Below are 922,746 nucleotides of genomic sequence, written 5' to 3' on the forward strand. Positions count from 1 at the left end.
AACAGGGCGCGCATCTCTTCCTCGCTCTTGACATACAGTTCGCTGGTCTCCATCCGCATCCGCTGGTCGTCTGCCAGCGTCTTGCCGGTCTGGATGCACATCAGCACTTCCTGTGCGTGGGCGTCCTTTTTCTCCAGGTAGTGGCAGTCGTTCGTCGCCACCAGCGGCACGTCCATCTCCCGCGCGATGGCGATCAGCCGGGGAAGGACCGTCTTTTCGTCCCGCAGGTTATGGTCCATGATCTCGATATAGAAGTTGTCCTTCCCGAAGATCTCCTGCATTTCCCGCACATAGGCATGGGCGCTCTCATCCTGCCCGTTCAGCAGCATCTTCGGCAGGTCGCCGCTCAGGCAGGCGCTCAGGCAGATCAGGCCCTCGTGGTGTTCCCGGATCAGGTTGTAATCGATGCGCGGTTTATAGTAGTACCCGGTCAGGAATCCTTCGCTGATCAGGTACATCAAATTCTGGTATCCTGTGTTGTTTTCGCACAGCAGGATCAGGTGGCTGTTCTCCCGTCCGGTGGGAGACCGGTCCGTCCGGTCCCGGCACACATAGGCCTCACAGCCGATAATCGGTTTGATTCCCGCGTCTGTCATCGCCGTGTAGAATTCGATCGCGCCGTAAAGCACACCGTGATCCGTCACGGCACATGAATCCATGCCCAGGTCTTTCAGCCGCTTCACCAGCGGCTGGATCCGGCAGGCGCCGTCCAGCAGGCTGTATTCCGTATGCAGATGCAGATGCGTAAAGCTCATACCGTTCCCGTATCCTTACTGAATGCTTTCCATGATGGTTTTGGTCATGTCCGCGGCGGTCTGGCTGGTATACCAGAACTCAATCTGCCATACCTTGTCCCCGTCCCGCAGGATGTATCCGATGGCTTTCCCGTCCGGATTGCTGGCAGTTACCCGGTATACGATCATCTCGACTCCGTTTACCGTCGTCATCCGGGGATCGTCCACGTCATCCGCCAGGTTGGGAATCATGTCCGCCAGTTGCTGCAAGCCGCTCCCGTTTGCGGAGGTAAACAGGATTTCCAGTCCCAGGGATTCGGAAACATAGGCAAAGTCTGCCTTGCCCGGATTCCCGGGCCCGTCATATTCCATACTGTCCGGCAGTGTCAGCGTATACCGGGTTCCCTTCAGCTGGACGTCCTGGTCCGCGAAGGCCGTCCCGGCCATCACAAGCAGCAGTACGAAAACCAGTGCGGCAATCCGTCTCATCATGAATCCCGTCTCCCTTCCAAAATACAACGCGGGGCGGAAACTCCGCCCCGACGTTGTTCAGGTCTTTTTTCAGTCGCAGCCGGAGTTTTCAGGTCCTCTTTCTCCGGTTACTATTTTACTGCTTCGTGTAATACTTGTCCACCGTTTTGTACATATGGGCCCGCAGTGCGAGGCACAGTACAAGCAGTGTGCCTGCCAGCACCGCGAACACAGGCCAGATGCCCCATCCGGCGTTGATCATGAAGTAGGTGCCGACAGCCAGGAGGATCAGGATTGCCCAGCTGATCAGCATGGAGATCAGCACACCGAAGTTCTGCTTCACCGCTTCCTGCTCCGTCGTCCAGTTCAGCTTCGGATGCTTGATGTCATGGGCCAGTGCGATGCAGGCCGCGGCATACACATACAGCGCGCAGAGGACGAAAGCCAGGAGGGCTTCCAGCCTTGCGGCGGGGAATACAATCACCAGGGCAATGGTCGCGGCAAGCATACCAAGCAGGGACAGACCGCAGCCGACGGTGAACTTCGCCTTGATCAGCGTATGGCCGGATACCGGCAGGCCGATCAGGAAGTCATGGCCTTTGCCTTCACGGGTGACCGCAGTGCTCAGTGCCGGGTTCATTCCGCCGACGTATGCCATCATCGCCGCCAGGATACCCATCACCAGGGCGGGATTCAGCGTGCTGAAAATGGCCTGGAGGGATTCTCCCTCATCACCGATCTTGCTGCCGACAATCACTGTCATCATAATCACGAAGAGCAGCGGCATGAAGCAGATCGGGATGATGTTCATCATGTAGGAAGGCACCCGGAGGATTTGCTTGAACTCACGTTTCACATTGGCGAGGTAAGCGTTCCCTTCCCGGATGGCGCCCTTCCGGATGCCGCCCTTGGCGGAGGATGCCGGCGTCTCGGTCACCAGCAGGCTTAGCTTCCGGTACGGATAGCCCAGGATCCAGATCACCAGGGCAATCGCCGCAATGCTCACCAGTACAAACAGTCCCAGCTTCGCCCAGTTGCCCAGGATGCCTTCCGCAGCCCACGCGGCCGGCGGGAACAGGCCGGTCATCGACTGGATTCGGGCGGTGTTGCTCAGGATCAGCTGGGAAATCATTTCCCCTCCGTCCGCCGCGTCACCGGTAATCTGCCCCACGTTCATCATCAGGAACATATACGCGATAAAAAAGGCGATTCCGCCCACCGTCGCGATGATCTCCCGGTGCTTCCACAGCGCCGAGATCCGGATCACCAGCGCGGATACCAGGCTGATAATCGCAACCGGCAGGATTGCGGCGGTCAGCCACACAATCACCATCCGCAGGTAGAAATCCGCGGGCATGCCGGCCCGGATCCCGTACTGGATGCATGCCGGCAGGATAATCACCGCGTCAATCGCGGTTTCGGAAACCCATACCTGGGCGAGCTTTGCGCTCAGTACTGTCCGGCTTTTCACCGGCAGTGCAGCGATATACGCTGCGTCCCGGCCCATGTACAGGCTGCTCATCACGAAGAAGAATGCCATGATCAGCGTGGCGCCGGTTGCCAGGATCACCGACAGGCTCACGATCACGTCGCCCATTCCCATCGGCATCAGCAGGTCCAGAGCTTTCTTTTCAATGAAGTACAGGAAGCCCGCCATGTATACAATCAGGATCAGGACCGCGATAAACATGCCGACCGTGCGGCCGCGTTTTTCTTTGAATGCCGTCTTCAGGTTCTTCGGTTTCATGTCCGCGAAGCGGCTCAGCAGCTGCAGTCTCAGCAGCGGAAAAAAGCCTGTCATGCCTCTTCGCCTCCGTCTTCCGTCAGCTCCAGGAACAGCTCTTCAAGGCTTGCGCCGACTTCGCCGGATCGCAGCTCGTCCAGCGTGCCCAGTGCCTTCAGGGAACCGTGGTTGATCACACCAATCCGGGTGCACAGCTTTTCCGCTACTTCCAGTACGTGCGTGGAGAAGAACACGGTGTTTCCTTCCTTGCAGTGCCGGATCATTTCTTCCTTCAGCAGGTGTGCCGCGCGGGGATCCAGGCCGCCCAGGGGCTCGTCCAGGATCCAGACCGGCGGGTTGTGGATCAGCGCGCCGATCACCAGCAGCTTCTGCTTCATACCCTTGGAGTAGGAGCGCACCTGGTTGTTGATCGCGTCCTCCAGGGAGAAAATATCCAGGTACTTCTCAATATGTGCTTTGCGCTGGGCTGCGCTCACCTGATATACGTCCGCCATAAAGTTCAGATACTCCATGCCGGTCAGCCGGTCATACAGGTCGTTTCCGTCGGGCACAAAACCGATCAGGCGCTGGGCTTCCAGCCGTTCCAGGTCCATCCGGTGCCCGGCCATCGTCACGGTTCCCCCGTCCGGCGTCAGGATACCGGTCATCAGCTTGATGGTGGTGGTCTTGCCGGCGCCGTTCGGTCCGATAAATCCGAACAGTTCGCCGCCGTTCACCGTCAGCGTCAGGTCATCCACCGCCTTGGTGTTGTTTTTTGCGTAGGTTTTCGTGACATGTTCCAGTGTAATCATGGTCTTTCGTCCTTCCTCACGTATTGCCGTTGGCAATTCTCTTTGTTGACATTGCGGATTGTATCACAATATTGCCGGGAAAAAAACTCTTTCATTGCGCAAAATAACCGTTCTTATTTTGCAAACCGCACGCATGCAGGATCCTCATTCCTTCGCGGGCCGTGAAAAAACCGGGTTTCGCGGAATCCGCGGAACCCGGCTGTATTTCAGGTGTTTTTTCTTCAGTTTCAGTCTGCCCGGTAAATCTGTACGCACAGGGCGCCGTCGTCATTGGAGCAGGCTTCGATCCGGATCGGGAAAGGGTATTCATTGATCCAGCGCTGGTTCAGTTCGCTGTTGCCGACGGCCGCGTCGCAGTGGATCGGCAGGTAGCTTGCGCCGTTTCCGCCGTGCGCCCGCCGCTGGATAATCCGGATCTTCGGCAGCTGCACCACCACATTGTACAGCGTGCTCGACACCTGGCAGGTGCCGCCGCCGTAGCCCGCGGTCGTTCGGCCGTCCACCAGCACGCCAGCCTTTTTGTAGCCCTTGCTGGCGTTGTACCGGCCCATCAGCCTGTTGGCGTTGAATTCCTCACCGGGATTGATGACCACCGAGATGAACTGGCAGCCCAGCTTGATGTTGTGGATCCGGTTAATGTTCTGCTCAATCTGGATCATCTTGTAATAGCTGGTATAGGCGCCGATGGGGCAGTCCGGATACAGCATTTCGTCCGTGGGGCTCACCGGCTTCAGGTCCGTCAGCTCACTCGGATCAATGTACCCGTAGCTGCGCATGTAGTTCACCATGGCCCAGCCGTCGTAGAACTGCCAGATGGAGATTGTCGTGCCCGGCTTCAGGATCACCCAGTTGTTCCCGTCATCGCCGCTTCCCTGGAAGGGATCCATGGTTTTGCGCACGTGGCAGGTGCTTGCGGTCGTCGCGATATAGGCATGCTTCTGAGCATTGAACGGCGGTGTATTCACGGGATCCAGCGGCTTGATGGTGTCCAGGCTGAACCATTCCCGCTTCACATAGCCGATCTTGTTTTCCCTCGTCCGTACGATCAGCCACTGCAGCCCGACGTACAGGATATCCACCTGCCTCGAGCTGCCGCTGTTGCTGACAACCCGCTTGGATTTGACGTCCATCTGGGAAAAGATGCTGTACTTTCCGATCAGGGTGCCGGTGTAGATTGCCGGGGAGTTTTTGTTGAAATCCTTCAGCGTCGGTTCCGGGTAAACCTTGCCCGTCACCACATACATGCTTTCATCCACTTCGTCCAGGCTGCGGATTTCGTCCTCTTCCTCGCTCGAAAGCTCAATGTCCTCATCATCGGGCTCCTCTGCCGCGGCAAAGCATATGCCGGTCAGCATAACCGCCATGCAGAGCAGTGCGCATATCAAACGCTTCATGCGTTCAACTCCCTTCATCGTATACGAAGTCATTATCCCCGTTTTCCCCTCCCGTGTCAAGTTTTCAGTGCCGTCTTCCCGGGAAAACTAAATATCAAAATGTTGTGTTCCCCTTTCCTTTCTGCCCCATTTTATGGTATACTATGATGTCTGTTTATGGACATATCTGATCAAGGAGTGGACTCATGGCATCGCAAACCTATAACGCCGGGAATATTCAGGTACTGGAAGGCCTGGAGGCCGTCCGCATGCGTCCCGGCATGTACATCGGAACCACGTCCTCCCGCGGCCTGCACCACCTTTTGTGGGAGATCGTGGACAACGCCATCGACGAGGCCGCCAACGGCTTCGCCGATGAGGTCACCGTCACCCTGCATAAGGACGGCTCCGCCTCCGTGTGGGACAACGGCCGCGGCATGCCGGTCGATGAGCATCCGACCATGCATATCCCCGGCGTTGAGGTCATTTTCACCGTCCTGCACGCCGGCGGCAAGTTCAACAGCGAAAACTACGATTATTCCGGCGGTCTCCACGGCGTGGGCGCCAGCGTCGTCAACGCGCTGAGCAAATGGCTCACCGTGGATGTGTTCCTCAACTGGACGCACTACCGCATGGCCTTCACCTCGGAATACAATCCGTCCTCCAAGAAGGTTGAGGCTGGCAAGCCCGTCGGCCCGCTGGAAATCGTCGGAAACACCCGGAAGAAAGGCACCCTGGTCCGTTTCCTCCCCGATGATGAGATCTTTGAGGATATCCGTTTCCAGACGGAGACCGTCGCGCGTCGCCTGCAGGAACTGGCCTACCTCAACAAGGGCGTCCGCATCACCTTCACGGATGAACGCCTCGCAGATCCCGAAAGCCGCACCCGCGTCTTCTGCTACGACGGCGGCATCACCGATTACGTCCGCTACCTCAACGCAGGCAAGAATGCCCTGCAGGAGGATATCATCTACCTGGAAGGCCGGCGGGATTCCATCATCTGCCGCGCCGCCATCCAGTATACCGACGGCTACACGGAAAGCCTGTTCTCCTATGTCAACAACATCAACACGCCGGAAGGCGGCACGCACGAGACCGGTTTCAAAGCCGCCTTTACCAAGTGCTTCAACGATTACGCCCGCCGGTCCGGCCTCCTGAAGGAAAAGGACAACAACCTCGCCGGCGAGGACTTCCGCGAGGGGCTCACCTGCGTGCTCACCACCATGGTCAAGAATCCCCAGTTCGAGGGGCAGACCAAGGGCCGCCTCGGCAACAGCGAGGTTCGTCCGGCGGTGGAAGCCATCGTCTCCCAGCAGCTGGCGGACTGGCTGGACAACCTGAAAAACCAGGAAGCCGCCACGGCGATTGTGACCAAGGCCGTCCGTGCCGCGCAGGCGCGGGAGGCCGCCCGCAAAACACGGGACAACATCCGCAAGGCCAGCGCGCTGGAAGCGGCGCCCCTGGTCGGCAAGCTGGCCAGCTGCACCGGCCGCAAATGGGAAGACAACGAGCTGTTCATCGTGGAGGGCGACTCCGCAGGCGGCAGCGCGAAGCAGGGGCGGGACCGCCGTTTCCAGGCCATCCTGCCGCTCCGCGGCAAACCCCTCAACGTCGAGAAAAAGCACCTGGACCAGGTGCTCGCCAATGAGGAGTTCCGTTCCCTGATCACGGCGTTGGGTACCGGCATCGATGAAGGCTTCTCCCTGGAAAACCTGAAATACGGCAAGGTCATCATCCTCTCCGATGCGGACCAGGACGGCGCGCACATCCGCGCGATCCTGCTCACCTTCTTCCTCCGCTATATGAAGGACCTGATCACCGGCGGCCATGTGTACATCGGCATGCCCCCGCTATACAAGGTACAGAAGGGCAGCAGCGTCATCTACGCGTACGACGACAAGGAGCTTTCCAAAGCCACCCGCGCCGCCGGCAAGGGCTATACCCTCCAGCGGTACAAAGGCCTGGGCGAAATGAACCCCGAGCAGCTCTGGGAGACCACCATGGATCCCTCCCGCCGCAAGCTCATGCGCGTCTCCATCGAGGACGCCGCCCTCGTCGACCGTCTCACCACCGTCCTCATGGGCGACAAGGTCGAGCCCCGGCGCGACTATATCAGCGAACACGCGGACTTCAACCGGCCAGACAACTTTGAACTGCCGGATAACCAGCGTGCCGCGCAGGAAGGAGGGAACTGACCGTGCCGAAGAAGAAGGAAGATCAGCCGATCGTGAAGGACGATCCCTCCCGGATCCTGGATATCAACATGGAAGACGTCATGCACAACAGCATGATGCCCTACGCCGAGCACGTCATCCTGGAGCGTGCCCTCCCCCGCGTGGAGGACGGCCTCAAGCCGGTCCAGCGCCGCATCCTGTACACCATGATGGAGCTGGGCACCACCCCGGACAAGCCGCACCGCAAGTGCGCCCGTATCGTGGGTGACTGCCTCGGTAAATACCATCCCCACGGAGACTCCTCCGTCTACGGCGCCCTGGTCCATATGGCGCAGGATTTCTCCATGCGCTGCACCATGGTCGACGGCCACGGCAACTTCGGCTCCATCGACGGGGACGGGGCGGCCGCCATGCGGTACACCGAAGCCCGCATGACACCCCTGGCCATGGAGATGCTCCGGGATATTGAAAAGGACACCGTTCCCTTCCGGCTCAACTTTGACGATACCCTCAAAGAGCCGGACATGATCCCCGCCCGCTTCCCCAACCTGCTGGTCAACGGTGCCAACGGCATTGCAGTCGGTCTGGCTACCAACATCCCCACCCATAACCTGGGGGAAGCGGTCCGCGCCGTCCTCGCGCAGATGGACGACCCGGATATCTCCCTGGATGATCTCATGAAAATCCTTCCCGGCCCGGACTTCCCGACCGGCGGGGTCCTGGTGGATAACGAGGAGATCCGCCGCGGCTATGAAACCGGCCGCAGCAAGCTGACCCTCCGCGCCCGCGTGCATGTGGAGGATGGAGCCGCCGGCCGCAAGCTGCTGGTCATCACCGAAATCCCCTACCAGATCAACAAGTCCGCCATGCTGGAGAAGATCCTCAAGCTCAGCGAGGAGAAAAAGGCCGCGCTGGGCGGAATCTATGACATCCGCGATGAGAGCGACCGTACCGGCATGCGCGCCGTGGTCGAGCTCAAGCGCGACGTCGATCCCCAGCGGGTACTCGCTTACCTCTACAAGTACTCCGACCTGCAGGTCACCTTCGGCGTCAACATGGTCGCCATCGCCGGCGGCAAGCCGGTGCTCCTCAACCTCAAGCAGCTGATCGCCCACTATGTGGATTACCAGAAGCAGGTCGTTACCCGCCGCACGGAATATGAGCTCCGCCAGGCCAAAGCCCGGGCCCATATCCTGGAAGGCCTGATGATCGCGCTGGATAACCTGGACGAAGTCATCGCCCTGATCCGGGCCAGCAAAAGCCCGAAGGAAGCCCGCATCGGCCTGATGGAGCGTTTCAGCCTCACCGAGGTCCAGGCGCAGGCCATCCTGGATATGCGCCTCCAGCGCCTCACCAACCTGGAAGTGGAAGCCCTGCGCAAGGAATACGCGGACGTGCTGAAGCTGATCAGCCGGCTGGAAGGCATCCTGAAGAGCGAGAAAAAGCTTCGTGAAGTCATCCGCAAAGAGATGGAGACCATTGCGGAGCAGTATTCCGACGAACGCCGCACCACCCTCGAAAAGCCGGTTGACGCGCCCGTGGAGTTGCCGGACAATACCCCCGTTGCCGAGGATGCCGTGGTCATCTTCACCCGCGGCGGATACCTCAAGCGGGTCTCCCCGGTGCAGCTGAAGCGTACTCCGCTGCCCACCGTGGAGGAAAGCGAGCCGGACAGCGCCCGCTTCCAGCTTGCCACGACCACCGCGGAAACCCTCTACATCTTCACGAACCTGGGCAACTGCTACCCGGTTTCCGTCGGCAAACTGGCGGAGATCAAGCCCCGCGACCGCGGCCAGCTCCTTTCCGGTGTCCTGGCCGGCCTGGAGGAAGGCGAGCAGGCGCTGCTCATGCTCACCGCGGATTCCGCTGGCCTGAAAGCCATGCCGGACTTCCTGTTTGTCACAAAGAAAGGCATGATCAAGCGGACCGCCGCGGCGGAATACGATGTCCGTTCCCGCAAGTATCCGGCGCTCTCACTGAAGAAGGGCGATGCCCTCCTGGATATCCGGCCCGCTTCCGGGCAGGATGACATCCTCCTGGTCTCCCGGGACGGCATGAGCATCCGTTTCCCGCTTGCCGGCGTGCCGGCCCAGGGCCGGATTGCTTCCGGTGTCAAAGCCATGTCCGTGGAAGCATCGGATGAAGTTATCTGGTTCAGCCAGCTGTCTGAAAAGGATGAGGTCATCCTCTTCTCCGAGCGCGGCTGGGCCAAACGCATTCCCCAGCTGGATTTCGAGTCCCAGAACCGCGGCGGCAAAGGCGTCCGCTGCTTCTACTTCAACAAAAACGGGTCCAACGGCCGCGTAATCGCCGGTATCCTGCGCGCAGACCGGGATACGCCGGTGACCCTCCTGGTCACCCAAGCCCGTTCCCCCATGACCCGCCTCGACAAGGCGGAAATCCTGCTTCAGAACCGCCAGGGCAAAGGAATGCCCTATCTGATGGCCATCCTCGATGATATCGTCACCGCGCTCTACGGTGTCGAAACCGTCCCGGATCCGGCCCCGGTTACCAATCCGTAAATATAAGGAGGAGAATCACAATGGGTAGACCCAACAATTTCGGCGGCTTCGGCGGCGGAGCCAACATGCAGCAGCTGATGCGCCAGGCACAGAAGATGCAGCAGCAGATGCAGGAAGCGCAGGAGCAGCTGGACGCTGCCGAGTATGAAGCTTCCGCGGGCGGCGGCATGGTCTCCGTCAAAGTGACCGGCAAGCGCGAGCTGACCGCCATCACCATCGATCCCCAGGTAGTGGATCCCGATGATATCGAAATGCTGCAGGACCTGATCCTGGCTGCGGTCAACGAAGCGCTCCGCAAGGGCGAGGAAGCCCGCGAGTCCGCCATGAACCGCATGGCTCCCGGGATGGGCGGGTTGTTCTGAGATGAGCAGCCAGATTGAACCCATCGAAACAATGGCAGCGGAGCTTCACCGCCTGCCCGGCATCGGCGTCAAAACCGCCCAGCGGCTGGCATACTTTGTTGCCTCCATGCCGCTGGAGGAAGTGCGCAGCCTGTCCGTCGCCCTCTGGGAAGGGCGGAAGGCAATCCACTTCTGCAGTGTCTGCGGCAACTATTCCGCCGGGGACACCTGTTCCGTCTGCGCCGATCCGGCCCGCCACAACGGGCAGGTCTGCGTTGTCCGGGATCCGCGGGATGTGGCGGCGATTGAGCGCACCCATGAATACCACGGGCTGTACCATGTGCTGCACGGCACCCTGTCGCCCATGGAGGGCATCGGCCCGGATGATATCCACATCCGAGAGCTGATGGCGCGCGCCGGTTCCGAAACGATTTCCGAAGTCATCCTGGCCACCAACCCGGATGTGGAGGGGGAAGCAACCGCCTCCTATATCGCGCGGCTGCTCAAGCCCATGAACATCCGTTGCACCCGGATTGCCCACGGCGTCCCGGTCGGCGGTGACCTGGAGTATACCGACGAGGTAACGCTGCTCAAGGCGTTGGAAGGCCGGCGGGAAATATGAGCTACGAATTCTACCTGTTGCTGGCCTGCCTCGTGCTGCTGGTCATCCTGCTGGTCCGCCAGGCTTCCCTGTCCCATCAGCAGGAAAAGGAAGGAATGCGCCAGGAACACAGCCTGACCGTCCTCGGTAACCAGCTCCTGGACAGTCTGGACGCCCAGCATGACGGAATGGTGGAATCCCTGCAGAACACCAACCAGCATCTGCTTTCCACCATGTCCCAGATGGGCCAGAACCAGACCTCCCTGCTCGAGAGCATGCAGCGCCAGGTTCTCCTGTCCACCCGGAACCAGGAGGAAAAGATCAACACCCTGCGCCTGGAAAACGAGCGCCAGCTCGGTGAAATGCGCCGTACGGTGGACCAGCGCCTGTCCGAAAGCCTGGATAAAAAGCTGGATTCCAGCTTCGCCCAGGTCAGCCAGCGGCTGGAGTCCGTCTACAAGGGCCTCGGCGAAATGCATACCTTGGCTTCCGGCGTCGGTGACCTGAAAAAGGTCCTCACCAACGTCAAAACCCGGGGCATCTGGGGGGAAATGCAGCTTGGCAGCCTGATCCGCCAGGTGCTGGCTCCCGGCCAGTATGAGGAGAATGTTGCAGTCGTACCGGGCTCCGCGGACCGGGTGGAGTTTGCCGTCTGCCTGCCGGACCAGTCCGGCGGCATGGTTTACCTGCCGGTCGACAGCAAATTTCCGCAGGAAGACTATGTCCGCCTGGTGGATGCTTCCCAGGCCGGTGACGCGGCCGCGGCGGACGCAGCCCGGAAGGCGCTCGAAAAGCGCCTGAAGGACGAGGCGAAGAAGATTTCTTCCAAGTATGTCTCCCCGCCTTCCACCACGGATTTTGCCATCATGTTCCTGCCCATCGAGGGCCTCTATGCCGAGGCGCTGCAGACCCCGGACCTGGTGGATTCCCTCCAGCGGGATTTCCGGATCATCATTGCCGGCCCCGGCACCTTTGCCGCCATGCTGAACGCCCTGCAGATGGGCTTCCGCACGCTGGCGATTGAAAAGCGCAGCGGCGAGGTCTGGCGCCTGCTCGGGGAGATCAAAACCGATTTCGCCCGCTTCACGGAAATGCTGGAGGCAACGCGCCGCCGGCTGGACCAGGCGGGGGAAACCATCGATTCCGCCGTTTCCCGCACGCGTACAATCCGGAAAAAACTTTCCAATATCGAAACCGATGTTCCGGAGCTTCCGGAATCCCCGGCGGAAGCGGATCCGTTCCGTCTCCCGGACGCCTGACACAGGAATTCTTTGGATGTTTCCAATCAACAATAAACGCAAAGGAGAATGACTGCCATGTCCATCAAAACTGAAGTCTGGGGCAAATCCCCCAAAGGAAAAGACGTACACAAGTTTACCATGACCAATGCCATGGGCGCCTCCGTTACCGTGATCGAGTGGGGCGCGATCTGCACCTCCATCATTGTGCCGGATGCCGGCGGCAATATGGATGACGTGGCCCTGGGCTTTGATACACTGGAAAAGTACATCGGGCCCCACGGCTGCATGGGGGACACCGTCGGCCGTTACGGCAACCGCATCGGCGCCGGCAAATTCTCCATCGACGGAAAGCAGTACCAGGTCGCCCTGAACGACAACGGCATCAACCACCTGCACGGCGGCAATGTCGGCTTCTCCGCCCATTTCTGGACCGGCACCGCGAAGGAAGGCGAGCATGAGGATTCCGTATCCTTCCACCGCATTTCCCCGGACGGCGAGGAAAACTATCCCGGCAACCTGGATGTCACCGTCACCTATACCTGGAATGACATGTGCGACCTGATCATCCGCTACCAGGCCACCACCGACAAGCCCACCCTCTGCAACCTCACCAACCACACCTACTTCAACCTCGGCGGCCATGCCCACGGCACCGTCAAGGATCATGTCGTCGCCATCGAGGCCGATGTGATCACCAAGGTGGACAGCCACCTGATCCCCACCGGCGACTATATGCCCGTTGCCGATACTCCCCTGGACCTGCGGGACGGCCTGTTGCTCGAGGAAGGCCTCGAAGTCATGGATACCTGCCCCCAGATGATTCCGGCCGGCGGCTATGACCACAACTTCGTCCTCCGCAAGGGCGAAACCATAGGCATCGCAGCCAGCGTTTACCATGAGGATTCCGGCCGCTACATGGAAGTCATCACCGACCAGCCCGCCATCCAGCTCTACACCGCCTGCACCACCCACGCCGAAGGCGGCAAAGACGGCGCGGTTTACGGACATTACTCCGGCTTCTGCCTGGAAACCCAGCACTGCCCGGATGATCCGAACCACAGCAACTTCCCGGGCACGACCGTTCTCCGTCCCGGCGAAAAGTACGACACCACCACCATCTACGCTTTCCGTGCGGATGACTGATTCCAGAACGAATGAAGCGCCCGGAGCTTTCGCTCCGGGCGCTTTCATGTTTCACAGGGAATTCCGGTTGTTCCGGATCCTTCTCAGATTTTCTCTGCCACCAGTTTCTTCAGTTCATCCATGAACGCTCCGACGTCGGTGAACTTGCGGTACACTGCGGCAAAGCGCACATAGGCGACGTCGTTCAGTTCCTTCAGCTCCGACATCACCATATCGCCGATCTTCTCGGAGGGAATTTCCCCTTCCATGGTGGCGTAAGCTTTCTGCTCCACACGGGTCACAATCTCGTCGATCTGCTGCATGCTCACCGGCAGTTTGTCGCAGGCATGCAGGATACCGGCTTTGATCTTCTGGCTGTCAAAGCCTTCCCGGCGTCCATCCCGTTTGACGACGAACAGGGGGCTCATCTCCACCTTTTCATAGGTGGTGAACCGCCGTCCGCAGTTCATGCATTCCCGGCGGCGGCGGATGCTGTTGCCGTCGTCCGTGGGGCGGGAGTCAATCACTTTGCTGTCCAGGCAGCTGCAAAACTGGCATTTCATCGCCTATTCCTCCGATCAGCCGAGTTCGGCCAGGTCTTTGTACAGTTCCTTGTTGGCGGTGTAGAGCTTCTTGAACACTTCGTAAACCTTGGCATATTTCGGAACGTTTTCCGCAATGGGTTCCTGGGCCGGATTCACATGGATCATCGCCCGGCAGGCTTCCTGCACGCTGCCGTACAGTCCCGCGCCAACGCCCGCCAGGATGGCAACGCCCAGCGCCGGGCCTTCGGTATTCACGGTCGTGGCCACAGGACAGTTCATCACGTCAGCCAGCATCTGCCGCCACAGGGGGCTCTTTCCGCCGCCGCCGCAGGCCAGCATGGTTTCAGGGGCAACGCCCATTCCCGCCAGCACGCCCAGGCAGTCGTTCAGGCTGTAGGTCACGCCTTCCATCACGGCACGCAGCAGGTCACGCCGCTGGTGCATCGCGCTCAGGCCGAAGAAAATGCCGCGGCAGTCGCTGTCCAGGTGCGGGGTCCGTTCGCCCATCAGGTAGGGCGCGTAGATCAGCTTGTTCGCGCCGATGGGGCTCTGGGCCGCTTCCTGGTTGGTCAGTTCGTAGGTGTCCACGCCCATGGCTTCCGCGGTGGTCTTTTCCGCCGCGCAGAAGTTGTCGCGGAACCACTTCAGGCTCAGGCCAGCCGCCTGGGTCACGCCCATCACATGCCATGCACCGGGAACGGCGCAGCAGAAGGTATGTACCCGGCCCTTGGGGTCGATCGCCAGCTTGTCGGTATGTGCGAATACCACACCGCTCGTTCCGATGGTGGTAAAGGCTTTTCCGTCCTCCACCACGCCGGTGCCCACAGCTGCCGCCGCGTTGTCACCGGCGCCGCCGACGACCAGCGTATCTTCGCTCAGTCCGGTCAGCTCCGCGGCCTTCGCGGAGATATGGCCCGTCACTTCGCAGCTTTCATAAACCTTGGCCAGCATACTCTTGTCGATATCCAGGATGCCGAGCAGTTCATCGCTCCAGCAGCGGTTCGGAACGTCCAGCATCTGCATGCCGCTGGCGTCGGAAACCTCGGTGGCGAAATCGCCGGTCAGCATAAAGCGGACATAGTCCTTCGGCAGCAGCACATGCTTGCACTTCGCGTAGTTTTCCGGTTCATGGTTGCGCACCCAGATCAGCTTGCTCAGGGTAAATCCCGGCAGCGCGGGGTTCGCGGTAATGCGGATCAGGTTGTCATAGCCCACCTTCGCGGTGATCTCTTCGCATTCCTTCGCGGTCCGCTGGTCGCACCAGATAATGGAGGGGCGGATCACCTCATCCTTTTCATCCAGCATGACCAGGCCGTGCATCTGGCCGCTGATGCCCAGGGAAACAACATCCTTCCTGTCCACGCCGCTCTTTTCAAGCACGGTGCGGATGGTGCTGACCGCCGCGTTGTACCAGTCCTTGGGATCCTGTTCCGCCCAGCCGTTCTGCGGCTGGTACATCGGGTATTCCACCGTCGCGGAGCAGATGCCTTTGCCGTTCTGGTCAAACAGAACCGTCTTTGTACCGGATGTTCCCAGGTCAATACCAAGCAGATATTTCATGTCCTTTTACCCCTCTGTCCACAAAATATAGTAGTTCGCTGTAAACTTAATTATAAGATTGTGGTTATACCCTGTCAAGCAGAAGACACACTGTGTACAGGTTATGTTCAGAGCACTTTCCTCCCGGGTTCACGGCCTCAGTCGTCATCATCCAGGAGCCAGTCAAGCTCTTCCGCTTCCTCCACCCAGTCCGGCTCTTCCCTTTCCTGCCCCGGACTGATTCCGCACCTCGGGCATGCCGGGTACTGCTGCGCGAATACCGCCCCGCAGCGGGAGCATTCGTATTCATCCGGGCTAAACAGATGGGTGTGCCGGATCCAGTGCGGTTCCCGGTTCTTCCTCATGGCTCATTTCCCCGCTTTCCGGCCGTACAGGTCGTTCATCTCCTCCGGGGCTGGCATCTCCATACCGCCGAAAACATACCCGTACAGGATTTTCATATCATTATGTCCCATATTGTACTGGAGATAGGTCACGTTCTCATCATCACGGAGTGCTTCGCCCAGTTCTCGTGTCTGAATGGCAATCCGGAATGCATCCCCGGCGGATGCGCAGATGGTCACGTCCCACGATGTCAGGTATTCCCGGTAAAAATCCGCATTATAATATACGCTTTTATATGCCCGGTTAGCCCCGTCCAGGATAAACAGCTTTCCGGTATATCCTTCCTCCGCCAGTTCCCGGGCCAGCTCAACGGCCGGATACCCGCCGGAGGAATAACCCACCAGGTTCATCTCATATCCTGCCTCTGCCCACGCCAGCAGCTGCGGGCGGATATCCCGGATTACCACATCGCTGGCCCGGGAGTTCAGCACATACTGGCTGTCTCCCTGCGGAATCAGGAGCATCCCGTCTTTTGCCGCAATATCGGCGCATTTCCGGATTGCGAAAAAGTAATCCCCGGAGCCGGCAAACAGGACATACCGTTTCCCGGTATCCTCCTCCGCTGCCGGCTGAAGCAGGCAGTCCGTCTTTCCAAGGCGGATCACTTCCGCGAACGCGGAATGAACCAGCAGGATCAGCAGTGCAAGAATGACAGCTCCTGCCTTTCGCATCCCTGCTCCCTCCTTTCCCTCCGGTGATCTGTTTCCGGTTATTTCTTCAAATGGAATCCGGATTCCTGCACCGGTCATTCTGCTTCCGCCAGCAGCGGAGTCACCTCTCCGCGGTGCCAGATATGCAGGCGGTGCAGCGGACGGGTCATCATCACATACAGGATCCGGCTGATCCATTCATCCTCGGGAAAGTTGACAGCGGACGCATCGCAGATGCCCACGCAGTCAAACTCCATTCCCTTTACCATTCCGGCGCTCAGGATCATCACCCCGCCGTGGTATTCCCGGTCATTTTCCGTCAGCAGCTTTGCACCCATTTCCGTGCCGATGGCTTTGTAAAGCTTCTTCGCCTGCTCCGCCGTCTTTTCAATCAGCGCGATACTGTGGAACCCTTCCTTTTTCCAGGCTTCCACCTGTTCCCGGATCATCGCGGAGCGTTCCTTTTCATTCCCGGTTCCTGTAATCACCGGCTTTTCTCCGTGCCGGAGCACCGGATGGGTCTCCCGGATACCTGGAATCGGATACCGCCCGGCAACGCGCTGTGCCAGGCTCATGATTTCCACCGTGTTGCGGTAGCTGACCGTCAGCTGCGTCAGCTCCGCCCGGCCGTGGAACACGGGCCCGGTCCACTCATCCCAGTCCCGAATGCCTTCATCAGCGCGGATTCCCTGGTACAGATCCCCCACCAGCGTGAATGTCGCCGCGGGGTTTGCCTGCCGCAGCAGTTCGATCTGCAGCGGGGAAAAGTCCTGGCACTCGTCGATCACGATATGCCGCATGGGTCTGGTTTTCAGGCCGAACACGGTCCGGCAGATGACCGCCAGCAGCGGCAGGTCCTCCTGCCGTACGCCGCCCTCTTCCGGAATCAGTTCATCCGCCCCGCAGGCATGCAGGAAGTCCACATAAACGCTCATGACGTCCAGCTTCGGGAATTTATCCCGGTAGCCGGCCATGTAGGTTTCCGCCCGTTCATCGATCTCCCGGTGCCGCAGGTCCCTAGCCGTATAAACCTCCCGGATCCGTTTCTGCCGTTCCGGGCTGTCCCGCATGGCGGATCGGAGCCGGCCCACCTGCTGTTCCGCCATATCGGTATAGCGTTCCTTCAGCATGGATACTGCGGACTGGACCCGTTTCCGGATGATTTTCTTCAGCTCGCTGAGCCGGATTTCCAGGGGATAATGCCGGAATTGCTTCAGGAAGATATCCTCCAGCTCCGCCCGTTCCATCAGCGTCACACCTGCCATCCGGAATCCGCCTTCCGGGATAATGCTGTACTGCAGCCTGTCCAGGTATTCCGTCAGCTGCTCCAGCATCCGCAGGGAGCCTTTCCGGCGGATCTGCCGCCCGGTGCGTTCCCGCTCCTCCGCGGTGGACCGCAGGTTCTTCTCCAGGCGGCCTTCCCGGTTCACGGCAGGCATCCGTTTGCCCATGCTCTCCCGGCACCAGCCTTCGAAGGTCGTCTGGACCACTCGTTCCACGCCGAGGTCCGGCAGCACCTGGGAAATATAGGAAAGGAACAGCGGGTTGGGCGCCAGGATCATCATGTTTTCCGGCTTCAGGGTCTCCCGGAATGCGTACAGCAGGTAGGCGATCCGGTGCAGTGCGATCGTAGTCTTCCCGCTTCCGGCAGCTCCCTGCACCAGCAGGTTATCGGAAAGCGGATACCGGATCACCACATTCTGTTCCGCCTGGATGGTGGTTACGATATCCCGGAGCCGGTCGGAAGAAATGCTGCCAAGTACGCCCTGCAGGTACGCCTCCTGCGAAACAATTCCGCTGTCAAACAGTCCTTCCAGTTCCCGGTCCCGTACGGTCAGCATCCGTTTCAGCGTCAGTTCGCCGCAAATCCGGCCGTCCGGGGCTTCGTAATCCATCGGCCCCACCTGTCCGGAATAGTACAGGTTGGCTGCCGGCGACCGCCAGTCCACCACCACCGGATCCAGCATCATCGGATTCAGCACACCCCACCGGCCCAGGTACCAGGTTTCGCTGCCGCTTCCTTCGGGAATGAAATCCAGCCGGGCAAAGAATGCCTGTCCGCGTGCCATGTTCAGCTGCCGCAGCCGGTCCAGCTGGCCCTGGAACAGCTGCATGGTAACCTCTTCCTGCTGGTCCGGATCCTCTTTCATCCGGACGTCCATCTCAACGCCGGCCTTGGCCCCGGTCAGGGCCTCCACTTCGCCGATTTCCCGTTCAATCGCGTCGCGTACCTGCTGAAGATGCAGATACTCCTCCTGCGCTGCCGGATGCTCCGGCAGTCTTGTCTGCTGCATATGCTTTCCTTCCTGCGGGGAACAGAAATAAGCCCCTGCCATTTATTCAATTCTCGCAGAGGCTTACAGATTCATTCTTGCAAGCGTGTGGATGTGCATCATACAGGATTCCTCCCGGTTTTGTCAATAACGATTTTTCCGCTTGCGCAGTCATCCTCATAGAAAGCCCGGCGTCCGGATATAATCCCCGTCTTGTGCATTCGGGAAAAACCCGTTATAATGCGGTCAGGAAAACGTTTGCACAACTTCACAGCCGGGAGGTTTTTTCAATGGGCAATTACCGGAATTTTAAGCTCGTTTACTATTTTGTGGCCCAGGGCACAGCCTGTGCCGCCGCCGAAAAACTGGAAAACGATATCTGCTTCTTCGAAAAATACATGCGCCCGGACAAGGTATACCTGGAACCCTTCCGCGGCGGAACCATGGCTTCGGAGGAACAGGTTTCCCTCTGCCGCAGCCTGTTTGAAAAGCACGGGATCGAGGTGGCCGGCGGCCTGACCACCACCGTCCCCACCCCGGAAGGCGATGAGCCGAAGCAGCGCCTGTTCGATACCTTCTGCTATAACGATCCGAAAATGCTGGCCGTCCTGCGGAAGGCCAGCGAGTATACCGGAAGGCTGTTCAATGAGTTCATCATCGATGACTTCTTCTTTACCAACTGCACCTGTGATGCCTGCCTGGCCGGGCGGGACGCATACAACGCCGCCCACGGGATTACAGACGGGAGCTGGCAGGCCTATCGTCTCAGCCTGATGGAAAAGGTCAGCCGGGAGGACGTGATCGCCCCGGCGAAAAAAGCCAACCCCGCCTGCCGGATCACCATCAAGTATCCGAACTGGGCGGAGAGCTACCAGGAAACCGGATACAATCCCGCCGCCCAGCGGAAGCTGTTCGATCAGGTCTATACCGGTACGGAAGCCCGGGATACCGTCACCACGGACCAGCACCTTCCCCGGTACCTGAGCTTCTCGCTCATGACCTATTTCGAGAACATGTGGCCGGGTCACAACGGCGGCGGCTGGTTTGATCCCTTCGACTTCCATATTATGGACCAGTACCTGGAGCAGGCATACCTGACTGCCTTCTCCAAGCCGCGGGAAATGATGCTCTTCTGCTTCCAGGCGCTCACCGACAGCCCGCTCGTTCCCGCCCTGGGCTGGCACCTGGATAAGCTGGACGCTGTGCTCGATTACTGCGGAAGTCCGGTCGGTACGGTCTGCTACCTTCCGGACAACAGCCAGGGCGAGGATAATATCCAGGATTTTCTCGGCATGTGCGGCCTGCCCGTTGTCTGCTCGCCTTACTGGCCGGAAGGTGCGGAAAGCATCCTGCTCACCCGTTCCTCCGCCTGTGATCCCGGTGTTGTGGATAAACTGGAAAAGTATGTGGCCGGAGGCGGAAAAGCGCTGGTCACCAGCGGCTTCCTGGAGGATACCATGGACCGCGGAATCCGGCGGATGACCTCCATCCGCCTCCCCGGCCGCCGTGTTCGCGGCCGGAATTACCGCATTGAAACCGCCAACCCCTTCTCACGGACGGAATACCCCCGCGGCCGGGAGGAAATCGGCATTCCGGTATGCGAATTCCGGAACAACGCCACCTGGGCGCTGGCCAAGGTGGCGGATACGGAGGAAAGCTTCGGTCTCCTCCTGCGGGATACATACGGCAAAGGGCAGATGCTGACCCTGGCGGTCCCGGACAGCTTCCCGGACCTGTACAAAATCCCGAAGTCCGTCCTCACGCGGATCCGCAGGGAGTTCCCGTCCCGCCGGGTATACCTGGAATGCGGCAGCGGCGTCAGCCTCTTCACCTATGACAATAATGCCTTCATCCTGTATCCGTACGTCACCTCGCAGGCCCAGCCCGGCGCCGTCCGCATCCACGTAAAGGGAGAAGCGGAAGCGCTGGAGCTCCCGCTCCGCAAGGATTTCCGCACCGGGAACCCCATGCGGATTCCGCCGCTCATGAAAAACAGTGCGGAAACCGTATTCGAAGTCCGCGCCAATCCCGGTGTATATGATCTTTTCCGGATTGTGTTACGATAATCTGGGAAAAGTCTTCCGGTTTTTGATTTGGAATTTCTTTTTCAGCCACACATTCTGCTGGGCAGTTTATCTGCTTTTCATTACTCTGTTCCCGGGAGAGCGGACTGACAGAGCCGAAAATGCCGTTCATCCGGTTTCATCGGAAGAATCCGGATTGTTACCTTTGCAATATGGAAGTGTCCCTGGCTTTTCAGCCGGATCAGCAGCTTCCGCAGCCAGGCCGTATCCCACTGGGTTTCCGGCAGCACGCTGCCGCTGACCCAGCCGGTAAATGCCGGTTCCCGGGCCGGCAGCCTTGCTGTATAGCGAAGCCCGCAAACTTGTACCTTACCGTAAAACCGCATATGCCCTTTGGAACGATGGTTGCTCATTTTCGTCCTCCGCATAACGGAAGCGCCCGGGAAAGCATGTATTCCCGGGCAGCGGTTTTATAAGATCAGATTGGGAAAACATTCCCGTATACTGTTTTTGCAGATTACATCAATTCCAGTTGTTCAAAGGCCTTGTAAAGCCCGTCTTCTTCCACAGCCGGACACACCAGGTCACTTTTCGCCTGCAGGGCCGGGCTTCCGTTGACCATACACACGGAACATCCGACGGTTTCAATCATCTCCAGGTCATTCATGCTGTCACCGAAACCGATTGTATCTGCAATATCCATACCGTAGTGTTCCGCAACAATCCGGACACCCTTTCCCTTGTCATACTTCCGGTTGATCAGCTCACCGTTCAGGCAGTGATGTGCCGCCACGTCCTGTACCACAAAATGATACTGCCTTTCCAGTGCGTCTCGTGCCGGCTGCAGCTGCTTTGCCTCACGGCACATGAATACGATCTTGTAGATCGGACTGCCGTCATATTCACTCATCGGGCGGATGTTCAGCTGGTTCGCAAGTGCTTTGCGCCATCGGACCAGTTCGCTGTTTTCTTCTCCTGCCTGAGCCAGGAAGTCCCCGAGTTCCTCATCGCCCCATGTGGCATCCCGGGCTTCAATTGTCCTGAAAACGCCGTTTTCCCCCAGCAGCCGCATACCGGTTTCAAATTCTTCCGGTTTCATCGGACAGTCAAACAGCACCTCATCATTGGTAAAAATATATCCGCCGGCTCCGGCTACAGCGCCGTCAAATCCAAGTGCCAGTACAGGAGCCAGCATCGCAGGATTCCGCCCTGTGCACAGAAATACCTTATGCCCTTTGGCCTGCGCGGCTTTCACGGCAATCATAGCGCTTTCCGGAGGATTGTTGTTTCCGGCAGGCGTCAGGGTTCCGTCAATGTCCAGAAAAATCAGCTTCCGCTTCATGGGCGTTTTCTCCTGTCTCAAAATCGGTGCAGGAGCCAGCAGAAGTCCCCGGCGTCCAGCCGGATCTCCCCGGCGTCGCTTTCCTCTCCGGTCATCAGGTTTGTATAGCTCTTCTCATCCCGAAGCCATATCTTCTGGGGTTCATCTGCAAAATTGAACAGGGCCAGCAGCTGTTCGCCGCGGTAATACCGTCCGATTCCGAACACGTGGTTGTTGTACGTCTCCAGGATCCATGTGTCCGCTCCCGGATCGAATACGGCCTGCTCCGCCCGGATCTGTTCCATCCGGCGGATTGCGGCAAAGATTTTTCCCTCCGGCGTGGTTTTCTTTGTCCGTTTTTTTGCCTTTTCCCAGTCCATGCTGCCCCGATGCAGGTATCGGCTGTCATCGGCCTTCAGGGGATCATCATGGTAGCTGTAATCATTTTCCATGGCAATCTCGTCGCCGCTGTACAGCACCGGTACCCCGCTGAGGGTGAACATGAAGGCATGTAGCATCCGGTCCAGGCGCAGTGCCTTGTCCAGCGCGTCTTTGTCATCATTCTGCCGGGCGGTCTCGATGCCGCACAGGGAAGCCGTTGTCCCGCACAGCCGGGCATCCCCCAGCCGTGGATCGTCGTTGTACAGCTCGCCCCTTGCCGGGCTCCCTTTCCATTTTCCGGTCAGGTAATCGTTCAGGAAACGCTTGTGCGGAATCTCTTCCTGGCAAAGCCCGTGGAGGAAATTATAGTCCAGTCCCCATCCGATATCGTCATGGCACCGCAGGTAATTCAGGAACACATACTCGCGGGGCAGGCAGAACACCTGGCGCACCTGGTGGGCCAGCAGCCGCACGTCCTTCGTCGCCACTGTATGCCACAGCGTCGCCATGGTCGTCACGTTGTACAGCAGGTGGCACTCCGGTTTCTCCACTGTACCGAAATACGGGGCCACTTTGCTGGGCTCCATCACCACTTCGCCGAGCAGCAGGGTTCCGGGGCACACAATCTCGCATACCATGCGCATCATCCGCACCAGGGTATGTACCTGGGGCAGGTTCCGGCAGGTCGTGCCCAGGGCCTTCCAGATATAGGGCACCGCGTCCAGGCGGATGATGTCCACCCCGTGGTTGCACAGGTTCAGCATGTTGTCCGTCATATCGTTGAATACCGTGGGATTGGCATAATTCAGGTCCCACTGGTATGGATAGAATGTCGTCATCACGATCTTCTCTGCTTCCGGGCACCAGCTGAAATTTCCCGGTGCCGTGGTGGGAAACACCTGTGGAACCGTCTGCTCAAAAGCATTCGGAATCGTCCAGTCGTCAAAGAAGAAGTACCGGTCCTGGTATTCCTTCTCACCTGCACGGGCGCGCCGTGCCCATTCATGGTCCTCGCTGGTATGGTTCATCACAAAATCCAGGCACACCGCGATGCCTTCCGCATGGCATGCATCCGTAAGGTCCGAAAGGTCCTCCATCGTGCCCAGCTCCGGCTGGACCTTCCGGAAATCGCTCACGGCGTATCCGCCGTCACTCCGCCCCTCCGGACTTTCCAGCAGCGGCATCAGATGAAGGTAGTTTACCCCGCAGTCGTTGATATATTTCAGTTTCTTCTTGATGCCCTTCAGGCTCCCGGCAAACGCATCCGTATACATCAGCATGCCCGTCAGATCATGTCCCTTGTACCAGTCCGGTTGCAGTTCCCGGGTGCGGTCCATTTCCTTCAGTTTCTCGGGCCGTTCCTCCCATAGCCGGTACATCATGTCGGTAAAGGCATCAAACGCCTGCCCGTTGCTGTGGTACAGCTCATAATAAAGCCATTTCAGCTCATCCTCATGACGGCTGAAACGCACTGCAAATTCACTTTTCCACTGGTTCTTCACGCAGGTCCCTCCTCCGGTTTCCGGCGGTACGGCATACCCGTCCTGTTTATGTCCCCTCTTCCGGTTGTTTTCAGCGATGTTTTGCCCTGTACGCTTTCCTTCTGTTCTGATTATACAGGATTGCCGGTGGATAAACAAGGCAAAAAAGCTCCCTTCGCCCGGCAGTTTTGCTGCCGTTGCGATGGGAGCTTTTTGTTTTATCTGTCGATCTTAATCTTTGAACAGCCTCGGCAGGAAGGAGCGGATGCACCGGCGCCATACGGTCCAGTCATGGCCGCCCGGGAAGGTTTCCCGCGTGATGTCCAGTCCTTTGCCCTCAAGGAACGCATCATCCTTGGCAAAGGCTTCCCAGTAGGTATCCTCTGTACCCATCGCCCGGTAGAACACCCGGAAGGTTTCATTGAACTTTGCCGGATCCTCCAGCAGCTTCAGGTGGGGTTGTTCCGCGTCGGTCGGCCACGGTGCCCGCAGGAATCCGCTAAACAGTCCGGCATAGCCGAACAGGTCCGGATTCGTCAGCGTCGTAATGCTGGTCTGGAAACTGCCCATACTCAGGCCGGCCATCGCGCGGTGCCACTTGTCAGTCAGCACGTTGTAGCGGCTTTCGATGAAGGGAATCAGGTCCTTCACCACAATCTGCGGGAACAGCATCCGGTCATTCGCGTCCTTGCCCCGGACCATGCCGTTGCCCATCACGATGATCATCTCTTCCATTTTGCCTTCCGCCAGCAGGCGGTCGGCAATGCGTCCCGCATGGCCCTGGTAGATCCATCCGGTTTCGTTCTCTCCGTATCCGTGCTGCAGGTACAGCACCGGGTATTTCTTCTGCGGATCATACTTCGGGGGTGTATACACCAGGCAGATTTCATGCTTTCCGGTTACGGAGGACTTCACGTAATACCGGGTCACCCCGCCGTGCTCCACGTCCTCCAGGTCGTCCCAACCCGCCATATCGGCCACCGGGACGTCCACAAAGTTCATCGGGCGGCAGCAGCCATATCCGATCGGAAGATAGGGGCACAGCACATCCGCGCCGTCCACCTTCAGGAAGAAATACAGGAATCCCGTACCGAGGTCAAACGTGCCTTCCCATGCGCCGTCGCCGGCCGGCTCCAGCGGGAAAACCGTCCCGAACCGGTCGATCACGACCTCCTTCGCGTCCTTCGCGATAATCCGGAAATGCACCTTTCCGTCCGGCAGGACTTCCGCGCCCTGTTCGCCGTCCCGGCTGGGCTCGCCGAAATAGGGATCAAAGGAAACGGTTACGTCCAAAGGCCACTGCTGTTTCATATGCTGTTCCTCCGCTGTTGTTTAATTAGTACGAACAACTTGTCTGAAAACAATATAGCGAAACCGGCCGTCCGTTGTCAATCGGCATTTATTGCGCCGTTTGGATCATATATTGCGCCCGGTCACAGGCCCTGCCTTTCCGGCTGCTATAGCGGAAATCCTTGTCAGGAAGATCAAAGATATGCTATGATTTGGAACAAAATCCGGCAGGGGTTTCACCGGTTGTGATCCGGGAGATAACCGCATTCTGCGACGGGAGGAAAACCATGGGAAGTGAATTCTGCAGGGCACTGGCGGAAAACGATACGGCCGCCCTCCTCGCCGCCCCGAAAAGCGATCTTCATAACCATTCAACCAAAGGCTGCCGGCCGGAGTGGCTTGCAAAACGGCTGAACCGGGAGATTCCCCGGCTTCACGGGGTGCTGGACGGCCTGGACGGAATGCAGCAGTGGTTCCGTTCCTCCGTAAAACCGTTCTGCGACGGATACGAATGCATGCTGATCCGCTGGGAAGGCGCGTTTGCGGAAGCCCGGCGCAACAATATCCAGCGGCTGGTTCTGAACTTCGGCGTCAATGAAGTGGACCAGGTCGGCGGGATCGAAACCTTCCGGGAAATCATCGAAGGGCTTCATCAGTCGTGCTGCCCCGATACGGTTTTTGAACCGGAACTCACCTATCCGTCTTCCTGCAATGTGGCGGATGAAACCGCGAAGCTGGGGCAGTATGCCTGCCTCAACTATTTCAAAGCTATCGATATCTGCGCGGGCGAGAACGTTCAGCCGCTGGAAGCCTTTGTCCCCCTTTACCGGAAGGCGGAGGAATTCGGGCTTGTCCGGAAAATGCATGTGGGAGAAACCGGCTCCGCAGGGGATGTCCGGAAGGCCGTTGAAATCCTGGGCCTCTCCGAGGTCCATCACGGAATCAACGCGGCGTCTTCCGGGGAGGTCATGCGTTTCCTGGCGGACAATCACATCCAGCTCAATGTCTGCCCGAGCAGCAACGTAAAGCTGGGATTTGTCCGGGATTACCGGACGCACCCGATCCGGATCCTGGTCGAAAACGGGGTTCCCGTAACGATCAACACGGATGATCTGCTGATATTTGACAGCACCGTCGAAAATGAATACCTGCTGCTGTACCGGGCCGGAACGCTGACTGCTGAACAGCTGGATGATATCCGGCTTCGCGGGCTGAACAGCTGCACCGCTCTGTAAGGACTTTCTGCGGAGGAATGGTTATGGATTATATTGTAGATGACAAAAGCCTGGATGTTTCCGCCTTTATTGTCTTTGTGAACCAGGTCTGGCCAGGCAGCTATGACCTGGGAAAAACCCGGGAGGCACTGTCCCGGACGCTGAATATCACCGCCCGGGACGGGGAAAAGCTGGTCGGATGCCTGCGGATCCTGACAGACGGCTATTTCTTCGGAACCATCACGGAGCTGCTCGTTCTTCCGGAATACCGCCGTCAGGGCGTGGGAAGCAGTCTTCTCCGCCTGGCAAAGGAACATACGCCGACCATGCTGTACTTTGGCTCCCAGCCGGGAGTGGAGACTTTTTATGAAAGGAACGGCTGCCAGAAAGGACTGCCGTCCTACGTCATCGCGAAGAAAAGGCAGTAACCGCCGTCTGTCTCCATAGGATCAGGATTGAGGGAGGATTGGAAATGGCATCACATCGGGAATACCTGGACTTCATCCTGGAACAGCTTTCCGGGCTGGATCATGTCACTTACCGCGCGATGATGGGCGAATTCATCATCTATTATCGCGGCAAAATCATCGGCGGCATCTATGATGACCGTTTCCTGGTCAAGCCGACAAAAGCCGCCATCGCCCGTATGCCGGACGCAGACAGGGAGATTCCATATGAAGGCGCGAAGGAAATGCTCCTGGTGGATAATGTGGATAACCGGGAATTCCTCATGAACCTGCTGGAAGCCATGGAGGCGGAACTCCCCACCCCGAAGGGCCGGAAGTAACTCCTGCCGTTGGCGGGAGCCGTCTGCCTCTGCTGTTTTCCCGTCCGGAATGCAGCAAAATGAAAAAAGAATATTTTTAAAAAAAGTGTATTGACTCTAACACTGTGTGAGGGATTATCCTGGTTGCGAGCTCAGGAAAACCATCCATGGAGGGAAAAACAAATGCTCAGGATCGGTGAATTTTCAAAATTATCCAGGGTAAGCATCAGGATGCTCCGGCACTACGACGATATCGGCCTGCTGAAGCCGGCGGAGATTGATCACCTCACCGGATATCGCTATTACCGGGAAGAACAGCTTTTTGTCATCAGCCGGATCACCGCGCTGAAGGACATGGGTTTTTCCCTGGCGGATATCGTGCGTCTCTTGGAAATCTACGACGACAGGGACAGGCTCGAGCCCTTCCTGGCTGCGCAGCAGAAGGAGCTGGCAGCCCAGGCCAGGGAAACGGAGTATAAACTGATGCTCCTGGAGTCAGCCCGGAAGAGGCTGAGGAAGGAGAACAGTATGGGTTTTGATGTAACAGTAAAGACAATTCCGGAAAGATACGCGGCGACCGTGCGCATGGTCATCCCCCGGTATGAGGATGAAGGCATGGCCTGGGGCATGATGGCTGAATGTAAACAGCCGCTGGTCCCCGCGGAACCCTGCTACGCCGTGGCGGAATTCCTGGATCCGGAATTTAAGGAAGAAAATGTGGAAATCATGGTATCGATGGCGGTGAAAGGCAAATACCAGGATACCGAGCATGTGAAGTTTCAGACGCTTCCGGCGGTCAAAGTCGCAAGCTGCGTCGTAAAGGGCAGCTACCAGCAGATGGGTGAAGCCTATGCGACAGCGGTTGCCTGGATCCGGGATAACGGTTATACCATCAGCGGACCGATGTTCAATATCTATCATGTCGGTCCGGCAGATACCCAAAACCCGGATGAATATGTCACGGAAGCATGTTTTCCGGTGGAATAACAAAACCGTACCGGCCGGGGAGCGGGAACGCTCCCCGGCCGGTTTTTCAATACCGCACGGTTAAATCCGGTTTCTGTGTGAAGCCTCCTCCGCATATATACTGCCGGGTATTTGCAATTCAATAAAAAGTATGATACAAAATCAGTAATACTGCCGTACGCATCGGGCAGGCGGCCGGGCTGTACGCACCTAAGCAGGAAGGAATATACCGTGAAGAACAATATCATCATTTCCGGCGTTCCGAGGGCCGGAAAGAGCACCGTTTCCCACCTGCTGGCAGCCAGGTACGGCTTCCAGCATGTCAGCATGGATTCCATCATTGCGGGCTTCGAAAAGTGCTTCCCCGAAACCGGTGTCAGCACTTACCAGGGATTGTCTTCCATGGATACCCTGCGCGTAATCAGCGGCAAAATGGCGCCCTTTGTCCGGGCCATGCTCGACAGCGGGGAATACGATGAGTTTGAGCCGGGGATGGTCCTGGATATGTACCAGCTTCTACCGGAGGATTATGACCGGTACCTTCGCGGTGCGAATTGCAATATCGCGTATTTCATCACTTCCGATGTCACGCCGGAAGAGCGCTTCGCGATCCAGAAGAAATATGACACGGAGAAGGATTATACCTTCTGGAAATCAGACGAAGAGCTCCGGGAAGGCGCGGAATATATCGTGGAGCAAAGCATCCTGATCCGGGAGCAATGTGAAAAGTACGGCCTGCCGTACTATGAAACCGCCCGGGACAGGGAAAAGGCATTTCAGCGTTTCCTGGAGGATTTCGGTTTCATCCCGGAGACCTGATCCGGACATGGAATGGAGTGGAGGACGAAAGAATGTCAAAGCAGAATGTGTACGATAACGATACCTTCTTTGAAAATTTCCTGAGCAGCCGGGGAAATAAGGTCAATTTCAATGACTGCATCGAAACGCCGATCCTGTTTTCAATGCTTCCACCCCTGGAGGGAAAAACAATCCTGGATATCGGCTGCGGAATGGGCCAGCATGCGAAGCAGTATGCCGGCATGGGTGCGAAATCTGTCCTGGGAATCGACATTTCCGCAAAGATGCTGGAATACGCCCGGGAGCATAACAGCGCGGAAAATATCGCTTACCGGCAGCTGGCCATGGAGGATATCGGGGAAATCGGCGAACAGTTTGACCTGATTACCAGTTCCCTGGTCTTTGACTATATTGAGGATTTTCCCGGGCTCATGCGGAAAATCCACACGCTGGTAAAGGCCGGGGCGGAATTCGTCTTCAGCATGTCCCATCCGATTGTAACGGCCTGGGATGGGGCTTATGACCGGTATACCCGCACGGAAACAGGGGAACGCCTGTACGCGAACCTCCGGAATTACTGCCTGGAAGGTCCCCGGAAGGTGGACTGGGTCGTCAATGGATATGAGTGCTACCACCGGACGGTCTCCAGCCTGATCAACGCGCTGATCGGTGCGGGATTCATCATTGAGGAGTGCCAGGAAGCCCATATTTCTGATGACATGCGGAAGCAGTATCCGGCATTGTTCGGCGGGACAATTCACCGGCCGGAGTTTATCTTCTTCCGTTGCCGGAAGCCGGCACAAACCGATAACGGCTGAAAAAGCAATTCAGTAAACAAAAGAGGTTGGAGAAATGAAACTGGAAAAAATGGATGATTTCTTTGCTGCCCGGGTGGACGGCTATGATGAACATATGAGAACCAATATTGAAGGCGCATCCGGCTTCTACGCCTATACGGCTTCCCTGCTGCCCCGGGCGGCTGGCAGCCGGGTCCTGGACCTGGGCTGCGGCACCGGCCTGGAACTGGAAGAATACTTCCGTCTCTGCCCGGATGCTGCCGTAACCGGGATCGATCTGTCGGATGCGATGCTGCAGGCCCTGAAAGCCAAGCTGGGAAACAGGAACATCCGCCTCATCAACGCTTCCTACTTTGACGAGCCCCTGGGCGAAAAAGCGTTTGATGCCGCCGTTTCCGTGGAATCCCTGCATCATTTCCCGGCGGAGAAGAAGGAGCAGTTATACACGAAACTGCATGCCGCCCTGGAGGAAAACGGATGTTTTGTCCTGACCGATTACTTTGCCGAATCCGAAGACCTGGAAAAGGAATACTTCCGGAACCTGGCACAGCTGAAGCAGGAACAGGGCCTGCCGGACGATGTGTTTTTCCATTATGACACGCCGCTGACCGTTGAACATGAAATGGATGTGCTGCGAAGGGCCGGTTTCCGGGATGTCCGCATTATGCAGCAATGGGGCGAAAGCACCTATACGGTTCTTGCATCTGTATAAAGGCCGGATGAATACACGAAACAAAGAAAGGAATAATCACTGCATGGACACTTTCTCTGATGCGCTGCTCAGCCCGGAAACCAGCCGGATTCCGGCTGAATACGACTGGTTCGCTCCCCTGCTCGGAGACTGGGACTGCGATTACTATGATGAACTGTTTGATAATAAAAAGCGCCACGTCAAGGGTGAATGGATCTTCCGCCGCGTCCTGGACGGAACCGGCGTACAGGATATCTTTATCTTCCCTTCCCGGAGCACCCGGGAAGCCAGTCCGCAGCCGGACGGGGAATATGGATCCTCCCTGCGCATGTTCAACCGGGATCAGCAATGCTATGATGTGGTATACACCTGTGCGGGAACCATGAAAAGGCTTTGCTTCCGTAAGGAAGAAAACCGCCTGGTCGGTAAAGTCCTGGATGAGGAAGCCACCTTCTGGATCTTTTCCGATATGACCGGAAGCAGCTTCCATTGGGAATATGTGATGCTGAATCCGGACGGATCCCGCACCCTGGTCTGTGAAATCTTCGGAAAGCGGATCTGAGTTGCACCGATGCGAAAGAAACTGACAGGCGGATACAGAGCCGCAGCGATGTGGATTGGCCCGGAATGATCAGGTGACCATGTTTAGCATTGACTAACCGCGAACAGTCTTCGTACAATGGGTCCTGTTCCATGGGGGAGTAGCAAGCGTGAAACGCAGCAAGTCAACACACTGGCATTCAGCCTGGCTTGCTTTAATATGCGAGACTCATGTATAACTGCGAAGCTATACATGAAGTGTCCGGAAAAAGATCGTGTGTGGTTTCGTCATACCCGATCTTTTTTGTTAAGGGGGAAATGCCATGTCCTTCAATCTTCTCTTTTTCCTGAACAGCGTTCTGTTCGGAGTCGGCCTGGCAATGGATGCCTTTTCCGTTTCACTCGCCAATGGACTGCACAATCCGCACATGCACACCTCCCGCAGGCTGATTATTGCGGGAACCTTCGGTTGCTTTCAGACGCTGATGCCATTGCTGGGCTGGATATGCATCCATACCATTGCCGAAGAATTCCAGTCTTTCCAGCGTTTCATTCCATGGATTGCGCTCATTCTGCTGGTATTCATCGGGGTCAAGATGATCCGCGAGGGGCTTCAGGAGAAGAGCGAAAATGAATCCCTGCAGGGCGGCGCGCTGTTCATCCAGGGAATTGCCACCTCCATTGACGCGCTCTCGGTAGGCTTTACCATTGCTGAATATGACCTGGTTTTTGCTGTGGTTGAATCCGTGATCATCGGGGTTGTCACCTTCGGGCTTTGCGTGGCAGGCATCGCTTTGGGCGGACGCATCGGAACCAGGATTTCTGGAAAAGCCGATATCCTGGGTGGAATCATCCTGATCCTGATCGGAATCGAGATCTTCGTAACCGGAATAATCTGATTTTCCCTGATGCTTCCTGGGTATCACCGGAAACAGCTTCCATTGAAAACACCGGACTGATCCGGCGGACTGATAATTCCGGCCCGGTCATTCGCGGCAAAACACTGAAATACCCATCCCACTGCAGGAACGAATGATCCGATAATGAAAATCGTAATGTTAGCGGACCTCCACGGCAATATGGTTGCCACAGAGGCTATGGAAAAGGAACTGGACCGGATTCAGCCGGATGACGTCTGGTTCCTGGGGGATGCCGTCGGAAAAGGCCCGGACAGCGATCTGACCTGCGACTGGGCCAGGGAGCATTGTTCCCACTGGATTGCCGGAAACTGGGATCGTGTCCTGCGGCAGCAGCCGGATTACAATGCGTTCTTTATCCGGCAGATCGGCGAGGAACGGCTTGCATGGCTGGATTCCCTTCCCCTGGAGGATGAACTGGAAATCAGCGGGGTCCGCTTCCGCCTGGTTCACGGACGCTTCCTCGATCCCATGTACACAAGCGAGGATCCGGATGACAAGCTCCGGGAAGGGTTCCGTTTCCATGACGGAAGGCCGGAAGCCAGCGGCCTGATCTGTGCGGACAGCTATGCGCCCTTTATCCGTCCGCTGATCGGCGGATACGCGCTGAACACCGGAAGTGTCGGAAACAACCTCGGTATCGCCCGCGCCCACGCGCTGCTCCTGGAGGGAGAGCCGGGGCCTGCCCCGCTGAAAATGACCATCCTGGCTGTTCCGTATGATAATCACAGGGCCGCCGAACGGGCCAGGCTTTTCCCTGACCTTCCCCGGCAGGAAGCCTACCTGAAAGAGATTACAGCTCCGGTATTCCTCAGATAAAAACGCATATTGATCCGCTTGCCGGTATAACCACAGCACCCGCAGGGCATTGCCCTGCGGGTGCTGTTTTTCCGGCTTGGTCCCGTCTCCGGTTTCCTGTTTATTTCTCCAGGGTCAGGTTGTGGGTTCCGTCGCCGTCGGTCATGGACAGGATAATCTTTTCCGGAATGCTGTCCACGGAGATCAGGCCCATCATGGAAACCTTCGGCCATTCATCTACATTGACATCATAGCTCAGGTTCAGGCCCCAGGCATATCGGTTACCGTCTGCATCCAGCCAATCCGGGACATCAAAATCATCCGGATCCGCACCTTCAGCGGCCGTAAAATCAGTGAAGAGGTACAGTCCTGCAGGGGTCAGCTCACCCCATGCGGCGTCCAGGGTCATCCCATAGGCGGTATATGGCTCAGATAACTTCCAGTTCACCGTGTCCGTTGCCTGCGCGACCCGGACCGGAATGACCGGACGCTCAATGATCACTTCATCCTTCTCCTCCCCGGTTTCCAGGTCAATCTCTGCCACCCGCAGGAAAAACTGCATCGGAAGTTCCTCTCCCGCTGCATTGCTGTCGAGCATCTGCATGCTGTAATCCACAAAGCAGCCGTTCTCGTCATAGAGTACGTCTTCCATTCCCTCGCCGCCGCAGTACTGCTCGTCCAGGTTCAGGATTCCCCGCATGATGTACAGCGGGCAGTGAAGCTCCTTCGCGGCTTCAATCCAGCTCAGGGACGGATCCACGCCCAGGCGTTTCGCGTAATCCTTCCCGTTCTGCCCGTTTGCCTGGATGGATTCTTCCTGCTCGCCGCTCATGGTCATCAGGGCAAGGCTTCCGTCCGTCATCGTGACCTGGACGGACGCCATGGCGGTATGCCGGTCGGCAAAGCGCTGCTGCACCTTGAATGTCGCGGGGCCGACAGTAAATGTTTCCTCACTGGCCGACTCCAGGATTTCCTGGGCAGCCTGGGGCACCCGGGTGCTTCCGTAGAAAGCAGTAAAGAAATCGTTCCATCCCAGGATCTGTCCCGCAGCCATGGCGATGGCTGCGGTGGCGATGATGATACATGCGGCGATGAGTATGGTTCTGACCGTTATACGTTTCACGGGTTCTTCCTCCTTCACGGAGCGGGCGGCTGTCATCAGCGCATTGCGGCATTCGTCCGGCATAGCCGGAAAAGCATCCCGCAGGTTCAGGCTGTCAAAATCGCGCTTCATTCCGCTTTCAGCTCCTTTCTCAATTCAGCTTTTCCCCGGCTGATCCGTCCCCGGAGGGTGGCCGTCGGGATCTGCAGCACGTCTGCTGCTTCCTCATAGCTCATCCCTTCTGAATAGCAAAGCACAAGCGGCAGCCGCAGCTTTTCCGGAAGGGCTTCCAGTGCCATAGCCAGGTCGGGATCGGGGACAGAGGTTTGCGTCCGGGCAGGAATGTTTTCAGCCGGAACAATACGGTGGCGTTTCTTTTGCGCGTCATAGCACGCGTTAATCAGGATACGGGTTATCCAGGTGCGGAAAAATTTTTCTTCCCGAAGCCTGTCCCGTTTCTCCCATGCTTTGAGGACCGCATCCTGCAATGCGTCCTGCACGTCAGCGTGGTTCCGCAGGATCGACCAGGCTACCCGGTACATCATGTCCGAGCAGGCTTCGATCTCTGCCGTGAAAAAGTTCCTGTCCAAGGCTTTAACCTCCTGTTTGGTAGCGCTACACCTATTAGACGGTTCAGAACATGTAATCATCATGCGCATGGAAATAATTTTTCTGCATGGTGTCCGGTATTCCCTGTTTGAATGCCCGGTCCCCGGCCGCGATGCTTTCCCTTTTCAGTTCTGTCCGCCCCGCAGCAGTAAAGATCCACCGGCATAGCCGGTGGCTTTTCTTATGCGGCCATAGGCCTAGAATACTAGCCCGCGCCCTCGCAGGCGCAATTACGGTCTGCCAACCGCGTAGACTGTTACTGGCCACCCGTAAACGGGTTATCGTTGGCCTTTCCCAGCATTGTTAACTGTTCTCCCATCTTGTCCTCTTCCAACTGATGCCGGATATACTCTGCGATTGCCTTAGTATTCTTTCCTACCGTATCTACGTAATACCCCCGGCACCAAAATTCACGGTTCCTGTACTTGTACTTTAGTTCCCCAAACTTTTCGTAGATTAGCACACTGCTTTTTCCTTTCAGGTAACCCATGAAACTTGATACCGCTACCTTGGGTGGTATGCTCACCAACATGTGGATATGATCCGGGCATACCTCTGCTTCATGGATTTCTACACCTTTCCATTCACATAACTGTCGGATGATCTTTCCGATCTCCGTTTTCTTTTCCCCGTAAAACACCATCCTTCGATACTTCGGCGCAAACACTATGTGATATTTGCAGTTCCATCTCGTGTGTGCTAAACTCTGTAAGTCGTTAGCCATCTAATGACCTCCTTTTGCTCCTTTGCAGTTGGCAGACCGCATTGGCATTATAGCAAAAGGAGTTTCTCTTTCATTCGCATAGCTATAAGCTCTCCCGAACCCCACGCCTAGCGTGGGGTTTTATGAATACAAAAAAGACTGCCTCTTCAGAGGCAGCCTTTTGCTTGATTCAGTGATTCTTATTCCTTCTCCAGCCGGATCACGTTCCAGGAAAGCGCCGGCAGCTTCACGTTCAGCTTTCCGCCGTCGATCTTTCCGCCCCGCACCTTCTTCGGTGCCACATTGTCCGGGTTTTCTTCCGTGTTCACCGCCTTGACGTCGTCATGGTGCAGCACAATGTGCTCGCCGATCTTCAGTCCCGGGAACGCGCGCAGGTCGCAGTTCAGCATAATGTCTTCCTGCATGTCGCGGTTCAGGGCGAAGATGGTCACGCTGCCGTCGTCCCCGGTCACTGCCGCGGCGTCCACCAGCGGTACCTTCTCAAAGTCCTTACAGTCATATACCGGCGAAGAGATGACCGGCCGCAGGGAGGTTCCCCGGCCGTATTTGGAAGCGTGCATCATCGGCCAGAAAATCGTCTGGGCCCATACGCCTCCGCCGTTCCGCGTCATGATCGGCGCGATCACGTTCACCAGCTGGGCCAGGCAGGCCACCTTCACCCGGTCCGCGTTCTTCAGGAAGGTAATCAGGATGGCGCCGGCCAGCAGGGCATCCTCAAAGTTGTACACGTCCTCCAGCAGCGGCAGGGCCCGGCCCCACTTGTCTGCCTTCCACACTTCCTTGTCCTGCTCATTGGAATGGTACCATACGTTCCATTCGTCAAAGGACAGGTTCAGCCGCTTCTTCGCGTGCTTCCGGCCGCGTACCGCATCGCAGATTGCCACAACTTCCTTGATGAAGTCGTCCAGGTCCATGCTGCGGGCCAGGAAGCCGGGGGTATCGTTGGTGGGATTGCCGTAGTAGCGGTGCAGGGAAACGTAGTCCACGTTCTCGTAGCACTCGTTCAGCATGGTGGTTTCCCACTCGCCGTAGGTCGGCATGTCGTGTGCCGCGCTGCCGCAGGCAACCACTTCAATGGAGGGATCCACCCACTTCATGACCTTGGCAGCCTCGTTCGCGATCCGGCCGTATTCATATGCCGTCTTGTGGCCGATCTGCCACGGGCCGTCCATTTCGTTGCCCAGGCACCACAGCTTGATGCCGAAGGGATTTTTCGCGCCGTTCTTGATCCGCAGGTCGGACCAGTAGCTGCCGCCCTTATGGTTGGCGTATTCCACCACATTCCGCGCCTCGTCCGGTCCCCGGGTGCCAAGGTTCACGGCGTACATCACCTGCGTGTTGGCCTTCTTTGCCCAGTCCACGAACTCATGCAGGCCAACCTCGTTGGTCTCCGTGGTCATCCACGCCAGGTCCAGCCGTTTCGGCCGCAGCTCCCGCGGACCAATGGAGTCTTCCCAGTTGAAGCCGGATACAAAATTGCCGCCCGGATACCGCACCACGGGGATACCCAGTTCCCGAACCTTTTGGATCACATCCTCCCGGAATCCGTTTTTGTCGGCCGTAGGATGGCCCGGTTCATAAATACCGCCGTATACCGCCCGGCCCAGGTGCTCGATAAACGAGCCGTACATCCGGGGATCCACCTGGCCGATGGAAAAGTCCCGGTCCAGGATCATTGTCGCTTTCTTCATCTGAGGGAAACTCCTTCCGTGTTATCTATCCTGAAATATCGGTTCACCGGCGTCATTATACCGGATATACCGTAAAAAGCAATGCCTGTTCGGATCACTCAGGGCGCTGCCCCGGAATCCCGGATAAGGCCTGGCATGGAAAACCAGGATATCCTTCTCGTCCTTGTTTTTTGTAAATGAATTGTGTCCCGGGCCGTACAGCCCGTTATTTTCTTCGGTCACCATCACCGGCGTCGGGGATTTCTCCCAGTCCGATGCATTCAGCGGATCCCCGCCGGTCTTCAGCTTCAGCAGGCCCATCGCATACCGTTCATCAGTCGCGCTGCCGGAATAGGTAATATACAGCCGGCCGTCATGAATCAGGCAGCCCGGCCCTTCGTTCACCAGGAATCCCTGGCATTCCCAGTCATATTCGGGAACGCTCAGCAGCACCGCGGGCAGCTTCAGCTCCAGGGCGTTCTTCATCTCCGCGATGTACAGGTTGCTGTTCCCGGGGATGCTGAAATCCCGCTGGGCCCAGATAAAATAGCGTTTTCCGCCGTATTCCACCGTGGTGGAATCAATCGTAAATGTTTCCCATCCGGTATCGATCCGTCCGGCTTCCCTGAATTCCCCTTCCGTCGGATCAGGATTCGGATTCACCAGCGCGTACGTCCGGTGGTCAAAGCGGCCTGCTTCATCCGCCCCGCCCCGGGCTGCCGCAAAATAGATCACCCATTGTCCGTCCACATAGTGGAGCTCCGGCGCCCAGATGTTGCAGCTCATTTCCCCGGACGGATGCCGGGTCCACACCGTTTTTTCCTCTGCTTCCCGCAACCCGTCCAGCGTGTTCGAGCCGCGCAGGATCACCCGGTCAAACGCCGGCACGGACGCCGTAAAGTAATACCGGCCGTCTTTGCATGTGATAAACGGATCCGCGCGCTGTTCAATAAATGGTTGCATATGATCACCCGTTCGTCAGAATTTTCCGGGAATCCCGGGCTGCCGCCGCGGCGGCAGCCCGGGGAAATGGAACCTGTCAGGATCAGATTATTCCGCAGCGATCATCGCCATCACTGCGTCGTTATCCAGCACCTGCTGGATGTCCAGGCAGCAGTTGTCAACCACCAGGCAGAAGTACACATCGCCGTCCGCCTTGATGTTCTCATAGGTCTGGGAATAGGAGCCGCCGTCCACCTTGTCGCCGAACATGCCGACGCTGACCTTGTCGCCGTCCTTCTGGACGATCACTGCGATCGTCGCGCCGTTCAGCTGCGGTCCCAGGTTGCCTTCCCATTCAGGGGTGGTCACCAGTTCTTCGTTTCCGTCATAGCCGGCGCCCCAGCCGTAGTTGTCGCTGCGCACCACGGCGTATTCAGCATAGCCTTCCGCCTGGTCCGCAGCGTGGCCGGTCGGGGTGTTCTGCAGCACGACGTTGAAGTTGTTCCAGTTGGCCGCTTCTTCACCGGCGTTGTAGTTGGTGAAGATCACGCCCGCAAACTCTCCGTCCGGAACAGCCCAGATGTCGGAATGCGCGCCCCAGAAACCGGTGGTGCAGTCTTCCGCGCCTACCGCGGTTCCGGTGATCTTGACTTCAACCGCGGGAGCGGCGGGTTCTTCCGCAGCAGCCGCTTCTTCCACCACCGGACCGCCCTTCGGGCTTTCCAGCGCGGCATTGCCCATCGCGTACAGGGCCTTTACCTGCTCGGCGTTCAGCGCGGTGTCGAACACATACAGGTCATCCACATATCCCTTGTAGATCGTGTCCCAGTAGTTGATGCCGAAGTACGCTTCGAAGGCGTCATCGCCGGGCTTCATGATGTTCGGAGCCAGCGTGGCATCCCAGGTATAGGTGAAGTAGGTGCCGTTCTCATAGTTATCCGCAGAGTCATACCGCAGTTCGCCGTTCACGTACAGCTGGGCGCCGACCGTCTTCTGGCCGTTGCCGCCGGTCTGTTCCTCGCCGGAGCAGACGATGGTGAACATTGCCCATTCACGCTTGCCGATCATGGCGCCTTCATCGGAGAAGGGAGCCATCCAGGGCCAGCAGGCAGTTCCGTCTTCCGCGTTGGAAGCCACGTTGCGGCTCCAGACAGTCGGGAAATACTTGGGCGTCCAGTTGGTCTGGGTAATGTTCATCCAGGTTACGTTCGCGGCGGTATCCGCGCGTCCCATGTTGTAGCCGATCTGCAGCGTGGGGCCGTAGTCGCTCAGCCGGTCCGCGTTCATCCAGTAGGAAACGGTCCAGACGTCGGTGTTGGTGGGCTTCAGGCCCAGGTCCAGGCCGTAGGTGCCGTCGATGTACAGCGCTTTGCCGACCGGGCCTTCGCCGTACAGCAGCTTGGCATCGGGTGCTTCCACAATGGATTTGTTCGCGCCGTCCAGCAGGGGATCATTCTCTGCCTTTTCGCCGTTGGTAATGGTTTTGTAGCCTTCGTCTTCACCGTCAAAGGTGATGTGGGCAAATGCTTCCGGCAGTTCGGTTCCTTCCGCCGCCGCAAAGCTGCACACGCTCAGTGCGAGCGCGGCACACAGGATCAGGGCAAGCCATTTCTTCATGTTGGGGTTCCTCCTTTATCATTTGGTTTTTTATTGTTTAAGCCTTCGCTTAAATCACCGTTACGAATTGTCCGCAACCATCTGCGTGTATTCCGCTACTTCATCCTCGCTCAGTACGTTGTATCCGTCCGGCCCGAAGTAGCGCAGCATCGCGTTGGCGTGGTACAGGTTGGCCATCCGGGTGGCCTCCTCGGCATAGTCCGCCGCTTTGGCCTTACCGGCGTCCACCAGGTCATGGATGCCGATGCTGTTGAAGTACTCGTCGCAGTAGTTCCAGTATCCGGCAATGGAGGTCCAGCCGTACGGGATGGGCTGCATGCAGCTTTCGAAGTATTCGCGCCAGCATTCCACATGCTCATCGTCCATGCCCTTGCAGTACATATCGATGTAGGCGTTCCAGACTTCCTCGTCCGTGGTGATCGGGCACGGCATCACGTCGTGCTTCAGGGCCAGGCCGGACTTGTTGGTCTTTGTCTCGTCGTTGTAGATCTGGATTCGGGTCTTCCAGCCGTCGATACCGAAGCTCATAAACTTCAGCAGCTCGTACGCTTCACGCGGATGCTGGCAGGCCGGGGTGATTCCGCCGAAGTCGATCGTCGCGATGGTGTGGTGGTCCTTGGAGGCGTCCTCCTCGCTCACCGCCGGCACCACGTACGGCACGATGTCCAGGTTGTACTGCTGGAAGGCTTCGGTGTTCCAGGTGCCCTGGAAGGTCCAGAAGGCTTCGGTAAACAGCGCCACATGTCCGGAAGCGCCGGCCCAGGCTTCCCAGTCATCCAGCCAGTCTTCCATCGCCTGCGTCTCGGTGGAGGGAGCAATGTATCCGCCCAGCTTCAGGTCGGAGAATTCCTGCTCGCCGACCGCCCATACGCCCAGGTCAAAATCCTTGCCGTCAAAGCCGAACTCGCCGATGATGTCCTGGGACGCCGCGATTCCGTAGTAGGAATCCAGGCGGTTGTAGTATCCGCAGCCGTAGTAGGCAATGCCGTCCGGGGAGTTCGGCACGGTCGCTTCCTTGATCAGGTCGATCATGTCCTCCCAGGTCCAGTTGCGGTCGGGTTCATCCATGTTCAGCGCTTCCAGCACGTTCCGGTCAATGTACATGCCCGTCGGGAAGAACTTCACCGGCACGGCGTAGCGGGCTTTCGTCATGAAGGTGCCGACACCCGCACTGTTGATCGTGGAGGCGATCTTCTGGGTTTCCGGATCGGAATCCCAGTAGGCGGAGATGTCGCTCAGCAGCATGTTGCTCAGTGCGAAGTCGCAGTCTGAGTACATGATGACGTCGGGCTTGATTCCGCCGCTGGAGTTGCCCATCAGGGTCAGCAGCGTATCGTCATAGGTGGAGACGTTTTCATACTGCACCGTCACCTTGATGTTCGGGTAGATCTGCATGAAACGCTCCGCCAGGGCCTGGACCGTTTCATCCTGGTCAAAGTGGAAATAGGTCAGCTCGATTTCATCCTGGGTCAGGTCGGTCGCCTTGTGGTACGTAATACCGTCAATCACGACCTCTTCCGTCTCTCCGGTCACACCTTCCGCCGCCGCAAAGCTCATGCAGCCCAGCAGCAGGGTGATGGCCATCAGACATGCCAGCAGTTTTCTGAACATGGGGAATCCTTCCTTTCATTCGAAAAATTGTTCTCTATGATACGCGCCGGGTTCCCGCCGCGGTCCATATTCGTTACTCACCGGTGATACCGGTCCGGTCGATGCTTTCCACAAAGTGGCGTTGCAGCACAAAGTACAGGATCATCAGCGGCAGTACGGCGATCAGCGTGCCGGCCATCTTGATGGACTCATTCAGGTTCGTGGCGCCGCTCGCCGCGGTCTGCGCATAGCTGGAGTAGTTCGTGTTGAAGTTCTGCAGCTGAATGATCAACGTGGTCAGGCTGCTTTCCACCAGCACGCCGTGCACAAACAGCTGCGTCAGGTAAAACTCGTTCCAGTACCACACGAAGGAAAACAGGGCCACCGTGATGAACGCCGGAGCCGCCGTCGGCAATGAGATGGAGAAAAAGCTCTTGAAGTGCCCGGCACCGTCAATCTTCGCCGCCTCCACCAGGGCCTGCGGCACGTTCCGGAAGAACTGCCAGAAGATCATGATGAAGATCGGCGCGTTCAGCCCCTGGGCCACAATTGCCGGTACGATGAACGCCCACACGCTGTTCAGGATGCCCAGGTTCGCGTACATGCTGTAGGTGGGAATCATCGTAATCTGCCGCGGCAGCACGAATGTCAGGATAATCAGCCCGATGATGATGCCCTTGCCCCGGAATTTGTACCGGGCCAGGCCGTAGCCGGTCAGGCTGCAGGCCACAAGGTTGCACAGCGTGGGCAGCCCGGCAATCAGGAAACTCTGCAGCAGGGAGTTTCCGTAGTTCATGCTGGCGCCCGCCTGCCGGTAGTTGTCCAGGTTGAAGCTGGACGGAATCCACTGGATCGAGGAATCCAGCAGGTCATCCAGCGTCATGAAGGACGCGGAGATCATGTACAGGATCGGATACAGGTAGATGAACCCGATGCAGATCAGCAGGCCGTAAATGGCAATCAGCTTGATCATGCCGTTCCGGTCGCGGGTGCCCAGCAGCAGCTTCCGGATCCGGTCTCGGTTTATCCGGCGGGTAACGGCCGCCGTTTCCGCGCGCGTCTCAGCGGACGGTGGGACGGTTGTACTTCTTTGCATGCCGTGCCTGCCTCCTTTGGATTTTCAGCACCTTCCGGCGCTCAGCCTTCGCTTTCCGGTCCGCCTTTCTCGCGTCCTTCTCATACCGGTCTTTCCGGGTCATGAATATCAGGGCAAATATGCCGACCAGCAGGAGCACCACCAGGGAATACAGCCACGCCATGGCGGAGGCGTATCCGTATCCTTTCTCCGATGTTCCGGAGAACATGGCGCTCTTGATCAGGCCGATCAGCTTGTTCTGGTCGTTCGAGGAAACAAATACGATCGTGTATACGCAGTTCAGCAGGATCATCGGCTTCAGCGACGGAAGCGTGATCTTCCAGAACATTTCCCATCCGGAAGCGCCGTCCACATACGCCGCTTCATACTGGCTCTTGTCAATCTTCTGCAGGGCGGACAGGAAAATCAGGATCGGAACGCCGGAGTACCACAGGATCGTCACCATGTTCGAGAACAGCCCGGCAATCGGGGTGGCGATCACCTCCGGCAGGAAGCTTGAAATCGCGCCGGTCACCGCCTGCGTATCGATCACGGAAATCGTGCCCGCGTTCTGTTCGGTCAGGGAGTTCAGGATCGGTCCGGATACGATAATCACCGGCAGGAAGAAGATCAGCCGGAAGAACCCCTTGCCTTTGATCTTCTCGTTCAGCATCAGCGCGATCATCATCGCGAACACCACGATCACCGGTACGGAAATCACTGTGCTCAGCAGGTAATCCACCAGCTCCGGCAGAAAATCCGGGTCACTCAGCAGGATCTGGGTGAAGTTGCCCTGCGCGAGGAACGTAAACCGCATGCCCTCCGAGGTCAGGCGGATGTTGTTCAGTGCATACCAGAAGCTCATAAACAGCGGATATACCAGGAATACTGCTGCGCCGATGATCCACGGCAGCACGAACATCACGCCCGCCCGGGCTTCCTGCTTCTCCAGCGGTCCGCGCTTTACCCGGATCCGGTTTTCCTTCTTCGGCCGGGGCTTTGCGTAGGTTGTCACTGTGCTTCACCTCCCGCCGTCCGTTCCGATACCCGGAAGGATTTGGCCCCGATGGTCTCCCCGTCCGCCGTCCGGTCTTCATCCGCATAATTCACATAGACCGTCACGCCGTTCGAGTAAGTCACCCGGCGGATCCCGCCTTCCAGTTTTTCATGGTTTTCAATCACCGCGCCGGCTGTCTTTGCGTTCAGCTCCCGCAGTTCCCGGTCAAACCGGATCACCGTCTCCCGGTATGCATCCCACTCGGTGGAATACAGGTCGTTGGAGTTCGTATAGATCAGATAGGACGAGTTCTTCTTCGTGATGTAGAAGGACGGGAATACGCCGGTTTCCGCCAGGGTCAGGAAGAGGTCCGTCTTGTTCGCCTCAAAGTTGACGTAGTCCGAATACATGGGAACCAGTCCCTTCAGTGCCATCGTGAGGAAAGGAACCTCCTCATCCGTGTACATGTATTCCGATCCGTCCAGCGGCATGTTCAGGAACGCGCTCATCGCCGGCCACTGGTACTGGAAGGGTTCCTCCAACGCCAGCTTCAGCCCGCCGGAAGCGTTCCGCAGCGCCTGTTCGTAGGCGTCCGCCCCGTCGTTCCGGGTATAGTAGGTGTCCCGCAGGCTGTAGGAGAACAGGTTCTCCGTAATTCCGCCCACCGCCAGGGCTCCGACGCCGTTCCTTTTCAGGTCCTCTGCCAGGCCGGTCAGCTTTTCCTTCGCCTTCTCCGGCAGCAGGTAGTAGAACAGGTTGTAAACCTGCTTGCTGCTTTTTTCCTTCAGGGTGGTCTTGTTCACCATCTTGGCTGCGTCATAGGTGAAGGTGTTGGTGGAGGCATTCATCCGCAGAGCGTCCACATAGGGCATCAGGACGTAATCCTGCGCGGCCGCTTCCGCAATCAGCTCCTTCAGGGCGCCGGTTCCGCCGATTGCCCCGTCCGCCGCAAAGCTTGTTACCGGCAGCGCGTAGATTCCGCCGTTCTGCCAGCCGCGGTATTCGCTCAGTACGGAGCTCACTCCGGCTTCCCGCAGCTCCGCGTAGATATCCTTCACATCCTGCACGGAGGTCATCACCACCGCGCGGGTGCCGACCAGGAATTTCTCCTGGTCCTCCGCCAGGAAGTCGATCCGCGTGCGGTAGCTGTCTTCCTGCGGTGTCACAATCCCGTATTCCTGCAGGTATTCCCGGTACCGCCGCGCCATTCCGGCATATCCGGCGTCTTCCCCGGTCAGCAGGCAGTAGCGGACGGACAGGTCATGATGGGTCCGGTCCTTTTCCACCATATCCATCTTGGTGGACCCGGACTGGTTCAGGGGCTGCTTATACACATCCCGCAGCAGGAATTTGGCAAAGCAGCGGTTGTAGCTCACGCGCATCACCCCGTTCGGGTGCGCCTCGATGGAGCAGCGTTTTTCGCCCTGTTCCACCACCGCGAGATAACCGGTCTGCTCATCCGTATGCGCGATGCCGAATACCGGCGCCGTGATCTGGTGGGGCTTCAGCACGGTTTCGTACCGGTCCCACAGGTAATTGGCCGGGGAGCTTTCCGTAAACCCGTTGTCCGATCCGTAGATCAGCTGGGAATATCCCGTCGGAAACCGGCCTTCCTTGTCGGTCAGGTGGATCAGCGCGCCGTTTCCGTCCGGAACCAGCATGTAGCCGGTCCGCTGGTCCATATAGGTTGCGCCGAACATGGGATACAGGCTCACCATGGCCATGCTGGTGCCTTCCGTTTCTTCCCGGATGGAGCTGTCCGGAACGGTCACCAGCAGCTCGTCGCCGTCCAGCCGCACCTGCAGCGTCAGCCCGAGTCCGAACTCGGGGTAGAACACCGCCACATCAAACCCGTTCTCCAGGTAGCTGTATTCCAGCGTATGCTCGTTGTTGATCAGGTCCGCCTGTTTGTAGTTCTTGCTGCTGCCCGTCAGCACGTCCAGCACGAATGCGGAATAGGTGTAACCCTTCCAGGTCTTGTTCAGCTTGCCCTGGGCGGTATGCTCGTTCAGCGTGGAGGCGATCAGCGCCCCGTTCTCCCGGTTGCGCAGCAGCAGGGAAATCGTCGGTTCATACAGGTACAGCTCATACCGGTCGCTTTCCGCGATCAGCCGGTATTCCGCGTATTCCGCGGGCAGCGCTGTCTCCGCACTCTCCGCAGCCCCGGCTGTCCCGGTGGTCTCCGGGCTTTCCGCCAGGGCGGCCGTTCCGGTCAGGAACAGCACCGCGGCCAGGCACAGCAGTAAAATCCGTCTCTTACCCAACGCGATACACCGCCTCTCCGAACAGCGCGCTCACGAACTCGAACACCTGGGCCCACAGCACGTAGATGATGAAGATAATCAGGGCCAGGATCAGCACCGTGAAGATGGTCAGGAAAATCACCTTGGCCGTCTCCTTCGCGGTGTAGTTGTTAACCTCCTTGATTCCCAGCACGATCAGTACTGCCGACCAGCCGTAGATCAGCAGCCGGATCAGCGTGATCAGGAACTGCTCGTTTGTGGTCAGCACATGGCTGAGCAGGAAGCACACCGGCGTCAGCAGGATGTACGGCGTCAGGCTGTAGCAGAAATAGGTGAAAATCTGCTTCACCCGGCCTTCGCCGTCATTGATCGTACACACCAGGTAGTTGCACAGCGTCAGCCCGGCCACGGTCACCAGGATCATCCCGATGTCGGAGAATATCTCATACCGGCCGTCCTGGATCGTCTTCTGCAGGAAGCCGCACAGGTACTTGTCCGCCAGGAACTCCAGGATGAAGATCACCAGCAGTACGGCGGAAGCGCCCCAGCTGGCGCGGCCTTCCCGGGCGATGCCGTAGCTTCCGTCAATCGGATGCCGCATGTAGAAGAAACTGTAGGCCAGGTTGTCCCGCAGGCCGCCTTCCTTCCGTTTCATCCCCTTCCGGAGCTTTTCGGAAAGCCGGATCTTCCGGTCCACGGCCTTCCATACCTTCCACAGGATGAAGGCCGCGATGGCCGCTGCGAAAATCCAGGTCACATATTTTTTCAGCCAGATGTTCCGGATTTCCCAGAAAGCGTCCGAGTATCCGGTCCGGTCCTTCGCCAGCCGCGCGTACTTCAGGGCGGTCTCGTAGTTTTCTTCCTGGAAGTAAGCCCGGCCCATGGCCCGGTTCGCCACGTCAAACAGGCTGTTCATATCCAGCACCTGCTGCAGCGGCTCCTTGCTTTCGGTATACCGGCCGATCGAGTACAGGTACAGGGCTTCATGGATCAGGTCCGTGAATTCCGTCGGCTCAAACACCTGGATCATGCCGGAAGCGGAGTCCAGCACATACAGCCGGTCCTGTGCGTCCACGTCGATCGCCGAAACGGTCGTGAACAGGCCGATCCGGTTGTTGCCGTCATCCTTGCCGCCGTAAACGAAGATCAGTTCCCCGTCGTTGTTGTACTCGTAAACGAATCCCTTCTGGTCGGCCACATAGATGTTGTTGTGGTTGCCGGCCGCGATGGAGGCGGGAATATCCACGCTTTCGGCGCTGTCAATCAGGTTGATGCCGGCGATGTTCAGCCGTTTCACGGTCTTCAGGCCGTCGCCACGGGTTACCGTATAGATCAGGCCGCGCGCGTCAATCGCGAGGTTGTCCGGCGTGGCGGGGATATTGCTGACCATCTTGGCCCGCTGGGCTTCCGTCAGGATCGCCCGGTAAATGATCGTCCGGAAATCCGCCGAGGCATAGTTGGTGCCGAAATAGCCCAGGAACGTTCCCCCGTCGATCGGTGAAATCTCCACGATACCGTTCGTGTTGCTCTCGCAAATCACAAACAGGATTCCCGCGTCATTCACAACCACCTTGATCGGCATGAAGGAAAGCCCTTCGCCGTACAGCGGGTTGTCCGGCTTGCCGTAGGTATTCAGCAGCGTCCCGTCCGGGCCGAATTCAAACACCGCTTCCGCGTCCCGGTCCGCCGCGTATACATGCCCGTCCTTCGTCACAAACACGCCTTTGGGGGTCTGCAGCGTGCCCTTCCCGATCTCGGCCTTCAGGGTTCCGTCCGCCGTTCCGGCCAGGATGCGGTGGTTTTTCGTATCCGCCACATAGATCGTGCCGTCATCCGTTACAAACAGGTCGTCCGGACTGGAGAAGGACTGGTCGCCGAACTTGACGATCGCCTGCTTTGCCAGGTATGCGGTCTGGGTTTCCTGGATGTCTCCGTAGCCGTTCACCGTGTAGGTGACGTAGGGCGTATCCGCCCCGGCCGCGGAAAACAGCATCAGGAAAAGCACCAGCGCTGCCAGCAGCCCCGCGGCAAATCTCTTCCCGGTTTCAGCATTCCTTTTCACGGTTTCTTGTCCCTTCCCGTCATGCATGTCACTTGATGCCGGAGGTCGCCATGGTGTTCATCACGGCGTTCTGGCAGATGATAAACAGAATCAGGTTCGGAATGAACATGATCAGCGACGCTGCTGCCGCGACGCCCTGGCCGGCCACGCCGTTCGAGGCGTTCACCAGCGTGTTCATGTAGAACGTCAGCGTCTTCATGCTCTCGTCATTGGTGAAGTAATTGGAGGTTTCCAGGTTCGTCCATACCTGCTGGAACACCAGCACCATCGCCGTGGCCACCGCCGGCTTGATCACCGGCAGGATGATATGCCAGTACACCTGGATATCCGTTGCCCCGTCCAGGTGGGCCGCTTCAATCAGGCTGTCCGGTACCTGGTCCACAAACTGTTTCACCAGGAACAGGGCCACCGGCATGGCCACCAGCGGCAGCACATGCGCCAGCACCGTGTCGATCATCCCCAGCCGGCTGATCACCATGTACCGGGGGATCAGGACGGCCGTTGCCACGAACATGATGGCGATCTGGTTGATCTGCAGCATCAGGTTCCGCCCGCGGAATTTGATCTTCGAAAACGCGAATGCCGCGCCGGTGGTCAGCAGCAGGCTCAGCCCCACCGTCAGCACCGTCACGATCAGCGAGTTGAACAGGTACCGCGTCAGCGGGATCCCGGCGCTCCGGGAGAACTTGATCAGCTTGGTAAAGTTGTCCAGCGTGGGATTGCGGACAAAGAATGTCGGCGGAAAAGCGAACAGCTCCTCCATCGGCTTGAACGCGTGGTTGACGATAAATACAATGGGCAGCGCCATGAACAGGGCAAGCGGAAGAAGAATCAGCAGGATCTTGATCTGTCCGCGCTCAAACCGCTGCGGGTTGATATGCCGTCCCCGGTATGCCATGGATTCCCTCTCCTTTCCGCTCAGTCTTTGTCGGTCAGCAGCCGGTTGGCCGCCTTGGAGAATATCTGCACAATCAGCAGCAGGACAACGGACACTGTTGCGGCATATCCCATCTCATACCGCAGGAAGCCGTAATCCTCAATGTGGTTCACAATCAGCTGCGCCGCGTATCCGGGGGACGGGTTGCCCGTCAGCAGGGCGGAAACCGTTCCGTTCTGGAAAGCGTTCACTACGGCCATGACCGCTGCGAACAGCATCTGCGGCTTCATCTGGGGAATCGTGATGTAGATCATTTCCTGGAACCGGTTGCTGATGCCGTCAATCGCCCCTGCCTCATACAGGGACTCGTCGGAGTTCGCGATACCGGCAATCATGGCCAGGAAGCCGATGCCCATCGAGGACCAGAGCCCGATGATGATAACGATCGGCAGCAGGTAATTCGTGTTCACCAGCCAGATGATGGGCTCGTCAATAATCCCCAGGCTCATCAGCCAGCTGTTCAGCAGTCCGGTCTGGTCGCCGGAGAAAATCACCTTCCACAGCACGGTCATTGCAACGCCGGCCGTCAGCGACGGGGAGTAGATAATCAGTGCCAGCACCGTCCGCACCCCGCGGGTCAGGTTGCACAGCATCCACGCCAGCAGGAAGCTCAGGATGTATCCGCCGATACCGACCACCACCGCGTACAGCACGGTGTTCGGCAGCACGAACTGCATGAACACCTCGTCGCTGGTCAGCAGGGTAATGTAGTTCAGGAATCCGACCCACCGCGGCCATTCGATCGCGTTGAAGTTCGTAAAGGAAAGCACCACGGCCAGGATGACCGGGATCAGAATGAAAACCAGGAAAATCAGCGCGTAGGGCGCGGCAAACAGGAGCCCGCTCAGGTTGTTGCGCTCCCTCCGTCCTACGGCTTTCCGCCTGCTGGTCAGCTCTGCCATACTGCCTTATCCTCTCTTATCGTCCCAGGATTTCACGTACCGATTCCATCGTCGGAATCCGGTACTCCTTCATCACGTTTCCTTCCGCGTCCACATATCCGAATTCTTCCAGCTTCCGCTTGATTTCCCGGTTGATCGTCTTCACGGCCCGGTCAATCCGCGTCTGCTCGTTCTCGCCGTTCACCACAATATCGTTGAAGGCGTTGCTCATTTCCCGCTCCAGCATGTAGGTTCCGGGAACCCGGGCCACGTCCACCACATTTTCGGCAAACTGCCGCACCACCATCTTGTCCTCGGTGTCCCAGGGCAGCAGGTCAAACGCCTCCAGGTTGGCCGTCGGCCAGATGTATTCATCGCCGTAGATGCTCTGCACCATCCGGCCGAACAGTGCCTGGATTTCCGTGGTGGACCACCAGCGGATGAATTCCCATGCCTTCTGTTCCCGCTCCTCCGTGCTTTTGAATATCACGGTGCTCTCAGCGCATCCGCAGGTCGTCCGCGCGATGCTCCCGTCTTCCTGCACCGTACCCGGAATCAGGGAGATCGCCCAGCTGGAATCCAGCTCCGGCGCCGCGTTCCGGATCAGGTTGTAGGTGAAAAAGTCCGCAATGCCGATCGGCATGTCCCCGTTCCGGAAATGCTGGTAGAAGTTGTCCACGCTTACCGGCATGTTGTAGATCGTAAACAGGTCGGTCAGCGTCGTGAAGCCCTTCACGGATTCCCGGCTGCCCAGCGCGGTTCCCTGGTCGGCCGTGCCGTAGTACAGGGCGCCGCTGTTCTGCACCAGCAGGGGCGTTGTCCCTTGGAAGTTCCGCATGGAGATCATGCCCGCCGTCGCGTAGTAGAAGTTCAGTCCGCGCATCTGCAGTTCCGGCAGCAGATCGATTACGTCGTCCATCGTGTCCGGCACCGGCAGGTTCAGCTTTTCCATCACGTCCGTCCGGTAGAACAGCACCCAGAAGTTCATCGTCTCCGGCATGGAGAACACTTCGTCCCCGATGGTTCCGGTCAGGAAGAACCCGGGCTCGTATACGGAGGCCGTTTCCCGGAAGCCCTCAAAGGACGTCATGTCCTTCAGCGCTCCCCGGATGGCCAGTTCATACGGGATCGTGTAGTTGATGCCCGTCGCCACATCCGGCGCGCTGCCGGAAGACCGCGCCAGCACCAGCTTGTACTGGTCCGGCATCACCGACAGGTCCACCTGGATGCCGGTTTCCGGCGTAAACCGCTCGTCAATCAGCTTCTGCATAATCTGCACATACTGGTTGGACCGGTTCACCCACACCTGCAGGTGTTCCGGATCGGTATTGGCGATGGAATACCGGCTGCTGGTAAAGGAGGAGGAGAACCGCTCAAAGTTCTTGGAGAAGGAAGCGCCGAATCCCGCTGCCTCCGGCAGGGAGGCGCCCTCCTGGTACAGCCAGATCCGGTCAATCGCCAGGTTGTTCCGCAGCAGGCTGTCCACCGTGTTCGCCAGGTACTGGTTGGCGGAGTTGCTCGAGGAGCTCAGCTCCCCGATCCGGTATGGAATCTCATCCGGGCTTTCCGCCAGGCTTTCCAGCTGGCGGGCGGCAATCAGCATGGAAGCCATCGCCGCCACATTCTTCCCGCCCGGGCTGTAAATCCGGTATCCGTTCTCCAGCTCCCGCAGCCTCGCGGCGTAGCCGCGCAGGGTTTCCGTCAGGTTCGGGATATACCGGCTCAGCTTCAGGTCGCGGTACTTGTCTGCGTTGGTCCCGGCCACCTTCGTGATCTCCAGCGCCAGGTCGTTCACGCCGTACATGATTTCATCCAGCGCTTCCATCGCTTCCCGCAGCGGTGCGATGGAAATCCGCAGGCTCAGTTCGTGGGTTCCTTTTGTCAGGTAAACGCTCAGCTTCTCCCCGTCCGCGTTCTGCAGGGTATGCCGCTGCCAGGACGCGCCGTATACCAGCGGATAATCGCCGAAGGCCCGGGAAGGAATCTCCCCGTCCACGAAGATATCCGCGAACACCGGGAAGTCCGTCTTGTCGCTCTGCCGGTAGTTCAGCGCAATGTAATACCATCCGTCTTCCGGGATTTCCGCCTGCCAGGTCACCCGGTCCCCCGCGTTTTTGAAGGAATCCGAGTCAATCGTGTTCAGGCGGGTATGCTCGACCTCATAGGGTTCGATCGCCGCATCATATTCCATCACGCCGTGGATGGAGGAGCTGTTCGCGCTGAGGAATTCCTCCCCCTGCAGCGTCACCAGGGCATTTCCTTCCGCCGTGTGCGGCGCTTCGGCTTCCGGGATTTCCGGTGCGGCACAGAATGTGATGTTTCCCAGCAGGAAAGCTCCCTCCGTCACCGTCAGCGCCAGCTCATGGGAACCGGCGGCCAGCTCCAGCAGCAGCGGGGCTGACCGCCTTCCGGTTCCGTCTGTGAGGTATTTGGTGTTCCACTCCGCCTGCTTTGTCGGAAGGGCCACCATTTCGTCGCCGTAACGGTCGTAGGAGGAGGTCGCCGTACGGTTCCAGGTTGATTCAAACTTCAGGCTCCTGCATTCATAAAAAGGAAAGCTTCCGTCCACGCCCAGGGCAATCCGGTCAGGCAGCACGGTCTGCTGGTTTTCCTCGGCGCCGGGATTGTAGGAATAATAGTCCAGGCGTACGGCATACTGTCCGTCGGCGGGAATATCGGCGTTCAGGACAACCGTATTGCCGTACCGGACGCGCAGCACCTTCGCGGCGCCCGCATATCCCATCATCTCATCGGTCCATTCGGCTCCGCCCGCGTCGGTCACGGATTCATCCACTGCCAGCGGAATATCGTCCCCGGTGTAAACGGGCAGCGTATAACCGGCGGATACCTTCGTGTAATTATGGGAAATCCGCTCGCTGACAAAGATCTCCCCGCCGGTCGTTTCCCCGGCAGCTGCCGCGCATCCGGAAAATGCGATGCAGATCGCCGCAATCCATCCTGCCGCCCTTCGTCCCGTGTTCTTCACGCCTGCCATGTGTTTCTCCCCCGTGCCTGAACGGTCTTCCGTCTGTCAGTCGCTTTGTTAACATTATCGTTAACATGATCGTTAATGTTTTTGGGTAAATTACTATTGTACTTTTGTTGTCCACATGATATAATGCCGTCAGAAAAAAGTCAACCGTTTTCAGAAATTTTTTGTCCGGTTCCGATGAAGCCCTTGATATTCAACGGTTTCATGCATTTTGTCGGTTTCCCGCCTGCCGGTCATCATTCCTGGAGGATGATTGAAATGAGATTGCTTTCCCTCTTTTTGGTTTTCTTCATGCTGCTCCCCGTTTTTTCCGCAGGTGCGGAAGAGGATTACTCCCCTTCTGTGGAAGGGATTGCCCTCGGCGCGGTCAACGCCCGCACCGCCGTGCATGATCCGTCCATTATTGCAGCGGACGGGGCATACTACATTTTCGGTTCCCACATGGCGGCCGCCCGCTCCGAAAATCTCCGTTCCTGGACAGTGGTGGCCACCGGCTATTATTCCGGCAACCGTGTCTGGGGGGATATTTTCGCTGAGGACAGCCATGTGTTCGATTATGCCGGCGGTCCGTCCAGCCTGATTCCCACCGATGACAGGAGGCATCACGTCTGGGCGCCGGATGTCATATACAACAAAACCATGGGCAAGTACGTCATGTACTACTGCACCTCTTCCACCTGGAACGCTTCCAATATATGCTTCGGCATCTCTGATTCCGTTGAGGGGCCCTACACCTGGCAGGGCCGCATCGTCTGCTCCGGGTTTGACAAGCGGATTGCCGCGCAGACGGACGCGGCGCAGGTCGTCGGGGAGGACTGGATCAAATCCCGCTACCTCACCCTGGCCGGCGGCTACAATTTCCGGGAATGGCCCAACGCCATCGATCCGTCCGTCTTTTACGACGCGGACGGCCGCATGTGGATGGTCTATGGTTCATGGTCCGGCGGCATTTTCATTCTGGAAATCGATCCGGCCACAGGGTATGCCATCCATCCGGAAGCAGATGACGCAGCCGGCATCGACCCTTATTTCGGCAAACGCCTGCTCGGCGGCGGGCACCACTCCATCGAGGGGCCGTACATCCTTTACGACGAGGCCGCCGGGTGGTATTATCTCTTTGTCTCCTATGGCGAGCTCCAGGCGCACGGCGGTTACCAGATCCGGGTCTTCCGTTCCCGTACGCCGGACGGGGAATATGAGGATATGAACGGCACCCGTCCCGGCAAATCCGCCCACGCTCCCTTCGGGCTCAAGCTTTCCGGTAACTACATCCTGCCCTCCGTACGTACCGCCTACATGGCTACCGGTCATAACAGCGCCCTGATCGATGCAGACGGCAAGCGGTACATCTGCTATCACACCCGTTTTGCCAACGGTTCGGAAGGCCACCTTCCCATGGTCAAGCAGTACGGGCTCAACGCGGAAGGCTGGCCGTGCCCCCTTCCCTATGCCACCCGGAAGGAAGACCTGCCCGATACCGTGGACCCCGCTTCCGTCCCCGGCCGCTATTATGTTATCAACCAGGGGACGTATATCAGCGATAAAATTGCTGAACCCTTCATCCTGTACCTCCGCGGGGACGGAACCGTCGGCGGGGAAACCCTGTCCGGTACCTGGCATGTGGAGGATGGCTCTGCGTTCCTCCGCCTGTCCCTCGGCGGTACCGAGTACAGCGGCATCCTGGCCCGCATGCAGGATGACGCCGGAACCGAAGTTTCCGTTTTCTCTGCTGTCGGGAACAACGAGAGCATCTGGGGTGTAAAGTATGACGAATAAGGTGCGCTCCGTTCTCGGGCGCGTACTGCAGTTCCTGGTAGTCACCGCCGGAATCTTCGCCTGGTGGATGGCGGTTCTGCTGCTGGTTTCCGTCTTCACCGTCAACATCTGGCATATTGCCTTTACTTCCATCGTATTCATTTCGCTCGGGCTCACCGGAATCTGCGCCGCCGTTTACCTGGCGGTCATGCTTCGCCGGGCCCGGCCGTCAGGAGGTGCCTGAACTTGGGCAAGGATCCGAACAGACCGGTCACCCTGCAGGATATCGCGAAGGCCACCGGGTATACGATCAACACCGTTTCCCGCGCTCTCAAGGACAAGGATGACATTTCCCGTGAAACCTGCGCCTATATCCAACGGGTCGCCCGGGAGATGGGCTATGTCCGCAATTACCTGGCCAGTTCCCTTCGTTCCGGGCGGACAAAAACGCTGGCGATGATCGCCGGGTCCATGATGAACCCGTTCTATGCCATCCTGATGGACCTGATCCAGCGGGAAGCGGTTCAGTACGGCTACACGCTCTTTATTCTCTGCTCGCAGGATGATCCGGAAGCTGAGCTGAAAGCGGTGCAGATGGCCCTTTCCCGCCAGGTGGACGGCATTCTCATCACCCCATGTTCCTTTGAATCCCCCGCTCTGTCCCTCCTGCGGGAATCCCATATCCCCTTTGTCCTCCTCAGCCGTTTCCAGGAAGGATCCCGGGACGACTGTGTCTACTGTAACGATGAGGAAGGCGGCTACCTGGCTGCCCGCCACCTGATCGAAACCGGTCACCGCAAAGTGGCCATGCTGTCCCACCGCCAGGTGGTCTTCTCCTCCCGCAAGCGCTTCACGGGCTTCCGGCAGGCCTGCCTGGATGCCGGCATTCCGGAGGAGGATATCGGCTATGCCTGCCTGCAGGATCCGGATGAAATTCTCGCTCAGCTGAAAGCCTGGATCGCCGCCGGATTCAACGGGCTGTTCTCCTTCTGTGATGTGGAAGCCTGGGGCACCATTACCTTGCTGGAAAACAATGGCTTCCGCGTGCCGGACGACCTGCACGTCATCGGCTTTGACAATATCCTCGGATACATCAACTTCACAAAGCCGATCTGCTCCGTGGACTGCCACCTGCAAGATGAAGCGCGCATCGCGATCGAGCTTATCCGCAACCGGATCCATGACCCGTCGCTTCCACCGCAGCAGGTCATCATCCCGGTCGACTTTGTCTCCCGGTGCCGCTGAGCCCGGCATCCGGAAAAATACGGAAAACATACAGCCCGGAGGAATCTCCGGGCTGTTCACCATTTGCAATATCCGTCAAAAACATGTAAAATACGCGGCATACGGAGGTGATTGTTCATGTGGCACCTGGTCAGTGATACCAGCAGTGATCTCTACACGGTTGAGGGCGGCGAAGGCGTCTTCGATTTTGCCACCATTCCCTTCTCCATCCGCATCGGCGGCAAGGAATACATGGATGACGAAAACATCAATATCGATGAAATGCTGACGGCGAATGAAAACCATGCCGAACAGGCGCAGACCTCCTGCCCCTCCCCGGAGGAATTCGGCGAAAAGTTCCGCGCTCCCGGTCCCGTCATCGCGTTCACGATTTCCAGTGCCCTCTCGGGCACCTACAACAGCGCCTGCATCGCCCGGGATATGATTCTGGAGGAAGAACCGGACAAGCAGATCGCCGTCATTGACAGCAAGGCCACCGGTCCCGAAGAGGCAATGCTGATCCTGAAAGCCCGGGATCTGATCCTCGCCGGCACTCCCTTCGCGGAGATCGAATCCGCCCTGAACCAGGCAGCCGCGAAGATCCATACGATTTTTGCCCTGTCCTCCTATCATAACCTGATCAAATCCGGCCGTGTCAGCCGTCTCATCGGCTTTATCGCCGGCCACCTCGGCTTCTGGGGCATCGGCATCGGCTCCGATGAAGGTGAAATCGTCATCCGCGGCAAAGCCCGGGGCGAAAAGTCCATGGTCCGCTTCCTGGTGGATGAGATTGCCCGCATTGGTCTGGCCGGCAAGGAAATCCTCATCAGCCACTGCATGAACAGCGAAAGCGCCCAGCTCCTCAAGAAGGCGCTGGAGGAACGCTTTGAAGGCATCCGCGTCGCCATCATGGCCACCCGCGGGCTCGACAGCTTCTACGCCGAGCGCCACGGCCTGATCATCGGTTTCTGATTCCCGGAAATGAAAACTGCCCGGAGGCATCTGCCTCCGGGCATCCTCTTTTTTTATGACAGCTGCAGCTGGTACAGCTTCTTGTAGATTCCATCCAGGGCCAGCAGCTCCTGATGGGTGCCGGTCTCGCGGATCCGTCCGTGGTGCATCACGATAATCCGGTCGCAGTGCTGGATGGTGGAAAGCCGGTGCGCCACCATGATGCTGGTGCGCCCCTTCATCAGGCGGGTCACCGCCTCCTGGATCCACTGCTCCGTTTCCGTGTCGATGTTCGCGGTGGCCTCATCCAGAATCAGGATTGCCGGGTCATAGGCCAGCGTCCGGGCAAAGGAAAGCAGCTGTCGCTGCCCGGCAGAATAGGTCGCGCCGCGCTCGGTCACCCGGGTGGCATATCCGTCCGGCAGGCGGTCGATAAACCGGGCGGCATTGACTTCCTTCGCTGCTTCCCGGATTGCCTCATCCGATATGGTTTCATCCCGCAGGCGGATATTCGAAGCGATATCCCCGGTAAACAGGAATACATCCTGCTGTACCTGGCCGACCGCCCGGCGGATCTGTTCCCGGCTCATCTTCCGGATGTCCGTGTCGTCGATCCGGATGGTGCCTTTCTGGATATCATAATACCGGCCGATCAGGTTCAGGATGGAGCTTTTTCCCGCGCCGGTTGCGCCGACAAACGCGACGGACTGGCCGGGTTCAATCGTGAAGCTGACGTCCTTCAGTACCCAGTCGTCTTCCTTTCCGCTGTAGGAGAACCACACATGGTCGAAGGTGATCTTTCCCCGAATCTCCGGAAGGATCACCGGATGATCTTCTTCCGCAATAGCCGGTTTGGTATCCAGCAAGGTAAAGATTTTCTCGGAAGCGGAGATTGCGCTCTGCAGGCTTGTAAACTGCTCCGCCAGTTCCTGGATTGGCTGGTAGAAAGAGTTGATATACTGCAGGAAGATGTATAGCGTACCAATGGTAATGGTCCCGCCGAGCACCTCCGCCCCGCCGGTCACCATGATGATCATCAGGGCGATCACACTCAGCAGGATAATGCCCGGGCGGAATACTGCAAACACCATCATCTCGCGGAAGCTGGCCTTGTAAAGGCTGTCATTCTTCTCTTCAAACTCACGGTATTTGCGTTCCTCCCGGCCGAAGACACGGATAATCTTCATTCCGCTCAGGTGCTCGGACAGGAAGGTGTTCAGTGCCGCCAGCCGGGTGCGCATCAGGCGGTAGGTCCGCCGGCTGATCAGCCGGAATACCAGCGTCATCACCGCCACCACCGGTACCAGCACAAAGCTGTACAGTGCCATGCGCGGGTTCATCGCAATCATGATCACGGCCAGGCCGATCATCTTCACCACGTTCCGGAAAAGTTTCACCAGGATGTTCGAGAACACCTCGTTGATCGCTTCCACGTCATTGGTCAGCCGGGTCACGATCTTTCCGACCGGTGTGGTGTCGAAAAACCGCATGGTCAGCTTCTCCACATGGGTGAACAGTTCATTCCGGATGTCGTAGATGATATCCTGCCCCATTTTCTGCAGCATCAGTGTCTGGATCCGGGTGAACGCAAACAGGAGCAGCACAACGCCCAGGTACAGCGCACCCGCTTTCAGCACACCGCTGTAGCGTTCCTCCGCCTGTTCCCCGGCTTCCCACTGTTCCCGGCCTTCCACCAGGAGAACTTCGCTCTTTTCCCCGGTGATATAGCGGTCAATGGCGTCGCCGATAATGATCGGCTTGACCAGCTCAAGGCCCGTCAGTGCCAGCACCAGCACCAGGCAGATGACAAAGGTCCGTCGGTACGGCTTCAGATACTTCAGCAGCCGTTTCATGGGGTTGCCTTCATAGTGGATATCCTGCTGTTCCTCGTCATTCACCCGCAGCAGTGAGGCAAACCGTTCCTTCAGGGAACGCTTTTCCGTACTCATACCGTCTCACCTCCCGCCGTTTCCACTTCCGGGAGGTCCGGATGGTCTTCCTGCAGCTGTTTCTCCAGCTGCTGCTTGTCATAGATGGACCGGTACAGCCCGCCGCGCGCCATCAGTTCGTCGTGCGTGCCATATTCCGCCGGTTTCCCGTCCTCCAGCACCAGGATATGGTCCGCGTGCTGGATCGTGGAAATCCGGTGGGCGATAATCAGGGTTGTCTTTCCCCGGCGTGCTTCCTTCAGCCGGGTCAGGATCCGTTCTTCCGTATCCGTATCCACGGCGCTCAGCGAATCATCCAGGATCAGGACAGGTGCGTTCTTCATCAGCGCCCGCGCAATCGAAATCCGCTGCTTCTGGCCGCCGGACACCGTCACGCCGCGCTCGCCGAGCAGGGTCTGGTACTTGTCCGGAAACTCCATGATATTCTCATGGACGTCCGCAGCCTTCGCGGCTTCCATTGTCTCCGCTTCGGTGGCGGCTTCCACGCCGAAAGCGATATTGTTATGGATTGTATCGCTGAACAGGAAGGAATCCTGCGGTACATAGGCAATGTCCCGGTGCAGCACCTGCAGCGGAATTTTCCGCAGCGGATGTCCGTCCACCCGGATCATGTCCGGATCTTCGGTATCCCACAGCCGCTCCAGCAGGTTCATCATTGTGGTTTTTCCGCATCCGGTCCGGCCGATCACGGCCAGTGTTTCCCCGGCGGGAACATGCACCGATACATGCTCCAGCGCCGGATGATCCTCCGGCGCGCCGGGATACCGGAAGGTCAGATCCCGGAATTCAATGTCGCCCTTCAGGGATGTGACCGCGGGGTCTCCCTCATCCACGATCTCCGGCTTTTCATCCAGGATGGAGCTGATCCGCCGCAGGGATGCCAGTCCCTGGCTCAGGCCGGAAATGCTTTCTCCCACGGCGATCATCGGCCAGATCAGCATGGTGACATAGCTGTTGAACGCCACAAACTGCCCGATGGTAATCTCGCCGAATATGGCCAGCCGCCCGCCATACACCAGCGTCAGCAGCAGGGAAATCCCGACAATCAGGTCCAGCAGCGGCAGGACCAGCGCCATCAGCCTGACCACATTCAGGTTTTTCTCCCGGCTGTTGTCGTTGGCTTTGGCAAAAGCGGCAAGTTCCTTCCGTTCCTGTACAAATCCCTTGATCACCCGAATACCGGAGATCGCTTCCTGCACCTGGTCCGTCAGGCCGGAAAATGCTTCCTGCCGGGCCAGGAACCGCCGGTGCATCTGTTTTCCGAACCATATATTCCCGAAGATGATCACAATCAGCGGAATCACTGCCACCAGTGTCAGCTTGATACTCACAAACCGGATCATGTTCATCAGCACCAGTATGAGCATCACGGTCGCGTCAAAGGTTGTAACCATCGTCCCGCCCAGCAGCCCGCGGATCGCGCCCAGGTCGTTCGTAAACCGGGCCATCAGGTCGCCGGTCTTATGCTCGTTGTACCAGGACATGGACATGTTTTCCAGGTGGCTGAACAGCCGGCCCCGCAGGTCCCGCTCAGTCATCCGGGCACTTCCGAACAGGAAAAAGCGCCACAAAAAACGCCCGATGTTAATCGCTGCGCCCATGCCAAGCAGGCGTATGGCAATGCCCCATACGCCGCCCATGTCAAGGGTTCCGGCGGTCAGCCCGTCCGTCAGTTCCCCGCTCAGGAGAGGAACATTGGCGTTTACCTGGTCCACCAGGAAAAGCGCCGCCAGACCGAGGATATACCGCCACCAGTATTTCCCGACATAATGGAATGCCAGTTTCAGTTCACGAGCCATATTGTCTCCTTCCGTGTTGGAACGATAGTCTATCCTTTTGCTTCCATATTGTCAAGATACTTCCGCCGGTGGCCTTATGCGTGTCCCTTTCATTGCCATTCTTCCCCATATATGATAAAATAATTAGGATATGTATCAATTAAAGGAGGCTGCTATGCGCAGACCATTTGCCCTGTTACTGCTGATCATCCTGCTCTGCCCCGTCACCGGCCTGGCCGGCAGTGATGACTTCCTGCTGGGGGTAAAACCCGCCCCGTCGGATATCACCCCGGCTTACCGCAGCGAATACCGCCCGAGCCACGAAAACTGCTACTGGTGCACCCCCATGAACCTCGATGATGAAGAGGCTGTCTGGGGTATGCTCACCGCGCCGGTCACCGTTTTGGACATCAACATGAACAAACAGACTGTCCTGTATGCCGAGCCGGATGAATCCGGAGAAGCCATCGGCATGGTCACCGGGCAGAGCCAGGCGCTTCACGTCCTGGAACAGTATGACAACGGCTGGTCCCTGGTGGAAACCTACTCCACCAGTTTCCACGACAGCAAGGTGAAAAACTTCAACGCCTTTGTCACCGGATATATCCAGACCAAAAAGCTCAAGCAGGTCAAAGTCAACCAGAACTACGGCATCATCATTGACAAGCTGACCCAGCGCCTGTACCTGTTCAAAGACGGACATCTGGAGACTTCCTTGGCCGTTTCCACCGGCCTGTACAACAGCAAACAGCCCTACAACGAAACCCGTTCCGGCGAATACCTGATCATCTACACCAAAACCGGCGCCCTCATTGACGGGAACATGCACTGCGACTATGCGCTGAAGTTCAACGCCGCCGATTACCTGCATGAGGTTCCGTACATCACAAATGCCGACGGCACCAAAAACTACAAGCCCTATGAGCCGAAGCTGGGCTCCCGTGCCAGCCACGGATGCATCCGTACCCAGAAGAACAAAAACGCCGACGGATACAGCATGAAGATCCTCGCGGACCTCATCAAAAAGCGGAAGGATACCAACTGTGTCAAAATGGTCATCTGGGAGGATTATGAAGGCCGTGAGGTCATGATTCCGGATGATGATACCCCGCTGTACTACAACCCCAACGGCGGAAGTATGTATCATTCGGTGGCCGACTGTGCCAGCGTAAAAAAGAAATTCCTGCCGCTCACGCAGTTCACCTACGGCGAACTGGATGAATCCCCTTATTCAAAGCTGACCATCTGCCCCTACTGCATGCCCACACCCCGGAAGGCGGACCTGGAAGCCATCAACCAGGAGCATCAGGATTCCTCTCCCGGCGATGTCATGTCCTATCACAATAAGTAAGTACCACCGGACCATAAGGGAGGAAATGCCATGAAGAACCTGAGCAACCGTGGAAAACTGCTGATCGCCTTTGCGCTGATCGTGGTCATCGCCGTTGCGGCGATTATTGCCGGAAATCTCAACCGCCGCGATAACGGGCCTGCCGCGCTGACACCTCCGGTAAACGTGACAGTCTCCATGAGGCTGAACGAGCAGGGAATCAATGACCTGCTTCCGCAGAACGCGGATCTTGCAGACGAATCCTTCCGCAAAACCTTCAATGCCGTCACCGCCCTGGTCAACAACGCAACCATCGGGATCACCGTGGACGATAACGCCGGCCGGATGGATCTGCGGCTGAAGGACCAGGATATCCTCTATGTTGCCATGAAACTGACGGACGATGCCATGCGCATGAAAACCGATTTCTTCCCGGAGGATTCCGTGATCCTCATGACAAAGGAAGACATGAATTATACCGGTGAAATGCCTTCTTTCCCGTCCGCCGCCGCCGAGGATATACAGCTCTTCCGGGAAGCACAGGACCAGTTCAGCAGGGACTTGCGGGCCCACCTGAAGGAAAAGTGCGGTGATGAGGAAAAAGGCTCCTGGGAGTTCGAAGGCAAAACCTTCACTTCCCGCCGTCCGGTCAGCCTCACGCTGAAGGAACTGCTGACCCTGGTCCTCAGCGACTACCGGGATATGCTCCAGGCTGAAAAGCTGGCTTCCTATTACAAAAAAGCAGGTCTTGAAAACCCCGGCGAAACAATCGGCAAATACATCGAACAGGTTTCCGCCACTCCCGATGAGAAATTCCCTGAAATGACCCTGTATATCAGTGAAGCCGGCAATGACATATACTGTGCAGCCGACCTAGCTGACAGGGATGCTTCCGGGCATATTGACTGCGGAATGGTCGGCACCGTCATTGCAGGACACGGCACCATTTCCGGCGAAGCGAACACGCAGTTCGACCTGACGGCGAACAACCGCGGTTATAATTACGACCTGGCCGCGTCCATCGATGCGCCTGCCGGCAGAAGCGGTTCCGGCGAACGGATGGTCATCGGCCTGAAAGCTGCCGGCACCACGGAAAAAACCGGCGAAGGAAAAGGTACCATTTCAGTGAGCGCTTCCGGCAGTGAGCTGTTTGCCGCGGATTACACCATCGGAAAAGGCGAAAAGATCACCCTCGACTTTGACGGGGAAAACCAGCGGGTGATCACCATCAGCGACCTGAACAACTCCGGCCGCACCGAGGAGGGCAAGAAACTGTCCATGGAAATCGCTTCCGGCGTCCTGCGCATCTTCCAGCGGATTTCCGCCGCGATGCCCGATGAAGTGAACCAGCTGATGACCCTGATGACCCTGGTACAGTGATTTTCCCTTGCCCTTCCCTTCCGGATTTGTTATAATACCGGAAGTTACGGATCTGAATACTGTATGATTGGAGATGTCCCCCATGCGTAAAAAAACCCTGCTGGCTGTGCTGCTTGCAATGGTCCTGGTTCTTTCCGGATGTTCGACCATCATTGTAAAGGATCAGGCGGTTGAAGACGCCACCCCGATCCTGACCCTGGGCGACGAAGTAATCACCCGGAAGGATGTAATCAACACCCGGGATAACGTGCTGCTCAATCAGTATTATATGTATGCGTCCTACGGTATCGATCCCGCCCAGCTCGGGTTTGATATCAGCAATCCGGACACGATTGCCGCGGCGCAGGAATACGCGGTGACCGCCCTGAAGAACGACATGGTTCTCCGTGCCAAGGCAAAGGAACTCGGCCTGGATACGCTGACCGACGAAGAAAATGCCAAACTGCAGGAAGAACTCGACAAGCGGGTCAGTAGTGACCGTGCGCAAGTGAAGGCCGAGCTTTTTGCCGATACCGAGCTCGAGGGCGATGCGCTGGAAGAAGCCATCACCGCAAAGATGGATGAACTCGGCCGGACAACGGAATATTACACCGAGCTGATCTCCGCTGAAATCAAGGATACCAAGATCAAGGATTACATCTGCAAGGATGTCACCGTCACAGATGACGAAGTCAAGGCGGATTTCGACAGCAAAGTTGCGGCGGACCAGGAAAAGTACGCGGAAAATGCCGGTTCCTACGCCACCGCCGCAAACGGCTCCACCACCCTGTACTGGACGCCTGCCGGTGTACGCCGTGTGAAGCAGATCCTCATCAAGTTCAAGGACGAGGACAGCAAAGCCATTTCCGATGCCCAGGCCAAAGTAACCTCCGCCAACGGCAGTATCGAAGCGGCCCAGCTGGTCGTGGATGATGAAGCGGCCGATACGGAAGCCAAAGAAGCTGCAAAGACCAGCCTTGAAACCGCAAAAGCGGAGCTCGAAGCCGCCCAGGCGGAACTGGATGCCGCGAAGAAGGCCGCCTACACCAATATCGACGCGGATGCGGACGCCGTGGTGGAAGCCCTGGCCAACGGAGAAGACTGGGCCAAGCTGGCTGAGGAGAAAAACGAAGATCCCGGCATGAAGTCCGGTGCCCCCAATGCCGAGCGCGGCTACGCAGTGGCTGCCGGAATGACCAACTTTGACGCCGCCTTTGTGGATGCCGCCCTGGCCCTGGAAAAGGTCGGCGATGTCTCCGGCAAAGTCGCGAGCGATGCCTATGGCTACTATATCATCAAGTATGAATCCGATGTACCGGAAGGCGCCATTGCGCTGGATTCCGTCAAGGATTCCATCCATGACGCGCTTCTGTCCTCCGCGCAGGACCAGGTTTACGACACCACCGTTGCCGAATGGGTCGAAGCCGCCGGCGTAAAGGAAAACCTCGGAGGCCTGAACTGAGCAATTCAGACTCTCAGACCGGAGGGACATCGGATGATGTCCCTCCGGTTTTTTCGTTATTGCGCATGTTTTGATTAATTTGGGTCTTTTAATGTATTTGCCTTGTTTTACCCCGGAATTCCCATTATAATACCCTCGTGCTTTTTCAGGCACGCTTTGTATAGGAATGGAGGTACTTCCCCATGGCGCTGACGATTTCCCATCGCTGTCTCAACATCGCTCCCTCCCTGACGCTGCAGATCGATTCCCGGGCCAAGGAAATGAAAGCTTCCGGCCTCAACGTGATCGGCTTCGGCGCCGGCGAGCCGGACTTCCCTACACCCCCGCACATCTGCGAGGCTGCGAAGGAAGCGCTGGACCTGGGCATGACCCGTTATACGCCGGTTCCCGGTACCATGGAACTGCGCATGGCCATCACCCGGAAAATGGAGCGGGACCACGGGCTCACCTACTCTCCGCAGGAGATCCTGGTCTCCAATGGCGCCAAACATTCCCTTTTCACGATTTTCCAGACGATTCTCGACCCCGGTGATGAAGTCCTGATCCCGACGCCCTGCTGGGTTTCCTATCCGGAGCTTGTCCGCATGGCCGGTGGTGTTCCGGTCTTCATCCCCACCAATGAAGAGAACCGTTTTATCCCCAGCAACAGGGATATCGCGTCCAAGGTTTCCCGCCGGACAAAGGCGATCATCATCACCTCTCCCTCCAACCCGAACGGTTCTGTCTGGACCCGGGAGCAGCTGGAGTATGTGGGCAACCTCGCTGTCACGCATCCGTTCTACATCGTCTCCGACGAGATATATGAGAAACTGCTCTATGACGGACGCCAGCACCTGTCCATCGCCCAGCTCGGCGAACAGATCAAGGCGCAGACGTTCATCGTCAACGGCGTTTCCAAGGCCTACGCAATGACCGGCTGGCGAATCGGTTACTGCGCCGCTCCCCGGCAGGAAATCGCCGCCATGAGCGCCTTCCAGTCCCAGGCAACCAGCAACGCCAACTCCATCGCCCAGCACGCAGCCGCTGTTGCCCTCGATGGAGACCAGACCTGCGTGGAGGAAATGCGCCAGCAGTTCGAAATCCGGCGCAACGTCATGGTGGACCGCATCAACGGCATTGAGGGCATCAGCTGCCTGAAGCCGGAGGGCGCCTTCTACGTGATGATGAACATCCGCAATCTGATCGGCCGCACCTATCACGGCCGTGTCCTGGAAGATTCCATGGATTTTGCGGAAATGCTTCTCGCGGAAAAACATGTCGCCGTTGTCCCCGGTATCGCCTTTGAGGCGGAAGGCTTCTGCCGCCTGTCCTATGCGATTTCCACCGAAAAGATCAACGAAGGCCTTGACCGGGTCGCCGCCTTCATCGATGAACTGAAGTAACCACGCGCAGTCAGGAGAAAACAAATGCTGAAGTTTGACCAGACCACCAACCTGCTTATGCAGGCCAAATACCATTACGACCTGCAGGATGTCGCGGAGCCGAACCTTTACCGGGAGATCTATGACTACGAGCATGTCCCGAAGGTTGCTTTCAACATGCGCCATGTGCCCATGCAGATGCCCGATGAGATCTGGATGACGGATACCACTTTCCGGGATGGCCAGCAGTCCGTCTCCCCCTTCACACCGGAACAGATCCTTCACCTTTTCAAGCTCATGAGCCGCCTGGGCGGCCCCAACGGCATGGTCCGCCAGAGCGAGTTCTTCCTTTATACGGAAAACGACCAGAAGGCCCTGCGCCTCTGCCAGGATGCCGGCCTCCCCTTCCCGGAGATCACCACCTGGATTCGCGCCAATGAAAAGGACTTCGAGCTCGTCAAGAACGCGAATGTGGAGGAAACCGGCGTGCTGGTTTCCTGCAGCGATTATCACATTTTCAACAAGATGCACCTCACCCGTTCCCAGGCGATGGACAAATACCTGGGCATCGTGAAGTCTGCCCTCAGCTACGGCATTCGCCCGCGCTGCCACTTTGAGGACATCACCCGCGCGGATTTCTACGGTTTTGTGGTGCCCTTCGCCACCGAGCTCATGAAGCTCTCGCGGGAAAGTGGTATTCCGATCAAGATCCGCGCCTGCGATACCATGGGCTATGGCGTCAGTTATCCCGGCGCCGCCCTGCCCCGCAGCGTGCCCGGCATCATCTACGGCCTGCGCCACTATGCGGAAGTGCCTTCCGAGCAGCTCGAGTGGCACGGCCATAACGACTTCTACAAGGTCGTTTCCAATGCGGCAACCGCATGGCTTTACGGGTGCTCCAGCATCAACTGCAGCCTCCTGGGCATCGGGGAACGCACCGGCAACTGCCCGCTCGAAGCCATGGCAGTCGAATATGAATCCCTCCGCGGCGAGACGGCCGGTATGGACCTTACCGCCATCACCGAGATTGCGGATTACATGGAGCGCGAAATCGGCATCGAGATCAGCCCCCGCCAGCCCTTTGTCGGCCGTCACTTCAATGTCACGCGCGCCGGCATCCATGCCGACGGCATGCTGAAGGATGAGGAAATCTACAACATCTTCGATACCGCGAAGATCCTGAACCGGCCGGCATCTGTCGCCGTGGACAACCGGGGCGGCACCGCTTCCATCGCCCACTGGATCAACAACTACTTCCGCCTCAACGGCGACAATACCATCGAAAAAACCGATCCTCTCGTAGTCAACATGCGCCATATGGTCGATGACCTCTATGCCAACGGCCGCAACACCGTCATGGGTGATGAGGAACTGGAAATCATGGTTCGCCGCTGTGATGTGGACCGCTACGAACGCCTCCTGTTCCACAGGAGCAAATAACCGATTGTTCGGCCGGAATCCCCTGCCCGAAGGCAGGCGGTTCCGGCCGATACTTTTTTATATTCCGTTTTCAGCCGGTTAAAAAAAGATCCGGGGCATTAGCCCTGGATCTCTTCGATTAATTCAAGCACCCGTTCAGTCCCGTCCGCCGGAGGCGCGTTCTTCAGCGCTGCCTCCAGCTTCTCCCGGTCCGCCCATGTGTCCAGGATTGCTTTCACCAGCGTGTCCTTCGACATGTTTTCCTGCATCAGCACGTGGCAAAGACCGCGTTTTTCCAGGCTTTGCGCATTCAGGATCTGGTCGCCGCGGCTGGCGCCCTTCGGATACGGAATCAGCAGCATCGGCCGCCCCAGCGCCTGGAATTCGCACAGCGCGTTGGATCCGGCGCGGCTCAGCACCATATCGGTGCATGCCAGCGCGTCCGGCAGCTCTGCGTCCAGGAATTCCACCTGGCTGTATCCGGCTTTTCCTTCCAGTGCCGGATCCAGGTTTCCCCGGCCGCACACATGGAGGATATCAAACGTTCCGGTCAGGTCATCCAGTGCTTCCCGCAGGCATTTGTTCACGCTCTGCGCGCCGGAGGATCCGCCCATCATCATCATCACCGGCTTGCTTCCGTCAAACCCGGCTCGCTCCAGTCCCTTCGCCCGATCGCCGCGGAACAGCTCCGGCCGGAGCGGCGTCCCGGTCATTTCCGCTTTGGAACCCAGGGCTTCCGCGCATTCCGGAAAAGTGGTCGCGATCCGTTTTGCGAACGGCTTGCACAGTTTATTCGCCAGTCCGGGGGTCAGGTCGCTTTCATGGCACAGCACGGGGATCCGGTGGAGCCACGCCCCGAACACCACGGGCACCGCAACAAACCCGCCCTTGGAGAATACCACATCCGGCTTCAGCTTTCCCATCAGGTGGGCGCTCTGGAACGCCCCGGCGGCCACCCGGAACGGATCCGTGAAATTCTGCCAGGAAAAATACCGCCGCAGTTTTCCGCTCTTTACCGCGTGGTAGGTCACACCTTCCATGGAAGCCATTTTCCCGGCTTCCATGCCGTTCTCACTGCCCACGTAGTGGATTTCATATCCCTTTTCCAGCAGCCGGGGAATCAGCGTCAGGTGGGGCGTCACATGCCCCATGGTTCCTCCGCCGGTCAGTACAATCTTCTTCATCGGCAAACTGCCTCCTCGGAATACAGCCGACTCCGCGGCCGGTTATTCTCTGTCCGTATTATATGCCACATTCCGTTTCCGCGCAACGACCAGCCCTTTTCCTTGCCATTTCAGGCCGGTTATGCTATAATCCTCTCCGTTGCCGGAGTGGCGAAATGGCAGACGCGGCGGATTCAAAATCCGCTACCCTCAAAAGTGTGCGGGTTCGAGTCCCGCCTCCGGCACAGAAACGGCCTGCAGGTTTTCCTGCAGGCCGTTATTGTTGCCATCTTCTCGTTTTGATACCAGGCTTTTCTGTTCCGCATATAATACCGGCAGCAAACAAATGTGAAGTCTTATAACATAATCAAAACGGTTCAGGAAAGGCAGATTTATCCTTTTGTATTTTTTTCTGCTGATTTGTCTATCTGTATTGGAACAGATTCAGTTTTCGGTTATAATGGGTTGGTTTGCAATCCGGAGGGAGGACGTAATATGAAAAAGGGACTTATCTGTTTGCTTCTGATGCTGGCAATGGTGCTGGCTGCCGGCTGCGCGCTGGCCGGGGAAACCACAACGCTGCTGGTGTATATGTGCGGTACGGATCTGCAGGATGCCGGCTGCATGGACCTGGTGGAGATGGCGGAAGTGGAAGCCGGGGATGCGATCAATGTCGTGGTGCTGGCCGGCGGCGCGTCGGAATGGGATCTTGAAGACCTGAAAGGCAACACCCGGAACCTGGCAGTAATCCGGGACGGGTATTTTGAGGAACTGGAGCAATGGAAGCAGGCTTCCATGGGCAGCCCGGAAAGCCTGAAGGAATTTCTGGAATTCGGACTGACCGAATATCCGGCTGACCGCACGATTGTGATCCTGTGGGACCACGGTGCCGGTTCCGAGGGCGGCGTCTGCTTTGACGAAACTGCCAACGATGACGGGCTGACCATCGTGGAAATCAACGATGTCTTGAACAGCCTGAAGAAATCTGTTCCGGATTATCATATCAACATCTTCGGATGTGACGCATGCATGATGGCCACCTATGAAATGGCCGCGATGCTGTCCCACCACAGCATTGACTATTATGTCGCCAGCGAGGAGCTGGAGCCCGGTGAAGGCTGGTATTATACCGGCTGGCTGGAAATGCTGAAGGACGATCCGTCCGTATCGGATACGGATCTCTGCGCGGGCATTATCGACAGCTTTATGGACGCGGGCCTGAATAATGATCCGGATGACTACCTGACGCTCAGCGCGGTCGAGCTGTCCAAAGTGGGCGAGCTGGAAAGCTGCATGGAAAAGTTTGCCTCCGTCATGGCCGGGAAGGTTGCGGACGGCCACCTGTCCGATATCCGCCGCGGCCGGAGCCGGATGTATACCTTTGGTTCCTTTGCGGACGGAAGCTGGGATATGGTCGATCTCGGCGCTATGCTGGACGCCTACGCGCAGTTTGACGCGGATACCGCAGCTGAAGCGAAACGCTGCCTGTCAAAGGCGGTCGTGTACAGCGGCCAGACCGATAACCTGAGCACTTGTTCCGGCCTGTCTGTCCTGATTCCCCAGGACACTGCCGATGACTTTGGCGAATACAGCGACGGATTCAATCTCACCTCGGTCATCCCGAACTGGGTGGGTTTTGTCAACAGCTATGTGGATCAGCTGCAGGGTGGAAGTTGGCACTTCAACGCTTCCTCCGCCGGGCAGATCTCTTCCGGCATGGAATTCGATGACACCTTCTATTCCTGCGATTACTGGCCCTTCAGCTTCCTGATGTGGGATGATGAGGAAGAATGCTATCTGGAAGATTATGAAGCGCCGGAATACGCCATTTCGGATGAGGACGAGGGCTTCACCGCGGTTCTCCCGCAGGAGGACCTGGCCTATCTGGATTATGTGGAAGGCATGCTGCTCATGGACATGAGCGACGAGGAAATGGAATGCTATGTGGATTTCGGCCTCATGCAGAACAACCTGGTCGATTGGCAGTCTGGTACGGTAGTCAGCCTGTATGACGGTACCTGGCCGGTCTTCGGCGGTCAGCCGGTCCCGCTCTACGACCAGACAAGCAATGATCACAGCCGCCGGAGCCTGATCCCGGTCAAGCTCAACGGGGTTTATACCTACCTGGTGGTCGTCTTCCCCGCCGGCGGAACCGAAGGACGCATCATCGGTGCGAATGCCGGTTATGATGAAAACGGCCTTCCGATCCGTGAAACCACCCGCCTGAAGCCCGGTGATGAGATCATCCCCGTATACACCATGTATTACGAGGAAGACGGAAAAGAAGACCTGCAGGAGACTGAATTTGAAGGGGACAAGATCATCTGGCAGGAAGGCATAACCGTCACCTATGAAGACCTCAGCGATGAGACAGATGAGGCAACTCCGATGCTGTTCTGCTTCATCTACAATGATATTTTCGGTGAAAGCACCATGGGCGATATGATCGAATTTGAACTGTGATTTGCGGTATCATATAAAATCATTTAAATTGTTGGATTTTGCCCTTTTCCCCCTTGTCAAAACAACGAATTTCTGTATAATGGACAAGGTTTGTGTCGTCTGAACACGCCAGCCAAATAATGTCAGGGATCATACCCTGAGAGAAGAGGTAAAGACATGAAGAAACTGTTTGCTCTGATCCTGGCCCTGGGCCTGCTGTTCTCTTTCGCGATGGCGGAAGACGCCACTCTTGAACTGAGCTGGGACAACGTCTCCGAAGAAACCAAGGCTCTTGGTTCCTTCTACCCGATCGATATGCAGGAGTCCGGAAAGCTCATCTACTGGGTTCCGCAGAACATGGCTGCGCAGGATACTTCCGCGATTGAAGCGGTAGGTCTTGTGGCTGCTTTCGCTACAGCTGATGGTGAATACACCATTTCCGTGTATGGTCTGACGGTCGCTGATGGCTGGCAGGCGTATGTTGCCGGACAGGGCATCACCGAAGAAAATGCGAAGCAGTTCACCACCAACGGCATCTACGCGATCGGTTTCGAGCAGGAAGAGCAGGGAATCGACATGGTGATTATTCCCGTTACCGATACTTCCGTGCTCGTATATGCCTTCACTCCCCTGAACGGTGATGAGGAATGGGATGAAGTCAAGGGTGCGATCGTTTCTTCCATTCAGCTGGCTGAATAATTGAAGCAAGGGAGTTTTCCCGATGGAAAACCGGGGCAGCAGTTGCTGCCCCGGTTTTTCTGCGTTTTGGATGGGATTCATCCATGCCGGATGGAACCCGTAACGGCTTCAATCAGCGTGCACAGGCGTTCCCCGCTCTGCCGGGCTTTTGCCAGGACTGCCTCATGGGAATGAGCTTTCTTTGCGATCCCGGTCGCCATATTCGTAATGCAGGAAAGGCCCAGCACTTTCATTCCCAGATATCGGGCCGCGGTCGCTTCCGGTACCGTGGACATGCCGATCGCATCCGCCCCCAGCGTCCTGAACGCCCGGATTTCCGCCGCGGTCTCATACATCGGTCCGGGAAACAGGGCATATACCCCCTCCTTCAGGGGGATTTCCAGTGCTTCCGCCTGTTCCTTTGCCGCCCGGCGCAGGTCCGGGCTGTATACCTCTGTCATATCAGGGAACCGCGGCCCGAAGCGTTCATCGTTCGGTCCGATCAGCGGGTTGTTCCCCGTCAGGTTGATATGGTCCGTAATCAGCATCAGGTCCCCGGGTGTAAAGCTTTCGTTGATCCCGCCGCATGCATTGGTTACTATCAGGACCTGGGCGCCCATCTCATGCAGCACAAACAGGGGAAAGGTCACCTGCTTCATGGAATGTCCTTCATAGAAGTGGAACCGCCCGCACATGAGCACCACTTCCCGTCCGCCCAGCGTTCCGAAAATCATCCGGGCCGCATGGCCGGCCACGCTGGACACCGGAAATCCGGGAATCTCCGCATAGGGGATGGTATCCGCATCCTGGACCCTGTCCATCAGGGCATCCAGCCCGCTGCCGAGGATAATGCAGGTTTCCGGCCGGTGTGCAGTCCTTCCGCGCAGGAATTCCGCCGCATTGGTCACGTCTTCATAAAAAGCCATATTCAGCCTCCAAAAAGAAGACTGCTTTACTCAGCAGTCTTCGGTGCTTCTTCATCCGGTCCCATTCCATTGGTTGACAATGGTCCAACCCGGTAATTGAATACAATATTGCTGTTCGGATAGCTTCTGTAAAATACGCGCTTTACGCGTTCCAGGACCATTCCGCCGGTGTTGTAGTTTACCGTCGGAAGCAGCAGTGCAAAGATGGTCGGGGCAAACCGTGTAATTGTATCACCCTTGCGCAGGTTCTTCCGAAGGATTTCCATCAGGCCGGTCATGATATTGTCCAGCCGCATGCTGTCAATTTCCTTGTCATTATAGGGGGATATCATGATGATCGCAAGGAACATGCTGGCGCCGAGGCGTTCCAGGTTTCGCATCTGCAGGTTGAATATTTCTTTGAACACAGTATATTCACACACAAACGCGCCGCGCCGTTCCCCGCTTTCACGAAGCTCGTTTCGGATAGATTCCAGGTTGAAGTCCAGCGTCTTTCCGGCAGAAACGATCTGTTTGTAGAATTCCTGGAGGTCTTCGCTCGGCTGGACACCCAGGTACCGGTAATTCAGCTGCACCACGTGCTTGTACTGCACCAGTGCTTCACCGGTCCGGTTGATCTTGATCAGGGCGGACATCAGCTCCATATGCAGCCGGTCATCAAATGAGTCAACATCCAGCGCCCGCCGGCATACACTGACAATATCCGCATACTGGGCTTTGCTTTTCAGCAGTTCGATATAGGCATAGATCGCGGCGATGAATTTGTTGTGCAGCGTGGTTGCCTTGGCCAGTGCCCATTCATTCTGTTCGCTGTGCTGCATCAGGTCGCCCTGGTATTTTTCCAGCAGGAGGTTGTACAGTGTCCGCTGTTCGGTAACCGGAACGTTGTTCTCACTCAGCCGGTTGAAGATCGCTTCAATCTCATACAGGTCAATGGTCATGCCTTCGATGCATTCCCAGTGATATGCGCCGCGGTCGGAAACAATGCACGCGCCCAAGGCCGGATCAATCTGGTTCAACAGCACGCGCAGCCGGGAAACAAGTGTCTTGAGTGCGTTTTCCGGATTGGTGCTTTTGTCCTCATCCCACAGGGCATTCAGCAGCCGCTGGTTCGGCACCGGTTCTCCCTCATTCAGGATCAGGTATTGAATCAGCGCGGCGCCTTTCTTGGATTTAGCAGCCAGGTGATCCGTTTTTTTCTCATCGATATAGATGAGAAAATGATCCATCATCTGGATCCGAATGGTCTCGGCCACAAAACAACCTCCTTGCTGCACTGATTTCAATTCATATATTAGTTACATTTTATCAGCGTTTTTCAGCTTTGACAAGTATTTTTTTGTTCAGATGTATCGATCCATGTAATTACGTCGAAAAAGCATAAAGACCCATACGCTTTGAATCGCATGCAAGGAAAAAGTTACTGCAGCACAAATGGTACTGTTTGGTTTGTCATTAACAATACAACCCGGTATTCCAGTTGCTTTTCCATTTCCGTAAACGTGTAACTTTATTCAGTTTCATTCCCGGCCCCGGATCATTCAATTATGCAAATCCATCCGTTTTTGCTCACAATTCACAATCCACATCCGGATTCCATACTGTCAGGTACTTGGCATCTGCACTTTCTGGTGGATCTGTTTCCCGGCATCATTGACATATATTCCTTCCAAAAATATAATAACGTCTGTCCGGATCATACCGGACAGACGCAGTTGTCAGGAAACGGGCGAGCGTGACCATAAGCCGGGTTCTGTATTGGACGATCATCTATCCAGGCCGTACGTTACCGCACGGCTCAAGCGATTGCGGAGGACGCGGCGGGCCGCCGGCTTGCCTCCATTGCATCTTGCACCGGGTGGGGTTTACAGCAGGAAACAGTTACCTGATTCCTGGGTGAGCTCTTACCTCGCCTTTCCATCCTTACTGCCCGAAGGCAGCGGTTTATTTCTGTTGCACTCTCCTTGGAGTCGCCTCCACCGGCCGTTAGCCGGCACCCTTGCCCTCTGGTGCCCGGACTTTCCTCATGCCGCATGGGCACGCGATCGTCTGTTCACCTCGCTCCGGATCCGATTCTACCCCGAAAGGCTGTGATTGTCAATGACCGTCCGGGCCAATGACCTGCATAACGATTCTCCCCGCGGTTCCATCATTCCCGCGGGAAATACGGCGACCGGCCTGCTGAAGCTGATCGCCCTGGCCTTCATGCTGATCGACCACAGCGGGAAAGTCCTGTTCAGCAACTGTCAGGAGATGCGTATCCTCGGGCGGATTGCGTTTCCGATCTATGTATGGTGCATGATCGTCGGATTCTGGCGTACGCGCAGTGTTCTGAAATACCTGCTGCGGATTCTGGTCGTCGGTGCGGTTTCCCAGCCGCTGTATGCCCTGGCGCTGGACGATAACGGCCATATCGGCGAGCTGATCCTGCAATTCACAACCCCTCTTGCTTCCGGCTTTACCTGGGCCGGACTCTGGCAGGTGATTTCCAAAATATATGAAGATCCCAATATTTTCCTCACGCTTTTCCTGGGACTGGCTGCCCTGTGGGGTATCCGTGAAAAGAAATGCCTGAGCTTCATCTGGGCACCGGCTGCCGCCATCCTGCTCGCCACCGTGCTGAAAACGGACTACGGCTGGCGCGGAATCGTATTCATGATCCTGCTTTATTCCGTGCGCGGAAGCCGTGCCGGCATCGCAGCGGTCATGGTCGCCTTCTTCCTTTACTGGGGCACGGGATACAGCATCACCTCAAGGCTCTTCGGCTGGTCGTTCCGCATAGCTGACCTGCCCCCCGCGGTCGCCCAGCCGCTCAGTGCCCTGATGCGGATGGAAACGTATGCCCTGATGTCCCTGCCGTTCATCCTGTGCCGTTTCCGTCGGGATGTACGCCTGCCGAAATGGCTTGGCTACGGGCTTTATCCTGCCCACCTGGTGCTGCTGATCATACTTAAACTCCTCGTTTTCCATTGAAAAATCAGTTGACACCCCATGCCATTAATGATATAATCTGTTGCTGTCAGCGGAAAGACCACACTGCCCGCTGTGCGCCATAGAGTTCGGATTGCCGTCCATTGGTTTTGCGCCTGTAGCTCAGCCGGATAGAGCAACGGCCTTCTAAGCCGTGGGCCGGGGGTTCGAATCCCTCCAGGCGCGCCAGATATGGTGGGTATAGCGTAGTTGGTTAACGCGCCAGATTGTGGCTCTGGAGACCGTGGGTTCGAGTCCCACTACTCACCCCATTTTTCCCTGATAAAGCGTCATGCTGGCAGATTACCTACGTTGGGGTGTAGCCAAGTGGTAAGGCACGGGACTTTGACTCCCGCATTCGTAGGTTCGAGCCCTGCCACCCCAGCTTTTTGACCCATTAGCTCAGTTGGCAGAGCACTTGACTTTTAATCAAGGTGTCTGGAGTTCGAATCTCCAATGGGTCACTTTTCTGCTCGCCGGGTCTGCTGCGCGGGCGTGGCGGAATGGCAGACGCGCCAGACTTAGGATCTGGTGTCGCAAGGCGTAAGAGTTCGAGTCTCTTCGTCCGCACAAGGTTTCCTTTATCCCGGTGAGGAGCATGCGGTAGTAGCTCAGTTGGTAGAGTGCCACCTTGCCAAGGTGGATGTCGCGGGTCCGAGTCCCGTCTACCGCTCCATTTGCGGGTGTAGCTCAATGGTAGAGCTCCAGCCTTCCAAGCTGGTCACGTGGGTTCGATTCCCATCACCCGCTCTTTTTTGTACCTAAATATGAAGAGGGACTGTGAGAAATCACAGTCCCTCTTCCTGTTTGTCTTCCGGCAGGGCAAACCAGAACACGGTTCCTCCCTCCGGTGGGGTTTCCGCGCCGTACGGCGCATGGTGGTTCTCCAGGATCCCCCGGCAGATGTTCAGCCCCAGTCCGCTGCCGATCACAGCGCGCTTGTGGTTTTCGCGGCTGCGGTAATACCGGTCCCAGATAAAGGGGAGCTCTTCAGGCGGAATTCCTTCCCCGCTGTCCGCAATGGTGATGCGGATCATCCCGTCCTTCCGCTCCTGGCGGATCCGCACCGTCTTGTCCGCGCCTGTATATGTCAGCGCGTTTCCGGCCAGGTTGTAGATCACCTGGCTGATCCGTCCGCTGTCTGCATTCACAAAGGCGTCCCCGGCTGCCTCAAAGGTCACGGTATACCCTTCCACCGCGGTCATGCGGCTGATCCGTTCCACAATCTTCCGGATCAGTTCTGTCAGGTTGAACCGGGTCATGGTCAGCTCCAGGCTTCCGGTCCGCAGCCGGCTGAAGTCCAGCACTTCATTGACCATGGTGGAAAGCCGTTCCGTCTCGTCGATGATGATCTGCATATTCTCCGGGGTAATCTCATCCGGAATATCCCGCATGGCCTCTGCGTATCCCTCAATCATGGTCAGCGGCGTCCGGAGGTCATGGGAAATATTCGCGATCAGTTCCCGCTGCAGGTCCTCCACCTTCCGCAGGTCCTCCGCGGTCTGAACCAGCGTATCATTCAGCTCGGCAATTTCGCGGTATCCGCCGCTGTGGGGAGGCCGCTGGTATCTGGCCCGGCTCAGCTCCCGGGCCGCCTCATTGGTCTCGATAATCGGCTCAGAGATGCTCCTGGACATCGTATAGCCCACCATTCCGGTTGCCAGCAGGATCGCGGCTACAATCAGCACAAACTGCCACCGCATCACCTCGTCCAGGCGCACCATGCTGACGCCGGCCGTTCCCTCTGGCAGCGGATTTCCGTCCTGTTCCGTGCCCTGCACTACCATGATCGATGCCGGCGGCCGGGCAATGCCGTCCGGTGCGCGGAAGACGTAGAAGAACATGGCATTCTGCAGCAGCCATACCATGGAGATGAAAAACCCGGCCAGCACCAGCAGGTAGACCAGGATTTTCCGGCGGATTCCGATCCGCCCGGCCAGGAAGGTCTCCCGGAAAGCCAGGGATCCCCGCTTATTCCTTTTCAAAGCGATACCCCACCCCTCTGAGCGTGGTGATCCGGTCCGCATACCTGCCCAGCTGCCGGCGCAGCAGCTTGATGTGCGTGTCCAGCGTGCGGTCATCGCCGAAGAAGTCGTATCCCCAGACGTCGCTGATCAGCTTTTCCCGGCTCAGGGCGATTCCCCGGTTCCGGACCATGTAGAACAGCAGGTCATATTCCTTCGGGCTCAGGTCCAGCTCCTGCCCGTCCACCGTCACGCGGCGTGCCGTGAAGTTCACCGTCAGCCCGTCGATTGTTACGGTTTCTTCGGTTGTCTTGTCACTTCCGCTGCGTTTCAGCACCGCCCCGACCCGCATCATCAGTTCCTTCGGGGAGAAGGGCTTGACCACATAATCGTCAATTCCAAGCTCAAAGCCGTGGATCCGGTCATATTCCTCTCCGCGGGCGGACAGCATGATCACGGGCGTATCGCTGTGTTTCCGGATCTCCCGTACGGCAGAAAAACCGTCCAGTTCCGGCATCATCACGTCCATGATGATCAGGTCATACCGGCGTTCCCGGCACATGGTCACCGCCTGCATGCCGTCCTCAGCCTCATCGGTTTCATACCCTTCAAAGGAAGCATACTTGGCAATCAGTGCCCGGATCCGTTTCTCATCATCCACGATCAGCAGTTTCATGGGTACCCCCTGTTATTGTTCCGTCGGTTTCTGGATATAGGCACTCACCAGCTGCAGGTCTCCGCCGTCATCCAGGAATTTGTCAATAGCTGCCTGCAGCTGTTCATTGAACTCTTCCAGGCAGAGTCCGTTTTCCATAATATAGGTTGCCGCCGGAATTCCCACATACCGCAGGTGCCACGGCTCATAGTTGATCTCTGTTACGTCTTCCTTGTCCGCCGGATAGCGGATCACAAAGCCATACTCCTGGCAGTGCTCCGCCATCCAGATACACTCTGGCTCCTTCCCCATCTTGCCGTTCATGGATTTATCCCGCCAGGAGCGCGGTACCACGTCACAGCCGAGCCCGGTCTGGTGGTCGCTGGCTCCCGGCTTGGATACCCATCCGTCATCCTTGCCCTTGTTCTTCTTCAGCCGGTTGTAATACATCGTGTTCTGCGTCTGGTAGGAGCGGTAGGCACTCTTCAGGTACAGGTTGTAACCGTCCTCCCGTGCCCCGTCTGCCATGGCAATCAGGGCCTGCGCACACGTTTCGTTCAGTTCCATGCCCTTGGAAACCACATACATATCCCCGCTCTTTTTGCTTCCGTCCTTGTTCAGGGACATACTTTTGATTTTCACCAGCGGTTTGCATACGAATTTGGAATCCAGCAGGTAGTGCTTGTTCGCCAGCACCACAAAATCCGGCTCCATATCCTCCAGCGCAACCGGGAAATCCCATACTGCGTCCCCGTACACAGTCGCGTCCAGGTCGATGATCTCAATGATTTCCTCAATTTCCAGGTCGCTGTCCGCAATCGCGGCCGGTATCAGCAGCATCAGCGCAAGCACCGCGCAAAGCAGTCTTTTCATTCTTCCTCCTTCAGCAGGTCCGCGATCAGGTTCATCCGGTGCTGGATCAGCCATGTTTCCAGCGGAACATCCGCTTCATGGATCTCCTGTGCCAGCTTCTTCCCGACGTAGCGGAAATGCCATGGCTCATACTTGTATCCCGTTATATCCTCCCAGGTTTCCCCGTAGCGCAGGATGAAGCCGAAGCGCCAGCAGTTTTCCGCCACCCATTTTCCGCCGACCGTATTGCGGAATTTCTCATTCAGCGCGGCGGCATTCTTCTGCCCAACGTCCATGGCCAGTCCGGTTTGGTGCTCGCTGGCTCCGGGCGGTGCCACATATTCCTGGGCTTTTGCCTCGTTGTGCTTTACGCTGACCAGTTTCCGGTGGTAGATGTTGTACTGGGACCGGTAGGCCCGATATCCGCTTACGGAGATTAGGGTCATCCCCGTCTCTTCCTTGCAGGCGGCGTACATTTCCTCCAGGGCTTCCGCAGCGTCATCCCGCATCCGGCGTACGGATCCCGGCACCTGCGCTTCCCGCAGGTTGTCCGGTTCGAAGCCTTCGGAAACCATCCACTGGCGGTTTACCAGGAACAGGTTCCCGCGGGGATTGTTCTGCGGTGCTGCCGTGTCCAGCGGCACGGAAAGCAGCATCAGGCCGGCTACCGCCATGGATACCAGTTGACTCAAAAGGCTCATCTTCCGTCTCCTTCTTTGTTCACGTCACGGTCCAGGCGTTTCAGCGCCTCTGCCCGGATCCCCGGTGTCAGCCGGTACCGGGTGGGATCAAATTCCGGCGCTTCTTCCTTCATCCGGAAAATACCGAATTTGATCGGCACCCCCAGGTCCGTAAACTTCCGTTCATGCTCCGATATATAGTTCGGAGCAAAGCCGGCTGCGTGCAGGTCATGTGTCAGGTACCGGATTTCAAATCCGCAGAGGTCCAGGTAAACCAGTGAATCCTGGAACAGGGTGTCATCGTCCGTCTTGAACCAGATCTCCCCGCCCGGCTTCAGGATCTCGCGGTACTGCATCAGCTGGCGCGGATGCGTCAGCCGCCGCTTTGCATGTTTGGGATGTTCCGTCCACGGGTTGCAGAAGTGAATATAGATTCTTTCCGCTCCGTCTTCCGGCCCGAATACCCGTCCGATAAAGCAGATATCCGTGCGGATGATCTGGATGTTCCCGGGGTTTTCCCCGCAGGCGGCGATGATGTTCCGCCGGGCGGTACCCAGCACGTCCGGGCTCATATCGCAGACAGCGTAATTGATATCCGGGTTGTCCGCGACCATTGCCGCGGTGCTGACGCCCTTGCCGCATCCCATTTCCAGGTGCAGCGGCCTTTCCGGTGCCGCAAAGCGCTGCCGCCAGGCATTCCGGTATTCTTCTCCGCCGTTTGTGTAGAACGGGCAGGCATCGAGCTCGGGCCTGGCCCATTTCTTGGTCCGCATGTGCATCCGGGTTCACTTCTCCAGTTCTTTTTCTTTCCGCGGCTGTCCCGGTTCCGGCATCGGAACCCGATAAACAACCATATTCCTTATTCTCCGTGCATATCCTTCAATCCTGCCTGCGGCTTTTCCGGCTTGAACCCGCCTTCTTCTTCCGATATAATAGACAACGGTTTTTGAACCGGATCCATTCCATTTCAGGAAAGGCATTTTCATGAAGAACAGATCAATTCAGGGCAGTCTGCTCCTCCTGCTGGGCGCCGTTGTCTGGGGAGCCGCTTTTGTGGCCCAGCGTGCCGGCATGGATCATATGCCTCCGTTTGCTTTCTCCGGTATCCGGATGCTGCTCGGCTTTACCGTCCTGTACCCGTTTTCCCGGATCACCCGCCGGAAGACGATGACCGTCGGAAACCCCACTGCCTTCCGTGCCCTGCAATGGAAAAGCGGCCTCCTGTGCGGTTTCTTCCTGTTCCTGGCCACCTCGCTGCAGCAGGTCGGCCTGGTGTCCACCGGTGCCGGCAAAGCCGGGTTTATTACCGCGCTGTATGTGGTGCTTGTTCCCGTCGCGGGACTGCTGCTTTTCCGGGCCAACCCCGGCCGGCTGGTCTGGATCGGGGTGGCGCTGGCGGTCGCAGCGCTCTGGCTGCTGTGCGTGCCGCCGGAAGGGTTTGTCGTTGAAACCGGCGACCTCCTGCTGGTCGGCTGTGCGGTCTGCTTTACTGCCCAGATCCTCTGTGTGGACCGTTTTGCCCCGCGGGTGGACGGAGTCACGCTGGCCCGGGATGAATTCCTGGTTACCGGCATCCTGTCCATGATCGTCTCCCTCTGTACGGAAACGGTCACCCTGGAAGGGATTGCGGAAGCGCTGATTCCGATCCTGTATACCGGCATATTCTCCTGCGGTGTCGGCTACACCCTGCAGGTGCTCGGCCAGCAGCGGGTCAACCCGACGGTTGCCTCATTGATCATGTGCCTGGAGTCCGTCTTTGCGGTGCTCACCGGCGCGCTGATTCTCGGGGAAGTGATGTCCGGCCGCGAGCTGGCCGGCTGCGCGCTGATGTTCACCGCCGTCATCCTGGCCCAGCTTTCCCCCTTCCTTTTCCGGAAGCGGAACGCCGGGTGAGATATTCACTTACATAAACAGGCCGCGCCGGAAATCCGGCGCGGCCTTCATTGTCTCCTGGAATTACTTCTTTTTCTTGGTGTCGGTAACCCAGTCGTAGTCCTTCATGTTCACGTTCAGGTGACGCGGCAGGCCTTCGACCATCATGGGAGTGTAGTGGCCCTGGATCAGGGGACGTACATAGTCCAGGAACTCTTCGGTCACATAGTTGCCTTCCTTGTTGATCCACTTCCGCGGAACAACCTTTTCGTCGTTGGCGATGCGGTGTACGTCGAACACGTGCGTGGTGCTCTGGTACGGATCATCGGAAACACGGTCGATAACGACCATCACGCCGGAAGAACCTTCGTCCGCCGCCTTGATGGTGGCGCCGCCGACGCTGAACGCTTCGTCAACGTCCACACGGCTGGCCATATGTGCGGCCGCCCGCTGCAGGGTGCTCAGTTCGATCGCGCGGGTCTTGCAGCCCAGTTCGCTCTGCACCAGCTGCGCCAGGTAGGAAGCGGTACCGGTCATCTGGATGTGGCCGAACGCATCGGTGGTGCTGGAGCCGGCAGTGTATTCGCAGACGTACTTGCCTTCAGGCGTCTTGATGCCTTCGGAAACGACGGCCACGATCACGTCCTTCTTCTCGAGCAGGTCCTTGATTGTCTGGACAAAGCCGGCGATGTCGAAAGCGACCTCAGGCAGGTAAATCAGGTCGGGGCCTTCGCAGTCTTCGCTGCGGCTCAGCCCGGCGGCGCCGGTCAGCCATCCGGCATTGCGGCCCATAACCTCGATGATGTTGACGTTCTTCTTCTTGTAGGAGAAGCCCATCGCGTCACGGATGATTTCCTTGGTGGAAGTGGCAATGTACTTGGCAGCGCTGCCGAAACCAGGGGTGTGGTCGGTGATCGCCAGGTCGTTGTCGATGGTCTTGGGGCAGCCGACGAACTTCTGCTTCGCTCCCACCAGCAGGGAGTAGTCATACAGCTTGCGGATGGTGTCCATGGAGTCGTTGCCGCCGATGTAGATGAACACTTCGATATCCAGCTTGTCCAGCAGCTCGAAGATCCGCTCGTAAACGGCCTTGTCTTCATGAATTTCCGGCAGCTTGTAGCGGCAGGTGCCCAGGAAGGCGGAAGGAGTCCGCTTCAGCAGTTCCAGGTCCAGCTCATTCTTGATGTGCTCGGACATATCAACGTACTGCTCATCCATGAAACCCTGGATGCCGTACCGCATGCCGTACACCTTGGTGAAGCCGCGCTCCATCGCAGTTTTGTACACGCCCGCCAGGCTGGAATTGATCACAGCGGTGGGACCTCCGGACTGACCAACAAGAACATTACCCTTCATTGTTTGTTTCTCCTCTTTCTCTCTTCATATATGTCAATTTCATTGACCCCTGTGTTGGATGCCGCTTATCCGCGGCGGATGATGCTGTCGCGTTCCGGGCCGACGGAGATCCAGCGGACAATCCGTCCCACAGAGCGCTCAATGCGGTTGACGTAGGCCTTGGCTTCCTCGGGCAGGTCCCACCAGTTCCGCACCCCGGAGATGTCGCATTTCCATCCCGGCATGGTTTCGATCACGGGTTCGCACTGGTCCAGCGCCGCCGGGAAGGGGAACTCATCGATCTCCTGCCCGTTCAGGCGGTATTTCACGCACAGCGGGATTTCATCCAGCGCGCTCAGGATATCCAGCTTCGTCAGAGCGATCTCCGTTGCGGTCTGTACCTGCACACCGTACCGGGTAGCCACCAGGTCGATCGGGCCGACCCGGTAGGGATGACCGTCCTTCTCGCTGAATTCGCCGCCCAGCTTCCGCAGCCGGTCCGCTTCCTCGCCGAAGAGCTCGCATACAAACGGTCCCTCTCCGAGGCAGGAGGAGTAGGCTTTCACCACGCCGATGGTCCGGTCGATCTGCGCGTCCGGAAGTCCGGCGCCGATCGGAGCATAGGCCACCACCGTGCTGGAGGAAGTGGTGTAAGGGTAGGTACCGAAATCCAGGTCCCGCAGGGCGCCCAGCTGCGCCTCGAACAGGATGCGCTTGTCATCCTTCTGCGCTTCGGACAGGTAGGCTCGCGTATCCCGGATGAACGGCTTGATCTTTTCGCAGCTGTTCTTCAGCCACTTTTCGATGTCTTCTTCGGATACCGGATCCGCGCCGTAAACGCCGGTCAGGATCAGGTTCTTCCACTCCCGCAGAGCATTCAGGTGCGCCTTCAGCCGTTCCGGATAGAATAGCTCGCCTGCCATCACCGTCTTCTTCTGGAACTTGTCTGAATAGAACGGCGCGATTCCCTGCTTGGTGGAGCCGAATTTCTTATCCTTCAGGCGGGCTTCCTCCAGCACGTCCAGTGTCCGGTGCCAGGGAAGCAGCAGCGACGCCCGGTCACTGATCATCAGGTTGTCCGGCGTCACATTGATGCCCTTGCTCTTTACATCCTTGATTTCCCGGAGCAGGCTCTCAGGATCCAGCGCCACGCCGTTGCCAAGCACGTTCATCACGCCCTTGCGGCATACGCCCGACGGGAGCAGGTGCAGCGCAAAGGTGCCCAGCTCGTTCTTGACGGTATGCCCGGCGTTTCCGCCGCCCTGGAACCGTACAACCACGTCAAAGTCTTCCGTCAGCAGGTCAACCATCCTGCCTTTTCCTTCGTCACCCCAGTTGATTCCGACAATTGCGGTACAAGCCATGGAAGTTCCTCCTTCCGGGTCGTTTCCAGAGCGCGTGCAATCATCTGCACGCTACCGTTCATTTTACCCCCTGCACCCGTTATTTGTCAATGCGCCGGGGACTTTCCGGACATGAAAAAAACGGGCTCTTTCATGATGCCATAAAAGAGCCCGCCGGGTGATCTGGAATTACTTCTTTTTCTTGGCAACGGCATCCTTCATGCCTTTGCCGGCCTTGAAAGCGGGAGCCTTCGTCGCGGCGATCTTGATCTTCTCGCCCGTGCGGGGATTCCGTCCGGTGCGGGCGCTGCGGGCGCGGGTCTCGAAGGTGCCGAATCCGGGCAGGATCACTTTGCCGTCCTTGACGATGCCGCCCACGATGGCGTCCAGGGTAGCAGTAACAACCTTCTGGGCTTCAACCTTGGTGATTTCCGCTTTGGAAGCAACGACTTCGACCAGTTCAGTTTTGTTCATGGAATAATCCTTCCTTTCCGGGCATTTCGCCCCTGATCATTGTTGCTTTTATTATACACCCTTTTGCCGAGCCCCGCAACCCCCTGTTTTCAAGCGTTTCAGCCGGTTTTATTCCCCGTAGGGGAAGATCTTCTCGATCGTGCCGTCCTCGTGGATGGTCAGTTCGGTGAATTTGACATTCCGGCGGTGGTTGATGCCGTTGGAAAGCTCGCAGTCATGGTAGAACAGGTACCACTTTCCGTTGTATTCCACGATGGAGTGATGCGTGGTCCAGCCCAGCACCGGCTCCATGATCCGTCCCTTGTAGGTGAAGGGGCCGTCCGGCCGGTCGCCTTCCGCGTACACCAGGTAATGCGTGGTACCCGTGGAATAGGACAGGTAGTACTTGCCGTTGAACTTGTGTATCCAGGGGCCTTCAAAATAGCGCCGTTCCTCGTCTTCGGCCTTCAGCGGCTCGCCGTTCTCGTCGAGGATCTGCAGATGCTTCGGCTCGGTTTTGAAATGCTTCATGTCCGCGTCCAGTTCGGCGAACATCGGTCCGATTGCGGGTTCCTTCCCTTCCGGCCGGTGCTCATCAGGATTGAAGGAACCGCTCTGCCACATCTCCAGCTGGCCGCCCCACAGGCCGCCGTAGTAGATATAGCTGCGCCCGTCGTCATCCACCAGCACGGCCGGGTCGATGCTGTAGCTGCCCGGGATATAGTTTTCTTCCGGGGTGAACGGGCCGGCGGGATCATCGGAAACTGCCACGCCGAGGCGGAAGATGCCGTCCTTGTCGCGTGCCGGGAAATACAGGTAGTACTTTCCGTTTTTGAACGCGGCGTCCGGGGCCCACATCTGCTTGCTCACCCACGGAACGTCCTTCATGTGCAGCGCACAGCCGTGGTCCACGCATTCCGCGTCCGGTCCGTCCATGGACAGGATATGGTAATCCTCCATCCGGTACTCATCCCCGTCATCGTTATCCTCGCCCTCATGCGGGATATCGTGGGAGGGATAGATGTAGATTTTTCCGTTGAATACATGGGCGGAGGGATCGGCTGTAAAGATGTGGCTCACCAGCGGTTTTCTTTCCTGACTCATCGCTTTCCGGTTCCTTTCGTTCCTGTTATTTGGCTTCCTTGGCTTCCCGGGATTCGTATTCCTCGAGTTTCCGGGAGAAATAGCTGACCTTCCAGGTCACCTTCTCCAGGTGCTTTTGCATTTCGGCAATCCGGGCAATCACATTCTCCCGGTGTTCCGTCAGCATGTTCACGCGTTCGCGCAGGGTATACTCCCCGGCCTGGGTCAGCTGCACAAACCGGGCAATCTCCTGCAGGGACATCCCCGTGTTCTTCAGGCAGCAGATCAGGCCGAGCGCCTCCAGGTCCTCGTCCGTGTACTGGCGGATGCCGCCCTGGCTCCGCTCGATGCTGTGAATCAGGCCTTCCTTCTCATAGTACCGCAGGGTGTGGGCGGTCAGGCCGGTTTTTCTGCTGACATCCTGGATTGAGTACATATGCGGCGCCTCCGATCCTCTTGACTTAGAGTAAACTTTAAGAACAGATAGATTATACGGTCTGTACCGCTGTATGTCAACCGCTTCCGGTCAATCGAAAAACCGGAAGAGGAACCTCTTCCGGTCATCAGGCTTACTTGTACAGGGGATACCCGGCCATCAGGTCTTCGACCTGCTTTTTCACTTCCGGCACGGCAGCTTCGCCTTCCCGCAGGATGCGGGCAATCCAGCCGGCAACCTTCTTCATTTCGGGCTCTTTCAGGCCGCGCGTGGTGGCCGCAGGGGTACCGACGCGGATACCGCTGGTCACGAAGGGGCTCCGGGTTTCATTCGGAACGGTGTTCTTGTTCACGGTGATGTTGGACGCCTCCAGCAGGGCTTCCATCTGCTTTCCGGTCATCTCGGTGCCGGTGAAGTCCAGCAGCAGCAGGTGGTTGTCCGTTCCGCCGGACACCATACGCACGCCTTCCTCGCGGAAAGCGTTTTCCAGTGCCTTGGCGTTCAGCACGATCTGGTGCTGGTAGGCTTTGAATTCATCAGACAGCGCTTCCTGGAAGGAAACGGCCTTCGCGGCAATCACATGTTCCAGCGGACCGCCCTGGGTTCCGGGGAAGATCGCCTTGTCAATCGCCTTCGCGTACTCTTCCCGGCAGAGGATCATACCGCCGCGGGGGCCGCGCAGGGTCTTGTGGGTTGTGGTGGTCACGAAATCCGCGTAAGGCACGGGGCTGGGATGCTCACCCGCGGCCACCAGGCCCGCGATGTGGGCCATATCCACCATCAGCATGGCGCCGACTTCATCGGCGATCTCACGCAGGGTTTTGAAGTCAATGATCCGGGGATAGGCGGACGCACCGGCCACAATCAGCTTCGGATTGTTTTCCTTCGCCAGGCGGCGTACTTCATCATAATCGATCATTTCCGTCTCAGCGGAAACACCGTATGGAACAAAGTTGAAATAGGAACCGCTCAGGTTCACCGGGCTTCCGTGGGTCAGGTGCCCGCCGTTGGACAGGCTCATGCCCATCACGGTGTCACCGGGCTTCAGCATTGCGAAGTACACGGCGGTGTTCGCCTGTGCGCCGCTGTGCGGCTGTACGTTCGCATGGTCGGCGCCGAACAGTTCGCAGGCCCGTTTCCGTGCCAGCTCTTCCACGATATCCACATATTCGCAGCCGCCGTAGTAGCGCTTTCCCGGATATCCTTCGGCGTATTTATTCGTCAGGCAGGTACCCATCGCCGCCATCACAGCCGGGGAAACGAAGTTCTCGCTGGCGATCAGTTCGATGTGGGTCCTCTGCCGGTTCAGTTCCAGTTCAATTGCCTCAGCCACCTGTGGATCCGCCTGGCGGATCAGTTCCAGTTCCATGTGCCCATACCCCCGTCAAAAGAATCAGCTTAGTATATCATATATCCCCGATCGCACAATGGCTGAAACATAAAAAAAGCAGCCCAAAAAACCCCTCCGCGCCGCGGAGGGGTTCGGGTTGGTTTATTTGCCCAGGTATGCTTTCCGGACGTCGTCATTCTGCAGCAGGTCCTGTGCATCGCCGGACATGGAAATGGTCCCGGTTTCCAGCACATACGCGCGGTTTGCGACGGACAGCGCCATCTGCGCGTTCTGTTCCACCAGCAGGATCGTCACGCCGGAAGAGTGCAGTTCCCGGATGATGTCGAAGATCTGGTCCACCAGGATCGGTGCAAGGCCCATCGACGGTTCATCCAGCATCATCAGTTTCGGCTTGCTCATCAGCGCGCGGCCCATGGCCAGCATCTGCTGCTCGCCGCCGGACAGCGTGCCGGCAATCTGCTTTTCGCGTTCCTTCAGCCGCGGGAAGAAGGAGTATACATGCTCCATGGATTCCTGCAGTTCTTCGTTCGGGCGGGAGAATCCGCCCATCACCAGGTTGTCCTTTACGGTCATCTGCTGGAAAATCCGCCGTCCTTCCGGGCACAGGCTCAGTCCCCGGTAAACCATTTTCGACGCGGGGATCCCGTCCACCGGCATTCCGGCAAAGGCGATGGACCCCTGCCGGGGCTTCAGCAGTCCCACAATGGTGTTCAGTGTGGTGGATTTTCCGGCGCCGTTGGCGCCGATCAGGGTCACAATTTCCCCCTCATTCACTTCCAGCGTGATCCCCTTGATCGCGTGGATCGCGCCGTAGTAGACGTGCAGGTTGTTGACCTTCAGCAGCGGAAGCTGGTTCTCGCTCATGCCTGCGCCTCCTTCTGTTTGCCCAGGTAGGCTTCAATCACCGCGGGGTTCCGCTGGATCTCGTCCGGCGTACCCTTGGCAATAATCCGGCCGAAGTTCAGCACACAGATGTCCTCGCAGATTCCCATCACCAGGTTCATGTCATGCTCAATCAGGAGGATCGCAATCTGGAACTGGTCGCGGATCCGGATGATGTTGTCCATCAGTTCTTCGGTCTCGTGCGGGTTCATGCCGGCGGCCGGCTCGTCCAGCAGCAGCAGCTTCGGATGCGTTGCCAGGGCGCGCACGATTTCCAGCCGGCGCTGTGCGCCGTAGGGCAGGCTGCCCGCCCGCATATCCGCCATCGAAGCCATATCGAAGATATTCAGCAGCTCCAGGGCTTCTTCATGCTGTTTCTTTTCCGCCTTCCAGTACTTCGGCATCCGCAGGATCCCGCTGAACATGCCGTACCGGATCTGGTTGTGCAGACCGATGCGCACGTTCTCTTCCACGGTCATGTTGTCAAACAGCCGGATATTCTGGAACGTCCGGGCAATGCCCGCCTTGTTGGCGTCAACGGTGGTCATGGAGCCCATGTCGCGCCCTTCCAGCATCATCGTGCCGCGCGTCGGCTGGTATACCCGCGTCAGCAGGTTGAACACCGTCGTCTTCCCGGCACCGTTCGGGCCGATCAGGCCGCCGATCTCCGTTTTGCCCATGATGACATTGAAATCATCCACAGCCTTCAGGCCGCCGAAATCAATCCCCAGGTGGCTGCACTCCAGCACCGGCATGGTGCCCAGGTCCCGTTCCGGGACGAATGCGCCGGAGGGATACGGCACCATCGGCGTCTGCTGTCTTCTCGTTTCGCTCATGCCTTCAGCGCCTCCTCTCCGTCCTGTTTCCGGCCGGGAATCAGCCTGCGCCACAGGCTCTTCACCGTCGGGTTGTTGCTCAGCAGCATCACCAGGATCAGCAGGACCGCATAGGCCAGCATCCGGTAATTCTGCAGGAAGCGCAGCCGCTCCGGCAGGATGGTCAGCGCCGTGGCCGCCACGATCGATCCGGGAATATTCCCGATGCCACCCAGCACCACGAATACCAGCACGTTGATGGATTCGTTGAAGCTGAACTTGGTCGGCACCAGCGTGGCCATGCTCAGTCCGTACAGCGCACCAGCCATGCCTGCCAGCACCGCGGCGGTTACAAAGGCCATCATCTTGTATTTGGTAATGCTGATTCCCATGGCTTCCGCCGCGATCCGGTTGTCCCGCGCGGCCATAATCGCGCGGCCGGACCGGGAGTTCACCAGGTTCAGCACCACAACCAGTGTCAGCATCACCAGGATAAACCCGGCGGTAAAAGTCGAGATCGCCTTCACCTTCACGGCGCCCATCGGGCCGTTCAGCAGCAGGGTTCCCGGCAGCGCACTGTTCAGGAAACCGAAATGCAGCGCCTTTCCGTCCACAGAGGCATAGACGCAGTTCATGACATTCTTGATGATTTCACCGAAGGCCAGCGTCACAATCGCCAGGTAGTCGCCCCGGAGCCGCAGCACGGGAATGCCGATCAACACGCCGAAAATGCCGGCAATCAGCCCGCCCGCAGCAATCGCGATCAGCAGCCGCAGCGTCGGATCCTGCATTTCAAATCCGTTCAGCAGCCAGCCCGATGTCACGATGCCGGTAAATGCGCCGATGCTCATGAATCCGGCATGGCCGAGGCTCAGCTCGCCGCTGATGCCGACCACCAGGTTCAGGGAGACCGCCATCACGATCCAGCTGCAGATCGGGATCAACTGGCCCTTCAGGGTGCGGGTAATCGTGTTGTTGTTGATCATGACCGTCAGGACGATAAACAGGGCGGTCAGCACACCGTAGGTGACGGCATTGGTAATCATCCGGGCTTTCTTCGTCTTCATGCCGCCCACCTCACACTTTCTCCCGTACGGGCTTTCCGAGCAGGCCGGTCGGCCGTACGAGCAGTACAATAATCAGCACCGCGAAAACGATCGCGTCGCCCAGTTCCGTGGAGATATATGCCTTGCCCAGGATCTCGATCACACCCAGCAGCACACCTCCCAGCATGGCGCCGGGGATCGATCCGATCCCGCCGAACACCGCGGCGGTAAATGCCTTGATGCCCGGCATGGAGCCGGTTGTCGGCTGGAGCATCGGATAGGAGGAGCACAGCAGCAGGCCTGCAATGGCCGCCAGTGCCGAGCCGATGGCAAACGTCACGGAGATCGTGGTGTTCACATTGATGCCCATCAGTTCCGCGGCGCCCTTGTCCTCCGATACGCAGCGCATGGCCTTGCCCGTGCGGCTGCGGGAAATAAACAGCGTCAGTGCCGACATGATCACAATATTGACCAGGATGGTGATCAGGGTCTCGCCCTTGATGATCAGTCTCCCGCCGAACAGGGAAATGGAGCCGATGTTCAGCATGTCCGGGAACACCTTCGGATTGGCGCCCCAGATCAGCAGCGCCGTATTCTGCAGCAGGTAGCTCATGCCGATGGCGGTAATGAGCACTGCCAGGCTGGTTGCCTGCCGGAGCGGTTTATACGCCAGCTTTTCAATCGTGATGCCCAGTGCCGTGCAGACGAGCATCGCGATCAGCAGCGATACCGGCAGCGGCATATTCCAGTACTGGGCGGCGCAGAAGGTAATGTACGCGCCGACCATGATGACGTCGCCATGGGCAAAGTTCAGCATCTTCGCGATTCCGTACACCATGGTATATCCCAGTGCGATAATCGCGTAGATGCTGCCCAGGCTGATTCCGTTCACCAGGTTGGACAGGAATATCATGCTTGTTCTCCTCCCCTGTCATGCCAATGGAAAAAACCTTTTTCCGCCTGTTTCCCTGCCGGAAAACAAGCAATCCGGTCCGGGAGAATCCCGGACCGGAAATGCAGCTGCAATAAATCAGTTGTCCAGTCCGACGTAAGCGCCGTCCTTGATCACCATGGCGGTAGGCACCTTGTCCACTTCGCCGTTGGCGCTCCAGCTCATGGTGCCGGTCAGGCCGGAAATCTTCAGTTCCTGCATGGCCTTGATCATGTTGTCGCAGATCGCTTCGGCCTTGTCACCGCTCTGGACACCGGCCTTCTGGGCCGCTTCCACCAGCGCGTACACGCAGTCATAGGCGTCCGCAGCAAACTGGTTGGGGATCTCGTTGTACAGTTCCTGGTACTTGGTCACGAACTTCACGGTCAGGTCATCCTTCGCGTCCGCGACGAAGGGGGTCAGCAGCATCACGCCTTCCGCCAGCTTCGTGTCGAAGCCTTCGAGGGTCAGGATGCCGTCCATGCCGTCCACGCCGAAGAAGGTGGGCGCATAGCCGATGCTGTTCGCAGCAATCAGGATCTGGGAAGCCGGCGTGTAGTAGATGGGCAGGAACACGAGGTCAGCGCCCTTGTTCTGCGCATCCGCCACCTGCACGGAGTAGTCGGTGGTTTCATCAGTGAATGTGGTGGTGGAAACGATCTCCAGGCCCAGTTCAGCGGCCTTTTCCACGAAGGTCTGGTAGATACCCGTGGAATAGGCGTCCGCATTGTTGTAGATCACGGCGATCTTGGTGCCCAGGTTCTTTTCCTTGATAACAGCGGCGGAAGCGGAGCCCTGGTTCGGGTCCGTGAAGCACAGCTGGTATACGTTATCCTTGTCCGCGGTCACGTCCGTGGAGGATGCGGAGGGAGTCAGCATGAAAACGCGCTCTTCGAACGCCTTGGCGCCGACAGCAATGCAGGGAGCGGTTGTCGTGGTGCCCACGATCATCTGTGCGCCCTTTTCCATAACGCTGTTGTACGCGTTCACGGCCTTCTCGGCATCGTGTGTGTCATCTTCGTTCAGCAGGACGATCTTGACGCCGTTATCCGCGGCAGTAATCTCGTCAGCAGCAATCTGCGCGCCCCGGTAGGTCGCCAGGCCGTATACGGCAGCGCCGCCGGTCTGCGGGCCGATGTGCGCAATGGTCAGTGTCAGTTCGGTCTTGGCTTCTTCAGCAGGCGCCGCCTCTTCAGCGGGAGCTTCCGTGGCAGCGGGGGCCTCGGTCGCAGCGGGTTTTGCTTCTTCCTTCTGGCAGCCGGTCATCACCAGACAAAGGATGGCAACAAGCACCAGGCACAGAATTTTCAGGGTGTTCTTCATCTTCTCTTCCTCCTTACTGGCTTATCATATTCGGCAGTCTTGCCTTACCGGATGCCTCATTATACTCGTTTTGATGCGTTTGGGATACCGCAGGGATGTACATTCCTTGTATTTCCGCCAAAAAACAAAAAACCGCGGCACTCAGATCGGGCAGCCCCGCAGCACATCTCTCTAACGCTTACTGCTGCTTCCGTCAGGACCTGACAGGGTTCACGCCGGGAGATCGCACAGGACCCGGTCTTCATCGCGCACGCGGCAACATTCAGTATATCCGGTTTTCCCTTGAATTGCAATGTTTCGGTAAATGTTTTTTCACTTTCTTTTTGGAAAAGTTGCCTTTTTGACCATTGACCTTCCGTTGTCCGCAAGAGTAAAATAAGCATGTTTTGGGAAACCATCGCGATACGGGAGGCAGGCAGTATGAAAATCGGTTTTGATCATGAACAGTATACCCGCATGCAGTCGGAGCGCATTATCCAGCGCATTGACGAGTTCGGCGGAAAGCTCTACCTGGAGCTGGGCGGCAAACTGTTTGATGACTACCATGCCAGCCGTGTCCTTCCCGGCTTCCAGCCGGACAGCAAAGTCCAGATGCTCCTGAAGCTCAAGGATAAGGAAGAAATCCTCATCGCAATCAATGCGGACGACATCGAAAAGAGCAAGGTCCGCGGCGATCTGGGCATCACCTACGACCTGGACACCCTCCGCCTGATCGACGCGTTCCGCGGCATCGGCCTGTATGTCGGGTCCGTCGTGCTCACCCGCTGGACCGGCCAGCAGGCGGCCGTCGCCTTCGAGCAGCGGCTGAATTCCCTGGGGATCAAAACCTACCGTCATTATCCCATCGAAGGGTATCCCACCGATGTGGAGCATATCGTCAGCGACGAGGGCTTCGGCCGCAATGATTACGTCGAGACCACCCGCCCGCTGGTGCTGGTCACGGCGCCCGGCCCCGGAAGCGGAAAAATGGCCACCTGCCTGTCCCAGCTGTATCAGGAAAACCGCCGCGGCATCAAGGCCGGCTATGCCAAGTTCGAAACCTTCCCTATCTGGAATCTCCCGCTCAAGCATCCGGTCAACGTAGCCTATGAGGCCGCCACTGCGGACCTGAGCGATGTGAATATGATCGACCCCTACCATCTCGAAGCGTACGGGATCACCACTGTCAACTACAACCGGGATATCGAGATTTTCCCGGTGCTCAACGCCCTCTTCGAGCACGTCTGGGGCAAGTCCCCCTACAAGAGCCCGACGGATATGGGCGTCAATATGGCCGGCATGTGCATCACGGATGACCAGGCCTGCCGCGAAGCGGCCGAGAAGGAAATCCTCCGCCGCTGGTATACCGCCCGCTGCCAGTTCCTACAGGGACATGCCGCACGTGAGGAAGCCGAGAAAATCCGCCTCCTGATGAACCACCTCAACCTGAGCGACAGCATCCGTCCCGTGATTGCGGCCGCCCGCACCCGTGCGGAGGACACCGGCAGTCCCGCCCTGGCGATTGAACTGCCGGACGGCGAAATCGTCACCGGCAAGACCACCAACCTGCTCGGCCCGTCCGCCGCCGTTATCCTGAACGCGGTCAAGCGCCTGGGCAATATTCCGAAGAATGTGCACCTGATCTCCCCGGAGGTCATCGGTCCTGTGCAGGATCTGAAGTGCAAGTACCTGGGCAATCATAACCCCCGCCTGCATTCCGATGAGGTCCTGGTCGCGCTCTCCGTTTCCGCCGCGTCCGACCCGAACGCCGCAAAAGCCCTGAGCATGCTGCCGCTGCTGAAAAACTGTGAAGCCCATTCCACGGTGATCCTCCCCGCGGTGGATGACAATACCTTCCGCCGCCTGGGCGTCAACCTCACCTGCGACCCGAGCTACCAGTCCCACAAGCTGTACCACAAATAATCCAGTCCGTGCTGATATGAAACGCGGCCGGGGGAAATCCCCCGGCCGCGTTCTGTTATACCTGCTCGGCGATTTCGAGCACCAGCTTTTCCGTCTTTTCCCATCCGAGGCATGGATCAGTAATCGACTGTCCGTAAACCCCGCCGCCGACCTTCTGGTTCCCGTCCACCAGGTAGCTTTCGATCATCAGGCCTTTTACCAGCTTTCGCAGCGACTCGTTGTACCGCCGGCTGTGCAGCACTTCCTTGGAGATCCGGATCTGCTCGATGTACTGCTTGCCGGAGTTCGCATGGTTCACATCCACCACCACCGCCGGATTCTGCAGCTCCCGTTCTTGGTAGAAATCCTTGATTCGGATCAGGTCTTCGTAGTGGTAGTTCGGCTGGGGTTGGCCATGCTTGTTGGTCGATCCGCGCAGGATGGCATGGGCGTAGGGATTGCCCTCGGAGCGCGCCTCCCATCCGCGGTAGATGAACGTATGTCCGTGCTGGGCCGCCTGGATGGCATTCAGCATCACCTGGAAATCGCCGCTGGTCGGGTTTTTCATGCCCACCGGCACCTCGATTCCGCTGGCCGTCAGCCGGTGCTGCTGGTCCTCCACGGACCGTGCGCCGACCGCCACATATCCCAGCATATCATCCAGGTACTTGTGGTTTTCCGGATACAGCATTTCATCGGCCGCCGCCATCCCGGTCTCTTGCAGCACCCGCATATGCAGCTTCCGGATCGCGATGATTCCCTTGAACATATCCGGTTTTTCGTCCGGATCCGGCTGGTGCAGCATGCCCTTGTAGCCTTCCCCCGTGGTACGCGGCTTGTTGGTGTAGATCCGCGGAACAATGAACAGCTTGTCCTTCACCTTTTCCGCCAGCTCACCCAGCCGCAGCACATATTCCATCACGCTGTCCTCATGATCCGCGCTGCACGGTCCGATCACCAGGATAAACCGGTCGTCCCGGCCGGCAAAAATGCTTTTCAGCTCGGCAATCCGCTTCTCCACTGTCCGGCTCATTTCCCCGGTCAGCGGGTACATTTCCTTAACCTCCATGGGGATGGCCAGTTTCCGTTCAAATATCATGTTCATGGGTTCCGCTCTCCTTACTTTTTATCAAACAGTGCCCGCCGCTGCGTCGACAGCCGCATCTTCTCCCGCATGCCTTCCCGGTCTCCCGCCGCCAGCATGTCCCGGAACCGGCTGACCTCTGCCAGGAACACGTCCATCTGCTTCAGCAGCGGTTCCCGATTCATCAGGAAAAGCTCGCTCCACATCGCGTCGTTGATCCGCGCGATCCGGGTCAGGTCCCGGAAGGAGTCGCCGGTGTAATCCACCAGGTGTGTGTTGTCCGAGCAGGTCATCAGGCTCACCGCGATCACATGCGTCAACTGCGATACGAAGCCGATCATCTCGTCATGCTGTTCCGGTGTCAGCTCCGCAATGTGGCGGAAGCCCAGGATCCGTCCGAGGCTCCGGCACCATTCAATTGCTTCCGGCGTATTCTTCTCCGTGGGGACCACAATATAGTTCGCGTCCCGGAAAATCCGCTCGTCGCTGTTCTGCACGCCGTACACCTCGCGGCCGGCCATCGGGTGGGCGGCGATAAACTCTACGTCATCCCGCAGCGCCGCCTGGATATCATACACCACGCAGCTCTTCACGCCGGTCACGTCCGTCATCATCAGGCCAGGCTTGAACAGGTGCTGCCAGTCGCGGACCCATTCCAGGAATACGCCGGGGTACAGTGCGAAGATCGCTGCGTCTGCCTCCCGCACGGTCGTTTCGTCCACATGGTCATATCCGCGGTCAATCACGTCATGCTCCAGCGCCCAGCGAATGGCTTCCGGATCCCGGTCAATCGCGCTGACGTGGAATCCCAGCCGCTTCAGTCCCCGGGCATAGCTTCCGCCCATCAGTCCGAGACCGACAATCAGGATATTTTTCCTGCTGATCCATTCCATGGTTCCACCTCCGCCTGTATTCCCAGCGCGGCCAGCCGGTCCCAGTAGTCCGGCAGGCTTTTGCGGACCGCCTCCGCGCCGTCCAGCGTCCCGCCGGTCCTCGCACACACTGCCGCCAGCGCCATCACGATCCGGTGGTCGTTGTGGCCGTCCAGCGGCTCCGCCGGTGCCTCCGGCATCTTGCCGGGAATCAGGATTTCATTTTCCTTATTTTCCAGGATGATACCGAACTTGGCCATTTCTTCCCGCATGGCTTCACCCCGGTCGCTTTCCTTCATCCGCAGTCTCCGGGTTCCGGTCAGCTTAGCGCCGTGGTTCAGCGCCGCGGCGGCAATCAGGGCCGGCGCCAGGTCCGGGCAGTCCGTCAGATCCAGCTCCGGCGTTCCTTTCCGGATCTCCGCCAGGTAGCGGCTGTATACCCGGTCTCCCTGCAGGCTGTCCGTCCGCAGCCCGGTCAGCTCCACTTTCCCGCCTGCGTCATTCAGGATATCCAGGTACGCGGCGTTGGAATAGTCGCCTTCCACCATCGTCTCCCGTGCCCGGTATGCGCCGGCGGGAATGTTCAGGGCATATTCCCCGTCCCATTCCGCTTCAATCCCGGAATCCCGCAGTGCCTGCACCGTCAGGTCCAGGTACGGGCGGCTTTCCAGCGGTGGCAGGATCCCGATCCGGCTGTCCGCACCGGTCAGCGGCAGGGCCAGCATCAGGCCGGAAATAAACTGGCTGCTGATGTCCCCGCGCACGGTATACGCCCCGGACGTCAGCGTCCCGCGCACCCGCAGTCCGCCGTCTTCCCGGACAAATACCATTCCGCGCTCCGCGCAGAGCGCTTCATACACCGTCAGTGGCCGGCTCATCAGTCGCTCGCTGCCGGTAAACCGGATATCTTTTCCGCACAGCAGCGCAGCGGGAATCATAAACCGCAGGGTGCTTCCGCTCTCCCGGCAGGCCAGGAGCGCTTCCCCCGCCTTCCGCGGATCGCATCCGCGGATATATGCTGTTTCTTCTTCGATCCGGACCTCCGCTCCAAGCGCGCGCAGGCAGTCTGCCGTAGCCAGGATATCCTCACTTGCGTCCACATGGCGGATCACGCTTTCACCTTCCGCGAATCCCGCGCAGATCAGCAGGCGGTGGGCCATGGACTTGGAGGGCGGCGCTTCCATCCGGCCCCGGGGATTTCCGGGCTGAATTACCGCCCTCATTTCCCGTCCTCCGTACCGGCAAGGTAGTCCATCGCTTCCAGGTATCCGTCCGTTCCATGGCCGGAGATCGTTTTCTCGCAGGCCGCGCGGATATAGCTCACCTTCCGGAATTCCTCCCGGGCATTCACGTCGGAGATATGTACCTCCACCGCCCGGATGCCGACCGCCTTCATTGCGTCCAGGATGGCAATGCTCGTATGCGTATACGCGCCGGGATTGATCACAATGCCGTCCTCCCGGCCGTAGGCCGACTGGATGGCATCCACCAGCGCGCCTTCATGGTTGGACTGGAAAAGGGTGACCTCAATCCCCCGCTTCTCAGCATGCTCCCGGATCTTCCGGCACAGGCTCTCATAGGTCTCCCGGCCGTAGATATCCGGTTCCCGGATTCCCAGCATATTCAGGTTCGGTCCGTTGATCACCAGGATCCTCATGCGTTCCACCTGCTTTCCGTTTCATCGGCCGTATCCTCTGCGCTGCCCGTCACCGCGATCCGCTCATCCGCGGTCGCACGGTAGATCGGCTCCCGCGCGGCATATAGTGCCGCCATCTTTTCCCGGGAATCCGCCAGCGGCCGGTCATCCGTCGGAACCAGGTCCTCCGGTTTCCGGTCCAGCCATACCAGCCGGCCGTTCCGCCGCAGCGCTTCCACGTTTTCCTCCCGCAGGACGGCTCCGCCGCCCGTGGAGATAATCACCCCGGCGCAGGCCGCCGCCTCACGGATCACTTCGCTCTCCAGGTCCCGGAAATGCTTTTCGCCGTACCGGCGGAAGATCTCCGTGATTTCCATCCCGGCCTTCTCCACAATCATCCGGTCCGTGTCAATCACTTCCCGGCCGGTCCGCGCTCCCAGGATGGACGATACCGCGCTTTTTCCGCTGCCCGGCATCCCGGTCAGTACGATGTTTTCCTTGTCCCGGGCCATCCGGCGGTAAATCTTCTCCGTCAGTCCTTCTTCATACCGGATCCCGCGGAATACCTCCGCTGCCCGGACCGCCTGGGCCACCAGCATGTACAGTCCGCCCTCCGCCGGGATGCCCCGCCGCATGGCGGCCAGCACCAGCTTCGTTCGCAGGGGATTGTAAATCACGTCCACCACGCCCCGCAGTTCCGGGAATCCGGTGATATCCACGGGCATATCCTCCGCTGCCGGGAACATGCCGCACGGCGTAGTATTGATCAGGATTTCCGCATCCCGGTGGTCCCGCAGCGCTTCCTCGTAGGTCACCGCGTCTTCCCGGGCGCTCCGGCTCACCCGGATCACCGGCTCCGCGCCCATGACCTTTGCGGTATACACGGCTGTTTTGCTCGTTCCGCCGGTACCGAGCACCAGCGTCTTCCGGCCCCGGATATCCGGACAGACCCGCGCAATCAGCGCCTGCAGCCCGGCCGCGTCCGTGTTGGTTCCGTACAGGCACCCATCCCGGTTGACGATGGTATTCACCGCGCCGATCTCCCGTGCCGTATCGCTGATTTCATCCAGGTATGGAATCACGTCCTGTTTGTAGGGAATCGTCACATTGATCGCCCGGAACTCCTTCCGGATCATAAATGTTCCCAGGTCCGCCGGCGCGATTTCCCGCAGCTCGTAGTCCTCGCCGCTGATCAGCCGGTGAATCGGCACGGAATAGCTGTGGCCGAGGTGTTCCCCGATCAGTCCGTACTGCATCAGTCTGCTCCTCCCGGCCATTCCGGCCCGAAGCGCGTAACCAGCATGTCGTACAGTACGATTGCCGTCATGCAGTCCGCCACCACGCGGGCCCGGTGCACAATCGCCGGATCATGCCGCCCGCCCGCGGCCAGCGTCGTTTCGCAGTTTTTCGTGATATCCACCGTCTGCTGCTCCTTCCGGATGGTGGGGGTCGGTTTCACCGCGCAGCGGAACAGCACCGGCATTCCGTTGGTGATGCCGCCGTTGATCCCGCCGTTGCGGTTGGTGGCGGTCTCCACCTTTCCGTCCCGCATCACAAACGGATCGTTGGCCTCGCTCCCCCGCATATCCGCGAGTGCGAATCCGTCGCCGAATTCAACGCCCTTCACCGCAGGAATGGAAAACAGCGCATGGGAAAGCACGCCTTCCATCGTGTCGAACCAGGGTTCCCCTACACCTGCGGGCACACCTGTCACCAGCGTTTCCAGCACGCCGCCGACACTGTCGCCTTCCTCTGCCGCGCGTTCCGCCGCGGCGCGCATCTCCTCGCCCCGGGCCTCATCCAGCACGGCAAACTCCATCCGGTTCAGCTTTTCTATGTCCTTCTCCGGCCGGTCCGAAAAACCGGCGTCCGCAATGCCCGCGCACCGGGCGATATGGGTTCCGATCCGGATTCCCTTCCGCTCCAGCGCGTAAGAGAGAACCGCCCCTGCCGCCACCAGCGCCGCGGTAATCCGTCCGCTGAAATGGCCGCCGCCCCGGTAATCCTCAAACCCGCCGTACCGGATATGCCCGGTATAGTCTGCGTGTCCCGGCCGTACCGGTCCGAATGTATAGTCCTGACTCCGGGTGTCCCCGTTCGGAATCAGGATGGTCAGCGGCGTCCCGGTGGTCCGCCCGTTGAAAACCCCGCTCACAATCCGGAAGGGATCCGTTTCCCGCCGCGCGGTGGAAATCTTCCCCGCCGGCCGGCGCAGGCGCAGCTTTTCCGCGATATACGATTCGTCCACCGGAATTCCTGCAACCAGTCCGTCCAGCACGGCGCCGATCTCCGGTCCGTGGCTCTCGCCGAACAGCGTCACCGTCACGTTTCCGCCGAAAGTATTTTTCATGGTGTTCCCCTCCATGCTTCTGTCTTATCCGAACTGGGCTGTATAGCGTTCCCGCAGTTCCTCCGGCGTCATCGGTATGATCCGGCAGCTGCCGGCTTTCTCGCATACAACCGCCATAATCTTTCCGTGATCCGCCTTCTTGTCATGGATTACCGCCGCCATCACGCGGCCGGGATCCGCGCCGCACACGGTCGGCAGCCCGAGCCGTTCCAGCACGGTCTTCAGCCGCGGCCGCACCGCGTCCGAGCACATCGGCAGCATGCCCAGTGCCACGCATTCCCCGTGGTACAGGCCGTTTTCCGCGTGCAGGCTTTCAATTCCGTGCCCCAGTGTATGTCCGAAATTCAGTGCCCGGCGCAGGCCCTGCTCCTTCACGTCTTCTTCCACCACGCGTTTCTTGATCCGCAGGGCGTTCTCGATCAGCCGGTCCGGACGGTCGCCGATCCGGTATCCTTCCGCCAGGGCAAATCCCTCCGCGTCAAAGCACACCGCCATCTTCACTGCTTCCGCCATGCCGTTCGCGACCTGCCGGTCCGGCAGTGTTTCCAGCACCTCCGGATCGATCAGCACCCGCTTCGGCTGGTAAAACGCGCCCACAATATTCTTGATGCCGTCCAGGTCAATCGCGGTCTTTCCGCCGATGGAGGAGTCCACCTGGCTCAGGACCGTCGTGGGAATATTGTAGAAGTCGATTCCCCGCATATAGCACGCCGCGGCAAACCCGGCCATATCGCCGATGACGCCGCCTCCCACGGCTGCCACGCAGTCCTTCCGGGTCATGCCGAAATCCAGCATGGCCCGCAGCAGCCGTTCAAAGCCCGCAAAGTTCTTGTTCTCCTCACCCTGCGGCAGGGTTTCGATCCGTGCTTCCCCGCACTGGTCTGCCACGGTTTTCGCGTATGCTTCCGGCACGCCGTCATCCGTCACCACCAGCACCTTCCGGTCCAGCCGGAGCAGTTCCCCCGCGCGGCGGATGCATCCGCGTTCCAGCACGATATCATAGCTGTCTGTTCCCAGGTTCACGGGAATGATCATGCTTCATCCTCCTGCAGGCTGATTTCCGGCGAGAACCTTCCGGCCACTTTCACTACATTGCAGTGTTCCGCCAGTTCCCGCATCATCTGCTGCCCTTCTTCGCTCCGGTCGTCGCCTTCCATTTCCGCAAAGAAGTAGTACTGCCAGGGCAGCTCCTTCATCGGCCGGGAACGAAGCGCCTTCATATTGAAGCCGTGCCGGCCGATCACGGTAATCGCATTGGCCAGCGCGCCGGCCACGTGGTTCACCGTAAACAGCAGCAGGAAGCTTGTCCCGCCGGAAAGCGGCGTCCGGTTCTCCGCCCGGGAGAACACCGCAAACCGAGTTGCGTTCAGCCCGCTTTCATTAATATTTTTTTCCAGTACCTCCAGCCCGTACAGCCGGGCGGTTTCCATGCTCGCGATCGCCGCTGTGGCGGGATCCCCCTGTTCCATCACCGCCTGGGCTGCCCGCGCTGTGTTGGATGCCTGCACCGTTTCCAGCCCGTGCCGCCGGATATATCCGCCGCACTGGCTCAGCGCCTGGGGATGGCTCACCACCCGCCGGATATTTTCTGCCTTCGCGCCGGGTACGCCCAGCAGGTGGTGGTTCACCGGCAGGGTATAAACGCCTGTCACATGCAGGCTTCCGGTGAACATCAGGTCCGTCACCTGGCCGACCTCGCCGGCATAGCTGTTTTCCAGCGGGAGCACACATACGTCGCATCCGCCGTTTTCCACCTCGCGGTAGGCTTCCGCAAAATCCTGGCAGGATACCGCTTCGCCTTCCGGGAAGATGCGTTTTGCCGCGATATACGCAAACGCGCCTTCCACACCGCTGTAAGCCGCCCGGATTCCCTTCATCAGCCGCCGCTGGTACCCGCGGGAGCAGCTCATCACATTCCGGATAAACAGGTCGTAGTCCGCCTGCAGTTCATCGTTCCGGATATACGCCATGTTCCGTGCGATGACTTCCTGCTCCCGTCCCGCGTCCAGGATCGGCAGTCCGTGTTCCTTCTTCCACAGCGCGATCTGCTTCACGGCCTCCATGCGCTGCTCAAACAGGCGGGCCATCTCCCGGTCCGTTTCGTTGATAATTGCCCGCTGGGCAGTCAGTACTTCCGTGTCCATCGTTCATCCTCCGGTTCAGGTATTAAAAAACCACCGCTCTTCCTACGACAAGAAGCGGTGGATGCTGTCTTTTATTCCGGCTTTCCGGTCTGTCAGCTATCCATCGCGATGCTATAAAAGTAAAAGTAGGAGTATGCGAACATGCTTCATGGTTTCCTTTCCTAAGGGTCTGCATCAGCATACAGCCGGATGCCGCCCCTGTCAATCACTCTCCGGCCGGGCATCCGTTTTTTCTCTGTTTTTCCCGGCCCTTGTCTTTTTTCTTTTGCTTGTGCTATCATACCACATAATGGATTATATTTCCATGAGCCCATCAGAAAGGTGGTATTTTCAGTATGAAAAAAATCCTGTCCCTGGTTCTCGCCCTGGCCATGCTGCTGGGGATTGTCCCTGCGTTCGGCGAAGCTCCCGCCGCCTCCGCGCTTCCCGCTGTCGGTGATACAGTGGAAGGCTTCGAGGTAAAGGAAATCCGCGAATTCGGCCTGATCGGCGCGCAGCTGGTATACTTCGAGCATGCGCAGACCGGCGCGAAACTGCTCTATATCGCCAACAGCGATACAAACCGTGCCTTCCAGCTCACATTTGTCACCCGGATGGAAAATGATATGGGTCTCCCCCATGTCTTTGAGCACGGAACCCTCAGCGGATCGGAAAAATATCCCTCCACGGACCTGTGGTTCAATGTCGCTTACCAGACATACAACACCTACATCAATGCCTATACAACAGATGCCATGACCAGTTTTCCTGTTGCCTCCCTTTCCGAGGAGCAGTTGTTGAAACTGGCGGATCTTTACACGGATTCGTGCCTGAATCCGATGATCATGTCTGATGAAAGCATCTACCGTACCGAAGCCTGGCGCTACGAGATGACGGATCCCGATGCCGATCTGACACTGAATGGCACCGTATATACCGAAATGACAGGCGCCATGGATCTTGGCGAAGCGGCGCTGTATGCCGCCAATAAGGCAACCTTCCCGGGTGCCTCCATCTCTTACAACTATGGCGGCGATCCGGACCATATCCCGGAAATGGTCTGGCAGGACCTCAAGGATTACCACAACAAGTATTATCATCCTTCCAACTGTCTGGCCCTGCTGTACGGTTCCTTCAGCGACTACACCGCGTTCCTGAAACTCCTGAACGAGGCGTTCGCCTCCTTTGACCGCAAGGAAATCAGCCTGGAGGAGAACTATACCCGGATTACTGAACCGGTAACCACCCATGCTGCCTGGCGGATGGCGGAAGGATCCGATCCGGCCAACCAGACAGCAATCTACTACTATATTGTATGCCCCGGCATGCGGGATGACCGTGCACAGGAGCTGCTGATTGACCATGCCTGTGAGCTGCTGGGCGATTCCGCTTCCCCGTTGATGCAGGCCCTGAAGAAAGCCTTCCCGACCGGCTCCTTCAGTATCGGCCGCGAGGTCGCCGCGCCTGATGACGCGATCGTCATCGTCGCCAATGGAGTTAACGACGGCGATGAGAAACAGTTTAAGGCGATTGTTGATGAAAACCTCGCAGCTGCCGCTCAGAACGGCTTCGGTGCGGAACTGGTGGACAATATCGTCACCCTTCTGAAGTTCAACGCCAAGCTCGCCAATGAAAACAGCAGTCCCGTGCAAGGCCTCATGTACCATCTGGCTTATGACTACGCTGTCAGCGGCAATGTGTTCGCCTATGTGGAAAGCTACGAAGCCCTGAACAGTATCGAAGACGAAAACAGCCAGGGGCTCCTGGCCGGTGCTGTACAGAAATGGCTCGTCAATCCTGAACTGTACACGGTCACTGTTACCGTTCCTGCTCCCGGCGAACAGGAAGTCCATGACGCAGCCCTGGCCGCTTCTCTTGCGGAGATCAAGGCTGCCATGACTCCCGAAGAAATTCAGGCAATCATCGATGCCACCAATGCCGAGGATCCCGATGATGACACCACCGCCATGGTGGAGAGCCTGACTGCCGTCAGCCTGGCCACCCTGCCGGAAGAGGTCAAAAAATATGAAATCAAGGACAGCACCGATGAGAGCGGTGTCCGCCGCATTGAAGCAGTATCCGGCGTGGACGGGCTCTCCTACATCATGCTGAATCTGGACGCGATGACACTGCCGCAGGAAGACATCCATTACATGCGGCTCTTCACCCGCCTGCTGGGCAAGATGGATACCGATGCCCATACCTGGGAGGAACTGGATTCCCTGATCTCCCGCTACCTCTATAATGGCACCTTCGGCGTCTTTGTCAGCGGCTATAAAGATACCTTCCATCCCTATATGGTGGCTGAATGGTATTCGCTCGATGAGGACCTGGAAGCAGGCTATAACCTGGCTGAGGAAATCCTGTACCGCACACAGTTCACAGATACCGAAACGCTGCTGAAGCGGATCCAGGACCAGAAGAACTATGTGCGCAACCAGATCAACGGTTCTCCCTACCAGGTACTCCTGTACCGCCAGTGGGGCATCAGTTCCGAACACTATCGCTATTACAGCTACCTGAACTTCCTGGAGTACTATGACTTCCTCACAAAGATCGAAGCTCTCATGGAAGAGAATCCGGACGAGGTCGTTGCCCGCCTGCAGCGGGTCCAGCAGTTCTTCGCCAGCCGTTCCGGTGCCGTTGCGGCCATCGCCGCCAGCGAGGACTCCCTGGCGCTGAACCGTCCGCTGACCGACGCTTTCTTCGCGAAGCTGGACGGAACCGCCCGCGATGCTGTGGAATACAGCCTGCCTGTTCCTGCAAATAAAGAAGCCATCATCGCCGATACCAACGTGCAGTTCAACGGTATCTGCATCAACTGGAAGGATATTGATCCTGAAATCGACGGTGAAGCTTATGATGTTGCCGCCCAGCTTGTGACCGACAGGCTGCTGATTTCAGACCTGCGTGACAAAATGGGTGTCTACACGCCCTGGTGCAGTTCCGGCAATGAAACTTTCTACATCCTGACCTACCGTGATCCCAACCTGGCGGAAACCTTCACCTACTATGACGGGCTGCCGGACCTGATCAACGCCCTGGATGTGGATCAGTCCACAATTGACAAGTATATCCTCAGCACCTATTCCGGCCTTGCACAGCCCGAAGGTGAGATGACCGGGGCAATCTCCGCGCTGAACAATTACATCAACGGCGTGCCGGAAGATCTCAAGCTGCAGAACATGAGGGCCCTCAAGAGCGTCACACCGGAAACCGTAAAGGCATTTGCACTTTCCCTGGCGGATGTTCTGAATTCCGGTATCCGCGGAACGGCCGGCAGCGCTGCGGCGATTAACGCCAACGCCGAAATGTTCGATGTCGTCTACAACCCCTTCAACGCGGTCGACCTGAGCGCCGTCGAATTCGAGGATGTACCGGAAGGGCATGAACAGTATGAGAGCATCCACTTCGCGGTGGATAACAAGTTCATGGCGCCGCTGTCCGATACCGTCTTCGGTGTGGATGAACCCGCGACCGTCGGCGACTTCCTCGCCTCCGTCTACGCGCTCATGGGTGGTCCTGCCGGTGATCCGGAAGGTGCCCGCGCATGGCTGGCCAGCTACGAACTTGTCGATGCAGATGCAGATCTGTCTGCCCCACTGACGGAAGATCTCTTCTGCCTCATCATGCAGGCAATCGGCGTCGGCTACACCACGGACACACCGGACACAGTCGTCCCGCGCGGCGACCTGGCGGATGTGCTCATGCAGGTCAATGAAATGCTGAGCCAGCAGGGTGCGGCGTAAGCACACGAAAAAACCTTGTATATCAACCGTCTGATGTGATATACTGAATTGGTTACTGATACTATTCTGAGACAGGAGGAACCGCTCAAATGCAATACACCAAAGAAGTGGAAGAAATGGTCTGTGTTGCGAAGGGCCCGAATCACGGCCCCGCCCCTATTCCTGAAGAGGGAAAATGGATTCAGGCCAAGGAAATCAAAGACATCTCCGGTTACACCCATGGTATTGGCTGGTGCGCTCCGCAGCAGGGTACCTGCAAGCTGAGCCTCAACGTCAAGAATGGTGTGATTGAGGAAGCCCTCGTCGAAACGATCGGCTGCTCCGGCATGACCCACTCCGCCGCCATGGCCAGTGAAATCCTGCCCGGCAAGACCATCCTCGAAGCCCTCAACACTGACCTGGTTTGCGATGCCATCAACACCGCCATGCGGGAACTGTTCCTGCAGATCGTGTACGGCCGCACCCAGTCCGCTTTCTCCGATGACGGTCTCCGCATCGGCGCCGGCCTGGAAGACCTGGGCAAGGGTCTCCGTTCCATGGTAGGTACCATGTACGGCACCCGCGAAAAGGGAACCCGCTACCTGGAAATGACCGAAGGCTACGTAGTCAAGATGGCCCTCGACAAGGACGATCAGGTCTGCGGCTATCAGTTCCTGAGCCTCGGCAAGATGATGGACGCCATCAAAAAGGGCATGTCTCCGAATGAAGCGTACGAGAAGAACCTCGGCACGTACGGCCGCTTCAAGGCGGAAGACGGCGCGGTCAAGTGGATTGACCCGCGCAAAGAATAAGGGAGGTGTGACGGATGGCTCTGTTTGAAAACTATGAAGGCCGCATGCCTCAGCTGCAGCCTGTCCTGGACAAGTACGGTTTCAAAAACTTCGAAGAAGTCAAAGCTTTCACCAACGGCAAGGGCGTTGACGCCTACACCATCGTGGAGAGCACCCAGCCCATCTGCTTTGAAAACGTAAAGTGGGCATACGAACTGGGCGCTGCCATCGCCATCAAGGAAGGCGCGAAGAACGCTGCGGAAGCCGCCAAGTGGATCGGCACCGCCCTGCAGGCCTTCTGTATCCCCGGTTCTGTTGCGGACCAGCGCCAGGTCGGTATCGGCCACGGCAACCTGGGCGCCATGCTGCTGGATGAGGAAACCGAATGCTTCGCGTTCCTCGCCGGCCACGAATCCTTCGCTGCTGCCGAAGGCGCCATCAAAATCGCGCTGAACGCCAACAAGGTTCGGAAAAAGCCCCTCCGCGTCATCCTGAACGGCCTGGGCAAGGACGCCGCCATGATCATCAGCCGGATCAACGGCTTCACCTACGTGCAGACCAAGTATGACTACCTGTCTGCGGACGTGAAGGAAGACCATGCACTGACCGTCGTCAGCAAGACCGCCTACTCCAACGGAGACCGGGCGAAGGTCAACTGCTATGGCGCGGATGATGTCCGTGAAGGTGTTGCCATCATGTGGCATGAAGGTGCCGATATCTCCATCACCGGCAACTCCACCAACCCCACCCGTTTCCAGCATCCCGTTGCGGGCACCTACAAGAAGGAACGCTGGGAAGCCGGCAAGAAGTACTTCTCCGTGGCTTCCGGCGGCGGCACCGGCCGTACCCTGCATCCCGACAACATGGCCGCCGGCCCTGCCTCCTACGGCATGACCGATACCATGGGCCGTATGCACTCTGACGCGCAGTTCGCCGGTTCCTCTTCCGTGCCTGCCCACGTGGAAATGATGGGTTTCCTCGGCGCCGGCAACAACCCCATGGTGGGTATGACCGTTGCGGTCGCCGTTGCGGTTCAGGAAGCGCTGAACAAGTAATCCCCGTATCCATTCACTCCCGGGTCTCACCCGGGAGTTTTTCTTTTCTCATAATTCACGGTCATACTGCTGTTCGGGTTTGATTGTTCTGCCGGATACACACACAAGGGCTGCGGGGCGCAGCCCCGCCACCAACTAATCCCCATCTCCGAGGGCTGCGGATCGTTACAAGCTTGCTCGGAACTGCGGGACTGTCCTGCTCGTCACGCTCCGCTTCGAAACAGCTTGTAAGAGTCGATAATTGTACACTGATACAACTGGAGTGTGACCACAGGACTGTCCCTGCTGTTTCGAACATTGAACCAGCGTTTCCTGCAGGGTGCGGTGCGAAGCCCCGCCACTATATTCTCCCCGTCCCCGCACCAGCCAGGCAGCACAACTGTATTGCAGCGGTGCGGGGAAGGGGTGCAGGGGAAGAGGTACAGGAGAATGGACTGTTTTTGTTTCATTACGTACTTGCGTATGGCCCTGGAAACGCTTAAAATATTCAGGTAAACTTTATGCGAAAGGGCTGAAACAGCATGGTTCAGCAGAAAACAGTCTGGATCACCGGCGCTTCCAGCGGCCTCGGTCTCCATACTGCCATGGCCTTCCGCGATGACGGCTGGCAGGTCATCGCCGGCGCGCGGAGCTTCGGCAAAGACGGCGTCGGAATTGATGGTATCACCTGCCTTCCGCTGGACGTCACCAGCGAAGATTCCATCCGGGCCTTCTGCGAATCTGCTGCAGCCATCGCTGCTCCGGATGCGCTCGTCCAGTGTGCCGGTATGCTGGTGCTCGGCTCCTGTGAGGAGACGGATCCGGAGGAATTCCGCCGGGTCATCGATACCAATTACCTTGGCATGGTCCGTGTCAACCGGGAAGTGCTCCCCCTGATGCGGGCGCATGGCGGCGGGAAAATCGTCCTCTTCTCCTCAATCAACGGGCTGATGGGTATTCCCTTCCAGAGCGCTTACACCGCAAGCAAGCACGCAATCGAGGGCTATGCGGAATGCCTTTCCATGGAAGTAAAACCCTTTGGCATCCAGGTCATGCTCGTGGAACCGGGCGATCATCGCAGCGGCAGCGACAAGTACCGTCCGCATGCAGCCGCCATGAGCGAAAATTCGCCTTATGCCGCGGCTTATGAAAGCGCTGTCCGGCAGATCCACCATGACGAATCCAATGGTTCCGACCCGGATATTCTCGGGCGGAAGATTGCGAAAACGCTGGACCGGAAACGGATTCCCTTCCGCAGGCGGATTGCCAGTGCCGATCAGCATCTGGCCGTGTATGTGCACCGTTTTCTCGGCGCGCGGATCAATTCCGCCATCCTGCGGAAATACTATATCAGACAGGGGTAACTGATGATGAAACGGCTCTTTTCCCTTATCCTGTGCACAGTGCTGCTCTTCTCCTTTGCCGGTTGCGCCGCAGCTTCTTCCGGCGATACCGAAGTGTCCGTCAGTGAGGATGCTTCCGGCTCCGCGGCACCCGCGGAAGATGAAGCGGTGACCGAAAAGGATGGCTGGCATTTTAATGCCAGAGGCTTCCTGGTCGGAGAAAACCCCGGGGATGAATATCTCCTGGAGGATGAAAAGAACGGCTCCTGGCAGTATGCATCCCCGGACCTGGCCGTCACCATCACCCGGACCCAGGAAACCGTCAAGGTCAAAGCCGGCAAGCGGACGCGGGAGCTCTATATCGTCGATATCCAGGCATCTGAAACCTCTCCCCTGTTCTCCATCATGACTCCGCCGACCAAAAAACGGCCTGCCGGATATAAGAAGAGCAAGCCGATCGACCTGGTCAAGGCAAATCCCGTTGTGCTGGCCGTATCGGATGACTATTACGGTCACCGCATGCAGGGGCGTGACAATGGTTCCGCTAAATGGCCGGATGGCATCATTATCCGGAACGGAGAACTCATCAGCAGCAAAACCCGTACCAACGGAAAGGTCGAATTCCCGCCCCTGGATACCCTTGCGGTTTATCCGGACGGCAGCATGAGGGCAGATCCGATCGGTGAGAAAAATGCCGATGATTTCGCTTCGGAAGGGGCACTCCAGGTATATTCCTTCGGCCCCTGGCTGATCCGGAACGGGGAAATCAACGTCAAAGGGGTGGACAGTTCCAAATCCTATATGTACAATACCGCCCAGTACAGCGATTCCCGCATTGCCATCGGGATGATTGAGCCTTTCCATTACCTGGTTGTCATGGCAAAAGGCCGTCCGGACAATAAGTACATCGGGGTCAACTTCGACATCCTGGCAAATAGAATGCTGGAGTTGGGCTGCACCGAAGCCCTGAACCTGGACGGCGGCGGAACCGCGTGTATCATTTTTAACGGGAAAGTCATTGCCCAGGGCGACAAAACCGTTCGTCCCCTCGGCAGCATGATCGCCTTCGGTAAGAAATAAGCCTGAAATGCAAAGGACCAGCCCGGCCGTTGGCCGGGCTGGTCCTTTATACTTCTGCAGGGAATCACAGCATCTTCAGCACTTCCCGGATGACCCGGAATGCTTTTTCCGCGCTGCGCCTTACATTGGTATTGAAGTCCTCTCCGTTTCCATCAAACGTATCGCTGATGCATTTGATGCTCAGGCACTTCACCCCGCTGCGCTCGCAGGTACGGGCAATCGCGGCAAGCTCCATTTCGCAGATACCGCATCCCGTATTCCGCAGGCGGAGCTTCTCCGCCTTGTCCTCGACGAACTTGTCGGCGCTGGCCACCGCGATCTTCCGGATGCCCGGAATCCGTTCAGTTACCAGCTGCACAAGTTCTGCGTCCAGGGGGATGAATTCATCCGGGTATTCCTCATACTGTCCCGGTTTGACGTTTTCAAACGCGGAGATGTCGAAATCATAGTGGCAGACTTTTTCGGCTACAAAGAGATCCTCCACCTTCAGGTCCGCTTCCAGCGCGCCGGTCACGCCGAAATTCATCACCAGCTCACATCCGCAGTGGACAATCAGCAGCATCGTCGCAGCCGCCGCATCGATTTCCCCGCATCCGGACCGGACCGCGTAGATGTCATGTCCTTCCATCCGGGTTTTGTATATGGTTCTGCCCGCCGCAATTTCTTCCGTCCGCTCTTCCCCGCTCTGCAGGAAAGCTTCCAGTTCCCGGTCCACCGCAATCAGCAGTCCGATTTTCATACGCTTCTCCTTCTCACCGGGATACCGCCCGGATTTGTTTCTGAAAAAGGGGCTGTCGTCTGACAGCCCCTTGAATGGATGGGTTCTTACTTCTGCATCGCGGCGATTTCAGCGGCCAGGTCATCCTTGCGCTTCTCGATGCCTTCGCCCCGTTCAAAGCGGGTGAAGCGGACGATGTCCAGCGCGGCGCCGGCTTCCTTGGCGATCTCCGCCATCAGGCCCTTGATGTTCTTGTCGCCGTCCTTGACGAAGGGCTGCTCAAGCAGGCAGACTTCCTTGTAGTACTTCTCGATCCGGCCTTCGACCATCCGGTCGACGATCTTCTCGGGCTTGCCTTCGTTCAGCGCCTGCGCCCGCAGGATCTCCTTTTCCTTCTCAAGCTTCTCAGTGTCCACTTCTTCACGGCGGACCGCTTCGGGCTTGGCAGCCGCGATCTGCAGCGCCAGGTCATGCGCGAAGGTCTTCACAGCGTCATTCTTGCGGCCGGCTTCATCAGCGGAAACCTCAACCATAACGCCAACCTTGCCGCCCAGGTGGATGTAGGTGGAAACCACACCGGTGGTCTCATACCGGCTGAAACGGCGGACGCTGATCTTCTCGCCGATCGCGACGGTCGCGTCGCTGATCAGGTCGGAGATGGTCTTGCTGTTGTCATCCACGAAGGCCTGCGCCAGCAGGGCGTCCACGTCGGCGGGGTTCGCCAGCGCGACATGCTTCGCGACGTTGTTGGCGAAGCCGATGAAGTTATCGGTCTTGGCCACGAAGTCCGTTTCACAGTTCACCTCGACGATCGCGCCGATGGTGCCTTCTTCGTTCACATACTGGGCAACCACGCCTTCAGCGGCAATGCGGCTGGCCTTCTTGGCGGCCTGGCTCAGTCCCTTTTCACGCAGCCACTCGATGGCCTTTTCCATATCGCCGTCGCTCTCGACCAGCGCTTTCTTGCAGTCCATCATGCCGGCGCTGGTGCGCTCGCGCAGTTCCTTAACCATGGCGGAAGTAATTGCTGCCATTGTAAATCATCCTTTCGTTGTTAGCGTTTGCGCGGAAATCTGTTTCCGGATCAGCGGTCCGTACAGAATCCATTAAGCCTCGGTGGCTTCTTCGGCCTTGGCTTCCTCAGCGGGAGCTTCGGCTTCTTCGGCTTCGTTCTGTTCACCCTGCTTGCCTTCGAGGACGGCGTCCGCCATCTTGCCGGCAATCAGTTTCACGGCGCGGATGGCATCATCGTTGCCGGGGATCACGTAGTCGATTTCATCGGGATCGCAGTTGGTATCAACGATACCCACGATCGGGATACCCAGGATGCGGGCTTCGGTCACGGCGATGTGCTCCTTGCGGGGGTCCACAACGAACAGGGCGCCGGGCAGCTTCTTCATCTCACGGATACCGCCCAGGTTGGTTTCCAGCTTTTCCCGCTCGTGGATCAGCTTGATAACTTCCTTCTTGGGCAGGACGTCGAACTGGCCGTTCTGTTCCATCTTGTCGATCTGGTTCAGCCGTTCGATCCGGGTGCGGATGGTCTTGAAGTTGGTCAGCATGCCGCCCAGCCAGCGGTTGTTGACATAGAACATGTTGCAGCGCTTCGCTTCGCTCTCGATGGATTCCTGCGCCTGCTTCTTGGTGCCGACAAACAGGATGGTCTTGCCTTCCATCGCGATGTCGCGGACGAACGCGTAAGCTTCGTCAACCTTGCGGACGGTCTTCTGCAGGTCGATGATGTAGATGCCGTTGCGTTCGGTGAAGATGTACTGCGCCATCTTCGGGTTCCACCGGCGGGTCTGGTGACCAAAGTGCACGCCGGCTTCCAGGAGCTGTTTCATGGAAATGACTGCCATTAGGGGTTCCCTCCTTGTTATTTTCCACCCTTTTCCCCGTTGCGGCTGGCCACCGCGTCATCGCGGCACAAGCAACCGCAGGGAAAAGGTGCGTAATCGGATGGATTTTAGCATAGAACCCGACCAAAATCAAGGGTTTTCAGCTTTTTGAACGAAATTCCTGTCCGTTTTTTTCCGTACGGCAGAAAATCCCCTCTTCCCGCAGCGGGGAAAAGGGGATTTCTGTGGAATCGTGCAGGAATCAGATCGTGGCCACTGTTTCGCCTTCGATCATCGTTCCTTCCACGGTAACCTGGTGGAACTGGTGTTCATCCGGGTTCTCAATCGCGTCCATCAGCATATTGATTGCCTCTTCCGCGATCTTCTGCACGTTCTGCCGGTAGGTTGCCAGCTTCGGCTGGATCAGCTGGCCGATATTGATACCGTCATAGCCGATCAGGCTGATATCGTCCGGAACGTGGATTCCTTCGCTCTCCAGCGCCAGCACGGCGCCCAGGCAGCTGTAATCGTCCGGGCAGAGAATGCAGGTCGGACGGTCTTCCATCTGCATCATCTTGTGAATGAGCTCCACGCAGTTTTCCGGATTGGCGAACAGGCCTTCCCGGACAAATCCTTCCTTCACCCGGATACCGAGTTCCGCGCATACCTTGTAGAAACCGGCCAGCCGTTCCCGGCTTACGGATCCGATTTCACCGTGGATCATGGCGATCCGGCGGTGTCCCTGTCCCCACGCGTAGCGGACAATCCGTTCCATGCTCGCCCGGTTGTCGCTGGATACGCAGTCGCAGCCTTCATAGAAATGGTCGATGATTACCGACGGAATCGCGCTGGTGACCAGGCGGATGACGTTGGAGGAATCAAAATCCGCGGAGATCACCGCGACGCCGTCCAGGTTCCGGCGGCGGACGTGTTCAAAGTAATTGCCGCTCTTGTCGCCACGCCAGTCGCCGATCATCATCAGGTCATAACCCCGCATATCGGCCTGCCGGCGCAGCGCCTCCAGCACGGAACTGAAGTATTCATGCGTCATTACGTTTTCATACAGGACGCCGATCGTGTTGCTGCGGCTGGTTTTCAGCGTCCGGGCTGCAACGTTGGGATAGTATCCCATTTCCTTGGCAGTCCGGAGAATATAGGCGGTCCGTTCCCGGTTTTCATTGGTCAGGCCGTTCAGTGCGCGGGAAACTGTTGCAACGGAGACCCCGCATACCTCCGCGATGTCCTTTAATCGAACCATCAGTCAAAACCCCTTTCCGGTCGTTATGAAATTGAAAACAGAACGTAACGAACGCAATCGATTTCATTTGCAGTTTATCTCATTTTTTGCAATATGTCAACAATGAATTTGAAAATCATGAAATTATTTTCGTTTTTGCATTTTATGTAACTGCCAAAAAATCAGGAAGGCCGGCGCGGCAATGCTGCTCCCGGCCTTGTCCTGCATACATTTCAGGCGATTCTCACTTTCCGGCGAAGATAATATCATCCCGCAGGCGGTAAATCGTTGCGCCGCGTTTTTTCTTGCAAAAAGCGTCCGCCCACCATTCAATGGACTCCGATTCGTCAAACTGCACCTTTCCGTACCGTTCGCCGTTGATCTTCTTGCCCACCATATTGCTGTCCATCCAGCGGACGGTATCGGTGTCCGGATCGTAATCGGCGATCATGATGGCGCTGTGCGCGCCGTTTCCGTGGGAATATTCCGCCGTCATCTGGAAGAAATCCCCCCGTCGGACCTGGCGCATGAATTCCATGGCTTTTTCCATATTCTCATCCTTCGTCAGGCTCGTATCGTACAGGAATTGTGCGGCGATCTCAAAGGGGTTTCCCTCGGAGGCCGGCACTTCCTTCCAGGCATATCCGTACGCGTACGGCCGGCACTCAGCCGACGGCAGGTTGTCCGGTATTTTCAGCTTTACGTCGGGGTATTCCGCCATGCGGTATCCGTCCCGGGTGGAGCGGAACAGGTATACCGTAAAGTTTTTGCAGATGTAGATGTCTTCCTTATATTGGGCGCGCTGCAGCTTCCCCCGGGTCTTATCAAACTCTTTTTTCCCCCGCTCGATAATATCATCGATAAACGCGGTCCGGGCAGGGTTTTCCGCTTCCGGTTCCGCTTGCGCTTCCGGTTCCGCGGGTTCTTCTTCGTCGCTGAAAAGCTCCGAAAACCAGTCTTCATCCGTTGTGTCTTCCAGGATGATTTCCTCGATTTCAAGCTCCGTTTCATCCGCTCCGGCTGCGGCTGCTTTGGGTGCGGGCAGCAGGAACAGAACCGCCAGGATCAGTGCGGTAATGGAAACCCATCCGGGCTGCCGGTTCATTCTGCTTCGCCTCCGTTTCAGTCGTTCATTGCTATTGTACTGCGGTTCTCCGGAAAATGGAACTGTTTTCATTGGGTTGATGTCTTTTTTCCGCCCTTTCCATTGAAATTGTATGCACAACGTCAAAAACATGATATAATAAACTGATGCGGATTTGCATCGGGGCGCATAATTGATTATATATACGCTATTATTTATGCTCCGGCCTTTCCGCAAAAACGCTCAATCCGAAATCCGAAAGGAGAGACCCATGAGCAATAAGGATACCCTGACTGTCACTGCGCGGATCGCGGCTGACAAAACGTTTGCTGCACTCTTTGACACAATCCGGGAGCACGGCGATGCACCGGCCGCATACTGGCTGAAGGGCGAGGAGGAGCTCTCCATGACCTATGCGGAAATGTGCCGCCGGGCAGACGATTTCGCATCCTTCCTGGGTTCCCTGGCGCCGGACTCCGGCTGGATCGCCATCGCGGTGGATACCTGCCGTGACTGGCCCACCCTCTTCTGGGGTGTGCTCCGTTCCGGGCACAACGTGCTGCTGCTCGACTCTGCTGCGCCGGATGCGCAGATCCAGGGCCTGCTCGATGAAGCCGGGTGCAAGGTCATCATCTCCAAGAAACCCCGCGGCCTGGCCGGCAACGTCCGCCAGCTGGATTTCAAGGCGATCATGGACGCGCCCCGCACCATCGGGTTTACCCCCGTCTGGGGCGAATACGTCGCCATGTGCACCAGCGGCACCACCGGCCGCAGCCGGATCTTCGCCTATTCCGGTGAAGCCGTCTGCGAACAGGCCCTCGCTTCCGTGGATATTTTCCGGCGGAACAGCCGTGTGATTCATGAGGAGAACCACGGCCGGAAAGCGCTGGCCTTCCTGCCGCTGCACCATGTGCTCGGCTTCATGGCCAACATCGTCCTGGTTCAGTCCCTGGGCGCAGCCAATGTGTTCCTGCCGGACCGCACGCCGAACTCCATCCTCAATGTATGCCGTCACTTCCCGCCGAATCTGCTCATCGTTGTGCCGCTGGTGGGCAACAGCCTTGTCAAATCCATCGACAAGACCCTGAAAAAGGAAAAGCCTGCCCGCCGTGCGATGTTCAAGGTGCTGAACACGGTCTCCATGGGTCTCCAGCGCATCGCGCCGACTGCCGGCCTCAATCTTGCGCAGAAGAAGCTCTTCGCCCCGGTCAACAGCCGCCTGCTGGGTACCGAGGTGGACGCTGTCATTCTCGGCGGCAGCCACACCCCCATCGAAACCCTGCGTGCCCTGAACGCGCTGGGCTACTATACCATCAACGGCTTCGGCATGACTGAAACCGCCATTGACGGTTTTGAAACCTCCATGAGCCTGAAAAAGCGTCTCTGCGGTTCTGTCGGCCAGTCCCTCGGCGCTGCCGAGTACCGGATTGTCCCGCAGGAAGGTGCCTCGGACAACAGCGGTGAGCTGCAGATCCGCGGCGGGGTCATCCATTCCGGCCGGGTCGTAAAGGGTGAAATCCTCCCACCGGATACGCTGGAGGACGGCTGGTTCCCCACCGGGGACGTGGCCTCCATCGATGCTTCCGGCCGGGTCTATATCCGTGGCCGCCTCAAGGACGTCATCATCAACGAGTCCGGCGAAAATGTCTATCCGGACGACCTGGAAGACGCCTTCTCCTCCCTTTCCGGTGTGGAACAGTTCTGCGTCGTCGGATTCCGGCGCAACAAGCGGGATAACAACGAGGATGTTGTGCTTGTGCTGAACGTCGGCGAAAACTACACCGACAGTGCCTACCTGAACACATTGGCCGGCAAAGTGGCCGCCGCCAATTCCCGCCTGCCGCTCTTTGCCCAGCTGGACCGCGTGCTTGTCACGCCCACGCCCCTGCCGATGGTGAACGGCATCAAGGTCCGCCGTCTTGAACTTAAGCGGATGTATGACGAGAAGGAACTCATCTACCGTGAGCTGGACCTCAGCTCCGCAAGCGTCGGTTCCGAAGTCGGCGCCGTCCGGAAGGATTCCACGGGAACCACGGCCGTCCGGGAGGATATCCGCCATAAGGTCCGCGCCATGTATGCCGAAGCGCTGGATATGCCGGAAAGTGAAATCAGCGATACCGCCAATTTCATTGAGGACCTCCAGGGCGACAGCCTGCAGGTGCTCAGCATTGCCCTGAAAGCCGAAGAGGAATGGGGCATCACGATCCCTGCTGAGGAATACGGCCAGTGCGCCACCGTGGACAGCATGTCCCGCGTGGTGGAGTCCCTGCTGAACGGTTCTGCCGCCAGCGACAAGCCGGCGGAACGCGTTCCGCTCCGGCCGATCACCCGCTTTGAGGATACGCCCGAATACCTGCATTTCCTGGAACGCCAGAAGGCGCTCGTCGGCAACGGCGACAATCCCTATTTCGTGGCGCATGAATCCCCGCTGCTGGATACCGGCATCGTGGATGGCAAGGAAATCCTCGAGTTCGGCAGCTACAACTACGTTGGAATGTCCGGCCGGAAGGAAGTCAAGGATGCCGCGAAGGCCGCCATCGACAAATACGGCACCTCCGCCAGCGGCAGCCGCCTGCTGGCCGGTGAAAAGCAGGTCCACAAGGACCTTGAACGGGAAATCGCCGACTGGAAGCATACCGAGGACGCGATTGTCTGCGTCGGCGGCCACTCCACCAACGTCACCTTCGTTGGCAACTTCTGCGGCAAGAATGACCTGATCCTGTATGATGCGCTGGCACACAACTCCATCGAGCAGGGCTGCAAGCTCAGCGATGCCACCGCGCGTCCCTTCCCGCACAGCGATATTGCCGCCCTGGAAGCGATTCTGCGGAGCCAGCGTGCGTATTATGAGAAGGTCCTCATCGTCATTGAAGGCGCCTACAGCATGGACGGCGACATTGCCCCCGTGCCGGACTTCGTCCGTGTGAAGAAGGAATACGGCTGCTTCCTCATGGTCGACGAAGCGCACAGCGCCTGCGTCATCGGCAAAACCGGCGGCGGTGTGGACGAATACTTCGGCCTCGACGGAAACGACATCGATATCAAATACGGCACCCTGTCCAAGGGCCTGGGCACCTGTGGCGGCTACCTGGCCGGCAAAAAGTGCCTGATTGATTACCTGCGGTACAACATGCCCGGCTTCGTCTTCAGCGTCGGTATCTCCCCGGCCCTGGCCGCCGGTTCCCTGGCTGCCATCCGTACCCTCCGGACCCATCCGGAGATCATGGAGCACCTGCGCACCGCCATCAAGGCGTTCGCGGACAGTGCGCGCCGCCGCCACCTGGATATCTGCCTGGCCGGTGAAACCGCGGTCCTGCCCGTCCTGGTCGGCAAGGACGAGGATGCCTGGCTCCTGTCCAACGAACTGAAAAAGCGGGGCGTCAGTGTGCCCCCCGCCATGTATCCCGCCGTTCCCAAGGGCAAGGCCCGCCTGCGCTTCTGCGTCATCAGCGAGCATAAGCCCGAGCAGATCGAGCGCGCGCTGGATATCCTCGAATCCACGGCCCGGGAGTTCGGCATCGAACTGCCCCGCCGCAACTACGACTGATATCCCGGTTATACGAATGCCGGCAGGATTTCTTCCTGCCGGCATTCTTCTTTATTCTTCTTTCTGTTTTTCTTCCTGCTTCCGCCGTTCCAGCCATACCGTCAGCACGGCGACATCCGCGGGGTTGACCCCGGGGATCCGCCCGGCTGCTCCCAGGGAAACCGGCTTCTGCTTTGCCAGCTTCTGGCGGGCCTCCAGCCGCAGGTGCTCAATCTGTTCGTACGGGATATCGTCCGGAAGCAGTGTCTCTTCCATCCGGCGGGCCTGTTCAATCAGGTGATCCTGCTTTTCCAGGTATCCGGCATACTTGATGGCGATCTCCGCCTGTTCCGCCGCGGCGGGCAGCGTATCTCCCAGTTCCGGGGCCAGCTCCTGCAGGTCCTTCATCCCGATTCCGGGCCGCCGCAGGAGTTCCTCCGCGCTCAGCGAGCCGGTGGCTTCCGGCTCCCCGCACTTCAGCAGGAAACTGTTCAGCGCTTCACCGGGTGCAAACCGTGTGGTCCGCAGCTGCCGTTCCAGCTCCCCGGTCTTCGCGCGCTTTTCATTCATCCGTTCCAGGCGTTCCTTCCCCGCCAGCCCGGCATGATAGCCGATCTCCGTCAGGCGCAGGTCCGCGTTATCCTGCCGCAGGTACAGCCGGTGTTCCGCGCGGGAGGTCATCATCCGGTACGGTTCATCCGTTCCCTTCGTGGTCAGGTCATCGGTCAGTACGCCGATATAGGCCATATCCCGGGTCAGGATCACCTGGGGCTTTCCCTGGATTTCCAGCGCCGCGTTCATGCCGGCCAGCAGGCCCTGGCACGCGGCTTCCTCGTATCCGCTCGTTCCGTTGATCTGCCCGGCAAAGAACAGTCCGCCGATCCGCAGGCTTTCCAGCGTCGGCCGAAGCTCGCGGCTGTCGATGCAGTCATACTCAATCGCGTATCCCAGCCGGGTAAACTCGCAGCGCCGCAGTCCGGGAATCGTCCGGTACATAGCCCACTGCACGTCCTCCGGCATAGAGGTGGACATCCCCTGCACATACCATTCCCGGCTTTCCTTCCCTTCCGGTTCCAGGAAGATCTGGTGCCGCTCCTTGTCGGCAAATCGGACAATCTTGTCCTCGATGCTGGGGCAGTACCGCGGTCCGATGCCGTGGATCTGCCCGCTGTACAGCGGAGCCCTGTGCAGGTTGTCCAGGATAATCCGGTGGGTCTCCGCGTTGGTCCAGGTCAGGTAGCAGCTGTAGGTGTTTTCCAGCTTTCGGTCCGTCATAAAGGAAAACGGAATCACCGGGTTGTCGCCTTTCTGCTCCTCCATCTCGTCAAAGTCGATGCTGCGGACGTCCACGCGGGCCGGTGTACCGGTCTTGAACCGGCGCAGCTCAAATCCCAGTTCCTGCAGCGAGGCGGACAGCAGCGGGGCGTTCATCAGTCCCTGGGGGCCGCTTTCCTTCCGGTATTCCCCGATGATAATGCTGCTCTTCAGGTACACGCCGGTGGATGCCACCACCGCCCGGCACGGAATGCGTGCGCCGGTCGCCGTGGTCACCGCGGTAACATGCCCGTTTTCCGTCTCAATGGACGCGGCTTCTCCCTGACGCACGGTCAGGCGCTCCTGGGTCAGGAGCGCCCGCCGCATCCGGTTCTGATATGCCTGTTTGTCCGCCTGTGCCCGCAGGGAATGGACCGCCGGTCCCTTCCCGGTGTTCAGCATGCGGCTCTGCAGAAATGTATCGTCGATTGCCAGTCCCATTTCTCCGCCCAGGGCATCCAGTTCCCGTACCAGGTGTCCCTTTGCGGATCCGCCGATCACCGGATTGCAGGCCATCAGGGCCACGCCGTCCATGTTCAGTGTCAGCAGCAGGGTATCAATTCCCATGCGCGCGGCAGCGAGTGCGGCCTCGCACCCTGCATGCCCCGCGCCGATAACCACCAGATCAGCCATTCGCGCCTCCGTCGCTGCCCGGTACCGGCACCGGGGTGGGAGTAGGTGTCCACATGTTCCGGCTGTAAGCCGGCTGAGTGGCTACCCAGTATTCCTCCGGGATCTTCCACTCCTGTCCGTTGTCAAAGGTGAACCCGGTAATAATCAGCGTTACCGAGCCCAGCGTGCCGCTCTCCCGGTAGTTGCCGAAATTGAAGCGCCCGTGCTGGGTCCGTTCGCCGGGGTTCAGGGTCAGCGGATAGCTTCCGTCAAATCCGTTCGTCACACCGTCCGTGTTGCAGATCAGCGGATAGTTCATCGTGTCGTAGCACAGCACGCGGAATTTCACCCGCGTAATCGTGTAGTTGCTGGTGTTCCACAGTACGATCCGGATCTTGTTGTCCGCCGTAATTTCGAGGTTCTCCAGGCGGACCGCGTTGTCATAGTCGCCCACTTCCACATTGGCGGATGCGGTGAACCCGCCTTCCTCCGTGGTCGTGGTCACCACCGTGGTTCCCGGCCAGTTGCCGGTCACCTTGCCGGTCGATGTACCGTTGGAGCGGACAGAAGCGATCGTCGGATCCGCGATATCCCAGTTCACCTTCTGGTTGTTCGCGTCGCTCGGCTGTACCGCCGCCTTGATGTTCACACCCCGGCCGATCGGTACATAGTAGGTATACTGCGGCAGGTTCACGCCTTCCACCGGCTGGGTCACATTCACCTTGATGTTCGCGCTCTTGTTGGATCCGTCCGCCGTGGTCACGGTAATCGTTGCGCTGCCGCGGCTGATGCCGGTCACCACGCCGTATTCGTCCACGGTCGCGATCTTCGGCGCGTTCGATTTGAACGTCACCGCTTTGTTGGTCGTGTTCGACGGTTCAATCACCCAGTCCAGCTGCTGGCTGGTTCCCTTGTGGAACGAAATGCCGTTCTGCGTCGTAAAGGAAATCTTTGTCGCCGGCTGATACACCGTAACCATCAGCGATGCTGAAACGGAGGGATTCGAAACGCTTCGGGCGGTCACATAGCATGTTCCGGGGCTGATGCCCGTGATCGTTCCGGCCTTGACCGTCGCGATGGATTCATCGGAGGATTCCCAGGACACCTGGCGGTTGTTCGCCTCCGCCGGCTGTGCGCTGGCATTTACCTGCACCTGGCGCTTGGTTGCCACGGTTACATTGTCCTGCTTCAGTGTGATCGATGTCACTTCCTGCTGCACATTCACGGTAAAGGATCCGGTTACCTTCGATCCGTCCAGGGCGGTGGCTTCAATTGTCGCCTGGCCCTTCGCAACACCGGTCACCACGCCGTTTTCATCCACCGTGGCAACACTCGGGCGCTTGGACGTCCAGGTGACCTTCCGGATGCTGGCCTTGTCCGGGGAGCAGACTGCGTCCAGTTCCATGGTTTCCCCGGCGAACATCGTCTTGGACGGCGCTTCGATTGAAATCTTCTTCACCGGTTCAACCACCAGCACGCGGTACAGCTCCACGATTTCCGGGTTCTGCACGCTGGAAACCGTCAGCACGCACTCACCCGCTTCCATGCCGCGCAGGTTGCCTTCCTTCGACACTTTGGCAATGCCGACGTCCGAGGATGCGTACTCAACCCTCCGGTTGTTCGCGTCTTCCGGTGTGCAGGAAGCGCTCAGGTTCACGCCCCGCGATACCGGAAGCACAATCACCGGCAGGTCCATGTCGTCCGCGGCAATCAGCACGCCGTCCAGCAGGGGATCTCCCGCCTCCATCACCGTCAGGTTCTTCCGGCTCAGGGTGACCTTGGTTACCCGCCGGATCACCTGGATTTCGATGGTCGCCCGGCGCACGGTTTTGCCGTCCTGCTTCAGGGCGGCGGTCACCGTTGCACGGCCTTTGGCAACCGGGGTTACGGTTCCGTCATCCGACACCGTCAGCGCCCGGGCATTGTCGCTTGAAAAGGTAATTTCCCCTTCTGCGTATTTTCCTTCCTGGCGAAGCGCCAGGGTCACTTCCTCGTCCTCAAAGACGCGGATACTCCGCTCGGCAAAAGCAAATGTATCCGCAGCCATGGCCGGTACAGCCGCCAACAGGCACAGCACAGCAGCAAGCACCACGATCAGAAGCTTTCTCTTCATTCCTTCAACCTCCGTCCTTCTGTGACTCCGATCCTTCGCCGGGAACCTGGAAAACACGGCCCCGTTCATATCAATCAACGAACGGAAAGCCCGGCTCATTCCCGCTTTTTGTAAACATAAACAGACGGCGCCACCCGGGCGCCGTCTGAAACCGTCAATGCGTATCCAGATAGTATCGGACAAGCTCTTCCAGAATCTCGTCCCGTTCCAGCCGGCGGATCAGGCTCCGCGCTGAATTGAAGCTGGTGATATATGTCGGGTCTCCGGAGAAAAGGTACCCCACCAGCTGGCTGATCGGGTCGTATCCTTTGGCCTGCAGTGCGCGGTAAACGTTAATCAGAATATCGTGTGCTTCATTTCCCGTCTCAACGATGGCCGGAAGCTTCTGGGTTTCCTGATTGTCCACGCTGATCACCTCCTGGTTCTGCCGTTATAGTATTATACCCTATTTCTCCCCGGAATGACAAGCATTTCCACACGCAAATTGCCATTTTTTGCGCTTTTTTATCGGATGCTTCCCGTATCCGGTACTTCGGATGTCCGGAACCGCCTGTCTGAACAGAAAACCGGCGTGGATTCAATCCACGCCGGTATCATTCCGGTAAGCTCCGCGGCATGGCTCCATGCCGCTGTTTCCGGTTACTGCCAGGGGGTGTAGAAGCGCTCTGCGCGCACCATGTTTCCGTCATCGTCAAAGGTAACTTTCACATTGTCCGAAGCAAAGTCCGGATATCCGCCGGCTGCCAGCATCGCGGCAAACTCTGCGGCGGTATGCTCAGTCGGTTCATCCAGGATGTCACCGGTTTCCGGATCAATCCCGTCCGCAAAAACCATATTCTCCGGGATTTCCAGCGTCATCGTGGCAATCGTATCCATATACTCATGTTCAAAAGACGAAACGCGCACGTAATCCTCCTGGATGGTCAGGTCAATCTCGTCGTTGACGGTCGCACCGAACTCATCCCGTTCCAGGGTCTCCACCGGAATAACTTCCTGGCCGATGGTCAGCAGATCGCCCACTTCCAGGTTGTCCAGGACTTCCTCGTCCAGGTGGATCGGCCGTTTCACTTCAGCCTTCACGGTATTGGCTTCCGCGTTGTATTCCGTCAGGTTGGTCGTGAAGGTCTGGCCGGCGATTGTCTTCCGGTTGACAACCGGGGTATTGGCAGGAATGAAATCCAGGTCCGTCAGGAAGTCCACGCTCAGCCGCAGCTGCTCTTCCGTCAGGTTCTTGTCCTCCGCAGTCAGGGACGGCGCCAGCACAAACTCAACGCAGTATCCCTTGTAGATGGAGAAGAACGCAATATAATCCATCTCTTCGGTTTCATGCCGGGCAATCAGCAGCAGGGTGCCGTACCCGGTTTCGCCGTAGGTAATCTCAACGAACGGATCGTCCTCAACATATGTTTCTTCCAGCTGGGCCAGTTCCTCCGCTGTCAGGTCGTTCATCCGTTCCACGTCATAGTATTTTTCATCAAAAGCCACGGACAGCTGCATAATCGGCGCTTCCGGATCCTGGGAACGGATGATCGCTGTCACAGAACTGGGGGTCACCAGGCCGGGAATCGGTTCATATCCTTCCGGAATGCCACACTGCAGGGTGAATTCCCCGTTGATACTGACACTGCCGATGGTCACCTTGCCTGCGGATTCCGCCACGGCGGAAACGGCGCAGAGCATCATCATGAGGCTCAGAATAACCGCAATCAGCTTTTTCATTTTTCTTATCCTCCTGCCATTTCCTTATCTTACTTCACAACGTATTTCTTGCTGATAAAGCCTACGTCTCCGGTACTCTGGTCTTCCACCTGGTACCAGTTTTTCAGTTCCTTGATCACCAGCAGCTTATCATTCTGTTTGTAGGTTGCCATGATTTCTGCGGACAGGCTGGGAGCCCACCGGAGGTTGACCCATCCGCTGGCGCGGGAAGGCCTCACAGTCACGGTGAAAGGTTCCACATCCTTCGCACTCCTGAATTCCTTGTTCACGTCCGCCAGGGTGTCCGTGGAGGTGGAAGAAGAGGAAGAGGAGGAAGAGGAGTCCGGCTTGGCCGCCGGCTTGCTCTTCTGCAGGTAGCGGTTGGAAACATAGCATGCGTATGTTCCATAACCGTATGTGGGATGATTGAAGGTGTAATCAATCAGCGCCCATCCGTTACCTGTGTCCAGGTAGTAGCAGTAAACCCGGGCGCCGTATTTCAGGGAGCCGATTTTCTCACCGCCGGGGGTAAAACGGACGTTCAGGCTCTTGCCGTTCTCGGTATATACATAGTAGTGACCGGCAGTAGTATCGATCGCCTGGTCTTCAGCCGTCACAGCGGGAATCAGCAGCATCAGGGACATCATTGCAGCAAGGATCAGGGAGAAAATACGCTTGGTCATGATGGGTAAACCTCCTTCTTATTCCTGTCTGTCCGGATTACAGATGCACCGGGCATTTCTGGGTCGGCTGGTTGTTCTTCCGGATCACCTTGATCCAGTCATGGTCAATCTCAAACTCAGTGACCTTCACCACATATTCATGTACTGTCGGAGAATCCGGAAGCTTGAAGTTAACCGTCTTCCAGTCCTTCTCTTTCGTGACGTCACCGGGTTCAAGCGTCTTTTTGTAAGTCATCACATAGGTGTTGCTGTCATCCTTGCTGTTGCAGGGAACCGGTTTCCCTTCATTGTCGAAAACGGAAACCTCCACCTTGATGGATGTAATCGTCAGGTCGCTGACGTTCTTAACCTTCAATAGCGCGTCCGCGCCTTTCACCTTGGCTTCCTGGATCTTCAGCGATTTTTCCCAGTGTCCGACCAGGACCGGAATGGATGTCTGGAATCCGCCGTCTTCCGTCGTGCCGGTAATTACGGTAACACCTTCGCTCACGCCGTAAATCGAAATCCGCTGCGGCTGATTCCGGATCGGTTCCACTGTCGCGATGGAAGGATCAGCGCTCACCCAGGTCATATTGTGGTTCGTGGCGGTATCCGGCTCCAGGATCGCGGTGGTGGTGGACTTGGTCCGCAGGTCAATATACGCTGTGTTCCGCTTCATATGCACGCCGGTCACATGCTGGTATACCCGGACCTTGATCTTGGCCTGGCGGTTGGATCCGTCGGTGCTCATCACGGTCACCCAGGTTTCACCGGCTTTGATCCCGGTGATTGTCCCGTCCTCACTGACCGTCAGCACTTTTTCGTTTCCGGCTTTGAATGTGACCGACGGATTGCTGGCGTTGGCCGGTTCCGTGGTCCAGGACAGCTGTGCGGTTTCACCGGCATATACCGCCGGTGCCTCACCGAGCGTCACCTTGGTTACCGGCTGCTGTACATGGACAACCGCCGATGCCTGGACCGTTCCGGTCTGCTTGTCCGTGCAGATGATCGTGCATTCACCCAGCGCCACACCGGTCACGCGCCCGTCCGCGTTCACCTTGGCAATGCTTTCATCGGAAGACGCCCACACCACATTTTTGTTGTTCGCATCCTTCGGAAGGACGGTGGCCCGTATTGCGGTGCTCCGCCCGGTATCGATGGTCAGCTCCGGCTTATCCAGCGTGATCTCCTCCGGGTTCTGGTTCACCTGGATGCTGATGCTGGCTTTGATATTGCTTCCATCCTTCGCCGTAGCGGTGATTCTCGCAGTCCCGCGCTTCACACCCGTCACATTTCCTTCTCCGTCCACGGTGGCGATCTTCTCATCCTGGGAAGCCCATTCCACTTCCTTCATCGCCGAGTTCTCCGGCAGGATATCCGCTGTCAGGCGGATCGTCTGCCCGACCGCCACTGCTTTCTCAGATGCGGTCACGGCAATCCGGGTCACCGGCTGGTAAACAATCACCCGGTACTGCACCGCCGCGGCCGGATCCATCGCGCTGGCGATCGTCAGGATGGTCTCTCCGGCATTCCGCGTATACAATGTGGTTTCGCGGATCCGGGCGACTTCCTCATCGTCCACGGTCAGGACGCTCTTCCTGTTCTTCAGATCCTTCGGCATTACGGTTACGCGCAGCTCCAGGTTCTTCTTCAGCGGAACCAGCAGCACCGGCAGCGTGTTTTCCTCCGCTCCTTCTGCCCGGAACAGGTCCACGCCGGGATCGTTCGCTTCGTATAGCGGGAGCCTTGTGGTATTCAGCTCAACCGTGATTGCTTCGTTCCCTTCCGCCAGTGCAGCCAGGCTGACACAGAGCAAAACCAGCACCAGCAGGGGAACCAGAATCTTCTTCATTCCGAAGACCTCCTCTTGTCTTTCCATCGTGTCCCGGAAAAGTACCGGATGGCCGGTACATCTTCCACGAACATTATTTCATCAGTTGTCCAACAGATGTCCATCTGTAAAAAAAGTTTTTTCAATTTATTTTTCTTGCCTCCACGGTTGTTTTCCATGTATAATGAAAGTTGTTATATTCCCGGATTTCGGGTGACCTTTTTTGGGCAAAGGAGCTGTGCGTGATGGAAGAAAACGCGGTACGCAGTAATTTTATCTGGGACGCTATTGACCAGGATCTGGCGGAAGGCCGGTATACGGAAATACATACCCGGTTTCCCCCGGAACCGAATGGATATATGCATATTGGGCACTGCAAAGCCCTGATTATGGACTTTCTCACCGCGGAGAAATACGGCGGAAAGTGCAACCTGCGCTTTGACGATACCAACCCCGCCAAGGAAGACACGGAATACGTAAACGCCATCAAAAAGGATATCCACTGGCTCGGTTTCCACTGGACCGGCGGTGAGTTTTACGCTTCCGATTATTATGACAAGTGTTACGAGATCGCGGAGGAGTGGATCCGTCGCGGCCTGGCCTATGTGGATGAGCTCAGCAAGGATGAGATGCGCGAATACCGCGGCACCCTCACCGAGCCCGGCAAAAACAGCCCCTGGCGCGACCGTCCCGCGGAAGAAAGCCTGGACCTGTTCCGCCGTATGAAGGCTGGTGAATTCCCGGAAGGCAGCAAAACCCTCCGTATGAAGATCGACATGGCCTCCCCGAATATCGTCATGCGCGATCCGGCCATGTACCGTATCCTGTATAAGGAACACTGGCGCACCGGAAACAAGTGGTGCATCTATCCCATGTACGATTTCTCCCACCCCATCGGCGACGCGCTGGAAGGCATCAGCCACTCCATGTGCTCCCTGGAGTATGAGATTCACCGTCCCCTGTACGACTGGGTCGTGGAAAAGAGCGCGGACATGCTGCCTGCCCGTCCCCGCCAGATCGAGTTCTCCCGCCTCAACATGACCGGCACGGTCATGTCCAAGCGCTACCTCCGCCAGCTGGTGGAGGGCGGCTATGTGGCCGGCTGGGACGATCCCCGGATGCCCACCCTCTCCGCCATGCGCCGCCGCGGCTATCCCGCGATGGCCATCCGGAATTTTGTGGACACCATCGGTATGAGCAAGGCGGATTCCACTGTGGACTACGCCGTACTGGAGCACTGCGTCCGCGATGTGCTGGGAAACACTGCCCCGCGCGCCATGGCGGTGCTGAATCCCCTCAAGGTGGTTCTCACCAACTGGCCGGAAGGCGAAACGAAGACCATTACCCTCGAAAATCACCCGGATCATCCGGAAATGGGTGAACGCACGCTGGCCTTCGGCCGGGAACTCTGGATTGAGCAGGAAGACTTCATGGAAGTCCCCGCCAAAAAATACCAGCGCATGTTCCCCGGCAATGAAGTCCGGCTCAAGGGCGCCTACATCGTCCGTTGCGACGAGTGTGTAAAGGATGCCGACGGCAACGTCACCGAAGTACACTGCACCGTGGACCTGGATTCCTTCTCCGGCAGCGCCGGCGCCGACCGGAAGATCAAGGGCAAAACCCTGCACTGGGTGCCCGCCGGGGACTGCATCCCCTTCGAAGCCCGGCTGTACGATCCCCTGCTGAACGATGAACTGCCCGAAGACGAGGAAGAAGCCGATAAAAAGGACTTCATCTCCCGCTTGAACCCGGAAAGCCTGAAGGTCTGCCGCGGCTACGCCGAAAAGGTCATCGCGGATGCCGAAACCGGCGCTTCCTTCCAGTTCCTGCGCACCGGCTACTTCTGCAAGGATCCGGATTCCACCGCTGAACTGCCTGTTTATAATCGTTCTGTCGGTCTCAAAGACACTTTCGCGAAGCAAAAGTAACTTTGAGAACTCTTCACCCTCAACTTTTCACTCTTCACTCAACCAAAAGGAGTTGTTTTCCATGACAGTTCGTACCCGTTTCGCCCCCAGCCCCACCGGTTTCATGCACCTGGGCGGCGTGCGCACCGCGCTTTACGCATACCTCTTTGCCAAACAGAACGATGGTCAGTTTATCCTGCGCATTGAGGATACTGACCAGGAACGCTTTGTGGAAGGCGCCACCGAAGTGATCTACGATACCCTCCGCGCCTGCGGCCTCAACTGGGATGAAGGTCCCGATGTCGGCGGCCCCTGCGGTCCCTACATCCAGTCCCAGCGCAAGGATACCTATCTCCCCTATGCAAAGCAGCTGGTCAAATCCGGCCATGCATACTACTGCTTCTGCTCCAAGGAGGAAATTGAGGAGCGGAAGGCAAAGGTGGAAGCGGCGGGCGGCACCTGGAAATACGACAAGCACTGCCTGCACCTGAGCGAGGAAGAAGTACAGCAGAAGCTGGATGCCGGTATCCCGTGGACCATCCGGATGAATGCGCCCACCGAGGGCGAAACCAGCTATACCGACGCGGTTTTCGGCGAGATGACCTTCCAGAATTCGGAAGCCATGGACGACATGGTCCTCATCAAGCAGGACGGCATGCCCACCTATAACTTCGCCAACGTGATTGACGACCACCTCATGGGCATCACCCATGTCATGCGCGGTATGGAGTACCTTTCCTCCACACCCCGCTACAATTACCTGTACACGGCGCTGGGCTGGGAAATCCCGACCTATATTCACCTGCCCACCGTCATGCGGGATGCCACTCACAAGCTTTCCAAACGGGACGGCGATGCCTATTATTCCGATTATATTGAGAAGGGCTTCCTCACCGAGGCGCTGATCAACTACCTGGCGCTGGTCGGCTGGAACCCCGGCACGGATCAGGAATTCTTCACCCTGCCGGAGCTGGTGAAGGCGTTTGATATCCACCGCATCAACAAATCTCCCGGCATCTTCGATGTCAACAAGCTGGAGTGGATGAACACCCAGTATGTCGCCCAGATGGACTTCGAAAAATACCTGGCCATGGCCACCCCGTGGTTCGACAAGGTGCTGGCCGGGAAAAACATCGACTACCGCCGCCTGGCGGAGCTCATGCAGAGCCGCACGGACATCTTCTCCCGTATTCCGGAAAAGATTGCCTTCCTGGCGGAAATACCGGAATATGACACTGCCATCTTTTTTAATAAGAAGCAGAAGAGCGATGAAACCGTGGCGAAGGAAGTCCTGCCCCTGCTGATCCCGGTGCTCGAAGGCATCAGCGACTGGACGGAGCAGAACATCCACGATGTGGTCATGGAGAACATCCAGGCCTGGGAGCGTAAAACCGGTTCCGTGCTCTGGCCCATGCGCATCGCGATTTCCGGCCAGGAATCCACTCCCGGCGGCGCGTTTGAAATTGCGTACCTGCTCGGCAAGGATGAAACCCTCGCCCGCATGAAAAAGTCCCTGGCGCGGCTGTAAGCATCCGCCTTCCGGCCTTCTGCCGCAAGGCTTTTCCCCCATAAAAAGTCAAAAGGGGTGTCAGCAAAAAAACTGCTTGACACCCCTTTTCCTGTCTGCTATAATATCGCCTGCGGCTAAAGCCGATGGGGAATGGTGTAACGGCAGCACCTACGACTCTGACTCGTATTGTCTAGGTTCGAATCCTAGTTCCCCAGCTTTTCTTTTTCTGGCTCCGTTGTCTAGAGGCCTAGGACGCGGCCCTCTCAAGGCTGAAACACGGGTTCGAATCCCGTCGGAGCTGCTTTGAGAAAGCCCTGCAATCTCAACGGTTGCAGGGATTTTTTGTGTCTCAAAAACAGCGTTTGACCCTTAATTTGACCCTTTACAGAATCAAAAAGGCTTCAATAAGAATGCCTGCCTTCGAATTCTCCGACCGGGCTGTGGAAATGGCCCTCATCAACAAGATTACCCAGAAAACCCGGCAGGAAAAGCCGATTCCCCGTGGCCGCTCCATCAACGAACTGATGGGACGGCTTTCTCTTTTGAAAAAATGACAGGAGGATGATCAGTATGACTATCACTGAACTGCGCAACAAGCGCGCCAAGACCTGGGAAGCGGCAAAGGCTTCTTCTCGGGAACATGGACGAGTATATCCACGGCTGCCAATACCGCCTGGACCTCCTTCACATCGTGGATCAGCGGGGTGTGGAACGGGATCTCCTCTACAGCCAGCACTGTTTTCAACGGCATCAAGACTACGATCTCCGGGGTGTGGACTTCCATCAAGACCGGAGCGGAAACCGCATGGAATTCTTTCACCACCTGGATCAGCGGCGTATGGACGGGCATCAGCAGCAAAGCCACAGAGGTGTGGAACGGCGTCACTTCGTTCTTCTCCACTACCTGGAATAACATCAAGAGCGGGGCCACGACCGGATGGAACAACATCAAATCCGGTATCGAAGGCACCTGGAACACGCTAAAGAGCAATGCCTCCACTGCCTGGACCAACATCACGAACGCGGTGTCCACCGCCATCACCAACGCGAAGGCTGGCATCGTGAACGGCTGGACCAACATCAAGAACGGCGTGAAAGGCGCGTGGGACAGTGTCCTGGGCGTGATCAAAAGCCCCATCGAATCAGCAAAGACATGGTTGCAGGAGAAAGTCAACTACTTCAAGGGCCTGTTCAACTTCCAGTGGAAGCTGCCGGAGTTCAAGCTGCCGCGCATCAGCGTCACCTGGAACGACATTGGCTGGGGTATCAAGCTGCCGAAGCTGTCAGTCTCCTGGAACGCGCTGGGCGGGATTTTCGATAAGCCCACCATCCTGGGCAGCGCTGCCGGGCTGCAGGGCGTTGGCGAGGCTGGAGCTGAAGCCATCCTGCCGCTGGACACCCTGTGGTCAGAGATGTCCGCAAGGCTGAAGGCGGGCATGATTGATGTGATGTCCGGCTTCATGGGCGAACGCTCTACTGAGAATATGGAATCCCTGCTGCGCGATCTGATCGACGCGGTACGCGCCAACAATGGCGAGACTGAAACCGTACCTGCCGTGAACGTGGAAAACATGGTCATGGCCAATGATATGGACGCGCAGTCCCTCGCCGCCGAGATCAGCGCCATGACGCGCAGGCGGCAGCACGGGTACGGCTATTGACGGAGGTGATCAATACGCATCCTTATTTTCTGTGGAACGGGGTAAGCTCTGAGAACTACGGTATTATGGTCTCTGAGTATCCCGCGATCTCCCGCCCGAAAGAGCGCGTGAGCCAGATCACTATTCCGGGCCGGTCCGGTGTGCTGATGCTGCCGGAGAACGGCCTGCCAGTCTATGAACCAGTGCTGAGAGCGGCGCAGTGCTGGGTCAGGCCGGATGCCGACATCGACGCTATCTGTGCGTGGCTCCAGGGCTCGGGCAGCGTGGTGTTCGGAAACGAGCCGGACCGCTCCTATGACGCCCGGATCATCAACCAGATCGATTTCAGCAAAATCCTCCGTGGGCGGGGTTTCAGGAGCTTCGCTGTGCCTTTCCAGTGCCAGCCCTATAAGCGCCTGAACCCGCCTGCGGAAGATATCACCCTGACAGCCAGCGGTATGACGATACACAATCCGGGTACAGTCCCGGCATGGCCGAAGTTCACCCTGTACGGGAGCGGAACGATTACGCTGATTACTTACAGTGGCGCGGTCGTTTTGAGCGGTATCGGCAACGGCATCGTGCTGGACTGGGAGGCGCAGGAGTGTACCAGCCTGGATGGCGGCCAGCTGCTGAACGACAAGGTGGACGGCGATCCGCAGTACCTTCCGCCCGGGGATAGCGTTATTAGTTGGACTGGTACAGTGGCAAGGCTGGTAGTGACGCCGAATTGGCGGTATCTGTAAAGAATCTATACGATCACTATTTCATATTGACAAAAAAGCTCCTATATGGTAGAATTTCAAAGTACTACTATGTAGGAGTTGTTGTTATGGTAACGAACGGTGGATTCCTGGTCACAAAGATCAAACAGCTTGGCGACCGCATTTTTGAAAAGGTGCTGGCCGAAAAAGGCATTGACGCCTTTAACGGCCCGCAGGGACGGATTCTGTATGTCCTCTGGCAACAGGACGGTGTGCCGATCAAAACAGTTTCCGACACATGCGGCCTTGCCATTACTTCTCTTACCACGATGCTTGAGCGTATGGAGCGGCAGGGGCTGATCCGCAGAGAGTCGGACAGCCGGGACAAGCGCAAAACGCTGCTCTTCCTGACGGATAAGGCGAGGACGCTGCAGGTGGATTATGATGCCGTTTCCAATCAGATGGGCGCGCTGTACTACAAGGACTTCACGGAGGATGAAATCCGGCAGTTCGAGGCTTGCCTGCAGCGGATACAACGGAATCTGGAGGAGAAGCTGAAATCATGAGCGTATGCATCAAGGATCTGATCCAGAACATGAACCTGGTGATCGGCTGCGCGGTTGGCTGTCCGTACTGTTATGCCCGGAACAACGTGAAGCGGTATCACATGATCGACGACTTTTCACAGCCGGAATTCTTTCCCGGAAAGCTGCGGATGATGGACAAGCCGCGCCCACAGAACTTCCTGCTGACAGGTATGAGTGACCTGGCGGGCTGGAAACTGGAGTGGCGCGAGGAGGTATTCGCAAAGATTCGGGATAATCCCCGGCATCAGTTCCTGTTTCTCAGCAAACGCCCCGATCTGCTGGATATCAGTACGGATCTGGACAATGCCTGGTTCGGCGTTACGGTCACCCGAAAAGCGGAGCTTTGGCGCATCGAAGCGCTTCGGGAAAAAATAAAGGCAAAACATTATCACGTGACCTTCGAACCGTTGTTCGATGACCCCGGCACGGTCAACCTGTCTGGTATCGGCTGGATTGTCGTCGGCACCATGACCGGAGCTCAGAGTCGGAAGGTTCACACTGAGCCCGCGTGGGCATATTCCCTGACGGAACAGGCGCACAGCCATCACATACCTGTCTTCTGGAAAGAGGATCTCGTTCCGATCATGGGCGAAGAACAGATGATCCAGGAGCTGCCGGAGGCATTCAATCACGTACTGGAGGAACAGAGAGCATGGAACAGCCGGAAATCAAAGTAGGATTTGTCCAGACGAAGAGCATCATGACCAAGTCGAATGGGCCGCTGGGCGGGTATTCGGTCAACCCGTATGTGGGCTGTCCCCATGCCTGCAAATACTGCTATGCCAGCTTTATGAAGCGGTTTACCGGGCATACCGAGGATTGGGGCACCTTCATGGATGTGAAGGAATGGCCCGCCATCACCAATCCGCAGAAATATGCCGGGCAGAAGGTGATCGTCGGCACGGTGACCGACGGATATAACCCGTTGGAGGAGAAGTTCGGAAAGACCCGCCTTCTTCTGGAACAGCTGAAGGACAGCGGCGCGGATATCCTGATCTGCACCAAATCCGATCTCGTCCTGCGGGATATGGATCTGCTGACGGAGATCAACAAGCGGAACCGGCTGACGGTTTCATGGTCGGTGAACACGCTGGATGAAAATTTCAAAAACGATATGGACGCGGCGGTCAGCATCGAAAGACGTCTCGCGGCTATGAAGCAGGTCTACGACGCGGGCATCCGGACGGTATGCTTCATTTCGCCGGTATTTCCCGGGATCACGGACATTGAGGCGATCTTCGAACGGGCGAAGGATCAGTGCGACCTGGTCTGGCTGGAGAACCTGAACCTGCGCGGCGGATTCAAGAAGACGATCATGGACTATATCGCGGCGAAGTATCCGCATCTGATGCCGCTGTATGAGGAGATCTACGGAAAGCGGAATCGCGGCTATTTTGAAGCCCTCGAAAAGAAAGCCGAAGAGATGGCTCACAGATACGGCTGCCGCTTCGTGGATAATGAAACGCCCTACGAGCGCGTACCGCAGGGGCATCCGACCATCGTGGACTACTTCTATCATGAAGAGGTTCGAGGCTCCCAGAATACGGGAGTTCGAAATAAGAAGGAGGAAAACTGACATGGCAAACTTCAGCAAGTGGAACGCAAAGCAGGACCCGAGAACCGAACTGCACGACGTACTGGGACTGACCGGCGCGGAGATCAGCATCAACAACCTTCCCGCAGGCGCGGGTGTGCCTTTCGTACACACCCATAAGAAGAATGAGGAAATCTACATCATCCTGTCCGGCAAGGGCAGCGCTGTACTCGACGGCGAAAAAGTTGATTTTGCCGCCGGAGATGTGATCAGGGTAGCGCCCGCAGTGAAGCGGCAGTTCAGCGCCGCCGCCGATTCACCTGTCAGCTGGGCCTGTATTCAGGTTCGGGAGAATTCCCTCGAAGAGTATACTGCCGGGGATGCTGTCATCGGATAAGACAGGATCACAGTCAACGAGAGTTTCATGGTAGAAACGTTACGATGTGGATTGTGGTATTTTGCATGCTGTTCAATGGCGGAACCATTCCCTGGTACATGTGCATGAAGAATTATGGCATGATGGACAACATGGCTGGCCTGATCCTAAGTGGCAGTCTCCCCGTATATAATGTGATACTGATGATGAATTTTTTCAGAAACTTTCCGAAGGATGTCGAGGAGGCTGCCATAATGGATGGCGCAGGAAAATGGCGGACTCTTTTCCAAATTGTTGTTCCCTGCTCCAAATCCGTTATCGCTACAATTACCCTGTTCGTCAGTATTTACTATTGGAATGAATACTTTCAGGGGCTTGTGCTTTCCAATTCAGAATCACATTATCCACTGCAAACCTACATCCGCCAGATTGTTGTCAGTATCCCGATGGGAGTAAATCTGACAACGGAACAAATGATTAAGATGAACCAGCTGTCCAACAAGTCCCTGAATGCGGCGAAAGTATTTATTACGATTATTCCCATGCTCGCGGTTGATCCGTTTATTCAGAAATACTTCGTAACGGGGATTATGATCGGTTCTGTTAAGGAATAAAAGGGAGGCATGTCATGAGTCACTGGGTTTTAGAAGAAAAAAACGGCTCTCTGGCAAAGATCACTTTTGCAGATGACCCATTCCGCATGAACTGGGTAAATGAGCCTCATCTCTGGGGAGAGATGGCTGCACCCAATGGCATCTCCTGCACCTCTGCTCGAACTATCCTTCAGGATGATACGCTTGAGGAAACCTATATCTTTACGAACGAATCGCAGGAAACCATTTTCTGTGATGCGGGTAGCGTGTCCATTTCGCTTCCGCTGAATGATAATTATTTGGCTGCGGATATCTGCCTGCCCCAGCGCTGCCATGCTCATGTCTGGTGCGGCGGAGAAGTCTCCTGGGTGCTTGCGATTCGAATGGGCGGCCAAGCTCCACATTTGGGAATGATTCTCACACAGGGATCTTTGGAAAGCTACAGCATCCAGCGCAGTTTAACGGAAAGTCACTGTGTCAGCAATACGCGAGGGGTCATTTTGCTTCATCCAAAAGAGTTTTCTCTGGCTCCTGAAGAAAAAAAGATCCTTCGGTGGAGGCTGTTTCGCCATGAGGGAATAGAAGACTGGAAGCGCATTCTGAAAGCATACTTTGGTTCGCTTTACATCACTTCCGAGCAATGGGTCGCTTTTCATTACGATAAAGTAAAATGGAACGGAGGATTCGTGGACACTAGCCGAACGGGAGAGATTTGTCAAACGTTCCAGTCAAACGGAAAATCAACCACTGCTTGCTGGCGAATCATGCCGCCTGCAACTGAGTTGCTGCGCCGCCGGGCCCAGTTTATTGTAGAAAAGCAACAGTGTATGGATACTTCCTCCCATTTATGCGGGGCATATCTGATTTACGATAATGAAACAAACAAGCTGTGCTACAGTCATGACATTCCTGATCATAACAGCGCAAGAGAACGTTTGGGGATGGGTGCTTTAGTCGCTTTGGCCTGTCGGTATTTCCACGATGCTGCATTGGAGAAGAGTCTCTGGAATTACGCAGATTTTATTCTCAGGGAAATCTATGAAGAAAAAATCCATACTGTCTATGACGATGCTGGCTATATGGAAGAAAGACACCGCCTGTATAACGAAGCATGGGTCGCTGTGTTCTTTATGGAACTATTCCGAGTTACTCATGAACCTGTATGGATAAAACGGGCCGCTGATGTAATGGAAAACTATTATGATCGTGGTGGTGACAGATTCTATGCCATTGGCATTCCCATGACTAGTATTGTTGCGCTGCTAAAAGAAGCCGGCATGACTGACCGTGCAGAAGACATGCGGCACCTGTTTATCCATCATGCAGAGAAAATCGCAGACATTGGAATTCATTATCCTACAAGCGAAGTGGATTATGAGCAGAGTATCGTCGCACCTGCAGTGAACATGCTGCTAATGGGTTATCAGCTCAGTGGAAAGCAGGCATTACTTTCTGCAGCAAGGGAACAGATGAAACTTTTGATACTATTCCAGGGAATGCAGCCTGATTATCATTTCAACGAGGTGGCGATCAGACACTGGGATGGATACTGGTTTGGAAAACGGCATATGCTGGGAGATACTTTTCCGCATTATTGGAGCAGCCTCAGCGGCTTGGCATTCGAACGTTATGGGCATATTACCGGTGAAAAGGAATGGCTGGTCAGGGCAGAAAAAAATCTTAGAGGAAGCCTTCCTCTCTTCTTTGAGGATGGAAGTGCAAGCTGTGCCATGGTTTATCCCAGAAGTGTAAACGGGGTCACCGCTCATTTCTACGACCCGTGGGCCAATGATCAAGATTGGGGCCTATACTATTATTTTCAAAGAGAATAAGCAGTGAATTACCCCAACTTGCGGGGGTATTTTTTGCGGAAATCGCTTTTCTCTTCCGAGTTTTCTTGCCAACAGGTGTCCCGATAAGCTGGAAGTTGTCAGTTCAAATGGGTCTTGTAACAGAGATAATTTCCGATGCATTCAAGTCCACATTCCTTCGCAACTTTTTCATATTCCTCATCGCAAAAAAACGTCATCACGTTGCCCTTTCGATGCTTGGCATCAGACAACGCCGCCTGCAGTAATTCCTTAAACACTTCCGCATCATAATGTAAGGCACAGATAGTGTATAATTATCACATTTATTCTCAATCCATGTAAGTTTATCTGTCCTGACTATTCTACACGTGCTATTAATATAGTCGCTTTCTTCGCCTCTTTGATTAAACATGGCGGAACAATAAGGGAATAAATCTCCATTTTTAACACTTTTCAAATCTGGCATGTCTGAATTATTTAGCCGTATTTCCAGAATGTTACTTTTATCTGGTGACACCGAAATTGCAATCAAATTTGGTGAGTCATCAGATAATACCCACTTCAAATAATCATCTTTTGCGATTGCAACAGAATCCTTCACATCCAGGGGGATGCCCACACATTTGTTAATGTATGAAACTGGTAAAAACAGTTCAATACAATGCTTGAGATTTGGTACAGCATTTACCGCATTTCGTTACCCTGGCGGCCCAAGGGCGCATCGCCGCCCAACACCGGGACGGTGTTTCCGCGTTTGGCCATATGCCAACCGGAACCGGGCCCGGTTTGTGGCGAGCACATGCGCCCACAGGCCGGGGGGAGGGGCGGGCGAAAAGCACGGGCAGTGCGGGCGGAGCAGCCGAGCTACCGAAGTGAGCGGGACCCGGCCGGCGGGCCGTTTGCGGCGCAGGCGCCGAAGGGGCTCCGGGGCCCCACGGCGACTATTGCGCCGCACCGGAAAGCCGGAGAGGGGCTCCGAGGAAGCGAGGCCCGCCCGTGCGCCCGTGCCTGAGCCGGCGGAGAGAGACTCCGACGAGGGAGCGAATGCCTTCTAGGGCGAAGCGACAGGACTCGCAGAGGAGGCGCACGCGATAGCTGGCGGGAGGCGAAGCGGCGGTGCGCAGACCGGCGGCGAAAAAAGCCCGGAGGAGAAGCGGGCGAACCGCCGACGACCGCCATTGGCGGGAGTTTCGTCGGCGGTGAGGTCAACCGAGACAGAGCGGCGGCAGCCGTAATGCCGCCGCGACAATCGAGGTTGCGGAAAGCCGAACTACCGACGCGAGCGGGACCCGGCCGCGCCGAACATGCGGAACACAAGCCGAAGGGGCTCCGGGGCCCCACGGCGCAGATGGGCCGCACAGACGGCGCGGAGAGGGGCTCCGAGGAAGTGAGGCCCGCGCCGACTACCGGGCCGCGCCGCCGGGCAAGAGAGCCTGCGCCACGACGGGCACCGCCAGCGGCTAGCGTGCAGACGACCTGCGGTCCTGGAGCGAGCCCTGACAGGAGCGACCGAGGAGGCGGCGGCGCGACAGCCGGCGAAGCTGTGTATGGATCCAAGCTCCTGCGGGTCATGCGAATCGCAGCGCTGGCGACATAGCAGCATGACAATACAAGATTGGAAAAGGACACAAGCAGGGCCTACGGGCGCACAGCCGCCCAATGCCGGGGCGGTTTCCGCGTTTGGCAGAATGCCAATGCGGAACCGGAGCCGGATTGTGGCCAGGCTATGCGACCGCAGGCCCGGGGGATGCGGACAGAGCTGCACCCGGAGATCAGATTGGAAAAGGCGTCAGGTTTGTGCGGGAGCCGGCGAGCGGAGCGGAGCGCAGCGCAGCGAGCCCTGAAGTCTTCCTGTTATGCTCCTGATCATGCTCATCAGGGAAATACCCGGAATCGTTATGAATCAATCATCGTGGCAGAGTCATTCGAAAAAAGGCCCTGTTAATCATCTGTTAGCAGGTATTATCCGGGCATATCGGTACCTATCCTGGCTGACAGTATGCTGACAGTAAAATGACAATGGTTTGGAACTACTGTCAGCTCCGGAGCCTTTGAAATATAAGGGCCTTTCCGGATTCACTGACAGTACTGACACTTTTTCCAATTCCTTTACCCACAGTTTTATAATCATCACCATATATTTGATTTTCGGATTCTTGCTGAGAAGTTCAAAAAACTGTCAGAAGTGTCAGCCGATTCGCGTCCAACCCTTGTGTTTATTGCATTCTGTCGGCTGACAGTCTCCTGACAGAACTGACAGTTTATCAGAAGAAACCGTATTCCGCATTCGTTTCCGCATTGAGCATCAGATTCCGGTAGTATGTTCCGGATTCCTTGTGGACTGTCATCCCCGCATAAGAGGTGCCCAGGTGAGAGGCCAGAATGTCCCGGAATTCCTTGGCTGTTTTCGCATATCCGTTGTTGTTATCAGCACACCATTGCCGATATGCCCGGTAGATCTGGCTGACAGTCATATTACTGCGCTTATTTCCTGTACACTCGCACATGCATTCTTCATAGAACCCAACGACCGTACTGTTGTCCTTTATGTATTCCTGCCGAGCGGCTTTCACGCTTTCCGGCTCAGAAAAGCGATAGCCATTCCGCAGAACTTCCTGGAGGGCGCGGACCGCTTTATACAGGATCCCCTCCCGCTCTTCATACAGTTTGTCCACCAGGTTTTTGTCCTGTTTCTCTTTCGGAATGGTGTTAGGACAGCGGACGATCATAATCCGGTCATAGACCCATTTGCCATCATCCCCGCCGAACTTCGGAGGACGGTTCATACAGAACCACAGAAGACCGTTATAGGTATACTCAAAACCATGCTGGCCTTTGAATTCCGCAAAGAGGCTGTCTCCGCCGGTGATCATCTTGAACGTCTTCAGCTCCGCCATGGTCATGAAGCTCATGTCTGAACTGCCGGCGAGGCGCTTGTCGTATATCATCCCGGTACCGAAACGCGCCTCAATCTGCTGCAGGTCGATTCCGATGAAGTTCCCACGGCCGAGGATCTTCTCCACCAGGCTCTTCAGAACCGATTTGCCGCAGTCCCCGTCGCCGACCAGGAACAGAGCTTTCTTCATCCGCCAGCCTTTTACATTGGACACACAGGCCCCAATGAATTCCAGCAGAAGCTGTTTAACTTCCGGATCCCCGTTTGTGAGCGTATCCATATACCGATCAAAAATGGGTGTGGGGATATCTTCCCCGGACCAGTCACAGGGAATCTGGATGGTCGAATTTAAATCCGGGGAATGCGGAAAAAGCATCAGCTTATCCGGAGTGACCTGCAGAATACCATTCCGGAAATTGATCAGGCTTTCATCCGCGTTCAAATCATCCTGGGCGACGTAGTTCAGGTCGGTGGTGAGCAGGCTGTACACTTCGTTGATCTTATTCATGGTGATCAGTTTCTCGTTATATTCCGCCACCGGCGCTTTGATGATCCCAAGCATCATTTCCCTGGAATACAGGCTGTAGCATCCGTTCTCATACACAAAGACCAGTGTTCCCTGCCGGCTGCTGTCCCGGACCAGGATATACGGAACGGTCTCCCGGATATACTTTGCAAGCAGCGGCGCGTCCAGGACCGCTTCCCCTTTCTTTGTGAACACAATGAAAGATGGATGATCCATCACGGACGGATGGAAAGAGCCGGTGCAGGATTCGATTGCTTTCCGGATCGTATCCCTGCGGTAATCCGGCCGGGACAGCCATTTTTCCCGGCAGAGGGCTGAAGCATTGAATATCGCTTCGATCAGGGCCGGATTGTTGCCGGCCCGGTATGCGATAATGCTGCACAGAGCCAGGTCCGCCTCGGAGGCGGAATTGTAACCAGATATATCCCCTTTATCATAAAGCTTTGAGAACTTGGCGCCGTTCTTCTGCCGCTGCAGGGACGCAACCACATCAAAGGCCGCAGCCTCAATTTCCTCCGCCGTCATCTCCGGAGTATTCTCCTCCGCCTGAACAGGGGCAGCCGGCAGATCCGTCTTCATTTCCTTTTCCAGCGTCAGGAGAACAGCATTCGTGCAGTCCCCGACCGGAATATCCCGGATCGGCATATCAGAAAAGGTCGCATACCGGTTTGTGAGCCCGCCGATGTACAGCTCCATCCCGTTATGGGGATTCTTCGTGTAGTACCCGGGAGCCAAGATGCGCTTCCCATCCTCATCTACAGCCGTCGGAATGCGGGACAGGTCACACTTCCCGATAATGTGAACCCCTCCGCCGCTGACGGATACTTCCGCATAGGACGAAAACCGCGCCAGCAGTTCCTGCACGAGCGGATCATCCTGCGTCCGGTGGTCCACGTCCAGGAGAAAGTACCCTTTCGGAATCACAAAACCGATGCCGCTGTACCTCTTATCCTTCGCGGCTTTCTTTGCCGCGTCATACAGGACCCATTGCCGGCGGAATTTCCGGGTGGTTCCGGTCCGATAGCCGGTAACGGAGTACGGAACCTTCGCGTTCTCCCTGCCATTACTGTTTTCATATCGCCAGATGAGCCAGATCGGCTGATTCCTGAGTTCCTTCATAGGTATGCATTCCTCCATTGGTTCATGATTCGGGTAGCGGCAAAACCGGCAACTGTCATATAAGCGGCTGCAGCGGGCGCCGGAGCGCTGTCAGCCCATCTGGTCGATGACGGTCCCCATGCCGGTCACATTGCGGTCCATCCAGGCTTCCAGCTGCTTCCTGGGCACCAGCACGCGCCTGCCGATATGCAGAGTCGGGAAATCCGCCCGGCGGCTCAACTGGTACGCGATCTGGCGGGAAACTCCCAGCAGCTTTCCGGCTTCCTCCACAGAGAGGGTCAGTTTCTCGGTCATGTTTTTTACCTTCCTTCTGCCGGTTTTCCCGGCTTAATATTTATTTGTGCCAAACACTTGCATTTGGCACAATGTTATGATAATATGTTTGTGTGCCATTGTCAAGATTATGGCACGGCATTGTCAAAATGAACCATTATTGAAGGAGGGAAAGCAGTATGGCACGGACAGCAGAAAAGCCCAAGGAAGGAATGGGAGCCCGGGTTGAAAGGGAGAGAATCAAAAGAGGATGGTCTCAGGAGGATCTGGCGGCAAGGCTGAACACCACAAGGAGTTCGATTAAAAACAAGGAACTGGGTGAACGACCGTTCTCACTGGATGAAGCAAAGATCCTGTGTGAAGCGTTCCATGTGACGCTGGACTATCTGGTAAACGGAAATGAGACGGAGAACGTCCCGGTCAGCGAAATCCTCGGACTGAGCGATGAAGCAATCTACAGCCTGCGGTATATCAATGAAAGGGCGCACAGCAGGCTGAAGGGCCTGGATATGGCGCTTTCCTCCCCTGCGCTGCTGATCGCGCTCTCCAGGTATATGACCTATACCCCGGCGGATAAAGGCTATTACCTGTCAGAAAGCGGTTCCTATGAGCGCGGTAAATTGATCGAATGCCGGATGAGCCAGGAATTGTTTGGAGATGTGCTGAAGCAGAACATTCTGCATATGGCCGAAAATGCAAAGGCCGGCAATTATAACGCCACACGATACTTCGAAGCATATGAGGATTTTGCCTTTGATGATGAGCTCAATGCCAAGCTAGCTGAGCCTTCAGAACCGGATTATGACAGGGGGAAAGGAAATGCCGAGAAAGAGTAATACCCGGGGCGCTCAAGGCGACGGAACGATCCGGAAGCGGAAAGACGGCCGCTGGGAGGCCCGATTTACGCTGGGCGTCGATCCGGGATCCGGAAAGCAGCTTCAGAAATCCGTGTACGGGAAATCTCAGGATGAAGTCAGGAAAAAGCTGAAGGAAATCACGACCGACGTTGACCGGGGAATCTATATGGAACCGACAAAAATGACTGTCGGCCAGTGGCTGGATATCTGGATCGCCGAATACAATTCTGATATAAAAGACACGACGAAGCACCAGTATCAGTACCAGATCAACACGCATCTGAAGCCGGGGATCGGGATGGTGAAACTGCAGGAGCTGACGGCAGTCGTGCTCCAGAAGTTCATCAACAGCCGCAGCAAGCCCTTTGTCATCACCCAGCTCTCGAAGAGTGGAAAACCGATTAAAGTTAAGAAGAACGGCCTCTCCGCCAAATCCATCCACAACATGCACAGCGTACTCCATGAGGCGCTGGTAAAGGCAATGAAGCTGGGATATATCCGGGTCAATGTCTGTGACGCCATCACTCTTCCGCGGGCGCAGAAGGTGGATATGCATCCCATTACCGGAGCGAACGTCAAAAAGTTCCTGGCAGCCATCAAAGGCGACCCGTATGAGGATCTGTACTACGTAACGATGTTCACCGGCCTCCGGGAGGGAGAAGTGCTGGGGCTCACCTGGGACTGTATTGACTTCGGAAAGTCCACGATGAAGATATACCGGCAGCTGCAGCGGGATCGGCACCGCAACGGCCCGTATAAGTTTACCCCGCTGAAGAACAGCAAGACCAGATCCTTCATGATCCCGGACAATGTGAAGGCTGTATTGCTGAAAGTGAAACGGGAGCAGGCGGAAAAGCGGCTCCAGTGCGGCAGCCGCTGGGAGAACGATGAAGGCTATGTCTTTACCAATGACTCCGGCCATTTCCTGATGTACAGCACGGTATATGCGCGCTTCAAGCAGTATGTGAAGAGAATCGGCATACCGGAGACCCGGTTCCATGATCTGCGGCACACCTACGCCACGCTTGCGCTCCAGCAGGGTGTAGACGTAAAGACGGTTTCAGAGAACCTGGGCCATGCGACAGTGGCTTTCACACTGGATGTATATGGTCATGTTACAGAGGAAATGCAGAAGAAAAGTGCCAGCCTCATGCAGGCATATCTGGAGGCGCTGTAAGGCGATTTTGATGACCCTTTTTGACCCTTATTTTGACCCTTTACAGATTGTTATCGACGTATATCTCCAAGTAATCCGTTGTCATGAACGATGGATAGCAATTTCCTGAAGTCCTTGTAAATCAACGCTCAAAGCCACTCAACGATATTCGATGACACACCCTGGAATATGGGTTTTAGATATTTTTCGAGATTCGAATCCCGTCGGAGCTGCTTTTTTTATGCCATGCAAATCATCGTTTGCAGGTTTTTTTTATTTCATCAAATATCATTTTCCATGCATCCCCTGTGCGATGGATTTCCCTTCATATACCGGGATCTGTGCATCATAAAAATATTCAAAAAAACCTTGACCTTTCACTGAACTGCAATGATACCCTTCATCTGCAGGAACGAAAGAACACCCGTTATTCAGTGAGGAGGTATGGAGAATGTTCAGATGGAAGTGCAGAAAAAGGGAGCGGAGTCTGGAGGAAATCATCCGCATTCGGGAGATCCTGGAGGAAGCACGCATGAAGTATCGAATTTATTGCAGTGGCCGGTCTCTGGCAGGTCACTTCATGTTTCCTGCCTATGAGAACCATGCTGAAATCCGGTTCCGGTGAAACCGGTCATTTGGCAGCAGTCCGGATACGGGAGTCTTTTTCGCGCCCGGCCGGTCTTTCGGAGGAAGAGACCGTTCCCGGGCTGCCTGCCGGTGATGAAAGGAGAGAATTGCTTTATGGATGCCCCGTTTCTCAGAAGTCCTGCTGTTACGCAGGTTAACGACCACATCTGGCTGATGGATGACAATCAGGAAGCCACCTGGTTTGTCGTCGCCGGAAAAGAAAAAGCAATGGTGATCGACACCTCCATCGGTATGTCGGCGATCCGCGCGGAGGCGGCAAAGGTCACAAACCTTCCCGCCATCTGTGTCAATACCCACGGCCACGGCGATCACATGGGCGGCAACTGGAGCTTTGACAAGGCATACATGCATCCGGCCGACCTGCCGCTGGCCGAGGAAACCATCAACTATCCGGAGCTGAAAAACGCGCTGGAGCAGTTCGGTCTGGGCTTCCCGCCCTTTGAGACGGTGGAGGACGGCCAGGTTTTCGACCTGGGCGGTCTGGTAATCGAGGCAATCCACTTCCCGGGGCATACCCCCGGCGAAATCGTCCTGCTGGACCGGCAGGACAGGATCCTGTTCTCAGGTGACGGCATCCTGGAGCACCTGTGGCTGCAGCTGGAGGAATCCCTGCCGGTGGAAACGCAGATCGCCAGTATGGAAAAGCTCCTGCCCCTGCGGGACCAGTTCGACACCATCCTGCACGGCCACTGCCACAATCCCCGCAGCGCAAAGCTGTTTGACGCCCTGCTCGCCGCCCTCCGGGACCTGGCTGCCGGAAATACGGCCGGGGATGTGGATTATCCGTGGCATGGCTATATCAGCCGGGCGTATCCCTATGCGTATGAGGATGAACCCCGGTGCTTCATCGTCCATAAATGATTCCGTTATGCTAAAAAGCCGTCTCCTGCCGGAGGCGGCTTTTTGATATGCTGTTTTCGTCAGTCCGCGGTGTTCCCCGCCGCGGCGGAGATTTTCTGCTCAAAGCGGTTTTTCGCGTTATGCTCCGGTATGGCCGTCGGATACTTTCCGACAAAGCACGCGCTGCAGCACGGGCGTCCGCCGTTCAGCTCCGGCAGCCGTTCTGCCGGGAAGAACCCCAGCGAGTCCGCCCCGATAATCTCCGCGATCTCCGGCACAGTATGTTTGCAGGCGATCAGGTTCTCCTGGGAATCGATATCCGTCCCGTAATAGCACGGATACAGGAACGGCGGTGCGGAAATCCGCATATGGATTTCCTTTGCGCCGGCTTCCCGCAGCAGCCGTACAATCCGCCCGCTGGTCGTGCCGCGCACAATGGAGTCGTCCACCAGCACCACCCGTTTGCCGCGCACGGTATTCTCCACCGCGGACAGCTTGATCTTCACCTGGTCCAGCCGGTGGTCCGGCGCGATGAATGTCCGGCCGATATACTTGTTCTTGATCAGGCCGATCTCATATGGAATACCGGATTCCATGCTGAAACCCAGCGCCGCGTCCAGTCCGGAATCCGGCACACCGATCACGACGTCCGCCTCTGCCGGATGGGTTTTCGCCAGGATCCGTCCGGCCAGCACCCGCGCGTCATGGACGGATATTCCCTCAATCACCGAGTCCGGCCGGGCAAAGTAGATATACTCAAAGACGCACATGCGCCTTTCCTTCCTGCCGCAGTGTTCCCGCCGGGACTGGATTCCATCCTCGCTGAATACCAGGATTTCACCCGGTTCCACATCCCGGATCACTTCCCCGCCCACCGCGCGGATCGCGCAGCTTTCGGAGGCGATCACATACATGCCGTCCGGTGTCTTTCCGTAGCACAGAGGCCGGAATCCGTTCGGATCCCGGGCGCAGATCAGCTTCCGGGGCGACATCAGGATCAGGGAATATGCGCCGTCCAGCGTGTTCATCGCCCGGCTGAGGGCTTCCTCGATGGAAGGTGCCGTCAGCCGTTCCCGTGTCACAATATACGCGATGGTCTCCGTATCGCTGGTCGTATGGAAAATCGCACCGGTCAGCTCCAGGCCGCTCCGCAGCTCCGCCGCGTTGGACAGGTTCCCGTTGTGTGCGATGGCCATCCGGCCCTTCTGATGGTTCACTTCTATCGGCTGGCAGTTGTTCCGGTTGGTGGAGCCGGTGGTCCCGTACCGGGTATGCGCCACCGCCATCTTCCCTTTCGGGAAAGCTGAAAGCTCCTCGCCCGTAAACACCTCGTGCACCAGGCCGAGGTCCTTGTGGGAGTGGAACAGCCCGTCTTCGTTCACCACAATTCCGCAGCTTTCCTGTCCCCGGTGCTGCAGTGCGTACAGGCCGTAGTAGCAGATGCCCGCCACGTCCGTTTCCTGCTCGCTGTATACGCCGAAAACCCCGCATTCCTCATGAACTGCCATGTTTCCGCCTTCTGCTTCCCGGTTTCCCGGTTTTTTATTCTGCCCTGCCTGCAGATGCCAGATACAGGTTTACTTCCCCGGCTGCCGCCCGGCCGTCCGCCAGGGCCCGCACCACCAGGGACTGCCCGGTCCGCATATCGCCTGCGGAGAACAGGTTCCCCGCCAGGTGATGGCTTCCGTCCCCGGGCATCATGCGGCCGCGGGTGTCCGGGTTTGCGTGGAATGCGCCGGCAGTCTTTGCCTCGCATCCGGTAAAGCCGGCTGCGATCAGCAGCAGCTCGCACGGGATTTCCTGCTCCGTGCCGGGTACATTCTCGAATCCCTTTTCACCCCGGCGCACTTTTACGATCACCACCGCGCGGATATGTCCGGCGTCATCGGTTTTGATCTCTTTGATGGTCGTTTCAAAAATCCTGGGATCCGTCCCCTGCTTCCAGGCGGCTTCCAGCTGGCCGTAATCGGTCCGCAGGGTTCGCGGCCATTCCGGCCACGGATTGTTGGCCGGCCGGGTTCCCGGTGCCGGGGGCATCAGCTCCAGCTCTGTCACCTGGGCGCATCCCTGCCGCAGCACGGAACCGACGCAGTCATTGCCCGTATCGCCGCCGCCGACCACCACCACGTGTTTCCCTTTGGCGCTCATGGAGGATTCCCGTTTTTCCAGCAGGGAGCGGGTGGTTTCCGTCAGGTAATCCACCGCGAAATGCACGCCCTCCGCGTCACTGTCTGTCACCCCAAGTCCGCGGGGTGTCCGCGCGCCGCAGGAGAGAAGCACCGCGTCATATTCCGCAAGAATCGCGCCATCCGGTTCCGTGTTCAGCAGGAAACGTATGCCCTCCTGCTCCATCAGGCGGATCCGGCGCTCCACGATCTCCTTCGGCAGTTTCATGTTCGGGATCCCGTACATCAGCAGTCCGCCCGGCCGGTCCGACCGCTCGATGACCGTCACGGTATGCCCGCTGCGGTTCAGCAGGTCCGCCGCTGCCAGGCCGGAAGGCCCGCTGCCGACCACAGCAATGGTTTTCCCGGTACGCACAGCGGGAATCCTCGGCCGGATCCAGCCGTTGGCAAACGCGGCTTCGATCAGGTACAGCTCATTGTCCCGGTTCGTCACCCCGTTATCCGCCAGGTTGCAGGCCTTCTCGCACAGGGCGGGGCACACCCGACCGGTGAATTCGGGGAACGGGGCAGTCATCAGCAGACGGCCGAAGGCTTCCCGCTCAAATCCGTCCTCCAGCAGGATGTTCCACTCGGGAATCAGGTTGTGCAGCGGGCATCCGAAATCCGACTGGCAGAACGGCACACCGCAGTTCATGCAGCGGGATGCCTGCCGGCAGCGGATCTCCTGCCCCTGTGCCGTATGCAGGTCTTCAAAGTCCAGCACCCGTTCTGCCTCAGGGCGCAGCGGATTCTCGCACCGCGTATATTCCAGAAAACCGGCTGTGTTTCCCATATCCATGCTCCTTTCGCGGATGAACTCCGGCGAAATAAAAAACAAGGCATGGGATTGTGTTCCAAAACACCCTTGCCTTGTTGGAGGCATCATACCACCGCGGAAAACCGCCGTCAATGACCGCATTGTTTTTTGCGTGTTTTCCGGGTTGACAAATCCGGCAGGTCCGGGTAGAATGCCCGCAACCGGTGAGGCGCAAGGGTGTGCAAAAACACCCTGGCGCCTTTTTCTTTTGCCGGGGTGCCGGAATTCTACACACGGAAAGGATCGTGATCTGAATGACATTCTCTCCCGCAAACACTATCTGGGTGCTGCTCGGTGCGGCATTGGTCTTCTTCATGCAGGCAGGCTTTGCCATGTGCGAAGCCGGCTTTACCCGAGCCAAGAATACCGGCAATATCCTGATGAAAAACCTGATGGACTTCTGTATCGGTACTCCCCTCTACTGGCTCTTCGGCTACGGCATCATGTTCGGCGCGGGCACAGCGCTGTTCGGCTGGATTGATCCCTTCATCATGGGAGATTACAGCCATATTCTCCCGGCGGGCGTTCCGCTGTGGGCATTCGCGATTTTCCAGACGGTCTTCTGTGCCACCTCGGCAACCATCGTTTCCGGTGCCATGGCCGAGCGCACGAAGTTCTCCGCCTACTGCATCTACTCCGCCGCGATTTCCCTGTTCATCTATCCGGTCTCCGGCCACTGGATCTGGGGCGGCGGCTGGCTGGCGGAAATGGGCTTCCATGACTTTGCCGGTTCCACGGCTGTTCACATGGTCGGCGGTGTCTGCGCACTCATCGGTGCGAAGATCCTGGGGCCGCGGCTTGGAAAGTACGGGCCGGACGGGAAGCCGAAGGCGTTCCTTGGACATAACCTGTCCATCGCGGCCCTGGGCGTCTTTATCCTGTGGTTCTGCTGGTTCGGCTTCAACGGTGCCTCCACCGTCGGCATGGACAGCGATGAACTGATCGCATCGGCCAGCCTCGTCTTCTTCAACACCAACCTGGCCGCTGCGCTGGCTACCTTCGCCGCAATGGCCTTCACCTGGATCCGTTACGGCAAGCCGGATGTCTCCATGACCTTCAACGCCGCCCTGGCCGGCCTGGTCGGCATCACTGCCGGCTGCGACGCCGTCAATCCCTTCGGTGCGGCGGTTATCGGCCTGGTCTGCGGCATTGTCGTGGTCCTCTCCGTGGAACTGTTCGACAAGGTGATCAAAATCGATGACCCGGTCGGCGCTATCTCCGTGCACGGCGTATGCGGTGCTCTCGGCACCATCCTCACCGGTTTCTTCGCCACCGGTGTTTCCACCATGAAGGGTGTCTTCTACGGCGGCGGTTTCCGGTTCCTGGGTGTCCAGGCGCTGGGTGTCCTGGCCACCATTGCCTGGACCGGTACGGTGATCGCCATCGTGTTTGTCCTGATCAAAAAGACAATCGGCCTGCGGGCGGATGCTGCAGACGAGATCATCGGTATGGACCGTTCTGAGCACGGCCTGCCGACGGCCTATGCCGGCTTTGCCCTCATGCCGGATGACAGTGTTCCCGCCGGCATGCTGCCGGTGGCTGCTCCGGCTGCCGCAGCCGCTGCCGATATGGCTGTGACGGCGCCCGCCGCAGCTGCGGAACGTCCCGCTGTTCCGGCTTACACCCGCGTGCAGATCATCTGCCGCCCCTCTGCCCTCGAAGGCCTGAAGACCGCTATGAACCGGATCGGCATCACCGGCATGACCGTCACCAATGTCATGGGCTACGGCATGCAGAAGGGCAAGCCCGAGTACTACCGCGGCATTCCAGTCGAAGCCACCCTGCTGCCAAAGGTACAGGTGGATATCGTGGTCAGCAGCATCCCGGTCCGCACCGTGGTGGATACTGCCCGCAGTGCGCTGCACACCGGCCATATCGGGGACGGCAAGATCTTCGTCCAGGTGGTCGACAATGTCATCCGCGTCCGGACCGGCGAGGAGGGCTTCGATGCCCTGCAGCAGGCCGATGAATAACCGGACCGATCCCCCCATATACGTTCCTGTGCCCGCCGGGTTTTCCCCCGGCGGGTTTCTCTTTTTTGTCCGTTTTGGCTGTGTTCTTGGTTTGTTTGCTTAATTTGGTATTGAAGTGCTCCGGTTTTTCCATTATAATATAAGAAATAAAATCACTATAAGGAGGGAGCCCCCTTGAATTATGCCGAGGAGTCCCTGCGCCTGCATGGCGAATGGAAGGGCAAAATTGAGGTTATTTCCCGTGTGCCTGTTCAGAACAAAGATGACCTGTCCCTGGCTTATACGCCCGGCGTCGCCCAGCCCTGCCTGGAGATTCAGAAGGACTATAACAAGTCCTTCACGCTGACCCGCCGCAGCAATCTGGTTGCCGTCATTACAGACGGTACCGCCGTGCTCGGCCTGGGGGATATCGGTCCGGAAGCGGGCATGCCCGTTATGGAAGGCAAATGCGCACTGTTCAAATCCTTCGGCGATGTGGATGCCTTCCCGATCTGCATCCGCAGCAAGGATGTGGATGAGATCGTCCGCACCATCTACCTGATCTCCGGTTCCTTCGGCGGTATCAACCTGGAAGACATCGCCGCGCCGCGCTGCTTCGAAATCGAGCGCCGGCTGAAGGAAATCTGCGATATCCCGATCTTCCATGACGACCAGCACGGCACCGCCATCGTAGTCGGCGCTGCAATGATCAACGCCCTGCGCGTGGTCGGCAAGGATATCGGCGAAGTCAAAGTCGTCATCAACGGTGCCGGCAGCGCCGGTATCGCGATCGGCCGTCATATCATGGACCTGGGCGTCAAGCACCTGAAGATGGTTGACCGCTGCGGCATCCTGTGTGAAGGCGCCGATATGAATCCCGCGCAGGCGGAGATGGCGAAGATCACCAATCCGGAGCACTTCTCCGGCAAGCTGGCAGACGCGATGAAGGGCGCGGATGTGTTCATCGGCGTCAGCGCGCCGCATATCGTCAGCAAGGAAATGGTGCAGTCGATGGCCAATCGTCCTATCGTGTTCCCGATGGCCAACCCGACACCTGAAATTGAACCGGATGAAGCGCTGGAAGCCGGCGCCGCCGTGGTCGGAACCGGCCGCAGCGACCATCCGAACCAGATCAACAACGTACTGGTCTTCCCCGGCCTGTTCCGCGGCGCGCTGGATGTGCGTGCACGGGATATCAACCAGCCCATGAAGCTTGCCGCCTCCCATGCCCTGGCTGAACTGGTCACGGAGGACGAGCTGAACGACAAGTACATCCTGCCCGCTGCCTTTGATCCCAGGGTCGGTCCCGCGGTTGCCAAAGCCGTTGCACAGGCCGCGCGGGACAGCGGCGTGGCCCGGATATAACCACCCCACAACCATGAAAAGGAGAGATGCGTTATGACCACGGCAGCCCAGCCCAAGGAAAAGAAACCGTTATCCTTCTTCAACCTTCCCTGGTATATCTTCCTGATCATTGCCGTTATTGTCTTCGGCGCGACCTACCTCGGTGTACTGCCCCTGGGCATGACCGGGTGCTTCGCATTCATGATTGTGCTGGGAGCGATCTTTAACTGGATCGGTGACCATACGCCGATCATCAAGAGCTACCTGGGCGGCGGCGCCATCGTCTGTATTTTCGGTGCGGCCCTGCTGGTTTATTTCCACATCCTGCCCGACGGCACATACGACCTGCCCCTGAAAGCCGGCTTCAACCTGGTCGGTGCAATCAACAGCTTCTTCAAGGGCGACGGCGGATTCCTGGATTGGTATATCGCCGCGCTGATCACCGGCTCGATCCTGGGCATGAACCGCAAACTGCTCGTGAAAGCGGCGGCCCGTTACTTCCCGGCCATCTTCGGCGGCCTGATCCTGGCTTTCGGCCTGTGCTGCGGCATTGCGGCCCTGATGGGCTACCCGGTCATGAACGCGCTGCTGCTGATCGCCCTGCCGATCATGGGCGGCGGCATGGGTGCCGGTGCGACTCCCCTGTCCAAGATCTTTGAAACCAGCAGCTCCATGAGCGCTGCGGAAGCGCTGTCCATCATGACGCCCGCAGTCGCCATCGGCAATGCGGTCTCCATCGTGCTGGCCGGTGTCCTGGTGAAGGTAATCAGGGGCAAGATGAACGGCAACGGTTCCCTGATGCGGGCCGGCTCCGTGGATCCCAAGGAACTGGAAATCAGCCCTGAGATGAAAGAAAAGCGCGAAAAGATCTCTGTTACGAACCTGGGCATCGGCCTGCTGACCTCCGGCGCGTTCTTCGCCTGGGGCTTCATCCTGGCCGGTATCTGGAAGGCCCTGGTTCCGAGCATCACGATTCACGCCTATGCCTGGATGATCATCACCGTGGCAATCTGCAAGGTCACGAACATTGTTCCCGAGCGGATCGAGATCGCCTGCTATCAGTGGTTCCAGTTCATCATGAAGAACCTGACCCCGATGCTGCTGATCGGTATTGGTATCTGCTACCTGGATATCGGAACCGTAATCTCCAGCTTCAGCGTAACCTACCTGATCCTGTGCGCGGCCACCTGTATCGGCGCTTTCGTTGGTGCGGCGCTCATCGGCCGGCTGGTTGGCTTCTATCCCTTCGAAGCCGGCGTCACTGCGGGCCTGTGCATGTCCAACATGGGCGGTACCGGCGACGTGGCAGTGCTCTCCGCCTCCAACCGGATGGAGCTCATGCCCTTTGCACAGATCTCCTCCCGTCTGGGCGGCGCAATCATCCTGCTGCTTGCCAGCCTGATGCTGTCCGTTCTGGCACAGTATATTGTAACCGCAGCGCCTGCGGCGGAAGAAGTGGTGGAAGGCGCCGTCAACCTTATCAAGACCGGCGCGCTTCACCTGCCATTCTGCTGATCCTGAGTTAACCCGGGGGAACGGGAAGGATATCCGTCCCGTTCCCTTTCCTTTTGCCTGTCTGGAAGGCTCATTCATCTCCGGGAAGGAGTGTCCGATCCATGTCCGAACCGTGTATCCGCTGCGGGGAGCCCGCATCCCGCGAACTCCGCGCCCTGCAGGTGCGCACCCTGCCGATCCGCAGCCTGGCCGGGGAAAAGCGCGTCCAGGCCCTTGGAGAAGAAGTCACCGCGCATGTCTGCGAAGCATGCGCCGCAAAGCAGCTGTCCTTCCTGAAGGATGTGCGCGGCGCCGTCCGGAAAAAGGTGCTAATCTTCGACGGTGTCCTGGTCGGCGGTATCATCATCACCGCGCTGACCCTCCTGCTGAACCGGGAGCGGATTCTCCTTATGCCGGGCATCGGCGCCGTCGTCTGCGGTGTGCTGGGCATTGCGGAAGCCATACAGAAGGCGCGGGAAAAGGCCGCCGCGCTCCGCTCCATGCCGGAAGCGGAAGCCATGGAAGAGGCCGCCTTTGATGTCATGGTCTCCTCCCTGCCGTCTAAAAATGGCAGCGACGATCTGACGTATATCCCGATCAATGAAAAAACTCTTGCCCGGAAAAACGGGGATCTGATGATCCTCTACCGGCTCCTCCCGGAAATCGCAAAGCAGGCATGGAACCGGATACACGGAATCAGCGATGAAGAGAAACCGCCGGAACAGAACGGCCCGGTGATTGACTGATATTTCGGTTATGGAAGCAGTGATGTGATTCACTGTTTTTTTATTTGCCCGTTTCTGTCAGGACCGGATCTGCAGCAGTCTCCGTCACCACGGTCAGCGGGCTCGCTTCATCCATATGGATCCATACGCCGCTGTACAGCGGTACCGGCGGCAGGCCTTCCAGGTTATCCCGGGCTCTTGCACGGAATCCCGATCTGTGCGAAAATGGAAAAAAACCGCGCGACAGGCGAATGAGAACAGGATGGATCCGGATGAAGTTTGAACGCAAAGCCAGGGAAAGCCGGCCGGTACTGGCCATATGTTATGATTTTGACCATACCCTCACGCCGGATGATATGCAGGCGCAGGGCTATATCCAGAGCGTCGGTTATAACGTTGCGGAATTCTGGGCGGAAACCGACGCCCTGGCCCGCACGCACGGTATGGATTCCAATCTGGCGTACATGTTCAAGATGGTGCAGGAGGCCGAAGGCAACCTGGTCCTGAACCTGAAGGCGCTGATGGATTACGGTGCGAAGGTTCGGCTCTTTCCCGGGGTGGAAGGTTGGTTTGAGCGCCTGCGGGAATACGGCCGGGATCACGGCGTCATTGTGGAGCACTATATCATCTCATCCGGTCTCCGGGAGATGATCGAAGGCACCGAAATGGCCAGGCAGGGCGCCTTTGAGCGGATCTACGCCAGCTCTTTCTATTACAATGAGCGCGGCCTGGCCAAGTGGCCGGCCCAGGCGGTCAACTACACCAACAAAACCCAGTTCCTCTTCCGCATCGAGAAAGGCACGCTGGATGTCAATGATCCGGCAGTCAACGATTATTTTCCCCCGGATCAGCTCCGTGTTCCCTTCCGGAATATGGTGTACATCGGCGACAGTGATACGGATATCCCCTGCATGAAGCTGGTCAACGCCAACGGCGGTCATTCCATCGGGGTATACGATCCCGATACCCGCGACAAAACCAAAGTGCTGAAAATGATGGCGGACAACCGCATCCGCTATTACGCCCCTGCGGATTATTCCGACGGAAGTGAGCTGGATTCCCTGCTGAAAAGCATCATCCGGCGCACCGCGGCGAATGAGGAGCTGGAAGACCGGCATAACGCCTGCCTTCCCGGCGCGGATTAATCCGCCAGCTGAAAAGAATCGACTGAATACTTCAGCCGGACAGTTTTGCGAAACTGTCCGGCTTTTATCTATGCATATAGTTTTAAGTTCATTTTAGGTTAGGCAGGTAATATAGCATTGCAGCTTAATTGGGATTTCGGCTGGCTGCCGGTTCCCGAAAAGGAGTGGAAGTATGGAAGAAAAGAACACTGAACAGGTACAGCTGTCCCCGGTACCCGGAAAGAAAAAGCGCGGGAAAAAGCGGAAAACAATCCGCCGGATCATTCTTGCGCTCATACTGGTCGTAATCCTTGGCGGAGCTGCCTGGCTGGGTATTATGTCCCTCCGGCAGGAGTATACCGTCACCTATGATGAATACAACGCGACAACCGGCACCATCTCCAATGCCCTGTCCTTCAGCGGATCCCTGCAGGCGCGCAGCAATGTAACGTACACAGCGTCTTCTCCCGCCACAGTCCGGGCGGTATATGTCACCCGGGAGCAGGACGTAAAGGCCGGGGATGCCCTGATGCGCCTCAGCAGCGGGCAGACCGTGGAGGCGGAGTTCGACGGCCGGATCAACCAGCTGTATGTTGCGGAAGGCGATAAGGTCTCCTCCGGCGCCAATCTGGTCCAGGTGGTGGATTTTGAGCACCTGCAGGTTTCCGTCCGGGTGGATGAGTATGACATTTCCTCCGTTCGCGCCGGCGATCAGTGCCGGGTGTCCACGGTTGCGACAGAGAATACATTCACCACCACCATTGATTCAATCAACTACGTTTCCTCTTCGACCGGCTCTGTCGCCTACTACACAGCCACCGCCTATGTGGATGTGGCGGAAGGCATATACCCGGGCATGCAGGTAACGGTAACAATCCCGAAAGAGGAAGCCGCCGATGTGGTCATCCTGCGGGAAGCTGCCCTCAGCTTTGACCTGAACAACCAGGCCTTTGTCTACACGGTGAATGAGAGCGGCGAGCTGGAAACCACCTATGTAAAGACCGGCGTCAGCAACGGCAATTACGTGGAAATCAGGGACGGCCTGAAGAGCGGCGACACTGTTTACGTCGCTGTAGAAACCACTACGGACAGCTTCAGCAGCCTGCTGTCCGGTCTGTTCGGCAGCCAGCAGTTCAACCGCCAGCAGAACCGGACCCGGAATACCAATAACAGCGAGCGCTGGAATAACAGCAATCCGGGCAGCGGAAATCCCGGAAGCGGCGGCGGTTTCACCCCGCCGTCCGGAGGAAGCAACGGATCGGGCGGTGGCGGACGATGAGCGGAAACCGCCTGCTTGAAATGCAGGATATCAACAAATACTACCCGATGGGCGAGGAGCTTTCCCATGTCCTGAAGGATGTCTGCCTGTCCATCGATGAAGGGGAATACCTGTCCGTGCTCGGCCCTTCCGGCAGCGGCAAGAGTACCCTGATGAACATCATCGGGTGCCTGGATACCGCTTCCTCCGGCCGATATATCTTGCACGGCCGGGAGATTGAAGACCTGTCCGAGGCGGAGCTGGCCGCGATCCGCTCCCGGGAAATCGGATTCGTATTCCAGAATTCCCAGCTGTTGCCCCGGCTGACCGCGCTGAAGAACGTGGAAATGCCCCTGATCTATGCGGGAGTCTCCCCCGGGGAACGGCGGAAGCGTGCCCGCGCCATGCTGGAACGCGTAGGGCTCAGCGACCGTATGGGACATTATCCCAATCAGCTTTCCGGCGGCCAGCAGCAGCGTGTGGCCATCGCCCGGGCGCTGGTCGGCAATCCCTCCCTGCTTCTGGCGGATGAACCCACCGGCGCGCTGGACCAGAAAACCGGCAGGCAGGTCATGGCGCTCTTCCGGGAACTGAATGAGGAAGGCCGCACCATCATTATGATCACGCATGATATCAATATTGCCGCCAACGCACGCCGCACCGTGCATATCATCGATGGGATGCTGACGGAAGGAGGCGGTGCGGATGCTTAAGCGCCTCAGAAAAACGCTGGTCATGCTGGGCGAATGTTTCCGGATGTCCCTCAGCAATATCCTGGGCAACCGGGTCCGCTCCTTCCTGACCGTCCTCGGCATCCTGATCGGCGTTACCGCCGTCATCGCCCTGATCACCACTGTTACTGGTTTCTCCGGAACCCTGTCTTCTTCATTCCAGAGCATGGGTGCCGGCACGCTGAGCGTCAGCGTCACCGGCAGTGACCTGAAGTCCGGTATGTCTGCCGAAGACCTGCAGGAGATCGCTTCCCTGGAGATGGTGGAAGGGGTCACGCCGAATGTTTCCCTGCGTACCCGGATTGCCCGGGGAGGAAGCTACAAAACCAGCGTATCGGTTTCCGGCAAGAACTTCTACTATTTCTACCGGAATGCAGATGCCCTGAAGCGCGGCCGCCCCATCCACCCCACGGATGAGGAAAGCATGACCTTTGTCTGCCTCATCAGCCAGGATATCGTGGATGAGCTGTTCTTTGGTGTGGACCCTGTCGGGGAAAATATGTTCATTGACGGCGTTCCGTTCACTGTTGTCGGCCTGCTTTCCGACAGCACCAGCGGCAGTATCGCCTCCCTGATGAGCGGCAGCGCGGACATCATCATTCCCTACACCACCGCCCTGAAGCTGAACAACGCCAACGTGGTCACGTCCTTCACCGTCAACCTCACGGAAGGTTCAGACTCGGAAAAGGCTTCCTCCGCCATTACGGAGGTTATGGATGCGATGTTCAGCTATGAGGAGGATACCTTCACCGTCACCACCATGAGCAGTATCGAGGATACGATGAACACCATGCTCTCCATGGTCAGCACGCTGTTGGCCGGTATTGCGTCCATTGCCCTGATCGTCGGCGGTATCGGCATCATGAACATGATGCTGACCACCGTCACGGAACGCACTATGGAAATCGGCCTGAAGAAAGCGCTTGGCGCGCTCCCCTGGCAGATTCAGATCCAGTTCCTGATCGAATCATTCCTGCTGTCCATGATCGGCGGCATCCTGGGGGTATTTCTCGGTCTTTCGCTGTCGTACGCGCTCTGCAGGGTCATCGGAATGACCTTCTTTATCTCCACCGATGCCATCGTCCTGGGCGTCACCTTCTCAGCGGCAGTGGGCATCATCTTTGGCTGGGCGCCTGCCCGTAAGGCCAGCAGACTGAACCCGATTGATGCACTCAGGGCGATATGAGGAAGCACACGCACTTTAGTGCGTATCGTGCTTCCCATGCTACAGCCGTCTGTCGTTTCGAGCCGAAGGCGATGAAAGGACAGGTAACGGCGATCGCATAAGGAAGCACACGCACTTTAGTGCGTATCGTGCTTCCCATGCTACAGCCGTCTGTCGTTTCGAGCCGAAGGCAATGAAAGGACAGGTAACGGCGATCGCAGTGCGATACTGTTTAATTTGGACCAGACCAATCAATATTGATTATATAGGAGGTTCCACCATGAAGAAATTGTTTTCCGTCCTTCTGCTTGTAGTTCTTTCCCTGTCCGTTGCCTCCACTGCCATGGCCCGTACCGTCACTGCGGATGGCACCGTTGTCAGCACGGGGACGGTTATTGTCAGCTCTGATGTCGGCGGTACCGTCGCAGAAGTATTTGTTTCCGCAGGCGATGCGGTCACTGCTGGCGATGTACTCGTCACGCTGGCCCCGTCCAGGGTATATGCCCTGCAGGACGGGACCGTCCGCCTCTTCGGCAGCGTCGGGGATGACGCGGCTGATGTTGCTTCGCAGTACGGCGCGGTTGCTTATGTGGAGCCCGCCCTGCGGTACACCATTTCCGCATCAACCCGCAATGCCTACTCCTCGGAGGAAAACAAGATCATCCATCCCGGTGAAACGGTTTATCTCCGGGCCACGGAGAATACCCAGCTCACCGGCACCGGCCGGGTTACCACGGTATCCGGCACTAGCTACACTGTGGAAGTGCTCACCGGCAATCTGGAGAGCGGCTACAGTGTCAACATTTTCCGCTCAGAAGACTATGCTGCCACATCCCGGATCGGCCGCGCATCTGTTTCCCTGAAGGATCCTGTGGCTTACACTGCCGAAGGCCTGATCACTGCTTTCTGTGTAAAGGACGGTGCCCAGGTAAAGAAAGGCGATGCACTTTTTGAAACCGTCAGCGCTTCCTGGCCGGTAGATACTTCCACCCTCACGCAGGTCATTGCACCTGTGAATGGCGTGGTTTCTTCCATCTCCCTGAACAAAGGCAGCACATTGTCCGCCGGTTCAGCCGTTGCTGAAATCTGGCCGGATGAAAATCTCCGCATTGAGGCATCCGTACCGGAATCCGACCTGGCGCTTTTCACCGTCGGCAAGGAGGTTTCCGTTGAGCTGAATTACCTCAGTAACGGAGAGTACACATTCTCCGGCACAGTCGAAAAAGTATCATGTATTGGCACTGCTTCAGCGTCTGCCGAATCGGAAGAAGCGGTGTTCAGCGTATGGATCAGGCCGAACAGCACCGAGCACCTTTCCTACGGCCTGCATGCAATCGTCACTGTGTCGGATGCGCAGGCAAAAACCGAAACTCCGGCGCCTGAAGAATAATCCAGTAAAAAACGAGGTCCGGCATTTCTTTGCCGGACCTCGTTTCCGTTTTCCTTATTCTTCCCGGTTTTTATAGATGAAGTCAATGAACACCTTGATCTGTTCATCCCAGAAGCCCCATTCATGAACGGCATCCGGCTTCTCATAGGCAGTAACATCCCATCCGTTCTTCTCCAGTTCCGGAACCACCGTCAGGTGGGTTTGATACAGGAAGTCCTTCGTGCCGCAACTGATATACAGCTTCGGCTTTTTCGGTGCCTTCGCGTTTTTCTTCATCATGTACATGTTGTCCACTTCGGTGCCCGCCACCTTCTCCGGATCGCCGAACACGTTCTCCCACATCAGCCGGCGTTCCTTCGGCAGGTTCTTCAGGTGGCCCATGATGTCCACCGCACCGCTGAAGCTGGCAGCCGCGGCAAAGCGTTCCGGGTAGGTCAGCGCCAGGCGCATCGCACCGTATCCACCCATGCTCAGACCGGCCACATACGTATCCTCCGGCTTGTCGCTCAGCCGCAGGAACCGGTGCATCGTCTTCGGCAGTTCCTCGCTCACATAATCCCAGTAGCGTTCCCCATGCAGCTCGTTGCAGTAGAAGCTGTGGTTCACCGCCGGCATGATCACCGCCAGGTTATGGTCCGCGGCATACCGCTCCACGGAAGTGCGCCGCATCCAGATGGAATGGTCATCGCTGTATCCGTGCAGCAGGTACAGCACCTGGGGCAGCTCCTTCGCGGCGGACGCGCCCATGCCGATGCCCTGGTTGGCCTCCGGCAGGATCACGTTCACCATGGAGGCCACATTCAGCACGGCCGAGAAAAACTGGATCTGTAAAAATGCCACTGGTCATCTCTCCTTTTCAATATCCGTACGGGCTTAGCCTGCCCGCTCAAAAACCATATCCGTCCGGGCCAGTTCCGCCAGCCGGTCTGCCGGGCTGTCCGGCCGGATCCATTCATCGATCCGGTCCTCCGGAAGGATCAGCGGCATCCGGTCATGGATAAAGTGGATCGGTTCTGCCGCCTCCCGGGTCAGGATTACAAACACCGGCAGCCCTTCCTCAATCCGGTACAGGCCGCCCATCCAGACCACCGGCGTATCCTTCGGCTGGATCAGGAATTTGTCGCCGGTTTCCTTCTTTCCGTCATTCCTTGTCCGGTGCTCCCATTCATAGTACCAGCTGGCCGGCACAATGCAGCGGTGCGCGTTCCATGCCTCCCGGAACATTGGCTTCTCGCCGGCCGTTTCCGTACGGGCGTTGATCTGCAGCGGCCTTCCCGGCACTGTAAATCCCCATTTCATCGGGAATACCGCCCGCTTTCCGGCCTTGCTGCTGGCAATCACCGGCACCACATTGGTCGGCCGCATCTCCCCGGAGGACAGCACTGCGGTGGTTTCCTGGAAACGGCGCACCAGCGGCGACCGGTTCATCTCTTCCACGATCGGCCGCAGCTCCGGCGACAGCTCCACAAAATACCGGCAGCACATCCTGTTTTCCCTCCGTGTCATCTGATTGTCTTTCTTGTCCAAATCATACAAAAAAAACGGGAAAAGGGCAAGGAGGTTTTTTCGTGATAACCCTTGACGGCTTCCCCCGCTTCATGATAAGATAATCGGGCTGGTTAGCTCTGGAGCGATGGCCGAGCGGTTGAAGGCGCTGGTCTTGAAAACCAGTGATACCGAAAGGTACCGGGGGTTCGAATCCCTCTCGCTCCGCCAGCCTTGACATGGAGAAGTACCCAAGTGGCCGAAGGGGCTCCCCTGCTAAGGGAGTAGTGTCAGTGATGGCAGCCCGGGTTCAAATCCCGGCTTCTCCGCCAATAAGACCTCAGGAAAATCAACGCTCCTGGGGTTTTTTGATGCCAAAAAACAGGCTTGTACCTTTTACTGTACCCTTTAAAGAGAATGACCAAATTGTACAAATTATTACGCTTGAATAACAAAATCGCGCGGCGTTAGTGTTGTCAAACCGCTCGCACCGCGCTATATCATCCTATTGTTCCAAGCGAAATTTATAACCGGGAATAGATTTGTTGACTCGCAGATCCTATTTCAATCTATTATTTCAAATCTGTCCGAATAATATATACCGTCTCTTCATCCATACCCTCCGGTTTGAGGTCATATCCGGTATCGATCAGTTGATCCTTTGTGGTCTTCCAGGCATTCGAAGCGCCAGCCAGATCCTTTTCCATGAGCGGAAGCAGCTTCTCTGCCGCACTCTTTTCGGCGGTAAGAATGCTGTCTTTCAGCGTTTTTGTTCCGGTTTCCTGCAGTGTGGACGCGCCGGTTGATACCAGCGTTGCGCCGGCGGAAAGCGTTACTGCAGCGTCAGAAGCCTGGGCCACACCGTCCGTATAATCTTTCAGACCGGTTACAAAAGTGTTCACCTGATCAAGCTTCTCTTTCAGAGCCAGGAGCTGCTCCCGGGCCGCTGCCGCCTGTGCCAGTTTCGCAGTAATCGTTTCGTCCTTCGACAGATAAGCTTCCGTGTTCTCCGTCACCAGTTTTTCAATCTGTTCCTGCACGGCTGCTTCGGTCTGAGCCAGTATTTCTTCGCTGTTCATCTGAGCTTCCACAGCGGTATCTACCTGCGCGGCTTGTTCCTTTGTCACCAGCCCGCCTTTCAGGGCGGCGGCATACTGTTCGGCAGTCATCTCAAAGCCGGCAGCTTTCAGGACGGCTTCCAGTACCTTGCCCTTTACGGCTTCCTGAACGCCTGCCCTGATCTGGTCTTCTTTGGCCGTAACCTGTTTACGGACTTCCTCCGCGACTTTGGCGGAAGCGGCGGCTTTCAGTGTATCGGGTTCAAGCTGTGCAGTCACGCCATCCAGGATTTCAGCATAGCTCTCCGCGGTCAGTGCCGGTACTGTAACACCGGCGTCCGCCAGACCGGAAGCAGCAATCTGGTCATTGGCTGTATTCAGGATCGCGGCAAAAATCTGTTCCGCGCCGCTGTTCAGGGCCTCGTTATTCTTCTCCAGCGTACCCAGCCCGGTATTCAGGGCTGCCGCGCCGTCCGATACCTGCTGCGCCCCTTCCGCCAGCTGTAAAGCGCCGGCATCCAGGTCATTCAATCCTTTGTTCAGTTCATTGATCTTATCAGTGATTTCTTTCGTCTTTCCCTCAGTTGCCGGCAGCTCCGTGCCGTCCTTCAGGGCAGTCAGCAATGCTGTGGCTTCCTTCAGCAGCGTTTCGGGATCACTGTCGCCAACCCGTGCGTCTATCTCACGGCAGACGGCTTCCAGCGGATCGGAGGAGCAGAAAGTCATCATCCAGCCAAGATCCGCGTGATCCGCGTGGAACGTTGCGGAGAAGGATGCCGGCAGCTGCAGGGTAGCGTCCATGTTCGGCACAGCCCAGCCCACCAGAACGGACCGTTCTGCTTCCGTAAGCACAGCCGCGTTTTCCGCTTTCAGGTCCGAAATGCCTTCTTCCGGCAGTGGCAGTACGGAAAGCACCAGTGCGGGTGCCTGTCCCTCCGTCCGGTAGGTTACGGTCAGGACCGCTTCGCCGGTCTTTTCTTTCAGGTCTGACGCGGAGATCTCTTCCCCGTCCAGCGTCAGGGTCACGACCGGCAGCACAGCCGGGGCTTTAGCCGATGCTCCCTGATAGATCACGTTCTTTCCGTTTGCTTTCCAGACGAGTGTTTCGCCTTCCAGGGTAAAGGTTTCATTCCCGCCAACGTTCAGAATGTCTGTCAGCATAGTACGGTCAGTCAGTTCATCCAGCCCGTCCGTGTTCTCCAGGCGGATACTGTCGGTAATGCTTTTCACAGAGCCGTCAGCGCCTGCGACCACATAAACCCTCTCATGCTTCGTATTCTCGGCCAGCGCGCCGGTACATCCGAGTATCATGACCAGCGCTGTCAGCATCGCAATAATCTTCTTACTCATAATGATCCTTCCTTTCCAAATCAGCAGGTAGCTTTTTTCATTCCGGCTGTCGTGTGTACAATGACTTTATCCATGATCAGCAGTACCGCCGGCAGGAGCAGCAATACAACTGCCACGCTCAGCAGCGCGCCGCGGGCAATCAGCCTGCACATGGAGGAGATAATAGCCACGTTGGAATAGAGGCCCACGCCGTAGGTGGCCGCAAAGAAGCCCAGGCCGCTGACCAGCACGCTCTGCGCGGCGGAAGCGACAGCGTCCTGAACCGCTTCTTTTTTATCCTTGCCCGCAAGCCGGTTCTGCTTGTAGCGGGTCGTCATCAGGATGGCGTAGTCCACCGTGGCGCCCAGCTGGATGGTGGAGATCAGGATTGGCCCCACGAAGGGCAGTTCCTGCTTCAGGTAATACGGGATGCACAGATTGGCCGCAATGGCCAGTTCGATCACTGCCACCAGCAGTACAGGCAGCGAGACGGACCGCTGCACCAGCATGATGATCACAAAGATCGCGATAATCGAGATCAGGCTGACAACCGTGAAGTCCCGGTCCGTACAGGCAATCAGGTCCTTCGTGCAGGGTGCTTCGCCGATCAGAATGCCGCCCTTGTCATATTTCTTCAGGATTGCGTTCAGGCTGTCGATCTGCGCATTCACTTCATCCGAAGAGATAACGTAAGCGCTGTTCACCAGCATCAGCTGGTACCGGTCTCCTTTTACCACGGACAGCACATCCTCCGGCAGGATCGATTCCGGAATCCCGGCGCCCAACAGGCTGTCGATCCCGACGACGCTTTTCACGCCGTCCACCTGCTGCATTTCTTTCGTCATGTCCCGGACATCCTTCTGGGATACATCCGCGTCGACAAGCAGCAGATGCGTGGTGGACATATCAAAGGTTTCTTCCAGCTTTTTATTGGCCTGGACAGACTCCAGTTCCGGCGGCATGACCTTGCTCATATCGTAGTAGACATTCACATTCCGGTATCCGTAGAACGCCGGGATGATCATAACCAGCAGGATCACAGCTAGCACTTTATAGTGTTTCGTAACGAACCGGCCGATGCCGCTCACATCAGGCAGCAGCGGTTTGTGGCTCGTTTTTTCGATCGCGCCGTCCAGCGCCCGGATCACACAGGGCAGCAGCGTCACCGTGCCAAGCACGCCCAGGATTACGCCCTTGCTCATCACAATGCCCAGGTCTTTGCCCAGGGTGAAACTCATGAAGCAGATGCTCACAAAGCCGGCGATCGTGGTCAGGGAGGAGCCCAGGATGGAAGTGAAGGTCAGCCGGATGGCATTCGCCATGGCTTCATCCTTGTCGTCCGTCAGGGCTTTCTGCTCCTTGTAGCTGTGCCACAGGAAAATGGAATAGTCCAGCGTCACAGCCAGCTGCAGCACGGCAGCCACCGCCTTGGTGATATAGCTGATCTCGCCCAGGAAATAATTGCTGCCCATGTTCCACAGTACAGAAACAGCAATGCAGAGCAGGAAGATCAGCGGCAGCAGGAACGAGTCCATGGTCAGCATCAGCACAACGGCGCACAGCGCCACGGCAATGGCGACATAGATCGCTTCCTGGTCTTCCACCAGCTGCCTGGTATCGGTCACGACCGCGGAAAGGCCGCTTACAAAGGTCTTTTCACCGGCAACCTTCCGTACCTGACTGATAGCTTCCATGGTTTCCTCAGAGGAGGAACCTTCATCAAAGAAGACGGCGGAAAGCATACAGTCGCCCCGCTGGAACTTCTCCCGAATATCATCCGGGATGATTTCCACGGGCAGCGTTCCCTTTGTCAGGGAAGCGTACCCGATGACGGAATCCACATGCGGTATTTCCTTCAGGGCGTTTTCCATGTCCGCCTGCTCCTTCAGGTTCATGCCCTCCGTAACCAGCAGGGAAAAAGCGCCCTTGCCGAAATCCTTCAGCAGAATCTCCTGGCCCTGGACAGTTTCCAGGTCCTGCGGCAGATAATACAGCAGGTCATATTTGGTCTTTGTCCGGACCATGCCCAGCACAGACGGCACCACCAGCGCAATGCACAGGACGATGACCAGTATCCGGTGCTGAACCAGTCCCTTGGTAAATCCTTTCATGTTTGTCTTCCTCCTGTTCGGTGCTCGTTTTGAACACCGTGTTGACTTTCTCAACGCCGTGAATTATAATGACCCCCGTGATCGAAATCAATAATCAGATTGATTATCGATCGTTTGTTAATCAACACCGGTTCAACCGCCATCCGGATAATCAACAAAAAAGCCAATATTGTTCAGGAAAGAAGGAGACCCATGGAAGAGCAAAAAAAAGAAGACCGGCGTGTGAGGCGCACCAAAAAGATGCTGACCCAGGCCCTGACTCAGCTCATGCAGGAAAAACAGATCAAGGAGATCACAGTCAAGGAGCTGACAGACCTTGCGGATATGAACCGGGGTACTTTCTACCTGTATTACAGGGATGTGTACGACATGCTGGAAAAGCTGGAGGACAGCATGTTTGAGGCCCTGGACAGCATTGCCGCCCTGCATGAAACTGACGCGGCCCGACAGGAAACCAAACCGATCCTGCTGGATGTATTCCGTTTTATCGAAGAAAACCAGGAGATTGTCCGGGTATTGCTCAGCCCCTACGGCGACATGAAATTCCTGCACCGCCTGTACGATGTGATCCGGGAAAAATGTCTCACCGGATTTCCATACGCCGCCGCGGTGGACAAAAAAAATGAAGCGGATTTTGATTACCGCTTCAGTTTTGTGATCTATGGTGCTGCCGGGCTGATCCGCGCCTGGGTGAACCGAAACTGCGCCGAACCCGCCGTTCAGATGGCCGAACTGGCCGACGCTCTGATCCGCCGCGGGAGCCTGTGATCCCGCGCCATCGCGTCGTTTCCTTCCCGCCTGCGCAGCCCCGGCTTCCCTGCCATGCAAAAACGCCGTATCCGATACGGCGTTTCAGACTGTCTCTTTGACAGCCTCTTTTGTAAGCAGAGAATTGTACCCTTATCTGTACCCTTATAAAACTATAACATTTGGCGTGAAAATGAAACTATTGTCCCGTGAATGGATTGATTTTACTACGTTCCCCAATAAATTAGCATTGAGTAATATAGTTCAAATCCCGGCTTCTCCGCCAGATAAAAACGCCCTGTGAGTTTTGCTCACAGGGTTTTTGTTTTATCTTGTGTCCTTACAGTTTACTCCTGGCCCTGACGTTTGTTGTCTGGCTGATCTTTTCTACCGTCTGCTTTTGCCTGGCAGGTTTTCTCCGTTTCCGGAGGCTGAGTGTTATAATCCCCTCCGGGATTTATTTCCCGAGATTCGTGCGGATCTGCGCAATCTCATCCGCAGAGAGACCGATCTCCAGCAGGTAAGCTTCCGCCTCCGCCTGCAGGTCAGCTTCCCGAATGTCCGCGATATCGAATGCGGCGGCCAGGGATTTGCAGATATTGCTGTTGGCAATGATGTCGTACTGTTCGGTTTCCGGCTGTACGCCGTAGTAGTTGAAGAAAGTGACCATGTAATCAGCAATCACTTCGTCAGCGGAGGCGCCCATCAGGCATTCCAGCACAGCGCTTACAAACCCTGCCCGGTCCTTGCCTTCGGTGCAGTGAACCAGATACGGCGCTTCGTTGGCGGCGATGAAACGGAGCCCTTCCGCCAGGCCGGCCCGGAATTCTTCCGCCATGAAGTCCACGCCCAGGTTCAGCGGGATAATTGCCTGTTTGCTGTAATAGGATGCGTCAAAGCCTTCATAACCGCGCATAACTTCCTCGTTGTCCGCCAGGTTAATGAAGGTCTTCACCCCGGCAGCGGACGCTGCCTGATCAGCAATCAGGTTCCGGCTGATCTCGGGATTCACCGGTGAGGAAGACCGATAGAGTTTTCCGGTGCCGACACCGGTGGTGGTAACGGCCCGGAAATTCGCAAACTCCTCATCGCTCAGTTCCGGATAGTCCTCCCGGTTTTCACTGCGCACCAGCTGGTGAATGATGTACTGGTCGTAATATCCGCCTGGTTCCTTCATGGCGATGGAAATGCGGATCGGTTCCGTAACGCCCTCATTCAGATGCCAGATGTATCCGGGATCCGCTTCCGTCTTTTCCTTTGTGGCAATTCCGGAAGTGGTAGCCAGATCGCCCATGTTGATTGCCAGGATAATCATGTCCTCATTGGTATCCGGCTTGATGACCACGCGGCAGATCATACTGCCCTGGTCCACATCGGAATAGTTGGAACCGACCGGCATTTCATATTCGTTTCCGTTGATCGTGACTGTCGTAATATCGCCGTAAGTATAACCGGCCTCCAGCAGCTCGGAACCCTTCAGGGAAAGAACAAGGTTGCCGTATTTCTGGATTTCGGTAACGTCCGCTTCCGTTTCTTCCGCAAATACGGAAACAGCAGACAGTGCCAGTATCAGCACAAGTACCAGAGAAAGAAGTTTTTTCATCGTCAACCCCTCCGATCATATGATATTTTTTGGTAAACCCCTGTGGATATTTTACCGGAAAAGCAGGCAAATCACAACCCGTTTTCACGGAATCTGGCTTTGATTTTCGCATACCCATACAAAGCAGCGAATCACAGAATCACATCTGTGAAATAAGATAGGGCTTTCCTTCGTTATATAGGCAGATGAACGCCAATGGCAGGACAGGAGGCTGGAACATGATGCGGATCCGGAAAATGCTGTGCGCGGCACTGGCTGTGTGCGTGCTTGGTTCTGTTCTGCCGTCCCTGGCTGAAGGAACAGCCATGAAGGCCCTGCAGGAGCGGCTGATCTCCCTGGGATACGAGATCGGAACCGCGGACGGGATTGTCGGGAAGAAGACTTCTGCGGCGATAATGCTGGCCCAGGAGGCCTTGCGGGAAAACGGGCATGATGTCCGGCCTTCAGGCACCCCGGATCCGGAAACCGTTTCCCTGATCATGCAGGAGGAAAATGCAGACCTGCTGCGGACCCTGCGGCCGGGAAGCTGGGGCAGCCAAGTGAAACAGGTCCAGAAACAGCTGGCAGGCCTGAATCTCCTGCAGGATAGTGCGGACGGTAAATACGGTGCGAACACGGAGGCTGCAGTGAAAGCCTTTGAGGACGCAATGGCAAAGCAGGTTCCGGAGAAGATAACAGCCGACGGAAGATTGACGCCGGATGAATATGACCTGCTGATGGGAGACCTGCGTGCATATGGATTTGAGGCCCCGATCTGTTTTGATGACAGCCATCCGGAAAAGCTGAACGGTAATTATCTTTACGCGAAGCATGCCTGCCTCATCAATGCGGTGACCGGGGAATCCCTGCTGGAAAAGGATGCGGATACCCCGGCTGAACCGGCCAGCACAACAAAGATCATGACGCTGATCACGGCGCTTCCCCTGTGCGATCCGGACAAGGTAATCGTGATACCGGAAGAAGCGCTGGATATTCCGGCCGACAGCACCCGGGTGCCGGTATATCCCGGGGAAAAGATGACCATGAAGGATCTTCTTTACGGAATGATGATCCGTTCCGGGAATGACGCAGCAAATTCCGTCGCGGTGCTGTGTTCCGGAAGCGTGGATGCTTTTGCGGAAGAAATGAATAAAAAGGCAAAAGAACTGGGAATGGCAAACTCCCGTTTCGTGAATCCGCATGGCTATACGGCGGAAGGGCACTCCACCAGCGCCCGGGACCTGGTGACGGCAGCACGGTACGGCCTGACGCAGCCGCTGTTCAGGGAAATCGTGACCTGTATGTACTACACGCTGCCGGTAACGGAGCAGCGGAAAGACCCGCTGATCTCCCTGAAATGGGAAATCTTTGATCCCGGCTCCGAATACTATATTCCCCACGCAGCCGGTGGAAAGAGCGGTTATACTTCCACGGCGGGATTCTGCTACGTGGGGGCATACCAGGAAGACGGGATTACACTGATCGCAGCGGTAATGGGCGGAAGAGGAAGGAATATGGCCTGGACGGACCTGCGCCGGTTGTTTGCATATGGCATGGCCATGGAAAAAGCTGCTGAATAAAAAACCAAAGCATGTGCTGCTTTGGTATCCAGTTGATTCCCCGTCATATATGGGGCTTTTGCCCGTTTGCATATCTGTGCTTTATATCAGAATACCGTCACAGTGATCCACTTCGTGCTGGACAATCTGTGCCTCAAAGCCATCCATCACCCCGGTATGCTGTTTCATATTCACATCCTGCCATGAGAGGCGGATGCTCTGATAACGTTTTGTTTTTCTCGTTCCTGCCAGGGAAAGGCAGCCTTCTTCTGCTTCATATTCTCCGGATTTGCTCAGGATCTTCGGATTCATCATGGTGATGATCATCGGTCCTTTTACAATGGCAATAATTCTCTTCCTCTGCCCGATCATATTGGCAGCCATACCGACGCACCGGTCCAGGTTGGCCCGCAAAGTATCAGCGAGGTCCCGGGCAATATGCACATCCTCTGCGGTTGCTTCCTCAGATTTCTGGCCCAGGAAAATCGGATCATGATTGATTTCGCAGATCATCTGTTATTCTCTCCTGCTTGTTTTTGCACTGCCGTCCACGGCTCTTTCCGTTTTATATGTCCGCCGGACATATTCCCCGTCATTGTCAATCTCCAGCTGCAGGTCTGCCGGCATGGAGCAGTTCAGGCACAGTCTCACATTCGGCATGTCGCTGAAATCCACAAACCGGATCGACTCATCCCTGGAGACACCGGTTTTCATTTTTCTGTCGATCAGGCGTTCCCGCAGCATTTCCTCATCTGCTCGGATGGATATCGTATAATCGGCGCAGGATCTCAGGTCCCGCCATCCGTCCATGTCCAGCAGCAGGTAGTTTCCTTCCAGGATCACGATATCCCCGTCCACCCGCACAGCGTCTTCCACCGGGTTATGGAGCAGCCGGTCATAGACCGGCCATCCGGTGACCTCCCCGGCTGCCAGGGATTTCACCCGCCGCGTCAGGGATTCCAGGTCAAAAGTCTCCGGCGCCCCTTTGACCTCCACCATCCGGATCTTCTTTCCGTCCCGCTCGGTATCATGGCTCAGCAGGTATTCCTGCCTCCGGTGGAAGCCGTCCATCCCGATGGTCTGGATTTTTCCAATACCTTCTGTTTCTCCTGCCAGCCGGCTCAGGAAGCTGAGCAGCGTGCTCTTGCCGGCTCCGGGCGGAGCGGCCAGCATCACCAGGATCCGCCTGCCGGCTTCCTGCTGCATCGCGGTAAGTTTTCGCAGGAGCGGCAGGAAAATCCCGTTCACCGCGCTTTCGCTGTACCGTGCGGCAACCTCGATGCCATTGATCTTCACTGTGTGGGTAATCATCTTCCCTGCTGCCCCTTCAGTATTTCCATTCCCGGCACCTTACGAAAAGTCAGTTCATCGGTCTCCACATGGCACGGCAGGAACAGGATCTTCACGCCGGCCTTCCGGGCATTCTCCAGCGCTTCGCAGAAGGCCGGGTCTGTTTCCCGGTTCCCACGCACTTCCGTAATCCCGTCCATCTGGATCACAAACGTCAGGATAGGTTGGTATCCCTTTGCGTCGGCCAGTTCCCGCAGGTGCTTTGCGCCCCGTTCCGTCGGTGAGTCCGGGAAATATCCGATTCCGTCCCGTTCCAGGGTGCAGCCCTTAACCTCCATCAGGAACCGTTCATTGCCCCGTTCCATCATATAATCCAGCCGGGACTGCCCATATACATATTCCGGACGGATCACGTCAAAGTGCTGCGTTTCCAGCCATTCCCGGGCGACGGCATTCGGTGCCTGGCTGTCAATATTGACCAGCAGGCCGTTGGATTTCCTCACCGCAATCAGGTCAAATGCGGTCTTCCGGGCCGGGTTTTCCGATCCGCTCAGCCACACTTCCGCACCGGGAAGCAGCAGTTCCCGGCATCGGCCGGTATTCTTCACATGGACCGTTTCCCTGCGGCCTTCAATGTTCACATGGGCAGTAAACCGGTTCGGTCGGTCCACAAACACCGCCGGAATCACATTCCTGTACTTCATATCATTCTTCCGTAAAACTCGTTTGTATAATCGCCTGCAGCCGGAATCACGCTGTCATCCGATCCATTTTTCCAGTCCGCGGTCCGTCCATACCTGGACCTCCACATAGCATTCCGGTCCGTACCGGAAATCGGGATTCCAGTCCTGCGGAAGTCCGTACCGGTCAATCACCGGCAGGATCTCTTCATACGTATAGAGCCGGTTGCGGTATTCCTTCCCGTCCCGGATCTTTCCGCTGAACGTTGGATGGGAATCCCCATAGGTGAAGGACAGCGTTCTCAGGTCCAGGTCATCCGTATCAACGGTGATCCAGGCCGTATGCTCATACCATTTCTCAAAAAATGGACACGCTTCCACCACCATATAGTGCGGTGTTTCGCGCTCGATCAGGCCGCCCTTTTTGATGAATTCTTCCCGCAGGATTCCTTCAAACCGTCTCCTCTTCTGCAGGTAATCCTCCGGCCGTTTTGCCAGGAAGATATCCGGATGATCCGTCCGGATCCGCTGAAGCACTGCCTCTGCATCCCGGTCCGGAAGGTCCGATATGTTCCGGAAAGGGCCGTTGCTCTTTTCGTAATAATGATACAGTTTCAATGCCGGCTCCCTGCTGTCAGATGTTTTTTCAGTCTACCTTGATACCGTCGATTTCCTCGGTCAGCTGGCAGATTTCGTCGATCAGGGAACCGATATAATCGATGGTCGCGTTCAGCGGCGCGTCCGTCGTGATATCGAATCCGGCAATCTTCGCCAGTCCGATCGGATCCTGGGTGGCACCGGCCGTAAGGAAGTTCTTCCAGTCCTTTACAGCGGCTTCGCCTTCCTTTTCGATCCGCAGCAGTTCCTGGGTGGCTACGGTCAGGCCGGCGCTGTAGGTATAGGGGTAGAGTCCCATATAGTAGTGCGGCTGGCGCATCCAGGTCAGTTCCGCACCTTCCGGAAGTTCCACGTCGTTCCCCCAGAACAGTTCCAGGTTCTTCCGGAACAGGTCGCTGAGGATATCCGCGTTCACGCTGCCGCCCTCATCGATGATCCGATACACCTCGCGCTGGTACCAGGCTTCCCGCAGATGCGTCACAAAGTTGTGATAGTAGGTATTGCTCACGACATTGGAGAGTACCCACCGGCGGAACCGTTTGTCCGTGCTGGTTTTGGTCAGGTGGTGGGCCAGCAGCAGCTCGTTCATCGTGGAAGGCGCTTCGACCAGGTAGGTGGAAACCCAGGTGTCATAATAGGACTGTGCCGCATCGGTGTACATCTCCTGTCCGGCATGTCCCAGCTCGTGCGCCAGGGTAAATACGTCCGCCATCCGCTCGTTCCAGTTCAGCAGGATGAAGGAATTCTTCCGGTACTGGCCGGAGCAGAAACCGCCCGTGCTCTTGCCGGTGTTCCGGGCGAAGTCCACCCAGCGTTCCCGGTATGCCCGGTCCACCATCTCCACATAGTCTTCGCCGAGGATTGCCAGGGCATCCCGGATATACTTATGCGATTCCGCAATCGTCACCTTCGGGTCATACTCAGGGTCCACTGCGATCTTGAGGTCGGCAAAGGTCATCCTGTCCAGGTTGTGCTTTTTCTTCAGGAGCCGGGCGTAGCGGCGCATATGCGGTGCCAGGCGCTCGGTAATCACGTCGATCTGGCGGTCATACATTTCCCGCGTAACCTTCTGTTCAAACAGCAGGCTGTCAAACACGTTGTCAAATCCGCGCAGTTCCGCCATGGTTTGCTCCTGGGCCACGCAGGCGTTATACGCGGCGGCCGTGGTGTTTTTGTACTGTGCGATTTTGTCGGAGAAGGCGCGGAAAGCAGCGCGCCGTACCGCGGTATCCGCTTCCAGCTCATAGTTATCCTCAAACAGGGAATAGCCCAGCGGATATTCCTTCCCGTCCACGGTAAAGGGATCAAATTCAATATCCGCAAGCTTCATCGTGTTATAGATGGTATAGGGCACGTCCAGCGTTTTTCCGAGTGCCGCCAGCACTTTTTCGGTTTCCTTGGAGAGCATATGCGCTTTTTTCGCAATCAGGTCCTGCAGGTAAACCCGGCATCCCTTTGCCTTTTCCACCGCGGCCTTCAGCACGTCCTCCGGTGCCAGCAGGATCTCACTGTCCACAAAGGACGTGTCCGTATCCAGGTCGGTCAGCTCATCGCTCACCTTCTCGTCCAGTTCGCGAAGCTTGTTGTCCGTGTAATCGGTTTCCACCGCCAGTCCGGTATAGCTCCAGAGCTTCTGCATGGAAATCCGGATCTGCTCCATCGCGTCCAGGCAGCTGACGATATTCTCCGCGGTATTCAGTTTCCCCGCGTAGGTGTCAACGACGTTCTTCACCGCCGCCTTGGTTTGTTCCAGTGTGTCCCACATCTGCTGTTCGTTTTCAAAAATCAGGGACAGGTCCCATGTCTCCTCCACGGGAACGTCTTTACGTGCTTTCAGTTCCATTCCTTTATCCTCTTTCCCGCCCTTCCGGGCGTTTCATTTGCTGCTGCTTTTCTATATTAACGCCTGCACGGGCTTTCTTCAATCTTTTTTCATATGGTTCAAAAGGAGCTTCTGTCACGGAAAAATACTGCACCCGGTTCGTACTGCCTTTATATTACCCGGAATTCTGCCTGTTTCAACCTGTTCTGTTCCGTGCGCCGCTGTACAGATTCCCGGGTGCCGGGCAACAAAATAAGGTAAGCCAATCCACGAACAGGAGCCTGTATTTCTCTGGTAAAAAGTCATTTTCTATGATATACTGCCTGCAAAGCGAGAATGCCATATGATCAGAGCCGAATAATTGTTCAACGTTCCCTTCCCGGAGAATTTTGATTCGTCTCAAAGGAGGATCTGGATATGCCGAAAATTACATTTATGGGCGCAGGTTCCACCGTGTTCGCAAGGAACGTGCTGGGGGACAGCATGCTCACCCCGGCGCTGGAGGACAGCGTAATCTCCCTGTATGATATCGATCCCCAGCGCCTGAAGGAATCTGAAATGATGCTGACGGCCATCAACAACAACCTGGGCGGCAAAGCTGAAATTGAAGCCTGGTGCGGAGTGGAGAACCGCAGGGCCGCCCTGCGCGGAGCCAATTATGTGGTCAACGCCATTCAGGTGGGATTCTACAAGCCCTGTACCGTCACTGATTTCGAAATCCCCAAAAAATACGGCCTGCGCCAGACCATCGGCGATACCCTGGGGATCGGAGGCATCTTCCGGGCCCTGCGCACGATCCCGGTAATGTTTGATTTTGCCAGGGACATGGAAGAAGTGTGCTCTGACGCCTGGTTCCTCAACTACACCAACCCCATGGCCATGCTGACCGGCGCGATGCAGCGGTTTACCGGCGTCAAAACGGTCGGCCTTTGCCACAGCGTGCAGCACTGCGTCCCGAAGCTGATGGAACGGGTTGGAATGGAATATGACAGCCGGGTGCAGTGGAAGATCGCGGGCATCAACCACCAAGCCTGGCTGCTGGAGGTTACCAAGAACGGAGAGGACCTGTATCCCGAGATCAAGCGTCGCTGCGCGGCCATCACGGAAAAGCACGATGACATGGTCCGGCTCGAAATCATGAAGCGCTTCGGCTATTATGTGACCGAATCCAGCGAACACAGTTCGGAATATATGCCCTATTTCATCAAGGATAAGTATCCGGAGCTGATTGACCGGTTCAACATTCCCCTGGATGAATATCCCCGCCGCTGTGAAAACCAGATCGCCCGCTGGGAAAAGCAGCGAGACGAACTCACCCGCAATCCGAACCTGACCCATACCCGGAGCAATGAGTACGCCAGCCGGATCATGGAAGCGATGGAGATCAATGAACCGTACAAATTCGGCGGCAACGTGCTCAATACCGGTCTGATCACCAACCTGCCCCAGGATGCCTGCGTGGAGGTCGCCTGCTTTGCTGACGCTTCCGGTGTGACTCCCGCCTTTGTGGGTGCCCTGCCCGAGCAGTGCGCTGCCATGAACCGCACCAACATCAACGTCCAGCTGCTTACCATCCTGGCCGCCGTTACGCTGAAAAAGGATTACATCTACCAGGCTGCCATGATGGATCCCCATTGCCAGAGCGAACTGTCCATCGACGATATCGTCGCCATGTGCGATGACCTGATTGAAGCCCACCGGGGTTGGCTGCCGGAATATCACTGATGTTCAGCATAGCGCCATATCCGGGATAAAAAGAAAGCGCAAACGGGAGGCCGTTTCATGAAAAGGCGAATCAGTGTGCAGACAGACGGAATTTTCCAGCCCTGCGGCGTCGATGAAGGCATGCGGCTGATCAGCCGGGCAGGCTTTGACTGCGTGGACCTGGACCTGATTTATATTTCGTCCGGCAGCATCCGCAAGGGAATCATCGAGGGAGAATTTACCCTGCCGGAGGAACAGTTTATGGACGAGGTGATCCGGCCCATCCGCGATGCGGGCCGGAAATACGGCGTTGGTTTCGGGCAGGCGCATGCTCCCTTCCCCTCGTGGGTTCCCCTGGATGAGGAGATGAATGCCCATCTGATGCGGGCCTTCAGGATGTGCCTGGATGCATGCAGTTTCCTGGACTGTCCTTACCTGGTGATCCATCCCGCGTTCACGGATTATAAAAACAGGCTGGATGCTGCCACGGAACACGAGATCAATATCCGGCTCTTTTCTTCCCTGATTCCCGATGCGAAGCGCACAGGCGTAAAGATCCTGCTGGAGAATATGTTTGTCTCCTGGAAAGCAAAGCGCATCGAAGCCATCTGCGCCGACATGGGCGAAGCCTGCGCGTACATCGACGAGCTGAATGCCATCGCCGGGGAGGAAATTTTCGGCTTCTGCTATGACAGCGGTCATGCCGCCCTGCTGGGAAAGAACCAGGAAAAAGCCATTCGTACCCTGGGACACCGGCTCCTTGCCCTGCACCTGCACGACAACGACGGCGTCAGCGACAGCCACCGTTTTCCCTACTACGGAATCACTGACTGGGAAACGGTGCTCCGCGCCCTTCATGAGATCGGCTACAGCGGTACCCTCAATTTTGAAACCTTCAACGAAATGGACTCCCACGACCCTGCTCTCATTCCGAAGCTGCTGGAACTGCTGGGAGAAACCGGGCGCCTGTTCGCGTCCAGGATGGACGGTGAAGATTCTTCTGCCGGATAACACAAAGCGGCGGGAAATGAACACATTTCCCGCCGCTTCGTATATGGGGCAGATCCGGATCAGAAGTTTTACGCGAACCCGCGGAACACCCGGATATGGCGCAGCGCGTTTTCCCTTCATTCCGTTCGTCATCGCGGTGTTCAGCTCAAAATTGCTGTGTTTTCCCTCAGCAACCAGGTATTCCTGGGCGAACCGGGTCACATTGTTGAAGCTGGCCGTGAGGAAGTTCTTCCAATCCTTTACAGCGGTTTCGCCTTCCTTTTCGATCCGCAGCAGTTCCTTGGTGGCTACGGTCAGGCCGGCACTGTAGGTATTTAACGCCTGCACGGGCTTTCTTCAATCTTTTTTCATATGGTTCGAAGGGAGCTTCTTTCACAAAAAAATACTGCATCCGGTTCGGATGCAGTATTTTCAATTGTGCCTTGTTTTACGGCTGGACCGCTTCCAGTACGCCGTAGAAGGCGGGCTTCGGATTCCGGTTGTTGTCAAACAGCAGCGCGTACTGGCCGGTCCGCCAACTCATGTCGTCCGTCAGGCCCCACACCTGCACCGCTTCCGTCTGGTCCGCATACTGCAGCATCAGCTGCATGATCTCCTTGAATCTCGCCTTCTGCTGCATGAGGCCGCTTTCCGACATGCTTGCGCCAATGTCCAGCTCGCTCACGCGCAGCTTCAGCCCGAGGTCGGCGATCTGGCTCACCGCGTTGGAAATCTGCTCGATGGACGGATCATTGTTGCTGTAGTGCATCTGGAATCCGTAACCGTCAATGTTGCCTTCCTCCATCAGTTGCTTCAGCAGCTTCGTGATTCCGGCCAGCTTCGCGGGAACAGGCGTGTTGTAATCGTTGTAGTACAGCAGTACGCCCTCCGGGGCATACTTCCGGGCAAATTCAAACGCGCGCAGCACATGGTCTTCGCCGATGGTCCGGGTCCAGGGGGATGTTTTCCGCAGCCAGTTGGTCCCGTCGTCAATTGCCTCGTTCACCACGTCCCAGCTCACAATCACACCCGGATACATCTCTTCGGTCTTTGTCAGAACTTCCCGGATGTAGTTTTCCAGCCGGCCGAGCATCACCTCGCGGCTGACCTGCGGCTTGCTCCGGTCGTATCCTTCATGGAAGAATTCCTCCGGCGTCTGGCTGTGCCATACCAGCACATGGCCGTGTACCTTCATCCCGTTCGCTTTGGCAAAGCTCAGCACGCCCTTCGCCGAGTCAAAATGGACGGCAACAGATGTCTCATCACCCGTATTCCGCACCAGGCTCTTGCTGGCCTGCACGTCCAGCACGAAATCCGGCTTCAGCTCGTTTTCCGGCGTCAGGATGCTGAACTGCGTCTGCATCAGCGCCTTCAGCTTCGCATCCATAAACGCGCGCTGCGGCACCGCCACACCAAAGTCGAACTTTCCTTCATACGCTTCCCGGATGCTGGGCATGTCCTCGATAGCTACCGCCGGGATTTCCATCGGAGGTTCTGCGGGCTTCGGCTTCGGAATGCCGTTCGGAGCGTCCACAATGAAGTTTTTGATTTCAAAGCTCAGCTGCGGCGCGCCTGTCGTTTCGACGTACAGCACGCTGCGGTCGTAGTCTCCGGCTGTATAGGTACCCTCGATCTTTGTCCACTCGCCTTTCTTTACGGTGCCGCGGGCCGGGTTCTCATATGTCTCATTCCCATCCTTTGAGTGTGCGACAGAAATCATGAACGCGGCGCTGTCCACCTCGTTCTGGTACACTTCCACGCTCAGCTTGTACAGGCAGCCATCTACCAGCACGAAATCCCGGCCGGGAGAATGCCAGTCGCTGGTTCTTCCCTCCGTCCGCAGGGTTCCCTCTGTGGTCCGGTATATGGCCTGGGCTCCGCGGGCATACCATCCGTCCGTTCCCGCGGTGAATTTGGAAGAATAATACTGAACTGCCATTGCCGGACCGATACATGCGGTCAGCATCACCAGTACCAGCAGCGCAATCACAAGTTTCTTCATTTTGTTTTGTCCTTTCCCCGGGCTTTCCCGGTTCATACTGACATCATTTTACCCGGAACAGCATCCGATTTCAACCCGCTCTTCCCCGGCCGCCGCCTGTTTTCCTCACAGCACCTTTGCCTTCTTCGGCTTGTCCGAACGGTACCTCACGTGCACGGTGTCCCCCACTTTGGGCACCGGATGCCCCGCATTGATCCAGACCAGCTTGCTGTATTCAGTCCCGTCCACGGAATACTTCACCTTCGCGATATGCGGAAATGTCGCACCGTCCAGCGGTCCCATCCGCAGCATCTTCGTATTGACCTTCAGCCACCATTGTTTTTTGACGGAAACGACCGTTCCTTCTGTCTGCTTATCCATATAAACCTCCTTAAAAGTAAAACAGTTCTTCAAATTTACGGTCCAGGGCGATGCATAGAATCAGGGCCAGTTTCGCGGTGGGATTGAACTGCCCCGTCTCAATGGAGCTGATTGTATTGCGGGATACTCCCACCAGGTCCGCCAGCTGCTGCTGGGACAGCCCTTTCTCAGCGCGCCGTTCTTTGATGTTGTTTTTCAGTATCAGCTTCTCGTTCACTTTACCGCATCCCACTCTTTGTCACGATCAACGCAATGCAGAAGCCGATGGAAGCAGCCGCTGTCACAATCCCCCAGAACAGATTGCGCCGGTTCCCCAGCTTCCTGAACATCACGAAATTGCCGGCGGCGTACATGGCGAAATACACCATCCATCCGGCAAAGCTGATTTCAGGAAGCTTCAGGATGAACTTCCCGATGAACGCCAGCGCCACACATACAAGCCCTCCGGCCAGCATGCCGGCTTTCGCCGCTGTGCTCGTTGCCGCCATTTCGTATTCATCCCGCCGGCCTTCGTTCTCCTCGCGGCTCATCTTCAGGATTTCCTCTTTATTCATGCCATCCTCCTTTGCCAAGTTTTCTTGGCATGTCTGATTATATATTTGCCAAGTATACTTGTCAACATCTTTTTTGCCGGATTGGCCGTTTTTAAACCAGGTTTCCCGGGGGAAAAAGAAGCGGCAAAAATATACCTGAAAAAACCCCGGGGATATGCTATCATTGAAACCGAAAAGCCTGATTGGCTTTCTGAAAAATACTCAATGATCTGAACGAATGACAAATCGAAATCCGGGGAAGTGTTTATGATAGCAAGATTAGGGATGCATGTACAAATTCAACAAGGGAGGTGTTCTTATTTCGGCTTATCAAAGAATGATTTGGTTTCACAATAGAGTTGTGGAGAACGCATATCCGAATGCCGGAACTCTGGCGGAACAATTTGAGATTTCTAACAGGCAGGCACAGCGGGATATTGAATATATGAGGGATTCCATGAACGCGCCGCTTCTGTATTGTGCGCGGAAACGAGGATATCGGTATGAGAAAGAGTATGTGTTGCCGAGTTTCTTTCTGTCGGAAAGTGAGAAGGAGACAGTACGGCTGCTGGCAAAGCAGAGTAAGGAATTAAGTTCCTTTGGGTACGGAAAGTATGAGGGACAGGCTGAGATTTTGTCTAAGATATCTGCAGAGCCGGGAAATGTCGAGGATGAAAGCGCCATGACAAGAGAACCGTACTTTGCGGAAATTGAGATGCTGGGCGGAAGAGCATCGGCAGCACCGCTGGAATATTTTCTTTGTGGGAAGGCGGAAGGTCACACCTATACCTATGCGTTTTTCGATCCGGATGTTTTTTATCAGCGTATTGATTGCCGGCGGTTTGGATTTTCGTATTATAAAACCAAATTGGTTAAGAGAGTATATGAAAGAAAGGCTTTCCGGAATTTTAAAATTGCTATGACATTATATGTCATACCTCCTGTGGGATAATAGGGTCAGAAAGAAAAAGGAGGGGTTTGCTATGGCAAAAAAGAAGCTGGACATTGAGGTGTTTTCTGCGTGGAACACTTATGCGGTCAGTATGATGAGTGTACTGGAGCACTGTGGAATGTGGAATAAGGAGTACACTTTTCAGAGGTTCTTAAATGTAACGGGCATTGCATCGCAGTTTTGTGTGGATGAAAATTGCAGTGCGCTGCCGATTACGGATTATGACTGGATGGAGGAACATGCTCGTTTTACGGAGCGAATCGGTGTACGGACGAAGAAGTACTATGCCGCACCGGGTGCAGAGGAGTATTCCGTAAAGCAGAAGGAAGCGATTACGGCAATCAAAAAAAGTATCGAGGATGGCAAAGCCTGCGTAGTATGGGGCATCGATACAGGTGAGTTTGGCGTGATTTACGGTTACGACGATGAGGACAAGGTGTTCTTTTCGAAAGGAATCGGGAGTCGGAATGTGAATGCCAGCATGCCGGTTTTATACAATAATCTGGGGAAAACCTTTGAATGGGCCCCGGTGTTATATTGCGAAATTCCGGAAGCCGCACAAGAGGCAGATTGGAATCAGGCTTATGCGGAGGCGCTTCGTCTGTATGTACAGGGGATGAAAGCAATCTGTGATAATGGACGATCATACGGTTTGGCAGTGTATGAAACAATTGTGAAAGCAATACGGGAGGATCGATTGGATTCCTTTGGTTTTAAGTATTGCATCGGGATTTTTTATGAAAGAAAGGAAGCATTATTACTGTATCTGGAGGAGCAGCAAAAGGGTCAGACGAATGAATTACTGGAGAAGCTGACAGAGTCGTTCCGGACGACAGTTGAGTTATACCGCAGGTTAATGTTTGAGATACTCGGCGGAGGAACCGAAGGATGGAATTCCCTGTTTGAACCGGTGGATAAGACGTGTTATCCGGAGATTGTTCATGTGCTGGAAGAGTTAAAAGCAAGTGAGGAACGGAACGTGGAGCTTGCGGAGCATGTGGCAGACAGGATATAAAACAAAACAGTAAGTACTTGAAATTATGCGGAAATGCTTGGATGCCTGATGGTAACATGCGAGATCCCCGTAGGAGACCAATCGTATTACGGCTGGCTTATATCCGTGGATGATTTGTCTTTTGATCCACGGCTTATGCTTCCATCAATATGGACGGAAGGATAATGGTCCCTTAATGAAAAGCAAAATCGGAAGATATATTTTGATGTTCCGTTTCATTGGAGGCAGAGATGAAAGACTTCAATTCGTATTTTGAATCGATTCCTGAGTTGGAAACAGAGCGGTTGCGATTAACTGCATTTACAAGAGAAGATATGGACGCTTATTTTGACATATTGCGAGATCCTAAAGTACAAGAATATCTTGGAGGAGGAGTTCCGGTTTTTGACAAAGAGCCGCATATCAGCAATTGGCTGAGGAATATAAACGATCGGCTGTTGAAAAGGAAGATTGTTTTTACCTGGTGTATAAGGGACAAAGAAAGCAATCGGGTGGTTGGTCGTATTGATTTGGGAGGCTTTGTAAAGAAAACAGCAGCTGAGATTTCGTATCACCTATCAAGTGATTTTTGGGGCCGTGAGATTGCCACAGAGGCCGTAGAAAGGGTGACCAGGTTCGGCTTGGATGAGCTGGGACTTGCGAGAATACAAGGCCTTGTCAGGATAGAGAATCAAGCATCAATTCGCGTATTGGAAAAGAATGGATATCTCAGGGAAGGCTTGCTGCATCATTATCCTTTCGGGCGTGAATTTCATGATGTGGTGATGCTTGCAATCGTCAGATGAATTCCAGTTTTTCGGAGTTTGAGAAAAAATCCGATGAAATTACCGCCACTGGCGGTCATCGGATTCTTTCCCCCGTCGATGTGAACGATGTGCTCTGCCCAGGCGTACGAGTTGTCAAACGAATCCAGATGAGTGGACACTCTTCCGTAGCCCTTGAAATATGGGCTTTTTTCATTTTTGGGGGTGTTCACCGGAGGGGTGTTCAAAGGGGTGTTCACGAAGATGAACACGGGGGTGTTCAAGGGTGTTCAGGGGGGGGTCATGCACTGGATCCATTCAGATGATCTGCAGACCGTCCGCATGATTCTTCGCTCGCATCGGACGTTGACCGTCCGTAATACGGCGAATCACCATAATACCGGTCTTTCAGAGTACAGCCAGACCAATATCTGCGAAAATAGTAATAATCATCGCAGTACCGGTTATAGTGATAATCATAGACAGTTCTCTTTTCAAAAAGCCGGAATCCGCTCTTCTCCGCTGTTCTGCGGGATGCCGGATTGTCTGTGTCCATGACCACAGTCAGATAATCAACTCCGTGTGCCCGGCAGAAATCCTCAGCAAATGCCTCTGCAGCTTCGGATGCATAACCCTTTCCGGTATAGGTGCCGATCATCATCCAACCAAGGTCATACTCATGGAGCATATTCTGCTTGCAGAAAGAAAGAGCCCCCATGACTTCGCCGGTTCCCTTGTTTTCAATGGCATAGCATCGCCATGCATCAGTGTCGCCGTCTTCCTCAATCTTTCGGAAGGCGCGGATATACCCCTGCATATCAGCTGGTCCTGCATCAACATCCAGAAAATCCGGGCAGAATTCCATCACCTGTGGATCAGTTTTGATCCTGTACAGCGCCTCAGTCTCTTCCTCACGGAACGTACGGACGATCAACCTTGCCGTCTCAATCATCATTATTTTCACTCCGCGCCTTTTTCGCGGTCGTATTTCCCGGAAAAGGCTTCAATATATTTCATAGCAAAGGACTTCAGATCACAGTTAGAATCCACCAGAGACGCTTCCTCTCCATGGAGCCATGAAACAATGTCGTTCAGCCCCCATGTTGTAAAAACCTCAATACCGTTTTGTTTTGCGACCTCCGGGAAACTGGTGAAAATAGATTCCTGAATCATTTTCGTACTGTGGTTGCTTACGTCAAATTCCGTAATCTGCAGTTCCACGCCCAGGCGTTTGCAATGGTCGAACATTTCCTCTATATATTGCCGGGTTTCATTTTCAGATCCCCAGAAATGGCACTGCATTCCGAATCCGTCGATCAGCCTGACTCCGTGTTCCTGCTCATACGCTTTGATCCGGCTAATCACTTTTTTGAAAATGATATGTTTTTCCCTGTTTCCCTCATTGTTATCATTATAGAACAGCTTGATCTGATCCCCAAACACTTCCCGAGCCAGGCGGAAGATCTCAACATAATAGTCCTTTCCTAACAATTTATACCAGTCGTCAATTCGGACGCCCTCGTCATCCACATCATATACGGGCTTTCCTTCTTCCCGGAGGATTCTGATTTCATCAGGATCTGCCGCAATCTCATTGATCAGTTCCACACTGTACGCGTCCGGGTACCGCTCCTTCAGACACTGCATATAGGTTTTGATAAACAAAAACGTCAGCCTTTTCCTGTCTTCTGCGTTTCTGCTTTCCAGATATTCCGTTAACTGCCTGGGAACATGCCAGTACCAGATAATCGTATGAATCCTGATATTCAGACCTTTTTCCTGCGCAAACGCATAGACCTTGTCAGCATATGAAAAGTTGAAAAGATGCGTATTGACTTTATCATCGATAAACGCCGGCTGATCCTGATTGAAGTAGATCTCCATCTTCATTTCGTTCTCAGGCGTCACGCTGTCCAGGTACCGGTCAATAAACCGGATGATCTTCTCCATCCTGATATAGTCCAGCTGACGGTAATAGGATGCATCCGGCGGATTTTCAGCAGCCAGATATCTGTCCCTCTTTTCTGCGAAATCATCCTCGTCGCTGGATTTCCAGATCCCGATCAGATCAACGGTCAGATAACTGATGCCGCTTCCGAACATTTTCATATCATGGTACCTCTTTTCCCATGGCTGACAGTGTAATCTTTTTATAACTGTTGGTTTTGTCATCCGGATGTGGCTCCAGGCCGATGATCGTGATGCTGCCTTTATCCGGGCCATAGCACCAGAAGATCCTGCCGGCTTTCGGCGTATCGTTCTCCAGATAGGATTCCCAGACCCTTTGGCCATACCGGGCCGTCAGTGAGGTAATCTCATGCGAGTGGAGCCCGGGATGCCTGGGATTTCCGGATAACAGCGCCATCGTTTTTCCCATTTGCCTGCGCAGTTTTTCTTCTGCTTTCGTGGCGGAACCATTCTGATGCCTGTTTTCCAGCCTGTTCCACAGTTCTTCCATTTCAGGAATACCAAGATGAATCTCAAACATCTTTTACTCCTCAAATTCGGACAGATCAAGGGCGGGTGAAACTTTCCCCTTTTTCATGTTGTCAACAGAGCTGTCCATCATCTTCAGCGTATTGGCGGATACTTCAAAAGGAGTTGTCAGTACCCGCGGCTCCAACACGATCCTCTGATCCGGAAGCACGGAAACATGATAGTACTCATATCCGGCTTCCCTCAGGGTCAGCCTCTTTTTTGAATCCAGCTTGGCGTCATATTCCCGGATTGCTGATTCCATACTTATTCCTCCACAAATAATGTTGTGGGATATCCCACCCAATAATACAGAAAAAAGTGCCGTTTGTCAATTGACAGGCAATGAAGCCATAGCTTAAAACTGATTCTGATGATGGAACAGAATGCCGGCTTCTTTGGGAAATCATTACAGTATCATAAAGAGAAGACTTTCGGTTATGCCGGTAACGCAACCATCAGAAATCAGCTTTGTTGCAGACTCGACCAATACGTCCTGCCGACTGAACCATGCCACCGTGTATATAAATTATGATGGCTATGCCGCTGGCGTTCTTCTGTTGATGAATGCCAGCGGCGAAAATTTTCTGCCAAAAATACAGAGGATATGTTAAAATTGGGATCGGTAGCCAATATGGGCTTGCCAAAATATCTTTTGAGATAAACGACTATCGACAAACCGGGATTTGCGAAGGTGAACATGATGCTGGCAATACTTAAAACGAGATTTTCAGAGCATAAGGAACTGCATCCGGATTTGGAATGGTCCGAGGTGGAGCGTCGGCTACGCGAGGTTCCCGCTGCCATCGCGGTTTTGCAAAGGATGGAAGAAAGCGGCGGTGAGCCGGACACCATCGGCTATGACGCAGAGACAGGAAAACTCATTTTCTGTGACTGCGCAAAGGAATCGCCCGCCGGGCGCAGAAGCCTGTGTTATGACGAAAAGGCTTTGCAAGGGCGCGCCAAAAATCCGCCGTCCGGTAGCGCCGAACGAAAAGCGAAAGAGATCGGCGTTTCGATGATGACGGAGGAACTCTATCGCAGACTGCAGAGTCTTGGTTCATTTGATCTAAAAACGTCAAGCTGGATCGCTACGCCGGATGATATCCGCGGCCAAGGCGGTGCGCTGTTCTGCGAACGGCGCTACAATACTGTGTTCACTTTTCACAACGGGGCAGATTCCTACTATTCAGTGCGTGGATTCAGAGGGTATCTTCTTATCTGAATACCGGACAGGAAGGGGAAATCAGAATCATGGACCCTGTCTTGGCTTACGGGCGGCTATCCGGAGAGAGTATCCGATCTGGCTGATGTTTGTTTTACAGGCTTGCAAATCGGGATTTGGCTTTTGCAATCATCGATTTGCTGTTACGGAACGCAATATCAAGTTATGGGTGGAAAGGCAAATATGGAAGACTGTGTGTTTTGCAAAATAGGTTCCGGCGAGATACAGGGACTCAGGATCTGTGAAGATGACGAGGCTCTCGCATTCATGGACATCTCGAATGATTATGACGGACATATTCTTGTTATACCCAAGAAGCACTATCGATATGTGACCGATTGTCCCGAGAATGTGGCTTGTAAGGTTTGGTTCATGGCACAGAAGGTCAGTAAACACCTGATTGAAGACTGCGGTTACGACGGAGCCGACATCATGTCAGCCAACAGTCCCGTGAGCCAATCACTCCCTCATTTTCATGTACACATAATCCCGAGAAAAATCGGGGATCGACTGGGCAATCCAGGAGAATGGCCTACGCCAACAGGGGCTAAGGAAGATGTGCGCGTTATGCATGAAAGGCTGAAAATGATCTGATATATTCAAGGATGACTGGAAAGAAAAGCATTTTCTTCCCTGTTCATTTCCCTTTGAATGACAAATTCCCGTTTATCAGGATACCTTGGCACGCAAAATCGGAAGTTATACGGGCTAACGGTCATTGGTTGATGTGAACGAGTCGCCTACAAGGGTACGCAGTTTTCAGGTGATCTGCGTACCCTTTTGCGTACCCCTCTGACAAAAAAAGTGCGTACTCCTGGCTTCGAAAAGTGCGTACCCTTGAGGGGTACGCAAAAAATCCGGTAGGCGTTGATCTTGAACGCCTACCGGATGTGTGGTGGTGACAGTTGGACTCGAACCAACGACCCCATCGATGTGAACGATGTGCTCCGCCCAGGCGTACGAGTTGTCAAACGAATCCAGATGAGTGGACACTCTTCTGTAGCCCTTGAAATATGGGCTTTTTTCATTTTTTTGGGGTGTTCACCGGAGGGGTGTTCAGGGGTGTTCAAAGGGGTGTTCACGAAGATGAACACGGGGGTGTTCAAGGGTGTTCAGGGGGTGTTTACGATCAGAGGTGTTCATTCTTCTTTGTCTTGTCAAGGGCATTCTCAACAGACTTGAATTTGGCGACGTATCAAAACGCCTTTCATATACTGCGTTTCATTATGGGTTTTATATACTTCCATTTTTTCCTCTTCTGTACAGCCAATCAGTATCTTGATCTCAGAGTCTCGCTTCATCAAATCGACAATGCACATGATGGCATCAACTGTTTTCTTACCGCTGCCGACCCATACGTCAATTCCTGCTCCATCCATAGAGGAAGTATCTCTCAGGTAACCGTAGTCAACGCGATATATGAAATCCGGAAATCTTGGATGGGCAGATCCTTTTGGTCTGTCGATTACAATTTCGGATGTGTTCACCAACTCATCTAACGCATTCCAAAAATCCTCATTATAATCATTCACCTTGTTTTCCTCCGCGAAAATCCGAATTATCGATAATCATATAACTCAAAAGATAATGTCTGAATGAGATTCCCATTATCGTCTTCCTAAAAACAGAAATTGTTTTCTTTACTTCCGGATAAACTTCCCGTCCGTTCCGAGATCTTCCGATATGTATCTTTCCGCATGCATGTGGAGATCGTATTTCTCCCTCAGCGCGGCGATCGCGGCCATCATGGGCGTCGCGTGGTGGATATCAATTGCGGCTTGGTCGGTCCAGGAATCCACCAGCAGGATTGTGTCCGGGTCATTCACAGGCTGGAAATACTCGTACCGTAGATTGCCCGGCTCCTGCCGGATCTGCGCCGCGGTGCCGGACGCTTCCATTTCTTCCGCAAAGGCTTTGGCTGCCCCGGGTTTTCCCGTATAGTAAAGGTTCAGTGTAATCATATTTCCCTCCGGATTCAGGTCGGCGCGGAGCCTGCTGTTCAGTTTCCTCTGTATTCACATTCTTGTTTCTTTTATTGTAACTGATTCCGGGCAGATGATCAATGACCCGCGGGATTTCCCCGCGGGTCATTGTTTTTGCTGTTTGCTGCGGATGCAGGAATGATGCGGTTGATTTCAGTACAGTACCGGCAGCCGGTCTTTGGTTACCGCGTAGGGATGGCTGTAGACAGCCTTCAGGGTCGGAAAATCCGTAAAATCTTCCCGCAGGCAGAATATTCCGGACCAGGCCATAAAGCTGACCCAGCCGGTTTTGTCCTGTTCCACGGCGGAGATGTCCGGCAGCGACCCGATCTCCCCGATCAGGGTAATCTTTTCCGCAGGAGTGATTTTCCGCAGTTCCTCCCATTTATCATGGTGGTTTGTGTGGCTGTGTGCCGGCGGATACGTGTCCCTTGAGATAATGTCCACCACGTCGTCCCCGGGATAGCCTTCCGGCAGCGGGGAATTCCACACCCAGATCAGGTTGTTCAGCCCGTGGACCCCGGTAAACCGTTCATACATCATCCGGTACAGCCGGGCGGCGGTTTCCGGGCCTTTGCTTCCCCACCAGAACCATTTGCCTTCGCTCTCATGGAACGGCCGCCACAGGATCGGCACCTGCCGGTCGCAGAACGGCCGCAGGATTCCGGCCATGGTATCCATGTCGGAAATAAGGGCCCGGTTTTCCGGCGTTCCTTCCGCCAGCGCCCAGTCCGCGTCAAAACCCGTGTTCTCCGTAAAGAAGGATTTCCCATGTCCGCCCAGCGGGGAAAACCAATGCCAGGTAAAGGTGATCAGGCCCTTCTGCTCCGCCCACTCCCACGCGCGTTTCAGGGTGCCGTAATTGTTCTGCACCTCCGTCATGCACGCCTCATCCGTCTCCAGGTAATTGATGTTGGGCGAGTATGCGAGCAGCTCAAATCCCAGCAGGGCGGGCTGCCTGCCGGTGATCTTTTCGATATGGTGCAGTTCTTCCTGCTCCATCGTCTGGGTATGCTGCCCGGTCAGGATGCCCTTTCCGGCAAGGCCGGCCAGGTATTCCATCACCCGGTGCACGCAGGGCAGCGCGTTCAGGTTGGCGGGGGTTTTACAGTATTCCATCGGGATTTACGCTTTCCGGAATCCAGGTTCCGTTTTTTATTTACCGGTCATGCGTTACTTTGCCGCGACCACTTCAATCTCAACCAGTCCGCCCTTCGGCAGTCCTGCGACTTCCACGCAGGACCGGGCGGGCTTGTGATCGCCGAAGAAATCGGCGTAGATCGCGTTCACTGCCGCAAAATCGGACATGTTCTTCAGGTATACCACCGTTTTGATCACGTCGGTTTTCTGCAATCCCGCTTCCTCCAGGATGGCCCGGATATTCTGCAGGGACTGTTTTGCCTGGGCCTCAATTCCTTCCGGCAGGATACCGGTCTCCGGTTCCAGGCCCAGCTGGCCGGAGGTAAAAAGCATATTGCCGGCCATGATGGCCTGGGAATACGGCCCGATCGCCGCGGGTGCTTTCTGGGTGCTGATGATTCTGTTCGCCATGATTGGTTTCCCTCCCTGTTCGTCTGTCTGCTTTTCCGGGCCGTCAGGCTCCCTGCACAAAATCAATGAAAGCCTGGGCCTCCTCAAATGTCTCCAGCCGGGCCGTATACATATACCGGCCCATCTGCGGCCAGTTCATCGGCGGCATTTCCTCCTGCATCATCATCCGGCTGCCGTAGGCCGCCATAATTTCCTCATGCGTATGGGCGTAGGAATGGCCGTCCTTCCGGCTGGCATATACGCAGTAATAGTGCTTCTCCGCTTCCGGCAGGCCGCGCGTGTCCCCGGTCACCATGTTCGCGTAAATCTGGTACACGTCCGTGGAATGCGCAAAGTCCATCATGTCGGGGGTATATCCGCCGGCCGGGCGCATGTTCACTTCCAGGGCCGCAAAGTCGCCTTTCTTCCCGAGTCCTTTCCGGCCTTTCGTCAGGCGGAAGAACTCCAGGTGGACAAACCGCCGGTCCACGCCGAACGCTTTCACGGTTTTCCGTCCCAGCGTCCGTAGCTGCTCCGGCACTTCCGGGCAGGTGTAATATTTCAGGTCCAGGTCCTTGTTTACAATATCCATCACCGGCGGCCACCAGGTCATGCTTTCAAACAGCGGCTCGCACCGGGAATCCAGGATGGCGTCATAGGAGCAGATATCCCCTTCGATAAACTCCTCCATCACATAGGGAACCTTCGGGAGATGCCCGTAGAATTCCCGGAGTTCCGCGTCGTTGTGCAGTTTCCAGGTGTCCGTTGCGCCGACACCGATATTCGGCTTCACGATCAGGGGATACCCCACCGTCTCCGCAAACGCGAGCCCCGCTTCCACCGTGGAAACCACATGCTGGCGTGCTGTGGGAATCCCGGCGTCCAGGAACAGCTGTTTCATCAGGGATTTTTCCTTGATGAACCGGATCCGGTCGGACCGGATCCCGGTGGTGACGTTGAAATCGGTCCGCAGCCGTGCATCCTGTTCCAGCCAGTATTCGTTCATGGATTCAATCCAGTCGATCTTTCCGTACCGGAAGGCGAAGAACGCGACGGCACGGTATACCTGGTCGTAATCCTCCAGGCTGTCCACCCGGTAGTATTCGGTCAGTGCCGCCTTCAGCGGGGCTTCCAGCCCGTCGTACGGCGCGTCCCCGATGCCCAGCACATTCACGCCGTTCCGGTGCAGCCGGTCGCAGAACTGCCAGTAGGTATGCGGAAAATGCGGCGAGATAAAAACAAAATTCATGGAATCACTCCCTGTCTGTCCGGTCCTGTTCGTTCAGTCATTCCACGGGAAATCCAGGAGAAACGGCAGGAAATACCGCATCTGCCGGAACCACCAGGGCCAGTCATGGTTCACGTCATTCCCCCAGAAATCGCACCACGCGTGGATGTCTTTCTCCCGGAAGATATGTTCGAGGTTTTTCAGCGTGCGTACGCCGTCCTCTTCCCACGCACCCTGCCCGCAGCACAGGATCATCTTCCGCTCGTTGTACATCTGGATCCATGGATGGTCCGCAGGCATATTGGGCAGAAACTGCTCCGGTGAATTGTCATACAGGGTCGGATTCATCCATCCGTCAAAGAAATACCCGGCATCATAAACACCGGACAGCGCAATCATACCCCGGAACAGGTCCGGGCGGCGCAGGAAGGTAATCACGGCGTGGTCTGCGCCCATCGAAAATCCGGTCACTGCCGGTGTCCGCGGATTCCGCTCATGGATCAGCGGGATCACTTCGTCCGTAATATAGTGGAAATACTGTTCCTGCCGCGCGGCGCGGAAGTCGTTGTCCCACCCCTTCGGCGACCAGCTTTCCCTGTCCACGGTATCCACCACAAACAGCTGGATCCGGTTGTTCTCGATAAAATCCGCCAGCTGGTGGATCATCCCGAAATCCTCATAGTTATGGCACATGGAATCCTGTGTCGGAAATGAGAGAAACGGAATTCCGCCCTGGCCGTAAATCATAATATGCATTTCACGGTTCAGGCACCGGCTGTAATGCGTGATTTCCTCCCGGTTCATACCCATCTTCCTTTCTGCCGCCAAAGACACGGGTATTATGCCACGCGGAGAGGCTCCGGTCAATGTCTCAGATCATATACATATCCCAGCTGCCGGCCGGGTAGTTCCGGCACTCCTCCGCCAGGGAAGCAAGCGTCCGGAGGTGGCTCAAAAACCCTGCCCTGTACCGACACGGCGGTTTTATGGTATGATGGAAAAAAGCCGGCAGGCTGCCCTGCCATGAATATCTGAAAAGGAAGCCGATCATGAATCCGATGCGCATTTTTCCAATCAGGCAAATCCGGTCAGTCCTCCTGCTGGTGCTGGCCCTGCTCCTGTGTGGGTTTCCGGCGGCAGAGGCCTCCGCCCAGCTTCCCACAGATATCCGTGCGCAGTTCGGCGGTATCGAAATCATCGGCACCGCATACTGGGATACACCCGGCAGCACCTGGTTTGTCCTCATCCGCACCCCGGACAGGGTTAACCGCCTGCTGTGCCACACCCTGCAAAACGGAACCTGGACCCAGGAATTTCAGACCGCCGATTCCGTTCCGCAGGGGGAAGGCACCGTCCGGATCCTGTTTTCAGATCGCGAAAAGGAAATAATCGACGACCAGCCGGTCATCCGGCCGGTCCTGATGATCACGCAGAACGGAACCGGGGAGGATAAATCCCGGGTGATCCGGCAGTATGAATTCCTGCGTTCCGCCTCCGGCGAATGGAACCTTGTCCGCGCGTTTTTCCCGGACGGGCCGCTGCGCCTGGAATTCGGTGACGGAATTCTGTCCATTCAGTTTCCGGATGGCCTGCAGTCCGTTCCCTGGGCATCCGCGCGGGATCTGCGCGGCATATCCCTGGCGGGAATCCCGGAAACCCCGGACCAGGCATTGCAGCTGATCAGCGAACAGACCAAAAACGGGCTGTCCCGTCAGGATCCGTAAGGATCTTCAGGGACAGCCCGTTCCGTTTTTCCCGGCTTTATTCTTCTTTTACATCAAGATATGGAATCACATAGCGGTACATTTCCCCGGAACCGGTACGGAAAAAGTACCGTTCCACATTGCCGTCCCATGCGGTGCATTCGGCACAGTATACGCTGTTGATGCCGAACAGCTTCCGGTCGCAGGCCGGCAGCAGCGGATTCAGTGTCCCGGCTTCAGGAACCCCTTCAAAATCCGCCCAGGAATCCCTGAGCCGCCAGTATGAAACAAACCGGTATGGAATTGCCCACATGCTGTAATCATGTTCCCCGACAAAGAATGTTTCATATGTTTTTCCGTTGACGGTCAGCGAGCCCACAGGATCTGCGGTGCGGGAGGAGTTTCCGGCAAGTGAAAGGCACGTACATACCATCCGGCTGCCGTAACGTTCCGCCAGCCGGGCCGCCATGTTGGCGTCACCGGTCAGGGATTTCTGGTGTTCCGTGACACTGCCTTCCACATGGGTAAATCCATAGATTCCCATCACAGTCTGCGGTTCAAGCCGTTCCAGCTCATAGATGAAGTTTTCAGTCAGGCAGGTCTCCCGGTAACGGTATCCTTCATCGGTTTCCCCGTTCATGTGGGCCTGCCTCCCCTGTTCGCATGTCAGGGATGTCCGGGCGTATTCCTCTGAATCCTGCTTTCCGGCCGCTTCCAGTTCAGCCAGGTATTCCGCGCCGGAAGTTTCATAATCATGTTCGATATCCGTTCCGTGGAAAACCGTTTCCGGGCAGTGCTGTTTGACGGCCTTGAAAAAATCAAACAGCAGCAGGGCTTCCACCGGGGAGAACTCCAGGTCGTCTTCCCCGTCGGACCACAGCCACCGGAGCATCTCATCATCATCCGCCTGCATCCAGGCGTTGAGCATCTGGCCGAATGCATAACTGTATTCAATAAAAAGGTGCCGCGCTCCGCTTTCGTACAGTTTTTCCCATGCGGAAAGCTCTTTTTCCATGCAGCCGGGATGGTAGTGGTTTTCGCCGTACAGGTAAATCAGGTCCCCGGAATCCGCGTTCCCCTGTACCGTCTCAGAACCCCCGGAAACGAAAACGCCGCACAGGAAGATCATGCAAAAGAGCAAAACTGCCAGTTTCCTGATGATACTCATATTACCTCTCCGTGATATCCGCCAGCCGGAGCGGCCGGTAAATCTTTTATAAAATTATATATAGAACATATTGCGGCAGTCAAGCTGCTGATCAGCCGGCTCAGTCAGGAGCCGGCTCTTTCTGATACAGGTAATAGGTCCAGTTCCGGCCTTCAAAGAACATCTCCGCTTCATCCGCCAGCTGATACGGACCGGGATCCTTCAGCTTCTGCTGCCGGGTGATCACAAATCCGGTTTTTCCCCCGGAAATCGCGGTCCGGAATTCCTCCTGCATTTCCGGCAGGTCATTGTTGATCGTGCAGAAGAACCGTGTCACCGGCAGGGATTCCGCCGCATAGTAAAACCCGCCGTCCAGGAATCCGTAATTCAACAGCGTCGGATCATCCGACTGCCGGATTATCTCCGCAAACCGGTAAGGCGGCATTTCATTCTTCTCTGTGCCCAGCAGGTACACATTCCGGCTCCATGCCCGGGCTGCCAGGGGACACAGTGCGATCAGCACCGCGGTCAGCACCGCCGCGGTCCTGCGGAACAGGCGCGTCCCGCTCACGCTCTCCGGGATCAGCGCGAACAATGCGGCAAATCCCGGCATGCCGAAGGCGGCCATGACAATTGCGTAATACGGATACCTCCGCCCGCTCGCGTAGGTGAATATGAACAGGAGCACGGCACCGGCCGCGCAGGCCATGGCTTCCCGCCACCGCTTCCGGGCTGATGCGAACAGCCAGATCAGGCCCAGCGCGCTGGGGATGGACCAGGTCAGGTTGTTCAGCAGGTTCGGCAGCGGCATCGGATAGATTCCGCCGCGGATGTTCTGCGAATATTGGGTAAGGTTATCCACGAAGTACACCTGCCACAGTGCGGGCAGCGCGCCGGCCAGTGCATATCTCGCCAAAACCGCCACCGTAAGCAGCGCGGCCCCCGCCAGGGCGCAGCCCGCCATCCGGATCAGGTTCCTTCCGCGGCAATCCGCGCAGTCCCATACCAGAACAGCAATCCCCAGCCCGGCATACAGGCCGCAGAACGTATATTTGGTCCAGAGCGCCGCGGCCGCACAGGCGCCCAGCAGAACGGTCTGCCATGCTGTCAGCGGCCTCCGCTCATGCATGGCCTTCAGCACAATATACAGGGAGACGGCAAACACCGGCAGGAACAGTTCCTCCGCGCTGCCGCCATGGGAAAACGCCGGGGAAAGGGGGATTCCGATTCCCAGTCCGGCAGCTGTCAGGCCGTAGGCGAACGAATTCCCGGACAGGACTTCCGCGGTTCTCCCGCTGAAGTAGAGGAACGCGGCAAAGCATGCCGCTTCAATCAGGAAAACGCCCAGGAAACTGGTTTCGGAGATCCATGCTGCCAGTGCGAAAACCGCGTACAGAAGCGGCCCTTTCTGTTCATACAGGTCCAGGTACGGCGTCAGCCCGTGCCGCATCCCCCGTCCGACCGTGAAGAAGCAGTTTACGTCCACCCAGTCATTCATCGGGTACAGCGGAGAATTTTTCGAGCAGATCAGGAGGACGCCGGCAGAAATCAGGCAGGCCAGGGCAATTCTGCCCATCATGCAGGCGCGTGCCTTTTTCATACCGTTCATCTGCATCCTCCTTTTCTGTCACCGTTCGTTATTCCGCCAGCACAGGATGCTCCGGCTGATTCCGCAGATACAGAACGCTGCAAGCAGGCATCTGGAAATACCGTTGTCCACAAAGTTCATCATCGGATTGAACTGATCCAGCACCAGGAATACCAGGAACATAATCCCGAATATCACCGTCAGGTGGTTCAGCAGTCCCCTTGCTTTACCCATCATTCCGCACCTCCGCGATCAGCAGCGCGTCGCTGCTTTCCCTTCCGCCGCCGGACGGATTGTTGATCACTTCATTCCCCCATACCATGATGGAGGAGTTTCCTCCATCCAGGTTATAGGCTGCGATGCAGCCCAGGGTATCGAACAGCCGGCTCAGCCTGGGCAGGCTGATTCCGGAGGATTCCCCGCGCCCGTCCACCACCACCAGGCAGTAATGGCCCGGCTCATAGTATCCGATCGCGGTTCGCGGATTGGCATTGGTAATCCGGCTCGTGCTGGCAAACGCAGTGATGGGGTTCCCGTTGGCATCCAGCAGTGCCGGCCCGAATGTCCAGGCCTGCCAAGCGCCGTCCTCCACCGCTTCCTCCACGGAGAAGGAGGATCCGGGCATTACCTTCATGCTTCCGTCATAGTATAGCACACATACGTCGCAGTCGGTGGGGTTCGCCCGGTAAATTACGCCGTTCCGGATCACCACGCCCTCGGTTGTGTTGCCGTAATAGTCGCCGTTTACCGCCAGAAGCGCGTTATTCAGCACGGCCATATCCTCAATGCTGTCCCGGAATCCGGAACCGTAGGTATTCTCCGCCAGGGCCGTCTGAAAGCAGGTAATATCCCGCACATAGATATCCGCCACGTAGTAGGTCAGGTTTTCTTCATTCACCTCATTCACCGTAATCGAGATATCCGGGCTGGTATAGCTGTTTTCTGTCACAGTCACGGAGTTCGTAAACCGGTCCGCGAATTTCTCCGCCAGCGGGGTTTCATCCGCTGGTTCCGCACTGGCTTCTGCGGCCTCATCGTTCTCCGTCAGGGCGCTTCCGCCTTTGGAATTCATTCCGCTGCTCTTTCCGCTTTTCCGGCTGTTCTGCCGGGAGCTGGACTTCCGCCCGCCGGAATCGCTTCTCCCTGAGGAGGCGGTTGTCAGGATGGTCGGCCGGTATCCTTCCGTCTTCTCGGCTGCTGTAGCGGAGGCGGTTTCATCGGTCTCCGGTTCAGCTGCCGCCGTCCGGTCTTCGGCTTTGGCTTCGGCTGTTCTCACCTCTTCCGTCTCCGGAACCGCCGTTTCCTCCGCCTGCACCGGCCGGATCGTCTGCACATTCAGACTCTGCTGTGCGCGCGGCAGCACATGGTGGAACAGGGCAAAAACCATCAGGGCGAGTCCGGCCGCCGCCGCGTCCAGCAGCAGCTTCCGGATCATCGGATGTTTCCTTCTCATAAACTTTTCTCCTTTCCGGAGGGATTCATTACAGCTGCAGCTGCGGTTCCGCATAAGGCAGGACTGCAATCTCCAGGTTGCTGTTCCGGGTCCGCAGCTCATCAATCAGCTTCTTCTCCTCCGCCGGATTCCTCATCCGGATTTTGAATGACAGCCGGTACATGCTGCCCATTCCGGTGGTTTTCACGCCCACGTTCTCCGCCTGTTCCAGGTAGCGGGCGAAAGGCTCTTCAAACGCCCGCGTATAGTCCAGGGATTCCGGGATCGTGATGTTCAGCAGTTTCTCGCTGTGCATGCTGCTGTGGTCAAACAGCTTTACGCCGGAAAGAGCCAGGAGAATCAGGCCCATGCATACCAGGATCAGCACACCGTAGGCCGCATAACCCATTCCGAAGGCGCATCCGGCTGCCATGGCAATCAGGACTGCCGTAATCTCGTCCGATGTCCCCTGGGCGGAACGGAACCGGGTCAGCGCGAACGCACCGCCGAAAGCGATTCCGGCGCCGATGTTGCCGTTGATAAAAGTCAGCACCAGTCCGACCACCAGCGGCAGTACCGATGTCACAATAAAGAACCGGCGGTTTGCCCGGATCCGGAAACTGATCAGCCAGGAATACAGAATCCCGGAGCACAGTGCGGCAGCAGCCGTCAGCAGCAGCTGAACCGGTGTGACCGACGCGGAATAAATCGAATTGAACATAGCCTTTTCTCCTCACTTGCATTTCTTGTTTGCGGGTTGCTCACCCGGCGATCCGGAATCCCGGAAGCACAGCCGGTCCTACAGACTGCCGGCAGTATGCCTCTCCGTATTTGGAGAAGCTGGTCTTGTAAATCTGCCCGGCATCCAGGATCGCGGTCAGCCACAGGGGCATTGCGCCCTGCACCTTGATTTCCAGGATGGTGTCTCCGTCCGGCAGGAGCGGAAACCCGTCCATGGAGCTGGTCAGGTTCATGACATCCGTCCGGTACCGGGGATTGAAATCAATCGTCAGCCGCAGGTCCCCGCCGGGTTCAAAATACGCCACCCGGTCATAGATGATCAGGCAGGCCGGCCGGAGCAGTCCGTAGCTGTCGCGGAACCATTCCAGTTCCCCGCTGATCTGCCGGTCATCAAACAGTCCGTTTTTCCCGTCAAAGAACCGCCGCACATCCGGCAGGGTCGTCTGGACCCGCCGCTTGTAGACAATCCCGGAAGCCTTCCGTTTCAGTTCCAGGAATACAGGTGATTCTTCCGTTGCGATTCCATAGGAGCGGAGCCGGAGCTTTTCCTTGAATGCGGGTTTGTCCAGCGATGCCCGGACCAGCCGGAAATCCGGTGTGTCATAGTACAGCGATGCAATCGATGTCAGCCCGTACCGGTCCGGTTCCATATGTCCCCGGAGGCTGCTGACCAGGAAAGCCGTCTGTCCCCGATCCAGCAGGTATTTCAGTTCATAGCGTTTCATCACCTGGATGGCGCTTCCCGTCTCCATTCCCATCGTTATTTCTCCCTTTCGCTTTTTTACCAGCCTCTCCGGCCGCCCCCGCGGCCTCCGCGGCCGCCGTTATCGCCTGGATTGCCGTTCCAGCCGTCCGCAGGCGAAGTGCTGCCTCCGTTGTCCTGGGGCATATTCCATCCGCCGTTCCGGCCGCCGCCCCATCCGCCGCGGCCTCCGCCGCCCATCATCTGGTTCGGGATGGAGGACGCCTGCTGGCCGTTGATATAAACCGTTCCGCCGTTGAACGAAACCATTCCGTCATAGTCAAAGGTGCTGTTTCCGTTCACACTGATTACGCCGCCGTTGATGTACAGGCTGCCGTTGGAATCCACTCCGTCAGTGTCCCCGGCGCCCATGGTGACGTTCACGGTTCCCCCGTTGAATTCAACTGCCACCTCAACCGCGGTGGACTTCCGGGCCGCGTTGATGCCGTCATCCGAAGCCGTGATATTGATCGTGCCTCCGTTCACCTGGATAAAGGATCCCTCAAGGCCTTCCCTCGCTGTGATTGTCAGCGTTCCGTCATCAATCTGCACCACGGATGTCGCGTGTATGCCGTCATCCCCGCAGGTAATGGTCATGGTGCCTCCGCCGATGTAGATATATCCCTTGCTGTCATCGTCGCTGTTCTCGGCGTGGAACCCGTCCGTTCCGGCCCGGAGGCTGAACGTTCCGTCCTGGATCCGGATGGAATCGTTGGCTTCAAATGCCTTGGAGCCCGCGGTGATGGTATAGCTTCCGCCGGTGATCTTCAGGTCATCCTTGCACACCACACCGTTGTCCGTGGACTGGATCGTCAGCTCAGCCGTCCCGTTCATCACCAGGTCGGTCCGGCTGAATACCGCGCCGTCTGTGTTGATGCTTCCGTCCGTCCGGAATGTCCCGTTCACCATCAGGGAGCTGTCGGCCGCAGTTGTGATGAACACCTTGTCCGCGTTGTACACGTAGATACAGGGGAAATCGCTGTTGGTGATGCGCAGGTCCTGCAGCACCAGCTGCACCTTGTCATCGTCCCCCGCTTCCACATAGACGGTGGCGTTGGAAGCCATGCCGGTCAGCACGTAGGTCCCGGCTTCCGTAATCCGGATTTCTTTCCCGTCTTCCGCGGTCAGGGTAACCGCCTTGTCCAGGTCCGCCGTCTGTTTCAGGTCCCGGTCGGTAAACAGGTCGCTGCTGCTGTATACCGGCGTTCCGTTCTCCGCCGAGGCAGAGGTCATTGTTCCGGAACCTCCGGTAAGGATCATTGCTGCAAACAGGAATACGGCTGTAACAGCTGCCGCCATCCTGGTAAATGTGCGCTTCATTTTCATATTGGAGTACCGCCTTTCCTTTCGTTGATGGTGCCATTGTAAAAGAGGTTCCTAAAATGAACCTAAACCCCCAAAAAAGAAAATTTCCGGCCGGATCAGACCGGCCGGAATCACTTTATTCTCCGATTGCCGCGCGTACGCAGCTTTCAATATCGCAGGCTCTCCGCAGCAGCCTTTTCCGCCGGATGTCCTCCCCAACCGGCCACTCCATCAGCTTCTTGATTCTTCCCAGGGCAATAGTCTCGCCGAACCGGTCTTTCCAGCCCCGGTACAGCGTATTGTACCAGGCCTCCAGTTCATCCGGCCCGGCTTCCGCACCGCCGCGCAGGCGGCGTGCCAGAGCCGGATCCGCCAGCAGCCCCCGGCCGATCATCACCGCCTCTGTTTCCGGGCAGCGTCCGGTCAGCTGCTTCACGTCGTCCGTTGAGCGCAGGTCCCCGTTGTAAACCGGGTGCGGGATTCCCTTCCGCACCGCCAGCTCAAATGCCTCCGGATGCGTCTTCCCGGTATACTGTTCCCGGGTGGTCCGCGTGTGGATGGTCACATGCGCGAACGGGTATGAAGCCAGGATGTCCAGGATTCCCGGCCATTCCTCCGGGCTGTCATAGCCGATCCGGGTCTTGACGGAAAGCGATACGGGCAGTGTGTTCGCAAACACCTGGTCGAAAAAAGACCTCAGGTAATCCGGGTCCTGAAGCATCCCGCTGCCCCGTCCCCGCTTTGTCACCGTCGCGGACGGGCATCCGATATTCAGGTCCGCCGCGGAATAACCGCATTCGCTCACATAGTACAGCCAGGCGGACAGCTGTTCCGGGTCCCGCGTCAGCGCCTGGGGCAGCACATTCAGCCCTTCGTTTTCATCCGGTGAAATATCTCTGATCTCCCTCGTCAGCAGGGACAGGGACTGCGTCAGCTTGTGAAACGGCAGGCAGTATACGTCCACGCCCCCGAATATCCGGTGGTGGGTCTGCCGCAGGATTCCGTCCGTAACGCCTTCCATCGGCGCGAAATAGATCTTCAAGCCGTTTCCTCCCGTCCATATGAAAAAGCCGTCTCCCGGCGGCTCATTCTATCATGGTCTCTCCGCCGCATGCAACATGAGGCAGCCGTGTCCGCCTGCTTTCTGCATTCCTTGTGTTTTTTCAACTGTACAGAGTCCCGGAACGATTGACAGCCAACGGTTTCGCAAAGTAAACTTTTCCGGAAGGCAAGGGCGTCTTCGGGAACGGGTATTCCCCGAAGGCGTTTTTATTTCAACAATCTGAAAAGTGAGGCTGGAGAACATGAAAAAGCTCCCTGTATTCCTCATTCCCGCATTGCTCACATGTACCGCTTCCGCGGAAGCTGTCGTGGACGGCGCTGCCGAAGCTGCTGAAACGACCGGCAATTTCTTCACCGGTATTCTTGATGCCATCACCGTTGGCAACGACGCGGTCAACGGTGTTGTCTGGGGCGTCCCGGCCCTGGTTCTGCTCGCCTTTGTCGGTATCCTGATGACAGTCCTGACCAAGGTTTTCCAGGTGTCCCATTTCGGCCACTGGATGAAGAAGACCATCGGTGCCGTCTTCAAGGACAAGCATGTCACCTCCCATACGAAGGACAAGAGCATTTCCCAGTTCCAGTCCCTGTGCACGGCGCTGGCGGCTACCGTCGGTACCGGCAATATCGTGGGTGTGGCCGGCGCCATCATGGTCGGCGGTCCCGGTGCGGTGTTCTGGATGTGGGTGATCGCCTTCTTCGGCATGATGACCAACTATTCCGAAAACGTGCTGGGTATTTTCTACCGGCGCAAAAACACCAAAGGGGAATGGTCCGGCGGTGCCATGTACTACCTGCGCGACGGTCTCGGCTCCCGCAGGGGCTGCAAAACCATCGGCAAAGTACTGGCCTGGCTCTTCTCCCTGTTCTGCCTGATCGCCGCCTTCGGCATCGGCAACATGACGCAGGTAAACTCGATTTCCGGTAACATGGAAGCTGTTTTCAGCATCCCCACCTGGGTGACCGGTCTGATCGTCATGATCCTGGTCGGCCTGGTGGTGGTCGGCGGGCTTAAGCGTATCGCTTCCGTCACCGAAAAGATCGTTCCGTTTATGGTCATCCTCTATATGATCGGTACCCTGGTCATCTTCTTTATGCACATCAGCCAGATCGGCGCGGTGTTCTCCGCCATCTTCCGCAGTGCCTTTGCCGTGGAATCCGCTGCGGGCGGTATCGTCGGCTATGGTATGAAGCTGGCCATCGAGCAGGGCATGAAGCGCGGCGTCTTCTCCAACGAAGCAGGCCTTGGTTCCTCCGTCATGGTCCACTCCAACTCCAACGTCAAGGAGCCCGTCAAGCAGGGCATGTGGGGCATCTTTGAAGTGTTTGCGGATACCATCATCGTCTGCACCCTGACCGCCTTCGCTGTGCTGTCCTCCGGCCTGGTTAACCTGGAAACCGGTGTGACTGCCGCAACCTTCACCAACCATGCCGGTCAGGTGGTCAACCTTGCAAAGGCCAACCTGGTCTCCGCGGTTTTCAACCAGCAGTTCGGCTTTATCGGTTCCGCGTTCATCGCGGTTTCCATCGCCCTCTTCGCTTTCTCCACCATCCTGGGCTGGAGCCACTACGGCACCAAGGCCTGCGAATACCTGCTCGGTGAAAAGCGGACGATCCCCTACCGCATTCTCTTCGTGCTGCTGGTGTTCGGCGGTGCAGTCATGGGCGACAACCTTGCCTGGGACCTGGCCGATACCTTCAACGGCCTGATGATGATTCCCAACCTTATCGGCGTCATCGCCCTGTCCGGCCTCGTGGCGAAAATCACGAAGAACTACGTCGACCGGAACCTCCGCGGCATCAAGGAGCCGCCGATGTACTCCGCCTTCCCGGATATCCAGACGGAAGAGGAACAGGCTCCCGATTCTCCCGAAGATCTGGCTTAATGTGTTCCATTCCCGGCTGCTGATTCGTCAGCAGCCGGTTTTTCATTGGAACTGATAACAGAAAAGCTCTCCAACGAGGAGAGTTTTTCTTTGGTGAACTCACTTGTTTCGGTTGAGACCACTTTATTTCTGATACTGATACATTCCATCGGCAGCAACAATCATTCCTTTATACAATTCAACGGACAGCAGGTGTTTTCCGCCAGGCGTTTCAAAGGAGTAAACCCAGGTGCCGCCGGTTACCGATTCGTCACTGGCTTTGCCGATGACCATTCCGTTCATCGCCAGGCTGCGAATCCCCTCAATTTCTTCCGGTGTCATGTCAATCTTCGAGCTTCCTTCTTCGCAGTCCATGGAATATCCGGTAATCACCGCCGTGTCCAGCCCGTCCCGCAGGCCGTGGCAGAATTTCCACACCGGCACAGGCTTCAGTTCATCGTTCGCATATTCTTCCGGTCCCTGCGGGTAGGAGGAACTGATAACCCGGATCAGCTTCCCGTCCCGGAATTCACAAGTGGTATTATAGGCACTGAATGAATCCCCACTGAACGTTCCCAGGTCGTCGATAAACTCCTTCGTTCCAACCGGATCCCCTTCCTCTCCGGCGGAAATACGGATATATTCAAAGTTTTCCGCCAGCGGAAGCCGGACTTAAACAGACCCCAGCAGCGCAACGGGACTCCAGTCGTTAATTACAGCCTCATACTTGCCGTCCTCACGGGGCTGGAAAACCAGGTATCCATCCATTTCTTCTTCGGTATAGATTTCATAGGATATCGGTTCATCCGGATTCTCTCCGTCTGAATGGAGTACAATCTCCTTTACGGTCCATCTCCGGTCATCTGCATAAACCGTATCACCCGGAACCAGCGCCCTGATCTGTTCCCCATCGTAGCAGTCCGTTTGATACAGCACCGCAATAAAATACCCGCCGTTGCTGATCCGGTCCCTGTCCCGGATTGTGATGGAAAACATACCGTTTCCCAGGTCAGTCAGGTCATGATCGACCGGAACGGGACGAACCTCCGCAGCAGAGGCGCAGGTAATCATCGCCAGTGCAAGAAACAACGCAATCATAATTGCGGTCATAATACGAGTGCTTTTCATCGGCAAACCCTCCTTTGTTCTTTCATCCTGTTGGACGACAGTTCGTGCGGAAAAGTTCCCTGAACATTATTTTTTAATTTGGAGACGTCGTCACCGCTTTGCTGATCATCGCAGCCGTGATGGCCCTGGCAAGAGAGTCAATTTCATATACTCACTGATCACATCACACTTTATAAGAAATAGGAGAAGAACAAAAGAAAATACACAATGATTCACTGACTGTCCGGCAGGGAGCGAATGGAGCGTTGCCTGAGCGGGATTCGAAACGCAGCCTCAATCGTCGCGACTCCCCACCGGGGAGATCGCTTGTTTCGGCTGAGAAAGACACTGACGAAATTTCCGCCACTGGCGGTCGTCAGCGCCTTTCCCCACTCCCTTTTTCAAAGGTCGTTTGGTTTCAAATCCCTCTGTACATAAAACAAATCAGCCCCCCAGTGAATGGGGGGCTGATTTGTTTGGTGAGCCCGGCGGGGAACGAAAGAAGCGGTGATCCTGTGGATCATTCTGCGAAGCAGAAAGCGACTTGAGTGAGTCAATCGAAACGAGCAATGCGAGCGCTCCAAGCGAGCAGTGCGACGATTGAGATTGCGGATATTCGACCCACAGTGGGTTCAGAATCCTGGCGGGCAAAACAAAATCACCACCAGCAAAAAGGTGGTGATTTTGTTTGGTGAGCCCGGCGGGATTCGAACCCACGACCTTTTGATTCGTAGTCAAACACTCTATCCAGCTGAGCTACGAGCCCACATGCTGTTCGACAGCTCAGATATATTAGCACAGGCGGGCGGGCATGTCAAATGTTTTTTTGACATGATGCCAGCACATATCGTATATTATTTGAAACACCTCACTATAATGGATCAGGAATTTCAGGAATGGCTGCTTTGAAAACAGCTGTTCTGCGAAAGGAAGTACAGAAATGGGAAAAGTTTTCAGTGTGCAGGACAGGCAGGCTGCATTTGAATTTATCCGGTCCATTGCCGCAGAGTGTGACAGGATTGTCGCATTGGTCCAGGTGGGATCCGGGGCAAACGGGTTTCATGACGAGCATTCGGACCTGGATTTTGTGGTCGCTCTGGATTCGGGAAAATCCATGCCTGAAGTCATGGAATATATGCATCGGGAGATCTCTGCGAAATATGAACTGGCGTTCTTTACCCAGGATGAGTCCCGGCATCTCCAGAATTACATCTTGTCTGATCTCCTGGAAATTGACATCGGTTACGGCGGATATGAACACGCAGCGGCATGGAAACCGGCATTCAAAGTCCTGTTTGATCATTCCGGCACTGTAGAGGAAAAGATGGTACAGTCCCGGGAATGGATGGATGACAGCATTTACAGCGATAAGCAGAAGAAGGATATAGAGAAGGCGCGTAATGTCGTCTGGTTTTTCCTGATGCATGCCGCGGTTGCGATTCACCGCGGGAACTGTTTCCGGGCTGTCGGGGAAATGGAGGCTGCCAGGGCCCTGTATATTGATCTGATTGGTGACCGGTACAGACTGGAGAGCAGTCGGAACCGTGAAATCGATCGTCTGCCCGAAACTGAGAGGGCAGCGGTTCGCAGTACGTATGCGGTCGGAGAAAGTCCGTCGGAGTTATGGACGGCTCTTTTAAACCTGACAAAATTGGTTTATAAAGAACTTGATGGAGTCGATGTGCCTGTTACTCAGGAGATGCTTCGCAATTATTATGCGGGTCTCAGATAACGGCCGGCGCCAGCCGAATGAGGCTATGATCTGCAATTTGGGGAGATGATTGATTAGTGGATGTGGTTTTTGAGTCAGAGAATATTCTTTATGTCCGTCCTTCTTTTGATCTGATCCCCGACTATCTTGAAATGGTCAATGATATTGACCATGTTGCCCGCTTTATCGGGGAGCGCCGTGAACCTTATACAGAGGAAGAAGAGCGGAGCTATATGCAGGGCAAGCTGGATCAGCATGCCGCCATGTTTTCAATGCTGGAGAGAGATACCCGTCAGTTCATCGGAAACCTCGAATTTATGAACTTTAAAGACGATGAAGCTGAATGGGGAATCGTCATGACGCATAAAATGCAGGATAAAGGGTACGGCGCGGAGGCTTTGCAGAGGTCCGTAGAATATGGCTTCAGTGAGCTCGGTCTTCGAAGGATTTACCTGGTTGTTTATGCTGATAATCTGCGCGCGATCCATGTGTATGAAAAATGTGGATTTATAGAATATGATCGTAATGACGTGGATGTATTTATGGAAATTGTGAACAAGTCGGGGGAACCTGCCTCAGGTTCTGTCTGATACTTATCTTTTGATATCAATCACGATGAAAGCAGGGAAATAATGGATCTTGGCAATGTATATTTTGTAATCGGCACATCCTATGCCGGAAAATCCACGATTGTGAAAAACCTGGCAAAAAAGCACAATGGGATTGCATTGGAGGAAAACTATCACGATGCAAAACTGCCTGAGCTTGACAGCCGGGAATTCCCGGGACTGACGTATACCCGCGATCTCCAGGACTGGCATGAATTTATCCGGCGCACACCGGATGAATATGTCACCTTGCTGGAAAGCACGAAGAAAGAATGTGAAATTGTTGAACTGCAGATCATTGAAGAACTTCTGGAAAAGCCTGAAGCACAAGGAAAGAAAATCTTTGTGGATACCAATATCTGCATTGAAACTCTTCACCGGATTTCGGATCCGAAGCATGTGCTGGTCATGCTGTCTGACCCGGCAATCAGTATACATCGCTTCTTCGACCGGCCGGATCCCGAAAAACAGTTTCTCTATCAGTTGATGCTGGAAGAACCGGACCCCCAGGCCGCACTGGATAATTACCGTGAGATCCTCACACGGGTATGCTCAAAAGAATGCTATGACGAACTCCTGCATTCCGGGTTTGAAGTCATTTTCAGGGATGAAAAACGGAGCCAGGAAGAAACAGTCCTGCTGGCCGAGAAAATACTCGGCATATGATTTCCTGAAAGAAAAACCAGTACCCTGAGATACTGATGGTAAAGAATATCGGAAGTTAATGGAGTGGAATAAGTCATGGATTTTGTATATAGGAAAGCGGAATCGTCTGATTCCCCAAGGATCGCGGAATTGTTCAAAGAGATGCTCAGAACCATCTATCACACAAATGATGTGAAAGGATATGAAGACGGATATCTCAACAGGTTTTTTTCCGATGGCGGCGATCTGATCTATGTTGCTGAACTGGGGAAAGAAGTGGTGGCATTTCTCTCGATTGAAGTGTACAAAGAAGATGGCTATATCTATCTGGATGATTTCTCCGTCACGGCAGAGTGCCGTAATAAAGGCATAGGTACGAAACTGATCAGCCTGGCAGAGGATTATTCTGAATCCATCGGCATTCCGGCAATCGTGCTTCATGTGGAAAAGACAAATGAGGGAGCGTATCAGCTGTATCGAAAACTGGGATATCGGGATCATGAGGATCAGGGAAACCGTATCCTGATGGTCAAGGAGCTCAGGAAACAAGGAAATATGAAGCCTGGGGAACTGACGCCTGCGCGGTGGACCGATTAAACCCAGGCAAATGGAGGTAATTATGGATCACACAAATTATGAACTGAAGAATAAGGGGCTTCATCTGGTGAAGGCAGACAAAGAGAACTTCTGGCCGCTGATGGACCTCAGAGTTACAAAAGACCAGGAGAACTTCGTGGCCTCGAACGCTGTCAGCCTGGCCCAGGCCTATGATACCTTGGCCGGCAGTAAATTTGTACAGGCCTTTGGTATCTGGGATGGTGAGACTCCCGTAGGTTTCGCCATGATCGGTCACAAATCCGAAGAATACGAAGAAATGGCTGACGTCTATAGGCGCAGCTACTGTCTGTGGCGCTTCATGATCGATCAGCGATATCAAAAGCGCGGCTATGGCAGGGATGCTCTTAAGCTCCTGCTGGACTACGTTCGCAGCTTTCCTGATGGCGAGGAAGCGCTTTGGAGCACTTCCTGGGAACCTGAAAATGAGGTTGCTGCAAAGCTGTATCACGATTTCGGCTTTGTCGAAAACGGCGAGAAAGACGGAGACGAGATCGTTGCTGTTTTGAAGCTTTAATTCAGTCCGCCGGATTCTGGTTTGTCAGGAATGTGATCCTTGCAAAGCCATCGCTATGAGCATCTCTTCGGAGGTGCTTTTTCATATCAAAAAAAGAACTCCCGTGCGGGAGTTCCGGTATCAGGCATCCGATCCAATAAGTTTATTGATATTTATAATGTGTCGTTTCAATGGTCTCTTCTTCCCGGGCATCGCCGGAAGACTCTTCCGGCTTTTCTTCCGGTTCATCTGTTTCCCGGTTTGTCCTCTTCCGGTTGAGGGCCCAGGCAAGGCCGATTGCGATCCCGAGTGCGATCCCTGCTGAAGGGGTAACCCAGTCGGCACCCAAAAACGGGAGACTGAAATAGAAACGGAGTGCCTCTCCGAATGAAGCACCGATATCCATGGCTACCTTAATGAATAAGATCACATTATAAATATAATAAGCAGCATATACTCCGAGAAAAATACGGAAGCTGCGCTGGAAACCTTTGCCGTTGAAGAGCCGTCTGAAGAAACCGGCGATACGACGAAACATTCTGATGGCTTTCTCCTTCCGTGAATTCCTCCCGGATACCAGGAAATTATATATGTTCCCGGATAAAAAAGCAAAAACTCCATCAATCAGACGGGAGCGGCATCTTTTATCCTCATTCCCTCCCCGGGTCAAATTATTATCAATATTCAGTTGGGTCAGTAGTTGTGAAAGAAAAGTGATTTTGCTATAATCCGTGGAAGAGAAAAGTGACAGGAGTGATGCACATGCTGTTTGAAAAAGGCGATACCATTCTGTTCATCGGCGATTCAATTTCGGATTATGAACGGGCCAAGCCGGTAGGTGAAGGTCTGTTCAATGCCTGGGGAAAAAGCTATGTGGCAAATGTGGGTTCACTGCTCAACTGCATGTATCCGGAACTGGCGCTGCGCATTACCAATATGGGAGTGGGCGGCAATCAGGTGCGGGACCTGGATAAGCGCTGGGAATCTGATGTAATGGACCGGCATCCGGACTGGGTGAGCGTGCTGATCGGCATCAATGACGTCTGGCGTCAGTTTGACAGCCCGTACATGCCGGAGACCCATGTCTCCCCTGAAGAATACGAAAGCACCTATGAAAAGCTGATTCAGCGGACACTCCCCGAAGTAAAGGGCATGATCCTGATGACTCCCTATTTTATGGAGCCGAATCTCAAGGATCCCATGCGGGCCAGGATGGATATTTACGGGAACATTGTGAAAAAGCTGGCGGAGAAATACGGCTGTACCTTTGTGGACCTGCAGAGCGCCTGGGATGATCTTTTCCGGTATATGCATCCCGCCAACATTGCCTGGGACCGTATCCACCCCAATCAGGTGGGCTGCATGTATATCGCCAAGCAGTTCCTGAAAGCAGTCGGTGCAGACCGGGCTTAAGGCGATACCGGCCAAATAAGCCGGATTATTTCATAACAAACCACTTTTACAAACCAGGAAACGATATATTTGGGACGGATCCCCATGTTTTCAGCCAGCAGCTTTTAATGTTGCTGGTATTTTTATCTTTATCAGTTTGGAAAGGTTTCATTACTTGCTACAAGTCTGATTGGGACAGGCAACGAATCAAATCAATTGACACACGAAGACCCGCATGATAGAATCATTTAAAAAGTTCGTATAACAAAATACAAAAAACGAGAGGGGATTTTTATGGGCATTTTGAACAATCCGGAACTATTGCGTACTTATGCAACAATTGCCGCCAAGTTTGGATCCGGAAACGTCTACGTGGATGATGCGATAGCCGAAAAGTTTGAGTCTAAGCCAGCAGATTGTTTCCTTTGCCTGGTGCTCAATCTCCGGTATACTGTTGCTGATGAGCTGCTCAAGAAGTTCCCGGATTTTGCAGAAACCAGAAAACTGATGGATCAGAATCGGGGAGAGAATTTGACCCGGGCAGGTCTTGAATCCGAATTCGGTGCCTTGTGCAATCATAACCGGGATCCTAAATACACAGATGACTACATTTATGTCTCCTTGTTGGCTTCTCTGGCCTACGCCCTGTATTATACCAGTGATGACCCGGGAACGCTGGACACCCTTCAGGTCATTCTTGGCAAACTCGATAAACAGGAAAATATCATGGGTTATTCCAATGTTCTTGCTGCCGCTGCTTTATGGTTTGCTGACAGAAACGGATTCCGTGACTTGGTCAATGATGCCTACTCCAAAGTGCTCATTGAGCGGGAAGAGGAACGCCGGTATGCTGAACAGGCAGCCAGAGAGGAGCAGGAAAGAGAAGCCTCTCAGCGGGCCTACTGGCGGACGCATAATCTTTGTCAAAACTGCGGTGGCTCATTCTCCGGCCTGTTTACTAAAAAGTGCAGCAAATGCGGCAAACTGAAGGATTACTGATCCACAGTCGAAATGCGTGAGGTTTCTCCTTCCTGCCCGGTACTTTCTCTGCTTTGCTCTTAATTTTTCTATGGACAATCCCATAACAAATCTTTTGATCATATTGGTATCAATCGGAAAAGAGGAATTTGAATGGTAATCTCCATAAAAGCCAAACAGGTTAGTTACGGCTTAGTCGAAATCAAGGATCACGGTGCACAAAGTCCAAGATATGCAATTTACGTTAATGGCCAAATTAAAGAGTATTCGGACGATCTGACCACGCTCCTCCGAATATTCGAAACCAAATATTATTAAACATTTTCATTCCATTCAAAAGTTCTAATAATTTAACGGCGTAGCTCTTGTTACGCCGTTCATTATATTAACTGCTGACAATCTATTGCTTATGAGCATTATTATTTGTCTTAAAAAAGCAGTACTTGTGTTGTTTAAGTACTGTTCAAGTTTGAGAATTAATGATAAAATAAATTTTAGATATGAAAAGAATAGGGCGATATTGACCAGGTCACTGCGATTCCCTTCGTATTTGTTTTTTATTGTTCTTATAACAGAAGCATTCCATTCTTAATGCTTCCATTCTGATTATTAAAAAACAGCCCTGGAGGAAGAATGATGGATAATATATTAGATGTATGCAGTGAGCTAAACATCGGGCATATTAGAGCTGATTTTCTTGGAAAAGGAAATATTTGGATCAATAACACATATTCTTCACTTGTCGTCAAATTAGCCCAGCATATTATCTGTGAAGCGATTTTCAAAACTGCTCCCGGTCAGCTTACAGTTTATGGGTTTGACAGAGAACTATCTGGATTGTTCGCTCCATTTGCCTCCCTTTCTGCCGGAGAATCCCGGATTCTTCACTTTATAACGGATGAGAAGAATCTTTTGGATCAATTGAAAACACTGCAGCAGCAGATACAGGAAGTACAGAATGTCGTACAAGGTCGTGAAGAATCACTGATTGAATTTAGAAGCAAGATGCAGCGCGCTATTGAGGGTTACCAATTGGTTGTGCTGTTTATGGATTTAGGACTTGCGAGTCAGGAAATCCTTTCACAGCTTTCGCTTCTTATGAGAAGTGGACCATCTGCCGGTATCTCTTTCTTGATTATTTCAACAACATATCTGTCTTTTCATACTTCCAGTGGAAAAGAGATTGAACGATCCATCGCCTCAATTGCGCCAAACATAACGGTTCTGGAAGTTGGGAAAGGCGGGGTGTCAGATGAAAGCGGCCAAACTTCCCCATTTGTTCCAGACAATGCAGAAACGATCATTCGAGACTGTGATGCATTCGTAGGTCGGATTCGCAATACAAAACTGTCCACTGTATTGTTTTCAGAGCTTCATGATACAACGGATTTCTGGAAGCAAAACAGTATTGATGGACTTACCTTTTGTGTGGGTAAATATGGCGTCAATAATATGGAAATTACCATTGGCGATGAGATAAATCAACGTCATAATGCAGTTATTACGGGCGCTGTTGGACAAGGCAAATCGAATCTGATCTCTGTAATTATCCATAGTCTTTGTATGCGGTATTCCCCTAAGGAACTGCAATTACATTTGCTTGATTTCAAAGAAGGCGTATCTTTAAAATCTTATTCCAACATTGGTCAGGAAGAATACCTGCCACACGCAAGGACTTTAGGGCTGGAGAGCGATGTGGCTTTTGGCCTTGCAGTTTTGAATTCACTTTTTACTGAGTATATTAATCGGATGAAGCTTCTGAAAGAGAAAAACGCCAAAAGTATCCGTGAATTACGAATGAACAATCCCGATATCCAGATGCCCCGAATTGTGGTTGTAATTGATGAATTCCAGATGATGTTTGGTGAGGATAGTTATACCAGCCAGAAAATCGCAGATATGTTGGAGAAATCCGTACGTCTGTTCCGCGCAGCTGGAATTCATTTTATCTTAGCCTCGCAGACTCTTACAGGAAACAGAGCATTAAATCAGAACAGAGATAGCATTTTTAGCCAGATCCCCATCCGCATTGCCCTGAAGAATTCCGTTACAGAAGCGCAAGCAATCCTTTCCATGAATAATGCCGCTGCTGCCTATTTAAGGCCCCGTGAGGCTGTAGTAAACCTGGACTATGGCGAGGTTTCTCAGAACCGTAAAACAGTCATTGCATTTGCTGATGAGAAGTTACTGCGTCCCATACGCAGAAAGATGTGGGAAATGGCTCGTTCCTATACAGTCCCACCGTTTACCTTCGAGAGCGAGCGGCGGATTTCGTTAGTCAGCGCAATGGGTATCATCAAAAAGGTAAACGAGGCTGCAAAAGCACCGGTGGCATTTATTGGAGATCAGATTTCAATCGATGGAGAGCGCGTTACCATTCCGATGCGGAATGAGCCTGGCAGAAATATCGCTATTCTGGGCACACCGGATGGTGATTGCAATAATGCTATCGGTATTATTCAGAGCGTTGCCCTGTCTCTGGCATATCAGCATCCAACTGGGGATGCAAGATTCCTTTTCTGTGATTTTAACAGTGATTCTCAATCTTTTGAGAATAAGTATCCACAGTTTGTCACGCTGATGGAAAAGCTGGGATACTTTATTGAGACGGTTTCAACAGAGCATTTTTCTGATCTGCTTCAGGAATTGACTGAAAAACCCGTCGGAAGCGATTCAATCTATTTGTTCGGAGTGATGCTTGACCGTTGGATGATTGCTAATGACCCATTTGGAAATGGCAGTCCACTGAAAGCTCTTGTAGAAAGTGGTCCTGCAAAGAAGATTCATTTTATCGGTTGGTGGGTAAAAGCCTCCAAGTTTACAGCTCAGGTTGCTGGCTTTGGCAATTCTGATGCATTCAACACAAAAATATTCCTTAGAACAGATGAACGTACCGTCCAATCGTTGACCAACCCATTTGTTCGATGGACTCCGCAAGCAAACCGTGGGATGATTGTTGATGATGTTGAATATCAGGAGGAGATGACATTTATCCCCTATGCTCCCATATCCGCAGGAGATTTGCCTGCTTTCCATATATCTTAGTGAGCATCTATAGCTTCTGAGATGTTCTTGCTAAATGTCACAGTCACAGAAAGACCCAATAGAAAGCTGAGAGGAGAAAAGTAAAATGTCCTTGGTTATGCAGATTATTCAGGCTGTCACCGCAACAGAACGAGAAATTGATGATCAGATGGCCAAACTGACCTCCTATAACACTAAAGTTGATGAGGTAATGCGACGTGTTCAGGCAGAACTTGGAGACAGTACAACAAATTATGCGCAGGAAATGATCAGTCAGTTGCAGCAAACAAAAGAGCAAGTTGATGATACTCTGCAAAAACTTCAAGCTGCAAAAGACAAGCTGATTCAGGTCAGAGCAATCTGACAAAAAAGGAGGGTATGAATATGGCAACTATTCAGGAATTAATTGCATCTGTTCAGGAAATTAAAGGCAGTTCTGAAAACCTGTCTGTTATGGTTAGTGCCGCAGGTAACACACTGGGTGTACAAGCGAATCAGATTGCTTCATTGACCCGTCCAAGCCAATCAGGGCAGCAAGCGTCCATTGCTGTCAGCGCAGCAGCTCAGTCTGTTTTAAAGGCAGCGGCAATCATGAAGACACTCTGTCGCACATGTGATAACTATTTAAATAATGCTGTGAAGTGATAAATAATGAGAGTAGTTAATCCTGAAAAAGCACGGATGAGAACTATCATAATCAATGACATAAAAAGCAATATTACGAATCTAAATGCTGTCAAAAATGACGCAATCGATACGAGCGCAATTATTGCTAACATCCTGAGTGGATCGGTCGTTGGTGTTGATCAGGAACTGACCAATCATTGTCAAAGGATCAGAGAATTGCTTGACCAGGTGATTCAAGGCCTGAATTATTCCAGAGACCTTGCAGAGCAGCTTGATATTACGGAGGAAGTTGCAGAATGACAAATATCGTTCAGCTTTGCGAGCATCTGGTAGTGATCGCCGACAGAGGCCATAAAAGCGGTGAACAGTTAAAACGTGAACAAGGGTATATATCCGAAACAATTCAAAAAACACAAAGCCTCTTCGCAGATCAAAAGCCAGGCCAAACTCTGATAAATGAATTGTATCGTCTGATCAATACCCTGAGTTCTGCTGAAAGCGCTGCTAATGCTTTACATGATAGGATTGCACCATATATGTCGCAAATTAATAAATAACAGCAGGAGGTTCATTGTTTATGGACAAAAAAATCTATGGTATCGATCTTGGCACGACATATTCTGCTATTGCAGTCTATGAAGATGAGGAAGCTAAAATCATCCCCAACATTGATGGGATGAACACAACTCCTTCTGTTATTTATTTCAATGGTACAACCTCCGATGGCGATGATGAAATGATCGTCGGTCAGGAGGCGAAGAACGCAGCTGGCCAGCATCCAAACAATGTTGTTCAGTTCGTGAAGCGTGATATGGGCGTTAAGGACGAAAAGGTCAATCGTAAAGGTCCCAGTGGAAAAACATATACGCCTGAAATGCTTTCTTCGTTTATTCTGAGAAAGCTCTGTCAGGATGCTTCACAGCGCGTTGATGGAGAGGTAAAAGATGTTGTCATTACAGTTCCGGCGTATTTTGATGATGCACGCCGTACCGCGACAAAACAGGCCGGTGCCATTGCCGGACTGAATGTTCTTGCTGTGCTTAATGAACCTACCGCTGCTGCTATCGCTTTCGGTCTGGGCAAAGGGAAAGACTGCCGTGCATTGGTATATGATCTGGGCGGAGGAACTTTTGATGTTACAATCATGGACATTCACGGCAATTCCTTTGATGTCATTGCTACAGGCGGAGATTCAAAGCTGGGCGGCTTCAACTTCGATGCAAAGATGGCAGAAATCATTCGGAACAAACTAACTGACCAGGGGTTTGAACTGGATATCAACGATGATGCGATGTTTGCAGATATCCGTGAAAAAGCAGAACGTGCAAAACGGATGCTTTCTGATCGCGAAATGACTCGCCTGCACTTTACACACCCTGATACCAAAAAAGACTATTCCATAGAAATTTCCCGTACAGAATTTGAGGCTGCTACAGAGAATCTGATCACAATGACCAGAGTTATTCTTGAAAATACAATGCAAGGAATGCCTTGGTCAGATATTGATGAGGTTCTGCTTGTCGGCGGATCAACCAAAATGCCCATGGTGAAAAGATTTATTGAAGATATATCCAAACGTCAGGTATCTTATAAAGTAGATCCAGACACTGCGGTAGCAAAAGGTGCTGCCATCTTTGCAAGCACATTCGATCTGAATGCTGAAAATGGTGTTCCTCAATCGGATGCACGCGTTGCTGCAGTATCCGAAAATGAGGGTGAAGTATCAAATAGAATCATCATTTCTGATGTTACGAGTCAATCGCTTGGCGTAGTTACCTACGATAAGCAGATGAAAAAACCTGTTAATACGATCATCATACCGCATAATACAAAAATTCCGACAAAAATGTCTGAGACTGTATATACTATGGATGACAATCAAACAAAAATCAATGTAAGAGTAACCGAAGGCGATGACGAAGATATTAACTATGTGAAAATTATTGGTGAAAGCATGCTGTCTATCCCGCCTTATCCAAAGGATTCGCCAGTTGAAATCATCTATGCTTATGATCCGGATCAGACTGTATCGATTGAGGTTATCGATAAAGTGACAAATCAAAGTCTTGGGACTTTCGAAATTGATCGTTCTTCCAACATGAGTGCGGAAGAAGTGGTCAAGGCTACGGAAATTTCAAAACGGACATATATTGAATAACATTATTGGAGGATCTATGTGCGAAGAAAAAAAGACAGATACTTTGCCGCCGGAACCACTGAGTGAACAAACGCCCGATGCTGGGACTTCTCCTGAAACTAAGGCTAAAATCTTGTATGTTCATGATGACTTGAGTCTGAATGAAATCAGGGATGAAATAAATGCCTTGAAGGATTTGTTCACCAGGCGGTTGATGAACGACAAACAAAAGAATGAACTTATTCAAACCCTGACAGATGAAGCAAAACATGCTTACATTGAACCTTTCCTTTATGACATTATCCTGCTACTGGACCGCATCGAATATTCCGACAATGAAACTGTGCGCTCAATTCATGAGGAGTTGACAGAGATATTGGAAAGAAGAGGAGTATCTCTGATTAGTGAATCTTCAGATTTGAACCCAAAGTACTGCAAAGTCATCAGATCCGAAGAACGTGATGATATTATCGCTCCTCAAATTCTGCGAATTGTCCGGAAAGGATATCTCATACAGGGAAAAGTCGTTCGTCCATTGGAAGTAATCGCAGCCATACCGAAACAGAAGCAAGTTGGTGATATGGCTGAATAACATTACAACAAATAAAAAAACTATTAGTCAAAAGAAAGGAAGAATGCACTTTGATTAACTACTACGAAGAACTAAAACTGGATCCCGCCGCATCGGCAAAAGACCTGATTGAAGAACTGATTCGTCAGGAAGTTGTCTGGCACCAGCGTGAGATAAACGCTCCGGAAGAAGCTGCTAAAAAGCAGGTCCTGATCAATGAAGCGAAAAAAGTGTTCGCGAGTGAAGCCTCTAAAGCACAATATGACCAGGAACTGAATGCAAAACCAATAGAGGAAAAGCAGGCCGATCCGGATGCCGAACGCAGAGCGCAGTATAAATATTGGTATGATCAGGCAAGATCGTACTATCAATCTGGTACCTTTGACCTGGCCAAAACAGCTGTGGAGAAAGCCATGAATTATGCTCCCAGCGATCAGGAGGATCCATATTTTTATCAGCTCGCTGCAAACATTTACCGGACGAATCAGGATTATTCCACTGCTATGTCCTATATTAATAAGGCCATCGTATTAAAGGGAGACGATGCCACATTCCACCTTGAAAAAGGAATGATCTGCGACAGGCAGTACAGAACAATAGTTAAAAATGGCTATGGCGAAACTGATCCCATTGTCCGGATGATGCGGGAAGAGTATAAGCAGGCCGATATTATCGCAACAGGTAAGGATAATTCACTCCGTGGTATAATTCTTGGCGAATTAGCCAGATCACTGTATTTTTATAGTCCAAGAAATGAAGAACTGGCTGAAGAAATAGCCGAGACCGCCGTAAGCTTCGGAGATGGTATGGGGCATGGCAAGGAAGTTCTGAATGATCTGGCAGAAAAACGCAGGAAGGCCAAAGAAAACGAAGAGAAAAGGCGTAAAGACGAGGAGGAAAGGAAGCGGAAAGCAGAACAGGATCGTTTGGCTAGAGAGCAGGCCGAACGTGAAAGAATGGCCAAAGAAGCAACCGAAAAGCATCGGAACAAACTTAGCATCATCTTGTTTATTCTTTCCATTTTCGGGATGGTAGGAGCAACCGCCTTAGCCTTGTTATCTGGAAACAGGATTGGACCGTTTTCAGGCATCCCATCATGGCTGCTTATTATTCTGTTTGTAGCATGCGTAGGTGTATACAACTATTGTGCATTTTATCGTTATATCGATGAAGAAAACTGGTGCCGTTTTATTTGGCTCGTTCTAAGCGCGGTTTTCATCTTCTTCATTGCTGCATTCCGCGGCACCTGGGCAACAGCTGGAATTACAGCAGGTCTTATTGCTCTTGCTATATTTGTCAGCTGGCTCATCAGCAAAAAAATGAGAGTAGTAAAATAAGATGTGGAGGGGCGGAAAGCCCTCCATTCCGGCTCTTTCCATCAAAGGCAGCTTCGGCTGCCTTTTTCAGTTTCCGCCGGTTGCGGCCTGCCTTTTGCGTTTTCCCCTGCCTGTTCGCCATGGCCATGTAAAGGCACATGATCAGATCAACGGTTTTGACCGAATTACTATTTCTCTCAAAAAACAGTTGACAAAACTTGGTAGACAACTGTATACTTCAAAACGTAGACGATCGTCCACCATTTTCCGGAGGTGTAAATTATGACTGTACAGGTAACAGAAGCGGAATGGAAAATCATGGAAGTGCTGTGGGATCACTCTCCCCGCACCATGACGGAAATTACCGCGATTCTCGAACCTACAACCGGATGGACCCGGCATACGGTCATCACCCTGCTGAAGCGGATGCTCGAAAAGGGCAGCATCAGCATGGATGATTCCGAACGGGCCAAGAAGTATACTCCCCTGATCACCCGGGAAGAGGCTTCCACCGAGGAGACCCACAAACTGCTTTCCCATATCTTCAAGGGAAAAGCATCCCTTCTGGTCAACCACCTGGTGGATTCCGGAGAGCTTTCCGAAGATGATCTCCAGCAGATCCTGGCGGTTATGCAGGAAAAGAAAAAGTAACCCGGAGAGCTTGAAAGTAAAAGAAAGAAACTGCTGTCTTGTCTGTATAGCAGGGAGGTTATGCTATGCGATCAGCGTTTATCTACAATTTTCTGATTGAAGCCAATATCATGGCCGGTATTGCCATACTGCTCATGATCCCGCTCCGGAAATTCCTCCGGAAGCAGCTGGGGAATAACATGCTCTGTTTCGGCTGGCTGCTGACAGCCATCCGGCTGCTGTGTCCCCTTTCGCTCGCCAATCCCGTCATTCATATCATCCGTTCCGATTTTGTCTGGGACGCTGCGATCCGTCCGATTGCCGGGCAGGTCAAAGTCCGCGTCTCAGATGCCGTTGGTGATTTATCCGCTGTTTTCTGGAGAGCGGATAACCAGCCGGCCGCTGAAGCGGCCAGCCGGCTGCGGGACAGCCTGGATAACGCCACAGCCAGCATCACCCTGGCAAAAATCTGGCTGCTCGGTGTCCTGCTGGTTGCCGCATGGTTCCTTTTCAGCAATATTCGTTTCCGCCTGCGCCTTCGTGCGGACCGGATCGAGCCGATCTCCGGAAAGCTGCTGGAGCAGTTTGAAACGCTGTGCAGGATTCGCGGAATCAGGCCCATCCCGGTTTATTTTACGGATCCCCTGCCGAGCGCCTGCCTGGTCGGCGTCTTCCGTCCCTATATCGCGCTGCCGCTGAGTGCTTCCCCGCAGGATGCGATTCACGTGCTGACGCATGAAATCTGCCACCTGAAAAACAGGGATCATATCTGGGGTGTCCTGCGCCTTCTGTGCTGTGCCGTTCACTGGTTCAATCCGCTGGTATGGCTTGCCGCCGGCATGAGCCGGACCGACAGCGAACTCCGCTGCGATGACCGGGTCACCCAGCCGATGACCCACGAGGAAAGGCAGTCCTATGCCAGCGTGCTGGTGCTTGCAGCCGCCCGCCGCAACGCTCCGGGAGTCGGTGTCCTGGCCACCGGCATGACCATGACCGGAAAGCGGCTCAAAACCCGGGTTGCCACGGTGATGCAGAAGCGCCCGCCTGTCCGCTGGCTGGCAGCGTCCTTCGCCGTCCTGGCTTCCCTCTGCCTGGTCTGCGCCTTTGCCACTTCGGAATCAGATAACCCGCTGGAGATTGTCGAAGGCTGGGAGGACAACGGGAATTACCTGAACTCTGCCCTTACAGGCACAATGGACATCCGGGATCAGGACAAAGCAATCGAATACGCGCAGTCTATCCGGAAAATCATCCGTGCCGGGGAAACGGACGGGGAATATTCAGCTTTCCGTGAGGAAGATGGATCATGGTCCGTAATGCTGTCTGTCGGTGACACAGATCTCTTTTCCGCCTGTTTCACGGAAACCGGTATAATCGATGATGTTGCCCGGAATCCGGAGGATGAACGCTGGTTAACCGATGGTGAATACGTCGAAAGCACCTTTATGGATGCCGGGGACCTGGCCGATACCGAAGCCTGGATCACGGAGATGATGAATGCCCTGGTGCCCGGCCTGGCCGAGCTGATACAGGATCCGGAACTGGTTTATGTCCGCGATGTGGGCGACGCCAAATATATATTTTTAAACGCCTGGCCGAAGGACAGTGCCTATGATGCCGGAGTCAGTATATTCGTCCGCATGAACGCGGATCACAGCTTTGATCTTCTGAACCTGCAGGTATCCGGTAACGGCTGAACGGGAGGATATAAAGATGGAACTGACACTTGGGAGCAGCGCGGTCCGCTCAGACGAAACTGTCACCTGTTCCACTTCCGCTGTCGTCTCCGCCTGGTATGACCGGTACGGCACCGATGTTCTCCGCCTCTGCTATATGTATATGCGGAATCGTTCGGATGCGGAAGACGCGCTGCAGGAAACCTTCCTCAAAATCTGGCGCAAGCTGGACTGTTATGAAGGCCGGAATCACTGCACGGCCAGGTCCTGGATCATGAAGGTTGCCCGCAATACCTGCATGGATCTGCTCCGGAAAAGCTGGCGCGTGCACGGGGAACTGTCTGTGGCGGATGAAGACCTGGCAGCCTTGGGAAAATCCACCCGGGAAGACAGGGAACTGATCCTGGATGTGATGAACCTCCCGGAAAAGTATCGGAGTGTGATCCTGATGGTCTGCTGGTATGGAATGACGATCCGGGAAGCGGCGGAAACGCTTCAGACCAGTCAGTCCTCCGTCCACAGGCGGCTGGAAAAAGCCCGTGCCATGATTCAGGACTGATTACGGAGGAATCATATGAAACGCCGGTATAAATATATACTTTCTTTCCTGCTGACCGTTATGCTGGCCGTGCCGGGATTCGCGCACGCAGTCCGGATCGACCTGGTCCCATACGCCGGGGCCTACCTGACGCAGGTGATCGGATTCACCGAAGAAGAAGCGTCCCGGTTTATCCCGGAGGTGCAGGAAGACGGTTCCGTCATCTGCCGGGATCCGGATCATCCGGAATGGGTTTATTCCGTATATATAGACAGGGAAACCAGCCAGGTCACCGGAGTCTCCCCCTTTGATACCGGATACCTTCAGTCTCCCGGTGAAAAAGCCATTCGGGTCCTCCTTCGTTCTGTCCGGGAAAAAGGCCTTTTTACCCATTGGAATAAGAAAGCGCATCAGGACCTGCTGCAGATGATGTATGATGCGGAGATCATGAGCAGCACGAGCCTGGTTTTTGCCGAAGACGCCGGAAGTGCTGTTTACGGCCTTTTCGAAAGCTGCTATGGTCCGGAATTCGGATGGACAGATGCACTGCGCGGACTGGTACAAGCCGTGATGGACGAGAATCACCTTTCCCGGGAACCCGTTCCCTTCCACCGGAAAGGAATCCGCCGGGAAACCGTATCGCATTATAGCCGCCCGATGGACCTGACATTGTTCGATGGGGAAATTCCGGAAGAACTGGCTGCAGCATTCTCCGATCCGCATCTGTCCGGATGGGAATGCACAGGCGGTGCCATGCTCACAGGCGAAAGCCCCCTTGATGGCAGCGATTCATTTTACTATGATTCCGGCCTGGCCGCCTTTGAGAAAAGCGGGCGCCGCCAGCTGGTTATGCTGATCCGGAACAGCAATGGTTGGCAGCTGACACCCCTGGGTGAAAACGCGTTGTACCGGAACGGGGATTATCGTATCACCTATGATGGTCTCCACGAATCACTGGCCGTCGAATACCAGCTGGGAGAAAACGAACGGGCATCCTTCTACCTGGATCCCGTCATGTGGCTCGACCAGTCTGCGGAATGTATTATTTCCGCATATGAGCACCTGGATTCTGCAACAGGGAAAGCCGTATGGATCCGGGTTTTCTCCGGGATGGAACCAACCTGGAAGCAGGAACTCGGCGCCCGGGAATCCGCCGCGAAAGCCTGGTTCCCGTATCATCTGGGCCTGGTACCGGTCGAGCAGTTCCCGGTTACGGAGGAGGAAGCCGATCAGGGTCATTATCCGGGTGTTCCGGATCAGTACGCGTTGGTTTTCGGTCCGCAGTTCCGTACCGCCGCCACCAGTCACTCCCGCAGTTACGGGGAGCTGAATCATGGTGCGATCATTCCTGTCCTCGATATCCTTCCGGGCGATCCGGATGAATGGATCCATACGCGTCTGGGAACGCTGGAAGGATATGTTGTGAAAGGCTATACCAGCATCGGCGGCCGGATGTCCGATATGAGTTCCCTGCCGACTTTCGCCGAGGCGAAAAAGGAAATCACGCTGAAGCGCGGAACCGGATGGCTGGACGGTTCTGTCGGAACCTTCCCGGCCGGAACCCGGATGCATGTGGTTTTTGAAAGCGGAGACTGGCTGTATGTGGATATCCCGTCCGGGGAAATGGACTGGGTTATGGATCCGGAAGGGACATTTGGCTACGTTCTCAAAAACGATGTGGAGGAAATGAGTGTATCCCGCCTGATTGAATGGCCGGAGTAAACCACAGGTGTCTCTCCATGATAAAAGCAGCTCCCCTGCCGGGGGGCTGCCTGTTTTGTATCCTGGATGATGTTTACACGATTCCTTTTTCAATCGCCCGGATGATATCCTCGCCCTTCACAATCGTCAGGACTTTGGCACCGTAGGTTTCTTCCAGTTCCCTGGCGCCGCTCTTCTCCATTCCCTCTTCAAAGCGGTCCGCGATGGCGGCCAGGCCGGCCACCCGGATATCCGCAATGGTCCGGATGCGCTCAATCGCGTTTGAAACGGTTTTTCCGCTGTTGATCAGGTCGTCCACGATCACCACGCGCTCCCCGTCCTCCGGCGTGTGCCCGCAGACGATGCGGCCGCGGTTGTCCGGGACCCGCCTGTCCGAGAAGAAGTTGACCGTCCTCCCGTACTTGGAAGCCAGTACAACCGCTGTAGCCGCCGCGAAGCTGATCCCGTGGTAGGCAATCCCCATAATGCTGTCGAAGTCGATCTGCGCGTCCATAATCAGGTCCGCGAAGGATTCGCCCAGCTTCGCGAGGTGGAGGTTGGTGCTGAGGCGCTCCGTATCCAGGTAGAAACCGGATTCCTTCCCTTTGATATTGAATTTGCCGAGCTTCAGCACGCCCGCGTCTGCCATCAGGCGGATAAACTTCTCCTTGTTGGTATAGGCGGCTAGCTTGAATCCCATCAGTTCGTCGATTGTCACGCCGAATGTGTTGGCCAGTACCGGCAGCATTTCCAGGTCAGGGGATCCTCCATTCTCCCATTTGCTGACCGCCTGGTACGAAACATGGATCACTTCCGCCAGTTCTTCCTGGGTCATGCCTTTGGCTTTCCGCAGCTTCTTAATCGTTTCGCCGATCGTGTTCATGCGCTTTCTCCTTTTCTTTTCTGGCTTTGTCACAACCCTTGCAAGGAGATTTCTGACATGCACATCATATTCCCTTACAGATTTCCTGGCAATCGACGCTGTTTGGATTTTTTCTCAACCCGCGTTTGAGTGATCTCGCTGAACCATCCGGAATCATATTCCGCCGTTTCCTTTCGTGAGCCATTATGTGCTTTCTATGTCTATTTTATTCTGCCGTGATAAAGCATGTCAATCCTTCGCCGGATCAGGGAAAAATCTTTTTGTTCGCCTTTTCTTCTTCCCTCTCCCATAGTAAAATAATGGCAGGTGAAAAACACATTTGTTTCAGGAAAGGATATACAGCCATGGGAGAAATTATCCGCAAAGACATCAGTGAAGAATGGGCGCATTCCGGCATTGTGAAAGCCGGGGACTACTGCTTTCTGTCCTACTGTGTCGGCAATATCGGCGGCACGATGGAGGAGCAGGTCAACGGCGCGTTCGACGATATGGAGCAGAAACTGGCCCTGTTCGGGCTCACGCTGGAAAACGTGGTCCATTTGGACTGCCTGTTCCGCGATGTGTGGAATATCCCGGTGATGGAGAAGGTCATCAAGGAGCGGTTCCACGGGAAATACCCGGCCCGCAAATCCATCCAGACGGAGTTCGCCCACGTCGGCGGAAAAGACGGCCTCCAGTTCCAGGCCGATGCCGTCGCTTACTGCGGCTGACCGGGGTCAGGTAAAATCAGATGATTTCGATTACGATCAATCAGGCCCGGCAGTTCATCCTGCACTGGCAGGGGCTCCTGGGTAAGCACCGCTTTGTCGGCAAAAACGGTGCGTATCAGTATGTCCGCCAGGCCGGCTGCATTCAGTTTGACCCGGTGGATGTCTGCGGCCGGAATGCCCAGCTCACGCTGCAGTCCCGCGTCAAAGGCTGCCGCATGCAGATGCTGGACGACCTGCTGTACAGGGATCGTCTCCTCGTGGATTATTCGGACAAGGAGCTGTCCATCTGGCCGGCGGAAGACTGGCCGTACTTCTCTGGCTACCGGGAGCGCAGTATGGAGCATAGCCGCCGTTTCCCCGGAATTCCGGAGCTGGAAGAACAGGCCATCCGCTATATCCGGGAAAACGGCCCGGTCAGCAGCGATACCCTGCCCATCGGGGGCACCATCTTCTGGCATTCCTCCATGCACTGGAGCGGTCACTGGCATAAGGAATCCCAGGCCTCCCGTTCTGTGCTGGAGCAGCTGTATACCGATGGGGTGCTCCTCATTCACCACAAAAGCGGATCCCGCAAGTTCTATGACCTGGCGGAAAAATACCTTCCGCCCGAACTGCTGAACGCTCCAAATCCCTGCGTGGATGAATCCGCCTTCCTGGACTGGCGCGTCTGCCGCCGGATCGGAGCCGTCGGTATGCTGTGGAACCGCCGGTCAGATGCCTGGCTGGGTATCCATATGGATACAGCAGAGCGGGAGGCGGCTTTCGCCCGCCTGGAAAAGGCCGGCCGGATTATTCCCGTGCAGGTGGAAGGCATCCGTTTCCCGCTGTACGTGCTGAGCGAGAGCCTGCCCATGCTGGAATCCGTTCTTGCCGATGAGGAAGATACAAAACCCCGTCTGGAATTCCTCGCGCCCCTGGATCCCATGATGTGGGACCGGAAACTGATCGAGGCGGTCTGGGGTTACCAGTATTCATGGGAAATCTATACGCCCCAGGACAAACGGAAATACGGCTACTATGTGCTGCCCATGATCTGCGGCGACCGGTTCATCGGCCGGATTGAGCCGAGGGCGGACCGGAAGGCCGGCATCCTCACCGTCAGCAATATCTGGCTGGAGCCCGGCGTCCGGCAGACCAAAAAGCTCTCCGGCATGATCGACAGCGCGGTGCAGCGCCTGGCAAAGTTCAACGGATGCACCCAGGCAGAAGAATAATCCATTTCCGGAATGCATAAAGACACCCCGCAGGGCTTCCTGCGGGGTATTGATATATCCGGGGTTTTCAGGATTATTTTGCCGCCTTCTCCCGGGCATAAGCAACCAGGCTGTCCTCATCCTCAAACATCCGGAAGATCTGCGCGCTTCCGTCCGTATACCACATTACCGCGTCGCCGGTTTCCAGGTCAAAACCCCAGTCCCGGATTTCTTTCATCGCGTTCATGTTGTACACCGTCTGGCCGTTCGTGGTGGAGTATACCCGGAAACGGGTCTGGTTGAAGTCCGCCACCATCATATAATTCCCGTTCGCGTTGAACCGGATTTCAGACAGGGACCGCGCCAGGTACGTATCTGTGAAGGAGAATACCATGCGTCCGGTCGCCAGCTCATATACGGCCACATGTCCGGCGGCGCCGGCAATCGCCATCAGGCGGCTGTCCGCGGAGAAGCTGATATCCTTCGCTTCCACATGGTCGCCGATGCTGAAGTCATAAATCCGTGCGATCGGCTCGTTGCCCGCCTGCAGGTCATACAGCGGAATATACATACCCTGGTTCATGATCAGGATATACCGGCAGTCCGGGCTGATAAAGTTTCTTACCGCCAGGTAACTGGTTGTGCTGGTCCCATACGGGTCATTCAGCTGGATGACGGTACCCGCCGGAACATCCGGCTCCGTATAGTCTGAAATCTCCAGCAGGGTTCCTTCATACCGGTCCACGGTATACTGGCTTCCTTCCCCCGGGAACAGTTCCACATAGGCCGCCTGCCTCCTGGCCGCAATCGCGTCTTCATTTCCCGGCAGTCCCCTGTCATATGCCGTGGGCTGGTATACGATCAGCCGGCTGCCGTCCGGACTCATTGCCCGGATGTTTCCGTTGTTCGGAACGTCCGCAATTCCTTTGCCGTCTGATACCCGGTAAATTGTGGACGCGTCGGCAAAGAACTGTCCGTCCGGGGATACGCAGACACAGTTGTTCTCTGTGGTATACAGCACTTCGCCGGTCAATGCGTCATATGCGTTGCCGCAGTCCAGGATCACATTTCCGACCCATACCGGTGAACACTCCTGTACCTCGACACCGGGTCCGTCCCTTTCAACCCGCCACCGGATTTCATCAGTGTACAGGTTGATCACCATTGCCTCATTGAATTGATGGACATAGATCCACTCCACGTCCGGGGAAATCGTATACCCGGTAATCACTTTATTATTGTCCATCACGATACCGAAGTATTCATCCGTATTCAGCCCCCGGATAAAGATCCGGGAAGGCGTTCCGAGTGCCAGCTCGCAAAGGGAAATATACCGGTCATTCAGGAAAGAACGGGAGGTAATATGCTGATTGTCCTGGATCTGGACCGGCCATGGGAATACCCCGTCTTCGGAATCCGGCTGGAACACAACAATTCCCTTTGAAAAAGCAACCAGGAGATTTTCCCCTTCGAAAATCGCGTTGCACGGCCAGTAGAAAACATTATGCAGTTCCTGCAGGTGTTCCCCGGTTGCGGCATCGATAATGCATATCGTGTGCCCCCACATCACTGTCACTGCCAGCTTGGTGCTTTCCTCATTCCAGTGAACGGAACTGATAGCATGGCTGAAAGGGGTGGAAACCCACAGCCGGTCGCCGGTCTCCGCGTCGCACAGGGAAAGTCCGGACCGGGAATCAACCACAGCGATCTTTTTCCCGTCCGGGGAAAAGATACAGGAAGGATCGTAATTGACAAATCCGGGAAATTCCAGTTCCGCGTCCACAGCGAAGTCACCCATGAAGCATGAAACCGCCAGGGCTTCCATCCCTTCGCTCTTCCCGTATCCGTCGACCGTTTCGGAAACATCCAGTGCGTTGAGCGCCAGCTTTGTCGCCTCATTTTTCCGGTTGATGGATGAATAATAGACTGATTTTTCTGTCAGCAGGTCGCACTCATTCCGGGCTGCGGTGGCTCGTTCTTCCTCTATCCGGATATTCTTTTCGCTGATTTCCCTGTTCTGCGCGGTAATCTGTTCATTCGCTTCCGTCAGGTCCTGGTTGGCTTTCTCAATCTGCTCGTTTTTCTCGGTCAGCTCATCGTTCTTGTCGCTGATTTCCTTGTTCTTCGCGGTGATCTCATCGTTAGCCTTGGTCAGGTCCTGGTTGGCTTTCTCGATCTGCTCATTCTTTTCGGTTAGCTCATCGTTCTTCTCGCTGATCTCCTTGTTTTTGGCTGTGATCTCATCGTTGGCTTTGGTCAGGTCCTGGTTGGCTTTCTCGATCTGCTCATTCTTTTCGGTTAGCTCACCGTTCTTCTCGCTGATCTCCTTGTTCTTCGCGGTGATCTCGTCGTTGGCTTTGGTCAGGTCCTGGTTGGCTTTCTCGATCTGTTCATTCTTCTCGGTCAGCTCATCGTTTTTGTCACTGATTTCCTTGTTCTTGGCGGTAATCTCATCGTTGGCTTTGGACAGGTCCTCATTGGCCTTTTCAATCTGCTCGTTTTTTTCCGTCAGTTCCTGGTTGGCTTTCTCGATTTGCTCATTCTTCTCGGTCAGCTCATCGTTCTGGGCACTGATCCGTTCATTCTGCGCGGTAATCTGTTCATTCTGTGCCGTGATCTTTCCGTTCTGCACCAGGGCGTACGCCAGGAACCCTCCCAGCACCGCTACGGTCGCCAGCGCGGCCGCCATGATATTCCGCATGGTCCGTCGGCGGGCCCGCTGGTACAGCCCGTCAAAGGAGGTCCCGACAATCGGCGCCAGGATCCGGTATTTTTCTTTCTTCAGCTTCTTCAGGTTGTCCGCAAGGCTTTCTCCCCGGACGTTCGCTGCCAGCGGTTCCCGTTCTTTCCGGTTTCCGTTCTCATCCGTCTCAAAGCGCAGCAGCTCCGGGAAACTGTCCTCCGGCTCCCCTTCCACCAGTACGGCCAGCACCCGGTCCCGGCCTTTATGCTCAATGAAGTATTCCACTTCCCGCAGGCACCATTTGCTCTGCAGGTAGCGCGGAGAACAGATACAGATCAGCCATTCGCTGTTGTCCAGCGCGGCTTCAATGTCCCGCCCCAGGTCTGCCGACAGCGGCAGCTCCTCCTGGTCCCGGAACACTTTGCCGGGATGACGTTCTCCGTCCTGCCGCAGGGCGGCGGGAACCGTGTACGTCTCGATCATCTGATGCAGTTTTTTCGCAATTTCCTGGTCCGGCGTCTGGTGGCGGTAACTGATGAATGCTGTGTACTGACTGGAGCTCACAGGCGGCACCTCTTCCTTTGTCGGATATGTGGAATTTTCTGCTTCTGGAATCAGTATACCAGAAGCGGTGCCGGAAAGATATATCTTTTTTCAGGGATGAAAACATCCGGCTTCCATCACGAAAGCCGGATATGATCTGTATTTTATAATCTGTTTTTATGGTTCTTCCGGTTCTTCTCTCCGTTTGTTCCCCATCTTCTTCCACCGGCCGGAGAGCAGGTAAACCGTACCGATCAGGAAAGGCACCAGGCCGGACAGCGCGTTGCCGTACCAGAAGCCCCGGATCCCCCAGGAGAATACGACACCCAGCAGCAGGCTCAGGCCGATCCGGCAGAAAATGCCGTCCAGCAGCGCCACCGCCAGGTTCAGCTTCGAGTTGCCGGAGCCGTTGATCAGGGCAAAGTTCGGCGGGCGCAGCACGCAGCCCAGGTACTGGATCATGGCAATCGGGATATAGGTGATGGCCATCGCCAGCACCTCGGGATCCTGGGAGAACAGGCCGAACAGCCATTCCGGCCGGAACAGCGTGATCACCGCGAAGATGCCTGCCGGGATCGCCACAATCCACATCGCGTGGCCGACCACCTTCGGCACCCGCTCGGTCTTCCCGGCGCCCAGCGCCTGGGAAACCATCGCGCCGCCGGAGGAGGAGATCGCCTGGCTCACCACGCCGATCATGTTCTCCAGCTTCCGCGCCACACCGGTCACCGCGATCGCCACCGCGCCGTATGTATTCACATAGCTGTTCACAAACAGCATGGAGAATGTGATCGCAGCGCTCTGCACCACCATGGGAATGCCCAGGCTCATCAGCTGGCCGCGTACGCTTTTGTAAATCCGGAAATGCTTCGGATGGAAATCAAAATGGATCTGTTCCCGGTTTTTGTACAGCAGCCGCAGCGCAAACAGGAAGCTCACCGCCTGCCCGATCACCGTTGCCAGCGCAGCGCCCTGCGGGCCCATCTGCATCGGGCCGACAAACAGGATATCCAGGATAACGTTCAGTACGGAAGCGATGGCGATAAACATGAACGGATGCTTGGAATCCCCCATGCCGCGCAGGATCGCGCTCACCAGGTTATAGCCGTAGATGAACACCACGCCCCAGATGCAGGTGATGCAGTACTGCCGGGTGTATTCCCAAATGTCCTCCGGGGTGTTCAGCCACCGCAGGACCTCCTGGTAGGAAAACAGGAAGATCACCATGATGATGACCGCCAGGCTTTCCAGCAAGGTGAACAGCGTACCGACCATTTCGCCTACCTGGTCATACCGCCGGGCGCCCACATACCGGGAAATCAGGATCTGTCCCGCGTTGGAAAAGCCCATGGCGACAAAGGTGATCAGCATCAGTACCTCGCCGCCCACGGAAACGGCGGACAGGCCGTTCGTGCCGACAAAGTTGCCGACCACAATCATATCTACCATGTTGTAGACCATCTGCAGGAGTCCGGACAGGAACAGCGGCAGCGAGAAGGAGAACAGCGTGCGCGGCACGCTCCCCCTGGTCAGGTCCCGGATAATCGCTTTCTTCTCCATGCGCTTCCCCCGTGCGTTCGAAAAATCATAACAGTTTATTTTATCATATTTCCATCCGGATTACAGCCGGTTTTCCTGTTAACCGCAAAAAATGCATAATCCGGGTTCCGGATGAAAAAACTGCTTGACGCCGGTATGGAAATCATATATACTCACCCCAATATTTTACAGGAAGGAGCTCTTCCCATGAAGGCGTACCGGATGACTGCGAAGACTGTGCTGACCGTCACTGATACTGTGACCGGTTATGTTCACGCGTCCGGCCGTCCGGGTGGAGGGAAAGAGTAGATTCCGCATTATCTTCAGTTATGGAATCACTTATCCGCACCGGATAAGTGGTTTTTTCATGTACATACATGCATTCATACTTTACAGATTGAAAGGGAGGGATTACCATGGATCTGCACGATTATCAGGATGTTGCCGAAAACTATGACCGTTACCTCGAAGTGATGTACGCCCATGACGATCATCACGAAAACTTTCAGGAGTTCTACCTGGACCTGTCCCGGAAGTACGGCTCCGGCGGTGTGGTGGACGTAGCCTGCGGTACGGGAGCCGTGCTCCTGTACCTGGCAGAGCGCGGGATTGACATCGACGGTACGGACCTGTCGGAGGAGATGTGCAAAGTAGCTGCGGCCAAGGCGGATGCCATGGGCCTGCGCCTGAACATCATCCCGGCGGACATGACAGTCTTCTCATCCGGCCGGAAGTATTCCCTCGCGATCATCGCCCGCAGCGGCTTCATGCACCTGCCGACCCAGGCGCTGCAGGAGGCCGCCCTCCGGAACCTGCGGGAGCAGCTGCTGCCCGGCGGAATCCTGACGCTCAACACATTTGACCCCTGGCCGCCGATGCAGGCGCAGCAGATGAAAACCGCCCCGGAGGATTATTCCTTCCGCCTGGAAAACGTCAACAGCCGCGGAAACCGGGAGAAGATCTGGAACGCCATCACGTACAACCCGTATACACAGCAGATGTACGGCAACTGGAAATTCGAGGAGTTCAACGAAAAGGGCGAAATGATCGGGGAGCGGATCCGTCCCCTGCGGATGCGGCAGACAAACCGCTGGGAGATGTTCCTCCTGGCAAAGCTGTGCGGCTTTGAGGTGGCGGATATTTACCGCGGATACAACGGGGATAAGGAAGACCTGAATGACCCGTCCTCCGCCTCCCGGTATCAAAGCAACCTGATCTGGATCCTGAAACGAAAAGAAATGTGAGGAAAAAACCGTGATTTACTACCAGGACGATGAGATTACCATCCGGACCCGGGAAGAGCGCGATGCGCAGATCATTGCGGATGAGCAGATCCGCCAGGGCTGGCATTCCAGTCCGGAATGGTTCCTGAAGGAGCTCCGGGATCATGAGGAGGGAAAGTGCGTCTCGCTGACCGCGGAATACCGGGGAGAGGTCGCCGGGTATGTCAACGTCTACCGTTCCCCGAAGGAAGGTCCCTTCGTCTCCTCCGGATATCCGGAAATCAACAATTTCGGTGTGCTCCAGAAATACCAGCGGCATGGCATCGGCTCCAGGCTGATGGATGTGGCGGAGCAGGTGGCCGCGGAATTCTCGGATAAAGTATGCCTCGGTGTCGGCCTGCACAACGGCTATGGCAGTGCCCAGCGGATGTATGTCAAACGGGGCTATGTGCCGGACGGATCCGGCGTATGGTACGGCGATAAGCCCTGCACCCCGTATGACACGCAGTACACCTGTGATGACGACCTGCTCCTGTATATGTCCAAACCCGTGGAAAAACCGGTATCCGGCCCCGCGCCGGCCTGTCGGGTAAAGGTGTTCATTCAGAAAGCATCCCCGGAGGATGCCCGGACCGTTGCGGAGCTGGCAGCCCGGCTCTGGCCGGATCATGATGCGGATGAACTGACCGGGGAAATGCAGGACCTGCTGGCCAACGATGAATGCGCCGTCTTCCTGGCCCTTGCGGACGGGGAGCCCGTTGCCTTTGCCCAGTGCCAGCTCCGGCACGACTATGTGGAAGGTGCGGAATCCAGCCCTGTCGGATATATGGAAGGCGTCTATGTGGCGGAAGAATACCGCCGCCAGGGAGTGGCCGCCCGGCTGCTGCACAGCTGCGAGCTGTGGACCGCATCCATGGGCTGCACGGAGTTTGCCAGCGACTGTGAGCTGACGAACAGCGAAAGCCGCCTGTTCCATCTCGGCACCGGCTTTACCGAAGCCAATCGGATCGCCTGCTTTGTCAAACACCTGGCCAGGAATTAACCGGCCTGTATGATCGGCTGTCCCTTTCCGTCACCGGCGGCATTTTATCCCCGCCGGTGATTTTTTTCTGCCAAAGTGAAAAAAAGCGCGCACGCACTCGTCTTAATAGGTGAAAACGTGCTGGCGGCTGCCCGGTCCGGGCGGCCTGCCGCATTGAAGCGGAGGTGATCGCTATGGAGCATGCCGTGGTACCCGGCATGACCCGTGAACAGAAGCTCAGCGAATGGATTGAGCAATATTCAGATTCCATTCTGAGAACCTGTTACCTGTACCTGTCCGATATGCAGATGGCGGAAGACGCCCTGCAGGAGACATGGATCAAGGCCTGGAAGTACATGGACGATCCGTCCCGGAAACCCGTTGCCCATGAGAAGGCTTGGCTGCTCCGGATCGCAGTGAACACCTGCAGGGATTACCGGCGGACCGCCTGGTTCCGGCATGTGGACCGGCAGAACGCCCTGGAGGATCTGCCTCCACACTTTGTGGCCGCCGAACCGGCTGACAATTCCGTCTCCATGATCGTCATGGATCTTCCGGACAAATATAAGCAGATCATCCTGCTTTACTATTACCAGGGGCTCACGATCCAGGAAACCGCGTCTGTGCTGGGACTTTCAGCAGCCGCCATCCACCGCCGGCTCCGGAAAGCGGAAGCCCTCCTGAAAAGCGCGCTGGAAAGGGGTGAATCGCATGAGTAATGAGATCATGAAGCAGCGGGTCCAGCAGGCACTGAACGAAGAGCTGGCCCATATCCATACCACCTCCCGGGAGCGCGATCAGCTGTATGAGAACGCGATTGGAGGAAAAGTCATGAAACATAAACTGAAAACCGGCCTGGTGCTCGCGCTGGTGCTGGTGCTGGTTTCGGCCGTTGCCGTTGCCGCGGTGCTGCTGAGCCAGCAGGAAATTGTGGAACAGGTAGCCGTCCCCATGGCCCTGGAAAACGACACGGGCATTGTGGCAAATCAGGATTATTCACCGGAACAGCTGGCCCGTCTGATTCAGACGCTCGATGAAAACGGCTTTACCCTGGAGGAGAACAACGCCCTGATGCAGGTCCTGAAGAGCGGTCAGGGATACAACGAGGAAGAGACCATCATGGAAATCTGCCGCCAGGCTTTCGGCGGCAACTACGGCACCTGGACGCTGGAGCAGCAGGACTGGTTCGAAAAGCTGCTGGCGGATATCGGCTTCAATGAGGAATACACGCCCAACCTGCCCGGGGAAGGCAACATGACCTATGAGCAGGCGGAAGCGTACGCGTTCGCCGCACTGAAGGCTGAATTCGGGGATGCCCTGGATCCGGCGGACCGGGAAAGCTATATCCTGGACCGCGGCTTCTGGCGCGGCAGCGAAGACAGCCCGGCTTACTGGTATTTCAACCTGTTCCCGAAAGATATCATGCTCGGCACCTATTCCGTTTCCTTCGAGGACGCGGATCCGGACGAAACCCTGGAAGTGGAAGGCTCGGTTCCCGACTGGACGGAACCGTATACCGCGGATGACCTGGTCAAAGCCTTCCTCAGCATCAACAGCCCGTATTATCATGAAGTGCCGGCCTCCGCCCTGCGGCAGCTGCATGACATGATGGCGGACGCAAAGATGGATCCGGACAGCGTCTGGTATCCGGATGCCTTGGGATTTGCCCTGACCGGATATCCGAAACCCGCGGAAAGCGATATTTCCCGGGCGGATGCCGTCGCGGCAGCCAAAGCTGCGCTGGACAACCCGCAGGCCGTGTGCAGCTCCGCCGTTCTCACCGAGTACAAAGGAAAACGCACCTGGCTGGTCACCCTCACGGTATATATCCGGATGGGTACGCCGGATGAAATCCAGGTCGTATCGGTAGACAGCATCTCCGGGCAAGTGGAAAGCATCCGGAAAATGACCCGGGACGACAGCGAAACCATGGTGCTGGTTGCGGAAGCCGCTTATACCAAATCGCGTGAAGGCCTGCTGACCGAGGCGGATTATATCCGCCTGGCCGCGGAAGCCGTCCGGGCGGAGCATCCCGGACTGGATCTGCTGAATGAAAACGAATATGAGGTGAAGGTCTTCGGCAGGGATCAGCGCATAGTCTGGTTCATTACCCGCAGCCTGCAGCACGGCAATGTCTCCGCATCCGTATCCCGGGACGGAACGGTCTCTGATATCAGCGTTGACTCGGAAGGCGTCAATCCGGACAACCTGTACAGCCGTTACTGGAGCATCTACGGCTGGTACAGCGTGGATAACGGCGAATGGGACGCCTGGAACCAGGATGTCTGGGCCCAGCTGAAGCTGACAATGGACCCCCTCGAACCCACGACCGTCGAGGCAAAGCTGCTGAAGATGGGGCAGTATCCCACGGAGGACTCCGTACGCATTGACCACCACAGGGCCCAGGAACTGGCCCTGCAGCAGGTTAACCACCGGTGGGCGGAGGTCAACACCTGCATCCTGATCGACGCGCAGCCCCATCCGGTCTGGAAGATCCGGGTCATCGCTGATTCCGCGGCGGATGCCGTGTTTGAACTGGACGCCGAAACCGGTGAAATCCTGAACGTCGATCTGTACAGGACTGAGTACACCCCCGATTATGTCCTGTATTCCCTCGAGAAGAACTGGCGGAAGGTTCTCCTGGAGGAGGAAGGCGTCATCCCGCTGGCCAAATATGCCATCACTTACAAGTACGGAGACCTGGAACTGGATCTCCCTGAAATCGAAGTGGACAATCCGGAGCTCTACGAAGCCCATGTGGACGGCCTCACTGCCCGCTTCACCGCCCTCAAAGCCGGGGAACCGGGCTATGAGGTGGAGCTGGATGAAGGCGGATTCGTACTACGCTGTGAGGAAATCCGGTAATCTTTCTATGCGGATAGACTCCTGCCGCCCATGCGGCGGGAGTCTTTTTTCTGTCTCTGCGGCTGAAAACAATGGACTTCCGGACCTTCATGTCGTACAATAGTCACAGGCAGGAGGAGATGAATAATGCTCTATGTGGGAATCGCGCTGCTGATTCTGCTGGTTTTCATGATCGGAATCAGCGTTTATTTGGTGATCTACGCGATGAAAAATATGCACCACCACTCCCTGGAGGATTCCCGGGCCTGGCAGGAGCATCATTACGACCTGTCCTGGTATGACAGCATGGAAAAGACCGACTACACCGTCACCTGCGGCGACGGCTATATCCTGCATGCCCAGTTCCTGCCGAATCCTGTCCCCACAGACCGGTATATCCTCATCACCCACGGCTTCACGGACAATCATTACGGTTCGCTGAAATATGCCCGGATCTACCTGGACAACGGATACAACGTCATCATCTATGACCTCCGCGGCCACGGAATGAACAGTAAAACCATCACCACCTTCACCATCCTGGAGCGGGAGGATCTGTACGCCATGATCCTGGACAGCCGCCGGCGCTATCCGGATATGAAGGTCCTCGGCCTGCACGGGGAATCCCTCGGCGCAGGTACCACGGTCGCCGTACTGAAGAAAAAGCCGCCGGTTGACTTCGCGGTGGTGGATTGCGGGTTCTATGATATGGTTCCTGTGTTCGAAGTGGCAATTCGCAGCTATCATCTGCCTGTTTTTATGGTTAAAGTGGCATCTATGTGTGCAAAAGTGATTTACGGATACTCTTTCCGGCAGATGCGTCCCATTGAGGCACTGGCGGACAACCAGATCCCTCTGCTGTTCATGCACGGCTCCTGTGACGAACTGGTTGCCCCGGAGCACAGCCGGAAGATGAGCAAAGCCACCGCGGGCTACAGCGAAGTCCATATGATTCCCAATGCCGGCCATGCCGATGCCGTATTTACAGACCCGGAGATGTACCGGATCATCGTCACCGACTTCCTCCGGAAAATCGTCCCGGATTCCGGGAAATAACAAAAGCCCCGGCAGCGGTTCCGCTGCCGGGTATCTGCATAGCCTGGCGCCGTTTCTGTTATTGCGGCTGCTATGTTTCGCATCCTGCGGTGATCCCCTCACCGTGGTTAAAGGATATCATGGTTTTCCGGAAATATACAGGATTACCGGGGCAAATTAACCCCGGTTATTTTTCTTTTTCATGCCTTCCGCAGACAGCATAAAAACTTGATTATTGTCACTCCGGCGTATATACTGACACATAGAAAAAACGGAGGACCGGGCGATGAAAAAGGAAGAAAAAACCAACGTCATGCGGGTGCTGGAACAGAAGAAGATTGCGTATCAGAGCCACTCCTACGAGCCGGACGCCACGATGACCGGCCTGCAGATCGCCGTTCTCCTTGGCCAGGAGCCGTCCCACGTGTTCAAAACGTTGGTTACCGTCGGAAAGCCCGCGCGTTACTATGTGTTTGTCATTCCGGTGGAATCGGAGCTGGACCTGAAAAAGGCCGCAGCGGCTGCCGGGGAAAAGTCCGTCAGCATGATTCCCCAGAAGGAGCTTCTGCCCCTCACCGGATATATCCACGGCGGCTGCTCCCCCATCGGGATGAAAAAGCATTTCCCGACATTTATCCATCAGTCTGCCGGGGAGCTTCCGGCCATGTGCGTCAGCGCAGGCAAGGTCGGTTTCCAGATTGAGCTTTGCCCGTCCGACCTGCTCCGCGCTGCGGACGCAAAGCTTGCCGACCTGGTCTGATTTCCCGGTCTGAGCCGAAAAAAACATTCATGTTTTTTGCGGGAATCCGGGCTGTATATTTCGCCGGCAGGAAAATTAAATGCAAATAATCCGCCGCGGTCATTCTTTATTCCCTGTTGTTTCAATGCTATCCTTGATTCAAGGTCAGGGATGACCGGAACATATTTTCCCCGGTTCCGTATGAACCGATCAACTAAATCTGAAAGGAGTACCCCAATGAACGATTTCCTCAATTTCCTCGAGACCGGGTGGTACTGGATCCTGATTGCCATCGTCGGCATCATCATCCTCATCAAGTTCATTCCCCGTTACAAGATCGCCCCGCCGGATACCGCGCTGATCATCTCCGGCCTGATCCGCCGGAACTACAAGGTCCGCAATCCTGACGGAACCGTATCTTCCAAGAAATTCGGCTACCGGATCGTCCGTGGCGGTGCGACCTTCTACATCCCGGCCATTGAGCGGATTGACCAGCTGGATATGTGCCTGAACCAGGTGGACATCAAAACGGCGCAGCCGGTCCCCACCAAGGAATACATCTCCGTGCTGGTGGACGCGGTGGCCAACATCAAGATCGGTTCGGATGACCTGTCTATCGCGACAGCCGCCGAACAGCTGCTCCACTACAATCCCGAGCAGATCAAATCCCTGGCCAAGGACGTGCTGGAAGGCAACATGCGTGAGATCATCGGCCAGATGACCATCGCCGAACTGGTACAGAACCGTGACAAGTTCGCCCAGGAATCCATCAAGGCCGCCATGAGCGACATGAGCAACATGGGCCTGGAGATCATCAACCTGACCATCCAGAACTTCTCCGACAAGGACGGCAACGTCATCGACACGATGGCGGCCCGCAACGTTGCGGAGAAGGAACAGGACAAGCGTGTGGCTGAAGCCGCCGCCGAAAAGGAATCCAAGTTCGCCGAGATGCAGGCGGAAGCGGAAATCGCCCGCCAGAACCGCGACCTGGAAGTCCAGAAAGCCGCTTTCAAGCAGGAAACCGAAGAAGCCCGCGCCAAGGCGGAAATGGCCTACCGGATTGAACAGCAGCGTATCCAGAAGACCTTCGAAACGGAGCACGCCGCTGCCGAGCTGACCCGTCTGGAAAAGGAAACCGAACTCCGGCGCCAGGAAGTCGAAATCCAGCGTGAAAAGCTGAATGTCGAGATCCGTGAAAAGGCGCAGGCGGATAAGGACAGCGCGATTGCCGCGGCCGAAGCGGAGAGATTCCGCCGGCAGGCCGAAGCGGACGCCGCCCTGTACGCTGCCCAGAAGGAAGCCGAAGCCATCCGCATGAAGGGTGAAGCCGAAGCGGAAGCCATGCGGCTGAAGGCCGAGGCCATGGCCCTCTACGGACAAGCTGCCATGATGGAAATGGTAACCGACAAGCTGCCTGACATCGCCCGCGCGGTGGCCGAGCCCCTGAGCAAGACCGAGAAGATCATCCTCTTCGGTGAAGGCGGCGCGACCTCCATGGCCCGCGATACAGCCGGCACCATGCTGCAGACCTTCGAAGCCGTGAAGGAGGCGGTGGGCCTGGATATCCCCAAGGCCATCCGGGATGTCACCACCGGCGGACTGATCGGCAAAGCGGCGAAGGAAGCCGCGGATGAAGACAATTCTGCCCCGGCCGCGGATGCGGATGAAACTCCCGAAGCGTAACAGACAAACAGCCCGCTGCAGGTTCCACCGGGAACCCGCAGCGGGCTTCTTTTTGTTTCTCTGCAGTTGTCCATTGCCTTCCTGGCGGTTGTTTTACTTCATCCGGATCAGCTCATACTCCCGGGTGCCCAGGCCGATCTTTTCGGCATGCGCCAGCGTCTCCCGCCAGCTGGTATTCGGGTGGTTATCCAGGAAGGGGTCATGGTGGTGATGCCAGTGTTCCCGGGCCAGGTGGTCGCCCAGCTGGCTGTTCCGGATCGGCTCCGCCGCCATACACAGGTCCACGCAGGCCTGGTCCAGCGCCACGGGATCAAACGAGGCCAGCATTCCGATATCCGGCAGGATCGGCGCGTCGTTTTCGCTGTGGCAGTCGCAGTTCGGGGACACGTCCATAATCAGCGTGATATGGAAGCACGGCTTTCCGGCGCAGATCGCGGCGGTGTATTCCGCCATCTTCCGTCCCAGCATCTCCGATGCGGAATCGAATGCGGTTTGGATCGCGTCAAACGCGCACGCGCCGATGCAGCGGCCGCAGCCCTTGCATTCATCCGGATTGATCACGGCCTTGCCCGTCTCATAGTGGATTGCGTCGGATCCGCATTCCCTCGCGCATTTCCGGCAGTTCCGGCACAGGTCGGGGTCCACCGTCGGTTTCCCGTCGTTGTGCTGCTGCATCTTGCCGGCCCGGCTGCCGCCGCCCATGCCGATGTTCTTGATCGTGCCGCCGAATCCGGCCACCTCATGTCCCTTGAAATGGGACAGCGAAATCAGCACGTCCGCGTCATAAAGGGCCCGGCCGATATATGCCTCTTTGCAGAATTCCCCGTTCGGAACCGGCACCGCGATATCATCTGTTCCCTTCAGCCCGTCCGCAATGATCACATAGCAGCCGGTCGTCATGCTGTTGAATCCGTTTACCTCAGCGTTGTACAGGTGGTCCAGCGCGTTCTTCCGGCTTCCGGGGTACAGCGTGTTGCAGTCCGTCAGGAAGGGCTTCCCGCCCATCTCCTTCACCAGGTCCGCCACGGCCTTCGCATAGTTTGGCCGCAGGTACGCCAGATTGCCCAGCTCACCGAAATGCATTTTGATCGCGGTAAACTTCCCTTCAAACGGGATTTCCCCGATCCCGGCCCGCCGGCACAGCTTCTGCAGCTTCACCGTCAGGCTCACGTCCTGTGTGGTCCGGAAATCCGTAAAGTAAACCTTTGCCTTGTCCATCCGGAAGCCTCCCCGTATATTCTGTCTTTTCGGTAGGATTACTATATCACGCCGGTCCCGGTTTCCGCAACGGGAACAGTCCGGACACAAGGCGTCAGAAACCAAAGATGATTTTTGCCAGCAGCAGGGCCAGCACCAGCAGGATCACCGGCCGGACAATCTTCACGCCTTTGGACATTGCCAGTCCCGAGCCCACCCAGGCGCCGGCCATATTCCATGCCGCGCCGGCCAGCCCCAGCGGAATCAGCACCTGCCCGTTCAGCAGGAAAACCGCCAGGGAGGTAATATTGGATGTCAGGTTGATCACCTTGGCCTGGGCGTTGGCGGAGCCGACCGCCATCCGGGTGAATACTGTAAACGCGATAATCAGGAACGTCCCGGTGCCCGGTCCGTAAAAGCCGTCATACATGCCGATCACAAACGCGGAAACACAGCAGACAGCCAGCGTTTTCCGGTCCGCCGCAGCCGGCTTTCCGCTGTCCCGGAACAGGTGCCGGTTCAGCACGAAGAACGCGGCAATTGGAAGGACGCCCAGCAGGATATACTTCAGCGCCGCTTCATCCACCAGCAGGGACAGTCGCGCGCCCAGCGAGGATCCGACCGCCGCCATCATCACCGACGGCACCGCCAGGCGGAAATTCACCAGTCCCTTCCGGATAAAGCGCACCGTTGCCAGGGTGGTCCCGCAGGCGGAGGACAGCTTGTTGGTTGCGATCGCCATATGGGCCGGCAGTCCTGCAAACAGATAAGCCGGCAGGGAAATCAGTCCCCCGCCTCCGCCGATGGAATCCACCAGTCCCGCGAGGAACAGCAGCGGGCAGACGATCAGGAACATTTCCGGGGTCAGCCGCATGGGAAACCGCCTGCCTTTCTTCATTCTGCGTTCCGGCATTTCTGCCGTTGTGTCAACCGATTATACGGGACTTTCCCTTGTTTTTCAATCCGCCGGCAGGAAAAAAGCCCGGCTTCCGCCGGGCTTGAAAATGCTCCTGATCACAGCAGGTTGCGCTGGATCTTGCCGGAGATGGTCTTGGGCAGCTCATCCCGGAACACGATCTTCCGCGGATACTTGTAGGGAGCGGTGTGCTCCTTCACATAGTTCTGGATTTCCTTCTTGAGTTCCTCGGTCCCCTCGGTCCCCTTCACCAGGACGATGGAGGCCTTCACGATCTGGCCGCGGATATCATCCGGCTCGGCGGAAACACCGCACTCCAGCACATAGGGCAGCTCCATGATAACCGATTCGATTTCGAACGGTCCGATCCGGTAACCGGAGGACTTGATGACATCGTCGATCCGGCTGACGTACCAGAAGTAGCCGTCCTCATCCCGCCAGGCCGTATCGCCGGTGTGGTAGAGGCCGTCGTGCCAGGCTTCCTTCGTCTTTTCCTCGTCGAGGTAGTACTCGCGGTACAGGCCGCAGGGCACGTTCTTGTCCGTATGGATCACAATCTCGCCGACTTCGCCGTTGGCCACCGGGTTGCCGTCCGGATCCACGATGTCCACGTCGTACTGCGGATTGGCCTTGCCCATGGAACCGATCTTCGGGGTGGTCCCGTAGAGGTTGCCGATGGTCAGCGTCGTCTCGGTCTGGCCGAAGCCTTCCATGATCTTCAGGCCGGTCGCCTTTTCGAACTGGCGGTATACTTCAGGGTTCAGTGCCTCGCCGGCGGTGGTCATGTGGTGGATGGAGGATAGGTCGTAGTTGGCCAGGTCCACCTTGATGAACATCCGCAGCATGGTGGGCGGCGCACAGAACGTCGTGATATTGTATTTCTTGAACATCGGCAGGATGTCCGCCGCGTCAAACTTGTCAAAGTCATATACGAAGACCGCGCCCTCGCACAGCCACTGTCCGTACAGCTTGCCCCACAGGGACTTGCCCCAGCCCGTGTCGGAAATCGTCAGGTGCAGGCCGTCCCGCTCGCAGCAGTGCCAGTACTTGGCGGTCACATAGTGTCCCAGCGCGTAGGTATGCTTATGCTGCGCCATCTTCGGGTTGCCGGTCGTTCCGGAGGTGAAGAACATCAGCGCGGGATCGTTGCCGCAGGACGCGTCCTCCGGGCGGTGGTAGCGGCGGGTAAACAGCGGGTATTCCGCGTTCAGGTCATGCCATCCCTCGCGGCTGCCGTTCACCATGATCAGGGTCCTTACGGAGGGGCACTTCGCCGCGGCGCGCTCCGCGATCTCGGCGGTATCGCCGTCCGCCGTGCACACCAGCGCCTTCACGCCGGCCGCGTTGAAGCGGTATTCAAAGTCGTGTTCCTTCAGCTGGTTGGTCGCCGGGATGGCGATCGCGCCCAGCTTGTGCAGGGCCACCATGCAGAACCAGAACTGGTAGTGCCGCTTGAGCACCAGCATGACCCGGTCGCCACGTTTGATGCCCAGGGAGGTGAAGTAGTTGGCGCACTGGTTGGAAGCGTCCTTGATATCCTTGAAGGTGAAACGGCGCTCCTCGTGGTGCTTGTCCACATACAGCATCGCCAGCTTGTCCGGATACTTCCGGGCGATGCCGTCCACGATGTCGAAGCCGAAGTTGAAGGTCTCCGCGTTCGGGAAGGAGATCTTCTGCAGGCGGCCCCGCTCGTCCTCCACCGCATCGATGAATTTGGAGGCAACCAGCTTGGTCTCATCTTCGCGGACCGCGGCGGGAGCGGCGGTTTCTTCCTCCACGGGCGCTGGTTCTTCGCCCGGCAGGATCATGGCCAGGAACACGCAGTCCTTCCCGTCCACCGCGATCATGCCGTGCGGCAGGGAGGAGTTGTAGTAGATGCTGTCGCCCTCATGCAGCACTTCCGTATGGTCGCCGACCTGCACCTTCAGGCTGCCCTGCAGCACCAGGTCAAATTCCTGGCCGCGGTGGCTCACCAGGTGGATCGGTTCATTCTGCTGCTTCTCGGAATATTCATACCGCACCCAGTAGGGCTCGGCAATCTTGTCCCGGAATTTCGGCGCCAGGTTGGAAATCGCGATGCCTTCTTCTCTTGCGGTGGTCTCGCCCTTGCCGCGGCGGGTCACCGTGTAGGTGGACAGGAAGGCATTCTGGCCTTCCAGCAGCTCGGTCAGTTCCATGTTGAACGCCTGGGCGGACTTGTAGATGAATGTGAAGGGCATGTCCGTCTTGCCGGCTTCGTAAAGCAGGTATTCTTCCGGCGTCACTTCGGTCTTTTCGGCCATATCCTCCGGGGTCCAGCCGAGGATCTCCCGCATCTCACGGAGTCGGGAAGCGATGGCGCTGAGTTGATTGAGGTCGGTCTGGGTCGGCATGATCAGTTTCCTCCTTTGGAAAACTTTGTCCTCTCTGCGTTCAAGATGGCATGGCCGGTAGAAAAAATGACCCGTCTCGCTTTGAGACGGGTCATGATGACTCGCGGTACCACTCAAATTGTGTGTTTCCACACCACTTCAGGCACACTCTGATGCCCTATGCATTGACGCAGCAGTTACGGGAGACGCCTACTGAGATAATCCGTTCGGATCTCCGGCTCGGAAGGGATGGGATGAAGCTTCAGTCCGCCGGTTCACACCATACCCGGCTCTCTGTGGGACCTCCCGCTGTTCCGTCTTCGTCACAGCCTGTATGAAATTGCTTGAATTTTAGCACAAATCCGGGGATTGTCAATGGTTATTTTCCGGAAGGATCGGCAGATACAGAGAAAAGACATTGTTTCCGCCCGGAATGCCTCCCCTGCCGCTCATTTCTCGCGTTCCTGTTGCGTATTCCTTCAGTTCGTGGCAAAATCCTTATATCAGGAAAAGAGTGCGCCCGGAAGCATGCATTGTCCCGGTTCGGCCAGACGGTTCCCCATGGAGGATGGCGGGCCGGTTCCGCGGGAAAAGCGCTTCGGGCAGGAAGCAGGAAAAGATATGAAATATACCGTTGGAATAACGAGCTGGTGCTGGCCGGATTTCAGCTCCGCCGCCTTCTCCCGGATCAAAAATGCGGGGTTTGATACCCTGCAGCTCGAGGTGGGCAGCTGGGAGGACGGGCTTCCCCTGTCCAAAAGGGAAATCCGGAAAGAATATGCGGAAGCTGCCGCCGGATCCGGCCTTCTCCTTCTTCCGGTAGCAGTCAACACCGTCTGCCGTCATCCCTTCACGGAAGGGCTGGATACCCCGGACGGGGCCATCGCCCTCAAAGCCCTGGATGCCGGGGTTGAAGCCGCCGCTGAAATGGGCGCCGAAGGAATCACCGTCCCCAATTTCGGCCGCAATAAGATCCTGGATCCGGCCGGACGGGAGAATACGGTCCTGGCTCTCCGCCATGCCTGCCAATACGCCATGGAGCTCGGTATAAACGTTTACACGGAAAACCTCCTCCCGGCCGGTGAACTGGGAGACCTCTTCCGCGATTGTTCCTTTACCAACCTGTACCTGCTGTTCGACAGCCACAACTACATCCTCCACAGCCGGGACTGCACCATGGATGTCCTGCGGTCCTGGTACGGCCGGATCGGTTCCCATCTGCACGTCAAGGCCGGAAGCGGTCTGCAGAGCGCTCCGCTCTCCGGCGGGAATTGCCTGGCAGGTGAAGTGCTCGCGTTCCTGAAGGAAAAGGATTACGCCGGTTCCATCGTGCTGGAAAACGATTATTCCAGGCCTCCGCTCTTCAGCGATGATCTCCGCTTTATGCTCGATGATATCGGGTTTATCCGCCGGCATACCGGTTCCGGCAGCATCTGACCCTCCTTCCCCTTCTTGTCATTTTTCATATCTGCCGCTATACTGTTTCTGAAAAACCTTCCCTTCTTTCATTTGGATATCCATAGTGCCATATTCGGAGGAAACCGTTATGACATATTCGATTATCGGGATACTGGCCCTGATGATCCTGCTCATCATCAACCGGGATATCCTGTGGCACGATCAGGATTCCAGCCGGCATATGCGGAATTACCGGTTTTTCCTGATCGGTGTATTGGTTTACTACATCACGGATCTGCTGTGGGGCATTCTGGAAGAGCATCGCCTGATGACCGCCCTGTATGCGGATACGGCCGTTCATTTTGCCGCAATGGCCGCGGCCGTCATGCTGTGGACGCAGTATGTCACTTCCTACCTGGCCGGGGAAAGCCGGTTCGAGAAGTTCCTCCGCTGGGCAGGAAAAATCTTCCTTTGTTTCCTGCTCGTTGTCATCATCGTCAATTTCTTCACGCCCCTCCTGTTCTGGTTCGATGAAAGCGGTACCTACCAGGCCGGAGTCCTGCGCTTTGTCACCCTGGGGATTCAGATCCTGCTGTTCCTGCTCACCTCGGTTTACACCCTCCGCGTCACTGCAAGATCAGAAGGCACCGTAAGGCTCCGCCATTTTACAATCGGGATGTTCGGCATCGCCATGACGCTGCTCATCGCGATTCAGGTTTTTTATCCCCTGATGCCCTTCTACGCCATGGGATATATGCTGGGAACCTGCGTGCTGCATTCTTTTGTCGTCGAGGATGAGAAGGAGGAGTACCGCCGGGAGCTTGAAAAGGCGGTGGAGCGGGAGCACCGGCAAGCTGAGGAGCTGGCCGGAAATCGGGAGGCCCTGCGCACAGCGCTCGCTTCCGCGGAACAGGCGAGCCGTGCGAAAACCGCTTTCCTGTCCAACATGAGCCATGAGATCCGGACCCCCATGAACGCCATCATTGGCTTGAACAACATCGCCATGAATGATCCGACCGCCAGCGATAAGGTAAAGGAATACCTGGAGCGGATCGGTGATTCTGCCCAGCACCTGCTGGGAATCATCAATGATATCCTGGATATGAGCCGCATTGAATCCGGGCGGATGATCATCAAGCATGAGGAGTTTTCCTTCGCCCGTGCCCTGGAACAGGTAAACAGCATCATCAGCACCCAGTGCCGGGATAAGGGGCTTGTATACGACTGCCGGATTGACGGGCACATGGATGACTATTATATCGGCGACGTCATGAAGCTCCGGCAGGTAATGATCAACATCCTGGGAAACGCCGTTAAATTTACGCCGGAAGGCGGAAAAGTGAGTTTCACCATCGGGGAAGGCGCGCGGTATGACGGAAAAGTGACTCTCCGGTTCACCGTCAGCGATACCGGTATCGGAATCAGCAGCGAATTCCTGCCGCACATTTTTGACCCGTTCAGCCAGGAGGATTCCTCTTCCACCAGCCGGTACGGCAGCACCGGACTGGGCCTGCCGATCACGAAGAGCATTGTGGAACTGATGAACGGCCAGATCGACGTAAAGAGTGAGAAAGGAAAAGGCACCACCTTTACCGTGATGGTCACACTTGGAGAGTCCGGCCGAAAAGCCGGCGAGTCCGGCGGGGACGGCATGGATCCGCATCAGATGAGCGTCCTGGTCATTGATGATGACCGGGTTGCCCTGGAGCACGCGGAAATCGTCCTCGGGAAAGTCGGCATCCGCTGCGAAACGGCGGAGTCCGGCTGGGAGGGACTGGACAAGGTCCGGATCCGGCATGCCCGGGGCGATGACTATGACCTGATCCTGATTGACTGGCGGATGCCGGAAATGGACGGAATTGAGACCACCCGGCGGATCCGTGCGATTGCCGGAGAGAAAACCCCGATTATCATCCTCACATCCTTCAACTGGGATGAAATCGCGGACGAAGCCAAAGAAGCGGGTGTCGATACATTCGTCCCGAAGCCCCTGTTTGCCGGGAGCGTCCTGGATGAGTTCCGGGAGGCATACCGGCGCAAGCATGAAGCATTGAAGGAAAACACGGTGAATCTCAGCGGGCGGCGTGTGCTGCTGGCGGAGGATGTGCCGGTCAATGCTGAGATCATGACCATGGTGCTGTCCATGCGGGGCATCGATGCGGAGCTTGCCGGAAACGGGAAAATCGCGACAGAAATGTTCGCCGGCCATGATCCCGGATACTATGACGCAATCCTCATGGATATGCGGATGCCGGAGATGGACGGGCTGGAAGCGACCAGGATCATCCGGGCCATGGACCGGGCGGACGCGAAATCCATTCCCATTATCGCGCTGACGGCCAATGCCTTCGATGAGGATGTGCAGCGCAGTATGCAGGCAGGACTGAACGCGCACCTGTCCAAGCCGGTGGAACCCGATACCCTGTTCGAAATTCTGGAAAGCCTGATCCGGGACTGAAATTCATTCCTTAAGCATCTCTTTCATTTGACAAATAGAGCTCAGAAGCTTATACTTTTCAAGCGTCTTGCCCACGTAGCTCAGCCTACAAATGTTATTTTGGTCCCGTAGCTCAGCCGGATAGAGCGGTCGCCTCCTAAGAAGTAGGCCGACTACCGCTTATCCGGAAACTGAAAACGGGAACAGCGTTCGGAAATGACCCGGTTTCCTGGTTGCTCCGACACCCTTACGCAGCAAGGTCGAAATCAGCATGTGGGAAAATGTCCTACCGCCAAATTTAGAAAAGCTGATTAGAAATCGACCTTTCCTGATTAGAAAAAGGCACCCCAACCTTCACGGTGAACAGTCACTGAATCCTCGGAAGCCTTGAAAAATAAGGACTTTCGAGAGCATGGTCCCGTACCTCAGCAGGATAGAGGGTCCGCCTCCTAAGCGGAACGTCGCGCGTTCGAATCGCGCCGGGATCGCCATTTTACCTACCAGATTCGACAGATTAGCCCTTAAAAAGGCAACTGTGAAGCTGGTAGGATTTTTCTTTTTCGTGACACTACGGAACGCAAAAAATCTGCTAACAGAAGATGACCCCTGTTAGCAGATTTCTAATTTTAGAGCCCGATTTCTAATCAACCCTCATTGAAGCCCATGCTTCAGCGTCTAATTTTTTCGGACGATCGTGCTAATTTTGGCGGACGACACGATATACGTTTTCCTCAAGATTGATAATGCCATTGTAATTTCTTACGCTCGGATCATTTTTTGAATGAGGACCAGAGGTGCTGCCAAAGGGATTTGATCGCCATAAAGACATTCATCTGCTAAGCGCGGGTGCAGGTTGGTTAGCAAAAGCGAGGCGTTTTTTTGCTTTGCTAATATCTACCGAAAAACTTAGCAAAGAATCATACTGTTGACTCAAGTAGACTTTTTTGTTTTAATCCGATTCATCTTTTGCGATTACAAGGGGTGCCCCATTACAAAGCTCGATATATCTCTCTTTTAATGATTTATGGCTTAGTGCATTCGCTTCGCTGGAGATACCTTAATGTACCCTTCAGTCTCCAGATAGGTGAAAAAGGTTTTGAAAACCTTGAGTAGATCATTAATGTATTGTGGCTTTCTGCCAGCATCATCCATCTTTGCCATAAAGCTCTTAATATGTGCCGGTTTCACATCTTCGATGTTCAGGACTGAAAACTCACTGGAGAGGTAGTTTTCAAGATACCGCAGTTGTTTGGTATAGTTGCCAATTGTTTTGGGTGACAAGTGCCGTACCTTACAGTCAAGTTCAAATTCTTTGGAAGCATCGCGAAATGTCATGAATGTCGCCTCCGGATCTGGTAGTGAGATAAGCATTTTTCTATTCTACCAGCGGGAATAGAAGCCGCAACTCTGTCGTTTGGCGAAATGGTATTGTAAACAGTCGAGTTATTCTACCGTGCATACTCTCATGATGACTCTGGCGGTGTATGCTGATTGGCCCATAAAATTGAGAACAGAATACTGTGTGATAAAATATAAATATCATAGGCATGCACTGATGAACCTGCTATCAGGTATCACAGGCAAGTCTGTGATATTTGTTTTTTGGGGGTGTATCCGATCGTAGACAGCTTTGCAAGGACTTCAACGTTAAGAAGGAAAGAAAGTACACCGAAGCGTCAATATACCTATTATTGGATCGCAGAAGGAAATAGTGCTACTCGAAGCGAATAACAGCGGTATAAAAAATGAGCTTCGAATGCAAGAATTTGCATAGTAGAATCGTCATTTTATAGGAACAAAAAGGAGGTGCTGCCGATGAAACGACTTGTCAGTATTATTACCGCACTTTGTCTATTGATTCTTGCCTCGTCTTCTACTGTAGTTGCAGAATCCACAACTGTATTACCCGCTGAAATCAGGGAGTTCTTTAACAAATCATCCTTTGATGGGATGACAGTTATGAGCACAGCAAACGGTATTGAAATCGGTGGCAAAGATGCCTGCTATGCAGTGCTTATCCGCAAAGCGAATAAGGAAAACGTGCTCTACATGTTTAATCGCAGCCAGGATGGGTCTGTATGGGAATATGGCTTTTCCACAAGCTCCGCCGTACCGCAAACCAGCCATACGATAGAAATAACCATTGAAATGACAGGAAACGAATGGCCAACAGATGAATACTTTCAAACTCCGCACCTTTCCATTCTGCAACATGATTCTGGGAATGAATATCCGGAATTGTGTGTCACTTTTGAGCTGTCCAACGGCAAATGGCTGTTGCACAGGATCTGGAGCTATACGGTCTATCAGAGTATGTTAATACGGGATGGAAGCATCAGCTATTATCCTGATATTGAGAGCGTCCGAATAGCTGGAACTGCAAAAGGTGATTTTCAACGTGATCTTCGTTATGTCAGCTTATCTGCCATCCCGAAAACATTAGCAGAGGCGAGAGCGAAATTGACAGTAGCTCCAGATCTTCCAGATTCCACTGAATTACAGGCATATCCCGTAACTTTCTCGGGCAATAAGAAGTATGACGTATACTCCGCTCCGGATAAGACTTCACTGCGGGGAGCAAACGGAAAAGCCAAGGTCTCAACGAATAGCTGGATTCAGGTTTTTGGCACTGAAAATGATTGGGCATTGATTCAGTATTCTATCGATGCTTCCCACTACCGTTTCGGTTACATTAGCAGTAAAGCCCTGCCCAAGAAGGCAAATGTTCCCGCCCTGTCTTTTCATGCTGTTGATGCATGGACAACCACTGCAGTTTCCCTGACAGATGATCCTCTCTACAGCGGGTCAGAATTACTTTTCCTACAGGAAGGATTACATGTTACGTGGTTAGCAACCCTTGGTGAGTGGGCTTATGTTGAAGTAAGCAGTGGTGATTGGGCTCGTGGCTTTGTTCCGCTCTCATCCGTCACAACATCACAAGAAATCGATATGGAGAACAACCCTAGTGAAGGCGGAGAAATAGTTTACGATGGGGTTGTAACTGTGTTTCATGATGACCGAATCGAATTTGAATTACACATTGCGCAGAGTGGCCCGTTAGCCAGCAGCGAAGTAAGTCAGATCCGTGTAACAGACACTTTTGGCGATTCCGTATTGGCGATCCTTTCGCCTGATTCATACGGAACTTACTATGGTAACTGCAGTCTTGGCGGCGATGTAACATCAATTACGCTTACCGCAGTTGATGACGCAGGTACCGCATATTCCCAAATTGTCAGAATAGAATGGTAATCATCCTGGCTTCACCCCCGGCCAGACTTTATCAATAAATAGCCAGCGTGTCTGCGGATTCATGCCATTGAGCAGTCTGTAGTGACCAACTGTAGTGGAACGGAGAGCAGTCGCATCTGACTGCCACCGCCGAAGACCTGGCCTTCTATGTCTGGCACGAGCCCAGCGGGGAATGGGTCGGCGGCATGGGTGGGTATGAGTAAGCATAGAAGAAAAAATTAGCCGGAGGTTGTACGCATGAAAAGGTTTTCCTTGATCCTTCTTTCACTTCTGCTGATCGCAGCCTGTGCTGGCTCTTTTGCGGAGGAAGCGCCATGGGTCACCATGGAAAATGTGCGGGAACACAGCGGCTATGTGTGGCGCGAAGAAATCCCACATTATAACGGAGCGGAGGAGCAGGGCTTTCAGCCGCTTGCCATGGATCCGGCGGAGGCTTGGCAGCGCCTGCGGGACACCTATGACCGGGGGCAGGATGAAGCGACCCGCGAGCTGCTTCAATCCTGGGGAATCGAAATGGAGCCCTGCGGAGCGCCTGTGCTTCGGGAGCTGATCAGCCAGGCAGACCTTCAGCATCATGGGAATTCAGATATTTCAACCGAGAATGTGCCGTTGGTGCAGGTCATCAGTTTTTCTGGATGGGGCTGGGGTGAAGAAGGGACCCTGATCTTTGTGGAGCAGTGGCCCAACTGGTATCTGTGGGACTACATCCCCTTTGCGTGCGAGGACTTCCGTCTGTGCGGAACCGATGATGGAACTGGCGTTTATCTGGAGTTCAGCGTGATCGGGCAAGGGACGGGATGCTATGTCCAGTACAAGGATGTGTATCATCTGCAGACGCGAAAAATCGAGGCAAGCTATACAACCTACGGATACGAAGTCTTTCAGAATGCAGGCATTCAGGTGTACGGCTCGGCCTGCTATGCCAGAGATGGTGTGCACATTTTCCGGCAGCTTTCGCCGTTGGCATTCGATGAAGCACAGAACGAATTTGTGCCGACAGGCGCCGTTCTGGACGTATTTGATTACAGCATCGGCGAACAGGGACATCTGGAGCGGAGAGTGAACGATGATGAGTAATGCAAAGGGGACTTATTCCATGAAATCCAGAGAGATATCATTGCTTCTGACGTTGATCGTGGCCTTGCTGCCTATTCTGTCTTGCAATGCGGATGAAATCCCTGCCATGTCGACGGTTACGTCAGCCGCGGCTCAACACGTGTCAGCTTTCAGTACCCGGCTGCCTGCGAGCTCGTGGACGAGGGCAGCATCGGCACCTTGGTGTACTTAACCGAAAGCGATTATATATCTCTGATGATTCCGAAAGGGAAGATGTCCGGCACAGCGGCAGTTCATGACTATATCCTTTCTTGCCGAGTGTAGCATATCATAAAGGGCCAACTGGAATCTACTGGAATTCACTGGAATCTACTACCCAATTTCGGAACAATAATTCTCCAGTCCTGTTTCATCCGGCGGATGTGCTTCTGCAAATCATGACGGTGGAGAGGATCATCTGTTTCCAAATTCCGCTTAGATTGCCGTATTTTCTTAGCAATGACTTCACGCTCCTCCATCGTTTATCTCTTAAATGTTACATTCCTCGTCTGGCTAAACCGAGAGCCATATGGTATATTTGTTACGATGTAGATAGCGAAGGAGGTATCGAATATGAAAGCGAAATTGCTGTTAATGGTTATACTACTATCAATCCTTTCCCCTATGAATACATGTCCAGCAGAAGCAGCATCCGATATAGATGCCAATGACATCTTTGTCCTGGAAATGAATAACGCCATATCTACGAAAGGACCGTTTTATACATGGTCATTGGAAGAAAAAGCTGATTTTTACAATAAATATGTTTACCACAATACAGGAACACGGAGAGGTGTACCAGATGAAAGGCATATTGGAACTGAAACGGTTAAAAATCTCGCATATGATTATCTATGCTCATATCTGGATTGTATTAAGGACGATTTATCTGATTATATTCCAGATGTGGATTTCTGGGTTGAAGTTAACATGCAAGACTTTGATGAGCACGAATATTATTCTGTATGCTTTTTAACAGAAAATACTGATTCAGGCAAGTACGAGAATACATATCAGTTAATGATATCTGCTTATACGGGTTCTCTCATCCAGCTGTTGGATATAAAGCAGATGACTGCAGATTAAACCTGCAGTCATCTGTTTTTATTTAGAGTGAGTGCACATATTGCGCCAACGCATTTCTTGTGTTAGGGCCAACAATACCGTCCACATCAAGTTTTATCGACTTTTTTGAATTCCAATATGTCTGAAAGGATTCGACCTTTGCTTTAGTTATATTGCCAAAACTTCCGTCAACAGTCCTCTTAGCATAACCGCGACTGGAAAGATAATGGTTCAGATAATGCTGGAGGTTGATATACGTACCGTCCGCTCGAGTCATTCTGAAGCGTCCCACTACCCATCGTTGTGGAGGCAGGCTTCTTGCAATAGGTAATGTCTACTTGTTTTCTTAAAACTTTTCCATCATTGCTATGGTTAAACCACTCAGCAGCTCCAGCATCATTAACTGTAGTCGTATGCCTTTTTGTTATAAGTCAGCAACCCTATGACGGTCTTCTCTGATCGGCGTTCGATCATCGTTCTACACCAGAGTTTACCGCACTCGATGATCTCCTCCAGCGTCACGTTATAGTCATTGTGATAATAACGGATAAACTGCATGGCGATGCCGTCCGAAAATGCAGAAACTTCCAGTTCAAGCAGGTGTTTATCACGAATAGAGTCGTCTTTGTTTACTGCCTCGTAAATTCGTCCTTTACAGATGTTGCCCAGATGACGCACAAAATTCGTCACTTCATCTGAGATGAAGATCAACCGGAAGAAGGAATCGTTCTTCTTGATATAGGCATAAATCTCATCAAAGAAAAGTTCAATGTCATGTACATTGGATATGGTTTTGTTCTCAAAGAAGGCTTTCAGTGTTTCGGCTTTAATATCCTCCGCAACGTGCCGCACATCATCATAGTGAGAATAGAAAGTGCTCCGGTTAATGTCCGCTCGCTGCACCAGCTCTGTCACTGTGATCTTGTTAATATTTTTCTTTTCGTAAAGCAGCTCTGCAAAAGTATCTCTTATGAGGTTTCTTGTTTTTACAGATGAAGCGTTCAGGTTCTTTGCCTTCATAAATTTCCTCCTGAATATATCGACAAATATGCGTTGAGTGTGGATATATCAACACTTCGCATAACATCAATGGTTGCTCCATAGTACATTCCTTATTATAATATAGACAGTGTTGTGATTTCAACACTGTTTTGAAAACTTTTCAGAAAGGAATGTATGCCATGAACATTTACAATCTGTTTTACAAGGCTCCCGCACCTGAAGGCATAGAAGAAAGGAACGCCCACATCATTGGCGGAGGAATGGCCGGCCTTGCGGCAGCGGTCTTTCTGATTGATGATGCCGGAATGCCGGGAAAGAATATCACGCTGTATGAAAAACGAAATTCCCTTGGCGGCTGCTGTGACGCTTATTCCGGGGAAGCGGGCTATATCTGCCCCGGTGAGCGTGAACTGGAGCCATTTATGGAGTGCCTTTGGTATCTGTGCAGCAAGATCCCGTCCTTGGAAGATCCATCGATCTCGGTGCTTGATGAATCAGTAAGAGCCAATAAGGATATGCCGATCCATTCCGAAAGCAGACTCCTGTGCAAACAGGGACATATTTACGAAAAGGTACATGACTACCGCATGAGTCCGGAGCTGCTCCTGAAAATGGAGCACTTCACCAGCATCCCGGAAAAGGATCTGGAGGATATGACGATTGAGGACTATTTCGGAAAGGACAGCGAGTTCTTCCATAGCTCTCTGTGGTGGTGCTATCACTCTATGCTGGCTTTTAAGCCCTATCACAGTGCATTGGAGGCGCAGCGGTATTTCAACCGATTCGGCCTTCTGAACAGGCTCGACTATCTGGAGGGCATTCTGCATACAAAACGCAATGACAAGGATTCTGTGATCAAGCCGATTCATAAATGGTTGGAGGATCAGGGTGTCACCTTCCGTATGGACACTGCAGTCTATGATCTGGAAATGGATGAGGCCTGCAATACGGTTTACGGTATTAAGATCAAGAATCAGGAAACCATTCCTGTAAGAGCTCAGGATTACGTCCTTCTTACCAGCGGCTCCATGATGACAAACGCCTCCTACGGTGATAATACACATATCGCTGAAATTAACCGGGACACGGAAGATATGGGCTTGTTCACGGTATGGAAAAACCTTGCCGCACGGAATAAAAAGTTCGGCAATCCAGATAAGTTCTTAAGCCATATCGACAAGACCAAATGGATGAGTTTTTTCCTCACCGTAGAAGACTATCCCGAATTTTTTGAACGATTGGAGAAGATGACCGGAAGCAAGAGCGGTACGGGCGGCGGAATCACCTTCATGGATTCCGGTTGGGAAATGTCGCTGGTCATTTATGATAGGGACTATTTCCCGGATCAGCGTGAGAAGAACCGTGACGTTCTGTGGGGAGATGGCCTGTTTGGAGAGCGTATTGGCAGCTATATCAAAAAGCCTATGGCGGAGTGCACAGGAAATGAGATCATTGAAGAGATGCTGTACCATTTTGGAATGTTGGATATGAAGGATGAGGTGCTGGCACATTCCCATATCTCTACCTGTATGATGCCCTATATCACCTCGCAGTTCATGCCTCGCAAGGAAAGCGACCGCCCGACGATCATTCCGAAGGACTGCACAAATCTCGCTCTCATTGGACAATATGTCGAGGTTCCCCGTGATGTGGTGTTCACCATTGAAACCTCTGTCCGCACACCGCTGGAGGCAGTTTACATGCTTACGGGTCTGGATAAGGAAATCATCGAGGTGAATCCTGCCAGATATGACCTTCGCTATATCAAAGAAAGAGTCATGAAATTCGGCGGTATGAAGGGTAAGATTACGGAGGAAGACCTTCCGAAGATCAATCCTCTCAAGCTGTGGCTTGGGAAGGCAAAGCTGATAAAAGAGCTCTTGAAAAAGGCAAACGAGATTCCGCCTTATTACATCATGTATCCGGGCAGAGATAAGAGCATAGCACTAAAGGATTCTGTTCTGAAACCACAGTTTCCGAAAGACAGTAGATAATCATTCATTACAAACAGGCCGCGCGACGGAAATCAACCATCAAAGCGGCCTGTTATATCCGGCGCGGCAAGGAAGTGTCCTGTTGGCAGTGTGGCCTGCATCTGCGGGAAAACAGCGAGTGCTGCTCACACTATATTCAGACAGAAGTGCTCGAGGAGATCATCAAAGCCGCCCTCAAGTCAGTTGCCGGGAGCGTGTTGGAGGACAGCGGCGCGTTCTTCCAGGAGCTGCAGGAGCAGCAGGCCGCGCAGCAGACCCGGATCAGCGAAGAAGAGCAGGAAGAGATCCGGAAGCTGGATGCGAGGATCGCGGAGATTGATGTCAGCATCAAAGCCCTGTATTGGCATTCTTTGTTTCTTTCGGATTTATGATTGGCAAAAGAAAGAAATACCGCTACGGCTGAAGGCAGCCATTCATTAACCGGTCGGGAAGGTGATGAATCAGAATGACATCCGCAGACAAAACGGCGAAACGGCTTATCCTGCGTTGGGTCTTTATCCTGTCATTTTACTTCAGTTAGTACAGCATTCGCAGCGGAAGAAACATGGCTTTTAATCCGTTGTATGTTATGAATCACAATTATTCAGAAAGAAGGTCAGAACAATGAAAAGACGACTGGTTGTGTTGATGGCAGCGCTCATGATGATGGTCACATCCGCAATCGCGGAAAGCGCGTCCATGGATCTGCTTGCACAGATGGACGGACAGGTATTTGAGTTCTCCAGCGGTGTGGGCGCCTGGAGCACCGAACTGACCGTCGGAGAAAACGGATCATTTACCGGCAGCTTCCATGACAGCGAAATGGGAGAAACAGGCGAAAACTATCCGGACGGTACGCTGTACGGATGCTCGTTTCACGGGCAATTCTCTGATCCGGAGCCCGTTGACGAACACGCCTGGACCGTTAATCTTTCTGTGGAACAGGATGAAGGTCAGGTTCCGGAAGCCATTGAGGATGGTATCCGTTATGTAACGGCTGCGCCATATGGATTGGAAAAGGCACAGGCCGTTACCGTTTTCCTCCCCGGCACACCGGTGGACCGTCTGCCGGAAGGCTTTATGATCTGGTCCCATCTTCAGGAGATTGACCCGGAGGCGAAGTCGATCCCCTATTATGCCATCTGGAACGAGGCCGACGAGGCCGGTTTCATCACGGCGGCTGTATCTGAAATGCAGGATAAACCGGAGACCGGCGCTGTGACGAACGAACCCGGCCTGCCTGCTTACGCTTATTCCGGGGACGACCCCATAGAGGGAGCCATCGCAGATTATCTGGCAGGCAATGAGCGCGCCAAGGAGTATCTGACGGAACCGGGATATGTGACGATCCCATGCCCGATCATCCATAAGACCGAAATGATCGACGATACGCATGCAAAGGTGTACGGCTCTTTCTGGATCCTGAACTATGTCCGGCGCGGAGAGACCCTGTTCAACATCTCCGGCGGAGAATATCCCGCGGTCATCATGCTGGAAAATGCAGACAGCCGGTGGCAGGTGACTGCCATGGAAGAAGCCGGGGACGGCGAGGATTACGTGGAAGATATCGAGCGGTTTGCGGATGGTGATCAGGAACTGGCAGATCAGTATTTCGCCGGCGCTGACCTGGGGGCAGAAGCAAATCAGGCGATCCGGACACGGTTCATCAAAGCTTATGTCGAAGCAAACGGTTTGAACATCACCGCTTACCAGGACTACGGCTGGGAACCTGTAGAACTGAACTGAGAGAGGACGGTGTGCCCAATGAAGAGGCTGATTCCTGCTCTACAGTGCCAGCCGACCCTCCTCTTTCGTATCAATCATTGACCGGGTTGATCTGGTCAAAACAGGCTTATTGAATTCTAGTCCAAATCAGTTATGAAGGAGGAAACCAAAATGAAAAAACTGATTGCGATCTCCTTGTCCCTTATTCTGGCGCTTGTACTGGTCTGCGCCGCCTCCGCGGAAACCGTTCAGGCCAAACCCGTCGAAATCGACCCCTCCAACCTGGAAGGGCGGATGGTAAGAACGGATATCGAATACAAGGAAGGCGACAAAATGCAGCTGACCCTGTATGTCCCGGAACGTTTTGACGCCGCAGCGATCCAGGCCGTACAGCCCGGCGATGTCATCGTCACCGACGGCGAAGAAATCAAAATCGAAACCGTCGACACAGACGGCCCCGATTTTGTCTTCAACAAGTGCACCGAGAACGAGATGCTTTTCTGCGACGCCGGCCATGATGAGTTTGAGCACTGCATGGATAACGACTACGTACCGTGGATACTTGCGTTGCCGGAAACGGCGAGGAGGTAGTAGGCATGAAGGATAAACATGTATTGGCTTTCATGAGGGTTTTCTCGATTCTTGTTCTATTTGCTGTTTTTTTCAGCAGTTCATTAGCCGAAAGCAACGGTACTCAGATCGTCCATGTTCCCTTTGTTGATGTACCTATTCTTGAAACGCACAGAACGAGCTTCCCTAAAGATAAAAGATATGCAGTTTACTCTGGCCCTAGTGAAGACTATGTGCGTGCCGCAAATGGAAAAGCTGCCGTTTCAACGAATGATGCTATCCAGGCTTTTGCCAGTGAAAATGGATGGATCATGATTCAATATGCGATTGATCATGATCATCATCGTATTGGTTGGATTAAAGAAAATGCCAATCGATTCGCACCTTCAATCAGCGAACTTCCTCCTTGTTCCCAATCTGCAACGCTGAAAGCAGGCTCAGTCATTACTGATGATCCGCTTTTTTCCCAAAGTCCACTCATGTCCTTTGATATGGAATTGAACGTGTATGTGCTTGGCCAAATAAACGATTGGATTTATATCGAAAGCGATTCTGGGGATTTGGTTCGTGGCTTTGTTCACAAAGATCAGTTGACTCCCGGTAACGTGTTCTACTTCTCTGATTGGTTACACGACTCATCCGCTTGGAATGGATATTTAGTCCTTGATCAGGACAACATCGCTTTTGAATCTGAACAGCTAATCGAATTGAATGGAATATCAGTGCCTCTTGCATCAATAGACATTTATGACAATTTATCAAATCAATTGTTATTAACTGTTTCCGAGAAAAATGAATTACTGCATTTTGAAGGTTCCGGTTATTTGCCGCCAGAAACCTCATCACTACGTATCGTACTATTTGATACAAATATGAATGAGGTTAAACTTGATGAGGATTTCGTAATCGAGTGGTAAATTTTGATGGAGAGGAGGGTGGTTTGTTCCACCCTCCTCTTTTCTCATTAGTGATTAATGTACTTCGACCAGCCCCAGTACTTCCACTTGTTATTCATTCCCGTGAGATTGGGGCCAGAATCCTCGGAATCACCATTGTTATATCCTTTCCTGTCGAGTGTATCATATCATAAAGGGCCTACTGGAATCTACTGGAATTCACTGGAATCAACTGGAATCAACTACCCAATTTCGGAACAACAATTCTCCAGTTCACGCTCCATCCTGTGGATATGCTTCTGCAGGTCACAGCGGAGTATAACTCCCGCAGTCTTCAGGTCGGCCTTGACCTGCCGGATTTTCTGTACAAGCACGTCCCGATTGGCCATATTAACACTTCCTAAATGTTTCATTCTTCATATAGATTAACTAATACTTCCCCAATTCCCTGTACTATAGGATCGGCCTAAAACTCCCCGTTTTCGAACATTTCTGGCCACAATCCAATAAAATCGCTCCGGATCTTTCTGGATTTGCTTTCAAACGGGTCCTCTCCAGCCAGGAAGGGAGCCGTTTTCATTGCAAAAAAGTTCTAAAAATCCCTTGCATATAGTACTGTTATGTGATATACTGTACTATATATTGAGGGGGGGGTGTTTTAGGTGGCAGTACCAGAATCCATCCGGAAGGTTCCTCGTCCTGTCAACACCATCGTCCAGGATAATGGAAAGGACGGTCCCAACCGCTATCCTGTCCGTGAGCGCATCAGCGTCACGTATGTTTCCGGTGGCAATTCACAGCCCAAGAACGGAAAAGTCATCGGCCATATTGTGGATGGCATGTACGTTCCGCTCGGCGTTGCCGCCGTCAAAGCAGAGCCAGATATGTTGTCCTACGGGGCCAGTGCATTTGTCAGATCCGTTTCCAGAGATCTGTTTACGGAACTGCTTGGCGTTTATACACCCAAGGATGCCTATACCATCATGGCCATTGCCTCCCTTCGGGTCATCAAGCCGGAAGTATCTGCAAAGCGTCTTGCGACACAATACCAGCAAACGTTCGTCAGCAAGTTCTATCCGGGAATCGGCCTCTCCGAGAACACAGTCAGCGCTTTCCTTCAGGGAATCGGCCGTGACGGAAACCGCCGGTTGGCGTTTTACCATAAGCGAGCGGCGTCTGTCGCTGCGGACCACCATGTGGCAATTGACGGAATGCTCAAGCAGGATAACAGCATTGTCAACGATCTGTCAGCTTTCTCCTACAAGGCAAGAACCAAGGGATGCCGGGAGGTATCAATTCTCTATGCATATGACATTGAGGAGATGGAACCGATCTGTGCGGAGGTATTCCCTGGGAACAGCATTGATGCGACATCCTACAAATCCTTTATTCGGGATAATGATATCCGGAAAGGAATCATTGTTGCAGACAAGGGTTTTCCGCCATCTCAGATCAGCGACGAACTTGCGGAACGTCCCGAGTTGCATTTCCTTACCCCTATCAAGAGAAACGACTCCCGAATCACGAATAACAACATGCTGGCCTTCGAAGGCGTTCTGTCCGGTATTGGAGACCATGTCCTGTGCAAGAAGAAAGAGATCAAGGGCGGTCGATTCCTCTATGCATACCGATCTGCGCATAAGTCAGCAATGGAAGAAGCATCTTTTCTTGCCCGGCGCGAGGACAAGAACGACTACAATCCGGCAATCTACGAGAAGAAACGAGAAGTATTCGGCGTCATCGTCTTCGAGTCGGATCAGGACCTCGATCCCAGGACCGCTTACCTCTGTTATGACGATCGGTGGCTGCTGGAACTGGTCTTCAATCGGTACAAGAACGATGAATGCCTGGACAGAACCAATGTGCAGGGTGACTTTTCCGTCATTGGAAGTGAGTTCATTAACTTCATTTCCACGGTCATTACCTGCCGCCTAATCCGGAAGGCCCGGGAAGCCGAGCTGCTCAAACTCATGTCTTACGGGGATCTCATGGATGATCTGAATTCTGCATGGCGGAAGGTGGATGCGCCGGAAGAACCGGCGACCAATGACAACGGCTGGGTCCACACTAACGTTGGTGTTTTCGAAGAACTGGAAGCACTGGGACTCTCCAAACCGATTCCGAAACCCGAACCGAAAAAGCGTGGTCGGAAAAAGAAGGAATCTGTAGTCAACAAACCGAAAAGACCCAGAGGAAGGCCAAGAAAGAACCCTGTAAACGCTATCGACAAGCTGCTATAGTACAGCGATTTGGGATTTCGTTAATTAACTGAGAACCTTATGGTATACTTGCTTTGGCAGGCTAAACATTATGATAGAATGCCTGTGTAGGAGGAACATTTAGATGGCAATCAAACCTATCCCGTTAATCATTTTATTGGTCGTGTGTTGTCTTGCTGTTTCAGCTTTGGCAACAACGAATAAAAATCTGGATTCTTCTGGATACCATGGTGATCAAATTGGGAATAATATTATTCAAGCTTCATCTGAAGATAGCGTTTATATAATTTGCGATAAGCTGTATTTACACCAAGAACCTGTTGAGAAATCCGCTTGTTTAAGGCTGTTGACTTACGGTGAGGAGGCTCAACTGATTTCTGCCTCTGATGGTTGGCTTCAAGTAAACTATGTGTTCATGAACGATAATGAAGTTCAATCCGTTTCCGGGTGGCTTGATTCAGATTACTGTGTATGTGCAGCTGCCTATTATATTGCAATGCATCCCACACAGATCCGGATAGCGCCTAAAGCAGATGCATCTCTCATTTGCTATATTGATACATATGATAGCTTAAGAGTTTTATACGAAATAAACGATTATTATTGTGTAAGCATCAATGGTGCTGTCGGTTTCGTTGAAAAAGAGAGCGGGCAGGAAGATTAACTTCCTGCCCACATCATCTTACTTTAGCACAGACTTTGCCTTGTTGTAATATCCAAGCCGCACAGTATAGCCGGAAGAACTGCCCTTGACTGTAGCTGTTACTTTTTTTACTGTAGCATCAGCTGACTTGTTATTATAACTATCGATAATTTGGTTCAGGCCCTTACTCTTGCACCAAAACCACGCCGCACTAATGAATGGGTAGTTATCGGCAACGTATTTTGTTGCGTATGCTGCGGGAGAGTAGATTTGAGAATCATTGATGAAATTCTTGAAAGAAAGGCGGACGATCACGTAGACCGCAAGCAATCCTTCATACCCATTCGTTTGAGCAATAAGGTGCTGCCTCGTTCGTAAGGCAGCACCTTTCTGATTTTTCAGTCCAATCCAGAATCGTCATCATACTTGTGCAGATTATGATCAACCGCTTCGGAACGGACTAACTTAACGTATTCCGGGGGATCGTTGCAGATGCGGCAGTCCGGCTCGGAGCATTCGTACATGTTGCGGGGGATCCGCTTCTCGACCGCGATGCAGTCGATGGAAACCGTGACGCCATTGTCGTACCCGATTTTCACACACAGTGTCGATATTGTATTGACAGCTGATTCTTTTCATCGTACATTCCTTTATAGGTTGACGGGAAGCCCACCGGGCGGCAGCATTTGAAAATGCTCCAACGCTGCCCGGATGGCGGCTTCCTTCTCCGGCGGACCATGCGGGAAAACGGAGCTCGGGTATCTCGGGCGGTAGCAGCATTCTCCTACGGGCAGGCCGCATTTGCGCTTGACCCGGGAGACGTATCGAGACCGGGGATTTCTGTGTATTAGAAATATATGAACCTGTTTCTGAGAGCAATCAAAGAAAGGCAGAATGGATCTGGGGGACAAGCATGAAAGCATCTGATCCGTACAGAACCGCTTACGTCCGGATCCTCAAGGAGGAGCTTCTCGCAGATCAGACCGTCTGCGTCCTCGCCGGCAATGGCCTTCCGGCGCAGCGCGGGGAAAGGCCGGCAAAAAGCCGAAGCGTATGATCCCCAAAAAGCACAAGTAAAAAACAGGAGAGAGTGCCATGAACGAACAGTGGATTTCGGATGTCATCAACAAAGCCATAGAAATTGGCCGTCAACAGATCTCCCGGGGCAATGTGGCTACCTATATCCCGGAGCTGGGCAAGGCACGCAAAGAAGCGCTGGGGCTTTGCGTTTCTCTGCCGGACGGGACGGCCTATAAGGTCGGGGATACCAATATTCGTTTTACGATCCAATCAATCTCCAAGGTGATTTCCCTGTGCAAGGCCTTGGAGGTTCGCGGTGCGGAAACGGTATTCAGCCATGTGGGCATGGAGCCCTCGGGGGAAGCCTTCAACTCCATTGTGGAACTGGACCTGCAGTCAAACCGCCCCTTCAATCCCATGATCAATTCCGGCGCGATTGCTGTGGAGAGCACGATCATCGACTACGTCTCTTTTGAGGAAATGCTGGAATATACCCAGCGCTTGTGCAGCGATCCCGGCATCACGCTGAACCGTCAGGTGTATCATTCCGAGATGAACTCCTGTGACCGCAACCGGGCCATCGCCTATCTGCTGAAAAGCAAGGACATCATTACGACAAACGTGGACAACAGCATCGAGCTCTACACCAAAATGTGTTCCCTGAACGTAACCGCGGAATCCCTGGCGAACTTCGCGCTGCTTCTGGCAAACGGCGGCATCTGTCCCGGCAGCGGAGAACGGCTGTTGAAGGAGGAAACCGTGCGGATCGTTCTGTCCATCATGCTGACCTGCGGCATGTACGACGGGTCAGGCCGTTTTGCGGTGGAGGTAGGCGTCCCCACGAAATCCGGCGTCGGCGGAGGGCTGATGGCCCCGGTTTACGGCCGCTGTGGAATCGGGATTTACGGTCCTGCGTTGGATCAAAAGGGAAACTGCATCGCCGGCTGCGAGATGATGAAGCATCTCTCACGGGAAATGGGCCTGCATATGTTTCAGGATAGACATAGCGGTTGCTGATTCATGACCGCAAGCCCCCTCGTTTGCTGAAAAATGGATCAAGCGTTACAGCGATATTCCAGAAATGTGCATGGTTTAATAATACTAAATTTTTTCCTTCGATTTGACGGTTTTCAGAAACGTGATTATCGATCATCTTGCTAATTTTGGCGGACGCTGTGGGAAAATGTCCTACCGTCTCCGATTAGCTTGTCTAATCGCTGTCTAATCGCACTAGGGTAAAAGAGGTGTTTTTTGGAGGAAACGGGGACAATCGAATTTGTTAGAAATGCAGTAATAGCAAGCGTTTGCGGGCATTCGAGGGGTATAGGAGGAAAGCCCTGTTTTCGTCTCCTAAGCGGCAGGCCGTGGGTTCGAATCCCGCCGGGTGTGCGGAAGATCCGTCAGGAGCAACAAAACGTTGAAAACCTGGCGGATTTTTCTTTTTCCCATTCTAATTTCATTTTTCGACGATTAGCCAATTTCTAATATTTTGCAAAAAATTCTAACCGAAAATTAGAACAGAATTCTAAGCTGTTCTAATCAAGGCGGGATGATAGAAGATCCCCCAACACCCCGACGTTCCAACACCGAAGTTCAAGAAAGGCGATCGTTGACTACCCGATGAAAATTGAATGGCTATGTTTGTTGAATATGCGGTCAAAATGCCATGGATAACATGTCAAATATACCTGGATTCCAAAATATCCATAACCCGAAAAATGAAGTCCAGATCAAATTGATCATATGACAACTCAGACTTTACATATTTACGCCATTCAGAAAACAAATAATTCCCAACAATCTGTCTATCTGCATGTTCCAGTAAATATAATAGATTCCGCCTTTCCTCTCTTTTTGAATGAGGCGGTTTTAGCTTTAGGTTGCTCTGCTTACGATACACTTCAAAACTATGATAGTAGTCGAGCTCAAAGCCTAGTCCCCACATTATCCCAGGGAATTTGTCCCACCGGTCAAGAATCTTCTGGACTTTAAACTCATCAAACAAACCTGGATAGTATTCTATTGTTCCTCTGTCATCTATTATTTCCAGTTTGCCTAACCACCGAATAATACAGCCTTGTTTAAGCAATCCAAGGAATGTTCCATCACAAAACTTTTCTGCTTGTACTGCGCCAATGAGTAAAGCTACCAGGATTGGATCAGTCCATGGTTGATCATAGTACTGAAGAATGGCTGGACAAAATTGAGGATCAACTGAATTACAAAGACTGGTTCTGTGGACACTGGCACATCGATAAACGGATCGACAAAATGCACTTTATGATGCGAAGTGTCGAGGCGTTATGAAGTAAGTCATCCTATCGCCATGTAGGCGGTAGGATGAACTCTTGTTATACACTGTCTAACTCCTTGAAAAATAAGCAGTTGTGACTTGTGCACCTTGTCAAGAAATTCTAATGATTTGCATGCATTTCTAATCAATAATTCTACAAGGAGAGAAGTAAGGGGAATAGAGAAAGATGAGTTATTATTTTATATTCCACAGTGTTTCTACGTTGTTTATGACATTGAGCATAGACTGCCTTCAAAAATCCTTTATAAACTCCCTTATAGTACCTACCCGGCGCTGCCTTCAATATCGTTTCCGACATCATTTGCAGCGTAGATACTATATTCATGTGCTGCATATCGGGAATCCCTGCAGTAACGGAAACACCGGCTCCTGTAACTGCAACGGTATAACTGCTCTCATTGATCCATGATTGCAGAGTTTTAAGCTGATCATCCATATGGATCACACCCATTCAAAGTTGTCTTTTCCCGCTCCCAGCTCAAAGTGATACTTCACAAGACCTGTATCCACACCGGTAAAGATGCCATTATCGCAGGAGATTGATACCTTGTTTTCTATTCCACTGATGGTGAATGCCTGTTTTGCCAGAGCAGTAGGCGCTAATAGAGCCGCTTCAATGCCGTCCTTGAACCACTTTGGTGCTTCTCCATCGTATGAACTGACCTGCTCTGCCGTCTTTGTCTTATGCGGAACACCCTGCGTCTGCCCGTAGCCTACAGCAATAATACCGACCGGCTTTGCACCTTCAGATTTCTCCTGTGCCCCTTTACGGTTATAAGTACCGCCGACCCACCATGTATTCAGGCCGAGCGTCTGGGCGTAGAGCATCAGATCAGCGCCACAGTAACCGCACAGTTCATCCGCGCCATCAGGCCCAGCCATAATAAAGAAGTTGTTAACTCCTTTTGCAAGGATCAGCTTTATCACGCCGGGAACAGCACTGCCATCATTGGTCATCAGTCTGATGGACAGACCATAACGCTTATTGTTTTCTCTTACCCGCTCATTCAGTTTTTCTACGATATTCTCCGGAATCGGTTTATCCGTGTACTTGCGTACCATGTGCCGTTCCTTCATCGCCTGCTTCATATCCATCACAATGCCTCCTATGCATTGATTTCTCTGGCTCTGTTTGCCATCAGTCTTAATTGTCCGGCGAAAACCTCCACCTCGGACTCTGTCATATCCTGAGTGAGAAACCTGACCCACCTCTGCTGAAGTTCACGGATATGTGGTTCGAGTTTCTTTGATTTGTCAGTGAGATACACACGCTTGGAGCGGCGATCTTCCTCATGCGCCTCTCTTCGGATCAGCCCCTTCTTCTCCATGCCCTGTATCGTTCGTGTGGTAGCAGCCTTATCTACTGAGATCTCCATCGACATCTCTTCCTGCGTAAGTCCATCCGCTCTATATAGCTGTGAAAGATACATCAACTCTGATGCTGTAATTTCCACCTCGGACAATTCATGGCTGAAGAATAAATTCAGTTGCCTCATCAATACGGATATGTATCTCCCCGCCTGATCCATAAACATCCTCCTATTTAAAACTCGTTGACTTGTCAAGTATACGTCTAAAATGTTGACTTGTCAACTATTCTGGTAAAAAATATAGCCGGGTCCATACCCGACTTCACAGGAGGGCTCGAACGAGCCCTTTTTGCCCGAAAAACGAGCCCTCGGTCTTACGCCGCCGCAATCCGTATCAAAGACGTAGTGCAGTTTTCCAAAAAAGTCAGGCCGGCAAGCTTCTGTTGGTATTGTTTCAGTTTCTTCGTTCTTTCTGCTGGAACAGGAATGATCTTGATTTGTGCCAGTTCAGACTTCAGATCATCCAAAAACAAAGGATCTATACAGTGAAAAATACCTGGGATACACACAGCAGTTTAAACAGGAACATTGTATGACGGAAATGGAAAAAATGATTCTTGAAACGATTACAACACATAAAAAGTTAAGCCGGTGAAAACCTGCCGGTAAGCAGTCTCTGATACTTTGCGGCGCATCATCCTTTATGAGGAAAGTGCTCCATCGCTTTCCGGGCAATGATTTCATGGCCTGCTTCATTGGGATGAATCCCATCTTCACAGATCAGAGACGGATAATCCAGTTCTTCCAGCATCCAGGCTCTGACGTCTGCCAGATGGCAGCCACATTCTGCCGCAGTATATCGTACTGCAATCGCGTATCGTTCCTGCCATCTGGAAATGCTCTCCGGATCATTCCGAAGATACTTCAGGATACGGTCAGCATCCCGTCTCTTTGAAACCCAGCGGTAATACCGGCCTGACATGAGCGGTAACGGTGTGACAAGAACAGGATCAAGATCCCGAGCCCTGGATTCCAGGACAAACTGCTTCAGAAGGCTCCTGAACTCAGCCAGCGGGGTTTTACCGTCATGAAAATGATCCGGATCCTGTGAAACCGCATCCCAGTCCAGATCACAGTCATTGCCACCGAATTCGATGACGCAGATGTTTCCCGGCTCAGTTCTCAGGTTTCGGAATGATTCCAGTCCTTGGTTGACCGTATATCCGTGAACTGCGTAATTGTGAATGGGATACTCGCTGCGTCTCATGAGCCGGATGCATCCTACCCTGGAAACCCTGTAATTTTCTGATTCATCCAGGACAATCCCCTGCGCAGCAGAATCACCGAAAAGATAGATTTCGTTCATTGGTTCTTTTCTCCAATATCGTTTAATCTGGTTACCAATACCAGATTATAACGTTTATAATATTTTGTCAAGCGGCGTTGTTGATTTGTTTGTTCGTTTGTGATATCTTGGAGAAAATGGACGGAGGATGTGTTCCATGACGCATGATGAAATCCTGAAACGGCTGGAAGGTTGCCGCCTTCCGGAGTGGGATGAACTTCCGGATTTCGGCCTGTATATGGATCAGCTGGTAACCTATGTGGCGAGGACTTTCCCCGGCATCAGCGGAAGGCTCGACCTGACGTCCAGCATGATCAACAACTATGTCAAAGCCGGCCTGATCGACAAGCCGACCGGGAAAAAATACAGCCGGGAAGCGCTGGCCCAGTTGTTGATGATCAGCCTGATGAAAGTTTCCACGCCGCTTGATGTGATGAATAAGATCCTGCATCCGGAAAGTGGAATAGAAACGAAAGAGATGTACAGTTCCTTTGTAGCTACGCAAAGACGAGTCAAAAATGAGATCATCGCAAAAGGAAACATTCCTGCTCTGGATTACGCGCTTGAATCTGCTTCACTGCAGCTTGCGCTACGTTTGCTGATGGACTGATCAAAGGATCGAATAACTGGATGAGATGAAATTGCATGCTATACTGCTGTGTATATCAGGGATGAAAAACACAATTTGCTGTGGTTGTTCAAGAAAAGAACATACATTTTCGTCCTATCGCCAAGATTGGCGGTAGGATGAATTAGAACAGGTTGTAATCCTGTTTTGTAGCCAAAAATTCTAATAAAGGCGGTCGGTGACGCGGCGCGCCACCCGCCAAAATTAGAAAGTTCTAATCGCGTTCTAATTTTGGGGTGGAATTTGACGGATTTCGAGGGATTTTGAGAGAGCTTCGCGGAATTTTCAATCGGCTGCATTCCTTAGAAATCAAGCCTTCCGGGATGTTGACAGACTTCGGCGGAACTTCGCGGCATACCGCCTTTTTGGTCTCCTAAGCGACAGGCCGTGGGTTCGAATCCCGCCGGGATCACCAAAAATACGGAAGCCCTTCATGGGTTTCCGTATTTTTGTTATTCTCATGGGGATTCGGACACACGGCCGCAGGCCGGGGGCGAACGAGAGAAGCGTCAGCCCGGTGGGCTGTCCGCGAAGCGGAAGCGACTCGAGTTCGTTAGCGCGAAAGGGAGTATGAAGCCCGCTCCAAGGGCTTCATACGACCATTGAGCGAACGGGAAAGGCACTGACGACCGCCGGTGGCGGAAATTTCGTCAGCGCCTTTCTCAACCGAAACAAGCGAGCTGCCCAGTGGGCAGTCGCGCCGATTGAGGTTGCGGGGCTTCGAATCCCGCCGGGTGTGCGGAAGATCCGTCAGGAGCAACAAATCATTGAAAACCTGACGGATTTTTCTTTTCCCCATTCTAATTACATTTTTCGACGATTAGCCAATTTCTAATAGTCTGATTCATAAGCAGACTGCAGACTTTTCTATTTTCCGAACGCAGCCATCATCTTCTCCAGCAGCATCTCAGCAGGCTTGGAAAACACGTGATACTTCTTCCAGATGACGACGATGCCCGCCTCCAGCGGTGGATCGAAGGGACGGAAGCAGAGGTCGGAAGTTTCCGTAGTGTTGACGACCTGATCTAGGCCTACTGCGCAGCCGATGCCGGACTTGACCATCAGCGCGCCGTTGTACATCAGGCTGTAACCTGCCACGATGTCCAGTGATTCGTAGCTATTCCCAAACCAGTCAAGGTAATCATTGCCAATTTTTTGCGATGCCATATCCTGACGGGACATGATCAGCGGAATACCAATGAGGTCTTCTCTCCGGATGCGGTCCTTCTGCGCCAACGGATGATCCCGCCGCAGGATCAGACCCCAGGTGTCTTTGGAGGGAAGGCGAAAGCTGCTGTAGCGAGACACATCCACCGGTTCCACCAGAACGCCGAAGTCCAGCAGGCCTTTTTCCAGCCGTTCCATTACGTCCTCAGCGTTGCCACTGTAAATTTGATAATGGATGCCGGGATAATCCTCCCTGATCTGCGCCATCAGGTCAGTCACCTTTTTCAGAGCAAAGGTTTCTCCACTGCCAATGAAAACGTCCCCGGCCACGGCGCTGCCCATGGAGAAAAACTCTGCTTTCGTCCGTTCGGCCATCTCAAGGATCTCCTCAGTCCGTTTGCGCAGCAACATCCCTTCCGGCGTCAGCACCATGGAACGGGTCGTGCGGATAAACAGCTTTTGACCCAGTTCCTCTTCCAGCTCCTGGATTTGCCGGGACATGGTGGGCTGGGTCACATGGAGCACTTCACTGGCTCCGGTCAGTCCGCCCTCCCGTGCTACCGTCAGAAAATAATTGAGTACCCGAAGTTCCATATACATCCCTCCCATACCATGATGCCAGCCGTCCCCGCTGTTTGTGGCCCGGCTGGACGAATCATTGGCTTTTAGCTAATTTGCCACCATTATACAGCATTTATTATTGCCTGAAAAGCAAAAGTTGCTTTGTCTTTTAAGTATTTGCTATTTTAAATGGTGAACTTTACAATATGATCGGGAGGTGAAAATATGATTGCTATGACTGCAGAGCAGGTTCATGAATGCCTGGCGGATGCGGGCTGTGACGAAGAACTGATCAAACAGTTCGAAACATGTCAGGGCTCCGGGCGTCAGAAGGAACAGCTGCGGCTGCTTGGGGATTGTCGCCGCCTCCTGCTGGAAAGAATACACGCGGAACAGAAGAAATTGGATCTGCTGGATTATCTGATCTGGAACGTGAAAACAAAAGCTTCTTTGTAGAGGAGGGAAAGCAGTGAAAAGATGGATTCTCGTTCTGCTGGCAGCGATGATGACCTTGCTCCAGACAGGCGCATTCGCGGAAAGCGATGATGAGATCAGGAACTACACCCGATACACGGATTATACCCCGCAGGCTGCGGAACCTGTCGGCCTGATTCCCGGAGAGGATCACAGGATATTGGTCGTCTGGTTTTCCCGTGTGGGCAATACGATGTTTGATCCGGACGTGGACGTGGTATCAAGCGCCACCCTGAACCGGGGTGAAGGCGGCGAATTGGTCGGCAATGCCCAGATGATCGCCGGCTGGATCGCCGAGGAGACCAAAGCGGATGTATTCCAAATCCAGACCGCCTACACTTACCCCTCTGATTATTATCAAACCGTGCAGGTAGGCGAAGGCCAGGATATCGACTTTGTGGATTTGACGCTTGCGACTCACTTGGAGGATGTCAGAAGCTATGACACTGTGTGGCTGGTAGCCCCGATCTGGCACTACACCGTATGTACCCCTCTGCGGACTTTCCTGGAGGAGACCGATCTCTCCGGCAAAACGGTTTATGTCATGACCACCCACTGCGGCAGCCGCTTTGCAGACTCCGTGGAAAAAATACAGCTGATGCAGCCAAACGCCACCGTGATCCGTGGCGTGGCGGTTTCCGGATATTGTCCGAGTGATTCTGAAAATGAAGTGAGAGAATTTGTGCAAAGCACGATGAAATAAGAAGGAGGATCTGATAATGAAACGTACTATGATGATGATTCTGGCGATCCTGATGATGCTGTCTGTGTGCATGACCACTTCTGCTGAAAGTGGAAAGCGTGTGGCAAAGGATGGCGCGCAGATGCAGACCGACGATCCCATCATGCCGACCCGCCTGCCGCCGGAAAACGGCACGAAGATCCTGCTGCACTTCGGCGAAACCGTGATCCCCGGGATGCTGAACGACAGCGAAACAGCTCAGGCTCTGATTGCCAAGCTGCCCTATACCCAGCACATGAGCCGCTATTCCCATGACTTCTGCGGCGTGACCGAGGATCTGCCCTACAATGAAGAAGAGCATTACGGCTGGCTGAACGGCGATATCGACTACGCCACCGACGCGCCTTACTTTACGATCCTGTTTGAGGATCAGGACGAATCTGAAATCTACGGCAGCCAGGTGAACATCGGCGTGATCACCTGCCCGCTGGCGGACATCGCGGCTCTGAATGGCAGCTATGACGTGCTGATTGAGTTGGACGAAAGCGAAGAGGAGGAAGCATCCGTGATGCAGATGAAGATCAACGATACTCCGGTCACCGTGGCCTGGGAAGACAACGAATCCGTTTCCGCGCTGAAGGAACTGGCAGCGAACGACCTGACCATTCAGATGTCCATGTACGGCGGTTTTGAGCAGGTCGGCTCCATCGGTCAGCGCCTGCCCAGCAGTGATGTACAGACCAGCACTTCTTCCGGAGACATCGTGCTGTATTCCAGCAATCAGCTGGTGGTGTTCTACGGGAGCAATTCCTGGGCCTATACCCGGCTGGGACACATCACTGACAAGACCTCCGATGAAATGCGGATGCTCCTGAGCAACGGCGATGTGACGATCACACTTTCCATGAAATGATGATTGAAGGAGGAACACAGCATGAATCCCTTTATGTTCCACAATCCTGTTCGGGTTTACTTTGGTGAAGGTGCAGCAAAGCATGGACTGGAAGCTGAACTGTCTCAGGTCGGAAACCGCATTCTGCTGGCTTACGGCGGTGGATCCATCAAACGCAACGGTGTATATGACGAGATCGTCAGCCTGTTGAAAACAGCAGGAAAAGAAATCATCGAGTTTTCCGGTATTACGCCGAATCCGCGATATTCTGAGGTGCAGGCATGTGCAAAGCTGGCCCTGGAACAGAAGGTGGATTTTATGCTGGCGGTGGGCGGTGGCTCCGTGATCGACTGCGTGCGCACGGCAGCAGTGCAGGCGATGCTTGACGAGGATATCTGGGAATACGAAACAGTGCAGCATAAGCTGCCCCGGGACGCCATCCCCATGGGCATCGTTCTGACCCTGGGCGGCACCGGCAGCGACATGAACTGGCTGGCCGGCGTCAACTATGAAGAGAAGCATGAGAAGGTGACCTTCGCGGGGAAACATGCTGTATTCAACATCATCGATCCTGCGTACACAGTGAGCGTTCCGACGAAGCAACTGCTGACCGGCGCCTTCGACACGCTGAGTCACTATATGGAAACATACTTCGGCAAGGGCAGCTTCGTCAGCGACGAAATCATGGAAGCGATCATGCGCAATGTGATCCGCAATGCCAGGACGATCAAGAATGATCCGAAGAACATGGACGCCCGCAGTGAGCTGCTGTGGGATTCATCCCTGGCTCTCAGCGGCCTGCCCGGTGCCGGGAAGATGAGCGACTTCCAGTGCCACAGCATTGAGCACTGGATCAGCGGATACACCGACGCTAACCATGGAAGGACGCTGGCTGTTCTTCATCCGGTAGTGTACCGGTATATTTTTTCCGCTGCGCCGGAGAAGTTTGCCCGCTTTGCCACCGAGGTCATGAGCGTGGACACCGCCGGAAGGAGTCCGCTGGAAACGGCGCTGGCCGGCATCGACGCGCTGGAATTATTCATCCGCGAACTGGGTTTGCCAACGAATTTCACTGAACTGGGGATTGACGTGGACGATGCCATGCTGGAGACCATCGCGGATCAGTGCAGGCCTAATCCCGGCTGCTGCAGGCAGCTCACCAGGGAAGATTTCCTCACGATCCTGAAAACCTGTGCCGGAAAGTAAAGGAACCACGCATGCGAATACTGGTTTTAAACGGCAGCCCCCATCCTGACGGAGCGACTGCTGATATGGTTGCAGCCTTTGAAAAAGGCGCAAAGGAAGCCGGACACGACGTTGTCACTTTCTCTGTGGCCCGCATGAATGTGAAGGGCTGCCTGGGCTGCGAATACTGCCATAACAAGGGCGAAGGCAAGTGTGTGCAGCAGGACGATATGCAGAGGCTTTATCCTGAGTTTTTCTCTGCCGACATGGTGGTGTTTGCTTCACCCATCTACTACTTTACGTTCTCCGCCCAGCTGCAGGCCGTGATCCATCGCACCTATGCCTTCGGTATTCCGAAAAACGTGAAGCAGACCGCGCTGATCCTTTCCTCCGGCGACGCCTTTGTCTATGGTCCGGCCATTACCCAGTACTACCAGTCCATCGTGGAGTATTGGGGCGTGAAAAATGCAGGAATCTTCACAGCTAGCGGTGAAAAAAATAAGTCCGAGGAGAAACGGCAGGAGCTGTACGCATTCGGAAAGGCTCTGAAAAAAGAAAATGCACAATGAAGCAAATGATCAACCATTTCTACCAGGCTGAATAATCCGTTCCGAGGAAGATGCATTGAGGAGACAAGGATGCCGCATATCAAGAGATGCCATGATGGAAAGCTTTGGCGTAGGTTTATCGTACTTTTTGTCTGTTCACTTGTGACAGGGTGCATTTCAATTCACAGCGCAAAAGGAGAAAGCACCATGTTATTGAAGCCTGTAATTGAACAGAACGGAAACGCCATCGAAGGTGTGCTGTATACTCCGAATGGTGAAGGCCCGTTTCCGACGGTCATCCTGACACACGGGTTCACGGGCAACTATACGTATATTACCGGAAATATCGCCAAAGAACTGGCGAAGGCAGGGTTTGCTGCCTATGCCTTCAATCTCCGCAATCCGGATACGAGGAGCATGCTGAACACATCCGTATTGACAGAGGCGGCCACCCTGGACACGGTCATCGACCAGATCAAAGCGCTTGATTGCGTTGATCCGGAACAGGTATTTCTTCTGGGCGAGAGCCAGGGCGGATTTGTATCCGCTTATGTCGCCGCCCGGCGCGAGGATATTCAGGCGCTGGTTCTGTACTATCCGGCGTTCGTGCTGCAGGATGATGCGAAGGAGAGAAATCCCGGCTGGGATGAACCGGGGCACGTTTTTCAGGATGATCCTTCCTTTGGCGTGAGCGCCATCTATGCCCGGGACGCCTTGTCTTTCGATATCTATGAGGTCATCGTAGGCTATCATCGGGATGTGCTGATCGTTCACGGGGACAGGGATACAGTTGTTCCGCTTGCTTATTCGGAACGCGCCGTTGCAGTGTACGATCACGCGGAACTGAAAATCATCAATGGAGCGGGGCATGGATTCTATTCCGGCGAGCCCTTCCGGATTTCCACGCAGTACGCAAAAGATTTCTTGACCTCACACATCCAGTGATTGCATACCGAGAATCCCGAATTTCAGATAGCTTTCCGACTGGCAAAGGGAGATACTCAGCAGTGTTCTGCTTTTCAAGAATTGTGTCAGAAAAACGTGCCGCTGAACGGCAAATCGGAGAAATACTGCCGCATACGGTGCGACGGAGCCGCATCTGCAGTTTCGCAGGGCAAAAGAACCCGGGCCTCCGCCGTGTAAAGTCGTCGGCTGTTATGCTTTCCTGTATTCCTTCTTCGCCAGCCACCCGCGGAAGAGTCCGCCTTCAAACAGGGAAATGATGACGAAGAAGATGTCCGCGAAGATGATGAAGACAAAGGACGGAATCAGGATGCGGGTATATTTTTTCCCGCTTCCGGTTCCTTTGCGGATATGATGCCCCATGCGGGCCAGGAAGAACAGGACGCCCAGGTTGAAGAACAGCAGCAATGCCGTGCTTTCCCCGAAGCTGATCCATGCGTCCTTCGGGAAGAAGTTCCCCGTGTTGAGCGCGCTGAGCAGCGTGTTCAGCGCCAGCAGCCCGATCTGCACCACAAACAGGATGCGGGTCACGTTCAGCATGACGCCTCCGCCGATTCCGACGCCGCCGCTCCAGGTCAGGCCGGCCCGGCTGCAGAAATGTTCGAAATTCTGCATCAACGGCTCATTCTGTTTGCCCTCAATGAACCCGTTGTTGGCAATGCAGTAGACGTTCAGTTTCAGGTTGTTCTCCTTGCAGAAAGCCTCCATCTTTTCCAGGAAGCGAAGCAGGTGGGATGGAATGCTGTCCACATAGAGGGGAACGCCGAATACAACGTTCTGCGCGTCCCGGAGCTGTTCCAGGATACGGTCATAATCCGCCGGGGTGCGCAGCTTTTCGGTCACCTTCTCCCCGCTCACAAACAGCCGCTGCAGGGCCAGGAAATAGGAGGAAGCGCAGAAGCGCTTTTTCGGGCTGCAGTTGATCAGTACGGTTTTCATAGCAATCCCTCCAGTTCTGAGAGGTCCTCAATGAACCTGACTTCGGTTCGTTCGAATCCATCATTCACCGCATTGCGTTCCGCCAGGTACCGGAAGGTGGCCTTCTCATCTTCGGTAGCCTCACCGTAGACAATCACCTTCCACAGCCCGTGCCGGCCGTATCGCAGCGTATGGTGCATCTGCCGTCCCCGGTAGGTGCTGAGGGGCGTGGATGTGCCGATTGAGCGGTCCAGGACGTTTTTGATATCCGCGCTGTATCCGCCGTACAGGTTCTTCGTGACGATCACCAGCTCGTCCGCCGATCCGATGATCCGGCAAACCTGCTGCAGGGTATCTTTCATAAAGCATTCCGCCGGATGCTTCGTCCAGCAGCCGAAGCACCCCTGGCACGGGGCGTATTTTCCGTCTGCCGCAACCGCCCGGTCGCATTTTGCCTCAACCAGGCCGGAATACTGTTGGTCCAGGTCGTGAATAATGACTGTCATGAATTTCCCTCCTGTACGGCTGCGAGCACTGCGCCGTTCCAGGCGCGCTCCAGGTGTTTTGCGATCAGCTTTTCATCAAATTCCAGGTGGTTGTTGGCAATAATGCTGGCATATCCATGGGCAAACATCGCGACCGTCAGGAATACGCCCCGGGTCTGTTCCAGGCTCAGCCCGGCTTCTTCCTGCATCGCCGCGAGGAGCGGTGCCAGGCCTTCGGAATTCACCATTTCCAGGAGGCTTCTTTCTTCCGCGTAACCGGACTGGAACAGGAATCGGAACCACTGCGGCTCCTCCACGGCAAAGCGGATGTAGTTCAGCCCAATGCTCAGCACGGGATCCATGCCCGCCGGGCAGTTCATCATATATTCGAAATGCAGCCGATCCACTTTTTCAAAAGCGGCTCTCTTCAGCTTTTCAATCGTTTCAAAATGATACATCACCGGCTGGGTGGAGCAGTTCAGCTGTCCGGCCACCGTCCGGACATTGACGCTTTCAAATCCGCTTTTCCGGACAATTTCAACTGCGGCATCGATGATCATGTCCTTTGTGATTCTCGTCTTTGGCGGCATGTGCGAGGCGCCTCCTTTTCACAACATTCGTTATGTAACATTTGTTATATTACTCATTCCGGTTCAGTTTGTCAACCGGGTTTTTTTCTCTGTCGCTTATTTCCTGGCCTGTACAATCCTGTGCACAGCATTCCCGTGCGGAATTCCTGTGCTTTTGATTCGGCCCCTGCGTTGCTTTTTTCCCGGCAAGCGGGTAAAATGACACCGTTTCTACCCGATGAAAGGACGGACCGGATCATGAACCTCAGAGACCTATCTGAACTCAGGCGGCGGCTGAACCCTGCCAAGCGCAACCCTTCCGTAATCTGCGGCTGCTATGTGGACCATATCGGCAATCTCATCACCAGCTTCCAGCTGGCCGTTGCCACCCTCAATGAACAGGAGAACGAGCGGTATATGACCATCTTCAGGAAAGTTCTTTCCGGACAGATCGGCCAGTCGCTCACGCCCATCGCGTTCCCGGCGGAAGCGGATGATATCCTGCTCCGGGCAAGGGATACCGCGCTGGCGGATGAAGCCGTGCTGCAGGATATCTTTACCCGGCTGATCTCCGGCATCCGTGCGGAGCATCCGGACATGCAGTCCGTGGAGGATGCGCAGAACGCGGAAAACTGGCTGATCCTAATGCTGCATGATGATGTTGATGTCCGGAAGCGCGATGTGAACGAAGAAATCGATTATGAAAACTCCGACCGCGCATTCAGCTATGTTCTCTGCGCCGTCTGCCCGGTCAAACAGGAAAAGCCGGCGCTGCGGTATGTTCCCGCGGACAGCGTTTTCCACGAGCGCATCCCGGAGTGGCTGGCCGGCAATCCGGAGCTGGGCTTCCTCTTCCCGCTTTATGAAGGCGGCGCCGCCGACGTAAACACCATGCTTTTCTTCAGCCGGAACAGCAGCAATGCCCATGAGGCATTCCTGAAAGCGGCTTTCAATGTGGAAGCGGAGATGCCCGCCTCGGAGCAGACCGATAACTTCCAGGCCCTGCTGGCCCAGGCGCTGGGAACCGAATGTTCCCTGGATGTGGTCCAGGAAATGCATGAAACAGTGTCTGAGCTCATCGAAGAGCAGCAGAAGGATAAGGACGCCGAGCCCCTCATGCTCTCCAAGCAGGATGTGGCCCGGGTCCTGACGGATGCCGGAGTGTCCGAGGAGAAAACGGAAGCCTTCCAGAAGGGCTTTGATGCCACCTTCGGGGCCGGGGCGGTCCTGCCCGCGGTCAACATCGTGACGCCCAAGCAGTTCAAGGTGGACCTGCCCAGCGTATCCATCAAGGTGGATCCCAAGCAGGCGGATCTGCTGGAAACCCGGATCATCGACGGCCGCAGCTACCTGCTGATCCCGATTGAAGGCGATATCGCCGTCAACGGCCAGCCGGTGTTCGCGACAAAGTAATTTTCTGCGGAGCGTGAAACAGATGAATTACCGGATCATTGAAGGCACAGATCAGATCAACCTGGATGATGTTGTCCGGCTGCTGAAAACCACCTATTGGGCCGACAAACGGTCCCGGGAACAAATCCTGAAATCCATGGAGAATTCATCCTGCTACGGCATCGTCCTGGAAGGCCGGGAGCACCTGGCCGGTTTTGCCCGGGTCATCAGCGATTACGCGACCTCCTGGTACCTGTGCGACGTGGTGATTGATCCGGAGTGCCGGCACCGGGGGTTGGGGAAAGCCCTGGTGTCCCATATTGCCTCGCTGCCGGAATTTGCAGGCATCCGCGGTTTCCTGTTCACCCTGGACGCCCACGGCCTGTATGAAAAATACGGCTTTGAAAAAGTGGAAGGCCGGGTCATGGTCCGGGCGCCCGGCAGGGTCTGAGGGAGGTTCTGTATGGCGGATAAATCCTTATATGTGCTTGCGGGATACGATGACCGGACAGAGAGCATCCTGGCCGGAATGCAGGAAAAACTCTATGGAATGGGTTTCACCGGTATCCAGACAAAGAACATTCCCATGCATTTCACCCTGGGATCCTACAGCACCGACCGGGAAGCGGAACTGAAAGCCCGCCTCACGGAGATCGCGGAAACGCAGGAAGCCTTCCCCGTTTCCTTCAGTCATATCGGCCTGTTCAGGCTGCCGCAGAATGACGTCCTGTTTGCTGCTCCGTCAGTCACCCGGGAGATGCTGGCGCTGAAGGACCGTTTTATGGACAGCAGTGATCCCTTCAGCTGGTCACCGCATACTACCCTGCTGATTGACAAACCGGATGTGGTTCAGCAGGCAATTCCTGCTGTCCTGGATGGTTTCTCCGCCATGGACGGAAAAGTGACTGTCCTGCATTTGTATGAATTCTGGCCAACCCAGCATATCCTGTCCGTATCACTGAAATAGAGGCCAACCTGTGATAAAGGAACAGGCTCTTTTTTCCCGCAGACCATCCGCACCCATGAAAGGAAATCAGTATGAAGCACAAACGGCTGAACCGGGACCAGTGGGGATTCCAGTACTATCCGTATTACCAGATGCGGATTGATGATGACCTGTTCCATGGCATGGCGTGCCTGATCCGCAATACGGACGGAGAGGACGGGGAAAGGAATTACTGGGAAACGCCTGCCGGGGAACGGATGCAGGTCACCGGCGGCGGAATGACCTGGCTTGCACTGGTTCCGGACAATACCCATCGGGTGATCACCGTCATGTATTACCCGGACGGGGCCCATGATCCGGAGCGAAAGCAGTATCCGGTACCCGCCAGTGAAAAATACCAGCCTTCTGTCTGGTATATCGATATCACGGACGGGTTTGGATATGATGAGGACGGAATCATGTTCTTCCTCGACAAATACCTGGATGTCATCCTGTTCCCGGAGGGCGGTTTCAAAATCGACGACCGGGATGAACTGGACCGGGCATATGAATCCGGGGAGCTAAGCCGGGAGCAGTATGAATCTGCCCTGGCGGAGGGAGATGAAATCATCCGGGAGTACTGCGGGGATGTCCGCAGGATGGACGCCTGGTGTGCAGCGGTCCGGCAGCTGGCGGAAGACCGGATTGCCGCCGGGGAACCGATTACCATGTGTCGGGAAATCCGGGAATGGAAGGAAAAGCAGGGAAAATAAATCTGCATGATCATACAGCAAACGGCCCGGATGCGGTTCCGGGCCGGATCCTGAAAAACGGAGGACGAACGGGATGGCCCCGCTGATCATCACCCATTATTTTGTGCACGGAACGGACCCGTGGCAGAATATCATGCTCCTGCCGGAGACGGAAGCATTCAGCAAAGCTGCGGAGCTCGCGGCTGCCCATGAGGGAATGGAATCTTTTGGCCGCTTTGCGGACTTTATCCACTATTACCCGCTGCGGAAAACCGCGGATGAATGGGTGCGGAAGGAGTTCATCCGGCTTGGCGGCCGTCCCCGGCTGGAGCATCCCTACAGCTTTGTCTTGGGGGAAAGCAATTACCTGAAGAAATGGTTTGACCAGGGTGACAGCCTGCAGATCCCGCTGGACCGGGTCCCAGAAGACCAGGTCAGCTTTACCCTGGGAGACAGCTGCGCCAAGCTTTCAAGAGGAGATACCCTGGAAGTGCTCACAAAGCAGATGCTTCTCGGGAAACTCAGTGCCTTCGGCGATTCCGTGGAAAAGCTGATTCAAAGCATCGCCCCGTACGGGTACGTGGAAGTACAGCTGTGGTTCCGGCCGGAGCAGGAGAGTCAGCCTGCGTCTTCTCACGAATGAACAGCTCGTCGGTGTCCTTTTGAAGAACAGATATCCGCCGGGAACAGCAAAACGCCGGAATCCCGGCGTTTTTTCTTTTCCTGTGCGGATGACCGCGCACAAAAGGGCTTGCATTCTGGAAACAATGGAATATAATGTCGTAGTAAGATACACCTAACTTATGTGAATTGTTCATTCCTCTCCCCTGTTTCTGCATTCACATAATTGCGTTAGTTTATTTTATATTCAGGAGTCGCAGATGAAGAGCTATACACCGGAAAAGCTGGTTGCGGTCAGCCGGTATCGGAAGTTTTTCCCCACACTGCCGGAAGAGATCAGGCAGGATGTCTTCCGGAGGATGAATGCCCTGCTGGAAGAAGAGCGCCGGTACTGTGATAAGGGAAACTATAAGCACATTGCGCAGATCCTGACTTCCATTGCCCTGTATCAGTCCCTGCAGGCCCACGGCCGGTCCGAAGAGGAAGCGTATCGTATTGTCTCCACGGAAATGTGGAAAGCGCTGACGCCCGGGACGTATCAGAAACTGGCCCGGCGCTCCTGGTTCCTGCCGGCCATGAAGAAAATCCTGCCGTTCGGCTTCCGCCATGGTTCCGGGACAGGCTGGAAGTATGAATAGCACCTGGATGAGGATCCCAAAGACCGGTTTCATTTTGAATGCCGGGAATGTGTCTACCGGCATATCTTTGAAGAGCAGAACCTGATGAAGCTGGGTGCCATGTTCTGCCATTCCGATATCATCAATTTCGGCAGCCTCCCCTACACGGATTTCAGGCGGAGCAAAACCCTCTGCCAGGGCGGCGACTGCTGCGATTTCGATTTTGTCCGTCATTCAACAGACGCCGGAAACGGCTGGGAACGGACCCAAAGCATTTAAGCGGGAAATCATCGTGATATCCTTTTCGGCCTGAAGGAGGTCAGCCCCTGTTATGATTCCGGCCATAGCAGTCCTGGCCTCGATCTGCACGCTGTTCTGAAAGAAGGAGGAGCCATGAAATACACAGGAATGCCGTTCGGGATGTGGCTGCTGTTTGGCCGGTCGTTCAGGAAGAGCCTGACGTCCGTCCTGGAATATGACGGGAAGGCCGCCGGGATCATCACAGCGAAAGCCAAAGGAAAGTACAGGGAAATCATCCGGAAACTGCCCGAATTTGAAAAGGGGGACCGGTTCAGAATGAATGTTGTCAGCTGCGCCATGCTGTGCGCGTTCTTTCTCAGCATGCCGGAGCGTCCGTCCGTGGATGACGCGGCGGAATACTACCGGGATTCCATGATGACCGGCGCGATGAGGACGTTCTGCCGGCTGAAAGGAAAACAGAAATTCTCGGAAAAGGATGTGGCCGGCATGAAGGCCACCGCGGCAATGCGGGCAGCCGACCGAAATCCCTATTCCTGGAACATGGCTTTCCTCCCGTATCCCAATGACGGCGGCTATGAAGCCCGGTTCACAAAATGCGGCATCTGCACGCTGATGAAGGAGCTGGGCCTGTATGACCTGACGCCGGCAATGTGCCGGTTGGATTATACGATGAGTGAAGCCGGCGGCACCGATCATTTTGTCCGAACCTATACCCTGGCGTCCGGCGGTCCGTACTGTGACTGCGGATATCGGAAGAAAAACACAGCCTGACCGCAGTCAGGCACGAGGAGGAAACATTCATGCAGTTTGATGAAATGGGCAGGAAAAACGGAAAAACCCTGATGCTCCTGCCGGGAACCGCCTGTGATTACCAGACGAATTTCGATGCGGTGCTGGACAGGCTGGCTGCGAAGTACCACCTGATCTGCGTCAACTATGACGGGTTTGACGGCAGCGGCACGGTATTTCCGGATATCATCACCGTCACCGGGAAGATCGAGGAATACATTCTCCGGAACCATGGCGGGCGGCTGGACGGAGCCATCGGTTCCTCCCTGGGGAGCACTTTCGTCGGCCAGCTCATCCAGCGGCAGAACGTCCATCTGGATCACGGCATATTCGGCAGCCCGGACCTGGACCAGAGCGGTAAATTCAGCGCCTGGCTGCAGTCCAAACTGGTCGTGCCGCTGCTCACCGGCTTCACCGGAAGCGAAAAGAAGCGGAAAAAGTCAAAGGAAAAGCTGAAGCGCTTCTTTGAGATGAGCGATGAGATGGCCGATAAGTTCATCGACTGCTTCGCCCGTTTCAGCCCGGAATCCATCCGGAATGAATACTATACAGACCTGCTCACCTGGCTGGAAGACGATATCCATGTGGAGCATACCCGGGTGCATTTTATCTATGCCCGGAAAATGGGTGAAAAATACCTGAACCGGTACCGGAAATATTTCCGGAACCCGGATATCCGGGAGTTTGATATGCAGCATGAGCAGTGGCTGTTCGGCGGGGAACAGTACACCGGGCCGGTGCTGAAAGCCATTGATGAATTCATGGAAATGCCGGTGTAAGGGAGGCTGCCCCGGCATTCCTGGATCCATTCTCAGCAGAATTCCATTCAGCATCTTATGATCGTCCTGTGCATAGACAAATTGACGATCATTTTTTTCCATTGTAAAATATGGCGGTATATGATTGAAAAAGAGGTGGCCGCGCCGTGAAACACGGGGGAAATGTCTGGGGTTCGGGGGATCCGTCCGGATGGGTGGATTTTTCCGCGAACCTTCGTCCGGACGGTCCTCCCCGTTGGGTGCGGGAAGCGGTCTGTGACGCCCAGCGGGATATCCGGTTCTATCCGGATCCGGATATGAAGCGTGCCCGGGAAGGTCTTTCAACGTTCCTGGGTATCCCGGCGGACTGTGTGCTGCCGGTTCCCGGCGGAATCGCGGCAATCGATCTGGCGCTCGGTTTATCCCCCGGCTGTGTTTATATCCAGCCGCCGACCTTCAGCGGGTATGCGGAGCGGGCCAGGGTCCATGGCCGTCCGTTTGAAACCTGGGCCGGAAAATGCCGCCCGGGTGATACCCTGGTAATCTGCAATCCCAACAATCCGACCGGCAGCGTCCGGAAACCGGCGGAACTGCTCACCCTCCTGGATGCCTTGTCGGCCGGGGGCGCAGGCCTGCTGGTCGATGAAGCCTTTATTGAATACTGTCCGGAATACAGCCTGCGCGGTTTCCTCCGTCCGGGGCTGATAATTGCCGGCTCCCTGTCCAAGATCCTGGGAACACCCGGGATCCGGCTGGGCTATATCTGCGCGGTGCCGGAAACGGTCCGGACCCTGCGGGAGCAGATGTTCCCCTGGCCGCTGGACGCGTTCGCTTCGGAAATCGCCGCGCGGCTCCCGGAACATGCGGAGGAGATCCGTGCGGACTGCCGGCTGAATGCGGAACGCCGGAACGCTTTTGCCGGGCAGCTGCAGGCCCTCGGCGCGGAAGTTTATCCGTCGGAAAGCAATTTCCTGCTGGCTGATTTCCGCCGGAATATGTCCGAAGCGGCGGAGCAGCTGAAAGCCCGCGGGATCCTGGTCCGGACCTGTGCGTCCTTCGGCCTGCCGGGCAGTTTCTGGCGCCTGGCCGTAAAAAAAGAAGCGGAAAACACCCATCTTGTCAGTGAACTGGAGGAGATCCTGCATGCGCGGTAAATGCCTGATGGTCCAGGGGACCGCCTCATCCGTCGGAAAGAGTGTCCTGTGCAGCGCCTTCCTCCGCATTATGAAGCAGGACGGCTGGAAGGTCGCCCCGTTCAAGGCGCAGAACATGTCCCTCAATTCCTTTGTCACGCGCAGCGGGCTGGAAATGGGCCGTGCCCAGGTGACGCAGGCCCAGGCCGCCGGCATCGAGCCGGAAGCCTGCATGAATCCGGTGCTGCTCAAGCCGACCGGAGACCGCCGCAGCCAGGTGATCGTCGAGGGGAAAGCCATCGGGAACATGACCGCCATGGAATACCATCAGTACAAACCGGCCCTGCGCAGGCGGATCAAAGAGATTTACGACTTCCTGGAAGCCAAAGTGGACTGTGTGGTCATTGAGGGCGCCGGAAGCCCCGCGGAGATCAATCTCCGGGAGGGCGACATCGTCAATATGAGCATGGCACAGTCCGCGGACGCTCCGGTCATCCTCGTGGGGGATATCGACCTCGGCGGCGTGTTCGCCTCCCTCCTGGGAACGGTGATGCTGCTGACGGAAGAGGAGCGGAACCGGGTTAAGGGGATCATCATCAACAAGTTCCGGGGAGATGTCAAAATCCTGGAACCCGGTTTAAGGATGCTGGAGGACCGGATCCATATACCCGTCCTCGGCGTCGTTCCGTGGATGGATGTGGAGCTGGAGGATGAGGACAGCGTCACGGAACGTTTCCGCCGCCAGGGCGGTGCAGGAGATATTGATGTTGCCGTGGTGAAGCTCCGCCATATTTCCAACTTTACCGATTTCCAGTCCCTGGCCCTTCAGCCGGGCTGCCGCCTGCGTTATGCGGAGAATGCCGGCGATCTGGAAAGCGCCGACCTCATTGTCCTTCCCGGCACCAAGAATACGATTGAGGACCTGATCGACCTGCGGAACCGCGGGCTGGACCAGGCCGTTATCCGCCATGCGCGCCGCGGCAGAATGGTCGTCGGTATCTGCGGAGGATACCAGATGCTCGGTAACCGGCTCCGGGATCCGGATCATACGGAATCCGCCGTTCCGGAAGCTGCCGGGCTTGGTCTGCTGGATATGGATGTGGTTTTTGAAAAGGAAAAGCAGACCGCGCAGGCGGTCGGTGTAATCACCGGTGCTTCCGGATGGACTGCACCCTATGCCGGAACGGAGATAGACGGCTATGAAATCCATGCGGGAAAAGTAACGGTCGGACCGGAAGCGGTTCCGTGGCTGCAGATCCGCGGACAGGCGGACGGCATCATGAACCGGGAAGGCAATGTGCTCGGCACCCACCTGCACGGCCTGTTTGACGACGGGCAGCTGTTTGCCGCAGTCGCGTCCCAGGTCCGTACACTGCGCGGAGATTCGGATCCGGCTGCCGCCCCGGTCAGCTTTGAGGAATTCCGGGAAAAGGAATTTGACCGGATTGCGGCCATCGTCCGCAGCAGTGTGGATATGGATGCCGTATACCGGATTATTCGCGGGGAGGCAGTTTCATGCGTTTCGGAATCCTTGCGCTGATTGCCGGTTTCCTGCTGGATCTGCTGCTGGGAGATCCGGAATGGCTGTATCATCCGGTCCGGCTGATCGGCAAATATATCTCCTTCGCGGAAAAGCGCCTCCGCGCCCGGGGTGGCAATCTGCGGAAAAGCGCAGTGCTTCTCACCGCGTCCACCGTCCTGCTGACCATGGCCGCTGCCGCGCTGATCCTGTTCCTGCTCCATCTTGCGGGACAGATTCCCCTTTTCATCGGTATGGCGCTGATGAACTGGATGGGAATCGCCGTCACCTGCATGGCAAAGGAAGCCGGGGATGTGGAAAAATCGTTTGACCGCGGAATCTATGCTGCCCGGAACCAGGTTGCGCGCATTGTCGGCCGGGATACCAGCCGACTGGATGAGGAAGAAATCGTGAAGGCCGCGGTGGAAACCGTGGCGGAGAACACCACGGACGGAGTCATCTCCCCGCTGTTCTGGGCGCTCCTCGGCGGCCCGGTCCTGCTCTGGGGCTTCAAGGCTGCCAATACACTGGATTCCATGGTGGGCTATATGGACGAGAAATACCGGGATATCGGCTGGAGCAGCGCAAAGCTGGATGATGTGCTGAATTATCTTCCTGCCCGGCTGACCGCCGTGCTGATGACCTGCGCCGCCTTTCTGGGCGGCCTGGACGGAAAAAACGCCTGGCGTATCGTCCGCCGGGACCACGCTAATCACAAAAGTCCCAACTGCGCGTGGAGTGAAGCGGCCGCCGCCGGCGCGCTGCATATCCAGCTGGGCGGAACGCATGAATACTTCGGAAAGCCTGTACTGAAGCCGACCATCGGCGACGCGGACCGTCCGGCCGAAAGGAAGGATATCCGCCTGGCCGTCCGACTGCTCTATATTACTGCTTTCCTGATGATGGCCGTCATTGCGGTCATCGGATTACTGTGGGGGATTTGGATATGAACAGCACAGATCACAGCAGCCATTTTTTCCGGAACACGGAATGCGAGCACTTCCCGTGCCATGCAGGCATCTGCGAAGAGGAGTTCAACTGCCTGTTCTGCTACTGCCCGCTCTATACGCTCGGAAAGCAGTGTGGCGGCAATTTCCATTATACCGAAAAAGGGGTCAAAAGCTGCCGTGACTGCACCTTCCCGCACCGGAAGGAAAACTACCGGCAGATCATTGCCCGGTTTGATGAAATCAAGGCCGTTGTCCGGCGGATGGATGGAGAGGAAGAATGAACGTACAGCAGCAAGCCCGGAAACGGTGGGACAGCATTGCCAAACCGCTGCATTCCCTCGGGCTCCTGGAAGACCTGGTCGTCCGGATTGCCGGGACACAGGGCACGCCGGACGTTCGCATTGACCGGCGCTGCGCGCTGGTCTTCTGTGGGGACCACGGGGTAGTCCGGAAGGGCGTCAGCCAGGCTGGCAGCGAAGTCACCGCCCTCGTCGCGAAGTCCATCGCGGAGGGAACCGGGAACATTAACCTCATGGCATCCTCTGCAAACGCGGACGTGCTGGCTGTCGATATGGGAATGCTGACCCGGGTGCCTGGAACGACGGACCGGCATGTGGGAAGCGGTACCGCGGACATCACCGAAGGTCCTGCCATGAGCCGTGAACAGGCGGAAAAAGCGGTCGCGGCCGGAATCGATATGATGAAGACCCTCTCGGAACGGGGGTACCGGATCGCCGTCATCGGTGAGATGGGCATCGGCAACACAACGGCCGCCAGCGCCGTCACATCGGTATTGCTCGGCCTGCCTCCCGAAGAGGTTACAGGCCGCGGCGCGGGGCTTTCCGATGCGGGGCTCCGGCGGAAGATCGCCGCGATCCGCCGGGCCGTTGAGGTCAACCGGCCGGATGCGGATGACCCCATGGATGTCCTCGCTAAGCTCGGCGGATTTGAACTGGCCGGGATGGCCGGAGCGTATCTCGGCGGCCTGAAATACCATATTCCGACCATTCCGGACGGAATGATTCCCGCGGCATCCGCCCTTCTGGCTTCCCGGATGAATTCCGAAGTCACCGATACCCTGCTGCCCGGTCCGGTCAGCAAAGAGCCGGCGGACCGCCTGATCCTGGATTCCCTGGGACTGGAACCGGTGATCTGCGCGCAGACGGCGCTGGGGGAAGGAACCGGCGGAATCCTGCTGCTGCCCCTGCTGGATATGGCGCTGAAGGTTTACAACGGGCCGCATACTTTTGAAGCATTGAAAATGGAGGCGTATTCGCCCCAGGAGGAACTGCCGTGATTATTCTGGTCACCGGGGGCAGCGGCTGCGGAAAGTCGACCTGGGCGGAGAAGCTGGTGCAGTCCCTGCTTTCCGGAAAACGGGTATATATCGCCACGATGCAGGTTTATGACCGGGAGTCGGAAATCCGGGTGCAGCGGCATCGGGCCCAGCGGGCCGGCCTGGGATTCCGGACCGTTGAATGCGAAAAAGACCTGGCGTCTGCACCGGTGGAAGACGGAAGCGTCGTGCTGCTGGAGGACCTGGTCAATCTGACCGCCAACGAAATGTTTGACGGCGGCAATCCGGCCCGGATTGTTCCCGCCCTGCAAGACCTGGCCGCACGGTGCAGCCACCTGGTCATGGTCACCAACGACCTGTTTTCCGACGGCGGGAATTATTCCCCTTCCGTGCAGGAATACCTGCGCTGCCTGGCGGATATTCACCGGGAGGCAGCCGGGATGGCGGACTGTGTGGTTGAAATGGTTTATTCCATTCCGGTTGTGCTGAAAGGAGAGGTCCCATGCCTGTGTTCCGTTCCCTGCTGATCGCGTTTTCCACCTATTCCCGCATTCCCGTTCCGCAGGTGGAATGGAATGAGGAAAACCGCCGCTGGAGCATGTGCTTCTTCCCGCTGGTCGGCCTGGTCATCGGCCTGCTGCTGTGGGGCTGGCTGGCCCTGTGCGGCAGCCTGAAGATCGGCCCGTTCCTCCGGGGCGCGGTTTCCGCGATAATTCCCCTGCTGCTCACCGGCGGAATCCATATGGACGGCTATATGGATACCATTGATGCCCTGGCCTCCTGGCAGCCGAAGGAAAAGCGCCTGGAGATCCTGAAGGACAGCCATGTCGGCGCCTTTGCGGTCATGGGCTGTGCGGGATACCTGCTTCTTTCTGCAGCGCTTTATGCCGAGGCCGCTCCCGCTGACGGGATCCGCTTCATCGGCGTGTTCGTGCTGTCCCGGGCGCTCAGCGCCTTTGCGCTGCTGCGGCTGAAGAATGCCCGGAACCAGGGCATGCTGGATGACACGGCCAAAGCCTCCGGGCAGCATGCGGTCATGCTCAGCTGCGCCGTCTACGCGGCTTTGTGCCTGCTCCTGTGGCTCATCTCCGGCGGCTGGATTGCCCCGCTCTGCGCGCTGGCGGCAGTGCTTTGCTTCCTGTATTATCAGCATATGGCCTATAAACAGTTCGGCGGAGTCACCGGCGACCTGGCAGGCTGGTTCCTGCAGGTCACGGAGCTGGTGCTTTCCGCGGTAATCGTGATCGGAGGGAAACTGCTGTGAAACTGTATATCGGCGGGGCATACCAGGGCCAGGAAGAGCTGGCGCGGCGGGAGAATCCCGGCGCCCCGGTCTTTCCGGATTTCCATGAAACCATCCGCCGGGAGGTCGTGAAAGGCGGTCTGGATCCCCGTGCTTTTGCGGAACAGTTCTGCCGGGAGCATCCGGATGCAGTGGTTGCCGCGGACGAGGTCGGTGCGGGCGTTGTGCCGTTGGCAGCGGAAGACCGTGCCTTCCGGGAAGCGGTCGGCCGTGTGCTGTGCGTCATCGCCCGGAATGCCGTTGAAGTCACCCGGTGCGTATGCGGAATCGGGGTGCGGATCAAATGAGCTGGATCCTCATCCGCCACGGAATGACGCAGGGGAACCTGGAAAAGCGGTATGTCGGCAGCCGGACCGATGAGCCGCTCTGCCCGGAGGGGATCCTCCGGCTGAAACAGCTTTCATATCCGGATGTGCAGTGTGTATATGCCAGTCCCATGAAGCGCTGCCTGGAAACGGCCGGAATCATTTATCCCGGCCTTCCCGTCCGGATTGTTCCGGATTTCCGGGAATGCGACTTCGGCGCGTTTGAGTATAAAAACTATACTGAGCTGAACGGAAACGCAGATTACCAGGCGTGGATTGACTCCGGCGGCACGCTGCCCTTCCCCGGCGGTGAAAGCCGTGAAGCGTTCTCCGCCCGCAGCGTTGCGGCTTTCCGTTCCCTTCCGCCCTGCGGGGAAAAGGAAAACCGTGCACTCATCGTGCACGGCGGTACCATCATGGCGATTATGGAAGCCATGGCTTCCCCGAAGGGGTCCTATTATGATTTCCAGGTCCGGAACGGACTCGGGTATATTCTGGAAAATGACGGTTCATACAAAGCCCTCGGGTTCTGATTCGTCTGTCTCCCGGTCCGGTCATTCCTGCCACTGGGAGAGCATTTCCCGCATCCATTCATATACGTTCATTCCGTATACCTGCTGCAGGGTATCGGGTGCCATCACCTCGCGGATTTCCCCATGGGCGATGCTTTTTCCGTGATCCATCAGGATCGCATGGGTTCCGTAACGCCTGGCCAGGCTCAGGTCATGTACCACAGACAGCACAGCCCTGCCCGGTTCTTTGAGCCATTCCCGGATCAGGGAGAAAATATGCTGCTGGTATTTCAGGTCCAGGTGATTGGCCGGTTCATCCAGGATCAGTACCTGGGGATTCTGGGCAAACACCTGGGCCAGGAAAACCCGCTGGGTTTCCCCGCCGGACAGTGTCAGCATGCTGGCATGCCGCAGCTCCGTCAGTCCGGTCATTTCCAGCGCTTTTTCCACCTGCGCCTCTCCGGCGTCATCCCGGCCGGAAAACAGGCCGCCCTTATAGGCATACCGCCCCAGTCCGACCACTTCTTCCACCGTATAGGCATAGCTTACATTGTTCTTCTGGGACAGTACGCCGATCCGCTGCGCCAGCCGGGCAGCCTTCATGCTGCGGATATCTTCGTTTTCCCACCGGATGCTTCCGGTATACGGAGTCCCCTGCGCGATCGTTTCAATCAGCGTGGACTTTCCCGCGCCATTCGGGCCGGCCAGCATCAGCCATTGCCCTTCGTCCAGGCGGAAGGAAAGGTCATCCACCACAGCGCTGTCCCCGTAGCGGACGGTGATATGTTCTCCTGTCAGCATCCGCATCACCCCGCCTTCCTGGTCCGGTAGAAAATAATGACAAAGGAAACCGCCCCGACGATGGATGTCACCACACCGATCGGGAGCTCGATGGGGCTGAGGAGCGTACGGGCCGTCAGGTCCGCGAGCAGCAGGAAGATTGCCCCGGAAAACAGGGCGCCGGGCAACAGGCGTTTATGGTTCGGGCCGACCAGCATCCGGGCAATATGCGGCATGATCAGGCCCACAAAGCTCACCGTACCCGCAATGGAAACGCATACGCCGATCAGCACGGAAACAGTGATCAGGATAATCAGCTTCACCCGCTTCACATTCACGCCGATATGGCGGGCATTGTCCTCCCCGATCGCGAATGCGTTCAGTTCCGGGCTGTACCGGATCAGGATCCCCCCGCAGAGGAGAAGGGCCGCGCCCATCACCTTCACGTGGTCATAATTCGTCCCGGAGAAGGATCCCATCGTCCAGAAGCTCAAAGACCGGGTATGGTCGCTGGCAAAGGTGATCACCAGCGAGATGATGGCAGACATCAGCATCGTAAAGATTACGCCGATCAGGATGATACTGCCGGTGCTCAGCGAGCGGTCCAGCGTATAAGCCAGCGAAAGGATCAGGATCAGGGAGCCGAAGGCAAATGCCATGGCCATCACCATGCTGCCGCCGAAGGAAATCCCCGGCAGGGTAAATCCGGTCGCGATCGCGATGATCGCGCCCAGTGCCGCGCCGGAGGATACGCCCATCGTGGATCCGTCGGCAAGCGGATTGCGCAGCAGCCCCTGCATGGCCGCGCCGCATATGGATAAAGCCGCCCCGGCCAGCGTCACACAGAGGACGCGGGGCAGCCGGACATTCAGGATGATATTTCGGGCGATGTTCTCGGGAATGGGCAGTCCCCATACCGCGTTCCATACCGCGGTCACTGTATCGGAAAAGGAAATCCGGACACTGCCGACACAGATGCACAGCGCCATTGTAAAGAACAATGCAACCGTCAGTAAAAGATAGGTCAGGGGAGTAAATTTCTCCCGTCTGAGCTGTCGTGTATCCTGCATGGTAACCTCGTGGTAAACCGGGGAGCCGGAAACAATCCGGCTCCCCGGAGAATGGAGAATCAGGCAGCCGGTGCTTCTTCGGCCTCGATATCATTCACAAAGTTGTACAGTTCGATGGCGGCATCCTTCAGGCGGGGGCTGGGCCGGGCCATGCAGCTGTCGTCGTCATTGAAGACCTTTACGTTTTTGATGGCGCTGATATCTTCCCAGCCGTTCCGGGAAAGAACTTCCTCAACGCCCTCGCTGCCCATGCCGGTAATCAGCACGATATAATCCGGATTGCGTTCAATGACCTGCTCCTCGCTGACCATTGCCCAGGCGTCTTCCAGGTCGTCAAAGATGTTCTTCAGGCCGCAGATTTCCGCCAGCTCGTTCATATAGCTGCTGCGTCCGGCGGAATACAGGCCCCACTGCAGCGGGGAAATCTCAAAGTATACTTTTTTGTCCATGCCGGCGCTCTTGGCTTTGATCTCGTCAAAAGTGCTCTGCATATCGGCAATCAGTGCCTCCGCTTCCGCGTCCTTGCCCATCAGCTTGCCGATCAGGGTGATCGCGGTGTACACGCTCTCGATGTTGGAGGTGGTGCTCACAACGACCTTCACGCCGTTGTCTTCCAGCTGCTGTACCTGTTCTTCGCTCTGGCTCATGCTGTTCAGCAGCACAACCTGGGGCTCGAGCTTCAGGATTTCTTCCACATTGGTCTCTGCGCCGGACTGGACCACCGGCACGTCCAGGATGGAAGCCGGGTAATCCACATACTTTCCGCGTCCGACAATCGTATCCTCGCAGCCCAAGGCGCACAGGATCTCACAGTCGGAAGGCTGCATCACAACGATGCGGGTGGCCGGCTCAGCCAGGGTGATTTCACGGTCAAACATATCCTTCACCGTGATCCCGGTGTCCTCAGCCAGCACAGAGGCGGTGCCGAAGACCATCAGGAGAGCCAGGAAAAGGGAAACCAGTTTCTTGGACATATCATGTCCCTCCTCAAAAAATGATCAAATGAATCAGCGGGAGGGTGTTTTCACAAAAGAAAAGCGTCCCTCCCCGAGGCACGCCAACAAAACCCGCATGTTTTTGCCTTGCAGGTTTCCTAGCATATCCCACCCCCAGGGGAATGATCAATTCACGGTGTAAACAAGTCTCCCGGCTTGGCCTCATCCTACTTGCACACCTTCCCGTCTGTCCGACAGTGGCTTCTGAACGTGCTTTCGTCCGCTTCACGGTTACTGGGATAGCCCGGAACTTTCATCCGTATTCCTATGACGCTTCATTCTCCATAAAGCGCCGCGCATCGCTGCGCAGATACACCGGCTATTCATTTGTCGTGAACATTATATAGTCCGCGGAACCGCCCGTCAATTGATCATTGTGTTCCGGGCCGCAAAAGGATACAATCAGTATACATGATAGCCGGAACAGGCAGTGGAGGAATCTGGCATGCTTACCCGCGATGAGTTTATCCGGCGCTTTTCTTCAGGCGTTCATCTGCTGGACGGAGCCACCGGGACGGAACTGTGGAAAGCCGGAATGCCCCGGAACGTCTGCCCGGAGCAATGGATCCTGGAGCATCCGCAGCCGCTGCTGGCCCTCCAGCAGGCATATGCATCCGCCGGCAGTGAAATCATCTATGCTCCGACGTTCCGGGCCCAGCCCCTGGCACTGTCAAAATGGAACCTTGCGGAGAAAGCAGAATCAATCAACCGGGAACTCGTTGCGCTTTCCCGAAAGGCCGCCCCGGGCTGCCTGGTGGCGGGAGACATAACCACCATGCACGGGTGTATTGATCCCGGACAGGAAGACAGTCCCCGGCAGATGAAAGCGGCTTACCTCCGCCAGATGGAAGCGCTGATCGCTGCCGGTGCGGATCTCCTGGCGGCGGAGACGCTGATGGATTCCGCGGAAGCGCTCGCAGTCCTGGAACTTGCAAAGGGTCCGGATGTCCCGGCGGTAATGGTTTCGTTCACCTGCAGAAATGCGGATTATCTCTGGTCCGGGGAAACAATTGCGGAGGCGTTTGAAGCCGTGGAAAAAGCCGGAGCGGCAGCCATCGGTGTCAATTGCGTCGCAGCTTCGGATGAACTGCCGGACTTCATCGCGAAAGTTCGCGCTCGAACCGCCCTGCCGGTGATCTGCAAGCCGAACGCCGGAATTCCGTCCAATGGGAAATATCCGGTCGGGAAAACCTGTTTTGCTTCCATTTTGCTGGACTGTGTGAAAAGCGGCGCGGTCCTGGTCGGCGGCTGCTGCGGAACCACTCCGGAATACATCCGCCTGATCCGGGAGTATCTGGATTCCCGGCACCCGGATAATCCCGCTGGCATTGACACCCGCCGCCATCCTTGATTATATATTTAAGTCCTGATATGTAAAAACCATATCCCACAGAAAAGAGGGCTGTCCGATGAGCCACTGCCAGGTTTGCGGAACCCTGCTGGAAAACCGGGAACTGGAGCATGAGGGGATTGTCCCCTTCTGTCCCCGGTGCAGGGAATTCCGCTTTCCCATGTACAATGTTGCCGTCAGCATGATCGTCATCAACAAGGAAAACCGCAAAACCCTGCTGGTCAGGCAGTACGGAAAGGATTTCTACCGGCTGGTCGCCGGCTATGTCAACCGCACCGAGCCGCTGGAGCACGCCGTCGCCCGGGAACTGAAGGAGGAAACCGGCATGACCGCCGTCCGGATCCGGTTCAACCGGACGCAGTTTTTCGAGCCGTCCAATACGCTGATGTGCAATTTCACCGCCTTCGTGAAGGATGACAGCGAGTTCAGCCCCAACTATGAGATCGATTCATGGGCCTGGTTTTCTTTCAATGAAGCCCGGAAAAACGTCAATCCGGAAATCCTGGCCGGGCGTTTCCTGAACGCCTGCCTGGATGACCTGGAATCATCCGGCGAATATCCCGCCAGAAAAACCTGATCAGATGACGCTCCCGAACCTATAGCGAAACCGGCTGCCTGAAGGCAGCCGGTTTGTTTTTTAGTTTATATTCCTGTGCAGCCGGCCTTCGGATTACTTCAGGTCAATATCCATGTAGACGGGAATATGGTCCGAAGCATTCTGTACATCGTGGCCGATGACCGCGTTGTACAGCCGGACGTCCACGTTTCCGCCCACAAACAGGTGGTCAACACAGAGTTCGGTATCCCCGGGATCGGGCGGCACCTGATATCCGAAGAAGGTGGAACAGCCGCGGACCTGCACCCCGGCTTCATACTTGGCGTCCCGGACGCCGGCCGCCTGCATGAATTCCCGGTACAGTTCCGACTGCTCCGGGGTGTTGAAATCACCCGCCATGATGATCGGCAGGCCCGCGTATTTCTGTGCGGTCTCGGCGGCAAAGGCCGTCAGGTCCGACATATTGCGCGCATAGTTTTCGGGCTCATCCCGCGGGGCGGGATGCGTGTTGGTCATCACAAACCGGGTGCCGTCGGACCGTCTTTCAAAAACAGCCACCGAAAATACCCGGGAGGGACTCTTGTAGTCCAGGTCCAGGATGTACTCCTCCACCAGGTTTACGGTCTGCGGATTGTACAGGAAACAGGTCGTATTGTAGAGGAATCCGTCGGCGTTGCTCTTCCGGCAGGCCGTGGCATAAATGCCCGGTTCCGTCAGCAGGGGCTTCAGCGCCTTATGCCATTTGGCCCCCGCCTCCTGGAGAGCCGCCACGTCCGGCATGTAGTACTGCAGGATCCCGGCCACAATCTCATCCCGGCCCTTCACCGGGACCCGGCTCCAGTCCGGATGCAGGATATTGTAGGACATGATGCGGAGGCTCGCGCCCTCCGCCAGTCCGGGGTCATCGTCGGGCTCTTCCGCAATGCCCGGCGGAACCAGGCACAGCGTCAGGACCAGGATTAGCAGAACAGCCAGCCGGGTTCTCTGTTTCATGGCGATATCTCCCTTCTGAATACAGGCGGATCGTTTTTCCGTTACATACCCGGATCCGTTCAGCCGGATACTTCCTCCACGGAGATCATCACGTCGAACAGGCCGTCCCTGCCGGGATGAATCCGCAGGTTCTCCGCTTCAAATCCTGGAGCCGGGTTGAACACCGTGCCCTCGTATTCAATGGCTGTGGCGGATGTGACGCGGATCTGGCCGCCGATCAAAGCGCTGCAGCCGGAAACAGCCGTCTCCCCGCCGCTCCGGATCACCGGCAGGATCAGCGCAGCGCCGGTTTCCGCGCCGGATGTAAGCCCGCCTTTCACAGCCAGGCCCTGTTCGGTCAGCGTATATTCCAGGCTGAATTTCTCCCCTTCCGCGGACGGCCGGTGGGATGTGTCGCACAGGGTCCCCTCTGTGCGGACAATAACCCGGTCCGGTTCAGATTGAACGGTTACAGCAGTCCCGAAGTCATACACCTGGGACCAGATCGTTCCGTTCTCCTGTTTCTCCAGCCGCGGGCACAGGGACCCCAGCAGTTTCTTCTTTCGCGTCAGCTGCTGGTTCATCGGCTCGCGCATGGAAAAGTCCGTATTGGCCGCCGCAAACACCGGCCCGTATTCCCGGTGCCACAGCAGGGTGATTGTCCCGCCGGACGCGTGCCCGCCCTTCATATACGGGAAATCCCCGGCACACACGGTCATCCGCCAGCCGCCGCAGCGAAGCCGGTATGTTTCGGTCTCCGGATAATGCTTCAGCATCTCCGGTTCATCCGCCGGGATGGCGGTACGCTCGAATTCTGCGATACCTTCGTCCAGGGCCTGGGCCAGTACCTTGGCGTGGCAGAACGCGTGATGCACACAAGCCGGCTCGCCGTGGCGCCGGTAATGCGGTCCGCCGTACAGCAGGCCGTCCGTGCAGCGTCGGTACAGCATCAGGTTCCGGTATGCCGCCTCCGCAAATACGGGATCAGCTTTCCCCAGCGCGTTCAGCATCGCCTGGCATCCGTCGGCAGTGCGGCTTCCCCAGTAGGTCCATTTGAAATTGCGCGATCCGAAGCTGTTGTCCCACGCGCCGTCCGGAAGCATCAGGTCCAGGTGGGCCCTGGCCGCCTTCCGCACGACGGCCATCGCGTCTTCGTCCTGCATTGCCCGGGCATACTCAAAAAGGGACGGGAGCGTTTCCTCCACATTGTAGCCGATGTCGACCGCGCTCCCGCCCCGTACTGTGGCGTTTTTCTCCAGGCTGCCCTCACCGTACACAAGTCCCTGCTCCGTCACACACCGGCAGGCAAAACCGGCCAGTTTTCGGGCCTGTGCGGTCATCTCGTCCCGGCTGTAATCACAGCCGATCAGCGCCATCGCCGCCGCGTTGGCGGCGATATAGTTGATGTTGAATTTCTTTTCCGGGGAAATGCCGTCCTGAAGCCACCCGGCCATTCTGAACAGGCGGTCTTCCCATTCTTTTCTTTCTCCTGCCTCCAGCAGCTGTCCGTGGTGCCGGAGCGCCTGGAACAGGCTGATGGCGCCGAATACGGTGGTGCCGTTCCATGCGCTCTGCGAATCATTGTACAGGCTTCCGTCATCGCAAAGCATGCAGGATGACCACCGGAAGAGTTTCCTGGCCGCATCCAGGTATTTTCGCTCCCCGGATAACTCTGCCATCGCCATCAGCGGGTAAACCGCCTCATGGCAGCGGCCGTGAATGGCCGTGCACGCCGGGCACAGGATCGCGCCGTCCACAGACGGATGAACCGGATCGTTCATCGTGCAGGCCAGCAGGGCGTCCAGCCACTCTTTCAGAAGCCGGTAATACTCGTCTCGGATACAGGCGCTCATTGTCTTTCTCCTTATCCTTCGGCCAGGCCGCAGGTCCGTCTTCTGACCGGCATCTTCCCTGCCGCTCCGGGTTGTTTTCCGGTTCCATTTGCCAGGATTGTCGTGTATAATGGATCCAGGTATAGAAAGCAGACACATATCGGAAGATCATCCGCGGAATGATTCCGGATTCATGAAAGGAAGGCGCGGCCTATGTCGGAAGAGCATCTCGTTTCCCATCCATGTATATCCAGGTATCCCGGAAATCCGGTACTGACCAGCAAGGATGTCCCGTTCTCCAGCGACCTGGTCTTCAATGCGGGCGTCATCCCCTGGCAGGGCGGTTATGCCATGGTTTTCCGCAACGATTACGGCTATATCGGACGTGCCAGCTTTTCGGGAACCAACCTGGGGCTGGCTCTCAGTCCGGACGGCCTTCACTGGCAGGTGGAGGAACAGCCGGTTTTCTCCGTAAAGGATGATGAAATCCGGCGGGTTTATGATCCGCGGCTTACGGTAATCGACGGCGAGGTTTATATGACCTTTGCGGTCGATACCCGGCACGGCCTGCGGGGCGGCATCGCGCATACCGCCGACCTGCATCATTTTGAGATCCTGTCCATGAGCGTTCCGGACAACCGGAATATGGTCCTCTTCCCGCAGAAATACCGGGGCATGTATATGCGCCTGGAGCGTCCCATGCCCGTCTACAGCCGGGGCCATAAGGACCGGTTCGATATCTGGTGGAGCGAAAGCCCGGATCTCATTCACTGGGGCAATTCCCGGCTTGTGGCCGGCGTGGAGGATTTCCCTTTCGCCAATGACAAAATCGGTCCCGGTGCGCCGCCTGTGTTCACGGAAAAAGGCTGGCTCGCAATCACGCATACGGTGGATATCGATCCGGAGCGCGGAAAAAACGGCTGGGAAGACCGCTGGACCAAGCGTTACTGCGCCGCAGCCGTCCTGCTGGATCGGGATGAACCGTGGAAAATGACCGGGTGCACCCGGGTCCCCCTGCTGGCGCCGGAAACGGAATATGAAGCGCGGGAGGGCTTCCGGCAGAATGTCGTTTTCCCCACCGCCGCAGTCCCGGTTTCAGGCGGAAAACTGCGGATCTATTACGGCGCCGCGGATACCGTAATTGCGCTGGCCGAAGCAAAGACCGACGACATCATCGCCCTTTGCCTGCAGGAATAACAGGCAGGACAGAATATCAGACAGAACCGGCGGTACGGCTTTCAGCCGTACCGCTTCTCCGGTTTATTCGGCATCCGGCGAAAACAGCCCGGCATGTTCATAGACCATGGCGGCATAAAGCGTTGCGGTCCAGCCGTAATCCCGGATTGTCTGCGTAATTCTTTTTGAACCGATATACGGGATGACCGGAGTGCCCTTCCGGAGCAGTCTGGGGGAAGCAACCCGGCCGTAGCCGTCATAGTACTCGTAGAAAACGCCGTCGTTCATGAAGGCGCGCGTCACACCTTCCACCGCGTCCCGGATAATCCGGTCCGCCAGCTCGTTTTCCCCGTAAGCGTACAGACCTTCCGCAATCAGGTACACATAGTTGGTCCATACGGGGCCGCACCACATATCCGTCCCGAATGAGGGATCGGATACGGAGATCGACGGAATGGGGAACGGTGTCCTGAATGCTTTGGGATCATTCAACGATGCAACCAGCGCATCCTTCTGCTGCTCGGAGCAGATCCCCGCAAACAGCGGCAGGAAGGAACACACGGACTGGAAGCGGTGCTGCTTCCCGGTTTTCAGCTCAAAATCGCAGTACATGCGGTCTTCTTCATCCCACAGGCGTTCATTGATCAGGCGCGTCAGCGTCTGCGCGTATTCCGCCCATTTTTCCGCCTCGCCGTCCCGATGCATGATATTCGCCAGATAGCGCATCGCATCCGCTTCCCTCTTCATGAAACAGGAAAAATCGATGCATTCCATCTCTTCCACATGGTCAAAGCGGGAGCAGTTGTCCATGCCGGATTCGTCGCACCGGTTGGTCGCCTGGTCCCGGTTGATATGCCAGAAGAACAGGCCGTTTTCGCTCCGGCGGTTGTCCATATCCCATTGCAGGTATCGGGTCAGCGCGTCGTAGCATTGGCCGGCGAAGTCCGCGTCGCCGGTCCTTCGGACGATTTTCTCCACGCTCCACGCAATCAGCGGCGGCTGGGTGATCCGGCTGTGGGAATCCGGTGCGGACATATGGGGAATCATGCCGTCCGGCAGCTGGGTATCCAGCAGGGCAAGAATCGATTCCTTCGCAAGGTCTTCGCTGATGATACAGTTGCCGAAGCTGTGGTAGCAGGAATCCCAGAGCCAGAGCTTTTTGTGCGGGTACCGTTCCGGTGTGGTCCATAAATGCCGGAAAATCCCTTCCGGCGTATAAACCTGGCTTTTCATTACGGAAACCGCGTGCAGGAACGTTTTCTCCACGTCTTCTTTCAGGTCGTTCCGCCGGAACCGGTCATAGAAAGCGGTATACTTTTCTATTGCCTCTTCGAGCGCCTGCCGGCTGGTTTCCGTTTTTCCCCCTGATGACAGGCAGAACAGGCAGCCGTCTTCCGTCTCCGCCGTGCTCAGGGATACGTCCGGGTCTTCCTTTCCCGAATCGAACACCAGCCGCAGGCGTCCTTCGGGACAGATCCCGCCTACGGCCGCATTGGACAGGAATACAAAGCATACCCGGTGCCACGCGTCCCGGATGCGCATCTTCCCCAGGATCAGGTCGGAAGCAACGGTTTCCCATTCAAGACCGGATACATCCGTCGTATCAATATACAGTTCAAACGGGCGGGCCGTCATAAAGCGGATTCCCGGGTGATCCCCGAGAAGCGTCCCGACCAGCTGGGAGGAAAAAACCGTTTTCCCTTCCAGCCCGGAAAAAGCAAACAGCGCACCCTGTCCCCACACGTCCATCCTGGTCATATTTTTGATCTCCTTTCATCCTGCCGTCCTCCCGGCAGGCAGGTGACAGTCCTGTCATCCTGATATATAATCATGCTGCTGAAGCTTCTGTTCTGTACCATCATCAGATTCCCGCAACACCGGATATGGAGATGACCTGCCAATGCAAGTTTCCTATCAGAATCCGCAGGCAGCCGCCTGGCACCGGGCCGTCCTGGACAATCCCGCAGCCTTCCCTTTCCGCTTTTCCTGCGGCGGCCGGGTCATTCACGGTTTTCCGGAAAGTGAGTTTGCCCGCGTGGATCAAAGCGAACACCGGGAAGGCGGCAGGCTGGTCACCGAAATCGTCTTCCAAAAGGATGACTGCCTTTTCGTAACCCTGCGCTGTGCCTTTTACGGGGAATATGGCATCTCCGAATGGACCGTCTGGTTTGAAAACCGCGGGCAGCGGGATACGGATGTGCTGTCCGATGCGGAAACCGTCCTCACTTTCCCGGGGAAATATCCGGTCCTCAGGGGAATCCTGGGGGATCACGGAAACGACTACAGGCCCTACGCGCTGGACGTGGCCTCCCAGCCCCGGCATTTCGAATCCAACAGCGGGCGGGCCACTCATGTCAACTTCCCGTACTTCAACCTGGAATACGGTGACGGCGGCGTCATCCTGGCCATCGGCTGGGCCGGGACCTGGCGGGCCGGCTTTCGCTATGATGCCGCATCCGGCGTCACGATGGTTACAGCACGGTCAGTCAACCGTCTGAATGCAAAGCTTCGTCCCGGGGAAAAAATACGCACTGCCCTGTTTGTCCGTGCCCCGTACCGGATGCGCAGCGAGGATTATGCTGTCAATTTCTGGCGCAGCTGGTTTATCGCGTACAACCTGCCCCGGGCAGACAGTACGGGTCGCCGGCTCGCCCCGTTTTCCACCTGCTGCATTGCGGGCGACACCGGACGTCCCAATTCCGACGGCAGCATCTCGGAAGACCGGACAACCTGGAAGCCTTCCCTGGAGAAGATGATCTCGGAAGACGCAAAAGTGGATTTCCGCTGGTTTGATGCCGGCTGGTATGTCGCTCCCGATGGTTCCAGTCCGAAGGAGGATTGGTGGGGTACGGTCGGCACCTGGTGCCTGGATCCCGTGAAGTGGCCGGGAAGCACCTTCCTCGAATCCACGGATTATGCCCGGGCCCATGGCATGAAAACCATCATGTGGTTCGAACCGGAAAGGGTCACCGATCCGGAATCCCTGGCAAAAAGCTGGAACTACGATCCCCGTTGGGCCATCCGGCTGCCGGGCGTCAAAGCAGTTTCCAACAACATCGGGGATCCCGCCTGTTTCCGGTGGACCCTGCAGCGCATCCTGCGCACCCTGCAGGAAAACCGGGTGGAAATGTACCGGGAGGACAACAACAGCGACCAGGCGCTCCTGTGGCAGCATCTGGACAGTCTCGAAGGCGAAGACCGCGCCGGCATCACCGAATGCCGGTTTATCGATGCCCATTACCGCCTGTGGGATGAAATCATTGCCTGCACATCATCTTACGGCGGCTGCGCCTTTGTGGATTCCTGCGCCAGCGGCGGCGGAAGAAACGACCTGGAATCCCTGCGGCGGGGCATACCGCTTCTTCGCAGCGATGCGGACCGGACCACCGCAGCGCTCCGCCTTTCCATGACCACTTCCTTCAACCGCTGGGTCCCCTTCTGCGGGGCAAACAACAAGGAAAAGCCGGATATGCTTTCTCCCTCCGGAACGCTGGACCATTACGTATGGCGGGCTTCCTACCTGCCGGTCCTGAACGTTGATTCCCAGTTTGTACAGGATCCGGACCAGGATTTCGAAATGCTCCGCTGGGGCCTCCGGGAATGGAAGCAGGTCAACGCTTATCTGCTCAAAGACTTTTATCTGCTGACCCCGTGGCATACGGAGAAGGATGTATACGGTTTCACCGCCTATGCCTTCTGGGATGCGGAATCCGCTTCCGGCGTACTGCTGGCGTTCCGCCAGGAAAAATGCATGGAAGGCTGCCTGTCCGTTACCCTGCCCTTCGCGTCAGGCGGACAGGTCTTTACGCTCAAAGACCAGGACACGGGGGAGATGCTATCCGGCAGTGCCGGTGATTTCATCCTGCGCTTCTCCCATCCCCGCCAGGATCGGCTCCTGTGGATCTCCGCATCCAGACCGTAACCCGGTTTTTCTCCCGGTTCCAATGTTTTCCGCAGGACGCGTAATCCGTCAGCAGCAGGGGCGTGTGATCCGGTTCCCGGTCGATCCGGATCCGGATCATTTCATCCGGTTCCGGTGTCAGCAGCCTCCAGGAAACCGGACCGTCCGGCAGCATGGCCGGGCTGTCAAAGTCCGGTTCCTTTGCTTCATCCCGGGCCAGCACGATGCAGCCGTACCGGAAAGCGTCGCTGCCGCCGATGGTCTCCCGGACCAGCGGGATTCGCCCGCGGATCTCCACCGTATCTCCGGAAAAAAAGCGCCTTTTCAGGCATACATACCCTCTCTCCCGGGGCAGCTTCTCCTGGCGGACACCGTTCACCAGGATTTCTGTTTCCGCTGTTTCCTCCGGAACGCGCAGCCGCATTGTGAACGCTTCCGGTCCTTCCTCCGTTTCCACCGTCATCCGCATGGTTCCCTCCCGCGGATAGCCGCTTTCGGCAGTCAGTGCCGTATGTTTTCCGTCCGCGGTGCGGAAGGCCGCCCGGCCGGAAAACATCGCGTTGATATATACGCCGTCTTTGCCCTGCAGGACCGCCGTCAGCGGCAGCAGCGCGATCCCCGCCGAGGCGATGCAGGCACAGCATCCATAGAATCCGCCGAATGAAAACCGTTTCAGCCCGCCAATGCCGTTGCCCCGCCGGCTGTCCGTCAGCGGGCTGTAACTGTCAAACGGCAGGCCGCACATCATTGTCTTCGACGGCCGGTCGTACTGGGGCAGGCCGTACAGGTTCACCGCTCCGTAAAGCGCATTATACCCTGTCCGTTCGATCCGGTCATAATACCGGCTGTCCCCGGTCATCAGCAGCAGCCGGGTACACAGCCGCATCCAGGTCACAGAGACGCAGGTCTCCTGCATGATTTTCCCGGAAGCCTCCGCCTGCCGGAGCGTGGAATGGTCAAACAGCTCATCGGTGCATCCGCAGCAGCCGATAATGGTCAGGTCCGTCTCCTCAACCGCATGGAAAAAGTTGATCACGGCACAGAGGTACCTTTCCTTCCCCGTCGCCTGGTAATAGGCCAGTACGCCTTCAAAAAAGGAGATTGTTTCATATGCCTTGGTTTCCGGGTATTGATAAGGCGGTATCCTGCCTTCCAGCGCGATTTCAATCAGGTTGCCGTCCCGGCATCCGCCGGTCGACAGGATATATTCGGAAAAGCGAAGGTACCGTTCTTCCCCGGTCAGGCCGTAAAGGGCCATGAACGGCTCCAGGATGGAGCAGGAATTGACCCCGCCCCAGTAATCGGATGTTTCCGTAATATTGGTTTTCCCCGGGCCGCACTGGTCGGTCACTGCGTCCGCGTGCCGGATCAGGGCATGCAGGATCTGCTTCCGCTCATTCTCCTCCCGGCATATTTCCAGGAAGTGAAGAAGACCGGTCATCACATATTTCCGGCCCCACAGGTCCCATCCTGTCAGCTGGGCGGAAGCGGAATAGGTGGAAATCCGGCCGTCCTCCCGCTGTGTGCACAGAAGGCTCCGGACTGTTTCCCGAAGGAGCCCGTACAGTTCCTCATTCCCCGTTGCCCGGTAGCAAAGGCATGCGCCTCGCATCATTTTGCCCCAGTATTCACACCGCCAGCCCTTGTCCGGATCATCGGAATCCGCCGTAAAAACGCGCACGAAATCTGCCCAGAGTTCCGGAACCAGAAGCTGCCGGCTCAGGGTAAATTCCAGATAATCCCGGTATATCCCGGTAAAGGCCATGTCATGCGGGGCCAGGAACCGAAGCAGGTCGGCCATAACGGCGCTCCTTTTTTATTTGGCTGCATTCCCCGCCGCAGGCTCGTCCTGCCCGGCGCTGTTTCTGCGGCGGTATTCATTCAGGGTTACCCCGTAGTATTCCTTGAATTTGGTGGAAAAATACTGCAGCCGGCTGTATCCGATGGCTGCGCAGATTTCTTCGTTGGTCAGCTCGTTTTCCCGGATCAGGCGCGCGGCATGTTCCATCCGCACCTCCTGCAGGTAATCCACCAGCTTTTTCCCCGTTTCCTGGTGGAATACACGGCTCAGGTGCCCGGTGCTGATGCTCAGCGCATCCGCAATGGACTGGGTGGAAAGCTCGGCCGGCGGAGTGTTGCGGATATGCAGGATGGCATACTCGACCACGCTCCGGTTGCCTTCACTGCTTTCCCTGGACAGATAGGCAATCAGGGTCATGCTGTCTTCCTTCAGGCGGGTGGAGAAAGCGCTGATGTCCTCAAGATGGTAGTAGGTGTTCATCAGGTCATCGCCGAACACGTCTTCGGGGCTGCTTTTCATGTCATACACGATCTTGCACAGGAACATGGCCGCGGTCAGCATCACGCTCCGCACAATGTTCAGGTAGGGTGTGTTTTCCTTCAGCTGCGCCACGATCGCGTCAATTTCCTCGTTCGCCTCATCAGCCGCCTGGCGGCGGATCATGGATGTCAGGGAATTGAACCGGGAAATCAGCTGGGTCAGCTCAGCCTCGCCCCGGGGTGTTTCCTTCGCTTCAAAAACGCTCACCCGGCCGGCCTCGCCGAAGTAGCGGTTCGACAGCGCGCGGCGCGCGCAGCGGAAGCTGACCTGCACACGGTTTTCCGTGTCCACCATCACGCCGACGCCGAATGCCAGGGGAATATGCTTCTCATCCAGGATTTTCGACGCCTTCATCAGGATTCCGGGAACCGCGTCCGCATCCATGCCGTGGTTGATCAGCAGCACCCGCTCCTTTTCCCGGCTGGTAAACGCGATGATCTTATACTTGTCCGGGAAGCATGCCAGCACGCTCTTCTCCGTTTCCGGGGAGGGCACATTGGACATGATCACCACCTGGAAATGGGGATAGGCAAAATCGATCCCCAGCTGGGGCATCGGCCCGGTATACTGGGCCTCGCCGTACATCAGGCAGTTGAGCCAGGCGTCCCGCAGCGTTCTCTGGTTTTTCTGCAGGAACTGTGCCTGCTGCGTCCTGATTTTACTCATGTCCTGCAGCGCTGTTTCAATGCGGGAAAAATGCTCAATGGGCGAAGTCACCAGGCTTCCGCCGCTTTTTTCGTCTTCCGGGATATCGATATGGCGGATCAGCTGCCGCATCGGCCGGGAATAGTGGGTAATCTGCACCCACAGAACCGCGATCATTCCGGCGCACAGCAGTACGAAGCAGATCACCGCCACCAGGGTGAGGGTGCTGTTGTAATTCCGCAGCCGGCCGGAATTCGGGCGAGCCAGTACATAAATGAAACCGCTGGCAGCGCTGGAGCTTTCCGCAAGCAGGGCCTCCCGGCCGTCCTGAAGCCTCCAGGAATGTTCCCCGTTCTGCGTGTTGGGCAAGGGAACGCCGACCAGTGAAGTGTCTGCCGCGCTCCAGATCACGCCCTGCACGTCGGCCAGGAACACCTGGTCCGATTCGCCCAGCGTGCGCAGCGAACGCTGCAGCAGCGTATGCAGCTTTTCCTCCTTCACCGCGGATACGATCATCGGCGTTTTTCCTTCAGGAAAAACACCGGGCAGCGGACCCGTGTACACGATGTAGGGAATCTCCTCCCCGCTTTCGGCAAGCGGCTGCCTCAGCCAGACCATGTCTTCCGGCTCAACGTTCAGCAAAAACGAATAGGCGCTTTTCTTTACCGTATATTTTTTATCCGCGATAAAATGGACGCCGTCTGAACCGACGGCCATTCTGGCCTCCGGGAAATACAGCAGCACCCGGTCGCAGGTCGGAATCGCCGCGCATGCCGATGCGCACCACTCGGACATCTTTTTGATTTCCGTGCTGTCGGCCTCCCCCTTCAGGGAGACGGACTGGACGGTTCCCGTCATTCCTTCCTTTGCGGACAGCCGCCGGACCGGTTCCGTGCGCATCGGCGTCATAATCTGGTAATCCGCGTTGTCCGAAAGGATTGAGGCTTCCTCCCGCAGGGTGCTGTTTGCTTCCTGGTTCTGGATGGATGAGTAAACCAGCATAAAGATGCCGGACAGCATCACGGCGATCACGGTAAAAATCACAATGATCCAGATACTGGCCACATTGATCATCCGTTTACCCTTCACGACAGTCTCCTCCGCATCCGTTGTTGAATTTCCTTTGGTTTGAATATACACGAAATTCTCCTGTTTCGCAAACACCGGAAATCCATTTTGGATGAGGGAACCATCCGTATGGCCGTCCGTACCGGAAACCGCCGGTGATCTTCATACCGGATCAGGCAAATACGCTCCGTGTCAGGAATATCCCGGTGATCAGGCAAAGCTGCGCCGGGACGTAAGTAAGCCAGATCACTGCCGTCACATATTTCCCCCGGACAGTCCCGTATTTCCGGGCCAGCAGGACCGCGTCCGACAGGAAAAACAGAATCGCTCCCGCCGCGCTCAGCAGGTATCCTTCGCCCGCCTGTCCGTATACAGTGACCGCGGCTGCCGCGTGGATGCCCACCGTCAGCAGGTAGAAGGATGCCGCTGTGAAAAGCCCCGTTGAAAACCCGGAATTTCCGCGGGAATAAAACAGCAGGCCATGGAGGACCGTCAGGGCAAGGAACAGGACAAATGGCAGTGCGAAACGGGGCAGGAGTGCCGGAATACTTTTCCCGTACGATACAAGAAGCGTACAGATATACAGGATATGCGCGGCAAAAAAAGCAAGCGCGCCTTTGACCAGCTTGTTTTCAACGCATTCCGGATACCCGGCCAGCAGCGCGTCTCCCAGGGTGCTGATCCCCATCGCAAGGGCTGCCAGGTAGCAGCAGGAACTGCGGGACAGCACGGCCAGAACCACGGCAAAGGCAGTCAGGCCGCCGGATATGGTCATTTTTCGCTTTTTTGTCAGCCGCACAGGATGATCATCCCCCATGCCATGTTTTTGTTATCCGCATGATGCTCATTCAAAATCACTCACGAACACCATATCCGTGCGGATATCCCAGGGATCCGACAGGCGGATATCGAAAAGCCGCCCGCCGCGCAGGCGCTCCCGGTCATGCCCCGGATCGTTTTCCCGGGTGCCGTAGGCGTCGTAGCCGATGCTCCCGTCAAATCCCATATGGATACCGGCATAAACACCGTCAAAGGTGTTGATGTGGTCATGGCCCGCAAACATCGCTTTCACGTCGCCCCGCTGGAACGCGGCGGCGAAGATTCCGGAATTGATATCCGATGCGCTCACACGCTCGTTGTATTCACCCCGCAGCTGGGTGCGGCCGGCGTTGCGCAGCATCGCGTGGAATTCAATCAGGGGAATATGGAACATCATCAGGGACGGGATTTTCCGCCCGCACAGCCGTTCCAGCTCCACCGATGTGTTCCAGTACCACATCACCTGCTCAAACCGGATAAAGTCATAATCCGAATAGGATACGATCGGGCTGGGCATCAGCACGTCCCAGTACAGGTCACCGGGATAATCCAGGGGAACAGTCTGGGTTTTGAAATCCTGCTGGGAATCGATTCCCCACACGCCGAAGACCGGTTCGTCCTTTTCGTTCAGGATCGGCAGGAAATAGTTTCCGGAGCCCGGCAGTTCCTCCGGCCCGGCCTTGGAAACGCACCAGGGATACGATTCGTAAACGGCCTCCTGTTCTTTTTTGGACACCTCCGGCGTCTGGTCATGGTTGCCGAACACATGGGCCCAGGGGATACGGCGCTTCTCCATGGGAGATACCAGTTCCGCCAGCTGCTGCTCGAACATTTCCTTACAGGTAAAGCCGGCAACATTGTCGCCGTTCAGCAGCACCAGGTCCGGTTTTGTGGCGTCGATCAGGGTTTCCATGGCACGGACGGTGCGTGCTCCCTGGGCGGGTTTGTGGTGGGCGTCGCTCATCATCAGGATGCGGTATCCCCCGTCCTTCCGGAAACGGAGGGGATGTTTGGTCTGAAAGGCATCCGGCAGGGGCATATGTGTGCTTCCTTTCTGCCGGTTTCCCGGCATGCATTGACAGCGGGGCCGCCGCAAAGACGGCCCCGCCGAAACAGGTTATTCAGTTGCCGGGGCAGCCGCCCGCAGGCAGGCTGCCCGGCCGGCCGGGCCGTGTTCAGCGGTCACGGCTTTCATCAGCGGGAATGATACCACTCGTTGGCTTCTTCAGTGATCTTCGCGCCGCCCATTTCGTTCCACTGCTTCACGAAGTCATCGAAAGCGTCCACGGGCTTTTCGCCGGTGATGATCTGCACATAGGTCATCTTGCGCAGGGTTTCCAGGCTCTCCCAGTACTGGGGCTGGGAAGCGGTGGTGATGGGCAGCTTGGTGTTGGAGTATCCGCCGGTGCGGAACTGCGGCAGCGTCTTGCCCCAGTTCCACTGCGCGGGCTTCACCTTCATGGCGAAGTAGGGATTCTGCAGGGTGTTGAACATATTGGTGTGGGTGCCTTCATCCGCGCGGGTATGGCCTTCCTTCGGGATATAGCCCAGCAGGTCGTCATAGTCATACTGGTCGGATTCCAGGTCCCAGTTCCAGATCTTCAGCCAGGTGTCGAAATCGGAACCGATGGTGTTGATGATCTCCAGGATGCGGGCCACCTTGGCGGGCTGATCGGCCAGCTTGTAGCTGAACACGATGGCTTCGGAAGTGGTCAGGCCCCAGCTCTCGCCGCCCTGCTTTCCGTCCGGGCCGGTGGGGTTGTAGCCGATGATCATCTTGTCATAGCCCAGGCCTTCGGTCGCCGCGAAGGTCCGCATGGTGCGGCCGTACTGGAAGTTGCCGCCCTCGCCGGTTTCCTCGTTCTTGGGTCCGTCGAAGTCAGGAGCCAGGTGATAGTAGGCGCCGGAGGAGGAGAAGCCGATCTGGCCGTTTTCAAACGGAACGGACAGGGCCCAGTAGCCGCCCTGGTTTTCGCCGGTGATGAATTCGGGGTCAATCAGCTTGTCGGCATACCACTTGGCCAGCAGCGTCAGGGCGTCCTTCATGCCGGGATACACAGCGCCGAACACCAGGTTGCCTTCCCCGTCATCCACCCAGCGGTCCGGCAGCGCGCCGAAAGCGCCGAAGATGGGGTTCATACCGGTGTTGCTCAGGGCGTAGGTGTCCTTCTCGCCGTTGCCGTCCGGGTCTTCATTGGCGAACTTGTAGAACACTTCTTCACATTCTTCCAGGGTCATGGGCACTTTGCCGTCGGTGTAACCGAACTTGGCCAGCCAGTCTGCACGCCAGAAGGGTGCGTAGTTGAAGTAACCGTCGCCGTTCACGCGGGGCAGGCCGTAGTTCTTTCCGTTGTAGGAAACGTTGCTGAAGCACTCCGGATCATATTCGATCAGCCATTTATAGCTTTCCGGCATGCACTGCTGGATCACTTCCAGGGGCAGCTCCATGGCAACGCCCTGCTTGACCCACTTGGAGAACTGCGAGGCGTCCTGCAGCATGAACACGTCCGGCACTTCGCCGCCCGCGATACGCGCGGTCAGCAGCTCGTCGTAGTTCTCACGCTCGATGAACCAGACGTCCAGGTCCACATTGAACTTTTCTTCCAGCCAGGCAACGACCGTATCGCCCTCCGGGATGGCGTCGGTATCATGACCGGCCAGCCACGCGATGGTGATCTTCTCGTCCGGGTTGGACACGTATTTGCTCAGGTCCACATCCGCCAGCGCGCTTACGCAGCTGATGCAAAGGACCAGAGCCAGGAGCAGGGCAAGACCTTTTTTCATGGGAATACCTCCTTCAATTTATCTAATCAGGGATAGCCCCCTGATCGGGTACGGTTTGGGAATCAGCCCTTGAGGGAGCCGATCAGTACGCCCTTCACGAAATACTTCTGCAGGAAGGGGTACACGCAGAGGATCGGGACGGTAGCCAGCATGATCGACGCGGCGCGAAGGGTCACGATATCCGTATCGGTCGTGTTGGCCACAGCCTCGCTCGCGGCGGTCATTTCCTTGGAGTCCGTCAGGATGATGCGGCGCAGCACCACCTGCAGCACAAATTTATTGGGATCGGTGATGTAAAGCAGGCAGTTGAAGTACGCGTTCCAGTTGCTCACGATAACCCACAGGCTGATCGTGGCCAGGATCGGGCCGCTCAGCGGCAGCATGATCCGCCACAGCACCTGCCAGCTGTTGGCCCCGTCAATGGTGGCCGCCTCCTCCAGGTCGTTCGGCAGGGACATAAAATAGTTGCGTGCGATGATCACGTGGGAGGTGCTGATGCAGTGCGGCAGGATGATGGCGAAGAAGCTGTTCCGCATCTTCAGGGTATTGTTCACCAGCAGGTACGTGGGAATCATGCCGCCGGATACAAACATGGTCACCAGGATGATGGATGTAAACAGCCCGCGCAGGGGCAGATCCCTCTTGGAGAGGGGATAGGCGGACAGCACCACGCCCGTAATGGAACATGCCCAGCCCAGGAAGCATACGATCAGGGTGTTTTTGTATCCGCTCCACAGGAAGTTCGCGCTGAGCATGTGCCTGTAGGCGTCAGTGGAGAATTTCTGGGGCCACAGCCGGAATCCCGCTGCGGAGGCAAAATCCGGCGTGGTGAAGGAATTCACCAGTACATGCCAATAGGGATAAAGGAAGGTAATGCTGAGCAGGGCGAAAAAGATCACCAGGAACGCCTGGAAATACGGCTCACCCTTGCTTTCATATATCCGGTGCTTCTTCCGCTTCGGAGCCGCCGTGGCAACAGTGCTCATTCTGCTTCCCTCCTTACCAAAGGCCGTATTCGTTGATACGCTTGGAGATGAAATTGGCGCTCAGCACCAGCACCAGGGAAATGATATTGCGGAACAGCTCCACAGCTGTGGCATATCCGTAATCCAGGTTTTTCACGCCCTGGCGGTAAATAAACGTTCCCAGGACGTCGCCGACACCCAGGACCGCGTCGTTCAGCAGGTTGAAGATCTGGTCAAAATCATCCTCCACCAGGCTGCCCATGTTCAGGATCAGCATGATGGTCACCACCGGGGCGATGCCGGGCAGCGTCACATGCCAGATCCGGCCCCACCGGCCGCATCCGTCCACCCGTGCCGCGTCATACAGTTCCTCGTTGACGCCGCCCAGGGCGGCCAGGTACACGATGGAACCCCAGCCGATACCCTTCCAGATGCCGGTCACCACCAGCGTTCCCCGGAAATACTTGGGATCGCCCAGGAAATAGATGCTTTCCATGCCCATGGATTTGAGCAGCGTGTTCACCGGACCGCGGGTTGGGGAAAGAATGACCATGAAGATACCGGTCAAGATAACCCAGGAGATGAAATGCGGCAGGTAGCTCAGGGACTGGACCACCCGCTTGTATTTCTGCCCCCGCAGCTCGTTGAGCATCAGGGCCAGGATGATGGGTGCGGGGAAGCCGAACAGGAATTTCAGTCCGGCAATAATAATGGTATTCTGGAATACATTCCAGAAGTTATTGCTGTTGAAAAGCCGGTTGAAGTTGTCCAGGCCGACCCACGGGCTTCCCGTGATGCCCTTGAGCAGCTGGAATTCCTTGAAAGCCAGCGTGACGCCGTACAGGGGGCCGTACTTGAACAGCAGGTACCAGAGGATCACCGGGATGATCATCATAAGATGAAGCTTATGCTTTTTTACCCGCCGCAGGAAGGAACGCCGTTTTTTGAACCGGTCTGTCTGAACTGAAACCGTCACGGCCGTTACCTCCTTTCATCATTTAGATTTGGGATCCGGATCACGTCTTCTGTTTTTTGCCTCGTTCTGATACTCAAAGCATAGCAATCATGTCTGAAATTGACAAGTTAAAACATCTGATGTTGACACCAATTTTATGATATTTGTCCATTTTTAAACCAGATTATACATTTTTAAGCGTCTTTTTTTATGATTTGCACACCATTTTCCTGATATCGGCTTTACACGCGCAGGGGAATACTATAAGATGAAGTCAATCAGAAAACGCTTATGGAAAGGCGGTCATACCCATGCCGGGATATCAGCATTTCGATCCATGGAATATGGCGAAACTGGCGCACCATTACCTCACCAGCATGGTCGATGAAAAAAACGGATATCTGCCCTACTGGCTGATTCTGCCGAACCAGAAACCGGCGGAAGCGGCCCATTGCCGCGTGGACGACGCGGAACTGGTCGGCTCCTGGTACGAGGGGCTGGACAGCGCGATGCAGGTCCTGGGCACCGAGGAGGGAAAGGAAGTGCTGGCGGGATTTGAGGCTTTCCTGCGCGACAGCTGGGGGCCGAAGGGCCTGCGCTATCACCGGCCTTATCCCTGGACGCACACCATGCACGCCTCTTTCCACGAGATGGGCTATATCCTCCCGGCCCTGAACCGCATTCTCCGCAAAAATCCCGGGGATCAGGAAATGGAAACCCGGATTTCGGGCCTGATCCACGGAATGCGTTCCCTGGTTATCGAGCGGAAGGTACGGACATTCTGGTCCGGGGATTCTCCGGAGGAGAAGCCGATCTATGAGTTCCCCAACGATGTTTACCTGCTGGACGGCGGGTTTGACCTCACCCGCCATACCGGGCGCGGCGAGCAGCCCATCCGCAATGGCGTGGTCATCCCCGCCCTCATGACCCGGGCGCTGGAATGGGGGGACGAAGCCGCGCTGGACCTTGCGCAGGGCCTGGCCAACCAGCTGCTGGGGCCGTCCCGGTATTTCAGCTGGCAGTACGCGTTCTTCGGCCACGTCCATTCCGCTGTCTGGGTCGCTTCCGGCCTCGCGGACCTGACGGAGGCCGCCGGCGATCCCGGATACCTGGCTGCCGCGAAAGGCATCTATGATTATGTGCGCTCCCTGTCCTCCTCCTTTGGCTGGGTGCCGGAATATGCCCAGTGGCATCCCATGGCGGAGGAGCACTGTGAAACATGCTGCATCAAGGATATGCTCGTGATGGCGGATAAGCTGGTCCGCCGCGGTTACCCGGAATACTGGCAGGATATCGTGCTGTTCTCCCGCAACCAGTTGGTGGAAAACCAGGTCACCAGTGCCTCCTATGTCGTGGAGGACAACAGCCGTCCCGACACGGAAAGCACCACCTGGCACGATATCGGCAGTCGGATGATCGGCGGGTTTACCGGCGGTTCCCTGCCCAACAGCATTTCCCTCTCCAAATTCCGCTCCATCGCAGGCTGCTGTGCGGGCACCGCGCCGGTCGCGATTCAGCTGGTATGGGACCGGGCGGTTACGGAAGAAGGCAGCGCTTTTGTGGTGAATATTCCGCTGGACCGGGAAACCTCCGCCTGGCGGCTTGAAAGCGATTATCCGGACCGCGGCGGAATGCGGCTGACGCTGAAAGACGGCGGCCGTGCCGCCTTCCGGCGGTATCCCTTTATGGGGAATCAGCCGGAATGCGCGGTGAACGGAAATCCCGTTCCCCTCCGGGAGGAAAACGGCCTGATCCTGTCCCCTGAGCTTGCCCCCGGCGATACCTTTACCCTGCGTCATCCCCTGCGCACCGTGCGGAAAAAGGAAACCGCCGCCGGCCGGGAGTACACCGTATTCTGGCGCGGCCCGGACGTCGTGGATATCACTCCCCACGGAGAGCACCTGCGCCTGTACCAGCGGGACCTGCGCAAAGAAAAGGTGCTGCCCGGCCCCGATGACGTGATCTACACCGGCGCGGCCAATTACGGCCCTACCCAGCAGAAGCGGTAAAAGATCTGTCTGTGACTGAAAAATATGGAAAGCCGGACCGTTTCCGGTCCGGCCTGAATCAAAATCTGAAGAACAGGAGACGGATACCATGCGCTGGATTTCTCCCTATTATGAAGACGGCACCTGGCTGCGGGGAAACTTCCATACCCATACCACCGTATCGGACGGCGGCCATACACTGGAGGATACGGCAGATCATTACTTCCGTTTCTGCCGCTACAAATCATCTCCCTGGATGCAGTACCGCTTCCTGGCGATCACCGATCACACCACTTCCGGAAAAAAGGAGATGTACCGGCCCATCGAAGGCACCGATCCGGATAACGGCCGGTGCATCCTGATCGAAGGCCGTGAGGATTCCTACGGCCACCACATCCTGGGCATCGGCTGCCGCATGACCTTCCAGGAAGATATTATTCAGAAGGATTCGGAGGATTACACCCTGGAGGACTACCAGCGCGTGATCGATGAAATCGTGAAGGACGGCGGTATCGCAATCCTCGCGCATCCCCACTGGCGGTTCAGCGACTACTTCTCCGGTGAAATGGCCCAAAAGCTGGAAAACTACACCGCCATCGAAATCATCAACGGCGATCTGTTTACCGGTCCCGGCCACCTGGCCACCGACGTATGGGACGCTGCCCTGACCGCGGGAAAGCGTGTATGGTGTACCGGCAACGATGATTTCCACAGCATCAGGGATATGCACAATGCCTGGAACATGGTGCAGGTAAAGGAAGAAACGAAGGAAGGCATCCTGGACGCGCTGCGCCATGGCAGCCTCTATGCTTCCAACGGTGCCGTTTTTGAGCGCCTGTATACCGACGGCGAATGGATCGTGGCCGAATGCCACCATGATTCCGTTTTCGACCTGCCGGAAAAAACCTTCCGCTTCATCGGCCAGGGCGGCCAGCTGCGCCAGCTGCAGACCGGCAAGGGAAAAACAGCCGCCTATAAATACCAGGGCGACGAGCAGTATATCCGCGTGGAGATGTGCCTGAGCTGGGGTATGGCCGCGTTCTCCCAGCCGTTCTTCCCGGAAAAATAACCGGCCGGAATTACAGGTCGCTCACCGCTTTTTCCACGAACTCGCTGAAGATGGAATTGGCCCATGCAAACCACGGGCGGGTGTACTGTGCGGGATCATCCTTGTAAACGCCCTCGTGCATCAGCAGGGTGCCTGCGTCCATGTTTTCGAGCAGTCGGGCAGTCTCCCGTATTTCTTCCGGGTCCGTCGATGTCAGTCCCTGGATGCACAGGGAAATGGGCCAGATGTAATCCGGCGGGGTATGGGGGCTTCCGATTCCCCGCCCGCAGGTCCCTGAGTAATAATATGGGTTTGCCGGGCTGAGCAGCATGCGGCGGGTCGCCTGGTATACCGGATCACCGGCATCCACGCATCCCAGGTACGGCAGGCTGAGCAGGCTGGGGACATTGGCGTCATCCATCAGGTTGAACTGTCCCATGCCGTCCGTTTCATAGGCATATACCGTGCCGAATTCAGGATGCTCTGTCACTGCGTATTTCCGCAGGCCTTCCTGGATCTGCTCCCGAAGTGCGCGGATACGCCCGGTCATGTTTTCTTCCGGCAGCAGCGCTTCAAAGATTTCTTCCATCTGCTCCAGCGATTTTGCAGCAAAGAAATTGGCCGGGATCAGGTAGCCGTACATGCAGGCGTCATCACTGGGGCGGAAGCCGCTCCAGGTCATGCCGGTCCAGGCTGCCAGAGCCCCGTGGCCGTCATGGGACAGCGTATCAGAAGCCCGGCGGCAGACCCGGCGGAAATAATACGGGGATTGTTCCGCATGGTGCTGCTCCGTTGCCCAGGTGGAAAGGATCTGCTTCGCAGCCTGCAGGAAAGACTCGCCGCACCAGGCGGCGGATCCTGTTGTTTTCCAGAAATGATATGCCAGGCGGACCGGATAGCACAGGGAGTCCACTTCATATTTGCGTTCCCAGATCCAGGGCCGCGCTTCCTCCGTCCAGCTGGTGTCATCCAGGTGGCTCCGGTGGTCGTTCGCTTCCCGGTTGAACGCGTTGGCATACGGATCCAGGATGATATAGCGGAACTGCCGCTCCAGCAGTCCCAGGATTGCCTCGGAAACCTCCCGGTATTTCCCGGCATGCGGCACATAATGGTATACCTGGGCGGAAGAATCCCGAAGCCACATGGCGGGAATGTCTCCCGTCACCAGGAACACCGTGCCGTCTGACCGCTGCAGGGTGGTATCCCAGGTGCTGCGAAAACAGGCGCGGTACATCTGCGCCAGTTTGTTCCTTCCGAGCGCTGTCAGCCTGTCAAAAACAGGCTGTGTCGCTTCCTCCAGCCAATCCATGCTGCCTGTCCTCCTGTTTTTTTCTTTTACCTTACCAGATTGCCCCGCGCTTTTCCAGATGATTTCCGAAAATTGGTTCTCCGATCACAAAAATGTACCCGAGAAGGAAGGAAATGGACATGAAATTCGTCACGTTCAATCTGCGCGTCGACCGCCCGCAGGATGGAGAAAACAGTTTTGTTTACCGCCAGCCCCTGATCAAGCGGACCATCAGCCGTGAAAAGCCGGACGTCATCTGTTTCCAGGAAGTGGAACCGCATATGTCCGCATGGCTGAAAAAGAGCTTTCCGGATTATTACGCGGTCGGCTGCGGCCGCAGTGAAAAGCTGGACGGCGAGCAGATGACGGTCATGTTCCGGAAGGATAATTACCAGCTGCTGGAAATGCACACCTTCTGGCTGTCCGAAACCCCGTCGGTACCCGGAAGCCGCTACCCCGGCCAGAGCTCCTGCCCCCGCTGCTGCACAGACGCGGTGTTGATGGAGGAAGCAAGCGGACAGGTGTTCCGCGTGCTCAACACCCACCTGGATCACCGGGGAAAAGAAGCCCGCGAACAGGGCCTTGCCCTGATCCTGCGTCATGCGGAGGAACCCGGAACATTTTCGGGCGTTCCGTTGATTCTGGCCGGGGATTTTAATGCTGAACCGGACAGTGAGGAAATGGGAATCCTGAAACAGGATCCCGGCCTCACGGATGTCACCCGTTCCATTGGAATCACTTTTCACAATTACGGAAGAAACATTCCGGCCGATCCGCCCTGCCAGATCGATTACATCGTGCTGAAGGGTGCTTTATGCTGCAGCAGCGTCTGCAAATGGACAGATCAGGAGAATGGTGTTTACCTGTCCGACCATTACCCGGTCTGTGCGGAAATCAGCTTCTGCCGGGCATGATCGAAAAACCGGAGAAGAATGTGAAACGCCATGAAACGCTATACGAAAAATGAGCTTTGTTTGCTGATCGCATGCTTTGCAGCGTATACATCGGCATATATCTCACGCTGCAATCTGTCACCGTCCCTGAATGCAATCGCTGAAACATTCGGCATCAGTGCCGCGCAGGCGGGACTGATCCCCACATGCTTTGCCATCCCCTATGCCGCCGGGCAGATCATTTCTGGCCTGCTGGCAGACCGGTATCCCGCGCCGCGCCTGATGCTGATCGGCCTGCTGGGTTCATCGCTGGTCAACGTGGTTTTTTCTGTCTCCGCGGCCTTCCCGCTGCTGGTGGCACTCTGGTTTGTCAACGGACTGCTTCAGTCCATGATCTGGACACCCATCATGCGGATTATTGTTTCCCAGTTTCGGGAGACCGTGCGGGATCACGCGGCATTTTTCATGTCCCTGACCCTGATTATCGGCTATCTCCTGGCCTGGGCGCTTTCCGGGCTGCTCACCAGTCTGCTCAGCTGGCGCGCGGCATTCCTGGTTTCCGGTCTGGTCACGGCAGGGATCGCCGTACCGTCCATTCTGGTCATCCGGAATACTTCCGCCGATATCCAGGCACAGAACAGGGAGCAGCCGCAGGAGCGCGCCCCGGTCTGGAAACTGCTGCTGGGTACCAACCTGATCCTGCTGCTGGTCTGCTGTGCTGCCGAAGGGTATGTGCGCGACAGCATTGCCTACTGGGCTGCCAAACTGCTCATGGATACGCAGGGTATTGACCTGAACAGCGCGGTCGGAATCATCCTGATCATCCCCTGCGTCAATTTCCTGGGTATTCAGATGGGCCGGGCCGCATATAAACGGACAGGTAACCTGTTCCTTTCCTCGGGCATCCTGTTCGCCGTATGCACAGTGCTGAGCCTGGCGCTTGGGCCTGTCTCGGGACAGAGCTTTCCGGGCTGCGTCGTTGTACTGGTGCTGGTTTCCGCCATGGCTTACGGGCTGAATCCGCTGCTGACAAACCTGATGCCCCTGATGTACTCCCGTCTGAACCGCGTGGCACTGGCTGCCGGCCTGCTGGATGCGATGGTCTATGTCGGCAGCGCGTTCTCCGGTTCCTTCGCCGGATATCTGAGCGACAGCTTTGGCTGGGACGGCGTGTTCATTTCCTGGGCCGTGGTCAGCCTGATCGGTACATTGCTGCTGGAAATTGCTCGCCGGATGGCAAAACGCGGCACGGAAAACACGTAAAACGGATGTCAGCTTCTGCCGGGCATGATGCGCAATGCGCGCCCGGAAAAACAGTGCGGCTGTCCGCGCCGGTTTTTTCACAGGCCGGTGCGGACAGCCGCATTCATTTTTTTACATCATCGGATGATATAGGCATCCACGATCTCGCCGACGTACATGGTGTGGAAGTCCCGGTTGGCCATCGGGTAATCGCCCTCCACGTCCTGCGGATACATCCTTTCCAGGATATCCTTCGGGATTTTTTCCAGGTCCTGGTCCTGGGAATACAGGATCCGGCACTCAATCGTCAGGGGATACTGCCGGATTCCCGGGGTATGGATCACCTCCGCCTTTTCCAGTTTCAGCCCGGCTTCCTTCACCTTGTCGATTTTGTATCCGGACTGCCAGCCGCAGATTTTGGTGATCGCGGGGTCCGGCTTGTCCAGCGGAACGCTGACCGTAAACTCACCGGTTTTGTCCAGCTGGCTCTTGGTATAGCGTCCCTGCCGGACATACACATGGAAGGTGGGTTTGCTCCACAGGGTCCCGATATGGCCCCATCCGATCACCATCGCGTTGAACTTGTCACCGTTGGTGTTCAGCAGGATTCCTTTCGGCAGTGCCCGGGTAATCAGGTTCGCGTAATCCGTAACATTGATTTTCTCTTTCATCGTTTTCTTCCTCCCCGTTCTTTCTTCCCGTCCTGATGATTGTAATGCCTTGAGCAGGCTCTAAGTCAATGGCCTGTCGGTTTCCCCGTCGTTTTCCGGAAGCGGTTTTTAAAAACAGTTGACAATCCCCACTCTCCTATGATATTAATATGTCGTTAGTTTTGTCTAACGCTCTTTGAATCCCGGTTCATTTTGTATTTGGAAATCTTCAAGGGCTTTTTATTTTTTGCATAATGGTTAGTTTTGGCTAACATTATGGAGGAACGATGTCGAACGAAATGCTGATCCGCTGCTGCGCGCCCACCATGGCCAGCCTGAAAACCGGAAATATGTTCAACTGCCCGTTTGACAGCCGGGAACATATGACGGAAGAACTGCGCCGGCTGAACCGGCTCCTGGGCCGCAAGGGGCTTCGTGCGCTTCCCCTGCGGTGGGAAAACGGACGCGCGCTGGTATATCTCTATCGTCCGAAAATGCTGGAAAAGGATCTCCGGAATGAACTGGCCGCTCAGCTTCTTGCGGAATGCGGATATGCCTGCGGAAATCCGAACGCCTGCATCGCCCGGCTGATTTCCCGGCTCCGCGGCAGCCGGGACTTCCCCCATGAAATCGGATTGTTCCTGGGGTATCCGCCTGCGGATGTGGACGGATTCATGCACAGGAAGCATGCGTGCAAGCTTTCCGGCATCTGGAAAGTGTATGACGATGTGGAAGGCGCAGCCCGGCAATTCGCGCGCTGCAGGCGCTGCACGGAAGTATACCTGCGCTGCTGGCAGCAGGGATACTCCCTGGAGAGGCTGGCAGTTCCAGCCTGATCAATTTGCTGTTCTGGTTCCCGCAAGGGAGTGGAATAGACTATAAAACGAAAGGCAGGTTTTTTACAATGAGCAAAGTTGCGGTTATTTACTGGAGCGGTACCGGAAACACGGAGGCAATGGCAAACGCTGTCGCCGAAGGCGCAAAGGCCGCCGGTGCGGATGTGGATCTCCTGACCTGTGCGGATGTGAACGGCGTGGACGGCTATGATGCGGTTGCGCTCGGATGCCCCGCGATGGGCGCGGAAGAGCTGGAGGACAGCGAATTCCAGCCGATGCTGGAAGGAATTGAGCCGGCCCTTCCCGGAAAAAAGGTCGTCCTGTTCGGCAGCTATGACTGGGGTGTCGGCGAATGGCTGAGCAACTGGGAAGCCCGCTGCGCGGAAAAGGGAATCACCCTCGCGGCCGAAAGCGTAAAGGCCAACAACACCCCTGATGACGAAGCGCTGTCCGCCTGCAAAGCCCTGGGCAAGGCAATTGTATAACAGCAGGAAACCCAAATGCTGAAAAAGATTTTTGCCCGGCTGATTCCGTTTCTGCTGGCTGTTGCGCTGATGATCACGCTCAGGATCGCTGCAGGCGCCTGAGCCGGCAGCTCCCCGGTGCACCGCTTCCGCGGTGCACTTCTTTGTTATTCCCGGAAACTGGTTTTTCGATTAATTGCCATGTATTCCGGATCATTCCTGTTTTCCGGATCCGGTAAACTGTTGATTTCACGGAGCAAAAAGATTAGTATAGTGCTCCGTCCCCCAAAAACGGGAACCGGCTGTTCCCGCTCAGAAACGGAGGAAACAGGATCATGACAGAAAAAGATCTTTATAAGGAACTGGGTACGCTGACCAAAAACCGGGATCAGTGGGAAGAAAAGATTCCGTATCTTGCCTCCCTCCTGGCGCATGAATCGGCCAGGATCCAGGCCAAAGCCCTCTGGCTGCTGGGCGAAGCCGGCCTCGTATATCCCCTGTCGGTAAAGGAGCATGTCCCCTCAATTGCTTCCTTCTGCGAGAGTCCGGCAGCGCTCCTGCGGGAGCGTGCGGTCAATGCCCTCGGCCGCATCGGGCGGGGCAGTTTCCCCGTCATCGAAGCATATTGGGAAAACCTGTTCCGCTTTGCCGGCGACGAGGACGCAAACGTCCGGCTCAGCTTCATCTGGGCGTCTGAAAATATTGCCGTAAACACCCCGGATCTCTATGCGGATCATATGCCGGTATTCGAAAAGCTCCTGCACGATCCGGTGGACAGGGTCCGCATGGAATCACCGGAAATCTTCCGTGTCCTCGGCAAACGCCGGCCGGAATTTGTCCGTCCGTATGCGGAACGGCTGCGGGAAATGTCTGAAACCGACAGCAACCGCGTGGTCCGCATCCATTCCCTGGGCGCACTGAAAGCAGCCGGGCTCGACCCGGCCGATTCGTGATCTGAATATCAGGTTTTGATGACAGCAGATTTGCTTCCTGCCCGTCCCGGCGGACGGGCCGTTTTTTATTTCTCCGTTTCCCGCAGTCCCCTGCGGCCCAGCTCCGCCAGGCGGCGGCAATAGTCGTCGCTGCGCTTCTGGATGTCATCCTGGTACACTTCCAGTTCCGGCATGGAAACGGCAAAGAAGTCATAGCCGACCTTGTCGTGCATATGCGCCTCCCCAAACTCCGCCAGGCTGCGGAAGGATTTCCGGGCTTCCTCTTCTTCTCCCAGCGCGCGGAAAGCCAGTCCCTGGTAGTAGATGTAGTCGGAAGGCTGGTCGTTGTAATACCGTACAGGTTCGGGAATCCGTGGTCCGGCGGCTGCCTTTTCGAAGAGTTCCCGGGCCGCAGCCTCATCACCCATGGCGCGCCGGGCACAGCCCATCACATAATATGCCCGGTTATCCGGAACATTGTCCAGTTTTCCCTCTCCCAGGTTTTCCGGATAGGTAATGGTCCGCTCCGCATATGCAAAGGCATCCTCCGGCTTTCCGTCCGCCATGGCCTTCTCCGCAAGGGCAAACAGCGCCGCCTTGTATTCATCCGCGACCTTGCCTTCCCCGCCTTCCCATACATGGAAGGTGTAGTGTTCCAGCAGGTCCAGTGCCTTTTCATACTGCCCGTCCTGGTTCAGCAGCGATATAAACGCCAGCATCAGCGGGCAGCGGTCCGAAACGATTTCCCGGTGCGCCTCCAGGATGGCCAGCCGGTCCGTTGCCGAACGGTCCAGCCGTTTCAGCAGCTGGTCCTGCTCCAGCAGGCAGCGGCTGTTTTCCGGCTCCAGCCGTACCGCCTCCGCGATTTCCCCTTCCGCCAGGCTCCGGTCGCCGTGGTTGTAATACGCAATGGACAGGTTCCGGTGGGCCGGCGCCAGGCCGGGCTGTTCCTTCACGGCCGCCTGCCAGTGGCATACCGCGGCGTCATACTGCTTTTTGTCATACAGCAGCTCGCCCAGGTAGTAATGGGCTTTCGGCGCGGTATCCAGGATGGATACGGCGTATTCCAGCATAGTCTTTTCCTCCGTCCGGTTCGGGAAGCAGAAATCCGTCGGCAGGGCTTCCGCTTTTTCCGCGTCCGCCTTCGCGGCGTCCTTCTGTCCCAGCTTCCCTTCCGCAAAGGCTTTGGCGTAGTATTTCATCGGCGTCTCCGCCGGGCACTTCGCCAGCAGGTCTGCCGCGTCCTGCGGGAATCCGAAAGCGGTCAGCTCATAGGCGGCGTTCAGGTACGCCTCCGCCCGTCCCCCGGTTGCCCGGTCAAAGGCTTCCTGGCCGTTCCGGAACAGCAGGCTGCTGTACAGCGGGTCAATTTCTATGCTTTCATCCACAAAGCGCCGGTATTCCGGGCTTTCCCCGCACAGGTGCGCCAGAATGGATGCCTTCAGGGACCGGGTTTTCATATCATGCCAGCCCCGGAACAGGCTCTCGTCGGCAAACCGCAGGGCTTTTTCCAGGTCCCCCTGCTTTACGCAGATGCAGGCCAGGTGATACCAGGCCGCGCCTGCCGTCTCCGCGCTCCAGGTTGCCTTGAAGAACGCGTCATATGCTTCCGGCAGTTTCTCCAGCGTTTCCAGCGCAAGGCCCAGGTTGAAGTACGCCTCCCCGGAATACGGGTTGGGATTGCGCCAGGTCTGTTTGCGGATGGCCGCCCGGAAGAACGGAACGCTCTCCTCCGCCCGGGCATTGCGCAGCAGGAACAGCCCGTAGGCATTGTTCAGCCGGATATCGGTCGGGTCCCGCCGCAGTCCTTCCCGGTAGTAATCATCCGGCAGGAAGGTGGCGTGCCGGTACTGCTCCAGGTGCTGTCCCGCCAGGTACAGCTCTTCTGTCGTTCCGATTTCCCCGGGCGCCTTCAGTGCTTCCGCGGGTTCCGGAATCGGCAGGTCCTCCCGGATGTATTCCCGGTATTCGCAGAGCAGCGCTCCGTTTTCGTCATATACGGCAATCCGGTAATCGCCTGGGCTGTCCAGCGTGTCCGTAAAGGCGGCCTTCGGCGAGAGATCCACCTTTTTCCGGTAGACTTCCTTTCCGCCAGCTTCCAGGACGATTTCGGCATTCCGGTACTCCCCGGTGGCATACACCTTCAGGCGGGCGGACGCGGCTTTCGCCTGTACCGCCCGGTTCGCTTCCACGCCGTACGCGAAGGGATCCGGTTCAATGGGTTTCCCGTTTCCGTCCAGGAAATCAAGGCCCAGTACGATGTCCCTGGTCGCGTTGCGGACGCGTCCCACGGTCTTGTAGGGCATGAAGTACTGCACGAATTCCTTCTCTTCCTGCGGCTTCAGCCAGGTGAAATCCGGCTGGTTGTCGCAGAATACACCGGTCATCAGCTCGATATAGGAGCCGTCCTCATCGGTCAGGTTCCGGTCCCAGGTTTTGCCGAAATCACCGCATCCCCAGGTCCACTGCTTTTTCCCGGGGCTGATATGGTGGTCCGCCACATGCAGCAGTCCGGCATCCTTTCCCTCGTCAAAATTCCCGACGAAGTCAAAGTCCGAATGCGCCGCCATATAGGAAGTCGGCACCCGGATATTCTTATACCGGGAAATGTCCACCCCGGCGGAGTAATCGGCCTTGTAATACTCGCCCGTGGCGATCGGGAAGGTGGAAACCGCCCGCTTCCCGTGGTCCATCACGGCGTTCACATCCGGCGGGAACACGGAGAAGGTGTTGTCATTCACGGATACGGCCGGATTCGCCCACCACAGGAAAGTCTGGGGATAATCAGTCGGGTTGAACAGCCGGCCCCGGATCTCGATATACGCCTTGTCCGGATACAGGGTCATGCTGGCGTTTCCCTTGGTCCCGTTGATGCGGTCGGTCTCCCCGATCGTCACCGTGGCGGATCCGTCCGGGTTTTCGCGGAAGGTGTAATCCACCGGCATAAAGGTGGAAGGCCGGTGGTGCTGCGGCCAGTTGAACTCAATTCCCCCGCTGATCCACGGCCCGGCCAGTCCTACCAGTGCGGGCTTGATCACCCGGTTGTAGTATACAAAGTCATAGCCGTTCGTCTTGTCCAGCGCCCGCTGGATTCGGCCGCCCAGCTCCGGCAGGATCATCACATACAGGTAATCATTCTCCAGGATCACCGCTTTGTATTCAGCATCCTCTTTGGTATCGCTGATTTTCTCGCAGATCGGGACCGGGTACACCTTTCCCGTGGAGCCCTGGTAGGCGCGTTTTTCAATAAACAGCGGATCCTTCTCCATGCTTCCGGTACGGTAGGTGGGAATGGTGACAATCTCCTCGTAAACCTTTGCCTTGTTCATATGGTTCTCTCCCCGGATTTTATCCTGATGAATCTGGCACCTATCATACCATGGACATCCCATTCCGTCCATTGTCCTGCAGGATGCAAAATGATAAAATATGGAAAAGACTGAAAACAGCATACCGTGTGTCCGCCAAACCGGCACCGGAAGAATCGGACCGTCCTACTGACCGGAGGAGGAATACCTGATGCGGAAAACCAAGATCATCTGTACCATCGGTCCCGCCTGTGACAACGAAGAAACGCTGACCGCCCTTTGCAAAGCCGGAATGAATGTCGCGCGGCTGAACTTTTCCCACGGCACGCAGGAAGAGCACCTGAGCCGGATCAACCTCATCAAATCCGTCCGGGAAAAGTTAGAACTCCCCATCGCCATCATGCTGGATACCAAAGGGCCCGAGTACCGGATCGGAACGTTCCGGAACGGCCCAGTCACCCTGCAGGACGGTGCGGAATTCACCTTGACCACGGAACCCATTACCGGGGACGAAACCCGCGTTTCCGTTTCCTACCGAAAACTCACGGAAGAGCTTTCCGAAGGGGATACAGTACTGATCAACAACGGCCTGGTCATCCTGATCGTGGAGCAGGTTGCCGGGAATGATATCCGCTGCCGTGTCGCCGCGGGCGGGACGCTGAGCGACCGGAAAAGCATGAACTTCCCGGGCAAGGTGCTGCGCCAGGATTTCCTGTCCGAACAGGATCGGAAGGATATCCTTTTCGGCCTGGAAAACGATATTGACTTCGTGGCCGCCTCCTTTGTCAGCACCCGGGAGGATGTCCAGTCCATCCGGGACCTGCTCGACCAAAACGGCGGGCAGGATGTGGACCTGATTGCCAAAATCGAAAACCGGAGCGGTGTGGACCATATCGAGGACATCTGCGAGGTGGCGGACGGAATCATGGTGGCCCGCGGTGACCTGGGCGTGGAAATCCCCTTCATGGAGGTGCCGGCCCTGCAGAAATACCTGATCAGCAAGTGCCGGATGCTCGGAAAGCGTGTCATCACCGCCACGGAAATGCTGGAGAGCATGATCCACAATCCGCGGCCGACCCGGGCTGAAATCTCCGACGTGGCAAACGCCGTTTATGACGGTTCCTCCGCGATCATGCTCAGCGGTGAAACCGCTGCCGGCAAGTATCCCGTACAGGCCGTTTCCACCATGGCGCAGACCGCGGAGTTTACGGAAGCCGGAATTGATTACGCGGAGCGGTTCCACACCATGGAATTCCGGATCCACAACAACCTCGACGCCATCTCCCACGCCACCTGTTCCATGGCAGTGGATGTCGGTGCGAAAGCCATCGTGGTCAATTCACTTTCCGGCCGCACCGCCCGGATGGTCAGCCGTTTCCGCTGCCCGGTGAATATCATCGGCACCACGACCAGTCCCAAAGCATGGCGGAAGCTGAACCTGTCCTGGGGCGTCACCCCGGTGCTCACTGAGGCGTTCTCCTCCATTGATGTCATGTTCTGGCAGGACCTGAAGCTTGCGAAGGATCTGTTCCGCCTGCAACCCGGCGACAACGTCGTGCTCACCGGCGGACAGATCAACGGCGCGCCCGGCAACACCAACACCATCAAGGTGGAAACCGTCCGGTAATCCTCCCTGTTTCCGGGAAATAACAAAAAGCGCCCCGTTTGCGGCACAGGCACGGATGCCTGCCGTAAACGGGGTGTTATTGTATTCATAAAACCCCACGCTAGGCGTGGGGTTCGGGAGAGCTTATAGCTATGCGAATGAAAGAGAAACTCCTTTTGCTATAATGCCAATGCGGTCTGCCAACTGCAAAGGAGCAAAAGGAGGTCATTAGATGGCTAACGACTTACAGAGTTTAGCACACACGAGATGGAACTGCAAATATCACATAGTGTTTGCGCCGAAGTATCGAAGGATGGTGTTTTACGGGGAAAAGAAAACGGAGATCGGAAAGATCATCCGACAGTTATGTGAATGGAAAGGTGTAGAAATCCATGAAGCAGAGGTATGCCCGGATCATATCCACATGTTGGTGAGCATACCACCCAAGGTAGCGGTATCAAGTTTCATGGGTTACCTGAAAGGAAAAAGCAGTGTGCTAATCTACGAAAAGTTTGGGGAACTAAAGTACAAGTACAGGAACCGTGAATTTTGGTGCCGGGGTATTACGTAGATACGGTAGGAAAGAATACTAAGGCAATCGCAGAGTATATCCGGCATCAGTTGGAAGAGGACAAGATGGGAGAACAGTTAACAATGCTGGGAAAGGCCAACGATAACCCGTTTACGGGTGGCCAGTAACAGTCTACGCGGTTGGCAGACCGTAATTGCGCCTGCGAGGGCGCGGGCTAGTATTCTAGGCCTATGGCCGCATAAGAAAAGCCACCGGCTATGCCGGTGGATCTTTACTTACTGTGGTTTGATTCGTTCCGGGTGTCAGCAGTCCTTCACGGTCACGATGTATTCCACACCTTCCGGAATAGCGATTCCGGGGTTTTCGGTCACGATTTCCGGCTTTTTCCCCTGGGCTTCCAGTCCGGACATAAAGTGGCACAGGGCAATTCCGATGTCGATCTTCTGCATGTCCCCGACTTTTTCATTCACATAGCCTTTGTCGTGCTTCTCGTAGAAATGGTAATCATTTCCGGAAACAATGATCCGCCAGGGCTGCTTGTTCACCGCGGAAGGCGCCAGGCGCACCATCTCGATCAGGTCGGCAATCGGCGCCTGTTTCTCCCCGGGCAGGCCCGCGTCCCACTCCCCGTCAAAGAAGATCTTTTCCGCGGGCATCCGGTTGTCCGCGCCGACTCCCCGGCGCATCAGCGCTTCCCTGATCGAAAGCCGGTTCGCGGGATAGCCGAGGGGGCTGATGCAGGGCATCATTTCCCCGTCTTCCAGGCCGGCTGCCTTTTCGAACACTTCCCGCTTCATCGTGCCGCCGATCCAGGTGGTGCCGATTCCCAGCGACCACGCGTACAGCACCAGCTTTTCAAAAGAGTAGCCGAACGCAACGTCCGCATAGGGAACCTTGTCCACCTTGCCGGCCACATACAGCTTTTCCCCGGAAATCACCGGGCTGGACAGGCCGTATTTTCCGGCGTCCAGCAGGACAAACCGCACCGGAATACCAAACGGATTCGTAATCTGGCGCATATACCGTTCCAGCCGGTCCCGGTCTTCTTCGCTGACAGGAATCCCGTCAAACGTGCGGACACTCCGCCGGCCCTGGATGGTCTTCATCAGGTCAGTCATCAGATCATTCCCCGCTTTCTTTTTTATGGTTTCAGGAGGGCTTCCACCTGCGCCCGTTTCTCATACAGCACGCATCCGCCCGCGTGATCGTCGTCCAGGAGCCCGCCGTCCTGCAAGGCCCGGAACAGGGGTGAATGCAGGGCTTCCTTCAGGGAGGTGTCCCGCACGTTGATATCCGAGAAAGGAGAGAACGGGCAGGGTTCCGCGCCCCCGTGGGAATTGATATGGAAGAACCCGCGTCCCGCCGCCACGCATCCGCCGCTGCTTTTCTCGTCTCCCGGGAATGAAATGTACACCATCTCGGGATGTTCTTCCCGCAGGCGGGCAATTTCCCGGCTCAGGTATTCCCGTTCAGTATCCCCCGGTGCAAGCTCTTTGCTGTCGTCGGTCACCGGGACAAACTCCACGAAGATCACGGCCTTGCATCCCCGGTCGGACAGGCTCCGCAGGAATGCTTCGGACGATACCTCCCGGCTGTTCTGCGTGGTCACCGTAACGGACGCGCCGAAGATCAGGCCTTTCTCATGGAGGATGTCCATATTGCGGATCAGCCGGTCATACACGCCCGCTCCCCGGCGGCGGTCGGTCATTTCCTTCCCGCCCTCAATGCTCATAATGGGCACCAGGTTCCGGCACTTGTCAAACAGCCGGAAATACGCCTCATCCATATAGGTCCCGTTGGTAAAAATGGGAAACAGGATATTCGGGTGCTTCCCGGCACTTTCGATAATATCCCGCCGGATCATGGGTTCCCCGCCGGCCAGCAGGATAAAGCTGATTCCGAGCTCATCCGCCTCCCCGAAAACGCGCAGCCATTCTTCGGCGGTCATCTGGCGCACCGGCGCCGCGTCCACCGTGGCATGGTTGTAGCGGGAGTAGCATCCCGCGCAGTGCAGGTTGCACTGGCTCGTAATGCTGGCAATCAGGAACGGCGGAATATGCTCTCCCGCGTCCTCCGCCTTCCGGCGCTTTGCGGATGCCTTCCGGCTGGTCAGCGCAAATTTCGCCATATAGGCGCTCTCCCGGGGATTCCGGAATGTCGCTTTGATAATATCGCCCACAACGCGCTCCACGCCGTGTGTCATATAAGCCTGGATGTCAAATTCCCGGTTCATTTCTTTCTTCCTGTCTTTTCCGAAACCGGAAAACCGCCCCGGCTCATCCGTCCGAATCGCAGGGGCAGCCTTCCTGTTATGCTTTTCCGATATCGCTGAAATCGATGTCCATGGCAATCTGCAGTGTATAGTCCGGGTACGCTTTCTGTACGCGTTCTGTCACATCCCGGTGAACTTCCCGGCGGTCCTTCGCGTCAAAGCTCACCACAATGTCAAACCGGAGTGTCTTCTCCTCCTTGTCCATGTAAAAACCATGCATCTGGAGGACGTATGGGTTCTCCTTCACGATCCGGCGCACCTTTTCCCGGATTTCCGCCGCTTCAGGATCCTTGGTGTTATAGGAATACACACCGATTGCCGTCAGGATCACGTTATGCTTCCGAACAACGTCGGTTGTCACCCTCCGCACCAGCTTGTCCAGCTCATCCGCGGACAGCGTGTCCGGAACCTCAATATGGACGGATCCGTTGTAGGAGTCCGGTCCGTAGTTATGCAGCACCAGGTCGTACGCGCCGCTGATCTCCGGATAGCTGTTGATGGTTGCCTTGATATCCCGCACCATCTGGGCATCCGCCCGCTCCCCGAGGATCCGGGAAATCGTCTCGCTCAGCATCCCCAGGCCGGATTTGATGATTACAAGGGCGATGATCGCGCCAAGCCAGGCCTCCAGGGAGATATGGAAGAGGAGGTAGATCCCGGCCGCCACCAGCGTGGAGGCGGAAATCACGGAATCCAGTACCGCGTCTTCCCCGGAGTTGACCAGGGAGTCAGAATTCACCTGTTCTCCGGTCCGTTTCACAAACCGGCCCAGGAAAACCTTCACCAGGACTGCGGCCGCCACGATAATCAGCGCGGCCGCGGAATAATCCGGTGTGTCCGGCGTGATGATCTTCTTCACGGACTCGACAAACGCCGTGATCCCGGCATACAGCACCAGGAAGGAAATGACCATGGCGCTCAGGTATTCCACCCGGCCGTATCCGAAGGGATGTTTCCGGTCGGGTTCCTTTCCGGCCAGCTTTGTTCCGGCAATGGTAATCACGGAGCTTGCCGCATCCGACAGGTTGTTCACCGCATCCATCACAATGGCGATGGAGTTGGCGGTCAGCCCGACGACCGCTTTGAAGCCCGCCAGGAACACATTGGCCAGGATTCCGATGATGCTGGTCCGGATAATGATCCGGTCACGGCTTGTCTGTCCGCTCATTTCTTATTTCTCCAGTTCTGCGGCCACCGCGTCGCGCACTTCGTTCATGTCGGTCGTGGGCTCAAACCGGCCGATCACTTTGCCTTCCCGGTCCACCAGGAACTTGGTGAAATTCCAGCCGACGTAGGTCTTGTCGCCGTAAGCCTTGTTGTTCATGGCCGCGAACTTGTTCAGCGCCGCGTTCTTCAGTCCCTTGCCGAAACCCTTGAACGGTTTTTCGGACGCGAGATAAGCAAACAGCGGATCCGCGCTGTCGCCGTTCACGTCAATCTTCGCGAACTGCGGGAAATCCGCGCCGAACTTCAGCGTGCAGAACTGGTGGATCTCATCCGCGCTTCCGGGCGCCTGGTTGGCAAACTGGTTGCAGGGGAAATCCAGGATTTCCAGGCCCTGGTCCTTCATTTCCTTATACATCGCTTCCAGGGGCTCATAATGCGGGGTAAAGCCGCATCCGGTCGCCGTGTTGACGATCAGCAGCACCTTGCCGCGGTATTCGGAGAGGCTTACATCGTTTCCCTTGCGGTCTTTCACAGTAAAATCATAAACGGTCTTCATCTTTCATGCTCCTTCCTTTTTCCGGTCGTTTTTGTCCTTCTGGTTTCCAAGCAGTTCATAGAGCAGTGTATACAGCATCCGCGCCTTTTCCGGCGGCAGTTCGATACAGCCGGCCACATTGCCGGGAATATCCTTTGCCTTTTCCTGCAGTGCCCGGCCTGCTTCGGTCAGTGTGATTTCGACCACCCGGTCGTCCCCGCGGCTCCGCCGCCGTTCCACATAACCGGCCTGCTCCATCTTCTTCAGCAGCGGCGACAGGGTTCCGTTGTCCAGCATCAGCTTTTCGCCGATTTCCGTTACGGAGACTCCGTCCTTTTCCCAGAGAACCAGGAAAACGATATACTGCGTGTAGGTCAGCCCCAGGGGCTTCAGCCATGGGGTGTACATGCCCGTCACATTCCGCGCGGCGGCATAGAGCGGAAAACACAGCTGGTTATCCAGCTTCATCGCCTCGTGATAATCGTACTCCATGGTTTCTCCTTCCATTGCGTTTGATGCAAATATATTGTATCATACATATCTGGGTTTGTCAATACCCCAAATGAAGGTTTTTTTCAAAAAAGTTAAACGCATTAAACTTTATTTCCGCCGCAGCCGGCGCCGATGCCGCAAAAAGCATGCAGCACAAGTACTGCATGCTTTCCCCGCAGGAATATTCCTTTGCCGTCTGACGGCTTTATTCCGTTATTGAGTTTGTATTCCTTAATTAAACAGGAAGGACCCATACCCCGCACCGCGCAGCCGTTCGTTCCCGGAATTCACTTCCCGGTTCCCTTTCTGTCCCGGTACCGCACAAACCGGTCCAGGGCAGCCAGCACGCCGGGCAGGACAAACACGATGATCAGGGTGGCGGAAATCGCCCCCCGGGAGATCGTCAGGCATATCTCCCCGATCGCCGGGTTTGCGAAAACATATCCCAGGATTCCCGCGGCGCCGATCATGATCAGCGCGGAGGTCAGGATGGTATGCAGCGCCCCGTCATAGGCACCGCTGATGGCCGCTGGTACGTCGCCGGTCCGCCGTTCCTCCCGGTAATAGGATGTATACAGGATCGCATAGTCGATCGTCGCGCCCATCAGGATGCACTGCACCATCAGGATGGCCAGGTAGAACATCGCGCCGCCGCTCAGGCCGATGAATGCCATCGTCAGGTAAATCCCGCTCTGGACGGTCAGCACCAGCACCAGCGGGATCACCAGGGACCGGAATGTCAGCGCCACCACAATAAAAATGGCCAGGGCGGAAATCAGGGTAATCCGGTTCATCTCCGCGTCAAAGGTCTGTGCCATTTCCCGGTTCATCTCGGAAGTCCCGATCAGCCAGGCCTTCCCTTCCAGCATGGTTTCGCACCGCTGGGAGAGGGCATCCAGGAATTCCCGGGTTTCTTCCGAGTCTTCCGGATACATGGTTTCCAGGATCACCCGGCCGTAGTGTTCGCCCTCCAGCTTCGCGGTATTTTCCCGGATCATCTCCTCCGCGTCCGCAATCTGCTGCCGCGCGTCGTCTTTGATAAACGCGGAGTAGAGCGGATTGCTCAGGAAATGCTCCCGGATATGGGTAATCAGCTCCGCCGGCGTCATCGCCCAGTCCTCGTCATAGGCATTCCGCGAGCCCATGAACATCGAGATGGCGGATTTCCCCGCGCCGGACCCTTCCGAGAACTTGTCGCTGTAAACCATCCGGATCATGGAAAGGTCCAGCGCGGCATCCTCCCCGAAGAGCTCCGCGATCTCCCCGGCCTTGTACGCTTTTCCGAGGGTGTTGTAATATCCCGTGACCGATGTGACCTTTCCGTCCTCCTCCGCGGGCGCCAGCACCTCCGCGATACGGCCGCTGTCTTTCGTTTCATACAGCAGCACCAGGGAATGGTGGTCCTCAAACACATCCTCCACCGGGTTGTTGGTCTGCAGCATATACAGGATTTCCGTGTTGTTCTTCAGCAGGTAGGATCCGGCAAGCAGCACCGGCAGCAGGATCAGGAGGGCGAATCTCCCCCTGTACTCAAAACGGGAGCATTTCCCCATCGGAATCCGAAGTGCCTTTTTCCGGGTTTTCACAATCAGCTTGTCGCTCATCAGGATCAGGGACGGCAGCACGGTAAAGATGCACACCAGGCTGATCAGCACGCCCTTGGCCAGGGCGTATCCCATGTCCGCACCGAGCCGGAATCCCATAAACGCCAGGCACAGCAGCCCCGCGAAAGTCGTCAGTGAGCTGCCGGTCACAGCCGGGAAGGCCGCGGCGATGGCTGCCTTCATGGCGGAAGGATTGTCCGCATGCTTTTCCTTTTCCTGGGTATACCGGTTCAGGAGGATAATGGAATAGTCCAGGGAAAGCACCAGCTGCATGATGCCCACAATGGAAAACGTAAACTCGGAAATATCCGGGAATACCACATTGGTCCCGATATTCACCGCCACCGCAATCCCGATGTTCACCAGGATAATCACCGGTTCAAACCAGGAGTTGCACATCATCAGCAGCACCAGCAGCACCAGTCCGATGGCAATTGCCACCACATACGGCGGCAGCATCGGTACATTGGCCTCGTGGATCTCCCCGCCGGTCCGCACGTCCAGGGCGCCGTACTTTTCATAAACGGCGCTGTACAGCCCGGCCGCCTCCCGGGAGTGGCTGTCATATTCCGTTGTCACCTCATACAGGCTGTACCCGTCCCGGTTATACTCCTCTCCCGGTTTCCAGGTGACCCCGGATACCTCGTCCCGGCTGCTGAGCCAGCTGAGTACCTCTTCCTTTTCCGTTTCCGAAAGTCCGGGAATCATCACCCGGAGCCGTGAGGATGCTTCCTTTCCGAATTCCTGCTCCATCAGGCGGGTTCCCTCTTTCATGCAGGATCCGTCCGGCAGGTATTTCGTCAGGTCATAATTCACCTTCACCTGTCCGGCCAGGAACAGGGAAGCAATCGTCAGCACCAGGAACAGTCCCAGGAGAATCTTCCGTTTCCCTACCAGGAATTCCGCCGCTTTATTCATAAGGTCGTCAACCTCCTGTTTTCCACGTTCATCGCAGGATGGCTCCTGCTTGACAATGCATATCATCTCCATTAAAATTTTAATCAACAGGTGTTGATAAAGCAACCGACAGTTCATTAGGAATTGGTTTGTTTGTCAACAGACCGGTCGTTTCGTGTCGATAATACGACAGAAAGGGGAAACCTGTATGGAAAAGAAGGAAGACCGCCGGGTCACAATGACAAAGCGTCTCCTGAAGGATGCCCTCACCGACATCCTGCGTACCGAGGATATTTACCATGTCTCCATCCGGGAGCTCTGCCAGCGGGCGGATGTCAACCGCACCACATTCTACAAATACTACGGCAACCAGTTTGACCTCCTGGCGGATATGGAAAACGACCTGCTGGAATTCCTGGTCAGCACCATCCGGGAGCATGCCGCCAACCCGGTCAAAATCATTGAAACGATCTGTGAATACCTGGAGAGCCACCTGGAATTCGGGCGGCTGATCGTCAACAACAATGTGGATCCCCTCTTCCCGCAGCGCCTGTTTGCCCAGGAAGTCCTGCGGGAAAGCGTCATGCAGAATTATGGGACCATGCCGGATGAAACCGCGCAGGAATACCTGTTCAATTACGTCATCTACGGCGCTTACCGCATTATCTGCCTGTGGATCAACAAGGAGCAGCGGGAACCCCCGGAGGAAATTGCGCAGCTGCTCATCCGCCTCATCCGGATCAATTGAAGGTTTCCCGAATCATACGAAAACCACCATGGCCGTATCGCCATGGTGGTTTTTTCGAATCCATTTTTGCCGGTATCATGTCTGTATTTTTCGCAGTTCGCGGTAACAGCCGATGATCAGCAGTACAGCTGCCCCGGCCCATGCCGCGATCTCCGCCGTGTAAATGCCCCATACTCCCAGCATAAGCGGAAGCAGCAGCGCGCAGCCAACCCGCATTCCCAGCTCCACGAAACCGGAAATCATCGGAATGAAAGTATTCCCGAGGCCCTGGAGCGTGGACCGGTAAACAAACAGGAGGTACAGCATCGGCAGGCCAGCCGCCATCACGCACAGGAACTGGTATCCGAAGGCGAGCACCTGTTCCGCGAGCGCCTGCTCGTCCCGGATAAACAGGCCCAGGATCTGCTTTCCGAACAGTATCATAATCCCGCCGATCACCAGCGCCATGCCCGTGCCGATCCGTGCGGAGGAATGCAGTCCCTTGCGCACCCGGTCCTTTTTCCCGGCGCCGATATTCTGTCCGGCAAATGTCCCGACTGCGTTTCCGAGGGAAGCGCCGGCCATCTCCACCAGGCCCTGGAGCCGGGATGCCGCGTTGTATCCGGCCATGAATACAAAGCCGAATCCGTTCACAACCCCCTGCAGGATCAGCCCGCCCACGGCGATGATTACGTTCTGGAATGCGATGGGAACTCCCAGGCGGATCAGCCTCGCTGTCATCCGGCGGTCCGGCCGGAGATCCTTCCGTTCCGGGTGAAGTATGTTCAGCCGGCGAACCGCACGGAAACTGATCAGCGCCGAGATCACCTGGGCGATGACGGTTGCGCACGCCCCTCCGTTGATCCCCATATGACAGGTTCCCACAAAGAACCAGTCCAGCACCATGTTGACGACCGACGCGACCGCCAGCGCAGCCAGCGGTGTGCGGCTGTTTCCCAACGCGTGCAGGAAACCGTTCAGCACATTCACCGCCATCACAACCGGCAGTCCGCCGTAGATAATGCGGAGGTATCCCTCCGTCAGGGAGAACGTTTCCGCCGGGGTGTTCATCCATTCCAGCACCGGGGAAAGAAGCAGCTGGCTGGCAATCTCCAGCAGTACCGTTGTGGTCGCTGCGATCAGGATGCTCTGCCCCACCGTCCTGCGCAGTTCTTCCGGCCGGTTCGCGCCGAAGTACTGCGCCGCCTGGATGGAAAAGCCCTGGGCCAGGCCCATGGGAATGGAGAGTACCGCCCAGTCCAGCCATCCGGACGCGGATACCGCCGCCAGGGCTGTAACGCCCAGGAGCTGGCCGACGATGAGTGAATCAACCAGGCTGTATAACTGCTGGATCAGGTTGCCTGCCAGGATCGGAATGGCAAAGGCAAGTATCAGGACGACCGGTTTCCCGGTCGTCATATCCTTGGTTCGGGACATGCTTGCACCTCTTGGTCTTCTGGAATTCTTTCTCAGTCCCGGGAATCCGTGCAGTATTCCGCCACCACGTTCCGGATGGTATCCAGCGGCACGCCGTGTTCCTTTGCCAGGGCTGCGACATCTTCATATTCGGGCTTGATCCGTTCCGCTCCCATACCGTGCGAATACTTCACCCGCACGTTTCCGTAGGGCGTATGGACCGTTTTCATTTCCCGCCGGAGCGTATACCGGCTCATCTCCTGCCTGCGGACTCCCAGGGTGGAGGTGTGCTTCATAATGACTTCCGCCAGCCGGTCCGCGTCCTCCGGCATGCAGATCACCGACAGCAGGATTCCCGGCCGGTTTTTCTTCATGCCGATTGCCTGTGTATACACGTCCCGCGCGCTGGCGGCAAACAGCTGCTCCATGGCAAAGCCAATATCCTCCCCGGTCATGTCATCCAGGTTGCATTCCAGCCGGATAATGGTCTCCCGCTCCACTTCGCTTTCCCCCAGGAACGCGCGGACGCAGTTTGCCTGTTCAAAATCCTTCTTTCCCATCCCGTAGCCGATGGCTCCGGTTGCCATCACCGGTCGGTCGCCGAACCGGGAAACAAAATGCTTCAGCAGCGCGGCGCCGGTCGGCGTGCACAGTTCCCCGGAAATCTTTCCGCCGTAGCTCGGAATTCCCTGCAGGATCAGTGCAGTGGCGGGTGCCGGAACCGGCAGGATCCCGTGTGCGCAGTGCACATGTCCGCTTCCGGTATGCACCGAGGAAGCCAGCACCTGGTCCGGGGCAATCATTTCCATCAGCAGGCAGACGCCCACCACGTCCGCCACCGCGTCCAGGGTTCCCACCTCGTGGAAATGGATCTCCGTCACCGGACGGCCATGCACCGCGCTTTCCGCCTCCGCAATCAGCGCGTAGACCGCCTTTGCGTCCGCCTTCACCTGTCCGGAAACATCCAGGCTGTCAATCATGCTTTCGATATCCGCCACAGAAGCATGGTGATGGTGCCCGTGATGATGGTCGTGATCATGTTCATGCTCGTGTTCATGATGGTGTTCATGGCCGTGGTCATGATCATGATGGTGATCATGTCCGTCCGCGTCCAGGGATTCCTCTTCCTCGCCGTCTACGGTCACCTTCATATGGGTGCCGGTAATCCCGCACTTCACGGCTTCCTCCGCCTCGACCCGTACTCCGGGCAGTCCGATGGAGTTCATCTTCCGCAGGAACGCGTCCCTGTCTTCAACCAGTTCCAGCAATGCCGCGGTCAGCATATCACCGGCCGCGCCCATCGCGCATTCCAGATATAATGTTTTCATCTGCCTGTTCCTCCCTGCTGATCTGTCCTTGCCCGCCGGGGTGCTGTGGTTGTCTTTGATCATGGTAAACCTTAAAGCATGCTCAAAGTCAAGTCCCCTCCCAGTGATCCTGCCATGAATCCCCGGATTATATTTCCAGTCGTAGTTATAGTTTTAATCTATATCTCCGCATTGATCCTTCGTATTGGACAATTACCAATTTATCTGGTAGGTTAGTTCCACCGAAACGAAAGGGGGTCCCGGCCATGCGATGTCAATGCAGAATGAACGCCGTGCTGCTGAGCCGGAACCGAATGTGCCGCTGAGCGCAAAACCCGGAAATACCATCCCGCGGTTCAGGTGAGCCGAAAAAATAAGATGAATGTAAAAGGAGAGAAATCCCATGTCTGATATTAAGAATTCCGCCAACTGGTCTTTCGAAACCAAGCAGCTCCACATCGGCCAGGAGCAGGCCGATCCGGCCACCGACTCCCGCGCCGTTCCGATTTATGCCACTGCCTCCTATGTATTCCATAATGCCCAGCATGCCGCCGACCGTTTCGGTCTGCGGGATGCCGGCAACATCTACGGCCGCCTGACCAACCCGACCCAGGGCGTTTTCGAGGAACGCATCGCCGCGCTGGAAAACGGCTCGGCCGCCCTTGCGGTTGCCTCCGGCGCCGCAGCCATCACTTACACCTTCCAGGCCCTGGCCAAGGCCGGTGAGCACATCGTGGCCTCCAAGACCATCTACGGCGGCACCTTCAACCTCCTCGAGCACACCCTGCCGCTGACCACCGGCATCACCACCACCTTCGTGGATCCGGCGCAGGAAGGCTCCTTCGAAGCCGCCATCAGGGAAAACACCAAAGCGATCTTCATCGAGACGCTGGGCAACCCCAACAGCAATATCGTGGATATTGAGGAAGTGGCTAAGGTCGCCCATGCCCACGGCATCCCGCTGGTGGTGGACTCCACCTTCGCGACACCCTACCTCGTCCGTCCCCTGGACTGGGGCGCGGATATCGTGGTCCACAGCGCCACTAAGTTCATCGGCGGCCATGGCACGGCCATCGGCGGCGTGATCGTGGAAGGCGGCAAGTTCAACTGGAAAGCCAGCGGCAAATATCCGTGGATCAGCGATCCGAACCCGAGCTATCACGGCATCAGCTTCTATGATGCAGTCGGTCCCGCGGCCTTTGCCACCTATATCCGCGCGATCCTCCTGCGGGATACCGGTTCCACCCTGTCTCCCTTCCATGCGTTCCTGTTCCTGCAGGGGCTGGAAACCCTGTCCCTGCGCGTGGAGCGCCATGTGGAGAACGCCCTGAAGATCGTGGATTACCTCAGCAAACATCCACAGGTCGAGGCGGTTCACCATCCGTCCCTGGAGAGCGAACCCAGCCATGCGCTGTACAAGAAGTACTTCCCGAACGGTGGCGGCAGCATCTTCACCTTCGAAGTGAAGGGCGACAGTGAAACCGCCAAGAAGTTCATCGACAACCTGGCCATCTTCTCCCTGCTGGCCAATGTGGCGGATGTGAAGAGCCTGGTCATCCATCCCTACACCACCACCCACAGCCAGCTGACCGATGAGGAGCTGCTGGACCAGGGCATCAAGCCGAACACGATCCGCCTGTCCATCGGCACGGAAAACGTGAAGGACCTGATCGCCGCCCTCGACGCTGCGTTCGAAGCGGTGAAATAAAAAACACAGGCAGCAGAAAATCCGGCATCCGCCTCCGGGGAACACCTCCACCCCGGATGCAGATGCCGGTTCTTTTTGCCTGTTTTCCCGGTCCGCCGTGATCATTTCATGCCCCCGGCCGGGTTTTATCCTTCCAGGATCATATCCCGGAATGCGTCGATCGCTTCCCGGCTGATTCCCAGCTTTTCCGTAATGAAGTTGTCTCCCATCGCTTTCCAGGCGGACCGCATGTAGCTCTCATCCGCGATGAATGCCCGGTAGACGTTGTCGGCAAATTCCTTCCCGTGGGTTTCCAGCAGCCGGTCATGGATTTCCGCCGCCTTCGGGATGTTCACCAGGTTGGTCTTCAGGTAGTCCTCCATGATCGTTTCCCGGTCCACTCCCAGCATCTCCAGCACCAGCGCGGCTGTAATCCCGCAGCGGTCCTTCCCCTCCGTGCAGTGCCAGAGGACTGCGCCTTTGGAGTAGTCATGCTGCATAATCCGCAGCAGGATCCTCCGGAACGCGTCCGGATACCGTTCAATCAGCATCCCGTACAGTACCGCCATATCCGGAATTGCCCGGTTCTTTGCCTTCTCCTCATGGCTGATCCCGGCGTTGATTTCCTCAAAAACGGGAATCGGGGTATATTCACACCGGTATGTCCGGTCCGGCGATTCCTGCCGTTCCGCCGGTGTCCGCAGGTCAATCACCTCGGAGATGTGTTCTGTGTCCTGTTCCTCCGCCTGCGCGAGATGCGCGGAGCGGATCAGCATCCGCGGTTTGATTTTCCTCCCGTCCGCGGCCTGCAGTCCGCCCAGGTCCCTCATGTTTCCGATCATGCTTCTTCTGTCCTCGTAAATCGTTGAATTGTTTTCCCTTCCCGGGTCACCGTTTCATTCCACATTTCCGCCGGCCGCACCCACAGTTCGTTGTTCCCGTACAGTGCGCGGTATACCACCATCGGTTCCCCGGTCTCTGAATGCCGGGCAATTCCAGCCACCTCATATTCGTTTCCCTTGAAATGGCGGTACTTTCCCGGGCGGATGGCCTCCACCGCTTCTTCGTATGTCATTCCCGGATTCCTTCCAGCCAGGCGTCGGCGTCTGCTTTTTCCACCATGCTGGTGTAAAAATAATCCGTAATCTCACTGTCCGGCAGCAGGGCCTTCAGAGCGGCCAGGGATTCATCCCGTCCGTTGTTGCCGGCTGTGGCAAACGGAATCACCCTTTTTCCCGCCAGGTCCGCCTGCCGGATATATTCCTGCAGGAAATCCGGAATCGTCGCCGCCCATACCGGGAATCCGATAAACACCGTATCATAGGCGCTGAAATCCGCCGGGGCTTCTTTCGGAGCAGGGATCTTCTTCCCCTTCTTTTCCCGGATCACCCGGATAATGGCCCCCGGAAAGCTCTTATACGCCTTTTCCGGTTCCACAAAAATCATATCGGCATTGAACTTTGCCTGTACCTTCTCTGCAATCTTTTTTGTCACACCCGACCGGGAATAGTACACAACCGCTGCTTTCATATTTACCTCCGTATCTCCCGGCAAGCCCGGGCTGGTCCCTGTCATTATATCGGAATCGGCCGAAAAATAAAAGCCGGTCCGGGGCGGTCTCATTGCGGCAGGATGCGGGATGTGATATCATTTCCGCAGGAGATCCTGTTTTTCAGAACCGGTTCATTTGAAAGGGGTATCGTATGAAAATTCCCGGGCGGATCAGGCCATGGCTGGCACCTGTCCTCATTACGGCCGCTGTCTGGCTGCTCTGGCTGCCTTTTCTTGCCGGCGGGAGTATTCGTTTTGACAATGACCTGATGATTTCCCGGCCGGATACCGCGCTTTCCCGGTATATCAGCGAAGGCCGCCCCGGGCTGGTCGTTCTTTTGCATGTGTTGGGCCTCACCGCTTTCAATCCGCTCAAAAGTGCGCTGCTGTTCCTGGTGTTTTTCACCGGTGCCGCTTGGCTCCCGGTTCTTTTCCTCCGCCGGACCGGCAGTCCCGGGTCCGGCCGGAGTGACTGGCTTTTCGTCCTGCTCTGTGCCGCTTCGCCGGTCTGGGCATATCAGTTCTACTTCACACTCCAGCTGGCCCCGGTCGGCCTGGGCATGCTGCTCACCGCCGGTACCGCCTGCCTGGATACCTTCTGGTGCATGGAGGAGCGGAAAACCCCGCTGGTCCGTGTACCGCAGATGCTGCTGTCTTCCCTGCTGCTGGGCCTGGCCGTATCCGTCTACCAGGCGCTGATCACCCATTACCTGGCCGTTGCAGCCATACTGGTCTTCTCCTGCCTGTGGAACGGGCAGCGGATCCGGCCGGGCAGGCTTCTCGTCTGGGTGCTTCGTGTCATCGCGTCGGTGGCCGCTTATCTGGCAATCGCCCGGCTGCTCCGGGGCGGGGAAAGCGCTTACCTCAACAACCAGGTCCTGTGGGGCCGCCAGCCTGTTTCCGAATCGCTCATCGGGCTGTTCCGCCAGGCCGGCAAACTGCTTGTCCCGCTCTCTTCCGTCAGCCTTTCCCTGTATCCGGTTGGAATCATCCTGCTGGTCCTGCTGCTGCGGCAGCGCCGGAAAGCCGGGAAACCGCTCTTCATCATCACGCTGGCGGGCATCGCGGTGCTGATTCTTCCTCTGCTGATGAATATCGTCCTGGGCGGCGCCACTGTGCCGCGGACCCAGTTTGCCCTGCAGGTCGTTGCCGCATTCCTTCCCGTCTTCTATGCGGCCGCCGTGCCGGGAAAGCACCGCTTCCTGAAAGGGTTATGCATCGCCGCGGCTGTCCTGCAGGCCGCCTGCGTCATCCGCCTCTGGCATACCGACACCCTCCGAAGCCGGCAGGACCAGGCCGCCGCCCGGGAAATCGCGGCCGTGCTGGAGGAGGCCAACCCTTCCGGAAAGCCCGTACTCTTCTATGGCACCCTTCCGTTTGAGGATTCCTCCGTTCTCACCGAAAAGAAGGATGTCATCGGCATGTCGTTCTTTGAATGGGGCGGATACAGCCCGGAGCGGCCCGGCTATTCCACTCCCGGCGGCGTCCGGCTGCTGGAAGCTGTTACAGATATTACGCCGGTCCCCTATCATTACTGGAGCATCCCCGCGGACCTGGATGCGCTCGTGCGTTCCATGCCGGAATGGCCTGCGGAGGGTAGCGTCCGGGAAACCGAAGAGGCCGTGGTCATCCGGCTCCGCCTGGATCCGGAAAACTGATTTTCAATCCTGCACAGCGCCGCCCGTTGCCAATCCTCCCGCAAAATGGTACAATCCACCTGTGCCATCGAAGGGAGATGATTGTATGGCCGGTTTTGTCCCGAAGAACAAACTGAGCAAAAAGGCTCAGAAGGAGCTCAACCGCCGGCGGCGCGTGATGTGGGAGTTCAGTCCCGTCACCAAAACCGTCGAAAGCAAAAAGGTGTACTCCAGGAAGAAAAACGCTCACGTCCGTGATGATTACGGCATGAGCGATTTTCATATCTCCCTCCCGGCCCTGCTCCCTGTATAAATCGCCGACCCGCCGGCAGTCATGGAATGGTGATTCGCTATGAAGAAACTCGCCTGCCTTTTCCCGGGAATCGGATACACGTGTGACAAGCCCCTCCTGTATTACAGCTGGAAAATGCTGGCCGCATCCGGCTGGGAAGTCATCCCGGTCGGTTACTCCGGCACGCTTTTCGGCCTGCCGGATGAGCAGGTGATTTCCACCGCGCTGCAGAAAGCGGAGGAAATCCTCTCCGGTGTGAAATGGGAGGAATACGGCAGCGTCCTGTTCGTTTCCAAAAGCCTGGGAACAATCGTATCCGGCATCTACGCCCGTCAGCACCGGATTGCGTGCCGGAACATCCTGTTCACGCCCGTGGAGTCCACCTTCCGGGAGCCCTTCACAGATGCGGTGGCCTTCAACGGCACCGCCGATCCGATCGCGGATACGCCGCTCATCCGCGGGCTGTGCGAAAAAGCAGGGATTCCCCTGTATATCACGGAAGGCGGCAATCACTCGCTGGAAACCGGCAATGTGGACGCGGATATCGCTGAAATGCGCCGCATCATGGGAATCGTCCGGAATTATATCGGATAATACATCGAATGTGTATTGCACCGACAGGCTGTTTTTCTATTTTTACTGTTTTCTTTTGTTCAATCATAGTATATGATGTATATCAGTCAGAGGAACTATATTGAACAAGGGAGGGATCCTTCAGATGGAAACCCGCAGGAAGAACTACGGCTGGACTGTCCGGGGAATTCTCGGCTTCATTTTCGGACCCATGGGACTGCTGTTCCTCACGCTCGGCCTGCTGCTTTGGTATTTCCGGGTCGGTAATGACCCGGAGGATCCGGAAATTCTCCTTTATATCTTCGGGGGAATGGGAGCCGCGTTCCTGCTGGTCGGCATCATCCTCCTGGGGATGGACCTGTACCGCCGTGCGCGGCTGCGCCGGGCCTATGAGGGCGGGTACTGTGTCATGGCCAAAATTGCCGGCAAGAGCGCCGTGGAAAATGTCAGCTTTCACAACGGCCGTCATCCCTGGGTCGTGGAATGCCACTATACAGATCCCGCCACCGGTACCGTCCACGTATTCTACAGCCGGTACCTGAATGTCCAGGTCATGGACCTGCTCAAGTCCGATGAGGTTCCGGTCTATCTCGACCGGATGGACCAGCGCGTCGGTTTTGTGGATATCGACGCGGTCCTGCCTAAAATCGAAGTACACGGGCCCGGATACTGATCCGCCCGGAAGGAGTCGCCATGGAAGAACCGTATGTCCGCAAAGTGCAGTATTATGAAACGGATATGATGGGCGTAGTCCATCATGCCAATTTCATCCACTGGATGGAGGAGGCGCGGATTCTCTTCATGGACCGGCTGGGTTTCCCGTATGCCGCCATGGAGGCAAAGGGCATCATTTCCCCGGTCCGGTCGCTTTCCTGCGATTATAAGCATCCCTGCACCTTCGGGGATGAAATCCGCGTCTTCCTGTCGGTCAAGGCTTTCAACGGCGTGGTGATGACCATCGGTTATGAAATGAAAAACCAGAAGAATGAAACCGTGATGACCGGCAGCTCCGACCATATGTTCCTTCACCGGGACGGCAGCTTTGCCCGCCTGAAACGGGAAATTCCGGAATTCTGCGAAGCGATTGATAAGGAAATGAACAACGGCTGATCGGGATCAGCTTCCGTATCGCCGTCGGATCATAACGGACTCCCGCGGAGTGATATGAACCCCGTGGGAGTTTTTCGTTTTTGCGGCCCTGTTTTTTCCGGAAACCCGTACCGGCAGTATGGGAATCTGCACATAATATGGGAATGCTGTTATCTTTACGGCATCCGGCTCCCTGAAGTATAATGCTGTTAATTCCCAAAAAGAAGCGGCAGGGTATGGGCATCGCCGCAGGAAAGGCTGGCGGCTGCCGTCCGGTCCCGGTATCATCATCGGATGAAACCCCCGGGCGCCGCCCGCATGGCCGGCGGTGGTGATCCGTTTTATGAAAAGCCCGGGCATGGATAGGGCATCCACTGGACATTCTGGAAACGAGGATGAATCACATGATAGAAACTGAACGCCTGCTCCTGCGGGAATACACGCCGGATGATTTTAACGCCCTTTATGAAATCGTGTCCGATCCGGAGACGATGGCTCACTATCCCGCGCCCTTTGACGAAGCCCGCACCCGGCGCTGGATCGACTGGAACCTGGAAAATTACGCGCAGTATGGATTTGGCCTGTGGGCCGTAGTGCTGAATGAAACGGGAGAATTCATCGGGGACTGCGGACTGACCCTGCAGAACATCGACGGGGAGATGCTCCCGGAAATCGGGTATCATATCCATAGGAAATACTGGCGCCGGGGCTTTGCGAAGGAAGCGGCCCGGGCTGTCCGGGACTGGGCATTTTCAAACACAGGGTATAACGTGCTGTATTCCTACATGAAGTATACCAACGAAGGTTCCTGGCGCACTGCCCTGGCCAACGGCATGAAAAAGGTGAAGGAATACCCGGATCCGAAAAACACGATTTCCTATGCTTTTGCCATAACCCGGGAAGAATGGGAAAAGCGGAAAACTGTGGAGCGGTTCCCGGGAATCGGCTGCGCATGGATGAACGCAGCGGGAAAAGAATCAGCGGAATACTTCGGCGAAGCGGATCGGGAAAACCATATCGCTGTAACTGATCAGACCATTTTCCCGGCGTGCTCCATATCCAAGTTTGTGACCGCCATTTGCATAATGAAGCTGCACGGGAAGCAGGTAATCGATATAGACAAACCGGTCAATGATTACCTCCGGCAGTGGAAGCTGCTCAAACTGGAGGAAAAGGAAAGCGATGCCGCTGTCCGGGCCCTCCTGTGCCATACAGCCGGGATCATGGATGGTGACGACGGCTTTTACGGTCTTCGCCGCGGAGATCCCGAAGTCAGCCTGATCGATATCCTGGACGGCAGGACGGCGTACAACAATCGTCCGGCACGGGCGGAAAAACAGCCTGGGACAGCATTTGAATACTCGGATGCCGGTTACTGTGTCCTGCAGCTGATGGTGCAGGAGGTGACGTGCAAAGCCTTTGAAGACGTTGCGCAGGAACTGGTGTTTGATCCGCTGCGCCTGGAGAATACATTTTTCGCATCCCCCGAAAGGATTGCCCGTTTTGAAAACAGGATGGCGACTGGATATGACGACAGCGGACTGCCCGTTCCGGGAAAATTCCCCCGGGTTCCGGACCTGGCGGCATCCGGACTGTGGAGCACACCGAAGGAACTCCTGATGATCGCAGAGGCGTTTATCGGGGCGCTGCATGGTGAAAGCACATTCCTGCAGGCAGAAACAGCACGGGAAATAGCAAAGCCGGTAAAGGATTTCCCCTGGACAGGCCTTGGCGTGTTCACAGGCGGAGAAGGCATTCTTGTCTCACAGGGCTGGGGGGAGAACGGACAGTGTATGCTGAAGATGAACACCCGGACAAAACGGATCGCCGCGGTGATGACGAACCGGAATCCCGGGGTTGATCAGAAGGAATCCGGCATCGAATGGCTGGCGGACAGCAGGCTGAACGAAGGAAAAGACGAAACTTTGTTCTGATCCGGATCAGAAAAAAATGATGGAGGATCTTATGGAAAAGTATATTGAAGGCAATAAAGCGGCGTGGGAGGAAGCATTTGACAACCGGGATGCTTCCTGGGGCGCCGACATCACAGAGCGCATACTGAAGGAAGATTATCCGTTCTTCAACGAAGAAACAAAAAGCGTGCTGAAAAAGCTCCCTGCGGAAGGCGCCGTGATCGGCCAGTTCTGCTGCAACAACGGGCGCGAACTGCTTTCCCTGGTCAAAAGTGGCAGGGCAAAGAAAGGTATCGGCTTTGACATTGCCGAAAACCAGGTGGCCTTTGCCAATGAAAAAGCAAAGGAACTGGGACTGCCCTGTGAGTTCGTGGCAGCGAATGTATACGATATTGACGACCGGTACAGGGAAACGTTTGACGTTGTGATAATCACCATCGGCGCGCTCTGCTGGTTTGATGACCTGAACCGCTTTTTCGCGGTTATTGCGAAATGCATGAAACCGGGCGCTGTCATCGTGATCAATGAAGAACACCCCCTCCGGAATATGCTTGCCGCGGAAGGCGACGAACCATATGATCCGGATCACAAAGCGGAATGCGTGTATTCGTATTTTGAGCATGAGTGGACCGGAAACGGCGGAATGTATTATATAACACAGAAACAATATCACTCAAAGACGTTTACCGATTATACCCATCCCATGTCAGAGATCATCACGGGGATGTGCGGCAACGGTATCGTTGTGACCGGACTGCAGGAATTCGACCATGATATCGGCGGGGCTTTCGGCGCGCTCGATCACAGCGGTTTCCCCCTTTCCATGATCATTCAGGGACGGAAAGAATAAAGATAAACAGCGATGGGCCGCAAAAAACGGAAGGGCGGTCAGCCGGGAGGAGCAGAAGAATGGATACGATAAGATTTATCATCGGGGGGCTCTGCCTTCTGTTCCTGCTGCTCCTGCTTTACCTTCTTTTCCGGATTTGGCTGGAAGGCCGCCGGGAACAGGTCTCTCCCAGGGAAATCCCCGGTGAAGTTCTGCCGGATGAACTGCGGGAGAATGCCCTGCGTCCCCTCAGGCGCATGAATGCCTGTTATGAAAAGCGGGATCCTGAACAGGCGGACGCCTGCATTGATGAAGTGATGCTGCCGGAACAGATTCTGATCCTCGGAACAAACCCGGGGGAAATCTTTCATGGACGGGATTGTGCCAGAGGCCTGCTGCAGGGAGACTGGAAATACTGGGGAAAGCTGGCGCTGGACGTGGATACGACATCCCTTTCCCGAACGGGCAGCGCCCTGTATTTCGCCACGCGGGGCCGGATCCGGCTGGACCGTATTGGCTGCCGCGTCCCGGTGAGAATCACCGGGGTACTGGAGGAACGGGACGGCTTGTGGTATATCAGCAAGATCCAGTTTATCCATAACCTGAACTTCGGATACGCAATTGCCGCCTGGGTTCCCGCGTTGGCGCTGACAGTAAACCTGATGCTGTTTGGCCTGTCATGGCTCCTGTTCTGAAATGAAAGCAGGCTGGAAAGGACAATGATATGAAGGATTATCAGACTGAAAACCTGATCCTCCATTTTGTAACAGAGGAGGATTTACCCGAGGTCGCCCGGATCTGGCCGGCTGATCATCATCCGCTTTCGGACTCGGAGGCACAGGAAGCAGTTGCCTGTATGCGCGGGAATTACGAAAGGAATGCGAAAGGCCGGATCTGCCATCTTTGCCTTGCGGTATGCGGGAAGGATCATCCCGAAATGATGATGGGGTGGTGCGGGCTGGACGGCTCGATGAATCATGCGGAGCCTGAAATCTTCATCCTCCTGGATGAACCATACCGCAACCGGGGATACGGCACCCAGTGCGTCAGGGAACTGATCAGGATTGCGGTGGAGGACTATTCGCTTTCCGGCGTACACGGGGGCTGCGCCAAAGAGAACATTGCATCCGCCCGGGCAATGGAAAAGGGCGGTATGGTGCAGTATAGGACGGAAGAGAACGGCGATCCGCTATTCCGGTTCTGTGCCAAAAACGTATCCTGCCGGGAGGGGAACACCTGTGGATGACAAGCATGTGAAATACATGAAACGGTGCTACGAGCTGGCAATCAGCGCCGGGAAAAAGGGCCATGATACCTTTGGCGCGGTTCTGGTGCATGACGGTAAAATCCTGGAGGAAGCGGAAAACACGGCCGATTATGCCCGCCGTATTTTCGGGCATGCGGAATTCAATCTGGTGCACAAATGCGCCAACAAGTATTCCGATGAAATCCTGGAGCATGCTGTCGTCTATACCAGCTGTGCTCCCTGCGAACGATGCCTGGCAGCCATCGCTTCCCTTGGGGTTCATCAGATCGTGTGCGGCGTCTCCTATAAAGAGTTCTGCAGGCTGCTGCCTTTTGATTATCAGGCGGTGGATCGTGAAGGACTGCTGAAACAGCTGGGCATTCAGATGACGCTCACGGAATCCGTCCTCGAAGAGGAAGGGATGCATGTATTTGAGTGGTGGGGCGGCGAATACCATCCGCTGGAAGAGCTCATTGCGGAAATGGAAGCAGTGAAAAAGAAACAGGAATAGAGGGAATGGTATGAACAAAAAGCTGATCCTCATCAGCGGCTCCCCCTGCGTGGGCAAAACGGCCGTGGGCACGCAGCTCTTTGAAAGCTGTAACAACAGCGCGTATCTGGACGGGGACTGGTGCTGGTGCGTGCATCCCTTTTCCGTCACGGACAGCCGGCTTCGCAACGGGGATAAAAGCATGTCCTTTGTTCTCTCCAACTATCTGGATTCAGGTTTTGAATACGTGTTCTTTACGTCGGTTGTGCTCACGGATCCGATGATCCGGGAAAGCATCCTGAAGGGGATCACGGCAAAAGATTATGAAACCATCGCCTTTACACTCACCTGCTCGGAGGAAACGCTGAAGAGGCGGCACGACAGGCGCGGCGACAAGGGTGAAACGAATTATTACTGGCTGCATCTGCCGCCCTGCCCGGGGGATATTGTCATTGACACAGAGAATAAGAGTATCCGGGATGTCGTCAGGGAAATGAAAAAACAGATTGATTCTGTGAGCGAATAAATCCGGCTATAAACAGGAGGAATGGTATTGAAGCGAATTCTTGAACAGGCGAAATCTCTTTATGCCCTGGAGGGCTGCACATTCAACCCGGTATCCGGCCATGAAGGCGGACGGAACCGGATCGTGATCGTCAGCCGGAACGGCGAAAAACAGTATGTCCTCCGGATCTCCGCCCTCGGGGACCGAAGCGAAAACGATTACCTTGCCGAAACAGAGTTTGTCCGCTTCCTGGCTGAAAACGGCGCGCCTGTTGCGAATGTGGTCCCGTCTGTACAGGGCCGGCTGGTGGAACGCCTGGATTCAAAGGGCAAAGCAATATATGTCAGCCTGTTTGCCTACGCCAGGGGCATGCTGCTTGCGGACAACGGTTACCGCTATCGGGAAGGTGCGCCGCTGGGCGAATACTTTTTCAACGCCGGCAAAGCCCTGGGGGCGATCCACAGGCTGTCCCGGGAATATACACCTGTCCATCCCCGCCCGGATTACTTTGACAAGTACAACATGGCATACCTGGACCGCCTGATCCCGGATGAATACGGCGAGCTGAAAAAGGCCGTTGCCAGACGCCTGGAGGAGTTCCGTGCGCTCCCGCAGGATAAAGGCTGCTACGGCCTGATCCATTTTGATTTCAGCGACGGCAACTGGCATATCGATATGGATACAGGTGCAGTCACGGTGTTCGATTTTGACAACTGCATGAACTGCTGGTATATGTTCGACCTGGCCAATCTCTGGCTCCACAATGAAGGCTGGACACGGCATGAATCCGATCCCGTCAAACGCTTTGCGCTGATGCAGCAGTGCTTCAGCCTGCAGCTGCAGGGCTACAAAACCGAAACAGACCTTCCCGAGGCGATGCTGGAAAAACTGCCGCTGTTCATCGATATGGTGCTGATCGAAAACATCGTGGATGAGCTGGAATGCTGTGCCCGGGAAGGTGAAGACCTGGTCTGGGAAGACATTGAGGATGCGGCGGAATGCCTGGTCAATGATATCCCTTATGCGGGATTCGGAGAAGTCTCATGAATACGCCGCTTTTATACCGGGCAGCCCTGCGGGGCGCTTTCGGCAGGCGGGAACAGTTCAGCCGGAGCAGTATTACAGATGCGCTGTTTGTTTACCTGGATGGAGAACCGGAAGAGGACTCCATCGGCGTAGTGGATTCCCGTTTCAGGAAGAGGCCGTTGGTGTGCCTGACAAAAGCATGGGAAGAGCAGATCAGGTCCCGTTATCCCGATGCGGCAGTATACCGGCGGACAGTGATGAATCCTGCATGCCGCTTTGCCGTACCGGAAAGCACGGAGCTTCCGGAAGGATACCGGCTGGCCGGGATGGATGAAGCCGCTTTTGCACAGCATCCTTTTTCCCATGGGGAAAATTATCCCTGCTGGGCGGCTTTTCAGGCGGAAGGCTCCGGAGCAGTTGTATATCACGGCGGAGAGATTGTATCCGCGGCTTCTTCCTTCCTGAGCCTGGACGGAGAGATTGAGCTGGACGTATTCACAAAGGAATCCCACCGGGGCAAAAAACTGGCAGCCGCCTGTATTTCCCGGATGCTGCAGGACTGTATGGAACGCGGAATCACGGTTCACTGGGATGCGCAGAACGATATTTCACGTCATTTGGCGGAGAAATTCGGCTTTGAGGCGGAAACAGAATATTCGGTCTGCTGGCTTTCATAAAGCCGGCAGTTTTTTCTTTATAGATCAGCCTTTATTCGCCTGTTCCCGGTTGCCGGTTCGTTCCCGGATGAAATCATTTCCTGCACCGGATGGGCCGGAGCTTCCCGCAAAGGATACCGGCAGGGTTCCCGGCCTGTTGCATTATGCGGACAATTCGGTTATGATGACCAAAAAGAAAACCGGCAGGCCGGAATGATCCCGGCAGCTGGACACAGCCAGGGTAAAGAAGAGAGCGGAAGAGGAGTATTTGATATGCGTAGGATGGAACGCCTGAACCGGGGGCTGATTGCTGCCCGGGCGGAAAATGGAATGTACCTGAGCTGGAGATACCTGGGAGACGAACCGGACGGAATCACCTGGCGGGTCTTCCGCAGGCGGGATGGCGGTTCCTGGGAACAGCTGGCGGAGATCCGGCCCCGGGACGTGGCGCCTGAAAGCCATTATGGCAGCAATCCGGGAATCGTGAAAAAGAACACGACCCCCTGCTGCTATGTGGATCCTGATGGGCAACCGGAGGATACTTATGCGGTTGCTCCGGTGATTAACGGTGTGGAAGGCGATCGGGAGCAGTCCTCCCTGCCCGTGCTGGAGCCCCTCCCCGGTGCCGACGGCCAGGCTTTCCGCGCCGCGGTTCATCGGATCCCCCTGTGCCCGCCGCCTGAAAGGGTCCCGCTGGTGCATTTTACCTACCGCGGGGTTTCAGTCGGACCCGGATGTACGCCCGACCGGAGCGTCTTCCGCCTGGAAAACGGCGAGGACTGGTACCGGGTGGATATGGATCTCCTGCGTTCCTTCCGGGTACCGTATGAGAACGGGGAAACTGTAAGCGAAGAGATGCTCCGTGATATTTGCGGAAGGCTTTCCAGGTATCTCGGCGCGCCGCTGGTGCTTCAGTCCGGCCTGGAAAACGGGAAGATCACGAACGGGCTGTACAAAGAACTGGAGGCGGCGTTCATCCGTTACGTGCGGGCACTGGACTGCGGGGAATCCCTGCCCTTCGCGCTCACGCCTTCCGGTGCGGTCGAAACCTCCCTGTCTTCGGAGTACCATACCCAGGATATGAGTGTCGGCGATTTCGACGGGGACGGCGAGTACGAAATCGTGGTGAAATGGCGCGCGGAAAGCCCGGACCCCATGTTCTCGGATCCCATTTACAGCCCCGGCTTCAATCTCAGCGCGCCGGAATATATCGACGTCTATAAGCTCAATGGAAAACTGCTCATGCGGATCGATATGGGCTATAACGTCAAATCCTCCAATGATCATGAAACCATGCTGCACGTCCAGGATTTCAACCGGGACGGCAAGGCGGAAATCATCCTGAAAACGGCCCCGGGAACCCGGGTCGGCTTCTGGGATCCGGAAAAAGGCGGCGTGGTTTATCCCGATGATCCGGAGCATGTGGTCGGCGGCGAAGAAGGGCTCCTGTGCACAACCGACCGGTTCATCCGGGATTTCAGCGATGGAAACACGGAGGAGCTGAAGCGCAAGTGGTCCCTGCTAAACAATTTTGATATCTGCTACCGGTATCCCGTCTTTACCGAGGGCAACGACGGTCCCAATGATCCCGCGAAGAAGGCGTGGATCAAATCCTATCACATCGGGCCTATGGGGCCGGGACACCGGGAATATGTAACGGCCATCGGGTACAATGGACAGCAGGGCGTCATCCTGGATACCGTGGATTACGCGTTCCCCTGGACGGCCGTTTCCTCGGACGGGGACGATTTCGCCCTGGATCCCATGACCCAGCGGGGAAACTTCTGCACGATCACTGTTCCGCTGCCCGGCGCCGATACGATGGACAGCTATAAGGTGCAGGTCATGCAGGAGAAGGACGGATATTTCCTTGCGCACCGCTGGAAATATCCCGTATGGGGCGACGGCCAGGGTAACCGGGCCAACCGTTACGCGGGCGGTGTCGCGTGCCTGGACGGAGAAAACTGGTATGCGGTCATCCAGCGCGGATACTACCAGCGGACCACCTTTGCCGCCTATACCATGCGGGGAGCAAAGCTGATGCCCCCGGCCGTGTTTGATTCGGAGGACCCCCATTGCTGGACGCTGGGAGACGGCCCGGATCTCTACCGGGCACGGGGAAACCACTTCACGGACATGGCGGATATCGATCGCGACGGCCGGGATGAAGTCGTGCTCAAAGGCTTGAACCTCAGCCTGTCCGAAGACGGGAAATACCTGCTTCCCCGGGTGCTGTGCGGGGATATCCTGCCCATGCTGGAGGGCACCGGAAAACAGCCGGCCTTCGGGGAAAACATCGCTACCGATGAAATCCGCAGAACCCCGGGCAATGCCTGGGCCGGCCTGCAGCACGGAGACCGCAGCGCCCTGCTGCCGGTCAACGCGGCCGGGGATATCCGCCTCTATTCGGGAACCGAGGAATATACGCTGGATAACCGGCACACAGGCCGCCAGTTCGGCTGGCTTCCGGGCCCGGAAGCCCATGATCCCAATAAAGGCCTCCGGCAGGAGAACGGCACCCTGGTTTATGAAAGCTCCCTGGTCTTCGGCGAGTTCTCCGGGGATGACGATGAGGGTTCCGTCGCCGGCAATTTCTCCAACCGCTGGCCGGGCGCCATGGCAGGCGGTTCCGAGTGCGGATGCCGGGTGCGCAGCCTTACCGATGGGCGCGTTCTGCTGGAAACCGACTGCCCGCGGGGAATCCCCCAGGGAGAAAACGCGGTCTGGTTCGGCTCGGGGCTGACCCACTACGCCTGCAACGGAAGCGAAGTGCATATTCCGGATCAGGATACGCTGAAGTTCCTTCCCTATCTCACCACCGGGCTGGTTTCCACCGGAAGCAAACGGACCCCCACCCTGAAAGCGGACCTGTTCGGCGACTGGCGGGAAGAGCTGATCCTCACGGATGAGCAGAACCATATTGTGATTGTGCGGACGCTTGCGCCGACAGAATACGGAATCCGCTGCCTCATGCACGATCCCTGGTACCGCAATTCCGCGGCCAACCAGAACATCTGCTACAACCAGGTCGGTTTTGCCTCTTTCTACCTGGGCGATGAAGCTCCCCTGCCCGCAAAGCGGACGGATATCTGCTTCGGCTGAAAAGAGCAGTCAGGACATCCGGGCTTTGGACGAAACCAAAGGGAAGGCATGAAAATGCCCTCCCTTTTTTCATGGGAGGGCGCAGCCCGGGTTTCCGGGGTTTATGTTCATTTCATATTCGTTTCAATCCACCGGACAGCCCGTTCCGTCCATCCGGCCATGCACATACCCGTTCCGTCCGCGAATCCGTGGCCGCCGGTCGGGCCGATCTCCAGCCGGCAGGGAATGCCGGCTTTTTCCAGTACCCGGGCGAGGATTTTCGAGTGTTCCGGATCCACCAGCTCATCGCCGGCCGCCAGGAATACGGCGCACGGCGGGAAGCCCTCGGCATGCTCGGGGATCTCATAATCCTTCTCGATAGCATCCCAGAGGGAGCTTCCGTACAGGCGGAGATCGTCTTTCAGGTCTTCTTCCGTATCGGTTCCCGGCTCTTCGCCGGCAGCTGCCAGCTTCGGGCTGACAAACGGATATACCGGGATCACCGCCTGCGGCTTTGGCAGCCCATGGGCCGGGTATCCCATTCCGGTGTTCCAGAGGCATACCAGGTATCCGCCCGCGGAGAAGCCGCAGGTGATGTACCGGTCTGCGTCCGCATGGAAGAAATCCCGCTTGTCCCGGATCAGCCGCAGTGCCCGGGCGAAATCCTCCATGTCCTTTTCCAGCAGGCGTTCCGTACCGTCCACCTGGTAGGTCAGCACTGCCGTGTGGTATCCCAGCTCATTGAACTGCGCTGCGATCGGCCAGCCCTCCGTCAGGTTCCACACATTCACGAATCCGCCGCCCGGTACCAGCAGGACAAACGGCTTCTTTGCCGCTTCCGGGTCCGCCGATGGAAGCCATACCACGTTCACGCCTTTGCGTGCGCTGTCCTGGGCGCATTCTTCCTCGCTGTACAGCGGGAAATACCAGCTGCCGGAATCTGCTGCGGCGTACAGCCGCTCCATTCCCCGGCCGATATCGGATGTGAAAAAATGCTCGCTGCTGATTTCCGCCAGCGTCTTATTCCATGTTTCTTCATTCCGCAGGTCCCGTCTCCGGATAGCGTCCGGGGCAATCGGCCGGATCCGGGGATCGTCCAGCAGTTCTCCCAGTGTTTTGTTTTCAAATGCCATATGGTTTCTCCGTTCCGCGCTTTCCGCTTTTTGGGTATTATACCATGTCTTTGCGCAGAAGGATATGTTTTTCAGCCCAGCGCCACGTCCAGGATCATCATCACGACAAATCCGAGGGAGAACGCAATCGTCCCCAGGTTGGAGTGCTTCCCTTCCGACATTTCCGGAATCAGCTCCTCCACCACCACGTACATCATCGCTCCGGCGGCAAACGCCAGGAAATAGGGCATCACCGGCACCACTGCCCCTGCGGCTGCCACGGTAATCACCGCCGCAATCGGTTCCACCACGCCGCTCAGCATGCCGAACAGGAAGGTTTTCCCTTTGTTCATTCCCTCTGCCCGCAGTGGCATGGAAACAATCGCGCCTTCCGGAAAGTTCTGGATGGCGATTCCCAGCGCCAGCGCCAGGGCGCCCGCGGCACTGATCCCGGTATTCCCGGCCAGGAAGCCTGCATATACCACGCCCACAGCCATGCCTTCCGGAATGTTGTGCAGCGTTACCGCCAGGATCAGCTTGGTCGTCCGCTTCAGTCCGGATTTCGGTCCCTCGTCCTGGTTGTTGAAATGCATGTGCGGCGTCACCTCATCCAGCAGCAGCAGGAATCCGACGCCGATGAGAAATCCGATTGCCGCCGGAAGGAATGAAAGCTTTCCCATTCCCGCACTGCTTTCCAGCGCTGGCTCCAGCAGGCTCCAGAAGGAAGCGGCCACCATCACCCCGGCCGCAAATCCGGTCAGGATCTTGTTCAGTCCGTCCGAAATCTGCCGGCGCAGGATAAATACCATCGCCGCGCCGAGACTGGTTCCCGCGAACGGAATCAGGATACCCAGTATGGTTTCCCCTGTCATAATCTGCCTGTCTTTCCCCGGTTACTTCTCCATATGGTCATTCCGGTATTCCGACGGAGTCATTCCCGTCATCTTCTTGAAAATATGCGTGAAGTGCGAAGAAGAAGCAAACCCGACTGCCTCTCCCGCTTCGGAAATGCTGAAGCGGCCATCCGCGAGGATCTCGCCGGCTTTTTCGCAGCGCACATGGTGATGGTACCACAGCAGCGTATGTCCCGTATTGGCCTTGAACAGCCGCAGCAGGTAGCTGCCGTTTACATACAGGGATCCGGCAATCCGTTTCAGCGAAAATTTCTCTTTATAATGCTTCTCAATATATTCCCGCGCTTCGGCTACATGCTCCGTGCTTCCGCTGCGCCTTCTCCCGTTTGCCTTCAGCTCGTTTTCCAGTCGGCCCGCCATGGTTTCTCCTCCTTTACCGGTCCCGGTGCTTCCGGGAAGTCCGGCGCATCTCCGCTATTATGTTAGCACAAGCTAACCATTTAATCCAGTATTTTTTGGATTCTTCCCTTTGTTTTATGGATTATCTTGAGATGCAAGGGGAAATTAACCAAAAAAGTATTAGTATTGGCTAATACTTTTTATCGAAGCAGGTCTCCGCCGGAAAGCGGATTACTGAACCGGTACCAGGGTATATCCGCCGGTTTCATCCGAAACCAGTTCATAATCCGCAAATTCGCCGAAAGCCGGCTCCAGGGTCATTTCGCAGCATTCCTCCTCCGTAACTGGATTGCCCATCATGGCCGAGAGAATCGCGTCCTCCGGCTCCTGCTCCGAATATCCGAAGCTGAGCACGATCCGGAGCGGTTCCGCCGGTTCCCCGTCGACGGTTTTCATCTGGTCGGCATATACCGGGCAGCGGCAGAAATCCTCGCCTTCGTTCGGGCAGGACAGCACATAGCCCAGCTGGGCATCCCCCTGCCAAAGCGCGAAACGGATATACGCGCATTCCACTCCGCTCCGGTCCCACAGCCGGATCATGCATTCATCCGCTGCCGGGCTTCCGTCCTCCGCTGGAGCCTCCTCTGCGGCCGCGGCACACAGCAGCATACACAGGGACAGAAAAACCAGGAACACCTTTTTCATATCTTCTCCATCCTTTCCGGCTTTTTTCAGCCGCGGTGATCATATCATCGGAAAAAGAACACAGCATGAAACGGATGTAAACCTTATATGAATATTTCCCGCAAACAGTCACCCTGGGTCAGGCACTGTGCTGTATATCCTTATTCCGGCATATCCGGCGGATTACCCTCCCATATTCCTGCGAATCCGGATGATATACCAATTTAACTTTCCATTGTATATTATTGACAACCGGATCCACGAATGCTAATATTCTCATCGTTAGTTAACCATAACTAATGCTGAACTGCTTTGGTTCTGATATCCCATTGCACTGAAAAGAGGTTAAGGAAATGGCAATTGTTGAGTTCAAGGATGTATCCCGGGTATACCGCAACGGCGAGCACGAGCAGCGGGCGCTGGACCACGTGAACCTGTCCCTGGATGAAGGGCAGTTTATTGTGATCCTGGGGCCCAGCGGTGCGGGCAAAAGCACGCTGCTGAATATGCTCGGCGGGCTGGACAGTCCGACCGAAGGCACCATTCTCGTCGGAGGAAAGGATATCTCAACCCTCACTCCCAACGAACTGGCGGAATACCGTGCCGCCAATGTCGGCTTCATCTTCCAGAGCTATAACCTGATCCCCACCCTGACTGTCATCGAGAATGTGGCGCTCGTCAAGGAAATCGCGCCCAATCCGCTTTCCAGCCATGACATGCTGAAGGCCGTCGGCCTGGAGGATCATATCCACAACTTCCCCTCCGAGCTTTCCGGCGGAGAACAGCAGCGGGTGTCCATTGCCCGGGCGCTGACGAAGAATCCCCGGATCCTCCTGTGCGATGAGCCCACCGGCGCGCTGGATTCCGAAACCGGCGTCCTCGTGCTGAAGCTCCTGCTGTCCATGGCCCGGGATATGGGCAAGACCATCATCATCGTCACCCATAACCAGAACATCGCGAAGATGGCGGATGTTGTGGTCCGCGTCAAAAACGGAAAAATCAAATCCTGTGAGAAACAGGAACATCCCCTGGCAGTGGAAGAGGTGGATTGGTAATGCTGTTCAGAAAACTGTTCCGTACCCTGTGGCACTACAAATCCCAGTTCATCTCCATGGTCCTCATGATCGCGCTGGGCGTAGGAGTTTTCCTGGGTTTCAATATCGAGTGGTATTCCCTGGATGTCAACACCGCGGAAATCTATGAATCCACCGGCTTTGCGGATTACCGCATCTTTTCGGACAAAGGTTTTTCCGAATCCGACCTGGAGAAAATCCTCGCCGTGGACGGCGTGGAGGATGCCACGCGCTTCCTCAGCATCAACACGTCTGTGAAGGATAATACCGACGTCATCGCCCTCACTGTCAGCACCAACATGGATGTTTCCGGCATTCTTCTTATAGATGGTGAGCCGTACAGCGATACTGACCTGGACGGCTTCTGGCTGTCCGATTCCTACGCAAGAGCCAACAACATCTCCCTGGGTGACAGCCTGGCGCTGACCTATAAGTCCATCACCGTGAAAGGCTCGGTCAAAGGCCTGGTCAAATCCTCCGAATACCTGATCTGCCTGCTGGACGAAACACAGATGATGCCGGACTATTCCAGCTACGGCTATGCCTATATCTCCCCGGCCATGATGAACGCAGCCGTTCCGGCCATGTACCGGGCGTTCATCGGTAATTCCCTCTATCACCAGATCAATGTGAAATCCTCCCTGAACAAGCCGGAATTCGTGAAGCGGGCGGATGAAGCGCTCGGCGCCACCCGCCTGGTCCTGGACAGGAGCGAAACCGTCTCCTGGTCTGAGGTGCGCGGCGAGGTCAATGAAGGCATCACCATGGGTTCCATCCTGCCGGTCCTGTTCCTGGCCATCGCGATCCTGACCATGGTCACCACCATGCACCGGATCACCGCCAGCGAGAAAACACAGATCGGCACCTTCAAAGCCCTCGGCTTTAAGGACCGCCGGATCCTCCGCCACTATTCCGCCTATGCCCTGATCATCGGCCTGCTCGGCTCCCTGCTCGGCATTGGAATCGGTTTCTGGCTGGGCCGGTTTATCCTCAGCCCGGACGGCGCCATGGCAACGTATATCGACCTGCCGGCCTGGCCGCTCCATGCGCCGGCGTTCACCTGGATCGTCATCGCCCTCATCAATGTGTTCCTGACGGTGATTGGCTTCCTGTCCGTCCGGAAAATGCTGCAGGGCACCGCGGCCGATGCGCTGCGCCCCTATGTGCCGAAGCACATCAAACACCTCCGGATTGAGGAAACCAAGCGCTTCAAGGCGCTCAGCTTCAGCACCAAGTGGAACCTGCGCGACTGCCTGCGCCATAAATCCCGCAGTTTCATGACGCTCTTCGGCGTCATCGGCTGCATGATCCTGCTCGTCGGCGGCATGGGCATGAAGGATACCATGGATTCCTTCCTGGATACCTTCTTCGAAAGTGCCATCAACTACCGTTACCGGGTCAACCTGGATGCGGAAAGTGTCACCAATGAGGAAGCGCTTGCCCTGGCGGAACAGCTGGAAGGCGACTGGTGCGCCCAGAGCGCCGTCCAGGTCGGTGACAAGGGGTACGGCCTGGAGATCTGGTCCGTCACCCGCGACAAGGTCCGCTTTGCCGATACGGATATGAAGCTGATTCCCCTTTCCGATGACGGCGCGTACGTCTGCGGCCGCATTGCCCGGGACTTCCGCCTGTCCGCCGGGGATGAGCTTACCTTCTCCCCCTATGGCGGCAGCGAAAAATACACCGTGCGGATTGCCGGCGTGCTGGATTCCATGACGGAAAGCATCGTCATGACGTCCGCGTATGCCGATGCTTCCGGCATCCCCTATACCGTCAGCGCCGTGGTTACGGACCATGAGGATCTTCCATCCGGCGGCCATATTCTGAATGTGCAGTCCAAGCAGTCCATCATGGACTCCTTTGACACCTTCATGGACCTGATGAACAAGATGATCTGGCTGCTGGTCGTCGCCGCGGTCCTGCTGGGCATCGTGGTGCTCTACAACCTCGGTGTCATGAGCTATACCGAGCGCTACCGGGAAATGGCCACGCTGAAAGTGGTCGGCTTTAAGGATTCGCGGATCGGCCGTCTCCTCATCGGCCAGAACCTGTGGCTCACCGTCATCGGAATCCTGATCGGCATCCCGGCCGGCGTAGGCGTCCTGCAGTACCTGCTCACGGCGCTGGCTTCGGAGTATGAGCTGAAGCTCACCCTCGGCCCGGCCACCTGGATTGTCAGCGTCCTGCTCACCTTCTGCGTCTCGCTGGCGGTCGGCCTGATGATCTCCCGCAAAAACCGGACCATCGATATGGTCGCGGCCCTGAAAACCGAGGAATAATCCCGCATCCGCGGGAATCCGGGGATCCGGCAGCATGCCGGATCCTTTTTTTCGGGAAAACAGTCAATAACCGGCTGTTGACAACCGGTCCGGAAAGAGGTACGATAAATATACCCCCTGGGGGTATATTGGAGGAGATTGTATGGCACATGAAACCTGCCCCGCCTGCGCCCGGCATACCGAGCGCAGCGATGAACAGAAGAAAAAGCTGGCCAACCGGCTCAGCCGGATGGAGGGCCAGCTCCGCGGCATCCGCAAAATGATCGATGAAGACGCCTACTGCTATGATGTCCTCATGCAGTCTGCTGCCGTCCTGTCCGCGCTCAAATCCTTCAACCGGGAGCTGCTGCGTTCCCACATGGACCACTGCGTGGTCCGGGATATCCGCGCGGAAAAGCCCGGCGTAACGGATGAGCTGATGACCATCCTGGAAAAGCTGATGTAACCGGAGGATTCAACAGATGAAACAGTATCAGGTCACCGGCATGAGCTGCGCCGCATGCAGCGCCCGGGTGGAAAAGGCCGTCAGCGCCGTGCCGGGCGTCACCGCATGCTCGGTCAGTCTGCTCACCAATTCCATGGGCGTGGAAGGCTCCGCCGCCCCGGCGGAAATCATCCGTGCCGTGGAGGAAGCCGGCTATGGTGCCAGCGAAAAAGGTTCTGCCGCGGCCGCGCCTTCCGCCGCCGCGGCGGAGGAAGCCCTCCGGGATACGGAAACGCCCCGCCTCCGGCGCCGGCTGTTCGCCTCCCTCGGCTTCCTGCTCGTGCTCATGTATTTCTCCATGGGCGTGCACATGGCCGGTTTCCCGGCGCCGGCTTTCCTGGCCGGCAACCATGTGGCCCTCGCCCTCCTGCAGATGATCCTCAGTGCTGTTGTGCTCGTCATCAACCAGAAGTTCTTTATCTCCGGCTGGAAAGGGCTCATCCACCGCGCGCCCAATATGGATACGCTGGTGGCCATGGGCTCCGGCGTGTCCTTTGCCTGGAGTGTCTTCATGCTCTTCCGCATGGTGGACGCGCATCACCACGGGGACATGCCCGCCGTCATGGACGGGATGAACCAGCTGTATTTTGAGTCTGCCGCCATGATCCTCACGCTGATCACCGTCGGCAAGATGCTGGAAGCCCGCAGCAAGGGCCGCACTACCGACGCGCTGAAGAGCCTCATGAAGCTCGCGCCGCAGACGGCCGTCCTCCTGCGGGACGGGACGGAGATTACCGTCCCCATCGCTGAGGTACATACCGGCGATGTGTTTGTGGTCCGGCCCGGGGAGAATATCCCGGTCGATGGAACTGTGCTTTCCGGCAGCGGCTCCGTGGATGAATCCGCCCTCACCGGGGAGAGCATCCCGGTGGACAAGACGGAAGGCGATACCGTTTCCGCGGCAACCGTCAACCGCTCCGGCTTCCTCACCTGCCGCGCCTCCCGCGTCGGTGAGGATACCACCCTCAGCCAGATCATCCGCATGGTATCCGATGCGGCCGCTACCAAGGCGCCCATCGCGAAGATCGCGGACCGCGTCAGCGGCGTGTTCGTCCCGGTGGTCCTGGCCATTGCGGCAGTGACGACCGTTGTCTGGCTGGTCGCCGGGCAGACCGTGGCCTATGCGCTGGCCCGCGGAATCTCCGTCCTGGTTATCTCCTGCCCCTGCGCCCTGGGCCTGGCCACGCCGGTGGCCATCATGGTCGGCAACGGACTGGGGGCGAAAAACGGCATCCTGTTCAAAACCGCCGTCTCCCTGGAGGAGGCCGGCAAGGCGCAGATCATCGCGCTGGATAAAACCGGTACGGTCACCGAAGGCCTGCCGAAGGTCACCGATGTCCTGCCCGCAGGCGGAATCACGGAAAACGAGCTGCTCACCGCAGCGCTCGCGCTGGAAAGCAAGTCCGAGCATCCGCTCGCCCGCGCGGTCGTCGCGTACGCGGAAGCCAGAGGGCTTTCCGCCCCGGAAACGGAAAACTTCACTGCCCTGCCCGGCAACGGCCTGCAGGCGGAGCTGTCCGGTGCCCGGCTCATCGGCGGCAGCCGCAGATACATCGGCGGCCTGGTCCGCCTGCCGGAGGATGCCGTGCAGGCTGCAGACCGGCTCTCCGGCGAGGGAAAGACGCCCCTCTTCTTTGTCCGGGATGACTGCCTGCTCGGGATGATTGCCGTGGCGGATACCCTCCGGGAGGACAGCCGGGAAGCCATCGCGGCGCTGAAGAATATGGGCATGAAGGTCGTCATGCTCACCGGCGACAACCTGCGCACCGCGCAGGCCATCGGAAAGGCGGCCGGGGTGGATGAGGTCATCGCCGGCGTCCTGCCGGATGAGAAGGAAGGCGTCATCCGCCGCCTGCAGGCGCTCGGCAAAACGATCATGGTCGGTGACGGAATCAACGATGCCCCGGCCCTCACCCGGGCGGATACCGGCATCGCTGTCGGCGCAGGTACGGATGTTGCGATCGACGCGGCGGACGTGGTGGTCATGAAGAGCCGCCTGTCCGATGTCGCGGCCGCCGTCCGGCTCAGCCGCGCCACCCTGCGGAACATCCGGGAGAACCTGTTCTGGGCGTTTTTCTACAATGTCATCGGCATTCCGCTTGCGGCCGGCGTATGGATTCCCGTTTTCGGCTGGGAGCTGAATCCCATGTTCGGTGCCGCGGCGATGAGCCTTTCCAGCTTCTGTGTCGTCACCAACGCACTGCGCCTGAATCTCTTCAGGCTGCATGATTCTGGCAAAGACCGGGCACTCACGCCGGTCGCGGAGGAAGACTTCCGCGCGGCGGTTGAAAATATCCAGTCCGAATTATTGAAGGAGGAACAGACTATGACGAAAACCATCGGAATCAAGGGAATGATGTGCATGCACTGTGAAGCACGCATGAAGAAGGCGCTCGAGGCGGTGGACGGCGTTGTCAGCGCCGCGCCGGACCATGAGAAGAACCAGGCCGTCCTGGAGCTCTCCAAAGACGTGCCGGAAGCCGTGCTCCGCAAGACCGTGGAAGACGCCGGCTACGAATTCGTCGGCTGATTTTTCCGGTATGTGAAAAAGGAGGCAGCATCTGATATGTACCCTCTTTACTGGACACCCAGTAAGGAGGGTATTTTTATGCGTTACAGTTATGAGTACAAGATGAAATGTATTGAGATGTACAGAGAAGGAAGGTGGCCTGAGACCCCTACAGGTATTAAAGAAGCGCGATACTTTCATAATATGATCCTGCGATGGTTTCATGTAGTAGAAGCAAATGGGCCAGATATTCTCAAACCCCGGGAAACTAATAAGGATTGGACCCCAGAAGAGAGATATGAGCTGGTTGCAAAAGTCCTAGGTGGTTCATCAATCCAGTTTGTAGCTAATGAGGCGGGTATAAATAGCGGATTACTTACTTGCTGGGTTCGCAAATATAAGAACGAGGGGTATAATGGCCTTATAAACAAGAGAAAAGGTCGACCACCAAAGGAGCCCCATATGAAGAAAATCAATTACAACAACCCTAGGAAACTTAATGAGTCCGAGTATGAAGAACTCGTAAGGCTAAGGGCTGAAAACGAGTATATCAAAGCGGAAATCGAAGTCATAAAAAAAGAGATCGCCTTGAGAGAAGAAAAGGAAGCTGCGCGTCTCAAGGCGAAAAAGCAAACGATCATCAAAGAACTCAGAGAAGAAGGATACCAACTGAAGTATCTTCTTAAAGCGATGTGCCTTTCCAGATCAACGTACTATTACGAAGTTTCAAAAGAAGATGTGGTAGCCAAAAGGAGCGAAGCAGTCGCAAGTGTGATCAGGGAAATCTTTGAACATAATAAAGGTCGATACGGTGTCCGGAGAGTACACCACGAACTGATCAACAGAGGCTATAAGGTAAACCACAAAAAGGTCCAGCGATTAATGCACTGCATGGACCTTAAAGGCAAACGCCCGAAAGAAAAATACCATTCTTATCAGGGAGAAGTTGGAAAGGTGGCAGATAACCTCATTAACCGAGACTTCAGTACAACAAAGCCTTTGCAAAAATGGACAACAGATGTTTCTCAATTCAATTTATCTTGGGGAAAATGCTATCTTTCTCCAATTCTGGATATGCACACAAATGAGGTCATCTCATACGATCTCTCGTTAAGTCCAAACATGGAACAGATCCGACGGATGCTGGATAAGGGGCTGAGCAGGTTTTCCTCACTTAATGGTCTGATCTTTCATTCTGACCAGGGTTGGCAGTACCAACATGCTTATTTCAGAAATACGATTGAGAAACGTGGCATTATTCAGTCCATGTCCCGAAAAGGAAACTGTTATGACAACAGTATTATGGAGACATTCTTCGGACGACTAAAGAACGAGATGTTTTATGGATACGAGAAAGACTACAAATCATATGAGGAATTCTCCAAAGCTATGGCCAAGTATATTGACTACTACAACAATGAGCGCATCCAGGCAAAAACAAAATGGATGCCACCCGTAAAATACAGGTTGGCATCCATGGGTTGAGCCTCGAGCATAAATCAATGTGTCCAGGAAACTGGGTACATATCAATCCGCTGCCTCCTTTTGTGTTATCCGCGTTTTTTCTTCCGGCCGGTTTTCGGTTTTTCCTCCGGTGCGTCTCCGGAGGAGGGTTCCGCCGGAAGCACAATCTCGAAGGTCGTTCCCGTGCCCACCTTGGAACGGACGCGCAGTTTGCCGCTGTGCGCCACCACGATGATCCGCGCGATGGACAGGCCCAGTCCGTGGCCGCCCGTTTCCGAGTTGCGCGCGGCGTCCGCGCGGTAGAAGCGCTCGAAAATCTTCGGCAGGTCTTCCTCGGAGATGCCGGCGCCGTGGTCCGTCACGGTCAGGATGCACCCGTTCCCGTTCGGCCGGGTGCCGAGCGTCACGGTGCTGTCCACCGGGGAATACTTCACGGCGTTGTCCACCAGGATCCGCATCACCTGCTTGATCATGCCCCGGTCCGCGTGGATCAGGCTGCTTTCGCAGGGATTCACCTCAAACCGGTGGTCGCCGGAGACCATGCCGGCTTCCTGGCACACTTCCTTCACGACGTCCGCCGGGTCAAACTCGCTGATCTCCAGCAGCAGCGTCTTCTTGTCATGCCGGGCCAGGAACAGCAGGTTTTCCACCAGCTCGCGCATGGCCACGGTTTCCTGGGAAATCGCACCGATGCCCTCGTCCAGCACCTCGGGATCCTCTTTGCCCCAGCGCCGCAGCATATCCGTATACCCCTGGATCACCGCGATCGGGGTCCGCAGCTCGTGGGACGCGTCGGAAACAAACTGTTTCTGGCTGTTGTAGCTCTGCTCAATCCGGTCCAGCATGGAGTTGATAACCATGGCCAGGTCCTGCAGTTCATATTTCATTCCCGCGACGTTGATCCGGTTGGACAGGTTCGCCGCCGACAGGGTTTTCGTAATCTCCGTCATTTCGCGGATCGGGGAAAGCACCTTCTTGTCCAGCACCTTACGCCTCCGCAGGAAGGACATCATCCGCAGCAGGTCCGCCAGGACAATCCCGGCGATCATCACCGCCCAGATGAACAGGCTTTCCCGCAGGTCCAGGGACAGCCGGATAATATGCCCTTCCGTTCCGTTGTCCAGCATGAATACCGGGCGCCACGGCGCCCCGCCGGATGTCAGCACGGTAAAGAATTCCTTCACCTGGTCGCCAAAGTTATCCGGCGCTGTCCGTTCCACCATCACGGCGTCCGCGCGGGCATCCTGCAGGATCAGCTGACTGTACCGCCCGTCCTCCAGGTCCGGCGCTTCCGTGGCCACCCGCCGCGCCAGCGAAATGGCGCCCGGAACATTGCCGGCCGCCAGGGCCAGCGTCATGATCACCGCCGCCAGCAGGAATGTGCGTGCCAGCCGCCCGCAGTAATGCCCGGCAATCCGCAGCGACAGGGAAAGCCGGATCCGGGAGCTGATGCGTCCCAGTCCGGCATGCACGGTCTCTGCCGCCTGGTTATAAGTACGGGCTTCCCGCACGCTTTGTACCTGTTTCTTTTCACTCATAGCTGAACAGATATCCCACCGACCGGATGGTCTGGATGGTCTTCACGCCGAAGCGTTCGTCAATCTTGTGCCGCAGGTAGCGGATGTAGACGTCCACCACGTTGGTGTCCCCGGTATATTCATATCCCCAGATGTTCTCCAGCAGCTCATCCCGGGTCACCGCCCTGTCGCGGTGGGTCATCAGGTAGTACAGGAGGTCGTATTCCTTCTTGGTCAGCTGCAGCAGCTCGTCTCCGAAGCGCACCTCATAGTTCGCGGGGTTGACGGAGAGCTGCCCGATCCGGCAGATCTCCGCCTCCGCCGGCGCTTCCTTCACAGCCCGCGGCTTGCGCAGGGCGACGCGGATCCGCGCCAGCAGTTCCTCAATCGCGAAGGGTTTGGTCATATAATCGTCCGCGCCCATATCCAGGCCCATCACCTTGTCCGACACGTCGTCCTTGGCGGTCAGCATGATGATCGGCACGTCACTTTCATGCCGCAGCCGGCGGCATACCTCGATGCCGCTCAGTTCCGGCAGCATCAGGTCCAGCACCAGCAGGTCGGGAGATCCCTCCAGGGCGCGCTCCAGCCCGGTCCGGCCGTCCCCGGCCGTCTCCACCTCGTATCCCTCATGGCGGAGCTCCAGCTCCAGGAAGCGTGCGATCTTCCGTTCGTCCTCAATCACCAGGATCTTGCTCACAGTGCTCTCCCTCCCTCAGCGCCCATTGTATCACACAACGGTCCTCAGGAAAACCGGATTCATTATCCGATCGTGGCGGTATGGTAGCCGTTGCCCTCTTCCGTCACTTCCACGCTGCCGTCGGTGCTCTCGGAGCGCAGCGGCACCTGGATCGTGGGCACGGCGGGGCCGTTCAGCTGGCGGTCCATTTCCTGCAGGATCTCAGCGTTCATGTCCTTCACGGGTTCCGCCTTCACAGTCTCAGCCTTTACGGTTTCGGTCTTCACGGTTTCAGCGGCAGGGGCTTCCGGGGCAGCGGCGGCCTTCGCGGCTTCCTCGGCCTTTTTCTTCTCCACGGCGGTGTTGATCTCGCGGGAGATGCCGTTCACAGTCTTCTTCACGTTGTCGGCCGCGTTGCGGACGATTTTCTCCACCTTCTCCTGGGTGAAAGCTTCGTCGTTGTTGTCGATGTTGATCTGGTAGCCCATCATCAGGCCCAGGATCAGTCCGAGCGCCGCGATGCCGAACGCGCGGTGCAGGCCCATCAGCAGGGCGGCCGCCACGACGAAGAGCACGGACAGGTTGATGATCAGTGTATCTCCCTTGCGGACCTTGATGCGGGTCCGGATCATTTTCTGGATGAAGTTCATGAATTTTCCTCCCTTTTTGCTGCTGTCTGCCTGGGGTGCCTGGGTCCGGGTGGTGTTCACTTCATGCAGCCGGCCGTTCTTTTCCAGGTCGATCAGCACGCGGGCCACATCTCCGTTGTGGTAATCCAGCATGGACACCGCTTCCTCATAGGTGATCCCGCTCTTCCGGCGGATCAGTTCAATGTCTTCCATCGAGTAAGTCGCCATTTTCGTTCTCCTTTCGCTGCCGGGTTCTCCCACCCGACACCGGCATGATATCACGCCTTCCGCCGTGTTGCTTGAGAAACAGCTTACTTTTAAATGAGAATCAGATTAAAAAACCCGGAAAAACCGGCCGGTTTTCTTAAGCTTCATCCGAAAAGACCTTCCCGGAGCATGCGAAAGCCCCCGGCCCGCAGGGCCGGGGCTTTCATCCGGGTCATTCCGGGGTTATTTCTGCAGCAGGTCCTTCACCACTTCACCTGCGAGGATCAGCCCTGCCACCGACGGCACAAACGCCGTGGATCCGGGAATATCCCGGCGCACGGTGCACTTCCGGGTGTCCGGCGGACAGATACAGTGGTTCCGGCAGCTGATGGCCGGGTCCTCCAGCGGGCGCGTCGGAATCTCCGTGGAATATACCACCTTCAGGTGTTTGATCCGGCGCTTGCGGCATTCCGCCCGCATCACCCGGGCCAGCGGGCACACCGACGTCTTGTAGATATCGGCCACGCGAAACGCGGTGGGATCCGTCTTGTTGCCTGCTCCCATGCAGGAGATAATGGGCGTTCCCGCCGCCTTCGCCGCTTCCACCAGCGTCAGTTTCCCCTTCACGGTGTCGATCGCGTCCACAATATAGTCGTATTCGGTAAAGTCAAACTGGTCCTGGGTATCCGGCATATAGAACGTCTTCCACGCGCGCACCCGGCAGTCCGGGTTGATGTCGCGGATGCGTTCCTCCGCCACCTCCACCTTGTACCGGCCCACCGTGGACCGCGTCGCGTACAGCTGCCGGTTCACATTGGTCAGGCACACCTTGTCGTCGTCAATCAGGTCCAGCGCGCCGATTCCGGACCGTGCCAGCGCTTCCACGGCATATCCGCCCACACCGCCGATCCCGAACACCGCCACGTGGCTGTTCTTCAGTTTTTCCATTCCCTCCGGGCCGAACAGCAGCCGCGTACGGGAGAACTGATCCTGCATTCTGTCTTCGTTCCTTTCGTTCTCTCCCGGCCTTATTCCGCCAGGTCACTCAGCCGCTTGCTGTAGAAAAAGTTGTGGATCAGCTGGTTGTATTCCTTCCACATCGGCAGCGTCTCGCACATATCCGCCCGCGGGCACGGTTCCGCACCGTTTTCCAGGCAGGCGACGGAGCCGAATCTTCCCTCCGTCAGTTCTATGATCTCGCCCACGGGGATGTCCTCCGGCTTGCGGGACAGCCTGTATCCGCCGCCCTTGCCGCTGATGCCGGTCACCAGCTTGCCGTTCACCAGGTCGCGCACGATAATCTCCAGGTACTTTTTGGAGATCCCCTGCCGCTCCGCGATATCCTTCAGCGGGATATAGTGGTCCTGCGGCTGCTTGGCCAGGTCAATCATCACGCGCAGCGCGTATCTTCCCCGGGTGGAAATCATGGTCTCTTCCTCCTCCGACTCAGTACGCCTATTTTACCGCAGGGTAAATAGGCGAGTCAAGCTTCAATCCTGTTTTCCGCAGGAAAAAACCCGCAGTGTTCATCATTGCGGGTTGTATTCCACCGTTTCCTGGTAAGCCTTGTAGGTGGTGGTGTACAGCAGCTCTTCCCTCACCACCCGGTTCCCCTGGTACCAGGTCTTCCAGGTTTCCACCACGTATCCCGGCCGCCCGGTCACGGTTTTTTTGGTCTCTCCCGGTGCCAGGCTGCTGTTGATCTCGTATTTGGTGCCCGACGGCTGGTCGATTGTCCGTACCGTCTTGCTTTGCAGGTCGATCTTCATGTCCGCGCCGAGGCTCATGCCGTAGATGTTCACGGTGATCTTCCGGTTGGAATACCCCGCCACGATAAAGATTGGCCAGTTCGTGTTGTTTTTGAATTTCATGTCCAGCCCCGGCCAGTTGACCGTGGCGTCAAATCCCTTTTCGATATAGGAGGACGGCCACGCGTGGGGATTCCGCTCCACAATCTCCATATCCGCCCGCACCGCCGCGTTGAACAGCGTGGAGCTGGTCTGGCATACGCCGCCGCCGATCTCATCGCGCGTGGTGCCGCCGGAAATCGCCGCGGCTTCCTTGTATCCCTTGGCTGCCGTTCGTTCCCCGGTCGCCTGGTTGAAGGAGAAGGTTTCTCCCGGCTGCACGGTAATCCCGTTGATCGCCTGGGCGCTCAGCTGGATGTTTGTGTTCCGGTTCTTGTTGTTCGTTGTCGTGGTGGTATAGGCGGAGATCAGGCCGAAGCGGTTCATCAGCTCCGTTTTGGTCATTTCCGCCAGCACCTTTTCCGGCGTTACCCGGATGGTGGTCGCGGTCACGCCGTTATCCAGCAGCGTGGTCAGCCGCTCGTACAGTTCGTCCGGATCAATCCGTGCCCCGGGCCGGTCTTCCGTAAAGGTAAACTTCTTGGTGGTGAAGTCAAATGTCGCCACCATGCTGTTCACCGGATCGCAGTTAACATAGTTCACAATGCCGTCCGTCATCACGCGCAGCGCCTTGTGGTCATAGTCCTGCTTCGTCGTAAAGGATACAGGATTGGCCTGCAGGGAGGACGCCCGGTTTACGCGCTCCTGGAACGGCGTCATGCTGCTGCCCTGCAGCTCCGTGGTGTTGCCCCGTCCGGCCGCCCAGGCTTTTTCCACCGTTTCCGCAATGTTCCGGGAAATCGGGACGCGTTCACTGTTCACGTGCCAGCTTTCGTTGCCCACCGATACAATGATATCGAACGTGGTGTCCGTCTTCACGTTCACGGCTTCCACGGCCTTGGCTGCCTGCTCGCGGGTCATGCCGCCCACGTCCACGTTGTCAATGAACACGCCGGGATAGATTTTGTCGGAGTACAGGAGGTCCCGCCATTCGTCAATCGCTTCATCCTGCTGCGGTTCCTGGGTCAGCACGCTTCCGTTCGCGAATCCGATCGTCGGCAGGAATTTATAGGGAATGCCGGTCACCTGCGGGAACATCAGCACGCCGATCCCCGTCAGGATCACCAGGCATACCGCGATCACCGCTGCCCATGCGCCGCGGTTTTTCGTCTCTTTCCGGGGCCGCCGCCATTCCGGCTCGTCCCGGTTGCTGCTGAACCGGTCAAAATCGTCAAACAGCGGGGACGGTGACCCCAGCCCGTCATTCTCATTTCCGGTGAAATAGCGCCGCCGATCCGCAGGCTGCTCCGGCCTCCGGGCATCCTCTGTCCGGCCGTAGGGCATTTTTCCGGGCAGGGTCGGATCACCGGTCCGTTTCGGCCCGGTGTACTCACCCGGAATGGTATCCCCGTCTCCGTAGAGCTCGTATCGTTTCAGCTTCGCCATTTTCCTTCTCCGTTATCTCCTGTGGTTCCTCACCGGTCCCCGCAGGATATCCCCGGCTTCGCAGCCCGGCAGTTCCATACGGATCGTTTCTCCGGCAATTCCCAGTGTCTCCAGTATCTCGCCCGTCTTTTCCCGCAGGAAGGGCTTTGCGGTAATCTTCCGTACGCCCGCAGGCGTCATCAGTTCCAGTTCCTCTCCCGCAAAAAAGCGGTTTTTCAGCAGCAGCTGCGCTTCCCCCCTGGCCGCGTCATAGGCGGTCACCCGGGCGCAGAATTCGCGCTCCTGGTGGAAGCCCTCCGCGCCGCCCGGCTCTTCCGGTTTTCCCAGCAGGAAGCCCGTGTCGCTGTCCCGGTGGCTGGCGCATTTCAGCTCCTCCGCCAGTTCCGGCAGTGCCTGCGCAAAAGCTTCCCGTCCCTGCGCCAGCAGGTCCAGCGCCCGGCGGTATGCGCCGGTAACCACCGCCACGTAGTATTCGGTCTTCATCCGGCCTTCAATCTTCAGGCTGGATATCCCGGCCTCCGCCAGTTCCGGCAGGATCGGCATCAGGCACAGGTCTTTGGCGGAGAACAGGTAGGTGCCCCGTTCATCCTCCTCCACCGGCAGGTACACGCCCGGCCGTTTTTCTTCCATCACGGCGTACTGCCACCGGCAGGGCTGGGCGCATTCGCCCCGGTTGCCGCTCCGCCCGGTCAGGTAAGCGCTCAGCATGCACCGCCCGGAATAGGCCATGCAGCTGGCTCCGTGCACAAAGGTTTCCAGCTGGATGCTGTCCCCCACGGCTTCCTTCATCCGGGCAATCCGCTCCAGGCTCATTTCCCGGGCCAGGATCACCCGCTCGCAGCCCATGTCCCGGTACATCTTCACGGCGTCCGTATTCACGGTGTTCGCCTGCGTGCTCACATGCACCGGCAGCTCCGGCAGTTCCCGCCGCAGCCGGCGGATCGCGCCGGGATCGCTCACGATCACCGCGTCCGCCCCGGCATCCCGCGCCTCGCGGGCGGCGTCCACGAACCCCTCCATCTCGTCGTCGAAGGGGAAAATATTCATCGTCACATAAAACCGGGCGCCGCATTCATGGGTCCGCCCGATGGCTGTGCGCAGCTCATCGCCGTCAAAGTTGCCGGCGTATGCCCGCAGGCCGTAATGCTTCATGCCGCCGTATACCGCGTCCGCCCCGAAGTGCAGCGCGGCCTCCAGCGATTCCCGGTTTCCCGCCGGGCACAGCAGCTCCGGCACCTTCATCACTGGATCCCCCTGCTCTGGTCATACTGCTCCCAGGAATTCCGGTAGGCGTTCACCGCGCGCTCATGCTCCGCCAGTGTCCGGGAGAAGTACAGCTCGCCGCTCTCCGGCTCCTTGGCGCAGAAGAACAGGTAGTTCTGGGCCACCATCGTCTCGTCGGGATACAGCGCCGCGCGGATTGCCGCCGGCGAGGGATTGCAGATTGGTCCGGGCGGAAGTCCCTTGTTGGCATAGGTGTTGTAGGGGTTGTTCACGCTGACGTCGCTCTGGGTCAGCGCCATTTTCCGCACACCGGTCACATAGTGCACGGTCACGTCACTCTCCAGCTTCATGCCCGCCTTCAGCCGGTTGTGGAACACCGCGCTCACGCGCGCGAAGTCCGTCTCCCGGCCTTCCTTTTCGATCAGGCTGGCCAGCGTCAGGGCTTCGTCCATCGTCATGCCCAGCTTTTCCGCCTGTTCCTGGTATTCCTCCGGGAACACCGCCTCGGTCTGGCTCAGCAGCTTCCGGATGATTTCCTCCTCCGTCGCGCTCACGTATACTTCATACGTGTTCGGCGCCAGGTATCCTTCCAGGATATACTTCCGCTGCGCCGCGTTCCGGTTGGCCAGCACGTCCGCGATATAGTAGTAATCCCGGAATTCCGTTCCCTCCCGGCACAGCCGCAGGAAGGTGTCCGCGTTCTCCAGCGTGCCGTTCTTCACCAGCTTGGCCGCGAAGTCCTCCACCGTTTCGCCGGGAATCAGCGTAATATTGCGCACCAGCGGGTTGCCGTCGCCGGCCGCCAGCTGCTCCGCGATTTCCGTCATATTCATGTTTTTGCGCAGCGCGTAGGTGCCGACCTGGATCTTCTGTCCCATACCGACAAAGTCGCAGTAATACTTGAACACCGTCTTGCTGCGGATCAGCCCGGCCGCCTCCAGGTTCGCCGAAACGCGGTTCAGGCTCTGCCCGGAGGTGATTTCAAACGGGTATTCGGCTGTATCTTCCACGTCCACAGGCGCGGCAAACGTACCGTACAGCTTGTTCCATACGGTCGTTCCGATTCCCACAATCAGTACCAGTACCGTCAGCGCGATCAGGATCGGGCGCAGGATCTGCCACAGCCCGCTGTACCAGTACAGGCCGTACTGCCGCTCATCCCGCATGCTGCGGTAGGTGTAATTCTTCCGTTCCTTCAATGTTTACCCCTCAAGCCCCGGAATGGACATATCGACGTCCGCCGCTTCCGTCACAATCCGGAAAATATCCGCCAGCGCCTGCTGCAGCCGCATCTCGGCCATCAGGAACTGGCTGACCTCCTCCTTGGAGAACAGCAGCGCAGAGATGCCGGAAAACCGCTGCATGTCCTCGCTGTCCGCCTGCTGTCCGCTCATCACGGCCATCTGGATCGTCACCTGCAGCTTCCGGTATTCCTTGATCAGCGCGGCGGTGGTTTCATCCGCCATCACGGATTCCTTCAGGTCATGGTAAGTCCGGTATTCCTCGCTGTCGCGGATATCCTGCGCAAGGCGGTAAGTGGATGAATAATCCATGTCGGATGCCTCCTTCGGTTATAAAAACGGCCAGCAGGGGTTTTTCCTTCCCCGCTGACCTGTATTATACCGTTTTCCGCTGCTTTTCGCAACGAATGTCAGATGTCCAGGATGATCGGCAGGATCATCGGGTTCCGCTTGATCTTCTCGAAAATGAAGCGGTGCACCTCGTCCTTGATCAGGTTCTTCAGGTCCGGCCAGTTGTCGCCCTGGAGGTTGTTCTCCGCCAGGATGTTCCGCACCAGCACCTGGGTGTTGTCGATGATATCCTCGTTCTCCTTCACGTAGATGAAGCCGCGGCTCACGATATCCGGGCCACTCACCAGCTTGCCCTCGTCGCGGTCGATGGCCATCGCCACGATCACCAGGCCGTCCTGGCTCAGGTGTTTCCGGTCGCGCAGCACGATGTTGCCGACGTCGCCCACGCCCAGGCCGTCCACCAGGACGCCGCCCACGGGAACCTGCTCGCCCAGGGCCAGCACGTCCTCGTTCATCTCGATCACCTGGCCCAGCTCGGGAATCACGATGTTCTGGCTCGGCACGCCCATGGACTCGGCCAGCAGCGCGTGCTGCCACATCATGCGGTATTCACCGTGCACGGGGATGAAGTACTTCGGGCGGATCAGCGCGTGCAGCAGTTTCAGCTCTTCCTTGCAGGCGTGGCCGGAAACGTGCACCTCCGCCATCGCGCTGTACACCACCTGCGCGCCCAGCCGGTACAACTGGTTGATCACGCGGGAGATAAACTTCTCGTTGCCGGGAATCGGCGTCGCGGAAATGATGACCATGTCGCTCTGGCGGATCTGCAGCTTCCGGTGTTCGGCGTACGCCATCCGGGTCAGGCCGGCCATCGGCTCGCCCTGGCTGCCTGTGGTCATCACCAGGATCTCGTTGTCGGGATACTGGTCCAGCATGTCCATATCAATCAGGCATTCTTCCGGAATCTGCAGCTCGCCGATGCTCATCGCCACGCGGCTGACGTTCACCATGCTCCGGCCGATAAAGCATACGCGCCGGCCGAACCGGATTGCGCTGTCGATAATCATCTGCATCCGGTGGATGTTGCTGGCAAACATGGCCACGATCACGCGGCCCTCCGCCGTCTCGAACATCTTCTCGAATGTTTCGCCGACCTTCAGCTCGCTCATCGTGTAGCCCGGGCGTTCCACGTTCGTGCTTTCACAAAGGAACGCGAGCACGCCCTGGTCGCCGTAGTGGGCAAAGGTCTGCAGGTCGGTTACCTGTCCGTCAATCGGGGTGTAGTCCACCTTGAAGTCACCGCTGCAGATCACCGTGCCCGCCGGGCAGGTGATCGCGATGGCGCACGCGCCGGCGATCGAGTGGCTCACATGGATAAACTGGCAGCTGAACTGTCCCAGCTGTACGGTGTCCCGCGGTTCCACCACGTGCATCGGAATACCCTCCACCCGGTATTCCTTCAGCTTCAGGTCCACCAGGGCCATCGTTAGCTTCGTTCCGTAGATATGGGACGGAGCCTGCTTGAGGATGTACGGCGTCGCGCCGATATGGTCCTCATGGCCGTGGGTGAACAGGTAGCCGCGGATGTGGTCCTTCTTGCTCAGTAAGTAGGTAATGTCCGGGATAACCAGGTCAACGCCCAGCATGTCCTCCTTGGGGAATACACTTCCGCAATCCACGATGATGATATCGTCTCCATACTCGAACACATACATGTTCTTGCCGATTTCATCAACGCCGCCGAGGGAAACAATCCTGAGACGTCCAACCTCCTTTTTTTCGGGTGTCTTCATGTTTGACATGATCCTCCTTTCATGCAAACAAAACATGCTTATGCATAGCACTAGCACGGGAAACGTGCATAAGTCGAGCGCGTCTCCAGTAAATCAAAACTTATGAAGCTCACACTTGTATGTACTATATCACACTTTTCCAAAAATTGCTACCCTTTATTTTTCAATAGCTTCAGAATTTGCCTGTCCTTTTTCTGTTTACCCGTTCCGCCATGCTGTGCTATAATTCGTACATCAAAAAAACGGAGGCAACCGGTATGGACAGTTCTGTTCTCCAGCAGCTGAACAGCGGTTCAATATTCCTGATCTGCGGTGTGATTATCGCGGTCATCGCTGTCGTCTGCGTCATTTTCATCGTCCGCGCGTGGCGCGCAGGCCTCGCCCTGGGCATGGACCCGGTGCGCATGCGCCGTGCCGTCACGTCCAGCGCCACCTTCTCCATTCTTCCCGGTATCGGCATCCTGCTGGGCGTACTCGCCCTGAGCGGCAGCCTCGGTACCCCGTGGCCCTGGCTGCGGCTGAGCGTAATCGGTGCGCTGCACTATGAAACCTCCGTGGCGGATGCCGCGGCGGAGCAGCTGGGTGTCAGCCTCGGATCGGATTCAATGACGGTCGGTGCCTTTGCCACCATCGCGCTGCTCATGAGCGTGTGCATCATGTGGGGCATGATCCTCGCCACCCTTTTCAACAAGCGCTATCTCAAACGCCTGGAGGGAAAAGACCCGGCGAAAAAGGCCGGCGGCGGCTTTGGGGACCGGGCGATGATCGCCATGTTCATCGGCATGGTCAGCACCTACCTGGGCAGCTATATCGGGGACTTTGTCTCCCGCGCGCCGGCCGCTTCCGGCGCGGAAGGTACATATGTCCCGTCCCTGTTCTCCTTCCGGGGTGACTGGACGCCCCTGGTGGCGGCCGCGGCCGCGGCAGTTGCCATGGGCATCTTCATCTGGCTGAAGGAGAAAAAGCATCTGGACTGGGTGGAGAACTTCGCCGTCGCGGGCAGCATGCTCATCGGAATGCTCGTGGTCGTGCTGGTTCACCTGTGAAAGGGGGCGGTTTGATGAAACGCGATTTTTCCTATGAATCCTACCTCAACGGAACCCACCGCCTGGGCCGGATCTTCTCCGTGCTCACGCTGATCATGCTCGTCGGCGCGCCCTTTGCCATCGGCGGAATCCTCGGCGCCATGCCGGATCTGGCCGCGGCTGCCCGGGGCTTCATTGCCGTCGGGCTCGTCTGGACCGTCTCCGCGGTGGTCGAATACCTGGTCTACACGCCCATGCTCGGTGCCGGCGGCAGCTACCTGGCCTTCATCACCGGCAACCTGATCAATATGAAAATCCCCTGCGCCATGAACGCCCGGGAAATGACCGGCGCCAAAACCGGCACGGCGGAAAATGAGGTCATTTCCACCCTGTCCATCGCCACGTCCTCCCTGGTCACCATCCTGGTGCTTGCGCTGGGCGTGCTGCTGATGATTCCCCTGCAGCCCGTGCTGCAGAGCGCCGTGCTGAAGCCGGCGTTCGCCAATGTGGTTCCCGCGCTTTTCGGTGCCATGGCCTGCCAGTATTTCCGCAAGGATCCCCGCCTCGCCGTGGTGCCCATGTGCGCGATGACGCTGCTGTTCGTCCTCGTGCCCTCCCTCACCTCCAGCACCAGCATGATGATCATGCCGGCCGGCGCGCTCACGATCACCCTGGCCTGGCTGCGCTGGCGGAAGGAACGGAAGGAGGCCGCGTAAGCCATGACAGCGGTCTGGATCCTGCTTGGCCTGGTCGGCCTGGTGCTCCTGCTCCTGCTCATTTCGCTGATCCGTACGCTCTTCATTCCTTCCCGCCGGTCGGAATATGTTCCCGCGCCGGATCCGGCCCGCACAGGAGAATACGCGGAAAAGCTCTCCCGCATGGTGCGGGTGGAAACCGTTTCCGTTCCCGGGGAAAACCAGCGGGAAAAGTTCCTGGCCTTCCACCGGGAGCTGGAATCCCTGTTTCCCCTCGTGCATCAGAAACTGGAAAAAACGGAAATTGACGGAAACCTCCTCTTTTTCTGGAGAGGGAAGAGCAGTGAAAAGCCCCTGGTTCTCATGAGCCACCAGGATGTGGTGCCGGCCGAGGGCGAATGGTCGCACGCGCCTTTCTCCGGGGATATTGCGGACGGAAAGGTCTGGGGCCGCGGTTCTTCGGATACCAAGTGTTCCGTCATGGCCTTCTTCCAGGCCGCGGAAGAACTGCTGGCCAGTGGATACGTCCCGGAAAACGATGTATACCTCTCCTCCTCCTGCACCGAGGAATGGGCGGGCGACGGCTGTCCGAAGCTCGTCGCGGAGCTGAAGCGCCGCGGTGTCCGTCCCTGGCTGGTGTGCGATGAGGGCGGCGGTATCATCTCTGAGCCGATGGGCGGCATCCATGGCAATTTCGCCATGATCGGCGTGTTCGAAAAAGGCAAGGCGGATGTCCGCTTCACCGCCCGGTCCAGCGGCGGCCACGCCTCCACGCCAAAGCCGCATTCCCCCATTGCGAACCTTGCCGCGTTTGTCAACGATGTGGAGACCCACCGGGTCTTCCGGCGCCGCCTTCCGAAGGAGGTCGCCGCCATGTTCCGGACGCTCGCGCCCTATGCTTCCTTCCCGATGAAGTGGATCTTCGGCAACCTCTGGCTCTTCCGGCCGGTCCTGCTGCAGGTCCTCCCGATGATCAGCGCCCAGGCCGGCGCCATGATCCGCACCACCATCGCCTTCACCATGCAGTCCGGTTCCGATGCCTGCAACGTCATGCCGCAGGAGGCCACCGTCAGCGCCAACATGCGCTTCATTCCCCACCAGGGAATGAAGGAAAGCCTGGCCATCATCGAAAAACGTGCGAAGAAGCACGGCCTCACCATGGAAGTACTCCAGGCAACGGATTATACCGCCTCCGCGGACCTCTCCGGCGAGGCTTTCCAAACGGTCTGCCGCGTCGTGGAGGAAACCTTCCCCGGCTGTCCCCACAGCCCCTATGTCATGACCGGCGCCACCGATGCCCGGTTCTACCAGGAAATCTGTGACCACGTTTTCCGCTTCGCCCCGGTCATCTACGGACCGGAGCAGATGAAGGGCATGCACGGCCTCAATGAGAATATCGAAATTTCCTGCCTGCCCGGCGCCGTGGACTTCTATAAAAACCTGATCCGGGCCTGTGTCTGACTTCCCGCTTGCAGTTTTTATCAGATTCCCGCCTTTCCCATAGGGATAGACGGGAATTTTTGTATTTCTGTATGCATACATTTCTCTCGCTTTTTCGGGAAATGTATGATATAATACCAGAAAAGATACCCGGCATTTCCCGGGCACAACAAAACAGGAGGCCTCCGATGAAGCTTTCTTTGAAACAGAAAGTTGCCTTTGGCCTGGGAGCGGTCGGCAAGGATATGGTCTATGCCCTCAGCGCCAGCTACGTGATGTTCTATTACCAGGATACGCTGCACCTCAGCGCCACATTTGTCGGCCTGATCCTGATGATCGCCCGGGTTTTTGACGCGCTCAACGATCCGTTCATGGGGATTCTCGTCGCGAAAACCAAAACCCGCTGGGGCCGTTTCCGTCCCTGGCTCTTCAGCGGCACCGTGCTGAACGCCGTCGTGCTTTATGCGCTGTTCTCCGCGCCGTACGATTCCCCCGCCGGCACGCTCATGGTCTACTTCTCCGTGGTCTATATCCTCTGGGGGGTCACCTACACCATGATGGATATCCCCTACTGGAGCATGATCCCCGCCGTTACCGACACGCCGAAGGACCGGGAAAACCTCTCCGTTGTCGGCCGTACCTGCGCCGGCGTCGGTTCCGCCCTCATCGCGATGTTCACCATGCTGGCTGTCGGCATCTTCGGCGGTGGCAACGACATCATCGGTTTCCGCTATGTGGCCCTGGCGGTCGCGGTCATCTTCGTGATCACGGAGATCATCTGCTGTATCTTCATGAAGGAGAACGACACCGGCAAAATGCAGGTTGCCTCCGTCCGGGAGATGTTCAAAGCCCTCTTTGGCAACGACCAGGCGCTCACCGTCGTCTGCACCATCGTGCTCATCAACATGTCACTGTACCTTACCAGCAACTTCATCATTTACTTCTTCAAGTATGACTTCGGCGGTGAGGGCTGGAAGGGCAGCTACACCCTGTTCTCCACCATCGGCGGCGCGTTCCAGATCCTCGGCATGATGGTTCTCTATCCGATCCTGCGGGGCCGGAAGATACCGAATGAAAAGATTTTCCTCGTCGCCATCTCGATGGCCGTCTTCGGTTATGCCGTCCTGCTGGCGCTCTGCTTCACCGGCTTCACGCACAACCTGATCCTGCTCGCCGTTCCCGGCGCGGCGGTATTCGCCGCCAACGGCGTGCTCAGCGTGCTCACCACCGTATTCCTCTCCGGTTCCGTCGATTACGGCGAACTGCGGACCGGCCGCCGGGAAGAAAGCGTCATCTTCTCCATGCAGACCTTCGTGGTTAAGGCCGCCAGCGGCGTCGCGGTGTTCCTCACCGGGATCGGCCTGGACCTGATCGGCCTCGTCGGCAATACGGATGAGGAAGCCACCATCGTCCAGCAGTCGGCTTCCACCCTCACTGGTCTCCGCCTGCTGATGACAATCCTCCCGATCATCGGCCTGTTCGTGGCTGTCATGGTATTCAAAAAGAAATTCAAGCTGACGGATGCCTATTCCGAGGAAATCCACCGTCAGCTCCGCGGATGATCTTCATAGGTTCTCCTCCTTTTCTCTTTGCCGCATCCGTTCCCGGATGCGGCATTTTGCTGTCCTTTTTCTTCCCGACCGCCCGCCTGCACTTGCAGAATCATATGAAAACAGCTACAATGCGTATCAGATGGTCCATCCGGACCTCGAATGTTCAACCGGAGGTACACCCATGAAGCAGGGTTTTCATGTTTGTTCCATTATAAGACATGCTGACCGAAGGTCCAGGGCGATCGGAAAGCCCTGGTCGCACCCGCAGGTGCGAAACTCCTTTCCTCTGCGAGCAGCATCGTTGATTCTGGTACTGCTGATTCTGCTGTGCCAGTTGCCTGCTGGCGCAGCCCACGCAGAACCCCTGCAGGACTGCCACAAGGTCACCAATACCTATACCGATACCACCCGCAGCAACAAGGCACAGATCCGCCTCTGGCAGGTGGAAACCGCCCTTCCGGCGGTCACGGAGGAGATCAACGGCATCGCTTCCGGCTGGGTGGAAGAGCTCGGCAACTTCCTTCCGGATGCCAAAAACAGCGGCAAGAAAAACAGCCGGCTGGATGTGGAAATCCGCTACAGCCGCACCGGCCTCCGCTGGATGAGCTTCCTGGTGCAGGCACGGACCACGTTCCACCAGGACCTCACCGCCCAGCGGATCGCTTCCCGCACCTATGATATGATTTCCGGCCAGCGGATCATGCTCAGCGACCTGTTCAATGACACTGCCGCCTGGTCTTTCCTGGCCAGCCGCGTCCGGGAATCCCTCACCGCCTACTGGCCGGATGTGCAGCCGGATCCGGAGAAGCTGAATGCCCTCTGCGAACAGTCCGCCCTGGAAGAAGCAGAATTCACCCTCCACGGCATGTCTCTCGTGCTGCATTACCCGGCGGACCTGCTGTATCCGGATAAGCATACCCTGATGGAGGTCACCGTCTTCTATCCGGAAATCCGGGATATGCTGGCTCCGGAAGCCGCGGAGCAGACCGACAACCTCGCGTATTACAAAACCTGCGCCCTCACCTTTGACGACGGTCCCAGCTCTGAGAATACTCCCAAGGTCCTCATCAGCCTGATGCAGACCGGTGCCCGGGGCACCTTCTTCGCCATCGGCAACCGCGTGGATGATTACCGCTACCTGGTCCGCCGCGAACATGACAACGGCCACGCTGTCGCGTCCCACAACTGGCACCACGGCAACGCCACCAAGTCCTCCGCCGCAGCCCTGCGCCGGATGCCGGAGAAGGTCAACACCGCCATGATCAAGGCCATCGGCATCCCCGTCCGCTACGACCGGGTACCCGGCGGCCGTTATCCGCCTATGGTCAAGGCCAAGGTCAAATGGGCGTATATCCAGTGGAGCCTGGATACCTATGACTGGCGCGGCCGCTCTGCGGATGAGGTCCTGAACACCGTCAAAAGCCAGATTGACGACGGCGATATCATCCTCTGCCACGACATCAAGAAAAATACCGGGGAAGCCACACGCAAGGTCGTGCAATACCTGGAAGAGAACGGCTATATGTGCCTCACCATCGATGAACTCTTCGCCAAGGACGGCGTCGCGTTCGAAAACGGCAAGGTCTACTACCGCTGCAAAAACGGCGACTATTCCATCAAGAAGACCAAGTAAAATAAACCTCCTCAAAACTCCCTTTGCCCGCCCGGGCAAAGGGAGTTTTTATGCGCAAAAACAGGACGGCATCACTGCCGCCCTGAAAAGGAGAAAGGGGCAAATTCCCGGATATGTCATCCTTTGGTCAGCTTCAGCCAGTGCGGAAGCTTCAGTCCGCCCCGGCCGCGCCGGCTCAGCACCACGCTCTGCAGCAGGATGAAGAGCCCAAGCATGGCGCCGCTCGCCATATCCTGCCACCAGGAGGCGTTCAGCGGGCTCAGCGCGATGATCTTCTGGATCGTCGCCAGGATCATCGTTCCGAACAGGGTGCCGATCACGTTGCCCACGCCGCCGGTCAGCAGCGTGCCGCCGATAATCGAGGACGCGATGGCGTCCATCTCGCTCCGCATGGCCACGCTCGCATTGCCGGCGGGTTTGTGCATCAGGAACACGAATCCGGCCAGGCCGCTCAGGAGGCCGCTGATCAGGTAGCTGTAGAAGCGGGTCCGCTTCACGTTGATGCCCAGCGTCAGGGCGCTGCCCTGGTTGCCGCCGATCGCGTAGATGTTCCGTCCCAGCTTCGTATACCGCAGCATCAGGTAAACCAGCAGTACCACGCAGAGGGCCACCACCGCGCCGATTTCCAGCTTGGCGGCGATCAGGTTGCCGTTCTTCGCCGTATAGCCAAGGAACGGGATCTGGATCTTTGTCTTCACCAGCGCGCTGAAATCCTTGTGGGAAACCGTCACCGGGTTCACCGACAGGATCGTCGTCAGGCCGCGGGCCAGGAACATGCCGGCCAGGGTTACGATAAACGGCTGGATTTCCAGGTAACTCACCAGGAAGCCCTGCAGCAGGCCGAAGGCCAGGCCGATGCCGATCGCCAGCAGGAACGTCAGTACAATGCTGAACGGTCCGCCGTCGCTGTGCGCGTTCAGGAACAGCGCGCCCGCCATACAGGTCAGGCCGATCACGCCGCCGACGGAGATGTTGATGCCGCCGCCGATCATCACGATGGTCAGTGCGCAGGAGATGATAATCAGTGCCGCGTTGTCATTCAGCAGGTCAAACAGCTGCTGGGTCTTCAGGAAGCCGCCGCCCATGAAGATCATGGCCGCGCCGTACATCACCAGGAAAATGCAGATACTGATGGTCATCAGCAGCTGGGCGTCTGTCAGCCGCTCACGCTTCACGCGTTTCACCGTACTTGCCGTACTCACTCAGCCCACCTCCTTGATGCCGGTCGTTCCGCCGGAACGAAGGCGGTTCCACAGTGCGGTCAGCTTGGCTTTCACCACGGGAGAGCCTGCAATCACGATCACGATGATGACGATTGCCTTGTAGGCTTTGATATTCACTGTTGCGACGTTCATCGCGTACAGCGTCGTCGTCAGCATCTGGATGATATAGGCGCCCAGGATGCTGCCGCTCAGGCGGAACCGGCCGCCGCCCAGGTTGTTGCCGCCGATGGCGACCGCCAGGATCGCGTCCATCTCGATGTCCGCCAGGATTGTCTTATGGCTCAGGTTGCCCAGCCGGGCGATGCCGATCACGGCCGCCACAGCCACGCACACACCCAGCAGCACAAAGCTCAGCAGCTTGATTCCCACCGGGTTGATGCCGTTCAGCCGGGCCGCGCCCTGGTTGATGCCCACCGCCTGGGTATACAGGCGGGTGTTGGTCAGTTTAAAGATCAGTGTCAGCAGCAGGCCCATCAGGATCACCAGGAAGATGGGCGTCGGGATCGGGATCCCGGGAATCGTCATGCCCACCGCGCTCAGGATCGGGCTGCTGATCTGCGGTGTCGCGTCGCCGTTGATCCAGTAGGCGATGGACCGTCCGCAGGAGTAGAGGATCAGCGTGGCGATCATCGGCTGGATCCGGAATACCGCCACCAGGGTGCCGTTGAACATCTTGAACAGGATCGCGCCCAGGATGCAGGCAATCAGGCCCACAATCAGCGAGCCCGGGGTAATGCCGGGGAACGCGAACACGACCTTCACGAACACCGCGCCTGCAATCGCGCCTACCGCGCCGACCGAGATGTCCTGGCCGCCGCAGGCCGCGGTCACCAGCGTCATGCCCATGGCGATGATCGCCAGCTCACTCGCGCTGTCAATAATGCTGATGATGTTGCCGCTCAGCACGGGGTTGCCGGCATTGTTGGTCGCAACGCTGATGTTGTAGAAGCCCGGGTCCCGGATCAGGTTGAACAGGAGCAGGAGGCCCAGTGCCACCAGCGGGATAATCAGCTGGCCCAGGCTGGAGGCTTTCTTCGTTTTCGCCGGGGAACTCATCTTACTGCTCACCTCCCGCGATTGTCTTCATCACTGTCGCCTGCGTCAGCTCATCACCGGTCAGCTCGCCCACGATCTTCCGGTCGCGCATCACGATCAGGCGGCTGCACACGCGGAGCATTTCCTCAATTTCGGAGGAGATAAAGGTCACGCTCACGTTGTCTTCCGCCAGCTTCAGCACCAGCTTCTGGATTTCCAGCTTGGTGCCCACGTCGATACCGCGGGTCGGCTCATCCAGGATCAGGTATTCCGGATGCGTCAGAAGCCACCGGGCCAGGATAACCTTCTGCTGGTTGCCTCCGGAAAGGCTGCCCACCGGGGTCTCCTGGCTGGCTGTTTTAATCTGCAGGGTTTTGATGTATTCGTCCGCGAACTGCTCCATTTCCTTCCGGCTCATCGGATGGAAGAAGCCCTTCATCACCTGCAGCGCGAGGATGATGTTCTCGCGCACGGACAGGTCCGCGATGATGCCGTCCCGTTTCCGGTCCTCCGGCAGGTAACCGATGCCGGCCTTCATCGCGTCATGCGGTTTCGAAACCTTCACGGCCTTTCCGTCCATCTTCACGGTGCCGCCGGTCACCCGGTCCGCGCCGAAGATCGCGCGCACGCTTTCGCTCCGTCCGGATCCCAGCAGGCCGGTGAATCCGTTCACCTCACCCTTGCGGATATGGAAATCGAACGGGCGGCTCTCCGTGCTGGAAAGCTTCTCCGCTTCGTAAACGATGTTCTCGCCTCCGGCGCTCTTCGTGCCGACCTGTTCCAGGTCTGCCAGGTCGTTCAGGTCCTTGCCCATCATCTTGGCGACGAGTTCCACCTGCGGCAGGTCCTCCACCACATACTCGCCCACCAGTTCGCCGTTGCGCAGCACCGTGATCCGGTCGCTGACCGCGTATACCTGCTCCAGGAAGTGGGTCACAAAGATGATGCCCACGCCCCGGCTCTTCAGGTCCCGCATCAGGCCGAACAGCATTTCCACTTCCTTCTCGTCCAGCGAGGAGGTCGGCTCGTCCAGGATCAGCACCTTGCACTGCATATCCACTGCCCGGGCGATGGCCACCATCTGCTGAACCGCCAGCGAGCAGCCGGACAGTTCCTGCTTCGGCCGTGCGGGAATTCCCAGGTTGGCCAGGATTTCGGCCGTGCGCTTTTCCCGTTCCTTCCAGTGGATCAGGTTGCCCTCCGACCGGCCGATAAACATATTCTCCGCCACAGTCAGGTTCGGGCACAGCGTAATTTCCTGGTACACTGTACTGATTCCGGCATTCTGTGCGTCCTGCGGGGAACGGATATGCGCGTCTTTTCCGTCCACCGTGATGCTGCCGCTGTCCTTTTCATAAACACCGGTCAGCACCTTGATCAGGGTGGATTTTCCCGCGCCGTTTTCCCCCATCAGGGCATGGATTTCGCCCTTCCGCAGGGTAAAATCCACATTGTGCAGCGCCCGGGTGCCCGGAAACGATTTGCAGATTCCGCGCATCGTCAACACTACGTCGTTTTGCATCTGGGATGGCTCCTTCCCGGCCTTTGCTTTCCCGTCAGACCGTTACTCTTCAAAGAAAGCGCGGTATGGACGCGCGTTTCCGTTCGTCCATACCGCGCCGTGGGGTTATGGGTTAATTACAGTCCGTAAGCGTCGATGTCTTCCTGGGTGATGGTCTTGGCATCGAAGCCCTTCTCAACAGAGATGATCTGGTTGAGTTCGTTCAGGCCTTCGATTTCGCCGCCGGCTTCCAAGGTCTTGATCATTTCGTCGATCACAACCGCCTGGAAGGGGCTGCACTGTCCGTCGTAGTTCCATTCGCCGGCCAGCAGCTTTTCGAGCGCCCACTTGTTGCAGTCAAATCCCATGATGATGACGTCGCCGTTCACGCCGTGGGTGATGCCCTTCGCGTCCAGGGCCGCCACAACGCCGTCAGCCATGCCGTCGTTCTCAGCGTACACGATGTTGAAGCTTTCACCGGCATCGATCGCGGCTTCGGCGATCTTCCGGGCTTCGTTGGGATCCCAGCTGTCTCCGCCGGTGCCTTCGCGGACGATGGTCCACTTCTCGTCAGCGGCGCACTTTTCGGTCAGCGGATCAGAGCGGCCGATCTGCGCGGCGCTGCCCAGCTGTCCCTGGATGTGCAGGATCTTGTACTCTTCCAGGCCCAGGCTCTCCAGCCAAGCCACAGCGGTTTCGCCTTCCTGCCGCATGTCGGAAACGACAGCCGCGGTGTAGTTGGAAGGATCGGTCTCGATCATACGGTCGAACAGGAACACTTTGATGCCGGCTTCCTTGGCTTCTTCCAGCACTTCGTCCCAGCCGGTGGTCTCCGCAGCAGAAACCAGGATGTAGGACACTTCAGCCGTGATGAAGGAGCGGGCCGCTTCCAGCTGCTTGTCAGCAGTGGGGGCGGTAACGAAGGTCGCGTCGTAGCCGTTCTCGGCGGTGAAGGTATCGGTCAGATTCTTCACGTTCGCCTGGCGGTATCCGGATTCAGCGGGGTCCAGGTTGATGATGCCGACCTTGATGCCATCCGCAAACGCGAGGGACACGGACAGGATCATCACAAGAGCGATAACCAGAGCCAACAGTTTCTTCATGATTCTTTCCTCCCAAAGATTATTCTTTTTTGGCATGCCTGCCATTTACCTGAATTATAAAAAAGAATCCCCTGCTTTTAAATGCAGAGGATTTCGATTTTGGTTGAAATTTTTCCGTATTTGGCATGTTTTTCGTCCAAAAAAGGGAAGTATCTTTGGATCAGGGGTTCATTTTTTTTGGTCACGCCAGCTCTTCCGGTACTCGCTCGGCGTCATTCCGGTGCTCCGCTTAAACATATAGCTGAAGTAGTGCGCGTCGTTGTACCCGACCTCCTCCGCAATCCGGAAGGACCGCAGCTCCGTGGTCTCCAGCAGCTCCTTCGCCCGGGAGATCCGCAGCCCGGTCAGGTACTGCGTAAACGTCATTCCCGTCTCCTGCGCGAAGATGGTGGACAGGTGGCTTTGGCTCAGGTGCACCGCTTCCGCCGCGTCGGAAAGCATCAGGTTCGGGTCGGAGAAATGCTCCTCCAGGAACAGCCGCGCCTTCAGCACGGAGCCTTCACCGTAACCGCTTCCACGCCCGCCGGGGCTTACGATACTGCGCTTGGCCGGGCCCTCCGCCGTCTGCAGGTGGCGCAGGTGCCGTGCGCTGCGCATGCTCCTGCGGATTTCGTGGAAATCATCCACCGTATCCCCAATGGTGATCAGTAGGTTCTGCTCGTTCTCCAGCTCCGGCAGGTGCATCGCGGAGTTGGCATAGGAATATGCCCGCTCCTCCACGTCCTCCGGGTGGTCGCCCAGCACCAGTGCCCGCGCGCCCTTCGCGCCGGAGCACACAAACACCGTGCCCCCGCTCATTTCCGCCAGGCTCGTCAGCGCGCTGCGGCAGGCCGCCCGCGCCTCGCCCTCCGAGGCAAAGGAGATATCCAGCACCGCGTAGCATCCGGCCATCAGGTTCACGCCCAGCCCGCGCATCTGGCTCACCACCGCGTCATCGTCCGCCGGATCGCCCTCGTCGGTGAACAGGCTTTCCAGCAGCTTGTCCCGCAGGAAGGCGTTCTCGTTCATCGCGCGGTTTTTCAGTGCCGTCAGGTTCTCCCGTTCCCGGCGCTTTTCCTCAATCTGGCTGCGGGCCCGGTCCAGCACGTCCCCGAGTTCCTTCGCCGTCACCGGCTTCAGCAGGTATTCCCGCACCCCCAGGCTGATCGCCTTCCGGGCATATTCAAAGTCGTCATATCCGGACAGGATGATCCGCTCCACCCACGGCATCGTCCGCTGCACCTCTTCGCACAGCTTCATTCCGTCCATAAACGGCATCCGGATATCCGTCAGCAGGATATCCACGTCCAGGTCGCGGATCATCGGCAGGGCCATTTCCCCGTCCGGCGCCTCGCCCACCAGCTGGAATCCCTTCTCCTCCCAGGGAAAGGAATTCCGCAGGTTCTCCCGGATGGCTATTTCATCGTCTACCAGAAAGACCTTCATCATGGTCAATTTCCTCCCTTGACCGGATCGGGATCACAAAGGATACCTCCGTCCCCTCCGGACCGGATTTAAGGGTCAGCCCCTTCTTCTTTCCATAGTACAGCCGGATGCGCATGTCCACGTTCCGCAGGCCGAATCCGGAATAACCCGGCTCCAGCGCTGCCTGCAGGCTCGGCTTTTCGGCATCCAGCGCCCTGCGGATTTCCTTCAGCTGTTCCGGTGCCATACCCTTGCCGGTATCCGTCACAGTAAAGCGCATCAGCGCGCCTTCCGCCTGCATGCGCACGGTGATCCGCCCGCCGCCGCGCTTTTCCTTGATGCCGTGGTACAGTGCATTTTCCACCAGCGGCTGCAGCAGCAGCTTCAGCATGTATACGTTCTCCATCCCCTCCGGGGAATCCACATCATAGTTCAGGATATCCCGGTACCGGGTCTGCTGGATGCTCAGGTAAGCGGATACATGCTTCAGCTCCTGGGTCACCGGGATCCAGTCCGCGCCGGAGGACAGGGAGATGCGGAAGAAGTCGCTCAGGTTCCGTGTCAGGCGCACCACCTCGTCGCCCTTCCCGCTTTCTGCCTGCCATACGATCGCGTCCAGCGTGTTGTACAGGAAGTGCGGGTTGATCTGCGCCTGCAGCGTCCGCAGTTCGGCCTTCGCCAGGTGTTCCTGGTTCCGCCGGGTTTCCGCGATCAGGGTTTCCAGCCGTTCCGCCATCTGGTTGATGTGCTCTGCCAGCTCCTGCAGTTCCTCCACGCCCAGGTCGCTCACCCGGTCGCGCAGGTCGCCCTCGGCGATCCGGCGCACCGTGGTTTCCAGGGAGGAAAGCGCCGTCCGGATGTTGTCTGTCAGCCGGTTCATGGCAAACCGGGTATAGAACAGTGCCAGGATCAGCAGCAGGAATTCCGCGCCGGCCGTAATCAGCACCGCCCGGTTCAGGTGGGTGCTGGTCGCCCGGGCGTTCAGGATTTCCTGCCCGATAAACGCGTCCACCATGTCCGCCACCTGTGCGCCGATTTTGCGGATTTCATCCACGATTTCGATGATTTCGTCAATCGGGATACCCTCCGCCATGCCGTCCCGGACCTTCAGGATATACTGCTCCAGCGTCTCCATTGTCCGCCGTGCCACCGTCAGCTGCAGGTGGCCGTTCCCGGAGGTTTCCGCCAGCAGCTCGTCCAGCGTCCCGTCCACCCGGGCAATCAGCTTCTCCGCGCCGCTGTCCGCGAATGAGGATCGCCCGGCCGCCACGGCAAACATATTTTCCGCCAGTGTGGTTTCCACCACCGGCTTCTGCTCCGCAGCCCGGTCCATCCGGCGGATCATCGCCTGGTACTGTTCCGAGTAGATAATCGTGGTAACCAGCCCGCCGATCACCGGCAGGATCAGCAGCAGCGCAATCGTGGTAACCGATATGCGCACCTGCCGGACAATGCTGGTCATTCTTTGCTGTGCCATGCTCAGAAGCCCTCCACCCGGGGATCTGTCAGGTCATCCAGGTCGGAGAATGCGCCTTCGTCCGGATGCGTGACCCGTGGGATATCCTTTCCCGCCTTCAGGTCCTGCACCAGCTTCATCACCTCGTCGCCCAGGTCCGGGGAGCACTGCACCACGCAGTTGATCTTCCCTGCCTTCAGCGCCTCCACTGCTTCCTTTTCGCCGTCCACCGTAATCAGGATGATATCCTGGGCCGGCCGGATTCCGTTCTTCTCCAGGATATCCAGCACGCCCAGCGTCATGGAATCGTTGTGGGAGTAGATCACGTCGATTCCGTCTTTCCCGTATTTTTCCAGCAGGTAAGTCATGCATTCCTCGCCCTTCGAGCGCAGGAAATCCCCGCAGATGCTGTCGATGATTTCAAACCGGCTGTCCTCCCGGATCGCGTCCTGGAACCCGCGCTGCCGGTCCCGCATCGGGGTGGAGTCAAGTGTTCCGCTGATCTCCGCGATCCGGACGTGGTCCATCTTCTCCGCGTCCGCCTTCCGGATCAGGTACTCCCCGGCCCGGCGGCCTTCCGCGTAGAAATCCGCGCCGACGATCGCCGTGTACAGCGAATCCGCGTTCTCCGATTCGATCATCCGGTCCACCAGGATCACCGGGATGTTCGCCTGCTTCGCCTCGTTCAGCACATTGTCCCACCCGGTTTCAACGATCGGTGAAAACACGATCACGTCCACCTGGTACGCGATAAAGGAGCGGATTGCTTCAATCTGCTTCTCCTGCTTCTGGTTGGCGTTTTCCATCATCAGGCCGAATCCGTACTGCTTTGCCGCGGCTTCCACGCTCTTCGTGTTGGCCATCCGCCAGGAGCTTTCCGCCCCCAGCTGGGAAAACCCGACCACAATCGCGCGGCTTTCCGGGTCCGTCGGTTTTCCCGCACATCCGCCCAGCATGCCCAGCAGGATCACTGCCAGTATCATGATTGCGATTTTCCGCATAAGCTCTCCCCCGGTTCGTTTTTTCTTCTGTCCTGCGCATTTGTGTATCATTATAGATACAAATTCCGGTTCGCGCAATCCCCTTCTCCCGGGACATATCCGCCGGTATACTCCGTGCGTCCCGGAACATGGGCGCAGAGTAAAGATCCACCGGCATAGCCGGTGGCTTTTCTTATGCGGCCATAGGCCTAGAATACTAGCCCGCGCCCTCGCAGGCGCAATTACGGTCTGCCAACCGCGTAGACTGTTACTGGCCACCCGTAAACGGGTTATCGTTGGCCTTTCCCAGCATTGTTAACTGTTCTCCCATCTTGTCCTCTTCCAACTGATGCCGGATATACTCTGCGATTGCCTTAGTATTCTTTCCTACCGTATCTACGTAATACCCCCGGCACCAAAATTCACGGTTCCTGTACTTGTACTTTAGTTCCCCAAACTTTTCGTAGATTAGCACACTGCTTTTTCCTTTCAGGTAACCCATGAAACTTGATACCGCTACCTTGGGTGGTATGCTCACCGACATGTGGATATGATCCGGGCATACCTCTGCTTCATGGATTTCTACACCTTTCCATTCACATAACTGTCGGATGATCTTTCCGATCTCCGTTTTCTTTTCCCCGTAAAACACCATCCTTCGATACTTCGGCGCAAACACTATGTGATATTTGCAGTTCCATCTCGTGTGTGCTAAACTCTGTAAGTCGTTAGCCATCTAATGACCTCCTTTTGCTCCTTTGCAGTTGGCAGACCGCATTGGCATTATAGCAAAAGGAGTTTCTCTTTCATTCGCATAGCTATAAGCTCTCCCGAACCCCACGCCTAGCGTGGGGTTTTATGAATACAAAAAGCCGGAGGCATCTGCCTCCGGTTGGTTGGATGATGATTGGGTTGGGTCCGGCTGATGATTTCCCCCGCTGTTACGGAATTTCAGTCAGTTCCTCCGCAGCTTCTTCTTCCGGTACTTCCTCCACATACTCGGCCAGGTATGCGGGCACAATCGCCTGTGCCCAGGTGCTCTTCGTGCCCACCGCGTAGTCATGCAGCGTATTGGTGTAGAAGTCAAAGTACACATTGGAGTAAACCGGCAGGATCGGAAGGGTCTCGTTGATCCGCTTCTGGAAATCCAGCCAGTTCTTCAGGTAGCTGAGGATATCGCCGGGTTCCGTCTCACGCATCTTCACCGCGCAGTCATACAGTTCTTTGTCCGAATGGTTCGTGTAGGACCAGTTGGGTGTGCCGTCCTCGTCGATGATGAACTGCACGGAAGGATCGAACACCAGCTCAAAGTTGCTGGCCAGGTAGATCATGTCCGCGCTCCGGTCTTCATCCTGCTTGTAGTATGTTTCCAGCAGCCGGCTCATTTCCATGGGCTCCAGCGTCAGCCTGATGCCGACCTGCTCCAGGTTGGGCACCAGGCGTTCCTGGAATACTTCCCCGATTTCGTTGCCTTCGGGATACAGCATCGTCAGCTCCAGGGTCACCTTTTCGCCTTCGATTTCCTTTTCCCGGATACCGTCTTCGTTGACCTTCCAGCCGTCTTCATCCAGCAGGGCAGCTGCTTTTTCCAGGTCTTCCGCGTATACGGTCAGGTCATCCATGTTCAGCTCTTCCAGGGCTTCCTTCAGCTTTTCAAACTCGGCCTGGGCCTGCGCATCGCCTTCCTCCGGAGCTTCCAGTGGGGACGAGGTTCCGATTACGGTTTCATACATCCACTGGCCGATTCCGTAATAGCCGTCCACCCGCAGGCCGTAGTCTCCGGCATAGTCTTTTGTCACCTGGTCCCGGTCCATGCACCAGGCAATCGCCTGCCGCACCTTTTCGCCGGATACAGCCGGTTTTTCGCACGCAAAGGCGATATAGCTCAGGCCGTTTCGGGTATAGTTTTCCACCAGGAAGGGATCTTCCTGCCGCAGGGCCAGGCCGGCGTCGATGGCATCCTTCCGCAGCACCTTGTTCAGCAGGCCGAACTCTCCGTTCTGCAGTTTTTCCACCATCGTCCCGTTCTCTGCCAGCGTATAGGTCAGGGAGGGAATTGTAGGCTTCACGCCGTTTTCATCTCCCTTAAAGAAGGGATTCAGGCTGAATTCGGCGGTGGTTCCGTCAAAGGAAGTCAGCGTGTACGGACCGGATACAACGGAGGGATGGCTGCAGTATCCCGTTTCCGGATCCAGCAGTGTTTCCCGAAGCAGCTCACCTGTAAATACAGGTTCTTCCAGCGTATCATCAATATTGGCCAGGTATACGCCCTCACCGTCATCCTTTACCTGGACGCCGGGGGCAATCACACGGATCGGATAGGGATTGCAGCGCAGCAATGCCAGTTCATAGAAGAACGGCAGGTATTCGCCCCGGAGGGTTACAACGAGAACGTTGTTTCCCTCAACCCGGACGCCTTTCAGTGCCTCTGTTTCACCGGAATGATATGCATCATATCCGAGCAGGTAGTCCGTCTGTGCCGGTACCGCGCCCAGTTCCGCTATTTCCGGGGAGATCTGCAGCAGGAAGGAGAACGCATAGTCCCATGCGGTAATCCGGCTGCCGTCAGAATAACGCAGGTCATTCGCGAGGATCAGCGCGAATGTCTCGTCTCCGGCCTGGTCCGTCATCGGCATTACTTCATTCACTACAGTCGGGTTGAAGGAGAACATGCTCTTTTCAGAGTTCCATACAACCAGGTTGTAGCCATGCAGCAGGTCCCGGACATCGGCGTCGCTTGTGGCGTTGCCCCACATGCCGGTAAAAAAGTCCCCGCGCATCTGCGTCGTATTGCCGACCACCAGGTGGTCATACAGGCCCTCTTCCGCTTCACCCATGGCGGCAGCCAGGGGAAGCACGGCCAGCATCAGCACGATCAGCCATGTTGCAAATTTCTTCATCTGCGCACACATCCTTCCGAAATGGGGTTCCCGCTCCTTCCGCCTGTGAAGGCGGAAGGAGCATGCTGCATACTGGTAATTATTCGTAGCAGTCACCGATGTTCAGGCTCACATTGCCAAGGCCCAGCGGGGTATCATACTCATCGAAGGGCACCAGGTTATCGCCGGGGATGTACAGCACCACAACGGTTACATCGTGGTTCGGCATCGTTCCCTGAACTGTCTTGATGGTGGGCGTATAGTTGGGAATACCAGGAGAATCAATACTGTAGTTTTCACCCGGTCTGCGGTTCACGACAGCGGTCGGAGCGGCAGGTCTGCCATCCAGGTACTCATACCGCACTGTCACGTTATAGGTCGCCGGTCCGCCACCGCCGCCAGTTACCCGGTTCGTCAGCGTAGTGACCTGTCCGACCGTCGTATTGCTTTCCAGTGTATAGCCCACAACGGCTTCTTCTGTCCAGCTGTATGTGATTTCCTTGCCATCCGCGAACTTCGGCAGCTCATTTACCGTGATGCTCCAGTTGTTCGCTGCGTTCAGCTCAGCCTCCTGTACAGTGGTGTTACCGTTCTTCAGCTGTACGGTCAGCTTCACCGGACGTCTGCCCGCCGCATTGTTGTTGTCATTCCAGACCTTATTGATGGTGGCGTTGACAGTCTGGTACGTATAGCTGTTCGTAATCGTCTCGGTTCCGCTTACTGCTGCGGTCAGCTGGCCTTCACCGTTGTCTGTTACGGTCACTTTCACCTTGGTGTCGTTGTCCGTGATGATCCAGCCGTATTCCGGCTTATAGTTGCCGACAACTTCAGAGATGCTGTATTCAAACTCTCCGACTTCAGTGAATGTGATCTTGCCGAACGGAATCGTCTTTGTGCCGGCTTCATTTGCCGCGTAATTGACTGTAGCGGTCGGGGTTCCGGGCATCGGTGCGCCTGCGGTTTCCGCCTTCAGTGTGAAGTTGAAGCTGTAGGCTTCCCCGTCACCCTTCACCAGGATCAGGTTCTTCCGGCCAAACAGGGTCGCCGTATCCGTCGGATCCACCACAACAGGTTCCGCATTGTATTCATTCGTGATCTCACCGCCGGTTACCTGCGCATCCAGCGTACCGTCACCGTTATCCGTCACTTCAACCGTCACGGTCACCGGGCTGTTCGTTACCGTCCAGCCGGTCTCTGCCGTGTAGCCTTCCGTGTCTTCGGTGATTGTGTACTTGTACGTTCCGGCTGCCGTGTAGGTGATCTTTCCGAACGGAATCACCTTCACGCCGGTCTCAGCCGCTTCATAGCTCACGCTGGCAGTTGCGCCTTCGGGCATCGGAGCGCCGTCTTCTGCAGCCAGGGTGAAGCTGAATTCGTGATCCTTGCCGTCCTGGGTAGTCTTGGCCAGGTTCTTCTTACCGAATACAGTCTCAGCCTCTTCATCCGTCGGATCAATCGTGATTTCCGCATCATACGTATTCTCGATTGTACCGCCGGTCACAGCCGCGCTCAGCGTGCCGTCGCCGTTGTCCGTCACTTCAACCTTTACGGTTACCGGACTGCCGCTGGTTGTCCAGCCGTCGCCCGCATCCGCTTCAGTAATTGTGTACTCGTATGTTCCAGCCGCCTTGTAAGTGATCTTTCCGAACGGAATCACCTTGCTGCCGGTTTCGTCCGCTGCGTAGCTGACGCTCACCGCTGCACTCGCGGGCATCGGGGCTCCGGTCGTTACCGCCGCCAGCGTGAAGTCGAACTTCTGGCCTTCACCGTCTTCGGTGGTCTTCACCAGGTTCTTCTCGCCGAATACGGTCTTGGCTTCTTCATCCGTCGGGTCAATTGTGATTTCCGCGTTGTACGCGTTCTCAATCGCGCCGCCGGTCACAGCCGCGCTCAGCGTACCGTCGCCGTTGTCCGTTACGACTACCTTCACGGTCGCCGGGCTGCCGGTTGTTGTCCAGCCCTTGCCCGCATCCGCTTCAGTGATCGTGTACTCATACGTTCCGGCTGCCTTATAGGTGATCTTCCCGAACGGAATCACCTGTTCGCCTGTCTTACCGGCTTCGTAGCTGACGCTCGCTGCCGCGCTCGCAGGCATCGGGGCGCCGGTCGTTACCGCCGCCAGCGTGAAGTCGAACTTCTGGGCCTCGCCGTCTTCCGTCGTCTTGGTCAGGTTCTTCCTGCCGAATACGGTCTTGGCCACTTCATCCGTCGGATCAATTGTGATTTCTGCGTTGTACGCGTTCTCAATCGCTCCGCCGGTCACAGCCGCGCTCAGCGTGCCATCGCCGTTGTCCGTTACGACGACCTTCACCGTCACCGGGCTGCCGGTTGTCGTCCAGCCCTTGCCCGCATCCGCTTCAGTGATCGTGTACTCGTACGTTCCGGCGGCCTTGTAGGTGATTTTTCCGAACGGAATCACCTGTTCGCCTGTCTTGCCGGCTTCGTAGCTGACGCTCGCAGCCGCGCTCGCAGGCATCGGCGTGGGAAGTTTGTCCGCCGTGGTGTTGGTTCCCGCCGTCAGCGTGAAGCTGAATGTCTGGGCCTTGCCGTCTTCCGTCGTCTTGGTCAGGTTCTTCTTGCCAAATACGGTCTTGGCTTCCTCATCCGTCGGATCAATCGTGATTTCCGCGTTGTACGCATTTTCAATTGCTCCGCCGGTCACGGCCGCGCTCAGCGTGCCGTCGCCGTTGTCCGTTACGACTACCTTCACGGATACCGGGCTGCCGCTGGTCGTCCAGCCCTTGCCCATCGCCGCTTCGGTAATGGTGTAATTGTACTCGCCAGCTGCCTTGTAGGTGATCTTTCCGAACGGAATCACCTGCTCTCCGGTCTTGCCGGCTTCGTAAGTTACGCTTGCCGCTGTGCTCGTGGGCATCGGCGTGGCAAGCTTGTCCGTCGTAGTGTTGGTTCCCGCCGTCAGCGTGAAGCTGAACGTCTGGTCCTTGCCGTCTTCAGTCGTCTTGGTCAGGTTCTTTCTGCCGAATACGGTCTTGGCTTCTTCATCCGTCGGATCAATCGTGATTTCCGCGTTGTACGCATTTTCAATTGCTCCGCCGGTCACGGCCGCGCTCAGCGTGCCGTCGCCGTTGTCCGTTACGACTACCTTCACGGATACCGGGCTGCCGCTGGTTGTCCAGCCCTTGCCCGCTTCCGCTTCAGTAATCGTGTAATTGTACTCACCAGCCGCCTTGTAGGTGATCTTTCCGAACGGAATGATCTGCTCGCCAATCTCACCTGCTTTATAGGTTACGCTTGCCGCTGCCGTTGTTGCGCTCGTAGGCATCGGCGTGGGAAGCTTGGCCGTCGAGGTGTTGGTTCCCGCCGTCAGCGTGAAGCTGAACGTCTGGGCCTTGCCATCTTCGGTGGTCTTGGTCAGGTTCTTCTTACCGAATACGGTCTCAGCCTTTTCATCCGTCGGATCAATCGTGATTTCCGCGTTGTACTCGTTCGTGATTGTTCCGCCGGTCACAGCTGCGCTCAGCGTACCGTCGCCGTTGTCTGTTACGACAACCTTTACGGCAACCGGGCTGCCGGTTGTCTTCCAGCCCTTGCCCGCGTCCGCTTCAGTGATCGTGTAATTGTACTCACCGACTGCCTTGTAGGTAATCTTTCCGAACGGAATGATCTGTTCCCCGGTCTTACCGGCTTCGTAGGTTACGCTCGCCGCTGTGCTCGCAGGCATCGGTGTCGGAAGCTTTGCTGCAGTTGTATTGGCTCCTGCAGTCAGGGTGAAGCTGAACGTCTGATCCTTGCCATCTTCCGTGGTCTTGGTCAGGTTCTTCTTGCCAAACAGTGTCTCCGTCTTTGTCGGATCAATTGTCACTTCCGCGTCATACCTGTTTGTGATCGTCCCAAAGACGACACTCGCGCTCAGCGTACCGTCGCCGTTGTCGCCCACAGTGACCGTTACATCCACCGGATTATCCGTTACCGTCCAGCCTTTTTCCTTTGTATAGGCCTTCGTGTCCTCGGTGATCGTGTAATAGTAAGTACCGGTCCGTGTATAAGTAATCTCGTCGAACGGAATAATCTTCTTGCCGGTTTCATCCTTCACATAGCTGACAGTGCCATTCGCGCCTTCAGCACTTGCAGGCATTGGCGTATCAATATTGCCCGCCGCTGTGTTCTTGCCGGCGCTCAGTGTGAAGGTGAAATCATGACCCAGATTGTCTTCCGTAGTCTTCGTCAGATTCTTTACGCCGAACTTGGTTTTGTCTTCCTTCGGCTTTACGATAACCTTCGCGTCATACGTATTTGTGAAGGTTACGCCTGTGACCTCAGTGATTGTCAGTTTCCCTTCACCATTGTCTGCAACAGTTATGGTTGCGGTTTTGCCAGCTGCATCATCATCATTTTTCACGCCGGCAATTGTACCGCTCTCACTTACCGTATAGCTGTATGTTCCCGGCATCGTGAACGTAATCGGTCCGATCGCGATAGCACCGTCTTTTGTAGACTTGCTGATCGTTCCGGTCATTGTTGCTGCTTCCGGCGCATCATCTATAGCCGTGGCAGTGATACCATAACTCCATTCCTTCGGTCCGGTTAGTCCTTCCGGAATCGTCAAAACCTTCTTAACAGGAATGGACTCTTCGACAGGTGTCGGTTCATATTTATTTGTTACCGTCAGCGTTGTTTGATCAATACTCTTTTTGTAGCCAGGCAGTTCGCCTGTTTCATCCACAGTGTAGCCGATCACTTTACCGCCATTGGCATACACCGGAACCATGAATTCATGGCTTTGGGTATCTCCTATCGCATCTGCAGCAATATCATATGTCTCTGTGACTACTGTCGTTCCTTCGGCCTTTCCGGTCAGAATAAGCTGAATGGCTTTACGAGTATTGAACTTATTGCTGCTGTCTTCCCAGACCTTTGTGATCGTTACAGCCTTCGTCTCAGGCGTATGGCTGTTCGTTACCGTGATCGTTCCCAGATCTGCAATCTCGGTTGCCTCGATGCCTGTGCTCTCGCCGTCACCGGTCGCGGTGTATTCGCTCGCAGTCGTGCCGGTCTTCGTCTCAACTACGTAGTACTTGATCGCTACGCCGCCTTCGTATACCGGCAGGCCTTCCCACACCTTGACTTCGCCGTCTGTCGCAGGCACATCCACTGCCTCGCCGACCGCCGTCGATGTTTCGCCAACCTTCTTGTACAGCTGGAATTTCGCGCCGACATTCGCACGCTTGCCGTCCTGGTTGTTGCTGTCACTCCAGGTCTTCGCTGCGTGAATCTTTGTCGTCTTCGCCGCATAACTGTTCGTTACCGTGATCGTTCCCAGATCTGCAATCTCGGTTGCCTCGATGCCTGTGCTCTCGCCGTCACCGGTCGCGGTGTATTCGCTCGCAGTCGTGCCGGTCTTCGTCTCAACTACGTAGTACTTGATCGCTACGCCGCCTTCGTATACCGGCAGGCCTTCCCACACCTTGACTTCGCCGTCTGTCGCAGGGACAGCGCCATTTCCTAGGTCCGCTGTCGATGTTTCGCTAACCTTCCTGTACAGCTGGAATTTCGCGCCGACGTTCGCACGCTTGCCGTCCTGGTTGTTGCTGTCACTCCAGGTCTTCATTTGCGTGAATCTTTGTCGTCTTCGCCGCATAACTGTTCGTTACCGTGATCGTTCCCAGATCTGCAATCTCGGTTGCCTCGATGCCTGTGCTCTCGCCGTCACCGGTCGCGGTGTATTCGCTCGCAGTCGTGCCGGTCTTCGTCTCAACTACGTAGTACTTGATCGCTACGCCGCCTTCGTATACCGGCAGGCCTTCCCACACCTTGACTTCGCCGTCTGTCGCAGGCACATCCACTGCCTCGCCGACCGCCGTCGATGTTTCGCCAACCTTCTTGTACAGCTGGAATTTCGCGCCGACGTTCGCACGCTTGCCGTCCTGGTTGTTGCTGTCACTCCAGGTCTTCGCTGCGTGAATCTTTGTCGTCTTCGCCGCATAACTGTTCGTTACCGTAATCGTTCCCAGATCTGCAATCTCGGTTGCCTCGATGCCTGTGCTCTCGCCGTCACCGGTCGCGGTGTATTCGCTCGCAGTCGTGCCGGTCTTCGTCTCAACTACGTAGTACTTGATCGCTACGCCGCCTTCGTATACCGGCAGGCCTTCCCACACCTTGACTTCGCCGTCTGTCGCAGGCACATCCACTGCCTCGCCGACCGCTGTCGATGTTTCGCCAACCTTCTTGTACAGCTGGAATTTCGCGCCGACGTTCGCACGCTTGCCGTCCTGGTTGTTGCTGTCACTCCAGGTCTTCGCTGCGTGAATCTTTGTCGTCTTCGCCGCATAACTGTTCGTTACCGTGATCGTTCCCAGATCTGCAATCTCGGTTGCCTCGATGCCTGTGCTCTCGCCGTCACCGGTCGCGGTGTATTCGCTCGCAGTCGTGCCGGTCTTCGTCTCAACTACGTAGTACTTGATCGCTACGCCGCCTTCGTATACCGGCAGGCCTTCCCACCTTGACTTCGCCGTCTGTCGCAGGCACATCCACTGCCTCGCCGACCGCCGTCGATGTTTCGCCAACCTTCTTGTACAGCTGGAATTTCGCGCCGACATTCGCACGCTTGCCGTCCTGGTTGTTGCTGTCACTCCAGGTCTTCGCTGCGTGAATCTTTGTCGTCTTCGCCGCATAACTGTTCGTTACCGTGATCGTTCCCAGATCTGCAATCTCGGTTGCCTCGATGCCTGTGCTCTCGCCGTCACCGGTCGCGGTGTATTCGCTCGCAGTCGTGCCGGTCTTCGTCTCAACTACGTAGTACTTGATCGCTACGCCGCCTTCGTATACCGGCAGGCCTTCCCACACCTTGACTTCGCCGTCTGTCGCAGGCACATCCACTGCCTCGCCGACCGCCGTCGATGTTTCGCCAACCTTCTTGTACAGCTGGAATTTCGCGCCGACATTCGCACGCTTGCCGTCCTGGTTGTTGCTGTCACTCCAGGTCTTCGCTGCGTGAATCTTTGTCGTCTTCGCCGCATAACTGTTCGTTACCGTGATCGTTCCCAGATCTGCAATCTCGGTTGCCTCGATGCCTGTGCTCTCGCCGTCACCGGTCGCGGTGTATTCGCTCGCAGTCGTGCCGGTCTTCGTCTCAACTACGTAGTACTTGATCGCTACGCCGCCTTCGTATACCGGCAGGCCTTCCCACACCTTGACTTCGCCGTCTGTCGCAGGCACATCCACTGCCTCGCCGACCGCTGTCGATGTTTCGCCAACCTTCTTGTACAGCTGGAATTTCGCGCCGACGTTCGCACGCTTGCCATCCTGGTCGTTATTATCGGTCCAGGTCTTCGCAGCGTGGATCTTCGTCGTCACAGGCGTATGGCTGTTCGTGACTGTGATCGTTCCCAGATCTGCAATCTCGGTTGCCGTGATGCCCTTGTTCTCGCCGTCACCGCTCGCGGTGTATTCGCTCGCGGTCGTGCCGGTCTTCGTCTCAACTACGTAGTACGTGATCGCTACGCCGCCTTCGTATACCGGCAGGCCTTCCCACACTTTGACTTCGCCGTCTGTCGCAGGCACATCCACTGCCTCGCCGACTGCTGTCGATGTTTCGCCAACCTTCTTGTACAGCTGGAATTTCGCGCCGACGTTCGCACGCTTGCCATCCTGGTCGTTATTATCGGTCCAGGTCTTCGCAGCGTGGATCTTCGTCGTCACAGGCGTATGGCTGTTCGTGACTGTGATCGTTCCCAGATCTGCAATCTCGGTTGCCGTGATGCCCTTGTTCTCGCCGTCACCGCTCGCGGTGTATTCGCTCGCGGTCGTGCCGGTCTTCGTCTCAACTACGTAGTACGTGATCGCTACGCCGCCTTCGTATACCGGCAGGCCTTCCCACACTTTGACTTCGCCGTCTGTCGCAGGCACATCCACTGCCTCGCCGACCGCTGTCGATGTTTCGCCAACCTTCTTGTACAGCTGGAATTTCGCGCCGACGTTCGCACGCTTGCCATCCTGGTCGTTATTATCGGTCCAGGTCTTCGCAGCGTGGATCTTCGTCGTCACAGGCGTATGGCTGTTCGTGACTGTGATCGTTCCCAGATCTGCAATCTCGGTTGCCGTGATGCCCTTGTTCTCGCCGTCACCGCTCGCGGTGTATTCGCTCGCGGTCGTGCCGGTCTTCGTCTCAACTACGTAGTACGTGATCGCTACGCCGCCTTCGTATACCGGCAGGCCTTCCCACACTTTGACTTCGCCGTCTGTCGCAGGCACATCCACTGCCTCGCCGACTGCTGTCGATGTTTCGCCAACCTTCTTGTACAGCTGGAATTTCGCGCCGACGTTCGCACGCTTGCCGTCCTGGTTGTTGCTGTCACTCCAGGTCTTCGCTGCGTGAATCTTTGTCGTCTTCGCCGCATAACTGTTCGTTACCGTGATCGTTCCCAGATCTGCAATCTCGGTTGCCTCGATGCCTGTGCTCTCGCCGTCACCGGTCGCGGTGTATTCGCTCGCAGTCGTGCCGGTCTTCGTCTCAACTACGTAGTACTTGATCGCTACGCCGCCTTCGTATACCGGCAGGCCTTCCCACACCTTGACTTCGCCGTCTGTCGCAGGCACATCCACTGCCTCGCCGACTGCTGTCGATGTTTCGCCAACCTTCTTGTACAGCTGGAATTTCGCGCCGACGTTCGCACGCTTGCCATCCTGGTCGTTATTATCGGTCCAGGTCTTCGCAGCGTGGATCTTCGTCGTCACAGGCGTATGGCTGTTCGTGACTGTGATCGTTCCCAGATCTGCAATCTCGGTTGCCGTGATGCCCTTGTTCTCGCCGTCACCGCTCGCGGTGTATTCGCTCGCGGTCGTGCCGGTCTTCGTCTCAACTACGTAGTACGTGATCGCTACGCCGCCTTCGTATACCGGCAGGCCTTCCCACACTTTGACTTCGCCGTCTGTCGCGGGCACATCCACTGCCTCGCCGACCGCTGTCGATGTTTCGCCAACCTTCTTGTACAGCTGGAATTTCGCGCCGACGTTCGCACGCTTGCCATCCTGGTCGTTATTATCGGTCCAGGTCTTCGCAGCGTGGATCTTCGTCGTCACAGGCGTATGGCTGTTCGTGACTGTGATCGTTCCCAGATCTGCAATCTCGGTTGCCGTGATGCCCTTGTTCTCGCCGTCACCGCTCGCGGTGTATTCGCTCGCGGTCGTGCCGGTCTTCGTCTCAACTACGTAGTACGTGATCGCTACGCCGCCTTCGTATACCGGCAGGCCTTCCCACACTTTGACTTCGCCGTCTGTCGCAGGCACATCCACTGCCTCGCCGACCGCTGTCGATGTTTCGCCAACCTTCTTGTACAGCTGGAATTTCGCGCCGACGTTCGCACGCTTGCCATCCTGGTCGTTATTTTCGGGCCAGGTGTTCGCGCGGCGTGGATCTTCGTCGTCACAGGCGTATGGCTGTTCGTGACTGTGATCGTTCCCAGATCTGCAATCTCGGTTGCCGTGATGCCCTTGTTCTCGCCGTCACCGCTCGCGGTGTATTCGCTCGCGGTCGTGCCGGTCTTCGTCTCAACTACGTAGTACGTGATCGCTACGCCGCCTTCGTATACCGGCAGGCCTTCCCACACTTTGACTTCGCCGTCTGTCGCGGGCACATCCACTGCCTCGCCGACCGCTGTCGATGTTTCGCCAACCTTCTTGTACAGCTGGAATTTCGCGCCGACGTTCGCACGCTTGCCATCCTGGTCGTTATTATCGGTCCAGGTCTTCGCAGCGTGGATCTTCGTCGTCACAGGCGTATGGCTGTTCGTGACTGTGATCGTTCCCAGATCTGCAATCTCGGTTGCCGTGATGCCCTTGTTCTCGCCGTCACCGCTCGCGGTGTATTCGCTCGCGGTCGTGCCGGTCTTCGTCTCAACTACGTAGTACGTGATCGCTACGCCGCCTTCGTATACCGGCAGGCCTTCCCACACTTTGACTTCGCCGTCTGTCGCGGGCACATCCACTGCCTCGCCGACCGCTGTCGATGTTTCGCCAACCTTCTTGTACAGCTGGAATTTCGCGCCGACGTTCGCACGCTTGCCATCCTGGTCGTTATTATCGGTCCAGGTCTTCGCAGCGTGGATCTTCGTCGTCACAGGCGTATGGCTGTTCGTGACTGTGATCGTTCCCAGATCTGCAATCTCGGTTGCCGTGATGCCCTTGTTCTCGCCGTCACCGCTCGCGGTGTATTCGCTCGCGGTCGTGCCGGTCTTCGTCTCAACTACGTAGTACGTGATCGCTACGCCGCCTTCGTATACCGGCAGGCCTTCCCACACTTTGACTTCGCCGTCTGTCGCAGGCACATCCACTGCCTCGCCGACCGCTGTCGATGTTTCGCCAACCTTCTTGTACAGCTGGAATTTCGCGCCGACGTTCGCACGCTTGCCATCCTGGTCGTTATTATCGGTCCAGGTCTTCGCAGCGTGGATCTTCGTCGTCACAGGCGTATGGCTGTTCGTGACTGTGATCGTTCCCAGATCTGCAATCTCGGTTGCCGTGATGCCCTTGTTCTCGCCGTCACCGCTCGCGGTGTATTCGCTCGCGGTCGTGCCGGTCTTCGTCTCAACTACGTAGTACGTGATCGCTACGCCGCCTTCGTATACCGGCAGGCCTTCCCACACTTTGACTTCGCCGTCTGTCGCAGGCACATCCACTGCCTCGCCGACCGCTGTCGATGTTTCGCCAACCTTCTTGTACAGCTGGAATTTCGCGCCGACGTTCGCACGCTTGCCATCCTGGTCGTTATTATCGGTCCAGGTCTTCGCAGCGTGGATCTTCGTCGTCACAGGCGTATGGCTGTTCGTGACTGTGATCGTTCCCAGATCTGCAATCTCGGTTGCCGTGATGCCCTTGTTCTCGCCGTCACCGCTCGCGGTGTATTCGCTCGCGGTCGTGCCGGTCTTCGTCTCAACTACGTAGTACGTGATCGCTACGCCGCCTTCGTATACCGGCAGGCCTTCCCACACTTTGACTTCGCCGTCTGTCGCAGGCACATCCACTGCCTCGCCGACTGCTGTCGATGTTTCGCCAACCTTCTTGTACAGCTGGAATTTCGCGCCGACGTTCGCACGCTTGCCATCCTGGTCGTTATTATCGGTCCAGGTCTTCGCAGCGTGGATCTTCGTCGTCTTCCTCTTATTTGTAACAGTAACGACTACATCGCCTTCAGGAGCAGTAAATCCATTATTAGTTAGAGTTATAGCTTCCGGATTTGTCAAAGCATTACCGTCTTTGTCTGTCACACGCTGTGCGGTAATTGACACCAATGTATAACCAATTGGCACATTGGTCTCATTAATGGTTACGGCAGTCCCCTTTGCGATATCCGCGAACTCTTTCTGACCATTATGCGCAAGTGTGAAATTCGCGGTTTCATCCAAACCAGTCTGAGAAATAGTGAAAGTCGTACCATCGTATAGTCCATCAACAACCTTTTTGACTGTCACCTTGTAAAGTTTTTCCCATACGGCAAACATGTCATGATATGGGTATTCCTCATCTGCAGCCACTTGTGTTACCGATGTACCTGATTTGGTTTTAAAGTTATTATTGCTTTCATCATACACAAGATAAAGGTCATCTTCTGTAAGGTTATAAATCGTAGGATGTCCTGAGATAGGATTTCCTTCATCATCAGTGCTCTCAATCCTCGCCCAGCCAAGGAATTTATAGCCTTCCCGGGTAAACGTATTGGCAGGTTTAATGGCTACAGCCTGGTTAATTCCCAGATTTAAAATTCCTGTTGTATCACCAATCGTATTCCCTTTTACTACTTCATTGCTGCCAAAGTTCGAATACCACCAAATATGTGTGGGAGTCGGGGAATCCTTCGGCCCGTATTCTGCGCGCAGCTGGACCGTATATATATATTTCGGATTTCCTTGGTTATCACAACCATTGGGTTGCGTGCGTGCATTCTCCAGCAGTACTGTAAATGTATCACCAGGAACAAATTGCTTTATGGGTTCGATATCAACAAACTTTCCAGCATCCTCATCCCACTTCTGAAGAACCCAATAACGGAAAGCTTCCTTGTCTGAAACAGGTGTGGCTGCAGATTGGACAACAGCCAGAGCACTATCAAGGTAAAGAGTGTGATCCTCTGGCGCATTGGTTCCGCGCCCTTCTACTGCATCATACTGAACATTGATACCCTCTGCACCGATAAGAATGCTGCGCCAGGTTGCATACAGGTCAATCTTTTTCTGGACCCATTGGCGATCAAGGTCCGCATTTGTTGGGTTCGGGCCAAGAATGCCATATTCGTTGATCGGATCTGTAAATTCATGCTCCTTGTCATAAGGATGGGTTGTGCTGTCATTTAGTTTAGTTTCTTCATCATTAAAGAGCTCTGTACAAGCTTCATTTTGATACCAGCCAATCAGTTCTGCTGTTTCCTGCCGACCATCCGGAAGACTGATTTTCCCGTTATAGGGAACTTTAAAGGACATTTTCTGGTTATCACTACCCCAGTCAACGTCTTTGTCCTCATCTGGAACATTCGGATGAAGGAATACACGGTATTCCTTCTGTTTCCATTTAGCATATACTTTTATACCATCCATGGGCATCTTGTACCATGGATAAGGTGTCGTGCAAGATTTATCAAAATACCAGCCATCAAAAACATACTGTTCTTGAAGTTCAGCAGTTAATTTTGATGTAGGATCAAAATTTCTTGCATTATCAGGTATTGTTTCATTATAGAGATAGTTTTTCCCAAATTCATTCATGCTGGATGTCAAAGGATTGTTGCCACCGACATCAAGCTGTACACCATCTCCATCTACATAAATACCATCATAATATGTAATGGGCCACGACTGCCGATTGTAATAATAATTCAGCCTGGGATAATGCCCAGAATTTCCAGTGCCCACCGGAATACTGTCGTCAACGCCATCATAATAAGCTCTGCTTTCAGACTGCATTACTACAGTGAAGCCCTCATACTGCGAGGGATTTTGACTATATGGCTGAGTATTACTAGACCTGGTATGCATACAGTCTCTGTGATTCGTATAATGATAATATGTTTTTCCAGTAAATTCGAGAACCTTACTTTCCGCGCCTTCAGGTATTTCTCCGTTAACAGCTTCAAACCAGAGATGATATGTCCATTCATTATAAGAGTTGAAACGAACAACGAGGAAATTGCCATTTACATTATTTGTCGCGCCCAGGATATCTTCATTCATGCGTGAAATGATACCCTTAACCGTCCCGTCGCCACTGGCAGATGGATTCGGCTTAAGACGAGTCCCGACCATCATGACAAAACTAACAGGCTGTCGATTGTTATTCGGACCAGTAATTTGATCGTAAGTTGGCCATTGCTGACTTATATTCTCTCCGTAATATGCAGATATTGTGAAGTAAGTAGCATTATAGTTTCTCTCTGTATTATCTTCGTTAATTACACTTCTTACAACACTGGTCGTTGTTGCACGGGATGTTGTAGGCAATTGATTTGTATTTGTTGCTGTATAATGAGATACAACTCCAAATGTATTATTACCGGCTGCCGAGTTGTTGCCATAATAATATGTTCCATTTCTTTCCCAATACAGATAGAATCTAAGATTATATTTTATTCTGTTAAAGTATAAAGGCAAAACTGCTTCGCCGTCGGCTGTAATTTCAACATCTTCTGTTGGTTGTTCGCAGTTGAATCCCTTATAATGGAATGTTTGGCCATTTACCGTTACAAAGTCTTCATCACCATTGTTTGTAATGGTATATGCTATATTTGAATGAACTCTCCCACTTGCAACAGGCACAGATGCCACCAGAACATAATCTTCCGGTGTCAGTTGGGCTGCGGTCTTTCCTATACTGCCTTCCGACTGCTGATAGATAAGATATCTGTATGGAGCAGTCGTGTTTTCTTCCCACTGCGCATATATTACAGTACGGTCAGTAATTCTCCCGCCGGTAAATGCCTGTCCGGATCCGTCTCTTTGTGTATTCCATCCCATGAAGTGATAGCCGGTTTTATGCATATCATCATTTTGGGGCATAACAGCCGACTCTTCCGGTTCCAGGAACTGAGGAGCAATATAGTTACCACCTTCGCTCTCAAATACAAGCCAGAAGCCTTCAGGGGCGTTAACTCTAAACGTGACATCTCCTTCCAGAATGATTTTTGTACCATTTAGATAAGGAGGCTCCACATTCGTCGTTGTACCGCCACTGGTATAGGTTGCGCTCTTAATGTTGCCAGCGCCTTCTTCTACATTCCAGCCCTCAAAATTATGCATTCCGTCATGGGGCGTATAAGGCATGGCAATGGTATATTCGCCTTGAGTCTCATTTCTTGTAAGATACACACTGTGAGCGCCCAAAGAAAGGCTTGTTTCACTGTCTGGCGAATAAATATCAAGATCCAGATAAGTAACTACGAAGTGTGTGAATATCATAGCATAGATATTCACTGACTCGCCTTCAGTTATCAACTTATCCTCTGCCCATTTGCGGATATCCTTAATGGTCATCATACCATTCGGATTCGTTTCCGCATTATAGCGAGAGTTTGCAGTGTCTGCAGTATAATTCGGATCGAATGTCCACCCTCTGAATGTTTCCCGCTCTCCCAGCGTGCCAGTACCCGGATCATAAAGAATTGTTTCCAGATCATCGAGTTCATCGCTGTTCTTGACATACATTGTGGCAAGCAGTGTAGAGCCATTATAGAAGTTTATCTCTATACGAGCTTCATCTTCTTGAGATGGCGGATTCACAACTGCATACACAGTGAAGCTGTTCGCCTGGAAGATGACGTTGTCGCCTTCCAGGGTGAAGGGAACGGTCTCTGTGGTATTGTCATCCTTGATGTGCAGGACGGTCAGGTTGGTGGTGTCCATGCCGGCAATGGACATGGTGACTTCAACCGGCTTCTCGGGTTCGACTGCTTCGTCGATGAATGTATCCGTCAGGGTGATGTCCACCGCGCGGATCTCGCCAGCTTCTCCGCCCATTGTTTCTTCAACAATGGCGGCAATCTCTTCCGCTTCGACAGGTACAGCGGTGATTTCCGTGTTTTCCGGAACAGCCCCGGCGGGTACCTCAACCTTGAGGTCAGGCTGTTCCAGCTTGATCTCCTCTTCGTTGATGCCCACAGGGGTCAGGGTCATGTCCTCTTCAACGGGGGTTTCCGCCGTGACATACTCTCCCTTATTGCGGTTGAACCAGCCGTATACATGCTTCTTTCCTTCCGCTTGTTTCGGGAGTTCGCCGATCGGCTCACCGCGGCGGCGGATACGGGACTCACGCCGGTCACTGTGTTCCGTCTTCGGCTCTCCAAGCAGCCAGGAGAGCCACTTGCGGAACGTAGAAACCGTCTCCTCCGCTTCTTTATCATCCATATCAAAGATGATACTAAACGCTTGTTCAACAGCAGCAGCTCCAACGATATCGTTGGACTCAACCTGCTTGAAGTGCTTGCCCGCAGATTCGCCCGGCTCAGCGATAACGCTTACAGGCATCACCTGAAGAAGCATCATGAACGTAAGGAGCAGCGCCACAGCTCTCTTCATCTTCATATCTGGAAACCTCCGATTTCTTTGGGTCCTATTCTTTGCCAACAGTTACGGGGGAATTTCGATCTATAGTCGGGAATACCGCAAGGAGAATCCGTCTCCTTGCGGTTGTGATTATCAGTAGTACAGGACGGTCAGGTGCCAGGACCAGGTGAGGGTTTCTTCCGTCGCAGCAAAGGTGTAGGTTGCCTCATTAGCACCCGGGATTTCCTCAAATCCGTTGCCCTTGTTCACCTTCCAGACGTAGAGGATTTCTTCAGCATCCTCAAAGCCTTCCAACTTGCTGGTCAGGTACACCGGTTCGCCTTCTGTCATCAGCATGGTCCGGGAAGAGAAGATCGTAACCTTTTTGGGCGTTTCTTCCTTTTCTTCGGGCTGTGCTGGCTGTTCGGGTTCCTCCTCAGACAGCGTGGTCAGGTCATCCACATATACATAGCCGATCTTGTCTTCAATCAGGACAACATACCAGTCATCCTTCTGCTCCAGCACGGTGACTTCGGTGCCTTCTTCCAGTGTCTCGAAGATTGTGCTCAGTCCGTCGGGATTCATACGAACACCGGCTGTTGTTACAGTCTCCAGTGTCACAATTTCAAGTTCGTCTATTGGGGATTCATATTCTTCAATTGTCTTAGGCTTCTCTGTCTCCTTGATTACCTTGGGTACTATATTCTCTTTTTCTTCGTCGGATTCCTCTTCCGCCAAAGCCTGCTGCTCAATTTCTTCTTTCTCAATTTCAGCAATTTCGATCTCGGCATTCTCTTCAGCAGGTTCTTCTTCTGCCGGTTCCTCAGCGGGTTCCTCTTCTGCAGGCACTTCGGTCACAGGTTCCTCAACCGGTTCTTCTGTGATATTTTCTTCCGCAACGGGTTCCGTTGCCGGTTCTTCTACCACGGGTACTTCCACAACGGGTTCTGCTGCCGGCTCTTCCGCCGCGGGTTCTTCGGTCACAGGTTCTTCAGCTACAGGTGTTTCAACCGGTTCTTCCGCGACAACTTCTTCCGCAACGGGCTCCGCTGCCGGTTCTTCAGCAACAGGTTCCTCCGCAGCAGGTTCTGCTGCCGGCTCTTCAGCGGCAGGTTCTTCCACCGCGGGTTCTTCAGCCACAGGTGTTTCAACCGGTTCTTCCGCGACAACTTCTTCCGCTACGGGCTCCGCTACCGGTTCTTCCATAATGGGTTCTTCCACAGCAGGTTCTTCTGCCGGCTCTTCAATGACAGGCTCTTCCACCGCGGGTTCTTCGATTACGGGCTTTTCTGCCGGTTCTCCTGCAGGCGCTTCAGGCTCTTCCTGAGCTGCCGGTTCAGCTTCATTAATCTCATCCAGGCCAAGGGGCGTCTGATATTCTTCGATTTCCTCGGCTTCCTGCTCTTCATTTGCAGAAGGTTCTTCGACTACAGGCTCTTCAGCCTTCGGTTCTTCGGCCTTCCTGAAAGGAATGATCGGCAGGTCTTTGCCATTCAGACTGTTCTTCAGGCTGACTACTTCGGCATCGGTCAGTGCAATCACAGATTCTGCTCTGACATAGCCGCTCAGTTCGCCATTCTCTGTCAGGAAACGAATCTTCAGCCAGTCTTTCTGGGGATTCTCTGCCTTAAACGCGGATGATGCATACGCAACAGACTTGGTGGTAAAGGATCCTACCACCGAGCTCTTGCGCATATCAGAATAGACTTCGGTACCGCCTTTAACGTAGACATAACCTTTTTCAAAATGCACAGGTTCCTCTTCAGCAGGTTCCTGAGCAGGTTCTGCTACGGGCTCTGCTGCGGGTTCCTGAGCAGGTTCTTCAACAGGTTCGGCAGCCGGCTCTGCTGCAGGTTCTGCAGCGGGCTCTGCCGCGGGTTCCTGAACAGGCTCTTCTGCAGGTTCGGCAACCGGCTCTGCCACAGGTTCCTGGACTGGTTCTGCTACGGGCTCTGCCACGGGTTCCTGGGCAGGCTCTTCAACAGGTTCGGCAGCCGGCTCTGCTGCAGGTTCAGCAACAGGTTCAGTAGCGGGCTCAACCACGGGCTCCTGGACAGGTTCTGCTACGGGCTCTGCCACGGGTTCCTGGGCAGGTTCAGCAACGGGCTCTGCCGCAGACTCCTGAACAGGTTCAGCAACGGGCTCTGCCGCGGGCTCCTGGGCAGGTTCAGCTACCAGCTCTGCCGCGGGTTCCTGGACAGGTTCAGCAACCGACTCTGCCGCAGGCTCCTGAACAGGTTCAGTAGCGGGCTCTGCCGCGGGTTCCTGGACAGGCTCTGCCACGGGCTCTGCCGCAGATTCCTGGACAGGTTCAGCTACGGGCTCTGCCGCGGGTTCCTGGACAGGCTCTGCCACGGGCTCTGCCGCAGGTTCCTGGACAGGTTCTGCTACGGGCTCTGCCGCGGGTTCCTGGACAGGTTCTGCTACGGGCTCTGCCGCGGGTTCCGCAACATGTTCTGCCACGGGTTCTGCCGCGGGTTCCGCAACAGGTTCGGCGGGTTCTTCTGCCGGTGCAGCTGTCGGTTCCTCATTAACGACCTGTACGGATTCGGTCACCGGAGCCTGTTCCGGAGCGGCTTCCTGTCCTTCTTCGGCCAGGATTCCAACGGGCAGCAGGCACGCGATCATCGCAAACACACAGGCGATTGCCATCCACTGTTTCATTGTCTTCTTCATTGGTCTTCCTCCCATGCTGGTAAACTCGGTATCGATCAGCCTTTTATCGTCCAAAATGATTAGTGCATACTCTTCTACACATCCAACTTATCACATAATGTCCATCAGTTGTCCAACAAAAAACGTGCAATTTTGATAAAATGAAAGAAAAATTTATAAATTTCTATATTTGATCATCGAAAAAAGCCTAAATTCTGTCCTTTCTCAGTCTGTTCTGGCTGTTCATGGTTTTTGTTGAGTCCCGGTTGTGAATCAGAATGATCCGGAGTCCTAAAATCCCCGGAGACTTCTGTCTCCGGGGATTGGATGGTTTATTGGGGTATTGGATTATTGAGCTGTTTCCGCCGATTCTTCCGCCACGTCGCTGAAGTAGCTGCCGACAATTGCGTCCGCCCAGGAGATGTACTGGGTGATCTTGTAGTTCTGCAGTACTTCCGGATGGAAGTCGTAATACACGTTGGAGTATACGGGGATCATCGGTTCAACTTCGGTGAAACGCTTCAGGAAGCTGAGCCATTTCGTGCAGTACGTCAGCAGGTCACCCTGCTCCGTCTGCCGCATTTCCCCTGCCAGCTTCACCAGTTCCTCATCCTTGACGCCGCATACGTTCACTGCGCCGCCTTCCATAAACATCGGGGAAGGATCGAACGCAACCTCAAAGTTGGTACCAAGGTAAAGCATATCATAGTCCGTATCTGTCTGACCGTAGTAAATCGGCAGTATGGCGTCACTCGTCTCTGTTGTCAGGGAAATCCCAGCTTCCTTCAGGGGGGCTGCAAACCAGATGTCCAGCGCTTCGCCGATATCCGTGGTTACCGGATAAAACAGTTTCAGCTCCAGCGGAACCAGTTCCCCGTTAATATTCTTGCAGCGGACATCGTCCTTGCTGCTGTCATAAGTTCCACCGGTCCGGTTCAGCGTCCATCCGGCCGCGTCGAGAATTTGGTTGGCCCGATCGGTGTTGAATTCATATGTTTCCAGATCGGCAAGGGTTACTTCTTCCCAGTCCTTCTGCAACTGTTCCTTTTCAGCCTCGGTCATACCCTCATCCGGTTCCTGGGCAAGCGTACCGCTTACCATCTGGTACATCCACTGTCCAAGGCCATAGAAACCGTCTGTTTTGACGCCGTATTCACCGACATAGTCATCCTTCAGGGCTTCCTTATCCAGGCACAAAGCAATCGCTTTGCGCACTTCAGGATCCGCCGTCGCGGGGTTCTCCCCGTTGAAGGTGATAAAGCTCAGCCCAGGCCGGGGATATGCGTCTGCAGCAAATGATCCTTCGCCGACTGCACGGGTCATTGCGTCCTGGACCACGTCTGCACGGGACACCTTGTTCAGCAGGCCGTATTTTCCCTGCAGCAGTTCGTCAATCATTGTTTCATTGTTTGCCATTTTGTAAACAATCCGCGGAATAACCGGTTTCATGCCTTCGGAGTTCCCCTTGTAATACGGATTCAGTTCAAACCGAGCTTCTCTTCCGTCAAATGATACCAGTCGATAGGCACCGCTCACCACTTCCGGATGGCTTACATAGCCGCTCGTGGTATTCAGCAGTGTATTCTTCAGCAGGTCTGCCGTAAAAAGTGCGTCACCGCCTGCATTTCCCTTATTCCGGATATACACTCCGTTTCCATCGTCCGCTACTTCGCATCCGGGTGCGATAACCTGAATCGGATAGGGGTAGCAGTCCAATAAACTGACTTCATAGAAGAAAGGCAGGTATGCCGCGTTGATGGTAATTTTCAGCGAATAATCTCCGGTCACCTGTACACCGGCCAGATAAGGGGTATTCCCCGCCGCATAGTCATTCCAGCCAAGCAGGTAATCTGCCTGTTTGGTCGCTCCGCCGATTTCACTGATCAGGGGAGATGTGCGCAGCAGCCAGCTGAATGCATAATCCCAGGCCGTAATCTTCGTTCCGTCGGAATAATACAGGTCATCGTACAGCGTCAGGCTGTAAACATGGTCTCCGGCTGTGTCCCGGGTAACAACACTTCCAATGGTCACCACGGACGGATCCAGCTGGAAGCCGCTGACTGAGGTATTCCACTCAACCAGGTTGTATCCGTGAATCAGCCTCCGCACGTCCACGTCACTGGTGGAGTTTCCCCAGTTGTCCAGGGAGAAAGCTCCGTACATCGGCATTACAGTGCCGACGACCAGTTCATCGTAGTCATACAGGACTGTTTCCGGCTTACTCTGCGTCTCTTCCGCGCCGGGGGTCCCCTCCGCAAATGCCGCGGAAAGGATCATCGTCAGCATTAACAGGACCGCTAATACTTTTTTCATAATACCCCTCTTGTCATACTGATTTCTGGTTTCTTCTATCGATATTATACTGTTTTTTCTGTTTCGCACAACTCAGTATAATCAAATGTGAAGGTGTAATTACCCGCCGCGCAGCACAGGCTGCGCGGCGGGGTTTTGCTTTTTGATTATTCGTAGGTTTCACCGATGCATACACCGAATCCGGACAGGCCCAGGGGCGTATCATAGTCATCGATGATGATGCCGTTGCCCGCTGCCTGGTAGCGGATCGTGTATGCCATGTTCCGTGCCGGCATCTCACCATTCACCACGCGGAAGTTCGCGGTATATCCATCAATCACCGGGCTCAGCACTGAGTACGCTTCACCGTAAGTCAGCGTCCTCTGGTAGGTCGGCGCAGCCTGGGTACCATCTTCGTATACATACAGGATTGTCAGCGTATACTCGTTGGCCGTATAAACCACATCCAGCGTAGTATCCGACATAATGGTACCGCTTACGCGTTCCTTGTCTGCCTTGTGGCCAGTCAGGATCGGCGAAGCCACGTTGTACACCGATCCGGCCATGTACTGGGCTGTGAAGGTATCTGCAGCCTTTTCGCCGTTCACCTGGCCAATCCAGTAGTTCACAGTCAGCCGATACCTCTGGATAACAGGAACCGTATCCGTGCCAGGTTCGCTGGGCACTTCTTCGTCTGTCGGATCGGCGCCCTTTGCGGTTGCAACGTTCACAACATTGCCCGCTTCGACATCCTTTTCCGTCACCACATAGCTGGTCGTGAATTCCTTTTCTTCACCGGGTGCCAGGCTTTCGATCGTCTCGTTCAGGCCAGTCAGTTCATCCTCAACCTTCACGTTGGTCATCGTCAGGTTACCGTCATTGGTAACCACAATCCGGTACTCGATCGTCTCACCCAGCATGTAGCCGTCTGCACTGGCAGGCTCGCTGGTAGAGATCTTCGTCACCGTCATATGGCCCTTCGGATCATCCGTCGGATCGTCCTTAGTGCCTGTGCCGGGATCAGTCGGATCTTCCGTCTTGTTGTCACCGTCAGCGGTTGCTACGTTCTTCACGCCGCCCGCCAGGATGTCGTCCTCGGTCACCGTATAGGTTGTCGTGAATACCTTTTCCTCGCCGACTGCCAGGCTCTCGATTGTCTCGTGCAGGCCCGTCAGTTCGTCGTCCACCTTCACGTTCGTGATCGCCAGGTTGCCGTCATTCGTGACGGTGATCTTGTAGCTGATGGTTTCACCCAGAGCATAGGTCTCACCGTTCGCCGGCGTGGAGGTCGTTTCCTTCACGACGTTCAGGCTCGGATCCGGCTTCTCGGTCGGGTCTTCCTTCGTTCCCTTGCCGGGTTCGGTCGGTTCTTCCGACTTGTTCTCACCGTCCGCCGTCGCTTCGTTCTTCACGCTGCCCGCCAGGATGTCGTCCTCGGTCACCGTGTAGCTCGTCGTGTATACCTTGTTCGCGCCGACTGCCAGGCTCTCGATTGTCTCGTGCAGGCCCGTCAGTTCGTCGTCCACCTTCACGTTCGTGATCGCCAGGTTGCCGTCATTCGTTACGGTGATCTTGTAGCTGATGGTTTCGCCCAGAGCGTAGGTCTCACCGTTCGCCGGTGTGGAGGTGGTTTCCTTCACGACGTTCAGGCTCGGATCCGGCTTCTCGGTCTTCACCGTCGCATCCGCAGTCTTGGTGAGATTGTCAAGCGCTGCCGTCACCGTATTGGTGAATTCGCCCTTGAGGATATCCTCTTCTGTGATCGTGTAGGTTGCGGTAGTATTGACCGTTTCGCCGCCCGCCACATTCTCGAAGGAGTTCTTTGCAAGGGTTACGCCTTCAATCTCGCTCAGCGCGATCGTCTTTGCTGCTTCATAGATATTGGTTGCAGTGATGGTGAAGGTTACTTCATCGCCCAGCCCGTACGGTCCTTCTTCCGCAGTCTTGGTGACTACCAGGGACGGATCCACAGGCTTTTCGCCTTCTCCTTCGCCGTCGGTCACTGTCAGGTCACCAAACACGGTCTTGATCTCATAGTTGGCAGCCTTGGTCCCTTCATTCAGCGTGTAAGTGAACTTGTTCTCGCTGCTGCCCACCAGGGTCTGGGTACCGGTCACGTTATAAGTCGCGCCTTCTTCACCGACAAATCCTTCTCCCGTGACCGTAACCTTGTTATTTGTCAGCGGAGTACCATCATAAACCTTCTGACCGCCTTCGCTGATCAGGTTGACCGTACGCTTGTTGATCTTCAGCGTTGATGTCAGTGTCGCTTCAGATGAGTAGTTCGGGTTCGTCGCCTTCACGTAGATCGTGTACTCGCCGGCGTCAACCTTCGTCAGGCTGCTCAGGTCGGATACATACTCACCGTCTTCGGTGAAGCTGTAACTGTACGTCGTGGTTCCGGTCTTGGCTGTGCTGCTCGGAGTCTTCGTACTCGCATGAGCGGTTCCGTCATACGTATACTCGTCATCTTCCAAGCTGATCGTGAACTTCTCGCTGGTCTTTTCAATTGTCAGCTTGCCCGGTGTGACGGTGATGTCATAGTTCTTCGTCACATCATTCTCGCCCGCCAGGATCTTCACATTGGTCTTTTCGGTGATGGTTCCGTTGTAGGTACCAACTTCGGTTCCCTTTGCGGAGTACTTCACATTGTCCGTATGTCCGCTTACCAGGCCGTCTCCGCTTACCGTTACCGTCGTCAGTTCGATCTCGCTGCCGGTATACGTCTTCGTGTCTGTCTCGCCCGTGAACGTCACCTTCCGGGCATTGATCGTCAGCTTCGCTGTCGTCTTTGCTCCGTCTGTGTAGTTCGGGTTTGTCGCCTTCACGTAGATTGTATACTCGCCGGCACTTACCTTCTTCAGACTGCTCAGGTCAGACACATACTCGCCATCTTCAGTGAAGCTGTAACTGTACGTCGTGGTTCCGGTCTTGGCCGTGCTGCTCGGAGTCTTCGTACTCGCATGAGCGGTTCCGTCATACGTATACTCGTCATCTTCCAGGCTGATCGTGAACTTCTCGCTGGTCTTTTCAATTGTCAGCTTGCCCGGTGTGACGGTGATGTCATAGTTCTTCGTCACATCGTTCTCGCCCGCCAGAATCTTCACGTTGGCCTTCGCCGTGATGGTGCCGTCATACGTGCCGACTTCGGTTCCCTTCGCAGAGTAAGTCACATTGTCCTTATGTCCGCTTACCAGGCCGTCACCGCCTACCGTCACCTTTGTCAGCTCAATCTCGCTGCCGGTATATGTCCTCTTGTCTGTTTCACCCGTGAAGGATACAGAACGCGGATTGATCGTCAGCGTGCCGGCCTCGGCCGTAATCACGTAGTTCTCGGTCACGTCCGTATCGCCGTGCATGATCTTGTAGCCCGCAGCAATCGGGTTGTTCCCTTCTGCTGTGTCTGCCACATTCGTTGCACTGCCCGTCGCGGTCGCTACCAGCTCATCGCCTTCCAGCAGTTCGCCGCTCGTTACCGTCACTTCCGTGTTCGTCAGGGCGTTGCCGTTATAGGTCTGTTCGCCATCCCCTGCCGTGATTGTGATCTCCACGGAAGCCTTGGTTACTTCCAGTTCTCCCTGCTTATAGGCAATGGTGTAGTTCTCCGCCTCGGTGTTCTCTTTCAGCGTATGGCCCGTAATCGTGTTCGCGCTCTTGCCGACCACCGTCTGGCTGCCTTCAACCGTTACGCTCGCCAGGCCTTCTTCGCCGACAAACGCGCCCTTTGTAATCTTGTATGTATTCTTGGTCAGTGCGGTTCCGTCATACTCCTTCGTCGCACTGTCCGCAGTCAGTTCAATCTCCACGGGATTGATCGTCAGCGTGCCGGCCTCGGCCGTAATCACGTAGTTCTCGGTCACGTCCGTATCGCCGTGCATGATCTTGTAGCCCGCAGCAATCGGGTTGTTCCCTTCTGCTGTGTCTGCCACGTTCGTTGCACTGCCCGTCGCGGTCGCTACCAGCTCATCGCCTTCCAGCAGTTCGCCGCTCGTTACCGTCACTCCGTGTTCGTCAGGGCGTTGCCGTTATAGGTCTGTTCGCCATCCCCTGCCGTGATTGTGATCTCCACGGAAGCCTTGGTTACTTCCAGTTCTCCCTGCTTATAGGCAATGGTGTAGTTCTCCGCCTCGGTGTTCTCTTTCAGCGTATGGCCCGTAATCGTGTTCGCGCTCTTGCCGACCACCGTCTGGTTGCCTTCAACCGTTACGCTCGCCAGGCCTTCTTCGCCGACAAACGCGCCCTTTGTAATCTTGTATGTATTCTTGGTCAGTGCGGTTCCGTCATACTCCTTCGTCGCACTGTCCGCAGTCAGTTCAATCTCCACGGGATTGATCGTCAGCGTGCCGGCCTCGGTCGTAATCACGTAGTTCTCGGTCACGTCCGTATCGCCGTGCATGATCTTGTAGCCCGCAGCAATCGGGTTGTTCCCTTCTGCTGTGTCTGCCACATTCGTTGCACTGCCCGTCGCGGTCGCTACCAGCTCATCGCCTTCCAGCAGTTCGCCGCTCGTTACCGTCACTTCCGTGTTCGTCAGGGCGTTGCCGTTATAGGTCTGTTCGCCATCCCCTGCCGTGATTGTGATCTCCACGGAAGCCTTGGTTACTTCCAGTTCTCCCTGCTTATAGGCAATGGTGTAGTTCTCCGCCTCGGTGTTCTCTTTCAGCGTATGGCCCGTAATCGTGTTCGCGCTCTTGCCGACCACCGTCTGGCTGCCTTCAACCGTTACGCTCGCCAGGCCTTCTTCGCCGACAAACGCACCCTTTGTAATCTTGTATGTATTCTTGGTCAGTGCGGTTCCGTCATACTCCTTCGTCGCACTGTCCGCAGTCAGTTCAATCTCCACGGGATTGATCGTCAGCGTGCCGGCCTCGGTCGTAATCACGTAGTTCTCGGTCACGTCCGTATCGCCGTGCATGATCTTGTAGCCCGCAGCAATCGGGTTGTTCCCTTCTGCTGTGTCTGCCACATTCGTTGCACTGCCCGTCGCGGTCGCTACCAGCTCATCGCCTTCCAGCAGTTCGCCGCTCGTTACCGTCACTTCCGTGTTCGTCAGGGCGTTGCCGTTATAGGTCTGTTCGCCATCCCCTGCCGTGATTGTGATCTCCACGGAAGCCTTGGTTACTTCCAGTTCTCCCTGCTTATAGGCAATGGTGTAGTTCTCCGCCTCGGTGTTCTCTTTCAGCGTATGGCCCGTAATCGTGTTCGCGCTCTTGCCGACCACCGTCTGGTCGCCTTCAACCGTTACGCTCGCCAGGCCTTCTTCGCCGACAAACGCGCCCTTTGTAATCTTGTATGTATTCTTGGTCAGTGCGGTTCCGTCATACTCCTTCGTCGCACTGTCCGCAGTCAGTTCAATCTCCACGGGATTGATCGTCAGCGTGCCGGCCTCGGTCGTAATCACGTAGTTCTCGGTCACGTCCGTATCGCCGTGCATGATCTTGTAGCCCGCAGCAATCGGGTTGTTCCCTTCTGCTGTGTCTGCCACATTCGTTGCACTGCCCGTCGCGGTCGCTACCAGCTCATCGCCTTCCAGCAGTTCGCCGCTCGTTACCGTCACTTCCGTGTTCGTCAGGGCGTTGCCGTTATAGGTCTGTTCGCCATCCCCTGCCGTGATTGTGATCTCCACGGAAGCCTTGGTTACTTCCAGTTCTCCCTGCTTATAGGCAATGGTGTAGTTCTCCGCCTCGGTGTTCTCTTTCAGCGTATGGCCCGTAATCGTGTTCGCGCTCTTGCCGACCACCGTCTGGCTGCCTTCAACCGTTACGCTCGCCAGGCCTTCTTCGCCGACAAACGCGCCCTTTGTAATCTTGTATGTATTCTTGGTCAGTGCGGTTCCGTCATACTCCTTCGTCGCACTGTCCGCAGTCAGTTCAATCTCCACGGGATTGATCGTCAGCGTGCCGGCCTCGGCCGTAATCACGTAGTTCTCGGTCACGTCCGTATCGCCGTGCATGATCTTGTAGCCCGCAGCAATCGGGTTGTTCCCTTCTGCTGTGTCTGCCACATTCGTTGCACTGCCCGTCGCGGTCGCTACCAGCTCATCGCCTTCCAGCAGTTCGCCGCTCGTTACCGTCACTTCCGTGTTCGTCAGGGCGTTGCCGTTATAGGTCTGTTCGCCATCCCCTGCCGTGATTGTGATCTCCACGGAAGCCTTGGTTACTTCCAGTTCTCCTGCTTATAGGCAATGGTGTAGTTCTCCGCCTCGGTGTTCTCTTTCAGCGTATGGCCCGTAATCGTGTTCGCGCTCTTGCCGACCACCGTCTGGCTGCCTTCAACCGTTACGCTCGCCAGGCCTTCTTCGCCGACAAACGCACCCTTTGTAATCTTGTATGTATTCTTGGTCAGTGCGGTTCCGTCATACTCCTTCGTCGCACTGTCCGCAGTCAGTTCAATCTCCACGGGATTGATCGTCAGCGTGCCGGCCTCGGCCGTAATCACGTAGTTCTCGGTCACGTCCGTATCGCCGTGCATGATCTTGTAGCCCGCAGGAATCGGGTTGTTCCCTTCTGCTGTGTCTGCCACATTCGTTGCACTGCCCGTCGCGGTCGCTACCAGCTCATCGCCTTCCAGCAGTTCGCCGCTCGTTACCGTCACTTCCGTGTTCGTCAGGGCGTTGCCGTTATAGGTCTGTTCGCCATCCCCTGCCGTGATTGTGATCTCCACGGAAGCCTTGGTTACTTCCAGTTCTCCCTGCTTATAGGCAATGGTGTAGTTCTCCGCCTCGGTGTTCTCTTTCAGCGTATGGCCCGTAATCGTGTTCGCGCTCTTGCCGACCACCGTCTGGCTGCCTTCAACCGTTACGCTCGCCAGGCCTTCTTCGCCGACAAACGCGCCCTTTGTAATCTTGTATGTATTCTTGGTCAGTGCGGTTCCGTCATACTCCTTCGTCGCACTGTCCGCAGTCAGTTCAATCTCCACGGGATTGATCGTCAGCGTGCCGGCCTCGGCCGTAATCACGTAGTTCTCGGTCACGTCCGTATCGCCGTGCATGATCTTGTAGCCCGCAGCAATCGGGTTGTTCCCTTCTGCTGTGTCTGCCACATTCGTTGCACTGCCCGTCGCGGTCGCTACCAGCTCATCGCCTTCCAGCAGTTCGCCGCTCGTTACCGTCACTTCCGTGTTCGTCAGGGCGTTGCCGTTATAGGTCTGTTCGCCATCCCCTGCCGTGATTGTGATCTCCACGGAAGCCTTGGTTACTTCCAGTTCTCCCTGCTTATAGGCAATGGTGTAGTTCTCCGCCTCGGTGTTCTCTTTCAGCGTATGGCCCGTAATCGTGTTCGCGCTCTTGCCGACCACCGTCTGGCTGCCTTCAACCGTTACGCTCGCCAGGCCTTCTTCGCCGACAAACGCACCCTTTGTAATCTTGTATGTATTCTTGGTCAGTGCGGTTCCGTCATACTCCTTCGTCGCACTGTCCGCAGTCAGTTCAATCTCCACGGGATTGATCGTCAGCGTGCCGGCCTCGGCCGTAATCACGTAGTTCTCGGTCACGTCCGTATCGCCGTGCATGATCTTGTAGCCCGCAGCAATCGGGTTGTTCCCTTCTGCTGTGTCTGCCACATTCGTTGCACTGCCCGTCGCGGTCGCTACCAGCTCATCGCCTTCCAGCAGTTCGCCGCTCGTTACCGTCACTTCCGTGTTCGTCAGGGCGTTGCCGTTATAGGTCTGTTCGCCATCCCCTGCCGTGATTGTGATCTCCACGGAAGCCTTGGTTACTTCCAGTTCTCCCTGCTTATAGGCAATGGTGTAGTTCTCCGCCTCGGTGTTCTCTTTCAGCGTATGGCCCGTAATCGTGTTCGCGCTCTTGCCGACCACCGTCTGGCTGCCTTCAACCGTTACGCTCGCCAGGCCTTCTTCGCCGACAAACGCGCCCTTTGTAATCTTGTATGTATTCTTGGTCAGTGCGGTTCCGTCATACTCCTTCGTCGCACTGTCCGCAGTCAGTTCAATCTCCACGGGATTGATCGTCAGCGTGCCGGCCTCGGTCGTAATCACGTAGTTCTCGGTCACGTCCGTATCGCCGTGCATGATCTTGTAGCCCGCAGCAATCGGGTTGTTCCCTTCTGCTGTGTCTGCCACATTCGTTGCACTGCCCGTCGCGGTCGCTACCAGCTCATCGCCTTCCAGCAGTTCGCCGCTCGTTACCGTCACTTCCGTGTTCGTCAGGGCGTTGCCGTTATAGGTCTGTTCGCCATCCCCTGCCGTGATTGTGATCTCCACGGAAGCCTTGGTTACTTCCAGTTCTCCCTGCTTATAGGCAATGGTGTAGTTCTCCGCCTCGGTGTTCTCTTTCAGCGTATGGCCCGTAATCGTGTTCGCGCTCTTGCCGGCCACCGTCTGGTCGCCTTCAACCGTTACGCTCGCCAGGCCTTCTTCGCCGACAAACGCGCCCTTTGTAATCTTGTATGTATTCTTGGTCAGTGCGGTTCCGTCATACTCCTTCGTCGCACTGTCCGCAGTCAGTTCAATCTCCACGGGATTGATCGTCAGCGTGCCGGCCTCGGTCGTAATCACGTAGTTCTCGGTCACGTCCGTATCGCCGTGCATGATCTTGTAGCCCGCAGCAATCGGGTTGTTCCCTTCTGCTGTGTCTGCCACATTCGTTGCACTGCCCGTCGCGGTCGCTACCAGCTCATCGCCTTCCAGCAGTTCGCCGCTCGTTACCGTCACTTCCGTGTTCGTCAGGGCGTTGCCGTTATAGGTCTGTTCGCCATCCCCTGCCGTGATTGTGATCTCCACGGAAGCCTTGGTTACTTCCAGTTCTCCCTGCTTATAGGCAATGGTGTAGTTCTCCGCCTCGGTGTTCTCTTTCAGCGTATGGCCCGTAATCGTGTTCGCGCTCTTGCCGACCACCGTCTGGCTGCCTTCAACCGTTACGCTCGCCAGGCCTTCTTCGCCGACAAACGCGCCCTTTGTAATCTTGTATGTATTCTTGGTCAGTGCGGTTCCGTCATACTCCTTCGTCGCACTGTCCGCAGTCAGTTCAATCTCCACGGGATTGATCGTCAGCGTGCCGGCCTCGGCCGTAATCACGTAGTTCTCGGTCACGTCCGTATCGCCGTGCATGATCTTGTAGCCCGCAGCAATCGGGTTGTTCCCTTCTGCTGTGTCTGCCACGTTCGTTGCACTGCCCGTCGCGGTCGCTACCAGCTCATCGCCTTCCAGCAGTTCGCCGCTCGTTACCGTCACTTCCGTGTTCGTCAGGGCGTTGCCGTTATAGGTCTGTTCGCCATCCCCTGCCGTGATTGTGATCTCCACGGAAGCCTTGGTTACTTCCAGTTCTCCCTGCTTATAGGCAATGGTGTAGTTCTCCGCCTCGGTGTTCTCTTTCAGCGTATGGCCCGTAATCGTGTTCGCGCTCTTGCCGACCACCGTCTGGTCGCCTTCAACCGTTACGCTCGCCAGGCCTTCTTCGCCGACAAACGCGCCCTTTGTAATCTTGTATGTATTATTGTTGAGTGCGACTGTATCACACTCCTTCGTCGCACTGTCCGCAGTCAGTTCAATCTCCACGGGATTGATCGTCAGCGTGCCGGCCTCGGTCGTAATCACGTAGTTCTCGGTCACGTCCGTATCGCCGTGCATGATCTTGTAGCCCGCAGCAATCGGGTTGTTCCCTTCTGCTGTGTCTGCCACATTCGTTGCACTGCCCGTCGCGGTCGCTACCAGCTCATCGCCTTCCAGCAGTTCGCCGCTCGTTACCGTCACTTCCGTGTTCGTCAGGGCGTTGCCGTTATAGGTCTGTTCGCCATCCCCTGCCGTGATTGTGATCTCCACGGAAGCCTTGGTTACTTCCAGTTCTCCCTGCTTATAGGCAATGGTGTAGTTCTCCGCCTCGGTGTTCTCTTTCAGCGTATGGCCCGTAATCGTGTTCGCGCTCTTGCCGACCACCGTCTGGTCGCCTTCAACCGTTACGCTCGCCAGGCCTTCTTCGCCGACAAACGCACCCTTTGTAATCTTGTATGTATCTTGGTCAGTGCGGTTCCGTCATACTCCTTCGTCGCACTGTCCGCAGTCAGTTCAATCTCCACGGGATTGATCGTCAGCGTGCCGGCCTGGGTCGTAATCACGGAGTTCTCGGTCACGACCGTATCCCCGTGCATGATCTTGTAGCCCCGCAGCAATCGGGTTGTTCCCTTCTGCTGTGTCTGCCACATTCGTTGCACTGCCCGTCGCGGTCGCTACCAGCTCATCGCCTTCCAGCAGTTCGCCGCTCGTTACCGTCACTTCCGTGTTCGTCAGGGCGTTGCCGTTATAGGTCTGTTCGCCATCCCCTGCCGTGATTGTGATCTCCACGGAAGCCTTGGTTACTTCCAGTTCTCCCTGCTTATAGGCAATGGTGTAGTTCTCCGCCTCGGTGTTCTCTTTCAGCGTATGGCCCGTAATCGTGTTCGCGCTCTTGCCGACCACCGTCTGGCTGCCTTCAACCGTTACGCTCGCCAGGCCTTCTTCGCCGACAAACGCACCCTTTGTAATCTTGTATGTATTCTTGGTCAGTGCGGTTCCGTCATACTCCTTCGTCGCACTGTCCGCAGTCAGTTCAATCTCCACGGGATTGATCGTCAGCGTGCCGGCCTCGGTCGTAATCACGTAGTTCTCGGTCACGTCCGTATCGCCGTGCATGATCTTGTAGCCCGCAGCAATCGGGTTGTTCCCTTCTGCTGTGTCTGCCACATTCGTTGCACTGCCCGTCGCGGTCGCTACCAGCTCATCGCCTTCCAGCAGTTCGCCGCTCGTTACCGTCACTTCCGTGTTCGTCAGGGCGTTGCCGTTATAGGTCTGTTCGCCATCCCCTGCCGTGATTGTGATCTCCACGGAAGCCTTGGTTACTTCCAGTTCTCCCTGCTTATAGGCAATGGTGTAGTTCTCCGCCTCGGTGTTCTCTTTCAGCGTATGGCCCGTAATCGTGTTTGCGGCCTTGCCGCCGACCGTCTGGTCGCCTTCAACCGTTACGCTCGCCAGGCCTTCTTCGCCGACAAACGCGCCCTTTGTAATCTTGTATGTATTCTTGGTCAGTGCGGTTCCGTCATACTCCTTCGTCGCACTGTCCGCAGTCAGTTCAATCTCCACGGGATTGATCGTCAGCGTGCCGGCCTCGGCCGTAATCACGTAGTTCTCGGTCACGTCCGTATCGCCGTGCATGATCTTGTAGCCCGCAGCAATCGGGTTGTTCCTTCTGCTGTGTCTGCCCCATTCGTTGCACTGCCCGTCGCGGTCGCTACCAGCTCATCGCCTTCCAGCAGTTCGCCGCTCGTTACCGTCACTTCCGTGTTCGTCAGGGCGTTGCCGTTATAGGTCTGTTCGCCATCCCCTGCCGTGATTGTGATCTCCACGGAAGCCTTGGTTACTTCCAGTTCTCCCTGCTTATAGGCAATGGTGTAGTTCTCCGCCTCGGTGTTCTCTTTCAGCGTATGGCCCGTAATCGTGTTCGCGCTCTTGCCGACCACCGTCTGGTCTGGCCTTCCACCGTTACGCTCGCCAGGCCTTCTTCGCCGACAAACGCACCCTTTGTAATCTTGTATGTATTCTTGGTCAGTGCGGTTCCGTCATACTCCTTCGTCGCACTGTCCGCAGTCAGTTCAATCTCCACGGGATTGATCGTCAGCGTGCCGGCCTCGGCCGTAATCACGTAGTTCTCGGTCACGTCCGTATCGCCGTGCATGATCTTGTAGCCCGCAGCAAGCGGGTTGTTCCTTCTGCTGTGTCTGCCACATTCGTTGCACTGCCCGTCGCGGTCGCTACCAGCTCATCGCCTTCCAGCAGTTCGCCGCTCGTTACCGTCACTTCCGTGTTCGTCAGGGCGTTGCCGTTATAGGTCTGTTCGCCATCCCCTGCCGTGATTGTGATCTCCACGGAAGCCTTGGTTACTTCCAGTTCTCCCTGCTTATAGGCAATGGTGTAGTTCTCCGCCTCGGTGTTCTCTTTCAGCGTATGGCCCGTAATCGTGTTCGCGCTCTTGCCGACCACCGTCTGGCTGCCTTCAACCGTTACGCTCGCCAGGCCTTCTTCGCCGACAAACGCGCCCTTTGTAATCTTGTATGTATTCTTGGTCAGTGCGGTTCCGTCATACTCCTTCGTCGCACTGTCCGCAGTCAGTTCAATCTCCACGGGATTGATCGTCAGCGTGCCGGCCTCGGCCGTAATCACGTAGTTCTCGGTCACGTCCGTATCGCCGTGCATGATCTTGTAGCCCGCAGCAATCGGGTTGTTCCCTTCTGCTGTGTCTGCCACATTCGTTGCACTGCCCGTCGCGGTCGCTACCAGCTCATCGCCTTCCAGCAGTTCGCCGCTCGTTACCGTCACTTCCGTGTTCGTCAGGGCGTTGCCGTTATAGGTCTGTTCGCCATCCCCTGCCGTGATTGTGATCTCCACGGAAGCCTTGGTTACTTCCAGTTCTCCTGCTTATAGGCAATGGTGTAGTTCTCCGCCTCGGTGTTCTCTTTCAGCGTATGGCCCGTAATCGTGTTCGCGCTCTTGCCGACCACCGTCTGGCTGCCTTCAACCGTTACGCTCGCCAGGCCTTCTTCGCCGACAAACGCACCCTTTGTAATCTTGTATGTATTCTTGGTCAGTGCGGTTCCGTCATACTCCTTCGTCGCACTGTCCGCAGTCAGTTCAATCTCCACGGGATTGATCGTCAGCGTGCCGGCCTCGGCCGTAATCACGTAGTTCTCGGTCACGTCCGTATCGCCGTGCATGATCTTGTAGCCCGCAGCAATCGGGTTGTTCCCTTCTGCTGTGTCTGCCACATTCGTTGCACTGCCCGTCGCGGTCGCTACCAGCTCATCGCCTTCCAGCAGTTCGCCGCTCGTTACCGTCACTTCCGTGTTCGTCAGGGCGTTGCCGTTATAGGTCTGTTCGCCATCCCCTGCCGTGATTGTGATCTCCACGGAAGCCTTGGTTACTTCCAGTTCTCCCTGCTTATAGGCAATGGTGTAGTTCTCCGCCTCGGTGTTCTCTTTCAGCGTATGGCCCGTAATCGTGTTCGCGCTCTTGCCGACCACCGTCTGGCTGCCTTCAACCGTTACGCTCGCCAGGCCTTCTTCGCCGACAAACGCGCCCTTTGTAATCTTGTATGTATTCTTGGTCAGTGCGGTTCCGTCATACTCCTTCGTCGCACTGTCCGCAGTCAGTTCAATCTCCACGGGATTGATCGTCAGCGTGCCGGCCTCGGCCGTAATCACGTAGTTCTCGGTCACGTCCGTATCGCCGTGCATGATCTTGTAGCCCGCAGCAATCGGGTTGTTCCCTTCTGCTGTGTCTGCCACATTCGTTGCACTGCCCGTCGCGGTCGCTACCAGCTCATCGCCTTCCAGCAGTTCGCCGCTCGTTACCGTCACTTCCGTGTTCGTCAGGGCGTTGCCGTTATAGGTCTGTTCGCCATCCCCTGCCGTGATTGTGATCTCCACGGAAGCCTTGGTTACTTCCAGTTCTCCCTGCTTATAGGCAATGGTGTAGTTCTCCGCCTCGGTGTTCTCTTTCAGCGTATGGCCCGTAATCGTGTTCGCGCTCTTGCCGACCACCGTCTGGCTGCCTTCAACCGTTACGCTCGCCAGGCCTTCTTCGCCGACAAACGCACCCTTTGTAATCTTGTATGTATTCTTGGTCAGTGCGGTTCCGTCATACTCCTTCGTCGCACTGTCCGCAGTCAGTTCAATCTCCACGGGATTGATCGTCAGCGTGCCGGCCTCGGCCGTAATCACGTAGTTCTCGGTCACGTCCGTATCGCCGTGCATGATCTTGTAGCCCGCAGCAATCGGGTTGTTCCCTTCTGCTGTGTCTGCCACATTCGTTGCACTGCCCGTCGCGGTCGCTACCAGCTCATCGCCTTCCAGCAGTTCGCCGCTCGTTACCGTCACTTCCGTGTTCGTCAGGGCGTTGCCGTTATAGGTCTGTTCGCCATCCCCTGCCGTGATTGTGATCTCCACGGAAGCCTTGGTTACTTCCAGTTCTCCCTGCTTATAGGCAATGGTGTAGTTCTCCGCCTCGGTGTTCTCTTTCAGCGTATGGCCCGTAATCGTGTTCGCGCTCTTGCCGACCACCGTCTGGCCGCCTTCAACCGTTACGCTCGCCAGGCCTTCTTCGCCGACAAACGCGCCCTTTGTAATCTTGTATGTATTCTTGGTCAGTGCGGTTCCGTCATACTCCTTCGTCGCACTGTCCGCAGTCAGTTCAATCTCCACGGGATTGATCGTCAGCGTGCCGGCCTCGGTCGTAATCACGTAGTTCTCGGTCACGTCCGTATCGCCGTGCATGATCTTGTAGCCCGCAGCAATCGGGTTGTTCCCTTCTGCTGTGTCTGCCACATTCGTTGCACTGCCCGTCGCGGTCGCTACCAGCTCATCGCCTTCCAGCAGTTCGCCGCTCGTTACCGTCACTTCCGTGTTCGTCAGGGCGTTGCCGTTATAGGTCTGTTCGCCATCCCCTGCCGTGATTGTGATCTCCACGGAAGCCTTGGTTACTTCCAGTTCTCCCTGCTTATAGGCAATGGTGTAGTTCTCCGCCTCGGTGTTCTCTTTCAGCGTATGGCCCGTAATCGTGTTCGCGCTCTTGCCGACCACCGTCTGGCTGCCTTCAACCGTTACGCTCGCCAGGCCTTCTTCGCCGACAAACGCACCCTTTGTAATCTTGTATGTATTCTTGGTCAGTGCGGTTCCGTCATACTCCTTCGTCGCACTGTCCGCAGTCAGTTCAATCTCCACGGGATTGATCGTCAGCGTGCCGGCCTCGGTCGTAATCACGTAGTTCTCGGTCACGTCCGTATCGCCGTGCATGATCTTGTAGCCCGCAAAGCAATCGGGTTGTTCCTTCTGCTGTGTCTGCCACATTCGTTGCACTGCCCGTCGCGGTCGCTACCAGCTCATCGCCTTCCAGCAGTTCGCCGCTCGTTACCGTCACTTCCGTGTTCGTCAGGGCGTTGCCGTTATAGGTCTGTTCGCCATCCCCTGCCGTGATTGTGATCTCCACGGAAGCCTTGGTTACTTCCAGTTCTCCCTGCTTATAGGCAATGGTGTAGTTCTCCGCCTCGGTGTTCTCTTTCAGCGTATGGCCCGTAATCGTGTTCGCGCTCTTGCCGACCACCGTCTGGTCGCCTTCAACCGTTACGCTCGCCAGGCCTTCTTCGCCGACAAACGCGCCCTTTGTAATCTTGTATGTATTCTTGGTCAGTGCGGTTCCGTCATACTCCTTCGTCGCACTGTCCGCAGTCAGTTCAATCTCCACGGGATTGATCGTCAGCGTGCCGGCCTCGGTCGTAATCACGTAGTTCTCGGTCACGTCCGTATCGCCGTGCATGATCTTGTAGCCCGCAGCAATCGGGTTGTTCCCTTCTGCTGTGTCTGCCACATTCGTTGCACTGCCCGTCGCGGTCGCTACCAGCTCATCGCCTTCCAGCAGTTCGCCGCTCGTTACCGTCACTTCCGTGTTCGTCAGGGCGTTGCCGTTATAGGTCTGTTCGCCATCCCCTGCCGTGATTGTGATCTCCACGGAAGCCTTGGTTACTTCCAGTTCTCCCTGCTTATAGGCAATGGTGTAGTTCTCCGCCTCGGTGTTCTCTTTCAGCGTATGGCCCGTAATCGTGTTCGCGCTCTTGCCGACCACCGTCTGGCTGCCTTCAACCGTTACGCTCGCCAGGCCTTCTTCGCCGACAAACGCACCCTTTGTAATCTTGTATGTATTCTTGGTCAGTGCGGTTCCGTCATACTCCTTCGTCGCACTGTCCGCAGTCAGTTCAATCTCCACGGGATTGATCGTCAGCGTGCCGGCCTCGGTCGTAATCACGTAGTTCTCGGTCACGTCCGTATCGCCGTGCATGATCTTGTAGCCCGCAGCAATCGGGTTGTTCCCTTCTGCTGTGTCTGCCACATTCGTTGCACTGCCCGTCGCGGTCGCTACCAGCTCATCGCCTTCCAGCAGTTCGCCGCTCGTTACCGTCACTTCCGTGTTCGTCAGGGCGTTGCCGTTATAGGTCTGTTCGCCATCCCCTGCCGTGATTGTGATCTCCACGGAAGCCTTGGTTACTTCCAGTTCTCCCTGCTTATAGGCAATGGTGTAGTTCTCCGCCTCGGTGTTCTCTTTCAGCGTATGGCCCGTAATCGTGTTCGCGCTCTTGCCGACCACCGTCTGGCTGGCTTCAACCGTTACGCTCGCCAGGCCTTCTTCGCCGACAAACGCGCCCTTTGTAATCTTGTATGTATTCTTGGTCAGTGCGGTTCCGTCATACTCCTTCGTCGCACTGTCCGCAGTCAGTTCAATCTCCACGGGATTGATCGTCAGCGTGCCGGCCTCGGTCGTAATCACGTAGTTCTCGGTCACGTCCGTATCGCCGTGCATGATCTTGTAGCCCGCAGCAATCGGGTTGTTCCCTTCTGCTGTGTCTGCCACATTCGTTGCACTGCCCGTCGCGGTCGCTACCAGCTCATCGCCTTCCAGCAGTTCGCCGCTCGTTACCGTCACTTCCGTGTTCGTCAGGGCGTTGCCGTTATAGGTCTGTTCGCCATCCCCTGCCGTGATTGTGATCTCCACGGAAGCCTTGGTTACTTCCAGTTCTCCCTGCTTATAGGCAATGGTGTAGTTCTCCGCCTCGGTGTTCTCTTTCAGCGTATGGCCCGTAATCGTGTTCGCGCTCTTGCCGACCACCGTCTGGTTGCCTTCAACCGTTACGCTCGCCAGGCCTTCTTCGCCGACAAACGCACCCTTTGTAATCTTGTATGTATTCTTGGTCAGTGCGGTTCCGTCATACTCCTTCGTCGCACTGTCCGCAGTCAGTTCAATCTCCACGGGATTGATCGTCAGCGTGCCGGCCTCGGTCGTAATCACGTAGTTCTCGGTCACGTCCGTATCGCCGTGCATGATCTTGTAGCCCGCAAAGCAATCGGGTTGTTCCCTTCTGCTGTGTCTGCCACATTCGTTGCACTGCCCGTCGCGGTCGCTACCAGCTCATCGCCTTCCAGCAGTTCGCCGCTCGTTACCGTCACTTCCGTGTTCGTCAGGGCGTTGCCGTTATAGGTCTGTTCGCCATCCCCTGCCGTGATTGTGATCTCCACGGAAGCCTTGGTTACTTCCAGTTCTCCCTGCTTATAGGCAATGGTGTAGTTCTCCGCCTCGGTGTTCTCTTTCAGCGTATGGCCCGTAATCGTGTTCGCGCTCTTGCCGACCACCGTCTGGCTGCCTTCAACCGTTACGCTCGCCAGGCCTTCTTCGCCGACAAACGCGCCCTTTGTAATCTTGTATGTATTCTTGGTCAGTGCGGTTCCGTCATACTCCTTCGTCGCACTGTCCGCAGTCAGTTCAATCTCCACGGGATTGATCGTCAGTCCGCCTGCATTAGTTGTGATTTCATAATTAGAAGTAACATTTGTTCCGTTCCGAGAGATAGATATGGTTGCCTCATCAAAAGAGCCATTGGTATAAATACTGGCATCTGTTCCGAAAGAAGGCTCATATCCTGTAACCTCCAACACGTCGCCTTCTGCTAGACCTGTAATTGTATACTCGTCCATATCGATTGGTGATCCAGTACCAGTTACTGTTTCTGGTGCTGCATAACCATTCTGTTCAGATCCATTATAGGTGGTTGTCTTATTTTTAATTGTGATACTCAGTGTTGCGTCGTTTATCGTCAGTATACCAAGGTTGTCTATAATACTATAATTTTTCGCCTTGGCAGTATACTCATTTTCACCTGCCCAAGTGATGATATAGCTGTTTAGACTGTTACCAACCTCGGTCTGAGATCCTGTAATCTCAAGCCCATAGGTTTCGCCTTCAACGATTCCATCAACAGTATATCCATCCTCTTTGGTCAGCGCAGTTCCATCATATACCTTCGTAGCACTTCCTGTTGTAATCGTCACAGGCTTCGGCTTGATTTCCAGGCGCCCTGGACGAACATACAGATTGACACTGTAATTGTCATTCTGCGGAAGATCAGCAAGCGTCAGTACATTTTCAAAATAGGTATAATCACCGGCATCAGCTTCTGCAATGCCATAATACTTATGACCGCCGGCTGTTGCATCGTATGTTGCTTTTCCTACGACTGTAGCCCAGATATCATTAAGGTATTGTGTTTTATACCCATCATGAGAGATGATTACATACTCATCAATGCTCTTGTTGTTTGTAAAACCGGCCTTCCTTACAGTTCCGTCATAAACGTTTCCTGTCCAGCGGTCAGGTTCCACGCGGACAGTGACATTGATCTTTGTCACTTCCAATGTGCCGCTGATATAACGGATCTGATAATAATTTTCACTTGCCCCGCTGATTGTCGCGTTCTCGGGAGTGACTGTAGCCACACCGGCATTCTCGCGTCCATCGCCCTCTGCATTGTCTGCACCGGAATAAGTATATCCGATGCTTGCCAACGTATGTCCTTTATCACTCAAAAGGCCTTCTATGGTCACCTGGTCACTAATGGTGGAAGCAATCTTCAAAGCTGTTCCATCATATGGTTTAATCCTGTTCACTGCTGTGATGGTCAGCTTCTTCTGATAAAACAGGGTGAAGATCAGTCCATTATTCGCGATCTCTGTCGTGATCTTATAAGTGGATCCGGCATCGTCGCCATTATAATTGGTTCCTACAACCGCTTTATTGAGCGCCCATCCGGTAATAGGCGTCCGGCTCAGGGTATAGGTCTTACCGATCTTCAGGATCTGAGTGTCTTCGTCAGCGATCGCGTTGCCGTCCATGTCGACAAAGCGGACCGTGACCGTAGCGCTCTTGAACTTGGAATAGTAGAAGTAGAAACTGTTCTGTTCGGCAGTTGCGGTCAGGGTCAGCGTCTTCTCGACCTCATCCGGGAAGAACTCATATCCTTCGAATTCCGGATGTGCCGCTATAAGCGAATCGTAATCCACAGCCGCTGCCAACTCAATTACGGAAGCCGTATCGCCGGGAACATTTTCAACTGTTTTCGCTGCTGCAACAGCAATATCTTCATCAGGGTAGTCATTCGGATCCAGGATATAATAGACCTTATAGCTGGTCGTCTCCGCTTTCTCACTGTAGACGAAAACCAACACGTTTTTGGAAATGTCATCGGAAAGTTTCAGGGTTTGGCTGGCATCCTGCGGCCGATAACCCGCGACTGCGATCGCCTGTTCTGTAATGTTCTGATCAACCGTCAAATTCGGATTGGAAACATTCTTGTCGTCCGCAACCGGATTGCCTTCTTCATCGACATAGCGGACTGTATAACTCAGCGTTGCTTTTGTCCAGTGAGCATACACTGTGGTGTCTTCAGTGATCTGGGTGTTCCAGTCGAAGAGGGTATCACCGTCCGCCGTGGAATACCAGCCATCGAAAGTATAACCCTCTTTGGTCGGGCTGGTCGTCGGCGCGCTTGCCCTCTTGTATTTCTCAACCGTCTGACTGTCCGACATCTCGGTTGACGGATTGTCTCCATCCACAAAGCTGACCGTATAGGACGGAGCGGTCCACTTCGCGTAAAGCACAACATTGGTAGCCGGCATAGTGGAGAATGTATATTGGGCAGTCAAACCGGAATTGGAATACCAGCCTCCGAAAGTATAGTCACTGTCAACTCCGCACTGGGCGGCAGTGGGCGTCCAGACGTACGGCGCCTTGTTGATGTTGGCGTCAAATTTGATGTTTTCTATTGTGTCCAGATTCGTACTGCCGTAGAAGTAGTCAATCTGGAAAGTGTCCCTGTTATAGTAGAAATCATATTGGGTAACATTCTGCGCTCCGGAGTTGCCATGATCATACGTGTAACCGGCAATTTCTTTTGCGCCCAGGTTGCCACCGGATGACGTATACGTCTGGCTGTATTCCTCAGACTTGGTATAGCCATCATCATCCGCATTCTGGAGCCAGTAATTGACTGTATATGTGTATGCATTACCAGTCCATTGGGCTGTATACGTAATGGATGTTCCGCTGTTGGGCAGCATCTCAGGCGTCACAATCGTGCGTTTTGTCACATAACGGCTCTGCTCCTGCGGATTATACCAACCGTTAAAGGAAACATTATTCCAAACCGGCCACCAGTTGGTACCAGAGTTATACCTGCCAGTCACGTTTCCAGGCCACGCTGAAGAAATGTCTTGTCCCAGCTTGACTGTAATAGTATAGTTCAATGTTCCCGTGCCGGTAACATTTTTGCCGGTCAGCGTAGCTTCAACGTTGTAAGTATACCATTGGGTATATGTACCTCCATTGAAGATAAAAGTGTACTCCCTCAGCTTATAATACACATACAGGACAGACGATCCGTCTGCAGCAATCTCCACGCTGGAAGAGGCATTCTGTGTATCGTCTTTGACCCATCCAGCTTTGGTCTTATCCGGGATGGTTCCATCTGTGGCATAGACAGTTTCACCTACTGTGCCACTTCCGGTTTCGGAATTTTCATATACAAAGCTAGATGCCGTACCGGCGTCATTGTACTTCTCGAACAAATAGACGATCGAGTAGTTGACTGTATCGCCGGTCCACTTCGCGTACAGGGTTGTGTTTTCTTCAATAGTAACCGTAGATCCTGCAGATTGTGTCAGATCGGCGTCTATATACCAACCGGCAAAGGTATAGCCGGTACGCGTCGGGACAGTGGAAGAAACTGCTGCTTCAGTGCCGTATGGTACTGTTGCGCCGCCCACATAACTGCCGCCGTTGGTTTCATAGGTCAGCTGGTATTGTTTACGAGTGTAATATACTTTCAGTTCCTGTCCTTCAGCCTGGTTAATGATCGTTCCTTCAGCCAGTTCAAGGGTCGCATAATCATAGGTGTTGACAGAAGGCGTAACATAACTGTTCAGGACGCCATAGATATGTTTCCGTTCAATCTCGCTGTATCCGTCCCCTTCCAGATCCTTAAGCATGTATACAAAGTCATATTCCGCTGTATACTTTACATACTTGATCCGAACCGTACACTCATTGTCATCATTAAAGTCGTCTTCTTCAACTGTTACAGTGGGTGTTTCAGGATAATAGATCGGAGCCCCTGGCACTTCATCCGGGTCTGTCTGCGTACTGGAGGGCGCTGTGATCGTGTAGGGTAATTGTCCTGCTTCCACCTGAAGGAGATCTGTATTGAAAATAACTTCGACTCCTCTGTTATTCAGGTAATAATATTCAGCAGTGATATCATAGATCGTTACCGTGCGGAACTTAGCTACAACCACCATATCGCCGTTGACAACGGTGTCGGCGGTCACTTCTGTGTCAGTGCCCTTAATAACCCACTTTTCGAAGGCTTTACCCGCCACGAAAGGATCCTGGGGCATCGTAGCGATGGCTTCGCCTCCCGTGCGGAAGAACTGAGACAACCGTTCCTGTTCTTCTCCACCATTCTCAACAATAAAGGTGACGGAGAACATATCAATAAATTGTGCGTCAAGAACGAGATCAGAGGTAACCTCTTCGCCTCCGACATATTCTGTTTCATCGACATACCAGCCTTCAAACTGCTTGCCTTCAATTACAGGGTCAGCAGGCAAAATCAGTTCGTCACCTATATAATATGTACCGGTCTGGTAAACATCGTCACCTGTCTTAAATGTAACGGTAAATACATTTTGGTCATATGCTGCCCAGACAGCTGTATCTTCGCTAACAGCCACCTGATTGTTATAATCTTCGTTAGTATTAGTCTTTTTATCGTAGTAGACCCATTTGCCAGTATACCCGGCCTTTTCGGGTACAGCAGGAAGGTCATTGACGCAGTAGTGGGTATCCGCATCAACGGTCCTTATTGTTACAGTCTCAGTTTTATCCGCATTTGTATAGAATGTGATGGTATAAGTAATCCTTTTATAACCAGCAACAATATCCAGATCATTCCCGACAACATAATCACTGGTCACTTGTTCGCCTGCGCTCCACTCAGCACTCTGGCCGGTTTGAGTTGCAATACCTATCCCCCAATAGCCATCTTTATAATCATCACGAGCCGGAACAGCAGGAAGATCTCCGATTGCTTCACCGTCAGGGACCTGTTTGGTTTCAATCACGTCTCCGTTATGGTTCCGGAAGCGGACTTCCCAACCGTACTTGGGCACGAATTCCATGTCAGAAGTAGGTCTATACTGTGTCGAGAACCATACCCCAACAGCTTCGCAGTACCAGCCTATGAATTGCTGGCCTTCCGGCGCCGGATCAGGATCAGGAGCTGGATTATTGATCATATTGCCCGCCGGGACAAAATTATCACCTGCGGGTATATCCTTAAATGAGATATGGTAGGTCCCAGCACCTGCGCGCAACGGTTGGCTGGTGATGCGGCCTTCGCCTGCCGCGAATGCGCCTGCCGGAATCATCTGGAAGATCATCATCAGGGACATGACAATCGCCAGAAGCCTTTTCTTCATGCTGTAGTACTCGTTATTCATTACCCGCATCCTCCTTGGATGTTTCGACGTCTCTATACGGTTTTACCCGGGGCGATTTTCCCGTCCCGGGATAGCATGTTGATTCCTGGTCAATAGTAGTAGACTGACAGGCGCCAATCCCAACTCATACTTTCCGCCGACGCGCTGAACGTATACGAATCCTCACACGCACCGCTGACATCCAGGAAGCCGGCTCCGTCATGCTTGTCGCATTCCCATTGATACCTGATCTCAAATCCGTCAAAGCCTTCAATCCGGCTGGTCAGGGTCACAGGCTCCCCAACACGGACTGTTTTCCTGCGGGAGGTAAAGATCGTCACCTTCATGTTGGCCGTGGGATCTTCCGCTTCTTCCTCAGCAGGAACTTCTTCCCCTGTTCCATCAGGTTCTTCTTCTATGGGCTTTTCCTCTGCAACGTCATCTGTTGGCAGCAGATAGGAACGAATATCCTCGATGAAGATATATCCTTCTGTTTCGCCGACAATGACCTTCACCCAATCATCTTCAACCTCAATCACTACGATTTCGGTATCCTTTTCCACATCCGCAATGATGGGAGACATACCGTCCGCTGCTTCACGAAGGCTTACGATCTCCTGGTCCGGATCGGTCAGGACAATCCTGGTATATTCATCCAGCCCGAGAGGCGTTTCATACTCTTCGAGTTCCTCAAGGCTTGGGGTTTTCACGTTTTCAGTTTTTTCAACTTTGGGTTCTTCTGCAGCATTCTTCTTCTCAATAGGCTCATTTATGATTATTTCTTCTCTGGCAGGCTCTTCTCCTGCAGGATCCTCGTCTTCAGTCTCTTCAGCCTCGGGTTCTTCTGCTTCGGATTCCTCAACTGCAGGTTCCTGGATTTCGGGTTCTTCTGCCACAGGCTCTTCGACTTCGGATTCCTCGATCGCAGGTTCCTCGACTACGGGCTCTTCAGCTTCAGGCTCTTCAGCTTCAGACTCCTCGGCTGCAGGCTCCTGGACTGCGTGTTCCTCAGCCACAGGCTCTTTGGCTTCGGCTTCCTCTGCTGCAGGTTCCTCAACTTCAGGCTCTTCAGCTTCAGACTCCTCGACTGCAGGCTCCTGGGCTTCGGATTCTTCTGCCACAGGCTCTTCGACTGCCGATTCCTCGATCACAGGTTCCTCGACTTCGGGTTCTTCTGCTTTGGGCTCCTCAACTGCAGGTTCATCGGCTTCGGTTTCCAGTTCGGGAACAATATAGTTCAGGAGCGAAGTGGTTCCGTCTTCCAGGCGGAAACGGATTTCCTTGCCGATCAGTTCGCTTCCGGGCACAATCAGGAGCGTCTGGGAATCGATTTCAATCCGGGTCCACTTTTCGTCGGCCTGGCCGGGATTTTTCATTTCCCAAATGACACTTCCGACAAGCTTCGGTTCTACCACAGCCGTCAGGAAAATCTTCCCGTCCCGTTGGGCCGCGGCAATACGGGCAGTATACGTTACTTTTTCTTCTTCCGGTTCAGCGGCAGGCCCTTCAGCGGGATTTTCCGTAACTTCTTCCGCTGGTTCGGTTTCCTGGACAAATTCTGCCACCGGAGCCAGGTCCGTGGGCGTGGCAACACTGTCCTCTGCCAGAATAGATACAGGCAGCAGGCCCGCGATCATCACAAGTACGCAGGTGATTGCTGTCCACTGTTTCAAAGTCTTTTTCATCGTTCTTCCTCCCATGCCGGTAAACTTGAATTTATCGTCAAATTCGTCCTTTATACGCTTTTGCATGTATAATATAGTACATTCAGTCCATCAGTTGTCCAACTAAATACAGTCAAATTCAACGTTTCAACCCTCTTTGGGGTAATTTTTTTGGCTTTTCCGAAAAAAAGTCAAAAACCTTACATTTCGTCTTTATTATATGCATAAATAGTTGCACAGATTGTTACATACATCTTGATGCACATTGTTTTTGCAGAAAAATTATGCATAAAATTGTTATTTTTTATTTTTGAGTAACTTAAATTCTGCTCTTAAGGGCTTTTCTCTGACTTGCAAACGAAATCCGTTTTGTGTTGTTTCTTCTTGTAAATACTAGCCGCCGGCTCCATTTATGGCGCCGGCGGCGGGTACATGTGGATTGGAATTTCGGTTACATGGCTCGTGTTTTTCATTCTTTCTGAATTGCTGCTCCGATGAACCCCAGGAAGAGGGGATGGGGGCGGTTCGGGCGGCTCTTGAATTCGGGGTGGAACTGAACGCCGATGAAGAAGTCTTCGCTTGGGATTTCAACAGTCTCCACCAGGCGGCCGTCCGGGGAAAGTCCGGAGAGACAGAGGCCGGCGGCCTGGAGGGTATCCCGGTATTCGTTGGCGAATTCGTAGCGGTGGCGGTGGCGCTCGCTGATTTCTTCCTTTTTGTAGAAGCCGGCGATTTTCGTATCAGGGCGGAGGATGCACGGGTATTTGCCCAGGCGCAGGGTACCGCCCTTGTCGATCTCGTCGTTCTGGCCCGGCATGAAGTTGATCACCTGGTAGGAAGAGGTTTCATCAAACTCATGGGAGTTTGCGCCAGAGAGGTGTGCGCAGTTCCGGGCGTACTCGATCACGGCAATCTGCATGCCCAGGCAGATGCCGAAGTATGGGAGATGGTGCTCCCGGGCATATTGGGCAGTGAGGATCATGCCCTCGATGCCGCGGCCGCCGAATCCGCCGGGGACGATCACGCCATGGAGGGGCGCCATTGTGCTTTTTATGTTTTCTTTTGTGAGTGTTTCGGAATCGATCCAGGTGATTTCCACCCGGGCGTCCAGCGCGTATCCGGCATGGCGGAGCGCCTCCGCCACGGACAGGTAGGCGTCATGCAGCTGGACGTATTTCCCCACCAGGCCGATCTTTACCGTCTTGTTCTGGTGGCGGACGCGCTCCACCATCTCCCGCCAGTCCTTCAGGTCCGGCTGCGGGGCGTCAATATGCAGCTCCCGGCAGACAATTCCGGAGAGGTGGGCTTCCTCGAGCATGAGGGGAGCCGCATAGAGGATCGGGAGCGTGACGTTCTCGATCACGCAGTCGGGTTTGACGTTGCAGAAGTGGGCGATCTTGGTGAAGATCGATCCGTCGGTAATCTTCTCGTCCACCCGCAGGACGATAATGTTCGGGTTGATGCCCATTCCCTGCAGTTCCTTGACGGAGTGCTGGGTGGGTTTGGATTTGTGCTCCCCGCTGGCCTTCAGGTACGGGACGAGGGTCACGTGGACGTACAGGGAGTTCTCCCTTCCGACCTCCAGGCCTACCTGGCGGATGGCTTCGATGAACGGCTGGCTTTCAATGTCGCCGATCGTGCCGCCGATTTCGGTGATCACCACATCCGCGTCCGTCTTTTCGCCGACGCGGTAGATGAAACGCTTGATTTCATCCGTGATATGCGGAATCGTCTGCACGGTGCTGCCCAGGTAGCCGCCTTCCCGCTCCTTCCGGATCACGTTGGAGTAGACCTTGCCGGTGGTCAGGTTGGAATACTTGTTCAGGTCCTCGTCAATAAACCGCTCATAATGGCCCAGGTCTAGGTCGGTTTCCGCGCCGTCCTCGGTCACGTACACCTCGCCGTGCTGGTAGGGGCTCATCGTCCCGGGGTCCACATTGATATACGGGTCCAGTTTCTGGGCCGCAACCTTCAGGCCCCGGGCCTTCAGCAGGCGCCCCAGGGATGCCGCCGTAATTCCCTTTCCCAGTCCGGATACCACACCGCCGGTTACAAAGATATACTTCGTCATACTGCTCTCCTCCGCATCATCGGTCCGCGCCATTGCTTTCCGCCCAAAAAATAAAAACAAAAAGAAAGGGCAAGAGCGCCGTTTGCACGGCGCCCTTGCCTTGTTGGGGATATCTTACACCCGGGCCGCGGGCATGTCAATATTCCGCATGCATTCCCGCTGTACTGGTTTGGATTGGGTTTGTTGGGGTTGTTGCCGTTGTTGTCGCTGCTGTTGTTGTTTTTGTCTTTGGCTGTTATTTCAGGGATTCCAGCAGGCGGTACATGCGTTCCGCGGCGGTCCTGGTCTCGTCGGCGTGGCCGAAGGCGGACAGGCGGAAGAAACCTTCCCCGCAGGGGCCGAAGCCTTCCCCGGGGGTGCCCACCACCTGGATGTCGTTCAGCATCCGGTCGAAGAATTCCCAGCTGCCCATGCCTTTGGGGCAGCGCATCCAGACGTAGGGCGCGTTCTTCCCGCCCCAGTATTCGATACCGGCTTTGTCCAGCGCGTCCATGAGGACCCGGGCATTGTTCTTGTAATAGTGGATATTCTTTTTGATCTGCTCCTGGCCTTCCGGGGTGAATACGGCAGTGCCGCCCTTCTGGATAATGTAGGAAACGCCGTTCGTTTTCGTGGTGCGGTTGCGCACCCACATCGCGTTCAGGTTCATGCCGCCGCGCTCCAGGTCCAGGGGGATCACGGTGTAGCCCAGGCGGGTGCCGGTGAATCCGGCGGTCTTGGACAGGGAGCAGATCTCAATCGCGCAGGTGCGTGCGCCCTCGATTTCAAAAATGCTGTGGGGCAGGCGGTCATCCTCGATGAACGCTTCGTATGCCGCATCAAAGAGGATTACCGCGCCGCAGGCATTGGCCCAGTCCACCCATTTCTTCAGTTGTTCCCGGGAGTAGACGGCGCCGGTGGGGTTGTTCGGGGAGCACAGGTAAATCAGGTCGGCGTCCGGATTTTCCTCCGGGGTCGGCAGGAAACCGTTCTCCGGTCCGGCGGACAGCGTGGTGATCCTCCGCCCGGCCATGATGTTCGCGTCCAGGTAGGCGGGATACGCCGGCTCCATGATGCAGGCGGCCGATTCACGGCTGAACAGGTCCAGGATATCGCCCAGCTCATCGCTCGCGCCGCTGGAGACAAACACCTCCGCCGTCTGCAGGGAGATGCCCCGACCGGCGTAGTAGTTTGCCACCGCTTCCCGGAAGAAGGGCATGCCGGGTTCCGGCGTATAGCCCTGGAAGCGCTCCGCACTTCCCTGGTCGTCCGCCGCTTCGTGCAGGGCTTTCACCGCCGCGTCGCACAGCGGCAGGGATACGTCCCCGATGCCGAGCCGGTACACCGGTTCGCCGGGATGGGCTTCCTTGTATGCCTTCACCTTCTGGCCGATCCGGTAGAAAAGGTAGGATTCCTTCAGCTTCGCGTAGTTGTCGTTGACCTTGATCATCCTGGTAGTCTCCTTGGTTTTTCCTTTTGGGGATTTTGGGGATGTTATTCCACCGTTACGCTCTTGGCCAGGTTCCGGGGCTTGTCCACGTCCAGGCCGCGGTTGACGCTGGTGTAGTAGCCAAGCAGCTGCAGCGGCACCACCGCGAGGGACGCGGTGAAGTGCTCGTCCGTCTTCGGGATGTAGACGGTGAAGTTCGCGGTATCCTCGACGGAGAAGTTGCCGTTGGTGGTCACGCCCATCAGGAAAGCGCCGCGGCTCTTGCACTCCACCATGTTGGACACGGTCTTCTCGTACAGGCCGGACTGGGTCAGCACACCGATGACCAGCGTGTTGTTTTCGATCAGGGAGATCGTGCCGTGCTTCAGCTCGCCGGCTGCATAGGCTTCGGAATGGATATAGCTGATTTCCTTCATCTTCAGGCTGCCTTCCAAGCTGATCGCGTAGTCCAGCCCGCGGCCGATGAAGAAGATATCATGGGCGTTGGCGATCTTGGAGGAGAACCACTGCAGGCGTTCCTTCTCGTCCAGCACCCGGCGGATCTTCTCCGGCAGGGTCAGCATTTCCCCGGTGTAGCGCGTGTATTCCTCATCCGTAATCTCCCCGCGGACGCCGGCCATGTGGATGGCCAGCGCATAGGCCGCCACCAGCTGGGCGCTGTAGGCCTTGGTGGTCGCGACGGCAATCTCCGGGCCGGCCATGGTGTAGAGTACATGGTCCGCCTCCCGGGCGATGGTGGAGCCGATTACGTTCACGATGGCCAGGGTCTTCGCGCCGCGCTCCTTCGCCACGCGCAGCGCGGCCAGGCTGTCCGCCGTCTCGCCGGACTGGGAGATGACGATTACCAGCGTGTTTGCCACCATCGGGGCGTTTCTGTATCTGAATTCGGATGCAAGTTCCACCCGAACCGGTATTTTGGCGATATCTTCGATGACATATTGGGCAGCCATCCCCACATGCCAGGCAGATCCGCATGCGACGATATCCACCTGCGGGATGGCTTTGATCTCCTCGTCCGTCAGTCCTGCCGCGCTCAGGTCGATCCGCCCGTCGTGAATCAGGGAGCTGAGGGTATCGCGGACGGCTTCCGGCTGCTCGTGGATCTCCTTGAGCATGAAGTGCTCGTATCCGCCCTTCTCCGCCGCGGCCGCGTCCCAGGTGATCTCCGTCAGCGGAAGCTCCACCTCGTCGCCGTTCAGGTCGTAGAAGCGGATCTGCCCGGGGGAGATCCGCGCGGCCTGCAGGTTGTCGATGTAGTACACGCTGCGGGTGAACTTCAGGATGGCCGGAACGTCCGAGGCCAGGTATGCCTCATCGTCCGAGGCGCCGATGATCAGGGGAGAATCCTTGCGGGCGGCGAAGATCTCATCCGGGTAGTCCTTGAACATCAGGGCCAGGGCATAGCTTCCGCGCACCCGGACCATGGTCCGGGTAATCGCGTCAATCGGCCCGATCTTATATTTTTTATAGTAGTAGTCCACCAGCTTCACCACCACCTCGGTGTCGGTGTCGCTGTAGAAGGAGTATCCGTGCCGGAGGAGTTTTTCCTTCAGCTCGATATAGTTTTCGATAATCCCGTTGTGGACGCCGGCCACGTCAGATTCCACCGCACCGCAGGCGGAGCCCGTGCAGTTGCCGCTCACATGCGGGTGCGCATTGGTCATGCTCGGATCCCCGTGGGTCGCCCAGCGGGTATGGCCGATTCCGCAGCAGCCCGGCAGGGCGCGTCCCTGGTCCGTCTTGTCCGCCAGGTGGTACAGCTTGCCCGTGGCCTTCACAATCTCCGCCAGTTCCGAGCCGTTCCGCACCGCCAGTCCCGCGGAATCATACCCGCGGTATTCCAGCTTTTCCAGTCCTTCCAGGAGAATCGGGGCGGCCTGCCGCCTTCCGGTATATCCTACGATTCCGCACATATTCCCAGCTCCTTTGCACGCCGCGCGGTTTTTCTTTTATACTATATACTATTATGCACGATTTAAATATTCAAGATATTCATCCGAAATAATCATCCGGAAATCCCTGATTCGCTCCGCAAAGTGTTCCAGGATCGCTTCGGCCTTTCGGGATCCGGTCGCCTGCACATGCATCTGCAGCAGGCGCCGCAGCTCGCCTTCCCGCTCCGCGGAGACAGGATACACGTGCGCATGGCCGTTGTTCATGCGCTTTTCCAGCATGCCGTCCTCATCCAGCACCCAGGCGATGCCGCCGCTCATGCCCGCGGCGAAGTTGTCGCCCACCGGGCCGAGCACGGCCACCCGGCCGCCGGTCATGTACTCGCATCCGTGGTCGCCCACGCCTTCAACGACCGCCCAGGCGCCGCTGTTGCGCACCGCGAAGCGCTCGCCGGCTCTTCCGGCGATGAAGGTATATCCGCTGGTCGCGCCATACAGCGCCACGTTGCCGATCAGGATATCCTCCGGCTTCCACACGCTGTCCGCCGACGGGCACACCGCCAGCGTTCCGCCGGACAGGCCCTTGCCCAGGTAGTCATTGGAGGTTCCGTACAGGGTAATCTTCTGTCCCTCCGGCAGGAAGGCGCCGAAGGACTGGCCGCCGCAGCCCTGTGCCTGGATCGTCCGTTCGCCCTTCAGCATCGTGCCGAAGGCCCGGTCGGTGGTGGACAGGTGGACGTGGTCCTGGTACAGCCGCGCGTCCGCGCGCTCGGCAAGATGGAAGTCGTGCTTCGCTTCCGGCCGCATATGCGTGTTCCGGGCAAAACCCACCAGGGCGGAAAGGTCCGCCGGCGTCCCGGGCTTCTGGGCCAGCAGGTCGCTCCGGCCCACCAGCTCGTCCACGGTCCGCGCGCCGAGCTTCGCCATGATCTTCCGCATATCCTCCGCGATATACAGCATGAACCGTTCCACATATTCCGGTTTCCCGATAAAGCGCTTGCGCAGCTCCGGGTTCTGCGTCGCAATGCCGAACGGGCAGGTGCCCAGCTGGCATACACGCATCATCCGGCATCCCATGGTCACCAGCGGCGCCGTCGCGAAGCCGAACTGCTCCGCGCCCAGCAGCAGCGCGACCATCACGTCATGGCCGGTCATCAGCTTTCCGTCGGTTTCCAGGGTCACCTTCTGACGCAGCCGGTTCCGGCACAGCACCTGGTGGGCTTCCGCCAGGCCGATCTCCCAGGGCAGGCCCGCGTGGTGCACGCTGCTCAGCGGCGCCGCGCCGGTGCCGCCCTCGCCGCCGGAAATCAGGATGCCGCCGGCGCCGGCCTTCGCCACGCCGCTGGCAATCGTGCCCACCCCGGTGGTGGAGACGAGCTTCACGGTCACCTTCGCCTGCTCGTTGGCGCACTGCAGGTCGTAAATCAGCTCCGCGAGGTCTTCAATGGAATAGATGTCATGGTGCGGAGGCGGGGAGATCAGGGAGATTCCCGGGGTCGAGCAGCGGGTCTTCGCCACGCTCTCTGTCACCTTCGCGCCGGGCAGGTGTCCGCCCTCACCGGGTTTCGCGCCCTGCGCCATCTTGATCTGGATTTCCTTCGCGCTCAGCAGGTATTCCCGCGTCACGCCGAACCGTCCGCTGGCCACCTGCTTGATGGCAGAGTTCAGCTCCGTGCCGAAGCGCTCGGGCAGTTCGCCGCCCTCGCCGCTGTTGGAGCGCCCGCCCAGGCGGTTCATCGCGCGGGCCAGGCACTCATGGGCTTCCTGCGAGATGGAGCCGTAGCTCATCGCGCCGGTGCGGAAGCGCTTCACAATCTCTCTTGCGCTTTCCACCTCGTCCAGCGGGATCTCCCGGCACATGTCATACCGGAAGGTCAGCATGGACCGGATCGTCCGCGGGCCCTCGTTTTCCACCCGCGCGGCATATATTTCAAATGTTTCCGGGCTGTCCGTCCACACCGCCTGCTGCAGCAGGTGGATCGTCTCCGGGCTGTACAGGTGCTCCTCGGTGCCTTCCCCGCCGCGCAGGCGGTGGCTGCCGACGGCCGGCAGGCCGTCGATGGATCCGCCGTACGCCGCCTGGTGGTGGTACCGGCTGTCCTCTTCGGTTTTGTTCAGGTCCGTGCCGCCCAGCACGCACGGGGTATTCGTAAAGTAGGTGTCCACATACGCCTCGTCCAGGCCCACCGCCTCAAACAGCTGCGCGCTCTGGTACGCCTGCAGGGTGGAAACGCCCATCTTCGAGGCAATCTTCAGCACGCCGGCAGTCAGCGCCTTGTTGTACCGGCGCACCGCCTCTTCCGGTTCAAAGTGCACCTGTCCGGCTTCGCACAGGGCACGCACGCACTCGTGCGCCAGGTACGGGTTCACCGCCCGTGCGCCGTAGGCCACCAGCAGCGCCAGCTGGTGCACGTCCCGCGGCTCGCCGCTTTCCAGCACCACTGATACCGCCGTCCGCTTCTTCACGCGGATCAGGTGCTGTTCCAGCCCGGATACCGCCAGCAGGGACGGGATCGCCAGGTGCTCCGCGTCCACGCCCCGGTCGGACAGGATCAGGATATTCATCCCGTCCGCGCAGGCCCGGTCGCATTCCGCGAAGAACCCGGCCAGCGCGTCCCGGAGTTTTTCTTTCTTATTATATAAAAGGGAAATGGTCCGCACCCGGAAGTCCGGGCTGTCAATCGTGCGGATCCGTTCCAGTTCCTCCTCTGTCAGCACCGGAGAAGGCAGTTCCAGCACCGTGCAGTTGTCCGCCCCGGCGTCCAGCAGGTTGCCGTCGTCGCCGATGTACACGGAGCAGTCGGTCTTGATCTCCTCCCGCAGCGCGTCAATCGGCGGGTTGGTCACCTGCGCGAAGCGCTGGCGGAAATAGTCATACAGCGGCGGGTGCGTCTTCGACAGCGCCGCCACCGGTACATCCGCGCCCATGGAGCCGATCGGTTCGGCGGCGTTTTCGGCCATCGGGAGAATGATATCCCGCAGGTCTTCCCACGTATACCGGAAGGCACGGCACAGCCGCGTGCGCTCTTCAGCGCTGCGCGCCTCCGCTTTTCCTGTCTGCTCCGGCAGGTCTTCCAGGCGGATCAGCTTCTTCATCCATTCGCCGTATGGGTGCTGCCCGGCATAGAAGGTCTTCAACTCTTTGCTTTCCCGCAGTTTGCCGCTGGCAAGATCCGCCTCCAGCACTTCGCCGCCGGTCAGCTTCCACCGGCGCACGATATGCGCGCTTTCCTCCGGCAGCACGCCCGCCTCGGAGGAAAGGATCAGCCGCCGGTCATCCGTCAGCGCGCAGCGCAGCGGGCGCAGGCCGTTCCGGTCCAGGGACGCGCATACGCGCTCACCGTCGGAGTACAGGATGGCCGCCGGGCCGTCCCAGGGTTCCATCATCGTGGCATAGTAGCGGTAGAGGTCCCTCCACGGGCTCTCCTCCCGCTGGTGCTGCCAGGGCTCCGGCAGCAGGATCATGCCCGCCAGCGGAAGCGGGAAGCCGTTCATCGCCAGGAACTCCAGAGTGTTGTCCAGCATCTGGCTGTCGCTTCCGTCGTCCGAAACCACCGGAAGCACCCGGCGCATTTCCCCGCCCATCACGGCGGAGCGCATGGTTTCTTCGCGGGCCTTCATGCGGTCATGGTTGCCGCGGATCGTATTGATTTCGCCGTTGTGCAGCAGCATCCGCTGGGGATGCGCCTTGCTCCAGCTCGGGAACGTATTGGTCGAGAACCGGGAATGCACCATGGCCATCCGGCTCGTATAGCGCACGTCCTGCAGGTCGTCATAAAAGGAACGAAGCTGGTTCACCAGCATCATTCCCTTGTAGACAATGGTCCGTGCGCTCAGGGAGCAGATATACGTGTCCGTATTCTGTTTTTCAAATGTCCTCCGCAGGACATAGAGATGCCGTTCAAAGTCCGCGCCGGCGTAAATGCCCGCCGGACGGCGCAAAAAGCACTGCCGGATCCGCGGCATGGTCCGCCGCGCGCCGGCGCCCAGCTGGGCCGGGTGGCAGGGCACGTCGCGCCAGCCGGCAGCCGGGATTCCTTCCGCCGCCGTCAGCTGTTCAAAGATCGCGCAGGCTTCCTGCATGCCGGTTTCATCCTCCGGCAGGAAGAACATGCCGACGCCGTAGTCGCCGGCCTTCCCCAGCGGGATGCCTTCCTCCTGCGCCCACGCCGCGAACAGCGTGTGCGGGAGTTCCGTCATGATGCCGACGCCGTCCCCGGTCGTTCCGGGCGCGTCGCTGCCGGCACGGTGGGCCAGGCGCTCCACGATGGCGAGCGCCTGCTCCACGGTGCGGTGGGTATATTTACCTTCCAGGTCCGCCACGGCGCCCACGCCGCAGCTGTCGTGTTCCAATTCTTCCCGGTACAGCGGAAATTGCCGGTCCCGCATGGCTGCTTTCGCCTCCCTGCTTCCGCCGAGAGCGAAAGCAACTGTGATCTTTTTCAAAGCCGAGCAGGAATCATCCCAGGCTCCGGATGATCTTTTCCGCGTATTCCGTCATTTTCATTCCGTGGTCCATCGCGAACCTTTGCAATGTCCGGTGCGCTTCGGCTTCACTGATTCCGTGCCGCCGCATCAGCAGCTCCTTTGCCTGCTCCACGATCTGTTTGTCCGCCCCGGTCCGTTTCGGCATCCGCATCCGGTGCATCTGGGTCAGCATTTCCACTGATCCAATCACCGTCTGCCCCGAAACCGGCAGGGCCAGCCTGAATATTTCCGGTGATTCGCATTCCTCCAGCACGGGTTCCCGGGCAATCAGCAGGATATGCACCCGGTCGCCGTAATCCCATACCAGGTCATCCGGCCTGCAGTCGGCCATCCGGCCCGCCAGGATCAGCAGGCCGTCCTCCGTCTCGTTCAGTGCGCGCCGGAGCTCGCCGGCGTTGCTGCAGATCCTGAATACCGGGTGTCCGGAGGAAGCGAGCAGCCGTGACAGCTGCTCCCGGCTCTGCTCTGTGCTGCCCGCAATGATGATGCGTGCCACTGGCTTCACCCCGCTTCATTTATATGTCTCCGAACTCTCGTATCCGGGCAGGTTCCTCCCGCCCGTCTGCTCAGTACATGACCAGGTACCGGTCAATCTCCCACTTGCTTACATGGGTGCGGTACGCGTCCCATTCCTTCTTCTTGCCTTCCACGTACTGGCTCAGCACATGCTCGCCCAGCGTCGCGCAGATAACTTCATCCTTCTGCAGGCATTCCACCGCTTCGATCAGCGTGCCGGGCAGGGACTGGATTCCCTTGGCCTCGCGGGTCGCCGCGTCCATGGCGAAGATGTTCTCGGTCGTTTCTTCCGGCGGGGTCATGCCCTTTTCGATGCCGTCCAGGCCGGCCGCCAGGCAGACCGCCATGTTCAGGTAGGGGTTGGTGCTCGGATCCGGGCAGCGCAGCTCCACGCGGGTTCCGTTTCCGCGGGCGGCGGGAATCCGGATCAGGGCGCTGCGGTTGCTGGCGCTCCATGCCATGTAGCAGGGGGCTTCATAGCCGGGAACCAGCCGCTTGTAACTGTTCACCAGCGGGTTGGTCACCGCCGCCATGCCGCGGATATGCGCCAGGATGCCGGCGATGAAAGCGTAGGCTTCCTTGCTCAGGCCGCGCTTGTCGGAAGGATCGGCAAAGACGTTCTTTCCGTCCTTGAACAGGCTCATGTTGGTGTGCATGCCGCTTCCGTTGATGCCGAACACGGGCTTGGGCATGAACGTCGCATGCATGCCGTTCTTCTGGGCCAGCGTCTTCACCGCCAGCTTGAATGTCATAATGTTGTCCGCCGCGGTCAGCGCGTCGGTATACCGGAAGTCAATCTCGTGCTGGCCGGCTGCCACTTCGTGGTGGCTGGCTTCAATTTCAAAGCCCATCCGTTCCAGCGCCATGCAGATCTCGCGCCGGGTGCCTTCGCCGTGGTCCAGCGGTCCGAGGTCGAAGTATCCGGCTTCGTCGGACGTCGTGGTCGTGGGCTTGCCCTGCTCGTCCGTCTGGAAGAGGAAGAACTCCATCTCCGGACCGACGTTGAAGGAATATCCCATCTTCGCGGCCTTTTCCAGCACGCCCTTCAGCACGTTCCGGGGATCGCCCGCGAAGGGGGATCCGTCGGGGTTGTGCACGTCGCAGATCATCCGGGCCACTTTGCCCTGCTGCGGCCGCCACGGCAGGATCGCGAAGGTGTCCAGGTCCGGATAGAGGTACTGGTCGCTTTCATTGATCCGCACGAAGCCTTCGATGGAACTGCCGTCAATCATGATCTGGTTGTTCACAGCCTTCTCAATCTGGCTGGCGGTGATCGCCACGTTCTTCAGCTGGCCGAAAATATCGGTGAACTGCATCCGGATGAACTCCACGTCATCCTCCCGCACCATGCGGATGATATCTTCCTTGCTGTACTTGCTCATATCCGGGGCCTCCTTTACGAAATAAAAAGCGGCAGGGGTGTGTTCACCGCAGCACCCTTGCCTTGATGGGCGAATATTATCACCGGATCCCGGCCGTGTCAATAGTCCCGATTGTATTCCCGCTGTTTTCTTCCGCCGGGCGATCCGAAAGTCCGGATTGTATTTCCCCTGTATCCCCGGTTGACAAGCCGGAAAACCGGTGCTAAAATCCGTCCCAATTTAATACATCAAAGCGTTGCGGAAGAAAAGTACCCGGAACCCGCGGCATCCCAGAGAGCGGCGCGCATGGTGAGAGCGCTGTATGGGCGGTCCGGCGAAGAACCCTTCCAAGCCCAAACTGAACGTAACCGGAAACGGTTATCAGTAGGAGCGGCGTGACTGGCGGCACGTTATCCCCGCCGGGGCTTGTCAGAGCCCTGCAAGAGAAGCAAATCAGGTGGCACCACGGAGAGGCGGCCTTCGTCCTGAAATATATCAGAACGATAGCCGACCCTGTCAGGAGGTGCTTTTTCTATGTGTTCCATCTTTGGCGTAACCGGTAAAAAATTCCCGGCGGACCTGCTTCAGACATGCTTCAACCGCACGATCTCCCGCGGCCCGGACATGAGCCGCTTCGAGCCCTACGGCCCGGAGGACGATCCCCGTGGTTACCTGGGCTTCCACCGCCTGGCCATCATGGGCCTGAACGAGCGCGGCATGCAACCCTTCCGCCTCGGCGATGACATGGTGGTCTGCAACGGAGAGCTCTACGGCTTCCGTCCCCTGCGCGAACGGCTCATGGAAACGTACCCGATCCGGGGCGAGTCCGACTGCGAGATCCTCCTTCCCCTTTATCATGAATACGGGGTGGAGATGTTCAAAACCCTGGATGCGGAATTCGCGCTCATCCTGTATGACAGCCAGAAGGACCAGCTGATCGCCGCCCGCGACCCCATCGGCATCCGGCCCCTGTACTACGGGCGCTTTGCCGGCGGCGAGTGGGCCTTTGCCAGCGAGCCGAAAAACCTCGTCGGCCTGTGCGATGAGATCCTGCCCTTCCCGCCCGGACACTACTGGATGGGTGGGGAATTCATCCGTTACGCGGATCCCGCGTATGTCGGATACTTCACCATGAAAACCGAAGAGGAGGTCTGTCCGAAGCTGCGCCGCCTGCTGATCGACGGGGTGGAAAAGCGGCTGGACGCGGATGCGCCCGTCGGTTTCCTGCTCTCCGGCGGCCTGGATTCCTCCCTGGTCTGCGCCATCGCCCGGAAAACGCTCGGCAAGCCGATCCGCACCTTCGCCATCGGCATGGATGTGGACGCCATCGACCTGAAGTACGCCCGCATGGTGGCCGATTACATCGGCAGCGACCATACGGAGGTCATTATTTCGGAAAAGGACGTGCTGGAAGCCCTGCCCACCGTGGTGGAGCTGCTCGGCACCTGGGATATCACCACCATCCGCGCGTCCATCGGCATGTACCTGGTCTGCAAATGGATCCATGAGAACACCGATGTCCGCGTGCTGCTCACCGGCGAGATTTCCGATGAGCTCTTCGGCTACAAATACACGGACTTCGCGCCCTCCGCCGCTGCCTTCCAGGAGGAGGCGGAAAAGCGCATCCGCGAGCTGCACGTCTATGACGTTCTCCGCGCCGACCGGTGCATTTCGTACAACAGCCTGGAGGCACGCGTTCCCTTCGGCGACCTGAAGTTCGTCCGCTACGCGATGAGCATCGATCCCGAGCTGAAGATGAACCGCCACGATATGGGCAAATACCTCATCCGCAAAGCCTTCGCGGATGACCATATCCTGCCGGACGCGATCCTCTGGCGGCAGAAGGCCGCCTTCTCCGATGCCGTCGGCCACAGCATGGTGGACGACCTCAAGGCACACGCGGAGCAGAAGTATACCGATGAGGAATTCCGCCGGAAAGCCGCGCAGTATGATTACTGCCCGCCCTTCACCAAGGAGAGCCTCCTCTACCGTGAATTGTTCGAGAAATTCTATCCCGGCCAGGCCCGCATGATCCCGGATTACTGGATGCCCAACAAAACCTGGCCCGGGTGCAATGTGGATGATCCATCCGCCCGCGTGCTGAGCAACTACGGTGCCAGCGCGGTGTAATCCCGCTGTTCCGCAGGACACGTATATCAGCTTTCGGCTGTTTCATCGCCGCGTTCCGCACGGAACGCGGCCTGTTTTTTCCGCCAGGAAATATACCGGGCGAAGCAGCTGATGCCCGCCAACATCCACGTGATCCCCGCGGTCAGCCAGATGGACATCACGCCGGCCGATGTGAAATTGATCAGCAGCAGCGGAAGCCCCACGCGTCCGGCAATCTCCACGATGCCGTTGATAAACGCGAAGAATGCGTCCCCGACGCCGTTCAGCACGCCGCGCGTGGCGTAGATCAGCCCCAGGAAAACATAGAACCAGCTGGTCGTCCGCAGGGCTGCGCGCCCGAGGTCGATCACCTCTGTCTCGCTCACAAACATGTTCACCAGGTTTCCGCCGAAGAACCGCATCATCAGCAGCATAACCCCGGCCAGTGCCGCGCTGGCCAGCGCGCTGTCGCGGAAGCCGCTGCGGATCCGCCCGGTTTTCCCGGCGCCCATGTTCTGCCCGCAGTAGGTGCTCAGCGCCATGCTCAGCGACCCGAAGGGCTGCTGCACCAGCTGTTCCAGCCGGTTGGTCGCGGTATATGCCGCCACGGCCACCGGCCCGAAGGTGTTCACCACGCGCTGCAGCGCCGTGGTGGAAATCGCGATCAGGCTCCACTGCAGCGCCAGCGGCAGGCCCAGTTTCACCGAACTGCTGATGATCTTCCGGTCCGGCTTCAGCATCTCGCGGCCCAGCCGGAAATAGGGATTCCGGCGGAACGCGTACAACAGCGAGCCGAACCCGGCCAGCAGCTGGGAAACCATCGTCGCAAGCGCCGCGCCGAATACGCCCAGGCCCAGGCTGCCCACAAACAGCAGGTCCAGGCATACGTTCAGCAGGCAGGAAACCACCAGGAAGATCAGCGGCGTCCGGCTGTCGCCCAGCGCCCGCTGCATGGAAGACGAGTAGTTGTAGATCGCGATCAGCGGGACCGACGCGGAGGTCATCCGCATATAGGTGATGGAATCCGGCAGGATCTCCTGCGGTGTTCCCATCCAGCCGAGCACCGTCGGCACCATGGAAAACGCGAGTCCCCCGGTCAGCAGCGAAGCGCCGATCATGATATACGCGGAGTTCGCGATCGCCCGCTGTACCATGTCGTGTTCCCGGGCTCCGAAGTACCGGGCAGTGATGATCCCGCAGCCCCCGCTGATTCCGTTGAAAATCGAGAAGAACAAAAAAGAAATCGAACCCGTTGCGCCCACCGCCGCCAGGGCATTCGCGCCCAGCAGCTGGCCGACGATCATCGAGTCCGCCATATTGTATGCCTGTTGGAATATATTGCCGATCAGGAGGGGCAGCGCAAATTTGGCCAGGAGCAGCAGCGGTGCTCCCTCGGTCATGTCCATGGTAACGGATCTGCGCGTCCTCATGAGAATCCTCCCCGCCGGTTTTTCTCCCGGCGGGGAGATCATAAACCCTTGAGTTGACTCTAAGTCAATATCTTTCCAGCGATTTGTCCATACAAATAACGGCCGGGAGGGTTTTCCCCTCCCGGCAGTATTCATGATGCAATATTACTTCTTCAGATTCAGCAGGCCCAGCGGGATATGGCAGTATCCGCCCGGGTTTTTCTCCAGGTACTTCTGGTGGTACTCCTCCGCCGGGAAGAAGTTCACCAGCTTTCCGGTCTCCACCGCCAGCGGCTGCCCGGCCTTTTCCTGTTCCTTTTTCATGTGCGCCTCAATCACCGGCACCTGGCTTTCCTCCGTCCAGTAAATCCCGGTGCGGTACTGGATACCCTCATCATGGCCCTGTTTGTTCACGGATGTCGGGTCAATCACCATAAAATAGTCATCCAGCAGTTCCTCCAGGGTGATCCGGCTTTCGTCATAGTCAATCCGCACGGTTTCCGCGTGGCCGCTGTCCGCGCATACGTCCTGGTAGGTCGGTGCCTGCTCCGGGCCGTTCGCGTACCCGGTCTCCGTCCGGACCACTCCGTCAAACTGGTCAAAAAAACGCTGGACGCCCCAGAAGCATCCCCCGGCCAGGTAAATCGTCTTCATCCTGTTTCCTCCCGTCCGTTTTCGGATACTCCCTGTATATCATCATGCCGGCCCGCGGTCAATGGTTTTTTCTGTATCCAGTTCAAAAATGCCGGTGGCAATTCCCGGCCGTCCGGATTATAATAATCTTATCAGATGAGTACTTTCCATATCCCTGCATCCCGCGTTTTTTCATCATTCCCGTTTTTCCTGCCGGCAGAACGGAATACGGAGGAACCTCACATGGAAGAATCACCCCGCAGGCAGTCCATCACCCGGATCGTCATCACCGGCGGTCCCTGTGCCGGAAAAACGACCGCCATGAGCTGGATCCAGAACGCGTTTACCCAGAAGGGCTACCTGGTCCTTTTTGTGGATGAAACCGCCACCCAGCTGAGCAACGGCGGTGCGCCGTGGCGGCTGACCCGCAACAACCGGGAATACCAGTACCGGGTCACCCAGCTGATGCTGGCCAAGGAAGAGGTTTTCACCGGAATTGCCCGGACCTTTGATGCGGAAAAAGTCCTGATCGTCTGTGACCGCGGTGCCCTGGACAACCGTGCCTATATGACCGCGGAGGAATTCCGCTATGTGCTGGATAAGCTGAACACCAGCGAAGTGGAGCTCCGGGACCACTACGACGCGGTCTTCCATCTCGTTACCGCCGCCAAAGGCGCGGAAGAATTCTATACCCACGCGAACAACGCCGCCCGCTATGAAACCCCGGAGGAAGCCGTCAAATCCGATGACGCCCTGATCGCCGCGTGGACCGGGCATCCCCATCTCCGGGTCATTGACAACCGGTATGATTTTGATGAAAAGATGCTGGCCCTGATCCGGGAGATTTCCGCTTTCCTGGGAGAACCGAAGCCGCTGGAAACCCGGCGGAAATATCTCATCGGATATCCGGATCTGCAGATGCTCGAAAGCCGTCCCAACTGCGAGCGGGTGGAGATCATGCAGGCCTACCTGCGGAGCGATATTCCGGGCGAAGTCATCCGAATCCGCCAGCGCGGCACGGACGGCAGCTATGTGTATTTCAAAACCCGCAAGCGGGAAATCGAGGGCGGGAAACGGATTGAGCTGGAAGAGCGCCTGACCCGTCGGGAATTCCAGGACCTGATGCAGCAGGCCGATCCGGATTACCGGATCATCCGCAAGGAGCGTTACTGCCTCAGCGAGAACGGCCTTTATTACAACATCGATATTTACCCCCAGTGGAAGGACCAGGCGCTGATGGAAATTGAACTGTACAGCATCGATGAGAAGGTCTGCTTCCCGGAGGGCATCCGCGTCATCCGTGAGGTTTCCGGGGAGAAGGAGTTTACCAACCCCGCGATTGCCCGGAAACCGCGCTGAGCCGGATCCGCAATCGCTTTTTTTCTGTATACAATCGAAGGATTATTGAACTCTGCGCTTCCCTATGGTATTGTATGCGCGTATTTTTTCATGATTTATTCCGGTGAAAGGCAGGGGAAGAAAATGTTCAGCGATCCCGCAGGAAACTCCGTCGCCATCGCAAGGCAGTACATGGATTCCCTCCTGGTGGAAAGCCGCGTTGCCGGCGCTGTCCGCCCGGATACCGTTTTCTCCTTCCTGGGAGAAACATTCCGCACACCGATCATGACCGCCGCGCTCAGCCACATCGACCTGGCCGGCATGGCAGAGGGTGCGCGGCAGGCCGGCGCCTGTGTCAGCATCGGCATGGGCGGCAATGAGGAATTTGCCGGCGTGCTGGCCACCGGCGCGAAGGTCATCAAGATCATCAAGCCCTACGCGGATGCGGAGGCCATCCGGAGCCGGATCGCCTTTGCGGAGGAAAACGGTGCGCTGGCGGTCGGCATGGATATCGAGCACGCCGTCAATACGGATGACGCGGAGGATTCCGTGGTGGTCGGCCTGCAGATGAAGCAGCCCACTCTGGAGGAGCTTGGCGCATACATCCGTTCCACCCGGCTGCCTTTCCTGGTCAAGGGTGTGCTCAGCGCGCACGATGCGGTCGTCTGCCGCGATCTCGGCGCCGCGGGCGCCATTCTCAGCCACCACAACGGGCTGCTGAAATACGCGGTTCCGCCCGTCATGCTGCTGCCGGAAATCCGCAAAGCTGTCGGCCCGGACTTCCTGCTCATCGCCGACGGCGGAATCGAATCCGGCTTTGACGCGTTCAAGGCGCTGGCCCGCGGGGCGGACGCCGTCACCATGGGCAAGGCGCTGATGGGTCCCCTGAAGGAGAAGGGGGCTGCCGGTGTCCGCGAGACACTGGAAAAAGCCACTGTCCAGCTTCAGGCCATGATGATCCGTACCGGTACGCCAGACCTTGCCCACATGGACCCGTCGGTCATCTGGGAGCCCGTCCCGTACCGCCATGGCTGATATCCGATTCTGATTCTGAATCCTGGAGGAATGATTTATGCAGAGGGAAACCGTTCTGATCCTGGACTTCGGCGGCCAGTATACCCAGCTGATTGCCCGCCGCGTCCGCGAATGCCACGTCTATTCGGAAGTCGTCCCGTGGAACCTTCCGCTGGCAGATATCCTGGCCCGCAGTCCGAAGGGCATCATCCTCTCCGGCGGTCCGTCCAGCGTCCGGGACGAAGACGCGCCCCGGATCGATCCCGCGCTGTATGACGCCGGCATCCCGGTCATGGGAATCTGCTACGGCATGCAGCTCACCGCCGACCTGCTCGGCGGCCGTGTGGAAAAGGCAAAGGAGCGGGAATACGGCCGGATCACCGTCCGGAAAAAGGAAAACACCGCCCTCTTCGGCGGAATGAAGCCGACCTCCGGCTGCTGGATGAGCCATACCTGGCAGGTCTGCGCCTGCCCGCCCGGCTTTGAAATCGTCGCGGAAACGGACAACTGCGCCATCGCCGCAATGGTCAATGAGGAAAAGAAAATCTGCTGCGTCCAGTTTCACCCGGAAGTCACCCATACCGAGGACGGCAGCATGCTGATCCGCAACTTCCTGTTCCGCTACTGCGGCTGCTCCGGTGACTGGACGATGAACGCCTTTGCCGAAACCGCCATTCAGCAGATCCGGGATGCGGTCGGTGAAAACGGCACTGTGCTGCTGGCGCTGTCCGGCGGCGTGGATTCCTCCGTTGTGGCCGCCCTGATCTACCGGGCCATCGGAAGCCGCCTTACCTGTGTGTTTGTCGACCACGGCCTGCTCCGCAAGGGCGAGAGCGACCAGGTCGTTCATGTATTCAGCCACCTGTTCCCGGTCCGCTTCGTCCGGGCGGACGCGTCCGAGCGGTTCTTCCGCGACCTGAAGGGCATCACCGAGCCGGAAGAAAAACGGCATATCATCGGCCGGGATTTCATTGAGGTCTTCAAGGAAGAAGCCCAGAAGCTCGGAAAGCTGGACTACTTCGCCCAGGGCACCATCTATCCGGATGTGATCGAGAGCGGCCAGGGCACCAACGCAGCCGTCATCAAGAGCCACCACAATGTGGGCGGCCTGCCGAAGGAGCTGGGCTTCACCGAGCTCATTGAGCCCCTCCGCATGCTCTTCAAGGATGAGGTCCGCGTCCTGGGCGAGGCCCTCGGCCTCCCGCGGGAACTGGTCTGGCGCCAGCCCTTCCCCGGTCCCGGCCTGGCCATCCGCATCATCGGGGAAGTCACCCCGGAAAAGGCGGAGATCGTCCGGGAGAGCGACGCAATCTTCCGGGAGGAGATTGCCGCCGCCGGCCTGGACCGCCATGTCAACCAGTACTTCACCGTGCTCACCGGCATCCAGAGCGTCGGCGTCATGGGCGATGAACGCACCTATGACTACACCATCGCCCTGCGCGCCGTCACCACGGACGACTTCATGACCGCCGACTGGGCCCGCCTCCCCTATGACCTCATCGCACGGATCTCTTCCCGCATCGTCAATGAGGTTCCGCATGCAAGCAGAGTGGTATTGGACGTTACGACTAAGCCTCCGGCAAGTATCGAGTGGGAGTGAGCGTCTGCGATTGACAAGCCGCAGGCGAAGTCAGAGCAGGTAACGCCACCCCTGTTACAGGAGCCCGCGATTGACGAGTGCGAAGCACGAAGTCAGAGCGGTTGCGACGATCACAGGGAATAGATTTTTCGACCGCCTGCGGGCGAAGAACCGATGACCGCCTGTGGCGGAAATCTCATCGGTTCTGAGGTCAGCCGAAAGGGAGTGGTCTCCACGGTTGTGGAGCCACGACCATTGAGGATGCGGAGGAAATCTCATCGATTTCATTCTCAACCGAAAAGGAGCACTGCCGCGCGCGGTGCGTGAGAGTCGTGACCACGACTCCGCGGTGCGCGTGCGATTCCTTGCTCCCCGGTGGGGAGTTGCGGCCATTGAGCTTGCGGGGAATGAGGGAAGCGTTGCCCCAGTGGGGCATCCTGCGAGGCAGGAAGCGACCCGAATGAGTCAACCGAAGCAAGCGATGCGACCGCTCCAAGGGAGCAGCGCGCCGACTGAGGTTGCGGAGCAAAGGCCAAGCCTCGCACACTACGTCAGAGTTATTAACCCCCCGGATCCCGTCTACGGGATCCGGGATTTTTTATGCCAAGCCCCATACCAGCGGTTGAATTATTTCCCATAAAATTGTACTAACTGTGTCTTCAAAAAGCCACGGGATCCCTTTATAATGTTTTCATCAGACGGAGGGAGGCCGGGAGATGGAAACCAGGATCGCGGAAAACATCCGGGCATACCGGAAACAGCGGGGGCTGACACAGGAACAGTTGGCGGAGGTACTGAGGGTATCCGTCGGCGCGGTGTATAAGTGGGAATCCAGATCCTCCCTGCCCGAACTGCGGCTGATTATGGAGATGGCGGATTTCTTTGACGTTTCCGTGGACACGCTGCTGGGATACCAGATGAAGGACAACCGGCTGGAAGCGATGGTGGACCGCCTGTGGAAGGCCACCGGTACCAAGGATTATGATACCCTTTCAGAAGCGGAAAAGGCAATTCAGAAGTATCCCCATTCCTTTGACGTTGTGTGGGCCGGAGCCTTTCTTTATTACACGTTCGGTGCAGAAACCAAAAAAGAAGCATGGATCCGCCGCGCAATCGAACTACTGGAAAGAACGCTCCTCCTGCTGCCCCAGTGTACCGATCCCCGGCTGAATGAATCCATCCTTTATGGCCGGATCGCAGATATGTATGTCATTCTGGGTGAAACGGACAAAGCGCTGGAGCTGCTGAAAAGCCACAACGCGGGGGGACAGTATGACGATACCATCGGCTTCATCCTGGTTTCAGAATGCAAAAAGCCGGAAGAAGCGGGCGTCTATCTGGAAAGGGCTTTCCTGCGGTCCGTTTCTTCGCTGATCCGAAGTGTCATGGGATACGTACTGCTGCTGGATGCGCGCGGAGATGACGTCTCCGGAAAAGAGATGATCCGCTGGGCGGTTCCCACGCTGGAAGGGCTGAAAAAGACGCAGGAACCCTGTTTCCTGGACCGATACAACGCTGTTCTGCTGGCCGCCCTGGCCGGATTCCAGATAAAGTCAGGGGAAAAGGAGGAAGCGGTCCGCTCCCTCCGGCAGGCCTGTGCCCTGGCCCGCTCCTTTGACGCCGCACCGAATTATGAAATGAACCGGATCAAATTTATCAGCAGGGTGGAAGCCGCCCACGATTCCCTCGGTGAAACAGCGATGGAAGCATTGGAAAACGCCCTTCAGTATCTGGATCCGGAACTGCGGGACTGCTGGAAAGAGGTGTCCGGACATGAAGAATAAGTCTCTGTTTCATCAGCTGAAAGAACAGTTTTTTCAGCATAACCGGTTTTCCTTCTCCATGGCGGCCAGTGTCTCCCTGCTGATGGGTTTCGGCGGGGTCGTCGTCTCGTGGATCCTGAAATCCCTGATTGATACCGCTTCCGGAACGGCCGGGGCGATATCCCTGCGGGAAAACCTGATGATCGTCGCCGCGTACCTGGTTTTCATGATTCTTTTCAGCATGCTGGATTACATATTTAAACCGGCTTTCATCCGGAAAGCCATGACGCAGTATAAGGATTTTGCCTTCCGGAAGCTGACGGAAAAAAGCATTTCCTCCTTCCGGGATGAAAGCACCGCGGCCTATCTGTCCGCCCTGACCAACGACGCCACCAGCGTGGAAGCAAATTACCTGTCCAGCCTGATGGGCATGTTCACAAAGCTGGTGATGTTTTGCGGATCGGTTGCCCTGATGCTGCTGTACTCGCCCATCCTGACCGCGGTAGCGGTCGGCGTGACGATCCTTCCCCTGGCCGCGTCCCTGCTGGCGGGCCGCAGGATGGAAGCGGCGGAAAAGCGGGTTTCCGGACAGAACATGGAATTCACAGCGGCTCTGACGGACTGCCTCAATGGATTCTCCGTCGTGAAGAGTTTCCGGGCGGAGAAAGAGATTTTCCGGCTTTTTGCCGGATATAACCGGGCGCTGGAAAACGAAAAGCTCAGCAAGCGGCGAATCCAGGCATTCATTGGAATGATCGGCGCACTGGCCGGGATGGGCGCGCAGTTTGGCGTTTTTGTTGCGGGCGCTTACCTTGCCCTGACCGGACAGGGAATGACAGCCGGTACCATCATCATGTTTGTGAACCTGATGAATTTCATGATTCAGCCTGCGTCCGACCTGCCGGGGCTGCTGGCCGGCCGGAAAGCAGCGCTGGGGCTGATCCGTAAGCTGGCGGATGAACTGGAAAAAAACTCGGAAGCCACGGGGACAGAGGAAATCCACAGGCTCTCCCGGGAAATCCGCCTGGAAGATGTCTCCTTCCGTTATGATGCGGAGAAAGAAGTGCTTCACAGCCTGGATGCAGCCTTCAGGGCGGGCGGCGCTTATGCGGTTGTCGGGGCCAGCGGCAGCGGGAAATCCACGCTGCTGAACCTGCTGATGTCCCCGGGTCTGGAATATACGGGAAGTATTCTGCTGGACGGAAAAGAACTTCGGAGTATCCGGGCTGAATCTCTCTATGAACTGATCTCGGTAATCCAGCAGAATGTATTTGTGTTCAACGCATCCATCCGGGATAATGTGACCATGTTCCGTGATTTCCCGGAGGAAGTCCTGGACGATGTCATCCGGCGCGCACACCTGGACAGCCTCATTGCGGAGCGTGGCGAAAACACGCTGTGCGGAGAAAACGGAAAGGGGTTCAGCGGCGGTGAAAAGCAGCGGATTTCCATTGCCCGGAGCCTGCTGAAAAAATCCTCCATCCTGCTGGCGGATGAAGCAACAGCAGCGCTGGACGCACAGACGGCCTGGCAGGTCTCCAATGACATCCTGGACCTGGTGGGGATCACCCGGATCGTGGTCACTCATTCGCTGGAGGAAGCCCTTCTGCGGCGGTATGACGGCATTCTGGTACTGAAAGACGGGCAGGTCACAGAATCCGGAACCTTCGAAGAGCTGATGGAAAGGAAAGGGTATTTCCACGCGCTCTTTACCGTGGCGCAATAATCACCTTGAATGGGTGATGCATACCACCGGCTTTGCCGGTGGTTTTTTTACACACTTGACAGCTAATTCAAATTAGCTTATGATAAGGCTAATCCGAATTAGCCATCACAGGAGGATGAGTATGGATACGAAGAGCAGGATCCTGGATGAGGCGCTGTCGCTTTTCTCTGAAAAGGGCTATGCCAATGTCTTTGTCAGTGAAATCGCTGAACGGGTCGGAATCAAAGCCCCGTCCCTGTATAAGCACTTTGAAAGCAAACAGGCCATATTTGACGCGCTCATCCGGGAAATGAACAATAAATTCCTGAAGCAGGCCGGTATGCTGCACATCCAGGGGAATGACGCCGCCCGGGACGCGGCGATCTATAAAAAACTTTCCGAAGAACAGCTGATCCGTCTCGGAACAGATCTGTTCATGTATTTTCTCCATGATGACTATACCCGGAAATTCCGGAAGATGCTTACGATGGCGGCGTATCACGACAGGGAGCTGTCGGAAGCATATATGAAGCATTATGTGGACGATCCCCTGTCCTACCAGGGCCTGCTCCTCGGCCTGATGGTCCAGGAAGGTGTGCTTCATACAGACAATGCGGAGATCATGACGCTGCACTTTTATGCGCCGATCTATATGCTGCTTACAGCCTGCGACCGGGATCCTTCCCGGGAAAAGGGAGCCGTTGAAATCCTGGAAAAACATATCCGCCAGTTCAACCGGCTGTACGGGCGGAAGGCGGATCAGCAGTAAATCGTTACAGGGGGAATATTCATCATGAAAATCGTCATGATTCATGGCCAGAACCATAAAGGAAGCACTTATCATATCGGCCGGATGGTTGCCGGAAAAATAGGCCCGGAGGAAACCCCTGTGGAGTTTTTCCTTCCCCGGGATCTGAATCATTTCTGCACCGGGTGTTACGCCTGCGTGGAAGATGTAACAAAATGCCCGTTTTATGAAGAAAAGAACCGGATTATGCGCGAGGTTGAATCCGCGGATATCCTGATCTTCACAACCCCCACCTACTGCCTGCGGGAATCGGCGCCCATGAAAAGTTTCCTGGACCTTACCTTCAATTACTGGATGTCCCACAGGCCGCGAAAATGCATGTTCAGCAAAAAGGCAATCGTCATATCAACCGCCGCGGGAAGCGGAGCGAAGAAGGCGGTCCGGTCTGTGGCGAACGCTTTGTTTTACTGGGGGATTCCGCGCGTATGGACCTGTGGAATCTGCGTCCAGGCGATGAACTGGGACGGCATCAGGGACCGGAAAAAGCAGAAGATCGAAAAAGCCGCCTCCCGGATCGCCGCGAAGGTATTACGGAATGATCATGTAAAAGCAGGCCTGCGGACAAAGGCGCTTTTCATGCTGATGCGGATGATGCAGAAAGCGAACCTCGGCTCCGGTGAGGCGGACAGGTCTTACTGGGAAAGCAATGGCTGGCTGGCCAAAGAGAGACCCTGGAGAAACTGATCAGATTATAATTTCACGGCAGTTCTGCCGGGCTTGCAGGAGGCATTGATGAACAGAACCGTATCCATGGCCGGCGCAGCGCTGGTCACAGTGACCGTCTTCCTTTTCGCGTTATTCCTTCTCCTGGATTTCCACTTCGGTTTCTATCTGGTCTGCATGTTCCTGCCCGTCGGCTATATCATGATGGCGGCGGGACTGCATCATGAAAGCGGCCGCGACCGGAAGGCGGCCGCCAATGCCGGCCTGGTGCTTGCCGGGGTCTATGCGGTGCTGGTCCTGCTGGTTTACTTTGCCCAGACCACCACCGTCCGGACAGATACGCTGAACGACCAGGCTTCCCGGATCCTCAATTTCCGGCGGGGCGGCCTGATCTTCAACTATGACCTGCTGGGATATGGCATGATGGCGCTTTCCACGTTCTTCATCGGCCTGTCCATGAAGCCGGAAAACAAAACGGATCAGTGGCTCAAGCGCCTGCTGATCATTCACGGAGTCTTCTTCCCCGGCTGCTTCTTTATGCCCATGACCGGTATGTTTACCGCCATGGCAGATGGAGAAAGCGGGAACGGCGGAACCGTTGCGCTGCTCCTCTGGTGTCTCTTCTTTATTCCGGTCGGGGTTCTGGCTTACCGGCATTTCCGCATGAGCCGGGAAAACACTTCGGACTGAGGCACGCCCGGCCGCATCCGTTTCCGCCATCGATCAGAGAATAAAAAAGCCCCGGAAACCCAGCTGTCACGCGGGTTTCCGGGGCTTCATATTTACATCCGGGACTGCACCATTGTCAGCGCAATCCGCTTTTTCTGCTCATCAACGCTGACCACCCATACCTTCACGATGTCCCCGACCTTCACGACCTCCGATGGATGCCGGATAAACTTCTCCGCCATCCGGCTGATGTGCACCAGGCCGTCCTGGTGAACGCCGATATCCACAAACGCGCCGAAGTCGATCACGTTGCGCACCGTGCCTGTCAGCTCCATCCCGGGTTTCAGGTCCTTCATCTCCAGCACGTCCGTGCGCAGCACCGGCCGGGGCAGCTCGTCCCGGGGGTCCCGGCCGGGCTTTGCCAGTTCCGAAAGCATATCGTTCAGCGTCGGCAGGCCGACCCCGATTTCCGCCGCCAGCTTCTCATGACCGTACCGGTTTGCCCGCAGGATCACGTCCGCTGCGCCGCCCCGGATTTCCTTCATGTCGTAGCCCAGCTTCTCCAGCAGCAGTTTCGCCGCGTCATAGCTTTCCGGGTGCACCGCGGTGGCGTCCAGCGGGTTTTTGCTGTCCATCACCCGCAGGAAGCCCGCGCACTGCTCAAAGGCTTTCGGTCCCAGCTTCGGCACCTTTTTCAGCGCCGCCCGGCTGGCGATTCCGTTTTCCTCCCGGTACGCCACGATATTCTTCGCCAGCGCCGGCCCGATGCCCGCCACATGGCTCAGCAGCTCCGCGGAAGCCGTGCTGACCTCCACGCCCACCTGGTTCACGCACTGTTCCACCACGCCGTCCAGCGCCGCGGTCAGTTCATTCTGTTTCAGGTCGTGCTGGTACTGCCCCACGCCGATCGCCTTGGGATCGATCTTCACCAGCTCGGCCAGCGGGTCCTGCATCCGGCGGGCAATGGAAACCGCGCTGCGCTGGGTCACGTCAAAGTCCGGGAATTCCTCCGCCGCCAGCTTGCTGGCGCTGTAGACCGAGGCGCCCGCCTCGCTGACAATCATGTAGGCCGTGCCCGGCATTTCCGGCAGCAGGGATACGATAAACTGCTCACTCTCCCGGCTGGCGGTTCCGTTGCCGATGGCGATGGCTGTGATCCCGTATTTCTTCACAAACCCCTTGATCAGCTTCGCGGAAGCCGCTTTTCCGGCTTCGTTCCCGGGCAGGGTGAAGTATCCGACGCCGGTGTCCAGCACCTTGCCGTTCTCGTCCACCACCGCCAGCTTGCAGCCCGTCCGGAAGCCCGGGTCCACGCCCAGGGTCACCTTGCCCTTGATCGGCGGCTGCATCAGCAGCTGGTGCAGGTTGTCGCTGAATACCTTGATAGCGCTCACGTTGGCCCGGTCGGTCAGGTCGTTCCGGATTTCCCGCTCCAGGGACGGGAACACCAGCCGTTCCCAGGCGTCCGCGCAGGCTTCCGCCACCTGTCCGGCGGCCTCGGTACTGTTCCGCACAAAGGCCTTCCGGATCAGCTCCAGCGCCTTCTCGTCCGGCACCTCCAGCGCCACCTTCAGGAACTCCTCCCGTTCGCCCCGGTTTACCGCCAGGATCCGGTGGGGCGCAATGGTCCGCACCGGCTCCCGGAAGTCATAGTACATGCTGTATACGCTGTCCTCTTCCTTCGCGGCCTTGCTGCGCAGCACGCCCTCCCGGTTCAGCAGCGTCCGCAGTTCCTTCCGGATCTCCGCGCTGTCGCTCACCGTTTCCGCCAGGATATCCCGTGCGCCGGCCAGCGCCGTCTCCGCGTCCGGCACGTCCTTTTCCGCGTCGATGTACTTCGCCGCTTCCGCTGCGGGATCCCCGGCCTGCTGCAGCATCAGCCACAGGGCCAGCGGTTCCAGACCCCGTTCCTTGGCCACGGTGGCCCGGGTCCGCCGTTTCGGCCGGTAAGGCCGGTAAATATCCTCCAGTTCGCTCAGCGTAACCGCCCGGGCCAGCTGCGCTTTCAGCTCATCCGTCATCACGCCCTGCTCTTCCAGGGAAGCTGCGATTTCCTCCCGGCGCTTCTCCAGGTTCCGCAGGTATTCCAGCCGTTCCGCCAGCTCCCGCAGCACCTGGTCATCCAGCGACCCGGTCGCTTCCTTCCGGTACCGGGCGATAAAGGGAATCGTGTTCCCCGCGTCCAGCAGATCCACGGCCGCCTGCACCTGCTGCGGCCGCAGCTTGAATTCTCCCGCCAGCCTGTTCACAAAATCCATGCGTTGTCTGCTCCTTGTCCTGAAAATGATCTCCGGTTTTCCGTCAGTCCGCCTGGTCATGGTTCATCGAATACCGGCATCCGCAGTAGTCCTGCCGGTACAGCCCGTATTCCTTCGACAGCTCCAGCGACCGCAGGTATCCGTTCTTTTTCTTGAAATCCGCAAAGAGGTATTTCACCCCGTGCTTCTTTCCCGCTTCCTCCCCGATCCGGTTCACGTTGTCCGCATTCTTGTGGGGGCTCACGGAAAGCGTCGTCGTAAAATACTCAAATCCGTGTTCCTTTGCCCGGGCCGCCGTATAGTCCAGCCGCAGTCCAAAGCAGGCCAGGCACCGTTCCCCGCCCTCCGGCGCGTCCGCCATGGCCGGGGCAAACGCCTCAAAGGCCGCGTTGTCATACCCGCAGGGCAGCAGCGGGATTTCTCCCGGCAGCAGTTCCAGCAGGCGCTTCTGCTCGTTCAGCCGGTGCAGGTATTCCGCCTCCGGCTCAATATTGGGATTGTAATACAGCAGCGTCACCCGGAAATGCTCCGTCAGCCGCTCCAGCACCGCGCTGGAGCACGGGCCGCAGCAGCTGTGCAGCAGCAGCGTCGGCCGACGGCCTTCCAGCCGCGCGATTTCCGCTTCCATCTCCCGCTGGTAGTTTCGTTTCTCCATGCCCTTTCTCCTTACACCTTCCTGAACCCCTTACGGCTGCGCGGCCTCCCGGCTTTTCCGCACCAGCACGCTGCGGGAATACCGGATCAGCAGCAGCGTGGAGCACAGGATCCATCCCACCGGATACGCCAGCGCGACCGCGATAAATCCCGCGCCCAGCGCTTTGGTCACGGCCAGGTAGATCTGCCGGAACACCACAAAGGAGGCCAGCATGATCACCGTCGGCATGGTGGCGTCCCCGACGCCGCGCAGGGCCCCCGCGTAAATCTGGTTAAAGCACACCGCAATATAGAACGGCGTCACAATCCGGATAAACCGGATGCCGTATTCCACCACTTCTTCCTCCGGAGAGAAAAAGCCCATCAGCGGCCGGGCCAGCACAAATACCAGCAGGCCCAGCACAACCGTGGAAATCAGGCTCATCAGCGTCGCCGTCCGGACCCCTTCCCTTGCCCGGGCCGGCTGCCTTGCGCCCCAGTTCTGGCCAACAAACGTCGTGGAGGACATGGAGATGCTCTGCACCGGGATCAGGGCAAAGGCGTCGATCTTGCCGTATACGCCGTAACCGGCCATGCATGCCGAGCCGAACGCGTTGATGTAGCTCTGCACAAACACGTTGGAAAAGGACGTCACCGCCGCCTGGATGCTGCTGGGCAGCCCCAGTTTCAGGATCATGGACAGGGATTTCCGGTCGATTCGCACCTTCCGCCAGCGGATTCCGTAGTCCCCCTTTTCCCTTGTCAGGGTCAGGAGGATCAGGGCGGCGGAGAGGATCTGCGCCAGCACCGTCGCGTAGGCCACCCCGTCCACGCCCATGCCGAAAGCCAGCACAAACAGCAGGTCCAGGCCGGTATTCAGCAGCGCGGATATGATCAGGAAGACCAGCGGTCTCCGGGAATCCCCGACTGCCCGCAGGATTCCGCTTCCCAGGTTATAGAACAGGATTCCGGAGATCCCCGAAAAATAGATGGACAGGTAGGCGCCGGATTCCGGCATCACGTCTTCCGGGGTCTGCATGAACCGCAGCATCGGATCAATGATCAGCCGGCCCAGGGCCGTCGCGATCAGGCTGATGATAAACGTCAGCGCCACCGTCGTATGCACCGCTTTGCCCAGGCCTTCCCGGTCATGGGCGCCGTAGCGCTGGGAAATGACAACAGACGCGCCTGTGGCTAGGCCCGCGCAGAAACCCACAATCGTGTTGATGATCGGCCCGGTGGAGCCCACCGCCGCCTGAGCCTGCTGCCCCACAAACTGCCCGACCACCAGCGTGTCCACGGTATTGTAAAGCTGCTGGAACAGGAGCCCGATCGCCATCGGAACGGAAAACCGCAGCATATGCGTCCAGATGTTTCCCTCGGTCATGTCCAGGTCCAGCCGCGCCAATCCGATCCCTCCCCGGCCAGCCCCTCCGGCCGTGCCAGGTCCATTATATCATCCGTTTTTTCCATGGCAAGCCGTCCGGGGCAGTTTTCGGCATCTCCGGATGAATCAAGGGTTTTCATTCGCATATGTTTCTGGTAAAATACGGGCATATGCGGAATATACAGTTTCAGATCCGGCGGGGCGTCCCCGCATCATCATCAAATCAATCCGGGAGAACGAGCTATGAGTGAAAACAAAGTATTCGGAACCTGTTTCCGGAATGATCCGGACCGTCCCCTGGTCTACGGGGAAATGAACCTCATCAATCCGCCCCGCCAGCGCCTCCGGGGGGAGCCGAAAAAGGAAGGCATCCCCGTGGAGCCGGTCATCGTCGGCTTCTGCGGCACGGACCACGAGCTGATGATGATGGGAAAGCGCGGGCAGCTCGGTCCCAAGTTTCCGGAAGGCCAGGACCGGCTCATCAACGGCCATGAGGGCGTCGTCTGGGTGCCTTCGCAGAACCGGTTTGCCATCGTGCTCATCCGGGGCGGTGACAGCATCGACCCCACCCGGTATACGGAGGATGAAAGCTATTTTGAATACGGCTGCGACCAGGCGGACGGCCTTTTCTGCGACCGGATGTACGTCAATCCGGACATGCTCCTGGAAATCCCGGACGGCCATGTCCATAACGGCCGGCTGGACCTGGGCTTCGCCAAGAAGATGGTGTTCCCGGATCCCTTTGCCTGCATGCTCTTCCAGCTGGAGCGCATGGAGGACCTGGGCTCCGCCCACTGGTTCCGCCAGACCGCCCGCCGCCTGGGCTGCGGGGAAGAGGAAGCCCGGGTCGCCGCGAAGGATGAAATCTTCGAGCGCACGGTGATCTTCGGCCTGGGAACCACCGGCATGTTCATCGGGGATATCATCCGCCAGGCCCACCCGGACGCGAAGATCGTGTTCGTCGCCCGCAGCCCGGAGGACAGCCCCAAGGTGCAGTTTGCCCTGAAGCAGGCCGGCGGCGTCTATGTCCGCAGCTGCCACGACCGGCCGGAAGACCTGGCCGCGGATATCTGCAGGGCCCTCGGCGGCCGGGCCACCACCTTCATCGGGGTCAGCGGCTCCTCCGCGGAGCATGAAATTGCCTTCACCCACCGGGTCCTCGGCTGCAACGGCCTGTACAACAGCTTTTCCCTCGGGCCGAAAATCACCTTTGACACCATGCCCTTCGGCTTTGAAAACCACCTGATTTTCGGTTCCATCAATTTCCGCCAGGACCATATGGAAAAAGCCATCCGGATGCTGGCCGAAAGCCCTTATGACCAGATTGTGGAGCTGATCGGCCGGGACGAGTTCGCCGCCGATCCCATCGGCGCCTATGAGAACAAAATCTACTGCAAAAACGCCCCGATGAAAACCGCCGTCATCTGGAACCCAGGCAAAATCATTATGGAAGGCTGAGGAGGCATTCTTTCATGAAAGCGATCTGCATTACCCAACCCTTTGAAACGGAAATCCGGGATATCCCGATGCCCGTTCCGGAAGCCGGGGAAGCCCTGCTCCGGATCCTGTACTGCGGAATCTGCGGGGCGGACGTCGCCAGCTTCACCGGCAACCAGCCTTTCACCACCTATCCCCGGATTCCGGGCCATGAATTTTCCGCCCAGGTTGTTTCCGTCCCGGATAACGACCGGGGCCTGAAGCCCGGGGACCTGGTCACCTGCAACCCGTATTTCAACTGCGGCGCCTGCTATGCCTGCCGGAAAGGCCGGGTCAATGCCTGCATGGACAACCAGACCATGGGTGTCCAGCGGGACGGCGCCTTCTGTGAATATATCCGCATGCCCCTGGAGCGGATCATCCCCGGCGGCGGGCTGAATGCCCGCCAGCTGGCGCTGATCGAGCCCTTCGCCATCAGCCGCCATGCCATCAGCCGCGGCGATATCCAGCCCGGCGACCGGGTGCTGGTGGTGGGCGCCGGCCCCATCGGCCTGTTCGCGCTGCTGGCCGCCAAGTCCAAGGGCGCGGAGGTCACTGTCTGCGACCTGCTGCAGGGCCGGCTGGATAAAGCCCTGCACTTCGGTGCGGACCATGTGGTCACCTCCGGTGCCGCGGATGAAGCGCAGCAGCTGGCCGCCATCACCGGCGGCAGCGGCTTCGATGTGTGCGTGGAAGCCTGCGGCCAGTCCGTCACCTTCCTGAAATGCATTGAGCAGGCCTGCCACGGCGCTTCCGTCATCCTCATCGGCAACGGCAAGAAGGAAACCACCTTCCTCCATTCCATCCTGCTGAAAAAGGAACTGAATGTCTACGGCAGCCGCAACGCCTATACCGCGGATTTCGAGGCGCTGATCCGCCTGGTTTCCTCCGGCGCCGTCCCCGTTACGGATATGGTCAGCGCGGAGTATGATTACAAGGACGCCGCGGCCGCCTTTGACGCCCTGTCCCATAACGACGGAAGCCTGGAAAAAGTGCTCCTTCGTTTCTCTGATCCTGCCTGACGTCCGGAAGGAGGTTCCGCCCCATGATCGATGCGCATGCCCATCTCTGGCTGGAACAGAACGGGGTTGTGGACGGCCTGCCCGTATATGCCCTGGGCGGCGGCCGCAGCCAATTCGGCCGGGAAGTCCGCCAGATGCTGCCCCCCGCGATGACGGACGGGGTCAACAGTGCGGAGCGTTTCCTTTCCCATATGGATTTTTCCCGGGTAGGCGGCGCCGTCATCACCCAGGAGTATATCGATGGAAACCAGGATGCCTACCTCCGGGAGGTCCGCCGGGAATACCCGGACCGTTTCCGGGTCTGCGCCCTGTATGAGGAAAACGGCGTTCCGGATACCGACGGAATGGACGGCATCAAGATCTGCGGAAGCCGCCTGGCGGATCCGGACCTGCTTCACCACGCCGCCGTCTTTGAGGAAGCAGACCGCCGCGGCCTGTTCATCGGCATCGATCTGGCGGACGGCAGCCTGCAGACCGGCGCGCTGCGGGAGCTGGCCCTGGAACATCCGTCGCTCCGGATTGCCATCGGCCACTTCGGCATGGTCACCCGCCCGGGATGGGAGGAACAGATCCGCCTGGCCTGCCTGCCGAACGTTTCCGTCGAATCCGGCGGAATCACCTGGCTTTTCAATGAGGAGTATTATCCCTATCCGTCCGCGGTCCGGGCCATCCTCACCGCCCGGGATATCTGCGGCATGGACAAGCTGATGTGGGGCTCGGATTACCCGCGCACCATGACCGCCATCACCTACCGCATGAGCTGGGACTTCATCGACAGATCCCCGCTCCTGACGGACGGGGAAAAGCGTCTCCTGTTCCATGAAAATGCCGCCAGATTCTATCGTTTCGGAACACTGCCGGACCTGCCGGTGATTCACCACATGGCAGAATAAACCAAGGATTCGGAATCTCGGAACCCCGAACTCAGAAAACGGAGGGAATCAGATGAACAGTATCTGCCTGGACCGCCAATGGACATTCCGGAAGGGACTGCTGGATTCAATCGGCCAGCTGAAGTCGGATCCGGGAACAATCGTCAGCCTGCCCCACGACGGCATGATCGGCACCCCGGTCACGCCGGACGCGCCGGCCCGGTCGGATATGGGATATTTCACCGGCGGGCTCACCAGCTACACGAAGATGGTGGAGATCCCCCGCGAATGGGAAAACGGCTGTGTCGGCCTGCAGATCGACGGGGCCATGATGAACGCCTCCGTGGAGATCAACGGCTGCAAGGCTGCCGTGCAGCATTACGGATACGCGCCGTTCTACGTGGACCTCACCGGCCTGGCGGAATTCGGCGCCGAAAACCGGATCACCGTCAATGTCAACACCAGCATGCAGCCCAACTCCCGCTGGTATACCGGCTCCGGGCTGTACCGGGGCGTGAAGCTCCTGCACGGCCCGAAGGTGCACCTCGCCCCGGACGGAATCTATGCCTTCACCCGGGAGATCGCGGACGGCCTGGCCTTCCTGGAGGTCCGGGCGGAGATCCGGAATGACGGAAGCACCAACCGCCTGGCGGAGGCTGAAGCGGTCCTGCTGGATGAACAGACAGGCGAAAAGGCCGCCGGGGCAAAACAGGTCATCCAGGTCAATGCCGGCACCACCGGAACCGCCCGCATCCGGTTTTCCGTGGAAAACCCGAAGCTCTGGGACGCCGCGGAACCCAATCTGTACCGGGTCCGGGTGCAGGTCCGTGACCTGGGGGAATTCCGCACGCATCTGGAGGCGGATCCCGCCCCCACGGTGGATGAGGATAGCACGCTTTTCGGCATCCGGACCATTACGGCGGATGCCCGGCGGGGACTGCAGGTCAATGGAAAGACCGTCAAGCTCAAGGGCGGCTGTGTGCATCATGACAACGGGCTCCTGGGTTCCGTCTCCCTTTATGAAACTGAAGCCCGGAAGGTCCGGAAGCTGAAAGAGCTGGGGTTCAATGCCGTCCGGACGGCCCATAACCCGCCCTCCGCGGCGCTGGTGGAAGCCTGCGACCGCTTGGGCATGTATATCTTTGACGAAGCGTTCGATGCCTGGGGCATCGCGAAGCGGGGTGGCGATTACAGCCAGTTCTTCGCGGACTGCTGGGAGAAGGACCTCACGGCCTTTGTCCGCCGGGACCGCTCCCATCCCAGCGTGATCCTCTGGTCCACGGGAAATGAAATCCCCGAGCGCGGCGGCCTGAACGAAGGATACCTGTGGTCCGGGCGCCTGGCGGATACCATCCGCCGCCTGGATGGAACCCGGCCGGTCAGCAACGGAATCTGCTCCTTCTGGAGCGGCCTGGATGACAAGCTGGCGGAAGGCCAGAACCAGGCCCAGAACGCGGAAGGCAGCGGGGATCTCCTGTGGGAGAATGGAACCGAGCCTTTTGTCAACGGCCTGGACGTGGTCGGATACAACTATATGGAAGGCCTGTATGAGAAGGATCACGCGCTCTATCCGGACCGGGTGATCCTCGGGTCCGAGAACTTCCCGAAGGAGATCGGCTGCCACTGGCCTCTGGTGGAGGCGCTGCCGTACGTCATCGGCGAGTTCACCTGGACCGCCTGGGATTACCTGGGCGAAGCCGGAATCGGCAAAGCGGTCCGCTTCGCCGAAGATGATCCGGGGCTGCAGAAGGGCGCGTGGGCGCTGATGCCGCCGGACGGTTCCCCCTTCCCCTGGCGGACGGCCAACGACGCGGATTTTGATATCACCGGCCGGATGACGCCCCAGGGCGCGTACCGGAGCACCGTATGGGGAAATCCCGCAACCTTCCTGTATACCCGGAATCCGGAGGACTTCGGCCGTCGGGAACTGATCACCCCCTGGGGATTCCCGGTCCTGCTTTCCTGCTGGAACTATGCCGGCCGGGAAGGAAAGCCCGTGGAGCTGGTCGTTTTCTCCGGGGCGGAGGAAGTCGAGCTCCTCGTCAACGGGGAAAGCGTCGGCCGCAAGCCGGTTTCCCGGGACGGGGAAATGCCGGGCAGCGCCTGCTTTGAGGCCGTGTACCGCCCGGGCCGGGTGGAAGCGGTCAGTTATACCGGCGGCGCGGAAGTCAGCCGCGCGGTGCTGGAAACCACCGGAGCCCCGGCGCGGATCCGCCTGCTGCCCGAAAAGAATCAGATGCAGGTGGACGGGCATGACCTGGTTTATGTGAATATCCGGGTGGAGGACGCGGAAGGCCGGGTCGTGCCCGATGCGGAAATCCGCCTCTCCGCCCAAACCGCGGGAGCGGGGTGGTTGGCCGCCTTCGGTACCGCCAACCCGGTCACCGCCGAAGACTATACGGATGGAAACACCGTCAGCTGGCGCGGCCGCGCCCAGGCGGTGCTCCGTGCCGGATATGACCCCGGCAGCCTTTCGCTCACGGTTTCGGCCGACGGCCTGGCGGCGGAAACCGTCCAGCTGGATGTAGTTTGCTGAGCCGGCATTTCATCCATCAATACAGCAAACGGCCCTGCCCCGGTTTTTGCCGGAACAGGGCCGTTTTTGAATATCTTGTTTTTTATCCCAGGTGCACCGCGATTGCTTCAAACTCCGCCTTCAGCTGGACCCGGAGCGTTCCGCCTTCCAAGGTCACCCGGTTGCCTTCTGAGCACATCACGCCCAGGATCTTTCCGGCGTCCGCCGGCAGCGTGATTTCCTCCGGAATCTCCCCGGCAAAGGTATGGATCACCGCCAGCGTCTCCCCGCCGGTCTTCCGGACCACCGCCTGCCATCCGGCCGGATGGCGCCAGCTTTCCGATACGTTCCCGAAGAAGGCGCTCACGCCGTCGCGGATGATATGCCGCACCCGGCGGTAGAAGTCCGTTCCCTCCTCCACCTTCCGCCACTGCTCCGCGGAAAGGTGGTGGATATCCCCGGAAAGGCACATCACACCGAGGAAGGTGTTGACCAGGGAATAGTTGATCCGCCGGAGATCGTCCTCCGCCCGCAGCACCGCCCAGATCTGGCTCTGGGCCGGCAGGATCACCCGGTGCAGCGCCGCCGCGATGATCGGGATCTCCCGGCATTCATGGGCATCCGAGAAGGAAGCCATATCTGAAACCGCCATCAGGGAGGGTTCCAGCCGGTGGCCGCCGGAAGCGCAGTTCTCAATCACCAGTCCTGGGACCGCCTCCCGCAGCCGCCGGAAGAACCGGAGTGTCCCCTGCATGTTCTTCCGCAGGCCTTCCCCCAGTCCGTCCGGATCGTCGCAGCCGATGCCGATGCAGTCGTTGTAGTCAATCTTGATATACCCGAACCCGCACCGCTTCAGGAGCCCGGCCACCCGCTCATCCAGGTACGCCTGCACCGCTTCCTTCCGCATGTCCAGGAACCGCCGGTTGTCCGTGTCGATCACATACCCGTTCCGGGTCAGGAGCATCTCCTCCCGCCGGAAGATTTCGGAATCCCTGGCGCAGGTCTCCGGTTCAAACCAGAGTCCCGGCACCATGCCGTGGGCCCGGATCATGTCCGCGGCAGCCTTCAGGCCCTCCGGGAACATCTCCGTCTCCTCCGGAATCCAGTCCCCGCCGCAGTCGGACCAGCCTTCCCCGGGCTTCCGGTACCAGCCGGCATCAATCACGAGGTATTCCAGCCCCCGGCCGTCCAGGCATTCCGCGATCTGCTTCAGGTTTTCATACGTCGGGTTGCCCCAGGTGGTGCAGTATTCGTTGAACATCACCGGCAGCTCCGCGTCCGGCCGGGGCATGTTCATCCGCTGGACAGTCAGCAGCCGCTGGGAAACCTCATCCAGCCCGCCGCATCCGGCCGTGATATACGCTTCCGGCGTGGCAAAGCATTCTCCCGGGGCAATGGTTTTGGTCCAGTGCCCGAAATCCCCGTCCGCCAGGGATGCCATCAGGTTCAGGCAGTCGTCGTGCCGGCGGATTTCCATCTGCCACGAAGACGGACAGGCCAGCTGGCACGCCCAGGTCACCCCGGCCTTCCGGTCTTCCAGGGCCGCAAAGGGGAAATAATCCCGCACCGGCATGGATCCCAGCTGGCCGAAGCGGCACAGCCGCAGGGCATGCCCGGTCCAGGACCGTTCCAGCATAGCCTCCTCAATGCTTTCGGTCTGGACCCGCCCCTCCGCGCTCCACATGCTGCGGATCCGGTGCAGGTACAGGGCGCCGGAAGCGTCGCCTGCGGTAAACGGCGTAATCCCGGCCAGGTTCATGCTGGACAGCAGGTCCAGCGTCACCGGCCGGTCGCCCGTGTTTTCAAACTCACAGGAAACAATCAGGGCCTGCAGCCCTTCCGCCCACCGGACCCGGTGGCGGACGGTCCGTCCCCGGTCATCCGCCACCGTGGTGATCACGGTGTTCCCTTCCTGTTTCTGCCCGGCCAGCTTCAGCGCGGACGATGCCGCGGTATCGGCCAGGGTATGCCCGTTTCCGTATCCGTTCGGCAGCGGATCTCCCAGCGCATGGATCTGGACCAGCGGCTCCGGCCGGTATTCCTTTTCCAGCACCCGGCCTTCCATGGCCTCCGGAACCAGCGTCATGCTCACCCGCTGCTCCGCATCCACGAAATAGCAAAGAATCATATCCCCGAACCGGTATTGACGATCGCACTTCATTTCGCAGTCCTCCCGCGGGGCTTCCGCCCCGGATTCCGGCCCGGCCCTGCCGTGCGGCATCGGCCGTTCCGGTGCTTTTCATTTTTGCCTGGCTTCAGCATACCACGGATCCGCGGCGGATAAAAGCCCCTTTCAAAGCGGAACAGCCGGTTCTTTTCCCTGTCTTTCCGGCAGGTGAAAGAACCGGCTGCCCGTCTGGATGAATCGGTCAGTCCAGGTATTTCCGGAGGGTCGTCCGCACCGCTCCGGTTCCGGCGGGTTCCTCCCGGAAATACTCCTCAATGCGCGCGGCCAGGGGCGTCCGGGTCAGGTCGCTTCCGAAAATCAGGGAGTTCGCCAGGATCGGCTTCAGTTTGTTTCCCGCGGTTTCCGGCTTTCCAAGTTCGATTCCCTGCAGCTGCTTCTGCAGGTCTTCCAGCAGCGGATCGCTGGACAGGGGCATCTCGTTCCCTTCGTCGTCCACGCCCAGCAGATAGCGCAGCCAGCCCGCGATCACCAGCGGCAGCGCCACCAGCTGGTTCATGGAACGCCCTTCCGCCGCGTAGCTCCGGATGGTTTCCCCGAAGCGGATACCCACCTTCTGCGAAGTATCCGTGGCAATCCGCTGCGGCGCGTCCGGCATAAACGGGTTCGGCAGCCGCTGTTCCACCACCTCGTCGATAAACGCCCGGGGGCTCAGGATTCCGGGATCGGTCACCACCGGCAGGCCTTCCGTATAGCCCAGGCGGCGCACCAGCTTCACCAGGTCCCCGTCCTTCATTTCCTCACAGATCAGCGTATAGCCCAGCAGGCATCCGTACACCGCCAGCGCGGTATGCAGGGGGTTCAGGCATGTAGTCACCTTCATCCGTTCCGTCCGGTTCACGGTATCCCGGTCGGTAAAGTACACCCCGGCCTTTTCCAGCGGCGGCCGCCCGTTGGGAAAACGGTCCTCCACCACCAGGTACTGCGGCTTTTCCGCGTTGACGAACGGGGCCACAAACGTCCCGCGGGGTGTCTGGATCGGCGCCATATCCTCGATTCCGGCGTCCGCGAGCATCTGCTGCACGGCCGGCGCGGGGCGCGGCGTAATCTTGTCAATCATGCTCCAGGGGAACGAAACCCGGGTTTCATCCGTCAGCCAGGCGATAAAGTCCCAGGATACGAATCCCCGTTTCCACCAGGTCTCCGCCACCTCCAGGATGCTGCTCCGGAGTTTCTCGCCGTTATGGCTGCAGTTGTCCATGCTCACCACCGCCAGCGGCGCTTTCCCGTTCATGTAGCGGTACAGCAGCAGGGCGGTCACGGTGGTCATGGCATGGCGGGGATGTCCGGGCCCTTTTTCCAGGTCCTCCGCCACCGCCGGCAAGTAGGATCCGTTGATCTGCCGCAGGGCGTATCCCTTTTCGGTAATCGTGAAGGAAACCATCTGCAGGGACGGGGCGGCAAAGATTTCGCGCAGCCGTTTCCAGTCCGCCTTTTCCCCCGGCTGGGCCACCAGCGCTTCCGATACGGAGGCGATGATCTCCTTGTCGATGGTCGCGTCGGCGTTCAGCGTAACGCTCATGGTCAGGTTGTCGTATCCGCCGTAGATCATGCGGATATTGTCCACATCAAAGGTATCCGCGGCGATGATGCCGCATTCCGCGTCACCGCTGTCCAGCAGGCGCTGCTGCAGCGCGGCAATGAACGCCCGGAAGATATTGCCGGCCCCGAAATGCACCCATACCGGGGTTTTTCGGGTTTTTTCCCGCATGGCCGCGATATCAAACGCCGGCAGCCTGACTCCGGCCTGTTCCCACGCGGCGGTATCCCGGAGGCTGCTCAGATTTACTTTCATTTTTCTTCTCTCCAAAGCACGGGTGCCCGGATCCCGGGCACCCGTGAATACAGTCAGGTTTACAGGGTCGCCCCGGTCAGGGCCGGCAGCCAGAGGCTGATCGCTGGAATGAAGGAGATCAGCAGCAGGGCAGCCAGCATGCACAGGTAGAACGGCAGCGTCGCGCGGACCACGTTTTCCATCGGGCGCTTGGCCACCGCCGATCCGATGAACAGCACCGCGCCCACCGGTGGCGTCAGCAGGCCGATACCGCAGTTCAGCACCATCATGATGCCGAACTGGACCGGGTGCAGGCCGGCGCTCATCGCTACCGGCAGCAGGATCGGCGTCGCGATCAGGATGATCGGCGCCATGTCCATAATCATGCCCAGCACCAGCAGGATCAGGTTCAGCAGCAGGATCACCACGATGGGGTTGCTGGAGATGCCCGTAATCAGCGCGGCGGCTTTCGCCGGCACATGCAGCAGCGTCAGGTTGTTGCCGAACGCGGCGCTCATGGCGATCAGGATCAGCACGATGGAAAGCGTGCCCACGCAGCTCTCCAGGCCCTTCCACACGCCCCGCCAGTTCAGGCCCTTGTAGATGAATACGGATACAAACAGGGAATAGACCACCGCGATCGCGGCGGACTCGGTGGCGGTAAAGATGCCGCCCACCACGCCGAACACGACGATCAGGACCGCCGCCAGCGCCCAGAAGGACTGGATCAGCTGTTTTCCGAACACCTTCAGGGAGAACTTGTCCCCCTTGGGGTACTTCCGCTTCACGGAAAGCACGTAGGAGCCGATCATCAGGGCCGCCGCCAGCAGCGCGCCGGGCAGGTAGCCGGCCATGAACAGGGCGCCCACGGAGATGCCGCCGGCGGTCATGGCATAAATCACCATGTTGTGGCTGGGCGGCACCAGCAGGCCTTCGCAGGAGGACGTGATCGTCACCGCGGTGGAAAAGTCCGCGTCATATCCCTCGTCCACCATCATCGGGATGAGGATGGAGCCCAGGGAGGCGGTATCCGCCGCCGCGGATCCGGAGATTCCCCCGAAGAAGTAGGAAGCCACAATATTCACCATGGCCAGTCCGCCGCGCATCCATCCGACCAGCGAATTGGCCAGTGCAATCAGCTTTTCCGATATACCCCCGGTTCCCATCAGCACCCCCATGGTAATGAAGAACGGAACCGCCATCAGGGAGAAGGACCACACACCCTTCACCATCTGCTGGGGCAGGGTCACCAGGTTCTGCCCCATGGAAATCATGCACAGCACGGTGGAGATTCCCACCGCGTATGCAATCGGGAAACGAATCAGCACCAGGAGCAGGAAACTGCCCAGCAGGATGATTGTCGACAGGGTTTCAGCATCCATGCCCTTTTCCCTCCTCTGCTGTTTTTTTCACAACCAGGGCTTCCACATGCCTGAAAATCTGTTCCAGTTCAAAAATCACCATGCCGACGCCCGCCACCGGGATCGGCAGGTACTGCCAGAACTTGCTCAGCGTGGGAATCGCCACATACTTTCCGCGGATGCTCAGCGGGGAATTGCAGAACTTGATTCCGTAGATCACCAGGACCACGCCCAGCGCCAGCACTCCGATATCGGCAATCAGGTCGGATACGGTTTTCACCTTTTCCGGCAGGTACTTGTCAAAAGCGGTCATGCGGATATGCAGCCCGCGGCGGATGGCCAGCGTGGCGGAGAGCACCGCCATGTAGACCATCAGCGTCAGCACAATCTCTTCGCTCCACTTGGGGTCGGTAATAAACGGGATATACCGTCCGGCGACCGCCCACGTCGTAATGATGATATCCGCAACCAGCAGGAGCTTGCAGATAAACAGGATAATCCTGTGGGTCCAGTCAAACAATGGCTTGATTTTCTCAAGCGTCGTAAAGAAAGCCGGCATCGGGAAACTCCTTTCATGCTAAAGCGGAAAAGGGGCGCAGGGGATTTCCCCTGCACCCCTTCAATCATTGGATTCTCCGGATCCGGATTACTGCATATCCAGGATCTGCTGGTACAGCTCCGCCTGGTCCGCGGTGTTGGCCTGGATGGTGGGCTGGCAGGCTTCCACCCAGGGAGCCTTGTCGGTGACCTCGATCACGGTCACGCCCATGTCCGCCAGCTTCTGGAAGGTTTCCGCTTCGATCTCGGCGACCTTTTCGCGGCAGACCTGGGAAGCGTACGCGGCCGCTTCCATGATCCAGCCCTGCTGTTCTTCATTCAGCTTGGCCCAGGCCGCATCCGTGATGATCAGCTGGATCGCGCCCAGGGTGTGGCCGTCCAGCAGCAGCGTGGGAGCGACTTCCGGGAAGGCCTTGGCGAAGTAGTTGGAAGTGGGCTGTTCAGCCGCGTCCACCATGCCGGTGTTCAGCGCGGAATACAGTTCGTTGAAGTTCACGGGGGTGGCCGTCGCGCCCAGGTTCTCCACCATGCCGGTCATGACGGGGTCGGCGGAAACGCGGATCTTCAGGCCCTTCAGGTCTTCGATGGTCTTCACTTCGATGCCCTTCCGGATGAAGAAATGACGGAAGCCTTCCTCACCGTAGCACAGGCCGCGCAGCGGCAGGCCCAGCGTCTGGGGCTCCATCAGGAAGTCCTTGGCCATTTCGCTGTCCGCGAACTTCCAGAAATGGTCTTCGTTCACAAAGGTGTAGGGGATGGACAGGAGCTTGGCCTTGTCGCAGCCGTACTGGGTCAGCGCGAACGCGGAGAAACGGCCGATGTCGGTGATGTTGCCGCCGCCCAGCAGGTTGTCCAGGATCTGGTCTTCAGAGCCCAGCACGCCGCCGGCCTGGATGTCGATCAGCACGCTGCCGCCGGAGATTTCTTCCACCTTGGCCTTGAAAGCCTTGGCAACTTCGCCCACGACGTTGCCTTCCAGGGGGTTGACTTCGGAATAGGTCAGGGTGACGGGTTCGTCAGCCAGTGCGCAGGCGCAGCTGAGCAGCATGGCCAGGGCGAGAACGAGTACGAGCATCTTTTTCATGTTTCCACTCCTCCAAATATGAATAATGTTGTGTGACAGCTGCATTTGGTCGCGCTGCCTTTGTTGTGCCCTATGCTATTGGAATGGAAAATGAAATTCAAGCGAATGTCAAAAATGTGCTAATAATCCAAAAAAAATGACAATTCCGGCTGGAAAACTTCAGCCGGAATTGAAAGTATCAGTCCTCCTGGATCCGCCGGATCATTTCCGCCCGGTCCCCGGTGAATTCCTCATAGATCGGGGCCACGGCGTCCTGGAATCGTTTCATTTCCTCCTCGCTCAGCTCGGTCACGATGCATCCGCTTTCCCGGACGACCGCTTCAGACCGCGCTTCCCGCTCCTTCCACAGCTCCCGCTCATACTGCGCGGATTCCGCCGCGCACTGCAGCACGATCTCCACGTATCCGTCCCCCAGCGCGGAGATTTCCTCCAGCGCGTTCTGGCTGATCAGCTGCGCTTCGGGCAGCCGGGAATGCGCATCCAGCAGGTAGTAGGGCGCCACCTCGTAATGCCCGGTGGCTTCATAGCTGGGCCAGTTGTTTTCCGCGCCGTCGATCTTCCCGGTCTGCAGCGCGGAGTAAACGGATTCGTAGGAGATTTTCACCGGCACCGCGCCCCAGAGGGACACCATCCGGCTGAGGAAGTCCGATTCCTGCACGCGGATCCGCAGGCGTTTGATATCGTCCAGGCTTGTAACCGGCGTTTTCGTGTAGATATTCCGGCTTCCGGCGTCAAACCAGCTCATGCCGGCCAGCCCGAAGGGCCGGATGCTCTCCAGCAGCTGCTTCCCGATTTCCCCGTCCAGCACCCGCCACATGTGCTCCGCGTCCTCAAACAGGTACGGCAGCTGGAGGATCGATATTTCGGGAACAAACTCCGACAGGGTGCTCACCGAAAGCCGGGCAAAGTCGATCCCGCCGAACTGCATCTGGCGGAAAACGCTGATCTCGTTTCCCAGCACGCTGTCCGGGAATACCCGGATCACAATTTTTCCGTCCGTCCGCTTCTCCACCAGCTCCGCAAAATAGTCTGCAGCCTGCGTGGTGGGATATCCCTTCGGCTGGTTGTCTGCGTACCGGAACATCAGCGCGGGCGGCTCTGGCTGGGTTTCCCGGGGAATCATCGCCCAGACCGCCAGGAAAACGGCCGCCGCCAGGAGCAGCACACCGAGCAGGATACCGATCCGTTTCACGATTCTTCCTCCTTGCTCCCCGGGGCGCTGTGGTTCCGGCGGTATTCCGTCGGCGTAACCCCCGTGGTTTTCTTGAATACCCGGGTATAGTAGTTCAGGCTCTCATATCCCACCGCGTTGGCGATTTCCGTCGCGGACAGGAAGGGGTCCTTCAGCAGTTCCTTGGACGCGCCGATGCGCAGTTCCGTCACATAGTCCACGAAATTGACCCCGAAGTTCTTCTTGAACAGCATGGAAAAGTAGGACGGGTTGATATGCAGGATATCGCTGATGGAATCAAGGCTGATATCCATCCGCATGTAATTGTGCTGCAGGTAGTTGCGCACGTTGGACATCAGCAGGCCGATCTTGTCCGCGGAGGAATGCTCCTCCAGCGAGGACGCGACGGAGGCCAGCGCTTCCAGCTGTTCCCGCGATTCCACCTGCCCCAGGCAGCGCCGGATGGACTTCACCGTGTCCGCTTCGTTCACCGGCTTCAGGATATAGTCGAACGCGCCCAGCTTCACCGCTTCGTAGGCGTAGTTGAACAGGCTGTACGCCGTCACAAAGATCACCTTCACGGAAGGATCCCGCTCGATGATCCGCTTCGCCGCGTTGATGCCGTTAATCCCCGGCATCTCGATGTCCATCAGGACCATGGAGGGTTTCCAGAATCCCGCCACGTCGATGGCCTGGCGCCCGCTTTCCGCCAGCCGGGTCTGGATCTGCGGGTCAAAATGGCGGTGCACGATTTCATCCAGCAGCTCGCGTTCGAACTGTTCATCGTCCGCAATCAGGATTTTGTTCATGCCTCTCCCTCCGCTTCGCTCATGTCCGCCGCGGAGATCAGCGGCATCCGGATGCTGACGGTGGTCCCGCCCTCCGGCCGGTCCTCAATGCTCAGCCGGTTGCCTTCCCCGGCCAGCCGCAGCCGGGCCGCCACGTTGTACAGGCCGATATGCTCATCCGGCGGCGACTGCTGCTGCAGGTGTTCTTCCAGCCGCCGGATCACCTCCGGCGAAATCCCGACCCCGTCGTCCGACACGGAAACCCGGAGCTCTTCCCCGGCTTTCCGGATATCCACCGAAACCGTACCGCCCTCTTCCTTCGGCGCCACGCCGTGGTAGAACGCGTTTTCCACCAGGGGCTGGATCAGGAAGGAGGGAATCATGGTTTCGGTCAGCTCGATTTCCGGGTCGATATGCCAGTCCATGCGGATCCGGTCCGCGAACCGGGCATGGTAAATCGCGTAGAAATCCCGGATGGTCTGCACCTCTTTGGACAGCGGAACGTAAGCGTCGTTGCTGCCCAGGGTATAGCGGAAAAAGCGGCTCAGGGAGCCAAGCAGTTCCACCGTTTCCGGGGCGTTTTCCCGCTTCGCGCGATAGCTGATCACGTTCAGCGTGTTGAACAGGAAATGCGGGTGGATCTGGCTGCGCAGCAGCTGCAGCTTTCCGGCGTCAACCCGATTCTGCAGCTCCAGCGCTTCTGTTTCCTTGATGCGGAGTTTCCGCTCCATCTCTCCCTTTTCCCGCAGCAGGTCCATCTGTCCCTTCATGGACTGCTTCATTTCGTTGAAGGTGGATGCCAGGCGGCCCATTTCATCCTGCCGGCGGTCGTCCACGTCGGGGATGTCGAAGTTCCCCTCGCTGATATTCCGGGAGGCTTTGGAAAGCTGGGAGATGGAAACCAGCAGCGAGCGGAGCCACAGGGCCAGCACAACGGTGGCAAGCAGCGCCGCCAGGGAGCTGGCCAGGTGCAGGGCGTTGTATTTCTTGCTCGTGGACGTCAGGGAAAAAACCTCGTCATGGCTGTCGAGGATGGTCTGCTCCAGCAGCTCCCGGCTGTACTGCGCTAGGTACTGGCCGCACGGCGAGGCGGTGTCATAGTAAATCCGGCTCGCCGCGGACTTGTCGTTGTTCTCCAGCGCCTGCCGGATCTCATCCAGCCGTTCCACGTAGAAGGGATAGGTCGTCCGCACCGCGTGGAACAGCAGGAGGGTGTTCTCGCTCACCGCCCCGTCCCGGAACTTCAGGGAGGAAAGATGGTCCGACGCGGCTTTCATGCTGCTCCGGACCTCTTCATTCAGCGCGTCCGGATCCCCGTACTCCCAGTGGTACTCTTCCAGGGTCCCGATGCACTTTTCGGTTTCATGAAGGAACTGGCTGATGGTCTGGATCTGCTCCGCGTTTTCTTCCATCGGCCGGAATACATGAAGGTTCTGGATCTGCGCGATGCTGATCTGGACCGCCGCGGAAACCAGCACCAGCGTCAGGAGCAGCAAAACTCTCCTGGAAAGGCTCATGCTGTGCCAGCCTAAGCGCTTCATGTGCTTCCTCCTTCCTGTTCATCATTTCTGCACTTCCGATTCCGGAACGGCTTTATCCCCGGGTTCCGGCCGGCCGGCATTTTTCTTCTCCCAGTCCCCGGACCACCGCCTGCCATACCGCTTCATCCGGCGCGTCCGCCTGTCCGTCGGGCAGCAGGAAAGCCCGCTGCGGGCTGGCATACAGGTAGATGCATCCCTTTTTCCGGTACGCGCTGTCCGCGTCCGACCACAGGACGGTGACGGTCTCGCCCGCCTTGCGGTTGCTGACCACCGTAAAACCGTCCCCGCGGAGCGTCACCGTATAGACGGCCTTTCCCTTTTCGAGCTTCTGCTGCGCCGCCTGCCGGTTCACCTGTCCCAGGAATACCCCGAAATAAACCAGCGGAAGCCCGCAGCCCACCGCCAGCAGCACGGCGGCAATCAGCCCGCTCTGCGGTTTCCCGCTCAGCAGCGCGATGATGGCAAATGCCGTCATGATCACGGCAAACACCGCCGGCCGGACCCCGCGTTTTTTCCGGATCAGGGTATCAAAACACGCAAAGCGTCGGAACGTTCCGGCATCCAGTTGAACGGGAATCGTAATTTCCCGGGCATCCGCCATATCCTGCACATCCTTTTTCAGTTCCTGCCGCGTTTTTCCTGCGGCCGGTCTCGTTCGTTTTTTCCCTGCAAAAATATCTTACTTGCCCCGGAATGTCAATAGCGGATTGCCGGGACGGGCGTTTCCGTTTCCCCGGGAATGTGGTATGATGTCAGCAGCGCAGGGTCCCGGGCACGGAAACTGGGGCCGGGAAAACAGGGAGGATTTTATGAGCAGTGTCAAGGAACGGTTCCTGAGATATGTACAGGTGGAAACCACCTCCTGTGAGGCAAACGAATGCTGCCCGTCCACCCCGGGCCAGAAGGTGCTGGGGGAACTGCTGGTCAGCGAAATGAACGCCATGGGGGTGCAGGGCGCCTGCATGGATGAGCACGGATATGTGTACGGCTTTATCCCCGCCCGGGGAAAGGCGGATGCCCCGGCCATCGGGCTGATCGCCCATATGGATACCTCCGACGCGGTTCCGGGCGCCACCCGGCCGCAGGTCATTCCCGCCTATGACGGCGGAACAATCCGCCTGGAAAACGGCGTCGAAATCAGCGGGTTCAGCTTCCTGGACAGCCTGAAAGGCCAGGAGCTGATCGTCACCTCCGGGGATTCCGTCCTCGGGGCGGACGACAAGGCCGGCGTGGCGGAAATCATGGCCCTGTGTGAGCGGATGCTCGCGCCGGACGCGCCGGACCACGGAAAAATCTGCATTGCCTTCACGCCGGATGAGGAGATCGGCCGCGGGGCGGACCTCTTCGACGTCCCGGGTTTCGGGGCGGATTTCGCCTACACCGTCGACGGCGGCGCCCTGGGCGAGCTGGAATACGAGTGCTTCAACGCCGCCTCCTGCATCGTGCGGGTGAAGGGCATCAGCATCCATCCCGGCAGCGCGAAAAACCAGATGGTCAACGCGGCGCTCATCGCCATGGAGTTTGCCGGAATGCTCCCGCCCTGGGAGCGGCCCGAGCATACCGAGGGCTATGAGGGGTTCTACCACCTCACCGGTATGACCGGGAATGAGGAGTTCGCGGAGCTCCGGTACATCCTCCGGGATCATGACATCACGAAGCTGGAGGCCCGGAAGACCATGATGACCGCTGCCGCGGAAGTGCTGAACCGGCGGTACGGCGCCGGCACCGTGGCCATGGAGCTGAAGGATTCCTACCGGAACATGAAGGAGATCGTGGAACAGCATCCGGAGATCCTGGACCGGGCAAAAATGGCTTTCGAAGCCAACGGGATCGACCCGCTCGTCCAGCCGATCCGCGGCGGAACCGACGGCGCCCGCCTGTCGTACATGGGGCTCCCCTGCCCCAACCTGTCCACCGGCGGATACAACTTCCACGGGCGGAAGGAGCTGATCCCCGTCCCCGCCATGGAGAAGATGGTGGATGTGCTGGTTTCCCTGGTAAAAAGCTGATGGGCATCGCCCATCCGTTTTTTTATTCTTCCGGATTCACGGGGTTGACAATTATATTACTATATAGTAATATCCTATGTAGAAGGAGGAGATCGTCATGATTTCACGCAGCGGGGATTACATTGCCCAGATCCGCCTCATCGGCGGACGCGTATTTGAGAAGCTGCTTTCCGCATCCGGAGCGGTTCAGTTCAACGGTCCGCAGGGCAAAATCCTCGATGCTCTCTGGCAGCAGGACGGCCTTTCGGCCATCGAAATCGGCCGCCGGACCGGGCTGGCCAGCAGTACGCTCACCGGCATGCTGGACCGGATGGAGGATGCCGCCCTGGTGGTCCGGAAACGCTCTGCGGAGGACAGGCGCGTCATCCGGATCTTCCTCGGCCCGAAGGCCGTCCAGTGCCGGGAACAGTACACCGCTGTCTCGGAAAAGATGACCGATATCTATTTCCGCGGTTTTGAGGAAAACGAGGTTGCCTCCTTTGAAAGCTTCCTCCTGCGCGTGCTGGAGAACGTGCGGGAGGCGGACCGGAATCCAGGAAAAACAGATGGATGAGCCGCCGGCTCAGAAAGGAAAAAACATGAATAAAATCAGTAAAGCCCCCACCAACGATTTCTGCCCCCAGACCCTGTTCCTCTACGGAACCTATGATAAGGAAGGCCGGCCGGACTTCGGCCTCTTCTGCTGGTTCAGCTATATCTGGGATACCGATCTGGGCGTCATGGCCTGCATCGGCGGGGATAAGCTCACCAAGGAGAACATCCATCAGCAGAAGGTCTTTTCCGCCTGCCTCGTCACCGAAGCGCTCCTACCCCTGGCGGATTACCTCGGAACCACCGACGGCCACAGCCCGGACAAAATGAAGCCCGTTGCGGGAATCGAAAAAGGCCGCGTGCTGCCCGTCCCGGTCCTCACCGCTTCCCCGGTGGCCTTTGAACTGGAAGTCAAACAGTTCCTGCCCATGGACGACGGCGAGGTGATGCTCTGCGCCATCCGCAATGTGCTCCAGGATGAAGCGCTGGACGATGATGCCGTCACCTCCGTGGAAAAGCTGGCCGCCGTCGCGCCGGTCTCCACCACCTGCGAACGCTATTTCGCCTGGAACGGCGGGGACCTGGGTGCCTGGGGCGAACCTGCGAAAAAGTTCATTTCTGCGGGCCGGTAATCCCGCCTCCGGAAACAGCAAAACCACCGGCAGTGCCGGTGGTTTTGGTTTTCCCTCGGTTGTTTTCAGTTCTCCAGTTTCCGGCGGGCTGAGCGTTCCCAGCCGGCAAGCTCCAGCAGTCCCCAGGCCATCAAAGCATAGATCACCACCGGCGGAAGGCCGATCTCGCCCAGCGTGATCTTCCCGTCCAGCATGAATTCCTCCAGGATCGTCACCGCGCAGACCAGCAGGCCGAACATGGCCGCGCCCCAGTTGCGCTTTCCCTGCTTACGGCCGGCAATTGCGTACCATACCAGGATTCCTTCGGCGATCAGGTAGCAGAGCAGCTGCTCATAGCGGACAAACAGCCAGCGGATACTCTGGGCCCGCGCGCTTTCACAGATAATCTGCGCCAGGCACAGGTAGAATATCGTGCGCAGGAAGCACAGGCGGTCATCGCGGTTCCGCAGGGCAAAGATGGCAATCCGCAGGTACAGGATGCCTTCCAGCATGAATACCGCCAGGTAATACTCCGGAAAATCCGGGTTCCAGGCTTCATAAACCGCAAAGGGGAAAGGCAGCGCTTCCTCCAGGTAATCCCCGGTTCCCAGCGCGCCCAGCCAGTATTCCCCGAACCGGGCCAGCGCGGCCAGGAGCGCGCCGGATGCCGCGAACGCGTTCAGCGTCTTTCCCGGCTTCTGTCCCAGGATCCGGGCGGCCAGGAATACGCCGAAGCAGACGCCGGCTGCCCCGCCGTAGTAGGACAGCTCATCCGCCTTCAGGGAGAACAGGTATTTCCCGAAACCGGTTTTGAAGATATAGGATGCGCGGAACAGGAAATACAGCAGCTTGGCGCCGACCAGCCCCAGGAGGATGCCCAGTCCCAGGGAAAGTCCCGCCAGCGCGGCGGCTTTTCCGCCTTCCAGCTTCATCCGCGTCCGGGCGGAAAGCCCGAACAGCGCAAAGCATACCGCAAAGCTTCCGGCAAGGAAAATCAGGTAGGCAGCCGGATTGGTGGTCATCATAATCCTTTATTCACCTTCCTCAAACCAGGCGCTGGCAAAATACACGATATCCGACAGCTTCCGGACGTTCTGCTTGGTTTTCTGGGTCACATTGTTGTACCACTCGCCCAGGAAAACCAGCTGGGTGGAGCCGCCGCCATCCAGCACATACGCGTTGGTGCAGTCCGGTGCAAGGCTCAGCACCAGCTGCTTGAACTGCGCCATATTCGCGCCGTTCCGGGTGGCAATCACCTTGTAATGCAGCGGGCCTTCCTGGAGGATGCACAGCCGGTCCTCCCGGCCGTCCGGGTCGGCGAACTGCGGGGAATGCTTGGCCGACATCAGGTAATCATCCTCGGTGGGCACGCCGTCAATCACCAGGGCCGGGCCGAACTGCAGGGCATTGATCACCTTTTTCCCGTCAATCTGCGTCTTGTCCATGGAAGCCAGGTCTTCACTGCCCCGGATGATGTGGAAATCCCCGGCTTCGTCAATCAGCAGCATATCCAGCCGCTGGTCCACCGTATCGCGGAAAATGGTTCCCTGGCGCAGGACGAATTTGGACGATTCGTTTCCGTGGAAGTCGCCGCAGTAATCGCCGTTCATGGCGAACACGGCGTTGACCCGCCGTGCGATCGTGGTGCCCACCACCCGGCGCTCCGAGATAAACGTGGTGGGTTCCGCGCTGGCGGTCCGGATCTGGGAGGGATCCCGGATCACGATATCGGCGATATAGTATTCCCGGTTGATCACGTCGCTCTGGGTCCGGAGGCTCCGCTCCACGCGGATCGTCGGATCCTCATAAACCAGCTTGTCCGAGGCGTACTGCTCATGGAGCGGGGCGCCGCCGCTCAGGTCAATCGGCAGGGGGCGGAATTCCCCTTCCGCCGCGGCACAAACGGAAACAGCCGCCAGTACGGCCGCCAGCAGGATGGCTGGGATGGTTTTCAGAACGCGCATGGTATCAGCCTCTCTTCGTTTCATGATCAGGGTTCCGGGTTTTCCTCCCCGTCCAGGGGAATCCAGCTGTTCGTTTTGAAGATTTCCCGCATCACCGTGTACCGGGGATGGTCCCTCCACCCGTTTCCCACCGATGACTTGGCAGTGGAATCGATCAGGGTGTCCGGAAGCGCGTCCCGCAGGCGCTGCACGGCTTCCGGGTCCGGCTTCTTGGTCGGGTTGTGGCTGTTGTACTGCGGAACCCACAGCCGTTCCAGCCATGTCATGGATTCAATCGGCGAGATGTCCGCAATCCGGTTGAAGCCGAGGTTCAGGTCTTTCAGGTTCACCAGGGCCGGCAGGGCGGATACGTCCCGGATATCGTTGTAGAACAGTTCCAGGTATTCCAGCCCTGTCAGCGAAGCAACCGGCGTAATATCCTGGAACTGGTTGTCCACCAGGATCAGGATCTTCAGGTTGGGAAGGTCGTTCAGGAAGGAAAGGTCGTTCACCGCGTTATGCCCGATGTCCAGGGCCACCAGGTTTTTGCAGTATTTCAGCACGGAAAAATCCTCGTTCTTGTGGCGTGCCGAGCTGTCGCTGTGGGATGTGGAAAACGAAACGGCGTCCGTCCGCACCGTATGGTTCCCGACCACCATCGTCCATCCGAATTCCACCTCCGGGAACCGTTCCGCCAGCTGTTCAATCCGCTTCCGCGGAATCTTGGTGGAATACATGTCCACATGCTTCAGGTTGGGCAGCTGGGCCAGGAAGTCATAGAATTCCGGATATCCGCTGCCGGAAACCGCAACCTTCCCCAGGTCGATGCTTTCCGCGTCCGCCGGAACCGTCAGCTTTCCGAAGGAGACCGTTTCGCCTCCCTCCGCCGTTCCCGCCGTCAGCGTCATGCAGAGAAGCAGTCCCGCCAGTATTGCGATCCATATCCTGCGCATACAATTCCTCCGGTCAGTCTTTCCCGCACCTGTCGGTTTTCATAATCAGGCGGCAGGCGCATACGGCCATGCAGACCGCCGCGGTCAGCATTACCATCCAGCAAAGGTCCATCCGCATCCAGGTCAGGAATTTGATCTTGCTTTCCAGGGCGAATTCCATCGCCATGATTACGCCGCAGCACAGCAGGATGCCGGCCGACGGCACCGCGAAACGCCGGAAGGAGCGTTCCTCCCGGGGCGTACGAAGAATGCAGATTGCGATGATCAGCGCCATCGCGGGCAGGGCCAGCAGCTGGTTGATCTTCACAAATCCCCAGCGCAGCTCCAGGTCGATCCGGATGCTCTCCAGGAAGGTCTGCAGGGCTGCGTACAGTCCAAGGAACAGGAGCGCTTTCGTCCCGTCCCGGCGGGTCCGGATCCGCAGCAGCAGGATCAGGAATACGACCGCCGCAATTGCTTCGAGGAGGAATACCGGAAACCGCCACAGCTCGTCCGCGTCCAGCACGCCGAACGGAAACCGCTGGAAGAAGGAAGAGTCCTCCAGTTCAATCAAGGACCGGCCGAACATGGGGTCAAACCACTCTTCGATGTATTCGCCCAGTCCGACCCCCGCCAGGCTTTCCGCGCACCGGGCTGCCGCCGTAAACAGCGCAAAGGGCGCCGCCGCGCCGTCCAGGATCCGGGCGGTCCCCTGGTGCGTAATCCGTCCGGTCAGCCACGCGGCAAGGACGATCCCGGCCATGGTGCCGTACAGCATATAACCTCCTTCCGTAAAATGGAAGAAGGTTTCAGCGCCCCGGTCGATAAACCAGGGCAGGGATACGAGGAAGTAAAGGATCCGCCCGCAGAGGACGGCCAGGGGAATCGCAAACAGGCCGAACCAGCTCGCCGTCTCCGCCTTCAGGCGGTGGCCGCGGCTCAGGAGCCTCATCAGCAGCAGGCTGGCCAGCGCACCGGCCGCCAATGCGAGCCCGTAGGGATAAAATGTGAATGCACCCGCATCAATCGTTGTCATGGATTATTCTCCCGCCGCCGAAGCAAAATAGATGATATCCGAGATTCCCCGGCTGTTGGCGGTTTTGTTCACCATCTTGCCGTTGAGCAGCAGGTGGGCGGAGCCGCCGCCGTCCAGGTTGTAGGCCACCTTGCAGTCCGGCAGGATTTCGGGAATGAAATTTGCCAGTTCCTGAAGGTTGATGCCCACGCCGTTCCCGCCGTTGACCACCACGATCGCGTAGCGCAGGTGGTCCAGCTGGCAGATGCAGATCCGGGCGGTCGCCAGCTTGGCTTCATGCTCCTTGGAGGTAATGGTCTGTACCTCGCCGTTGTTGATCAGGGCCGGGCCGAAAGTGAAGGAGTTGACGGCAATCCGTCCGGACGCCTCCAGTTCGGCCAGGAATGCCTGCATATCCCCGCTGGTCGCGTTGGGGATAATCGAAAAATCGCCTTCGCTGTCAATCACCAGCACGTCTCGGGGATATTTCTGCTGGTCCAGCGCGTCCCGGTAAAATACGCCCTGCCGGATAATATATCCGAAGTCGTAGGTATACTTGGCAAAATCCGCGTTCATCGCCACGACCGCGCGCGTGCGCTTGGTCATCACATTGGAGCGTTCCTGCTTCCGGCTGTCATAGCTGCCGTCGCTGAAATACGTCCGCAGCTGGCTGGCATCCGCAATCTCCACCGTCACCCAGGTAATCGTGGTCTTGTCCGCGCTGGACTTGGTTTTGCGGGTTCGGCTGTCCAGCTGGATATGGATGGATTCATCCTGGTATTCTTCCTTGGAAATCCAGCCGTCCGCCTTCATTTCATCGCCGAAAACATTCATGTCCATCGCCAGCGGATGCGTTTCCGCAAGGGACGCCGGAGACGACACGACCATCGCCATGGCCGCCAGCAGCAGCACCGTCACAATCCAGCGGATAATCTTCCCGGTCACAAGCATGTTCCTCCCTGTGAGCATTTGGTAAATTATACCATGACAAGCTTTGTCTCCGCAAGATAAAAGCGTCCGGAAGGCTTCTCCCCCGCCCGGCCGGATCGGCCCCTCCGCCGGCCGCCTTCCGCGGCCGGGCGGATTGACATTTGGACGCCGGATGGGGTATGCTCCCGTCAGAAAAGGAGTAATCGGATATGGCAGAAAATATGGATTTCCAGATCTCCCCCGGCTTCAATCCCCTCACGGGAATGGATTACCCGGATCCGGATGTCATCCGGGTCGGCGATACGTATTACATGATCAGTACGACCATGCATTTCTTCCCCGGCGGAGTGATCCTCAGATCCCATGACCTCATCCGCTGGGAAATCTGCACATACCTGTATGAAACCCTGGAGCATACGCCCGGGGAAATCCTGGAAGGGGAGCAGACCGCCTACGGCCACGGCATGTGGGCGGCTTCCCTGCGGTACCACAACGGCCGGTTCTATGCGGTCTTCATCGCCCATGAGTGGCCGAAAACCTTCCTCTTCACGGCGGACCGCATCGAAGGTCCCTGGAAAAAGCAGTATATCGGGGGAATCTACCACGATTCTTCCCTGCTGTTCGATGAGGACGGCCGGGTGTATATCGTGTACGGCAACCGGAATATCCGCCTGACGGAGCTGCACGAAGACCTCAGCGGCCCGAAGGAAGGCGGCCTGGACCGGATCATCGTCCGGGATGCCCCGGGGGATTTCCTCGGGTATGAAGGCTCCCACATCTACAAAATCAACGGGAAGTATGTCCTCCTGATGATCCATTCCCTGCAGGACCGGTGGTTCCGCGCGGAAGCCTGCTTTACCGCGGATTCACTGGACGGGGAATGGACCGGCGGCGATGTGCTGGTTTCCGGCCTGGACGGGCTCAACAGCGGCGTGGCGCAGGGCGGCATCGTGGATACACCGGACGGCCGGTGGTTTGCCGTCCTCTTCCAGGACCGCGGCCCGGTCGGGCGGATTCCGGTCCTGGTTCCCGTCACCTGGAATGAATCCGGCTGTCCGGTTTTCGGTCCCGTAACAAAGGAAATTGCCAACACCTGCACCCGGCCGGACTGGGTTCCGGAACCCCTGGTTGCCGATGATGATTTCACCTCCCCCGCGCTGAAGAACGTCTGGCAGTTCAACCATGAGTCCCGGGAAGGCTGCTGGGAAACCGGAAACGGCGCCTATATCATCCGGACGGACAAAATCAGCCGGACCTTGGAGCATGCCCGGAATACCATCACCCAGCGCACCGTCCTTCCCGGCTGTGCGGCGGAGGTCACCGTGGACGCGTCCGCAATCCGGCCGGGGGATACCGCCGGCCTCTGCCTGCTCATCGGCAGCTACGGCCTGGCCGGAATCACCCGCGATGCCGGCGGGGTTGCGCTGGTCATGAAAGCCCGGAAGCCCGGGGAGAAGGAAGAAAAGGAGTACGCCCGGATCCCGTGGGACCGGGCGGAAGTCCGCCTGCGGGCCAATGTCCGCTTTGCCGGGCTGAAGGGCGAAGTGCAGTTTGAATACCGGGACGCGGCCGGATGGAAGCCGCTGGGGCCCGTCCATCCCATGGCCTTTGCACTGGATCATTTCACCGGCTGCCGGTTCGGGCTGTTCCTGTACGCGGCGGAAGAAACCGGCGGAAGCGCCGCTTTCCGCGAATTTACCTACCGGGTTCACAATCCGTCCTGCTGAATAAGCATCTGCCCCGGGCGCAAAAAACCAGGCTGAACTGTCAGCCTGGTTTTTTCATAGCCCCGTTTCCGGTGGATCACGGGATATTCTCCATGAAATCGTTCTTCCCCTGGTCCGGCCCCACCGCGGTATAGTACAGGCCAAAGGCCGTATTGTCGTGGTCGCCCACCGGTTTGAACTCATAGTGGCCGATTTTGACCTGGGAAACATGGTAAAGGAACGCTTCCCCGGCAATATCAAACCCCGTTTTCCCGCCGAATGATTCCAGCGGCTGGGTCCAGTCCATGGACACCTTATTCTTTTCATACTCGTGCAGGTAAAGCTTCTTCACCTGCCAGGTCCCGTATTCTTTGGCCGACTCCGGATATTTCCGGCTGTTGGCCGCATACTTGATGCAGGTCTTGGCGGAATCCGCCGTCGCTTTATGCGCGCTGTGCCCGTACTCGCCGCCTTCCCCGTGGGTCACCACCACCTCCGGTTTGAATTTCCGGAAGCATTCCGTCACCAGGCGGTGCACCCGTGTTTTTCCCTTCCACAGGGTATACTGCCTGGCCAGGTTTTTATGGCCGTTCTTGTCATGAAGCCCGATGAAATACGGATAATACCGCATCCCGCAGTGCCAGGCGGACTGCAGCAGTTCCAGCTGGCGTTCCTCATATTCCGGCGTCATCATGGCCAGCTGCACCTTGTAGCCGCGGTCGGCATACACCGGCATCAGCCCGGCAAACCAGAGCACTTCATCATCCGGGTGGCAGGCCAGCAGCATCATGTCCGCCTTGTCCAGGTCCTGCCAGTCCTGGACCTCTTCCGGTTTCTTTCCCTCGCCGAACAGCTGCAGCTCCGCAATCCGCAGCCGCTCCCTGCTCGTCGTCAGGATCCGGATCCGGTTCACCGGCTCCTCCAGCGGATGCCAGTTGCTCAGGTATTTGCTCTGCCCGATGGTTTTCCATTCCCCGTCCGCGCCCGCGGTTTGCAGGTCATAGGAATAATCCTGGTTGAACCGGTCGTACAGCATCACCGAAACGCCGTAGATCGGCTCCGGGCTGTCAATGGTCAGGAAACCGTTCTTTTCCTTCAGCGCAAAGTAGGTGCTGACGTCGCCGTCCGTCATCAGCTGGAAGGTGTTCTTTTTGCTTTCCTTGGAGTTGCCGCCCCAGGTGCATCCGGCAGTGATTTCCTCCGCATACGGCTCGGCCTCCGGTGGTTCGGCCGTTCCCCCGGGAATCATCGTCACCAGCAGCAGGAAAAGCAGGAATCCCGAAACCAGCCGGCGGGCATATCCGTTCATGCTCATTTTCCGCCACCCCATTCCCCGTTCAGGAAGTGATACCGCTTCTCCAGGTAATTCTTCAGGAACCGGACGTTCTCGCTGAATGAGCCGCCCGTCTGGGCTACCGTACTCGATACGTCCGGGCGCAGCCAGCGCTGGCGGTCCATCGCCGCGGAATCCTCAATGGACTTGGCCAGGCGGTCGATGGACTGGATGCCCGTTTCCCCGGCTTCGCGTTTGCCCAGCAGTACCTCCACGGCAGGCCGGGCCTTTTCCTGCCAGAGCTCCGCCACTTTCTGCCGGAAGTCCTCATGCCGGTACAGGGCCGGATACCAGGCGGTCTTGTCGCCCTTGGCGATCCACAGGTATTCCGGGTTCAGCACATACTTGGCGTTATGCTTCGCGGCATAGGAGCCGAAGGTGCTGTCATAGTCCCACGCGGGCCCGGCATAAATCTTCCCGCTGATGCTGTCCTGCGGCTTGTAGAAATACTGGCTGGAGGAATTCCCGTCGTAGTTTTCACTGATTTCTTCAACCATGTACTTCAGGGCCAGGGATTCCTCGTCCGCAATTTCCGTATAGTGTTTCCCGCTTTCCGGATCCTTTCCGTCCGATGCCATAATGGCGTTTTCAAACGACTGCATCAGGGCGGAAATATACTTCATCTGTGCGGATGATATGTATTCTGGTGATTTGGACACCAAGACCCCGCCCTTTTTCGTAGTATAGGCGCTGGCTTCCATTCCGTAGCGCACCGGATAGCTTTCGTATTCGATCAGGTAGCCTCCGGTAATATCCTCCGGATCCACCGGAATACTGTACGCTTTGTAATGGCCTTTGGTTGATGCCTTTTTGCCGACCAGTTTGTTTTTCTCCAGGGGCTCGCTGTTCACCTTTTCGGTTGCCTTTTCCAGGTCGGCAAACGCAACCCGGTCATTGTCAATCTCCACCTTTTCGGAAAAGAGGTACAGTCCCCGGTACTCGTGGTTGATGTACAGCTCCGCAGCGGTATGCTCCGGGGTGTAATCCAGGCCGATGGCCGCGGCCAGGTCCAGCACCGCCTGGTTCCGCAGGTAGGACTTGTCCCGGTAATTGCCGGTCAGAATCCATTTCTTGGCCTTGCCCATTCCCAGGAGGTCGGTTCCTTTGGCCAGCTTGATCTGGTAATTCTTCTTTTTGAACTGCATGGAGGAATTCCCGCGGGTCTTTACATGCTCCAGCTCGCCGTCATACTGGACGCTTCCGTCCGGGCCGCGGAACACAAGGTACCCGGGTTCCTTATTGTCCTTTTTCGCTTCGATTTTCTTCAGGCTGCCGCTCGCCGTGGTCACATACACCGCCGGCAGGTTTGCCGATCCCCGCATCACCTGCAGGCTGGCCCTGGTCTTTCCGATTTTGATCTGGTATTTTCCGGGTTTGATGATCCCGGCCCCGTCTCCGCTCTGCACCGAACGGGAGCCGAATGTGAACGGTACCCCGTCCGCGAGGCCGAATTTAAGGTCTTCCGTCTTCAGGTTTCCCGGAAGATACAGCGTATAGCCTTTTCCTTCATTCCTGTTGAATGTAATCGCGTCTGCCGTCAGCTCCCCGTCCGGTGAAATCCAGACCTCCGGTCCGCCGGAAGCCGCATGCGCTGCCCCCAGGCAGGCCAGCAGCGCCGCCAGGATCCACAGGAAAACCCGGATCCTGAATCCCCGTACTGTCATTCTTTTCCCTCCCGGATGCCGATCATCCCGTTGACGGTCCGCAGGTCCTTCTCCTTGACCCCTGCCGGCCGGTTGATCACATCATCCATAAAGATCATACAGGTGGTATTGCCGCCGTCCAGGTTCACCGCCTCAACGGCGCCCAGTTCAATCAGTTTGTCCGCCAGCCAGGTGATGGTGACCCCCACCGCGTCCTTCCGGCGGCCCAGGACGTCCACGGCCAGGATGGTCCCGTCCGCGGTGATCCCCATGGCCATCCGCGGGGCCCGGTCCGTGGTCCGCCACTTTTTCAGGTCCGGGCACACCGTGCCGTTCTCCACCAGGATCGGGCCGAAGGCAAATGTGCTCACGACGCCCATGTCCAGGTATTCCTGCGCGGTGTGCGAATCCGATTCATATGTTTTCATGTGCCCGTCGTCAAAAAGGGCAATCAGGTCCAGGGGCGGCCATACCCGGCTGTCCCCTTTTTTCGTTTTTTCGGACCAGACCCGGCCGTTCCGGATCACAATGCCCGTTGTCTGCTTGTTCAGCATCCGGTATCCGAAGAAATCGTCGGAAAACGCGAATACGGCCTTGTGGTCCCGGACAATCGTCGTCGGTTTGGAAAGGAACGTGCCGGATTTGGTCATTTTCTCCGGCGGCGCTTCATTCACCATCGCGCCGAAAAACGCCGGTTCCCGGTAGCGGATGGCCGCTTCCAGCCACTGGTGCGGCACGGATTTGTCCACACGCTGCCGGACCTCCACATGGATATCCCGGCTCACATAGCTCCATACCCCGGCCTTCCGGTCCGCGTAGACGTAGGGCTTCTCCGCGTCATAGAACCCTTCCTCATCCAGCGGGATCTTCGTCTTCCCGGCCGGTTCAGGCATAAGGAACCGGGCCGGCGCCTTCCCGTTGCTGCTGTCGGCCGCCGCCCGCTTCTTTCCGTCCTTTCCGATGCAGTTATCCGAAAAAATCAGTTCCTGCAGTTCGGGGGTGGCGATTCCCGTCTGCCGGAGTCCGTTCTTTTTCTGGAGCTGCCGGATTCGTTCCACTGTGTTTTTGTTATAGTCATCCCCAAAGTTCCGGGAGGTAATGTAGCCGAGGTCAAACAATCTTTCCTTCAGCGCCGTCACGTCCGGGCCGCTGTCTCCTTTTTTCAGCTCCCGGTAGGAAGCCTCCGCGAAAACCCCGGTAACAATCACCGCCAGCAGCAATAACACGGCCACGGCCGCCGCTGCCGGGAGCGCTTTATATTTCTTCATTTTTCTGCCTGCTTATTCGTTCACAATAATCCGGACCTTGGCATTCTCGATGGTATAGTGGGTTTCGGCCTGGATCGGCTCATCGCCGCTCCGGATGGTGATCCTTCCGCCGATAATCTCCACATAACCCAGGGAGGATTTTTCCTTATTGGTGCTCTTGATGCCGTCCTTGCCCGCGTTGATCTCGATCTCGCCGCCGGCAATCTGCACGCTGTCCTTCCCCTTGATGCCGTGCCGGACAGCTTCCACCACAATCTTCCCGCCGCGGATGACCAGGGTGTCCTTGGACGCGATTCCGTCCACCCGTCCGCCGGTCACCTGCAGGCTTCCGCTTCCCTCAATCACAAGGTCTGCCGCGGAAAACAGCACCGCGCTCGGATCCTCATCCGGATCCGCGTTGCTCTGCGGTCCGTCGGAAATAATGTTCTCTGTTCCTTCCGCCAGGGAGATCACCGCCTGCCGGCCGCACCTTTCCACTTCGATGGCCGCGCTCGCCTTGTTGTGGATTTCCACCCCGCTCAGGACAAGGACAACGTCGCCCTTTTCCTTCACGTCCACATGAATCTGCCCGTCGGTCAGTGTGCCGGAGAGCACGTAGGTTCCGGGTTTTTCAATCCGGACCACCCCGTTGTCAAAGGACACGCCCTCTGTTTCCTGCTCCAGCCCCATGTCTGAAAAAGAAACAACAGCCGCGTCTTCTCCAAGGACAGGTACTGCTGCGAACAGCATGATCACCAGCAGGATAATCACGCTTTTCTTCATCATCCGGGTTCCTCCATTCCTCCATATTCTGCCGGTCCTGCCGTTCGTTCCGGGCAGGGGGCAGAACGATATTCTCCAGATTAAATATATATGATTCAGTTTTCTATGTCAATGGACACCCGTTTCGGCAGGCAGATCCTGGGTTTGCGGAAATCCCGGGGCGGCAGGTCTTTCCGGCGCCCTCCGGAATACAAAAAAAAGCCGGGACTGCAGGATCCCGGCAGTCCCGGCCTGGAAGCCGGTTTTCAGGTGTCCGTCCGGACGGCCTTCATGGCAATCTTGTCCCGGTACATGGCCTCATCGGCCCGGCGCAGCACTTCCTCGGTGGATGCGTCGCGGCCTTTTTCGTATTTTGCGATCCCCGCCGCGGCGGAAACCTTTTCCCATGGCTGCAGGGAATCATCCGCCTGCAGCTTTGCCGCTTCCTCCTTGAATGCGCGGATGCGTTCCTCCGCGCCTTCCTGGGCTTTTCCTTCCAGGATCACCGCAAACTCATCCCCGCCGATCCGGTATACATGTTCTTCCTCGAACACCTTCCGGATCAGGTTCGCGGCATGCTGCAGGTAAAGGTTGCCCTGCTCATGGCCGTAGGTATCATTCATCCGTTTCAGGAAGTTGATATCGATCATCACAATGGAGAAATCCGCGTCCCCGGTATCTTCCTTTTTGTTCAGCACGTCATTGTAATCATAGTATGCGGTCCGGTTCTGCAGTCCGGTCAGCGTGTCCTGGTAGGCCCGGTCCTCCAGTTTATCCATCTTCCGGATCACACCCCGGTCTGTGGCAAAAATGCTCACAGCCAGGATGATTCCCAGCACAATCAGGAAAATGAGCCCAACCTGGCTGATGACGTTCCAGGTATATTCCCGCAGCATATCCATGGAACTGTCCGCGCCGACGTAGCACCGGCAGTTTCCTTCCGCGTCGCGGACCGGGGTCAGCACCGTCAGCACATGGCCGTATTTTTCATTGGACTCAATCGACGGAACTTCTTTTCCCACCAGCAGGTCCGGAATATACGGCTGGTATGCCGGGAAGAACGGTTCCACCGTTCCCGGTTCCGACCCGGCAAACTGCTCCGTGTTCAGGTCAAACACCACATGGAAACCGTCCTCCCGGACCTGGTAGACGTACAGGTAAACGATATCCGGGTAGGCTTCCCGCAGCAGGTACAGCTTGTGTTCCGTCTCAGCATAGCCGGGATAATTCCGTCCCTGCTCCAGGTATCCGTCAATATCTTCCACGTCGATGATATCCCCGGCAATCAGGCCGGTCAGTCCCTTTGAGTAATCCTCAAGGTCCCGGATCTCATATTGCCGGAATGTATGGAAACTGATCAGGATATATGCCGCGGTCATCACCAGGAGCACGGCCACCACCGGAATCAGGATCTTCCGTCTGCCGATTCCCTTTTTCATTTTTTTACACCTTCTGTGTCTTGAAAATCCTTGTTTTTCTTTTCGCCCCGGAAGGCGTTTTTTCCTGCTTCCGCGCTTTCCCTTGTTGCGGGTCCTGTTCCATGGTATGATGAATCCGCAGTACCGGACAGCGGGGGAGTGGAAAAAATGCAGATGCTGATGGAAGCGGCAAAGGACTATATCCGGACTCTCTTTGCGGAGAATACGGACGGCCACGGATTCGGGCATTCCATGCGGGTGTACCGGAACGCCCTGCTGATCCTGGAAACAGAACCGGAGGCGGACCGGCTGGTTGTTTCCCTGGGTGCCCTGCTCCATGACGCGGACGACCATAAGCTGTTCCATACGGAGAACAACGCCAACGCCCGGCGTTTCCTGCGCGGGCAGGGAATCAGTCCGGAAACGGAAGACCGGATCTGTGAGGCGGTCAATTCCGTTTCCTTCAGCCAGAACGGCGATAAACGTCCCGCAACAACCGAAGGCCGGATTATCCAGGATGCGGACCGGCTGGACGCGATCGGGGCCATCGGAATTGCCCGGACGTTTGCCTACGGCGGAAAGCACGGACGGCCGCCGGAGGATTCCATCGCGCATTTCCATGAAAAGCTGCTCCTGCTGAAGGACAGGATGAATACGGAAAAAGCCCGGGTAATGGCGGCCTCCCGCCATGCGTTCATGGAACAGTTCCTGCGGGAATGGGACCGGGAGCAGGAAGAAACTTAATTGAAGATGCACATAGAAAGGACTATAACTGCATGGAACAGAACACTCCCGCGGCGACGCATGCCCGCAAAGGATATCCCGGCCGTGGCGAAGCGGAGCGGATCCTGGCGGAAGCCGAACCGCTCAACCCCGGTCCCTGGGGAGATCACAGCCGCACAGCGGCCCACTGCGCGGAGAAAATCGCGCTGTACGCGGGCCTGGATCCCGACAAGGCGTATGTCCTCGGCCTGCTCCACGATATCGGCCGCCGTTTCGGCAAGCGCCACCTGGGGCATGTATCCGACGGATATACGTATATGATGTCCCTCGGCTATGAGGATGCCGCCCGGATCTGCCTCACGCATTCCTTCAACGACAAACGCATGGAAAGCTATGTCGGGAGCTTTGATACCAGTGAGGAGGAAACCCGCCTCATCCGGGAAAAGCTGCAGGAGGCGGTATATGATGATTACGATCTCCTGATCCAGCTGTGCGATTCCATCTCCGGTGCGGAAGGCGTCATGGACATCATCGACCGGATGGGCGATGTGAAGCGCCGCTATGGGTTTTATGATCCGGATAAATGGAACAGGAACCTGGAGCTGAAAGCTTATTTTGAGGAAAAAATGGGAAAAGACCTGTACGAAGCCGTTGAGAAGGACACTTTTACCCCGGGTGCCGGCTGATTTTCGGAAAACGGATAATTGATACTTGACGCAGTGCCGGATTACAGGGTATACTCACTCCAATGTTTCCGGAAAGGAGCTCTTCCCATGACGATGAACGGTATGGTTTATATGATGGCCGAAGCGTATTGCTGGGGTTATTATTTCACATACCATCGTCCGAAGAGCCGATAAGCCCGTTTCCGGAAAATGCACCCGCATTGAAGATCACTTATCGTTCGTCGGATAAGTGATCTTTTTTATATTCAGGAGAAGAAAGGAAGCGTGAATGAAATGAACAAACCCGGAACACAGCAGCTGGAAACCCATCGGCTGATCCTTCGCCGTTTCCGCGCGGAGGACGCGGAAGACATGTTCAGGAACTGGGCGTCGGACCCGGAGGTCACCCGATACCTGACCTGGCCGGCCCACGGCAGTGTGGAGATCACCCGGATGGTCCTGGCGGACTGGATTTCCCGCTACGATGACGGCAGTTTCTTCAACTGGGCAATCGTCCTGAAGGAAACCGGAGAAGTCATCGGGAATATCGCGGCGGTCAGTGTCATTGAGCCCCTTGAATCTGCGGAGCTCGGATACTGCCTCGGCCGCGCCTTCTGGGGCCGCGGCATCATGCCCGAAGCCCTCCGGGCGGTCAACGCCTGGCTGTTTGAGACCGCGGGGCTCCGCCGCGTCATCGCGCATCACGATGTAAACAATCCCGGTTCCGGCCGGGTCATGGCCAAGGCTGGCATGAAGCTGGAAGGCATCCTGCACGGAGCCGGAAGGAATAACCAGGGCTTCTGCGATGTCGCCCAGTATGCTCTCCTCCGGGAAGACGCGGAAGTCCCCGTGCAGGAATCTGCCCTCTCCCCGGTCGCCGTCCGGCTGGCCCGGGAGGAGGACCTGGACCGCGTCAATGAACTGCGCCGGGAGGTCAATGACCTGCACGTCGCCGGAGTCCCGGATGTTTTCAAACCGGGTTTCTGCGACGAACTGCGGGATTTCCTGTACGTGATATGGAAAAACCCCCAGCAGGAAATCGTCATCGCGGAGCTGGAAGGAAAGGTCTGCGGCTTCGCGGTCCTGAACCATATCAATAAGCCGGAAAACCCCTTCATGTTTGAGCGGGATTTCCTGGATATTGACGAATTCGGCGTCGATGCCTCCTGCCGCCGGCAGGGCGTTGCCTCCGCGATGATCCGGTTCATCCGGGAATTCGCGCGGGAAAAAGGCTTCCGCCGGATTGAGCTGAACATGTGGGAGTTCAACCGCGGCGCCCTGGCCTTCTACGAGACGGCCGGTTTTTCCACCTTCCGCCGGTACATGGAAATCAAATTCCCGGAATAATCCCCCATGCCGCCATTCCGGCGGCTTTTTCTTTTTTGAGAACGGTTCTCATTTTTCTTGACATGTATCCCATCGATGCATATAATTGAGAACGGTTTTCAAATTCGGCATATGCCGAAGGACCCGGTTCAATGACTGGAGCAACCGGTTTTTGATCTCGTCCGGTCAGTCATTGAAACCCTGGAGGATGATCCTATGAAGCGCAGAAAACTGCTGGCCGTATTGCTGGCTTCCGTTCTTTTCCTGGTTTCCGCAGCCGTCCCGGCTGTGGAAGCGGAGGGGGAAAAGCTGGATATTGTCACCACCATTTTCCCGGTATACGACTGGATCCGGCAGGTATCCGGCGGCGCGGAGCACGCGCAGGTCACCATGCTGCTGGACAGCGGGGTGGATCTCCACAGCTACCAGCCCACCGCGGCGGATATGATGCGAATCGCCTCCTGCGATGTATTTGTCTATGTCGGCGGGGAATCGGACAAATGGGTGGAGGATGCCCTGAAAAGCTCTGTCAACCCGGACCAGGTGGTCATCAGCCTGCTGGATCTCCTGGGTGATGACGTGAAGGCCGAGGAGCTCATCGAGGGGATGGAGCCGGAATCCCATGAGGAAGATGAAGAGGAGGAAGCAGACGAGCATGTCTGGCTTTCCCTGCGCAATGCCCGGAAACTGGTCACCGGGATTGCCGCCCGGCTTGCGGAAGCCGACCCGGACTGCGCGGAAGCGTATACCGCCGGCGCCGCTGCCTACTGTGACCGCCTGGACGCGCTGGACGCGCAATATTCGGAAGTCATCGCCTCCGCCGCGCATCAGGTGGTTCTTTTCGGCGATCGTTTCCCGTTCCGTTATATGGCGGATGATTACGGCCTCACCTGCTATGCCGCCTTCTCCGGCTGCTCCGCGGAAACGGGCGCCAGCTTCAAAACCATCGTTTTCCTGGCGCAGAAACTCGACGAGCTGGACCTGCCGGTCGTACTGGCCATCGAAGGATCCGACTGCAGGATCGCGGAAACCGTCATCCAGTCTTCCGCGAAGAAAGACCGGAAAATCCTCACGCTGGATTCCATGCAGGGGGTCACCGCCGCGGAGATTCAGGCGGGAGCCAGCTATCTGTCCATCATGGAGCAAAACCTGGAAGTGCTGCGGGAAGCGCTGAACTGAACCCTCCCGCCTCCCTTGCCATCAGGGCGGATTCCTGGTATCCTTACCGGTAAATTCCGCTCACAGGAGGAACCGTATGAAACGCCTGCCCTGCCTGGCCGCCATCGTTGATTTCGACCGGACGCTGCTCCGTACGGATAAAACCATCTCCGGCTACACCGTCCGCGTCCTGCAGCTCTGGCAGGAAAACGGGGGCCGGCTCTTCGCCGCCACCGCGCGGCCGGAGCGGGCCATCGGGGAATACTGCCGGCAGGTCGCCTTCGATGCGGTCTGCACGCTGAACGGTGCCCGGACGATCACGAAGGATTCCGTGATTGAGAACCCCATCCCGGAAGGCAGTGCCCTTTCCGTGCTGGAACAGTTTTCCGCCATCCCCGGCATCGTCCTTTCCGTGGAAGCGGAAAACGGGATTTACGCCAATATGGATATCCCGCCCTGGGCGCCGAAGGTCACGGACCGCCTCCTGGATCTTCCCCTGGCGGAGAAAATCTATAAAATTCTCGCCAGCCATCCGGAGCTCCCGGCGGATCAGCTGGCGGTCCGCCTGCCGGATGATACCTACTTTTCCGTGGCCGAGGGGAAACTGCTCCAGGTCATGAGCCGCTCCGCCACCAAATGGAACGGCGTCCGGAATATGCTGGACGCATTCGGGATTGATCCGACCCGGGCGGTCTTCTTCGGCGATGACAATGATGATATTGAGCCCATCCGGCAGTGCGGCTGCGGGGTTGCGGTCCGCAATGCCCTGGAGGATGTCCGGGCGGCCGCGGATGAAATTGCGGAAAGCAACGATGAGGACGGGGTTGCCCGGTTCCTGGAGCGGCTGATGAATTCGTAATGAAGAAACAAAAGCGCCGGAAGTGCTGTGCACTTCCGGCGCCTTTCATTTTCCCGGTTACTCTTTCCGGCGCTTCCGGAGCAGGTATTCATCCAGTTTGGTTTTCACGCTGTCCGGGATTTCCCGGGAAACGGGGCACTTCACCGCGTCCGCCATGGCCAGCGTAAAGTCGGTGAGGAAATCGATATCCTCAGCCAGCTGCGTTTCGGAAAGCAGCGTCTTGGTATCATAGCGGTTATGAATGGTCGCCTGGGACTTGGGGGCGATCCGCGCAAAGGACAGTGCCGGCACTCCGTGATCCGCGAAGGGGGTGGAGTCGCTGGAATAAACATCCTGCCGCCCGTACAGGCCCCATCCGCGCAGGGCGCAGAAATACTCAATGAAATGGAGCAGCTTGTCTTCCGCGCTGACGCAGGTGATGAACCGTCCCATATAGGTGCCGATCATATCCAGGTTGATGTTCAGCGCAACCTTCCCCAGTTCTTTTTCATGGGCCGCGGTATACGCCTTGGAACCCAGCAGGCCGACTTCCTCGCTGCCGCAGAACACGAACCGCAGCCCGTAGCGGAGCGGGGCCTTTTCGCGCAGCGCTTCCATGATTCCCAGCAGTCCCACGCAGCCGGACATATTGTCATACGCGCCGTGGGAAAGCGGCGTGGAATCGTAATGGGCCGTCAGCACGATCCATTCGTCGGTTCTCCCGGGAATCTCCGCTACCACGTTCTGGGATTCCCCGGCGGTTTCCTCCTGCTCAATCCGGATCGATACCGACGCGGGAGCGGATTTCACCAGCTCAAAGGCGTCCTTCGCGTTGATATTGACGCACGGCACCTTCTTCCCCAGGGATACGTAGGGGCGCAGCATCTTCTGGTCGATATCCCGGTCTTCAAAGTGGATATCCCCGTCGTAGGTAATGAATCCGACCGCGCCGGCATTCAGCAGGTCATGGTAAACCCAGTAGGTAATCCCCGTATCCAGCAGGACGATCTTTCCCTTCGCCTGCGCGCAGGAAGCCGGGTCCGTATTGGGCAGGTAGCACAGCGGCGCTTCCACGCTTCCGCTGCCGCACAGCTTGTACCCCTTGCAGGGGATCTCCCGGCCGTCGGCGGTCAGCACCGCTTCCCGGATCTCCGCCGTCCATACGTCAAACGGCTCCAGGGCGGCCTGTACGCCGTATTTCCGGCATTCCTCCGCCAGGTAAACCGCCGCCGTCTTTTCCGCCTCCGAACCGCTGGTCCGGATGTAGTCCGTCCTGTCCAGAATCTCCCTGATCTTTTCCTGTGTCATGCTGTTTTTCTCCTTCAGCCGGGTCTTCTCTTCCATTGATCCGGTATATATTCGTATATATTCGCCGAAAACAGGCGCTGCCCCTGCTTTTCGCAGGGGCAGCGCGTAAACCGGATTCACAGGAGCGCCCGGAGCGCCTCCCGGACCGCCGCGGCAAACCGGGCGTGTCCTTCCGGGTCCATATGTTCTTCATCGGCCGGGCTGGCCGCCGCGTAATCGGACGCGGCCAGGAAGCTGTTCCCCCGCCGGGCCGCGATCCCGCGGTAAATTTCCCGCAGCGCTTCGCACACCCGCACGGACTGCCGGTCAAACGCCGGGTCCTTGTCCGGTCTCCATACGTCTTCTCCCAGCCGCAGCGGGGAGCAGACCAGGATCCGTTCCGGAGGCACCAGGTTTTCGAACCGGTCCAGGCATTGTTCCAGCCCGCGGCCGATTTCCTCCGGTGCGGCATGGAAAGCGGCCTTGCAGTCGTTGGTGCCGAGCATCAGGATCACGGCATCCAGGTTTTCCGTCCCGGCATACCGGGCAATATCGTCGATTCCCCGGAGGCCCGGCCGCACCGGATCCTCATACACGGTGGTGCGTCCGCATACGCCGTCCTCCAGGATCCGGATCCCCCGGCTTTCCAGTTCCTTCTGCAGCCGGCCCGTCCAGCGGACGTCCGCGGGATACCGTTCCCCCGCGGAGGCGGGAACCAGTCCCCATGTGTTGGAATCCCCGAAAGCCAGTACCTGTTTCATGCCGTTTCTTCCTTTATTCTGCGGCCCCTTTCTCCTGCCGTTTCCGGTAGTCCTCCAGGGCGGACTGGATGGCCTCCTCCGCGAGTACGGAGCAGTGGAGCTTGTGGGCCGGAAGGCCGTCCAGCGCTTCCGTCACCGCCTGGTTCGTCAGCTGCATCGCTTCGGAAAGCGGCTTGCCCTTGATCATCTCCGTGGCCATGGAGCTGGAGGCGATCGCGCTGCCGCAGCCGAATGTTTCAAACTTCACGTCCTGGATGATGTCATCCTCAATCTTCAGGTACATCTTCATGATGTCCCCGCACTTGGCGTTGCCGACTTCGCCCACGGCATTCGCGTCCTCAATGACGCCCACATTCCGCGGATGAAGGAAATGGTCCATGACTTTTTCACTGTACAGTGCCATCTTGCTGTCCCTCCCGGTTACAGAATATGCGGAATCTTTCCGCTCTGCAGGTCCCGCCACACCGGCGAGAAGCTGCGCAGGTATGCCACCATGTCCTTTACGGCGGCAATGATCTCGTCCACGTCCTCCGGGGTGTTTTCCCGCCCGAGGGTCAGGCGCAGGGAACCGTGCGCCACGTCATGCACCCGGCCGATCGCCAGCAGCACGTGGCTGGGATCCAGGGAGCCGGAGGTGCAGGCGCTGCCGGAGGAGGCGCTGATGCCCTTCTCATCCAGCAGGAGCAGCAGGGATTCCCCTTCAATGCCTTCAAAGCAGAAGCTCACGTTCCCGGGAAGGCGCTTTTCGGCGTCCCCGTTCAGCGAGGAGTGCGGGATTTCATTCAGCCCGGCAATCAGCCGGTCCCGGAGCACCGTCAGCCGGGCGGCTTCGGCATCCCGCTCGGAAACGCTTTCCTTCAGCGCCGCGGCCATGCCCACGATTCCGGGCAGGTTTTCCGTGCCGGCGCGCTTTCCCTTTTCCTGCGCGCCGCCGTTGATCAGCGGCAGCAGCGGCAGTCCCTTCCGGGCATACAGGAAACCGACGCCCTTGGGGCCGTGGAACTTGTGGGCGGAAGCCGACAGGTAATCAATGTCCTCCGCCTTCACGTCGATATCCAGCGGTCCCACCGCCTGCACCGCGTCCGTATGGAACGGCACCTTGCGGGCCCGGCAGATCTCCCCGATCTCCCGGATCGGCTGGATGGTGCCGATCTCGTTGTTGGCGGTCATCACGGTCACCAAGCAGGTTTCCGGCCGGATGGCGGCTTCCACCTCTTCCGGGCGCACCACGCCGTTCGTGTGCACGTCCAGCAGGGTCACCTCGAATCCTTCGGTCTTCAGCTGCTCCAGCGTATGAAGCACCGCGTGGTGCTCAAAGGCAGTGGAGATGATATGGTTCTTTCCTTTCCGTTTCCCGGCCAGGGCCGCGGAACGGATCGCCTGGTTGTCCGCCTCGCTTCCGCCGGAGGTGAAATAAATCTCCCGCGGCTCCGCATTGATCACCGCGGCGATTTCCTGCCGCGCGTTTTCCAGGGTCTCTTTGGCCTGCTGCCCGATCCGGTACAGGCTCGACGGGTTTCCGTATTCCTCCCGCATGCACTGGGTCATGACGGCGATGGCCGCCTCGCTCATGGCGGTGGTCGCGGCGTGGTCCGCGTATATGCTCATTCCGTAATCTCCTTTGCTTGGGTCTGGGTCGTTACCACGGGCATTATATTCCATTTTGCCTACTATGTCAATAGGTAATTAAACGGCCTCTTTCGCGCTTCAAAATTCATGTTTGACATAAAGTGAACTCGAAGGTTTACCATTCTTTTCAGGAAGGAAAAATACACATCGGATCATCATTCATCGGGAGGAAGGTCATATGTTCGGTTTCAATTACTACACCCCCACCAAGGTCGTTTTCGGAAAGGGCACGGAGTCCCGGGTGGCGGAGCTGGTCCGGGAATTTGGCGGCAAAAAGGTCCTGATTCATTACGGCGGCGGGAGCGTCATCCGCTCCGGCCTCCTGCAGCGGGTTACGGATACGCTGGATGCGGCCGGTATCCCCTACGTCACACTGGGCGGCGCGGGCCTTGCCGCCGTATGGGGAAGCTGGGCGCGCTATGTCTGCCCGGAATGCCTGCCCCGGTTCAAACGCTTTGCCCTCAATGTGATGGGCGTGGATCCGTCCGGTACGGATGCGGAAATCGCCCTGCGGGGAATCGAAGCGCTGGAGGCCTTCTTCCGCCGGATCGGAATGCCCACGAACCTGCGGGAGCTGGGAGTGGCCGCCACGGACGAGGACCTGGCCCTCATGGCCCACAAGTGCGCGGTCGGCGTCGGCGGCGCCATGGGCTCCGCCCGCCTGCTGAAAGAAGAGGATATGCTGGCCATCTACCAGGCCAGCCGGTAAATCCCGGTGTCCCGGACCGTACGATCCGGGGTTTTTTTGATTCCCCGGCAGATGGATGGTTCGGGGAACCGGAAAGCCCGTGCCCCGGGCGGTCGGAACAGAAAAGGTAAGATTTTTTCGATCGCAATCGATTACGTTTAAAAATGATTTGCATATTTGCATTTGTTGCTGAAATCGGCTTTGATTCTGTTGACAGTAGGTCCGTTTTGTGCTAAATTACGACCAGATGTGAAATGGTTTGAACCCATATATCTTTTGAATTTATAGGACAGTTGTCCTGTAAAAAATAAAAAGGAGTGTGTAACCCTATGAAGAAGATCTTGGCTCTGGTTATTGCCCTGGCTCTGTGTCTCGGCTGCGCTTCCGCGTTCGCGGATACCGTCGGTGTTTCCATGCCGACCAAGGATCTGCAGCGTTGGAATCAGGATGGTGCCAACATGGAAGCCCTGCTGAAGGATGCCGGCTATGATGTCGACCTTCAGTTCGCCTCCAACGACGTTCAGCAGCAGCTGAACCAGGTAACGAACATGATCAACAACGGCTGCAAGGTCGTCGTGATCGCCGCCATCCAGGGCGATGCTCTGGGTTCTGCGCTGGAACTGGCCAATGAAAAGGGCGTCAAAGTCATCGCTTATGACCGCCTGCTGATGGCCTCTGAGTTCGTTGACTACTATGCCACCTTCGACAACTACATGGTCGGCACCGTGCAGGGCACCTATGTGAAGGAACAGCTGGACCTGGACAATGCGGAAGGCCCCTTCAACCTCGAAATCACCGCTGGCGACCCCGGTGACAACAACGCCCTTTACTTCTATCAGGGTGCAATCGATGTCCTGAAGCCCTACATCGACGCTGGCAAGCTGGTCATCCCGTCCAGCCAGTTCGAATTCGCTGATGTTGCCACCCCCAGCTGGAAGACTGACGTTGCCCAGACCCGTGCGGACGGCATCCTGGCTTCCTTCTATGCCGGCGGCGAAAACATCGATGCCTGGCTGTGCTCCAACGACTCCACCGCCCTGGGCGTCACCCTCGCTCTGGAAGCGAACTACGATGGCGAATGGCCGATCATCACCGGTCAGGACTGCGACGTTTCCAACACCAACAACATGATCGATGGCAAACAGTCCATGTCCGTATTCAAGGACACCCGGACCCTGGCTGCTCAGGTCGTGAAGATGGTTGGCCAGATCCTGAAGGGTGAAGAGGTTGACGTCAACGACACCGAAACCTATAACAACGGCGTCAAGGTCGTTCCTTCCTTCCTGTGCGAGCCCGTATTCGCGGATGCCAACAACTACAAGACCCTGCTGATCGATTCCGGCTACTACATTGAGACGGCTGACGGTCACGTTGACAAGCTTCCCGAATAATTGAACCCGAATCCGATTTTGTCCTGGATGCAGGCGGGCAAGGCCCGCCTGCATCCTTTAGGAATTCTGAGATTTCTCACCGCTCAAACGTCCTGCAGACCGTGGGACGGTCTGAAAGGAAAGCTGGAGGAGAGCCATGGCAAAAATATTGCTGGAAATGCGGAACATTACCAAAACATTCCCGGGTGTCAAGGCCCTTGACAACGTGAATTTTCAGGTGGAAGAAGGGGAAATCCATGCGCTGGTCGGTGAAAACGGCGCCGGAAAATCCACCCTCATGAATGTATTGAGTGGCATTTACCCCTACGGCACCTATGAAGGGGACATCGTCTACGATGGAAAAGTCTGCCAGTTCCATACGATTAAAGACTCCGAAAAACTGGGCATCGTCATCATCCACCAGGAGCTGGCGCTGGTTCCGGAAATGACGATCGGCGAAAATATGTACCTGGGCAATGAATGCGGTCACAAATTCGCCATCAACTGGAATAAAACCTATTCTGAAGCTGATAAATACCTGAAGATGGTCGGGCTTTCCGAAAGTTCCAAGACATTGATCAAGGATATCGGTACCGGCAAACAGCAGCTGGTGGAAATTGCGAAGGCCCTGGCCAAGAACGCGAAGCTGCTGATCCTGGACGAGCCCACATCCTCCCTGAACGAAGAAGATTCCCGCGCGCTGCTCGACCTCATGCTCGAGTTCAAAAAGCAGGGGATGACCATGATCATCATCTCCCATAAGCTGAATGAGGTCGCCTACGTAGCGGATACGATAACGGTGGTCCGCGATGGAGCCACGATTGAAACAATCGATAATCGGGGAACGGAGCCGGTCTCCGAGGAACGGATTATCAAAGGAATGGTCGGCCGTGAAATGACGAACCGGTTCCCCAAACGGGAAGGGGTTCAGATCGGCGACATCAAAATGGAAATCAGCAACTGGACCGTTCATCATCCGCTCTATCCGGAGCGCAAGGTGGTGGACAATGTTTCCATGTATGTCCGCAAAGGCGAAGTCGTAGGAATCTACGGCCTGATGGGTGCCGGACGGACAGAGCTGGGCATGAGCATCTTCGGTCAGAGCTACGGTGTCAACTTTTCCGGCAAGCTGAAAATTGACGGAAAGGACGTTCACCTGAAAAAGAGCGAGGCCGATGCCATTAAACACAAGATCGCCTATGTCACCGAGGATCGGAAGGGAAACGGCCTGGTCCTGAGCCAGTCCATCAAGGTCAACACTTCCCTGGCCAACCTGGATGAGATTTCCAGCCATACGGTCATCGACGGAGATAAGGAATACGCCGTGGCTGAAGAATACCGCGACAAGCTGAAAATCAAAACTCCTTCCGTGGAACAGCTGGTGGGCAACCTCTCCGGCGGTAACCAGCAGAAGGTGCTGCTGGCCAAATGGATGTTCGCCCATCCCGATATTATGATCCTCGATGAGCCGACCCGCGGTATTGACGTCGGCGCCAAATACGAAATCTACTGCATCATCAACGACCTGGCAGCAGAAGGAAAATCCGTGATCATGATTTCCTCCGAGCTGCCGGAAGTACTGGGCATGAGCGACCGGATCTACATCATGAACGAAGGAAAATTCGTCGGTGAGATGAAGGCGGAAGAGGCAACACAGGAAAGCATTATGGCTGTGATCCTCCAGTCGGGAAGAGGTGATTGATCATGAGTGAACGGAATTTCAACGCCGGGGCATTCTTCCGTAAATATACGATGACCATTGCCCTGTTTGTTGTCACGATCGGCTTTGCCATCTTAACCCAGGGGAAAATCCTGCTTCCGGCCAACATCACCGGCCTGATTTCTGAAAACGCCTATGTGTTTGTACTGGCCACCGGTATGCTGTTGTGCATCCTCACCGGCGGAAACATCGACCTTTCCGTCGGTTCGGTTGTCTGCTTTACGGCAGCGGTCGGATGTACGATGATGGTATCCGGTGTCAATGTATGGATTGTCGTGCTGACCATGCTGGCCATAGGTCTGGTGATCGGCGCTTTCCAGGGCTTCTGGATCGCCAAGCTGCATGTTCCGGCATTCATCGCAACGCTGGCCGGCATGTATGCCTTCCGTGGCTTGACCAATGTAGTGCTGAACGGCCTGCGCGTGGACGTTACCAACCAGACCTTTCTGGACCTCTTCGGCAACGGCAAGACCAGCTATATCCCGGATTTGATCCGGCAGTCCAGTGAAAGCCTCAACGGGTTGTTCACCAAGGACAATGCCTTCCTGAGCGGGCTGATCGGAACCAACTTTGTCGAAAAGTTCAACCTGACCTGCCTGGTCATCGGCGTGATATTCGTCCTGGTGTTTATCATTCTGAGAATCCGGAAAATCCTGGTGCAGAAAAAGTTGGGAATCAGCCAGTCCATTCCGGGGCAGGTCATTTCAATGGTGATCATCTCCGCGCTGGTGATCTGGATTACGTTCAAAATGGCGTGTTACCGGGGCTTTCCGAATGTGCTCATCTGGATCGGCCTGGTATTGGGCGTCTATGCCTATGTGACCACCAAAACAGCGATGGGCCGCCATCTGTATGCGGTCGGCGGCAATGAAAAAGCCACTGCCCTTTCCGGTGTCAAAACGCGGAATGTCTATTGGTTTGCCTATGCCAACATCGGCCTGCTGGCCGGTCTGGCAGGCATCCTGACAGCCGCCCGCGCGAAGGGCATCGACCCGGTATACGGCGAAGGCTATGAGATGGATGCCATCGCATCCTGCTTCATCGGCGGCGCCTCCGCATACGGCGGAACCGGCAAGGTTTCCGGTATGATCATCGGTGCCCTGCTGATGGGTATTATCAACAAAGGTATGATCATCATCGGTGTTGACGCGAACTACCAGAAGGTGGTCAAGGGCCTGGTGCTGCTGATCGCCGTAATCTTCGACGTGCTGTCCAAACGGCAGAAACGGTAACGCAGGGAGGAGGACATAGTATGAAAGGGAAAAATCTGGCCGCATCGTTGAAAAAGAATGCGATGCTGATCGTCCTGGTCCTTGTGTACCTGTTTTTCCTGGTGCTCACCCAGGGCGGTATCTTCAAACCATCCAGCTTTTCAGAGCTCATCAACCAGAACGCGTACGTTTATATCCTGGGCACCGGCATGATGATGTGCATGCTGACCGGCGGCAACATCGACCTGAGCTGCGGCGCGGTGGTATGCCTGCTGGGCGCGCTGGGCGGCGTATTCATGATCGTTGCCAAACTGGGAACCGGCGTCTCAATCCTGCTCCTGCTGCTGATCGGTATCGCATACGGCTGCGGACTGGGCGCGCTGATTGCGTATGTGCATGTTCCGCCGTGGATTGCAACGCTCGCCGGATATCTTTCTTTCCGTGGGCTGGGAACTTCCATCCTTTCAAGCAATTCCAAAACCGGTTCGCTTGCGCCGTTCCCGGTTGATTTCCAGAATCTGTTCTACGGCAGGGTATTCCCTTCAGAAAAGGGCGTGCTCAATATCCCCTGCCTCCTGTTCGGTATCCTGGCCGCTGCGCTGGTTGTCTTCGTGGTTTTCCGGACCCGCGCTGTCCGCTTAAAGAAGGGATATGAAGCAGATACTGTCCGTCAGGCTGCCGCCAAGAGCGGGATCGGCGCTGCCGCCATCCTGCTGGTGATGACCCGCCTGTCCCTGGACGGCGGCATTCCGACCACACTCCTGTGGGTAGCCGGCGTCATCCTGATTTACAGTTTCATCACCAGCAAGACCACCATTGGCCGCCATTTCTATGTCGTGGGCGGCAACCAGGAAGCCGCCCGGCTCTCCGGCGTGAGCACCAAGCGGATTATGTTCCTGGCTTACCTGAATATGGCTTTCCTGACCACTGTTGCCACCATGACCGTCATTGCCCGTTCCCAGTCCGCATATGCGGATGTCGGAAAGAACTTTGAGATGGACGCGATCTCCGCCTGCGTGGTGGGTGGTGTTTCCGCCAGCGGCGGCGCAGGAAGCGTACTGGGCATGGTGATCGGTGCCACCCTGATCGGCGTAATCAACCTGGGTATGAGCCTGATCAGTCTGGACGCGAACTACCAGCGCGTGGTCAAGGGCTTTGTCCTGCTGGCTGCCGTGGTGTTCGATATCCTGTCCCAGAAAAAGAGCAAATAATCATCAGTCTCCGGCTTTTCGGAACCCCCGTGACAGCTGTCACGGGGGTTCCGGGTCCACAAGGAGGGTTTTGGATCCATGAATAATCGGAAAAACCGTGCTTATCTCCTGGGAATTGCAGGCGGTTATCTGGGATACCTTGCCTATGAGCTCTTCCGTGACCGGAATCTCCCGGATACAACCATGACTCCCCTCGCACGCTGGCTGTTCATCGGGCTGTTCGTCCTCTGCGGAGCCGGCCTGGTCATATATGCCGTTATCTCATGGATAAAAGCCGGTAAGGAAAAGCAAGAGGCGGAAAGCGACAATCCGGACAGCCTGAAATGATACCGGGAAGGAAAACAACCAATGAACGAATGGATCGCAAAGCTGGAACAGGCTTTCACTGATTATCGGCAGGAGCTGGAAGAATGCGAAAAAAAAGCAAAGCCGACAGATGGCCTGCTGGGCTTCGGAAAGTCGGTCAAGGACGATGCCTGCCATGACCGCTTTGACGCCAGGATCAGCGAAATCACAGAAGCGATCGCCGCAGGCAGGCCTTCCGCAGAAGACGCGGAGCAGGCGCTTCGCCTGCTGTTGATGCGCAGCTGTGAAGAGGGATGGCATCTTTCCGCGCAATGGATGCTTCGCGCGGCAGAGCGCCATTGTCTTTCCCTGATTCCGTTCCTGAAACCCGAATCGGCAAAAGCCATTTGCCGGGAATACGGTGAATGCTATAAGCGCTGGGATCGTCTGCCGGCGCAGAAGGAAGTATACAAAGCCCTGAAAGCACAGGGAAAGGAATCATGAAAAATCATACTGCATTTGGACCATACTGAAAGGAGCTCTCCCGTCCGGGAGAGCTCCTTGTGATATTCCGAGTTTTTACCGTTCCGCCTGCCAGGAATAAAACTCAATATTGCTGTCAAACACAAAGTACACATCCACCTGGCCGGAGAGGTTCAATTCTGCTGTAAATTCTGCGGGCTCCTCCGTACCGGCCGGAATCTCAATCTGACCGGCGACTTCCCCGTCCAGTGAACCGGAAGCGATATAGATCGTGCCGCCGGAAGCAGATGAAGCACAAACCTTCACCCGGGCCGCGCCTTCCCCGAAATCCACGCCGGACAGCGTCATCCATGCGCCGGGCTTGGTGGTAACCCACGTCTTCCAGTCCTTCACGGATACCTGGATTCCCGCCTGCCGCGCCATGGTCGCGGCATCGACCTCCCGGTACGGGTCAAAGGGCTTCAGCTGGCTGATTCCGCGCATCGTGCCGATCACACCCTTCATCGTCCCGTCCTCGTTCACGGTGATCCGGTCCGCCTGCGGGCTGCGGTAATTGCCGCTGATCTTCATGGCCTTTTCCACCGGCCGGTTGTGGTAGAACAGGTAGTATTCCCCGTTCAGGCAGGCGATGGAATGGTGGTTGTTGCCGTACATGCCGAAGAACTTGCCTTCGTTCGGGAACAGTTCCCCCACGTAGGTATACGGGCCCATCGGGTCGTCGGACATCATGTACTGGATCGCGCCGCTGCTCAGGCGCAGGGCGTTTCCGTCCGTCTGCCAGTTGGAGCAGTAGGAATAGATGTATTTCCCGTTGATCTTGTTGATGCCGGAATCCTCAAACAGGTACGGAACGTCCAGCGCCACCGGGTCGCAGTCCAGGCTCATCATGTCCTCCCCGAGGCGCACGATCCGCCCGGTACCGGGCCTTGCCTGCTTTCCGCTCGGCACGCCGCCGCCGAACGCCAGGTAGCCGGTGCCGTCGTCATCCACCATCACCGCCGGGTCAAACAGCCATGTCACATTGGCGCAGTTCGGCGTATTCCGGGTAATCAGCAGCTTGCCGAGTTCATCCCGCCAGGGGCCGGTCGGGCTGTCCGCAGTCAGGACGCCGATGCCGTTGCCGCCGTTGCAGAAGTACAGGAAGAACTTTTCCTGCCCGCCAATCGTCTTGTGGGCGGCGCACGGCGCCCAGGAATTGTTCGCGCCGCGGGCGATCCCGCCGGCGCCGGCCACGCGGATACGCCCATGATCCGTCCAGTTCACCATATCATCGGAGGAGATGCAGTTGATGCACCGGATCTGGCTGTAGGAATTCTCCTTCACATTTCCGGCGGTATCCCGCTCGATGATGTCGTCCGTCATAAAGACGTACAGCCGCCCGTCATATTCCATCACGCCGGGGTCCGCCCCGAACCGCTGGGTATAGAGGGGATTGTTCTCTCCTTTTTTCTTGTACGATACAATCAGCTTGATGTCCTTGCCTGCCATAATGTCCCGGACTCCTTCCATAAAGGCCGAACCCGGTGTCAGGATCACCAGCGCCGACACGACCGCCGCGATGCGGATGATCCAGGGTCTCCCGCGTCTGATCATGATGCATTCCTCCCGGTATCGGATATTTTTCCGGCGTCATTATAGCATAACCGGAAAAGCATTGCCACCGAGCCGGAATCTCCCGCCGCCAGATCAGGAAAAAACGGAGGGCATCTGCCCTCCGCTCCGCCGTTCAGGGGGATTTTTACCGGATCTTTTGGATATCGAACGCCGCGTTCCGGTACAGGTTCATCAGCGCTTCTTCCACCGTCGTCCGGTTGTCGGGATAGATCAGGTTCATCAGGGCTTTCTCCGCGCTGTAGAGCGTATCCAGCGCCTTGCGCCAGGTCACGATCCGCTTGCGGGCGTCCTTGTCCGCCGCCTTGTAGGCTTCGTTCACAGTGCCGTCCAGGGCAACCTGCCAGATCCGCTGTCCGCGGAGGAAAACTTCGTCGTAGTTGTACTGCTTTGCGCTGCGCAGCAGGTTCATCACGTCGCCCAGTGCAGGGGCTTCGCCGGCACCGTAGTGCTCGGTCACGTCGCTGTCGCTGCCGTTGAGTTCGCTGATAATGCGCTCACTCAGGCTGTATGCCGGACCGCTGACCATCTTCGCATAGCTGCCGGCCAGGCTGTCAGGCAGTTCCGCGGGCAGCGTATGGATGATGCAGCACATCTGCGTGCACTTCAGCCGCAGCAGCTCCGCGGCGGCTTCGTCGCCCAGCAGCGCCTGCTGCGCGTTCGCAAAGTCGAAGAACACCGCGCGCTCCTGGATCAATGCGGCCTTGCCTTCGTCGTCCGCTGCTTCATGGAAGATTTCATACAGCTTGTTGACTTCCTCGCGCCAGATATTCACAGCTTCCGTGGGATTTCCGGCCTTGCCGGCCGCTTCCGCGGCCTGCGCGGCAGCGGCATGTTCGCCGCAGGCGTGCAGGGTGTACCGGGCTTCGGTTCCGCCCAGGAGGTCCAGCCGGAGTTCACAGTTCACAGCCCCGCCGGATCCGCTTCCGTCCGCGGTGCTGCCGTCCGCAGCGCCGCCGTCCGTACTGCCGTCCTTGCCGGTCGGCGGGATGGGCGTGAAGTGGCTGCTGCCGCTGCCGGTGATACCGCCGGTAATGCTGCCGCCGGTGATCATGCCGGTCATCCCGCCGCCGGTGATGCTGCCGCCGGAGATACCGCCGCCGGTAATACTGCTGCCGGTCAGGCCGCCGCCGGTCATGATGCCGGTCACAATGTCGGGCCCTTTCTCTCCGGCCGGAACGATCACATAGTTGCTCTTCACCGGTGTGCCGGCAATGCCGCCGTTGAACTCATAACCGATGGTCGCGCTGTTCAGCACGTAGCCCTTGTCGATATCCCCCTGCGTAACGGTCCACGTAAAGGGGAAGGATTCCTCATTGCCGGGATCGATGGCTGTGATCGAGCCGATCGGCATGAAGCCGCCCAGGCTGTCCAGCACATATACGTTCTCCAGCGGGACCGCGCCTGTATTCTTCACCGTGATCACGAAGTCCACGGCTTCATTCAGTTCATAGTACAGGCCGTTTGCCGGAGCATGGGCTTCGGCCTTCACCGCCGCCGCGCCGACCTTCAGGCCGTAAATCGGTCCCTTCGGATCGCCGGCGTCGTCCTTCTTGGTTTCACCGCCGCCCTTCTTCAGTTCGCCGCCGTCCTTATCCTTCTCAGTAGTCAGGATGGTCTCCGACCACTCGCTGGTCGGCGCCTGTGCCATATTGCTGACCCAGGTATGGGCCGTACCCTTCAGGTCTTCGCCCGTCGCGCAGGCGTAATTGCTCACCGTGCCGGCAAGCACGTCATATTCCGAAACAAGGTGGCCCGGAAGCGCCACCGGCACGGAAGCGCCCGCTGCGATCTCGGGGAAGCTGCCCACAGTATTCCCCTGATCCGTCACGGTCACGTTCCGGATCGGTTCTTTGCTGTTGTTGGTCACGGTCAGCTTCCACTGGATTTCCTCCCCTTCGGTGAAGAAGGTGGAATTGGCCGGGGTGTTCGCCACGGATTTGGCCAGCACCAGGCCGGGATCGTTGATCACCGGCAGTGTCAGGGAATTGGAATATGCCGTCTTTACGTTTCCGCTTTCCGGATCAGTGAAGGTAATCTCAGCGGGTGGGTAGTAGAAAGAACCCTTTGCCACGTCTGCTTCGGTAACTTTTCCCCACATCCAGAACCACCACTCATTGGATTCGCCGGGCATAATCGTATATTCTATTTCAGAAGTAAAGCCGTCATATGGATCATGTGTGTTTGTCACTGTAATGGGTACTTTTCCGGTGTTGTATTCAGTAAGGATTATCCACCAAACTTCTCCCAGCCGGTAACCCGCCGGATCCGCAGATTCATAGCCCGGTTTAACCAACATCGTTATCGTCATATCGCTCTCGTCCGGAATCAGCCATTCCGCCGGTCCGGGCTTCCTGACTTTGTAGGTGCGCTCAACCGCATTGGATTCGCACAGCTTTTCGCCGGTATCCTTGTCATAACCGATATACCGGTATACCAGGGGCACGGTTCCCATCAGCTCTTCGGTTTCCGTGCCGGGGGCCACATGGCTTCCCAGGTCGGAAAGGGTGCACGGGCCGGAGAACCAGTCACCCGGAACCAGCGTGAATTTCAGTTCCTCATCCACGCCGTCGGCGGCCAGCTCCACGGTCAGCACAACATTGCCGGTATTCATGAGCGTGTGGTGGGACTGGACCTTACCGTCCGGTTCATAGATATCCTGATTCGGATCGTCATATTCATGGATCAGGGTCAGTTCCGGATGCGGTTCTTCCCCTTCCATGCCGTCCGGGTAGGTCAGCGGGATGCTGAATTCTGTTTCGCACCAAGGGAGTTCCACCCAATCATTACTGTTATCGTCCGGTGAGTTGTCATAGTATCCACGGCCAAATCCCCACGAATCTTTCAGAACTCCTGCGTCAGCTTCTTCCTGACTTACCCAGTACGGGATCTTCGAGAACGTGACGGACTGGCCGGGCTTCAAGTAGTCAGGGCCATCCTCCCCATAGTTAATGATCGGACCAGTAATCATTTCTCCGTTGACGAACGTACCAAAAACCTCATCCTCAGTAAGTGACAGCATTATGTCACAGTTGCCGGTATTGGTCAGAATATGATCCACATATACGATCGCACCGGCGTACCGTTTCCCCTCGCCGGCATCTTCCGCCCAGGAAGTGGAAGCGGTCAGCGACGGATGCAGTTCTTCCATGCCGTCCGGGTAGGTCAGCGGGATGCTGAAGTCTGCACTGTTGCAAACGACCATCTGCGTCTTCCAATAGTCATAATTTTCGTCGTGCTCCGTGCCGTCCCAATAGAATGCACGGTCACCGATTCCAAAATGATCTTTCAGGACTCCCGCATCCACTTCTTTCTCATATACCCCGTACGGGATATTCGAGAACGTAATGGACTGGCCGGGCATCAAATGGAAGGTACCGTCGCCTGCATCAGCGCCGCCCGAAACGCTGCTGATGCGTTCGACCTCATCCTGAGCAAGCCACAACCGGAGTTCACAATTGCCGGTATTGGTCAGTATACCGTCCACATATACGGTCGCCTCGTAGTATCGTTTCCCCTTACCGGCATCTTCCGCCCAGGAAACGGAAGCGGTTAGCGATGGATTCAGGTCGGGAACCGGATTGGTCGGCGGAATCTCCCGCTGCTCCATGTGGCTGGGATCAATCTCACAGACGCGTTCCTCCAGGCCGGTCTTTTCCGGAGTCGGCGCCTGCACCTGGTGCCATTCTCCCCAGACGTGGTCGCCGTAATCGCCGTAGCGGTATTCGGTCTCGCCGCAGCCGCTGCAGGTCCGGTACAGCATTTCCCGCTGGATGCAGCTGGCATGGACGGTTTTGTCGATCTTCCATTCACCCCAGTTATGCACATGCGCAGCCGGTGCCGGTTCCTGTCTCGGTGTCGGGGTTGGAGTCGGCGTTGGAGTGGGTGTTGGAGTTGGTGTTGGAGTTGGAGTGGGTGTTGGAGTTGGTGTTGGAGTCGGCGTCGGGGTGGGCGTCGGCGTCGGGGTGGGCGTCGGCGTCGGCGACGGCGACGGAGTCCACATCGGGATTGGTTCCCGCTTGATGTGGCTCTGGTCATTCTGGCAGGTATATGTCCGGATGCCCTCTTCCGTGTAGGAGGCGGGCTTCGTCACCACACCGTTGTCCCATTTGTGCCCGATAGGAGGGATATACTCTAATCCCTGCAGCGTCGCGCCGCAGCGGCTGCAGCGGGCGCCGGCATGCCACCCGCTTTCCTCGCAGGTCGGCTCCTTCGCATCCACGCTCAGGGGCGAATGCCCCAGGGCGCCGATCGGATCGTAGTCCGTAGTAGCCCCGCATAGGCTGCAGCGCATACAGGCGTAGCCGTCTTCCGTACAGGTGGGCTCGTGTTCTTCCCACACCCAGTTATGCCCGCCCGTTGCGCTGGCCGGGCAGTAGTCCGCGCCAACCGCCGTTGCCGTTGCGGCCGTTGGCGCCAGCGTCAGCAGCATGGCCAGGGCCATGATCAGTGCAAATAGCCTTTGTTTCTTCATTCGAACTCCTCCTTGTTCTGATGAATGATGGACAACGCACAATGTCTTCACTGTGATTGTAGCATGGAGGAATTCGGTTGACCCTGTCAGAAACAACAGTATTTATTGAATTCCCGGAACGGTAATTCCGCTGCGGACCGCCTGGACCGCCAGTTCGGTCCGGGATGACAGGCCGGTCTTGCTCATCAGGTTGCCCACGTGGTACCGGACCGTCGTGATGCTCAGGAAGAGCCGCTCGGCAATCTCCTTGTCGGTCAGCCCGTCAGCCAGCATGCGCAGCACGTCCAGCTCCCGCTCGGTAAACTCCGTACTCCGGGCGATGCCCAGCTGCATCACCGGCGGATGATCCGGCCAGATCCGCTCCCCGGCCATGGTCCGGTTCATGACTTCCAGCATGGGATGGGCCTGGACTTCCTTATACCAGAAGGAATCCACGCCGATCGCCCGGGCGCGGCGAAGGATGGCGGCGTCCGGCATGGACGTGACGACGATGATCTTGACCCTGGGATAGGATTTTCGGATCCGCTCCGCGGCGTCCAGCCCGTTGGAACCGTCGTTCATCACCACGTCCATCAGCACCAGGTCCACGTCTCCCCGGGCGCAGTAGGTATCCGCAACGGACGCTGTGTCGATCATGTCCACGATCTCATAGAGGTCCGTCGCGGCGATGATTGCCTGGAACAGCTGGCGGGGAACGACCTGGTCGTCAACGATCAATACTCTGTACGGCATGATGCACCTCCCCGGGCAGTTCAAGAGTCAGCCGGAATACGGGATCCACCGAGATGGACATCCTTCCGCCGGCCTGTTCAGCCAGGCCGCGCAGGGCGGCCAGCCCGCCCTTTTCCGATATCGGACCGGATGGCGGGATTCCGTTGTTCGTAAAGGAGATCCGCAGTCCGTTCTCCGTTTTTTCCGCATCCACGTCCAGGCGGTCGCCCCGGGCGTGGCGCAGGGTGTTGGTAAAGCATTCATGGAGCCCGGTGACCGCAATATGCTTCCAGGGTTCTGCCTGCGGCAGTTCCCCGGTCACCGAAATATGCACGCCCAGCTTTTCGGCCGTCTCCGCCAGCACTTCATATTCATCCCGGCGGACCGGATTGAACCCGGTCTTCAGGAAGGTGATGTTCCGGCGCAGCATGGCTTCGATTCCCTGCCGGTCCTCTTCCGTCCCGCTTTCCCGGAGATAGCGTTTCATGGTCAGCAGGTCTTCACCCATCTGGTCGTGCATCCGCACCCGGGCGTTCAGCAGTTCCTTCTCCGCGGTCAGTGCGACGATCTCCCGGTTGTAGGCGGTCAGCCGTTCGTTCAGCGCCGCGAGGGATTGCTGCATTTCCTGCAGGGACTGTGTTTTGCGGTAGGTTTCCGTAATCTCCGATACCAGCAGGCGGCGGACCGGCGTGCTGCGGAAGCTTTCGTCACTCACCGAGACGGACCAGACCGTCCCGTCCGCCAGCAGGATCACCGGCATATCCCCGGCCATGATCCGTTCGCATCCGTCCTGCAGGCTTCCGTCCCGCAGCTGCCGGCATACCCGTTCCCCGTTGATGGGCGCTTCCCCGGTCGCCGCCCGGCAGAACCGTTCCATGGTCCGGTTGGTCATGATCGTCTGGCCGCCGGGCAGCCAGATGCAGACCCCGGTGGGCAGGCTGTCCACCGCCTCCTTGACGGACATCGGGGTGATCCGGTTCCGGTCACGGCGGCGCACGGCCAGGATCAGTCCGGCCAGGCCCAGGACCGCCGCCGCGTACAGTCCGATGTGGACGGAAACGGGCCGGGAAAGGATCCAGCTGAGGGACGTCTCCGCCGCATTGAAGGACACCCCGTCCCAGGCGCTGAGAATGGCGATCTGGAACATCAGGTAGCATCCGGCGGTCAGCGCCAGCGCTGCGGCCAGGAGCAGGCCGCGCTTCTGGCGGTACAGCAGCGTGGAAACCACCACGGCGGTCATAAACAGCGGCAGCCAGGCGATGGCCGCCCAGGACCAGGAAAAAGAGGAGGCAATCATGGAAGCCCGACCCCCTTCCCATAGGCCAGCTGCAGGATCAGGTCCGTGCTCTCCCCGCTTACGGAAACCTCGCGGGAAAACCCGCCGTCGCTCCACGGGGCAAACTCCGGCATGGTATACCAGTCGTGCGTGCTCAGCATGACGCGGACGGACAGGCCCTCCGGGTCAGCGGTCGTATTCAGGACGATCATCAGGTCGGACAGGACGTTCACGAACGCTTCGATAATCCGCTGGATCTGCAGCAGGGCGTCCACCACCACGGGAGCCGGCAGGTCCCCGTGGGCGCCGGATACCGAGATCGCGTTGACGCCGCAGAGCTTCAGCGTCTCCGTCATCTCCAGCACGGCCATGGACAGCTCTTCCAGCGGGAGCGTTCCGTCCTTTTCCGCCAGCAGCTCCATATTGCTGCGGCGTTTGATATAGGTGCATCGCGGCACAATCTGCCGGAGGCGGGAATCAAAGGGAGGCTCCTTCTGCTCCAGCAGTTCGTGGATGCTGTCCAGCTGGGGCTGCACGGCATGCATGATATGCTCATAGATCCGGTTCCGGGTTTCCAGGGCGGATTTCTCTTCCTTCACCTTGGCCTCGTCCGCCAGGTACGCGTTGCGGGCCTCCAGCTGCTGGGCGGCGTCCCCGATGGCCTGGTTCAGTTCATGCAGCGGGGAAAGATCCACCGTCCACTCCACGGATCCCCCGGCGATCGGATGGTCCATTTGCTGCAGCCATGCGTTGCCGGAGGACGGCTCGGGATCCGGGCCGGAGGAAAAACGCACGGCGCCCTCCGTGTCCCGGATCACAGCGGAAAGGCCGGACAGCGGAAAAAGCTCCCCGTAAACGGTATTCGCGGGGATCAGCCCCACCTGGATACAGGCCTCCAGCGAACCGACCAGGCAGAACACCAGGACCTCGCCGATATTCCATATGCGCATGCCGAACAGGCGGGAATCGATTTTCAGGGAATACAGCAGGTAGTAGGCAATGCCCATGCCCAGCGGGACGAGCGGCAGCCAGCGGAGCCTGCGGTTTTCGATATGCCGGCCTTTCCGGAGCATGATGATGATGGCGGCGGCATAGGTCAGGAAAACGAGGGCATAGATCGGATCGGACAGGATTCCTTTCTTCTCTGAACCGTTGTCGATCATAACGCCGTCCGGAAAGGACCGGAACAGGAAATGAAGGTCGTTGGTCAGGATGATGAGCCCCGCCAGGAAACAGGCGGCGGGGATGAGGAAGACGCGGGCCGGAAGGCGTTCCTCCGGCGGCCGGTGCACGCTGACGGCCGTCAGGTAGCAGAAAGCCGGCGCCATGGTGAAGGGCAGGTAGAATGCGTACCAGAGGTACCTTCTCATGGGGATGCTTTCCGGAAAGAGGTTGTACTTGGCGGCCTGCAGTATCACGTACAGGACCAGGGAAAATACGATCGCCAGCAGGAAACGGCGCAGGCGGGTATCCGTGATCCGTTTCTGGATGGAAATGCCCCAGATCAGGGAAAACGCGGCGCAGTAGAGCTGGGTAAAACCATCGAAGAAGTCCACGTCATACAGCGCCATGTGCAGGACACCGCTCAAAAGGGCGCACAGGCAGATCAGGCAGAGATTCCTTTTCCCGATGCCCAGCATCTCCGGCGCCTCCTTTGCAGACTGCTCCCCGGTTCAGGATTTTTATGAAAGCATTTGTCTTCCGGGATTCTGCCTGTATTATACATCATCCGGCAGGTCTTGTCCCTATCAGAAATAACGGGGATTACAAAGGGGCTGCCTCAGATGAGACAGCCCCGGTTTTCGGTTCCGGAAACTCAGATGACGCCGCCTTCCACCACGAGGCTGTCCGCATCCGCGTTCTCGCCGTAGGTTTCCCGCAGGGTCGCTTCATAATCCGCGTGGAAGAAGTTCTCTTCGCCCAGCGCCTTGATTTCGTCGTTGACCCAGTTCAGCAGGGTTTCATTGCCCTTCGAAACGGCGGGGTTGATCGTGTCCAGGTCGCCCAGGGACTCAACGCCCACGGTGAATCCGGGATTCTCAATCGCCCAGGCCAGCACTTCGGTGTTGTCCGTGGACAGGGCGGCTCCGCGGCCGTCCAGCAGGGCCAGGTATGCTTCGGTGTAGCTGTCATACCGGTCGAGGATCACTTCGGGATAGTTGTTGGTGAAGTAGGTCTCCGCGGTGGTGCCCTTGGAAACGATCAGGTGCTGTCCGTTCAGCTGTTCCGCTTCGGTGATCAGCGCGCTGTCCGGGCTGACGATGCCCAGGGCGACCTTCATGTAGGGCAGGGCGAAATCGACCTGTTCGGCGCGTTCCGCGGTGTAGGTGAAGTTCGCCAGCACCAGGTCCACCTTGAAGGACTGCAGGTATTCAATGCGGTTCGGGGCATCCAGGGACACGATGTCGAGCTCCACGCCCAGGTCGGCGGCCAGCCGGCGGGCCAGGTAGACGTCATATCCCTGGTATTCGCCGTTCTCGTCCACATAACCGAAGGGCTTCTTGTCGGAGAAGAGGCCGACGGTGATCTTTCCGCTCTGCTTGATCTCATCCAGGGTGCGGAAGCCTTCCGCGGAAGCGGCCGTAGCGGCCAGCAGCAGGACCAGGGCCAGGGTCAGGGCAAATACTTTGTTCAGCAGTTTCATATCGGGTTACCTTCCTTTCGTTTATCCGTTTTTTTTTCTTTATTTCTCCGTCTGGATTGTTCCCTTTTCATGTGCATGCGCCGGAACATCGATCCCTCGCCGTTCGGGTGTGAATCATCCGCGTCATCCTTTCCGTTGGTTCTTTGCCTCCGGCACAGAAAAAGAGCCGGAACGATCATGTCCGGCTCCCGGAAAAGCGCCTGCTTCTGCGCGCGTCAGCCGCGCTCCGGATGAGACGGACTCATGGAACAGCACATCATACAGGGACACATGCACATCTTTTTCACGGTTCCGTCTCCTTCCTGATTCATTTCCTATCATTCCGATAGGTTAAGTGGATTATAATGCCGGCAGACTGCCTTGTCAATCCTCCGGATTGTTTTTTGGCTGTACTTCAGATTTTTTGAACGAATAGGTAAAGCTCTTCAGGAACTGCTGTGCACGCTCCGTCTCCGGCGCGTGGAAGAACTTTTCAGGAGGGCCCTGCTCCACAACGACGCCGTCCTCCAGGAACAGCACCTCGTCGGCCACGGCCTCGGCAAACCGCATCTCATGCGTCACAATCGCCATGGTCATGCCGCCCCGGGCCAGGTCAATCACCACATTCAGCACCTCGCTGACCATTTCCGGGTCCAGCGCGGCGGTAATCTCATCCAGCAGCAGGATTTCCGGATGCATCATCATGGCGCGCACCAGCGCCACGCGCTGCTTCTGCCCGCCGGACAGGGTGCGGGGATAGACGTCCGCCTTTTCCCGGAGCCCGACACGTGCGAGCATTTCCAGCGCTTCCTTCTCCGCCTCTTCCCGCGGCCTTCCCAACGCGCGGACCGGGCCCAGCAGCAGGTTGTCCATCACCTTCATATGGGGGAACAGGTCATAGCTCTGGAACACCATGCCGATCTTCTGGCGGACCAGGTGCAGGTCCTTCGTCCGGCCGGAGATTTTCTCCCCCCGCAGGAAGATTTCCCCGCTGTCAATGGTTTCCAGTCCGTTGATGCACCGCAGCAGCGTGCTCTTTCCGCATCCGCTCGGCCCGACGATCACCACGACCTCGCCTTCCCGGATGTCCAGGGAGACCCCGTGCAGCACACCGGTTTCGTCAAATGATTTATGAACGTCCTTCACCCGCAGAATCGGTTCATTCATCCGGTCTCACCTTCCCTTTCACGCCCATTTCTTTTCCAGCCGTTTAGCCAGCATGGAGATGGGCCAGCAAACCAGGAAATACATCACGAAAATCACAAAATAGATCCAGAACGCCGCGTCCGGCGACCGGTAAAACTGTCCGATAATCTGCTGCCCGACTTTCAGGACCTCGGTCACGTTGATCATCTTCACCAGCGCGGTCGTCTTGATGATGCGGGTGGACAGGTTGATCGCCTGCGGAAGCAGGCGCCGCAGCATCTGCGGAATCAGCACATGCCGATAGATCTGCCACTGGGTCAGGCCGATCGCGGCGGCGGATTCCGTCTGGTGCAGCGGGATGGAGGTCAGCGCGCCGCGGATCAGGTCGCCCATCTCCGCCGCTCCCCAGAAGGTGAACACCAGGATTCCGCTGGTTTCCCCGTCCAGGTCCCAGCCGAACAGCCGGGCAAACCCGAAATACACGATATACAGCAGCACCAGCTGAGGCATAAACCGGACGATCTCCAGCCATACGCGGCAGAAGACCTGCGCGACCTTCCGGCGGGAAAGCATCAGCAGGCCGAACAGCAGGCCCAGCGCGCAGGAAAGGCCGATGCTGACCAGCGCGATGCGCAGCGTGACCCACAGCCCGCCGAGGAGGCGCTGGAAGTTGATTCCCTTAAGCAGGATGGCGATTCCCGAATCCTGCATAGCGCAGCCTCCTTTCCACCAGCGTCGCGATCAGGGAAACCGGGAGCAGGAGCACCAGGTAGGCGGCCACCAGCATGAACAGCACCTCAATCGTGCGTCCGCCGCTGGTCCGCAGGGTATCCGCCACATTCATCAGGTCCATCATGGCGAGCACCGAGAACATGCTGGTTTCCTTGATCAGGAAAATGATATTGGCAAACAGCGCGGGCACGGCGGTGGCCAGCGCCTGCGGGAGAATCACAAAGCGGATATTCTGGGCCGCGGTCAGGCCGATACACTGCCCGGCTTCCGTCTGGGAGCGGTCCACCGCCTCCAGGCCGCTGCGGAACGCTTCCGCCATATAGGCGCCGCCCAGGAAGGTCAGGCCGATCACCGCGCAGGCCTGCGCGCTGAACCGGATACCGATCCGCGGCAGTCCCGCGTACAGGAAAAACAGCTGCACCAGCAGCGGAGTGTTCCGGGCGACTTCGATATACGCCCCCACAATCCGCCGCAGGACCGGAACGCGGAAATACTGCGCCAGGCAGCACAGCAGCCCCAGCACCATCGAGCAGGCCACCCCGTAAAGGCCGAACCGCAGGGTGACCCAGGCGCCGCCGATGTAATCCGGCACATGCGCGCCGATAAACAACCAGTCCACGCGATCCTTCCTTTCCGGCAAAATGCCCTTTATGGTTATCCATCATAATCATACCGATAGAAAAAGCAAATAGCCGGAATGCACTTTTTCTGTTTCCGGCCGCAAAAACAGGGGAGCGGAAACTCCGCTCCCCTGGATTTCATGGTTTTCCGTGAATCCGTGCGGCTTATGCCTGGGCCGGATCCTCGTAACGGACGCCGGCTTCGAACAGCTCTTCCACTTCTTTGGAGGGCTTCTTCGTCACCAGGGAAACCACCACCGCCACGACCAGGCCGGCCGCGAAACCGGGGATGATCTCGTACAGTCCGGTACCGGCGAGGAAAGCCAGCCAGGCGATATCCACCGCCGCACCGGCCACGATTCCGCTCAGCGCGCCGAAGAAGTTCAGCCGCTTCCAGAACAGGCTCAGCAGGATCACCGGGCCGAACGCGGCGCCGAACACGCCCCATGCGTTGGAAACCAGGCTCATGATCGTGCCGGATTCGGGGTTCGTTGCGATCACCAGCGCCACCACCGCGATGATCAGCACGACCATGCGGCCGGTCCAGAGCATCTCACGGTCGCTGGCCTTGTTGCCCCGCACGATGGGCTTGTACACGTCGCTGGAAAATGCGGATGCCGCGGCAAGCAGCTGGCTGTCCGCCGTGGACATGGAAGCCGCCAGGATCGCGGACAGCAGGATGCCGGAGATCACCGCCGGGAACATCTGCCGGACCATCGTGATGAACACGGTCTCATTCTTCACCATTTCCGCGTCATACGCCAGCATCTGGCGTCCGAAGATACCGACCAGCGCCGCGAAGATCAGGATCAGCGTGGTCCAGGAGATGCCGATGCCCGCGGACTTGCGGATATCCTTCTGGGACCGCACGGACAGGAAGCGGATGATGATATGGGGCATTCCGAAGTATCCGAGGCCCCAGCCCAGGCCGGAGGCAATATCCTGCCAGCTGGTGATGGGATTGTAGAAAGCCGGGGTTTCCGCAGCAATCGCCTCGGGGGTGATATTCATCAGGTTCAGGGCAAAGAGCGGAGCCAGCAGCAGGGCGCCCAGCATCAGCAGGCCCTGGAAGAAGTCCGTCCAGCACACGGCGGAGAAACCGCCCAGGAAGGTATAGCCGATGATGATCGCCGCCGCCAGGTACATGGCCACGGTGGTATCCAGCCCGATCACCTTGTTGAACAGCGTGCCCGCAGCCGAAATGGAAGACGCGGCATAGATGGTATAGGCGATCAGGAAGATCACCGCGCACACCACCTGCAGCGCGTAGGACTTGGACTTGAACCGGCGGGTCAGGTACTGGGGAATCGTGATCGCGTCATCCGATACGATGGAGAATGCCCGCAGGCGTTTCGCCTCAAACAGCCAGCTCAGCGCATAGCCGATTGCCAGACCCACGGCAATCCACACCTGGCCGAGGCCCTTGGCATAAATCGCGGTCGGCAGGCCCATCAGCACCCAGGCGCTCATGTCCGAGGCGCCCGCGGAAAGCGCGCTGACCCAGGGGCCCATCTTCCGGCCGCCCAGGAAGTATTCCTTCTCGCCGGCGCCCTTGCTGCGCAGGAAGAAGAACAGTCCGACACCGATCATAAATACCAGGTAAACGATAAATACGATCGCTTCTGTCCAGTTGGTCACGTTCATGGTATTTCTCCTCCACTCCGGCCTCTGCCGGAAATAATGCATACAGTATACTATATTTTTTCTTGGATAAAACCCGTTCCGGAAAAAGAAAACAACGTCTGTACAACCTTCCGTGCCTTATATATCGGCAGGTTTACGGGGCCGGGCGTCTTTGACACCGGAAACCGGCAATAGTATAATCTTTGCATATTCATCCGCAGGGGGCTTCAGCATGTTCACCAGTCAGGAAGTATTCCCGGGCATTTTCCATATCACCGACGCGATGGGCGTCAGCTTCACGCTGCTTGCAGGATCGGAGCGGGCGCTCCTCATCGATACCGGCTACGGGCTGGAGGACGCTGCCGCGTATGTGCGCACGCTCACTTCCCGTCCCGTGGACGTCCTCCTGACCCACGGCCATCATGACCATGCCCTCGGCGCGCGCTGGTTCCCGTCCGTACAGATGAGCGCAGAGGACCTGCCGGTATTCCGCCTCCGGACCGCGGATGCCCAGCGCGCCCGGGTGCTGGAACAGGCTGCCGCCAAAGGCCTCCGCGCGCCGGAGGATTTCATGGCCGCGCCCATCCCGGATCCGGAGCCGGTGGCCTGGGACCGCACGCTGGCCGGTTTCCCCTGCCGCCTTTACAATCCCGGCGGCCTGGAGGTGCTGGCCGTCCAGGTTCCCGGGCATACGCCGGGAAGCGTCATGGCGTTCGTTCCGAAGTACGGCCTGCTGCTGACCGGGGACGACTGGAATCCCTGCACCTGGATGTGGTTCCCGGAATCGCTGGGTGTGGTTACCTGGCGGAAAAACATGCGGGCCGTTCTTCCGGCAATCGAAAAAGAAACGGGAGCAGGCATCTCCCATGTGCTCTGCTCCCATCAGCCGGCCCCGCGCGAAGGCGCGGAGCTCCGGGAATATATGGACTATATGACGGATGAGCGGCTGGATTCCGCGCCCGCCGTGGATATGAACAGCCCGGTCCGCACCCGGCAGGTCACCTGTCCCGCCCGGGACTGGGTGCTGGTATTCGACGCCGCGAAATAACCGCTGGCCGGGTCAGTCGGCATCCCCCTCCAGGGTAAACCGGAGCCGGACCGGATTGTGGTCCGAGTGGACGAAGCCCTGGTCCAGCGTCTTGATTCCGTCCGGATGGACGTTGTCCGATACGATAAACCCGTCAATCATGTAAAACTGGAAACCGTCCGGATTCTCCCCCGCGTACGCGCGGTCCAGCGACCGGCAGGTCGGCACCGCCGGATCCATCAGCAGGGAGAAGCCGCCCATGAACGTGTCCGCGTCAATGATGCCGGGCTGCCACATGCCGCTGTAAACGGGATACGGGCTGTCCACATTGCTGAACAGCTGGTTGAAGTCACCGCCGGCAATCACGTAATTGCCCTTCCCATATTCGTCCCGCAGCAGTTCCAGCAGCTGCCGCGTCTGGGCTTCCTTGCCCTCGCCGCTGTCATAGGCTTCCAGGTGCAGGTTCACCAGCACCAGCTCCCGGTCCGTGCCTTCCACCGGAAAGCGGCTCACCAGCAGGCACCGCTTCAGATTGGCAATCCGCAGCGGCCAGGAGAACGGGCACGGCAGGGAAATCCGTTCCGCTTCCCGGGCCTCCGCGCGGCTGAGCGTCACCAGGCCGCTTTCCACGTGGCCGATCGGCGGCAGCGGATACGGGACAAACAGCGAGTTGAAGTTATACGCGAACGCTTCCGACCCGCCGGGAATCACGTCCCGCAGCGCTTCCCGCTCATCCGTGCGGTAGCTGCGGTCCGATCCGATGTCCACTTCCTGCAGTGCGATGATATCGGCATCCAGCCCCGCCAGCGTCTCCCGGATTCCGGCCAGGTTCTGCTGCACCCGGTCCCGGTCCGCCGTATAGACACCGGTTCCGCCGTCCATGAAGAAATCCGCGTTGTCGCCCAGCGCGCCGTATCCGATATTCCAGATCACCAGCGTCATGGGATCCCCCGCCTTCAGGACGGCGGGCACCGGGTGGTCCGCAGTCACGGTTTCCGTGGCCGCGGGGCGGTATTCCGTGATGGTCAGCACGCCCAGCGCCAGGGCAAGCACAATGACCAGCGCCAGGATGATCCCGCCGATGATTTTCAGGACTTTTTTCATATTCCGGTCCTCCTTTGGACAGGTTTTTTCAGTTGTTCAGGGTTTCTGCAATGATTATACCACGTCCGCGGCACTTTGTCCCGGCCGGCCGTTTTTCCGGCAGGCACTTCCGCGGCCTGTGTCGAATTATCTGGTTAGATCCATCGGGGAGGTGATCATATGGACCGTCCGGACGCCCTCGCGGCGTATATCCGGGAGCTGCGCAAGGAGCGGGACGCGTGGCTGTACCAGCATGCCTTGAACAAGGTCCGCGTCATCACCCGCAGCATGAAGCCCGATGAAAAGGAAGCCTACCTGCGCAGCTCCGCGTTCGGCAACACGCTGGCCGCGATCCGCCGCAGGGACAGCGTGGACCAGGCCCTGTCCCGGGGAGAGCTGCCCCTTTCCTGGCAGCGGGCGGAGTTTGACCGCCTCGCGCCGCTGATCCGCCAGGAGCTTTCCCGCGGGAATGACATCCGCCTGGGCTTCCTGCGCGCCGTATCCCAGAGCCGCGTGTCGCCGGAAAAGGCGCACCGGGCCCGGGACCTCATCATGAACAATGCCCCGGAGGAGTTCTTTGCCTCCCGGGCCGAAAAGCTGGCCAAAACCGCCGACCAGAAAACCGCCCGTTACCTGCAGACCGGGAACCTGGCCCGGATGTACGCCGTGCAGCTCTCCCGGGCGGAGCATATCATTCCCCGCCTGATGGACACGGTCTTTGCCCGGGGGCTGACCCTCCCGGTGATCAACCAGGCTTTCCATCCGGCCAGCCTCACCCGCTTCCTGCAGGATGAGCTGTTCCGGGAGTATCCGGAGCTCTCCGCATGCAAATCCGTTCCGTTCTCCCCCACGGGGGAAACCACCGGCAACCGGGTGCAGGCATGTGTGGAGGATGCGAAGAACGACCTGGTCAAGGCCCTTAAGAAACGGTTCACCGCCCCGCGCATGATCCGGCTGATGCGGACGAACCCGTCCCTGACCCGCCTGCAGCAGCAGGCGGATGAAGCCTTCGCGAAGGAGCGGAAGCTCCGCACGGCGCTGCTCCACGCGATCCCGGAGCACTACAGGGACCTGTATCCCATGGCCCGGAGCATGCACCGGAAGTTTATCCTGCACCTGGGCCCCACCAACTCCGGCAAAACCTATGAGGGCGTGGAGCGCCTGCGCTGGGCCCGGCGCGGGATTTACCTCGGGCCGCTGCGCCTGCTGGCCGCCGAACAGTTTGAAACGCTGAACATGCAGGACGTCCCCTGCTCCCTGGTCACCGGGGAGGAGCAGATCCGCGTGCCGGACAGCCGGGTCCAGTCCTCCACGGTGGAGATGGCGGACCTCGAAACGCATTATGATATCGCAGTCATCGACGAATGCCAGATGATCTCGGACCGCGACCGCGGCGGCGCGTGGACTGCGGCGGTCCTGGGCCTGTGCGCGGATGAAATCCACGCCTGCGCCTCGCCGGATGCCGAGGCGCTGTTGACCCGGATGATCCTCGAGTGCGGGGATGAGCTGTCCATTGTCCGCCATGAGCGGATGACCCCGCTGGAAGTGGAAAAGGAGGGCTTCCGGTTCCCGGAATCCGTCCGTCCCGGCGACGCGCTGATCGTCTTTTCCAAGGCGCGGGTGCACGCGGTCGCCGCGGAGCTGCGCGGCCGCGGATTCCGGGTATCCCTGATCTACGGTGCGCTGCCGCCGGATGTCCGCCGGAACCAGGCGGAGCGCTTCCACCAGGGCGAAACGGACGTGGTGGTCTCCACCGACGCCATCGCCATGGGCATGAACCTGCCGATCCAGCGGGTCGTCTTCCTGGAATCCGAAAAATATGACGGGGATACCACCCGGACCCTGACGGACGCGGAGATCAAGCAGATTGCCGGCCGCGCGGGGCGCTACGGGATTTACGATATCGGCTATGTCAACGCCTTCGGCTTCCGGAGCATGATCGCGCAGGGGCTGGCCCGCCCGCTGATGCCCCTGACGGAAGCGGTCATCCGCTTCCCGGAATCCCTGCTGGGACTCCCGCTGACGTTGACGGAAACCATCAACCAGTGGCTGAACATGCAGGACAAGGAATGCTTCTCCAAGGCCTCCGCCACGCGGATGGCCCTGCTGGCCTCCATGATGGAGACCCGCCACACGGACAAGCAGCTGCTCTACCGGTTCCTGTGCATCCCGTTCGATGAGACGGATCCGGACCTGCTGCAGCGCTGGAAGCTGATGTACCAGGCGGAAACCCGCCGCGAACATATCGACGTCCTGCCGGAGATGCCGCCGATCCGCGAGCCGGAAAGCTGCACCGTCCAGATGCTGGATATGCTGGAGGCGGATTACCGCCGCTGTGACCTGTATTACAACTATGTCCGGCTGTTCCTGGACCGGCCGGACCGGCTGCTCGACGAAATCCAGCGCCGGAAGGACCTGATTTCCGGGGGAATCGTCCATATCCTGTCCACGCAGCGGCTGCAGCAAAAAACATGCCGCGCCTGCAAGCGTCAGCTGCCGTGGAACTGGCCGTACCGGCTCTGCGACAGCTGCTACAGGAAGCAGCATGCTTTTCGTGGAAAAAGGCGGTATCACGGTTGGGAGGATGACCGCCCGTTATGGGACAATGAATAAGATGATTATGCGGCCTTGACCTTCACCTTGTGGTGAACGGGGGCGATATTCCGGATCTGCTCGTCATCGGCGTCGATCGCGTGCTCCGTCTTGACCCAGTGCAGCTGGTCACGCCAGCGCAGCAGGCCGACCACCTGGTTGAACACGCCCACGATGGAGCTGGCGGCAAACCCGCCGACCATCACCGGGAGCGTCCGGAGGCTGAACCGGATATTGTTGTCCTTCCGGTCGGCATAATAGAACAGGAACATATAGCTGTAAACAAACAGCCCCAGTCCGAAGAGCGTCGTATCCAGTGAAAAAGTGAACATCGGTTCTCCCGGGGACATCAGCGCCAGCGCGATGCTGACCACCAGCTGGACCGCCGCGGCGATGTACGTGGTAATGCTGTACATATACGTCAGCAGGCTCAGGAATTCCCCGACGCTGATCCTGCCCGTCAGCACCGAAGCGAACAGCTTTCCGGTGTTGCTCAGGGCCACAAACCAGTGTCCCTGGCCCCAGCGGATCTTCTGTCGGATGGATGCCCGCATGGAGGTGGGCTTTTCGTCATACACGCGCGTGTTGTGGTTCCAGAGGATCCGCCGGCCTTCCAGCGTCGCCTCCACCTGGATCTCGAAGTCTTCCGTCAGGGAGCGCGTGGTCCAGCCGCCCCGTTCATGCAGGTAGGCGGTCGACATGGCGAAGCCCGTTCCGCCGATCGCGCAGTTCAGCCCCAGCCGGTGCTTGGCCAGGTCGAAGAAGCGGTTGGTCAGCGTGTAGCCGGTGTAGTAGAACCAGGCCACAATGCCCTTCTTGTTCTTCGCGCCCAGGTAGCACTGGATGAAGTCCGGCTTGTCCTTGTCCAGGTACTGGCTGTTCACCTCGCGGAACATGTTGGTGTCAATCAGGTTGTCCGCGTCAAAAATCATCATCAGGTCATACCGGCTGCGGTAATCCCCGATCGCTTCCAGCGCCTTGCGCAGGGCGATCGGCTTTCCGGTCGGCGCGTCCGGGCTTTCCTTCCGCGTCTCAATCACGTTCGCGCCCAGCTCCCGCACGACGTCCGCCGTCCGGTCCGTGCAGTTGTCCGCGATGATGTAAAAGTCATACAGTTCCTTCGGATAATCCATCTCCTGCAGGTTCTGCACAATATCCCGGATGACCTTTTCTTCGTTATGGGCCGGCACGAGCACCAGGAACCGGGATTCCGGATCATGGTCCTCATAGTCCTTGGTTCTCTTTCCGAATCCGAAAAATCCCAGAATCAGCTGGTAGATCATCATCCCGGCCAGGTACAGGCCCGTGAATCCGCCAATGATCTGCAGGATCGTTTTCAATACAGACACTGTGGTTCCTCCTCCACTCACGGAGCACCCGCTCCGTCCCATCCAAAAAACACAACGGAGGTATTAAACACCACATGCTTTTTTTTGTCAAGGTTGGTGCCCGTTCGGCAATTGTTTTTTCCTTATTTGTACGGTATACTTGCGTATGTGCGTTCTGCACCGGAAGAAAGGACATCTGTATGAGACTGATTCGGGAAATCCGCCATATCCCCGCCCGCACCGGGCACCAGAAGCTGATCATCCTCCGCCCCGCCAGGCAGGATGGGCCGGTTCCGGGCATCCTCTGGATCCACGGCGGCGGATACATGACCGGCATGGCCGCCATGGTCTACGGCTCCTGCGGCCGGATGCTCGCGCGGAAGTACGGCGCCGTGGTGGTTTCACCCGGATACCGCCTGGCCTGGAAAAAACCCTACCCGGCCGCGCTGGAGGACTGCTATACCGCCCTGGAATACATGGCGGACCATGCGGAGGAGCTGGGCATCCGGCGGGACCAGCTGATCGTCGGCGGCGAAAGCGCCGGCGGCGGGCTGGCGGCCGCCGTCTGCCTTTACGCGCGGGACAAAGGCCGGATTCCCGTCGCATACCAGATCCCGCTGTATCCGATGCTGGACTGCTTTGATACCCCGTCCTCCCGGGACAACCACGGCCGCAACTGGAATACCCGGCGCAACCACTGGGGCTGGAAGCATTATCTGGGAGACCTGTACGGCTCCCCGTCGGTGCCGAAATACGCTTCCCCTTCCCGGGAGACCGACTATACCGGGCTTCCCCCGGCCTATACCTATGTGCTGGACGGGGAACCGTTCCTGGATGAAACCCGGACCTATATCCGGAACCTGCAGGAAGCCGGCGTGGACGCGGCGGTCGACGTGTATCACGGCGATTTCCACGGGTTTGACGTCTTCTTCTGGACCCGGAACGCGAAGACCGCCAAGCGGAAGCTGTGCGAGCATTACGCGGCCCGTTTTGCCGCCCCGTCCCAAACGCCAAAGAAACCCGCGCCGCGTTGACAACCCGCGGCGGTTTTCATAAAATAAGTGTTGATGATTTTCGGTTTTGTCCGGTGAAATGATAGGAGATTTTCGAATGCGGAAAACCCTGCTCTCCCTGCTGCTCACAGTCCTGCTCCTGCTTCCCGCCGCAGTCCTGGGGGAAGAAATGCGCGGGTACGTCAAAGGCGAGGGATACCAGTATGTGAATCTCGGTGAGTATCCGTACGAGGCGGACGGGACCGTCCGCCCGGTGCTCTGGCGCATCCTGGGCATCGGGGACGGGACAGCCCTGCTGCATATGGAAAACGTGATCGACGTGAAGCAGGTCATCTTCGAAACAGACCCGAAAGTCATTGAAAAGCATTCTTTCCGCCGGATCAGCACCTACGCCGAAAGCGACCTGTTCCCCTGGATCAATTCCGAAATGCTGGACACCCTGATGGGCGGCGATCCCCTGCGCGAAGCGCTGGTTTCCGATCCGGAGCTCGGTACGCTTCGTCCCTTGACGCGGGATGAGTGCCTCGATCCGGCCTACGGTTTCTCCCGCAATCCCTGGGGCGAAGAGATCAACGCCCACCCGGAGCGGCAGGCGGTCAGCACGCCGTATGCCCGTTCAAAAGGCCTGTATGTAGAGAGTGCCAACGGAAAAAGCCCCTGGTGGTGCATCGCCATCAAAAACCCGACCGATTTCAAGTTCGGCCTGGTCGGCTTTAACGGCCATATCAGCTGGGGCGCCTATACCAATACCAAGGTGGCCGGCCTGCGGCTGGCCGTCCGGCTGGACCTGAACCGGGTCCGGATTGTCGGCGGAGCCGGCACCCGGAACGATCCCTGGATCCTGGCCTGTACGGATGCCGGGCCCGCGGTTACCCCGGCCCCGGAAGCGCCGGCGGATGCGCCGGTCCCGGATGAATCCGTCCCGGAATCCCCGCTCCCGGCGGAGCCCGCAGAAACCCCGGTCCCGGAACCCGCGTCCGAAGGCACGGCGCTCCTGTCCTTCATCGGGGACTGTTCCATCGGCGACGGATACCGGACCATCAAGTCCGAAAACTCCTACCATTCCGTGGTGGACCGGGAAGGTTATGCCTGGCCGTTTTCGCTGGTGAAGGAATACCTGGCATCCGATGACCTGACGATTGCCAACCTGGAAGTGGTGCTGACGGAGCAGAACAAGCACAAGGACATCATGTACCCCCTGCGGGCCGCGCCGGATCATGTGAATATCCTGCTGGAAGGCAGCATCGAGGTCGTCAACACGGTCAACAACCACTGCATGGATTACCTGCGCCAGGGATACCTCGACAGCCTGGCCGTCCTCGATGAGGCGGGAATCGCGCGTTTCGGCTCCGTCTCCTACGGTATGGCCAACGGCTTTGACGACCTGCTCGTCCGGGATGTCAACGGCATCCGTTTCGGCTTTGTCGGAATGACCTACCCCCAGAGCGGCGATACCCCGAACCTGATCAAGCGCATCCGGAAGCTGAAGGAAGAGAACGGCTGCGATATCGTCATCGTCAGCCTGCACTGGGGGCGGGAAACCTACCTCACCCAGTCCGCCGGGCAGGTCACCATGGCCAAACAGCTCATCGACGGCGGGGCGGACGTGATCTACGGCCACCATCCCCACGTCCTGCAGCCCATGCTCTTCTACCAGGGAAAACCGATCATGTTCTCCACCGGGAATTTCACCTTCGGCACCATGTCGAAAGTGGATCCGCACACCGGCATCTTCCGGTTCACTTACCGGAAATCCGGGGACGGCGCGGTCCTGTCCGGGATCGAGGTCGTTCCCTGCCAGACGTCCGGCAGCGGGGATTACCGTCCCGTTGTGCTGACCGATGAAACGGAGATCCGGAAGACCTTCAAAATCCTGACCGTAAGGAATGTCCCGGCCAAATGTGAGAATCCCCCGGAATATTTTCTCGAGACCGGACGTATTATGTTTGATGAGAATGGTATGATCATACCGGAAATTTAAGGAGCCGCCATGAAGAACGTACTGAAAGCCCTTGTGATCCTCCTGCTGCTGTTCTGCTTCCTGTTCCTGGTCCCCTCCGCCACCCATGTGGGCTGGGCGGAAATCATTGATATCCCCATGGATGCGGAAACAAAGCTGGCCAAAGTCCCGGATGCGATCCCGGTCCCGCAGGAAAGCGGCCGGATTTCAGATACGGAATATTCCGATCCTTCCATCTCCGTCACCTTCGAAACCGGGCGGATGTATGACACCAATTATATGCTTGCCCGGGTGAAAATCGCGAACGCCACCCAGATCCGTTCCATGATGTCCGGAAGCTACGGCAATTCATCGGAAGTCCGGTGCGACCGGCTGGCCAAACGGGCCAACGCGGTCCTGGCCATCAACGGCGACTATTTCACCAAGCGCCGCAACACCGGCATCACCATCCGGCAGGGGCGCGCGTGGTACGTACCGAGGAGCGACCGGAACCTGTCCTACAACGGAAGCATCCAGTTCGACGTCCTGCTGATTGACAAAGCCGGTGACCTGCATATCCTCAAGTCGGCCGTCATGGCGGACCTGGAGGCGTACGAGCCGCTGGCGGAAAACATCGTCAACTCCTTCACCTTCGGCCCCGCCCTGGTGATCGACGGGGTCCGGCAGAGCGATTTCCCGAACACCAATAACGGCCCGACCAAGAACACCCAGCGGATGGCCATCTGCCAGACCGGCCCGCTGGAATACATGTGCATCTGCTGCGAAGGGCCGGACGATCCCGGCTCCACCGGCATGACGCTGGAGCAGTTTGCGGACCTGGTTTCCTCCCAGGAAGGCGTCCAGCAGGCTTACAACCTCGACGGCGGCGCTTCCTCCAGCATGCTGTTCCTCGGCGAGAAGGTCAACTGCCCGAACCGCAGCGCCCGGCGGGAGATCGTGGACATCCTGTACTTTGCCTCCGCCTATATCCCGGATGCGCCGGCTGAAACCGCGGAACCCGCGGCCGAATAATCCGCCGGCCCCTTTGGAAAGGAGATGCTTTCCCCTTGGAACAGATGCCCCTGTGGACAATCCCGGTCGGGGATACGGAACTCTCCGTCATGCCCTATGCGGTCTGTGTGGTCGCCGCAATTGCCTGCGGCCTCCTGCTGCTGGGCTGGACGGCCCGCGGAAAGCTGAAAAACGGGACCGTCAGTACGCTCGCCGTCCTGATGCTGCCTCTCGGGCTGGTATTTGCCAAGCTGTTCCATGTCGCGGGCGACTGGTACTGGTATGAGGCGGCCGGGCTGGACAGCATCCTCCGCCTCTGGGAAGGCGGTTACGGCCTGTGGGGCGCTGTCCTGGGCTGCGCGATCGCGGTGGTCCTGACCTCCCGGATCGCGAAGGAACCGTGCTCCGTCCTGTTTGATGCCTGCGCCGCTCCGGCCGCGCTCGTCATTGCGGTATGCCGCTTCGCCGAGTATCCGTTCACCGGGCAGGGAATCGGCATGGGCGTGGATTCCGATTCCGTATTCTGCCGTTTCCCCTTCGCGGTGTTCAATGAGTGGGAGGAAGGATACTGGGCCATCTTCATGCTGGAAGGCCTGATCGCGCTCATCATCCTGGTACTCCTGTTGGTTTCCCGGCGTTCCGGCGGCGGAAAGGCCCGGATGTTCCTGATCCTGTATTCCGCGACGCAGATTGTCTGTGAAAGCCTGCGCCGGGACCAGTACCTGGTCTGGTCCTTTGTCCGGGTTTCCCAGCTGACGGCCGCGCTGGTGCTGGCCGGCCTGATTGCCGCGGCGCTGGTCCGCCGGCACGGCCCGGACCGGAAGGACTGGGTTTATCTCATTCTTTTCCTGCTCGGCATCGGGATCGTCATCGGCATGGAATTCGCCAAGGACAAACTGCCCGCCCTTCCGATCTGGAGCTGCTATGCCATCATGGCCGCGGCAAGCGCCATGATGGGGGTTGTCACCTGGCGCCTGGTTTTCCGGAAACCGGCAGCGCAGCTGTAAATCGTGAAGGAATTGTTACAAATTCGTTGCACTTTTGTTGACTTATTCCCCGGCTTATCGTATAATGGGCAGGTATTCATGCGGACCCTGCTTCCGGGCAGCGTTCCATGAAAGAAAAGGAGGTCAATCGATTATGAAGAAATTGACTGCACTGCTTCTGCTGGTGATCATGGTTTTCACCGCCTGCGCGCCCCTGGCCGCCGCGGAAACCGCCATCGAGCCGGATATGAAGCTGAAAGTTTCCAAGCCCGCTTTTACCGCCAACAATCCCGTCATCGACGGAGTGGACCCGGTGACCGGCCTGCCCACCAACGGGGAAGCCTATACGCCGATCCTGCAGGTGCTGGACGGATCTGAAATCGCCTATCCGCACTGGGGTGTGGAATCCGCCAGCGCGATCTTCCAGGTGCCGAACCAGGGCACCGGCAACAACAAGCTGCTGGCCCTGTACACCACCGAATTCCCGGAAAAAGCCGGCGGCAGCCGTTCCGCCCGGATGGCTTTCCTGCCCATCGCGAACATGTTCGGCGCCGTTTTCATCGCGGCCGGCGCGCCCCCGATTGATGCGGGCGACAAGCTTCCCGTCAATGTGGAATACTGGCGGCGGCAGTGGGGCATGACCACCACGTCCGGCCGGTGGTACGACATGAACGGCAACGATTCCCTGAAGGAACGTTCCAGTGAGGTTGCCGCTCCGCATAACCTGCTGGTATTCATCAGGAAGATCCATGAAAAGGCCCTTGCGGACGGCCTGCAGTTCGAGCAGCGCCCATTCCTCTTCACGGATGAACCGCTCACCCGCGGGGAAACCGCCAATGTCATCAACGCGCGGTTCTATGAGAACAACGACCACAAAACGTCCAACAAGGCTTCCAACTGTGCCTTCTACTACCAGGAGGGAATCAACTGCTACTTCCGCCAGTCCCTGATGGGCAAGGCGGAAAAGAACAACGTCGATTTCAACTATGACCGGGCAACGGAAAACATGCTGACCTTCAGCAACGTCATTGTCCTGCGGATTCCCTTCAAGAGCCAGAACGCGTACGGCACCTGGTACTCCTATACGGAGGGCAATTATACCGGCAGCGGCCAGGCCGATATCTTCCAGAGCGGCCGCTATATCAAGGGCGCCTGGTACCGGGATGAACTGATGGGCCGGCTGGTCCTCATCGACGACGAGGGGAACGAGCTGAAGCTCCAGCGCGGCAAAACCTTCTTCATTGTCAACGACAGCCGCTGCGTCATCTCCTACGAATAATCCGGCCAAAACAGCAAGCGGGCATCCATGAGGATGCCCGCTTTTCGTATCTCCCGAAGCAGTTTACGCCTGCTTCGCCAGCCGGCGCAGCAGCGGAATGACCACCCCGCCCAGGGCGTTTCCGGCCGTCATCAGCAGCAGGTATCCGGCCGCCTTCCAGCTCCACGCGGCACCCATCGTAAAGTAATACATGTTGGCGACGCAGTGCTCAAAGCCGCACAGGATAAACACGATCACGCCGAACAGGATTGCCAGGTACTTCCCCAGCTCGTGCGGGATGGTTTTGTATCCTTCCACGGCAATGTAGATCATGATATTGCAGAAAACCGCCAGGATCAGCGCGCTCAGCGGGGACTGAGCCAGCTTTGCCTCCGACGCGGCGGCGGCTTTTTCCGCAAGGGCCGGCCCCATCCGGGTCAGCGATTCCAGCAGGGCGGTGCATACCGCACCGACCAGGTTGCCGGTCCAGATCACCGGCAGCATAAGGGCGTATCCCGCGTCATTGTCCAGTACGTAACAGACCTTCCCGGTAAACAGGTTGAATCCGAACACACATACGCAGAACAGCCCGACCGAGAACAGCAGGGCTCCCACCGTTTTGTCCGCTGAAAGCAGATAAACCGTGCCGCCAAGGGAAATGCTGATTCCGGCCAGCACGCCCAGGATAAACGTTTTTCCGGTCTTCACCATACCTGTCCGCTCCTCCGTTCTTTTTCTCCCCCTGCATTATACCGGCTTTTCCCTTTTTCGCAAGATTATTTCGTTCCCGTTTGCTTTTCCCAAACCGGAATGATATAATGACGGTATGCTTCAGAGGAAAGCAAATTTAATATCGGAGGTAACGAATATGAAGTGGGTATGTCCCGTATGCGGGTATGTTCATGAAGGACCCGAACCGCCTGAAAAGTGCCCGGTATGTAAGGTTCCCGGTTCCAAATTCATCAAGCAGGAAGGCGAAATGACCTGGGCAGCCGAGCATGTGATCGGCGTCGCCAAGGATGTGCCGGAAGAGATCAAGGCCGGCCTGCGCGCCAACTTCGAAGGCGAATGCACGGAAGTCGGCATGTACCTGGCCATGGGCCGCGCCGCTGCCCGGGAAGGCTATCCGGAAATTGCCGAATACTGGAAGACCGCCGCGTTTGAGGAAGCCGAGCACGCCGCGAAGTTCGCCGAGCTGCTGGGCGAGGTCGTCTCCCCCAGCACCAAGGAAAACCTGCGCGTCCGCGTGGAAGCCGAAAACGGCGCCACCCAGGGCAAGACCGACCTGGCCAAGAAGGCCAAGGAGCTCGGTCTGGATGCCATCCACGACACCGTGCATGAAATGGCCCGCGATGAAGCCCGGCACGGCAAAGCCTTCAAAGGCCTGCTGGATCGGTATTTCAAATAACTGGAGGACATAAAAAATGTTGATTCACCTGCTGGTCTCCCTGTGCATCGGCGCCCTGTGCGGTTTCGCCGCCAACAAGATCATGAACGGCAGCTCCCAGGGCTTCCTGCGGAACGCGCTGCTGGGAATCGTCGGCGGTCTCGTCGGCGGATTCATCGGAAACCTGATCGGGATCGGCGACGGCTGGATTTCCAGCATTATCCTCGCCATCGGCGGCTCCTGCCTGGTCGTATGGCTGGTCCGGAAACTGGGCAAATAAGCACATCCGAGTACGCATCCCGGGAACCCTTCCGGCTGGAAGGGTTCCTTTTTGATTGCGTGATTCCCGGCGGATCCGGTCCCGGAGCAAAATAAAAACCTCTATTTCTCCAAAATATATATGTACCTTTTTTCATTTTGCCTGTACAATCATTTCCAGAAAAGCAGCAGAAAACGAAGCAGACAGGAGGAAGTATGAAAACCGACATGAAGAAAAGGATACCGCAGCTGATCCGGCTGGCCTTCTATGTGCTGGCGCCCCTCCTGCTCCTGGTGTTCCTGGCCCGGCCGGTCCGGAACGCCGTCCTGGCTTCGGATCCGGCCGCCTGGATGATCCTCCTGGCAGTGCTCGCCGCGGTCGGGCTGAACTGGGGCGTATATGCGGTCATCCGCCGGAAGCGTCCTTCGTTCCTGGTATTCTCCGTGGGCATATTCTGGATCCTGGTCACCGCACTCATCCAGTATACCGGTCTGCCGGGCGGCCATCCCCTGATGCCCATCCTGGCGATCGTCATCGCGGTGCTGGCGCTGGTGATCCTGCTCCTGCTGGAACGCTGGTTCACCTTCCGGCCTTCCAAACCCGCGCACGCCGCCGCCGTCGTCATCCGGGTCCTTCTGGGAATCATTGTGACCGGCATGGTTTTCCAGGTCCTGGTGGACATTGAAAACGGCATTGCGACCGTCGATACATGGATCCTGACGGGGATCATCATCGCGCTGATCGTCGCATTCTTCGCGCACCGGATCCGGGTTTCCGCCCGCCGTTCCGCGACGCGCCGCCGGGAATCCGCGCTGGTTTCCGGAAAAGTTATACAGATCATCGGGGAAACCCACCTGGACCTGGACGGCGATCCGGTTACCGAATACCTGGCCCGCGTGGAGTATGCGATTGATGAAATCCCGTATGAAGCCCGCGCGGATATCGACCTGAAAACCATCCGGAAATACGGGAAGGACGCGTTCGTCGGCCGGGCCGTCCCCGTCTACTACAATCCGGCAGATCCGGCCGAAGCGTTTGTCAACAAGCTCGATAAGCGGATGCTGCCGAAACAGCGCTGGAAGATCCTCCGGCTCCTGAAGGAACGGTTCTTCCCGGCCCGTTCGGCCGCCTGACAGGACAGATGCGAAGAAACTGAATTCAGTGCCTGAATCCCGGAACGTTTACAGCGTTCCGGGATTTTTGGTATAATGATTTGAATTTGTGATCCAACTGAAAATGCCGGACGAAGGGAGAAAAGCGATGCCGTTTGAAATTGTCCGCAATGATATCACCCGGATGCAGGTGGATGCCATCGTCAATGCCGCCAATCCTTCCCTGCTGGGCGGCGGGGGAGTGGACGGCGCGATCCACGCGGCCGCCGGACCGGAGCTGCTGGCGGAATGCCGCACCCTGAACGGCTGCCGGACCGGGCAGGCCAAAATGACCCGGGGCTACCGCCTTCCCTGCCGGTTCGTCATCCATACCGTCGGTCCCGTCTGGCGGGGCGGCACCCATGGGGAGGCCGGCCTGCTGGCCTCCTGCTACCGGGAATCGCTCCGGCTTGCGGAGGAGGCCGGCTGTGAATCCGTCGCCTTTCCGCTGATCTCCTCCGGGGTCTACGGATACCCGAAGGACCAGGCGCTGGAGGTCGCGACCGGTACCATCCGGGATTTCCTGGCGGATCATGACATGCAGGTTTTCCTGGTCATCTACGACCGGAATTCATTCGCGATCAGCCAAAAGCTGTACGCGGATATCCGGGCGTTCATTGATGACGCGTACGTCGGCCCGGATTACGAGGAAATGGAATCCCGGCGCAAATCCTGCAATATCTCATACACGGAAGCGATGCCCGCATACGGCGCCCCCGATTCCGCACCGTTGGAGAATGCCAAAGGGAAGCGGCGGTGGTCCATCCTTGCTCCGCGAAAAAAAGAAAAGGAAGCCCGGCCGAAACCGTCCATATCGTTTGAGGCGGATACCGCCGAATGCCTTTCCATGCCGGAGGACCTGAAGTCATTTGTAAGGCAAATCGACGAAGGCTTCCGGGATATGCTGCTGCGGAAAATCGACGAACGCGGGATCACCGATGCGGAATGCTATAAGCGGGCGAATATCGACCGGAAGCTGTTCAACAAGATCAAGAATGTGCCGGACTACCGGCCCGGAAAAACCACCGTGCTGGCCTTCGCCGTCGCGCTGGAGCTCCCGCTGGAGGAAACCCGGGAAATGCTGATGAAAGCCGGCTTCTCCCTGTCGCACAGCAGCAAATCCGACCTGATCGTCGAATATTTCATCCGGCACGGAAATTACGATATATACCAGATTAACGAGGCGCTTTTCGAATTCGACCAGAAGCTGCTGGGATCCCTCTCCTGAGGGACTTTCATTTGTCGCTTCCGAAGCGACCCCCGGGATTCCTCCTTCTGCTACACTCATGCTGCAGGGCGGCCCCTGCAGAAAGCGGAAGGAGGAATTTCCATGAAGAAGAATCTGACAGAAATGGTCTTCATCCTGGACCGGAGCGGCTCCATGGCCGGCCTGGAAAAGGATACCATCGGCGGTTTCAACAGCATGATCCAGCGGCAGAAAGGCGAAAATGGCGAAGCCCTGGTTTCCACGGTCCTCTTTGACAATGAAAGCGCCGTCATCCACGACCGGGTGGATATCCGGAAGGTGGAGCCGCTGACGGAGCGGCAGTATTTCGTCGGCGGATGCACCGCCCTGGTCGACGCGATCGGCGGGGCGATCCACCACATCGGCAACGTCCATAAGTATGCCCGGGAAGAGGATGTGCCGGAACACACCGTCTTCATCATCACCACGGACGGGATGGAGAATGCCTCCAACCGGTATTCCAGCGATGAGGTCAAGGCAATGGTGCAGCGGCAGAAGGAAAAGTACGGCTGGGAATTCCTGTTCCTCGGCGCCAATATCGACGCGGTGGAAACCGCCGCCCGCATGGGCATCGGGCAGGACCGGGCCGTCAATTTCCACAATGATGAAATCGGCGTAAAGCTGAATTACCAGGCGCTCAGCGAGGCGGTCTGCAGTGTCCGCCGCAGCGCGCCGCTCGGCGCGGACTGGAAAAGCTCGATTGAGAAGGATTACAAAAGCCGGAAACCCCGCCGGTAATCCGGCGGCGCGGACAGGACTGTCCGCGCTTTTTTTCGGTTTCGGATGGTAAAATGCCGTTGCGCGCCTCCTGTCCGTATGCTATAATGCCCATGAAATAACGTTTGGGACGGCGCGGGCGTTCAAGGGGACGCCGGGATGGAAACGCGCCACGGAGGGAATATGGACATTTCAAGTATTGTGTTGCTCCTGGGCGGAGTGGCGATGTTCCTCTTCGGAATGTCGCTGATGGGTGACGGTCTGAAAAAGGTCGCGGGCAATAAGCTCGAGCTGATTCTGTACCGGCTTTCCAACACACCGCTCAAGGGCATTTTGCTTGGTACGGGCGTTACCGCGGTCATTCAGTCGTCTTCCGCAACCAGCGTCATGGTGGTCGGTTTTGTCAACTCCTCCATGATGCGCCTGCGGCAGGCGATTTCCATTATCATGGGCGCAATCATCGGCACCAGCATTACCGGCTGGGTCATCTGCCTTTCCTCGGTCGGCGGGGACGGCGCTTCCGCGGCGCTGAAGCTGCTCTCCACAGAAAGCCTGAGCGCGATGATTGCCGTGGCCGGCATCCTGATCCGCATGATTTCCAAAAAGAAATCCATGCAGCATATCGCGGATATCCTGATGGGCTTTGCCGTGCTGATGTTCGGCATGCAGACCATGAGCCGCTCGGTATCCGGCCTGCGGTCCGATCCCGCGTTCACCGCGTTCCTCACCAGCTTCAGCAATCCCCTCCTGGGAATCCTGGCCGGCTTTGTGTTCACCGCGATCCTGCAGAGTGCCTCCGCCTCGGTCGGTATCCTGCAGGCGCTGTCCGCCACGGGCCTGATCTCATTTGACCAGGCGCTGCCCATCATCATGGGTATTGCGGTCGGCGCTTCCATCCCGGTGCTGATCTCCGGCGCGGGTTCTTCCCGGGACGGCCGCCGCGCGGCGTTCTCCTACCTGGTCATTGAAATCATCCGCACGATCCTGTTCGCCGCGGTGTTCTACATTCTCCACGCGTTCCTGCAGTTCTCCTTCATGAACATGACGATGAACATGTTCTCCATCGCGCTGCTGAACACCCTGTTCCGGGTTTCCACCGTGGTGGTGCTGGCGCCGTTCATTCCCCTGTTTGAGAAGCTGATGGTCCGCCTGATCCCGGACGATCCGTCGGAATCCGCCCAGACAGAGGATATGAAACGCCTGGAGGAACGCTTCCTGGCCTATCCCACCCTGGCCGTGGAACAGACCCGGCTGACCATCAACAAGATGGCCGAGCTGACCCGGCAGTCCATGCAGGATGCCATCGCCCTGCTGTCCGACTTCTCCCCGAAAAAGCTGGAGGAGGTTCGTGAACTGGAGGGAATCGTCGACCGGTATGAGGACAAAATCGGCAGCTACCTGATGCGCCTGACCGGCCAGGAAATGACTGAGACCCAGAACCGGTCCGTCAGCCAGTACCTGCGCGCCATCACCGACCTGGAGCGGATCAGCGACCACGCCCTGAACGTCGCGGAGCGGGCGGAAGAGATCTATGAGAAAAAGATCTCCTTCTCCGACAAGGGCGAAAAGGAAATGGCCAACCTGACCGAAGCCATCACCCAGATCCTGGACCTGACCATCGACAGCTTCCTGGCGGATGATACGGAAGCCGCCTACCAGGTGGAGCCCCTCGAGCAGGTCATTGACCGGATCTGCCGCCGGATGCGGGAGCGCCACACCATGCGCCTGCAGAAGGGCAAGTGCACCATCGTAAACGGCTATGTCTTCAATGACCTGGTTTCCGATTTCGAGCGGGTGTCCGACCACTGCTCCAACATCGCCATCGTGCTGGTGGAACTGGTGGACAACGCGCTGGATGTCCACGAGATGTCCGAAGTCATGCACCAGGACCATCCGCACCATTTCGAGGAGTACTTCAACAGCTTCGCCGCGAAGTACATCAAAAAGAAGGACCAGGATCTCCTGCAGGACGACGCGGAGTAAGCAGTTTTATCTTTTTAAGATAATGAATTGAATGTTTTATCTGATTACGATAATTTTTCATTGACATTCCCCGTTTTCCGGCTTATACTCAGGCCGGAAAACGTTTTTTTATGGGTTCGGATATATGGAAGGGGGTATTTTCATGGCCGGCCGTTTTTCTTCTCCGGAGTTTGACGCGGAATCCGCCCGCGCCCGGAACCTGGTGGGAGCCCGCCTGGCGGAGCTCCGCCGCAGCCGGGGAATGACGCAGGGGCAGCTGGCGGCCGCGCTGGCCCCGTTCGGCGTCCGGGTGCAGACCGCCGCCGTCAGCAAATGGGAAAAGGGGGATTCGGTCCCCAGCGCCTACCAGCTGTTTGCGCTGTGCCACGCGCTGGATTTCTCCGCTTGGGCGGACGCCTTCGGCGATCCTTCCTTCCTGCCGGATCCCGCGCTGAATCCGGAGGGGCAGGCCCTGCTGGCCGAATTCCGGAGCTGGCTGGAAAGCCGCCGCCGGTACCGGGTGCTTCCCGCGCACCCCGCCCCGCTGGTGGAGATGGACGTCAGCCTGATTCCCGCTTCCGCCGGCTTCGGCGAGGCGCTGGACAACAACGAGTTTGAGCGGGTGTCCTTTCCCTCCGCGTCCGTGCCGGAAGGGGCGGACTTCGCCGTCCGTGTCCACGGGGACAGCATGGAGCCGGTCCTGTCGGACGGGCAGTATGCCTGGATCCGGAAATGCGCCGGCCTCCGCCCCGGGGAAGTCGGCCTCTTCATCCTGGACGGGGAAGGATACATCAAGGTTTACAGCGAGCAGGATCCCGCGCCTGCCGACCGGGACGCCTTCACGGACAGCAGCGGCATCCTCCATCCCCAGCCGGTCCTGGTTTCCTGCAATGGAAACTACGCCCCGAAGCCCGTTCCCGCCGAGTCCGAATTCCGGATTGTCGGCCGGGTGCTGAATGGCTGACCCGGCCGGAAACGGGGGCGTGCGTATGCCGGACCGGTCCTGTATCTGCATTGACCTGAAATCCTTCTACGCATCGGTGGAATGCGTCGCCCGGGGACTGGATCCCCTGAAGGCCCGCCTCCTGGTGGCCGATGCCTCCCGCACGGACAAAACCATCTGCCTGGCGGTCTCCCCGGCCCTGAAGGCGATCGGCGTATCCAGCCGGCCGCGCCTTTTTGAGGCGAAGCAGGCCATCCGCCTGTATGAGGCCGCCGCCCATACCCATGTGGACTATATCACCGCCACCCCGCGGATGGCGGAATATATCCGGGTTTCCTCCGAGATCTATGCCGTCTACCGGAAGTACATTGCCGAAGAGGATATCCATGTCTACTCCATCGATGAATGCTTCCTGGATGTGACGCCCTACCTGCACCTGTACCGCGATGCGGCGCTGGCTGAAAATGTTTCCCCGGCCCGTTTCCTGGCCATGGCCATGGTCCGGGATGTGCTGAAATCCACCGGAATCACCGCAACGGTCGGGATCGGCTCCAACCTGTACCTGGCCAAGATCGCCATGGATATCGTGGCCAAAAAATCCATTCCGGACCCGGACGGCGTCCGCATCGCCGAGCTGGATGAGGAGGATTACCGGTCGCTGCTCTGGTCCCACCGCCCGCTGACGGATTTCTGGCAGGTCGGCCCGGGGACGGCCCGCCGGCTGACGACCCACGGAATGCGTACCATGGGGGATATTGCCGCGGTTTCCCAGTCCAACGAAGAGCTGCTGTACCGGCTGTTCGGTGTCAACGCGGAGCTGCTGATCGACCACGCGTGGGGCATCGAGCCGACGCGGATGAAGGATATCAAATCCTACCGGTCCGCCTCCCACAGCCTGTCCGCCGGGCAGGTACTGCCCCGCCCCTACCGGTATGATGAGGCGCTGGTGGTCTTCGGGGAAATGGCGGACGGGCTTGCCGCGGACCTGGTGGACAAACGCCTGCAGACCGCTGCCGTCACCTGGTGGGTCAGCTTTGACCCGGCCAGCCTGGAAGCCTGTCCGGACTATACCGGTCCGGTCTGCGTGGACTTTTACGGGCGCCTGCATCCGGCCCATACCGGCGGTACGATCCGCTTCCCGGTTTCCACCAGCAGTCCCCGGGAAATCCGGAATGCGGCCGCCGATTCTTTCCGCCGTCTCGTCCCGCCCATGCTGCTGGTCCGCCGGATCGGCATCTGTGCCGATGAGGTCCGGAATGAATCCACCGCCGCCCAGCTGGACCTGTTCACGGACTATACCGCCCGGGAACGGGAGCTTCACCTGCAGTATGCCATGCTGGCCCTGCGGAAGAAATACGGACGGAATATCCTCTTCAGGGGGATGAACCTGCTCGAGGGTGCCACCGCCATGGAACGGAACCGGCAGATCGGCGGCCACCGGGCATAGAAAGGAAAGGCGGCTGCCATGCGTGATTCGATCCCCAACTGGGACCTCCGGCTGATTCCCGTCTCCGGGCCGTACAGCCGGGTGCGGGCACGGGGCTGCCCGGCTCACACGGACGGCCGCTTCGCGCTTCTCCATCCGCAGATGGAGCGCGGCCGCCGCGCGAAGATTTTCGCGCCGTTTGACGCGCTGGAGGGCTTCTCGGACCGGATCCGCACCCGGGATGACACCCTGGTCCGGGCCATGGAAAAAGCCGGCCGCTGACCGGGCGCTGAAATTGCGGAAGATATGCTTGACGAACCCGATCTCCTTGTTTATGATGGATACAAACGGGGACGGGCTGCGCCCGTCCGGATAAAGGAGGTTGTTCCCATGAAGTATGAATGTCCCTGCGGTTACGTGTATGATCCCGAAGTCGGCGATCCGGAAGGCGGCATCGCTCCCGGCACAGCTTTCGAGGATATCCCGGAAGACTGGGTCTGCCCGGTCTGCGGCCTGGGCAAGGACGCGTTTACCCCTGCCTGATTCTGATCCGAGAAAAGAGGAACCTGTATGAACATCGTATGCCTGGATCTGGAAGGGGTTCTGGTCCCCGAGATCTGGATCGCGTTTTCCGAAGCCAGCGGCATCCCCGAACTGCGCCGCACCACCCGGGACGAGCCGGATTACGACAAGCTGATGCGCTGGCGCCTCGGCATCCTGCGGGAGCACGGGCTGGGGCTGAAGGATATCCAGCGCACCATCGCGACCATCGATCCCATGCCCGGCGCGAAGGATTTCCTGGATACCCTGCGTTCCGAAACCCAGGCGATCATCCTGTCCGACACCTTCACCCAGTTTGCCGCCCCGCTGATGGAAAAACTCGGCCGGCCCACCATTTTCTGCAATGAGCTGGAAGTCGGGGAAGACGGCATGATCACCGGGTACCGCATCCGGACCGCGCAGAGCAAGCTCTCCACCGTGAAAGCGCTGCAGAGCATCGGCTTCGATACCATCGCGGCCGGGGACAGCTACAACGATCTGGGTATGATCCAGGCCAGCAAGGCCGGATTCCTTTTCCGCTCCACCGAGCAGATCAAGAAGGACCATCCGGAGCTTCCGGCCTGCGAAACCTACGCGGACCTGCTCACCCTGATCCGCGGCGCGCTGTAAATCCATACAGGATACGGCTTTCTTCCCCGGGCGGCTGGGCCGCCCGGGGATTTCATGTTTTTTCTGCGGCAAGCTTGTTTTTTCTGCGGCGGGATGGTATGATGTCGTCGTCCAAAATGACGAACGGAGGTTCTGATCATGAACGAAACGTATGTTACCGGCGAAACGCTGGTTGGTGAAGTGGTCTCCCGGTATCCCGAAGCCATCGAAATCCTGCTGTCCATCGGCATGCACTGCCTGGGCTGCCCGGCTTCCCGGAATGAGTCACTGGCGGATGCCTGCGCGGTCCATGGCTTTAACGCGGAGGAAATCATCAACGCCATCAACGAGAAGATCGCGGAGAACAAGTAACACCGGAAACCAGCAAAAGCGCGCGGTTCGCATGAACCGCGCGCTTTTGATATGACCGGTTTTTCCGGCCTTCTTCCGGTGCTTCCGCACCGTCTCAGGCGAACCAGGCTTCCGGCAGGTACGCCCGCTGGTTCTCCAGCATATCGTTGAACAGGCTCTGCCCGTCACGGGGCGTGACGAAGCCCATCATGGGATCATTCATAAACGTGGTAAAGCCCAGCTTCCGGTCGCAGTGCAGCGCCGTCTTCAGCGTGTTCTCCTGGTTGTAGACATGCCGGGCAATCAGCGGCAGGATCGGGGCCGGTACCGGTCCGGCACAGACCGGTTCGATCCGGTTCAGCCCGAAGAGGGCATTGGTTTCCACCACAGCGCCCATCGGCAGGTTGGGAATCTGTCCCCGGTTGGGCACATTGACGTTGGATACCAGGTCGCCCAGTCCCAGCAGGGCCTTCAGCAGCAGGTGGCCTTCCTCACCGGAACCGGTCAGTTCAATTTCCGCCTCCCCGCTGATCAGGTCATCGGACTTCTTCAGCCGGTTCTGCAGATCCTGGACCCGCCAGTCCACCGGCGTCAGGCTGAACATCCATTCCCGTACGGTTTCCGGGTCCCGGGTATACCAGGGCGCCGTAAACTCGGCCAGGTGGCGGTCTCCCGCCGCGGCAATCGCGCCGTATTTCCGGAACAGGTCCAGCTTCACCCGCTGGGCGCACCGGAAATGATTGTTCATCCAGTTCGTGTCCCCGCCCTCGTCATAGCCGGTTTCCGCATACTTCTCCGCGAACCGGGCATACAGCGGCATCAGGTCGGTTCCGCGCCAGGAAGCGCGGGTCAGCCAGGTAAAGTGGTTGATTCCGGTCACGGTCGTATACAGCTCCTGCCGGGTAACATCCGGAATCCCCTCTTCGGTTTTCAGCATGGAGCACAGCAGCTTCTGGGTGCCGAATACCTCATGGCAGCAGCCGAACGCCTTGACCTCCGGGAACACCTCATACAGCGTCCGCACGCACAGCGACATCGGATTGGTATAATTGATCACCCACGCATCCGGCGCATAATCCCGGATCGCTTCCGCAATCTCCACATACATCGGGATGGTCCGCATCGCCCGCATAAAGCCGCCGGGGCCGACCGTATCGCCCACCGGCTGGTAGACGCCCACCCGCTCCGGCAGGTGCACGTCTGACCGCATTTCCTCAAAGGTGGCGGGCAGGATCGAGATCACCACAAAATCCACGCCGGTCAGTGCTTCCTGCAGGGAATCGCTGACTTCGTATTCCCAGCGGGAAACCGCCTTCGGATGGGCGCTGATCTTTCCGCCGATGATCCGGTTCCGTTCCGCGGCGCTGCGGTCAATATCATACAGGCGGATCGTGCCGCACATATCTCCGTCCATAGCCAGGTCCTTCATGAATCCCCATGCCCATCCGCGGGACCCGCCGCCGATATAGGCAATCTTCAGGTTTTTTGCCTTTTCCGCTCCGGTCATCTGCATATGAATTTTCTCCTTCGGTTTGATGATGCTTATTTTATCACTTCCCCATCCGCCCGGCAAGACGGCACTTTCCGGCCGGAACCGGTCATTTTCTTCCATTTTGGTCGGAACCGGCGCCGCCTTCGCCCTTTTTTCGCGGATTTGAAAAAGTGAGAAATTCGTTGATTTGCTTCGTTTTTGCGAGATTTTTATATATAATTGGCGGATCCCGCCGGTGTTTGACCTACTTTGACTTTTCCTTACTTTGACTTTCTTTGACTTTTGATTATACTATAATCAGCGTTCGGGAGAACGGGGCGGCCAGTGACCGCATGAAAGCTCTCCCCGCGGCCGGAAGGCCCCGGGGGCGGCAATGAATGGAGGGTTCATTATGAGTATTCTGCCTGCTGTTTTCGGTGAAAATATGATGGATGTGTTCAACGACTTCGACCGTGATTTCTTCCGCGGCTTTGCCCGTCCGGAGCATATGCTCTACGGCAAGAACGCCCAGCGGATGATGAAGACGGATGTGAAGGAAACAGACACCGGCTATGAGCTGGACATCGACCTGCCTGGGTTCAAGAAGGAAGAAATCCACCTGGACCTGGAAAACGGCTACCTGACCATCTCCACGGAAAAGGCCCTGGAGAACAAGGAAGAGAAGAAGGGCCGGGTCATCCGCCAGGAGCGGTATTCCGGCACCATGTCCCGCAGCTTCTATGTGGGTGAGCATGTGACGGAAGAGGACATCAAAGCGAAGTACGAAAATGGCGTGCTGAGCCTGAGCTTCCCGAAGAAGGAAGCCCCGAAGGTTCCGGAAAAGAAGACCATCCTGATCGAAGGATAACCCCTTCCGGATGCGGCCGCGCGAAAGCGCGGCCGTTTTTCTTTTGGCCCGGAATCCCGGCCGGTTGCGGATCGGAAACCATCGTTGTAAAATAGAATCCGTCAGAAACCGGAAAACGGAACGGAGGTGGTCCCGGTGCGCAGGGCCCTGATGCGGGCGGCAGTCCTGCTCCTGTGTGCCATACTGCTCCCCGCCGCAGCCGTGCGGGCGGAACAGGGGCTGTCCGCCCTTCCGATGCTGGATCATGCCTTCTCCCTGCTGGAGGAGGGGAACCCGTTCATTGCGCGGTACAACAGCGCCACCGGTGCGTCTGTCCGGGCCCGGATGCCCCTCGGCGTTCCCTATCTGTGGGGCGGCCGGACTGCCAGCCACGTTTTCGCCAAAGAGCCGGATTATGTCGTCCTGCCCGCCTGGTCCAGCAGCCCGGCCTATTACCGGAAGGGGCTGAACTACCTGTACGGCTATGACTGCTACGGCTATGTGGCCTGGGTATGGCAGGAAACCTTCGGGTATAAAATGGACACCATGGATATGATGTTCTGGGACCGGGATCACCATGTGATGGACAGTGCCTTGACGCCAGAGGCGGATTTCGCCGCCCTGAAGAAGGCGCTCCGCCCCGGGGACCTGATGCTGGTGGAGCACCCGGGACGCCATATCGGCATCTATATCGGTACGCTGCGCATGTATGGCTATACGGAGGAGGACGTTCCGGAACTGGCGGAGCTCCTGGATGAACCGCTGATCATCAACAGCACGGTCAACGCCCAGATTTCCGACCGCTTTGCGGACCTGATTGCCAACGGGCTTCCGAAATACCGGGGAACCACCGTGACGGATGGCGGCGTATGCGTCTCCCTGGTCTGCCGGGATGCGTCGGCGGTTCCGTATACCGTCCACCAGCAGAACCAGGATACCCGCTACTTCATGCTCCCGGACGGCACCTGGCTCCCGGTTTTCCTCTGGGAAACCGTGTTCCGGTACTGCTGGTACCGACCGCCGGTCCGGTAAATCCGGCACGGCCGCACGCGGCCCTCCGCCGGGCGCGGCGTTGACATCCGTTGTTTCATTCAATATAATGAAGCGATCTGTTTTTTGGGAAAGCGGGGCTTTCCCGCACAGAATAACCGATGGAGTGGAAAAATGAAGCAACGGCTCGCGCAACTGCTGTCTGTCCTGTTCCTTGTTTCGGTGTTTTCCGGAATGCCGGCCGGGGCGTCTGCGGACCGGTCCGTCCTCCTGACGTTCACCGGGGACTGTACCCTGGGCAGTGAGGAAGCGAAGCGGGTCAATGATAATTCCTTCGATTCGGTGGTCGGGCGGGAAGGTCTCTCCTACCCCTTTGAAAAAGTCCGTTTCCTGTTTGAGGCGGATGACCTGACCGTCGTCAACCTGGAGGGGGTCCTGTCGGATTCCGCCTCCGGGGAAAATACCGCGAAAACCTATCGTTTCCGCGGCCCGGCAGAATTTGTAAAAATCCTGTCCGGCGCCTCCGTGGAGGCCGCCGGGCTGGCCAACAACCACACCGGGGACTATGGAACCCGCGGCCTGGAGGATACGCAGCGCATCCTGTCCGAAGGCGGGATTGCCTGGTTCCGGGCGCGAACCCCGTACCTCCTGGAAAAGGACGGAATCCGGGTTGCCTTCTATGCGGTCAACAGCTTCCAGGAACCGACGTTCCAGAATGACCTGAACTGGCTGCGGAACGAGATCCGGCGCGTGAAGCAGGACGGGGAGGCCGATGCCGTCATCGTGCTGTTCCACAGCGGTTCCGAGTATGACGCCTGCCATACAGTCACGCAGGAAAAAATCGGAAAATCCTTCATCGACAACGGAGCAGACCTGATTATCATGCATCACCCCCATGTGGTGCAGGGCGCTGCGGTTTATGAAAACCGCACCATGCTCTACTCCCTCGGGAACTTCGTGTTCGGCGGCAACAGCGAGATCCGTACCAAGCCCTACCACACCTGGGAGGTTTCCTCCCTGTACTCGCTGATTGCGCGGGTCCGCCTGGACTTTTCCGATGACGGGGTCTTCCTGGGGCAGGCAGTTGATTTGATTCCTGCGTATACCAGCAGTGACGCGCCCCACAACAATTTCCAGCCTGTTCCGGTCTGCGGGGAAGACGCGGAGCCGGTATACCGCGCGGTGCAGTACGACACCGCCTTCCCGCTCCCGGAGCTTACGGAGGAGGATGGATACAGCGTGATCCGCCTCCCTTACCTGGATGCCGGATCACCTGTCCCGTCCCGGGACGCCAATTGATACAGAAAGTGAGATCAGTGACATTGAAACGCAAATGGTTATGGTGCTGCCTCGTGATCCTGCTGCTTTTCCCTGCGGTCGTGACGGCAGATGTCGCCTACGAGGGGAAAAGCTATCCTGAAGACGCGGAATACATCGACCTGGGGGACCTGGTGGTCCGGGATTTTGACGGACTGATCGGTTTCCTGGAGCAGATGCCGGACCTGCGCCGGGTCGATATGTGGCAGACCAAAATGGACCGGGAGCACTGTGACTTGCTGGCCTCCCGCTTCCCGGATATCCAGTGGGGATGGACGCTGGTCATCAAAAGCCCCGACCATGAGCACCTGATCCGGACCGATTATACCTCCTGGTCCACGCTCCACAACAACGCCAGCCTCCAGCACAGCAGCGCGGACTTTGAAATCCTGAAGTACTGCTGGAACCTGCTGGCGCTCGATATCGGTCACAACAATGTCACCAGCCTGGATTTCCTTTACAGCCTGCCGAACCTTCGGGTGCTGATCGTTGCCTGCAACCATGTGACGGATATCACCCCGGTCGGGTCCCTGAAGGACCTGGAATACGCCGAACTGTTCAAGAACGACATCCAGGACCTGTCCCCGCTCTCCGGGCTGTCCCACCTGCTGGATCTGAACATCTGCTTCAACCATGTGCAGGATTACACCCCGATCAAATCCCTGGCCGCGCTGAAACGCCTGTGGATGTTTGCCAGCCAGAAATACAACGTGAAACCGGATTCTGCTGTGGTGGCAGACCTGGCCGCAGCGCTTCCGGATACGGAAATCGACTATACACATTACTCCACCACCGGAACCTGGCGCTTTATCTCCGGTGAACGCCGCCACCCCCACTACGATGCCATCGTCCGGATGTTCGGCGAAGACAGCAAGCATCCCCACTACGAATATGTCCCCTTTGCGGACAGCTTCCCGCTGGAAAATGCGGAGATCGGCTACAGCGGGGCGCCCGCTGTTCCGGTTCCGGAAAATCCCGCCGATGCGGAAGCCGCGGCCGCCGCGGATGTCCGGAAGGAAGCAGAACCGCTGGTACTTCAGCAGCCCCAGGATTTTTCGGACAAAGGATACCTGCTGCCCATTGATTTCTCCGTTGGTCCGGCGCCAAAGGCCGACGGCTATACCACGCCGCTTTCCTATGAGGATTCCACCATCTCCGTGCAGGTAACCTCTGCAAATACGGGTTCCTGCGCCTACTGGTACAGCGATGTGAAAATCCGGGATGCGTCCCAGCTCCGTACAATGTCCGCCAGCCGCTCCGGCGCGTTTGACAGCGAAAACGCCGAGCTGCGGGCGGAAACCCTGTTTGACCGTTCCTCCGCGGTCGTCATGATCAGCGGGGACTTCTGGGGAAGCGCCGAGAAGCGGGGCCTCGGGTACATCGTCCGCCAGGGAGTCCTGTTCAGGGACAGCCTGGATGACGGCGGCCGCTGGGACAGCCGGCTGATGGATGTCCTGGTGATTGACGAGGACGGGGATTTCCATATCCTGGACCGTCCGGTCAAAGGATCCATCGGCGGCACGGTGGGCGGAAAGCGGATCCTGCAGGCGTTCTCCTTCGGGCCCGCCCTCGTGGAAAACGGCCAGGCGTTCACCGCCTTCGAAGGCGAGCAGAAGTGGATTGACATGTCCGCCAACGACCGGCGCCAGCGGATGTGCATCTGCCAGACTGGGCCGCTGAGCTACCGGATGGTTTGCTGCGCCGGTCCTTTCCGCGGCAATTCCGGAATGACGCTGCGGGAGTTTGCCGACCTGGTCGCTTCCCTGGGTGTGGAAACCGCCTACAACCTGGACGGCGGCGATTCCACCTCCCTGTTCTTCTACAAGGGACGGATCAACAATTACGGCAGCACCTCCCAGCGAAAGCTGCGGGATATTATCTACTTCGCGTCAGCGGAACAGTAACCGGGAGGAATCTTTGTGAATTCAGTCATCGGTTATGGAATCACCATGGCGGCAGGCCTGCTCCTGTCCGCCGTTCTTTACGTTCTCCGGGCGCGCCGGAAAGGGCTTCCGCTGTCCCGGATCCTGGCGGGGATCCCGGCCGGAATCCTCCTGGCGTATCTCTGCGCCAAACTGGTTTTCCTGGCCTTTTTCCATGTATCGGTGGAGGACCGGGGGCTCGGGATGCTGGTACGGCTGGTTCCCGGGGAATTCTCCTTTGTCAGCGGATGCGCCGGCTTCTGCCTCGGAATCGCCCTGCCCTTCATCCGGAACCGGAGCCGGATTTCCGAAGCGCTGGATGCCTGGGCTGTTCCCGGCTGCCTGATGGCCGCTTTCGCCCGGTTCGGGGAAATCTTCCTGGACCAGTCCGGCCTGGCGGAGCTGTACGATATGGGCCTTCCCGACATCGAAGAAGGGTCCCTGCTGGCCCGATTCCCCTTTGCGGTCGGGGATGACTTCGGCATGTGGTATTTCGCCGTCAGCACGCTGACCGCGATCCTTTTCCTGGTCATCGCGCTGTTTGCCCGGCTGCGGGAAAACCGCGTGCGCGGGATTCCGGAGGATGCCGGGATGACCTTTGCCTTTGCCGCGTACCTGATGGGCTGCGTCCGGTTCTTCCTGGAACTGCCCCGGATTGAAAGCCTGATCTTCTATTTTGTCCATGTGGAGCAGGTGCTGGCCGCCCTCGTCATGCTCTTCCTGACCGTCCGGATCTGCCGCCGGCGGAAAGCGCAGACCGGAAGGTTCCCCCGCTGGCCGCTGGTTTCCTTCTCCCTCTGCATCGTCGTCAACGGCCTCACCCAGTTCCTGCGGGACAAGCCTTCCAAATTCGAGCCCCTGATGCCGGAAGGCGTATACTGGTGGATCTGTGACCGCCTGTCGCCTTTCTGCTACTCCGTCTATCTGCTGACCACGCTGGTGCTGGTCGTCGGATACCTGGTACTGGACGGCCGGCTTTGTGCCGGATACCGGAAAAATAACCTGTCAGGCAGGGAGGAAACCGTATGAAAATCCGTAAAGCCATTCTCCTTCTTCTGATCCTTGTGCTGGCTTCCGGCTGCCTTGGCACGTCCGGAACGGCTGAATCCGTACCGGATCCGGAACGGGAACTGCTGCGCCTGCACCAGATCAATATCGGCAGTGCCGACGCCTACCTGCTGACCGTCGGAGACCTGGTCATCCTCGTGGACTGCGGCACCAACATCACGGTGCCGATTTCCGACAATGCGGGCAATCCCCCGCTGTTCGGCTATCTCGAGGCGTCAGGAATCGACCATGTGGATGTTCATTTTGTCACCCATTGGCACAATGACCACTGCTATAATGTGGACCGGCTGTCCGCACTGTACGGGACAGAGGACACCATTGTCTACGGTCCGTCCGCGGAGATCCTGAAAGCCCTCAGCCCCCTTCCTTTTGGTACCTACCGGCAGCTGAAGGACGGGGACCATCTGACGGTCGGCCCGCTGGATATCCTGTGTGTCAGCCCGCCTTTCAAAGAGAACCTGTCCGGGCAGAGCAACTCCCAGTCCCTGAATTTTATCGTCACCTATTACGATATCCGGATCATGTTCACCGGGGACTTCATGGACTGGTCGCTCCTCCGCCGCTGGGGAGACACCCTGGCGGATGTCGATATCCTGTCCTTCCCGCATCACGGAATCAACAACCCGATTGCCGTAACGGAACAGGTATATATGCTCGTCAATCCCCATCTGATCCTGGTGCCGGGCGGGGAACGCGGAATCGTCCGCAATTTTGCGCTGAACAAAGCTTACGCGCAGACCGATCCGGTGATTTACTGCACCAAGGACGGGAATATCCTCGTCAGCACCGACGGAACCGGCATCTGGACTGCCACGCAGGTGGAACCCGGAACCTTCCCGCTCGGGGAACCGCTTCCGCCCCGGAAAAACGTCCGGTAATCCCTTTGCCGTCAACGGCCGCATGCGGCCGTTTTTTCTTTTGCTTTCATACGGTTCCCCCGTTGCGGACTGGACGGCAGATGTTGTAAAATATGAAAAGATGCAAACAGACCGGATTTTTTCCATTTGTGGGAAAAAGGAGGATAATATGAGGAAATGGATTGCATGCCTGCTGGTAATCATGCTGGCGGCAGCCGCATTCGGTACAGTCCTGGCGGACCCGGAGAAGCCCGAATGGGAGTACAGTGCGAAAGACGCGAAAATCACAAAATACAACGGTCCCGGCGGGGATGTGGTGGTCCCGGCGGAAATCGACGGAAACCCGGTCTTTTTTATCGATGGCAGCACATTTCCTTCCAGCCGGGAGGATATCACTTCCATCACGTTCTCGAACGGGATTGAAGGCTTCTACAATGTGCTGAATACCACATACTCCCTGGAACAGATTGTCCTGCCCGACACCCTGGAAGTAATCGGCAACGGCGCACTGGGATACTGCCCGAAGCTGAAGGAAATCACTTTCCCGGCCTCCCTGCGGTTTATCAATGCCCAGCTGCTGTTCTCCATGGACAGCATGGAAACGGTCACCTTCCTGGGCGAATGCCCGGTCATCAGTGATGCGAACTCCGTGCTGTCCGGTATACCGTCCGGAGCGGTAATCCGGGTGCCGGATGACCAGGTGGATGCGTACCGTGCTGCGCTGACGGCCGTCAGCCCCGAACAGATCCAGCCGTCCGGCCGGGCCGCCGAACCGTATCATTCCCCCGATGTGGACTTTGCCTTCGATCCGGTTTCCGGCACGATTACCGGCTGCAATACCATGCGGGGCTGGATTGAGGTTCCGGCGGAAATGGACGGAGTACCCGTCCGGGCACTGGGAACGTCCAGTTTTTCCGGCTGTACAAACCTCCATGCAATCGTTCTTCCGGACAGTCTGGAGGAAATCGGGGAATACGCCTTCGGCTGGCTGAATCATCTGACCTGGACAGAGATCCCCGCTGCGGTCAGAATACTCGGCCCGAAGGCATTCCAGTACTATAAGGGATATTATCTGGACCTGCCGGAAGGACTGACTGAAATTCCTGCCTCATGTTTCACCGCGTCCCGGCTGCAGTCCATCACGCTCCCCTCTTCGGTCCGTACTGTCGGAGAAAGAGCTTTTTATAACGCCTCTCTCCGGGAGGCATACCTCCCCGCCGGTCTCGAAAGCATCGGAGACGAGGCTTTTGCAGGAACCTCCCTGGAATACCTGTATTTCGACGGAGTCTCCCTGCCAAAGCTCGGGGAAAATGTCTTTCCGGAAACGCAACTGGCCGATGTGGACCTGAACTGGCGCGCATCGAAACAGGCCATGCTGGACGCCCAGGCATACTTCGATTCCCTGGGATTCTCCGCCCGCGTCTGGCGTGCCCAGAACCCGGAAGTGAATTACCATGAAAGCCAGCTCGGCGAATACCATGACGGCCTGTTCGCCGGCTATTCCGGTACCATGGCAGCCATCCGGCCGTACGACAGCTACGACAGCGTCGAAACCACCGGCGTAGCCGACGGTGCCCTGAAGGGGAACCAGGTCGTCACGTACTTCGCGGTCTGCTATAACGACCAGGTGACTTATATCGGGAAGGAAGCCTTTGCGGACAGCATCCTGGAAAAGGCCGACCTGTTCGACTCCGTCACCGTCATCGGCGCGGAAGCATTCCGCAATTCCCGGCTGAAGGAGATCACCATCCCGGAAAGCGTCACGGAAATCGGGAGCCGCGCGTTTGCGGACTGCCCCGCGCTGGAAACCGTCACCGTGCTGTGCGATCCGGCGGTGATTCCGGCGGACGCGTTTGACGGCAGCGGCAGTATCCGGCGCGTCCGGACCGCGGATGATGACGGATCGGACAGCATTGCGCTCTGCAGCCGCCTGGGTCTGCAGATTGCGTCCCTGACGCCGACCCCCGCGCCCACCGCGACCCCGGAACCCACTCCGGAGCCCACTCCGGAGCCCACGCCGGAACCCACTCCGGAACCCACGCCGGAACCCACCCCGGCGCCGGCGGCTCCGTCGGAGGCTGCCTGGAACCGGTACGGCGGCGACTGGTATGTGCTGGAGATGGTCAGTGACGGCGAGGTCATGCGGCCTTCGGACTTCGGCGCCGTTATGGTCCTGTCCCTGAACCGGGACGGTACGGCCGCCATGACCGGTACCGGCAGTGATTCATTCGGGACCTGGACCGCGGATGATGCGGGCGTCTCCGTCATCATTGACGGCAGCCCCGTGCCCGGCACCGAAGCGGATGGCATTCTGACGATGGCGATGGGCGGGATGTCCATGACCCTGAACCGGGAGGCGCCCGCGGCGCCGTTCACCCCCGCTGAAGCGGTCCAGGCCGCGGATGTGTCCGCGTTTGCGGGCACCTGGAAGGCGGCCTGGCTGTGCGGAGACGGAATGGTGATGGCGGCGGATTCCGCGCAGGCCGTGGATTCCTGGGGAATGTTCTTCGGCTCTGCGGACCAGACTGTGACTGTATCCGGCACACACGCGGTTTACTTCGGCCATGATGAGGACTTTGCGTTTGCGAACGGCCGGCTGGAAAACCTGGCCGGACCGGTCGAAGGTCTGGAGGATACCGGTATCTTCGATAAAATCATTACCCTGCGGGCGGACGGCATGCTGTGCCTGCAGGTCATGGGCTTTGAGATCTACATGGTGCCGGACGGCAGCGCGCCGGCCGCCCCGGCTTCGGTTCCCGCCGAAGGCGGGATCGCGATGGACGTCCGGTATACCGCTGTACAGTATACGGTTGCCGGCGTGTCCCGGGATGCATCCATGCTGGGAGCAGAATATGCGGTGGTTTTCCACAGTAATGCCACAGTGGATTTCACCATGGCCGGATTTACCGTTTCGCTTCCATGGAGCCAGGACGGAACGGACTGCGTCATTGACTTCTCCGGAAATGCCATACGCTGTAAACCAAACGGCGAAGGCCTGGAAATGGATTATCTCGGAACCATGCTGCTGCAGATGAATCCGTAAGTCCCCGGCCCGCCGGGGAAGATTGCCTTCCCCCGGGGTTTCGGATATAATGGAAAGGCAAATGAACCGGCCGGATGGATTCCGGAAAAATAACGCCCCTTATTTTTCCGTTCCGGCTGTGTATTCATACGGTTCGTTCAGGTAAAATACAGACAACGGAAGAAATCCGGATTCATATCATACGGGAAAGGAGGGTTTATATGGATCCTGTAACCGGCAACCTGATTATGATCATCGGTTTTGTCATTGGCAGCGTACTGATCCTGCTGGAAGCGTTCATGCCGGGCTTTGGTGTGGCGGGAATCGCCGGTATCATCCTGGAAATCGTTGCGATTGTGATGACCGCCTCCCTGTACGGAACAACATGGGCCGTGATTGCCACATTTGCGGTCCTGCTGCTGATCGGCCTGGCGATACTCCTGTCTTACCGGAGCGCGATGAAGGGGCGGCTGAGCAAAAGCCCGCTGATTCTGAAAAACGAAGAATCCGCCCAACCCGTTTCGGATACAGCCGCCATGGCCGCATGGATTTCCCGCGAGGGCACCGTTGCCACGCCGCTCCGGCCCGCCGGTTTCATTGAAATCGATGGCGAACGGCTGAATGCGGCCACCACCGGGGACTTCCTGGAAAGGGGAGCTTCCGTCCTGGTCACCGGCGTGGAAGGAGATCACCTGGTCGTCTGCCGGAAGTAAACCGGCGGATATCCTGAATCACTGAAGGAGGAATTCAAGAATGGATCCTGTTATTATCGCGATTATCGTTGTGGTTGTCCTGGTTGTCCTGGCCATCTTCCTGCACTTTGTTCCCATGGGCCTGTGGATTTCCGCCCTGGCCAGCGGCGTGCACGTATCCATCGGCTCCCTGGTCGGTATGCGGATCCGCCGCATCCAGCCCTCAAAGCTGATTTATCCCCTGATCAAGGCCAATAAAGCCGGCCTGAACCTGACCGTCAGCCAACTGGAAACCCACTACCTGGCCGGCGGTAATGTGGACCGCGTCATCAACGCCCTGATCGCCGCCCAGCGCGCCAACATCTCGATGGCCTTTGAAAAGGCCTGCGCCATCGACCTGGCCGGCCGCGATGTGTTCCAGGCGGTCCAGATGAGCGTTACCCCCAAGGTCATTGAAACCCCTGTGGTTGCCGCCATCGCGAAGGATGGTATTGAACTGCGGGCCAAGGCCCGGGTGACCGTGCGCACCAACATCGAACGCCTGGTCGGCGGTGCCGGGGAAGAAACCGTAATCGCCCGTGTCGGTGAAGGCATTGTTACCACCGTCGGTTCCGCCGAAACCCATAAGCAGGTGCTGGAGAACCCGGACCTGATCAGCCGTACCGTGCTGGACAAGGGCCTGGATGCCGGAACCGCCTACGAAATCCTGTCCATCGATATCGCGGACGTGGACGTCGGCCGGAACGTCGGTGCCCAGCTGCAGATGGACCAGGCGGAAGCCGACCGCCGCATTGCCCAGGCGAAGGCGGAAGAACGCCGCGCCATGGCCGTTGCCCGTGAGCAGGAAATGAAAGCTTCCGTCCAGGAAATGCGCGCCAAGGTGGTCGAAGCCGAAGCCGAAGTGCCGCGCGCCATGGCCACCGCCCTGCGGGACGGCAAGATGGGCGTGCTCGACTACTACCAGATGAAGAACACCATTGCCGATACGGAAATGCGCGAGTCCATCGCCAAGGCAAGCACTCCGCAGCAGTCCGAGTCCGCGCCCCGCGCGAAGAAATAAGATGCGGAAGAACGCGGAAAGGGGGATGCTGAATGGATGAGTTCGGCCCGCTTCTGATTGTCATTCTCATCTGGGTGTTCGTCGGTCTTCCGGCTGCCATGGCCAAAAAGGTCAAAGAGCAGAAAACCGCGGAAAGGCTGTCCCGTGGTGCCCGGCCGAGGCCGGACATCCGGACCGGCGGCAAATCGGTTCCGGTTTCCGCTGAACCGGTAACGCAGCCCGAAGCCTTTTCGGAACCCACCCCGCGGCTGCAGCCGACCGTATATGTGACCCCGCGGGATGACTCCATCTACCAGGGCAGCCTGAATGCCGAAACCGGAGAGGGGTTTGATCCCTGCCACGATGAAGACCTGGAACGCCTGAACGCGGTGGAAGCCGCCCCGGCCGTCCAGCCCGTTTCAGACGTGCCCGCCCTTCCCTTCGGATGGACCGGCAGCGACATCGTCCGCGGCGTAGTCATCAGCGAAATCCTGAAAAGAAAAACACCTGCCCGGCCGTAAGCCGGGTTCCGGGCCGGCCGTTATGGCCGGCCCTCCTTTTTTTCTTTTCAAAGACCCGGCTGCATGATACAATCAACTCGAAATCCACTCAGCAAGTGAGGAATGACCATGATCCGCAGATACTCATTCGGTACTCCCCTTCCCACAGACGCCGTTGTGCATACGCTGCCGGCGGAAAAAGGGGATGTGCCTTACTTTACCACCCTCCGGGAGAATGAACGCGTCTCCTTTACGCTGTCCCTGTCCCCGGAGGATATCCTGTTCGGCCTGGGCGAATCCGTCCGGGGCGTCAACAAGCGCGGCTTCCGTTTCCGTTCCTGGAACAGCGATATCCCCAGCCATACGGAAAACACGGAAAGCCTGTATGCTTCCCACAACTTCCTGGTTTTCTTCGGACCGTCCCGCCTGTTCGGGATTTACCTGGACGATCCGGGCGCCGTCACCTGGGACCTGGGCTATACCCGGTCGGACACCGCCGTCATTACGTCGGAAAACGGAAACCTGGATTTCTACCTGATCGAGGAGGATTCCCTGTCCGGCCTGGTCCGGGCTTTCCGCGGCCTGACCGGGCAGAGCTACCTGCCGCCGCGCTGGGCATTCGGATATATCCAAAGCCGCTGGGGCTATGCCAGTGAGGAGGAAATCCGCACAGTGGTGGAAGAGCACCGCACCCGTCATATCCCGCTGGATGCCGTCTGTATGGATATCGACTACATGGTGGGTTTCAAAAACTTCACCTGGAAACCGGATGCATTCCCGGACCTGAAGCGCTTCAGCACGGAGCTGAAGCAGGACCACCTGCGCCTTGTTCCGATCATCGATGCCGGCATTCCCGCTGAAGAGGGATTTGCCCAGTACGAGGAAGGAAAGGCGGAAGGCGTTTTCTGCAAAAAGGAAGACGGTTCCGAATTCACCGCATCCGTATGGCCCGGCTGGTGCGTCTTCCCGGACTTCCTGCAGGAAAAGGCCCGCACCTGGTTCGGCGACCAGTACCGTCCCCTCCTGGACGCGGGAATCGAAGGCTTCTGGAATGACATGAACGAGCCCGCGCTCTTCTTCACGGAAGAGGGCGTGTCGGAGGCCTTTGCCCGGGCGGAATCACTTCGCGGGACCCATGTGGACTATGAATCCATGTGGCAGCTGAAGGGGTCCTTCAACGGCATCGGCAACAATATGAATGACTACCGGCGGTTTTACCACCGGATCGGGGATGCAGCTGTCCGCCATGACAGGGTGCACAACCTTTACGGCGCGCACATGACCCGTGCCTCCGCAGACGCTTTCCGCCGGTACGATCCGGACCGCCGTTTCCTGCTGTTCTCCCGCTCCTCGTTCATCGGCGCGCACCGGAACGGCGGCGTATGGCAGGGGGATAATTTCTCCTGGTGGAGCCACCTGAAAATGGCGCTGCAGATGCTGCCCGGGCTGAACATGTGCGGCTTCCTGTACAGCGGCTGCGACCTGGGCGGTTTCGGCAGCAACGTCACGGAAGACCTGCTCACGCGTTTCCTGCAGCTGGGCGTATTCACACCGCTGATGCGGAACCATTCCGCCCTGCATACCCGGGAGCAGGAGATCTACCGTTTCTCCACCTGGGAGATGATGCGGGATGCGGTCACCGTGCGGTATGCGCTGCTGCCCTTCCTTTACAGCGAATTCATGAAGGCCGCGCTGACGGATGGAATGTACTTCCGCCCGCTCGCCTTTGATTATCCGGAAGACGCCCGCGCCGTCCGGGTGGAAGACCAGCTGATGCTGGGCGAGGGCTGCATGATTGCCCCGGTGCTGGAGCAGAACGCCGTCGGCCGGTATGTCTATCTTCCGGAGGATATGCTGATGATCCGCTTCCGTTCCGCGTCCGACTATGACCTGGTTCCGCTGGACAGGGGGGATCACCGGATCGACCTGAAACTGAACGAATTCCCGCTGTTTGTGAAAAAGAACCGCCTGGTGGCGCTCTGTGCCGGCGGCGAATCCTCCGAAACGCTGGATGACCGGGCAATGACCGTCATCGGGCGGATCGACCGGGAAACCGTCTATGATTATTACCGGGATGACGGGATCAGCCCCCGGCCGGACCTGCAGCAGCACCTCGTCCGGATTTCAGTCCATCCTGAAACTGTATGTACATCCCCGGCCGGGGTTGCAATTTCAAAGCTTCTGATATAAAATAGACCCGTTGAATTTCAAGGATCTGAAGGAGGTTGTCCCGTGGCAGTGGATTACATTTTCATCACCGACAGCGACAGTGACCTGCCCTATCACCTGAAGGAGCAGTATGATATTCCGGTTATCTATATGCCCTATGCGCTCGACGGCAAGGAATACTTCGATGATCTCGGCCAGACGCTGGATCACAAGAGCTATTACGACGCGATGCGTGCCGGTGCGAACCCGGTGACTTCCGCGCTGAATGAAGCGTCTTACCTGGACTACTTCGAGCCCATCCTGCAGGAGGGGAAGGACATCCTGTTCGTCGCCTTCTCCAGCAAGCTCAGCTGCACGCTGCAGTCCGCGGCTGCCGCCCGGGAAAAGCTGCTGCAGAAGTATCCGGAACGGAAGATCACCATCGTGGATACGCTGCGGATCTCCGGTCCCATGACCCTGCTGGTGCTCAAGGCGCATGAAATGTACCGCGCCGGCAAACCCATGGATGAGATCGCTTCCTGGCTGGAGGCCAACAAGCTTCGTGCCCAGGCCTTCTTCATCGTGGACGACCTGAAATACCTCAAGCGCGGCGGCCGCATTTCCGCCACCGCGGCAACGGTCGGTTCCATGCTGGACCTGAAGCCCATCATCGTGGAAGCGGCGGACGGTTCCCTCCAGGCCGGCGACAAGATCCGCGGCCGGAAAAAGGCGATCGCCCATATCGTGGACCAGACTGTGGCAGCGCAGCCCGATCCGGAAGAAAGCCCGATCATCGTGCTGAACGCCGATTCCCGTGATGACGCGGAGCGCACCAAGGCCCTGCTCGAGCAGAAGATCCCCGGTGCCAATGTCCTGATCGAAAACGTCGGCCCCGTGATCGGTGCGCACGCCGGTCCCGGAACCATCGCCATCTGCTTCATCGGCAAAGAGCCTGTGAAAGCCTGAACCGCATAAAGAATCCCGCCGGCCGCAAGGCCGGCGGGATTTTGTTTTTATCTTTACCGCAGGAATCCGTTGATGATCTGCTCCTCCGCCTCGGCTTCGGTCAGTCCCAGTGTCATCAGCTTGATCAGCTGTTCCCCGGCAATCTTTCCGATGGCCGCTTCGTGGAACAGGGAAGCGTCCACATGGTTGGCTTCCAGGCCCGGAACCGCCAGGATCCGTCCCTGGTCCATGATGATGGAGTCGCATTCGGTATGGCCGTTGCAGGCCGCGTTGCCGATAATCTTCGCGTCAAACTTCTGGTAGGAATGATCCCGGGCCACCGAGCGGCTGACGACGTCCGCGCTGGCGTTTTCCCCGTTCAGCGTCACCACATAGGTGCTCACGGCGTTCTGCTCCCCGTGGGTCATCAGGCGTTCCCGGACCACCAGCTTCGCGCCGGCGGCCAGCTCCGCGGTCGTGGTCCGCACGGTATCGTCCACGCCCTTGATCTGGACCATTTCCATCTCCATATAGCTGTCTTCCGCCATATAGACCTCGGTCCCCGGATTCAGGATCCGCTTGCCGGCTCCGTCGCCGGATCCGTAATGCTTTTCCACATACCGGACCTTCGCGCCCTTTTCCAGGTAGAAGCGGTGGATACCGTCGTGCTGGGAATCCTGGTTTCCGCAGTTGTCGATGCCGCAGCCGGCGACAATCACCACGTCCGCGTCCGCGCCCACAAAGAAGTCGTTATACACAACCTCTTTCAGGCCGCTCTGCGTCATCACCACCGGGATATGGACGCTCTCGCGCTTTGTCCCGGGCTTGATCCGGATCTCCAGGCCGCTGACCTCCTGCTTGGAGGTGATCTCAATGTTCGCGGTGGACTGCCGTCCGGCGGACTGACTGTTGGAGCGGATATTGTAGGCGCCTTCCGGGATTTCGTGGAGGTCGGCGACCTCCAGGAGCAGGCGTTTCTGTATTTCATCCAGTTTCATCATTGCGCGTTTCCTCCCGGGCATGCCGCGCGGATCTGCCCTTCACACTCGGAAACCGCCGCCGCGCCGGCTGCCAGGCCGGGATAGATCTCCTCCCGGCTTCCCTTCCGGTCCACCACGCCGTCCCGGATCACGATGATCTCGTCCGCGATGTTCAGGATCCGCTCCTGGTGGGAAATGATCAGGATGGAACTGTCCGCAATGGTCTCCCGCATGCGCTGGAACACGTCGATCAGGTTCCGGAAGCTCCACAGGTCGATTCCGGCCTCCGGCTCATCGAACACGGACAGCTTCGCGTGCCGCGCGAGCACCGTCGCGATCTCAATGCGCTTCAGTTCGCCGCCGGAAAGGCTGGCGTTCACTTCCCGGTCCACATAGTCCCGGGCGCACAGCCCGACCGCGGACAGGTATTCGCACGCGTCCGCGATGGAGAGCTGTTTTCCGGCCGCGATCCGGATCAGGTCCAGCACCCGGATTCCCTTGAACCGCACCGGCTGCTGGAACGCGAAGCTGATGCCCATCCGGGCCCGCTCCGTCACGTTCTTCTCCGTGATATCCTCTCCGCCGAAAAAAATCCGTCCGCCGGTCGGCTTCTCAATGCCGGCAATCAGCTTTGCCAGCGTGGATTTTCCGCCGCCGTTCGGACCGGTAATCACAATCAGTTTCCGCTCCGGAATCGTCAGGCTGACGTTCCGGATAATCTCCTTGCCTTGTCCTTCTGCTTCCACCTGGAAGGACAGCTCTTTCAGTTCCAGCATGTCTGTTATCCGTTTTCCTTTCTTCCCTGCAGCTTCCGGCGCAGGTAACCGTCCATATTGCCCCGCTCGCTGATGATGATCTCCGGAATCCCCAGATGGTTCATCACCGCCAGCAGGATGCAGATCCCGTGCACGACGATATCCGCGCGCCCCGGCTGCAGCCCGGGCAGTTTTTTCCGTTCCTCCAGCGTCATTTCCGCCAGTTCCCCGCCGATCTCCCGGATTTCCTTCCGGGCAATCCGCACGCCATGCATACTGGTGCGGTCGGTCCATGGAACCTTTTTGACCATGGCCGCCAGCGTGGTAAATGTGCCGCCGGTGCCGACCCAGACGTCCGGGCAGCGGAAACCCTCGGTCTCCGCCATCTTTTCGCACAGGATTTCCGTGGCGGCCTTCTCGGCAATCGCCATATCGCTCCGGCTTTCCAGCTGGATCGACCGGTACAGCCGTACTGCGCCCATCTGGCAGGAGAACGCGCAGTCGATGTCTTCCCCGGTACCGGTCACGATTTCCGTGCTGCCGCCGCCGATATCAATCACGCCGCAGCGTCCCGGACCGGCGGCTTCCGAAGCGCCGAGGAAGCTCAGGCGGGCTTCCTCCTCGCCGGAGATGATCACCGGTTCCACACCGGTCTGCCGGGCGATCTCCCCGATGAAAACCGCGCCGTTTGCGGCGTCCCGCGCCGCGCTGGTGGCAAACACGTCCACCTCTTCCGCGCCCAGCCTCCGGGCTTCCGCCGCCAGGCGGCCGGCGGCCTCCGCCGTCCTCGTGATGCTCTCCGGGCTCAGGTTTCCGGCCCCGTCCAGCCCCGCAAAAAGCCGTGTCCCTTCCCGGCCCCGCCAGCAGCGCACAAACGTGTCTCCGGTGGTTTCCACCACCAGCGCCCGGACGGAATTGGAGCCGATACCGACAACGGCAGACCTCATGGGGACCTCCTTACTGGGCCATTTCCTCCACCAGGATCCGGACCTCCGCCTCCGTGTATGCATCCAGCGCCTGCGGGTTGGAATACTCAAAGCGGATGTCGTCCCGGTTGACATAGGAGTAATTCTGGATCGCGGTGTACACAATATAATCTTCCGTCCCGACAATGTCCATCTGGCTGGTCAGGTAGTTGTTTTCCTCCTCCAGCTTTGCCAGGGCGCTGCGCAGTTCCGCCTCCCTCTCCGCTTTGCGGTGGAGGTCGTTCTGCATCAGGATATGCAGGGTGAAAAAGACGATCAGGATGGTGCCGATAATCACCAGGAATCCTTTGATATTCATGCTCCTGTTCATCCCGGTCCTCCTTTCTCCCCGCGGTTTTCCTTATCTGTAGAAATTCTCCGTTCATCCATCGGGTTCCTTCCGGAACGCCGTTTTTTCATCAGAACATGCTGATCTGGTTGGTTTCAGACAAACCGTCCAGGGCGCCGTGGAGCCGAAGCAGGTCGATGATGGAGGAGCCGACCCGTCCGCGGGTCTGCAGGTCCTCAATGCTGATGAACGGCCGGTCCTTCCGCGCTTCCACAATCGGAACGGCCGCGCTCTCTCCCAGGCCCGGCAGGCTGATAAACGGACAGCGGATGTTGCCGTCCTCAATCAGGAACTTCCGCACGTCGCTCCGGTACAGGTCCACCGGCAGGAAGCGGATCCCGCGCATGTTCATCTCCAGCACCAGCTCCAGGCAGGTCATGATATCCTTGTCCCGGGCCGTCGGCTTGTCCATATTCCGGATCTCCGATATCCGCTGCCGCGCGGCGTCCGGGGACAGGATCATGGTCGACGCGTCAAAGCCGTCCCCGCGCACGGTGAAATACGCGCAGTAATAGGCCAGCGGATGATGCAGCTTGAACCAGGCCACGCGCAGGCTCATCGTCACATACGCCACCGCGTGCCCCTTCGGGAACATGTACTTGATCTTTTTGCAGCTGTCCATGAACCATTCCGGCACATTCACCGCGTTCATGGCTTCTTCCATCTCCGGCTTCAGGCCTCTTCCCTTCCGGACGCTTTCCATGGTGGTAAACGCCAGTTTCGGCTTGACCCCCTTGTCCATCAGGTAATTCATAATGTCGTCACGGCAGCAGACGCACTCGCTCAGCGTCGCGGTTCCGTTGGCAATGATCTCCTGGGCGTTCCCCAGCCACACGTCCGTACCGTGGCTCAGGCCGGATATCCGCAGCAGCTCTTCCATGGTATGCGGCCGGGTTTCCTCCAGCATGCCCCGCACGAAGCCTGTGCCGAATTCCGGCACGCCGTAGGTGCCGGTGTTGCACAGGATATCATCCGTTGTCACGCCCAGCGCTTCCGGGGAGGTAAACAGGCTGCGCACGCCCGGATCGTCCAGCGGCACGTCCCGGAAATTGACGCCTGTCAGCATTTCCAGCTCGTGCATCATGGTCGGGTCATCATGGCCGAGGCAGTCCAGCTTCACCAGGATATCGTGCATGGAGTTGAAGTCGAAGTGCGTGGTGGTGAAGTCGCTTTCCAGGTCATCCGCCGGATGCTGCACCGCCGTGAAATCGTAGATCTCGTATTCCAGGGGCACAACCACCATGCCGCCCGGGTGCTGGCCGGTGGTCCGCTTGACGCCCGTGCACGTCAGGGCCAGGCGTTCCTTCTCGGCATTTCCCGCCTGGATATTGCGCTCCTCCAGGTATTTCAGCACATAGCCGTAGGCCGTTTTGTCCGCCAGGCCGCTGATGGTGCCCGCCCGGAACACATGGTCATGGCCAAACAGCTCTTCCACGTAATGGTGAGCCCGGTTCTGGTACTCGCCGGAGAAATTCAGGTCGATATCCGGCACCTTGTCTCCCTCGAAGCCGAGGAACACCTCAAACGGAATATCAAACCCGTCCTTGGTCAGCGGGGCGCCGCAGTCCGGGCAGTCCCGGTCCGGCAGGTCCACTCCCACGTGGTACATGCTCTTGTCCACGTCGAAAAAGCCCTTCCGGCAGTGGACGCAGCGGTAATGCGGCGGCAGCGCGTTCACCTCGGTAATCCCGCACATGCGCGCCACCAGGCTCGATCCGACGCTGCCCCGGCTTCCGACCAGGTATCCATCCTCCAGGGAGCGGGAAACCAGCTTCTGGGCAATCGCGTACAGCGTGCAGTAGCCGTATCCCACAATGGATTTCAGTTCCTTTTTCAGCCGCGCCTCGACGATCTCCGGCAGCGGGCTGCCGTACAGCTCCTCCGCGGTATCCCAGGTCATTTCCTGGATCATGTCCTCCGCGAAATCCCAGTAGGGCTGGAAGGTATCCTCCCCCTTGGGATGCTTCGGAAACAGCTTGATTTCCTCCACCATCTCCGCGATCTTCCGCGGGTTGTCGATCACGACCTCCCGGGCTTTTTCCTCGCCGAGATAGGCAAACTCCTCCAGCATTTCCTCGGTGGTTTTGAAATAGAGGGGCGGCTGCAGGTCCGCGTCGCTGTATTTCAGGCCGGCCTGGATAATCGCCCGGCCGATGGAATCCTTCGGGTCCAGGAAATGCACGTCGCCGGTTGCCGCCACCGGCAGTCCCAGCTCCTCGCCCAGCTGCACGATCACCCGGTTCAGGTTCCGCAGCTCCTCCTCGGAGCTGACCTGTCCCTCCCGGAGCAGGAACGCGTTGTTCCCGATCGGCTGGATCTCCAGGTAATCATAGAAGGACGCGATCTCCCTCAGGCGCTCATGGCTTTCCCCGGCCAGCACCGCCCGGAACAGCTCTCCCGCCTCGCAGGCGCTGCCGAGGATCAGGCCTTCCCGGTATTTCTGAATCAGTTCCCGCGGCATATGCGGGGTCCGCTTAAAGTATTCCAGGTGGCTGATCGACACCAGCCGGTTCAGGTTCACCAGGCCGGTCCGGTTTTTCGCCAGCAGGATAATATGCCAGCTTTCGCCGATGGCCCCGCCCCGCAGCGCCTCATTCAGGTCCCGGTCGGTGACGGTGTCCGGATACTGTTCCCGGGTATCTTCAAACATCCGTTTCAGGCATCCGGCGGTCGCGGCCGCGTCATGCACGGCCCGGTGCGCGTTTTTCAGGCTGACACCCAGGTGTTTGCACAGCGCGCCCAGCCGGAATGATTTCAGCTGCGGATACAGCTTCCGCGCGTAGCTCAGCGTATCCAGCACCGGACCGTTCCACTCCAGGCCGATACGCCGCAGCTCCGCCCGCAGCAGGCTGATATCGAAGTTCGCGTTGTGCGCCGCCAGCGGCAGCCCGCCGATGAACTCCATCAGCTGCGGCAGCGCTTCCTCCGCGGTGGGCTGGCCTTCCAGCTGCATATCGGTGATCCCGGTAATCTCCGTGATTTTCGGCGGCAGCGCCTCCCGCGGATCCACCAGCATTTCAAAGGAATCCGAAACCACGCCGTCCACCAGCTTCACCGCGCCAATTTCAATAATCCGCGCCTTGCCGGTATTCAGGCCCGTGCTCTCGAAGTCCAGCACGACGATCGGCCCGTCATAGGGGTCTCCCGCCGGATTGTCCACCACGGCCTTTTCATCGATCAGGTAGCCTTCACAGCCGGGAATCAGGCGGATTTTCCCCTTGGCGGCCCGGAAGGCCGCCGGGAAGGACTGCAGCACGCCGTGGTCGGTGATGGCCACCGCCGGATGGCCCCATTTCACCGCCCGGGCAATCAGGTCCTCCGCCTTCGTCAGCGCGTCCATCGTGGACATGTTCGTATGCATATGGAGCTCCACGCGCTTTTCCGGCGCGTTGTCCTGGCGCTCCTCCTTTTCCGTTTCCACCATGTCCCGCACGGTCATGGAAAGCTCGCGGGCATAGCTGTCATACTGGCAGTCGCCGCGCAGGCGGACGTGCATGCCGACCTTGATCCGGTCGATTTTGTCCTGGACGGCCTGGCGTTCCTCATCCGTAATCGGGATTTCCTCCGCCTCATCCTTCCGGACAAAGCGGTTCCGGTAGCGCAGGAAAATCTTGCACAGGACGGAGCTGGTAAAGTCCGTCACCGCGAAGGAAACCAGGACGCGCTCGCCGCCCTTCAGCTCCTTCGTTTCCAGCTTGAAAACCTCGCCCTCGATCACGGTGATTCCGCTTTCGCTGGTCAGGCTCTTGATCTCCACAGGCTTTTCCGCGACGCTGCGGCCGATAATTGGCTTTCCGACCGTCTGCGCCTCGGAGTGTTCCTCTTCCTTTCCCGTACGCGGCTTCCGGGGCGCGCTCTTCCGCTCGCCCTTTGCCGCGGCGGACGGTTCCGCCCCGCCGGCGTCCCCGGTCCCGTAACGCTGTTCCATTTCCTCCCGCGTCACGGTGATCACCGCCTGCTGCTCCCGCTCCTCGCGGATTTTGCGCAGGCGCTCCTCGCGGTCCCCGGCCACGGTCATTTCCACCCGCACCCGGGCGTCAAAGATCTCCTGGATGGCCTGGGCCAGCCGCGGCCCCGCGTTCTTTTCGCTCATCACCTGCAGGCTGAACTCATCCGGGAAAATCAGCGTCAGGATCGCTTCCTCCGCTTCCCCGATTGTTTCGTCCTCCCGCAGCTGGTTCTTCTCAATCTGCCAGTCGATCTGCCCGACCCATCCGCGGGCCGCCGGGTAATTCCGCCGCAGGAAATCATCCAGCACCTGGCGGTATTCCATGGGATCCTCCAGGAAGCGGGCGCGCAGGCCGGGGGAAATAATGCGCACCGCAAGCGGCCGGCCCGGGAACAGCTCCTTCAGCAGCTTTTCCATCTGCAGGAACTGCTTCTCCCCGGCCAGCACGGTGCTTTCAAACGTGATATATGTTTTTCGCAAAGACCTGACATACGTGACCCGGGGGGCGGAAAGCTTTCCCGCCAGCTCCGGTATCTCCCGCGCGATGCGCGCCATCAAATCCTCGTAGCTCATTGATCCTTCATTCCATGTCCTGCCCCCGGGCGTCCGCTCAGTCCGCCGTCCGGCCGATCCTTCTCCGCACCTCGGCAATCAGCTGTTCCGCCAGGTCGCCTTCCACCTTCCGGGGCTCTTCCCCCTTGACGAACAGCACGCCGCCGCTCTTTCCGCCGGCAATCCCGACGTCCGCTTCCCGGCCCTCGCCCAGGCCGTTCACCACGCATCCCATGACCGCCACCTTCAGCGGAACGGTCACGTCCGCAAGCTCTTCTTCCACGCGTTTCCCGATTTCCGCAACAGGGATACAGGTCCGCCCGCACGTGGGGCACGCAATCAGCTGGACGCCGCGCACGCGCAGGTCCAGCGCCCGCAGGATATCCCATGCGGCTTTTACTTCCGGTACCGGGTCCCCGCTCAGGCTGACGCGGATCGTATCCCCGATGCCGTCCGCCAGCAGCGCCCCGATGCCGATGGCGCTCTTCACGGTTCCCTGTCCCGGCAGGCCGGCTTCCGTCACACCGACGTGCAGCGGATACCCGCAGCGCTCATGCGCGAGGCGGTATGCGGCGATGGTCAGCTTTACGTCGCTGGATTTCATGCTCAGCACGATATCCTCAAACCCGACCTTTTCCAGGATCCGGGCATGCCCGAGCGCGCTTTCCACCAGGCACTCCGCCGTCGGTCCGCCGTACTTCGCCAGCAGTTCCTTTTCCACGGATCCGCTGTTCACGCCGATCCGGATCGGGATGTGGTGCGCCTTCGCGCAGTCCGCCACCATCCGTACGCGGTCTTCCCGGCCGATATTTCCCGGGTTGATCCGCAGCTTCGCAATTCCGTTCTCCGCGGAGCGGATCGCCAGCTGATAGTCAAAGTGGATATCCGCCACCAGCGGCACCGGGCTCCGGTCCGTCAGGGTTTTCACCGCTTCCGCGCAGGCCTCGTCATACACGCTGACCCGCACCAGGTCGCAGCCCGCGTCATGCAGCGCGCGGATCTGCGCCAGGGTGGCTTCCGTATCCCGGGTATCGGTATTGGTCATGCTCTGCACCAGTACCGGGTTCCCGCCGCCCAGCTTCAGCTTTCCGATCTGTACTTCCCTGGTCATGCCGCTTTCCTCCCGTTCATCCGGTCACTCACTGAAACAGCCTGGTTACATCCCGGAAGGTGATAAAAATCATAAACCCGAACAGCAGCACCATCCCCGCCACATGGACGATGGCTTCCTTCTCCGGCGGTACCGCCTTTCCGCGGATCACCTCCACGATTCCGAATACCAGGCGGCTTCCGTCCAGTCCGGGAATCGGCAGCAGGTTCATAATCCCCAGGTTGATGGAAAGGAAAACCAGCAGGTCCACAAACGCCCGGAAACCGTCCTGCTGTACCCGGTCCGCCACCATGGTAATAATACCGATCGGGCCGGCCGTCTGGTCCAGCCCTTCCCCGGTGGTGACCAGCCTTTTCAGCGCGTCCACCAGCGCTCCCGAATAATACGCGCATGTATCCCACGCAAGGCGGAAGCCCTCCGTAAAACCGACCGGCTGGATTTCCGCCCGGATATACTGCCCGATATAGACGCCGATCTGATACTTCCCGGCTTCCTCATTCCACTCCGGGGTCAGGCTGAGTTCCAGGGTTTCCTCTCCCCGCTTCACGTTGGCCTGCAGGGGTTCGTCCCCCTCCTTCCAGCCTGAAATCGTATTCAGGAGGGTCTCGGCGGTGCCGTCCAGCATTTCCCTGCCGTTGATCGCGGTGATCACATCCCCGTCCTTCATTCCCGCGCGCTGTGCCGGACCGGACGCCATCACCTGGGAGATAAAGGGATCCACCTCTCCGGTCGGCACCACATTCCCGGCGCACCAGAAGAACACGGCCGCGACGCAGAACGCCAGCACGAAGTTCATCAGCGGGCCCATCAGGATCACGAACATCCGCTTCCAGACGTTCTGCTTCGCGAACGCCCGCGGGTCGTCCTTCGACTCGCCTTTGGTATCATCCTCGCCGTAGAAGGCGCAGAATCCGCCCAGCGGAACCGCGCGGACCGAGAAATCCGTCTCGTACTTTTTGCTTTTCCACTTCAGCAGCTTCGGGCCGAAGCCCACGGAAAATTCCGTCACATCAATCTTCATCAGGCGCGCTGCCATAAAATGCCCGAACTCGTGCACCACGATCAGGATCGCCAGCAACAGGATCGCCACTATAATATACACGTCTTAACCCTTTCCGACGCACGCCCGCGCGCGTCTGTCCGCTTCCAGGATATCTTCAAGGCTGTCGGCCGGAAGTCCCGCCAGGCGTTCGAGGGCATTTTCCACCCGCCGGGCGATCTCCCCGAAGGGGATCTCCTCCCGCAGGAATGCCGCCACCGCCGCCTCATTGGCGCCGTTCAGCACCGTACACGCCGCGCCGCCGGCCCGCAGGGCTTCGCGCGCAAGCTCGGTCGCCGGGAACTTTTCGGTATCCGGTTCCTCAAAGGTCAGGCGGCTGATTGCCGCCAGGTCCGGCGCCTGCACGCCGGTTTCCACCCGTTCCGGGTAGGTCATCGCGTATCCGATCGGGACGCGCATATCCGGCATCCCCAGCTGGGCCAGCACCGCGCCGTCCCGGAATACGACGGCGGAATGAACAATGCTTTCCGGATGGATCACCACCTGGATCCGGTCCTCCGGCATATCGAACAGCCAGCGGGCTTCGATAATTTCCAGGCCCTTGTTGAACATGCTGGCGGAGTCCACCGTGATCTTCGCGCCCATGCTCCAGTTGGGGTGTTTCAGCGCTTCCCGGGGAGTCGCCCGTTCAATCCGTTCCCGGTCCCAGGTCCGGAACGGGCCGCCCGATGCCGTCAGCAGGATCTTTTCCGCGGGGTTGCCTCCGGCTGCCTGCAGGCACTGGAAAATCGCGCTGTGTTCACTGTCCACCGGCAGGATGGGTTTCCCCATCCTCTTTGCCAAGTCCATCACCAGGTGTCCGCCGGTCACCAGGGCTTCCTTGTTGGCCAGCAGCACCTGCCTTCCGGCCTCCAGCGCGTCCAGCACGCTCTTCAGCCCGGCAATCCCGACAATGCTCACCAGCACCTGGTCCGCCGGGACCTCCGCCGCCGCGGCTTTCAGCGCTTCCGCGCCGCTCATCCAGCGGCAGAACCGCAGGTCCTCCGGTATCTCGTTCAGCGGAATATCATCTTCCGCCAGTCCGGCCATTTCCGGCCGGAATTCACGGACCTGTTCAAACAGCTTTTCCCGGCTGCTTCTTGCGGTCAGCGCCGCCACCTGGAACCGGTCCGGATGGCGCCGGCAGATATCCAGCGCCTGGGTTCCGATGGAACCCGTGGACCCCAGTATCGCAATCCTTGTCATACCGGATCACTCCTTACGGAATAAACAGCAGATAGCAGTACATCAGCACCGCCATAAACAGAACGCTGTCCAGCCGGTCCAGCATGCCGCCGTGGCCGGGGAACAGGTTGGAAAAGTCTTTGATTCCGCTGTGCCGCTTGACCAGGCTGGCAAACAGGTCTCCGATCTGCCCGACTGCGCCGCCGGTAATGCCCAGCAGCAGGTAATGCCACCAGACCGGCAGCTTTGCCAGGGTCGGCTCGTTGCAGCACACCAGGCTCAGCCCGTATACCGCCATGGCCGCCAGGACGCTGCCCGCCAGTCCGCCGATGCTTCCCGCGATGGTCTTTTTCGGGCTCACGGCTTCGCACAGCTTCGGGCCGCCGATCGCGCTCCCGGCAAGCAGGGCAAAAATGTCACCTACCAGGGGCACAGCGAAGGTCAGGCACAGCAGCACCACTTCCACCGCCTTCTGGTCCGGCAGCAGGCTGATCGCCACAAGGCTCAGTCCCGGCAGCGCCACCGTCAGCAGCGGCAGCGCGCTCATGCTCAGGTCGGTCAGCTCCGGCTCTTTCCGGAACAGGATTACCGTCACCATGATCAGCAGTGCCAGCGCCAGCAGCGGGACGATCGCTTTCACGCCGAAGAAATAGGTCAGCGGGATCGATGTGACCAGGGAAATCCAGGTCGGCCAGGTCACCACCCGGTGTCCCGCGGTCACCAGCGCATGGTATTCCTCCCACACTGCAAAGCAGACGCAGATCAGTGTCGCCAGCGCCATGCACCAGTTCGGCAGCCACAGCATTACTGCCAGGAAAATTACCAGCAGCAGTCCGGTTATAAATCTCTGTTTCATGGTCCCTTGTTTTTCAGGCGTTTCCTCCATCTTCAGAACCGGCAGTTTCAGCTGCCGATCCTCCGCCCGAATCTCCTCTCCCTGTGCGCGTATGCATCCAGCGCCAGATCATAATCGTGCACCGTGAAATCCGGCCACAGAATTTCCGGGAATACAAATTCCGCGTAAGCGTTCTGGTACAGCAGGAAATTGCTCAGCCGCTGTTCCCCGCTCGTGCGGATCAGCAGGTCCACGTCCGGCTGTCCCCGGGTATACAGGTGGTCCGAAATGGTTTCCTCCGTGATCGCGTCCACCGGCAGGGCTCCGTTCACCGCCAGCGTGGCAATCTCCCGGGCCGCCTTCACCAGCTCGGCCCGTCCGCCGTAATTCACGGCAATGTTCAGCCGGAGGCCGGTATTCTTCTCCGTCCGCTTTTCCGCTTCCTTCAGCGTTTCCCGCTGCTTCTCCGGCAGCCCGCTCTTGTCCCCGAGAATCAGGATCCGGACGTTCTTCGCGTCCAGCTCATCGATTTCCGAGGCAAAGAAATCCAGGATCAGCTGCATCAGGGCAGCCACCTCTTCCTCGGACCGCTTCCAGTTTTCCGTGGAGAAGGCATACAGGCTCAGCGCCTTGATCCCCAGGTCATCCGTGTGCCGGATGATCTCCCGCAGCGTTTCGGTTCCCTGGCGGTGCCCTTTGGAAACGCTCAGCTTATGCTTCCGCGCCCACCGGCCGTTCCCGTCCATAATGATCGCCACGTGCTCCGGCAGCTTGTCAAACTCATCGGAGGTGCGGGGCGTTTTTTTCAGCGCCAGTTTCAAAGCCGTGTTGATTTTCATGCTGCGCCGCTCCTATGACTGCGGAAACCCGCCTCCCGGCGGGTTTCGGCTTCGTCCGGAAAGTCTGTTGTCAGACCTCCATGATTTCCTTTTCTTTCTTGGCGAAGATATCGTCCACTTCCTTGATGGCCTTGTCCGTCATCTTCTGGATCTCTTCCTCGGCGTCCTTCTGGTCGTCCTCGGTGATCTCGCTGTTCTTCTTCAGCTTCTTGATCTGGTCCACCGCGTCCCTGCGGATGTTGCGGATGGCCACCTTGGTCTCCTCCGCGCCCTTGGAAGCCACCTTGGTCAGGTCCCTGCGGCGTTCCTCGTTCAGTTCCGGGAACACCAGGCGGATAATCTTTCCATCATTGGAAGGATTCAGGCCCAGGTCGCTCTTCTGGATGGCCTTTTCCACCTGGGGAATCATCTTGGCTTCCCAGGGGGCAATCACCAGCAGGCGGGGTTCCGGGGAAGAAATATTCCCGATCTGGTTGATCGGTGTCTGTGTCCCGTAATAATCCACCATAATCCGGTCCAGCAGCTTCGGATTGGCCCGGCCGGCCCGCAGGCCCATCATATCCCGCTCATACGCCGCGCAGGATTTCTGCATCTTTTCTTCAGCGGTCATCATGATATCGTCGATCATCTGAAATGCCCTCCTCTGTTTGGTTATGTCATGCGGAAACCCCGCTTTGATCCGTACCGGATTATTATACCGGTTTTCTGCTTCCTTGACAAGTAAGGAAGTTGGTGGAACAGGCGATATGGATCCTGCCCGGGGGTGCTTCCCCGTGCCGGACCGGTCCCTGTCGTGCCGGCATCTTCCCCGCGGGGGAAAAAAGCGTTCCGCAGGCTTTTTTCATCCGGCGGAATATGGTATGATCTTGGGAAAGGCGGCGGAACCGCCGCCGCTGGATCAGCCTGGTTCCCGCAGTACTGCGGCGCACCGGGATCCGGAAGGAGGACGGACCATATGAAAATGATCAACCTGCAGGAAGAACAGATTGAGGATATTGAGGAGCGGCTGGAAAGCTTTGACGAAGCGCATATCACCTATTCCATGGACGGATGCATCCAGATCGGCATGGAAGACGGCGGGAAGCTGATTGCCGGACTGGACGCGTGTATCACGACCTTCAAAATCCTGTATGTATCCACCGTGTTTGTGGATCCGGAATACCGGCGGAAAGGCATCGGAACACAGCTGATCCGCGAAATGGAAAAGCGGGCCGCTGCCATGGGTGTCAACACCATCCGGCTGGACACCTTTGACTGGCAGGGAAAGGATTTCTATGAGGCGCTGGAATACCGGTGCGTCGGCAGTTACGACAATGCGGAGGACGGCTATTCCGAATACTTCTTCATGAAGCGGATCTGATCCGCAGGATTTCCAAAAATGACCGCACAGCGCAAAGGAGAAAACACGATGAAATTTTCTGAAATGCCCTATACCCGCCCGGATCCCGAAGCAGTCAAGGCAGAGCTTCAGCAGCTGACCGAACGCCTCCGGAACGCGGACAGTTATGAAACGGCCCGGGCCGTCTTCCTGGAAAAGGAGGAAAAGGGAAAAGCCGTCGAAACCATGGGGTCCCTGGCGTATATCCGCCACTCCATCGATACGCGGGATGAGTTTTACGACGGCGAGATCGAGTTCTGGGATGAGATCGGTCCGGAAATCGAGGAATTCGAACAGGAATGGCTCAGTGCCCTGCTTGAATCCCCCTTCCGTGCGGATTTTGAAAGGGAGTACGGCAGCCTGCTGTTCCTGAATGCGGAGATTGACCGGAAATCTTTTTCGCCCGAAATCGTTGAAGACATGCAGAAGGAAAACGAGCTTGTCACCGAATACGGCAAGCTGATCGCCTCCGCCCAGGTTCCGTTCGAGGGCGGCGTCTATACGCTGTCCCAGCTGGAACCTTTCCAGACGGATCCGGATGACGCGCGCCGCCTTGCCGCGTGGAAAGCCAAAGGGCAGTGGTTCAGGGATCACCAGGAGCGCCTGGACGCGCTGTATGACGAGCTGGTCGTCCTCCGGGACCGCATGGGCCGCAAGCTCGGCTATGGAGGCTATACCCAGCTCGGGTATTACCGCATGGCGCGCAACTGCTGGACCCGTGAAGACATTGAAAAGTTCCGCACCGCCGTGCAGAAATACCTCGTGCCGGTGGCGGACTCCGTCATGCGCGAACAGGCAAAGCGCCTGGGCAAATCCTATCCGCTGTCATTTGCGGATGCCGCCCTGAGCTTCCGCAGCGGCAACCCGCGGCCGGTCGGAACGCCTGATGATATCCTGGCCCAGGGCCAGAAGTTCTATGATTCGCTTTCACCCGAGACAAGCGAATTCTTCCGCACCATGCGGGAAGACGGGCTGATGGATGTCCTTTCCACCGAAGGCAAGGAAGGCGGCGGATACTGCACCTCCCTCCCGCTGTATAAGGTGCCCTTCATCTTCGCGAACTTCAACGGAACGCAGGGCGACGTCGAGGTCGTAACCCATGAGGCAGGCCATGCCTTTGCCTACTGGATGAACCGCAGCCGGATCCCGACGGAATATACGGACCCGAGTGCCGAGGCCTGCGAGGTCCATTCGATGAGCATGGAATTCTTCGGCTGGAAGAATGCGGAAGGATTCTTCGGCCCGGATGCGCGGAAATTCATGTACAGCCACCTGGCTGCCGCGGTGACCTTCATCCCGTACGGCACGATGGTGGACCACTTCCAGCATATCGTCTATGAAAAGCCGGATATGAAGCCGGCGGAACGCCATGCGGAGTGGAAGCACCTCCTCGGCATTTACATGCCGTGGATGAAGCTGGACGGGGAAATCCCGTTCTTCGCGGACGGGGAAGGCTGGCAGCGCCAGTCCCACATCTACGAAGTGCCATTCTATTATATTGATTACTGCCTGGCCCAGACAGTTTCGCTGGAGTTCTGGGCCATGATTCAGAAGGATCCCGAGGACGCGTGGAAGCACTACATGGCCTATACCGTCCAGGGCGGCAGCCATACATTTACAGACCTGCTCAAAAACGCGGACCTCATCACCCCGTTCGATGAAGCCTGCCTGAAAGGCGTCTGTGAAACCGCCACCCGGTGGCTGGATAATTTCGATCTGGCGGGAATTGAGTAAATAAGGCAAAACTGCCGGCGGGCTTAAAGCCCGCCGGCAGTTTTGTTTTTTTCGTCGTTTTTTCCGGTTTCCCGGCTCATGCGCCGCCGATGGATGAATAATACAACCACAGCAGCAGGCCGGATACCAGCAGGTAGAATATTCCGACAACCAGCAGCTCGAACAGCGCCGGCTGCCTTTTTTCCGCCCGGTACGTTTTATAATCATAGAAGGACATGATGTCCTTCTTCCGCCCGAACGGGATGAACATCCGGACCGCTGCGGAAAAACCGTATGAAAAGATATCAAACAGCCCGGTCGTGGAAATCCAGGTCAGCGCTCCGACGCTGCCGACCAGGACCGCGGCCACAAAGCAGCCGTCGCTCCAGTAACGCAGCGTCAGCGCCGTCCCGATGCCCGGTTTCAGTCCCCTCGCCGCGGCGGCACCCCAGGCGATCAGCGCACCGACGACAGCCGTAATCCCGATCCGGATCAGGCTTTTTTTCCGGGGATCCATATCACTGCTTCTCATTTTCAGAAGACTGCAGGCCGAGCTGCTGCCGGTACTGTTCGAATTCTTCCCGGCTGCACCGCACAAAATGCCCGGGGGCGACTTCCCGCATTTCCGGCTGCTCGCTTCCGTAGTTATGGGCTGCCAGCGGGTCATACTTCAGCCGCTTCCGCTTCTTTTCCATCAGCGGATCCGGAAGGGGAATCGCGCTCAGCAGGGACTGAGTATACGGATGCAGCGGGTGGGCGAACAGCTCATCGGATGTGGCCAGTTCCACCATGTGCCCGTAATACATGACGCCGATCCGGTCCGAGAAATATTTGACCACCGACAAGTCGTGCGCAATAAACAGGAATGTCAGGCCGAATTCATGGCGCAGCTCATTGAGCAGGTTGATCACCTGGGCCTGGATGGACACGTCCAGTGCGGATACCGGTTCATCGGCAATGATCAGTTCCGGTTCCATCACCACGGCCCGCGCCACGCCGATCCGCTGGCGCTGGCCGCCTGAAAACTCGTGGGGATACCGGTTGGCATGCTCCCGCACCAGGCCGACCTTTTCCAGGATGTCATACACTTTCTTTTCAAGGACCTCCCGGTCCTTTTCCCCGCGGATCACCAGGCCTTCCGCAATGGTATCCATGACCGTCATCCGGGGGTCCAGCGAAGCGATGGGATCCTGGAAGATCATCTGGATCTGCGTGATGTAGCGCTGCTTTTTCGCGATGCGAAGCGCCTCGTCATACTCCTGCCGGATCCGTTTTTCTTCTTCACCCTGCGCGTTTTCCAGCAGGGGAGCATATTTTTCCCGGACCTCTTTGACCAGCTCGTCCTTGTAAAGCTTGTCGCACTGCTCATGGTCCCGGCGTGCGGAGCGGATTTCTTCCCGCAGTTTTGTAATCTCCGCTTCCAGTTCACTGCGGCGTTCCGGGGATGCTTCCCTGCATTCCTTCCGGGCTTCCCGGATCCGGTCTTTATAGGACTTGGTCCCGGCAGCAATCCGCTTTCCCTTGAAATAGATGCTTCCGGACGTAATGTCATACAGCTTGATGATCGAGCGGCCGGTCGTCGTCTTGCCGCAGCCGGATTCACCGACCAGGCCGAAAACCTCGCCTTTCTGGATCTCAAAGCTGACGTCGTCCACCGCTTTGTTGGGTCCGAAGTACTGGCACAGGTGTTCCACCCTCAGCAACGGTTCACTCATTTCCGCTCACCTCCGCTGCCCGTGCTTTCATCTTCCGGATACGCTCCGTCACCGCCGCGGGAGGATCCACCTTCGGTGCGTCCGGATGCAGCAGCCATGTTGCTGCCCAGTGGGTTTCTGAAATGGGGAATACCGGCGGTTCCTGTTCAAAGTCGATTTCCATCGCATACCGGTTCCGTTCCGCGAAAGCGTCTCCCTTCGGCGGATAGATCATGTTCGGAGGCGTTCCGGGAATCGCTTCCAGCTTCTCCTTGGTGTCCAGGTCCGGCATGGAGGAAAGCAGGGCCCATGTATAGGGATGGGCCGGAGCATAGAAAATTTCCTCCGAAGTCCCGTATTCCACGATTTTGCCCGCGTACATCACGGCAATCCGGTCGGCCATGTTGGCCACCACGCCCAGGTCGTGCGTGATGAAGATGATGGACAGGTTCCGTTTTTCCTTCAGGCTGTTGATCAGCTCCAGGATCTGGGCCTGGATCGTCACGTCCAGTGCGGTGGTCGGCTCGTCGCAGATCAGGATGTCCGGATCCGCCGCAAGGGCGATCGCAATCACGATGCGCTGCCGCATGCCGCCGGAGAATTCAAAAGGATACTGGCGGTAACGGACCCGCGGCTCGGAGATTCCGACTTCCTCCATCAGCTTCAGTGCTTTGTTCCGGGCAGTCCATTTGTCCATCCGGGCAGCCATGCCGGCCGCTTTCTCTTCCAGGTCCCGGATCACCTGTTCCGTCTTCCGGGTTTTGTCTTCCGCCCCTTCCTCCGCGATCCGTTCCTCATAATGGTCTTTCAGGCCGGAGATCAGGCGTTCCATGTTGGAGGAAACCGTATCCATATCGATGACGGTCGGGGCCGGAACGGTCCACGTCTTGCCCTTTGCCGCGCGTTTTTCCGCCCGGGCCTTTTCCCGCAGGTACTTCTTTTCCTTGCGCCCGTTGCTGCGAAGTCCTTCCCGCCACCGGGATGTCAGGTACTTCATATTGCCGGTAAACGTGCATGCCATACTGTCCTTGACCAGGTCCATGGGGTCAATCGATTCATCGACGGCCTTGCAGACCGGGCCCAGCTCCGGAATCAGCGCGTCCGGCCCGCCGGATGCCAGCGTTTCCATTCCGTGCTCCAGCATTTCCAGCGCCTTCCGCCGGCGTTCCGTATATTCCGCGTCCGAGCGCCGGATTCCGGTTTCCGCGCAGGCCCTGAATTCCTTCAGGAATCCGTCTTCCAGCGATTCGCTGTGTCCGGCTTCCTTCCAGGTTTTCTCCAGGTAGTCCGGTTTTTCCCGCTTCAGCGCGCCTTTCAGGCATTCCTGAATGGCCTGTATGGATGCGGCTGTATCCGAGAAGTCACCCGTTTTCTGGCGGGCGCGCAGGCCGCGGGTCAGCGCGTCCACATGCTCACGGATCTGTTTGTATTCTTCTTCCGGCATGACATCCGGATGGACGGAGCGGCGGGTAAACTCCTTCACCTTTTTGGCATCGGACAGATCCTTCCAGGCTTTTTTCCCGATCAGGTAAAGGATATTTTCACATTCGGTTTCCGCTTCTTCAGCGCAGCTGCGGGCCGCCTGGTACGCCTGTTCCTTCCGGACGCTCGCTTTCTCCAGTTCCTTCAGTTCCCGGATCTGCCGGCTGATCTCCGCGCTCTTTTCCGGAGCAGCTGCTTCCATCCGTTTGGACAGCTGGTCCATTCGTGCGGTAAATTCCCTGCGGGAAGACTTCCTCCGTGCCCTGCTCTTGAGCAGCATGGCTTCCGTCAGCTGTTTTCCGATCCGCATGATCGGGTTCAGGCTGGAAAGGGGGTCCTGGAAGATCATGGCGATCTTGTCGCCGCGCAGGTGGTAGAAATCATCCTCGCCGATCTTCAGCAGGTCCATGCCGTTATACAGGATTTCTCCCTCTTCGGTAATGGCGTTGCCGGCCTGGATGCCCAGGATGGCTTTGCTGGTAACCGATTTGCCCGAACCGCTCTCGCCGACGATAGCCAGCGTTTCTCCCTTCATCAGGTCAAAATTGATTCCGCGGACCGCCTGCACCTTGCCTGCGGAGGTACGGAAAGAAATCCGCAGATTATGGACCTGCAGCTTCTTCTCCGCCTGCGGCTTCTGTTCCGTCCGGGGCGGCATAACGTTCATATTGTTCTCTGACATTAATCAGCACCTCGCAGCGATGGATTGAAAGCGTCCCGTAGTCCGTTGCCGAACAGGTTGAAAGAGATTTCCAGCAGCGATATGAACAATGCCGGGAAGAAGATGATATAGGGGTCGGTTGCCAGGTAATCCTTGCCGTTTGCCAGCATTGTACCGACCGAAGTCATCGTGGAGGACTCCAGGTTGACGATGTTCAGGTACGTCAGGGAGCTCTCTGTAAAGATGACCCCTGGAATCACCAGGATGGATCCGGTAATGATTGTTCCCAGGGAATTCGGGAAGATGTGCCGGAACATCAGGCGGCTGTCCCGGGCGCCCAGTGTGCGTGCGGCCAGGACGTACTCCTGTCCCTTGAAGCGGTAGAACTGCATCCGGACCCGGGATGCCATCCCGATCCAGCCGGTCAGTACAAACGCAAACAGCAGCGCACCGATCACGCCGACCTTCTTTGCCAGGTGCAGCTGGAACAGGACGGTGACGACGATGAAAGGGATTTCCGCCAGGATATCGGAAATCCGTTCCATCACCAGGTCCGTTGTGCCGCCGTAATAGCCTTCGATCGCACCGTAGATGGTTCCGATAAAGAGGTTGATTGCCGACACGCAGATCGCCAGCAGGAAGGAAAAGCGTGCACCGGCGGCAAGCCTTGTAAAGATATCCTGTCCCCGGGCGTTCGTCCCGAAAACAAAACCCGGTTCAAATCCGTAACGGTACTGGAAATAGGTATACTTGTTGATCCGGGTGACATAGCTCTTGGCCGTACTGGTTCCTGCGACCCGGGCATAGGCCATCGGGTGTTCGGGATCGTTGTCCGCGGCAATCCGCAGGCTGTGGTAGGCTGTATCCTCCGGGGTGGTGGTCCGGTAGATGCTCTTGAGGTTTCCCTCCTTGTCCAGCTTGGGCTGGCCCTTCTTGTCCACTTCGTACCAGATATTGGCATCGGTCTGCTTGGCGTCCTTGATGGCAGGATAAATCACCTGGATCCCGTGCTCATCCTGCCATTTCTGGATATCTTCAAACTGATCCCCGGTCAGGGTCAGGTACAGCATGCCCATGGATGTATAGTTGTCGACCCGGAGATCGTAGAATGTGGATTTTCCGCTGGCCGTCGGGTCCTTGTAATCGGCGCGGTAGGTTGCCCGGATTGTTTCCAGGCCGGTTTCCTCCGCGATCGCCTTATAGTAATGGTATTTCCCGCTGTTTACCGTCACGTCGCTGCATCCGTCGATGCCCAGGAACGGAATCTTCGGGGGCAGCTTTGTGTAATTCAGGTACATGGTATCCGTCAGGGCCCGCGAATAGGGCGTTTCGCAGAAGATCGGGATCAGGATGGCATACAGCACCAGAAGAAGGATAATCCAGGCAGCCGCCACGGATCCCTTGTTCTTCCGGAACCGGTTCATGGCGTCCCGGAAATAGCCCACCGGTTTGGTTTCCAGTTTTTTGTCATGTGTCCTGCCTTCCATGGGTACAAAACGGAATTTATCCTTCGGTACCTCGAAGGCGGCGGTATTCATCATCTTCTCACTCATACTTTTCTGCTCCCCATTCTGATCCTCGGGTCAATGAACCCGTAGCTGATATCCACAATAATACCGGACACAAGCCCGATAAGCGTATAGAACGCGGAAAGCAGCAGGAAGAAGTTATAGTCAGGCGTCGCGGATGAAACGGAAGCGACATACAGCGGGCCGACGCCCGGAATCCCGAAAATCTGCTCAATGATCAGTGATCCGCCCATAATGCCGATGAACTCACCCAGGATCATCGGGAAAATCGGAACCATGGCGTTCCGAAGGGCATGGCGCACGGTTGTCTGCGCCCGTGTCAGGCCTTTCGTCCGGGCCAGCAGCAGGTAATCGCTGGTCAGGACTTCTGTCAGTTCCGCACGGGTATACCGGGTCAGCTGTGCCACGGTTCCGAACCCGAGCGACATCACCGCCGGAACGATACTGACAAATGTGGACCATGACAAATAATCATATCCGGGATTCATCTGGAAGGGGAACCACTTCAGCTTAAAGCACAGGAAATACTGCACCAGGAATGCGTATACATAGCTGGGCGTGGATACGAAAATCACAACCAGCGTTGAAATCAGCTGATCCTGCCATTTGTTTTTCTTCAGCGCCGCATAAATGCCCAGCAGCAGGCCCAGCGGCACGGATATCAGCATGGTATAGGCGTTCACAATGACCGTGGCGGGCATCTTTTCGATAAATTTTCCCCAGACGTCCTGTCCCAGGTACAAAACCTCACTGACGCCCCAGTCCTGTCCGATCAGCGACCTCCGGAGAAAAATCACATACTGCTCCAGCAGCGGCTTGTTGTACCCCAGTGCTTCGCGCCGCATCTCGATCAGCTGCATATCCTTGCCGAACTGCTTGGCCGGTTTGTTGGGCAGCAGCTTGACCAGGATAAAGCACATGGAGATGATGATCAGGAAAGTAAACAGCATCAGCACAATTCTTTTGAGAACATATTTTCCCACGCTTCAAACCCCTTTTTCCTTGCGGTTCATTTCTTTTCCTGCCGTGCAGGGATGGTCCCATGAACAGTGAAGCATACAACGTTCACCGCGTTGCATGCTTCGCTGTTCATGCAGGGATTGTTTCACAAAACGGAAATACCATCTCCGGCAGCCGGAAACCCGGTTGCCGGAGATGGCCCTGTTCTGGTATCCAGAACCGGCGGAGGGCTTTTCAGCCCTGCCGCCTTTCATTCTTCCGTCCCGTGAATCTTACTTGTAGTTCAGGGTGCCGCCCTGTTCAGCAACAAACGCGTCCCAGGCAGCATCGTCATAGTTGTAGGTCATGTACTTGACGCCGCCGCGGCTCAGCGGGAACACTTCATCCTCGAGGTAGTATTCGATCTTCATGCCCTTCAGCTTGGCGGAAGCATCGCCCATCAGCGGGATGAAGTCATAGTTCTGCAGGATGATGTTTTCGAGCTCGCCCAGGACCAGGATCCGGGTTTCCGCATTCGCGGTCACATCCAGTTCCACGTCTTCGCCCGCAGCGTTCTTGGCCGTGATCACATTGTTGGTGATGCTCAGGTACCAGGTCCAGACATCCGTTGTGTACGCTTCGCCGTCGATCGTCACCGTCATCTGGGTTTCGGCGGGTTTCCAGGCGGGGTCATACTGATAGTTGGAGGAAACATAGGCTTCGATCAGGCCGAAGGGATCGAAGGTGCTGCCGGTCCAGCCGACGCCGAAGAGCATATCCACCTGGTTGTTGCGCAGCGCATCGGCGAAGCCGTTGCCTAGGGTGGAGTCACGGTCAAACTTCAGCTTGCCTTCCAGCTTGGTGCCCTTGACTGCTTCGGTGTAATTGTTGACGATGAAGTCATAGCCGCTGTTGTAGAAAGCGGAAGTCGCGTTGGGCGTACCGACCATGATCAGGACGGTATCCGCATCGGTCATCAGGCCGGCTTCAATCGCCTGATCATAGGCCTTGTCGAAATACTCGCGGGCCATCTCCAGGTTGTAGCCGGTGATGGAATCGATCGCGTCGTCCACGGTCGCATACAGCTTGCCTTCGCCGATTTCGTCCGCCAGACCCCAGAAGTCAACGACAACCTGCTTGGCGGTATCCGTGGTGCGGTAGAACAGGCCTTCTTCAGGATCCGCAACAATCTGGCTGCCGTAGAGGGCGAACGCCGGGAAGCTTGTCGGATCAGCCGCCAGCACGAACTCGGAACGGTTCATGGCCAGGGACATGGCGATACGGAAATCCTTGATCGTCAGGATCGTCTTGTTGATGTTCGCTCCGGCAGCTTCCTGCGCGGTCTTCAGCGCTGCCAGATCGGGGTTGAACGCCATCGCGAATACGGAGTCGCCCTCATCATAATAGGTGTAGTCGGAGGACGCGTATTCCTTGATGTAGTCCTTGTTCAGGCCGTTGACGTCCAGCTTGCCGTTCAGGAACATTTCCATCCGGGTGGCGGGTTCCTGTACATAGGAAACATTGATCACGTCGGTCTGGTACAGCCCTTCAAATTCCGGCAGGCTGTATCCGAACCAGTTCTCATTGCGGACCAGGTTGTATTCCTTGTCGCTCTGGAAGGAACCCAGCTTGTAGGGACCCCAGGACATCGTGGTTTCCTGCGAAGTGCCGTAGCTGTTGGTGTACACGCCGTCTTTTTCGCTCGCGCACTCATTGTACTTCGCTTCGTTGACCAGCCAGTTCGGGATACCGTAGTAGAGGTAGAAGCCTTCCAGGGGCTTGGCCAGGATCAGCACCAGTTCCTTGTCGCTGAGGGCCTTGACGCCGACCTTTTCAAACGGGAATCCGTCTTCATAGGCCTGGAAGTTCAGGAAAAGCTCATCCTCGGTCCACTCAACCAGCTGTTCGGGGCTGGCCCATGTCGCATAGGCCGCGCCTTCACCGGTGGTGTAGAATTCATACAGTTCGCCGACGGTCAGGGGCGTTTCGACTACTTCGTTATCTGCCGCGCCGGTCCAGGCTTTCGCTTCGAAATCGTATGTGTCGCCGAAAGAATTGGCCCAGTTGATCCAGCCCTTTTCATCCTTGAAGGCATCGATCAGTTCTTCGGTGGTCGCGAATCCCTTGCTCGCCTTCACCTTGCCGTAGGAAGTGGGCTCGGTCAGGCCCTGCTTCAGGTAGGCTTCGGCATTCGCCACAACCAGGTTGCCGGAATACAGGCCGTCCGCGCGGTGGTTCTGCGCTTTCGGATCCAGCAGGTACTGGGCGGAGGTCACGAAATCCGGAGCCGTGATGGGGGTGCCGTCTTCCCAGGCAAGGCCGTCCCGCAGGATGAATTTCCACGCGCGGGCGGTATCGCCTTCCGCGATTCCCCATTCCTCACCGACATAGTCGGCGGAAACGTCGGTCGGGAAATCTTCGACAGCCAGGGGCTTCAGCACATAGCCGTCTTTGTCTTCGTTGAAATCAAATTCATAGAAAGCGGAGTACAGCCAGTCGGTAATGTTGCTGTCAGTGGCCGTCTGCTGCTGGAAAGGGCTCCAGTTCGTCGGGAATTCCGCCGCAGCCGTACGGTACGTATAGGTCGGCGCGGTTTCTTCCGCAAACGCGGCGGTCAGGCTGGCCATCATGCAGAGAGCCAGTACCAGGGATAAAAGTTTCCTCATTAAGTGTCCCCTCCTGTTGTTGTTTATTTTTCTGGGCATCCGCCCGAAAAAACGAAATCAGAACAAGCCGGATTCGATTGCCCGGATGGTAGCTTTTGCTGATCTGTCCATAAAAGAAGTACGGTTTGATCATAACATACTCCGGGGGGATATGCAATTCTTTTTGCCTGTCTGCCGGTGCAAAAACGATGCCTTCACCTGGAAGGCACCGCTTCCTGCAGGCTGTCCGCTCCGGTCCACACGCACTGGATATCATCCGGTGTCTCAACCGTTCCGGGATCCTCCGCGCAGTTCAGCCGGATCATCTCCCAGGCCAGGTCAACCGCCCGGGCCGGTCCGGCCATCACCGCCTGATCCACCCGGTCCCGGAATCCGCCGGTCCGCGCGTCAAACCAGTAATGGCGCTTCAGCCCGTTCACCGTATAGGCGCCGTATCCGTCGCTCCGCAGTTCCCCGGCCGCAAACCGGATGGAGGCCGCTGGTCCGGCGGCGCTCAGCGTGGCCGCCGCTTCCCCGTCCTTCATCACGGAAACAATCAGCGTTTCCTTTGCGCGGGCCGTCAGTGCCAGGCCGCTCTTTGAAAACAGCACAAAATCCGGATAGCCGGCCGCTTTCATATCTTCCGCAACCAGGTCCATCAGGTAGGCGTCCCGCAGCAGGTTCAGGTCCAGGATGGGGGCGGAAATTTCCAGTTCCTCCGCCAGGCGCCGGTATTCTTCCGGTATCGTCAGGCAGGCCGTCGTTCCGCCTTCCCCTTCGCTGAGCGTGAGCCGGATTCCGTTCTCCGGCCGGACCGCCCCGGCGATCCGGGCAATCCGCTCCGCTTCCTCCGGCGAATTGGCCGGGTCCGCGTTCTGCGGTTCATCCAGGTAAAGCAGCCGCTCCCACTCATCATACAGTGCGCCGGCAAAGGCGGAGTATCCCTCATCCGCGCCGGTCTTTTCCAGCGCGTCGCGCAGTACGCCGGCCAGCCGGTCCGGGATCCGGATTTCCTCCCCCGGATGCCGGTTCAGGGCCGCAATATTCTCCGTTTCCTCATACACAGCGGTGCTGTCCAGCTGGATAAAATTCCGGTACAGGCTGTCGGAATAGATCCGCTGGACGGTGTTCGACAGCGTCCGGATATCCGCGGCGTTCCCTTCCGCCCAGTAAATCATGGAGATACCGGTCCGGTACAGCACGTCCGCGTGCGTATTCTCATAAACAATCGTCTGGTATCCGCTCTCCCGGTGTCCCAGCTTGATGGCCCAGGTCGTAAAGGACCCGACTGCGATCAGGACCGCCAGGATGAACAGAACCAGCCGGATACGGTTTTTCCTGTCACGAAGCATGCATTATCCCTCGCCGAAGCGCTTTTTCTTCGCTGCGTCGATTTCCTCCTGGGTACCGTACAGCCAGTGGCCGTTGCCCAGGTCCTGCAGGGACGGATGATCGTTCTCACCGTATTCCTTCGGCTCGTAGACGAAAAGCTTCTTCTTCTTTTCCAGGATCGGGTCCGGGATCGGAATCGCGCTCATCAGGGAGCGGGTATACGGATGCAGCGGATACTGGAACAGCTCCTCCGTCTCGGCCACTTCCATAATCCGGCCCTTGTAGATGACCACAATGCGGTCGGAGATAAACCGGACGATCGACAGGTCGTGCGCAATGAACAGATAGGTCAGCCCGCGCTCCTGCTGGAATTTCTTCAGCAGGTTCAGCACCTGGGCCCGGATGGAAACGTCCAGTGCGGAGATCGGCTCGTCCGCCACAATCAGCTCCGGTTCCATGACGATGGACCGGGCCAGGCCGACGCGCTGCCGCTGTCCGCCGGAAAACTCATGAGGATACCGCGTCAGGTGTTCCGGCAGGAGGCCGACGTCGTTGATGGCCTTCTCCACCTTTTCCATCCGCTCCCGGTCGCTGTTGAACAGGTGGAAATTGTACAGGCCCTCCGAAATGATATATTCAATGGTCGCCCGCTCATTCAGGGACGCTGCGGGATCCTGGAATACCATCTGGATCTTCCGGATGACTTCCCGGTCCTTGGAACGGGGCAGCTTGCCGGAGATCTTCTCTCCCTTGAAGTAGATTGCACCGTTTGTGCATGGATTGATCCGCACGATGGCCCGGCCGATGGTGGTCTTTCCGCTGCCGGACTCGCCGACCAGGGACAGGGTCTCTCCCTTGTAGATATCAAAGCTGACATCAGACACGGCCTTGAAGCTGTTCTTCCCCTGCTTGAAGACTACGTCCAGGTTCTGGACGGAAAGCAGGACTTCCTTGTTCTGATTGTCCATGCCTTACTCTCCTTCCTCTTCGAAATCGCCGTAGATCTTCACCATTTTTTCATGCAGGTTCTGGATATTCTTCGGCGCTTCCGTCTTCGGGGCCCGGGGATCCAGCAGCCAGGTCTTCGCGAAGTGGGTTTCGCTGACCTGGAACATCGGCGGCTCTTCCTTCAGGTCGATGGCCATCGCGTAGTTGTTCCGCGGGGCAAAGGCATCACCGACAATCTTGTTGTACAGGGAAGGCGGCGTACCGGGGATGGAGAACAGCTCCGTGCCCCGCTCCGTCAGCTGCGGCAGGGAGGACAGCAGGGCCCAGGTGTAGGGATGCTTCGGATCGTAGAAGATATCCTCCACGGTGCCCAGCTCCACAATCTGCCCGGCATACAGCACCGCCACGCGTTCCGCCACATTGGCCACAACACCCAGGTCGTGGGTGATATAAACTGTCGTAAATCCGAGATCCTGCTGCAGGTCCTTGATCAGGCGGATGATCTGGGCCTGGATCGTCACGTCCAGCGCGGTCGTCGGTTCATCGCAGATCAGGATCTTCGGCTGGCAGCTCAGCGCGATCGCGATAACAATCCGCTGGCGCATACCGCCGGAATACTGGAATGGATAATCGTCAAAGCGTTTCTCCGGCTCCGGGATTCCCACCTTCGCCATGATATCCAGCGTCCGCTGCTTTGCTTCCGCCTTGGAGCACTTCTGGTGCTTCAGGATCACCTGCATGATCTGCTTGCCGATCGGGATAACCGGGTTCAGGCTGGTCATGGGATCCTGGAACACCGTCGCAATCCGGCGGCCGCGGATCTTCTGCCAGTCATCGGTATACTTCACGTTGGCGCAGTCGATCACCGCATAGCCTTCCAGCTGGTTCTCCGACTCGTTCACTTCAGTGAATTCCACATACAGCACGCAGGTCTGGAACAGCTTCCGGCGCACGTCGCTGTCCAGCAGGTTTTCCCCCTGGATCATCGCCTTGCGGAGAACCCGGTTCAGTTTCATCGTGTATTTGATCCGGTCCTTGAAGGGATACCGGCCGGTGGAAAGCAGCACGTCATATGCCAGCTTCCGGTTGCGGGCGATCGTCGCGTCTGACAGCCCTTCCGGATTGCTTTCCTTATCCTTCGTTTTGATCTTTTGCTTGCGCAGCTCCTTCAGCCGGGCAATCTCCGTCCGGTCTGCCGCCTGGCGGGCCGCATCCGCCTTATAGGCTTCCGTGCGTTCCTTGATCAGGGATTCCTTTTCCGCGTTCAGCGCATTTTCCCGCGCCGTCAGGTCCCGGATCTTCTTTTCCAGTTCCTGGATTTCCTTCTGGTCATTCGCGCTGTGCTTGTCCAGGGTCAGCAGGTAGTTGTTGCTTTCCACGATGTCGTCGTGAATATCCTTGGCCCGGGTACGGAATGATTCTTCCTCTTCCTCGGTCAGAGTTTTCACATGGGCAATGTCCGCCTTTTTCTGCCGGAGCGCCCGGTATTCCCCGGCGCCGCGTTCCAGCACTGAATATTTGTTGTACTTGTTGGTCAGCCGTTCCAGCAGGCGCAGGTTGGCCGGCGTCAGCTTGACGTTGGTATGGGAAAGGTCGTCATCCGAGAAGATGACGCTGCCTTCGCTGATGAAACCGTTGGATTCCAGCATGCCGGCAAATGTCTTTGTCAGGACGGATTTGCCCGATCCGCTCTCACCGACGATCGCGATGGATTCATGTTCATAGATATCCAGGCTGACGTTCCGGATTGCGGTCAGGATCCGGCCGCGTACATTGAATTTGACGCTGACGTTTTTCAGGGAAAGGAGGACTTTCCTGTTTTCATTCTCGCTCATGATCCGCCCTCCTTACATATGCGTCCTGGGATCCGAGGCATCCGCCAGGTTCTGGCCCAGAACGTACAGAATTACGGTGATGGCTGAAGCGATGGCAACCGGCGGCCAGAATTCCCACGGATAGACCAGGAAGGCGCTCTGCGCCTGCTGGATCATCCGGCCGAGGGAGGGAATTTCAGCGCTCAGTCCGACGCCGATAAAGCTCAGGAACACTTCCGAGGAGATATAGCTCGGCAGTTCCGTCGCCAGCACCGTCACGATCACGGAAGTCAGGAAAGGCAGGATATTCTTGCTGATCATCCGGGGAATCGGCGTGCCCAGGCAGCGGGACGCCAGCGAATACTCCCGGTCGCGGATGATCATCACCTGGGTCCGGAAGAAGTACGCGATTCCCAGCCAGCCGGTGATCGTCATGGCAAACACGAAGCTCCAGAAGCCCGAGCCGATGACGTATACCAGCACAGCAATCATCAGGATGTACGGCACGTTGGCGATGATGTTGTAGATCACCAGCATCACCTGGTCAAACCGCTTGCTGTATCCCCATACGGCGCCGAGGATAATGCCGATCGTCATGTTGATCGCCGCGCAGATGATGGCCAGCAGCAGGCTGGTCTGGGCCGATGCCCAGATTCCGTAGAAGATGCTGTTGCCCATGGGGCCCGTACCCAGGATCCACTTGAAGGAGAATCCGTCGTATTTGGCCATTGCCGCGGCGGGAGACAGGTTGAATGAAGTGGCATCCCGGAGATTTTCATACGCGTCGTAGGGGGCAATCGCCGGAATCACAAACGCGCACAGGAAAATCAGGATGAATAGGATAATCATCAGCAGGTTGGTTTTCTTGCGGAAAAATACGCGGAATACGGATGCCCAGTAGGAATACCGGGGTGCCGTGATTTTTTCGGACTGGATCGTGTCCTTGTCGATAAACCGGAACAATCCGTCCTGGTTCCGGGTCGTCTGCTCAGACATCAGCGGCCACCTCCTTTGCTGGATGAGAGGGAGATCCGCGGGTCATACTTGGCCAGCAGCAGGTCGCCCAGGATCAGGGATATGATCGACAGCGTGGTATAGAACACGGTACAGGCCACGATGATGCCGTTGTCATACCCGTTGATGGCGTTGGTCAGCAGGCCGCCCACGCCGGGTACGGAATAGACGCGCTCGGTAATGATCGCGCCGATCAGGCAGCCCAGGATGTTGCCGGGGATGCCGTGGACCAGGTAGATCATCGCGTTGGGGCTGATGTGCTTCCGGTAAATTTCCTTCTCGCTCATGCCTTCCGCCCGGGCGAATTTGACGTAGTCGCTGTTCATCTGGTCAATCATATATCGCCGCATCCACTTCATCAGGTTGCCGATGGACGGCAGCGCCAGCGAAAGGGTCGGCAGGATGTAGGCCAGGATCTTGGCCTCCGCGTTGGCAAACTTGTATGGCAGCCCGAACAGGGTGGTACCGATGGCGGCAAACAGGAAAATACGGGCCAGGCCGGGCACCGCGATGGAGAAGATGATGTAGCCGTTGCCGATCTTGTCCCCCAGTCCGTCCTTGTGCCGGGCCATGGCAATGCCCAGCGGCAGGCCGAACAGGTAGGCGATTGCGGTTGCGATCAGGCCGATCACAAAGGAGTTCTCCAGCATGGACAGTCCGTCAATCCGGTAGCTGTAGGTCGTGTACTGGTCCGGGAATTGCTTCATCTCCGTTTTGGTTCTGGGAGAACTGTTGTAAGTCAGCGTATGGAAATCAATCGCTGAACTGATATATTCATCCGTGCCCAGCTTGGCCGGATACTGGGTCTGCACCTTCACCTGGTCCCCGGTCGGCCGGTTGATGACGTCGGTGATTTCCTGTCCCCTGAACTTGGTAAAGGAAGTGCCCAGGTTCAGGTGGATCCAGTTCTGGTGGATAAACGGGAAACGCCCGTCAAAGTACAGCTGGTATTTGTGCGTGGTGCCGCTGCCCACCACCGCAAACAGACCGCTGTACGGGTCATGCTCGGCCCGGACATAGCGCTCCGTCAGCGCGGGATCCTGCACGTCGTTCACGGTTTCCACCGTAATCAGGTGCGTCAGGTAATTCCACAGGCGGGTAAATACGCTCCGTTCCACCACGGCGACCAGGTATCCGTCGCCGCCCTTCTTGGCTTTTCCGGAAGGGGAACGCTGGGGTTCGAGATACCGGATTTTGTATCCTTCTTTCTCGAACATCTCAATAAACTCCTGGACGTCAGAATTGTCCAGGTAGGTATTTTCATTCTGAATGGCTTCCTTGGCTGCCTTGAACTCATCGCTCTTGGTATACTCCGCGCCGTACTGGCCCTCATATTTGGACCGCAGGAAGCTGGTGAAATCCGAATACTCCAGGTATCCGAATTTCTGATACTGGGCATACTCATAGATGGTCCGGTCGTTCAGGCTCTTCTTGTTCCAGACGTCATCCATCTGGAATATGGCGCCCCTTGGAATCAGGTTATAGACCAGGAGCATAACGGTCGCGATTACGACCAGCAGCGAAAACAGGGAGAACAGAATCCGCCGCAGCATGTATCTTCTCATGAATACACCCACTTACCCAAAAAATAAAATGAGGAAATAATACGCAAATGATCCCGCGCCGGCGGGATTATGCCTGGAATCAATAGGGGAAGCGGCGAAGACGCCGCTTCCCCCCGTTTTACAGAATACCCTGTATGGGGATTAATAGTCCACACCGATAACCTTCAGCATGTAGCCATTCACGCCGAACGTATCCAGATAGGTGGAAGGATCGCCGTAGTCGGGGCCCCAGCCGGATCCGTAGAAGAAGTCGAAGTTGCCGGCTTCACCGGACGCCGCGCGGTATCCGCAGGCGTAGAAGTCCGCGGAAGTGGTGGTCTCAACCAGGTTCACAACCACGTTCTCGGCACCGAGGGTTTCCTCGATGGTCTGCTTGGAGACCTGCGCCTGAGCGGTGTTGCCTTCGGAAGCGGAATAGTACACGATGTCGATGGTGATCGGCCAGGTCACGCTGTCGCCCAGTTCTTCCTTGGCCTTGGCCAGGTAGTCCTTGGCGAGGTCCGCGTTGTACCAGCCGTCGATGGCGTCCGCAACCTTGATTTCGCCGCCCATCTGATCCAGATAGTACTGAACCATCTCGCCGTAGAAGGTGCCGGCCGCAAATTCATGGCCGTCCGCATCCGTCGTGGCGTTCTCCAGGGAGACGAACTCGGGGTGGGTATACATGTTCCGGATGTTGGCCAGCTTCAGGTCTTCACCGCGGCTGGTGGCATTCACGGTCGCGCGGTCCCACGCATGGGCCAGGGCTTTCCGGAAGCTCTTGTTCATCAGGGCATTGTGCGTGTCAATCTTCTGCTGCTCGGTCTTGGGAGAAGCAGCCGCGCCGCTCTCCAGGGCGAAGGTGCCGCGGTTGACGTTCATGCCGCCGAAGTAGGTGGTGGAGGTGGTGTCGGAAACGTAGGCATACTTGTCGAAGTTGCCGTCGTCCTTGGCCATCTTCAGGGTGCCGCTCGCCTCGGTCAGGCCGCTGCCGGCGTACACACCGCTCACAACGTCATCGTAGAACGCCTTCATGTTCTCACCGTTGTCGTAGATCCAGGTGATGCTGTTGATCGTCACCTCGTCCGCACGGTAGTAGTTCGGGTTCTTCTCAACAACGATTTCGGAATCGGGATTCAGCTTCTTGAGGAGGAACGGGCCGCTGTAGACCTGGGAGGCCACGTCGGTGTTCTTGCCGAAGGTGTAGGCTTCGGTATCGGCGAAAGCAGCCTGATATTCCTCAGCGCCATAGACGCCGCCGTGGCTCAGGTACCAGTCTTCGCAGATCGGCAGGAAGCAGCTGTAGGTCAGCATGGTCATGAAGTAGGGGATGTCTCCCTCCAGCGTGATCACCAGGGTCTGGTCATCAACAGCTTCATAACCGACTTCGTCGAAGGAACCGCCCGCCAGGTATTCGGCAGCGCCCTTCACAACGCCTTCAACCAGCCACTCGAGGCCGGCCTTGGCGTCCAGCATGTGATGGAACCCGGCAACGAAGTCGCCCGCGGTCACGTCGGCGTATTCTTCGCCTTCGGAGGTGAACCACTTGGCGCCTTCCCGGATGTGGAATGTGTAAACGGAACCGTCATCGCTGACTTCCCAGGACTCCGCCATGGCGGGGCACAGCTGGTTCAGGTTGTTGTACTGCACCAGGCCGTCCACGCAGTTCACGGTGATTTCGGTATCGCTCTGGGAGGAGGTGTTCAGCCAGTCCAGGGTAACCGGAGCGGTGGCGAAGGTCAGCTTGTAATCGCTCTGGAGGGTATGGCCCTTGCCGGTCAGGTAAGCGGCAGGATCATAGGTTCCTTCGCCGGCAACGGCTTTGCTCCACTCGGCAAGCAGGTCAGCCCGCTCGTCGGGGGTCAGGAACTCATCGGAGATGACCAGGCCGAACAGGCGGTCATCGTCATTGCCCCACTGGACGTAGGGAACGGTACGGGGAGCGATGCGGCTGATGGTGTAGGCACCACCCTGGGTGGTATTCGGAACCATCACGGCGCTGTCGAGCAGCGCGGCTTCCGCCTGCGCATACAGGACGAACCGTTCATCGTTGGTCGGAGCGGCTTTGGCGGCCTTCATCAGCTCGTCATAGTCACCCAGCAGTTCGAGATAGATCTCTTCATCTTCGGCGCGTTCGTAAGCCACATCTTCTGCGGAAACGGAGGCGACACCCAGAATCATGCAGAGAGCCATCAACAGGGCAATCAGTTTCTTCATGGTAGATATCTCCTTTTTTTTATTTATTATCGGGATAGCCCCCGAATAATACAAAGCAGGAAATACGGAATGCAAATACACATTTCACAATGGCAACATATACAACCTTTGTTTATGTGCGAGATAGAATAACATATTTACAGGCAAAAAGCAACGACCTGAGCTGTCCGTTTTGAATCAGACAACATGTAAATACAATAAAAATACAATCCTGTTTTCGGCCTTCTATGACCCTCAATCCCTTTATTTTCAACGGCTTCGGGTTTTTCGGATTGTATTTTCTGTGTACTGTATACAATGTTGCTCAGATCCGGATACCCGTTTCGGCAGCCTTTCCGGCGACATAATCATAGGCTTTCCGGTACGCTTCTTCGGTCTGCATGTGCTCCAGCAGCACCGGCGCTTCCGGCGCCAGGTAGCGGTCCAGGATCCGCAGGATTTCCCCGTAGTGCAGCGTTCCCTCCCCGGGAGAACATTCCTCCAGCAGGGCGGTCAGGTTCGTCGGGTGCATCCGGGTGTCCTTGATATGCGTACTCCGGATATACGGCCCCAGCTTCCGGAAGCATTCCTCGATGAACGCTTCCGGCGCGAGATACCTTCTCGGGCAGTTGATCATGTTCACAAAGTCCATATGGGCGCCGAACTGCGGCCGGTCCACGTCCCGGATCAGCTGCAGGTATTCATCCGGACCGTCCGGCACCATCCAGGGCATGGGTTCAATGCAGTAAAACGCCCGGGACGGATTCATCTCATCCAGGATCTCCCGGATCTGGCTGATAATCCGGTCATACGTTTCCGGCAGGAAATTGCTCCGGTCCGCTGCGTCCCAGCCGGCTGCGCTCTCAGTTCCGACGATATTCACGCAGCACGGAATCCCCAGCCGGTCGGCCAGCGCCAGCTGGCCTTTGGCATAGGCCATCGCCTCCGCTGCGGCCGCCGGATCCGGATCCATCGTATTTTTCCATACGCCGATTTCCGCGATCCGCACGTCATGCCTTGCCGCCGCTTCCATATAGGCCGTGATTTCCTTTTCCGGTGTCCGGCAGCTGAAGGGGGCCGTCACCGCCCGGAACCGGGACCGCACCAGCAGCTCCTCCCATTCCGGAACAGAGGAATATTGTCCGGTAACCGTTCCGCCCAGCCGCATCACTCCGCCTCCGTTCTCAGCACCGCGCTGGTCAGCGGTCCCAGGGTCAGCACGGTCCCGTCCAGGGACGCGCCGCCGTCCAGCGGATCCGCGGAAATCCATGCGGCTGTCTTCCGGAATTCCACACCGGCATCCGCCAGGTCCAGCTTCTGGATCCGCTCCGTGGTGTTATGGAACACACCCACGGTGGATCCGTTCCATTCGCACAGGAATCCGCCCGCCTTTGTATCGCTGAAGCTCAGCGCGGTATAGGTTCCCCGGGCAATCTCCGGATTGGCCTTCCGGATCGCCGTCAGTTTCCGGTAATGGTTCAGCAGGCTGTTCTTCATTCCGTCCAGGTCCTGCACGGAATAGGTCGTCTGGCTCGTATAGGTGCTGCCGGGCGGGTCCTTCACCGTGTCCCCGTCCCCCCACAGCATGGCCAGGCGCCGGTTGGCGTCCGTATTGGCGCCGCCCCGGGAACCCCGCAGGCCGATTTCTTCCCCGTAGTAGATGAAGGGAGATCCGGGAGACAGGAGATACAGGCTCGCAGCCACCGCCGCCCGTCCGGATGCCATCGTCAGGTAGCCCGCCGCGCGGTCCGTATCATGGTTGGCAATAAAATCAATCTTCATCGCTTCCGGGTTGATCCCGTGCAGCGTATCCAGGTACTTCTGCATTGCCGCGGTCAGCCGGTTCACATCCCCGGCCTTGGCCGTCTCGGCAATCAGGCCTTCCGCCTGGCTGGTGGCAAAGTGGAAGCAGTTGACCGCCGGGGCATACCGGTTCGTGATGCCTTCCCCGTCCCAGACCTCCGCCACGGTGTATACATCCGGATTGATCTTCTTCAGTTCCCCGATATACCAGGTCCAGAACGCCAGGTTCTTGTCATGCTCGTTCAGGTACAGGTATTTCGCCGCGTCAAAGCGGAACCCGTCCACGCCCAGGTCCAGGTAGAATTTCGCGATGTTCAGCACTTCCTGCCGGACAGCCTCGGAATCAAAGTTCAGTTCCGGCATCGTGCTGGAGAAATTGTCCTCCACCCGGATGCGGCCCGACAGTTCTTCCATAAAGCTCCGGCCGGCCGGCGCCTTCTCATCCGGTCCGATGCAGGTGTAAAAATCATAGCACGGTCCGGCCGGGTTGTTCATCGCGCGGGAATTCAGGAAACGCCGGTACCAGATATGCTGGCTGCTGGTGTGGTTCAGGGCCAGGTCCAGGATGACCTTCACATTCCGCCCGTGGCAGGTTTCCACCAGCTCCCGCAGGTCATCCATCGTCCCGAAAGCCGGATCAACGGTGTAATAATCCATCACGTCATACTTGTGGTAGGACGGGGATTTGAAGATCGGCGTCAGCCAGATCCCCTCCACTCCCAGGCTTTTCCCGGATGCCGGATCCCCGTCGTTCAGGTAATCCATCCGGTTGATGATTCCCCGCAGATCCCCTTTCCCGTCTCCGTTGGAATCGGAGAAGGAGCCCACAAAGATCTCATAGAATACCCGGTTGTTATCCATAACATCCCATCCATCGGAAAATGTCAGTCCTTCCGCCGTGGCGGCTCCCGTCAGCAGCGTGAGTGCCAGGATCAGGACTGCCGCGGTCATCGCGGTCCGCTTTTTCATGCTGATTCCCCCTGCCGGAAAAGGCGGGCTGCACCCGCAGCCCGCCCTCCCTGTTGATTTGTTACCCGTCAATCAGGCTCCGCTCCGTTTCCGGATCAAACAGGTGCATCACCTTCGCCGGGAAGGTAATGAACATCTTGTTGCCGTACGACAGGCTGTGACGCTGTTCATTCGTCAGGTCCACCGTGGGCAGCCGGACGATGATCTTGTCATCGTGCGCGCTGGTCAGGTGCAGGTGCAGCTCGCTGCCCATCATTTCATTCACGTTGATCGTGCACTCGATGGCATTCTCCGCCTGCTGGAACAGCACGGTCGTATGCTCGGGGCGCACACCCAGGATAATATCCCGGGAGGTCACCTTCTTGGCGGCCAGCACCGCGTTCTGGTCTTCGTTCAGCGGAATCCGTACGTCCAGCACGTCCACGGCATAGCTTTCGCCGTCCTGGACAAGCTTGGCCTTCAGGAAGTTCATCTGCGGGCTGCCGATGAAGCCGGCCACGAAGAGGTTCACCGGGGTGTCGAACACCTCCTGGGGCGTTCCGACCTGTTCGATAAAGCCGTCTTTCATAATAACGATCCGGTCGCCCAGGGTCATGGCTTCCGTCTGGTCATGGGTGACGTAGATGAACGTGGTGTCCAGCTTCTGCCGCAGCAGGATGATTTCCGCGCGCATCTGGTTCCGCAGTTTGGCGTCCAGGTTGCTCAGCGGTTCGTCCATCAGGAACACCTTGGCGTTCCGGACCATGGCGCGGCCGATGGCCACGCGCTGGCGCTGGCCGCCGGACAGGGCCCGGGGCTTTCGGGTCAGGTACTCGGTAATGCCCAGGATCTCCGCGGCGTTGGTCACCCGCTCGAAAATTTCATCCTCCGGCATCTTCTTCAGCCGCAGGCTGAAGGCGATGTTGTCATACACCGTCATGTGCGGATACAGCGCGTAGTTCTGGAATACCATCGCGATATCGCGGTCCTTCGGCTGCAGGTCGTTCACAACCTCGCCGTCAATTTCCACCGTACCGCCGGAAATATCCTCCAGGCCGGCCACCATGCGCAGCGTGGTGGATTTTCCGCATCCGGACGGACCGACAAACACGATGAATTCCTTGTCCTTGATATCCAGGTTGAAATCGTGGACCGCCGTTACCTTGTTGTCATATACTTTCTTGACATCTGTCAGTTTGACGCTTGCCATTTTTTTCTCTCCTTTCTTTCAGGTCAGGATGCAGGGCATCTTAACCTTTTACCGCACCGCCGGTAACGCCTTCAACATAGTACTTCTGCAGGAACAGGAACAGGATGGTAACCGGAAGGGCTACCAGCACGCCGCCTGCGCAGAACATCGTATAGTTGTTGGCGATCGAGTCCCGGTTCAGCCAGTCATACAGGCCGACCGCCACGTTCTTGCCCGCGGACGTACCGAAGGATATGTACCGGGCAAATACGTAGTCGCCCCAGGGGCCCATGAACGCGGTCAGGATCGTATAGATGACGATGGGCTTGGAGAGCGGAAGGATGATTTTGTAAAGAATCTGGGCACGGGTCGCGCCGTCCACGCGGGCCGCCTCATCCAGCGAGGTGGGAATCGTGTCAAAGAAGCCTTTGGACACGTAGTATCCCATACCGGAGGATGCCACATAAACCAGGATCAGGCCGGGCGTCGCGTTCGCCTGGGTCAGCCCCAGGTCCTTCAGCACCCGGTACAGGATGATCATGGAAAGCATTCCGGGGAACATGCCCAGGATCAGCATGAACCGCATCAGGGGTTTCCGCATTTTGAAGCGGAACCGGGACAGCGTATAGCTCATGCACAGCACGATCACCGTCTGGATCAGGGCGGTGATCAGCGCCGCGATGAAGGTGTTGGTATACCACCGCGTAAAGTCCGTTGAGAACAGCCGCGTATAGTTGTCAAAACCCCACACCTTCGGCAGCACGTAGCCGACCTGGCCGGTGCTCTCCACACGGAAGGATTGCAGCACGATGCAGACAAACGGGATCAGCCAGATGATGCTGATCGCAATCAGCAGAATATGGATGGCGGTGTTGGAAATCGCACGGGAGGTCCGCAGTCCCATGTGACGTTTTGCCGTTGCTTCACTCATCAGCGGAAATCCTCCTCATTCTTGATGCTGGGCATCAGATTATAGACCACCAGGGAGATCACCGCGATGACCACGAACACCAGAATACCGATTACGGACGCAAGGTAATACTGGGACTCGGCGCCGGTGGTGATCTTGAACAGCCAGGTAATCAGCAGGTCCGTGTAGCCGACCGTGCCTGCCGCGGAGGACGCGGCCGGATTCGTCGGCGCACCGCCCGTCAGCAGGTAAATCACGTTGAAGTTGTTGATGTTGCCGGTAAAGCTGGTCAGCAGGTACGGCCCGGTTACAAACAGCATATACGGCAGCGTAATCTTCCGGTACTGCTGCCATCCGCTGGCGCCGTCAATCCGGGCGGATTCGTACAGGTCCGCGGGGATGTTCATCAGGATACCGGTCGTGATCAGCATCAGGTACGGGATACCGATCCAGATATTGATCAGGATAACGGTGATCCGCGCCCAGGTGGCGTCCTCCCAGAAGGGAAGCGCGGTCTGGATCCACCCCATATCCATCAGGAACCCGTTCACAATGCCGTTCTTGGCGAACATCTTGCTGACGTACAGCAGGGAGATGAACTGCGGAATCGCGATCGTCATGACCAGGATCGTCCGCCAGCCCTTCTTGAACTTAATCCCCTTCTTGTTGATGGCCATGGCCACAAACATGCCCAGGAAATAGTTGGTGAAGGTCGCGAAGAATGCCCAGATCAGCGTCCACAGGAGCACTTCGCCGAAAGTCGCCGCGTAGGACTGCGTGCCTCCGGCGCCGCCTTCCCAGGAGAGCAGGGTATTGAAGTTGTCCAGGCCCACCCAGGTGAACAGGCTGTTGGTATAGCCGTTGTGCGTGCCGTCATAGTTGGTGAACGCCACCAGGATCATAAACAGGATCGGCAGCACGGTGAAGATCAGGATGCCGGTCAGCGGCAGGGCCAGCAGCGTCTTGTGGAACTGGTCGTCCACGATGCTGCGCAGGTCATCCTTCCCGCTCTTCAGCTTTTTGCCGGATTTCAGGATCTGTTCGGCGATCTTGTTCTGCCGGACATTCACCCGCCAGGTGTAGATGAACGCGATGATGAAGAAGATCGTCAGCACGCCGTACAGCAGGATCTGGAAGGAATTGTCATGGTACTTGGTGGTGTAGGTATCCAGGACAAAGTTATATTCCTCCGTGGGGCCCTGCTTGCCCAGGGAAGGCAGCATGCTCAGCCAGTATGCGCCCGAATTGACCATGAAGAAGATGAACACCGCTTCAAACAGCAGGAACAGCAGTCCCCGCAGGACCTGCCCGCGGGCGATGTTGCCGAATCCCATAATGAAATAGGAGATCTTGGTCTTCCAGTCTCCGTGGGCAAAGGTTGAGGCGATATCGGCGCATTCGCGGCCGATCCCCTGTCCGCCCTTCTTCAGCAGGTCCCAGAGCTTCAGGAACACATTGCCGACCGCGCGGGGAATGCCGGTGAAAAACCGGCCCAGTTTGTACAGAAGCTTGCCCCCCTTGGACAGCCTCAGGTACTCGAGGTCACTGTATTGCTTCATCCCCGATTTCAGCTCCTTTTGCAAAATGGCCGGAACCAAACTGGGTTGGTTCCGGCCGCCTTTTATCTCAGAATCCGAACGTGCCGATGCGTTGCCGGATTCCCGTTATTGGATTGATCAGTTCTGCGCGATGGTGATGGCAGCGCCGTCCCAGGTCACGGTGTAGGTGCCGGGGGCCAGGAAGACGATGTTGTTGTCGCCGATGTCCTCGCCCAGATCCTGGATCAGTTCCTTGCCTTCGGTAACCTGCAGGAAGCCCTTGTCGCTGTCCCACTTGCCGGGGTTCACGATACGGCCGCCCATGTAGTCACTCTGAGGAACTTCCAGCGTCACAGCGCCGTCCTTCAGGTAGTAGGTGTCGGTATCATCCGCATTGTTCCAGCCGTTCCAGGCGCCCACGAAGAGCAGCGCGTTGTTGTCCAGCGTGAACAGGGAAGCGATCTTGTTGTAGTAGTTGTCCAGGGCGGCCTGCAGGCCCGCTTCATCTTCGGCTTCCTTCACGTCGTCGGAGATGACCTTGGCGATATCCCACCAGGAACCGTGGATCTGGCCCTGCGGCACAGAATAGGGAGCCTGCTTGAGCAGGGCAGCCAGGCCGGGGTTGGCCTGCACGGCTTCGTCCGCCTGCGCCTTCACATTGGAGGGACCCCAGGCCAGCGCGTTGAACCGCTCCATCTGGCAGTCAAAGTTGGTCAGGTACAGGGCCAGCTGCGCGACAGCGGCGCCCTTCACGGCATCCACCTGCGGCTTCACGCCCATCAGTTTGCAGCCGTTGAAGGAACCCAGGTGATATTCCTGGCCGTCCACTTCGAAGGAAGGCAGGTCGGTCACACCCATGTTGTCGCCCAGGATGCCCTTGATTTCTTCGAAGCTCCAGGTGCCGGTCACGACGATCGCGGCGTTGGAGGCGAATTCAGAGCCCTGGCTGGAGCTCAGGTGGAAGGGAGAATCCACCAGCTTCTTCATTCCCTTGACGGCGATCAGGCCCGCCGGGGAGTTGAAGGTGTCGTTGACGGAAATGAAGTTGCCGTCATTGTCGGTGGTCCACTCACTCTTGCAGCCGGTGGCGAAGAAGAAGGACGCGTTGTACCAGGCAGAGGACTGCATTTCAAACGCGAAGTACTTCTGGGCCGCTTCGCAGTCCGCGATCAGCTTCTCGAGGGAGTCCACATCCTCTTCCGGGATGATGCTCTTGTCGTAGTACATGAAGTAGCCGTTGTCGGAAGTCAGCGGATACGCGTACAGCTGGTCACCGGAGGTGGCGGCAGCAACGGTACCGGCATCGTTCTCGGCCGTCACGGTCTCGGAAGCCCGGGCGCCCAGCTTGGCCAGCGCTCCGGCCTGCACCAGACGGGCGAACTGGTCCTGCGCGAAGCAGAAGATGTCGCCGCCGGCTTCAACGTCCGTAATCATCTGGGTGGCGGAATCCGCTTCGGAAACCGCTTCCACGGTGGCGTTGAAGGTAATGCCCAGTTCATTGGTCTTGTTGAAGTTTTCGATCTGCTGTTTGGTCAGTTCAACCGCCTTCTCGGCCACCCATACGGTGATGTCGTAGGTGCCGGCGATTTCGCTGGCCATGGCAGTCGCGCAGACGGACAGCGCCAGAGCAAGGGCCAGAACGATGGCAAACAACTTTTTCATTTGAAAATACTTCCTTTCATATGATGTTTTTTTGTCGGAATCAAAACCGAAACAGGATTGCTCCTGTTGTTCGGTTTATTCCGTTCAAATTCATAGATATTGTAGTACCGATCACACGGTTTGTCAACAATATTTTTGGGACAAAGTCCTTTTATTTACTGAATTGGTATCGTTTCCAATATATTGTGGCAAAACACCATTTACTGCACAGAATTCAGCATGGCATCGTCTATTTTTCCCCATGCGCCGTTTCCGCTTCCCGAACATTTTACGTAAACGCCGACCGTCACCTCATCCCCCGCGGAATGGGCAAACGCCGGGGTGGATTTTGTATCCCACTGCGCGTATCCGGTAATCGCCATCGGTTCGGACCGGGCGATGATTTCCCCGTTCACCTTCACATAGGCATAGATATCCGTATCCCCGCAGTCGCCGCCCATAATGGACGCCGAGAAGCGGAAATTCCCCTCCGGCAGGCTGTCCACCGCCTGTTCCAGCGTAAACTCCACGCTGTCCCGCGCGGCGCTCCAGAAATGCATATGCTTCGTTCCCGTCAGGGAATCGTTCTTTTTGTCCTCAATATACAGCTCATCCGCCTTCTTCAGGTCGGTGATCACCCATGCGGAACCGCCTTCCTCAAAGCTGTAATCCGCCAGGTAATTGTATTCGATCATGGAAACATAGCACCGGGCCGGCATGCCACCCGCCTCGCCCGCAATCTCATACCGGGCCGGGCCGGATTCATGCATGGTCCGGTCCTGTTCGGCCGTCAGGTTCCAGGTCACCGGAACCGGCTGGCGGCTGTTGTCTGTCATCACGGCATTGACGGTTTCAGGCAGCTCCAGCGGCATCGCCAGGTCGCACACCACCGAAGGCTCCTCCAGCGCGTCCGCCCGGAGCTCCGCCGCATTGCCGTCCCGCATCAGCCGGAACACCTTCAGGGATTCCAGCGGGCGGCCTTCCGCGTCAAAGAACGCCTGGTTGTCCACAGCGCTTCCGCCGTAGTATTTCCCCGCGTCACCGGGATCGTATGCCGCAGCATAGCTGGAAGCCCAGCCGGAACCGTACTTCTCCCACTTTTCGTGGTTTTCCTCCCAGCTGTCCGTCCCGACGGCAATCCACGCGCCTTCCCAGTAGCAGACCCCGATCCCGTCCTTCATGCCGTTGACCACGGTATCCGTAATGTTCCGCACGGAATTGGCCTGTCCCTGCACCGTGAACGGGTAATCCTTCGTGATCCCGCCGCCGTCGCCCACCGTGTTGCCGAAGAAATCCGTATCCTCCCCGGTATACGCGTAGGACGTCTCCATCACCATGACCTTTTTGCCGTATGTTTCCCCGATTTCCGTCATGATGGCGGACAGGTTCTCCAGCGTGCCGTGCCAGTAGGGATAATAGGACGTGGCAAACACGTCGTAATGGATCAGCCCGTTTTTCTCGTAGTAATCCAGTTTTTTGGCGTACGTGCGGTAGCTGTCCGGATTCTCGGGATTGGCAAAGTGCACCGCGATCAGCGCGTCCGGATAGATCTCCCGGACGGCCCGGGCGCCGGCGTCCATGATATACGCGATATTCATCCAGGTTTTTTCCCCGGCCAGCGCGCCGTTGGTTTCGTTGCCGACCTGGACCATGCCCACGTCCGCGCCGGCCTCCTTCAGCTGCGCCATGCAGTCCCGGGTGAACGCAAACGCCGCTTCCCGCTTTTCCTCAATTTCCATGCCCTTCCAGGCGCGCGGAACCATCTGCTTTCCGGGATCCGCCCAGAAGTCGGAATAGTGGAAATCCACCAGCAGCTTCTGCCCCGCCGCAGCCGCGCGTTTTCCGATCTCCGCCGCCGTGCGGATATCGCAGTTGCCGCCGCCGAATCCGCGGCCCTGGCTGTCAAAGGGATCGTTCCACACCCGCACCCGGATATAGTTGATGCCGTTGTCCGCCAGCACCCGGAAAAGATCCGCCGGCTGCCCGTCAAACCCATAATAGGCAACCCCGCTGGCTTCCTCGGCAAGCACGCTGGAAACGTCCATGCCGAAAATAAAATCATCCGGCAGGTTTTCCACCTTCTTCACATACAGCGGACTGTCTTCCTCCGCGCCGGCTGCCATGGGGAGCGCCAGCAGCAGGGAAAGCAGCAGGAACATGGAAAACAGGGCTTTTCCGGTCATGGAAGATTCCTCCTCGTCTTCAGTTGTCAGTGGATTTCAAGCAGTTTTTCCGCCACATCCGCGGCCTGGTTGTCCGCCGCGCCTTCATTCCCGGCTGTATGCAGCGACGCCCGGCCGTAATACAGGTCATATGCCTCATCGGGCTGGTACCCGAAATAACCGGATGCAATCCCGGCGGATCCGTCCGGCCGGTACGCCGGGATTCCGCCGGGAACCAGCCATTCGCTGTATTCCGCGGCATGGGAAGCCGGGACAATATACAGGTCCGCGTTCCGGATCGCCTCGCTGCCGAACATGGCATAATCGAACGGGTGGACCTTCACCATGCGCACCGGCGCGGTCAGCGCATCCTCCAGCCGGGCGGCCAGTTCCGCTCCGTCCGAAACCGCGCAGTCCGCATAAATCACAATTTTATACGCCGGATCCGTATCGGTAATCCGGTTGAACACAAATCCGCCGAAAACCACCGCAATCATCGCCCAGAGCACAAACGCCGGGAACAGGGAAACCACCCGGCGGAACAGCCCGCGGCCCGGCCGCGGCGCAGTCTTCCCCGCCGTTCCGGATCCGCTCCCTCCGTCCATGGCCTCCGCGCCGGTGATGTAGCGGCTGACGGTCTGTACCCGGATCCGGGTTCCCTCCGCCGGCATACGGCCGGCCAGGGTTTCGTCCAGGTGCAGACGGCGGGATTCCTCCCCGTTCCGCAGGATCACCGGCAGTACCCGGACGCTCCCGGGAATCTGGACCGGTCCGCCCGCATACCGGAATTCGCCCTCCGCGGTTTCCGTCTCTCCGTCCAGCAGCATCCGGGTATGCTTCACCGCTGCGCGGTCCGGCCGGATCCGCAGGCAGTACAGCAGAATACAGATGATTCCGGCCGGGATCATCGAAGCGAGCATCACGATGAACATGATCCGGGCATTGGCGGTCCGGGTCAGCAGGCACATGGCGGCAAACGCCAGCAGCATGGCCGCGGCAAACAGCCGGAACACCAGCGTGCTCCGGCGGGAGCGGGCCTTCTGCTCCGCCAGCAGGGTCGGACTGATGAATGTTTCCATAGGTGCTACAGCCGTCCGTTCATGATGGAAAGAATCAGGTTGGTACTGTTGAACATCGGGGCCAGCGTGCTCTCGCTGATCAGCCTGTTCACTTCCTCCAGCGGCACCATCGCCTGGATCAGCGGCAGCAGCGCGAAGGCAACAAAGCAGAGCAGCGCGCCGCGCAGCAGCCCGAAGGCGCCGCCGGCCACGGAATTCAACTGTTTGAGGACCGGGAATTTGAAAATGGCCTTCAGCAGGTTGATGATGATATGGAACAGGAGCATCAGCACGATAAAGCAGACCACAAAGCAGATCACGTTCATGGCCGCGCCGACGATCGTCTGCCGCACATATTCACCGACGTTCTGCCCGGCATTGAACACCTGGTTCTCCAGGTTGGTTTTCAGCAGGGTGTCCAGCGGGGCCGGCAGGCCGACCTTGCCCAGGATATCGGAAATCGAGCCGGAGGAAAGCCCGGCCACGGACTGCCCGGCTGTGGTGGTATCCAGGCGCGTCCGCGCGTCCAGGTACGTTTCCAGCGTGGAAGCCAGGCCGGTGTGCTGCTGCAGGTATTCGACCAGTTTCGGCGTCAGCCAGTAGCTTGCGCCCAGGGATACCAGAGAGCCGCCCATGCTGGCTACCGAAGCGATAAATCCCCGGTACAGGCCGATCAGGACGCTCACCCCGACAATACCCGCGATAATCCAGTCCACTAAGTTCATCTTGTTTCTCCTCTTACCTGATCTTTCGCGGACAGTCCTTCCGCGCCTCCGTCATGCCCGGGTCATGATCTCCGCCCGGTGCATACAGGGCATTGATCTCCTCCAGTTCGCTCCGTTTCAGTGCCGGTGCACATGCCGGGCAGGCTTTCAGCTTCGTCCCTTTCTCCCCGCACAGCTCCGCGTAGGTAACCGTTTCGGGCCTCCGTGTCCCCAGCTCCCCGCAGGATGAAGCGGAATGGTACAGGTTGTTTTTCCGGAGGTTGGTATACAGGACCGTATCGTCCGCGGGAACCGGCAGCTGTCTTCCCTGCCAGTCTTCCCAGATCAGGATTTTCGTATTGGCTTTATAGTGGTTCCATATCCACTGCATGTTGACGCCTTCCGGGCTGGCTTTCCGCTGCACCCGGATACAGCCGTGGCTGGCCTTGGTGCCCAGCTTCGGCTCCGTGCTGGAATAGTCCACATACCGCTTTGAATAAGGTACCTCATGGATCATGTCGCCGGCATTGAACCGGATTGCCATCGGGCAGTACAGGTTGTCCGATTCAAATCCGCCGACCCGGCTCACCAGCAGGTACTCGCCGGAGCGGGTTTCATTGTACGGCTGCTTTGCGTTCAGCAGCCCGGTGGAAACCAACAGCGTGGAGTACAGCTCCCCGTTCAGGAAGACATACATCTGCTGGGAAAGCTTGTCCACCACCAACCCCATTTCCTGGTTCGGGACCACTTCCCGCAGGAACCTGGTCGGGACATATCCCTGGATCAGCGCGTTCCAGTTCAGGATTGCCGAATTGTGGAAGGAGGAGGAATAGCATTCAATCAGCGACCATTCCGCGCCGCGTTCCAGCACATGAACCCCCTGGGAAACCAGGGTCACCATGCCGATGCCTTCGCTGTCTTCCGACGGTTCCCTGCGTACGATCACCTGGCGCCGCTGGTCCGTGCTTTTCCCGTCATCCACCACCGTCACCGGTGCAGTCAGCGCCTGCCATACGGCCGTCTCATCCCCGATATCCATGGGGACGGTCCATGCGTTCAGCCGGACATCCTGCCCTGCGTAGGGGCTGGTATAAACCGGGGAAAACTCCGTCTCCGGGGGGACCACTTCCAGCGGCATTTCAGCCGGTGCGGATGCGGTGCCGTCATCCCGCTCCAGGGTCATGACCGCCCGGTAGCTCCCGCACGGGACTGCCGCCTCAAATACCGCCGTTCCGTCCCATGCCGCGGCCGGAAACCGGAATGCGGCTTTCACCCCGCCGCCGTTTTCCAGCGTAAGCAGCACCTCGCCCGCTTCCGTTGCGCACCAGGCAGCAGTCACCTGCTTTCCGGGAATCACCCGCGCCTCGGAAAGCGACGCTGAAATCAGGCAGGGAACCATCCTTCCGACCGTCACGGGGGTCTCCGCTGTCCGGCCGTTCATTTCCACAACCAGGCGCCACTGCCCCTCCGGGACCGCAATTCCGTCATAGGTGCCGTTCCAGTACATGGCGTTATATCCCGCGGAAACCGGCCGGTTCTCCGCCACAGCGGCGATCCGCTCCCCGTCCGCGTCCAGGATTCCGATGCGGCAGGTCCCGTCCTCCGGAACCGTCACCGTAATCACCGAGGCGCTTCCGGGCAGCACTTCACCGCCGGAAATGCCGATCTGCATTTCCGGCTGCTCCGCCCGCGCCGCGCCGAAGCCCGGTACCGCAAGCAGTACCGTTGTCAGCAGCGTCAGGATCCGCCCCCGCTTCATCGGTAATCTTCCTCTCCGCCGTCGTTCCGATCAGTACAGTTCCTTCAGCATCCGGATTTCCCGTTCATAGCCGTCCAGTTCATTCGGTGTTTCCAGGTTGAACGGCAGTTCCCGCAGTGCCGGATGGCGCATCAGCCGCAGGATGGCTTCCGTTCCGATAAAGCCTTCCCCGATCTTTTCATGGCGGTCTTTCCGGGCGCCCAGCGGATTCTTGCTGTCATTGACGTGCACCGCCCGCAGCCGGTCCAGCCCGATCACCCGGTCAAACTCCGCCAGCACCTCATCCGGATGGTTCACGATATCGTATCCGGCATCATGCACATGGCAGGTATCCAGGCATACCCCCATCTTTTCCTTCAGCGTCACCCGGTCCAGGATCTCCCGCAGCTCCTCAAACCGGCCGCCGACCTCGCTGCCTTTTCCCGCCATGGTCTCCAGCAGCACCGTTGTGGTCTGCTCCGGCCGCAGGAGGCCGTTGAGCATATCGGCAATCATGGTGATTCCCGCCTCCGTCCCCTGCCCCACGTGGGAGCCGGGATGGAAGTTGTACAGGTTGCCGGGAGTGGCTTCCATGCGCTGCAGGTCATCCGCCATGGTCCGGGCCGCAAAGTCCCGGATCGCCGGATCCGCGGAACATCCGTTCAGGGTATAGGGCGCATGGGCCAGGATCACTTCAATCCCATGTTCCGCCGCGAACTGCCGGAAGGCAGCCGTATCCGCCTCATCCAGCGGTTTCGCGCTCCCGCCCCGGGGATTCCGGGTAAAGAACTGGAATGTGTTTCCGCCGATGGAAATGATTTCCTTTCCCATATGGAGGTATCCGCGGGATGCGGACAGGTGGCATCCGATTTTCAGCATTTTCCGGCTCCTTCCGTCAATAGTCCCCGGCCAGCGCGCGGGCCAGTGATGTCATCGCTGCGGTGATTTCCGCCTGGGTGGCCGTGCCGCCGTCAATCAGGCTCTGCAGGTATGTGGCCGCGCTGACAATCGCACGGTACCGTTCACCCGAGGGATCCAGCGTGGCCAGCACATTCTGCGCACTGGCAATCACCTGGCGGGCGTCGCTGATCACCCGGTCCGGCACCGTGCCTCCGCCGTACTGCGTTCCCTGGGGCGCCGCCGTGGTATGCAGCGTACAGGTCTGGGCACCCACCACCGAACCGGTTCCCAGGTACTGTTCCAGTTCCGGCTGGTATTTCGTTCCGATCAGGCCAGCCAGCACATGGCCCTGCGGGATCGAAACCACGCCCCGCTGTTCCACGCGCGTGCAGTACGGTCCAGCCGGCATATTGCTGTCCAGGCATACGTTCTGTACGGTATGCATCTGGCAGTACTGCGTCGGCTGGGTGCCGTTCCGCCAGTAATCCGTCACGGTACCGTAGCCCATGGCGTCATACCGGCAGGCATCCGTGGCCAGCTGGCCGCTGACCGCGCAGGTCTCCACCCGGATCAGGTCGTAATCCTGGTAGCTTCCGTCCAGGATATCCCGGTTGTCCAGCCCCGCATGGATCTTGCTCATATAGGCCTGCCACAGGGGCGCCGCAGCGCCGGAGCCGGTGGACTTGGAGGACAGCGCCTTATAGTTGTCATGTCCCACCCACAGGGCGCTTGCGTAATACCCGGTGATTCCGGAGAAGAATACGCCCTTCTGGTCGGAGTTGGTACCGGTCTTGCCGCCGACCGTCTGCCCCTTGATCTTTGCGGAGGTGCCGGTTCCGGAGGACACAACGCTCTTGAGCATGTCCACAATCATCCAGGATGTGCTGGGGGAGAATACCCGCCGGCGGTCCTGGTGCTGGTGTCCGTCCCATACCGTATCCCCGTTGGCATCGGAGATCCCCAGGACGGAAATCGGCTTCTGGTAAACGCCGCCGCTGGCAAGGACACCGAAGGCCACCGTCATCTGCAGGGGGGTGATTCCGGAGGAGCCCAGGCTCAGGCCGAAGGGGGTCGCGTCAATATGGCCGTCATCCACACCCATCCGGTGCAGGAAGTCCACGCTCCGATCCACGCCGACCATGTTCATCAGCGTCTGGGCCGCAGCCGTATTATGCGATTTTGCCATGGCGGTCCGCAGGGTTTCCGGCCCGGCATATCCGCCTCCGCCGTAGTTGGTCGGCCAGCTGTCGTTTCCCTTCGCGTCCTTCCATCCGGCAATCGGGATCGGCATGTTGTAAACCACGGAGGCCGGGCTGGCGCCCAGCTCCAGCGCGGGTGCGTATACGGCGATCGGCTTGATGGAGGAACCGACCGGCATCTTCATGTCCGTGGCACGGTTCAGCGTCTTCCTGGCCGTCACTTCCGTCCGGCTTCCCACAATCGCCATCAGTTCGCCCATGCGGTAATCCAGCACCACGCAGGCCGCCTGCGGCTCGACAATTTCCGTATAGGTGCCATCGGAGTTCCGGCTGCGGAAAACCTTGTCGGAAGGATCCCGGAGCGACGGGTACTTGGTCCAGTTCTGCAGGGTTTCCTCGACGGTCTTCTGGATCTCCGGGTCAATCGCCAGCTGGATTTTATAGCCGCCGGTCCGCAGCTTGTTTTCCATCGCGGCGCGGTTCGCGGCGGTATCCGGAAGGCCGTTCACCTCCAGCAGGATCTGGACCGTTTCCTTGACCGCGTATTCGATATAGTGCGGATAATCATAGATTCCCTTCGAATCGGAACCCGGTTCGGCCTGCAGTACGCCCGCCGTTGCGGGATTCTTGGCGGCTTCGTATTCTTCCCGGGTGATGAACTGGTTTTCATACATGCACCGAAGCACATAATCCGTCCGGTTGTTCGTCACCGCGGCAAAATCCGTTTCCCCGTCGCTGCGGGTATAGAAATTCCGCCGGGGGTTGTAATAGTACGGGTTGTTGGTCACGCCCGCCAGCATCGCGCACTCGCGCAGGGTCAGCTCCTCCAGCTCCTTGCCGAAGAAGCCCTTGGCCGCGACCTTGATGCCGTAGTAGCTTTCCCCCAGGTAGATGGTATTCAGATAGGTCTCCAGGATTTCATCCTTGGAATATTTGGTTTCCAGCTGCAGGGCCAGGTACGCTTCCTGGATCTTCCGCTTGTAGCTCTGCTCAGATGAAAGCAGCGTGTTCTTGATCAGCTGCTGGGTGATCGTGGATCCGCCCTGGGTGCCGGATGTGGTCAGGTTGGCGATAAATGCGCCGGCGATCCGCTTGACGTCCACCCCGTTATGGGAATAGAACCGCGCGTCCTCCACCGCAATAAACGCGTTGCGCAGGCGCTTCGGTACGGCGTTCAGCGGGACCACCTCGCGGTTTTCGGCGCCGCGGTAGGTGGTCAGGAATCCCTTGTTCCGGTCATAGAACGATGAGTTCTGGTCCTGGCTGTTCAGGGTGACCAGGTCCAGTTCCGGCGCCGTGTCCACATATCCCTTGGCAATGCCTACCAGCGCGCCGATGCCGGCAAATCCCGCAAGCAGCACAATAATCAGCATCACCCGGACCGTATGGACCAGGACGCTGACGATAAAGTTCGGCTTCCGCGTTTCAGGCCGGAAAATGCTGCGGGGATACTCCGCGGGGGATTCATCCTCCGGTTCCCCGCCGTTCTCTGCCGCTGCATATTCCGCGTAATCCGTATATTCAGTTTCCGGATCATCCGGATATTCCTCCGGATACTCTTCTCCGGAACCGTTGCCGCTGAACAGGTCATCCGCTGTTTCGTATTCCGCAAATTCCCCGTTCTCCTCCGGCAGGTCAAATCCGTCGTCCGGCTGGTTCCGTCTCCGTCTTGCTGACATATCTGTCCTCCCGCTTTCGCGATGCCCGGCATCCTCCGTGAAGGCTGTATACCGGGACATTGTATTATACCATCATTCCGCAGGCTGTGGCAAGGATGCCGCCTCCCATACCGATTCAACGGAACCGGCCGGTTTTTTCTTCCTTTTCCGCTTGACAAATCCCCGGAATGGTGTAAAATGATATCGAAGGTCAAAGATAGTCAATATGACCTTCAAAGGGGGAACCGCTTATGATGAATATGAATCAGTTTACGCAGAAAACCCTGACCGCCCTGCAGCGGTCCCAGGCGCTTGCGGTGGAATACGGGCATCCGGAGGTCCAGCCGGAGCACATGATGCTGGCGCTGACGGAGGACGGAAATGACCTGATTCCCCAGCTGCTCGGCAAGTGCGGCGCCTCCGTTGAGGCGCTCCGCAGCTCGTTGGAGGAGACCCTCAGCCGGATGCCGCACGCGTCCGGTGCCGGGTCTTCCAATGTATACCTCGCCAAGGATACCGAAAAAGCGCTCCTGGAGGCGGAGCGCACCGCGGAGCAGATGAAGGATGAATACCTGTCCGTGGAGCATGTATGGCTCGGCCTGTGCGCCAGGCCTTCCGCAGGGGCCGGCCGTGCGCTGCAGGCGGCCGGCTACAGCGGGGATGCCTTCCTGAAGGCGCTCAGCCAGGTCCGCGGCGCCGCCCGGGTCACTTCGGACAGCCCGGAGGAAACCTATGACGCGCTGAAAAAATACGGATCGGACCTGGTCGAGATGGCCCGGAAGCAGAAACTGGACCCGGTCATCGGCCGTGACAGCGAAATCCGGAACGTCATCAGGATCCTTTCCCGGAAAACAAAGAACAACCCCGTGCTGATCGGTGAGCCGGGCGTCGGCAAAACCGCCATCGCGGAAGGCCTGGCCCTCCGGATCGTCCGCGGGGATGTGCCGGACAGCCTGAAGGACAAAACCATTTTCTCCCTGGATATGGGCAGCCTGATCGCCGGTGCCAAATTCCGCGGTGAATTTGAGGAACGGCTCAAGGCCGTCCTGGCGGAAATCAAAAAGAGCGACGGCCGCATCATCCTCTTCATCGATGAACTGCATACCATCGTCGGTGCCGGAAAGGCAGACGGCGCAATGGATGCCGGCAACCTGCTCAAGCCGATGCTTGCCCGCGGCGAGCTGCACTGTATCGGTGCGACCACGCTGAATGAATACCGGAAATATATTGAAAAAGATGCCGCGCTGGAGCGCCGTTTCCAGCCGGTCATGGTTGAGGAGCCCACCGTGGAGGATACCATTGCCATCCTCCGGGGGCTGAAGGAGCGCTATGAGGTCTTCCACGGCGTCAAGATCCAGGACGCCGCCCTGATTGCGGCCGCCACCCTTTCCAACCGGTATATTACGGACCGTTTCCTGCCCGACAAGGCAATCGACCTGGTGGACGAAGCCTGTGCCATGATCCGCACGGAAATCGATTCGCTGCCGGCCGAACTGGACGATATCCGCCGCCATATCATGCAGCTGGAGATCGAAGAGGCCGCCCTGAAGAAGGAGGAGGATGCCCTGTCCCGGGCGCATCTGGAGGAAGTGCAGAAGGAACTGGCGGATCAGCGCGACCAGTTCAACTCCATGAAGGCCCGCTGGGAGGGCGAGAAGGAAGCCATCGCGAAGGTCACCGGCCTGCGGGAGGAAATCGAGCGCGTCAACGCGCAGATCGAGCAGGCGGAGCGTTCCTATGACCTGAACCGGGCCGCCGAACTGAAATACGGGGAACTGCCGAAGCTGAAGCAGGAACTGGAAAAGGAGGAGGCCGTCGCCGAGGAAAGCCGCGGGGAAAACAGCCTGCTCCGGGACAAGGTGACCGAGGAGGAAATCGCCCGGATCATCTGCCGCTGGACCGGTATCCCCGTCGCCCGCCTGATGGAGGGCGAACGGGAGAAGCTGCTCCACCTGGAAGATACGCTTCACCGGCGCGTAATCGGGCAGGATGAAGCGGTCCGGAAAGTATCCGAAGCTATCCTGCGCAGCCGTGCCGGCATCCAGGACCCGAACCGCCCGCTGGGCTCCTTCCTGTTCCTGGGCCCCACCGGCGTCGGCAAAACCGAGCTGGCCAAAGCCCTGGCGCAGGCGCTTTTCGATGATGAGAAAAACATGGTCCGGATCGATATGTCCGAATACATGGAGAAGTTCAGCGTCTCCCGTCTCATCGGCGCGCCTCCCGGATACGTGGGGTATGACGAGGGCGGCCAGCTGACCGAAGCGGTCCGCCGCCATCCCTACTGCGTCATCCTGTTCGATGAGGTGGAAAAAGCGCATCCGGATGTGTTCAACATCCTCCTGCAGGTGCTCGATGACGGCCGGATTACCGACAGCCAGGGGCGGACCGTGGACTTCAAGAACGCCATCCTGATCATGACAAGCAATCTGGGCAGCGAGTATATCCTGGACGGCATCGAGGACGGTGAAATCAAGCCGGAAGCCCGCAGCGCGGTGGACAAACTGCTGAAAACCCGCTTCCGTCCCGAGTTCCTGAACCGGATTGATGAAATCGTGTACTACAAGCCGCTCACCCGGAATGAAATCGGCGCAATCGTGCGCCTGATGACCGACAGCCTGAACCGGCGCCTGGAAAGCCGCCAGCTGAAGGTCCGCCTCACGCCCGCGGCGGAAGACGCCGTGATCAGCCGGGGCTTCGATCCGGTATACGGCGCGCGCCCGCTCAAGCGGTACCTGCAGTCGAAGGTGGAAACCCTGATCGCCCGGAAGGTGATTGCCGCGGATATCGCGCCCGGCACCGAGCTGATTGTGGATGTGGATGAAAACGGGGAAATCGTAATCCGGTAATCCCCTTTCCCAAGAAAAAAAGGCCCTGTCCGTTCAGGACAGGGTCGTTTCATTTTTGGTCGCCTTCAGTACCCAGAAGCCGCCGGACTTCGCGGTCTTTTCCACCTCCGGGAACAGCGTCTGCAAATACCGGATGCAGCTTTCGGCTCCCTGCTGTTTCCGGATCACCAGGATCAGCGATCCGCCCGGCCGCAGGCATTCCGCCGCGTCCGCGAACATGCGGTAAATCACCTGCTTCCCGGCCCGGATCGGCGGATTGGTAATCACCGTGTCAAACCGTTCGCCTTTGAGGGCTTCCATTCCGTCGCTTTCCAGGCAGCGCACCTCCGCGCGGTTCCGCTCCGCGTTTTCCCGCGAAAGCTCCAGCGCCCGCAGGTTGACGTCTGCCATGGTCACCCGGGTATCCGGCCAGCGCCGGGCCACACAGATCCCGATCACACCCCAGCCGCATCCCAGGTCCAGGACGTCCCCGGCCATCTCCTCCGGCAGGGCTTTCAGCAGCAGGTCCGTGCCCGCATCCACCTCGCCTTTGGAAAAAACGCCCGCGTCGGTCCGGAATGTCAGCGGGATACCGCGGTATGTGTATTCACATTCCACCGGCCGGGATTCGCTGGCCGGGTTCCGTGTGTAATAATGATCGTTCATGCTTTTTCTGTCGGATCCTCCATGCAGGCTGCCTGCCTGAGCGCCTTCAGTTCCCCGTCCGTCAGTTCCCGCCACGCACCTTCCGGCAGTGCCGGATCCAGCTCCAGCGGTCCGAAGGAGCAGCGGTGCAGCATCCGGACCTCATGCCCGGCTGCGGCAAACATCCGCTTCACCTGGTGGAACTTGCCCTCTGTAACCGTAACCTCCGCCAGGGTTGTGTCCGATTCCGCGTCCGTCCGCAGGATCTCCAGTCGGGCCGGCAGCGCAGTAAAGTCGCCCAGGTCCATCCCCCGGGCAAAAAGTTCCGTATCCCCGGAGTCCATCTGCCCGGAGGCCAGCGCCCGGTACCGTTTTTCCACATGGCGTGCCGGGCTCAGCAGGCGGTGGCTCAGTTCCCCGTCACAGGTAAAAACAAGGATACCGGTCGTATCCTTGTCCAGCCGCCCGACCGGCATGCATCCCATGCTGCGGTATTCCGCCGGCAGCAGGTCCATCACCGTCATCTGGCGCGGATCGCGGGCCGCCGTCAGCACGCCCGCGGGTTTATGCATCATCACATGGCGCATGATCCGGCCGTCTTCCGCCTTCCCGCGCAGGGTGAGCGTATCCCGTTCCGGATCGCAGTCGGCCGCGGGATCCCGGACCGTCTGCCCGTTCACGGCAGCCTGCCCGTCCCGGATGATCTGCCGGACTTCACTGCGGCTTCCCTTACCGAGCGTCGCCAGCCACTTGTCCAGTCTCATCTGAATCCTCAATCTTCATCACAGCTGCCGTGATCATGCTGCGGACCGGCAGCAGCGGCAGCGTCAGCAGGGCGCCGGCCGCCAGGATCATCAGGGTTTCCCGGGTGGGCGGGATCTTCACGGATCCGGTCATCAGGCCGCTCACATCGCGGATCACCGGCAGGTACCGCATCACCGCGATCACAAACGCGGCCAGGACCGGAAGCAGGGTGGCCTGCGCGCAGATCCAGCCCAGCAGGTTCTTTCCGTGGCGGCCTTTCATCTTCCGGGTGCCTCCCTGGGCCCGCGCGTGCCGCGCGCCGCTGTGGAAACCGAACCCGATCACCAGGATCAGGATCATTGCCAGCAGGACCAGCAGGAGGTACAGGACTCCCGTCATGAAATCCCCGCCCCCGAACTGCTTGATCATCGCAAGCAGCGTAAAGCCGTCCACCAGCCCGGAGAAATGACGCCAGGCATAAACGGCCGCCGCGATCAGCGGCGATGCCCACAGGAGCAGGTAACCCGCCCGTTTCAGCCCGCACAGCACCTTATCCCCCCAGCGGGAAGGATCGGCCAGCCGCCAGCTGAAGAGCCTCCCGTCCCGCAGGCTGTCCTGCATGGCCTCCGCCGCGTTCATCCGGGCGGGGAACATAATCAGGATCCACATGGGGACAGCCAGCACCGCCAGGTACCGGAGCCCCGCGTCGGCAAGGAACAGCACCGGCGCAAGGCAGATCAGTACCAGGCAGAGCTCCGTGGCCAGGAACTTCAGCGTGTCCGCCGGATGGCGGAAGCAGATCCGGAACGTGTTCCGGAATGCGGATGAAATACTCATCGGGTTTCTCCTGTAACTTGTCTCGTCAGGCCTGGTTGCGTGTGTAATTGATCAGTCCGCCCGCCAGGATCATGCCGCGCTGGCGCTCGGTCAGCGGCAGGCTGACCCGGTAGGACTCGCCTTTCGTTTCATTTCTCAGCTCCAGCTCATCCTGTCCGGCCGCGATCTTTTCCCGGACGCCCGGCAAGCTCAGCGTGTCCATGGGGTCGATCCGGTCATAGTCCCGCTCATCCAGGAAGGTCAGGGGCATAATTCCGTTGTTGATCAGGTTCGCCTGGTGGATCCGGGCAAAGCTCTTCGCCGCCACGGCGCGGATACCCAGGTACAGCGGCACCAGCGCGGCGTGCTCCCGGCTGGAGCCCTGGCCGTAATTGGCCCCGGCGACCAGGAAACCGCCCTTTTCCGCCTTGGCACGTGCGGGGAAGGTTTCATCCACGGGCGTCAGGCAGAAGTCGCTCAGGTGCGGCACGTTGCTGCGGTAGGGCAGCAGCTTCGCGTTGCTGGGCATGATATGGTCGGTCGTGATATTGTCTTCCATCTTCAGCAGCGCCTTGCCGCTGACCGTGTCCTCCAGGTCATGGCCCAGCGGGAACGGTTTGATATTCGGGCCGCGGACAACCTCCACTTCGTCCTCCCGTCCTGCTTCCACAGGCGGAATCACCAGGTTGTCGTTCACTTCAAACTGCGCCGGCTGCTCAACCGTCAGGTCCAGGTCCAGGCACCGGGGGTCTGTCAGCACGCCGGTCAGCGCCGTAACGGCTGCGGTTTCGCAGCTGGTCAGGTAGATTCCGGCAGAGGCAGTCCCGCTGCGGGCATAGAAGTTCCGGTTGTTGGTCCGGACGGATACCGCGTTGGTCTTCGGGCTCTGGCCCATGCCGATGCAGGGGCCGCAGGCGCTCTCCAGGATCCGGGCACCGGCGCCGAGCATATCGGCCAGCGCGCCGTTGCGGGCCAGCATCGTCAGCACCTGCTTGGAGCCGGGGCCAATGACGAGGCTGACGTCCGGATGCACGGTTTTCCCCTTCAGGATCCGGGCCACCCGCATCATATCCTGGTAGCTGGAGTTCGTGCAGCTGCCGATGAATACCTGGTCCACCTTGATCGGACCCACGTTCTTCACGGTGTCCACATTGTCCGGCATATGGGGCTGGGCCACCAGGGGCTCCAGCTCATCCAGGCAGATCTCCACGATTTCGTCGTATTCCGCATCCGGATCCGCTTTCAGCTCGCAGAAATCCGCTTCCCGGCCCTGGGCCTTCAGGAACGCGCGGGTCACCTCATCGCTGGGGAATACGGAAGTGGTGGCGCCGAGTTCCGCGCCCATGTTCGCGATGGTCGCGCGTTCCGGCACGGTCAGCGTCTTCACACCGTCGCCGATATACTCCATTACCTTGCCGACGCCGCCCTTGACGGACAGCCGGCGCAGGACCTCCAGGATAATATCCTTGGCCGCCACCGCATAGGGCAGTTTTCCGGTCAGCCGGATGCCGACCACCTTCGGCCAGGTCAGGAAATACGCGCCGCCGCCCATGGCCACCGCCACGTCCAGGCCGCCCGCGCCGATCGCGATCATGCCGATTCCGCCGCCGGTGGGCGTGTGGCTGTCACTGCCGAGCAGCGTCATTCCCGGAATGCCGAACCGCTCCAGATGCACCTGGTGGCAGATGCCGTTGCCGGGCTTGGAGCAGAAGATGCCGTGCTTTTTCGCAACGCTCTGGATATACTGGTGGTCATCCGCGTTTTCAAAGCCGGTCTGCAGGGTGTTATGGTCAATATAGGCGACGCTCTTCTTTGTCTTGACCCGTCCGATGCCCATGGCTTCGAACTGCAGGTACGCCATGGTACCCGTGGAGTCCTGCGTCAGGGTCTGGTCGATCCGGATGGAGACTTCCTCTCCGGCTTTCGGGATGCCGCTGACAAGATGCGCGCTCAGGATTTTTTCAGTCAGATTCATGTTTCATCCTCCGGCAAAAAGGACGGTCACTCTTTCGGGTGACCGTTCCAGTTGTTCTGATCTTATTATCTGCTGTCACGCTTGATTGTCAACGCTTCCGGGATGGAAAGAACACGAAAAGAACGGCTGTGCCGTTTTCGGCTTCTTATCCGATATGGTCCTTTCCGCCCATGTACATCCGGAGCACTTCGGGGATGGCGACCGTGCCGTCCTCGCGCAGGTTGTTCTCCAGGAAGGCAATCAGCATCCGGGGCGGGGCCACGCAGGTATTGTTCAGGGTGTGGGCAAAATACTTCTCACCCTTGTCATTGCGGACGCGGATCTGCAGCCGCCGCGCCTGGGCGTCTCCCAGGTTGGAGCAGGAGCCGACCTCAAAGTATTTCTTCTGCCGGGGAGACCAGGCTTCCACGTCCAGGCTCTTCACCTTCAGGTCCGCCAGGTCGCCGCTGCAGCACTCCAGCGTGCGCACCGGGATATCGAGCGTGCGGAAGAAATCCACCGTGTTCTGCCACAGCCGGTCAAACCACATCGGGGATTCCTCCGGCTTGCAGATCACGATCATTTCCTGCTTTTCAAACTGGTGGATCCGGTAGACGCCGCGCTCCTCGATGCCGTGCGCGCCGACTTCCTTCCGGAAGCAGGGGCTGTAGCTGGTCAGGGTCTTCGGCAGGTCCTTTTCTTCCAGGATCGTATCGATGAACTTGCCGATCATGCTGTGCTCGGAGGTGCCGATCAGGTAGAGATCTTCCCCTTCGATCTTGTACATCATGTTTTCCATCTCGGCAAAGCTCATCACGCCGGTCACCACGTCGCCGTGGATCATGAAGGGCGGAATCACATAGGTGAAACCGCGGTCAATCATGAAATCGCGGGCATAGCTCAGGATGGCGCTGTGCAGGCGCGCGATATCACCCATCAGGTAGTAGAAGCCGTTGCCGCTGGTTTTCCGGGCCGGATCCAGGTCGATGCCCTGCAGGCGTTCCATGATGTCCACATGGTACGGGATCTCGAAGTCCGGAACGGCCGGCTCGCCGAAGCGCTCAATCTCGACGTTCTCGCTGTCATCCTTGCCGATCGGGACGCTGTCGTCGATGATGTTCGGGATCACGAGCATCCGCTTGCGGATTTCCGCCTTCAGCTCTTCTTCCTTCACTTCCAGGGCCGCCAGTTCTTCCGCGATCGCGGCGACCTCCGCCTTGCGCTTCTCGGCTTCTTCCTTTTCGCCCTTTCCCATCAGCACGCCGATCTCCTTGGAGACCACCTTGCGCCGGTTCCGCAGGGCATCTGCCTGCTGCTGGGCGTCCCGGTATTCCCGGTCAAAACGGATGACCTCGTCCACCATCGGCAGCTTCTGGTCCTGGAACTTTTTCCGGATATTCTCCCGGACTTTCTCCGGGTCATTGCGGAGCAGGTTAATATCCAGCATAAATCATTCGCCTCCGTTATTTCTTGTGGGTAATCACCACATGGCGGTTCGGTTCGTCGCCTTCGGAATGGGTGGTCACACCCTCGTTCTGCTGCAGAGCAAAGTGGATAATCCGCCGTTCATAGGGATTCATGGGCTCCAGGGAAACCTTCCGGCCCGTGCGCAGCGCGCGGTTCGCCATCCGGTTCGCCAGGCGGATCAGGGTATCCTCACGCTTGGCGCGGTAGTTTTCCGTATCCAGGGTCACGCGGGTATAGCTGTCACGGCCGCGGTTCACCTTCAGGCTGGTGAGGTACTGCAGCGCGTCCAGCGTCTCGCCGCGGCGGCCGATCAGGATGCCCAGGGTATCGCCGTTGATGAATCCGTACACGTTGCCCTCGGCGTCCGTGCCCATATCAATGGTCACGTCCACGCCCATCAGCTTGGTCAGTTCCCCGAGGAACGCCTTCGCAATCCCGGCCGGGCTTTCCGGATCCAGGTTCTCCGCGGCGATCATAGTCACTTCCGGCTTTTCCAGCGTCCGGGGTTCCGGATTCTCCGCCGGTTCAGCCTTCTCCGCGGCAGGCTTCTCCGCGGGCTTTTCCTTCTTTTCCTGTTTGGGGACGGGCTTTTTCGCCGCTTCCTTCTTTTCGGCGGGTTTCTTCGCCGCTTCCTTCTTTTCAGCGGGTTTTTCCGCCGGCTTCTTCGCGGGTTTCTTTTCTTCCAGCAGGTTGCCCAGCGGATCCTCCTCGGAAGCCTTCACGGTCAGGCACACCTTGGCCATCCGGGATCCGAACAGGCCGAACAGGCCCTTGCTGCCTTCTTCCACGACACGAACATCCACATCACCGATGGATACGCCCAGTTCCTGCAGGCCGAGTTCAATCGCCTCTTCCACGGTCCGGGCGGAAGCTTCATACTGTTTCATTTGACGGTCCCCTCTCCGGCCAGCACGGCCTGTTTTTCGCGGTTGTCAAGGATCTTGTTGATAATCAGGGTCTGGCCCATGCTCACCAGGTTGCCGGCCACCCAGTACAGGGCGAACGCGGCGCTGTAGCCCAGGCAGATCCACAGGGAGAAGATGGGGAAGAACCACTGCATGAACTTGCCGGTGTTCGGCTGGCCGTTCGCGGCCGGCTGCTGCGGCTGGTTGCCGGACATGACCTTGGTCATCACGATCTGGCTGACGGCAGACAGGATCGGCAGCAGCAGGTAACCGTTGTACATCACCGGAATGGTTCCCAGCAGCGGAACGCTGTAGGGTGTATTGGCCACGGCTTTTGCGTAGAACGGCACCTGGGCCTTCATCACATCCACAATGCTCTGGACCGTCGCGCCCAGGGCGGAGCCCTCAAAGCTGGCTTCCGTCAGGTTCAGGTCCTGCAGCATCGCCGGCAGTCCGGATTCCGACAGTCTCTGGAACCAGGGCAGCCACTGGTCGGTGGGAATAATGCGCAGGGTGTTCACATCCGGATACGCGGTATTGAAAATGTTGTCCGGCATCCACAGGTTCCTGATCCACAGGAACGGCTCCAGCGCCGGTTCCTTTCCCTGCAGGATCTGGCCCAGCTGGATCAGCAGCTGCTCGTTGGCGGCCATGCGCATCGCGCCGAACACGGCGATCAGGATCGGCCAGGTCAGCAGCAGCGGCAGGCAGCTGGACAGCGGGTTGATATGTTCCTTTTTGTACAGTTCGGCAGTCTTGGCATTCAGCTTGTCCTTGTCATTGGCGTACTTCTTCTGCAGGGCCTGAAGCTGCGGCTGCAGCTTGGTGGTTTTCCGCATGCTGACACGGCTTTTGAAGTCCAGGGGAGAAAGCACCAGCCGGACCAGTACGGTAAATACGATCATGGCGATGCCCCAGCTCCCGACCCAGCTGTTGATCCAGGCCAGGAAGTTGTAGAGAAATTGGTTCATTCCGGATTATTCCCTCCTTAAGGTGGTATTCGGATCCTCCGGTACCGGGTCGTAACCGCCCTTGCTGAACGGGTTGCACCGCAGCAGCCTCCACGCGGCCATCCGCCCGCCCTTCAGTGCGCCGTACCGTTCGATGGCGGTCACGGCATACTCGGAGCAGGTCGGGATATACCGGCAGGTCGGGTGCTTTTTCCGGCGGCTCAGGTTCCGGCGGTAAAAGCGGATCATGGCGAGCATGAGCTTTCTCATCTGGCGCGATTCCCTTCTGTTCCCTGTTCATGAAGGAATGCCTGCTGCTTTTTCAGCAGATACACGACATCCTTCCGCAGCGTGTCAAAGGTGGCCTCGGCGGCCGCAGGCCTGGCGACAATGACGTACAGCCCGTTTTTCACATCCCCCAGGTGGGGCCGGAAGCATTCCCGCAGGCGGCGCTTGACCTTGTTCCGGGTCACGGCGTTGCCCACTTTCTTGCTGACGGAAAAACCGACCTTCTTCTCCCGGCCGGGGGCCAGGAGCAGAACCAGGTTCCGGCAGGCGCAGCTATGCCCCTTGCGGTAGACATACTGAAACGCCCGGTTCTTTTGCAGCCGATAGCATCTTTCCATGCTTTCCAATTCCTTCCGCTTTCTGCGGATGATCCATATAGCGGAAAAGCCCGCCCGGTTCGAAAAACGGGCGGGCCTCATCCTTGCTTAAATGAAGTCAGCTTTCCGGTGCTGAAATCAGACCGTCAGCTCCTTGCGGCCGCGGCGGCGGCGCGCAGCCAGAACACGACGGCCGTTCCGGGTCGCCATGCGGGCGCGGAAACCGTGGACCTTATTGCGCTGACGCTTCTTGGGCTGATAAGTACGAAACATTTTGAACACTCCTCATTGATCGACATTCTTCAGGGCCTGCTGCCCCGAAGATTTACAGAACAGCCTTTATAGTATATCGAAGCGGTTTATGCTTGTCAAGCTTGATTTTTCATCTCTTCTGGTCATATAATAAATTGTTGGGTATGAAGCCGGTTCCGCCGAATCCCGTTCCGGCAGCAGGCCGGGCGGTCCGGGGAACCCGTTATTATCAAAGGAAGGGGTAACTCTCTCATGAAGCAGATTCTGGTTGAAACCTCCGCCCGTCACGTGCATGTGACAAAAGAAGATCTCGAAGCCCTCTTCGGCGCCGGCCATGAGCTGACGGTCAAGAGCTGGCTGTCCCAGCCCGGCCAGTTCGCCAGCGAGGAGCAGGTCGATGTGGTCGGCCCCAAGAACACGCTGAAGCGCGTCCGTATCCTCGGGCCCGTCCGTCCCGCGACCCAGGTGGAGCTTTCCCTGACGGATGCCCGTTCCATCGGCGTCACCGCGCCCGTACGTGAATCCGGTGACATCGCCGGCTCCGGCGCCTGCAAGCTGGTCGGCCCGGCCGGTGAAGTGGAAGTCGCTGAAGGCGTGATCGCCGCGAAGCGCCACATCCACATGACCCCCGCGGATGCCGCGGAATTCGGCGTGAAGGACAAGGACGTCGTGTCCGTCAAGGTGGACACCAACGGCCGTGCCCTGGTCTTCGGTGATGTCGTGGTCCGCGTCAGCGAAAAATTCTCCCTGGCCATGCATATCGACACCGACGAGAGCAATGCCGCCTGCGCCGTCAACGGCACCATGGGCGAGCTGATCAAATAATCCCGCCGGAAATCAGAATCCCCGGAGCGAAGGCTCCGGGGATTTTTCATTGTTTCGGTTTTCAGACGCCGGCGGCCGCCTTCAGGACATCCGTCATATCTTCCTTCTCCCACGGCAGGTCGATATCCGTCCGGCCGAAATGGCCGTATGAAGCCGTCTGCCGGTAAATCGGCCGGCGAAGGTTGAGCTTCCGGATAATTTCTGCCGGGCGGAAATCAAACACGCGGCTCACAATCTCCGCCAGCTTTTCATCATCCAGCTTCCCGGTTCCGAAGGTATCCACCAGCACCGACACCGGCTCCGCCACGCCGATGGCGTAGGCCAGCTGGATCTGGCAGCGGTCCGCAAGTCCCGCCGCCACAATGTTCTTCGCGGCGTAACGGGCTGCATAGGCCGCGCTGCGGTCCACCTTGGTCGGGTCCTTGCCGCTGAAGCAGCCGCCGCCGTGGGGGGCGGATCCGCCGTAGGTGTCCACAATGATCTTCCGGCCGGTCAGTCCGGTATCCCCGGCCGGTCCGCCGATGACGAACCGTCCCGTCGGGTTCACCAGGATGCGGGTCTTCTCCGTCAGGAGCTCCGCCGGGATAATCGGCCGGATCACTTCCGCGATCACGCCTTCCCGGATCTGCTCCTGGGTCGCGTCCGCCGCGTGCTGGGTTGAAACCACCACCGTGTCCACCGCCGCGGGTTTTCCGTCGATGTATTCAACGGTCACCTGGGTTTTTCCGTCCGGATACAGGAAGGGCAGGATTCCCTGCTTCCGCACCTCGGCCAGCCGCCGGGCCAGCCGGTGGCTCAGGGCGATCGGAAGCGGCATTTTCTCCGGGGTCTCATTGCAGGCATAGCCGAACATCATTCCCTGGTCGCCCGCGCCGGTATCGGCCTCACCGTCCGTGCTCCGGGTTTCCAGCGCGTCGTTTACGCCCATGGCGATATCCGGGCTCTGCTCGTGAATCGCGGTCATCACGGCACAGGTGTTGCCGTTGAAGGATTTCTCCGGGCTGTCGTAGCCGATGTCCGTCACGGTTTTGCGGACGATGGCGGGAATGTCCACATATGTGGACGTCGTGATCTCACCCATCACGGTAATCATCCCGGTAGTTGCGAACGTCTCGCATGCCACGCGGGCAGCGGGATCCTGGGCCAGGATCGCGTCCAGCACGGCATCGGAGATCTGGTCGCACAGCTTGTCGGGATGTCCTTCAGTGACGGATTCGGAAGTAAACAGTCTGCGCATCTTGAATCGCCTCCATCTGATATTCGCAAAAAAACCGCCTGGCTCGCACACAAGCCAGACGGGAATCAATCGGTACTGATTGTCCTTATCTGTCAGCGTTCCGTTTCCGGGTGTGCACGCTGGGGGATTTGGCACCTTGCTTCCGCCGGTTGCCGTGACGTCATCGGGCCCTTCCCTCGGTCACTCGTGATAAGGGTTTTGCGGACATATATTACAGGCTCGTGATCGGTTTGTCAATGCCTGTTTTTGAGGAAAAGGAAAAGAGCCGTCCCGAAAGGGAAACGGCTCTGTCCTGTACCCGGAGCGGGCTTATTCCTTCAGCTCGCTGGTGCAGTGCGGGCAGCGGGTCGCCTTGATATCGATCTCGCTCTGGCAGAAGGGGCACTTCTTGGTGGTCGGTTCCGCGGCGGCTTCTTCCTTCTTCTTCAGTTCCTTGGCCTTGTTGAAAGCCTTGACGATCAGGAACAGCACCAGTGCGATCACCAGGAACTCAATCAGGATCGCGACGAAGTTCACGACACCGGTCAGCCAGCCGGCCTGGCCTTCATTGGCAATCTTGATGTTCTCAAGGATCGGGGTCAGGAAGATTTCGATCACGGCGTTGACAACCTTGCTGAACGCGCCGCCCAGGACCACGGCCACGGCCATGTCGAGGAAATTACCCTTGATTGCAAAATCCTTGAACTCCTTCAGAAACTTCTTCATAACCTGTACCCTCCATTGTTGTAATTGTTTTACGGATCCTGCGGATCCGCGGATCCCGTTGGTTACTTTTTGCCGAAGAGGCCGCTGATCACCTTGGTCAGGTTCTTCGTGATGTTGGTTACGATCTGGCGGGTCGCCGTGGAGATCGCGGTGTTCTTCACGCGGCCGGCAACCGAGTCATTCCGGCGGGCGCGCTCGGCGGCTTCTTCCCGCAGCTCATCAGCGCGGGCGCGGCGGGCAGCCGCTTCCTCTTCCTTCGCCTGGCGGGCAGCTTCACGGGCAGCCTTTTCGGCGGCCTTCTGCTGCTCGGCAAGGACCTTGGGATCCGTCACAACCTGGGGCTGTGCCGCAACGGGCGTATAGGTTCCGGTGGCGGCGTCATACTGGACGGTCATCATCTGCTGGACCAGCTGGCCGGTCACGGGATCCTGCACCATAACGGGCATCTGCTGCAGCTGGGGCTGCACCTGGATCGTCGGAACCGTCTGTCCGGGCTGGACGATGCCCTGCACCGCCTGGACCACAGGCTGCGCGGCCTGCTGGACCGCCTGGACAACCGGCTGGGCGGCCTGCTGCACGGCCTGGACCACCGGCTCAGCGGCCTGCTGCACGGCCTGCACCACGGGCTGGGCCGCCTGCTCCACTGCCTGGACAACCGGCTGCGCGGCCTGTTCCACAGCCTGGATAACCGGCTGCGCGGCTTCGGCTGCCGCCTGGACGGCTTCCGCCGGGGCAGTCATGCCTTCGATCTGCTTTTCCACATACGTTCCGGTTGCGGGGTCAAATACCTTGAATGTCTGTGCCATGTTCTGCTTGCACGGTGCTCACCTGCGCCGTGAGAGGGGTCGTGGGGGAAACAGTGACTGCGGGGAATGCTCAGCGGGAGACCGGAAGCAGCGTGCCGTTCACGGTAATGTACGCCGTCGGATTGACGTAGTTCACCCGCCACAGGATGCCGTTTACCAGATAGAACTGCGGCGCCTGCTGCGGGGCGGCGGGAATGGTTCCCGCCGGCTGAACCTGTCCCTGCACCCCGGCCGGGGCGGCAGGAGGATCGTACTTGCCCTTGAACGGACTGGCTCCGATCACCTGGGTGCGGATCTCGCCTGAGATCGCGCCCATATAACTCTGCGGGGGTAGAATGATTGCCCGCTCAACCACGCCCGGGGCTCCGTGCTCATCCAGGAATGAGACCAGCGCCTCCCCTGTCTTCAGGGTCGTAATCGCTTCTTCTGTATCAAAGGACGGATTCGTCCGGAACGTCTGGGCGGCGACCTTCACCGCTTTCTGGTCCAGCGGTGTGTAGGCCCGGAGGGCGTGCTGGATCCGGTTTCCCAGCTGGCCCAGGATGGTCATGGGAATATCCGCGGGGCTCTGGGTGATAAAGTAGACCCCCACGCCCTTGGACCGGATCAGGCGGACCACCTGCTCGATCTTCTCCATCAGGGCCCGCCCGCAGTTGTTGAACAGCAGGTGCGCTTCATCGAAGAAGAAAACGATCAGCGGTTTATCGGCATCTCCCCGTTCGGGAAGGTAATCATAAAGCTCTGTCAGCATCCACAGCAGGAAGGTGGAATACATCGTGGGATTGTTGAACAGCCGGTCGGCAGAGAGGATGTTGATGGTCCCCTGCCCGTTTGCGGCTGGTCCGAACCAGTCCTCAATATCAATGGCCGGCTCCCCGAAGAAAGTGTCCCCGCCCTGGTCCTCCAGGACCGCCACCGCGCGCTGGATCGCGCCGACGCTGGCAGAGGAGACGTTGCCGTAATGCAGGGTCAGTTCCTTGGCGTGCTCGCCGATATAGACCAGCATGCGTTTCAGGTCCAGGATATCCGTCAGCTTCTGTCCGATATCGCGGGCCACGCGGAACAGGATGTTCATCACGCCGCTCTGCGTCTCGTTCAGGGAAAGCATCCGGCTCAGCAGCAGGGGGCCCATCTTTTCCACCGTCGCGCGGATCGGATGCCCCTGTTCTCCGTACACGTCCCAGAAGACGGTTGGGTAATTCTTGAATTCAAACTCCCCGGCGGGCACATGGCACTTGTCCAGCCGCTTTTCAATCGCCTCGGTGGGATCCCCGGACAGCACCATACCGCTCAGGTCGCTCTTGATATCGCTCAGGAACACCGGAACGCCCATGTCGGAAAAGCTCTCCGCCAGGACCTTGAGGGAAACGGTTTTGCCCGTACCCGTCGCGCCGGCAATCAGCCCATGCCGGTTCGCCATGCCCGGAAGCAGATAAACCGGGGTCTCTCCCGCTGTGCCAACCCAGATTTTTCCTTCATGAAGCATCTGCGTTCCCCCAATGGATCTTTGCCTTTTTATCTTTCAGATATTCTACATGCTTTCCTTTGTTTCGTCAAGCTTTCCGCCGTTTCAGGATGTACTGTTTCTGGTTTTCCGGACCTCCCGGAAATCAGTTTCCCTGCCCGCAGATTTCCGCCATGATCTGCCGCATTTTTTCACTGGCTTTTGCCCGGTGGCTGACGGCGTTTTTCTCCTCTGCGTTCATCTCGGCATAGGTCTTGTTCATCGGCTCGTACAGGAACAGCGGATCATACCCGAATCCACCGGTTCCCTGCCGCCGGTAAAGGATCACGCCGGGGCAGGAGCCCTCCGCTATCAGCGTTTCGCGGCCCGGCAGCTTCAGCGCCAGCGCGCACACAAACTGCGCCGCGCGGTCTTCCCGGCCTTCCATCCGGCTCAGGAGCAGGTCGTTATTGGCCTCATCGTTTCCGTGTTCTCCGGCATACCGCGCGCTGAGCACGCCCGGTTCCCCGTCCAGCGCGTCCACACAGAGGCCGCTGTCGTCTCCGATGGCCGGCAGGCCGGTCGCCTCACAGACCGCTTCCGCCTTGATAGCCGCGTTGCCGGCAAACGTATCCGCGTTTTCGTCAATCGGCCCGCAGAACCCGGCAGCTGTCATAGGGACCAGCGTATAGTAGTCGCGGAACATCTCCTGCAGCTCCCGCAGCTTATGTTCATTCCCGGTCGCGGCAACCAGCACCGGCTTCGGCGCGATATGGCGTGCCCGCTCCCCGAGCGCATCCCGCTGCGCCTGCATCAGCTCGGCGATTCCCTTGATGCCGTACCCGGTCAGCATTTCCATTTCATCATGACTGAAAGCGCGGCCTTCACCGGTCCCCTGCAGCTCGATAAACTCCTTCTGCTCGTTCATCACGATATTCATATCCACCTGCGCGCTGCTGTCTTCCCGGTAGCACAGGTCCAGGCACGGAATATCATCCACGATTCCCGCACTGATGGCCGCCACCTGGTGGACAATCGGGCTGGCCAGCAGCTTCTTCTCCCGGATCAGCCGGTCCACGGCGCAGGTCAGCGCCACCATGGCGCCGGTAATGGACGCGGTCCGCGTTCCGCCGTCCGCTTCCAGTACGTCGCAGTCCAGCGTAATCGTGCGTTCACCGAGCGCTTTCAGGTCCACTGCCTGGCGCAGGGACCTGCCGATCAGCCGCTGGATCTCCACGCTGCGGCCGTCCTTCTTGATGCCGTCCCGCTTTTTGCGCTCCGTGGTGGAAGCCGGGAGCATCGCGTATTCCGCCGTAATCCATCCCTGCCCCTTGTCCCGGAGGAACGGCGGGACCGTTTCCTCCACGCTGGCCGTGCAGATCACCCGGGTGTTTCCCGTGGCAATCAGGCAGCTGCCGTACGCCGTGCGCACAAAATCCGTCTCAATCGTAACCGGCCGTTTCTCATCCAGCTGTCTTCCGTCCGCTCTCATATTCCTTTTCCTCCCTGTCCGCAAAAAAGGATTTCTCCCCTTATGCGGAGAAATAGTCATGGATAACATCTGAAAGAAGCTGACCTGCCTTGAAGGACAAAGTCCGTAAACTCTTCTCCCATGTATGGACCATTCCGAACGTGCTCACCATGATCCGGCTCCTGCTGGTGCCGGTCTTTGTTGTGGTATATTTCCGCACATCCGCTGAACCGAAATACGCAGCGCTTGCAATCTTTGCCGCCGCCAGCCTCACGGATATGCTCGACGGCTACCTGGCCCGGAAACTGAACCAGATTACCGACTTCGGCAAGCTGTTTGACCCGCTGGCCGATAAGCTCATGGTCCTTTCCGCCCTGGTCTGCCAGGCCGTCACCGGCGTGTTCCCCTGGGCCGCCGTCATCGTGGTGGCCTGCAAGGAACTGGTTATGGTGCTCGGCGGGCTGTTCATGCTCAGCCGGGATGTGGTCGTTTACAGCAACATCGTCGGCAAGGCCGCGCAGGTCTGCTTTATCCTGTCGCTGATCCTGTCCTTTTTCCATGTCCCGCTGGCGGAGTGGGGCACCCGGCTGGACCTGATCCTGCTGTGGATTACCGTCGGCCTGGCCGTACTGGCCATGGTCGTCTATGCCGCCGAATACCTGCGGAGCCTGAAAAAGCCCCGGGAATAATCATTTCGCGAAGCCAAGGCTCCGTTCCACTGCCTTATGCCAGCCGCCCAGCTCCATCAGCCGGGTGGCTTCGTCCATTTTGGGGGTAAATTCCAGGTCCTTCTGCCAGACCGCTGCGGTTTCCGCAAGGCTGCTGTACATTCCGACGCCGAGTCCGGCCAGCAGGGCCGCTCCCAGCGCCGTGGTTTCCAGCACCTTCGGCCGCACGACGGGGATTGCGCTGATATCCGCCTGGAACTGCATCAGGAACGCATTGGCGCTTGCGCCGCCGTCCACCTGCAGCCGTTCCGGCTTCTGTCCGCAGTCCTTTGCCATGGCGTCCATCAGGTCCGCGCTCTGGAAGGCGATTGCTTCCAGCGCCGCACGGACAATCTGCGGCCGGCCGGTTCCCCGGGTCATTCCGATCAGGGTGCCCCGGCTGTACATGTCCCACCACGGGGCGCCGAGCCCCGTGAACGCGGGAACCAGGTATACGCCGCCGGTGCTGTTGATCGACTGGGCCAGTGCTTCCGTTTCCGCCGCGTGGGATATGATCTTCAGCTCATCCCGCAGCCACTGGATGGTCGCTCCGCCCATAAACACGCTGCCTTCCAGCGCAAAAACGGGTTTCCCCCCGATCCGCCACGCCATGGTGGTCAGCAGCCCGTTCCGGCTCTGCACCGGCGTATCGCCGGTATTCATCAGCATAAAGCAGCCGGTGCCGTAGGTGTTTTTCACGTCTCCGGGATGGAAGCACGCCTGTCCGAATAGGCTGGCATGCTGGTCCCCGGCCATGCCGGTGACCGGGATGCGCCTTCCCAGGATCGCGGGATCCAGCATGCCGATCGGACCCGATGAATCCACCACCTGCGGCAGGCAGGCCCGCGGAATATCCAGCAGCGCCAGCAGGTCGTCATCCCAGTCCTGGGTATGCAGGTTGAACATCATCGTCCGGCCGGCATTGGTGGCATCCGTCACATGCGGCCGGTTTTCCAGCAGGTTCCAGCACAGGAAGCTGTCGGCGGTGCCGAAGCACAGCTCTCCCCGCTCCGCCCGGTCCCGGACGTTGTAGTAATCCAGCATCCATTTCAGCTTCGTGCCGGAGAAATAGGCATCCGGCACCAGGCCGGTCTTTTCCCGGATCATGTTGCTGCAGCCGCGGCTCACCAGGTCATCCACAATCTGGGATGTCCGCCGGCACTGCCATACAATGGCATTCCCGACGCATTCCCCGGTCTTCCGGTCCCAGAGGAAGGTGGTCTCCCGCTGGTTCGTGATTCCGACCGCGGCGATTTCTCCCGGATCCACCCCGCTCAGCTTCACCGCTTCCCGGAGGCTGGTGATCTGCGTGTCCAGGATGTCCCGCGGATCATGCTCCACCCAGCCGGGCTTCGGGTAATGTTGGGGAAACTCCCGGTTGTACGAGGCAATCATCTGTCCGTCTTCCGTGAAAATCACAGCCCGTGAGCTGGTCGTTCCCTGGTCCAGTGCCGCCAGATACTTAGCCATAGCGATGTCCTTTCTCAGTCGTCGGTCCTGTGTCTGTGTGCCTGTTAACGAATCCGGATTCCGTAGATGTGTTCCGTATCCTTTCCGGTCGTACCGACCACCATGATGTCGTTGTACGCCGCCGGAGATGCTTCAATATTTCCCTCAACCGTGATTTGGGCAGCCAGTTCCCCGGTCAGCCCGTCCACCATGATAATGCTGCCGTCCCAGGCGCACTGGATGATCCGTCCGTTGCCGTCGCCGTCATAAACGGCGATGGGAGAGGATACGCTCCGGTCGCTCAGGCCGTATGCCCATACGATCTTGCCCGTCTCCTTGTCCAGGGCCGCGAGGGCGGCTTTGGCATCCCCCTTCACGTTCAGCTTCGCCCGCCCGTCGTCGTTCAGGCCGGTCACGGTAAAATAGACCAGGCCGTCCAGGCGGTTCTCGCCGATCACGGGAGACGCCTTGCATCCGGAGTCCGTCTTGCCCTTGCTGTCCTTCGCCACACCGATCTCGGTGCACCAGATTTCCTTCCCGCTCAGCGCGTCATACCGCCGGATCTGGGCGCTGCCCCTTTTGCGGTTCACCAGCATGTTGGCCGTGTACAGGTCCAGCTGTTCATCCGCCGGCATATCCAGTGCGACCGCAGCCATCACGGCATCCCCGGTATTGACAGCCCATACCGGCGCCAGGTGGTCGGTGTCCACGCACCGGAGGATGCCGTCCATGTCCGCGTAATACACGTATTTGTCATACATCGCAATGGAGGATTCGACCGCGGTGCGGACATTCTTCTGCCCCTTGGTCTTGGAGATCATCACGATTGTGCTCGGTTTGGACTTGTAGGAGCCCACCAGGTAGTCAAACTCGCTGTTCAGGTTGATCAGGTACAGCATGCCGTTTGTTCCGGCAGTCACCACACAGTCGCTGGTCCGGTCGATCAGGGCGGATGTCTCAAAGCTGCCCGCGTCATTGTAAGCGCGGTGCATGGTCCCGTCGAGGCCGTCCACCAGCGTCAGCTCCTTCTGGGTATACAGGTTATACTGGCGGAGGCCGATTTTCCCGGTCTTGACCTTCATCTTCCGGGCATACTGCCCGACATTCATGTAGGGGAATCCGCCCGGATGCACGCTCGGTGTACCCCGCATCGGATATCCCAGCTTGATGCTGTTCCGGGTCATGTTCCCGTCTTCCAGGTCCAGGAATCGGATATTGCCGTCCGCGCCGGCGACAATCACTTCCTTCAGGCTCTTTACAGACCTTTTGGATTCATCAATATTGCTCAGTTCGCGCACCTGGCGGCTCCACTGGACAATGGCCGGCTGGCCGGTCCATTCGGTGCCGTAATAGGTCTGTGAGCTTCCCCGGACGCTGCCGGTCTGCACTTCCCAGATCTGCTGCAGCGTATCCGCTGATTCCACGGTCCCGACCGCCCCGTTCGTCCGGAACGCGTTCCCGCGGAACGTCAGCACGCCCATCTGGACCTTCTTGACATAATCCCAGCCCGCCGGCATCCGGATCACTTCCTTGGCCGCCCGGCTGAATTCCTTGACCTTCTTGGATCCGTTATACACCACGGTCGTCGCGATCAGGCCCGGCGCCGCCTTCTCATCCGCTTCCGCGGTCAGCGCCGGGGTCGGGGTCGGCTCCGGTGTCGAGGTCGGTTCGGGCGTCGGTTCCGGCGTCTCGGTCGGCGCAGGGGTTTCGGTTGCTTCCACTTCCGGTTCCCCCGTTTCTTCCGGCTGTTCCGGCTCATCGGTTCCGTCCGGTACGCCGTCTGCGTCCGCCCCCTCCGGCAGCATGGGGCTCTCCGTCCGGCCGTCCGGTTCTCCGGTCAGTCCTTCCGGTTCCGCTGTTTCGCCCGTCTCCGGGTTCGCTTCCGGCTGCGTTCCGCTTTCCTCCGGATCCGTCGGCTCCGCAAAAGCCGGCGTCAGGACAAGCACCTCCGTGTTGAATTCCGTATCCTGCCAGCCTGCCTCCTCCGAGCGCAGTACCTGCAGGCGGAGTTCGCCCTCATAGCCGTTCTCCACATGCATCCGGAGGGTCCAGATGTTCTCGTCCGCGTTGTTTTCCCCGGTCGCGATAATATCCGGTGATTCCCCGGATTCATCCACCAGCCGGACGTCCCGGACGTTCTTGTTGGCGGTGATGGAGAAGGTGACGTCTGCCGGAGCCGTCAGCCCCTGGTCTCCGAATACATTAAACCCGGTAATCCCGGAATCTTCCTGTTTTTCTCCGCCCAGCAGGCCCTGGATGGCGGCGGCGGCCTTTTCCCGCAGCCCGCTTCCGGCCGGCAGCACCAGCAGCGCCGTCAGGGCCAGGCCGGCAATCACCAGGATCGTCACCAGGATATGCAGGGGGGTGATCCTCCGTTGTTCCGCGCCTGCCGGTCCGGTACTTTCCTGCCGGGCCGGCCGGGATGCCGCGTAACTGTATTCCGGATACTCCCGGACCCGCGCCTGCATCCGGTCATTCTCCGGTGTCTGGACGGTTTCCGGCGCCTGGTTTCTTTCGCTCATCCGGCCCGGTGCGTATCCGACATGCACACGGGAAGTCATTTCCTCCAGCGGGTGGGAAATGGTATCCTGCCCGTTCTCTGTTCTGTTTCCTCCGCGGTAGGTTTCCCGGACCGGCGGATACGCCCGCACGGGGGACGCTCCCTCCGGACGCCGGGCCGCGGTCATCGGCCGGGTTCCGGGGCGGCTGCGCACAGCGCCGCCCGCAGTCCCGTACGGAGCTGCGCTCATCAGTCGCGCTTCGGCAGGCACACGGCTGTCCGCGCCCTGTACCAGCGGATGCTCCGGGCGTGTTTCCGGTTTCACCGTCTCCCCGGAATCGGGCATGGCAGCCGGTGTTTCCGGCAGATCCTGCGCGGAAACCGGTGTTTCCATATTTTCTTCTTCTGTGATGCGGACTCTCCGGCGGCGCCGGGGAAGCTCATTCAGATCATTGCGTTCTTCGTTCAAGATTGTCGTCTCCTTTGAGTGATCGGAACAATTTTGCAATGTATATTATACCGGAATCTGCCTTCCTTCTCAACCTTATTTGCACTTTTGGCCCGCCGGCTCTATAATGAAAGCCCGCCGCGGCAGCCCGGGCCGGGCTTTCCGGCGGCGGTATTCCAGCAATCAGGTGAGGTGATCCGGATGGCCTGTACACTCTGCCCCCGCGGCTGCGGTGCCGACCGCGCTTCCCGCCCCGGCTTCTGCGGCCTGGGAGAAGACATGCGGATTGCCCGGATCGCGCCCCATCTGTGGGAAGAACCGCCCATTTCCGGGCAGAACGGCACCGGCGCTGTTTTCTTTTCCGGGTGTACGCTCCGCTGCGTATACTGCCAGAATGCGGAGATATCCCATCACAATGCCGGCCGTGTCTTTTCACCCGCCGAGCTTTCCGACGCGCTGAAGCGCCTGACGGACCTCGGCGTCCATACCATTTCCCTGATCACCGCCACGCCGTTCATCCCGCGGATCCTGGATACGCTGGAGCTGTGGCGCCCGCCGCTTCCCCTGGTCTGGAACACCTCCGGATATGAGACGGTGGAAACGCTGCGCATGCTGGACGGCGTCATCGATGTCTACCTGCCGGACCTGAAGCATTTTTCATCCCGCGCCGGCCGGCTGTGTGCCGGTGCGCCGGATTATTTCGAATACGCCTCCGCCGCCCTGCGGGAGATGTGCCGCCAGACGGGACCGGCCGTATACGGGGAGGACGGAATCATGCGCCGCGGTGTACTGGTGCGCCATCTGATCCTGCCCGGTTTCACGGCGGAAAGCATGAAGCTCCTGACCTGGATCCGGGACACGCTCCCCGCCGGAACCCCGGTCAGCCTGATGCGCCAGTATACCCCCTGCAACGATGTTGCCGTCCCGGGCCTGGACCGGAAAGTCTCGGAAAAAGAATATCGGCGGGTCCGGGACCATATGCTGGCCCTTGAGCTCCCGGGTTTTCTGCAGGAGCCGGATTCCGCCGATGTTGATTTTATTCCGGTTTTCAACCGGGAGAGCAGCTTTGTCTGAACCGGGTTCTGGTCAGCCCTTGTTCAGCTTCTCCACATGGTATTCCACGCCTTTGTCATATTTGACGCTCTCCGGGGGAATCTCCAGCTCCTCCGGATGCGCCAGGCCGTGCATCACCGCCGCGAAAAACGCGGCGTAATGCGCGCCGGAGCAGACCCGCTCATCCGCTGTCATGCCGATCGGCAGGAGGCGGCGCATGCGGGTTTTTCCTTCGCTGTCCGTAAACGCTTCCTTCAGCACGCTGCCCAGGCCCATAAACAGGCTTACATTGCCGAAGTTATAGATATGGTGCCACACATGGTGCAGGCCGATGGAAGCGTTATTGGTAATAAACAGGCCGCTGTAGAACGGCAGCTCGTCAATCAGGAATTTCGGCAGCAGGCCGTAGCGGTCCAGCAGCCGGGCCACTCCCACGATGAAAGTCGTGAAGCCCGGAACCGCCAGCACAAACCTGGCCAGCTTGATCAGGAACTCATCGTCCTTCGCCTCGCGGCATTTTTCCACCGCAGCCGTCATCCGGTCCCGCACATCAAAAAGCGTATCCGTCGGGTCAAACAGGATCCGCACCGTGGATTCCGGGCTTTCCGGATCCTGCGGGTTTTTCAGGACCGCAAACGAAATGGAACAGTTGTTGCGGGCAAAATACTGCTTGTTGAAGATGAACCGGTTGACTTCCGGATGCTGGCTGACCGCACGGACGTACGCTGCTGCAATCAGATGCATGAAAGTGACCTTCTGGCCTTCCTGCGCTTTCCGGACGATATACCGGCTCAGCATCTCATAATCCAGCTTGTGCTCCAGGAATACCTGGGCATCGCACCGCATCGGCATCAGGTAAGGGGTCACCTGGACGATCGGGTCCACGTCACGCACCCGTTTTCCGTCAGGTCTGCGTCCGAACATGGTCAGCTGCCTCCTTTATGCCGCGTCAGAACAGGTCGGTCGCTTTCTCGAGCGCATCCTGCTGCGCCTGCAGCAGTGCTTCAAACTTCTGGCGGTAATCGGCCGCGGCAGCCTTCAGCTCTGTGATTTCGCTCTTCAGGGCATCCCGCCGGTCGCTCAGGCCGTCCAGCTGCTCCGTCGCTTCCGTCTGGGCTTTCGCGCGGATCGCTTCAGCGTCTTCCTTTGCCTTCCGGATTGTATCTTCCTTCACCTGCATGGCCATCTGAAGCACTTCGCGGAAGCTCTTCTCCTGGTCCTCGTTTACGCTGCCGGCGGCGGCCGGTGCCGCGGGATGAACGACAGTCGTCTTCTGGCGCAGATCCATGATTTCCTTTTCCATCCGCTCCATTTCCTCGCAGATGTCATCCAGGAAATTATCCACCTCTGCCTGGTCATATCCCTTGGAAGAAATTGAAAACTCCTTGTGGGCAATCAGATCCACCGTGATCTTTTCCATCCTGTTTCATCCTCCCTTGCTGTTGATCAATATCCGTACCCGCCAAAGCTGCCGTAAGCGCCGGCCGCCACGGGCATGGTTCCGGTATAGGGATTATAGTTGTTCAGCTGGCCGTTCCGGGCTGCGTTCCATTCCTCTGCCCGGGCGCCGGTACGCCGTTCCCGCCGGGCAGGCGCCGGTTCCGCCGGCTGGACCTGGGGAGCCGGCGCGGATGTGAACATCGGCATTTCCGGCTGGACCTGGGCCTGTTCCGGCAGGACCTTCACGCCTTCCGGTGCGATCAGCACCAGCCGTCCGCCCTGCAGCATCCGGACGCTGCAGCCCAGCGTGAACGCCGCGCCGGCCAGCATATCCTGGCAGCGCATGCTCTCGCTTTCATTGGCGATGGCGTCCATCATTACAATCAGGGTTTCTCCGTTCTTCATGCAGGCAATTGCCTCATAGCAGCTCCGGAGTCCGGTCATGGTCATGATATGTTCCACATGGGTGAAAGACGATCCTGCATCGGGTGAGAATCCCGGCATATAGGAGATGTTGTTCTGCGGGGCGGGTGTTTCCCGCGGCGGGAACCATCCGCGCTCCGGCCGGGCAGCCGTGCGTCCTTCCGGCTCCGGCGGGTTCTGGAAATAGGTGTTCTGGGCGCCGAAGGTATTCCGGCTGTCACCGGGAAACGCGTTGTACGGACCGGCCTGCTGCTGCACGTATCCGGTGGTCTGTCCGTAGGGGTTCGGCTGCCAGGCGGTCTGGTCATAAGCCGCCTGTCCGTAGGCTGTCTGTCCGTAAGCCGTCTGCCCGAATGCGGGATTCCGGCCGGAATCCTGCACACCGTCGTAGGAAACCGGCGGATTCATCCCGGTAAATCCGGTATGGACGTAAGTCATGGGCTGCTGGTCAGCTTCCTGCCCCTGCATGGCCGGTTCCTGTGCCGCCCGCCGTTTCAGCGGCCGGTAGCAGCTCGTCCCTCCGTCCGGACGGCGTGTGCCGGTTCCTTCCTTCCGGGAAAGCATGCTCATCACTTTGTCTTTCCAGTCATTCAGCACCATGTTGATCCTCTCCTGTCTGATTTCAGCCTCGCGGCCCGAATATCGCGCTTCCCACCCGGACCATGGTCGCTCCGTGCCGGGCGGCGATCCGGTAATCCCCGGACATTCCCATGCTCAGTTCTTCCATCCGGATTCCGGGAATATCGGTTTCCCGGATATGTTCGAACAGCTGCCGCATCCCGGAAAACAGCCGGTCCAGCAGCTCTGTGTCTTCAGTCAGCGGCATTACCGCCATCAGTCCCTGCACCTGGATTCCGTCCAGCGGTGCAATCTGCCGCAGAAAGTGTTCCGTTTCCCCGATGGGAACGCCGCCCTTCTGGGCTTCTCCCGCCGGGCTGACCTCCACAAGCACCGGCATCCGGATACCGGCCGCGGCCGCGCGGAGATGGATTTCCTCCGCCAGCGGAACGGAATCCACCGACTGGATCATGCAGACGTCCTGTACAATCTGCCGGACCTTGTTCCGCTGCAGCCGTCCGATCAGGTGGATCCGGAAATTTCCGGCCAGCTGCGGCAGCTTTTCCCGCAGCTCCTGGACCCGGTTTTCCCCGATATCGGTAATTCCCGCCGCCTTCAGCGGCAGGATCATCTCGGGCGGATGGGTTTTCGTTACGGCGATCAGTTTCGGGGCCGGATACCGTCCGTCCGATGCTTCCGCCAGTTCCCGCCGGATCCGGTCAATCCGCTCAAGCAGTTCTTCTTCCGTCATGGTTGATTTCCCGTCCGTTCCCCGTTCAGTTGAACAGCATAACCAGGTCATTCTCTTTCAGCGTACCCTGCTGGATCGGGGCAATGTAGCACATGCCGTCCCGCTTCTCCTGGATGTTGACCGGAATGAAATGCCTGTAATCATTTTCATCCACCTGCACGATTCCGACCATGTTGTCCTGCTCATAAATCGCCCGCGCAGGGACCATCAGGCTGGTCACGTCCTCGCCCAGCACACCCGTGCAGCTGCGGATATACAGTACCGGCAGCACAGAGGATGATACGCTCAGGCGGACCGCCAGTTCGCCGCCCATGCGGGCGAAGCTGACCACCCGCGCCTTGACGGTGGTGTCCTTGAAATTCTCCAGCCGCAGCTCATACTCGGTGCCTTCCACCGGGTTCAGCGTGTTGTCCCGGATCAGCATCACCACGTACCAGTAGCCGTCCTGTACCAGGCGGTAGATGGTCGTCCGGCCTTTCTGGATGGTATCCCGGGGCGGCTTGTTTCCGTTGATCATGTTCCGCACGTCGCCGGGACTGAACTGGTCGTAATTGTTGACGGTCAGTCCGTATTCATAGCCGTCCGAATAGAAGCTGACCACTCCCGCCCGTACGGTGGTATACTGCTTGGTCCAGCTGTTGATTTTCTGCAGCTGGCTCTGTTCATCCTCCAGGAGGCGGGTAAGCCGCGGATCATCGGCGTATTTTTCCTTCAGGTACCGCTGCCGGTTCCGGATCGCCTCGTCCAGGAGGGCTTCCTGGTTGCTCATATTGCCGCGGGCGCCGCCGATAATATCCCGGACCTCCCGCGCGCGGGTCATCACGTCGCTTTCCAGCTTTTCCATCTGGGCATCCGTGGCAATCTCCTGGCCCAGCCGTTTCATCTGGTATTCCTTGATCTGGTCGCGGGAATCCTGCAGTGTGGTCAGTTCCCGCGTGGAAAAGCCGGAGGTGTAGACATTGCAGACCGTTGCGTGCGCGCCGACCATGGTGCCTTCCTCGGCCACATAGTCAATGCTGGAAACACTTTCCGCATCAAAGGGGGATTCATCGCGGATGATCAGGCAGTCCCCGTTGTAGCGGGTACCGATGGTGCCCGCCGTAACGTAGGCATACTGATCGGGTTCGGGAGCCAGGGATGTGATCAGGTACCAGACCAGGAAGCCCAGCGCCGCGACAATCAGCATGATCTGAATCACGCTCATGTGCTTTTTCTCCGGCGGCGGCACAAACTGCGTCGGCTGCGGAGGCATCATATCGTACACATCCGTTCCCCCCTTTCCCGCAAATTTTCACCCTTAATCATATCATATCTTCTGCGGGTTTGGCAACGTTTCAGGACGGCGGACGGCTTTATTCATCCCGGTCCCGCATCAGCCATTCCGCCGGGCGGACAGACGCAACCGCCGGATCTCCGTCCTCCACGGTCAGGGTCATCAGCGCCTTCTCACCGGACACGCGTTTTTTCTCCGGCGACACGGTCGCCATCACAAACGCCATGCCGGTAACCTCCACATTGAATTCCCGCATCAGCTCCACCATGCCCTTGGCGGTGCCGCCGCCCCGCAGGAAGTCATCCACAATCAGGGCTTTCTGGTTCTCCCGCACCGCGCGCCGGCTCAGGCTCATCATCTCGATGTTGCCGGAACCGGATACATAGTTGATGTTGACCGCGGATCCCTCATACACCTTGGAGGAATGCCGCGCGATCACCAGCGGGACGCCCAGGGCGTTGGCGGTGGCAAACGCAACGGGGATCCCCTTCGTTTCCATCGTCAGCACAAAATCCGGCATCCGGTCATAATACTCCGTCGCGATAATCTCGCCCATCCGGTTCACGATGTCCGGCGTGCTCAGGATATCGCTGTAATAAAGGAATCCGCCGGGCAGCACCCGCCCGGAACCGCTCAGTTCCCGGCACAGCTCCGCGATGGTTTCCCGGGCCTTTTCGCGGCTCACCAGGGGGCGGTAGCGCACGCCGCCGGCCGCGCCGGTCACGGTTTCCACCTCACCCAGGTCAAAGGACCGGCAGGTTTCCCGCAGCAGGTCCACGTCCTCGCTCATGGTGGATTTGGCGGATCCGAACATCTCGCAGAAGCTGCTCAGCGTAAAAATCCGGTTCGGCGCCCCGGCCAGCATCCTCATCATCGCGCTCATCCGCTCATTCCGGCGAATCTTATCCATGGGTTTCGTCTCCTTGGCCCAAAAAGGCAAAATGATATTCGGGGGAACGTTCAGTCTCCCCCGAATTCATATTTTACCATATTTTCCGAATGTTGAAAAGAATTTTTTCGTCTATTGTTCGTCTTTTCAGGCGTCTGCTTCTTCCATAAAGGGCTGAATGTCCGCCAGGAGCTGTTCGCAGTCATCACTGTAAATCTCCAGCGTGATCGGCCGGCTCAGGTCCAGCGAGAAAATGCCCAGGATCGATTTCGCGTCCACCACATGGCGGCCGGCCCGCAGGTCCATTTCGAAGGGGTAGCGGGATACGATATTGACAAACTTGTTGACGTTCTCCACAAGGCTCAGGCGAATCATTACGGATTTCATGATCAATGCACCTCCTCTGCGCTGCACTGTGTGCATCTCAGTGCCGGAACATTCTAAAGGATTCCGGTAACGATTTCAATTGTCTGTCCGGCAAAAGGCCGCCCATTTCGTCCATGTCCGGCTCAGTCGCTTGCCATTTCAGACGCAACGGGAATCCGAAGCATCAGGGTTTCTTCCTCCGCGTCCCATTCCGCTTCGCCGCCCAGGGCACGGGCCAGGAAATTCGCGTTGATGAAATGGCCTTCATCCCCGAACGTGAAGTCTGCGGGATCCATGAAGATCTCCTTGCCGTCCACCGTTGCCGCACATCCGGTCACATCATTGTACAGGCCGATCGTATGGCCTTCCGCCTCCAGGACCACGGTTCCCTCATCGGTCAGGACCCAGCCTTCCAGGCAGCAGACCAGGTCGTCCAGGCTGATCCGGATAATGCCGGCGCACTCCTGCAGGCGCGGATAGAATTCCGCGGGAACACCGTCCTTTGTCGCAATCCAGCTCAGCGGCGCGCCGCTTTCGTTGAAGGCAACCCTCCCCTTCAGCTCCGTAAACTGGTCCAGGTTGAATTCCGTCACGATCAGCTCAGGTTCGGGCGTGGACGTGGGTTCCGCCGTGGGCTCCGCCGTCGGTTCGGCGGTGGGTTCCGCCGTCGGCTCCGCGGTGGGCTCGGCCGTGGGCTCCGCCGTAGGTTCCGCCGTAGGTTCCGCCGTAGGTTCCGCCGTCGGCTCGGCGGTTGGTTCCGCCGTAGGTTCCGCCGTCGGCTCGGCAGTCGGTTCGGCGGTGGGTTCTGCCGTCGGCTCCGCGGTCGGCTCCGCGGTCGGGGCCGGCGTCGGGGCTTCGGTAGGTTCCGGTGTCGGTGTTTCAGACGGATACGGCGCGGCGTCCGGGTTCTCGTACAGGTAGGTCTGCGTCCGCCGTCCGGCGATGCCGTCCTGCGTCAGTCCGTTGTAATACTGGAACTTCTTCACCGCGTTATATGTCTGCCGTCCGTAAGCGCCGTCCGCGCTGCCTTCCGGCATGTATCCAAGTTCAATCAGCCGTTCCTGCAGCTTCCGCACGTCGCTGCCCCGGGCATTCATTCCGATATTGTGGTATGCGGTGTTCGGGGTAATCTCCGGCACGGGCGCGGGGGTGATTTCCGGCTCCGGCGTCTTCCCGCTGATAATCCGCATCGTGGGGCTGCTGTCCTCCGCGCTCTCCACCACGGCGGTCGGGGTAACAACGGGTTCAGGCGTAACAGACGGCGCAGCCGTGCTCTGGACCGTAACGGCAAACACGGTCGTCATATAGATCAGCAACGTCTTCATAAAGTCCATATATGCCACTCCCCTGACTGTGCCGGAATCATTCCGATTATACCAAACACAGCACTTAATGACAATCCCCGTTTTTTATGGTATGCTTACGGCAAATGCCGCAGAACCGCTGCGGCAGAAGCGTTTCAGTAGGAGATTTCCGGAGGGTGTATGGAGCAGCTGGAAGCCGGGATCCTGGGCACCGTTTTTCGCAACGAGGAAAACGGCTGGTCCGTTATTACCGTTCGGGCCGGCCGGAATGAAACCACGGTCGTGGGAACGCTGCCGGAGCTGAGCCCCGGGGAACAGGCGGTATTTACCGGGGAATGGATTGAGCACAAAACCTACGGCCGCCAGTTCCGCTGCGTTTCCTGTGAAATCCGGGTGCCGACCACCCTGCTGGGAATCGAGCGCTACCTGGGCAGCGGGCTGATCCGCGGGGTCGGTCCTTCCACCGCCGTCCTGATTGTCCGCCATTTCGGGGAAGAAACGCTGACCGTCCTGTCTGAGCATCCGGAACGGCTGACCGAAATCCCCGGCATCGGCAAAAAGCGCTGCGCCATGATCTCCGAAAGCTTCCGGGAGCACCAGTCCGCGCGCCGCGCCATGGTATTCCTGCAGTCCTACGGAATTCCCCCGGCGCTGGCCGTCAAAATCAGCAAATTCTACGGGGACCAGACCCCCGATATCATCCGCCAGGATCCGTACCGCCTCTGCGATGACCTGGAAGGCGTCGGTTTCAAAACCGCGGACCGGATCGGCATCGCCCTGGGGGTTGCCCCGGACAGCGACAGCCGGATCAAGTGCGCCATCAAATATATGCTGCGGGAAGCTGCGGCTTCCTCCGGCCACATCTATCTCCCGGAGGATGAGCTGTGCGCTTCCTCCGCGTCGCTGCTGCAGATCTCCCGGGACCTGTGTGCCCGGGCGCTGACTTCCCTGCTGCTCAGCCGCTCCCTGATCGGGGAAAGCGACGGGGAGGGGGATCCCCGGCGGGTTTACCTGCCGGCCTTCTGGCATGCGGAGCAGGAGGTTGCCCTGCGGATCCGGGAGCTGATGTGCGCCATCCGGCCGGATAAGTTTGCCGGTGCCGCCCGCGCAATCTCCGGTTTTGAAAAAAACCACGGAATCCGGTTTTCCCCCAGCCAGCGCAAAGCCATCACGCAGGCGCTGGAAAACGGGGTTTTCGTAATTACCGGTGGTCCCGGTACCGGAAAAACCACCATCATCAACTGTATTCTTGAGCTGCTTTCCGCGGAAAACAGCGTCATTCTCTGCGCGCCGACCGGCCGCGCCGCCAAGCGCATGACGGAAGCGACCGGCTGCGAGGCAAAGACCATCCACCGCCTGCTGGAATACGGCGGGGACGAGGGGATTTTTGCCCGGAACCAGGACCACCCGCTGGACGCGGACTGCGTCATCGCCGACGAAGCCTCGATGATCGACCTGATGCTGATGCGCTCGCTGCTGCGGGCCATTGAACCCGGCTGCCGCCTGATCCTGGTCGGCGATGCCGACCAGCTTCCCAGCGTAGGACCCGGCAACGTCCTGCGGGACATCCTGGACAGCGGCGCCGTTCCCTGCGTCCGCCTCACGGATATCTACCGGCAGAGCGAAGCCAGCCGGATTGTGGTCAACGCGCACCTGATCAACCAGGGGGAGATGCCCCTGCTGAACGAGAAGGGCACCGATTTCTTCTTTGAGCGGAAAACCGCGCTTTCCGATGCGGCGGATACAATCGTCGGCCTGATGACCCGCCGCCTGCCCGCCTACCTGGGATATCCCGAAAAGGAGGCGGCCGCCCAGGCCATGCGGAACATCCAGGTGCTGGCCCCCGCGCGCAAGGGGGAATGCGGCGTGAACGTGCTGAATTCCCGTCTCCAGAACGCGCTGAATCCCGCCTCCCCGAAGGTGCCCCAGCTGGTATGGGGCGAAACCGTTTTCCGCCGGGGAGACAAGGTCATCCAGACCAAAAACGACTACCAGCTGGAATGGATCCGGAATTCGGGCAGCGGCTGGGAGGAAGGAACCGGCGTTTTCAACGGGGATGTCGGCTTCATCACGGAGGTGGACACGGAGAGCAGTTCGCTCACCGTCCTGTTCGATGAGGACCGGGAAGTGGTCTACGAAGCCGGGGACCTGGAATCCCTGGAGCCGGCCTACTGCCTGTCGGTCCATAAATCCCAGGGCAGTGAATTCCCGGTTGTGATCATGCCGGTCACTCCCGGTCCGCCGATGCTGCTGACCCGGAACCTGCTGTATACCGCCCTCACCCGGGCCAGGTCCATGGTGGTGCTGGTCGGCAGTGAGGAGGTCATTCGCCGGATGGTGGAAAACAACCACGTAGCCCGGCGGTATACCGCCCTGGCCCGGCGTCTGTCGGATGCGGGAGGCGAAGAATGAACCTGAATCCCTTCTTTGCCCCGCTCGGTGCCAACTGGCCCGCCGTCCGCGGCTTTATCCGGGACCTGGTCTGGCCGGAAGGCGCGGTCTGCTGTGCCTGCGGAAAAATTTCCGACGGAAGCCCGCTGTGTCCTGCCTGCCGCTCTGCCTTGCGGAGTGACGGATCCATGTTTCGCTGGGAAAAGGAAGACCTCGGCGGCGGATTGACCGCCTGGTGGATGACCCCGCATACCGGAATTGCCCGGACACTGGTACTCCGCCTGAAGCATCGCGCGGAAGCCTGCATTGCGAAGGAACTGACAGCGCTGCTGCGTCCCCTGCCCAAGGATTTCAGCTTCCCGGAGGGAACCGTGGTCACCTGGGTTGCCATGCCGGAAAACCGCCGGCGGGACCGGATGATTGACCACGGCCGCCTGCTTGCGGAAGCGGTGGCGGAAGAGCTTTCCCTGCCCTGCCGTCCGCTGCTGGTCCGCCGGAAAACCCATGACCGGAACCAGGCCCGCCTGGGCCGTGAAGCCCGGCGGAAAAACCTGCGGAACGCCTTCCTTCCGGCCGCGGAAATGGATTTCCCCGTCCTGCTGGTGGATGACGTGCTCACCACCGGCACCACCGCCCGCCGCTGTGCCGAAGCGCTGCGCGCCGGAGGAGCCCCGTCCGTAACGGTCCTGGCGATGACACGCGCCATGGGCGGCAGGCCGGCATAACCGGCCGGCGCCGCGGAGGCGGACCGGGCCGCCCGGAATCGGAAAATGTTGACGAATAAGCGTTCCGGCGGTACAATGGTGGTTGGTCTTGATGTAATGACGATGGAGGGAAACCCGTGCTAGAGTGTATCGTTACCAAGTTCGGCGGCAGTTCTCTGGCCTCCGATGAACAGTTCCGCAAAGTCCGCAGTATCCTGGAGCTTGAGCCCACCCGGCGCTATCTGGTCCCCAGTGCCCCGGGCAAGCGCTTCCCCAATGACGAAAAAGTCACCGATCTCCTGTATAAGTGCCATTCCCTGGCCAGCGAAGGCAAATCCTTCAAGGACGAATTTGCCAAAATCCGCGACCGTTATCTGGATATCGCCCGCGGCCTCCACCTGAAGGTGGATATCGAATCCAGGCTGCAGGAAGTCGAAGACGGAATCGCCTCCGGCAAAAACGCGGACTGGTGCGCCAGCCGCGGGGAATACCTGTGCGCGCTGCTGATGGCAGATTATCTGGGCTGGCGTTTCCTGGACGCCGCCGACGGCATCGTCTTCAACGATGACGGCCAGCTGAATGACGAGAAAACCCAGGAAAAGCTCTCCGCCCTGCTGGCGGACGGCAAATCCACCGTGGTTCCCGGCTTCTACGGCGCCAAGGAAAACGGGGAAGTGCATACCTTTTCCCGCGGCGGCAGTGATATCACCGGCGCCCTCGTGGCCCGTGCCGCCAATGCCGATGTGTACGAAAACTGGACGGATGTTTCCGGTTTCCTGATGGCCGATCCCCGGATCATCGAAAACCCGGCCGAAATTTCCTCCATCACGTATAAGGAACTGCGCGAACTGAGCCACATGGGCGCGTCCGTCCTGCATGAGGACGCGATGTTCCCCGTTCACCGCGCCGGAATCCCCACCAATATCCGCAACACCAACAAGCCCTATCATCCCGGTACAATGATCAGCAAGAACGCGCCGCATGAGGTTTCCGTTCCCACCATTACCGGCATTGCCGGCCACAAGGGATACAGCGTCATCAGCGTGGAAAAGAACATGATGAACAGCGAGGTCGGTTTCGGCCGCAAGGTGCTGTCCGTGCTGGAGGATGCCGGGGTTTCCTTCGAGCATATGCCGACCGGTATTGACAGCATGTGCGTGGTCGTCAACAGCGTAAGCCTTGCTCCCCACCGGGAGGAAATCCTCGCGAAAATCGAGGAGCTGGTGGACGGCAGCGGCAGCGTCTCCGTGAACGACAACATGTCCATCATCGCCACGGTCGGCCGCGGCATGGTGCACAACTGCGGTACCGCCGCGCGTCTCTTCTCCGCCATGAGCCGGGCCCGGATCAATGTCCGGATGATCGACCAGGGCTCCAGCGAACTGAGTATCATCGTCGGTGTCAACGACAGCGATTTTGAAGCAACCATTCACGCGATCTACCACGAGTTTGTGGAATGAGGGAAAAGCCATGAAGGTTCTCGTTACCGGTTACCGGGGCCAGCTGGGCTGGGAAGTGGTTCGTCTGCTCGAAGCGCGCGGGGTTCCCTGCCGCGGGGTGGACCAGGAAGACTTCGACCTGACAAAGCCGGAGGATGTGCTCGCCTACGTCCGGACATATGAACCGGACGTGATCGTCCACTGCGCCGCGTATACGAACGTGGACAAGGCTGAAACCGAGCCGGAGATCTGTGCCGCCGTCAATGCCATGGGTACGCTCCACATGGTGCGTGCGGCGCTGAGCGTCGGCGCGAAGATGGTCTACATCTCCACGGACTATGTTTTCCCCGGGACCGGCGACACGCCGTATGACATCGGTGATGCCTACGGCCCGAAGAACGTCTACGGGGTCAGCAAGGTCCAGGGCGAGGACGCCGTCCGTTCCCTGGTCAAGCGCTTCTTCATCCTGCGCACCAGCTGGGTCTTCGGGAAGCACGGCACCAATTTCGTCCGCACAATGCTGCGCCTCGGCGCCGAGAAAAAGGAGCTGCGCGTGGTCAGCGACCAGGTCGGCTCCCCCACCTACGCCGTGGATCTTGCCCGGGTGATCTGCGATATGATCCCCACCGAGAAATACGGAATCTACCATGTCCGCAACGAGGGCTTCCTCTCCTGGGCAGATTTCGCGTCCATGATCATGGAAAAGGCCGGCCTCTCCTGCCGGATCGTTCCGGTTCCCACCTCCGAGTATCCCGCGCTGGCCAGGCGGCCCCTGAACTCCCGGCTGAACGGCAGCAAACTGCAGGAATCCGGGTTTGCCCCGATGCCGACCGTGGAGGATGCGCTGGACCGGTTCCTGGCGGAACTGAACGAAGACTGAAAACACCCGGCGGGAATCCGGAAAACCGGATTCCCGCCTTTTTTATCCCGGTCCCGCGAAGGAGGTATGCTGTATGGAAACCGTTGCCGGTGAATGGATCATGAAAGGCTGCCGGCGTTCCGACCCGGAATGCCTGCATTCCCCCGATGACCTGCTCGCTCTGGTCCGGAAGGTCGGTTTCCTGCCCCTTTTCTCCAACGGTATTCCCGGTTTTTCCGTGGAAGAGCATACCCCGCCGGCCGACTGGTGGACCGGCAGTTCCCTGGACCCGTGGGACTGGCGCCAGCTGCTGGCGCCTCATCCGGACATCGCCTACGGGAAATTCTTTGACCGGAAAGCCGGCTTTGTCTCCCGGGAGTGGTTCCCCTGCTTTGCCAATTACCGCCGGGACGGCTATGACTGGGAAGGCATGTACGAGGACGGCCGGATGACAAGCCGCTGCAGGCGGATCCTGGATGTGCTTGCCCTGGACGAAAACGCGGCAGGCCGCGCCATGCTGTCCGGGGACCTCCGGAAACAGGCCGCGCTGGAAAAGGGCTTTGAAGGTGCCCTGACCGACCTGCAGATGAAAACTTTCCTGATCATGGGTTCCTTCCGCCGGCGGCGGAACCGGCTGGGAGAGGAATACGGCTGGCACGTGGCCGAAATGATGACCCCGGAAACAAAATGGAGTTACGATGAGGTCAACGCCTGCAGTGAAAAGCCGGCGGAATCCTGGGACCGGATCACGGAACAGGTCCGGAAGCATTTTCCCGGCGCTTCCGGTCCGGAAATCCGGAAAGCCCTCGGAATCCGGTACTGACTCCCGATACGTCAAAGCCCGCCTGCGCTGTGCGCAGGCGGGATTTTGATCTGCCCTCAGAAGAAACGGACGGTCTCCGCCAGGTCCTTCCGGGGCCGCGGCGCGGGATTCTCCGCGCGTTTGCCGACAGCAATCACGGACATGATCTCCTCGTTCTCCGGAATGCCGAGTTTCTCGCGGATCACACCGGCGTCCCGGATCCCCATGATCAGGGTGTCATACCCGCGGTTCCGGGCGGCCAGGATCAGGTAGGCGTCGTGCAGCCCCAGGTCATAGGCGCCCCAGCCGTTCCCGATTTCATTGGCGGGCGTTCCGTCACTGAAACCCACAATGTTCCGGACGTAGGTGGTCACCACCAGGGAGGCGTTCGCGGAGCTGCTCCGGTTGAAGGACGGAAGCGCCTCCGCGCGCAGCTCTTCCAGCTTTTCAGGGGTCTCCAGGACATAGCACCGGGACGTCTGCTGGTTTTTCCAGGACGGGGCCTGCCGCGCTTCGGAAAGGATAACCTCCAGTTCCTCGCGGGGGACTGCGGCTTCATACTTCCGGACACTCCGGCGTTCGGCAATCAGTTCGGTAAACTGCATGGGTTCTTCCTCCTTTTTTATTCCTCTCCGGTCGTATCCGGCCGGAGTTCGATTCCGTTGCTCTTCAGGCCCTTCCGGAAATCCTCCGGGACCGGCGCGCGGAAGCACAGCTCCCGGCCGGTCCGCGGGTGGACCAGCCGCAGCGAAAACGCGTGCAGCATCAGGCACGGGACGGCGGCTCCCTTTTCATATCCGTACAGCGGATCGCCGCATACCGGATGGTGGATGCTGCGCATATGCACCCGGATCTGGTGGGTCCGCCCGGTCAGGATATGCACGTCCAGCAGGGTGCAGTTCCGCCCCTCCGCCACCGCGCGCCATTCGGTCACCGCTTCCCGGCCTTCCGGATCCACGGCCATCTTCTTGCGGTCCTTTTTGCTGCGCCCGATCGGCGCTTCCACGCGTCCTTCGGCTTCCTTCAGCGTGCCCTCCACCAGTGCCAGGTAGTGCTTTTCGATCTTCCGGTCCTTCAGCATTCCGCTCAGCGCTGTCTGGGTGTCGTCATTCTTGGCCACCATCATCAGGCCGCTGGTATCCTTGTCCAGCCGGTGCACAATGCCTGGCCGCAGCTCACCGCCGATTCCGCTCAGGGACGACAGCCGCGCCAGCAGCGCGTTGACCAGTGTTCCGTCCTCATGGCCCGCGGCCGGATGCACCACCATGCCGCGCGGTTTGACGACCACCGCCAGGTCATCGTCCTCATAGAGCACCTCCAGCGGAATATCCTCCGCCTGCGGCGCCGCTTCGCGGGGAGCCGGAACCGTCAGCACAACCGTCCGGCCTTCCGCCGCTTTGGTGCCCGCCTTCCGGCACTCCTCGCCGTCCACCCGGCAGTATCCCGCCTCCATCAGGGTGGCTGCCCGGCTGCGGCTCAGCCCGGAGGCTTCGCTCAGCTGGATATCCAGCCGCCGTCCGTCGCTCCGGATCCGGATCTCCTTCTCTTCCATTCCCGACTCCTTTTCACTTCGTACGCAGCAGGCTGAGTGCCGTCAGCGCGCAGCCGATACACAGGAACGAATCCGCCACATTGAATATCGCGAACCGGACAAACAGCACTTCGATCATATCCGGCACAAAGCCGGTCGCAAACCGGTCCACCATATTCCCGGCCGCGCCGCCCAGCATCATCATCAGGCCGGTCATCGCCAGCACCGGAATATTTTTCTTCCGCAGGAACAGGAACGCGCCGGCAATGATCAGCAGGCTCAGGACGCCCAGCAGCCATGGATGGCCGCTCAGCATGGAGAACGCCGCGCCGGTGTTCTCCGCATAGCGCAGCCGGACGACTCCCGGGATCAGGGGGATTCCCTCCGGCGGAATACCGACGGCCAGGATCTTTGTCACCCGGTCCGCGGCGAATACCGCCGCGGGAATCAGCCACATGGCTTTTTTCTTCACTGTACGCCTCCGTCCGCCGCAGCGGCCTTCTCTTCATTCAGCTTTTCCATCCGGGCGTTCAGCTTCCGCATCACCTTCAGCGATTCAGCCAGCACGTCCCGGTCCTTCAGCGCCGGATCCCGCAGCATCAGGGATACCGGCGGCCGCGCCGTCAGTCCCAGCCGGCCGTCCGTTTCGGCGATGGCCTGCAGGAACAGGGCCGGATTCGGGATATACCATTCATCCAGCTTCATCATCACGCCGCCCTTCCCGCGGGAGATCTGGCTGATTCCCATCCGGTTGCACAGCCCGCGCAGCTGGCTGACGTCAAGCAGCGTGTTCACCACCGCCGGCATCTCGCCGTAGCGGTCGATCAGCTCGTCGGTCACGTCCGCCCGCTCCTCGTCGGTCGTCACGGAGGCGATTCGCTTGTACATCTCCATGCGCTGCTTTTCCTCGGACACGTATTCGCCCGGCAGGAACGCGTCCACCTGCAGGTCCACCCGGGTTTCCAGCTCGCGGGTCACCCGCTTTCCCTGCACCTCCGCCAGCGTTTCCTCCATCAGGCGGCAGTACATGTCGTAACCGACCGTGGCCAGGTGCCCATGCTGCTCCGGCCCCAGGATGTTCCCGGCACCGCGGATCTCCAGGTCGCGCATGGCGATCCGGAAGCCCGCGCCGAACTCCGTGAATTCCCGGATGGCGGTCAGCCGCTGCTGTGCTGTCTCGGAAAGGATCTTGTCCATCCGCACGGTAAAATACGCATACGCCTGCCGGTTGCTCCGGCCGACCCGGCCCCGCAGCTGGTACAGCTGGCTGAGGCCGAAGCGTTCCGCGTCATAGACGATCAGGGTGTTCGCGCTGGGAATATCCAGCCCGTTCTCGATAATGGTCGTACACAGCAGCACGTCGTAGCTGCCGGAGTAGAAGTCCATCATCACGTCCTCGAGTTGGTGCTCCCGCATCTGCCCGTGGGCAATCCCGATGCGCGCTTCCGGCACCAGCGCCCGCAGGCGCTCGTGGAACTTCTCGATGCTGCGGACCCGGTTGTACAGGAAATAGACCTGTCCGCCGCGGCCCAGCTCCCGGAGGATCGCGTCCCGGATCAGCGCGTCGGAATACTCGGTTACCACCGTCTGCACGGGAATCCGTTCCTCCGGCGGCGTTTCCAGAACGCTCATGTCCCGGATCCCCGTCATGGACATATGCAGGGTCCGGGGAATCGGGGTGGCAGACAGCGTCAGCACGTCCACCTGCCGCTTCATGTTCTTGATGACTTCCTTGTGGGCCACACCGAAGCGCTGCTCTTCGTCCACGATCAGCAGTCCCAGGTTTTTGAATTTCACGTCCTTCGCCAGCATGCGGTGGGTGCCCACCAGGATGTCAATATCCCCGGCCGCCAGCTTCTCCAGCACCTCCCGCTGCTGTTTCGGCGTCCGGAAGCGGGACAGGAAATCCACCCGCGCGCCGGTATGGCGGAAGCGCTTCACGATCGTGTTGTAGTGCTGCTGCACCAGGATCGTGGTCGGCGCGAGCAGCGCCACCTGCTTGTTGTCCGCAATGGCCTTGAACGCGGCCCGGAGGCTGACCTCCGTTTTGCCGTAGCCGACGTCCCCGCACAGGAGGCGGTCCATGTTGCGGTCGCTCTCCATGTCCTCCTTGATCTCCCGGACGGAGCTGGCCTGGTCCGCCGTCAGCTCCCAGGGGAATTCATCCTCAAACTCCCGCTGCCATTCCGTATCCGGGGAGAATGCGTACCCGGTGTTCCGGCTGCGCTCCGCATACAGCTCCTTCAGGTCAAAGGCCAGCTCCTTCAGGCTTTCCTTGACCTTGCCCTTCTGCCGCTCCCATTCCCGGCCGCCCAGCTGGTTCAGCTTCGGCGGCTGGTTTGGGTTGCCGATATACCGCTGCACACGTTCCAGCTGCTCCACCGGCACATACAGCTTGTCGCTGCCCGCGTACTGGATCAGCAGGTAGTCCCGCCAGGTACCTTCGCTCTGGATCCGGGTGGTTCCCTGGTAGATGCCGACGCCGTGGTCCTCATGCACCACATAATCGCCGACCTTCAGGTCCGTGAAGGTGGAAATCCGTTCCCCGGAATGCTTCCGGCTCTTGCTCTTCCGGTATCCCTCGCCCCAGATATCCGCGTCGGATACCACAACGGTCCCGCTGTCCCGGAGCACGAATCCGCTGCGCAGCGTGATGGGCAGGATCACGGCCTCTCCCGCTGCGGCGCGCCGGCCTTCTTCGCTGAACACTGCTTTTTCGCCCAGCTCCGCCAGGCTTTCCTGCAGGCGTTTTCCGCGGGAGGATCCGCCGCTCAGCAGGTAAATCCGGTATCCGGCTTCCCGCCATTTGGCCAGGTCATTCCGCAGCAGGCGGATCTGTCCGCCGTAGCCGGGCACCCCGGCCGCGTCCAGCGTAATCACGCGTTCCGGCTTGATCCCGCCCAGGGAAAGCAGCATCTCCGTCAGCAGCGCCACGGGGCGGGTTCCGGTTTCCTTCAGGATCCCGTCCCAGTCCGTCATCAGGGTTTCCTGCTCCGGGACCGCTTCGCCGCGTTCCATGGCGGATGTCAGGTCCTGCGCGAAACCCTGCAGGCGTTCTTCCACCCGGGTCCGCAGCCGGTCCGGCTCGCACAGCAGCACCAGGTCCGGCTCAAACCAGTCACAGACGCTGCCCGTCTTTTCCGTCAGCACGGAAATCCACGCCCGCATCCGCCGGAACGGAATACCGCCCTCCAGCTGGTCCGCGTCATTCAGCAGCCGTTCCATCCGCCGGGCTTTCTCGCTGTTCTCCGCCTCCCGGTAATTCTTTTCCCGGACGGCAGGCGCCAGCCGGCTGTCAAACAGTTCCGCGTCATCCTCGTCATCCGGCAGCGGCGGCAGGGAATCCAGCAGGGATTCCGTCACCGCGGGCCGCTGCGCGGCATCCGCGTCCAGCACCTTCCGCATCCGTTCCGCCGCGGGAGCATACTCCGCCTCCGCCAGCAGCGTTTCACAGGCCGGGGCAATCCGGGCCTCTGCTGTGTCTCCCAGGCTTCGCTGGCTGATCGCGTCAAACTCCCTGACGCTGTCAATCTCATCATCAAAGAACTCGATACGCAGTCCCTGGCTGAGCGCCGGCGGGTACACGTCCAGGATGGACCCGCGCAGGGCAAACTGGCCCTTGCCCTCCACCATGCCGACCCGGTCGTATCCCATCCGCGCCAGGCGCGCGCAAAGAGCGGAGGGAGCGATCACGTCTCCCGCCTTCAGCGTCATGCATGCCTTCCGGAACGGTTCCGGCCGCGCCATCCGCAGGGCCATGGCCTCCGCTCCGGTACACAGCACGCGGACGTTCCCTGCCGTCACGGCAGTCAGCGCCTCCAGGCGCCGCCAGCTGCTTTCCTGGCTGCCGACCGCGCGAGTCAGGTCAATTTCCCCGCCGGGCAGGAATGCGCCGTCATCTCCCGTTATCTGGCGCACGTCGTCCGCCGCCCGGGCCGCTTTCAGGTCATTCTCCATGACCAGCAGTGCTTTCTTCCCCGCCCGGGCTGCTCCGCAGGCGATCACCGCCGCCAGGGTCGCGTTCACGCCGCTCAGCGCGACGGTCTTTCCGGCCTTCAATCCGGTCAGCTCATCCAGTCCGGGTATCTGTATCTCTTCCAGCAAAGCGCTTCCTCACTTCCTGTTGCCCGTGTTCATCGCCGTATTGATCCCGCTGTGCACCCATACAAGGGCGCTTTCTGCCGCGTGGTCAAATGCCTGCTCCATCCGTTCCCGTTCTTCCCCTTCGCAGCGGCCCAGCACCCATTCCACCAGGTCCGCCCCCGCGGGCCGGTCCCCGGTCCCGATGCGGATCCGCGGAAAATCCTGGGTCCCGATGCAGCCGATGATGCTCCGCATGCCGTTGTGCGTGCCGGCTCCGCCGTTTTTCCGGATCCGGATGCTGCCAGGCGCCAGGTCGATATCGTCATAGATCACCATCAGCCGTTCCGGAGGGCACCCGTACCGCCGGAGCAGCTGCTTCACACACTCCCCGCTGTGGTTCATATAGGTGGTCGGCTCACACAGGATAATCTCCCGGTCCCCGTCCGCCGCCTTTGCGGTCATTCCCTTCAGCAGGAGCCGCTTCCGCAGGGAAACCCCCAGCTTCCCGGCCAGCTTTTCCATCACGTCAAATCCTGCGTTGTGCCGGGTGTGGGCATACTTTTCCCCCACATTTCCCAGCCCGACAATCAGGTAGATTTCCTTTCCCATACCATTCTCCCCAAAAACACCTTTTGGCGAAGAAGAGCTTCTCCTTCGCTGTGCACAGTTTCTCATGTTTTCCACAACCTGTCAAGAACAGAAGCAGTACTTTCAAAATCCGCCCGTTGGTGATATGATGCGTACCATAGAAACGCTGAGGCGGGAGGAAGAATCATGAACCTGATCATCCCGAAAGACTACAACCCCGTGCTGGACCTGCGGGATACCGAGATTGCCATCAAGCTCGTCAAGGACTTCTTCGAAACGGAGCTGGCCCGTGCCCTGAACCTGACCCGTGTTTCCGCGCCGATCATGGTCACGCCGGAGAGCGGCCTGAACGATAACCTCAACGGGGTGGAGCGTCCCGTATCCTTCGATGTGCTCGAAACCGGCCGCCAGGTGGAGATCGTCCACTCCCTGGCCAAGTGGAAGCGGCAGGCGCTGAAGACCTACGGCTTCTCCGTCGGCGAAGGTCTCTATACCGATATGAACGCCATCCGGCGCGATGAGATCACCGACAACATCCACTCCATCTTCGTGGACCAGTGGGACTGGGAGCGGATCATGGCGCCTTCCGAGCGCAATGAGGCCTTCCTGCGGGATATCGTCAACCGGATTTACCTGACCCTGCGCAAGACCGAGGGCTTTGTCTGCGCCCACTATCCGCACATCAAGCCGGAGCTTCCGGACAATATCACCTTCATCACCACCCAGGAACTCGAAGACCGGTATCCGGACCTCTCCTCAAAAGAGCGGGAATATAAGGCAGCCAAAGAATACGGCGCCGTATTCCTGATGCAGGTGGGCGGCGCCCTGCGCAGCGGAAAACCGCATGACGGCCGCGCCCCGGACTATGACGACTGGAACCTGAACGGCGATATCCTGCTCTACGATCCGCTGCTGGACATCTCCCTGGAGGTTTCCTCCATGGGGATCCGCGTGGATCCGGAGGCCCTGCGCCGCCAGCTGAAAATCCGCGGCTGCGAGGAGCGTGCAGAGCTGCCCTTCCAGAAGGCGCTGCTGAACGGCGAACTGCCCCAGACCATCGGCGGCGGTATCGGCCAGAGCCGCATGTGCGTTTACTTCCTCCGCAAAGCCCATGTAGGTGAAGTGCAGGCCAGCCTCTGGCCCGAAGATGTCCAGGAAGCCTGCCATAACGCCAATATTCCGCTGCTGTAAGCCTGCGGATGCAAAAACCAACCGGCGGTTTTCCGCCGGTTGGTTTTTTAATTCACCGGTTGTTTTTCTGATTCACAGTATCAATCGCGGAGTGTCGCAGCTGCGGGGCGCAGTTGGGACACGGCGACAGTTTCCGGTAGGTGGAATCCTCCAGCTCGCCATAGGTGAATTCCACGGTTTTCGAAGAACCGCGGATCCGCTCGCATTTCGGGCTGGAATGGTAATAGCTCTTGTCGCGCTTGGCGTTGTAATACAGGATCAGGCTGTCATCCGGATAGCCGAGTGTCCGTCCGGCGTCATCCCAGATGATCACCTTCGTGAAATCCTGTCCCTTTTTGCTTCCGTTGCTCAGGTGCTTCCACAGCCATTCATCATTGATGCCCTCCGGCGTCTTTTTCTGCTGCACCCGGATACATCCGTGGCTGGCTTTCTCGCCCAGGTAGCGCTCGCAGCGGGTATAGCTCCAGGTTGTATTGCCGCTGCTGTCCGTCCGCGGAACCTTCGGAACCTCGTGGATCAGGATCCCGTCATTGATCCGGATGGCGTTTTCGCAAAGCATATTCGCTTCGCCCTCTTCATCCTTCAGCGTCAGCCTTCCGGTCCAGCTGACCATCAGGAATTCACCCGCGGGTGTTTCGTTCCACGGGTTCTTTTTCTTGGGATTGTAGAAACCGGTGGAAACAAGCAGGGTGCTCAGCAGTTTTCCTTCCTGGAAAACATACATGCGCTGCTGCTGCTTGTCGATGACGATGCCGTAGGTCTGGTCCACCGGCACTTCCTTCAGCAGTTCCGTTTTGACATAGCCCTGGAACAGCGTCGCCCAGACCTTGACCGGGGATCCTTCCACGCTGGAGGAATACGCCTCGATCAGCGACCATTCCTCCCCGCGTTCCAGCACATGCACGCCCTGGCTGTCATAGGTCACGCAGCCCACATAGTCCTCGCAGTCCTCTTCCGGACGGGCCTGGACCTTGTGCTGCTGCCGCTGGTTTCCCGCAAGCACCGTCACCGGCTGGGTCAGCACTTCCCAGATCTCATCTTCGTCCATCCAGCCCATCTTCATATTCCAGAAGCAGAGCGGGTGGTCGCATTTGACCGGGCTGTTCTCATTGGCCCGGTGGAATTCGATATCCTCCGCCCAGCCGAAAATGGTTTTCTCATCCTCGAGGATCACTTCATCCACAAAATCCACACCGAGGAGGTCCGCGATATCAATGTCCGGTTCCTCCGCCGCGGCCGGCAGACTGCAAAACAGGACAACCCCGGCCGACAAGGCCGCGATTGTCCTGCGGATATTGATGGTATTCTTCACAATCCGTTCTCCGTTCCCCTGCTTACTTCATCGCCTGCGTCGCCGCCCAGCCCTTGTCGATCATTTCCTGGTGGCTGGTCGCGTACGGTCCGATGTTGGTCACCTGCTCCTGCGTCCGGGGGAAGTGGATGCAGCTGTGGCCGTCAAAGTTGTTGTCCCGGATATGCTGGACTTCATGCGGCATGGAATGGGTGGATGCCATATACACGGAACCGTCTGCGAAAATCACCCATACCGGCCGCGGGTTCCAGGTGTTCTTGCCGAATGCCCGCAGCATCTTGGCCGTGTCGTTCGCCGTCAGCGGCTCATTGTCCGCGTGCGCGCCGAGCGAGAAGATATGGACCTGCCAGGAAATCCCGGTCTGGTAGTCATAAACGGTGGCATACGGATAGCTGCGGCAGACCGCCTTCACCGTCGTATACCAGTTGGCATAGATCACCTTGGATGGATCCGGCCTTCCGGCAATCGTTCCGGTCTGTCCGGCCGGCTTCGGGGTTGCGGTGGCAGCCACGGGGGTCGCCGTCGGGGCGGCGGCCGTACCCAGCTTCGCCTGCGTCAGGCTGCCCGCGATTCCGTCCGCGGTCAGCTTGTTCTTCTTCTGGAAGGCAGCAACCGCGTCCCGGGTCTGGCTTCCGTAAACGCCGTCCGCGTTTCCGTTCAGGTACCCCAGGGCAATCAGCTTCCGCTGGAGCTCTTTCACCACGTCGCCGGAATCACCCTTCCGCAGGGTGGTGCTGACGGTCGTCCCGGATTTCGGGGTTGCGGTCGGTGCCGGGGTGGTTGTTGCCTGTGCGCCCGCACCGTACAGCTTCTTCTGGGTCAGTTCACCGGCCGCTCCGTCCGCGGTCAGTCCGTTTGCCCGCTGGAAAGCCTTCACCGCGGCAACCGTCTGCTTGCCGTAGTTGCCGTCCGCCTTTCCGGTCAGGTAACCCAGCTGGATCAGCGCTTCCTGCAGCTGGGCCACATCCTGTCCGGCACTGCCCTTGCGAAGGGTTTTCCAGACAATCGGCGCTTCGGTCACCGGAACGGGTGTAACCAGTTCGTATACCGGGGTCGCGGTCGGCACCGGGGTGGCCGTCGGCACGGCCGGAGTGGGAGTCGCCTCCGCTTCCGCCAGCGTCTTCGCCGCGCTGCTGAACAGGACGTTATAGGTGCTCTTTCCCGCAACGCCGTCCGCCTGCAGGCCGTTCAGCGACTGGAACTTTTTCAGGGCTGCCACGCTGTTCTTTCCGAATATTCCGTCCGTCTTCCCGGTATAGTAGCCCAGGTCCTTCAGGCGCATCTGCACCGTCTTCGCGTCCTTGTTGGATGTTCCGGAGCGCACCGTTCCCTTGGGAACCGTGTAAACCGGTTCCGGCGTCGCGGTCGGCGTCGGCTTCGGGGTGGGCGTCGGCTTCGGGGTGGGCGTGCTGTCCGCGCTCAGCGCGGAAGTGTCATAAATGGCTTTCTGGGTAGCGTCATCGGCAATGCCGGTGACCTTGATCCCGTTCTTCTTCTGGAAAGCCTGCACCGCGGACTTCGTTGCCGCATCAAATGTGCTGATAATGGTTCCCTTGTAGAATCCGAGCTCCTGCAGGCGGGCCTGGAGCAGCTCCACTGCCTGGCCCATATTGCCCTGCTTCATGGTGACACCGGCCGCCGGGCTCAGCGTCTTGATTTTTGTTGCGGTGCCCGATGCGTTCTTGGGGCTGCCGGAATACAGGAACGCCTGGATATTCGCATCCATCAGGCCGGTATCCGGATAGTTGTTCGTCCGCTGGAACGCGATCACCGCGTTTTCGGTCGCGGTGCCGAACATTCCGTCTGCGGTCCCCCGCAGGAAACCCAGCTCAATCAGCGCGTCCTGCAGGGCCCGTACCTCGGCGCCGGAGCTTCCGAGCCGCAGGATCACATATCCGCCGGCATTCTCCTCCGGGGTCAGGGTCGGAATCGGCGACGGCGTTGCCGTCACCTTCACCTTGGTTTTCGACACCTTTTTCAGGACGATGAATTCGCTCTTCACATAGCCGGTATACTTGCCGTAATCGACTTCCGCCCAGTCACCCTTTGTGCCCCGGACGGATATTTCCGCGCCGGAGGGAATTTTCTTCAGAAGGGCGGAACGTGTGGACCGGCTGGCCCGCAGGTTCACCGTATCCCGGGTCACCGTGGAATACGGATAGCTTTCGACGACTTCCATCTCTTCCGCTGCCGCCGTGCTGACCGGAATCTCCACTGCCAGGATGCAGATCATCAGCGCCATTGTCACCGCAAGCGCCGCGCTCATCCATTTTTTCAGCTGAGACATTCTGTCTTCCCCCCGCGTTGCAAAATGGGCATAAAAAACCCGTTGACATAAGTATACGCAATAATTTTACCTTCTGTATTGCGGAATGTCAACGGGATTTATTAACCATTTTGTAATATTCTGTCATCTGACAGAAATATTTCAGTTCTTTCCGGCCTTCAGGTTCTCCAGTGCCCGGACTGCAGCTGCCTGTTCCGCCTGTTTCTTGGTCTTGCCGCTGCCGGTACCGATCACCTGACCTCCGTAGTATACCGCCGCTTCGAAGACCGGTGCGTGCGGCGGACCGCTGGTGCCGGTAATGCGGTAGGTCGGGGTTTCGCCTCCGTTTTTCTGCAGTTCCTCCTGCAGCAGGCCTTTGCTGTCCTGCATGGGGCGGACCACTTCCTCCTCACCCGGCCAGCACCGTTCCATCACCCCGCGGGCAGCTTCCATGCCGCCGTCGAGATATACGGCGGCCAGCACGGCTTCCATCGCGTCGCACAGGACGCTCGGCTTTGTCCGGCCCCCGGTCAGTTCCTCGCCCCGGTCCATGATCAGGGCTTCCCCGATCCCCAGCTTTTCCGCGATCTGGCTCAGCGACGCTTCGCAGACCAGCAGCGCCCGCAGGTGGGTCAGGGAGCCTTCGCGGTCTTCCGGATGCCGGCGGTACAGCCGGTCGCTCATCAGGTACTGCAGCACCGCGTCGCCGAGGAATTCCAGGCGCTGGTTATCCTGTTTTCCCATGGACGGGTGCGTCAAAGCGCGGCGAAGCAGCGCTTCGTCGCGGAATGTGTACCCGAGGGCTTTCATGACCTTTTCCATTATCCCTTGACTTTCGCGATATACTCCACCACGTCGCCGACGGTCTTCAGCTTCATGATCTGGTCGTCCTCCACCGTGATGCCGAAGGTGTCTTCCAGGTCCATGATCATTACCATGATGTTCGCGCTGTCGGCCTTCAGGTCTTCCATCAGGCGGGATTCGGGCTTGATTTCGGCGGGATCCACCTTCAGCTGTTCAGCGATCATATTCTTGACTTTTTCAAAATCCATGGCTGCTCCTCCTCAAATTCCCTTTTCGTAATATCGGTAACCGGCGGGACCGCCGGGATTACCCCTGTGCCTGTTTGGCAACGCCTTCCTCGATGATCCGGACCACCTGCCCGTCGATCATCTTGATGCACTGCCCGATTGCACTGCAGAACGCGTATGCGTTGCTGGAGCCGTGGGCCTTGACGACTGCGCCCTGGACGCCCAGCAGCGGCGCGCCGCCGATTTCGTCCGAGTCCATCGCCTTCTTTACCCGCCGGAATGCCGGCTTCGCGATCAGCCCGGCAATCTTCCCCCGGGTGTCAGCCATCAGCTCCTGCTTGATCATTCCCATCAGGGCCTTGGCCAGGCCTTCGGTATACTTCAGGATCAGGTTGCCGCCGAAACCATCCGTCACGACAACGTCCGCCTGGTCCAGCGGAATGTCCCGGGCTTCCACGTTTCCGACGAAATTGTACGGCGCTTTCTCCATCAGCGGATAGGTTTCCTTGACCAGGGCGTTCCCCTTTTCCGCTTCTGCGCCGATGTTCACCAGTCCGATACGGGGGTTCTTCATCCCCAGCACGCCCTTCATATAGGCATCGCCCATGATGCCGAACTGCACCAGGTATTCCGGCTTGCAGTCCACGTTCGCGCCGCAGTCGATCAGCAGAAAATGCCCCTTGCCGTTCGGAACCAGCGGAGCCAGTGCCGGGCGTTCAATACCCGGAATCCGCCCGAGGCGGAACATGCCGCCCGCCAGGGTTGCTCCGGTGGAGCCTGCGGAAACAAAGCCGTCCGCCTCGCCGCTGCGAACCTTCAGCATGCCCTGGACCGTCGCGCTGTTCACCTTTTTGCGCACGCCCATCACCGGGCTTTCATGGTTCGTGATGACTTCCGGGGCGTCCTCAATCGTCAGCCGGTCTTTCACGTCATCATAGTCTCCCAGGAAAGGGGTAATCTCATCCGGTTTCCCCGCCAGGATAATCTCCAGCCCGGGATACTTCCTCAGCGCCGCCAGCGATCCCCGGACCGGTGCTTCCGGGGCCAGGTCGCCGCCCATGGCATCCACATAAATCTTCATGTCCGTCCCACTCCCGTCATCTGTAAAAACTATCGCAGCCGCATTCCGCGGTCCGCTTTTTCCGTCTGGTTACTGCGGCAGCGAAAGCGAATACATCGTTTCACCGGAAGCCAGCAGCATTTTCCCGTCCGAAGTGATTCCGTAAAACGCCGTAATCTCCGCGCCGGCTGGTGTGGGGATCTGGTATCCGAAAAAGCGCTGGCTGCTCATGTCCGCCCGGTAGATGGTGTCTCCGGACGCGGCGTAGATATTCCCGTGGTAGATGGCCGCGCCGACACAGCTGGCCGGCAGGGTATACCGCTTGTCGATGTCCCCTTCCAGCGTACGCAGCTCAGAGATGATCTGTGAACTGCTCGTCTGCCCGGTCGGAGCCATCAGGATCCGGGCCCGTCCGCGCTCCGGAACCTCCGTGTCGATGACCTTCCATCCATATACGAGCATGGTGGCGTTTGTATCCTGCATGCCCTTATAGTCATATGTGTATACCTGCTGCGTGGTGAATACGCGGAGCTTCGCGTTTTCATACACCACCTTGTAGGTCAGGTCCTGGCCCAGCGAAACCCGCTGGTAGTTCATCTTGCCCACCTGGAATGTGTTCATGATGGTGTTTGCCGCGGTACTGTATACATCCAGCGACAGGGTCCACAGGTACTGTCCCTGGTCGCCGTAGAACCCGGTATCCAGCAGCATCAGCCCCTTGAAGTTCTCCTCCAGGTCCACCGGTGCGCCTTTCAGGTCCTTGATGCTCAGGATCGGCGAAGTTTCCTCCCCGATCACGACCGCGATATACCGTTCGCCCACGCGGGCAAACTGCACATTGCCTTCCAGCGTTTCATTGTACGTGGCGTTTCCGTTCTGGTCCACCAGGAAAAGCTGGGCGCCGGCCCAGATGGCCAGGTGGGACGGACCGACACTGAAGGAAATCTCACCGCCTGCCGGAAAACTCCACCGGATGGTTCCCGAGGAGGACAGGTGATGGATGTACATTCCGTCATAGTAGATCAGGCCGTCCCGGAACGGGGTCACATTCTGGTTGGAATAGCACGGAAGCCGGCTGATGGTGATTTCCTTTCCCCGGCCATATCCCCGCAGGAAATGAATCCCCAGCAGAACTGCCACCACGATCGTCACAAGGATGATCCAGCTGCGGATCTGCCGCCGCCGCTGGTTTTCCTCCGACGCGGCGCGCTCCTCCGCGGCATTCCGGCTCCGGGTTCTGAAAATCTGGTCGTTGATTTTCTGGTTGTCCCTTGCCATTTTCGGGCTCCTCTTGCGTCATTCTTCCAGGGATTCGATCCGGTCCATCACAGGGTTCATCCAGTCTTCATTGAACAGCTCAATCACGCCGGTATCGCATGCCCGTGCAAGTGTGGGATCGAGCGGAATCTGCGCCAGGACAGGCAGCCCGTAGGAAAGCGCGACGTCCGCGGTGCGGCTTTCGCCGAACGGGAAGATCTTCTTTCCGCAGTCCGGGCAGGAAATCCAGCTCATGTTCTCCACAATCCCAAGCACCGGGATGTTCATCATCTTCGCCATATTCACGGCCTTTTCGACGATCATCCCGACCAGCTCCTGCGGGCTCGTCACAATGATGATCCCGTCCACCGGCAGGCTTTGGAAAACCGTCAGCGGCACATCGCCGGTTCCCGGAGGCATATCCACAAACATAAAGTCCACGTCGCCCCAGATCACATCGGTCCAGAACTGCTTGACCGTTCCGGAAATCAGGCTTCCGCGCCATACCACCGGATCCGTATCGTTCTCCAGCAGCAGGTTGACGCTCATCATCTTCACGCCGGTGCGGCTTTCGGCCGGGATAATCCCGTCCTCGCAGCCCATCGCCTTGTCCCGCACCCCGAACATTTTCGGAATGGACGGTCCGGTGATATCCGCGTCCAGGATCGCGGTCTTCTTCCCGTTCCGGGCAGACAGCGTCGCCATCAGCCCGGTTACCAGGCTCTTCCCGACACCGCCCTTGCCGCTCATCACGGCGATCACCTTTTTCACGTGGCTCAGTGCGTTCGCGGGTTCCCGGAGGCTTTCCGGTTTCCGGGACGCACAGTCCACGTGGCAGGTGGAACAGTCATGCGTACATTCAGTCATTGTCCTTCGTCTCCTTTTTCTGTCACGGCTGCCGCCGTGATCACACAGCTGCCTTCCGTCGACGGCTTTCCCGCCGCATCGCGGGAGATCACAATCAGCAGTGATTCCCCGTCTCCCCCGGCGTCTTCTGCGGAAATGCGGATGCTCCTTTTCTTGTCCCCGGGGGAAAGCCAGCCCCTCCGGGTACCGATCCGCCCGTCATCCGCCTTGGTGGTTCCGCCGTCAAAATCCCATGCCCCGTCCTTCCGGGTGACCATGCGGTATTCCATCCGTACCGGGTCTGTCACCGTAAAATGAAAGGACAGGTATACATCATCACCCTTCCGGATAACCGGGTCAAATTCCAGTCCCCGGACCGGATGCTGCGTTTCCCCGTGCACGTGGAAAAGCGGCTTCTCCCGGTCTTCCGGATACCCGGCGGCCGTGGATACACCGCATATTGCCCGGATCCGGGCGGCACACTCCCGGGCGCTGACCGTCCCGCTGCCGTCCGGATCCAGCTGTTCCGGGCTGCTGGCACGAAGCGCGGTATCCAGGGCGGCGGTAAAGTATCCGTTCCCGGTTTCCGCATACAGGTCCGTTGCGGGAGAAATCCAGAAGAAACTGTCTTCTTCCGGTGCACAGCTGACCAGCAGCTGGTACGCAGGGCCGCGGAGCGCGGAAACCGCCGCGCCGGAATGGCAGGCATCCAGGATGACCACTTTCCGTCCCGGAACCCCGTCCAGGATTCCGCGCAGCGTTTCCGGCAGCAGTGCCTCCTCGGACTCTCCGTCGGAGAGCAGCAGCGCCGTCCGGGGTTCTCCGTCCTCATCCCACTGGATTCCGTGCGTACTGATATACAGCCAGCTCGTATCAGCCGGCCCGGCCTCCCGGAATGTATCCCGGATCAGTTCTTCCAGGCCGCTTACCGTTGCCGGTTCATCTGTCCGCCTGGCCACCGAGATCATATCCGGCACAAAGTCCTTTGCAATGTCTGCCATGATGGCGATATTGCCTGCAGAGCAGGGGGATGTGTCCGCCATCGTCACAAACCGGTCATACCCGATCAGGAGCCCCCGGCTGACACCGGCTTCCTCTCCCTTTTCACGGGGATTCCCCTGGCAGGCGGAAAGCAGGAGGCACAGACAAACGGTCAGCAGTGCCGCCAGCCCCCGCCGAAAACCTTTCATTCATCCTTTTCCTTTACTGAATTAGTATCCGAAAAGCACCACCAGGGTCTTCGATCCGCAGATGCCGTCCGCGTCCAGGCCGTTCGCCTTCTGGAAGTTGACGACCGCCTGGGTGGTTTTATCATCATAGACGCTGGTGATCTCATCCAGGTATCCCATCTGCTTGAGGCAGTCCTGGATCTGGTAAACAATATCACCCGTGGCGCCCGGACGCACGGTTTCATATTCCGTGCTGGCCTCCTTCGCCGCGCGGGCCTCGGAGGAATACAGTTTTGCCAGCGTATCGCTTCCGGCGATTCCGTCCACGCTCAGGTTGTTCTGGATCTGGAACGCACGGACCGCATCCGAGGTGGTCTGGCCGTAATCCCCGTCCATGTTTCCGTCGTAGTAACCCAGCTCATACAGCGTATACTGCAGGTTCCGGACTGCGGTGCCGGAATCACCCGGGCGCAGCGAGGAGTAGGAAATCGGGGAGTTGCTGCCGGTGCCGTACAGCTTGCGCTGGGTGGCAGGTCCCGCCTTGCCGTCCACGGTCAGGTCATTCCGCAGCTGGAATGCCATCACGGCTGCTTCGGTCGCGTCACCGAAGGATCCGTCCGAGCTGCCGGAGTAATATCCGAGCTGTTTCAGCCGCTGCTGGAGGTTCTTGACTGCCGTTCCCTTGGAACCGCTCTGCAGCGTTTCATAGCCGGTGGATGCGATTCCGGAAGTGTCCCGGCCGGACTTGTTCTTTTCGGAAGAGTCAATCTTTGCGGAAGATTTGCTCTTGTTGGCCGATCCGGAGTACAGCTTGCTCAGCGTGGCGCTGCCGGCTTTGCCGTCCGCGGTCAGGTTGTTGTTCTTCTGGAAGGCGATCACGGCAGCCTGGGTCGCGACGCCGAACTTTCCGTCCGCCGATCCGCTCAGGTATCCCAGGTCCTTCAGCTTCTGCTGCATCTTCTTGACATCGCTGCCTTCGCTGCCGAACTCCAGGGTTTCGCCGATGCTGGCCGCTGCCTTGGAGGTGCGGGCCGCCTTCGATGAATACAGGGCGCGCAGGGTCTCGGGACCGGCAACGCCGTCTTCCCACAGGCCGGATGTCTTCTTCTGGAACGCGCGCACAGCCGCATCGGTGGCCGCGTCAAACTTTCCGGTCACCTTTCCGTCCAGCCAGCCCAGTTCAATCAGCCGGCGCTGCAGCGTTTCCACCCGTTTCCCGCTGTCGCCGCTGCGCAGGTAATAATCCTTGCTCAGGTTCGGGGTTGCGGTCGCTTTCGGGGTCGCCGTCCTCTTCGGGGTGGCTGTTGCATGCGCTTCCTTATAGGTAACCGCTTTCTTGGAATTCAGCTTGGCCAGCGTCTTCTCCCCGGCCTTGCCGTCAGCGCTCAGGCCGTTCGCTTTCTGGAACTCCTTCACCGCCTTCTCGGTGCCTTCGCCGAAGTCACCGTCCACGCTGCCGGAGTAATAGCCCAGTTCCTTCAGCCGCTTCTGCAGGGCGCGGACAGCCTCGCTGCCCTTGAAGCCCCTCTGCAGGCTCGGCGGGGTCGGCGACGGAGAAACGGTCGGCGTTACCGACGGGGACAGGGACGGCGATACACTGCTCGTTACCAGGCCGATCGTCGAACCGGGTTCGGGGCTGGCGCCTCCGTCCTGTCCGCCCAGGTTGATGGACACACCCATGGGAATCGGCGTGTTGCCCCAGTTGCTCCAGTCCGGCGATCCGCTGTTGCCGGCAGGCGTCGCGCCGGTCTGGCCGGCAATCGTATTCTGCGCAGCGCCGGGATTGGCCGTGGCCTGCGTTTCATCCGGGGCGATTCCGGCCGGTGCGGCTGTTGTTGCCACCGGCACGGCGGTAATCACTTCGAAGCTTGGCTTGTTCACTGTCTGGTTGCCGTCGTTGTTCACGTCATCCGGCGGTACATAGCAGCCGGTCAGCAGCAGGCACAGGGCCAGCACAGCCGTCAAAGCGATGATTTTTCCGTTCCTTTTCATCTTCATTCCTCCTGACCCGAAGGAAACAGCTCCGTGAATGTCACGTAGTGATCCTCCGTATACCAAACATGTCCGTCACTGGAATAGACGATTCTCGCTGCAGTTCTCTTCCCCTTCGTATAGTAACAATCCGCTTCAAAGTATTTCCGGCCCTTCACGGTCGGAAGGACGCCCTCATAGTTTCCGAAACGGTCGCCGCCGATACTCTTGCCGGGCGCAACGTCGCTCACGTAATTGCGGGTACTGTCCCACCCGAGGTCCTGCGCTTCCTTCTTCGTGATGAAGTTGTCCGGCAGCTTTCCGTAGGTAAACAGGTAGTCCGCAATCGCCTGCGGCTCGATGACCGGCCCGGCCCGTTCCTCCGCCGGCGTGGTTTCCTCCGTCTCCGGAACGGTTTTTTCCGCTTCCGGAACGGTTTCCGCCAGCGGCAGCTCCGCAATCTCCGCGATTTCCTGGACGACTGCCGGAAGGCTGCAGCCGGTCAGCAGCACCAGCGCCGCCAGCAGCACCAGCGCGAAGGCTCTGAGTTTTCCTCTCATTATTTATGGTACCTCTCTCCGGCGATGATCTTCTCCGCCCGGTACAGCTGTTCCAGGAGCATCACCCTGGCCAGCTGGTGCGGAAAGGTCATCCGTCCCATGGAAAGCTCCTCGTCCGCCCGGCTCAGCACATTCTGCCCGAGTCCGAGGCTTCCTCCGATCACAAACACAATCCGCCCGGCCCCTCCGCTCCGGAGGCCGCTGATATGGGCCGCCAGTTCGGTTGATGACATTTCCTTCCCCGGAATCGTCAGTGCAATTACCCGGTCCCCGGGGCGGATCTGCCGGAGGATGCTCTCCCCCTCGCGCTGCCGGACCTGCTCCTCCAGCGCCGGGGAGTTGCCTCCCGGCGGTTCCGGAAGATCCGGAATCTCCAGTTCCTCAAATTTGCCGTACCGTGTCAGCCGCCGGATATACTCGTCCGCCAGAAGGCGGTGCGGCTTTTCCCGCAGCCGGCCGACACAGACCAGTGCCATGCTCATTTGGGTGAAACCCGCGGCAGGCTCTCCCGGTCAATCAGGTTCCAGGGCATATTCACGCTCTTCTCGCGGTCGCCGCTGATCATCCGGAGGATCTTCTCCGCCGCCAGCACGCCGAATTCTTCCTTCGGATGCGCCAGCGTCGTCAGCCGCGGCTGGATCATCTCGGAGAACGTCGCATTGTCAAATCCGATGAAGCCGATTTCCTCCGGCAGCCGGACGCCCAGGTTTTTCAGCATGTCCATCAGGGACGTGGCGAAAACATCATTGTAGCAGACCACGCAGTCCGCTTCCCGCCTCAGCAGCATATTCACAAACTCGGCGCCGTCACCGTGCCGGAACAGGCTCATCCGTTCCTCCGTTCCGAAGCAGAGCAGCCGCTCCGGCGGAACGTCAAAGCCGCGGGCATGCAGCTCGTCGGTAAAACCGGCCAGCCGCTCCTGTCCCTGCACGTCGTCCGTCTTGAACACGCCGGCCAGCCGCCGGTATCCGCGGTCCAGCGCGATCTCGGCTGCCGTTTTCCCGCCGGCATAGTCATCCATCTGCAGGTGGGGAATATCATTCATGCCGGGATAGGTCCCGTTCATGAACAGCACGGGGATGTTCCGTTCCCGGAACCGGTGGAACAGGTCCGCATTCGGTGAATCCTTCGCGGTCCGGTTGCCTTCAAAGATCAGGCCGTCCACGCCGCCTTCCAGCATCCGCTCCAGGATATCCCGCTCCGTATTCCGGTCGTTGTATGTCGCGCTCAGCGACATCACCGCGCCCGCCTTGTTCAGTTCGGATTCGATTCCCTGCAGGATCGACGGGAAAATATAGTCGGTAATATAGGTGGCGACAACACCCACCTGCACCGTCCCCTGGCGGTGGCGCGGTCCGTGGCGTACATAGGTTCCGCTGCCCCGGCGGCGGTCCACCAGGCCGTCATCCTCCAGCAGCGCAATGGCCTGCCGGATAGTCTGCCTGGATACATCAAAACGAAGGCGAAGTTCCTCCTCCGTCATCAGCGTTTGTCCGTCACGGAATAAACCCTTTGCGATCTCCTTGCGCAAAGTATCCGCAACCAGCAGGTATTTGGGCTGCCCGGACATGAAAAACACATCCCTTCCGAATAAAGGTTGTGCCCATTGTACCAGACAACTCGACATTTTTCAAGGGTTGTTCGAAAAAGGTACGAACAATTGCGGGTTTATTTTTTGTACGCGGTGGTGAATCCGTAAATCGCGATTCCTGCGGCAATCGCCAGGTTCAGGGAATCGACCCGGTCATTGCTCTCAATCCGGACCGGCTGTCCGTAACCGGAAAACTCCGCCGGCAGGCCGCTGCCCTCATTGCCGAATACCAGGGACCAAGTTTCCGGCAGTTTCCCCCGCAGGACGTCCCCCAGCGGAATGGAAGCATCCAGCATGAACGGATACAGCTGCCGCGCGGCAAACTCCTGCCGGTATTCTGCATAATTTTCATAGATATGCACCCGCATGCCGAACAGGCTGCCCATGCTGGCGCGCACCGTCTTCGGATCGAACAGGTCCACGCAGGGGCGGATCATCGCCAGGTCCTCCACGCCGAATCCCAGCGCCGTGCGGATAATCGTCCCAACGTTCCCGCCGTCGCCCGGGCAGTGCAGCACCACATGCGGCCGGTCCTCCGCCAGGCGGTCGGAGAACTTCTCGAATACCGCCGCGGCAAAGCAGTTTTCCTTGCCGCTGATCCGGGCCAGCGCCCGGTCGGCTTCCTCCACGCGGATCCCCAGCCTCTCCGCCTCAGCGGTCAGCTTTCCGACGCCTTCCCGTCCCGCCGCGGCGGAATGAACCAGGATCCGGCGCACCTTTTCCGGCCGGTGCAGCAGGCATTCCATAGCCGGAAAGATCCCCGGGGCATAGCTGTAATCCAGGTGGCTCCTGTAACCTTCCAGAGACGGCATACATTTTTCACTCCAATCCGAGTGCCTTCGCCGCCGGATCGATATCCAGCGTAGCGAAATAGTCTTCCGCCCGTTCCGCGCGGCGGATCAGCCGGTCCGTTCCGTCCGCCTGGTGCAGCACTTCGGCCCCGCGCAGGCGTCCGTTATAGTTGTATCCCATAGCCGAGCCGTGGGCGCCGGTATCGTGGATCACCAGCAGGTCGCCCAGCCGGATCTCCGGCAGCGGCCGTTCCACGGCAAACTTGTCGTTGTTCTCACACAGGCTGCCGGTTACGTCATAGATATGGTCGGCCGGCAGTTCCCGTTTCCCGCATACCGTAATATGGTGGTATGCGCCGTACATGGCCGGGCGGATCAGGTTGACCGCGCACGCATCCACCCCGATGTAGTCCCGGTAAATCTTCTTCTCGTGTACCGCCCGCGTTACCAGCCAGCCGAAGGGGCCGGTCATCCAGCGCCCGAGCTCGGTCTTGATTCCCACGCCGCCTTCCGGGAAAACTTCTTCATAGACCCTGCGCACGCCTTCCCCGACTGCCAGGATATCCGTCTTTTTCTCCTCCGGGCGGTACGGAATCCCGACGCCGCCGGACAGGTCCGCGAACGCGAACCGGAGACCGGTTTCCCCGGACAGCTTCTTTCCCAGGCGGAAAAGCGTGCCGGCCAGCGCCGGGAAATAGTTTTCATCCGTTGTGTTGGAAGACAGGAACGCATGCAGGCCGAACGCCTTCACGCCCATGCCGGCCAGCCGCTCCAGCGCTTCCCGGAGCTGGGCGTCCGTCATGCCGTACTTTGCCTCGCCGGGATTGCCCATGATCGTGTTGCCGATGGAGAACTGTCCGCCGGGATTGTAGCGGAGGCAGACGGTTTCCGGAATCCCGCCGTTGTCCCGCAGCAGATCGATATCCGAAATATCATCCAGATTGATGAACGCGCCGAGCGCCCGCGCCTGCGCGAACTCTTCCGGCGGCATTGCGTTCGCGGACAGGATGACCTCCTCCCCGGAAAAGCCGCACGCTTTGGCCAGCGTCAGCTCCGTGGCCGAAGAGCAGTCCAGTCCGCATCCTTCCTCCTTCAGGATCCGGAGAATCGCCGGATTCGGCAGCGCTTTCACCGCAAAATACTCCCGGAATGACGGGCACCAGGCGAACGCCTTGTTCAGCAGCCGCGCGTTCTCGCGGATGCCCTGCTCGTCATACAGGTGGAAGGGCGTCGGAAACTGCTCCGCCGCCCGGATGAAAACTGAATCCGGCAGTGAAAAGTTTGGCATGGTGGTTGTCCTCCTTCGCGCCTGCGGCGGCTGTCCTGCGGCGGCCGCTCCGGCGGATGTGTATTAATCCCGGTAATCCTGCAGGGATACGGATACCATTTTGCTGACGCCCTGTTCCTCCATGGCTACGCCGTACAGGGCATCGGCCCGTTCCATCGTTCCCTTGCGGTGGGTAATGACCACGAACTGGGTGGATTTTGAGAAGCTGGAAAGGTAATCGGCGAAGTAGCCGATATTCGCGTCGTCCAGCGCCGCCTCAATCTCATCGAGGATGCAGAACGGCGTCGGTTTCAGCCGCAGGGTTGCGAACAGGATCGCGATTGCGGTCAGCGTCCGCTCGCCGCCGGACAGCAGGCTCAGCAGCTGCAGCTTCTTGCCGGGCGGCTGGGCATTGATTTCGATTCCGCAGTTCAGCGGATCCGACGGATCCATCAGGATCAGCTCCGCGTGGCCGCCGCCGAACAGCTGGCTGAATGTCTCGGTAAAGTATTCCTGCAGCATGGCAAACCGTTCCGTGAATGTATCCCGCATCTGGTTCAGCAGCCGGCTGATCAGTTCCCGCAGGTCCTTTTCCGCCTTCTCCAGATCCTGGCGCTGGGTTTCCATCTCATCCGCCCGGGCTTTGGTCGCGGCATATTCCTCCACCGCGTGGACGTTGACCGGGCCGAGCGCCCGGATTTCCGCCGACAGCTGGGCCGCCTGGCGGTCCGCCTCCGTCGCGTTGAAGTTTTCGGCAATCCGGAACTCCTCCGCACCGGCATAGGTCATCTCGTAGGTATTCCAGATCCGGTCGCGCATGGCTTTCAGGTCGCCCTCCGTCCGGGACCTGGCCAGCTCCAGGCGGTGCGCCTTGTCGCTGTCCCGGCTGTGGGATTCATGCAGGCCTTCCATTTCGGACAGGATATCCCGCAGTGCCTGCTGTTTCCGTGCCCGGTCCTCTTCCAGTGCCTTGGCGACCTGTTCCCGGCCCTCCTGCTCTTTTGCGGCTGTTTCCCGCAGTGCCGTCAGGCGTTCCGCCTCCGCTTCGTCAGCGGTTTCCTGCTGTTCCAGTTCCTGCAGGGCCTGCCGGCGTTTCTCCTGCTCCTTTGCCGTCTTTTCCTTTTCCTGGACCAGGCGTTCCCGGTCGCGCCGCAGCGTCTCCAGCTCATGCCGGAGGTCGGCTGCCGCGAGCGTCAGCTGCATCGTCTCCGCAGCGCGCTCCTCCAGCTTCCGGCGGGCTTCCGCCGCCTCGGCGGCCAGCACCCCGGCCTGTTTTTCCATTTCATCCCGGGTTGCCTCGGTCTTTTCCGTATGGTCATCCGCCATGGACAGCTGTTCCTTCATCTGGACCATGGATTCCATCAGCTGTTCCCGGGCGGCTTCCGTCTCATGCAGCCGCATCGCATGGAGCCGCAGTTCATCCTCCGCGTTCCGGGTATGCTCGGTTTCCCGGGCCACCGCGATTTCCTGCTGGTGCAGCGCCTCCAGCGCGTCCGCGGAACGGGTTTTCAGGGAGTCCTTGGCCGCCTGGCCGTCCTGCATTTCCTTCAGCAGGCGCTCCAGCTCGTCCTGCCCGGCGGACAGCGCGTCCGTCAGTTCCTTCAGTTCCCGTTCCCGGGAGAACAAGTTGATTGCCTTGGAGGAAACAGATCCGCCGGTCATCGATCCGCCGGAATGCATCACATCGCCCTGCAGCGTAACCAGGCGGAATTCATGTCCGCCTTTCCGCATGATCGCAATTCCATGGTCCAGGTTGTCCGCCACCACGGTCCGCCCCAGCAGGTTTTCCACAATCTCCCGGTATTCATTGTCACACCCGACCAGGTCGGAAGCGATTCCCAGGCAGCCGGGCATGCTGAGCGTTTCCCGCTCCTGCGGCGTCAGCATCCGGGAACGTACGGAAGTCATCGGCAGGAAGGTTGCCCGCCCCAGCCGGTTTTCCCGCAGGAACTCAATCATCTCCTGCGCGGTTTCCTCGTCTTCCGTCACGATATTCTGCTGCGCGTTGCCCAGCACCATATCCATCGCGGTTTCATATTCCCGCGGAACGCGGATCAGCTGGCTCAGCGGCCCGCGCACACGGCGGATTCCCCGGTCCCGCGCATACAGTACCACCTTCCGTACGGCATGCGTATATCCTTCCATCTCCCGGGACATCTCGTCCAGCAGTTTCTGGCGGGATTCCATGTCCCGCATTTCCGCCAGTTTCCGGTCATACTGTTTCCGGGCCTCGATCACTGCGGCATCTGCGGCGTCCAGCTGTTCCCGGGTTTCCCGCAGCGTTTCGGACAGGCGTTCCTGCGCGGCGGTTTCCTCATCCAGCCGCAGTTTCGCGTCCGCTGCGTTCTTTTCCAGTTCCGTCCCGGCGTTCCGCATTTCTTCGCATCCGGCGGTGATTTCCTTCAGCCGGGTTTCCATGGTTCCCAGCATGGTCTTCAGGCGTGTCTGGTCGTTCAGTGCAGCCGCGCGGCGGTTCATCATGTCGATGATCGCGGTCTTCTGCTCTTCCAGCACGCGGTTCTTTTCCGCCTCTTCCGCGCGGGCTTCCTCTTCCGCCTGCCGGGCCTGTTCCAGCAGTGCTTCCTGCTTTGCCAGGGATTCGGACCGTTCCCCGCTGCCGTCGCCGGCTTCTGCGGTCAGCCGTTCCATTTCTTCCATCCGCTCCTGTGCGGCGCGGATTTCCTCCGTGATCCGTTCGCGGTTCTCTGCACGCGCACGCCGGCGTTCCTCCACGGAACGCACGGCATCCTGGGCCTCATGGACGGCTTCCACGCCGGCCATCAGCGCGGTATGCGCCCCGGAAATCTTTTCATCCAGCTCGGCAATCTCGTTCTGCCGTCGGTCGCGTTCTTCACTTTTTTCATGAAGGGTAATTTCGGTCTGGTCCAGCACCGCCCGGATTCCCTGCAGGTTCCGGTCCGCTTCCTGCAGCCGGGCTTCCATCCGGTCGCTCCGGACCAGGAACAGGTTCAGGTCCAGCACTTTCAGCTCGGCCGCCTTATCCAGGTAAACGCGGGCGTTCTTCGCCTGCTCCTCCAGCGGGGAAAGCTGCCGTTTCAGCTCGTCCAGGATGTCATTCACCCGGTCCATGTTTTCCAGCGTATGGGCCAATTTCTTGTCCGCTTCTTCCTTGCGCGCCTTGAATTTGACGATACCCGCTGCCTCTTCGAATACCAGGCGCCGGTCCTCCCCTTTCCTGGAGAGGATTTCGTCAATCCGTCCCTGGCCGATGATGGAATATCCTTCCTTGCCGATTCCGGTATCCCGGAAAAGGTCCACCACGTCCTTCAGGCGGCAGGATGCACGGTTCAGGTAATACTCGCTGTCGCCGTTGCGGTAAACACGGCGCGTGACCATAACCTCCGCGTAATCCAGTGCAAGCGCCCGGTCCTCGTTCTCAAAAACCAGGGAAACCTCGCAGTACCCCAGCGGCTTGCGCTTCTGTGTTCCGCTGAAAATCACGTCCTGCATGCTGGCGCCGCGCAGCGTCTTCGCGCTTTGCTCGCCCAGCACCCAGCGGACCGCATCGGCAATATTGCTTTTTCCGGAACCGTTCGGTCCGACAATGCCCGTAATGCCCTGGTTGAAAACGATCTCCGTTCTCTGGGCAAAGGACTTAAAGCCGTACAGTTCCAGTCTCTTCAGTCGCATAGTTCCTCCAGATTCATTCCGGGCATAAGCTTACGAATATAGAATTATACCATATTTCCCCGGCAGGAAACACCCCGCGACACCAAAAAAACACCCGCGCGGCGGATAAAAAAATTTCTGTTCCCCTTGCAAATCAACAATCCTTCTGATATAATTCTTATTCGGCACATCCTTGCGCTGCGGATTGCAGCGCCAAAAGTCCGTGAGGAGGTGAAAGAATGATGAACAGGTATGAAATGATCTACATCATCGACACCGGTCTGGAGGATTCCGCCCGCAAAGAGCTGGTTGAAAAGGTTTCCGCCCTGATCGCAAACAACGGTGGTGAGATCGAGAAGGTCGATGAAACATGGGGCAAGCGCCGCCTGGCCTATGCGATCGACTACAAGACCGAGGGCTGGTACGTGCTGGTGACCTTCAAGGCACCCGCTGATCTGCCCCGCGAGCTCGAGCGTAACCTGCAGATTAACGAGAACGTTCTCCGTTATCTGGTCGTGAAGCTGGAGGAAAAGCGTTCTGCTGTGAAGCCGCGCGCCAACCGTCCCGCTCCCGTGGCTGCTCCCGTTGAGGAGGAGGCCGCTCCTGCCGTCGAGGAAGCTCCTGTGGCCGTGGAAGAAGCTGCCGCTCCCGCTGAGGAAGCCGAAGCTCCCGCCGCTGAAGAAGCTGCTCCCGCTGACGCGGAGTGACGTCTGAGGAGAGGAAAAAGACATGAATAAGCTGACAATTATCGGAAACCTGACCCGGGATCCGGAACTGAGAACCACTTCTACCGGTGTGAACGTATGTTCCTTCTCCGTGGCTGTGAACCGCCGCAATCGCCGCGAGGATCAGTCCGGCCAGCCGGAAGCTGATTTCTTCCGTGTCACCGCGTGGCGTCAGCTCGGCGAGCTGTGCGCCCGGTATCTGACCAAAGGCCGCAAGGTCTGCGTGGTCGGTCCGGTGAGTGTCCATACTTTCCAGGGCAACGACGGAACCACCCGTGCCAGCCTGGAAGTTACGGCCGAAGATGTGGAATTCCTTTCTTCCCGGAATGAGGGTGAAGCCGGCGCCTTCGGTGCCCCGGCTGCCGCTCCTTCCGCAGAACCCCCGGCCGCCGGTTTCACTGCGGTGGAAACCGACGAGCTGCCCTTTTAAGTGACGCTCAAGTTTTAAGGAGGTAAACCCCTATGTCTGAAGATCGTGGCGAAAGAAGGCCGCGCCCCCGCGGAGGACGTCGTCCCCGCCGGAAGGTCTGCAACTTCTGCGTTGATAAGATCGAGTACATCGATTACAAGGATATCAACCGCCTGCGCCGTTTCACCAACGAGCGCGGCAAGATCCTGCCCCGCCGGATGAGCGGCAACTGCGCCAAGCATCAGCGCCAGCTGAGCGAGGCCATCAAGCGCGCACGTGCCATCGCCTTGATGCCCTACACGGTGGAATAATCATTCACAGAAGTACGGTCCCGACAATTGTCGGGACCGTTTTTTATGCCCGGAACAGGTGTCCCTGCCTGCCGCCTCCCGAAACATGCGGATGAAGGCAGCAAAAAACATCCGGGACCGCGGTCCCGGATGTTTCGGTCATATGCTCATTTCAGGTCCGTCGGCGTTGCCGGATCCGGAGCCGCTGTCGGCGTCGCGGTCGGCGCTGCGGTTGGTGTCGCAGTCGGTTCTGCCGTCGGCGCCGGTGTCTCTGTCGGCATCGGGGTCGGCGTGCCCGGGTTCGGGTCATACAGCAGCATCAGCAGGTCGCGGGAAGCCTTTTCGCCGGGCTTCTCGTCCTTCTCGAGCGGGATACTCCAGTATTCCTGGAACTTGGCGACCGCTTCAGCGGTCTTCTGTCCGTATATCCCGTCCTTCTTTCCGGGATCATAGCCCAGCTGGGCCAGCCGCGTCTGCATGTACAGGACGCTGATACCGCGGTCGCCCAGCTTCAGCGGCAGGTAAGGATCATAAACCGGCGCGTCATCCGCAAACAGGCGGTTCCGGACCTTCTTCGTGATATAGTTGTGTTCCCGTACGCCGATTGCGTCGCAGAACAGGTTGATTGCCAGCTGGGTGTTGTCTCCGTAAGAGCCGTCCACCTTGCCGACCGGATATCCCAGGTCCGCCAGCCGCTGCTGGATCTTCCGTACCGTGCTTCCCCGGGCGCCCTTACCGATCGCCCCGTCCGGAATATCGCTTTCCTGCTGGGAGGACCTGGGGGTTGCCGTCGGTTTGGCGGTGGGCTTCACCGTAACGGTCGGTGTCGGGGCCGCTGTCGGGGCGGGCGTTGCAGTGGCAGCCGGGGTCAGGATCAGCACCTGCTCCAGTTCCCAGGGCTTTGTTACACCTTCCCGATAATAGTACAGCTTTCCGTCTGCCAGGAAGGCCGCCTTTGTCAGTTCGCTGACGGCCGGGTATTCCACGGTCTTTCCGGTCGCAAGGTCAATCACAAACGCCTTGTGTTCGGCGGTTGTCACCGTCAGCGCATCCTTGGTCACCGCCATGGACAGCGGTTCCGGAACGCTGAGACCGTAAAAGCTCAGGGCAACCCCGCCCGTCGCGTTGTCCGGGGTCACTTTTCCGGGAATCGGGGCCTGCTTGACGCTGTACCCCTTTTCATCCGTCAGGTCGATCCAGTACACAAACCGCCCGTCATCGGTATACGCAACCGCATGGCTGGAAAGCACGGTCTCCCCGGCCTTCAGGATTCCGTCCTGCAGCTCCGCCGCGCCTTTGCGCAGCGCAGCGGTCTCCTCCTCCGTCAGGGCAATGTCCCGGGGAAGGTCGGAAAGCCCGCTTTTCTGCAGGGCAAAGAAATGTCCGTCCGGTGCCGCGCAGTAGATCTCAATTTCCGAACATCCGATCAGATCCGTCACTGCCGCGGAAGACTGGCGGATCAGCCCGTTGGCATCCTGCAGCATCAGCCGGTCGTTCTCCCCGATCCAGGCTGTCACGTCTCCGTCCGTGATCACAGGCGCCGCCATGGCGGTCCCGATCATGCCGGCCGCCAGCAGGATGGCGGCAATGACTGCTGTAATTTTACGCATCAGAAACAATCCTCCTCCAACAGCGTATTACTGTCATATATACAGACGGGAAAAATACCGGAAATCTTCCGCTTTCCGGAAAACATTTTCTGTTTTTTTATTCTGCCTCGGCCGGCAGGTCGTTCACCACATTCCGGGCCCAGAAATCCGAGCGGAGCATGATCAGTCCGATCACCAGCTTGAGGATATCGATGAACTGGACGCAGAAATAGATCCGGATGATATCCAGGTCGGTAAACCGGGTCAGGCAGAACGCCAGCAGCACCGTTACCGCCCAGGTGTACACCGCGTCAAAGAAGAAGGTGATCACCGTACGCCCGCCGGAGCGGATCGTAAAATACGTCACATGTGCAAATGAATGAATCGGCAGGGCCAGCCCCGCGATCACCAGCAGCTGCTGCGTCAGGCTCCGGACGTCGTCCCCGACATTGTACAGCATCGGCACCAGCGGGGATGCCAGGATCATGACCAGGCCGATGATCACATGAATCACTTCCGTCAGGAAGATCAGCTTCCGGTCCACGTCCCGGGCTTCCGCCATCTGTCCCGCGCCCAGCCGCTGCCCCACCATGATGGATACAGCGCTGCCCATGGCAAACATGATCACACAGAACAGGTTCCACGCCGTACCGGTGATATTCAGTGCCGCCACCGCGTTCAGGCCCCGGCTGGAATAAAACTGGTTGATAAATGTCATCCCCAGGGACCAGAGGATCTCATTCACCAGCAGCGGCATCGCCGTCCGGGCCACACGCCCGACCAGCTGCCCGGGCACACGGAAGTTCCGGTACGCCCCGGCAATAAAGGGATATTTATCCTCATGGTGATGGGTATGGAGCACCACGATGGCCAGCTCCGCGTACCGGGAAATGATCGTGGCGATCGCCGCGCCGGCCACTCCCATGGCCGGAAAGCCCAGGTTGCCGAAGATCAGCACCCAGTTCAGCACCAGGTTGGTCAGGATCGCGATGATCCCCGCTTTCATCGGGGCAACGGTTTCCCCGGATTCCCGCAGCGTACCCGCGTAAACCTGAACCAGGGCAAACGGCGGAAGGCCCAGCAGCATAATCCGCAGGTATTCGACGCCTTCCCGCAGCGCCAGCCCCATATCACCGCCGTTGCTTTCCCCCATCAGGAATGAAGCGATAAAGCTTTCCCCGGCCAGCAGGTAAACCGCAATGGCCAGCACCGAGCTGCCCACGGCAAAGCTGATCTTGATCCGGAACGTATTCCGCATTCCGTCCATATCGCCCTTGCCGTAATACTGGGCGCCGAAAATACTCACACCGCTGAGCCCGCCGAAAATCGCCAGGTTGTATACCATCATCACCTGGTTGGCAATGGACGCGGCGGAAATCGCTTCCGTTCCCAGGCTGCCGACCATCACATTATCCAGCAGGGAGACGAAGGAGGAAATAAACTGCTGGATAATAATCGGAACCAGCAGCGTCAGCACACTTTTATAAAAGCTTCTGCTGCCGACAAAGCGTTTCAGGATTCTGTTCATATTCCCTCTTCAGGGGCAGGTCCGGCTGCCCCGGGTTTCTTCATTTCATCACCATGCAGGTTTCGGTTCCGTAATACCGGAAGCAGCGAACCGCCTCCGCGTCAATCCGTTCTCCCGCGATCAGTACGGGCACCGCCGGCGGACAGCCGGCGCACGGATCGGCCAGGATCCGTCCTTCCGCCTGTTCCACGGAAACCTCTTCCCGGGGAGACAGCATCGCCTGCCGGATCGTGCAGGCCTTTTCCGGTTTCCGTACGGCAAACCGCATTCCCGGAAGCGGTTCCAGCTTTGGAATGCTGCGCAGCGCCTGCGCAAGGCGTTCCAGGTTCTCCTCCGGAGTATCGGGTGACGGCATCAGTACCGTAAAGTCCGGATCTGCAAATTCACATACGATTCCCTGTGCCTGCAGGAGTTCTGCCAGGCGTGTGCCGGTCAGTCCCCGGTCCCGCGCCGCAAGGGTCAGTTTCATCGGTTCATTTCCGGTGAGCGTCCAGCCGTCCTGCCGCAGGCTGCCGCGCATTTCATCCAGCCGGCATACCGTCTGCCGAAGGCGTTCCGGCCAGATGCCGGCCAGCTCCGCGTTCATGCGGTCCAGGGACTGCAGGATCAGGTAGGACGGGCTGGTGGATGCAAAGAAAGCCATCGCCTGCTCCGCCTGTTCTGCCCATTCCTCCGGCGCTTCCCGGGAAATGTGCAGGTACGCAGCGCCAGTCAGGCAGGAAAGCGTCTTGTGTGCCGAGTCGCAGGCCATATCCGCGCCCAGCGAAATCGGATGCATATCTTCCGGCAGGTATCTCAGGTAAGCGCCGTGCGCGTTGTCCACCAGCAGCGGCACACCCTTCCGCCGGCAGACGCCGGCCAGCCCCCGGATATCCGCCATATTTCCCGTATAATCCGGCGAGGTCACGTAAACCGCCATATAGCTTTCGCTGTCCAGCCGGGACTCCAGCGTTTCCGGGGTGATCCGGCAGGAGAGCAGTCCTTCTCCCCCGGCGGGAAAGATCCAGTCGATTTCCAGGTCCAGCGCCGCCGCCGCCGTCATCAGGGTCCGGTGTGCGTTTCTCCCGGCCAGCACGCGCAGCGGAAGCCCCTGTTCCTGAGCCCGCAGGGCCGCCAGGTACAGCATCGCCCGGATGCACAGGGAAGATCCCTCCGCGGAATAGACGGTCCGCCCCGTACCGAACAGCGCGGCAGCATTTTCCTCGCTCTCCCGGATGATCCCGCGGGAACGGTACAGTTCATCTGCCCCGGGAATTTCCGTAATGTCCCGGGGTTCCGGCCCGGTCAGCGGTTTGCCCTTGTGTCCGGGCATGTGCATCCGCACCCCGTTCCCGGTCCGGTACTGTTCCGCAAAATCACAGATCGGTGTATTCATCTCATGCGTCCCCGTCTGTCTGCAGGGCAGCCTGCAGGGCGATCGCGCACTCCATCCGTTTCCGGAAAAGCTCGCATCCGTAGGCATACACGCCGCGGACCGATCCGGTCGCGTGGTATGCGTTGGCCGCGCATCCGCCGGAGCAGTACAGGCGTGCCCAGCATTCCCGGCACTCCGGCCGGGCATAAACGTTACAGTCAGCAAATTCCTGCCGGATCTCCGTATTCGTCACGCCGTGCCATACGTCGCCCAGGCGGAATTTTTCCTCGCCCACAAACTGGTGGCAGGGATACAGGTCGCCCCAGGGGGTAACCGCCATATACTCCGTTCCGGATCCGCAGCCGGAAATCCGCTTGTAGATGCACGGTCCGCCGGAGAGGTCCAGCATGTAATGGTAGAACGTAAACGGCCGGCCTTCCCGGTTCCGCTGCAGCATCAGCCGCGCGAGATCCTCATACTGCTTCAGTACAATCGGAAGGTCTTCCTTCGTCAGGGCAGCCGGGTCCCCTTCCGCACAGACCACCGGCTCCATGCTCAGCTCGGTAAAGCCCAGGTCCAGCATCACCTTGATATCCTCAAGGAAGTCCGGATTCGCGTGGGTAAATGTACCGCGCATGTAGTAGTTCTTCCCGCCGCGGGCTTCAACCAGTTTCTGGAACTTCGGTACGATCTTTTCCCAGCTTCCGTTGCCGGCATAGTCCACGCGACAGCGGTCATGGATTTCCTTCCGCCCGTCCAGGCTCAGCACGACATTGCTCATCTCGCGGTTGGCGAAATCAATCACATCGTCATCAATCAGCATTCCGTTGGTCGTCAGCGTAAAGCGGAAATGTTTGCCGTTTTCCTTTTCAATGCTCCGGGCATAGACCACCAGCTGCTTCACCACATCAAAGTTCATCAGCGGTTCCCCGCCGAAGAAATCCACTTCCAGGTTGCGCCGGCTGCCGGAGTTCGCCACCAGGAAATCCAGTGCCTGTTTGCCCACCTCGTACGACATGACGGCGCGTTCCCCGTGGTACTTCCCCTGGCTGGCAAAGCAGTATGCGCAGTTCAGATTGCAGGTATGCGCCACATGCAGGCACAGCGCCTTCACCACACCGGCGGTCCGCTGTTTCAGCGTACCGGCCATCGGTTCAAACACATCCGGCGAGAACAGCTTTCCCTGTTCCTTCAGCGCGGTAATCTGGTCGTAGCATTCCGCAAGCTCCGCCGGATCCTCGTGGAACCGCTTTTCCATTTCGGCAATCAGCTCGTTCCGTCCGGTATTCTCATAGGCGCCGATCATCTCATAGGCGATCTCATCCACCGCGTGCACGCTGCCCGAACACGTATCCACCACAATATACCGGTCATCCAGATGAAAACGATGTATCATATCTCCACTCCCGTCAGGTCATAAAAAATGCCGCCTTTCGGCGGCACAGTCAGGCGAAATGATTATTCGGCCTTTTCCTTGCTGTTCTCGCACTGCTGGTTGGCGATGCCGCAGCTCGTCTTGCAGGCGGACTGGCAGGAAGTCTGGCATTCGCCGCATCCGCCGTTCTTTGCGCTTTCGCACAGATCACGGGTGTTCAGAGTCTGAATATGCTTCATCATCATTACCTCCTCGTCCGGATTTCGGGACCTATTCTACCATAGCTGGTCCATGAAGTCAATCGCGGTTGAGCCGGAATATTCAAGGCTTCCGGGCTCAGATTCCGCGGAAGGAGAACCTGAATTCCATCGGTCCGGAAACATCCGGCAGGTACTCGTCATGGGTTCGGGCGCCCCAGCTGTCATCTCCGCCGACACCCATCTGGATCGCGCTCATTTTCAGCACGGTATAGCAGACCGGCGGCAGCTCAAACCCGTGCGCCGCGTTTTCCAGCTCGTGCGGCGTCCAGGGCAGCGCTGAAAATTCCCCGCCGTTCAGCCACAGGCGCAGGCCGCGGCCTTTCGCGTCCGTGATATCCGCCCAGCGGATACCGGTCCGGTTTCCGCACTCCTGGGGCATCAGGTAGGGCGTCAGGTTTTCATCCGCCCGGTATTCCCAGATTCCCAGCCGGGCGCCCTGCCGGCGGTCAATATGGTTTTCCTCCGGCCCAAGGCCGTAGAAGCGCACCCGGTTATAGTCCGCGTCCAGCTTCGTGATCATGCCGAATTCCGGCATCACACCAAGGCCTTCCACGGGATCATAATGCAGGCAGACATCCACCCGGCCGCAGGGATGGATCCGGTAGGTAGTCCGGCAGACGGCCGGCGGATTGGTCGGCAGGTCGGTTTCCGCGGTAAAGGTCACGCTTCCATCCGCTTCACGCACCGGCCGCATGGCGGCATTCGCCTTCCGGGTCTGCCCCGTATATCCGGCCATGGCATACATGGACGCGATCTTCCACTGCGCGTACCGCTGCGGCATCCGGTTGCCGCAGTCGTTGTTGGTCGGTGCCCGCCAGAAATTCGGCAGGACCGGCGCCTTCAGCATTTCCCGGTCTCCCCAGTGGTACGAGGTCAGCGCACCGTTGCCCCGGGCAAACATCACCTCAAAGGATTCCCCGGCCACGCCGATATTCCATGGGCTTTCACTGATCCGCAGTTCCGGCATGGGCATATGCTGCTCCTCCCGGCCTTCCACGGTCCAGGTTCCCTGGCCGAACGCGGTTTCATACCCGGCATCCGCCCATTCCGTGTCCTCCTTCAGCAGGAAGCTTACCGTCACGGCATACTCCCCGGGAATCTCCGGCTTCTCAAAGGGCATCGGGTATACCGCGGAGGACAGCGGCGGCACATCTGTCGCGATCTCGGTTTTCCGCAGCAGTTTTCCGTCCCGTTCCAGCTTTGCCACGCACCGGAAGGCGGATGTGGAGGTAAACATGTGTCGGTTGATGATCTCGATCTGCTCCGGTCCAACCTTTGCCACGATATTCTGGTAATTGTACCGGATCTCCTGCAGCTTCGGGGTACCCTTCCCGTCTGCAAACACAATTCCGTTCCCGCAGAATATGCCGTCGTTCGGCCGGTCGTCCCAGTCGCCGCCGTACAGCAGCGTTTCCTTTCCGAACCGGCTCCGGGCGGTCATTGCCTGGTCAATGAAGTCCCAGATGAATCCGCCCTGGTACAGCTCTTCCTCATACGCCAGCTCGGTATACTTATGCATCGCACCGTTGGAATTCCCCATGGAGTGCGTGTACTCGCACAGGATGAACGGCTTGTCGCGGTGGGTTTTCAGGTATTCCCGGATGCGTGCGGCCGGCGTGTACATCTCGCTCTCGATATCTGTAATTTCCCGGATCCGCTGTTCCGCCGGCATATGCATGTCGCCCTCGTAATGGACCGGCCGGGTGGGATCCAGCCGGCGCATTTCATTGCTCATCGCCAGGATCACCGTACCGGACAGGCTTTCATTGCCGCAGGACCAGATCAGGACACACGGATGGTTCCTGTCCCGCCCGATCATGGAGCGCACCCGGTCCAGCAGCAGCGGTTCCCATTCATGGAAATCCCCGGGGAACACCTTGTCCGTCCGTCCGTTCCAGTACATATCCCACATTCCGTGGGATTCCATATTGTTCTCGTCAATCACATAAATGCCCAGCTCATCGCACAGGCGGTACAGTTCCCCGGAGTTCGGATAGTGGCTGGTCCGTACGGCGTTGATATTGTTCCGCTTCATCAGGATCAGGTCCCGGCGGATTTTTTCCGCGGTCACGGCCCGGCCGGTCTCACCGCAGAAATCATGCCGGTTGACGCCCTTGAACACCACACGCTTTCCGTTCACACGGATCACGCTGTTCCGGATCTCGATTTTCCGGAAACCGGCTTTCAGCCGCAGGAATTCCGTTTCCCCGGCCGGGGATTTCATCTCCGCCTCCACCGTATACAGGTACGGATCCTCCGCCGACCAGAGGCGGACGTTATCCACCTCCAGCGTTCCGCAGGTCTCCGTCTCCCCGTCGGTTTCCGCGGAAACCTCTGCAACGGTTTCCCCGTCCCGCTTCAGCCGCAGGCAGAACCGGCTTCCCGCCGGTGCTTCGGTCTTTGCGGTCCAATTCAGAATCCCGCGGGTCATGTCCGCATCCGGCTCCGCGGTCCAGGTCAGGTCCCGGATATGGGCTTCCGGAACCGCATACAGGTATACCTCCCGGTACAGGCCGGAAAAGCGCAGGAAATCCTGGTCCTCCAGCCAGCTGCCCGCGCACCAGCGGTAAACCCGGCAGGCCAGCTTGTTCTCCCCGTCTGCCAGTGCGTCCGTCAGTTCAAACTCATGCGGTGTAAAGCTGTCCCCGGAAAAGCCGATATACTTTCCGTTCAGCCAGACCGCCAGGCCGCTTTCCGCCCCCCGGAAGGATACGAACAGGCGTTTCCCCGTCATTCCCGCCGGCAGGCGGAAGGTTTTCACATAACAGGCTACGGGATTGAACCTTTCCGGCAGTTCGCCGGGGCTCAGCGTCTCATGCCCGTCCCAAGGGTACTGGACGTTGCAGTACTGCGGTACGCCATATCCCTCTGTCTGGATATGGGCCGGCACGGTAATATCCGCCCACCCGCTGCAGTCATAGTCCGGCTGCTCAAAGCCCGGTACCACCTGTTTTGGATTCCGTGCATAAAAGAATTTCCACTGCCCGTTGAGGCTCATCCGCAGGGAGGAAACCCCCGCGTCTGCCTCCGCTTCCGACCTGTATACCGTATAATCAGCGTGCGGGTCCAGCCGGTTCTCCCGGAAATAGCCGGGATCCTTCAGCCTGCTCTCATCAAACATATCTCCATGCTCCTTTATCATTCGCTTACTTTTTGTTTTCGGGCCGGATCACACGGGTCAGGATGAACAGCACGATAATCGCGCCGCCCAGAATCCACGGCACCGCGCCCAGCAGTCCTTCCCATGCCTGCTGCAGGAAGGACCGGGCATCCTCTTCTGCGCTGTCTTCCGCCGTCTCCGCAGCCGGAGCCTCCGCAGATTCTTCTGCAGCTTCTTCCGCAGCTGCCGTCTCTTCCGTTTCCGCGCCCCCGGCAGCCATGTCCGCAGGTTCGGCTCCGGCGGCACCCGTCTCAGGCGCTTCGTCTGTTTCCACAGCTGCGGAACCCATCAGCAGCACAGGCTGTTCGGTCGGTTCCGCTGTCGCCGCCGGCATCGGGACATCCGGTGCGCTGGCCTGCATGCCTTCTGCTGCTCCCGCCTCCAGGGCAGCCCCTTTGTCCGCCGCTTTCGCCGAAAGCAGCCCCATTTCCGGTGCCGGCATGGAATCCACGCTCATTTCCGGAAGCCCGGCCTGTTCCGCCGCGGCTTCCGCCTCATCATACACGGCTTCAGCTGCTTCCTGTACGTTATTCGCCGCCATCAGCATATTCGCCGCCGGAACCGGGGTTTCCGGTGCGGATGTCTTTCCCTGCAGCAGGCCGTTGTTCCGGGCGATCACCACGCCGCCGACCAGGATCACAAACGCTGCAGCGGCGCTCAGGATATAGCGCAGCTGGCCGCGGCCCTTCCGGGGCTTCCCGGCTGCCGTTTCCGGTTTCCCGGCCGCGGCTTCCTCCCGGATCATCCGGGTCCAGTTTTCATGGAAATCCGCCGGGACTTCCGGGGTTTCTTCCGCCATCCGGGCCAGTTCCTCATCGAGCGCGGAGAAATCCATGTCATCCGTGCGGCCGGTATTCTTTTCCTGATCGCTCATGACCGATTCCTCCTTTCGCTCTGTTGGACGTTCCCCGGCGGAGAAAGTTCCCCGCCTTCCGTCAGCCATTCCTGGAGCTTCGCCTTGGCCCGGCTGACCCGGCTTTTGACCGTTCCCTCGGATACTCCCAGCCGGACCGCTGCGTCCTCGTAGGAAATGCCTTCCAGCTGGGTCATCACCAGCGCTTCCCGCTGATCCTCCGGCAGCTGCGCGATCCCTTCCCGCAGCCGCTGCCGCCGGTCCGCGGCAATCACCTTTTCCTCGGTTCCCGGTTCGGGGTCCGGCGGATCAAATCCCGCCTCCCGCAGCGGCTCGATGGACTCGCTTCGGTCCCGTCTGGCTTTCCGCATCGCATCCAGGCAGCAGTTCGCCGCAATCCGGTACACCCAGGTTTCAAACGCGCAGTCCCCGCGGTAGCTGTCCAGCGACCGCCAGATTTTCAGCATCGTCTCCTGGGCGCAGTCCGATGCCGCTTCCCGCTCTCCCGTATAATGCCAGCAAATCCGCCATATCCGTCCTTCCAGCGGTGTCAGCAGGCTTTCAAAGGCTTCCGGATCTCCCTGCCGGGCTCTCCGCAGCAGCAGCTCATCCATTCCTTCCCTTTCTCCTTCCCGCCATCCATGGAAAAAAACACTTGAATCATTGTCCTGTTTTTTCTAATATGATAGCATACGTCAGGTCTTTTCGCCACACCGGAAATAAACCGGCCGAAAGTTCCGGCGGCCGCGGGCGGATATCGCTCCGTATCGCGGAAACAGGCCGCGTACAGAAAGGTTTTCCATGATTCAGACAGAGAATACCGCCATCGTTCTCCGGCATGCGGATTACCGGGACAACGACCGGATGATCACGCTGCTCAGTCCGTCCCGCGGACGGATTGACGCCCTGATCCGCAGCTGCCGGAAGCCGAAATCGCACAACCTGAACGCAGGGGAGCTTTTTGCGCTCGGCGACTATATGCTTGTAGAAAAAGGCGGGCGGAACACCGTCACCTCTGTCCGGCTGATCGAAACCTTTTACCCGCTTCGCAACGATTATACCCGGCTGACAGTCGGTGTTTACCTGCTGAACCTGGCGGACGCCGCCGCGGAACCGGAGCAGGAGCAGCGGGAGCTGTTCATGCTGCTCATCCATACCCTGTCCCGCCTCACCTTTTCCGACCAGGAATGGAAACCCCTCCTCGCCGGCTTCCTGCTGCATTTTTCCGCCTGCCAGGGCTTCCGTCCGCGTCTGAGCCACTGCGTCCACTGCGGAAAGCGCATCCCGGATGAGGGCCCGTTCTTCTTTGACGGGGCGGAAGGCGGCCTTTGCTGCGCACAGTGCCGAAAAGAAAAGAGCCAGGTTCCCCTGGCTCCTGAACAGGTCCGTTGGATGCGCGGCGCGCTGTCCTCCGGTTCCGCGTCCTGGATTGACACCCCGGACGCGGTCGCGCCCCTCCCGCTCCTTCGGAATTATGTGGAGCAGCGGATGGGCCGTCGGATCAGAAGCGCTTCCATGCTTCCGGACAACTGATCTTATCCCTTCACCACACGGTTCAGGATCTTCCTGCTCCGCTCCAGGAATGCCGTGATCTCCTCCGCCTCCAGCGGCTGTGCCGCCATGCGGGCCAGATCATACACCTGGCAGCAGAGCATTTTTGTTTCTTCATCCTCCGGATCCCGTGCGGCCAGCGCCTGTACGGTCTCGTTCCGCCGGTTCAGCACCAGTGTGTAGCTGTCCGGAATCGGGAAATCCTGGCCGTAGATCCGGCTCATTTCCTTATAGCGGCGCATCTGTTCATCTTCAGTTACCATTGCGGTCATGTCCGGGTCTCCCAGGGACTCCAGCTTCACCTCGAGGCTGTCCTTCCCCAGCGCGCCGCGGAACAGTGCCTGCAGCTTCTCCGCATCCAGGTCCTTGCCCTCGTCGGACTCCTCCTTCAGGCCGTCGATGTCCGCGTCCACCCGGGCAAAGGTGATCCGGTCTTCCTCGCTGCCCTGGTATTCCATAAAGGACATGAAGTTGCCGTCGATCAGCGTATTCATCACCGCAACTTCAATTCCGCGGTCTGTATACAGCTTGACCGACGCCGCCTGGCGCTTTTCATCGTTGGTGTAATAAATCTTTTTGTCGGTCTTGTCAAAGTTGGCGGCCTTGTATTCATCAATGGTCTCGTACTTGCCGTCCGTCTTCTTCAGCAGGATGGCGCCCTTGATCATGTCATGGAACTTGCTGTCCCGGATCGCGCCGTATTTGACGAACGGGGCAATGTCATCCCAATATCCCTCATAAGCCTCCCGCTCTGTATTCATCAGGCCGTTCAGCTTGTCCGCCACCTTCTTGGTGATATGCGCGCTGATCTTTTTCACATACCCGTCGTTCTGCAGGAAGGACCGGCTGACGTTCAGCGGCAGGTCAGGGCAGTCGATCACGCCCTTGAGAAGCATCAGGAATTCCGGAATGACTTCCTTGATGTTGTCCGCCACGAATACCTGTCCGGCAAACAGCTTGATCTGGCCTTCATGGGTGCCGAAATCGTTCTTCAGCTTCGGGAAGTACAGGATTCCCTTCAGGTTGAAGGGATAATCCACATTCAGGTGGATCCAGAACAGCGGATCGTCAAAATCGGTGAATACCTTGTGATAGAACGCCTTGTACTCCTCATCCGTGCAGTCTGCCGGCTTCTTCAGCCACAGCGGGGCAGTCTCGTTGATCTGCTGCGGCTTCGGCATTTCAAGGATCTTTTCGGTCTTCGGCGTGCCGTCCTCGTTCTTCTCATCGCCGACGGGGACGTCCTTCTCCACGGGCTTCGCGTTCGCGTCCTCCAGCATGACCGGGTAGGCCATATATCCGCAGTAGCGGTTCAGGACCTCCCGCACCCGCCAGGTATCCAGGAATTCCTTCTCATCCTCGGTGATATGCAGGATGATGTCAGTTCCGTGCGCCGTCCGGCTGCCCGCGGAGATTTCATAGTCCATGCCGTCCGCGGATACCCAGGATACCGGCTCCGCCCCTTCCGTGCAGGACAGCGTTTCGATTTCCACCTTTTCGCTGACCATAAACACGGAGTAGAAGCCCAGGCCGAAATGCCCGATAATGTCGCCTTTCTCCTCCGGCTTGTCCTCAAACTGCTTCATGAATTCGGCCGCGCCGGAAAACGCCACCTGGTTGATATACCGGCGGACCTCGTCATCCGTCATGCCGATACCGGTATCGGAAATCCGGATGGTCTTTTTTTCCTTGTCCACGGATACCGTCACAGTCATGGGCTCTTCGCTGTCCGGATGCAGCATCCGGAACTTGGTAATTGCATCGCATGCGTTCGACACGGTCTCCCGCAGGAAAATATCCTTATCTGAATACAGCCACTTCTTGATCACCGGCATGATATTCTGCGCGTCAATCGAAACAGAACCGTTCTCTTTCTGAATTGCCATTTTACTTACCTCCTGACAAAAAACCCGCGGATTCCCGCGGCGGCACCTCTTTCTGTGCATGCGTATTGTAACACCCGGGAAACCAAAATACAAGAAAAAATTAGCACTCTCGTTCCGAGAGTGCTAATTGTGTTTTTCGTGCAGGAATTATACCCCGAGATCCTCCTCCAGCAGGGCAAGATCGTCTTCTTCCTCTGCTGCCTGGGCGCGGACGGCATTCTGCTCTTCCGTGGTCAGGTTCTTCGGTGCGAACAGTTCCGCGCGGATCTGGCGGTCGATCTCGGCTGTCACCTCAGGATGGTCCTTCAGGTACAGGCGGGCATTGTCACGGCCCTGGGCCAGGCGCTGGTCCTGGTAGGAGAAGAACGCGCCGCTCTTGTGGATGATATCCCGCTCCACGGCCATATCCAGCAGCGTACCTTCCGTACTGATTCCCTCGCCGTAGATAATATCGAACTCAGCGACCCGGAAAGGCGGCGCCACCTTGTTCTTGACCACTTTGACCTTGGTGCGGTTGCCGATCACTTCACTCCCGTTCTTCAGCTGTTCGCCCTTGCGGACATCCAGCCGGACAGAAGAGTAGAACTTCAGTGCGCGGCCGCCGGGCGTCGTTTCCGGATTTCCGTACATCACGCCGACTTTCTCACGCAGCTGGTTAATGAACACCGCCACACACCCGGTTTTGTTGATGACACCGGTCAGCTTGCGCAGTGCCTGGCTCATCAGCCGGGCCTGCAGGCCCACAAAGGAATCGCCCATCTCGCCGTCGATTTCCGCCTTCGGCACCAGGGCAGCCACCGAGTCGATCACGACGACGTCCAGCGCGCCGCTGCGGACCAGGGCTTCGGTGATTTCCAGCGCCTGTTCGCCGGTATCCGGCTGGGAAACATACAGGTCATCAATGTTGACGCCCAGCTTCTTCGCATACAGCGGATCAAGGGCGTGCTCCGCGTCCACAAACGCGGCAATGCCGCCGGCCTTCTGCGCTTCCGCCACAATGTGCAGCGCCACCGTCGTCTTGCCGGAAGATTCCGGCCCGTAGATCTCCACAATCCGGCCGCGGGGAATGCCGCCGACGCCCAGGGCGTAGTCCAGGGTCAGGCATCCGGTCGGAATCACGGGGATATCGCGGTTAATCGCATCCGATCCCATCTTCATGACGGCGCCTTTGCCGAATTGCTTGTCCAGATCCGCCAGTGCGTGTTCCAGTGCCTTGAGCTTCTCCGCCTGTACACTGTCGGCTGCGGGTTCGGTTTTCGCGGGTTTCTTCGTCGCCATGATTGTCTTCCTCCAATATGGTTTTTCATCGCTCCGGGGCGATTCTTTTCTATCGGTATTTTACCGCCGGGCCCTTGAAAACACAAGGGGAACAAAAACTTTTTCTATTCCTCCGGGCACCGTTTCCAGGCCCTCCGGACCCCCGCCGCATCGGTGGTGACCACCGCTGTTACGGATGCCGGATCCAGCTTCAGTTCCTGCGTCAGTTCCGGATACCGGAAGCTGCGGCGGAAGCGCTGGTCCGCATAGAAAACACCGTCCTCGATGCGCCCGGTTTCCCAGGACTCCACATTGTCCGCCGCTGACTGCTTTGCCGGGAAGGCCGGATTGTCCATTTCCAGTCCGTTCATACGGAAGCGTCCGCCCGCTGTGTCGTCCTCAGTCAGCAGGTGGACCTTCCCGCCCTTCCCGCACGGGCACAGTACCGTCAGGTTGTCGCTCTTCAGCCGGTTCAGCGCAATGGAAACGGCCTCAGGATTCACATCCAGCCCGGCGAAGCGGCAGCCGATCCGGTCCGCTGCCTCCAGCGTCGTACCGCTTCCGCAGCACAGGTCCACCACCAGGTCGCCTTCCTTCGTTACAGGCAGCAGCAGGCGCTCCAGCAGCTTCAGCGGCTTCTGGGTGGCGTATCCGGTCCGTTCCGGATCGCGTTGCTGCAGATGGCTGATATCCGTCCACACGTCGCCCGGATAGACCGGTTCATCATCATAATAGCGGTATTCCTTCCCATGGGAGACAATCCGGGAGAACATCCTTCCCTGCTCGTCCCGCCCCCGGGCCATATGGTTCCGCCGGCCGTCACCGCGCGGAAGCGGAACCCGGGTCAGGTCAAAGTCATATTTCGGGCCCTTTGCGTACAGCAGGATCACATCATGCTTCCGGGAAAAATAGCGCCGGGACCTTCCGCCGCTTTCATATGCCCAGATAATCTCATTCAGGTACCGTGTCTTTCCGAATACCTTGTCACACATGATCCGGGCCGGTGCCGCCATCCGCCAGTCCAGGTGCAGGTAAAACACGCCCGTATCCGCCAGCAGTTCCTTCGCGACGCCGGCCATCCGGCGCAGCAGCCGCAGGTATTCCTTTTCGCCCGTATACCGGTCTTCATATGCCGGATAGCGCGGTGCGGGAGTTCCGGTTTTCCATCCCTGCTCCCCGTACGGACGGCGGCGCATGAATTTCTCCCCGGTCATAAAGGGCGGATCCAGATAGACGCACTGCGCCTTTCCGGCCAGGTCCCTGATTTCCTGCGGCAGCGCCATCACATTGCCGCATACGAGCAGGTTCTCCCCCGCTCCGATGACTTCCCGGTTGATATTGACCTGTTCAAACATGACTGTCGCCTCCCAGCCGGTTCCTGAGCTGTTTCAGCTCGTCCTGTTCCTCCGTCAGCACCTCCAGAAAACGGTATTGCTCCCCGTCCGCCGCCAGCATTCTCCCGGCTTCCCGCACCGCCTCGGCAAATTCGGGATCCAGCGCCCGGATTCCCTGCCGCGCCAGCGGACACACCGCGTAAGCCCGCTGGTCCATCGCCGCTTTTACCGTTCCGTCCCGGATCACCGGAAGCAGCGGAAACAGGCGGCACGCCAGCGGACGGTCCTCCCGGCTGCATGTACCCGGACAGATCACCATCGGCCCGGCCGGTGTCTGCCGGATCGTCCATCCTTCCCGGTCCCGGTAAAGCATGTCTTCCCCGGGAAACAGGAGCATTCCTGTTTCCTCTCCTTCCTGGGAATCGCAGCAACGGCTGCCGCACACCCGGCCGCAGTCCCGCTTCAGCGGTGTGATGCTGTTCAGTTTTTCCCGGGCACGAAAAAGAGCATCGTCCATATTCCGGCATCCTCCGCAAAGGTTCCGTTTTCTGTTTCGATGCTCTCATGATAAAGCCGCCCGTGCGGTTTTGTCAATTCTTTCCGGGGTCCCGGTCCCCGAGCTTTTTCCGCGCCACCAGCAGGTAGCAGGCCATGTGCGCGGCGAAGGTCGCAAACCAGGATATCGGATAGGACATATACAGGATTTCCTGGGTCGGGTTGGCAGCAAATACCGTCATGATCCAGATGATCCGGAGTACGCACGCCCCGGCGAGGGAAACGATCATCGGCATCACGGAGTATCCGATTCCCCGCAGCTGGCCGACCATCACGTCCATCATCCCGCACAGGAAATAGGTGGGCAGGATAATATCCATCCGCTTCAGCCCGGCGGCAATCACGTCTGGCTGGGAATTGTACAGCCCGATCAGTTCCGCCCCGAAGGCGCGGATCAGCAGTCCCATCCCGATTCCGATCACCGCCACGGTTCCCAGGCAGCACCAGAGGACCTTTTTGACACGGTCCGTTTTCCCGGCGCCGTAGTTCTGGCTGGCAAACGTCATATCCGCCTGGTGCTGGGCATTCATCGCCGTGTAGACGAATCCCTCGATGTTCATCGCCACGCCGTTTCCGGCCATCACGACCGATTCAAAGCTGTTCACAGCGGACTGGATCAGCACATTCGAAATGGAGAAAAGGCTTCCCTGTAGCCCGGCCGGCAGGCCGATCCGGATGATTTCCCCAGCGCTTTTCCGGTCAATCCGGCATTCCTGCAGGTTCAGCTGGATCACCCCGCGCGTCCGCAGCAGGCAGATCATCACCAGCGTCATGCTGATCACCTGGCTGGCCACCGTCGCGATCGCGACACCCGCCACGTCCATCCGGAACGCAATCACCAGCAGCAGGTTCAGCAGCACGTTGATCAGCCCGGCGATCATCAGGTAGACCATCGGGCGCTTTGTATCCCCGACTGCCCGCAGGGTCGCCGCGCCGAAGTTATACAGCATGTTGGCCGGCATGCCGATAAAATAGATTTTCACATAGAGCGTCGCCCCGTCGATCACATCGTCCGGGGAACCCATCAGTTCCAGCAGCGGCCGGGCCATGAAGAACCCGAACAGTCCCACGGCGATTCCCATGAACAGCGCCATGGTGATAGCCGTATGTTCCGCCTTCCGCATCCGGATGATGTCCCGGGCGCCATAGCACCGGGCAATCACCACGCTTGCTCCGACACTCAGGCCCATGAAAACATTCACCAGCAGGTTGATCAGCGAGCCGGTGGAGGATACTGCCGCCAGGGCCGTATGGCTTTCCGCGTAGTTGCCGACAACAATCACGTCGGCAGCATTATATAAAAGCTGAAGGATGCCCGTCAGGATAAGCGGGCCGGAAAAGGCCAGGATCTTCGGAAGCAGAGGACCTTCCGTCATGTCAATCTCGTGCTTCTTTTCCCTTCTTCGTCCGATCGTGGGCATGCTTGCTCCTCCGTATCAGGTTCGGTTGGTTTACTGTTCGTACCGGGTCAGTGTAATCCGCGTTATCACGGGATGGTTGAACAGCCGGCCCGGCTGGTAGTTATAATGGGGGTCCGATCCCAGTCCGGGACTGATATACTGCGGAACGCCGTTTACATAGCTCAGTCCCATGATCTCTGCATCCTCCGGAAACCAGCCCAGTTCCGGTACATAGATGGCGCCGCCGAACGGAAGCCGCCACTGGCCGCCGTTATAGTGGCCCGCCAGGATCATGGAAGCATAGCGGATGGAAAACGCAGCTCCCTTCCCGCTCCATGCGGCTGTGCCGGATACATATTCTTCCGACAGCGGGGTATGCGTCAGCACAATCTGGATATCCTCCGGCTTTACCTGGGTTTTCAATTCCCGGATTTCGGCAATGCGCGCAAGCTGGTATCCCGTTGCGCGGATCCTGGCCGCATCGTCCGCCGTCAGGGATGCCGCCCGCTGGTTCAGGATATCCATCTGGGTTCTGTATGTCGTTTCCAGCCCGTCCAGGTCAATGGCGTACAGATCCTCCGGAATGAACCAGATCGTCCCCTTTTTGCGGGTCTCCGATACCGGCCGGTCCAGGATCGTAACCCCGGCCCGGATCATCTGTTCCGCCCATTCCGTGTAAACCGACAGGCTTCCGTGGGCGGAATAATCAATCGGATCCCCGTCCACATCGCCCGGAATATAATACTTCGGTGTCTCCTTCGGCATCAGGGCAATCAGCTCCAGAAGAGGATTAATATCCCGGTCCGGACCGAGAACATCCCCGGTGATCACCACAGCGGAATACCGCCGGGCACCCAGCGCGGACGCGATCGCCCTCTGTTTGTCCCCATACCGTGCGCCGTGCAGGTCGCTGATATGCAGGATGGAATACTCTTCCAGGTCTTTCGGCAGGTTCAGTACGGTAACGCGGAGATCCTCCACCACCACACGGTGCGAAGTCATGATATTTCCCATAAAGAGGGCCAGCACCAGGAACAGCAGGACGGCCAGGACGAAAAACATCCGGCGCTTGGCCCGTTTCTGCCGGCGCATGATATCCGAAGAAAAGATGTACCGGTTCTGGTACTGCTTCATTCCGGCTTCCCCCTTTCTGGCGATATGCGACCATTATAAAAGCTTGTTCCCCAATTGGCAATACGATCATGAACCCCGCCCGGGATCTCCGGGCGGGGATTCAGACCGTTCATTTCCGGGTAAAGCGGAAGACATTCCAGGATGCCGGGGCCAGCTGTGCCCGCAGTGTTCCGTTTTCACAGGCCGTCCTGCGGTTCTCCTTCGGAAGGATGGTATCCGGATGCTCGTATGTATTGGCGTCATTCGGGTTTTCCGCATACATTTCCGTATGCCCGCTGAACGTCCATCCGGCAAACCCGCGGACATCCATCGTCAGTTCCTGCAGCTCATCCAGGCACGCGTTGATCACATACACATACGCTTCCCCGGCCGCCTGATCCATCGCGGCAGCTGCCTGGATCGTCGCGGCGTTCTCAAACCCGGCGTACTGGTTCATGTCGTCAATCACATATCCCGGTACATCATAGGTATCACAGGTTACCTCACAGCGAAGGGACACTCCCTTTGCGGTCCGGATCATCTGGGTAAACGGATAATAGCACGCACCCTTCCAGGCATGCTCCCGGTCTGTACGGCACAGGTCATTCAGTCCGCCGGTTGCACAGCCGATCTTCACGCGGTCCGCGTGCCTCAGCATCACCAGCATCGTGCTCGCGGTGCCCAGTGCCCGCAGCATTTCCCCGTCCATCGGCGGCATGCGCCGGGTGGACCAGTCATCCGGATCATGGCGGACATACTTCCGGTCCGGATCAAATCCGCAGAAGTTCTCCGCGTGCTGCTGCCCGCCGATTCCCGGATGGAAATCTCCCCGCGGCCGGAACATGCTGCCGTATTCATCCAGGGACAGCATCATCGTTTTTTGAATACGCAGCTTGGTGCGCAGGTAATCGCACAGCGCGATCTCCGTGCGGATATAATCCTCGAATGCCAGGTAGCCGGCCAGCAGCGCCTGCGGCAGGTCCGGCGGCGCGGAATGGTAATGGTGCAGGGAAATATAATCCACCGTTTCGTAGCATTCCTCAAGCACTTGGCGGTCCCATTCCGGATAATGGTTCAGGAAGGGGGAACAGGACACACAGGCCACGGTTTCCGCTTTCGGATCAATCCACTTCATCGCCTTGGAAGTTTCATGGGCAAGTATGCCGTACTCCCGGGGCTTTTTCTCCCAGGATGCAATCTGCCACGGACCGTCCATTTCGTTTCCCAGGTACCAGATCTTCACCCCGTACGGGTCCGGATGTCCGTTCTTTTTCCGCAGGTCTGACCAACAGGTCCCGCCGCTGAAATTGGTATATTCCACGCAGTCGGCTGCATCCTGAAGCGTTCCCGTACCCAGGTTCACGGTATAGATTGGTTCCGTCCCGGCCTTTTCCGCCCACTGCAGGTATTCATCATGTCCCACATCGTTGGGGATATACTGGCGCCATGCCATATCCAGGTGGGTTCTGCGCTCCGCCATCGGGCCGATGGAATCCTTCCACTGCCACCCGGAAACGAAGTTTCCGCCCGGCAGGCGAACACAGGGAAGCCCGGTCTCCTTCAGTGCGGAATAAAAATCTTTTCGCAGTCCCTGCTCATCGGCGGCCGGGTGCTTCGGATTGTACATGCTTCCGTTCACCATGGATCCGATCGGTTCCAGGAAGGCGCCGAAAAGGCGTGGGGAAATCTCCCCGATTCTGAAATCCGGATGCACCGTCAGTGATGCTTTCTTCATAAATGTTGTCCTCCCCGAAAGTTGGGTTAACGAATATGTTTACAAAAAACAGACCGATGAGCTATTATATCATACGTTGATTCATTCTGAAATCATGGAATATCAAAACAGGAGGTTCTGACCGATGGCGGACCGCAAACAGGTGATCAATCCATATCTGCCCAACTGGGAATACGTACCGGACGGTGAGCCGCATGTGTTCGGGGACCGGGTCTATGTCTACGGCTCCCATGATTTTTTCGGCGGCGATGTGTACTGCATGGGCGACTATGTCTGCTGGAGTGCCCCGGTGGATAACCTTGGCGACTGGAAATATGAAGGTGTCATCTACCGTAAAGACCAGGATCCGCACAACACGGACCTCCAGGGCAATCTGTACGCCCCGGATGTCACCCGGGGCCCGGACGGCCGGTACTATCTGTACTATGTGCTCAGCACCTGGGGCGTGGTCTCCGTTGCGGTCAGCAATGTCCCACAGGGACCGTATGCGTTCTACGGTTATGTCGCTTATCCGGACGGAACACGCCTGGGCGAAAAGGCCGGCGATGAACCCCAGTTTGATCCCGGCGTCCTGACGGAAGGAAACCGGACCTACCTTTACACCGGTTTCTGCGGATACGGGGATAAGTCCCGCCATGGAGCCATGTGTACTGTGCTTGGCCCGGATATGCTGACCGTGCAGGAAGCGCCGCGCTTTGTGGCGCCGGGAGTCATGTACAGTGAGGGAAGCGGCTTTGAAGGGCATGAGTTTTTTGAAGCGCCCTCCATCCGGAAGCGCGGAAACCTGTATTACTTCATTTATTCTTCCATCAGATTCCATGAGCTGTGCTACGCGGTCAGCACGGAACCCACCGGCGGCTTCACGTACAAGGGATGCATGATCAGCAGCTGCGACCAGGGAATTGACTCCTATAAGCCGGCAGACAAGCCGATGTATTACACCGCCAACAACCATGGCAGCATGGAGAAAATCGGGGACAGCTGGTATATCTTCTACCACCGCCATACCAACGGAACCAATTATTCCCGCCAGGGCTGCTTTGAAAAGCTGAACTTCCGGGAAGACGGAACCGCCATCCAGGCGGAGATGACTTCCTGCGGCAGCGTCCGTCCGCTGGAAGGAAAAGGATGGTATCCGGCGTATATCGCCTGCCATCTGTTTACCAGCGAGGAAGTAGTCTATGTTCCCTGGAGCGGCTGGATGGATGACCGTTTCCCGAAGATCACCCAGGAAATCGAAGAGGGCGGTCATGGAATCGGCTATGTGGCCAACATGCGCTCATCCGCAACAGCGGGTTTCCGCTATTTCGACTGCCGGGATATTCGGAAGGTCAGCATCCGTACAAAGGGATATGCCAACGGACAGATGGAGCTTCGTACCGCCTGGGATGGAGAGATCATCGGTACCTTCCCGATCGGTTATGCCAATGTATGGCATGACACGGAAGCCGATATCACGATCCCCGATGGTGTCCGGTCCCTGTATTTCACCTTCACCGGCCAGGGGCACCTCCAGTTTGCCGGCTTTACCCTGAATTAACCACATCAGCCGCTTGCGTTAGCAAGCGGCTATTTTATTTCTGCCGGGATTCTATAAGAAAACCGCTTGCGTTATGCAAGCGGCTGTATTGGAATCCGGGCGAAGCTCTGACGGCCCGCAGTGCGGGGAGTTGCAACTATTGAGGTTGCGGACGAACCGCCGACGACTGCCAGTGGCAAACGAGAGAAGCGTCTCCCCAGTGGGGAGTGCCGTAGGCAAGCGACTCGAGTTTGTTAGCGCGAAAAGTCCTGTGGGATCCGCTCCAAGGAGACCACAGGGCTATTGAGCGAACGGAAGAGTCTCGTCGGCGGTGAGGTCAATCGAAAGGGAGTGGTCTCCCCAGTGGGGAGCCACGACCATTGAGATTGCGGGGAGCGAGGGAAGCGGTGCCCCAGTGGGGCATTTGACGAAGTCAAAAGCGACCCGAGCGAGTCAACCGAAGCAAGCAATGCGACCGCTCCAAGGGAGCAGTGCGCCAACTGAGGTTGCGGAAAGCGCCGGCTAATGACAAAAAAACTGCCGCTTGATTGCGGCAGTTTTATTTGGAATCCGGCGGCGACCTACTCTCCCGGACCGTTACCAGTCAAGTACCATCGGCACTGAAGGGCTTAACTTCTGTGTTCGGTATGGGAACAGGTGGGACCCCTTCGTCATTGCCACCGGAAATGGTGAGCTATATTTGTGACTTCCGTTCTTTCCCTTGGGTCTGTTCTTCCGTCACATCGTTCCTTTAGCGGAACTCGGCCCCTTCCGTCGTCCTTTTCTTCCTCTTCCAGGGCCTTTCTGGGATTTACGCGTCAACCGGCAGGCACCGCAACCTCAATGGTCGCAACTCCCTGCCAGGGAGCTTGCTCCCTTTCGGTTGACCTCACCTTTTACGGTATTTCCGCCACAGGCGGCCGTAAAAGGTTCGCCCCTGACAACTGCACAGCTTCCAGATTCAGTCTTTGCCTTTACCAATTTGTCTCAAGATCACGCGTAAAATCAAGCCCTCGACCTATTAGTATCATCAAGCTCCATGCGTTACCGCACTTCCACCGATGACCTATCTACCCGGTCGTCTTCCGGGGGTCTTACTTGCTTGCGCAATGGGAGTCTTATTCTTGAGGTGGGCTTCACGCTTAGATGCCTTCAGCGTTTATCCCATCCGCATTTCGCTTCCCTGCTGTGCCGTTGGCACGACAACAGTTGCACCAGTGATGCGTCCATTCCGGTCCTCTCGTACTAGGAACAGCTCCTCTCATGACTCCTACGCCCACGATGGATAGGGACCGAACTGTCTCACGACGTTCTGAACCCAGCTCGCGTGCCGCTTTAATTGGCGAACAGCCAAACCCTTGGGACCTGCTTCAGCCCCAGGATGCGACGAGCCGACATCGAGGTGCCAAACCTCCCCGTCGATGTGGACTCTTGGGGGAGATCAGCCTGTTATCCCCGAGGTAGCTTTTATCCGTTAAGCGACGGCTTTTCCACTCAATACCGCCGGATCACTAAGCCCGACTTTCGTCTCTGCTCGAATTGTCACTCTCGCAGTCAGGCACCCTTCTGCCTTTGCACTCTTCGAATGATTTCCATCCATTCTGAGGGTACCTTTGGGCGCCTCCGTTACTCTTTCGGAGGCGACCGCCCCAGTCAAACTGTCCACCTGACACTGTCCATTACCCGGTTTACGGGTCCATGTTAGAATTCCAGTAACAGAAGAGTGGTATCCCAACGCCGGCTCCTCCAAAACCGAAGTCCTGGGCTCTCAGCCTCCCACCTATCCTGTGCATCCGTTACCGAAATCCAATATCAGGCTACAGTAAAGCTCTACGGGTCTTTCCGTCCAGTCGCGGGTAATGGGCATCTTCACCCATACTTCAATTTCACCGGGCCCCCTGTTGAGACAGCGCTCAAATCGTTACACCATTCGTGCGGGTCGGAACTTACCCGACAAGGAATTTCGCTACCTTAGGACCGTTATAGTTACGGCCGCCGTTTACTGGGGCTTCGGTTCGATGCTTCGATTGCTCTAACATGTTCCCTTAACCTTCCAGCACCGGGCAGGTGTCAGCACCTATACGTCAGATCTCTCTTTCGCAGATACCTGTGTTTTTGCTAAACAGTCGCTTGAGCCTATTCTCTGCGGCCACTCTCGTGGCACCCCTTATCCCGAAGTTACGGGGTCATTTTGCCGAGTTCCTTAACAAGGGTTCTCCCGTTCGTCTCAGGATTCTCTCCTCGCCCACCTGCGTCGGTTTCCGGTACGGGTACCTTCAGATGTACTAGCAGCTTTTCTCGCCAGCGTGAACTCACCTGCTTCCCTACTTAATTTCGGTCCGCATCACATCTCAGCTTAGAGGGACGCGTACTTCACTACGCCCCAACCTAGATGCTTGCACGGAGTTGACCATCACCCCGCTCAGGCTATCCTTCTGTGTCACTGCTTCATTCTTCGGTAGTGCAGGAATATACACCTGCTGTCCATCGCCTACGACCGCTGTCCTCGGCTTAGGTCCCGACTTACCCTGGGTGGATGAACCTTCCCCAGGAAACCTTGGGCTTTCGACGGCGAAGTTTCTCGCTTCGCTCTCGCTACTTATACCGGCATTCTCTCTTGTATGCGGTCCACCGTGCCTTTCGATACGGCTTCAGCCTGCATACAATGCTCCTCTACCACGCGCTTGCGCGCATCCATCGCTTCGGTGTCACGTTTTAGCCCCGGACATTTTCGGCGCACAACCACTCGACCAGTGAGCTATTACGCACTCTTTAAATGTGTGGCTGCTTCTGAGCCAACATCCTGGTTGTCTGTGCAATTCCACATCCTTCTCCACTTAACGTGTACTTTGGGACCTTAGCGGTTGATCTGGGGTGTTCCCCTTTTGCCCGCGGAACTTATCTCTCGCGGACTGACTCCCATGGTCTGCATTATATGGTATTCGCAGTTTGATAGAGTTTGGTAGGATTTGAGTCCCCCGCGCCCATTCAGTGCTCTACCCCCATTAATTACTCCATGAGGCTAGCCCTAAAGCTATTTCGAGGAGAACCAGCTATCTCCGGGTTCGATTGGAATTTCTCCCCTATCCACAGCTCATCCCCGCCTTTTTCAACAGACGTCTGGTTCGGTCCTCCATGGGATTTTACTCCCACTTCAACCTGGCCATGGATAGGTCACCCGGTTTCGGGTCTACGTCATGCAACTATCGCCCTATTCAAACTCGCTTTCGCTTCGGCTCCGAACCTTCAGTTCTTAACCTCGCTGCATAACGTAACTCGCCGGTCCGTTCTACAAAAAGTACGAGATCGTACATCGCGTGTACTTTCTCTGCTTGTAAACACAGGGTTTCAGGTTCTCTTTCACTCCCCTCCCGGGGTTCTTTTCACCTTTCCCTCACGGTACTATGCGCTATCGGTCACCATATCGTATTTAGGCTTGGATGGTGGTCCACCCTGCTTCCCGCCGGATTCCTCGTGCCCTGCGGTACTCTGGTTTCAGCTGGCCGTCTGATCTTTTCGCGTACGGGGCTGTTACCCCCTTTGGCTGAGCTTTCCATCTCTCTTCCGCTAAGATCTCGCGTGCGTGTCGCTGACCCACAACCCCGGGGAGCATGCTCCCCGGTTTGGCCTCTTTCCCGTTCGCTCGCCGCTACTTAGGAAATCATTATTTATTTTCTCTTCCTGCGGGTACTTAGATGTTTCAGTTCCCCGCGTGCCCTCCGGTAAGACTATGGATTCATCTTACGGTGACAGCCTCTTCGACTGCCGGGTTTCCCCATTCGGATGTCTACGGATCAATGCCTGCTTGCGGCTCCCCGTAGCTTATCGCAGCTTGCCACGTCCTTCTTCGGCGTATGGTGCCAGGGCATCCACCCTGTGCTCTTTGTAGCTTGATTTTTTCGTCGCTGATCCTGAGACCAATTGTTTTTGTGAAAATTTACATTTTCCTTACCTCAGCAGGTCTCCCTGCTGATGCAACTGGCCTTTCCTGAATCTTTCTTCGCTGTGCAGTTGTCAAGGTGCGATCTCGCGTGCGGTGCGCGAGAACTGCGACTGCAGTTCCGCGGTGCGCGTGCGATTCCTTATCCGCGAACCCTGAAAACGATACAGAGATTCAATTTGCAAACATTCAACAGCTGTTTCCTTTTTCGAACGTTCGTTGACGTTCCGTTTTGCTTCTTTGAAGCTTTTAGATGAAAGATTTCTCTTTCATATCGACCTCGGTTTCGGCGTCTGCCTTTCGGCTTCCGCTTTCTCCCTAGAAAGGAGGTGATCCAGCCGCACCTTCCGATACGGCTACCTTGTTACGACTTCACCCCAGTCATTGGTCTTGCCTTAGGCGGCTGGCTCCTTGCGGTTACCTCACCGACTTTGGGCACTCCCAACTCCCATGGTGTGACGGGCGGTGTGTACAAGGCCCGGGAACGTATTCACCGCGGCATGCTGATCCGCGATTACTAGCAACTCCGACTTCATGTGGGCGGGTTGCAGCCCACAATCCGAACTGGGACCACTTTTTCGAGATCCGCCCCCTCGCAGGTTCGCTCCTCTCTGTGGTGGCCATTGTAGCACGTGTGTAGCCCAGGTCATAAGGGGCATGATGATTTGACGTCCCCCACCTTCCTCCGAGTTGTCCCCGGCAGTCTCTTCAGAGTCCTCGTCTTTACACGTTAGTAACTGAAAATAAGGGTTGCGCTCGTTGCGGGACTTAACCCAACATCTCACGACACGAGCTGACGACAACCATGCACCACCTGTCTCAGTATGAGCAAGCTCACCTTGTATCTCTACAAGTTTTACTGGATGTCAAGACCTGGTAAGGTTCTTCGCGTTGCGTCGAATTAAACCACATGCTCCGCGCTTGTGCGGGCCCCGTCAATTCCTTTGAGTTTCAACCTTGCGGCCGTACTCCCCAGGCGGAATGCTTATTGTGTTAACTGCGGCACAGAAGGGTCGATACCCCTACACCTAGCATTCATCGTTTACAGTGTGGACTACCAGGGTATCTAATCCTGTTTGCTCCCCACACTTTCGCGCCTCAGCGTCAGTTACAGTCCAGTAAGTCGCCTTCGCCACTGGTGTTCCTCCCAATCTCTACGCATTTCACCGCTACACTGGGAATTCCACTTACCTCTCCTGCACTCAAGCCCGACAGTATCCAAAGCAATTCCCATCTTAAAAACAGGACTTTCACTCCAGACTTACCGGGCCGCCTACGCGCCCTTTACGCCCAATCATTCCGGACAACGCTCGCCCCCTACGTATTACCGCGGCTGCTGGCACGTAGTTAGCCGGGGCTTCCTCCTTGGCTACCGTCTCTTACTCTTCACCAAGGACAGAGGTTTACGATCCGAAAACCTTCTTCCCTCACGCGGCGTTGCTGGGTCAGGGTTTCCCCCATTGCCCAATATTCCCCACTGCTGCCTCCCGTAGGAGTTTGGGCCGTGTCTCAGTCCCAATGTGGCCGATCACCCTCTCAGGTCGGCTACCGATCGTCGACTTGGTGGGCCGTTACCTCACCAACTATCTAATCGGACGCGAGCCCACCCTTCACCGGATTGCTCCTTTGACCCCTTCGGGATGTCCCGTTGTGGTCTTATGCGGTATTAGTACAACTTTCGCTGTGTTATCCCCCTGTGAAGGACAGGTTGCTCACGCGTTACTCACCCGTCCGCCGCTAGAACATACATCTTCAGATCCATCCGAAAACTTCTCATCCGTCGCATGTCCCCGCTCGACTTGCATGTGTTAGGCACGCCGCCAGCGTTCGTCCTGAGCCAGGATCAAACTCTTCCGTTTAATCCTTAACATCTCTCGATGCTAAACTCTTTGGAATCTTCGCTGTCTTCTTCTGTGCATCTCTGCACAGTTCCTTTGTTTGCGCGTTTGTTTCTCTGTATCGTTTTCAAGGTTCGCTTCGCTCTTCCGGGGGCTCCCGCTCTCGGGCGAGCTCGGATAGAATACCAAATCAGAATGGCCTTGTCAAGCACTTTTTTTGGAAAATTTAAGAAAAAAAAGAAGAACTTTTTCGCATCCGTACGAAGCGTTTTACCCTGTCCAAAATCGTTCGTCTTTTGGATGGTTTTTGGCTTCTCCCCTGTGCGATTCGTTCCCCTTTGTCCGGACAGTCCCGTCCCGCTTTACACGCTTCCTTCCGGTTCCCCGGTTCCGTAGATATCGGGATACAGTCCCAGCTCCGTCAGTTTCCGTTTCAGGCTCTTCATATCCTCCCAGGCTTCCGGTTTCTTCGATTCATCCCGCAGCAGTGCGGACGGATGGTATGTCGGCAGAATCCAGACGCCCTTCTTCTCCGTCCAGTGTCCCCGGTCCCGGGTAATCCGGACATCCGGTCCCAGCACGTCCTTTGCAGCCGTCGCCCCCAGCAGCACGATTACCTTCGGGCGGACCAGCCAGGTCTGCATCCGCAGGTGGTTCTTGCACGTTTCCGCCTCCTCCGGTGTCGGGATCCGGTTATGCGGCGGACGGCACTTGACTACATTGCAGATATAAACCCGGTCGCGGGGCAGCTGGATCGCCTCCAGCATCCGGGTCAGCAGCTGTCCGGCCGGCCCTACAAACGCCAGTCCCTGCTCATCCTCCGCCTGGCCGGGGCCTTCCCCGATGAACATCAGCGGGGAATTCCGATCCCCCTGTCCGGGAACCTTATGCTGGATTCCCTGGTACAGCCCGCACAGGCGGCAGGCCTGTACCTGCTCCTCAAACAGTTCCCAGGTGATTTCCGCCATACTTTTCCTCCTCCGGCACCGGTCATTCCGCAAGGTACGGGGCAAAGAACCGGTCCAGCCGGTCCCGGTTGTCTTCCATGAACAGATTTCCCTTCATCCGGCTGAGATCGCTGCGGATCGCATCCGGGGAAATACCCCGGAGATGAACGTCGCAGTAATCCAGGATCATTTCCATGTCCGACCGCAGGACTGCGTGTCCGTCTAGGTGAATGATCATATTGTTTCGGTCTCCGATTCCCAGGAGATCCCACACCGGCTGCGAGGCAGCCCATGCCAGGCACTGGCCTTCCGTGTTGTTCCATCCTTCGGAAGTAATTCCCGTCACAACAATCAGGTGGCGCTCCGGTCCGGCTGCCAGCGCACAGAGCATATGCTGGTCCACCGGAAGCTGCTTCACGGAAGCGAACCGCCGGAAATTCCCGCAGAACCAGTAGCCTTCCCCGCCCTGCAGGTTGGAGAACGGTTCATTGACCGAATCATTGGTCCACTCCGCCGGGCCGCCAAGTCCGGTCAGGTCATAGGTTTTCCCGTGGTTGTCTGTCCGGTAAACCGCGATTCCGCCGGCCCCTGAGCAGGAAGGAATCGTCACCCGGATCCGGTTGTCATAGGCTCCGGCAACCGCCGCGCTCTTCCCGTACCGGGAAACGCCGCTGACCAGTGCGCACCCGGGGTCAATGCCCAGCGCCTCGCCGGCGCCGGATTCCAGCGCGTCAATCACCTTGCTGACGCCCCATGCCCAGGCCAGCAGCGTTCCGCGCTGCTCCGCGGGATTCGTCCGGTTATAGGGATACAGCGTATAAAACGCGCCGGTAAAGGTCTGGTTATCCTGCGCGACCTGCCCGCAGTCATACTGAATCCCGGCATAACCGCGCGAGATGGCGTAGCGGCAGTTGTCCGAAAACCCGCTCACCCATTCCTTCGTAAACCAGTTCTGGTAATGCCACGGCCAGTATTCCATATAAAACGGAAATCCGCCCGCCGGTTTTTCACCCGCCGGGATCCCGGCCAGTACGCTGAACGAGGCGCTCCGGCCTTCCGCTTCAACGGTCACCGTCAGCAATGTCCCGTCCAGCTCCGGTGCAGCCTCCGCCGTCCATGTCACGGTCTCCCGCGTGCGGTCCGGCATATAGCCGTACATATATTCCGAATACAGGGTCAGCAGCTCTTCCCGCCGCCGTTCCCAGTCTTCCGGTGTTTTCACTTCCCCGCCGTCCGCAAACCGCAGCAGTTCCGGCAGGCCCTCCGTTTCCGGTATCTGTTCCGGATTCAACATTTCCGCACCTCCAGCCGATATAATCGCCAGGCTGATGATCAGCGCGCACAGCAAGGCAGCCAGTCTGCCCATAAGCCCCTGTTCCTCCTGCCCGGATTCAGATCAGCAGTCCCAGCTGGGACATGGTAAAGATAAACAGGAAAATGGTACCGAGCGAGGCCACCGTACTGACAAACACCAGCTGGCCCGCCAGCTGTCCGTCACCGCCCATATTCTGGGCCATCGGATAGGATGCCGTCGCGACCGGCGTTCCATAGATCATCAGGATCAGGAACAGCTCCACGCCGCGCAGGCCGATCAGCCAGGCCAGCGGTACCATCACCAGCGGCAGCAGGAGCAGCCGGACCAGCAGGACCGTCGTAATCGTACGCCCGTTCTTTTTCAGCTCAGCAAACTGCAGGTTGGCGCCGAGAACAACCAGTGCCAGCGTGGATGCCATGCTGCCCAGGGCAAATACCGGTTCCTTCAGGAATACCGGCAGCTTGATTCCCAGCAGGTAGCACAGCATGCCGGCAACGCATCCCTGCAGCAGCGGATTTTTCACGATTCCCAGGAGCAGGGGCCCCGGCCGGACCTTTCCGCCTTCCCGGTAGTATTCCAGTACGACCACACTCAGGACATTGAACATCGACACCATGATCATCACCATGATACCGCATACGGAGGCTTTTCCGTCCCCGAACACGAAGGTGGTCAGCGGAATCCCGTATATAATGAAATTACTGCGGAAGATCGCCTGGATAATCGTCCCCCTCCGGGGGTTTTCCTTCACAATCCGCGGCACCACAATCATCAGCAGCGCCACCAGCACCAGCAGGGATACCGCGCCGGTAATCATCAGGGCCGTTGTGGGGAGGTTCTCCGGTTCCGCTCCGTATACGTTTTTGAACATCAGGAACGGGAAAAACAGCTTGAAATTCAGCGTGTTCAGCCGGTTCATGAATGCCCGGTCCGTTACGCCGGTGCGTACGGCCGCCCAGCCGACCCCCAGCAGGAGCAGCAGCGGCATCACCGCGTTGAATGCAACCTGAAAGCTTTCCAGCATTTTTCTCTTCTCCCGTCTTTCGTCACGGATCATATCCTTCTCCGGTTATCTTATCGCACCTTCCGCTTCCGCACAAGTCAAAACCGATCAAAAAAAGGAAGTCCGCTTGCCAATTCCCTTTTTTCCATTATAATGGTGTCATACCGGATAAACCGATATTGAAGGAGGCCTCCCGATGATTCGCCATATCGTACTTTTCAAAATCAAGGATGAGTATAAAGATGAAATCCCGCAGCTGGTAAAAAACTTCTACGGCATGAAAGGCCGGATTGAAGGCATGGTGGACCTGGAAGCCGGCGCGGACATCCTCCATTCCGAGCGTTCCTATGACCTGGCGCTGACCACGGTATTCGACAGCCGGGAAGCGCTGGAAGCCTACCAGACCCACCCGGTGCACCTGCCCGTCAAGGCACGCATGCATGAAGTGCGGTCCGCCTCTGTCGCCTGCGATTTCGAAATCGGCTGACAAGGCGTTCCGGCTTGAAACGTCCCGGACAGTATGCTATACTGTCCCCACAGATCAAAAGCATATACCGGTTGCTGAAAGGAGTCCCCCATGACAATTCGTGAATCAGCAGAAGATTATCTCGAGCAGATTCTGATGCTGCTGGAAAAGAAGGGCCATGCCCGTTCCGTGGATATCGCCGCGGGGCTGAATGTATCCAAGCCCTCCGTCAGCGTTGCCATGAAGAAGCTCCGGGAAAACGGTTACATCACCATGGGAGAGGACAACTGCATCTCCCTGACCGATAAAGGCTACGCGATTGCCCGCCGGATCTACGACCGGCACCAGGTCCTCACCCGGTTCTTCGTCCAGCTCGGCGTACCGGAGGATATCGCCCTGGAAGACGCGTGCCGGATCGAGCACGATATCTCCGAGGAAAGCTTCTCCGCCATCCGTGCCCAGGTCAAAGAAGCCTGAGCTTCGGTTCTGATCCCGAACAAAAAACACCGGCAGATATGCCGGTGTTTTTGCATTCCCCCTGCCTTAAGGCAGCAGCCATGAAAACCCGAAAAGCAGCAGGCTGGTCGTTTCGATCATCATTTCTCTTTTCTCCATGTGTTTCCTGAATACCTTATTTCAGCCCTTCGTAGATCAGCCCGCGCAGCGTGGGATGGATCACATCGTAATTGTAGCCGTAATTCAATACATGCATTCCGAAGAAGGCAGACAGGTGATTGGACGGGTCGATCATGGCCCATGCGCCGGCCGCGCCGTCCCAGCCGAATTCACCCAGTGCGCCGGGACCGCCGATGCGGGTGTTGACCCGGGTGCGCACACCCAGAGCGTAGGAATAACCGATCCGGTGCCATCCGTCAAAGGAACGGCGGCCCTTGGGACAAAGCTGGTTGGCGCTCCACAGCTGGATCATTTCCGGCGACAGGATATTCGCGCCGTCCTTTCCCCGTCCGCCGCAGGCCAGCGCATCGGTAAACACCGCATATTCCGCCACACTGCCGATGAGTCCTCCGCCGCCGCTCTCATACTCCGGGTTAAACCGTTCCTTGATTTCTTCCCGGGTTTTCTCCCGGAGGCTGTGATGATCATAGGAAAACAGGGGGCACAGGTGTTTTTCCAGTTCGTCATTGATCCGCATGGCCATGCCGTGAATGTGCAGGGGCTCCCAGATATGCTCCTTCAGGTATGCGGAAAACCGCTGGCCGGATACTGCCTCGATCACCGCCGCCAGCACATCGTGGCTGAAGCTGTACTGGAAATCGGTGCCGGGATCAAATTCAAGGGGATCCTCCGCTTTGGCCTCTGCGATCTGGCGGGTCGTCGCCCGCTGGTTGTTGTCCTTCATCACCTTTTCGATGGCCGGGATATCTGTATTGTAATTCAGGCCGCTCTGCATGCTCATCAGGTGCCGGACCGTCATCACGGTTTTTGCCGGCCGTACCGTATCCCCGTCCTTCACCGACAGGCGGGCATAGGCCGGCAGGTAATCGCTCACCGGATCGTCCAGGTTCATTTTCCCCTGTTCAATCAGCTGCATGGCGGCACAAGTCGTAAAAACCTTGGTCGCGGAATACAGGAAGAACGCTTCATCTCCCTGTATCGGTTCGGTACGGGCCAGGTCCCGGTATCCGGCCTGGTGGCGGTAAATCAGTTCATGGTCCCGGTACACGGCCAGGTCGCATCCCGGCACGTTCAGCTTGTGCAGGTAATCCATATATTCGGTCAGGCGGCTGAAATCCATGTCAGTTCCTCCTTCTGTCAGGCAGTTTCACTGCCTCTTCCTGATCTGCTTTTTTTCAAAAGCCTTCTCCTATAATAGAACAGAGCAATCCTTTTATGGAAGGTACCGGCAGTACAGCCGTCAGGCTTCCGCCTTTCCGGATGGATGGTCCTTTCCGGGGAACAGCCGTTCCAGGAACGGGAAGCAGCGCGGGTATACCGCGAACAGCACAAACAGGATCACCGCGTACCGCAGGGAGCGGACCAGGTGGGCGTCCAGGGTTCCGCTGTTCAGGAATTCGTTTCCGAACGGAAGCTTCAGCACGGTATTCAGCACATAGTACGCGGCAAACGCGCCGACTGTACGGAGGATCATCACCGGGATCTTCCGGGTATCCGCGAAACGGACGTATTTCTTCTCATACGGAACCGCTGCGGTCATGCCGGCCAGCATACCAAGCGTGGAAAAATAATCCCGGCTGCTGCACCAGAAGAGGCCCGGCAGTGTCATTACCAGCAGGATCAGGAACCGGTGGGTATCATTCGGCACCTTTTTTTCCAGCAGGATGGCAAACCCGACCGCCGCGAGGCCGACCGCCCAGCCCGCCAGCACGTCGGTGGGATAATGCACGCCGACGATGAACCGGCTGATCCCGATCAGCAGGGGCAGGATGACTGCCAGGATCCACATCCATTTTTTCCGGATTTCCCTGGCAATGCTTCCGTACATGCTGGCCGCAGACGCGCTGTGCCCGCTGGGAAATGAATACCCCTGGGCCAGGACGTCGGTCGGGGACGCGTCCGCTTCCACCAGCTGATGGACGCTGATATTTTCATGCACCATATAAGGCCGGAGCCGCAGCACCACGTTCTTGATCATCGGATACCAGGCATTGGCGGCCAGGAGCGTCAGGCCGACGCGCTTTCCGGCTTCCTTGCTGTAGCAGAACAGCACGACAATCAGCACCAGCATCGCGATCGTTTCCCCGCCGATGGCGGTAATCACCTTCGATACGGCAATCCCTGCGTCTCCCAGGTTCTTCTGCAGCCACTCAATCAGGGAAACTTCCCAGTCCATGTAAAAAACGTTTCCGTTCATCCGGATCCTCCTCTGTCTGCCCCCGCTGCAGGTTACAGCAGCTCTGTCAGGATCTCGCCGTTCCGGAATGTCACCAGCACGCCGTTTTCCGTGTCCTGTGTCTGCAGCACCTTTACATTCCAGGTTTCCAGCAGTTTCATGACCCGCGGGGACGGCGTATCCGGCTCGTCTTCCGTATTGGTGGAAATCACGGCCAGGGAAGGGGTCACCGTCCGGATCAGGTCTGTGCTCGTCGCGTCATTCTCGCCATGGTTGCCGATCTTGATCACATCCGCGTGCGAGATCAGGCCGGCCCGGATCAGGGAAGCCTCTTCCGGGAATTCCATATCCCCGGCCAGCAGCAGCGTGCCGCCGCCCGCCGACGCCAGCAGCACCAGGGAGTTGTTGTTTTCCTTTTCCGGATCCCGGGCAATCGGTCCGATCACCCGCAGAGATCCTTCCCCGAAGGGCAGCGTATCCCCGCCTGAAATCCAGGTAATTTCCCCGTCGTTCTTCTTAAGGGCTTTCACCGCCGGATGGTCTTCCTCATTCGTGTTGTAATAGGCGGACGCATAGATCCGGTCCACCTGGATGCCGGATTTCAGCAGCTTCTTCAATCCGCCCGCATGGTCCTTGTGAGTGTGAGTCACGATCACTCCGTCCAGCCGGGTAATTCCCTGCCCCTCCAGCACAGCCACCAGCTGATCAATGCTGTCGCTCGTTCCCGTATCAACCAGGTAGGCTGTGTTGCCGCAGCGGAGCAGGTGGGCATCCGCCTTGCGGACATTGATGGAAAGCAGTGTCATTTCTCCGGCGGAAACCGCCTCGTATACGGATGGAGTATCTGTCATATCCGGAACCGCCTCTTCTGTTCCGAGGACTGCCTGTTCCGCCTCCGGAAAGGTTTTTTCCGGAGCGGGAATTTCCTGCTCCGATGCGCAGGCCTGCAGGCAGCCGGTCAGCAGAAGCGCCAGGCAGAAAGCCAGTATCTTCTTCATGTTTCCCTCCTGCAGTCATATTGGTATAAATATATTTTATCATCTGTTGCGTTCTTTCACAATAGAGGCCCCAAAGCCTTGACGGATAAGGGTTCTTCTGGTAGAGTACTTGCTGTTCCGCGCCCCCGGCAGGAAGCAGGCGGAACAATCTTTTTTCGAGGTAATGTTGCATGCAGCAGAAGGCAGACCGTTCCGCCATCCTGGGAACGATGGACATGCGCCGCCTGGTTCCCAAGGTCAGCGTGCCGATCATGATCTCCATGATCGTCCAGGCGTTGTACAATATTGTCGACAGCATTTTTGTTTCCCGCTTCGACCCGAACGGGCTGACCGCGGTTTCCCTGGCGTTCCCCTTCCAGATGCTGATGATCGCCCTTTCCACCGGTATGGGAACCGGTATCAACAGCCTGCTCAGCCGCCGCCTGGGAGAAAAAAACGGGCCGGAAGCCCGCCGGGCTTCCTGGAACGGCCTGCTGATTGAAACCGTCTGCAGTCTCCTGTTCATGGTCATCGGGCTTTTCCTGGCCGGTCCGCTGATGAAACTCGTGGTCTCGGACAACCTGGCCAACAAGGAAAGCATCCTGCAGATGGGCACCAGCTACCTGTCCATCGTCACCCTGTGGAGCATCGGCCTGTTCACCGCCATTTACTTTGAGCGCCTGCTGCAGGCTACCGGCAATACAGTTGCCTCCATGTGCACCCAGCTGGCCGGCGCCGTCACCAATATCATCCTGGATCCGATCCTGATCTTCGGTTACCTCGGCTTCCCGGCCATGGGCGTCTCCGGCGCCGCCATCGCAACGGTTGCCGGCCAGTGGCTGTCCGCGCTGATCGGCTTTATCCTGAACCAGACGAAGAACAGGGAGCTGAAGCTGAACATCGCCGATTTCCGGATCCAGCGCCGCAATATCCGGGACATCTTTGCCGTCGGCCTCCCCAGCTCTGTCATGCAGGCCATCGGCTCCGTCATGAATGTCGGAATGAACGCCATTCTCTCCGGCTTTGCGGAAAGCAATGCCGCCCTGAACGTCATGTCCGTCTACTTCAAGCTCCAGTCCTTCATCTTTATGCCGGTCTTCGGCCTGTCCACCGGGATTATCGCGATTATCGCCTACAACTATGGTGCCCGGATGAAGGAACGGATCTATCAGTGCATACGGACCGCGCTGATCTGGGCGGGCACCATCATGCTGGTCGGAATGATCATCTTCATGCTCTTCCCGGATCAGCTGATGTCCGTTTTCGAGTCGGATGCGGATCCGGTGCTGACCGCCGCGATGACCCGGATTGGTGTCGTCGCCATGCGGATTATCGCCAGCGGCTTTATCCTGGCAGCCATCGGCATCATCCTTTCCACCGTCTTCCAGGCCGTTGGGAAAGGCATGTACAGCATGATCATGAGCATCTGCCGCCAGCTGCTCGTGCTGCTCCCGTCCGCCTGGCTGCTGGCCCGGCTGACCGGAGGCAACGTGTACGCCATCTGGTGGTGCTTCCCCATCGCGGAACTCGTCACCCTGTTCATCTGCCTGGGGCTTTACCGGAAGTGCAACCGGGAAATGATCGCAAAGCTGTAAAAAAGAATTTCAGGAAAAACTTGACATTTATTCGGTACCAAACTATAATCAACTTGTTCGGTACCGAATTTTTAATGGAACGACTTTTCCAGAAAGGAGCTGAACGGATCGATGATGAACCGTGAAAATGATGTGATCCTGGCGGCGCTCAAGCTGTCCCGCGCCATGCGGCGCTGCCCGCCCGACCGCCGGGATTTTGCTTTCCCGCCGGCTGCCGGCCGCCTGCTGGAATGCGTGGCTGCCAACAGCAATGTTTCCTCCCGGGAGCTGTGCGAAATGCTGGACGTCCGTCCTTCCTCCCTGAGCGAAATGCTGGCCCGTGCGGAAAGCGAAGGCTGGGTCACCCGTACCGTGGATGAGGAGGACCGCCGGATTCAGCGGGTTGCCCTGTCTGAAAAAGGACGGGAGATTGTCACCCGGATGCGGGAAGCCCGGGAAGCGGATTATGCCAAAAAGACCGCCTGCTTCTCCGAAGAGGAGAAGGCTGCCTTCTGCGCCCTCTGCAACCGCCTGAGCGACCATATCGAGTCGCTGGCCTCCGATCTCCCGGAGTCCATGCGCCGTCCTCCGCGGCCCGGCCATCCTTTCCCGCCGGAATTCCCTCGGGAGAAGGACGGGGACGATCCGGCCCCGAAGCCCCGGAAACCCCTTTTCCCCGGTGACATCCGGATCAAATGCTGAAAAAGCGCCCGCCGGGCGCTTGGGTAAAAATCAGAAGAGCAGGCGCCGTGATATGTACCCAGTTTCCTGGACACATTGATTTATGCTCGAGGCTCAACCCATGGATGCCAACCTGTATTTTACGGGTGGCATCCATTTTGTTTTTGCCTGGATGCGCTCATTGTTGTAGTAGTCAATATACTTGGCCATAGCTTTGGAGAATTCCTCATATGATTTGTAGTCTTTCTCGTATCCATAAAACATCTCGTTCTTTAGTCGTCCGAAGAATGTCTCCATAATACTGTTGTCATAACAGTTTCCTTTTCGGGACATGGACTGAATAATGCCACGTTTCTCAATCGTATTTCTGAAATAAGCATGTTGGTACTGCCAACCCTGGTCAGAATGAAAGATCAGACCATTAAGTGAGGAAAACCTGCTCAGCCCCTTATCCAGCATCCGTCGGATCTGTTCCATGTTTGGACTTAACGAGAGATCGTATGAGATGACCTCATTTGTGTGCATATCCAGAATTGGAGAAAGATAGCATTTTCCCCAAGATAAATTGAATTGAGAAACATCTGTTGTCCATTTTTGCAAAGGCTTTGTTGTACTGAAGTCTCGGTTAATGAGGTTATCTGCCACCTTTCCAACTTCTCCCTGATAAGAATGGTATTTTTCTTTCGGGCGTTTGCCTTTAAGGTCCATGCAGTGCATTAATCGCTGGACCTTTTTGTGGTTTACCTTATAGCCTCTGTTGATCAGTTCGTGGTGTACTCTCCGGACACCGTATCGACCTTTATTGTGTTCAAAGATTTCCCTGATCACACTTGCGACTGCTTCGCTCCTTTTGGCTACCACATCTTCTTTTGAAACTTCGTAATAGTATGTGGATCTGGAAAGGCACATCGCTTTAAGAAGATACTTCAGTTGGTATTCTTCTTCTCTGAGTTCTTTGATGATCGCTGCTTTTTCGCCTTGAGACGCGCAGCTTCCTTTTCTTCTCTCAAGGCGATCTCTTTTTTTATGACTTCGATTTCCGCTTTGATATACTCGTTTTCAGCCCTTAGCCTTACGAGTTCTTCATACTCGGACTCATTAAGTTTCCTAGGGTTGTTGTAATTGATTTTCTTCATATGGGGCTCCTTTGGTGGTCGACCTTTTCTCTTGTTTATAAGGCCATTATACCCCTCGTTCTTATATTTGCGAACCCAGCAAGTAAGTAATCCGCTATTTATACCCGCCTCATTAGCTACAGACTGGATTGATGAACCACCTAGGACTTTTGCAACCAGCTCATATCTCTCTTCTGGGGTCCAATCCTTATTAGTTTCCCGGGGTTTGAGAATATCTGGCCCATTTGCTTCTACTACATGAAACCATCGCAGGATCATATTATGAAAGTATCGCGCTTCTTTAATACCTGTAGGGGTCTCAGGCCACCTTCCTTCTCTGTACATCTCAATACATTTCATCTTGTACTCATAACTGTAACGCATAAAAATACCCTCCTTACTGGGTGTCCAGTAAAGAGGGTACATATCAGCCGTTACTCGGCCGCCTGCTCTTCTTCCTTTTCTTCGGGAAGGTCGGTCACCTGCATCCGGGTGACCCGGAACCCGTCCATCTCTGTGACGGTAAATTCATGATTGTCCACCTGGAAGGTGTCACCCACCTCCGGAACCTTTTCCAGCATCTCACCGGCCCAGCCGCCCACGGTATCCGCGTCGTACCGGTTTTCCATTTCGTGTTTCTCCAGCAGCTCCTGCAGCTGCATACTGCCGTCCACACTCATAGTGCCGTCTTCCTGCTCGACAACCTCTTCCTCGACCTCGTCGTGCTCGTCGTAGATCTCACCGACCAGTTCTTCCAGCACGTCCTCCATGGTGACGATGCCTTCCGTTCCGCCGTATTCATCCAGCAGGATCACCAGATGGGTCTTCGAAGTCCGGAACTGCTTCAGCAGGTTGCTGATGGACAGGGTGGCCGGTGCGAAGACCGGCTCCTTCATAATGCGGGTGATTTCCGTGCACCCGTCATGGGTCATCTTGTAGAAATCCTTCTCGTTCAGGATGCCGACAATATGATCCAGGTCTTCATGGAACACGGGGATCCGGGAGTAGAAGGTCTTTCGGAACAGCTCCGCGGTTTCCTCCACCGACGCGGTATCCTCAATCGCCGTCACGTCCACGCGGGGCGTCATGATATCGGAAGCATCCTGGTCATTGAACTCGATGGCGGAGCGGATCAGTTCGCCCTCATCCTCCTCTATGTCGCCCTCTGTCTGGGCTTCATCGATGATGGTAATCAATTCTTCCTCAATCTGGCTCTCTTCCTCATCCGGCTTGATTAGCTTCGCAAGCAGCTTCCGCCACAGGGAAAACAGCAGGTCCAGCGGCCGGAGCAGCCATACCAGCACCCGGATCACGGGGCTGACCGCCATGGCAAACTTCTCCGGCTGCTGCTTGGCCAGCGTCTTGGGGCCGACTTCGCCCAGGAACAGGACCAGCACGGTCATCACAATCGACGCGACTGTTGCTCCCAGGTCTTCCTGGCCCTTGAAAATAAACATGGTAAAAAGCACCGTTGCAATCGCGGTGCCCGCAATGTTGACCACATTATTCCCGATCAGGACCGTTGTCAGCAGGGAGTCATATTTCTCCAGGAGGTTCAGCGCGGTCTGCGCCCGTTCCTTCCGGGGTCCGTCCACCGTCTTCAGTTTCACCCGGTTGGAGGCGGAAAAAGCCGTCTCCGTCGCGGAGAAAAAAGCGGAAAGCGCAATGCAGATAATCAGGGCAATCCATAAGCCCATGAAAGCTTTCAATCCTTTCGATTACACACCGTAAAAAAGCATGTTCCGCTTCGGAACAGGCAGATTATAACATGAGAGCCCTTGATTTGCAACTGCGCCGCGTGTTGTGTATTCTCCGCGGGTATGTTACAATAACAGGCAGTGACTGAAAAAAGCAGAACAGGAGGCGCGGGGATATGAGCGACTCGTTCCGTCCGGACCGGGCTGTGCGTTATGCCTGCGCCGTTCTGGCAGATTCCGGGATTGGCCGGCTTCCGGTGGATCCGTTCCGACTGGCCGCCGATGTGGGGATTACCCTGGTTCCACTGTCCGCGATCCGGGAAAATCCCAACTGGATCCCGTATAACCTGCCGGCTGCCCTTCAGATGACACGCGCTGTCACCCTGTCCTATCCCACCTTCTGCATCGTCTACCGGGATGAGGACAGTACGCCGGACCAGCTCCGCCACGTCCTGTGCCACGAGCTGGGGCACCTGTTCATGAACCATTACCGGGATTATCCGGACCGGATGGAACCCGGTATGCCGGCCGACAACACTCTGGAAGCCGAAGCCGACTCCTTTGCCCGCAACCTGCTTGCGCCGGTGCCCGTTGTGGACGTCATCCGCTTCAACCGGCCCCGCCAGGCCCGCGCTTCCCTGTTCGGGCTGGACCGTCCGGCCTGGATCCACCGGCTGGAAGCCATTAACCGGGACCGTGCCTCCGTGGATGAGGATATGGCCAACACGGTGCTGTTCCTTTTCCGGGATTACCTGCTGGCCCGCCGGTGCACTGCCTGCGGCAAAACCTTCTCCGATGAAGCGCAGACAGACAGATGCCCCTTCTGCGGGGCAGAAGGGGCGGACTGGGTCCTGTAACCGGTATTCTGTTTTATACGTTCAGGGAATCAATATACCGGCACGCGGCCAGCGCGGCCACGGCGCCGTCCCCGGCGGCCGTTGTCAGCTGCCGGACCGATTTGCTCCTGCAGTCCCCCGCGACATAGATGCCGGGGGTTTTTGTTTCGCACTTCTCATCACTGTCAAAATAGCCCCAGCGGTTCAGGTCCGCCAGTTCCGCGAACGCGCCGTTCTCGGGAATCAGGCCGATGGCAACAAACAGTCCGTCGCATGCCACCTGTTCCGCCGCGCCGCCGTCCTGCGGTTCCACCATCACACTCCGAAGCGCGCCGTCTTCCGTGTTCAGTGCGGTGATCTTCACGCCGGTCTTCTTTTCCACATTCGGCCGGCTGAACAGGATATCCTGCAGTTTTTTCTCCCCGGTAAACTCCGGCAGGTCCTGCAGCATGATCACCTTTGCGCATTTGCCTGCCAGCAGGATAGCTTCCTGCAGGGCGGAATTGCCACCGCCGGCGACGCATACGGTCTGGCCGGAATAGAAATCCCCGTCGCACACTGCGCAGAAGCTGATTCCTTCACCCACCAGCTCATTCTCTCCCGGCAGGCCCAGCATCCGGTGCTTCACACCCGCGGCAATGATCACCGCGCGTGCGTCCCGCTGCTGTCCGTCATCCGTGAATACGGTTTTGTAATCCCCGTGGTCCTCCACCCGGAGCGCTTCCGCCAGGTCCACCTCCGCACCCTGCGCCAGGATCTGCTCCAGGAAAGCGTCGGCATATTCGTTTCCGCTCATCTGCGCGGTACCTGGCCAGTTTTCCACCTTCGGGCTGTAGGTAATCTGCCCGCCGAAGCCGTGCTTCTCGAGCACCAGTACGGATTTTCCGTTCCGCAGCGCATACAGCGCCGCCGTCATGCCCGCCGGGCCGCCGCCGATCACAATGATATCCAGCATATGTTTCCCTCCGGAATGTCGAAATAAATGCTCCGCGCGGAATGACGGGATTGTCGTCATCCCGCGCGGAGCGGATATGTTTTTGTCTGCGGTTTATACCGCCTGCCGGGCGGTCAGCATTCCCTTGATTTCGGAAACGCCGCGGAACTTCTCATATTCGTCCCCGCTGCCCAGCACCACCAGTGTCGGTGCCTGCTTCACACCGTACTTGTTGGTCAGCTCCACATTTTCCGTGGCCAGCACTTTCTTGAACAGGAAGCCGGCCTTTTCCAGCAGGCTGATCGCCAGCTTGCAGTTGGGGCAGGTCGCGCTGACAAAGAGCATCGCCCGGGGATTGCCCTGCTGGGCAGTCTTTGCTTCCGCCGGTTCTGCCGGGGCAGCTTCAGGCTGCGCGGGAGCTTCCGCGGCAGGGGCCGCAACGACGGGGCCGGTATGGGTCAGGTGGGAATGGCCGATGTCATAAACCTTCCGGTCCTTGAACTCCTGGGCCTTGCCGTCGTTCCAGTTCTGCACGGGACGGTAGTAACCGGTGATCCGGCTGTACACTTCCGTCTTCTGGCCGCAGTGCGGGCAGACATACTGTTCTCCCGCCAGGTATCCGTGGTCCTTGCACACGGAGTAGGTGGGGCTCATTGTGTAGTACGGCAGCTTGTAGTTTTCCGCGATCTTGCGGACCAGAGTTGCCGCGGCCTTCCAGTCCGGCAGCTTCTCGCCCAGGAAGGCGTGGAACACGGTACCGGAGGTGTACAGGGTCTGCAGCTCATCCTGCACGTCCAGCGCGGAGAAGATATCCTCGCTGTAGCCGACCGGCAGGTGGCTGGAGTTGGTGTAGTAGGGAGTTCCGTTCTCGTTCGCCGTAATGATGTCCGGATATGCTTCCTTGTCATGCTTGGCAAAACGGTAGGAGGTGGATTCCGCGGGCGTGGCTTCCAGGTTGTACAGGTCGCCGTACTGCTCCTGGTAATCGCTCAGGCGTTCCCGCATGTGGTTCAGCACGTCCTGTGCGAACTTCTGCGCTTCCGCATGGGTCAGGTCCATCTTCAGCCAGTTGGCATTCAGCGCCGCCTCGTTCATGCCCACCAGGCCGATGGTGCTGAAGTGGTTGCTGAAGGTGCCCAGGTAGCGCTTGGTGTAGGGATACAGGCCGCCGTCCAGCAGCTTGGTAATGACGGTGCGCTTGGTCTTCAGGCTGCGGGCCGCGATATCCATCAGCCGGTCCAACTTCTGGTAGAAGTCCTTCTCATTGGCTGCTTCATAGGCCAGCCGGGGCAGGTTGATCGTCACCACGCCGATGCTGCCGGTGGATTCGCCGCTTCCGAAGAAGCCGCCGCTCTTTTTGCGCAGCTCGCGCAGGTCCAGCCGCAGGCGGCAGCACATGCTGCGCACGTCGCTGGGCTCCATATCGGAGTTGATGTAGTTGCTGAAGTAGGGGGTGCCGTACTTGGCGGTCATCTCAAACAGCAGCTTGTTGTTTTCGGTTTCAGACCAGTCGAAATCCCGGGTGATGGAATAGGTCGGGATCGGATACTGGAAGCCGCGGCCGTTCGCGTCGCCTTCAATCATGATTTCAATGAAGGCCTTGTTGACCATGTCCATTTCCTTCTGGCAGTCACCGTAGGTGAAGTCCATTTCCTTGCCGGCGATGATGGCGGGCAGGTTGGCCAGATCCTTCGGGCAGGTCCAGTCCAGCGTAATGTTGGAGAAGGGCGCCTGGGTACCCCAGCGGCTGGGGGTGTTCACACCGTAGATGAAGCTCTGGATGCACTGCTTGACTTCCTTCTGGCTCAGGTTGTCCACGCGGACAAACGGCGCCAGGTAGGTGTCAAAGCTGGAGAACGCCTGGGCGCCGGCCCATTCGTTCTGCATGATGCCCAGGAAGTTGACCATCTGGTTGCACAGGGTGGACAGGTGGCTGGCGGGAGAACTGGTGATCTTCCCGGGCACGCCGCCCAGGCCTTCCTGGATCAGCTGCTTCAGGCTCCAGCCGGCGCAGTAGCCGGTGAGCATGCTCAGGTCGTGGATATGGATCGCCGCGCTGCGGTGCGCTTCGGCGATTTCATTGTCGTAGATTTCGCTCAGCCAGTAGTTGGCCGTGATGGCGCCGGAGTTGGACAGGATCAGTCCACCCACCGAATAGGTAACGGTGGAGTTTTCCTTGACGCGCCAGTCATTGATGCGCAGGTAGTTGTCAACCAGGTCTTTATAGTTCAGCAGGGCAGAATTGACATTGCGGACTTTCTCGCGCTGTTTGCGGTACAGGATGTAGGCCTTGGCCACATCCGCGTATCCCGCTTCGGAAAGCACCTTTTCCACGCAGTCCTGGATGCTTTCCACCGCGATTTTGCCGTCCTGGATCAGCGGTTCATATTCCGCGGTGACCCGAAGGGCCAGCATATCGATCACGCTGGGATGATACTGTTTCCCGAGCGCTTCGAATGCCTTGGTGATCGCTTTTGAGATCTTGCTGATCTCAAAGTCGACAATTTTACCGTCACGTTTAACAACCTGATACATAATTTTCCGCTCCTGCCATGTATATTTTGCTTTTCAGAACGAGGCGAGGCATGTCTCCCCCGTGTGCTTGCATAATATATCACGTTCAGGAGCGGAAAGTCAATATGTTGTATCAGAAAAATCTTTTTTCGTACTATATCTTGTGCTGGTCGTCCATTCCGCGGATTACGGCCGAAGGCACGTATTCCCTTGCGATTGCGGCATATTCCAGCATTTTTTCATCTTCCGGGGCATGAAATCCGCCGAAGGGAACCGTGTCCCGGTCCGTAAATTTCTGCAGGTAGTAGTGCCTCGCGCCCCGGATCCATTCCCCGATTCTGCGGAAGGAATCCGCATCGTGCAGCTCCGCCACCACGGTGGTCCGGAACTCATAATCCGTCCGGCCTTCCATCAGCAGGGACACGCTCTCCCGCACCGGCGCAAGTTCCATCTTTTCCAGCCCCGCAGTCACCGCGTAGCGGTCCGGGCTGTTCTTGATATCCATTGCCACATATGCTGCCAGGCTCCGGTCCAGGATCTTCCGCAGCCGATCCGGGTGGGTACCGTTGGTATCCAGCTTCACCGGATACCCCAGCTCCCGGATCTTTTCCATCAGGGTGATCGTATCATCCCGCAGCAGCGGTTCGCCGCCCGTGATCGCCACGCCTTCAAGCAGGCCGGTCCGCTTTTTCAGGAATGCCAGCAGCTCTTCCTCTTCCATCACAGCCGGTGCTGTTCCGTCTATCAGCTCCGCATTGTGGCAGAACGGGCAGCGCATATCGCATCCGCCCAGGAAAACCGTGCACGCTACCTTGCCCGGAAAGTCCAGCAGCGTCATCTTCTGCAGTCCGTGAATCTTCATATATATATCCTCCCGCCGCTCCATTGTAAATCGCGGCTTTCCCCCCGTCAAGCCATACCCTGGCATACAAAACAGGCCGGCGTAATCCTGCCGGCCTGTCATCAATGTCTGAATATTTACCGTCCGCCGTAGATTGCCCGGTATTTGGACGGGGTGCATCCGTTCTTCTCCCGGAAAGCGCGGTTAAATGTCGCCACGCTGCCAAAGCCGCTCCGGGACGCCACCTCCCGCATGGAAAGCTCCGTCCGGGTCAGCAGCTCCATCGCCACCTGCAGCCGCTTCTGGCACAGGTAATCCTTGAAGAAGTAACCGGTCTGCTTTTTGAAGGAACGGGAGAAATAATACCGGCTGAATCCCGCAAAAGCCGCCACGTCATCCAGGGACAGTTCCTCATGGTAATGCTCGTTGATATACACCATGGAAGCGGTGATCACTTCCTGGTCTACCGCCCGGACGGTTGTTTCCCGTCCGCGGTTGATGACACCGGACATATAGTGCTGACACAGCGCTGAATAGATCCGGATCAGGTAGCTGTAGATCATCGCGTTCCACGCGAGGTTCTGTTCCTTCTCGATGCTCCGGATTTTCAGCAGCATTTCCCGGATGCGCGTATGCGTTTCCGATCCGTCATGCAGGTAGAAAACCCGGTCAAACAGGCCCGGCAGGCGCTTCAGGTCCCGCAGGGACATCAGCACGTCCGGCTCAAACAGGAACAGCAGGCGGCTGCTGTTTTCCCCCATCGCCAGGGAATGGATCGCCTCATGGGGAATGACCAGTACCTCATCCTTGCGTACAGTGTACGGCACACCGTCCACCACGTATTCCACACTGCCTTCCAGGGTCAGCACGATCTCCACCGCGGAATGAACATGCTCTTCAAACCGCCACGGATCCTCCGAATACCATATACGGACAGACGTGTTGTCCGGGTAGGTCACGTATTCCCGCTGGCCCTGCAGTACCCGGAAGCCGTCTTCATACCGCTTTTCCCGGATTTCGGCGTTCGTCCTGCGCTGCTCCGACATGGTCATTTCCTTTCCGGCAAATTGATTCCTGGAAACCAGTTGTGCCTATTTTATCATACATTTGGGTTCCGTCAAATTCCGGCGGCTCCGTATCAGTCCAGGTCGCTCTTGGCGGTACCGGAAGACACAATCGCCAGCCCAAGTCCCACACCCAGGAAACCGAAGATCAGCATAATGGAGCGCCAGGTCACGGCAAACAGGCAGATTTTTTCCCACAGGGTGAGGTGCGTCACATCACGGTAGAGCCCGTAGCTGGTAACCGTTTCAACAAAATCAGTCTTCATTCTCTCCTTCATCTCCGGAGAGTCCAGCTTCATTCCCTCTTTGACCAGGTCGGCTTCCATCGCTTCAAACTTCTTCGTCAGGCCTTCCAGTACACGCATCCGTCCCGTCAGGCTATTGTCCGTCTTTTTCTTCACCAGCTGGACAAAGCTGTCCGACTTCGGATGGGTAACTTCCGGAACCGACCCGTCCGCCGGCGCTTCCGGAACATCCATGTCCGAGATCGTGTAAAGTTCCTGCAGCTGGTCCGGGTCAATGCTTTCCACACGGCCCTGGTTCGCGACGACAATTCCGATAATGGAGGTGGCCGTAATGATCACGCAGATCACAGCGATAACAATTCCAAGCTTCTTATTCACGCTTTACAACCCCTTTCCCGTTAACCCTTGACGGATCCCAGCGCCATGCCGGTAACGAAGTATTTCTGGAGGAAGGGATACACCACCAGGATCGGAACGGTGGATACCACGGTAATCGCCGCCCGAATCGTAATCGGTTCAGTCTTGGATGTCACCTTCAGCGCGTCTGCCGTCGTATTCGCCGCGTTGGAGTTCTGGCCGGCGGTCAGTATCTTCATCTGCAGCAGGTACTGCAACGTCTTCGGGTCTTTCGCGCCGGAGCAGTACAGCCGGGTGTCAAACCAGCTGTTCCAGCTGCCGACCGCAACAAACAGTGCCACGGTTGCCAGCACGGGGGTGCAGAGCGGGAAGATAATCTTCCAGTAAATCCGGAAATCACCGGCGCCGTCAATCCGGGCCGATTCAACCAGTGCGTCCGGCAGTCCCACAATATAGGTCCGGATCATAATCATGTTGAAACATGACAGCATGGTCGGAATAATATATACCCAGTAGGAATGTGCCAGGTTCAGCGTCCGGGAGATCAGCAGGTAGGTCGGAATCAGACCGGCGTTCACGTACATGGTCAGGACCATCACCGTCGTGATGAACTTGCGCAGCACATATTCACGCCGGGACAGGGCATAGGACAGCATGCCGGTCAGCAGCAGGTTCAGGAAGGTGATGATCACCGTCTTGGATGCCGACACCCATGCCGCGTCAAAGATCTCATCCTTGGAAAGGATGTTGTCGTAGCTCTTCATGCTGAATTTCCGGGGCAGTATGCCAATTCCGCCGCGCAGCGCATCCGTGCCGTCGTTGAAAGACGTTGCCAGTGTGTTCAGCACCGGGTAAACCGTAATCAGCATCAGGACAATCAGGACAACTGTATTGAATGCCGGGAATCCGATATCCCGTTCATAGCGGAAGAAATGAATCAGTACGAATGCCAGGATCCCCAGCAGGGCCAGCGCCGCATACTTCACGATCCGGTAAGTTTCCGGACCGGATACCATCTTCGGAATGCTGACCGTCCGGTCCGCTTTCTTGGTATCTTTATAGCCGAATTTCTGGCCGGATTCCTCGACTCCCTCCAGCGCGTCTTCCTCTTCCGCACCGTCAGCCACCATAATCATCGGTCCCTGGCGGACCAGCCGGTCCTGTTCAATGTCCATCCGGACGGTCAGGTAAACCACCCCTGCCACAAGCACTGCGGCAATGATCAGGATCACCAGGCGGAGAATCCGCAGGGTGGAAACGGACAATTTCTGCGCTTTCGCGGATTTGATCGTAAAGGCATACGCCCCGGCGACCAGGACCAGCAGCAGGATCGCACAGATCCGCAGCAGACGGTTATGTCCCCAGGCGTCTTCCGCCGCGCTGATTTCGCTTTCCGTTCCCCGGATCAGGCGGATGCTGGTGGTCCCGAGCTTTTCGAACTGGATAAACTCCATGTTTCCGAACGCTTCGGCTGCTTTTTTATTTTCTTCATCAGTTCCCCGGTTCAGCCAGTCCAGGTTTTCCATGGCTTTCAGCGGAACCAGGCCGGATCCTTCCACAGCTGCAATGCACTTATTCATTTCATCATCGCTGGCCATGGTAATCCAGATACTGTTGTTTTCGAATTTCTCAATCGGAATAAAGCGTCCTTCGCCGATCACACTTTCGTATGCGGTGATTTCGCTTTCCGGTGCCATCGTAACCCAGTAATTTTTAGAGGTAACAACCTTCTCTGTCAGGATCAGGCGTTTTCCGTTCCCGTCATATACCGGGTTCTCTGCAAGCGCAATGGTTTTGGCATCCAGTGCCTCAATGCGTTCCGCCTTTACGGCGTCCTGCAGCACCAATGCCTCTTCATTGATCACCACATTGCTGGCTGCCTTGTTGCCGGTGATCGTCATGACGATAAAGACCACCACAAGCAGAACCACAGCCGCAATTGCACAGAACCGCAGCTGGCCCGGCGCCATCCGGTAGCCTTTTTTGATGGTTTCCGGGATATCCCGGATTCCTTTTTTTCTTCCGGTAAATTGAATCTTCTGGGATGCTTCGCTTAACGTGCTCATACGTACACCTTCCTTGCCTTCCGGTTTCATTCTCACCGGCACGCCGGCTGCGCGCCGTTCCGTCAGATCAGCGTCTCCTCATCCAGCGCCTTGGCTGTCATGTTCGCGATTGTCAGCAGGATGATGGCAACCACGCTCTTGAACATGCCGGCTGCCGTAGCCACGCCGATGTTCAGCTTCTCAGTGCCGTACTTCAGCACGAAGATGTCGATGGTGCTGGCCACATCGTATACCACGCCGCGGCCCAGCAGGTACTGGATTTCGAATCCGGCATTCATCAGGTTGCCGATACTCATGATCAGAAGGATAACGAAGGTGGATTTAATACCGGGCAGCGTCACATGCAGGATCCGCTGGAAACGTCCCGCACCGTCAATCGCCGCCGCCTCATACAGGCAGGGGTCAATGGCTGTCATGGCCGAAATATAGATAATTGTATTCCAGCCGACTTCCTTCCAGACGTTGATTATGCCGACCAGCCACCAGAAATACTTCTTATCACCCAGCCAGAACACTTCGGTCTTGACCAGGTTCATGCTCATCAGGAAATTGTTCAGCGGACCGTTGGTGGCAAAAACGTTTTGCGCGATGCTGACCACAACGATCATGCTCAGGAAGTGGGGCAGGTATGTTACCGTCTGCACCGTGCGCTTGAAAGCCTTGTTGCGTACTTCATTCAGCAGGACCGCCAGCAGGATGGAGGACACCGTGCCGAATACCAGGTTGATCACGCTCATGGCCAGCGTGTTCCGGATACTCAGCAGGAAGTCGGTTTTTGTCAGCGGATCGTTGAAAAGGTAATCAAAGTTCGCCAGGCCGATCCACTGCGCATTCCCCCGGGCCAGGGTGGCTTTGTCGGAATAATCCTTGAACGCTTCCAGCCAGCCCCACATAGGCGCGTAATTGAACAGCAGCACATACAGCAGCATGGGCACAGACATCAGCATCAGCTGCCACTGGCTGCTCATTATTTTGGAAAACTTCGATTTACGCGTCGGCTTGATTGCCACACTGGTCATACGGTGAACAACTCCCTTCTGAAAAAGGCCAGGGGAGAGAAGGCTCTCTCCCCTGGCAGGGTCTGACTCGGATTACTTGTCCAGAACCTTAACAACTTCACGGAGAACAGCCAGCTGCATATAGTCTCCGAATGCCTTTGCGGACGGTCCGATTTCTTCAACGAACGCATCCCACTTGGCATCGAATTCGGCGGGATCACACATGATCAGCTCAGGCAGCCGCTGATCCTGAACCTGCAGGAACTTGGTGTGTTCCTTGTCCACGGGATCATAGTTGATCTGCCAGGCTTCGCCGTACTTGGCCAGTTCGATCGGCGGGTTCACGAAGTCACCGAACTTCTTGTAGCCGTAAGCCGCAAGGAATTCCTTGTCATATTCGTTCATCAGGCCGAACAGGATTTCGGGCTGGTTGCCGGGCTCCCAGCAGTTGCCGGCCAGCACAACCTGGTCGCCAACCTGGATGTCGTTCATGATGTAGCCCTGCTTCTTGGGGCTGTTGGTGAAGATACCGTCAGCCTTGTTCTCCAGCTTCCAGGTGCTGTTGGACAGGTTGGCGTACTGTTCTTCAGTCATCATCAGACGGCCGTCTTCGATGTAGTAGTCTTCGCCTTCAATACCCCAGTTGAAGATCAGCTGCCACTCGTCAGACAGCATTTCTTCCCACATCGCAACGATGCGCTCGGGGCACTGGCAGTTGATGGAGATGCCGTAGCCGCGGCGTACGTTCGGCAGGCTGCCGTTCACGTAGTGCTCTTCGATCTTCCAGTTGGGGGTGGGCATCGCAACGCCTTCAACGTCCGCTTCGTCATAAACGAGGCCCAGCGCAACGTAGGTGTTCTCATACATCTTGGCATCGGTCAGGGCCTGGGAGCCGCTGCCGAAGTCCCATGCCTGGTCGAACATGCCCAGCACAGTGCCGCTGGAGATCTTCGCGATATAGGCATCGTAGCTGTCGGTGAAGGTGCTCTGCTCGATGAGGCCCTTCTGGAATTCTTCGTTCAGCTTCTTGTAGTAGGCCTTGGCGTAGGGCTTGTCAATGAAGGTTTCAGTGAAGTACAGGCTGTTCGGGTCGATCAGGACTTCACCGTCGTTCGGGCGGCCCATCAGGTGCTGCACGGGGTTGATCAGGCAGAAATGACGCCAGTCTTCGCACAGGATCGCAAATCCGATGTAGGGGGTGCCGTTCGCATCGGTGGGGTTCGCATCGAGGAACCGCTCGATAACGTCGAAGTACTCATTCAGGGTCTTGATCTGGGGATAGCCGGCCCAGGCCAGAACCTGCTTCTGGATGAAGAAGGCGGGGCCGCCAACGCTGTTGACGATCTGGTCGCCGTCAGCCAGGCCGTAGTTGGGGATGATGTACAGCACGTCGTTGCCGTCAGCATCCTTGTCGATCAGGCGGGCCTTCTGGGGCTCAATGTGCGCCCACAGACGGGGGGTCTTCTCAGCAGAGATGTAGTCCAGCAGGTTGATCAGAGCGCCGCCGCTGATGATCAGGTCCGCGCTGTTACCGCCGCAGAACAGGTCCGGATAGTCCTTGCCGGCGATTTTCACGCCCAGGGTCTCGTCCAGGTTGCCAGCGAGATATTCAAACTCGAAGGTAACGCCGAACTTTTCTTCGATCAGCTTGTAGATCTTGTTGTCCTCAGCAGGCTGATCACCGGGGTCGCCAATGAAGGCAGTCAGAGTGATGGGTTCGAGGGCATCGCCTTCAGCCATCACCGCGGGGATGAGCGCAAGCACCATGGCCAGCGCCAGCAGGGTCGCGAGAAGTTTCCTCATGATGGTCTCCTCCATTATTAATTTTCTGACGCATTCCTGCGCCGGTTTGTCTTTATTATGCGCAAGATATGCATACTCTCACAATGTAAAACACGGTCATGATTATTCAGTTGTTGCGTTTTTTATTCTCGTTTATTGCTTTTTGGATGCGCAACCGTTTGCACATTCTGAGTGTGCTCATTTCTTGTTCTTCCGGCCGCCGCATGTGTATTTACTTTGTTTTTTTGCGAAACCATCTGGTCGGTTGTCCGCTTTTTTGATGACAAAAAATGCGGATGATGCGCGTTTTTTCGCGCAAAAAAGCGCTCTCATCAGAGAGCGCTCAATTGTTGCGGTCCGGGCTTTACAGCAGCTTCTTCCGGATCTCTGCCGGATCCATCGGGGACAGGTCTGCCGGCGCAATATCGAAGATGGTCTTGCAGCCATTCATTCCCCGGCTGTGCATCCGGTTAATCGCCCGGGCGCAGGCGGCCAGGACGGAGGCGGTGAATTCCGGATTGGAATCCAGCTTCAGGGAGAACTCCATCACATGGCGGTGGCCGCCGTCTTTTCCGGTGGCGCCGCCGCGGATCACCTGGCCGCCGTGGGGCAGCTCGGCGTGGTCCCGTTTCATCTCTTCTTCCGTGATAAAGGTGACCGTGGTGTCATAATCCGCGAAGTAATTGGGCATTTCCTTGATCTGCTTTTCAATCAGGGCCTTGTCCGCGCCTTCTTCTGCCACCACGTAGCATTCCCGGGTATGCTTCTGGCGGGTGGTCAGCTCCGGGTTTTCCCCGTTGCGCACCCGGCGCAGCGCGTCCTCTACCGGTACAGTATACTGGCGGGCGTCCTTTACGCCGGGAATCCGGCGGATCGCGTCGCTGTGGCCCTGGCTGACGCCGCGGCCCCAGAAGGTATAATCCTTCCCGTCCGGCAGCACGGAATTCATCAGCAGGCGGGCCAGCGAGAACAGGCCGGGATCCCAGCCGGCGCTGATCAGCGCCGTATGCCCGGTTTCAGCGGCTGCGGCATCCACATTCGCGAAATGCTCCGGAATCCGGGCATGGGTATCAAAGGAATCGATCACGTTGAAATGCTTCGCCAGCGCGGGCGTCATCTCCGGCAGGTCGGATGCGCTGCCGCCGCAGATGATCATCACGTCAATTTCATTCTCAAAACGGTTCACATCCGCCGCTGCGTAAACCGGCGCGCCGGTAATCGTCTTCACCGCCGCGGGATCCCTGCGGGTAAATACGCCGGCCAGCTCCATATCCGCGTTCTGGCGGATCGCCAGCTCCACGCCGCGGCCCAGGTTGCCATATCCGTAAATACCGATCTTCATCTGTCAGTCCCCCTCGCGAAGTAAATCCTTCATATCATAAAGGCCCGCCGGCTTTCCGGCCAGGAATGCGGCTGCTTTCACGCTGCCATCCGCGAACACGCCGCGGCTGAATGCTTCGTGCTTCAGGGTAATCATCTCATTCTGCGTGCCGATCATCACCTCATGGATGCCGACGATATTGCCCATGCGCACCGCGTGGATTCCCACCTCATCCTCCGTCCGTTTCCCCATGCCGGAGCGGCCGAGGTTCGCCACGGCGTTCGGCCGGACTTCCTTCACAGCATTGAACAGGGACAGGGCCGTACCGCTGGGTGCATCCAGCTTCCGGTCATGATGCTTTTCCACAATCTCGATCTCGGCATCCGGATACAGGGCCAGGGCGCGCTTCACCAGGTCGGCCAGCGTCGCGATTCCCAGGCTGTAGTTCGCCGCCCGGAAGATCGGAATCTTCTTTGCCGCTTCCAGGATGCGGGCATTTTCCTCCTCCGTCTGACCGGTGGTTGCCAGTACCACAGGCAGGTTCCGCTTCTCCGCGAAATCCAGCAGCTTCCCAGTCATGGAATGATGGCTGTAATCAATAATGACGTCCGCTTCCGCGGTGCAGTCGTCAAAGGACAGGACACAGATATCGTCCGGTTCCTTCGCCATCGCGTCGACCCCGGCTACAATGGGATAGCCGGCGCGTTCCGCGCTCGCGCGGACTTCCCGCCCCATATGTCCGGTATATCCGCTCAGGATAATTCTCATGCCTGTACCTCCAGTCCCAGCTCCCGCATCATGCCCAGCATCTTCTGCCGGTTTCCTTCCTCCATGGTCACCAGGGGCAGCCGTACCCGGTTTTCCCCGAAGCCCATCGCGGCACATGCCGCCTTGGCGGGAATCGGATTGGTTTCAATCATCAGCTGGTTCATCAGCGGCAGCATCCGCAGCTGCAGCTCCGCCGCCCCCTGCACGTCTCCCCGGAAGAAGCGCTCGCAGATCTCCGCGGTCTCCGCGGGCATCATATTGGATATAACGGAAATAACGCCTTTGCCGCCGAGGCTCAGCGTCGGCACAATCTGGTCGTCGCAGCCGGAATAGATATCCAGCGCGTCCCCACACAGCAGGCGCTCCTTCGCGACCTGGCTCACATTGCCGCAGGCTTCCTTGACCGCGGCAATCCGCTCATGTGCGGAGAGTTCCTTCAGCGTTTCCGGCAGCATGTTCAGCCCGGTCCGGGAAGGAACGTTATACAGGATGCAGGGCACGCTGCTCGCGTCGGCAATCGCCGCAAAGCTCGCGACCAGGCCCCGCTGGGTCGTCTTGTTGTAATAGGGAGTCACCAGCAGCACCGCATCCGCCCCCGCGCTGCAGGCGGTCTTCGTCCGTTCGATGGCGTGCGCCGTGTTATTGGACCCGGTGCCGGCAATCAGCGGCACCCGTCCGGCAATCCGCTTCACGCAGAAGGCGATCACTTCCTCATGCTCCCGGTCGGTCAGCGTGCTTCCCTCGCCCGTTGTTCCGGCCGCGACGATCGCGTTGATTCCCTTTTCAATCTGGAAATCAATCAGCCGCCCGAACGCGTCATAATCCACTCCGTCCGCGGTGAACGGAGTAATGATGGCGGTTGCCGCGCCAGTAAATACCGTACTGCTCATATTCGGATACCTCCCCGGGTACATATCAGGTTCAGTTTACTCCTTGTGCCGGTCAGCGTCAATATACTGTCAGTCTGTGATCACCCGGCCGATCCGGTAATCCTCCGGTCCGGCAGGAACCAGGTCCCGGGCCAGCTGCCGGAAGCACAGGCAGACCGTTTCGGCCTTCCGTTTGGCCAGGAACCGGTCATAATATCCGGCGCCATGCCCCAGCCGAACGCCCTCCGGGGATACGGTCATGCATGGAACCAGGATCAGGTCAGCTTCCGGGGTCTCCTCCGCCGACTCCGGCGGTTCCGGAATCCCCATCCGGCTTTTTTCCATTTTGTCCCATCCGGGAAAGCGGAGCGCTTCCATCCGGTCCGGTCCGGTGCACCTGGGCAGCAGCACAGTCTTGCCGTGCGCCGCGGCATCCTCCAGGATCAGGCGGGTATCCGGCTCGCCGGGCAGGCTGACATAGGCCATCACCGTCCGGGCTTTCCGGTAGGCCGGAAGGGAAAGCACCTGCCGGACGATCCGTTCCGACGCCTCGCGCCGGTACTTTTCCGTCAGCCGGGCCGCCTGGATCCGGATTTCCCGCCGGAGGCGCTGTTTTGCCTGGCGCAGCTCTTCCCCTGTCATCCCGGATCCCTCCCTTCTCTTCCGACGCGTTATTGTACCATACTCCCCCGGCAAATCAATGTTTTCCGCTTGTTTTTCATGGGCTTCCGGCTGTTTTTCTGTCGTATTCGTGATATATTGAACTCAACTGAACCGGAAGGAGCTTTTCATATGGCAGATATCAGGCGGGCGGAAGAGCGGGATCTCCCCGGCATCCGGAAACTGCTTTTCCAGGTTAACCAGCTGCATGCTGACGGACGGCCGGACCTTTTCAAATCCGGCGGAATCAAATATACGGATGACGAGCTTCGCCTCATCCTCGCGGATGACAGCCGGCCGGTCTGGGTTTATGCCCCGGAAGGAGAAGTCCTGGGATACGTTTTCTGCGTTTTTGAGGAAACCAGGGAGACGCCTTCCCTGCGGCCGGTCCGCACGCTGTATATTGACGACCTGTGCGTAGACGAAGCCGCCCGTGGTCAGCACATCGGGCGGCTCCTGTATGACCGGGCGGTGCAGGCAGCCCGCGAGGGCGGCTGCAGCCGGGTTACGCTTCACGCGTGGAATTTTAATGAGAAAGCCTTCGGGTTTTATGAAAAACTGGGCATGTCGCCGCTGTATACCACCATGGAACAGCGGTTATGACCACAGCGCCTCCAGCGCCTTCACGAGCATCGGCAGGTCCTTCGTTCCTGCCGTCTCGTACACGGAGTGCATTGCCAGCTGGGCCAGGCCGATATCCACGCACTCCACGGAAACATGGGTGCCGGAGATATGCCCGAGCGTGGATCCGCCGGCAATGTCGGACCGGTTGGCAAAGTGCTGAACCGGAACCCCTGCCTTTTCACAGATCAGTGCGAACTTCGCGGACGCCATCGCGTCCGTTGTATATTTCAGGCTGGCATTGTGCTTGATCACAATGCCTTTGTTCATGTAGACGCGGTTCTGCGCGTCATACTTCTCGGGATGGTTCGGGTGCACCGCGTGCGCGTTGTCTGCGGAAACCATATAGCTTCCGGCAATCGCCGCGCGGATCTCCCCGTCGGATGCGCCCAATGCGAATCCCGTCCGGGTCAGCACGTCGTACAGGAATCCGGAGTCCGCGCCCTGGCGGCTTCCGGAGCCCACCTCTTCATTGTCAAACACCGCGCAGACATGGATGGCGTCCCGGGGATTGCTGCGGATCATCGCCGTCACCGCGGCAAACGCGCATTCGAGGTCGTCAATCCGCCCGCAGGAGAAAAACGCGTCATCCGCTCCCCAGACGCTGCCGCTCTGGCGGCTGTACAGGAACAGGTCATGGCCCAGGATCTGTTCGGGTTCCGTTCCGGCAGCCTCCGCGATTTCCCGCATCAGTCCGCCCGCGGCGCCGCCTTCCCCGTACAGGGCCATCATGTCCCGCTGGGCGTCAAAATTGTATCCTGTGTTGACCTCCCGGTTGAAATGGATCGGCATGTTCGGAATCAGCAGCGCGTCCCGGTCCAGGTTCACAAGCCGCGAAACAACACTGTCCCCTTCCCGGACCGCCAGGCGTCCGGCTACGGAAAGCGGCCGGTCCAGCCAGGTGGACATGATCATGCCGCCGTATCTTTCCACATTCACGCGGATATAGCTGTCGTTCCGGTCCTCAAACTTCTCCTTCAGTTTGAACGACGGGGAATCCCCGTGCGCCGCTACTATGCGGAAGGACGCGAATCCGGTTTCCGGCACGGCAAAGGCAATCACCGCCGCATCGTTCCGGACCACATAGTATTTTCCGCCGGCGTCCACCAGCCAGGGATCCGTTTCCTTCAGCTCCTCATAGCCGTTTTCCCGCAGCATCTCCGCGAGGTGCGCGGCCGCGTGGAACGCCGTCGGCGACTGCTCCGCAAACGTCAGGAACCGTTCCATCAGGTCCATACCTCATTCCTCCGATCTGTCGAAAAAGGACGGGCAGTATTCCGCCCGTCCCGTTTTGTCATTCAAATTCCAGCGCGCTGGTCAGCACTGTCACCTGCTCCGGGTCCACCGTCAGCAGGCCTTCTTCGATGGTGCCTTCCTTCCGCTCGCTGTCCGATATGATGACCGCGCATTTTCCGCGCACGACTGCCGTCACAAAGGGCACATGCCCGGCCATCACAGCCAGGTCACCCTCCGTACCCCGGACAATCAGCATCTCCACATCCCCGCGGAACAGGTCGCCGTCCGGGGAGGAAATGGTCAATGGGAAGGTTTTCACGCGTTACCGCCTTTCTTCGCCTTCTGCACGGCTTCGTCAATGGTTCCCACGAAGAGGAACGCGCTCTCCGGCAGGTCGTCGTGCTTGCCTTCGATGATTTCGCGGAAGCCCCGCAGGGTTTCATTCAGCGGGACATACACGCCCGGCAGTCCGGTGAACTTTTCGCTGACGAAGAACGGCTGGCTCAGGAACCGCTGGATCTTCCGGGCACGGGTAACGAGCAGCTTGTCCTCCTCAGCCAGTTCATCCATACCCATGATGGCAATGATATCCATCAGCTCATTGTACCGTTGCAGGATCCGCTGCACTTCGCGGGCAATCCGGTAATGCTCCTCGCCCAGTACTTCGGGACTCAGGATCCGGCTGGTGGAATCCAGCGGATCCACCGCGGGGTAAATACCCTGGCTGGCGATGGAACGGCTCAGAACCGTGGTGGCGTCCAGGTGTGCGAAGGTCGTGGCCGGCGCGGGGTCGGTCAGGTCGTCCGCGGGAACATAAACCGCCTGAACGGAGGTGATGGAACCCTTGTGCGTGGAGGTAATGCGCTCCTGCAGCAGGCCCATCTCGGTTGCCAGTGTGGGCTGGTAGCCAACGGCGGAAGGCACGCGGCCCAGCAGTGCGGAAACCTCACTGCCCGCCTGGGTGAAACGGAAGATGTTGTCGATGAACAGCAGCACGTCCTGGTTTTCCTCATCGCGGAAATATTCCGCCATGGTCAGGCCGGACAGGCCGACGCGCATACGGGCTCCCGGCGGCTCGTTCATCTGGCCGTAGACCAGCGCGGTGTTCTTCAGCACGCCGCTTTCCTTCATTTCGAAGTACAGGTCGTTACCCTCACGGGTCCGCTCGCCGACGCCCGTGAATACGGACAGGCCGCCGTGCTGCTTGGCAATGTTGTTGATCAGTTCCATGATCATAACCGTCTTGCCCACGCCGGCGCCGCCGAACATGCCGATCTTGCCGCCCTTGGCGTAGGGGCAGATCAGGTCGATGACCTTGATGCCCGTCTCCAGGATTTCCGTGGAGGTGCTCAGTTCCTCATAGGTCGGAGCCGGACGGTGGATATCCCACCGCTGCTCGGTTTCAACGGCCGGGCCGTCGTCCACGACGTCTCCCAGGACGTTGAAAATCCGGCCCAGCGTTTCCCGGCCCACCGGCACGGAGATGCTCTTGCCGGTATCCGTCACGGTAACGCCGCGCTGCAGTCCGTCCGTGGAACCCATGGCAATGCAGCGGACGGTGTTATCACCGATATGCTGCGCCACTTCCACGGTCAGGGTCTTGTCCCCGACAGGCAGGGTCAGCGCATTGTAGATGGCCGGCAGGTGGTCTTCGCCGAAACGGACGTCCACGACCGGTCCCATGACCTGTGCTACGATACCCGTGTACACTTTATCCAAAGCGATCGTTCCTCTCTGTCTTATTCGCTTGATACTCTTTCACTGATGATTGCCGACGCCGCATTCCACAAACTCTATAGTCGCAACTCCCCACCGGGGAGCTTGCTCCTTAGAGTTTGACAGCGGATTCGGTGAAATTTCAATCACCGATTGTCACCGACTCCGCATTCCGCAGCCTCAATCGGCGCGGCTCCACACCGTGGAGACCGCTTGTTTCGGCTGACAGTGGCGTCGGCGAGATTTCAATCACCGATTGTCGCCGACGCCGCATTCCGCAGCCTCAATCGGCGCGGCTCCACACCGTGGAGACCGCTTGTTTCGGCTGACAGTGGCGTCGGCGAGATTTCAATCACCGATTGTCGCCGACGCCACTGCCTGCGACGATCTCTGTGATTTCCTGCGTAATGGAGTTCTGCCGTGCCCGGTTGTACTGCAGCTGCAGCCGGTCGATCATCTCCTGCGCGTTCTTGCCGGCGGAGTCCATCGCCATCCGGCGGGCCGCCACCTCGCAGGCGAAGCTTTCCCGGATGCAGGCGCTGATCAGGCCGCTCACATAGGTGGGCACCGCGCCGTTCAGCACGGTCTGCTCGTCCGGCTCGAAAATCGGCTCCGCTTTCCCGGTCTTTTCCGTCTTTTCCAGCGGCAGCACCCACTTCAGGGTGGCTTCCTGGCTCAGCATCGACCGGTACCGGGTGTACAGGATTCCAAGCTTCCCGTACTTTCCCTCCACGAAGTCCCGGCACAGCCGGTCCGCGATTTCCTTCACCTTGACAGACGGCACCTTTTCGGAGGAGATGACCTCCTGTCCGAACCGCTCGCAGGCCCGTTTCCCGATGGCGATCACCTCGTCAGCCTTTACCGTGGCTGCCAGGCGGAACACATTGGCGTTATAGCCGCCCGCAAGCCCGCGGTCACCGGCAATCACGATCAGCCGGATTCCCTCGCCCGAAGGCTGCATGTACGGCGAACGCTCGCATTCCGGCGCGGCGCGGAGCAGGTCCACCACGCTGTCCATGGCGGATACGTACTCGCGGGTCCGGTTCATATCCCGGGTTGCCCGGCGGATCTTGGAGGAAGCCACCAGGCCCATGGCCCTGGTCAGGTGCAGCGTGGAGTCCACACTGCGGATCCGGCTCCTCAGGGATTTGATATCTGCGCCCATGCCTTACCTCTTATAGCCTTTCAGGGCTTCCTTCAGGGTCTCCACGTCGGAGGCTTCCCACTGGCCCTGCTCAATACGGACAAGCAGGTCTTCATACCGGGCCTGGAGATATTCATACAGGCCGTCCTCATATGCCGCGACATCCTTCGGCTCCACGTCGTTCAGGTAGCCGTTGATGACCGCATAGACGATCGCCACCTGGCCGCCGACCCGGACCGGGCGGGAGCGCTTCTGCTTCAGCACTTCCACAATCCGGGCACCCAGTGCAAGACGGGCCTTGGTATCCGCGTCCAGGTCGCTGCCGAACTGGGCAAACGCCTGCAGCTCACGGTACTGCGCGTACAGCAGCTTCAGTTCGCCGGCCACCTTCTTCATACCCTTGATCTGGGCAGCGCCGCCGACGCGGCTGACCGAGATACCGGGGTTGATGGCGGGCCGTATACCGCTGTGGAACAGTTCGGTTTCCAGGAAGATCTGGCCGTCGGTGATGGAGATGACGTTCGTGGGGATATAAGCGGAAACGTCGCCCGCCTGGGTTTCAATGATCGGCAGGGCGGTAATGGAACCTCCGCCGTATTCCGGCGCCACACAGGCCGCGCGTTCCAGCAGCCGGCTGTGCAGGTAGAACACGTCGCCGGGATATGCTTCACGTCCCGGAGGCCGGCGGATCAGCAGGCTCAGTGCGCGGTAAGCCACCGCGTGCTTGCTCAGGTCGTCATAGACGATCAGCACGTCCTTGCCCTGTGCGCGGAAGTATTCCGCCATGGCGCAGCCGGCGTAGGGCGCGATATACTGCAGCGGGGCGCTTTCCGCCGCCGATGCGGAAACGATGATCGTGTAGGGCATCGCGCCGGCCTTTTCCAGTTCCTGCGCGATCTGCACAACGCTCGTACGCTTCTGGCCGATGGCCACGTAGATGCAGATGACCCCCGTGTCCTTCTGGTTCATGATCGTATCCACCGCAATGGTGGTTTTACCGGTCTGGCGGTCGCCGATAATCAGCTCGCGCTGTCCCCGGCCAATCGGGATCATACTGTCGATTGCCTTGATACCGGTCTGCAGCGGAACACTGACGCCCTTGCGCTGGATAATGCCCGGCGCAGGGGATTCCACAGGCCGGATCTCGGTTGTCTCCGCGGGGCCCTTGCCGTCAATCGGGATGCCCAGCGCGTTGACCACGCGGCCCAGCAGCGCTTCGCCGACCGGTACGCTCAGCGGCTCACCGGTGCGGTACACCACAGAACCCTCACGGATTGTATCCTTGTCGCTCAGGATTGCGACGGACACCGTTTCCTCCTCCAGGTTCTGCGCCACACCGAAGCTGCCGTCCTCAAATCGGAGCAGCTCGTTGGCCATGCAGGCACGAAGACCGTACACCGTTGCGATACCGTCGCCGACGGTAATGACGGTGCCGTTTTCCTTCATTTCAATTTTGGATTCGTACTGCCGGATTTGCTCCTTGATAATACTGCTGATTTCTACTGCCTTGGAGCTCACGAATTCATCACTTCCTTGATCTGCTCAAGTTTGTTCCTGATACTGCCGTCGATCACCTTGCCGTCCACTTCCACGCGGACGCCGCCGATCAGGGCCGGATCCACCCGGCACTGCAGCGTAACCCCGTGGCCGATCCGGTTTTCCATTTCCTTCCGGATCGCGACAGCTTCCGCTTCCTTCAGCGGAACCGCAGAGGTAACGTAGGCAACGGATTCTCCCCGGTACTGGCGGACCAGCGCGTCATATTCCCGGCCCATTGCTTCCAGGCCCGAGATATGGCCGCGGGATACCATCATGCGGAGCACGCCCATCAGCACCTGCGGCACTTTTCCGCCGAAGGCTTCATCCAGGGCCTGGATCCGTTTTTCCTTGCCGATGGCGGGGCTGGCCAGCAGCTGCCCGAACTCGGGCGCCTGCATTACCGCGCTGATCACGGTTTCCAGGCCGGCGGTCGTTTCATCCGCCTGCTCCGCCTGGATAGCCAGCTCAAACAGTGCCTCGGCATATTCCCTGTTAGTTGTTGTCATTTTCTGTTCCTATCTCCTGCAGGAAGGAATCGATCAGCGCCCGGTGATCCTCTTCGTTGATCTCACGCTGCAGCAGCTTCCCGGTCAGCCGCGCCGACACGTCCGCGATCTCCCGCTTCATGTCGTCCTCGGCCTTTTTCCGCTCCAGCAGGGCATCGGCTTCCGCCTGCCGGCGGATATCCGTTGCCTTTTCCCGGGCTTCTGCCACGATTTCGCTGCCCCGGTGCTCCGCCATGCGGGTCGCATCGGAGATAATCTGGTCCGACGTCTGCTGCGCGGCCGCCATGGCAGCCTCATAGTTCAGCCGGTCTTCCTCCGCCTCCGCCTTCGCGGCGGCGGCCTGCGCGTAATCCGCGTCAATCGCGGCACGCCGGGCGTCCAGGATCTTCTTCACCGGCTTGAACAAAAAGCGTTTCAGGATCCACGTCAAAAGCAGCAGGTTCGCCAGCGAGGCCAGAATCTGCCAGATGTTGACGGAAATCACATCTAAGTTAAACATAAGCGCCCTCTCGGATTATTTGATCGCGTCTTTCAGGATGCCGGTGAAGATGCCCGGTGCCACGAAGATCAGCAGGATCGCGACGATCAGGCCGTACAGACCGGTCGTTTCGGCGATTGCGCAGCCCATGATCATCGTGGAAGTCACATCGCTTTTGCATTCCGGCTGGCGTCCGATGGCTTCGCAGGCCTTGGCCACGGCGTTGCCTTCACCGATACCAGGGCCGATACCGGCGATCATCGCGCATCCGGCACCCAGTCCCAGCAGTCCCAGCATGATACCCATTGCAAGCTCCAACATGTTTGTCTCCTCCGTTTTCGGGCCTTACGCGGCCGTATTTTGGATTTCCGGTTTGTTTTGTTTTTTCCTGCGGGCGTTCCAGTCATCCCACGGAACGGCGCCCGCCACATTCAGCATCGTCAGCATGGCAAAGATGAACGCCTGCATCAGGCCGCTGAATACATCAAAGTAAATGCTCAGGACCGCCGGGAGACCCACCCGCAGCAGCGGGATGTCCCCGAGGAATCCGGGCAGGAATCCAAGCACCGATTTGCTCAGCCCCGTCAGCGCCGATCCGATCAGCGCGGAGATCACCGCGCCGCTCAGGATGTTGCCGTAGTGACGGAAGGCCATGCTCACCGGGGTGGCGAATTCGCCGATCACATTCATCGGCGCAAACACGGGAATGGGCTTGAACAGGCCCTTCGTGTAGTTCCACACGCCGCCGCGGAACTTGTAGTACATGATCATGAAGAACACCAGGATCGCCCAGCCGAAGGTGATGTTCACGTCGCCTGTCGGCGAGAACAGGCCCAGCAGGCAGATCAGGCTGCTGAACGCGCTCAGTCCCATGATCGCCGCGATGAACGGAGCCCACTCCTTAAAGTAGCCGCCCATGTTGTTCCGGACCAGGGCTTCGCACTTCTCCACCATCCATTCCGCCACCAGCTGGCGCTTCAGCTCAGCCTTCGCGGTCAGGCCGTGGGTCAGGTACAGGCACAGTCCCAGGATCGAGATCATCACGCCCCAGGAGTTTACCTGGCTCTCCGAGAGGTAAATCGGCATCAGCGGCGCCGGAATCTCCAGGAACACCAGTGCGCCGGCAATCTGGACGCCTTCCCCGGCTGCCGGTGTAAACAGCACCTTCAGCACAATCAGCGCCAGGATCGGCAGGATAATCATCGCGATCAGCGCGTGGTCCACCCGGCGGAATTTCGCGCTTTTCACGTCCACCGCCGGAGCGGCTTTCTCAGTCAATCAGATCACTTCCTTCCGTCCCCGTGTTCCCTGTTCCGCGTTTCCGGTCCAGAATCGGCCGGAACGCGATGGCAACCCGGGGGAAAAGCAACGGAATCAGCGTTGCAAAAACATTGGTTTTGAACACACCGATAAGCAGCGCGCTCAGCGCGCCGACTCCGATCAGGCGCAGGGTGGCTGTCGCCTTCACCCGCTGGGCGGCTTCCTCGGGTTTCCCCTTGTCCACCGCGCGGCTGACCGTATAGGCCAGCAGGAAGAAATTCCCCACCGCCAGCACGGCGCCGCCCAGGTTTCCGAACAGCACAGAAAGATCCCACTGACGGATGATCAGGAATACCGCTTCCATCAGCAGGCTCAGCAGAAGCACCCATACGGTAATATACCCGGTTTCCTTTTTTACAGCCGGATCCATCCCCGAAAAGGCCCTCCTTCCCTGTTATACAACCTAACGGATATTGTAACAAATCAACCCTCTTTTTGCAACCATAGCCTCCGGTGAAAATGGAGAAAAATCAACAGAAAACGGCAAAGCGGAAGGCGAAAAAAAAGAAGTGGCAAAGCGCCCGGAAATGCGGTAAAATGATATTGGTAAAATTTCGCTTCAACATCCGGATATAAGGGAGTTATATATGGGAAAGCTTGTCATGGGTTACTGGGACTGCCCGGTCTGCGGTACGAAAGAGATCCGCGGCGACGTGCAGAACTGTCCCGCCTGCGGCCGGGCCCGCGGGGATGTCAAATTCTACATGAAAAACTATACCGAAGGCGAGATCCGCGAGGAGAATGAGCGCGGCGATATCGAGTACCTGTCGGAGGATGAGGCAAAATACGTCAGTAAAAATCCGGACTGGTACTGCTCCTTCTGCAATTCCCTCAACAGCGACAACGCCGAATACTGCAGCAACTGCGGTTCCAGCCGCAAGGATTCGGAAAGCAACTACTTCGACCAGCTGAAAAAGCGGAAGGAGCGCGAAGAAGCCGAGCTGGCCGCCCAACCGCATACCGCGGTTCCGCAGAAGAGCAGCAAAAAGCCGCTGTTCATTCTCGCCCTTGTCGTTCTGGCAATTATCCTGCTGTTCTCCTGGATGAACGGAAACAAAACCGCCGGCGACCTGAAGGTCACCGCGCTGAACTGGGTCCGGAACATCAATATTGAGAAGAACATCCAGTACAGCGAATCCGGCTGGGCTTTGCCGGCCGGCGCGGAACTGGTTGATCAGAAAGAGGAATACCACCACTCAGATTCTGTACTCACCGGCTATATTCCCCGGGAAGTCGAGCGCTCCCGCCGGGTGCTGGACCACTATGAAACCTACTACACTTACGAGGATATGGGCAACGGCTACATGCAGGAAGTCCCCCATGAGCGCCCGGTTTACAAAACCGAATACTATACGGAGACCATCGATGAACCGGTCTATGCCCAGGTTCCCCGCTACGCGACGAAATACTACTATACCATCTGGCGTTGGTCGCCCGGGCGCGATGTGACCTCCTCCGGGGACAATCACGAAACCGCCTGGCCGGAATATACGCTGGAGGAAAACGAGCGGGAGGGAAAGCGCTCCGAGGCTTACAGCTTCACGGTGACGAACAGCAAGGGCGAAACCGCCGAATACCGCCTGGCAGAAAAGGACTGGATGAACCTCAATGCGGGTGACAGCATCTTCATCACCGCAAAACGCACCGGTGCGGAACCGTATATTTCCGATGAAAAAGGCAACAAAATTGCTGATATTGTCCAGATCCGGTAATACAGACAGTAAAAGCGCGGGTGACTCAGTCACCCGCGTTTTGTTATGCTTTCCGTTTCCTTTTGAACAGCCACCAGCGCGCCGCGCTGATTGCGCCTTTCACCCACCAGGGTCGCAGCGCCCTGTCTGCGTTTTTCAGTTCCTGGATAATCGGCAGGTGCTGGGGACAGTGCTTCTCGCACTTTCCGCACCCGACGCACTGGGAAGCGAATACCGGCTCCTTGCGCATGGCTACGGACTGGAAGTAATCCCGCAGTCCGGATACGCGTCCTTCGGTCGACAGCTTGTTGTAGCAGAAAAACGTTCCCGGAATGTTCACTCCCTGCGGGCACGGCATGCAGTAGCCGCATCCGGTGCAGCCGACGCGGATTCCGGCGTTGATTGCCTTCCGGACCCCGTCGATCAGGGCGCGGTCCGCGTCCGTAAAGGAGCCGGGCAGTGCGTCTGACACAGTACGACAGTTCTCCTCCAGCATTTCCAGCGAATTCATGCCGGAAAGCACACACGTAACCTCCGGCTGGTTCCACAGCCAGCGGAATGCCAGCTCAGCGGGGCTCCGATGCGCCGGATCGGCGTTGATCAGCCGTTTTGCCTCCTGCGGCAGCAGGTTCACCAGCTTGCCGCCCCGCAGCGGTTCCATGATAATCACGGGAATTCCTTTGGCCGCGGCGGCCTGCAGGCCTTTCCGTCCGGCCTGGGAAACCTCGTCCATATAGTTGTACTGGATCTGGCAGAAATCCCAGTCATACGCGTCCAGGATCTCCAGGAATGTCGCCGTGTTGCCATGGAAGGAGAACCCGATCTGCCCGATTGCACCGGTCCGCTTTTTCTCCGCGATCCAGTCCTCGATCCCCAGCGCCTGCAGCTTCTGCCAGGCGTCCAGGTCCGTCAGCATATGCATCAGGTAGAAATCCACATGGTCGGTCCGCAGGCGGCTCAGCTGCTCATCAAAATACCGGTCAATCGCCTCGCGGCTGCGGATCATATACTGCGGCAGCTTGGTCGCGATATATACTTTGCCGCGCAGGCTGTACTTTTCCAGCGCTTCGCCCAGGCAGGCTTCGCTGCCCGAATAGATATACGCCGTGTCAAAATAATTGACGCCCAGCTCCACTGCCCGCAGGATTTCCCGCTCGGCTTCCTCCTGGTCGATACCCGTGCCCTTCCGGCAGAAGCGCATGCATCCGAATCCCAGTGCGGAGATGTCCCGGCCGTTCCGGTCCTTCCGATACTGCATAGCTTTCCTTTACTCCACGCCCCGCCAGCTGTTGAAGGGATACAGGACCCGGCGCACATGGCCGATGATCATATCCCGCTCAATCGCGCCGACCGCGCGGCTGTCGTTCGAGTTGTTCCGGTGGTCGCCCATCACAAAGTAGTAATCCCGGTCCACCGTAAATTCCTTCCCGATCAGGTCCGGGCATTCCGCCAGCCAGGCGTTGAAATCCCATTCCTTCCCATCATAGGCCACAACCGTTTCGGTCGCCTCGCGCTTTCCTCCCCGGCTGCTGTCATTCACCTTCCGGTCATAGATCTTCAGGATCTTTCCGTCCGCATCCTTCGCGGTTACGGCGGTCATTTTCCGTTCCCATGCTGCACCGTTGACCTGAATATCCAGGTTGCTGTCGGCAATCGTCAGCGTATCGCCTTTCTTCGGCACATAGTACGGGCCGAAGGAAGCGGCGCTGTAGCCCGCACGGTAGGCATCCGTAATGCCTTCGATTTCGCTTTCCTCTTTCACCTGTTCCCCGTTGATATACAGGAAGCCTTCCCGCAGCTCCACCGTATCGCCGGGCAGGCCAGCCACGCGCTTCACAAAGTCCACCGCACCGCGGGCCGGATAGCGGCAGATCACCACATCCAGCCGTGCCGGCGTCCCGTAGGAAATCCGGGCTGCCTTCTGGGCTGCGTTATCGCTCTGGAAGGGCAGGTTGAACCAGATGCCGGAGTAGTCATACTTGCTCACAAACATGATTTCCCCGTCGTTCAGGGTATCCAGCATGGACTCCCCGTCCACACGGACCATCTCAAACACCACGGAACGGATCACCAGCGCGGCGGCCAGCGCCACGACAATCGTCAGCACCCATTCCAGAATTTCGCGTCCCACCGACTTTTTGACCTTTTCCTTTTTGCCTTTTTTCTTTTGATCCGGCTGCTGCTCCGGTGTTTCGATCTTCTCCTCGCTCATCAGACCGTTTCTCCTTTCAGGCGGGCGACTTCCTGTTCCGCCATCTCCTTGCTGCAGAAATTCAGCGGGGAGAACCGGCCTTCCAGTGTCTTTTCCATCTTCGCCAGCGCGGCGGTCCGGTTGCCTTCCTCTTCATCGTACCGGCTCAGGAAATACAGCGTATCGATCTGCCCTTCCTTGCGGGCAAGCGCCTTCTCAAACCACTCCCGGGCTGCGGTCTTGTCGCCCTGCACCCGGTAGATATACTGGGCCATGTTGTCCAGGCAGACGGAATCCTCTTCATCATATTCAACGGACCTGCGGATGAACTCCCCGGCCTTTTCCACGCCCGCGTTCCAGTCTTCTTCCGGTGTCATCGGCTTTTCCGCCGTCTCATCTTCCGCGCTTTCCGCAGCTTCCGTGTTTTCCGGTTCAGCTGTATCCGCAGTCACCGCCTGGAAATCCGGCTTGTTGGCCAGGTCATATTTCTCAATATACAGGTAGCCGAGCGTCTGGTACAGCAGTCCGGTTTCACCCTTCTGCGCCTGCTGTTCCAGCGCGCTGATGCCCTTGTCCACATTGCCGAGCCGCATGCAGCATGTCGCATAATACACCAGCAGCTCCGTCCGCTGCTGGGGCGTCATGCCCGGCACCCGCTGATGCGCCACCAGGAAATCCTTGGCCTTCTGGTACTGTCCGTCCCGGATCAGCAGCAGGGCATACGGCAGCAGGTAACGGGGATCGTTCAGGCCGTCGGCGATTGCTTCCTCATACAGGTGCATCGCTTCTTCCTTCTGTCCCTTCCGCTGCAGGGCAAGCGCCCGGTTTCCCTTGATGAATGACTTAAGTCCCATCCTGTTCCTTCTCCTTTATCCTGCGCTTCAGGCGCTGATAGCGGTATTGTAACTCATTTTGCAGCTGTTGTACAGTTCCGTCCGCCCGCAGCGAAGGCTCGCTCAGGCGGATCATCGCCTGCTCGGTCCAGTTCAGCGCGGCGGGATAATTCCGCCGGACGTGCTCCTCATACTTGGCCAGCTCCACATACGGCTCAATGCCGCCCCGCCGTTCCCGGACCATTTCCTGCCATACGCGGACCGCCTCCTCGCGTTCGCCGGTGCGGCGGTAGCTCACCGCCAGTGCGGACCCGGCCAGGTCGCCCATGCGCCCCCTCCGGGCCAGCCGGTAGCACCGCCGCGCGTCCTCGGTCCGCTCCAGCTTTTCCAGTGCCCGGCCCATGGAATACACATCCTCGCTGAAGCGGATCTTCTCGGGGTGCCGGTACAGGTCGGCCATATGGTTCAGCAGCACGCACAGCGAAGCGATATCCTGCGCGTTGTGCTTCAGGATATCCTCCAGCAGCTCCATTCGTTTTGTTTTCAGATAGGTAAAATACCGCTGGGGCACCTCACTTCCGGGCAGGTCATCCACCCGGGGCTTCCCCAGGATTACTTCCTCCAGCCGGCCGAGGTTGCATCTGCCCAGCCGCAGCTTCCACAGCCGGCGGCACATATGCAGCAGGTCCAGGTGCGGCAGGTCCAGGCAGCTCCGGTCCATCCGGTTCATCAGGAGCCGGCTTTCCAGCAGCGGTACGTCGAACGTGGTCCCGTTGAAGGTGCAAAGCACGTCGAACTTCCCGAGGCCGGCCGCCACATGTTTCAGCAGGTACGGCTCCTCCGGATAGTCGCGCATCAGGAACTGGTGCACCTCAAACCCATTGTCTCCCAGGAATCCCATGCCCACCAGGAAGGCGACGGTTCCGCTGCCGCCCAGTCCCGTGGTCTCCGTATCCAGGTACAGGATCCGCCGGGGATCCAGGTCCTCCGGCAGTTCCCGGTCGCTCATCATCCGCAGCGTTTCCGCCGACAGGTCATACGCGCCGGGAAATTCCTCCGCCGGCCGGTATACCGCGAAGTGCCGGCAATCCGTGGACGCCTCCCCCGCGGGCCGCGGGGATCCGCCCGTCCCGCCGACGGCACGGAGCTTGTCCCGCAGGTTCATTTTGTCAGCTCCTTCAGCAGGCGGACCGCTGTCCGCTTTCCGTCCTCCCCGACCTCGCCCACCGGGCCGACACAGGAGGGACAGCCGTATTCGCACGGGCAGTCCTCCGCCACCTGCAGCGCCTTCTGAAGCAGCAGGTCCCGCATGCCGTAGGCCTTATGCGCCAGGCCGATACCGCCGGGGCAGTTGTCGTAGAAGATGATGGTCGGCTTGTCCGTAATCGGGCTGCGCACCTGGTAGACCACCGCGATATCCTGCGGGGCGCACATCAGGTACAGCGGGCACACAATCCGCAGCAGGTTTGCGATGCCCATCATCCCGTTCTTCAGCCGGTCGCTCGGGATCTTTTCCGCCAGCTCATCCGGCAGCGTCCACCACATGGCGGTGGTGTGCATATCCGTTTCCGGCAGGCGCACATGCCCGAATCCGAGCGTCTCGTGCGTGTCGAATTTGATTTTCTTGAACATTGTCACCAGGGCGGTTACCTTGATCTCGCCCAGTCCGGCCACTGCCGTCCCGGCGAACGGTTCTTCCTTTTCCACGTCCAGCAGGCTCAGGTTGATGTTCAGGTCCGCGTCGGTGTAGTAGCCGACGTCCACCGCCCGGATAAAGGCCTTGCAGGCGTCAAAGTCCAGCTTTTCCACCTGGAACTGGCGCCCCTCATGCATGTAGATGGCGTTCTCATGCAGCAGCATCGGCGCGGTGAACCGGTCCATCTCCCCCACCACCCGGTGATGCGCCGGATCGGTAATGTCCACGATAATGAAGTTCTCGGCCGCGGCGGAGCGCAGGGAGATCTCGCTGGCGGGGAAATCTTCCGCCGACCAGTGGTACCGGCCCTCCGCATGGTGCAGGATGCCCTGCTCATCCAGGTATTCCAGGATATCCTTCGACCCGGGGGCGTTGCCGAACTGGTCATTGTCCTCAAACGGCAGCTCAAATGCCGCGCACTTGAAGTGGCTCATCAGGATATACAGGTTGTCCGGGTTCAGCAGCGCGTTCTCCGGACTCTGGTGCAGGAAATAATCCGGATGGTTCACGATATACTGGTCAATCGCTGCGGAGGACGCGACGAAAAATACAATGCTGGTTCCCCGGCGGCGGCCGGCACGGCCTGCCTGCTGCCAGGCACTGGCAATGGTGCCCGGATATCCGCACATCACGCACGCGTCCAGCGCGCCGATGTCGATTCCAAGCTCCAGTGCGTTGGTGGAAATCACCGCGTCCACCTTTCCGGCCCGGAGGCCGCGCTCAATCTCCCGCCGCTCGCCTGGCAGGTACCCGCCCCGGTATCCGCGCACGCGGCCGGCATTCCCCAGCGGGTCGCGGACCATGTCCTTCAGGTAGCGGGTCAGCACCTCCACCGTCAGGCGGGAGCGCGCAAAGGTAATCGCCTGGATTCCGTTCTTCAGCAGCATGCCGGAAATCGACCGGACCACCGGCACGGCGCCCTGGCGGATACCCAGCTGCCGGTTGACCACCGGCGGGTTGTAGAACACAAAATGCCGTTCTCCCATCGGCGCGCCGTTGTCATCCACCAGCGTTACCGGGCGTCCGATCAGCGTCTCCGCCAGCTCCCGGGGGTTGGCGATGGTCGCGCTGCAGAGGATGTACTGCGGATGGCTGCCGTAGAATTCACACAGGCGCATCAGCCGGCGCAGGACATTGGCCAGGTTGCTGCCGAACACGCCCCGGTAGGTATGGATTTCATCGATCACGATGTAGCGAAGGTTTTCGAACAGCTTCACCCATTTGGTATGGTGCGGCAAGATGCCCGAGTGCAGCATGTCCGGGTTGGTCACCACAATATGCCCGGCCTGGCGGACCGCCCGGCGTGCGGCCGCCGGCGTATCCCCGTCATAGGTGTAGGTTTTGATGTCCACACCCATTTCCTCGATCATGTCGTACAGTTCGCTGACCTGGTCGGCGGAGAGCGCCTTTGTCGGGAACAGGTAAAGCGCGCGGGTGTCCGGATCCTTCAGGATCGCGGACAGCACCGGCAGGTTGTAGCACATGGTTTTGCCGGACGCGGTCGGCGTAACGACCGTAACGTCCTCCCCGCGGGCAATCGCCTCCAGGCTTTTCGCCTGGTGGGTATACAGCTCATGGATCCCGCGGCGTGCCAGCGCGGGCTTCAGGCGTTCGTCCATGGAGGCGGGGAAAGGCATGGTGCGTGCCTCACGGGCTGGGATAACCTCCCACCGGGTCACATCCTTCATGAACATATGGTCCCGCCTGAGCTGATCAGCCAGCTGCGATACGTTCATCCGCCCGCCTCCTTTGTCCGTCTTTTTTTTCTCATTATAAAATCAACCCCCGCGCATTGCAAGGCGAACAAAACTTTTTGTTCCGTTTTCCGCGGGTCCTGTGGTATACTGATCTCAGATATGGGACCTGTGCCGGCACACCGGCAAAACCATTCTTCGGACGGAGGAAAGTGAATATGAAGATCGCCTTTATCGGTTCTGAGTGTTATCCGTTTGTCAAAACCGGCGGCCTCGGGGACGTGATGTACGCCCTTCCGCGGGCGCTTGTCCGTGAAGGCTGTGAAGCGCGCGTCATCCTGCCCCTCTACAACTGCATCCCTGATAAATTCAAGGAAAAGATGGTTTACCAGGGTTCTTTCATGATGGACCTGACCAGCGACGGGCGGACCTTCTACGTCGGCATCATGGAAACCGTGATGGACGGAGTCACCTACGATTTCATCGACAACCGGGAATTCTTTGACTGGGGCAATCCCTATACCGGCCTCTGGGAGGACATCCCGAAGTACTGCTTCTTCTCCAAGGCTTCCCTGGCCATCCTGAATTACCTGGACTGGATCCCCGATATCGTCCACTGCCATGACTGGCAGGCCGGGCTGGTTCCCCTGTACCTCCGCACAAAGTTCGATTCCACACCCGTCGGGCGCGCCCGTTCCATCGTGACCATCCACAACCTGCGGTTCCAGGGCATCTGCAGTATTGAGCACCTGAAGTACTGGTCCGGGCTGTCCGATATGCTGTTCGACTATCCCGTGCTCAAGCACAACGAGAACGAAGCCAACATGTTCAAGGGCGGCCTCGCATACGCGGACCGGGTCACCACCGTCAGCAGCACCTATGCCCGTGAAATCCAGACGCCGGATTACGGCGAAGGCCTGGACGGCCACCTCCGCTACCACAGCGGCAAGCTCAGCGGAATCGTCAACGGCATCGATGTGGATCTGTGGGACAGCGCCACGGACAAGCTGCTCGCCGCGCAGTATGACCGGAATTCCGTTCTGGCCAGCAAGCCCCTGAACAAGAATGCCTTGCAGAAAGCGCTCGGCCTGGATCCCGACGGCGGAAAGATCATCCTCGGCCTGATCTCCCGCCTCACCGACCAGAAAGGCCTGGACCTGGTCAACGACATTCTGCCTCACCTGATCGACGGCAATACGCAGATCGTTGTCCTGGGTACCGGCGATCCCCGGTATGAGAACGCCTTCCGCTACTATGAAAGCAAGTATAAAGGCACCGTATGCGCCTATATTTCCTACAACGAAGGCCTGGCCCATCAGATCTATGCCGGTGCCGACGCGCTTCTGGTTCCCAGCCTGTTCGAGCCCTGCGGCCTGACCCAGCTGATCGCCATGCGCTACGGCACCATCCCGATCGTCCGCGAAACCGGCGGCCTGAAGGATACGGTCGAGCCCTACAGCTGGGACGAGGATACCGGAAACGGCTTCTCCTTCAACTGGTATGATTCCGGCCTGCTGCTCGGTGCGATTAACCAGGCGAAAACCCTGTTCTTTACCGACCGTGCCCGCTGGGACAGAATGGTCTGCCGCGATATGGAAAAGGATGTCTCCTGGGAGCGCTCCGCGACGCAGTACCTGGAGCTGTACCGGTCCCTGGAAAGATAAAAAGCGCGGAAGTCCTCCGCGCAGACAGGAAAATGGCCTGCCCGGTTAATCCGGGCAGGCCATTTCTGCTACCTGCTCAATCATGTGGTGCAGTGCGTCCGCGCGGGGGGTATCCGCCGCCCGGTAGTACACTTCCTTTCCCTCCCGGCGGGCAGTGATCAGGCCTTCCGCCTTCAGGATCTTCAGGTGGTGGGAAAGTGCCGGGCTGGACATGCCCATCATCACGCCCAGGTCCAGCAGGCATTCCTCGCAGTGGCACAGCAGCCAGAACAGCCGGATCCGGGTGCCGTCGCTCATCAGGCGGAACATTTCCGCCGCCCCGGCAAACTCCTCCGGCGCGGGCATATGGTCAAAAATCCGTTCCGCGTTCAGGTCGTGCTGGTGCGGCAGTCGGGTATTCTCCATCGGTTCCTGCTCCTTCCTTACAGCTGGCTGACAAACAGCGCCCGGATGGCGTTCAGCACGGCGATGATCATCACGCCCACATCGGCGAAGATCGCCAGTCCCATGTTGGCAATTCCCAGTGCGCCCAGGATCAGGCAGACCGCCTTCACCCCGATGGCAAACACGATATTCTCATACACAATCCGCATGCACTTGCGGGAAATCCGGATTGCCTTGGCAATCTTCAGGGGATTGTCGTCCATCAGCACGATATCCGCCGCCTCAATCGCCGCGTCCGATCCCATGGCGCCCATGGCAATGCCCAGGTCCGCCCGGCTCAGCACCGGCGCGTCGTTGATCCCGTCCCCTGCAAATGCCAGGATTTCACGTCCCTGCTTTTCCGCCAGCAGCGCTTCCACCCGTTCCACCTTATCTCCGGGCAGCAGCTCGCTGTATACCCGGTCGATTTCCAGGCGCGCGGCCGTTTCCTCCGCCACGGCTTTCCGGTCCCCGGTCAGCATGACCGTCTGGCGGACGCCGGCGTTCTTCAACGCCTGCACGGCTTCCTTCGCCGCCGGCTTCTCAACATCGGAAATCACAATATGTCCGGCGTATTCCCCGTCAATCGCCATATGGACGATCGTTCCGGTCCGGTGGCAGTCGCGGTAGGCAATGCCCAGCCGGTCCATCAGCCGTCCGTTGCCGGCGGCAACTTCCTTCCCGTCAATCCGCACTACCACACCGTTCCCGCTGATCTCCTCCACGTCGCTCACGCGGCTCAGGTCCAGTTCCTTCCCGTGCGCCTTCCGGATACTCACCGCAATCGGGTGGGAGGACGCGGATTCCGCCAGCGCGGCATATTCCAGCAGTTCTTCCTCTTCCATCGGGCTGTGGTGGATCGCCGCCACCTCAAACTCGCCCTTGGTCAGCGTGCCGGTTTTGTCAAACACCATCACGCCTGTCCGGGCCAGCTCCTCCAGGTAGTTCGATCCCTTCACCAGGATACCGGCTTTCCCGGCGCCGCCGATTCCGGCGAAAAAGCTCAGCGGAATGCTGATCACCAGCGCGCACGGGCAGCTGATCACCAGGAACGTCAGCGCCCGGTAAATCCAGTCGCCCCATTCCGGATCCAGTCCCATAAACAGGCCGCGCACCGCCGGCGGCAGGACCGCCAGCGCCAGCGCGCCGAATACCACGGCCGGCGTATAGTACTTCGCGAACCGGGAGATAAAGTTCTCCGAGCGGGACTTCCGGGAGCTCGCGTTTTCCACCAGGTCCAGGATCTTCGATACCGTGCTCTCGCCGAATTCCCGGGTCGTGCGGATCTTCAGTACACCGCTCATATTCACACAGCCGCTGACAACCTCGTCGCCCGGCTGCACATCCCGCGGCAGGCTTTCGCCGGTCAGGGCGCTGGTGTTCAGGGTCGCGGAGCCCTCTTCCACGATACCGTCAATCGGGATCTTTTCCCCAGGCTGCACCACGATCTGGGTGCCGGTCTCCACCTCATCCGGATCCACGCGGGTCAGCTGGCCGTCCGCCATTACGTTCGCGTAGTCCGGCCGGATGTTCATCATCTCGCTGATGTTCCGACGGCTCTTGCCCACGGCATAGCTCTGGAACAGCTCGCCGATCTGGTAGAACAGCATCACCGCCACGGCTTCCACATAGTCCCCGGTCTTCGCCAGCCCGATCGCCAGCGCGCCAACGGTTGCCACCGCCATCAGGAAATTCTCGTCAAACACCTGGCGGTTCAGGATTCCCTTCCCCGCCTTCTTCAGGATATCGTATCCCACCGTCAGGTAAGGAACCAGGTACATTAGGAACAGCGGAATTCCCTGCAGCGGCCCGTCCTCCGGCACAAAATGCAGCGCGATCAGCATCGCGGCTGCCGCCAGGATCCGGATCAGCATCTTCTTTTGCTTCTTCGTCATGGGATATCCCCTTCTTTCTGTTCCTGTTTCCGGTTTTACAGGTAAATCTCGCAGTCGTCCTCCACCTTTTTGCAGCGGGCCAGCACGTCCTGCATGACTGTTTCGGGTTCCGCACCCTCCTCAAAGACAACGATCATCTTCTGGGTCATGAAATTGACCGTAACCTCCCGGATACCGGGTGCCTTCTTTGCGGCTTCCTCCATCTTGTTGGCGCAGTTGGCGCAGTCGACTTCGATTTTGTAGGTCTTCTTCATGTCCTGGGCACTCCTTTGCTTCATCAATTAAACGATTGTTTAATCGTTTAATCAGATATTACACCCTGATTCCGGATTTGTCAATGCCTGAAATTGAACAAAAAAATAACCGGAAGCTCCGGCCTGCCTTGCCGAAATCCCCGGTTGATTTTATAATTCACTCAGCGGCATCCGGTGCCGGACGGTTCACTGCCGGAAGCAGTTCCCGCAGGCGGCTGATCACTGTTTCATCCGCCGGCAGCCAGCGGACGTCATCCAGCCGGTCCCGGTCCAGCCACGCGGCATCCTCGTGCTCCTTCAGCACCAGGCTTCCGCGGATCACCCGGCAGGTAAAGCACTGCATGGAGAGATGGAACTCCGGGTAGTCATATTCCACCCGGGCAAACGGGGCTTCCACGGCGATCTCCGTATCCAGTTCCTCCCGGATTTCCCGTTCCAGCGCTTCCTCCGCGGTTTCCCCGGGTTCAATCTTGCCTCCCGGGAATTCCCAGTAGTCCTTGTAGGCGCCGTATCCCCGCTGGGTGGCAAACACCTTCCCGTCCCGGAGGATTACCGCCGCAGCCACACTGACCGTTTTCATCTTCATCACCCGGATCTATCATACGCGGATTTCCGCCCCGGTTCAAGCGCGGTTTCCGTTTTCCTGAAAGGAGACTTTCCCGTGAACAGTTCGGATTACATTTCCCTCTCCCCTTCCACCATGCTGAATCCCACCCCGGTGGTGCTGGTCAGCTGCGCGGATAAAGAAAACCCGGAAAACCGGGACATGGTCACGGCCGCCTGGGCCGGTACGGTCAACTCCGAACCGCCGATGGTGTCCGTCAGCCTGCGGAAGGAGCGTTATTCCCACGGGCTCATTGAATCCTCCGGGGAGTTTGTGGTCAACCTGCCCGATGAAGCCATGTGCAAAGCCGTGGATTTCTGCGGCGTCCGCAGCGGCCGTGATACCGACAAGAGCCGGGAAACCGGCCTGCGGTACATCCCGGCGGAAAACCTGGAAACCGCCCCCGCCGTGGACGGTGCACCCGTCAGCCTCAGCTGCCGGGTCAGGCAGGTCATCCCGCTGGGCAGCCATGATATGTTCCTGGGTGAGGTCGTAGCCGTCCGGGTCCGGAAGGACCTGGTGGACGAAAAGGGCAGCCTGCACCTGGAAAAGGCGCACCTGATCGTCTACAGCCACGGGCTGTACCAGAAGCTGGGGGATGTCATGGGCTTTTTCGGCTGGTCTGTTGCCCGGGAGGAAGTCCGGAAAAAGCGGATGGCGCAGTACCGGTAAACACCGCAAAAGGGAGCGGCAGGTGCCGCTCCCTTTTGGATTGCGCTCCGTGTTTTTCTCCGGCAGCTTCGCCTTTTCATAATGAACGGGAAAAATACAGGATTCCAGGGCAAAAGCATGTATAATCATTCCTTGAAATACGATTCGGGGCAGTGGAGAGCCCGGAGGAAGCATGAAAGAGTTTTTGAAGAGAAAGAACATTGAAATTTCCCTGAAACGGTACGGGATCGACGCGCTGGGCGCCATGGCGCAGGGCCTGTTCTGTTCCCTGCTCATCGGCACGATCATCGACACGGTCGGCAAGCAGTTCGGGATTCCGTTCCTGACGCAGACGGTTGCCACCCTCAAATCCGGCAGCAATACAGTCAATTACACGGTTGGCGGTCTCGCCTCCGCCATGAGCGGCCCGGCCATGGCCATTGCCATCGGCTATGCGCTCAAGTGCCCGCCGCTGGCCCTGTTTTCCCTGGCCGCGGTCGGTTTTGCAGCCAACATCCTGGGCGGTGCCGGCGGCCCGCTGGCCGTTCTCTTTATCGCGATTATCGCCGCTGAATTCGGCAAAGCGGTTTCCAAAGAAACCAAAGTGGATATCCTGGTCACACCCCTGGTCACCATCGCGGTCGGCGTATTCCTGTCCTGGCTGATCGCCCCGCCGCTTGGCCGGGCGGCGATGTCTGTCGGTGAGCTCATCAAATGGGCCACCGAGCTCCAGCCCTTCCTGATGGGGATCCTCGTATCGGTCATCGTCGGTATTGCGCTGACGCTTCCGATTTCCTCCGCCGCGATCTGCGCCGCGCTCGGCCTCACCGGCCTGGCCGGCGGAGCTGCCGTCGCGGGCTGCTGCGCGCAGATGATCGGCTTCGCCGTCATCTCCTTCCGGGAAAACAAGGTCGGCGGCCTGGTCTCCCAGGGCCTTGGTACCTCCATGCTGCAGATGCCCAATATCATCAAAAATCCACGGATCTGGATTGCCCCCACCCTGGCCTCGGCAATCACCGGCCCCATTGCGACCTGCATTTTCCGCATGGAAATGAACGGCGCCGCCATCTCCTCCGGGATGGGTACCTGCGGTATGGTCGGCCCGCTGGGGGTTTATACCGGCTGGGTCAATGATATCGCGGCCGGCACAAAGGCAGCCATCACCGGAACCGACTGGCTGGGTCTTGCCCTCGTCTGCATCGTCCTGCCCGCAGTCCTGTCCCTGCTGATCCATCTGGCCGTCCGCCGCTTCGGCTGGGTCAAGGACGGCGATATGAAAATTTAACCCGAATGAAAACCGGGCCTTCCCGATCAGGGAAGGCCCGGTTTTATCATGCTGTTTTTTTGCCTTCAGGCTTCATTCTTTGCGGTCTCCCGGATGATTCCGCCGCCCAGGCACACGTCCCCGCTGTACAGCACCGCGCTCTGCCCGGGCGTCACCGCCCGCTGCGGGATCATGGAGCGGATCACCAGCACGCCGTTTTCCAGCGTGACCTCGGCGTCCTGTTCCGGCTGCCGGTAGCGGTACTTCACACCGCACCGGAGCGTCTCCCCCTCGCGCAGCGGCGGTTCCCCGACCCAGGTCACATCCTCCGCGGTACACACATCGCTGTACAGCATCGGATGATCCTCGCCCTGGGCGACCAGCAGGCGGTTTTTCTTCAGGTCCTTGCCGATCACGAACCAGCTCCGCCCGTCTCCGCGGCCGCCGATACCGAGCCCCCGGCGCTGGCCGAGCGTATAGTACATCAGGCCGTCATGCCGGCCGACCACTTCCCCGTCCGGGGAAACCATATCCCCGGGCTGGGCCGGCAGGTATTCCGACAGGAATTTCTTGAAATTCCGTTCCCCGATAAAGCAGACCCCGGTGGAATCCTTCTTTTCGCTGACCGGCAGTCCGTTCTCCGCGGCAATCCGGCGCACTTCCGCCTTGGTCATGCCGCCTACGGGAAACATGGACTTCTTCAGCTGCTCCGCGTGCACCATGTACAGGAAATAGCTCTGGTCCTTGTTCGGGTCCACGCCCTTCAGCAGGTGTCCTTCGCCGTCGGTCCGCACAAAGTGGCCTGTAGCCATCCGGGAAGCCCCGAGGCCCATCGCGAAATCCAGGAAAGCCTTGAACTTGATTTCCCGGTTGCACAGCACATCCGGGTTCGGGGTACGCCCCGCTTTGTATTCCTTCAGGAAATAGGAGAACACACGGTCCCAGTATTCCTTTGCGAAATTGACACTGTAACACGGAATGCCGATGCCGTCGCACACGTCCCGTACGTCCCGCCAGTCGGCCTCGGCGGTGCATACGCCGTTTTCATCCTGTTCCTCCCAGTTCTTCATGAAAACGCCCACGACATCATAGCCCTGCTCCTTCAGAAGCAGGGCCGCAACGGAGGAATCCACACCTCCGCTCATTCCGACAACAATCCGTTCGCTCAATCCTCCGCCTCCGTCAGCCGGGCAAGTACTTTCCCGGCAATCTCCGCGGCAATCGCATCCCGGTCGCCTTCCGCGTTCACCACGGCAAAGCGTTCCGGATCCTGTTCAATCAGCTGATGGTATCCGTCTTCCACGCGCGCGTGGAAGCTCTCCGGTTCGGTCTCCAGCCGGTCCGGCTCAGTCGCCGCACAGCGTCGCGCCATCGCCTTCCGGTGGTCAATATCCAGGTAAACTGTCAGGTCCGGCAGGGTGCCGTCCACCGCCGGCGCGTTGATCGCCAGCACCTGCTCCACACCCAGCATCCGCCCGCCGCCCTGGTAAGCTGCGGAGGAATCCAGGTACCGGTCGCACAGGACCACGCGTCCCGCGGCCGTCTGGGGCCGGATGACCTCGCGTACATGCTGTGCGCGGGCCGCTGCGTACAGCAGCGCTTCCGTCACATCCGTCATGGCGGCGTTTTCCCGGTCCAGCAGGATCTCCCGGATCTTTTCGCCGATCGGGCTTCCGCCGGGTTCCCTTGTCCGGTACACTTCAAATCCGTACCGGTCCAGGGTATCCGCCAGCCGTTCCAGCTGGGTGCCCTTGCCGCTTCCGTCCGGGCCTTCCATGGACAGGAACGCTCCGCGGACCGGCTCCGTTCCGGAGCACAGGATCTCCGCAATCTCCCGTGGGGTATGCGCGATGCGTTCCGCCCCGGAGGAAACCAACTCCTCCTCGCTGCCGTATCCGTAGGTTACTCCCAGTGTATGGATGCCGGCTTTCACGCCGCCTTCCATATCGAATTTCCGGTCACCGACAATCCAGGCTTCTGCCGCGTCTTCCGGCAGCGCCTTCCGGATCAGGAGTTCCTTTTCCGCCTTGTTGTCCGCCGCGCAGACAACGGTTTCCATCCATTTCCGGAGGCCGAAATGCTCCAGGATCCGGCCGGTCGGCCCCTCAGGCTTCCCGGTAACAACGCCGGTATGGATACCGGCCTTCTTCAGCATCCGCAGCACATAACGGATACCCGGATACACGCGGTTTTCAAACAGGCCCACGGTATTGTACCGTTCCCGGTAAACCTCCTGTGCCCGGAGGGCCGCTTCCGGATCCAGCCCCAGGTATTCCTGGAAGGACCACACCAGCGGCGGCCCGATAAACTTCCGCAGCGTATCCCCGTCCGGCACGGGCAGGTTCATCCGCTCCGCGGCATACCGGGCGCTGTTGCAGATTCCTTCCTCGGACTGTGTCAGCGTTCCGTCCAGGTCAAAAAGGACCCAAGTGCCTTGCTTCATACCATTCCTCATCCGCCGCCGGCGGTCATCTCAGGGTCAGGCTTCGACGCGGATCACGTTCTCCACCTGGCAGATTTCCGGATTCAGGGCTTTCACCACACGCTGCACGGCTTTTTCCGGCGCGATGTGCGTAATCACAATCAGGGTGGCCTTTCCGCCCGGGGCGGCGCCCTTCTGCATCATGGCGGAAACAGAGATGCCCTCTCCCGCCAGCAGGCCTGTCACTTCAGCCAGCACGCCGGGAGCGTCCTTGGCTTTCATGCGGATAAAGTATTTGCTCTGCCAGTCATCAGCTACCGGCTTCGGGTTGTCCTGCAGGTACGGCATCGGATGCACCGCATTCTGCGCAGCCTGAATGATGTCGCCCACGATGGCGCTGGCCGTCGGCGCGTCGCCGGCGCCCCGGCCTTCCAGCATCATGTCCTTGAAGGAGTGGCCGTACAGGTATACCGCGTTCAGGGAACCGTCCACACGGGCCAGCGGATGGTCCGCCGGCAGGAACACCGGGTGGACCCGGGCTTCAATGGTATCGCCGTTGTCCTTGCCGATCGCCAGCAGCTTCAGCACATAGCCCATTTCCCGGCCGAAGGCGATATCCTCGGCGGACACCTTCGTGATGCCCTCCCGGTATACGTTCTCCACCTTCACCCGGCTGTGGAAAGCCAGGGAGCCCAGGATGCTCAGCTTATAGGCCGCGTCGAAGCCCTCGACATCCGCCGTGGGATCGGGCTCGGCCAGGCCCAGCCGCTGCGCGTCCTTCAGCACGTCCTCATATTCGGCGCCTTCCGCCGCCATCCGGGTCAGGATGTAGTTGGTTGTGCCGTTCACAATCCCCATGATCTGTTCAATATGGTTTGCGATCAGCGGGCTCTGGATTGCGTTGATGATCGGGATCGCGCCGCCGACACTGGCTTCGTAGTACAGCCCCGCGCCGGTCTTCTTCGCCATGGCGCGCAGCTCGTCAAAGTGCAGGCACAGCGCCATCTTATTGGCGGTCACCACGGATTTCCCGTTTTCCAGCGCGCGCAGCATCATGGAGGCTGCCGGCTGTTCGCCGCCGAGGAACTCACAGACGATCTGGATCTCCGGATCCTCCAGGATATCATTCTTGTCCGTGGTCAGCACCTCGTCCGGAACATCCTTGCCGCCGTGGAAGCGCTTGTCCAGCACCAGGGCCTTTTTCACGCGCAGCGGCACGCCCGTCCGGGTTTCCACCTCGCTGCCGAATGTCCGGATCAGGTCCCAGACACCTCCGCCGATATTCCCCAGTCCGAGCAGTCCCAGCACAACCTCTTTCATTGTCATTTTCCCCCTTCAGTTGAATTCCGTTCATAAATCAGGCGCAGGCCTTTCAGGGTCAGCAGTCCGTCCAGCTTGTCGATCACGTTGCTCTCCTCCGCAATCATCAGGGCCATACCGCCCGTCGCCACGACGTACGCTTCCTTGCCAAGCTCCTGTTTGATCTTTCGCACGATATTCCGCACCAGGCCGACATAGCCGTAGAACATACCGCTCTGCAGGTTGGTCAGCGTTGTCTTCCCGATCACGTTCTCCGGCCGGGCCAGCTCAAACCGGGGCAGCTTTGCGGTGCCGGATACCAGCGCCTCGCTGCTCAGTTTGATGCCGGGGCAGATCGTACCGCCCAGGAACGCGCCGTCCGCGTCGATCACCCCGAAGGTTGTCGCTGTACCGAAATCGATGAAGATGCACGGCCCGCCATACTCATCGTATGCCGCCACCGCGTTCGCGATCCGGTCGCTGCCCAGCTCCCGGGGGTTTTCATAACGGATATTGATACCCGTTTTCACCCCGGGGGCCACAAACAGCGGCGCCTTGCCGAAGTAATTCTGCAGCATGTGGTCGATGGTGAAATTGATCGTCGGTACCACGCTCGATACCACGATGCCGTCCACCACGCTGGTCGGTACGCCTTCATGCGCAAACATGGAGGACAGCCGGACGCCGTATTCGTCGGAAGTGGATGTGGTGCTGGTGGACATCCGCCAGTACTTGTACATCTCTTTCCCGTCGAACAGCGCCGTCTTGATATTGGTGTTGCCGATATCCATGGTCAGGATCATCTGTCCGGACTCCTTTCCTCCATGTCGATGAACAGTTCTTGCTTACAGCATCCTCGCCTTGCGGAGTGCCGTGCCGACCGCGCCGGTCACAACGGCGGCCACCGCCATCTCTACCACGGCGTTGATGCCAACGGACGAAATGATGTACATCAGCACACCTTTCTCCGCAATCGATCCCGCCAGTTTCTCGGAAGTTCCGAAGAAAAGCACAAGCAGGCTCATAAAGAACAGGGTATTGAAGAACGCGGATGAGAAACCGGTCACCAGGCCCTTCACATACAGGGGCGCCCGCGTCCGGTCCATTGCCTTGTATACCAGCGCTGCCAGTACGCCGACCATTACCCGGGAAACAAACCGCTGGATAAACATCAGCACCGGGCTGATATTCACCAGTGCCGCGCCCAGCGCGCTGAATCCGAAAACGCCGAAGCACTGCAGGAAGCTGATCAGGCCGAACGCACCGCCGACGATCATACCGCCGGGAAGCCCCATCGCCATTGCCGCAACCGCAACCGGGATCATGTTGAACGTGATGCTCAGGCCGAACGGCATCGGGATGTTCACATAGGCAAGTACGATCAAAACCGCTACCAGCAGGGCCAGCAGCGTCATCCGGGAAACCTTGGTTCTTCTGACATTCTGAGACATGGTTTTTACCTCCGTTCAGGTTCCTTTCGGATACCCGTCGAAAAAAAATAGTATTTCCGCGTTCTTTTGCGTCCGGGGCTTTCGCTCCCGGCGCCGAACCTTGTGCGGATGTCCCTATTATACAGGTTTTTACCGGAATGTAAAGAAAACAGCCCCTGAAAAAACAGAGGCTGTCCCGTCTGAACCCTTGCTTATTCCGGATACACCATCGTATTCTCCGAGCAGTTCTCCAGTACCCGCAGGTACGCGGCGGCCTCACGCTTCGCTTCCGCCAGGTCATGCTCCAGGTAATTCCCGCATTCCCGCTTCGCTGCGCCGGGAATCGTTCCCTCAAACGCCGCGGAGAATGCGAACGCTTCGCGGATCAGCTCCAGTGCCTTTCCGGCCGGTACCGTGTCCCGCATCACGATGTAGAATCCCGTCCGGCAGCCCATCGGGCCGACGTACACGATCTCATCACTGCTTCCGGTGTTCCGCAGGTAAGTCGCCAGCAGGTGCTCCAGTGTATGCAGTCCTTTCTGGTCCAGGTAATCGCCGGCATTCGGCGTCTTCATGCGCAGGTCATAGGTAATGCAGTCGCCGTCGATCCGGGAGATATACATGCCCGGCGTCAGCGCGTCATGGTTGATCGAAAAAGAAGCAATCCGTTTCATCTTTGCCCGGCTCCCTCATTTGTTCTTACAGTCCGGCTTCCGCCGCCAGGATATTCCGGCACCGGCGCGTAACCGGCGCCGTCCCGGTATCCGTTGCGTTCTGGTTCAGCAGGAAGGTAATCCCGGATTCCGGCAGGTTCGCGAAATAGGTGCCCAGCCAGCCGTCCCATCCGTATTCGCCCGGCTCGGTGAAGCATCCGCAGGCGCCCGGCAGGTCGCATACCCGCATCAGGCATCCGTAATTGTATCCGCCCAGGCCGTCCCAGATGTCCCGCCGTACCTCCGGCCGCATCCTCGGCGACCGCATATAGCGCACCGATGCTTCGGACAGGATCCGTTCCCCGTGGTACTCGCCGCCGTTCAGCAGCATCGTCGCGAAAGCGGAGTAGTCCTGCAGGGTGGACACCAGCCCCGCCCCGCCGGATTCGAAAACCGGCAGCCGGTCATACCGGCCCACGGCCAGGTGCATTCCGCCAAAGGGCTCCAGACCGCCTTCCGTGCGCTTATAGCAGGTGACCAGCCGTTCCCGCTTCTCCTCCGGCACATAGAAATCCGTATCCGCCATGCCCAGGGGATCCAGCAGCTCATCCTTCAGGAACTGCCGGAAGGATTTTCCGGAAGCCGCCTCGATCACCGCACCGAGCACGTCCGCGCTGGTCCCGTACCGCCAGTGGGTGCCGGGTGCAAAAGCCAGCGGCTGTTTCCCGAGTTCGTTGCAGAATTCCACCGTACCCATCCCGCCGCCGGCGGCGATCTGGGCCTGTTCCTCTTCAAAAACACGCGCCGCGTACTGCCCGGCGGGATCCGCGTCCGGATAGCACAGTCCGGAGGTCATTCCCAGCAGTTCCAATACCCACGGTGCCCGGGGCGCCGGAACGATTTCTCCGTCCGGCCGGGCAATCCGGGGATTGCGGAACCCCGGCAGGTACAGATCCACGCCGGCCTGCAGGTCCAGCTGTCCCCGCTCCGCGAGGATCATCGCGGCCGCAGCCGTCACCGGCTTGGTCTGGCTGTACAGCCGGAAAATGGAATCCCGCCGGATCTTCTTTCCGCTTTCGATATCCGCATACCCGGCTTCCGCGTAGCAAAGCGGCTTCCCGTTCCGCAGCACCAGCAGGTTGAAGCCCGCGGCTTCCCGGTTTTCCACCGCCTGCTCCAGGCAGGCGGTCAGTTTTTCCTTCAGCGTCATGTACATTTTCCTCCGGTCATTCGGTAATCACGGCATAGAACAGCGGCGGCTTTTCCGCCGGTTCCGGACCGATCCGGATGGCCGCTTTGATTGCCGCTTCCGCCCGCGCCGCGTCCGCTTCATTCTTCGCGTGAAGCTCAACCAGGGGCGTATCCGCTTCCACCCTGTCGCCCAGGCGGACTTTCAGCACATAACCGACCGAGTAATCCAGCTGGTCTTCCATCGTTTCCCGTCCGGCGCCCATCGCCTGGGACGCAAGTCCCAGCGCTTCGGTATCCATTTTCTGCACATATCCGGCCTTTCCACATACCGCGGTACGGATTACCGCCGCCTGCGGCAGCAGCTTCACGTCATCGCATACCGCCGGATCGCCGCCCTGTGCCGCAATCATTTCCTTCAGCTTCTGCAGTCCGGCGCCGGAGGCAATCGCTTCCCGCATCCGCTCTTCGCCTTCCTCCGCGGTTTCCGTAATACCTGCCAGCTTCAGCATCCATCCGCCGATTCCCAGGGATACCTCCAGCAGGTCGCCGCTTGCCCGTCCGGCCAGGAGGTCGATGGCTTCCTTCACCTCCAGGGCATTCCCGACGTGGGTGCCCAGCGGCTGGCTCATATCCGTCACCAGTGCGACCATCGGCTTTCCGGCCAGTTTGCCGACCCGCACCATTCCCTCCGCCAGCGCCTTGCTGTCCTCCAGCGTATGCATAATCGCGCCGCTGCCGGTCTTGACGTCCAGCACGATCGCGTCCACACCGGACGCCAGCTTCTTGCTCATGATGGAGGAAATGATCAGCGGCAGGGAATCCACCGTGGACGTCACGTCCCGCAGTGCGTACAGCGTCTTGTCCGCCGGGGCCAGGTATCCCGACTGCGCCGCCACCACCAGGCCGATCTCATTCACCTGGCGGATAAACTGCTCCGTGCTCATCGCGACCTTCATTCCGGGAATGGATTCCAGCTTGTCCAGCGTGCCGCCGGTATGGCCCAGGCCCCGGCCGCTGATTTTGGCCACGGGCACGCCGCACGCTGCTGCCAGCGGTGTCAGCACCAGGGTGGTGGTATCGCCGACGCCGCCGGTGGAATGCTTGTCCACCTTGATACCCGGAATCGCGGACAGGTCCGCAACGTCTCCGGAATCACGCATTTCCAGCGTCAGGTCCGTTGTCTCCCGGTCGGTCATCCCGTTCAGGCGGATCGCCATCAGCAGGGCCGCCAGCTGGTAGTCCGGCACGGATTTCTCCGCTGCCGCCTTCGCGAAAAAGTGGATTTCTTCCCGGCTCAGTTCCCCATGCAGTTTTTTCTTCTCAATGATTTCCAGCATCGTCATAAGCCGTTCCTCCCGAAACAAAATGCCGCCGTCCCGGTCCGGGCAGCGGCGGCAGTTGCAATGCGGTTATTCTTCTTCGTCCTCGTCAGGCAGATCCGCGTTGTGATACACGTTCTGCACGTCGTCGCTCTCCTCCAGCAGGTCCAGCATCTTCTGGATCTTCTGGATGGTATCGGGATCCGTCACCTCAACGGTGTTCTGCGGAATCTTCTGCACCTCGGCGGACAGGAAGGAGAAGCCCTGCTTTTCCAGGTTCTCGCGGACCGTGCTGAAATCGGCCGGTGCGGTCAGGATTTCAAACACATCTTCTTCCACCTTCACGTCCTCGGCACCGGCGTCCAGGGCGATCATCATCATCTCGTCCTCATCGCTGCCGGGCTCGCGTTCCACAACCAGCACGCCGCGCTCGTCAAACATGAATCCGACGGAACCGGTGGTGCCCAGGTTGCCGCCGTACTTGGCGAAGCAGTGGCGCACATCGCTGGCCGTACGGTTCCGGTTGTCGGAAATCGTATCGACGATCACCGCCACGCCGCCGGGAGCATAACCTTCATAGGTGATCTCCTCGTACACAACGTTGCTCAGCTCGCCGCTGGCCTTCTTGATGGAGCGCTGGATATTATCGTTGGGCATGTTGTTGGCTTTCGCCTTGGCGATGATATCACGCAGTTTGCCGTTGGATTCCGGATTGGCGCCGCCTTCCCGGACCGCAATCGCGATTTCACGGCCGATCTTGGTGAAGATCGCGCCGCGCTGCGCGTCAGCCTTGCCCTTCTTTGCCTGAATATTATGCCACTTGGAATGACCGGACATCGTATCCCTCCCAGAAAAATGTACAGAATGCTTTAACTCAAGGATTATAGCATTGAAAAATCAACTGCGTCAAGCCTTCGGAGCATTTTCCAGCACCCGCCGCAGGTATTCCCCGGTAAAGGATCCCGGTGCCGCCGCCACCTGCTCCGGCGTTCCCTCGGCCACGACCGTGCCGCCGCCGTCGCCGCCCTCGGGTCCGAGGTCGATGATCCGGTCGGATACCTTGATCACGTCCAGGTTATGCTCAATCACCAGGACCGTGTTCCCGGCGTCGGTCAGCCGCTGCAGCACGTGCACCAGCCGGTCCACGTCCGCCATGTGCAGGCCGGTCGTCGGTTCATCCAGCAGGTAGATGGTCCGCCCCGTCGCCTTCCGGCTCAGCTCGGTCGCCAGCTTCACGCGCTGGGCCTCGCCGCCGGACAGCGTGGTGGATGCCTGCCCGAGCTTCATGTATCCCAGGCCAACATCGGCCAGCGTTTCCAGCTTCCGCTCAATCGCCGGATGGTTTTCGAAGAAGGCCAGCGCCTCCTCGATCGTCATGTCGAGTACTTCGCTGATATTCTTCCCCTGCCAGGTCACCTCCAGGGTTTCCCGGTTGTACCGCTGCCCGTGGCATACGTCGCAGGGCACGTACAGGTCCGGCAGGAAGTGCATCTCGATCTTCTTCATACCGTCGCCCTGGCAGGCCTCGCACCGGCCGCCCTTCACGTTGAAGGAGAACCGGTTCTCCCGGTATCCGCGGGCTTTGGCCTCCGGGCTCAGCGCAAACAGCTTCCGGATCTGGTCAAACAGGCCCGTATAGGTGGCAGGATTGCTCCGGGGCGTCCGCCCGATGGGGCTCTGGTCAATCATAATGATCTTGTCCAGCTTTTCCAGCCCGTCCATGCTGTCAAACGCGCCCGGACGGGTCTTCGCCCGGTTCAGCACACGGGCCAGGTGCTTGTACAGGATCTCATTCACCAGGCTGCTCTTTCCGCTGCCGCTCACGCCGGTCACGCAGGTCAGCACACCCAGGGGAATCTTCACGTCAATATGCTTCAGGTTATGCTCCGAAGCGCCGTACACGGTCAGGTACCCGGTGGGTTTCCGCCGCTTCTTCGGCACGGGAATGAACTTCCGGCCGCTCAGGTACTGCCCCGTCAGGCTGTCCGGGCTGGCTTTGATATCCTCCGCCGTACCCTCCGCTACGATGTAGCCGCCGTGGATGCCCGCCCCGGGGCCAACGTCCACAATCCAGTCCGCCGCCATCATGGTTTCCTCGTCGTGTTCCACCACGATCACGGTATTGCCGATATCCCGCATCCGCCGCAGCGTTGCGATCAGCTTTGCGTTGTCCCGCTGGTGCAGGCCGATGGACGGCTCGTCCAGGATGTACATCACACCCATCAGCGCGCTGCCGATCTGGGTAGCCAGGCGGATCCGCTGCGCTTCGCCGCCGGACAGCGTCCCCGCGCCGCGGCTCAGTGTCAGGTAGCCCAGTCCCACGTCGCCCAGGAATCCCAGCCGGGCATCGATCTCCTTCAGGATCTGCGCTGCGATCACCTGGCTGCTGCCTTCCAGCTTCAGCTCCCGGAAGAACTTCCGCGCTTCCGTAATGCTCATGTCGCTGACCTCAGGCAGACTCTTCCCGCCCACGGTCACCGCCCGCGCTTCCGGCTTCAGCCGCTGCCCGCGGCATTCCGGGCAAGTCTCCTCGGCCATGTATTCCTCATAAGCCTGCTTCATCGCTTCGGAGGTGGTCTCGCGGTACCGCCGCTCCAGCGTCGGAATCACACCCTCAAAGGATGTGGTATACTCGCTCATTCCCCGGACGCCCTCATAGGTAATCCGGATCTTTTCATCCCCGGTGCCATAGAGGATGGCGTTCATGCCTTCCTCGTTGATGTCGCCCACGGGGGTATCCATCGTAAAGCCGTACTTCTGGCCCATCGCCGCGAAGTACTGTGCGGCAATTCCGTTGTCCTCACCGGTATTGAAGCCCATCGCGGTCAGCGCGCCCTCCCGCAGGCTCAGCCGGTCATCCGGGAAAATCGCGTCCTTGCTGATCTTCATGCGGATACCGAGGCCGCTGCACGCCGGGCAGGCACCAAACGGGCTGTTGAAGGAGAACATCCGCGGCGCCAGCTCCTCGATGGAAACACCGCAGTCCGGGCAGGCATAATTCATGCTGTACAGGGTTTCCCCTTCGCCGATCCGGTCGATGATCACCAGCCCCGCGCTCTTCGCGGAAGCCGTCTCGATATCCTCCGCCAGCCGCTGGGTGAATTCCTTGCCCTCGCGGCGGATCAGTCGGTCCACCACGATCTCGATCGTGTGCTTCTTCTTTTTGTCCAGCTCCGGCGTATCTTCCAGGTCGTACATGGTGCCGTCGATCCGCACGCGCACATAACCGCTTTTCCGGGCGTTCGCGAGGATATCCCGGTGCTCGCCCTTCCGGGCGCGTACCAGCGGCGCCAGCACCTGCATCCGGGTGCCCTCCGGTGCGGCGCATACCGCGTCCACAATCTCGTCCACGCTCTGCTTTCGGATTTCCCGGCCGCAGTTCGGGCAGTGGGGCACGCCGGTCCGCGCCCACAGCAGGCGCAGGTAATCATGGATTTCCGTCACCGTGCCCACGGTGGACCGGGGATTCCGTCCGGTCGTCTTCTGATCAATGGAAATCGCCGGGCTCAGTCCGTCGATAGTATCCACATCCGGCTTGTCCATCTGTCCCAGGAACTGCCGGGCATAGCTGCTCAGGCTTTCCACATAGCGGCGCTGGCCTTCCGCGTAGATCGTATCAAAAGCAAGGGAGCTTTTGCCGCTTCCGCTCAGGCCGGTGATCACCGTCAGCTTGTCCCGGGGGATTTTTACAGATATGTTCTTGAGGTTATGCTCTCGCGCGCCCCGTATTTCCAAGTATTCGTTCATGCTTCCTTATCCTGCTGCTTCCTGGCCCGTTCGTTCGTATCGATCGTGCCACGGTACACCACAAATTTCTGGTACAGAAACTCGGTAACGAAATTGATCAGCATCGTACCGATCTGGACCACATAGTTGTTCACCAGCGGTTCGCCGGAAGCGGCCGCACCGGTAAACGGGTTCTCGCCGGTCAGCGCTGCTGTCCACCAGGTGCTCAGCGGAGTAAACACCAGGTAGAACAGGCCGACCAGCAGCATGCTCCGTTTGATATCCGCGTCGCTGCGGAAAGTGTACTTCCGGTTGAAGGTAAAGTTCCACAGCACGCTCAGGATCAGGGAAACCAGATAGCTCAGCCAAGGCGCCCAGTGCAGTACCTCGTACATCAGCGTGTACGTGACGATCTGGATAATCCCGGCTGACGCGCTGAACAGCGTAAATTTCAGTGCCTGCCATGCCTCGTGCTTTCCGTTGCCCATTGCCCGCCCCCCTGTTCTGTCCGTTACTGTTCGCTCATCACCAGCCGGAGTGCCGGTTCGGCGTTCATGTTCAGCCCGGCGGTTTCCCCCCGCCGCAGCTGGTAATATGCCGCGCTTCCGATCATCGCTCCGTTGTCCGTGCACAGCTTGATTTCCGGCATATACAGCCGTACACCCAGCTCATCACACATTGCCTGTGCCATCCGCCGCAGCTCCCGGTTGGCGGATACGCCGCCCGCAAGCGCCATACCGCCCGCGGCAGTTTCTGGCCGTTCGCGGATCAGGATCCGCGCCTTGTCGGTCAGTTCCCTGCAGACCGCCCGGCGGAATGACGCCGCCAGGTCTGCCCGGGGCAGCGGTTCTCCCCGCTGTTCAATCCCGTGCACCGTGTTGATGAACGCGGTCTTCAGTCCGCTGAAGCTGTAATCATACCGTCCCGCGGTCTTCGGTTCCGGAAGGCGGAACGCCTCCGGATCTCCCTCCTCGGCCAGCGCGTCAATCCTTGGGCCGCCGGGATACGGCAGGCCGAGCGCGCGGGCCGCCTTGTCAAACGCTTCGCCCGCCGCGTCATCCGCCGTCTGCCCCAGCAGCCGGTATACGCCGTAATCCCGGACCTCCACCAGGTGGCTGTGCCCGCCGGAAACCACCAGGCACAGGAATGGGGGTTCCAGGTCCGGATTCGTCAGGTAGTTTGCGCTCACATGGCCTTCGATATGGTTCACGCCGATCAGCGGCTTTCCCGCCGCGAAGGCCAGTCCCTTCATGCAGTTGACACCGGTCAGCAGTGCGCCGACCAGTCCGGGGCCTTTGGTGACCGCCAGCGCGTCCACATCCGCCAGTTCCATGCCGGCCGCGCGCAGCGCCTCATCCACCACCCGGTCGCATGCTTCCATGTGCGCCCGGCTCGCGATCTCCGGCACGACGCCGCCGTACAGCTCGTGCAGGTCGATCTGGCTGAACACGATATTGCTCAGGATTTTGCGTCCATCCTCAATCACCGCCGCGGCAGTCTCGTCGCAGCTGGTTTCCAGCGCCAGGATCCGGACGCCCTTCTTGTCCCGCAGTGCCTCCGCCTGCCGGCGGGAGGCCTCCTCATAGGTCATGGTTTTTGCTCCTTGTTTCTGGTCCGGTATATTCCGGCCCGGGCCGCGGCTTCCAGCAGGATTGGCATGGCCAGTGCCCGCATGGCGCCCCGGATACCCAGGCGGATAAAGAAATCCAGCGGCATCAGGCGGATCAGCAGGTCCGTCTGCGGATTCAGCAGCCATCCGCCGTTGGGGAATGCCGCCTTGTGAAAGGTGACAAACAGGCCGGTAAAGTCTGCCAGCGCCCAGATCAGCAGTGCGGCAAGCACGCCGCCCATGATCCGCAGTCCGGTCAGGATACCCCGGCAGAACCGTTCCCGGTTTCCGCGCAGCAGCACGGCGGCGGTCAGCACCAGCGCCGACACACCTGCCAGGATCATCACCGTCCGGTCCAGGGATATCAGTGCCCGGCAGTCCGCCATGTGCGCTGCCTCATAGTCATGGAAGCACGGGGCATTCTGCCCCGCGCTGTCCGTAACTGTATATTGGAATTCCGCAATCCGGCCGGTCAGGTATCCGGTGGTCATGTCCACAATTCCCGGATATTCCGCCGCGGCCAGCCCGGTCGTTTCCGGCGGCGCGCACTGCATCATTTCCGCTTCCATCAGATGGCCGTCCCCGGCAATCTGCAGGATGACGGCGGTAATCCAGAACATGATCCAGAGAATGGCTGCGGCTGCACCGATGGCTTTGGAATACTTCTTCACGCTGCCTCCTGTGGCGCCTTGCGATCGCCGTTACCCATTCCTGCTTCGCTTACGACTCGCAGCAATGGACGGCTGTAGCATGCGAAGCACGTTACGCGCTGAAGCGCGTGTGCTTCTGCATCATTGCATCTTCAGGTACGCTGTCACGAAACCTTCCAGGTTGCCGTTCATGACGTCGTCAATGTTGCCGGATTCGTAGTTCGTCCGGTGGTCCTTCACCATCGTGTAGGGCTGGAAGACGTAGGAGCGGATCTGGCTGCCCCATTCAATCTTCTTCATCTCGCCCTTGATGTCCGCCATCTGCTGTTCCTTTTCCCGCTCACGCAGTTCCAGCAGCTTGGCTTTCAGCATTTTCAGACAGGTCGCGCGGTTCTGAACCTGGTCGCGCTCCGTCTGGCAGGCCACCACGATACCCGTGGGGAAGTGCGTCATCCGGACGGCGGAACTGGTCTTGTTGACGTTCTGTCCGCCGGCGCCGCTGGAGTGGTAGGTATCCACCCGCACGTCCTTCATGTCAATCTTGATCTCGTCGCCGTCATCCTCGAGCATCGGCGCAACATCCAGGCTGGAGAAGCTGGTGTGCCGCCGGGCGTTCGCGTCGAAAGGACTGATGCGCACCAGCCGGTGCACGCCCTTTTCTCCGCGCAGGTAGCCGTAGGCATGGTCGCCGCTTACCTCGAACGTCACGCTCTTGATGCCGGCTTCATCGCCGTCCAGCAGGTCCAGCAGCTTCACCTCGAAGCCCATCCGCTCGCAATACCGGGTATACATCCGGTACAGCATCTGCGTCCAGTCCTGCGCTTCCGTTCCGCCGGCGCCGGCGTGCAGGCTCAGCACCGCGTCGCTGTCGTCATAGTCGCCCCGCATCAGGGTTTCCAGCTCCAGCGCATCCGACTGTTCCTTCAGCTTTTCCAGTTCCTCGCCGACCTCGCGCACCATATCCTCGTCATTTTCTTCCTTCGCCAGTTCCATCATGGTGTCGATGTCATCAGCGGTGGAGAGCAGGTGCTCATAATGATTCAGTTTGTTTTTCAGATGGCCCAGCTTCTGGTTCACCTTGGTGGACCGTTCCGTATCATTCCAGAATTCCGGCTGGTTCATTTCCTCGGTCAGCTCGTCGATCTGCTCCCGCATATGGTCGATATGCAGTGCCTCGCCGGCCGCCAGGATGCTCTTCCGGATTCCGTTGATGTCCTGGGCGTATTGTTCCAGTTCAATCATGGTTATTTCTCCTTTGTTTGGGTCCCCTGCGTCAGTTTTCCGCAGTCAGTCAATTACGTCCGTTTCATTCACCAACCGCACTCTATTGCTGTTCCTTCAGCATGCAGCAGTTCTTGTACTTCTTGCCGCTTCCGCAGGGGCACGGATCGTTCCGTCCCACCTTCTGGCCGGGCTTCACACGCCGCGGCTGCCGGGGGCCGTCTCCCGCCATGCGGGCCTCCACCGGTTTCGCCGTCTGCACCCGTTCCGGTGTCACCTGCACCTTGGTCTGGTAAACCCGGCGCACCGTGTCCTCCCGGATCAGGTGGTTCAGCTCCTCGAACATGTGGGTGGCTTCAATCTGGTATTCCGTCACGGGATTCTTGCCGCTGTAAGCCCGGAAGCCGATGCCGTCCCGCAGCTGGTCCATGGCGTCAATATGGTCCATCCAGCGGGTATCCACGCTGCGGAGCAGCATCACGCGCTCCACCTCGCGCATATCCACATGGATCTCATCCAGCATTTTTTCCCGCTCTTCGTAGAACGTGCGGGCGTCCTGCTTCAGCTCCGCAATGAATTCATCCCGTTTGCCTTCTTCAGCCAGGGAGCGGAGCTGCTCCAGGGTACCATGGTGGTTGCACAGGTTTTCCAGGTAATTGGTGGCTTCCTTCCATTCCCAGTCGTCGGGATCCTCGCCGTTCATCCAGCGGCCCATGGCAAAGTCGATCACATGGTCTGCCATCCGCATGATGCTGTCCTTGACGTTTTCGCCCATCAGCACGCGGCGGCGCTGTCCGTAAATCACTTCGCGCTGGCGGTTCATCACGTTGTCGTATTCCAGCACGTGTTTCCGGGTCTCGAAGTTGCGTCCTTCAATCCGCTTCTGGGCGCTTTCAATCTGCTTGGTCAGCAGGCCCGCCGTCAGCGGCTCATCGTCCTTCAGTCCCAGCCGGTCCACCATCGTGCCGATCCGTTCGCTGCCGAACAGACGCATCAGGTCGTCCTCCAGGCTGATGAAGAACTGGGTGGAGCCGGGGTCGCCCTGCCGGCCGGAGCGGCCGCGCAGTTGGTTGTCAATCCGGCGGCTTTCATGGCGCTCCGTACCGATGATGTGCAGGCCGCCGGCCTGCAGAACACGGTCATGCTCCACGTCGGTTTCCATTTTGAACTTCCGGTACAGATCCTGGAAGCGTTTCCGGGCGTCCAGCACCTCAGCGCTGACATGCTCGTTATGCCCGACGGCTTCCTCGATGATTTCCTCCTCGAAGCCCTCCTGCTTCATCGCCTTCCGGGCCATGAATTCCGGGTTGCCGCCCAGCACGATGTCGGTACCGCGGCCGGCCATGTTGGTCGCGATCGTCACGGCATCCCAGCGGCCGGCCTGCGCCACGATTTCCGCTTCACGGGCATGGTTCTTGGCGTTCAGCACTTCATGGGCAATTCCCTTTTTCCGCAGCATGTCGCTCAGCAGCTCACTGACCTCCACGCTGATCGTACCCACCAGGATCGGCTGGTGCGTCGCGTGATGCTCCGCGATGGATGCGAGGACCGCCTGGTACTTCGCGTTCTTGTTTTTGTAAACAACGTCCTCGAGGTCCTTCCGGATCGTCGGCTTGTTGGTGGGGATTTCCACAACGTCCAGCGCGTAGATGCCCTGGAATTCGCCCTCTTCCGTCTTGGCCGTACCGGTCATACCGGACAGCTTATTGTACATGCGGAAATAGTTCTGGAATGTGATCGTGGCCAGCGTCTTGCTTTCGCGCTCCACCTTCACATGTTCCTTCGCTTCGATGGCCTGGTGCAGGCCTTCGGAATACCGCCGGCCGATCATCAGGCGGCCGGTGAACTCATCCACGATGATGACCTGGCCGTTCTGCACCACGTAGTCCACATCGCGCTTCATCAGGGTATGCGCCCGCAGCGCGCAGTTCACATGGTGGTTCAGTTCGCTGTTTTCCGGATCGTTCAGGTTCTCAATGCCGAAAGCCGCTTCCACCTTCTGGGCGCCTTCGTCCGTCAGGGTCACTGCTTTCTTCTTCTCGTCCACCTCATAGTGGGTCTCCGCCCGCATGGTCTTCACCACGGCATCCACACGGTCGTACAGCTCGGTGCTCTTCTCGCCCTGGCCGGAGATGATCAGCGGTGTCCGCGCCTCATCGATCAGGATGGAGTCCACCTCGTCCACGATGGCAAAGGCATGTCCCCGCTGCACCAGATCACCCTGCCGGATCACCATGTTATCCCGCAGGTAGTCAAATCCCAGCTCGTTGTTGGTTCCGTAGGTGATGTCGCAGGCATACGCCGCGCGGCGTTCTTCCGGTTCCAGGTCATGCACGATCAGGCCGACCGTCAGTCCCAGGAAGCGGTGCACCTTACCCATCCACTCGCTGTCGCGGCGGGCCAGGTAGTCGTTCACGGTCACGATATGCACGCCTTCACCCCGGAGAGCGTTCAGGTACGCCGGCATGGTGGCCACCAGTGTTTTGCCTTCACCGGTTTTCATTTCGGCGATCCGGCCCTGGTGCAGCACAACGCCGCCCAGCACCTGCACGCGGAACGGCCGCATGCCCAGCACCCGGTCCGCGGCCTCCCGCACGGTGGCAAACGCTTCCGGCAGGATATCATCTTCAGTTTCACCGTTCCGCAGCCGTTCGCGGAACTCTTCCGTCTTTGCCTGCAGCTGTTCGTCGGTCAGTGCGCGGTACTCCTCCTCCAGCGCCATCACCTCATCCACAGGCTTTTTCAGTTTCTTCAACTGGGCATCATTTCCGGCTCCCAGCATCTTCTTCAGAAAGTCCAGCATCGGTGTACTCCTCACGTTCGCTTTGTCCGCAGCAAAAAAACGGACATATATAGACAAATTATTATACCACCCCAACCCCCTGCCCGCAACCACAAAACATCCGGATGCCCGCTGCCTGCCGTCGGGACAAAAAAGTCCGGAACCCGTATCGGGTTCCGGACCCTTTGTCTTCAGTTCAGGGAATCAGCCCTTCTTTGCCCTGCGGCGGTGGGCGGCTTCCGCTGTCTGCACGGCGGTATCCGCGGCGTCCTTCAGGGCTTCGCCGGCATCCTCCGCCGCTTCCCCGGCAGCTTCCTTCACGTCGTCAGCCGCTTCTTCCACGGTCTCTGCGGCCGCTTCCGCTGCCTGCTCCGCGTCTTCCTTCTTCTCGGAATACAACCGGCGCAGCGTTTCCGCCATCGGAGCTGCTTCATCCGAGATATCCGCCTTCTCCTCTGCGGGAGCCGGTGTTTCTTCCGGAGCGGCTGCCGTTTCCGCCTCTTCCTGCGGTTTATCCTCGTCCGTACCGCTGCGGATCTCGTTTCTCCGTCCGCGCTTCGGTGTGGCGCTGTAGTCGCGGTACAGGCCGCCGTCCAGGTGGTCCATCGCCTTGTTGGACTGGCTCTTGCTGATCGCCCGGCGCACCGCGCCGATCAGCAGCAGGATGGCCAGCACACCGGCCACAGCCGCCAGGATCCATTTCGCTGAATCCGCGATGCCTTCCGCCTGGCTGATCCAGGTGGGTTCCGCGGTTGCCGGGGGATAGGTGACCTGCACCGGGGCCGGCGGGGTAATCACCGGGGTCGCCGTCGGTTCCGGCGTCGGCGGTGCGTGTTTGATCGGAATCGCATTGCTCGGGAAGCTCAGGGTCTGGCCCAGCTGGTCATTCACCCGCGCCTCAAACTGGAATGTACCCTTGTCGCTGATCAGCACGTCCCGGGTAAAGGTTTTGCTCTCCCGCGGGGCAATGGAAGCGAATGTATACAGCCGCGTATTCACCGCGTACACCGCGATATTGCTGACGTCCATCGTGCTGTCATTGGTCACGGTCACCGTGAAACGAACCTGTGCGGGAATCGTGTAAACGTTGTCCCGGTCCGCTTCTGCGGTCACTTTCAGCGCGATCTGCTGGGTGGGATCGGTGGCAATCACCTTCACCTGGCCGGTCGCGGTTTCCACCGCCTGGCCTTTTTCGTCTTCGCCCTTCACGGTAAACAGCAGGTCCTGCGTCTCCGTGATGGTCAGGTCCTTTTCCAGCGTCAGGGACTGTCCCTTCGGAACCGTCACATCTTCAAACACGGTCCCCAGTTTCTCATCCGTCACAACGACGTTCTTGTAATCGGTGGAGCCGGAGTTCTTCAGCTTCAGGGTCAGTTTAACCACATCACCCGGTGCACCGCCCTTTTTGTCGGCGGTCAGCGTGGCGCTCAGGTTGATCTTGCCGTATTTGATGGTGGCGCTGTCCACCTTGCTGGTATAGCTCTTGCCGCCGGCCTTGTAGGAAACGGTGGCTGCGCTGGTCAGGTCCTTCTTGCCCATCTTGACGGTGAAAACATGCTTCGCGGTTTCACCGGCCTTGATGCTTCCGATGGAGGCGTTGTCCTTCGCAATCGAGGAGTTCTCCTTGATGGTGACGGAGGAAACATCCGCAGAGCCTTTGTTGGTGATTTCATAAATCACGCTGACTTCCTGTCCGTCTGAGGCCGTCTGCGGGATGATGGAACGCTTCACTTCCAGTTCCGGTTCCGCGCCGGAATAATGGATATGCCGGGTGATGCCGGCAGCGTAGGATTTCAGTTCGCCTTCTTCGTTATACACGGAATAGCGGACAATGAAGGTGATCTTGCCTTCGTCCAGTTCCTTCTGCGTCACGGACCAGGGACCGCTCCAGTTCTTGCTGGACCCGACAGTCAGTGTGGGAGAGCCGAACTCATCCACCTGCTTCCCGCTGGGATAGTACAGGGTTACCGGTCCGGGGAGATCGCTTTCACCCGCGTTGCTCACCGTAATGGAAACCGTGATGGTTTTGGGCTCGGAGAAAGTGTCGTCGCTCAGTTCCATATTGAACTTCAGCGAATCGTTGGCCGCCAGCGCCGAACCCGTCACCAGAAGGATCAGCGCGATGCCAAGCGCCAGTACCAGCCACAGCCGTTTTCTGCTCATAATGTTTCGGAGCCCCCGCTCCTTCCTCCTTCCTCCGGTGGATGCCTCCGCCGGACCCGCTATGAATTTACGGTTACAGGATGTCTATGATATTTTACCGGCTAAGCCATGCCATGTCAAGCTTTCGGCTCCTCTTCGGCGAAATCCGCCGGCGGAATCTCCCCTTCCGGCGGAGCGGGCTCCGCAAACGAATCCGCCCAGGCCGGTTCCATTTCGTCCATCCGGATCTGCTCCACGGCCGGTTCCCGGACCGCGCTGCGCCTTGCCGCAGGCGCGTCCTGCGCCATGGACGGCGGCAGTTTCACCTTTTTCTTCTTCCCCAGTTTCTCCTGGGCAAAGCCGATGGTATCATCCCAGGAGAATGGCGTGCAGATCGTGGGAATCCGCAGCCACCAGGCCGGGGCATAGAAGAGAATCATGCATTTTTCAGGCCACAGCTGCACCCGGGCTACGTCCTTCCAGGCCAGGTCCCTGCGGGAAAGCATCAGCACCCGGGTATCCCCGCCCTCGGCCTGTTTCGCCGCCGCCGGGGATTTCATCCGCATCAGCAGTTTCAGCGGGGTCGGATCCGGCAGATAGCGGGTCTCATGGATTCCCCGGCTGTCCACCACAAAGTCGGACAGTTCCTTTCCCTGAAGCAGCAGGACGGCAAACACCGCCAGCAGGGCCGCTGCCAGCAGGATCAGCAGGGTCAGCGGGAAACCGGAAGTCATCATCCGCTCCACCGCGGCGATTCCTCCGCTCACCGCCTCCAGGACCAGCACCAGCACCAGGATAACCAGCGCCGCTGGCAGCAGCACGCGCATCACGCTGTTCCAGTACATCCAGTCCTTCACCGGCGTGCGTTCCACGCACCATGCGGCATGCGCGGCATTTTTCCCCAGCCGGGTTCCGCAGCGGGGGCAGATCTCCCCCGGCTCCACTTCCCGGCCGCATTTTTTGCAGTATGCTGTCAGTGCCATTCCCGGCCTCCCTTGCGGCGTGACGCCGTCTGTCGCATTGATTATACATCAGAACCCGCCCTGGGGCAAAGCTTTTGCACCGGTATCCGTCCAAACGAAAAGGATGCCGCCCGCCGGGCAGCATCCTTCTCCGTTTCCCTCTTCCGGGAATCATGCGTCCAGCACATTCTCCCGGGTAATGTTCCGCAGCCATTTCCGGCTCCGGTAGTGCCGGAATACCCATGGCCACTTCACAAACTCATCCGTGCACAGCAGGAAATAAACCGCCAGCGGCGGAAGTTTCAGCGCCGCCGCGGCCAGGAAACCCAGCGGAACCGCGTAGCACCACATATCAATCGTGTCGCAGACAAAGCCGAACCGGCTGTCTCCCCCCGCCCGGAAGATCCCGGCGATCAGGGTGGTGTTCACCGCCTGCCCCATCACGTAATAGGTGTTGATCAGCAGCATTCCCTTCAGGTATCCCCGTCCGGCTTCCGTCAGGTTCGCGAACCGCAGTGCCGGCGGGATGCAGGCCAGCACCACCAGGCCGCCCGCAATGCCGGACAGTACCGTCAGTTTCATCAGCACCTTCGCGCCCTGCTCCGCTTCCTTCATCTGCCCGTTCCCGAGCAGCTGCCCCAGCAGGATTCCCCCGCCGCTGGCCACGCTGAAGCACAGCACCGTACCGAAGTTCCGCACCAGGGAGGTAAAAGAGTTGGCAGCCACCATATCTGTCCCGAGAAACTGCCCGATGATCACGGAATACATCGAGAATGCCAGTCCCCAGGAAACGTCGTTCAGCGTGACCGGCATGGCCATCCGCAGGAAATCGCGGAAAAGCGCCTTGCTCCGGATCAGCATATACGACAGCTTCAGCTTTACGTCCCGGCTCCGGCCGGATACCGCCAGCGCCAGAATCAGTTCCACGATCCGTGAGATGGATGTCGCCAGGGCCACACCCGCTGCGCCGAGCTTCGGCGCGCCGAACAGCCCGAAGATAAACACTGCGTTCAGCAGGATATTCAGCAGGAATGCCGTGGTGTTCAGCGCCGTGCTGATCCCCACCCGCCCCACGGAGCGCAGCGTGGCGAGGTAGATTTCAATCAGGCCCCAGCAGAGGTAGGCAGCAGACACATTCCGCAGGTATTCCGCGCCGATGGCGATCAGCTCCGGATCCGGTGTAAACACCCGCATCATCTGTTCCGGAATCAGCAGGGCCGCGGCTGCCAGCATCGCTGTCACAATCACGGAGAATCGCAGCGCGATGCCTTCCACCGCATCCACAGCCTTCAGGTCGCCCCGGCCGAAATACTGGGCGCTCAGCATGGTCACGCCGGTTCCCAGCCCGTACAGCACCATAAACAGGACGCTGGCATACTGGGCTGCCAGGGAAACCGCCGATATATGCGCCTGCCCCACGAAATTCAGCATCACCACGTCCGCGGAGTTGACCGCTGCGCTCAGCAGGTTCTGCAGGATGATCGGGCCGGTCAGCTTCATGATCTGCCTGCACACCGGGCGTTCATCCCGGGTGATCCGGATTCTGTTGATCATACCGGTTGTGTTTCCTCCGTCCCTGGCACTCCGGGCGTAGTCAGTTCAGCCTTGTTCTTTCCGTTGTTTCCGGGCCTTCTGTCCATGCCCGCAATCGTTTGCTTTCCGTACTGTATCATGGACCGCCCGGAATTTCAATCCCACAAAAACAGAATCCCGGAGTATCTTCCGGGATTCTGGGAAAAAACAGGCCGATCAGCCCTTGACCGCACCGGCGATGAAACTGTCCTGGATCCGTTTGCTCAGCAGGACGTACACAATCAGCGTCGGGATGGTGGCAATCGAAAGGGATGCGCCGATGGCGCCCCACTCCGTAGAGTACTGGCCCACCAGGCCCTGGATACCCACCGGCAGCGTCTTCAGGGCTTCCTTGCTGTTGAAGATCGTTGCGAACATCAGCTCGTTCCAGCACTGCAGGAAGGTATAAATACCCACGGTGGAAACCGCCGGAACCATCAGCGGGGCAATGACGCGGAAGAAAATTCCCCAGACACCGCAGCCGTCCAGGAAGGCGGCCTCGTCCAGGTCATAGGGAATGTCCCCCATGAACCCGGTACTGATCAGGATCGCCATCGCCAGCGAGAACGCTGAATAGGGAATGATCAGCGCTCCGTAACTGTTCAGCATGCCTACCCTGCTGAGCACCACATATAGGGGAACAATGGCCGCGTGGATCGGGATGGTCAGCCCGAGCATGAAGAACTTGTTCATGGTCTCCCGGCCCTTCCACACCAGCCGCGTCATCGCGTAAGTCGCCATAACTGCCGCAATAAGTGTAAAGAGGATGGAAGATACGGCAATAACCAGGCTGTTGAGGAAATACCGGCCCATACTGCCGGTGTGCAGCGCCCGGTCATAGTTCTCCCACGCCCAGTAATTCGGCAGTCCGATCACATTGGATCCGAATATTTCGGAATTGTTCTTCAGGGAGAAGGTCAGCATCCAGTAAACTGGAAAAAGGCTGACAAACGCCCATACAATCAGAACGGTGAAGATCAGCACCGTACGGACCGAAAGCTTGTTGCCGGCAGTATGAGCCCGGCCGGCTTTGATTTCAACTGTGCTCATACTACCTTATCCTTTCTGAAAATCATATTGATCAGCAGCGCAAACAGGAAGCACAGCAGAATCAGCATCACAGCGATTGCTGATCCCATGCCGTAGCGGTTGCGCAGGAACAGCAGGTTAATCATCAGCGTGCTGGGCACTTCTGTTGCGTGGACCGGTCCGCCGTTGGTAAGAACGTAGATCAGGTCAAAAGCTTTCAGGGAGCCTGTAACCGCAAAGATTACGCTGACCCGAAGGATGGGCTTGATATAGGGAATAACGATGTACCGGTTCAGCTTGCTGTCATTGCAGCCATCGAGCATGCCGGCTTCCCGTAGTTCCGGCGGAACACTCTTGACTCCCGCATACATCAGCAGCATATGATAGCCCACATACTGCCACAGCATCGGGACAAAAGCCGCTCCAAGCGCTGTATTCCGGTCTCCCAGCCAGATCTGGCACCAGCTGTCCAGCCCCAGGCTCCGCAGAAGCGTATTCAGTACGCCGTATTCCGGGTTGTAGATCTTGATCCACAGCTGGCCGATAACAACGGTGGAAATCAGCACGGGCAGGAAGAATACGGAAAGGAAAAACCGTTCTCCCCGAACCCCCTTTGCCAGCTTCAGGGCCAGCCACAGTGCAAACGGGAGCTGGATAATTACGGAAAACAGTGCCAGCAGAAGGGCATTTTTCAATGCCCGCGGGAAATTGATGGACATGCTGGTAAACAGTTCCACATAGTTTTTGAGGCCGATGAACACCGGCGTATCAAATCCGCTCCACTTATGAAGGCTGTAAAATGCGGACATGGCAATAGGCGCGATCAGCACGCCTATAAACAGGAAGAGCGCCGGAAGTAAAAACAGGAAAATGTTGATCCGGTAACCTATCGTCTTTTTCATTTCTGAAATTCCCCTTCAAGAAAAGGAGGGAGGCGGTCCCTGCCGGGTTCCCCCTTTGGGGACCGTCTCCCTGAATTCACTGGGATTTGACTGTATAATGATCCTTTACGGATACATTACTGAGCCTGCAGTTCAGCAGCCAGGCCCTTGGCGAAGCCTTCAGCGTCGATATCGCCGGCGAAGATCTGGGCGATGAAGTCCAGATAGGTGTTGGCGGCATCAGCGGACAGGAAGTTGTCTCCGAACAGGACCATGCCCTGGGACTGAGCGACCATCTCAGCAACCTGATTGCTCAGGTACTTGACGTTGGTGGTGTCATAGTCCACGGCCCAGGTGGGCAGGCCGGCGCCATTCAGGTTGCCTTCGCGGGAGATGGTGCAGCCCAGGTCGAAAGCGGCCTTCGCGCACACAGCGGGATCCGCGCAGGTAGCGGTAACAGCCAGCGTATCGTTGGGGCCGCCGACCATTTCGTACAGGGTCGCCTTTTCAGCGTCAACCACGGGGAACATGCAGGCAGCAGCGGTGAACTGAGCCTTGTCGGAAATGTCGCCGCAGTTCCAGGAACCATTCTGATAGAAAGCGTACTTTCCATCGATGAAGGCCTGCTTCACTTCTTCGTTGCCCAGGGCGGCAGCGTTGGGATCGATGTACTCTTTCAGCTCAATGAACTTGTTCATGGCTTCGATGACTCCGGGCTGGTCCCAGGAAGCAGCGCCGGTGTAGCAGTCTTCCAGGCCCTTGGCGCCGATGGTCTTCACCAGCAGGGGCTCGGTGTACTCAGACAGGCACCAGTTTTCCTTGCCGGAAACGCCAAAGGGGATGATGTCAGCAGCCTTCAGGGCTTTGCAGACTTCGATCAGCTCGTCATAGGTCTCCGGAACCTTTTCGCAGCCAACCTTGGCCAGCAGGTCCATGTTGGCGAACAGGGTAACCACGTTCATGGTCAGCGGCACACCGTAGTGCTTTCCTTCATAGGTGGTGTTGGCCAGCACGGTGTCGGTCAGCTTGTCCTTGTACTCGGGCAGGACGTCATCCAGGCACAGCACGCGGCCGGCGTTGACGAAGTCGCCCAGGAAGGACATGGACCAGGTGAAGAAGATGTCCGGCAGATCAGTGCCAGCGTTCATAGCGGCCTTGATCTTGGTCTTGTAGGCTTCATTCTCGGTGGGTTCCATGGTCATTTCGAAATCGGGGTTCGCAGCGTTGAAAGCATCAACGGCGGCCAGGTAGGCAGCACGGTTGGAGTCGCCTTCAACAGCGATGGACCACAGGGTCAGAGGGGTCTTGTCAGCAAAAGCGGCGCTGATGCTGAGGACCATGATGGTGGCCAGAACCAGGGCAAGTACCTTTTTCATAAGAATCCTCCTATAAAAAATATAAATTTTAGCCTCCGCTAAAAGAAGCTCAAAGGGATTGCCGCGCCCGGGCTGTTCCGGATTGCGGCCGTATGCCTTACGGCGCCGGGGCTGCCTGTGTTTCCACCATGGTCCAGGGGTAATCCACCGTCAGGGCGTCATTCCCGTCCATGTGGAAATAGCAGAGCGTGTCATCAAAATACCGGATGTAAACCAGCAGGAATGATTCGGCCTCTTCGTCAATCCGGAAGGTTCCGGTAAACGTTCCGTCCTCCAGGAACCGGTTGTCTTCCCGGAAGATGAAGGTGCTTCCTTCACGTTCCTTCCCGATCCATGCTCCGTACAGGCCTTCGCCGGGATACTCCTCCGCGCGGATATACTCCGTCGGGATGTAAAGCAGGGTCTTCTCTTCGGTGGTCACGAAACGGAGTGAAATCTCTTCTCCGCTCTCCGCGGCCAGCCGGATGAATTCCCCGTCACCGGTCCAGCTGTATTCCTGCCCCTTAAAGACCGCTATTCCGTCTTCCCGCAGCAGCAGGACCGATTCTTCTGGCGCATGTGTGAACGCCCAGTCTCCCGCGGTGATCTGTGTGCTTTCTGACACCGCTGTCCCGACTGCACACAGGGCAAACAGAAGAAGCAGGCAAACAAGCTTTCTGATCACGCGGCTGGGTCTCCTTACATGAATCGCTTTATGCCGGATCATCAGCACAAAACGGTTAAATATCATTCCGATTCGTCACATCATGCAGGGAACAGTATACCCTCCCTCTCCCTTTTTTGCAAGCACAAAATGTAGGATTTGCATACATTCTTCCCCTTTTTGCACATGCCCCGAAAGTTATGGTATCGTTATCAACCCTTGTAAACCAACGTTTGTTAATTATTGTTCTTTTTGTGGTTTTGCCCGTTTTCTACCGGTTTTACCGGAAATTCATCTGCTTTGTCGGAAAAAAGGGCGGAATAAAACCGGAACGGCGTATTCCGTTCCGGTTTTCCACCACAATATATTGTGGTTGCGCATCATAATATGCTGTTCAGTTTTTCCACCAGTTTTTCCACATCTTCCGCGGAGCCCCCGCCAAGGCTGGCAGCGCCGCGAAGGGGCATATAGTTCATCATGGCCAGGTTCATTTCATCAGAAATTGCTTCCTTTGCCGCATCCGATCCGCTGTCCTGGCCGCCGCCGTTCCCGAACATCCCGGCTGCTTCCTTCATATATTCCCGCATCACCGGCGCGGCTTTCGGATCGGCCATAATATCCATAAAGATACTGTCCGCTGTATAGCAGTGCGGCAGCTCCGTTGTGGACTCCACCGTCACCTCCGCGCTCAGCGGAAGGTCCCGGCTGGATCCGCCGGCCTCCACGGTAAACGCGCCCGTTTCCACATGCCAGTCGTGAATCTGCCGGTTCCAGTAAGCAAACGCCCGCTTTCCAAGCGTAAAGGACACCTCCCGGCTTTCCCCGGGCTGCAGGAGCACCTTCGTAAAATCCTTCAGTTCCCGCACCGGCCGGATGGGCGTGCTTTCCACATCTCCGACATACAGCTGGACCACCGCCTTACCGGCACGGTTCCCGGTGTTCTTTACGGTCACCGTTGCCGTCAGTTCCTCCGTATCCCGGATCCTGTCCGCACTCAGCTTCAGCCCGCTGTACTCAAACGTGGTGTAGGACAGCCCGTGTCCGAAGGGAAACAAGACCTCCATCCGCTTTTTGTCGTAATACCGGTAGCCGACAAAGACGCCCTCCCGGTATTCCGCCACATTCCCTTCCCCGCCGTAGAACAGGTAAGAGGGGTTATCCTCCAGCCGTATCGGAAACGTTTCCGGCAGGTGTCCGCACGGATTCACATCGCCGAACAGCACCCGGACCGCCGCCTCCCCGACCGCCTGTCCGCCGAGATAGGCTTCCAGGACCGCCTTCACCCGGCCGATCCATGGCATCTCCACCGGGGCGCCGTTATGCAGCACCACAATGGTATTCGGATTGGCTGCCGCCACTGCCTCAATCACACGGTTCTGGCATTCCGGCAGGCGCAGGTGCGTACGGTCATATCCTTCGGACTCATAGGAATCCGGAAGGCCCGCAAACACCACCGCCGCCTTCGCGCGCCTGGCCGCTTCCGCCGCGGCGGCAATATCCGGTTCGGACGCTTCATCCTTTTCCACGGAATACCCGCGGGCAAACTCTACCTGCAGTCCCCGGCTTCCGGCGGCTTCCAGGGCGCCCGTTACCCGGAAACAGTTGATATGGCTGCTTCCGCCGCCCTGGAAGCGCGGTTTCTCCGCAAATTCGCCGATAAACGCAATCCGGTCCTCTTTGCCGAGCGGCAGGAGCTCTCCTTCGTTTTTCAGCAGGACCATGCATTCCGCTGCGGCCTCCGCCGCCTGCGCATGCTGTGCTTCCATATCCCACGGCGTATCCGGCTTCGCGTTTTCCAGGTACCGGTACACAATCCCCAGGATCCGCTCGCATGCCTGGTCCACCAGCTTTTCATCCAGCTTTCCGCCCCGGACAGCTTCCACGATCTTCCGGTCATTGGCGCCGCCGGAAGCGGGCATTTCAAGGTCCAGCCCCGCGGCCACCCCGGCCGGCCGGTTGGATACCGCGCCCCAGTCGGACACTGTATATCCGTCAAATCCCCATTCCTTCCGCAGGACGTCCGTCAGCAGCCAGGCATTCTCCGAGGCAAACACCCCGTTGATCTTATTGTAGGAACACATAACCGTCCACGGCCGTGCTTCCTTCACCGCCATCTCAAACGCCGGAAAATAGATTTCCCGGATGGTCCGCTCATCCGCGTCGGAGGAGGAACTCATGCGGCGGTGCTCCTGGCTGTTCAGCGCAAAATGCTTGATGCTGGTGCCCACATTCCGGCTCTGTACGCCCCGGATCATCGCCGTGGCCATCCGGCCGGCGAGAACGGGGTCCTCGGAGAAGTACTCAAAATTCCGCCCGCACAGGGGGCTCCGCTTGATGTTCACCGCGGGCCCCAGCACCACCGATACCCGTTCATGCTGGCAGCTGTCCCCGATGGCTTCCCCGATCGCCCGGATCAGTTCCGGGTCAAAGGATGCCGCTGTGGCGCATGCGGTAGGAAAACACACCGCCTTAATGCTGTCGTTGATTCCCAGGTGATCTGCCTTGTCGTCCTGCTTCCGAAGCCCGTGCGGGCCGTCGCTGACCATGGATCTCGGAATCCCCAGGCGTTCCACCGCCTTGGTGTGCCAGAAATCGTCGCCGGAGCAAAGCCCGGCCTTCTCCTCCAGGGTCATCTGTGAAACCAGCGATTTAATATCCATACGTTCCGTCCCTTTCTGTCCGATGCATCTGTCGGCAGGCTGCAATTTTCAGCTCTTTTACTTATTATGTCATCTCCTCCGGACGAATGTCAACCGGCCTTCTTCCGGGAACCGTCCCGGATCCTGTCCGCTTTTGTTCGCTTTTCTTTCCTTTGGATATACGTTATAATAAGCATATCAAGGAAAACGGAGGCGCTCCCATGAACGAACCCACCCTGCTGCCGGAAGAAACGCCGAACCCGGCCGGCCAGCCGCTGGCAGCCCGGATGCGTCCGGCCACGCTGGATGAAATTGCCGGCCAGCGGCATCTGCTGGGCCCGGGGAAGGTGCTGCGCCGCCTGATCGAGTCGGACGTCATTACCTCCATGATCTTCTGGGGTCCTCCCGGCGTCGGCAAAACCACGATTGCCCGGGTCATCGCCCTGCGGACCAAGGCCGCGTTCATCGATTTCTCCGCCGTCACCAGCGGCATCAGGGAAATCCGCCAGGTCATGCAGCAAGCGGAAGAAAACCGTGTCTACGGCGCACGGACGATCGTCTTTGTGGACGAAATCCACCGCTTCAACAAAGCCCAGCAGGATGCCTTCCTTCCCTTTGTGGAAAAGGGCAGCATCGTGCTCATCGGCGCAACCACCGAAAACCCTTCCTTCGAGGTTAACAGCGCGCTTCTGTCCCGCTGCAAGGTCTTTGTGCTGCAGGCCCTCAGCCGGGAGGATATCCTGTCCCTGCTCCGCCGGGCCCTCACGGATGAGCGCGGTTTCGGGCGGGACCACGTCACGATCAGCGAAAAAGCCCTGGACGCCATCGCCGGCTTCTGCAACGGAGATGCCCGCAGCGCCCTGAGCACGCTGGAGATGGTCGTCCTCAACGGCGAAGCCGGGGAAACCGGAATCCATGTGACGGATGAGATCGTCGCCCAGTGCCTCAGCCGGAAAAACCTCATGTACGACAAGGACGGCGAGGAGCATTACAACCTTATCTCCGCCCTGCATAAATCCATGCGCAATTCCGATCCCGATGCCGCCGTCTACTGGATGATGCGGATGCTCGAGGGCGGCGAAGATCCGCTGTACATCGCGCGGCGGGTGCTGCGCTTTGCTGCCGAGGATGTCGGCCTGGCCGATCCGCGGGCCATGGAGGTTGCGGTGGCCGCCTACCAGGCCTGCCATTTCATCGGGGTGCCAGAATGCAACGTGCACCTGGCGGAAGCCGTGGTTTACATGTCCCTGGCGTCCAAGTCCAACGCGATGGAAATTGCCACCATGGAGGCAAAGGAAGCCATCGAGAAGGAGCCGGACGCACCGGTTCCGCTCGTCATCCGCAACGCCCCCACCACCCTGATGAAAAACCTGTCCTACGGCAAGGGTTACCAGTACGCGCATGACTATGAGGAAAAGATCACGGCCATGCAGTGCCTGCCTGATGCCCTGAAGGACCGGAAGTTCTACCACCCCACCACCCAGGGGCTGGAAGCCAAATATAAGGAACGCCTCGAACAGATCGAAGCCTGGAAGAAAGAACATAGGGGTAAATAATCTGTCCGAACATCACAAAAGGCACACGCGCCGAAGCGCGTGTGCCTTGCTTTATATCTGCGATCAGAACAGGCCGGTGATCTTGCCGGTGTTCTCGTCCACGTCGATGCGTTCCGCCGCCGGGGACTTCGGCAGGCCGGGCATCGTCATGATCTCGCCGGTCAGTGCGACCAGGAAGCCGGCGCCTGCGGAAACCTTCAGGTTGCGGACGGTCACGGTGAATCCTTCCGGTGCGCCCAGCAGGGCGGGATCGTCGGAGAAGGAGTACTGCGTCTTGGCCACGCAGATGGGGAGCTTGTCAAAGCCCAGCTCGGTCAGCCGTTCCGCCTGCTTCTTCGCCGCAGGAGTCAGGGCAACGCCGGCGCCGCCGTAGATCTTCTTCGTCACGGCTTCCAGCTTCTCCTCAATGCTCATATCCAGGTCATAGCTGAAGGTGAAGTTGCCCTTCTCCTCCTCGCACAGCCGGACCACTTCGCGGGCCAGCTCCTCGCCGCCCTTGCCGCCTTCCGCCCACACGGTGCTCAGCACGGTGTTGACGCCCAGCTCGCGGCACTTCTTCACGATGAAATCGATCTCCGCGTCGGTGTCCGTCGGGAAGCGGTTGATCGCCACCACGCAGGGCAGCTGGTAAACGGTCGTGATATTGTTCACATGGCGCAGCAGGTTCGGGATACCCTTCTCCAGGGCCGCCAGGTCCTCGGTGGCCAGCTGCTTCTTGTCCAGGCCGCCGTGCATCTTCAGTGCGCGCACCGTGCCGACCACGACCACCGCGTCGGGGGTCAGGCCCGCCATCCGGCACTTGATGTCCAGGAACTTCTCCGCGCCCAGGTCGGCACCGAAGCCGGCTTCCGTCACGGTATAGTCGCCCATCCGCATCGCCATGCGGGTCGCCATCACAGAGTTGCATCCGTGGGCAATATTCGCGAACGGTCCGCCGTGAACGAACGCGGGAGTGCCTTCCAGCGTCTGCACCAGGTTCGGCTTCAGCGCGTCGCGCAGCAGGGCCGCCATGGCGCCGGTCGCCTTCAGGTCGCCGGCGGTCACGGGCTTGTCGTCATAGGTGTACGCCACGATGATCCGGCTCAGGCGTTTCTTCAGGTCCGCCATATCGCTGGCGAGGCAGAACACCGCCATGATCTCGCTGGCCACGGTGATATCAAAGCCGTCCTCACGCGGAACGCCGTTTGCCTTGCCGCCGAGGCCGTCCACCACAAACCGCAGCTGCCGGTCATTCATGTCCACGCAGCGCTTCCAGGTGATCTTCTTCACGTCGATTCCCAGGGCATTTCCCTGCTGGATATGGTTGTCCAGCATAGCCGCCAGCAGGTTGTTCGCCGCGCCGATGGCATGGAAATCGCCGGTGAAATGCAGGTTGATATCCTCCATGGGCACGACCTGGGCATAGCCGCCGCCGGCGGCGCCGCCCTTGACGCCGAACACCGGGCCCAGGCTGGGCTCGCGCAGCGCCACGGTTACGTCCTTGCCGATCCGGCTCAGGCCGTCAGCCAGGCCGATCGTGGTCGTGGTCTTGCCTTCTCCGGCGGGAGTCGGCGTGATCGCGGTCACCAGCACCAGCTTGCCGGGCTTCCGGTCGGTCTCGGTGATCAGGGCGGGATCGATCTTGGCTTTGTAGCGGCCGTACTGCTCGATGTACTTCTCATCGACATGGGCCTTTTTCGCAATCTCGGTAATGGGCTGCATTTTGCACTGCTGTGCAATCTCAATGTCGGTAAGGTATGCCATGGTCTGCCTCCTTGTTATGGTTCGTTGGTTCTCATCCTTTGAAATATTTCACTGCGGATTCAAACATCCGGATATCGTAATTGCCGGGTACATTCTTATACAGTCCGGCGCCGACACGCTCGCTGTGGCCCATCTTGCCGAATACACGGCCATCAGGGCTCGTGATGCCCTCAATTGCCATGCGGCTGCCGTTCGGGTTGAAGCGCACATCCATCGTCGCGTTGCCGTCCAGGTCTACATACTGCGTGGCAACCTGCCCGTTTTCGATCAGGCGGGCAATCGTCGCGTCATCTGCGAGGAAACGGCCTTCGCCGTGGCTGATCGGTACGGAGTAAATATCCCCGACCTGGGTTCCCTGCAGCCAGGGGCTGCGGTTGCTCGCGATCCGGGTCCGCACCATGCGGCTCTGGTGGCGGCCGATGATGTTGAAGGTCAGCGTCGGGCAGGTCTCATCCGTGTCGATGATCTTTCCGAAGGGCACCAGTCCCAGCTTGATCAGGGCCTGGAAGCCGTTGCAGATACCGCACATCAGGCCGTCGCGCTTCTCCAGCAGCTCGGTCACACCCTCGCGGACCGCCTGGTTCCGGAAGAACGCGGTAATGAACTTGGCGCTGCCGTCCGGTTCGTCGCCGCCGCTGAAGCCGCCGGGGATAAAGATCGCCTGGCTCCGGCCGATTTCGCGGGCGAAATCCTCCACGCTGCGGGCAATGCCTTCCGCCGTCAGGTTGTTGATCACCATGATGCGGGCATCCGCGCCGGCATCCCGGACCGCCCGGGCGCTGTCATATTCGCAGTTTGTTCCGGGGAACGCGGGAATCAGAATCCGCGGCCGCGCGGTCTTCACCGCAGGCGCCGCCCAGCTTTCCGCCGGGAAGGAAATATTCTCCGCCTTCTCATCCGGTGTCGGAATATTGCAGGGATATACGGATTCCAGCTTGTCTTCCCACAGGCACTGCAGGCTGGCCAGGGAAATGCTTTCGTCGCCCAGGGTCAGTCTGCCGTCGTCCGTCACTTCGCCCAGCAGCCGGCCGGCTTCCGCGTCATCCGTCTCCACCAGGAAGTCGCCGTAGCGGTAGCAGGTCAGCTCATCGACCGTCCAGCCCTCCGCGTAGCGGACGCCCAGGCCGTTGCCAAAGCTCATCTTCATGACCGCCTCGGCGATTCCGCCGAGTCCCGGCGTAAAGCAGGCATATACCTTGCCTTCCCGGGCCAGCTTTGTCACCTTGTCAAAGGTGGCCAGCAGGGATGCCGTATCCGGCAGTCCGTCTGCGTTGGTTTCCGTGTGCAGCAGCACCAGCTTGTGGCCGGCCTGCTTGGTTTCCGGGGAAATGATGTCGCCGGTCTTCGCCATGGTCACCGCGAAGGAGACCAGTGTCGGCGGAACGTCCAGCTTCTCAAAGGAGCCGCTCATGGAGTCCTTGCCGCCGATGGCGCCGATTCCCAGCGCCTTCTGGGCTTCAAAGGCACCCAGCAGGGCCGCCAGGGGCTTGCCCCAGCGCCGTCCGTCCTTCCCGGGCTTCTCAAAGTATTCCTGGAAGGTCAGGTATACGTCACTGAACTCCGCGCCGGAGGCAATCAGCTTGCTCACGGATTCCACCACCGCCAGGTAGGCGCCGTGGTAGGGGCTCTTTTCCGTGATAAAGGGGTTGTATCCCCAGGCCATCAGGGAGCAGTCGTCGGTATGCTTCTGCTCCATGCTTACCTTCTGTACCATCGCCTGCACGGGGGTCAGCTGGTTCTTTCCGCCGAAGGGCATCATCACGCTGCCCGCGCCGATGGTGGAGTCAAACCGCTCGCCCAGGCCGCGCTTGGAGCACATATTCAGGTCCGTGGCCATGGCCTTCATATTGTCGGTGAAGCTTCCGGAAACCTTCCGCTGCCAGTCTTCCGGCTTTGCGGGGTTGATCCGGATATGCTTCGGCGCACCGTTGGAATTCAGGAATTCGCGGCTGATATCCACGATGGTCTTACCGTTCCAGTTCATCCGCAGCCGCGGCTCTTCCTTCACGACCGCCACCGGGCAGGCCTGCAGGTTCTCCTCACCGGCCAGCTTCAGGAACGCATCCACGTCTTCCGCCGCAACCACAACGGCCATCCGTTCCTGGCTTTCGGAAATCGCCAGTTCCGTGCCGTCCAGTCCTTCGTACTTCTTCGGCACCGCGTTCAGGTTGATTTCCAGCCCGTCCGCCAGCTCGCCGATGGCGACGCTCACGCCGCCCGCGCCGAAGTCATTGCACCGCTTGATCATCCGGCAGGCATCGCCGTTCCGGAACAGGCGCTGCAGCTTGCGCTCCTCAGGTGCGTTGCCCTTCTGGACCTCCGCACCGCAGGTCTCCACGCTGTGGGCGTTATGCGCCTTGGAGGAGCCCGTCGCGCCGCCGATGCCGTCGCGTCCGGTGCTTCCGCCCAGCAGGATCACCACGTCTCCGGGGGCCGGACGCTCCCGGCGGACGTTTTCCGCCGGCGCCGCCGCGATCACCGCGCCGATTTCCATGCGCTTCGCGGCATAGCCGGGATGGTAAATCTCATCCACAATACCGGTCGCCAGGCCGATCTGGTTGCCGTAGGAGGCATATCCGGCCGCCGCCGTGGAAACCAGCTTGCGCTGCGGCAGCTTACCGGGAATCGTTTCGCTCACGGGCACGGTCGGGTCGGCCGCGCCGGTCACGCGCATCGCGCCGTAGACATAGGCCCGGCCGCTCAACGGGTCGCGGATCGCGCCGCCGATGCAGGTAGCCGCGCCGCCGAAGGGTTCAATCTCCGTCGGATGGTTGTGGGTTTCATTCTTAAACAGCAGCAGCCAGGGCTCTTTCTTCCCGTCGGCTTCCACTTCGATCTTGACCGTGCAGGCATTGATTTCTTCGCTCTCATCCAGCTTCGGCAGTTTGCCGTTCGCTTTCAGCCAGCGCACCGCCACGGTGGCGATGTCCATCAGGCAGACCGGCTTGGTCCGGCCCAGCTCCTTCCGCACCGCCAGGTAATCCGCGTATGCCTTCTCCAGCACCGGATCCTCAAAGGTGACCCCGTCGATCTCCGTCAGGAAGGTGGTGTGGCGGCAGTGGTCGCTCCAGTAGGTGTCCAGCATCCGGATCTCGGTAATGGTGGGCTCCCGCTTCTCGCTCCGGAAGTATTCCTGGCAGAACGCGATATCGTCCGCGTCCATGGCCAGGCCATAGCTTTCCACAAAGCGCTCCAGGCCGGCCCGGTCCAGCGCGGTAAAGCCGTCCAGCGTGGCCACTTCCGTGGGCACAGCGTATTCAGCCTTCAGCGTGGCGGGCTTTTCCAGCGAAGCTTCCCGGGCTTCCACCGGGTTGATCACATACTTCTTGATCTCCGCGATTTCCGCGTCTCCCAGGTTCCCGTACAGCACGTACAGGCGCGCGCTGTGAATCAGCGGCCGTTCGCCCTGGCTGATGATCTGGATGCACTGGGCCGCGGAGTCCGCCCGCTGGTCAAACTGGCCGGGCAGGTATTCCACCGCGAAAACCGTCGCGCCTTCCGTATCCACCGCGGTCGTCGCGATGTCGAGCTGCGGCTCGGAGAATACGGTCTTCACCGCGTAATTGAACAGCTCTTCCGAAATGTTCTCCGCGTCATAGCGGTTCAGCAGCCGGACCTTCTCCAGGCCCTGGATGCCCAGCAGCGTTTTCGCGTCATTCTCCAGTGCCCGGGCTTCGTTGTCCAGGCCGGGTTTCTTTTCCACAAATATTCTGTAGACCATAATGTCTCTCCTGATTGCTGTGCTTTTTTCAGGCGTTCAGCGCCCGTGCCGCGATATCCCGCCGGCAGTACTTGTTTTCAAACTCAATCCGGTCCGCCATCGCGTAGGCTTCGTCGCGCGCTTCCTGCAGGGTTCCCGCCACCGCGGTCACACCCAGCACCCGCCCGCCGGAAGTCACCAGTTTTCCGTCTTTTTCCGCGGCGCCCGCCACATACACATGGGGCAGCACATCCGCCGGAATCGTGATCTCATATCCCTTGCTGTAGGAAACCGGATACCCGGCGGAAGCCAGCACCACGCAGCACGCGTTCGCGTCACGGAACTTCACTTCGCACTCCGCCAGCTTCCCGGCCGTCACCGCCTGCATCACCGTCAGCAGGTCGCTTTCCAGCAGGGGCAGCACCACCTGGGTTTCGGGGTCGCCGAAACGGCAGTTGTACTCAATCACCTTCGGCCCGTCCTTCGTAATCATCAGGCCGAAGTACAGGCAGCCGCGGAACTCACGGCCTTCCGCCTTCATCGCCCGGATCGTGGGCAGGAAAATCGTTTCCATGCACTGCGCAGCCACCGCGTCGGTGTAGAAGGGGTTCGGCGCCACCGTGCCCATACCGCCGGTATTCGGGCCGGTATCGCCGTCCCCGGCGCGCTTGTGGTCCATGCTGGAAATCATCGGCACCACAGTGGTTCCGTCCGTGAAGCTCAGCACGGAAACCTCCGGCCCTTCCAGATACTCTTCGATCACAATCTGGTCGCCGCTCGCGCCGAATTTCTTGTCCTCCATGGCCTCGCGCACGGCAGCTTCCGCATCCTCCCGGGTCATGGCCACGGTCACGCCCTTTCCCAGGGCCAGGCCGTCCGCCTTCACCACCGTGGGAATCGGCGCTTCCTTCAGGTACTCCAGCGCATCTTCCGCGTTGTCAAACACCCGGTATTCCGCGGTCGGAATGCCGTATTTCTTCATCAGGTCCTTGGAGAACACCTTGCTGCCTTCAATGATGGCCGCGTTCTTCCGGGGCCCGAAGCAGGGAATCCCGATTGCTTCCAGCGCATCCACGCAGCCCAGCACCAGCGGATCATCCGGTGCGACCACCGCGTAATCCACGGGGTTTTCCTTCGCGAAGCGGACAATTCCGTCAATGTCGGTCGCCTTGATCGGCACGCAGGTCGCGTCCGCCGCGATGCCGCCGTTTCCCGGCAGGGCCCAGATGGTATCCACCGCGGGATTCTCCCGCAGCTTTTTGATAATGGCATGTTCACGGCCGCCGCCGCCAATCACCATCAGCTTCATATTCTGTCCTCGCTATGATTTATTGAATTTCACCATGCAGTGCGATCGCTGTTACCCATTCCCGCATCGCCTGCGGCTCGCGGGAATGGACAGCTGTAGCACGGGAGCCATTCGCCGCGCTGAAGCGCGGATGGCTCTCCGTCAATGATGGAACAGCCGCATGTGAGTGAAGCACATGGTCATGCCGTACTTGTCGGCACATTCGATCACGGCGTCATCGCGGATGGATCCGCCGGGCTCGGCGATGTACTTCACGCCGCTGCGGTACGCACGTTCGATGTTGTCGCTGAAGGGGAAGAACGCGTCGGAGCCCAGGGCCACATTCTGGCGGGTGCTCAGGAAGGCTTTCTTCTCCGCATCGGTCAGGGGCGCCGGCTGGGTCTCAAAGTACTTCTGCCAGTTGCCGTCCGCACAGACGTCTTCTTCGTTCTGGTTGATATAGCCGTCGATCACGTTGTCGCGCTCCGGCCGGCCCAGGTCCGCCCGGAAGGGCAGGTTCAGGACCTTCTCATGCTGCCGCAGGAACCAGGTATCCGCCTTGGAGCCCGCCAGCCGCGTGCAGTGGATGCGGCTCTGCTGGCCGGCGCCCACGCCGATGGCCTGTCCGTCCACCGCGTAGCACACGGAGTTGGACTGGGTATATTTCAGGGTGATCAGGGCGATGATCAGGTCGCGTGCCGCGGAATCCGGCAGTTCCTTGTTCTTCGTCACGATCTCGCTCAGCAGCGCCCGGTTGATTTCGAAGTTGTTCCGGCCCTGTTCAAAGGTGATGCCGAACACCTGCTTGCGCTCCTGGGCTTCCGGTACATAGTTCGGATCAATCTGCACGATGTTGTAGTTGCCCTTGCGCTTGGTCTTCAGGATCTCCAGGGCTTCAGGCTCGTAACCGGGGGCGATCACACCGTCGGAAACTTCGCGCTTCAGCATCTTCGCGGTGGTCACGTCGCACACGTCGCTCATCGCCACCCAGTCACCGAAGGAGCACATCCGGTCGGTGCCGCGGGCACGGGCATAGGCGCACGCCAGGGGGGAATCATCCAGGCCTTCGATATCATCCACAAAGCAGGCCTTTTTCAGGTCATCGCTCAGCGGAATGCCAACCGCGGCAGAGGTGGGGCTCACATGCTTGAAGGAGGTGACCGCGGGCAGTCCCAGCGCTTCCTTCAGCTCCTTGACCAGCTGCCAGGAGTTGAACGCGTCGAGGAAGTTGATGTAGCCCGGACGGCCGGACAGGATCTGGATCGGCAGCTCGCTGCCGTCGTTCATGTAGATTTTCGCGGGCTTCTGGTTGGGGTTGCAGCCATACTTCAGTTCAAATTCTTTCATGGTCCTGTCTCCTTTATTACTTGTTCTTGTTCACCAGGCGGTTCTCCACAGCGCCGGTTTCGAGGTCCACATAGCGGACATAGAGGCTGATCTTGTTCTGCTCGTTCAGGGCGTTCCATACGCGCTCGGTCATCTCGTCGATGCAGTCGCAGATGGCGATGCGCTCCGGCTCGCCCTGGAAGGTCGGAATCGGGTTGCCGTCGCACACATAGGTGTGGAGGAAGTGGCCCAGTCCGCTCTTTGGCGCGTACTTGTAGGTGAAGCGGTTGCATGCGGAGCCTTCTGCGTCCGCGCTCTTGAGGATGTTCATCTGGTAAGTGAAGTCCCCGTCGGCAAAGGTCAGCATGCCGCTGATGCGGGGGGTAAAGTTCGGGCCGTCGGGCTCGAATTCACGGCTCTCCAGCGCGCAGCTGAAGCACTTGCCGTCCTTCAGGCCGTCGTAGATCGTATCGGTCTGGTTGCCGTTGGTCACGATCAGGTTATTCTCAAACGTCCGGATGGCGGCGTAGATGATCAGGGAAGGATCCTGCACCTTCGCGGCGTCAAAGGGCTCGGTGAACACTTCGCCGTTCTTCTCGGTGAAGATCCGGTTCCGGCTGTTCTCGCTGCGGCCCATGATGAAGTAGGCCGTCATGGCTTTCTTTCCGTCCGGCGTCTTGCCGATGATGATGCCGCGTCCGGGATACGTGTTGTTCTCCAGCAGTTCTTCCGGGGTATTGATGCGATAGATGTCCATGTTGTCCTTCTCCTCCTTGTATTTATGCCTTCCGGGCTGCTACTTCCGCGGAAACCTTCTCCACACTCTGCGGAAGTATAATCCACTCTGCCTGTTCCATCACCCGGCGCTGCAGGATCTCCGGTGTGTCACCGTCCCGGATCTCCACAGCCTTCTGGGCAATGATCTCTCCCCCGTCGGGGATCTCGTTTACGAAATGCACCGTCGCGCCGGTTACCTTTACGCCCCGGGCCAGTGCCGCCTCATGCACCTTCAGTCCGTAGAACCCCGCGCCGCAGAAGCTCGGAATCAGGCTCGGGTGCACATTGATAATCCGGCGGGGGTACCGGGCCGTAAAGTTCTCAGTCAGGATGCTCAGGAACCCTGCCAGCACGATCAGGTCAATCCGGTTTTCCTCCAGCGCCGCGATCAGCTTCTCCTCGAAGGGAGCCTGTCCGCCGCAGGCCTTCTTGTTGATCTCCAGGCCCGGGATTCCGGCTTTCGCCGCGCGCTCCAGCGCATAGGCGCCGGCCCGGTCGCTGATGACCACAACCACCTCGCCGTCCGGGATCTCCCCCCGTGCTCCGGCATCCAGGATCGCCTGCAGGTTGGTTCCGCCGCCGGAAACCAGTACGGCAATACGGGCTTTTCCGCTCATACGCACCTCCGTCTGTCGGTCAGACAATCGTGATTTTTTCCGTACTTTCCTCGATCTCGCCGATGATATAGGCGTCCTCGCCGTAATCCCGCAGGATATTCAGCGCCTTCTCCGCGTCTTCCGGAGCCACCACGATGCTCATGCCCACGCCCATGTTGTAGGTGTTGAACATGTCGCGCTCGCTGACGTTCCCCGCTTCCGCGATCAGGTCGAAAATCGGAAGTACCCGGACCTTGCTGCGTTCGATCTTCGCACCGAGGCCGTCCGGAATGCTCCGCGGGATATTCTCGTAGAATCCGCCGCCGGTGATGTGGCTGATGCCCTTGACGTCCGCTTCCTTCAGCAGCGCCAGCACCGGCTTCACATAGATGCGGGTGGGCTCCAGCAGGGCCTCTCCCAGGCTCTTCCCGCCCAGCCGTTCCACCGGGCTGGTCAGGTCTGCGTTCTCCACGTCGAACACCTTCCGCACCAGGCTGAAGCCGTTCGAATGAACTCCGGAGGAGGCCAGCGCGATGATCACGTCCCCGGCCTTCATCCGGCTGTTGTCAATCATCTTTGCCTTGTCCACAATGCCGGTGGTGTAACCCGCCAGGTCGTACTCATCCTCCGGCATCATGCCGGGATGCTCCGCCGTCTCGCCGCCGATCAGCGCGGCGCCGGCCTGCACGCATCCGTCGCATACACCTTTCACAATCTGCTCGATTACTTCCGGAACGTTCTTGCCGCAGGCAATGTAGTCCAGGAAGAACAGCGGCTGCGCGCCGCAGCAGATGATATCGTTCACGCACATCGCCACGCAGTCGATGCCGATTGTGTCATGCTTGTTCATCAGGAAGGCGATCTTCAGCTTGGTGCCGACGCCGTCCGTTCCGGAAACCAGGATCGGCTGCTTCATGCCCGCCAGGTCCGGCTCAAACAGGCCGCCGAAACCGCCCACTTCCGTGTCGGCGCCGGGAGTCTTGGTCCGGCTGATATGCTTCTTCATCAGTTCTACCGCGCGGTATCCCGCGGTGATATCCACACCAGCCGCCGCGTAGGCTTCGGATTTCGAATTCTCAATCATGGACTTTTATCCTCCGTCCGTTATCTTTCCAGTTCCTCATCCTCGTTCATTGTTTCTGGTTCTTGGAGCTGGTTCGCTGTACGTTTTATTCTTTACCGTTCCAGCAGTAAGTGCAGAGTTCACACGGATTCAGGCCGATGGCCTTGATCACGCCTTCCAGCGTCTGGAATTCCAGGGAAGCGAAATGGAATTTTTCGCAGATCGTTTCCCGCAGCTTCTTCCCGCGTTCTGTACTGCCGTCGGCGTACTCGTCGATGTACTTCAGGCCTTCCTCGCCTTCCAGCTCCACGATCACCCGGCGGGCAATCAGTTCCATATCGCTGTTGGAGCGGGAGAAGTTCAGGTACTTGCAGGCGTACATGATCGGCGGGCATGCGCTGCGCATATGCACGCTCTTGGCGCCGCTTTCGTACAGGAACTCAACCGTTTCGCGCAGCTGTGTTCCGCGGACGATGGAGTCATCCACAAACAGCAGGTTCTTGCCCCGGATCAGTTCGTTCACGGGGATCTGCTTCATCTTCGCGATCTTGTCCCGGTCCTTCTGGCTGGCCGGCATAAAGCTGCGGCTCCAAGTGGGCGTGTATTTGATGAACGCCCGGGCAAAGGGAACGCCGCTCTCGTTGGCGTATCCGATCGCGTGGGGGGTACCGGAATCCGGCACGCCGCCGACGTAGTCGATCGGGTCATTCCGCCCGGCTGCCTTGTCGTTTTCCGCCAGGATCGCACCGTTGCGGTAGCGCATCTCCTCCACGTTCACGCCCTCGTAGGTGGAGGTGGGATATCCGTAATAGCTCCACAGGAAGGAGCAGATCTTCTTTTCCTTCAAGGGCGGGGACAGCCGGGTCATCTTGTCGGGCGTCAGCTCCACGATTTCCCCAGGCCCAAGCTCGCAGACATCTTCAAATCCCGTCTTGTGATACGCGAAGGATTCAAACGCGACCGCGTATCCGTCTTCCCGCTTTCCAACCGCCACCGGCAGCCGGCCCATGCGGTCCCGCGCGGCAATCAGCGTACCCCGCTCCGTCAGGATCAGGATGGATGCCGTGCCGACAATGGACTTCTGGGCAAAACGGATGCCCTCGGCGAAATTGCTCTTCTGGTTGATCAGCGCACTCAGCAGCTCGGTCTGGTTGATCTGGCCGCCGGTCATGGAATCGAAATGACCGCCGCTGAAGCTCAGGTACTGCTCAATCAGCGCGTCCGCGTTGTTGATCACACCGGTCATGCAAATCGCGTACGTGCCCAGGTTGGAGCGGATCAGCAGCGGCTGCGGATCTGCGTCCGAGATGCAGCCGATGGCCGATGTGCCGCGCATTTCTTCAAAGATGTGCTCAAATTTCGTACGGAACGGCGCGTTGCAGATGTTGTGGATCTTGCGCTGCAGTCCGATTTCCTTGTCCCACGCCGCCATGCCGGCTCTCCGGGTGCCCAGGTGGCTGTGGTAGTCCACGCCAAAGAACACGTCCAGCATGCAGTCGTTCTTGGATGCGATTCCGAAATATCCTCCCATATTTCCCCGCTCTTTTCCTTATTGATATTATTTGGCTTCCTTCAGCCTCGCCATGATCCCGGCGTCCTTCTCCAGCACGTTCCGGGCATCCTTTTCCCGCTTGGCTTCCAGCTTCTCCGCCAGTCCGGCGTCTTCCAGCGCCAGGATCTGGGCCGCCAGCAGCGCGGCGTTTCCGCCGCCGTTCACCGCCACCGTAGCCACCGGAATCCCCGTCGGCATCTGAACGGTGCTCAGCAGCGCATCCAGCCCTTCCAGGCAGGGACCCGTGCATGGAATCCCGATCACCGGCAGGGTGGTGTTGGCTGCGATGGCGCCCGCCAGGTGCGCGGCCATTCCCGCAGCAGCAATCAGCACACCGAATCCGTTTTCCCGCGCGCGGATCGCGAAGTCCCGCGCCTGGACCGGTGTACGGTGTGCTGAGTATACATGGGCTTCATAGGGAATCCCCAGGCTGTCCAGCATATCTGTCGCTTTTCTGATCACCGGCAGGTCGCTGTCGCTGCCCATGATGATCCCGACCTTTTTCATCGATCCGTCGCTCCTTTGCTTTCCGCGGTGTCAGCCGCGCCAATCGCTGAATTTCCGTTATCATAATAGTCCTAAATCCGAACATTGTCAACGCAAAAATCATAAATAATCCGGAAATAGACCCAAAAACACGAACGTTCGGTTTTGAACGTTCGTGTTTTGTCCGTTCTGGTTGATACTTTTCCATTCTGCTATTCCCGGTTTTTTCCATGCGGTGATGCAAAAATCCCGGATTGCGTGAAAAAAACCGCCCGGAAGGCATTTGCGCTTCCGGGCGGGGATGATTCTGTCAGATATCCGCAGCCTTGGCTTCGCACCATACGCAGCGGTATTCCCGCTTTTCGGGATCCGCCAGGTGGAAAATCTGGTCCAGCTCCTGTTCGCAGCAGGAGATGCACCGGGGGTTCTTGCATTTCAGCACGTTCACCAGCGTTTCCGGCATGCCGATCCGCTTCTTCTCCACCAGTTCGCCGTGCCGGATGATATTCACCGTGGCTTCAGGATCCACATACCCGATCACATTGATGTCCACGGGAATTTCCGCGTCAATTTTGATGATATCCTTGCGGCCGCGCTTGGCGGAAACCACATTGGTGATCATCGCCACCGGCACGTCCAGCTCCGCCAGCCCCAGCAGGTCATACAGCTTCATGGCATTGCCCGGCGCGATATGGTCAATCACAATCCCGTCCCGGATGGAATCCACATTCATCGGAAAACCTCCCCTTTCGGTTGGCGTTCAGTTCACTTGGCTTTCAGTCCCAGCAGCATCAGGATCAGGGCCATGCGCATGTACTTCCCGTTCAGCACCTGCTTGAAGTAGCAGGCCCGCGGGTCATCGTCCACCGCCACGCTGATCTCGTTCACCCGGGGCAGCGGATGCATCACGCTCAGGTCCGGCCGGGCTTTCTTCAGCTTCTCCGGTGTCAGGATATAGCTGTCACGCAGGCGCAGGTAATCCTCTTCGTTGAAGAAGCGCTCCCGCTGGACGCGCGTCATGTACAGGATGTCCAGGTCGCCGATCACCTGCATCAGGTCGGTGGTCTGCGTATAGGGAATGCCTTTTTTCTTCAGGGCATCGTTCTTCACGTAGCTCGGAACCTTCAGCTCCTCCGGGCTGATCAGCACAAAGTTCAGCCCCTCATACCGGCTCATGGCGTTGATCAGGGAGTGCACCGTCCGGCCGAATTTCAGGTCGCCACACAGGCCCACTGTCAGGTGGTCCAGGCGTCCCTTTTCCCGGCGGATCGTCAGCAGGTCCGCCAGCGTCTGGGTCGGATGGCAGTGGCCGCCGTCGCCGGCGTTGATCACCGGTACGGAAGCGCTCCTTGCCGCCACCAGTGCCGCGCCTTCCTTGGGATGGCGCATGGCAATGATATCCGCGTAGCAGGATACAGTCTTGGCGGTATCCGCCACGCTCTCACCCTTCGCGGCGGAGCTTGTTCCCGCGCCGGTCACGCTCAGCACGTTGCCGCCCAGCTCGTACATCGCCGCTTCAAAGCTCAGCCGCGTCCGCGTACTGGGTTCAAAAAACAGCGTTGCCAGTTTCTTTCCCCGGCAGGTATCGCTGTATTTCTCCGGCCGGGCAATGATATCCTCCGCCGTATCCATCAGCGCGTCCAGCTCTGCCGGTGTCAGGTCCGGTACATCGATAATGCTGCGCATTATGGTTTCCCTCCCGTCATTCAGTCTGTCTTCATTACATGCGGGTTGTCAAAGGTTCGTTCCGCAACCTCAATGGTCGCGGCTCCCCACTGGGGAGACCGCTTCCTTTCGGTTGACCTCACCTTTGACAAAATTTCCCGCACAGCGGGTTGTCAAAGGTTCGTTCCGCAACCTCAATGGTCGCGGCTCCCCACTGGGGAGACCGCTTCCTTTCGGTTGACCTCACCTTTGACAAAATTTCCCGCACAGCGGGTTGTCAAAGGTTCGCCCAACTGCCATCAGAGGGATTGTCCCGGAACCGGATCAGCCGGGAGATGTCCTCCGGGCGGATGTAGCCGGCCTTCGCGGCTTCCTCCGCAATCACGTCGAAGTTCGTCAGGGAAACGTTCTTCACGTTCGCCGCGCGCAGGTTGTCAATGCCCTTCTGCATGTTGTAGGTAAAGATGCTCACGATGCCCAGCACGTCCGCGCCGGCCTTCCGCAGCACGTCCACCACTTCCAGGGCGCTGCCAGCCGTGGAGATCAGGTCTTCCACAACCACGACCTTCTGGCCGGGCTCCAGCCGGCCTTCAATCTGGTTCTGGCGGCCGTGGTCCTTCGCGCCGGCGCGCACATAGCCCATCGGCAGTTCCATCAGGTGGGCGGTGATCGCCGCGTGGGCGATACCGGAGGTCGAGGTGCCCATCAGCACTTCCACTTCCGGATATTCCTCGCCGATGACCTTCGCCATGCACTGTTCAACATCGGTCCGCACTTCCGGCGCGGTCAGCGTCAGGCGGTTGTCACAGTATACGGGACTCTTGATCCCGCTGGCCCAGGTAAAGGGGTCCTCCGGCCGGAAAAACACGGCCTTGATTTTCAGCAGGTCCTGTGCGATCAGCTGGTTGATTTCCTGTCTTGTCATCGGTTTTATTCTCCTTCCGTAAATTCACGCAGGCAGCGCTCATATGCCGCCACCGGGTCTTCCGCCGCCGTAATCGGCCGGCCGACCACGATGTAATCGCTTCCGACCTTCTTCGCCTCCGCCGGGGTCATCACGCGCTTCTGATCACCGACATCCCCGTCCGCGAACCGCACCCCCGGCGTCACCGTCAGGAAGTCCGCCCCGCAGGCCGCATGCACCTTGCCGGCCTCCAGCGGGGAGCAAACCACGCCATCCAGGCCCGCTTCCCGAGCGTTCCGGGCATAGTGCATTACTACTTCGTCAATCGGTTTCTCAATCCACAGGTCTTTTTCCAGCGCTTCCTGGTCCGTGCTGGTCAGCTGGGTCACCGCGATCAGCAGCGGCCGGGTGCCGTCCGGCCGGGTCAGGCCTTCCAGCGCGGCTTCCATCATCCGCTTTGTTCCCGCGGCGTGCAGGTTGCAGATGTCCACGTCCAGCCGGCTCAGGACCGCCATGGCCTTCTTCACGGTGTTCGGGATGTCATGCAGTTTCAGGTCCAGGAAAATTTTGTGCCCGCGGCGCTTCAGTTCCCGCACGATGGCCGGCCCCTCCGCGTAGTACAGCTCCATGCCGATCTTCACAAACGGCTTCCGTCCGGTAAACCGGTCCAGAAACGCGAACGTTCTTTCGGCGCTGTCAAAGTCACAGGCGATGATTACGTCTTTTCCCATCAGTTCTTCCCTCCCAGCTCGCTCAGTTCCCGGATGCCGTACCGGTCCATGGCCTCCGGCAGTTCCTCTATGATCCGTTTGCAGGCCATCGGGTCTGTCAGGTTCGCTGCCCCGACCTCCACCGCGGCCGCACCGGCCATCATCATTTCCAGCACGTCCTCCGCGCTGCTTACACCGCCCATGCCGACCACCGGCACAGACACCGCGCGGGCCGTCTGGTATACCATGCGCAGCGCCACCGGGAACACTGCCGGGCCGCTCACGCCGCCCATCACGTTCCGCAGCACCGGCCTGCGCGTCCGCAGGTCAATCCGCATGCCCTGCAGTGTGTTGATCAGGCTGATTCCGTCCGCCCCGGCGTCCTCGCATGCCTTCGCGATGGCGGTGATGTCCGTCACGTTCGGGCTCAGCTTCATGATCACCGGCTTGGTGGTCACCTGCTTCACTGCGCGGGTCACCTCAGCCGCCGCCTTCGGGTCGGTGCCAAAGCTCATGCCGCCGCCGTGCACGTTCGGGCAGGAGATGTTCACCTCCAGCCAGCCGACCTGTTCTTCCCCGTCCAGCCGGGCGCAGGTTTCGGCATAATCCGCCACGCTGAATCCGCTTACATTCGCCATCACCGGCTTACGGAAAACTTCCTTCAGCTTCGGCAGCTCCTCGCTGATCACCCGGTCCACGCCCGGATTCTGCAGTCCCACCGCGTTGATCATGCCCGCCGGGCATTCCGCGATCCGCGGCGTCGGGTTGCCGAACCGGGGATCCTTCGTGGTTCCCTTGAAGGAGAAGGTCCCCAGGATGTTGATATCATACCACTGTGCGAATTCATATCCGAATCCGAAGGTGCCGCTCGCCGGGATCACCGGATTGTCCAGCTCGATCCCGCACAGCGTCGTTGTCAGTCTGCCCACAGGATCTCCTCCTTTTCCAGCACCGGGCCTTCCCGGCAGATCCGCTTGTATCCGGTAATGGTTTTGCAGCTGCAGCCCATGCAGGCGCCGAAGCCGCAGCCCATCCGTTCCTCAAAGCTGAACTGCCCGCCGGTCTTTGTCGCGCGGTACACTGCCCGCAGCATCGGTTCCGGCCCGCAGGTGTAGAAGAAGCTGTATTCCTCCGGCAGCGCGTCCGTCACAAATCCGCGCTTTCCGTAGCTCCCGTCCGCCGTCGTCACGGTCACGTCACAGCCCAGCGCTTTGAACTCTTCTTCGCCGAACACCTCCGTCCGGGTGTTGAACCCGAGCACCACGCTCACCGCGCGCCCCTGCGCCCGCAGCTGCTTCGCCAGCAGGTACAGCGGCGGCACGCCGACGCCGCCGCCCAGCAGCAGCGGCCGGTCCCCAGCCTTGTCCAGGTCATATCCGTTGCCGAGCCCGGTCAGCACATCCAGCTCCGCCCCGGGCTTCAGCCCGGTCATCTGGCGTGTGCCCTTCCCGACTGCCTTGTAGATGATCATCAGGCGGCCTTCCGCCGAGTCGTACACGGAGATCGGGCGGCGCAGGAACAGTCCGTCCAGCCGAATGTTCACAAACTGCCCAGGCTTCTGCGCCTCCAGCGCTTCGCCGGCCAGCTCCATCCGGTATACGCTTTCAGTCAGCGCCCGGTTTTCCGTTACGGTCAGTTTTTGTTCCTTCATCTTGTCCTCACGCGTCGATGGTCGAGATGGTCAGGGTCGTCTCCTCCAGCACGTCCAGCAGCACCCGCACCGTATCCAGGCTGGTGAAGATCGTCGCGTTGTTCTCGGTCGCCGTCAGGCGGATCTGCAGTCCGTCATGCTCGGAGTCCGTCGCCCCGATCTCCCGGGTGTTGATGATGTAGGCCACATGTCCCTGCCGGATGCTTTCCAGGATCTCATTGCTGCCTTCGCTGATCTTCTTCAGCATGTGCGTGCGGATGCCGTTCTCCTTCAGGAACTTCGCGGTGCCGGGCGTCGCCTCAATGTTGAAGCCCAGGTTGTAGAACCGGCGGATCAGCGGAAGCGCTTCCGCCTTGTCGCGGTCCGCGATGGTCGCCAGCACCGTGCCGTAGTTCTGCAGGCGGGTTCCGCCGGCCTGCAGCGCCTTGTAAAGTGCGCGGTTCAGCTTGTCATCGTAGCCGATCGCTTCGCCTGTGGATTTCATTTCCGGGCTCAGGTAGGCGTCCAGGCCCTTGATCTTGTTGAAGCTGAATACCGGCACCTTGACATAGTAGCGTTTCTTCTCTTCGGGATACAGGTCGAAGATGCCCTGTTCCTTCAGGCTCTTGCCGAGGATGACCTCCGTGGCGATATCCGCCAGGGAGTATCCGGTGGACTTGCTCAGGAAGGGCACGGTCCGGCTGGAGCGCGGATTCACCTCAATGATATACACGTCTTCCTTCTCATCCACGATGAACTGGATGTTGTACAGGCCGATGATGCCGATGCCCAGGCCCAGCTTCTTCGCGTACTGCAGGATGATCCCCTTCACGCGGTTGCTGATGGAGAAGGCGGGATACACCGAGATGGAGTCGCCGGAGTGGATACCGGTCCGTTCCACCAGTTCCATGATGCCGGGCACGAACACGTCGCGGCCGTCGCAGATCGCGTCCACTTCCACTTCCTTGCCGCGGATGTACTTGTCCACCAGCACCGGCTTGTCCGCGTCGATTTCCACCGCAGTCTTCAGGTAGTGGCGCAGCTGATCCTCGTTCGCGACGATCTGCATCGCGCGGCCGCCCAGCACGAAGCTCGGGCGTACCAGTACCGGGTAGCCGATCTCCGCCGCGGCCTGCACACCGTCCTCAATCCGGGTCACCGCCCGGCCCTTCGGCTGCGGGATGTTCAGGTCCAGCAGGATCTTTTCGAAGCTGTCGCGGTTCTCCGCCTTTTCGATGGCGGCGCAGTCCGTTCCGATGATTTTCACGCCGCGGTCCATCAGCGGCTGGGCCAGGTTGATGGCCGTCTGGCCGCCCAGGGAGGCAATCACGCCTTCCGGCTGCTCAAAGTCGATGATCGCCATCACGTCTTCGGGCGTCAGCGGCTCAAAGTACAGCTTGTCGGCCGTGGTGTAGTCGGTGGAAACCGTTTCCGGGTTGTTGTTGATGATGATCGCTTCGTATCCGGCGCGGCGGATGGTCTGTACCGCGTGCACCGTGGAGTAGTCGAATTCCACGCCCTGGCCGATACGGATCGGGCCGGCGCCCAGCACCACAATCTTCTTCTTGTCCGTCAGGATGGAATCGTTTTTGTTGGTGTAGCTGGAGTAGAGGTAAGCGATGTACTTGCCGGTATGCAGGGTATCCACCATGCGGAACACCGGCACGATTCCGTTCTGCTTCCGCAGCGCGTAGATATCGGTCTCCTTCATGTTCCAGAAGCCTGCGATGGCCTTGTCGCCGAAGCCCATTTCCTTGGCCTGCCGCAGCACCGCCGTATCTCCCGGCGCCGCCGCCAGGACCTTCTCCATCTCCGTGATCTTTTTCAGGCTTTCCAGGAACAGCCCGGTGATCATGGTCTTTTCGTGGACGGTCTCAATCGGCTCGCCGCGGCGCAGCAGCTCCGTCACCGCAAACAGGGTATCCGCGCGGAATTCGGACACATAGTCCAGCAGCTCTTCGCGGCTCATTCCGTCGAATTTCGCCATGTGCAGGTGGCATACGCCCGTCTCCAGGCTGCGTACGCTCTTGAGCATGCACTCTTCGAGGTTGCTGCCGATGCCCATCACTTCGCCGGTCGCCTTCATCTGGGTGCCCAGCATGTTGCTGGCGTCAGTAAACTTGTCGAAGGGGAACCGCGGGAACTTCGCCACAATGTAGTCGAGGCTCGGCTCCATGGCCGCGTTGCCGCCGGCCACCGGAATCTCCTCCAGCGCCATGCCCAGGGCAATCTTCGCAGTCACCCGGGCAATCGGGTATCCGCTGGCCTTGCTCGCCAGGGCGGAAGACCGGCTCACCCGCGGGTTGACCTCAATCAGGAAGTATTCGCTGCTTTCGGGGTTCAGGGCAAACTGCACATTGCAGCCGCCTTCGATCTTCAGTTCCCGGATGATGCGGATCGCGCTGTCGTTCAGCATCTTCAGGTCGTGGTCGTTCAGGCTCAGGATCGGCGCCACCACCACGCTGTCGCCGGTGTGCACACCTACGGGGTCCACGTTCTCCATGCCGCAGATGGTGATCGCCTTGTCATTGCTGTCCCGCATGACTTCGAACTCGATCTCCTTGTATCCGCGCACGCTCTTTTCAATCAGCACCTGGTGCACCGGGCTCAGCCGGAAGGCATTCGTGCCGATCTCGATCAGTTCTTCCTCATTGTAGGCGAAGCCGCCGCCGGTACCGCCCAGGGTGAACGCGGGCCGCAGCACCACCGGATAGCCGATGTCCAACGCCGCCTTCTTCGCCTCTTCCAGGCTGTAGGTAATCTCGCTTGGGATCACCGGCTCACCGATGCTCTGGCACATTTCCTTGAACAGCTCGCGGTCCTCCGCCCGCTCGATGCTCCGGCTGGAGGTGCCCAGCAGCTCCGTGCCGCACTCCTTCAGCACACCCTTGCGTTCCAGCTGCATGGCCAGGTTCAGGCCCGTCTGTCCGCCGATGCCGGGCACGATGGCGTCCGGCCGCTCATAGCGCAGGATCTTGGCGATGTATTCCAGGGTCAGCGGCTCCATGTACACCTTGTCCGCAATGGAGGTGTCCGTCATGATCGTCGCCGGGTTGGAGTTGCAGAGCACGACCTCGTAGCCCTCTTCCTTCAGGGCCAGGCACGCCTGGGTGCCGGCGTAGTCAAACTCCGCCGCCTGGCCGATCACGATCGGGCCGCTGCCGATGATCAGTACCTTCTTGATATCTGTCCGTTTCGCCATTTTCTTTTCCTCCGCTTTCCTTTATTTCACCGTTTCTTCGTAAACCGTCTTTCCATTATGCACCGTCCGGACGCACCGGCCGAAAACCTTCCACCCCGCGAAGGGTGTTGCCTTGCCCATGCTCAGGAACTCCGCCGGATCAATTTCGTATTCCCGGCCCAGGTCCCATTCCGTCCGGTCTCCCGCCGCCAGGGAGATCCCGAACCGTTCCCGGGGATTGAAGGCCATCAGGTCAATCAGCCGCTCCAGCGGCAGGATGCCCTTCCGCACCAGCCCGGTATACAGCACCGGGAAGGCGGTCTCCAGCCCCACAATCCCGAAGGCGCTTCCCGCCAGCCCGCGGCTCTTTTCCTCCGCGCTGTGCGGCGCGTGGTCCGTCGCAATCATGTCGATCGTTCCGTCCACCAGGCCTTCCAGGAGCGCTTCGCGGTCTTCCTTCGCGCGGATCGGCGGGTTCATCCTGAACCGGCCGTCCTCCTGCAGGTCGTTCTCATCCATCAGCAGGTAATGCGGCCCTGTTTCGCAGGTGATGTCCACCCCATCCCTCTTCGCCTGCCGGATCAGTTCCACGCTCTCCCTGCAGCTGATGTGGCATACGTGGTAGGCGCATCCGGTTTCCTTTGCCAGGCGGATATCCCGGGCGATCGGGCCCCATTCGCTCTCGCTGCAGATGCCCCTGTGCCCGTGCTCCCGGGCATACACGCCGTCGTGGATGTATCCGCCCCGCACCAGGGTTTCATCCTCGCAGTGGGCCGCGATGATCTTCCCCAGCTTCCGGCAGCGCTCCATCAGGCTGCGCATCATGCTTTCGGACTGGACGCCCTTGCCGTCATCCGAGAAGGCAATCACTTGCGGAGCAAGCTCCTCCAGGTCCGCGGCCTCCTGTCCCTTCTCCCCGACGGTCAGCGCCGCATAGGGGTAAACCGCCGTGATGTCCCCCGCCGCGCGGATCAGCGCTTCTTCCTCTGCCAGGTGCGGCAGGCTGTCCGGCACCGGGTTCAGGTTCGGCATCGCGCACACGGCGGTGTATCCGCCCCGCGCTGCCGCCCGGCTGCCGCTTTCGATCGTTTCCTTATAAGAAAAACCCGGCTCCCGATAGTGCACGTGCACATCGCAGAAGCCGGGAAAAATAAATACGCCGCCTGATTGCTGAATGGCATCCTTCCGCATTTCCGCGGTTATTACCTGTTTCACAGTCATCGCGCGTTCCTTTCCATGTCCGTAAAAAAAGACCCTGCCGGTGAATCGGCAGAGCCCGGATTGCGTGACTGATGCGCCTGCCGCACAGCGGCACACGCCCTTCCGCCCGAATCTTGCCGATATCCCGTATCGCCTTAAAGATCGGTACCGGTAGAGTTTTTACCATAATATCCCCCGTTTGTCAAGACGGGTTTTCGTCCTTTTTTTCGTCCTCCGCCGCTTCGTCCTCTTCGTCCGGAATCATCGTTTCCCAGGCGCGTTCTTCCACGCCTTCCTCCCGCTTTCCGCGCACGCGCTCCACCACGTTGCCGAAGCCCAGGGTCACCGCCTGCGCGGTCAGCCGGCTGAAAACCCGCCGCAGTTCCGGATCAATTTCTTTCCGGCTGCCGAACATTTTCCACATGCTGCGAAGTTTTTCGTTCGTGATGTCGCTCATCTTTGTGGCATTGATGCCGTCCGCCATCTGGAACATCGCGTCCACAAAGGCGCCCCGCTGTTCCGGCGTGCTGTTCTGCAGCCATTCGTGCAGCGTCTCGCAGATCAGCCCGGCGGTCCGGTCAATCCCGGGCAGCTCCTCAAAGTGCTTTCCGTATACCTGCCAGGTCATGGGATCATGCTGGCTGATTCCGCCCGCAATCGATTTCACCACCGTGTACGGCTGGTAGTAATCCATCAGCAGGCCGATAATGCTCGTCTGGGGAATGTAGGACTGGATTTTGTCCCGGATCCTTTCGTAACCCTCTCCGGAGGAGATCTCCCGGTTCATGCCGGGGCCGTCATATACCTGCAGGCTCACAATCCGGTCCTGGACCTCCGGCGCCACGGACGCTGCCGCGTATACCGCCAGGTTGCCGCCCTTGCTGTGGCCGGTTACCCGCAGGGGCCGGTCGGTTGCCTGCGCCGCCCGGGTCAGGTAATACTCCGCGGCGATCTGGCCCGGCACCCGGGTCTGGTACGCCATGTTGAAATCCTCGCGCCAGCCGATCATCGTATTGTCCGTTCCGCGGAACGCGACGCCCATCGTGCCGTCCGGAAGGTCCACGCACATCGCGGAGAACTGCATGGTCTTGGTCTCATCGGTCATCGCGATGAAATGGTGCACCCGGCTTTTGCCGAAACGGATGCTGTCCGCCATGCCTTCAAAGGCCTGCTTCCGCAGCGGATAACTGCTGCTCGTGGACGGAATCACGGCGTCCAGCCGCTTCAGCTCCTCCAGCGTCCATCCCTTCGGATGCTGGATGCCGTGAAAATTCAGGTAGCTCAGGGTCGCCAGCAGCAGGCCGTCCACCTCGTTCCACGGACTGGCCTCCAGCGTAAGCTCACCCCGCCATACCAGATAATCGATCATGTTGGCCATGGTTTACACTTCCGATACCTGTTTCATTTCTTCCCATTCTTCCCGGGTAATCAGGCACTTACGGGGCTTGCTGCCGTCCTTGGCCGCCACAATCCCCCGTTCCTCCATCTCGTCCGTCAGCCGGCCGGCCCGGGCATATCCGATCTTCAGCCGCCGCTGCAGGGTGCTGGTGGAGATCTGTCCGTCAGCGATGGCGTATTCCACCGCCTGTTCAAACAGGCTGCCGTCGCTGCCGCCCATGTCGGCCGTTCCGCCGATCATGTCCGCGCCGGGCGCGTCATTGTTTGCGCCGTTCGCAATCTGCTCCAGCTTCTCCAGGATGTCGGGATCATACGTGCTCGGGTTCGCGTCCCGCACATGCGTCACGATCCGGTTGACTTCCTCGTCGCTCAGGAAACAGCCCTGCACCCGCGTCGGGGCAAAGGAACCCGTGGGCAGGTACAGCATGTCGCCCCAGCCCAGCAGCTGTTCGGAGCCGTTCCGGTCCAGGATCGTCCGGCTGTCCACATAGCTCGCGGTCTTGAAGGCGATCCGGCTCGGGATGTTTGCCTTGATCAGGCCGGTGATAACGTCCACGGACGGACGCTGCGTTGCCACGATCAGGTGGATGCCCGCCGCGCGCGCCAGCTGCGTCAGCCGGCAGATATATTCTTCCACGTCCTTCTTGCAGACCATCATCAGGTCCGCCAGCTCGTCGATGATGATTACGATCCGGCTCATGGGCTTCTCATGCTCGCCCAGCACCGCGTTGTATCCGTCCAGGTTGCGGACCTTGCGCTCCGCGAACTTGTCGTACCGCTCCATCATCTCCGCCACCGCCCAGGCCAGCGCGGCCGCGGCCTTGTGCGGATCGTTCACCACCGGGATCAGCAGGTGCGGAATACCGTTATAGCACTGCAGTTCGACCACCTTGGGGTCCACCAGGATCATCCGCACCTCGTCCGGGCTTGCCCGGTACAGCAAGCTGTTGATAATCGCGTTGATGCACACGGATTTACCGCTGCCGGTCTGGCCGGCAATCAGCATATGCGGCATCTTGGCCAGGTCGCACACGATCGGCGTTCCGGCAATATCCTTGCCCAGCGCCACCGTCAGCAGGGACTTGGCGTTCTGCATCTTCTCGCTCGAGAGCACCTCGCGCAGGGTAACGGTTGCCACCTTCCGGTTCGGCACTTCCACGCCGACCAGGCTCTTGCCGGGAATCGGCGCTTCAATCCGGATGGACGTCGCTTCCATATTATAAGCGATATCCTTCTCCAGCTCCGCCACCTTGTTGACCTTCGTGCCCGATGCCAGCTCCAGCTCAAAGCGGGAGATCGCGGGGCCGTGGGTCACGTTCACCACGCGCGCCTGTACCTTGAAGCTGGCCAGGGTTTCCTCCAGCTTCCGGGAGCGCATGAAATCCTCTTCGGCGGTATTTCCTTCTGGGGGTTTCGGCAGCGCCAGGTCGGTAATCGGCGGATAGTTGTACGGCGTGGGCATCCAGATTTCTTCTTCCGGCTCTTCCGCCTCATCCCGCGGCGGCAGCTTCAGCGTCGGCTTGTAAGCCTGCTCCCCGATCGTCTGGGGTTTCGCCCCCGGTACCGGTGTCGCCGTTGCCGGTGCGGCGGTCCGCGCCGCGCGCGGCGTACGCGCCGTCTCCTCCGCGGGTTTTTCCGCGGGCCGCTGCTCCGGCATATCCATCGGTACCTGTGCCGGTGCCGCAGCGGGTTTCTTTTCCGCCGCCGGCTGCGGCCGCCGGTAATTGTCCATGTTTTCGGGCGCCGTCCGGATCTTCGCCGGCTGCGGCTTCTTCACCCTTTCGGCCGCCTCGGCTTCCGCTTCTTCCGTCACCGTGTTCCACAGGGTTTCCGGCTTCGTGATCGGTGTATCCGTCACGGTGCGCCGTGCCGGTTTTTCCGTTGTCTTCTGCGCATGGCGGATGGCTGCCGCGGCAGCGGCCGCGGTGCTCTGGGTATCAACCAGTCCGTCGTATTCCTCTTCCTTCCTGCCGAAAATCCGGCTGATGCGCGGGCGTTCCGCCTTTGCGGGACTGCCTTCATCCTTCCGGCCGAAAATCCGGCTCTGGTGACCCGCCTGATTGCCCGCCGCCTGGCGGTTGGTCAGCTGCTCCTGCCAGGCTTCCACGCCGGTATTGCCCGGGTACGCTCCGGGCTGCATGCCCGGCTGCGCATTCTGCGGATGCTCTCCGCCCGCCTGCGGCCAGGCATTCTGCTGTACGGCATAGGCCGTCTGGGCCTGCTGCTGTTCAATAATCCGGCGCTGCTGCTCCTGCTGCCACGCGGCCTGCTGTTGCTGCTGGATGGCCTGTTGCTGCTGCCATGCCAGCTGCTGCTGTTCCGCCTGCATCTGCGCCTGCTGCCGCTGATCGCGGAGTTTTCCCGCCCCGCCGGTCACCAGGTCTTTGATCCGAACGGGCGTCAGGTTCACCATCATCAGCAGGCAGAAAAGCGTCGCCAGGAAGATGATCACGATGGCCAGGGCCGGTCCCAGCGGTTTCCACAGCGGCCAGCCGAGCAGTACGCCCAGCGCCCCGCCGCCGGATCCGGTCATGGAGCAGTCATAGAATGCCTTGCCGATCACCCCGTCGTAGGTCTTTCCCTGCCGGTCCAGCGCTTCCATGCCGCCCGGGCTGATCAGCATAATAAAGGTACAGATCCCCAGAAAGCTCAGGAGCGCAAACACCCACGGGCGCACCGGCGCCTGCCGCTGCGCGGACCAGATCACCAGTCCGCCGCCCCACACAAGCAGGATCGGCAGCACCGCCGCCAGGCTGCCGCATATTCCGCGGCAGATCCGGCTCAGCCCGCCGAACACTTCGCCCTGCATCCGCAGCACCACCGCCATAAACACCATCACGCCCAGCGCGATCAGCGCAAGGCCGCCCATATACCGCAGGGCAATGGTATCCGCCGAATATGCAGGTGCCTGTTTCCTCCTGGTGCCCTTCTGAGCCATGTTTTCCTCCGTCTTTCGTTACTCGGTCAGCACAATGCTGCTTAAAATCCCGTCCCCGTTACAGTACAGGCGCAGCTGGTAATTACCGCAGTTATAGTAATCGCAGGCGCCCGGTTCCATCCGGTTCGCCTCCGCCTTGTCCGCGTCCAGTTCGGTCTCCGCGTCCGGTTCGCCCAGCGCTGTGCGCCAGTCTTCCCGCGCGGTTTCCCCGATGCACAGGCCCCAGGCGCATCCACGGTCCATCCGGATTCCCTGCACAATACTGTCGTCCCATTTCTCGCTCAGGAAATCCGTCATCAGGAACACGTTCCGGAAGCACGCGCCTTCCAGGGCAAACAGCCTTCCGCCTTCATACACGTCCGGATCCGTCAGCATGTGGTAATGATCCGTCAGCGCCTTCAGCCCTTCCCCGATTTCCACCGGGATATCCGGCAGCCGGCCGCTTTCCGCCATTTCCCGGATCCGTTCCGCGCTTTCATCGTCCAGCGTCATCATTTCCGCCGCGCCGATCCGCGCCGGAATGCCGTCTTCCCCGTCATCCAGGTATCCCCGGATTTCGTTCCAGCCGATTTTCACCGCTCCCGCCCGGTCCCGCAGGGTGCTCAGCCGGTTCACGGGATACAGCAGCGTCAGGCCGGTCCGTTCCAGCCGGAATCCGTCCGGCAGGGGCGTCAGCTCGCTGTTGGCCAGGTGGGCGCTCAGCTCCGGCGCCACTTCAAAGTCCAGGTATTCCTCCAGCGCCGCCCGGGCCGTCTCCCCGTCCGCAAACAGCTCGTCCAGGGTAATCTCATGCCCGTCGCGCAGGTCGATGTTGGTCCATGTCCACCGGTGGGTACTCCGGCTGTCCGCCAGCGCGCCTTCCGCGGAGACAACACAGCTGATCACATCGCCCAGCACTGCGCCTTCCCATGTGGTTTCAATCCGCAGGGTCTCTTCGGAAATCAGCGTCATCATCCGTCCCAGGTACGTATCCGTATCCAGGCCGGCTTTCATCTTTTCATCCACGGCTTCCCGCAGGGTTTCATCCGCGATGCCGTCCGCGGCGGGATAGCGGACCACGCTGCTGCCCAGCGCCAGGGACATCTCGGTCAGCGACACATCGTCCGCCAGGGCCGGTCCGGCCGCCAGCGAAAGGATCGCCGCCACGCACAGGATCTTCCGTATGCATTCACGAATCCGCATATCATAGCCCTCCGTAACTATATATTGTACATCGTTTTCCTTTTGAGGGCAACCCGTGCCCGTCTCCGGGCGTTTGACAGGTGTTTTTTCCCCCGTTATAATAACGGAACAGACCCATGCCCGCCTTCCGCGCGGCAGCGTTTTTCACGAATACAGCCCCGGTCCGGCCGGATGAAAGGAGGATGCCGTGAAAGCCCCGAAAAAGGTCGTCACCCTGGTGCTCCGGATTATCTCCGGCATCCTTACGGCCATACTCTTTGCCGCGGTATGCTTTGTGCTGGTTATGGCGCATCCCAAACCGGACAAGGAAAAGACCGGTGCTCCCCAGCCGCTGCTCACCGCTTCTCCTGCTCTGGCGGTTTCTTCCATGGCTGATATGAAGCCGCTTGTCCAGTCTTTTCCCGTGCCGGTCATGACGTTCCTCGATACCGCCGGCATGACGTTCGACTGCGCCTCTTCCGAGGACGCGGCCCTTCCCGACGGTACCGGACGGATCGCGTCCATCTGGTGGAAAACCGAAGACGGCGAAGAAGTGATCCTCCGGAGCATCTATCCGGCGGACGCCTGGTCCCTTCTGGAGGGCGGATACCATTTCAGCAATACCGGTGGACCGATGCTCTTCGGTTCCCAGTCTGTCCGAATGGAAAAAGCCGATACCGTGCGGATCCATGCCGCAGCCGATACCGGCCTGTATGTCATGATTGTCCCGAAATCCCTGGCTTCGAAGGTCGCCGCGCTCAGCCGCTCCCTTCAGCTTGTCTCCTATCCGGATTGATTCCCTTCGTTTTTACTGCCCGGCCCGCACCAGCATCCGGGTCACCGTCAGGATATCCCGGTGCTTCACTTTCCGGGGTTCAAAGCAGAGCAGGTTGTAAATCACCTGCATCACCAGCCCCGCGCCGAAGGCGCTGATCAGTGTTCCGATTCCGACTGGCCCGCCCAGCAGCCATCCTGCCAGCAGAACAGTCACCCACAGCATCATTCCCACAACCCCGATCGGAACCTTCGGCAGCCGTTTCCCGAGGCCGACCAGCAGTGAATCCCGCGGGCCGCAGCACTGCTCCCCGCGCATATAGATCCACATTCCAAGCGCCATAAACACAAATCCCGCAAGCATGATCCCGATTCCGAGGATCATGCTTTTGTTTTCCGGCAGCGAATCCACGTCATTGAACATCTGCACGAAATTTCCGGTCAGCAGCGCGTCGATCACCGTGCCGTATCCGATCCGTTCCTTCAGCAGCAGGTCAATCCCCAGGATGATCACCGACATCACCGTCATCGCCAGCCCGTAATTCAGCGGTGTATGATTCGCAACACCCATTCCCAGGCAATCCCATGGCGCCAGCCCGATATTGGCCTTGATTGTCAGATGCACCCCCAGGGAAAACACCAGCAGCCCCAGCACAATCCGGATCCACTGCCGGATAATCTTTTTCCTGTCCACAGTCGTTTCTTCCATTTCCATAACCCGAAATTCACATCATTTCCAACAATTTGACGAAATCCATTATACTGTAACCCTTCTGATTCGCAACTGCCTGAACAGAACAAGGACAAGTAAATCTCATTTGTTGCGAAACAATGTAATTAAGTTCGAAGGAGCCTGTGCTCCCCAGGGGGAAGGAGCTGAACGTCAGCACAGTGTGCTGTCGGCGCAGCCGAAGTGAAGCGAGTTCCTCAACCGAAAGGGAGGGCAAAGCGCGCTCCAAGCGCTTTGAACGACCATTGAGGGTGCGAAACGGGCGAAGAAGAGCCCTACAGGCGGACGAAGTACGCCCAAATCGTAACATTGTTACGATTTGCTGGGGAGCACAAAAAAGCCTGATCTTTCGATCAGGCTTTAGTGCTCCCCAGGTAGGGCTCGAACCTACAACCCTTCGGTTAACAGCCGAATGCTCTGCCATTGAGCTACTGAGGAATATTGGAATCCGGCGGCGACCTACTCTCCCGGACCGTTACCAGTCAAGTACCATCGGCACTGAAGGGCTTAACTTCTGTGTTCGGTATGGGAACAGGTGGGACCCCTTCGTCATTGCCACCGGAAATGGTGAGCTATTTATTTCCGCACCCTGACAACTGCACAGCTTTCAGATTCAAGTTTTGCCTTTTACCAATTTGTCTCAAGATCACGCGTAAAATCAAGCCCTCGACCTATTAGTATCATCAAGCTCCATGCGTTACCGCACTTCCACCGATGACCTATCTACCCGGTCGTCTTCCGGGGGTCTTACTTGCTTGCGCAATGGGAGTCTTATTCTTGAGGTGGGCTTCACGCTTAGATGCCTTCAGCGTTTATCCCATCCGCATTTCGCTTCCCTGCTGTGCCGTTGGCACGACAACAGTTGCACCAGTGATGCGTCCATTCCGGTCCTCTCGTACTAGGAACAGCTCCTCTCATGACTCCTACGCCCACGATGGATAGGGACCGAACTGTCTCACGACGTTCTGAACCCAGCTCGCGTGCCGCTTTAATTGGCGAACAGCCAAACCCTTGGGACCTGCTTCAGCCCCAGGATGCGACGAGCCGACATCGAGGTGCCAAACCTCCCCGTCGATGTGGACTCTTGGGGGAGATCAGCCTGTTATCCCCGAGGTAGCTTTTATCCGTTAAGCGACGGCTTTTCCACTCAATACCGCCGGATCACTAAGCCCGACTTTCGTCTCTGCTCGAATTGTCACTCTCGCAGTCAGGCACCCTTCTGCCTTTGCACTCTTCGAATGATTTCCATCCATTCTGAGGGTACCTTTGGGCGCCTCCGTTACTCTTTCGGAGGCGACCGCCCCAGTCAAACTGTCCACCTGACACTGTCCATTACCCGGTTTACGGGTCCATGTTAGAATTCCAGTAACAGAAGAGTGGTATCCCAACGCCGGCTCCTCCAAAACCGAAGTCCTGGGCTCTCAGCCTCCCACCTATCCTGTGCATCCGTTACCGAAATCCAATATCAGGCTACAGTAAAGCTCTACGGGGTCTTTCCGTCCAGTCGCGGGTAATGGGCATCTTCACCCATACTTCAATTTCACCGGGCCCCCTGTTGAGACAGCGCTCAAATCGTTACACCATTCGTGCGGGTCGGAACTTACCCGACAAGGAATTTCGCTACCTTAGGACCGTTATAGTTACGGCCGCCGTTTACTGGGGCTTCGGTTCGATGCTTCGATTGCTCTAACATGTTCCCTTAACCTTCCAGCACCGGGCAGGTGTCAGCACCTATACGTCAGATCTCTCTTTCGCAGATACCTGTGTTTTTGCTAAACAGTCGCTTGAGCCTATTCTCTGCGGCCACTCTCGTGGCACCCCTTATCCCGAAGTTACGGGGTCATTTTGCCGAGTTCCTTAACAAGGGTTCTCCCGTTCGTCTCAGGATTCTCTCCTCGCCCACCTGCGTCGGTTTCCGGTACGGGTACCTTCTGATATACTAGCAGCTTTTCTCGCCAGCGTGAACTCACCTGCTTCCCTACTTAATTTCGGTCCACATCACACCTCAGCTTAAAGGGGAGCGTACTTCACTACTTCCCAACCTAGGTGCTTGTACGGAGTTGACCATCACCCCGCTCAGGCTATCCTTCTGTGTCACTGCTTCATTCTTCGGTAGTGCAGGAATATACACCTGCTGTCCATCGCCTACGACCGCTGTCCTCGGCTTAGGTCCCGACTTACCCTGGGTGGATGAACCTTCCCCAGGAAACCTTGGGCTTTCGACGGCGAAGTTTCTCGCTTCGCTCTCGCTACTTATACCGGCATTCTCTCTTGTATGCGGTCCACCGTGCCTTTCGATACGGCTTCAGCCTGCATACAATGCTCCTCTACCACGCGCTTGCGCGCATCCATCGCTTCGGTGTCACGTTTTAGCCCCGGACATTTTCGGCGCACAACCACTCGACCAGTGAGCTATTACGCACTCTTTAAATGTGTGGCTGCTTCTGAGCCAACATCCTGGTTGTCTGTGCAATTCCACATCCTTCTCCACTTAACGTGTACTTTGGGACCTTAGCGGTTGATCTGGGGTGTTCCCCTTTTGCCCGCGGAACTTATCTCTCGCGGACTGACTCCCATGGTCTGCATTATATGGTATTCGCAGTTTGATAGAGTTTGGTAGGATTTGAGTCCCCGCGCCCATTCAGTGCTCTACCCCCATTAATTACTCCATGAGGCTAGCCCTAAAGCTATTTCGAGGAGAACCAGCTATCTCCGGGTTCGATTGGAATTTCTCCCCTATCCACAGCTCATCCCCGCCTTTTTCAACAGACGTCTGGTTCGGTCCTCCATGGGATTTTACTCCCACTTCAACCTGGCCATGGATAGGTCACCCGGTTTCGGGTCTACGTCATGCAACTATCGCCCTGTTCAAACTCGCTTTCGCTTCGGCTCCGAACCTTCAGTTCTTAACCTCGCTGCATAACGTAACTCGCCGGTCCGTTCTACAAAAAGTACGAGATCGTACATCGCGTGTACTTTCTCTGCTTGTAAACACAGGGTTTCAGGTTCTCTTTCACTCCCCTCCCGGGGTTCTTTTCACCTTTCCCTCACGGTACTATGCGCTATCGGTCACCATATCGTATTTAGGCTTGGATGGTGGTCCACCCTGCTTCCCGCCGGATTCCTCGTGCCCTGCGGTACTCTGGTTTCAGCTGGCCGTCTGATCTTTTCGCGTACGGGGCTGTTACCCCCTCTGGCTGAGCTTTCCATCTCTCTTCCGCTAAGATCTCGCGTGCGTGTTGCTGACCCACAACCCCGGGGAGCATGCTCCCCGGTTTGGCCTCTTTCCCGTTCGCTCGCCGCTACTTAGGAAATCATTATTTATTTTCTCTTCCTGCGGGTACTTAGATGTTTCAGTTCCCCGCGTGCCCTCCGGTAAGACTATGGATTCATCTTACGGTGACAGCCTCTTCGACTGCCGGGTTTCCCCATTCGGATGTCTACGGATCAATGCCTGCTTGCGGCTCCCCGTAGCTTATCGCAGCTTGCCACGTCCTTCGTCGGCGTATGGTGCCAGGGCATCCACCCTGTGCTCTTTGTAGCTTGATTTTTTCGTCGCTGATCCTGAGACCAATTGTTTTGTGAAAATTTACATTTTCCTTACCTCAGCAGGTCTCCCTGCTGATGCAACTGGCCTTTCCTGAATCTTTCTTCGCTGTGCAGTTGTCAAGGTGCGCTTGCCGCATTCCCGGAAAGGGAATGGGTGTGGGTCGCAGTGGACTCGAACCACCGACCTCCCGCTTATCAGGCGGGTGCTCTAACCGACTGAGCTAGCGACCCACGTGAGTGGAGATTAGCGGGATCGAACCGCTGACCTCCTGCTTGCAAGGCAGGCGCTCTCCCAGCTGAGCTAAACCCCCCACATATTCGGCACTGTATAATGCCCGCGGCTCGGCGAGCCTTGAAAACGATACAGAGTTCAAACGCGTTAAGGTCAACAGCTTAGATGCTGCAGACATCGTTGTGTCCGCATAATCACGCTTGGCGTGTATTTTTTATAAATGAAAGATTTCTCTTTCATATCGACCTCGGTTTCGGCGTCCGCCTTTCGGCTTCCGCTTTCTCTCCCTAGAAAGGAGGTGATCCAGCCGCACCTTCCGATACGGCTACCTTGTTACGACTTCACCCCAGTCATTGGTCTTGCCTTAGGCGGCTGGCTCCTTGCGGTTACCTCACCGACTTTGGGCACTCCCAACTCCCATGGTGTGACGGGCGGTGTGTACAAGGCCCGGGAACGTATTCACCGCGGCATGCTGATCCGCGATTACTAGCAACTCCGACTTCATGTGGGCGGGTTGCAGCCCACAATCCGAACTGGGACCACTTTTTTGAGATCCGCTCCCCCTCGCAGGTTCGCTCCTCTCTGTGGTGGCCATTGTAGCACGTGTGTAGCCCAGGTCATAAGGGGCATGATGATTTGACGTCGTCCCCACCTTCCTCCGAGTTGTCCCCGGCAGTCTCTTCAGAGTCCTCGTCTTTACACGTTAGTAACTGAAAATAAGGGTTGCGCTCGTTGCGGGACTTAACCCAACATCTCACGACACGAGCTGACGACAACCATGCACCACCTGTCTCAGTATGAGCAAGCTCACGATGCATCTCTGCAAGTTTTACTGGATGTCAAGACCTGGTAAGGTTCTTCGCGTTGCGTCGAATTAAACCACATGCTCCGCTGCTTGTGCGGGCCCCCGTCAATTCCTTTGAGTTTCAACCTTGCGGCCGTACTCCCCAGGCGGAATGCTTATTGTGTTAACTGCGGCACAGAAGGGGTCGATACCCCCTACACCTAGCATTCATCGTTTACAGTGTGGACTACCAGGGTATCTAATCCTGTTTGCTCCCCACACTTTCGCGCCTCAGCGTCAGTTACAGTCCAGTAAGTCGCCTTCGCCACTGGTGTTCCTCCCAATCTCTACGCATTTCACCGCTACACTGGGAATTCCACTTACCTCTCCTGCACTCAAGCCCGACAGTATCCAAAGCAATTCCCATCTTAAAACAGGACTTTCACTCCAGACTTACCGGGCCGCCTACGCGCCCTTTACGCCCAATCATTCCGGACAACGCTCGCCCCCTACGTATTACCGCGGCTGCTGGCACGTAGTTAGCCGGGGCTTCCTCCTTGGCTACCGTCTCTTACTCTTCACCAAGGACAGAGGTTTACGATCCGAAAACCTTCTTCCCTCACGCGGCGTTGCTGGGTCAGGGTTTCCCCCATTGCCCAATATTCCCCACTGCTGCCTCCCGTAGGAGTTTGGGCCGTGTCTCAGTCCCAATGTGGCCGATCACCCTCTCAGGTCGGCTACCGATCGTCGACTTGGTGGGCCGTTACCTCACCAACTATCTAATCGGACGCGAGCCCACCCTTCACCGGATTGCTCCTTTGACCCCTTCGGGATGTCCCGTTGTGGTCTTATGCGGTATTAGTACAACTTTCGCTGTGTTATCCCCCTGTGAAGGACAGGTTGCTCACGCGTTACTCACCCGTCCGCCGCTAGAACATACATCTTCACATCCATCCGAAAACTTCCGATCCGGCGCATGTCCCCGCTCGACTTGCATGTGTTAGGCACGCCGCCAGCGTTCGTCCTGAGCCAGGATCAAACTCTTCCGTTTAATCCTTAACATCTCTCGATGCTAAACTCTTTGGAATCTTCGCTGTCTTCTCTGTGCATCTCTGCACAGTTCCTTTTGTTTGCGCGTTTCTTTCTCTGTATCGTTTTCAAGGTTCGCTTCGCTCTTCCGGGGATTATCTCCCGCAGGCGAGCTTGACTAATATACCAAACCCTCCCCCCTTTGTCAAGCACTTTTTCACTGTTTTTTTGAGAAAAAAAGAGGCCTTCAGGCAAGGAATTTCCTTGCTTCGGCCTCCCGGTCAACATGTGGGGCCCCCTGCGGAATCCCCCTCCCAATATTTAGTGGAACGTTCAGTTGGTTTCTTCCGGAATAATATTTCAAAAATCCGGAAAAAGCAACGGAAATCCGGCAGTTCAGTCCGGCGCAGTATACTTCCGGGCTTTCTTTACCAGCGTATCCAGATCCGGTGTCAGCAGCCCCACATCTGCTTTCCCGTCCGGGTGCAGGACAACCGCTTCCGTAACCTCCTGATTAAATCCAACAGTAAAACCATATGTCCTGCGAGCGGATTCCGGAACCGGAATTTTCATAATCACCGCTAGGTTTTCCATGCTGATTACCGTTGCCTGCTGTTCCAGGCCGGAAAGCGTGATAAGATGCTTCCCATCTTCGGAAAACTGCAGCAGCTGGCACATCGCCCCGGTATCCAGCGTCCCCATACATTCCCCGGTCTTCAGGTCATACAGCGACAGGTTCTCCACATATGTACCCAGTACAAGCACATCCCCGTATATGGCGGCACACAGCCGATCATAATTGGTTCCCGGAATCGTCATTACCGGTTCAGGACCTTCCTTTGCGCGGAAGATATCCACATCCTGCCCCCGGATCAGCGCCTGCCATTCCCCGTCCGGGGAAATATAGATGAAGTTACCCATAATGCCGCGGGTCGGATAAATAAGGTACTCCTCATCATTGAAGAAATACACCAGTCCCGGTTCCTCCCGCTCAACTGTAACCATATGGCCGTTCTCATCAAAGTATCCGAAACTGCTCCAGTTCCAATTGCCCATCAGCGGATAATATAAGGTTGTTGAATAAATATCGTCCGGATTATAGCTTTCACGTTGTTCTACGACCACATGCGGCAGTGCGTTTTCATCATCCGATGGGACCAGATTGATCTGGCATCCGCCGGAACGCAGGGGCATTACCAAACGGCCTGCTGCCATGTCAAACCCATAGGATTCCCGCGATTCCCCGGAATCATAGAGTATGGTTTTGCTGCTGATCGTGTAAATCTGCACCTGCCCGTGGGAGGCAATCAGAGTATCATTGTCCGCAAATGCCAGGCCGTAAATCGTATTTGAATTGTTAAATCCATCTTTCCACACCACTTCTCCGGTAGTCGTATCATACACGGTAAAACCACTGGTTCCATGACCCGATGCCAGCAGCTTCCCATCCGGGGAAAGAACACCGCCGTATTCACTCCGCAGGGCCTCCTCCGCAGTATCCCACCTGAGATAGACGTACGCGTCTTCTCCCGTATAGCGGAAATAAGGTCCTTCGTCCGTTACGTCCAGGAAAATATTGAAGAGGCTTCCTTCAGCCGTCCGGAGGATGGTTCCGTTTTCCAGGTCCACCATCCAGATCTTTTCCCCATTCGTCCATGCGCCGCGCCGGCCGGCCCGATGGATCACCACTTCATCGAATGTACCGCCCGACAGAATGATCCCTTCCAATATTTTCAGCTCTTTGCTGAACGGATCAAACAGCCCGACCGCTTTATCTTCTGTCCGTATTACCGGAATCCGGTTGTTCACCGTGAGTTTTCCGGCAGAAATCACCCAGCCCTCGGGGATTGCTTCCCTGACCAGCTCTGTTCCGTCTTCGCTGTTATAAAGGATGATTTCCGTATCTCCTTCAACACCCTGGCAGATATACCGGCAGTCCGGGGAAAACGCGGATGCCCAGTACCGGCCAAAGTTTCGGATGGAATATAGTTTCTCTCCGGTCACGGTATTGTAAACCGGCAGGCTGCTATCCGCCTGGTGGAATGTTACCAACATTCCGTCATTACTTATGGAAGCGCTTCCATGAACAACCCCGTTGTCCTTCAGGGTGCCCAGCTGCATACCTGCATCCGGATAAATTGCTGCCTCGATTGCCGCCGCAATGGATGTATCATACCGGGTATCAAAAATCCGGCTCCCGTCATAGGCCTGCAGCGCATAGGTAAGGCCTCCCATCAGGTCACCGCCCCTGGTTGCCTGAACCGACTTCTCAATCAGCAGCTCCGTGGCGTTGCGGGCTGTCGCGTTGCGCTCCTCGGTCAGCAGCCGATTCTGGTACAAGGCATAGATGGCAAAGCCGAGCACCACCGCCAGGACGCATGAAACCAGGGCCAGGCCCCGCCGAAGTGCCTGTTCCTTCTCCCTCTTTTTCAGGTCGTTAAAGTTCAGGTTCAGCATGCGGGCGATAATCCGCAGCTTTTCCGTCTTCAGCTGTTTTTTCAGGTTCCCGCGTACATCCGCCGCCAGCGGCTCCACTTCTTTGGTCTCTTCTTCCGCATCCTCATGTGTGATCTGCGGTGGATAGCTATCCTTCGGTTCCCCGGAAATCAGTACCGGGATAATATGGTCCTTCCGGCCCAGGCTGATGAAATAGTCAATCTCCCGCAGGCACCAGGTGGAACCCGGCAGGTCCGGAGAGCAGATCACGATCAGCCATTCGCTTTCCTGCAGTGCTTTTTCAATGCTGGCTCCCAGGTCATCCGCCAGCGGAAGCTCGTCCTGGTCCCGGAAGCAGCGGTTCAGTTTCTTTACGCCGGTCTTTTTGCGGATATCCCCCGGGATCCGGTAGGTTTCCAGCGCCCGCTGGACAGCCTTTGCCGCTTCAATGTCCGCCGGCAGATGGCGGTAACTGATGAATGCGCTGTAGGTGTAAGCCATGCTTCCACTCCTCCCGTACCCTCAGATGTTCAGCTCCGGTGCGTTGTCCCGCTGGTAGGAACTCCAGTTGCCGTTCTCGGTCAGTTCCTCCCGTGCCAGCAGCTCCATCAGTTCCTCCGTCTGGCCGAACTGCTCCATCTGGGCCCCCACCGTCCGGAAGAGCGCTTCCATCTTCCGGTGGTCCGCCTTTTTCCGCTCCAGGCTCATCTTGCCGTAATAGCTGGCCAGGAAAAGCGTCCCCAACGATACCGTGCCCAGCAGGATCTTGAAAACCATCCGCCAGGTTTCAATATTCCGCACCGGAAGGGGCGGGTGCGGGGTCAGCCCGCCGCACAGCAGCTCAAACAGGATCCCGCCGAAGTACAACACCACCGCGCAGATTCCGGCCAGGTGCAGCAGCCGGTCATTCCGCATGCTCTTCCCTTCCGTCCGCTGTCCGGCTTTCTCATGGTACATCCGCTGCTTTTCCACCCAGCAGTCCCGGATGTCCCGGATCTGTTCCGGCGCCTTCCCGGCATTCAGCGCGCACATGGCGCACAGAATCCACGGGGTTTCCTGCTGCTCGGTCCAGGTCATGATCCGCTGCGTCTCGGTCCGGCTTCCCGCGTACCGCAGGAAAAGCTGCACCCGGAGCGCCTCTGCCAGCATCCGGTACTCAATATACCTCCGGTGCTGGTCCGACCGTTTGGCCCGGTTCAGGGTCACCATCGCGGCCAGCAGGGCGATTCCGCAGAGAAGGATCATCCAGGTCAGGTTTGCTTCATCATATAAGAGAAACGTCAGCGCGACCGCGGTGCCCAGCACCGCCAGGATTCCCATTGTCCGCCGGTATCTCCGGGCAAACAGCAGGCTCAGGCTGTCCGCCGCCTGCATTACCGCTTCCTGCTTTTTCATCACCGGATCCGCGCTTTCCGTTTCCGGCAGCAGGCTTTCCCCGCCTTCCGGCGCCGTTTCCGCCAGCCGGTTGAACTCCTCGGTTCGCTTCAGGATTTCTTCCAGTTCTTTCCAGCCGCCCAGCACATTCACGGTTCCGGTGTCCGGATCCGCGCTTCCTTCGCGGGGGGTCAGCACATGGATCACCGCCAGGTTCTCCGCCCTCCGGCACGCCATTCCCCGCTGCGGCTTCCAGGCTCCCCGCAGCGCCGCATCCACCATGGCGGCCGTCCCGCAGTCCGACTGGTTTTCGGTTTTTCCGTCCCATAAAGCCAGCAGGATATGGCTGTGCTCCGTGATATAGAGCCCGGCCTGCCGGAACAGGGCATCCCGGTCCTTTTCTTCCGCTTCTCCTGCTTCCGCGGGTATGGTGATGACCGACTGGGCCCGTTCCAGCTGCCAGCGCAGCCGGGCCAGTTCCTTCGGCTCAAAATCCTTTTCATATACCGCCTGTTCCATCGGGAGAACCGCCCGCAGCGAAACCCCTACCTCCTCCGCCGCTTCCGCGCAAAGCAGGTCCGCGCCCTGGGCCAGGGAGCACAGCATCACCATCGGCGTATGCGGGCAGCGGGTTCGGAGCTTGGTCAGCTCCCGCTTCACCGCATCCCGCAGCGCAAGGGTATCCCGCATCCGTGGATTCAGGTGCCCGGTGATTCCGATTGTCAGCGGTATCTTCTTTTCGTTCATATGCTCCCGTCCCATCTCTCCGGCGTTGCGGCGTTCTGTCACTTCAGTCGGTAAATGCGGACTCCGTCATATTTTTTCAGCAGCCGCAGCAGGCTGTTGAAAGGCAGGGAATCCTTCCCCTGCACCTCCGGCGGCAGGGTGGAATAATGCTTCAGGATTTTCTCGTCACTGCTTCCCGCCGGCAGGGTATTCCAGTGCATGCGCAGCTGCTCCCGCAGGTCGGCTTTTACGCTGTCATCCGCGCCGGGAATCAGCGTTTCATATCGGTCCCCGGCGCTCCAGCCCATCATCTCATGGTCCCGCACCCAGCGCAGGTGCTCCAGCGGCGCGATGGCTTCGGCCATCTCCGGGGTAAACCGGCCCAGCATCTCATAGTCCACCGGCTGGTCCGTATAGAAGCAGCCGATTGCGTTCAGGTGCCGGTCAAAAGCCCGGACCTGGTTGATATTGCTGATTTTGTATTCCAGTGAAAGGCTGTTGAAATCCTTCTCCATCTTTTCCGGGGAAACGCTGCTGGTCCGGCCGCTGTACAGGTAGCGGCTGTGCAGCGCCACCGCGAAATTATAAATATGAAGGAAATTGCTCGTGGAAAGATAGGTATGCTTTTCCCGGTAATCCGCCCTGCGCGTCATGCAGGAAACCGTCAGCGGGCATTTCTCCAGGTCCACAATCTGCCGGATATCCCGGGTAAAGCGCTGTCCCTTCTCCGCCATGTCACTGTAAGCCTTCAGCCGCGGCATGGTTTTGGGGTTTCCGTCTTCCTTTTCCCACGTATCGTACAGCTTTTCATATGCCCGGATCTTGTCCTGCTCTGCTTGGTCATAATAATACTTTGCGCGGATTTTCTGACCGGCGAAGGAGAAATCCACAGCCATCGGATGCAGCTCATCCCGGGAATTCCGCCCGTATGCCGTCCGGTCCCAGCACTGCAGCTCATCGCAGAGCATCAGCAGCCAGGCCAGCGGATGCAGCTCCGCCTTCAGCGGCGCCTTCAGGTCGTCGGTTTTGTAGCCGACGATTGCGAACTTGAACAGGCTGTTGTGCAGCATGATGGCCGACAGCGCGTCAATATGGTACTTTTCGATTTTTTCCGCCTTCAGGATCCTGGCGAGCTCCTGGAACAGCCGCCCGGCGCTGAAGAACGCATGGTCCATATAGTAGTTGTTTTCCTCCGGACTTCCTGCCTTACTGCGGATTCTCCGGTCCATCTCCGCTTCCGTAAATCCATAGGCGGCTCCCAGCTTTTCGGTGATCACGGCCGCCAGCAGCTCCGTCACATCCCCGAAGGCACGGTTGTGATACAGCGTTTTCAGCTTTTCCCGTTCCGCATCCTCAATCCGGATCAGCGGATAAACATTCCGGTAGGCGATATATACGCTCTCCGGCCCGCGCTTTTTCCGGTCCACCTCGAAGTAGGCCAGGATTTGTTCAAAGGGAATCTCGAACGGATATCCGACGTCATGGAACAGTGCCGTCAGTCCCCAGTATTCCAGGAATGCACAGGCGCTCGCGTGTCCCCGGCCTTCGTCCGCAAATCCGTAGTACCGGCTGAACACCTGCCGAAACCATGCGTTCGTCTCATAGATCGCCAGCCCCAGTGCAAAAACATACACCGAGTGGGAGTAATGGTCCCGGTGGCTCATCAGCAGGGAGGATGCGTTGGATTCAAACTCGGAAAGCAGCTCCACCATGGACTGGCTCTTTCCACCCTCCCCGATGAACATCTCGATGAACGCGTAATACACCGTATAGGCGTCCTCCGCCACGCCGGAGTCAATGAACTTCGCCATTTCATTTTTCAGGCACAGCCGGTCCAGGTCCATCTGCATGTTGTACGGGATCTGCCCGGGCCGCAGGCTTCTTCCGGAATACTTCCGTTCTGTCCGCTCCGTTTTTTCCTTTTCCGTGTCATGGCGGAGCCCGGTGCAGCGCCTGTCCAGGAAGCGCAGCACGGCGCTCTTCAGGTCCATGCCCCGCGCTTCCCCGTCAAAAGACGCCGGAAGGAACGGCCCCAGGTCCTCCCCGAAGCGTTTCCGGTTCTGTCTGCGCATTTTTTCAATTGCCGTATAACTCATGCAATATCCCTCCCGGGGTTTTCATGATGGTTGTTGCTGTGTCCGGTTTTCGTTTGGGTTATTATATCATACTGTTTGAATGCTTGTCATCTGCCCGTTTTCCGTTTATGGACAAGCGGGCCTTTCCCTGTTAGAATTGACCCGGAAATCATTTGCGGAAACAGCGGAAAGGCGGGATCCCTCTGCAGAAGAATGATATCTTCCCCATGCGGGCGGAAAACCTGGGTGCGGATATGGAAGGCGTATGCCGCCATGAAGGCATGACGGTCTTTGTTCCCGGCCTGCTGCCGGGTGAAGAAACGGATGTGCGCATCGTCAAGGTGGAAAAGCGCTATGCCTTCGGGCGGATGGAGCGCCTGCCGGCCGTTCCCTCACCAGACCGGAAGGATCCGGACTGTCCCGCGTTCCCCCGCTGCGGTGGCTGCTCCTGCCGCCACATGCGCTATGAAGCCACCCTTACAGCCAAGCAGCGCCAAGTCGAAGACTGCTTCCGCCGGATCGGCGGCATGGAGGTGGAAGTCCTTCCGCCGCTGGGAATGGAGAATCCCCGCGCCTACCGGAACAAGACCGCGCTGCCGCTGGGCGGAACCGCCGCGGCTCCGGTGCTCGGCTTCTATGCACCCCGGAGCCATTCGGTCATCCCAATCGAAAACTGCCCGAATGCCATGGCGCCCTCGGATGAAATCGCCGCCCGCTTTCGGTCCTGGATGAAACGTTTTTCCATCGCCCCCTATGATGAGACCACCCACCGCGGGCTGGTCCGCCACCTGATGGTCCGCGTCAGCCGCGCCGGGGAATGTATGGTCACCGTCGTCATCAACGGACCGTCCCTGCCGCACGAGCAGGAGCTGGCCGAAGCCCTGAAGCCGCTGGGCGTCGTCAGCCTGTTTGCAAATATCAACACCGCCCGGAACAACGTCATCCTGTCCGACCGTTTCCAGATTATATATGGAAGCGAAACACTTTCCGATACCCTCTGCGGGCTGGAATTCCGGCTTTCCCCGGGCGCCTTCTTCCAGGTCAACCCGTCCCAGACGGAAAAGCTGTATGAAACCGCCCTGCGCTTCGCCAGCCTGACCCCGGAGGATACGCTGTGCGATGTCTACTGCGGCGCCGGAACTATCACCCTGATGATGGCCCCGTACTGCCGCTCTGCCGTCGGAATTGAAGTCGTCCCGGCTGCGGTGGAGAACGCCCGGGAGAACGCAAAGCGGAACGGAATCCCGAACGCCGAATTCCACGCCGGCAAGGCGGAGGAGCTGCTGCCCCGCATGGTCCGGGACGGCCTCCGCTGCAATGTGATCGTTGTGGATCCGCCGCGGAAGGGGCTGGAACCGGAAGTCATCCGGGCAATTGCCGAAGCCGGTCCTGACCGGGTCGTCTATGTCTCCTGCAATGTCGCGACCCAGGCGCGGGATGCCGCGTTCTTCCGGGAAGCCGGATATAACGTGCAGAAGGTCCAGCCGGTCGATATGTTCTGCTGGACCTCCGGAATCGAGTCCGTCGCATTGTTCTCCCGGGATGAAAAAAAACACTGCCGGCTGGCAGGGAAGGACAGGCTGTATGAAGATAATCGACCATGTGGAAAAGCAGGACCAGACGATTGATTTTTCCAAGGTGACTGCCTGCGGGGAATGCTGCACGGGCTGTTCGAAAAAGCTCGCCGGGGAATGCCCCGGATGCCTGGAGGCGGACGGGGTCGTTCCGGAATGGGCCGGCTCCGGCCGGTGTAAAATCCACACGTGTGCCCGAGACCACGGGGTGCAGTTCTGCAGCCTGTGCAAAGAATTCCCCTGCAGCCGGATTCCGGACCTGATTCCGTGGAATCCCGATATCATTCCCTACCTGATGTACATGCGGGATGAATATAAACGGTACAATCCGTAATTCTTTGGTGCCGGACAGATGGAGGAACAGCGTGAAAACACTGTATGTTTCAGATCTGGACAAAACGCTGATGCGGAGCGACAAATCGCTTTCGCCGTATACGGTCTCAACGCTGAACCGGCTGATCCGGAAGGGCGTCCTGTTTACATATGCCACCGCCCGCTCCATCCAGAGCGCAAAAGAAATCACCGGCGGGCTGGAAATGACCCTGCCGGCCGTCATCCGGAACGGCACCACCCTGGCGGACAACACCACCGGAAAGCTGCTGTGGAAGGCGGTTTTTTCGGCGGAAGAAATGGAAATTCTCATGACCCGGCTGCCGGAGCTGGGCCCGTGCGGGTTTGTATCCACCTACTTCGGGGATGATATGTTGAAGCTCTGCCTGGAGGGAGAACATTCCCCCGGCATGCAGGCTTATATGGAGGAGCACCGGAACGATCCCCGGTTTGCCGCGGTCGGCACCCTGCGGGAAATGTTCGCGGGGAGTCCCGGATATGTCACCCTGGTCGACCGAAAGGAAAACCTGGAATCCGCCTGTGCGCGGATGAAGGAATACCGGGGCTGGGAAGTCGTTTTCCAGCAGGATGCCTACAGCCCGGATTACTGGCTGGAGATCTGCCCCGACAACAGCACCAAAGCCAAAGCCCTCCTCCGCCTGAAGGCGGAGATCGGTGCGGACCGGCTGGTCGTGTTCGGGGATTCCGTCAACGACCTGCCGATGTTCGCCGCCGCGGATGAGGCATATGCCGTATCCAACGCCATCGATGAAGTCAAAGCGGCGGCCACGGGCATCATCGGCAGCAATGATGAGGACAGTGTGGCGCGTTTCATTGCCCGCGCGGAAGGGATCGGCGACTGAAGCAATCCGGGAAAACCGAAGCTGTCATAAAAAGATCCGGCCGACAATCCTGTCGGCCGGACCTTTTTGTCCCGGTTGGGTCATTTTCCTACATGGTAATTTCCTTTTTGCCGCTGATCTTGAAGAACAAGGCAAGGGCGATAATCGTGGAGAAGGTCAGGATAGCGGAGATTGCCGATGCCACACCGTCATTTCCGCGGATAACCTGGCTGTAGATTTCCAGCGTCATGGTTTTCGTGCTGGGATTGTACAGGATAATCGATGTGGACAGCTCGGTAATGATCATGATCCAGCTGAGGATCGCGCCGGAAATCACACCGGGCATCATCATCGGGGTGGTAATCCGGAAGAACGTCTTGGTTGGACCGGTGCCCAGGCTCACCGCAGCTTCCTCAATGCTTGGGGAGATATTCCGGAGGATGGCCGCCGAGGAGCGGATCGTATAGGGCAGGCGCCGGATGGTGTAGCTCAGGATCATGATGAACATGCCGCCGGCCAGCAGGAGCGGGCGCTTGTTGAACGCGGTCAGCAGCGCGATGCCCAGGATGGATCCGGCCACGGTTTCCGGGAACATGCTCATCACGTCCACCGTCGCGTTGAAAACGTTCCTGCGCCGTACCACCAGGTATGCGATCATGCACGCGATCACCACAATCACGACAATCGAGATGGTGGACATCAGGTAGGTCATCCAGATGGAATTGCTCACGGTGTCGAAGGCCTCCACATAGCTCTTCAGCGAGAATCCCGGGGCAAACATCCGGCCGTTGGTATTCCGGAAGGAATTGAAGATCACCAGGCACTGGGGCATGATCGCGATGCCGACCATGATGTAGCAGTACAGGTGGGCCAGCACGTTCCGGACGCCTTTGGCCTTGTGTGCTTCCACCGGATGCAGGGCGCTGATGGAGAATACCTTCCGGTTGGCAATGTATTTCTGGAGCAGGAATACGCCGGTCGTAATGACGATGGCGATAATGGAGATCGCCGCCGCCAGGTTTTCCGATCCGCCCAGCTCGCTGAAGAATTCCTTGTATACCAGCACCGGCAGGGTAATGTAATTTTCACCGATCAGCATCGGCGTGCCGTAATCGGCAAACGCCCGCATGAACACCAGCAGGGCGCCGGCCAGCAGCGTCGGCAGCATCAGCGGCAGGACCACCTTGAACACCTTGCGGATCCCCGCGCAGCCTAGGCTTTCGCTGGCTTCGATCAGGCTGTTGTCCATACTCTTGAAGGCGCCGGAAATGAACATGAACACCAGGCTGTACAGCTGGAAGCTCATGACAATGACACAGCCTTTAAATCCGTAAATATCCCCCAGCTGGATTCCAATCTGCGCCAGCAGGTTGGTCACAATTCCGTTTCTGCCGCACAGCTGGATCCAGGCGTATGCGCCGATAAACGGTGCGGACATGGACGATACGAGGATCAGGATCTGCAGGACTCCGGCTCCCCGGATCTTCATCGTCGACATGATATAGGCCATGGGGGTCGCGATGAGGACCGATACCAGCGTCACCACGGCCGAAATCAGCAGCGAATGCCAGATAGCGTTGCTGTAATAGGCCTTGCTGAATATCTTTTCATACATTTCAAATGACAGCTGCCCCTCGCTGTTCAGCAGCGCCTGGCGCAGCAGCATATACAGGGGATAGATCAGGAAAACCAGGTAGAATATGATCGCCAGGACGGTAATCATCGGCCAGACGTCATGGGAGATCAGCAGGAACGCGCCTCCCAGCACCGCCAGGACACCGATGATCATCAGGACGTACCGCAGGGGCATCACGGTTTTGTCAAAGCCGGTCACCTTCTGCAGCTGTTCCAGCACAGTATTCTTGGCCCGGCCGGAAGCCGTCAGGTTCCTGCCCCGGTAATCCTCCTCCGTCAGTTCGGGAGCCGGCGTTTTCCCGGTGGCATAATCAATCCACTCCCCGTCTGACAGGTTCGTTTTCCGGGCGTAGTAATCCGCCTGGCTCTTTCCCATCAGTCCGCAGGCCGCCATCACGATGCCGAGCACCAGCAGCAGGATGCCGACAAGCATAATGCCGGTTTTCCGCGGACGGATCGCATTACGCGTGCGCATCGTCGATGACTCCTTTCGTCAGGCTCTTTTCGCCGTCGGTGGTGTAGATGTTGATTTTTTCCTTTTCGAATCCCAGGCTGATTTCCGTCCCGTTGGGGATAATGTTCGAAATGGAGCTCTTCTCCGTGATTTCAACGGTTTCGCCGTTGAACAGCTCCACAAAATACGTGGTCATCAGTCCCAGGAAGATGCTGGATTTCACGGTGGCGGTTACGCCGGGCATGCCTTTCTCCTGGATGATAAACTCTTCGGGGCGGACCGATACCTTCACGTCCTGCGTTCCGTTAACCCCTTCAAAGTTGTCGTATTCCATCGTATAGCCATTCCCGAAGGTCAGCGTTCCCGCCGCGCCGTCCGCCGTCGCGCTGAGCGTGTTGCTGTGCCCGATGAAGTTGGCGACAAACAGGTTCGAGGGCCGCTGGTAAATGGATTTCGGCGTGGATACGTGCTGGATCACGCCGAAGTTCATTACGGCGATCCGGTCGGATACCGCCATCGCCTCTTCCTGGTCGTGCGTCACGTAAATGGTTGTAATCCCGACGTCATTCTGGATCTGCTTGATGGCGTTGCGCATCTCGATCCGCAGCTTCGCGTCCAGGTTGGAAAGCGGTTCGTCCATCAGCAGCAGGTTCGGGCGGATGACGATGGCGCGAGCCAGGGCCACGCGCTGCTGCTGGCCGCCGGACAGCCGTTCCGGCAGGCGGGAAGCATACTCGGTGATCTTGACAGTCTCCAGGATTTCATTTACACGCGCGTTGATCTCATCCTTGGGCAGCTTCCGGTTTTTCAGGCCGAATTCCACATTCTGCCGCACCGTCATATGCGGGAAAACCGCATAATTCTGGAAAACCATGCCGATGTTCCGCTTGGCCGGGGCAATATCGTTGATCACCTGGGAATCAAAGGAAATCGTTCCGCCTTCAATGGTGTTGAAGCCGGCAACCATCCGGAGAAGCGTCGTCTTCCCGCAGCCGGAAGGGCCCAGCAGCGTAAAGAATTCCCCCTCCTTCACGTCCAGGCTCAGGTCGGGAATAATCGTATTGTTCCCGTATTTTTTTACCACATGGTCAAAATGAATCCCAACGCTCATCTGTAAACAATCCTTTCCGATTTACTGGTCTCCGGTATGCTTCCTCCATAAACAGCCGGTGCGCAACCGGAAACCCCGATTGCGCACCGCCGGATACCGGGATGATTACTTGTTGATAATATCCGCCACGCGGGTCTTCAGTTCAGCGGTATGCGCGATCACATATTCGCTGTCTTCATAGGCCAGGAAGATGTCCGCCAGGGGCGTCATGTCTTCGTTGGTGTATTCCACGGGACGAATATTGCGGCTGGTGGTCTTCTCCGCCAGGAACTTCTGTGCTTCTTCGGAGAGCATGAAGTCGATGAACGCCATGGCCTCATCCACGTGCTTCGAGTTCTTCGGGATACCGATCTGGGCGGGCAGGAACACGGTGCCTTCCACCGGATATACGATATGGACGTTCTCCGCGCCGTCCTTGATCATGGTGACGCAGGGATCCTCATAGGTCAGGCCCACGGCGTATTCACCGTTGATAACTCCCTTGTATACCGCGGAGGAGCCGGAGGTCAGCTTCACATCCTGGCCCTTCAGCAGGTCTTCCGTATACTTCCAGGCAGCGTCGCTCTCATACTTCTCCGCCGCGGTCTCGCCTTCGCCCATCACCAGCAGCCAGTTGGTCAGCTGGCAGAAAGCGGAAGAGGAAGCGGAAGGATCGGCGGAAACGATCTTGCCCTTCAGTTCGGGCTGGAGCAGGTCGGCATAGCCCTTGACCTCGATGCCCAGCTCGCCCAGCAGCTTGTCGTTCACCAGCAGCACGCTGCCGTCCACAGTATAGTTGGTGCAGAAGCCCAGCTTGTTGCGGTATGCTTCCATCAGGTAATCATCTTCCGGGGAATAGTATTCCTGGAACAGGTCGGCGTTGGCAACATAGTTGGCCAGGCTGCCGCCGTACATCAGGTCGAAAGAGCAGTATTCCTGTTCCTTTTCCGCCTTGATACGGGCCATGCAGTCGCCGGTGCCCAGGGATTCGGAATTGATCTTGATCCCGGTCGCATCTTCAAACAGGGGATAGATAGAGCGCAGGCCGTCACTGTTCGGGGTGCAGATATTCAGGACGCGTTCGCCTTCCGCGAAAACAGCCGAAACGCTCAGCACCATTGCCAGAACGAGAAAAATGGAAATAAATTTCTTCATGGGGAAGCCCCTCCTTTGAATGAATATTTCGGACCTCGCTGTCCGTTTTCTTTGCTTTCATTTTACACCTTTTTTGCAAAAAAACAATCGCCGGTTTCGGCAGGGGCTGTATACAGCCGCTGCAAATCCGGACTATTTTCCGCCGGCTGTCCGGATCGGCCGGTTCCAGCCGGAATCCGCTGCCATTCCGGAAGGAATACCGCCGGTTTTGGGGGCAAAACACGAATATTATGGAACTTTTCAGAATGTTTTGCCGGTTCTCCGTGTCCCGCAGCATCACGGTTTCCGGATTTGCCGTTTGTCCCGATTGCCGCTATACTGTTGCCAAAGCAGGGGATAACAGGAGGGAATCCGGCCATGATCATTCATCCCATTCCGCCGGTATTTGACCGCAGTTCACGGGTCCTGGTGCTCGGCAGCTTTCCGTCGGTCAAATCCCGGGAAGCGAATTTCTTCTATGGTCACCCGCAGAACCGGTTCTGGAAGGTGGCCGCCGCCGTCTTCGGCGAAGTGCCTCCGGTCACCGTAGGGGAAAAGAAAGCGTTCCTGCTCCGGAACCGTATCGCCGTATGGGATGTCATCCGTTCCTGCGATATCACCGGTTCTTCGGATGCCAGCATCCGGAATGTAGTTCCGAACGACTTGTCCGTGATCCTTTCCGCGGCGGATATCCGGGCGGTATTCGTCAACGGGAAAACCGCGTACCGGTATTATCAGCGGTATACGGAGCCGCAGACCGGCCGTCCGGCGGTCTGCCTGCCGTCCACCAGCCCCGCCAACGCGGCGTGGAGCGTGGAGCGGCTGGCGGAAGCCTGGAAAGTCATCCGGGACCTGTAAACCTTTTTTGGGGGATCTTCACGGCAAACGGGAAAACCGTTTGCCGTTTTTCTGTCCGGCAGGGAATTTCCGGCACAATCGTAAAGGTTTGCATTTTTGCGCGCATATCCGAAAATGTATGGTTGTTTCCACTCAACTTATAAGCTGTTAATTGGCTGTTTTGGCCATGTTTTTCCCTGTTTTTGCCAAAAAGCGTCTTGACAATGCGCATCTGTTGCCATATCATGATATTGCAATCGTTTACACATATGCGTTCAGAGAAGGCTCATGGAGGGTCGTTCACAATGGGTTTGGTTCGCCTGAAGGATATTGCGGAAGAGTGCGGGGTTTCAATCGCGACGGTCAGCCGCGCGTTGAACGGCCTGCGGCGGGATGACAGCAAAACCGCCGCGGTGATCCGCCAGGCCGCGCGGGAAATGGGATACGTCCCGAACGCCGCCGCGCTGGCCCTCAAAACCAGCCGCTCCAATACCATCGGGGTCCTGTATGAGGACAAGCTGGATCATGAATACTTCAGCGCCCTCCTGGATGACCTCCGGCGGGAAGCCGGAAAGCTAGGCTACCACCTGGCCCTGATCGGCGGTCCCGATCCGACGCAGCCGGGCTATGTCGAGCAGGCCCGCTGCCGGAACCTGGACGGCGTCATCATTATCCAGGCGGATTTTGAGTCCCCCGAGGTCGCCCGCCTCGTCACCGGCTCCCTGCCCTCGGTCATCATTGACCACCTGTATGAGGGGAGCATTTGCATCGGCAATGACAACCAGGAAAGCATGCGGCAGATCGTCCGCTACGTGTGGGAGCGCGGCCACCGCCGGATCGGGTATATCACCGGGGAAGCCGGTGTGGTCACCCGGGAACGTCTTTCCGGGTTTTACAGGGCCTGCGCGGAGCTCGGGCTCTGCGTGCCGGAAGGTTCGGTGCGGGAGGGGCATTTCCGCGCGCCGGAAGAGTGCGCCGCCCTCATCCGGTCGCTGATGGCTGATCCCGTCGGTGCCACCTGCATCCTCTGCCCGGATGACTACAGCTGCCTCGGCGCGATGTGGGCGCTGAAGGAAGTGGGGATCAGTGTTCCGGAGCAGGTCAGCCTCGTCGGTTACGATGGAATCCGGATGGGGCAGATGATTCGTCCCCGCCTCACCACCTACCGGCAGGATACCGCCGGAATCGCCGAAGAGTGCATGCGGCTCCTGTCCGGCGCGATCGAATCCCCGGACAAGTGGTACGCCCGGCAGGCAATCATCAGCGGAAAACTGGTGGAAGGCGAAACCGTTCTCGGACTTTCCCGCTGAAAAGCGGTGGAGATAAAGAAATAAAGTCAAACCGACATTCAAAGGAGGAATCCCCATGAAGAAATCCCTGTCAACCGTCCTGGCGCTGGTGCTGGCGCTGGTACTGTCCATCGGCTGCGTTGGATTCTCCGCGGCTGAAGAAGCGGCTGCTCCGGCCGGCCCCGTCGCGTACCTGATGTATGCGGACGCTGCCTGGGCCTATCAGTACTGGAGCGGAGACGCCCCGGAAGGCGTCACCCCCACGAATGTGGAAATCACCGGTCCCGGAGAATACACCGTCGGCCTGGAATTTGCTGAAGAAGCCCAGGGCCTGGCCTTTGCGGCCATCGGCATCAACGACGGCGAAATGAACCTGCCCGGCTACACCATCGAGCTGAAGGCGATCCGGGTCAACGGCGAAGCCATCGAAATCAAAAAGGGCTACACCTCTTCCGATGACGGAGTGGTCACCCGCATGAACATCTACAATGAATGGGTCGGCGAAGTCCCCTCCGATGCCCGTTCCTTTGACGGCAGCCTGTCGGATGCAGCCCCCATCATCGTGGATAAGGAAGCCTTTGCCGCGGTGAAGAGCGTGGAAGCGGACTTTGTCCTCCACCGCGCCACCGCCTATATCATGTACGCGGATGCCGCCTGGGCAAACCAGTACTGGGGCGGCGCCGCTCCCGAAGGCATCACCGCGACGAATGTGGAAATCGCCGAACCCGGTGATTACACGGTTGCCCTGGAATTTGCCGCCCCGGCCGAAGGCCTGGCCTTCACCGCGCTGGGACTGACCAACGGCGAGCTTTCCTTCCCCGGCGCTTTCCTGAAGATCAACGCGATCCGGATCAACGGAGAGCCGATCGAATTCACCAAGGGCTATACCTCTTCCGATGACAAAGTCACCACCCGCATGAACATCTACAACGAATGGGTCGGGGAGCTGCCGGAAGATGCCCATTCCTTTGACGGCACCGTGGAAGACGCGAAGCCCGTCATTGTGGATAAGGAACTCTTCACCGGTGTTACGAAGTTCGAGGTGGACTTCACCCTGGTGCCCGTCACCGATACTGCCTACCTGATGTACGCGGACGCTGCCTGGGCCTATCAGTACTGGGGCGGGGACGCTCCAGAAGGTGTCACCGCCGCGAACGCGGAAATCACCGGCCCCGGAACCTACACCGTCGGCCTGGAATTCGCTGAAGAAGCCCAGGGCCTGGCCTTCAGCGCCGTGGGCGTCGTGAACGGCGAAAAGACCTTCAACGGATATTTCATCAACGTCACCGATATCAAGGTCAACGGTGAGTCCATCGAAGTCGGCAAGGGCTACACCTCTTCCGATGACGGTATCTGCACCCGTGAGAACCTGTACAACGAATGGGTGTCCGAGCTGCCCGCCGACGCGCGCCGCGCGGACGGCGACCTGGAAGGCGCCGCTCCCATCGTTGTGGATAAGGAAGCTTTCGCCGCCGTGAAGAGCGTGGAAGTCACCTTCGACTACATTTACGGCAAGCCCGTCGTCAAGGATGACGACGCGCCGCTGACCGCCGAGGAAGCCGCCGAGCTCCAGAAGGTCGACTACAACGCCTACATCGGTGTGCAGAGCACCAGCTACATCTTCCGCAACACCTGGGACGAAGCCAACTACGGCCGCGATTCCGAGAACGCCGAATTCTTCACCCACCTGGTGGGCTGGGATGCGGACAACAACGCGGTGGATTACGGCGGAACCTTTGAGGACGTGCTCCTGACCAAGGACGGCACCTACTCGGTCTCCCTCACCACCGGCGAGATGGGCTTCGGAACGGATGATACCTTCCGTATGCTGTTCGTCTCCACGGAAATCCCCTCCAAGCTGGTGAAGGACGGCTATGTCACCATCAGCGATGTCAAGACCAAGATCGGTGACGCAGCCACCCGGGACTACACGGATGTGGATGTCTCCGGCACCTATGCCCGCATCGTCATCATCGATGAATACAACCGCGGCGACGCGCCCTTCGGCTACACCGTTCCCGGCGCGAACACCGCCATCACCATTACCTTTACCGTCACCGGCCTGACCGAGTGACAGACTCTCCTCCTTGCGGCGGCGCGGATTCCGGCATCCCGGGAAGCGCCGCCGCTTCTTCCCTTTCCTGCGCATTTGAAAAAGGAGTGACCCACCGCGATGGGAGTTTCCGGAAATAACGTTCTTCCGGCAGGGGAAAAGCAGGGCTTCGGGCAGAAGGCCGCGCTCTGGATTTTCCGGGCCGCCGCCCTGCTTACCGGAATGGCCATGTTCTTCCCGCCGGCCAATCCCGGCCGGATCAGCGAGAAGATCAACCAGGCTTCCAGTCTCTTCACCACCGGCGTCAGCCGGGGAACCATCACCAACAGCATGGGCCGGATCCTGCGGTCCCAGTGGATCCAGGATGCGGATATCACACTGCTGATGATTGCCTGCATCGTTGTCATGGTGGGCGTCATCGCCTGCGCTGCCGGAGCCTGCATGAGCCTGGGCAACCGGAAGATGCGCCGCCGGGGCCTGCTGTTTCCGCTCTTCGGCGCGCCGGTCATGGCCGCCGGCCTGCTGCTGATCCACCGGGCGTATTCCAATATGCTCGCCCACGGGGAAGAAGTTGGAAAGCTGGATACCATCAAAATCCTCCTGCCGGACGGCTTCACCGCCTTCTGTGTATTCGCCGGCCTCCTGTTCGTCTCGGCCCTGGTTGCCTTCCTGGCCACCCCGCCGGAGAAGAACCCGGAAGTCCGGATGGAAATGGAGGAAAAGTACCGCCTGTTCCTGATGATGCTCCCGGTCATCCTGCTTTCCTTCATCTTTGCCTACCTGCCCATCTGGGGCTGGCGCTTCGCGTTCTTTGACTACAAGCCCGGCGGCGCCATCGGGGCGGACAACTTCGTCGGCCTGAAGTGGTTCGCTTCGCTCTTCACCGATCCGGCCACCGTCACCGACCTGGTGCGCGTCCTGCGGAATACGCTCATCATGTCCGGCCTGGGCATCCTCACCTCGTGGCTGCCCATCGCCTTCGCCGTGCTGCTGGCGGAAATCCGTTCCACCAAATTCCAGCGGACCGTGCAGACGCTGACCACCATCCCCAATTTCATCTCCTGGGTCCTGGTCTACGCCATCGCGATCTGTATCTTCTCCACGGACGGATTTGTCAACAGCTTCCTCACCAATGTGCTGCACCAGACCGGTGCGAACACCAACTACCTGCAGATCGCGGACCACACCTGGCTGAAGATGCTCCTCTGGGGCACCTGGAAGGGAGTCGGCTGGAGCGCGATCGTCTATATCGCGGGCATCGCCGGTATCGACCAGCAGCTCTATGAAGCCGCCCGCGTGGACGGTGCGAACCGTTTCCGCTGCATCTGGCATATCACGATTCCCGGCCTGGTCCCGACCTATATGGTCATGCTCCTCATGAGCATCGCGGGCATCCTGTCCAACGGTATGGAGCAGTACCTGGTCTTTGAAAACGCGATGAACAAGGATGTCATCGAGGTCCTGGACCTGTATGTATACCATATCGGTATCGGGCAGAACCAGATCCCGCTGTCCACGGTCGTCGGAATCTCCAAGTCCCTCATCGGTGTAACACTGCTCTTCGCCGCCAACGGAATCTCCCGGGCTATCCGCGGCGAAAGCATCATATAAGGAGGTGCGGAAGATGGGCAGGAAAGAAACTGAAGGCACCATGCACATCCGGCGCACCGCCGGCGACAGGATTTTCGAAACCTCCGTGATCATCCTGTTCGTGCTGTTTACGTTTATCTGCATATTCCCGTTCTACTATCTGCTGATCAACACGATCTCGGATAACGACCTGGTTACCAGCGGACGGGTGAACTTCTTCCCGATGCTGAAGGACGCGGCCGGGAACGGCGTGTTCGGCGCTCATTTCAACAACTACACCGCGCTCCGTAATGTGCAGGACCTGGGCTCCAGCGTGCTGGTCACCGTCGCGCGCACCATTCTCGGCACCGCGCTGATGGTGATTACTTCCGCCTGGGCCGGCTACCTGGTCACCAAGCAGAAGATGTGGAAGCGCTCCTTCTGGTACCGCTTCCTGGTCGTCACGATGTATTTCAACGCGGGCCTCATCCCGTGGTATATGAACATGCTGATGATGGGCCTCACGGACAACTTCCTGGCCTATATCATCCCCAGCATGGTGGCGCCCTACAACATCATCCTGGTCAAAACCTACATCGAATCCATCCCGTCTTCGCTGGAGGAAAGCGCGGTTATCGACGGCGCGTCCACCCTCACGGTCTGGCGGAAAATCATTGTCCCGCTGAGCATTCCGATCCTCGCGACCATCGCGATCTTCGGCGCGGTCGGCAACTGGAACTCCTTCCAGGATTCCCTGCTGCTGATGAACAACCGTCCGGACCTGTATACCCTGCAGCACCGGCTGTATATCTACCTCAATTCTTCCAGCAACCTCGGCGCGATGATGAGCCAGGGTGGAAACATCAGTGAGCAGGCTGCTGCCAGCATGCTGAACCAGCGGGTTATCCAGTACACGGTTTCCATGGTATCCATCATCCCGATCCTGCTGGTATACCCCTTCATGCAGCGGTATTTTGTCAAGGGTATCATGCTTGGGGCGGTAAAAGGATGATAAAAAAACAGGAAAGAAGGAAAAAAACTATGAAAAAATGGTTGGCACTGATCCTGGCCGCCATGATGGCGCTGGCCGTCCTGGGCGGAGCCTTCGCGGACGCAGAAGACGACGCGTATGCCCGCCTGGAGGAAGTCGGCGTCTATGACGGCGAACCGATCACTCTCAATGTCTACAGCCAGCTGGCGAACTATTCCGGACTCCAGGGTCACTGGAGCGCGGACCTCCTGCTGGACAAGTACAATGTACGCATCAATATCATCCCCGATTCCGACGGAACCTACGCCACCCGTATGGAAAGCGGCAACCTGGGCGATATCGTCGTCTGGGGCGCGGACGGGGACCAGTACCAGGCCGCCGTGGCCCAGGGCCTGCTCCTGGACTGGGAAGAGGACGGACTGGCGGAAGAATACGCTCCCTATATCTGGGAAAACTACCAGACCGCGCTGGAGGCCAACCGGGCCAAGAACAGCGACGGGAAAATCCACGGTTTCGGCCACAATGTCGCGCTGAAAGCCGGCAGCCATGAAAATTTCTTCTACACCTGGGATATCCGCTGGGATCTGTACCAGCAGCTGGGATGCCCGCCCGTAAAGAACCTGGATGAGCTGGCGGACCTCTTCGTGAAGATGAAGGAAATCTGCCCCGTTGACGAGAACGGAAATGAGACGTATGCCATCTCCATCTGGCCGGACTGGGACGGCAACATGGTCATGTACGTCAAGGCCCTGGCTACCGCCTACTATGGCTGGGATGAATTCGAACTGGGCCTGATCAATACGGAAACCGGCGAGTTCCAGGGCTGCCTGCAGCCGGACGGCATGTACATTGAGATGCTGCGCTTCTTCAACAAGCTGTTCCGCGCCGGGCTGCTGGATCCGAACTCTGCCAGCCAGACCTATACCACCATGGGTGAAAAGGTCAAGGCCGGCGGCACCTTCTGGTCCATCTTCAATTATGCGGGTTCCCTGATCTTCAACACCCCCGAGCACCTGGAAGCGGGCAAGTATATGTACACCTTTGTCCCGGAAGAGGCGACCCCCATTTCCTACGGCCTGTCCCTCTCCGGCGGCAACCGCATCTGGAGCATCGGCGCGGACGCGGAATACCCGGAAGTATGCCTGGCCGTCATCAACTGGCTGGCCACGCCGGAAGGCGCCCTCACCATGCTGTATGGTCCGAAAGGCCTGACCTGGGATTACAATGAAGAAGGCGGAACGTATTTCACTGCGCTGGGCCGCAAAACCAACAACGATCCCTCCTTTGACATGTCCGGCACCACCGTTATCGGACCGCGGACCGGAACCGCCTATCCGCAGACCGGCACCTACAATGACGGCGCGCTGCAGATCAACAACTCCACGCTGACCGCAAGCCAGCAGAACCCGGACAGCAAGCTGCAGGAAACCCTGGACAAGGCCGGCTGGGTCAGCGTCCTGACCGATGACATATACCCGATCCAGCAGGCATGGTGCGACTGGGCCGGCGCGGCCGACACCCAGCAGTACCTGGAAAACCATCCCTACAAGGTCATGCTGGATAAAGGCACCTATGCCCCGGCCACCCGGGACGGCGCGCTGGACGTAAAATGGAGCCAGATCCAGACGGCCGTCGTCACCTGGTCCTGGCGCGCGATCTATGCCGCCAACGATGGCGCGTTTGACGGTATGATCCAGCAGATGATCAATCAGGCCAACGGCTACGGCTACGCGGACTGTGTCGCCTGGTGCGAAGAGCAGGCAGCGCTGTGCTGGGCTGCCCAGCAGGCGCAGGCTGCCGCCGCGGAATAAAACGGCCCCTGCGCGGCCTGCCCCGGCGGGGCAGGCCGCATTTTTACCGGAAAGGCAGTGAAATATTAGATGAGAACCTTTTTGATGATCCTGTGCGCCGCGATGTCGCTGCTCCTGGTCCTCTGCGGCTGTGCCGCCGCGGAAGAAGCGCCGGAAAACGCCATTGAAATGAGCCGGCGGATGGGCAACGGCATCAACCTGGGAAACACGATGGAGGCCTGCAACAACGGGAAATACAGTTCCATGAACCTGCAGCCCCCGTCCTTTTATGAAATTTACTGGGGCCAGCCGATCACCACACCCGAAATGCTGCAGGGCATGAAGGCCTGCGGCTTTGATACCATCCGGATCCCCGTGGCCTGGATGACCAACGCCACCCACCTGGCCCAGGGGGACTACACCATCTCGGAAGCCTATATGGACCGGGTGGAGGAAATCGTGAACTACGCGCTGGACGCCGGCATGATCGTCATCATCAACGATCACTGGGACGGCGGCTGGTGGGGCATGTTCGGCTCCGATACCGAAGAAACCCGGAACCTGGCCATGGAAGCCTATACCGGCATGTGGAAACAGCTGTCCGAGCGCTTCGGCAAATACGACTGGCGCCTGGTTTTTGAAAGCGCAAACGAGGAGCTGGGCGCCCGGTTCGACGAGGACTCCCCGCTGTACTGCGATGACTCGATTGCCCATACCATGCCGGATGACCAGCGGTATGCGCTCACCAACAAGGTCAACCAGGTTTTCGTGGATACCGTACGCGCCTCCGGCGGAAATAATGCGGACCGCTTCCTGCTTATCGCGGGATTCGGCACGGATATCGACCGTACGTCCGACACCCGCTTTCAGATGCCGCAGGATTCCGCGGACGGCCGGCTGCTGCTCTCCGTGCATTATTACGGCCCCTGGAGCTACTGCGGCGCCACTTCGGCCAAGGGCGCGACCCTGTGGGGAAAGAAGAAGGATTTCGAAGAAATGTATTCCATCCTCAGCCGCCTGAAGAAGTTCACGTCGGCCGGCTATGGAATCGTCATCGGTGAATACGGCGCGCTGACGGGCAGCGATGGCATCATGAAGAAGAACGCCCCGGCCTATCACGAAGCGTTCCTCAACTGCTGCGATGCCCTGGACCTGGCCAGCTGCCTGTGGGACTGCAGCGGGTTCTTTGTCCGCCGGGAACTCCGGATTCCCGAGGAAGAGATGGCGGCGGTCTATGCCGGCCGGAACGCGGCATCCGAAGCCGGCCGGGATTACAGCGAAATCGCCGCGGCGGGAAAAGCCGCCTTTGACGCGATGGTCGCGGCCGCCCCGGATTCCCTCGTCGAAAACGCTCTGAACGTCACCCCGGACAGCTGTGTCGCCTGGATCATGTTCAGCGGCGGCGACTGGGCAGCCAGCTACAGCGTGGGCGATATCTATACGCCGGATTCTATCACCCCCGGTATCGTTCCAACGGACGTGGAAATCACCGGCCCCGGTGAATATACCGTCGCGCTGGATTTTACCGGCACGGACAAGGGATACGCTTCCAATACCGCCTTCTCCGCGATCGGTATCTCCAACGGGGAGCAGAAGTTCCCGGGCTACTGCATTTACTTCACGGAAGTCATCGTCAACGGGGAGCCCCTGAAGCTGAAAGGGCGCAACTATACCTGCTCCGATGACGGAAAGTGCACCCGCAGTAACCTGTACAACGAATGGGTGGACATCAAAAACGCCCGGAGCGGCGCGCGTGTCCTCTACGGGGACCTCACCGGCATCTCCGCCACGGTCCTGGACCGGGAAGCGCCGGCCATGCAGCAGATCCGAACCCTGGAGATCACCTTCCGCTACGAACCCCGGAAATAAAGCTCTGTACGGTTTGCAAACTGCAAACGTTTAACTGCAGCGCTTTCATACCGATCATCCCCCATGGAGTCCATGGGGGATATTTTTGCATATTCCGGTCAGTTTTTTTCCGGATCTGAAATCCGCTTCCTTTCTTGCTTTTCACGGTTTTATGCAGAATTTTTGTCAATATGCTTCCCTTTTCATTTTTTATACACTGTATACAACAAAAAAGGGGCCGCCCCGGATCTGGAGGAGCCGGTGCGGTCCGGGAAAACCAGATATGGAAAGGGAGAGGGAACCATGAAAAAAGCAGGGGCTGCATTGCTTCTCGCACTGGCGCTGTGTATCGTCGTCTGCGCGGCGCTGGCGGACAACGCACAAATCACTTATGTGCCGGCATCCATCGTGATTGACGGCGAAATCGACGAAGCCTGGAACCAGGCTGAAAGCATCAGTCTGGATAAGGTATTTAATGTCAAGACTTCTTATTCCAGTGGCATAACTCTAACCCCACAGGAAGAAGCTCAAACCAATGTCTCCCTGCGTACACTTTGGAACGGCAGTGTGGTATATCTTTTAATTGATGTTTCCGATGACTATATTCGAGATGAGGATAAAGTCACCATCGGCCTGGATCTGATGAATGACAAGCTTCCGCTGACCGAAGAGGACGATGCCGTCATCAATATCAACCCAAACAGCGGCGCTGCAACTGTTAGTTGGGGCGGTCTGGATACTCCAAAGTATCAGCGGCTTACTGGTACTTCTGTCAAAAAGAAAATCGACAATGAAGGAAAAACTGTCGGTTATACTGTAGAATTGGGATTCTTTATCAGTGACTTTGCATTCAAGGGCGGAGAATCATTGGGCTTTGATTTCAGTGTATTGAATTATGGCGCTCATGTTTACTCCGGAACGACCAATGAATTCCTGATCTATCATGCCGACAACGACTTCAGCAGCGGCGATAACAAATGCAACGTGTACGGCACGGTCTCTCTGGAAACCCCGACGGAGGAACAGTGGGCGCAGCGCCCCATGGACAAGAGCCTCCTGAATTCCCGCATCGGTATGGCAGAAGCCCTGCCCCATGGTATCTGGGAAGACGAAACCGCCCTGGCGGACGCCCTGGCCGCGGCAAAAGCGGTATATGCGGATGACACGGCGGACCGGGATAAGGTGGACAACGCCACCGCCGCCCTGCAGGCCGCCATCGACAATATGCGCCATGTGGATGCGGTATCCGGCCATAACCTGCCGGACCTGCAGGATACTCCCGTGCTGAACAACCTGCCCGATCCTTTTACCTTCCTGAACGGAGACGGAGTTACATCCGGTAACTGGGCTGACCGTGCCGAGGAAATCAAGGCGATGGTCCAGTACTATGAATACGGCTTTATGCCGGATGACCCCGATGAAGTAACTGCTTCCTACAATCCTGCCACAGGTATCATCACCATAAATGTAACTGTTGGCGAAGTGACAAAAAGCTTCAATACAAACTTATTCCTTCCTTCGGGTACAAAAGAGTTTTTCGAGGATGGAAAAATACCGGTCGTGGTTAATTACAGTACGTCAAACAATACCAATATCAGCAGCGCAGGCTATGCCCAGGTGGGAATTTCATACACAGATCTGGCCATGGACATCAACGACCATATAGGCTTATTTTATGACCTGTATCCATATGATGCGGAGCAGTATGCTGATCGCGGCACCATGATCGCCTGGGCCTGGGGGGCCAGCCGCGCACTGGACGCACTGGAATACCTGGATACACATGATGAAACCCTGAAAGGCAAACTGGACCTTTCCCGTATCGGCGTTACCGGTGCAAGCCGCCTGGGCAAAACCGCCCTGGTCGCCGGCCTGATGGATGAGCGCTTCGGTGTTACCGCCCCGCAGGAGAGCGGCTCCGGCGGTGCCGGCACCTACCGGTATGTCAGCTATTCCACCGAGGAATTCCCCCTGCAGTACAGTTGGGCGGACAGCCCCGCTTCCGGCTCGGAAGTACTGCCCCATCGGCCGCGCAACCAGGGCTACCAGCACAACCAGATGCTGTACTACGCACTGGATGACCGCTGGTTCGGTGATGATTACCCGGATACCTCCATGGGCGCCCGCCTGCCCTATGACAAAAACCTGATGCTCGCGGCGCTGGCGCCCCGCGGCGTATACGTCATCTGTTCCAATAACGATGACGCGAACAACCCCTATGGCGATTCTGTCAGCTATGAGGGAGCCCGGCCGGTCTTCCGGGCCCTTGGTGTGGAGGACAACCTGGCGCTGGACGTGAACATGAAAAACCGGGGGCATCATACCTCCTCTGATCAGTTCCAGCGCCTGATGGAATATATGAACTGGTATTTCTACGGCATTGAAATGTCGGAGGAAACCAAAACAAAGCTGCACACCAACCCCTTCAAGGACGAAGGCGCCTACGCCCGTTACGGCGGCCTGGAAACCATGATGGAAAACTATTCCGGCTTCCATTATGTCATCACCTTTGATCCGGGCGAAGGTTCCGGTACAATGGACAACGCCTATGTCGTTGCCGGGGAAAAATACACCCTGCCGGAAAACGGCTTCACTGCACCGGAATACAAGGAATTCGCCGGCTGGGACGCGGGCAGCCCCTTCGATGAAATTGAAGTGGACGGGGACACCGCCGTCACCGCCCTCTGGCAGGATATCCCCAACACCTACACCTTCATCACCGGCGGAGCGGGCACCTGGACCCGCGGCTGCGGAAAGAACATGGAATTCACCGTCAAGGGCAGCCCGAATGATACGATCACCTTTGACCTGTTCGGCGGAATCAGTATGGACCGCAAACCCGTTCCCGCCGGCAGCTATACCGCCACACGCGGCAGCGTGAATATCTCCGTCAGCGCGGAATACCTGGACTCCCTGGAGGACGGCAGCCACACCCTTTCCGTCAAAATCGGGGAAAGCACCGCGGAAACCACCTTCACCGTCGCGTCCCCGGCCCCCGCTACTCCCACAGACCTGGGGCCGGTCGTTACGGATCCGCCCGCAACGCCCACCGACCTGGAGCCGACCGAAACTGACAAACCCACGATGACCGACCCGCCAGCCGCGACTGACAAGCCCACCGTCACCGATCCGCCGGCCGCGACTGACAAGCCCACCGTCACCGACCCGCCGGCCACGACCGACAAGCCTACCGTCACCGATCCGCCAGCCGCGACTGACAAGCCCACCGTCACCGATCCGCCGGCCGCGACTGACAAGCCCACCGTCACCGATCCGCCGGCCGCGACCGACAAGCCCATGGTAACCGACCCGCCGGCTGCGACCGACAAGCCCACGGTGACCGATCCGCCGGCCGCAACCGACAAGCCTGCGGTAACCGACCCGCCGGCTGCGACCGACAAGCCCACAGTGACCGATCCGCCGGCCGTGACCGACAAACCCACCATTACCGACCCGCCGGCCGCGACTGATAAACCCACAGTAACCGACCCGCCGGCCGTGACCGACAAGCCCACGGTAACGGAAAAGCCCGCCGTAACCGACAAACCGGCGCCCACCTCAAAGCCGGTTTCCCCGGATTCCGGTTCCTATGATTTCCGGTTCAGCTTCACCGTGCGCTGGGATGCCGACCCGGCTGAAAGCATCGACTGGGTGCTGTACAACGCGGACGGCTCCGTCGCCCACAAGAAGTTCAACAAAAAGGTGAGCGGCAGCGAATGGCGCTATGAAGCCTGGTTCTCTACCGCCGGGGATTACTACATCGTGGAAAATGTGCCCGCCGGCTATAAGGTACGCTATGAGAACACCGGTACCCATGCTGGGGTTACAGACCGCTGTTACAACGGCGGTACCGTCATCAACTACAAGGTGCCCAAAACCGGCGACCCGGCCGATCCGCTCATCTGGGCCTGCGTGGCGGCGCTGGGCCTGGCTGCTCTGTTCCTCATGTGGCGCCTGCTGAAGGAAAGCAAGGACGACCGCTGATCACCCGATAACCCTTCACTTTTCTCCCGGCCCGGGCGGGCGGATCCGCAGGATGGCGCGGATCCGCCCGCCCGGGCACATTTTTTGTATTTTGGTTGAAAAAGCCCGCCGCCCGGCATATGATTAGTGGGCAAACATCCCGAAGGAGTTGAATGATTCATGGCTTTTGAACGTATCGGAATCCGCCCGGCGGAAATCCTGCTGCCGGCGCCCTCCGTAAATCCGGAAACCTGGGCCTGCATCGCCTGCGACCAGTACACCTCCGAACCGGAATACTGGCAGAAGGCGTATGAAACGGCAGGGGATGCCCCCTCCGCCCTGCGGCTGATCCTCCCGGAATATGACCTGAAACACGGGGAAGAACGGATCCCCGCCATCCACGCCGCCATGGCGGACTACCTGGCCAAAGGCCTTCTGGTCCCCGCAGTGGAAAACGGTTTTGTACTGTGCGAGCGCTCCGTACCCGGCGGCAGCCGCCTGGGCCTGGTCTGCACGGTAGACCTGGAGCAGTATTCCTTTGAAAAAGGCTCCCTGCCGCTCATCCGGCCGACGGAGCAGACCATCGCGTCCCGCCTGCCCCCGCGGCTGGTCATCCGCCGCGGCGCGCCGGTGGAGCTCACGCATATCATGATCCTGATCGACGATCCGGACCGTACGGTGCTGGAGCCCCTGCGCGCGCAGGAGGATTCCCTGCGGAAGCTCTACGATTTCGACCTCATGATGAACGGCGGCCATCTGCGCGGCTGGGCCGTGGAAGGCGAAGCCGGCCTCGGCCATGTGGATTCCAGCCTGAACGCCCTGCTGGATACCCTGGGCGAAAACCCGCTGCTGCTGGCAGTCGGAGACGGCAACCACAGCCTCGCCACCGCCAAGGCCTACTGGAATGAAATCCGGGAGACCCTGCCGAAAGCGGATCGGGAAAACCATCCCGCCCGGTATGCCCTGTGCGAAATCGTCAATATCCATGATACCGCCCTGCTCTTTGAGCCGATCCACCGGGTGCTCACCGGGGTCAAACCCGTGGAAGTGCTCGCCGCCTGGCGGGATTATGCCGCCGCCCGCGGCATGACGCTGACCTCCGGCGGCGAAGGCCATACGTTTACCGTGGTTTCCGCAGGCGGTGAAGCTCAGGTGGTAGTAGGGAATCCCGAAGGCGCAATCCCCTGCGAAACCGTCCAGAAGTTCCTGGATGATTTCCTGGCCGCCCATCCCGAAGCGGAAATCGACTTCATCCACGGCGAGCAGTCCCTGCGGACGCTCGCGGGTGCGGAAGGCGCCATGGGCTTCCTCCTCCCGGAAATCGACAAGAATACCTTCTTCGGCGATGTGGAGCGCCTCGGCGTCCTGCCCCGGAAAACCTTCTCCATGGGCGAAGCCGACGAAAAGCGGTATTATATGGAAGCCAAGCGGATCTGATCCAAGGCATAACAAAACTCCGCCGGAATGCTCCGGCGGAGTTTTCATATCGGTCAGGCCTGCAGCTCGAAAGTCACCTGTACGGCGCGGGAGAGGAATCCGATCTCGCTGATCGGAACGGTCTCCGCCTCGTATTCCCGGTCATAGCTCTGCAGCAGTACCTGCCGGTCATCCAGCACCTTCACCTTCCGCAGGTACCGGTGCTCCTTGTAATTCATCAGCATGATCGCGCCGTCCACCGGGCTCTGCGCCGGTACGGTCAGCACGATGTCGCCCTTGTGGATCCGGAATCCGCGCATGCTGTCATCCGGCGCCAGGTAGAAGAATACTTTGTCCGGGTTCGCGCCTTCGATGCGGCCGTTTTCCACGGGCACCAGCCGGTATGCCACCGGCTTCATCACCGCGTTCATCACCGGCACGCGCTTCAGCACGCTCTGCAGGGCGTCCAGCCATACGCTGCCGGCCACGCCCTCATCCTCCGAGGAGGCGGCCAGTTCGGCTTCCTTCTTCGGCGGCTTCTTCACCGCTTCCGCAAGCCGGGGCTGCACCTGCGCCAGGTCCACGGTCGCCGCAATATCATCCAGCGTGAATTCCGCTTCCGTCTGCTGCTTCAGCCCGATCGCCTTCAGGATCCGGCGGGCCTGATCATCCGCGATAATCCGCGTACCGGCTTCCACCGCCACCAGGTAACTTTCGCTGACGCCGCATTTGCGGGCTACCTGCTTCGGGGTCATCTTCTGGCGGATCCGCTCCGTGCGGATCAGGTCTCCCAGTCGGCTCACCCTTTCAGCCCCGCTTCCTGGCGTTCCATGTTCTCCACGACCACGTCGTAAATCTCGCCCAGCGTGGAGCAGTATTCCAGCACCTTCCACGGTTCGTTGGTGTGGTAGTGGATCTTGATCAGCTCATCATCGCCCACCGCCAGCAGGCAGTCGCCCTTGAAGTTGTTGGTGAAATAATCGTTGATCGCATCCTCGTCCAGGTTCTTGCCTTCAATCAGCAGCTGTGTGTCAAACTTAAACTCCAGCATGATCTCTGTCGCTCCTTCCGTCTTATCCGCGGTTCTGTCAAAACCGTGCATAATTTACCATCGAATGCCGGAAAAGTCAATTCTCCCGGTCACTTCGCCTCGGCCCAGTTCTTCCCCTGGTGAACCTCCGCCACCAGCGGAACCCGCAGCTCCATCGCGCCTTCCATCGCTTCCCGCAGCAGTCCGGCAGCCTGTTCCGCTTCCTCCGGCGGGCATTCCAGCAGCAGCTCATCGTGCACCTGCAGGATCAGCCGGCTCTGCATCCCGGCTTCCCGCAGCGCCTTGTCCACCCGCACCATCGCCAGCTTGATGATATCCGCCGCGGTTCCCTGCACCGGCGTGTTCATCGCCGCCCGTTTTCCGAATTCGCGCACCGGCGCCTTCGGGGACTGCAGCTCCGGCAGGTACCGCCTCCGGCCCATCAGCGTGCGGGCATACCCGTTCTTCACGCCTTCCGCCGCGAATTCATCCATGAACCGCTTCACCCCGGGGTATTTCCGGAAGTATTTCTCAATGAATTCCGCGGCTTCCCGGCGGCTCACGCCGGTATTCCGGCTCAGGCCGAAGCCGCTGATGCCGTAGATCAGGCCAAAGTTCACCGCCTTTGCGCGGCTGCGCAGCTCCGGCGTCACCCAGTCCTTCGGCACGTCGAAGATTTCCGATGCCGTGCGCGTATGGATGTCCTCGCCGTTGCGGAAGGCCTCCAGCAGCGCCGGATCGCCGGAGAAATGCGCCATCAGGCGCAGCTCAATCTGGCTGTAGTCGGCGTCCAGCAGGATCCATCCCTCCCGGGGGAGGAACGCCTCGCGGATTTCCCGCCCCTCCTCCGTGCGCACCGGAATGTTCTGCAGGTTCGGTTCCGAGGAGGAAATCCGCCCGGTAGCTGTCGCCGTCTGGTCAAATGTGGAATGCACCCGGCCTCCCGCGTCCACCAGGGGCAGCAGGCCTTCGACATAGGTGCCGTTCAGTTTCGCCAGCTGGCGATACCGCAGCAGCGGCTCAATCACGTCCGGCGCGTCCCACCGCAGGCTTTCCAGTACCTCCGCCGAAGTGGAATAGCCCTTGCTGGTCTTTTTCCCGTGGGGAAGACCCATCTTTTCAAACAGTACTTCGCCCAGCTGCTGCGGGCTGTTCAGGTTGAACGCCTCGCCGCCGGAGGCCGCAATCACTTCATTCCGCCGCCGGTCAATTTCCGCGGCGTATTTCTTTCCCAGCTCCCGCAGGAACGCGGTATCCACCGAGAAACCGGCTTTTTCCATCCGGAACAGCACAAAGCTCAGCGGCATCTCCACATCCCGCATCAGGGGCATCATGCCGTCCGCTTCCACCTGGGCGCGCTGCCACGCCTGCAGGGAGCACAGCGTGGCCGCGTCCTCCGGCAGGTCCGGGCACAGCGCCTTCATGCGGTAGCTCTTTTCCTGCGGGTTCAGCAGGTAGGCTGCCAGCATCGTATCCCAGCCAAAGGTTTCCGGCAGGGGAAGGCCCGCCCGGTCCAGCCGCCGCAGCCAGGTCTTTCCGTCGTGCACCACGGCGGTGCCTTTGCGGATTTCCTCCGCCAGCAGGCCCAGCACCTCGCCCGGATCCATGCCGGGATTCAGCAGGTCGCCGCCGAGTGTGATCACCGCCCGCGCGCCGCTTTCCTTCGCCATGGAAACCGTCAGGTCATCCATCCACAGGCACAGCGCGCCTTCTTCGCCGGCGGCCTTTTCCAGCCACGCGCGGATGGCCTCCGGGCTGTCCGGGGTGTCCGCCGCGCGGAACTGCAGCATGGCCATCGCGGGGCGGGCTTCACCCGTTCCGCCCTGGGCCGCCGCGCCGCCTTCGCCGTCCGTTTCCAGGCGCTTGATAATGCTGTTCAGTTTCAGCTTCTGCAGCGCCGGAATGCCTTTTTTCAGGTCCGGCAGCTGGCAGTCCGAAAGCCGGAATTCCACCGGCGCGTCCCGCCGGATCGTCGCCAGCTGCTTGGAAAACCGGGCCTGTTCCGCCCAGGTTGCCAGCTTTTCGCCCAACTTTCCCTTGACGTTTCCGGCGTTGTTCAGCACATTTTCCAGCGTGCCGTATTCCTGCAGCAGCTTCACCGCCGTCTTGTCGCCGACGCCCGGAACCCCGGGGATATTATCGCTGGAGTCCCCGGCCAGGCCCTTCCAGTCCGTCACCTGCGCGGGGGTAAACCCGTATTCCTCATATACCTTTTCCGGCGTAAAGCGGATCGTCTCGGAGATGCCCTTCCGGGTAAACATCAGTTCCGTTCCGCCGCCCACCAGCTGCAGCGCGTCCCGGTCGCCGGTCAGCACCAGCGGCGCCGCGCCGGCATCCGCGCCCTTCAGGCTCAGCGTACCCAGCAGGTCGTCCGCCTCCCAGCCCTGCAGGGAATACCGGCGGATGCCCATATCGTCCAGCAGGGAATGGATCGTATCAAACTGCTGCCGAAGTTCCGGCGGCGTGGCGGCCCGCCCGGCCTTGTATTCCGCGTATACCGTGTGGCGGAAGGTCGGTCCGTGCTCGTCGAAGCATACGGCGGCATACTGCACGTTCTCCTCGCGGATCACCTTCAGCAGCATGCTCAGGAAGCCGTAAACCGCGTTGGTATATACCCCGTCCGCGTCCATCAGGGGCAGTGCGTGGAATGCCCGGTGCATCAGGCTGTTTCCGTCCACCAGCAGGAATGTATCTTTCATGGTATCCTTGTCCTCACAGTGTTTTTCTTTACATATTATATGAAACGTCCGCTTTTCTGTCCATTCTTTTCAAAAAGGGGGAATCATGGTATACTTTGTTCCGGTTATATATGATAGAAACAGGCCGATGCCGCTTGCGGCAGGCGGCCGGGAAGGGGCGGATCCGGCATGGCGTATAAAGTCGGTGTGGTTTCCCTCGGCTGCAACAAAAACCGGGTGGATACCGAGATCGCGCTGGGCCTGCTGAAGGACCGGGGCTATGTCTTCACGGCGGACCCGGCCGAGGCGGATATCCTGATGGTCAATACCTGCGGGTTTATTGAGTCCGCCCGGGAAGAATCGATCAACACCATCATCGAGATGGGTGAATATAAAAAAACCGGCCGCTGCCGCGCGCTTGTGGTCACCGGCTGCCTGGCCCAGCGGTATGAAAAGGCCCTGCTGGAGGAACTGCCGGAGATCGATCTGCTCCTCGGCGTTAACCAGTATGCCTCCCTGCCGGACGCACTGGACAAGGTGCTGGGCGGAAGCCGCGTCAGCCGCTGCCAGGATGATTTCAGCTATCTTGAGCACGACCGCGTACTCACCACCCCCGGTTATTCCGCCTATGTACGGATCGGGGAGGGCTGCTCCAACCGCTGTGCCTTCTGCGCGATCCCGCTGATCCGGGGTCCCTACCGCAGCCGGAAGGAAGCGGATATTCTCGCTGAAATCCGGTCCCTGGCTTCCCGGGGCGTGCGCGAGCATATCCTGGTCGCGCAGGATACCACCCGCTACGGAACGGACGGGGGAAAGCATTCCGCCCTGCCGGACCTGATGCGTAAGGCCGCCGCGATCGACGGGGTGGACTGGCTCCGCGTGCTCTACTGCTATCCGGACGAAACCAGCGACGAGCTGCTGGACGTCCTTGCGGAGACGGATAATATCTGCCCCTATCTCGATATCCCGATCCAGCATGTCAACCGGGAAATGCTTCGGGCCATGCGCCGCCGCGGTACCCGGGAGGATATCATGCGCTGCGTCCGCGGCGCGCGGGAGCGCAGGCTGACCCTGCGTACCAGCCTCATCGTCGGCTTCCCCGGTGAAACGGAAGACCAGTTTAAGGAACTGCTGGACTTTGTGGAAGAAACGGAGTTCGACCGCATGGGCGCATTCATCTTCTCCCCGGAGGAGAACACGCCCGCCGCGGATATGCCAAACCAGGTCCCGGAGGAAATCAAGCAGGAACGCTTCGACCGCCTGATGACGCTGCAGCAGTCCGTTTCCCTGAAGCGGAATACCGCCAGGATCGGCAGCATCGAACAGGTGCTGGTCACCGATACGGGCGAAGACGGCGTATGCCTGGGCCGGAGCAGCCGGGAAGCCCCGGAAACAGACGGGGAGATCGTTGTGGACTGCGGCGAAACAATGCCCGCCGCCGGTCAGATGATTCCCGTGGAGATTACCGGCGCGGATACCTATGACCTGAGGGGGAAAATGCTGTGAACCTGCCAAATAAACTGAGCATCATCCGGGTTGCGCTGATCCCGGTGATCGTAATCCTGCTGTACCAGCCATCCGATGCCTGCCGCATCATTGCCGGCGCGCTGTTCATCATCGCGTCGCTGACGGACTTCCTGGATGGATATATTGCCCGGAAGTACAACCTGGTCACCAATTTCGGCAAGTTTATCGATCCCGTGGCGGACAAGCTGCTGGTGCTCACCACGCTGATCATGCTGCTGCACCGCGGCCAGACGGAAGCCTGGATCATCATCATCATTCTCTGCCGTGAACTGGCGGTGGACGGGCTCCGCCTCGTGGCTGTGACCCAGGGAAAGGTCATTGCGGCCAGCCCCTTCGGCAAAATCAAAACCACCTGCCAGATGATCATGATCATTGCCGCCATCCTGCTGAACCAGTCGGCTTTCTCCACCTGGTATATGATCATCCTCACGGCCGCGGCCGTTGTCATGACGCTGTTCTCCGCCGTGGATTACTTCGTGAAGAACCGCGCGGTTTTCAGCGAAAACTGACTTTATCCACAGGTTTTTTATCCACAGCCTGTGAATTATGTGAGATTTGTGGATAAAATGTTTTCCTTCCGGATCATTTTCATCCGGATACAGGTTCGGTCCCAGGGAGCCACCCGGTTTTCCGGTCCAAAAGAAGGAGTTTTTTCCGGGTAAATGGAATATACTCTGGAAGAACTGTTGATAACCGGCGGGTTTGTCCACATATTCCGCAACACGGGAATTCCTTTGTTTTCGTTATCCGGGAGGGTTTTCCACAGGATTCACACCCCCTATAACGATGACGAATATTGAATATATATATTAATAATAATTATCTCCACCGCAAACAGGGAAAGAGGTTGAACCGAATGATTTTCAGCATGAACGCGCAGGATCTCCTGGAAGGCCTGAACACCGTTACCCGGGCATTGTCCGCCCGGCCGGCCAAACAGATTCTGGAAGGTGTATTGATTTCCGCGGATGACGGGAGGGTGCAGCTGACCTGCTCGGACGGTTCGCTGGTCATTGAATATACGAATGCCGCCGCCATCCAGGAGGAAGGCCAGGCAGTGCTTCCGGGCCGCCTGTTTACGGAGCTGATCCGTAAGATGCCTGCCGGCACGGTGAATATTTCCGTTACGGATAATCGTACGGCCACCATCCGCTGCATGAAGAACCGCAGTAACCTGGCGGTGATGAACGCCGCGGAATATCCGGAAATCAATCCGCTGTCCGGCGGGTCCCAGGTCAAGATCCCCCAGAAGAAGCTGAAGGACATGATTTCCCATGTGGTCTTCGCGATTGCGACGGATGAAAGCCGCCAGATCCTGACGGGCAGCCTCCTGGAAGTCAGCCGGAACGAAGCGCGTCTGGTTGCGCTGGACGGATTCCGCCTGTCCATGCAGAAGCTGTTCCAGCCCTTTGAGCTGCCGGAAGGGAAGGACGTCGTCAAGGCGATCATTCCCGGAAAGGTGCTCAATGAGCTGTCCAGGATCCTGCCGGATGATGACGCGTTCTGCACCATGATGTTCAGCCAGAACCGCATGCAGTGCACCTTCGGGAATATCCGCCTGTCCAGCGTCCTGCTGGCCGGGGAATACATTGATTACCGCCGGATCCTGCCCACGGACTTCAAAACGGAAGCCCGGGCCAACCGGACCGCGGTGGCGGATGCAATCGAGCGCGCGAGCCTGATGGCGCGTGAAGGAAAAAACAACCTCATCAAGATGAGCTTCCGCGGGAATGTACTCCGCATTACTTCCAACGCCGAGCTGGGTGATGTGGAAGAGGAGATGGAAGCTTCCCTGATCGGCGAGCCGGTGGATATCGCGTTCAATGCCCGGTATATTACGGATGTCATCCGCAACGTATCGGACGAGAACCTCTGCATGAAGTTCAATTCCAGCGTCAGCCCCTGCGTGGTGGTCCCGCAGACCGGTGACGAGTATATTTACCTGATTCTGCCGGTGCGTGTATTTCAATGATCATCCAGAATATCACACTGCGTAATTTCCGGAATTACCGGGAGATGACACTCCTTCCGCACGAAGGAGTGAATCTCTTTTTCGGCCCAAATGGCTCGGGCAAAACGAACCTGCTCGAAGCCATCCATTACTGTGCCCTGGGAAAGAGCCACCGGATCACCGGGGACCAGAGTGCGGTGCGGATGGGTGAACCGTTCGGCGTGTGTGAAGTCACAGTGATGACCGGCGGAGTGCGCCGGAAAATTACAATTCGTTTGGTACCTAACGAATTAAACAAGAAAACAATCCTGATTGACGGCAAGCGGATCCAGCGGTTTTCGGACATGATGGGCTGCCTGCAGTGTGTTATCTTTTCCCCGGAGGACCTTGGGCTGATCAAGGAAGGTCCGTCCCTGCGCCGCAGGTATCTGGATATGATGATCAGCCAGATCAACCGGGGGTATTTTATTGCCCTGCAGCAGTACCGGTCCGGGCTGGAGCAGCGCAATGCCCTGCTGCGGAATCTGCGGGTCAATGGCGGAACCGGAAAAAACCTGCTGCCGGATTTTGAGCAGGCCATGGCCGGGCCGGCCGCCGCGATTGTGGCCGGGCGCATGAAAATCGTAGAGCTGCTCAGCGACCTGGGGGCGGAAACCTACCGCAATATTTCCGGGCTGGAGCGGGAAGAGTTCCGGGTCAGCTATCATTCCTCCCTGCGGGAAGCGGAAAACCCGGAGGAAGCGTTTCTCGCGCAGATGGCGGAAAACCGGGAAGACGATATCCGGACAGGGGTCACGTCCGTCGGCCCGCACCGGGATGATCTGAACCTGTCGCTGAACAAAAAGAACATGAAGGTATTCGCGTCACAGGGGCAGATCCGGACAGCCGCGCTGAGCCTGAAGCTGGCCCAGATGAAAGTCCTCCGGCAGGTCGGCGGGGAAACGCCGGTTCTGCTGCTGGACGATGTGATGAGCGAACTGGATAAAAACCGGCGGTGCCGGCTGGTATCGGAAATCAGTGATTACCAGACGTTTATCACCTGCACGGATGAAAGCGACCTGGAGCTGGACGGGGATTATCGGGTGTACCGCGTCAGCGCGGAAGACGGGGAAGCGAATATTGAGGAGACAAACGCCGGCGAGTCGATTCTGCTTGCGGAACTGTCGGAACCGGATTTCAGTTGAATTGTTTCACGTGAAACAATCACCGGGGTGAGAATATGACGCAGTGGACAGAACAACAGAAAATGGTGATCAGTTCGGATGAGCGGAAGCTCATCTGTTCTGCTGCGGCTGGAAGCGGAAAAACCGCGGTGATGATCGAACGGGTCCTTCGGCTGATCCGGGAGGGTGCGGATCCGGAAGCATTCCTGATTGTAACATTCACCAACGCAGCTGCTGCGGAAATGAAGGAAAAAATCAGGAAGCGTATGCGGGAGGAGCGGAAGAATCCGAATATCCGGGAAGCATACAATAAAATTGACATGATGGAGATCTCCACCATCCACAGCTTCTGCCAGCGGCTGATCCGGCAGGAATTCCAGGCGGCGGGTGTGGATCCCATGTTCCGGATCTGTGAAGCCGGAATCCGGCAGAAGCTGTTTGATAACGCATTCAGTAATGCGTGCAATATCCTTCTGAAAAACAGCGACCCGGATTTTGAAATTTTCAGGAAGCGTTTTGAAAAGGATGAAACGCAGAAGATTGTCAGTTCGGTTTATACGTTTATGCTGTCCCTGCCGGATCCGGAAGAATGGCTGGAAATGGCATGCGGCGGAGTGCCGGAACAGATTGACAGCAGTCATCCATGGTTCCGGTATGCCGGGGAGATTGTCAGGGAAAAGCTGAATACGGCTTCGATCCTCCTTCGGCAGCAGTACCGGATGTTTGATGAGGACGGACACCTGGAGCAGTACCGGGATGTATGGGCGAAGGACAGCGAACTGTTTCACGTGAAACAATTGTGGACAGAAGGACAGGAAGTCCAGCCGGAACAGCTGGATATGCCTTTCTGCCGCATGCCGGGTATCCGGGGGCTGAACCTGATGGAATCCGGCTGGAAATCCCGGTATGAGGAAATCAGGAAGAAGCTGAAGAAGCTGAATGAGGATATTGGAAAACTGATTTTCCCGGATCCGGAAAGAATCAGCGGGGAATTCAGGAACATGAAGGAATCGCTGGCGGCGCTTCGGAAGATCATCCTGCTGACGATGGAGAATTTTGAACAGGCCAAGCTGAAAATGCGGGTGCTGGATTTCCAGGACCTGGAGCATAAATCCCTGAAAATCCTGCGTTCGGCAGAATACCGGCAGTCGGTTCAGCAGCGCTGGAAGTATATCTTTGTGGATGAGTGCCAGGATGTATCCGCGGTACAGGATGCGATTATCCAGGCGCTGCTCGGGGATGAAAACAGCCTGTTCATGGTGGGCGATGTCAAACAGAGTATTTACCGGTTCCGCCTGGCGGATCCGATGATCTTTATGCGGCGCTCCCGGGAATACCTGCAGCCAGATACAGAAGGCGACTGCCTTTCCCTTCAGATGAATTTCCGCTCCCGTCCGGAAATCCTGGAAACGGCAAATACCGTTTTTCGCGATGTGATGCGGGAATCCACCGCGGAGATGGATTATACTCCGCAGGAAGAGCTGATTCCCGGCCTTGAGGCGGAAGGAAACTTCCCGGTCATGGTAGACCTGCTGGAGCCGGTGCCGGAAATGGAATATCAGGACACGCTTGCGGAATATATCGCCGGGCGTGCGCGTGAACTCAGGAATGAAGGATTCAATTACCGGGATATGGTTATCCTGATGCAGAAGGTCAGCACGGATGCACCGAAGCTGGTGGAGGCGCTGGCCGCGCGGAATATTCCGGTGTTCTTTGATGGTGGTGCAGATTTCTATACGCTGGATGAGGTACAGTCTTTCCTACGGCTGCTGGAACTGCTGCAGAATCCATATCAGGATCTGCCGCTGATTTCATCGCTCCGGAATCCGCCGTTCATGTTCAGTGAAGAGGAACTGGCGGGAGTCCGCCTGTGCGCTTCCGGCAAGGTGCCTTTCTGGCAGGCGTTTGAGATGTGCGCCGGGAAGGACAGTCCCGTCGGAAAGCGCTGCGCGGCGGCGAAGCAGAAGCTGGATGAATGGCGGGAACTGTCCAAAGTGACGCCCCTGGGAACGTTCCTGTTCCATCTGGCGGGGGATTCAATGCATTATGCGATGGCCGGCGCTTCACCGGCCGGGCATACGGCCCAGAAGAATATCCGCCTGCTGTGCATGCAGGCGGATGCGGTTCAGGATGCGGGAATCTATACGATCCGGGATTTCCTTTCCTATGCAGCGGACCAGGCGTCCGGCGGGGATACGCGCGCGGCGGCGCCGCTGGCGGAAAATGATGACGTGATCCGGATCATGACGATGCACAAGTCCAAAGGCCTGCAGTTTCCGGTGGTGTTCTGCCTCGGGCTGGACAAGGAGATGAAGGGCCGTCCGGATGCGGCGGTTCTCACGGATGCGGAGCTGGGGATTGCCCTGCGGTATAAGGATGCGGATCTGCGGATTTCCAGGAAGACTGCGGCGGATGAAATCTTCAGCTGGAAAAAGGAACGGGAAGAGCGGGCAGAACGGATCCGTCTCCTGTATGTGGCGATGACCCGCGCACAGCAGCGGATGTTCCTGGCCGGGATTACGGAAGACCGGCTGAACTGGCAGCTGCCGGCAGGTGAGCACCGGATCCAGTCGGCCCGGGATTTCCTGGACTGGATTGTGCCTGCACTGCGGGATGCGGAAAAATTGTCCACAGGTTGTGCACATCTCACAAACCACTGGAAAATAAGGGTTTGTGAGGTTAATCAACAGGAAAATGTGGAAAACGCACCGGTTATCCACAGCCTGGAAGAATGGCTTGATTCCTTGCTTTCTCAAACCCCTGTGGATGGACTGTGGAAAGAATCGCACGAGGAAGCGGTCAATCCGGACCGGATGATCAAGCGGTCGGTTACCGCAATTATCCGCAAGGCGGAGCAGGAAGCGTTCGGCCCGGAAGACCAGGAGGAAACGCCGGAAGAAAAGCGGATTCCGGAGAGGTTCTCGCGGGCGCTGAAGAAATATGAAATGAACCGGCTGCCGCCGTTTATGACGGTGCCGCCGGAAAAACAGGGCGCCTGGCGCGGAACGGTGACCCACCGCTTCCTTTCACTGGCGGACCTGGAGCGGATCCGGGCGGCCGGTCCGGTACTGGAGGCGGAAATCATCCGGATGAAGGATGAGATGCGGGCTTCCGGGATTTTCCGGGATGAGGAAGCGGATGTGATCGACGCGGCGGACGTCGCCGGGTTCTTCTCGTCTGAAATCGGGAAGCGGATGCTGGCCAGCCCGGAGATTCACCGGGAATGGGGCTTCAATCTTTTCCGGGAGGAAGAGAATCTTCTGGTGCAGGGCGTCATCGACTGTGCGTTCCTGGAAGGCGGGGACTGGATCCTGCTGGATTACAAAACGGACCGGATTGAGGATCCGGAAGCGTTCTGCGATGAATACCGGCCCCAGCTGGCCTGGTACGCGGCGGCGCTCGAAACGCTCACCGGACGAAAAGTACGTGAAAAATGTCTGTACGCGCTGTCCACCGGTCAGGTTTTTCCGGTATGATGCAAAAACGGGGTTTCGTTTATCAAAACCGGGCATGTTTCTGACCCGAAAATCACAATCCAAAGGAACTCCTCCCTCCGGGTATCCGGAAGGAGGAGTTTTCCACAGCGCGCAAACGCTTGATTTATAAGGGATCAAAGATTTCCAGATCCTGAAAGCAAGAAAATACAAGGGTTTCAGAAACCCACAGCCTTTTGTGGAAATCCGTGAACGGATGTGGATAACCTGTGGATAACGGTGGAAAACATTGAATATCAACAGGTCAAACCTCATCCTCGCTGTTTTCGGAAAGGCCGGGAATCGGCAGGTCGCTTTCGGAGAACGGATTGTCCCCGTCCAGTTCCGGATCCAGGAAATCCGAAGCCGTTTCGTTTTCCGGTTCACCGTCCTCGTTTTCGCCGTTTTCGGCCTTTGCCGGGGTGTCTGTAATCCGGATCGGTGTCACATTCAGGTAGCCTTCATCGTCCGTCTCAATGCGGAGGGTATCGCCGTACAACGGCATGGCGATTACTTCCGTATCCCGGCTGGACGCGGTCCGCGCGTATTCCAGCGCGACGTCCGCCCGGTGGAAGTAGTGCATCGGCACGAGGATCTGCGGTTTGACGCTCATGATGAAGTAGTTGGCGCCGGCTTCGTACATCGCGCCCTGCCGGGGATCCACCGGGAAAAAGGCGATATCGATGTCCTGCCCGCTGATCGTGGAGACCACTTTGCGGAATTCCGCGTCGGCTTCCTCGATATCCTGCATGGAGGATTCCTCCCGCCAGTGCCAGAAGTTGAGGTCCCCGGCGTGGAAAACGCGCAGGCCGTTGAAATCGACCAGGAAACTCACGCCCAGGTCGGTGGAGTCATAGGCGGTGACGTCCACACCCGGTACGGGAGAATAGGTATCCCCGGGGGCCATGCGCTTGCCGCGCGTGCCGACCGGCATGTCGGAAGAAACGATATAGGAGACGTTGGTCAGGTCTTTCCAGGTAAATACGATGGGATCCAGGTGATCGATGTGCTCGTGGCTGATAAACACCACAACGTTCGGAAAGGAGCGGATCTGTTCCTCGCTCAGCTGCCGGTCTTCAGTCAGCTCCATGTCCTCTCCGCGCCAGTAATCAAATACCAGCAGGGTATCGCCGCTCGCGACGGAGAAACCGCTGTGGTAATAATGCACGATCGTATATCGGGTACTCAAAAAAACTGCCACCTCCATGGCCGGAAGGCGTTGGCGGGACGACCGCAAAAACGCCTGTCATCATGAAAAACACCGGAATATCTATCATGAAGCCGCCCGGAAGAAAGGCAGCGGAAACAAATGTTTGATGTATCATATCATAAATGCAACAAATTGTCAATATTTTTGGGACGGAATTGTCACATCATCACCATTTTAGACATAAATTCCGGCCCAAAAGGACATCAAATTCCCACAAAACGGAAATAATCAGCTAAAAACAGGTTGTGATCCGCCACCTGGAACAAAAAAGCAGGCAGCCTTCCGGCTGCCTGCTGACGGGTCATGGATTATGCCCAGGGGTTCTCCGTGGGATACGGCAGGTTCGCGGGCTGGTTCCACGCGATGTCCTTCACGCCCAGGTACTTGAATACTTCGAACAGGAGCTTTCCGCAGTGCGCGAACGCGACGGCGCCGTGGTGCGGATAGCGCTTCTGGACCAGCACATGGCGGTAGAAGCGGCCCATTTCCTTGATGGCGAACACGCCGATGCCGCCGAAGGACTGGGTGGCTACGGGCAGCACTTCGCCCTCAGCCAGGTAGGCGCGGACTTCGCCTTCGCTGTCGCACTGCAGGCGGTAGAAGGTGATCGGGCCGGCCGCGATGTCGCCTTCCAGCGTGCCGCGGGTGAAGTCCGGTTCGCTTCCTTCGGGCTCCAGCAGGCGGTGCTGGATCAGCTGGTACTTGACCGCGCGGTCCGCGCACATCTTGCAGCTCGGGGTGTTGCCGCAGTGGAAGCCCATGAAGGTGTCATGCAGCTTGTAGTCGTACTTGCCCTTGATGTCGGCGTCGTAGATGTACTCCGGCACAGAGTTGTTGATGTCCAGCAGGGTGACCGCGTCGCCGGTCAGGCAGGCGCCGATGTATTCGCTCAGCGCGCCGTAGATGTCCACTTCGCAGGAGACCGGGATGCCGCGGGAAGCCAGGCGGCTGTTCACGTAGCAGGGCTCAAAACCGAACTGGGACGGGAACGCGGGCCAGCACTTGTCGGCAAAGGCCACGTATTTCCGGGCACCCTTGTGGGCTTCCGCCCAGTCGAGCAGGGTCAGTTCGAACTGCGCCATGCGCTCGCTCATGTCGGGATAGTACTTGCCTTCGCCCATTTCCTTGGCCATGTCTGCGCACACGGCGGGAATGCGGGGATCTCCGGCATGCTCTTTGTAGCTCACCAGCAGGTCGAGCTCGCTGTTTTCCTCGATTTCGATGCCCAGCTCATACAGGCCCTTGATGGGGGCGTTGCAGGCAAAGAAGTCCTGGGGCCGGGGTCCGAAGGTGATGATCTTCAGGTTCTTCAGGCCGACGATCACGCGGGCGATCGGGAAGAACTCCTCAATCTTGTCCGCCAGCTCGGCGGCGTTGCCCACGGGATATTCCGGAATGTAGCCCTTCAGGTGCCGCATGCCGAGGTTGTAGGAGCAGTTCAGCATACCGCAGTACGCGTCGCCGCGGCCGTTGATCATGTCTCCGTCGCCTTCGGCGGCAGCCACGAACATCACGGGTCCGTCAAACTTGGCGGCGATCAGGGTTTCAGGCGTTTCAGGACCGAAGTTTCCGAGGAACACGCAGGCGGCGTTGCAGCCTTCCTTGTTCAGTTCTTCCACGGCGGCCAGCATGTCCTTCTCGCTCTCAACGGTCTTCTTGATTTCAACAAAATTCAGCTTTTTCTCCGCGAGCTTGGCGGCGATGTTGGCGCGGCGCTTTTCGCTCAGGGAGATCGGGAAACAGTCGCGGGATACGGCGACCAGGCCCAGCTTAATGACAGGGATGTTTTCCATCAGGGTTACCTCCTTAAATTAAATGAATGCGTAACAAAATTGTACGAACTTGCCTCGTCTTGTTAGCATAGCATTATTAAAGAAGGAAGTCAATAATTCACAGTCCAAAAAAACAGTTGCAAAAGCGTGTAAAAAAAGGTAGAATAGCCGGTGGAACTGATTTTAATCAACCAATGTTTAAGGAGGTTTTTTCCAATGGCAGTGAAAGTTGCGATTAATGGTTTCGGCCGGATCGGTCGTCTCGCGTTCCGTCAGATGTTCGGCGCGCCCGGGTATGAAGTGGTCGCTATCAACGACCTGACCAGCCCTGCGATGCTGGCTCACCTGCTCAAGTACGATACCGCCCAGAAGGGTTACTGCGGCGTGATCGGCGAGAACAAGCACACCGTCGAAGCGACTGAGAATTCCATCATCGTGGACGGTAAAGAGATCACCATCTACGCGATCAAGGACGCGAAAGAGTGCCCCTGGGGCGAGCTGGGCGTGGACGTCGTGCTCGAGTGCACCGGCTTCTACACCTCCAAGGAAAAGAGCATGGCTCATATCGAAGCCGGCGCCAAGAAGGTTGTTATCTCCGCGCCTGCCGGAAATGACCTGCCCACCATCGTTTACAACGTCAACCACAACACCCTGAAGCCCGAAGACCAGGTCATCTCCGCTGCCAGCTGCACCACCAACTGCCTGGCGCCCATGACCAAGGCCCTGAATGATGCCTTCCCGATCCAGGCTGGTATCATGACCACCGTTCACGCCTACACCGGCGACCAGATGATCCTGGACGGCCCGCACCGCAAGGGTGACCTGCAGCGTGCCCGTGCCGGCGCCGCCAACATCGTTCCCAACAGCACCGGCGCTGCCAAGGCCATCGGCCTGGTTATCCCCGAGCTGAATGGTAAGCTGATCGGCTCCGCCCAGCGCGTTCCGGTTCCCACCGGCTCCACCACGATCCTCGTGGCCGTCGTGAAGGGCAAGGACGTGACCAAGGAAGCGATCAACGCCGCCATGAAGGCCCAGGCTTCTGAGTCCTTCGGCTACACCACCGAGAAACTGGTTTCCTCCGATATTATCGGCATGACCTACGGCTCCCTGTTCGATGCCAACCAGACCATGGTCAACAAGATCGACGACGACACCTATCAGGTGCAGGTCGTGTCCTGGTATGACAACGAGAACAGCTACACCAGCCAGATGGTCCGTACCATCAAGTACTTCGCGGAACTGAAGTAATCCTGAAGGATTACATCAGTTCCCCGTGCTACAGGAGCCCGCGACTGGCGAGCGCAAAGCGCAAAGACAGAGCGGCTGCGACGATCGCACGCGGAAGTAGCTAAGTGTACAGTGCCCGCTTTCGGAGAACCGGAAGCGGGCATTTTCTATGCCTGTTTGGGGAAATCAGTAGAAAAGGGACAGCCGTGTCCCCCGATTGATACTGAATACAGAGGAGTGAACCCCTATGCAGACGAATGAAACCCGGCCGGAGGAGAAGCGGCCGGGCCGCGGAAAGCTGATCATGCACTTCCTGAAGGGAAGCAAGGCTTTCTTTATCATGGCGATGGCCTGCGCGGCCATTTCCGCCCTGGCGGATATGGTCACCCCGCAGATCATCCGGATTACCGTGGACCAGGTCCTGGGCGGAATGAGCACGGAGACGCTCAGCCCGCTGGCCGCGGGATTCCTGGATTTCCTGGGAGGCCCGGAAAAGATCCGGACGTCCCTCTGGATCATGGCGCTGGCCGTGGTGGCAGTTGCAGTCGTCAAATGCCTTACTCAGTACGGCTTCCGCGTGACCAACACCAAGGGCAGTGAAACGCTGGCGAAAACCATGCGTGATGAACTGTTCCGCCACATTGAACGCCTGCCGTTCCAGTGGCATATGCAGAACCATACCGGGGATATCATCCAGCGGTGTACCAGTGATATTGACACCACCCGGAACTTTATCTCCGAGCAGATGACCGGCCTGATCCGGATTTTGATCCTGCTGGTGATGAGCATCGTATTCATGCTGGGCATGAATCCCCTCCTCACCCTGATTGCCATGATCCCGCTGCCGGTGATCATCTGGTATTCCCTGTATTTCCACCGCAAATTCCGAAAGGGATTTACGGAGTGCGACGAAAACGAAGGCAAGCTCTCCGCCATGGCGCAGGAGAACCTCACCGGCGTGCGTGTGGTACGCGCCTTCGGGCGGGAGCGCTATGAGAAGGACCGCTTTGAAAAGCAGAACAATTACTATGCTTCCCTGTGGGTGAAGCTGGGACGCCTCATGGCCTTCTTCTGGTCCTCAGCGGATATCCTGTCTTTCGTGCAGGTCCTGCTGGTGCTTGTGTTCGGCGTGGTGTTCTGCCTGCGCGGCAACATCACCAGCGGCGAGTATATCGCCTTCCTGAGCTATAACGGCATGCTCATCTGGCCGGTGCGCCAGCTGGGCCGGATGCTCAGCGAAATGTCCAAGGCCGGCGTCGGTGTGGACCGTATCGGCTATATCATGGACGCGGAAGAGGAAAAGGACGTGCCGGACGCGGTGGAACCGCCCATGACCGGCGATATCCGCTTCGAGCATGTCTCCTTCGCCTATGAAGGCGCGCCGGAAATGCTCCATGATATCGACCTGACCATTCCCGCCGGTACCACCCTGGGCATCCTCGGCGGCACCGGTTCCGGCAAGAGCACCATGATGTACCTGCTGGACCGCCTGTATCCGCTGCCCGAAAGCGGCGGCCGGATCACCATCGGCGGTGTGGATATCGCGAAAATCCGCCTGGACCACCTGCGCAGCCATATCGGTATCGTGCTGCAGGAGCCGTTCCTGTTCTCCCGCACCCTGCGGGAAAACCTGTCCATCACCTCGGCGGAGATGAACGAGGAAGAGCTCCACGCGGCCGCAAAGGCCGCCTGCCTGGAGGAAACCGTGGCCGGCTTTACCAAGGGCTATGAGACCTTTGTCGGCGAGCGCGGCGTTACGCTGTCCGGCGGCCAGAAGCAGCGGGCGGCGATTGCCCGCATGCTCACGCAGAAGGCGCCCATCATGATTTTCGACGACTCCCTGAGCGCGGTGGATACTGAAACCGACGCGAAGATCCGCCGTGCCCTGGAAAAGAAGTTCGGCACGGCCACCATCATCCTGATTTCCCATCGGATTACCACACTGAACAAGGCGGATATGGTCCTGGTCCTGGACCACGGCCGGATCAGCCAGCTGGGAACCCCGGAGGAACTGAAGAACCAGCCCGGCCTGTATCAGGAGATCAACAAGATCCAGGCCCTGAGCACAGAGGAGGTGCAGGCGTAATGGAAAATACGAATAAAAACGTGTCCCTGCCCTTCTTCGGCATACCGCGGATCGCTCCCTACCTGAAGCCTTTCCGCCGGCTGCTGCTGACGATGGTGGTCTGCGGCCTGCTGGGCTCCGTGATGGACGTCGGCCTGCCGATGCTGCAGCGCTACGCGCTGGACCACTTTATTGCCGGCAATACCCTGGATACCCTGCCGGGCTATATCACGCTGTTTGTCTGCCTGATCCTGTTTGCGTCCTGCATGAACTTCATTGCCTGCAATGGCGCGATGAAAACGGAGAACCAGGTTAACCGGGACCTGCGCGCGGCGGCGTTCAGCCACCTGCAGACGCTGTCCTTCAGCTATTTCAACCAGAACAGCGTCGGCTACATCCATTCCCGGGTCATGAGCGATACCGGCCGCATCGGCTCCCTGGTTTCCTGGAGCCTCATGGACTGCGTATGGCATTCCACCTACCTCATCGGCTCCCTGGTTGTCATGCTGTCCATCAATGCGCGCCTGACACTCCTGGTGATGCTGATCCTGCCCCTGATCGTGATCCTTTATTCGCTGTTCCAGGGCAAGCTGATCCGCGCCAACCGGCGCATCCGCGAACTGAACAGCAAAATCACCGGCGATTTCAACGAGGGAATCACCGGCGCGAAGACCATCAAGACACTGGTAATCGAGGACAAGATGGCCAAGGATTTCCTGGAAGACACTGCGGAAATCCGCAAAAAGAGCGTCAGTGCGGCCCGCCTGCGGGGCGCCTTCGCGATCACGATGCACCTGGCGTCCTCCCTGGCCCTGGCGATCGTCCTGTGGCAGGGCGGCTATATCGCTGCTTCCGAGGTCGGCACCTTCGCCCTGTTCATGAACTATGCCCAGGGCATGATGGAGCCGGTCCGCTGGATTGTGGACGCGATTTCGGATGTGATCACCACCCAGGTGAACATCGAGCGCCTCACCCGCCTGCTGGGCACGAAGTCCGACGTGACGGATACCCCGGAGGTGGAGGAAAAGTACGGCGACAGCTTCAACCCGAAGCGGGAGAACTGGGAGCCGATCCGCGGGGACATCGAGTTCAGGGACGTCTCCTTCCGCTATCCGGACGGCGACGAGTACGTACTGGAACACTTCAACCTCAGCATTCCCTTTGGCTCCAGCATCGCCATCGTCGGTGAAACCGGCGCCGGCAAGAGCACCCTGGTCAACCTCGTATGCCGCTTCTTTGAGCCCACGGAGGGCCAGGTGCTGATTGACGGGCGGGACGCCCGGGAACGGAGCCAGCTCTGGCTTCACAGCGCCATCGGCTATGTGCTGCAGACGCCGCACCTCTTCTCCGGCACTATCCGGGAGAACCTGCTCTACGGCAATCCCAATGCTACGGAAGAGGAAATTGAGCGCGCGCTGAAGCTCGTATCCGCGGATGAAGTCGTGGCCCGCATGGAAAAGGGCATCGACTCCGACGTCGGTGAGGGCGGCGACCTGCTGTCCACCGGTGAAAAGCAGCTGATCTCCTTTGCCCGCGCGATCCTGGCGAATCCCCGGATCCTGGTGCTGGATGAAGCCACCGCTTCCGTGGACACCCTGACCGAGCAGAAGATCCAGGCCGCGATGGATACCGTCATCAAGGGACGGACCTCCCTGGTTATCGCCCACCGGCTGAGCACGGTGCGCAATGCGGACCTGATCCTCGTCGTCCATAACGGCAAAATCGTCGAACAGGGCACCCACGGGGAACTGATCGCGGCGAAAGGATACTACTACCGCCTCTACACGCGGCAGTACGAGGACGAGGCAACAAGCAGTATACTTGCTTAATCAATCATGTTAAAAAGGGGAACGGTTTTAACACCGTTCCCTATTTCTGTGGAGAGAAGAGAGTTCTTCGTTTCGCTGCCTGCTGGTAAGCGGAAGCCCGGGATGTTTCCTTACAGGACGTTATGAAGCACGCCGGTGCTTGGCGATTGGCGAGCCGGAGGCGAAGACAGAGCTTAGCATCCGCTGCGTGCGGAATACAGGCGCGAGCCGTGTCCTGTAAGGGAATTTCCCGGGTTGGAGCGAACACAAGATTCCCCGGGCAACAAATAATAGGTAACAGTAAAAGAGAGAATGGCTTAAGAACCATTCTCTCTTTTTGATGAATTCATTTAGTTTACCCCAACGTTCTTTTCCCGGTCCAGCCGGAAGGCAACCGAGCGCTTCAGGTATTCCAGGTACTGGGGATCCCGGCACATGGTCTTCCCGTCCGAGTCGGACAGCTTGGCCACGGCGCGGCCGTTCACCGTCTGTAGCTTGATCACGATGTTCAGCGGCTCCACGAACGTGTCGTTGGAGCAGAAGGTGCCGATACCGAAGGATACTTTCGCGCGGTCTTTGAAATAGTCGTACAGCGCCTGGGCCCGGTCAAAGTCCAGGCTGTTGCTGAACAGCAGCAGCTTCGTGCGGGGATCCACGCCGTATTTCCGGTAATGGGCAATGATCTTTTCGCCCCATTCAAACGGATCGCCGCTGTCATGGCGCACGCCGGTAAAGTTGTTGACCATGGACCGGTTGAAGTCCAGCAGGAACAGGTCCGTCGTGATCGTGTCGGTCAGCGCGGTGCCGTTGTCTCCGCGGTACTCATCGTACCAGTCCTCCATGGCGTAGTGGTTGGTGTACGCCAGCGGGATGGAGTCGATGCCCTGGTACATCTGCACGAACTCGTGCGCGTAGGTGCCCACGGGCGTCAGGTTGTACTTCATGGCCAGGTACACGTTGGAGGTGCCGGCGCAGCAGCCGGTTTCCTCGGCCAGCCGGCGCACCACCACATCCAGCCATTCCCGGCTCAGGCGGCGGCGGCAGCCGAACTCCGCGAAGCGGAAGGTGTACTTCCCGGTTTTGAAATCGTGGACCTTCTCGTCCAGCCGGGCTTCCGCGCTCTTCAGCAGCTCGGCGTAGTCGTACTTCATCCGGAAGTACACCTCGTTGATGATCTCCAGCAGGAAGATCTCAAACTGCATGGCGGAGAACAGCGGCCCGGTAACCTTGACGTGGAGCCTTCCGTCGTCGGACAGGGAGGTGGTCACGTAATCCCGGATGGGATGCCACAGTCGCAGGAATTCCACGTAGTCGTTCTTGATAAACCGGATGGAGCGGAGGTAATCCAGCTCCTCCTTTGTAAAGCGCAGCGTGCACAGGTGGTCGATCTGCGCGTTGATTTCGTCAAACATCTCCGGGGTAAAGACGATGCCCTCGTTCCGGCAGCGGAAGAAGTACTCGCCGCTCAGGTCGGTGTGCTTGTGGAAAATCACCTGGTTCATATTGAACTTGTACAGGTCGGTATCCAGCAGGGAAATGATAATCGGATCAAGCTTCATGTTCGTTTCTCCCAGTTATGGTTTATTCTGCCAGGTGCCGGATTTCCGGCGGCAGTGCCCGGAACCGTTCTTCCGCGTCCTCCGCGTCCCGGATTCGGGAACGCACCGCGGTGGAGGAAATATCCCGCCATGTTCCGGGGATTTCAGGCACCTCAATATATTCGGCAAGGCTTTTCAGGACCGGATCGTTTTCGATGATCTCCCGGCAGCTGTCCTGCCCGCGGTCCAGGCACACGATTCCGAATTCCCGGGCGATCTCCGGCACGTATTTCCACCCGGAGAATGCCTTCAGGTTGTCGGAGCCGACCAGCAGGGAGGGTTCATACCCTTCCTCCTGCAGGTGGCACAGCGTCACATAGGACCGCGGCTGGGTTTCCTGCTCCAGCTCCCATGCGCACACGCGCATCCACGGGCGGGTTTTCGCGAGGGTTTCCAGCATTTCCAGCCGGACCGCGTCGCTGTATGCCCCGTCCTTCTGCTGGAAGCCGCGGATGTAGGCCGTACGGGAAGGTACAAAGATCACGCCTTCCCGCTCGGTGGCTTTCCGTGAAAAATCCGCCAGCTCCAGGTGTGCGGTGGTTGGGGGATTGAAGGCGCCGAAGAACGCCAGGACCTTTTTCATGCGTTGTCTCCCGCGCTGAACGGGTTCAGGATCACCGGCATCTGACGCTTGTGGCGGTTCGCGTTTTCCCGTTTCCGGATGGCCGCGTCCGTTTCCGCGTTTCCGCAGGAGCCTTCCCGGATGTATTTGTGGATGTCGGCGTATTTCAGGCCCATCTTCTCCTCGTCACTGCAGCCGGAGAGCCCGTCCGTGGGCGTTTTCTCCACCAGCTCGCGGGGGATTTCCGGCATGGTCCGGCCGACCTCCACCACTTCCACGCTGGTCAGCGCGCCGAGCATGGCAAAATCGCAGGAGGTATCCCCGTCCTTGGTGCAGTAGCCAACGGTCGCTTCGCTGAGGTTGCCGGTTCCGGCCAGCCGTGCGCCCAGCGCCTGGGCAATATACCGCAGCACGGTCATCCGGATCCGCGGGCCGACGTTGATGTCGCTCTCCCGGCTCTGCGGAATCGCGAATCCGGCATCCGGCGCAGCGGGGCCGGCCTGGTCGGTCGCCTCCCGCAGGGCGGTGTGGATCGCGCCGATGTTCACGGTGCGGGTCCGGATACCCAGCGCCTCACATACCCGCCGGCTGTCGGCGATGTCCTTCTGCTCCCCGTCGGGCAGCATCACGCCGTATACGTTTTCCGGGCCCAGGGCGCGGGCGGCGATCGCGGCGGTTACGGTGGAATCCTTACCGCCGGAGATGCCGACAACAACCTTGCTGAAGCCCTGCTTTGCGGCCAGGCTGCGGACCTCCGCGACCAGGCCGTCCCGGGCTTTTTCAGGATCAAACGGATAGATCATATGGTTCCTCCATGGGCTTTTATTTCAGCTTTGCGAAGACCATCCGGCCGGCGGAGGTCTGCCGCACCGCGGTTACGGTGATGTCGGCCTCTTCGCCGATACGGGCTTTCCCGTCCTCAATTACGATCATGGTCCCGTCGTTCATATACGCGACACCCTGTCCGGCTTCCCGGCCTTCCTTCGTGATGCGGACGGTCAGCTCCATACCGGCGGCAACGGCCGGGCGGAGCGCTTCGGTCAGCGCGTTCACGTTCAGCGTCCGGATGCCGCTCACCGCGGCGGCCTTCTGCAGGTTGTAGTCGGTGGTGATCACGGTGCCGCCGCAGTCGCGGGCGGCCCGCAGCAGCTTCACGTCCACGTCGGTCGTGGTTTCGTCATCGCTGTCGCTGATGTTCAGCAGGTTCTCTTCCTGCAGGGAGGCCAGCATGTCCAGTCCGCGGCGTCCCCGCTCGCGGGTGCTCTCGTCGGAAGAATCCGCCAGCTTCCGCACCTCGTCAATCACGTACTGGGGCAGCACGATCTCGCCCTCGATAAAGCCGGTTTTCAGCACCGGCAGGATCCGGCCGTCGATCACCGCGCTGGTGTCGATGAACTTCCGCGCGGCATAGCCGTGGCGGGTAATCTTCCGCTTTTCGCGCACGCCGGACAGGCGGGTGATCATCATGCCGAACTCCCGGCTGCGGCGTTTTCCGATGCTGTAGCCCAGCCAGCCGAGCACCACGTACAGGATGGCGCTCAGCGCCGTTCCGGCAACGCCGGTCCCGGCGTTCGGAATCACCTGGCGCAGCAGCGCTGCGATGATCAGGCCCAGGATCAGGCCGGTCACCGCGCTGATCAGCTGGTTCAGCGGCATCTTGTCAATCTGCCGCTGCATCTGGCTGGACAGCCGGGTAAACCGCATCAGGATCCGCGTGCTGAAAATCAGCATGATCAGGCCGCCGATCAGGCCCATGCCGGCGTAGCCGGCTACGGGAATCCAGGCCGGAATGCTCGTGTTCGGATTGGCCAGCTGGAACAGCTGGAACACCAGCTGGAATACCGCCAGGCCGATGCCGATGCCCATCAGCACCAGCAGGATACGGAGCAGCCGCTCCAGTCCCTTTGAACGCATAAACGATCACCTCAAAATTTTCATGAATTCCGAAGGTCGGGCGCTGTCGCGCGCGGTGCGCGGGAGCCATGACGATGGCTCCGCGGTGCGCGTGCGAATCCTTACGGAAAGCCCACTGTTTCTGACAATGGAATTGTCAGAATATTATACTGAGTGCCTGCGCCACGGTATCCACCCCGATCACCTTCACGCCTTCCGGCGCGTGGATCCGCTGGGCGTTGGCCCGCGGAACGATCAGTGTGGAGAAGCCCAGCCGCGCGCATTCGGAAACCCGCCGCTCGCACTGGGGTACCGTGCGGACTTCCCCGGCCAGCCCGACCTCGCCCATCACGGCGATGTCCGGCCCCACGGGTTTGTCCTTCAGGCTGGAAGCCACGGCCACGCACAGGGCGAGGTCCGCCGCGGGCTCGCTCAGCTCCAGACCGCCGGCCACGTTGATATATACATCCTGGTTGTACGTCCGCTGGGAGGCGCGCTTTTCCAGCACGGCCAGCAGCAGCGCCACGCGCCCACCGTCCGCGCCGTTCACGGCCCGCCGGGGCGTTCCGAAGAACGTCGGGCTGGTCAGCGCCTGCACGTCGCACAGCAGCGGCCGGGATCCTTCCACGCCGCAGAATACGACGCTGCCGCTGGCGCCTTTGGCGCGGTGGCTCAGCAGCTCCTCGCTCGGGTTATCTACAATCTGCATGCCCGTACCGGTCATGCGGAACACGCCCAGCTCGTTCACGGAGCCGAAGCGGTTCTTCACGGCCCGCAGCAGGCGGTAATCCTGCTGGCGGTCGCCTTCAAAGTATAGCACAACATCCACCATATGTTCCAGGATCCGCGGGCCGGCGATGGCGCCGTCCTTGGTCACATGGCCGACCAGGAACACGCTGGTGCCGGTTTCCTTGCACAGGCGCATGATCAGGCTGGTGCATTCGCGGATCTGGCTGACGCTGCCGGGGGCGGAGGTCATCTCCGGCCGGTACATGGTCTGGATGGAATCAACTACGGCGACGTCCGGCTGGATATCCCGGATCTTTTCCTCCACGGCGTCCAGTGCGTTTTCCGCCAGCACGTAGAGGTCGCTTTCCACCCCCAGCCGCCGGGCGCGCAGCTTGATCTGCCGCGCGGATTCTTCGCCGGAGATGTACATCACCCGTTTCCCGTCCCGGGCCAGGTGGTCGCAGGCCTGCAGCAGCAGGGTGCTCTTTCCGATGCCCGGGTCGCCGCCGATCAGGATCAGCCCGCCCTCGACGATGCCGCCGCCCAGTACCCGGTCCAGCTCACTGATGCCGGTGCTGCACCGCAGGGCGGTATCCTCGGGGATGTCCTTCAGGGGCATGGCTTTCGCGCCGGTGCCGGGGCGCTGGTTGGCGGCGATTTTTCCGCCGGCTTTTTCCGGCGCGGCGGCAATCACGCTTTCCTCCAGAGTGTTCCACGCCCCGCAGCCCGGGCAGCGCCCGACCCAGCGCGGCGTTTCATATCCGCACGCGCCGCAGGTGAAAATCGTCCTGGCCTTCGGCATGCTGGTTCCCCCTCTTTTCGCAAACAGGGCGGAGCGTTGCGGCTCCGCCCTGGGTATTTGTCCGGATACAGGTCCGATTACTTGTGGCCGTTCGGTGCGTGCTCCCATGCGTATTCGATGGCTGCCTGGTGGCCGCTGTCGATCCGGTTGGTATCACTTGTACGGCTGTTGGTAAAGTGCAGGCAGGCCTGGCCGTCGTATTTGTTGTCCGGGATGGTGTCGCCCTTCGGGTAGTTATGCGGCACGCCGTACAGCGAGCAGGCGAACGTCCGGGTACCGATGGTTACCAGGCAGGGCCGCCGTTCATAGAGGTCGCGGTCCGCGATTTCCTTCGCGGTGGAAGTGCCGTAGATCTTGCACAGCCGTGCAGTGTCCGCCGCGGTCAGCGGTTCGATGTCGGCGTGGTTTCCGCCGGCCCAGCGGTGTGCCCACCAGACGATACCGGTCTTCACGTCGTAGATCTTGTAGTTGCTTCCGCGCTTCCACAGCTCGTCGATGCCGCCAGTGACCCAGTCGATCTTTTCCGCCGGGTACAGCGTCATGGAGAGGTTATTGGTGTCGGCGGAGCCGATCGGCACGGTGCCGTACAGCGCGTGCTGGGTCGCCGGGCCGGCAATACCGTCAACCGTCAGTCCCTTTGCCCGCTGGAATGCCTTCACGGCGCTTTCCACGGAGGAGTTGTACTTCGCTACAATGTCGCCCTTGAAGTAACCCTGGTTCTTCAGCTCGGTCACGAGGTTCTTCACCGCATTGCCGGAAGAGCCCAGCCGCAGGGTGCTGTAGGAAGCTTCGGTCTGGCTGCTGCCGCCGGGGGTAACGGTCGGTGCCGGGGTGGCGGTGTTGGAGCCGGTCGGGGCCGGGGTGGCAGTGGCGGTGTTGCCCTTGTCATCCGTCAGGGTGACGTACTTGCCGTGCAGGTAGCCGAAGCCGTTCTTACTGTCGTACACATGGTACCAGGTGATCTTGTCGACCACAACGGTGTCATAGTACGGCACCACGGTACCGATTTTCAGCTGGGCAATCACGTCGGTATATCCGGCCTTTTTCCGCAGGTTTACACCGGTGGCTGTGGTCTTCACATAGCCCTTGATGCCGCTGGAGGGCGTGGGGCTCGGGGTTGCGGTCGGAACAGGGGTCGCGGTGACCACGCCGCCGGTCGGTGTCGCGGTCGGGTCGGGACCCTTGACGACCTTCACGCAGTCGCTGCGCAGGTAGCCGTAGCCCTGTTCGGTCTGCACAAAGTACCAGGTATAGCTGCCCTTCAGCACAGGCTGCAGCAGGTAGGGATACTGGGTTCCCTTTTTCTGGATCACGCCGATGATGGTGCCGCCGGCGTCCTTGCGCAGGTTTACCTTGGCTTTGGTGGTTTCAATATATCCCAGGATTCCTGTTGCCGCGGGCGTCGGGGAGGGAGTGACGATTCCCGGGACCGGCGTCGGGGTCATGCCTTCCGGTGTTGCGGTTGGAACCGCGGTAGCGGTCGGTGCGGGAGTCGCGGTATTGCTGTTCACTATCTTGACGCAGTCGCTGCGCAGGTAGCCGAAGCCCTGCTCCGTCTGCACGTAGTACCAGGTATAACCGCTCTTGATCACGGGAGCGGCCACGTAGGGATACGTGGTTCCCTTCTTCTCAATATTGCCGATGATGGAACCGCCGGCCGCTTTCCGCAGGTTCACCTTGCCCTTCGTGGTCTGCACATAGCCCAGTGCGGTGGCCGCGGGGGTCGGGGTGGCTGTGGGAACGGGAGTCGCGGTGGGAACCGGCGTAATCGTCGGAACGGGTGTGGGGGTCATACCTTCGGGCGTCGCAGTGGGCGCCGGAGTCGGGGTCATGCCCGCGGGAGTGGCGGTCGGGGCCGGGGCGTTCACGACCTTCACGCAGTCGCTCCGCAGCCAGCCGTTGCCGAATTCTGTCTGGGCATAGTACCAGGTGTACTTGTTTTTGATCACCGTCTGCATGTAGGGATAGGTCTTGCCCTTCGCGACAGAGGCGAAGATGGTGCCGCCGGCGTCCTTGCGCAGGTTCACGCCGCCCTTGATCGTCTCGATGTAGCCGAGGGTGGTCACAGGCGCGGCGGTCGGGGTCGCCGTGGGTGCAGGCGTCGCGGTGATGACCGCGCCGCCGGTGGGGGTGGCGGTCGGGGCCGGCGCATTGACGACCTTCACGCAGTCGCCGCGCAGGTAGCCGCGGTAGTTATCCGCCTGGACAAAGTACCAGGTATAGCCGTTCTTGGTCACCGGCTGGACCAGGTACGGGAAAGTACGGTTGCGGGACACGGTGGTGATCGTGGTGCCGGCCGGGGTCTGCCGCAGTTTCACGCCGCCCTTGGTTGTCGTCACGTATCCGACGACGTTGGAATCCGGTACGGGGATGGGCGTGGGCGTGGTCACAGGAGACGGCGTGATGTTGCCGTCACCGTTCAGCTTCAGGTAGGTGGACATAATGAAGCCTTCCGTGCTGCCGTAGCGTACCCGGTAGAAGGTCTGTTCGCTCTCAACGGCCGGAATGGTGATCACCGTCACCACTTCCCCGCGGTTCAGCTGTGTGATGGCGTCAAAGCTCTTGCCCGGGCCCTTCCGCAGGTTGGTGCCGCTGGACGTAATCGTACCGGTGGTACCGGCCGGCGCGTCCGAGCTGGCATAGATGGACTGCGGCACCGGCGTCGCCGTGGCGGTGGAGCCGACAGGCGGGATGGGCGTCGGGGTCGCGACGGTCATGGAGGCCTTGTAGACAGACGCCTCCTGGTCCGTCAGGGGGGTGAAGTAATTTCCGTTCACATACCCGATATAATAATGGTCATTATCCTTCTCGGGGCTCTGGAATTCCACCTTGTACCAGTGGATTTTCTCGTTGGTGGATTCCCCCTTGATGGTTCCGACATATCCGGCCTGCGGAATCTGGAACAGCAGCTTGGCGGATTCACTGTCGTCTACCCGGACGTTCACCTTTTCAATGGTAGTCTTGCCCAGCTTTTCTTCCGTCGCGGAAGCGGCCAGGACTCCCATGGGAACAAGGGAAATCAGGATCGACAGTACCAGTACGAAGCAGATCACCCGGCAGCGTGAAGGTGCCATAAAGGTCTCACCTCATTAGTTTTGATCGTACACACGTGTACAGAGTCATTTTATTACGAAATTATTACAGTGTCAACATAAAAGTTTTCATTTTGCACATGTGACAAAGGGACAGCCCTATTGTCACATGCCGGGATAAAAAAAATGTGACAATAGGGCTGTCCCTTTGTCACATTGTCACATATCGGATAAAAAAATGTGACAAAAGGCCTGTCCCTTTGTCACATGGTGGGTTATTTCACAACGATATTCACGATGCGGCCCTTGACGTAGATTTCCTTGACGATCGTCTTGCCGGCGATGGTCGCCTGGACGTTCTTCATCGCGTGGGCCTTCTCCAGCACGCTGGCCTGCTCCTCGTCCACGCCGATTTCCACCGTCGCGCGGACCTTGCCGTTCACCTGCACGGGGATCTGGATCGTATCCTCGCGGATCATATCCTCGCTGTATTCCGGCCAGGGTTCGTAGGCGATGGTATCCTCGTAGCCCAGCAGGCTCCACATCTCCTCGCCGATGTGCGGGCAGATGGGGCTGATCATCTTCACAAAGCCTTCGGCATACGCCTTCGGGCACTTGCCGGCCTTGTAGCAGGCGTTCACGAAGATCATCATCTGGCTGATCGCCGTGTTGAAGCCCAGGCTCTCAAAGTCGGAGGTGACCTTCTTCACGGTCTGGTGGTATACCCGGTCCAGCGTTCCGTCGTTCTCCGTGGTGATGTTGTCCTCGTTCATGAAGAACGTCCACACGCGGTTCAGGAACTTGCGGGCGCCTTCCACACCCTGGGGGCTCCAGGGCTTGCTCACTTCCAGCGGGCCCATGAACATCTCGTACAGGCGCAGGGTGTCCGCGCCGTACTGGTTCACGATGTCGCTGGGGTTCACCACGTACTTCGGGAAGCGCTTGCCCATCTTGATGCCGTTTTCACCGAGGATCATGCCCTGGTGCACCAGCTTCCTGAAAGGCTCCTTCACGGGGCTCAGGCCCTTGTCGTACAGGAAGCGGTTCCAGATCCGGCTGTACATCAGGTGGCCCACCGCGTGCTCCGGTCCGCCGATGTACAGGTCCACCGGCAGCCAGTGCTTCAGCAGCTCATAATCCGCAAACGTCTCTTCGTTGTGCGGGTCGATATAGCGCATGTAGTACCAGCTGGATCCGGCGGAGCCGGGCATCGTGCTGGTTTCCCGCACGCCCTTCACGCCGTTCCGGTCGTACTGCTTCCACTCCGTGGCGTTCTCGAGCGGGGCTTTCCCGTTCTTTCCTTTATAATCCTCCAGCTCCGGCAGGATCAGCGGCAGCTCATCGTCCGGCAGGGGGTAAATCTTTCCGTCTTCGGTGTGCACCATGGGCACGGGTTCGCCCCAATACCGCTGGCGGGCGAAGATCCACTCGCGGAAGTGGTAGTTGACGGTGCGCTTGGCAACGCCCATCTTCTCCAGCTTCGCGGTGATCGCTTCCTTGGCTTCCTCCACGGTCAGGCCGGTGAACTCCTCGCTGTTGATGAGTTTGCAGCCCTTGCCGAGGTATTCATGCTTCTCGAAGGCGTGTTCGCTTACGTCCGCCCCGTCGATCACCTGGATCATCGGGATGTTGTGGGCCACGGCGTACTCGAAGTCGCGCTGGTCATGGCTCGGAACGGCCATCACCGCGCCGGTGCCGTAGCTGGCCAGCACGAAGTCGCCGATGAACAGCTCCGCTTCGCGGCCGTTGGCGGGGTTGATGCACTTCACGCCCTCCAGGCGGCAGCCGGTCTTGCCCTTGTTCAGCTCCGTCCGGTCCATATCGTTCTTTTTCCGGGTTTCTTCGATATATGCCTGTACCTCGGCCTTGTTCCGGATCCGGGGCATCAGGTCCTGCACGAGCTGGCCGTCCGGCGCGAGCACCATGAAGGTGATGCCGTAGATGGTCTCGATACAGGTGGTGAAGATGCTGAACTCGCCGCCGCCGACGATCTGGAACTTCACCTCAACGCCCTCGCTCTTGCCGATCCAGTGGCGCTGCATGTCCTTGGTGCTTTCCGGCCAGTCGATCTCCTCCAGGCCTTCCAGCAGCTTCTCGGCGAAGGCGGGCTGGTTGATTACCCACTGCTTCATGTTCTTGCGCACCACGGGATAGCCGCCGCGTTCGCTCTTGCCGTCAATGACCTCGTCGTTGCTCAGCACGGTGCCGAGCTCTTCGCACCAGTTCACGGGCATATCGATATACTGGGCGTATCCGTCCAGATACAGCTGCTTGAAAATCCACTGGGTCCAGCGGTAGAAATCCGGGTCGCTCGTCGCGATCATCTTGTCCCAGTCGTAGTCAAAGCCCAGCTCCCGCAGCTGCTTGCTGAAGGTGGCGATATTTTCCTTGGTGAAGCCTTCCGGATGGTTGCCGGTGGTGATGGCATACTGCTCCGCCGGCAGGCCGAAGGAGTCGTACCCCATGGGATGGAGCACGTTGTATCCCTGCATCCGCTTCATCCGGCTCACGATGTCCGTGGCGGTGTACCCTTCCGGGTGCCCCGCGTGCAGGCCGACGCCGCTCGGATAGGGGAACATGTCCAGCGCGTAGAACTTGGGCTTGGAGAAGTCATGCACGTCTGTCCGGAAGGTCTTGTGGTCCTCCCAGTACTTCTGCCATTTCGGTTCGATGGTTTTCGGGTCGTATACGCGTTCCATTTGCCTCACCTGACTCGCTTTATTTCCGCTCCGGGATGGATATACAACAGGCGCGCGTCGGGACGCGCGCCCGCATGAATATGCATATTATAATGAAAAAAACGAAGTTTGCAAATAGTTAATGGTTTATCAGAAGGAATAATCTGCCTTTTTCCGGTTCAGCAGGCTGCTGTAGCACGGATCGTGGGGGTTGTTTCCCCACTTGGTGTGGAAGCGGAGCAGGTCTTCCCGGTCCCGGGAGCGCCCGCTCAGCAGCATCGGGCACTTCTCGCGGATGGCGGTCGCGTGGGGAGTGACCACAAACCGCCGCCCGGCGCGGCGCTGCCGCAGGCCCAGGTGCGCCCCCACCAGCCCGGTCCGGTATACCGGGTCCAGGTCCACCCAGGCGTCCCGGCGCACCATCATGCACACGGGGCTTACCGCGGCCACGTTGTGGGCTTTGTTCATCACATCGTACATCCCGCCAGCGCCGGCCTTCAGCCCTTCGTGGATACACGCGGCGCCGCCGTTCACGCCCACCGCGAAGCCGCCGTGGGTAATCCGCCCGTGCCTGTCCGTCAGCACCGGCGCGCATCCGGCGATATTGTCCATCTGCGCGTACATCATCAGCTCGCGGATGAAATGCCGGCTGAAGCCGTATACGCTGGAATCGATCACCAGCAGGAAGTCGGCCTGGCTTCCGGCCGCTGCCTCGTTCAGCGAGGAGATGCGGTTCGTTTCATCCGTCACAACCAGCGCGGCGGAGAGGCTCCGCCAGGAGCTGTCGTCCTCCAGCGCTGCCAGGCACTGCCGGCAGGCATCCTCGCTGGGCCCGAAGATCAGGGCTTCCACCGTCGCTTCCGGGTTCACGTCGTACCACAGGCGGATCGCCTTGTTCACCGGCAGGGCGGAAACCGTCCGTCCCATCCGGGCTTCATGCTCCTCTACCGCGCGGCATCCGGCCTGCAGGCAGGTGTCCAGGTCCACGTGGCTTCGGGAGGACTGCACCTCCCGCCAGGTGTACAGCACCTTCGGGATATGGCAGAACTTGTCGGTCTTTTCGCTCAGGCGCAGGAACAGGTCGTGGTCCTGGCTGCCGTCAAATCCGCTCCGCAGTCCGCCCACCTCGTCATACAGCGCTTTGCGGATCACTGCCAGGTGGCAGATATAGTTGTCGCCGGTCAGCGTTTCCGGATTCCAGTCCGGCTTGTAATGCGGGTCCATATGGTGCCGGTTGTTTTCCATCACCCGGTCCTCGTCGGTGTAGACCACGTCCGGGTGTTCCTTCGCAATCGCTTCCGCCGCGCGCCAGATGGCGTCCGGCGCCATCACATCGTCGTGGTCGCACAGGGCGATGTATCCGCCGCGGGCTTCCCGCACGGCGGCGTTGGTGTTGCCGCTGATGCCCAGGTTTTCCGTTCCCCGGATCACCCGGAAGCGGGGATCCTGGACCTTGTCGAGTACCCGGCGCGTTTCCTCGCGGGTGCCGGCGTTATACAGCACCACGTCGATATCCGCGTAGGTCTGCACGGTCAGGCTTCCGATCAGTTCCTCCAGCATGTCCGGGTCGGTGTTGTATACCGGCACGACGATGCTGATGGTGCCGGCCTCCGGCTGGTGCGCCCGCTGTTCCGCAAGCTCTGCGTCCGTGGCGGCTTCCTTTTCCCGCCGCCGGTCGTAGGTGCCCAGGTACCGCTGGCGGAAAACCTGCCAGAGGCGGTGCAGGGTATAGCCTGCACCGTGGCCTTTCAGATACTCCCGGATCCGCGCGAACGCGCCCATGCCATTACCTCCCTGATCCATTGAAAAATCCCGGTCAGCCGCATTGACAAACCAGGCGGCGGGTTGTATACTTCGGTTGGGTTGTCTTATCTGGTCAAAATTCGGTGAGTTTTGTCGGAGGGATTCACATGAAATCATACCTGCTTTCCAATATACCGGAAAACATGGAGGCCCTTGCGGTGGAGGGTTACCACAAGCCCGGCAGCTTAACGCTGGCCAGCGGCGCGTGGATTCACGCGGCCGGTTCCTTCTCCCTCGGGAAGGGCACCTACACCGTCAACGACCATGAGCAGTGGGTCTGGCTCGTGGTGGAAAAGGGCAGCATCCTGCTCCGGTGGGACCAGCATGACCTGGCGCTGGACGCCGGGTCCACCTGCTTCCTCCCGGGCGGGCCGAAGCCCTGCACCATTACGACGGAAGAACAGGTGCGCTGCCTGTGGATCGCGCTGGAAGGCCCGCTCAGCCCCATGGTGGTCCGGAAGATGGGCGCGCTGCTTCATATGCCCCTCAAGCAGGGAGCCCTGCCCAGCCAGATCTACCTGGCCGAGCAGATCGTGCAGGTCATCGTCCGCCATTCCGGCACCGCCGATGCCACCTACCAGCTGCAGCACCTGATGTACGGCATGATCGCGTCCCACTGGGGCCAGCCCGTCGCGATGGACGCGATGCTCTCCCACGAAATCGCCAAGGTGGTGGACACCCTCCGGTCCAACCAGTACAAGGATAATTTCTCGCTGGCCGACATGGCCGCGATTTCCCGCATGCCGATGGAAACCTTCCGCAAGCGCTTTGTGGCGGAGGTCGGTATGCCCCCGCTGTCCTACGTGCTCCACTGCAAGATGGAGCGGGCGAAGGAGCTTCTGCGGGACCAGAACTGCTCCGTGCGCCAGGCCGGCGTTGAGGTCGGGATGCAGGATCCCTACCATTTCTCCAAGCAGTTCAAGCATATCGTGGGCATCAGCCCGAGCGCCTTCATGAAGCAGGCGTCCGTGCCCGCCGCGACCATCCGCGGCGTTGCGCCCAGGAAGTCCAAAACGAAGAACGGATAAACCATGAAAGATTCCTTACGGTTCCGGCACGGCCGGAGCCGTTTTTTTCTGCCGCCATGCCCGGATCCGGTCCATCAGTTTTCCGCCCGGCTTCTCGATGAGGTACGTCACCAGGATGGCCAGCACCAGCGAAACGCCGAAGCAGGCCAGGGTGTACTGCGTCTGCCAGGGCTGCTCCCCGACCTGGTTCGGGTAATCCGAAAGCGCCTCGGGAATGTTCAGCCGCTTCAGGTGGACGGCCACAGTCTGGTGGATCAGGTAGTAGTTCATGGAGACCACGCCCAGGAACCGGGTTACCGGGTTGCCCAGTAGTTTCCGCAGCGGAAGCAGCGCGAACGGGGCGGAAATCGTCATGCCCCCGAAGCACAGCGCGAATACCGGCCGGTAGATCATCTGGTACCGCTGCAGGTCGCTTCCCGTCATGGACTGCACCTCCAGCATCCGGATGAGTCCCCACAGGCTGGCAATAAACAGCACCGTCGCGGCCGCCTGCCGGATATACTTCGGTTTTCCCTCCTGCTTTTCGCACAGGTCCCGCAGCGCGGGATACACCGTCGCCAGCAGGATGCCCAGCGCGTACACGTCCAGGAAGTTGATCAGCTGGTTGACCACCATCCGGAAATCGGTCAGCCCCCACAGGCACCAGGCCCGGAACGCGAAGGCGGTCAGCGCCAGCGCGCCCATGGTCACCACCGGCCGCTTCTGCGCGCACCGCGCGATGAACGGGAACAGCACGTAGCCCTGCACCAGGATCGCCAGTGTCCAGGCCCCGCCGCCAAGGTTCGTCATCAGGTAGGTATCGCTGAACTGTGTGAAGGTGAACGTTAGGTGGGTTACCAGGTCCTTCACCAGGAACGGCCCGTTCTGGCTGTACAGGTTCCAGGGCAGCGCCACTGCGAACAGGTGCAGCAGCACGATGAACCAGTATCCGGGAATCACCCGCCGCGCCCGGCGCCAGTAAAACTCCCGGGTATCCGGGTTGGGCGTTCCGTTTCGTTTTGCCTCTGCCCAGGGCAGGTACAGCAGGAAAACGCTCAGCAGCACGGTGCCGTCCACCCAGACATACCCGGACCGGACCAGCCAGTCCAGGGACCACTGGATGTTCAGGAAATCCACCGTGATCCACGGCTGCAGCCAGCTCTGCTGCCAGATATGGTACCAGCTGACCACGAAGATCATCAGTACCCGCAGCCCGTCCAGCTCCGGGATCCGAACCCTGCGGCCGGCCATTTACTCACCGTCCTTCACGGCGTACTCGTCATCCTGTGCGGGTTCCGATGTACCCGTTCCCGCGTTCCCGGCGTTTCCGGGTTCTGCGGGCGTCTCCGCCGCCGGGATTTCCGTCACAGCCGGCAGCGCGTCCGTTTCTCCCTGTGCGGCTTCCGTCTGGGTTGCGGCTTCGGCAGTCTCGGCCGCGGCCCTGGCTGCATCTTCGGCCTTCTGGATCTCCGCGTTCACCTGGTTCAGGATTCGCTGGGCGTTCTTGTATTTCCCCGCGGCTTCCAGCAGCTCGCGCGCGGTCTCCAGGTCCCCGTTGTCCCGGGCGGTCTTCCCGGCTTCGTAGGCGGCCTGCGCCCGCAGGTTGTCCGCGTCGAGATAGCCTTCCGGAACCTGCTTCAGCAGTCCGTAGGCCAGGGTGTATTCCATGTCCGCCATCGCGATGTTGGCCAGGGTATACAGGCAGGCGTGGCTCTTGTCGTCCGCGTCCTCATATCCCGGGATGGAGGCGTACAGCGCCTGCGCGTCCTCCAGCTTTCCCTTCTTCAGGGCGTCTTCCGCCTGCAGGTAAACCATCTCGCGGTTCTTGTCCGGCGCGTCCTCGTAGTTCCCGGCCAGCAGGAACTCCGTGGCGGCCCCGGAAAAGTTGCCGACCGCCTCCATGTCCGCGGCGATCTGGTAATGGCATTTCAGCGTCAGCTGCCGGCTGTCCTTATAATCCGGAATCCGGCTCAGCTCGCGGATCGCGTCCTCGTAGCCCCCGTCCTCCAGCAGCGCGGCGGCCGGGCGGTAGATGCACTCCATGGCCAGTTCCGTCGCGCCGGGATAGCTGCCCAGCGACAGGAAGGATTCCCGCGCCTTTTCGTATTCCCCGGCTTCCATCTGCTCATTGGCAGTATCAAACAGGCAGTCCTGCTCCAGGGAGATCCGCTCCGCGTTCTCCGGGTCCACCGCTTCCACTGCGGCCAGCGCGCCGGCCCGGTCGCCCCTGGCGTACAGCAGGTTCGCCCGCTTCAGGTCGGCCTTGTCCGCCAGGGCGGAGGAGCCTTCCCGTCCGGCGTTTTTCCGCAGCAGCCGGGCGGCGGCAGCCAGCTCGTCAATCTCTTCGGATGCTTCCGCCGATGCGGCGGCCAGCTGCCACTCGCATTCGGCGATCTTTTCTTCGGCTCCCGGGAAGAACGCCACCTGCCGCAGCGTCTCCAGGGCAGGGGCGTAATTGCCGTTTTCCATTTCCCGGCCCGCCATCCGTACGCGCAGCGCTGGAATCGCGCCCTGGATCAGCCCGCCCAGCAGCACCAGGAACAGCATCAGGAAACAGGTCAGCCGGACCCGGCGCCCGCGCCGGGCACGCTCCAGGTTGTATTCCTCTTCCCGGATGCGCTGCAGCCGCGCCGTATCTTCCCGTGCGGAACGGGAGGAAAGGTCCAGCTGCTTTTCCCGCAGGAACACCTGCTTTTCCACCGCCTCGCGGGAGAAACGGCTGAATACCGTTTCCTTGTCCTGCCGGCAGCGGGCGCAAACGGTCTCCCGGTCCGGGTTCGGCCGTCCGCATACGCAGACCCACAGGCCGTCCTCCTGTTCCGGGTATCCCGCGGCGAAGTCGCCGGCGACGTATCTCAGCCGTGTCAGCGCCGGGGAGGAAGGCAGCGTGTTCGGGGTATATTCCTTCAGGGTCCCGTCCTTCCGCTGCCAGGTATCGTTGTCCGCAAACCAGATCTTTTCAACGGTCACTTCCGCGTTGTGCGCGCCGGCGGAGAAGCCCATGGGCACGTTCATCACAAACGTGGAATGGGGCCGCCCGTTCAGGGCGCGGCCCCGGAATACCATTTTCTCCTTTTCCAGCCCGCTGGCGCTCAGCAGCCGCGCGGTGACCTCCGCGGAAACAATCACCCGGTCGCTGAGGTTGAACATCGTCACGCTCAGCGCCTGGGTGCCCGCGGTCGGCACCGCCGTCCGGAAGATCTCAACCGGACATGTCAGATCGATCTGCATGGATTCTCCTTCAGGATTTCAGAAATAGCTTACTGGATGAAGATGGTGATTTCGTCCAGCAGGTTCATCGTGTACCGAAGCAGCAGGACCGCCTGCTTTCCGTCTCCGGCGTCCGTGGTGTAGCGCAGGGTGCTTTCCCCGTCCACGCTGTACTGGGCGATGCCGAAGGCCGCGGCGTTTTCGTTGCCGTACAGGATCTCTTCGGTCCCGTCGCTGTCATTGCCTTCAAAGCGGAAGCGCTGGAGGTCTTCGTGCAGCCTGTCGCCGATGCGCACGCCGCGCGGGCCTTCCAGGCCTTCGCCCTTGATTGTGAAGGACACGATCTTCGCGTTCACGCCCGCTTCGTCTTCGCAGCGGAACACGGCGTCGTAGTCCGCCTCGTCCAGCATCAGGATATAGGAGCCGTCTTCGTCCTCCATCATATCCTCTTCCGGGCTGCCCGGCAGGTCTTCGGGGGTCATTTCCAGGAAACGCAGTCCGGAGAAGCTCAGGTCCTCCGTGCCGAACGCGGTTAGCTCGGTGCCGTCCCGGCTGGTCTTTACGGCGCTGTATTCATCCTTCCCTTCCAGGGCTTTCAGGCCGGCGATCACACCGTCCCGGTCCTCCCGGGTCAGCAGGGGAATATCCGCTTCGCTGTCGAAGCATTCCGCCCGCATTTCATACAGCAGGCTGTCGGCAAAGAAGCACTGCAGCGTCGCCAGGCGGAACCCGTCATCCTCCGGCACCAGTTCTCCGTAGGTGACGGCGGAAACCCGTTGGCCGTCCCGGTCCACCTGGCCGTAAACCGCGCCGCCGTCCGCCTGTTCGTTTAGGAACAGCACCGCGCCGGTGCGGTCGCCCGCCAGCTCCGGATTGTCGTTCGGGAACAGGGCGATCACTTCCGCGGGGGACATGGACAGGCTGATGCCCCGGGGGCCGGCCTGCTCCGCCGCTTCGCTCCCGCGGCCCTCTTCTTCTCCGCTGGCGTTCACAACAGCTGCCAGCAGTTTTGTATCGGCAGTCATCTCGGTCTGGTCGCCGTACAGCGCGGCAAACGCATACTGGAACAGGAAGCCGTCCTCCGTTTCGGAATCCTCGTCCGCCGGATCATTCAGCAGCTCTTCCGCCTGCGCCGCGGCCTTCAGGCCGTTCGCCCAGGCTTCCAGCTCTCCCGCGGTCAGCGGATCCGGGCCTTCACTTTCACCTTCAGCCGCAGCGATTCCGCACGCCGCCAGCATGCACAGCGCGATGATCATAGACAGGAATTTCTTCATCATATTGCATCACTCCCTTCGGCGATTATACCACAACCCCATCATCATGACAACTTGTGCCCTTGCGGCACAACATATGGGCGCCCGACTATGGTACCGTTCTATATCATCCGGTTGCAAAACACCCTTCCGGCCGTTACAATAGAAGGCATAGAAAACACCTGGATTATCACGGCCGACCCGGCCGTATACGGAGAAACTGCCATGAAAACACGCCGGTCCATCCTGCTCCGCCTTACAGCCATTCTCCTGCTGGCTGCCCTGCTTCCGCCGGCCCTGGCGGACCATACCCACTGGTGTGATATCTGCGATGAAAACACGGACTTTTACAGGGACGAGGAAACCGGCGATGATGTCTGCAGCGTCTGCGGCTGGCGGATCGAAGGCCGTGCCAAAGTGACCGCGTCGCCAACGCCCTCACCGACGCCGACACCTACACCTACACCTACGCCGACGCCGGCTCCGACGGAATCCCCGACGCCGTCCCCAAGCCCGACACCGACGCCCACGCCAACGCCCACACCGACATCCACGCCGACCCCGGCGGCAACAGATACTCCCACACCGACGCCCACGCCCACGCCGACTCCGGCACCGACGCAGCCCCCGGCTCCGGCTCCTGCGCAGGCAGGCCAGCCGGCGGTCACTCCGGAAGCCCCGGCAGGAGTTCCTTCTGACCATACAACGCCGCCGGGGGCCGAAAGCATCCCGGAAAATCCGCCGCCGACTCCGGTTCATTCAGCGGAAACCCCGGTTCCCGCATCGGACCCGGAAACTCCGACCCCTGTACCCGGGGAGAACACTCCGACACCCACCCCGGTGATTCAACCGGAAACGCAGGTGCCGGTATCCGACCGGGAAACACCGACTCCCGCCCCCAGCGCGGAAACGCCGGCTCCTATGCCGGACCAGACGACACCGACACCGGTTCCGAAGGCGGAAACGCCGGCTCCCATGCCGGACCAGACGACACCGACACCGGTTCCGAAGGCGGAAACGCCGGCTCCCATGCCGGACCAGGAGACGCCGACACCGATGCAGAAGGCGGAAACTCCAGCCCCCATGCCGGACCAGGAAACTCCGACCCCCATGCCGAAAGCGAAAACCCCGGTGCCGACCCCGACGATCCGGCCGGAAACTCCGGTTCTTATGCCGGATCAGGTGACGCCGACGCCGGCTCCAAAGGCATCAACTCCAACGCCGCCTCCGACACTCAGTCCGGAAACCCCAGCGCCCATGCCGGGCGGGAATACGCCGGCTCCACTGCCGGAAACTCCTGCGCCGCAGCCGGAGATACCGGATGAGACGCTTCCGCCGACCTTTGCGCCGGTAACGGCCACCCCGGATCCCACATCTACCCCGGAGCCAACCCCGGTACCGACTCCCACCGGAACCCCGGCGCCGACCTTGACACCCCGGGTGATGGAAACCCCGGAACCCCAAACCCCGGAACTGGGTTCCGGAACCCGCAACTGGATCAAATATCCGTTATATGACAAAAACCACGCGGACCGCCGGCTGAATGTCCCGGCTGACCCGGATTGCTGGGCGCCCATCGCCGGCACCCCATCCCTGCTCTCCCAGGAAGATCCGGTGAGCATATAAGGGCACAAAAAAACGGTTCTGAGAGGAAAACTCTCAGAACCGTTTTTAATTTATTAGTATACTGACCGAAGGTCCAGGGCGATCGGAAAGCCCTGGTCACATCCGCAGATGCGAAATCCTTTTATATTGAGTGGGGTGGAATATGCAATATATTATTTCGCGTATTCTGTGCTCCGGGTCTCCCGAATTACGTTCACGCGGATCTGTCCGGGATACTCCATCTGCTCCTCGATGCGCTTGGCGATTTCCTTGGCCATGACCTTGATGCCATCGTCGGTCACGTCCTCGGGCTTCACCATGATGCGCACCTCGCGGCCGCTCTGGATCGCGTAGGACTTTTCTACGCCGCTGAAGCTGTTGGCGATTTCTTCCAGCTTCTCCAGCCGCTTGATGTAGTTCTCCAGGCTCTCCCGGCGGGCACCGGGACGGGCGGCGGAAATCGCGTCCGCGGCCTGCACCAGCACCGCTTCCACGGTCTGGGGTTCCACGTCGTTGTGGTGGGCCATAATGCAGTGCACCACGTCGGCGTTTTCATGGTACTTCCGGGCCAGCTCGGCGCCCAGGGTCACGTGCGTACCTTCGCTCTCGTGGTCCACGGCTTTGCCGATGTCATGCAGCAGGCCGGCGCGCTTCGCCAGCGCGACGTCCGCGCCCAGCTCGGCAGCCATCAGGCCGGCCAGGTGGCTCACTTCGATGGAGTGCTTCAGCACGTTCTGGCCGTAGCTGGTGCGGAACCGCAGGCGGCCCAGCAGCTTGACCAGTTCATTGTGGATGCCGTGCTGGTTGGTCTCGAAGATCGCGTTCTCCCCGGCTTCGCGGATCTGGTTGTCCACTTCTTTCCGGGCCTTCTCGACCATCTCTTCGATGCGGGCGGGATGAATCCGTCCGTCCATAATCAGCTTTTCAACCGCAACCCGCGCAACCTCCCGGCGCACCGGGTCGAAGGCGGACACGATCACGGCTTCCGGCGTGTCGTCGATAATCAGGTCGACGCCCGTTGCCGTTTCCAGCGCCCGGATGTTCCGGCCTTCACGGCCGATGATCCGGCCCTTCATGTCGTCGTTCGGCAGGTTGATCACGCTGACTGTGCTCTCGGCCACGTGGTCTGCTGCGCACTTCTGGATCGCCAGGGCGATGATGTTCCGGGCTTTCTTTTCCCCGTCTTCCTTAGCCTGGCTCTCGATATCTCGCACCATGGCGGCCGCGTCGTGGTAAGCGTCCTTCTGGACCTTCTCAATGACGATCTGCTTTGCTTCATCGCGGGTCATTCCGGCCACGCGCTCCAGCTCAGCCAGCTGGCGGTTTTTCAGTTCCGTGATTTCCTCTTCCTGCTTTGCAAGGTCCGCGACCTTTTTGTTCAGGTTCTCCTCGCGGGTTTCCAGGTTATCCGCTTTCTTTTCCAGGGTTTCTTCCCGCTGAATCAGGCGGCGTTCGTTCTTCTGGATTTCGTTCCGGCGTTCCCGGATTTCGCGCTCGTTTTCGGCGCGCTCCCGGTCATTTTCAGCCTTGGCCTTCAGGATTTCTTCCTTGGCTTCCAGCACCTTTTCCTTCTTGTAGTCTTCCGCTTTCCGGACCGCGTCGTCATACAGGCGGCGGGCATATTCCTCTGTCCGGTCAATCTTCTTTTCGGTGTAACTCTTCCGGTACATATAACCGAGCAGTGCACCGAGGACACACGTTACAATGGCAATCCCGATTGCAAGAATGGGTGACATGGTTCCCTCCTTTTCTGTTCAAGAATCTCAAACTCATTTTCATTATTCTCCGGCACACAAAAACCCGTGCGAAAACAAACGCTTCGCACGGCTGTACGCTGCTTCGACCGAGGAGGTCCCGGTAAATCGGTATACGGTTCGCCCCATACGGAACGCCCCTAAACAGATCGCGGACAGTGCCCGCGTTGACAATTGGGAAACACTCTATCGATAACAGCGCGCGGTAACCGCGCAGCCGAACACAGTTAATGATATATAATTTGTATACATTTGTCAAGGTTGCGTATCCAATTCCACGGGCGGAAGAGTAACTGCTCACGGAAACGGCCGGTTTCAGTGCATGACTGAAACTGTGTTAAACAATAAAAACCGGGAAGAGCGGATGATGAATTGCACTAGGAAACACAATAAATCATGCATAAATTGCACATATCAATTGACATTAATATGCAAAATGTGCATAATGTATATTGAACGGAGGTGTAAACAGTGACAGAGCTGAAGAAACAACGGCTGAAAAGCAAAATGACTCAGCGCGAAGCAGCGGAAAAGATCGGAATCTCACTTCGTTCCTATATTTCCTATGAGAATGAGGCGGAAAAAGCCAATACTCCCAAATATCGTTTTCTGCTGGCAGAAATGCGGGAAATCAGCCGTATGGATGAAGAACACGGCATTTTATCGAAAAAAGAAATTACAGAGGCATGCAATGAAATCCTGAAGGATTATCCTGTGCAGTACTGCTATCTTTTTGGTTCCTACGCCAAAGGAAAAGCTTCCGAAACCAGCGATGTCGATCTGCTGGTTTCTTCCGGCATCACCGGCCTGCGCTTTTATGAACTTGCGGAGAAACTTCGGGAACGGCTGCATAAAAAGGTTGATCTTCTGGACCTGAAACAATTGACAGGTAACGAAGAACTCCTGAATGAAATACTGAAGGATGGGATCAGGATTTATCAATAATGCAAAAAGGAGATCTCAAAATGGATATTATTCTGAATATTCTGATATTCCTCATTACCGCGGCTTTGGTCTTTGCCCTCTTCCGCAAGGATGGGCAGTGGACGCCGGATAACGCCCGGGGTGCTTTCCGCTTCTTCACTGTGCAGAGCAATACGCTCTGTGCCGTCGTCTCCCTGATCACGGCCATCACCGCCCTGGCCGGCGGAGTACCGCAGTGGGCCTGGACACTCAAGTATATCGGCACCGCGGCGGTCACCGTCACGATGCTCACCGTCATTTTCTTCCTGGCGCCCAGCATCGGGAAGGACTGGTACGATGTGCTCCTGAAAGGCGCGAGCAACCTGTTCATGCACCTGCTCACCCCGCTCATGGCGCTCGTTTCCTTCTGCCTGCTGGAAAAGCGCGGCATGTCATTCCCCCAGTGCCTGTGGGGACTGCTCCCGGTGGTCCTGTACGGCCCGCTGTACCTGTACAAAATCGCCTTTGCCCCGGAAGAAAAGCGCTGGAAGGATTTCTACGGCTTCAACAAAAACGGAAACTGGAAGATCTCCTTTACCGCCATGGTTATTGGTACCTTCCTCATCTGCCTGGGCATCATGGCGCTGCAGAATCTGTAACAGCAGGACAACAGATAAATGGACTCCCCATACCAGGGGAGTCCGTTTACAATTGAGCGGATTATGGGAAAATAAACCGCAGGGAAAGGACCGGTTTTTATTTCCAGCACTGGGGGTCAGGCGCGTAGAAATTCCCGTTCTGTGTCCCCGAAGCGACGGCCGGGCAGCCGCGGCACCAGGGCATCAGCTCGCATGAGGCGCACTTTTCAAACCGGGTGTAATCCCTGTATTGATTCATGGGACCGGCCCACAGCTCGCTGAGATTGTCTGTCAGGGCGTTGCCGATACGGCTGCTCAGTACCCGGCGGCAGGCATATACATCTCCGTTGGGCAGGATGGTCAGATGGCTGATCCCGCAGTGGCACCCGCCGTAGATCACACCGGGTTCTGTCTCTTCCGGTATCTGGAACCTTCCCCGTTCATAATCGTAAAGGGTCCAGAGGTGGTCCTTTTTTCCGTATCGGGTCTGGCTGCCTTTTTCCAGCAGCTCGTGAATAACGGTTGCGCAGTCGGCCAGGAACTGCCGGTATTCCGAAGGTGTGATGCCCACGTCTTTGTCCGGGCCGGTAGGACAGTAACGGGAGAAAGCATAGGAGCTGACGCCGGCTGCATCCATGACTTTGATCACATCCGGAATCTCTGCCATATTGGTGCGGCTCACGGTTGTCATGATGGCGGAAGGGAGGCCGGTCCGGTTCAGAAGGGCAATTTTTTCCATTGTTTCCCGGTATGAACCCGGTTTGCGCATCCGGTCATGGGTCGCTTCCAGGCCGTCAATGGACATCTGGTATTGTCTGCATCCCAGTTTTTTCAGTTTTTTACATGCGCCGGCTGTCAGGTGAAAGGGATTACCCATGACGGTAAAGGATACGCCGGCCTGATGCAGCAGCTCCGCGAAAGACCAGAAATCGGGATGAAGGAGCGGATCCCCTCCGGTAATGCAGAAAGATGGCTGCATATTGAGCCGGTCACAGAATCCCAGGCATTTGTCCAGGATCCGGACGAAATCGGCGGCCGAAACGGTTTCAGGCTCTTTCTGCCGGTCTTCCCCGTAGATATAGCAATGGGTACACCGCTGATCACAGGCATCGGTAATATGCCACTGGAAAGTGAACCAGGGCCGGATGTCCGAGGCGGATTTTTCTTTTTTTCTCATGATGTTTTTCATATTGTCCCCTTTGCTTGATCAGAAGCTGCTGCTGCCGCCTGAACCGCAGGAGGAGCAGGAAGAACAGGACGAACAGGAAGAACCGGAAGAACAGGAGGAGCCGGAGGAAGAAGACGAACTTGGAATTGCCTTCCTTTCCGACCGGATGAGTTTCTTGTTGAGAAGTTTGGCAGTGGAGGAATGAGCCCAGTTCAGGGATAAGGTGGTATTTTCAGCCTTTGGCTGCAGGCTTCTGTTCTGGGTCAGGATGAATGAAATCAGCAGGGCGAGGCCCAGGGCGACCAGGACCGCGCAGACCATCCGCATAACAGAGAATGCATATACACCGTGGATCGCGTTATACACGTCAGTAAAAGAAGCAACTGCGCAGTCCCCGTATTTTTGCTTGGTGGCCAGGGAACTGTTCCGGTCGGTGATTGCGTTGGCTTCGGAAGAACTGACAAAATTCTGTATATCTCCCCGGGTCAGGAGGGAAATTTTCCGGCTGCCCATGTTGATGGCAAACGCGGCGCTGGGCACGTCCACGGAGCGGCTGATATGACGGTCCACATATTGCTGTACAGACAGCAGATGATCACTGACCCTTTCGTTCGATGTCCAGAAGATGACATGACAGTACTGGGACAGTTCCTGCATGACTTTCAGCACTTTTTCTTTGTCTTCGGAAGAAAGCAGCCCGGCGGAATCATCCAGGATAATCCGGTATTCGTTTTCGGCGGAACCCGGATACTCCTGTGCCGGCTTTGGCACAGGGGTCGGATCCGACCTGGATGAAGAATCGGTAGAAGGCTTTGAGAAATCAATTTCAGTATAGGAATATTGCGGAGCGCTGAACTCCAGCGGGGGAATATAGTAGGTGGGCAAAGAGCCTGCACCGGTGAGTTTTTCTTCAGACAGGGCGGAAGGCGCCGGTAACCATATAACTGCCAGCAGGAGAAGAAGCGCCGCAAAGGCTTTCAGCGTCCTGGTTTTCATAGGCATCCCTCCTTTTCATCAAAGAAGGGAACCGGACGGGTCACATATGCGTTGTGGAGCCTGAACGCGTTCAGCAGGACCAGCAGGGTAATCACAGAGCAGACCAGGCCAATGAGGTACAGGAATGTTTTGAATCTTCCAAACAGAATGGTCAGGAAGCAGATAACAATCTGCGCAATCAGGCAGTAACGGTCCGGAACGGACAGAGTCGTTCCCTTGAACAGAAAGACGAGCAGCATCACCGCAGAAAAAATACACAGGGCCGGGGGCAGCACGGAACTGTCCGAAATCAGGGAGTTCACAGCGCGGAGTGGGTTTCCGTTAAGGACCACATACAGCAGAAGAATAACGGCAACCACAATTCCTGTAATCCACAGGGGTTTCCACCGTACGAAAACCCGGTCTTTCTCCTGCCCGGCCTGTGACGTGGCAGGAAGGTACTGAACCAGGTTTTGCTTCTCCTCCGTCTTGACGTTCCGGAGCATGGTCCGGGTTGGATCGCTGTCATTTCCTTCCCGGTTTATCCTGGCCAGGAATGGGCCTGCTGCGTTCCAGCACAGCATCGCCAGCAGGCAGCTGAGGGCTGTGGTGATTCTCGGGCGCAGCAGGATATAGCGGTGAAGCCCCAGAATCAGTGCAGTGAGAATCACAGCCAGGATACAGAACAGCAGGATGAAACGCTTGGGACTGATGGGCAGTTCACAGCGTACCTTGGGATCTTCTTTCGTTCCCTTGACGGCGGTATATACCATTTTCTCTCCCTGCCGGGTGGCCAGCAGCCAGACCGGCATCAGCACCAGCTCTGCGTTTTCCCTGAAGTTGTCCGGCAGGGTGAAGGTGCCGGGGGAACCAAGGCTTTGCAGGGCATAATCCCGGACCAGGGCGGAAAAATCATCGCTTTTCATATCCGGAGCTTCCGCGTAGAAACCGGAAAGATATGCCGGATGAAAAGGAACGGATTTCCTGCTGCTGAACGCGAGCCACTGGGCGGTTTCGTCATCAAACTGCGTGCAGGCGTCATAGTAAACATCCCATACGCTGACATGGGTGGAATGCTCCACGGCATAGGTGTTGGTCGTGATATAGTTACTGTCGGTTTCCACCTCATTCTGCTCTCCGGTGCAGGTTCCGTCGCCTTTCCCGGAGAAACACCAGAACGGGATGTAAACCGGCCGGAAATGAGCGATGGTTTCCTCTTTCCGCATGTCTCCCGGAACCAGCGGGGAGTCTTTCAGACGTTCCCGGTAAAGCTGCTCGCATTTTTCCCGTGTCATGGTGAAGGGAACGATTCGGTCCGGACGGCGCATCCGGTTCATGCGTTCCTCCAGGACCACATCCGATCCGCAGAAGCTGCAGAAGGTAGTGACGCCGGAGGAAGTGGTGTAGAGTGAGGCACCGCAGGATGGGCAATGGTACTCCACAGTCTCCATGTCCGCGGGGCGGGCATTCTCTCTGGACGAGACAGGATCCGGCAGTTCGCCGACCGGAAGCAGCTGGCTGCACTGTTCGCAGCGCAGCTTTCCTTCGCGAATATCGAATTTCAATGCTCCGGCACATTTGGGGCACCTGAAATTGATACCGTTCTTTGATGTGAAAGGCGGTTTCAGTCCGTTGCTTTCTGCGGCCTGATTCTGAATCAAGGAAGTCCCTCCTTCCTTATGGATAACAGACAGTTACTGCGGTCTTTGCAAACCGCGTTCGAAGCAGCCGGGATATATGCTGACAAACAGATTCTTTTTTATGGGAGCATCGTATCACAAATCATGATAACTGTACAATTGTTTTTTGAAGATATGGGTATTTGTTGTTTTTTTATTCTTCCGGAATCAGCCGGATGATGTCCTTGAACGGCATCAGCTGCGCATCGCATTCCTCAGCCCGGTGGCTTTCCAGGATGGTTTCCGCGGCCCTTTGGATAGCCGGAACCGCCGCCCGCATCAGCTGGTTGGCGTAAATGATGATGTTCGCCCCGCGGGCTTTCCACTCTTCCTCTTTCACGCTGTTGAAGGAGGTCGGCACCAGCACCACCGGGGTGGTCAGGTCCTTTTCCCGGAATTTTTCGAGGAACTCAAAGATCTCCGCCGGATCCTTCTTCCGGCTGTGGATCATGATGGCATCTGCCCCGGCCTCGACAAACGCGAACGCGCGGGTGAGCGCATCCTCCATGCCCTGTTCCAGGATCAGGCTCTCAATCCGGGCGCAGATCATGAATTCGCCGGTCCGCTGCGCCTTCTTGCCTGCCCGGATTTTTGCGGAGAAGTTTTCAATGGTGTCCTGGGTCTGTACTACTTCGGTACCGAACAGACTGTTCTTCTTCAGTCCCGTCTTGTCCTCAATGATGACCATGCTCACACCCATTCGCTCCAGGGAGCGGACGGTATACACAAAGTGCTCAGTCAGTCCGCCGGTATCCCCGTCGAAGATGATGGGCTTTGTCGTCACTTCCATGATATCGTCAATCGTCCGGAATCGGCTGGTCATGTCCACCAGCTCAATGTCCGGTTTGCCCTTGGCGGTGGAATCGCACAGGGAAGACAGCCACATGGCGTCAAACTGGCGGGCGCCGCCGTTCTCATGCACCACGGTATTCTCCACCACCAGGCCGGTCAGCCCGTCATGGGCTTCCATCACGGTTACCAGGCCTTTGGCTTCCAGCATCCGCTTCAGCCGCCCGCGCCGGATATCCGGCATGGCCAGGTCTGCCCGCTGGCGTTTGTCGATTTCCTTGTACTTCGGGTCGCTGGCATACGGATACTCCACCAGCTTTCCGCCGTAGCCCGCGAGAATCTCCACAACCTCGTCCCGGATGGGCTTCTGGAAACCGGTCACCCAGTCATCCCCGTGCACCACGATGTCCGGTTTTTCCCGTTCCAGCACATCCCGGTAGGAAAGCGTATCCTGGATAATGACCCGGTCCACCCCGGCGATGTTCTCGAACATCACTTTCCGCTCAGAAGCGGGCACCAGCGGAAAGCGCTTGTAGGAAGCAACCGCTTCGTCCGAGAGGACCCCGATAGTCAGCTTTCCCAGTTTCTGCGCTTTCCGGATAATGGCGATATGCCCTCCGTGGATGATGTCCGCGGAGAAACACATATACACGGTCCGGGATTCAATTTCCTTCAGCTTGTCTGTTACCATTGCCAGGTCCTCCGGGTTGTCAATCTCGGCACACAGCAGGTTCTTTACGTCCAGCGCGGAAATATTCGCCGCGCCGTCCAGTTCATTCAGTGCGTTCTCGGCATACACTTTTCGGTTGCCGCTTTCGCAGAATTCAATAATCTTGCCCAGCCATACCTTCCAGTCATCCCGCAGCAGTTTGTACAGCGCCTGCGCTTCCAGGGCATCATCCCACACGTCCACGCCGACGCGGATGACCTTCCCGTCCCGCACCTGGGCCTTGAAATCCTTCTCCGGCAGCGGGAGGGTGGAAGATACGGTCATGCAGGAGGAAGCAGAAGCAAGCACCTGTTCCAGCACTTCATCCTCAAACACCAGGTCCCCGTGCATCAGTACAATATCGTCATCCAGGTATTCCCTTGCGCAGTAAATGGAATAAATATAGTTGGTCCGGTCATACTCCGGATTTTTCACAAAGGTAAACTGCAGCGGAAGCCCCAGCGACCGGCAGTAGGAAACCAGCACCTCGTCATAATACCCGGTGGTGATCACCACTTCCGCAATCCCGGCATCCGCAATCTGCCGCAGCTGCCGCGAAAGGATCGTCTCCCGGGCAGAAATCTCCGTCATGCACTTGGGGTGCTCAGAAGTCAGCATCCCCATGCGGGACCCGAGACCGGAATTCAGAATCAGCGCTTTCATGCCAGATCCCCTTTATCACATTCTTGCAGAAATGATTATATCACCGGGAAGAAAATACTTTCAATGCTTTTTGACAGACGGGACATGGATTGTCCCGTCTGCCAATGCAATAATTCTTTTTTTATCAGAAAACAACAGCAGGGCGTTTACTGCGGTTTCGCCGCGCCGCATTCGGAACAGAACTTTCCGGTGTTTCCGGAATGTCCGTTTTCACAGGTCCATGTCCCGTCGGGTTCCTCAGCAGGTTGTGCAGTCGCTTCCGGTTCAGGTTCTTCGGGTTCTTCTTCGGTGACGGTAACGGTATAGATATGGTTTACCCCCTGGAGATCCTGAACGAGAATCAGGGATCCGTCCTTGGAATAGGTCACATCGTAAAGGCTCCGGATTTCCGGGTTGTCTGCCAGGGCGTCCTTCCCCTCGGCATCAATCACATGAATCCGGCCGTCCATATCCTGGACCGTGGCAAACAGGGAAGCGGATGAATACGGGATGTTCACATCCTTGTACCGTTCGGGAAGTTCACCGGCAACCGCGCTGACGAGGATGGTTCCTTCGCGCGGATCGTTGACAATGATAAATGCGGACCGTTGCTTGCAGGCGCTTTCAATGAAATCAAAGCCGGTTTCTTTTTGGGTTTTCAGGTTCACAAAACCACTTTTCCCGTCTTTTACGGCGTAAACATAGCCCATCCTGTAGGCGGAATCCAGGTTGTATTCCAGATCGTCATACGCACATGGAACGAGCACATTGCCGGCGGAATCCAGCAGCCCGGTCTTTTTCTTGTTGTTTTTCACCTTGATCAGGTTGGTCTCCTGGTCGATGCTGTTGTAAAAGAGGTAATCGGACAGATCCGCCAGGACATTTCCCTGCAGGTCCACCAGCATGGTCTCATTGTTCACCCAGATCCGCTGCCGGACTTCTTCCGGCGTCAGGGTGCAGCCGGGAACAAACGCTTCCTGTCCGCTTCCGACGTGGGTGATCCGGTTGCTGCGGTAATCCTCCTCATATTCGGAAGAGTATTCCGGAACATATTCGGATTTTTCAAAAGCCTTGTTGTATGCGGTGCGTTTCTTTTCCCGGTCCTGGATAATGATGTAATCGCCGTATGCGGTGGCGTAATACCAGTCGGCCCTGGACAGGGTGGCCAGCTTGTTCTCATGGAAATACAGATCGGCAGTGTCAATCAGGTAGTATTTCTTGTCGGATGAGAACCACGATTCATAATCATAATTGTCCGCGGTGGCTTCCTTCAGGGTGATTCCCATGTACCAGTCATCATTGATGACCTGGATATCATCATACACGGGAGCAATGAGCTCTTGTCCCTTACCGTCCAGGAGGCCTTCCTTGTTGTCTTCTCCCCGCGTGACATACAGGCTGCCTGTTGCTGTAATATCCGGATATTCCTTGCTTAAGGGATTCATTTCCGGATCCACCACCTGGTAGTATCCTGAACTGGTCCTGACGGCAAATGTATCAGCATACTCATTCATCGAGATACCGGAGACCTCAACTGTTTTTCCGGTGACAGATATTTCTGCCGCTGCAGCGGAACAGCAAAGGCATAATGCAAGGAAAACCAATACAAACCGTTTCACAATGGCTACCCCCTTGACTATTCGCGTATAAAGAAAAAATAATGTGTGATTAGTATACTACAAATTATATCAACAATACAATTGTTTTTCAAAGAATCTCTCGTTATCCCCGGATCAAACCCAGGATTCGCCGGAAAAACTCCTCGACTGGCAGGTGAACAGTCTGCGAAATCAACACAAACAGTCCGATCAGAACCAGGTCCAGCGCCACATTCTGCAGCAGCACCTTATCCGGCCGTTTCAGCAGGACCCGCGTATCATACATTGCCATATAAACCGCCTGGTATGCCATTGCAGCCAGCGTGCCAAGAGCAACGCCCTCCAGTCCCCAGAACTGGACAGCGACAACGGAGATACCAAAGTTTAATACGGCTGCGATAATATAGTTTTTCTGTGTCTGTTTGAAATGCCCGGAAGCCAGGATCAGTTTGTCATACGGATCACGGATGCTCTGGAAACCATATGCCAGTGTCAGCAGCAATGCAAACAGCGGACGGGTATAATTCGCATCGGTTATTCCATCGGTATACACCTGCACAAACGGAACCAGGAACAGCGCAACGCAGCCGAAAGCCAGGATGGTTACAACATGGATCCAGCGCTCAAAGGAAGCAAAGAACCGACGAAGCTCACCCTTGTCTTCACGTACTTGCAGTTCGCCCAGTTTGGGCTGAACACTATAGGTCACAGAAAAGAAAATTTGCCGGATACCGGATATGACCATGAAATAAACTGAATAAACAGAGATTTCCTGGAAGGTGGAAAACAGCGTCAGCAGAATAATATCTGTATTTTCTAACACGAAATAAGCTACATGCTGGGCGATCCCGTTCCATTTTTGCGGGATCGGTTCCTCTACATACTGAACCTTCCGGTCAATATCATAATGCCGTTTGACATACAGGAGAATCAGGCCGATCTGGATGAATCCGATCAGTGTTCCTGCCAGCTTCACAACATACAATGGATTCCCTGAGCGGATCAGGAGCACCTGGACAACTGTATTCACAATTTGGGAAACTGTAGCCAGGACGTAAATGATATACCCCTTCTGGTCAGAAATGACCAGAAACTGTTCCGGCTGGCCAATCATATATGAGGCAATTCGGCCGATTCCCAGGACAATGACTAGCGGAAGTGTGGCAGAAACACCAGATAGCATTGGAAAAAGAGCGGCCAGCGTAATGACATATGCGATACAGATTAAACCAATTCGCCGATAAACTTTATACCCGGATGACAGGATTGCGCTGATTCGGTAATGATCTCCTGAAGCAAGTGGAGCATACAGAGAAGCAGGAATCACAGCTCCAATGCCCATTTCCAGTAACACAGTATACGAAAGGAACTGGGAGATGGAATGCACCACTCCGTTCATTTCTGATCCGTAATATACTAAGACTTCCCGGGGCAGGATAAGTCCGCATACTATAACAACTACGTGTTGGATTACAGACCAAATGGTATTTTTCATTTGTTTCTTCATATGGTTGCTTTCCCCAGGATTCTTTTCCCCAACTGCCAACAGGAACGGATTGGATAAACTAAACTGGGGGTGTACAAGAACAGTGAACGTGTTATTTTTGATTTGATGCTCAAAGGTTCAAATTCAAGATGTTTCCACTGGAGTAAAATTTCTTTATGGATATTTGTCAGAATAGTTGGATTATAGTCATGTAAAAGCAAATGGGAGTATTTCATACTTAAGGTGCGGGCATATCTTTCCAGAAACAAGGATAATGTTTCTTTAGGGAAAACTGATGGGGTATGGGATATAACATATTCTTCGATTGTCTTCACCGCTACCAGACAATCAAGTATATTTTTTTCTGAATTTGAAGATGTAATACTATCGGGTCGGTTACGGTATTGTAAAAATGAACCTGGCAGCGTTGCAATCCGGGAACACTTCTCGAACAAGACACAATCAATTTGCATATCTTCGTAATTATATCCTTCTGGAAAACGAAGGTCATTCCATAACCAATGACAGTATATTTTGTTCCAGACAGCCCATTCTGCTGTACCAGACAGTAGCATATTCAGAAATTCTGAGGAAGATAATACCGATTCTTTGCTGAAGTAGGAGCGCTTGATTCTTTGTTTTTTTTCACTGCTTAGATTATGCTGTGTATAACATTCATCATATCCGCATATAACGACATCTGCTTTATTTTGGTCAACTGATGTGATCATACATGCGATCATATTTGGTTGAAACGCATCATCTGAATCCAGAAACGCAACATATTCCCCTGTCATCCGATCGAGTCCAGTATTCCGTGCTCCACTGAGTCCCCTATTTTCCTGGTGAATCACAATTACACGTGGGTCGGAGAGATACTCATCACAAACCGCTCCGGATCCATCGGTAGATCCATCATCCACAACTATAATTTCCAGGTTTGTATAGGTCTGATTAATCACACTGTCCAAGGCTTCCCGCAAATATGGCAACACATTATATACAGGTATAATGACACTTACCAACGGTTCCATGCAGTTATCCTCCTTAACTACATTTCATCGTTTTTTACTTTTGTATATGAACAGCAGAAGGAACGCATTCTCCAAAGCGCTTCATCTTGCTGGAATACTTGCTTTATCTGTATTCAAGAAGTGGGATTATCCGTTCTCCATCAACCAGACATCCCATTAAACTGGAAGAAAAATGCCAAAGGATAAGCAAGATAATCCTTTGGCACAAAAAACAAAATCATATGAGCCGAAGGGGTTATGGGGGACGATCAGAAAGCCCCCATTGCTCAATTAGAACTCGCAATTCTGCGGCGTTCTCGCATACGGAATCACATCCCGGATGTTATCCACACCCGTGAGGTAAATCAGCAGCCGTTCAAAGCCCATGCCGAATCCGGAATGGGTGCATCCGCCAAAGCGGCGGAGGTTCACATACCAGTACATCTCTTCCTTGGAGATGCCCAGCTCATCCATGCGGCCTTCCAGCTTCTCCAGCCGGGTTTCACGCTGGCTGCCGCCCATCAGTTCGCCGGCACCGGGAACGAGCAGGTCCACCGCGCTCACAGTCTTTCCGTCATCGTTCTGGTACATGTAGAACGCCTTGATGTCCTTCGGCCAGTCATACACAAACACGGGAGAATGGAAATATTCTTCCGTCAGGTACTTCTCATGCTCCTTCGCGGTATCTTCACCGAATTTCGGCTCAAACTTGAATTCGGTGCCGTTCTCCATGGCCTTGCGCAGGATGGAGATCGCTTCGTCATGGGTGACCCGTGCGCAGGTGCTGCTGAGCAGGCCTTCCAGTTTCGCGATCAGTCCGCCGCCGGTGAACTGGTCCAGGAACTTCAGCTCGTCCGGGCACTTTTCCATTACGGTCTTCACAATGGCCTTCAGGAAGTCTTCCTCGATGTCCATCAGCTGGTTCAGGTCGCAGAAAGCGATTTCCGGCTCGATCATCCAGAATTCAGCCGCATGTGTTTTTGTGTTGCTGTTCTCTGCTCGGAAGGTTGGTCCGAAGGTATAAATCTTCGAGAAGGCCATCGCGAAGGTTTCGCCTTCGAGCTGGCCGGTTACGGCCAGGCTCGTGGGCTTTCCGAAGAAATCTTCGGAAGGATCCGCTTTGCTGCCGGCGGGCAGGGTGGTCACGGTAAAGGTGTTGCCGGCGCCTTCCGCGTCATTTCCGGTAATCAGGGGCGTATGCACATACACATATCCCCGGTCCTGGAAATACGTATGGATGGCCATGGCAGCTACGCTGCGGACGCGGAATACCGCCTGGAACAGGCGCGTCCGCGGACGCAGGTAAGCGATCTCCCGCAGGAATTCTACGGTGTGCCGCTTCGGCTGCAGCGGATAGTCTTCCGGGCAGTCCCCTTCCAGCACGATGGATTCTGCCTGGATTTCCGGGGTTTCCGGATCCTTGTAGCTGGGAACAACCTTGCCGGTCACGGTGACGGCGCTGCCGACATGCAGCGCCTGGATATCGTCAAACCCGGGCACGTTATTGTCATACACCACCTGCGGATTGCGGAAACAGGTTCCGTCGAAGAAATCGATGAACCCCATATTCTTCTGTTTCCGATGATTCCGGATCCATCCCTGCAGCGTAACACTCTGTCCCTGCAGTGATGCCAGCTGTTCCTTCAGCTCCCTGGTGGTAATCACGTCCATGGTTTGTTCCTCCCTCTGTTTCAAGCACAAAGAGGCGAAGCCCCTTCCCGCTATTGCACAGTATGATATCACAAAACCCCTTGAAACACAACGCTTTCCTGTTCGTCAACTTGACGAAGGTTGTCAATCTGTATAGAATATGGATACGTTTCCTTTTTTTCTGACTCCTTTTACTGACCGACCCAACCCCGAAGGAAGATTATTGAAACCATGAAACGGAATGGATTGCTCTTGCTGGTGCTGCTCCTGCTGCTGACCGCGGCTGCGGCCGCGGAAGGCATGTCCGGAAATCCGGACCTGGCTACGCCGACGGACCTGGACTGCGCCCATGAGAACACCAAGGAATATGTATTTTATGAAAACCCGGAGTATATCCGCCTGGACAATCAGTCCCACAAGGTAGTCGGATATGATGCGGTAGTACGTACGGCCTGTCTGGACTGCGGTGAAATTCTTTCCGAGGAAACCCGGGACAAGGTAGAGGAAATCCGGAACCATGTATTCCGCAACGGCGTATGTGCCATGTGCGGAGCCCAGCAGCCGATCATTTTCCTGATTTATACGCAGGAAGATATTCAAAAGCAGATGGAAAAACAGGAGGAAACGCTCCTCCTGCGTCCGGAAGGAAGCAGCATGGCTGTCGCAATCCCGACAGCCGTAGTGCTGGATATCCTGGAAAAGAATCCCGGGAAGTCTTTCCGGGCAGAGTTGCAGCCGAAGTCGGACGGGTCCTTCTACGCGGTACTGGTTCTGATTGACGGCAATACAGAACCGAAGCCTTTCCAGCCGGAAGGAGCTGAAATCCGCTGTTATACCCGGATGGATACCCCGACAATCGCTTATACGCCGAAGGATGGAAAACCCACTGAATCTGAAACCGAATTTGTGGACAACAAAACTCCATCCCAGCGGTACTGGGTGGTACCGTTCATCGGAAATGGAGTATACAAACCGGAATAACTCTGATTAATTGAAGAATGGCAGGAGCAAGTGCTCCTGCCATTTTTGTTTGGAAAATATTACCGGTTTCCGTACATTCTTTCGTAGTAATTCTGGTATTCGCCGGATACAATTTCTTCCCACCAGTCCCGGTTCTCCAGATACCAGGTAACGGTTTTTCTAATTCCTTCTGCGAACATTGTTTCCGGAAGCCATCCCAGTTCCCGATGAATCTTGGCCGGATCAATGGCATACCGCCTGTCGTGGCCTTTCCGGTCACCCACGTAAGTAATCAGGCTTTCCGGTTTTCCGATTTCCTGCAGGATCAGTTTTACAATGTCAATGTTGGCCATTTCATTGTGTCCGCCGATGTTGTACACTTCCCCGACCTTGCCCTCATGGATGATCAGGTCAATGGCCTTGCAGTGGTCTTCCACATACAGCCAGTCCCGGACATTCTTCCCGTCGCCGTATACCGGCATGGATTGGTCGTTTAGTGCCCGGGAGATCATCAGCGGAATCAGCTTTTCCGGGAACTGATAAGGGCCGTAGTTGTTGGAGCACCGGGAGATCGTGCACGGAAGCCCGTACGTCCGGTGATAGGCCATTACCAGCAGGTCGGCGGAGGCTTTCGAGGAAGAATACGGCGAAGAGGTATGAATCGGCGTTTCCTCGGTAAACAGGAGCTCCGGCCGGTCCAGGGGCAGGTCCCCGTATACTTCATCCGTGGATACCTGGTGATACCGCCCAATCCCGTATTTCCGGCAGGCGTCCATCAGCACGGCAGTGCCCATGATGTTGGTCTGCAGGAAAACACCAGGATCTTCAATACTGCGGTCCACATGGCTTTCTGCGGCGAAGTTGACCACGATATCCGGCTTTTCTTCCTCAAACAGCCGGTATACCGCTTCCCGATCGCAGATGTCTCCCTTTACAAACCGGAACTGGGGATGATCCATTACACTTTTCAGGGTGGACAGATTTCCGGCATATGTTAGTTTATCCAGGCATACGATTCGGTATTCCGGGTGCTTTTCTAGCATGTAAAAGATGAAATTGCTTCCGATAAACCCGGCGCCGCCGGTAACAATAATGGTCATGCTTTTTCCTCTTTTCTGCGGCTGTTGATCAGCAGGATCATGCATACGATGAACCCGGCCACGCAGAACATGCCGGCAATCTTGATGGTCTGCTTGATGAATGCGCCACTCAGCAGGGAAGGTGCTTTATACTGATAATCAAATACCGACACAGTCATGTCATTGACATACTTGTCATTATATTTCTGAATTAGGTTGGCAAAGTCCGTCATAACGGCTTCCCTTTTAGTTACCATGGAAGAAATGTTTGCTTCCAGTGTAGCAATCTGTTTCCGGGCGGCTTCCTCAGCTGCTTTTGCCAGCTCTTCCAGTTCTTCCTGGGTCCGCTCGGAAACAACGATCTCCTCAGTGGTTCCAGAGCCCTCGGCACTGTCAGATGCAGGGATTACAGATGTTTGTTCGATTGCTGTTGCAGGTGCTTTTTCGGTTTCTTCTGTCTTTTTCTCACCGATCAGGTCAGCCAGCAGCAGGCGATAATTGGAGATCTCATTGTTGATGGTTGTGATTTCATCTGCGACTTCCCTCCGGTTAGCAACCAACGCATCGTAGGTCTCGGAAGAATTCCCGTCAATCTTGGTCAGGCTGTCCGCGGTGGACAGGTAGATGATTTCGTTCTTGTCGTAGGAAGCAATCAATGCATCAAGCCGACCAAGCTGATCATTCTTTTTGTTTAGTTCATTTGTCAGACTCCTGATCTCGTAGTCATACTGGGTTATCAGACGGGATGTATTCTTGGTCAGTGCGTTCATTGTGATATCTGCGCTGAGCTTGGAAATATCAGTATCGATCAGGTTGTGCAGTCGCACGGAGATGTCATTGAAACCTTGGCCGTTCAACCGAAGTGCCGGCTCTTTTTCGTACAATTCGTCAGCGTAGGAAATGGCGTCTTCCATAGTACGGGTCAGAATTGTCAGCTGCTGCGGATAATCATAATCATCAAGATTGTAGGAGACGCTAACAGCATTCTTGCCGGCGGTATACACTTCGCTGAAATATTCCTTATAGCTGTCCATTATGGCGTGCATCAGTTTTTCCAGATCGCCCTTGGATATTTTTGAATCAAATCCATTATACAGAACAACGGTATACAGTGTCGGATGATAGTCGGAAAGCGTCAGTGTACGATTGGCACTGAAATCCAGCAGGGATTCATAGTTCATCATTTGCCGGACAATATCTTCCGGATATACACCGGAGGTTTCAATCTGGCCGCGAACTTCTTCCACGGTATACCGATCGGTCATGCCGGCGTTTGCCAGGGCTTTTTCCAGAACTTCGTCCGAAGTGACCGCGGAAATACCAAATGAGTATCCATTTGGAGCAATGCCTTCTGCTGCTCCGTCAAAGGAAAATTGCACATTAGCTGCCGCATAGGTTTTTTCAGGATTGGTCAGGAAGAGGATAGCGGAAAGGATCGTGCCAAGAATACCACATACGATCAGCACGCACAGAGTGTTCCGCAGCCAGTGGCTTTTTTGATTGTTCATCTGCTTCTTCATACTGCGGCCGCCTCCTTTCTTTCATCCTCATCTTTTCTGCCTTTTTGGAATTCCGGCGCAAGGGCTGCCAGGAACCAGATTCCGCAGGCGATCACCGCTCCTGCAACCGCGCCAATGATCATTTTTTTCAGGTTGGCAGAAATGAAGTTTTGCAGCCTGTCCTGCGGTTCAGTATGCTCTGCATAGGTCGTGTAGAATGGGGAAGAAATCAATTCTTCCATATGAGCTTTAATCCCCTCATAAACCGCTCGGCAAGAAGCGATGGTCTGTTGTAGGCTTTCTTCAGCAATCGCCAGGTCAGTTTCTGCTGCTATGACTTTATTGCTGTCAGCTGTCAGGTTAGCAATCTTGTCGTTTAGATCCGCGATAGTGGTTTCCAGCTTGGCAGCACTGGCATAATTATTTGCTTGCTGCAGGATCAGTTCGTTATAGTAATCGGTGGTTGTCCGTGTGGACTTGGCAGTATCACTTTCCTGCATGGAGACGAAGATCTCATCATTTTTATAGTTTTCCAGGATGGACTGTATTGTCGCGACGTTGCTGTTTACCACGTCCAGCTGGCTCTGCGCATTCCGCAGCTGGTACCGATAATTGGTGATCATGCTGTTTTTGTCCCGGACGATGGAGTTGTTGTACACGTATGAGTACAGGTAGTCAATTGCGATTTCTCGTCCTGTCTCGATGGTCTTCATCCAATCTTCCAGGTTTCGACCATCTTTATGGGAGCGGTAAGCCTTTACTGCATTTGATTTCTGGTCGCAGTAATTGTACAGGTTATCACTTGCTGTTTGTAGAAGTTCGAGGCTTTCCAACAGATCCAGGTTTTCTGTATCGATAACAAACAGTTCATCATCCGGCAGCTTTACGTTTGCGTAGGTCAGTACGAGGTAATCATTGTATGCACTCAGAATCCGGTCCAACAGGAGTTTTACTTCAGCGTCCTTCAGCACCAGCTTTTTTGCATCGTCTTGTGCACCAACAGGAGTAAACCCATTGGTTAACCGTACGACAAACTTGTTGTTGTATATCATTCTTACGTTTTGCATCTGGGCATAAGCGCCAGTGTTTTTGTCTTCTACCATTTGAGATGCCAGTTCTTGAGCTCGACGGCTTTCATCTGTTAGAACTCGCTCGATAGAGATATTCTTTCGCAACATGGCAAGCGTAATCGGCTGGCTGAGATCCATTCCTTCCAATGCCTGCTGCAGTACGTAAGCTGAGGTTATTTGACTGAGGTCCAGTTCACTGCTTCCGTCTGGCGCTGTTAAATCTTTTGCGGGCGAATAGGTAATAATCTTCCGGCCGTTTAATACTTGCTCTCGGGCAACATCATATTTTAGAGTTACTACTGATGTAGCTGTTAGCATAGGTGGATTGATTTGGTATAATAGCAAAGGAGCGACTATACCAACAACCATGCACAGTACCAGAACCCAAGCAAAAACACGGCTCTTCAGCTTAGCATTATGGAACACATTACTCAGGTTAATGACATCTTCTTCGCTTTCTGGAGCGTTGACTACCACGTTGATCTGTGCATCTTTGTCAATGGCCAGTCGACTTTCTTGATGCTCGTTCTGATCCATCTGATTCCCTCCCATCATCCCTGGTAAAAGGGACATACTTTAACAATTCATATTATCATGCAACCAATGAAAAAGCAATCTCTACAGATCGTTTACATGTTCGCTATGTAAGAGTTTCTACCTATGTTTTATGTTTGACGGAAATAGAGGGGATATTGTATAATTTAATCTGTATGATTACGTCTTTTAATAATTCGACGGAGTCATATCTGCTACAAAGCAGACCGGGAGAATCACAGGCAGGCGCAGATGGGCTCGCAGTGGTTTGCTGGAGCCGGAAACGCTGAAAAGAGACTGGTGTTTTATGACACGCTTCAGCGGGCCATATGGCGGAGCCTAACTCTTTTGAAGCTAGTTTATTTGACAGGAAAGCAGAAGGTGAAGAGCCATTAAGAATAAATTGTTTTGGCCGGTTCTGGATGCTCTGTTTGTAGTAATTGGCCTTTTCATATCGGTTGAGTTTTACTTTTCCCTCAGTGTATCAGCGGTTCGGATAACCCAGATGTGCCGGACACTGCCCATTCTTCTTGCCGCGACTTTGATGGGATTGTACATCAGCAGGATATATAAAAGTCTCCTTCGCTATGCCGGGGCAGATACTTTCTTTCAGGCAGCAATTGCCACTCTCGCCGGAACCGGTATCACTTATCTGATCAGCCTGGTGGTTTCGCTCTTTTGCGGGAAATACGAAGATCAGATTGGTGCCCGGCTGATCCTGATGCCGAGACCGATTTATTTTATACAGTGGGTAATCACCTTAGCACTGATTGCTGGCTCTCGTTTCCTGATTCGTTACCGGACTGCTGGGGCAATCCGGAAGACTGGAGAGAGACAGAAGCGGTTCCTGATTATTGGAGCTGGGTATGTTGGCGCAACGGTAATCCGGGATATTCAAAACGGCCGGTATGGAAATGCCGCAGCTGTGGTGGCGCTGGATGATGATCCGGCTAAAACCAACGCAGCAATCTCCCGTGTTCCGGTTGTGAAAATGGATGTGAAAGAAGCCGCGGAAGAATACCGGGCAGATGAAATTATCATTACGGTCCATTCGCCCAAACAGGAACTGATTGAATCATGTATGGCTACCGGCAAAAAGGTCCGGGTGTTTTCGGAAGCCCAGGGTGTTGTCCGGGAACTGAACATTGCTGATTTGCTGAATCGGTCGGAAGAACACCTGGATATGAGCGAGGCGAAGGAATACTTTGGTGGTCGCCGAGTACTGGTTACCGGTGGTGGAGGATCCATCGGATCAGAACTTTGCCGTCAAATTCTGGCTTTCACACCAGCACAGCTGGTGATTTATGATATTTCTGAAAATTATATGTATGATCTCCTGTTTGAACTGAAGGAAAAGTATGGAGATCTTGTAGCGAATACCGTACGTCTGGAGGTTGGCTCTGTCCGGGATGAGGAATCCCTCTGGCGGGTAATGGGCAGGTATAAGCCCCATGTGGTGATCCATGCGGCGGCTCATAAACATGTTCCTCTGATGGAAGACAGCCCAGAACAGGCGGTTCTGAATAACGTGTTTGGTACTTATAAAACCGCGAAGATTGCGGCAGAGTGCGGCGTAGAGCGTTTTGTCCTGATATCCACGGACAAAGCTGTGAACCCGACCAATGTGATGGGGGCTACAAAACGCCTGGCAGAGATGATCATTTCTTCTATGAATGGCAGTAAGACCCAGTTTGTGGCGGTTCGCTTTGGAAATGTACTCGGTTCCCATGGGTCTGTAGTACCGATTTTTGAAAAGCAGATCAAACAGGGTGGGCCAGTAACGATTACGCATCCGGATATCATCCGCTACTTCATGACGATTCCGGAAGCGGCTTCTCTGGTACTGCAGGCAGCATCCATGGCCAAGGGCGGGGAACTGTATGTCCTGGATATGGGAAAGCCGGTAAAGATCAAAGATCTGGCAGAGCGCATGATCCAGCTTTACGGTACTGGAGAAGAGAAGATCGAGTATGTCGGACTTCGACCGGGAGAGAAACTTTACGAAGAACTCCTTCGGGATACGGAGAATGACCAGGCAACAGAAAAGGACCGGATCTTCATTGCAAAGCAGGAGAAGACCAGTCCGGAAGAAATTGCGGCCGCACTGGAGAAACTGGAGACATGTCTGGATACGCATGGAGATGTCAAAAAGACTTTGGCAGAGATTGTAACGACATATCATGAATCTGGACAGGTTGGATAATCGGTTACTAATGGTTTTTATTTCAAAAACGCATGAGGTGACGATCAATGCAGATTAAATCAAAGTACTCCTGGATGAAACATGTGGATTTTATGGTCGTAGACCTGATTGCGCTTTTTCTTTCTTATCTAATTTCGTATTATTTGAAATTTGACAATCTCAATTTCGCCCAGAATGATGAATGGACCAGATATCTGTTTATTGTATTGATTCTGAGCATTGTAATTAATTTCTTTGTAAATCCATATAGCGGGATTTTGAAAAGATCCTACTATATGGAGATTATTCGGGCTTTCCAATTGGCAGTATATAATCTACTTTTAGCCAGTGCAATTTTTTATGCATTTAAAATCGGTGCAACCTATTCTCGTGAGATGTCGTTCGTTATGTATGGCATCTATTTTGTCTTGTCTCTTCTTTTGAAGTTCTTGTGGAAAAAACTGATTGTCAGCGGAAAGGTGGTAATCAACACAACAAAGCAGATCCCGCTGTTTGTGATTGGCAGCAAAGAGGGGATTGAAACCACCATCCGTAATGTGACGGCTGGGGACTTTCAGCTCTATGATGTAAAAGGAATTCATCTGGTCGATGATAAAGAAACTAGCCGTGTGGATATTGAAGGGATGGACAGCATTCCGGTTTTTATTGATGATTATGAAAAGTATGTGCTGGATAACAATATTGGAGAAGTGTTGGTGGCGGTTCGGCCGGGCTTGGTGGAAGAAGGTGTATTGGAGCGCCTGAACGCCAATGCGGTAGGGTTGAATATTGTGGTGGAATCCGCTGTAGGATTTCAGCCGGAAGATCAGTATATTCAGAACTTTGGCGTGTATAAATCCCTCAGCATTGGAGCGTTTTCTTTCAAACCGGGGCAAATGTTGTACCTTGCATTGAAGCGACTGGTTGACTTTGTGTGTGGTTTAATTGGCGTTATCATTTTGATTCCGGTAACCGTTATTGTGAAGTTGATTTACTTGCTGACAGGTGACAAGGCAAAGATCTTCTACAGGCAGAAACGGATTGGACAAAATGGCAAAGAAATAAGAATTTGGAAATTCCGTTCTATGGTTCCGAACGCGGATGAGATTCTGAAAGAATTACTGAAAGACGAAATCTATCGGAAGGAATGGGAAGAAAACCAGAAATTCTCCAATGATCCTCGGATTACGAAAGTCGGAAAGATCCTGCGGAAAACCAGCATTGATGAACTTCCGCAAATGATTAATATTCTGAAGGGCGATATGAGCCTTGTTGGTCCCCGGCCGTTGGTGGCAGGAGAACTGGAGCAACATGGTGGATTGAAACTTTATCAGAAAGTGAAACCTGGAATTACCGGATGGTGGGGCTGTAACGGAAGAAGCAATATAGATTACAGGGAACGCCTTGAACTGGAGTACTATTATGTACGAAACTGCAGCTTCTATCTGGATATTCTTTGTATCTTCAGAACGGCGTTAGCGGTTATAAAGAAAGATGGGGCCCAGTAAAACAGAGAGCGAGGAAGATA

The 922,746-nt window shown here is 57.7% G+C and carries 744 protein-coding genes, 17 tRNA genes, 6 rRNA genes, 2 other RNA genes, 4 pseudogenes and 2 riboswitches (1 of these 775 running past the window's edge); of the genes and pseudogenes, 306 read left to right on the top strand and 467 right to left on the bottom strand.

What is annotated here, in order from left to right:
- From JNO48_03490 to JNO48_03510, 5 genes are all read right to left on the bottom strand, one after another.
- A protein-coding gene (locus tag JNO48_03490) for a DNA polymerase III subunit alpha (GenBank protein ID QTE68986.1) crosses the window boundary here: on the bottom strand, positions 1-755 show its start. 2,776 nt of this gene lie to the left of the window's left edge; only the first 755 of its 3,531 coding nucleotides appear in the window; the start codon lies at positions 753-755; the stop codon falls past the left edge of the window.
- Between the two features lie 15 nt (positions 756-770).
- Complete coding sequence (locus JNO48_03495; GenBank protein ID QTE68987.1) at positions 771-1,226, bottom strand: hypothetical protein; 456 nt, start codon at positions 1,224-1,226, stop codon at positions 771-773.
- A 115-nt stretch (positions 1,227-1,341) separates the two neighbouring features.
- Positions 1,342-3,006, bottom strand: coding sequence for a hypothetical protein (locus JNO48_03500; GenBank protein ID QTE68988.1), 1,665 nt, complete (start codon positions 3,004-3,006; stop codon positions 1,342-1,344).
- The gene (locus tag JNO48_03505; GenBank protein QTE68989.1) at positions 3,003-3,740 is read right to left on the bottom strand and encodes an ABC transporter ATP-binding protein; all 738 of its coding nucleotides are present in this window, start codon (positions 3,738-3,740) and stop codon (positions 3,003-3,005) included. Before JNO48_03505 ends, JNO48_03500 begins: the two co-directional genes overlap by 4 nt.
- Positions 3,741-3,967: 227 nt before the next feature.
- Positions 3,968-5,134, bottom strand: a complete 1,167-nt coding sequence (locus JNO48_03510) for a VanW family protein (protein ID QTE68990.1) — start codon at positions 5,132-5,134, stop codon at positions 3,968-3,970.
- A gap of 185 nt (positions 5,135-5,319) precedes the next feature.
- Here JNO48_03510 and JNO48_03515 point away from each other — a divergent pair, with 185 nt between their 5' ends.
- The 6 genes from JNO48_03515 to JNO48_03540 are packed head-to-tail and all read left to right on the top strand — an operon-like array spanning position 5,320 to position 13,135.
- Positions 5,320-7,308: a type IIA DNA topoisomerase subunit B gene (locus tag JNO48_03515; protein ID QTE68991.1), complete on the top strand. Its 1,989-nt coding sequence runs from the start codon at positions 5,320-5,322 to the stop codon at positions 7,306-7,308.
- 2 nt (positions 7,309-7,310) lie between these two features.
- Positions 7,311-9,809 carry a DNA topoisomerase 4 subunit A gene (locus tag JNO48_03520; protein ID QTE68992.1) on the top strand — a complete coding sequence of 833 codons (2,499 nt, stop codon included), beginning with the start codon at positions 7,311-7,313 and terminating at the stop codon, positions 9,807-9,809.
- Positions 9,810-9,829: 20 nt separating this feature from the next.
- Positions 9,830-10,171: a YbaB/EbfC family nucleoid-associated protein gene (locus JNO48_03525; protein QTE68993.1), complete on the top strand. Its 342-nt coding sequence runs from the start codon at positions 9,830-9,832 to the stop codon at positions 10,169-10,171.
- A 1-nt stretch (position 10,172) separates the two neighbouring features.
- Positions 10,173-10,772, top strand: coding sequence for a recombination mediator RecR (gene recR, locus JNO48_03530; GenBank protein ID QTE68994.1), 600 nt, complete (start codon positions 10,173-10,175; stop codon positions 10,770-10,772).
- Positions 10,769-12,010: a DNA recombination protein RmuC gene (locus tag JNO48_03535; GenBank protein ID QTE68995.1), complete on the top strand. Its 1,242-nt coding sequence runs from the start codon at positions 10,769-10,771 to the stop codon at positions 12,008-12,010. Before recR ends, JNO48_03535 begins: the two co-directional genes overlap by 4 nt.
- 57 nt (positions 12,011-12,067) lie before the next feature.
- Positions 12,068-13,135, top strand: coding sequence for a galactose mutarotase (locus JNO48_03540; GenBank protein QTE68996.1), 1,068 nt, complete (start codon positions 12,068-12,070; stop codon positions 13,133-13,135).
- Positions 13,136-13,218: 83 nt separating this feature from the next.
- On the opposite strand, the gene nrdR is transcribed toward JNO48_03540, so the two are convergent.
- From nrdR to JNO48_03565, 5 genes are all read right to left on the bottom strand, one after another.
- A complete protein-coding gene (gene nrdR / locus JNO48_03545) occupies positions 13,219-13,677 on the bottom strand; it encodes a transcriptional regulator NrdR (protein QTE68997.1) in 459 nt (152 codons plus the stop codon).
- Between the two features lie 15 nt (positions 13,678-13,692).
- Positions 13,693-15,219, bottom strand: a complete 1,527-nt coding sequence (gene xylB / locus JNO48_03550) for a xylulokinase (protein ID QTE68998.1) — start codon at positions 15,217-15,219, stop codon at positions 13,693-13,695.
- A 137-nt stretch (positions 15,220-15,356) separates the two neighbouring features.
- The gene (locus JNO48_03555) at positions 15,357-15,563 is read right to left on the bottom strand and encodes a hypothetical protein (protein ID QTE68999.1); all 207 of its coding nucleotides are present in this window, start codon (positions 15,561-15,563) and stop codon (positions 15,357-15,359) included.
- Positions 15,564-15,566: 3 nt separating this feature from the next.
- On the bottom strand, positions 15,567-16,274 hold the full coding sequence (locus tag JNO48_03560) for a hypothetical protein (protein ID QTE69000.1): 708 nt from the start codon (positions 16,272-16,274) through the stop codon (positions 15,567-15,569).
- Between the two features lie 74 nt (positions 16,275-16,348).
- The gene (locus tag JNO48_03565; protein ID QTE69001.1) at positions 16,349-18,547 is read right to left on the bottom strand and encodes an AAA family ATPase; all 2,199 of its coding nucleotides are present in this window, start codon (positions 18,545-18,547) and stop codon (positions 16,349-16,351) included.
- Between the two features lie 269 nt (positions 18,548-18,816).
- On the opposite strand from JNO48_03565, the gene JNO48_03570 reads away from it, so the two are divergent.
- A complete protein-coding gene (locus tag JNO48_03570) occupies positions 18,817-20,592 on the top strand; it encodes a hypothetical protein (protein ID QTE69002.1) in 1,776 nt (591 codons plus the stop codon).
- 80 nt (positions 20,593-20,672) lie between these two features.
- Here the strand turns inward: JNO48_03570 and JNO48_03575 are convergent, their stop codons facing one another.
- The 4 genes from JNO48_03575 to JNO48_03590 form a co-directional block, all read right to left on the bottom strand.
- Positions 20,673-20,963 carry a hypothetical protein gene (locus tag JNO48_03575; GenBank protein ID QTE69003.1) on the bottom strand — a complete coding sequence of 97 codons (291 nt, stop codon included), beginning with the start codon at positions 20,961-20,963 and terminating at the stop codon, positions 20,673-20,675.
- 104 nt (positions 20,964-21,067) lie between these two features.
- Positions 21,068-21,892: an HAD family phosphatase gene (locus tag JNO48_03580; protein ID QTE69004.1), complete on the bottom strand. Its 825-nt coding sequence runs from the start codon at positions 21,890-21,892 to the stop codon at positions 21,068-21,070.
- Between the two features lie 17 nt (positions 21,893-21,909).
- Entirely contained in the window at positions 21,910-23,634 is a 1,725-nt protein-coding gene (locus JNO48_03585) for an alpha-amylase family protein (protein QTE69671.1), read from the bottom strand.
- Between the two features lie 330 nt (positions 23,635-23,964).
- Positions 23,965-25,044 carry an enterochelin esterase gene (locus tag JNO48_03590; GenBank protein ID QTE69005.1) on the bottom strand — a complete coding sequence of 360 codons (1,080 nt, stop codon included), beginning with the start codon at positions 25,042-25,044 and terminating at the stop codon, positions 23,965-23,967.
- 266 nt (positions 25,045-25,310) lie between these two features.
- Between JNO48_03590 and JNO48_03595 the strand changes: the two genes are divergently transcribed.
- The 10 genes from JNO48_03595 (at position 25,311) to JNO48_03640 (ending at position 32,531) form a co-directional block, all read left to right on the top strand.
- Positions 25,311-26,258 carry an adenosine deaminase gene (locus JNO48_03595; protein ID QTE69006.1) on the top strand — a complete coding sequence of 316 codons (948 nt, stop codon included), beginning with the start codon at positions 25,311-25,313 and terminating at the stop codon, positions 26,256-26,258.
- Positions 26,259-26,281: 23 nt separating this feature from the next.
- Positions 26,282-26,665, top strand: coding sequence for a GNAT family N-acetyltransferase (locus tag JNO48_03600; protein ID QTE69007.1), 384 nt, complete (start codon positions 26,282-26,284; stop codon positions 26,663-26,665).
- Positions 26,666-26,709: 44 nt separating this feature from the next.
- Positions 26,710-27,024: a TfoX/Sxy family protein gene (locus JNO48_03605; GenBank protein ID QTE69008.1), complete on the top strand. Its 315-nt coding sequence runs from the start codon at positions 26,710-26,712 to the stop codon at positions 27,022-27,024.
- Positions 27,025-27,186: 162 nt separating this feature from the next.
- Positions 27,187-27,990, top strand: coding sequence for a MerR family transcriptional regulator (locus JNO48_03610; protein QTE69009.1), 804 nt, complete (start codon positions 27,187-27,189; stop codon positions 27,988-27,990).
- A 210-nt stretch (positions 27,991-28,200) separates the two neighbouring features.
- On the top strand, positions 28,201-28,788 hold the full coding sequence (locus JNO48_03615) for a hypothetical protein (GenBank protein ID QTE69010.1): 588 nt from the start codon (positions 28,201-28,203) through the stop codon (positions 28,786-28,788).
- A gap of 32 nt (positions 28,789-28,820) precedes the next feature.
- Positions 28,821-29,585: a class I SAM-dependent methyltransferase gene (locus JNO48_03620; GenBank protein QTE69011.1), complete on the top strand. Its 765-nt coding sequence runs from the start codon at positions 28,821-28,823 to the stop codon at positions 29,583-29,585.
- Positions 29,586-29,619: 34 nt separating this feature from the next.
- Positions 29,620-30,276 (top strand): class I SAM-dependent methyltransferase, encoded by a 657-nt coding sequence (locus tag JNO48_03625; protein ID QTE69012.1) that lies wholly within the window; start codon positions 29,620-29,622, stop codon positions 30,274-30,276.
- Between the two features lie 43 nt (positions 30,277-30,319).
- Positions 30,320-30,817: a hypothetical protein gene (locus JNO48_03630; protein QTE69013.1), complete on the top strand. Its 498-nt coding sequence runs from the start codon at positions 30,320-30,322 to the stop codon at positions 30,815-30,817.
- A 301-nt stretch (positions 30,818-31,118) separates the two neighbouring features.
- Positions 31,119-31,694, top strand: a complete 576-nt coding sequence (locus JNO48_03635) for a manganese efflux pump (GenBank protein QTE69014.1) — start codon at positions 31,119-31,121, stop codon at positions 31,692-31,694.
- 144 nt (positions 31,695-31,838) lie between these two features.
- Positions 31,839-32,531 carry a metallophosphoesterase family protein gene (locus JNO48_03640; protein ID QTE69015.1) on the top strand — a complete coding sequence of 231 codons (693 nt, stop codon included), beginning with the start codon at positions 31,839-31,841 and terminating at the stop codon, positions 32,529-32,531.
- Positions 32,532-32,631: 100 nt separating this feature from the next.
- On the opposite strand, the gene JNO48_03645 is transcribed toward JNO48_03640, so the two are convergent.
- The 14 genes from JNO48_03645 to JNO48_03710 form a co-directional block, all read right to left on the bottom strand.
- A complete protein-coding gene (locus JNO48_03645; GenBank protein QTE69016.1) occupies positions 32,632-33,744 on the bottom strand; it encodes a hypothetical protein in 1,113 nt (370 codons plus the stop codon).
- Entirely contained in the window at positions 33,741-34,202 is a 462-nt protein-coding gene (locus JNO48_03650) for a sigma-70 family RNA polymerase sigma factor (GenBank protein ID QTE69017.1), read from the bottom strand. The genes JNO48_03645 and JNO48_03650 overlap by 4 nt, the downstream gene beginning before the upstream one ends.
- Before the next feature lie 275 nt (positions 34,203-34,477).
- Positions 34,478-34,945, bottom strand: coding sequence for an IS200/IS605 family transposase (tnpA, locus tag JNO48_03655; GenBank protein QTE69018.1), 468 nt, complete (start codon positions 34,943-34,945; stop codon positions 34,478-34,480).
- A gap of 179 nt (positions 34,946-35,124) precedes the next feature.
- Positions 35,125-36,636 carry an alpha-N-arabinofuranosidase gene (locus JNO48_03660; protein ID QTE69019.1) on the bottom strand — a complete coding sequence of 504 codons (1,512 nt, stop codon included), beginning with the start codon at positions 36,634-36,636 and terminating at the stop codon, positions 35,125-35,127.
- Between the two features lie 21 nt (positions 36,637-36,657).
- Positions 36,658-37,578 carry a family 43 glycosylhydrolase gene (locus JNO48_03665; protein QTE69020.1) on the bottom strand — a complete coding sequence of 307 codons (921 nt, stop codon included), beginning with the start codon at positions 37,576-37,578 and terminating at the stop codon, positions 36,658-36,660.
- Positions 37,579-37,665: 87 nt separating this feature from the next.
- Positions 37,666-39,174, bottom strand: a complete 1,509-nt coding sequence (locus JNO48_03670) for a hypothetical protein (protein ID QTE69021.1) — start codon at positions 39,172-39,174, stop codon at positions 37,666-37,668.
- A 60-nt stretch (positions 39,175-39,234) separates the two neighbouring features.
- Positions 39,235-40,785, bottom strand: a complete 1,551-nt coding sequence (locus JNO48_03675; protein QTE69022.1) for a carbohydrate ABC transporter substrate-binding protein — start codon at positions 40,783-40,785, stop codon at positions 39,235-39,237.
- Between the two features lie 73 nt (positions 40,786-40,858).
- A complete protein-coding gene (locus JNO48_03680) occupies positions 40,859-41,761 on the bottom strand; it encodes a carbohydrate ABC transporter permease (protein ID QTE69672.1) in 903 nt (300 codons plus the stop codon).
- A 64-nt stretch (positions 41,762-41,825) separates the two neighbouring features.
- Entirely contained in the window at positions 41,826-42,761 is a 936-nt protein-coding gene (locus tag JNO48_03685) for a sugar ABC transporter permease (protein QTE69673.1), read from the bottom strand.
- 89 nt (positions 42,762-42,850) lie between these two features.
- The gene (locus tag JNO48_03690; GenBank protein QTE69023.1) at positions 42,851-45,100 is read right to left on the bottom strand and encodes a hypothetical protein; all 2,250 of its coding nucleotides are present in this window, start codon (positions 45,098-45,100) and stop codon (positions 42,851-42,853) included.
- Positions 45,093-47,168, bottom strand: coding sequence for a YIP1 family protein (locus JNO48_03695; GenBank protein ID QTE69024.1), 2,076 nt, complete (start codon positions 47,166-47,168; stop codon positions 45,093-45,095). The genes JNO48_03690 and JNO48_03695 overlap by 8 nt, the downstream gene beginning before the upstream one ends.
- Before the next feature lies 1 nt (position 47,169).
- A complete protein-coding gene (locus JNO48_03700; protein QTE69025.1) occupies positions 47,170-48,039 on the bottom strand; it encodes a carbohydrate ABC transporter permease in 870 nt (289 codons plus the stop codon).
- 20 nt (positions 48,040-48,059) lie between these two features.
- The gene (locus JNO48_03705) at positions 48,060-48,980 is read right to left on the bottom strand and encodes a sugar ABC transporter permease (protein ID QTE69026.1); all 921 of its coding nucleotides are present in this window, start codon (positions 48,978-48,980) and stop codon (positions 48,060-48,062) included.
- A gap of 16 nt (positions 48,981-48,996) precedes the next feature.
- A complete protein-coding gene (locus JNO48_03710) occupies positions 48,997-51,954 on the bottom strand; it encodes an extracellular solute-binding protein (GenBank protein ID QTE69027.1) in 2,958 nt (985 codons plus the stop codon).
- 255 nt (positions 51,955-52,209) lie between these two features.
- Between JNO48_03710 and JNO48_03715 the strand changes: the two genes are divergently transcribed.
- From JNO48_03715 to JNO48_03730, 4 genes are all read left to right on the top strand, one after another.
- On the top strand, positions 52,210-53,727 hold the full coding sequence (locus JNO48_03715) for a glycoside hydrolase family 43 protein (GenBank protein ID QTE69028.1): 1,518 nt from the start codon (positions 52,210-52,212) through the stop codon (positions 53,725-53,727).
- Positions 53,717-53,950 (top strand): hypothetical protein, encoded by a 234-nt coding sequence (locus JNO48_03720; protein QTE69029.1) that lies wholly within the window; start codon positions 53,717-53,719, stop codon positions 53,948-53,950. The genes JNO48_03715 and JNO48_03720 overlap by 11 nt, the downstream gene beginning before the upstream one ends.
- Before the next feature lie 2 nt (positions 53,951-53,952).
- The gene (locus JNO48_03725) at positions 53,953-54,951 is read left to right on the top strand and encodes a LacI family DNA-binding transcriptional regulator (GenBank protein ID QTE69030.1); all 999 of its coding nucleotides are present in this window, start codon (positions 53,953-53,955) and stop codon (positions 54,949-54,951) included.
- 117 nt (positions 54,952-55,068) lie between these two features.
- Complete coding sequence (locus tag JNO48_03730; protein QTE69031.1) at positions 55,069-55,902, top strand: DegV family protein; 834 nt, start codon at positions 55,069-55,071, stop codon at positions 55,900-55,902.
- Between the two features lie 53 nt (positions 55,903-55,955).
- Here JNO48_03730 and JNO48_03735 read toward each other — a convergent pair whose 3' ends face one another.
- Positions 55,956-57,734, bottom strand: coding sequence for an ABC transporter ATP-binding protein (locus JNO48_03735; GenBank protein QTE69674.1), 1,779 nt, complete (start codon positions 57,732-57,734; stop codon positions 55,956-55,958).
- Between the two features lie 92 nt (positions 57,735-57,826).
- The gene (locus JNO48_03740) at positions 57,827-59,629 is read right to left on the bottom strand and encodes an ABC transporter ATP-binding protein (protein ID QTE69032.1); all 1,803 of its coding nucleotides are present in this window, start codon (positions 59,627-59,629) and stop codon (positions 57,827-57,829) included.
- 154 nt (positions 59,630-59,783) lie between these two features.
- On the opposite strand from JNO48_03740, the gene JNO48_03745 reads away from it, so the two are divergent.
- From JNO48_03745 to JNO48_03765, 5 genes are all read left to right on the top strand, one after another.
- Positions 59,784-60,959, top strand: a complete 1,176-nt coding sequence (locus JNO48_03745) for a L,D-transpeptidase (GenBank protein ID QTE69033.1) — start codon at positions 59,784-59,786, stop codon at positions 60,957-60,959.
- A gap of 30 nt (positions 60,960-60,989) precedes the next feature.
- On the top strand, positions 60,990-62,318 hold the full coding sequence (locus JNO48_03750) for a hypothetical protein (protein QTE69034.1): 1,329 nt from the start codon (positions 60,990-60,992) through the stop codon (positions 62,316-62,318).
- 82 nt (positions 62,319-62,400) lie between these two features.
- Complete coding sequence (locus tag JNO48_03755; GenBank protein QTE69035.1) at positions 62,401-63,759, top strand: peptidylprolyl isomerase; 1,359 nt, start codon at positions 62,401-62,403, stop codon at positions 63,757-63,759.
- Positions 63,760-63,947: 188 nt separating this feature from the next.
- Positions 63,948-65,141 carry a pyridoxal phosphate-dependent aminotransferase gene (locus JNO48_03760; protein QTE69675.1) on the top strand — a complete coding sequence of 398 codons (1,194 nt, stop codon included), beginning with the start codon at positions 63,948-63,950 and terminating at the stop codon, positions 65,139-65,141.
- A gap of 24 nt (positions 65,142-65,165) precedes the next feature.
- On the top strand, positions 65,166-66,560 hold the full coding sequence (locus JNO48_03765; GenBank protein QTE69036.1) for a 2-isopropylmalate synthase: 1,395 nt from the start codon (positions 65,166-65,168) through the stop codon (positions 66,558-66,560).
- Positions 66,561-66,658: 98 nt separating this feature from the next.
- On the opposite strand, the gene JNO48_03770 is transcribed toward JNO48_03765, so the two are convergent.
- Complete coding sequence (locus JNO48_03770) at positions 66,659-67,723, bottom strand: undecaprenyldiphospho-muramoylpentapeptide beta-N-acetylglucosaminyltransferase (protein QTE69037.1); 1,065 nt, start codon at positions 67,721-67,723, stop codon at positions 66,659-66,661.
- 141 nt (positions 67,724-67,864) lie between these two features.
- Between JNO48_03770 and JNO48_03775 the strand changes: the two genes are divergently transcribed.
- The 3 genes from JNO48_03775 to JNO48_03785 all read left to right on the top strand — a co-directional run bounded on the left by JNO48_03775 (position 67,865) and on the right by JNO48_03785 (position 70,843).
- Positions 67,865-67,947: transfer RNA gene (locus JNO48_03775), tRNA-Leu, on the top strand.
- A 250-nt stretch (positions 67,948-68,197) separates the two neighbouring features.
- A complete protein-coding gene (locus JNO48_03780) occupies positions 68,198-70,165 on the top strand; it encodes a hypothetical protein (GenBank protein ID QTE69038.1) in 1,968 nt (655 codons plus the stop codon).
- A gap of 156 nt (positions 70,166-70,321) precedes the next feature.
- Positions 70,322-70,843 carry a hypothetical protein gene (locus JNO48_03785; protein ID QTE69039.1) on the top strand — a complete coding sequence of 174 codons (522 nt, stop codon included), beginning with the start codon at positions 70,322-70,324 and terminating at the stop codon, positions 70,841-70,843.
- 77 nt (positions 70,844-70,920) lie between these two features.
- Here the strand turns inward: JNO48_03785 and JNO48_03790 are convergent, their stop codons facing one another.
- From JNO48_03790 to rnpB, 3 genes are all read right to left on the bottom strand, one after another.
- Entirely contained in the window at positions 70,921-71,748 is an 828-nt protein-coding gene (locus JNO48_03790) for a purine-nucleoside phosphorylase (GenBank protein QTE69040.1), read from the bottom strand.
- 26 nt (positions 71,749-71,774) lie between these two features.
- Positions 71,775-73,004: a winged helix-turn-helix domain-containing protein gene (locus JNO48_03795; GenBank protein ID QTE69041.1), complete on the bottom strand. Its 1,230-nt coding sequence runs from the start codon at positions 73,002-73,004 to the stop codon at positions 71,775-71,777.
- 470 nt (positions 73,005-73,474) lie between these two features.
- Positions 73,475-73,809: RNase P RNA component class A (rnpB, locus tag JNO48_03800), an RNA gene on the bottom strand.
- Between the two features lie 33 nt (positions 73,810-73,842).
- Between rnpB and JNO48_03805 the strand changes: the two genes are divergently transcribed.
- The 8 genes from JNO48_03805 (at position 73,843) to JNO48_03840 (ending at position 75,468) form a co-directional block, all read left to right on the top strand.
- A complete protein-coding gene (locus JNO48_03805) occupies positions 73,843-74,721 on the top strand; it encodes a hypothetical protein (protein ID QTE69042.1) in 879 nt (292 codons plus the stop codon).
- A 109-nt stretch (positions 74,722-74,830) separates the two neighbouring features.
- Positions 74,831-74,907: transfer RNA gene (locus JNO48_03810), tRNA-Arg, on the top strand.
- Positions 74,908-74,913: 6 nt separating this feature from the next.
- Positions 74,914-74,990: transfer RNA gene (locus JNO48_03815), tRNA-His, on the top strand.
- A gap of 41 nt (positions 74,991-75,031) precedes the next feature.
- A tRNA-Gln gene (locus JNO48_03820) sits at positions 75,032-75,103 on the top strand.
- A gap of 6 nt (positions 75,104-75,109) precedes the next feature.
- A tRNA-Lys gene (locus JNO48_03825) sits at positions 75,110-75,182 on the top strand.
- Between the two features lie 25 nt (positions 75,183-75,207).
- Positions 75,208-75,288, top strand: a tRNA-Leu gene (locus tag JNO48_03830).
- 30 nt (positions 75,289-75,318) lie between these two features.
- A tRNA-Gly gene (locus JNO48_03835) sits at positions 75,319-75,394 on the top strand.
- A 3-nt stretch (positions 75,395-75,397) separates the two neighbouring features.
- Positions 75,398-75,468: transfer RNA gene (locus JNO48_03840), tRNA-Gly, on the top strand.
- A gap of 38 nt (positions 75,469-75,506) precedes the next feature.
- Here the strand turns inward: JNO48_03840 and JNO48_03845 are convergent.
- From JNO48_03845 to trmB, 5 genes are read right to left on the bottom strand one after another with little or no spacing between them, the layout of a single operon-like run.
- Positions 75,507-76,703 carry a HAMP domain-containing histidine kinase gene (locus JNO48_03845; protein QTE69043.1) on the bottom strand — a complete coding sequence of 399 codons (1,197 nt, stop codon included), beginning with the start codon at positions 76,701-76,703 and terminating at the stop codon, positions 75,507-75,509.
- Entirely contained in the window at positions 76,690-77,358 is a 669-nt protein-coding gene (locus tag JNO48_03850) for a response regulator transcription factor (protein QTE69044.1), read from the bottom strand. Before JNO48_03850 ends, JNO48_03845 begins: the two co-directional genes overlap by 14 nt.
- A 12-nt stretch (positions 77,359-77,370) precedes the next feature.
- A complete protein-coding gene (locus JNO48_03855; GenBank protein ID QTE69045.1) occupies positions 77,371-78,210 on the bottom strand; it encodes a M15 family metallopeptidase in 840 nt (279 codons plus the stop codon).
- Positions 78,207-78,890, bottom strand: coding sequence for a M15 family metallopeptidase (locus JNO48_03860; GenBank protein ID QTE69046.1), 684 nt, complete (start codon positions 78,888-78,890; stop codon positions 78,207-78,209). Before JNO48_03860 ends, JNO48_03855 begins: the two co-directional genes overlap by 4 nt.
- Positions 78,887-79,648: a tRNA (guanosine(46)-N7)-methyltransferase TrmB gene (trmB, locus tag JNO48_03865; GenBank protein QTE69047.1), complete on the bottom strand. Its 762-nt coding sequence runs from the start codon at positions 79,646-79,648 to the stop codon at positions 78,887-78,889. Before trmB ends, JNO48_03860 begins: the two co-directional genes overlap by 4 nt.
- A 205-nt stretch (positions 79,649-79,853) precedes the next feature.
- Here trmB and JNO48_03870 point away from each other — a divergent pair, with 205 nt between their 5' ends.
- Positions 79,854-80,762 (top strand): DMT family transporter, encoded by a 909-nt coding sequence (locus JNO48_03870; GenBank protein ID QTE69048.1) that lies wholly within the window; start codon positions 79,854-79,856, stop codon positions 80,760-80,762.
- A gap of 63 nt (positions 80,763-80,825) precedes the next feature.
- On the opposite strand, the gene JNO48_03875 is transcribed toward JNO48_03870, so the two are convergent.
- The 12 genes from JNO48_03875 to ffs form a co-directional block, all read right to left on the bottom strand.
- Entirely contained in the window at positions 80,826-82,097 is a 1,272-nt protein-coding gene (locus JNO48_03875; protein QTE69049.1) for a 6-phosphofructokinase, read from the bottom strand.
- 65 nt (positions 82,098-82,162) lie between these two features.
- Positions 82,163-83,440 (bottom strand): adenylosuccinate synthase, encoded by a 1,278-nt coding sequence (locus JNO48_03880; GenBank protein QTE69050.1) that lies wholly within the window; start codon positions 83,438-83,440, stop codon positions 82,163-82,165.
- Between the two features lie 168 nt (positions 83,441-83,608).
- Positions 83,609-83,893, bottom strand: a complete 285-nt coding sequence (locus JNO48_03885) for an HU family DNA-binding protein (GenBank protein QTE69051.1) — start codon at positions 83,891-83,893, stop codon at positions 83,609-83,611.
- A gap of 108 nt (positions 83,894-84,001) precedes the next feature.
- A complete protein-coding gene (locus tag JNO48_03890; GenBank protein QTE69052.1) occupies positions 84,002-84,976 on the bottom strand; it encodes a glycoside hydrolase family 43 protein in 975 nt (324 codons plus the stop codon).
- 25 nt (positions 84,977-85,001) lie between these two features.
- Entirely contained in the window at positions 85,002-85,391 is a 390-nt protein-coding gene (locus JNO48_03895) for a MerR family transcriptional regulator (GenBank protein ID QTE69053.1), read from the bottom strand.
- Positions 85,392-85,524: 133 nt separating this feature from the next.
- Positions 85,525-86,760 (bottom strand): serine hydroxymethyltransferase, encoded by a 1,236-nt coding sequence (locus JNO48_03900; protein ID QTE69054.1) that lies wholly within the window; start codon positions 86,758-86,760, stop codon positions 85,525-85,527.
- A 123-nt stretch (positions 86,761-86,883) separates the two neighbouring features.
- The gene (locus JNO48_03905; protein QTE69055.1) at positions 86,884-87,606 is read right to left on the bottom strand and encodes an ABC transporter ATP-binding protein; all 723 of its coding nucleotides are present in this window, start codon (positions 87,604-87,606) and stop codon (positions 86,884-86,886) included.
- Complete coding sequence (locus JNO48_03910) at positions 87,603-88,460, bottom strand: ABC transporter ATP-binding protein (protein ID QTE69056.1); 858 nt, start codon at positions 88,458-88,460, stop codon at positions 87,603-87,605. The genes JNO48_03905 and JNO48_03910 overlap by 4 nt, the downstream gene beginning before the upstream one ends.
- Positions 88,457-89,506: a branched-chain amino acid ABC transporter permease gene (locus JNO48_03915; GenBank protein ID QTE69057.1), complete on the bottom strand. Its 1,050-nt coding sequence runs from the start codon at positions 89,504-89,506 to the stop codon at positions 88,457-88,459. The genes JNO48_03910 and JNO48_03915 overlap by 4 nt, the downstream gene beginning before the upstream one ends.
- 10 nt (positions 89,507-89,516) lie before the next feature.
- A complete protein-coding gene (locus tag JNO48_03920) occupies positions 89,517-90,398 on the bottom strand; it encodes a branched-chain amino acid ABC transporter permease (protein QTE69058.1) in 882 nt (293 codons plus the stop codon).
- Positions 90,399-90,515: 117 nt separating this feature from the next.
- A complete protein-coding gene (locus JNO48_03925) occupies positions 90,516-91,739 on the bottom strand; it encodes an ABC transporter substrate-binding protein (GenBank protein ID QTE69059.1) in 1,224 nt (407 codons plus the stop codon).
- Positions 91,740-91,880: 141 nt separating this feature from the next.
- An RNA gene (gene ffs, locus JNO48_03930) (signal recognition particle sRNA small type) lies at positions 91,881-91,979 on the bottom strand.
- A 180-nt stretch (positions 91,980-92,159) separates the two neighbouring features.
- On the opposite strand from ffs, the gene JNO48_03935 reads away from it, so the two are divergent.
- Positions 92,160-93,641 (top strand): DUF1846 domain-containing protein, encoded by a 1,482-nt coding sequence (locus tag JNO48_03935; protein ID QTE69060.1) that lies wholly within the window; start codon positions 92,160-92,162, stop codon positions 93,639-93,641.
- A gap of 55 nt (positions 93,642-93,696) precedes the next feature.
- On the opposite strand, the gene JNO48_03940 is transcribed toward JNO48_03935, so the two are convergent.
- Genes JNO48_03940 through JNO48_03975 form a run of 8 tightly spaced genes read right to left on the bottom strand, consistent with a single transcriptional unit; the run spans position 93,697 to position 101,706 of the window.
- Complete coding sequence (locus JNO48_03940) at positions 93,697-94,725, bottom strand: 3-deoxy-7-phosphoheptulonate synthase (protein QTE69061.1); 1,029 nt, start codon at positions 94,723-94,725, stop codon at positions 93,697-93,699.
- Between the two features lie 14 nt (positions 94,726-94,739).
- Positions 94,740-95,597, bottom strand: a complete 858-nt coding sequence (locus JNO48_03945; GenBank protein ID QTE69676.2) for a prephenate dehydrogenase — start codon at positions 95,595-95,597, stop codon at positions 94,740-94,742.
- Positions 95,567-96,799, bottom strand: a complete 1,233-nt coding sequence (locus JNO48_03950) for a 3-phosphoshikimate 1-carboxyvinyltransferase (GenBank protein ID QTE69062.1) — start codon at positions 96,797-96,799, stop codon at positions 95,567-95,569. Before JNO48_03950 ends, JNO48_03945 begins: the two co-directional genes overlap by 31 nt.
- On the bottom strand, positions 96,796-97,233 hold the full coding sequence (gene aroQ, locus JNO48_03955; GenBank protein ID QTE69063.1) for a type II 3-dehydroquinate dehydratase: 438 nt from the start codon (positions 97,231-97,233) through the stop codon (positions 96,796-96,798). The genes JNO48_03950 and aroQ overlap by 4 nt, the downstream gene beginning before the upstream one ends.
- Positions 97,230-98,468 carry a shikimate dehydrogenase gene (locus JNO48_03960; protein ID QTE69064.1) on the bottom strand — a complete coding sequence of 413 codons (1,239 nt, stop codon included), beginning with the start codon at positions 98,466-98,468 and terminating at the stop codon, positions 97,230-97,232. The genes aroQ and JNO48_03960 overlap by 4 nt, the downstream gene beginning before the upstream one ends.
- Positions 98,468-99,562 (bottom strand): chorismate synthase, encoded by a 1,095-nt coding sequence (gene aroC / locus JNO48_03965; protein ID QTE69065.1) that lies wholly within the window; start codon positions 99,560-99,562, stop codon positions 98,468-98,470. The genes JNO48_03960 and aroC overlap by 1 nt, the downstream gene beginning before the upstream one ends.
- Positions 99,563-99,586: 24 nt before the next feature.
- Positions 99,587-100,597, bottom strand: coding sequence for a 3-dehydroquinate synthase (locus JNO48_03970; protein QTE69066.1), 1,011 nt, complete (start codon positions 100,595-100,597; stop codon positions 99,587-99,589).
- On the bottom strand, positions 100,594-101,706 hold the full coding sequence (locus JNO48_03975) for a chorismate mutase (GenBank protein QTE69067.1): 1,113 nt from the start codon (positions 101,704-101,706) through the stop codon (positions 100,594-100,596). Before JNO48_03975 ends, JNO48_03970 begins: the two co-directional genes overlap by 4 nt.
- 335 nt (positions 101,707-102,041) lie before the next feature.
- Here JNO48_03975 and JNO48_03980 point away from each other — a divergent pair, with 335 nt between their 5' ends.
- The 5 genes from JNO48_03980 (at position 102,042) to JNO48_04000 (ending at position 109,661) form a co-directional block, all read left to right on the top strand.
- Entirely contained in the window at positions 102,042-105,434 is a 3,393-nt protein-coding gene (locus JNO48_03980) for an insulinase family protein (GenBank protein ID QTE69068.1), read from the top strand.
- An 89-nt stretch (positions 105,435-105,523) separates the two neighbouring features.
- Positions 105,524-106,225 (top strand): hypothetical protein, encoded by a 702-nt coding sequence (locus JNO48_03985; GenBank protein ID QTE69069.1) that lies wholly within the window; start codon positions 105,524-105,526, stop codon positions 106,223-106,225.
- A gap of 14 nt (positions 106,226-106,239) precedes the next feature.
- Positions 106,240-107,259, top strand: a complete 1,020-nt coding sequence (locus JNO48_03990) for a GGGtGRT protein (GenBank protein ID QTE69070.1) — start codon at positions 106,240-106,242, stop codon at positions 107,257-107,259.
- Between the two features lie 521 nt (positions 107,260-107,780).
- Complete coding sequence (locus tag JNO48_03995; protein QTE69071.1) at positions 107,781-108,602, top strand: SDR family oxidoreductase; 822 nt, start codon at positions 107,781-107,783, stop codon at positions 108,600-108,602.
- 3 nt (positions 108,603-108,605) lie between these two features.
- Entirely contained in the window at positions 108,606-109,661 is a 1,056-nt protein-coding gene (locus JNO48_04000) for a phosphodiester glycosidase family protein (protein QTE69072.1), read from the top strand.
- A 64-nt stretch (positions 109,662-109,725) separates the two neighbouring features.
- Here the strand turns inward: JNO48_04000 and mtnN are convergent, their stop codons facing one another.
- The 5 genes from mtnN to JNO48_04025 form a co-directional block, all read right to left on the bottom strand.
- Entirely contained in the window at positions 109,726-110,400 is a 675-nt protein-coding gene (gene mtnN / locus JNO48_04005; protein QTE69073.1) for a 5'-methylthioadenosine/S-adenosylhomocysteine nucleosidase, read from the bottom strand.
- 86 nt (positions 110,401-110,486) lie between these two features.
- Positions 110,487-111,413: an elongation factor Ts gene (locus tag JNO48_04010; GenBank protein QTE69074.1), complete on the bottom strand. Its 927-nt coding sequence runs from the start codon at positions 111,411-111,413 to the stop codon at positions 110,487-110,489.
- Between the two features lie 72 nt (positions 111,414-111,485).
- Positions 111,486-112,238 carry a 30S ribosomal protein S2 gene (gene rpsB / locus JNO48_04015; protein QTE69075.1) on the bottom strand — a complete coding sequence of 251 codons (753 nt, stop codon included), beginning with the start codon at positions 112,236-112,238 and terminating at the stop codon, positions 111,486-111,488.
- Between the two features lie 241 nt (positions 112,239-112,479).
- Entirely contained in the window at positions 112,480-113,475 is a 996-nt protein-coding gene (locus JNO48_04020) for a LacI family DNA-binding transcriptional regulator (protein ID QTE69076.1), read from the bottom strand.
- Between the two features lie 223 nt (positions 113,476-113,698).
- Positions 113,699-114,559: a hypothetical protein gene (locus JNO48_04025; GenBank protein ID QTE69077.1), complete on the bottom strand. Its 861-nt coding sequence runs from the start codon at positions 114,557-114,559 to the stop codon at positions 113,699-113,701.
- A gap of 250 nt (positions 114,560-114,809) precedes the next feature.
- Between JNO48_04025 and JNO48_04030 the strand changes: the two genes are divergently transcribed.
- On the top strand, positions 114,810-118,085 hold the full coding sequence (locus tag JNO48_04030; GenBank protein ID QTE69078.1) for an aminotransferase class I/II-fold pyridoxal phosphate-dependent enzyme: 3,276 nt from the start codon (positions 114,810-114,812) through the stop codon (positions 118,083-118,085).
- Between the two features lie 51 nt (positions 118,086-118,136).
- Here the strand turns inward: JNO48_04030 and mnmG are convergent, their stop codons facing one another.
- The 6 genes from mnmG to JNO48_04060 form a co-directional block, all read right to left on the bottom strand.
- The gene (gene mnmG, locus JNO48_04035; protein ID QTE69079.1) at positions 118,137-120,011 is read right to left on the bottom strand and encodes a tRNA uridine-5-carboxymethylaminomethyl(34) synthesis enzyme MnmG; all 1,875 of its coding nucleotides are present in this window, start codon (positions 120,009-120,011) and stop codon (positions 118,137-118,139) included.
- A complete protein-coding gene (locus tag JNO48_04040) occupies positions 120,004-122,103 on the bottom strand; it encodes an Ig-like domain-containing protein (GenBank protein QTE69080.1) in 2,100 nt (699 codons plus the stop codon). The genes mnmG and JNO48_04040 overlap by 8 nt, the downstream gene beginning before the upstream one ends.
- Positions 122,104-122,257: 154 nt before the next feature.
- Positions 122,258-122,509, bottom strand: a complete 252-nt coding sequence (locus tag JNO48_04045; protein QTE69081.1) for an IreB family regulatory phosphoprotein — start codon at positions 122,507-122,509, stop codon at positions 122,258-122,260.
- Between the two features lie 233 nt (positions 122,510-122,742).
- Positions 122,743-123,822 carry a hypothetical protein gene (locus tag JNO48_04050; GenBank protein ID QTE69082.1) on the bottom strand — a complete coding sequence of 360 codons (1,080 nt, stop codon included), beginning with the start codon at positions 123,820-123,822 and terminating at the stop codon, positions 122,743-122,745.
- Positions 123,823-123,851: 29 nt separating this feature from the next.
- Positions 123,852-124,484 (bottom strand): SH3 domain-containing protein, encoded by a 633-nt coding sequence (locus JNO48_04055; protein ID QTE69083.1) that lies wholly within the window; start codon positions 124,482-124,484, stop codon positions 123,852-123,854.
- A gap of 37 nt (positions 124,485-124,521) precedes the next feature.
- Complete coding sequence (locus tag JNO48_04060) at positions 124,522-126,315, bottom strand: Ig domain-containing protein (GenBank protein ID QTE69084.1); 1,794 nt, start codon at positions 126,313-126,315, stop codon at positions 124,522-124,524.
- 224 nt (positions 126,316-126,539) lie between these two features.
- On the opposite strand from JNO48_04060, the gene JNO48_04065 reads away from it, so the two are divergent.
- From JNO48_04065 to JNO48_04125, 13 genes are all read left to right on the top strand, one after another.
- Entirely contained in the window at positions 126,540-128,222 is a 1,683-nt protein-coding gene (locus JNO48_04065; protein QTE69085.1) for a glutamine--tRNA ligase/YqeY domain fusion protein, read from the top strand.
- A 52-nt stretch (positions 128,223-128,274) separates the two neighbouring features.
- On the top strand, positions 128,275-129,729 hold the full coding sequence (locus tag JNO48_04070; protein QTE69086.1) for a glutamate--tRNA ligase: 1,455 nt from the start codon (positions 128,275-128,277) through the stop codon (positions 129,727-129,729).
- Between the two features lie 126 nt (positions 129,730-129,855).
- Positions 129,856-129,926, top strand: a tRNA-Gln gene (locus JNO48_04075).
- Positions 129,927-129,939: 13 nt separating this feature from the next.
- Positions 129,940-130,012: transfer RNA gene (locus tag JNO48_04080), tRNA-Glu, on the top strand.
- A 109-nt stretch (positions 130,013-130,121) separates the two neighbouring features.
- Complete coding sequence (locus JNO48_04085) at positions 130,122-130,265, top strand: hypothetical protein (protein QTE69087.1); 144 nt, start codon at positions 130,122-130,124, stop codon at positions 130,263-130,265.
- Positions 130,266-130,415: 150 nt separating this feature from the next.
- Entirely contained in the window at positions 130,416-131,372 is a 957-nt protein-coding gene (locus JNO48_04090; GenBank protein QTE69088.1) for a hypothetical protein, read from the top strand.
- 65 nt (positions 131,373-131,437) lie between these two features.
- Positions 131,438-132,097: a hypothetical protein gene (locus JNO48_04095; GenBank protein QTE69089.1), complete on the top strand. Its 660-nt coding sequence runs from the start codon at positions 131,438-131,440 to the stop codon at positions 132,095-132,097.
- Positions 132,098-132,183: 86 nt separating this feature from the next.
- Positions 132,184-132,621, top strand: a complete 438-nt coding sequence (locus JNO48_04100; protein QTE69090.1) for a radical SAM mobile pair system MarR family transcriptional regulator — start codon at positions 132,184-132,186, stop codon at positions 132,619-132,621.
- Positions 132,618-133,319, top strand: coding sequence for a radical SAM mobile pair protein A (locus tag JNO48_04105; protein ID QTE69091.1), 702 nt, complete (start codon positions 132,618-132,620; stop codon positions 133,317-133,319). Before JNO48_04100 ends, JNO48_04105 begins: the two co-directional genes overlap by 4 nt.
- Positions 133,295-134,218: a radical SAM mobile pair protein B gene (locus tag JNO48_04110; protein QTE69092.1), complete on the top strand. Its 924-nt coding sequence runs from the start codon at positions 133,295-133,297 to the stop codon at positions 134,216-134,218. Before JNO48_04105 ends, JNO48_04110 begins: the two co-directional genes overlap by 25 nt.
- Position 134,219: 1 nt before the next feature.
- On the top strand, positions 134,220-134,573 hold the full coding sequence (locus tag JNO48_04115; protein QTE69093.1) for a cupin domain-containing protein: 354 nt from the start codon (positions 134,220-134,222) through the stop codon (positions 134,571-134,573).
- Between the two features lie 44 nt (positions 134,574-134,617).
- Positions 134,618-135,166, top strand: coding sequence for a carbohydrate ABC transporter permease (locus tag JNO48_04120; protein QTE69094.1), 549 nt, complete (start codon positions 134,618-134,620; stop codon positions 135,164-135,166).
- 14 nt (positions 135,167-135,180) lie between these two features.
- A complete protein-coding gene (locus JNO48_04125) occupies positions 135,181-136,977 on the top strand; it encodes a hypothetical protein (GenBank protein QTE69095.1) in 1,797 nt (598 codons plus the stop codon).
- 2,243 nt (positions 136,978-139,220) lie between these two features.
- Here the strand turns inward: JNO48_04125 and JNO48_04130 are convergent.
- Positions 139,221-141,497, bottom strand: coding sequence for a hypothetical protein (locus JNO48_04130; protein ID QTE69096.1), 2,277 nt, complete (start codon positions 141,495-141,497; stop codon positions 139,221-139,223).
- A gap of 90 nt (positions 141,498-141,587) precedes the next feature.
- Entirely contained in the window at positions 141,588-141,791 is a 204-nt protein-coding gene (locus JNO48_04135) for a helix-turn-helix domain-containing protein (GenBank protein QTE69097.1), read from the bottom strand.
- 158 nt (positions 141,792-141,949) lie between these two features.
- On the opposite strand from JNO48_04135, the gene JNO48_04140 reads away from it, so the two are divergent.
- The 3 genes from JNO48_04140 (at position 141,950) to JNO48_04150 (ending at position 145,292) form a co-directional block, all read left to right on the top strand.
- On the top strand, positions 141,950-142,606 hold the full coding sequence (locus JNO48_04140; GenBank protein QTE69098.1) for a helix-turn-helix transcriptional regulator: 657 nt from the start codon (positions 141,950-141,952) through the stop codon (positions 142,604-142,606).
- On the top strand, positions 142,590-143,804 hold the full coding sequence (locus JNO48_04145; GenBank protein QTE69099.1) for a site-specific integrase: 1,215 nt from the start codon (positions 142,590-142,592) through the stop codon (positions 143,802-143,804). Before JNO48_04140 ends, JNO48_04145 begins: the two co-directional genes overlap by 17 nt.
- Positions 143,805-144,524: 720 nt before the next feature.
- Positions 144,525-145,292, top strand: a complete 768-nt coding sequence (locus JNO48_04150) for an MBL fold metallo-hydrolase (protein QTE69100.1) — start codon at positions 144,525-144,527, stop codon at positions 145,290-145,292.
- A gap of 59 nt (positions 145,293-145,351) precedes the next feature.
- Here JNO48_04150 and JNO48_04155 read toward each other — a convergent pair whose 3' ends face one another.
- Positions 145,352-146,779, bottom strand: a complete 1,428-nt coding sequence (locus JNO48_04155) for an amidophosphoribosyltransferase (protein ID QTE69101.1) — start codon at positions 146,777-146,779, stop codon at positions 145,352-145,354.
- Between the two features lie 34 nt (positions 146,780-146,813).
- Positions 146,814-148,229 carry a glutamate synthase subunit beta gene (locus JNO48_04160; GenBank protein ID QTE69102.1) on the bottom strand — a complete coding sequence of 472 codons (1,416 nt, stop codon included), beginning with the start codon at positions 148,227-148,229 and terminating at the stop codon, positions 146,814-146,816.
- 278 nt (positions 148,230-148,507) lie between these two features.
- Between JNO48_04160 and amt the strand changes: the two genes are divergently transcribed.
- The 9 genes from amt (at position 148,508) to JNO48_04205 (ending at position 159,436) form a co-directional block, all read left to right on the top strand.
- Positions 148,508-150,226, top strand: coding sequence for an ammonium transporter (amt, locus tag JNO48_04165; protein ID QTE69103.1), 1,719 nt, complete (start codon positions 148,508-148,510; stop codon positions 150,224-150,226).
- A 174-nt stretch (positions 150,227-150,400) separates the two neighbouring features.
- Positions 150,401-151,570 (top strand): NADP-dependent malic enzyme, encoded by a 1,170-nt coding sequence (locus JNO48_04170; GenBank protein QTE69104.1) that lies wholly within the window; start codon positions 150,401-150,403, stop codon positions 151,568-151,570.
- A 33-nt stretch (positions 151,571-151,603) separates the two neighbouring features.
- A complete protein-coding gene (locus JNO48_04175) occupies positions 151,604-153,064 on the top strand; it encodes a 2-hydroxycarboxylate transporter family protein (protein QTE69105.1) in 1,461 nt (486 codons plus the stop codon).
- 101 nt (positions 153,065-153,165) lie between these two features.
- Positions 153,166-153,789, top strand: coding sequence for a hypothetical protein (locus tag JNO48_04180; protein ID QTE69106.1), 624 nt, complete (start codon positions 153,166-153,168; stop codon positions 153,787-153,789).
- Positions 153,790-154,019: 230 nt separating this feature from the next.
- Positions 154,020-154,913, top strand: a complete 894-nt coding sequence (locus JNO48_04185) for a haloacid dehalogenase-like hydrolase (GenBank protein ID QTE69107.1) — start codon at positions 154,020-154,022, stop codon at positions 154,911-154,913.
- A 172-nt stretch (positions 154,914-155,085) separates the two neighbouring features.
- Entirely contained in the window at positions 155,086-156,171 is a 1,086-nt protein-coding gene (locus tag JNO48_04190; protein ID QTE69108.1) for an efflux RND transporter periplasmic adaptor subunit, read from the top strand.
- A complete protein-coding gene (locus JNO48_04195) occupies positions 156,168-156,863 on the top strand; it encodes an ABC transporter ATP-binding protein (GenBank protein ID QTE69109.1) in 696 nt (231 codons plus the stop codon). The genes JNO48_04190 and JNO48_04195 overlap by 4 nt, the downstream gene beginning before the upstream one ends.
- Positions 156,856-158,067, top strand: a complete 1,212-nt coding sequence (locus JNO48_04200) for an ABC transporter permease (protein QTE69110.1) — start codon at positions 156,856-156,858, stop codon at positions 158,065-158,067. The genes JNO48_04195 and JNO48_04200 overlap by 8 nt, the downstream gene beginning before the upstream one ends.
- A gap of 259 nt (positions 158,068-158,326) precedes the next feature.
- Positions 158,327-159,436 carry an HlyD family efflux transporter periplasmic adaptor subunit gene (locus JNO48_04205; GenBank protein QTE69111.1) on the top strand — a complete coding sequence of 370 codons (1,110 nt, stop codon included), beginning with the start codon at positions 158,327-158,329 and terminating at the stop codon, positions 159,434-159,436.
- A 54-nt stretch (positions 159,437-159,490) separates the two neighbouring features.
- Here JNO48_04205 and JNO48_04210 read toward each other — a convergent pair whose 3' ends face one another.
- The gene (locus JNO48_04210) at positions 159,491-160,276 is read right to left on the bottom strand and encodes a prolyl oligopeptidase family serine peptidase (protein QTE69112.1); all 786 of its coding nucleotides are present in this window, start codon (positions 160,274-160,276) and stop codon (positions 159,491-159,493) included.
- A gap of 33 nt (positions 160,277-160,309) precedes the next feature.
- Positions 160,310-160,942 carry an SOS response-associated peptidase gene (locus JNO48_04215; protein ID QTE69113.1) on the bottom strand — a complete coding sequence of 211 codons (633 nt, stop codon included), beginning with the start codon at positions 160,940-160,942 and terminating at the stop codon, positions 160,310-160,312.
- A 121-nt stretch (positions 160,943-161,063) separates the two neighbouring features.
- Here JNO48_04215 and JNO48_04220 point away from each other — a divergent pair.
- Together JNO48_04220 and JNO48_04225 are read left to right on the top strand one after the other, a co-directional pair.
- Positions 161,064-161,152: transfer RNA gene (locus JNO48_04220), tRNA-Ser, on the top strand.
- A gap of 10 nt (positions 161,153-161,162) precedes the next feature.
- Positions 161,163-161,253: transfer RNA gene (locus JNO48_04225), tRNA-Ser, on the top strand.
- A gap of 240 nt (positions 161,254-161,493) precedes the next feature.
- On the opposite strand, the gene JNO48_04230 is transcribed toward JNO48_04225, so the two are convergent.
- Together JNO48_04230 and JNO48_04235 are read right to left on the bottom strand one after the other, a co-directional pair.
- Positions 161,494-163,329, bottom strand: a complete 1,836-nt coding sequence (locus JNO48_04230; protein ID QTE69114.1) for a hypothetical protein — start codon at positions 163,327-163,329, stop codon at positions 161,494-161,496.
- Positions 163,330-163,349: 20 nt separating this feature from the next.
- Positions 163,350-165,419: an MMPL family transporter gene (locus tag JNO48_04235; GenBank protein ID QTE69115.1), complete on the bottom strand. Its 2,070-nt coding sequence runs from the start codon at positions 165,417-165,419 to the stop codon at positions 163,350-163,352.
- 192 nt (positions 165,420-165,611) lie between these two features.
- On the opposite strand from JNO48_04235, the gene JNO48_04240 reads away from it, so the two are divergent.
- Positions 165,612-166,187, top strand: a complete 576-nt coding sequence (locus JNO48_04240; GenBank protein ID QTE69116.1) for a TetR/AcrR family transcriptional regulator — start codon at positions 165,612-165,614, stop codon at positions 166,185-166,187.
- A 436-nt stretch (positions 166,188-166,623) separates the two neighbouring features.
- Here JNO48_04240 and JNO48_04245 read toward each other — a convergent pair whose 3' ends face one another.
- Positions 166,624-167,769: a tyrosine-protein phosphatase gene (locus tag JNO48_04245; protein ID QTE69117.1), complete on the bottom strand. Its 1,146-nt coding sequence runs from the start codon at positions 167,767-167,769 to the stop codon at positions 166,624-166,626.
- Between the two features lie 218 nt (positions 167,770-167,987).
- Between JNO48_04245 and JNO48_04250 the strand changes: the two genes are divergently transcribed.
- The gene (locus JNO48_04250) at positions 167,988-169,328 is read left to right on the top strand and encodes a peptidoglycan-binding protein (GenBank protein QTE69118.1); all 1,341 of its coding nucleotides are present in this window, start codon (positions 167,988-167,990) and stop codon (positions 169,326-169,328) included.
- 81 nt (positions 169,329-169,409) lie between these two features.
- Here JNO48_04250 and JNO48_04255 read toward each other — a convergent pair whose 3' ends face one another.
- From JNO48_04255 to pepF, 5 genes are read right to left on the bottom strand one after another with little or no spacing between them, the layout of a single operon-like run.
- Entirely contained in the window at positions 169,410-169,820 is a 411-nt protein-coding gene (locus JNO48_04255; protein QTE69119.1) for a peptide deformylase, read from the bottom strand.
- A gap of 3 nt (positions 169,821-169,823) precedes the next feature.
- On the bottom strand, positions 169,824-170,615 hold the full coding sequence (locus JNO48_04260; GenBank protein ID QTE69677.1) for a nucleoside/nucleotide kinase family protein: 792 nt from the start codon (positions 170,613-170,615) through the stop codon (positions 169,824-169,826).
- Positions 170,615-171,301 carry a DNA/RNA nuclease SfsA gene (sfsA, locus tag JNO48_04265; GenBank protein QTE69120.1) on the bottom strand — a complete coding sequence of 229 codons (687 nt, stop codon included), beginning with the start codon at positions 171,299-171,301 and terminating at the stop codon, positions 170,615-170,617. Before sfsA ends, JNO48_04260 begins: the two co-directional genes overlap by 1 nt.
- A 54-nt stretch (positions 171,302-171,355) precedes the next feature.
- Complete coding sequence (locus JNO48_04270) at positions 171,356-171,895, bottom strand: hypothetical protein (GenBank protein QTE69121.1); 540 nt, start codon at positions 171,893-171,895, stop codon at positions 171,356-171,358.
- Between the two features lie 28 nt (positions 171,896-171,923).
- The gene (gene pepF, locus JNO48_04275) at positions 171,924-173,738 is read right to left on the bottom strand and encodes an oligoendopeptidase F (protein QTE69122.1); all 1,815 of its coding nucleotides are present in this window, start codon (positions 173,736-173,738) and stop codon (positions 171,924-171,926) included.
- 396 nt (positions 173,739-174,134) lie between these two features.
- Here pepF and JNO48_04280 point away from each other — a divergent pair, with 396 nt between their 5' ends.
- Positions 174,135-175,442: an alpha-glucosidase/alpha-galactosidase gene (locus JNO48_04280; GenBank protein ID QTE69123.1), complete on the top strand. Its 1,308-nt coding sequence runs from the start codon at positions 174,135-174,137 to the stop codon at positions 175,440-175,442.
- Positions 175,443-175,499: 57 nt separating this feature from the next.
- Entirely contained in the window at positions 175,500-176,432 is a 933-nt protein-coding gene (locus JNO48_04285) for a sugar phosphate isomerase/epimerase (protein QTE69124.1), read from the top strand.
- A gap of 427 nt (positions 176,433-176,859) precedes the next feature.
- Here the strand turns inward: JNO48_04285 and JNO48_04290 are convergent, their stop codons facing one another.
- The 4 genes from JNO48_04290 to JNO48_04305 all read right to left on the bottom strand — a co-directional run bounded on the left by JNO48_04290 (position 176,860) and on the right by JNO48_04305 (position 179,327).
- A complete protein-coding gene (locus tag JNO48_04290) occupies positions 176,860-178,413 on the bottom strand; it encodes an endo-1,4-beta-xylanase (protein QTE69125.1) in 1,554 nt (517 codons plus the stop codon).
- Positions 178,414-178,518: 105 nt separating this feature from the next.
- The gene (locus JNO48_04295; protein QTE69126.1) at positions 178,519-178,773 is read right to left on the bottom strand and encodes a sugar ABC transporter permease; all 255 of its coding nucleotides are present in this window, start codon (positions 178,771-178,773) and stop codon (positions 178,519-178,521) included.
- A gap of 10 nt (positions 178,774-178,783) precedes the next feature.
- Positions 178,784-178,990: a helix-turn-helix transcriptional regulator gene (locus tag JNO48_04300; protein QTE69127.1), complete on the bottom strand. Its 207-nt coding sequence runs from the start codon at positions 178,988-178,990 to the stop codon at positions 178,784-178,786.
- A 1-nt stretch (position 178,991) separates the two neighbouring features.
- Positions 178,992-179,327, bottom strand: a complete 336-nt coding sequence (locus JNO48_04305; GenBank protein QTE69128.1) for a hypothetical protein — start codon at positions 179,325-179,327, stop codon at positions 178,992-178,994.
- A gap of 268 nt (positions 179,328-179,595) precedes the next feature.
- On the opposite strand from JNO48_04305, the gene JNO48_04310 reads away from it, so the two are divergent.
- The 3 genes from JNO48_04310 (at position 179,596) to JNO48_04320 (ending at position 182,058) form a co-directional block, all read left to right on the top strand.
- The gene (locus JNO48_04310; GenBank protein QTE69129.1) at positions 179,596-180,258 is read left to right on the top strand and encodes a hypothetical protein; all 663 of its coding nucleotides are present in this window, start codon (positions 179,596-179,598) and stop codon (positions 180,256-180,258) included.
- A 31-nt stretch (positions 180,259-180,289) separates the two neighbouring features.
- Positions 180,290-181,273 carry a hypothetical protein gene (locus JNO48_04315; GenBank protein ID QTE69130.1) on the top strand — a complete coding sequence of 328 codons (984 nt, stop codon included), beginning with the start codon at positions 180,290-180,292 and terminating at the stop codon, positions 181,271-181,273.
- 230 nt (positions 181,274-181,503) lie between these two features.
- Positions 181,504-182,058, top strand: coding sequence for a GNAT family N-acetyltransferase (locus JNO48_04320; protein ID QTE69131.1), 555 nt, complete (start codon positions 181,504-181,506; stop codon positions 182,056-182,058).
- Between the two features lie 259 nt (positions 182,059-182,317).
- Here JNO48_04320 and JNO48_04325 read toward each other — a convergent pair whose 3' ends face one another.
- The 4 genes from JNO48_04325 to JNO48_04340 are packed head-to-tail and all read right to left on the bottom strand — an operon-like array spanning position 182,318 to position 184,756.
- Positions 182,318-182,971, bottom strand: coding sequence for a GNAT family N-acetyltransferase (locus JNO48_04325; protein QTE69132.1), 654 nt, complete (start codon positions 182,969-182,971; stop codon positions 182,318-182,320).
- A 5-nt stretch (positions 182,972-182,976) separates the two neighbouring features.
- Positions 182,977-184,125 carry an endo-1,4-beta-xylanase gene (locus tag JNO48_04330; GenBank protein QTE69133.1) on the bottom strand — a complete coding sequence of 383 codons (1,149 nt, stop codon included), beginning with the start codon at positions 184,123-184,125 and terminating at the stop codon, positions 182,977-182,979.
- 1 nt (position 184,126) lies between these two features.
- Positions 184,127-184,504 carry a hypothetical protein gene (locus JNO48_04335; protein QTE69134.1) on the bottom strand — a complete coding sequence of 126 codons (378 nt, stop codon included), beginning with the start codon at positions 184,502-184,504 and terminating at the stop codon, positions 184,127-184,129.
- A gap of 3 nt (positions 184,505-184,507) precedes the next feature.
- The gene (locus tag JNO48_04340) at positions 184,508-184,756 is read right to left on the bottom strand and encodes a hypothetical protein (GenBank protein QTE69135.1); all 249 of its coding nucleotides are present in this window, start codon (positions 184,754-184,756) and stop codon (positions 184,508-184,510) included.
- 438 nt (positions 184,757-185,194) lie between these two features.
- Between JNO48_04340 and JNO48_04345 the strand changes: the two genes are divergently transcribed.
- Both JNO48_04345 and JNO48_04350 read left to right on the top strand, forming a co-directional pair.
- Positions 185,195-185,716: a DUF4256 domain-containing protein gene (locus JNO48_04345; GenBank protein ID QTE69678.1), complete on the top strand. Its 522-nt coding sequence runs from the start codon at positions 185,195-185,197 to the stop codon at positions 185,714-185,716.
- A gap of 183 nt (positions 185,717-185,899) precedes the next feature.
- The gene (locus JNO48_04350; GenBank protein QTE69136.1) at positions 185,900-186,310 is read left to right on the top strand and encodes an HIT domain-containing protein; all 411 of its coding nucleotides are present in this window, start codon (positions 185,900-185,902) and stop codon (positions 186,308-186,310) included.
- Positions 186,311-186,885: 575 nt separating this feature from the next.
- Here JNO48_04350 and JNO48_04355 read toward each other — a convergent pair.
- The 6 genes from JNO48_04355 to JNO48_04380 all read right to left on the bottom strand — a co-directional run bounded on the left by JNO48_04355 (position 186,886) and on the right by JNO48_04380 (position 191,260).
- Entirely contained in the window at positions 186,886-187,248 is a 363-nt protein-coding gene (locus tag JNO48_04355) for an inorganic pyrophosphatase (GenBank protein ID QTE69137.1), read from the bottom strand.
- 108 nt (positions 187,249-187,356) lie between these two features.
- On the bottom strand, positions 187,357-187,677 hold the full coding sequence (locus JNO48_04360) for an antibiotic biosynthesis monooxygenase (GenBank protein QTE69138.1): 321 nt from the start codon (positions 187,675-187,677) through the stop codon (positions 187,357-187,359).
- A gap of 174 nt (positions 187,678-187,851) precedes the next feature.
- Positions 187,852-188,817 carry a beta-mannosidase gene (locus tag JNO48_04365; protein QTE69139.1) on the bottom strand — a complete coding sequence of 322 codons (966 nt, stop codon included), beginning with the start codon at positions 188,815-188,817 and terminating at the stop codon, positions 187,852-187,854.
- A gap of 54 nt (positions 188,818-188,871) precedes the next feature.
- Positions 188,872-189,249, bottom strand: a complete 378-nt coding sequence (locus JNO48_04370) for a RidA family protein (protein ID QTE69140.1) — start codon at positions 189,247-189,249, stop codon at positions 188,872-188,874.
- A 43-nt stretch (positions 189,250-189,292) separates the two neighbouring features.
- Positions 189,293-190,477 carry a carbamoylphosphate synthase large subunit gene (locus JNO48_04375; protein ID QTE69141.1) on the bottom strand — a complete coding sequence of 395 codons (1,185 nt, stop codon included), beginning with the start codon at positions 190,475-190,477 and terminating at the stop codon, positions 189,293-189,295.
- 33 nt (positions 190,478-190,510) lie between these two features.
- The gene (locus JNO48_04380) at positions 190,511-191,260 is read right to left on the bottom strand and encodes an esterase family protein (GenBank protein QTE69142.1); all 750 of its coding nucleotides are present in this window, start codon (positions 191,258-191,260) and stop codon (positions 190,511-190,513) included.
- A 245-nt stretch (positions 191,261-191,505) separates the two neighbouring features.
- Between JNO48_04380 and JNO48_04385 the strand changes: the two genes are divergently transcribed.
- Positions 191,506-192,180, top strand: a complete 675-nt coding sequence (locus JNO48_04385) for a hypothetical protein (protein QTE69143.1) — start codon at positions 191,506-191,508, stop codon at positions 192,178-192,180.
- Between the two features lie 37 nt (positions 192,181-192,217).
- Here the strand turns inward: JNO48_04385 and JNO48_04390 are convergent, their stop codons facing one another.
- From JNO48_04390 to JNO48_04425, 8 genes are all read right to left on the bottom strand, one after another.
- The gene (locus JNO48_04390) at positions 192,218-193,327 is read right to left on the bottom strand and encodes a hypothetical protein (protein QTE69144.1); all 1,110 of its coding nucleotides are present in this window, start codon (positions 193,325-193,327) and stop codon (positions 192,218-192,220) included.
- 100 nt (positions 193,328-193,427) lie between these two features.
- Positions 193,428-194,915, bottom strand: coding sequence for a hypothetical protein (locus JNO48_04395; GenBank protein QTE69145.1), 1,488 nt, complete (start codon positions 194,913-194,915; stop codon positions 193,428-193,430).
- An 18-nt stretch (positions 194,916-194,933) separates the two neighbouring features.
- A complete protein-coding gene (locus JNO48_04400; protein ID QTE69146.1) occupies positions 194,934-195,128 on the bottom strand; it encodes a hypothetical protein in 195 nt (64 codons plus the stop codon).
- Positions 195,121-196,347, bottom strand: a complete 1,227-nt coding sequence (locus JNO48_04405; protein ID QTE69147.1) for a phosphodiester glycosidase family protein — start codon at positions 196,345-196,347, stop codon at positions 195,121-195,123. Before JNO48_04405 ends, JNO48_04400 begins: the two co-directional genes overlap by 8 nt.
- 28 nt (positions 196,348-196,375) lie before the next feature.
- Positions 196,376-197,047, bottom strand: coding sequence for a DUF4956 domain-containing protein (locus JNO48_04410; GenBank protein ID QTE69148.1), 672 nt, complete (start codon positions 197,045-197,047; stop codon positions 196,376-196,378).
- A gap of 40 nt (positions 197,048-197,087) precedes the next feature.
- Positions 197,088-197,825, bottom strand: a complete 738-nt coding sequence (locus tag JNO48_04415; protein QTE69149.1) for a polyphosphate polymerase domain-containing protein — start codon at positions 197,823-197,825, stop codon at positions 197,088-197,090.
- Between the two features lie 23 nt (positions 197,826-197,848).
- Positions 197,849-199,135 carry a carbohydrate-binding domain-containing protein gene (locus JNO48_04420; GenBank protein QTE69150.1) on the bottom strand — a complete coding sequence of 429 codons (1,287 nt, stop codon included), beginning with the start codon at positions 199,133-199,135 and terminating at the stop codon, positions 197,849-197,851.
- 115 nt (positions 199,136-199,250) lie between these two features.
- Positions 199,251-200,156, bottom strand: a complete 906-nt coding sequence (locus JNO48_04425) for a tRNA-dihydrouridine synthase family protein (protein QTE69151.1) — start codon at positions 200,154-200,156, stop codon at positions 199,251-199,253.
- A gap of 262 nt (positions 200,157-200,418) precedes the next feature.
- On the opposite strand from JNO48_04425, the gene JNO48_04430 reads away from it, so the two are divergent.
- A complete protein-coding gene (locus JNO48_04430; protein ID QTE69152.1) occupies positions 200,419-202,059 on the top strand; it encodes an alanine:cation symporter family protein in 1,641 nt (546 codons plus the stop codon).
- Between the two features lie 123 nt (positions 202,060-202,182).
- On the opposite strand, the gene JNO48_04435 is transcribed toward JNO48_04430, so the two are convergent.
- From JNO48_04435 to JNO48_04445, 3 genes are all read right to left on the bottom strand, one after another.
- A complete protein-coding gene (locus JNO48_04435) occupies positions 202,183-202,476 on the bottom strand; it encodes a hypothetical protein (GenBank protein QTE69153.1) in 294 nt (97 codons plus the stop codon).
- A gap of 234 nt (positions 202,477-202,710) precedes the next feature.
- Positions 202,711-203,166 carry a hypothetical protein gene (locus JNO48_04440; GenBank protein QTE69154.1) on the bottom strand — a complete coding sequence of 152 codons (456 nt, stop codon included), beginning with the start codon at positions 203,164-203,166 and terminating at the stop codon, positions 202,711-202,713.
- Positions 203,167-203,834: 668 nt separating this feature from the next.
- Positions 203,835-203,911: transfer RNA gene (locus tag JNO48_04445), tRNA-Arg, on the bottom strand.
- Between the two features lie 174 nt (positions 203,912-204,085).
- Between JNO48_04445 and JNO48_04450 the strand changes: the two genes are divergently transcribed.
- From JNO48_04450 to JNO48_04470, 5 genes are all read left to right on the top strand, one after another.
- Entirely contained in the window at positions 204,086-204,877 is a 792-nt protein-coding gene (locus JNO48_04450) for a hypothetical protein (GenBank protein QTE69155.1), read from the top strand.
- 56 nt (positions 204,878-204,933) lie between these two features.
- Positions 204,934-205,446 (top strand): GNAT family N-acetyltransferase, encoded by a 513-nt coding sequence (locus JNO48_04455; protein QTE69156.1) that lies wholly within the window; start codon positions 204,934-204,936, stop codon positions 205,444-205,446.
- A gap of 42 nt (positions 205,447-205,488) precedes the next feature.
- Positions 205,489-206,130, top strand: a complete 642-nt coding sequence (locus JNO48_04460; GenBank protein QTE69157.1) for a hypothetical protein — start codon at positions 205,489-205,491, stop codon at positions 206,128-206,130.
- A gap of 75 nt (positions 206,131-206,205) precedes the next feature.
- Positions 206,206-206,706 (top strand): GNAT family N-acetyltransferase, encoded by a 501-nt coding sequence (locus JNO48_04465; protein ID QTE69158.1) that lies wholly within the window; start codon positions 206,206-206,208, stop codon positions 206,704-206,706.
- A gap of 22 nt (positions 206,707-206,728) precedes the next feature.
- Positions 206,729-207,241, top strand: coding sequence for a GNAT family N-acetyltransferase (locus JNO48_04470; protein ID QTE69159.1), 513 nt, complete (start codon positions 206,729-206,731; stop codon positions 207,239-207,241).
- Positions 207,242-207,383: 142 nt separating this feature from the next.
- Here JNO48_04470 and JNO48_04475 read toward each other — a convergent pair whose 3' ends face one another.
- On the bottom strand, positions 207,384-207,758 hold the full coding sequence (locus tag JNO48_04475) for a hypothetical protein (protein ID QTE69160.1): 375 nt from the start codon (positions 207,756-207,758) through the stop codon (positions 207,384-207,386).
- Positions 207,759-207,982: 224 nt separating this feature from the next.
- Between JNO48_04475 and JNO48_04480 the strand changes: the two genes are divergently transcribed.
- The 14 genes from JNO48_04480 (at position 207,983) to JNO48_04545 (ending at position 221,831) form a co-directional block, all read left to right on the top strand.
- Complete coding sequence (locus JNO48_04480) at positions 207,983-208,633, top strand: SGNH/GDSL hydrolase family protein (GenBank protein QTE69161.1); 651 nt, start codon at positions 207,983-207,985, stop codon at positions 208,631-208,633.
- Positions 208,634-208,906: 273 nt separating this feature from the next.
- A complete protein-coding gene (locus tag JNO48_04485; protein ID QTE69162.1) occupies positions 208,907-209,611 on the top strand; it encodes a hypothetical protein in 705 nt (234 codons plus the stop codon).
- A gap of 615 nt (positions 209,612-210,226) precedes the next feature.
- Positions 210,227-212,635: a hypothetical protein gene (locus tag JNO48_04490; GenBank protein ID QTE69163.1), complete on the top strand. Its 2,409-nt coding sequence runs from the start codon at positions 210,227-210,229 to the stop codon at positions 212,633-212,635.
- Positions 212,636-212,720: 85 nt separating this feature from the next.
- Positions 212,721-212,978: a hypothetical protein gene (locus JNO48_04495; GenBank protein ID QTE69164.1), complete on the top strand. Its 258-nt coding sequence runs from the start codon at positions 212,721-212,723 to the stop codon at positions 212,976-212,978.
- 20 nt (positions 212,979-212,998) lie between these two features.
- Positions 212,999-213,259 carry a hypothetical protein gene (locus JNO48_04500; GenBank protein QTE69165.1) on the top strand — a complete coding sequence of 87 codons (261 nt, stop codon included), beginning with the start codon at positions 212,999-213,001 and terminating at the stop codon, positions 213,257-213,259.
- Positions 213,260-213,265: 6 nt separating this feature from the next.
- On the top strand, positions 213,266-213,541 hold the full coding sequence (locus JNO48_04505; GenBank protein ID QTE69166.1) for a hypothetical protein: 276 nt from the start codon (positions 213,266-213,268) through the stop codon (positions 213,539-213,541).
- Entirely contained in the window at positions 213,538-213,798 is a 261-nt protein-coding gene (locus tag JNO48_04510) for a hypothetical protein (protein QTE69167.1), read from the top strand. The genes JNO48_04505 and JNO48_04510 overlap by 4 nt, the downstream gene beginning before the upstream one ends.
- Positions 213,799-213,818: 20 nt before the next feature.
- Entirely contained in the window at positions 213,819-215,399 is a 1,581-nt protein-coding gene (locus tag JNO48_04515) for an Hsp70 family protein (protein QTE69168.1), read from the top strand.
- Positions 215,400-215,415: 16 nt separating this feature from the next.
- Positions 215,416-215,970, top strand: a complete 555-nt coding sequence (gene grpE, locus JNO48_04520) for a nucleotide exchange factor GrpE (protein QTE69169.1) — start codon at positions 215,416-215,418, stop codon at positions 215,968-215,970.
- Between the two features lie 50 nt (positions 215,971-216,020).
- Positions 216,021-217,286 carry a hypothetical protein gene (locus JNO48_04525; protein QTE69170.1) on the top strand — a complete coding sequence of 422 codons (1,266 nt, stop codon included), beginning with the start codon at positions 216,021-216,023 and terminating at the stop codon, positions 217,284-217,286.
- Between the two features lie 261 nt (positions 217,287-217,547).
- The gene (locus JNO48_04530; GenBank protein QTE69171.1) at positions 217,548-217,916 is read left to right on the top strand and encodes a BlaI/MecI/CopY family transcriptional regulator; all 369 of its coding nucleotides are present in this window, start codon (positions 217,548-217,550) and stop codon (positions 217,914-217,916) included.
- Positions 217,917-217,981: 65 nt separating this feature from the next.
- On the top strand, positions 217,982-219,592 hold the full coding sequence (locus tag JNO48_04535) for a M56 family metallopeptidase (GenBank protein QTE69172.1): 1,611 nt from the start codon (positions 217,982-217,984) through the stop codon (positions 219,590-219,592).
- Between the two features lie 16 nt (positions 219,593-219,608).
- Positions 219,609-220,130 carry a sigma-70 family RNA polymerase sigma factor gene (locus JNO48_04540; GenBank protein QTE69173.1) on the top strand — a complete coding sequence of 174 codons (522 nt, stop codon included), beginning with the start codon at positions 219,609-219,611 and terminating at the stop codon, positions 220,128-220,130.
- Positions 220,131-220,145: 15 nt separating this feature from the next.
- Positions 220,146-221,831 (top strand): hypothetical protein, encoded by a 1,686-nt coding sequence (locus JNO48_04545; GenBank protein QTE69174.1) that lies wholly within the window; start codon positions 220,146-220,148, stop codon positions 221,829-221,831.
- A 73-nt stretch (positions 221,832-221,904) separates the two neighbouring features.
- On the opposite strand, the gene JNO48_04550 is transcribed toward JNO48_04545, so the two are convergent.
- Positions 221,905-222,693, bottom strand: coding sequence for a helix-turn-helix domain-containing protein (locus tag JNO48_04550; GenBank protein QTE69175.1), 789 nt, complete (start codon positions 222,691-222,693; stop codon positions 221,905-221,907).
- A 344-nt stretch (positions 222,694-223,037) separates the two neighbouring features.
- On the opposite strand from JNO48_04550, the gene JNO48_04555 reads away from it, so the two are divergent.
- On the top strand, positions 223,038-223,403 hold the full coding sequence (locus tag JNO48_04555) for a RidA family protein (protein QTE69176.1): 366 nt from the start codon (positions 223,038-223,040) through the stop codon (positions 223,401-223,403).
- Positions 223,404-223,423: 20 nt separating this feature from the next.
- Complete coding sequence (locus JNO48_04560) at positions 223,424-224,617, top strand: YcaQ family DNA glycosylase (GenBank protein ID QTE69177.1); 1,194 nt, start codon at positions 223,424-223,426, stop codon at positions 224,615-224,617.
- A 73-nt stretch (positions 224,618-224,690) separates the two neighbouring features.
- On the opposite strand, the gene JNO48_04565 is transcribed toward JNO48_04560, so the two are convergent.
- Positions 224,691-227,843: a TIR domain-containing protein gene (locus tag JNO48_04565; GenBank protein ID QTE69178.1), complete on the bottom strand. Its 3,153-nt coding sequence runs from the start codon at positions 227,841-227,843 to the stop codon at positions 224,691-224,693.
- Between the two features lie 156 nt (positions 227,844-227,999).
- Positions 228,000-229,382: an MATE family efflux transporter gene (locus tag JNO48_04570; protein QTE69179.1), complete on the bottom strand. Its 1,383-nt coding sequence runs from the start codon at positions 229,380-229,382 to the stop codon at positions 228,000-228,002.
- Positions 229,383-229,777: 395 nt separating this feature from the next.
- Between JNO48_04570 and JNO48_04575 the strand changes: the two genes are divergently transcribed.
- The 8 genes and pseudogenes from JNO48_04575 to JNO48_04610 all read left to right on the top strand — a co-directional run bounded on the left by JNO48_04575 (position 229,778) and on the right by JNO48_04610 (position 237,909).
- Positions 229,778-230,605: a methyltransferase domain-containing protein gene (locus JNO48_04575; GenBank protein ID QTE69180.1), complete on the top strand. Its 828-nt coding sequence runs from the start codon at positions 229,778-229,780 to the stop codon at positions 230,603-230,605.
- Between the two features lie 10 nt (positions 230,606-230,615).
- Positions 230,616-231,131: pseudogene (locus JNO48_04580) on the top strand (GNAT family N-acetyltransferase).
- On the top strand, positions 231,123-231,626 hold the full coding sequence (locus tag JNO48_04585; protein ID QTE69679.1) for a GNAT family N-acetyltransferase: 504 nt from the start codon (positions 231,123-231,125) through the stop codon (positions 231,624-231,626). The pseudogene JNO48_04580 and the gene JNO48_04585 overlap by 9 nt, the downstream one beginning before the upstream one ends.
- 173 nt (positions 231,627-231,799) lie before the next feature.
- Entirely contained in the window at positions 231,800-232,324 is a 525-nt protein-coding gene (locus JNO48_04590) for a sigma-70 family RNA polymerase sigma factor (GenBank protein ID QTE69181.1), read from the top strand.
- On the top strand, positions 232,317-234,470 hold the full coding sequence (locus JNO48_04595) for a PepSY domain-containing protein (GenBank protein QTE69182.1): 2,154 nt from the start codon (positions 232,317-232,319) through the stop codon (positions 234,468-234,470). The genes JNO48_04590 and JNO48_04595 overlap by 8 nt, the downstream gene beginning before the upstream one ends.
- A gap of 126 nt (positions 234,471-234,596) precedes the next feature.
- Positions 234,597-235,505 carry an alpha/beta hydrolase gene (locus JNO48_04600; GenBank protein ID QTE69183.1) on the top strand — a complete coding sequence of 303 codons (909 nt, stop codon included), beginning with the start codon at positions 234,597-234,599 and terminating at the stop codon, positions 235,503-235,505.
- 265 nt (positions 235,506-235,770) lie between these two features.
- The gene (ybaK, locus tag JNO48_04605; protein QTE69184.1) at positions 235,771-236,244 is read left to right on the top strand and encodes a Cys-tRNA(Pro) deacylase; all 474 of its coding nucleotides are present in this window, start codon (positions 235,771-235,773) and stop codon (positions 236,242-236,244) included.
- Between the two features lie 216 nt (positions 236,245-236,460).
- A complete protein-coding gene (locus tag JNO48_04610; GenBank protein QTE69185.1) occupies positions 236,461-237,909 on the top strand; it encodes a hypothetical protein in 1,449 nt (482 codons plus the stop codon).
- Positions 237,910-238,002: 93 nt separating this feature from the next.
- Here the strand turns inward: JNO48_04610 and JNO48_04615 are convergent, their stop codons facing one another.
- The 3 genes from JNO48_04615 to JNO48_04625 all read right to left on the bottom strand — a co-directional run bounded on the left by JNO48_04615 (position 238,003) and on the right by JNO48_04625 (position 242,394).
- Positions 238,003-239,127: a DUF362 domain-containing protein gene (locus tag JNO48_04615; GenBank protein QTE69186.1), complete on the bottom strand. Its 1,125-nt coding sequence runs from the start codon at positions 239,125-239,127 to the stop codon at positions 238,003-238,005.
- A 94-nt stretch (positions 239,128-239,221) separates the two neighbouring features.
- A complete protein-coding gene (locus tag JNO48_04620; protein QTE69187.1) occupies positions 239,222-239,980 on the bottom strand; it encodes a TSUP family transporter in 759 nt (252 codons plus the stop codon).
- 140 nt (positions 239,981-240,120) lie between these two features.
- A complete protein-coding gene (locus tag JNO48_04625; GenBank protein QTE69188.1) occupies positions 240,121-242,394 on the bottom strand; it encodes an AMP-binding protein in 2,274 nt (757 codons plus the stop codon).
- 600 nt (positions 242,395-242,994) lie between these two features.
- On the opposite strand from JNO48_04625, the gene JNO48_04630 reads away from it, so the two are divergent.
- From JNO48_04630 to JNO48_04640, 3 genes are all read left to right on the top strand, one after another.
- Positions 242,995-243,810: a hypothetical protein gene (locus JNO48_04630; protein ID QTE69189.1), complete on the top strand. Its 816-nt coding sequence runs from the start codon at positions 242,995-242,997 to the stop codon at positions 243,808-243,810.
- A gap of 109 nt (positions 243,811-243,919) precedes the next feature.
- Positions 243,920-246,229 carry a response regulator gene (locus JNO48_04635; protein QTE69190.1) on the top strand — a complete coding sequence of 770 codons (2,310 nt, stop codon included), beginning with the start codon at positions 243,920-243,922 and terminating at the stop codon, positions 246,227-246,229.
- 393 nt (positions 246,230-246,622) lie between these two features.
- Positions 246,623-246,699: transfer RNA gene (locus JNO48_04640), tRNA-Arg, on the top strand.
- A gap of 538 nt (positions 246,700-247,237) precedes the next feature.
- On the opposite strand, the gene JNO48_04645 is transcribed toward JNO48_04640, so the two are convergent.
- Positions 247,238-247,543 carry a phage integrase N-terminal SAM-like domain-containing protein gene (locus tag JNO48_04645; protein ID QTE69191.1) on the bottom strand — a complete coding sequence of 102 codons (306 nt, stop codon included), beginning with the start codon at positions 247,541-247,543 and terminating at the stop codon, positions 247,238-247,240.
- Between the two features lie 480 nt (positions 247,544-248,023).
- Between JNO48_04645 and JNO48_04650 the strand changes: the two genes are divergently transcribed.
- The 3 genes from JNO48_04650 to JNO48_04660 all read left to right on the top strand — a co-directional run bounded on the left by JNO48_04650 (position 248,024) and on the right by JNO48_04660 (position 251,641).
- Positions 248,024-249,460 carry a hypothetical protein gene (locus tag JNO48_04650; protein QTE69192.1) on the top strand — a complete coding sequence of 479 codons (1,437 nt, stop codon included), beginning with the start codon at positions 248,024-248,026 and terminating at the stop codon, positions 249,458-249,460.
- A 237-nt stretch (positions 249,461-249,697) separates the two neighbouring features.
- Complete coding sequence (locus JNO48_04655; protein ID QTE69193.1) at positions 249,698-250,537, top strand: hypothetical protein; 840 nt, start codon at positions 249,698-249,700, stop codon at positions 250,535-250,537.
- Between the two features lie 591 nt (positions 250,538-251,128).
- Positions 251,129-251,641: a hypothetical protein gene (locus JNO48_04660; GenBank protein ID QTE69194.1), complete on the top strand. Its 513-nt coding sequence runs from the start codon at positions 251,129-251,131 to the stop codon at positions 251,639-251,641.
- Between the two features lie 22 nt (positions 251,642-251,663).
- On the opposite strand, the gene JNO48_04665 is transcribed toward JNO48_04660, so the two are convergent.
- Together JNO48_04665 and JNO48_04670 are read right to left on the bottom strand one after the other, a co-directional pair.
- Positions 251,664-251,897 (bottom strand): peptidoglycan-binding protein, encoded by a 234-nt coding sequence (locus JNO48_04665; protein QTE69195.1) that lies wholly within the window; start codon positions 251,895-251,897, stop codon positions 251,664-251,666.
- A 122-nt stretch (positions 251,898-252,019) separates the two neighbouring features.
- Entirely contained in the window at positions 252,020-252,640 is a 621-nt protein-coding gene (locus JNO48_04670; GenBank protein QTE69196.1) for a TetR/AcrR family transcriptional regulator C-terminal domain-containing protein, read from the bottom strand.
- 161 nt (positions 252,641-252,801) lie between these two features.
- On the opposite strand from JNO48_04670, the gene JNO48_04675 reads away from it, so the two are divergent.
- From JNO48_04675 to JNO48_04695, 5 genes are all read left to right on the top strand, one after another.
- Entirely contained in the window at positions 252,802-254,616 is a 1,815-nt protein-coding gene (locus tag JNO48_04675) for an oleate hydratase (GenBank protein ID QTE69197.1), read from the top strand.
- A 74-nt stretch (positions 254,617-254,690) separates the two neighbouring features.
- Positions 254,691-254,987, top strand: coding sequence for a zinc ribbon domain-containing protein (locus JNO48_04680; GenBank protein QTE69198.1), 297 nt, complete (start codon positions 254,691-254,693; stop codon positions 254,985-254,987).
- Between the two features lie 232 nt (positions 254,988-255,219).
- Positions 255,220-256,341, top strand: coding sequence for a hypothetical protein (locus JNO48_04685; GenBank protein ID QTE69199.1), 1,122 nt, complete (start codon positions 255,220-255,222; stop codon positions 256,339-256,341).
- Between the two features lie 150 nt (positions 256,342-256,491).
- A complete protein-coding gene (locus tag JNO48_04690; GenBank protein ID QTE69200.1) occupies positions 256,492-256,911 on the top strand; it encodes a hypothetical protein in 420 nt (139 codons plus the stop codon).
- A gap of 5 nt (positions 256,912-256,916) precedes the next feature.
- Complete coding sequence (locus JNO48_04695) at positions 256,917-257,807, top strand: hypothetical protein (protein ID QTE69201.1); 891 nt, start codon at positions 256,917-256,919, stop codon at positions 257,805-257,807.
- A 221-nt stretch (positions 257,808-258,028) separates the two neighbouring features.
- On the opposite strand, the gene JNO48_04700 is transcribed toward JNO48_04695, so the two are convergent.
- Positions 258,029-258,175, bottom strand: coding sequence for a hypothetical protein (locus JNO48_04700; GenBank protein ID QTE69202.1), 147 nt, complete (start codon positions 258,173-258,175; stop codon positions 258,029-258,031).
- Positions 258,176-258,448: 273 nt separating this feature from the next.
- Between JNO48_04700 and JNO48_04705 the strand changes: the two genes are divergently transcribed.
- The 3 genes from JNO48_04705 to glsA all read left to right on the top strand — a co-directional run bounded on the left by JNO48_04705 (position 258,449) and on the right by glsA (position 262,685).
- A complete protein-coding gene (locus JNO48_04705) occupies positions 258,449-260,026 on the top strand; it encodes a transposase (GenBank protein ID QTE69203.1) in 1,578 nt (525 codons plus the stop codon).
- Positions 260,027-260,129: 103 nt separating this feature from the next.
- Positions 260,130-260,669, top strand: a complete 540-nt coding sequence (locus JNO48_04710) for a hypothetical protein (protein ID QTE69204.1) — start codon at positions 260,130-260,132, stop codon at positions 260,667-260,669.
- 1,074 nt (positions 260,670-261,743) lie between these two features.
- Positions 261,744-262,685: a glutaminase A gene (gene glsA / locus JNO48_04715; protein QTE69205.1), complete on the top strand. Its 942-nt coding sequence runs from the start codon at positions 261,744-261,746 to the stop codon at positions 262,683-262,685.
- A 1,738-nt stretch (positions 262,686-264,423) separates the two neighbouring features.
- Here glsA and JNO48_04720 read toward each other — a convergent pair.
- From JNO48_04720 to JNO48_04730, 3 genes are all read right to left on the bottom strand, one after another.
- Positions 264,424-265,077, bottom strand: a complete 654-nt coding sequence (locus JNO48_04720; protein QTE69206.1) for a nitroreductase — start codon at positions 265,075-265,077, stop codon at positions 264,424-264,426.
- Between the two features lie 11 nt (positions 265,078-265,088).
- The gene (locus JNO48_04725; protein ID QTE69207.1) at positions 265,089-265,511 is read right to left on the bottom strand and encodes a MarR family transcriptional regulator; all 423 of its coding nucleotides are present in this window, start codon (positions 265,509-265,511) and stop codon (positions 265,089-265,091) included.
- Between the two features lie 475 nt (positions 265,512-265,986).
- On the bottom strand, positions 265,987-266,658 hold the full coding sequence (locus tag JNO48_04730) for an SGNH/GDSL hydrolase family protein (GenBank protein QTE69208.1): 672 nt from the start codon (positions 266,656-266,658) through the stop codon (positions 265,987-265,989).
- Between the two features lie 136 nt (positions 266,659-266,794).
- On the opposite strand from JNO48_04730, the gene JNO48_04735 reads away from it, so the two are divergent.
- Positions 266,795-267,247 (top strand): DUF1836 domain-containing protein, encoded by a 453-nt coding sequence (locus JNO48_04735; GenBank protein QTE69209.1) that lies wholly within the window; start codon positions 266,795-266,797, stop codon positions 267,245-267,247.
- Between the two features lie 885 nt (positions 267,248-268,132).
- Here JNO48_04735 and JNO48_04740 read toward each other — a convergent pair.
- Positions 268,133-269,026 carry a LysR family transcriptional regulator gene (locus tag JNO48_04740; GenBank protein ID QTE69210.1) on the bottom strand — a complete coding sequence of 298 codons (894 nt, stop codon included), beginning with the start codon at positions 269,024-269,026 and terminating at the stop codon, positions 268,133-268,135.
- A gap of 192 nt (positions 269,027-269,218) precedes the next feature.
- Between JNO48_04740 and JNO48_04745 the strand changes: the two genes are divergently transcribed.
- From JNO48_04745 to JNO48_04770, 6 genes are all read left to right on the top strand, one after another.
- Positions 269,219-269,449, top strand: a complete 231-nt coding sequence (locus tag JNO48_04745) for a hypothetical protein (protein QTE69211.1) — start codon at positions 269,219-269,221, stop codon at positions 269,447-269,449.
- Positions 269,450-269,462: 13 nt separating this feature from the next.
- Positions 269,463-270,170, top strand: a complete 708-nt coding sequence (locus JNO48_04750) for a hypothetical protein (protein ID QTE69212.1) — start codon at positions 269,463-269,465, stop codon at positions 270,168-270,170.
- 274 nt (positions 270,171-270,444) lie between these two features.
- Entirely contained in the window at positions 270,445-271,062 is a 618-nt protein-coding gene (locus JNO48_04755) for a hypothetical protein (GenBank protein QTE69680.1), read from the top strand.
- Positions 271,063-271,083: 21 nt separating this feature from the next.
- Positions 271,084-272,247: an iron-containing alcohol dehydrogenase gene (locus JNO48_04760; protein ID QTE69213.1), complete on the top strand. Its 1,164-nt coding sequence runs from the start codon at positions 271,084-271,086 to the stop codon at positions 272,245-272,247.
- Between the two features lie 11 nt (positions 272,248-272,258).
- On the top strand, positions 272,259-272,795 hold the full coding sequence (locus tag JNO48_04765) for a flavodoxin family protein (GenBank protein QTE69214.1): 537 nt from the start codon (positions 272,259-272,261) through the stop codon (positions 272,793-272,795).
- Between the two features lie 186 nt (positions 272,796-272,981).
- Entirely contained in the window at positions 272,982-273,719 is a 738-nt protein-coding gene (locus JNO48_04770; GenBank protein ID QTE69215.1) for an alpha/beta fold hydrolase, read from the top strand.
- A gap of 210 nt (positions 273,720-273,929) precedes the next feature.
- On the opposite strand, the gene JNO48_04775 is transcribed toward JNO48_04770, so the two are convergent.
- Genes JNO48_04775 through JNO48_04785 form a run of 3 tightly spaced genes read right to left on the bottom strand, consistent with a single transcriptional unit; the run spans position 273,930 to position 275,730 of the window.
- The gene (locus JNO48_04775) at positions 273,930-274,676 is read right to left on the bottom strand and encodes a hypothetical protein (protein QTE69216.1); all 747 of its coding nucleotides are present in this window, start codon (positions 274,674-274,676) and stop codon (positions 273,930-273,932) included.
- Positions 274,673-275,161 (bottom strand): flavodoxin family protein, encoded by a 489-nt coding sequence (locus JNO48_04780; GenBank protein ID QTE69217.1) that lies wholly within the window; start codon positions 275,159-275,161, stop codon positions 274,673-274,675. The genes JNO48_04775 and JNO48_04780 overlap by 4 nt, the downstream gene beginning before the upstream one ends.
- The gene (locus JNO48_04785) at positions 275,158-275,730 is read right to left on the bottom strand and encodes a TetR/AcrR family transcriptional regulator (protein QTE69218.1); all 573 of its coding nucleotides are present in this window, start codon (positions 275,728-275,730) and stop codon (positions 275,158-275,160) included. The genes JNO48_04780 and JNO48_04785 overlap by 4 nt, the downstream gene beginning before the upstream one ends.
- 237 nt (positions 275,731-275,967) lie before the next feature.
- Here JNO48_04785 and JNO48_04790 point away from each other — a divergent pair, with 237 nt between their 5' ends.
- The 18 genes from JNO48_04790 (at position 275,968) to JNO48_04875 (ending at position 288,864) form a co-directional block, all read left to right on the top strand.
- Positions 275,968-277,122, top strand: coding sequence for a DUF4317 domain-containing protein (locus JNO48_04790; protein ID QTE69219.1), 1,155 nt, complete (start codon positions 275,968-275,970; stop codon positions 277,120-277,122).
- A gap of 22 nt (positions 277,123-277,144) precedes the next feature.
- Positions 277,145-277,552 (top strand): GNAT family N-acetyltransferase, encoded by a 408-nt coding sequence (locus JNO48_04795; GenBank protein QTE69220.1) that lies wholly within the window; start codon positions 277,145-277,147, stop codon positions 277,550-277,552.
- Positions 277,553-277,564: 12 nt separating this feature from the next.
- Entirely contained in the window at positions 277,565-278,068 is a 504-nt protein-coding gene (locus tag JNO48_04800) for a 2'-5' RNA ligase family protein (protein QTE69221.1), read from the top strand.
- A gap of 71 nt (positions 278,069-278,139) precedes the next feature.
- Complete coding sequence (locus JNO48_04805) at positions 278,140-278,799, top strand: DUF402 domain-containing protein (protein ID QTE69222.1); 660 nt, start codon at positions 278,140-278,142, stop codon at positions 278,797-278,799.
- Between the two features lie 73 nt (positions 278,800-278,872).
- Entirely contained in the window at positions 278,873-279,421 is a 549-nt protein-coding gene (locus tag JNO48_04810; GenBank protein ID QTE69223.1) for a hypothetical protein, read from the top strand.
- Positions 279,422-279,659: 238 nt separating this feature from the next.
- Positions 279,660-280,037, top strand: a complete 378-nt coding sequence (locus JNO48_04815; GenBank protein ID QTE69224.1) for a hypothetical protein — start codon at positions 279,660-279,662, stop codon at positions 280,035-280,037.
- A gap of 3 nt (positions 280,038-280,040) precedes the next feature.
- Positions 280,041-280,295 carry an L-2-amino-thiazoline-4-carboxylic acid hydrolase gene (locus tag JNO48_04820; protein QTE69681.1) on the top strand — a complete coding sequence of 85 codons (255 nt, stop codon included), beginning with the start codon at positions 280,041-280,043 and terminating at the stop codon, positions 280,293-280,295.
- A gap of 114 nt (positions 280,296-280,409) precedes the next feature.
- Positions 280,410-281,048: an L-2-amino-thiazoline-4-carboxylic acid hydrolase gene (locus JNO48_04825; GenBank protein ID QTE69225.1), complete on the top strand. Its 639-nt coding sequence runs from the start codon at positions 280,410-280,412 to the stop codon at positions 281,046-281,048.
- A gap of 203 nt (positions 281,049-281,251) precedes the next feature.
- The gene (locus JNO48_04830; protein ID QTE69682.1) at positions 281,252-281,845 is read left to right on the top strand and encodes a 2-hydroxy-6-oxo-6-phenylhexa-2,4-dienoate hydrolase; all 594 of its coding nucleotides are present in this window, start codon (positions 281,252-281,254) and stop codon (positions 281,843-281,845) included.
- Positions 281,846-281,991: 146 nt separating this feature from the next.
- Positions 281,992-282,978, top strand: a complete 987-nt coding sequence (locus tag JNO48_04835; protein ID QTE69226.1) for a histidinol-phosphate aminotransferase family protein — start codon at positions 281,992-281,994, stop codon at positions 282,976-282,978.
- 7 nt (positions 282,979-282,985) lie between these two features.
- The gene (locus JNO48_04840; protein QTE69683.1) at positions 282,986-284,497 is read left to right on the top strand and encodes a cobyric acid synthase; all 1,512 of its coding nucleotides are present in this window, start codon (positions 282,986-282,988) and stop codon (positions 284,495-284,497) included.
- The gene (gene cobD, locus JNO48_04845; GenBank protein ID QTE69227.1) at positions 284,473-285,426 is read left to right on the top strand and encodes a cobalamin biosynthesis protein CobD; all 954 of its coding nucleotides are present in this window, start codon (positions 284,473-284,475) and stop codon (positions 285,424-285,426) included. Before JNO48_04840 ends, cobD begins: the two co-directional genes overlap by 25 nt.
- Complete coding sequence (locus tag JNO48_04850; GenBank protein QTE69228.1) at positions 285,423-285,707, top strand: cysteine-rich small domain-containing protein; 285 nt, start codon at positions 285,423-285,425, stop codon at positions 285,705-285,707. The genes cobD and JNO48_04850 overlap by 4 nt, the downstream gene beginning before the upstream one ends.
- Positions 285,704-286,723, top strand: coding sequence for a nicotinate-nucleotide--dimethylbenzimidazole phosphoribosyltransferase (gene cobT, locus JNO48_04855; GenBank protein ID QTE69229.1), 1,020 nt, complete (start codon positions 285,704-285,706; stop codon positions 286,721-286,723). Before JNO48_04850 ends, cobT begins: the two co-directional genes overlap by 4 nt.
- The gene (locus JNO48_04860; protein QTE69230.1) at positions 286,720-287,250 is read left to right on the top strand and encodes a bifunctional adenosylcobinamide kinase/adenosylcobinamide-phosphate guanylyltransferase; all 531 of its coding nucleotides are present in this window, start codon (positions 286,720-286,722) and stop codon (positions 287,248-287,250) included. The genes cobT and JNO48_04860 overlap by 4 nt, the downstream gene beginning before the upstream one ends.
- Positions 287,226-287,987, top strand: a complete 762-nt coding sequence (locus JNO48_04865; protein QTE69231.1) for an adenosylcobinamide-GDP ribazoletransferase — start codon at positions 287,226-287,228, stop codon at positions 287,985-287,987. The genes JNO48_04860 and JNO48_04865 overlap by 25 nt, the downstream gene beginning before the upstream one ends.
- A complete protein-coding gene (locus tag JNO48_04870; protein QTE69232.1) occupies positions 287,984-288,313 on the top strand; it encodes a bifunctional adenosylcobinamide kinase/adenosylcobinamide-phosphate guanylyltransferase in 330 nt (109 codons plus the stop codon). Before JNO48_04865 ends, JNO48_04870 begins: the two co-directional genes overlap by 4 nt.
- The gene (locus JNO48_04875) at positions 288,310-288,864 is read left to right on the top strand and encodes a histidine phosphatase family protein (protein ID QTE69233.1); all 555 of its coding nucleotides are present in this window, start codon (positions 288,310-288,312) and stop codon (positions 288,862-288,864) included. The genes JNO48_04870 and JNO48_04875 overlap by 4 nt, the downstream gene beginning before the upstream one ends.
- 21 nt (positions 288,865-288,885) lie before the next feature.
- Here JNO48_04875 and JNO48_04880 read toward each other — a convergent pair whose 3' ends face one another.
- Genes JNO48_04880 through JNO48_04890 form a run of 3 tightly spaced genes read right to left on the bottom strand, consistent with a single transcriptional unit; the run spans position 288,886 to position 291,667 of the window.
- Complete coding sequence (locus JNO48_04880; protein QTE69234.1) at positions 288,886-289,650, bottom strand: ABC transporter ATP-binding protein; 765 nt, start codon at positions 289,648-289,650, stop codon at positions 288,886-288,888.
- A complete protein-coding gene (locus tag JNO48_04885; GenBank protein QTE69235.1) occupies positions 289,650-290,693 on the bottom strand; it encodes an iron ABC transporter permease in 1,044 nt (347 codons plus the stop codon). Before JNO48_04885 ends, JNO48_04880 begins: the two co-directional genes overlap by 1 nt.
- Before the next feature lie 59 nt (positions 290,694-290,752).
- Positions 290,753-291,667: an ABC transporter substrate-binding protein gene (locus JNO48_04890; GenBank protein ID QTE69236.1), complete on the bottom strand. Its 915-nt coding sequence runs from the start codon at positions 291,665-291,667 to the stop codon at positions 290,753-290,755.
- Positions 291,668-291,811: 144 nt separating this feature from the next.
- Positions 291,812-292,019, bottom strand: a riboswitch (cobalamin riboswitch).
- Positions 292,020-292,133: 114 nt separating this feature from the next.
- Here JNO48_04890 and JNO48_04895 point away from each other — a divergent pair.
- Positions 292,134-293,039, top strand: a complete 906-nt coding sequence (locus JNO48_04895) for a homocysteine S-methyltransferase family protein (protein QTE69237.1) — start codon at positions 292,134-292,136, stop codon at positions 293,037-293,039.
- 58 nt (positions 293,040-293,097) lie between these two features.
- Positions 293,098-293,616 carry an NUDIX domain-containing protein gene (locus tag JNO48_04900; GenBank protein QTE69238.1) on the top strand — a complete coding sequence of 173 codons (519 nt, stop codon included), beginning with the start codon at positions 293,098-293,100 and terminating at the stop codon, positions 293,614-293,616.
- A 93-nt stretch (positions 293,617-293,709) separates the two neighbouring features.
- On the opposite strand, the gene JNO48_04905 is transcribed toward JNO48_04900, so the two are convergent.
- Positions 293,710-294,588, bottom strand: coding sequence for an endonuclease/exonuclease/phosphatase family protein (locus JNO48_04905; protein ID QTE69239.1), 879 nt, complete (start codon positions 294,586-294,588; stop codon positions 293,710-293,712).
- A gap of 59 nt (positions 294,589-294,647) precedes the next feature.
- Entirely contained in the window at positions 294,648-296,420 is a 1,773-nt protein-coding gene (locus tag JNO48_04910) for a hypothetical protein (protein QTE69240.1), read from the bottom strand.
- Between the two features lie 192 nt (positions 296,421-296,612).
- Here JNO48_04910 and JNO48_04915 point away from each other — a divergent pair, with 192 nt between their 5' ends.
- Positions 296,613-297,596 (top strand): glycoside hydrolase family 130 protein, encoded by a 984-nt coding sequence (locus JNO48_04915; GenBank protein ID QTE69241.1) that lies wholly within the window; start codon positions 296,613-296,615, stop codon positions 297,594-297,596.
- A gap of 63 nt (positions 297,597-297,659) precedes the next feature.
- Here JNO48_04915 and JNO48_04920 read toward each other — a convergent pair whose 3' ends face one another.
- A complete protein-coding gene (locus JNO48_04920) occupies positions 297,660-299,333 on the bottom strand; it encodes a hypothetical protein (GenBank protein QTE69242.1) in 1,674 nt (557 codons plus the stop codon).
- 142 nt (positions 299,334-299,475) lie between these two features.
- Here JNO48_04920 and JNO48_04925 point away from each other — a divergent pair, with 142 nt between their 5' ends.
- A complete protein-coding gene (locus tag JNO48_04925; protein QTE69243.1) occupies positions 299,476-301,497 on the top strand; it encodes an alpha-galactosidase in 2,022 nt (673 codons plus the stop codon).
- Here JNO48_04925 and JNO48_04930 read toward each other — a convergent pair.
- The 7 genes from JNO48_04930 to JNO48_04960 form a co-directional block, all read right to left on the bottom strand.
- On the bottom strand, positions 301,433-303,277 hold the full coding sequence (locus tag JNO48_04930) for a glycoside hydrolase family 127 protein (protein QTE69244.1): 1,845 nt from the start codon (positions 303,275-303,277) through the stop codon (positions 301,433-301,435). The genes JNO48_04925 and JNO48_04930 overlap by 65 nt on opposite strands.
- 15 nt (positions 303,278-303,292) lie before the next feature.
- On the bottom strand, positions 303,293-305,551 hold the full coding sequence (locus tag JNO48_04935) for a helix-turn-helix transcriptional regulator (GenBank protein ID QTE69245.1): 2,259 nt from the start codon (positions 305,549-305,551) through the stop codon (positions 303,293-303,295).
- Positions 305,552-305,702: 151 nt separating this feature from the next.
- Positions 305,703-306,329, bottom strand: a complete 627-nt coding sequence (locus tag JNO48_04940; GenBank protein ID QTE69246.1) for a hypothetical protein — start codon at positions 306,327-306,329, stop codon at positions 305,703-305,705.
- 45 nt (positions 306,330-306,374) lie between these two features.
- Positions 306,375-307,388, bottom strand: a complete 1,014-nt coding sequence (locus JNO48_04945) for a metallophosphoesterase family protein (GenBank protein QTE69247.1) — start codon at positions 307,386-307,388, stop codon at positions 306,375-306,377.
- A gap of 155 nt (positions 307,389-307,543) precedes the next feature.
- Positions 307,544-309,133, bottom strand: coding sequence for a hypothetical protein (locus tag JNO48_04950; GenBank protein QTE69248.1), 1,590 nt, complete (start codon positions 309,131-309,133; stop codon positions 307,544-307,546).
- A 62-nt stretch (positions 309,134-309,195) separates the two neighbouring features.
- Positions 309,196-310,119, bottom strand: a complete 924-nt coding sequence (locus JNO48_04955) for a carbohydrate ABC transporter permease (protein QTE69249.1) — start codon at positions 310,117-310,119, stop codon at positions 309,196-309,198.
- A gap of 13 nt (positions 310,120-310,132) precedes the next feature.
- Positions 310,133-311,074, bottom strand: coding sequence for a sugar ABC transporter permease (locus tag JNO48_04960; protein ID QTE69250.1), 942 nt, complete (start codon positions 311,072-311,074; stop codon positions 310,133-310,135).
- Positions 311,075-311,364: 290 nt separating this feature from the next.
- Here JNO48_04960 and JNO48_04965 point away from each other — a divergent pair, with 290 nt between their 5' ends.
- On the top strand, positions 311,365-313,062 hold the full coding sequence (locus JNO48_04965; protein ID QTE69251.1) for a hypothetical protein: 1,698 nt from the start codon (positions 311,365-311,367) through the stop codon (positions 313,060-313,062).
- A gap of 88 nt (positions 313,063-313,150) precedes the next feature.
- Positions 313,151-314,110, top strand: coding sequence for a CehA/McbA family metallohydrolase (locus JNO48_04970; GenBank protein ID QTE69252.1), 960 nt, complete (start codon positions 313,151-313,153; stop codon positions 314,108-314,110).
- 10 nt (positions 314,111-314,120) lie between these two features.
- Here JNO48_04970 and JNO48_04975 read toward each other — a convergent pair whose 3' ends face one another.
- Positions 314,121-315,398, bottom strand: a complete 1,278-nt coding sequence (locus tag JNO48_04975; GenBank protein QTE69253.1) for a glycoside hydrolase family 125 protein — start codon at positions 315,396-315,398, stop codon at positions 314,121-314,123.
- A 119-nt stretch (positions 315,399-315,517) separates the two neighbouring features.
- Here JNO48_04975 and JNO48_04980 point away from each other — a divergent pair, with 119 nt between their 5' ends.
- Together JNO48_04980 and JNO48_04985 are read left to right on the top strand one after the other, a co-directional pair.
- Positions 315,518-316,291, top strand: coding sequence for an endonuclease/exonuclease/phosphatase family protein (locus JNO48_04980; protein ID QTE69254.1), 774 nt, complete (start codon positions 315,518-315,520; stop codon positions 316,289-316,291).
- Between the two features lie 30 nt (positions 316,292-316,321).
- Positions 316,322-317,533 (top strand): MFS transporter, encoded by a 1,212-nt coding sequence (locus tag JNO48_04985; GenBank protein ID QTE69255.1) that lies wholly within the window; start codon positions 316,322-316,324, stop codon positions 317,531-317,533.
- A gap of 116 nt (positions 317,534-317,649) precedes the next feature.
- On the opposite strand, the gene JNO48_04990 is transcribed toward JNO48_04985, so the two are convergent.
- Positions 317,650-318,183, bottom strand: a complete 534-nt coding sequence (locus JNO48_04990; protein QTE69256.1) for a flavin reductase — start codon at positions 318,181-318,183, stop codon at positions 317,650-317,652.
- A 266-nt stretch (positions 318,184-318,449) separates the two neighbouring features.
- On the opposite strand from JNO48_04990, the gene JNO48_04995 reads away from it, so the two are divergent.
- The 3 genes from JNO48_04995 (at position 318,450) to JNO48_05005 (ending at position 320,415) form a co-directional block, all read left to right on the top strand.
- Positions 318,450-318,998: a DUF3793 family protein gene (locus tag JNO48_04995; GenBank protein QTE69257.1), complete on the top strand. Its 549-nt coding sequence runs from the start codon at positions 318,450-318,452 to the stop codon at positions 318,996-318,998.
- Positions 318,999-319,066: 68 nt separating this feature from the next.
- Entirely contained in the window at positions 319,067-319,483 is a 417-nt protein-coding gene (locus JNO48_05000) for a flavodoxin (protein ID QTE69258.1), read from the top strand.
- A gap of 314 nt (positions 319,484-319,797) precedes the next feature.
- Positions 319,798-320,415: a HEAT repeat domain-containing protein gene (locus JNO48_05005; GenBank protein QTE69259.1), complete on the top strand. Its 618-nt coding sequence runs from the start codon at positions 319,798-319,800 to the stop codon at positions 320,413-320,415.
- 65 nt (positions 320,416-320,480) lie between these two features.
- On the opposite strand, the gene JNO48_05010 is transcribed toward JNO48_05005, so the two are convergent.
- Positions 320,481-323,723, bottom strand: a complete 3,243-nt coding sequence (locus tag JNO48_05010; protein ID QTE69260.1) for a DUF5107 domain-containing protein — start codon at positions 323,721-323,723, stop codon at positions 320,481-320,483.
- Positions 323,724-323,913: 190 nt separating this feature from the next.
- Here JNO48_05010 and pyk point away from each other — a divergent pair, with 190 nt between their 5' ends.
- Both pyk and tnpA (JNO48_05020) read left to right on the top strand, forming a co-directional pair.
- Positions 323,914-325,329, top strand: coding sequence for a pyruvate kinase (gene pyk, locus JNO48_05015; protein QTE69261.1), 1,416 nt, complete (start codon positions 323,914-323,916; stop codon positions 325,327-325,329).
- A gap of 211 nt (positions 325,330-325,540) precedes the next feature.
- Positions 325,541-326,007: pseudogene (gene tnpA, locus JNO48_05020) on the top strand (IS200/IS605 family transposase).
- Positions 326,008-326,142: 135 nt separating this feature from the next.
- Here tnpA (JNO48_05020) and JNO48_05025 read toward each other — a convergent pair.
- The 6 genes from JNO48_05025 to JNO48_05050 form a co-directional block, all read right to left on the bottom strand.
- Positions 326,143-326,958 carry a nitroreductase family protein gene (locus tag JNO48_05025; protein ID QTE69262.1) on the bottom strand — a complete coding sequence of 272 codons (816 nt, stop codon included), beginning with the start codon at positions 326,956-326,958 and terminating at the stop codon, positions 326,143-326,145.
- Positions 326,959-326,981: 23 nt separating this feature from the next.
- Positions 326,982-328,073 carry a radical SAM protein gene (locus JNO48_05030; protein QTE69263.1) on the bottom strand — a complete coding sequence of 364 codons (1,092 nt, stop codon included), beginning with the start codon at positions 328,071-328,073 and terminating at the stop codon, positions 326,982-326,984.
- A 76-nt stretch (positions 328,074-328,149) separates the two neighbouring features.
- Positions 328,150-329,280 carry a cation transporter gene (locus JNO48_05035; GenBank protein ID QTE69264.1) on the bottom strand — a complete coding sequence of 377 codons (1,131 nt, stop codon included), beginning with the start codon at positions 329,278-329,280 and terminating at the stop codon, positions 328,150-328,152.
- A gap of 3 nt (positions 329,281-329,283) precedes the next feature.
- A complete protein-coding gene (locus JNO48_05040; protein QTE69265.1) occupies positions 329,284-329,835 on the bottom strand; it encodes a glutathione peroxidase in 552 nt (183 codons plus the stop codon).
- 3 nt (positions 329,836-329,838) lie between these two features.
- On the bottom strand, positions 329,839-330,306 hold the full coding sequence (locus tag JNO48_05045) for a MarR family transcriptional regulator (GenBank protein ID QTE69266.1): 468 nt from the start codon (positions 330,304-330,306) through the stop codon (positions 329,839-329,841).
- A 287-nt stretch (positions 330,307-330,593) separates the two neighbouring features.
- A complete protein-coding gene (locus JNO48_05050) occupies positions 330,594-332,828 on the bottom strand; it encodes an MMPL family transporter (protein QTE69267.1) in 2,235 nt (744 codons plus the stop codon).
- Between the two features lie 187 nt (positions 332,829-333,015).
- On the opposite strand from JNO48_05050, the gene JNO48_05055 reads away from it, so the two are divergent.
- Positions 333,016-333,555: a TetR/AcrR family transcriptional regulator C-terminal domain-containing protein gene (locus tag JNO48_05055; protein ID QTE69268.1), complete on the top strand. Its 540-nt coding sequence runs from the start codon at positions 333,016-333,018 to the stop codon at positions 333,553-333,555.
- A 75-nt stretch (positions 333,556-333,630) separates the two neighbouring features.
- Here JNO48_05055 and JNO48_05060 read toward each other — a convergent pair whose 3' ends face one another.
- Together JNO48_05060 and larC are read right to left on the bottom strand one after the other, a co-directional pair.
- Positions 333,631-334,971 carry an MATE family efflux transporter gene (locus JNO48_05060; protein QTE69269.1) on the bottom strand — a complete coding sequence of 447 codons (1,341 nt, stop codon included), beginning with the start codon at positions 334,969-334,971 and terminating at the stop codon, positions 333,631-333,633.
- A gap of 32 nt (positions 334,972-335,003) precedes the next feature.
- Positions 335,004-336,278 (bottom strand): nickel pincer cofactor biosynthesis protein LarC, encoded by a 1,275-nt coding sequence (gene larC, locus JNO48_05065; protein QTE69270.1) that lies wholly within the window; start codon positions 336,276-336,278, stop codon positions 335,004-335,006.
- 382 nt (positions 336,279-336,660) lie between these two features.
- Between larC and JNO48_05070 the strand changes: the two genes are divergently transcribed.
- Positions 336,661-337,965 carry an O-acetylhomoserine aminocarboxypropyltransferase/cysteine synthase gene (locus tag JNO48_05070; protein ID QTE69271.1) on the top strand — a complete coding sequence of 435 codons (1,305 nt, stop codon included), beginning with the start codon at positions 336,661-336,663 and terminating at the stop codon, positions 337,963-337,965.
- Positions 337,966-338,090: 125 nt separating this feature from the next.
- Here JNO48_05070 and JNO48_05075 read toward each other — a convergent pair whose 3' ends face one another.
- The 3 genes from JNO48_05075 to JNO48_05085 are packed head-to-tail and all read right to left on the bottom strand — an operon-like array spanning position 338,091 to position 339,474.
- On the bottom strand, positions 338,091-338,786 hold the full coding sequence (locus tag JNO48_05075; protein ID QTE69272.1) for a tyrosine-protein phosphatase: 696 nt from the start codon (positions 338,784-338,786) through the stop codon (positions 338,091-338,093).
- A complete protein-coding gene (locus JNO48_05080) occupies positions 338,783-339,019 on the bottom strand; it encodes a DUF1653 domain-containing protein (GenBank protein ID QTE69273.1) in 237 nt (78 codons plus the stop codon). The genes JNO48_05075 and JNO48_05080 overlap by 4 nt, the downstream gene beginning before the upstream one ends.
- Positions 339,016-339,474, bottom strand: a complete 459-nt coding sequence (locus JNO48_05085) for a hypothetical protein (GenBank protein ID QTE69274.1) — start codon at positions 339,472-339,474, stop codon at positions 339,016-339,018. The genes JNO48_05080 and JNO48_05085 overlap by 4 nt, the downstream gene beginning before the upstream one ends.
- 173 nt (positions 339,475-339,647) lie before the next feature.
- Here JNO48_05085 and JNO48_05090 point away from each other — a divergent pair, with 173 nt between their 5' ends.
- The 14 genes from JNO48_05090 to JNO48_05155 all read left to right on the top strand — a co-directional run bounded on the left by JNO48_05090 (position 339,648) and on the right by JNO48_05155 (position 352,853).
- Positions 339,648-341,153: a glucosyltransferase domain-containing protein gene (locus JNO48_05090; GenBank protein QTE69275.1), complete on the top strand. Its 1,506-nt coding sequence runs from the start codon at positions 339,648-339,650 to the stop codon at positions 341,151-341,153.
- Between the two features lie 85 nt (positions 341,154-341,238).
- Positions 341,239-341,445 (top strand): hypothetical protein, encoded by a 207-nt coding sequence (locus tag JNO48_05095; protein ID QTE69276.1) that lies wholly within the window; start codon positions 341,239-341,241, stop codon positions 341,443-341,445.
- Between the two features lie 39 nt (positions 341,446-341,484).
- Positions 341,485-342,018, top strand: a complete 534-nt coding sequence (locus JNO48_05100; protein ID QTE69277.1) for an alpha/beta hydrolase — start codon at positions 341,485-341,487, stop codon at positions 342,016-342,018.
- 124 nt (positions 342,019-342,142) lie between these two features.
- Positions 342,143-342,670 carry a hypothetical protein gene (locus JNO48_05105; protein ID QTE69278.1) on the top strand — a complete coding sequence of 176 codons (528 nt, stop codon included), beginning with the start codon at positions 342,143-342,145 and terminating at the stop codon, positions 342,668-342,670.
- A 20-nt stretch (positions 342,671-342,690) separates the two neighbouring features.
- Positions 342,691-343,107 (top strand): acyl-CoA thioesterase, encoded by a 417-nt coding sequence (locus JNO48_05110; GenBank protein ID QTE69279.1) that lies wholly within the window; start codon positions 342,691-342,693, stop codon positions 343,105-343,107.
- A gap of 383 nt (positions 343,108-343,490) precedes the next feature.
- Complete coding sequence (locus JNO48_05115) at positions 343,491-345,020, top strand: GNAT family N-acetyltransferase (protein QTE69280.1); 1,530 nt, start codon at positions 343,491-343,493, stop codon at positions 345,018-345,020.
- A 31-nt stretch (positions 345,021-345,051) separates the two neighbouring features.
- Positions 345,052-345,849 (top strand): class I SAM-dependent methyltransferase, encoded by a 798-nt coding sequence (locus JNO48_05120; GenBank protein ID QTE69281.1) that lies wholly within the window; start codon positions 345,052-345,054, stop codon positions 345,847-345,849.
- A gap of 59 nt (positions 345,850-345,908) precedes the next feature.
- The gene (locus tag JNO48_05125) at positions 345,909-346,523 is read left to right on the top strand and encodes a nuclear transport factor 2 family protein (GenBank protein ID QTE69282.1); all 615 of its coding nucleotides are present in this window, start codon (positions 345,909-345,911) and stop codon (positions 346,521-346,523) included.
- A gap of 29 nt (positions 346,524-346,552) precedes the next feature.
- A complete protein-coding gene (locus JNO48_05130; protein ID QTE69283.1) occupies positions 346,553-347,074 on the top strand; it encodes a GNAT family N-acetyltransferase in 522 nt (173 codons plus the stop codon).
- Complete coding sequence (locus JNO48_05135; protein QTE69284.1) at positions 347,067-347,585, top strand: hypothetical protein; 519 nt, start codon at positions 347,067-347,069, stop codon at positions 347,583-347,585. The genes JNO48_05130 and JNO48_05135 overlap by 8 nt, the downstream gene beginning before the upstream one ends.
- Before the next feature lie 10 nt (positions 347,586-347,595).
- On the top strand, positions 347,596-348,090 hold the full coding sequence (locus tag JNO48_05140) for a hypothetical protein (GenBank protein ID QTE69285.1): 495 nt from the start codon (positions 347,596-347,598) through the stop codon (positions 348,088-348,090).
- A 27-nt stretch (positions 348,091-348,117) separates the two neighbouring features.
- Positions 348,118-349,116 (top strand): phosphotransferase, encoded by a 999-nt coding sequence (locus JNO48_05145; GenBank protein QTE69286.1) that lies wholly within the window; start codon positions 348,118-348,120, stop codon positions 349,114-349,116.
- Positions 349,113-349,772 (top strand): GNAT family N-acetyltransferase, encoded by a 660-nt coding sequence (locus tag JNO48_05150; GenBank protein ID QTE69287.1) that lies wholly within the window; start codon positions 349,113-349,115, stop codon positions 349,770-349,772. Before JNO48_05145 ends, JNO48_05150 begins: the two co-directional genes overlap by 4 nt.
- A gap of 252 nt (positions 349,773-350,024) precedes the next feature.
- Complete coding sequence (locus tag JNO48_05155) at positions 350,025-352,853, top strand: hypothetical protein (protein QTE69288.1); 2,829 nt, start codon at positions 350,025-350,027, stop codon at positions 352,851-352,853.
- 107 nt (positions 352,854-352,960) lie between these two features.
- Here JNO48_05155 and JNO48_05160 read toward each other — a convergent pair whose 3' ends face one another.
- The 4 genes from JNO48_05160 to JNO48_05175 all read right to left on the bottom strand — a co-directional run bounded on the left by JNO48_05160 (position 352,961) and on the right by JNO48_05175 (position 355,902).
- Positions 352,961-353,965 carry an alpha/beta hydrolase gene (locus JNO48_05160; protein QTE69289.1) on the bottom strand — a complete coding sequence of 335 codons (1,005 nt, stop codon included), beginning with the start codon at positions 353,963-353,965 and terminating at the stop codon, positions 352,961-352,963.
- Between the two features lie 71 nt (positions 353,966-354,036).
- Entirely contained in the window at positions 354,037-354,816 is a 780-nt protein-coding gene (locus tag JNO48_05165) for a ZIP family metal transporter (protein ID QTE69290.1), read from the bottom strand.
- A gap of 21 nt (positions 354,817-354,837) precedes the next feature.
- Positions 354,838-355,218: a helix-turn-helix transcriptional regulator gene (locus JNO48_05170; protein ID QTE69291.1), complete on the bottom strand. Its 381-nt coding sequence runs from the start codon at positions 355,216-355,218 to the stop codon at positions 354,838-354,840.
- Positions 355,219-355,428: 210 nt separating this feature from the next.
- Positions 355,429-355,902: a hypothetical protein gene (locus tag JNO48_05175; protein ID QTE69292.1), complete on the bottom strand. Its 474-nt coding sequence runs from the start codon at positions 355,900-355,902 to the stop codon at positions 355,429-355,431.
- Positions 355,903-356,234: 332 nt separating this feature from the next.
- On the opposite strand from JNO48_05175, the gene JNO48_05180 reads away from it, so the two are divergent.
- The 5 genes from JNO48_05180 (at position 356,235) to JNO48_05200 (ending at position 363,711) form a co-directional block, all read left to right on the top strand.
- A complete protein-coding gene (locus JNO48_05180; GenBank protein ID QTE69293.1) occupies positions 356,235-356,936 on the top strand; it encodes an ABC transporter ATP-binding protein in 702 nt (233 codons plus the stop codon).
- Entirely contained in the window at positions 356,936-359,233 is a 2,298-nt protein-coding gene (locus JNO48_05185) for an ABC transporter permease (GenBank protein ID QTE69294.1), read from the top strand. The genes JNO48_05180 and JNO48_05185 overlap by 1 nt, the downstream gene beginning before the upstream one ends.
- A 142-nt stretch (positions 359,234-359,375) precedes the next feature.
- Positions 359,376-359,678, top strand: coding sequence for a metal-sensing transcriptional repressor (locus JNO48_05190; GenBank protein QTE69295.1), 303 nt, complete (start codon positions 359,376-359,378; stop codon positions 359,676-359,678).
- Positions 359,679-359,694: 16 nt separating this feature from the next.
- Positions 359,695-362,247: a heavy metal translocating P-type ATPase gene (locus JNO48_05195; GenBank protein QTE69296.1), complete on the top strand. Its 2,553-nt coding sequence runs from the start codon at positions 359,695-359,697 to the stop codon at positions 362,245-362,247.
- A 78-nt stretch (positions 362,248-362,325) separates the two neighbouring features.
- The gene (locus JNO48_05200; GenBank protein ID QTE69297.1) at positions 362,326-363,711 is read left to right on the top strand and encodes an IS3 family transposase; all 1,386 of its coding nucleotides are present in this window, start codon (positions 362,326-362,328) and stop codon (positions 363,709-363,711) included.
- Positions 363,712-363,776: 65 nt separating this feature from the next.
- Here JNO48_05200 and JNO48_05205 read toward each other — a convergent pair whose 3' ends face one another.
- From JNO48_05205 to JNO48_05250, 10 genes are all read right to left on the bottom strand, one after another.
- A complete protein-coding gene (locus tag JNO48_05205) occupies positions 363,777-365,228 on the bottom strand; it encodes a HAMP domain-containing histidine kinase (protein ID QTE69298.1) in 1,452 nt (483 codons plus the stop codon).
- On the bottom strand, positions 365,221-365,907 hold the full coding sequence (locus JNO48_05210) for a response regulator transcription factor (protein ID QTE69299.1): 687 nt from the start codon (positions 365,905-365,907) through the stop codon (positions 365,221-365,223). The genes JNO48_05205 and JNO48_05210 overlap by 8 nt, the downstream gene beginning before the upstream one ends.
- Positions 365,908-365,969: 62 nt before the next feature.
- Positions 365,970-366,743 (bottom strand): DUF4342 domain-containing protein, encoded by a 774-nt coding sequence (locus JNO48_05215; GenBank protein ID QTE69300.1) that lies wholly within the window; start codon positions 366,741-366,743, stop codon positions 365,970-365,972.
- Positions 366,744-366,965: 222 nt separating this feature from the next.
- Entirely contained in the window at positions 366,966-367,718 is a 753-nt protein-coding gene (locus JNO48_05220; GenBank protein ID QTE69301.1) for a tRNA threonylcarbamoyladenosine dehydratase, read from the bottom strand.
- A 32-nt stretch (positions 367,719-367,750) separates the two neighbouring features.
- Positions 367,751-368,149 (bottom strand): Rrf2 family transcriptional regulator, encoded by a 399-nt coding sequence (locus tag JNO48_05225; protein ID QTE69302.1) that lies wholly within the window; start codon positions 368,147-368,149, stop codon positions 367,751-367,753.
- Between the two features lie 102 nt (positions 368,150-368,251).
- Positions 368,252-370,015 (bottom strand): VanW family protein, encoded by a 1,764-nt coding sequence (locus tag JNO48_05230; protein QTE69303.1) that lies wholly within the window; start codon positions 370,013-370,015, stop codon positions 368,252-368,254.
- 12 nt (positions 370,016-370,027) lie between these two features.
- Entirely contained in the window at positions 370,028-371,257 is a 1,230-nt protein-coding gene (locus JNO48_05235; protein QTE69304.1) for a U32 family peptidase, read from the bottom strand.
- Positions 371,257-372,438 carry an endolytic transglycosylase MltG gene (mltG, locus tag JNO48_05240; GenBank protein QTE69305.1) on the bottom strand — a complete coding sequence of 394 codons (1,182 nt, stop codon included), beginning with the start codon at positions 372,436-372,438 and terminating at the stop codon, positions 371,257-371,259. The genes JNO48_05235 and mltG overlap by 1 nt, the downstream gene beginning before the upstream one ends.
- 3 nt (positions 372,439-372,441) lie before the next feature.
- Positions 372,442-372,792, bottom strand: a complete 351-nt coding sequence (locus JNO48_05245) for a YlbF family regulator (GenBank protein ID QTE69306.1) — start codon at positions 372,790-372,792, stop codon at positions 372,442-372,444.
- 98 nt (positions 372,793-372,890) lie between these two features.
- The gene (locus tag JNO48_05250) at positions 372,891-374,564 is read right to left on the bottom strand and encodes a ribonuclease J (protein ID QTE69307.1); all 1,674 of its coding nucleotides are present in this window, start codon (positions 374,562-374,564) and stop codon (positions 372,891-372,893) included.
- 257 nt (positions 374,565-374,821) lie between these two features.
- On the opposite strand from JNO48_05250, the gene JNO48_05255 reads away from it, so the two are divergent.
- From JNO48_05255 to JNO48_05275, 5 genes are all read left to right on the top strand, one after another.
- Positions 374,822-375,610 carry a DUF5058 family protein gene (locus JNO48_05255; GenBank protein ID QTE69308.1) on the top strand — a complete coding sequence of 263 codons (789 nt, stop codon included), beginning with the start codon at positions 374,822-374,824 and terminating at the stop codon, positions 375,608-375,610.
- A 14-nt stretch (positions 375,611-375,624) separates the two neighbouring features.
- Complete coding sequence (locus JNO48_05260) at positions 375,625-376,305, top strand: hypothetical protein (GenBank protein QTE69309.1); 681 nt, start codon at positions 375,625-375,627, stop codon at positions 376,303-376,305.
- Between the two features lie 3 nt (positions 376,306-376,308).
- Positions 376,309-377,745: a M20/M25/M40 family metallo-hydrolase gene (locus JNO48_05265; GenBank protein ID QTE69310.1), complete on the top strand. Its 1,437-nt coding sequence runs from the start codon at positions 376,309-376,311 to the stop codon at positions 377,743-377,745.
- Between the two features lie 167 nt (positions 377,746-377,912).
- Entirely contained in the window at positions 377,913-379,286 is a 1,374-nt protein-coding gene (locus JNO48_05270) for a glycoside-pentoside-hexuronide (GPH):cation symporter (GenBank protein ID QTE69311.1), read from the top strand.
- Positions 379,287-379,578: 292 nt separating this feature from the next.
- The gene (locus tag JNO48_05275; protein QTE69312.1) at positions 379,579-380,910 is read left to right on the top strand and encodes a polysaccharide deacetylase family protein; all 1,332 of its coding nucleotides are present in this window, start codon (positions 379,579-379,581) and stop codon (positions 380,908-380,910) included.
- 116 nt (positions 380,911-381,026) lie between these two features.
- On the opposite strand, the gene JNO48_05280 is transcribed toward JNO48_05275, so the two are convergent.
- The 32 genes from JNO48_05280 to glnA form a co-directional block, all read right to left on the bottom strand.
- Complete coding sequence (locus JNO48_05280; GenBank protein ID QTE69684.1) at positions 381,027-382,049, bottom strand: sugar ABC transporter permease YjfF; 1,023 nt, start codon at positions 382,047-382,049, stop codon at positions 381,027-381,029.
- Positions 382,050-382,112: 63 nt separating this feature from the next.
- Complete coding sequence (locus JNO48_05285) at positions 382,113-383,189, bottom strand: ABC transporter permease (GenBank protein QTE69313.1); 1,077 nt, start codon at positions 383,187-383,189, stop codon at positions 382,113-382,115.
- Between the two features lies 1 nt (position 383,190).
- Positions 383,191-384,690: a sugar ABC transporter ATP-binding protein gene (locus JNO48_05290; protein QTE69314.1), complete on the bottom strand. Its 1,500-nt coding sequence runs from the start codon at positions 384,688-384,690 to the stop codon at positions 383,191-383,193.
- Positions 384,691-384,806: 116 nt separating this feature from the next.
- A complete protein-coding gene (locus JNO48_05295) occupies positions 384,807-385,772 on the bottom strand; it encodes a substrate-binding domain-containing protein (protein QTE69315.1) in 966 nt (321 codons plus the stop codon).
- A 168-nt stretch (positions 385,773-385,940) separates the two neighbouring features.
- Positions 385,941-387,200: a response regulator gene (locus JNO48_05300; GenBank protein ID QTE69316.1), complete on the bottom strand. Its 1,260-nt coding sequence runs from the start codon at positions 387,198-387,200 to the stop codon at positions 385,941-385,943.
- Positions 387,172-388,653, bottom strand: coding sequence for a sensor histidine kinase (locus tag JNO48_05305; GenBank protein ID QTE69317.1), 1,482 nt, complete (start codon positions 388,651-388,653; stop codon positions 387,172-387,174). Before JNO48_05305 ends, JNO48_05300 begins: the two co-directional genes overlap by 29 nt.
- 2 nt (positions 388,654-388,655) lie before the next feature.
- Positions 388,656-389,633 (bottom strand): ABC transporter substrate-binding protein, encoded by a 978-nt coding sequence (locus JNO48_05310; GenBank protein QTE69318.1) that lies wholly within the window; start codon positions 389,631-389,633, stop codon positions 388,656-388,658.
- A 247-nt stretch (positions 389,634-389,880) separates the two neighbouring features.
- Positions 389,881-390,348 carry an IS200/IS605 family transposase gene (tnpA, locus tag JNO48_05315; protein ID QTE69319.1) on the bottom strand — a complete coding sequence of 156 codons (468 nt, stop codon included), beginning with the start codon at positions 390,346-390,348 and terminating at the stop codon, positions 389,881-389,883.
- Between the two features lie 205 nt (positions 390,349-390,553).
- Positions 390,554-392,512: an ABC transporter substrate-binding protein gene (locus JNO48_05320; GenBank protein ID QTE69320.1), complete on the bottom strand. Its 1,959-nt coding sequence runs from the start codon at positions 392,510-392,512 to the stop codon at positions 390,554-390,556.
- A gap of 79 nt (positions 392,513-392,591) precedes the next feature.
- Positions 392,592-398,060 (bottom strand): Cna B-type domain-containing protein, encoded by a 5,469-nt coding sequence (locus JNO48_05325; protein ID QTE69321.1) that lies wholly within the window; start codon positions 398,058-398,060, stop codon positions 392,592-392,594.
- A complete protein-coding gene (locus tag JNO48_05330) occupies positions 398,044-398,979 on the bottom strand; it encodes a Cna B-type domain-containing protein (protein ID QTE69322.1) in 936 nt (311 codons plus the stop codon). Before JNO48_05330 ends, JNO48_05325 begins: the two co-directional genes overlap by 17 nt.
- A complete protein-coding gene (locus JNO48_05335; GenBank protein QTE69323.1) occupies positions 398,894-401,737 on the bottom strand; it encodes a Cna B-type domain-containing protein in 2,844 nt (947 codons plus the stop codon). Before JNO48_05335 ends, JNO48_05330 begins: the two co-directional genes overlap by 86 nt.
- Entirely contained in the window at positions 401,674-408,012 is a 6,339-nt protein-coding gene (locus JNO48_05340; GenBank protein ID QTE69324.1) for a Cna B-type domain-containing protein, read from the bottom strand. The genes JNO48_05335 and JNO48_05340 overlap by 64 nt, the downstream gene beginning before the upstream one ends.
- Positions 408,013-408,126: 114 nt before the next feature.
- The gene (locus tag JNO48_05345; GenBank protein ID QTE69325.1) at positions 408,127-410,649 is read right to left on the bottom strand and encodes a hypothetical protein; all 2,523 of its coding nucleotides are present in this window, start codon (positions 410,647-410,649) and stop codon (positions 408,127-408,129) included.
- A 327-nt stretch (positions 410,650-410,976) separates the two neighbouring features.
- Positions 410,977-412,941: an ABC transporter substrate-binding protein gene (locus JNO48_05350; protein ID QTE69326.1), complete on the bottom strand. Its 1,965-nt coding sequence runs from the start codon at positions 412,939-412,941 to the stop codon at positions 410,977-410,979.
- A 146-nt stretch (positions 412,942-413,087) separates the two neighbouring features.
- Positions 413,088-416,921 carry a hypothetical protein gene (locus tag JNO48_05355; GenBank protein ID QTE69327.1) on the bottom strand — a complete coding sequence of 1,278 codons (3,834 nt, stop codon included), beginning with the start codon at positions 416,919-416,921 and terminating at the stop codon, positions 413,088-413,090.
- Positions 416,918-419,065, bottom strand: a complete 2,148-nt coding sequence (locus JNO48_05360) for a hypothetical protein (GenBank protein ID QTE69328.1) — start codon at positions 419,063-419,065, stop codon at positions 416,918-416,920. Before JNO48_05360 ends, JNO48_05355 begins: the two co-directional genes overlap by 4 nt.
- 11 nt (positions 419,066-419,076) lie before the next feature.
- Positions 419,077-422,811, bottom strand: a complete 3,735-nt coding sequence (locus tag JNO48_05365; protein QTE69329.1) for a hypothetical protein — start codon at positions 422,809-422,811, stop codon at positions 419,077-419,079.
- A gap of 20 nt (positions 422,812-422,831) precedes the next feature.
- Entirely contained in the window at positions 422,832-423,005 is a 174-nt protein-coding gene (locus tag JNO48_05370) for a hypothetical protein (GenBank protein QTE69330.1), read from the bottom strand.
- The gene (locus JNO48_05375; protein ID QTE69331.1) at positions 422,941-424,062 is read right to left on the bottom strand and encodes a hypothetical protein; all 1,122 of its coding nucleotides are present in this window, start codon (positions 424,060-424,062) and stop codon (positions 422,941-422,943) included. Before JNO48_05375 ends, JNO48_05370 begins: the two co-directional genes overlap by 65 nt.
- On the bottom strand, positions 424,041-424,367 hold the full coding sequence (locus JNO48_05380) for a hypothetical protein (protein QTE69332.1): 327 nt from the start codon (positions 424,365-424,367) through the stop codon (positions 424,041-424,043). Before JNO48_05380 ends, JNO48_05375 begins: the two co-directional genes overlap by 22 nt.
- Positions 424,325-424,582, bottom strand: coding sequence for a hypothetical protein (locus JNO48_05385; protein QTE69333.1), 258 nt, complete (start codon positions 424,580-424,582; stop codon positions 424,325-424,327). The genes JNO48_05380 and JNO48_05385 overlap by 43 nt, the downstream gene beginning before the upstream one ends.
- Entirely contained in the window at positions 424,561-425,292 is a 732-nt protein-coding gene (locus JNO48_05390; GenBank protein ID QTE69334.1) for a hypothetical protein, read from the bottom strand. Before JNO48_05390 ends, JNO48_05385 begins: the two co-directional genes overlap by 22 nt.
- Before the next feature lie 11 nt (positions 425,293-425,303).
- Positions 425,304-427,748: a hypothetical protein gene (locus JNO48_05395; GenBank protein ID QTE69335.1), complete on the bottom strand. Its 2,445-nt coding sequence runs from the start codon at positions 427,746-427,748 to the stop codon at positions 425,304-425,306.
- A gap of 2,001 nt (positions 427,749-429,749) precedes the next feature.
- Positions 429,750-435,278, bottom strand: a complete 5,529-nt coding sequence (locus tag JNO48_05400; protein QTE69336.1) for an InlB B-repeat-containing protein — start codon at positions 435,276-435,278, stop codon at positions 429,750-429,752.
- 89 nt (positions 435,279-435,367) lie between these two features.
- Positions 435,368-436,942 carry a hypothetical protein gene (locus JNO48_05405; protein QTE69337.1) on the bottom strand — a complete coding sequence of 525 codons (1,575 nt, stop codon included), beginning with the start codon at positions 436,940-436,942 and terminating at the stop codon, positions 435,368-435,370.
- A gap of 448 nt (positions 436,943-437,390) precedes the next feature.
- Complete coding sequence (locus tag JNO48_05410) at positions 437,391-438,992, bottom strand: CTP synthase (protein ID QTE69338.1); 1,602 nt, start codon at positions 438,990-438,992, stop codon at positions 437,391-437,393.
- 235 nt (positions 438,993-439,227) lie between these two features.
- Positions 439,228-440,421, bottom strand: a complete 1,194-nt coding sequence (locus JNO48_05415; GenBank protein ID QTE69339.1) for an LL-diaminopimelate aminotransferase — start codon at positions 440,419-440,421, stop codon at positions 439,228-439,230.
- Between the two features lie 44 nt (positions 440,422-440,465).
- The gene (gene glmS / locus JNO48_05420) at positions 440,466-442,334 is read right to left on the bottom strand and encodes a glutamine--fructose-6-phosphate transaminase (isomerizing) (protein ID QTE69340.1); all 1,869 of its coding nucleotides are present in this window, start codon (positions 442,332-442,334) and stop codon (positions 440,466-440,468) included.
- A 51-nt stretch (positions 442,335-442,385) separates the two neighbouring features.
- Complete coding sequence (gene gltB, locus JNO48_05425; protein QTE69341.2) at positions 442,386-446,702, bottom strand: glutamate synthase large subunit; 4,317 nt, start codon at positions 446,700-446,702, stop codon at positions 442,386-442,388.
- Between the two features lie 70 nt (positions 446,703-446,772).
- Positions 446,773-447,297, bottom strand: coding sequence for an ANTAR domain-containing protein (locus JNO48_05430; protein QTE69342.1), 525 nt, complete (start codon positions 447,295-447,297; stop codon positions 446,773-446,775).
- Positions 447,298-447,367: 70 nt separating this feature from the next.
- Positions 447,368-448,699 carry a type I glutamate--ammonia ligase gene (gene glnA, locus JNO48_05435; protein QTE69343.1) on the bottom strand — a complete coding sequence of 444 codons (1,332 nt, stop codon included), beginning with the start codon at positions 448,697-448,699 and terminating at the stop codon, positions 447,368-447,370.
- A gap of 513 nt (positions 448,700-449,212) precedes the next feature.
- Between glnA and asnB the strand changes: the two genes are divergently transcribed.
- Positions 449,213-450,808, top strand: coding sequence for an asparagine synthase B (gene asnB / locus JNO48_05440; GenBank protein QTE69344.1), 1,596 nt, complete (start codon positions 449,213-449,215; stop codon positions 450,806-450,808).
- 26 nt (positions 450,809-450,834) lie between these two features.
- Here asnB and JNO48_05445 read toward each other — a convergent pair whose 3' ends face one another.
- Together JNO48_05445 and msrA are read right to left on the bottom strand one after the other, a co-directional pair.
- The gene (locus JNO48_05445) at positions 450,835-452,217 is read right to left on the bottom strand and encodes an MATE family efflux transporter (GenBank protein ID QTE69345.1); all 1,383 of its coding nucleotides are present in this window, start codon (positions 452,215-452,217) and stop codon (positions 450,835-450,837) included.
- A gap of 144 nt (positions 452,218-452,361) precedes the next feature.
- The gene (gene msrA, locus JNO48_05450; protein QTE69346.1) at positions 452,362-452,850 is read right to left on the bottom strand and encodes a peptide-methionine (S)-S-oxide reductase MsrA; all 489 of its coding nucleotides are present in this window, start codon (positions 452,848-452,850) and stop codon (positions 452,362-452,364) included.
- Positions 452,851-453,072: 222 nt separating this feature from the next.
- On the opposite strand from msrA, the gene JNO48_05455 reads away from it, so the two are divergent.
- From JNO48_05455 to JNO48_05490, 8 genes are all read left to right on the top strand, one after another.
- The gene (locus JNO48_05455; protein ID QTE69347.1) at positions 453,073-454,188 is read left to right on the top strand and encodes an AAA family ATPase; all 1,116 of its coding nucleotides are present in this window, start codon (positions 453,073-453,075) and stop codon (positions 454,186-454,188) included.
- A 123-nt stretch (positions 454,189-454,311) separates the two neighbouring features.
- Positions 454,312-455,202, top strand: a complete 891-nt coding sequence (locus JNO48_05460) for an alpha-hydroxy-acid oxidizing protein (GenBank protein QTE69348.1) — start codon at positions 454,312-454,314, stop codon at positions 455,200-455,202.
- A gap of 37 nt (positions 455,203-455,239) precedes the next feature.
- Complete coding sequence (gene guaA, locus JNO48_05465; GenBank protein ID QTE69349.1) at positions 455,240-456,781, top strand: glutamine-hydrolyzing GMP synthase; 1,542 nt, start codon at positions 455,240-455,242, stop codon at positions 456,779-456,781.
- Between the two features lie 695 nt (positions 456,782-457,476).
- Positions 457,477-458,544: a helix-turn-helix transcriptional regulator gene (locus tag JNO48_05470; GenBank protein QTE69350.1), complete on the top strand. Its 1,068-nt coding sequence runs from the start codon at positions 457,477-457,479 to the stop codon at positions 458,542-458,544.
- Positions 458,534-460,249: an ABC transporter ATP-binding protein gene (locus tag JNO48_05475; GenBank protein QTE69351.1), complete on the top strand. Its 1,716-nt coding sequence runs from the start codon at positions 458,534-458,536 to the stop codon at positions 460,247-460,249. Before JNO48_05470 ends, JNO48_05475 begins: the two co-directional genes overlap by 11 nt.
- Positions 460,250-460,370: 121 nt before the next feature.
- Positions 460,371-460,997, top strand: coding sequence for a TetR/AcrR family transcriptional regulator (locus JNO48_05480; GenBank protein QTE69352.1), 627 nt, complete (start codon positions 460,371-460,373; stop codon positions 460,995-460,997).
- Between the two features lie 24 nt (positions 460,998-461,021).
- On the top strand, positions 461,022-461,720 hold the full coding sequence (locus tag JNO48_05485) for an NAD(P)H-dependent oxidoreductase (protein ID QTE69353.1): 699 nt from the start codon (positions 461,022-461,024) through the stop codon (positions 461,718-461,720).
- Positions 461,721-461,876: 156 nt separating this feature from the next.
- Entirely contained in the window at positions 461,877-462,389 is a 513-nt protein-coding gene (locus JNO48_05490; protein ID QTE69685.1) for a hypothetical protein, read from the top strand.
- Positions 462,390-462,481: 92 nt separating this feature from the next.
- Here the strand turns inward: JNO48_05490 and JNO48_05495 are convergent, their stop codons facing one another.
- Genes JNO48_05495 through JNO48_05505 form a run of 3 tightly spaced genes read right to left on the bottom strand, consistent with a single transcriptional unit; the run spans position 462,482 to position 466,646 of the window.
- Positions 462,482-464,626, bottom strand: a complete 2,145-nt coding sequence (locus tag JNO48_05495; protein ID QTE69354.1) for an RNA-binding transcriptional accessory protein — start codon at positions 464,624-464,626, stop codon at positions 462,482-462,484.
- Positions 464,627-464,669: 43 nt separating this feature from the next.
- Positions 464,670-465,281, bottom strand: a complete 612-nt coding sequence (locus JNO48_05500) for an epoxyqueuosine reductase QueH (protein ID QTE69355.1) — start codon at positions 465,279-465,281, stop codon at positions 464,670-464,672.
- Between the two features lie 30 nt (positions 465,282-465,311).
- The gene (locus JNO48_05505) at positions 465,312-466,646 is read right to left on the bottom strand and encodes an MATE family efflux transporter (protein ID QTE69686.1); all 1,335 of its coding nucleotides are present in this window, start codon (positions 466,644-466,646) and stop codon (positions 465,312-465,314) included.
- Between the two features lie 243 nt (positions 466,647-466,889).
- Here JNO48_05505 and JNO48_05510 point away from each other — a divergent pair, with 243 nt between their 5' ends.
- The 4 genes from JNO48_05510 to JNO48_05525 are packed head-to-tail and all read left to right on the top strand — an operon-like array spanning position 466,890 to position 472,552.
- Positions 466,890-468,104, top strand: a complete 1,215-nt coding sequence (locus JNO48_05510) for a hypothetical protein (protein ID QTE69356.1) — start codon at positions 466,890-466,892, stop codon at positions 468,102-468,104.
- Between the two features lie 14 nt (positions 468,105-468,118).
- Entirely contained in the window at positions 468,119-469,144 is a 1,026-nt protein-coding gene (locus JNO48_05515; protein QTE69357.1) for a zinc-binding alcohol dehydrogenase family protein, read from the top strand.
- A gap of 23 nt (positions 469,145-469,167) precedes the next feature.
- Entirely contained in the window at positions 469,168-470,037 is an 870-nt protein-coding gene (locus tag JNO48_05520) for an amidohydrolase (GenBank protein QTE69358.1), read from the top strand.
- A gap of 52 nt (positions 470,038-470,089) precedes the next feature.
- Complete coding sequence (locus JNO48_05525) at positions 470,090-472,552, top strand: DUF4982 domain-containing protein (GenBank protein QTE69359.1); 2,463 nt, start codon at positions 470,090-470,092, stop codon at positions 472,550-472,552.
- A gap of 82 nt (positions 472,553-472,634) precedes the next feature.
- Here the strand turns inward: JNO48_05525 and JNO48_05530 are convergent, their stop codons facing one another.
- From JNO48_05530 to JNO48_05570, 9 genes are all read right to left on the bottom strand, one after another.
- Entirely contained in the window at positions 472,635-474,692 is a 2,058-nt protein-coding gene (locus tag JNO48_05530; protein QTE69360.1) for an alpha-galactosidase, read from the bottom strand.
- A gap of 208 nt (positions 474,693-474,900) precedes the next feature.
- On the bottom strand, positions 474,901-476,511 hold the full coding sequence (locus JNO48_05535) for a mannitol dehydrogenase family protein (protein QTE69361.1): 1,611 nt from the start codon (positions 476,509-476,511) through the stop codon (positions 474,901-474,903).
- Positions 476,512-476,570: 59 nt separating this feature from the next.
- The gene (locus JNO48_05540; GenBank protein ID QTE69362.1) at positions 476,571-477,872 is read right to left on the bottom strand and encodes a TRAP transporter large permease; all 1,302 of its coding nucleotides are present in this window, start codon (positions 477,870-477,872) and stop codon (positions 476,571-476,573) included.
- Complete coding sequence (locus tag JNO48_05545; GenBank protein QTE69363.1) at positions 477,862-478,410, bottom strand: TRAP transporter small permease; 549 nt, start codon at positions 478,408-478,410, stop codon at positions 477,862-477,864. Before JNO48_05545 ends, JNO48_05540 begins: the two co-directional genes overlap by 11 nt.
- An 87-nt stretch (positions 478,411-478,497) precedes the next feature.
- Complete coding sequence (locus JNO48_05550; GenBank protein QTE69364.1) at positions 478,498-479,493, bottom strand: TRAP transporter substrate-binding protein; 996 nt, start codon at positions 479,491-479,493, stop codon at positions 478,498-478,500.
- Between the two features lie 178 nt (positions 479,494-479,671).
- Positions 479,672-480,685 carry a TRAP transporter substrate-binding protein gene (locus JNO48_05555; GenBank protein ID QTE69365.1) on the bottom strand — a complete coding sequence of 338 codons (1,014 nt, stop codon included), beginning with the start codon at positions 480,683-480,685 and terminating at the stop codon, positions 479,672-479,674.
- The gene (locus JNO48_05560; protein QTE69366.1) at positions 480,682-481,473 is read right to left on the bottom strand and encodes a response regulator; all 792 of its coding nucleotides are present in this window, start codon (positions 481,471-481,473) and stop codon (positions 480,682-480,684) included. The genes JNO48_05555 and JNO48_05560 overlap by 4 nt, the downstream gene beginning before the upstream one ends.
- Positions 481,470-482,993: a histidine kinase gene (locus JNO48_05565; GenBank protein ID QTE69367.1), complete on the bottom strand. Its 1,524-nt coding sequence runs from the start codon at positions 482,991-482,993 to the stop codon at positions 481,470-481,472. Before JNO48_05565 ends, JNO48_05560 begins: the two co-directional genes overlap by 4 nt.
- A gap of 52 nt (positions 482,994-483,045) precedes the next feature.
- Positions 483,046-483,594, bottom strand: coding sequence for a YcxB family protein (locus tag JNO48_05570; protein ID QTE69368.1), 549 nt, complete (start codon positions 483,592-483,594; stop codon positions 483,046-483,048).
- A 208-nt stretch (positions 483,595-483,802) separates the two neighbouring features.
- Between JNO48_05570 and pepT the strand changes: the two genes are divergently transcribed.
- From pepT to JNO48_05585, 3 genes are all read left to right on the top strand, one after another.
- Positions 483,803-485,002, top strand: a complete 1,200-nt coding sequence (gene pepT / locus JNO48_05575) for a peptidase T (protein ID QTE69369.1) — start codon at positions 483,803-483,805, stop codon at positions 485,000-485,002.
- A gap of 97 nt (positions 485,003-485,099) precedes the next feature.
- Positions 485,100-485,555 (top strand): MarR family transcriptional regulator, encoded by a 456-nt coding sequence (locus JNO48_05580; protein ID QTE69370.1) that lies wholly within the window; start codon positions 485,100-485,102, stop codon positions 485,553-485,555.
- A gap of 25 nt (positions 485,556-485,580) precedes the next feature.
- Positions 485,581-486,165 (top strand): flavin reductase, encoded by a 585-nt coding sequence (locus JNO48_05585; protein QTE69371.1) that lies wholly within the window; start codon positions 485,581-485,583, stop codon positions 486,163-486,165.
- A gap of 65 nt (positions 486,166-486,230) precedes the next feature.
- Here JNO48_05585 and JNO48_05590 read toward each other — a convergent pair whose 3' ends face one another.
- The 5 genes from JNO48_05590 to JNO48_05610 are packed head-to-tail and all read right to left on the bottom strand — an operon-like array spanning position 486,231 to position 490,979.
- Positions 486,231-487,169, bottom strand: coding sequence for a prolipoprotein diacylglyceryl transferase (locus tag JNO48_05590; GenBank protein QTE69372.1), 939 nt, complete (start codon positions 487,167-487,169; stop codon positions 486,231-486,233).
- 6 nt (positions 487,170-487,175) lie between these two features.
- Complete coding sequence (locus JNO48_05595) at positions 487,176-488,108, bottom strand: phosphodiester glycosidase family protein (protein ID QTE69373.1); 933 nt, start codon at positions 488,106-488,108, stop codon at positions 487,176-487,178.
- Between the two features lie 26 nt (positions 488,109-488,134).
- On the bottom strand, positions 488,135-489,040 hold the full coding sequence (locus JNO48_05600) for a leucine-rich repeat domain-containing protein (protein QTE69374.1): 906 nt from the start codon (positions 489,038-489,040) through the stop codon (positions 488,135-488,137).
- Positions 489,041-489,053: 13 nt separating this feature from the next.
- A complete protein-coding gene (locus JNO48_05605; GenBank protein QTE69375.1) occupies positions 489,054-490,055 on the bottom strand; it encodes a prolipoprotein diacylglyceryl transferase in 1,002 nt (333 codons plus the stop codon).
- A 3-nt stretch (positions 490,056-490,058) separates the two neighbouring features.
- Positions 490,059-490,979, bottom strand: coding sequence for a phosphodiester glycosidase family protein (locus JNO48_05610; protein QTE69376.1), 921 nt, complete (start codon positions 490,977-490,979; stop codon positions 490,059-490,061).
- Between the two features lie 206 nt (positions 490,980-491,185).
- Between JNO48_05610 and JNO48_05615 the strand changes: the two genes are divergently transcribed.
- Positions 491,186-492,691, top strand: coding sequence for a family 43 glycosylhydrolase (locus JNO48_05615; GenBank protein ID QTE69687.1), 1,506 nt, complete (start codon positions 491,186-491,188; stop codon positions 492,689-492,691).
- A gap of 76 nt (positions 492,692-492,767) precedes the next feature.
- On the opposite strand, the gene JNO48_05620 is transcribed toward JNO48_05615, so the two are convergent.
- From JNO48_05620 to JNO48_05640, 5 genes are all read right to left on the bottom strand, one after another.
- Entirely contained in the window at positions 492,768-493,985 is a 1,218-nt protein-coding gene (locus JNO48_05620; GenBank protein QTE69377.1) for a PIG-L family deacetylase, read from the bottom strand.
- Entirely contained in the window at positions 493,982-495,667 is a 1,686-nt protein-coding gene (locus JNO48_05625) for a CotH kinase family protein (GenBank protein QTE69378.1), read from the bottom strand. Before JNO48_05625 ends, JNO48_05620 begins: the two co-directional genes overlap by 4 nt.
- A complete protein-coding gene (locus tag JNO48_05630) occupies positions 495,664-496,914 on the bottom strand; it encodes a phosphodiester glycosidase family protein (protein QTE69379.1) in 1,251 nt (416 codons plus the stop codon). Before JNO48_05630 ends, JNO48_05625 begins: the two co-directional genes overlap by 4 nt.
- Before the next feature lie 12 nt (positions 496,915-496,926).
- Complete coding sequence (locus tag JNO48_05635) at positions 496,927-497,679, bottom strand: carbohydrate-binding domain-containing protein (GenBank protein ID QTE69380.1); 753 nt, start codon at positions 497,677-497,679, stop codon at positions 496,927-496,929.
- 242 nt (positions 497,680-497,921) lie between these two features.
- The gene (locus tag JNO48_05640) at positions 497,922-499,094 is read right to left on the bottom strand and encodes a GGDEF domain-containing protein (protein ID QTE69381.1); all 1,173 of its coding nucleotides are present in this window, start codon (positions 499,092-499,094) and stop codon (positions 497,922-497,924) included.
- Between the two features lie 147 nt (positions 499,095-499,241).
- Here JNO48_05640 and JNO48_05645 point away from each other — a divergent pair, with 147 nt between their 5' ends.
- The 5 genes from JNO48_05645 to JNO48_05665 all read left to right on the top strand — a co-directional run bounded on the left by JNO48_05645 (position 499,242) and on the right by JNO48_05665 (position 503,804).
- On the top strand, positions 499,242-499,817 hold the full coding sequence (locus JNO48_05645; GenBank protein QTE69382.1) for an HD domain-containing protein: 576 nt from the start codon (positions 499,242-499,244) through the stop codon (positions 499,815-499,817).
- 32 nt (positions 499,818-499,849) lie between these two features.
- Positions 499,850-500,482: an HD domain-containing protein gene (locus JNO48_05650; GenBank protein ID QTE69383.1), complete on the top strand. Its 633-nt coding sequence runs from the start codon at positions 499,850-499,852 to the stop codon at positions 500,480-500,482.
- A gap of 273 nt (positions 500,483-500,755) precedes the next feature.
- On the top strand, positions 500,756-501,808 hold the full coding sequence (locus JNO48_05655; GenBank protein QTE69384.1) for a GNAT family N-acetyltransferase: 1,053 nt from the start codon (positions 500,756-500,758) through the stop codon (positions 501,806-501,808).
- Positions 501,809-502,003: 195 nt separating this feature from the next.
- Positions 502,004-502,966 (top strand): zinc ABC transporter substrate-binding protein, encoded by a 963-nt coding sequence (locus JNO48_05660; GenBank protein QTE69385.1) that lies wholly within the window; start codon positions 502,004-502,006, stop codon positions 502,964-502,966.
- A 76-nt stretch (positions 502,967-503,042) separates the two neighbouring features.
- Positions 503,043-503,804 (top strand): HAD hydrolase family protein, encoded by a 762-nt coding sequence (locus JNO48_05665; protein ID QTE69386.1) that lies wholly within the window; start codon positions 503,043-503,045, stop codon positions 503,802-503,804.
- 57 nt (positions 503,805-503,861) lie between these two features.
- Here the strand turns inward: JNO48_05665 and JNO48_05670 are convergent, their stop codons facing one another.
- From JNO48_05670 to JNO48_05685, 4 genes are all read right to left on the bottom strand, one after another.
- On the bottom strand, positions 503,862-505,091 hold the full coding sequence (locus JNO48_05670; GenBank protein QTE69387.1) for a Zn-dependent exopeptidase M28: 1,230 nt from the start codon (positions 505,089-505,091) through the stop codon (positions 503,862-503,864).
- A gap of 116 nt (positions 505,092-505,207) precedes the next feature.
- Complete coding sequence (locus JNO48_05675) at positions 505,208-505,831, bottom strand: arylesterase (protein QTE69388.1); 624 nt, start codon at positions 505,829-505,831, stop codon at positions 505,208-505,210.
- A 13-nt stretch (positions 505,832-505,844) separates the two neighbouring features.
- Positions 505,845-506,234, bottom strand: a complete 390-nt coding sequence (nifU, locus tag JNO48_05680) for a Fe-S cluster assembly scaffold protein NifU (GenBank protein QTE69389.1) — start codon at positions 506,232-506,234, stop codon at positions 505,845-505,847.
- 17 nt (positions 506,235-506,251) lie between these two features.
- Complete coding sequence (locus JNO48_05685; protein QTE69390.1) at positions 506,252-507,439, bottom strand: cysteine desulfurase; 1,188 nt, start codon at positions 507,437-507,439, stop codon at positions 506,252-506,254.
- 199 nt (positions 507,440-507,638) lie between these two features.
- On the opposite strand from JNO48_05685, the gene JNO48_05690 reads away from it, so the two are divergent.
- From JNO48_05690 to JNO48_05720, 7 genes are all read left to right on the top strand, one after another.
- Positions 507,639-508,169, top strand: a complete 531-nt coding sequence (locus JNO48_05690; protein QTE69391.1) for an iron-containing alcohol dehydrogenase — start codon at positions 507,639-507,641, stop codon at positions 508,167-508,169.
- 308 nt (positions 508,170-508,477) lie between these two features.
- The gene (locus JNO48_05695) at positions 508,478-509,539 is read left to right on the top strand and encodes a sugar-binding protein (GenBank protein ID QTE69392.1); all 1,062 of its coding nucleotides are present in this window, start codon (positions 508,478-508,480) and stop codon (positions 509,537-509,539) included.
- Positions 509,540-509,675: 136 nt separating this feature from the next.
- Positions 509,676-511,220 (top strand): ATP-binding cassette domain-containing protein, encoded by a 1,545-nt coding sequence (locus JNO48_05700; GenBank protein ID QTE69393.1) that lies wholly within the window; start codon positions 509,676-509,678, stop codon positions 511,218-511,220.
- Between the two features lie 50 nt (positions 511,221-511,270).
- A complete protein-coding gene (locus tag JNO48_05705; protein ID QTE69688.1) occupies positions 511,271-512,470 on the top strand; it encodes a sugar ABC transporter permease in 1,200 nt (399 codons plus the stop codon).
- A 20-nt stretch (positions 512,471-512,490) separates the two neighbouring features.
- A complete protein-coding gene (locus tag JNO48_05710) occupies positions 512,491-513,660 on the top strand; it encodes a sugar ABC transporter permease (GenBank protein ID QTE69394.1) in 1,170 nt (389 codons plus the stop codon).
- A gap of 78 nt (positions 513,661-513,738) precedes the next feature.
- Complete coding sequence (locus JNO48_05715; protein ID QTE69395.1) at positions 513,739-513,987, top strand: hypothetical protein; 249 nt, start codon at positions 513,739-513,741, stop codon at positions 513,985-513,987.
- 21 nt (positions 513,988-514,008) lie between these two features.
- A complete protein-coding gene (locus tag JNO48_05720; GenBank protein ID QTE69396.1) occupies positions 514,009-514,449 on the top strand; it encodes a hypothetical protein in 441 nt (146 codons plus the stop codon).
- A gap of 75 nt (positions 514,450-514,524) precedes the next feature.
- Here the strand turns inward: JNO48_05720 and JNO48_05725 are convergent, their stop codons facing one another.
- The 10 genes from JNO48_05725 to JNO48_05770 form a co-directional block, all read right to left on the bottom strand.
- Complete coding sequence (locus JNO48_05725; GenBank protein ID QTE69397.1) at positions 514,525-516,021, bottom strand: family 43 glycosylhydrolase; 1,497 nt, start codon at positions 516,019-516,021, stop codon at positions 514,525-514,527.
- A gap of 145 nt (positions 516,022-516,166) precedes the next feature.
- On the bottom strand, positions 516,167-520,513 hold the full coding sequence (locus JNO48_05730) for a hypothetical protein (GenBank protein QTE69398.1): 4,347 nt from the start codon (positions 520,511-520,513) through the stop codon (positions 516,167-516,169).
- A 102-nt stretch (positions 520,514-520,615) separates the two neighbouring features.
- On the bottom strand, positions 520,616-521,245 hold the full coding sequence (locus tag JNO48_05735) for a response regulator transcription factor (protein ID QTE69399.1): 630 nt from the start codon (positions 521,243-521,245) through the stop codon (positions 520,616-520,618).
- Positions 521,220-522,521 (bottom strand): hypothetical protein, encoded by a 1,302-nt coding sequence (locus JNO48_05740; GenBank protein ID QTE69400.1) that lies wholly within the window; start codon positions 522,519-522,521, stop codon positions 521,220-521,222. The genes JNO48_05735 and JNO48_05740 overlap by 26 nt, the downstream gene beginning before the upstream one ends.
- Positions 522,518-524,140, bottom strand: a complete 1,623-nt coding sequence (locus JNO48_05745) for a hypothetical protein (protein QTE69401.1) — start codon at positions 524,138-524,140, stop codon at positions 522,518-522,520. Before JNO48_05745 ends, JNO48_05740 begins: the two co-directional genes overlap by 4 nt.
- A 176-nt stretch (positions 524,141-524,316) precedes the next feature.
- Positions 524,317-525,144: a cysteine ABC transporter substrate-binding protein gene (locus tag JNO48_05750; GenBank protein ID QTE69402.1), complete on the bottom strand. Its 828-nt coding sequence runs from the start codon at positions 525,142-525,144 to the stop codon at positions 524,317-524,319.
- A gap of 363 nt (positions 525,145-525,507) precedes the next feature.
- Entirely contained in the window at positions 525,508-526,278 is a 771-nt protein-coding gene (locus JNO48_05755) for an amino acid ABC transporter ATP-binding protein (GenBank protein QTE69689.1), read from the bottom strand.
- A 30-nt stretch (positions 526,279-526,308) separates the two neighbouring features.
- Positions 526,309-526,980 carry an amino acid ABC transporter permease gene (locus JNO48_05760; protein ID QTE69403.1) on the bottom strand — a complete coding sequence of 224 codons (672 nt, stop codon included), beginning with the start codon at positions 526,978-526,980 and terminating at the stop codon, positions 526,309-526,311.
- Positions 526,949-527,620, bottom strand: coding sequence for an amino acid ABC transporter permease (locus tag JNO48_05765; protein QTE69404.1), 672 nt, complete (start codon positions 527,618-527,620; stop codon positions 526,949-526,951). Before JNO48_05765 ends, JNO48_05760 begins: the two co-directional genes overlap by 32 nt.
- Positions 527,621-527,786: 166 nt before the next feature.
- Positions 527,787-529,265, bottom strand: a complete 1,479-nt coding sequence (locus JNO48_05770; GenBank protein QTE69405.1) for a sodium/proline symporter — start codon at positions 529,263-529,265, stop codon at positions 527,787-527,789.
- A 211-nt stretch (positions 529,266-529,476) separates the two neighbouring features.
- Here JNO48_05770 and JNO48_05775 point away from each other — a divergent pair, with 211 nt between their 5' ends.
- A complete protein-coding gene (locus tag JNO48_05775; protein QTE69406.1) occupies positions 529,477-530,292 on the top strand; it encodes an MBL fold metallo-hydrolase in 816 nt (271 codons plus the stop codon).
- A gap of 12 nt (positions 530,293-530,304) precedes the next feature.
- On the opposite strand, the gene JNO48_05780 is transcribed toward JNO48_05775, so the two are convergent.
- On the bottom strand, positions 530,305-531,375 hold the full coding sequence (locus JNO48_05780; protein QTE69407.1) for an endonuclease: 1,071 nt from the start codon (positions 531,373-531,375) through the stop codon (positions 530,305-530,307).
- 159 nt (positions 531,376-531,534) lie between these two features.
- Between JNO48_05780 and JNO48_05785 the strand changes: the two genes are divergently transcribed.
- The gene (locus tag JNO48_05785; GenBank protein QTE69408.1) at positions 531,535-533,967 is read left to right on the top strand and encodes a hypothetical protein; all 2,433 of its coding nucleotides are present in this window, start codon (positions 531,535-531,537) and stop codon (positions 533,965-533,967) included.
- Positions 533,968-533,972: 5 nt separating this feature from the next.
- Here the strand turns inward: JNO48_05785 and JNO48_05790 are convergent, their stop codons facing one another.
- Positions 533,973-535,295, bottom strand: coding sequence for a glycosyltransferase family 2 protein (locus JNO48_05790; protein QTE69409.1), 1,323 nt, complete (start codon positions 535,293-535,295; stop codon positions 533,973-533,975).
- Between the two features lie 179 nt (positions 535,296-535,474).
- On the opposite strand from JNO48_05790, the gene JNO48_05795 reads away from it, so the two are divergent.
- The 5 genes from JNO48_05795 (at position 535,475) to JNO48_05815 (ending at position 541,502) form a co-directional block, all read left to right on the top strand.
- Positions 535,475-536,308 carry an alpha/beta hydrolase gene (locus JNO48_05795; protein ID QTE69410.1) on the top strand — a complete coding sequence of 278 codons (834 nt, stop codon included), beginning with the start codon at positions 535,475-535,477 and terminating at the stop codon, positions 536,306-536,308.
- Positions 536,309-536,384: 76 nt separating this feature from the next.
- Positions 536,385-538,268 (top strand): CapA family protein, encoded by a 1,884-nt coding sequence (locus JNO48_05800; GenBank protein QTE69411.1) that lies wholly within the window; start codon positions 536,385-536,387, stop codon positions 538,266-538,268.
- A 9-nt stretch (positions 538,269-538,277) separates the two neighbouring features.
- Positions 538,278-539,258 carry a phosphodiester glycosidase family protein gene (locus tag JNO48_05805; GenBank protein ID QTE69412.1) on the top strand — a complete coding sequence of 327 codons (981 nt, stop codon included), beginning with the start codon at positions 538,278-538,280 and terminating at the stop codon, positions 539,256-539,258.
- Positions 539,259-539,293: 35 nt separating this feature from the next.
- Positions 539,294-540,244, top strand: coding sequence for a prolipoprotein diacylglyceryl transferase (locus JNO48_05810; protein QTE69413.1), 951 nt, complete (start codon positions 539,294-539,296; stop codon positions 540,242-540,244).
- Between the two features lie 133 nt (positions 540,245-540,377).
- Positions 540,378-541,502, top strand: a complete 1,125-nt coding sequence (locus JNO48_05815) for a DUF3048 C-terminal domain-containing protein (protein ID QTE69414.1) — start codon at positions 540,378-540,380, stop codon at positions 541,500-541,502.
- 63 nt (positions 541,503-541,565) lie between these two features.
- Here the strand turns inward: JNO48_05815 and JNO48_05820 are convergent, their stop codons facing one another.
- Entirely contained in the window at positions 541,566-542,192 is a 627-nt protein-coding gene (locus JNO48_05820; GenBank protein ID QTE69415.1) for a formate/nitrite transporter family protein, read from the bottom strand.
- A 157-nt stretch (positions 542,193-542,349) separates the two neighbouring features.
- Here JNO48_05820 and JNO48_05825 point away from each other — a divergent pair, with 157 nt between their 5' ends.
- From JNO48_05825 to JNO48_05880, 12 genes are all read left to right on the top strand, one after another.
- The gene (locus JNO48_05825) at positions 542,350-542,889 is read left to right on the top strand and encodes an NADH peroxidase (protein QTE69416.1); all 540 of its coding nucleotides are present in this window, start codon (positions 542,350-542,352) and stop codon (positions 542,887-542,889) included.
- 16 nt (positions 542,890-542,905) lie between these two features.
- On the top strand, positions 542,906-543,148 hold the full coding sequence (locus JNO48_05830; GenBank protein ID QTE69417.1) for a GlsB/YeaQ/YmgE family stress response membrane protein: 243 nt from the start codon (positions 542,906-542,908) through the stop codon (positions 543,146-543,148).
- Positions 543,149-543,342: 194 nt separating this feature from the next.
- Positions 543,343-544,260 (top strand): hypothetical protein, encoded by a 918-nt coding sequence (locus JNO48_05835; GenBank protein QTE69418.1) that lies wholly within the window; start codon positions 543,343-543,345, stop codon positions 544,258-544,260.
- A gap of 127 nt (positions 544,261-544,387) precedes the next feature.
- Complete coding sequence (locus JNO48_05840; protein ID QTE69419.1) at positions 544,388-545,506, top strand: O-acetyl-ADP-ribose deacetylase; 1,119 nt, start codon at positions 544,388-544,390, stop codon at positions 545,504-545,506.
- A 102-nt stretch (positions 545,507-545,608) separates the two neighbouring features.
- Positions 545,609-546,262 (top strand): VWA domain-containing protein, encoded by a 654-nt coding sequence (locus JNO48_05845; GenBank protein ID QTE69420.1) that lies wholly within the window; start codon positions 545,609-545,611, stop codon positions 546,260-546,262.
- Positions 546,263-546,424: 162 nt separating this feature from the next.
- The gene (locus JNO48_05850; GenBank protein ID QTE69421.1) at positions 546,425-548,224 is read left to right on the top strand and encodes a Na/Pi cotransporter family protein; all 1,800 of its coding nucleotides are present in this window, start codon (positions 546,425-546,427) and stop codon (positions 548,222-548,224) included.
- 142 nt (positions 548,225-548,366) lie between these two features.
- Positions 548,367-549,167: a helix-turn-helix domain-containing protein gene (locus tag JNO48_05855; protein QTE69422.1), complete on the top strand. Its 801-nt coding sequence runs from the start codon at positions 548,367-548,369 to the stop codon at positions 549,165-549,167.
- Positions 549,168-549,192: 25 nt separating this feature from the next.
- Positions 549,193-550,593, top strand: coding sequence for a DNA methylase (locus JNO48_05860; GenBank protein QTE69423.1), 1,401 nt, complete (start codon positions 549,193-549,195; stop codon positions 550,591-550,593).
- An 18-nt stretch (positions 550,594-550,611) separates the two neighbouring features.
- Positions 550,612-550,854, top strand: a complete 243-nt coding sequence (locus tag JNO48_05865; protein QTE69424.1) for a hypothetical protein — start codon at positions 550,612-550,614, stop codon at positions 550,852-550,854.
- Positions 550,855-550,962: 108 nt separating this feature from the next.
- Positions 550,963-551,115, top strand: coding sequence for a rubredoxin (locus JNO48_05870; GenBank protein ID QTE69425.1), 153 nt, complete (start codon positions 550,963-550,965; stop codon positions 551,113-551,115).
- A gap of 27 nt (positions 551,116-551,142) precedes the next feature.
- Positions 551,143-551,742 (top strand): bifunctional phosphoserine phosphatase/homoserine phosphotransferase ThrH, encoded by a 600-nt coding sequence (gene thrH / locus JNO48_05875; GenBank protein ID QTE69426.1) that lies wholly within the window; start codon positions 551,143-551,145, stop codon positions 551,740-551,742.
- Positions 551,743-551,880: 138 nt separating this feature from the next.
- Positions 551,881-552,093, top strand: a complete 213-nt coding sequence (locus JNO48_05880) for a DUF1858 domain-containing protein (GenBank protein QTE69427.1) — start codon at positions 551,881-551,883, stop codon at positions 552,091-552,093.
- Between the two features lie 94 nt (positions 552,094-552,187).
- Here JNO48_05880 and JNO48_05885 read toward each other — a convergent pair whose 3' ends face one another.
- Positions 552,188-553,585 carry an alpha-glucosidase/alpha-galactosidase gene (locus JNO48_05885; protein ID QTE69428.1) on the bottom strand — a complete coding sequence of 466 codons (1,398 nt, stop codon included), beginning with the start codon at positions 553,583-553,585 and terminating at the stop codon, positions 552,188-552,190.
- A gap of 370 nt (positions 553,586-553,955) precedes the next feature.
- Between JNO48_05885 and JNO48_05890 the strand changes: the two genes are divergently transcribed.
- The 12 genes from JNO48_05890 to JNO48_05945 all read left to right on the top strand — a co-directional run bounded on the left by JNO48_05890 (position 553,956) and on the right by JNO48_05945 (position 568,911).
- On the top strand, positions 553,956-554,411 hold the full coding sequence (locus tag JNO48_05890) for an Hsp20/alpha crystallin family protein (protein ID QTE69429.1): 456 nt from the start codon (positions 553,956-553,958) through the stop codon (positions 554,409-554,411).
- Between the two features lie 135 nt (positions 554,412-554,546).
- Positions 554,547-555,422: a C40 family peptidase gene (locus JNO48_05895; protein QTE69430.1), complete on the top strand. Its 876-nt coding sequence runs from the start codon at positions 554,547-554,549 to the stop codon at positions 555,420-555,422.
- A 132-nt stretch (positions 555,423-555,554) separates the two neighbouring features.
- Positions 555,555-556,679, top strand: a complete 1,125-nt coding sequence (locus JNO48_05900; GenBank protein QTE69431.1) for a CapA family protein — start codon at positions 555,555-555,557, stop codon at positions 556,677-556,679.
- Between the two features lie 17 nt (positions 556,680-556,696).
- Positions 556,697-558,601, top strand: a complete 1,905-nt coding sequence (locus tag JNO48_05905; GenBank protein QTE69432.1) for a phosphodiester glycosidase family protein — start codon at positions 556,697-556,699, stop codon at positions 558,599-558,601.
- Positions 558,602-558,616: 15 nt separating this feature from the next.
- Complete coding sequence (locus JNO48_05910; GenBank protein ID QTE69433.1) at positions 558,617-559,648, top strand: prolipoprotein diacylglyceryl transferase; 1,032 nt, start codon at positions 558,617-558,619, stop codon at positions 559,646-559,648.
- Entirely contained in the window at positions 559,645-560,565 is a 921-nt protein-coding gene (locus JNO48_05915; GenBank protein QTE69434.1) for an MBL fold metallo-hydrolase, read from the top strand. Before JNO48_05910 ends, JNO48_05915 begins: the two co-directional genes overlap by 4 nt.
- Positions 560,566-560,713: 148 nt before the next feature.
- Positions 560,714-563,587 carry a leucine-rich repeat domain-containing protein gene (locus tag JNO48_05920; protein QTE69435.1) on the top strand — a complete coding sequence of 958 codons (2,874 nt, stop codon included), beginning with the start codon at positions 560,714-560,716 and terminating at the stop codon, positions 563,585-563,587.
- 200 nt (positions 563,588-563,787) lie between these two features.
- A complete protein-coding gene (locus JNO48_05925) occupies positions 563,788-564,279 on the top strand; it encodes a hypothetical protein (GenBank protein QTE69436.1) in 492 nt (163 codons plus the stop codon).
- A 40-nt stretch (positions 564,280-564,319) separates the two neighbouring features.
- Positions 564,320-565,318 (top strand): flotillin-like protein FloA, encoded by a 999-nt coding sequence (floA, locus tag JNO48_05930; GenBank protein ID QTE69437.1) that lies wholly within the window; start codon positions 564,320-564,322, stop codon positions 565,316-565,318.
- Between the two features lie 32 nt (positions 565,319-565,350).
- Positions 565,351-565,818 carry a hypothetical protein gene (locus JNO48_05935; protein ID QTE69438.1) on the top strand — a complete coding sequence of 156 codons (468 nt, stop codon included), beginning with the start codon at positions 565,351-565,353 and terminating at the stop codon, positions 565,816-565,818.
- 108 nt (positions 565,819-565,926) lie between these two features.
- Positions 565,927-567,987 (top strand): alpha-glucosidase, encoded by a 2,061-nt coding sequence (locus JNO48_05940; protein QTE69439.1) that lies wholly within the window; start codon positions 565,927-565,929, stop codon positions 567,985-567,987.
- 42 nt (positions 567,988-568,029) lie between these two features.
- A complete protein-coding gene (locus tag JNO48_05945) occupies positions 568,030-568,911 on the top strand; it encodes a DegV family protein (GenBank protein QTE69440.1) in 882 nt (293 codons plus the stop codon).
- Between the two features lie 53 nt (positions 568,912-568,964).
- On the opposite strand, the gene JNO48_05950 is transcribed toward JNO48_05945, so the two are convergent.
- The 11 genes from JNO48_05950 to frr form a co-directional block, all read right to left on the bottom strand.
- Positions 568,965-569,891 carry a SufD family Fe-S cluster assembly protein gene (locus JNO48_05950; GenBank protein ID QTE69441.1) on the bottom strand — a complete coding sequence of 309 codons (927 nt, stop codon included), beginning with the start codon at positions 569,889-569,891 and terminating at the stop codon, positions 568,965-568,967.
- Entirely contained in the window at positions 569,888-570,646 is a 759-nt protein-coding gene (locus tag JNO48_05955) for an ATP-binding cassette domain-containing protein (protein QTE69442.1), read from the bottom strand. The genes JNO48_05950 and JNO48_05955 overlap by 4 nt, the downstream gene beginning before the upstream one ends.
- 5 nt (positions 570,647-570,651) lie before the next feature.
- Positions 570,652-571,572 (bottom strand): Ppx/GppA family phosphatase, encoded by a 921-nt coding sequence (locus JNO48_05960; GenBank protein ID QTE69443.1) that lies wholly within the window; start codon positions 571,570-571,572, stop codon positions 570,652-570,654.
- A gap of 10 nt (positions 571,573-571,582) precedes the next feature.
- On the bottom strand, positions 571,583-571,921 hold the full coding sequence (locus tag JNO48_05965) for a hypothetical protein (protein ID QTE69444.1): 339 nt from the start codon (positions 571,919-571,921) through the stop codon (positions 571,583-571,585).
- Positions 571,922-572,009: 88 nt separating this feature from the next.
- Positions 572,010-576,461, bottom strand: coding sequence for a PolC-type DNA polymerase III (locus JNO48_05970; protein ID QTE69445.1), 4,452 nt, complete (start codon positions 576,459-576,461; stop codon positions 572,010-572,012).
- Positions 576,462-576,498: 37 nt separating this feature from the next.
- Complete coding sequence (gene ispG, locus JNO48_05975) at positions 576,499-577,551, bottom strand: flavodoxin-dependent (E)-4-hydroxy-3-methylbut-2-enyl-diphosphate synthase (GenBank protein QTE69446.1); 1,053 nt, start codon at positions 577,549-577,551, stop codon at positions 576,499-576,501.
- A 28-nt stretch (positions 577,552-577,579) separates the two neighbouring features.
- A complete protein-coding gene (locus JNO48_05980; protein ID QTE69447.1) occupies positions 577,580-578,653 on the bottom strand; it encodes a site-2 protease family protein in 1,074 nt (357 codons plus the stop codon).
- Between the two features lie 3 nt (positions 578,654-578,656).
- Entirely contained in the window at positions 578,657-579,796 is a 1,140-nt protein-coding gene (locus tag JNO48_05985; protein ID QTE69448.1) for a 1-deoxy-D-xylulose-5-phosphate reductoisomerase, read from the bottom strand.
- Between the two features lie 13 nt (positions 579,797-579,809).
- Complete coding sequence (locus JNO48_05990; GenBank protein QTE69449.1) at positions 579,810-580,631, bottom strand: phosphatidate cytidylyltransferase; 822 nt, start codon at positions 580,629-580,631, stop codon at positions 579,810-579,812.
- Between the two features lie 47 nt (positions 580,632-580,678).
- A complete protein-coding gene (locus JNO48_05995) occupies positions 580,679-581,449 on the bottom strand; it encodes an isoprenyl transferase (GenBank protein ID QTE69450.1) in 771 nt (256 codons plus the stop codon).
- Positions 581,450-581,519: 70 nt separating this feature from the next.
- Positions 581,520-582,077 carry a ribosome recycling factor gene (gene frr / locus JNO48_06000; GenBank protein QTE69451.1) on the bottom strand — a complete coding sequence of 186 codons (558 nt, stop codon included), beginning with the start codon at positions 582,075-582,077 and terminating at the stop codon, positions 581,520-581,522.
- Between the two features lie 327 nt (positions 582,078-582,404).
- On the opposite strand from frr, the gene JNO48_06005 reads away from it, so the two are divergent.
- The gene (locus JNO48_06005) at positions 582,405-582,809 is read left to right on the top strand and encodes a GNAT family N-acetyltransferase (protein ID QTE69452.1); all 405 of its coding nucleotides are present in this window, start codon (positions 582,405-582,407) and stop codon (positions 582,807-582,809) included.
- Positions 582,810-582,857: 48 nt separating this feature from the next.
- Complete coding sequence (locus JNO48_06010) at positions 582,858-584,561, top strand: M3 family oligoendopeptidase (protein QTE69453.1); 1,704 nt, start codon at positions 582,858-582,860, stop codon at positions 584,559-584,561.
- Between the two features lie 76 nt (positions 584,562-584,637).
- On the opposite strand, the gene JNO48_06015 is transcribed toward JNO48_06010, so the two are convergent.
- The 25 genes and pseudogenes from JNO48_06015 to JNO48_06135 all read right to left on the bottom strand — a co-directional run bounded on the left by JNO48_06015 (position 584,638) and on the right by JNO48_06135 (position 619,807).
- On the bottom strand, positions 584,638-585,057 hold the full coding sequence (locus tag JNO48_06015; protein ID QTE69454.1) for a DUF3899 domain-containing protein: 420 nt from the start codon (positions 585,055-585,057) through the stop codon (positions 584,638-584,640).
- Between the two features lies 1 nt (position 585,058).
- Positions 585,059-586,255 carry an ATP-binding cassette domain-containing protein gene (locus tag JNO48_06020; GenBank protein ID QTE69455.1) on the bottom strand — a complete coding sequence of 399 codons (1,197 nt, stop codon included), beginning with the start codon at positions 586,253-586,255 and terminating at the stop codon, positions 585,059-585,061.
- Entirely contained in the window at positions 586,248-587,276 is a 1,029-nt protein-coding gene (locus JNO48_06025; GenBank protein QTE69690.1) for an ABC transporter ATP-binding protein, read from the bottom strand. The genes JNO48_06020 and JNO48_06025 overlap by 8 nt, the downstream gene beginning before the upstream one ends.
- Before the next feature lie 687 nt (positions 587,277-587,963).
- Positions 587,964-588,374: pseudogene (locus JNO48_06030) on the bottom strand (ABC transporter ATP-binding protein).
- 23 nt (positions 588,375-588,397) lie between these two features.
- Entirely contained in the window at positions 588,398-589,930 is a 1,533-nt protein-coding gene (locus JNO48_06035) for an ABC transporter permease (protein ID QTE69456.1), read from the bottom strand.
- The gene (locus tag JNO48_06040; GenBank protein ID QTE69457.1) at positions 589,927-590,889 is read right to left on the bottom strand and encodes an ABC transporter permease; all 963 of its coding nucleotides are present in this window, start codon (positions 590,887-590,889) and stop codon (positions 589,927-589,929) included. The genes JNO48_06035 and JNO48_06040 overlap by 4 nt, the downstream gene beginning before the upstream one ends.
- A gap of 249 nt (positions 590,890-591,138) precedes the next feature.
- A complete protein-coding gene (locus JNO48_06045; GenBank protein ID QTE69458.1) occupies positions 591,139-593,511 on the bottom strand; it encodes a hypothetical protein in 2,373 nt (790 codons plus the stop codon).
- 194 nt (positions 593,512-593,705) lie between these two features.
- Positions 593,706-594,842: a hypothetical protein gene (locus tag JNO48_06050; GenBank protein QTE69459.1), complete on the bottom strand. Its 1,137-nt coding sequence runs from the start codon at positions 594,840-594,842 to the stop codon at positions 593,706-593,708.
- 3 nt (positions 594,843-594,845) lie between these two features.
- The gene (locus JNO48_06055) at positions 594,846-595,790 is read right to left on the bottom strand and encodes an ATP-binding cassette domain-containing protein (GenBank protein QTE69460.1); all 945 of its coding nucleotides are present in this window, start codon (positions 595,788-595,790) and stop codon (positions 594,846-594,848) included.
- A gap of 3 nt (positions 595,791-595,793) precedes the next feature.
- Positions 595,794-597,605 (bottom strand): ATP-binding cassette domain-containing protein, encoded by a 1,812-nt coding sequence (locus tag JNO48_06060; protein ID QTE69461.1) that lies wholly within the window; start codon positions 597,603-597,605, stop codon positions 595,794-595,796.
- A gap of 12 nt (positions 597,606-597,617) precedes the next feature.
- Positions 597,618-598,580: an ABC transporter permease gene (locus JNO48_06065; protein ID QTE69462.1), complete on the bottom strand. Its 963-nt coding sequence runs from the start codon at positions 598,578-598,580 to the stop codon at positions 597,618-597,620.
- Positions 598,580-600,163, bottom strand: coding sequence for an ABC transporter permease (locus JNO48_06070; GenBank protein QTE69463.1), 1,584 nt, complete (start codon positions 600,161-600,163; stop codon positions 598,580-598,582). Before JNO48_06070 ends, JNO48_06065 begins: the two co-directional genes overlap by 1 nt.
- Before the next feature lie 141 nt (positions 600,164-600,304).
- Positions 600,305-602,359: a peptide ABC transporter substrate-binding protein gene (locus JNO48_06075; protein ID QTE69464.1), complete on the bottom strand. Its 2,055-nt coding sequence runs from the start codon at positions 602,357-602,359 to the stop codon at positions 600,305-600,307.
- A gap of 304 nt (positions 602,360-602,663) precedes the next feature.
- Positions 602,664-603,506, bottom strand: coding sequence for a sugar phosphate isomerase/epimerase (locus JNO48_06080; GenBank protein QTE69465.1), 843 nt, complete (start codon positions 603,504-603,506; stop codon positions 602,664-602,666).
- Positions 603,506-605,110, bottom strand: coding sequence for a hypothetical protein (locus JNO48_06085; protein ID QTE69466.1), 1,605 nt, complete (start codon positions 605,108-605,110; stop codon positions 603,506-603,508). Before JNO48_06085 ends, JNO48_06080 begins: the two co-directional genes overlap by 1 nt.
- A 61-nt stretch (positions 605,111-605,171) precedes the next feature.
- On the bottom strand, positions 605,172-606,299 hold the full coding sequence (gene ugpC / locus JNO48_06090) for a sn-glycerol-3-phosphate ABC transporter ATP-binding protein UgpC (GenBank protein ID QTE69467.1): 1,128 nt from the start codon (positions 606,297-606,299) through the stop codon (positions 605,172-605,174).
- 40 nt (positions 606,300-606,339) lie between these two features.
- The gene (locus tag JNO48_06095) at positions 606,340-607,182 is read right to left on the bottom strand and encodes a sugar ABC transporter permease (protein QTE69691.1); all 843 of its coding nucleotides are present in this window, start codon (positions 607,180-607,182) and stop codon (positions 606,340-606,342) included.
- Positions 607,183-607,208: 26 nt separating this feature from the next.
- Positions 607,209-608,747 carry a sugar ABC transporter permease gene (locus JNO48_06100; protein ID QTE69468.1) on the bottom strand — a complete coding sequence of 513 codons (1,539 nt, stop codon included), beginning with the start codon at positions 608,745-608,747 and terminating at the stop codon, positions 607,209-607,211.
- 117 nt (positions 608,748-608,864) lie between these two features.
- Complete coding sequence (locus tag JNO48_06105; protein QTE69469.1) at positions 608,865-610,388, bottom strand: extracellular solute-binding protein; 1,524 nt, start codon at positions 610,386-610,388, stop codon at positions 608,865-608,867.
- Positions 610,389-610,588: 200 nt separating this feature from the next.
- On the bottom strand, positions 610,589-612,550 hold the full coding sequence (locus JNO48_06110) for a glycosyl hydrolase 53 family protein (GenBank protein ID QTE69470.1): 1,962 nt from the start codon (positions 612,548-612,550) through the stop codon (positions 610,589-610,591).
- 26 nt (positions 612,551-612,576) lie between these two features.
- Positions 612,577-613,608 carry a hypothetical protein gene (locus JNO48_06115; GenBank protein ID QTE69471.1) on the bottom strand — a complete coding sequence of 344 codons (1,032 nt, stop codon included), beginning with the start codon at positions 613,606-613,608 and terminating at the stop codon, positions 612,577-612,579.
- Between the two features lie 5 nt (positions 613,609-613,613).
- A complete protein-coding gene (locus tag JNO48_06120; GenBank protein ID QTE69472.1) occupies positions 613,614-614,312 on the bottom strand; it encodes a CvpA family protein in 699 nt (232 codons plus the stop codon).
- A gap of 13 nt (positions 614,313-614,325) precedes the next feature.
- A complete protein-coding gene (locus tag JNO48_06125; GenBank protein QTE69473.1) occupies positions 614,326-616,050 on the bottom strand; it encodes a L,D-transpeptidase family protein in 1,725 nt (574 codons plus the stop codon).
- A 30-nt stretch (positions 616,051-616,080) separates the two neighbouring features.
- Positions 616,081-616,908 (bottom strand): deoxyribonuclease IV, encoded by an 828-nt coding sequence (locus JNO48_06130; GenBank protein QTE69474.1) that lies wholly within the window; start codon positions 616,906-616,908, stop codon positions 616,081-616,083.
- Positions 616,909-616,924: 16 nt separating this feature from the next.
- Positions 616,925-619,807, bottom strand: coding sequence for a transglycosylase domain-containing protein (locus tag JNO48_06135; protein QTE69475.1), 2,883 nt, complete (start codon positions 619,805-619,807; stop codon positions 616,925-616,927).
- 233 nt (positions 619,808-620,040) lie between these two features.
- On the opposite strand from JNO48_06135, the gene clpB reads away from it, so the two are divergent.
- Positions 620,041-622,632: an ATP-dependent chaperone ClpB gene (gene clpB / locus JNO48_06140; GenBank protein ID QTE69692.1), complete on the top strand. Its 2,592-nt coding sequence runs from the start codon at positions 620,041-620,043 to the stop codon at positions 622,630-622,632.
- Positions 622,633-622,665: 33 nt separating this feature from the next.
- On the opposite strand, the gene JNO48_06145 is transcribed toward clpB, so the two are convergent.
- From JNO48_06145 to rpmH, 10 genes are all read right to left on the bottom strand, one after another.
- Positions 622,666-623,277 (bottom strand): class I SAM-dependent methyltransferase, encoded by a 612-nt coding sequence (locus JNO48_06145; protein QTE69476.1) that lies wholly within the window; start codon positions 623,275-623,277, stop codon positions 622,666-622,668.
- On the bottom strand, positions 623,274-624,026 hold the full coding sequence (locus tag JNO48_06150) for an rRNA pseudouridine synthase (GenBank protein QTE69693.1): 753 nt from the start codon (positions 624,024-624,026) through the stop codon (positions 623,274-623,276). Before JNO48_06150 ends, JNO48_06145 begins: the two co-directional genes overlap by 4 nt.
- Positions 623,986-624,837, bottom strand: coding sequence for a hypothetical protein (locus JNO48_06155; protein QTE69477.1), 852 nt, complete (start codon positions 624,835-624,837; stop codon positions 623,986-623,988). Before JNO48_06155 ends, JNO48_06150 begins: the two co-directional genes overlap by 41 nt.
- Positions 624,838-624,862: 25 nt before the next feature.
- Positions 624,863-626,791, bottom strand: coding sequence for an aconitate hydratase (locus JNO48_06160; protein QTE69478.1), 1,929 nt, complete (start codon positions 626,789-626,791; stop codon positions 624,863-624,865).
- Between the two features lie 145 nt (positions 626,792-626,936).
- Positions 626,937-628,217: a serine--tRNA ligase gene (gene serS / locus JNO48_06165; GenBank protein QTE69479.1), complete on the bottom strand. Its 1,281-nt coding sequence runs from the start codon at positions 628,215-628,217 to the stop codon at positions 626,937-626,939.
- A gap of 16 nt (positions 628,218-628,233) precedes the next feature.
- Positions 628,234-629,124, bottom strand: a complete 891-nt coding sequence (locus JNO48_06170; protein ID QTE69480.1) for a protein jag — start codon at positions 629,122-629,124, stop codon at positions 628,234-628,236.
- Positions 629,121-630,113, bottom strand: coding sequence for a YidC/Oxa1 family membrane protein insertase (locus JNO48_06175; protein QTE69481.1), 993 nt, complete (start codon positions 630,111-630,113; stop codon positions 629,121-629,123). The genes JNO48_06170 and JNO48_06175 overlap by 4 nt, the downstream gene beginning before the upstream one ends.
- A 6-nt stretch (positions 630,114-630,119) precedes the next feature.
- Positions 630,120-630,362, bottom strand: a complete 243-nt coding sequence (yidD, locus tag JNO48_06180; GenBank protein ID QTE69482.1) for a membrane protein insertion efficiency factor YidD — start codon at positions 630,360-630,362, stop codon at positions 630,120-630,122.
- Positions 630,359-630,718, bottom strand: coding sequence for a ribonuclease P protein component (gene rnpA / locus JNO48_06185; GenBank protein ID QTE69483.1), 360 nt, complete (start codon positions 630,716-630,718; stop codon positions 630,359-630,361). Before rnpA ends, yidD begins: the two co-directional genes overlap by 4 nt.
- Before the next feature lie 117 nt (positions 630,719-630,835).
- Positions 630,836-630,970, bottom strand: a complete 135-nt coding sequence (rpmH, locus tag JNO48_06190) for a 50S ribosomal protein L34 (GenBank protein QTE69484.1) — start codon at positions 630,968-630,970, stop codon at positions 630,836-630,838.
- 231 nt (positions 630,971-631,201) lie between these two features.
- Here rpmH and JNO48_06195 point away from each other — a divergent pair, with 231 nt between their 5' ends.
- Positions 631,202-631,774: a phosphate propanoyltransferase gene (locus JNO48_06195; GenBank protein ID QTE69485.1), complete on the top strand. Its 573-nt coding sequence runs from the start codon at positions 631,202-631,204 to the stop codon at positions 631,772-631,774.
- Between the two features lie 61 nt (positions 631,775-631,835).
- Here the strand turns inward: JNO48_06195 and metK are convergent, their stop codons facing one another.
- The 5 genes from metK to rph form a co-directional block, all read right to left on the bottom strand.
- Positions 631,836-633,011 (bottom strand): methionine adenosyltransferase, encoded by a 1,176-nt coding sequence (gene metK, locus JNO48_06200; GenBank protein QTE69486.1) that lies wholly within the window; start codon positions 633,009-633,011, stop codon positions 631,836-631,838.
- Positions 633,012-633,093: 82 nt separating this feature from the next.
- A riboswitch (SAM riboswitch) is annotated at positions 633,094-633,207 on the bottom strand.
- 113 nt (positions 633,208-633,320) lie between these two features.
- Positions 633,321-633,716 (bottom strand): large conductance mechanosensitive channel protein MscL, encoded by a 396-nt coding sequence (gene mscL / locus JNO48_06205; GenBank protein ID QTE69487.1) that lies wholly within the window; start codon positions 633,714-633,716, stop codon positions 633,321-633,323.
- 62 nt (positions 633,717-633,778) lie between these two features.
- Positions 633,779-634,522, bottom strand: a complete 744-nt coding sequence (locus JNO48_06210) for a hypothetical protein (GenBank protein ID QTE69488.1) — start codon at positions 634,520-634,522, stop codon at positions 633,779-633,781.
- A 70-nt stretch (positions 634,523-634,592) separates the two neighbouring features.
- Positions 634,593-636,008 carry a DUF853 family protein gene (locus tag JNO48_06215; protein QTE69489.1) on the bottom strand — a complete coding sequence of 472 codons (1,416 nt, stop codon included), beginning with the start codon at positions 636,006-636,008 and terminating at the stop codon, positions 634,593-634,595.
- 124 nt (positions 636,009-636,132) lie between these two features.
- Positions 636,133-637,458 carry a ribonuclease PH gene (rph, locus tag JNO48_06220; GenBank protein ID QTE69490.1) on the bottom strand — a complete coding sequence of 442 codons (1,326 nt, stop codon included), beginning with the start codon at positions 637,456-637,458 and terminating at the stop codon, positions 636,133-636,135.
- Between the two features lie 89 nt (positions 637,459-637,547).
- Here rph and pgsA (JNO48_06225) point away from each other — a divergent pair, with 89 nt between their 5' ends.
- Positions 637,548-638,126: a CDP-diacylglycerol--glycerol-3-phosphate 3-phosphatidyltransferase gene (gene pgsA, locus JNO48_06225; GenBank protein ID QTE69491.1), complete on the top strand. Its 579-nt coding sequence runs from the start codon at positions 637,548-637,550 to the stop codon at positions 638,124-638,126.
- Here the strand turns inward: pgsA (JNO48_06225) and glpK are convergent, their stop codons facing one another.
- Positions 638,127-639,614 carry a glycerol kinase GlpK gene (gene glpK / locus JNO48_06230; GenBank protein QTE69492.1) on the bottom strand — a complete coding sequence of 496 codons (1,488 nt, stop codon included), beginning with the start codon at positions 639,612-639,614 and terminating at the stop codon, positions 638,127-638,129.
- A 44-nt stretch (positions 639,615-639,658) separates the two neighbouring features.
- On the bottom strand, positions 639,659-642,562 hold the full coding sequence (locus JNO48_06235) for a PQQ-binding-like beta-propeller repeat protein (protein QTE69493.1): 2,904 nt from the start codon (positions 642,560-642,562) through the stop codon (positions 639,659-639,661).
- 180 nt (positions 642,563-642,742) lie between these two features.
- On the opposite strand from JNO48_06235, the gene JNO48_06240 reads away from it, so the two are divergent.
- Positions 642,743-643,615 (top strand): radical SAM protein, encoded by an 873-nt coding sequence (locus JNO48_06240; protein ID QTE69494.1) that lies wholly within the window; start codon positions 642,743-642,745, stop codon positions 643,613-643,615.
- Between the two features lie 12 nt (positions 643,616-643,627).
- On the opposite strand, the gene JNO48_06245 is transcribed toward JNO48_06240, so the two are convergent.
- The 8 genes from JNO48_06245 to JNO48_06280 all read right to left on the bottom strand — a co-directional run bounded on the left by JNO48_06245 (position 643,628) and on the right by JNO48_06280 (position 650,628).
- Complete coding sequence (locus JNO48_06245) at positions 643,628-644,518, bottom strand: 2-oxo acid dehydrogenase subunit E2 (GenBank protein QTE69495.1); 891 nt, start codon at positions 644,516-644,518, stop codon at positions 643,628-643,630.
- 25 nt (positions 644,519-644,543) lie between these two features.
- Positions 644,544-645,014 carry a DivIVA domain-containing protein gene (locus tag JNO48_06250; protein QTE69496.1) on the bottom strand — a complete coding sequence of 157 codons (471 nt, stop codon included), beginning with the start codon at positions 645,012-645,014 and terminating at the stop codon, positions 644,544-644,546.
- A 26-nt stretch (positions 645,015-645,040) separates the two neighbouring features.
- Positions 645,041-646,057 carry a cell division protein SepF gene (locus JNO48_06255; protein ID QTE69497.1) on the bottom strand — a complete coding sequence of 339 codons (1,017 nt, stop codon included), beginning with the start codon at positions 646,055-646,057 and terminating at the stop codon, positions 645,041-645,043.
- Positions 646,058-646,079: 22 nt separating this feature from the next.
- Positions 646,080-646,766 (bottom strand): YggS family pyridoxal phosphate-dependent enzyme, encoded by a 687-nt coding sequence (locus tag JNO48_06260; protein ID QTE69498.1) that lies wholly within the window; start codon positions 646,764-646,766, stop codon positions 646,080-646,082.
- 25 nt (positions 646,767-646,791) lie between these two features.
- Positions 646,792-648,030: a hypothetical protein gene (locus JNO48_06265; protein QTE69499.1), complete on the bottom strand. Its 1,239-nt coding sequence runs from the start codon at positions 648,028-648,030 to the stop codon at positions 646,792-646,794.
- A gap of 88 nt (positions 648,031-648,118) precedes the next feature.
- A complete protein-coding gene (gene purR / locus JNO48_06270; GenBank protein QTE69500.1) occupies positions 648,119-648,949 on the bottom strand; it encodes a pur operon repressor in 831 nt (276 codons plus the stop codon).
- A gap of 126 nt (positions 648,950-649,075) precedes the next feature.
- Positions 649,076-649,315 (bottom strand): HPr family phosphocarrier protein, encoded by a 240-nt coding sequence (locus JNO48_06275; protein ID QTE69501.1) that lies wholly within the window; start codon positions 649,313-649,315, stop codon positions 649,076-649,078.
- A 122-nt stretch (positions 649,316-649,437) separates the two neighbouring features.
- Positions 649,438-650,628: a peptidoglycan-binding protein gene (locus JNO48_06280; GenBank protein ID QTE69502.1), complete on the bottom strand. Its 1,191-nt coding sequence runs from the start codon at positions 650,626-650,628 to the stop codon at positions 649,438-649,440.
- Positions 650,629-650,778: 150 nt separating this feature from the next.
- Here JNO48_06280 and JNO48_06285 point away from each other — a divergent pair, with 150 nt between their 5' ends.
- The 5 genes from JNO48_06285 (at position 650,779) to JNO48_06305 (ending at position 656,814) form a co-directional block, all read left to right on the top strand.
- Positions 650,779-653,010: an ATP-dependent RecD-like DNA helicase gene (locus JNO48_06285; GenBank protein ID QTE69503.1), complete on the top strand. Its 2,232-nt coding sequence runs from the start codon at positions 650,779-650,781 to the stop codon at positions 653,008-653,010.
- Positions 653,007-653,714: a ComF family protein gene (locus JNO48_06290; GenBank protein QTE69504.1), complete on the top strand. Its 708-nt coding sequence runs from the start codon at positions 653,007-653,009 to the stop codon at positions 653,712-653,714. The genes JNO48_06285 and JNO48_06290 overlap by 4 nt, the downstream gene beginning before the upstream one ends.
- A gap of 116 nt (positions 653,715-653,830) precedes the next feature.
- Positions 653,831-655,153, top strand: coding sequence for an aspartate kinase (locus JNO48_06295; GenBank protein ID QTE69505.1), 1,323 nt, complete (start codon positions 653,831-653,833; stop codon positions 655,151-655,153).
- 10 nt (positions 655,154-655,163) lie between these two features.
- Entirely contained in the window at positions 655,164-656,012 is an 849-nt protein-coding gene (gene rfbD / locus JNO48_06300; protein QTE69506.1) for a dTDP-4-dehydrorhamnose reductase, read from the top strand.
- 73 nt (positions 656,013-656,085) lie between these two features.
- Positions 656,086-656,814 carry a hypothetical protein gene (locus tag JNO48_06305; GenBank protein ID QTE69507.1) on the top strand — a complete coding sequence of 243 codons (729 nt, stop codon included), beginning with the start codon at positions 656,086-656,088 and terminating at the stop codon, positions 656,812-656,814.
- A gap of 56 nt (positions 656,815-656,870) precedes the next feature.
- Here JNO48_06305 and JNO48_06310 read toward each other — a convergent pair whose 3' ends face one another.
- The 5 genes from JNO48_06310 to pth are packed head-to-tail and all read right to left on the bottom strand — an operon-like array spanning position 656,871 to position 663,004.
- Positions 656,871-657,398 carry a nitroreductase family protein gene (locus tag JNO48_06310; GenBank protein QTE69508.1) on the bottom strand — a complete coding sequence of 176 codons (528 nt, stop codon included), beginning with the start codon at positions 657,396-657,398 and terminating at the stop codon, positions 656,871-656,873.
- A 17-nt stretch (positions 657,399-657,415) separates the two neighbouring features.
- Positions 657,416-658,345, bottom strand: a complete 930-nt coding sequence (locus tag JNO48_06315; protein QTE69509.1) for an RluA family pseudouridine synthase — start codon at positions 658,343-658,345, stop codon at positions 657,416-657,418.
- A 13-nt stretch (positions 658,346-658,358) separates the two neighbouring features.
- On the bottom strand, positions 658,359-658,796 hold the full coding sequence (gene lspA / locus JNO48_06320; protein QTE69510.1) for a signal peptidase II: 438 nt from the start codon (positions 658,794-658,796) through the stop codon (positions 658,359-658,361).
- Complete coding sequence (mfd, locus tag JNO48_06325) at positions 658,793-662,428, bottom strand: transcription-repair coupling factor (GenBank protein QTE69511.1); 3,636 nt, start codon at positions 662,426-662,428, stop codon at positions 658,793-658,795. The genes lspA and mfd overlap by 4 nt, the downstream gene beginning before the upstream one ends.
- Before the next feature lie 9 nt (positions 662,429-662,437).
- Entirely contained in the window at positions 662,438-663,004 is a 567-nt protein-coding gene (gene pth / locus JNO48_06330) for an aminoacyl-tRNA hydrolase (protein ID QTE69694.1), read from the bottom strand.
- A 177-nt stretch (positions 663,005-663,181) separates the two neighbouring features.
- Here pth and JNO48_06335 point away from each other — a divergent pair, with 177 nt between their 5' ends.
- Positions 663,182-664,186, top strand: coding sequence for an aspartate--ammonia ligase (locus JNO48_06335; GenBank protein QTE69512.1), 1,005 nt, complete (start codon positions 663,182-663,184; stop codon positions 664,184-664,186).
- 52 nt (positions 664,187-664,238) lie between these two features.
- Here JNO48_06335 and JNO48_06340 read toward each other — a convergent pair whose 3' ends face one another.
- The 15 genes from JNO48_06340 to smc form a co-directional block, all read right to left on the bottom strand.
- Positions 664,239-665,498: a L,D-transpeptidase gene (locus JNO48_06340; protein QTE69513.1), complete on the bottom strand. Its 1,260-nt coding sequence runs from the start codon at positions 665,496-665,498 to the stop codon at positions 664,239-664,241.
- A 22-nt stretch (positions 665,499-665,520) separates the two neighbouring features.
- Positions 665,521-667,785 (bottom strand): peptidoglycan-binding protein, encoded by a 2,265-nt coding sequence (locus JNO48_06345; protein QTE69514.1) that lies wholly within the window; start codon positions 667,783-667,785, stop codon positions 665,521-665,523.
- A gap of 141 nt (positions 667,786-667,926) precedes the next feature.
- Positions 667,927-668,586: a ribonuclease III gene (gene rnc, locus JNO48_06350; protein QTE69515.1), complete on the bottom strand. Its 660-nt coding sequence runs from the start codon at positions 668,584-668,586 to the stop codon at positions 667,927-667,929.
- On the bottom strand, positions 668,586-668,816 hold the full coding sequence (gene acpP, locus JNO48_06355) for an acyl carrier protein (protein ID QTE69516.1): 231 nt from the start codon (positions 668,814-668,816) through the stop codon (positions 668,586-668,588). The genes rnc and acpP overlap by 1 nt, the downstream gene beginning before the upstream one ends.
- A gap of 58 nt (positions 668,817-668,874) precedes the next feature.
- Complete coding sequence (gene plsX, locus JNO48_06360) at positions 668,875-669,876, bottom strand: phosphate acyltransferase PlsX (GenBank protein QTE69517.1); 1,002 nt, start codon at positions 669,874-669,876, stop codon at positions 668,875-668,877.
- A 69-nt stretch (positions 669,877-669,945) separates the two neighbouring features.
- Positions 669,946-671,133, bottom strand: a complete 1,188-nt coding sequence (locus tag JNO48_06365) for a hypothetical protein (protein QTE69518.1) — start codon at positions 671,131-671,133, stop codon at positions 669,946-669,948.
- An 18-nt stretch (positions 671,134-671,151) separates the two neighbouring features.
- Complete coding sequence (locus JNO48_06370) at positions 671,152-671,979, bottom strand: Mrp/NBP35 family ATP-binding protein (GenBank protein QTE69519.1); 828 nt, start codon at positions 671,977-671,979, stop codon at positions 671,152-671,154.
- The gene (locus JNO48_06375) at positions 671,976-673,148 is read right to left on the bottom strand and encodes a caspase family protein (GenBank protein ID QTE69520.1); all 1,173 of its coding nucleotides are present in this window, start codon (positions 673,146-673,148) and stop codon (positions 671,976-671,978) included. Before JNO48_06375 ends, JNO48_06370 begins: the two co-directional genes overlap by 4 nt.
- A 21-nt stretch (positions 673,149-673,169) precedes the next feature.
- On the bottom strand, positions 673,170-675,119 hold the full coding sequence (locus tag JNO48_06380) for a peptidoglycan-binding protein (GenBank protein ID QTE69521.1): 1,950 nt from the start codon (positions 675,117-675,119) through the stop codon (positions 673,170-673,172).
- A 2-nt stretch (positions 675,120-675,121) separates the two neighbouring features.
- Positions 675,122-675,658, bottom strand: a complete 537-nt coding sequence (locus JNO48_06385; GenBank protein ID QTE69522.1) for a ribonuclease — start codon at positions 675,656-675,658, stop codon at positions 675,122-675,124.
- Positions 675,658-676,140 carry a 23S rRNA (pseudouridine(1915)-N(3))-methyltransferase RlmH gene (locus JNO48_06390; GenBank protein QTE69523.1) on the bottom strand — a complete coding sequence of 161 codons (483 nt, stop codon included), beginning with the start codon at positions 676,138-676,140 and terminating at the stop codon, positions 675,658-675,660. The genes JNO48_06385 and JNO48_06390 overlap by 1 nt, the downstream gene beginning before the upstream one ends.
- Positions 676,137-677,228 carry a GntR family transcriptional regulator gene (locus JNO48_06395; protein ID QTE69524.1) on the bottom strand — a complete coding sequence of 364 codons (1,092 nt, stop codon included), beginning with the start codon at positions 677,226-677,228 and terminating at the stop codon, positions 676,137-676,139. The genes JNO48_06390 and JNO48_06395 overlap by 4 nt, the downstream gene beginning before the upstream one ends.
- 98 nt (positions 677,229-677,326) lie before the next feature.
- Entirely contained in the window at positions 677,327-678,061 is a 735-nt protein-coding gene (locus tag JNO48_06400) for a hypothetical protein (protein ID QTE69525.1), read from the bottom strand.
- Positions 678,062-678,068: 7 nt separating this feature from the next.
- A complete protein-coding gene (locus tag JNO48_06405) occupies positions 678,069-679,328 on the bottom strand; it encodes a diaminopimelate decarboxylase (GenBank protein ID QTE69526.1) in 1,260 nt (419 codons plus the stop codon).
- Positions 679,329-679,391: 63 nt separating this feature from the next.
- The gene (smc, locus tag JNO48_06410; GenBank protein QTE69527.1) at positions 679,392-682,958 is read right to left on the bottom strand and encodes a chromosome segregation protein SMC; all 3,567 of its coding nucleotides are present in this window, start codon (positions 682,956-682,958) and stop codon (positions 679,392-679,394) included.
- A gap of 221 nt (positions 682,959-683,179) precedes the next feature.
- Between smc and JNO48_06415 the strand changes: the two genes are divergently transcribed.
- From JNO48_06415 to rpsR, 3 genes are read left to right on the top strand one after another with little or no spacing between them, the layout of a single operon-like run.
- On the top strand, positions 683,180-683,644 hold the full coding sequence (locus JNO48_06415) for a 30S ribosomal protein S6 (protein ID QTE69695.1): 465 nt from the start codon (positions 683,180-683,182) through the stop codon (positions 683,642-683,644).
- Between the two features lie 22 nt (positions 683,645-683,666).
- Positions 683,667-684,092 carry a single-stranded DNA-binding protein gene (locus tag JNO48_06420; protein QTE69528.1) on the top strand — a complete coding sequence of 142 codons (426 nt, stop codon included), beginning with the start codon at positions 683,667-683,669 and terminating at the stop codon, positions 684,090-684,092.
- A 32-nt stretch (positions 684,093-684,124) separates the two neighbouring features.
- Positions 684,125-684,382, top strand: coding sequence for a 30S ribosomal protein S18 (rpsR, locus tag JNO48_06425; protein QTE69529.1), 258 nt, complete (start codon positions 684,125-684,127; stop codon positions 684,380-684,382).
- A 146-nt stretch (positions 684,383-684,528) separates the two neighbouring features.
- Here rpsR and JNO48_06430 read toward each other — a convergent pair whose 3' ends face one another.
- From JNO48_06430 to JNO48_06465, 8 genes are all read right to left on the bottom strand, one after another.
- Positions 684,529-685,971 (bottom strand): peptidoglycan-binding protein, encoded by a 1,443-nt coding sequence (locus JNO48_06430; GenBank protein ID QTE69530.1) that lies wholly within the window; start codon positions 685,969-685,971, stop codon positions 684,529-684,531.
- Positions 685,972-686,068: 97 nt separating this feature from the next.
- A complete protein-coding gene (locus JNO48_06435; GenBank protein QTE69531.1) occupies positions 686,069-687,478 on the bottom strand; it encodes an MATE family efflux transporter in 1,410 nt (469 codons plus the stop codon).
- Positions 687,479-687,518: 40 nt separating this feature from the next.
- Positions 687,519-688,853, bottom strand: coding sequence for an aminotransferase class V-fold PLP-dependent enzyme (locus JNO48_06440; protein ID QTE69532.1), 1,335 nt, complete (start codon positions 688,851-688,853; stop codon positions 687,519-687,521).
- A 1-nt stretch (position 688,854) separates the two neighbouring features.
- On the bottom strand, positions 688,855-690,228 hold the full coding sequence (gene scfB / locus JNO48_06445; protein QTE69533.1) for a thioether cross-link-forming SCIFF peptide maturase: 1,374 nt from the start codon (positions 690,226-690,228) through the stop codon (positions 688,855-688,857).
- 62 nt (positions 690,229-690,290) lie between these two features.
- Positions 690,291-690,446, bottom strand: coding sequence for a six-cysteine ranthipeptide SCIFF (scfA, locus tag JNO48_06450; GenBank protein ID QTE69534.1), 156 nt, complete (start codon positions 690,444-690,446; stop codon positions 690,291-690,293).
- Positions 690,447-690,543: 97 nt separating this feature from the next.
- Complete coding sequence (locus JNO48_06455) at positions 690,544-693,588, bottom strand: DUF4981 domain-containing protein (GenBank protein ID QTE69535.1); 3,045 nt, start codon at positions 693,586-693,588, stop codon at positions 690,544-690,546.
- Positions 693,589-693,613: 25 nt separating this feature from the next.
- Positions 693,614-694,501 (bottom strand): hypothetical protein, encoded by an 888-nt coding sequence (locus tag JNO48_06460; GenBank protein ID QTE69536.1) that lies wholly within the window; start codon positions 694,499-694,501, stop codon positions 693,614-693,616.
- Positions 694,498-695,094, bottom strand: coding sequence for an RNA polymerase sigma factor (locus JNO48_06465; protein QTE69537.1), 597 nt, complete (start codon positions 695,092-695,094; stop codon positions 694,498-694,500). Before JNO48_06465 ends, JNO48_06460 begins: the two co-directional genes overlap by 4 nt.
- 187 nt (positions 695,095-695,281) lie before the next feature.
- Between JNO48_06465 and recO the strand changes: the two genes are divergently transcribed.
- Positions 695,282-696,013: a DNA repair protein RecO gene (gene recO, locus JNO48_06470; GenBank protein ID QTE69538.1), complete on the top strand. Its 732-nt coding sequence runs from the start codon at positions 695,282-695,284 to the stop codon at positions 696,011-696,013.
- Positions 696,014-696,015: 2 nt separating this feature from the next.
- Here the strand turns inward: recO and htpG are convergent, their stop codons facing one another.
- From htpG to JNO48_06505, 7 genes are all read right to left on the bottom strand, one after another.
- Positions 696,016-697,911 carry a molecular chaperone HtpG gene (htpG, locus tag JNO48_06475; GenBank protein ID QTE69696.1) on the bottom strand — a complete coding sequence of 632 codons (1,896 nt, stop codon included), beginning with the start codon at positions 697,909-697,911 and terminating at the stop codon, positions 696,016-696,018.
- 153 nt (positions 697,912-698,064) lie between these two features.
- Entirely contained in the window at positions 698,065-699,195 is a 1,131-nt protein-coding gene (gene recA / locus JNO48_06480; protein QTE69539.1) for a recombinase RecA, read from the bottom strand.
- A gap of 104 nt (positions 699,196-699,299) precedes the next feature.
- The gene (locus tag JNO48_06485) at positions 699,300-700,529 is read right to left on the bottom strand and encodes a site-specific DNA-methyltransferase (protein ID QTE69540.1); all 1,230 of its coding nucleotides are present in this window, start codon (positions 700,527-700,529) and stop codon (positions 699,300-699,302) included.
- Positions 700,522-701,025: a hypothetical protein gene (locus tag JNO48_06490; GenBank protein ID QTE69541.1), complete on the bottom strand. Its 504-nt coding sequence runs from the start codon at positions 701,023-701,025 to the stop codon at positions 700,522-700,524. The genes JNO48_06485 and JNO48_06490 overlap by 8 nt, the downstream gene beginning before the upstream one ends.
- 73 nt (positions 701,026-701,098) lie before the next feature.
- Positions 701,099-702,484 carry an MATE family efflux transporter gene (locus JNO48_06495; GenBank protein ID QTE69542.1) on the bottom strand — a complete coding sequence of 462 codons (1,386 nt, stop codon included), beginning with the start codon at positions 702,482-702,484 and terminating at the stop codon, positions 701,099-701,101.
- 30 nt (positions 702,485-702,514) lie between these two features.
- Positions 702,515-703,597: a metallophosphoesterase gene (locus JNO48_06500; GenBank protein ID QTE69543.1), complete on the bottom strand. Its 1,083-nt coding sequence runs from the start codon at positions 703,595-703,597 to the stop codon at positions 702,515-702,517.
- A 109-nt stretch (positions 703,598-703,706) separates the two neighbouring features.
- Complete coding sequence (locus tag JNO48_06505; GenBank protein ID QTE69544.1) at positions 703,707-705,311, bottom strand: alpha-L-arabinofuranosidase; 1,605 nt, start codon at positions 705,309-705,311, stop codon at positions 703,707-703,709.
- Positions 705,312-705,435: 124 nt separating this feature from the next.
- Between JNO48_06505 and JNO48_06510 the strand changes: the two genes are divergently transcribed.
- Positions 705,436-706,851: a family 43 glycosylhydrolase gene (locus JNO48_06510; protein QTE69545.1), complete on the top strand. Its 1,416-nt coding sequence runs from the start codon at positions 705,436-705,438 to the stop codon at positions 706,849-706,851.
- Between the two features lie 547 nt (positions 706,852-707,398).
- On the opposite strand, the gene rrf (JNO48_06515) is transcribed toward JNO48_06510, so the two are convergent.
- The 6 genes from rrf (JNO48_06515) to JNO48_06540 all read right to left on the bottom strand — a co-directional run bounded on the left by rrf (JNO48_06515) (position 707,399) and on the right by JNO48_06540 (position 715,894).
- A 5S ribosomal RNA gene (gene rrf / locus JNO48_06515) occupies positions 707,399-707,515 on the bottom strand.
- A gap of 316 nt (positions 707,516-707,831) precedes the next feature.
- Positions 707,832-710,726: ribosomal RNA gene (locus JNO48_06520) — 23S ribosomal RNA — on the bottom strand.
- A 366-nt stretch (positions 710,727-711,092) separates the two neighbouring features.
- Positions 711,093-712,629, bottom strand: a 16S ribosomal RNA gene (locus JNO48_06525).
- Together the 16S, 23S and 5S rRNA genes form the textbook arrangement of a ribosomal RNA operon.
- A 341-nt stretch (positions 712,630-712,970) precedes the next feature.
- The gene (locus JNO48_06530) at positions 712,971-713,576 is read right to left on the bottom strand and encodes a uracil-DNA glycosylase (protein ID QTE69546.1); all 606 of its coding nucleotides are present in this window, start codon (positions 713,574-713,576) and stop codon (positions 712,971-712,973) included.
- 22 nt (positions 713,577-713,598) lie between these two features.
- Positions 713,599-714,921, bottom strand: a complete 1,323-nt coding sequence (locus tag JNO48_06535) for a hypothetical protein (protein ID QTE69547.1) — start codon at positions 714,919-714,921, stop codon at positions 713,599-713,601.
- 25 nt (positions 714,922-714,946) lie between these two features.
- Positions 714,947-715,894: an AEC family transporter gene (locus JNO48_06540; GenBank protein ID QTE69548.1), complete on the bottom strand. Its 948-nt coding sequence runs from the start codon at positions 715,892-715,894 to the stop codon at positions 714,947-714,949.
- A 175-nt stretch (positions 715,895-716,069) separates the two neighbouring features.
- On the opposite strand from JNO48_06540, the gene JNO48_06545 reads away from it, so the two are divergent.
- Together JNO48_06545 and JNO48_06550 are read left to right on the top strand one after the other, a co-directional pair.
- Positions 716,070-716,360 (top strand): Dabb family protein, encoded by a 291-nt coding sequence (locus JNO48_06545; GenBank protein ID QTE69549.1) that lies wholly within the window; start codon positions 716,070-716,072, stop codon positions 716,358-716,360.
- 90 nt (positions 716,361-716,450) lie between these two features.
- Positions 716,451-716,816 (top strand): metal-dependent transcriptional regulator, encoded by a 366-nt coding sequence (locus JNO48_06550; GenBank protein ID QTE69550.1) that lies wholly within the window; start codon positions 716,451-716,453, stop codon positions 716,814-716,816.
- Positions 716,817-716,970: 154 nt separating this feature from the next.
- On the opposite strand, the gene JNO48_06555 is transcribed toward JNO48_06550, so the two are convergent.
- The 3 genes from JNO48_06555 to JNO48_06565 form a co-directional block, all read right to left on the bottom strand.
- Positions 716,971-718,095 (bottom strand): beta-lactamase family protein, encoded by a 1,125-nt coding sequence (locus JNO48_06555; protein QTE69551.1) that lies wholly within the window; start codon positions 718,093-718,095, stop codon positions 716,971-716,973.
- A gap of 120 nt (positions 718,096-718,215) precedes the next feature.
- Entirely contained in the window at positions 718,216-719,172 is a 957-nt protein-coding gene (locus JNO48_06560) for a phosphatase PAP2 family protein (GenBank protein QTE69552.1), read from the bottom strand.
- 32 nt (positions 719,173-719,204) lie between these two features.
- The gene (locus tag JNO48_06565) at positions 719,205-720,149 is read right to left on the bottom strand and encodes an MBL fold metallo-hydrolase (GenBank protein QTE69553.1); all 945 of its coding nucleotides are present in this window, start codon (positions 720,147-720,149) and stop codon (positions 719,205-719,207) included.
- 170 nt (positions 720,150-720,319) lie between these two features.
- On the opposite strand from JNO48_06565, the gene JNO48_06570 reads away from it, so the two are divergent.
- Positions 720,320-721,723 (top strand): MATE family efflux transporter, encoded by a 1,404-nt coding sequence (locus JNO48_06570; protein QTE69554.1) that lies wholly within the window; start codon positions 720,320-720,322, stop codon positions 721,721-721,723.
- Positions 721,724-721,834: 111 nt separating this feature from the next.
- The gene (locus tag JNO48_06575; protein ID QTE69555.1) at positions 721,835-722,404 is read left to right on the top strand and encodes a MarR family transcriptional regulator; all 570 of its coding nucleotides are present in this window, start codon (positions 721,835-721,837) and stop codon (positions 722,402-722,404) included.
- Positions 722,405-722,497: 93 nt separating this feature from the next.
- Here the strand turns inward: JNO48_06575 and JNO48_06580 are convergent.
- The 3 genes and pseudogenes from JNO48_06580 to JNO48_06590 form a co-directional block, all read right to left on the bottom strand.
- A pseudogene (locus JNO48_06580) lies at positions 722,498-723,406 on the bottom strand (IS3 family transposase).
- Entirely contained in the window at positions 723,310-723,882 is a 573-nt protein-coding gene (locus JNO48_06585; protein QTE69556.1) for a helix-turn-helix domain-containing protein, read from the bottom strand. Before JNO48_06585 ends, JNO48_06580 begins: the two are co-directional and overlap by 97 nt.
- Before the next feature lie 50 nt (positions 723,883-723,932).
- Positions 723,933-725,195 carry an HlyC/CorC family transporter gene (locus tag JNO48_06590; GenBank protein QTE69557.1) on the bottom strand — a complete coding sequence of 421 codons (1,263 nt, stop codon included), beginning with the start codon at positions 725,193-725,195 and terminating at the stop codon, positions 723,933-723,935.
- A gap of 176 nt (positions 725,196-725,371) precedes the next feature.
- On the opposite strand from JNO48_06590, the gene JNO48_06595 reads away from it, so the two are divergent.
- Positions 725,372-726,052, top strand: coding sequence for an ImmA/IrrE family metallo-endopeptidase (locus JNO48_06595; protein QTE69558.1), 681 nt, complete (start codon positions 725,372-725,374; stop codon positions 726,050-726,052).
- 13 nt (positions 726,053-726,065) lie between these two features.
- Here the strand turns inward: JNO48_06595 and JNO48_06600 are convergent, their stop codons facing one another.
- The 12 genes from JNO48_06600 to JNO48_06655 form a co-directional block, all read right to left on the bottom strand.
- The gene (locus JNO48_06600; GenBank protein ID QTE69559.1) at positions 726,066-726,986 is read right to left on the bottom strand and encodes an FAD-dependent oxidoreductase; all 921 of its coding nucleotides are present in this window, start codon (positions 726,984-726,986) and stop codon (positions 726,066-726,068) included.
- 93 nt (positions 726,987-727,079) lie between these two features.
- Positions 727,080-729,500: a ribonucleoside triphosphate reductase gene (locus JNO48_06605; GenBank protein QTE69560.1), complete on the bottom strand. Its 2,421-nt coding sequence runs from the start codon at positions 729,498-729,500 to the stop codon at positions 727,080-727,082.
- A gap of 133 nt (positions 729,501-729,633) precedes the next feature.
- Positions 729,634-730,341: an anaerobic ribonucleoside-triphosphate reductase activating protein gene (locus JNO48_06610; GenBank protein QTE69561.1), complete on the bottom strand. Its 708-nt coding sequence runs from the start codon at positions 730,339-730,341 to the stop codon at positions 729,634-729,636.
- Between the two features lie 116 nt (positions 730,342-730,457).
- Positions 730,458-731,366, bottom strand: a complete 909-nt coding sequence (locus JNO48_06615; GenBank protein QTE69562.1) for a helix-turn-helix domain-containing protein — start codon at positions 731,364-731,366, stop codon at positions 730,458-730,460.
- A 92-nt stretch (positions 731,367-731,458) separates the two neighbouring features.
- Positions 731,459-732,007 carry a hypothetical protein gene (locus JNO48_06620; protein ID QTE69563.1) on the bottom strand — a complete coding sequence of 183 codons (549 nt, stop codon included), beginning with the start codon at positions 732,005-732,007 and terminating at the stop codon, positions 731,459-731,461.
- Between the two features lie 20 nt (positions 732,008-732,027).
- Positions 732,028-733,002 (bottom strand): carbohydrate ABC transporter permease, encoded by a 975-nt coding sequence (locus tag JNO48_06625; protein QTE69697.1) that lies wholly within the window; start codon positions 733,000-733,002, stop codon positions 732,028-732,030.
- Between the two features lie 1,112 nt (positions 733,003-734,114).
- On the bottom strand, positions 734,115-735,071 hold the full coding sequence (locus JNO48_06630; protein ID QTE69564.1) for a sugar ABC transporter permease: 957 nt from the start codon (positions 735,069-735,071) through the stop codon (positions 734,115-734,117).
- A gap of 72 nt (positions 735,072-735,143) precedes the next feature.
- Positions 735,144-736,853 carry an extracellular solute-binding protein gene (locus JNO48_06635; protein QTE69565.1) on the bottom strand — a complete coding sequence of 570 codons (1,710 nt, stop codon included), beginning with the start codon at positions 736,851-736,853 and terminating at the stop codon, positions 735,144-735,146.
- Between the two features lie 343 nt (positions 736,854-737,196).
- Positions 737,197-738,174, bottom strand: coding sequence for a diaminopimelate dehydrogenase (locus JNO48_06640; protein QTE69566.1), 978 nt, complete (start codon positions 738,172-738,174; stop codon positions 737,197-737,199).
- A gap of 3 nt (positions 738,175-738,177) precedes the next feature.
- The gene (locus JNO48_06645; protein QTE69567.1) at positions 738,178-738,921 is read right to left on the bottom strand and encodes a 4-hydroxy-tetrahydrodipicolinate reductase; all 744 of its coding nucleotides are present in this window, start codon (positions 738,919-738,921) and stop codon (positions 738,178-738,180) included.
- On the bottom strand, positions 738,918-739,811 hold the full coding sequence (locus JNO48_06650; protein QTE69568.1) for a 4-hydroxy-tetrahydrodipicolinate synthase: 894 nt from the start codon (positions 739,809-739,811) through the stop codon (positions 738,918-738,920). Before JNO48_06650 ends, JNO48_06645 begins: the two co-directional genes overlap by 4 nt.
- A gap of 69 nt (positions 739,812-739,880) precedes the next feature.
- Positions 739,881-740,432 (bottom strand): 5-formyltetrahydrofolate cyclo-ligase, encoded by a 552-nt coding sequence (locus JNO48_06655; protein ID QTE69569.1) that lies wholly within the window; start codon positions 740,430-740,432, stop codon positions 739,881-739,883.
- A 150-nt stretch (positions 740,433-740,582) separates the two neighbouring features.
- On the opposite strand from JNO48_06655, the gene JNO48_06660 reads away from it, so the two are divergent.
- Complete coding sequence (locus JNO48_06660; protein ID QTE69570.1) at positions 740,583-741,053, top strand: GNAT family N-acetyltransferase; 471 nt, start codon at positions 740,583-740,585, stop codon at positions 741,051-741,053.
- Here JNO48_06660 and JNO48_06665 read toward each other — a convergent pair.
- From JNO48_06665 to JNO48_06710, 10 genes are all read right to left on the bottom strand, one after another.
- Entirely contained in the window at positions 741,048-742,307 is a 1,260-nt protein-coding gene (locus tag JNO48_06665) for a M18 family aminopeptidase (GenBank protein QTE69571.1), read from the bottom strand. The genes JNO48_06660 and JNO48_06665 overlap by 6 nt on opposite strands.
- Before the next feature lie 58 nt (positions 742,308-742,365).
- Entirely contained in the window at positions 742,366-742,611 is a 246-nt protein-coding gene (locus tag JNO48_06670; GenBank protein ID QTE69698.1) for a F0F1 ATP synthase subunit epsilon, read from the bottom strand.
- Between the two features lie 11 nt (positions 742,612-742,622).
- Positions 742,623-744,026: a F0F1 ATP synthase subunit beta gene (gene atpD, locus JNO48_06675; protein ID QTE69572.1), complete on the bottom strand. Its 1,404-nt coding sequence runs from the start codon at positions 744,024-744,026 to the stop codon at positions 742,623-742,625.
- 349 nt (positions 744,027-744,375) lie between these two features.
- Positions 744,376-745,188 carry an ATP synthase F1 subunit gamma gene (gene atpG / locus JNO48_06680; protein ID QTE69573.1) on the bottom strand — a complete coding sequence of 271 codons (813 nt, stop codon included), beginning with the start codon at positions 745,186-745,188 and terminating at the stop codon, positions 744,376-744,378.
- A gap of 3 nt (positions 745,189-745,191) precedes the next feature.
- Positions 745,192-746,685: a F0F1 ATP synthase subunit alpha gene (atpA, locus tag JNO48_06685; GenBank protein ID QTE69574.1), complete on the bottom strand. Its 1,494-nt coding sequence runs from the start codon at positions 746,683-746,685 to the stop codon at positions 745,192-745,194.
- The gene (gene atpH / locus JNO48_06690) at positions 746,682-747,212 is read right to left on the bottom strand and encodes an ATP synthase F1 subunit delta (GenBank protein ID QTE69575.1); all 531 of its coding nucleotides are present in this window, start codon (positions 747,210-747,212) and stop codon (positions 746,682-746,684) included. The genes atpA and atpH overlap by 4 nt, the downstream gene beginning before the upstream one ends.
- A complete protein-coding gene (atpF, locus tag JNO48_06695) occupies positions 747,199-747,711 on the bottom strand; it encodes a F0F1 ATP synthase subunit B (GenBank protein ID QTE69576.1) in 513 nt (170 codons plus the stop codon). The genes atpH and atpF overlap by 14 nt, the downstream gene beginning before the upstream one ends.
- A gap of 15 nt (positions 747,712-747,726) precedes the next feature.
- The gene (atpE, locus tag JNO48_06700; GenBank protein QTE69577.1) at positions 747,727-748,011 is read right to left on the bottom strand and encodes an ATP synthase F0 subunit C; all 285 of its coding nucleotides are present in this window, start codon (positions 748,009-748,011) and stop codon (positions 747,727-747,729) included.
- 24 nt (positions 748,012-748,035) lie between these two features.
- Positions 748,036-748,893: a F0F1 ATP synthase subunit A gene (locus tag JNO48_06705; GenBank protein QTE69699.1), complete on the bottom strand. Its 858-nt coding sequence runs from the start codon at positions 748,891-748,893 to the stop codon at positions 748,036-748,038.
- Positions 748,894-748,960: 67 nt separating this feature from the next.
- On the bottom strand, positions 748,961-749,380 hold the full coding sequence (locus tag JNO48_06710) for an ATP synthase subunit I (protein QTE69578.1): 420 nt from the start codon (positions 749,378-749,380) through the stop codon (positions 748,961-748,963).
- A 217-nt stretch (positions 749,381-749,597) separates the two neighbouring features.
- Here JNO48_06710 and JNO48_06715 point away from each other — a divergent pair, with 217 nt between their 5' ends.
- Positions 749,598-750,722: a zinc ribbon domain-containing protein gene (locus tag JNO48_06715; protein QTE69579.1), complete on the top strand. Its 1,125-nt coding sequence runs from the start codon at positions 749,598-749,600 to the stop codon at positions 750,720-750,722.
- Positions 750,723-750,765: 43 nt separating this feature from the next.
- Here JNO48_06715 and JNO48_06720 read toward each other — a convergent pair whose 3' ends face one another.
- From JNO48_06720 to JNO48_06740, 5 genes are read right to left on the bottom strand one after another with little or no spacing between them, the layout of a single operon-like run.
- A complete protein-coding gene (locus tag JNO48_06720) occupies positions 750,766-751,959 on the bottom strand; it encodes an aldo/keto reductase (GenBank protein ID QTE69580.1) in 1,194 nt (397 codons plus the stop codon).
- A 9-nt stretch (positions 751,960-751,968) separates the two neighbouring features.
- Complete coding sequence (gene lepB / locus JNO48_06725) at positions 751,969-752,913, bottom strand: signal peptidase I (protein QTE69581.1); 945 nt, start codon at positions 752,911-752,913, stop codon at positions 751,969-751,971.
- Entirely contained in the window at positions 752,913-753,746 is an 834-nt protein-coding gene (locus JNO48_06730) for a hypothetical protein (protein QTE69582.1), read from the bottom strand. Before JNO48_06730 ends, lepB begins: the two co-directional genes overlap by 1 nt.
- Positions 753,736-754,890: a ribonuclease H-like domain-containing protein gene (locus JNO48_06735; GenBank protein QTE69583.1), complete on the bottom strand. Its 1,155-nt coding sequence runs from the start codon at positions 754,888-754,890 to the stop codon at positions 753,736-753,738. The genes JNO48_06730 and JNO48_06735 overlap by 11 nt, the downstream gene beginning before the upstream one ends.
- Complete coding sequence (locus JNO48_06740) at positions 754,887-757,157, bottom strand: DEAD/DEAH box helicase (GenBank protein ID QTE69584.1); 2,271 nt, start codon at positions 757,155-757,157, stop codon at positions 754,887-754,889. The genes JNO48_06735 and JNO48_06740 overlap by 4 nt, the downstream gene beginning before the upstream one ends.
- 176 nt (positions 757,158-757,333) lie before the next feature.
- On the opposite strand from JNO48_06740, the gene JNO48_06745 reads away from it, so the two are divergent.
- Positions 757,334-758,779, top strand: a complete 1,446-nt coding sequence (locus JNO48_06745; GenBank protein QTE69585.1) for a glycogen synthase — start codon at positions 757,334-757,336, stop codon at positions 758,777-758,779.
- A gap of 45 nt (positions 758,780-758,824) precedes the next feature.
- On the opposite strand, the gene JNO48_06750 is transcribed toward JNO48_06745, so the two are convergent.
- The 4 genes from JNO48_06750 to JNO48_06765 all read right to left on the bottom strand — a co-directional run bounded on the left by JNO48_06750 (position 758,825) and on the right by JNO48_06765 (position 761,931).
- Positions 758,825-759,184: a winged helix-turn-helix transcriptional regulator gene (locus tag JNO48_06750; protein ID QTE69586.1), complete on the bottom strand. Its 360-nt coding sequence runs from the start codon at positions 759,182-759,184 to the stop codon at positions 758,825-758,827.
- 17 nt (positions 759,185-759,201) lie between these two features.
- On the bottom strand, positions 759,202-761,097 hold the full coding sequence (gene cadA / locus JNO48_06755; protein ID QTE69587.1) for a cadmium-translocating P-type ATPase: 1,896 nt from the start codon (positions 761,095-761,097) through the stop codon (positions 759,202-759,204).
- Between the two features lie 35 nt (positions 761,098-761,132).
- Positions 761,133-761,351: a cation transporter gene (locus JNO48_06760; GenBank protein ID QTE69588.1), complete on the bottom strand. Its 219-nt coding sequence runs from the start codon at positions 761,349-761,351 to the stop codon at positions 761,133-761,135.
- Between the two features lie 157 nt (positions 761,352-761,508).
- The gene (locus tag JNO48_06765; protein QTE69589.1) at positions 761,509-761,931 is read right to left on the bottom strand and encodes a (deoxy)nucleoside triphosphate pyrophosphohydrolase; all 423 of its coding nucleotides are present in this window, start codon (positions 761,929-761,931) and stop codon (positions 761,509-761,511) included.
- Positions 761,932-762,051: 120 nt separating this feature from the next.
- Between JNO48_06765 and JNO48_06770 the strand changes: the two genes are divergently transcribed.
- Both JNO48_06770 and JNO48_06775 read left to right on the top strand, forming a co-directional pair.
- On the top strand, positions 762,052-762,627 hold the full coding sequence (locus JNO48_06770; protein QTE69700.1) for a flavin reductase family protein: 576 nt from the start codon (positions 762,052-762,054) through the stop codon (positions 762,625-762,627).
- Positions 762,628-762,799: 172 nt separating this feature from the next.
- Positions 762,800-763,891 carry a PTS sugar transporter subunit IIC gene (locus JNO48_06775; GenBank protein ID QTE69590.1) on the top strand — a complete coding sequence of 364 codons (1,092 nt, stop codon included), beginning with the start codon at positions 762,800-762,802 and terminating at the stop codon, positions 763,889-763,891.
- Positions 763,892-763,956: 65 nt separating this feature from the next.
- Here the strand turns inward: JNO48_06775 and mnmA are convergent, their stop codons facing one another.
- The 23 genes from mnmA to JNO48_06890 form a co-directional block, all read right to left on the bottom strand.
- Positions 763,957-765,015 (bottom strand): tRNA 2-thiouridine(34) synthase MnmA, encoded by a 1,059-nt coding sequence (gene mnmA / locus JNO48_06780; protein QTE69701.1) that lies wholly within the window; start codon positions 765,013-765,015, stop codon positions 763,957-763,959.
- Positions 765,016-765,035: 20 nt separating this feature from the next.
- Positions 765,036-766,313: a dTMP kinase gene (locus JNO48_06785; protein ID QTE69591.1), complete on the bottom strand. Its 1,278-nt coding sequence runs from the start codon at positions 766,311-766,313 to the stop codon at positions 765,036-765,038.
- Between the two features lie 36 nt (positions 766,314-766,349).
- Positions 766,350-767,612 (bottom strand): homoserine dehydrogenase, encoded by a 1,263-nt coding sequence (locus tag JNO48_06790; GenBank protein ID QTE69592.1) that lies wholly within the window; start codon positions 767,610-767,612, stop codon positions 766,350-766,352.
- A gap of 2 nt (positions 767,613-767,614) precedes the next feature.
- Positions 767,615-768,394, bottom strand: a complete 780-nt coding sequence (locus tag JNO48_06795; GenBank protein QTE69593.1) for a type III pantothenate kinase — start codon at positions 768,392-768,394, stop codon at positions 767,615-767,617.
- Positions 768,395-768,436: 42 nt separating this feature from the next.
- Positions 768,437-769,042: an ECF transporter S component gene (locus JNO48_06800; GenBank protein ID QTE69594.1), complete on the bottom strand. Its 606-nt coding sequence runs from the start codon at positions 769,040-769,042 to the stop codon at positions 768,437-768,439.
- Positions 769,043-769,233: 191 nt separating this feature from the next.
- Positions 769,234-769,695 (bottom strand): S-ribosylhomocysteine lyase, encoded by a 462-nt coding sequence (locus JNO48_06805; protein ID QTE69595.1) that lies wholly within the window; start codon positions 769,693-769,695, stop codon positions 769,234-769,236.
- Between the two features lie 25 nt (positions 769,696-769,720).
- On the bottom strand, positions 769,721-770,890 hold the full coding sequence (locus JNO48_06810) for a beta-lactamase family protein (GenBank protein ID QTE69596.1): 1,170 nt from the start codon (positions 770,888-770,890) through the stop codon (positions 769,721-769,723).
- A 10-nt stretch (positions 770,891-770,900) separates the two neighbouring features.
- Positions 770,901-772,208 (bottom strand): thymidine phosphorylase, encoded by a 1,308-nt coding sequence (locus JNO48_06815; protein QTE69597.1) that lies wholly within the window; start codon positions 772,206-772,208, stop codon positions 770,901-770,903.
- Positions 772,209-772,274: 66 nt separating this feature from the next.
- Positions 772,275-773,021 (bottom strand): YebC/PmpR family DNA-binding transcriptional regulator, encoded by a 747-nt coding sequence (locus JNO48_06820; GenBank protein QTE69598.1) that lies wholly within the window; start codon positions 773,019-773,021, stop codon positions 772,275-772,277.
- A gap of 69 nt (positions 773,022-773,090) precedes the next feature.
- Entirely contained in the window at positions 773,091-775,931 is a 2,841-nt protein-coding gene (gene uvrA, locus JNO48_06825; protein QTE69599.1) for an excinuclease ABC subunit UvrA, read from the bottom strand.
- The gene (locus JNO48_06830) at positions 775,928-776,398 is read right to left on the bottom strand and encodes a GtrA family protein (protein QTE69600.1); all 471 of its coding nucleotides are present in this window, start codon (positions 776,396-776,398) and stop codon (positions 775,928-775,930) included. Before JNO48_06830 ends, uvrA begins: the two co-directional genes overlap by 4 nt.
- Positions 776,399-776,421: 23 nt before the next feature.
- On the bottom strand, positions 776,422-777,501 hold the full coding sequence (tsaD, locus tag JNO48_06835) for a tRNA (adenosine(37)-N6)-threonylcarbamoyltransferase complex transferase subunit TsaD (GenBank protein ID QTE69601.1): 1,080 nt from the start codon (positions 777,499-777,501) through the stop codon (positions 776,422-776,424).
- On the bottom strand, positions 777,498-778,190 hold the full coding sequence (locus JNO48_06840) for a DUF1461 domain-containing protein (protein QTE69602.1): 693 nt from the start codon (positions 778,188-778,190) through the stop codon (positions 777,498-777,500). Before JNO48_06840 ends, tsaD begins: the two co-directional genes overlap by 4 nt.
- A gap of 120 nt (positions 778,191-778,310) precedes the next feature.
- Positions 778,311-779,411 carry a peptide chain release factor 2 gene (gene prfB, locus JNO48_06845; protein ID QTE69603.1) on the bottom strand — a complete coding sequence of 367 codons (1,101 nt, stop codon included), beginning with the start codon at positions 779,409-779,411 and terminating at the stop codon, positions 778,311-778,313.
- Between the two features lie 82 nt (positions 779,412-779,493).
- Positions 779,494-782,193, bottom strand: a complete 2,700-nt coding sequence (secA, locus tag JNO48_06850) for a preprotein translocase subunit SecA (protein ID QTE69604.1) — start codon at positions 782,191-782,193, stop codon at positions 779,494-779,496.
- Between the two features lie 183 nt (positions 782,194-782,376).
- The gene (locus JNO48_06855; GenBank protein ID QTE69605.1) at positions 782,377-784,335 is read right to left on the bottom strand and encodes a hypothetical protein; all 1,959 of its coding nucleotides are present in this window, start codon (positions 784,333-784,335) and stop codon (positions 782,377-782,379) included.
- A 116-nt stretch (positions 784,336-784,451) separates the two neighbouring features.
- Positions 784,452-785,297 (bottom strand): zinc ribbon domain-containing protein, encoded by an 846-nt coding sequence (locus JNO48_06860; GenBank protein QTE69606.1) that lies wholly within the window; start codon positions 785,295-785,297, stop codon positions 784,452-784,454.
- 150 nt (positions 785,298-785,447) lie between these two features.
- Complete coding sequence (locus tag JNO48_06865) at positions 785,448-786,830, bottom strand: MATE family efflux transporter (protein QTE69607.1); 1,383 nt, start codon at positions 786,828-786,830, stop codon at positions 785,448-785,450.
- A 195-nt stretch (positions 786,831-787,025) separates the two neighbouring features.
- On the bottom strand, positions 787,026-787,898 hold the full coding sequence (locus tag JNO48_06870) for a carbohydrate ABC transporter permease (protein QTE69608.1): 873 nt from the start codon (positions 787,896-787,898) through the stop codon (positions 787,026-787,028).
- Positions 787,895-788,779: a sugar ABC transporter permease gene (locus JNO48_06875; protein QTE69609.1), complete on the bottom strand. Its 885-nt coding sequence runs from the start codon at positions 788,777-788,779 to the stop codon at positions 787,895-787,897. The genes JNO48_06870 and JNO48_06875 overlap by 4 nt, the downstream gene beginning before the upstream one ends.
- A gap of 116 nt (positions 788,780-788,895) precedes the next feature.
- Entirely contained in the window at positions 788,896-790,134 is a 1,239-nt protein-coding gene (locus JNO48_06880) for an extracellular solute-binding protein (protein ID QTE69610.1), read from the bottom strand.
- A 97-nt stretch (positions 790,135-790,231) separates the two neighbouring features.
- Positions 790,232-790,798 carry a hypothetical protein gene (locus JNO48_06885; GenBank protein ID QTE69611.1) on the bottom strand — a complete coding sequence of 189 codons (567 nt, stop codon included), beginning with the start codon at positions 790,796-790,798 and terminating at the stop codon, positions 790,232-790,234.
- A gap of 359 nt (positions 790,799-791,157) precedes the next feature.
- A complete protein-coding gene (locus JNO48_06890; protein QTE69612.1) occupies positions 791,158-793,437 on the bottom strand; it encodes a glycoside hydrolase family 3 C-terminal domain-containing protein in 2,280 nt (759 codons plus the stop codon).
- 200 nt (positions 793,438-793,637) lie between these two features.
- Between JNO48_06890 and JNO48_06895 the strand changes: the two genes are divergently transcribed.
- Positions 793,638-794,972 carry a replication-associated recombination protein A gene (locus JNO48_06895; protein ID QTE69613.1) on the top strand — a complete coding sequence of 445 codons (1,335 nt, stop codon included), beginning with the start codon at positions 793,638-793,640 and terminating at the stop codon, positions 794,970-794,972.
- 63 nt (positions 794,973-795,035) lie between these two features.
- Here the strand turns inward: JNO48_06895 and JNO48_06900 are convergent, their stop codons facing one another.
- From JNO48_06900 to JNO48_06995, 20 genes are all read right to left on the bottom strand, one after another.
- Positions 795,036-796,715, bottom strand: coding sequence for a formate--tetrahydrofolate ligase (locus JNO48_06900; GenBank protein ID QTE69614.1), 1,680 nt, complete (start codon positions 796,713-796,715; stop codon positions 795,036-795,038).
- A gap of 31 nt (positions 796,716-796,746) precedes the next feature.
- A complete protein-coding gene (locus tag JNO48_06905; protein QTE69615.1) occupies positions 796,747-800,436 on the bottom strand; it encodes a phosphoribosylformylglycinamidine synthase in 3,690 nt (1,229 codons plus the stop codon).
- 28 nt (positions 800,437-800,464) lie between these two features.
- Positions 800,465-801,724 (bottom strand): phosphoribosylamine--glycine ligase, encoded by a 1,260-nt coding sequence (purD, locus tag JNO48_06910; GenBank protein ID QTE69616.1) that lies wholly within the window; start codon positions 801,722-801,724, stop codon positions 800,465-800,467.
- Positions 801,725-801,865: 141 nt separating this feature from the next.
- Positions 801,866-803,050, bottom strand: coding sequence for a phosphoribosylaminoimidazolecarboxamide formyltransferase (locus tag JNO48_06915; GenBank protein ID QTE69617.1), 1,185 nt, complete (start codon positions 803,048-803,050; stop codon positions 801,866-801,868).
- A 16-nt stretch (positions 803,051-803,066) separates the two neighbouring features.
- Positions 803,067-803,786 carry an IMP cyclohydrolase gene (locus JNO48_06920; protein QTE69618.1) on the bottom strand — a complete coding sequence of 240 codons (720 nt, stop codon included), beginning with the start codon at positions 803,784-803,786 and terminating at the stop codon, positions 803,067-803,069.
- A 22-nt stretch (positions 803,787-803,808) separates the two neighbouring features.
- Positions 803,809-804,423, bottom strand: a complete 615-nt coding sequence (locus JNO48_06925; GenBank protein QTE69619.1) for a phosphoribosylglycinamide formyltransferase — start codon at positions 804,421-804,423, stop codon at positions 803,809-803,811.
- A 19-nt stretch (positions 804,424-804,442) separates the two neighbouring features.
- Positions 804,443-805,486: a phosphoribosylformylglycinamidine cyclo-ligase gene (locus tag JNO48_06930; GenBank protein ID QTE69620.1), complete on the bottom strand. Its 1,044-nt coding sequence runs from the start codon at positions 805,484-805,486 to the stop codon at positions 804,443-804,445.
- 85 nt (positions 805,487-805,571) lie between these two features.
- Positions 805,572-806,996, bottom strand: coding sequence for an amidophosphoribosyltransferase (locus JNO48_06935; GenBank protein ID QTE69621.1), 1,425 nt, complete (start codon positions 806,994-806,996; stop codon positions 805,572-805,574).
- A gap of 27 nt (positions 806,997-807,023) precedes the next feature.
- Positions 807,024-807,524, bottom strand: a complete 501-nt coding sequence (gene purE / locus JNO48_06940) for a 5-(carboxyamino)imidazole ribonucleotide mutase (GenBank protein ID QTE69622.1) — start codon at positions 807,522-807,524, stop codon at positions 807,024-807,026.
- Between the two features lie 289 nt (positions 807,525-807,813).
- Entirely contained in the window at positions 807,814-808,236 is a 423-nt protein-coding gene (locus tag JNO48_06945; GenBank protein ID QTE69623.1) for an aspartate carbamoyltransferase regulatory subunit, read from the bottom strand.
- A 32-nt stretch (positions 808,237-808,268) separates the two neighbouring features.
- Positions 808,269-809,189 carry an aspartate carbamoyltransferase gene (pyrB, locus tag JNO48_06950; GenBank protein ID QTE69624.1) on the bottom strand — a complete coding sequence of 307 codons (921 nt, stop codon included), beginning with the start codon at positions 809,187-809,189 and terminating at the stop codon, positions 808,269-808,271.
- A 256-nt stretch (positions 809,190-809,445) separates the two neighbouring features.
- Positions 809,446-810,078 carry an orotate phosphoribosyltransferase gene (locus JNO48_06955; protein QTE69702.1) on the bottom strand — a complete coding sequence of 211 codons (633 nt, stop codon included), beginning with the start codon at positions 810,076-810,078 and terminating at the stop codon, positions 809,446-809,448.
- A gap of 20 nt (positions 810,079-810,098) precedes the next feature.
- Entirely contained in the window at positions 810,099-810,803 is a 705-nt protein-coding gene (gene pyrF, locus JNO48_06960) for an orotidine-5'-phosphate decarboxylase (GenBank protein ID QTE69625.1), read from the bottom strand.
- The gene (locus JNO48_06965) at positions 810,803-811,711 is read right to left on the bottom strand and encodes a dihydroorotate dehydrogenase (GenBank protein QTE69626.1); all 909 of its coding nucleotides are present in this window, start codon (positions 811,709-811,711) and stop codon (positions 810,803-810,805) included. Before JNO48_06965 ends, pyrF begins: the two co-directional genes overlap by 1 nt.
- Positions 811,699-812,433: a dihydroorotate dehydrogenase electron transfer subunit gene (locus JNO48_06970; GenBank protein ID QTE69627.1), complete on the bottom strand. Its 735-nt coding sequence runs from the start codon at positions 812,431-812,433 to the stop codon at positions 811,699-811,701. The genes JNO48_06965 and JNO48_06970 overlap by 13 nt, the downstream gene beginning before the upstream one ends.
- 7 nt (positions 812,434-812,440) lie before the next feature.
- Positions 812,441-815,614: a carbamoyl-phosphate synthase large subunit gene (gene carB / locus JNO48_06975; protein ID QTE69628.1), complete on the bottom strand. Its 3,174-nt coding sequence runs from the start codon at positions 815,612-815,614 to the stop codon at positions 812,441-812,443.
- Between the two features lie 21 nt (positions 815,615-815,635).
- Entirely contained in the window at positions 815,636-816,814 is a 1,179-nt protein-coding gene (locus tag JNO48_06980) for a dihydroorotase (GenBank protein ID QTE69629.1), read from the bottom strand.
- Positions 816,815-816,995: 181 nt separating this feature from the next.
- Positions 816,996-818,171: a DUF2974 domain-containing protein gene (locus tag JNO48_06985; GenBank protein QTE69630.1), complete on the bottom strand. Its 1,176-nt coding sequence runs from the start codon at positions 818,169-818,171 to the stop codon at positions 816,996-816,998.
- A gap of 3 nt (positions 818,172-818,174) precedes the next feature.
- Positions 818,175-821,129: a DUF87 domain-containing protein gene (locus JNO48_06990; GenBank protein QTE69631.1), complete on the bottom strand. Its 2,955-nt coding sequence runs from the start codon at positions 821,127-821,129 to the stop codon at positions 818,175-818,177.
- A gap of 18 nt (positions 821,130-821,147) precedes the next feature.
- On the bottom strand, positions 821,148-822,311 hold the full coding sequence (locus tag JNO48_06995; GenBank protein ID QTE69632.1) for a hypothetical protein: 1,164 nt from the start codon (positions 822,309-822,311) through the stop codon (positions 821,148-821,150).
- Positions 822,312-822,498: 187 nt separating this feature from the next.
- Between JNO48_06995 and JNO48_07000 the strand changes: the two genes are divergently transcribed.
- A complete protein-coding gene (locus JNO48_07000; protein QTE69633.1) occupies positions 822,499-823,086 on the top strand; it encodes a hypothetical protein in 588 nt (195 codons plus the stop codon).
- Between the two features lie 12 nt (positions 823,087-823,098).
- Here JNO48_07000 and JNO48_07005 read toward each other — a convergent pair whose 3' ends face one another.
- From JNO48_07005 to JNO48_07050, 10 genes are all read right to left on the bottom strand, one after another.
- Positions 823,099-823,779: a hypothetical protein gene (locus JNO48_07005; GenBank protein QTE69634.1), complete on the bottom strand. Its 681-nt coding sequence runs from the start codon at positions 823,777-823,779 to the stop codon at positions 823,099-823,101.
- 381 nt (positions 823,780-824,160) lie between these two features.
- A tRNA-Asn gene (locus JNO48_07010) sits at positions 824,161-824,232 on the bottom strand.
- 8 nt (positions 824,233-824,240) lie between these two features.
- A 5S ribosomal RNA gene (gene rrf / locus JNO48_07015) occupies positions 824,241-824,357 on the bottom strand.
- A 91-nt stretch (positions 824,358-824,448) separates the two neighbouring features.
- A 23S ribosomal RNA gene (locus tag JNO48_07020) occupies positions 824,449-827,343 on the bottom strand.
- 157 nt (positions 827,344-827,500) lie between these two features.
- Positions 827,501-827,574 (bottom strand) — tRNA-Ile (locus JNO48_07025).
- A 7-nt stretch (positions 827,575-827,581) separates the two neighbouring features.
- A tRNA-Ala gene (locus JNO48_07030) sits at positions 827,582-827,654 on the bottom strand.
- 212 nt (positions 827,655-827,866) lie between these two features.
- Positions 827,867-829,410: ribosomal RNA gene (locus JNO48_07035) — 16S ribosomal RNA — on the bottom strand.
- A 374-nt stretch (positions 829,411-829,784) separates the two neighbouring features.
- Positions 829,785-832,325: a TIR domain-containing protein gene (locus JNO48_07040; protein ID QTE66982.1), complete on the bottom strand. Its 2,541-nt coding sequence runs from the start codon at positions 832,323-832,325 to the stop codon at positions 829,785-829,787.
- Between the two features lie 21 nt (positions 832,326-832,346).
- Positions 832,347-833,945, bottom strand: a complete 1,599-nt coding sequence (locus tag JNO48_07045) for a hypothetical protein (protein ID QTE66983.1) — start codon at positions 833,943-833,945, stop codon at positions 832,347-832,349.
- A gap of 38 nt (positions 833,946-833,983) precedes the next feature.
- Complete coding sequence (locus JNO48_07050; GenBank protein QTE66984.1) at positions 833,984-836,020, bottom strand: hypothetical protein; 2,037 nt, start codon at positions 836,018-836,020, stop codon at positions 833,984-833,986.
- A gap of 152 nt (positions 836,021-836,172) precedes the next feature.
- Between JNO48_07050 and rlmD the strand changes: the two genes are divergently transcribed.
- From rlmD to JNO48_07065, 3 genes are read left to right on the top strand one after another with little or no spacing between them, the layout of a single operon-like run.
- Positions 836,173-837,627: a 23S rRNA (uracil(1939)-C(5))-methyltransferase RlmD gene (gene rlmD, locus JNO48_07055; GenBank protein ID QTE66985.1), complete on the top strand. Its 1,455-nt coding sequence runs from the start codon at positions 836,173-836,175 to the stop codon at positions 837,625-837,627.
- Complete coding sequence (locus JNO48_07060; protein ID QTE66986.1) at positions 837,584-837,907, top strand: DUF3795 domain-containing protein; 324 nt, start codon at positions 837,584-837,586, stop codon at positions 837,905-837,907. Before rlmD ends, JNO48_07060 begins: the two co-directional genes overlap by 44 nt.
- A gap of 31 nt (positions 837,908-837,938) precedes the next feature.
- Positions 837,939-838,766 (top strand): HAD-IIB family hydrolase, encoded by an 828-nt coding sequence (locus JNO48_07065; GenBank protein QTE66987.1) that lies wholly within the window; start codon positions 837,939-837,941, stop codon positions 838,764-838,766.
- Positions 838,767-838,854: 88 nt separating this feature from the next.
- Here the strand turns inward: JNO48_07065 and JNO48_07070 are convergent, their stop codons facing one another.
- From JNO48_07070 to JNO48_07085, 4 genes are all read right to left on the bottom strand, one after another.
- Complete coding sequence (locus JNO48_07070) at positions 838,855-840,534, bottom strand: iron ABC transporter permease (protein ID QTE69703.1); 1,680 nt, start codon at positions 840,532-840,534, stop codon at positions 838,855-838,857.
- Positions 840,535-840,841: 307 nt separating this feature from the next.
- The gene (locus JNO48_07075) at positions 840,842-841,945 is read right to left on the bottom strand and encodes an ABC transporter ATP-binding protein (protein QTE66988.1); all 1,104 of its coding nucleotides are present in this window, start codon (positions 841,943-841,945) and stop codon (positions 840,842-840,844) included.
- 105 nt (positions 841,946-842,050) lie between these two features.
- Positions 842,051-843,079, bottom strand: coding sequence for an extracellular solute-binding protein (locus JNO48_07080; GenBank protein ID QTE66989.1), 1,029 nt, complete (start codon positions 843,077-843,079; stop codon positions 842,051-842,053).
- Between the two features lie 62 nt (positions 843,080-843,141).
- Positions 843,142-843,444 carry a hypothetical protein gene (locus tag JNO48_07085; GenBank protein ID QTE66990.1) on the bottom strand — a complete coding sequence of 101 codons (303 nt, stop codon included), beginning with the start codon at positions 843,442-843,444 and terminating at the stop codon, positions 843,142-843,144.
- Here JNO48_07085 and JNO48_07090 point away from each other — a divergent pair.
- Complete coding sequence (locus JNO48_07090; protein ID QTE66991.1) at positions 843,437-843,916, top strand: DNA-deoxyinosine glycosylase; 480 nt, start codon at positions 843,437-843,439, stop codon at positions 843,914-843,916. The two genes, JNO48_07085 and JNO48_07090, sit on opposite strands and share 8 nt — an antisense overlap.
- On the opposite strand, the gene JNO48_07095 is transcribed toward JNO48_07090, so the two are convergent.
- The gene (locus JNO48_07095) at positions 843,900-844,127 is read right to left on the bottom strand and encodes a hypothetical protein (GenBank protein ID QTE66992.1); all 228 of its coding nucleotides are present in this window, start codon (positions 844,125-844,127) and stop codon (positions 843,900-843,902) included. The two genes, JNO48_07090 and JNO48_07095, sit on opposite strands and share 17 nt — an antisense overlap.
- Positions 844,128-844,200: 73 nt before the next feature.
- Between JNO48_07095 and JNO48_07100 the strand changes: the two genes are divergently transcribed.
- From JNO48_07100 to JNO48_07135, 8 genes are all read left to right on the top strand, one after another.
- Positions 844,201-845,205: a LacI family DNA-binding transcriptional regulator gene (locus JNO48_07100; GenBank protein QTE66993.1), complete on the top strand. Its 1,005-nt coding sequence runs from the start codon at positions 844,201-844,203 to the stop codon at positions 845,203-845,205.
- Between the two features lie 55 nt (positions 845,206-845,260).
- Positions 845,261-847,258: a hypothetical protein gene (locus JNO48_07105; protein ID QTE66994.1), complete on the top strand. Its 1,998-nt coding sequence runs from the start codon at positions 845,261-845,263 to the stop codon at positions 847,256-847,258.
- A gap of 207 nt (positions 847,259-847,465) precedes the next feature.
- The gene (locus tag JNO48_07110; protein QTE69704.1) at positions 847,466-848,848 is read left to right on the top strand and encodes a sugar ABC transporter permease; all 1,383 of its coding nucleotides are present in this window, start codon (positions 847,466-847,468) and stop codon (positions 848,846-848,848) included.
- 40 nt (positions 848,849-848,888) lie between these two features.
- A complete protein-coding gene (locus JNO48_07115) occupies positions 848,889-849,818 on the top strand; it encodes a carbohydrate ABC transporter permease (protein ID QTE69705.1) in 930 nt (309 codons plus the stop codon).
- Positions 849,819-849,847: 29 nt separating this feature from the next.
- On the top strand, positions 849,848-851,608 hold the full coding sequence (locus tag JNO48_07120; protein ID QTE66995.1) for an extracellular solute-binding protein: 1,761 nt from the start codon (positions 849,848-849,850) through the stop codon (positions 851,606-851,608).
- 69 nt (positions 851,609-851,677) lie between these two features.
- Entirely contained in the window at positions 851,678-853,456 is a 1,779-nt protein-coding gene (locus tag JNO48_07125; GenBank protein QTE66996.1) for a glycoside hydrolase family 5 protein, read from the top strand.
- Positions 853,457-853,738: 282 nt separating this feature from the next.
- Entirely contained in the window at positions 853,739-857,419 is a 3,681-nt protein-coding gene (locus tag JNO48_07130; protein ID QTE66997.1) for a hypothetical protein, read from the top strand.
- A 159-nt stretch (positions 857,420-857,578) separates the two neighbouring features.
- Positions 857,579-858,835, top strand: coding sequence for a DUF1015 domain-containing protein (locus tag JNO48_07135; protein ID QTE66998.1), 1,257 nt, complete (start codon positions 857,579-857,581; stop codon positions 858,833-858,835).
- A gap of 53 nt (positions 858,836-858,888) precedes the next feature.
- Here the strand turns inward: JNO48_07135 and JNO48_07140 are convergent, their stop codons facing one another.
- The 3 genes from JNO48_07140 to polA all read right to left on the bottom strand — a co-directional run bounded on the left by JNO48_07140 (position 858,889) and on the right by polA (position 862,543).
- Entirely contained in the window at positions 858,889-859,617 is a 729-nt protein-coding gene (locus JNO48_07140; GenBank protein QTE66999.1) for a LexA family transcriptional regulator, read from the bottom strand.
- The gene (locus JNO48_07145) at positions 859,614-859,865 is read right to left on the bottom strand and encodes a kinase to dihydroxyacetone kinase (GenBank protein ID QTE67000.1); all 252 of its coding nucleotides are present in this window, start codon (positions 859,863-859,865) and stop codon (positions 859,614-859,616) included. Before JNO48_07145 ends, JNO48_07140 begins: the two co-directional genes overlap by 4 nt.
- Before the next feature lie 89 nt (positions 859,866-859,954).
- Positions 859,955-862,543 carry a DNA polymerase I gene (gene polA / locus JNO48_07150; GenBank protein ID QTE67001.1) on the bottom strand — a complete coding sequence of 863 codons (2,589 nt, stop codon included), beginning with the start codon at positions 862,541-862,543 and terminating at the stop codon, positions 859,955-859,957.
- A gap of 168 nt (positions 862,544-862,711) precedes the next feature.
- Here polA and rimO point away from each other — a divergent pair, with 168 nt between their 5' ends.
- From rimO to JNO48_07175, 5 genes are all read left to right on the top strand, one after another.
- Positions 862,712-864,028 (top strand): 30S ribosomal protein S12 methylthiotransferase RimO, encoded by a 1,317-nt coding sequence (gene rimO, locus JNO48_07155; GenBank protein ID QTE67002.1) that lies wholly within the window; start codon positions 862,712-862,714, stop codon positions 864,026-864,028.
- The gene (gene pgsA, locus JNO48_07160) at positions 864,025-864,558 is read left to right on the top strand and encodes a CDP-diacylglycerol--glycerol-3-phosphate 3-phosphatidyltransferase (protein ID QTE67003.1); all 534 of its coding nucleotides are present in this window, start codon (positions 864,025-864,027) and stop codon (positions 864,556-864,558) included. Before rimO ends, pgsA (JNO48_07160) begins: the two co-directional genes overlap by 4 nt.
- 347 nt (positions 864,559-864,905) lie before the next feature.
- Positions 864,906-866,021, top strand: coding sequence for a DNA polymerase III subunit beta (gene dnaN / locus JNO48_07165; protein ID QTE67004.1), 1,116 nt, complete (start codon positions 864,906-864,908; stop codon positions 866,019-866,021).
- The gene (gene recF / locus JNO48_07170; GenBank protein ID QTE67005.1) at positions 866,018-867,184 is read left to right on the top strand and encodes a DNA replication/repair protein RecF; all 1,167 of its coding nucleotides are present in this window, start codon (positions 866,018-866,020) and stop codon (positions 867,182-867,184) included. Before dnaN ends, recF begins: the two co-directional genes overlap by 4 nt.
- A gap of 35 nt (positions 867,185-867,219) precedes the next feature.
- Positions 867,220-870,639 carry a UvrD-helicase domain-containing protein gene (locus JNO48_07175; protein QTE67006.1) on the top strand — a complete coding sequence of 1,140 codons (3,420 nt, stop codon included), beginning with the start codon at positions 867,220-867,222 and terminating at the stop codon, positions 870,637-870,639.
- A 262-nt stretch (positions 870,640-870,901) separates the two neighbouring features.
- Here JNO48_07175 and JNO48_07180 read toward each other — a convergent pair whose 3' ends face one another.
- Both JNO48_07180 and JNO48_07185 read right to left on the bottom strand, forming a co-directional pair.
- Positions 870,902-871,825: an MBL fold metallo-hydrolase gene (locus JNO48_07180; protein QTE67007.1), complete on the bottom strand. Its 924-nt coding sequence runs from the start codon at positions 871,823-871,825 to the stop codon at positions 870,902-870,904.
- A 329-nt stretch (positions 871,826-872,154) separates the two neighbouring features.
- Positions 872,155-873,639, bottom strand: coding sequence for a fucose isomerase (locus JNO48_07185; protein ID QTE67008.1), 1,485 nt, complete (start codon positions 873,637-873,639; stop codon positions 872,155-872,157).
- A gap of 195 nt (positions 873,640-873,834) precedes the next feature.
- Between JNO48_07185 and gap the strand changes: the two genes are divergently transcribed.
- From gap to JNO48_07200, 3 genes are all read left to right on the top strand, one after another.
- The gene (gap, locus tag JNO48_07190; protein ID QTE67009.1) at positions 873,835-874,866 is read left to right on the top strand and encodes a type I glyceraldehyde-3-phosphate dehydrogenase; all 1,032 of its coding nucleotides are present in this window, start codon (positions 873,835-873,837) and stop codon (positions 874,864-874,866) included.
- A gap of 226 nt (positions 874,867-875,092) precedes the next feature.
- Complete coding sequence (locus tag JNO48_07195) at positions 875,093-876,931, top strand: ABC transporter ATP-binding protein (protein ID QTE67010.1); 1,839 nt, start codon at positions 875,093-875,095, stop codon at positions 876,929-876,931.
- Positions 876,931-878,739 carry an ABC transporter ATP-binding protein gene (locus tag JNO48_07200; GenBank protein ID QTE67011.1) on the top strand — a complete coding sequence of 603 codons (1,809 nt, stop codon included), beginning with the start codon at positions 876,931-876,933 and terminating at the stop codon, positions 878,737-878,739. The genes JNO48_07195 and JNO48_07200 overlap by 1 nt, the downstream gene beginning before the upstream one ends.
- Positions 878,740-879,068: 329 nt before the next feature.
- Here JNO48_07200 and pncB read toward each other — a convergent pair whose 3' ends face one another.
- From pncB to JNO48_07240, 8 genes are all read right to left on the bottom strand, one after another.
- Entirely contained in the window at positions 879,069-880,277 is a 1,209-nt protein-coding gene (gene pncB / locus JNO48_07205; GenBank protein QTE67012.1) for a nicotinate phosphoribosyltransferase, read from the bottom strand.
- Positions 880,278-880,299: 22 nt separating this feature from the next.
- Complete coding sequence (locus tag JNO48_07210; protein QTE67013.1) at positions 880,300-880,899, bottom strand: hypothetical protein; 600 nt, start codon at positions 880,897-880,899, stop codon at positions 880,300-880,302.
- Positions 880,896-881,681: an NAD(+) synthase gene (gene nadE, locus JNO48_07215; protein ID QTE67014.1), complete on the bottom strand. Its 786-nt coding sequence runs from the start codon at positions 881,679-881,681 to the stop codon at positions 880,896-880,898. The genes JNO48_07210 and nadE overlap by 4 nt, the downstream gene beginning before the upstream one ends.
- A gap of 19 nt (positions 881,682-881,700) precedes the next feature.
- The gene (locus JNO48_07220; protein ID QTE67015.1) at positions 881,701-882,792 is read right to left on the bottom strand and encodes a TRAM domain-containing protein; all 1,092 of its coding nucleotides are present in this window, start codon (positions 882,790-882,792) and stop codon (positions 881,701-881,703) included.
- A 136-nt stretch (positions 882,793-882,928) separates the two neighbouring features.
- Positions 882,929-884,302: a DNA repair protein RadA gene (gene radA / locus JNO48_07225; protein ID QTE67016.1), complete on the bottom strand. Its 1,374-nt coding sequence runs from the start codon at positions 884,300-884,302 to the stop codon at positions 882,929-882,931.
- A gap of 77 nt (positions 884,303-884,379) precedes the next feature.
- Complete coding sequence (locus JNO48_07230) at positions 884,380-887,376, bottom strand: SH3 domain-containing protein (protein ID QTE67017.1); 2,997 nt, start codon at positions 887,374-887,376, stop codon at positions 884,380-884,382.
- 233 nt (positions 887,377-887,609) lie between these two features.
- The gene (leuS, locus tag JNO48_07235; protein ID QTE67018.1) at positions 887,610-890,033 is read right to left on the bottom strand and encodes a leucine--tRNA ligase; all 2,424 of its coding nucleotides are present in this window, start codon (positions 890,031-890,033) and stop codon (positions 887,610-887,612) included.
- Between the two features lie 129 nt (positions 890,034-890,162).
- On the bottom strand, positions 890,163-891,794 hold the full coding sequence (locus JNO48_07240; protein ID QTE67019.1) for a glycosyltransferase: 1,632 nt from the start codon (positions 891,792-891,794) through the stop codon (positions 890,163-890,165).
- 128 nt (positions 891,795-891,922) lie between these two features.
- On the opposite strand from JNO48_07240, the gene JNO48_07245 reads away from it, so the two are divergent.
- Positions 891,923-892,843: a helix-turn-helix transcriptional regulator gene (locus tag JNO48_07245; protein ID QTE67020.1), complete on the top strand. Its 921-nt coding sequence runs from the start codon at positions 891,923-891,925 to the stop codon at positions 892,841-892,843.
- A 15-nt stretch (positions 892,844-892,858) separates the two neighbouring features.
- Here JNO48_07245 and JNO48_07250 read toward each other — a convergent pair whose 3' ends face one another.
- Genes JNO48_07250 through JNO48_07260 form a run of 3 tightly spaced genes read right to left on the bottom strand, consistent with a single transcriptional unit; the run spans position 892,859 to position 897,309 of the window.
- Positions 892,859-894,073, bottom strand: a complete 1,215-nt coding sequence (locus JNO48_07250) for an acyltransferase (GenBank protein ID QTE67021.1) — start codon at positions 894,071-894,073, stop codon at positions 892,859-892,861.
- Positions 894,074-896,053 (bottom strand): hypothetical protein, encoded by a 1,980-nt coding sequence (locus tag JNO48_07255; GenBank protein QTE67022.1) that lies wholly within the window; start codon positions 896,051-896,053, stop codon positions 894,074-894,076.
- A 29-nt stretch (positions 896,054-896,082) separates the two neighbouring features.
- Complete coding sequence (locus JNO48_07260) at positions 896,083-897,309, bottom strand: hypothetical protein (protein ID QTE67023.1); 1,227 nt, start codon at positions 897,307-897,309, stop codon at positions 896,083-896,085.
- Between the two features lie 201 nt (positions 897,310-897,510).
- Between JNO48_07260 and JNO48_07265 the strand changes: the two genes are divergently transcribed.
- Entirely contained in the window at positions 897,511-898,911 is a 1,401-nt protein-coding gene (locus tag JNO48_07265) for a hypothetical protein (protein QTE67024.1), read from the top strand.
- Between the two features lie 152 nt (positions 898,912-899,063).
- Here JNO48_07265 and rny read toward each other — a convergent pair whose 3' ends face one another.
- On the bottom strand, positions 899,064-900,626 hold the full coding sequence (gene rny, locus JNO48_07270) for a ribonuclease Y (GenBank protein QTE67025.1): 1,563 nt from the start codon (positions 900,624-900,626) through the stop codon (positions 899,064-899,066).
- A gap of 489 nt (positions 900,627-901,115) precedes the next feature.
- Between rny and JNO48_07275 the strand changes: the two genes are divergently transcribed.
- Together JNO48_07275 and JNO48_07280 are read left to right on the top strand one after the other, a co-directional pair.
- On the top strand, positions 901,116-901,589 hold the full coding sequence (locus JNO48_07275) for a nucleotidyltransferase domain-containing protein (GenBank protein ID QTE67026.1): 474 nt from the start codon (positions 901,116-901,118) through the stop codon (positions 901,587-901,589).
- A gap of 20 nt (positions 901,590-901,609) precedes the next feature.
- Entirely contained in the window at positions 901,610-902,206 is a 597-nt protein-coding gene (locus tag JNO48_07280) for a hypothetical protein (protein QTE67027.1), read from the top strand.
- A 97-nt stretch (positions 902,207-902,303) separates the two neighbouring features.
- On the opposite strand, the gene acgM is transcribed toward JNO48_07280, so the two are convergent.
- The 8 genes from acgM to asnS all read right to left on the bottom strand — a co-directional run bounded on the left by acgM (position 902,304) and on the right by asnS (position 913,915).
- Complete coding sequence (gene acgM / locus JNO48_07285; GenBank protein ID QTE69706.1) at positions 902,304-903,332, bottom strand: radical SAM/SPASM domain protein, ACGX system; 1,029 nt, start codon at positions 903,330-903,332, stop codon at positions 902,304-902,306.
- 60 nt (positions 903,333-903,392) lie between these two features.
- A complete protein-coding gene (locus tag JNO48_07290; GenBank protein QTE67028.1) occupies positions 903,393-904,349 on the bottom strand; it encodes a hypothetical protein in 957 nt (318 codons plus the stop codon).
- A complete protein-coding gene (locus JNO48_07295; protein ID QTE67029.1) occupies positions 904,346-905,989 on the bottom strand; it encodes a hypothetical protein in 1,644 nt (547 codons plus the stop codon). The genes JNO48_07290 and JNO48_07295 overlap by 4 nt, the downstream gene beginning before the upstream one ends.
- Positions 905,990-906,161: 172 nt before the next feature.
- Positions 906,162-908,168 carry a phosphoenolpyruvate mutase gene (gene aepX / locus JNO48_07300; GenBank protein QTE67030.1) on the bottom strand — a complete coding sequence of 669 codons (2,007 nt, stop codon included), beginning with the start codon at positions 908,166-908,168 and terminating at the stop codon, positions 906,162-906,164.
- Between the two features lie 146 nt (positions 908,169-908,314).
- Positions 908,315-909,766: a WG repeat-containing protein gene (locus tag JNO48_07305; protein QTE67031.1), complete on the bottom strand. Its 1,452-nt coding sequence runs from the start codon at positions 909,764-909,766 to the stop codon at positions 908,315-908,317.
- Positions 909,767-909,869: 103 nt separating this feature from the next.
- On the bottom strand, positions 909,870-911,252 hold the full coding sequence (locus JNO48_07310) for a polysaccharide biosynthesis C-terminal domain-containing protein (GenBank protein ID QTE67032.1): 1,383 nt from the start codon (positions 911,250-911,252) through the stop codon (positions 909,870-909,872).
- Positions 911,249-912,265 carry a glycosyltransferase family 2 protein gene (locus JNO48_07315; protein QTE67033.1) on the bottom strand — a complete coding sequence of 339 codons (1,017 nt, stop codon included), beginning with the start codon at positions 912,263-912,265 and terminating at the stop codon, positions 911,249-911,251. The genes JNO48_07310 and JNO48_07315 overlap by 4 nt, the downstream gene beginning before the upstream one ends.
- A gap of 270 nt (positions 912,266-912,535) precedes the next feature.
- Positions 912,536-913,915, bottom strand: a complete 1,380-nt coding sequence (asnS, locus tag JNO48_07320; GenBank protein QTE67034.1) for an asparagine--tRNA ligase — start codon at positions 913,913-913,915, stop codon at positions 912,536-912,538.
- A 210-nt stretch (positions 913,916-914,125) separates the two neighbouring features.
- Here asnS and JNO48_07325 point away from each other — a divergent pair, with 210 nt between their 5' ends.
- A complete protein-coding gene (locus tag JNO48_07325) occupies positions 914,126-914,875 on the top strand; it encodes a hypothetical protein (protein ID QTE67035.1) in 750 nt (249 codons plus the stop codon).
- Positions 914,876-914,934: 59 nt separating this feature from the next.
- Here JNO48_07325 and rfbB read toward each other — a convergent pair whose 3' ends face one another.
- Genes rfbB through JNO48_07340 form a run of 3 tightly spaced genes read right to left on the bottom strand, consistent with a single transcriptional unit; the run spans position 914,935 to position 919,039 of the window.
- Positions 914,935-915,954, bottom strand: coding sequence for a dTDP-glucose 4,6-dehydratase (gene rfbB, locus JNO48_07330; GenBank protein QTE67036.1), 1,020 nt, complete (start codon positions 915,952-915,954; stop codon positions 914,935-914,937).
- Positions 915,951-917,453: a hypothetical protein gene (locus tag JNO48_07335; GenBank protein ID QTE67037.1), complete on the bottom strand. Its 1,503-nt coding sequence runs from the start codon at positions 917,451-917,453 to the stop codon at positions 915,951-915,953. The genes rfbB and JNO48_07335 overlap by 4 nt, the downstream gene beginning before the upstream one ends.
- Positions 917,450-919,039 (bottom strand): hypothetical protein, encoded by a 1,590-nt coding sequence (locus tag JNO48_07340; GenBank protein QTE67038.1) that lies wholly within the window; start codon positions 919,037-919,039, stop codon positions 917,450-917,452. Before JNO48_07340 ends, JNO48_07335 begins: the two co-directional genes overlap by 4 nt.
- A 502-nt stretch (positions 919,040-919,541) precedes the next feature.
- On the opposite strand from JNO48_07340, the gene JNO48_07345 reads away from it, so the two are divergent.
- Together JNO48_07345 and JNO48_07350 are read left to right on the top strand one after the other, a co-directional pair.
- Entirely contained in the window at positions 919,542-921,239 is a 1,698-nt protein-coding gene (locus JNO48_07345) for a polysaccharide biosynthesis protein (protein ID QTE67039.1), read from the top strand.
- Positions 921,240-921,286: 47 nt separating this feature from the next.
- Positions 921,287-922,726, top strand: coding sequence for an exopolysaccharide biosynthesis polyprenyl glycosylphosphotransferase (locus JNO48_07350; protein QTE67040.1), 1,440 nt, complete (start codon positions 921,287-921,289; stop codon positions 922,724-922,726).
- The last annotated feature ends 20 nt before the right edge of the window (positions 922,727-922,746 follow it).

This window comes from Clostridiales bacterium (genome assembly GCA_017569285.1).
Lineage (GTDB): Bacteria > Bacillota > Clostridia > Christensenellales > Aristaeellaceae > Aristaeella.

Coding starts and splice junctions, on each gene's coding strand:
- JNO48_03495 (QTE68987.1), bottom strand. CDS start 1,226: ATGATGAGACGGATTGCCGCACTGGTTTTCGTACTGCTGCTTGTGATG.
- JNO48_03500 (QTE68988.1), bottom strand. CDS start 3,006: ATGACAGGCTTTTTTCCGCTGCTGAGACTGCAGCTGCTGAGCCGCTTC.
- JNO48_03505 (QTE68989.1), bottom strand. CDS start 3,740: ATGATTACACTGGAACATGTCACGAAAACCTACGCAAAAAACAACACC.
- JNO48_03510 (QTE68990.1), bottom strand. CDS start 5,134: ATGAAGCGTTTGATATGCGCACTGCTCTGCATGGCGGTTATGCTGACC.
- JNO48_03515 (QTE68991.1), top strand. CDS start 5,320: ATGGCATCGCAAACCTATAACGCCGGGAATATTCAGGTACTGGAAGGC.
- JNO48_03525 (QTE68993.1), top strand. CDS start 9,830: ATGGGTAGACCCAACAATTTCGGCGGCTTCGGCGGCGGAGCCAACATG.
- recR (QTE68994.1), top strand. CDS start 10,173: ATGAGCAGCCAGATTGAACCCATCGAAACAATGGCAGCGGAGCTTCAC.
- JNO48_03535 (QTE68995.1), top strand. CDS start 10,769: ATGAGCTACGAATTCTACCTGTTGCTGGCCTGCCTCGTGCTGCTGGTC.
- JNO48_03540 (QTE68996.1), top strand. CDS start 12,068: ATGTCCATCAAAACTGAAGTCTGGGGCAAATCCCCCAAAGGAAAAGAC.
- nrdR (QTE68997.1), bottom strand. CDS start 13,677: ATGAAATGCCAGTTTTGCAGCTGCCTGGACAGCAAAGTGATTGACTCC.
- xylB (QTE68998.1), bottom strand. CDS start 15,219: ATGAAATATCTGCTTGGTATTGACCTGGGAACATCCGGTACAAAGACG.
- JNO48_03555 (QTE68999.1), bottom strand. CDS start 15,563: ATGAGGAAGAACCGGGAACCGCACTGGATCCGGCACACCCATCTGTTT.
- JNO48_03560 (QTE69000.1), bottom strand. CDS start 16,274: ATGCGAAAGGCAGGAGCTGTCATTCTTGCACTGCTGATCCTGCTGGTT.
- JNO48_03565 (QTE69001.1), bottom strand. CDS start 18,547: ATGCAGCAGACAAGACTGCCGGAGCATCCGGCAGCGCAGGAGGAGTAT.
- JNO48_03570 (QTE69002.1), top strand. CDS start 18,817: ATGGGCAATTACCGGAATTTTAAGCTCGTTTACTATTTTGTGGCCCAG.
- JNO48_03575 (QTE69003.1), bottom strand. CDS start 20,963: ATGAGCAACCATCGTTCCAAAGGGCATATGCGGTTTTACGGTAAGGTA.
- JNO48_03580 (QTE69004.1), bottom strand. CDS start 21,892: ATGAAGCGGAAGCTGATTTTTCTGGACATTGACGGAACCCTGACGCCT.
- JNO48_03585 (QTE69671.1), bottom strand. CDS start 23,634: ATGATGTACCGGCTATGGGAGGAACGGCCCGAGAAACTGAAGGAAATG.
- JNO48_03590 (QTE69005.1), bottom strand. CDS start 25,044: ATGAAACAGCAGTGGCCTTTGGACGTAACCGTTTCCTTTGATCCCTAT.
- JNO48_03595 (QTE69006.1), top strand. CDS start 25,311: ATGGGAAGTGAATTCTGCAGGGCACTGGCGGAAAACGATACGGCCGCC.
- JNO48_03600 (QTE69007.1), top strand. CDS start 26,282: ATGGATTATATTGTAGATGACAAAAGCCTGGATGTTTCCGCCTTTATT.
- JNO48_03605 (QTE69008.1), top strand. CDS start 26,710: ATGGCATCACATCGGGAATACCTGGACTTCATCCTGGAACAGCTTTCC.
- JNO48_03610 (QTE69009.1), top strand. CDS start 27,187: ATGCTCAGGATCGGTGAATTTTCAAAATTATCCAGGGTAAGCATCAGG.
- JNO48_03620 (QTE69011.1), top strand. CDS start 28,821: ATGTCAAAGCAGAATGTGTACGATAACGATACCTTCTTTGAAAATTTC.
- JNO48_03625 (QTE69012.1), top strand. CDS start 29,620: ATGAAACTGGAAAAAATGGATGATTTCTTTGCTGCCCGGGTGGACGGC.
- JNO48_03630 (QTE69013.1), top strand. CDS start 30,320: ATGGACACTTTCTCTGATGCGCTGCTCAGCCCGGAAACCAGCCGGATT.
- JNO48_03635 (QTE69014.1), top strand. CDS start 31,119: ATGTCCTTCAATCTTCTCTTTTTCCTGAACAGCGTTCTGTTCGGAGTC.
- JNO48_03640 (QTE69015.1), top strand. CDS start 31,839: ATGAAAATCGTAATGTTAGCGGACCTCCACGGCAATATGGTTGCCACA.
- JNO48_03645 (QTE69016.1), bottom strand. CDS start 33,744: ATGAAGCGCGATTTTGACAGCCTGAACCTGCGGGATGCTTTTCCGGCT.
- tnpA (QTE69018.1), bottom strand. CDS start 34,945: ATGGCTAACGACTTACAGAGTTTAGCACACACGAGATGGAACTGCAAA.
- JNO48_03660 (QTE69019.1), bottom strand. CDS start 36,636: ATGAAGAAAGCGACAATGATCCTGGACCGGGACTTTTCCATCGGCCAG.
- JNO48_03665 (QTE69020.1), bottom strand. CDS start 37,578: ATGCAACCATTTATTGAACAGCGCGCGGATCCGTTTATCACATGCAAA.
- JNO48_03670 (QTE69021.1), bottom strand. CDS start 39,174: ATGAAGAAATGGCTTGCCCTGATCCTGTGTGCCGCGCTCGCACTGAGC.
- JNO48_03675 (QTE69022.1), bottom strand. CDS start 40,785: ATGTTCAGAAAACTGCTGGCATGTCTGATGGCCATCACCCTGCTGCTG.
- JNO48_03685 (QTE69673.1), bottom strand. CDS start 42,761: ATGTTCGTGCTGCCGTGGATCATCGGCGCAGCAGTATTCCTGGTATAT.
- JNO48_03695 (QTE69024.1), bottom strand. CDS start 47,168: ATGCATGACGGGAAGGGACAAGAAACCGTGAAAAGGAATGCTGAAACC.
- JNO48_03700 (QTE69025.1), bottom strand. CDS start 48,039: ATGGCATACCGGGGACGGCATATCAACCCGCAGCGGTTTGAGCGCGGA.
- JNO48_03705 (QTE69026.1), bottom strand. CDS start 48,980: ATGGCAGAGCTGACCAGCAGGCGGAAAGCCGTAGGACGGAGGGAGCGC.
- JNO48_03710 (QTE69027.1), bottom strand. CDS start 51,954: ATGGCAGGCGTGAAGAACACGGGACGAAGGGCGGCAGGATGGATTGCG.
- JNO48_03715 (QTE69028.1), top strand. CDS start 52,210: ATGAGATTGCTTTCCCTCTTTTTGGTTTTCTTCATGCTGCTCCCCGTT.
- JNO48_03720 (QTE69029.1), top strand. CDS start 53,717: ATGACGAATAAGGTGCGCTCCGTTCTCGGGCGCGTACTGCAGTTCCTG.
- JNO48_03730 (QTE69031.1), top strand. CDS start 55,069: ATGTGGCACCTGGTCAGTGATACCAGCAGTGATCTCTACACGGTTGAG.
- JNO48_03735 (QTE69674.1), bottom strand. CDS start 57,734: ATGAAACGGCTGCTGAAGTATCTGAAGCCGTACCGACGGACCTTTGTC.
- JNO48_03740 (QTE69032.1), bottom strand. CDS start 59,629: ATGGCTCGTGAACTGAAACTGGCATTCCATTATGTCGGGAAATACTGG.
- JNO48_03745 (QTE69033.1), top strand. CDS start 59,784: ATGCGCAGACCATTTGCCCTGTTACTGCTGATCATCCTGCTCTGCCCC.
- JNO48_03750 (QTE69034.1), top strand. CDS start 60,990: ATGAAGAACCTGAGCAACCGTGGAAAACTGCTGATCGCCTTTGCGCTG.
- JNO48_03755 (QTE69035.1), top strand. CDS start 62,401: ATGCGTAAAAAAACCCTGCTGGCTGTGCTGCTTGCAATGGTCCTGGTT.
- JNO48_03765 (QTE69036.1), top strand. CDS start 65,166: ATGCTGAAGTTTGACCAGACCACCAACCTGCTTATGCAGGCCAAATAC.
- JNO48_03770 (QTE69037.1), bottom strand. CDS start 67,723: ATGAAGAAGATTGTACTGACCGGCGGAGGAACCATGGGGCATGTGACG.
- JNO48_03780 (QTE69038.1), top strand. CDS start 68,198: ATGAAAAAGGGACTTATCTGTTTGCTTCTGATGCTGGCAATGGTGCTG.
- JNO48_03785 (QTE69039.1), top strand. CDS start 70,322: ATGAAGAAACTGTTTGCTCTGATCCTGGCCCTGGGCCTGCTGTTCTCT.
- JNO48_03790 (QTE69040.1), bottom strand. CDS start 71,748: ATGGCTTTTTATGAAGACGTGACCAATGCGGCGGAATTCCTGCGCGGA.
- JNO48_03850 (QTE69044.1), bottom strand. CDS start 77,358: ATGAAACTGCTGATCGTGGATGATGAGAAACGGATCCGGGCACTGATT.
- JNO48_03855 (QTE69045.1), bottom strand. CDS start 78,210: ATGAAAAGACTGCTTTGCGCGGTGCTTGCGCTGATGCTGCTGATACCG.
- JNO48_03860 (QTE69046.1), bottom strand. CDS start 78,890: ATGAGCCTTTTGAGTCAACTGGTATCCATGGCGGTAGCCGGCCTGATG.
- trmB (QTE69047.1), bottom strand. CDS start 79,648: ATGCACATGCGGACCAAGAAATGGGCCAGGCCCGAGCTCGATGCCTGC.
- JNO48_03870 (QTE69048.1), top strand. CDS start 79,854: ATGAAGAACAGATCAATTCAGGGCAGTCTGCTCCTCCTGCTGGGCGCC.
- JNO48_03875 (QTE69049.1), bottom strand. CDS start 82,097: ATGAAGGGTAATGTTCTTGTTGGTCAGTCCGGAGGTCCCACCGCTGTG.
- JNO48_03880 (QTE69050.1), bottom strand. CDS start 83,440: ATGGCTTGTACCGCAATTGTCGGAATCAACTGGGGTGACGAAGGAAAA.
- JNO48_03885 (QTE69051.1), bottom strand. CDS start 83,893: ATGAACAAAACTGAACTGGTCGAAGTCGTTGCTTCCAAAGCGGAAATC.
- JNO48_03890 (QTE69052.1), bottom strand. CDS start 84,976: ATGAGTCAGGAAAGAAAACCGCTGGTGAGCCACATCTTTACAGCCGAT.
- JNO48_03895 (QTE69053.1), bottom strand. CDS start 85,391: ATGTACTCAATCCAGGATGTCAGCAGAAAAACCGGCCTGACCGCCCAC.
- JNO48_03900 (QTE69054.1), bottom strand. CDS start 86,760: ATGGAACTGGAACTGATCCGCCAGGCGGATCCACAGGTGGCTGAGGCA.
- JNO48_03905 (QTE69055.1), bottom strand. CDS start 87,606: ATGAGCGAGAACCAGCTTCCGCTGCTGAAGGTCAACAACCTGCACGTC.
- JNO48_03910 (QTE69056.1), bottom strand. CDS start 88,460: ATGAGCGAAACGAGAAGACAGCAGACGCCGATGGTGCCGTATCCCTCC.
- JNO48_03915 (QTE69057.1), bottom strand. CDS start 89,506: ATGAAGACGAAGAAAGCCCGGATGATTACCAATGCCGTCACCTACGGT.
- JNO48_03920 (QTE69058.1), bottom strand. CDS start 90,398: ATGATATTCCTGTCCAACCTGGTGAACGGAATCAGCCTGGGCAGCATC.
- JNO48_03925 (QTE69059.1), bottom strand. CDS start 91,739: ATGAAGAACACCCTGAAAATTCTGTGCCTGGTGCTTGTTGCCATCCTT.
- JNO48_03935 (QTE69060.1), top strand. CDS start 92,160: ATGAAAATCGGTTTTGATCATGAACAGTATACCCGCATGCAGTCGGAG.
- JNO48_03940 (QTE69061.1), bottom strand. CDS start 94,725: ATGAACATGATATTTGAACGGAAACTGGCCATCCCCATGGAGGTTAAG.
- JNO48_03945 (QTE69676.2), bottom strand. CDS start 95,597: ATGGAATGGATCAGCAGGAAAAATATCCTGATTGTCGGTCTCGGACTG.
- JNO48_03950 (QTE69062.1), bottom strand. CDS start 96,799: ATGAGGGCGGTAATTCAGCCCGGAAATCCCCGGGGCCGGATGGAAGCG.
- aroQ (QTE69063.1), bottom strand. CDS start 97,233: ATGAGGATCCTGGTGATCAACGGACCGAACCTGAATATGCTGGGAATC.
- JNO48_03960 (QTE69064.1), bottom strand. CDS start 98,468: ATGCAGTACGGACTGATCGGGGAACACCTCGGCCACAGCTATTCCGTG.
- aroC (QTE69065.1), bottom strand. CDS start 99,562: ATGAAAAATACTTTCGGCGGAAACGTGACGGTGACGCTGTTCGGCGAG.
- JNO48_03970 (QTE69066.1), bottom strand. CDS start 100,597: ATGATCATTCCCGTGAACCTGGGAACAGACAGCTATGATATCGTGCTG.
- JNO48_03975 (QTE69067.1), bottom strand. CDS start 101,706: ATGGACACGGAAGTACTGACTGCCCAGCGGGCAATTATCAACGAAACG.
- JNO48_03980 (QTE69068.1), top strand. CDS start 102,042: ATGAAAAAAATCCTGTCCCTGGTTCTCGCCCTGGCCATGCTGCTGGGG.
- JNO48_03985 (QTE69069.1), top strand. CDS start 105,524: ATGCAATACACCAAAGAAGTGGAAGAAATGGTCTGTGTTGCGAAGGGC.
- JNO48_03990 (QTE69070.1), top strand. CDS start 106,240: ATGGCTCTGTTTGAAAACTATGAAGGCCGCATGCCTCAGCTGCAGCCT.
- JNO48_03995 (QTE69071.1), top strand. CDS start 107,781: ATGGTTCAGCAGAAAACAGTCTGGATCACCGGCGCTTCCAGCGGCCTC.
- JNO48_04000 (QTE69072.1), top strand. CDS start 108,606: ATGATGAAACGGCTCTTTTCCCTTATCCTGTGCACAGTGCTGCTCTTC.
- mtnN (QTE69073.1), bottom strand. CDS start 110,400: ATGAAAATCGGACTGCTGATTGCGGTGGACCGGGAACTGGAAGCTTTC.
- JNO48_04010 (QTE69074.1), bottom strand. CDS start 111,413: ATGGCAGCAATTACTTCCGCCATGGTTAAGGAACTGCGCGAGCGCACC.
- rpsB (QTE69075.1), bottom strand. CDS start 112,238: ATGGCAGTCATTTCCATGAAACAGCTCCTGGAAGCCGGCGTGCACTTT.
- JNO48_04020 (QTE69076.1), bottom strand. CDS start 113,475: ATGGTTCGATTAAAGGACATCGCGGAGGTATGCGGGGTCTCCGTTGCA.
- JNO48_04025 (QTE69077.1), bottom strand. CDS start 114,559: ATGAACCGGCAGCCCGGATGGGTTTCCATTACCGCACTGATCCTGGCG.
- JNO48_04030 (QTE69078.1), top strand. CDS start 114,810: ATGAGCAATAAGGATACCCTGACTGTCACTGCGCGGATCGCGGCTGAC.
- mnmG (QTE69079.1), bottom strand. CDS start 120,011: ATGGCTGATCTGGTGGTTATCGGCGCGGGGCATGCAGGGTGCGAGGCC.
- JNO48_04040 (QTE69080.1), bottom strand. CDS start 122,103: ATGAAGAGAAAGCTTCTGATCGTGGTGCTTGCTGCTGTGCTGTGCCTG.
- JNO48_04050 (QTE69082.1), bottom strand. CDS start 123,822: ATGAAAAAGCTGATTGCGGTTATTCTGAGCCTCATGATGATGCTCTGC.
- JNO48_04055 (QTE69083.1), bottom strand. CDS start 124,484: ATGACCAAGCGTATTTTCTCCCTGATCCTTGCTGCAATGATGTCCCTG.
- JNO48_04060 (QTE69084.1), bottom strand. CDS start 126,315: ATGAAGAAGATTCTGGTTCCCCTGCTGGTGCTGGTTTTGCTCTGTGTC.
- JNO48_04065 (QTE69085.1), top strand. CDS start 126,540: ATGGAAGAAAACGCGGTACGCAGTAATTTTATCTGGGACGCTATTGAC.
- JNO48_04085 (QTE69087.1), top strand. CDS start 130,122: ATGCCTGCCTTCGAATTCTCCGACCGGGCTGTGGAAATGGCCCTCATC.
- JNO48_04095 (QTE69089.1), top strand. CDS start 131,438: ATGGTCTCTGAGTATCCCGCGATCTCCCGCCCGAAAGAGCGCGTGAGC.
- JNO48_04100 (QTE69090.1), top strand. CDS start 132,184: ATGGTAACGAACGGTGGATTCCTGGTCACAAAGATCAAACAGCTTGGC.
- JNO48_04105 (QTE69091.1), top strand. CDS start 132,618: ATGAGCGTATGCATCAAGGATCTGATCCAGAACATGAACCTGGTGATC.
- JNO48_04110 (QTE69092.1), top strand. CDS start 133,295: ATGGAACAGCCGGAAATCAAAGTAGGATTTGTCCAGACGAAGAGCATC.
- JNO48_04115 (QTE69093.1), top strand. CDS start 134,220: ATGGCAAACTTCAGCAAGTGGAACGCAAAGCAGGACCCGAGAACCGAA.
- JNO48_04120 (QTE69094.1), top strand. CDS start 134,618: ATGTGGATTGTGGTATTTTGCATGCTGTTCAATGGCGGAACCATTCCC.
- JNO48_04125 (QTE69095.1), top strand. CDS start 135,181: ATGAGTCACTGGGTTTTAGAAGAAAAAAACGGCTCTCTGGCAAAGATC.
- JNO48_04130 (QTE69096.1), bottom strand. CDS start 141,497: ATGAAGGAACTCAGGAATCAGCCGATCTGGCTCATCTGGCGATATGAA.
- JNO48_04135 (QTE69097.1), bottom strand. CDS start 141,791: ATGACCGAGAAACTGACCCTCTCTGTGGAGGAAGCCGGAAAGCTGCTG.
- JNO48_04140 (QTE69098.1), top strand. CDS start 141,950: ATGGCACGGACAGCAGAAAAGCCCAAGGAAGGAATGGGAGCCCGGGTT.
- JNO48_04145 (QTE69099.1), top strand. CDS start 142,590: ATGCCGAGAAAGAGTAATACCCGGGGCGCTCAAGGCGACGGAACGATC.
- JNO48_04150 (QTE69100.1), top strand. CDS start 144,525: ATGGATGCCCCGTTTCTCAGAAGTCCTGCTGTTACGCAGGTTAACGAC.
- JNO48_04155 (QTE69101.1), bottom strand. CDS start 146,779: ATGGCAGTTCATGAGGAATGCGGGGTTTTCGGCGTATACAGCGAGCAG.
- JNO48_04160 (QTE69102.1), bottom strand. CDS start 148,229: ATGGGAAACACAGCCGGTTTTCTGGAATATACGCGGTGCGAGAATCCG.
- amt (QTE69103.1), top strand. CDS start 148,508: ATGACATTCTCTCCCGCAAACACTATCTGGGTGCTGCTCGGTGCGGCA.
- JNO48_04175 (QTE69105.1), top strand. CDS start 151,604: ATGACCACGGCAGCCCAGCCCAAGGAAAAGAAACCGTTATCCTTCTTC.
- JNO48_04180 (QTE69106.1), top strand. CDS start 153,166: ATGTCCGAACCGTGTATCCGCTGCGGGGAGCCCGCATCCCGCGAACTC.
- JNO48_04185 (QTE69107.1), top strand. CDS start 154,020: ATGAGAACAGGATGGATCCGGATGAAGTTTGAACGCAAAGCCAGGGAA.
- JNO48_04190 (QTE69108.1), top strand. CDS start 155,086: ATGGAAGAAAAGAACACTGAACAGGTACAGCTGTCCCCGGTACCCGGA.
- JNO48_04195 (QTE69109.1), top strand. CDS start 156,168: ATGAGCGGAAACCGCCTGCTTGAAATGCAGGATATCAACAAATACTAC.
- JNO48_04200 (QTE69110.1), top strand. CDS start 156,856: ATGCTTAAGCGCCTCAGAAAAACGCTGGTCATGCTGGGCGAATGTTTC.
- JNO48_04205 (QTE69111.1), top strand. CDS start 158,327: ATGAAGAAATTGTTTTCCGTCCTTCTGCTTGTAGTTCTTTCCCTGTCC.
- JNO48_04215 (QTE69113.1), bottom strand. CDS start 160,942: ATGACACGGAGGGAAAACAGGATGTGCTGCCGGTATTTTGTGGAGCTG.
- JNO48_04230 (QTE69114.1), bottom strand. CDS start 163,329: ATGAGTAAGAAGATTATTGCGATGCTGACAGCGCTGGTCATGATACTC.
- JNO48_04235 (QTE69115.1), bottom strand. CDS start 165,419: ATGAAAGGATTTACCAAGGGACTGGTTCAGCACCGGATACTGGTCATC.
- JNO48_04240 (QTE69116.1), top strand. CDS start 165,612: ATGGAAGAGCAAAAAAAAGAAGACCGGCGTGTGAGGCGCACCAAAAAG.
- JNO48_04245 (QTE69117.1), bottom strand. CDS start 167,769: ATGAAAAAACTTCTTTCTCTGGTACTTGTGCTGATACTGGCACTGTCT.
- JNO48_04250 (QTE69118.1), top strand. CDS start 167,988: ATGATGCGGATCCGGAAAATGCTGTGCGCGGCACTGGCTGTGTGCGTG.
- JNO48_04255 (QTE69119.1), bottom strand. CDS start 169,820: ATGATCTGCGAAATCAATCATGATCCGATTTTCCTGGGCCAGAAATCT.
- sfsA (QTE69120.1), bottom strand. CDS start 171,301: ATGAAGTACAGGAATGTGATTCCGGCGGTGTTTGTGGACCGACCGAAC.
- pepF (QTE69122.1), bottom strand. CDS start 173,738: ATGGAACTGAAAGCACGTAAAGACGTTCCCGTGGAGGAGACATGGGAC.
- JNO48_04280 (QTE69123.1), top strand. CDS start 174,135: ATGCCGAAAATTACATTTATGGGCGCAGGTTCCACCGTGTTCGCAAGG.
- JNO48_04285 (QTE69124.1), top strand. CDS start 175,500: ATGAAAAGGCGAATCAGTGTGCAGACAGACGGAATTTTCCAGCCCTGC.
- JNO48_04290 (QTE69125.1), bottom strand. CDS start 178,413: ATGAAGAAACTTGTGATTGCGCTGCTGGTACTGGTGATGCTGACCGCA.
- JNO48_04295 (QTE69126.1), bottom strand. CDS start 178,773: ATGGATAAGCAGACAGAAGGAACGGTCGTTTCCGTCAAAAAACAATGG.
- JNO48_04305 (QTE69128.1), bottom strand. CDS start 179,327: ATGAATAAAGAGGAAATCCTGAAGATGAGCCGCGAGGAGAACGAAGGC.
- JNO48_04310 (QTE69129.1), top strand. CDS start 179,596: ATGTACAAATTCAACAAGGGAGGTGTTCTTATTTCGGCTTATCAAAGA.
- JNO48_04315 (QTE69130.1), top strand. CDS start 180,290: ATGGCAAAAAAGAAGCTGGACATTGAGGTGTTTTCTGCGTGGAACACT.
- JNO48_04320 (QTE69131.1), top strand. CDS start 181,504: ATGAAAGACTTCAATTCGTATTTTGAATCGATTCCTGAGTTGGAAACA.
- JNO48_04325 (QTE69132.1), bottom strand. CDS start 182,971: ATGATGATTGAGACGGCAAGGTTGATCGTCCGTACGTTCCGTGAGGAA.
- JNO48_04330 (QTE69133.1), bottom strand. CDS start 184,125: ATGAAAATGTTCGGAAGCGGCATCAGTTATCTGACCGTTGATCTGATC.
- JNO48_04335 (QTE69134.1), bottom strand. CDS start 184,504: ATGTTTGAGATTCATCTTGGTATTCCTGAAATGGAAGAACTGTGGAAC.
- JNO48_04340 (QTE69135.1), bottom strand. CDS start 184,756: ATGGAATCAGCAATCCGGGAATATGACGCCAAGCTGGATTCAAAAAAG.
- JNO48_04345 (QTE69678.1), top strand. CDS start 185,195: ATGCTGGCAATACTTAAAACGAGATTTTCAGAGCATAAGGAACTGCAT.
- JNO48_04350 (QTE69136.1), top strand. CDS start 185,900: ATGGAAGACTGTGTGTTTTGCAAAATAGGTTCCGGCGAGATACAGGGA.
- JNO48_04360 (QTE69138.1), bottom strand. CDS start 187,677: ATGATTACACTGAACCTTTACTATACGGGAAAACCCGGGGCAGCCAAA.
- JNO48_04365 (QTE69139.1), bottom strand. CDS start 188,817: ATGGAATACTGTAAAACCCCCGCCAACCTGAACGCGCTGCCCTGCGTG.
- JNO48_04370 (QTE69140.1), bottom strand. CDS start 189,249: ATGGCGAACAGAATCATCAGCACCCAGAAAGCACCCGCGGCGATCGGG.
- JNO48_04375 (QTE69141.1), bottom strand. CDS start 190,477: ATGAATTTTGTTTTTATCTCGCCGCATTTTCCGCATACCTACTGGCAG.
- JNO48_04380 (QTE69142.1), bottom strand. CDS start 191,260: ATGAACCGGGAGGAAATCACGCATTACAGCCGGTGCCTGAACCGTGAA.
- JNO48_04385 (QTE69143.1), top strand. CDS start 191,506: ATGAATCCGATGCGCATTTTTCCAATCAGGCAAATCCGGTCAGTCCTC.
- JNO48_04390 (QTE69144.1), bottom strand. CDS start 193,327: ATGAGTATCATCAGGAAACTGGCAGTTTTGCTCTTTTGCATGATCTTC.
- JNO48_04395 (QTE69145.1), bottom strand. CDS start 194,915: ATGAACGGTATGAAAAAGGCACGCGCCTGCATGATGGGCAGAATTGCC.
- JNO48_04400 (QTE69146.1), bottom strand. CDS start 195,128: ATGGGTAAAGCAAGGGGACTGCTGAACCACCTGACGGTGATATTCGGG.
- JNO48_04405 (QTE69147.1), bottom strand. CDS start 196,347: ATGAGAAGGAAACATCCGATGATCCGGAAGCTGCTGCTGGACGCGGCG.
- JNO48_04410 (QTE69148.1), bottom strand. CDS start 197,047: ATGTTCAATTCGATTTATTCCGCGTCGGTCACACCGGTTCAGCTGCTG.
- JNO48_04415 (QTE69149.1), bottom strand. CDS start 197,825: ATGGGAATGGAGACGGGAAGCGCCATCCAGGTGATGAAACGCTATGAA.
- JNO48_04420 (QTE69150.1), bottom strand. CDS start 199,135: ATGAAAATGAAGCGCACATTTACCAGGATGGCGGCAGCTGTTACAGCC.
- JNO48_04430 (QTE69152.1), top strand. CDS start 200,419: ATGAAAAAGCTCCCTGTATTCCTCATTCCCGCATTGCTCACATGTACC.
- JNO48_04440 (QTE69154.1), bottom strand. CDS start 203,166: ATGAAAAGCACTCGTATTATGACCGCAATTATGATTGCGTTGTTTCTT.
- JNO48_04450 (QTE69155.1), top strand. CDS start 204,086: ATGGGAAAAGTTTTCAGTGTGCAGGACAGGCAGGCTGCATTTGAATTT.
- JNO48_04460 (QTE69157.1), top strand. CDS start 205,489: ATGGATCTTGGCAATGTATATTTTGTAATCGGCACATCCTATGCCGGA.
- JNO48_04465 (QTE69158.1), top strand. CDS start 206,206: ATGGATTTTGTATATAGGAAAGCGGAATCGTCTGATTCCCCAAGGATC.
- JNO48_04470 (QTE69159.1), top strand. CDS start 206,729: ATGGATCACACAAATTATGAACTGAAGAATAAGGGGCTTCATCTGGTG.
- JNO48_04475 (QTE69160.1), bottom strand. CDS start 207,758: ATGTTTCGTCGTATCGCCGGTTTCTTCAGACGGCTCTTCAACGGCAAA.
- JNO48_04480 (QTE69161.1), top strand. CDS start 207,983: ATGCTGTTTGAAAAAGGCGATACCATTCTGTTCATCGGCGATTCAATT.
- JNO48_04485 (QTE69162.1), top strand. CDS start 208,907: ATGGGCATTTTGAACAATCCGGAACTATTGCGTACTTATGCAACAATT.
- JNO48_04490 (QTE69163.1), top strand. CDS start 210,227: ATGGATAATATATTAGATGTATGCAGTGAGCTAAACATCGGGCATATT.
- JNO48_04495 (QTE69164.1), top strand. CDS start 212,721: ATGTCCTTGGTTATGCAGATTATTCAGGCTGTCACCGCAACAGAACGA.
- JNO48_04500 (QTE69165.1), top strand. CDS start 212,999: ATGGCAACTATTCAGGAATTAATTGCATCTGTTCAGGAAATTAAAGGC.
- JNO48_04505 (QTE69166.1), top strand. CDS start 213,266: ATGAGAGTAGTTAATCCTGAAAAAGCACGGATGAGAACTATCATAATC.
- JNO48_04510 (QTE69167.1), top strand. CDS start 213,538: ATGACAAATATCGTTCAGCTTTGCGAGCATCTGGTAGTGATCGCCGAC.
- JNO48_04515 (QTE69168.1), top strand. CDS start 213,819: ATGGACAAAAAAATCTATGGTATCGATCTTGGCACGACATATTCTGCT.
- grpE (QTE69169.1), top strand. CDS start 215,416: ATGTGCGAAGAAAAAAAGACAGATACTTTGCCGCCGGAACCACTGAGT.
- JNO48_04530 (QTE69171.1), top strand. CDS start 217,548: ATGACTGTACAGGTAACAGAAGCGGAATGGAAAATCATGGAAGTGCTG.
- JNO48_04535 (QTE69172.1), top strand. CDS start 217,982: ATGCGATCAGCGTTTATCTACAATTTTCTGATTGAAGCCAATATCATG.
- JNO48_04540 (QTE69173.1), top strand. CDS start 219,609: ATGGAACTGACACTTGGGAGCAGCGCGGTCCGCTCAGACGAAACTGTC.
- JNO48_04545 (QTE69174.1), top strand. CDS start 220,146: ATGAAACGCCGGTATAAATATATACTTTCTTTCCTGCTGACCGTTATG.
- JNO48_04550 (QTE69175.1), bottom strand. CDS start 222,693: ATGAACACGATCGGCGAAACGATTAAGAAGCTGCGGAAAGCCAAAGGC.
- JNO48_04555 (QTE69176.1), top strand. CDS start 223,038: ATGGGAGAAATTATCCGCAAAGACATCAGTGAAGAATGGGCGCATTCC.
- JNO48_04560 (QTE69177.1), top strand. CDS start 223,424: ATGATTTCGATTACGATCAATCAGGCCCGGCAGTTCATCCTGCACTGG.
- JNO48_04570 (QTE69179.1), bottom strand. CDS start 229,382: ATGGAGAAGAAAGCGATTATCCGGGACCTGACCAGGGGGAGCGTGCCG.
- JNO48_04575 (QTE69180.1), top strand. CDS start 229,778: ATGGATCTGCACGATTATCAGGATGTTGCCGAAAACTATGACCGTTAC.
- JNO48_04585 (QTE69679.1), top strand. CDS start 231,123: ATGTCCAAACCCGTGGAAAAACCGGTATCCGGCCCCGCGCCGGCCTGT.
- JNO48_04590 (QTE69181.1), top strand. CDS start 231,800: ATGGAGCATGCCGTGGTACCCGGCATGACCCGTGAACAGAAGCTCAGC.
- JNO48_04595 (QTE69182.1), top strand. CDS start 232,317: ATGAGTAATGAGATCATGAAGCAGCGGGTCCAGCAGGCACTGAACGAA.
- JNO48_04600 (QTE69183.1), top strand. CDS start 234,597: ATGCTCTATGTGGGAATCGCGCTGCTGATTCTGCTGGTTTTCATGATC.
- ybaK (QTE69184.1), top strand. CDS start 235,771: ATGAAAAAGGAAGAAAAAACCAACGTCATGCGGGTGCTGGAACAGAAG.
- JNO48_04610 (QTE69185.1), top strand. CDS start 236,461: ATGAACGATTTCCTCAATTTCCTCGAGACCGGGTGGTACTGGATCCTG.
- JNO48_04615 (QTE69186.1), bottom strand. CDS start 239,127: ATGGACAAGGCAAAGGTTTACTTTACGGATTTCCGGACCACACAGGAC.
- JNO48_04620 (QTE69187.1), bottom strand. CDS start 239,980: ATGCGGCTGACCCCGGAAATGTTCCTGATCGTCTGCCCGCTGCTGTTC.
- JNO48_04625 (QTE69188.1), bottom strand. CDS start 242,394: ATGCCGACCCAGACCGACCTCAATCAACTCAGCGCCATCGCTTCCCGA.
- JNO48_04630 (QTE69189.1), top strand. CDS start 242,995: ATGAAATATACCGTTGGAATAACGAGCTGGTGCTGGCCGGATTTCAGC.
- JNO48_04635 (QTE69190.1), top strand. CDS start 243,920: ATGACATATTCGATTATCGGGATACTGGCCCTGATGATCCTGCTCATC.
- JNO48_04645 (QTE69191.1), bottom strand. CDS start 247,543: ATGACATTTCGCGATGCTTCCAAAGAATTTGAACTTGACTGTAAGGTA.
- JNO48_04650 (QTE69192.1), top strand. CDS start 248,024: ATGAAACGACTTGTCAGTATTATTACCGCACTTTGTCTATTGATTCTT.
- JNO48_04655 (QTE69193.1), top strand. CDS start 249,698: ATGAAAAGGTTTTCCTTGATCCTTCTTTCACTTCTGCTGATCGCAGCC.
- JNO48_04660 (QTE69194.1), top strand. CDS start 251,129: ATGAAAGCGAAATTGCTGTTAATGGTTATACTACTATCAATCCTTTCC.
- JNO48_04665 (QTE69195.1), bottom strand. CDS start 251,897: ATGACTCGAGCGGACGGTACGTATATCAACCTCCAGCATTATCTGAAC.
- JNO48_04670 (QTE69196.1), bottom strand. CDS start 252,640: ATGAAGGCAAAGAACCTGAACGCTTCATCTGTAAAAACAAGAAACCTC.
- JNO48_04675 (QTE69197.1), top strand. CDS start 252,802: ATGAACATTTACAATCTGTTTTACAAGGCTCCCGCACCTGAAGGCATA.
- JNO48_04685 (QTE69199.1), top strand. CDS start 255,220: ATGAAAAGACGACTGGTTGTGTTGATGGCAGCGCTCATGATGATGGTC.
- JNO48_04690 (QTE69200.1), top strand. CDS start 256,492: ATGAAAAAACTGATTGCGATCTCCTTGTCCCTTATTCTGGCGCTTGTA.
- JNO48_04695 (QTE69201.1), top strand. CDS start 256,917: ATGAAGGATAAACATGTATTGGCTTTCATGAGGGTTTTCTCGATTCTT.
- JNO48_04700 (QTE69202.1), bottom strand. CDS start 258,175: ATGGCCAATCGGGACGTGCTTGTACAGAAAATCCGGCAGGTCAAGGCC.
- JNO48_04710 (QTE69204.1), top strand. CDS start 260,130: ATGGCAATCAAACCTATCCCGTTAATCATTTTATTGGTCGTGTGTTGT.
- glsA (QTE69205.1), top strand. CDS start 261,744: ATGAACGAACAGTGGATTTCGGATGTCATCAACAAAGCCATAGAAATT.
- JNO48_04720 (QTE69206.1), bottom strand. CDS start 265,077: ATGGATATGAAGCAGGCGATGAAGGAACGGCACATGGTACGCAAGTAC.
- JNO48_04725 (QTE69207.1), bottom strand. CDS start 265,511: ATGGATCAGGCGGGGAGATACATATCCGTATTGATGAGGCAACTGAAT.
- JNO48_04730 (QTE69208.1), bottom strand. CDS start 266,658: ATGAACGAAATCTATCTTTTCGGTGATTCTGCTGCGCAGGGGATTGTC.
- JNO48_04735 (QTE69209.1), top strand. CDS start 266,795: ATGACGCATGATGAAATCCTGAAACGGCTGGAAGGTTGCCGCCTTCCG.
- JNO48_04740 (QTE69210.1), bottom strand. CDS start 269,026: ATGGAACTTCGGGTACTCAATTATTTTCTGACGGTAGCACGGGAGGGC.
- JNO48_04745 (QTE69211.1), top strand. CDS start 269,219: ATGATTGCTATGACTGCAGAGCAGGTTCATGAATGCCTGGCGGATGCG.
- JNO48_04755 (QTE69680.1), top strand. CDS start 270,445: ATGAGCCGCTATTCCCATGACTTCTGCGGCGTGACCGAGGATCTGCCC.
- JNO48_04760 (QTE69213.1), top strand. CDS start 271,084: ATGAATCCCTTTATGTTCCACAATCCTGTTCGGGTTTACTTTGGTGAA.
- JNO48_04765 (QTE69214.1), top strand. CDS start 272,259: ATGCGAATACTGGTTTTAAACGGCAGCCCCCATCCTGACGGAGCGACT.
- JNO48_04770 (QTE69215.1), top strand. CDS start 272,982: ATGTTATTGAAGCCTGTAATTGAACAGAACGGAAACGCCATCGAAGGT.
- JNO48_04775 (QTE69216.1), bottom strand. CDS start 274,676: ATGAAAACCGTACTGATCAACTGCAGCCCGAAAAAGCGCTTCTGCGCT.
- JNO48_04780 (QTE69217.1), bottom strand. CDS start 275,161: ATGACAGTCATTATTCACGACCTGGACCAACAGTATTCCGGCCTGGTT.
- JNO48_04785 (QTE69218.1), bottom strand. CDS start 275,730: ATGCCGCCAAAGACGAGAATCACAAAGGACATGATCATCGATGCCGCA.
- JNO48_04790 (QTE69219.1), top strand. CDS start 275,968: ATGAACCTCAGAGACCTATCTGAACTCAGGCGGCGGCTGAACCCTGCC.
- JNO48_04795 (QTE69220.1), top strand. CDS start 277,145: ATGAATTACCGGATCATTGAAGGCACAGATCAGATCAACCTGGATGAT.
- JNO48_04800 (QTE69221.1), top strand. CDS start 277,565: ATGGCGGATAAATCCTTATATGTGCTTGCGGGATACGATGACCGGACA.
- JNO48_04805 (QTE69222.1), top strand. CDS start 278,140: ATGAAGCACAAACGGCTGAACCGGGACCAGTGGGGATTCCAGTACTAT.
- JNO48_04810 (QTE69223.1), top strand. CDS start 278,873: ATGGCCCCGCTGATCATCACCCATTATTTTGTGCACGGAACGGACCCG.
- JNO48_04815 (QTE69224.1), top strand. CDS start 279,660: ATGAAGAGCTATACACCGGAAAAGCTGGTTGCGGTCAGCCGGTATCGG.
- JNO48_04825 (QTE69225.1), top strand. CDS start 280,410: ATGAAATACACAGGAATGCCGTTCGGGATGTGGCTGCTGTTTGGCCGG.
- JNO48_04840 (QTE69683.1), top strand. CDS start 282,986: ATGGTCCAGGGGACCGCCTCATCCGTCGGAAAGAGTGTCCTGTGCAGC.
- cobD (QTE69227.1), top strand. CDS start 284,473: ATGCGTTTCGGAATCCTTGCGCTGATTGCCGGTTTCCTGCTGGATCTG.
- JNO48_04850 (QTE69228.1), top strand. CDS start 285,423: ATGAACAGCACAGATCACAGCAGCCATTTTTTCCGGAACACGGAATGC.
- cobT (QTE69229.1), top strand. CDS start 285,704: ATGAACGTACAGCAGCAAGCCCGGAAACGGTGGGACAGCATTGCCAAA.
- JNO48_04865 (QTE69231.1), top strand. CDS start 287,226: ATGCCTGTGTTCCGTTCCCTGCTGATCGCGTTTTCCACCTATTCCCGC.
- JNO48_04875 (QTE69233.1), top strand. CDS start 288,310: ATGAGCTGGATCCTCATCCGCCACGGAATGACGCAGGGGAACCTGGAA.
- JNO48_04880 (QTE69234.1), bottom strand. CDS start 289,650: ATGCGGATGCTGACAGGAGAACATATCACCGTCCGCTACGGGGACAGC.
- JNO48_04885 (QTE69235.1), bottom strand. CDS start 290,693: ATGCAGGATACACGACAGCTCAGACGGGAGAAATTTACTCCCCTGACC.
- JNO48_04890 (QTE69236.1), bottom strand. CDS start 291,667: ATGTCCAAGAAACTGGTTTCCCTTTTCCTGGCTCTCCTGATGGTCTTC.
- JNO48_04895 (QTE69237.1), top strand. CDS start 292,134: ATGCTTACCCGCGATGAGTTTATCCGGCGCTTTTCTTCAGGCGTTCAT.
- JNO48_04900 (QTE69238.1), top strand. CDS start 293,098: ATGAGCCACTGCCAGGTTTGCGGAACCCTGCTGGAAAACCGGGAACTG.
- JNO48_04905 (QTE69239.1), bottom strand. CDS start 294,588: ATGAAACAGAGAACCCGGCTGGCTGTTCTGCTAATCCTGGTCCTGACG.
- JNO48_04910 (QTE69240.1), bottom strand. CDS start 296,420: ATGAGCGCCTGTATCCGAGACGAGTATTACCGGCTTCTGAAAGAGTGG.
- JNO48_04915 (QTE69241.1), top strand. CDS start 296,613: ATGTCGGAAGAGCATCTCGTTTCCCATCCATGTATATCCAGGTATCCC.
- JNO48_04920 (QTE69242.1), bottom strand. CDS start 299,333: ATGACCAGGATGGACGTGTGGGGACAGGGTGCGCTGTTTGCTTTTTCC.
- JNO48_04925 (QTE69243.1), top strand. CDS start 299,476: ATGCAAGTTTCCTATCAGAATCCGCAGGCAGCCGCCTGGCACCGGGCC.
- JNO48_04930 (QTE69244.1), bottom strand. CDS start 303,277: ATGGCCGACCTGCTTCGGTTCCTGGCCCCGCATGACATGGCCTTTACC.
- JNO48_04945 (QTE69247.1), bottom strand. CDS start 307,388: ATGCCCCTGCCGGATGCCTTTCAGACCAAACATCCCCTCCGTTTCCGG.
- JNO48_04950 (QTE69248.1), bottom strand. CDS start 309,133: ATGAAAAAAGGTCTTGCCCTGCTCCTGGCTCTGGTCCTTTGCATCAGC.
- JNO48_04955 (QTE69249.1), bottom strand. CDS start 310,119: ATGAGCACTGTTGCCACGGCGGCTCCGAAGCGGAAGAAGCACCGGATA.
- JNO48_04965 (QTE69251.1), top strand. CDS start 311,365: ATGCCGGGATATCAGCATTTCGATCCATGGAATATGGCGAAACTGGCG.
- JNO48_04970 (QTE69252.1), top strand. CDS start 313,151: ATGCGCTGGATTTCTCCCTATTATGAAGACGGCACCTGGCTGCGGGGA.
- JNO48_04975 (QTE69253.1), bottom strand. CDS start 315,398: ATGGATTGGCTGGAGGAAGCGACACAGCCTGTTTTTGACAGGCTGACA.
- JNO48_04980 (QTE69254.1), top strand. CDS start 315,518: ATGAAATTCGTCACGTTCAATCTGCGCGTCGACCGCCCGCAGGATGGA.
- JNO48_04985 (QTE69255.1), top strand. CDS start 316,322: ATGAAACGCTATACGAAAAATGAGCTTTGTTTGCTGATCGCATGCTTT.
- JNO48_04990 (QTE69256.1), bottom strand. CDS start 318,183: ATGAAAGAGAAAATCAATGTTACGGATTACGCGAACCTGATTACCCGG.
- JNO48_04995 (QTE69257.1), top strand. CDS start 318,450: ATGTCGAACGAAATGCTGATCCGCTGCTGCGCGCCCACCATGGCCAGC.
- JNO48_05000 (QTE69258.1), top strand. CDS start 319,067: ATGAGCAAAGTTGCGGTTATTTACTGGAGCGGTACCGGAAACACGGAG.
- JNO48_05005 (QTE69259.1), top strand. CDS start 319,798: ATGACAGAAAAAGATCTTTATAAGGAACTGGGTACGCTGACCAAAAAC.
- JNO48_05010 (QTE69260.1), bottom strand. CDS start 323,723: ATGAACAAGGCAAAGGTTTACGAGGAGATTGTCACCATTCCCACCTAC.
- pyk (QTE69261.1), top strand. CDS start 323,914: ATGCGGAAAACCAAGATCATCTGTACCATCGGTCCCGCCTGTGACAAC.
- JNO48_05025 (QTE69262.1), bottom strand. CDS start 326,958: ATGACTGACCTGATGAAGACCATCCAGGGCCGGCGGAGTGTCCGCACG.
- JNO48_05030 (QTE69263.1), bottom strand. CDS start 328,073: ATGAACCGGGAATTTGACATCCAGGCTTATATGACACACGGCGTGGAG.
- JNO48_05035 (QTE69264.1), bottom strand. CDS start 329,280: ATGAGCGGACAGACAAGCCGTGACCGGATCATTATCCGGACCAGCATC.
- JNO48_05040 (QTE69265.1), bottom strand. CDS start 329,835: ATGAAGACCGTTTATGATTTTACTGTGAAAGACCGCAAGGGAAACGAT.
- JNO48_05045 (QTE69266.1), bottom strand. CDS start 330,306: ATGGAGTACGATTATCACGAGGCGATGAAGCTGGATAACCAGCTGTGT.
- JNO48_05050 (QTE69267.1), bottom strand. CDS start 332,828: ATGAATAAAGCGGCGGAATTCCTGGTAGGGAAACGGAAGATTCTCCTG.
- JNO48_05055 (QTE69268.1), top strand. CDS start 333,016: ATGGAAAAGAAGGAAGACCGCCGGGTCACAATGACAAAGCGTCTCCTG.
- JNO48_05060 (QTE69269.1), bottom strand. CDS start 334,971: ATGTCCCGAACCAAGGATATGACGACCGGGAAACCGGTCGTCCTGATA.
- larC (QTE69270.1), bottom strand. CDS start 336,278: ATGAAAACATTATATCTGGAATGCGCGATGGGCGCGGCCGGTGATATG.
- JNO48_05070 (QTE69271.1), top strand. CDS start 336,661: ATGTCTGATATTAAGAATTCCGCCAACTGGTCTTTCGAAACCAAGCAG.
- JNO48_05075 (QTE69272.1), bottom strand. CDS start 338,786: ATGATCGGAAACATGAGGGACCTGGGCGGACTGCAGGCCGCGGACGGG.
- JNO48_05080 (QTE69273.1), bottom strand. CDS start 339,019: ATGACATACGAAGAAGCGGTGGAGGCCATCCGCCCGGGAAAGTACCGC.
- JNO48_05085 (QTE69274.1), bottom strand. CDS start 339,474: ATGAAAGCAGCGGTTGTGTACTATTCCCGGTCGGGTGTGACAAAAAAG.
- JNO48_05090 (QTE69275.1), top strand. CDS start 339,648: ATGAAAATTCCCGGGCGGATCAGGCCATGGCTGGCACCTGTCCTCATT.
- JNO48_05095 (QTE69276.1), top strand. CDS start 341,239: ATGGCCGGTTTTGTCCCGAAGAACAAACTGAGCAAAAAGGCTCAGAAG.
- JNO48_05100 (QTE69277.1), top strand. CDS start 341,485: ATGAAGAAACTCGCCTGCCTTTTCCCGGGAATCGGATACACGTGTGAC.
- JNO48_05105 (QTE69278.1), top strand. CDS start 342,143: ATGGAAACCCGCAGGAAGAACTACGGCTGGACTGTCCGGGGAATTCTC.
- JNO48_05110 (QTE69279.1), top strand. CDS start 342,691: ATGGAAGAACCGTATGTCCGCAAAGTGCAGTATTATGAAACGGATATG.
- JNO48_05115 (QTE69280.1), top strand. CDS start 343,491: ATGATAGAAACTGAACGCCTGCTCCTGCGGGAATACACGCCGGATGAT.
- JNO48_05120 (QTE69281.1), top strand. CDS start 345,052: ATGGAAAAGTATATTGAAGGCAATAAAGCGGCGTGGGAGGAAGCATTT.
- JNO48_05125 (QTE69282.1), top strand. CDS start 345,909: ATGGATACGATAAGATTTATCATCGGGGGGCTCTGCCTTCTGTTCCTG.
- JNO48_05130 (QTE69283.1), top strand. CDS start 346,553: ATGAAGGATTATCAGACTGAAAACCTGATCCTCCATTTTGTAACAGAG.
- JNO48_05140 (QTE69285.1), top strand. CDS start 347,596: ATGAACAAAAAGCTGATCCTCATCAGCGGCTCCCCCTGCGTGGGCAAA.
- JNO48_05150 (QTE69287.1), top strand. CDS start 349,113: ATGAATACGCCGCTTTTATACCGGGCAGCCCTGCGGGGCGCTTTCGGC.
- JNO48_05155 (QTE69288.1), top strand. CDS start 350,025: ATGCGTAGGATGGAACGCCTGAACCGGGGGCTGATTGCTGCCCGGGCG.
- JNO48_05160 (QTE69289.1), bottom strand. CDS start 353,965: ATGGCATTTGAAAACAAAACACTGGGAGAACTGCTGGACGATCCCCGG.
- JNO48_05165 (QTE69290.1), bottom strand. CDS start 354,816: ATGACAGGGGAAACCATACTGGGTATCCTGATTCCGTTCGCGGGAACC.
- JNO48_05170 (QTE69291.1), bottom strand. CDS start 355,218: ATGGCGGGCCGACTGGAAAACGAGCTGAAGGCAAACGGGAGAAGGCGC.
- JNO48_05175 (QTE69292.1), bottom strand. CDS start 355,902: ATGAAAAAGGTGTTCCTGGTTTTTCTGTCCCTGTGTATGCTGCTGTGT.
- JNO48_05180 (QTE69293.1), top strand. CDS start 356,235: ATGGCAATTGTTGAGTTCAAGGATGTATCCCGGGTATACCGCAACGGC.
- JNO48_05185 (QTE69294.1), top strand. CDS start 356,936: ATGCTGTTCAGAAAACTGTTCCGTACCCTGTGGCACTACAAATCCCAG.
- JNO48_05190 (QTE69295.1), top strand. CDS start 359,376: ATGGCACATGAAACCTGCCCCGCCTGCGCCCGGCATACCGAGCGCAGC.
- JNO48_05195 (QTE69296.1), top strand. CDS start 359,695: ATGAAACAGTATCAGGTCACCGGCATGAGCTGCGCCGCATGCAGCGCC.
- JNO48_05200 (QTE69297.1), top strand. CDS start 362,326: ATGCGTTACAGTTATGAGTACAAGATGAAATGTATTGAGATGTACAGA.
- JNO48_05205 (QTE69298.1), bottom strand. CDS start 365,228: ATGAGTGAAAAGAAACAGGTACAAAGCGTGCGGGAAGCCCGTACTTAT.
- JNO48_05215 (QTE69300.1), bottom strand. CDS start 366,743: ATGGCGACTTACTCGATGGAAGACATTGAACTGATCCGCCGGAAGAGC.
- JNO48_05220 (QTE69301.1), bottom strand. CDS start 367,718: ATGCAGGATCAGTTCTCCCGTACGCGGCTGCTGTTCGGCCCGGAGGGA.
- JNO48_05225 (QTE69302.1), bottom strand. CDS start 368,149: ATGATTTCCACCCGGGGAAGATACGCGCTGCGCGTGATGATTGACCTG.
- JNO48_05230 (QTE69303.1), bottom strand. CDS start 370,015: ATGGCGAAGCTGAAACGATACGAGCTCTACGGAGACGGGGATACCATT.
- JNO48_05235 (QTE69304.1), bottom strand. CDS start 371,257: ATGAAGGTGCCGGAGCTGCTGTGCCCGGCGGGAAACCGGGAATCGCTG.
- JNO48_05245 (QTE69306.1), bottom strand. CDS start 372,792: ATGGATTATTCATCCACTTACCGCCTTGCGCAGGATATCCGCGACAGC.
- JNO48_05250 (QTE69307.1), bottom strand. CDS start 374,564: ATGAAGACACCCGAAAAAAAGGAGGTTGGACGTCTCAGGATTGTTTCC.
- JNO48_05255 (QTE69308.1), top strand. CDS start 374,822: ATGGACAGTTCTGTTCTCCAGCAGCTGAACAGCGGTTCAATATTCCTG.
- JNO48_05260 (QTE69309.1), top strand. CDS start 375,625: ATGAAACGCGATTTTTCCTATGAATCCTACCTCAACGGAACCCACCGC.
- JNO48_05265 (QTE69310.1), top strand. CDS start 376,309: ATGACAGCGGTCTGGATCCTGCTTGGCCTGGTCGGCCTGGTGCTCCTG.
- JNO48_05270 (QTE69311.1), top strand. CDS start 377,913: ATGAAGCTTTCTTTGAAACAGAAAGTTGCCTTTGGCCTGGGAGCGGTC.
- JNO48_05280 (QTE69684.1), bottom strand. CDS start 382,049: ATGACCATCAGTATCTGCATTTTCCTGGTGATGTACGGCGCGGCCATG.
- JNO48_05285 (QTE69313.1), bottom strand. CDS start 383,189: ATGAGTTCCCCGGCGAAAACGAAGAAAGCCTCCAGCCTGGGCCAGCTG.
- JNO48_05290 (QTE69314.1), bottom strand. CDS start 384,690: ATGCAAAACGACGTAGTGTTGACGATGCGCGGAATCTGCAAATCGTTT.
- JNO48_05295 (QTE69315.1), bottom strand. CDS start 385,772: ATGAAGAAACTGTTGGCTCTGGTTATCGCTCTTGTGATGATCCTGTCC.
- JNO48_05300 (QTE69316.1), bottom strand. CDS start 387,200: ATGATGAAGGTCTTTCTGGTAGACGATGAAATAGCCATCCGGGAGAAC.
- JNO48_05305 (QTE69317.1), bottom strand. CDS start 388,653: ATGGCACAGCAAAGAATGACCAGCATTGTCCGGCAGGTGCGCATATCG.
- JNO48_05310 (QTE69318.1), bottom strand. CDS start 389,633: ATGCGGAAAATCGCAATCATGATACTGGCAGTGATCCTGCTGGGCATG.
- tnpA (QTE69319.1), bottom strand. CDS start 390,348: ATGGCTAACGACTTACAGAGTTTAGCACACACGAGATGGAACTGCAAA.
- JNO48_05320 (QTE69320.1), bottom strand. CDS start 392,512: ATGAAGAAATTTGCAACATGGCTGATCGTGCTGATGCTGGCCGTGCTT.
- JNO48_05325 (QTE69321.1), bottom strand. CDS start 398,060: ATGAAGACCTGGAGTGACAGCAACAACCAGGACGGCAAGCGTGCGAAC.
- JNO48_05330 (QTE69322.1), bottom strand. CDS start 398,979: ATGTGCCTGCGACAGACGGCGAAGTCAAGGTGGGAAGGCCTGCCGGTA.
- JNO48_05340 (QTE69324.1), bottom strand. CDS start 408,012: ATGAAGATGAAGAGAGCTGTGGCGCTGCTCCTTACGTTCATGATGCTT.
- JNO48_05345 (QTE69325.1), bottom strand. CDS start 410,649: ATGAAGAAGACAATGAAACAGTGGATGGCAATCGCCTGTGTGTTTGCG.
- JNO48_05350 (QTE69326.1), bottom strand. CDS start 412,941: ATGAAAAAAGTATTAGCGGTCCTGTTAATGCTGACGATGATCCTTTCC.
- JNO48_05375 (QTE69331.1), bottom strand. CDS start 424,062: ATGCACGGCGATACGGACGTGACCGAGAACTACGTGATTACGGCCGAG.
- JNO48_05385 (QTE69333.1), bottom strand. CDS start 424,582: ATGCACGGCGATACGGACGTGACCGAGAACTACGTGATTACGGCCGAG.
- JNO48_05395 (QTE69335.1), bottom strand. CDS start 427,748: ATGTGGCAGACACAGCAGAAGGAACAACCCGATTGCTTTGCGGGCTAC.
- JNO48_05400 (QTE69336.1), bottom strand. CDS start 435,278: ATGAATAACGAGTACTACAGCATGAAGAAAAGGCTTCTGGCGATTGTC.
- JNO48_05405 (QTE69337.1), bottom strand. CDS start 436,942: ATGAAAAAGACTTTGAAACAGTGGACAGCAATCACCTGCGTACTTGTG.
- JNO48_05410 (QTE69338.1), bottom strand. CDS start 438,992: ATGACGAAGTATATCTTTGTAACCGGCGGTGTGGTATCCGGACTGGGA.
- JNO48_05415 (QTE69339.1), bottom strand. CDS start 440,421: ATGATCAAGGTCAACGACAACTACGCGAAGCTGAAGGAATCCTACCTT.
- glmS (QTE69340.1), bottom strand. CDS start 442,334: ATGTGCGGAATCGTAGGATATACCGGAAGGCGGCAGGCCGCCCCGATT.
- gltB (QTE69341.2), bottom strand. CDS start 446,702: ATGCGGGACCGGCAATTTCCGCTGTACCGGGAAGAATTGGAACACGAC.
- glnA (QTE69343.1), bottom strand. CDS start 448,699: ATGAGCAAGTACAGCAAGGAAGATATCATCCGCATGGTGCGGGAGGAT.
- asnB (QTE69344.1), top strand. CDS start 449,213: ATGTGTTCCATCTTTGGCGTAACCGGTAAAAAATTCCCGGCGGACCTG.
- JNO48_05445 (QTE69345.1), bottom strand. CDS start 452,217: ATGAGGACGCGCAGATCCGTTACCATGGACATGACCGAGGGAGCACCG.
- msrA (QTE69346.1), bottom strand. CDS start 452,850: ATGAAGACGATTTACCTGGCCGGGGGATGCTTCTGGGGCGTCCAGCGT.
- JNO48_05455 (QTE69347.1), top strand. CDS start 453,073: ATGGAAGAATCACCCCGCAGGCAGTCCATCACCCGGATCGTCATCACC.
- JNO48_05460 (QTE69348.1), top strand. CDS start 454,312: ATGTTCAGCGATCCCGCAGGAAACTCCGTCGCCATCGCAAGGCAGTAC.
- guaA (QTE69349.1), top strand. CDS start 455,240: ATGCAGAGGGAAACCGTTCTGATCCTGGACTTCGGCGGCCAGTATACC.
- JNO48_05470 (QTE69350.1), top strand. CDS start 457,477: ATGGAAACCAGGATCGCGGAAAACATCCGGGCATACCGGAAACAGCGG.
- JNO48_05475 (QTE69351.1), top strand. CDS start 458,534: ATGAAGAATAAGTCTCTGTTTCATCAGCTGAAAGAACAGTTTTTTCAG.
- JNO48_05480 (QTE69352.1), top strand. CDS start 460,371: ATGGATACGAAGAGCAGGATCCTGGATGAGGCGCTGTCGCTTTTCTCT.
- JNO48_05485 (QTE69353.1), top strand. CDS start 461,022: ATGAAAATCGTCATGATTCATGGCCAGAACCATAAAGGAAGCACTTAT.
- JNO48_05490 (QTE69685.1), top strand. CDS start 461,877: ATGTTCCTGCCCGTCGGCTATATCATGATGGCGGCGGGACTGCATCAT.
- JNO48_05495 (QTE69354.1), bottom strand. CDS start 464,626: ATGGATTTTGTGAACAGGCTGGCGGGAGAATTCAAGCTGCGGCCGCAG.
- JNO48_05500 (QTE69355.1), bottom strand. CDS start 465,281: ATGGAGAAACGAAACTACCAGCGGGAGATGGAAGCGGAAATCGCGCGG.
- JNO48_05505 (QTE69686.1), bottom strand. CDS start 466,646: ATGACCGAGGGAAACATCTGGACGCATATGCTGCGGTTTTCCGTTCCG.
- JNO48_05510 (QTE69356.1), top strand. CDS start 466,890: ATGAGTGAAAACAAAGTATTCGGAACCTGTTTCCGGAATGATCCGGAC.
- JNO48_05515 (QTE69357.1), top strand. CDS start 468,119: ATGAAAGCGATCTGCATTACCCAACCCTTTGAAACGGAAATCCGGGAT.
- JNO48_05520 (QTE69358.1), top strand. CDS start 469,168: ATGATCGATGCGCATGCCCATCTCTGGCTGGAACAGAACGGGGTTGTG.
- JNO48_05525 (QTE69359.1), top strand. CDS start 470,090: ATGAACAGTATCTGCCTGGACCGCCAATGGACATTCCGGAAGGGACTG.
- JNO48_05530 (QTE69360.1), bottom strand. CDS start 474,692: ATGAAGTGCGATCGTCAATACCGGTTCGGGGATATGATTCTTTGCTAT.
- JNO48_05535 (QTE69361.1), bottom strand. CDS start 476,511: ATGAAAGTAAATCTGAGCAGCCTCCGGGATACCGCCGCGTGGGAACAG.
- JNO48_05540 (QTE69362.1), bottom strand. CDS start 477,872: ATGGATGCTGAAACCCTGTCGACAATCATCCTGCTGGGCAGTTTCCTG.
- JNO48_05545 (QTE69363.1), bottom strand. CDS start 478,410: ATGCCGGCTTTCTTTACGACGCTTGAGAAAATCAAGCCATTGTTTGAC.
- JNO48_05550 (QTE69364.1), bottom strand. CDS start 479,493: ATGAAAAAGATGCTCGTACTCGTTCTCGCCCTGGCCATGCTGCTCAGC.
- JNO48_05560 (QTE69366.1), bottom strand. CDS start 481,473: ATGAACAAAATCCTGATTGCGGACGATGAACAGTTCGAACGCGAGCTG.
- JNO48_05565 (QTE69367.1), bottom strand. CDS start 482,993: ATGAAGCGCTTAGGCTGGCACAGCATGAGCCTTTCCAGGAGAGTTTTG.
- JNO48_05570 (QTE69368.1), bottom strand. CDS start 483,594: ATGGCGGATGCCCGGGAAATTACGATTCCCGTTCAACTGGATGCCGGA.
- pepT (QTE69369.1), top strand. CDS start 483,803: ATGAGCAGTGTCAAGGAACGGTTCCTGAGATATGTACAGGTGGAAACC.
- JNO48_05580 (QTE69370.1), top strand. CDS start 485,100: ATGATTTCACGCAGCGGGGATTACATTGCCCAGATCCGCCTCATCGGC.
- JNO48_05585 (QTE69371.1), top strand. CDS start 485,581: ATGAATAAAATCAGTAAAGCCCCCACCAACGATTTCTGCCCCCAGACC.
- JNO48_05590 (QTE69372.1), bottom strand. CDS start 487,169: ATGATGACCACCAATCCGGCTGCCTACCTGATTTTCCTTGCCGGAAGC.
- JNO48_05595 (QTE69373.1), bottom strand. CDS start 488,108: ATGCGCGTTCTGAAAACCATCCCAGCCATCCTGCTGGCGGCCGTACTG.
- JNO48_05600 (QTE69374.1), bottom strand. CDS start 489,040: ATGCGCAGGATATGGATCGCAATACTGGCGGGACTGCTTCTCTGCATG.
- JNO48_05605 (QTE69375.1), bottom strand. CDS start 490,055: ATGACAACGATTGATGCGGGTGCATTCACATTTTATCCCTACGGGCTC.
- JNO48_05615 (QTE69687.1), top strand. CDS start 491,186: ATGGATTTCCAGATCTCCCCCGGCTTCAATCCCCTCACGGGAATGGAT.
- JNO48_05620 (QTE69377.1), bottom strand. CDS start 493,985: ATGAGCATGAACGGATATGCCCGCCGGCTGGTTTCGGGATTCCTGCTT.
- JNO48_05625 (QTE69378.1), bottom strand. CDS start 495,667: ATGACAGTACGGGGATTCAGGATCCGGGTTTTCCTGTGGATCCTGGCG.
- JNO48_05630 (QTE69379.1), bottom strand. CDS start 496,914: ATGAAGAAATATAAAGCGCTCCCGGCAGCGGCGGCCGTGGCCGTGTTA.
- JNO48_05635 (QTE69380.1), bottom strand. CDS start 497,679: ATGATGAAGAAAAGCGTGATTATCCTGCTGGTGATCATGCTGTTCGCA.
- JNO48_05640 (QTE69381.1), bottom strand. CDS start 499,094: ATGAAAAAGGGAATCGGCAGACGGAAGATCCTGATTCCGGTGGTGGCC.
- JNO48_05645 (QTE69382.1), top strand. CDS start 499,242: ATGCAGATGCTGATGGAAGCGGCAAAGGACTATATCCGGACTCTCTTT.
- JNO48_05650 (QTE69383.1), top strand. CDS start 499,850: ATGGAACAGAACACTCCCGCGGCGACGCATGCCCGCAAAGGATATCCC.
- JNO48_05655 (QTE69384.1), top strand. CDS start 500,756: ATGAACAAACCCGGAACACAGCAGCTGGAAACCCATCGGCTGATCCTT.
- JNO48_05660 (QTE69385.1), top strand. CDS start 502,004: ATGAAGCGCAGAAAACTGCTGGCCGTATTGCTGGCTTCCGTTCTTTTC.
- JNO48_05665 (QTE69386.1), top strand. CDS start 503,043: ATGAAACGCCTGCCCTGCCTGGCCGCCATCGTTGATTTCGACCGGACG.
- JNO48_05670 (QTE69387.1), bottom strand. CDS start 505,091: ATGACACAGGAAAAGATCAGGGAGATTCTGGACAGGACGGACTACATC.
- JNO48_05675 (QTE69388.1), bottom strand. CDS start 505,831: ATGAAACAGGTACTGGCTTTCGGGGATTCCAACACATGGGGACTGGTT.
- nifU (QTE69389.1), bottom strand. CDS start 506,234: ATGGCACTGTACAGTGAAAAAGTCATGGACCATTTCCTTCATCCGCGG.
- JNO48_05685 (QTE69390.1), bottom strand. CDS start 507,439: ATGAGCATATACGCGGACCACGCCGCGACCACCGCCATGAGCGAGGCG.
- JNO48_05690 (QTE69391.1), top strand. CDS start 507,639: ATGTTCGGTTTCAATTACTACACCCCCACCAAGGTCGTTTTCGGAAAG.
- JNO48_05695 (QTE69392.1), top strand. CDS start 508,478: ATGAAGAAGATCTTGGCTCTGGTTATTGCCCTGGCTCTGTGTCTCGGC.
- JNO48_05700 (QTE69393.1), top strand. CDS start 509,676: ATGGCAAAAATATTGCTGGAAATGCGGAACATTACCAAAACATTCCCG.
- JNO48_05705 (QTE69688.1), top strand. CDS start 511,271: ATGACCATTGCCCTGTTTGTTGTCACGATCGGCTTTGCCATCTTAACC.
- JNO48_05710 (QTE69394.1), top strand. CDS start 512,491: ATGAAAGGGAAAAATCTGGCCGCATCGTTGAAAAAGAATGCGATGCTG.
- JNO48_05715 (QTE69395.1), top strand. CDS start 513,739: ATGAATAATCGGAAAAACCGTGCTTATCTCCTGGGAATTGCAGGCGGT.
- JNO48_05720 (QTE69396.1), top strand. CDS start 514,009: ATGAACGAATGGATCGCAAAGCTGGAACAGGCTTTCACTGATTATCGG.
- JNO48_05725 (QTE69397.1), bottom strand. CDS start 516,021: ATGATCAGACGCGGGAGACCCTGGATCATCCGCATCGCGGCGGTCGTG.
- JNO48_05730 (QTE69398.1), bottom strand. CDS start 520,513: ATGAAGAAACAAAGGCTATTTGCACTGATCATGGCCCTGGCCATGCTG.
- JNO48_05735 (QTE69399.1), bottom strand. CDS start 521,245: ATGCCGTACAGAGTATTGATCGTTGACGACCAGGTCGTTCCCCGCCAG.
- JNO48_05740 (QTE69400.1), bottom strand. CDS start 522,521: ATGATTGCCTCCTCTTTTTCCTGGTCCTGGGCGGCCATCGCCTGGCTG.
- JNO48_05745 (QTE69401.1), bottom strand. CDS start 524,140: ATGCTGGGCATCGGGAAAAGGAATCTCTGCCTGATCTGCCTGTGCGCC.
- JNO48_05750 (QTE69402.1), bottom strand. CDS start 525,144: ATGAAACTGCTGAACAAAGTATTTGCCCTGACCCTGGCCCTGGTCCTG.
- JNO48_05760 (QTE69403.1), bottom strand. CDS start 526,980: ATGCAGGATTCGGGAATCGCCATCCTGCTTAAGGGAATCAACTTCCAG.
- JNO48_05770 (QTE69405.1), bottom strand. CDS start 529,265: ATGAACGTGACCAACTGGACAGAAGCGATCGTATTTATCGTTTACCTG.
- JNO48_05775 (QTE69406.1), top strand. CDS start 529,477: ATGTTCACCAGTCAGGAAGTATTCCCGGGCATTTTCCATATCACCGAC.
- JNO48_05780 (QTE69407.1), bottom strand. CDS start 531,375: ATGAAAAAAGTCCTGAAAATCATCGGCGGGATCATCCTGGCGCTGGTC.
- JNO48_05785 (QTE69408.1), top strand. CDS start 531,535: ATGGACCGTCCGGACGCCCTCGCGGCGTATATCCGGGAGCTGCGCAAG.
- JNO48_05795 (QTE69410.1), top strand. CDS start 535,475: ATGAGACTGATTCGGGAAATCCGCCATATCCCCGCCCGCACCGGGCAC.
- JNO48_05800 (QTE69411.1), top strand. CDS start 536,385: ATGCGGAAAACCCTGCTCTCCCTGCTGCTCACAGTCCTGCTCCTGCTT.
- JNO48_05805 (QTE69412.1), top strand. CDS start 538,278: ATGAAGAACGTACTGAAAGCCCTTGTGATCCTCCTGCTGCTGTTCTGC.
- JNO48_05815 (QTE69414.1), top strand. CDS start 540,378: ATGAAGAAATTGACTGCACTGCTTCTGCTGGTGATCATGGTTTTCACC.
- JNO48_05820 (QTE69415.1), bottom strand. CDS start 542,192: ATGGTGAAGACCGGAAAAACGTTTATCCTGGGCGTGCTGGCCGGAATC.
- JNO48_05825 (QTE69416.1), top strand. CDS start 542,350: ATGAAGTGGGTATGTCCCGTATGCGGGTATGTTCATGAAGGACCCGAA.
- JNO48_05830 (QTE69417.1), top strand. CDS start 542,906: ATGTTGATTCACCTGCTGGTCTCCCTGTGCATCGGCGCCCTGTGCGGT.
- JNO48_05835 (QTE69418.1), top strand. CDS start 543,343: ATGAAAACCGACATGAAGAAAAGGATACCGCAGCTGATCCGGCTGGCC.
- JNO48_05840 (QTE69419.1), top strand. CDS start 544,388: ATGCCGTTTGAAATTGTCCGCAATGATATCACCCGGATGCAGGTGGAT.
- JNO48_05845 (QTE69420.1), top strand. CDS start 545,609: ATGAAGAAGAATCTGACAGAAATGGTCTTCATCCTGGACCGGAGCGGC.
- JNO48_05850 (QTE69421.1), top strand. CDS start 546,425: ATGGACATTTCAAGTATTGTGTTGCTCCTGGGCGGAGTGGCGATGTTC.
- JNO48_05855 (QTE69422.1), top strand. CDS start 548,367: ATGGCCGGCCGTTTTTCTTCTCCGGAGTTTGACGCGGAATCCGCCCGC.
- JNO48_05860 (QTE69423.1), top strand. CDS start 549,193: ATGCCGGACCGGTCCTGTATCTGCATTGACCTGAAATCCTTCTACGCA.
- JNO48_05865 (QTE69424.1), top strand. CDS start 550,612: ATGCGTGATTCGATCCCCAACTGGGACCTCCGGCTGATTCCCGTCTCC.
- JNO48_05870 (QTE69425.1), top strand. CDS start 550,963: ATGAAGTATGAATGTCCCTGCGGTTACGTGTATGATCCCGAAGTCGGC.
- thrH (QTE69426.1), top strand. CDS start 551,143: ATGAACATCGTATGCCTGGATCTGGAAGGGGTTCTGGTCCCCGAGATC.
- JNO48_05880 (QTE69427.1), top strand. CDS start 551,881: ATGAACGAAACGTATGTTACCGGCGAAACGCTGGTTGGTGAAGTGGTC.
- JNO48_05885 (QTE69428.1), bottom strand. CDS start 553,585: ATGCAGATGACCGGAGCGGAAAAGGCAAAAAACCTGAAGATTGCCTAT.
- JNO48_05890 (QTE69429.1), top strand. CDS start 553,956: ATGAGTATTCTGCCTGCTGTTTTCGGTGAAAATATGATGGATGTGTTC.
- JNO48_05900 (QTE69431.1), top strand. CDS start 555,555: ATGAAGCAACGGCTCGCGCAACTGCTGTCTGTCCTGTTCCTTGTTTCG.
- JNO48_05915 (QTE69434.1), top strand. CDS start 559,645: ATGAAAATCCGTAAAGCCATTCTCCTTCTTCTGATCCTTGTGCTGGCT.
- JNO48_05920 (QTE69435.1), top strand. CDS start 560,714: ATGAGGAAATGGATTGCATGCCTGCTGGTAATCATGCTGGCGGCAGCC.
- JNO48_05925 (QTE69436.1), top strand. CDS start 563,788: ATGGATCCTGTAACCGGCAACCTGATTATGATCATCGGTTTTGTCATT.
- floA (QTE69437.1), top strand. CDS start 564,320: ATGGATCCTGTTATTATCGCGATTATCGTTGTGGTTGTCCTGGTTGTC.
- JNO48_05935 (QTE69438.1), top strand. CDS start 565,351: ATGGATGAGTTCGGCCCGCTTCTGATTGTCATTCTCATCTGGGTGTTC.
- JNO48_05940 (QTE69439.1), top strand. CDS start 565,927: ATGATCCGCAGATACTCATTCGGTACTCCCCTTCCCACAGACGCCGTT.
- JNO48_05950 (QTE69441.1), bottom strand. CDS start 569,891: ATGATGAAACTGGATGAAATACAGAAACGCCTGCTCCTGGAGGTCGCC.
- JNO48_05955 (QTE69442.1), bottom strand. CDS start 570,646: ATGCTGGAACTGAAAGAGCTGTCCTTCCAGGTGGAAGCAGAAGGACAA.
- JNO48_05960 (QTE69443.1), bottom strand. CDS start 571,572: ATGAGGTCTGCCGTTGTCGGTATCGGCTCCAATTCCGTCCGGGCGCTG.
- JNO48_05965 (QTE69444.1), bottom strand. CDS start 571,921: ATGAACAGGAGCATGAATATCAAAGGATTCCTGGTGATTATCGGCACC.
- JNO48_05970 (QTE69445.1), bottom strand. CDS start 576,461: ATGAGCTACGAGGATTTGATGGCGCGCATCGCGCGGGAGATACCGGAG.
- ispG (QTE69446.1), bottom strand. CDS start 577,551: ATGACCAGGGAAGTACAGATCGGAAAGCTGAAGCTGGGCGGCGGGAAC.
- JNO48_05985 (QTE69448.1), bottom strand. CDS start 579,796: ATGACAAGGATTGCGATACTGGGGTCCACGGGTTCCATCGGAACCCAG.
- JNO48_05990 (QTE69449.1), bottom strand. CDS start 580,631: ATGAAACAGAGATTTATAACCGGACTGCTGCTGGTAATTTTCCTGGCA.
- JNO48_05995 (QTE69450.1), bottom strand. CDS start 581,449: ATGAAAATCAACACGGCTTTGAAACTGGCGCTGAAAAAAACGCCCCGC.
- frr (QTE69451.1), bottom strand. CDS start 582,077: ATGATCGACGATATCATGATGACCGCTGAAGAAAAGATGCAGAAATCC.
- JNO48_06005 (QTE69452.1), top strand. CDS start 582,405: ATGAAAATGATCAACCTGCAGGAAGAACAGATTGAGGATATTGAGGAG.
- JNO48_06010 (QTE69453.1), top strand. CDS start 582,858: ATGAAATTTTCTGAAATGCCCTATACCCGCCCGGATCCCGAAGCAGTC.
- JNO48_06015 (QTE69454.1), bottom strand. CDS start 585,057: ATGGATCCCCGGAAAAAAAGCCTGATCCGGATCGGGATTACGGCTGTC.
- JNO48_06020 (QTE69455.1), bottom strand. CDS start 586,255: ATGAGTGAACCGTTGCTGAGGGTGGAACACCTGTGCCAGTACTTCGGA.
- JNO48_06025 (QTE69690.1), bottom strand. CDS start 587,276: ATGGACCTGGTCAAGGACAGTATGGCATGCACGTTTACCGGCAATATG.
- JNO48_06035 (QTE69456.1), bottom strand. CDS start 589,930: ATGAGTGAGAAGATGATGAATACCGCCGCCTTCGAGGTACCGAAGGAT.
- JNO48_06045 (QTE69458.1), bottom strand. CDS start 593,511: ATGAGGAAACTTTTATCCCTGGTACTGGCTCTCTGCATGATGGCCAGC.
- JNO48_06050 (QTE69459.1), bottom strand. CDS start 594,842: ATGCTTCGTGACAGGAAAAACCGTATCCGGCTGGTTCTGTTCATCCTG.
- JNO48_06055 (QTE69460.1), bottom strand. CDS start 595,790: ATGGACAATCAGAACAAGGAAGTCCTGCTTTCCGTCCAGAACCTGGAC.
- JNO48_06060 (QTE69461.1), bottom strand. CDS start 597,605: ATGAGCGAGAATGAAAACAGGAAAGTCCTCCTTTCCCTGAAAAACGTC.
- JNO48_06065 (QTE69462.1), bottom strand. CDS start 598,580: ATGTCTGAGCAGACGACCCGGAACCAGGACGGATTGTTCCGGTTTATC.
- JNO48_06070 (QTE69463.1), bottom strand. CDS start 600,163: ATGAGAAGATACATGCTGCGGCGGATTCTGTTCTCCCTGTTTTCGCTG.
- JNO48_06075 (QTE69464.1), bottom strand. CDS start 602,359: ATGAAGAAACTGATTGCCCTGTTGATGGCTCTCTGCATGATTCTGGGT.
- JNO48_06080 (QTE69465.1), bottom strand. CDS start 603,506: ATGCGGCTGGGCGGAACGGTTACCGGACAATATTCCTCTGTTCCGGAA.
- JNO48_06085 (QTE69466.1), bottom strand. CDS start 605,110: ATGAAAAAGCGGACCGCGATGACCGCGGCAGTCCTGATCCTGGCACTC.
- ugpC (QTE69467.1), bottom strand. CDS start 606,299: ATGGCAAGCGTCAAACTGACAGATGTCAAGAAAGTATATGACAACAAG.
- JNO48_06095 (QTE69691.1), bottom strand. CDS start 607,182: ATGGGACTGCGGACCTCCCGTGCGATTTCCAACACCGCCATCCATATT.
- JNO48_06100 (QTE69468.1), bottom strand. CDS start 608,747: ATGAAGCAATACAGTGACCTCGAGTACCTGAGGCTGTCCAAGGGGGGC.
- JNO48_06105 (QTE69469.1), bottom strand. CDS start 610,388: ATGAAAAAGTTGTTTGCCATCGTTCTGGCCCTTGCTCTGGCGCTGTCC.
- JNO48_06110 (QTE69470.1), bottom strand. CDS start 612,550: ATGACCGGAAAAGCCCTGTTTTCCATGTTCCTGCTGCTTTCCCTGCTG.
- JNO48_06115 (QTE69471.1), bottom strand. CDS start 613,608: ATGGAAACATTCATCAGTCCGACCCTGCTGGCGGAGCAGAAGGCCCGC.
- JNO48_06120 (QTE69472.1), bottom strand. CDS start 614,312: ATGAACTTAGTGGACTGGATTATCGCGGGTATTGTCGGGGTGAGCGTC.
- JNO48_06125 (QTE69473.1), bottom strand. CDS start 616,050: ATGAAGCGGGGGCGGATCCTGACGCTGCTGACAACGGTACTGCTTGCG.
- JNO48_06130 (QTE69474.1), bottom strand. CDS start 616,908: ATGCTGAAAATCGGATGCCACCTGTCCGCATCCCGCGGATACCTCCAT.
- JNO48_06135 (QTE69475.1), bottom strand. CDS start 619,807: ATGTCAGCAAGACGGAGACGGAACCAGCCGGACGACGGATTTGACCTG.
- clpB (QTE69692.1), top strand. CDS start 620,041: ATGAATATGAATCAGTTTACGCAGAAAACCCTGACCGCCCTGCAGCGG.
- JNO48_06145 (QTE69476.1), bottom strand. CDS start 623,277: ATGAACGATCATTATTACACACGGAACCCGGCCAGCGAATCCCGGCCG.
- JNO48_06155 (QTE69477.1), bottom strand. CDS start 624,837: ATGAGTATTTCATCCGCATTCCGGAACACGTTCCGGATCTGCTTCCGC.
- JNO48_06160 (QTE69478.1), bottom strand. CDS start 626,791: ATGAATCTGACTGAAAAAATCCTGAGCGCGCATCTTGTCAGCGGCATC.
- serS (QTE69479.1), bottom strand. CDS start 628,217: ATGCTGGATATTAACCTGCTCCGCAATGACCCGGAGAAAGTCCGGGAG.
- JNO48_06170 (QTE69480.1), bottom strand. CDS start 629,124: ATGAAACAGTATGAAGCTTCCGCCCGGACCGTGGAAGAGGCGATTGAA.
- JNO48_06175 (QTE69481.1), bottom strand. CDS start 630,113: ATGAACCAATTTCTCTACAACTTCCTGGCCTGGATCAACAGCTGGGTC.
- yidD (QTE69482.1), bottom strand. CDS start 630,362: ATGAGAAAGCTCATGCTCGCCATGATCCGCTTTTACCGCCGGAACCTG.
- rnpA (QTE69483.1), bottom strand. CDS start 630,718: ATGGAAAGATGCTATCGGCTGCAAAAGAACCGGGCGTTTCAGTATGTC.
- rpmH (QTE69484.1), bottom strand. CDS start 630,970: ATGTTTCGTACTTATCAGCCCAAGAAGCGTCAGCGCAATAAGGTCCAC.
- JNO48_06195 (QTE69485.1), top strand. CDS start 631,202: ATGAAGCAGATTCTGGTTGAAACCTCCGCCCGTCACGTGCATGTGACA.
- metK (QTE69486.1), bottom strand. CDS start 633,011: ATGCGCAGACTGTTTACTTCCGAATCCGTCACTGAAGGACATCCCGAC.
- mscL (QTE69487.1), bottom strand. CDS start 633,716: ATGAAGAAGTTTCTGAAGGAGTTCAAGGATTTTGCAATCAAGGGTAAT.
- JNO48_06210 (QTE69488.1), bottom strand. CDS start 634,522: ATGGCACAGACATTCAAGGTATTTGACCCCGCAACCGGAACGTATGTG.
- JNO48_06215 (QTE69489.1), bottom strand. CDS start 636,008: ATGCTTCATGAAGGAAAAATCTGGGTTGGCACAGCGGGAGAGACCCCG.
- rph (QTE69490.1), bottom strand. CDS start 637,458: ATGAGAGCGGACGGAAGACAGCTGGATGAGAAACGGCCGGTTACGATT.
- glpK (QTE69492.1), bottom strand. CDS start 639,614: ATGGCTAAGTATCTGGCGGCACTGGACCAGGGAACGACCAGCTCACGG.
- JNO48_06240 (QTE69494.1), top strand. CDS start 642,743: ATGGCCTGTACACTCTGCCCCCGCGGCTGCGGTGCCGACCGCGCTTCC.
- JNO48_06245 (QTE69495.1), bottom strand. CDS start 644,518: ATGTTCGGACGCAGACCTGACGGAAAACGGGTGCGTGACGTGGACCCG.
- JNO48_06250 (QTE69496.1), bottom strand. CDS start 645,014: ATGGAAAAGATCACGGTGGATCTGATTGCCCACAAGGAGTTTTCAATT.
- JNO48_06255 (QTE69497.1), bottom strand. CDS start 646,057: ATGGTGCTGAATGACTGGAAAGACAAAGTGATGAGCATGCTTTCCCGG.
- JNO48_06260 (QTE69498.1), bottom strand. CDS start 646,766: ATGACGGAAGAAGAACTGCTTGAGCGGATTGACCGGATCCGGCGGGAA.
- purR (QTE69500.1), bottom strand. CDS start 648,949: ATGGATAAGATTCGCCGGAATGAGCGGATGAGCGCGATGATGAGGATG.
- JNO48_06275 (QTE69501.1), bottom strand. CDS start 649,315: ATGAAATCCGTAATGATTCGCCTGAGCCTTGTGGAGAACGTCAACAAG.
- JNO48_06280 (QTE69502.1), bottom strand. CDS start 650,628: ATGGACTTTATGAAGACGTTGCTGATCTATATGACGACCGTGTTTGCC.
- JNO48_06285 (QTE69503.1), top strand. CDS start 650,779: ATGGAGCAGCTGGAAGCCGGGATCCTGGGCACCGTTTTTCGCAACGAG.
- JNO48_06290 (QTE69504.1), top strand. CDS start 653,007: ATGAACCTGAATCCCTTCTTTGCCCCGCTCGGTGCCAACTGGCCCGCC.
- rfbD (QTE69506.1), top strand. CDS start 655,164: ATGAAGGTTCTCGTTACCGGTTACCGGGGCCAGCTGGGCTGGGAAGTG.
- JNO48_06305 (QTE69507.1), top strand. CDS start 656,086: ATGGAAACCGTTGCCGGTGAATGGATCATGAAAGGCTGCCGGCGTTCC.
- JNO48_06310 (QTE69508.1), bottom strand. CDS start 657,398: ATGCAGTTTACCGAACTGATTGCCGAACGCCGGAGTGTCCGGAAGTAT.
- JNO48_06315 (QTE69509.1), bottom strand. CDS start 658,345: ATGGAAGAGAAGGAGATCCGGATCCGGAGCGACGGACGGCGGCTGGAT.
- JNO48_06335 (QTE69512.1), top strand. CDS start 663,182: ATGAACCTGATCATCCCGAAAGACTACAACCCCGTGCTGGACCTGCGG.
- JNO48_06345 (QTE69514.1), bottom strand. CDS start 667,785: ATGTCTCAGCTGAAAAAATGGATGAGCGCGGCGCTTGCGGTGACAATG.
- rnc (QTE69515.1), bottom strand. CDS start 668,586: ATGGAAAAGGTCATGAAAGCCCTCGGGTACACATTCCGCGACGAAGCG.
- acpP (QTE69516.1), bottom strand. CDS start 668,816: ATGGATTTTGAAAAAGTCAAGAATATGATCGCTGAACAGCTGAAGGTG.
- plsX (QTE69517.1), bottom strand. CDS start 669,876: ATGAAGATTTATGTGGATGCCATGGGCGGCGACCTGGCCCCGGAAGCA.
- JNO48_06365 (QTE69518.1), bottom strand. CDS start 671,133: ATGGCAAGGGACAACCAGAAAATCAACGACCAGATTTTCAGAACCCGG.
- JNO48_06370 (QTE69519.1), bottom strand. CDS start 671,979: ATGACTGAATGTACGCATGACTGTTCCACCTGCCACGTGGACTGTGCG.
- JNO48_06375 (QTE69520.1), bottom strand. CDS start 673,148: ATGAAAGGTTTTCGGCGGGGGCTGGCGGCACTGCTGACCGTTTGTCTG.
- JNO48_06380 (QTE69521.1), bottom strand. CDS start 675,119: ATGAAAAGGAACGGAAAAATCATCGCTTTGACGGCTGTGCTGGCCCTG.
- JNO48_06385 (QTE69522.1), bottom strand. CDS start 675,658: ATGAGAGGAAAACTCAGAGCCTTCGCGCTGGTGCTGCTGGCGGCGCTG.
- JNO48_06390 (QTE69523.1), bottom strand. CDS start 676,140: ATGAGCATGGCACTGGTCTGTGTCGGCCGGCTGCGGGAAAAGCCGCAC.
- JNO48_06395 (QTE69524.1), bottom strand. CDS start 677,228: ATGTCCGGGCAGCCCAAATACCTGCTGGTTGCGGATACTTTGCGCAAG.
- JNO48_06400 (QTE69525.1), bottom strand. CDS start 678,061: ATGCCGTCTCTGGAAGGTTACAGGAGCCACCTGGATTACAGCTATGCC.
- JNO48_06405 (QTE69526.1), bottom strand. CDS start 679,328: ATGCCAAACTTTTCACTGCCGGATTCAGTTTTCATCCGGGCGGCGGAG.
- smc (QTE69527.1), bottom strand. CDS start 682,958: ATGCGACTGAAGAGACTGGAACTGTACGGCTTTAAGTCCTTTGCCCAG.
- JNO48_06415 (QTE69695.1), top strand. CDS start 683,180: ATGAACAGGTATGAAATGATCTACATCATCGACACCGGTCTGGAGGAT.
- JNO48_06420 (QTE69528.1), top strand. CDS start 683,667: ATGAATAAGCTGACAATTATCGGAAACCTGACCCGGGATCCGGAACTG.
- rpsR (QTE69529.1), top strand. CDS start 684,125: ATGTCTGAAGATCGTGGCGAAAGAAGGCCGCGCCCCCGCGGAGGACGT.
- JNO48_06430 (QTE69530.1), bottom strand. CDS start 685,971: ATGCGTAAAATTACAGCAGTCATTGCCGCCATCCTGCTGGCGGCCGGC.
- JNO48_06435 (QTE69531.1), bottom strand. CDS start 687,478: ATGAACAGAATCCTGAAACGCTTTGTCGGCAGCAGAAGCTTTTATAAA.
- JNO48_06440 (QTE69532.1), bottom strand. CDS start 688,853: ATGAATACACCGATCTGTGATTTTGCGGAACAGTACCGGACCGGGAAC.
- scfB (QTE69533.1), bottom strand. CDS start 690,228: ATGATACATCGTTTTCATCTGGATGACCGGTATATTGTGGTGGATACG.
- scfA (QTE69534.1), bottom strand. CDS start 690,446: ATGAAGCATATTCAGACTCTGAACACCCGTGATCTGTGCGAAAGCGCA.
- JNO48_06455 (QTE69535.1), bottom strand. CDS start 693,588: ATGTTTGATGAGAGCAGGCTGAAGGATCCCGGCTATTTCCGGGAGAAC.
- JNO48_06460 (QTE69536.1), bottom strand. CDS start 694,501: ATGAGCGATCAGGAAAAGAATACCGGCCGCACGGATGACATGGATTTC.
- JNO48_06465 (QTE69537.1), bottom strand. CDS start 695,094: ATGGATGAGCTGCTGCTGCGGAGAGCCCGGCAGGGAGATCCGGAAGCC.
- recO (QTE69538.1), top strand. CDS start 695,282: ATGATTCAGACAGAGAATACCGCCATCGTTCTCCGGCATGCGGATTAC.
- recA (QTE69539.1), bottom strand. CDS start 699,195: ATGGCGACGAAGAAACCCGCGAAAACCGAACCCGCAGCCGACAGTGTA.
- JNO48_06485 (QTE69540.1), bottom strand. CDS start 700,529: ATGTTTGAACAGGTCAATATCAACCGGGAAGTCATCGGAGCGGGGGAG.
- JNO48_06490 (QTE69541.1), bottom strand. CDS start 701,025: ATGGACGATGCTCTTTTTCGTGCCCGGGAAAAACTGAACAGCATCACA.
- JNO48_06495 (QTE69542.1), bottom strand. CDS start 702,484: ATGCCCACGATCGGACGAAGAAGGGAAAAGAAGCACGAGATTGACATG.
- JNO48_06500 (QTE69543.1), bottom strand. CDS start 703,597: ATGAAGCAGTACCAGAACCGGTACATCTTTTCTTCGGATATCATGCGC.
- JNO48_06505 (QTE69544.1), bottom strand. CDS start 705,311: ATGAAGAAAGCATCACTGACGGTGCATCCGGATTTCAGAATCGGGGAG.
- JNO48_06510 (QTE69545.1), top strand. CDS start 705,436: ATGGCGGACCGCAAACAGGTGATCAATCCATATCTGCCCAACTGGGAA.
- JNO48_06530 (QTE69546.1), bottom strand. CDS start 713,576: ATGGCGGAAATCACCTGGGAACTGTTTGAGGAGCAGGTACAGGCCTGC.
- JNO48_06535 (QTE69547.1), bottom strand. CDS start 714,921: ATGGGCAGACTGGCTGCCTTGCTGTGCGCGCTGATCATCAGCCTGGCG.
- JNO48_06540 (QTE69548.1), bottom strand. CDS start 715,894: ATGCTGGAAAGCTTTCAGGTTGCATTCAACGCGGTGATGCCGCTGCTG.
- JNO48_06545 (QTE69549.1), top strand. CDS start 716,070: ATGATTCGCCATATCGTACTTTTCAAAATCAAGGATGAGTATAAAGAT.
- JNO48_06550 (QTE69550.1), top strand. CDS start 716,451: ATGACAATTCGTGAATCAGCAGAAGATTATCTCGAGCAGATTCTGATG.
- JNO48_06555 (QTE69551.1), bottom strand. CDS start 718,095: ATGGATTTCAGCCGCCTGACCGAATATATGGATTACCTGCACAAGCTG.
- JNO48_06560 (QTE69552.1), bottom strand. CDS start 719,172: ATGAACGGAAACGTTTTTTACATGGACTGGGAAGTTTCCCTGATTGAG.
- JNO48_06565 (QTE69553.1), bottom strand. CDS start 720,149: ATGAAGAAGATACTGGCTTTCTGCCTGGCGCTTCTGCTGACCGGCTGC.
- JNO48_06570 (QTE69554.1), top strand. CDS start 720,320: ATGCAGCAGAAGGCAGACCGTTCCGCCATCCTGGGAACGATGGACATG.
- JNO48_06575 (QTE69555.1), top strand. CDS start 721,835: ATGATGAACCGTGAAAATGATGTGATCCTGGCGGCGCTCAAGCTGTCC.
- JNO48_06585 (QTE69556.1), bottom strand. CDS start 723,882: ATGCGTTACAGTTATGAGTACAAGATGAAATGTATTGAGATGTACAGA.
- JNO48_06590 (QTE69557.1), bottom strand. CDS start 725,195: ATGGGCTTATGGATTGCCCTGATTATCTGCATTGCGCTTTCCGCTTTT.
- JNO48_06595 (QTE69558.1), top strand. CDS start 725,372: ATGAGCGACTCGTTCCGTCCGGACCGGGCTGTGCGTTATGCCTGCGCC.
- JNO48_06600 (QTE69559.1), bottom strand. CDS start 726,986: ATGCTGGATATCATTGTGATCGGCGGCGGCCCGGCGGGCATGACGGCG.
- JNO48_06605 (QTE69560.1), bottom strand. CDS start 729,500: ATGTATCAGGTTGTTAAACGTGACGGTAAAATTGTCGACTTTGAGATC.
- JNO48_06610 (QTE69561.1), bottom strand. CDS start 730,341: ATGAAGATTCACGGACTGCAGAAGATGACGCTGCTGGACTTTCCGGGC.
- JNO48_06615 (QTE69562.1), bottom strand. CDS start 731,366: ATGTCGGAGCAGCGCAGGACGAACGCCGAAATCCGGGAAAAGCGGTAT.
- JNO48_06625 (QTE69697.1), bottom strand. CDS start 733,002: ATGGTATCCGGTCCGGAAACTTACCGGATCGTGAAGTATGCGGCGCTG.
- JNO48_06630 (QTE69564.1), bottom strand. CDS start 735,071: ATGACCAGTGTGGCAATCAAGCCGACGCGTAAATCGAAGTTTTCCAAA.
- JNO48_06635 (QTE69565.1), bottom strand. CDS start 736,853: ATGAGGAAACTTCTCGCGACCCTGCTGGCGCTGGCCATGGTGCTTGCG.
- JNO48_06640 (QTE69566.1), bottom strand. CDS start 738,174: ATGAAGATCGGTATTTACGGATATGGCAACCTGGGCCGCGGCGTGGAG.
- JNO48_06645 (QTE69567.1), bottom strand. CDS start 738,921: ATGAGAATTATCCTGAGCGGATATACCGGACATATGGGGCGGGAAGTC.
- JNO48_06650 (QTE69568.1), bottom strand. CDS start 739,811: ATGAGCAGTACGGTATTTACTGGCGCGGCAACCGCCATCATTACTCCG.
- JNO48_06655 (QTE69569.1), bottom strand. CDS start 740,432: ATGACAGGGGAAGAGCTGCGCCAGGCAAAACAGCGCCTCCGGCGGGAA.
- JNO48_06660 (QTE69570.1), top strand. CDS start 740,583: ATGGCAGATATCAGGCGGGCGGAAGAGCGGGATCTCCCCGGCATCCGG.
- JNO48_06665 (QTE69571.1), bottom strand. CDS start 742,307: ATGGACCTGATGGAACGGTTCCTGACGTTTGCGGAGCAGTCGCCGACG.
- atpG (QTE69573.1), bottom strand. CDS start 745,188: ATGGGCGCAGATATCAAATCCCTGAGGAGCCGGATCCGCAGTGTGGAC.
- atpH (QTE69575.1), bottom strand. CDS start 747,212: ATGACAACAACTAACAGGGAATATGCCGAGGCACTGTTTGAGCTGGCT.
- atpF (QTE69576.1), bottom strand. CDS start 747,711: ATGTTTAACTTAGATGTGATTTCCGTCAACATCTGGCAGATTCTGGCC.
- atpE (QTE69577.1), bottom strand. CDS start 748,011: ATGTTGGAGCTTGCAATGGGTATCATGCTGGGACTGCTGGGACTGGGT.
- JNO48_06705 (QTE69699.1), bottom strand. CDS start 748,893: ATGATTATCCTGCCGATCCTGGCGCTGATTGTGCTGAAGGTGCTGTTT.
- JNO48_06710 (QTE69578.1), bottom strand. CDS start 749,380: ATGGATCCGGCTGTAAAAAAGGAAACCGGGTATATTACCGTATGGGTG.
- JNO48_06715 (QTE69579.1), top strand. CDS start 749,598: ATGGGAAAGCTTGTCATGGGTTACTGGGACTGCCCGGTCTGCGGTACG.
- JNO48_06720 (QTE69580.1), bottom strand. CDS start 751,959: ATGCAGTATCGGAAGGACCGGAACGGCCGGGACATCTCCGCACTGGGA.
- lepB (QTE69581.1), bottom strand. CDS start 752,913: ATGAGCGAGGAGAAGATCGAAACACCGGAGCAGCAGCCGGATCAAAAG.
- JNO48_06730 (QTE69582.1), bottom strand. CDS start 753,746: ATGGGACTTAAGTCATTCATCAAGGGAAACCGGGCGCTTGCCCTGCAG.
- JNO48_06735 (QTE69583.1), bottom strand. CDS start 754,890: ATGAACCTGCGGGACAAGCTCCGTGCCGTCGGCGGGACGGGCGGATCC.
- JNO48_06740 (QTE69584.1), bottom strand. CDS start 757,157: ATGAACGTATCGCAGCTGGCTGATCAGCTCAGGCGGGACCATATGTTC.
- JNO48_06745 (QTE69585.1), top strand. CDS start 757,334: ATGAAGATCGCCTTTATCGGTTCTGAGTGTTATCCGTTTGTCAAAACC.
- JNO48_06750 (QTE69586.1), bottom strand. CDS start 759,184: ATGGAGAATACCCGACTGCCGCACCAGCACGACCTGAACGCGGAACGG.
- cadA (QTE69587.1), bottom strand. CDS start 761,097: ATGACGAAGAAGCAAAAGAAGATGCTGATCCGGATCCTGGCGGCAGCC.
- JNO48_06760 (QTE69588.1), bottom strand. CDS start 761,351: ATGAAGAAGACCTACAAAATCGAAGTCGACTGCGCCAACTGCGCCAAC.
- JNO48_06765 (QTE69589.1), bottom strand. CDS start 761,931: ATGAAAACGGTCAGTGTGGCTGCGGCGGTAATCCTCCGGGACGGGAAG.
- JNO48_06770 (QTE69700.1), top strand. CDS start 762,052: ATGCTGAATCCCACCCCGGTGGTGCTGGTCAGCTGCGCGGATAAAGAA.
- JNO48_06775 (QTE69590.1), top strand. CDS start 762,800: ATGAAAGAGTTTTTGAAGAGAAAGAACATTGAAATTTCCCTGAAACGG.
- mnmA (QTE69701.1), bottom strand. CDS start 765,015: ATGAGCGGAGGTGTGGATTCCTCCGTTGCGGCCCTGCTTCTGAAGGAG.
- JNO48_06785 (QTE69591.1), bottom strand. CDS start 766,313: ATGAAGCAAGGCACTTGGGTCCTTTTTGACCTGGACGGAACGCTGACA.
- JNO48_06790 (QTE69592.1), bottom strand. CDS start 767,612: ATGAAAGAGGTTGTGCTGGGACTGCTCGGACTGGGGAATATCGGCGGA.
- JNO48_06795 (QTE69593.1), bottom strand. CDS start 768,394: ATGATCCTGACCATGGATATCGGCAACACCAATATCAAGACGGCGCTG.
- JNO48_06800 (QTE69594.1), bottom strand. CDS start 769,042: ATGTCTCAGAATGTCAGAAGAACCAAGGTTTCCCGGATGACGCTGCTG.
- JNO48_06805 (QTE69595.1), bottom strand. CDS start 769,695: ATGAAACGGATTGCTTCTTTTTCGATCAACCATGACGCGCTGACGCCG.
- JNO48_06810 (QTE69596.1), bottom strand. CDS start 770,890: ATGTACATGACGCTGAAGGAAAAACTGACCGCCTGCCTGGAGCAGGCG.
- JNO48_06815 (QTE69597.1), bottom strand. CDS start 772,208: ATGACGATGCTGGAAATCATTGAGAAGAAAAAACTGCATGGGGAACTG.
- JNO48_06820 (QTE69598.1), bottom strand. CDS start 773,021: ATGTCCGGTCATTCCAAGTGGCATAATATTCAGGCAAAGAAGGGCAAG.
- uvrA (QTE69599.1), bottom strand. CDS start 775,931: ATGAACGAATACTTGGAAATACGGGGCGCGCGAGAGCATAACCTCAAG.
- JNO48_06830 (QTE69600.1), bottom strand. CDS start 776,398: ATGGGCAACGGAAAGCACGAGGCATGGCAGGCACTGAAATTTACGCTG.
- tsaD (QTE69601.1), bottom strand. CDS start 777,501: ATGACCTATGAGGAGGCCTCCCGCCGGCAGGCGGAGGCACTGCGGGAC.
- prfB (QTE69603.1), bottom strand. CDS start 779,411: ATGATTGAACTGGAACAATACGCCCAGGACATCAACGGAATCCGGAAG.
- secA (QTE69604.1), bottom strand. CDS start 782,193: ATGCTGGACTTTCTGAAGAAGATGCTGGGAGCCGGAAATGATGCCCAG.
- JNO48_06855 (QTE69605.1), bottom strand. CDS start 784,335: ATGAGCAGAAAACGGCTGTGGCTGGTACTGGCGCTTGGCATCGCGCTG.
- JNO48_06860 (QTE69606.1), bottom strand. CDS start 785,297: ATGGCACTGACAGCATACTGCAAAAAATGCGGCCGGGAAGTGGAGCCG.
- JNO48_06865 (QTE69607.1), bottom strand. CDS start 786,830: ATGATCAACAGAATCCGGATCACCCGGGATGAACGCCCGGTGTGCAGG.
- JNO48_06870 (QTE69608.1), bottom strand. CDS start 787,898: ATGAGCACAGTTGAAATCAAAGCCGGCCGGGCTCATACTGCCGGCAAC.
- JNO48_06875 (QTE69609.1), bottom strand. CDS start 788,779: ATGAAAAAGACGATAGGTTACCGGATCAACATTTTCCTGTTTTTACTT.
- JNO48_06880 (QTE69610.1), bottom strand. CDS start 790,134: ATGAAAAAGGTACTTGCCCTGGTTCTGGCCACCATCATGGTCCTCAGC.
- JNO48_06890 (QTE69612.1), bottom strand. CDS start 793,437: ATGGATATTAAATCGCTGGTTTCACAGATGACCCTGGAGGAGAAGGCC.
- JNO48_06895 (QTE69613.1), top strand. CDS start 793,638: ATGAACGAACCCACCCTGCTGCCGGAAGAAACGCCGAACCCGGCCGGC.
- JNO48_06900 (QTE69614.1), bottom strand. CDS start 796,715: ATGGCATACCTTACCGACATTGAGATTGCACAGCAGTGCAAAATGCAG.
- JNO48_06905 (QTE69615.1), bottom strand. CDS start 800,436: ATGGTCTACAGAATATTTGTGGAAAAGAAACCCGGCCTGGACAACGAA.
- purD (QTE69616.1), bottom strand. CDS start 801,724: ATGAAGCTGATGGTGATTGGCGGCGGCGGCCGTGAACATGCCATTATC.
- JNO48_06915 (QTE69617.1), bottom strand. CDS start 803,050: ATGAAAGAATTTGAACTGAAGTATGGCTGCAACCCCAACCAGAAGCCC.
- JNO48_06920 (QTE69618.1), bottom strand. CDS start 803,786: ATGGACATCTATCGCATCAATACCCCGGAAGAACTGCTGGAGAACAAC.
- JNO48_06925 (QTE69619.1), bottom strand. CDS start 804,423: ATGAGCGGAAAAGCCCGTATTGCCGTACTGGTTTCCGGCGGCGGAACC.
- JNO48_06930 (QTE69620.1), bottom strand. CDS start 805,486: ATGATTGAGAATTCGAAATCCGAAGCCTACGCGGCGGCTGGTGTGGAT.
- JNO48_06935 (QTE69621.1), bottom strand. CDS start 806,996: ATGGGAGGATATTTCGGAATCGCATCCAAGAACGACTGCATGCTGGAC.
- purE (QTE69622.1), bottom strand. CDS start 807,524: ATGAAAAAGGTCGGGATCATCATGGGCAGCGACAGCGACCTGCCGGTG.
- JNO48_06945 (QTE69623.1), bottom strand. CDS start 808,236: ATGAATGTGGATTCCATCCGGGACGGGATTGTGATTGACCATATCGCG.
- pyrB (QTE69624.1), bottom strand. CDS start 809,189: ATGCGCAGCATTATCGATGTACCGGACCTGACACCGGCAGAGCTGGAC.
- pyrF (QTE69625.1), bottom strand. CDS start 810,803: ATGGGAAAAGACGTAATCATCGCCTGTGACTTTGACAGCGCCGAAAGA.
- JNO48_06970 (QTE69627.1), bottom strand. CDS start 812,433: ATGAAGGAACAAAAACTGACCGTAACGGAAAACCGGGCGCTGACTGAA.
- carB (QTE69628.1), bottom strand. CDS start 815,614: ATGGCGAAACGGACAGATATCAAGAAGGTACTGATCATCGGCAGCGGC.
- JNO48_06980 (QTE69629.1), bottom strand. CDS start 816,814: ATGACTGTGAAACAGGTAATAACCGCGGAAATGCGGAAGGATGCCATT.
- JNO48_06985 (QTE69630.1), bottom strand. CDS start 818,171: ATGGCCAACATGATCGATTATCTGGTATGGCGGGGTGAGCTTACGCTG.
- JNO48_06990 (QTE69631.1), bottom strand. CDS start 821,129: ATGGCTCAGAAGGGCACCAGGAGGAAACAGGCACCTGCATATTCGGCG.
- JNO48_06995 (QTE69632.1), bottom strand. CDS start 822,311: ATGCGGATTCGTGAATGCATACGGAAGATCCTGTGCGTGGCGGCGATC.
- JNO48_07005 (QTE69634.1), bottom strand. CDS start 823,779: ATGGAAATGGAAGAAACGACTGTGGACAGGAAAAAGATTATCCGGCAG.
- JNO48_07040 (QTE66982.1), bottom strand. CDS start 832,325: ATGGCTTACACCTACAGCGCATTCATCAGTTACCGCCATCTGCCGGCG.
- JNO48_07045 (QTE66983.1), bottom strand. CDS start 833,945: ATGAACGAAAAGAAGATACCGCTGACAATCGGAATCACCGGGCACCTG.
- JNO48_07050 (QTE66984.1), bottom strand. CDS start 836,020: ATGAGTTATACGGCAATTGAAAAAATGCGCAGACAGAACCGGAAACGC.
- JNO48_07060 (QTE66986.1), top strand. CDS start 837,584: ATGAAGATAATCGACCATGTGGAAAAGCAGGACCAGACGATTGATTTT.
- JNO48_07070 (QTE69703.1), bottom strand. CDS start 840,534: ATGATCATCGGTGTCCTGGCGGTGCTGGGAGGCGCGTTCCTGCTGATC.
- JNO48_07075 (QTE66988.1), bottom strand. CDS start 841,945: ATGAGCGTTGGGATTCATTTTGACCATGTGGTAAAAAAATACGGGAAC.
- JNO48_07080 (QTE66989.1), bottom strand. CDS start 843,079: ATGAAGAAATTTATTTCCATTTTTCTCGTTCTGGCAATGGTGCTGAGC.
- JNO48_07090 (QTE66991.1), top strand. CDS start 843,437: ATGATCATTCATCCCATTCCGCCGGTATTTGACCGCAGTTCACGGGTC.
- JNO48_07085 (QTE66990.1), bottom strand. CDS start 843,444: ATGATCATGGCCGGATTCCCTCCTGTTATCCCCTGCTTTGGCAACAGT.
- JNO48_07095 (QTE66992.1), bottom strand. CDS start 844,127: ATGCGCATTGTCAAGACGCTTTTTGGCAAAAACAGGGAAAAACATGGC.
- JNO48_07100 (QTE66993.1), top strand. CDS start 844,201: ATGGGTTTGGTTCGCCTGAAGGATATTGCGGAAGAGTGCGGGGTTTCA.
- JNO48_07105 (QTE66994.1), top strand. CDS start 845,261: ATGAAGAAATCCCTGTCAACCGTCCTGGCGCTGGTGCTGGCGCTGGTA.
- JNO48_07110 (QTE69704.1), top strand. CDS start 847,466: ATGTTCTTCCCGCCGGCCAATCCCGGCCGGATCAGCGAGAAGATCAAC.
- JNO48_07115 (QTE69705.1), top strand. CDS start 848,889: ATGCACATCCGGCGCACCGCCGGCGACAGGATTTTCGAAACCTCCGTG.
- JNO48_07120 (QTE66995.1), top strand. CDS start 849,848: ATGAAAAAATGGTTGGCACTGATCCTGGCCGCCATGATGGCGCTGGCC.
- JNO48_07125 (QTE66996.1), top strand. CDS start 851,678: ATGAGAACCTTTTTGATGATCCTGTGCGCCGCGATGTCGCTGCTCCTG.
- JNO48_07130 (QTE66997.1), top strand. CDS start 853,739: ATGAAAAAAGCAGGGGCTGCATTGCTTCTCGCACTGGCGCTGTGTATC.
- JNO48_07135 (QTE66998.1), top strand. CDS start 857,579: ATGGCTTTTGAACGTATCGGAATCCGCCCGGCGGAAATCCTGCTGCCG.
- JNO48_07145 (QTE67000.1), bottom strand. CDS start 859,865: ATGCTGGAGTTTAAGTTTGACACACAGCTGCTGATTGAAGGCAAGAAC.
- polA (QTE67001.1), bottom strand. CDS start 862,543: ATGAAAGATACATTCCTGCTGGTGGACGGAAACAGCCTGATGCACCGG.
- rimO (QTE67002.1), top strand. CDS start 862,712: ATGGCGTATAAAGTCGGTGTGGTTTCCCTCGGCTGCAACAAAAACCGG.
- dnaN (QTE67004.1), top strand. CDS start 864,906: ATGATTTTCAGCATGAACGCGCAGGATCTCCTGGAAGGCCTGAACACC.
- recF (QTE67005.1), top strand. CDS start 866,018: ATGATCATCCAGAATATCACACTGCGTAATTTCCGGAATTACCGGGAG.
- JNO48_07175 (QTE67006.1), top strand. CDS start 867,220: ATGACGCAGTGGACAGAACAACAGAAAATGGTGATCAGTTCGGATGAG.
- JNO48_07185 (QTE67008.1), bottom strand. CDS start 873,639: ATGGAAAACATCCCTGTCATTAAGCTGGGCCTGGTCGCCGTATCCCGC.
- gap (QTE67009.1), top strand. CDS start 873,835: ATGGCAGTGAAAGTTGCGATTAATGGTTTCGGCCGGATCGGTCGTCTC.
- JNO48_07195 (QTE67010.1), top strand. CDS start 875,093: ATGCAGACGAATGAAACCCGGCCGGAGGAGAAGCGGCCGGGCCGCGGA.
- JNO48_07200 (QTE67011.1), top strand. CDS start 876,931: ATGGAAAATACGAATAAAAACGTGTCCCTGCCCTTCTTCGGCATACCG.
- pncB (QTE67012.1), bottom strand. CDS start 880,277: ATGAAGCTTGATCCGATTATCATTTCCCTGCTGGATACCGACCTGTAC.
- JNO48_07210 (QTE67013.1), bottom strand. CDS start 880,899: ATGAAAAAGGTCCTGGCGTTCTTCGGCGCCTTCAATCCCCCAACCACC.
- nadE (QTE67014.1), bottom strand. CDS start 881,681: ATGATCTATCCGTTTGATCCTGAAAAAGCCCGGGACGGCCTGGTCGCG.
- JNO48_07220 (QTE67015.1), bottom strand. CDS start 882,792: ATGCGTTCAAAGGGACTGGAGCGGCTGCTCCGTATCCTGCTGGTGCTG.
- radA (QTE67016.1), bottom strand. CDS start 884,302: ATGCCGAAGGCCAGGACGATTTTCACCTGCGGCGCGTGCGGATATGAA.
- JNO48_07230 (QTE67017.1), bottom strand. CDS start 887,376: ATGGCACCTTCACGCTGCCGGGTGATCTGCTTCGTACTGGTACTGTCG.
- leuS (QTE67018.1), bottom strand. CDS start 890,033: ATGGAACGCGTATACGACCCGAAAACCATCGAACCGAAATGGCAGAAG.
- JNO48_07240 (QTE67019.1), bottom strand. CDS start 891,794: ATGGGCGCGTTCGCGCGGATCCGGGAGTATCTGAAAGGCCACGGTGCA.
- JNO48_07245 (QTE67020.1), top strand. CDS start 891,923: ATGAAATCATACCTGCTTTCCAATATACCGGAAAACATGGAGGCCCTT.
- JNO48_07250 (QTE67021.1), bottom strand. CDS start 894,073: ATGGCCGGCCGCAGGGTTCGGATCCCGGAGCTGGACGGGCTGCGGGTA.
- JNO48_07255 (QTE67022.1), bottom strand. CDS start 896,053: ATGCAGATCGATCTGACATGTCCGGTTGAGATCTTCCGGACGGCGGTG.
- JNO48_07260 (QTE67023.1), bottom strand. CDS start 897,309: ATGATGAAGAAATTCCTGTCTATGATCATCGCGCTGTGCATGCTGGCG.
- JNO48_07265 (QTE67024.1), top strand. CDS start 897,511: ATGAAAACACGCCGGTCCATCCTGCTCCGCCTTACAGCCATTCTCCTG.
- rny (QTE67025.1), bottom strand. CDS start 900,626: ATGTCACCCATTCTTGCAATCGGGATTGCCATTGTAACGTGTGTCCTC.
- JNO48_07280 (QTE67027.1), top strand. CDS start 901,610: ATGGATATTATTCTGAATATTCTGATATTCCTCATTACCGCGGCTTTG.
- JNO48_07290 (QTE67028.1), bottom strand. CDS start 904,349: ATGAAAACCAGGACGCTGAAAGCCTTTGCGGCGCTTCTTCTCCTGCTG.
- aepX (QTE67030.1), bottom strand. CDS start 908,168: ATGAAAGCGCTGATTCTGAATTCCGGTCTCGGGTCCCGCATGGGGATG.
- JNO48_07310 (QTE67032.1), bottom strand. CDS start 911,252: ATGAAGAAACAAATGAAAAATACCATTTGGTCTGTAATCCAACACGTA.
- JNO48_07315 (QTE67033.1), bottom strand. CDS start 912,265: ATGGAACCGTTGGTAAGTGTCATTATACCTGTATATAATGTGTTGCCA.
- asnS (QTE67034.1), bottom strand. CDS start 913,915: ATGGACGTGATTACCACCAGGGAGCTGAAGGAACAGCTGGCATCACTG.
- JNO48_07325 (QTE67035.1), top strand. CDS start 914,126: ATGAAACGGAATGGATTGCTCTTGCTGGTGCTGCTCCTGCTGCTGACC.
- rfbB (QTE67036.1), bottom strand. CDS start 915,954: ATGACCATTATTGTTACCGGCGGCGCCGGGTTTATCGGAAGCAATTTC.
- JNO48_07335 (QTE67037.1), bottom strand. CDS start 917,453: ATGAAGAAGCAGATGAACAATCAAAAAAGCCACTGGCTGCGGAACACT.
- JNO48_07340 (QTE67038.1), bottom strand. CDS start 919,039: ATGGATCAGAACGAGCATCAAGAAAGTCGACTGGCCATTGACAAAGAT.
- JNO48_07345 (QTE67039.1), top strand. CDS start 919,542: ATGTGCCGGACACTGCCCATTCTTCTTGCCGCGACTTTGATGGGATTG.
- JNO48_07350 (QTE67040.1), top strand. CDS start 921,287: ATGCAGATTAAATCAAAGTACTCCTGGATGAAACATGTGGATTTTATG.